Consider the following 922746-nt stretch of genomic DNA (forward strand, 5'->3'; position numbering starts at 1 on the left):
CAAATTCCATACCGGCATTAACACCGATGCCGTATTAGTTGATGAAAAATTACTCAGCGATGCGATTGCCAAATACGTTGATGCCAATGACGAACCTCTAGGTGGTTTCGATGATCTGGAAGACGGTCTGGAAGACCTGGACATAGAGGCGGTAGATGAAACCGGGGCTAAAGAGAACGATACCGGTGGAGATATAGACGAGACCCCTATCGTAAAATTTGTTAATAAAGTATTAATTGATGCTATTAAAACCGGTGCATCAGATATCCATTTTGAGCCCTATGAAAAATCTTATCGGGTACGATTTCGTACCGATGGTATTCTACAAGAAATGACTCGACCGCCTATGTCACTCGCAGGAAGGTTAGCAGCTCGTTTAAAAGTTATGTCGCAAATGGACATCTCCGAGCGCCGCATGCCGCAAGATGGCCGGATTAAAATGAAGCTATCCAAAAACAGGGCGATAGACTTCCGGGTTAACACATTGCCGACACTATTCGGTGAAAAAATCGTATTGCGTATATTAGATCCCAGCAGCGCCCAAATGGGAATCGACGCACTGGGTTACGAGCCCGTTCAAAAAGAAATGTTTATGCACGCCTTGAAGCAACCACAAGGCATGATATTGGTTACTGGCCCAACGGGTAGTGGTAAAACAGTGTCCCTCTACACCGGCTTAAATATTCTCAACGAGCCTGATATTAATATCTCCACAGCGGAAGACCCCGTAGAAATTAACCTGGAAGGGATTAACCAGTGCCATGTAAACCCCAAAGTGGGTTTAACATTCGCTGAAGCGCTGCGCTCGTTCTTACGTCAAGATCCGGACGTCATCATGGTAGGGGAAATACGCGACCTGGAAACAGCCGAGATAGCTATCAAAGCCGCACAAACTGGCCACATGGTGATGTCGACCTTGCACACCAACAGTGCTGCAGAAACAATAACCCGCTTAATGAATATGGGGGTACCAGCGTTTAACGTCGCCACATCCGTTAGCCTTATCATTGCCCAACGACTGGCAAGACGGCTGTGCTCAAATTGTGCAGAACCCGCCGAGATACCTAAAGACTTACTATTGAAAGAAGGATTTACCGAAGAGGATTTAGAAACCGCTACCTTGATGAAGCCCGTAGGATGCTCTAAATGCTCTAACGGTAGCAAAGGGCGAGTGGGTATTTATGAAGTGGTTCGCATTACCGATGAGATTGCTCGTATTATTATGGAAGGCGGAAACTCCATCGAAATTGCAGATCAGGCTCGTAAACAGGGCTTTAATGACCTGCGTCGTTCAGCATTAATGAAAGCAGCCCAAGGCTTAATTAGCCTGGAAGAAGTAAACCGGGTGACCAAGGACTAAGTTATGGCAACAGTAGCAAAAACCAGCATCTATGTTTGGCAAGGGACCGACAAACAGGGCAGGCCCACTAAAGGCGAAAGTAGCGGTATTAGCCAGACAATGGTTAAGGCGCAGCTACGCAAGCAAGGCATCAACCCCAAGTCGGTAAAGAAGAAGCCCAAACCGCTTTTCAGTAATGCAAAACCGATAAAGCCTAGTGATATTTCTGTATTTACTCGTCAGTTAGCTACTATGATGAAAGCAGGTGTTCCACTGGTACAAAGCTTTGAAATAGTTGCCGATGGTTTAGACAATCCTTCCATGGCTGACTTGGTCAATAACGTTAAAAACGAAGTTGCATCGGGCACCAGCTTTGCCAATTCAATCGCTAAACACCCAAAGCATTTTGATGACCTCTATTGCAACCTGGTAGCATCCGGTGAACAATCCGGTACCTTAGAAACCATGCTCGAGCGTATTGCAACGTACAAAGAAAAAACCGAAGCCCTTAAAGCAAAAATTAAAAAAGCCATGACCTACCCTATCGCGGTACTGGTTGTCGCAACCATCGTAACCGGTATTCTGCTGGTGAAAGTTATTCCGCAATTTGCTGAATCCTTCGCTAGCTTTGGTTCAGAACTGCCGGCCTTTACCTTGTGGGTATTAAGCCTTTCCGAGCTGGTTCAGGAATGGTGGCTAATCATTCTTATAGGGATCATGGCCAGTGTTTTCCTATTTAAAGAAGCCAGAACCAGATCCCCTCAAGTGGCGCTGGCCGTCGACAAACTCTCATTAAAACTACCCGTGGTGGGCGACATCATTTTTCAATCCATCATCGCTCGTTTTGCCCGCACCCTATCGACAACCTTCGCCGCGGGTGTGCCGTTAATCGATGCACTGGAGGCGGTATCAGGCACCGCCGGCAACATCATCTATGCCTCTGCAATCAAACGTATTCGCGAAGATGTGATGACTGGGCAACAATTAAATACATCGATTAAAGCTACAAATTTATTCCCCAATATGCTGCTACAAATGGTAGCCATTGGCGAACAATCCGGCGCCCTCGATGACATGCTGGAAAAAGTAGCCCAACACTATGAGGATGCGGTTGATAACTCAGTAGACAATCTTACTTCATTATTAGAACCCATTATCATGAGCTTTTTAGGTGTAGTGGTTGGCGGCTTAATGGTAGCTATGTACTTACCAATCTTTATGATGGGCGCTGCGATTTAACCGATGACTATAGCTGAAGTATTACAGACCTCGCCTGCTCTATTAGCAGGCATGACACTAGTCATTGGCCTCTTGGTAGGTAGTTTTCTAAACGTAGTGATCTATCGTCTCCCCCTAATGATGGAGCGCGAATGGAAAAGCGAATGCCGTTTGATATTAGAATTAGACAGTGAAGACACCCCATTAGAGACCGACACCTTTAATCTTGCACATCCCGCATCACACTGTCCAGGCTGTGATGCCCCGATAAAACCCTGGCAAAATATCCCTGTTATCAGCTTTTTATTCCTCAAGGGAAAATGCGCCAAATGTAATACCAAAATATCCATACGCTACCCCATTATTGAAGCCATTACCGGTATTCTATCGGTGATTATCGCTCTGCACTTTGGCGCATCTGCGCAGACTATAGCCGCCTTATTGTTTACCTGGTGCTTAATCAGCCTGACGATGATTGATGCCGACACCAAACTACTGCCTGATCAAATCACACTACCATTACTGTGGGCCGGTTTATTAATCAACAGCTTTGGACTATTCGTGCCACTCTACGATGCCGTATGGGGCGCTATTGGCGGCTACCTAAGTTTATGGTCGGTTTATTGGCTGTTTAAATTACTCACCGGTAAAGAAGGGATGGGCTTTGGTGACTTTAAATTACTGGCGGCACTGGGCGCATGGATGGGTTGGCAATATTTATTGGTCATCATATTATTATCCTCATTGGTTGGAGCAGTAGTCGGCACTATTATTCTGACTCTCAGCAAGCAGGGCGTAACACCGCGATACCTTTCGGCCCTTATCTCGCTGCCGCTGGCTGGATTGCCTTTCTTTGGGGTGATCAAATCATTACCACATACTTGAGCATTAGCGGTATCAAATAAGCTTAAAAACCCCTCGCATTCAAGTTAAACTACCCCGCCTTACACTCCATGAGCTATCTCTATGTTTGTCGTTGGTTTAACAGGCGGTATTGGTAGCGGCAAAACTGCCGCCTCTGATCATTTTGCCCAGCTTGGTATCGAGATTATTGATGCAGATATCGCGTCAAGAGTCGTTGTTGAGCCGGGTACACCAGCGCTCAAGCAAATCGCCGACCATTTTGGTGCTGATATTTTATTGAGCGACCAATCCCTTGATCGTGCCAGCTTAAGGCAGAAGATATTTGCCAATCCTGAAGACAAACAGTGGCTGGAAAATTTACTGCATCCCTTGATTGCCGAAGAAATATTTCGAAGCATTAATCAGGTAGCTAGCCCATACGCGCTATTTGTATCGCCTTTATTAATTGAATCTGGTCAGGACATAATCTGTGACCGTCTATTAGTCATAGACGTACCGGAATCGGTCCAACTCGAACGCACTATAAAACGCGACAGTAATGATGCAGAACAGGTACAACGTATTATGGCTAGCCAGGCAAGCCGCGAGCAACGCCTGACAAAAGCTACCGATGTGATTGAAAACACCGCAGGCATTGAACACCTGCAACAACAAGTTGAAACGCTGCACCAACAATTTTTGCTACTAGCAGCCGCAAAAACCAAGAGCAACGAACAATGAATACAGCAACAAAGAAGATTCCCTGCCCAAGCTGCAAGACAGCCATCGAATGGCGAACAGACAACCCCAATCGCCCGTTCTGCTCGGAAAGCTGTAAAAATAAAGACTTTATCGCATGGGCGGAAGAAGACAGAGCCATGGCAGGGAACCCGATTTACGATGACTTTCTATCTGGAGATTTAGAACAGGAGTAAACTGATAATGCATCAAACCGGCTAACCAGCACGCCCTATCGATGCTTATCAAGCACGACTTTAACTTTAAGCGCACTATAGCCACAGACAAAAAACGCCACAGCCGCAACCAATATCAATAACAAACGGGCATCAACACCAAACCAGGCAAAGCTTGCGGCTATTAATAAAAAACTAAACATGCCAATATTCTGCCCAAATTATTTGCTGCCAGGATTTTACCCAAGTGTTGCGGGTCACCGTAATATTGAATAATTGAATTTAGCGGCACAATGAATAAACCGCCGCATATGCCGATCACAAAAAAATTGATTCCATGAAACCATAGCGCTGGCAATATCGGCAACCACAATAAACACAGCGCAATACCGAGCGCAGGCAAGGATAACCAGCGAATATTAAATACTGCATCAGCGTGTTCGCTCCGGGTAAATTTTGCCGCAAGCAGCGCCCCCACCATAATCCCAATACCGGTTACCGCCATCACTCCTTGAATAAATACAGTATTGGTTTCGCCAAGATCCGCTTTGGCAAATGCAGGAAAGGCCGCCAGCATTAATTGTGAAACCGACCAAAAACCTGCCAGGCCCACAATGGCAACAACAATAACCGGGTGGGAATATACTGGCTTGATAGCCTTGGCTATATCCTGACCGGTAATATATTCTTTCAGACTAAATCGCAACTCGGGTTTTGGCTGCTCCAACTCCGGCAACCGGTAAGCCATAATGAGTTCGACCACGCTATTTAGTACCAGCAACCACCCGACCGGTGCAAATGCCTGTAAAATTGCGGTTTCATTATTTTCGCCAACCGTTGCATAATGCCACTCGAATAAAATCGACATAACAAAGGTACCCACCAGAATGGCAGTTATTGTTGTTGCCTGCACGACGCCGTTAGCTGCGGTTAGACGATCCGCACCCACTAATGCACGTATATAACCGTACTTAGCGGGAGAATAAAAAGCACTTTGTGACGCTAATAAAAAAGTCATTCCAAAAGCAGCCCAAAACCACCCCAAATAATAAAACAGCGTAATTAACAAGGTCAGCGCCACCGCCAACCAGGCGGCTATGCGCATAATATTATTCTTTGGCCAGCGATCAGAACAAAATCCGGCAGGGCTGAACAGTAGAATAAAGGGCAGTAGAATCAATGCGTTTACTATCGCGGTTAATACCACCTGATAATATCCGTCGTACACCTTAAATACGGTATTCTGGATCAACATTTTGTGCCCCTGATCAACAAATGCATTCAGGAATAACAAAATCACATAAGGCAGGAAGCCACGAATTTTCGCCAATGATTTTTTCATCATGGCGTCAATACCAACAACTTAAAACTGCCGTTATTCGCCAACATATCGATGTCAGAAAAAAAACCTTTGGCTTTCCGCTCCAGCGGAATAAAACTATTAACCACAAAAAACGCACGCCCTTTTGGTTTAAGCAGCCGCTTGGCGGTTTGCAGAAACCTATCGGTCAATTCACCACTGACATCAAATCCTTGATGAAACGGAGGATTACATAACACCAGATCAAATTTATTATTAATACTCGCAGCACAGTTATCCAGCACCACACTACCGCTAATAGCAAAGCGTTGAAAATTAATCTCACATAAAGCTACCGAACTGACATTGTTATCAGTAGCAGTAAACTCTGCATCACAGTGCAGTGCAGCCAACACGGACAGATAACCAAAGCCGCAACCCAAATCCAGAACAGAGGCAGGCGGAGACTCCATACTTTGCAATAGCTGATCAAGATGTTGAACTAAAAACGCACTACCCCGATCAATTTTTTTCCATCCATAGACCCCCGGCTTGCTGCATAAACTTATCTTCCGCCCATCAACATCAGTAGTAACGTCTACTTGCCGCTTATAATCATGATCATCTAATGGGGCAGACAACATATCGCCTTTACGCAGGCAGGCTAATATCGAACTATTGCTACTGCGCTGCTTTTCAACTAATTCTCCGAGATAACGTTGCGCTTTTTCACTATAAGTTTTAGCGCCTTCATTTTTATACCCCGCTAAACATAACTCACCACCAGCAGACAAATAAACACCTGCATTATTGATGACATGATGGACGACAGGCTTTTCTTTAGATACGCGGTAGTAAATTCTATCCAGTGAGTTATGTTCAAACTCACTAAAATCAAAATCACTCAACAAAACACTAAAACCATGTTGTGATAAAGCCAGAGACAAATCATAGCGATTAGTCATCACCGTTAGATTATCTAAAGGCGTAACCTTAACGAGATCAGCCACAGCAATATTTTCATCAACGACCCACAGCGCGCGCTGCTCTTTGTTTAATATAGCTAACTGGTGGCACAATAAATCAAAGGCATGATCACTCATATACTTGCCACTTCTTCAACTGTCAGTGCGCGGTACTCACCTTCACTCAACGCCTGATCCAAAAGAATTGCCCCAATCCGTTCGCGGTGTAATCTTTCGACATGATTGCCAATAGCAGCAAACATTCTTTTAACCTGGTGATACTTACCTTCGCTGATGGTCAATCTAGCCGTGTGATCATCTAATAATTCCAATGTGGCGGGTAGCGTAGGTTTTTTTTCGCTATCTAATTTTATCCCTTGCTCAATCTTTTCTATCTGCTCAGGACTGATAGGATCAAACGTTTCCAGCCAATAGGTTTTTTTGCAATCCTTGCGCGGGGAAGTCACCCGATGCGACCAGACACCATCATCACTGATAAGTAACAAACCAGTGGTATCAATATCCAAACGCCCGGCAATATGCAGCTGATCTATATTATCCTCCTCCAATAATTCCAACACTGTGATATGCGTGCGGTCTTTAGTGGCGGAAATATACCCCTGCGGCTTGTGTAACATGAAATATCGATTACTGACACTGCGCAGGTTTTCACCATCGATAGCCACCAGCGCCACCTCACTCACTGCTGCCGTCGGATCGGTAACGACTTTACCTTCAACCGTCACCCTTTTTTGCTTAAGCAATCGTTTAGCCTCTGCCCGGGAATAATCGGTTACCGATGCCAAATATTTATCAAGTCGTATCGTCATAGCTAAAATAATGCGGTTTGCATTTCGTCTTTAATCAATTTGGATAATGGTTGCCAACCAGGAATACCTTTTAATAGTTGATGAAAGATAGCGGCCTGCTCTGGTGCACCAATATTATCCGGGGTATGAATAAATACTGTAGGCTTGATTCCCTGTTGCTGCCATTCAGCTATTTTTTTAACCCATGGGAGTAAATACTGTTCGTTATGATGAAAGTCTGAGCCGCCAATAAAACGAATAATAGGTTTTTTTGCCGTAGTGATTGCATGCACTGGTAAACGAGGCTTTTTTCGATGCGCTTCTTTTTCCTCCGCCGTCTGAGCAGATCGGCTAAATAAAGCACGACTATCAAAACAGACCCTATCAACATTATGCTGCCGCAATAGTTGGTTAAGTTGCTTCTCTTCATCACCTCGATTAAAAAAATCCAAGTGCCGAACCTCCACAGAGAACTGAAAATCCGCCGGCAATTCCTTTAGAAAACCTTGTAGATCGGGTAGCTGACGCGGAGCAAAACTATCCGGTAGTTGAATCATAAAACTACCCAGGTTTTCAGCCAATGGCTCCAGGCGCTTTAAAAAATCACTGAATTCCACCCCACAATAGCGCAAATTATTTTCATGGGTGATTTTGCGTGGCAACTTAAAGCAAAAACGAAAACCCGTGTGCGCCTGCGACTTCCAACTCTGCACCACTGCTTTATCAGGCGTTGCATAAAAGGTGGTATTACCTTCAACACTGGCAAACACCGAAGAATAATGTTGCAGGAAGTTTTTACTATTGGCACCAGCAGGAAACAAACTGCCTAACCACTGCCGGTTAGACCACATCGGCAACCCTAGGTGATAAAAGCCATTATCCACCTGATTCACTGCTTACTCCAAAGTTAATGTCTCAGCCGCTGCCTGAAAAATGCTTAGTGTTCCCTGGTGGACGTAAAAGTAATCTCTGGCCAACGTTCTTCCATAACCTGCAAATTAACCCGCGTTGGTGCCAAATAGGTTAAATGGCCGCCGCCATCTATGGCCAGATTTTCAGCCGCCTTGTTTTTAAACTCTTCTAACTTCTTTCTATCCGCGCAATCTACCCAGCGTACTGTATGAACACTGACGGGCTCATAGATCGCTTCCACTTTGTATTCATCTTTCAAACGATAAGCAACAACCTCATATTGTAACTGTCCTACCGCACCCACAATTAAATTGGAATTATTCAGCGGCATAAAGACCTGGGTCGACCCCTCTTCAGACAACTGCTGCAATCCTTTTTGCAGTGCTTTCATTTTTAACGGATCCTTCAAGCGAATAAGACGAAACATTTCCGGAGCAAAGTGGGGAATTCCGGTATATTTCAACTCCTCACCGGCAGTAAACGTATCACCAATCTGAATGGTGCCATGGTTGTGCAAACCGATAATATCTCCAGAGACCGCTTCTTCTACTGCCTCACGCTCACCGGCCATAAACGTCACCGCATCCGCAATTTTTATATCCTTAGCCAAGCGTACATGTTTCATTTTCATACCCTTGGTATAAGTCCCTGAGCATATCCGCATAAAGGCAATACGATCGCGGTGCTTGGGGTCCATATTGGCTTGAATTTTAAAGATAAAGCCGCTGAAGTCTTCTTCATCGGCAACCACATCTCGGCCAAGGGTATGACGAGGTAACGGCGCTGGTGCCCACTCAACAAATCCATCCAGCATTTCACGGACACCAAAATTGGATAGCGCAGTACCAAAAAATACCGGGGTCAAGGTACCTGCAAGGTAAGCCTCGACATCAAATTCATGGCTAGCCCCACGAACCAATTCAATTTCGTCAACAAAGTCGTTGTAATACACACCCAATAACGCTTTGGCCTCATCACTCCCCAAGCCTTGTATCTGTATATCATCCGCAATCACATTGCTTTGACCATGCTTAAAAACATGAATAACATCGGTGTATAGGTTGTATACCCCCTGAAACTCCTTTCCCATCCCAATGGGCCAATTAATCGGCGCCCCTTTAATAGAAAGTACCGCTTCAATTTCATCCAACAAGTCAATCGGGTCGCGAATATCGCGGTCCATTTTGTTAACAAAACTAAGAATCGGTGTGTCCCGCAGACGACAGACTTCCATCAGTTTAATGGTACGCGCCTCAACACCTTTTGCTCCATCAACTACCATTAACGCCGAATCCACTGCGGTCAACGTACGATAGGTATCTTCAGAAAAGTCTTCGTGTCCCGGCGTATCTAACAGATTGACCATGCGTCCTTTATAGGGAAACTGCATCACCGAAGAGGTCACCGAAATACCCCTCTCTTGCTCCATACCCATCCAGTCAGAAGTAGCGTGACGATCCGATTTTTTACTCTTCACTGTACCAGCGATTTGTATCAGCCGACCAAGCAGCAACAACTTTTCGGTAATCGTGGTCTTACCCGCATCCGGGTGCGAAATGATGGCAAAGGTTCGGCGCTGGGCCACCCTTGAAGTAATAGAACTCATAGTTTACAGTCTTTGGCTAATCGAAAAGTCGCGGATTATACCTCAGACACTGGCAATCCACACCTCAACATAAACCATGCACTCAAGCTGACGGTGCGACAATTTGCCGCGACTGGCAAGCCATACTTGCCAGAACCAGCTGGGGTATACTGCTGCACTACACTGTATGACCGACTCACTAGTATGCCAAAAACCACGATATCGCTAACTGCCTCCGCCGCCAATCTGCGGCGGCTTGCGATTATTCGTCTCATTTTAATTCTGGGGCTGCTCACAGCGATCGGGTATATCTATCTATCGCTAAAAGCCGACATCATCCACCCTGTCTATCTCACCATTTTAGCGATACTCAGCCTGTTAAATATTTTGACCTTTTGGCGACTGCAAAAACCCTGGCCAGTCACCGATCTAGAATATTGCGCCCAAATTTTATGTGATATCGCAGGTATAACTGCACTACTTTACGTCAGTGGCGGCGCCACTAACCCGTTTGTTTCTTACTATTTAGTGCCTCTCTCAATTTCTGCGGCAGTATTACCCTGGCGTTACACCTGGGCCATATCCGGCTTATCGTTAGCCGCTTATACTGCGCTGCTATTTTACTACCAACCACTACCCGCTTTTCAGCCACAACAGGGAGTACATGCGGGCCACCACAGTAGCGGTATCAACTTACATATTTTGGGTATGTGGATGACGTTTGCGCTGAGCACGGCTTTAATTACTTACTTCGTTGTGAAGATGGCAAATGCCTTGCGCCTGCAACAACAACTACAAGCTAATAATCGGGAAGATATTTTACGCGACGAGCAAATACTGGCTGTCGCCACACTCGCTGCCGGGACGGCCCACGAACTAGGAACGCCTCTCGCCACAATGACGGTGTTAGTTGATGAGTTAATTCAGGAGTCGATCAAACCAGAGCAACTGGATGCAGACTTGTTGCTACTTAAAAACCAATTACACAACTGTAAAAAAATATTACAGGGTTTAGTATCCACGGCAGAAGCACATCAACCAGGGCATAGCAGCATGATCGCGGTTGAAGAATATATCCAAAACATCCTCGATCATTGGCAAGTACTGCGGCCACAAGTTAGTTTTTCACTGCATAGCAGTGAGATCCCACTTGGCTCAATTCAGGTCGACAGCACATTAGAGCAAGCGATTGTTAACTTGCTCAACAATGCTGCCGACGCTAACCCGGATAATATTGACGTGCATATATCGAGACAGGGTCAACAAGTACAGATCACCATTCGCGATCATGGTAGCGGTATCGACCTGGCCATCGCCGAGCAAATGGGCAAACCTTTTATCACTACCAAGGGCAAAGGTCTGGGTCTGGGCTTATTTTTAACCCACGCGACAATTAGCCGCTATGGCGGCAGCATCAAATTATTCAATCACCCTGAGGGAGGCGCCCAAGCGGAGCTACTGTTGCCGCTTAACTCAGCCACGCTCTCAAACAGCGAGAACCATTGACCATGACTCGTATTTTATTGGTTGATGATGACACCGCTTTTTTACAGGTTTTATCGCGCGCGCTGCAACGAAGAGAGTTTACGGTAAGCACTGCCGATAATACAGAACAAGCGCTGACACTAGCAAAGCAGCAAGAATTTGATCGCGCGATTATTGATTTAAAAATGGAGGGAGCTTCAGGGATAACCTTAATCCCCCAGCTAAAGTTGCACCAGCCTGAAATACAAATTGTTATGCTGACGGGCTATTCCAGTGTGGCCACTGCTGTTGAAGCAGTAAAACTAGGAGCCTTAAACTATCTATGCAAACCCGCCAACACAGAAGAAATTCTAGCGGCGTTTAACGATGCTACCGACGTCAATATTGCAATCCCGGAAAACAGGCCCTCGGTGGATCGTCTGGAATGGGAACATATTCAACGGGTACTTAAAGAACAAGACGGTAATATATCTGCCACTGCCAGGGCACTGGGTATGCATCGCCGCACCTTACAACGCAAACTGAGCAAGCGTCCGGTAAAAGAATAGATCAACACAAACTTAATCACTTACTTTATTTCTACCCGCTTCTTTAGCGCGATACAAAGCCGTATCTGCCACACTAACTACCTCCTCCCAAGATTGCTGGGAACCTTCAGCCACACCGACACTTACCGTCAGGAAAGACAAAGGAGATTGTACGTGCGGAATTTTTTCGGCCTCAACAGCATGGCGTATTCTATCAGCTGCAACTATCGCATCAGCGCGAGAAGAACCCGGCATCAGTAGTAAAATTTCTTCGCCACCATAGCGATACACTCGATCTACATCGCGCATATTATCCTGAATAATGAGTGCCAGTTTTTTTAACGCCTCATCACCCTGCAGGTGTCCGTAATGATCGTTATATTTTTTAAACCAATCAACATCAAGCAATGCCAATGCATAATATTTTTTGTAGCGAATGGCAGAAGCTTCGGTGAAATCTAACTCCACCTCCATGGCACGGCGATTACCAATATGCATTAAAGCATCTTCATTCGATAATAAATGCAGTTGCTGATTCAGGTTTTCCAATTCAACCTGTCGCTCAATCAAATGTACGTAGGCATTCACCATATCAGTCTGAGTGACCAAGCCGACCAGTTTTTCATCATCATCAACCACTAATATATGGCGTAACTTACGGCTACGGGCTAGCAACAAGGCATCGTACAAAGATGTGGACTGCTTGACACAAACTGGCTCACGAGTCATCACGTCGGCAACCTGCAATGCCGCAACCGCGAGATCACCATGTTGGTCGCCAGTAATATTTTCATTAAATATCCGCACCACATCACGCTCTGTGATTATACCCTGCGGGGCGCCATCCTCAGTAATTAATACACAGGAACAGCCATGCTCCTGCATTAATTTAATGGCGGACAACAACGACTGTTCAGGAGCGACTCCCGCTACAATATCTGTCATTAAATCAGCAATAATCATACCTTGGTCTCTTTACAACATTACACTCAACTAGCACTATTAATTTCTATTAGCTCTATTAATAAATCACCGGTGCTATTGGGATCCAAATAACATAATTTTTTCTCACCAAAATCAACTACACCGTTAGGTGTCACGTGACCTGGCACAATACCTACTTTTTCCAGTGCAGCAACAGCAGCCTCAATATCACTGACCAAATAGGCTACATGATTAATACCGGCCATACCGGAGGGCATAGCTAGCAACAATTCTTTAAAATATTCAGATACCGGCTCAATCAACTCAAACTCTGTGCCGCCCACAGTGACAAAGGCAAAGTTCGTCATCACCTCCACACCCGGTGGGTTAGCGGGGATACGGATATCATCATCGGTCACACCGTAAACGCGCTTAAAGTTAGCCAGCGCGGCATCCATATCGGTGACCACATGCCCAACATGAGCCAAGCCAATAATAAAATCTTTTAAATTGTTAGTTAATTGTGCCACTACCATTATTACCTTTTAGCCGAAATCAGTTTGCCATATTTTGTTTAACTATCCGCGGCTCTGCGGAAGCTTCAAATCCAGATGCCGTCGACTTGATCGCCATACTGGTACCGTTATAAGGGCGAAAATATAATTTGTGCCCCCTTTCTTCAAGGACGGTCTGCACAGGGGGCGGCAAACTTTTCTCGGCCATTGTCACCGCTGGCAACCACTGGTTGTGTACGCGAGGTGTGGCCAATGATTGCTGTACTGACATACCCAGATCTAACATATTAACCAAGCCTTGAACAACCTGGGTAATAATAGTCGGGCCACCGGCAGCGCCTAAAGCAATTAATGGCTTACCTTGATGCACGACTATAGTCGGACTCATACTTGATAAAGGCCGTTTACCTGGCTGAATATTGTTAGCCTCGTTCCCCACCAGACCAAAAGCATTAGGTACGCCAGGCTGAATTGAAAAATCATCCATTTGATTATTCATCACTACACCGGTACCCGGAATAATTACTTTAGAACCAAAGCTGGTATTGACCGTTGTGGTAATCGCCACCCAATTACCCCACTTATCTGCCGCTGAAATATGCGTTGTGTGCTTACCAAAAAAATCAATCTCTGCATTTGGCGGCAGACCGTGCTGCACATCTGTCGCTGCCTTTTTCATATTGATTGTTGTCGCTAACTGTTTGGCATAGGCTGGATCAATCAAACCTTTAGGCACAGATACAAAATCAGGATCGCCCAAAAAATGTGCCCGATCAGCAAAGGCCAATTTCATCGCCTCTGCTAGCAGATGGTAACGATCAGCTTCTGATAATTGACTAACGTCGAATTGCTCTAGAATATTTAGAATTTGTGCGACATGAACACCACCAGAACTTGGAGGCGGAAAGCCATATATAGTATGCCCGCGATACTGACTTTTGATGGGTTCACGCTGCAGCATTTGATAGCCACTAAAATCTTCATAGCGGACAATACCACCATTGGCCTTCATCCATAGATCGACTTCTCTAGCGAAACCACCCCGATAAAAATAATCAACGCCGTGCTCAGCTATTTGTCGATACGTTTTAGCTAAATCCGTTTGTATAAACTGATGCCCCGCCGGCCAAGGCTCACCTTTGGCATCCAGATAGACAGCAGCACTAGCCGGAAATAACTGCAGTTTTTTTTGTGTCGATTTAATCCGCGCATTGGAAACGTGACTAAGGGCAAAACCTTGTTCTGCGACATCCGCGGCCGGTAGCAAACACTCTTTCAGAGTGAACTTTCCACCCTGCGATAACATATAGTCATAGACTGCCAGTGAACCTGGAACACCGATAGCCAACGCTCCGGTCTGACTCAAATCACTATTGGCCTTGCCATCGCGGACATACATATCACGATACGCTGCAGCGGGCGCCATCTCTCTGCCATCCAATGCCTGCACACGACCATCCGCATAACGAATCAATGCAAAATTACCGCCGCCAATACCGGAATTATGACCATCAACCACGCCCAGCATAAGCGCTGCCGCTACTGCAGCATCGAGGGCATTACCCCTTTTTCAAGCATATTGAGGCCGGCCTGAGTCGCCAACGGATGTACAGTAGCCACGGCACCGGCAGCATTCTCACTGGTTCTGGCGTAGTTGGCAGCATCGCTGTAAAGGCTTTGCGCAACAGCCTCCGCCGCCATCACTAGCCAGCTCGCGATAACAAACACTACCGTCACTGACCGGATACCCACTTTCATAATTTGCCTCAATTGATTGATTTTGCAGACTTAAATACTTAACCGGCAAAGGTACCACAATCATCACGCCGGCACGATTGTGACTTTATTAAAGAACGGCTTTACTACGCTAAATGCAATGCCCACTAGTTATTGCTGCCATTAATTGAATAAAATCAGCAACCACCGGTTATCTTTTCAATGCTTTACACTTTGGCTTTATTGGGTGGAAATAACTTAATATTCAACGGTTTAATTACATAAATAACTAAGAAACCACTAAAAAAACATGAATTGTCGTCCTAAGGTCTATTGACTCAAATGATATAATGATAGTATTTTAGGTCTTATTAAATAGCTTAATGATATTTCTATATAACAATTAAAACCTTTAACCGTAGTTTATATCACTTTAAGAAGCCTAAAACTTAAACCATGCCCGATACTAAAAATCGATATTACAAGCACTCCCGCGTTTCTGAAGCCAAATTTCGGCAGATTTTACGCTGCTTTGCCATGGATCTGACTGCCACTGAAACGGCTCAATTGACCGCGATCAGTGTGCGCTCTATTAACAGCATCTTTTTAAAAATTCGTGGTCGGGTCACGGAATTGTGTGAACAAGAATCCCCATTCCCCAGTGATGACGAAAGTCGCGGCAATAATATTGTTGCCCACAACAGCCAGTCCCCGACTGACCCGCTGAATAAGTACCTCGCCTTTGGTGTTTACCGGCGTGGTGACCAGATCTATACCGAATACGCGCCCATGCCAATTCGCGCACTGCTGCATCGCAGCAACCGCAGCGGCCCTAATTTGACGGAGTTGGTGAATCATGAAAGCTGGAAAGCTTATGACGGCTTAGTTGATGTCAACCAGACCCGACTATATCGAATGAACACCACCCATGCTGTCACCGGCGAAATTATAAATACCATGAATAGCGTTGACTCGTTTTGGAGTTTCGCTAAACGCCGCTTGGTGCAATTTAACGGCATTCACAAACATACTTTTTATTTACACCTAAAAGAAACAGAATTTCGCTTTAACTACCGTCGCGATAATTTATATCGTGTACTGTTGAAAGTACTGCGAACCAATCCTTTATAACAGCGACTGGCTGAATAACGGCCAACCACTAACTGGAGATATCATGAAAGTATTAATTTTAGGCATGGGCCACGTTGGCAAAGCCTTAGCCAGCAGACTACGCAGTGCCGGCCACAGTGTAGTAGGCACCACGACAACTCCTGCTAAAGTTGAAGATCTTAAACAAGTTGCCGATGAAGTTGCCGTATTGACGGGCGCCGATACCGACAAAGTGATCGCCGCGGCAAAAGGGTGCGACGCCATCGTAGTAACCGTTGCCCCTAATGTAAAAAACACTCGAACTATTGAAGAGCGCCACGTGCATTACCACGAGGTACTGGTTAAAAGTTGTGCCAGTGCAGCGGCTGCCTGTGACAATATATATTTCTGCTCTTCTTTTTCTACGTACGGTGATGGTGGTGATGGCAGCGATGCGATTACTGAACTCACCCCAACATCCAACCACGAAGAACCATCGTCAAAATATTACCAGGCTGCCGAGCAAGAAGTGCTGGCCAAGCCTGGTGGTTGCGCGCTGCGCTACCCCGATATGTACGGCGCCCCTGGAGATATGACCTTCCCGGAACGGGTCGCGATGAGCCACAAATTTTTTGCTGGCAAAACCATATTTGGCCCAGACGCACCTTTATATGCCATTCATTTTGAAGATGTCGTTGAATCTATCTATCACGCCCTAACAAACAAACTCAGCGGCCTTTATAACGTCTGTGACAATGGCAACGTACCCTACACCAACAAACAGGTATTTGATGCGATATGTGATGAAGAAGGTCTTGAGCGTCTGGAGTTCATCAACCAAATCAAAGCACCCAATCGTAAAATATCCGCACAAAAATTTTATGATACCGGTTATAGCGTCAAACATAGCGACCCCAATGCCGCCGTAGTAGAGCGTGCAAAATAATTCTGCGTGCATTGGCAGATAATCGACATATGAATAGGCAGGTGATATGAGCAACGTAGTAATAACAGGAAGCAGTAAAGGCATAGGCTTTGGCCTAGCCCGTGAGTTCGCCCTGCGCGGACACAATGTTGTTATTGCTGGTCGCAGCCAACAAAGTGTGGACGATGCTATTACTCGTATTACTAAGCTGCCTGGTACGATTATTGGCCTACCCTGTGATGTCGCTGAAAAAGAACAAGTGCAAGCTTTATGGGACATTGCCACCAAGACATTCGGTAGCGTTGACATCTGGATTAATAATGCAGGACTCGCCTGCACCACTGAAAAAATTATCGACTATTCCAACGATGATGTGCAAGCGATGGTAAAAACCAATGTACTTGGCACTATTAATGGCTGCCAGGTTGCCGGCTCAGGCATGCTTCAACAGGGCTCGAAAGGCGGCAAAATTTTCAACATGCTCGGTGGCGGCTCAGACGGACAGTATTTTCCGGGTATGGGTATTTACGGCACTACCAAACGGGGCTTGAACTATTTAACCAATGCCATGGTGAAAGAGTTTAAAGATAGCAACGTAATTATCGGTGGTATCCGCCCCGGCATTGTTATCACCGAAGCGGTTATTCGTGAAGCTCAGCAAGATTTAGAAAACTTTCAAAAACAGCGAAAAATCATGAACATTCTTGCTGACAAAGTTGAAACTGTAGCCCCATTTTTAGTCGACGGCATCCTTGCTTTCAATAAACCTGGCAAAGAAATCGCCTGGCTGAGTGGCAGCAAAATCGGTATGCGCATGATGTTTTCGCGCTTCAGCAAACAACAAGACAAATTTGAAGAGTACGGATTATGAGCAAACCTGTTGCTAAAATATGCCGAGGTATTCCTCCTCCAATTAGCCTGCAATTTAGCCTTTAAAATTTAATCAGAAAATTTAAACATATACCGGAGCACAACATGGCCTCTGATACAAAATCGATACACGACTTTTTAGCCGAAAACCCTGATGTTGATGTCAGCAAATACTGGGAGCGCTGTTACAGCATCCTCACTGATATCAAAAACAAAATTGCCGAACGTTTTCCCAGCATGGAATTACACCCAAGCTGTGCTGGCAAGGAATACTATCAATCTCCGAATGGTGAATTCGAAGGCTCTATGCAAGCCTGGACTGGCGAAGGCTGCGACTGGCTGGTGAATTCCTGGTTAGGCAATCGCAAGGCCTCCATTCTGGACATGAATGCGACCGCCTTTCTAGGGCAGGAAACCGACGTACCGCACTGGATTATGGTATTCGGTACCGTGCCGAAATTATTTTTCTATTTTGATTTCACGCCGCGCCGCAACATTATGACGGATATGGATTATCTGGATAAATACTACGGTCCAATCAATGAAGAGTATTTAGCGCTACGAGGCAATACCAACTTCCAATGGAATGTGAGTCACGGCACTTATATGCGAACGCTTACCAACCCATCAACCCAGAGCTTAACGGCAGAATTAAATGATGAAAATATTTCCATCGTTGAAGAGTACGCCTATAAAATGCTGGATCACTGGCTAGGCTGGTTAGATAACGCCGAAACCGTCCCTGAAGATCAGCGAGTCGAATTACAAAAATTTGATTACACTGTCCGCAGACTGGGTTACGAACGCGATCCAATGAACAAACTGGCAGTCAATGTATTTGGTGAAGATAAAGTCCATGACATGTTAATGACCCGCATGGGTGAGCAACAAATGGAAGATACCAAACGTTATTAATTTAACGCCTCTAAAAAAAGGCGAGGCACCCAGTAGGTGCCTCGCCTTTTTTTTACCAAACTGAACATTAGTGACTATCTTTAGTCCAAATCACCTGTACCGCCAATAACATCAATCACTGAGCTGAGCATTGATCAAACCATTGACACATAAGCAGGGTAGCTGGCGAGAAGTATGGGCACTAGCCGCGCCCTCTAGTGCAGTGTTTTTTATGGTGACACTGGCTAATTTAGCGACCATAAAAATTGTGGCGCCGCTTGGAGCGGATGCACTGGCTGCCGTCACTACCGGGGCGCGACTCTATAATATTTTTAACGCCGTAATGATTGGACTGTCTGCAGGTACTCTTGCACTGATCAGTCGCTCCTGGGGGGCAAACAATAAACACGCTGCGGCCTCGCTACTAAGTACCTCGCTGCTAATTAGCTTACTTATCGGCATCAGCATGACGGCGCTGATGTTGTTATCAGCACCGGCTCTGGTCTCTTTACTTGGACTCAGTCACTCAGCCTATACCGTCGCAGTGGATTACGTACGATGGTTCTCACTGTTTTACACCCCTATCGCTGCTTACATTATTCTTGCTGCAGGCCTGAGAGCTGCCGGAGATGCCCGCAGCCCGATGATTTTTGCTGCCCTTATAAACCTGCTCATCGTGTTGCTGGGCTATTGGCTGACTTATGGCGGACTGGGCATGCCCGCCTATGGTGTAACCGGCACGGCAATCGGCAGCGGCTTAGGCAACTTATTGGGGGTACTAGTGGCTTTTTGGTATTGGCAGCAACAACGGCTGCCACTAAAACCCACCCATATAAATTCGGCCCAACGTAAATTGCAAATGCAACAATTATGGAAACTGGGCTACCCCGCCGCCATGGAACAAGGGGTTATGCAAATTGGCTTTATCGGTTTCCTCTGGGTCGTTGGCCATTATGGCACCGCTGCTTATGCGGCCTATGGCACCGGCGTAACATTATTATCACTCTCCATGGTGATTGGTTTTGGCTTTTCGATTGCCGGCTCAATTCTGGTAGGCCAGCAGTTAGGGGCCAATAATATCGAGGGTGCCAAGGCTGCAGGCTGGCGCGCAATGTGGCAGTCCATCATTATTTTGGTGGTGCTCTCACTGATCATGGCCAGCTTTGCATCGCCTTTAGCACATTGGTTGGTACACGATGAAGAAGTCGCCGGCTACACGGTTTTATTCATTTATGTGTTCTGTCTGGCGCAACCTTTTATCGCCATCGACATGGCTTTAGGTGGTGCGCTTCGCGGCGCTGGTGACACTCGCTTTCCTTTGTACGCTGCCATTGCGGGCTTAATTATTATTCGATTTGGTCTGGCAATAATTTTTATGTGGCTGGAATTTTCCGTTGTGTGGATTTATGGTGCCGTTATCGGCGACTACGTGGTAAAAAATATTCTATTCATTTGGCGCTTTAAATCTGGCCACTGGATAAAACATTTACCCAATAACCATCCCCCTATTGATGAGGACTTAATAACTCCATGAAAGCGCTACTCTGCCTCGATTTTGAAAATGATATTGTTCACCCCGATGGAAAAGTGTCTGCAAAAGGTTACGCTGCCTACAATGCCAAATACGAAAGCACTAACCACTTGAAAAGAGCACAGCAACAATTTCGCGCCGCCGGCTTGCCGGTATTGCATGTCCGCGTTGGTTTTTATCCCGGCTACGCGCAACAACCTAAAGGCTCTCCTCTGATGGGAAAAGCCCATGAATTTGAAGCGTTTAACCTTAACGGTTGGGGCGGTGAATTTTTTGCAGAAGTAGCACCGCAGGGCGACGAGCTGATTATCACCAAACACCGGGTCGGCGCCTTTCACGCTACCGCACTGGAACTAACCCTTAATACTCTCGGTGTTACCGAACTCTATCTAGCCGGCGTCGCTACCGATATGGTGGTGGAGTCCACCGCTCGCGAAGCCCACGATCGTGATTTTGCCGTTACTATTATTAGCGATTGCTGTATTGCGGCCAGTGATGAAGACCAACAGCGCAGTCTGATCAATATGCGAAAATTAGCACGCATCATCACGAGCTTGGAACTTAAGTGCTAATTTCCACTCGAAATACCCTCGCAAACCCTCTCATATACTGACTATTATGTACCAAGATAGTCACAATGAACTGACGAATTTTCGAAATTCAATAGAAAAAGCCTGATAGAAGGGATTACATTAGCGATAAAACTGCCATAATTAAGCCAGAACCTAATAATAAATGACGGATATCATATGGATCGTGCCCGGCAACAACCCCTCAATGGAAAACTGTCCCCTCTCGTTATTATCAGTAGCGTAGTCATCATTGCCATTGTGGTCAGTTTAATCATGCTCGATTTTGGCAGCCCTCGTATTGATCGTGACGATCTACAAACCGATACTGTACAACAAGGCGATCTCACCATTCAGGTGAACGGTAATGGCGTGCTACTACCCAAAGATATTGAATGGATAGCCTCCAGAGTAGAAGGTCGCGTTGCTGCCATCCATAAACGTGCTGGCGACATCGTTGCCGCCGGTGAATTATTAATAGAGTTAAACAACCCTGCCTTGGTGACCGCTGCCGAAGAAGCATTATCCGCTCTCGAAGGCGCCAAAGCAGAAAAACTTTCCTATTCAGTGGATCTGGAGAATCAATTACTCAATCAAAAATCCATCAGCCTGCAAGCGAAATTTGCCTATGAAAGCGCCAAACTAAAATTAGACGCTGAAACGCAATTACGAAAAAAGTCTAATATTATTGCTGATATAGACTATCAACGTACCCAACTTGAAGTTAAACAGTTACTGGCGCGTTACAGTATCGAACAAGAGCGCCTGCAAAAAAGCCAAACCAATACCGCCGCGCAACTCGCGGCCAAAGATGCCTACATCAAGCAACTCAGCAAAGCACTCGACCGCAGCAACGATAAAGTATCGGCATTAGCAATAACCGCCAGCATAAGCGGCGTTTTACAATCAATGAATCTAGAAATTGGGCAACGACTATTACCGGGCAACGAAATCGCTAAAGTAGCTCAACAAGACCAACTATATGCAGAGTTAAAAATATTAGCCCGTCAGGCGACTAACATTGTGCTTGGCCAGGATGTCATCATAGATACACGCAACGGCACAACAACAGGACATGTTAGCCGCATAGACCCTGCCGTAACTCAAGGCTCCGTAATTATCGACGTCACGCTTAACGGCGAGCTACCCAAAGGGGCTCGCCCGGAGTTGCAAGTTGAAGGCATCATCACCACCGCTATACTGCGCAATATTTTATATGTCGGTAAACCAAGTTACAGCAAAACAGATAGCCAAATCAGTGTTTATAAAATTGAAGGCGATTATGCCCAGCGATTGTTTATTCAAACCGGACAAGCCTCTATGAATAATATCCAAATCATTAGCGGGCTAAAAGCGGGGGACGAAATAATTTTATCTGACAGTAGCGATTGGCAACAGCACGAAAAAATTCTGATTAATTAAGCCTATTCACCCAACATAAATAACAATAATAAACCAAGCTCTTTGGCTTAGTAATCACAAACTATACAATAAGTGAGGTAACACATGGATCAGCCTGAATTAATTAAACTACGTGGCATCAACAAAGTTTTTTACACTGAAGAATTAGAAACCTGGGCGCTGAATGATATTGATATCACTATAAATCAGGGCGAGTATGTTTCTATTAGTGGCGCATCAGGCTGTGGAAAATCTACCCTACTCTCTGTTTTAGGCTTATTGGACACACCAACTGAAGGTCACTACTTTCTTAATGGCGAAGACGTTTCCGACCTCAACGCCAATCGCCGAGCAGCTATCCGTAACCGGGAAATTGGCTTTATCTTTCAAGCGTTCAATTTGATTGGCGACATGAATGTCTATGAAAATGTCGAGCTGCCGCTTACCTACCGTAAAGACTTAAGCAAACAGCAGCGTAAGCAACGGGTCGAAGACGCTCTCGAAAAAGTAGACATGTCACACCGGATCAAACACTTCCCGGCACAATTATCGGGCGGCCAACAACAGCGAGTCGCCATTGCCAGAGCATTAGCTGGCCAACCCAAAGTGTTACTCGCCGATGAACCCACCGGTAATCTCGACTCTACCAACGCCGCCATGGTGATGGCGCTGTTAGATACCTTACATCAACAGGGCAGTACTATTTGCATGGTTACTCATGACCCGCGCTCAGCAGAACAAGCGCAGCGGCAAATTGTATTATTGGATGGAAAAATTATTAGCGACAACACACTTAGTAATGCCGACAAAGCTGAGGTCGCGTAATGAGCACACTGCTATTTGATTTGCGTTACACCCTGCGTCTGCTAATGCGGTCACCAGCTTTCACTGCGCTTTGTATTACGGTTATCGCATTGGCTATTAGTCTAGCACTGACAATTTACGTGGTGGTCGGCAACCAGGGTATTAAACCGTTACCGATACCCCATGGCGATCGTTATGTAGCACTGATGTTACAGGATAAAGAAACTTACCGGATTCTACGTGGCGATAGAATAAATGCCTTTATTTACCAAACATTTCAACAACGACTACAAAGCTATCAATTATTAGGAGCGGCTAATATTCACCGTACTATCACTACTAGTGACGACGGGATCGCTGAGGCTGAGGCTGGCGCATCAATCACACCTAACTTATTACAAGCCACACAAGCCATTCCATTACTCGGGCGCAATTTAGTTGCCAGTGATGCCGAAATAGGTGCTGCTCCAGTAGCGCTGATAGGCTATGAACAATGGCAAAACTATTATGCCGGCAGGAAAGATATTATTGGTCATTTGTCACGAATTGATGGACAAGCTCGAACCATCGTAGGCGTGATGCCGCAGAATTTTGGCTTCCCCACTGATCACCATATCTGGACACCTCTGCAACTGCCAAGCAATGCTGACCCAAGCAATAATAGTTTTCGCCTGACGATTATAGGTATTCTAAAAAAAGGGACTAGTGTCGAGCAAGCTGACAGCGAACTGAAAGCCCTAATTGCTCAACTCGCTAACGAATACCCTGATGAATACGGTCACCTTAGCGCAAGAACTCAACCGTATATCTATGCCGCTTCAGCCAATGACTGGGGAACTATGAATATTGTGATGCTGACAGCAGCGGGAATTATTCTGCTGCTGGCCTGCCTTAATGTCGGTAACTTATTACTGGTACGCGCCAATGAACGCACCCAGGAATTAGTTATCCGTAGTGCACTCGGAGGCTCACGCCAGCGAATTATTCAACAAGTATTAATGGAGTCATTTATTATTTGTTTCGTCGGTGGCGTCATAGGTTTATGGTTAGGAAGTTTCGGCGCCGATTATGTCCGCTACCAAACTGAAATTGTTGTCGGCTCATCATTTCTTCCTTTTTGGATGTCTTTCGATATTGGCCCGGATATTTTTCTCCTTACAATTGCAGCGACACTTTTAGTCTGGCTATTAGCAGGCGGCATACCCGCGTGGCGCGCATCGCAACTGGATATTAACTCAGCTTTGAGTGGCGGTGGTAAAGGAGTAACTGGCAAAGGTAATAGCAAAGTAGCCAAAGGCTTAGTGGCGGTAGAAGTTGTATGCTCGTTCTTTTTATTGGTATTAAGTGGCGCGTTTGTCAGCTCAGTACACTTTGCCAATCAAATCGATTACGGCGTTGATACCAACAACTACATTTCCGGCTTTGTAAATATTCGTGAAGACGCATATCCGGAAGATACAGACCGCGTACAATTTTTTACTGATCTGCGCACCACGCTTGTTCAGAACCCAGCGATTGAAGCCGCTAGCTTTACTAACGCACTACCGGGTATGGGTTATTGGCGTTCACCCTATAATGTTGAAGACAGGGACCTACAATCGAATAACCATTACCCAAATCTTATTATGATCCCCATTGACCAGGAATATTTTTAATACTATGGATGTCGATGTCATTGAAGGTCGCCATTTTAGTCACGAGGACAGCGAAAACTCGCTACCGGTTGGTATTACCGAAAAAGGTTTCGTCGACAAAATGTGGCCCGGCGAATCCGGTATTGGTAAACGTATTCAACTTAATCCCGAGCAAAAGAAAGACGAACTGGACAGTGAATGGATCACCATTATTGGCGTGGTCGAACATATTGACCAAGGCCAGGCATACAGTCACTTCAAAGGTCTCTCTTCGCTCTATCGACCTATTTCCCAGCAGACTCCGCGCTGGGCTCACGTCGTAATAAAATTTAACGATAAACCAGATGACTTTGAGCGCATTATTAAAAAATCGGTCTCACAAGTTGACCGGGACACACCTATCAAGCGACTTCGCCCCATGGAAGAAGCGTTATTTTTAAACACAAAAATATTGCAAACTCTGAGCGAACTTTTTGTCATCATTGCTTTAATCGCGTTGATTCTGGCAGGCACAGGCATTTACGGTGTTGTATCACGCACCGTGTTACTGCGGACTCATGAAATGGGGATACGTCGAGCTTTAGGCTTTAGTGACAGCAATACGGTTAATCTCTTTCTCAAGCAAGGTATGGCTTATTTACTTATCGGCGCCATTCTAGGTGGCGGCGGCGCACTGATTGCGAGCAATTTGTTAACCTCAGAATTTCCAAACTTACTGAATGCTATTGTGGGTATCACTGTGTTCATTTCTTTGCTAATGACAGCTCTAGTATTAATTGCCTGCTATCTGCCCGCTAGAAAAATGATAAAAATGGAACCTGCACAAGCCTTGCATTATGAATAATAAACACATGGCTTAGCCTTAAAATTAACCGTGCAATTCAGGACAACGTATACCACCAGGCGCATCAATCAACGACACACAGCGATTACAGTGAGTACAACCGCTACTGTATTTCTTATTGGCAGCCAGTGCTGCGGTGGCATTATTAGCATATGCGGGATCAGCCAACAACGGACGACCCAGCTGCACAAAATCAATACCATCGCGCATCACCTGCTCCAGACTTTCCATGGTTGAACAGCCACCGATATAAACCAATTGTGCATCAATGGCATCATTGACCCGATTGGCCGCCTCGCGAAAATATAATTCTTCATAGGGGTAATTGCGAAACATTTTGGGGCCCATTATTTTCAGGCCCGCTTTCATCAGGATATTTTTTTCCTGCTCGATCATGCCATGATGAATACTGGGGCCGCGAAACATTTTCATTACATTCATACTGGAGGTTCCACCGCTGGTGATTAATGCATCGCAGCCGGCCTTATCCAAATATTTTGCGACCTCAATAGCTTCTTCTTCGTGCAAGCCATCGCGTACACCATCGGTTAACCCCATCTTGGCTAGTATCGGAAAATCATCACCTACGGCTTTACGTACTGCTTCCACTACTCGCACCGCCAAACGACACCGGTTATGAGTATTTCCACCATAGTCATCAGTACGTTTATTGGTTTTAGGGCTGATAAACTGGCTGATGCCGTAGCCGTGACCGCAATGAATTTCTACCGCATCAAACCCTACCGCTTTCATAAAAATGGCAGCATCGTAATAGGTTTGTACCATGTCATCGATATCACGTATTGACATCGCACCGGCAAACGGTATCCCTGAGGGCGCGCCTAACATATTGAATTGCCTTGATGGCCCCAGCGGTCTTTTCAAACGCGTTAAATGTTTATTTTTGGTGAAGTTACCGCAGTGGCCCATTTGTCCTGACACCTTAGCGCCAGTGCTATGCAGATCGTGGATCATATTCGTTAATGGCGAACGAATGGCGTCGTGCATATACATCATCTGGTCATTGACGCGGCCATCGGATTCCGTTGCACAATACCCGATTGTGGTCATACCGATCCCCCCTTGCGCGATCCCCATGTGAAAATCACGCAGCGTCTGACCAGGTATACCATCAGGCGTTTTGCCTTCAAAGGTTCCAGCCTTTATTAAACGGTTACGCAATCCCAGTTTTCCACCCAATGTTGCCGGGCTCAATGCCTTCTTTAAATATTCGCTCATATCCGTCTCTTCATCCGACTAATGACTTACAACTTATGTAATGACATTGCGCAAGTTATGCAATAAGATTGCATAAGTCAACCAGCGGAACATTACAAGCATGTCAGCTAAACCCGCCAAGCAGCGCCGCAGCCAAGCCGAACGGCGCACAGAAACCTTTCAGCAAGTGCTCGACAGCGCCTGCCGTTTATTTGGCGATCAGGGTTATCACAGTACGTCACTGGAAGATATCGCCAATGATTGCGGCCTCACTACCCGCCCTATCTACCATTACTTCGGCAATAAAAAAGCACTTTTTGCCGCGGTTAATGAATGCATGGAGCAGCGTATTCTTGAGGAGGTTTATCGTCATGAACACAGCAAAGATGTCATGGCCAACTGGCGGGCGTTTCTAAAATTGTGTGAGGACGAGCGCTTCCGCCGCATTGTATTACTTGACAGCCCCAATGTTTTAGGCCGTGACCGCTGGCAAGACAGTGCTGTTACGCGAAAAGCACAACAGCTATTTAGCCGGGATAATGCCCCCAATCATTACCGACAACAGCTGTTAAGTAGAATGATGATGGCCGCCTTTGCCGAAGCCGCGCTAGTGATAGCCAATGCCGACGACACTAAACTGGCAAGTCAGCAAGCAGAGTTTCTGGTGCAGGAATTATTCTCCGGGGTTTAATCCGCTTAGGCAGTCAGATAGATCAGCAATAACCCATGAAAAATGCGACCTGACGCACAAACCTAACACGGAGCAGACGACAAACCAGAATCCACAACCGCGCCACAGAAACCCAGCAAGACATTGAAAAATAAAGAATTTTATTAAATCATTAAAAAATAATACGACTGCCAATAGGTATATTCCGCCGCCATTATCGGTATTTACGGATTTTTTACCGCTGGTAGCTGTCCTATTATTCAACCATCGGCAGTTAACCACCGCTACCAACGTGGTTATGAAACTAGCAGTACCGGTTAACGCTTTTTGTTGTAGTTATGAACGATAGTTGTAGCAAAAAGTAGCAGTATCAGTTCCATCCAAGTCTCATGTTTTATCCCTTTTAGCACCCTCTTTGGGTGCTTTTTTATGGCTGCCATTTTGCTAAACCCTCGCCGCTAAAGACTCCAAAACGGCAAGCTTATTAAATATGTGATCCGAATCACGCCAGTTTAGGTATATATCCTTACAATGGTCGCGGTAATTACCCATACCGTGAGCAGCAATTAATGACTATTATTTAGCCATCAAATGCAGTACATCATCTCGGTCTCAGCCCAGCAGTATATTTTTAAACGCCCTTTATGGGCGTTTTTTTATGGCTGAAATAAACCCCGCCGCTACCAGGGGTAAATCGCCCGGTCCCGGTAGAAACCACCGCTAGGACCATTGTCATCCAGAGTAGCTAACCACACCACTGTATCTGCGCCCTCTTCAGCACTGCGCGGTGCATCGTCGCCCCCCAAGGCTGTTTTGCACCAGCCGGGGGCCGCCGCGTTGATTTTAATATCAGGGTATTCTTTTAGCTCCAGTGCCAGCAATTTAGTCAGGGTATTGAGAGCCCCTTTGGAAGTGCGATAAGCCAGCGTTGAACCCATTTCAGAATTAGTCAGAGAAGCCAGCTCCGTAGATAAATTAACAATACGCCCATAGCCCTGCTGCTTCATCAAAGGCATAAACAACTGGATCAGCTGCAAGGGGGCATACACATTAATCTCCATCACCTGCTTAAATACATCGGTGCTTAGCTGAAAACCTGATTGCCACTGGTCCGGGGCAATACCGGCATTGTTGACCAAAATATCCAGCCTACCGTAGGTCTTTTGCACATACTTGAACAGCGCTTGCGCCGAAGCGGGATCACTCGCCTCGTATGGAAAGGTGCTAATACTGAGATCCTCCCCGTCCAAACGTTCTAGCAATAATTGCCCTTTCTGGGCATCACGGGCCGTAGCCAGCACATGAATACCCTGCTTAGCTAGCAATCGGGCCGTTTCATAACCAATTCCACGGTTAGCCCCGGTCACTAAAGCGACTTTTTGATCTGCTGCTATTGTCATATATACAAGCTCCATATCAACCAAACTTACAATATAGCTGCTCCGGCTATTACGCCCATTGCGCCTGTAAAAAGGTCTGGTATAGTTAGCATTAATACTATTGTTATAACTTTATAATATCCTGCTTCAACAATTGCGCAAGCAGATATTTCCCAACACTCGATACCATCGATAGGAGTTTAAGGCCATGTCATTTGAATACGGCACCGATTACTACGGCTACCGCAAGAAATTTGCGGTTCTGGTTCCTTCCACTAATACCGCAGTGGAAACTGAATACCATATGATGAAGCCAACCGGCGTGGTACTAGCCACTCGCCCCTGCAATATACCATCGATGAAAGTAACCGATGAGGAAGGTTTTGTCGCCATGGTTAAAGCCATTGGTAGCGCCACCGAAGAGGGTTTACGCCATGCCATGAGCCTGCGCCCTGACCACGTTATTTTTGGTTATTCAGCAGAAACCTTCTGGGACGGTAAGGAGCGCTCGGATAAAGAATTCAAACGCTATAACGATATTGCTCAGGCTGAAGGCGGCTGCGGCATTACCTTCGGCGCGCAAGCCATTCAGGATGCATTGGCCTGCTATCCCGGAGTGAAAAAGATTGCCTGTATCAGCCCCTATATGCCGGTCGGCGACAGCATGGTAGTGAAGTTTCTGGGAGATATCGGCTATGAAGTAGTGCGCATCAAAGGCCACTGCTCGCCTGGCCCGGAAGAGATCGCTCACGAAACGTCGCAACGAACCCGGGAACTGGTCAAAGAAGTTGATGGCGACGATGTCGATTTGATATTGCAGGCAGGTACCAATTTGCACTTTGTCGAACTGGCCGCCCAGTTAGAGCAAGAACTAGGAAAACCTGTGCTTGCTATCAACGCCCTCACGTTCTGGCATGCGCTGCGCAGCAATGGTATTCCCGACCGTATTCGCGGCTTTGGCTCGCTGTTGGCGGAACACTGATGCTGCAAACCCTAAAGGTCATCAAGTAAAATTTCTAACCGGATGGAAAACAACGCTGTCCCCTTCCGGTTAGCTTCTATATCGTCACGAAGCCACCCATACGCTGGCTCAATTTCATAAAATAACCAGGATCGGAAAAAGCTACTACGGTAGCGCACCCCAAGGCCATAACTTTTGGTTAAATTTTCAGGTCGGGTTTCTCCGCTGATCCAGACAAAACTGGAAATAGCAGCCTGCTGCTCCAACCGCTGTGAAATCGTCGTAGTGCTTGACCACTCAACGCCATCGGTTTCTTCGGCAAATTCTGCCCGATTTGACCAACTCAATAATCGCGTATCAGTAATTACTCGGTCCAATTGATAGCGACTATCGAGACCAAAACCTTCGCCATCGATAAAGTACAACTTTTCGATAAAACGATGACGATAAGGGGAGTCCGGTGCGACGGGCACATCATAGCGATAACGTGCGTACACCCTGGCTTTCAATGATGAGCGCATACTGAGACGGAAATCCAACCGCGAATTGGTTTTTTCCAGCGCATCATACTGCAAGGCCAAGCTGGTGTTTTCCTTATTATCCTGCAGCCCAATTCGCTCGACTTCACTGCCGTCTTCAGACTTTTCATCGGCAAAAACCAAGCTTAAGCGCTCATTAAGCTGAGGCAAGTGAACCTTCCCTCGCAGGCGAACAGCACCGCTATTGCCCTCGTACTCTTCCCACTCCTCTTCCACGGTCAAACGTAGAGATGAGTAGGCAGCTTCCTCCTCTTCACTGGCATCGCCAAAAAACCGATCAATCCATGTGGCTAAATTATCGGCGGAGTTGGACACATAACTATGACTGGAATCTATCCACAAGGAAGCCGGCTGCTCGGACTTAATAGGAAGCTCTACCCTATCACTGTTTTCCGACTTTAATATGCGCTGCTCACACAGCTGATTAAATTGGCACTCCGCCCACAAATGGCCAGACACCGCGAATAGCGCTAGGGTTAAAACTAGAATTTTTATTTGCATCCCCCATTGTAGAAACATTTACACCCGCGAGGGAAGAGGCACGAAGAAATTACGTTACGTTAACCTGCCCCCCTATTGCTGGTGTTTTAACGGCAATTCAGTAGACTCAATGCCGTTAACCCTTTACAAGCCTAGTTTCGCGGAGCCATCACTATGAGCCAGTGTCCATTTTCCAATCTGGTAGACCCTAACACTTATGCCAACGGCATGCCTTACCAAGAACTTAAAGCAATGCGAGATCATGGTGCGGTTATTAAAATGGAAGACCCGATTACCGGTGTCCCTTACTGGGCAGTCACCAAAATAGCCGAGATGGATTTTGTCTCCAAGAACCCAGCCCTCTTTTCTTCTGCAGCGCGCTCTGCATTCCCAATGGAATTCGAACAGGAAATGGTAGAAGGTATTCACCATAAAACCATTATCAATATGGACCCGCCGACCCACCAAAAAGTACGCCGCATAGTCCGTAATGCATTCACTCCCAAAACTGTCGACTCTTACGAGCCGCTGTTCAGAAAACACGCTAAAAGTATTGTTGATGCCGTGGTTAAAAAAGGCCGCTGCGAATTTGTCGAAGAAGTCGCTGGAGAACTACCATTGCTCGCCATTCTCGATTTAATGGGTGTTGATCTGGATGATCGGAAAAAGTTTTTTGATTGGACTAACACGATGATTTTTGCTGATGATCCTGATATGTCGACCTCGGAACTGGAGGGCCAGCTAGCTGCAGCTGAAGTTATCGGTTATGCCATGGGTCTGGCTGCCAAGCACAAAGAAGTCCCCATGAACAACATCACCGGTGCATTATTAGATGGTGAAATTGACGGTCAGCATATTAGCGAAGAAGAGTTTGGCTGGATGTTTGTGTTGATTCTCGTTGGCGGTAATGAAAGTACGCGCACGGTGACAGCACAAGGCATGCGTTTGTTAATGGAACATCCTGAGCAGCTGCAATATCTGGTAGAAAACCCTGATAAAATTTCGGACGCCTGTGAAGAAATGCTGCGTTATAACACGGCTTTTATTCAAATGCGCCGCACTGCGATGGAAGATGTAGAGCTAGCCGGCCAGCAAATCAAAAAAGGCGATAAAATTGTTTTACACTATCACGCCGCCAATCACGACGAAACCGTATTTGGTGAGGATGCCATGACGTTTGATGTGCGCCGCGCAGAAAGAATGCCTAGCCTGGCGAAAGACCTACGCTCCTTTGGTATTGGGCAGCATTTTTGCATTGGCTCTCACTTGGCCCGCCTGGAATTACGCTGCATTATGGAAGAAGTTATTCCCCGCTTGCGCAACCCAAAATTTGCTAGCGAACCTAAATACGTGAAATCCTATTTTGTGAATGCAATGAAAGAGATGAATATTACCTTTGACGCTAAATAGTTTTTTCATTGTCACCAAAAAAAAAGGCCACATAATCATGTGGCCTTTTTTTTTGGGAGTTGACCCCGAATTAAATAGCCATCACTAAAGTTTAGCGTCGCTCTATAACCGAAAAGCCATCGCTAACAACTGCCAGACTATCACTCACTATAAACTCCTTGGCTGCGGGCAACTCTTTTACATAGGCATCGAGAAAAGCGATAGTAGTCACATTCAACATTTTTAGTGCGTCATGTTGCGCAACCTGCTCACGATCCAAGCGACAAATTAAATTCCCTAAATAATGATCCGCTCCCTGAGTAATCAATGCGTAATTTACCCCGGGCGTCGCGGTATCAAAAGACATCTTATGTAATCGCCAGTCGGGCCAAAACCGGGCATTTGAATCCCAGGTACCGGTGGTCAATAACATTGGCTGATCCATCTGCTGCCAACTCTTATCATTGATAACATCAAACATGGGGCCCGGTGGTGAAATAGCCACAATCGCTTTAATCCGAGCATCTCGAAAATACACAAACTGCTCTGTATCCGGATTAAAGGTGCCAGCACCGCCAAATTGTTGCGCACTAAAAGCGCCAAAAGAATGCCCGGTGGCGGCAATACGATGGTGGTCTATTTTTCCAGACAGCCCGGCAACTAATTGCTCCACTCTATCTAAATTATCTAACAGCAAAGCAAAGTCTCGCATTCTTTCTTCAATCAAACCAAATTGACCGTAGCGAATACTATTGATAATGCCGTGCATCGCACTACAACAATCCAGATGATTAGGTGCAATGACTACATATCCATGACTCACCCAGTGATTGATCACCGCATCATATTGATCTTTATCGGACCAGTTACCATGGGAGAATAATAATAGCGGGAATTTCTCGTCATCGGCAGCAGGATAAAAAACCGACAACTGCAATTCACTATCAGCCGTCACTGCCAGTATCAGGTCGGTACTGCTAACGACCTGGTAAGGGCCCTTATCGATTTTATACAACGTAGACAACGCTTCTGCAGAGGCCTTAAGCGGCTGCGCTTCGGGCAGCACTACCTCATCTGCACAACCCCATACCGTCAATACCAGTGCAAAAATTATAACTAGTCGGCACATCATTCGTTAACATCCAAATTAGAAGAAATAAATTTCTCTACATCAATCACTGATTGCTGGGGAATCTCAAAGGGCACTATATGACCTACAAAGGGATAGATTATTTTTTCAACCCGCTGCGCATTCACTAAACGCTCTTCAAACTGAGCAACCGACTCCACTGGCAACTGCGGATTTTTTTCACCCCAAACAATTAACGTTGGCGCGGTGATTTTTTTCAGCAAAGGCGATGGATCGTCCCTTTCCCAGCCACGCATTCGATGGAACTCAGCCATGCGATTGCCACTGCCACGATACATCTCATGAAATTCTTTGATCACCTCATCAGTAATCAGACTTTTATCAACTACCGGAGCCTCAAGAAAAGCCCGGAAAATACTTTCCGGTAATAGATAAAATATATAGCCGCCCCATGAGGGCAAGCCTCGTTCCATATATTTATTTGACACCTTAGGCATACCAGGCGTGTTAATCATCACCAGATCACGAACCTGCTCGGGACGTGTAGCCGCGTAATAAAAAGCAATCGCGCCACCGGTTGAAGAACCAACTAAACTGAATTTTTCTACACCGATATGTTTGACCAGACTTTCCAGCAGTACCGATGCTCTTTTCCGTGAATAATCTTCAGTTGGATCCGGGCCCGTTAGACCATGACTGGTTAAATCATAGCGAATTACTGTGTAGTCTTTTTTCAGCACATCCACCCAGGGCTGCCAAAAACGCATGGTCCAGTAGTGCGAGTGAATTAAAACAATAGCCGGACCTTCCCCTTCAACTTTATAGGCTAAAGAAACACCATCCACTTCATGGCGCTGAACATTCCCACCGCCATACTTTGCCTCTAATTCACTAATCGGGATATCGCGATAGGCAATTAGCACCCATAGGATATAAAGAGCAATCAAAGCAAATAATGCGATGAAAGGGTAGCCTATCAATTTCCAGATAAGTTTCATTATTTATTATTCTCGTTGTTAAATACCATATGGCACTAATTTATCTTTACCAAACCAGCCGAAGATAAAACCGGCCAACATTTTAGGTGTAGTTAATAGTTTTATAAACGTACCGTTATGCGAATCCGCCAGTATTCTTTTCACTAACTCCTCTCCCGTCGCCTCCGGGGAAGTACCAAATAAACGAAACATGACACGCCCTTCTTTTTTCCAGCGCTGTTCGCCCATCGCTTTGGCATCGTTGATTACCATCGGCGTAATCACCATACCGGGATTCAACCACCCAATAGTGACACCGCTACCTTCAATTTCTTTGGCTACGCCGTTTGAGAAGTAACCTACTGCGCGCTTGGTGGTACCATAACTGACCATAGTCGGGCGGGTAAAACCGTTTTCGCCCATCCCCGCAGTATTGTAGATACGACCACCGCCCTGCTTTAGCATACCGTTGACCGCAATATGCGTCCCTATCATTACCCCTTTAATATTGACATCGACGATATTCATTAAAGTATCAATATCCGACTCGTGAATACTTTTTTGGGTACCACCGAGACCGGCATTATTCACCCAATAATCAATATTACCGTAGCGCTCACTGGCCGCATGCCACAATGACTGCACCTGCTCCTGATCGGTAACATCACAAGGTTGTGCAAGCATGCGGCCATCAGCATTACTCCCTGCAATACTGTCTATACGCTGGGCTAACAGCTGTTGGTTTACATCACTGATCACCACGTTGAAACCACGCCGATAGAAGGCCTGCGCCAAGCCACCGCCGATACCGCCGGCGCTACCCGTAATCACCGCTGTCTTTATACCCATAACGTGTCTTCACTCGCAAAAAAGGCACCTACAGGTGCCTTTAGTATTAATCCTTCATCAGCTCCACAAGCTCATAATGGGTTTGCATATACCCCGCAACGCCCGCCTTTAAAAATAAATAATCATCGTCAGCGGTGACCCATACATCATAGGGTGGATGCTCCTGAGGTAACTCGCCAGCAGTATCAGTCACCTGAAAATGCCGTGCCGCAAAAGTGCCCGCCCCGACAGTGACTTCTTCATCCCCCACATACACCAGACTAAAACCACACCTGAAATATTGCGGCCCTGTGGCGCCACGGTGATCGGGAGACGTTAATAGCATATTGTCAAAACGCTGCTTGCCCGGCCCTTTACTCAAATCAAACAGTTTCATTAATAAGCCATCACCAACAATAGGATGTGACTGCAACCATTTACACGGCTCATCCAACTCCAGCCGCTGGGAGATCCGGCCATCGCGCTGATTATAGGTTTCCAGCTCCGCATAATTTTTACCCAAATGCATCCAGCCAGTGCCTTCAAATTTACCACCGACACTCAAGCGCACCGAGCAATCCAAAGGCGCAGCATTTTTATCCATCGCCATACATACATCACGAATAACGTCAGGTTTATCATCGATTTCACAATGCGCTAACATCACCATATTGCCATCGGACTGGGTGGTTAAGGTAAAATATTCGCGACCACGCTCCTCATTCATTCTCGCTTCTTGCTTGGAGGAATATAAAATCTTACCGCGGATAGAACTGTGAGTTTTCATAATACTGTCTCTTGGTTTGTTAACCTTTTAATCGCGCCAGAAAGGCTTTAAAGCCAGTATCCATCTCTTCCAACACTCTACTGATGTGCTCATTATTATTGGCCCACTGCCACCAGGCTTGTAAATTATCACAACCCGCCAATGGATCTTTTTCCCCGAACCAACCACACACTTCAAATACAAAATACATAATGGGTGCCAAATGGCAATCAGCCAAATCTAATGTATCGTGGTCCACCCGGCCATAATCAGCAAATAATTGATCCAGCAATTTTAATTGCGCTTTCATATTGGCGACATTAGCCGCAATTGTTTCGTCACTATCGGTTTTTTGAAAAACCTGTGAAAACAATGGAAACAATGCGGTAGAAACATAGGTATCCGGCACCCGACTAAATAAATTCACTAACATTCGCTGCTTAGCATCAGCAGGAATTAATGGCACCTCAGGATAGCGCTCCTCCAGATAATCCATGATGACTGCAGATTCAGGCAGCACCATATCGCCAATATCCAAAGCGGGTACCTTGCCCGTTGGATTGACCTTTTTATATTCCGGCGTACGAAAACCTTCTGGCGCAATGATATCAACAGGAATGTTTTTAGCATAAATCTGAATACGAACCCGGGAAGCATAGGGCGAATGCGGGACACTGTATAATTTCATCTTTAAACCTTATTTATTATTAACAATAGCGCTTACGTGCTATCAGTAACAACGGCAGTGGTGTTAACAATGTAAGCAGTAATAACACCGACATTCCTACCAAGTCATTGACAACATGCACGCCAATCAATGCATTAGCAAATAAGCCTGCCCATATACCCCATACCCAAGGCTTGGCTAATTTCATACTGCGCGTCATATCCTTATTCACTTGCTCCGTCGCACCGCTTTGCACCAATTGCGCATAAGCAGGCATAAAATCTTTTAACGCAATTCGTACTAATAAACCAAAACCCACTAACGTCGAAAAAATTAACATTTTAAACGGCAGAAATTGCGCCTGAATTAAACTACTATCCAATAAGCCGACAACTGAATACGCCGTTATAGCAATCACAACGGTGATCCGAAACCAAAAATCAAACCGGGCAACCTTTGCTTTTGCCGCGGCATTACTGGTGAAGTAAAGAAACAACACATTGGCTAACCACAGCAACGCCAACAACCAAACCAACCCTAACAACCAACCGGGAATTGCCACCATCCCACTAATACTCGCCATGTGCAGGCCCAACGGAAAAATCAGTGGCATCGCCATTTTTGGCCCTTGGTCACAAGCCAACATAATTTTTAAAGCCAACGTTCTGGCCTCTTGCCCGTACTGACTCTGAATCACGTACTTGCTACCAAAAAAGGTACCAAGGTCGCCACCAAGCCAATAGACAAAGGCCACGATATGAGCGAATTTCAATAATAGGTATTCCAATCCACACCTCAATAACGACTGCAGCATCAGTCATTTGTTATAATATAATATCTTTATATCTTTTAAAACCATTGACAGCTATTAGCACTCAAAGCATCAACACCGGGAGGGGATTATTAGCGGGAAAGGGCTTCCGCGCTTGATATTTATCAGTTTCAGCCAATAAGGCTTTAACTTAGCTTAGCGAGCATTTGCTCAAGCTCGCCAACCAAGCGACCAGCCTTGTCTGGGCCGATACTGTTAGTCAGGCGATCTACATGGGCTGTCGCTTTTGGCAGCAAGCGCCGATATATCTCACGCCCTTGCCGGGTAATCCTTACTTCCTTTACCCGACTATCCTTCGCTGCGACCTTCCGCCGCACCAACCCATCGCGCTGCATTTGATCAATCACTCGACTGAGAACGGCCTGCTCCGCACCGGCCATCTCAGCTAAAACACCCACCCGGCTGCCATCCATCACCATCAATATGGACAACACCTGCCAACGCTGGATAGTTAAACCCTGCGGTCGCAACTCCTGCAACCACAACTGATTTACCTTGTTCGCCAAGCGATTCATTAAGTAGGGGAGTAAATAGAGATCCACCGACTGACTCACCCCTAATGGGAGTTCCGTATCAGGTATTTTGCTAGATGACATAAAGAAGGCTCACAAATCTTAACCAAGTGTCTGGTGCATATATATGTAATTACACATATCATACACCGCATCCTAATTGAAACAACTCCCCCTAAAGGAGGCGAGCAGATGAACATTCCGGGTATTTGCGAAGTATTGGAAGGTAAGATCAGAGGTAAGCCAGTAGCCATTACCAAATTTTCTACTGAGATACCTAACTCTTATAACGGTATCAAAGTCGACCCCTGCCAAATTCTTCGTCACGCCATGGACGATGGCAAGCGGGTGTATTTTGATCGCGAGCATCAAGACTGTATTCACGGCGCCTATATCACCGGTGTGCATGAGGGCAATGAGCAAATCCAGTCAGGACGATTGCTGACCGATTACATTCCCGCCTACAACGTCGATGCCGCTTACACCTTTAATTCCGGTGAATATATTTTGCCCCAAGGCACCGTTAAAGGCTTCGGTGCAGCACCACTGGATGATGTGCCAGCCGGTATTAATATCGACTGGATCGTAGTGGTTTGCACTCCCGGTGTCGCTGGATTGATCAGCGCAGCGCGGCAGTAAAAGACGGTACTCGCCCGGAGACTGCCGCGGGAAACTCCTACTGCTCCGATATGTTTGTTACCCGTTCTACAATGACAACGTCATTATCACTCCCGGTGATGTAGGTGGCCGCAATAACAACAAACTCAAAGAGAGCGAACTGTTTGTCATTATCCCCAGCAAGTGGGCTGATGGCCTGATTGATATTCTTGGCAGCCGACCCGATGTCAAAGGCATTTATGAAGCCACCCGCCCCGTCGACTCACCGTATTGGGACAGACAAAAAGCCAAACAAGCCAGAGCCGAAAACCGCAACGACAAAGTTAGCAAACTCGCCAAAGAAAAATACGGATTAACTATCAGCATGGACTGGGATTTGGAGGCTCTCGAAACCATCGCCAAAGCCCCTAAATTTGTACGCAAATTTGCAGTAAGCAATGTTGAGGATTTTGCCGAAGACAATAACCACACCAGAATCAGCGTGGAAGTGGTTCAAGCCCAGGCTGATAGTGCTGGCATGGGGAAGTTTTTGCAGCAAGCAGAACAAAGCACGCTAGGGAAATGGATTGCCAAGCTAAAAAAATAACGCTTTAACATTAGTTTCTACCAGGTTTGATGACATAAACCCCGCCCTGTCTATGCCATTATCCAAGTCGATTTTCTTTACAAAAAAACTTATCAAAAGACCAAAAAATACTATAAGCAATTGAAAATATATATTTTTAAAAACTGGTTTGTTTTGTGCATATACTTCCACAACTTATATTGTAAGTTTCCCGACTTATTCAATAAGTTAATTTAGATGTATATATGGATACAAAACCGACTGTGGGAAATAAGGACAAAGAAACACATGTCTTTAGTTACTTTTCCTTTGCGAGGTTACGTAACTTGAAGATATTAAAGGAGAGCTATTATGTTTAAACAATTAATCAAGTCTGTCATTGCGGTTCCCGCACTGGTTCTGACTTGTGCTTCAGCCGTACAGGCTGGACAAATAATCGATGTGGAAGATGTCGACCAGGCTATTTCATGGTCAACGCTCGAGTATCAACACAACATCAACGACGAATTCCCTGTCTTTGTACCAGGAACTGCGATTAGCGGCAGCCTCAGCATCGACATCTCTGATGATGGTGATAGATGGGGTGAAGGCGCTGTTATCGTAGTTGAAAATCTGGATTTTGATACTGGTGGCACTTGGGGTGCAATTTGGGGTTCGGCCACACCTGGCTGGGTTAACGACCTTGAAATTGAGGCGATTGCTTCTCTGAATGTAGACGGCTTTTTGAATGTCAGCATTTCTGGCCTGGGTGATTTCTATGTGGGCAGTTCTACATTGACAGTAAATACTGCCGATGTTGCTTCAGTACCAGAGCCAGGCTCATTAGCGCTTTTAGCCTTAGGCTTAATTGCTGTTGGTGTGAGCCGTCGCTCTATTCAACACTGATCAATTATACTTCCCCCCAAAGCCGAGCCTAGCTCGGCTTTTTTATTTCAGTTTCTAACGCCCTCCCTTTGCCGGCTTAATCTCATCAATCCCCCAGGCCTGCAGTTTTTTATCAAATGTCCAGCGCGGATGTATTCTATCCAGATCAGCTAAATCCTCTTCTGAAGCAAAGTCATAACCATTGGCCCCATCGTTATACCACTGGGTATAACGCAAAGGATAGATTACCTCATTGTTGTATAAGGAAATCATGCGCATCACAAAAGGAGGGAAGCGTTTGAATTTAAACGTAGTGCCATGCTTATTAAGTTTTTCTGCCATCGCTGAACGCTGCTCTCCGGTTAATGCGCAGGAAGCCACAGAAAAATTCTGATTGGAAAAGACTTCAGGGAACTCAAAACAAGTCCCCACCCACTTGCCCACATCACGAACATCTACCCAGTTAACCATAAAATCCTTTTCCATAATGCAGGGCATATAATCTTCATGTATCAAATTGCGGGACATGGCGGTATCACCCCTAAAATCCTCAGTCGCGGTATGATCAACGCGGTGCATGCCGTAATAGTATGCAGGTCGATGAATACAGGTAATATTTAACCCCTGCTCTCTAAGGAAATCTGAAATTCGATGACGCTGCTGAATCCACCATGGTGCCTCTGGTGCCTCATCAACAATGCCGCGAACTTTGTCAGTAGGAAATACTAACGTCACTCCGTGTTTTACTCCATTAGCATGCATTGCGGCAGCAACAGCTTGAACCTGCTTCATCACTGCAGCACGACCACCAGCGGGGTCATTACCATGATTAGTAATTTTTCCAGCCTTGCTGGTATTCGCAGTAACATAGATCACCACGCCTTCACATCCTGCAAATGCTTCTGTAAGCACGTCTTCTGAATTCATATCGGTGTGCGGGCGCAGGGTGAGTAAACCAGGAGAGGATTGCTCCACCTTTGAAAGTAATTTTTGTAAGCGTTTTTCTGCCGTGGTACCCGGCGTACGGTACATCGCCCGTACGCGAAACAAACCGGTATTACACAATTCTTCAACGATGGCATAACACTCCCAACCGGTGGCACAGGTCACCCCAATCAACGGTAATTGATCAACCGGTTTAGGCTTTAACTCTGGTCGTTCAGCTTTAATCGCTAACACAGCATCAATTAATTTTTTATTATTCCGCTTGATGGCTTCTTGGCCCAAGCGAACAGCAGTATTTCGATCCATATTATTACTCTCTTTATGACTTTCTACTTGTTGCAGATAGATCTAACAAAACGGGCTTTAGTAATAAAACCGAACCCACAATAACGGTTGACACAGTGATCACCCACATCACACTCGCTGGCTCTCCAATCGCGGAGTTATAAAAAGCCCACGGTAAACAAAAAACGCCAAAGGCATTCACAATAGTTGTAAAACCGTGCATCGATTGGGCAAGCGTGGATTGTAAAATACCAAAAAAATACACCGTTAAAAATGTCGTCAGCAACGGCAAAAACACCACTGGGTCGCCAACAACGCTATAGAGGCTAGCGCAAGAAATAACACCCAGACTGCCCCGGGCAATTTCTTTTGGCCAATCAAATAAATACATTATTGAAAAAGCCAAAACCAGCGCCAACGACAAAAAAACCAGCCACTGATACTGACCAACACAGGCAATGACATTCAATGCCAACGATAAAACAATACAGCTACTAAAAAGCCAGTCACATAGCGTAGGGGTAAAGCCTGATAAATACCATCGATCAAAAGTATTATCAGCAATTTCAAATGCACTCCCTATCATCATCAAAACCGCACTAAAATATAGCAATTCAGGCGCGTACAATATTTGCTGGAGATGCTCCCAATAGTAGTAAACAGCCCAAATCAGAATTAATGGCGATAATAATGTGAAAGCATGCGCGCCCAAAACCCAAATAGCCGTAGCTAATGGCAAATCAATTTGTCTGGCCATTAGCTGCCATGGCTTTATTATTTTTATGGAAGTTTCCATAGCCCTTATTATTTCAGCCTATATTTATAGTATTTTTTAATAGCCACCGAATTCAAAAGCAAACAACTACCCACTGAAGACGGGGCTGTATTAAGTATTAAAAACAATCATATCAAAACTCTATGTAAAGTGATTTTAAGATTGCCAATGCCGAAATACCGTCTATTAGACTCTAGCGGTGATGGGCTTATAACCCAAGCACAAGCCAATCAACCAGCTGGCTCCTTATCATTCAACATTGCAGGTGGCCTCAAGCGCCTAACTAGTAAAGACAATTATTTGATAATTAGAAAAAGAAGGGGGGGGGGGGAATGGGGAGAGAAGCCAATAAGGAAAGAAGCCCCCTTATTGGCTTGGGCTTACAATTTACTAAGCTAGCGCAAAATATAAAATTGCTGCAGTGATAACAAAAGCACCTATAGCTAACACCCAGGTAGGCATGCCAGAAGATTTTTCTTTATCTGTATCAGTCACAACCTTTTTCATCGGCCCGGTATTCTCTTCACTGCTTAACTTAAACAGAAACTCTACCTGACCAAAGCGCACCTTATCACCAGAACTTAGATAACTGGTGAGTCCTTTATTGTCATTAACATAAGTACCATTGGCCGACATTAAATCGATCAACTTCCAACGTTTACCCTCATGAATCAACTGCGCATGGTTGGTTGAAACACTGCCATCATCAATTTGTATTTCACAGCTATCGGCCCGACCAATTTCCCATTTTGTCAATTTATCGCGCGTATTGAATTTAAAAACCTTACCTTTAAGGTCGCCACCCAGACAAACAAGCACAGGCACATCGACATCAATATCATCAACAACCTCATCGCCAGTATCAGCCGCTGTATTTTTTCTCATCATGTCCACAGACATGACTTGAGTACCTTCAGTTGATTGATTTGTATCCAAAGCCCAGCTTTTAGGTGGCGTAAATACCTGTGTTTTAGCCTCCAACACTTCTTCGTTGGACGTCACGTCACCCGAAATGGTGGCATCAGTATCATCAATACCGCCAATCACCGACACTTCATAAGCAAAACTATCAAACTTAATAATGTCGCCATTTTTAGCTAATACCGGCCCATCTACTTTAGTATCATTTACATAAGTACCATTAGTAGAACCCAAATCTTCAACCAATACCGCACCATCGCCAGCCGAAAGTCGGGCATGCTTACGAGAAAGTCGATCCTGATCAATCACCAGATCACTGGCAGAGCCTCGACCGACTATCACTTCACCGTTAACTTCAAAGGGTTCATCACCACCCAAAGACTTAAGCATGATGCCACTGGCTTGAGAAGTCTCACTTGATGTCATTGCTTCGCACCTATTTTTCAATCTTAAAATTTACCGGACAGATCAGGTGTAATACTACACCCCTTTGCCCTACGTTTTGATCGGTAATTTACCGCTACCGCACTAATACCAGCACCAGTGCAAAAACAACTGCTGCAACGATGCCACCAACTATAGGGAGCCACGTTTTTTTAGCCTGTTCAGTCGATAACGACTGCTGCAACCCCTGTAAGGGACTAGCGGCCTTACGACTTTGCGGGTCGATATCAACTACAATCACACTGATATTATCCCTACCACCCTTCTCCAACGCCTCATTAATCAAACGCTGGGTAACAGTTTCGCTATTATCAGGCGAACGTAATAATGTACAAATCTCTTCATCAGTGAGCTCATCATTTAAGCCATCACTGCATAACAAATAGCGATCACCAGAACGAGCATCGCCTTTGATTGAATCAGGATTAGGTTCTCCGACACCAATACTTTGGGTAATCACATTGCGTTTAGGATGTTTACGCGCTTCCTCTACGGTAATGCCATTATCTTTTAACCATTCCAAATACGAATGATCTCTGGTCAACAACTCTAACTGGTTATCACGTAAACGATAAGCACGACTATCACCTACCCAAGCAATATTATACTGATTGCCCGTAGTACTCATAGCGACAACCGTTGCCCCCATGCCTTTGGCTTTTGCATTTAGCCCAGCTTCAATAGTCACTGCCTGGTGTGCGGATTCAATTGCTGATGCCAGTGATTCACCCTCGTTATAGGAAGAGCGCAAACGCTTAACTACAATTTCACTGGCCACTTCACCACAGGCATGACCACCCATACCATCAGCAACAATCCACAAATGAGAATCAGCGCTACCAAAGATATTATCCTCGTTATGATCCCTCACCCGGCCAGGATGAGTTTTTGCATCAAACTGTATAAACGTCATAAATGATCTCAGTTAAACGCGCCTTTTACAGTCGCTGCTACCGATTTAAATTGCTGCGGCTTGAAGCGATCTTCGTCTTCAAGCGTACCGTAAAGAGAATCCAGCTGCTTTTCCAACTGGCCATCTTGCTTCAGTGCAATAGTGATACTTTCAATCGCTAAAAAGGCTTGCTCCGCTGTTGAGAAATCACGGTATTCACCAGCAGCTGCCTGCTTTAACAATCGCGCTCTGACCGACCTGGTTTGCTGAGCAGTATACTTAGTAGCGGTTAGCGGCTTTTCCAAAGCAGTAACTATTCCCGACAGGTCTGCCACTGCCTTTTTCAGTGCAGATTTATTCGTAACTGACGCGGCGTGCATGGCGACAATTGCTGCTTTTAGCTTCCCGCTTTGCTTTGGTAATACTTCATTTGTCAGCTCTAATAACATCAAAAAATTTGCATCGTTCAAGCGAATAACACCTGGTGGTATTCCCGCTTTAGCCGAGGTCGCTTGCCAGCGTATATCCGACATTGGGTGATGGCAGGCATGACAATCATAAAAGTACAGCTCGGGAACCAAATGATCATCACTGATTAAATATTTACCCATTAGATCCAAGCTGGATTTAGTTGTTTCAAGCTGACCGACAATCCACATACTGAAACCACTAAATTCACCCTTACGCTTCAGGTAATCTGCATCGATGAGGTAGTGCGAAGGCTGGTTGGCGGTAAAGGTTTCCAGTTCAAAGGTCAGGCGAGGATGTCCAGCGCCCATAATCTTGTGATTAGCTAATTTATCTTTGGTTCCATAGTGACAAGATAAGCACAACTTAGCTCGGGCAACCCCGTCTTCGGTAGCAAACATATTCTTATCCAGATTTTGTTGATGGGTCACCCCTTCTTCGGTGTGACTCTCTATCCACTGTTCACCGCCGCCATGGCAGGCTTCACAGCCGACCCCATCATTGATCTGAAATTTTGGACCTCGTTTATCTTTAGCGACATTATCCGCATGACAATCCAGGCAGATTTTAGCGGTATGAGCACTTTTCAACCCCAGATTTTTAGCAATACGCTTGGATTCATCCGATAACAAGGTCTGATAAGCACGCGCATGCCGGTCCTCAGTTGACCAGGTCCGGTACTCATTGAGCATAACATTTTCGTCTTTAACCGGTTTACTCTTGCCATGACAGACGCTACTGGCACAACTGGCTACACCCAAGTGTTTATCCGCATCATATTGAGGCAAAGCGGAGACCAGCGGGGAAACCAATAACGAGATCACCGCTGTGATAAATAATGGGCGTTTGATGGAGCTGCTAGCATTGAACACGGCGAATACCTATTATTTTAATCGTGTAAATTTTATTCATTGTTATGATCATTTACGCACCGTCTTCACAAGCCCATAAACAAAAACTGGCCTTTCAGTAAAGATTGAAAGACCAGAGCAAGTATAGGCAATAAATCAGCACCGCACAGTGAACAGGTTAAATAATTTGGCGCTATTTAGGCTGATTCTCCACTGTCCAGGGCTTACCGTCTTTACCCAAATAAAGCCGCTGCATTTCTTCTTTATTCAATGGTCTTGATCCGCGGCGGCCAAATACGGATATTTGCCCACCTGTCTCATCAACGCCACGGTCACGCTCTAATGGCCGCGATAAACTCAGCGCCGCCTTGCCGGTTTTGTATTGCGCGATTAATTGCGGTTTAGGCTCAGGACTAAAACCATAGAATTTAGGCTGACTCTCAGGAGAGGTCAGCTGTAATACCTTCAACCCCCCCTTACCATCTGCCACATACCCCATCAGCGAGGCGTTAGTTGTCGCTACTATCACATCACGGCTGTCCTCCAGAGCACCTCCGGCGTTAAACCGCTGGTACTCCTGCATCGCTGCAGGCTGGGTAATATCTACAATCACCACACCTTCGTCGCCGGCGGCAACATAAGCGTAAGTCCGTGCCAAATGCATTTTGTAAGCATTGTTGATCGCTATCGTATTATTGGGCAGCAGCTTCGGCGCGTTGACATTCGTGACATCAATGACTTTTAAACCGTCTGCATCAGTCACAAACAAATAACGGAACTGTAAAGCCGTTGCCCGGGCATCCTCCATGGCCACCACAAACACCGTTTTCGGCTCCAGCGGATTATCCATATCAATAATCGCTACCCCGGCATCGGTAGTGATATAGAGATAATGACCACCAATAGTCACGTGGCGCGCACCGCGTAAGACATTGCCTTCATTCCAGGTCAGGGCCCGCTCGATGAAGTTATTGCGCGGCTCACCATCCATGAATGTGTCAATATCAACCAGAATCAAACCTTCTTCTGCATCTATAATTACCGCGTAATTGTAGATCGGGTGGAAAGGTTGTTCCTGATTATCAATCCGCATTAAATCACCTTCATTTTGTGAAGGGCGAATCGGCTGATTAGACGGTAATGCAACACAGGTCGCATTCTTGGAGTCAATATGAGCATCGTGTCCCAGCGCACTGAAAGGTGCGGTGATAATCCGCTGCGAAATACCTTTATTGGCAATGCTGGCGACATCGTATACCTGCATCCCGTCTTCACCTTCCGCTACATAGAGATATTCACCACGCAGCTGCAAACAATTAGCCACACCTGCTGAGTGCTGATGCGCATTTTGCAGCGCCATTAAATTATCCAAATGCTGCTGATACCAATCAGGATAGGCATACTTGTGTAAATAACTGCCTATGACCGCTTGCGGCTCATCCCACTCAGTAACCTGTACTGCCGAGATCTCACCATCACCACCTAGCCAGGCGTTATAGCCAACGAAATTAATATAATTAGTACCGTGCATTAATAACTGCGCCATGATGGCATTGTTATCATCCGATTTTGATACGTGGCAATCTTCACAGGTTTTGGTTTCGGTTTTACGCACCGTATGCGGGAAATGCGGATTCATTGCCTGCGAGCTGAAACCACTGGATGCGATTGGCGGCTGTTGGATATAAATTTTCTCGCGATTGGAGTTAGTCGAAGACAATACCAACGCCGAGGTTGAACGTGTCGGTGCAATCTTGCCACCTTTAGCGGGGCCACGACGACCCAACATAAAGATTTGATCACGCGCCACCTGCGGATTATAGGTCGCAAAATTTCGACTTTCGCCGCCTTCATAGTGATGCCGCTCAGTTTTCCAGTTAGCTTCTATCGGCAAGTGACAACCGCCACAACTGGTAGTCCATGAAGTGTGGCAGGTATAACACTCCATATCATCATTGGAGTGCGCCAACTGATCGGCCGGTACATCCTTACCCCAATTTTGCTTGTCAGTATCCTTGCTCATTAATTTAGCTCGAGCGGCTTTCTCGTTGTACTCTTTATGGCCTGGAGTCACACTGTCTTTTACCAAACTCAGCTGCCATTCTTTTTCAGGGTCTAACGAAGCACGCTGGAATAATTTGTCACCAATCCACTCAAAGCGACGACGACCATCAGGGGTTCTCAGCAGCGATAAATCTGCACCACCTTCCAATGCCGCGGGCCTGAAGTAAACAAATTAGGATAGTCCTGGGAGGTACCATGACAATCTTTACAATCTATCTCTACCGCTAAAGCCACCTCACCATAGATGTGGCCGTTACCGTGGTTATCCTGACCAAAGTGACAATCGACACAATGCATGCCCACATCGACGTGAATCGATGACATATGGACGGCTTTTTTAAATTTATCAGGATCTTCATCAGCGACTTTCTCACCTTCAGCGTCTAACAAGTTACCTTTGCGGTCACGCTTGAAAATTGCGCGGAAGTTCCAGCCATGGCCGTGGTAATCGGCGAACTGGGTATCTTCCATTTCATCATTTTTATCCCAGACCGATTTAAGGAAATCTACACTAGCCCACTTACCTCGTGGCGCTGCACCTTCCGGGTTGCGATCCAATACATCTAACGTTTCTTCGTGCGATGGGTATTGCTGTTTCTCCGGCCACATCCGCGGCGCATCGGATTCATAATCCCACATGGTGTAACCCAGGAAGGTATTCATAAACATATTGGGCTGATGCATATGGCAAATCATGCACTGGCTGGTAGGAATTGCACGAGTAAACGTATGCTGTAAGGGGTGCCCTTTTTCGTCCTTGCTAATAGTTGGGTCAACCGTAATTGATTTACCGTCATGGCCATACTGGGCATAAGGACCCGAGTGACGCGGATCACGATCATTAGCATAAACCACGTGACAGGAAGCGCAGCCGGAGTTGCGATAATCACCAGGCTGGTCATTGGTGCCAATAAACCAGGTAAAAGGATCATTCAGCCGCGTTTTGGTGATGTTAATAATCGGCACCGAAATTCTACCGCCTGTTCCTTCACCACGATTTGACTGTTTGATATCAGGCCGACCAGGTTCTTCCAATCGCTGAATTTGCCCGAGATTACTAGGTAATCCGGTCTCAGGAAACAAGTTAGTAATGTTGCGACCGCCGCGCTCAAAAACACGGAAAATATCACCTGGCTTAGTCGTCTCCCAAGCGGGTAGAGGGTACAACGCTTCGATAATACCTTTATCCGCAGCTGCTTGTTTTAATTCATCGGGGATCACCGGCCCTTTAATCAACTGGCCTTCACCGTCACGATTATAAGACTCACCCAGAAAATAATTTTTGTTCGGTAAAATGCCATTGTTATAAGACGCACCACCCCACAACATAGCGCCAGTAGTATGCAAACTACGGATAGACGCTTCTATCGTTGACTGGTGACATGCACCACAGGCTTCAGACACAATGCGGTTATCAGATGGATTAATAAAACGAATAAATTCAGGACTTTCATGATTAAGCAAAGCATAAGTCCGCTCAGGATTACGACTGCTCGGCGTTGGCCACTTATCGGGAATTCTTGGCAATACGTGCGCGTCGCTCATTGCCGCTAGATACGCTTCCTCACCTTGCTCAGCACCTTCAGGCCGGAATACCGAAGTATTACCACCATGACAATCAGTACAACCCAGCTTAATGCCTGGATTAACATGCATGGTTTTACTATCAGTACTGGTATGGCAACTGACACAGCTATCGCTCTTACTATCCATTTCCGCCTGCGACTGCGAAGCCGGCGCATTAGGCGCCTTCACATAGTCACGCTCTACCGCGTGATACATTGAAGAAGCCTGAAGAGTAGTACTCAACAATACGGCCACCAACACCGCCAATACTGGCGCAAGTGAACGCAGCGTGTATTTAACCGTGTGAGCCAGACGTGCTTTAAGTTTTATTGACGCAGTCATTGTCTTAATGTCCAAATATTAAATTTCAGCTTGATTTGAAAAGTGCAGTTCAAACAGCCAACAGTCCCAATAGATCTAACACTTTAATGATGTTTTAAAAATCCAATAACTTAGCAGTGCCAACCTATTAATAGGCCAACACTAAGTTAAACAGAAAATAATCAGCATCAGTATCTTCGAATAAGTCGTCGTAACCATCACCCGGTAACAGCGTGGCGTAGGAGGCGCGCACCACAATATTTTGCGTCATCCAAGGTCGATAAATAAGCGACAAAGATAAATCCTGACCGATTTCCTTATCAATACTGCCTTGATTACGCGCCACTTCCAGCACCGCGGTATCATCAAAATATAATTGATTAAAATTACCGCTTAAACGTAATTCAGGTGTTAAATCCATATCAAAACCAACACCGGCAAGAATAATCCCCGGGTTAGTGAAGTTTGATTGCCCTAATTCTTTGGATGACCGCATCGAGTTCAACACACCGTTACGTGAAGATAGCGCTACCCGACCGCCACCGACTAGTGGCACATTTTGACGAATCCAGAAACTGGTATCACTACCGGCAAACTGCGGGTTTTCAAAAATAGCATCAAAGCCAGTCGCTTTATCATCGTATGGATCTTCATCACCACTACCGTAAAGAAAGGAAACACGCGGACGGAACCAATCAAAGTCCATCGATAGTTCAGCAGCAAAAAACGCCGCAGAAATATCAACTTTCTCATCCACAAATACACCGGGATCGGTTTCGCCAAACGCATAATAAGCCGATGTAGTCAGATTCAATCGTCCGATGTGACCATCGCCGTTATAGCCGAGATAAGTCACATCATAGCCACGAGGTACTTCACGCCCCAGCGAGGCAGGTCTGGCAATAAAACCATTATTATCGAAAAAGAACTCACCCTCCTCCTCATTTTTATTGTGGATAAGAGTCACTTGTGACATAAAACCTTTCACAAATAAATCTTGCCAATATAAATTGGCTGCAAACACATAATCATCGCGGAAGGGTTTGCCTTGATCATTCAGACCGCTGTTGGTGTCTTTTTCCATCCGTTGAAATAAAGCCAAATTATATTGAAAAATATTATTGTCACGGTTACCAAACAGACGGATACCAAATTGGTTGTCCTGGAATAAAAACCCACGGAAATCCGAACTAAAGGGTTGAATACCAACACGGATACTATCGAAATCATAACGGTCAGATACATTGCGCAAATGCACATCAACAAACGCCGCTTGAATACCAATATGGCTGTCATGCCGAGTATCATCACGGGCAGGATCAACATTAATACCCTGTACTTCTTCCAGCTCGACGTAGTTGTAATTGATCACTGGGATTAAGCGAAATTCATAATCCGGTGGACGAAATACGGTATCACCTTTATACCAAACAAATTCCATCAATAAGTTTTGATTGAGTATCAACTGATCTTCATCGCCGTATATATCAATACGACCAGGCGCTATAGTAGAGCTCGCGCCTACAGGGGTAGGTAACTCGCGTTTTTCATAGATGGAATCAGAAATAACGTTGAGACTAAAAAACCAATCCTCACCGTACACAGGCTTATCACCTTTCAAAGTATTGCGATGATAAGGGTCGTACCAATTATCTTCATAGCCCAGTGCATCAACAATACGCCAACGGTCAGGGATAGGCACTGAGGCAACATAGTCCTCAATAGTAGGACGAGGGATAGGCGACACCGGATTAGGTTTACCTTGCCTTGAAGGTGCCACCTCTTTATTTCGACGCTGCTGACCATCTGCGGTTTTGCTTTCAGCGGCAACGGCTTCCGGCTCACAAATAACCACTTCCTTTCCCGGACGGCGGCGCTTGGCACTGCGGCTATCGGCTTCGGCAGCATCTACACAATCAGCCTGTGCATAAACGGGTAAACTCAACCCTTGCACGCACATACCCAATACCACCGATGTAATTATTGATAATTTTTTCATCATGGCTTCGCTCTATTTCCCTTCACACACATTGTCTTCATCGCTGTCTAAAAACGGTGCCTGTGGACACTGAATAAATCGTAAACGAACGCCTTGGGGAGTTAAGTTGTCGGCGCGAATGGATGGCGGCGCATTGTTTATTGCCCCAGCCAAACGCTCTCCAGCATTATGCACACCTAGAAAACTGATCATGTCATCCTGATCGATACCATCACCAGATACCCCGATAGCACCAATCAAGGTATTGCCGCGATAAATAGGTACACTGCCTGGAAAAATCTGGCTACCGTTAGCCATATTGTTAGTAGTGCCACTGGCGGTAAATGTCAGCGTTTCCGGGTCAAATGCAATCCCTGTGCAGTTATCAGTCACATCAGTAATTAAACCTGCGGATGCTACATTTAAAACATGCTGGATAATGCCGTTCATCACCGTATCAAGTTGCAAACCGGTAGAAAACACACTCCAGGATCCCTCCGGCTTACTGAACGGACCGTGGGGCCGACCCATCAAACCATCGGGATAATTTGGCCGCGACAAATTCCCGCCGGCACGATCAGAAAAAGCAAAGGCGCCATCCGTCAAGGCATTAGGATCAGGAATAAAAGCCTGTAACGCCGTCACATAATCGCCCAAGGCAATAGCAGCCCGAGTAGTTAATGGTGTTGGTATAGAAGCATCTGGCGAACCATTCAGGAAATTGGTTAAGGCACCATCAACATCAGAGATATCAAAATAGATACTGTCAGGTTGCGCATTCAAAAAGCTGGCAGCACCAGCAGAGCTAAAGAACGCAGCCGTTCGCGCTTTTTGTACCGAAACATCAGCACCAAAAACCGGCGCATCCCGTGTGCGTACCATGCCAAGAATTTCACCCGCGGTATCAACTACGGTCATGGTCACACGAGCTTGTGTACCTACCGGACGTCGAATTTGCGCTCTGGAGCGGTTGGCAACTTTTAAAGCCTCTTCTAACACCGCCTGTACTTCGACAGCTGTTAACAAACCATCCGTACCAGCAATTGCGGGATAACGATTATTGTTCGCCGCGTCGACAAAAATAAACGCATCTAAATCTGCCGCAAAACCCGTGTTATCCGCACGAATACCAGAAGCCGCCTGACCAAAAGCCACGCCAGCACGAACAGTGCCATCGCTGTAGCCGGTGACCGCCAGCAAACCACCGGTTGTTGCTGGAATAGTGCTAAGCGCCGCTGCAGAAGCAGGGGCCGACATTAAATCATCAAAACCGACATCACTAAAACGGAAGGTTTTACCATCCACGGTAATCCGGTCTCCGCGTCGATCAACTGGCGCAGAATAATTAAAGGTACCCGCAAAGGCGATCATTTCATCTATATCGCGATCACTATCAGAAATGATTTTATCGATAGAATACAAACCATCAGCCATAACGCCAATACCACCCACTGGGGTACCGTTTTTATACAAAGGTAAACCGCCTGGATCTGCTGACAAACCTAATGGAGAACGCTTTGGGCCATGTGTAATATTGACATCATCGACGGTAAAATCTGAACAGGACAACTGACTAAATTGCACCCCGAATAATGGTCCTGCAGGCTGATTCACTTCCCCGGGGTTAAAATTTTCCTGCACTATTTGGTTGGCACTGCGACTGGAGAACGCATTGCCCTCAGAAGATAAGTAAGCTCCGGTAATGGCTTTGGCAATTGCCGCTTGATCATCGATATTCAGCGGTACGCCAGCGGTAGGTAACGCAATACCTTCAAGACCACTGTCAACAATGGCATCGCCATTAGCATCGACAGCAGTGGCCAATAATACAGTTCTATCGGCAGCATCCCCCATGCGGTAGACGGCCAAAATATTACCCACCCGATCCGATACCGCAATCGTCGCATCAACGCCCTGTGCCTGCGCTTCGGCAATAGCCTGCGCTAAAATGGTTTCAACATCAGTAGTGGAAAGACTGGTCGCCGTGTCAGCACAAGAGCCATCACAGCCCGCAGCCGCATCCGCAGTACCTGTTTGATCCCCAACTGAACTACCACCACCGGAGCAAGCGGCAAGCACTGCAACAAGAGGCAATAGCAAAAAGAATTTGTGCAAGCTCATTATTTAGATTCCTGTTCTAAATTCGCCAGTGCGTTACTGACGACTGTTACTTGTATCTGTCTGATCCTGTCAAACTGTTGAGGGCAGCGCAAATAGTGAATAATCAGCCTACTACAGTCAAGGCTTCACTAAAAACGCCACTACCACACCTCTGATAGCTCCCTCAGCCCAATGATTGATCTATAACAACTTGGCTGCCGGGTGAAAGGCATGACAAGACACACAGTCTACTATTACTTTTTCATGCATCGATGCATCCCCATGGCAACTCTGGCAATTATCGATAGCGGGTATCAGTACATCACCGCTAGTCGTTGATTGCATTGCCTGGTGACAACTGGAACACGTTTGATTTTCTGATTTACCACGCTGGGTTAAATGGCTAGCGTGATCAAACAACGCGCGCTGATACCAGTCATGATTAATTTTAACCGGCAACACAGTCCAACGCGCATAGAGATCTGTCGATTGATTATCCGACACTTCATGACAGGTCACACAACCACGCTGGGTAAATTGTATGCCCGCTTCTGACGTCGCGCGTTTGATACCGCAATCAAACGGTTTACCATCACAGCGCTCTGCGCCACCAGACTGCCCTGGCCGACGGCGCTTACGATCACCTCCTGCAGGCTTATAATCAGGGTCGGCATACACTCGCACAAAATGTTCTTCGATAGTTTGCACCACCGTTGCGGGATTGCCGTGAGGTAATTGCCTGTCAGGATCAGCCACATCAAAGCTCAAATCGTGACAGGAGGAACAGTGCTGCTCCATAGTAATGGTTTCAAAATGTTCGTTATCTGATTTTAACGTATGGCAATCACTACAAACCATTCCGGCACCGGCACCGGCGGTTTGGACTTTATCGACATCCAAATGCACATCATGCGGAAATTTTAAGTTAGACATGTCTTTTTGCGCAGAGCTGTGGCTTTCTAAACGGTTGTACCACTTGACGCCAATCCCCGTTCCCTTCTCCACCACCTTCGGCAACAAGAAATTCAATTTAAAATCCGGGTGAGTGCCGACATCAAAACCACTAACAGCAGCAGTACCGGTAGTCTCTGCGGTCAACTGTAACGGCTCTACATGGCAATCAACACAGAGCGAATCTGCAGTCACCACCATCGCCGCCGGTTCATTATGCTCTTTGTGGCAGCTTTGGCATTCCGTCACGCCCAGATCAATATGCAGCGCACCTAAGTCACCGCCATGCTGTACTTTTTCATAGGCGAAATGATCTGCTTCATCCTGGTGACAATCAACACACGCTTCATCCTGTACTGTTTGGAAGGGGACTTTATGGCACGCCGAACAGTTATCACCAACCTCTAGCTGATGAGCTGGCAATAACGGCCCACTGGACCACAGAATATCGCCAGCACTTTTTTTATCGTATTGCTGCTGCCCACTCACTTCATCAACCGGATTATCACGCAAATAATACGCTGACACCGGCCACACCAGCACCGCTAAAACGATCAACAAGCTCAATAGATAAGAAGGCGCACGCTTACCCAGAGAAGTTTGCGCCAAACTGGTGACATATGCAGATTCCAATGCATGATTTTGCAGATCACTATCTACCTGCACTTCACAGGCCGCATCAAACCCGGCAGGTGCCGGTAGGATTTTAATTTTATGCGATTCCAGCTCGATAATATCGCCAGCTTTTAATGCGGCACTTGCGGTCTTTTCGCCATTAACGGTAACGGTATTTTTTCCTACACCCGCAACACTTAATTGACCTGCAGACATTTTCAGTTCGGCTTGCGCGCGCTGAATACTGCCACCACGAAGCTGGATCAACTGATCTGGCGCGCTACCAATGCTAATCGCATCCGCATTCAACTCGGTATCCTGATAGACCACCAAGCCTTTATCGCCACCTACTTCGCGTAATAAAAAATCCATACTTTTATTCTTTAGTTTTAGCCAATTTCAATCGCTGCTTACCAGTAAAAAAATACTGAAACAATGTGTACTGTCAATGCCACTAACAAGGCAACAGTCAAAGGAATATGAACATACAGCCAAATCTGCATCCAACCTTGCAACTGTACATCTTTGCGAATTTTTCGCAGCAAAGCCTGTCGACGACACATCATGGTTAACAAATCCTGTAAATTTGCCGATTGTTCCTGCTTGCGACTGCGAGGAATACGCTGAGCAATAAAATTAACCACGGATTGTTGATCTTTATTACTCACCCGGGTTGCTGCCATCGACTGACTATCTTCATCTGCTGGCTTTAACATCTGCGAACCATCGGCCGCCAATAACTGGGCCAATATACTACCGCCAATATTGGTACGATCGATGGCGCTATCCACCACTGCTTGCACTTGCGGGTCACATAAACTAGCCAGCTTTCGCACCCCATCATTAAGCTCGCCAAGCTCTGAAAATAATTCATCGCGGGAGCTATTGGCACGGTTACGCGCACTCAAGCGCGGGTAACGCATATAAACATAAACGCCAGCAAAGCCACTGAAAATTACCAAGCACATTAATACGTAAGCCAACGTATGCACGTTGTAACCAAATTGCACCGCACAATGCAGCGTCGCCACGATTAACAGGCTGGTACCAAGATATACATGCGCCGAAGCCCAACCCTGCATTGATCCAAGCCGCGAACTGTAATTACGTTTACGTTTTCCTAGCGCTGCCAGCCAAAAAATTAGTACTGCGCCTAAGGTACCCAGAACATAGCCTTGCCAGGTACCACCATTAGCTGGCTGACGCCCCCCTTGTGACGCGTAGATAAATGCACAGATCACCAACATCACCACAGTGATGTAGAAATAGCGCGCGCCTTTATATTTTAAAATTGTCTCATGCATGAGTTAGCGTTTTTCTACCAGTTCGATAAATTGTTCGGGGGAGATTCTTGCTGCTGCACCAGTCGGACAGGAATTTACACAGGCGGGGCCGCTTGGCAAACTCATACAAGCATCACATTTAACCGCTTTTTTACCTTTCTTTTTTGCTTCTTCTGCAGGGGTATAACCCAACTCTTCACCGGGCCCACTACCACTGCCAAATAACATCCAATTCCAAAAGCCTGGTTTTTTCGGTGCTTCATAAGCCAGCTTAATAACATCGTAAGGACAATTGGATTCACAGTTACCGCAACCAATGCAGTTATCACCGATAAATACTTCACCGCTAGACGCACGGTGAATAGCATTCGGCGGGCAATCTTTCATGCAGTGCGGCTGCTCACAATGCCGGCAGGAAATGGGGATATGTATTTCAGCAAAAGAGGCGCCGGACTTTCTATCCAGGCGAGAAATACCATTATGCGTTTCTGCACAGGCTTTCTCACAGTTATCACAGCCCACACATAAGTCTTCAGCAATAACCAGACAGTTGGTTGCCTCACCCAAACCCTCATCCATTAAAAACTGCATCACCGAACCGACTTCGGGGCGCGCCTCCATGGTGGTGTGAGTCACAGCACGTTCACTGGCACTGGTTTGTAAAAATTCAATCCGCGAGGTATCTGCTTGCACGAGTTTTGCAAACGCCAGCCGATCAACTTCTATCGTCTCGGTCAACACGGCGGCACGAGCAGTTTCACGTCGAATGGGATCACCCATCAATGCCATCTCACCGACAATCATGCCCGATTGCTGCTGGGCGACAACGATCCGCTCTTTATTGGAAGCTCGCGATAGCGTCACCGAGCCACGGCGAATAATATGCAGGGATTCACCGCGCTCACCTTGAGTAAATAACACCTCACCCGCCTTAAAAGTGCGTAATTCTGCAGTGGCTGCAAACTCGCTTAACTTGGCAACCGACAACTGTGGCGCCACATGTTTTTGCAAGGCCCGCACAATAAAAATGAGATCAATACCATCGCGAACCTCATCATTGGAGTTCATCAACTTGACCATGGTACGACGCGGTGTCTCAACGATAATACAATCTTTACCCGCTATCGCATTACCTTCACGGGGACGACCCGAGAGCAAACTGGCCTCACCAAAAAACTGACCACGGGTATACACCATCGGTCGTGAAATACCCGGCATTTCCACCTGCACTTCACCTTCAACAATGGTAAAAAATGAATTGGTAAAATCGCCATCACGATAAATAAAATCGCCGGCGCGAATAATTTTGGTGAAGCGCGCACGGGGATTTAAACGAGCCAATTCCTGTTCTAACGCTTTGGACTTAGCCTGCACATCCTGCAGCATCGGGCCTTCTTCGTAACTCACCAGAATAGCGCTTTCAATGACTAACTCTCTGAACTGCAGGGCATTCATTTCACGAAACATGGGTATACGCTGCTGGAACAACTTAACCAAATCATCTACATCTTTCAGATAAGGTAATAAGTTAAATTGCCACTCCAGCAAGGGGTGATCAGCAGGTTTTATTTCATGACCAAGAATATATTCGACAACGTCGTAACCCTGGTTCATCGCTTGTTTGATGAGCGGGTAACCCGCCAGAGAACCAATAATGTAAAGTCCTTCTACATTCGATTCGTATTTACCACTGAGCTCGGGAATGGCATCCGGTTTTTTATTGGGGAATTCCACTCCAATCGACTCAACAAAACCACGGGGAGGCACCCCACCCAAACGCGCAATTACCCGATCACACGCAAAAGTCTCTTCACCTTCAGCGGTATTTAAGGTGATTTCATATCCTGCTTCAGTTTGTGTTAATTCTTTTACCGAGGAACTGTAATAACAGGTTAGCGAGACATTGGGGTCAGCATTGGCTGCCAGAATCGCATTCAAATTGCCTTCTTTGGCCCGGGAAAATTCATCGCGACGATTGATGATGGCCACTTTATTTTGCTTGACCAGACCCAGCGCATTTTCAATCGCCGAATCACCCGCACCAACCACCAAAATCATCTCATCCTGGTGCGCGGCAGGATCGTCAAGCGTGTATTGCACCAGCGGTAAATCTTCACCAGGCACACCCAATTTACGAGGGTTACCTTCAAGCCCGATGGCCAAAATCACATGCTCGGCCAATATCACCGAACCATCTTTCAAGGTTAAGGAGAAATCACCCTTTTGTCCTTGGATTTTAGTAACTTCGGCGCCATAACGAATATTGACATCGGCATCTTCAACACGCTGTTCCCAACCGCCCAGAATAGTTTCACGACTGCCCGCCGCGAAATCAAAATCACTGCGTAAATCAAGAAAATCAGGGGCAGCCATCACGTGCTTGCCTTTCTGATAACGCTGGATGGTTTTTGCAGGCTTGTCGAATGACTCTAGTAAGACATGGGTAAAATTATGCGCAGGATCAGCATCACGCTTCTGCTTATCATAAAAAGCAGCACGACCGGCAGCGCTCAAACCCGCTGGGCCCGAGCCAACAACCGCTATATGAAAACGGTCAGACATCTATGTCCCCTAAGTTGAAATACAGCATTTATGTTAAATAAATGACCAAACTACGAGTCTCAACCCGCAGCAATCACTTTATCCCATTCTTTTTTACTAACTGCTGTATCAGCTTTAACTAGCCTCCAAAGGCTTGCAAAGCTTAGAATTTCTAATTCGATTAAATTTTTATTGATGTAGAGCTACAACTTCAGCCCCTCCTTTCGTCACAGCATTAAACGATAAAACCCCAGCGACAGCAACCGCCAACCACTAAAAAAGGTACCCCTTAGCCACAACCAATAATAACTCTGTAGTTTTATCGATTTCGTCTACACTGAAAACTTGCTCTGAAAGCATTAACCAACACCATGGAACACACACTCTCAATTTATAAAACTCAATAATTATTATCTCTGACCAAGTCATTGGAGGGCTTTATGTACGAAGATTTATCACTTGACCACTTTATGGAAGGTTTAATCAAGCGCAACCCTGACGAACCCGAGTTTCATCAGGCGGTTTATGAAGTTGCCGAATCTATCATCCCCTTCATTCTTGAGAACCCTAAATATCAGCAAGCGGGCATTATCGAGCGCATCACCGAGCCTGACCGCACCATTATTTTCCGGGTTACCTGGGAAGATGATGAAGGCAATATCCGCGTCAATCGCGGCTACCGGGTACAGTTCAACAATTCTATCGGCCCCTATAAAGGCGGCCTGCGCTTTCACCATTCAGTCAATCTCAGTATTTTGAAGTTTCTGGGATTTGAGCAGACTTTCAAAAATAGCCTAACAACTCTGCCGATGGGTGCGGGTAAAGGCGGCGCCGACTTCAACCCCAAAGGCAAATCCGACCTTGAAGTTATGCGCTTCTGCCAAGCTTTTATGACGGAGCTATTCCGTCACATCGGTCCTAATACTGACGTACCAGCAGGCGATATCGGTGTTGGCGCCCGTGAAATCAGCTATATGTTTGGTCAATACAAACGTCTGGCCAACGAATTTACTGGCGTACTTACCGGTAAAGGTCTGCAGTTTGGCGGCAGCCTGATTCGCACCGAGGCCACCGGCTACGGTAACGCCTATTTCATGGAAGAAATGCTAAAACACCACGGTGACTCTATCGCCGGTAAAACCTGCGTGGTATCGGGCTCAGGTAATGTGGCGACCTATTGCACACAAAAAATACCCAACTGGGCGGCAAGGTCGTTACCCTGTCAGACTCATCCGGCTATATCTACGATCCAGACGGCATTGATGCTGAGAAACTGGCCTACATCATTGACCTGAAAACGGTTAAGCGCGGTCGCATCTCTGAATACGCAGACAAATATGGCTGTGAATTCCATGCCGATAAACGCCCCTGGAACGTGCCCTGTGATTTAGCCTTCCCCTGTGCTACCCAAAATGAACTGGATGAAGACGATGCCAAGGCACTAGTAGCCAATGGCTGTAAAGCCGTGTCAGAAGGCGCCAATATGCCGACCACTGTAGAAGCCATCAAGATCCTGCAAGCGTCCAAGCTGCTGTACGGTCCAGGCAAAGCGGCTAATGCCGGCGGGTGGCAGTTTCCGGACTGGAAATGTCTCAAAACAGCATGCGCATGTCATGGAGCGAAATTGAGCTGGAAGAAAAGCTTCGCAACATCATGGTTGGCATCCACGCACAATGTGCCAAGCACGGCGAGGAAAATGGCTACATGAACTATGTTAAAGGCGCCAACATTGCCGGCTTTATCAAAGTCGCTGACGCTATGCTCGCCTACGGCGTTAACTGATCCAACAGCCTTTTCTCAACCCTCTAGCGCAAACCGGGTTTGCGCTAGAGTTTCTCTGAACCCCGCTTCCAGCTGCCATAAAACCTAAAGACATATCTTTAATACAAACATTCCTCTATCGACTAGCATCAGTTATAATCTGCGGCAAAATACAGCGCTAAAAATGGGTTACCGTAACTAACATGAAGCTTCCAGAACTGATTAATTACATCGACGGCAGTACCTCCACCCCCACCGTTGACCGCCACCACTCACTTTGCAACGCCAATACCGCCGAACCGATACAATCCCAGCTATCCTGCGATGCCGAGCAAGTAGAACAAGCGTTATCCGCCGCTGACCGGGCCTATAAATCCGGTGAATGGGAACACACACCAGCAGCTGAACGCGCTGACATCCTCGATAAAATAGCGGACGAACTTGCCAACCCTGAAGTCGCCGACACCATCAGCTATGCCGACTCCATTACGACTGGTGCGATTATCCGCACCACCCGCAAAATGGCCGCCATCGTGCCCATGGTATTCCGCGGCGCAGCCCAATTTATCCGCGAGGGAGGCCTTGATCACAAAGTGCCTGGCCCCAAAGGCGAAGTCGAGTATTTCAAACGCCCATGGGGCCCCAGCTTATTGATTTCTCCCTGGAACGGACCGACTGCCATAGGCTCACATAAAATTGCCAGCGCCCTCGCCGCCGGCGCGCCCGCTATTATGAAACCCTCCGAGTGGGCACCCCATTCAGCAATTGTGATGGCTGCAGCAATTCACCGTGCCGGCCTCCCCGCCGGCACTTTTCAACTCACCTTGGGCAACCGCACTATTGGCAGCCCAATGGTGGCAGACCCGCGCATCAAATCAGTCTCCTTTACTGGCGGGCTCGCCGGGGGCCGCGCCATTGCACGCGCCTGCGCCGATGACTTCAAACCTACACAACTCGAGCTTGGCGGCAACAATGCGCTGGTTGCCTTTGAAGATGCCGATATCGAAAAGACGGCGACCGGTATTGTATTCGGCATGACCAACCTAAACGCTCAATGGTGCCGCGCCTTAGGCAGGCTGGTAGTCCATGAGAGTATTAAAGAGGCATTGCTGGACGCAGTACTCGACAAACTATCACGCATAAGACTTGGTGACTCGCTGAGCGAAGACTCTGAAATGGGCCCGATGGTGCATGACGGTCAATACAAAGCTAACTTGCAAGCCATCGATGATTTAGTTGCCAAAGGTGGTGTAGCACTGTCCTCAACGCCATTGCCGCAGTTGAATGGTTATTTTATCGCACCAACCTTAATCGACAATTGCAAACCGGAAGATACTATCGAAGAAGTCTTCGGACCCGTTGCAGCGGTACATACTTTTTCAACTGACGCTGAAGCACTGGCACTGGCCAACGGTACACCTTTTGGACTGGCAGGTTATGTCTACAGTGAAAACGAACAACGCGCGTTTGCGTTTGCTCGAGAAATGCGCACGGGTGGTGTCAAAATAAACGGCTATAGCCTACTCAGCTTAAGCGGTAGCGCCCCACGCTCTGCATGGGGGCTATCTGGTCTCGGTGAAGAGGGACACTCACAATCGATAGAATTTTTTACCGGCGCTCGCGTAGTCGGTATCTCACCACAAGACCCTCTGGGCGGCCGCTAATATTTATCGTTAGATAAGCAAGCGGCTGGACTAGCCGCTTGTCGATAAAAATGTTAATTTAGCGCCGCTTTTTGGCTCAGTGAAAAAATAATTACTGGCCGCTTCACCCCTCGATACAACCAACCAGAGAACATAATGAACAATTTGTACAGGCATTTGCTTGCCTTCATTTTCGTATTATTTTTTGCTACATCCGCAAATTCCCAATCAAACAATGACTCTTCCACAGCCGATGCAGAATCTGCAACAGCAGACCCAGCAATACGCGCTGAAGCACTAAGCAAACAAATAGAGGCACTCACTCAGGAATTGAATGACATTACCCGCGCCCAGCCTGAGTCCACCGCAGCCGCTCAAACAGCGATCGATATTGCGACGGCTGACACCAAAATCTGGAGCGGTGATATCGAACTGGGTTTTTTTGAAGCCACCGGTAATACCGTAGAAAAAACCTCCAAAAGCGGTATCAATGTCTCCAGAGAAAAACAACAGTGGCGCTACAACCTTGTTTTTGATTCCCTGAATACAGAAAAAGATGGCGAACGCAGTGCGGAAAAATATTTTCTGGCTAATCGGCTTGCCTATCAATATAACGAATTTGATTACTCCTTCGGCTATATTTCCTACGACGATGATCGCTTTTCAGGGTTTGATTACCAAACCACAATTTCAGCAGGTTACGGTCGTCGCATCATTAATAACGACACCATGCATTGGGATGCTGAAATCGGCCCGGGTTATCGCATCAGCAAAGTCGATGAAAACTCAACCGATGAAGACCTGGATGAAACCATTTTGCGATTATATTCAGTGTATAAATGGGGGTTTACTGACAACGCTGAATTTAATCAGTCAATCAATATAGAAACGGGCGAAGAAAATACCATTAGCAAATCTGTCACTTCGCTAAGAATACAAATGATTGGCCAGCTTTCGGTAAAACTCGCCTACTCAATCAAATACAGTGAGGAAGTTCCCGTTGATACGAATCATGCTGATACCGAAACGACAGTGACTATCAGCTACTCCTTTTAACTGCGGTTAGAACAAATCCGCAATTATCAAAAAAAGCACTTTGCATAGGCCTAAGCGAGGTGCTTTTCTTGGCAGGGCTGTCCAGCTAGTCGATGGTAGACCCTATAATTTCCCAAGAAGAATGTTTATCCACCCAGCGCACGCACAACCAGTACCACAGTGCCATCGGGTACATCACCCCACTCCATTCCAGCACATCCATCCAGCTCCAATCACTGGTTAGCAATGGCAATGGTAAAAAGCCTAGCGCAAACACTAAACACGCAATAGCCAAATACACCGGCCCTTTACGGCTAGTAAAATTTGATAACCCCAGAGAAACCCATAACGGCATTTTTTTTGAATTTTCCACGATCTAGTCCCTAATTATAATTATCTTAATCCAGCCGCGCAGTACAACCAGATGTAACTAAAAACTTTAGTTAATAAGGCATAGTAACCACTCCCCTTGCCAACCACCATAGTCGGAGAATAGCTTGTGAAAAAATACCGTTAACTCACTCTAAAACATTACCATGCCATTAACTCTGCATCGGCTTAATCAAAGCCGCCGCGGATAAAAGTGCCGCTCGGTATTCAGCAACGCGAACATAAATACCACTTCAGCCATATTACCCGAGAGAAAGCTCCACTCCTGACCTGCGGTCGAACCGTTCACCAGAAAAATAAACAAGGCGCCGGCAAACAACCAGGGCCAGCCGCTGACCCGCCAGATAGCTATAGACATGGCTACAACTGCAGCATTAGCAAACAAGGTGGGATACGGCGGCGCACTATGGGCACTGGTGTATTTCGTCACCCCTAGCGGTTCAACTACCATTAGCTGCTGATTTATTACATCACTCCAAACGCCATACACGATCGATAGCGCAATAATCACCCAAACCAAGTTAATCAGCAGCTTATTCGTCCCTAAGCGAATACCCGCCAAGGCCATAATAGAAACACCAAACATAGTCAAAAAAGGCAACACCATTACATGTAGAGCCCAACGCGGATAACTCATGGGTAAATACCACTGGGTCTCGATAGCCCAATTACCAATGGCCTGCATGACGTTGTCATAACACATGCCAAACATCATCAACCGCAATAGCCACAATCTGGGTGAGGCATTATCACCCCAGCGAAAACTCCAGATAAATAAAACAATAATAATGACCGCGTACGCGGCAAGAACATAATTAGCCATAAACCCATCTATTCATTGATTAGCTTGTCAAACATGCTAAATCAATATCGTGCCAGCCACTATTGTTTTTACAAATTATTACGATACGACGACCTTTAAACATTGTATGATTCTGCTCACTATAGGCAGATAACCGCCTTAACAATCATTCCATTCCTTCGGGTAACCATGGCCAAACAAGCGCTAACAATTGGAGAACTCGCTAAACGCGGCAATGTCGCTACGTCACTGCTGCGATATTACGAAAAGGAAAAGCTGTTGGTCCCCAGTGGCCGTACAGAATCCGGCTACCGTCTTTATTCAAATGAAGCAGAGCGCACACTAAGGTTTATCCGCAGCGCTCAACGCTATGGGTTTTCCTTGAAAGATATAAAATTGATCGTCGGCGTTAATAAAGATGATAGCCACCACGGCGAGGAAATAATCAACATTGCAGAACAGCGGTTTCTTGAAATTGAACGCCGGGTCACAGAAATGTTGGTGCTGCGACATGAACTGGAGCTGTTTCTTGACGATTTAACGGTACAAGTAGATAACAGTGCTGGCATTGAAGTGGGAGAACATTACCGGCAATTGGTAGAAAATGTTTGCGGCCACGACCACCACGAAAAAAACCAATCCTCATTAAGCAAACTGGTTGCTCGCTTGCATTGCAATTTAGCGTCCGATGAATGGGAGTCAGTATTTTCACAACTGCGAGGTAAGCACTTACATATCTGGCGGGATGATGACACGTATTCCATCCAGTTTTCAGACAACAGCAAAGCGGTAAAACAAGCGCTGGAAAAAATCGCTGCGGGCGAACATGATTGTGAAGCGCATTTACAACCGGAAGTCAGCCCTGCTGATGGCGGTTATTTATTTCGCGCCAAGGGCGAAAATGCGTTTTTATACGCCCAACTATTTTTAGCTCTGGAGTCAGACCAAGCGTAAGCAACGCCATCGTTTTATCGCCGTCAAACAGTTAACTGGCAGTTAAAGTAACGTCTACTTCGTCTTGCTGCAGGCTATACATTTTCGAATACCAGCCACCCAAGGCCATCAATTCCAAGTGGCTACCGCGCTCGGCAATCTTTCCTTCTAACATGACCAGGATCTCATCACTATCCACAATAGTTGCCAGACGGTGAGCGATAGTTAGCGTGGTGCGCCCTTTGGATAATTCCCGCAGCGCCCGCATCACACTCTGCTCGGTTTCCACATCCAAACTGGACGTAGCTTCGTCCAGCAAGACAAAAGGCGCATCTTTTAAAATGGCCCTAGCAATCGCCACCCGTTGACGCTGACCACCCGAGATTTTGCTACCGCGCTCGCCGCATTGGGTATCCAAACCATCCGGCGTACCGGCCAACCATTCCGCCAACCCTGCCTGCTTTGCCGCCGCGATAATTGCCTCATCACTCGCGTCATAATTCCCCATACGAATATTTTCTCTAATCGTTTCATTAAAGATAAAACTGCGCTGGGATACCACAGCAAATAAATCCTGTAAATCACGCAACGGAAAATCAGTATTTTTATGACCACCAATACTGATACTGCCAGACTGTGGATCCCACTGTCTTAACAGCAAATTAACTACTGTTGATTTACCAGTGCCGCTAGGACCAACCAAAGCAAAATGTTTACCGGCCGGCAACTCAAATGAAAAGCCATCGAATATTTTTTTGTTACGACTCCATTGCTGATCGGTCATTTCATATTCAAAACTGACATTATCAAATTGCAACGTCGATTCGACCGGGCCAGGCACCGAAGCAGTAGCACTATCTACCACTGCAGGCGTTTCATCCATCATCGCAAATAAACGCCTGGCGGCAATAATAGCCACCCGATAATCAGTAAAATTATTGGCCAAACCTACCGACAAATAAAACCCCACAATCGACACAGCCACCACTGCAGGTAATTCCACCAGCGGATCAATCGCACCGGCTAGTGCTAACTCAATACCACACCATGCTGCTGCTAAAATACCGACAGTAATAAATACTTCTGCCAATCCCCGCTGATTAGCATCGGCACCATACAATTTATCCTGCCCTTTTTGCATCGTCGCACCCAGTTCATACAACGCCTGTGCGCGCTGGTTTTCATAACCAAAGGCAACAGTGTCACGCACGCCTTGAATACTGTCAGCAACAAAACCATTCACTTCACCTAACTGCTGACGATAGGCAACGCCATCACCACCCAACTTTGAAACCAACCAAGGCAATAAAGCGGTATTGGCAACATAAAACGGCGTCAACACATAAACGATAATTGGATCAACGGTCCAACACCACATCAAAATAAATAACGGCACAAAAATCGCTGCAATTGCAGGCGCTATAGTATGCGCATAGAACGGCTCTATTCGCTCGCAATCGGTCATTACCCGGCTAACCGCATCACCTGACTGCAATTTTGCCGTACGCGCCGGTGCCAGCGGCAACATGGCATAATAAAACTTATCGCGAAATTCAGCCAAAATTCTGAAAGCCACATAGTGGCCGGTGTAATTTTCAATATAGGAAGCAAAGCCCACAATAGTGCCAAAAAAAGCCAACCAGCGTACCTGTTGCCAAATCACATCCCAATTCACCACACCCGGTTCAGCAGTATTGATATATAAACCGATACTGGCTGCGGCGATTCCCAACACGGCCGCTTGACTGCAACAACGGATTAAACGGGCCACCAATGATGACACCATAATAGTATTAAACGGCGTCATATAAGTAAGCAGCCGCAGAATAATTTGCCAGTTACTAAAATGGGGTAAAGGCACTGCCGAATTTGCTGTAGATATATTACTCATCATTACATTCTCTTCAATTAGATCGCGGCAGGTGCGGCGGCATCAGCATCAATAGTGCGCTTGGTTTTTATCATAGTGGCGTAGAGACCATTGGCAGCGAGCAACGCCTCTCTACTACCACTTTCTACCAGCTCACCGTTGTCCATCACCACAATGCGATCAGCCTGCTCAATCGTGCTGAGGCGATGGGCAATTAACAAAACGGTTTTATTTTCCGTTAACCGCTCCAAAGCGCGATTTAACAGAGTTTCTGTTTCTACATCAATTTGCGAAGTAGGTTCATCCAGCACCACAATAGGCGCATCTTTTAATAAGGCTCTGGCAATCGCCAAGCGCTGCGCCTGACCGCCACTCAACGCGGTGCCTTGATCACCCACCATAGTATCGATACCGGCAGGGCTGGATTGCACAAAATCCCAGAGCTCCGCTGCACGCAAAGCAGCCTCAATTTCTGCAGCGGTGGCATCCTGTTTAGCAATACGCAAATTATCAGCCAGCGTACCAAAAAATAAAAAAGGATCTTGCGGCACCAGTGCAATTTGTTCACGTACCCATTCCAAAGACAACTCTTCATCTTTATGACCATCGTAATAAATATGGCCTGAACTGGGATCGAGTGTGCGCAAGAGTAAATTGGTTATTGTGGTTTTTCCGGAACCGGATTTTCCAATCAACGCGACGGTTTCATTAGGGATCAAGGTTAGGTTAAAGTTTTTAATCGCCTTCTCTTCTACACCCGGATAACAAAAATCAATATCCCGGAATTCGATAGTAATAGCGCGACCATTAGTTGCATCCGGACGGATACCCGCATTACTTTTTACCGGCGGCTCCTCATTTAAAAAGGTCACTACTTTCGCCGCCACTTCACGTCCTAAAGCACCGGCAAAGAAAAACTCTCCGATCAATAACAGCGTACGGCTAAATTCCAGACTCATAAGCACCACTGCCACTGCTTCACCCGCAGTCATAAACCCTTCGGTGTAACGATACAAAGAAACCGCCATGGCAAAGGCTGTGGAGAACAGCGCAAAACCTAATTCCAAAAACACAAATTGAAACTGCGCGACCAATAACAACCGCATAGTTTGCTTGCGCTGCAATTCATTACCCGCTTCCATTTCTTTGCCGCGTCGTAAATCCTGATTAAACATTTTCAGAGTGGTCATACCCTGAATGGAATCGAGATACTGGGCAAAGTTTCGATTCTTGGTTTCTTCGTTACTACCACTGATGCGACGAAAACCCTGCGCAGCCATGCCAACAAACAACGGGGTTAATGGCACTCCAGCTAGCATCCACAAACCCACGACCCAATCGATGGAAAAAATAGCGATGCAAAGAAAAATAGGGATAGCGATCGCCACCCAGATTTGTACAAAGTAAACACTGAAATAATAATCGAGGTATTCCACCCCCTCAGTCGCCGTGTTAGCGATTTCACCAGTGCGACGCTTGCCCAAAATACCCGGCCCCAATTTCACTACCTGCTTATAGATCTGATCGCGCACATTCAACTTGGCGGAACTTGACGCTCGAAACTGGCCAGTGCGAAACACCCATGCCAACAGGGCTTTTAACAACACCAATCCCACAAAAGCTGCGATCCAGCTACGCAACATATTGTCACCGGCCAAGGCGGCATCGACCGCCAAGCCTAGTGCATAATAAAGCACAATAGTGGTCGGAATGGTGGCCAAACCCGCTATCAGTCCTATCCGCACCCACTTCATGGTCTCTGGCGTCACCAATCTATCATCAACACCTATCATTTATTTCCCCAAAGGTCTCAGCAGCATCCACGACACTGATTACTTGTCAGTTTTATTGCTTGAACAACGTTTTCAGGCTCAAGCATGCATTTGCCTACAATCTAGAGCTTAAAGCATGGTTTAAGGTCAACACATCATTTAATAGTAGTAAGTTCACGCTCAATAGATCCTGCACATTTGCGCTTTAATCAACTTATAGGTAGGTCTATACTGAATTTATCATCAAATATTATTCAACAGCAGGAACTGGACACCACCTATAGGCTTTTTCATACCGGACTATGAAGACACTCATCGCTGTTATTTTCGCCATACTATTCATTAGTGCGCCCTGCATCGCACAAACTACTCCGCAGCCAGATGATAATCAACAGACTATCAATATCGGTATTGACCTTTGGCCCGGCTACTACCCCGTGGTAATTGCTAACCATCTCGGCTTATTCAAGCAGCACAACTTGCAAGTCAGCTATTTTGTCCCTGAAGATACCAACATCATGCTCAATCAGTTTCGTCAGGCTAAGCTGGATATAGTCTGTGTTGCTGCCGGTGATGCTTTTGCACTTATAGAAGAGCTTCCAGAAACCCGTATTGCCTTAATTACTGATTTATCAGCAGGAGGCGATGCGCTGCTGTCGCTGCAACCACTGCCACGCTTTCTCGATAATATGCGTATTGGCACAAACTTGGGCGGCTTTGGCGAACTATTTGTGCAACAATTTTTGATCGACCGAAAGACTAAATTCACCGATATTGAATTGGTCGATATGGATGCCGCTGAAGCTAACCAACTATTACAAAGCAAACAAATTGATATCGCCCACACCTGGGAACCCTATGTTAGCCAGTCGGTTAATGCAGGTGCCAGAATCGTTTATACCAGCAGACAAACCCCGGGGCTTATACCTGACGTAGCGGTTTTTCACGGCACATTCCTAAAAGAACAACCGAAAGCGGTTAGAAATTTTATTCGCAGCTGGTTTGAGGCTGTAGATTGGTGGCAACAAAATGAAATGGAAGGTAACCAGATAATCCAACAGCAGCTATCACTAAAAGAACCCGTTAGCCTGAAAGGGATCAAACTGATGGATCGCCGGGATAATATTGATGCCTTTAATAACTACCAATCACCGCGCGCCCTGCCAAAAGTCATCGAGCGCTATAGTGCGTTCTATTTTCAAAAAAAAATCATTACGTCTGAACTCAAGCCCGAGCAAGTGATAGACGGTCAGTACCTGCCTTATTATTAGTAAAAACGCTACTATATCGCCCCAAACCTCCCGCCAACACCTGCAATTTTCACAGTTTCCAACCCACCCATAATTAAACACTTGACCTTAAACCCAACTTCAAGGGTAAGTATCAGCAACATTGCAGGGTATCTCTATCCCTGGTTTGCTGAGGACAAGTCATGAGTGACGCCACCAACATCATCGATACACACAACCAGCCGCGCTTAAAGGTCAAAATTGCCGGAATGGATTGTGGTAGTTGTGCGATGACAATTGAAAATAGTATCCGCAAAATCAAAGGCGTACAGCGCGCCGAAGTTAGCTTCACCACCGAATCAATGGAAGTGGAAGGTGACGTATCACTGGACATTATCGAAGCGCGCCTCAGTGAACTGGGTTATAAAATCGGCAGCGATACCCCACCTCAACAAACAGATCTTCCGGATCGCCGTGGCGCCGCTGGCTTTATCCATTTTTTGTGGCAGCAACCAACTTTACGCAGTGCCGTGTGTGTTGCGGTGGCGGTGATTATCGGTTTGATTTCGTTGTCGGGACTCAACCCGATTATGGGGATAGAGCCATTGGATGGCTTATTTATAGCTGCTGTTTTAATTGCCGGTGGCCCGGTGTTTATCAAGGGGTTCCGCGCGTTGTTTTTTGCCCACCGCATCACTATCGATTTACTGATGGCAATCGCCTCAGTGGGCGCGTTAGGCATTGGCGAATACGGTGAGGCAGTCACTGTTATTTTATTATTTATGCTGGGTGAAGCACTGGAAGCCTATAGTGCTGAACGCGCCCGCGACTCCTTGCGCAGCTTGATGGCATTACAGCCACAGGAAGCTACGGTATTACAAGCGCACAGTGATGCCCACGATCACGCGGAGCAACACCAGCACGACGAACCCTGTAGTGGCCATGACAATGACGATCACCTCCGCGCAGTAAATCATGATCACGCCGAACATCAACACAGCGATGCCTGTAATGGCCACGATCATCATTCGCACGCCCCAGCCAAACATCAGCACAGTGCCGCCTGCAGCAGTCATGACGACCACATGCACCTTGCAGCACCAGCGCATGAACAGCAACACGATCATCACCATGCTGCTGAAACAGAATCACCGCAACCGGCTGCTCATGATCACACGGTGGTACTGCCGATCGAACAAGTAAACATTGGCGACCGGGTATTAGTCCGCCCCGGCCAGCGCATCCCGGTCGATGGCGAAGTGATTAAAGGCGTATCTACCGTTGATCAAGCCCCTGTCACTGGTGAAAGCGTGCCAGTACTAAAAGTCGTCGGTGATACTGTATTGGCTGGCACCGTTAACGGTGAAGCTGCATTAGAAGTGCGCACGACCAAATTAGCGGCCGACGGCACGATTTCCCGCATCGCCAAATTAGTGGAACAAGCGCAGGCACAACGCAGCCCGGCAGAACGGTTTATCGATAAATTTGCTCGTTGGTATACCCCACAGTAGTGGCGTTAGCCGCGCTGGTAGTACTCATTCCCGTGTATGGATTTGGCCAACCCCTATTAACAGTAGGCGAAACAACCGGTTGGTTATACCGCGGCTTGGCCATGCTCATCATCGCCTGCCCCTGCGCACTGGTGATTAGTATTCCGGTCACCGTGGTCAGCGGCTTAACCCGTTTAGCCAATCTCGGCATTTTGGTAAAAGGCGGCGCGCAACTCGACCGCTTAGCTGACATTAGCGCCATTGCCTTCGATAAAACCGGGACCCTCACCCACGGTCGCCCCCGCGTTATTGGTATCCGCACCCGGCTTTGCACACACGCTGCTGCCAACGATGCAGATTGTCACAATTGCGATAATGTCGTCGCTATTGCAGCCGCTATTGAACGCTCATCTGAACACCCCGTCGCTTATGCTATTGCCGAAGCAGCTAACAACCGCAGTGGCGTCGGGCATCTGGATCACGCTGACAATGTCACCGCCCACCCAGGTAAAGGGGTTAGCGGCAGCGTGTCAGGTAAGCAAATTGTGGTCGGCACCGGTGATTTATTTAACCCGCAAATGGAAGGCTGGAGTGATCTATCAGCTTACGCCGACCTCGCGCGCAATAACGGCGAGACGGTCATGTATATTGCTGAAGACAATAAAATGATTGGCTATATCGGCGTGCAAGATGAAGTGCGTGCCGCTTCCCGCGAAGCCATGCAGCAACTTACTTATATGCAGATACACAAAGTCATGCTCACCGGCGACCACAACGCCGCCGCGCAAAAAGTTGCATTATTAGTAACAGGCATTGACGAAGTCCACGCACAACTAATGCCCGAGGATAAACTCAAGGCAATCGAAGCTATTCACAGCAAGTACGGCGCTGTTGCCATGGTAGGCGATGGCATTAACGATGCACCCGCCTTAGCACGCGCCGACATTGGTATCGCCATGGGTGGTGGCGGCACCGCTCAAGCAATGGAAACAGCAGACGTCGTGTTAATGCAGGATGATCTAAACGATGTCGCCAAAGCCTTGCGGATTGCGCGTAAATCCCGCGCCATAGTAAAACAAAACATTGTGTTAAGCTTGATGTTAAAGCTAGCCTTTTTAGGTTTAGCCATTCCCGGTATCGCCACTTTGTGGATGGCAGTACTGGCCGACGTTGGCGCGACCTTATTAGTGACTATCAACGGTATGCGCTTACTAAGAGAAAAATAATTAACCAAAAGAATTTTATATGTCGACCAATCATACGTTAGGCCCCATCCATTTAGCCGATGGGGTACAACCTCGCCATGTCATCGCGTATTTATTTGCCGCTTTCGTCAGCATCGGTTTATTTACGTATTTAGTATTACTCACACCGTACGTACTAAAACACAACCTCGGCATCGAACAGGAAAATTTTGGCCAGGTCACCGGCGACATACAATTTTGGCAGGAAATTTTAGTGCTGTGTGTCATTGGCTGGTTCGGCGCGCTGTCCGACCGCTGGGGTCGCCGACGGGTTTATATTATTGGTTTTATTTTAATGGGTGTTGCTTACGCCACCTATTCATTCGCCACTACACTGCCAGAGCTGATTGCCTTTCGCCTTATTTTTGCCTTAGCCATCGCCGCCAACAGTGCCATGCTGGCCGCCGTGGTTGCCGACTACCCCGCCGAGCAATCCCGTGGCAAACTCGCCGCCACCTCCATGCTACTCAACGGCGTCGGAGCAACTTTATTTAGCGGCGCACTGGGTTCGCTACCGGATTATTTTTTACCCATGGCTGGCGATGAAATTTGGGCCGGACGCTACGCTTATTTAACCGTAGCGGGGATCGCTTTTTTTTCAGCCTTTGTCATGCTCGGCCTAAAACCCGGCTTACCCGCCAACACCCTACCCAAAAATGGTTCGGTATTATCACTGATGAAAGAAGGGTTAGCCGCCGCCAAAAATGGCCGCATTGCAGTCTCTTATCTGGGTTCTTTTGCCGCCCGTGCGGACATGTCTATCATCACCTTATTTTTAATTTTATGGGCCACCATTGCCGGCACCAACACCGGCTTATCCTCAGCAGAAGCCACCAAAATTGCTGGCATGAAAATGGGCATAGTAATGGCCTGCTCTGTTTTCTGGGCACCGGTATTTGGCATCATGGCGGATAAATTTGATCGCCTGAATTTAATTATTATCGGATTTTTATTAGCCACTCTGGGCTACGGCTGGGTAGCAACCCAGGCCGACATACTTTCTTCCGCCGCTATTCCCGCGCTGGTGTTAATGGGTATAGGTCAGTCCAGCACGATTTTATCCTGTACCGTATTACTCGGACAAGAATCACCCGCCGCATTACGTGGCAGTACCTTTGGTATGCAAAGTTTTTTTGGCGCGATTGGTATTCTGATGATTTCGTTAGTAGGTGGTAGGCTGTTTGATAATATTGGCCCGTTTGCGCCTTTTTATGCGATTGCCAGTGCCAATGCGTTGGTTTGTGTAGTCGGGTTAGGTGTGCGGATGCGTGAGATCAAGATTGGTAGGGGTTACTCTGCGGCGACTCAGCAAAAATAACTTAACTTTCTCTGATACCACTTAATTATTCCAACTACTTAAAACACCATTACATGGTCGCATAGATAACGGCCATGCTGATGAACTAACACCATCTCAGCAACAAACTCGCCTTCAGCTTTAGTAAAATATTGCTTCCAAATAATAGCTGCTGAGTCAGGGCGACGAAATACGGCTACCACCTCCCTATTCCTGAAAAAACCTTTTTCAGCCTGATAGTTGGTACATACACTTTTTAGGTGCTCTAAAGTCGTAAATTCTTTGAGCCGAACGGTGTAATCACGTATATGCCGCTCATGATCAATGGCAGTGGATGCGTCCATTAAGTTATCCATAATAGGTATTGCAACCTCAAGGATTTTAGCCTCGGACATCTCTTGAAAATTCATCGCTTTCTCCATCAAAAATATAACAGACTACTTACCAAACTATGCGTAATTCAAATACATAACCAAAGATACGTAAAAATATCCATAGGGAATTTACGAATCATAACTTGCAAGAAACGACCTGAGCCTACTTTTAACTGCAGGCCATTCACTGGTAATAATACTGAATATCGCGCTATCGCGATCACTACCATCATGCAATGTCATATCACTTCTCTGCACGCCCTCCTTAATAGCTCCAATTCTGGCAATGGCTGCAAGTGATTTTTCGTTTCTGGTATCGATACTAAAACCTACGCGCTTAAACTGTAGATTTTCAAACGCGTTTTCAAGCAATAAGAATTTCGCCTCGGTATTCGCCCCCGATCGTTGACGGTCAGGGGTAATCCAAGTCCCGCCTATCTCTAATTTTTGGTGAATATGATCGACATGCCAGTAACCAGAACTGCCAATGAAATTGCCCGTTGAATTGCACCGAATAGCAAACCCCATCCCCATGCCTGCTTTAGGCATCTTAGATACACTCTCAATGAAACGCTGCGCAATTTCAGGAACATTAAGAGCGAATGTCATCCATTGCCAGATCGAGGGATCCTGACCAGCCTGCAATACCTCTTCAAAATGCTCAGAACAAATAGGCTCTAAAGAGACTAACTTTCCTTGCAGCGTTAATTCTATTAATTCCATAGCCATATCCCTGACAACCAGCACTTACATAACTCTCTTTCTCGCGCCCTAATGTTCCAATTGCAAGCAATGCAAAAAAAAACCGAGCATTAGCTCGGCTTTCTTATGGGTTAAAACAGAAGTGTTTTACGCCTGATGTCCCCGCTACTATTTAACCGATTTCTTTCTTGATAACCCAAGACCGGCTAATCCAAGCATCATCAGCGCAAGAGAGCCTGGCTCAGGCACTGAAGCGCTAGGGCTATAACTAAAGTTATCCAAGCCTGCATCTTCACCCAGTAGTAAATCAAAAGATATGGAGGTGAAAGCCATATCTGAGGTAACACCAAAAAAGCCCGCAACATCACCATCAACTACAGGAAGAGAGAATATTTCACCCATTATTTCAACTTGGGTGCGCTCTTCACCATTATTAATACCATAGAGATCTACACCGAAGGCTGTAATAGCGTTGTCGAATGTGAAAGTAATAGACGAGCCGGCTGCGCCAATACCCTGAATGTAAGCGGTACCATCGATAGGAGTGAGGCCGTCGCCAGCGGCATCTATTCTGGCAATACCATTATTGGGCCCAGTAATTGAAAAAGCACCTACATCTTCGGTAATACCTCCAGCGAGATCGACATCAGCCAGGTAGGAGTTAAAGTCTTCGGTATTCAAGGACGAACTGGCCGCTTCAAACGCCACTCGATCATCAAACTGGATAAAACCAGCGTTTACGGGTATAGAGAGTGCTGCCAGTAAAAGTGGCACAAAAATATATGAGAGATTCATTTTTTTATTCCTTTAAGTATTAAAAAATATTTTGTTAATCGTATTAATTTAGCTTAGCTGCTTACTAAATTAGCCCAGTATTTTCTCATATGCACCTTTCGTTCCAACCCTATAAACACAGGGCATTCAGGCTTTAGCTCAAAAATACAGCGCTTATTTCGTAAAAAATACCGACAGTTTTGAAATAATTATCGAGCTTTGACTGGCCATTATTTTATAGCTTTTTATGCATTACCCCAAAGTTGAACAGCATTACTGGACTGACGCCCATCAATACTGAGACCACCTTAAGAAATGGGTCATAACAGTCGTATTGATCAAAATCACCTTAACAGCAAAGGCTGTGCTAAAAGTCAAAACCAATACTAATTAGGGGGTCGATGAAAAATCGATAATTGTTCGCACTACGTTTGTCACCCCGTTTATTTGCCGCTTATTTGGACCCCGTTTATTTTGTTAATTTGACTAAACGCGAGGACCACGCCTTCTCACACCGAATATCAATGACAATATAAATAGCACTACAAAGATAAAAAACAAGATCTGTGCTATTCCTACCGACGCACTAGCAATACCACCAAAGCCAAAAAGACCGGCAACAATTGCCACCACGAAAAAAACTAACGCCCAATACAACATAATATATCTCCGTTTACGTAAATGTGTATGCCTGCTTCACCTGACTTAGAATACCAATCCTTACGGCAACCAGAATGTAGCCCTTGGTATTTAACAATCAAATACCATACCAACTAAAAAAATAAGCTGCCGACAGAGGCGTAACTACCTAACCAAAGAAATGAACTATAACTACTACAGAAAACAAAGAAGAATTTTTAATCGATGCCCTACGAGCATAATAAACGTGCTATACAACCTTGATTAAGGTCTGCGCTCAGAAGACGCCATACCTGCAGTCAAAACCATGCGCATAGCCTCCTGTGCATCCATATCCAGAATCTCAACACGCGACTCGGGCAGCATTAGCGTGTAGCCACCAATTTGATAACTCATTGGCAAATAAACGGCCATGAGACCATTGCTGTTGCCTAAAGTTATCGATTTACGAGTTATAAAACCAATCAATCGTATATCATCATTAAACGTAACTAAAACTGGTTTTTTAAGCTCAACATCATCTGAAACCGCCGCAAATTGCGCTATATCACGCACACTGTTGTATATAATTTTTACTAAAGGAATTGAATCGATTGCACGCTCAAACAGACTTGCCAGCTTGCGAAACAAGTAAGCATTCATCAATACCCCAACGGTCAAAATAAAAACAAAACCTACCAGCAAACCCATACCAGGCCAGTATAATTGGGAGGGAAGTAACCATTTAAGTAATTCCCCCAGAGTTGATTCGGCAACAGTGCCAAGCCAATAGAGCGCAGACAATGTAATGGCTATCGGCAAAACAGCCAACAAACCTTTCAAAAATATTTCACTGATTTTTTTCATTACTAATCCATATGGTTATTTTTAATAAAATTCTTCTTCTATAGAACCAGCCTCTACCTGCTAAGAGCTCTTCCCTTGATTTTATGGTTGATTTCAACAAAAGCATGGTTTTAATCAACAAAAATGGGTGAAAAATCATAATAACCTTAGATTAGACACTCTAGAATCAGGAAACAATATCAGAGAACAGTTAATAAAAAACGCTAAAGAGATTTAATCTACTACGGGCCTCGGCGCGAAAACTCAGGGCAAAAAGTAATGCGTTTGTCCGAACTCATTCATACTATTTAAGGGGGTCGGTGACAAATGATAACTGTTCTTACTACGTCTTGTCGCCGACCCCGTTTATTCGTTCGTTTATTATGTATTTTTTTCCGGAACGAGTTTGATAAACTTATTAAGGCTGCTACTCCGCATCAATTTGATCTTCTAGTTCCTGTAGATCTTTGTAGCTGAAGTTTTCCGAACCTTCGCAAGAAACAAGACCAGTAACAACTTTAACTGAAGCTCCTCTGGGTTTTGAAGGGTGCTTAACATCGCTTATATAAGCAGTCCCAACATAAGCTCCAGCGCAGAATTCTTCAGCTAGAGAGTCCCATAGTATCGATGCCTCTCTTTTACCGCCAGGAATCGACGTATCGAATGGCACACTTATAAACATAGAACCTTTAACTAAGGACATCCCAAACGGCTCCATTGTTGAGTTATTATCTGTTGTTGCACAAGCAGATATTATAAAAGGTAATATAATTAAAATTATTTTTTTCATATTTATTGCCAACGCCAAGCTCACCTGCAAATATTGCGGAGAGCGCTTTTGTGTAAAATGGAGCCACGCGACATACACAAAAACGAGCGTAGCAATATTTGTCAGGTGCAGCTTTTTGTTAGGCATTTTTTATATACCCTGCTACAGACTCTAGGTTCAGCAATGATACTGCTAGAGTATCAAATTCTTTTAAGTGCCAGTCTCCAAGAGTTTTTTGCGTTGGTGCAGGGATAGATGCTGTTGAATTATTAAAAGTGATATCCAAAAAACAACCGATTTGCTCAACTTCTATATATTTTTCTTTTGGATAAGCGTAATTCAATCTTTTTATATTTCTACTGATTGCCACCTCAATTTCCTGCTTCAACAACGAAAGAGAGTCGCGTCTCTCCTTTTTGCGCTGATTGGTTAGCTTTCTTTTATCTGGAAGGTTCTTTTTATTTTCTTGAACCTTGGCCTTAACCCATTCCGCACCTTTTTCCTTTCTTAATTTTGACCAAAGCACAGTTGAACTATGTGAGTGTTTGCTCTTATTGCATTGCTCGCAAGCAAGGCAGAGATTATTTGGCCAGTTATCGCCTCCTTTTGCAATTGGATTAAGATGGTCTATATGAAAAGTCCCTTTTTCTCCTGGGCTTCCCAGCACTCGGCTGCAGAAATAACACTCCCCCTTTTGGAGGGAATATATGACCTCTATATCTTCTTGACAATAGAAGCCTTCTGCGTGCTTTCTTTCAAAGTGGTTGAAGCTCATTTTTGCCTAACGCCACAATAACCGAGCGCAGCTAAGCGTGGTATTGTGAGCAAAGCGAACCACGCTTAGCGGAGTCCGGTTGATTGTTTTGTTAGTAGCAGCTGGGGCCATCGACTAAATGCTTAATATACCAATGTTGATCACTTAACTTTTCCATTTCACCACATTCAAGCATTTTGGTCCAAGGACTTTCCAGTACCTCCCAGTAGTCTAAGGCTAGGCCACTACCTGATACAGCAATACCTTGCCTATTTAGTAATATACTGACATTGAAGTTGTCATCTGAACGATATGTAGTTGCCAAGACAACACGTAAATCTTCTATAAGTTTTTGAATCTTACTGATTTTGGCAGATAGCTCTGTTGTGAGTGGGCAATGCTGATCAATAAATTTCATTTCTCCAAGCTCCACTCTTCGTAAGCAAGGCTCGTTATAGAAAATTGATACTATTTCTTCTATCTCAAGTTTGTTTTCAAGACGCCATTTATCAACATCGCTTGAAGATAGATCAATACCTTCTGAGCAGGAGAACAAAAAAATAATTGTTAAAAAAACGAGTACTCGATTCATAAGGGCTACTAACGCCTTTGGAAGGGGCAGCATTGTGGCAAAGCCACGCTTTTAGCTGACCCGCTTGCCAAAATTGTTATATTACTATTTTAGAACTCGAAATCAGAATCCGTTAGGCCATGCAATACTGGCATTTCACCTAAGTCATCACCATTTAAACTATCAATAATCAAACTATTTGCCTTTTGAGAGATTGACTTAAATGTTGAAACTAGTTCCTCAGAATTAATATTTTCGGCATTAGAATCGCTACCTTTGTAAGGTTTTTCACCGAAAACTACTACGGCATTACTCCATAGTGGTTTATTTGTTTCAGCATCTATGGCAACTCCCATTATCCGGATAAAGGGTCTGTATGTTTTTACAAACCCAAATTGCTCTTTACCAAACCGCATTGCTAGACCATAGGAGTATTTAAATGCGGCTACCGCAGCTGTATTGCTCAGCTCTGCTTCCACTGGATCTGAGCAGGAGGCCGATTGACCACACCTAGCCATAGAAACAATAGCAGCCGATTCATTTTCGGAGCTTGAAAGCTTGATAATTAGCGACTGGCTAGATTTTGATTGCTCTTTAAAGTCATTTTCTAGATATTGACCTACATTGAACTCAGATAATATTTTTTCATATTCACTGCTTTCTAGCCTCGATATATTTTCATTCTCATAATCTACCACGGCGTCCCACCATATTGTGCTTCCAAAAATAGGGCGAAAACCCATAAATCTTTCTTGAAAGAAGCTTGTTGAATAGATGGTTGATTTAGTTAAAACCGGAGCAGTTGGTATATTATGTTTATCTATATCGACCTGTTCATATTTAGATGTTGTAGCACACCCTATATTGAAGATTAAAATAGATATCGCTATTGTCAGTTTATAAATTGATCTCATTAATAACACCGTCGTAAATAAATATAACGCCTTAATAAGGGGACGCCGGTAAGGCGTTCCCGCTTGATTAACTTGTTATAGCGACTGACCACCAATAATTCATCCAATTAATAAGAAAAAGCCCCAAATGAATTGGGGCTTGGTTATGCTTATTAATAGTGGCGCTTTCTATTAGAATTTATAGCTGGCACCAATATTAAAGCCGCTTATTTCTACACCGTCATCATCATACCAATTCATGTATTCAGCAAAGATACCAACATTGTCATTTACTGAGAAGTCAGCCCCAATACCGTAAGAAGTATCGCTATCGCTATCACTTTCTGAGTAACCATACCCGGATAATTCTAATTCAGCTTTGGTATAACCTAGAACAACATATGGATAAATTGCAGTGCCTGTTGGAATTCCAGCTTTAGCGTAAACACCCCAAAGGTAGTCTAGCTCTAAATCAACACCAACAATATCATCGTCTGTGATACCAGTACCAAGGCGAGTTTCTATAGCAATATAATCATTGATTTTGTAACCAGCATTAAATACTAGAGCGGCCAAATCAAATTCAACCAGGTCGTCGAAATCTGTATCGAGCTGGGCGTAGCTACCACCAATATACCAGCCAGTATTACCTGCCTCTTCCGCAAAAGTAGCTGGCGCTATAAGACTTGAAACAGCTAAGGCTAATAAGGTTTTTTTCATTCTGAGTTCCCCAAATTATTATAGGTTCGTGCCAATAAAGCCACGGTTTGTGGTTGCTCACATAGTGAATGTTGAAAAGTTTAATGTAGGAAGGTGAGGTAAACTAACATTCCTTGTAAATACTTTCGGTCCACTGAAGTTTGCGGGGTAATAATGTCTTTTGTATTCAGCGTTGTAAAGTCAAATTTAGTAAATTCGGCATGGTGTTTGGTTCGTATGAGCTATAACGCTTAGTATACCGACCAGTCGGTATAAGTATTTTTATACAGACCAGGCGGTATAAGTTGTAAAAATCGGGATAAATACTGACTGGTCGGTATAAGATTCCCTGCTATCATTATTATCTATCCCTAACCGTTTGATTTTTATAGTGAATGTATAATACCTGCAATCTTGATTAATTCAACTGACGCGTCTGTGATAACTAGCCGGTATTCACTTACATAGGATGAGTCGGTATAAGCTGCCGAACAATCACAAACGGGGAATTCCAACACGTTGATATATCTAGTAAAAAAATATTGAGCACTTATAATCCAACTTCTAGAGAAAAGGGTCTGCATTTTCTGATTTTTACTTATACTGTATAAGCGCATCCATTAATCAGTTTTTGCTACGGCCTACCCGAAGGGTCCGGTGACTAGATGTCATTTTTTCTGATTGTAGCGCTCAGACCACAGCAATGATTTACAGTCCCTTTTCGACAAACTATTTTTGGATATATAAATACGTTACAAGCGATACTGGGATAAACGAACCACAATCTTAATTTGTCTTTTTCGTCCTGGCTTTTTTCACTCCAGCCTTAGCTTTTTTAGCTGGCGCCTTCTTGCCAACTAACTTGGCAATCTTACCGGTTGCACTCATCCCCGGAACCGCCCCCAAAAAGTCACCCTTGCCCAACTCAATACCATTGTGGCGCAAAATGCTATAAGCCGTAGTCAGATGAAAATAAAAATTCGGCAGCGCCCAGCCATTCATGTAATCCAGCGCACTATCAAAATTTAAAGTGCCGACGGGTATTTTCATCACAATAGCTTTGGTTTCACTGCCTTCAAATTGCTTGGCTTTTAAACCGCCGATAAAATCCAACGTGCGCTTGATCCGCGCTTGCAGCTCCTCAAAGGTCGCTTCGTTATCGGCAAACACAGGGGCATCTACACCGGCCAAGCGGGCGCAACAGCCTTTAGCATGATCGGTGGCAATCATCACCTGTTTCGCTAGCGGCAACATATCAGGAGCCAACCGGGCATTAAGCAAAACACCAGGGTCAATACCTTTGGTTTTGGCATGCTTTGCTGCCGTTTTAAGCATGGCAGCCAGGTTTTTTAGATTATGGGCAAAGACAACTTTGGAAGATTGGTACATAAGTGAACTCATAGTGATTTACTCTCGTGACAAGCAATAAAGAAAACGCAGCACATCATAATCCCAGCCAATGAAACTTGCACCATGGAAATAGATTCCTGCTTATAATATGTCGGAAATAAACATCAAGAGCCTACAGGCTTGGCCACGCGCGCTATTAACCACCGCAGTAACACTGCCAACCTGATTAACATCCAGGTAATCAAGCCAATTACTAAAATGGCCGGATATTCAATCATGGCTACTCTTGGCACTTCCACCATTTCAGCCCAGCGCCCGAAATAATAGAACCCCATCAAGGCAACGAATACCGCCGCAATAAACCAGCGGATTTTTTTTGACAAACCCAGGCCGTGCATTTGTGTGATAACAAACACTAATAAAAACCCAAATAGAAACTGACCAGGCGATCCACCCTCGCTTTCTCCAGCCATGGTGGCGACGTAAGCGACCATGGTGCCATGTACAACGACAAAAAACTCCATGGCCATAGTCCACCATTTATTGGTATGGGTACGGGTAAAAAACAAACTGCCTTGCAACATTAATAAGAAGGTATAGAACAGCCCTAATAAATGCCCATAGGTGGTTTCTATCGGGTGATACCAGAAGGTATAGATAATCGCCCAGGAAAAATAATAGCCGTGGTATTTTCTTAATGCTCTTACCACTTCCTGGGACAGCGGTAGCTTTTTGCCAAACACTAAGCCGCGGCGCTGGTTTTCCATCATTAACACGACAACCAACAAAATAACCACTGACCCCATCGAGGTCAGGATATGCACGTCTTGCGCTAAGCCATCATAAGCCACTTTGGTTTGTACGATATGCAAGCCGATAAAAAAAGCATTGGCCATCAAGGCCATGAAATTGACTGGGTGTAAACCCTGCACATACTTCAGCTTGCTCGATTGTGCGTACCAGATTAACCACCAAATAGTGAGCTGATGCAGTGCATAGCCACCCCAGGCAGACAATCGGGTCCAAACACTGGGATCAGGTAATTGCCATAAATACCACCAGCCGCCTTGGTCGACCGCAAAGACTATCCCGTCATTGTAAGGTGCCAGCGCGATAATCACCCCCATAATCAATATGCAGGCCAATACGCCCCACCAGATACGATAGGGATAAAGCGTTTGCTCGGGAGAGTTTAACGTAGTGTCAGTCATAGGCTAAATAATCGATAAGTGAGTAACGGCAGCACGAAATTGATCATACCGGATTAAACGGCCAATCATTGTACAGAAAGGTAAAGATTGGCCCCATTTGTCTGCCAAGTTAAACCAATGGTAATTTCACCCCACTGCCCACTGGGTTAGCATAAGCATCTTTATTTTAGCCTTGGTCACTGCTGGAGCCATTGATGTCAGACAATAAATCTACCCCCACCCAACCGAAAAAATTAAGTGCTGTAACGCAATGGGATATCGAAACCGATGTCGCCGTTATCGGCTTTGGTGGTGCAGGCGCCTGTGCGGCGATCGAGGCGCATGACGCCGGCGCTGAGGCTATTATTTTTGAGCTAGCGTCAGCATCGGGCGGGTCTACGGCTTTATCCAGCGCTGAGATTTATATGGGTGGTAATGGTGGCACCCGGGTACAAAAAGCGACCGGCTGGGAAGACACCACCGACGATATGATCGCCTACGTGATGGCAGCGGCAGGACCACAGGCGGATGAAGCTAAAATTCGCAACTACTGCGAAAATTCTACCGCGCATTTTGATTGGCTGGTGGATAAAGGTGTGCCCTTCAAAGATTCAGAGTTCAAAGAGCGGGCCATCATGGCACTGACCGATGACTGCGTCATGTTCACCGGCAGTGAAAAAGCCTACCCCTTTAACGAAATTGCCAAACCCTGTCCCCGTGGCCATAACCTGCAAGTAGAAGGCGACAACGGCGGCCCACTGTTTATGAAAATCATGACCGAGAATATCGAAAAGCGCGGCATTCAGGTTGAATATGAAACCCGTGCATTGACGTTGATCGCCGATGAAGATAGTAACGTCCACGGCGTAGTGATTCGCAAAGACCAGAAGGAAATAAATGTCCGCGCGCGCAAGGGCGTGATCCTCTGTGCGGGTGGTTTCGTGATGAATGAAGAGATGTTAAAAAAATACGCGCCTCAGTTATTGCGTTGTAACTCCCCGATCGGCAACCCCGGTGATACCGGCACCGGCATTATGATGGGAATGGGCGTTGGTGGTGCCGCGATCAATATGCACGAAGGCTTTGTAACAGTACCCTATTATCCACCCGCCTCATTGACCTCCGGTATTTTTATTAATGCCCAGGGCCAGCGGTTTATCAATGAAGATTGCTATCATGGCCGCGTCGGGCATTACTGCCTGCAACAAACCGGTGACCGCCTCTATATTATTTGTAGTGTAGAACAGTATGCAGACTATGAACGGGTATCCTACCTGAATGCAGAAGTGGCTGGCACCGGCGATACTGTCGCCGAGTTGGAGCAGGAATTAGGATTACCCACTGGGCAACTTCAACATACCATCGAGTTCTATAATACCCACGCGGAAAAAGGCGAGGACCCGCTCTTTCATAAAACGGCTGAGTGGTGCAAACCGATTGAGGCCCCTTATGTAGCGCTGGATATTACCCCTGGGCGCGGTGCCTTCTACCCCTTCTTTACCCTCGGCGGATTAGACACTCTGCCCAGTGGCGAAGTATTAACCGCTGGCGGCGATGTCATCGAAGGTTTATACGCTGCCGGCAGAACCGCCTGTGGCGTGCCACGCCGGGCGGCGGGTTATAACTCGGGCATGTCGGTAGGTGATGCCACCTTTACCGGCCGGATGGCAGGTATTGCCGCTGCGAAGCGTTAATTTGTAGCTAGTCACCAGCCGAGTGCGCCATCCATTTAATAATTGATAGCGCATTCCCCCATCACCCTTGCCAACTTTTTTCCTGCCGCAGATACAATATTTTACTATACTGGATAGCTAACTATTCATTGCGTACCGGGAACTACTCTTGCTGTTAAAGCCCTTATCACGACTGATATACCCACTACTGTTACTACTGGTAGCGGTTTATCTGTTAGGCCAAACACAGCAAGTCGATCGCAACTATCTAAAACTGTTAGAAGCACTGCCCTACTTGCTGTTTAGTCTGGTATTGGGGCTGGCACATTTTTTTAATCGCTCCCGTTCCTTCAGTGCCGCGCTATTAATGGCTTTAGGGTATTGGCTGATTCAATCCCAATTACAGACCACACTGGAAGACAACAGCCCCTTTTATATTTATACCGCAGTCAGCCTATTGCTGCCGTTGGGCCTGATCATGCTGATGCTGCTACCGGAAAAAGGACTGTGGAACCAATACTCCTCGCTGGTACTGGCCGTGCCTTTAATATTGTTAGCATTGGCTTACGCTGGCCAAAACGCGCTGGATGACAACCAATGGCAAACGCTCAATATGCTATTCGCCTTGAGGCCTTGGCCAAATTACATACTGTCGGTATATGTCAGCCTGTGGTTTTTAGTCTCTCTGTTATTAGGCTTAAGTTTACTCGCCCAACGCGATAGCGAAGCAGAGGCCACCCTCAGCGGCTGTATTCTATTTAGTTTTGTTACGCTGGCTTTTTTCGACCAACAATTGATCTCTACCATTATGTTTTCGGCAGCGGGCTTAGCACTGTTAATCGGCCTGTTACGCAGTTCTTTTGAAATGGCTTACCGCGATGACTTGACCGGTTTATTAGGCCGACGCGCCCTTAATGAAAAATTGCGCGGCTTAGGTCGCCAATACGTTATTGCCATGATGGATGTGGATCATTTCAAAAAATTCAATGACACCCACGGCCACGATGTCGGGGATGATGTATTAAAAATTGTCGCCAATCACATTGCCGCCGTAACCGGCGGCGGCATTCCCTATCGCTATGGCGGGGAAGAATTTTGTATTATTTTTCCCGGCAAAAAAATAAAACCTTGCATTCCTCACTTGGAAGCGGTTAGGGAAGCAATAGCCGATTACGATATTGCTCTGCGCGACAAACCTAATCGCCCTGCCGCCAGTAAAGAAGGAGCGGCAAAGCGCAGCAGAAAAACAAAACCAAAAACGGTGGCTGTTACTATTAGTATTGGTGTTGCAGAAAAAACAGAACAACTGAGTGCTGCCGAGGAAGTATTAAAAGCCGCTGATAAATCCTTATACCAAGCCAAGCAGGATGGGCGTAATTGTCTGGCACACTGAGCCCGTCGCGCTCAAATCCATTTATTCAACAGCTTGAAATATTGATCACCGAAACGTAACAGAAGCGTGCAGCGAAACTGGCTTCATTCTCGCAGGCGCACTGTTGTCCGGGATAAATCTAAACCTCTACCTCTCACATCCCAGCCAGTTTCGAGCCTCGCTCACTGTTTTAAATAGCTCTATTTCCCACCCGGTAGCATCAGCTAGAAATTGATAATAGGCCCCAAGCGTATGATCATCTTCATCCAGGTTTTGACTAAGCACCAGCGCATTTTTTACATCAGGATTAGTTTTAGACTGGGCTATGGTAATAGCTGAAATTTTTTCGATATCGGTATCAGAGACAAAGCTCTTTGTTAAAGCAGAACCATCGATAAGATATTCACGAATATTATAAAAACGCTCATCATTCGTCAGCGAGCGCTGGGCGGCTAAAACCTCATCGCCCTGGATTGTTCCGCTGTACTTTAAACAAAGAAGCCTGCTTGATTCCCAATGGATCTCTATTGTCATAGCCTTAAACTCTTTTATATTGAATAGTACCTGCTAAAGTTTGAGCGTTTAGCACTAACAATATCCACTGTGAATTTAATCCGCCTTTACTACTGTAATTTTCTGCATTCGCTGGCGCATGCTATCAGGAATAGTGACTGGTTTATGCGAGACACGATCAACAAACACATGAATAAATTGACCAAAGGCACTGGCCTGCGGTTCTTTGTCTTTAAAAATAGCCAGACCATATTGCACCGAGCTATTACCCAGCCGATCGATTCTGACACCCACTTCAATGCCATCAGGAAACGCAATAGGCGCCAGATACTCGCAACCGGAACTCACCACCAAACCAATAATGTCACCGTTATGAATATCCAGGCCGCAATGCTTGATTAAAAAAGTATTGGCAGCGGTATCAAAATATGAATAGTAAATAACATTATTCACATGGCCATAAATATCATTATCTTTCCAACGCGTAGTCACCGGATAAAAGATACTGTAATCACTGCGGGTGACACTCACTTTTGATGCCATATTCGGTGTTCTCTTGTTTGGAAATGAAGCCACTTATCGCCAACCTGACTTAACCGCCAGACTAATGGTAAGCTGCTTGATATATAGCCAGCGCATCTTGCTCGGAAACAGGCCGCGGATTATTGACCAGCAGTCGCTGCTGCAACATCGCATCTTTGGCCAGCATCGGCAAATCTGATTGTGGTATGGCCATTTCCTGCAATGTTTTCTGCAAGGGTAATTGCGCGATTAACCCATGAATATAAGCAATAAACTGCTCACAGCCTGCTTTTTCACCAACCGCACTACCACCAACACAAGGCAGTAATTCGGCATATAAACCACTGGCTGCTTCGGCATTAAAACGCAGTACCGCAGGTAATACCAGCGAGTTACTTAAACCGTGCGGAATATGATAATGACCGCCGAGAGGATACGCCAAAGCGTGCACTGCTGCTACCGGTGCATTGGCGAATGCCTGCCCCGCCATCATCGCCCCTAATAACATATTGGAACGCGCGGTTAAGTTGCTGCCATTTGTCACCGCTTCGACAATATGATGCGACATCAATTGCAGCGCTTGTTTCGCTAACATATCAGAATAAAGATTTTTTTTATGCTGGCTGGTAAATGCTTCAATCGCATGCACCATGGCATCGATACCGGTTGCGGCGGTAACATGCGCCGGTAGCCCCTGAGTTAATACTGCATCCAGTACAGCGATCTCCGGTAATAACTGTGGCGAAATGACACCGGTTTTGGTAGTGGTTCCGGTGGTAATAATTGCAGTGGCGGTGACTTCTGAACCGGTACCCGCAGTCGTTGGTATTTGCAGCAGCGGTAAGCGCTTACCTGTTACATTACCAACCCCGTACATCTCACTCAACGGCTGGTCTGAAGCAGCCAATACCGCTATCAACTTGGCGACATCCATCGAACTGCCGCCACCCAAACCAATCACACCATCGATACGCTGTTCTCTTGCAATCTCGGCGGCGGCTAACACTACCGCTTCAGGGGATCCGCCACTACCTCTGAATAGACACTGACCGCAATACCGGCCTGTTCCATCAAGGCAATCATCGGCGTTGCCAATCCTGCCTGCATAACGCCCGCATCGGTTACCAGCAATGGCCGCTGCATAGCCAACTGCTGGCAGTAAACGGCGATATTATCTGTCGCACCCGGCGCACAAATAATTTTTTTAGCGGTAATGAATTCGAAAGAGGACATAGCTTTACTCTCTGGTTCGCAGCATATTTTAGGCGTTAAACATCACCCTTAAACAAACTCCCTAACATCAACAAAGTGGCCTGCAATCGCCGCCGCAGCTGCCATCGCCGGACTGACTAAATGGGTGCGCCCTTTATAACCCTGTCGCCCCTCGAAATTTCTGTTAGATGTAGACGCACAGCGTTGCTCCGGACCTAACTGATCCGGGTTCATCGCATTACACATTGAACAACCCGCTTCCCGCCATTGAAAACCGGCGTCGATAAAAATACGATCCAGCCCTTCTTGCTCGGCCTGCAGTTTCACCAACCCAGAACCCGGTACAATCATCGCGCGGTTAACCGTTGCGCTGACCTGTTTGCCCGCCACCACTTGCGCTACAGCCCGTAAATCCTCTATCCGCGAGTTAGTACAGGAACCAATAAATACCTGATCCACCGCCAGGTCAGTGATCGCTTCACCACTGCTGACGCCCATATACTTGAGCGCTGTACGCCAATCTTCGCGTTGCACCTCGTTTTTAGCCTCGGACAATTCCGGCACTTTACCACTAACGGCAACCACCTGATCCGGCTTGGTACCCCAGGTAACATGGGGTGAATATCCGCGGCATCGAGCTGCAGAACTTTATCGAAATGAGCGCCTTTATCAGAGTGTAATTGCTGCCACTGCGCCAACGCTTGCTGCCATTGTTCTCCTTTGGGGCTATAGGTACGACCATCAACATAAGCGGCAGTCACCTCATCAAAGGCCACCATGCCGGTGCGGGCACCGGCTTCAATGGTCATATTACACAGGGTAAAACGCCCTTCCATAGACAGGCTACGCACTGCTTCGCCGGCATACTCAATGGCATAGCCGGTACCACCGGCGGTGCCCAATTTGGAAATGATATACAGTGCTAAATCTTTGGCAGTCACGCCTATACTCAGCTGACCATCAACCTGTACCAATAAATTTTTCTGCTTCTGCCCCAGCAAGCACTGGGTCGCCATCACATGCTCGACTTCCGAACTGCCTATCCCTTGGGCCAAAGCCGCTAAAGCACCGTGTGTTGAGGTATGTGAGTCCCCACAAACAATGGTCATTCCCGGCAGTGACAGGCCACTTTCAGGGCCCACCACATGCACAATACCCTGCTCTTTATCGGTCATTCGAAATTGTTTCACACCCCACTCATCACAGTTGCTTTCCAGTGTTATGACCTGGATTCTGGCCATGTCATCAACAATACCGGCATTACCCAAGTGGTGATTTTCAGTGGGTACCTGGTGGTCGGCGGTGGCAATGGTGGAATCGGGACGCCACAGTTTGCGACCCTCAAGCCGGATGCCTTCGAAGGCTTGGGCGGAGGTCACTTCATGAATTAAGTGGCGGTCGATGTAGAGCATAGCCGTGCCATCAGCACGGGTACTTACACAGTGGGAATCCCATAATTTGTCGTACAAGGTGTTGGCTGAATTACTCATAACTATCCCGTCAGGGTTATTGATTGATAGTTATAACATTATGACATTTATACTAAAGAAACGACAGATCCACAGTAGCTCTGCAGCATACTATTTGGCAGCGGCCTGCTGCGCCTGCTGCAAGGCCCGCCCATAATGGCGGCTGGCAAGATAATAAAATAATACGCCGATCAATATGGTTAACAAGCTCCAGCCAAGCGCATAGCGGATTGAATGCTCACCATGACTGGCGGCCAAGCCATCACTCAACATTCCCACTAATAAAGGCCCAAACCCATGCCCAATAAATTAAACGCTAACAGCAATAAGGCCGAAGCCTGCGCGCGCCAGTATGGCGGCACAATATTTTGCACTGCCGCATAAGTAGGGCCTACCCAGAAGCCTGCAAACATGGCGGCTACCGCACTGAAGAGTACTGCTACCGGTACTTGTGAACCTAACACATTCACTGTGCTTTGCTCAGGCCAAAACACGAACGCCAACTGCAAGGGAAACGAAATCAACACACCAATCGCCGGTATCCGTAACTGCCACACCGGGTTACGCGCCGATAATTTATCGCACAGCAAGCCACCTAATACGGCACCAACACCACCGCACAAGGCACCGATAAGCCCTAAATATAAACCGGCATCCACCAAACTCAAACCATGCACCCGCACCAAAAAGCTCGGCGACCAGGCGCCCATGCCATAGCCGGAAATAGCCGTAAACCCCACCGCCAACGAAATATAGATAAACGCCGGCACGGCGCAGATCTGTTTAATCGTCGACATTAGTGTTTCACCGCTTCGATTAACCGAAGCCACTACCCGCTTAGGTTCTCTCAGGGTGAAGAACAGTATCGGCGCCAGTAACACACCAGGCAAACCGAATACAAAAAACACCATCCTCCAACCATAGGCATCGGCAATAATGGCACCGCCAAACAGACCAACGATAATCCCTAGGTTCGGCGCTATAGAATAAATGCCCAGCGCCAGCGAGCGTTTTTCGGGTGGGAAATATTCTGAAATCAAAGACTGCGATGGCGGCGTACCACCAGCCTCGCCTATACCCACACCGATACGCAATAAAGCCAGCTGCCAAAAGCTACCGGCCAAACCGCACAGTGCCGTCACCACACTCCAGATACTCATTGAAATCGCCAGCACATTGCGACGCGACCAGTTATCTGCCAGGCGCGCTACGGGCACGCCTAACGAAGCATAAAACAACGCGAAAGCAAAACCCGATAGCAAACCCATTTGGGTATCAGTGGCACCAAACTCATCTTTAATCGGCTCGATTAAAATGGTCATTACTTGCCGATCAACAAAATTAAAAATATAACCGAGCGTTAGCAGTGCTAGCACATACCATCGGTAGGGAGCAGAAAACTGACGATGAGGCATAGGAGAAACAACTAATGAATGAGGCAGACAGTATAACGATTAACGCCAGCTGAAAAAGATTCAGCGGGATAACATTTTATACAAATCAGCACATATCACCGCCGAGACACTAACGCCCCAGCAACATATCCATAAAGGCTTGTTGATGCCGCGGCGTGCTGTTGCGCTCTGCGAGATAACTGACATGCTCATTCAAGCCCGCATCAGGTTGCAAACCAATACCCCACAAGGCATCAATTTCATTGGGCACCAGGGAATAACGCACATCAATAATACGATTAGGTCGCCGTGGGTCTTTGGCAATATAGCCATTGGAAAACCAGCGAAAACGCTCAATATCCTGCGCTTGCTGGGAGTCCGCATTCAGCCATGGCAAATCGCGCTGCAGGTTTAATTTTTCAACGCTATCACCTTCATAAACGGCTGTATCTATCGCCACTCTGACCGCATCAATATAAAAACGCTGCTCAGTCTCATAGACAATTTTCCACACCCATAAATTAGCGAAACTGGGCTTTGCCTCCAACCGCTGTGGTTGATGCCCGCGCTGTTGTGCCAATTGCCAACCCAGGGTTTCTGCACGTTCCCGCTGCAGCAACCCGAGCATGGGATAAACCAGCACCCAAGCCAGGGCGATGCGCGCAAGCAGTGGGTTTTTTCGCAAGGCGGCCGCGACCACTAGCGCAATAATAATCAGGGTATAAACCGGATCGATTATCGGCATGCTATTCCAGGCAAAACGCTCACTGCTAAATGGCCACAGTAACTGGGTACCATAGGTGGTACAAGCATCCAGCAAGGCATGAGTGGCATAACCCAGCGTGGTAAAAAAGACCGTCTGTTTTAATGTAAAACCACGGCGCTTGCCCAACAGCCCGTACAACAAAAGACCGCAGATAAAACCGCCAAAGGGAATAAAAAATACAGAGTGCGTAAATTGGCGGTGATAGACCAAAAATAACAATGGGTCAGTATTGGAGCGGATCAATACATCCAAATCCGGTGCCATGCCCCGAGCATACCGAACAAGCCTGCCCACGCTAATTGCTTAGGGCGACTGCATGACTGTGCCAGTGATACACCAAGTGCGCCTTGGGTAATGGGGTCCATAAAACTACCGTTTAGTTATTGATATTTTAAGTCGATAATGTGTCGCTAGTTAATAAACCTATCTAATTAACGACGGAATTTCTTTACGCGCCAGATTATAACCAAACTCTATCATTTCTTCAGCGCGATCAAACTCCAACATCCCACATAAATTGCGCGGTATTTCTAATACTTGATCAGGAGGATAGGCCGCCAGCTTCTGTCTGGCGATAGTACCCTGCATCGCATCGATGGCCTGATAGGCGATGGCATACATACTGACACTACTTGGCGTAGTGGTAACGGGCATAATGGAATCAATAAAACTGGACACTTTTTGCGAAATCACCGAGCGCTTCTGCTCTTCGCTAGGCTCTTTATGCTCAGGTAATTGCTGGGTTAAATCTGGCGGCCCTGATAAATTCACTGCGATTGTTAAGTCGGTATGATCACCAAAGGTTGGCGCAATAGGGACGGGATTTAAAATACCGCCATCCAATAACTGTACGCCACGGTATTCCACCGGCTTAAAAATTAACGGCAGGGAAATCGACGCACGAATAGCGTCGAACAAGGGGCCCCGTCGCATCCACACTTCTTTTTCATTGGTCATATCCGCTGCGACAGCGGTAAACGCAATCGGTAATTCTTCAATTAAACTATCGCCGGTTAACGCCAGCAGCGTACTGATAATTTTATCGCCCTTGACCAAACCGCCCGAGCCTAAGGAAAAGTCGAGTAGCTTAATCATTTCGACTGTATTAATGGCCTTGACCCACTCACTGAACTCCTCGAGTTTCCCCAGCGCATAAACCCCACCGACCAAAGCCCCTATCGAGCTACCTGCAATCGATTCAATTTTATAGCCAGCCTCTTCCAGCCACTGAATAATACCAATATGTGCCAAGCCTCTGGCGCCACCACTACCCAGCACCAGAGAAATAGATTTACCTGAAGATTCCATAAAAATCCAATACCGAAAACCAATAAACGACCAAGCAACAAGCCCACCAATAGGTTAGCATTTCGCGCATCAACACAACTTTGATGCTACCAATTAAACCGCAGCCCAATTGCTGGACCAGCAATCTGTAAGTCATCCAGCAGTTCATCTTCAAACTCCCATTCAATCGATTGATAACCCAGCGCTACATCGAACTGAGAAAAGCGATAGACCATAGAAACCGAAGCCTGCCAGGTGAAGTCCGAAGCTCCCGCGCCAGCATCCGCGTAATAACTGAGATACCAATCATCTGAAAAGTTGGCGTAACCCTGTATACCGACCACCGCATCCCAATTATCAGAAGATTTACTGTCACCGGTCTCTGCAAATGGTTCTACTTCTACCTTGAGACTGGTATCCATTGCTAACAATCTGGCTCCCACCACACTGTGTAAAGTGGTAGTTTCGTTACCATAAAACTCCCAGCCAACTGCCAGCGTTGTGACAAACGTATCCAATTCAGTTTCTACATGGGTAGTAATCGGCCCACGAACATTACTCTCACTGGCCTTCACGTCGACATTTAATATATTCATGATGAGTGCTAGCTGACCCCGCTTAGCAGCTAAGGAGCCAAAAAAGGCAAACTCTAAATCGTCCAGAATATCATCAAATTCGGCGGTAGCCGTTTGCCCGCGCGCGCTGATATCAACATCAGCTGCCAGCACATAAACCTCTGCATGGTAGTTCCACTCTTCGGCCTGTGTAGCTAGCGGTAAAGTTGCTACCAATAACACACCTGACAACCAGTTTTTATTTATTAGCTTCTCTCGTCTCATCATAAGCCTCACTAAATAGTCCCTTCGTATTATTTGAATTAATTCAGGTTTTTGCTTGGCGCCAGTCAGAGGGGTATTTGTTCCCTCCTTGGTGTTATAGGTAATAGTTTCGCCGTAGCCGGTAACATCAACGACTGGTAAGCTTTTGATTAATCAGCCCCTATGACCAAACGCCTGATATTAGCCGAAATCATTTTATAATCAATGCGTCATTTTCTAATACCGCCAAATACAGCGGCACAAAAAAGCCGGGCAATGCCCGGCTTGATAATACCCGCTAGCGGATTAAAAACTGCAGTGCTAGCGAAACAGCGGCGCTACTGGCGGTTCAAAACCAGTCTCCTCTTTACAGCGCGCTTTGATTTCTTCAATCGTGCCACCGTAATTGAACAGTGGAATATCATCACCGCGCTCGGCGATCAGTTTTTCACGCAAGGCTGATGTCGCCGCCTGATCTACCGCGCCATTGGCCACTACCACACCATAGCGCTCAGCACCTTTAGCGGTCACCAAACCACGATTAACATCATCCATTACCAGTTGTGGGTCACGAGCATAGCGATCACCCCAGCCACCACCACCCCAGGTGTTAAAGAACAACACGTCACCGGTTTTAACATGAATACCTTCACACTTGGACGGCACAAACTCTTCCGAGCCATCCACGCGCACCAGTTTCTTGGTTGATCGCATACCGGTTTCACCGCCTAACACGCCCCAGGGGTACATCAGCCAACGGTCATCGTGAATACCGATCTCACCATCACAAAGAAAACGATAGGCAACGCTCAAGCCATTGCCGCCGCGGTGCAAACCGGCACCACCTGAATCGGGAATGGTTTCATAGCTTTCAATCCGCAATGGAAAATACGACTCGATAAACTCGTTTGGTACGTTGGTAAAGCCCGGCCACAATGAATGCCCATCAGGACCATCACCAATCGGACGGCCAGGAATACCACCGAAACCAATTTGGAATAGCTGGAACCACTCGCCATTTTTACCGGGACGGTTATCGTAGCCCGAATAAAACAGGTGAGGTGAATCCGAAAAGCCCGCCGCGTTTAACATCTGCTCAGGCGCGCCCATCCCTAACAAAGCACCTAACACGTCAAAAATACGACCCAATGCGTGCGTGCGACCAGAAAGCGCAGCCGGGAATTTAGGTTTCAACAATGTGCCCTCAGGAATACGCACATCTACCAGATCATAAAAACCATCATTAAAAGCGATATGGGGATCAACCACATTGATGGTGAATGAACCGAAGAACATTTTGAACATATCTTCGTTGAGGTAAAAGTTTACCGAAGTTTGGGCCTGCGGATCAGTGCCATCAAAATCAAAAATGGCCTTGTCGCCTTCACGCCACATCGTACATTTAATTTTGTAAGGCCCCATGCCTTTACCGTCATCACACAGATAATCTTCAAAACTGCGCGGTTCTTCAGGCACAAAGTTTTGAATAATATGGCTCATGGCGGCACGGTTACGATCTAACATAACACCCATAGCGGTGTGTAAAATATCATCATCAAAACGTTCGGTTAATTCCAATACCCGTTTCGCAGCGGTATTACAGGCCGCCACCAAAGCATTCAAATCAAAACGGTTCCACTGAGGGGTACGAACGTTGTGTAGAATCAATTCCAGCACATCCGATTGCAACACACCTTTTTTGTACAACTTGGTCGGTGGAATACGAATACCTTCCTGAAAAATATTGGTCGCTTCAATGGGGATTGAGCCCGGCACCATACCACCGTTATCCGACATATGACCAAACATCGCAGACCAGGCAATATGACGTCCTTTTTTAAACACCGGCACTAACACCAACCAATCCGGTAAATGTGATACTGCAGCGTTACACATATAGGGATCGTTAGTCAGCAGGATATCGCCCTCTTCCAACTCACCGTCATAGACTTCCATAAATGGACCGATAAAAGAGCCAAACTGCCCTACTACCATTTTTCCTTCTTTGTTAGCGATCATTGGAAAACAATCGCCCTGTTCGCGAATACCGGGAGACATAGCAGTACGGAACAAAACCGCGTCCATTTCTTCACGGGCATTTTTAACGCGTTTTCGATAATATCAATCGTTACACCATCCACTTCAACGGTTTGAAGAGGAGTGCTATTGGTTTCAATAATTTTGGCTGGCATTGTTATTCTCCTCTTTTATGCGTTAACCGGATTAATCAATAGGTTACCAATCTTATCGACTTTGGCCTCATAGCCCGGCAACACCACAGTGGTTGAATCCATTTCTGTAACAATGGCAGGGCCAACCACAGTAAGCCCTTGGTGTAACTTACTGCGGTCATATAAAGCACCGGCATGATCAGCACCGTTATAGTAAAAGCTGGTATCCTGAATTTTACATTCTTCCAGGCTAGCGCCATCAGCACCCATGGTGTTCTCGGCAATCGCTTTCGCTTTCGCTTTTACAACGGAACGAATCATTAAAATTTCATGGCCATCACTAAGTTTAAAAGTAAATAACTGTTCGTGCTCAGCATCGAATTGATTCTTCAGCAAATCAATGCCCTGAGCGCGTACTTCCGCTTCGGTAAACTCAACAGTGATTTGAAATGCCTGACCGACATAGCGCAAATCCGCTTGGAAAGTCACTTCGTGCTCAGTGCTGGGGATACCGTCAGCGATCAATGATTCACCGGCGCGGGTTTGCAACTCTAATAAATCTTCGATTAATGTTTCGGTAGTAACATCTTCCGCCATGCGGATATAGGTACGAGTGGCTTCATCCTGCACCTGCGTAGTGGCATCACCATAGGCGCACAATACACCCGGTCCAGGCGGAATAATGACCGGCCAGGCGTCAGACAGAACACCCATCGCATTTGCATGTAATGGTCCAGCACCACCAAAACCGACCAGGGCAAAATCGCGCGGATCATAACCTTGTTCTACCGACACTAGCCGCAGCGCACCAAACATCGCTTCGTTGGCAACCCGGATAATACCTTCTGCTGCTTCCATCAAGGTAATGCCGGCTGCATCAGCAATCAGTTGCACCGCTTTTACTGAAGCTTCGCGATTGATTTGCATTGCGCCACCTAGCTGCGCATCTGAAGGCAGATAACCCAATACCACATTGGCATCACAGACGGTTGCCTGCTCGCCACCTTTCATATAACACGCTGGCCCTGGTACGGCACCGGCTGACTCAGGCCCAACCCTTAACGCTTTAGTGAGTTCAGGTACAAATGCCAGTGAACCACCACCAGCACCTACGGTACGCACATCCACTGACGGCGCACGCACCCGCACATCACCAACAATAGTTTCACGACGCACACGGGCTTTGGAGTTTTGAATCAGGGCAACATCGGTTGAGGTACCACCCATGTCGAATGTCAAAATATTATCGTAGCCTGCGCGGCTACAAAAATAGATCGCGCCGGTAACACCACCGGCGGGGCCTGACATCAACAAGTTAACCGGTGAGTCAGCGGAAGCACGGCCAGAGGCCAAACCACCATCAGAACGCAGTATCGACAATAGCGTTTTTTCGCTCATTTTTTCTTTCAGCGCGTTCTGCAAATTATCAACATACTTGGCCACTTCCGGGCGAACATAGGAGTTCACCACGGTGGTTTCAGTACGCTCATACTCCTGCATTTCCGGTACCACTTCGCTGGAAATAGAAATATGAATATCCGTGAAACTTCCTGTGCAATGACTTTGGCTTTAGCCTCATTCTCGCCATTGATATGCGCATTTATAAAACAAATCGTCAGCGCTTCGATACCGCCCTTGGCTTTCAGAGCAATCAGATCTTCGCGCAACTTAGCTTCATTCAGTTCGCGCACAATTGTGCCGTCAGCACCCATTCGCTCGTCAGCACCTATGGTTAATTCCAGCGGCGCTAATAACGGACTTTTATTAAACGTTACCCAACCACCCAAACCGCCAGGGCAGAAAGAACGCGCCACTTGCAAGGTATGTTCGTAACCCTTGGTTGTGACCAGACCAACCACTGAGCCTTTACCCTGCAATACCGCATTGGTCGCCACAGTAGTACCATGCATAACGCGGGTAATTTTTTTCGGGTCAACTCCGGACTCTTCACAAATACGAGCCACACCATTCAAAACACCAATCGATGAATCCTGCGGAGTTGAAGGCACTTTGGCCGTATAGGTTTCGCCGGTTTGTTCATTGATTAAGAGTAGATCGGTAAACGTGCCGCCGACATCTACACCGAGACGATAACTCATGGCTTTTTCCTCTGATTAAGATTTTATCTTCGTTATTTTTTCTTCGCAGTTGCGGAGATTTTATAAACCACGGGGCAGCGCATCTAGCGCTGCACCTGAAGCCTGTCTTACAGACTCCCCTTTTCTTGTTGGCGCTTTAGCCACTTCAAAGAATGACCACCAGCGCAATTACCCGTTAACTCTTTGGCTAAATCTGATGCTGCGATTAGCGCATTCATATCAACGCCGGTATCAAAGCCCATCTGTTCAAACAATACAACAATATCCTCTGTGGCAACATTACCCGTTGCACCCGGCGCAAAAGGACAACCACCGAGACCACCAATAGAAGCATCAAAAGTGCGAATGCCCGCCGCTAATGCCGCATATGTATCCGCCACACCAAACCCGCGAGTATCATGAAAATGCGCACCTAGCTTGTCAGCACCAAACTCGGCAATTAATTTTTCAAATAAAGATTTTACCTGGGCTGGGTTAGCCGCACCGATAGTGTCCGCCATAATCACTTTTGTTGCGCCAGCGGCAAAAAACTTGGCGGTAATATCGATAACTACCTGCTCATCAACAATACCTTCAAATGGACATTCCCATGCGGTAGCCACGTAAGGAATAGAATCAATACCATCCGCTTTACCTGCAGCAATGATTTCAGCGGTCATTGCTACCGCCTCATCATTGCGCTTGCGAATATTTTTTTCATTCATGGTATTGCTGGCAGCTATAGGCAAGTTAACCGCTTTAACACCAGCAGCTCTTGCTTGTTCATAACCTTTAATATTCGCCACCAAGGCCGAGAAATAAGTGCTACCAGGTTTTAGACCAGCCACGATTTCATCGGTACCCGCCATTGCCGGAACCGCCTTGGGGTTTACAAAACTACCGACTTCCACTGCTGGAATTTTTGCTGCCACCAACGCATCAATTAATTGCAAGCGCTCGCCAGGCGTAAGGATTTTTGCTTGATTCTGCAATCCATCTCTGGGGCCTACATCATTGATAAAAACTTTATCTGCCATTATGTTGCCTTCGCATTCAATCATCGCACCCCTACCAACGGGACGCTCTATTCATTTTTGGATGAAACTATTATTAAATAACACTCCGTTATTTAATAACGCCTAGTGCTTTTAATGCAGCAATTTCTTCGCTCGACTTACCCATCACCTCAGTCAAAATAGTATCGGTATCCTGTGCTAATAATGGTGCCGGCGTAAAACTCTCTTCGCTGGTACGTGAAAATTTAATCGGATTACCCGGGCCTTTAGTACTTTTGCCACTGGGATGACCTAATTCCACAACCATATTGCGGTGCAATACTTGCTCATCGCTCAAGGCTTGGGAAAATTTATTTACCGGTGCCGCAGGAATACGTTTTTCATTTAATTGCGCCAGCCAAAACTCAGTGGTGTTGGTAGCAAAAATTTCATTCAACTTGCCATCGATATAATCTTTTGCTGCCAGACGTCCAGGCTGACCATCAAACTCAGGCTTATCAAAACCATCGTAGTTAACCACTTGCTTTAGGTTTTGCCAAAAATTATCGGTAATGACAGCAATGACCAAGTGACCGTTTTGGGTTGGATAGGTGTTATACGGCACGTGCACAAAATGGCTATTGCCAATCGGAAACGGATCTTCACCTGACAAAAAGTGCATGGTAGCCATATAGTTCAACAATGAGATCTGCACATCAACCATGGATATATCAACGTGCTGGCCTTTACCAGAACGCTCCCGCTCTAGCAGCGCAGACTGGATACCCATCACCGCAAACATGCCACCACCCAAGTCACCAATCGGAATACCGGCACGCATCGGGTGCTTGGCATCCTCACCAGTGATAGACATACCGCCACCATAGGCTTGCGCTACCTGATCAAATGCGGGACGACTAGCGCCAGGGCCCTCAGAACCAAAACCGGAAATAGTACAGGTAATAATCTTCGGGTTGATTTTGGCAAGATGAGCGTAATCGATTTTCAATTTAGCCGGTACACCGGCACCAAAATTTGAAATAACCACATCGGATTCTTTCACCAAATCATAAAACAACGCCAACCCCTGCTCGGACTTTAGATCCATACAGGTCGTGCGCTTATTACGATTGAGCGTAATAAAATACGCACCCATGCCATCAATGGAGTTATTGGGGTCAGTAGCGAGTAGTTTACGTGTTCCCTCTCCATGCAGCGGCTCAACTTTAATCGTATCTGCGCCCAAGTCGGAAAGAATCATGGCTCCATAGGGACCTGACAACATATGGGTAAGGTCAATAATGCGGATGCCTTCTAGTGGTTTATTCATTTATGTCTCAGTCTTTCTTTAAATGTTATCTAACAACGGGGCAGCCAAGCTGCGCCACCCCTGTTCGCCAAGCTATCAATCAATGCTCGTGGTCATGGCCATGACCGTGGTCGTGTGGCTCGCCTTCAGGATGCGAATGACCATGCTCGTGATCACGCTCGTACTCATGGTAATGACCATGGCCCGACGCCAAATCCAGATCAGCCATACCACCACGACGAATCATCGTGTCTTCAAAATCCTTAATGCTGTGTGGGTGATTGTGATGACGACTATAACCCCAGCGATACAACATTGGGTCACGTTTTTCCATACGCGCCAACGAGCGATCAGCATTCTCTACTGGATTAGTCCATGGGTTGTAGTGGAAGTGGTTAAACAATTTCGAATCGGTACGACCCAGTGCGATACAGCCGTAAGCTGATGCAAAAGAACCGTGGTTAATATAAGACGGACGCCAGAAGTAACCACCGGTTGGGATTTCGCCAAACTGCATCATCCAGCTGGTACCCAAATGTGATACGACTCTTCAGCACAATCGTGATAAGAAATATTATCCTGACTGAAGTTAGGGGTCATACAGTATAAGAAGGTTAGTGCATGTGTATTGGGGTTAAAGTTCAATACCTTAACCAAACAACCGGTAGCAACGGTTGGACTGGTTACACCACCAGACACCCAGGGAATATCATCATAAGAACTAATATCATGATACAAACCTACCTGCGCCAACGCGTGATGGGTATCGCTCTCAATGTGGCTAGGTGCACTAGTGTTATACATCATTAATACTTTTGCACCCTGTTCAGTGGCTAACGCACCGACAGAATAACCAGCAGGCACATAAAAATAATGGCCTTTACCATAGCGCTTGCCAGCCAGAGTGAATGAACCCTCGATGATTAGCATTTCATATTCTGACCAACTGAAACCAGGCGCACGTTTATATCCACCCTCCAGTTGTACTGTCATTGAACAGGCGCCAGTTTCGTTATCCATGCTCAGCATTTTGTAACTAAAACCTTTACCCATACCCGGTAATGTCATGTTTTTCCAATGAACATCACGATCGCAAAACGGTTCAATATGTGGACGTGCCATTTTATTCTCCTAACTTATTCTTTGCGTAAGATATCTTTAACGGACATCTGCACTAATTCTTGTCGTATGAAAAAAGAAATTATTTGCCTTCAATTTCTTCGATGGAAAACTCACCATATTTCCAGATAACTTGATCTTCACGATCGTCTGGTTTGATGGGAATATCTTTTTCCGCTACTGGCGCTCTATTGTCACCATCGAAGCTAAAGCCACGAGTTTTTATACGATGAAAGAACTCGGCGTACCACTGCTCTCGTGTTGTCTTCAGCGCATCCATTTCGTCGTAAATTTTTTGGTAGCGCACTTCCTGTTCAGCAGTTTCTTCCTTGATCCACGCTTCTTCTTCAGCGCTACGATCGTAGTCGATCTTGGTGTTCATAAAAGTCATAACAATCTCCTAGCTTTTTCACTTATTATCAAAATTTTAAGCAGGTTTTTTTAACGTGCCCGCAGCTAACATGGCATCAATCTTAGTTTGATCGACACCGGCTTCTAACAATACCTCTACACTATTTTGACCCAGCAACGGCGGCAACACGCGAATTTCTGCCGGGGTTTTGGAAAAATTCATCGGCGGTTTGGACATCCGGATTCTGCCTTCACTGGGGTGATCAAACTCTTGCCAAAAACCCGTAGCCACCAAATGCTCATCTTCAACCAAACCATTCAGCGTGTTCACCACCATCATTGGCACTTTGGTTTCACCCAGTAAATCGAGCCATTCTTTACGGCTACGGGTAGCGATAATTTCACCCGTTGCCTTGTAAGATTCGTTGATGTTTTGCAAACGTAGACCCATAGTCAAAAAGCGCGGATCTGCTGCCAACTCAGGTCGCCCAGCCAACTCACAAAACGTATTCCAATGGTTATCCCAATACGGCAACACAGCCAGATATAAACCGTCTTTGGTTTTGTAAGGGCGACGATGCTTCGCCATCAAACGCACATAACCAGCCTCACCAATTGGCGGTTCAAAACTCAAACCCCATAGATGTTCAGTCATAATATAAGAGGCCATGGTTTCAAACATTGGCACCTCTATTGCTTGCCCTTCGCCGCTACGCTCACGATGAAACAGTGCAGCCAATACCGATTGCACTACCATCATCGCCGTCGTTTTATCCGCCACAATCGTTGGCAAATAACGCGGTTCACCTTCCACCATACTTTGCAACATGGCAACACCTGAGGCGGCCTGGATAGAATCGTCCAAAGCGCCTTTTTCACCATAAGGACCCTCTTTGGCATAACCATAAGCACCGCAGTACACGATATCCGCTGAAATTTCTTTCACTGCTTCGTAGGAGAACCCCAAACGATCGATCGCTTGCGGGCGAAAGTTATGCACCATAACATCGGCGCCCTTAAGCAGTTCACGCAACGCAGCCTTGCCATCATCCGATTTTAAATCCAGCGCAATACTGCGCTTATTACGATTACAACCCAAAAACATAGAGCCCATTTTTGCATCGTTGCGATGAGGGCCAAGGTTACGATTGGTATCCCCATCTATGGGTTCAACTTTTATGACGTCTGCGCCTAGATCGCCCAGCATCTGGCAAGCATAAGGGCCCAGTACCACGCTGGTCATTTCAATTACTTTAATACCGTCTAAAGGCGATGCCATTATTTTCTCTCTTAATTCTCGTTAACTCTAATGCCGGATAGCTATAACCAGAGATCCGGGCTCTGCCTATAACTTATATAATTTTTTCACGTTTTCGTTCATGAATTTTTTACGTACCTGCGGTTTCAAACCAAATGCATCAATTTCATCAATGGTGCGTTTGAATTGCAGTATTGGAAAATCCGATCCAAAAATTACTTTGTCCTGACCATAAGAATTAATGTATTTCACCAGCGATTCGGGCCAGTACTTGGGGCTGTGAGCATCCGTACATAAATACACATTTTTATGCTTCCAGGACATCGCGATCATTTCTTCAGTCCAGGGAATACCCACATGCGAGCCGACCAGTTTTAACTCTGGCAAATCACAGGCAATATCATCCAGATAGATAGGGCGACCGACACTGCGACAAGGCTGCTCTGGCGCATAAATCATTGATTGCCCAACTTGCATCTGCACCGGAATATCGAGCTCGATACACTTGGCATAGTAGGGGTAGTACTTGGCAGCATTAGGGGGTAACTCATACCAGTGCGGATATAAATGCGCGCCGATAAAACCCATATTTTTAACCGCATCTTCCATTGCCCGCACACCAGTCATACCCTGAAACGGATCTATGCCGATCAAACCACGAAAACGATCCGGGTATTTTTGCACTGCATCTGCAACCACTTCTGGCGGCATATGGTAAGAACCTGGCAAGCCAGGACGACCACTTTTGGCTGCTACTAAAAAACCGATACTGATACCGGCTTCATCCATTTTTTCCAGCATGACTTCCAGTGAAATACCGCCACTGTCATTTTTGCCTTTCATCTTGTCGACAAAAAAACCGTCAGTCCAACCAGGGCGATGTGACAACGCCTCAGTCGTCCAGATGTTCACTACTGCATCAATTGCTTGATAATCTTCGCTCATTACTTATTCCTTAACAGCTATGCCAAAAATCGAACTTCAAACATCTGGCAATAAATCTTATCTATTGGACCCCGGTGCTTCACAAACCCAAAAAGGCAATAGAGGAACCGCAACCAAAAATGGTCGCTCCAGCCATGGCATGACCAAAACGCTCCAACGCTGGAATGCGAATTTTTTTCAAACCGGTGGCACTGACAAATACAGCCAGCATCATAGTTAACATGGTTACCACACCAAACACCGCCGTCACCGCTATCAAACCCAAGGTGTTTTCTTTGGCTGCGGGATACATCAATAACGGAATCAATGGTTCACAAGGGCCCAAAACAAAAATGACAAAAATTGCCCAAGGACCCAACTTGTTCACAGCGGCATCACTACTCGCTAACGCTTTGCTTTTTTGATCATGAACATGGGCATGGGCGTGATGGTGGGTATGCTCATGCACATGCACTTCACCACCGTGACTGTGCACATGCGTATGGGGTTTATTGCGATATGCATTGCGTATCCCCCAGGCGAAATACACCAAACCAAATGCAATCAAACACCAGGCAGCCACATCACCGCGCACCGACTCAAGCCACTCCAATGAACCCAACTGCCACTGCAATGCCACACCTAAAAACCCCAAAGCAATGGAGCCAAGAATATGACCAAAGCCACACAAAGCAGTAACAGCTAACATTTTTTTTACCGTCCAACGTCTGGCCACACCCATCGAGACGAAGGGTAAATAATGATCCGGCCCCATTAAGGTATGCACAAAAGCAATCGTGGCTGCACTGACGATCAGTACATTTATTTCGGCTGTAAACATGTAATTCTCATAATGCCCAGCCAATAGCCAAGCCAAGTGTGATTGTGAATCGCGGCCGTTATCGCCGATTAGCGATACGCGCTAACTGCCACCCCGGATAATCCTTGCCAGTCCGCTGTAACAGCAACTCGCACCATATGATTCCTAAGAGAAAATGGCAAATACCATAAAGATATAATGTTAATACATTTGATAGAAATTATGCTAGCATATGTCTCACTATGCAAGGGGAAATAAACGGCGAACACTGTAAAATATACTGCCTGAATTACACCCACTAGCTGCCAACTAGACTTAAGTTATTGATTTAATGGACAAAACACTTTTTGAAAAATTATGGGATCAGCATTGCGTTGCAGATTTGGGGGACGATAACCACCTTATCTATATTGATCGCATATTCCTCCATGAACGCACTGGCTCCATCGCTTTAAAAAGCCTGGAAGCCGATAACCGGACCATCCGGGACCGCGCCCGCGTCTTTTGCACCATGGACCATATTGTCGACACATTCCCCGGCCGCAGCGATAACACCCTGATGCCATCGGGCCATCTATTTATCAAGGCTACCCGTGAATCCGCTAATGCCGCCGGCATTACTCTCTACGACATCAATGATAAAGATCAGGGCATTGCACACGTTATCTCTCCAGAACTGGCTATAGCATTACCCGGCACTACACTGGTCTGCCCCGATAGCCACACCTGCACTCTGGGTGGACTGGGCGCCCTCGCTTGGGGAATAGGCTCATCCGAAGCCGAACACGCATTAGCAACTAATACTCTGCGGGTACAAAAACCCAAAACCATGCGCGTATGTTTTGATGGCGACCTCAGCCCAGCGTCACCGCTAAAGATATGATCTTGCACCTTATTGGCCTATACGGCACTGCTGGCGGCTCAGGTTATGCCATTGAATTTGCCGGCTCGGCAATACGGTCGCTCCCCATAGAAGCACGACTTACACTATGCAATATGGCCGTCGAATTTTCCGCTTTCAGTGGCATTGTCGCCCCGATGAAACCACCATCAACTACATCAAAGGACGACGTCACGCCCCTAAGGGTGAGCAGTGGTTAAAGGCTGTAAAAGACTGGGAGCAATTACACAGTGACGAAAACGCCACCTTTGATCGCGAAATCTTAATCGACGCAGCAGCGATCAGCCCTACAGTCACTTGGGGCACAAGCCCTCAACATGCTGCCGCGATTAACAGCCAAATACCAAGCCCTGACGCTTTTAGTGATAGCCATGACCAGGAATCCTGCCAAAAAGCGCTGAACTATCAAGGCCTCCTACCGGGACAAAATCTTAATGAATTGGCTATTGATGCAGCCTTTATTGGCTCCTGCACCAATAGCCGTATCAGTGATTTACGCATGGTTGCTGCACTGGTAAAAGGCCGCAAGGTTGCGACCACAGTTTCTGCAGTCATTGTCCCCGGGTCCCGCAATGTAAAGCGGCAAGCCGAAGCTGAAGGACTGGACAAAATTTTTACTGAAGCCGGGTTTGAATGGCGCGATTCAGGCTGTTCAATGTGCTTCTATGCCGGCGGCGAAACCTTTGGCGAAGGTAAGCGCGTGATCTCCAGTACCAATAGAAATTTTGAAGGTCGTCAGGGCCCTAACACTCGCACGCATCTGGCCAGCCCCATCACTGTGGCTGCATCCGCACTTACTGGGCGAATCACTGACCCGAGGGAGCTAACAACCAACTCTCAGCCCAAAGAAGAACAGGTCGCAAACTGATGGAAAAATTTACTGTACACACCGGCATCGCCGCTCCACTGTTGCGCAATAACATCGATACAGACGCCATCATTCCATCCCGTGAAATGAAACTGGTTTCAAAGCAGGGGCTTGGTCAGGGCCTATTTGCAGGTTGGCGCTATACCCTGCCAGGTGGCCGCGATTGCAACCCGGACTTTATTCTGAATCAAACGGATTATGCCAATACCAGCATCCTGTTAGCAGGTGATAATTTTGGCTGCGGCTCATCCAGAGAACATGCGGTTTGGGCGCTAAAAGAATACGGGATTCGTGCCATTATCGCCCCAAGCTTCGGCGCTATTTTCCATCAAAACTGTATTCGTAACGGTATTCTGCCCATCAGCTTAGAAGAACAGCAAATTCACCAGCTAGCCGATTTTGTTAGCCGCGCTCCGCAACACAACAAACTCGTCATTGATTTAACCCAGCAAACCGTCACTACCAGCACCGGCACTAGCTGCAATTTTTATTTGGAAGACTCGCACCGTGACATGCTGCTGCAAGGACTGGATGCGATCGCCCTCACTCTGTCGATGAGCGATGCCATTGAGGCCTTTGAACAGCGCGACCTACAGCAAAGAAGCTGGGTCTACCTAAGCTAAATCCCCGATTACCGTTACCCACAAACCATTAAAAAACTGACAAAAATCAAATTCCTGATGTTTTATTGAGCAATCGCTTAATTGGGGTAGACAAAAAAGTGTGAACTAGTTAAAAAGTCTATTCATATAACTTTACGTCTTTGTATTCTTTATCTATGCTCAATTAGATATTTGTTTTTAAAACAACGTATCCATAACTACAACAATTTAAAGCATCAACTAAAGTAGTTACATAATGACATCACAACAGAGACTTCATCTTAAATCGTGGGAGATTTACCAATGAACAAACCCAAAGTCACATTACGGCGCTCCGGGCTAGCCACCGCTATTGCCTTGGCCTCGCTAACCACAGGCAGCCAAAGTTTTGCCCAACAGCCGAACTTGTTTGTTGAAGAAATACTGGTAACTGCTCGTAAGCAAACTGAAAGTTTGCAAGATGTACCCATTTCTCTGACCGCGTTTAGCGCCAGCGACATTGAGACACAAGCCATTGAAACAACCGAAGATGTTATTAAATTAACCCCGGGGTTAACATTCACTCGGGGTATCGGCAGCCAGGATTTACGCCCGGATATTCGAGGCCTAACCCCGCTATCAGGGCGAGCTAATGTCGCGATACTTGTCGATGGCGTCGACTTCACCTCGGATTCATTAGTAGGTACGGGTGCTGGTCAGCTAGTGTCATTAGGACTTTACGATCTAGACCGCATTGAAGTTGTTAGAGGACCGCAAAGCGCACTGTTCGGTCGAAACGCATTTGGTGGCGCTATCAACTACATCACCAAAAAGCCATCATCTACTTTTGAAGGCAACGTTAACGCCGAAGTTGCTGAATGGGATACTTACAAAGTAAAAGTTGGCGTCACAGGCCCCATCACAGACAACATATTATACCGGGTCAATGTTGCACACTCCGAAACCGGTGGCCAATACTCCAACCCTGAAACAGGTAATAATCTGGGTGAAGAAGAAACCCAATCGATCTCTGCAACACTACAATTTTTGCCCACGGATGATTTGGAAATATTAACCCGGCTTGACTACGCCGATCTCGACAATGGCCATGTAGCTGTTGGCGTGGCTGAAGCCAACGCCTGTTTCACTCGCAATGGCACAGAGCGTGTACAAGTCATCACAGAAGGTGTAGATGTAAGAAATTGTGATGCAGCGGCGGCAACGGTAGGCGAAACGGATGCAGGATCTCGCTATGCTGGCACCGTTTCTGATTTCAAAGAGTCCTATATCGGGCTATCCGACACCAGCAAGATGGGTACCGAAACCGAGTTATTGCAGTGGACTACTTTGATCAACTATGAAATCTCCGACGACCTTACCTTCAGCTCGAACACAGCCTATACCGACATGGAAGGCACCGATAAATTTGACCTCGATCAATCACCAACAGTCACTTCTGTAGGCGATTGCCCTCCTCTACCATTCGGCGCTCCAGACTCATGCAGCAATCAAGGTCTACCATTCTTTCAGCTAAGTCCATTGGTTGTATTCCCTTGGGTTAATGAAGATAACCCCTTTAATTACCGCTCAGACCGGGATTACGAACGCGAAGTTATCTTTCAGGACTTCCGTTTAAGCTTTGATGCTGGCGATGACCTTCGCTGGTTGGTAGGCGTAGAATACTATGATGAAAAATAACACAATTTGATTACTCAACCGCCAACGGTAGCAACCTCAATCGCGGCGGCACTGTAACAGGTAATGCTGGGACAGGATTTGCGCCAAACATTCAAACCATTACCTGGGATGGCACGCCTTTCCTCGCAAAACGTGAAGTTGAATCATTTGGGCTTTATGGTAGCGTTGACTGGATGTTTGTCGAAGACTGGGAAGTGTCTGTATCATTTCGCTATCAGGAAGAAACGTTTGATATTAACTATGATAACGGTGTTGGCTCAGGCATGTCTCCTAGCATAGCCAACCCTGCCATTCCCACGGCACATGCTGACGGCGACTTTGAAGCGTTTAACCCTAGACTCGTGCTCACACACTATCTCACCGATAGCGTCATGCTTTATGCGTCTTATGCTCAGGGTACCAAGCCTGGCGGCCATAGCATCCAACCTGATATTTCTTCTGCTGTAGACGCTGATATCGACAAGCTAACCTACGAACAGGAAGAGTTGAAATCTTATGAATTCGGCTGGAAAACCTCTTGGTATAACGATCGCATTATCGTAAACGGCGCCGTCTTCCTGATGGAAAACACCGACAAGCAAGCGAATAACCGTGAATACAATACGTTCTCCGGTACACCGCAATCCTACGTTGATAACTTAGGTGAAACGGAAATTCGAGGACTTGAACTGCAGGTGGTTATGGCTGTCAATGAGTACTGGACTTCTACGGTAAACTACGCGCTTATCGATACTGAAATCGTCGATTTCTTGAACCAAAGCGCCTATGGCATCCCCTCGTCTGGCCTCACTCCAGAGGAGATACTGGCAGACCCAGACGCCGATCAAGCTGGTAATGAATTGCCTTATACGCCCAAGCATAACTTGCAGTTGAATAATAACTTTGAATTTGTTATCAATGATCAATTCGATGGATTTGTTCAACTTGACGGTCGCTATATGTCAGAGCGCTGGTTAACAACCGACAATTTGAGCAAAATTGACGATTCAATTGTGTGGGACATTAAGGCGGGTATTAAAGCTGAAAACTACGAAGTAGTTGCTTATGTCGACAATATTGAGAATGAAGACTCGCCAGCCAGTGCGGTCACCTTCCCAAGATTTGCAGACAATTTGCGCGACCAGGTACTGTTAAACCCTCGCTCAAAACGCACAGCGGGTATCAGGGTAAAATACAACTTCTAAGTTAAACTTTAGAGAGTACAAGGGGAGCTTAGCTCCCCTTTTTTATGTCTGGCTTTTTCCAAATATTAACTACTTATCGAAAACGCTTTTCATATCCTTTTGCCATTAACCATCACATTAGCTTTAGCATTCAGAGGAATACAATGCTCGGCACAAAGATATTTTAACACTTGCCAACAAGCCAGATGACAATATCAAACTCACCCAGAAAGCCTGTGAAGATTTAATTCAAGCTGCAAAGATGTTTCATAGAATGGCGTTAATAAAAAATTTAAAAGGCGCACGCGAAGCGGGCATTACGGAGATTGATTGCGAATTTACTTTGAAATACAAACCTTATAGATTTCAAAGCAAAAAAAACCAGCAAAAGCTGGTTTTTTTCTGTAAATATTTGATATTAATCTTCCGGCGCCAGAATCACCTGAATCCCATCAAGCGCCTCGGTAAACTGAATCTGACAACTCAATCGCGACTGCCCTTCTTTATAGTATTCACTTTCTTCAACCAGTACCTGCTCATCACCCTCTAAAGGCGGCAGCGTGGCCATCACCTCTGGCGAAACATAAACATGACAGGTAGCACAAGAGGCAACACCACCACAGATTGCCGCCACATCCTGACCGTTAGCCTGCAATACATCCATAATGCTGTATCCGGTATCAGACTCAATAACGGCCTCATTGCCGTCACGATCAATCACATTCAAAACTGCCATTACTTAAACCTCTAGATTTCTTAAAAAGCAAAGCCGCTAAGGCATTTGCACTTAACGGCTTAGGGAATTACTTAATAATATTATTTTGCCGGCATTAATGGTACTGGATCAAACACCCAGCCTTTTTCAGTACGGCGCGCTGGCGACGGAATGGCATAGACCTTTGTATGCTTATCACGATCGATTTGATCCGCATCAATACGCCAACCTTTTGCATCCCACTCCTTTAATTGCTTACGGTAGGAAATAATCATTTTATCCGCCGGCATCATCACTTCAGAGGTCATATTGTCTGGTGTTAATGGCGGCTGAATTTCTTCCAGCACGATCACATCATCTTCGGCGATAACACCGTTCATATCACGAATGTCATCGTCGTCAGCAACATCCTCTGGCAGGAAGTTACACATGCTGACATTGAACGCTTTAGTGTTGAATTGATCAATCGGCGTTTCGTATAAATACTGGTGCATCCAATTAGTCGGCGTAATGTGAATATAGGTCCACACATTATTAGGACCACTGTGACCAGCGCCTGCTTCCAAATCACCAGCCTCAGTACGAGAGGTTTCACCTGCATGGGCAGCCTCATGGGTACTAGGTGGCGCCTGAAAAGTCAGCATAAAACCAGCACCCCAATCATGCGTCACCAAATCGTACTCTTGCACTTTATAGGTTTCCAAACTGGCGCCTTTGAAGCCATGACGTTCATGCACAAACTCGTTATGGGCAGGGTCAACACCGTTTTCGACATTGCGCTCATAGTTTGATTTCAATCCCCAGGTCTGGGTAACCCAGCGCCATTTTTCATCAGTATAGTCCTGACCATTAGGGTTATTGTGTGGACGTAATAACGGTGGGCGCTCCTCTTCCGGCAAATCACCCAGAAAAGCCCAAATCACACCATGCTCCTCATGAACAGGATAGGAATCTATTTTAGTACGCGCTGGAATTTTCTGGTTATCCCTGCCAAGAGAGGGAATATATTCACACTTCCCTTCACCATTAAATTGCCAGCCATGATAAGGGCATTCAACATTGTTGCCTCTCACTTTGCCCTTCGACAAAGAACCACCGCGGTGGGAGCAAACATCATGCAAACAATGGGCATTACCCTCTTCATCACGATAAATCACGAAGTTTTGCTTTAAAAAAGTGACGCGATGGGGAGCATCCGCTGGCACATCGGCGCTTTCAGCCATGCGTACCAAAAATTGATATACATAGGTTTCTCCTACAATTGTTCTTTACCGTGCCGCCAATAGCTTAAAATGCAAATTGCCGGTGCTATTTAAAAACCGCGATGCATTATACCAAACAGCAATGTTATTGGGATGGTTATAATACGCTGTTCGCTGCTAAGTCCTTGTTTTTACATATCTTTACGATTTTATAAACTAACTTGTAACAAGGGTCAGTGTTGTTACGCAACACCCTCGCGAGCAGATGACCTGAGACGAAAATTTAACTATCAATACCCCAGCGCTTAATAACACCGGTATCAATATCAAACAGATCCAACACCCGACTGACACTATGATTGACCAAATCATCAATCGACTGAGGGCGGTTATAAAATGCTGGCACTGGAGGCGCAATTATTGCGCCCATTTCAGATAGCGACGTCATCGTCCGCAAATGCCCCGTATGCAGTGGCGCCTCCCTCACCATTAAAACCAACTTCCTACGCTCTTTCAGGATTACATCAGCAGCACGAGTTAACAATGTCGACGTAATACCCGATGCTATTTCTGACATACTACGAATAGAGCAAGGGGCAACCACCATGCCCATCGTTGGAAAAGAACCACTGGAAATAGAGGCTGCAATATTTTTAATCGGGTGTACTTCATCCGCCAGCGCTTGCACCTCCTTGACACTGAGATCCATTTCATAGCCCAGTGTAAGTTCGGCTTACTCATCACCAAATGGGTTTCAATGGGTGTATTTTGTAATAACTGCAACAGGCGCACGCCGTAGATGATGCCCGAGGCTCCAGATATACCTACAATAAGGCGATTATTTATTCCAGCAGTAGACATAACACTCCACATTTAAATTCACGACAAATAATAATGACTAAGCATAGCGCATCCTTACAAACCCAAACAGCCCGGATTTAATCGTCGCTTGGGATCAACCACCTGCTTAATAGCAGCCAACAAGGCATACGACTCAGGTTTTAAGCCCTCTTTATAAATATACTCTTTGCCGACCTGTAAGTGTGAAGCGCCCATCTCCGAAAATGCTTGTACTAATTCATTTCGCATCGCTGTTACAGCGGCACGCGCCTCCAGGTTAGCAGGGAAACCTTTTTGCTTAGCCAGCACCCCCGCTTCCACAGTAGCTCGATGCAACTCATTGAGTTCATCAGGCCAAAACCACAACGGCTCCATAAAAAAACAATTGGTAGAAACTGTAGTGAATAAAAAGCCGGTAATAATATTATGCTTTTCAATAGCCGCCTGGTATTTTTCAAAAATGGCTTCAGTCATTTTTACTGACTCAAGCACCTTGGAATGCGGTAACAACGCATGCACCGGCACCCAGCGCTCACCCTGCGGCCCGACCATATTATTAAGTGGGTTAAATGGATTGGCACGAACAATAGCCGGCACACTGTTTTCAATTTTTTTACCACCCAAACGCCGACAAATGGCTTCAACCTGCAAAGCGACTTCATCTGCAGCAGCATCACAGCGCTCTTCGATATTAGCGTGAATGGGGTAGCTGGCATTTTTTACTACGCGACGACCTGCCAACGCGATTTTTGCACCCTGCTTTACCGCGCCCAATACTGAGCCTGAAGCGGAGAGTACGCCACCAAGCGCTTTGACATCATTCAGCAAACTATCACGCTGTGCGCGTACCTGACCCAATCCAGGATCGGTACCAAACATTTGTGCAGCCAGATTTTTACGGGCTATTTCAGACAGCGCCTTGATCTGCGCTTCATAATTATCAAAATCATAGGACACATGACGCATTGATTTATATTCAGGCATTAAACGCAGCGTAATCGTTGCTTTGACACCCAAGGCACCGGTATCACAGGTAAACACGCCGGTTAAATCAGGCCCGAAGTGCCGAAAAAAAGGCGTGCCGTTTTTTTGCGCTGCCGAGCCAGTAGACAACACATCGCCATTTGCCAGCACCACCTGCATGCTCACCACAGAATCAGCAGAGGCACCAAATAAACCCGCACCAAAAAAAACACTACTTTGGGAAATACTCCCACCTACCGTTGCATGCATACCCGATAGCGGCCCCCAAAAAGGCGTTCTCAAGCCGGTATTTTTTAAACTATCGTGTAATTTTTTCCAACTACAACCGACCTCAACGGTGACGAACATATCTTCGGTATTTATCTCAAGCACCTGATTCATACGGCTGGTATCTATCAGCACTGTTGCCTCTTCAACCGGTACATAACCACTGGTATAAGACATACCACCACCCCGGCAATCACTGCACAATCAGCTGCTACCGCGAGTTGCACCACAGTGGCCAACTGCTCGGTATTAGCAGGTCGCACAACTAACGCTGCAACGATGCTGCGGGTAAATACATCCTGAGAATAAAGCCGGCAAGATTCTTCATCGGCAAGTATATGCTGGGCACCTACTACAGCGCGTAATTCCTGAAACAACAATTCAACTGACATTTAAATCTCAACCCAGCTAGTACTTAAGAATAGATAGTGGTATCAAACCACCCATTAACTTAGCGCTATCCCGCTAACGCCGCTTGATTTTTATCAACAATAAACAAATAGATTCGGAAAATGCAGGCTAATTCAGATCAGCGAGCTGTGTGTAATCCCTGCTCATCCAATACCGCTACATGATGGGCCGACTGCACCTCGATCAAGCCTTCATTCTGTAATCGGCTAAAGGCCCTACTGACCGTCTCCAAGGTTAAACCTAGATAATCTGCAATATCCTGGCGACTCATAAACAACTCAAAGCTGTAACCACCCTTGATTGTTTGGCGCTCTTTTAATTGCTGCAATAAAAAGCATAAACGCTCGTGCGCTTTTTTCTGGCCAATAGCGAATAACTGATCAAATAAACGCAACATCACCTTATTGGTAATCACATCAACATTGCGTTTAAGCTGTTTGGATGTATCACATAACGACAGAAAAGACAGCCGGGGAAACTCCTGCACACGGCACTCAGTCAATGTTTTAACACTGTATTCAAAATATTCATTATGGGTAAAGCCAACGAAATTCCCGGGAAAACAAAAGCCATCACTTGCCGGCGACCATTAGCAGCTGTTCGCTCTACCATCATCACACCTTGCTCAACGGTATACAAAGAGTGGGCCGTGGAGTGCTGCAAAAACAAATAGTCGTTAGCCAAAATCTGCCGGCTTTTCCCCAGCTGTCGCAACGCCTGGGATTCCGCCCCCTTAAGCCCGTCAAAGAGTGAACTATCAGTAAAAAAGGCCAAGCTAACTCCAAATGAGATTAGAAAAAAACACCAGACTACTTAAACAACTTCGGCAATAAACCAGGCACCTGTTGACGATACTGACGATAGGCAGCTTGTTCACCATAGCGTTGCTGCTGAGTGATGTCGCTACGCCTGGATGCATCAATCATCAACAACACCAAATACAAAGGAGAAATTAATACCGCAGCGACCTCATAAGTATTCTGACAATATGTCACACCTGCTAGAAACACGCCAAATATAAAAAGAATTTCGCCGAAATAATTAGGATGACGACAACTTTGATATAAGCCAATAGCACAAAAGCCAGCTTGTGATTTTTTGAATGCTTGCTTTTGTTCATCAGCCAGTGTTTCTAACACCAACCCCACCAACATAATAACTGCAGCAAACACCAACACCACTTCAGAACCGGATGCCGGATTTTTACATATAAAATACACGGCAAAACTGTAAAAAATATAATTCCAACTAGTGAACTGCCACAGAATCACTTTTACAAAAAACGGCATTTCCTTATCTGCCGCCACTATCTGTTGGCGAATACCGGCATAACTATCCGCTTTTCTTCGTCGAAACTGGAAATAAAACAATCTTAAACCATACAAAGCCAACATTAGCGATACTAAGTAGCCTCGCCAGTCAGCCTGAAAATAAACGGCTATAAGCGGACTCAATAACAACGTAGCTACGCTATAACTGAAAGTAAAAACATGGACAAAATTAACGAAAACCAATAAACAGACGAATAACGAAAGCGCTAATAAAAGGTAATGAAAACCGCCAATAGTTCCATTTGACATCAGCCAATAGAACAAACCCCACATACTCAATAAAAACAGTGGCATCAACTGCCGCAACGGCCCTTCCATATTTCACTCTCACTATTATTTAAATTATTTATCCGCTTTTAATTGTGAAAATCTTGCAGAAAAATCATTTTCACGAGGCCCGACCACAGCCATTACTTCAAAGGTTTTGTAATCCGCTTCAGGCATAAGTAAAGCAGCAATCACGACTCTGGATACGTCCTCTCTTCGAATAGGGCCTCCCTTTTTAGTATCCCCTTGATAAAACTGAACGACTTGTTCAGGACCCGCCTTGTCAGTAAGGCCACCAGGGCGAACGATAGTGTAATTGACATCACTGGCACGCAACGCATCCTCGCCTTTCAACTTCCATCGCAACACATTATTTGCAATGCGATTAAGAAAGTGATCCGGCTGCGTCACCCCCATTGACGAAATGAGCACGAACTTTTTAATATTTTCAGGCTTACTGGCAGCAAGTAAATTTAATGTTCCCTGATAATCTATCCACTCAGGTGTTGCTTTCCCTGTACCTTTTAGGCCTGCGCCGGCGGCATTAATAATGGCACTGACTCCGGCAACAGCTGCTGGTAAGGTGGCTGCTACCGTCAAATCGGCCTGCACAAGATTAACATCCTCACCCAATATTTCTCGACCGCGCTCGCTATCGCGCACCATAGCTCTAACCTGAAATCCCTGTTGTTGTAAATCTGCAACAATCAACCGTCCCGTTTTACCAGTAGCACCAACCACCAATATCACATTGTTTTTATCTACTCTGGCGCTGTCTGACTGACTACCAGTAAATAATGAACAACCGCTAACCATAATGATCATTGCCATCACTGCCAACTGCTGCCATATAGATTTCATCATATTCATACGCATTCACCACCCTCAATCCTAGTCATCACCGCCAGCAACATAAAACCAGCCACAAAAAAAAGCCAGCCTTAACTGAGGCTGGCATTTGTTTTTACATAACTTTACCCTGCACAAACCAATCTACTAACATTCACTTACCGGGTTTTACCAACAACCTTTCTGGCAAGTAGCGACCAACCAACAGCAATACCACACAAAATGTTATGCCCTCGGCCAGAGACAACGCCATATAAACACCTTTATCATTCATTAACACTGGCAGTAATAGTAAGCCCAGTGCAGGTAAAATCAGACTGCGCAGCAAAGCAATACCGGTAGAAACCATTGGTTTATGCATCGCCGTACAATAAGCAGAAAAACAAACATTGGCGCCCATAAATATAAAGGTCGGCCAAAACCACTGAATGAACTGTTCAGCAATAGCTATAACAGTCACTTCACTAGCGTCGATAAAAATAGCAATAATTAACTGCGGTATTAACAGCAAACAACTCACCAACACCACGCCTATTAACACTGCACTGACCAAGGCCACTTCAACAAAAGCGCGAATGCGTTTTGGCTTCCGGGCACCAAAGCAATAACTTACCAAAGGTTGCAGAGCATCCCCCAAGGCGAAGTTCGCCATCATTCCCATATAAAAAAGATAATTTATAACGGCATAAGCAGCCACCCCATCAACACCAAACCGCAGCATCATCACCCAGTTAAACATCAATGCAGTTATCCCAACGGATGCTTCATTAACAAATTCCGAAACACCGTTAAACGCGGCGCGGCCAACATCACGCCAATTGCCATTACCGAAGCGAAATGACAATTTGGTTTTATTAGAAAAAAAATGGGGAATCAATACCAATAGCGTTAGCGTATAGGAGCTGCCGGTAGCTAAGGCCGCGCCACTGATTCCCAAATCTAACTTTGCAATAAACAACCAATCCAGGCAAACATTGCTAACAGCACCAAGTATTAACGCGATGTTTGCCAACATTGGGCGGCCATCTGCCTGCACAAAATAAACCAGCGCCACCGCTACCATGCCGATTGGCATCAACAGTAAAATAATCCGTAAATATTCTCCAGCCAAGTCACCAACCAGAGCATTGGTCCCAAGCAAGGGCAACAGCCATTCAACCCCCAGCAATCCAAGCGCTGCCACTAACACAGCACTCAATAACTGCACAGAAATTACCCGGGTAAATATATCGCAAGCTGCTGCAATACTCCCAGCCCCTAAAGACTTTCCTGCCATCACCGAGCCACCAATCGATAGCATGAAAACATAACCAAAAATAAGCGTTATAACCGGGATACAAAAACTAATGGCAGCCAACGCGCACTACCGATATAGCTGCCGACGAAAATACCATCCACCACACTGGCCGAAGACAGGGATAATAAACCAATAATACCGGGGGATAGCGTAGCGAAAATATAGCGTAACCGGGGAGCCTGTTGCGGGATTCATAACAAAAATTTCCGCAACAGGGATCTTATGGGGATAAACATAAATTGGCGCCGATTATAAATCGGCAGGGGTAGTACAAGACACTAATCTACAGCTTTTCTTAAACGGATTACGAAACCGATGCGGACGTCGTGAGTCAAAATAATAACCTTGCCCGGCTTGCAAAATGTAAACTTCATCCTCTACCGTAAGCTCCATTTTCCCCTCGACAATGTAACCTACTTCTTCGCCCTCATGCATGTATTTTTCTTCCCCGGTATCTGAGCCGGGGGCAGCACCTCAACCATAAAAGACATAGCCCGACTGGGATAAGACTTACCAATTAACTTCCATTCAATATCATTGACTGAAGAATCCAGAAACTCATCCGCCGTATACACGACAGGAATATCCAGCTCTTCAGACTCCTGTGAATCAAAAAAATCCATCAATGACATCGGCAAACCAGAAAGCACTTTCTTCAGCGAGCTGACACTAGGGCTAACGCTATTTTTCTCAATCATCGAAATCGTTGAATTAGTGACACCAGCACGTTTAGCCAACTCCCGTTGCGAAATGCCCACCTTTTTTTCTAGCCTCTTTTAAGCGACTGCCAACATCCAAGCTCGAACTCCTTAATTTTGAATATATTTCAATGACTTATGTCACCATACCTAGCTCTCTGGCAACAACAGCAATGAAAAAAATTTACATTGCTACAGCATATTTCGCTCAGCACTCTTTTCAGCTTCAACGAATTTCAGTACATTGTGCATTATTAAAAACGAATGATCGATATTTTAGACAAAGTATTTTAGCCACGCCATCACTCTCTGCACAGAAGCCTAAACCATGCTAAACCCAAGTACGCATTCCAGCGAGTACCCTGACTCTTATTATGCCGCCAGCCTCAAATACACCCAGCGCTATCCCCGCCTTGAAGGCCAGCGAAGCACCCAAGTCTGTGTCATCGGTGGCGGCTTTAGTGGCGTCAATACCGCTCTCGAACTGGCGGAGAAAGGCTATCAAGTGACGCTGCTTGAGGCTTACCAAATTGGCTGGGGAGCCTCGGGACGCAATGGCGGACAGATTATTCGCGGGGTGGGCCATGGCACCGAGCAGTTTCGTCAAGCCATTGGCCAGGAAGGTATCGACGCCATCGATGAGATGGGATTTGAAGCCAATGAAATCATCAAGGCAAGAGTTAAACGCTACACTATCGACTGTGACCTGAAGATGGGTTACTGCGATCTCGCCACCAAACCTCGGCACCTTAAGGATTTCGAAGACACCAAATCCTGGCTTGATAGCCGTAACTACCCCTATGAAACTCGCCTACTCAGTAAGAGTGAGATGTCACAGGTGGTCGGCTCAGATGCCTATATTGGTGGCATGATTGATATGGGTAGCGGCCACCTGCACCCACTCAATCTGATCTGCGCAGAGGCGGCTGCGGCAGCTGAGCAGGGAGTACAAATCTACGAACAATCCGCTGTTACTGATATCCAGCAAGGGGATACCTGTACCATCAAAACCCAACACGGTGAAATAAAAGCCGATCGCTTAGTCATATGCGGCAACGCCTATGTTGCCGGCCTAAACAACACACTTGAAGGCCAGATATTACCTGCCGGTAGTTATGTGATCGCTACCGAACCATTATCCGAGCAACTATGTCAACAGCTACTGCCACAAGATATGGCCGTTTGCGATCAGCGCGTTGATCTGGATTACTATCGCCTCAGTGCCGACAAACGCCTATTGTTTGGAGGCCTGTGTACCTATTCTGGCCGTGACCCCAACTCGATCGTCAATGCCCTGCGCCCGAACATGGATAAAGTATTTCCGTATTTAAAGGACATCAAAATTGAATACCAATGGGGCGGCATGATCGGCATCGGCGCTAACCGCCTGCCACAAATCGGTCGCCTGCGCCCCAATGTTTACTTCGCCCAAGCCTATGCAGGCCACGGCGTCAATGTCACGCATGTTGCCGCCAGATTGATCGCCGAACATATCGACGGCGACAGCCAGCGGATGGAGGTTTTTGAAAAGGTAAAACACCTGCGCTTTCCTGGCGGCAGGCGCTTTCGCTCACCACTGCTGGCCATCGGCATGAGCTACCACCGCTTAAAAGATATATTTTAACTTCCTAAGAACCCTCCCTGTTAACCAATACCACATTGGCTATTGGTTAATGTCTATTTTGAGAGCTAACTCAACGTATCGCTAAAATTACGCTGCTATATTTGCGGCCACATTACAGCACTACCGCGTCATCATTTTTTAAACTCAACTGCACCTTATTTCCTAATAGGTTAATTTATGAGCTCTACCAGCGCTAAAAAAAATGACTTAAACCCCAAGGTTCTGTGTCGCTTTCAAGCCCTCACGAATACCCCAACCACTGCCCGAGCCGAGTTAATTAGCAAGTCCGAGTTAATGAATTTTGCAGAAGGCGACACCGTTTTTAAGGCCAGGAAAAAACAACACAGCACGCTATATTTTTTACTTAGCGGCAGCGTTGAAATTAGGTATTCATTTGATCGCCGGATTATTTTAAGCCACAAATCAGAGTTTAATAGTTGTGACTTAAATGCCCAATTGGAAGATAGCGGAAGTATTCGCGCCACTGAAAACTGTACGGTGCTGGCAGTTCAGGCCAAGCACATCGAAGAAATGTCTAACCAAGATTACGAGATTATCGATTTAAGCGACGAACATAACTGTATGCTGGGCGCCTCCTTGATTGATGATGACTTTCAAAAAGATTGGCAGACCGAATTCATTCAATCATCGATCGCACAAAACTTACCCGCACAAGCGATTCAACAGTTATTTACCTGTATGGAAGACATGGAACTCGACGCCGGCGATGTGATTTTTAAGCAAGGTAGCGATGGCGATTACTTCTATTTAATCAAAGAAGGCGAAGTCACTATCACCACAGAAAGTAATGGTGCCTATCAGGGACAACAGTTTAATCTGGAAGCAGGGCAGTATTTTGGCGACGAGGCGTTAATCGCCAACACTATCCGCAACGCCACTGCCTGTATGCATACCGAGGGTGTCGTTGGCAGAATTGACCGCGACAATTTTAATCAGGTCATTAAAAATCATCTGGTTACTTTTAATAGCCAATTAGATGATCAACCCGTTGATATTATTGACGTGCGCTTCCCGCTTGAATGCAAGCATCAAACGATAGAAAATAGCAAAAACATCCCCATTAGCCTGCTGCGCAAAACCCTCGACAAATTAAACCCCGAGACACGCTATGTAATCGCACCAGCCAATGATTGCCGCAGCGAACTGGCCACATACCTGATGCGCCAGGCAGGATTTAATGCCACCGCGCTGGCCATTGATTTACAGCAAGCATAATGTAGGTAACATTTTTATAATTTAATCCAGGTCGCTTTCAATTCACTGTATTTATCAAATGCATGCAAGGATTTATCGCGACCATTGCCGCTCTGTTTAAAACCGCCAAATGGAGCGGTCATGTCACCACCATCGTATTGATTTACCCACACCGAGCCTGCTTTTAAGCCCCGCGCAAAACGGTGTGCGCGACTCAAATCACTGGTCCACACCGCCGCCGCCAAACCAAAAATACTGTCATTGGCTATGCGCAGTGCATCCGCCTCATCACTAAAACGAATGACGGACAACACCGGTCCGAAAATTTCTTCCTGCGCAATCGCCATCGCTGATTGCACTCCATCAAACAAAGTAGGCTCGATATAAAAACCGCCGGCAACCGCTGTGATACGCTTACCACCCACCGACTTATTCGCTCCCTGCTCGATACCCTTATCGATATAACTCATTACTCGCTGCAATTGCGCCTCATCTACAATGGCGCCAACATTGGTTGCAGGGTCCAGCGGATTGCCCGGTTGCCACGCCGCCATCGCAGTGCGCACCTTGGCAATAAAGTCATCAGCAATACTGTCTTCAACCAGTAAGCGCGAACCGGCAGTACAGACTTCACCCTGGTTGAAACAAATAGCGCCAGCGGCGGCGATGGCAGCCTCATCTAAATCGGGAGCATCAGCAAAGACAACATTGGGGGACTTGCCTCCAGCTTCACTCCACACCCGCTTCATATTGGATTCACCCGCCGCAATCAATAGCCGCTTGGCTGTTGCCGTAGAACCGGTAAATGCCAGCGTATCGATATCCATATGCACAGCTAAGGCCTGACCCACGGTATGACCAAATCCTGGCAACACATTAAACACGCCTGCCGGAATACCCGCTTCAAAGGCTAAAGCGGCAATGCGAATAGCGGTTAAAGGTGATTTCTCGGAAGGTTTTAAAATAACCGAATTACCCATTGCCAATGCCGGCGCAATTTTCCAGGAGGCCATTAACAAAGGGAAGTTCCACGGCACCACCGCAGCAACTACACCAATCGCCTGCCGGGTAATCAACCCCAGCTCGTCAGACCCCGTCGGCGCCACTTCATCATAAATCTTATCGATAGCTTCTGCTGTCCAACGAATAGCTCGCAAGGTCCCACTAATATCGACACTTAATGCATCGGTAATGGGCTTACCCATATCAAGGGTTTCCAATAAGGCTAACTCTTCACTGTGGTTCGCGATTAAATCAGCAAACCGAAGCAATACGGCTTTACGCTTGGCCGGGGCTAAATTAGCCCAACTGCCTTCATCAAATGCCTGCCGCGCTAGCGCAACAGTCTTATCAACATCAGCTGTATCACAGGAGGCCACATCGACTAACTTGCGGCCATCTATCGGACTATTACAAGTAAATGTTTCGCCACTCTCTGCTGCGGTATAGGCACCATTAATAAAGGCACGACCTTCAATCGTCAGGTCTGCGGCAGCGGCTTGCCAGTACGCCAGGCTTTGTTCAGTCGTCATAATTACTCACTATTCAAGAGGGTTCAGTCATGCGGCCAAACCTTACTGCATATAAGCCCTATATTTCAATATATCGAACACTCATAACCACTGAAATTATTTGAAACCCTCTATTTTCATGCTATCAATCGCTATAAATGGCAGTATTTTTGCTTTCTCACCAACAGCACTTGATGTTTTATTTTTTTTACATAGAATCCCCCTTTAATCGTTTGAAATACTGCCCAGAGAAAGCCCATGCCTAATCACACCCCACCAAACCGCCCCGAGCTAGACGCCTTCTGGATGCCGTTTACCGCCAGCCGTCAATTTAAAGCGGAACCGCGGATGCTGGTATCGGCAGAAGGTATGTATTACCAATCAGAAGATGGCCGCCCTATTCTTGATGGCACCGCGGGACTATGGTGCTGCAATGCCGGTCATGGTCGCCAGCAGATCTCAGAAGCCGTCAGCCAACAAATACAACAGTTAGATTTTGCCCCTACTTTCCAGATGGGACACCCACTTCCTTTTCAACTGGCACAGCGACTGGCCGGGATCAGTCCTGAAGGGCTAGACCGGGTATTTTTTACAAACTCAGGATCTGAGTCAGTCGATACCGCCCTGAAGATTGCACTGGCCTACCAAAAATTACGCGGCAAAGCGGGTAAAACACGTTTGATTGGTCGCGAGAAGGGTTATCACGGCACCGGCTTTGGTGGTATTTCTGTCGGTGGACTAGGTAATAACCGCCGCTCTTTTGGCAGCTTATTGCCTGGGGTTGATCATCTAAAGCACGCTTGGGTGCCTGGCTCTGAATTTACCAAGGGGCAACCTGCAAACGGGGCCGAACTAGCCAATGAGCTGGAAGAAATGGTGCTACTGCACGGCGCTGAAAATATTGCCGCTGTCATTGTTGAACCCGTAGTCGGGTCAGGTGGCGTATGGATGCCTCCGCAAGGCTATTTACAAAGACTACGGGAAATCACCAGCGCCCACGACATCCTGTTGATATTTGATGAAGTCATTACCGGCTATGGCCGGGTCGGCGAAGCCTTTGCCGCACAGCGCTTTGGTGTTACCCCTGACATCATCACCACAGCCAAAGGTTTAACTAATGGCGCCATTCCAATGGGAGCCGTATTTATTAATAACGCTATTTACGAAGAGTTTATGCAAGGCCCGGTCGAAGCCATTGAATTATTCCACGGCTATACCTATAGCGGTCACCCGGTTGCGGCAGCGGCGGCACTGGCCACCATGGATATTTACCAGCAAGAAAATTTATTTCGAAAAGCCATCGAGCTGGAAGATGATTGGGCAGAGGCACTGCACTCATTAGCTGAATTTGATATTGTCAAAGACATTCGCAACATCGGTTTAGTCGGCGCAGTTGAATTCAAACCCGGCAGTAAAATTGGCCAGCGCGGCTACGATGTTTTTCAACACTGTTTTTGGCAAGGTAACGCTCTGGTTCGCTGTACCGGCGATATTATCGCGATGTCACCACCGTTAATTGTTAATCGCGAGCAAATCACCCAACTCATTGACAGCATGCGCAACGCGATAAAAAGCTTGTACTAATTGACCCACTTAATTATCAGCGGTAACTCATAGCGTGACCATCATCGCATGACTGCCGCCTGTATTTTCTGCCACTAACATCAACGTTGAAAAATCACATGAACATTAACCATATAGTTACGCTTAGCACCGAAAATATTGATGCCGAAAATTACTTACCTGACGCCAGCAAAATCATTAACGGCAATCCGGTACAAAACGTATGGGATGTTTTTTCGTCGCCTGATGAAAAATTCCAATGCGGGGTATGGGATGCACAAGCCGGCCGCTGGAAAATAAATTATAGCGAACAGGAATTTTGCCTGATACTCGAAGGCGAGTCTGTTATTCACGATAACGAAAGCGGCAGCAGAACCATAAGCGCTGGCGATCAATTTATTATTCCTGCGGGCTTTAGCGGCGAATGGGAAGTACCCAACTACTGTAAGAAAGTTTACGTCATCTACCAAGCCTAAGGCTGAGGAAAATCATGACTACGCGCACTGAACACACCGGCTCTTACTATGCAGATAGCCGCAATGACACACTAGACCGGCCAACACTTAACGACAAAGTAGAAACAGACATTTGTATTATCGGCGCTGGTTTTACTGGAATTTCAAGTGCACTGCATCTGGCAGAAGCCGGCTTTAAAGTCGTTGTGCTTGAAGCCGCCCGCATCGGCTTTGGTGCTAGCGGTCGCAATGGCGGCCAACTGGTCAATAGCTACAGCCGCGATATCGACGTTATTGAAAAAAATTACGGGCAGGATCTTGGCAAAGCCCTCGGCAATATGGCTTTCGAAGGTGCCGATATTATTCGTCAGCGTATTAAAAAATATAATATTGATTGCAATTACCAGGCCGGCGGTATTTTTGCAGCGATTACCAACAGACAGTTACACGAATTAAAACAGCAGCAACAATTATGGCAGCGCTATGGCCATGATGATTTACACCTATTAGACAAAAATGAAATCGGCGAGCATATTGCCAGTGAGCGTTATGTCGGTGGACTGCTGGATAATCGCGGCGGCCATATTCACCCGCTTAATTTATTATTAGGTGAAGTCAAAGCCTTTGAAACTTTAGGTGGCAAGGTTTATGAAGACTCGGCCGCTATCCGTATTGAGCGCCAACCTCAACCCATTGTCCACACCGCTAACGGTCAGGTTAAGGCGAAGTATTTACTCATTGCAGGCAATGCCTACATGGCGAATTTGGTACCTGAGCTTGCCGCCAAAAGCATGCCCTGTGGCACTCAAATAATTACCACCGAAGTATTGGATGAAAGTATTGCTAACAGCTTGATCCCTGGTGGACAGTGCGTTGAAGACTGTAATTACAAACTGGATTACTATCGTCTCACGCAAGACCATCGTTTACTTTACGGCGGCGGCGTAACTTATGGCGGCGGCGATCCCGCTTCAATAGAACGATTTATTCGCAATCATTTAGAGCAAACCTTCCCGCAACTCAAAGGTGTAAAATTCGATTACGCCTGGGGCGGCGACTTCCTCTTAACCATGAGTAGACTGCCACAATTTGGCCGTCTTACTGACCACATATACTACGCACAGGGTTATAGCGGTCACGGCGTCACCACCACCCATTTAGCTGGCAAATTAATTGCCGAAGCGATTGGCGGACACGCGCAACGTTTTGATGCGTTTGCCAGCTTGAAGCACTTTCCCTTCCCCGGTGGCAGACTGTTTCGGGTTCCTTACACCATGATGGGGGCCGTATATTATGGACTTAGAGACAAGCTGGGAATCTAATAAATTCAGCTGCGTTGCAGGTATATGTGAAACAAACAACCAGGCGTTTATAGCTGCCATTGATGCAAGCAATGAAACAACAACAGGATGCCAGTAAGTGGGTTACTGGCATCCTCCATCCAGCGCCCTATATTGAATGAAAAATAGACAAATTAATGTTTGACTTATGCTTCATACCTCTATAAATTCCCAACCAGCTTGAAAGAAAGCCGATTTAAATTCTCCATTTCGTAGTATACCTAGTAGTTTCACGTCCTGTAGTTTCTAAATTTCAGTCTATTTTTCCGCTACCCATGCCCACAAGGGCACATTTATTTTTTCAGGATATTAATTATGTCTACAGTTAAAGGAACCGTTAAGTGGTTCAACGAATCTAAAGGTTTTGGTTTTATCGAGCAAGAGTCTGGTCCAGATGTTTTCGCTCACTTTTCTGCGATCAACAGCTCAGGTTTTAAAACGTTGGCCGAAGGTCAAGCGGTTGAGTTTACTATCACTGCTGGCCAAAAAGGTCCTCAAGCAGAGAACATTACACCTTTATAAGTTATTGCTTATAAATGGATAAAAAAAACAGGCCTTATGGCCTGTTTTTTTTGCCTGATCATTTTACCTGCTGTCAGTTAGATTTAGCCGTTAGCACCGACTTGGGTGTCATAGACGAAAACAACTCAACAATTTGTTCGAAGGTTTCAAGTTTTTCACTGTTCTTTAGGTATGTCATATAGACCTCCAACTTCACCGTAGGCGCAGCGGCAACTCGAAACAAACCTCCTGATTGAATATAGGGCTCAACCGTCGACTCCGGCAAAAAGGCGACGCCACCGTGCTCAAGCATAAAATCCAGAGCAATACGCCCGGTACTGCTATGCATGATTGGCACCACTTTCTGCCCTACGATTTGCGCATGCTGAAGGTTATAACTACTCCCCCAATCAATTTGGATGTAACCATGCTCAAACACATTATTAAAATGACTATCGGCATAAGAACTCACCATCACCAAATCCATCTGATGAATATTATGCACCCGTAACTCGTCCACCTTGGGCGGATCAAACATCACCGCCATATCCAACACCCGACTAAGTAACTGCTGGGTTAAGGCTTCTCTATCCTGTACTACGGTCTTCAGCGCAATCCCTAAATACTGACGATACAAACTGTGTAAATATTCCTGTAATAGTGAATCCCATAAATTGGGTGTACCACCAATCGCAATCTGCTGCCCCTCTTTTTCTGTCAACGCCGCGTCCTGCATGGCGTGACTTAACGCCGTAACCACCGCCAAAGCATGAGGCTTCAAACGCTCACCGGCCGGGGTCAAATTGATATTATTGCGATAGCGGTTAAACAAGCTAACCCCGAATAAATTCTCCAACTGACGGATACGGCTACTCACCGCCGCCTGCGTAAGGTAGAGATTCTCAGCGGCCCGCCCGAAATGCCGCGTTTTCTCTACTTCTAAAAAGGTTTTAAAAAGCTCTGTTTCCACCTGCCAACCCTTATCCTGACGATAAAAATTTTTTGATTTACCCGATTCTACCCTTTGCAGATAATCGCCGCCAATAGCAACCCATATTTAAACCAAGAGGTTAAAGCTTATGGAAGTCAAAGGCTTTGAAGTTACAGCCACTTTTTACAACGACGCCAAATTTCCCCGCGGCTTCAAAAAGAGCGGAGAATTTACAATCGGCGAATCTGACCTATTACATAAATACGGGCAGGCCATGCAAGCGTTGCATAACGGCAGCAGAAAACCCGTTACTGATGATGAAAAGAATTTTGTCGCAGCGTGCAAAGGCAGCAAAGAAGCCGAATCACCGCTAGAAAAAGTGTGGCTAAAATACCAACTTAAAATCGGCAAGAAAGTCATCATCAACGCCTTTGGCAGCAACACGCCAGTCGTTAAAGATAGCAATGATGATGACAGCGACGATGACGACCTGATCACCGAACTGGATGAAGATTTGGAGCTGGAGGACTAAACACTACCGCGTTTAGTCTGGACGGCTTTAGATATAGGGAAATAACAATTCATACTCGAGCGCCGTCACCTGGCGCTCAAACAATGACATATCGTCATGCTTGGCAATCGAATACATCTTCACAAAATCTTCGCCCAACCAATCCGCTATCCTTGGATCGCTATCCATATTACGCAAGGCATCACGCTGATTATCTGCTAACTGCGGGTGCTCCTGTTCATAAGCATTATTCACTACCGGCTCTGGCGGAGTCAGCTTATTGTTCAAGCCCTCGGCGACGCCCATCAATAGGGCCGCAGTGGCCAAATAAGGGTTAGCATCCGCACCAGCCGTACGACACTCCAGACGTGTAGCTTTACCCCCTGAAGCCGGGATCCTCAACGCTACACTGCGATTATCAAAGCCCCAGGTCTTACTGGTTGGCACACACTCGCCAGCTGCCAAACGTCGAAAACTGTTTACAGTAGGACAAATCAGAGCCTGGGTACTGTCTGCCATATCCAATAAACCGGCAATCGCCTGCCGCATAAAGGGGTTTTCAGTAGGCTCACCTGTAGCGAAAATATTATTTCCCTGCGCATCCAACAAACTTAAATGGATGTGTAAGCCGTTACCCGGCTGATCAATATAGGGCTTGGCCATAAAACTGGCTTCCATATTATGCCGCCTTGCTACTGTTCTGATAAGCCGCTTCAATAACACCGCCTGGTCCACAGCTTTTAAAATATCGTTGCCATAATCCAGATTAACTTCGAATTGACCGGGTGCATTCTCGGCAATAACTGTATCGGCAGGAATATTCTGCTTGGCGGCCATCGACAACACTTCTTCTATGAAGAAGTCATAATCTTCAAGATCATCAATAGCATAGACCTGAGTCGTGGTCATCCGCCGCCCCGATACAGGGGATTTTGGCTGCTGTAAACGGCCTTTTTCATCACGGACTTTATCAAACAGATAAAACTCTAATTCCAAAGCCAAACCCGGGGTGTAGCCAAGCTTGGCAAAACGATCTACGACCTGTGTCAACACCTGACGTGTATCGGCAAAAAACGGCGCACCTTCGATATTTAACATGCTGCACAAGACCTGGGCCCGGTCTTTTCTCTCTCGCCAGGGCTGTAACGCCAAGGTTTCAACCACTGGGCAACAGAGGCGATCACTATCACCAGTCTTCAAACCCAAATTTGTATCCGGCACAACGTCACCCGTCGCGCCCAAGCCCATGACTGAACGCGGTAAGTAAAAACCATGAGCAAACACCTTTGGCAGCAGCTCTTTCCCGATACGTTTACCACGCAAAATACCATTGAGATCGCACAGCAATAGATCAATCGTTTTAACTGTAGGGTTTTGCTCCAAAAAAAGCGTCGCCGGGCTGGCGGATTCATTGACAAGTTCACTCATATCTAGACTCGGGCATTACACTGTAAGAAAAATCAGGCCTAATTATCCCGCCAGACCGGCAAATGTCAAAACTTTTGAACACAGTTTAAAATTTATTTTACACTTACCGCAAAATTCACTGGCCACAACGTCAAAAATATTTTATGTTTTGTACATTAAGTTTAACACCAATCAAATTGTGATAACCCATGAGTAAGCCCCTGGTAGGCGTGGTAAGTGACGTACAGTTAATCGATCCACACCCCTTTCATACTGCTGGCGACAAATACCTTCGCGCACTGGCTCAAGCCAGCGACGTGCTACCTGTCATTATCCCGGCGCTTACCGATGAACAGAACATTGAAGACTGGCTACAACATCTGGACGGGGTATTTCTTACCGGCGCCTACTCTATGGTTGATCCCGCCCATTATGGCGAAACGAAAATTGATAAGCCCTACCGCTATGACGCCCAGCGTGACACCCTCAGCTTTGAGCTCATCCAGGCACTGATACAAACTGACACCCCCTGTTAGCGGCCTGCAGAGGTATGCAAGACCTTAATGTAGCCCTTGGCGGCTCGCTGCATCAATGCGTTCATGAAGTGGCCGGTCTGAACGATCACCGCGAGGACAAAAACGCGACCCTGGAACAGCAATATAGCGACGTACACCGGGTCTCTCTCACCACTGGCGGGCTATTAGCGACAATCACCCACTGCGATTCACTCAATGTCAATTCACTGCATTCGCAGGGTATCAATCGATTGGGAAACGGCCTTTCAATTGAAGCCAAGGCCGAGGACGGCTTAATCGAAGCGATCAGTGTTGATGCCATGCAATTCGGTTTGGCCGTACAATGGCACCCTGAATGGCAGATACAGCGCAACCCCAAACAACAGAGTATATTTCAGGCGTTCGGCCAAGCCTGTCGAGACCGATAACATCGTCAATTTTATTGATTAAGCGACGTGTTACTGCACAATTTAAAGCAACACCCACAAACACCCAACAACGGAAAACATCATGCAACAGCTGGCGAAGTGGCTAGAGGAAAACAAAATCACCGAAGTGGAATGTATCACTCCGGATCAAACAGGTATTGCCCGCGGTAAAATCATGCCCACAGGCAAGTTTATTGCCGAGGGCGGCATTCGCTTGCCACAAAGCGTATTGCTGCAAACAGCCACCGGCGACTACCCCGAATCGGAGCTGTACTATCGCCTGCTGGACCCACGTGATATTGATATGGTCTTGGTGCCAGACGAAAGCGCAGTCTTTATGGTGCCCTGGGCACTCGAGCCTTCAGCTCAAGTTATCCATGATTGTTTTGACGGTGAAGGCAATGTCTTCAGCTTATCGCCGCGCAGTATTTTAAGGCGCGTCTTGAAACTCTATAGCGACAAAGGCTGGGAACCTATTGTCGCGCCTGAAATGGAGTTTTATCTAACCAAACGCTGTACTGATCCCGACTTACCACTGGAACCACCGAAAGGCCGATCAGGCCGTCAGGAAAGTGGTAGACAGTCTTTTAGTATTGATGCCGCCAACGAGTTTGACCCAATTATCGAAGACATCTATGACTGGTGCGAGGAAATGAACCTCGACATTGATACCGTGATCCATGAAGAAGGCCCAGCGCAACTGGAATTCAACTTCCGCCACGGTAATGCGCTAAGCCTTGCGGATCAGGTTTTTATTTTCAAACGTACCGTTCGTGAGGCGGCGCTGAAACATAAAATCGACGCCACGTTTATGGCTAAGCCGATTGAAAGTGAACCCGGTAGCTCCATGCATATTCACCAATCACTGACAGATAGCCAAACCGGCGAAAACTTGTTTTCCAATGCTGACGGCAGCCCTTCAGAATTATTCAAACACTATATCGGCGGTCTGCAACACTATATGCCGATGATGATGCCGCTCTTCGCCCCTAACGTTAATAGCTATAGACGTTTCTTACCTGGCGAGGATGGCAGCGCTCCCACCAACATTGAATGGGGGGAGGAAAACCGCACCACCGGTTTACGGGTGCCACAATCAAAACCGAATGCACGCCGCGTAGAAAATCGCGTACCCGGTTCTGATACCAATCCTTACCTTGCGCTGGCAGGCAGTCTTGCTGCTGGCTATCTCGGTATGCTTAACAAACTTGAACCGCGCGAACCGATTGCCGGCCGCTATCAGGGTGAAGGGGTTGATATCCCAAGCAATCTTGAATTTGCGCTAGAGGCAATGGCAGAGTCCGAAGAAGTTCGAGAAATTCTCGGTGGTGATTTTGTCGATGGTTTTATCGGCACTCGTCTCGCTGAGTACGAAGGCTTCAAGCGCGTTATCAGTTCATGGGAGCGAGAGTTCCTACTCACCGCAGTATAGAGGGTAACCATGCCAGCAACTACTTTTTCCCAGCTGCAGCGAGATGCAAGCGAATACATGATCCACCCCTTTGTCGATAATGCGGCGCTGAAAAAAAAGGCGCGCGCATTATTAGCAAAGCCGATGGCGTTTATGTGTGGGATGAACAAGGTACCCAATATCTCGATGCATTTGCTGGACTCTGGTGCGTAAATCTGGGCTACGGTAGAAAAGAATTAATTGATGCAGCCAGCCAACAAATGGCGCAGCTACCGTACTACAATTTATTTTTTAACACCTCTACCGAACCAGTGATCAATTTAGCTAAAACTTTAGCGTCAATTGCACCGGCACATATCAACAATGCTTTTTTTTGCGGCTCAGGTAGCGAAGCCAATGACACTGTATTTCGGATGGTGCGTCGCTACTGGGATTTAAAACAACAGCCCACAAAAAAAATATTTATTGGCCGCCACAATGGCTACCATGGGTCCACCGTGGCAGGTGCCAGTCTTGGCGGTATGGGCTACATGCATAAGCAAGGTGACCTGCCGATTAATGGTGTCGTGCACATCAACCAACCTTACTGGTTTGGTGAAGGTGGTGATTTAACGCCGGAAGAATTTGGCTTGCAACGCGCGCAGGAATTGGAAAGTAAAATTTTGGAGATTGGCGCAGATAATGTGGCCGCTTTTGTTGCCGAACCGATTCAAGGCGCTGGCGGTATTATTATTCCTCCCTCCACCTACTGGCCAGAAATTCAACGCATTGTTAAAAAATACAATATTTTATTAGTCGTCGACGAAGTCATCTGCGGCTTTGGTCGCACCGGTAATTGGTTTGGCTGCGACACCCTCGACATCAAAGCGGATTTAATGCCTATTGCTAAAGGGCTTTCCTCCGGCTACCTCCCCATCGGCGGGGTATTAATCGCCGATCATGTTGCCGAAACATTCAAGCAGGAAAATAGCGGCGATTTAAATCACGGCTTTACCTATTCCGGCCACCCCGTTTGCGCTGCGGTCGCACTTGCCAACGTTAATATTATTCGCGATGAAAACATTATTGAAAACGTGCAGCAAAACACCGGACCGTATTTGGCCGCACAACTGCAACGACTGAGCGACCATCCACTGGTAGGAGAAGTGCGCTCTGCCGGCTTACTGGCAGCGATAGAGTTAGTCAAAGACAAAACCTCCCGCAGCCGTTTTGATAGTAAAGGGACTGCTGGCAGCAGCTGCCGCGACCACGCTTTAGCCAACGGTTTAATTTTACGGGCAACCGGCGACACTATGCTGTTATCGCCACCACTGGTTATCACCAACACTGAAATCGATCAGCTCATCAGTAAAATTAGCCTTGCCCTGGATAACACCTATAACGACTTAACCACCCCAAAATAACCTCACAGGACCAGGCATGAGCGATAGCGCTGACCCAACAAGCCCAGGCGATCTGGCTTTTACCAGAGAGTCACCCTACGGCACCGAAAGCGAAGCCATGTATTCAGGGGCGACCAGCTTTATGCGGCGCCGTTACAGCCGCGATCTCAACAAGGTTGACGTAGCGGTCGTCGGTATTCCCTATGATCTAGCCACGTCTAATCGTCCCGGTGCACGTTTTGGGCCACGCGGTATACGTCAGGCATCCACCCAGCTATCCTGGTCAAGCCCCTGGCCATGGACTTTCGACCCCTTTGATCGTCTCCATGTCATTGATTTCGGTGACTGCGTGTTTGATTCAGGTATACCTGCCAATGTTCCCGACGAAATAGAGGCCTGCATCAGCCATATTGTTAGCGCTGACGTTACCCCGTTAAGTTTAGGGGGCGACCACTTTGTGACTTACCCCGCACTAAAAGCAGTACATGCCAAACACGGCCCTATCTCGTTAATTCATTTTGATGCTCACTGCGATACCTGGACCGATAAAGACGGGCGTATTGATCATGGCACCATGTTTTATCATGCGGCTAAACAAGGCATTGTTGAACCAGGCTCATCAGTACAAATTGGCATGCGCACTCACAACAAAGAAACTCACGGCTACAATGTGTTTGACGCTTTGTGGCTACACGACAATGGACCTGCAGCACTGGTTGAAAGCATTCACCGCATTGTTGGCCAACGGCCTTGCTACATCACTTTTGATATCGACTTTTTAGACCCGAGTTGCGCCCCCGGCACTGGCACTCCCGTTTGCGGGGGCTTTGATACCATCACTGCGATAAAAATATTGGCGGGGCTGCAAGGTTTAAATATTGTCGGCTGCGACGTTGTTGAAGTTGCTCCTGCCTACGATCACGCAGAAATCACTTCATTGGCAGGGGCCACTATTGCGACCAATATGATTTGCCTATTAGCCGCAGACAAACCAAAAAAAATATAATCTCAAAAAATTATTAATTATTTGGCAAAAAAAAAACGCTCCTTTCGGAGCGTTTTCTTAGACAAAAAACCTGAACTTACTTAGCAGTTTTAATCGCGGTCCACGCCCTTGATCCTATACGATCAACTTTGCTTGAATAAACGGGGAACGTAAATAATTTGGCCGCCACTTCATCACTTGGGTAAATAGAAGGATTCTCAACAATTTCAGCCTCTATTGACTTTTTCGATGCTGGAATAGCATTTGGATACCAAACGTAGTTGGTAATATCCGCCATAATGTCAGGGCGCATCAAAAAGTTTAGAAAGAGATGGGCACTTTCAACATGATCGGCATCGGCCGGTATAGTCAGCATATCAAACCAAAGACCAGCGCCTTCTTTAGGAATGATATATTCGATTTCGACACCATTTTCAGCCTCATCAGCACGATCCATAGCCTGTAAAATATCACCAGACCAACCGACACTTACGCAGACATCACCATTGGCTAAATCATTGATATATTGCGAAGAATGAAAATAACGAATATGCGGGCGAACAGCCATCAAAGCATCTTTTGCCTTACCATCAAATAATTTCGGATCCACGCTTCTAGGGTTTTCACCTAAATAACTCAGTGCAGAAGGTAATATTTCATCCCAAGCGTCTAATAAGGTAATTCCACAATCGGCCAGTTTTGCAGCAACTTCAGGGTTAAACACGATATCCCAGCTATCCAACGGGTAATCATCACCCAAACGCTCTTTTACCTTCGCAACGTTAATACCAATACCGGTAGTTCCCCACAAATAAGGAACCGAATGCATGTTACCCGGATCCATATCTGACAGCTTAGCCATAATACCAGCATCCAGACCTTTAGCGTTACTCAGCTTACTTTGATCTAACTTTTGAAACACACCCGCTTTTATCTGGCGTGCCATAAACGAAGACGACGGTACAACAACATCGTAACCGGTTTTACCTGAAAGCAATTTCGCCTCGAGTACATCGTTGCTGTCGAATACGTCATAGACAACTTTAATTCCGGTTTCTTTCTCAAATTTTTCAAGCGTATCTTCAGCAATATAATCTGACCAGTTATACACATTTAAAACTTTATCTTCAGCACTAAGCCCACCAGCCGCTAATGCAACAGCTGTGGCCGCAGCCAGTTTAGTCATTAATTTCATAGCATCCCCTCACAAGGTTGATTATTAATTTCCGCTGCCATGAATACAAAGTCATTCCATCGACCATTCAAGCAACATTTACTCCTTAGAATTACTACTTACCTTTCAAAATCTAAAATAAGCTAGCGACCAGCAACCGCTTCTTGCATTTCACGTTGACGCTTTAATTCCTGTCGACGCATCCACCACCAGCCTATAAATGCGGCCAGCGAAACTGCAGCTACTAACAACGTAGCCAATGCATTTATCTTGGGGCTCACCCCCAAGCGTACACTGGAAAATACCACCATCGGCAAGGTAGTAGAACCAGGCCCGGAAACAAAACTGGCAATAACCAAGTCATCAAGCGATAAAGTAAACGCCAATAGCCAACCGGCAAACAATGCTGGCGCGACAATCGGCAGTGTAATTAAATAAAACACCTTCAGTCGGTTGGCACCTAAATCCATGGCCGCTTCTTCTAGCGAACGATCCATCTCTCGCAACCGTGAAGACACCACCACCGCCACATAAGCCATACCGAAGGTACTGTGCGCGATCCAGATAGTCAGCATGCCACGATTGGCAGGCCAACCAATCACTTCTGCCAGAGTGACAAACAATAGCAGTAACGACAAACCGGTGATGACTTCTGGCATAACCAATGGAGCAGTAATCATGCCAGTAAACAATGTTTTCCCTTTAAAGCGACTGAAGCGCACCATAATTACCGCGGCCATCGTGCCTAACATTACTGACGCAGTAGCACTTAGAAAAGCAATTTTTAAACTCATGCCCACAGCACTCATCATTTGCTCATCCTGGAACAATTCAAAATACCACTTGATAGAAAACCCCGACCATACGGTAACTAAACGCGACTCATTAAATGAATAAAAGATAAGAATAAAGATAGGTAAATATAAAAATAAAAAACCCGCTATCAAAATAACCCAGGACCAAAAGCTGGTACGTTTATTATTCATTTGGTATCGCCCCCAACCCCAGCCTCTTCAAAATCCCTGGCTTGGTAGCGCTGGAACAATGTCATCGGGATAATCAACAGCACCAACATCACCACAGCTACCGCAGAAGCACCCGGCCAATTTCTGGCATTAAAGAATTCACTCCACAACAACTTGCCAATCATTAGCGTATCCGGGCCACCTAGCAGTTCTGGAATCACAAACTCACCGACCGCCGGAATAAACACCAACATAGAACCCGCGATAATTCCACCAATAGAGAGTGGCAAGGTGATTTTGAAAAACGCCACTAATGGCGATGCACCCAAATCAGATGCCGCCTCTAATAAACGATTATCGTGCTTCACCAAGTTGGTATAAATGGGCAAAATCATAAATGGCAAATAGGCATAAACAATACCGATATAAACAGCAATCGGGGTATGCAAAATAATTAATGGCTCATCAATAATGCCAATACTCATCAACAAATTATTAATCAAGCCATTATTTTTTAATAAGCCAATCCAGGCATATATACGAATTAAAAAAGAAGTCCATGAGGGCAGTATGACTAACATCAATGCCAGATTGCGACTATGCGCAGGCAACTTGGCAATTACGTAGGCAATTGGATAACCTACCAATAAACATAGCATAGTGGCAATACCGGCAATTTTTACCGAACTAATATAACCACGCAGATAAAGATCGTATTCATAAAGGTCTATATAATTGAACAGGTTTAAACTAATTTTCAGCATATCGCCATCAAGATATAATAAATCTGTAAACGGCGGCTTGGCCATCACTGCTTCGGAAAAACTAATTTTTAGTACGATAATAAAAGGAATTAAAAAAAACAGCAGCAGCCAGAGGTAAGGAACACCAACCACCAGCTTGCGACCAACCGCCCATTTTAATTGCGAAAACTTCATGAGGTTAATACCACCCCGCTGCGCTCTCCCCAACTGAGATAGACCTGATCTTCCCAACGCAGTCTTTCGCTGTCATCACCTTCAACCACACGATGGGTATTAGCGACTGACGCCATCATCATAAACCCTGAATCCAGACGGATATGGTAAATCGAATGGCTACCCAAATAGGCAATATCTTTTATCACCCCTACCGCAGTATTGTGAGGCTGATTCGAAGGATGCCGGCTAACCATGATTTTTTCCGGCCGCAAGGCATACGCAATATCCATCCCTAACGATCCAGCAATGCTGTGGGCGACATGAATAGGATTGGGCAAGGCATCACAGGCCAACTGAATATGATCTACTTCATCAACTGCCAGGCTGCCTTCAAAAATATTTGCCGAGCCAATAAATTCAGCTGTCATACGGCAATTAGGCTGCTCGTAAACTTCTACCGGATGACCGACCTGCCTTATCACCCCCGCATCCATAATGCCAACGCGGTCAGCCATGGTCATCGCTTCTTCCTGGTCGTGCGTCACCATCACGCAGGTCACACCGACTTTTTCAATAATATCCACCAACTCTAACTGCATTTGGCTGCGCAATTTTTTATCCAGCGCCCCCATTGGCTCATCCAACAACAATAAGCTAGGCTCTTTTGCCAGGCTGCGTGCCAGCGCTACTCGCTGCTGCTGTCCGCCAGATAATTGATGCGGCTTACGTCTGGCAAACTTTTTCATTTGCACAAGGTTCAGCACTTCTTCAACTTTATTACTAATGGCAGCCTTTGACAGCCGGTCTTGCTTCAAACCAAAAGCAATATTCTGTTCCACCGTCATATGTGGAAACAGCGCATAGGATTGAAACATCATATTGATGGGACGACGATGCGGGGAAATATTATTCAGATTATTGCCATCAAGGATAATGTCGCCAGAGGTTGGGGCATCGAAACCCGCGAGCAGCCGTAATAAGGTTGATTTGCCACAACCCGAAGCACCCAGCAACGCAAAGATTTCACCTTGGTAAATGTTCAGGCTGACATTATCAACAGCCTTGAAACCATCAAATTCTTTAACGACACTGTTAATTTCAAGTTGTACACGCTTCTTTTTTGTAGAAGCCTCGCCTTGATTGGCCGACATACTTCAGACTCTCCGGTGACTCATTTTACTGTTTCTAATACGCAGCCAAATTAGCTCAGGACCAAAATGATAACCAGCCCTAATGACCCACTAACTTAGTGCAATTTCACGGCCAACCTTGCGTAATATCAAACACTAATGTTCATTTTATTCTACAGACCACTATAAAAGCGGATTTTGCGGCCAAGAGCAAGCGCTAAGACAAATTGTTTTTTGCCGGACTCAAATCCAAAATCACCGCTGCCACTGGTAAGGTGCATAAAGAGGGTGCATATTGAACGCAGTGCACCAAATACAGGCAGCAGCCACGCACTATAAACGACCGCAGCCTTTGATATATCCAAAACTACCAGACATAAAAAAACCACCCGAAGGTGGTTTTTATCATCAGACTGAAGACTTATTTATTCGACCCGAATAATACCGTCCGCCACCAGCTGTTCAATTTCCTCATCGCTATAACCAGCCATCTGCGCTGCTTGTCGCGAGTGCTCCCCTTCTCTTGGCAAGTCCTGAGTCACACCAAAACGGGCACCCGCAAACTCGATCGGCAAGGCAGGTAATTTGACCACTTCACCGGTATGCTCACCACCGGTCAAGGTCAAATTAACCAGGCCACCAGCATTCATATGCACATCATCAAATAGGTCGGAAGGTTTGTTGATTGGCGCAAAAGGAATACCCGCCTGATCTAACTGATCCATCATTTCCTGCTTGCTCATCGACTGAAACAATTCAGTGATGACTGGAACAATGCGATCACGCTGTTTAACACGCTCATTATTCAGCTTCAATGATTCATCATTAGCAAACTCGGCCAATTGGAATTGTTCACAAAAGCGCTGCCACAAGGAATCCGATACCACCCCAACAAAGACCCGCTCATTATCCTTGGAGTAAAAAATATCGTATACCGACCATGCACTGCGGCGCACTGACATCGGCGGGGTTCTTCACCAGACACTGCCTGCTGCGCCATGTGCTGGCCTACCATGTAAGCTGTGGTTTCGTAGAGTGAACTTACTACCTCTTTGCCTTTGCCGGTGCGGTGACGCTCTTCCAGTGCCGCTAAAATACCGATCACCCCGAACATACCGCCAGTGATGTCAATAACCGAAGAACCCGCTCGCATAGGTCGATCAGGTAACCCTGTCATATAAGCCAAGCCGCCCATCATCTGAGTGACTTCATCCAGCGCGGTGCGGTGTTGATAGGGACCCGATAAAAAACCTTTCAGCGAGCAATAAATCAATCGTGGGTTCAGTGCACTCAACTGCTCATAGCCAAAACCAAGCTTATCCATTGCACCCGGGCGAAAATTCTCAATGACGACATCGGCTTTTGCGGCCAAACGCTCGGCTAATTGATGACCTTGCTCAGACTTCAAATCAACGCAGAGACTTTTCTTGTTGCGGTTGTACATAGGAAAGTAACCCGCACCAGATCCTTTAAGCCGGCGGGTATTATCTCCCTGAATGGGCTCAATTTTGATAACATCCGCACCCAGATCGGCAAGGATAACGCCCACGGTTGGGCCCATTACCATATGCGTAAATTCAACGACTTTTATGCCTGACAACGGCAGCTGATGATCAGCCACAGACTTCTCCTTTTTCACCGGCCCCAAATAGACCTTGAGGCCATATAACGGTACTATTGTTATTATGATATAACATTATAGTTATTCTGTTAAGAATGAGTTAAGGAAGAAGCGAAATATTACCCGCTATTGCGCTACAAACAGGTACCCATATGTCGAAAATAGATATAGAAATCAGTGAAGTAGGCCCACGGGACGGTCTTCAGAGCATTAAAACAATCATGCCCACCGAGGCCAAAAAAGCCTGGATCAAGGCCGAATTTGAGGCCGGAGTCCCCGAAATCGAAGTCGGATCCTTCGTCCCACCGTCCGTATTACCCAACTCGCTGATACCTTTGAGGTGGTTCAATACGCCCGCACCTTGTCCGGTCTGCGAATCGCGGCGCTGGTACCCAATTTACGCGGCCTTGAAAACGCAGTGAAAGCCGGTGTGCATAAAGTCGGTATCCCGTTCTCACAAAGCGAAACCCACTCCATCAAAAACGTGAAGAAAACCCACCCGCAAATGCTGGAAGAGATCGCTAAATGCGTGGCGTTTCTGCAGACAATCCCCGCCGCTCAACGGCCCACCTTTGAAGTCGGCCTATCCACTGCCTTTGGTTGCACCATAGAGGGCAACGTGGATGAAGATGTGGTCGTTGCCAACGCGGAAAAAGTGATCGCCCTTGGCGTCGACGAAGTGGGCTTATCTGACACCACCGGTTTCGCCAACCCGGTACAACTGAAACGCATCACTCAGCGAATTTGGGACACCTGCGGCAAAGATAAATTAGTTGGCGTGCATTTGCATAACACCCGCGGCCAGGGTTTAGCCAATGTGCTAGCTGCTGTGGAAATTGGTATCACTACCGTTGATTCGTCACTCGGTGGAATCGGCGGCTGTCCCTGGGCACCTGGCGCCTCTGGCAATATCGTCACTGAAGATTTAGTGTGGATGCTGGAAGCAATGGGGTTGCGCACCGGTATCGATATCGATAAATTGCTGGCTGTGCGCGCATTGGTGCAACAAGCCCTGCCCGATGAACCCATGTACGGCTTTATTCCAGATGCTGGCGTACCAAAAGGTTTTGTAGCAGCCTCCGCTAGCTAAACTAAAATCGCGGCCAATCATAAAGAAAGGTCGCGATGTTTATTCCAGCATGAGTTACAAATCTTTATCGCTTTTTTTGCCGAAAAACTACAACTGCTTTAAAACTTTCGCTGTCAGTTTTTGTACATAGCGATTAATTTTCCAGTGCCCTGGCATCCAACCATTTAAAAACCGATAAAAATCAGCCCAGGCAAAAGCATACAACTCACGCCACTCTTTTTCCAAAGCTCCCGTATCAATATCATTTTTTGCGCTAACAGCTACAGTGAGCTGCTGGAAATAATAATCCAGCAATTCATTCTCCCAGCGCACACACTGTTGCTCATCCAAACAACTACTAAAAAAATACGCGACATCCTTTATGCCGCAACCACCACCCACATATTGAAAATCTACCGCAGCTACTGATAAGCCATCATCAGCAAAGCAAAAATTATCCAACTTGGCGTCGCCATGAACAATCGTTTTAAATTCCGCCGCAGACAAACGACGATCTATTTCAGATGCAGCCTGCTGCAATTCCCTATTATCCATTGCCGCCAACTCATCAGGCCGTGTCGCTAAATGCCAATAACAACCGACTGGCCATAAATCAGTAGGCACTTGCTGTAAAAATTGACTGTGAAAATGCGCCAACCAGTTTAAACACAACTTAATCTCAAGCAGATTAAGCTCGGACTTTCGCACTGAGAATCCAGCATCATCAATATCTTCAAGCACCAGCAGACACGAACCAATTTCATCTAACGCAGCAACCGTATAACAATCCGGCACCCGGCAATGATAATCGCAACGCAACGCCCAGCTTTTATACCAAGCCATCTCCACTTGATAAGATTGCAGCTTGCGTTGATGGGATAAATCCGTATTCCAACCACGAGGATGATGTTGCTGTACAGGCGGCACCACACTTTTAACCACCACATGGCACCCTACCACCCCACCGGTGAGTTGGTAGCGGGCGATTTCTCCATAGCCACTCCACAGCGACTGAATAAGCGCTTTACGCTCGACTGTCGTCGCAGCAGTCGCCTGCGCAATGAGTTGTAAAATGTTATGTTCCATTAATTACATCGATTCACACTGGTCATAAGTTTCAATTTATCTCTCCCACAAAAAAGCCGCTGACGCGGCTTTCGGCAAGCTATAAAAAAGCAGCACTAAATCTGATCAACACTCTCGATAGGGTAATGTGCTGGATACGGTAAGCGAGCAACACCGGTATCAATTGCAGCCTGCGCAACGGCTGCGGATATATCACCTAAAAGCCGGCCATCCATCGGTTTTGGAATGATATATTCAGGGCCAAATTCCAAACTATCCAACTCACAAGCAGTTAAAACTGATGGTGGCACTGGCAATTTAGCAATGGCACGTAATGCATTAACCGCTGCCACTTTCATTTCTTCGTTGATCACTGTTGCCCGCACATCCAACGCACCACGGAAAATAAACGGAAAGCCCAAAACATTATTCACCTGATTGGGATAATCGCTTCGTCCAGTCGCAATTATTAAATCACTGCGGGTTGCTTTCGCCAAGGCAGGATCGATTTCAGGATCGGGATTTGAACAGGCAAATACAATCGGACTGGGCGCCATCGTGCTTAGTAATTCGGAACTCAATAAATTGGCCCCTGACAAGCCAACAAATACATCAGCACCCTTTAATGCGTCAGCCAATGTACGATCACTGGTTTCATGAGCAAAAGGTTCTTTAATGGACGTCACGCCCTCACGGCCTTTATAGATAACACCCAAGCGGTCAATCATTGTGAGGTTTTCATTTAATGCGCCCAAACGCATCAATAAACGCATACACGCTATCGCAGCTGAACCCGCACCCAAACACACTATTTTTGCTGTCTCCAGATTTTTTCCCTGAATCTCCAAGGCATTCAACATACCCGCTGCGGTAACAATCGCGGTGCCATGTTGATCGTCATGAAACACCGGAACATTACAGCGGTCGATCAATTCATTTTCAATTTCAAAACATTCTGGTGCTTTAATATCTTCCAGATTAATACCACCAAAGGTGTCGGCAATACGCACGACTGTTTCAATAAATTCTCTTGGTTCTTCTGTATCCACTTCAATATCAATCGAATCTATACCGGCAAAGCGTTTAAACAATAAAGCTTTACCTTCCATCACTGGTTTACTGGCCATCGCACCCAAATTACCTAAGCCTAAAATAGCCGTACCATTTGAAATAACCGCAACCAAATTGCCTTTGATCGTGTAGTCATAAGCTGCATCGGGATTTTCTGCAATGGCTTTAACGGGTTCTGCGACACCTGGACTATAGGCCAAAGCCAAATCGTTTTGAGTTTCGGCTGAGGTACTTAACTCAACAGAAATTTTTCCTGGTTTAGGCTTGGAATGGTAATCCAATGCCTGTTGTTTAAAATCGGTAGTCATAGCAGTGTCCCATCTGATTAAATCTTGATTAAACCCATCTCGCATCTTCAACCGGCTGGATTGGCTGTGCTGTGTATTAAGAACAAAAGATCTATTGTTATATCAATCTACAGTTTTACACTATTTTTTTAGGGTTTTTTTGTTATAAAAACGCTTAAGCGGCTGCGCAGAATATAGAAAAGCCAGTAGGCCTACAAGCTTCTTTTCTTGCCATAAAACAGTCAGCAGCGTCATGGGTTTTACTTAAGCATTGCTGGATGCTGAAGATTTATCATCAACGGGCTGTATTTCTTTTTTTTAACCGCAGCAGATGCGCTGCGATCGACAACCCAACCACGAATAGTCACCGTTTTATTTAACCAGTCATTGGGGTCATTTAAATTAAAACGACTGAGGTCTTTAGACCGTAACCGAATCGCCAACGTATCTAATTGCAACCACCAACTGTCACGACTGCGATTAATCGCGCGAATCGTTCCGTGCACACGCTGAAAACCGCTATTCGCTGTGGTTAATTGGCGCGCATCTAACGCCGGATAAATGCCAGCCTGCCAAATACCTATGCCCTGCCGCTGCGCACTGGCTTCATGCGCCGTCAGGCATTGCCAATAACCCTCATTAGGTGGCACAACGACTTGCCAAGCCAAGCCCTGTGCCAACAAATATTCTGCCAGACTTTTACCATCCGCACGAAAAACATGTGCCAACCAGCGACCGTAATGGTCTTTTTTTTGTTGACCTATTTGCAAGCCCACTTTGGATTGATCGGCAAAAAAAGTCTTTACTGCATTCTGTGCCGCTATCGCCAACGGCTGGGCAGGCTTACCTCGATTTGCCAACTCCGGCGTATTGATCGCCAACACCCGCAATTTGCGACCATCGGTTAGATGCAATGTATCCCCATCCACCACTGTCATAAGCTCAACCCACTCAAGTTCTCCTACTGCATTGCACGCTGAAGCCTGAGCGAATACACCAAACACAAACAATGGCAGTAATAACAATAGCCGCAGTAACATAGGGGCAATCCTATAATTAGAAACAGTAACGAGTTTGATGACGAAAAGGACAAGCAAATTAGTGTCGCCCGGATACAACAACGCCCAACCAATAGGCTGGGCGTTGTTGAGCTAGACAATAGCAAGCGGGATGATTAGCTTTTGCTGCTGCGATTACCAAAACGCTGCTTAAAGCGATCAACACGGCCACCGGTATCAGCCGTTTTCTGCTTACCAGTGTAGAACGGGTGACAGGCAGAACATACGTCCAAGTGCAAATCCGAGCACAAAGTAGAACCGGTTTTAATAACATTGCCACAACTACAGGTTGCAGTGATTTCTTCGTATTTAGGATGGATATCCGCTTTCATGATAGTACTCTCTTCGCTAAGTGTACCGCCACAGAGTCCGGCCTTCAGGTTTCCTCCGTGGAAACAGCTGGCTTTGTACGGTACTGAATTCAGTTCACAGCCATCACTGGAACTGGTGAAAAATCAGGCGATGCATCATACCAGAGCAACTATGAATTGCAATGCTTTCGCCCGATTAGCCACAATACCACACAGACTCTTAGCGTAGCCGTCTAACATCCCAACACGGACCTTGCTACACTGGCTTTTTTACAGCGAAGAATAATAGCCACCTCAATGCCCTTCCTCAGTTTGGCCATGCCGACCCCATTACGCCGCAGCTTTGACTACCTGCCACCAGAGGGGCTATCTGCTGAAGCGCTTAGCCAATTACAGCCAGGCACCCGGGTAGCCGCGCCTTTTGGCAACCGCAAGCTGATAGGGGTTCTGCTAGAAATCAAACAACAAACCGATGTGCCAGAGCACCAACTTAAAGCGGCCACCGCGATACTCGACACAACCCCCATTCTGCCACCGCGATTGCTCACACTGTGCCTATGGGCCGCCAGCTACTATCAACACCCAGTGGGCGATGCACTGGCTAATGCCATCCCCAGCCTATTACGCAAAGGCGAAAACCTGATTGCCATCACTGAGACTCGCTGGCGCTTAAGCACTGAAGGCAAAGGGCTGCCAGAGGGCGCACTGAAACGCGCAGCAAAACAAGCCCTACTGCTCAAGCTATTGCAACAGCACGGCAGCGTTAGTGCCAGCGTCCTCACCGCCAACAGCATCAGCAAAGCGGTAGTCAATACGCTAATTGAAAAACAATTAATCGAAACCTTTGAAGTCAGCCCGGATAAAACCCGGCCTGAAGAATTATTACTAACAGCGCCACTAAGCCTTAATCATGAGCAACAACAAGCCGTCTCGACGATCAATGCCTGTCAGGGCTTTCACAGTTTTTTATTAGAAGGCGTAACCGGCAGTGGTAAAACCGAAGTGTATTTACAACTCATTGAACACTGCTTAAAACAGGGTAAGCAAGCGCTGGTACTGATTCCGGAAATCGGTCTAACCCCGCAAACCCTCAGCCGCTTTCAAAGCCGCTTCACCTGTACTATAGCGCTAATACATTCAGGCCTCACCGATCGCGAACGCTTGCTCGCCTGGCAGGCTGCCAACTCCGGGGAAGCCGGTATCGTCATCGGCACCCGCTCAGCCGTATTTACCCCGCTGGCGACTTTGGGCCTGATTATTATCGATGAAGAACACGACAGTTCTTTCAAACAGCAAGACGGTTTTCGTTACTCTGCCCGCGACATAGCCATCAAGCGCGCCGCCGATGAGCTCTGTACCATCGTGCTGGGCTCCGCCACCCCAGTCTGGAAACACTTAACAATGCCCTTCAGGGCGCTATCAACATCTGCATTTAAGCCAGCGGGCTACCGGTGCAGCGGCGCCTCAATTTGGCTTAATTGATATCCGTCACGCACCGCTGGATGAAGGCTTTAGCCCGCCGCTACTGCAAGCGATTCAGCAGCAAATCAGCCTAGGTAATCAGGTATTGGTATTCATCAACCGGCGTGGCTTTTCACCGATGATGATGTGCCATGACTGCGGCTACGTCGCCCAATGCCAACATTGCGATGCCCGCATGACCGTACATTTTAAACAGCGGATGCTGCGTTGCCATCACTGTGAAAGCCAAACAACATTGCCCCGGCAATGTCCCAACTGTCACAGCGGGCAGCTGGACTTTCATGGCTCCGGCACCGAGCGCAGTGAACAAGCCTTGCAACGGCTGTTTCCCAACACCACGATTCACCGGGTAGATCGCGATACCACCAGCCGCAAATTAGCGATGCAACAACTCACCACTGAAATCCATAAAGGGGAACCCTGCATTTTAGTCGGCACTCAAATGCTCGCCAAAGGCCACCACTTTGCCGACGTCACCTTAGTGGCAGTGTTAGATGCCGACGGCGGTTTATTCAGCGCTGATTTTCGCGGCGCAGAAAAAATGGGCCAGCTATTAATACAAGTGGCTGGGCGCGCTGGGCGCGAGGCCAAAGCAGGCACCGTGCTGATCCAAACCCATCAACCGGAAAACCCCCTGCTCAATCAACTGATCCATCAGGGCTATGGCCACTTTGCACGGCAGTTACTGGCGGAACGACAAGCACAGCAATTGCCTCCCTTTTCCCATATCGCCATGGTCCGCGCCGAGGCCAATAACCTGCAACAGCCAGAGACATTACTCGCTGATTTACGTCAGCAGTCCAGTGCCAGAAACTGCCAGTTTTTCGGTCCGCTGCCAGCACCCATGACGCGCAAAGCCGGGCGCTATCGCGTCCAATTACTAATTCGTGCAGAGCAGCGTAAAGGCCTGCATCAAGCTCTCCATCAGCTATGCCAGCAAGCCGAACAACACCCACTTAATGGCAAGGTACGCTGGTCAATCGATGTCGACCCAGCCGATATGTTTTAAGCCGGCAACCATCAAGCTGCCAGAGGGGCAACGTCGCAAGTCCACTTGAGTAACCAACGGCTAGCCAGCATTGCTCCTAAATACCGCAATTGATGAATACGGACCCAGAGCCACTGGATTAAATTTTTAGATTAAACGTACTGAGAAAGAACGCTCACTTATCAACACAAGGATAATGACTCAAAACGTCAGCCAACCTGACTACCAAAGGGTCAAGTTGTTCTGCAAAATTCTGCCATTGATCAATGCCACCACGGTACAAGGGCTGGCGTACCTGCTCAGCACTGGCAGTACGCACAGCGCGCCGGGTTTTATGAAACTCTAAACACTGGGGCTCGAAAGGTAGCTGGCAATATTCAAGCAGCCGCCTGACCTCCAACTCTAAATCATCAACAACCTGCTCATAAAAAACCCTGTGAATAGCACCGGGGAACACATCATCCCAATGTGTCATTAGCTGGGTATAGTCAATGTAGTATCCGGCAAGGTCGTCCAACGAATAACTAAATAACTGCCCCTCGGCAAACAATTGCTTGAAGGCGCTAAAACAACAGGCTAAGGGGTGACGTCGAGCATCGATAATTTTTGCGTTGGGAAGTATGGTTTTTATCAAACCAATATGACGAAAATTATTGGGCATCTTGTCGATAAAAAAGGGAGTATCGGTTCGATGAATCCGCGTTTCTTCAATATATTGCCGGCCCAATTTCAAGCATTGCTCAGGCGTCAGCTCAGCCAGTACGCCAGGGTACTTAGGCTCTTCATCACGGCGACGGCGCCCGTTAAGTTTGTGCGCCATCGCAGGAATATTGGGTAATTCCAGCGTACCTTCCACCATCGAGTGAGAAGAAAGAATTTGCTCCAACAACGTAGAACCTGCGCGCGGCAGACCAACAATAAAAATTGGTGCTTTATCTTCATAGCCTCTAGCGACTGTAAATAAATTTTTAGTGCAGACCTGAATTTGCAGCTGGGTATCGCGTTTATTATTTTCTGCACTGTAGTCAATCTGCTGCTTCTTTAATTGATTTCCACGCTGATAGTAATGAAATGACTGACTATAATCGCCGCTATCTTCCAACGATTTTGCCAACGCAAAACAGATCGAATAGCGATCTACCAAACTAATGGTGGGAACTTCCAACTGATTTTTCATGATTTTGATTTCACCGTCACTAAAACGGTAAGTTTTCAAATTTGCCAGGGACCAATAAGCATCACCAAAGTCACTCTGTATTTCATAAGCTTTACGATAACAATCAACAGCACCGCTGGTGTCTCCTGCCGTTTTTAAGGCATGACCCTTGGCCAGTTGAACACCTTGCAAATTTGCATTAATTAATAAAGCCCGATCAAACAGGGTCAGCGCCAACTCCAGATCACCAATCGACATCGCGGCATTCCCACCGGCGGTCAATGCGGTGATATTATTCGGTTGCTTATCCAGCAGAATATTGGCCTGCTCCATCGCGCGCTTAAATTGCTGTCTTTTTTGCAAAACGGTAATAAAATCAATCCGCGCCTGATCAAAATCGGGATGAAGTTCCAAACAACTTTCCAGCACAAAATCGGCATCATCCAGAACCCCCAAATCCATACCAATAAGACCGAGCAAGCGCATCGCACTTGGATCATGGGGGTGCTGCTGAAGGAAATCGCGGCACAGACGCTCAGCTTTATAAAGTCTGCCTTCATTACGCATACTAGCAATGCTAAGCAAAATCGGGGCTTGCTTATTGAGGTACTGAAATTGATTAAGCGCTGCAGCAGCTTCTTGTTCCTGCCCCAGCTGCTTGAGCGCAACAGCCAAACCACGCCAACTAGCCGGCAGGGCATTATTGCGCTGTACAGCTTGCTGATATGCCTCAGCGGCATCTTGCATACGGGACAACGCACTAAAGTTATGCCCCAATTCCTGAAATGCGCGCCCGTATTCAGGTTGCAATGCTAACAAGGTTTGTAAACTCTCTATGGCGGCATCACTTAACTTGAGATAACGCTGGCAAACCGACTTCAAATACCATAGTTCAGCATGCTCGGGGTACTGCACCAGTTGCGGCGTAATATTAAGCAATGCCTGATCGTATTGTTTGTCATTAAGCTGCTGTTTGATCTGAGCTAAAGCGGTATCGATATCAGTCATAGTTAAGATCGAATTAAAGAAATACTTTTATAGGAATTTATAACGCTTATATAAAAACACGGGCGGAACCAAAAGGTCCAGCCCGTGTTTTTAATACCAACGGTATAATACAACCCGTTGATTTAATAGTCGTATGAAAATCTCATACCCATTGTGCGCGGACGATTAGTAGTAATACGCTCAATATCATCCTGGTTATTGATAAATAATTCGGCGCGCTCATCGCTCAGGTTTTCAACAAAGAACTCTACATTCCAATTGTCTTTGTTAAGCCCGATAGCTGCATCCGACGTCGTATAACCGTCCTGTTCCCTGCGCTCTTCCTCAACGATAGAGCTGTAACTACTACCTGCATGCTGTACCGCCAATTGCCAATAAGCATCATAGCCATTTAACGACCACTCATAACGCGCTCTAACATTACCCTGAAACTCTGGTGTTAGTGGTAAACGGCTGCCTTCTGGAGCGATTTCAACAGCCTGCCCTTTAATCTCAGTAATCTCGGTATCGTTATAGGACAAAGCTGCAAACAACGTTAAATTTTGACTAGCGACCCAAACAGCGTCCATCTCAATACCAAAAATTTCCGAGTCTGCAGCATTTTCGATAAAGGTGAGTATGGAAACATTTTCAGGATCAAAACGGGACACCTGCATATCGGTCCACTCGATAAAATAGGTACTACCGTTAAACTGTACATTGCCGCCCGCCAGTGTGGTTTTCCAACCAAACTCATAGTTAACAACGTCATCGGTGTCGTAAGTAGTGCTAACTGTCGGGAAGGCTGGATTAGTAGAAGCCAGCCCCCCACCACGGTTAAAACCACCCGGGCGATAACCTTCCGAGTAGGTACCGTACACCATGGTGTCTTGATTCATCATATAAGTCAGGGTGAATTTAGGAATCACATCATCAAACTCTAACGGATCAGTGCTGTGGCCACCAGATGAGTCATAGTCACGACCGCGATCGGTATTTACCGACCCCTGAAAAATACCATCGGCAAAATTGGAAGAACCGTAGTAATCGGATTCCAACTCATAGTAACGAGCGCCGATCGTTGCCGTCAGCTGATTAGTAAGGTCGTAAGACAACTCACCAAATACAGCAATTTGCTCTTCAGTGCGGGTAATGTCATTGAAAAAGGCAATACCCACAGGCCGGGTCGAATCGTTAATGCTGCGCGAGTAAGAGATTGGCGCATTAGGTGCAAAGCCTAACTCCGGTGTCGCTGCATAGTAATAGTCATCCTGCGTTTCTACCTCGAAATCGTCATAATAAATACCTGCAGTTAACCGTAGCGACTTATCCTGCGGTGTATTAATGCGAAACTCATGGGTCTGACGGCTGTGATCCTGATGCCCAATAAATCCTTTAACCGGGTCACGACACTCTCTGCCTCCCGGGGTAATCGTGCTGGGATCAATGCCATAGTTGGTAATATACGCTGGGTTATCATAAGTACAGGTGTAATAAGCTACAAAGCCACCCGCATTGTTGTAACCGGTGTAGTCAATCTTTTGGTCGATTTCACGCTCAAGATAGGCACCGGTATAAACTATCTCCAACGCATCCAACCTGCCCTGTAGTGTCCAGGACGTCTGCTCAAATTCATCGGTCAACTCATCGGGGAAGTAGCGCTGCACCTCCAAATCACCCACTTCCGGGTCGTAATCAAAAACACCATCAGAACCCAGTTCTTGCGATGAGTATTGCAACAACAAATCCCAATCTTCATTCAATACCATTTTGGCACCAAGACGGTAGCCAGTGTAATAGCTGTCATTGAAGTCATCTTCTACCAGCAAGGTGTTAGCAGCACTATCGTAACTTGCGGCACTAATGCCCACATTAGAATCAGGATTAATAGCGGGATCAGTGGTAAATTCACCAGCAACATTATCGATATAACCACCTCGGCGAACATTATAAACCGCCGCCCGGAATGCCAGCGAGTCATTCACGGGAATATTAATATAGCCCTCAACAGAATTACTCATTTCACCTTCGTTAGTGTCAGCAATACCGGCTTTAACACCAGCACCGAACTCACCGATTCGAGGCTTATTAGTAATAAGCCGTACGGTGCCAGCCTGAGAACTGGCACCAAATAGTGTGCCCTGAGGGCCGGCCAAAACTTCAACGCGCGCTATATCAGAGGCGTAAATATCGAGATTGCGACCAGGCGCCGTCACAGGCTGCTCATCGAGATACAATGCAACATTAGGTGTTGTGCCTTGGGCCCCGGACAGCATCACAGTAATTGGCTCAACTGCCATACCGCGGATATACATAGTCGCCTGACCCGGACCTCGACTACCCGCAGTCAAGTTTGGAAAGTTACGTACAACATCATCGAAGTTACCCACATTGAGATCCTTCAGCGATTCTTGCCCCAGAGCCTGAATTGCTACAGGAATATCCTGGGCGCTGGCCGACCGCTTGGTGGCCGTGACAATTACTTCTTCAATTTGCGCAACAGATAACGTGCTGATACTGGCCGCAACAATGGCGCCAGCCAGTGCTTTACGTTGAAACATGGCTCTCCCTCAATATTTTTCGAATGTGTTATTGGTATAGGTGCTGCTTAGCCAATCTATTTAGTTTATTATTTTATAACACCTATAATATTTATACCTGTAATCATTTTATTACCACAAAAGCCCAAACAACAAGACAATTTCTATTAAATTCAACAATTAAGGGAAATAATAAAATTAGTATTACAATGAACACTAAATAAATACTCCATAAAACAGCCACTAAATCCAACAACTCACAAAGACATCAAAGCATTATTCACACGAGGCACTATGCAAAATAACACCAGCTGTACCGACCCATATCCCACTGACTACGAGATAGGCCAAGACAATATTGAGATAATGGGGATGGACATTCACAACCCGGTGTTCTTTGTCAGCTCTCTTTTAATTATTCTGTTTGTGACCGGCACCATCATCTACCCAGAAGGGGCCAACCACCTATTGAACGAAGTAAAGGTGTGGTGTTTAAGTAACTTTGATTGGTTTCTGATGGGCTCAGCTAACTTCTTACTGATGTTCTGTATTGGTGTGGCCGTCTCACCTCTGGGTCGCATTCGACTGGGCGGGCAATACGCCAAAACCGAGTTTTCCCTGATGTCGTGGTTTTCTATGTTATTTGCCGCCGGCATGGGCATAGGCCTTATGTTTTGGGGGGTCGCAGAGCCCATGGCCTATTTTAGCGGCTGGGGAGGCACCCCTTTTGCAGTAGAGCCATTCAGTGACGAGGCCGCTAGCTTGGCAATACCTGCCACTATGTACCACTGGGGCTTTCATGCCTGGTCGATTTATGCGGTCGTTGGTCTGGCACTGGCTTTTTTCTGCTACAACAAAGGCATGCCCCTGACGATTCGTTCGGTATTCTACCCGCTGTTTGGTGAGAGAATCTGGGGCTGGCCAGGACATGCCATTGATATCCTGGCTGTACTGGCGACCATCTTCGGTCTGGCCACCTCTCTCGGTCTTGGCGCATCACAGACATCTGCCGGACTTAATTTCCTATTCGGCATTCCCGACGAGATCAACACCAAGATTGGCATTGTGATTGGCGTCACTTTTATTGCTGTCCTTTCGGTTGTCCGGGGCCTGGAAGGGGGCGTCAAAGTACTCAGTAATATCAACATGCTGATTGCCTTGCTGTTGCTGCTTTTTGTTTTTTTTGCAGGCCCAACACTGGCAATACTCAGCGGGCTGCTGGCAACCACAGGCAATTATCTCACCCAACTTATTCCCTTAAGCCTATGGAGTGATCGCCCGGACACGCAATGGATGCAAGACTGGACCGTATTTTACTGGGCCTGGTGGATTAGCTGGTCACCCTTTGTCGGCATGTTTATCGCTCGCATATCCCACGGACGCAGTGTGCGAGAATTTATCATTGCAGTGCTCTTCGTACCGGTACTAGTAACACTGTTATGGATGAGCACTTTTGGAGTAAGCGCCTTGATCCAATCACAAGGTGGTATCGGCGAATTGGCAAAAGGTATTAGCTCCCCCAGTCTGGCCACTTTTCAAATGCTGCAACATCTTCCATTATCCAGCATAACCACCGGACTAGGTACCTTGTTAGTCTTGGTGTTTTTTGTCACCTCCTCTGACTCCGGCTCTCTGGTGATTGACAGCATTACTGCGGGAGGCAAGCTGGACGCACCGGTACCTCAGCGAATCTTCTGGGCCATGATGGAAGGCCTGATCGCAGGCGCGCTATTATTTGGTGGCGGTAAAGCAGCACTAAGCGCACTGCAAGCCGGCGCAATTGCAACCGGCCTGCCCTTTACTTTGATACTAGTACTGATGTGCGCCAGCCTGCTGATTGGGCTAACTAAAGAGCACTTAAATCCACCAACAGCTGATTAATTGCCTATGGGCCGCCAGCCTATTAGGCTGATTGGCATCACCGAGACACATTAATTTGGGTGAGTTGATATCCGTCACACCGCTGGGTGAAGAATTTAGCCCGCTGCTGCGAGCGATTCAGCAGCTATGCCAGCAAGCCGAACAACACCCACTTAATGGCAAGGTACGCTTTCAATCGATGTCGACCCAGCCGATATGTTCTGAGCATTCAAATAACATCGCTGACCCCAAGCGCAACAATCACACGGCCGCTTTTAGCACTTCAATTAACAACCACCTCAGCTAGACTGTGTCTTGCCACTATTAACCACGCTGTAGATTTACTATGCCCGAGCCAACCTCAACTCCCTTTACCGCCCCGACCAACCCCAATTACGGTCAAGGTGTTTTTCGCCGCCGGGTTCGGCTAAGTGGCCAAGCGGGTAAAGTCGTGGCGGAGCTGGAAGATTGCTGTCACGGCTTCCGCTCGGTGGTTTATCACGATGGCCAGCAGGTCACAGACATTCAAGCGGAAGCTTTAAGGATCCCCCTCACCACTTGTACCGGGGCAGTTGAACCCATCAAAGCGCTAATCGGCACCGACTTAAACAGCTCCACCCTCGACATTCACCGCCAGGTGAGCATCAACGCCAACTGCACCCATATCTATGATTTAACCCTGCTGGCCATCGCGCACTGCCGGCGCGGCAATACTGAACGTATCTATGACGTGGCGGTTGAAGATGAAGCGGGCACTACCAGTGAGGCCACTGTTCACCTTAATCAGCAACTGATTCATAAATGGCAAACCAAAGACTTCGCGGTACTCGAACCACAAGCCATTGCCGGCAAACCGATGATGAAAGGCTTTACCCTTTGGGCTAATGACACCTTCGATGGCGATGACAGAGAAGCCGCTTTCGTGCTGCAAAAAGGCTATTTTGTGGCGCAGGCGCGTATTTACGATATGGATAAACTGGATGGCGTTGCGGCGGTCAATAATGAAACCATGTTAGGTGTCTGCTATTCCTATTCCGCAGATGTGGTTGGAAATGCCTTTCGTACCAGCAAGACCACCCGCGACTTTACCGATACCCCCGAGCAATTACTACGATTCCTTTAGCCGCGAGAGCGAATTTTTATTACTCCAAACGACCTGCAAACCGTTTTGCGACTGGCTTGCACCGGCAAAAACCGTGATAATACGCGCCCTTTTTAATACCAGCGCCAGCGAACCCGTATTCTATGAAAGACCATATTGCCGAACTGATTAACGCCGCTCTTAGTACTCTTGTCGACCATGGCGCGCTACCTGCCGACATCGAGCCACGGATCAGCATCGATCGCACCAAAGACAAAAGCCACGGCGATCTGGCCAGCAATATTGCCATGACTTTGGCGAAAGCCGCGAAGAAACCACCACGGGATATCGCACAGCTGATTATCGATGCGCTCCCAGCGTCGGCACAACTCAGCAAAGCAGAAATTGCCGGCCCGGGATTTATTAACTTTTTTCTGAATGAAGCCGCCGCCAGCGCCGTGGTGACTGACATATTGGCGCAGGGAAAACAGTTTGGCCGCTGCAAGGATGGCGCGGGTAAAAAAGTGCAAGTGGAATTTGTATCAGCCAACCCCACCGGACCACTGCACGTGGGTCATGGTCGCGGCGCCGCCATCGGCGATACCTTGTGCCGGGTACTAAATGCTGCAGGCTGGAACGTTACCGCCGAGTTTTATTACAACGATGCAGGCCAGCAAATTAATAATTTGGCCACCTCAGTACAAGCGCGCTGCAAAGGTTTAGGCCCTGAAGATGCCAGCTGGCCGGAAGACGGCTATCGCGGCGACTACATCACCGACGTCGCCAATTCCTATATGGCCAAAGACACCATCGATGCCGAAGACAAACACGTCACCGGCGTTGGCGACCCGGACAACAACGATGCCATTCGTGATTTTGCTGTTGCTTATTTGCGTCGCGAACAAGATTTGGATTTGAAAGCCTTTGGGGTCGACTTTGATGTTTATTATTTAGAATCCGCTTTATACAACGATGGCGATGTTGAAAAAACCGTTCAGCAGTTGATCGACAGCGGCCACACCTATGAGAAAGACGGCGCGCTGTGGCTGCGCACCACCGATTTCGGTGATGACAAGGACCGCGTAATGCGCAAGTCTGAAGGCGGCTACACCTATTTTGTGCCCGATGTCGCCTACCATCTTAATAAATGGCAGCGCGGCTTTACCCGCGTGGTCAACGAACAAGGCGCTGACCATCACAGCACCATTACCCGGGTCAGAGCCGGCGTACAAGCGGTCAGTCAGAATACCGGGTTGGCCATTCCCAAGACTGGCCCGAATATGTACTACACCAAATGGTGATGGTGATGCGCGGCGGCGAAGAAGTAAAAATCTCCAAACGCGCCGGCAGCTATGTGACCATTCGCGACCTGATCGATGAAGTCGGCAAAGACGCCACCCGCTACTTTTTGGCGGCGCGAGCGGCCACGTCGCAGCTGACTTTTGATATTGATTTAGCCGTTTCCCAGAGCAACGATAATCCGGTGTATTACATCCAATACGCCCACGCCCGGGTATGCAGCATGTTGAACAAACTCGCAGACAATGGCTGGAGCTGGTCAGCTGACAATGCAGACACATTAGAACTGCTCACCGAAGATACCGAAAAAGAATTACTCAAACGTCTGGCCGCTTATCCCGAGCTGATAAAGAACGCCGCCAATAAGTGCGAACCCCATGCCATTGCTAATTATTTAAAAGAGCTGGCCAGTGATTTTCATAGCTATTACAACGCCCATAAAATGCTGATTGATGATCACGCCCTGCGCAATGCCCGGCTAAGTTTAAGTGAAGCGGTCCGGCAAGTGATTGAAAATGGTCTAGACTTGTTGGGAGTTTCTGCACCGAAAGAAATGTAATACTTGCGTCAGGCAGCAATGCCCGCGCCCTCACAACCACTTCTTTTGCACCAGATCCAGCTACCGTCGGCTATTACATTTTTCCAACACATTGCTTCAAATACTATGCCAAGATTTTGCTAAAAACCCAAGCCCGCTACCCGCAAGAAAAAGCAACCCCCCAAAGTCAGGTGCCCGGCTGGGTTTGGCTCTTTACCGGTATTGTCACCGGTTTGTTTATCAGCTTTCTCGCTTATCTAGCTGACATCACGCCGACTCCGGCGCCAGGAAATGTCACTGCCAAGGTTGAGGAAGTAAAACAGGAAGCCAAAAAGCTCACCACCAAGTTTGATTTTTATACATTGCTACCTGAGCGCGAAGTCATTGTTGCCAGCGAAGATGACGAAGCCGAATTTATTGAAAAGCAGAAATCATTGATTTATATCTTACAAGCGGGCTCTTTCAAAAAAGCGGCCGATGCTGACCGCCTGCGCGCCAAACTTATTCTGATGGGACTGGATGCCAATGTTGATGAAGTGGCTAACGCCAATGGCAATTGGCACCGTGTTCAGGTTGGCCCGTTTACTGACCGCTCCAAGCTGGCAAAGGCGCGCAACACACTGATCAGCCAAGGCATTGATACACTGCTATTAAAACGCAAAGCCGAAGGCTAAACGAAGCAGTCAGACGCTTGAATTAGTACAAAGCGCCCCCATATACTTTTATCTGTAAAAATTTGAGGACCACACCTTGGATCAATATCGAGGCACCACTATTCTCTCTGTGCGCCGCAACGGCAAAGTTGTTATCGGCGGCGACGGCCAGGTTTCCATGGGCAATACCGTAATGAAAGGCAATGCCCGCAAAGTGCGACGACTCTACAACCAACAGGTTATTGCCGGTTTTGCCGGAGGCACTGCGGACGCCTTTACCCTGTTTGAACTGTTTGAAGCCCAACTGGAAAAATATCAAGGCCACCTGACACGGGCCGCGGTTGAGCTGGCAAAAATGTGGCGTACCGAACGCTCGCTACGCCAACTGGAAGCTCTGCTGGCAGTTGCTGATAAAACCACTTCGTTAGTGATTACCGGTAATGGCGATGTTATCGAGCCCGAAAATAACCTGATCGCCATTGGCTCCGGCGGCCCTTTGCCCAATCTGCCGCCAAGGCCTTATTGGAAAATACCGAATTAAGCGCGCTAGACATTGTCCAAAAGGGGCTCACGATTGCCGGTGATATTTGTGTGTATACCAACCACAACCACAGCATTGAAGAACTGGATTGCGAGTAATGATCTCTAGCATCTAGCATCTAGCATCTAGCATCTAGCATCTAGCATCTCAAATTATCAACATAGGCGACCCCATGTCACAAATGACTCCTAGAGAAATTGTTCACGAACTGGATAAACACATTGTCGGTCAGGAAAACGCTAAACGCGCCGTTGCGATTGCCTTGCGTAACCGCTGGCGCCGAATGCAGCTGAGTGAAGAGCTGCGCAATGAGATTACACCAAAAAATATTTTGATGATTGGCCCAACCGGTGTTGGTAAAACAGAAATTGCACGGCGCTTGGCCAAACTGGCTAATGCGCCTTTTATTAAAGTTGAAGCGACTAAATTTACCGAGGTCGGTTATGTCGGCCGCGATGTTGATTCCATTATTCGCGACCTGGTCGATGTATCCATTAAATTATTGCGCGAACAGGAAATGGAAAAAGTTCAACACCGTGCCGAAGATGCCGCCGAGGAAAGAGTGTTAGATGTTTTATTGCCGACGGCCCGCGGTGATGAAGACGATAAAGAAAATACTACCCGCCAACTATTCCGTAAAAAATTACGCGAAGGTGAGTTAGACGAAAAAGAAATTGAAATTGAAGTCAGCGCCGCCCCCATCGGCGTCGAGATTATGGCCCCTCCCGGCATGGAGGATATGACCAGCCAATTGCAATCCATGTTTTCCAATATGGGCAACGGCAAAAAGAAAACCAATAAAATGACAGTGAAAGCAGCGCTGAAAAAAATCAAGGAAGAGGAGGCCGCTAAGCTGGTTAACGAAGAAGAATTAAAAGCACGCGCCGTCGATGTGGCCGAACAAAACGGCATTGTGTTTATTGACGAACTCGACAAAGTCGCCAAGCGTTCCGAAGGCGCGGGTGCCGATGTATCGCGCGAAGGGGTACAACGGGATTTACTGCCTTTAATCGAAGGCTGTACCGTCAGCACCAAACACGGCATGATCAAAACCGATCACATTTTATTTATTGCCTCTGGCGCCTTCCACTTAGCCAAACCTTCCGATTTAATTCCTGAATTGCAAGGCCGCTTACCGATCCGCGTAGAATTAGAAGCCTTATCGCCTGATGACTTCGAACGCATCTTAACAGAGCCTGACGCCTCACTAACTGAACAATATCAGGCATTAATCAATACCGAAGGCATGCAAATATCTTTCACTCAATCAGGTATTCGTCGCATTGCCGAAACGGCCTGGGAGGTCAACGAACGTACTGAAAATATTGGTGCTAGGCGTTTGCATACCGTGCTGGAACGACTATTGGATGAAGTATCGTTTAATGCCACGGACCAAAGTGGTAGCCAGCTGGATATCGACGAGAACTATGTCAATGAAAAACTTGGCGAACTGATTCAAGACGAAGACTTGAGCCGGTTTATTCTATAAGCTTAGCGCCCCGCAGAATGATGATGACACTATGACCCAACCTCCCATTCCAACCGGCATTGAATTGCACAAGCGCACAAAAATGCTGGAGTTGGTGTACAGCGATAACGAACGCTATTCATTGAGCTGTGAATATTTGCGCGTCTATTCGCCATCAGCAGAAGTTCGCGGACACGGCCCTGGGCAGGAAGTATTACAGACAGGGAAAATTAATATTGCTATCGATGCTATTCACCCCGTGGGCAGCTATGCCTTACAGCTGGTGTTTAGTGATGGCCATGATTCCGGTATTTTTTCCTGGGATTATCTTTATCAGTTGTGCACTAACGAAAAGGATTGGTGGCAGGATTATCTGGATCGCTTAGCCGCTGCTGGCGCTAACCGCGACCCGGATATTCAAGTGGTTAGAATCGGCAATTGATATTGAGCCACCCCGCGCATTAAGCAACCCACTCTATCGCCTCATTGGCACAGGTAAAAAAGTTAACCTGCCAAGGTCCTCCATCCAGCTCTGAATCATATAATGAAGCCAGCGAAGAGTACTCTTGATTGTTAAAAACAAAGGCAATTTTCATCCGGGGGTTGCTTTTTGCTGCAGCCTTATCGAAAGCCGCAATCCTCAACACATCATCAAAAGATACATGTAATTCTGTTACCTGTGAATAATCGCGTACCTGGCCACGGGTATCATCAAAGCGAGCATCACCATACAGGGAACTGTATGTTTTGATTAACTGCTCACTGGTAATCGCACCGTGGAATTTCCAGTGGATACTGCGTCCGCGCCATTCTATGTCACAAGGCATTGTAGTGGATTCCAAAATAGTTCAAGAAAAAGTCATGATCCCTATCCAGTTCAAGCCACACTTGTCGGCTCAGCTCAGTCACTTGATGGAGGCGATTCTAGGGGCAGTAATGACTTGGCAATATGACCGTTTCCGACAGCGCTATGACCACTTCCACTACACCACGTAACACATTGATATTATTGATTTTTTTATTATAAGTAGATGTACTTACAGGCTTAAGATTGAGCTAGTAATCGTCGTTATTGTCATAGCCAAATGCCAGATTATCGAAGCGCGTAAAGTGGCCAATAAAGGCCAACTTGGTGGTGCCGGTAGGACCATTCCGCTGTTTACCGATGATGATTTCAGCAATGCCTTTATCCTGACTTTCCTCGTTATAGTATTCATCACGATAGATAAACATAATCACATCAGCATCCTGCTCGATCGCACCTGACTCCCGCAAATCCGAGTTAATCGGGCGCTTATTAGGTCGCTGTTCCAGCGAACGGTTAAGCTGTGACAGGGCAATCACCGGGCAGTTAAATTCTTTGGCGATGGCTTTCAGGGAGCGTGAAATCTCCGAGATTTCGGCAGTACGTCCCTCGGACGAGCCTGCCACCTGCATCAGCTGCAAATAATCCACCATAATCATCGCCAGATCGCCATGCTCACGGGCAATACGGCGGGCGCGGGAGCGGATTTCGGTCGGTGTTAATGCTGGCGTGTCATCGATAAATAACGGCCGGTCCTTAAGCTTGCTCACTGCGGTGGTTAATTTTGGCCAATCCTCTTCATCCAACTTACCACTCAATACCTTGCCCAAATGAATACGCCCGATTGCCGAGATCATCCGCATGATGATCGCATTGGCGGGCATTTCCATACTGAATACCATGACCGGCTTATCCTGGTTGAGCACCGCGTGCTCTACCAAATTCACCGCAAAGGCGGTCTTACCCATGGACGGACGAGCGGCAACAATAATCAAATCCGACTTCTGCATCCCCGACGTTTTTTCATCGAGGTCGGCAAAACCGGTACTGACACCAGTAATCGTTGCCTCAGAATTAAACAGCTCATCGATGCGTTCAACCGCACTCTTTAACAGTGGATTAACCGCTTGTGGACCACCCTCTTTGGGGCGCTCTTCGGCAATTTGCATGATGCGGCGCTCAGCCTCATCTAACAGCTGGTCACTGTCACGGCCCTCGCGGTTATAACCACTATCAACAATTTCATTGGCCGCGTTAATAAGTGCTCGCAAACTGGATCGCTCACGGACCACCTTCGCATAAGCGCGAATATTGGCAGCACTAGGGGTATTATTTGCCAGCTCGGCCAGATACGGTAAACCACCGACATGCGCTAATTGATCATTGCTATTAAGGGCTTCCGCCAGTGTAATAACGTCGATTGGCTCCCCAGCCTCTACCAGCTTGGCCATTTGTGTGAATATCTGGCCATGGACGCCGCGGTAAAAATCACTGGCATTAACCTGATCGGCGACACTGTCCCAGCTATCATTGGCGATCATCAAACCGCCCAGCACTGATTGCTCCGCCTCAATTGAATGCGGTGGCAACTTAATCTGGTCTAGCTCAGGGTCATCTTCACGGCTAAAGGCAAAGATATTATCAAGATTCGTTGGCGGTTCGTTTTCCATATCCACAGTCGGTTTGTTACCTGCAGTCTTTCTATTATTCGAAGTGTAAGCTGGGCTTATGCTATCAGGAGACGACTCCCGAGTATGTAGGCCGCAACAAAATCGCGGCAAAAAAAAAGCACACCGGACAGCGAACCACCGGAGTGCTTTTTTGAAATAAGCGGGCTGCCCTGGCGGGTTTAGCCTACTCTTTCAAAGCCATCAATTATTCGGCTTCAGGAATAATGTTAAGCTTAATCGCCTGAGTGACTGATGAGTGCAGCTGCACGTCAATCTCATACTCACCGACTTCGCGAATAACACCCGTTGGCAAACGCACTTCTGACTTGCTAACTTCTACACCGGCTTTAGTGATGGCATCAGCAATATCGCGAGTACCAATAGAACCGAACAACTTACCTTCATCGCCAGCATTGGCTTCGATAGTCACGGTCAACTCAGCCAGCTGGGCAGCACGCGCTTCAGCAGCAGCACGCTTTTCAGCAGCGGCAGCCTGGAGCTCAGCACGGCGGCTTTCAAAATCAGCCACATTGCTGGCAGTAGCTGGTACAGCCTTGCCATAAGGAATCAAATAGTTACGACCAAAACCTGCTTTAACGGTGACTTTATCACCCAGATCACCAAGCTTGCCGACCTTCTCTAACAGAATAACTTGCATTGTACTTACCCTCATTATGTCCAGTCGCAAAATCTATTCAACGACCGTCTAATCTTTATCAATTGCTCAATCAGGCTTTTGGTTTTGCTTACTTGCCAAACGCCCGCGAATATCAATCCAACTGTCTACTATCGCCAACACCACTAGCACCCCTTTAAGAGGGTCAAACAACAGCCAGCTAATATAGAAAAACAGCAGCCAACTACTATTCATTTGCCGTTGTGCAGCAACACCATGTACTAAAGCAAAACCGGCGAACACAAATGGCAGTGCCACCATTGCTCCCCACAGGCGATAATCCGGCCCCAGTGATGACAAGGCCAAACCTGCCACCAGTAACACTATCGATAGCTGCGGCGCCAATCTCAGGCTATGGAACTCTTGCCTGAAACCACCGGGGTTGTATAACTGCGCTTGCCACCAACGTGCCAACATCAGACACATGACCACAGTAAACGCGTTACTCAAACCCAATAGACCTGCCACCTGTAACGCTGTTGGCGTTAACGCCGCCAGCTTGCTGGCATCACCGTTTGGCTGACTGGCTAATTGCTCCAGCACCTGCACTAATAAACGCAATATCTCATCGATATAACCGCGTCCAAAAGTCAGCAATACCACTGCGGTAACAACTCCTGAAGCCACTGCGGCGACTAACGCCCATGACCAGGAGGTGGTCGATCTCAACACCATCGATACCAGCATGACTCCCAATAGAGTCGTGACTGGCCCAGTATCACCCATTGCTGCCATTACTATGGCGGGCAACATGGCCCAAAGCAGTACGTGACTGCTTTGGCTGGGCCCTTGGCGAAGTGTCACTAAAGCCAACACTGCCGCTCCGACCCAAGCAAACAATACAGTTCCGGTAGCGATAACTGAGACTATCACCGCCTGTGAGCGGCCTCTCATTACATATTCAGCTAAACCACGCATGAATGCTTACCCAAACCGTACATCGACAACGCGACCTAAGCCTTTGTTGACGATAAACAAACCTTACTTATGCTGGTCTGTATATGGCAGTAAAGCCAAAAAACGAGCCCGCTTAATGCAGCTGGAAAGCTGACGCTGATACTTCGCCTTAGTACCGGTAATACGGCTAGGTACTATTTTGCCAGTTTCAGTGATATAGGCTTTCAAGGTTTCCAGATCTTTATAATCAATCTGATCTACACCTTCTGCAGTAAAACGACAGAACTTACGACGACGGAAAAAACGTGCCATGGGAATATCTCCTAATCAGACCGATTATTCTTCGCTAGCAGCTTGATCAGCTACTTCAGCAGTGGACTCTTTATCCGCAGATTCTGCAGCAGGTGCAGACTCTTCGCGGCGCTCAGGACGTGCAGCGCGACGCTCGCGGCTCTCTTTTTCGGCTTTCATGATTGGTGACTCTGCAGTAACAGCAGCATCCATCTTCACTACCAGGTTACGTATAACGGCATCGTTAAAACGGAAGTTAGTAGTCAATTCATCGATAGCTTCTTGATTAGCTTCAACGTTCAACAAAACGTAGTGGGCTTTATGAATTTTGTTGATAGGGTAAGCCAAGTGACGACGGCCCCAGTCTTCCAAACGGTGGATTTTACCGCCGTCCTTCTCAATAGCCTGGGTGTAGCGCTCGACCATGCCGGGCACCTGCTCAGATTGGTCCGGGTGGACCATAAAAACGATTTCGTAATGACGCATAGCATCTCCTTACGGGTTAAGCCACCGCACAACTCATAGTGAAGCTGCCGTGTGACAAGGAGTCTTCGGTAGCCTATAGCCGTTTAAAGCGGGCAGCCGGAGATTTAAGAGGCGCGGATTTTAGGGGATTTCAGTATTGATAGCAAGCCATTTGACCAATAAACAATCACTCACCTTCAGCCCTACTGTCCAACTCATGCCGGTAGAGCAAATACTGCTTCATTGCATTATCCATCATCAGTCGCAACTTGCCCGATTCTTGATACTGCTTGAGTTTACTTTCCATTGCTTGTGCATACTTGGCCATCGGCGACCTGGACGAAATAATCCAATGAACCGGCACCTTCATAATGACAGGGCCCCGGGGGGTAAATTCAGCCCGCTTGCCTAATAAATGAAACTCCAACTGCAGGGTCTTATTGACACCAACCACATAGTCAAGCTCGCCATCAACCAAGGCCCGAGCTACAGCAGCATAACTGGGATAATGGACAATTGATAAACTTTCTTCAGCATAGCGATCAAACTCAGGGTTACCCGACACACCTAGCTCACCAAAATGGCCACCCCTTAAACCCACTAGCTCCTGCCGCCGCTCGAATTTTATTGCACTGTCCCTGGCAACAAAGATCCGTGATTCAACATGGTATACAGGGATAGCAGAAACGATTAAAGCGTGAGCATCAGGAAGATACTCTGGCGGGAAAAAACTATAATCTGACTGGCCAGCCATCACCTTCTGTAAGGCCACGCCTGGAGCCTGACTTGAGGGCGTATCAATCCACTGCGTCTCAACCTGAAAACCCAACTCCTTAGCAATTGCTGCTACTACCAATGATGCATAACCACCAACCCCGCCGTTGATGGCATCATACCAACCATAAGGGGGAAGATGATCCTCTTTGGAAGCATCGACATGAAAAGTCTGGGCACCGAGATTGTTTGCCAATAGGCACAACAGAATAAATGTCCAGAAAGTATTAACCATTAGCCGCGCTGCCTAACCGCCTCAAACAAACAGATTCCTGTAGCCACCGACACATTCAGGCTACTCACTGAACCTGCCATGGGCAGCTTAATCAAGTAATCACAATTTTCCCGGGTTAATCGACGCATACCTTTGCCCTCAGCGCCCATCACTAATGCTATCGGCCCAGTTAAATTAGCCTCATAGACACTTTGCTCAGCCTCGCCAGCGGTACCACTAATCCAGATACCCCGCTCCTGAATATCCTTCATGGTCCTGGCAAGGTTGGTCACCTGAATAAACGGCATCACCTCAGCTGCACCACAAGCCACCTTCCTAACAGTAGCATTGAGCGGTGCGGAGTTGTCTTTGGGGGCGATAACAGCATCCACACCTGCGGCATCAGCGGTGCGTAAACAGGCACCTAAATTATGCGGATCGGTAACGCCATCCAGAATCAATAACAATGGCGGGTGATCCAGCCCATCTAACAATTCTTTTAAGTCGCGTTCACGCAGTGTTTGGGCCGGTTTGGTTTGCGCCAACACCCCCTGATGATTGCCTTCAACTTGCTTATCAAGCTCATCACGGTTAACCGTCTTGCAACGAATACCTAATTGCTCGGCGTGATCCTGTATTGCCTGCATGCGCTGGTCGTTACGGCCCTGCTGCAACCACAATTCTTCGATGCGATTGGGTTGTCGCTGCAATAAGGCCTCAACGGCATGGATGCCAAACACCCAATGTTGTTCACTCACTATTTGTTCTCACTACTCTCAGAATAAAAAATTATCGTTTTCTTTTTCGGACAGTTTTACCCGCCGCCGCACTATTAGCAGCAGGCTTTGCGTTTGATGCTGACTTGCTAGACGCTTTTGATTTAGTTGCCGGCTTTGCTTTAGTACCTTTTTTTGCCGCGGCTACTTTACCACCAGCAGGCTTGGACGATTTCTGCACGCGCTTTTTATTGGCACTGGCATTTTTTTTATCCACTGATTTTTTCTTACCCGTCGGGCGCTCAACAGTAGTTTTGGATTTAGCCGCTCGCCGTTTGGCGCGACTGGAGCCTTCCACCATTTCCAGGTCAATTTTCTTATCATCCAGACTCACGCGCACAATCTGCACCGTGACCGAATCCCCTAACTGAAAACTGGTACCGGTGCGCTCACCCAGCAAACGCTGCTTGGCTTGATCAAATTGATAATAATCACTGGCTAGCGAACTGACATGCACCAATCCTTCGACATGCACCCCCACTAATTCTACGAACAAACCAAAACCGGTAACCGCAGCGACTACGCCTTCAAAGGTTTCACCCACACGGTCTTGCAAATACTCACACTTAAGCCAAGCCACGACTTCACGAGTGGCATCATCAGCTCTGCGCTCAGACATCGAACACTGCGCGCCCAACACTAACAGCGCCGCTAAGTCATACGGATAAATATCTTTCTTAGCCAGCACACCGGCACCTTCAACCCGCTTCACCTGCGCTGACTCCATATTACTGCGCACCACATGGCGAATAGCACGATGTACTAACAGATCGGGATAGCGGCGAATAGGCGAAGTAAAATGCCCATAAGCGTCATAATTCAAACCGAAGTGACCGAGGTTTTCCGGCTGATAAACCGCTTGCCGTAACGACCGCAACATCATCGTTTGAATAATGGGGGCATCAGCGCGATCACCCAATTGCGACAACAACGCTTGATAATCATCAGGGGTGGGCTTGGCACCACCGGTCAAATCCAAACCCAGCTCACCAAGGAAAGTGCGTAACACTTCCAGCTTTTCTTCTGTTGGACCTTCATGCACACGGTAAAGTGCATCAACCTTGTGCTTTTCCAAAAACTTGGCGGCGGCGACATTGGCGGCCAACATACACTCTTCAATTAATTTGTGCGCATCATTACGCACCACTGGCACAATCTGCTCAATCTTGCGGTGAGGGCCAAACATAATCCGCGTTTCAACAGTCTCAAATTCAATCGCCCCGCGTTGAGTACGGGCGATACGAAAGGCTTTATATAAAGCATGCAACTGTTCGAGCTGTGGCATGACATGGCCAAACTGTTTATGGAAGGGCTTACTATCAGGATGCGTCGGGTCCAGCATCGCACCCACTGCGGTATACGTTAAGCGCGCATGGGAATGCATAACCCCTTCAAAAAATTGATAGCTACTCATTTTACCCGTCGCACTGATAGTCATCTCACAAACCATACACAGGCGATCAACTTCCGGCTTTAAGGAACACAAACCATTGGATAAAGCCTCTGGCAACATCGGCACAACGCGCTCGGGGAAATACACCGAGTTGCCACGCAACGTCGCTTCCTGATCCAGCGCACTTCCCACTTGCACATAGTGGGAGACATCGGCAATCGCTACCCACAAACGCCAGCCACCGGATTTTTTTGCCTCACAATAAACCGCGTCATCAAAATCACGAGCATCTTCACCATCAATAGTGACAAACGGCAGCTTGCGTAAATCCACCCGATGCAACTTGTCTTCTTCCAACGGCTCAGCGGCCAGCGACTGTGCCTCACGCTCCACTTCCTCAGGCCATACATGGGGAATATTATGGGCGCGAATCGCCACATCAATTTCCATCCCCGGCGCCATATGGTCACCTAACACATCCACTACGCGGCCAATAGGTCGCTTGCGCCAACCAGGCTGCGAAGTGATTTCCACCATCACGTACTGCTCAACCGACGCACCACCCACATCTTCACGGGGAATCAAAATATCGTGATTAATACGGGCATTATCCGGTGTAACAAACACCACCCCATCCTGATCAAATAAACGTCCAACCACTTGCTGGGTATTGTGGCTGATCACCTCGACGATCACCCCTTCCTGCTTACCGCGATGATCGTAACCGGCGCTGCGACAAATCACTTCATCACCATCAAACACCGTACTCATCTGCTTGCCATTTAGGTATAAATCGTCACCACCCTCAAGGGGAATCAAAAAACCATAACCGTCACGGTGAGCACTTACCCGCCCCCGCACCAGCCCCATCTTGCTGACCAGACCGTAAGCGCCTTTACGATTGCGCATTAACTGCCCGTCGCGCTCCATCGCTTTCAACCGGCGACGCAAAGCTTCAACATCCTGGTAATCTTTCAAATCCAGTGCTTTAGTCAGTTGATTGCGATTAAGCGGACCGTCGGCCTGCTCTAAAAATTCAAGAATAAATTCTCTACTGGGAATGGGCTGGTCATATTTCTCAGCTTCACGCTGAGCATGGGGGTCTATATCAGTTGGGCGGTCGGCCATAGGGCAAGGAGATCCATCAGTTATTGGCGTTATGTGCGTCTATTATACGCAACTATTTAGGCAAGCAGTTCTTTTATTGACAAAACCCGGAGGGGCGCGTAAATTGCGCGCCTCAGCGCTTGGGCAGAAACTCAAGCCGCTGTACCCAAATGGTGAAATTGGTAGACGACGTGCAGGATGCACAAGTGTTGCGCGAGGCAGGAGCCGAAAGCAACCCCGCGTAGTGTGTCGGACCGCGGTAAATAAAAGATGCACAGTTTAAATTAGGCACTATGCCTGTTTAAAGCCCAGGTGGTGAAATTGGTAGACGACGTGCAGGATGCACAAGTGTTGCGCGAGGCAGGAGCCGGAAGCAACCCGCGTAGTGTGTCGGACCGCGGTAAATAAAAGACGCACAGTTTAATTTAGGCACTATGCCTATTTAAAGCTCAGGTGGTGAAATTGGTAGACGACGTGCAGGATGCACAAGTGTTGCGCGAGGCAGGAGCCGGAAGCAACCCCGCGTAGTGTGTCGGACCGCGGTAAATAAAAGACGCACAGTTTAATTTAGGCACTATGCCTATTTAAAGCCCAGGTGGTGAAATTGGTAGACGACGTGCAGGATGCACAAGTGTTGCGCGAGGCAGGAGCCGGAAGCAACCCCGCGTAGTGTGTCGGACCGCGGTAAATAAAAGACGCACAGTTTAATTTAGGCACTATGCCTATTTAAAGCCCAGGTGGTGAAATTGGTAGACGACGTGCAGGATGCACAAGTGTTGCGCGAGGCAGGAGCCGGAAGCAACCCCGCGTAGTGTGTCGGACCGCGGTAAATAAAAGACGCACAGTTTAATTTAGGCACTATGCCTATTTAAAGCCCAGGTGGTGAAATTGGTAGACACGCTAGCTTCAGGTGCTAGTGCTCGCAAGGGCGTGGAGGTTCAAGTCCTCTCCTGGGCACCATTCAAAACTCCGTAGCCAGTTCGGCTGCACTATCAAACTACGAAGCCCAGGGTCTAGTCCGGGACTTGAGCCGAAAGAGGTTCACAAAATGCACCAGCATTTTGGACGCCCGCTTTAATCAGGGCGCCCCAAAGGGGTAGAAGCAGCCCTAAGGCTGATTCAATCAACTCCTCTCCTGGGCACCAAATTGAAAAACGTCGAGAGACTACGAGAGACCACCTAAGAGATTGATTCTTTGGTGGTTTTTTTTCCTGCAACTTTTCTCCACGGCCCCCCATAGTTTCTATTAGTCTAGAAAATAGAGCGCGCATGGCGCGTGAGTGGAGCGCACCTGCCGCACTAGAAATGTCTGAAAACATAGAGATTTGAGACATTAAAAACGCCAGCGGCTTCGGTCGCTGACGTGCCAATTAGAGACGTTGGTACGAGGTCGGATAGAAATAATACTTGCCATGGCACAGTGCGGGGTCGGACCCACTTTTGTGCTGTTTACAAAAGTGGGGCCGACCCCTGACAGAAACCGTTGGCACGATTTCCCTAAATAAACCTTTTTCAGGTCACTCCGATTTATCAACTTGCCATTCTGGCAGATACTTCGAAACAACATCGTGCCAACGGTTTCTAACGGGGGTCAGAGCAAAATTTTACAAACAACGTAAAATTATTGGTCTGACCCCACATCGTGCCGCGATAAGATCGACCCTATCCAATTTCCTGCCAGCTGGAATGCGCACGTAATTATCCAACTACGAAGTGCAGAGTCTAGTCCGGGACTTGAGCCGAAAGAGGTTGAAGCAGCCCTAAGGCTGATTCAATCAACTCCTCTCATCGGCACCATAAATACTGCTAACTAAACACCCAGCCGTGCATCCCCGCACAAACACGCTCAAAGCAATAAAGTCGATCTAAGACAAATCCTTCCGATACGTCAACGGTGTCACCCCCGTCCATTTTTTGAATGCGCGAATAAAAGCACTGGCTTCAGAAAACCCGGTCTTGAATGCAATCTCTTCAATGGAGGTTTGCTGGCGGGACAAATGATAGATAGCCATATCCCTGCGCAATTGTAATTTCAACTCGCTGTAAGTTAAGCCTTCATCACTCAACAAACGTCTTAGCCGCTTCGGGTTGATTTTAAACTTGCTGGCAAGCTGAATAAACGTTGGTAAATGGTTCAGGTCTTTATTGATCTCATCAGTGATCAGCCTTGACCAACTCTTATTGCTATAGGTATTTACCAGCACGTTATAAAGCGAATTCCTGAGGAAATCCGCCAGGCTTTCGGGTGTTTGTTTGACCGGTCGCTCGAGCAATTTACGGTCAAAGATTAAGCTGCAACGATCGGCATTAAATTCGACAGGAGCGCCTTGATATAAAGCCTGGTATTCCCCTCGATAACTTGGCTCGAGGTAGGGTAACGTCACGGTTTTTAAGGGTAGGTTCGATTGAGTCAACCAACACAATTGGCGATGCATACTAAACGTAAATAATTCGTAGGCATACGGCTCTAGCGCAGGCTTTTCATGCGCAACAGGGGTGATTTCCAGAGCGGCATCAGCCCCCGAATACTCAATTTAGGCTGAAAACCGTGTTCGAGGATACTGTAAAACAGACAGCATCGTTTGAGGGCCTGTCCCAGCGTTTTAGATTGAATCAGCCAATGACAGAGAATGGACCATTGGCCTATTTTTATTGGCCTGGCGCAATACCCCAGCATCTCATCACCCATCTCGCGCATGGTCACAGTCTGCAATTTGGCAAACTGCTCCGCCCCCACCCTCGCATGTGGTTCATTTAATAATCTAGGTGATATCCTGCTTCGGCGCAGTAAGCGGGATAGGTCGTGGCCCTGCGTGTGAGCATGCTTTAACACCGCCTTCACGAAAACAATATGGATAGATATATCTTGCATGGTCTGGTACCGCAGCGACTCATAATGTCTATTTTTGTCCCCAGTGTCATTGTTTTACTGGCAGTATGCAAGGCACAATAATCAGCATAGGATGCTTGCTCAATATATCCGCCACTATAACTACCCAACACAGGACTCCAGCAGTGACTCATACCGCATATATCTATGATGCTATTCGCACACCGCGTGGCAAAGGCAAAAAAGACGGCTCTCTTCATGAAGTTAAATCCGTCGCCTTGGCTGCCGGCTTATTAACCGAGCTACAAACCCGTCATGACCTCGATACCAGCCGAGTGGATGATGTGGTGATGGGCTGTGTGTCGCCAGTAGGCGAACAAGGCGGCGATATTGCCAAGTCTATTGTTCACTATGCTGACTGGGACGAAAGCGTTGCCGGCGTTCAATTAGATCGCTTTTGTGCGTCCGGCCTGGAAGCGGTCAACATTGCCGCACAAAAAATTGCTTCGGGCTGGGAAGACCTGGTCGTTGCCGGTGGTGTTGAGTCCATGTCACGAGTGGCAATGGGCGTTGCCGGCGGAGCATGGCTTAATGACCCTGAGGTCAGCATCCATAATCATTCGGTACCACAGGGTGTAGGTGCAGATACCATCGCCACCCTCGCCGGCTGGACCCGTGAAGATGTCGATAATTTTGCCCTGCACTCACAACAGCGCGCGGCATTCGCACGCGACAACGGTTACTTTGATCGCTCGGTGGTGCCGGTGACTGATCTCAATGGCGTGACTATTCTCGATAAAGACGAGTTCATTAAACCCGGCACGACGATGGAAATCCTCGCCGGTTTGCGCCCCTCTTTTGCGCCAATGGGCGGTATCGGCTTTGATGCCATGATGCTGAATAAATACCCGCAACTCGCAGCGATTAATCATGTCCACACGCCAGGTAACTCATCCGGCATTGTTGACGGTGCAGCGGCCGTACTAATGGGCAGCGAACAAATTGGCCGCGACCTGGGCTTAACTCCAAGAGGCCGTGTTGTTTCTACCGCAGTACTGGCCACCGACCCCACTATTATGCTGATTGGTCCGGCCCCCGCCGCTAAGAAAGCCTTAGCCAAGGCCGGCCTAACCACAGCGGATATCGATTTATTTGAAATAAACGAAGCCTTTGCCTCTGTCGCTATGCGGTTCATGGATGAGCTGAATATCTCGCATGAAATCACCAACGTGAATGGTGGCGCTATAGCCATGGGACACCCACTAGGTGCAACCGGCAGCATGCTGATCAGCATCATGCTGGATGAACTGGAGCGCCGGAATTTGAAGCGTGGATTGATCGCACTCTGTGTGGGTGGCGGCCAAGGTATTGCCACCATTATTGAGCGAGTGTAACCCCCCCCTATTACGTGATGCGTTAAATGTAACGCCAGACAGAATTGAGTAAGGTAAAAATTATGAGTGAAAAAAATCACGGCTTTAATTACGAAAAAGACGCCGACGGTATTGTGACCATTACCATGGATATGGACGGGCCGGTTAATGCGATGAACGATCAATACCGCCAGGCAATGGCCGAGCTGCCAGCAAAACTGGAAGCAGAACCAGGGTTAACCGGTGTAATACTCGCGTCAGCAAAAAGCACTTTCTTTGCCGGTGGCGATTTAAAAGAATTGAGTTCGGTTCCCAAAGGCCAGGAAGAAAGTCAGTTCCGCATGATCGAAGATCAGGTCAAAGCGCCACTGCGCCGTCTGGAAAAACTGCCGGTACCTGTTGTCGCTGCTATCAACGGTGCCGCACTGGGTGGCGGCATGGAAATTTGTCTGGCGTGTAATTACCGCATCGCCTGGAATTCACCTAAAGTGATTGTCGGCATGCCGGAAGTGACCCTGGGGTTACTGCCTGGCGGTGGCGGTATCGTCCGCTCCATTCACATGCTGGGGCTGGAAAAAGCGCTACCCTTCTTATTGGAAGGCACCCGCCTTCCAGCGGCTAAAGCACAACAAGTCGGTTTTGTTGATGCCTTGGTTGAGACCGCAGATGAATTGGTGCCCGCCGCCAAAGCATGGATAAAAGCCAACCCTGATGCCGGGGTTCAACCTTGGGATATCAAAGGTCACAGCATACCCGGTGGCGATGTATGGCAACCGGCAATTACCAGCCTACTCTCCATGGCGCCGGCCATGACCTATCAAAAAACCCGCGGCTTACTGCCTGCCCCTGAACGCATTTTAGCGGTAGCTGGTGATACGGTTGCGGTTGATTTCGACACCGCCTTACGCATTGAATCACGCGCGCTGGCATTTTTAATTACGACGCCTGAAGCAAAAAATATTATCACTTCGACGTTCTTCCAACTGAACAGCATTAATAGTGGTGCCAACCGCCCGAAAGACATTGCGCCCACCCAAGTTAAAAAAGTCGGTATTTTAGGCGCGGCATGATGGGACAAGGCATTGCTTATAGCAGCGCCTGTGCCGGTATCGAAGTGGTATTAAAAGACACTAGCATAGAGGCAGCGGAAAAAGGTAAAACCTACACCGCCCAAATTTTTGACAAACAAATTAATCGCGGAAGAAAAACCGAAGCAGATAAAACCAAAGTGCTGGATTTGATTAAAACCAGCGCAGATTATGCCGACTTGCAAGGCTGCGACCTGATCATTGAAGCCGTGTTTGAAAACGTCGAACTAAAAGCCATGGTCACCAAAGACGCGGAATCTTTCCTTGCTGACGGTGGCGTTTTTGCTAGCAATACCTCTACGCTACCAATCACCCGGTTGGCTGAAGCCAGTAGCAAACCTGAAAACTTTATCGGCATTCACTTCTTTTCTCCGGTGGATAAAATGCCGCTCATTGAAATTATTTGCGGGGAAAAAACCAGCGATGAAACACTGGCTAAAGCGTTTGATTATGCCCGCGCTATTCGCAAAACCCCAATCATTGTCAATGACTCGCTGGGCTTCTTTACTTCACGCGTCTTTGTTACCTATTTAGATGAAGGTGCACGATTACTGAAAGAAGGACTAGACCCTGTACTGATCGACAACCTTGGCGCGCATGCTGGCATGCCGGTTGGACCCTTAGCGGTTCAAGATGAAGTCAGCCAGGAACTATCCAGAAAAGCCGCAGAAACTCACCGTGAACTCGGTGTATTTTGCAGCCAGTTTGATTGCAGCGTAAATACTGAAATCAGTGAAATGTTAATTGCTGACTATAACCGCGGTGGTCGCTACCACGGCGGTGGTTATTACGAGTATGCCGCCGACGGCAGCAAACGTATTTGGCCACAAATTTACACCCTGTTCCACAAACCTGAAGTCACACTGCCGCATCAGGATATCAAGGACCGCCTCATTGTTCGTCAGGTTATTGAAAGTCTCAAGTGCTTACAAGAAGGTGTTTTATCCTCTGTAGCCGATGGCAATGTAGGCTCGCTGTTAGGTATTGGCGCCCCACCTGGACAGGTGGCTTCCTGCAAGTCGTCAACACCTACGAGCACAATAACATGATTGGTCTGGAGGCCTTTATTAGTCGTTGTAGCGAATTGGAAACACTGTACGGTGAACGTTTCGCGGCACCAAAAATTTTGCTTGATAAAGCCAAAGCGAACGAAAGTTTCGTCTAATTCTTATCAAGATCGATTAAAGGCTCAGCGCTATGTTAAAAAGAGAGTTTACCGAAGAGCAGATTATGTTCCGTGCCGCCTATCGGAAATTTCTGGAGCAAGAAATCATCCCGCATATGGAAGGCTGGAGAAACAACGGCATTGTTGATCGCGAAGCATTTCTAAAAGCGGGTGCGCAGGGGTTCTTGATGACCTGGCCGGACGAGGAATATGGGGGACTCGGTGATAATGATTTTCGCTACGAGCAAATTATTATTGAAGAAAACCAATACGCCATCACCGGCGACTGGAGCTGCACATTACACAGCCGCTTGGTCGGCCCCTACTTCCAACGTTTTGGTAATGCCGAACAAAAAGCACGCTTTCTGCCCAAGTGTGTCAGCGGCGAAACCATTTTAGCTATTGCCATGACCGAACCCGATGCCGGCAGTGATTTGGCCGCCATGCGGGCAACAGCGATTGATCAAGGTGATCACTATTTGCTGAACGGCAATAAAACCTTTATATCGAATGGTGTTAATGCTGATGTGGTGATCGTTGCCGCCAAAACCGACCCAATCAATAATCCGCGACAAATTGGATTGTTTTTGGTGGAGCGTGGTTTTAAGGGTTTTGAACGCGGCGAACCGTTAAAAAAACTGGGGCAAAAAGCACAGGATACTGCCGAGCTATTTTTTCAAAATGTAAAAGTGCCGAAGGAAAATACGTTAGGTGATCCGACCAAAGGCTTCTCTTATTTAATGGAAGGCTTAGCCGAAGAACGTTTAATTGCCGCAGTTGAGGCGTTGTCGGCAGCGCAAAAAGCGTTTGACATAACCGTTGATTTCACCAATGAACGTAAACTGTTCAAGAAAACATTAGCTGAATTCCAGAACACGCAATTTAAATTAGCGGAGCTAAAAGCTGAAATTGATATGCAGCAAATCTACATCGACCAATGTGTAAAAGCGCTTAATAGCGAGCAACTGACCGCTGTTGATGCTGCCAAAGCCAAATTACTCACCAGTGAATTATTGTGTCGTGTAGTCGATGAGGGCGTTCAGTTACATGGCGGTGCAGGCTATATGGATGAATATCCCATTTGCCGCATGTATGCAGATGCACGGGTAACACGGATTTATGCCGGCACGTCAGAAGTGATGAAACTCATAATCGGCCGTGATATTTATCAGGGCGAAAACACCGCATTTATTGATCGGGATATGGCGTAACACTCAACCTACTCACCACACTTATTATTAAAGAGGAAACACTATGGATATCGCAGGAAAAACAGCCATTGTCACCGGCGGCGCATCTGGCTTGGGGCAAGCAACTACCGAACTGTATGCTGAACTGGGCGCCAATGTCGCCATCTTCGATTTAAACGAAGAAGCGGGCAACGCAATTGCCAAACGTCTGGGTGATAACGTCGCTTACTTTAATGTTAATGTCAGCGATGAGGCGTCGGTACAAACAGCCATGGACGCAGTAATCGAAAAATTTGGCGCGTTGCATATCGTCAATAACTTCGCCGGTATCGGCCCCGCTTGTAAAACCTATGGTAAAAATGGTCCACACCCACTCGATACCTATATGAAAGTTATCATGGTCAATCAGGTAGGCACGTTTAACGTTGCGCGCTTGGCCGCCGAAAAAATGGCACAGAACGAACCCTTTAATGACGACGGCGGTCGTGGCGTCATTATTAACACCGCCTCTGTTGCTGCTTATGAAGGTCAGATTGGCCAAGTCGCCTACTCTGCCTCGAAGGGTGCCATTGTCGGCATGACACTACCGATGGCCCGCGAGCTCGCCAGTTATGGTATTCGCGTCAACACTATTGTCCCCGGCCTGATCCACACACCGCTGTTCGACACTATCGAAGAGTCGTATTACAAGTCGCTGGAACAATCTACGGTTTATCCAAAGCGTCTTGGCAAAACCAGCGAAATTGCGAAACTTTCAGCCCACATTGTTGATAATGATTACATCAATGGTGAATGCATTCGTATGGATGCAGCTATTCGCATGCAACCACGTTAAGACGATTGGGCAACGGTAAAAGGTTGCCCTGTTTTATCCATACCGATTTAGATAAAAACAGATACAGCATCGTTAATCTTGAAACCTCACCGTGCAAGCATTAACGCTTAGCTGAACGATATAGCAATAATTCAGAGCAGCAGGTTTTCTTATGGGTGCGTTAAGCGGTTATAAAGTTATTGAGCTAGCGGGCATGGGACCCTGTCCAATGGCGGGTATGTTATTAGCCGATATGGGTGCCGAAGTCATTGTTATTGACCGCGACGCTAAAGCTAATCCGCTTTACGCTAAAGACATGAGCCGACGCGGTAAAAAATCCATTATCGTAAATCTTAAAAGCGAGCAAGGTCGCAATACCCTTTTACAATTAATTGCTAACGCCGATGTATTAATTGAAGGGTTTCGTCCCGGCGTTACTGAAAAATTAGGTATTGGCCCGGAAGATTGTTTGGCAGTAAACCCGGCGTTGATTTATGGCCGTATGACCGGCTGGGGACAAACCGGCCCGCTCGCACAAACTGCAGGACACGACATCAATTACATCGCGCTAACCGGCGCACTCCACTCTATTGGCGTGAAAGGTCAAAAACCGGTAGTGCCGTTAAATTTTAATCGGTGACTTTGGTGGCGGCACCATGTTTTTGGTGACGGGAATTTTAGCGGCATTGCTAGAAGCAAAAAACTCTGGCATTGGCCAAGTCGTCGATGCAGCCATGGTTGATGGCGCTGCCAACTTAATGTGGATGTGTCATAGTTTTAGCGCTGCCAAGCAATGGGACCTGGACGGTCGTGGTGTCAATATTTTAGATGGCGCTGCTTTTTTCTACGACAGCTATGAAACCAAAGACGAAAAATATATCGCTTTAGGCCCATTGAACCGCAGTTTTTTGCCAAGCTGGTTGAATTAGCCGAATTGGATAGCGAAATTTTTTCACCACAGTCTCAGGCAGACATTAAGCAATGGCCAGCACTAAAAGAACAATTAGCCAGCGTCATCAAACACAAAACCCGGGACGAATGGGATGCCATAATGGGTACTAGCGATGCCTGCGTCTCACCCGTGTTGACCGCAACAGAAGCCCCCCATCACCCCACAACAAAGCCAGAAATGCCTACCTAGAAATTGACGGCTATCCGCAACCTGCGCCGGCCCGCGGCTTCAGCCGCACCCCTTCCAGCGTAGAACACGGCCAACATGCCGCCGGTGATGACACCAAGCAAGTACTCGCTAAGCTTGGTTTGAATACTGACGAAATTCAACATTTAATCGCACTAGGCGCCGTTAAGTAACTACCCTTTTTATCAGGTATATCCCTATGAATACTTTCGAGACAGTCAATTATCAAGTGAAAAACTCACTTGCTATTATCACCTTGAATCGCCCAGAGGTTCGCAACTCACTCAACCGGCAAATGCGTATGGATATCGCCGCGGCTTTAGCCGCAGCCAGTGCCGACAAAGATGTTCGCGTCATGTTGATAACTGGCGAAGGCAAAGGCTTTTGTGCTGGCGCTGATTTAGTAGAAAAACTTCCCGGTGATAATCAGGATGGTTTTATCACCAAACAATTAAACAATGAGTACAACCCCATCATTCAGGGCATTACTGACGCACCCAAACCTGTTATCGGTGCAATCAACGGTGCTGCTGCAGGTATTGGTTCAGCCATCGCATTAAGTTGTGATTTAGTCATCATGGCTGACAACGCTTTTCTCTACTCGGCTTTTGGCGCCATTAGTTTAATCCCGGACGGCGGCAGCCATAAACTATTCCAAGATTTATTGGGCGCCAAAAAAGCCTATGAAATGATTGCATTTTCGCAACGCTTAACAGCGCAGCAATGTATTGAACTAGGTGTCGCTAATAAAGTTGTCGCTGCTGACAGCTTGCTATCAGAGGCAACCGAATGGGCACTGCAATTGGCCGCACAGGCGCCGCTAACCTTACGCTATTCAAAAGAGCTATTGAAGAAAGCAGCGACATCGCCTTTAGCCGAGGTACTGGCTGCCGAAGCTGAAATACAAAATACGTGTTATCGCAGCGAAGATTTCCAGGAAGGAGCAGCGGCATTCTTTGAAAAACGCGCGCCTAAGTTTCAGGGAAAATAAACAACAGCGATAACTTGCTTACAACAAACACCAACAAGGTAACCTGGTATGAAAACACGTATAACAGAAATGTTTGGCATCAAGCACCCCATCATCCAGGGTGGCATGATGTGGGTTGGCCGTGCAGAATTAGCTGCCGCCGTTTCCAATGCCGGCGGCCTGGGTATTTTAACGGCGTTGACTCAGCCAACACCGCAAGCATTACGCGATGAAATCGCGCGCTGCCGCACCCTGACCGACAAACCATTTGGTGTAAACCTCACTATACTTCCATCGATCAAGCCACCCCCCTACGCCGAATATATAGAAGTCATTATTGACAGTGGGATTAAAATCGTTGAAACAGCTGGCCGCAGCCCTGAAGAGTTTATGCCCGCTCTCAAAGCAGCGGGGGTCAAAGTTATTCACAAATGCACATCGGTACGCCACGCATTAAAGGCAGAAAAAGTAGGTTGCGATGCGGTCAGTGTTGATGGCTTTGAATGTGCAGGCCACCCAGGTGAGGACGATGTTACTAATTTGGTATTGCTGCCTGCAGCTTATGCAAAACTCACCATCCCGATGGTTGCCTCAGGCGGCATTGGTACCGGGTCACAACTAGCTGCCGCATTAGCCCTGGGCGCAGAAGGCATCAATATGGGCAGTCGTTTTGTTGCCACTCAAGAAGCGCCAGTACACGAAAACATGAAGCAGGCCATGGTAGATGCCGATGAACGCGCGACAACGTTAATGTTCCGGTCACTGCGCAATACTTGCCGGGTTTTCAAAAATTCAATCTCGGATGAAGTTGTTAACATTGAATCACGCCCCGGTGAAACGGACTTTTCTGAACTACAACCCTTAGTCGCCGGCGTACGCGGTCGTGAAAAATGTATCGAAGGTGGTGATATAGATGATGGTATCTGGACTGTCGGGATGGTGATGGGGTTGATTGATGATATTCCAAGCTGCGAACAATTAATTGAACGTATGGTAGATGAGGCCACTGCAATTATAAACAACCGTTTACATAATATGGCAAACGATTAATCTCTTGCTAAGCGATAGTGGCTCAAACCCCAACAGAAATAATTCGATATTGAGGCTTAACTAAATCGTGAGGTCTGTTTTCAATAAACAAGCTGGTCTTTTACTTATATATGTTGAGATTTAAAGCTGTTGATGAGTGCCAGCAGAGGATCCTCTTTTTTACGTCATTCCCGTATATGGACTCCTTCTATTCTGCAAAAGGCGGGAACCCAGTTGCGATTAACGATCAAGATTGCTCGAGCTTTTTTATAAACTGAAAAAGCAGAGTATTTTACAAGTGTCGACTGTATTCGAACCCTTAGCGCTCCGTAGCTCTGGATCCCACGCCTACGCGTAGGATGACGACCTGTAAATTAAATCTCAACTTTGTATTTCATAGAATTGACAGTGTATTTATAGATTCAAACGCTACAAAGTGACATTTAATTCCGGACAGCAATGCGCCTGCGGGAGTGATGTTTACTATATAACTTCTGCTTAGTGCCATTAGCGTACAGCGTGCATGGCCTCATACCTTCGAAGAGCCTGTCCTCGAATAATTGAATCGGGAGACCGAGCCGAAACTCAGCTTGTTGCGCACACCAGTGTTGGAGGGCTTTCCACACCAATCCATGTACCTGGTGTATCCATCAAACAAAAATGTGTCACCAACCCCCACACCAATAACGTAAACATTAATTGACGTTAAGTAAACTTGTATTGACACTTAGTTTTTACCCACATAACCTATGCTCAAATAAACCGCACGGGGCAGCACAGTGAATACAAAACAAAAGGTTGGCTACATTGGTTTAGGCAATATTGGCAAACCCTCCGCCGAGCGACTCATTAATCGCTTTCAGGCACACGTGTATGACGTCTACCAACCTGCGGTACAGGAGCTGATCGACAAAGGCGCTATTGGCTGTACCACCACCGCCGAACTCGCCAAGCTCTGCAGCCACATCGGCATTTGCGTGCGCGATGACCAGCAAGTCGAAGACTTGCTCTATGGCGACGGCGGACTGTTTAAAAACGTTACCGCCGACACCATTATTGCTATTCACAGCACTGTCACCCAAGCCAATTTATTGAAATGGGCCAGCGACGCGAGTGCTCTCAATATCCATTTAATTGATGCGCCGATTACTGGCGGTGCCCACCGTGCAGTTGAAGGCACGCTCTGTTATATGGTAGGCGGTGATGCAGCGATTGTGGCCCGCGCGCAACCGGTATTTGAAACTTCTGCAGAAAAAGTGGTTCACGCCGGCGATTTGGGCACAGGTATTGCGCTAAAACTGTGTAATAACTTTATCCAATACGGTGAATTTGTGTTGTTGGCCGAGGCCACCAAACTTGCCGACCGCTGCGGCCTTTCAGTCGATGTGCTGCGCGAAGTTGGCCGTTCCAACGGCGTGATAAACGAGCAGATGCATATGTTTGTTTCGGGTCGCAATAGCATGGCGCCATCCTATAGCAATGAACAGATGATCGAGTACTTCGGCACCATGGGCAAACTGGCACGTAAAGACCTGGAGTGCGCACTAAACACCGCTAAAGACCATAATGTGGTACTGCCAACCGCTGAATACTTATGCGACCGCATTGAAGATGTATTCGTCGGCAAAGATGAATCGCGCCTTGATTGAAATCAAATAGCAAAATAACAACCAAAGAAATAATTCCCGGAGACAGTAATGAACCCAGAGAGCAACTTATTAATTGATGGTGAACTGGTGACTGCCAGCAGTGGTAAAACCTATCCCAACATCAACCCGGCAACCGAAGAAGTTATTGGTCATGTCGTTGATGCCGGCCCTGAAGAAATGGATCAGGCCATCGCGGCTGCTCGCAGAGCTTTTGACCACACTGACTGGTCAACAAACCACGCCTTCCGGCTCAAATGCCTGCAGCAATTAAAAGCCGGACTGCTAGCAGAAATGGACGATTTCAAATTACAAATTGCTGCCGAAACCGGAGCGCCGCTAGGCATTTGTGGCAGCGGCGGTCCGCACTGCGAAGTGCCCATCAGTTTTATGGATTTCAGTCTTGAGGCATTACCCAAATTCGAATGGAGCCGGGACATTGGCCAGTATGAATTAATGAATATCAAAAGCCGCCGCTTGGTAGAGAAAGAAGCCATCGGCGTGGTCGCTTGCATTACCCCCTGGAATGTTCCACTGCAAATCAATTTGGCCAAGTCTATTCCGGCACTGGCAGCCGGCTGCACCGTAGTATTAAAAGCCGCACCAGACACCCCTTGGTCAGCCACCACTCTGGGCCGCATTATCAAAGAACACACGGATATTCCCGCCGGTGTATTTAACGTGATCACGGCAGCAGACCCGCAAATCGTCGGCGAGCAATTGGTAACCGACCCACGGGTAGACATGATTTCTTTTACCGGCTCCACCGCCGTTGGCAAACATATCATGGCACAGGCGGCTAAAACCGTTAAAAAAGTGTTTCTGGAACTGGGCGGAAAATCCGCCAATATCATGTTGGATGACGCTGATCTCAGTAGCAGCTTATTAAGTGCACTGGCCGTTTGTTTTCATGCCGGCCAAGGCTGTGCACTCAATACCCGCCTGCTGATCCCCAAAGCCAAACAGGCAGAAGTCGAAGAGCTGTTAACAAGTTATTTTGGCTTTATTAGCTACGGCAATCCCGACTCCGATGAAATTATGGGGCCGTTAGTCAACGCCAAACAACGCGACCGCGTGTTGAGCTATATACAAAAAGGCAAAGACGAAGGCGCCCGCGTTTTACTAGGCGGCGGCAGGCCAGAGCAACTGGAAAAAGGCTATTACGTACAACCCACCGTCTTTGTCGATGTTACTAACGATATGACTATAGCGCGGGAAGAAATTTTTGGCCCGGTACTCTGTGTTATCGCCTATGAAGATGAAGCCGATGCCATTCGCATTGCCAACGATTCTGAATTTGGTTTATCCGGCAGCGTCTGGTCCGCTTCAGAAGAACGCGCACTGGCTGTTGCCCGGCGCATTCGCACTGGCACCATCAACGTCAATGGCGGTAATTTCTACGCCGCCGACGCACCTTTTGGCGGTTACAAACAAAGTGGTATTGGCCGCGAAATGGGCCCTGAAGGCTTTGAGGAATATCTTGAAACCAAAACCATCGCTATTGGGATTTCGTAGCAACGCCACAAACCCATACCCAAATAAATCAGTCACTTAAAAAGAGAACACAAGATGAACAATGTACTCGGCTATGAAAATAAAAATGTGGTCATCACTGGTGCGGCTTCCGGCATGGGGCAAGCGGCAGCTCAGCAACTGGTAGATTTAGGCGCAAATGTCTTTGCTCTGGATATTGCTTCTATTACCGTACCCGTTCACAAAGCCATCAGCGTTGATATGAAAAACGCCACCTCAATAGATGCCGCTGTCGCCGAACTTCCCGACAATATTGATGCGCTGTTTAATTGTGCCGGCGTGCCTTCTCCCCCTTTTTCAGCTGCAGACACCATTTTGATTAACTTCAGTGGCTTGCGCTACCTGACTGAAAGTTTGTTGCCACGCATCAGCGCAGGTGGCGGTATCGCCTCTATCGCCTCTACCGCAGGCATGGGCTGGAAACCAAAAATTGAAACCGCTAAAACCTTCCTGGCACTGGACAACAGTTTAGAGGTTGCCGCGCAGTGGATTGCGGATCACCCACTCGAGAGTTCAGATGGCTATGGCTTTTCCAAGCAATGCATTATTGCTTACACCATGACCATGGCAAAAAAACTGGCCAAGAAAAATATTCGTATTAATTGCATTTCACCGTCACCAACCGCCAGCGGCTTTATGGATACACTTAAAGGCGAAGGAAAAATGCCAGCAGAAGCAATTGATTTATTTCTTCCTTCCAATGGTCGTTATGCCACCGGCGCAGAAATGGGTGAACCGCTGGTATTACTCAACAGCAAAATGGCCAGCTTTGTTAGCGGCGTTAATTTGCCGGTAGATTTTGGTTACTGTGCGGAAGTCTTTATCGGTGATCGCGATGATCTGCTAGGTATTAGCTAATTTTTTCAGCTAGCGATTTCAGCCACCAGAATATTGGCAACTCCGCGGTAAATTTACCTTGAAACCAAATACACCAGCAGCACTGATATGAGCCAAAAAAACAATCAACAAGCAGCCAGCATCGGGATAACTTAGCCCGTAATATTCTGGATATTACGCTATTGCTGGAATCAGAAATCATGACTGCATTGATCAACACCTATGGTCATAAAAAACTCAAGCTGAGCTTTGAACCCTATATATTTATGGCCGCCAATGGCGAGGCCAAACTTAGCGATATTACAGAGCGGTTAGGCATCTCCCGTCAGGCGGCAAATCAAGTAGCCAAACAAATCGAAGCGGCTGGCTATATTAAACGCTCAGAAGACCCATTAGATAAACGTTCGAAGCGTATCGCATTGACAAAAAAAGCTAAACAATTAATACATGATGGCGCTATCGAAACCGGCAAACAACAATCCCTGTTCGCCGATATCATTGGCCAGAAAAGCCTCAAAAATATCACGCAACTAGTTGAAAAACTGAATATCAAACTCGGCCTGTTAACCAGCTTTAAACCCCCTTCAGGCATCCCATCGCCGCTCGCTGCTACCCTGCCTCGACTATCCGAATATATCAATCAACGACTACGTGAAATCACCAAAAGCAAAGGTCACCCTGATTTAAAACCCCGATATGGCTCAGTGCTAAAAAATATCGGGCCGTTAGGTGGGCACATTCAAACCATGGCAAGAGAACAAGGCGTGAGTAAACAAGCCATCAGCCTGATCGCCAGCGAACTGGAGCAATTGGGTTATATCGAGCGACAATCCGACCCACTGGACCCGCGCCAGCATGTATTTTTTTCACAGCAGCCGGGCATCGCTTGATTAGCGATTCCAAACAAGCCATGCAGGAACTGGAAGTGGAACTCGCGGCACTTATCGGTCAAAAAAATCTCAACACGATCAAATCAGGATTAACCACGCTGGCGATAGCACTCTGCGACCAGCAAGATGAAGAACTTACTCTGCTGGCCAAAAAACTTAGCCAACAACTCGGCCCCGATAAAGCACTGGCGCTGGGAAAACTGCTTATTTCAAATAATGACTAACCATCAAAAATCAAAGAGGTTTTACCATGAGCAATGACGAACGCAGAAATACAGGTAAAGAAAAAATAATGGATGTCTATGCCGGTGACGTTGTCGTCCCGGAGCAAGGCTATGCCTTTTCCGACATTATGCTGGAAACTTTATTCGCTGAAATATGGACACGGGACATTATCTCCATGCGCGACAAACGCATCCTGTTGCTCGGTATGATAGCCGCCCAAGGGGAAGCTACGACCTTCAAGATACAAACTAAGGCAGCGATTAAACGCGGTGACTTAAACGCCGAAGAGATTCGTGAGCTCCACCTTTTTATCGCTCAGTACTGTGGTTACCCGAAAGCGGCAGCAATGCTTTTCCCTATGGAGGAAGCTATTGCTGAAGCCACTAAAGATCTTGAAAAAGCCAAGGAATCTGGTGCTGAGTAACCCCGCACATACATTCAGAACTCGCTAAAGCTATCAGGCAATTATTATGACACTTGCATACAACTGGCCCGCCGGCCTTATCACCGTACTACTCGTCATCGGTATTATTACGATCAGTAAATTTCTTTTATTTCGTATTCCTGCGCTAGCTAATAGCCGGGAAACCGACGAAGAGAAAAACAAAGATAAATGGCGCAACAAGGGCAAAAAATACCATCATCGCGTCAAAGCCAGCCAGAAAATCGGGCTCGGTTTTTCTTTAGCATTTTATCTCGGCGTGCTGCCTTTTTTAGTCACACTAGAGCCGCAACCGATCAGTAAAATACTCATTGACTCCGTGCTGATTCTGATGGTTTATGATTTTTTCTATTACCTCACGCACCGTTTTGTATTTCACGGCCAGGGTTATTTTCGGATGGTACACGCAGTACACCATCAAGCCCGCAGCCGGGTCAGCTCCATAGATTCTTTTCTGTTGCACCCCTGGGAAATTTTTATAGGTATCGGCCTATTTTACCTTGTGACTTCGATTATTTGTTTACTCAATGGCGAACCTTTCCATATTGCCACCATCGTTTTTTGCAATATCGTCTATACCCAATTAAATCAAATCAATCACTGCCGGATTGATCTCAAAGGCTTCCCATGGAAAACCATCAACTGGATTGCTATGAAACACGATGCCCATCATCTGGACATGCACCGCGGTAATTACTCCACTATTACCCTATTCTACGACTGGTTGTTCCGCACCATAGAACGTCACCCTAACGAAGACCTGACGATAGAGAATACTCAGAGTAACTGATAGCGATGCCTATACTGATACCAACATTAAACTGCGGTCTCAGCCAATGAAAAATACCTTTGTTGTTTTGCTAACTGCATCCCTAACGCTGGCAGGATGCAGCCCAAAACAGGACGGCAGCCTATTCCCGCCTATAACAAAGAGGCCGCCGCCCCGATCCCGGCAAAACCCGCTGTGACTTTTAACGCCAATAAAAATGTATTCTGGGGTGATTTACATATCCACACCAGCTACTCCACCGATGCCTACACCATGGGCGTACGCACCACACCGGATGATGCCTACACGTTCACCCGCGGCGGTGAAATTGCGCATGGCGCGGGTTACGGCATCAAAATTAAACGACCACTGGATTTCGCCGCCGTCACGGATCACTCCGAATACCTTGGTGTGTTGCGCGACCAGCAACCAGAGTTACTGCTGAGCAAGCGCAGTTTACGCCAGCGGCTGCTGGAAGATAGCCGGATCCGCAATACCCTCTTTTTTATTCGCTCGCTGGGTACCTTTGACTTAAAAGACGTCGATGCTGATACCACCCCGCAAGCCAGCTATAACGCCTGGCAAGACACTATTGCCGCCGCAGAGCGCCACTATATTCCCGGCGTTTTCAGCACCTTTGTTGCCTATGAATGGTCGTCACAACCCGATACCCGCAACCTGCATCGCAACGTTATTTATCGCGACACCCACGTTCCCGCCTTTCCTTATAGCTCACTGGAATCGTTAGACCCGAGAGATCTTTGGCAAGCACTGGAATCACAGCGCGAACAGGGCATGACGATGATGGCGATCCCCCACAACGGCAACGTGAGTGACGGCCTGATGTATGACGCAGTCGCTTTCGATGGCAAAAAAATGGATGCCGGCTATGCCCAACAACGGCTGCGCAACGAACCTTTAAGTGAAATATTCCAGGTCAAAGGCTCGTCAGAAACTCACCCCGAGCTGTCGCCCACGGATGAGTTTGCCGGCTTTGAAATTTACGACACCCTGCTGTCTCATTCATTTGAACTGTCACAACCAAAGGGCAGCTATAGTCGCGATGCCCTGAGACTAGGCCTTGAACTGTCTCATCGCGAAGGTTTTAATCCCTATCAATTCGGTGTGATCGGCGCCTCCGATGGCCACAATTCAAGCTCACCAGTAGAAGAAGACAATTACCACGGCAAGTTACCACTACTCGATGGCAGTGCCGGCTTGCGAATGGCCACTGCAACTTTTTTACCTGACGATATGCCCGGCGGCAGACGCTGGAGTGCCGCTGGCTTGGCAGGCGTCTGGGCAGAGCAAAATACCCGCGAATCCATCTATGATGGCATGGCCAGCAAAGAAACCTATGCCACCTCCGGCCCTCTCATTACCGTCCGCTTTTTTGGCGGCTGGGACTTTTCTGATCAACTACCTCTAGAAAATGATTGGATAGCCACAGCCTACGACACCGGTGTTGCCATGGGCAACATCCTCAAACCGCACCAAGAGCAGCTACCAGAAAACGCCCCCCGCTTTGCCATCGCCGCCAGTCGCGACCCTGACGGAGCCAATCTGGACCGTATCCAAATTATCAAAGGCTGGATTGATGCATCAGGACAAAGCCATGAAAAAGTTTATGAGGTCGTCTGGTCCGGCGAGCGCAGTATCGATAAAAACACCGGAAAACTTTCTGCGGTTGGCAATACCGTTAATACCAAACAGGCGAGCTACCAAAATACTATTGGCGCATCACAACTAATGACCGTATGGCAAGACCCGGATTTTTCTAGCGAGCAGCAAGCATTTTACTACGCTCGCGTATTGGAAATACCTACCCCGCGCTGGACAACGTTTGATGCAAAAACGCTAGGTATTGACGCGCCAGAACCTTCGTCTATTCAGGAGCGGGCCGTTACTTCGGCGATCTGGTATCGGCCTTGAGAGAAGCGACGCTTAAAAAAACACAGGGACTTAAGGTCGACTGCTAAAAAATTGAATTAACACTGTGGCCTGCACCCGATTTTCAAGAAAGGTATTCAGACACCATCAATGACGGCAAAGGTGCCATCGCAATCGAATAGTAAACATTCATCTCACTCTTTGTACATAGACAAAATTACGTCTAAGTATCAATACGTCACTCGGGAAGTCGAATTTTGACACACAACCCTGGCTGATTTTCACCTAAAGATATGGACCCATCATGCCATTCTATAATGGCCTTCACTATAGCCAAGCCCATTCCAAAACCCTCACTACTTCGGCTTTTATCGAGCCGATATAATCGTTGGAAGACTCTATCAAATTCCTCTACAGGAATGCCGGGACCATTATCCGCAATCAGCAACTCACACCCATCTAAACGTAAATTTATTTGACCACTATGCGGTGCATATTTAATCGCATTCTGAAAAACATTATATATAGCTCTGAATAATAAATTTTCATCACCTAAAACTTTAGCATTATTAATTATATTGATACTGATTAGCTGATTTTTTTCTTCCGCAAGCGGCTCAACAAGATCGACGACATCCAGGCAAATCTTTTCTAAATTACATTCTTTTTTCTCAATTAATTGCACACCTTTCTCTAACCGTGATAATTCCAACATGGCCTCAAAGGTATCAACCAACTGGTCCAGCTCTAGCAATAACTGTTCGCGCCAAACCTCCCCATCCAATTCAGTCGGATCACAGCGATGCCGATCAATCCCCATCCGAATACGCGACAGAGGTGTGCGTAAATCATGGGCAATGTTATCTGTTACACTAGCAACTGAGTGTACCAACTCATCAATATCATCAAGCATCTCATTAATTTGAACGGCAATAATATCGTACTCATCCTTACGGCGACTGACCGGCAGCCTTATTTGTAATTGCCCTTTCTTTACCTTGGAGGTGAGTTCACCAATATCTTTAACACGCTGCAATACTCGTCGATTAAATAGCAGCCCGGCTAACAGGGTGATGATTGACGCACCGATTAAGGTTGCCAAGGAGGCAGTCGCAAAGGTATTTTCCAGCTGCTGATTTTCGTCAAAGAGGCCAACGGTAAGCTCACCAAAACGGGTATCCACACGGGTACTGACAACTACTTTTAACGTTGGCTCACCCTGGAAATCCGCTACTGCAATGGGAAAACGCTGAACTTGAGGGTAACCACTGACACCCCCGCTAAACCGATCTAGATTACCAATGCTGACTTGGTTTGCATTTAACATCAAAATTAATGAATTTGATCGCCGACCTCTATCCGTAACTATCTGTTGAAATTCATCGGCGCTCATCGTACTTGCACTAGCCAAATCAACAAAACTCATCGCGGCGACCCTAACGCTCTGTTCAAGCTGCTGCTTTTGTGCGCCAAGAGTTAACTGATAAACTACAGCCAAGATACCGCTACATATCAATAATACGATTATGGTAAAGGCTATAGTAAAACGCCAAATTGATGTTTGAGTAAAAAATTTAAGGCGCTCTAACCACATAGCCAGCACCTCTAACAGTATGAATTATTTGGCTTTGGCCATTCGCCTCTAATTTTTTTCGTAACTTTGCTACATGCACATCAATGACATTTGTCTTGGGGTCAAAGTGATATTCCCAAACTGTTTCAAATAGCATGGTACGGGACACGACTTCACCTTGATGCTCAAGCAGATAGCGTAATAGTTGAAATTCTTTTGGCTGTAATTTTATTTCATACTCAGAGCGAGTAACTTTATGGCCGACCAAGTCCATTACCAGATTATCGACTTTTAACTCTGTTGTTTCGTACTGTGGTTGCTGACGCCGAACAAGGTTGTTGGCTCGGATTAACAACTCCTGAAACGAAAATGGCTTAGCAAGATAATCATCACCGCCTGCTTGCAGCCCTTTAATTCTTTCATCAACATGGGTTAGCGCACTGAGAATGATAACCGGTATATTTTTTCCCATTGCACGCAGACCGGACAACAAGTCCAAGCCATCCATTTGCGGAAGCATTCTATCGAGAATAAGCAAATCATAATGGCCGGTAGTCGCAAGATATAGCCCATCCGGCCCGGTGTCGGCAACATCAACAGCAAAACCCTGCTCCTGAAAACCTTTTTGAATATATTCCTGTGTGGTTTTATCGTCTTCAACTACCAGTATTTTCATTATGAATAATCTTATTTTCAGGCTATTGCTTTAAAACCGGTATCATTCTTTGTGAATCAATATCGATAAACCATTTTTTCTCACCGCCAGCCCCGTAGGTCTCCAGCTCGAAATAATAAACTCCTTGATTATTCTCTAACTCCGCTTCCTGTAATAAGGCGCTCGCCTCAACCATGCCTGACTTTTCTAACAGCTCTAAAGCGGCAATCAAGGTAAAATTAGACGCTTGCAAATACTTGGCCATTGTTATGTCTTCATCTTCTTTAAACCATGACCAGACTATCTTTTTTTCTTCACTAACGACTTCGCCGGTTTTTACATCGATCTTGACTTTGTATTTACGTTTATCATCAAGGTTGATGACTTTAACCTCATGAACTAAACGGTCATCCTCATCATCGAGCTCATATTGATAAATAAGGCCTGGGTAGTCTTTGCTGACTTTTGCAATAGCCGCTTGGGCGTCAATACCAGATTGCTCTATAGCAAATCGAGCCAGTGCAGCCTCTTCATGGTCATCACCAGCATTGGCTACAGGGTTGAATAAGCTAACACTAGCGATTAAAAAACACAGGGTAACAAGTGATCGATTGTTCATTTTAGTATCTCTTCAGCATAATTAGGAGAGGTAAGCCTAACAATAGTTGGGTAAATCGTAGATTTACCCTGAATTAACTAAAATTCATCTAACCTTTGAGAATAGCTTGTAGCAGCTCAAACACCCCAGCTGCCGCAGCCATTAAGCCTAATAAAAAAAACTTAATGAAACTCTTTTTATTACTGCAACGAACTCTCTATGCCCTTTAACCAAACAGCTTGAAAAATCCGAGGTTTTATTTCAAAGCATCAACATTCTTTTCATCAACGTTATAATCAATGATATCTAATTTAACAGACTGATGGCTACGACGAGGGAAGCTGAATTCGGCTTCAGGTACTAATTCACCGCTTCGGTCATTTGGCGTAGTGAAAAATTTAACGGCTAGGCTATCGGCTTTATTATCCACTGTAATATGGGCAAAACCCCAAACAAAACTCTTATTCCACAACAAATCAAATTGAGGGTACGCTTTTTCTTGATAACGTACCAAACCACTGTGATGACCGCGCATTTTAGAAGCAGCGCCCGTAATAATCAGGGGTAGCTTATTGACATTGCCCTTGCCAAAGTATTTCTCACAAGTATCAGTCATCAGCTCTAGATCATGCTCGTGCCCAGCAATATAGCCATCTGAGTACTTACATAGTGTAGGCATAATCAATCGGCGTAGAACATGGCCTTCATCGTATTTTGACCCGCCAACTGACCAAAGAATATGGTGACCATAAACCAACTTCCACTTAGCTGTAGAATTTTTAAGGCCGTCTTTTAACCACTCAAGTTGTTTAATATCTTCGCCATTAAGAGGCACCTCGTGAGGCTCAACCTCTTCTAGCTCAGCGGTACCCGCATCGATAGCAGCTTGGTCTGGCTGCTCACTACCATCTTTCAACAGAGGCACTTCATAAATGGTTTGGCCGGTTAATAATAAGTTCGTATCTAGAACAAAGAACTCAATATCATTGCCAGCCTCACCTATTGTATAGTTGTAATAACCGGGTTTAGGCAGGGTTAAACGAGGCTGTGTTTCCATCCAATCCAATTGTAAGGCAACACCCTTACGTGAAGACTTCCAATCATGGTTACCCAATGCAGAGTATACAATTAGCTCAGGCTCTTCTGCTAATAACGGCTTGATAGGATCCAGGATCAAATCGTTCATTCGCTGTTGATCATCACGACCGTCTGAGTCATCTGCGCCATTGGGGTATATATTGTCACCCAATTGAATGGCAAATTCACACTCGTCAGTTTTACAGTAAGCTGCCATAGCCGTACCTACCGGATGAGCACCACTCGCTTCAGTTGCGATATTGGTACCAGGGAATAGGACTAAAGGCGAATGAGAGAACTCAGCTTCAGAACGCCCCTCTTCTAACCAATCTTTCCGCTCTCCTTCAATAAATTGTTCTTTAGTGAGCGCATTTTTAAGGTGCTTCGTTTTTGGGTAAGAAGGATTGTAACCACCATCACCAAAAGCAATAAATTTAATAGTAGAGCTATCAGCACCTTTACTAGCTATAGGAGCTGCATCTACTGGAGCTGTATCCAGAGATACGACCTCGTCTTTTTTAGTACCAGCGCAGGCTGCCAATAAAACCAATATAGAAGCACTGTATAATATACTCATATAACGCATTTTCATTTCACCTTTTAAAGCCCGAGAGCTCAACATACTATAAACTTTCATAACGTTGGTTATAAAACAGCTTTAGCCATAAGAAAACCAACCACTCTTTTTACTAAATCTAAATAGTGCTCTTTCGTTTGCTAACCATAAGCCATAAACTCACAGAGCTTTCTGCACCTACCTAATCAATCTAACTTGCTAGCTTTTTCAACTTTGTTAAAGCAGTAACCATTCAATTTCATGGTTGTTAGCCGTGTTAAACAGGCCATCATCAGCCATTAAAAAAACAGGGGGGAAATCATTTTACAATTTAGTATCGTTAGGTGAGACAAGCCTAACAACAGTTATGTAAATCGTAGATTTACCCTGAATTAACTAAAATTCATTTAACCATTGACGATAGCTTGCAGCGGCTCAAACACACCCGCTGCTGCTGCCAGTACTACATCACCTTTAATCAAAGCGTCATCTGCCGCCAAACAATCATTGGTACGGCCGCCAGCTTCTTGTACCAATAACATACCCGCACTAAAATCCCAGGAATTCATATGCGGTTCAAAATAACCAATCAAGCGACCACTGGCCACATAGGCCAAACTCAGGGCACCACTGCCACAACGGTGAAACATGCCATTTGCCCGGATCAAGCGTTCCAGGGGCAATAAAGTGGCCTCTGGCGTTACCCGATTAGAATAGCCAATACCGATTAGGCCATTATCGACCCCGTGAACCTGGCTAGCCTGCATGGGCTTACCATTCAAGGTCGCACCCTTGCCTACCTCTGCAGCAAACAGTTCGTTATTATTAGGGTCATAAATCACCCCAATTTGTACTTGATTATTGACCACATAGGATAAGGAAATACACCAGGTGGGTATGCCACTCACAAAAGGCTGCGTGCCGTCTATCGGATCAACAACCCAAGTGCCGGCGCCACTGTGTCTGGCGTGCTCCGCGTCAAACTGCTCATAACTTTCTTCACCCAAAAAATTATCGTTTGGGTAGTTAGCTTCAATCGCCGCGCGAATCAGGTTTTCTGTATTCACATCCGCTTCGGTGGCCATATCCTGAACACCTTTATCCTGCACCGTCAGTGATGCCAAGTTAGCAAAGTAACTGTTAGCTAGCTCACCCGCTTGTCTGGCAATTTGGCAGGCAAAGTCGAAACGTGTTTGTTTGTTCATTCTTTCTCCAGAAAATTCTAGACAGCTACCTTTTACAACTTGAAAATAGGTTTTTCACACTGTCGATTAATTGCAAAAAATTTGCGCACTGCCGGCATGGTTATATCCGCTTCAACTTCTTCAATTGCAGAAAAAGTATCCAACAATTTAACATCGACCTGTTTAAGTGAGTTTTTATCCTGGCCACAATCGAGCTGGTAACGGGCCTTGGCCACCGCCCCGTCCTGGCTAACATTGCTCGCAATAAGCTCACATGCCTGCTGACCTTGCATAGCTATTACATTATCAACCTGTTTAAGTGCATCGATATCATTACCCAACTTATTTATCGGTGCTGTTACAGTCACTTCAACCGAGCCTTCTCCGGTGTAGAGAACCACGAGCTTGGCAATATCCTGTTGATGTTCAGCGTGATCAATCTGATGATCGTTGCAGTAATTACTAACCGCTTCACCCGTACAAGCGGTTATTAGCAGGCACAATAAACTAACCGCTGCTTTTATAGTTCTCATTGATTTACTCCGATGCCTTTACGCGCCAAAGGCTACTAGCTAAAATAATTGAAACAACCGACGCACCGACCCAAAATATAATGGGTTTACTGTAGTCATAAAAATAAACCGTCGTTTGTTGGCTGGAAACGGCAAAGTTGAAAATAATTTCGCTGTCACCAATAAGTTTCCCGCTAATATAGTCCTGCATACCAGCGCCTATATAACTGAAAACACCAATAAAACCCATGGCCGCACCCGCCACTTTTTTTGGTGCTATGTCGATAGCAAACAAACCACCCAGGGATGCGAGAATACCGCTTAAACCAAACCCATAAATTATCATCGCAGTCGCTAGGATGACTGGATCTCTGGGGCCGAAAAAAATAATGAACAACGGCGCTAGTTCCAACACGCCAAAAATAAGATTGGCGGGTGGCCGCCGGGATGAAAACCATTTATCGGAAACCAGACCGTACACGACGCAGCCTACAATGCCCGCCACGGTATTGAAAAAGATAAACAAATTAGCATCAAATAAGTCAAAACCCCGAATCTCCTGTAAATACACATTACCCCAACTATTAATAGCGTAACGAGTGACATACATGCTGGAACTGGCTAAAGCCAATATCCATATTGAGGGAATAGTTAAGACTTTTAACTGTGTTTTCCAGATACTATCTTGAGATTCAGACCTTACGACCCCGTGATCATTTTTCCAATCAGCAATCGTTGGTAGGCCTAACGTACGAGGGCGATCAGGAAGATATCTATATAATAAATAAGCTGCACCGACACTAATAATGGCGGGTATCCAAAAACCCCACTGCCAGGAAAGACCCAAGCCTTTAGGCGCTGCCGCTACTAAATAAGCAATACCTAAATAAGTCAGCCCTTCACCAATAGAGTGGGCTGTGCTCCACACACCATAATAGCGTCCGCGCTCGGAGTTGCTGTACCACCCCGCCAAAGACACCACGCTGGAAGGCGCTCCAAAACCTTGAAACCACCCATTAAGTAACCACAGCGAGGCCGACAGCCAAACCAAACTGGAAAACCCCATACCGACATTAGCCATCGCCGATAAAAACAAGCCTACTGCAAAAAAACGACCTACATGAGCATGGTCCGCCAAAAAACCATTAGTAAACTTCCCCAGAGCGTAACCATAAAGCATGGTAGAGCCAATAATGCCCATCTCCTCCGGAGTAAAAACACCTGCATCCATTAGTGGCTTTTTAACTACATTCAGGGCAAGTCTGCAAACGTAACCTAAGCCATAACAAAAAGTAACAAGAAAAATAACATTGCGGCGATGCAACCGAAACAAAGCACTGATCTCATTACTATTAGTCAGTAAATCTCGATCATCGCCTGTTGAAAAGAAGTTTTTTATTGACTTCATAAATTTACCTAGCCGTGATTATTTTTCAGAACAAAAACGATTTACTTACTGGCAACCATAGTTGAGCGCCGAGTAACTTGCTGACTGTATTCAACCTGTGTCTCACTAATGCCCGAGTTCGGTGTAGAAATCATATCAATTATTGCGAAGCATTCTTTTGACGTGGCGCCATATACGCCAGCAATGTATAAAATAAAACACTCTAATAAAAGGAGGAGCCTAACAAAAGCTAGGCTCCTCAAGGGGGGACCTGAATTATTAGCTTTTAGCTTAAAAACGTTTCCGTAATGTTAACGTAATAACCGGGCCAGCTGTTTCAACCTCATCTTCAAACTCATCGACATCACCAGCGATATGGTTATCCAATATTTCCTGAGCGCTATCACCACCATAATTGGTAAAGTGTTCCCGCTTTTCTGCATCAAGTAAATTGGTACCTGTTAGGCGTAGCACATAATCATTATCAAACCGTTTTTCGATAAAAGCCTCTAAGTTACCGTCATATTCCAGTTCAACTTCTCGATCAAGGTCGACCTGTAAACTTTTACCTTGCTGCTGATAACTAAAACCTGTCGACACATCCCAGCTTGGAATGTTGTGAGTAATACCCACGTTGTAAACATAATTAGGCTGATCACGGAAGCGCCTGGTTTCACCGGTAAATTGATCTTCAATTTCAGAATCCAACCATGTCACGTTAGCAAAGAAACCGGTTTGATCCGATATCGGGACATTAAAGTCCATCTCTACCCCCCAAACCTCACCATCACCCGCATTGTTATAAGAGTACAAAGTACCACCACCCGCTCTGGTGATACCCACTTCCTCTATAACATCAGATACTTCGCGGTAAAACACATTAAAGCCCGCAATACCTCGGCCTAAAATACGCTGTTCATAACCAATATCCAAACCATTTGAAACCTCATCGTCCAGATCAGGATTACCTTGTTTAGCATCGCCATCTTCTGGCTCATCTTCTAGAATAGTGGGTGATAACTCCGTGAAGGCTGGCCTGCGAACCGTGCGCGCCAAGCTGGTTCTGAACGTGCCGCGATCTCCGACTTCATAGGAAAAATGCGCTGACGGGTTAACATGCGTCTCTGAAGTGTCAGTTTTCGACACTTCATTTTCGATCGTACGGTCGGTACTTTCTACCCTAACTCCCAGCTCTAAAATACCACTTTCACCCAGCGCAGTTTCGCCCAGTAAGAAAGCATCTAGCCGATCTTCTTCGACTTCATAAGTTTGTAATAAATCTACACCGTTAACAAAACCATCAGACTCAACATCAAACTCAGTATATGTTTCTTCACGCTCTTTCATGGATGCTACTAAACCGGTCTTCAAAGCTATACCGCTGTTTAATTCTGTACCCACAGATGTCGCGACAATAAATTCTTCATCAGAAATATCCAGGTTCTCGATCCCATCATATTCTTCAATTGATTCATAATCATCTCGCTCAAACAAATCTGCATCTTCCGTCTGCTCGGTTTTACTGTAGTCCGCCGAGATTTCCCAATTTGAAGATTGGCCAAATTTTTGTGTATAGAGTGTTCCAAGCGTAAGAGTATCTTCCTCAATATCTACAGCATCGCGCGCCAAACCATCTAACTCCAAATCACCATCATCATTCACTTCACTGGCTTCTTCAGTTTGATTTTCGGTACGCTCGGTGATTACTTTATTGGCAGAGAAACCTAAAGTGGAATTTTCATCTAGCTGAAACGTGACAGCCGCACTCAAAGAAATATCATCGCTATCACGAACATCATGTTCTATTTCACGGGTATCCAACTCACCTTCGGGTGAAGTCACTGTTTCTGTTTTTTGTTTGGCTACGTAACGCTCAGAAAATGTTGCCGAGGTTGACCAGGTGACATCATTGGTTTGAGCGCCGTAACTCAACGCCGCACTATTACGATATTTATTGTCATCAAAACTTAACACGCCTAATCGAATACTGCCGCCCTGAAGGCTCGCACCATCTTTTAAGATAATGTTAATCGTACCGCCGACACCCTGGCTATCCTGGTCAGCACTTGGACTACGAATAATTTGTATGCGATCTACCATCTCAGCAGGAATACGGTCAACCGCTGCAGAACGGTCAGCACTACTACCTGCGATACGTCGACCATTAATCAACACTTGGGTATAACCTGCGCCCAAACCTCTAAGCTGTGGCGAATCATATTCACCCACATCACTGCTAAAGGCTACACCGGGGGTACGCTTTAACATATCCCCTACTGACGTAGGCTCGAACTGCTGAAAAAACTCAGTATCGTATTCAAGCTCTGGCGATACCGACGGTGTTCTATCACGATATACTGGCGCGCCTTGTACAATCACCTCCTCTAACTCGGCGCCCTCGTTAGCAGCACTAACCGACAATGGCGCTATGGAAACTGCAGCAATTACGACAGCCTTATGCAGCGCCGTCCTATTAAATTGTTTCATTTTTTTCTCCAATTCTTATTTTCTTAATTAGTCTGCGGCAACCATTAACAGACAATACTGACCGACTAGGCTCGAACGCTAAGCAGTTACCTTATTAGTACTTCCCGACATCTCAAACCCATAATAGAATAAATATTTCATAATAACAATAAATAGAATAAAACATTTTAAATTATTTTAGCATGCATATAAGTCATTGTTATTAAAGAATTAATTACAAATTAATTCGATATAAACTACGCTTTTATGACTACCGGAATACCACTTTTATAGGATTCGAACGCTGCATTAGCTAAGCGCAAAGCCTCAAGCCCATCGTTACCAGTAACCAGCGGCTCATCCCCCGAGCGAATGGCACTGACGAAATCTTCCAACTCCTGACGATAGGCTTGCGCGTAACGCTCAAGGAAAAAATACAACGGCTTGTCGGCGATCACTCCCGTTGAATCAAAACACTCCAGCCGATTGGATGTTTCATTTTCAACCCGCAGCATTCCTTCGGAGCCAAACACTTCAACGCGTTGGTCATAGCCATAACTGGCACGCCGACTATTACTGATTTGGCACAGTTTCCCGGAGGCTGTTTTTAGAATAACCATGGCGGTATCTATATCACCTGCAACAGCTATATCTGGATCGACTAGACAACTTCCAGTGGCAAACACCTCCACCGGCTCTTCTCCCAGCAACCATCGCGCCATATCAAAGTCATGAATCATCATGTCCCGAAACAATCCACCAGACACCTTGATGTATTCCAACGGTGGTGGCGAAGGATCGCGACTGGTAATGGATACCATCTCCAACTCACCAATACGCCCGGCCTTTAACTGTTGCTGCAGTGCGCTAAAGTTGGGGTCAAATCTACGATTAAATCCCAGAGCTAGTGGCACCTTCTGCTCTGCTACAACTTTTAAGCAACGCTCGACTTTGTTGAAATTAAGATCGACCGGCTTTTCACAGAAAATCGCTTTACCACTGTTCGCGGCTAGTTCGATTAAATCTGCATGAGTATCGGTCGCCGTGGCAATAATGACGGCATCAACTTCTCCATCTGCCATTACCGTATTAGTATCGGAAAAAGTTGCATTTAATTTTTCCGCCAATTGCCTGCCAGCCCGCTCATTCACATCGACTACATAACGCAGCTCTACATCATTTTGCTGCGCGACCGTGGTCGCGTGAATACTGCCAATTCGGCCAGCACCTAACAGCGCCATCACAATTTTTTTAGACATAATCTATAAACCTTTTAAGCCATTGTTGGCATAACAAAATCCGCCCCAGCGCGAATCCCCGTAGGCCATCGTGATGTAACTGCTTTCAACCGAGTATAAAATCTAACGCCTTCTGGCCCATGCATATGGTGGTCACCAAACAACGAATTTTTCCAACCACCAAAACTATGAAAAGCCATAGGCACAGGTATAGGTACATTGACTCCCACCATGCCAACCTCTATACCATGAGCAAAAGTACGCGCTGTATCACCATCGCGAGTAAAAATAGAAACACCATTGCCAAATTCATGTGCATTAATCATATCCATAGCAGCCGAAAAATTTTCTGCCCGAACCACAGCTAACACCGGTCCAAAAATTTCTTCCCGGTAAATACACATATCAGCTTTTACATGATCAAATAATGTGGCGCCCAAATAAAACCCTTGCTCGTAGCCTTCTTGCTGCATCACAAACTCACGACCATCGACAACCAGCTCAGCACCTTCCTCAACGCCAATCTGAATATAGGAGCGCACCTTCTCTAAATGTTGAGCAGTAATCAGCGGTCCCATATCCGCACCCGTCTCAGTGCCTGGCGCAATTTTCAGTTTTCTAATTCTTGCGGTTAAACGCTCGACCAAGGCATCTGCAACCGCATCTGTTACCGGCACTGCTACAGATATCGCCATACAACGCTCACCTGCCGACCCGTAAGCCGCACCCATTAATGCATCTACTGCTTGATCCAAGTCAGCGTCAGGCATGATAACCAAATGATTTTTCGCACCGCCTAAAGCTTGCACCCGTTTACCATTGGCCGCACCGGTACGATATATATGTCGCGCCACAGGAGTTGAACCAACAAAGCTCAGCGCCTTCACTAAAGGATGAGCAATCAATGCATCTACCGCCTCTCTATCACCTTGCACTACATTAAAAACACCCTCCGGCAACCCAGCTTTGCTGAGCAAGTCCGCCAACAACAATGAGGAAGAAGGCACTCGCTCAGAGGGTTTTAAGATAAAGCAGTTACCGCACACAATAGCGACGGGAAACATCCACATCGGCACCATCGCCGGAAAATTAAATGGCGTTATACCGGCAACCACACCCAGAGGCTGGCGCATACTTTGGCAATCAACACCTGAACCAACACTTTCACTTAGCTCTCCCTTTAACAAGTGTGGTGCGCCGCAGGCAAACTCAACAACTTCAAGGCCACGCGTCACTTCACCTAATGCATCTTCAAAAACTTTGCCATGCTCTTTTGAAATAAGTCTGGCTAATTGCTCTGCATGCTCTTCAAGTAACGCTTTAAATTTAAACATAACTCTAGCGCGCCTTAATGAAGACGTTGCAGACCACTGAACAAAGGCCGCACTCGCTGCTGCTACGGCAGCATCTACTTGAGCGTGATCTGCCATCGCCACTTTAGCGATCACAGCACCTGTAGCAGGATTAAAAACATCACTGCTACGGCCCGCTTGATTTGTAACTAATTCGCCATTAATAAAATGCGTAATACTTTCCATCTGCTCACTGCCCCTGAAATAATTAGATAACCGGCGTATTAAAGTCCGATTTTGGTGACAAGATTGTCTAAATAGTTGTAACCCAATGTTGCATATGTCAGCGGGGTAGCCTTGCCTGGATCCTGCTCAGCTTCAACGACTAACCAGCCACAGTAATTAATCACCTTTAACGCGCTCAATACCGCCGAAAAATCAATACTGCCGTCGCCAGGAACAGTAAACACACCCTCCAATACCGCTTTTAAAAAGCTGACATCTTTTTCTTTAGCCCACTTTAATGTCAGTGACCGAACATCTTTGCAATGCACATGAACAATTCGCTTACCATGTCGGGAAATCACCTCAACGGGGTCAGATCCTGCATAAGTTAAGTGTCCAGTATCTAATAACAACCCAACAGACTCGGCTGTATGTGCCATTAACAAATCAATTTCCTCAGCCGTTTCAACCACAGTCCCCATATGATGGTGGTAAGCTAAACGAATGCCTTGCTGATCCATGTACTGAGCAATCAGAGTCAATTTTTTCCAAATTCTAGCCATTCGTTGGCAGCTAATGTAGGTCGCTTAGAAAGTGCTGAATTTAAGTTGCCGTGAATACACCCACTGACTTCAGCAAACACCATCACCTTGCACCCCATACCTTTTAGTAAGGCAAGATGATCCTTCATTGCTTCAATTTCGTCCTCTACAGAACGTTCTAATAACCGCGCGCTATACCAACCCGAGATAATTTCTAGTTGAAAGGGCTTAATAACTGCTTGTAACTGCTCCAACTCTCTGGGAAATTTCTGACCCAACTCAAAGCCTGCATAGCCCGCTTTTTTTCCTTCGGATAGACACTGCTCCAATGAGATTTCTGCACCCAGCTCTGGCAGGTCATCATTAGTCCAGGTCAAAGGATTAATACCTATATTTACACTCATTACTTAATTATCCTTTAGCACTTTTACCACAATAAAATTAAAACCAAATGCAGAAGTTACTGATGCTGATTTTTTTTATAAATTAAATATTCGCGATGTTTATTCACGACCTGCTCGCGCTCAGATACTTCAGGCACAGCAACGTCCCACCAACATCCACCTTCTTCGGTTGTCACCGCAGGATCAGTATCTATAACAATTGCATAACATGTTGATGATGCTTTAGCTCTAAGCAAAGCCTGTTCTAACTCGCTAATAGATGCCACTTTTTCAGACACAGCACCCAATGAAGCCGCATGCGCAGCAAAATCGATGGCGGGGACTTGATCACCTTCATAGAATGAATCTTTTAATAAATTATTAAACGGTGCGCCACCACAGGCCTGTTGTAACCGATTAATACAGCCAAAGCCTCGGTTATCAAGAATGACTAGAATCAGTTTTTTATTCATCATCACTGCGGTGGCAATTTCAGAGTTCATCATTAGATAACTACCGTCACCCACAACAACAAATACTTCTCTCTGTGGCAGAGCCATCTTTACGCCAAGCCCACCAGCAATTTCGTAACCCATGCAAGAAAAACCATACTCAACGTGATAGCCATTAGGGCGAGACGCGCGCCATAATTTATGCAACTCCCCTGGTAAACCTCCCGCAGCACAAACCACCACACTATTGGTATCAGCGGCGCGATTTACCGCGCCCACCACTTGCGCATCTGTAGCTAAACCAGCACCGGAGTCAGCGGTATTTTTTTCAACCACGAGATTCCAAACTTCCATAGCTTTACGCGCCTCGTTCATCCAACTAGCTGCCGCAGCCCAGTCGCCCAAACTGTTTGATAAAGCATTCATCCCTAATGCTGCATCAGCAACCAAAGGCAATGATCCGTGTTTATTAGCATCAAAAGGAGCAACGTTTAAAGCTATTAATCGACATTGCTTGTTGGCAAATATGGTGCGCGAACCAGTAGTGAAATCCTGCAATCGGGAACCAATGACCAACACAACATCAGCTGATGCCGCTAACTTATTCGCCACACTGGAGCCGGTAACACCAATAGCACCTACATTACAGGCATGATTCCAACTTAAAGCACTTTTTCCTGCCTGCGTTTCTGCTACTGGAATACTATGACGTTCAGCAAACTGTGAAAGCACCTCACATGCAGCAGCATAGTGAACACCGCCGCCGGCAATAATGAGTGGTTTCTCTGCATTTTTTAATATTGCTACCGCCGCCTGTAATGCTTCAACATCAACGGCTACTGGGCGTGGCTGATGAACACATTCAGCAAAGAATTGTTCCGGAAAGTCATAGGCCTGCGCTTGAATATCCTGAGGCAATGCCAAAGTTACTGGACCACAATTAACGGGGTCCAAGAGCACTTGTATAGCCTGGGGCAAACTCGTTAGTAATTGCTCAGGGTGAATGATCCGATCCCAGTAACGTGACACTGGTCGAAAGCAATCATTAGCGGTTATCGTCGGATCAGAAAAATTTTCAATTTGTTGTAGCACAGGGTCAGGAGCACGTGAGGCAAAAGTATCTCCAGGCAACAACAATACTGGCAGTCGGTTAACATGCGCCAACGCCGCCGCGGTTACCATATTAGTGGCACCCGGCCCAATCGATGTAGTACAAGCCATCAGCTGCTGACGATTGCTCGATTTTGCAAATGCTATCGCCGCATGCGCCATAGCTTGTTCGTTATGAGCGCGATACGTTGGCAGTGTATCCTTAACCTGATGCAGCGCCTCTCCTAGACCCGCAACATTGCCGTGACCAAAAATCGCCCACACCCCGGGTATTAAAGGCTCCAACCTGCCATCAATGCTAACCTTCTGCGCCATTAAAAACCGCACCAGCGCTTGCGCCATCGTCAACCTTCGCGTACTCATAATAATATCTCTGCGTGCTTTACTTTTATGCTTCACTATTAACCAAACTAATTACTGTGAACGGTAGTGGCGCCACTGACTGAGGATGGAACTAAACTTATCCGCAATCCGTGACACAGTGATTTCATCATCAGCTCGATTAGAAAACCACTCTTCTGCAGGCTCAAAAAATATACTGCGTCCTATTGCAAAACCCTTACAGCGTGGCTCCGAACCAGCAGCCTTAAATCCCTCGACCAAAACTTCTTCCGTTTGGTTTAGCCCCAAAAGAATAACCCCCGACAATGAGGATCATATTTTTGAATACTGGTATTGATAGCTGGCCACTGGGTTTGTGTTGGCGCTGGTAATTTCCACCATTCAGGATAAATACCCAGCTGATAAATAGAGTTCATCGCCCCTACCAAAGTATCGTCCTGCTCGGGCATATCCTCTGGCAGAATTACTTCCAACAAAAGTTCATGACCACTGTGCAAACAAGCTTGATATAGATCGATTAATTTTTGATTTTGCTGACCAAGAATAGGCTCATCGTCGTCAGGGTGATAAAACACCAGACATTTAACAATATGTTCAGAGGGCCAGCTCACAAGCTCCGCAGTAATATTATTACCCACCTCAAACTGTAAGGGCCTGGATTGTGGCAATTCAACAGGCCGTGCAATCCAAAGTCCCTGACCAGAAGCCTGCTCTAATACCTGCTCGGCGAAACGGCCATCGGCTAATAAACCCGCATGCCCCTGCAACCCTTGCTGTTCAATAACCTGCCGCAAGGCCCTGGCAACCAAATTTTTGAATACTGGAATTTTGCTACTATCGACGCCTAAGCGCTCTACCATTTGCTCAAACTGAATACGGTGATCGAAAGCAAGTGCGTAGATATCGGGCCATTGTTTTTTCGGCACCGTGACACGGTGGAGGTATTGTAAACGCGCATCCAAATCTGGCCGATTAACGGCGTCAGCTCTATCAAGATAATCATCCAGCTCAATACTGCTAGGAATAGCCGGAGCACAACCGTGTCGCGAAACCACCAATGCACCACAAGCGTTAGCATAGCGACAACAATTTTCTAATGGCTCACCTCTCACCCAGCCACGCATAAATCCGCTAATAAACGCATCACCCGCACCCAAAACATTGAGCACTTCAATAGTGACACCATCAGTTGACACTCCCTTTTCAACACGATCAGGAATTTCACCTTCAAATACAACACACCCCAAAGGACCACGCTTAAGCACAATGGTTGCAGTCGATAACTCGCGAATTTTATTCAAGGCTAGCAACGTATCAGTGCTGCCACCAGCAATATGCACCTCTTCTTCGGTACCGACAATCAAATCGAACAGCGGCAAAATACTCTGCATATGCTCACTAACTGTATCGGAAGATACAAAACGACTTTCACCGTCACCCAGACCTGTCACTCCCCATAACACCGGCCGGTAATCAATATCCAACACAGTTCGTGTACCATGTTTACGCGCAAACTCTACCGCTCTGCGACTTGCCTTATTAACTGAATCAGTAGAAAAATGGGTGCCGCTTATTACCAAAGCTTTGGCCGAAGCAATAAAATTTTCATTGATATCATCTTCGCAAATAGCCATATCTGCGCAATTTTCCCGGTAGAAAATTAACGGAAATGTATCTCGATCCTTGATACCTAGTATCACTAAACCGGTTAATCGTTCGCTGTCAGTGGCTACATGCTGAGTATCTACGCCATTTAAAGCTAGCTCCTCAGTCACAAACCGCCCCATATGCTCATCTCCAACACGCGACAACATTGCAGTTTTCAACCCTAAACGCGACATACCAACGGCCATATTGGCAGAAGATCCACCAATATATTTTTTCATGCTACGCATATCTTCTAACCGCGAACCAATTTGCTCGCCATAAAAATCCACACAGGCACGGCCCAGGCAAATTACATCTAATGTTTTATTATTCATATCCACCTTCAAAACATTGTACTCAAGATTTTATTTGCCAATATTTGGCCCCAGGCTCCATCACCCAACGATGCTCTTCAGTGAACTCGGGTACGTCATAACGATCATTTTCCAAATGGCGAATTACCCAGCTGTAGTACATTCCGTAGCCCGGTGCAGAACATTGGGCGTGATCATTTAGATCCAAAATTTTTACCGTATCGTTTTGCTTAACTTTTAAAACATCATCACCTAACTCTGCATGACCAAAACCCTGAGGCTCAGTAAAGCGGTAGTGATATATTTCTGGCTGGCTGTGGTGATGCGGAGGGTAACTAGACCAACGCCCCGGTAAAGTAATCACTTCACCCAACACCAAATCTGATGCTTCATTACCATCCTCGACACCAAAAATAGTTCGCACTACACGCCAACAGGTATCACCAATCTGGCCCTTGCCTCGATTTTCTGCGGAAACATTTTCTGGCAAATAGATTCGAGAACTAAATAACTTAGTATTGGCAGTTTGATAAAGTGTAAATTCACAATCCTGAATACAAGAAATAGTAAGCTCCGCACCACAAGCACCATGAATACAACTAGGCGCTTCATCAAAAATACTGTCCCGTGACAAGCTGGCATTTTCAGCATTGACGTCGACTTCAACTTTCCCGGTCATTAATAACCAGGCCATCTCTTGCTCAAATACAGTTTTATATAACTCGCCCGCTTTTAACTTAAGAACACCTACCCCTATGCCCGTAACGTATTCTTGATCATCGATACCACAAATCCATGTCAGACCTTCACCGAATCCATCACGGTGCTCACGATTATGCAATCCCATATGACTCCCCTTTCATTTCAATTTACTCGCTGCAATCCAGCTAAACATTGACCCAACGCTGCTCAAGAAAAGAGCGCTCCGCAGCCGCATTAACATTATCCACTGCTAAAGCAGCTCTAAAATCCGGCCATATTGCTCGCTCATTTACGATACCTTCAATGAGATCGCGCACTTCAATAATTTTTTGATCGTTAAACCCCAGACCATGGCCAGGCGCACAACAAAAAGCGGCGTAATCGGGGTGCTCAGGGCCAACTAAAATTGTGCGAAAACCCTGCCGATTACTAGCATCCGCCGCACTGTAAAATTGCAATTCATTTTGTCGTTCCTGATCAAAAACCAAACTTCCTTTAGTGCCAGTCACTTCATAAGTCAGCCCCAATTTACGACCATGTGCCACACGGCTACATTCGATGGTGCCAATAGCACCGGCTGTAAACCGCATCATCATATGGGCTTGATCCTCATTTTCGACCTCACCCATATCATCACTGCCAACGATGGGGCGTCGCTTAATAACGGTTTGCATATCTGCGCAAACCTGCTCGATCCCCCCTACTAACAATTGCGCCATGTTGATGATGTGACACAAATCACCTAATGCCCCCAAGCCTGCCATTTTGCGCTGCAATCTCCAGCTATAAGGAATGCTCGGATCAGCCAGATAGTCTTCAATATGAGTACCGCGAAAGTGGATAACTTCTCCAATCTCTCCACTCTCGATAATTTCTTTGGCCAACGCAGTGGCCGGGTTTTTAGCGTAGTTATATCCCACCAGTGTTTTTACACCGGCAGCTTCTGCCGCCTCAGTCATCTCTAATGACTGCTCTGCACTTAACGATAAAGGTTTTTCACAGTAAACATGTTTACCTTGGGCGATCGCTGCCATCGCCATGTCATAATGCAGAAAATTGGGAGCACAGATATCCACCACATCAACAGCCTCGTCTGCAACCAATGCTTGCCAGTCGTCAGTCCAGCGATTAAAACAAAATTCCCGGCAATACTTCTCTGCTCGTTGTGCGACAGGATCGGCGAGCAATTCACAAATCACACGGGCATCGACAGGGAAGACCGCTGGCATTGCCCGCAACGCTATCGCATGCGCTTTACCCATATAGCCTGTGCCAATTAATCCAACTCTGACTTCTTTCATCAATCTCTTTCCTTCACACCGATAAATACCAAGGCGTAAGCTGAAACTTAAAACCAGCAATCACCAGTCAGCTACCCATACTCGCGGCTTATTAACACGCTCACCAGACATATCTCTAATCGCTTTTCTTAGCAGCTTTCTAGCTAGTGCAGGGTCAGTCAAATTACCCTTTTCTATCCCTGCCTCCAGTAGCTGTCTGGCCTCCCCCCACTCCATCTTATGCAGATGGTACTCACCAAGTAGAATCTCTAAATTACCGCCATCCAATAAAGGCGGCAGTGTCCTGGAATAAGCAATACTCTTTTTCATCGATCAACCTGAAACACCGTCAAATAGTCCTATGCCAGCCAATTACCAGCTAGCCACCGCGGATAAATAGCTCAAACTCAGACACAAATACTTCAATACGGCCAGTATAATCAAATAATTCCACAAGTAAACAATAATAGAATATTTATTCTAAATAGAGGTATTTTCTCTATTGCTAGTATCTCTAAATCTCGATTTAAACTAGCAACACCTGGGCATTAATCCAAAATGAAAAATATATTCCATTTATGAATAGTTTATGGAACAGTAGCCAGCGACAATTAACACATTAAAACCAGCTCAAACTCGCTGGCGTTAAGTACTAAATATAAAAAACAGCTAAAGAGAATTAATTGATGGACCGCACTCCACCCCAAGATTATGAAACTCTGCGCCTTGAGGTTTCAGCTCGCTATGACTCGCTGAGTAAGCGCCTACGCCAAATAGCCAGCTTTGCCTGGGATCACCCCACCATCATGGCAATGGAAACAACCGCCGTGATTGCCGAGCGCGCTGGCGTGCAACCCTCTGCCCTAATCCGCTTTGCAAAAGCCTTCGGCTATTCAGGCTTTAGCGAAATGCAGCGCCCTTTTCAGCAACATGTTTCGGAAAGGTCTGCCAGCTATAAAGAACGTATCCGCTCAGTCAACGGCCCCGGCGGAACAAGTGATAAAAAATCGCCCATGGGTATACTCGACCAGTACTGTGAAGCTAATGCAACAGCCATGAGCAACCTCCGCGAAGGAGTCAATGCCGCCGATTTGGAAACAGCAATAGACTATCTACACAACGCCGAACACATTTATACCATGGGACAGCGGCGCTCATTTCCTGTTGTAAGCTATCTGAACTACAGCCTCAATCAAGCTGAATGCCGCGCCCATTTACTGCATGGTTTGGGAGGCATGTTGTTTGATGAATGTCGGTCAATGACACCGAAGGATGTGCTCATTGCCATTAGCTTTAGTCCTTACTCCGAAGAAACGGCTCGTGTCGTTAGCATTGCAAAACAAAACAACACGCCCATTATTGTCATTACTGATAGCGCGTTAAACGCCATCGCCAGTCAGGCAACCATTTGTTTCGAAGTTGAAGATGCTGAAGTTTATACTTTTCGCTCACTCACCACATCGATGTGCTTAGCGCAAACACTGGCAACGGCTTTACTATTTCGAAATGAAACTGCCGAAGTAAATAATAATTAATCTAATGCAAAGCTAAGCTTTATCAAGCTCCCGTTAAAGTAGATTCAAATTCAATAAACGACTCTATTAAGGAAGCTCACATGAACAAAGCTAAGCAACATTTACTCGGACTAAGCCTGGCTATCGCCAGTAGCGCACTCTATGCCGGTAGTAACAATGTGACGGCAACACTGGAAACACGCAGTCACTTTGATGACGCCGCAGGTCTTAATACTGACGTAGACGACCCAGCGATCTGGATCCACCCCACCGACAAAACCAAAAGCTTTGTTGCCGCGACATTAAAAGAAGGCGGCATGGATGTATACGATCTTAACGGTAAATTACTTCAACATATTGCCGCAGGACCTGCGCCAGCTTGTACCAGCAAACAACTAAAGTGTGAAGATAATAACGCGGGGCGATTTAACAATGCTGATATTATTTATAATTTCCAACTCGGAAAAGACCAGATAGATCTGGTTGTAGTTTCAGACCGGGGACTGGATAAAGTCATTGTATATCAGGTCAATCAAGGCGACTCAACAAAGGCGCCGCTGACTGACATCACCGCTGCTGATCAGACTTTTATTTTCGCCGCCAATCAAGATGAAGTGAATGAAGGCTTTACCGCCTACGGTTTAGCAACGGTTAAAACCGACAAAACCTACGCCTATGTCAGTCAAAACAGCACACCCAAAGTCGCCCAATTAGAGCTGTACGATAATGGCCAAGGCCAAGTCGCTTATCGCAATGTTCAAACGCTAAACTTTCCACACAGCTTCCCATTACCCAATGGCAAGCAGTGGACACCTTGCGCCGATGACGATATCGACAAGCCACAATTTGAAGGCATGGTTGCCGACGTAGAGCACGACATACTTTATTTGGCACAGGAAAATGTCGGCGTTTGGCGCACCTCTTTATCTAAACCCGGCGATCAATCCCAGTGGAAATTATTTGCCAAGGTACAGGACTTCGGCACACCTTACAGCCGCTCCTGGGTAGAAGAAGAACAGGAATATAACTGCGTTCTGGATCATGCTAACGATCCCGGCTTTGGTAATGCTGAGCTCTATGCCGATGCAGAAGGTCTAACGCTCTATCAAGCCAGCAAGGGCAAGGGCTATTTATTAGTCTCAAGCCAAGGCAACAATAGTGTCGCGCTCTATGACCGTGAAAACAATAATCAATATGTAAATTCTTTTACGGTTATTGATGGCGCAGTGGATGGCGTTGATGAAACGGACGGCATGATGGTGGTTAACGTCAATCTCGGTGGAAATTTCAAGCAGGGCTTATTAGTGATGCAAGATGGTCAAAATGATCCCAAAGTATTTAATGGCGAAGGAGAATACAGAGAAGGCAGCAACTTCAAATATATCTCCTGGGGCGGCGTGGCAAAGTCACTCAAGCTGAAAACGGATACTACCGATAACAGCCGCAAGTAAGTTCAGCGCAGCTGGTCAGAGGATCTGATAATTAAGACTAGGGTTAAGGTCATCGTACTTTAACCCTTTTTTATTTCTGGCTAACCCAACCTAATCCAAATTAAAAGCAGATAAGTAATGAAATACTTACACGGAATTTTCATATTGATGGTATTGACGTTTTTATTCGTCGCCCATGCCCAAAGTTTTACCCTGCAAAGCACTCAACTGCCCATCACTGTAGATGCCAAGCTTGATGATATTGCCTGGCAGCAGGCGGAAGTGCTGTCATTAAATTATGAAACCAAACCCGGTAATAATACCCGGCCAGCCGTTGTAACCGAGGCTAGGTTACTCACTCATTACAACACACTGTATATCGCCTTCAAGGCCTACGACTCGCAACCAGAAAAAATTCGTGCCTTTTTAAGGGACCGCGACAGCAGCCCTGACGATGACACGGTAACGATCACCATTGATACCTTTAACAGCGCACAAATCGCTCATCGATTTACCGTTAACGCCCTGGGCGTACAAACCGACATAGTCCGCAACGAAAACACGGATGAAGAATCCAGCAGCTGGGATACAAGCTGGTACTCCGCTGGCCGTATAACCGATTTTGCTTATATCGTAGAAATTGCAATACCGCTAAACGTACTTCGCTTTCCCGACAGCGACATTCAGCAATGGAAAATTAACTTGGAACGCAGCTAATCGGTAGTTGCGATAAGCATAATCAAACAAAAAGGAAATAATTATGAATAGACTATTATTAGTAAAAATCCACACCATCCTGGCTGGTTTTTTCTTTACCACTGCACTGCTATTTTTGCTAACGGGTGGATTGATGAACCTGGGCGTTAAAGGCGACTATGAAAAAACCAGCGAAGTGCTACAACTCGGCCAAAGCTTACCCGACGACATTAATAGCTTAAAAGCCATTATCGGCGGCGAACTATCAAAACGCGGTATTGCACCACCCAAAGGAAAAGCAGATCTGGAAACGCAAGACAATGAATTAAGTTTTGAATGGGAGGGTAGCCAACACACCGTTCTCTTAAAAGGCGACATTGACACATCACAGGCAACGCTCACTATAGAAACGGCTGACAAGTTCCGATTTCTGGTTAACCTGCATAAATCTGAAGGCAGTAACAGTTTCAAAGTATTGGCAGTGGCATGGTCTCTGGGATTACTGGCACTATTGATCTCTGGCTTGCTAATGGCTTGGCAAGCACCAAAATATAAAACCTTAAGTCTTCAGGCAATGGGGGCTGGGGTTGTGGCTTTTATCATAGCGGCTTATTTCAGTTAATTAAAAAGGCGGCTGTGTATCTAGCAATATAATTATTCTAACAAGCATGCAACAAAGAGGCCGACAGAATCGTTTGGTATAAAAAATAAATCTGCAGCAGCTCAAGCTTAACGTTATATCAGGCCTGGACAAAATCATACTTTCTTCTAAGCAGAAATGTGATTAATTCATCCGTATATATTTAGATCCAGCGGAGTTGTGCCAATTCAGGACATTTTAAAAAAAGAAAAAGGCCCATCAGGAGCCTTGATAACTTATCTATTTACGGTTATTTTTTCGCTTTAATCCAAATAGCCCTATCAAAGCAGAGCCAAATAACCAAGCCGCCGCTGGCACAGGCACAGAAGAAACTGTTATTAAGTTTGTATCAATTATGATGCCAGAACCTGTGATCGTGGTTTGAAAGTTGGTGCTACCTCCAATTAAAAAGTCAAACACTAATGGGTCGGCATTACCCACCATATACAAAGCATAGGTACCCGGATAAGCGTAAAGTGCTGCACAACCATTAATAGCAATACCTTCAGAAGAAGAGCCGTTATCTGAACAACTTTGAATAATTGAATAGCCAGTTACGTTTGACAACACATTCCCGTTAATGTCACCTGTGAGATTCGTGTCATAGGCTATCGTTACATTAATTAAACGTGTAGCGTCGGAAGCAATAATATTATTATAACCTGTATCGACATAACTACCATCGCTAGAAAGAATGGCTGCACCTAGTGAAGAACTATTATAAGTTGACCAGTATGCGCTTTCATCAGAAGTTGAAACGGAATTAAAAGTAGCGACAGTTACGGAAAAAGCTGATATTGACAAGCAAGATAAAAAGATAAGACTAGAAATGGCTAGCGTTTTTTTCAGCATGGGATAGTACTCCTTACAATTATTATTATGACGCTTTATTTTTGTACAACAATAATCACAGCTATAAGTGATTTAATCAAGGAGGACTCCGTAAAGAGTTTCGACACTTAGGTATTTATTTTATTGGCAGCTAATTATAAATATCGACAAACTTATGTTTTATGTAAAGTAAATATCCTAACAGCAGCACTAACTTTAACTACAAAAATACATGCCGCCTTACCGACAACCTCTCAGGTTTTAGATAAACAAAATTAACCGTAGTGTCAGATCAAGCTTGAGTTATATACCTCATAATGCCTGACCAGCTGTGATCGTTATTGAATTTCTCCGCGCATAATATCCCATAGTAATAATATGGATATATATGAATCATATAGCTTTTATAAACGTGTTTAACGGATCACTGCACCCATTAAACACGCTACTACCTTGCTTCCTATATTCCCCGGTAAACACCTTTAGCGATCACTCAAACCGGTAAGTCACCGTAGCACCAAATTGCCGTGGATTAAGCACCCGAAGATGTGGAATTAAACTATCTACCGCAGCCTTGTCATTCTGCACTATCGCTTCTTTATCGGTCAGGTTTTTCACCCACAATTTCAAATCCCATACCTCATCCCTGATACCGGTAAACAAGTCAAATGTGGAATAACTTGCTGACCTGCGTTGGGTATTAGGCGCTATGCGGAACGAATCAAACTTCATAAATGCATCTACATACCAGTCAAAACCAGTATTCATAAAGGATTGTGAATAGCTGGTCGAGACAACTGCTGACCAGTTACCGGAATCCCCCCCAAACGCTGGCCAGTGTATTCACAGGTAGCATATTCACCTACAGCCAGTGATGCAGAATTACCATCATCACAGGCAGCTCCGGTAAATTCTTCATATTTGGTATCGTTGTAAGCAACCGCCATGTTCACCACCAAGTCTGCTGCCAACAAATAGTTCACTTCAACTTCCGCGCCCTGAGCGATAACCTCTTCGGCATTCTGAATGCCGGAAAAGCTAGTCAAACCCTGAATGGCATCATTAATAGGCGCCTCCAACTCAACCTGATAATCTTGATAAATCTGGTAATACACTGACGTATTTAATCGCATCCGGCCATCCAGTAAATCTGACTTATAGCCAAACTCAAAACTGGTAGACGACTCAGGATCGTAAAGCGATAAAGCCTCGGGAACAGTCCCTTTAACATCGATACCCTGGCCACCAGAGCGGCCACCAAGATCAACCGTAGCGTAGACCATTTCATCCGGCGACAACACATACGATAGTTTTGCGGTACCGGTCCAATCGATATACTTGGTGTTGGCATTTTCAACGCCACCACCTACAGGTATTTCTGTTCCACCGTTAACCAGATAAAAATTACTATTAGAAGAACCACTCCGCCTTTCTTTGGTCCAGCGACCACCCAGTGTCAGTGTCATCTCATCCGTCAGAAAAATACTGTTGTGGATAAAGACACCATAATCTTCTGCGGCAGAAAATAAATCCACGTAGGCATTAATATCCAAAGCACCTCGGGTTTGCTTATTAAAGGCATGAGTCAAGGCACCGGATTTAGCATAATAGACACCAGCAATCCAATCCCAAGTGTCATTACCCTCGGAGCTAAGACGAAACTCATTATTAAAGAGATCAGAAAAATTTATATCAATCGTCTGGTAGGAATCATCAACCGGCGTATAGTCTTCATCATTCAGCTGGTAATTACTCGCCTCTGAATAATACGCCTGATACGTTAATATATAATCATCCAACTCATAGTTCATTTCCAAAATAGATTGGCCAAAACTAATATTCTGCTCTTTCTCCCGATTCGATAGCGACTCTCGATCATAGGGCGACAACTCAACACCCCAGCGATCATCTGCAGTCTCCGCCACATACAAATCGACGCCACTGGTTTTATCAACATAGGTATAAGAAAAACGCAGATCAAAGCCATTACCTGGCTCCCAGTACACATTGGCACGGCCAGAACGGGTGCGATCTATAGGTTCGCTCGGACTCGAATCCTGATACTGATAATCCTTGTTATTATTTTCATCATATAAACCGGAGATACGCACGCCAAGTTCATCTTTAATAATCGGCACACTGGTACCAAACTCAGTGGTGCTCAAATTGTGTTGACCTACAGTCTGACGGACATAGCCATCCGCATGCCCCAGCGTTGGGTTTGCCGTATGGATAACAATTGTGCCTGTAGGCGAGGCCTTGCCATACAAGGTGCCTTGTGGTCCACGCAGCACCTCAAAACGCTCCAGGTCATACTGCGAGAAAAAAGAATTTTGCTGCTGCATCTGGTAAGCGCCATCAACATATATATTGGTTCTTGGCGATTGCGGTGCGCTTATTTTAGTACCGATACCACGCAGGGTTACATTCTGGTTATTACCGCTACTTTCCAGCGATAAGCCCGGGGTTAATTTGGATAAATCCCGAATATCATTGCTGACGGTATCGCTGTATGCCCTCCCTGAAATAGCATTAACGGTTACCGGTACAGTCTGTACACCTTCAACCGCGCGCTGGGCAGTTACCATAATTTCTTCCAGCACCAGCCCGGGTTCAGCCTGAACCCATGAAGCCGCACTAACAGACATCATCATTAGCAGCCGTTTTTTATTGTTAAGCATACTCTTCCCCGATCTAGTTTATTGTTATCACCTTTAATCATGAAAGCTTATAAGTAATACGGCAGTCGCCAATAAAATAAATTCTAAAGACCGACAAAACTTATAGCCGCAGCTATTTTTTAAGACTACAAGCTAAATTATATAGTTGCAACTATATTTAAATTACAAAATAAAAATACTTATACAGACAAAAATATTATTCCTCGATTCAATTTTGCTATATAGACTGCAGTAACTGCACATGATCTGTGAGCTTTGCCTGATAAAGCAAAGTGCCCTTGGCAATTTGCACCGGCACGGGCTCCTCCGCAGCCTCATCTATTAATTCCGCAGCATTGGCCAATGTTATATTCCAGCTCATTGCACCACAGGCGGTTATGCTGGCGTGCCTATCAATGCCTTTTACCAGTGCGTCCAAGCCTTCCGTTAACCCTGCCGCTAACAAACCATACCAACCAAAACCATTCAACTCCGATGCCGCAGGGGATTGCGCAAAGCTAATCCGCAAACACTGTTCATCGCTGCGGTCTAACTGGATATCAATATATTCACTGGGTTGCAACGCCGGGTGAATGGCCAGCACATTGGCAATCGCATCAAGTCCGCCACCGGTTTCATCCATCGCTTCACACAAGCGTTCACTGATTACCCAGCAACTGCCAGTCATCTGAAACAGTGCAATGGTCAACGCAGCCTCGCGCCCATAGCGGCTTTCAATCGCCAGCATCAGGCTAAGGATTAACATATGACACTGGCCCGCCAACTCCTTGCAAATGACGACTAATGCCGCATGGGAAAATTGCTCCAGCTGTACCTGTTCCACCACCGGCCCATCGTAGTAATCCATACCCCCGGTTCGCTACTTCGCGGCCGTTTAATGTGCAGGGAAGCCAACTGCGAACCACGCATGACACCAGTCACCGCAGTTTCGACCAAGGGTTCAGCCTCATAATCAATAAACACATCCCATTCACAGTGCGAACCTTGATGAGTAGGTAGCCGTGGGGGACGATGCACTGGACGCATCCGCGCTCGCGGATTCGTCGCAACAGCAGTGGCATCAAAGGTCGGGTCCTCAATATCATGGCACATGGTTTTTACCGCTACATCCCCGCGCGGCTCAGTTTCGAGCAAAGGGCCGCAACTCGCTAACCAGAACCGCCCTTTATCTGCCGACAATATTTCAAAGTGCGCATCAAAATATTGATGGGATAAACCACACTCCAGTTGCAAGCCTTTAAAAATAGTGGCGACATCTTTTTTTCCGGCAAACCCCATCGCTTTTTGCATGCGCTGGGTATACACCGGACTAACAGCCATCCAGTTTTCTATCGCAACATCCAAATACGCTTCCGGACCATGATTCATTTGTAATGCAGCATAACCGGTGCGGCTATTAAACTGCGCAAACAACATATACTCCCGCCCCAGGCGAGCAAGCTGCTGCCGACTAAAACCGTCCCATTGATTATTATTCATTGACTCAACCTCTTTTTTTATTCACTAGCGCTCAAACCAAGCCCCATTAAAATTTACTGAATATTTGCTACGGCCTGCGCGGCATCTCTGGTCGCCCCTGCAATCAAACCCAAGCCGCTACAATCGCCAATCGCTTGCACGGGTAAGTTCTTTGCTCTTAAATTATCAGCCAAGCTCATCTCAGCAACGGGCTTGCCAGCGACAATGATATTATCCGCACTGATTTTAAGCTTTTTAGCCAGTACCGAAAAAAACACTGTTTTGTTCTCTATGCGCTGAATCGAAACCGAGGTATTAACCACAACCTTCAGCTGATCCAGGCGATCCATATGTTCATTGCGGCGCTTTTTACCCACTTCGGGAATCAGTTTTTTGCCTTCATCCAAAAGATAAACTTTGCGACCGCGCTCAGCCAAAAACTCTGCCAGTTCTACTGCCACCAAATCAGCACCGACAATAACAATCACTTTACCCAGAGGCAGCCACAGCTTGCTCAACCAACGCAGCTGTTGTGGCGATAATTTTTTTACCAACGCAAGCAATACAAACAGTAGCCGTTGCAGCCACATAGAAACACGCCACAGCTCATCGCCATCCGCATTGCCAGACATTATTTGACGAATTAATCTTCCGGTTAGAATATGCGGCTGTTCAATGCCAGGGATAGGCGGCGCTGTCACTACGGCACCACTTGCCACTAAAATATGATCAGGATTTTCAGCGATGATGGTGTCAACACTGGCGGTTACACCCAAACGGAAATCAATGTTCAGTAATTTCACTTCGGACAATAACCAGTTAAGAAATAGTTCATTATCTTTGTGCACAGTAGAGGCAAGCCGCAATGACCCGCCCAATTGTTGCTGCTGTTCAAACACAGTGACCGTATGCCCAGCGACTGCTGCCAACCGGGCTGCCTCCAAACCGGCAGTACCTGCGCCAATAATCACCACTTTGCGCTTACCCGATGCAATTTCCTGCTCGGATTCACAACCAGAAAAAGCATTTACCGCACAGGCCAGATTGTCATTCATTTGCATGGAATCAATACAGTTTTCACAGGAAATACAACGGCGAATGCGATGAGCCTGGCCGCCGGTGACTTTTTGCGGAAAGTAGGGATCGGCCAATAACGGCCGCGCCATGGCAATCAAATCAGCCTGACCATTGGCCAGAATCTGCTCCGCCAACGCGGGATCATGAATACGACCTACCAACATCACCGGCACGTCGACGACATTTTTATCGCTTCAGCCTGCGCAATATTGTGTGCATCACCATATTCACTGCGCCCCCCATCATCGTCACTAACGCATCGGATATGCCGCCACTGATACGAAAGCAATCCACCCCTGCTGCTACTAACAGTGGCGCCAATCGCTGACTATCGTCAAGGGCACGCCCTCCGGGCGTGCGTTCATAACCGGACAAACTAAGTGTCACCGGAAAATCCTTACCGGCGCGAGATTTTATTTCTGCTAACACCTCTTCAATTAAGCGAGTACGGGTTTCCGCCTTAAAGGCAGAATATTCATCTGTGCGTTTATTGCGTAACGGTGAAAGAAAAGAACCCAATAAGTTGTAACAATGGGCAGCATGTAACTCGATGCCATCATAACCCGCCTCTCTAGCCCGGCGCGCCCTTCGCCATATTGCCGCGCTATAGTTGGCAACTCACTTATCTCCAGTGGCCGGCTGTGCCAACCCCACACTGGTGAAACACTAACCGAGGGCCCCACCGGTTGCGGCCCACCGAACAATGGCGCCACACTTTCCGGACCGGTGTGACTTAGTTGCGGTTGTACTTTGGCGCCATGCTGGTGAATACGGTCGGTAATACGACGATGGGCATCAATATATTTATCCTCCGCTAGAGTCATCGAGCGATGCATATACCGATGGCTTTCATCAATGGTAATTAATTCCATCGTGATCAAACCCACACCGCCTTTGGCGCGCTCTTCAAAGTAGCGAATCAAGCGTTCACTGGGGGTTTGATCATCATTACAATAAGCGGTAGTCATCGGCGACATGACCATACGATTTTTAAGTGCCATAGCACCGATAGTGGCGGCAGATGACAGTAGCGGAAAATGTTTTTTTGTCGCCATAGCCATTATCTATCCACCCTTAAAAACAACACCAGATACACTAATTACGATCGGGATTTTTTTTCATCAAAGAGCTGGCCTTAATACTAAACACCGCCTCACTGTTTTGATTAAATAAAGTGGTGCTATAGGTTACGATGCCACAGTCCGGTTGGCTTTTTGATTCACGCACCATACTAATCACGCTTTCACACTGTAATGTGTCACCAGCATAAACCGGTTTCAGCATCCTCATCTCATCAAAGCCCAGACCAGCAAAAGCCTGTTGTACCACACCGTTTTCCCACTGCTGACTGATAATAGAAAAAATAGAAAAAATATGTGCCGAGCACGCAGTTAAACCACCAAAGAACGAAGCCTTAGCCTGCTGCTCGTCAATATGCCAGGGTTGTGGATCCCACTTGTTAGCAAACTCGATAATCTCTTCAGCTGTCACCGGGTACTTTACTGTTAAATACCTATCACCTTCATTGCAATCTTCAAAATACAGCCGCTTGCCTTTATTTTTATTTGACATAGATAACTACTACCAACATTTAAATAACTAATAGAACACTTAAAGTTTGGGGCATAAGCCCGCATCAAGATGACCTGCATGGACCATCCACTGCATGGCATCTGCAAAGGTTTGTTCCGGGTCGCGCAGATCAATGTTTCTTTTGTTCAATTCTTCGGTATTGTTTATATTCGGCCAGAGCGTGGCATAACGCATGGTTTCTGCAGAAATCGGCGTATCAATAGTTTTAAATTTTCGCAAGACATCGGTGATACTGCCGATCAGTCTCAGCTTCCAACCTTTTGCAGGGATTCGTTGCAAGGTACAGCCAGACACCGACTCCACAATATCCGCTAATTGCACCCAGCTACGATAGACACCGGGAATTAAAAAACGACCACTGCCCCCATCGACAATCAAGCTATTAATTAATGCAGCCAGGTCACGCACATCGACATGTTGCATACCGCCGTCATCAAATAAACGAAAACCATTTTCCACCCGATGCTTCAAGGCTTTAAACGTATCAGAAAAGCCTGGGTCTTCCGGACCAATAATACCGCCGGGATAGACTATCGCAATCGGTTTACCCTCTGCCTGCAATTGCCGCAAATACCATTCTGCTTCAACTTTGCTTTGACCATAAGGCATTTTAGACGGTACTGGCTCAGCATCTGCAGTGACCTTGCTACCATCGGTATTAAAAATAGCAGTGATGCTGGAGATACAAACAATACGTGTAACCCCTTGAGCCAAAGCCGCCGCCACCACATTTTTTACCCCACCCACATTGATTGCAAACAGCGCGTCAACAGAGTCGATATTAATCGGGGTGCCCGCTGCAGCATGCACAACTGCCTCGCAACCAAGTAACGCTTTTTCCACTGACAATTTATCGGTAATATCACCCTGAATGTAGGACGGCGCAGCAATATCAAACTGTGCATAGTATCGCTGCGCTTTCTCAACACTGCGCACCAACAAACACACGTCGTGACCTGAGGCCAATAGTTGCCGTGCCACATGGGAGCCTACAAAACCCGTACCGCCAGTTACCAATACTTTCATAATATTTTGAGTAATCCCGTTTTTTGGCCAACAAAATTAGCACAAGCCCTTTGGTATTTTTCAGCTGTATTCAAGTTATTACCATACGTTAAATATTTTATAGCCTCAACTATTTTTCATTGACAGTAGCAACTACCATGGCAGAATCAATACCAACTCATACCTATCAAATGATACAGGCGCGCCAGTGACAACTGGTAATCTACATTAGCCCTAACCGCAGGAGTAGCACATGAAATTTTGGCAATCTTTGGCTTTCGTAGAAATGGATCAAATGGTCGAACTTGCCTGCTTCTGTGAAACGCTGGGATTTCATGGCGTGTCTTATGGCGATCATCTGGTTACCACTAAAGAGCAAGTCGATGAATATTTATATCGACAAAGCGGCAATATTTTCTGGAACCCTGAAACTCATTGGCCCGACCCCTGGGTGATTACTGCGGCACTGGCACAAGCAACTACACGGCTGCATTTTCTCACCACCGTTTTTATCCTGCCTTTGCGTGACCCGATCAGTGTTGCCAAAGCAATTTCCACAGCGGCATTCATGTCGAATGATCGCGTCACGTTGGGCGCAGGTGTTGGCTGGCAAAAAGCTGAATTTGAAATGGTAGGTCAGAATTTTCATACCCGGGGTAAACGCGCCGATGAAATGCTGCAAATTATTCCCGCCTTAATGCGCGGTGAAATCACTGAATACCACGGTCAGTTTTACGATATCCCTGCGGTAAAAATGGCTCCCGCTACCAACCAGCCAGTACCGATTATGGTTGGTGGCTACGCGCCTGCAGCTATGCGTCGTGCGGCAACGGTCAATGGCTGGATGGCTACCAGCCATGACGAGCAAGAGATTTATCCCTTACTCGACACTTTGAATGAGATTCGCCAACAACAAGGCAATGCTGATAAACCTTTTGATATCTGGACCGGGGTAAAAAATCCCGGCGATGGCACCCACGAACGTCTTAAAGCCGCGGGTGTCACCATGGTTAATGGCACTAATTTTCTTGATGAAAATGGTCAAGCGACACTTTCCAGCATCGACGATAAAAAAAGGCGACTGGAGCAGTTTGCTAATCAGTTTTTAAAATAACAGCTAACAATTTCTATTCGTCAATCACAGTAATAACATGGTTCGGACAATACTTTGCCGCTTTCATTACTTTTTCGCGAAGTTCTTCCGGAGGATTTTCCATTAATACCTTAACCATTGGATACCCTTCATCTTCCTCGACCACATCGAATACTTCGGGTACCTCGCCCATACAGACGCTATGGCCCTGACATAAATCCCGATCAATAATGATTTTTAATGCCATAACACACCTCGATTATTAACGGCGCCGGTAACGCAAGCGGCTGGGTGATGAAGGTTTTAATACCATGGCTGATAAATCATCCTGATAACTATCCGATGGATCTACCAATTCAAAGGTATAACGACGCAGTAACGCAGCAAAGATCGATTTAAGTTGCATCAAGGCAAAAGCATTGCCTGCGCACTTGTGCGGCCCGCCACCGAAGGGAATAAATGCCCACAGGGTATCGGGTTTTTCACGATGAAAATCAAATTTTTCCGGATCGGGAAAAAAATCCGGATTGCGATGGGAGCCATAAGTCGAAGCTGCGACTGTTTTACCTTCAGCAATCAACGTGCCGTTGTAATCAATATCTTCCATCACCCGGCGCATTAACAACACCAGCGGCGGATGTATGCGCAATACTTCTTCAATAAATCGTTCCAGCTTAGGGATTTCACGCAGCGATTCAAAGCTCAAGGGCTGATCATCTGTAAATAGCGCATCCACTTCGGCGACCACTTCCGCCGCCTGTTGCGGGTTGCGGGCTATTTCAATCAAGGTCCAGGCCGCAGTACCGGAACTGGTATGGTGGCCGGCAAACATGGTTGCGATAACCAAGCCGGTGACTTCATTGTCCGTTAAAAAAGAACCATCCTTGTAAGTGCCCGACATAAAGGTTTCCAGGGCATCCCCATAGACTTTGTCGCTATTGGCACGACGCTCGGCAATAATGTCGCTGATCAGTTCCTGCAATCGTGCGCGCGCATTATCCCGCGCCTCGAAAATCGGTTGTTGCATATAGGGGTCAACAAAAGCTATCGCCTGTAAACCTTTTTCCAAATCATGGTAAAGACGCTTAAATTCATCGGTCATGCGCAATCGAAAATCTTTACCCAATAAACAGTGACAGGCGGTGTGCAAGGTTAAACGAATAAATTCATCAGCAAAATCCAGTTCGCCTTCATCGCCCCACTCGGCAATCCACTGGTCAACTTCTTCGGCAATCACGGCGGCGTAATTTTTCATATTCTGGTAACGCAGTGCATCCACCTGAATTTTAAGCTGCGTTTTCATTTTTTCTGGTGGCGCATCAAAAATTACGCCACGGCCAAACACCGGCACGGTGGCCTGATACGATGCCGCGCGACTCAACTTACTATCCAGCGTTTTAAAAAACGCTTCCTGTGCGTCAGGCCCACTCATCAACACCGTTTGTTGACCACCCATATTGAACTCGGCCAGCTCACCGCACTCCTGGTTACAGCGCAATAAAAACTTTGCAAAGTTGACGCCGAACTCCTCCATATGACCGATATCAGGTTTTTCACCACTAACCTTCGGTGGCAACTTTAAATCTACATGCGCAGCTTCAGTCATTGTTTATTCCTCACTCGCAACCATTTCAGTGGACATGGTTGGCATTTTTTCCAATACGCCGGTTTCTACACACTCTTTAATCAGATTAGTAATATTGGTGTAGTCGTACATATCCAGCTGCTCTGACCACTGATAATCACCCCCATACTTAAACCAGGAAGCGCCAATCACTTTCATCTCACTGCCATCGGCACGAACCGGTGCGCCGGGTGGTGTTTGCCACCAGGTAACAAAGGCCTCGCCACGGGTCTCATCAATAACAATCTTGTCATAGGGATAAGTCCAGCCTTTGTAGGGGTCCATGGCCGCACCAACACAGGTTTCACGCACCGTTTCTCGACTGGTGTATTCATATTTGCCACTCGGCGTATCCCAGCCATAAATAACATCTTCTTTATAAAAATCAGCCAGATGACGCCAATTACCTTCTTGCTCGGCTTTATCATTGACCGCCAACCAGCGGCGCATCATTTCTTCCATTTCTTCACGACTATAAGCAGACATAAGGGCTCCTCTACAATGGTTCATCCTCACAGACGCAAGGACAGTGATTTGAACGCCACAGTAACCAATTTTTTTTATAGTTTCAACTATAAAATATTACATATCGCTTAAGTGTTCACTACGGTTTTTACTGCTAGCTTAAATCTCTGATTGTAGGAAGAGTGTATATTTGGCAAACTCACTTTTTTATTGTTGAGAGTATAAATTGAATAGCCCAAAAACCAGCAAACGTGAACTCACTCGCAAGAAAGTCATACTGGCGGCGATCAACTGCATTTACAAAGAAGGTTTTCACGAAGCGCATACCAATAAAATAGCCGAAGCAGCGGACGTATCATGGGGTGTTTTGCAATACCATTTTGGTGATAAGGATGGTTTGCTGCAGGCTGTCCTCGATTATATATTTGAAGATTTTGCCCAAACCCTCAGCACGGCTGAAATTGACGACAGCGATTTGCACAACCGCGTACGCCAATTGATCGATGTCGTGTGGTCACTGGTCAATAAAAAAGAATACCGCGTATCCATTGCCATCTTGCGCAATGCCGGCAAAAGCCAAAAATCGACTATCGATGGCCAGCGCCAAGTCGCCCAGTGGGCAAAAAAACCTCCACACTCTGGGACGAATTATTTTCAGCAAGCGCCACAACCCAAGCAAAGCCAGGTCGCCCGCAGGCTATTGTTCGCAACACTGCGGCATGGTTGACGAGATCAATCCGAAAGGCAATATCAGCAAGCAATCGATTGAAGAGGAATGTGCGGCATTGGCTGACGCCATTACCTACTTGCTGTCAAAACCGAACTGAGCCCTCCGATCAAGGGGCGATCAAGGAGTCTGACCCTTGATTTAACGTTAAATAATCCATTAGAGTAAAGCCTTAATTTCAATATTATAAGGAGGCGTATAATACGCGCAATATCGGCATTGCATCCACTATAGAATTAGAAGAAAGCAAAAGAAGAAAGCAAATAGCTAAAAGCTTGTTTGCTATTTTTGCCGTGTCCTGCTCGGGATTGAGAATTTTAACTTCACGTTGAGGAAAGGGTATTTCGATTCCATTTTCTCTCAAGGTTTCTAGAATAATCAGCATTAGGTCTCCGCCTACCCTGTTTTTACCATCGTCAACACCATACATCCAAAACTCGACAAACATGTTGATACCTGAGTCGCCAAAACTGTCTATCTCACAATCAGGCCGCTCTTCAAATGGTACATCTAAACCGCTTATGACTTGCTCATGTTCGGCGACCGCAACTTTGATCAATTCGACCATACTACGAACATCTGTGGCATAAGGTACCGAAAAATCGACACACGGTATCTTTGCTTTGGGTCTTTGTGAGTCCAATTGACCATCGAAGAAGAAATGAACTTTTCATTTGGAACTAAAATATCTTTACCGTCGTAGGTTTCTAATACGGTATAGCGCATTCTAAATTCTCGGACAAATCCTTTTTGCCCATCATCTAATTCTACAAAGTCACCAACTGTCAGTGAGCGATCGAGCAAGATGATGATCCCCGATATAAAATTTGAAGCGATAGACTGTAAGCCTAACCCTAGCCCTACACCGACAGCGCCACCAAATACTGCCAGCGTTGTCAGATTGACCCCCATAACATTTAACAGCAGCAGAGCCACTATACAGAAAAGAACAACCTCAAAAAGCTTGCTAAATACTTCCTTAGTAGGTACATCAAGAGAATCGTGATTCCTTATCACCGCTTTACCAAAATTGTTTGAAACGCGACCCAGCCAAAATAAGAAACTACCAAAAATGAGGACCCTGGTAACACCGTAAGCAGAAATATTTATATTACCGACCTCCAGTGATATTTCTTCGAGGGCCTTAATAACAGGCAGTAACCATCCTAGTAAATGTAACAAAATTATGGGCAACCCAACCCATCTAAACAAAGATGCTGGGAATTTACCGTGAACAAAAACGCGTATTAAAGAATTAAAAAATAATAATACTGCAATGGCTATTGCTGATTCGATTAGCCAAGGAGTGAACGCTAGACTTTCACCTGCTTTAGTTGATACCTGAAGTATCATAATTGCTAATAATGGGAATAATATCTCACCAATTCTAAAAGCAAGTTTGCGAACTGGATGGGCACCCTGTAATGGCTCATTATGAGTTAGGCCGAAACTATGCCTTATTTTATAAGCAACGGTGAAAGAAAAAATGTAAATAACGACGAGAACAAGTAATTGAATATAGGTGTTGGCATCACTGATAGCGAACTGAGCGGTGTGTATAAAGTCATCTGCAATGGTCGAAACTGATTTTATGTCCATGCGATATAAACTCTTTTATAATTAGTTGGCGTTTAAAAACCAGGATCTGATTCTTGGGAGGCTTACTTTTTCGAATCGAATTAAGGTAATAAGTTGCGTCTTCTTAATGAGAACCGACATTAGCTGCTAACTGCTGCCCCAACTTTTCTTTCATCGGAATAACCCACTGCACTTTTAACTGCGCTGATAATAATCCAGCACTCTCCAGCTCATCACAGAGTTTCATTTGGTGGGCGAGGTCAAACATATCCAACTGGCGACAAATTTTAGCATCATCATTGAGCGTGATAAAGGAAATCCCTGGTGTCTGAAAATAACTGCCGTCGGCACGTTTGCCGGGGCCACGATTCAACCAATGGGTAATTAAATTATTGTCGGTGCCGGTATAAACGCCCTCATAGGGAAAGCTCCAACCTTCCCAGCCAACCTGCATATCGCGGCCATAATGGGTCGCCTTAATCTCCTCAATACCATTGGCGGTAACTTCCATCACCCCGGCATATTGGCAGGTATAAATACAATCTTTCGCGTACAACTCATCGACAAAAAATAGCCAGTCGTTACTCTGACTAGCGGCTTGATGAGCGGCGATCAGTTTATCCGCAGTGACGCGTAATACCGTATCCGATAATGTAGCCATCACCCTCCCCTATTATTTTTTACCTTGGTTTAAGCTTTTAATTCCGGAATCACTTTAGCAAACTCATCAATCATCGGCATCACGGACTCTGGCTTATCCCATAAATCCATAGACACACCGATAGTAGCCCGCTGTACGCCCATATCCCGATAGGATTTTAAAATATCGAGGTCAATGGCATTCATAATTTGAATATTAATTTCCACATCCTGCGGGTTGCGCCCTGCCGCTTTCACTTCTTCCTTAAAAGCGGCAAGGGTTTTGGCTACATCCCCCATCGCCACATCAACTGGGTACCAACCATCTGCCCACTCGGCCGCATGTTTTCTGCCCAACGGTCCCATCGCCCCCATAAAAATTTTGGGACCGCCGGTTTGCACAGGCTTGGGTTCTGCCCATACCGGATCAAACTTAATAAACTCCCCCTGATAAGAAGGCTCAGCTTCAGTCCACAATTTACGCGTTGCGGCTACCGTTTCACGCAATACACTGTAGCGTTTTTTAAACGGATGTGGGTTCGCGTTTTCAAATTCTTCCTGATTCCAACCCACACCCGTGCCAATCATCAGGCGGCCATTAGACAAACGATCCAATGTCGCAATGGTTTTTGCCTGGGAAAAAATATCACGCTCCATTAACAGCGCGATCCCTGTACCAAAACGTAAAGTGGTGGTTGCATTCGCCGCCGTCATTAATGACAAATAGGGATCTAACATCATTTTATAGGGATCTGGCATTTCACCACCGGGCGGGTAAGGTGTTTGCCGTGAACAGGGGATATGGCTGTGCTCGCCATACCAAAGCGATTCAAAACCTCGCTCTTCCAGTGCCTTGGCAAGTACTGCCGGGTGTGGATCGTTGGGGGTATTCATTGAGCTAAAGGCCAGATGCATAAAAGTGTCCTATTTATTAAACCGGAACGTTCAAATTATTGTATTAAACTATTACTGCTATCGTTTTACCTTAACCCTTATTTTTAAGTGCGCGGTAAGCATCAATAACAGGGGCAAACTCTGCTGGCGTCGACGCATGAATGCACACTTCATCTACCCCATGCCCAAACTCCTGCTGAATCCGCAAAGCACATTCCTCAGGGCTGCCTACAGCAGCTGCAGCTAACCACTCAGACGGAATCAATTGTTCAATTTCCTCTAATTGTTCCAGCGTTGCAACACTATCAATGCCACCCAACATAGAACTTACCAGTGGATGCTCCCGAAAAGCGGTTAGCACCGCGGGATCCCAACCATTCAGTGCTACCAACATTTCAGCGTAGCCAGGCGCCTGCATATAGGTCGCCATTCGCGCTACCCGTTTTTGTAAATGGGCGGTCCGATCCGGATTAATCAATGTTGCCATCACACTGCATATTTTTATCTCAGCGGCATTACGGTTCGCTTTGGTAGCGCCCTCAGCAATCGCCTTTCGCACCCGACCGAGCCCGGCCGGAGTAATAAAGGTGTGCAGATGTACACCGTTAAAGTGCTGCCCGGCGAAAGCCAAACTTTTCTCGCCAAACCCCACAAAATAAATAGGTATATCAGCATCCAACCAATCCCCCATATTGAGGTAAGGTAATTGACCTAACGGGCCCTCATAGCCCATAACCTTTTCCCCTCGCCATAAGGTACGCAACACGGTTAAACCATCCACCATCTGCTGATTGTTGACATTTTCAAGACCCATTAACTGATTGCGAATGGCGACACCCCGCGCCAAACCCAATTCAAAACGGCCGCCAGATAGGCTGTGCAGCGAACTGCACATGGAGGCAAGGAGTAGCGGATGGCGTGTATGAATATTGGTGGCGGCGGTGGCGACCTTAACTCTCTCAGTGACCGCCAGTGCCGCCGAGCAGATAACCCGGCCTCTTTGACGTCAAAGCGCTCGGACACCCAAACCTTTCCCAGTCCCAGCGCTTCTGCCTCTTTTGCTTCAAGCATTGCATCTGCTGGCGTTTGGGTATGGCCCGGTAGTAAGTAGCAACTAAGCTCCGGAAATTCCTGATCAGACATAATGATTCCAATGGTTACTTTGATTAACTCAACATTCAGCTCATGTCGATATAACAGCAGCCCGAGTCATTGGCTGGCTATTGTTTGACCCTCTACCACTGTTATAGCGCCAACTATTATCCATGGCATGCTGCTACTAAACCATTAACATCTAATGAATTAACGCTACTGACCAATGCATCAGCAATAACGCTATGGCCTGCAAGGTCTTTATCCTGTGTTGAAATCCGCTTTATAAATGGCCGCAATGCAGCCTAACCCCGCAAAGTCTACTCTAAGCAAAAGCACAAAGCCGCCTAGCTGGAGTCTCATAGCATTTTTGTGACCTGGGTCAATTTGCGGAAATACCTTACTGCTTTACCGGCGATGCGAAGATATAATTCAGCCCGGCAAACACTTGGACAACTGCCCTATTGCATGAGGTACAAGCGATGAAAGACATCACAACCGTGATCGTCACCATTCTTAAAGCTGATCGTTTTCGCTATCAATGGCTGTCATCGCCTTGGGAAAATGTGGTTTCTACGGTATGCCGAAACACAGGGGCTGAATTGCTGCGCTATTATTATGCTGATGTCAGAGGCGCGAAACTGAGCATGGAAGATAAACTGGTTGCCGCCAAAGTTCCCTTTGACAAAGTATGGGAGCCATCAAAACGATTTGCCGGCGGCAGTGAATTTCATCGTATTAACGAAGCCGGTAAATCCTTGCACAGGCACCTGGAACATCCGTTGATCGGCGCCCCCTCCTCCAAACAATTAAACGAAGTAAAAAAAGGAATACCGGATTGGCGCCAGCAGCAACAGATCCTCGAAGCCATTGGCGTAGCCATTCCAAAGCGAATCGTTTATTTTGCCGAGAAATTTTATTGTGCCCCCCTTGCTGAACCTGAACCAACCATGGATGCCCGTCAGCCAGTCATCGATGAACTTGAGCCGATCGGTATATTGGACTGATAACAGCACCTCCCTGAATAATACCGTTAGAACAATGCCGGGAGACGGCAAGCAGACTTATTAACTAGTTGTCTCTAACTACTGCTGGGTCAGGAGCAGGCTAGTGGCTGTGAATGGGCTTACTTAGGTAGTTGACACTGCGCTGACTCGAGCAATTAAGTGCGCATTCCAGCTGGCAGGAAATCGGATAGGCCGATCTTCTCGCGGCACAATGTGGGGTCAGACCAATAATTTTACGTTGTTTGTAAAATTTTGCTCTGACCCCCGTTAGAAACCGTTGGCACGATGTTGTTTCGAAGTATCTGCCAGAATGGCAAGTTGATAAATCGGAGTGACCTGAAAAAGGTTTATTTAGGGAAATCGTGCCAACGGTTTCTGTCAGGGGTCAGAGCCACTTTTGTAAACAGCACAAAAGTGGGTCCGACCCCGCGCCGTGCCACTGCAAGATCGTTTCGATCCAGCCTCGTGCTAATGTCTCAAGCTGGCACGTCAGCGACCGAAGCCGCTGGCGTTTTTAATGTCTCAAATCTCTATACTTTCAGACATTTCAAGCGCGTCATCAACTTCCACGCCTAAGTACCTAACAGTGCTTTCAAGTTTTGTATGTCCCAGTAATAACTGAACAGCTCGAAGGTTTTTGGTTTGCTTGTAAATGAGCGTAGCCTTAGTGCGCCTCATTGAGTGTGTACCGTAGATGGATGGATCTAGCCCAATCATCTTCCCTTTTAAATTTAGATAACATTTCAATCCGGCTACTCGAAGCCGATAAGCGTAATAGTTATAAATTAGCAGGCTATTTTCAGAATTGTATTTAAACGATGTTTGTTACTTCGTAGCGAATAGGAGCCCTGTGTTAATATTCCTATAGCACTAATGCAGTATGCTATAGTTAAAACTTCACAAACGGTTAGGAGATCGAAAGATGATTGTATTCATGCCTAACTGGGCAATCGCATAGGTTTAAAGTCAACCTCGACTTAGCCTACCAGTTTTAGCCCGGTTTTTAGCCGGGGCTCTCAGCCCTGAATTTTTTCTATTGGTGCAATGCGCCAGGGGTTTACCGTGAATAATTTATTATCTTTAGCCAGCCTTGGTTGGCAGCCTTTTTTTCAACAACAACTGCACCTCGATGAGTGGGATAATGCTATCCCGGCGAGAGTATTAGAACACCACAAATCTGAAATTGAAGTCGCGTCAGAAGCAGGCAGGCAGTCCATTCAACTCACCCACTTGTGCCCGTCTTTAACCGTTGGTGACTGGATATTACTGGACGGAGAGAAACGTATTACTCGGGTGTTAGAGCGCAAGAGTTGTTTTCGACGCAAGGCTTCTGGTAGCAAAGTCTCAGTGCAACTAATTGCCGCTAATGTTGATACCGCTTTTATAGTTTGCTCGCTGAATGACGACTTTAATTTAAATCGCATTGAGCGCTACTTAAGCCTTACCCACGAGGCGCAGGTAGAGCCGGTTATCGTACTCACCAAAGCCGATCTTTGCCCTGGCGCTGATGATTTACGCAATCAGGTGCAGCAATTGGATTCGCTTCTTTGTGTCGAAGCGCTCAATGGGTTAGACCACGAAAGCAGTGGTGTTTTATTAAATTGGTGCACACCGGGCAAAACGGTGGTTATGTTAGGCTCATCTGGTGCGGGCAAATCAACGCTCACCAATACACTACTGGGAACACCATTGCAGAGCACATCTGGAATTCGTGAAGATGATAGCAAGGGTAGGCATACCACCACCCGTCGCTCATTACTGGTAATGCCTAATGATGCCATGATTTTAGATACGCCCGGTATGCGTGAGCTGCAATTGACAGATTGTGAGCAGGGCGTGGCTGTAACCTTTGCTGACATCGAAGCCGTCGCCAGGCAATGCCGATATGGCAATTGCCAACACGATAGCGAGCCTGAGTGTGCGGTTAAAGACGCTATAGAATCAGGCGAGCTGGAGGAGCGCAGACTATACAGCTACCGCAAGCTACTCCGAGAGCAGGAAATCAACAGTGCAAGCTTGGCGGAACGCCGTGCCAACGACAAAGAGTTAAGCCGCTATTACGCTAGAACTCAACAACAAGCTAAGCGGATAAAACGCGGTTAGCCAGATCTTATAGTTGGCTACTTCGGTAGCCTTTTTTGATTTTGCTAATGACCGCTATTGGTACGGCAGCGAATATTGATCCTTTTATCGTTATAGGCGCAATAGTGACCCGAAGCCGACTTCTCAAACTAGATTCCCTGCGCTCTCAATAACCCTCCCATTTCTCTTTATATCAAGCTGAGTGCGACTCGTGAGTCAATCAATGTCGCCTCACGGCTGGACCTCCACACTGAGTGCTTCGACTCATTATTAAGACGTTAAAGCGTCCATGTAAATAATTACGTTTGATGCAGCGACAACGATTACGTTATCATTATTCTAAGGGCTCGGCTTGTAACCGTTATACTGTTACTGCTTTAGCCAACAATAGTAAATACAATCATCAAGGATTGATCTTCATGAAAAAACTGTTATCCCTCATTGCAATCGTTTGTTGTGCCAGCACTGTAAATGCTGCCCCCTATCTATTGGAACTGAACGCAGTCGTTACCAGCTTCGGAGGTGATGATGCTGCAAGTCGTGTGACAATCGGTGAAACTGTCTCCTATACCGTGTTGTTTGATTTAGACCACCCAGGCGAAGCCCGTAAAGATGATCAGATTGAATACCGATATGATCAATATTATGCCGAGCTCATTGATGGCCCGAGTTACAACCTGAATGAAATGAACTATGACTGGATCGACGATTTTTACTTCTTAGGCGAAGTGAACGAGAATAGAAGCGTCTTCGAGATTGGTAATTACTTAACACTGTTTATCTATGACTGGGTACCGACGGAGTTACCAAATGCAACACCGGGCATGTTAGAAGACATCACCTACGGTTTTGGCAGTTGGCAAGTGGATGGCAATAGAAATCACATCAGGCTCGATGAGTTTGAACTAGTAAGCGTGACAGAAGTGCCTGTACCGCCAGCCTTTTTGTTATTTGGAACGGCTTTAGTTGGATTAGCAGGCTTCGAACGTAAAAAATAATTTACCAAAAAATCTTTATCTCAAGGCTCCGTTTGGAGCCTTTTTGTTTTCGTTAATGACCGCTTTTGGCACGAAGCTGACGCAGCGGGATATTGTGAAAGCGTTAACTATAGTGGCAGCTTTGAACTAAAAGTTGCCGATGTTTTGATTTTAAGTTTCATATGAATGAAAAATTGTTTTCGGCTGTTGATGACTCAAAACAGAAGTATTTACAATCATCGTCATTCCCGCGCACGCGGGAATCCATTGCTACAGAGTGCTTAGTAAAAATTTTAGCTCTAAGCTCGTAAATTTCCTGTGAATCCAGTCTAGGCATATTGAACTACGTTAGTATGGTTTTTCGCAACTGGGTTCCCGCCTACGCGGGAATGACGCCAATTCGCTGGACGCTCTTGGCACGTTAGCGAAGATTACAGATTGTTGTGGTTCTGGTCGCTACCTGACCCCACAACGGACATTAGCTTTTTTACTCATTCGGGTGATTTATTCACTTATTTTCGCAAAGTGACGGAAGGCTTTACAGTTTCGATTTGACTAATTATTCAGTGAATTAGAAAATACTAACCACAAAAAATAATAAAAGGGGTCGTATCGAATATTTAATGACCGGTTTTTTCTAAACACTCTCGTTAGTAAGGTCTCTTAATGGCACGTTAGAGATGTGTGAGGTTTGTTGAGCTTGTGGTCGCAAGGTGACCCATAGCCGTCATTAGTCATATAACCGTAAGTCTTAGCCTCCAGTGGAGCTGGCTGAACCTCAGCAGAGCTTTCCTGCTATATTGTTTCGGTACTATTACTCAAATAGCTTCTGTCTGTCGCGATTCTTTACATGACGAGTTTGACTAAGGGCGAATATGACTGTGATAATTCAGTTACATTGGATAGCTACACTATATGGAGCAACCCTCATGCTAAATAAACTTTTTATTCTCACGTTCCTAGCACTGACTCTAAATAATGTGGCGTTTGCCGATTTTATTTCAGTTGAAGCGGTTGACCTCTATAGCACTGGGGATGAGCTAATCACCAAAGTTATGATTACAGAAGAGGATGGTCAAACTGAAAGCAACGAATGGCTTGATATAACCCAGACTCTAGGTATTTCATATAACAATATGATTCCCATGTTACAGGAAGGAGGCGCTTTTGAAGGCTGGAGATATGCAACGCATCAGGAGGTCAGGACGCTGATAAGGGCGTTCGGCCTACCCGAATGGCAAAGCATCGGGATCTGGCCGAACGATGGTTTAAATCAAAATACAAGAGAATTAACAGATTATCTTGGAAGTACAATTCCAGACAATTCATCAGGAACAAGGTTTGGTATATCAGGGATTACGGGCACCTTTACTGATGAAAGTAATCTGATCTCTATGAATGCTGTTTATAATGGGAGTCGGCGAGAATTAAATCTTGATGGTTCAACCACAAGAAGTGTTAATTACACTAGTGATTATTCCGGCTCCTATTTAGTGCGCACAGTTCCTATTCCAGCAGCAGCATGGTTATTCTGCTCAGCGTTAATTGGCTTGGTTGGCGTTAAACGCAAAAAATAATTATCTAGAAGCTGTACATCAAGGCTGCTTCGGTAGCCTTTTTTGATTCTGCTAAGGGTCTGTTAATGGCACACAAGGGTACATCGCTCCTGATTGCGCTCCAGGTCGCTACCTGACCCAAATAAGCCCTAATCAATTGTTCTTTTCTAGCTCCCGAAAGCCGACATAACAAGCTGATAATATCCACAGTGGTGATATTGAATGAAAGTGCACCTATTAAATGATTATGTAAAATGGTTTTGAATGCTTTATGATCAATAAAATTAATAATAAATGGGCTGTGGATAAGTGTATGCTGGAAAGTGTTTTTCTACAGTCTCGTTAGCGGCATTATGAACCGAAAAAAAATTCTCTTATTCATAGTCTGGGCATTCGTCATTGCCGGATTCATTGGTTATATGTCCCCTATGTTTTTATCCATGGGGCCGAGTAAATTGGCTGAAGCTAAGCTACCTCGTATATATATCGGTGACCTTAAAAGTGGAGAGACCAGGCTAGAAAAACATCCAATGTACGGTGACCATTACAGCGATCATATTTGGTCAATTCTTTTCTATAAGCACGTCAACGGTAAAATATATGCATGGGACGTACCTTCAAAAAATAATGAAGTTGGAATGCCTGATTTCCACTGGTGGAGAACAAGTGGTTATACATGTCCAGATTTCTATCCAGCACAGGAATCTGATGGTAAATACGTTTTAAAATGCCATGGACAAGACAATAACAATCAATGGTGGCATAGAGATTGGGCATGGTATATTAACGGGGAAAATGTGTACGGCATGTTTTCTGATATGCTTAAAACAAATGGCCATGTAAATAATGAAAACTTCATTGTCGGGAAGTCTGAGCGCTAAAACGTGTTTAACGGACCATGGAACTGGACCCGATAAAACGGACACGGTTTTTATGTCTGCTTTTATCTCAAGCATGATAGCCAATAGGTCCGCTTTTGGCACATTCAAGACGTAAGCCTCGACTTTCACTGGTCTTTTATTATGTCCGCTAAAAGAAGTATTACAGTCGTCGAAAACATCAAGATCTGTGGTGACGGTTTTTACGCGAAAATTGTCACTTTATGTGGACACTATCACTACGCTGAATTTAACTGTTCAAAATAACTGCGTAAGGTTGTAGTTCCGCGCCGGGGGCCGACGCCATCAATTTCTCCAGCGGTCACTATAAAATCAGCCAGATCGCCAAACTGGGTAGATAACAGACCGATAAATTTTACCAAACCTCTGGCAAGCCACATTGGAATTACCGTGACTTTCACCGGCTTACCAACCACTTCAAAGGCTAAATCCACGACTTCACGCTGGGTCATAATATCCGGACCACCCACTTCAACTTCCAGCTCATCACCTGCAGTAATTTCAACACAGGCCTGAGCTAAGTCACCGCCATAAATCGGATTCATCTTATTGGTACCGGCGCCCACCAAAAAAGCGCGACCCTTTTTTGCCATATCAAACACAGCACCCATATCCGAAAAGTATCCGCACGGGCGCACAATTCGGTATTCCAAGCCGGACGTTTTTAATGCACCGACTACTTTTTCATGCGCTTTGGTGATGGCAAGCTGCATAATATTTTCTGCACCCTGCATGGAAACGTAAGTAAAACGGGTAACTGACGAACCAGCACACAAGTCGATTAAACTCTTATTGCACTGATAATCTACCTGTTCAAACGTAAGGCCATCCCTTTGCCGCGAAATACCGACACAGGAAAACACAATATCGATATCGTCTAACATACCAACCAAGGTGTCCGGTTTGGTGACCTCACCCAGAAACACTTCATCAAAATCAGCTTTGGTTAGCGCTGGCGCAGTAAATGGTCCAGGTTGATACAAGCGCTCTTCACTGCGAGTAAGCACACGCACGTAATACCCCTGTTGCTTAAACGCCTGTACAGCAAACTTACCAAGATAACCGGTAGCACCTGCGACTAAGACTTTTTTCATGATAAGCATTCTCTTAAGACATTACATGGCCAGACTCTTACAATATTTAACGTCTGGCGCTCCAGCTAGAAACGGTGCCATAGTTTCCATCATACCGGTCGCGATACGCCACTCAGTATACTTTTTATAACAGGCCATTGACTGCCAACGCTTTACAAAGAAAACCCGGGCAGTCTGGTTTTGCTCCAACAAGATATCAAAGGAAATACAACCTTCGTCAGCACCTGTATTCGGTGCAACACCACGCAATAATTCCAGTTACGCTGATAACTTTTCCAAAATAATGGGCAGCTGACTAAAATTGAAATTTCCAATATCAATATCTCCTTAACTGGATTTTTCTTGACCAGGAACTTGACCTTCATAAGAAGTTTTGGAAATACTATCACCATCAAACTTGATTGCTTTTTCTGGTACCAGCTCTAAAACCACGCGCAATGGCGTATCAAGATGCTCAATAGCCGCCTCAACCGTAGGTGCAGGATAAGGTGAAATAATTTCGGCCATCGCTGGATAAAACCAATCTTTAGTTGCCTGATCATCATGGATTGTTACGGTACCCATATAAGTCACTGTTTTACCTGGGCCCATATCAGTACCCATACTCGAGATAACGACTGAAGCACGTGGATCACGGCGCAACGCTTTAACGCGTGCCCGTTGGCTGGTAGCCGTCAACCAAATAGAACCATCTTTGGCAATATAATTCATGATCACACCCAAGCCATGACCACTTTTATTGGACCACACAAAATTACATTCGATTTGTTTGTCGAGTAGTTCCTGTTCACGCTCAGGGGTTAGACCATAAAGCGTAACGTCTTCATAACCTTGCAATTCGTTTGACATTATTATTTCCTCTTGATTGATTAACGCTAATAGTTAGCGATTAGTTTATAATTTTTTTCTTTCAGATTGCTCCAGTTTTCCCTGCCTGAAAAACAGGTATAAAGGAAAAGCGAAAGCATAAGCAATGGTAAAGGCCAGTACGATATAGACCCAAAAAAATGGCATCTGTAAACGCTTGCTCTCAGCGTAAATCCAGATCAAACCGGCTAGACAGGCAATAGTTAAATCCCAACTCAAAGAACTTGACGCTGCATTGCTACTGCTAGCGGCGATAAACTCCGCAACATCAAAGCCTCCTCCAGATTCAGCGATGAATTGCAAGTTGAAATACCACGGTATCACCAACCCGGCTATTGCCAACAATAAATACACGCCACGCAAAGCACTCATAACATTCCTCCAATTATTGTGGCGCAGCTGCTAAATCTTCTCGCAAGGTTTTAGCAGCCATCCAATAGTGAAACACCGACCAAAGTCCGGCGCCGGAAATAAGTCCGATCATCGCATAGCGCAAAGATGCCACGCCGTAATCCGCTTGCAAGTAATCGCTACTGACACCAATTAAAAACGGTCCCATGCCCAGACCAATAATATTAATAATGAAATAAAATATGGCTGAGCCGGTTGCTCGCATATTCACACCCAATACGCCGTGGATCATCGCCACACAACTGCCAACATAAACTGTCGATAATAAAGTAGGAATAATATTCAGCAGCAATGTTGCTTTTGCGGTTGTCGCCATCATCGTGACCACAAACGCAGGCATCGCAATCGCGGCAGCAATAGCAGGCAGCCACATATACCAGCGCTGATCTTTACGACCTAATTTATCGGCGATCACGCCTGAAGCCAACGTGCCGACGGCACCAAACAAACCCATGGTTAAGGCTAACCAGGTACCCAGTTCGCCGGTGGCCATACCATAAGTGCGAATAATATATGAGGCCATCCAGCTTGAAAGGCTATATCCGCTGAAAGCGGTCAGCGAGCCGGCAACAATTAAATGCCGCAAACTGGGGCTAGCCCAAAATAAAGCTAACACTGCTTTTACGCTTGATTGCGGTTTAACTTCATTAGACTGCGCGCGGTTTTCTGAGTAGCCTCGAATGGGTTCCTTCACAGTAAAACGAACCACCAACGCCAACAACACCCCGGTAAACCGACCACAATAAAAGCGACCCGCCAGCCAAAATATTCATTTAGCCAACCGCCCAATAAAAAGCCAAATAAAATACCAATATTGATCCCGGAGGAATATATCGATAAAGCAGTAGCGCGGAACCCCGGCGGAAACACATCCGACAACATCGAATGCGCTGGTGGACTACATCCCGCTTCGCCTACACCCACGCCGATTCTGGCGGCTAATAATTGCCAATAGTTTTGAGCAAAACCACTGACTGCGGTCATCACGCTCCACACACTCAGCACAACGGCAATAATATTGCGGCGGTTTGCGCGATCGGCAAGGCTGGCAATGGGAATACCTGCCGTGACATAAAATACAGCAAAGGCAAAACCGGTTAACAAACCCAACTGGCTATCACTCAAACCTAGCTCTTGTTTAATCGGCTCTTGTAAAATGGCCAGCAATTGCCGATCGATAAAATTAACAGCGTAGATAAGCGTTAAAATACCCAGTAAATAATATCGCGATGCTGGCCGACTATAGGTGTCGGGCAACAAAGTTGGGTCATGTGAATCTGAAGGCTTGGTCATAGTAGCAACATTAAAAACGCGGTAAGCGCCCCATCTGCTGACCACCGGCCAAATCCAGAACCTGGCCATTGATATAACCTGAACGGGAATCATCGGCCAGATACAAAGCAGCTTCTGCCATATCGTCCAGCGTACCCATACGTCCGGCAGGCGTTTCTTCAAGATGGGCGTTAATAACCGACTCCATCGCAAAAAAACCATCGGTCATATCCGTTTGAATTAGACCGGCAGCAATAGAATTAAAGCGTACTTTATTGGCCGCGTACTCAACCGCAGCTATCTTCAATGCATAATCTATTCCCGCCCGCGCGCCAGCATAGACTGACAAACCAGGTCCCGGTAAACGAGCGGTTAATGAAGAGATAGTCAATACAGAACCACCATTAACCATCACTCGAGCAGCGTGTTTAAAAAATAACAACGCGCCAATAAAACTGATTTCCAGAGTGGGACGAATTTGATCAGCGCTAAGTTCTGCGATAGCACCGGCAGCATGGACACCCGCTGAAAAAATGGCAATGTCGACTTGGCCGTATTTTGTTATCGACGCATCAAATAAGGCTTCTATCTGCGCTTCATCGGTAACATCACAGGCGACAGCGAAGCCATCGATTTCAGTCGCAAGATCTTCAAGCGCTTGTTTACGTCTGGCTGCAACAACCACATTGGCACCTTCAGCCGCCAACCGGCGAGCAATTGCCGAACCAAAATTACTGCTACCTGATGCACCCAGTACTACGGCGGTTTTTCCTGATAAAGTTCCCATCCAACACCTCTTATATTTTTCTAATACAGTAATTTCTCTAGCGAAAAGTTACTGTGCGGTAAGTACACCACTGCGTTGCCACAAAGCACTGGCGGTATTTTCATCCTGAGCTAACTGATACGAAGGCTTCCACTCGCTGCAATTACCAAAATACAAACCACCTCGGTCTGCATAGTCAGGCGCTGTAGCCACATAAACACTGGTAGCAGCGCCTTGTTTAACATTTTTTGCAAATGGCAAAGCTAAAACCCCTAACAACATAAAACCTAAACTTTGGTCTCGCGCTAATTCAGTCGCCACTACGCCTGGGTGAACCGCATTAGCAACAATCCCCTCTGTCGAAAATCGTTTGGTCAACTCTTTGGCAAATAACAAATTCATTAATTTGGAGTCACCGTAAGAGCGCATGCCGCTGAACTTTCTTTGTTGCCAGTTTAAATCTTCTAACTCGGGAGTGAGGGTAGCCATAGCCATCGCCCCCGAGGAAACAACAACGACACGAGCGCCCTTGGCTGCGATTAAAGCATCAACTATAAGATTGAAAAATAAAAAATGTCCGAGATGATTAATACCTAAATGCGCCTCAAAACCATCCTCTGTTCGACGCTCCATAGGGATCATAATACCGGCATTATTTATCAGCAGGTGCAGCGGCCGATCCCAGGACAAGAATGCATTAGCAGCATCTTTTACCCTGGCCAACGAATTTAAATCCAGTAACAATATATCCAGCTGCTCAGGCCGTATAGCACCCTGACCTTTATTAATTATATTGGCGCGGGCAAGCTCTGCTTTTTCCTGATTTCTACACGCCAGAATTACGTTGGCACCACGCAGCGCCAACACTCTCGCTGTCTCTAAACCTAAACCCGTGTTAGCACCGGTAACCAGTGCGTTTTTACCGGTTAAATCAACACCTTCAGAAACTTTTTCCGCTGTCGACCAGCGATTAAACCTTGTCATATTTTTCTCATTATTATTAGTCCACCAACGCAGCCCTAACAGCTGCGTTTATGGAAAACGACACTGCATTTTTAGCTCATGGCTGAATCAGGCACCCACACGCCGTGAAAACCAACGGGCACTCGTACTGGTAATTTAACTTTGGCAATAGGACCAGCACTAACATTAGTCGCATCCAGAATACAAAAATCACTGGTCCGGGTATTCTTGTCATAGATAAAGCTGACTAGATAACCCTCGTCTTCACCGCCGCCCGATTCCTGTGCAGGAATAAATATTGCCTCGCCAGGCGTATATTCAACACCCGGCATATAGGCATCAACTTCACCGGTTTGTAAATCATATTTACGAATCCCCCCTTCTGACTGCTCAATTAAATCCGGGGTGTCATTCACTTCATCGACTGCCAGGCTATAACCGTAACGATAAGGCTGTGTCCATTTCTGGCGATTGACCTGTGGAAACTCCATCGCTTTTTCATAAATTTGATTCACTGATGCCTTACCGGTTTTCATATTCATACTAAAACGGGTGAGACGAGCAGGATGAAAAAAGTCATTGGAATCTTTGACCCACAACGCATCGTAACGTGCAGCATCAAATACCACTTCATCACCTTGCTCAAAGGAGTTCATGATATGAAAAATAAAGCAGGAAGGAATATCAAACCACTTCACATCAGCGTCAGTTCCCGTGCGCGGCATTACGCCAAAACGGGTAACGTGGCCATCATCCCATTTAAAGGGTAAACCACTACCAGCGACAGCAGAAAACCAGGAAAACCGCACCGGCATATCCATAAACACAACATAATTTTTTGTTACCGCAAAATCATGAATCATACTGGGACCGGACATAGTGATTGGCTCAACCTGCAGCATATTACCCGCAGCATCTGCGCGCATATACGTAAGGTAAGGCGCCATGACGTTGTACCCAAAGAAAATCAACTCACCGGTCTCGGGGTCAATTCTTGGGTGCGCTGTCATATTCCCGGTCAGCTTGCCGTCATAATTAAACACACCCTTGGTCGATAAATCGTCCGCATCCAATAAATACGGATAACCAAATTCACCCAAGGCCATTAACTCACCACCGTGATGAATCACTGATACTGCGCTGGTAGTATGTTCCGGCTTGGGCGCGCCAAAACCTGTTTTTTCTTTGCGGTATACCGGGGTATCGATATAACGATTGCGATACCACTTGGCTTCGCCATTCTCCAAACGCACGCCATGTACCATACCGTCGCCACCAAAAAAGTGATCAGCAATACCAGTAGATTCATTGGTGCCATTGCGAATATACAAGCCGCTCAACTCTGGTGGGATTGCACCTTCAACCACTAACTTGGTTTCAGTGACTTCTTCGCTGACAGGTCTGAAATTTCCCTGTTGCCAAAACTTTGTTATCGGCTCCTCTTTTGTGCAACCCGTCATTACCGAGGTGGCAGCAACGCCCATAGCACCTAATCCACTATATTGAAGAAAATCTCTACGTTTCATCAGTCACACTCCAGTTCTTTTGACAGCTTGTTAAATAGTCTTTTGCTAAATTTTCAGTACTGCCATGGTTAAACGGGATGCACAGACTTTTCTATCTGCGGCATCAAAGATATTAATTTCCCACACTTGGGTCGACCGTCCAATGTGTATCGGCTTGGCGATGGCGGTAACTAATCCTTCACGCACACTGCGCAAATGATTAGCATTAATATCCAAACCGACACATCCATAGCCTGGCTCTGCAGCCATTTGTGCAGCAAAACTACCTACCGTTTCCGCTAGAGCTACGGAAGCACCACCATGCAAAATACCCATCGGTTGGTGATTGCGATGATCCACTGGCATGGTGGCTACGACATAATCCTCACCCACTTCGGTGAAATGTATATCAAGTGTTGCCGCCAAAGTATTGAGCGAAAAACCGTTTGCTTCTTCAACAGAAATCGGACTTTTCCAAATCGACATCAGCTTACTCCTGCAATCAATTCTTCAGTTTTATCCCACAAGGCTTTAGCGTTATCACTATCAAGTGCATAGTCACAATAACCTGCCAGCGCGTGACTTTGATCCAACTCCACCCCGACATGACAATCTTCAAGATAATATCCGCCCTGCCCTTGCAACTGCGGACTTACCGCCGCCCACACCGTTGTTGCCGCACCGACTGCTACCGGTTTCACTTTCATCCCCGGTGCCGCCATTGCCGATAAATCTTCCGGTTTTAAGTAGCGCGCCAGATCAGTAAATATCACACCGGGATGCACAGCATTTACAGTAATATTGAATGCTGCTAATTGTCGGTGCAGTTCTGTAGCAAAAAGCGCATTCGCTGTTTTCGACGCGCCATAGGCGAGCCAATTATTATATTCCCGCGCTTGCCAATTCAAATCGGCCAAATCTACATTTGCTAATTTATGCGCACCGGACGTTAATACTACGATGCGCGCGGGCGCTGACGCTTTTAATCGTGGAATAAGCGATTGCGTAAACACAAAATGGCCAATATGATTAACTCCAATCTGCGACTCAAAACCCCTGCACTGTTTGACTATAAGGACAAGCCATAATGCCTGCATTATTGATCAACACATTGATCACCGGGTAAGTTTCAAGCAGCGTTTGCGCCGCTGAACGCACAGAATCCAAATCCGCTAAATCCATTACCTGATTAAAGACCTTGGCGTTACCCGTACTGCTAATAATCTCTTGCGCTTGCGCAGCTAACTTGTCAGCATCTCGCGCCACCAACACCACCGTCGCCCCTTTTGCGGCCAACGCCCGGGCAGTTTCCGCACCCAAACCGCCGGAAGCGCCGGTGATGATTGCCACAGTAGAGCTCAGCTCTAAATCAGCGACAACCTCATCGGTAGTTGAATGAACGGTAAATACCATCGGTATATCCTCGTAGGGCTATGCTTTCTACATTCGACAACAGCTAAGCTCTATTCCCACAAACCAATCTGCATCGCGGCAATTATCTGCATTGACTGCTGTACCCCCAACGGCACAACAGTTAACGATTTCACCTGATGCTATTTTGATAAAGCTTCAGCAATCTGTTTACGTAAAATATCTTTCTTAACTTTACCGCTAGCGGTGCGCGGTAAATCATCAACCAATTCGATATGCTGGGGAATTTTTTGCTTGGCCAATGCCGCTTGATCTGCGAAAGCAGCGATAACGGCCAAATCCAGACCATGATCTTTGCTCGCGGGAATAATATAGGCGCAGACACCTTCGCCCAAACGTTCGTGAGGCATAGCAACCACAGCGGCTTCTTTTATTTGTGGGTGGTCGTGCAGAACATCTTCAATTTCTTTAGCACTTAAATTTTCGCCACCGCGAATAATTATGTCTTTTTTGCGATCAGTAATAAGGATGGCATCATCTGCTGTGCGCACGCCAATATCACCGGTATAAAAATAACCGTCACTGTCATGCGCTGCTGCATTTTGTTCTGGATCGGCATAGCCCAGCATCATACCGGCACCCCGTGCAGCAATTTCACCATCAACGCCAATTGGCAATGCACTGCCTTCATCATCAACAATTTTTACATCATAAGCGTAAATCATACCGTCAGTTTCAGCAGCTAATTGCTGCTCACCTTCACGCACAAAGCCTTGAGTGATAACCGGCGCCTCGGTACTGCCATACACACGGAACGCGCGACAATTATCCAGTTGCTCATAACATTGATGAATTAATTGTGGTGGCACCGCAGCCCCACCACAGGCAAATAAACGCATGGTCGGCAAACCGGTGTTATGCCGCTTGGCCGCAGCTAATAACTCAACCAAAAAAGGGGTTGCCCCGACACTGGCGCTGGCACCTGTGCGCAAAATAAATTCAACTGCGGCATCCGCATCCCAACGCGCCATCAAGGCAGATTTCACTGGCGTAATAAATGGCAGCACCATACCCGACCCGTAACCAGTAATATGCGTCACCGGTGAGGGCATCAACATAATATCGCTGCCATTCATCTGCCAGCAATCAACGGAATTTTGAATAACGCGGCCGAGTGTATTGTGGCTATGTAAAACAGCTTTAGGATTACCGGTGGTACCCGAAGTGTATAAAATCGTTTTGATAGAATTGGCATCTACAACGGGCAAAGCTTTTATTGCTGCAGGCTTATTATCAATCAAATCTTCAAACCGCAACATGCCTTCGTGATGATGCTCGGCACGGACAGTAACAATATGTTTCAAATCTGGCAGATCAGCTTGTAGCGCCTCTATCATCGCAGGAAATTCCAGACTGCGAATTTTCTCGGGTATATAAATTAATTTTGTACGCGCATCTTTTAAAATAAACCGCAATTCGCGATCACGATAAATTGGAATAATCGGATTAACAATTAAGCCCATGGCAGAAGCAGCGATGTCGAGCACTACCGACTCACGCCAATTCGGCAACTGGAAACTCACCACGTCGCCCTGCTCCATGCCCAGTTGTTGTAAGCCGGTAATCAGCCGTCGTGCTTCTTCTGCGATAGACCCAAAAGTAATGGCAGGTTCATCTTCTAAAAAGATTGCCACATCATCAGGAATAGCTTCAGCTTTACGCCACGCACAATCTGCGATAGTCAAGTTTGACCACAACGCTCCATCACGTTCAATTCGAGCTTGAGTCAATGGATTAATCATTACAGCTAGCCTCAATTAAATTAAGTGGCGAACAACACGTGCCGCCGATTGCAGAATTATTCTATAACTCAGATAAAACATGGCCACCATCGACGGTGATATTTGCACCCGTCATTAAGGAGCCCGCATCGGAAGCCAGCAATAACAGCGGGCCATTTAATTCATCTAGCTGGCCAATACGACGTGTTGGCACCCGCTGTATAAGCGCTTGTCCATCAGCAGTCTTAAACCACTCGCTATTAAGCTCAGTATTAAAATATCCAGGAGAAATAGCATTGACGCGAATATTGTGGCGGGCCAACTCTAACGCTGCCGCTTTAGTAAACTGTACTACTGCCGCTTTTGCCGCCGAATAGCTGGTCAGTGCTTTTTGCAATCGCTCAGCGGTAATCGATGCAATGTTTATAATGCTGCCTGCTGTCTTTGCAGCGACCATACGCTTGGAGGCTTCACGGGTAACAAAGGCAACACCATTGAGGTTAGTATTGATAACACCATTCCAGTCGTCATCGGTTAAATCCAATAACAATTTAGGAATAGTGATGCCTGCATTATTAATGACAATTGTAATAACTCCGTAGGCTTGCTCCGCTTCATCAAAAGCCGCTGTAATACTGGCAGTGTCAGTCACATCCATATTCACCGCAGTGGCTTCACCACCATCGGCTTTAATTTCTTCACACAATGCAGCCAAGCGGTCGCCACGGCGCGCACCGACAATCACTTTCGCCCCGGCTTTTGCTAATACTTTTGCAAAGTGGTGACCAAAGCCGCTGGACGCACCGGTCACCAGCGCGACTTTGCCTGCCAATGAAAAGGGTTTTAATAAATCGTTCATAACATGTCCGACAGTAAACTACTGATTAAAATTATTTAGCGTTAATATATTTATCGAGTGTCTGATGAAAATGACGAATACGTACTTCCTGATAATTACTCAAGCTCACGGTACCTTTCTTGGAGGCCTTTAGGCCTTTCTGTACCTGCGGCAAATTCGCGCCATCCTGATTAAACACATTGGAGAAGCCAGCGCCCATGACCTCGGCACCTTCACTGAAGGGCTGATCGATATTCAAGCGGTAGGTGGGTGCATCAGCAGGCGATTCAGTGCCTTCGGGATAGCGCGTCAACAAGAAAATTTCCATGATGCAGCTTTCAACATCATCACCATTGGGGCGATGGCGATAAGTAATTACCGTGCCATGACCAGCCCATGGTGCAAAATTAGGAAATAATGAATACAAGGTTGAATCCATCAATTCCGACATAGTGGTGCGCTCAGAAAAATCTTCCCCCGCCTGTTCATTAGCAACTGGCAAATTCAACTGCGCATAGACTTCCCGTGCGGTCATACCCGGTGGCACTTGTGGCCGGTCTTCGAGATCAATCAAGGCCATCATCGCATCCAGCGATTGCTGCTCGGTATAAAGATCGGCATGGGTTGGGTTAGCGACACCATAAGCGGTGATGGTGCGACTAACATGATCACCCCACACATCGTACTGGGAATTATCGATTGCCTGAAACGGCATCAATTGTGGATGAGTCGCAATGGCATGGTAAGACTCAATAAAAGCCTCATAAGCCACCTTCCAATTACAGGCAATCACTTTTTCTACATGCATCGAAACAAACCGCTGCTCGTGCTTCCACTGATCCATATGCTGCGGTAGTACCTCCATATACTCTTGCAACGACGGTGCATTTTCATCCATATTGATAAATACCCACCCCCCCAGGTATCTACCCTGACTTCTGGTAATGTATTGTTTTCTTTTTCAATATGGGGAAAGTCCCACTGGCAAGGCGCTGAATCAAATTCACCATCCAGCTTCCAGGTCCAGCCGTGATAAGGGCAGCGCACATTGTCGGCATTACCCGAACCGCGCTTCAAGGCACGCCCACGGTGCAAACAGGAATTATAAAACGCTTTAATTTCACCGGATTCGGTGCGAGTCAACAGAATAGAATCATTGACGATGTCATATACATAATAATCGCCAGTTTCACGCAAGCGATTGACACGACAGGCTGCCTGCCAGGTTTTACGCCAGACTTTTTCTACTTCCAAGTCAAAAAATTCTTTTGAGAGATAACGGTCTACATCAATATCATTCGAGCCCAGGTAAGTTTCTGTGCTCTCGCGCAAGGCAGCGGGCACTTCGACTTTTTCCAAATTCAATAAATCCTGAAATGATTCAGCTGGGTCGCGGGCAGCAATTTGTTCCGGCGTTAATTTCACTTTCTCATTCATGGGGGTAAACCTCGTTCTAAATTTTTTAACTAGCGCTGCAAAATAGTGACGGCACTGATACCCGGCGCACCGTAAACATGGGTGTAGCCTAACTCGGGATTATTAGGCACCTGATGATCACCAGCATCACCGCGCAGCTGCAAACAGGTTTCATACACCTGACGTAAGCCAGTAGCACCAATGGGTTCGCCATTAGCCAAACAACCGCCATCGGTATTAATAGGCATTGCGCCATTGATTTGAGTGGCACCGGACGTAATTAATTGTTCCTGCTCGCCGTGTTCACAAAAACCATTTTCTGCCATGTGCATAATTTCTGCACCGGACTCAGTATCTTGCAACTGTAATACGTCAATATCTTTTGGCCCCACACCAGCCATTTCAAAAGCGGCTTTAGCAGCATCAACCGTTGGACCATCGACTTGTTCCAGTGCCTGTGAAGGTGCGAAAACTTCGAAAGAGCCATAGCGACGCGAACGAAATGCGGCGGCTTTTAAATAAATAGGCTTGGGATTGTACTGCTTGGCTTTATCAGCGCGACACAGCACCAAAGACACACCGCCTTCACCCGGCGCACAAAACATATACTTTGTTAGCGGATCACTGACCATAACCGCATTGGCAATTTCTTCTATTGAAATTTCTTGCCGGCGCCAGGCATTGGGATTTTTTGCGCCGTTAACAAACGCTTTATGCGCCACTCTGGCTAGCGCGTCTTTACTGATGTTATATCTATCCATATAGCGCTGGATTTTCATCGCAAAAAATTGCGTGGTCAGCATCAAACCGGTTTCACCGTACCAATCACCAATACCCAACTCTTTAGGGTCAGCGTTAAACGCACCGCGGTCGTGCTTATCAAAACCCGCCACCAAGCCAATATCATATTCGCCGGACTTAATCGCATTATAAGCTGATAGCATCGAACTACCGCCAGTCGCACAGCCATTGGCAACATTGATAAATGGCAAGCCCGTGAGGCCTAATTCATTTACCAGCGCATCAGCACTACCGGCACTGGCGCTACCGCCAAAACCAAACTGCATATCTTTCCACTCAACGCCGGCATCTTTTAATGCCATCCGCGCGGCATAAGCGCCCTGCTGCAAACCACTGCGCTCAGGGGTGCGACCAAAAGGATGAATACCGATACCGACAATTGCTACGTCCATCTATCTCTCTCTACATTGCTGGGCAATCATTAACGCCCATTCTTTTATTGCTACGCTTTTTTATTACAGCAAAAAACACTAAACCGCTTTAAAGGCAAAGGAGACCACTTCATTACCCGCCTCATCATGGCGGAAGGTATCCACCACCAATTCCATTTCCATACCGATTTTTAATTGCTCAGGGGTATTTTCTACCAGGCGACTTTCTACACAAACCGCACCGGGCAACTCCACATAACCAACACCATAGGGGCGAAAAGTCTCTGGTGTTTCATCGGAATGGTATGGCGTCTTGGGCATAAAACCCTGAATGGTCCAGGTCCACAACTTACCGCGGCGTGGCAATTCTTCAATCACCACATCCTCACTGCCACAGGCCATGCAACTTAACTTGCTGGGGAAATCAGCAATACCACACTGCTGACAACGGCTACCCAACAAGGCCGGATTCTCCGCTGGCCAGGTAAACAAACCTTCAGCAATTGCTACTTTATTTGTCATTCAAAACCTCGTTCTAGCTATGGATGGCTTTATTAAACGCATCCAACACTGATTCATGCATGGCTTCCGACATTGTTGGATGAGCAAATACGGTATGCATCAACTCTTCCTCAGTGGTTTCCAATTTTTGCGCGATCACATAACCCTGAATTAATTCAGTTACTTCGGCACCGATCATATGCGCACCCAGCAACTCACCGGTTTCATCATCAAACACGGTTTTCACAAAGCCATCGGTTTCACCCATCGCTTGCGCTTTACCTAAAGCGGTTAGGTCAAACTTGCCAACACGCACGCTAATGCCCTGATCTTTTGCTTGCTGTTCGGTCATACCAACGCTGGCAATTTGCGGCGAACTATAGGTACAGCCAGGCACCGACATTGGATTAAGCGGCTCCAGATCATCCAGCCCGGCGATTTTTTCAACACAAATCACCGCCTCGTGACTGGCCTTATGCGCCAGCAATGGTGGTGCGGTCATATCGCCAACTGCGTACACACCTTTAACAGCGGTTTCTGACCACTCATTGACCACTACCTGGCCACGATCTAACTGCACACCTTGTTCTACCAAACCTAAACCGGCAGTATTGGCAACAACGCCTACTGCCAAAATAACGCGATCAAAACTACCGCTATGCGGCTTTTGATGTTTATCGGTCCAACTGGCATTGGCTTTGGTTTTTTTCACCTCTAACTGATCAAGCTTGGCACCGGTAAAAAATTTCATTCCACGCTTTTTAAAAGAACGCTCAGCAGCTTTGGATACATCGGCATCTTCCTGCGGCAAAATGCGATTCAGCATTTCCACCACTGTCACCTCAGTACCAAAGCTGCGATAAAAACTGGCAAACTCAATACCAATAGCACCGGAGCCCACCACCAATAATGATTTGGGTAAACTAGTAGGTGTCATCGCTTCTTTAGCAGTCCACACCACTTTGCCATCAGGCTCCATACCCGGAATCACTCTCGGGCTAGCGCCAGTCGCAAAAATAATATGTGGCGCCGCCACTTGCGCTACCACATGATCATCAACACTGACCTCCAGTTGACCTGGTGCACTTAGTTTTGCAAAGCCATCAATCACAGTGATTTTATTTTTTTTCATCAAGTAGCTGATACCACCGCTTAAGTTGGCGGCTATATCACGGCTGCGCTTAACGATTTTTTTAATATCAAAATCAGCTCCTGACACACTCAGACCATAGTCATCCGCATGTTGAATAGCTTGATAAACTTCCGCGCTTTTCAATAAACTTTTAGTCGGAATACAACCCCAGTTTAAACACACACCACCCATATGCTGTTTTTCGATAATGGCGGTTTTCATCCCCAGCTGTGCTGCGCGAATAGCCGCCACATAACCGCCGGGACCTGCACCCACTACCACTAAATCAAATTGCTGGAGGTCTAGCTCTTTAGCTGCCACAGTCACACTCTCTATAACAACATCGACGCAGGATTTTCTAAAAATCCTTTCAACGCCTGTAAGAATTGAGCAGCAACAGCACCATCAATAGCACGGTGATCACTGGACAAAGACACCCGCATAACAGTCGCAACGGTAATATTGTCGCCACGCACTACCGGCTTCTTTTTACCAGCGGCAATCGCCAGTATCGCCGCCTGCGGTAAATTGATAATCGCATCGAACTGATCAACACCAAACATACCGAGATTGGATACCGAGAAAGTACCGCCTTTGTATTCATCCACGGTGAGCTTGCCACTCTGGGCGCGCTGCGCCAGATCTTTTGCTTCAGCTGCAATTTGTGGCAAGCCTTTATTGGCAACATTGCGAATGACCGGTGTAATCAAACCACCCTCAATAGCAACCGCCATAGAGATATCAACCTGATCAAAACGTAAAATACTGTCGCCAGTAAATTGCACATTGACATCTGGTACTTGCTGCAATGCACTGCCACAAGCTTTGATCACAAAATCATTCACAGAAATGGCATGACCAAGTGAATCGTTCATGTATTTGCGCTGCTGCAATAAGCTGTCGATTTCAATATCTACACTGACGCGATAATGCGGAATCGTTTGCTTGGACTCGGTTAAACGCGCGGCAATGGTTTTGCGCATGCCGGTAAGTGTTTGCTCTTCATAATCTGCAACACCGGTTAAGGCAACTGCGGCTTTTTCAATGTCTTCTTTAGTGACACGATTACGACGACCAGTTGGCGTCACATCATTCAAATTAATATTCAGCTTGGTAGCCAAGCGGCGAGCAATCGGCGTCGCGGCAATACGGGAATCATCGGCTGACGAACGCCCCGCCATCGCTGACACTGCAGCTGTTGCTTTACTGGCTGAAGGCGCCGCTAACACACGAATACCAGCAGCGTTTTCAACATCCGCTTTCGATACTCTACCGTGACGACCGGTAGCGCTAACGTTGTGCAAATTAATGTTATGCGCTTTTGCGATACGACGAGCAACGACTGACGCGCTCACCTCACTATCATCAGGCCCTTCTGACAAACCTGAAGTCGCTGCCGGGGCCGCCGCAACGGGGGCTGGCGCCGCTGCAGGTTTGGCCGCATCAGGCGCTGGCGCTGAACCATCAGTTACCGAAGATTTAGCTAACGCTGAGGAACCGGCATCAGGAACAAACGCGGCAATAAAAGCATCAATATCGGCATCGGTAGTTTCGCCGTCTGCCACTATCGCCAGCAACGTCCCCACTAAATGTGTTTCACCAGTATTGGCAATAATACGAACCAGCGTACCGCTAGCAGTACTTTCTGCCGTGTTTACAATTTTAGAGGTTTCTATATCTACAATTTCATCGCCGACGGATATCTGATCACCGACGGCTACACGCCATTCGCTGATCTCTCCTTCTTCCATCGACATCCCCCACTTGGGGACAGTCAAGGCATATAATTTTGTCATTATTTGTACCCCAACACTTCGCGAACCGCGGCTTCTATATCGGCTTCTTGTGGCATCCACGCATCTTCCAATGCTGGCGCAAATGGAATCGGTGAATGGGCGGCAGTGACTTTCTTAATCGGCGCACGTAATGCGTGAAATGCTTTTTCAGCAACGATACTGGAAATGTCCGCAGCGATACCGCAGCGAGGAGTCATTTCATCAACGATCACTAAGCGACCGGTCACTTCTACACTTTCTAAAATAGATTCCTCATCCAAAGGCGAAGTAGTCCGTGGATCGATTACATCGCAACTTATGCCTTCAGCGGCCAAACGATCGGCTACGGCTACGGCCTTATTAACCGTATTGGAAATACCGACGATAGTGACATCAGTACCCTGACGTAAAAAGTTCGCCTCACCAAAAGGAATAGTGTATTGCTCATCAGGCACTTCGCAGCTGGTTTCGTAGAGGAATTTATCTTCTACAAAAATCACACAGTCATTATCGCGAATCGCTTGGGTCAATAAACCTTTGGCATCATAGGCATTGGTCGGGCAAACCACTTTCAGGCCCGGCACCATCGTTACCATCTGGGTTAAATTTTGTGAGTGTTGGGCGCCACCACGCAAGCCGGCGCCCGCCATCGTGCGAACCACCATCGGGCACTGCGCCTTACCACCAAACATATAACGAAACTTTGCCGCCTGGTTATAAATTTGATCGAAACAGACGCCGAGAAAATCCATAAACATTAATTCAGCTACTGGACGTAAACCCGTTTGTGCAGCACCAGCGGCAGCACCCATAATGGCGGACTCGGTGATCGGCGTATCGATAACCCGCGCCTCACCAAACTCCGGGAACAATCCCTTGGTCACCCCCATCACGCCGCCGTAAGCATCGCGATCACCATCACAGCCAGCACCGCCGGCAACATCTTCACCGATAATAATGACGGTGGAATCTCTTCGCATCTCTTGCGCCAATGCTTCATTAATGGCTTGTCTATACGTTTTTATTGGCATGGTTAAATTCTCTGTCGTTCCTATCACTGCATAACAAGTGATTGATTAAAGTTAACGATTTCTAATCGATGATTAATATTCCGAGCTATACACGTCGGTCAACAATTCGGTAACAGCTGGTGACGGTGCCGCTAAACCAGCCTTGGCAGATACGTCGATATACTCCAACACTTCTTTATCAATCTTATCGAGCTGCGCCTTGGTAGCTAATTTTTGTTTAACGGCTTTTTCACGGGCAATCTTTAAACAATCCAGCTCTTCCATCAAACGCTTCACTTCACCCTTACCACGATACGCTTGCGGGTCGCCTTCGAAGTGACCTTTAAAACGGGTAATACTTGCTTCAATCGTAATCGGGCCTTTGCCGGCACGGCAGTGATCAACTGCTTGCTTACAGGTTTCATAAACAGCAAATACATCGGAGCCATCTACCTTCAATGCGGGCATACCAAAACCGGCTGCGCGACCGGCGATATCTTTTGAACCCACAGCGTAGTTAGCGTGGGTACCTTCACCGTAACCGTTATTTTCAAACATAAAGATAGCCGGCAATTTCAGTACCACTGCCAGGTTCATCGCCTCGAAAGTAGTGCCCTGGTTAGAACCGCCGTCACCAGTAAAGGCCACGCCAACACGATCGGTACCTAACGTTTTGGCAGATAGCGCAGCACCCACAATTAACGGCGGCCCACCGCCCACAATCGCGTTAGCACCGAGCATGCCTTTCTCAACTGCAGCAATGTGCATAGAACCACCTTTACCGGCACAGCTACCACCTTCACGCGCCATGATCTCTTTCATCATCTGGCCAACATCACCACCTTTAGCGATACAGTGACCGTGACCACGGTGCGTACTGACGATGTAATCCTCATCAGTAAGGTTCATGCACATACCGGTCGCGATCGCTTCCTGACCAGCATACAAATGCAAAAAACCCGGGATATTGCCTTTACCAAACTCATCACTGACACGGTTTTCAAACTCCCGAATCGTTTTCATCGTTTGATAGGCTTCAAGAAATAGCTTTTTATCTAAGGACATGTTCCGCCTCTTTATTGTTAAAATTTATTGATTCCTGCACACAGGACATTTTTCGTTACAGTGTCAAACCCTGCATCCAATTGGCATGAAAACCATTGGGCACACGGCTGGGTATAAATATTTTTGCTAACGGTCCGCGCTCAATATCACCGGCACTTAAGATTGATAAAAACGCACCTTGTTTTGGATCTGTTACATAGGCCATCAAATAGCCGTCTTCTTCTTTTTCACTATCCGGATTGGGAATATGTACTGGCTCGCCAGCATTAACGCCCTCTCCATAATCGTAAAACGCTGCATCGCCACTATCCATATCATAGCGAATGACACCGCTGTAACCGTGATTAGGTCCGTCCCATTCACTGGCACTGGAAGCAGCGGCAAAACCATAGCGATAAGGCAGACCACACAAGCGATCATCCGCGCGCCCAAACTCACAATAGGTTGCACCTAGTTTTTCGTCGGTGACGGCACCGGTTTTTAAATCCAGCGTCATTCGATGCATATTGCGCAGTTGGCTTTCTTTGCCACTATTGGGATCCAGACCAAAAGGCGGCGTCGCCATCCACACATAATCGACGTATAACTTATCGCCGGATTGAAAACCGTTGGTGAAATGCCAACTAAAAAATGTCGACTTTTCAAACCAAATGGGTTCACCACCGTTACGGGGTATGGCACAAATGCGGGTGGCTTGATCACCATTCCAGATAAAAGGATCACCACCAGTCATACCCGCTTCTAAATTGGTAAACGCCGGCGGATAAAAAATAACAACGTAATCACCACAAATTTGTAAATCATGCATGATGGCACGATCAGGCATATCAACAATTTTTTCGCGTATCTGTTTGCCACTCTTATCCATAATACGCAAGGTGTAAAATGGCGCATCCCAACGTTGGGTGCAGGTAATCAACTCACCAGTGCGGCCACAGATTTTCGGGTGGGCGGTCAAACCATCACCGGGCTTTAGTGCGCCATCATAATCCCACTCACCCACGGTACTGAGGTCGCTATTCAAGGCATAGGCGTTACCCGCCTCCCACAGCGCCATTAACTTACCGCCGTGCCACACGATATTAGTGTTAGCCAAATTTTTTAATGGGCTGGCAGGGCCGCCAGCAGCCAGCGTTTCTTCATCGGGCATATAAATTTTACCGACACTGCCATAACAGGATCTGCCCAGTTTTTCTTCTACCTGAAAGCCCGCGGTGCGCACCCAGCGATTACGATAGTGTACCCGGCCGTCTTTAAAATAGACCGCGTGAATCATGCCATCGCCATCGGCAGGGTAAACATAATGATTGGGTTGCCACGCGATATTGGGACCATTGCGCATGAACGCTCCAGTCAGGTTGGCAGGGATTGTACCCTCAACACGCAAGCCGCCTTCGCCCTCATCGAAAGCGCACTCGTCTAACACAGGCGCATAATTATCCTGTAAATAAGGATAATCGCTGGTATCGATAGCAGGACGTGTAGTCATGGCAATTCACTCTCCCCTTAAGCCAGGGTTAAGTGTTGCATCCAGTTGGCGTGAAAGCCGTTAGGCACCCGGGTTGGTATATACACCTTGGCTACCGGCCCATTATCAAAATCACCGGCAGACATAATCGATAAATACTGTCCCTCACCAGGATTAAACACATAACACATAATCCAGCCATCTTCTTCACGCGGACTGTCCGGGTTAGGCACATGCACCGGCTCACCGGCATTGGCTTCCGGGCCGTAATCCCACAACTTGGTTTCACCCGTTTCAAAATCGTAACGGCCAGTGCAATTGTAACCATGGGCATCCGCCCACTCATGATTGGCAGAGGCCGCAAAACCATAGCGGTATGACTTACCCATATAGCGCTCATCAATACGCGAAAACTCACAGAAAACATCCGAGAACCGCTCATTGGTAACTTGCTTGGTGACTTTATCCAAGGTCATACGGTACATACGGCGTGGCTGCTTCTCAACGCCCGTACCCTGCTCTTGAGTAAATGGAATTGAATTGATCCACACATAATCAATAATGATTTTGCCACCCTGCTCAAAACCATTACAAAAATGCCAGCTAAAAAAAGCATCGGTTTCGTAGATCACATTCTTGCCGGAGCCATCACGCGGAATCGCGATAATTTTGGTGCCTCTTTCCGGCTCCCACATAAAGGGGTTCTCGCCCTTCATCGCCTTTTCTACACTATGAAATGCAGGCGCATAAAAAATGATGACATAATTTTCAGTGATTTGTAGGTCGTGAATAATACCTTTACGCTCCAGCTCAACCGGAATCGTTTTCTTATGCTTGCCATGCTTATCAATAATTTGTACCCAGTAATTTGAGCTATCCCAACGCTGGGTACAGGTGATCAAATCACCGCTATCGGGGCAAATTTTGGGATGGGCAGTCAGCGCATCGCCTGCGGTGAGCAAGCCGTCATAATCGTAAAGACCAACGGTAGTTAAATCGTTATTTAGCTCGTGAGGAAAACCACCTTCCCACATCGCGAATAATTTACCGCCGTGGTAGAGCACATTGGTATTGGCGGTATTACGAACGGGGCTTGGCTCGCCACCGGCATCAATAACGTCCTGCGGCACCTCCAATAACTTGCCGACACTGCCGTAAATCAGGCGATCAAATTGACGCTCGGTTTTTAAATGACTGGTTTCAACCCAGCGATTTTTATAGGTGGCTTCACCGTCTTTAAGGTAGACCGCGTGCACCATACCGTCACCGTCCAGAGGGTAGACATAGTGATTAGGTTGATAAGCCACATTAGCCCCGTCGCGCATAAAGGCACCGAGCAGTTTCTTCGGGATTGTACCCTCAACTCTTAACTCGTCAGGACCAAAATCACTCTCTTCTGTAACCGGCGCATAATTGCCCTGCAAATAGGGAAAAGCACTTAAATCCATGAAATCACCCCGCTGTGTGGTATTTTCTTTATTTATATAGACACAATGATGAACAAGATACTACCAGCTCCACTAACTTAAAAACAGTCTTGTTTGTTTCTTTTTCGGCGATTAGCCGCTACAGTATGAAATATTAACAATTACCTATAGCAACACAGGAAAATGACCATGAACAGCATCAATCATAGCAACCCGATTGAGGACGAGTTTGGCCTGCGCCGGCTACAGGCAAGCTACACCGATGCGGTCAACCGCTTTGACGCCGATAGCTGGATTGATTGCTGGGCCGACAACGCCACCTGGAACCTCACCGGCACTCCCGTCACCGGCAAAGACAACATCCTGAACCTATGGCAGCAAATGATGAGCAGCTTTGAATTCGCCCTGCTGATGCCAAACTCCTATCTATTTGATGTCAATGGCAATACCGCTACCGGTCACTGTTACCTGCATGAATATCTCGGCGACAAATCTGGCAGCACCAGCACCATCCTCAGCCGCTATCTTGATACCTATCACAAAGAGAATGGCCGCTGGTATTTTCAAACCAGAGACTACCATATGATCTATAACGCTGCGGGGAATCTTAACGGGGCGTACCAGGCCCTGTAAATCCAAGGCACCAGACGACACCACAGCATTTTTTCAATCAGCCAGAGACTACCGGATATCACCATGAGCTCAGAACAACTTAAGCAATCGCAAACAACACCTACTATTAAAGGTAATTTTGAAGCGCAGGAAAATGAATTCGAATTCTGGGTGGATGACATCGTCGGCAAAAGTACCCAGCGACTTAACCGGGTCTTTTTTCCGCAATGGCCCAGGCCGTTTAAAACTAGGCGATGAAGAATTCAAGCACTGGTTTGATGGCGACGGCATGGTGGCTCGCACCACCTTTATTGATGGCAAGGTGCATTTCGCCAACAAATTTATTCGCACCCCCAAGTACGTCGACGAGACTGCGGCCGGTAAAATGCTTTATCGCGGTTTTGGTGGCGCCCCCAAAGGCAGCATCCTTAGACGCTTTGCCATGCCTGCACAACCCGCCAATACCGGGTTGATCATTCATGCGGGCAAATTCCTTGCTCTAGGTGAAGGCGGTCGCCCCTGGGCACTCGAAGCCGACACTCTGGATACCGAAGGCGAATACAACTATGAAGGCAGCCTGGGCAAGTCCAATACCTTTAGTGCCCACGGCAAGAAAAACCCCGCTAGCGGTTACTACTATAACTTTGGTATGAAATTCGGCCCCAAGCCCAGCTTTGATTTTTATAAAATTTCGCCCAGCGGCAAAATGGTCGATCGCGCCGTGTTTGCACTGGACCATATGCCACTGCTGCACGATTTTGCGCTTACTGAAAACTACGCCATTTTTATTCAGTCATCGGTGGGCATGAGCACCAACCCCATTCCTATTTTGCTGGGTGGCTCAGTCGCTGAAGCCATGCTCTATGACAACCGCCTGCGCAATAAAATTATTATCATCAACCTGCACACACTCAAGTTGGTAGACGAAATTGAAATTCCACCACTGGCTTCCCTGCACTTTGGTAATGCCTACGAGAAAAATGGTGAAGTGCACTTTGATATCATCCAAACGCAGGAGTCCGCCTACAACACGCCAACCCATAAAAACGAACCGATGAACATTTTCGACCCCAATGTCGACTTCAAAGCCGGTGGCGGTCACTATGTGCGCTTTATTGTTAACTTACGCCAAGGCACCGCGCGCTCCGAACGTATCAACGATGCGCTGCTGGGCGAGTTCCCGCAATGGGACTGGACTCAAACCACTCAGGAAAACCGTTATGCCGTATCCTGTGCCTACCCGGAGAACGGCCCCAAAACCTACTTCACCGGCATTCAAAAAATTGATCGCAATACCGGCAAGGTAGAAGTCCACGACTTTGGTAACTTCCGTTTCACTGGCGAGCCACTGATGGTATCCAAGCCAGGCAAAACGGAAGATGATTTTTATATTCTCTGTTACGTCTATAACGGCAATGAAGATAAAACCGAAGTGGTGGTCATCGACAGCCAGAACTTTGACGACGAAATCGCTGTGATTAAATTGGGCCACCACATGCCACAGGGTTTCCACGGTATGTTCACACCAAAGTGTTTATCTAGGTATGGCTAGTGAGGTGGTCGATAAAATCGATCACCTCTATTTAAGACCGGGCTGCCCGCCAAGCAAACCATCACTATTTATCTAATGTTATACGCATAGAAATTGTCGTACTCCTCAGTATGCGTCCGGGTAAAACCGTGGGCCTTATAAAAGTCATTGGAGCGACTCCCTTTCAACGCCCCCAATCGTATATCTTTGCCTTTTTCACGCGCACTGGCTATGACCTCGGCTAGAATATTTGAACCAATTTTTCTACCTTGGTAATCCGGGTGTACATATAAATGATCAAGCAGCAGATAATCCACTTTATCCAGCACGACATAGAATGCGACCAACTCCCCGTTAATAAACACTTTACGCGTATTAGTCGGATCAAACCGATCAAGAAACCGCTGTCTGGCACGCTCCGGTTTAAACCGGCCAATAGCTTCGAGACTTTCGCGCATTGCCAACACACGCAGCTCCGCCAACGTCTCGCCATCGTCGTCTAATGCCCACTCAAACTCCATGCCCACCCCTGCCATCACCCACCAACTAATCTCATCCACATTCGGACACCACAACAGCGCCCCTCTTCGCCAAGCGCTCATAACAAGTCCAAGCTATTCCTATCTATTGTTCGCGCATAAGAACATACTTGCTATGTGTTACGCATCGACTGCCCTGCCAGTTGATCGCCAGTTACTGCGCAGCAACAGCCCTGGAGCTTAAACAGGCTTTAGGTTTATCCGGCACAACAACAGGAAAGTATCATGAGCAAAGGACAAGACAGCAAGAAAAATGCAAAAAAGAAACCACTATTAACGGCCAAAGAAAAAAAAGCGGCAAAAGTATCCAAGAAAAATACCACCAATGTGTTAGGCAACTAACGAACAAAAGGCCATCGCGTTAATACGATGGCCTTTATTGTTATGCTGCTGCGTGTGCAAAAAATAACGATACGCAAAAATACGCCCCATTAACGCCCAAGCCATAACCGGTAAATACGGCACGTAGTGACCGCCCTCTCGCCGTAAAGCTTTAATCCAGCCAAGAAAAATAGCCACACCCACTATCGCAATGATTGCTAACCCGACATCCGTAGCAACAGTGCTAGCAAATAAAAAAGCTAGCGGCCCTAAAAAAACCAACACAACCACTAACAAGGCAGCAAGTATTGCAAGGTCAGGCCCATGCACCGAATAACCCACCGCCACAATAGGCATCGAAAAAAGCACACCCATAAATAGCAATAAGATCGCACTGCCTTTTACTTGATTAATAACCTTCCGGGTCAAAAATTCGCCTCACCATTTTTTCGAAGATTTATCTGGTTGAATAAAAACAAGGGGCATCCTCACAGCTTTACACAAGTATCAATCGAAACACCATAGATAATCGAAGTCATCCCCGACCTGATCGCACTGCTGTCCGAGATAAATCTAAAACACCATAAATAAGCCTAAGTCATCCTCGACTTGATCGGGGATCCAGAGCTACGGTGTGCAAAATTGTTAGTTTTCTCCGGAGTTTATTCATAGCTCCTTACTCAGCACTTCGTAGCACTAGATTATTCGTTCCACTGAGCCTGCCCCGTGAAGCGTTTTGGGTACACCCTACGGGCCGCCTTGAATAAAACAGGCGTTCAACGCACCTTCGTGCTTTTGTCCCGATCAAGACGGGAATGACGAATATAAAATTGAGTCTCTACCTTAGCGCAACAGGTATCGCACTGCTATTGAAGATTGAAATTTAAAAAAATTACGAACAGTAGTGCTCCGAATTATCGGGCAGCAGAATATTGATTATAAGTGAGTGAGTTTACTACCCCCGTAGAGACATATTCTAAAAAGCCTGCCTCAAACACACGACTATTTGAATACCAACAATTAACTACCAAACTGCAGGATCATACTATTCAGTTTTTCAACACTCGTTGTCAGGTGGTCGCTGGCGCTTTTAATTTCACCACAGCCATCCAGGGTTGAGGTGGCACTGTCATAGATATTAACGATATTGGTATTGATTTCAGAGGAAACCGAGGTTTGCTCTTCTGCAGCGGTAGCAATTTGAGTACTCATATCATTAATTTCATTGACGTTATCGATGATGGCATCAAAAGTCTCGACGGTTTTATCAGAACCCTCCACACAATCATTAACCGCCGTCTGGCTCACCGACATTGCGTTAACAGCTTGCTGCGCGGCCTGCTGCAACGACAATATCATTGCACTAATTTCTTCGGTGGACGTTTGGGTTTTCCCCGCAAGCCCTCGCACTTCGTCAGCAACCACAGCAAAACCTCGCCCCATTTCTCCTGCCCGGGCTGCCTCAATAGCCGCATTCAGCGCTAACAAATTAGTTTGTTCAGCCACACCCTTAATCACATCAATCACACTGCCAATGCGCTCACTGTCAGCAGCCAGCGCCTGTATGACACTTGATGAGTCAGTAATTTTTGCGGATAAGCCAGCGATAATCTCTTTGGTATGCAACACCACGCGCTTGCCATTGTGTACTTGGTCGTAAGCCCCTTGCGTTAATGCCGACGTTCTTGCTGCATTTTGTGCTACCTCTTGCACGGTAGCAGTCATCTCTGTCATCGCGGTCGCGACCAAATCCACCTCCTGATGCAAGCTGCGCATATTATGCTCAGTAGCGGCGGTCATCTTTCCAGCCGACTGAGCTGAAACATTTAACTGGCTAACCTCTTCAGTAGTACGCCAGATAATCGTATTTTGCTGCGCCTGTAAAAACTTGATCGCCAGCTGCAACTGACCCAGCTCATCGCCACGACCGGTATAAATTTGCCGTGCGAGCGGATTATCGAAAACAGCCAAACTGTCTTTCGCAGCTTTCGTCCATGGCAAACTAATCCAATAGCCCAGACCAGAAGCGCTGATTGCACTCACTACTAATAAACTAGCCACACCAGCCTGAGACGATAACCCTACCGCACTACCAGCCAACAAACCCAAGAGCAATGAGAACACACTTGCCATCACCAATTTCACTGGCAGTGGCAAGGACAGCTGAGTAACTGTTTGCCACCAACTTCCACCATTATTAATGGCCTGATAGAGACTAGCTGCACGCGCTACGGTTTCAGCGTCAGGCTTTAGTCGTACCGATTGCAGGCCGACTGTTTTACCCGCTTCGATCATCGGCGTTACAAAAGCATCTACCCAATAGTGATCGCCATTCTTGCAGCGATTTTTCACAATCCCCATCCACGGCTTGTCTTGTTTGGCCGTAGCCCATAAGTCCTTAAAAGCAGCTGCAGGCATGTCAGGATGTCGCACCAGATTATGGGGCTGACCCAGTAACTCCTCTTCGGCAAAGCCACTAATATCGACAAAATCCTGATTGACAAAAGTGAGAACTCCCGTCGGCGTGGTACTGCTGACAATACGCTGGTCCGCACTAAAAACATTCTCGCGCTGGGTAACGGGCTGGTTGTTTCTCATGAGCGGTATCTCCTTACCATATCAATGAACCAAAGAGCTTACGCATTGACGATGCCTCAACCAATAAGTATTCATGCGTAATTAATGCAATAGTAGAAATAATCAATACAATAAATCAAATTCTATTGATTTATATCAACTTAAAAGAAAGGCTATGAAAATAGTAATAATAAAATCGCCACAGATAACGCATTCTAATTAATCGTTAAGCGAATTATATGAATTAGGGAGGTAGATGATTACGGTTAATTTGGGAGATAATGAATGCTTGCAGGCTTGTAACAATAGAGTGTGCCAGTACTAAACTATCGCTCTATAAACGGCTCATTCAAGCGGTTTAAATCTTCTTCAATAGTGACAAGAGCGCGCTTGATACGATCAATAAATTCTTGATTGCTAAACGTGCCGGGAGCACTGATTTTGGTCAACGTGCTTTCCAACTCTTTTCTGTGCTTCCTTAACTCTGTTACGCTCAACCTTATTGCCCTCAGTATTAGCCTTGAAATAAGACGGCAATAATAAATTGTGCGAGCTAGTCTATAGAACTAGGAAATATACCTATCCAAATAGTTAATCACCCGTATCCAGAATTACGACAAATCTAATAGGAATAACGGTTAATCATGGTAACGCCCATGCTTAACAAGCTTCCTGATTACCAATGTAAAAAGGGATCGAAACAACTAAGTGCAGGTACATGGACAGCATTATTGCCCCGCTCTTTAGCCCAAAACAACATCGGGCTTGCTGAGCGCGGCCTACGTTCTGAAGTGGTTACACCATTAGCGATCGATATAATCCATTTTTTCTCTGAGGTTTTGCACATAGGGCCAAACCTCTTTCTCAAAAAGCTTGAGGCCGCGCCATGCTAACTTGGGGTCAAGACCGCCTAACAAGGGATTAATGATGAAGGTTCTATTGCTTCCTAAAGACTGAATCATTGCCACAGCCTTGTCAGCGCCAAGCAACTGGTAGCTACCACTGGCTCGCAAGTCATCGATATCAATACCCTTGGCGAAAGGGCCTGCAGCCTGGCCATAGGCTTCAATGGTCCACTCGGCATAGGACTTCACGGTATGCGCCACATGAGGTGCTATTGTTATCCAATCCTCATCGGGCGTATTGGTAACATGCGTGTAGATGGGGCCAAGCGCTTTGAAGTGTTCTCCCGGGTCAGCCTTACCTAAGCGCAAACACTCTTGACGGTAGATATCCCAGTTTTCACCGGCAGGTGGATAATAGCCATCAGCAATATGGGCAGCACGTTTTGCCACTGCCGGGTGTGCGCCTCCCAATAGCAACCTGGGAGCAGGGTCAGGTTGCGGCGTAATAGTAATGCTTCGCCCCTGGTATTCAAATGTCTCACCACTCCAGGCTTGCCGCAAAAAATTAAAGACATTGATATACAGTGCCTTTCTATCTTCAAGACGTTTACCAAACATTTGAAATTCGTAGGGGCGATAACCTGCGCCAATAACAACCTCAAGTCTACCCGAGCACAGATACTGCGCAACGGAGAGGTCTTCAGCCAGTTTTACCGGGTCATAAATCGGGGCTTGCAAGACATTGGGTCTGATTTTAATTCGCTTGGTGCGGGCACCAATGGCAGATGCCATAGGAATCGGAGAGGGAAGGTAGCCATCTTCTGAAGCATGGTGCTCGCCCAAGCCGACAACATCGAAGCCGATATCATCAGCCCACGCGGCCATATCGAGGGCCGCTGAATACAACTCTTGTGGCTTGGCTCCAAAATCTGGAGCCCTCATATCGAAACAGATTACAAATTCCATAATTTAATTCCTTGGGCACCTTCAACGATCAAGCTTATTGCCCCCAATGCTGCTATTAAAATAAAGGCCGTAATAATACTTGTATTTGTTATAGAAAGCCGTAAAGAAGCTTAAGCCTAACCAGAAGAAAGACCTGGATTCTGTCATTAAAGAACTGATGGCGAAACCAGCACTTGGCGAACAGAAAAAAGGCAATTTGTCTTTTTTACGCGTGCATAAATTTAAGATGAATAAACAGCTTACATTATTGGAATACAGTTTTAATGATGGCACACTGACTCTCGAATTAATGGCACTTGGTTCGCATGAAAACTTTTACCGCAATATCAAACGCAGCACCTAAAGTTGTAACGCCTGTGGAATGTGCCGCGTTGTGGCGAAGCCAAGTCTTTAGCGGTCCAGCCGTAGGCGATCATTGACCGTTTTGTTATGCATTTTACTGCACGGACATTAAAATCCGCCGCTTTTCGTAAGTGAAACCGATTCTTTGGTCTTAAGGGGTCGGTGACAAATGATAATTGTTCGTACTACGTTTTGTCACCGACCCCGTTTATTGGACCCCGTTTATTGCGATTGCAGATGGAGGGCTTAGCAGTCACGGACCCAAAGCACTGCGTGGGGCCGGCCCTGCCCGCTGACCCCGAATATGTTACACCTCGTATTGAGTTCTTGTTCATCGCCCCGCGATTTCGCGTTGGACTTCCTTCAGACCCCGCCTCACGACAACACCCTTGTCCTTTCGCTAACCTTCGGCTCTGCGAATACCTGGTACGAGGACTTTCACCTCGCTAGTTAAGTGCCATGCCCGGCACACACGCCTTGCTAAGCGGCGCAAAAAAGCGCAGCAGTTTTGTGTCCAACGTAAGTTGCGCAGCAACTGTAGTGATGCTTGAGCAACTTGTATGGCTCAGATTCCATCTCATTTATTCTTCTTTTAAAGTAAAGCCCGTAGCTAGAGGCAACTAGTTACCGGAGGTCTAGCTTGTTAAATGCTTTACTATGCGCACTCGAATGCGCACAATGTTGATTGAATTAATCGAGGGCATACACATGGATACTTTATTTGACCAAAATGCACCCAAAAAACCGACAAACCTTAGTTTAAACAGTGACTTACTGAAAAAATCCAAGGCTATGAATATTAACCTAAGTGCCACTCTTGAACAGGCCCTCAAAGACTTGTTGGCCCAAGATAAAGCTGCCAAGTGGGCTGATGAAAACAAAAGTGCAATTAGAGCATATAACGATTTCGTTGATGAGCATGGTTGTTTTGGCGATGAATACAGGGAATTCTGATGGCTCCACAATTTGATGTTTATATAAATCCCAGTAAAAGCACCCGAGCTGCCTTCCCTTATATTGTCGATATACAAAACCCTGTTATCTCTGATATTGCAACAAGGATCGTTATTCCGCTTGGACGGCTGGAAAATTTTAGAAATGAAAAGTTGCAGGGTCTGACGCCCGAACTTAGTTATGAAGGCGAAACCCTTTTGTTGCTTACTCCTCAAATTGCTTCCATCCCTTCAAAACTATTGAAAAAGCCAATTGGTACTTTAAGTCATTTCCGCGATGAAATTATTGCTGCTATGGACTTCGCGATTACTGGCATTTAACGCCGCTATAAAAGGCGCGCGCTCAGTGGAGGCCGTTTTTTGGCCGACCAGAAACATAGCAAGAATGAAATGCGATATCACGCGCTGGGGGTAAGCAATGATGCTAGATTGTTGCATATAACTTTTACCTTGCGCTCCAATGATACGTTGATCCGTGTAATTTCAGCTCGTGACATGCACCGGAAGGAGAGGAACATTTATGAGCAAAGTTAAAGCCATACCCAAATTTAAAACTGAGGCCGAAGAGCGAGCTTTTTGGGAAAAAAATGATTCCAGCGATTATATCGATTGGAAGCAGGCTCGATCAGTTGCAATACCAAACCTAAAACCCTCAACCAAAACTATTTCACTCAGGTTACCCGAAGGCTTGCTCGATAGTATTAAGATCGAGGCCAACAAGCGCGACATGCCGTATCAGTCTCTCATCAAGTCTTGGCTTGCTGATGACGTAAAAGAGAGTCGCAATGCCTGATGGGGTGCTATCGCCTTGCTCAGCTGCGCAGCGGTTGTAGTGGATTTTTGTGCAACAATGAGCGCAGCGAATGCACAAAAAGGAGCGTAGACCGCTGCGTCAGCTGGAGCAAATTGTTAGGAACTTGGCACGCGAAGCTCATAGCTTATATACCTTTGCCCAAACATTTTACTTTCATACACTCTTGATGCAATTTTCTTAAGAAACCTATACTCGGGGCGCGTATTAAATAAGTGTAAAACTACTTCAGTGTGGCCTAATTCGGAAGCCCAACGCATGACATCCCTAAATACACTAATACCTAAACCCCAGTATTTAGCCCCCAAAACTATAGCTAACTCATAAGAACCATTTTCAAACTGAATTCCACACCAACCCGCAACCGCACCATCTAGCTTAATACCTTTAACTCTACAACCTCTTTGTAAGTTAACCTGTACTTTACCTTTAACCCACTCCTCCAATAATACTTCATCAAATATTTCATGGGAAACTAGGTGTTCCCGAACTTTTTCCTGATTCAATATATCTATAAGCTCTAAACAGTTAATGTCTTCAAATTCTATATACTCAATATTTTTCATGGGGAATTTTTTCGTTGCCTAACGCCCGCATTTGTGGCTGGTTTGGTGCGAAGCGGAAAACCAGTCCCACAACATGCGTTTGTTAGGGCTGATATACTCAAAGGCCGATAGATAGAACATTTTTGAGCTCTTCCTTTTCAATAGGACTCAAGAAGCTAAATGTAATTTCGTTACTAATATCTTTTACAGAAGCTTCGAGCTGCGACGTCTTTGCATTTTCTTTAGCTGTTGCCAAATTCTTCTTAACTTCGGAAAAAGCGCCTATTGATTGTGGTTCAGATATTTGTCGTACCACATCGGTCTTGACCGAATGAGCCCTTGCAATGTCGTAATAAATATCAAATCCGTAAGCCTTCCTCAATTGAGTATTATTAAGTAATGCAGCAGCCTCTCTAAGCGGAGCAATCGAATCCTCTTCTAACTCATCTCTATATTTACCTGATGCGGTACGGCGTTGCTCTAAATTCAATTCTTGCCATTCACGAGATACTGTCTCGAGTGTGACCACACCCAATACATTGAGCGGTGATAAGCGCTCCAATGAATCGGTACGTGATGCCTGGCTTTGAATCCAAGCTTCTTTTAGCTTTTCTTTTGAATTTCTTAACTTTTCTGTCCATGCTGGATCTATATCCTGAGGTGGATTCTTTGACGCTTTGATCGTTACCCTAGCAAGCTGATTCGCACTCTTGCTGTCTTCTGGCGACAAATTGAACGCCTTTAGCGCTTTTTCATATGCTAACAAAAGGTAATTATTATCCCAATCGTCGGACAATCTGAAGCTAGCTGGGCGGGCTAGATTGTAGTAAAACCTCGATGATATTCGCAGAACAATTGCTTGCTGGTCCACATCAGCCGTTTTGAACGCCCGAGTCATAACAGCATCACCATCTTTGGCGACTTCTTCAAACTGTTGTTTGTCATTGTGACCAAGTTGAGAAATATCTAAATACAAGGCGGCCTTATCAATCAAAGCTTCAGTAAGATACTTTGGATCTTGAATTTCCTCAAAAAACCGGATGGACTCATTGGCCCAGTAAACTGCGTTTGTCTTTACAGAGCTATCAGCTTCAACAACCCGATACAGTCGATTAGCATAGGACAAAGCTTTGTAAGCCATTTCTACATCTAGCTTTTTTCGTTCATTTAACGAGGAATTTCTCCAGTCTTTCTCGAACTGATTTCTTGTGCTTACAAGATCCACAGGTAAAGGCGAAGTTGATGATATGGTTTTTGCTTTTCTGGCGGCTTCTGCCTCTTGAACCCAATTCGATAGTGAGCTAGTTAAATTCGTATTTGTTGGAGTTGCAGTATTGAAAACCAATGAATCTTGGCTTGTTTTAAATGCAGTGTACCCAAATAAAATACAACCTAAGAAAAACATCGCTAAAGATGTCACCTTCCACTTTTCAGATGACCTTCGAAAAAAGCCCCATGAAAGAGCTGAAAACAAAATAAGCATTAGAGCAACTACTCCAAGGCTGCTCTCGGAAGATGCTTTGATTATGTCTGGCAAATTTTCAAGAACCTCTTTCACAGTGACTCCATAATCTATTCATTGTGTGACGCCCAGACGCCTGCCTTCAGGCGACCGCTTGGAGCAAATGACCGAAGGGAAGTAGCGGAAAGTGGATCGGCTGCAAGGCATTGTTATGTGGCAATTGGCCATTTTCAATTATAACTGCAGGGGAGCCAAAAGCTGACTCTCAAAATATTAGCTTAAATGGCAATCATCAGCTAGTAACGGTCGTTCATAGTTAGTGTTGATTGTAAGAAAACTCTGTTACCAAAAAATCAAAGACCCGTCTGATTCGAAGGTTGGTTCTTAATTCGTTGTGGGTAACTAGCCATAGATCCATGGTAATTAGAGGAAGATCCGAGATATCGACACGTTCTACCAGCGGCTCGTTATCTCCAATTTCTTCTACTGTGGCAGTAATGGCCATACCTTGTTTGACCAATTCCCATTGAACATTATGGCTATTTGAAATAACGGGAAAGTTCTGCTTGGTCAGACTAAAGCCCTGTGAATTGAGCAAAGCCATCAGCCGGCCTGGTTTCTCAGTATCGATGAAGTTCGCCTTGTTCAACTCAGCGATCGACGGAGGGTTTTCCAGTTGCCGCAGATAGCTTGTCGCTGCGTAGAGATGACCTTGAACGCTGCACAGTCTTTTTGCAATCAACTCCGGCTGTGTCGGACGAACACTCCGGATCGCAATATCAGCCTCTCTTCGGTTGAGGTCCCGTTGCTCGTTAGTTGAATATATTTCGATTTCAATGCCAGGCTCCAACTCCCGTAACGACTTGATCATGGGCGGCAGCATAAACGTGGAAAGGAGTTCGGACGCGGTAATGCTAACGTCGCCCTCGAGCACATCTGATTTACCCGAGGCAGATAAAGAAAACAGGTTGGCAGCCCCGCCCATTAGTCGCACATGTTCTAATAATTTGATGCCATTGGGCGTTAGCTCAAGGCCTCGACCTCGTCTGGTAAATAGATCGAGTCCAATCTCTTTTTCCAGCGCCGCCACCTGTCTGCCTAGGGTAGGTTGCGTCATGCCCAGTGATCGAGCTGCCGCAGCTAGGGAACCTTCTTCCGCCGTTACCAAAAAAGCCCGTGCACGGTTCCAGTCGAATGTTATTGATTTCCAATCCATACAAATATGCATATCTGAATTCCAGATTTAATTATATTGCTTTTATTTATGTATTGGTAGAATTCTCGTCCAGACATCACACTCACGGGATAAATAGAGATGAAATTAACTGCCCTTGTACTATTCGTAGTAGCACTATCAGTCGGTGGATGTGCAAGCCTGATTCAAACTGTCTCTATCTCCGAAGCATATAAGCACTATGATCTTCAAGAATACGAACGTACGCTGGCGCTAATCTCCCAAGCAGAAAATGCAGAGGAAATGTCGGCTGAAACAAAAGCCGAATTGACTTACTTAAAGGCAAATACATACGAGAGGCTAGGTAAGAGCGAGATAGCTTACACCTATTACGAATACCTAGCCCGAGAGCACAGCCGTTCGCAATACGGCTACCTCGCTGCCAAGCAATTGGATGCACGTTAATCAACGCCATTCACTCAACCTCTAGTTAACTTTTACCTGAGACTCTAAATTGAAAGACATCATCGTTTGGGCAATACATGCCCCCGCAGGAACGCTTGCATTGATAACGGCAGTCATTGCCATGTGCGCTAAGAAAGGCAGTACACTTCACAGGAAAGCAGGTTCCTGTTTTACCGCATCCATGATGGTCATGCTGGTTGCAGGTATTGCAGCCGCTTACCTCAAAGATTCCATCGATGACATGATGTTAGGTGCAATAGTGTTGTATACCTTGTTTACCGCCTGGTTAGCCGCACACCATAAAAAGAATGAAACTGGTGTACTGGAAGTAGTTGCCTTGGTATGGGTTGTCGGTTTCGCCATTACTGCATTTTCTATCAGTACGGGTTGGCGCGAGGCAGATGTGCCACCCCTGGCCTATCTGATCTGGGGTGGTTTTGCGATTTTCTGCGCACTAGGGGACATCCGTAACCTTTACCAGTCAGGGCTTTCTGGTACTCAAGGCGTTATTCGGCATGTCTGGCGCATTGGTTTTTCATTCCTATGGGCAGCATTAGCATTCACCGACAAAATCGTGAAAATGATGGACGCTAATCTTAAAAGCATGCAAGAAGAGCAGCTACTATTCATCGTGGGGATACCAACTAGCCTCATGCTGATCACAATCTTATATTGGATAACCCAAATCCTGTTTTTCTCCCGCGAGAAATTTACGCGTTACGGCGAGCCAACTGGATAAATGGTAGTGTTTAAAAATTGGCCTGAAAACGTCATATGCAATTATGATTCCGGGCGTCTGCATTTAACTTGCTGGAGTTTGCTGAGTGTTTGCCAACGCCGTTAGCACGGGCCGACTGAAGCGAAGCGTAAGGAGGTCCAGCGGAACGCAGTGGAGCGAACGTGGCTAACCTTGTTAAAATTAACTTACCTGCTAAAAGCACGTTTCACCTGCCTGCCTAACCAGATGACCAAGCTGATCATTATAGATTGAAAAAACGCAATAATTGGAACGCCAATAAGAGAACCAATAATGATGGTTGTTGGCGTAGTGTTCATTGCCGCTACATCCTGAATTAGCACAACTGCAATAGCTAGAGGAATAAACAGTACACTGAGCCCTATGGTGTAGCCTGGCGAAATTACTTTTATTATTTCTGATAGTTTCATATTCAAAATTTTAACAGTGTGTTTAACAGACCCGGTGGTCCGTTAAACACTTTTTAGGCACTGGCATGAAGTTTAGCTCGAATACGTAATTGGGTTGCCTCATTCGAGTTTTCCCATTGATCATACAGACCAAACCAATACAACCTTTCATTTACAGTTAAACCGCCAACACCTTCAATGGCAGTTTTTTTGAACTTCTGAAATCTTTCATAGAACTCATTTGATTCATCGGTATCTTTAAACCAGACGTTGCCGTGCCACTTCCCAATCATGTAGGCCAAATCTTCAATATCATTATCATCATTTTTCCAATCGTTTACCCAATGGAATAACCTTTCTCTTAACTCGACTTCAGGCACAGAGGCCACTAATTCATCAAGGTTCATATTGGTGCCTAACAGTGTGTTTAACAGACCCGGTGGTCCGTTAAACACTTTTTAAGGCTTATTTCCATGCCTTGCCTATAAGTTCAGTAATTTCGGCTTGGGTTTCCTGATTTTTAAACCACCTATCATCCATTGGCAGTGTTTCAAACTGTTCTGTGGCACCGCCAAGCTTTAGTGCAAATGAAAATGGAACGATACCTTTTTTCACATTTGGGGCTGGCATAGACTCTAGAGCTTGCGCTATTTTTTCTAAATCTGTATTCGATATGGTGCCAGATAGCTGTTTGAACCACACCTTTGATTCGTTGCCTGAACGTACTGTCACTATAACCCCTAGACTAGAATATGGTTCTTTATCTATAGATTTGGCCTCTACAATGAGCCTATCTCTGGCACTTTTAATATAACCAATAAATTCTTCCTGGCTCCCTATTCGTTCTTTCATGGCGAAGTCAGGAAGATATAAATAGACTTGATCAATCACTGGTTCCGCGAGAGAAACTTTCGAAATCGATAAAAGAAATATTGGAAGTAACAATTTTAATTTCATAACACGATACATCTTTAGCCTTAACGCCTTTGGAAGGGGCAAATTGTGGCGAAGCCACGCTTTAATTTGTCCCGCTTGCCAAACTTGTTAAGAGTCTTTGCTGATAAGCTGGACAACATGTTTTAACACCTTATTCTCATGCTTCTTAGATTTTGATGACAAGAGAATACCGATTCCACTGCCAAACATAATGCCGATAATTACTGGCATCATACTGCTTTCTATATCATGTTGTGAGAAAGCTATCAGTATCTTTGTGTCTACTATTTGGAGAATAGCCTTTTCACTCTCAGTGCTTGCCATTTTATTTAAATCTTCAGACATTGAGGTGAAATCATCAATTTTGGCGAAACTATAAATAAATATGCACGCGTAAATTAAACTAAATGCCAATAAGAAGTACGCAGCCTTACGCTGTGAAGATAAGCTCTTCTCCCTTTTCTCTATTAGTTCTAGAGCTTGATCTATCGTTTTATCACTTTCCATGATGGACTCTTAACAGTGTGTTTAACAGACCCGGTGGTCCGTTAAACACTTTTTATATTTATTTTATGTACCTATAATATTTCTGGCGATCAGCGCCATCTCTTCTTCTGTAAATGTATGCCCACATTTTCTACACCTTTGGTCTCCTTTTTCAATGATCCCTTTACGCTTGCAATTTTGACAGGTCGCTGTGTGCGCTGCGATTAAAAAATATAAACTGGGCACTATAATAAAACCTGCTGCAATCCCGAATACAGCCCCCCAAATTATTAGCCCTAAACCATCTCCTTCGCTGCAACCATTATGACAAAATAATATGTTCGGTACCCAGATACCAAATCCAAGCTGCATAGGCGGTGTAACAAGTGGAATAAACCACCACTTACGCTTCGGATTTCCTGTTTGAAACTCCAGGATAACCCAAATAATTGCATATACTTCTACTAAAAAAAGTAGAGGTATTAATAGAAAAGTCATGATTCTGATGAACTACCTTTGGAAATATAACGCCGGCAACACCGGACCCTAAAAGTTTGGTGGAGCAACGCGGAACCACACTTTTTGGGGTCCGCGTGCTTGCCTTTGTTAAAGGTTTTACAACCTAGCTTCAATTTTCTCAATCAGATATTTGGCCTCAGCTTCATCGAGATTAACAGCAAACTTGTGAGTACTATGACCATAATCAAATGCAATAGTACCACCACTGATACCCCAAAACTCCATCCCGCCTCTAGAACTCCACATGCTATGCTGGGACGGTTGAACCCTGATATCTTTGACATGCGCTAAGTCAAACTCTTTAGATCTTTTAATATTCCCGACAACCTTTTTCAGAGCTAACTCATGAAAATTGACTTCAACTACTTCCTTACCAAACACATTCCAAGCCCAAGCATATATGGCGAATGCACCACCTACAGTCCAACCACCCAGCCAAGCAATTAAAAATAGCGTGGGTGCTTCTCCCTCTTTAGGCATCAAAAGAATTGTTAGCACAGAAATTTCACCAAATAACCAACCAACTAGCCAAAAGCCCAAAAAAAGTATTAAGAACCAATTCTTCTTTGCCGGTATTTCTATTCTTAGACCATTGTGAGTATTACTAACAATAGATCTACTTTCACTTACATCTACTTTAGCCATAAACATCGATTACCTTTAACGCTTTTAGCAGGGGCGCGACGTCAGGAGCGTCCCTTGCCTAAACTTGTTAAGGCATTTGCGAACAAACGCCACCAGAATTTGGGTTTAGAGCCAATGCAAACTTGATACGAATACAGCCTATCTCGAATCAAACAAGAACCATCCAAGATTGGCATAAAAGGTACATTCAACCTTTTTACCGCATCCCATTGGTGGGCGAACTCGGTTTTGCAAATCGGACACTTAGGGTTTGCACCAGGAACAAACCTACCCCCGCAAGGGCAATTTGGAAGAGTTGCAGCTATTCGATCCAAGAGTTCTTGGTTGATTTCATTTTCATACAGTAATGCATGATCTTGCTCTCTATGGATTACATTCGAGCAAGTATCACAGAAAAAATGCGGGCAACTGTCGCTCATGCCGCTCGATTGCCAAGCAGGAGTTTCCTTCCCACACTTAGGGTTTGGGCATTTCATTCTTCCTACCCATGGTGCATTCGCTTCGTAATGTACGATCTTCATGTAGCCTTAACGCTGAGGTAATGGGCAACTTTGCTGCAAAGCAGCGCTTAAAGTTGTCCAGCCGAAGGCGCCATTGACCGTTTTGTTAAGTTGCTTTCTTGGCACCAAATTTAATTCCCACCGCAATTAAAGGGATTATAAGCCCTAGAATAACTAATATGGGCTCATAGTTGCCAGTTGGTTCTTTGTACCACATGCCAGCGATGAACATAGATATTAACAACAATACTGCTTCAATACCCCACAAGAATTTCGTGAAAGGTGGCATGTGATTATTTAATTTTAATTGTAGAACAGCAGCGTTCAATGAATTTTTGAATTTTGCCAATTCTGCTTCCATGTTTGCTTCAACGTCAGGTAGCAGGCGTTCATAAAGCTTCGGGTTTCTAGCGTGCTCAGTACTTTTTTGGAAGTAAATTAGGGATTCTGTTTTAAATGATTCCTGAGCTGATTTTGCCAAAGCCTGCACCTCATGCTCTAACTGGGGATGAAATTCTGGCTTGAGTGATTGAAGATGATCAATTGTCACTTGGTATAAATCGGCATTCCCTTGGGCGATATAATCCATAGTTTTCTTGATGGTGTCGCCAGACCCGAGCCTACCTTTTGCCGAGTGCAAGGCCAGCATGGCTTTGAATTTATTTTCCAATTCATCAATTTTATCCAGAGTTGCAAGTCTGAGTTTTTCTACATAGTTTTCTTTTATCTCAGGGTGCATTATTGCTCCAGTTTTGAAACTTAACGCCAAGGTAATGGGCAGCTTTGTGGCGAAGCCACGCTTAAAGCTGTCCAGCCGCAGGCGCCATTGACCGTTTTGTTATGCATTTTCACTGAATCTGCTATTGATAGAAGTGAAGTACATAAGAATGATTGTGGCCCCGTCAGCAAGATTTGTAATGTACGACAAAACTCCATCCATCGGGGTGAATACTTCGACGCCTTGTATGCCTGTAAAGATAACGGAGAGCAGCGTTAACCCTAAAAATATTGGCCTGGCCCAAGCCTTGAAATAGATTAAGCCATATAGAGTTACTGTATACGCCAGCAAGAATACGTAAGCTATACCTTCATTTAACTCCAGCATGGCTCCGAAGCCAGTCCATGAAAGAGCGTCAAACATTTCTTGATCGTATAAATATACGTCTAAATATGGAACAAAAAAGAATGCCACATAAATAAGGTAGGAAAGCAAAACAATATTTTTATATAGATTGACCATGTTTACCTATGCATAACGCCGCCATAATTTGCTGACTGAAGCGCAGCGTAAGGCAGTCAAATTGATGGCTTTGTTACACCTATTCACTGAGTTCAACGCGATAGTCTATAAATAGAGTAACCTGCTTGTCATTTTTTTGCCTAACTATAACTGGATTTTCTAAACCTGAAATTGATACCTTATAACCTTCACCTAAAGCCGCTTTAGTGTTTGTAATTTCTTCTTTAACGAGGGTAAGTAATTGGTTGCGATATTTATTTGGTGAACTTATTGCAAGAGTGGTATTGCCAAGCCTGAGCGAGGTATCTTCTGGTTTCTTGATGCGACCAATAAAACTGTATATTTCTTGTGTAGCAGCATAAACACCCTTACCACTGTCAAGTTTAGCAAGTATGTAAAAGCTAGAGCCAGAACTTCTGCCATATGACTTTGAAATAGAAAAAGATGATTTTTCACTTGGTGAGAGCGAGATCGCCCCTTGCTGGAATTCAATATTAGTGTTTGTGGCAGCTGCACCACTTATTGATGATTGAAGCTTGCTTATAAGTTTTGCTCTTTCAGATGGATATTTGGCATCACTGGATAAAGTTACTGACATTGCTACGTATTCAGCATCAACATCAACAAAACTATTTACCGGAGTATTCCCTGTCCCGTATGCAATAACTATTGCCGAAAATCCTGCATGAGCATTAATTGATAAAAGTAACAATGTAACCGTAACTAAATTTTTCATCCGATCTCCATAGGGGGTGTAACGCCTAAAGCAGCTGCGCATTTATGCGTCGGCTGCCTTTACTTGTTATGAGTGACTTTGGCACGGACATATTGATACCACTTGTCACTTGGTGATTTTATAATTTCAGCGGAATGAAAGTGGCCAGGTGACTCTTTAAATATAAGATAGTTTTCACCTAGAACAAACGTAAATTGCAGGGTGCATGCACCGCCGTAGTATGGCGACCTTGCTACCTGCTCGTCCCCTTCCTTCCAGAAATCTGGATTTTCATGGGCATCGAAGTCATTAGAAGCGTGTTGATCCTTTGACCTAAATCCACGCCACTGAAACTCGGTTGCATCTTGCCCTTTCAAAACTTCAAGCACCTTGAATTTAAACCTATGATCTTCAGACACTGGAGTTGCAAGATATATAGTGTCGGTTCTCTCGATCAATTCGTCGTGCGTCCAGTAAGAACCTTGCGCCGGAATGGAGCACGAAAATGCATTACCACAAAGGACAAAGAGAAATACTGTAGCTACATGCTTCCACATACTCTTACTCATAACGCTGAGTGCTGGGGCGGCTGGAACGCAGTGTAAGCCGTCCCGGCACGAAGTGCCCTTGCAGCCACGACTTGTTAAAGGGCACGAACTTGATGCTAACACTACACTTGCTAATGGAAATACCCTTATACATTGAGAACCCTATAACCCGCTTACTGCGATAGTTTAAGTTATTGGAGCCAACTTCTTGCGAACCTGCCTGTTAACACTGCAAAGCCTTGCGATACCAATTAAGAACATAGAATAATTTAAGCAACAGGCTGGCACCTCTTTAAAACCATAAACCCGATATTTGCCAAAATAGAATCCGCCCTTTAACGCTTTTGTAACGGGCCGCGTTGCTGCGAAGCAGCGCTTTTAGCGGTCCAGCACGAAGTGCGTTCGTTGACAAACTTGTTATAAGGCATTTACCTTGCCTCACTCTTTACTAACGAAGAATGGTATTCCGCTATTTCTGTGACTCTATTCATTAGCTCGGAATCCCATTCCACACTATCAGATGCAAACCTTGTGAGAGACTTTACGCTATTACTCACATCTGATGCGTTTTCGGACGAATGTGAATTGCTTGAAAGCTTACGAAGATGGTTTAGGCAATAATCTTCAACAGAACCTTTCGCATAATCTGAATTAGCGATTTCTTCGCAGTGCTTATCAATTAGATCTACTAAATCTGTGAAGTTTGCCAACTATACAATCCCTATGCCTTATAACGCCTTTGTAACGGGCCGCGTTGTGGCGAAGCCACGCTTTTAGCGGTCCAGCACGAAGTGCGTTCGTTGACAAACTTGTTATGTTTTAAATGCATATTATTGAAGATCACTATTTTCTTGATTCAAATACTTATTTTTATAAAAAGTTGCTAATAGCAAAATTGCAGCTGTATTACCCAACAATACAAAAGCTAGAGGGAGTATATATTTGTACTCACCGATGATGATTGAGCCAACAATCGAACATGCAAGTAGCGGCCATAGAATAATAAGCCCCCCCGAATTGGCTGCCTCTGCATAATTTCCCTTATGCGATAGAAGCATCTCTTTCAAAACATGCCTTATTTTCATGATATATAAATGGACTCGCAAGGAAACATAACGCTTTAAGCAGCGGGCGAAGTGCGCAGCACTTGGTCCGCTGGCTTTACTTGTTAAGCGCTTCTTGTTCATTAATATATGCCTCAAGTTCTTGGTAAGCAGTTTCAGCTAATTTTGCTTTCTTTTCACTATATTCTGAAACTCTGTTCCTAACTATATCTGACATTCTCTCAGCAATTTGCTGTTGCTTGCCTATTAATTTTTTAAATGAAGAACTTTTTACAAGCGAAAGATACTCGGTTAATTCTGATGCGGTGTATATTTCTTTGTATGCTTTTACCAGCTCTGGTCGGAAAGACTCCCAGCTCAAATATTGGCCGTCTAGTTTCTGTGAGTCCTTGGCCAGCTTAATCATTAATTGCGAATGAAAACTTCCATCATTTTCTTGAACTGAAGGTGTAGCCGTAGCAATTGGTACTGCGGCAATAGTAATCTCATATTCCTTTTGCAACTGAAGTTGGTCAATTATCGCTGCAATAGTCTTATCATCTGCACTCACATTAGATGACAGTAATAAGGCGATTAATATTGTTAGGTACTTCATGACTCTCCTGACGCTTAACGCCTCAAACACCGGCTTGGTGAAGTTGGCGACTTTTTTGGAACAAAAAAGGTGACAGCTTTACCAAGTCCGAGTGCTTTGACTTGTTAGCAGTTACGTCCAAAGCGCCCACCTTACTTCAATAAGTTTATGAAGCATACGATCATCTTCTTCGTATTGCTGCTCATTTAAACCGTCTAGGTCTTCTACTTCCAACCTTCTACACCACCAAGAATAAAGCTCTTCGAGCTCAACTTTAACTTTTCTATGCTTCTCATCAGCATTCCAGTCTGTGTGGCCTGTAAATAGGTTCTCTTTTTCCACGCAGTCCTTCAACAACTGAAAACAAGCATGTAATAACACGCTATCTTTATCTCGCCACCCATCATCAAGACTCTCAATTTTCAATAAATTGCTTGGCTGCATTCGACACTCTTTATACTGCTAACGCCTAGTGAATGGGCAGCATTGTGGCGAAGCCACGCTTAATGCTGTCCAGCCGCAGGCGATCATTGCACGTTTTGTTATGGTGCGACACTTTGTGCCCCACGTGAACCCCGAAAAATAACCCATAGTAAGCTGCCGCTAAAAATTAGTAAGCCTGTATGTAAACCATGCATGGACAGATACCAAATAAGGATATTTTCTTTGATATGTGGCACCGGATAGCCAAGAGCCACAGAGGTAACACCATCAGAGTATCGATGAAGCAAATTAGTAACACAGGCTAAAACTGCACCCAAAAGAGCGAAATACGAAACAGCAGACTTTTCTCTAACTACTAGCAATATGGCAATGACCATAAATACGACAGGATAAATAGCCCAGCCGACCTTGCTTATTAGGTCAGCCGCCCACCATATTATTGATCCAGAATATACGTGCTCTTCCATAATCTACGTACTCGCTTTAGCACCATAACGCTGAGTGAATGGGCCGCGTTGCTGTGAAACAGCGCTTTTAGCGGTCCAGCACGAAGTGCGATCATTGCACGTATTGTTATATGGTTTCACTCATTACTCTCTAAATGTGCCACTTTGACGAATAGAAAGAACATGACAGCTAAGCTAAATATGAAACCTATTGCCACCGAAATGCTAAGGCTATAGCTTGACAGAAAAAGTACTATTAGCCAAAGCGCCAGGACAAATACAACTTGAAGAATAAAGTAGCGAGATGCAGTGGTGCTAGCCTTCAATCTTGTTCCGCAGGCAGGACAGTCTCGATGCCCCAGCCACATTTTCAGTATGGCAGTGTGGCTAAATTCTGAGTGAGAACATTTAGGACACTTCATTCTCTATTTCCATATAACGCTTATTATATCGACCAGTCGGTATATGTATATTTATACAGACCAGTCGGTATAAGTTGTAAAAAGGGGGGGAATTGCTGACCAGTCGGTATAAGTAATTCCATCGGCACTATCATTTCATCCCTAAGCTTTTGATTTTTATTGTGAAAGCATAATACCTGCAATCTTGAATAATTCAACCGACGCGTCCTAGTTAAGTAGCCTATATTTGCTTATATAGGAATGGTCGGTATAAGTTGCTGATTTTCTATCAAGGAAGCATTCCAAGGTGTTGATTGTATTAGAAAAAATAAACTGAGCACTTATAATCCGACTTATAGGGAAAGGGTCTGCTTTTTCTGATTTTTACTTATACTGTATAAACACACAAAAATTTCAAAGAGATCACACCCAGTCCAATTAAAACCGGATGATGCGTTTATTTTTGCGAATCGATATAACTTCTGAAAACCTGCACGCTGGCTGTTTGTTCCATTAACAAACCTTCCTCGATAGACGATTGCCAGCCGACATCGATCAAGGTTTTTATCGCGCGTTGCGCACCACTATCGCAAGCGGCCATATCTATTGCCAGTGCCTTCGCTTCCTCCATCAGTTCTGCCGCCGGCACCATGCGATTAATTAATCCCCACTCATAAGCCTGTTTAGCATCAATTTTTCTGCCAGAGAGACTCATTTCCTTCGCTCTTAATGGGCCAATAATTCTTGGTAATCGCTGGGTGATTCCCCATGCAGGAACGATACCCACTCGGGCATGGGTATCAGCAAAAATAGCATCGGTGGAAGCCAACACCACATCACAACGCAATGCCAACTCCAATCCACCGGTTACGGCAAAACCATTGACTGCGGCAATCACCGGACAATCCATATCGGATAATACATCCAGTAATTCGCGGCCAATAAATCCATACTGGGCCACTTCATCGCCGGCATTTTTCAATTCAGTCATATCAAGGCCGGCACAGAAAGCTCGCCCCGCACCGGTAAGGATAACAACTCGCACCTCCCGATTCGTTTTTAATTTTAACAAGGCTCCAACCAACTGGTCACGCATCGCAGCATTTAATGCATTTAGCGTTTCAGGGCGATTTAACGTAATAATCGCCACCTGCTGATCTATCTCTACCTGTACTAATGAATCGCCCACAGTTAATTCCTGATTATTTTTATAACGCCTTTAAAAGGCGAGCTGTTAGCTATTGTGAACTTGAAATATCCCAGCATGTCAGCGCTGGCAATACACCACTCATGACTTTATTCGGGTATACGAATGATTAATTTTCCCTGATTGCTGCCGTCAAATAATTTTAAGAAGCCAGGTAAAACATTATCCAGGTCGTCAATGATTTCTTCTTTAAATTGCAGTTTGCCTGCCATTAGCCATTCCGCCAATTGACCAACACCTTCACCAAAACGCTCAACGTAATCCAGTACCACAAAACCCTGGATGGTGGCGCTTTCAGCCACTAACTGCCAAAGGTTTTTGGGGCCAGGGGCATCAGCATCGTTATAGGTTGAAATCCAACCGCAAACCGCGACCCGGGAAAACCGATTCAGACACATCAAGGCCGCATCCAGAATATCGCCGCCGACATTATCAAAGTACACATCAACACCATTCGGACAAGCCGCTTTTATTGCCGCCTCATAATCGCCACAGGTTTTGTAATTGATGGCGGCATCAAAACCCAGTTCATCAGTTATCCAACGACACTTCTCTTCTGACCCAGCCATGCCGACAACATGACAACCTTGCATCTTGGCAATTTGACCAACAATTGAGCCTACCGCACCCGCAGCAGCACTGACCAAAACAGTTTCCCCGGCTTTTGGCTTACCGACATCCATTAATCCAAATAGCGCCGTTAAGCCGGTTGGGCCCAGCACACTGAGAAAATTACTCAGCGGAATACCACTATTTTCATCCAGTTTATTCATTCCCGCCGCCGGTGCTGTGGTATAGCGCTCCCATGCACCCAACGACATGACTACATCCCCCTCGGCAACCAGATCACTATTGGACTTAACCACCCGGCCAATCACCGAGCTACGAATAGGATCATTGATAGCAATGGGATCAATATAGTTATTTACATCACTCATCCAGCCGCGAATAGCCGGATCCAGTGAGATATACATATTGCGGATAATCGCTTCACCTGCCGCCGGCTTAGCCACGGGCACATCGCGAAACGGCACATCCTCCGGCGTCGGCACAGACGCTGGGCGCTTAGCTAAATAATACTGACGATTAATTAATTCACTCATAGACCACACTGCCTTCAATTCATAATTTGTAACGCATCACCAAAGGTGATATCAACGGGCTCTATAGCCTAAGTACAACCGTTATGGTCTGGCCTTATCACAACCAACCACACTACTGCAGTTGACCGCCAGTTTAGCGCAAAGCACTTCTTGCTATCATGGGTGCAAACATAACGGCTAACAAAAAATCAGTCAACCCTGATTGTTTTTTTATCGATAATTTGATAACTTTTACCTATCACTACAATAAGCCCAAAAACCACCCCTAGCAGGAATGTGTTATGACCGTACTAGTCGCAGGAACCGTTGAAGTTAAAGCCGAAGATCGCGCCAAGGCACTGGCTGATGCCACTGCACTGATGGCCGAAACCCGCTCTCAAAAAGGCTGTCAGCATTATGTATGGTCTGCTGACCCAACCTCTGATACCCGCATTTATGTGTATGAAAACTGGGACTCCTCTGAAGACTTATCTGCCCACTTAGCGGGCCCCTTTTATGCCAAAATGCTGGGCGTACTGGGTAGCTATGATGTGTCCAATGTTGAAGTCTCAAAATTCAAAATTGCGCTTGAGGAACCAGTATACGATCCAGAGGGTAAACCCCGTGGCGATTTTTTTACTGGATAATAAGCTCTAGTTCTGCACTTTACTCACAACCCAGGTTACCCCGATGGCTGACAATAAGACTGAAAAGCACATTAAGACCTATTGCCGCTTTTGCCATGCAAACTGCCCGATGGAAATTGCGGTGGCAGACAATAAAATAGTATCGCTGCGGCCTGATACTGACAATGAAGTTTTCGGCGGCTATACCTGCCTTAAAGGCCGGCAAATGCCAGAGCAGCACAACTTGCCTGAACGCATCCTGACTTCATTAAAGAAAAACGCCGACGGCAGCCGCACGGCCATCAGTAGTAGTCAGGCGCTGGATGAAATCGCCGACCAACTTAAAACCATCAAAGAGAAGTACGGCCCTCGCGCTATCGCCAGCTATAACGGCACGGTTTCTTTTCAAAACTCGGCCACTCACCCGGTGGCTAAAGCCTGGCATGTGGCTCTGGACTCACCGTCTTATTACACCAGCATCACCATCGACCAACCCGCCAAAGTCGGTATCGGGCAAGCCCGCATGGGGTTTTGGCTGGGCGGCCAACATACCTGGCGCGACTCCAATGTAGCGCTGATTATTGGCAATAACACGCTGGTGTCACACTTTTCTATTCCTGGTGGAATCCCGTCTTTTAGCCCCAGTAACGCCTTGCGGGAAGGCAAAAAGCGCGGCATGAAAATTATCTGCGTAGACCCGCGTAAATCCGAAGTGGCCTCTCGATCCGACTTGCACTTACAAATCAAACCGGGGCAGGATGCGGTATTACTGGCAGGACTGATTCATATTATTCTGGCTGAAAACCTGCACGATGCGGAATTCTGCGCCGAAAACATCGACAACCTCGATATTTTTAAAGCTAGCCTTGAACGCTTTACCCCTGATTATGTCGCCGCACGTACAGAGCTGGATAAAGACGACATTATCACCGCCGCACGCATGTTTGCCGCCGGTCCGAAAGGGTGTGCCACTACTGGTACCGGTCCCGAAATGGGCCCCTACCCCAACCTCATTCAACACCTGACCCAAACCATCAATGCAATTTGTGGTCGCCATTACCGTGCCGGTGAAAAGCTACCCAACCCCGGAGTACTATCGCCAGCGTTTCCACGTCTCGCACAAGCAGTGCCGCCACAACCAGAATGGCTGACCGGAGTCCGCAGCCGAGTCTCTGATGATATTGGTGAAGTCACCGTACTAACCGCCAACGGCCCGATTAAAGAAATGCCCACCGCTATCTGTGCCGATGAAATTTTAATGCCTGGCGATGGCCAGATTAAGGCCTTGATCGTAGTCGGCGGCAATCCCTTGTTGGCATGGCCAGGCCAGGAAAAAGCCTTCAAGGCGCTAAATAATCTGGATCTACTGGTTTGCATCGATTACAAACTGTCAGCGACCGCAGAAATGGCGGATTATGTGATTGGCTCCAAACTCTGTCTTGAACGCGACGACCTCACCGTACTAACAGACATTTGGTATGAAAAACCCTATAGCCATTACGCCAAAGCGGTCGTTGAAGCCGAGGGCGACGTGATTGAAGAATGGGAATTATTTTGGGAATTAGGTAAACGTTTGGGGCTGGACCTTAGCATCCGCGACCAGCCGGTCGACATGGTGAATAAACCAAGCAAATACGAAATATTAGAAAAAATGACAGTGGGTTCACGGGTACCTCTGGCCGATATTTACAACCGCGATGGCGGCCATGTCTTTGACGTGCCCGACGTAATGATCGAACCCGCCGACCCTGCCACCAAAGGCATGCTGGATTTATTCCCGGACGGGCTTGCCGAAGAACTGAGCGGCGCTGCCACCGATGCCGACAGCAGCTTGCAAGCCAAAGGCGAATACCCCTTCCTGCTAATCAGTCGCCGCATGAAAAACGTTTTCAATTCTACCGGGCCGGAGCTGACCTTCCTCGCATCAAAAACCACCACCAACCCGGCGTTTATCAACCCCGAAGATTTGGCGGCACTACAGATTGAAGACGGTGAGCTGATCTCGATCAGCTCGAATCGCGGCCAAATCCCGGCAGTCGCGCAAAGCAGCCCCGACATTAAACGCGGCGTAGTTTCCATGGCTCACTGCTGGGGGCCAGCACCGGATGGTTCCGGTGACGAGCGCGTTCGCGAGATCGGCGCCAACACTAACCGACTGATTCATAATTTGGATCACTCGGAAAAATACTCGGGCATGGCGCGCCAAAGCGCGATTGCTATCCGCATACACAAATCCACTGCCGCCTAAGGTTAAGCGATATGAGCACTAAAAAACCGTTTCGTTTTTCACTGCAAAGTTTTAATACTGACTCGCCGAAAAACTGGCGCAATTTAATCGCCAAAACCGAAAGCCTGGGTTACTCCACCTTTCATTTGGCCGATCACTTTTTAAGTTCTGGCCCGGCTTTAGACAGCACTTACCACCCACCGCAAATGCTGGCCGCGATGCCGACTATTGCCATGGCGCTAGAGCAAACCACCACTTTACGGGTCGGCTGCCGGGTATTTTGTAATGATTACCGCCACCCGATTATGCTGGCCAAAGAAGCGGCCACGCTGGATTATTTATCCGAAGGCCGGTTTGAATTTGGCATAGGTGCAGGCTGGATTAAAAATGAATACGATGCCGTCAATCTTGAATTTGACGAATTTCCCGAGCGCTTTAATCGCTTTGCTGAAACTATTCACGCCTACAAAGCCTTTATGACTGGTGAGCCATTAAACATTGATGGCGAGACACTAAAATGGTCAGGTTTTCACGGCACCCCCACCCCGGCACAGCAACCCTACCCACCGATTATGATTGGCGGCGGCAGCAAAAAGATTTTAACCTTTGCCGGCGAGCAGGCGGATATCGTCAGCCTAAACTTTAATAACCGTGCCGGCATGCTAGGCCCGGATGGAATGAACTCGGGGCTGGCCGCCGCCACCGCCAAAAAAATTGATTGGATTCGCAATGGTGCCGGTGATCGCTTTAACAATATAGAGCTTGAGATCGGTGCCTATAACACTATAGTAACCGACCATCCGTTGCCTACCGCCACCGCCATAGGTGAAGCATTAGGCCTGTCAGCTGAAGACATCCTGACCCACCCGCACTGTTTAATTGGCAGCATCGATTTTATTTGTGAGGAACTGGAACGGCGTCGGGAGGCTTACGGTATTTCTTATGTGGCGGTACTGGATGACGGCCAAAATAATATGGTAGACATGTTTGCACCGGTGGTAGCCAGACTTGCGGGTAAATAATCGCTGGTGCAATATTCTTTTTTTTCGTTTTAATACTTTGAGGTAACCCATGCTAACGCTTTCTGATCCATCCCTTTTACGTTCACAACTTTATATTAACGGTGAATGGGTAAATGCTGATAGCGGCGCTACCATGCCGGTATCAAACCCCGCCACCAAAGCCAACATTATCGACATCCCCAATGCGGGTGCTGCAGAAACCCGCCGCGCCATTGAAGCGGCTGACGTGGCCTTTCAAAGCTGGCGCAATGTCGTTGCCAAAGAGCGTTCCGCTATTTTAAAGCGCTGGTTTCAATTAATTATGGCCAACCAGGAAGACCTGGCCAAAATCATGACTGCAGAACAAGGTAAACCGTTAGCTGAATCCCGCGGCGAAGTTGCCTACGGTGCCGCCTTTGTTGAATGGTTTGCCGAAGAAGGTCGTCGCATCAACGGTGACACCATTGCTGCCAACAACCCGAACCATCGCATCGTGACATTGAAGCAACCTGTCGGCGTGGTCGCAGCGATTACCCCATGGAATTTTCCAATCGCAATGATTACCCGCAAAGTGGCACCAGCTTTAGCTGCAGGTTGCACGATTGTATTAAAACCTGCCACAGAAACACCGCTGTGTGCTTTGGCATTAGCCAAACTCGGTGAAGATGCCGGGATTCCTGCTGGCGTTTTCAGCGTTGTCGCCGGCAATAAAGCCCGCGATATCGGCGGTGAAATGACCAGCAGTAAAATCGTTCGCAAACTAACATTTACTGGCTCTACTGAAATCGGCAAAGTGTTGATGGAGCAATGTGCTGGCACCGTTAAGAAAACCTCAATGGAACTAGGCGGCAACGCACCCTTTATTGTGTTTGATGATGCTGACCTCGATGAAGCAGTGATCGGTGCCATGGCATCCAAATATCGCAACGCCGGCCAAACCTGTGTTTGCGCCAACCGTATTTTGGTGCAGGAGTCAGTCTACGAGGCCTTCACAGAAAAATTTGTCGCCGCAGTCAAAGCGTTAAAAGTAGGCAACGGTGCTGATGACGGCGTAACCATTGGACCATTAATTAATGATGACGCTTTCTCCAAAGTTAGCGCCATTGTTAAGCAAGCTGTAGACAACGGCGCCAAAGTTTTAATTGGTGGCAACGGCTCTGAAAAAGACGGTGAAAACTTTTACTACCCCACCGTATTAACTGATGTCGATAACACCATGGACGTTTACAACGAAGAAATTTTTGGACCGGTCGCACCAATCTTTAAATTCAAAACCGAAGAAGAAGCCATTCGCATTGGTAACGACACGCCGTTTGGTTTGTCTGCGTATTTTTATGCCCGTGACATTGGCCGTATCTGGCGCGTTAGTGAAGGTTTGGACTACGGTATCGTCGGCATAAACGAAGGGGTTATCTCAACTGAAGTAGCACCTTTTGGCGGCGTTAAAGAATCCGGCATCGGTCGTGAAGGCTCTAAATACGGTATCGATGATTATCTGGAAATTAAATATTTGTGTATGGGTGGGGTTAACAAGTAACTAGCCTGGATACATTAAGCTACAAAAATTGATAATAATAAACTAAGGACAAGACATGAAATTAAACTTAATATTAGCGGCGCTACTATTTACTTCTATTGCGACAACTGCCAACGCAGAAGGAGGCTATGGCGGGTTTGCAATTCAAGGCACTAACTATGAGGCAGACGGTGTATCAGATGACGCCGATGTAAACGCTATATTTCTAAAATATGGTCGTCGTATTAATAACACATTTTCAGTTGAAGGCCGACTGGGTTATGGGGTGAGTGACGGCTCTGTCGAGGTGCTAGGTGTCGATGTAGATATAGAACTAGATAAGTTTGCTGGTATTTATACCACTGCACGACTAACAACCGACAGCGCATTTAAACCCTACGCGATCATAGGTGCAACTTACGTCGAGTCAAGCGCTTCGGTTGTGGGCGTAACCATAGAGGGCGATGAGACCGGCCTGTCTTATGGAGCTGGTGTAGAGTTGCATATTCATCAAGATGCGGTTATTAACTTAGAGTACATGTCTTACCTTGATAAGGGTGATATAGAAATTTCAGGTATATCACTTGGTATTAACTTCCAATTCTAATCATGTGAACTTGCACTAATAATCCGCATCTCGATGTACAAAGGAATGCTATAGAATTGCAGAAATGATCAAAGGCTACTTCGGTAGCTTTTTTTACACTACAGTGAATAGTCAGGACAGGCACTGCTAAGCATCGGGCACTGCTAAGCATCGGTCGTGAAGGCTCTAAATACGGTATCGATGATTATCTGGAAATTAAATATTTGTGTATGGGTGGCGTGAACAAGTAACCAGCCTGAATACATTAAGCTACAAAACTTAGCCATTAAACCCCTGCAAGCAGGGGTTTTTATTATCGACGACTTACAAGTGCAATGCTAAATGTGGTTCATATTAAATCTGACAAGTCATCGGCAAAGTGCAGCATGTCTGTAGTTGAAGGCACAGCTGCCGACTGGGAAATTAGTTTACGCGGAAGGTAAAGCAGTCGGTATTGCCCCTTAACAGCCTGAGGGCTGTTAAGGCCCTGCGGGCTTCGCCTTCGGCTCGGTCCAAACGCTATGCGCGTTTGTGACCCATTGCAGGCCCGAGTAATTACGTGCGCATTCCAGTTGGCAGGAAATTGGATAGGATCGATCTTATCGCGGCACGATGTTGTTTCGAAGTATCTGCCAGAATGGCAAGTTGATAAATCGGAGTGACCTGAAAAAGGTTTATTTAGGGAAATCGTGCCAACGGTTTCTGTCAGGGGTCAGAGCCACTTTTGTAAACAGCACAAAAGTGGGTCCGACCCCGCACTGTGCCATGGCAAGTATTATTTCTATCCGACCTCGTACCAACGTCTCTAATTTGGCACAGTTGCGACCAGTGGTGATTTTTATCGTTTTAGTCGCTACGTAACCCGAAGCGGGCATATCTTATCCCGTCATTCCCGAAGGCGCACTACTGTTCTGAATAAATCTGAAGCACCCCAGATAAGCCGAAGTCATCCTCGACTTGATCGCCTTGCTGTCCGGGATAAATTAGCAGCTTTAGAGTTTCAGCCTTCACTAATAGCACGAAACGTGTCGAGATAAGTCAGAGACTCAATTTTTTATTCGTCATTCCCGACTCCGATCGGGACAAAAGCACGAAGTGCGTTGAACGCCTGTTTTATTCAAGGCGGCCCGTAGGGTGTACCCAAAACGCTTCACGGGTCAGGCTCAGTGGAACGAATAATCTAGTGCTACAAAGTGCTGAGTAAGGGGCTTTGTATAAACTCCGGGGAAAACTGCACGATTATACTTCGGGATGAGTATTCACACAGCACATACCCAAAACCGACAAATACCAAGACCACTATACGCGTAATCTTTCAGACTGCTCCCGACCTATTTCAAGTTTTTTTAGTGATTAGTGTTGACGGAGAATTTTTGAACCACCAAGGGTGAATATCGCTGACAAGAATAGCCATAATCCACCCGGCAGCGGAACGGCCGAAAGGGACTCAATATTTACTGGCGTACCACACTCCTCTCCATCCAAACAGTTTGAGGTGCTGATTAAGAAGACGCTATCAGCAAAAGTTGTGTCATTACCATAAACTTCACGTGTACGGAAAATCCATTGCTCGTAGGCACCTCCAGTCACAAACTCGATCGGTCCAACTACGTTCATAAGCGTTGGCGTGCCGATATTCAGGTAAGGGCATATCACAAACAGTTGAGTACTATTTCCCTCAGTGCAGTTATTAATGGTTTGGCTTGGGGGTGAGGCGAAAGAGTCTGGGCTAATCAATGTCATGGTAAAGGAGGATTGTATTATGGCGTCCTCGGCCAATATATCTAAACCCGTTAAATAACTGATGCGATGAACGCTCGATTCCCAGTTAAAGGTTCCCTGATCGCTATCAAAAATACCATTGGTCAGATATTCGATGGCACTACCATTATTACTGATATAACTACCTTCAACGGTACCGTTGACGACAGTTTTTGATTGAACCGTAATGCTTCGCAGGGCGGATTGAGCGGGTAAAGCAATGATTAAACTTAAAGTGCAAAAGCCAAGCAATTTCAGAAACATGAGCAAATCCTTTTTGATTATTATTTGGTCGATATTTATACCCCATAATGAGACAGCCGTCCAGTTTCTAGTAACTATCATCCAGCTACCTGGATTACACGAGGCTTGAAGTTATTTTTTCTTCATTAAAGAGTAGCTCTTAACGCTGAGTCAATAAATGTATACTCAGGCCGGTACCTGTCATATTAGCGAAATAAGCGTTTGGATGTTGTATTGAGATATTTAATCCGCTTTTAGCACGGAGCTGCCGCCTGCATAATTATTTTACCTATAAAGGAAATGACAATACCCTACCTACAGCTGACGTATTAATTGCATAGTCATTCCCGTAGGCGCACTGCTGTCCGGGATAAATTTACGGTTTTAGAGTTTCAGCCTTCACTAATAGCACGAAACGTGTCGAGATAAAGTAGAGACTCAATTTTTTATTCGTCATTCCCGACTTGATCGGGGATGACTTCAATTTATCTGGGATGTTTCAGAATTATCCCGGACAGCAATGCGATCAAGTCGAGGATGACTTAGGCTTATTTATGGTGTTTTAGATTTATCCCTGACAGCAGTGCGCTTACCCGAGAATGACGCCAACCACATTACACATTTCTGACTTGTTTCATTAATTTTTAATATTGGCTCCAGCATATTAACAGCCAGCTATAAACCAAGTGGCAGAACGTGCGATTTTTTCACACTTAATTTATAAATTTAAGTCAGGTAGAGTTGAGCCACCAAAACTTAGCCACAAAAACCCCCTGCATGCAGGGGGTTTTCTATTATCAACGACTTATAAGTGCAACGCTTTTAACTCAATAAACTCATGCAAACCAACCGCACCTAATTCGCGACCATTACCTGATTGCTTATAACCACCAAACGGTGCTGCCAGATTAAACGCACCACCATTAATCGTTACCTGCCCAGTGCGCATTTTTCTGGCTACGTGTTTCGCCGCTTCAGCATCAGCTGCCCACACGCCACCGGATAAACCGAATGGGCTATCGTTCGCAATCGCAATCGCTTCCTCTTCCGTGTCATAGGCGATGATGCAAAGTACTGGGCCAAAAATTTCTTCCTGCGCAATAACCATATCGTTAGTCACATCACTAAAAATAGTCATCGCCACAAAACAGCCTTCGGTTTTTCCAGCAGGCATATCCAAACCACCGGTTACCAGAGTCGCGCCTTCTTCTATCCCTTTACGGATATATTTTCTAACCGTTTCCTGCTGTGATTTGGATACCATCGGGCCCATCGCGGCACCTTCTTCAAAGGCACCACCTACCACCACGCTCTCTGCTGCGGCTTTGGCAATGGCTACTACCTGATCCAACGAGGCACGAGGCACAATCAATCGCGTCAATGCAGCACAGGTTTGCCCGGTGTTCATACTTAAACCAATCACTGAACCACCGACGGCGGTTTCCAGATCTGCACCCTCAAGAATCACACAAGCGGACTTGCCACCTAATTCCTGCGTCACCCGTTTCACGGTTGGCGCTGCCAGTTCTGCAATGCGAATACCCGCTTCGGTAGAACCGGTTATGGAAACCATATCCACATCAGGATGACTAACCAACGCTTCACCCACTACCCGCCCCGGTCCGGTAACCAGATTAAACACACCTGGCGGCAAACCCACTTCATCAATAATTTGCGCAAACAAAAATGCGTCCAACGGTGTTTCGGAACTTGGCTTTAACACCATGGTACAACCGGCAGCCAACGCTGGTGCCACTTTGCCAACAATTTGATGCAAAGGGTAATTCCACGGGGTGATAAAACCACAGACACCAATGGCTTCGCGCACAACCAGAGAGTTGCCAATTTGTTCCTCTTGCTCCATCTCCGCTGGCAATTCGATATACGACGCCATCACACCCGTTGGCAAACCAACCTGTACCGCCACCGACCAGGCCACGGGCATACCCAGTTCCTGGGCAATTACAGCACCTAGTTTTTCCTTATTTTCATCCAACTTAGCCGTTAACTGGCCGATAAACGCCGACCGCTCAGCAGCTGAGGTAGCAGACCATGCTGGAAACGCCGCTCTGGCCGCCGCCACTGCCGCCGCTACATCTGCCGCATCACCACTGGGAACCGAACCGCAAGGCTGCTCGGTGGTAGGGTCGATAACCGTAATTTCGCCACTACCTGAGGGGTCAACCCACTGGCCATTGATATAGAATTGCTGAAATTGGTGCATGATTTCATCCTCGATACATATTTTTACAAAAATGGGCTCGTTTCTTTAGGGTTGTTTCGTTTATACTTATTTTCGAACTCGTACTGTTTAAAACAGTCAGTATTGTTTTTAATATATCACTACAGGAATGAAAGAAGCAATGGCCGCTGAGCAACCCAAAAAAAACGATAAGCAAAAAGGACCTAATGACGAAGGCATTAGCTGGCAGGCGCAAAAAAGCGCGATGACCCGCGATCGTATTTTGGAAGCGGCAATCGATTGTTTTATCGACCTGGGTTATACCAATGTCACCACTGCAAAAGTCGCCGACTTTGCCGGGTATCGCGCGGCGCGATGTTGCATCACTTTCCATCCAAGACCGAACTCATCCAAGCTGCCGTTGAATTTCTACACGACAAGCTACTCAACGACTTCACCCACAAAGTCTCGCTAATCCCCAAGGAACTTGAAGGTAAAGAGCGGCGCATGGCCGGTATCGACGCCTACTGGGACCACCTCACTGACGACTTGTTTGTGGTCTACCATGAGCTTTGTGTGGCCGGACGCACGGATAACGAACTCAAAGCCATTCTTGAAAGTTCAGCCGCGCTGTTTGAAGAGCACGTACGGGAATCTAACCGTGAAATGTTTAAAGAATGGAATGATCGCGGCGAGCTGTTTTTACTCGCCATGGACATCACTAAATTTTTAATGGAAGGCATGGCCGTAGGCCAGTGGGGTGCTGATCGTGACCAGCGGGTACGCCGCTTATTGAATTATCTATCTGACCGCCTGGAAGAAATTTTTGCTGACAATGGTCCTACTGCGATTTCACACCATTCTTCTATTAAATGATATGCCATCGCTTTAAAAAAAAAATGCCACTGATTCAGTGGCATTTTTTTCAACATCAATCCGGCGATTCAGGCCGCCAACGTCATATACTGGTCCAGATAATAAGCCTCATCACCATAGAGCATCGCCAATAACAGTAACCGCTTGAAGTGATGACCAACATTTAACTCATCGGTCATACCGATACCGCCGTGTAACTGTACTGACTGCTGTGAAACGAAGCGCCCCGCTTCGGCCAGCTTTACTTTCAAAGCCGCGCATGCCTGGCCGGCCTCGGCACTGCCTTCATCCAATAAAATAGCCGCATTGAATAACAGCGAGCGCGTCTCTTCGACCTTCAAAAACATATCAGCCATGGTATGTTGCAAGGCCTGAAACTTGCCAATTGGCTGACCAAACTGCTCGCGGGTTTTGGTGTACTCAACAGTGGTATCCAATAACACCTGCATCGCGCCCAGCGCTTCAGCGCCCATCGCCACAATCGATGTGGTCAACACCGTATCGATAATCTGCTTGCCCTGACCCAACTGACCCAACCGTTGTGCTGTGGGTATAGCGACCTGATCAAAACGGATATTGGCGCCATGACTGCCATCCACTGCGGTAAAATCTTCACGGCTAAGGCCAGCCGCAGAGGCTTCAACAATAAATAAGCCTAGTCCCTCGTCAGTGGTAGCGGTAACTATAATAAAGTCAGCGCAGTGGCCATTGAGCACAGCAATTTTACTACCGTCTAGACAGTAACCAGTATCCGTCGCGGTTGCCTTGGTGCTGACTGCGGTCCAGTCATAGCCCGCCACCACTTCAGCAAAGGCAAACGCCCATTGCGAACTGCCCTCAATAATGGCGGGAATATAGGTTTGCTGTTGCTCACTAGTACCTACCGCTTGCAAAAAACCGCCGCAGGTTACCGCCGTGGTTAAAAATGGCTCTCTAACCAAGCCTGCACCCAAAGCCTCGCACATCACCATTAAATCTACCGCGCCGCCGCCAAAACCGCCCAGCTCCTCGCTGAAGGGCAAACTCAGCCAACCCAACTCGGCAAACTGCTGCCAGGCCGCTGAGTCAAAGCCCTGCGCGGTCTTCACCAACCTGCGGTGACGCTCTACATCGCAATGGTCACGTACATATTTGTCGACACTGTCGCGCAACAGGGTTTGTTCTTCCGATAAAGCAAAATCCATAACTAACCTATGATTAAAATGCGTATTAAACCAGCGGCAGTATAGTGCTGGTGTCTGGTGTGGCAATACTGGGCTGGTAATAGTGAACAGCCATTTAACATCCCAGAGCCTGACAACCCTGTTTTTTTGTTTATCCTAACAAACGCCAACCTACAAAACAATCAGTCGATACTGTTTTATTTGTTGTCAAATTACCTTAGACTCAAGCCCCCGAATAAGCGATATTTATCAGCACTAGTATCGGTATTGTGGGTAAGTATTGTGTCGCAGCTTTTGGCTCAGTCAGGCCCATCAACGTTTGATAGCTTGCATTATAGCCAGTGATAGCGGGCCTCTGTATTGAATGTAAAGCTCTAATAAACGAGGTAGGCATTACCTCCAGAACAAATAATGGACATCATCATGAATGCGATCAACGACCCTGTCAGCCAAGCCGCAGTAGAACTCAATGACATCCTGCAAGCGCAAAAAAACGCGATTTTAGATGAGGGCTATGTATCAGCTGCCACTCGCATCAATCGTATTGACCGCGCAATCGGCCAATTGCTGAAATATCAGGACGAACTCGCAGCCGCCATGAGCAGTGACTTCGGCCACCGCTCATTACAGCACAGCAAAATGCTCGACGTCGCTGCCGGGGTTGGGCCGCTGCAACATGCAAAAAAGCACCTCAGCAAATGGATGCGGGTAGAGAAGCGTAAAACCTTGTTTCCGCTCAACCTGCTCGGCGCTAACTCTCGTATCGAATATCAACCACTCGGCGTAATCGGCATCATCAGCCCCTGGAATTTTCCGGTTAACTTAACCTTCGCGCCGCTGGCAAATGCCTTGGCCGCCGGTAATCGGGCGATGATAAAACCGTCCGAGTTTACCCCTGCTACCGCCGAGTTAATGAAAAAAATCATCGCCGAAGTGTTTGACCCGACCGAGGTTGCTGTCGTGACTGGCGGTCCCGAAGTTGGCGAAGCGTTTAGTTCACTGGCCTTTGACCACCTTATTTTTACCGGTGCCACCTCCATCGCTCGCCATGTAATGACTGCAGCAGCTAAAAACCTGGTACCACTCACCCTGGAATTAGGCGGTAAGTCACCCGTGATTGTCAGTGCCAGCGCCGACACAAAACTCACTTGTGATCGCATCATGTGGGGCAAAGTTACCAACGCAGGGCAAATTTGTCTGGCTCCTGACTATTGCTTTGTACCGGAAGACCAACTGGATACCTACGTTGAAGGCTTACAAAAATCCGTCGCCCAAATGATCCCCACCATATTAAACAACCCTGATTACACTTCAGTTATTAACGAGCGCCACTATCAACGGTTGCAATCCTATATCACCGACGCCAAAGAAAAAGGCGCCACCATTATTGAAATAAACCCGGCTCACGAATCCTTTATCGACCAGCCCTTTTACAAAATGCCACCGACCCTGATACTCAATGCCAGCGACGATATGCTGGTGATGCAGGAAGAAATTTTTGGCCCACTGATGCCGGTAAAAACCTACCGCGATCTCAAGGACGCCATTCGTTACATCAATAGCAAACCCCGTCCTTTAGGCTTGTACTATTTTGGCAGTGATAAGGCCGAAGAGCGCGAAATTCTAGAGCACACTACCTCTGGTGGAGTCACTATCAATGACGTATTGATGCATGTATCACAGGAAGACTTACCTTTCGGCGGTGTTGGCCCCAGCGGTATGGGTTCTTATCACGGCTTTGATGGCTTTAAAACGTTTAGCCATGCCAAATCCATCTTCCGCCAGTCAAAAATGGATGTGGCAAACATGACCGGAATGAGCCCGCCCTTTAATGACAAAACGGAAAAAACGATTAAGCAAATGCTAAAAAGTTAAAGCCAGTGCAGCTGCAGGAACAACATAGTGATGCCTAATATTCCCATCCATTACATTCACGCCTGCTTAAGCGGTGTGGAGCAGCACAGCGCTGCATTTGATGCTTTATTAACGCGGGCAGAGATTCCGAAAAGCACCTATATGGCAAATTATGGCGGCGTCCGGCCTGAACAATTTGTCGCACTGGTGCAAGCCGTATCGCAACATTTGAATGATGAATTTTTTGGCTTAACGCAACAGCCGTGCAAACCTGGCCTCTTCGCCACCATGGCAAGACTGACCAACCATTCATCCTCATTGGGCTGTATGTATCAAGAATGGATAAATTTTTATAATGTGGTACGGGATGACATTAGCATGCACATGGAATCCCATGACGGCCGCACTGTTATTAGCGTGCAACTAACTCACCCGGAAAAAGACAAAATGCATTTCCTAATGGACTGCACATTAGTGGCCCTGCATCGCTTTGCCAGCTGGCTCACCGGCAAACATATCCAGTTACAACAGCTGCGATTAAATTTTAAAAAACCGTCACACCACGCGCTTTATGCGCAACTCTTTAATTGTGATATCAGCTTTGACGCTGATAAAACAGCACTGGTATTCAACGAAGAGTATTTAGCACTACCTTTGATCAGAGGTAATCTAGAGCTAAAAACCGCACTGAAAACAGCGCCCTCTTTATTAATGGACTTACCGGATAAAAATACTTTTAGTACCGATACTATTCGCGCTATCTTAAACTATTACCAACGCCATCAGCGCTTTCCTTATACTCAACAGACAGCGCATATACTTGCTACCAGCCAAAAGACATTAAGACGAAAGCTTAACCGTGAAGGCACCAGCTTTCAGGATTTAAAAGATCAATTACGTAAAGATATTGCAATCGATAAACTGATGAATGAACACATCAGCCTCGAAAGCATAGCCGACGAACTAGGCTTTTCCGATAAAAATACTTTTGCCAGAGCGTTCAAACGCTGGACCGATTTAAGTCCCGGCCGTTACCGCGAACAAAGTCTAATGATGAATTTACACAGTCGTCACGCCAACAACCTCTCTATTTTTTATTAACCAGAATGACACTGTTATGAAATCACTAAGACCAGGTCTGGCATTAGATTATTGGCATTTAGAGCCACCGAAAGCTTTTTTACTGCACACACTAATCGCCAAGCCACTGATATCTATTGTGCACCCATTGCGTAAAAACTTACCAATGTCTAGGGCGGATAAACAACAAGAAACGATTAACGCAGTAACAGAAAAACTCACTGATGAAATTTCATTATCTGGCCGCAAAGATAAAATTAAAAATCGCTTGCATGCATGCCAGCAATCACGAGCAGCTTCGCTGTCAATTGCTGGCGACGAACTGGCCCTTACCACCATGGCCGAGTTAATCCTGTAATGCAAAATCAGACCCGTCCAAATCCTTATAGCATTACCGATAACACACCGATTATTATCGGCTCCGGGCAATATACCGAACGCATCAAACCGCAACTATTACCACCTTACAACTCACCTATGGCACTGGCGGCAATCGCCAGCCAAAACGCAATTAACGATAGTGGCATTCCCTCTTTAGCTGAACATATCGATACAATTGCTGTGACGCGCTTATTTTCAGACTCCACCAGTCATTGGCCTTCGCCTTATGGCAGGAGCGATAACCCACCGCAATCAGTAGCCGTTCGTATAGGCGCTCAACCATCAGAGCGTATTTACAGCGAGGTCGGTGGTACCCAACCGCTACAACTATTAATTGAAATGAGTCATGACATTGCTCGCGGCGAGAAAACATTGGTGCTACTAACCGGCGCCGAAGCTATAGGCTATGAAAAATTACATCGCCGTAAAGGCGTTATCGACAACTGGAACGAAACGTTTACCGAGCCCCTAGATGATAGAGGTTTTGGTGAGCGCATGGCAGCACCACAGGAAATCGACAATGGTTTAATGTTGCCGATATTTTATTATTCATTAATTGAAAATCAGCGAGCCTATCTGCAGGGGCATGATGCACAACAACACCGCAGCGCCATGGCACAACTACTAGCCAACTTAAGTTCTGTCGCTGCCAAAAATAAATATGCCCACTCGAGAAAAAACCACACCTTCGACGATTTGATACTGCAAAACCGTGATAATTATTTGCTCAGCCAACCTTATAGTAAAAAATTTGTTTCGCAAGACAATGTCAATCAGGCTGCCGCGATTTTAGTTACCAGTGTCGGCAAAGCCAAAGCACTAGGCATAGCGTCAAAGCACTGGATATTTATTGATGGCTTTGCCCAAGCCAATGATCACTTCCTGAGTCAACGCCCGTCGCTGGCGAAATCAGCAGCCATGGAGGCAACACTTAAAAACTGCCTGTCTATGGCGAATAAAACTATCGATACTATCGACATCGTCGATCTGTACAGCTGCTTTCCCTGTGCGGTTACCGCCGCCTGTGAAACCTTGCAACTGCCTATGGATGCCAGCAACAAAGCAACCATAACCGGTGGCCTGCCCTTTTTCGGCGGTCCCGGTAACAACTACAGTATGCATGCTATTGCCGAAGCGAGCAGCCATCTAAAACGCCAAAAATCATCCGCCTTAATCACCGCCAATGGCGGCATGCTGTCCAAGCATGCGGCTGTCATTCTCTCTGGGTATTGCAACAATAAAACCCTGACAATTGACTGGCAACACAGCGAAGCGACGTCCTTGCCCGCCTCACAGTTTCCAGCCAAACCCTTTTGCGCCAACCCCGAAAGCGGCTCTGTTCTCAGCCATACCATCAAGTATGTTCGCAACGGGATGGATGAAGTTATTATTATCGCCGAAACAATAAACGGGGAACGCTTTGTTGCCCACAGCAACGACCCCAGTACTGTTACCGCCGTCGAAATAGCCTCACCTATCCACCGTCAGGTAGCAGTAACGCAGACCACACAAAACAAAACATACAGCAACCACTTCTCCTTTATTAGCGGATAAGCCAACCATGACCAAGCCCTATGAGTTTTGCCTAGTAGAGAAAAAACAACATCTCTGGGAAGTAACCATCAACCGGCCTGAGATGCTAAATGCTTTGCACCCGCCTGCAAACTTTGAACTGGAATCCGTCTTTAACGATTTTGCCAGTGATGACGACGCCTGGGTGGCAATTTTGACTGGCGCCGGTGACAAAGCTTTTTCTACCGGCAACGATTTAAAATACCAGGCCAGCGGTAAATCCCTGACTTTTCCTGACACTGGATTTGCTGGTCTGACCAAGCGCTTTAATTTAGACAAACCTATCATCGCCGCTGTTAACGGTTTTGCTATGGGCGGCGGTTTTGAAATCGCTTTAGCCTGCGACCTGATTGTCGCCGATGAAAACGCCAGCTTTTCTTTACCTGAACCCAAAGTCGGCTTAGCCGCACTCGCGGGTGGCATTCATCGGCTACCCCGACAAATTGGCGAGAAACTTGCCATGGAATTATTATTCACGGGCCGCAACGTTAGCGCAGAGGAAGCTAAACAGATAGGATTAATCAATCGAATTTGCAACGCCGGTGAAGCTCTTGGTGCCGCCCGCGAGCTGGCTGATGAAATACTGCAATGCTCACCTATGTCCATACAAATCAGCAAGCAAATGTGTCGACAGGGGCAGCAAATGGCTGATTTGGAAACCGCTATCAACTATCGCTATGATGCTTTTGACAGACTGATCAATAGCCACGATTTTGTGGAAGGACCAAAGGCCTTTGCGGAAAAAAGAAAACCGCGATGGTCATCCAAGTAAAGCGGTAAATGCTAGCTCACTACTCGCGCAATAAAAAACAGGACGATAAAAATGACCAAACTACATTTAACCGCCGACGAAGTGTTAACAACCACCCGTGCCGTGCGCAAACGATTGGACTTTGAACGCCCGGTACCAATGGCCATTATTAAAGAGTGTTTGGAAATAGGCATGCAAGCACCCTCCGGCTCCAACTCTCAGGGCTGGCATTTTGTTATCGTTACCGATGCAGAAAAAAAGCGCCAAATTGCGCAATGGTATCAAAAATCTTTTGCCGCTTATGAAGCCGGCCCTGCACAACCGACCAAGCAACATGCTGATGACCCTTCGATGAAGCGCACTCAGGAAAAGGTGTTAAGCTCAGCCCAATTTTTAGCGGCCAATCTCGATAAAGCCCCTGCTATGCTAATTCCCTGCTTTGCCGGCCGCCTCGATCAACCCGACATTCCTCACTATCAAGTGGCTGGCACTTATGGCTCGATACTGCCAGCCGTATGGAGTTTTATGCTAGCAGCGCGAGAGCGCGGTATTGGTACCTGCTGGACTACTTTGCATTTAGTCTACGAGCACGAAGTTGGAAAAATTTTAGGCATACCTGAAAACTATAGCCAAGCCGCGCTAATACCTTTGGCCTATACAGCGGGTACCGACTTTAAAAGTGCACCGCGCAAACCTTTGGACGGTGTGCTGCATACTGACAGTTGGTAATATAGCCCGACGTATAAATAATGCCCGGTGGCTCAGCATGACTGATAAGAAAATTACGCGCAGCAAGGATGACGACCACACCGAAGCCTGCGCCCAAAAACGCCCGCCAGAGCAAGTAAGCCAGATGACAGGGCGAAGCAGCCTACAATCAGAGTGTATTCAATAGCCTTTTATAGGCTCGATATACTAAAACCCCACCCCTTTTGTAAACCCACCATCAACCACCACATTGGCACCATTCATCCAGCTCGCCATAGGGCTACAAACAAAAACAGCCACATTCGCCACTTCTTCCGGTGTCCCTAAACGTTTCGACGGATGATCCAAACGGTCGCGCTCATAAAGTTCAAAGTAAGATTCTTTAATATCTGCCCAAGCACCACCTTCGACGTAAATAGGGCCAGGCGACACCGAGTTGCAACGAATACCTTCACCTCCCCACTTTTGAGCCAGTTGTGCGGCATGATTGATAGTTGCAGCTTTCATCGCACCATAGCTCGGGCACACTGGCACATCATGATGCTCAAACGCAGTAATAGTCGCTATTTGCAAAATAGCGGCAGCGTTAGACTCCAGCAAAAATGGGTAAGCGGCTTCTGTCATTGCCACTGCGCTCATCACATCTATATCAAAATTATTTTTCCAGGCTTGAGGGGTAAACTCTAAACTGGATGAGGCACTGGTATTACTAATAACAATATCAATACCCCCAAGCGCTCTGCGGCACTTTTTACCCACTGCGACACGGCATCATAATCGGCAGCATCAACGCTATCACCGATAATAATAGTGTCGCCACCATACTTTGCTGATAACGCATTAACCGCCTCAGTTACGCCTGCTTCACCACGGGCAAAGAATGCCACCGATGCCCCTTCTGTTAATAATCTTTCAACGATGGCCAGTCCAATACCACGACTACCTCCTGATACGATGGCTTTTTTATTTTGTAATTGTAAATCCATCTCGCGCTCCGTAATAATCAAAAATTAATGTTTATTGGCTCGGTTCAGTATCACTGATATAAGGGTTTGGTTTTTTAAGTAACAAACTATAAACCCACAGTAAAGCGATCACTCCTGCGGCTAACCAGTAAATACTGCCCGGCGAAAACTTATATAAAAAACCACCCGCCAGAGGGCCAAACACTAAACCCATAGCCGGTATCGAAGAATTTATCCCTGCCAAAGCACCCTGCTCATGCGGTGCGACCACTAAAGTCGGGGTCACCATAAAGCCGGGGGTTGCTAAACCCATACCAAAACCGAATAGTGCCATCCCACTTAATAAGAAAGTCGTCTGCGTTGCATTAGCAATTAATAAATAACCGCAACAAACTAATGGCAGACCGCCCTGTAATAAGCGTAAGGGATGACCTCGCCAGCGCTGCACAAGCACTAACTGTGAAAACAACATAGCCGATGAGGAGGCCACCATGGCCATAGAAAACTGCATGACGGCTTCGTCTCTTGATAGGCCTAATCGATCTTCAAAATAAAAACCCAATGTCATCTGCACCATGCCCAGCATAGTGAAGCACACTAAACTCACCAGAATATAACTGCGGTAGCGCGGGTCAAAATAACGCAATCTTGACGTCACTACAGCTTGCTCAAAAAGCTTGGGGCTTTCTGGCAAAAACAAAACCACCAGCGCCACCATTAACAAGGTAAATGTCGCATGTATGATTAACGGCGCAAGAAAACCGAACACCACGAAAGCGGCAAAGGCGGGACCTAACATCGTTCCAATTTGACTGGCCGCACCCAGCCGGCTTAATTGCGCGGTGCGCTGTGCCAATGGCACCGAGTCAACGACATAAGCAGAACTACTGGGTACGGTAGCACACATAAACCACACTAACGCCACCCGGGTGCCGACAAACAAGCCGTACATAAAAAACCCGAGACAAGCCCTGCTAAACCAAGGTAGCTAATACCACTAAAAATATACGTTCCAATAGAATAGCCAAGCAGCCCCACAATAATAATCGGCTTCCTGCCGGTCTTATCACTGCGACGTCCCCAATAGGGTGCGCCTAAAAAAAATGCCAAAGACGTTAACGCTGTCAGTGCAGTGATAGCTAATTCTTTTGGCTGAAAATAAATACCGAGTGCGGGTAAATCTACAATTAATAAATCAACACCCAGCTCTCTACCCAGCATTGGCAAAATCGCAAACACCACGGTTTGCCCCATGCCGATAGCCACTAGCGCACCGTACAATAAAACCTGAGTACGCCAGGGTAAACCGTTCGCTACAGACATGATTATTTCTCTGGCAACAGGGATAACAAGATCACACCAGCGCCTTTTGGTCGGCAGCAGTGCCAGCAGGCAAGGTCAGTAAGTCCACCCGCTCGCGCCAGGCCATTAAAGCAGGCAATTCCAACATCAAGGCATTCGCTTCCTGGGCGCGCTCTAACACGGTACACATACTCACAACACTGATATCGGCAATAGATAGCGCATCGCCTAACAAAAACTCATGCGCTGACACTACTGTATTTATCGCTGCAAAATGTTTAGCCACTTCGGCACACACAGCAGCAGGTTCTTTTCTACCGATACCTTGGGCACTCGCTTGCTTGCCAATAATTTTTCCAATCATTGGCCGCAACACCTTAACCAGCAAGCCCTTGTCGTCCATCAATAAATCGTCAGCTAATAAACCGGCATTATGCGGCCAGCAGCGCATGGTTAAATCATAAAAATACAAACTTTCATCAGCCCAATCTTCAAGAATATGCATCTGTGCCTGTAACAATGGATCAGTAGGCGTTAACGGCTTACTACTATCCAGGGCATCTAAATACGCAACAATATCAGTGCTATCGGCTATAAACTTCCCAGCATGCTCCAGGATAGGCGCCTTACCGCGTGGATTAATCTTTTTAATCTTCCCCGCACCACTGATACCGTAGTCAACAGTATCAAACGCTATTTGCTTGTAATACATGACGCGCCGTATCTTGGCTGCGAACGGCGATACCCGATATTGATGCAGTATAGGTTTATCAATAGCCATAAAAATTCACTTCATACAGTAATGAGCAGTGTAGCTACTCAGGTTTTTGTTACGCAATGTAAGATACCGACGCACTTTACAATAATACGAAGCCGCCGCTGATATAAGGATGTAAATACAAGCCGCCACCATAAATAACCGCGGTAACTATTAACCACAGTATATCTCTAGACACGGCAACAGCTGGCTTGGCTTGCGGTGGTTTTCTTCGCGTTAATGAGACGGTTTTAAAAATGGCAAACACGAAAAAACTGCCAAACAACAATACAGACGCCAAATCGCCATTAGCCGACAAATGCGCCAAACCCCAGAATGCAACAAATGCCAGCATAGGATGATGTAATTTGCGCTTTATATTGGTGGGTAAAAAAATCGCAGCAAAACAAGCCATTGAAAGCAGCATCAAACCATGAGTAATATGCCTCCCCCATACCGGTGGCTGCCATAACTCTATAAACTCAGCCTGACCTTTGCCCTGTACCAATAACACCATCCCCAGCAAAGAAAGCAACGCATAAAAAGGCATATAACCTTTCTCGCCCATCACCCCAATTAATCTTGCCCGGGTATTACCAATATTGGGTATGCAATGTATTGCATAGAAAATAACTAAACCCACTACTAATGTATTCATTATCCACCTATTATTTTTTTGGTTAAATTCATGGCTTTACTTTATCCGATAATTGTTAATGCCGGTTATTGCGCTTCAACAATAGTGAAAACATATTCTCGTATAAAAATAGGCCTAACAAAATCAAGGCTGAACCAATCAGTGCGGTAGTGGTTAATTGTTCACCTGCTACAAACTTGCCGATCATTAATGCACCCACCGGTGTAATCAACAAAATCAGCGATACCAAGCCCACACTCACTCTTTTTAATACGTAAAAAAATGTTACGAAGCCGAGCAATGATCCAACTATTGCCAAATAGCCTATAGCGATGACACTGGTAGGACTAAACACCAGATGGATATTGCCATCCAGAAGCCACCAACCAAGCAACAAGCCTGGAATCGAAAACACCATGGAGCCTACCGTTTGATTCAACGGCGACATCGATTGCTCAGCCCCAAAACGTTTGACCAAAACCGCACTCAGTGAAAATAATAGGGTTGAACAAAGCACCAGACCGATACCGATACCACTGCTGTTATCGACAACAATCTGCCCATAATAAATAGTGATCAAGCCAGCAATAGCAATAATTTGTGCAATCGTTTTTTGTACCGTAAATAAGCTACCACCTAATAAAAAATAAGCAACAACACTGGTAACAAAAGGAGCCAAACCCATAATGACAGCGATTAACCCCGAACTTATCAATTCCGCGGCATAGTAAATCAATACCAAATTAGGAAAAATCCCAATAGAACCTGCCAGATAAATTTTAAAATAACGCGGCCGTAAAACTTCACTGCGGCGGCTAATAGCAATAATCAACGAACCCAACGCGACGGCCAACAAAGTACGTAACAAAATCGCCGCGATGGGTGTAACACTGTCATTGCTTAACTTTATCGCCAACGGAGTAGTAGACCATATAACGAGCGCTAATAAATACGCCAACTTAGTCAACAATTTCTGCTCCGCTTATTTCTTCCAGGTCAACTCGCGATATTAATTCGCGTGCATAAAACAATACTCGTTAACTTAATTGCAAGTTATCGAGTTGCTGCTGATTGAGCCAACAACCATGCACCCCATAAGGCACTCGTTGTGGCAGATGCAATTTAGCAAGCTCTTCCATACTGGCCGCATCAATAATCACCACGTATGAACTCTCTTCCGACATTAATATATCAATAAGATAACCGTCATCCTCGGCACTGGCATTAGCTTTAGCTACATATAGAGCTTCGCCGCCCAAGTGATCTCCATAGTCAAAATATTTGACTTCTTTTTCATTGAGTAAGTCGTACTTCATAACGCCCTTACCCATAATGCCGCCACTGCCTTGCTCATCCAGTAAATACGCATACTGTGTTTTTTGACCGATATAGGCCGTGTTATAACTGGGACGCTCATAAAAATGTTCCATTAGCTGCCGCTGCTCCGTCACTTCACCGGTATCCAGATTCAATCGATAAACATGCATCTGGGCATGCGGTTCCCTTGGCGAATGGATAGGCACATCCGAAGGATAAGAGCGAAACACAGGCGTATACAACACAATATCAGTACCGCCATCGGCTCGCGTTTCTTCCCAGCCATTAATGGTATGCCATATATGCCCCGGCAGATCAGTCACAAACCAGCGGATAGCTTCACCTGCCTTGTGGTTACGATTAATCACCCCAAAACGCATTTTATAATCGGCATCAAAATAGAAAGGGCTCTTATGCTCACCGGTTAAACCCTTGCTATCAAAGCGCATAGACAGGTCTGGGAAAACGGTAAAGTTTTTAGTTAAAAAGTAATCATGTAAAAAACTTAATGCGGGCTTAGCTTCATACAATAAATCGTGACTCTTTAACTTACCTTCACTCACAATGCTGTAGTGAATCTTGCCACTCATAATATCAGTACTATAGGTATACCAATCACCAGTCGCCGGATCAATCTTGGGATGGGCGGTGAACGGCGTGTCTAGCTGATTACCAAATCTCTCCCACTCGCCGTCGCCATCAATATGCAATCGGCCTGCACTATTTTTTAGCTGCAGCGAAAACGGGTAACCCGTTTCCTGCAAACAATATAATTTCCCATGATGGTATTGGATAGCCGTAGTAGCAGAACTATTCTCACAATTATCCAAAGCAGGAATAACTTTGAAACGCTTTTTCAACAAATCTACAATGATTTTGAATAAAGCCGCTTTTCCGCCACCAGCAAGATCACCAAACTGACTGTAAATTTCATCTCCAGCAGCATCCTCGATTTTAAAACGAGGGGTTCTCACATAGGTATTGGAGTAAGTGGCCACGCCGTCTTTAATTTGAAGCTGATGCAACATGCCCGCGCCATTAAACATATGCATGCGGCTATTCGTATTTTCAAACTGGGTATTGGTGCCATTGCGAATATAAACGCCTTCCAAATCGGCAGGAATCGTCCCCTCTACTTTCACTTCAGCATGACTTAATTCGTTATGCACGGGAAGAAAACCCGGCTTTGAATAGGCGATGTTACGATTATAATTTTCAATATCCAAAGCTTGCGCAATTTTTTTATCCGCTAATGACAGCAAGGGACGGGGAAATAGAACCAACAATATAATCAGCGCTAACGGCACCGCTAGCAGACACAAAATAAGATAAGCGACAATTGATAACATAATTTATTTTCCTGACACGATTGATAAGCATATGCAGGCCAATGACCCGCTAAAGGTACGGAGATTAAATTTTAGTCATTATGGTCACACCCGGACTAACTTAAAATTATTGCCCAGATTTTTCCTATGTCGTCGCCGCTATCAGCCAAGACACAAAACACAACACTAAATGGTTGCCAGTACAACATAGAAAGCGCCAAATCGCACTGGCCAAAGGGCTTAGTCGTTGCATTTGCTGTCTAACTGGAAAATCGATTATATGAACCTTAAGACTTTAGTCGACTGGCAAATATCAGGATAAGGTTTAACATATCGCCCATCAGTAACGGTGAAATCTCTACCCCTCGTAAACTGAACGGCCTATTTTACAGTGAGCAATAACGCTATCGGATGCACTTAATGACCACCAAAGCCACCCACATTGATTACCACGACGGCAATACTATCTGCAAAGGTATTTATTTTACCCCTGAAAATAGCCGCGAGCACTTGCCTGTTGTTTTAATTTGTCACGCATGGGATGGACTAGTACAGGAGGTGAAAGATAAAGCCATCAAGCTGGCAGAGTCTGGCTATATCGCTTTTGCCATTGATGTCTATGGCAACGGCAAAACACTGACGGATATGGCCGATATGATGCCTACCGTTGCACCGTTTATGGCTGACCGCAAGGTGTTACTAAAGCGTTTGCGCGCCGCGGTAGACGCCGCAAAGATTATCCCTGGCGCTGACAGCAGCAAGATCGCTGCTATGGGCTATTGCTTTGGCGGCCTCTGTGCTCTCGACCTGGCCCGTGGTGGCCACAACGATATCCAATCTGTTATTTCTTTTCATGGCTCCTTATTGCCTAACGGAATCGATACCCCGCATACAATTCCAGCAAAGATTCTTGCTATCCACGGCCACGACGACCCTATGGTCCCTCCTGAACAAGTGGCCGCGTTCCAACAGGAAATGACGGACAAAAAAGCAGATTGGCAATTTATTGCTTACGGCCATACAGTGCACTCGTTTACTCGCCACGATGCCAACAACCCCGACTTAGGTACCGTCTACAATGAAACCGCAGATCGTCGCTCATGGCTGACCATGCTTAACTTCTTAACTGAAACTTTACAATGACACTGACTATGTCCATCCCCGCAGAAACAGAAATAACCGGCTTAGTGGGTCATCAATTTCCAGGTGGCCGTTATACCATTGCCCACTGGGAAAATTTTTTACTGACCGGCTGCACTGGCGCCGAACCGCTAGCTAATGGCGTTGTGCATCCAGTGGCACTTTTCCACGTACCGATTATGGGTGCCGGTACCAACATTGCTGAAATGTTTAAACTGGGTCAGGCCGAGTCAGACTTATCCATCATTCCCGAAAGTTACGACTGGGAAATTTTCGAGCCACTCAAAGAAGACATGGAATATCATATCAGCGGAGAAATTGTTGCCGCTGAACGCCGCCATAATGAACAGGGCCAAATTTACGATTGGCTGCAGTTTTGTTTTGAACTTAAAAACCCTAACCAGCAATTAACCGCACGCTCAATTATCACCTGGCAATACACCAGAAATACATTATGAGTCAGTCAACTGTGTTTAGCATCAACGGCCAGTTATTAAAGATTGGCCACCACATACCTGAATGGGAAATGGCCAGTGTCAGCCCAGAAAAAATGCGCACTATGGCAGCGATATTAAGAGATCCCAACCCATTACATTGGGATCGCACCGCCGTCGCTGCACTACCGCTTGGCCTGGGCATGCGCACCATCAACCAAGGCCCTCTTGGCTTAAGCTACATGATCAATATGCTGCATTGCTGGACGGGGCCTGAATCGATAAAACGGTTGCATATGACGTTTCCGCAAGTTGTACTCGACGGGGAACACGTCGTCGCCAAGGGCACCATCACCCAATTACGTACTGAAAAAAATCAAGCACTAGTGGATTGTGATATTTGGTTAGAACATCAAGAAAGAGGCGTTTTATTATCTGGCAACGCTACTGTTTGCCTCAATACTAATGACGCAAATCCATTGAATAATGATTAAGTCAAGTTGACTGAGCCAACCCTGAGCACTTTACTGATAGCAGGGATTTAAGGCACTTCGCACTCAGCGAAATAATCAAGTTTCATTAGTCCCCACTTTTTTGGGCCTGCGACCCTCGATGTAATCATCAATCAACTCATGCAGCCGTTGGGTGCGGCTTTCCTGGCCGGATAAATACGCGCCTTTATAAGCTCTTGAACGCATGCCCTGCTGCTGAGCTGAAAATATTGCCAAGTCTTGATCGATCGTCATTCCCATTGACTGCTCGCCCAGCATAAACATTTCATGCTCCACTACTGCATCGCGCGCCACGAAGCCATCAGTAGTAAATACCATTGACGTTACCCCCTCGGGCGCGGGAGCGTACCACCAGTTATCAAAAATACATTGCTCAGGGTCGGTAGGGTGTGGTCTGGCTCTTAGAAAGTGAAAACCATCAACCCACAATGACACGGCAAAATTAGGGAATAAGGTGTAATGATAAGCATCTGTTAACTGACTATCGTTCAGTTGATTAAAGTATTCATAACCTCGACCCGGCCCAAGTTTTCGCCGGGCTTGTTGCAAGGCTTCCCGGGTTTCCTCGCCGCGCCCTTGAAATCAGCGGGATCCAATTCCCACTCCCGCAAGATACTCGCTAACGGCTCGCCAATTTCTGCTTCTTTATCAATCGACGGGCCACCGTAACCACCTAACATAATCATCCGGCTGTGACCTTCATCAGCCATATCGAATCGAGTATTTTTGTAGTTGGTATCAACACCGGAATGGATACGTGATTTTTCGATACTGACACCCTTGGGACGGTGCACGGTATTGACGTGATAGGACTCGTTAAAATTATCCATCACCACTTTCCAATTCACCGGCAACAACACACTTTTAGCGACATAGCGCTTCCAGTTTTCAATACCATAGACTTCCCAGTCATCCCACACCGGCCCCAAAAATTTCTTAAGACTAACACTCTCTGGATCCATATTAATCCAGATAAAACCGGCGAAGGTTTCACTCTTAACTGGCTCGAGTGTTACCTTGCCGCAGGGATTACCCGCAGGAAAATCTTCAGGGTCCTGCACAAAATCCAGCTCACCATCACGGGTCCAGGCCCAGCTATGGTAGGGACAAACAAAACGCCTGACGCTACCTTTGGCTCGACTAACTAAACGCTGGCCCCGATGCTGACACACGTTATAAAACGCTTTGATACTGCCATCATCCTGTCGCACCATCAGTATCGATTCAGCACCCACTTCTTCTTGCTGCCAATCACCGGGATTTGGCAATTCATCTTCACGCCCTAACAGCAGCCACACTTCAGCCCACATATGCTCAAATTCTTTATCTGCAAATGCTTTCGATGTGTAGTGATAGCCTTCAATGTTATGTCCGCGCAATGCTTGTTGTGGCCACCCAGGTAAATCCGACTTATGCTTGTTATTGTTCGCTGTCACAATTCATCCTCGGCCATCGTTGCGCGCCTTATCTTCAGTGCTAACTATGAATCTAAAAATAGAATAATGGCAGGGGTGCGATTAGTCACTAAGCTAAAAGTCTGATATTAAAGCCCGTTTTTTTTCGCATAATAGGATGATGGCAATCAAATTAAAGGAATACCTCTCATGGCAAATCAAAACACCCTTGACCGCCAAGCAACCCAGGATGTGATGCTAAACTATGCTGCCGCCGTTGATGATCACGACCATGAACGCTATCAACACTGTTTTGCGCCGCAGGTAAACGTTTTCGGATTTGGAGAAGAAATATTTCGCGGACGAGAAGCATGGCTGGGTTACGTCTGGCCCGCACTGGAACAATACCAGAGCACCCAACATTTACTCGGCCCACAATTGGTGAACTTTAACGATGGCATTGCTGATACCCGCAATGACGTACAAGCGTTCCATCAACTCAAGAACGATTCCAGCCAATTTATTCTGTGGGCAACCTACCATACCCAAATGCAATTCATTGATGGCGAATGGAAAATAACCCGCCATCAGCTAGTGGTACGAGGCAGTAAAACACAGTAAAACCTTATTCATCATCACGATGATAGCAAGGCTTAACGCCGTTTTTAAAACTCGCCCGCGAGATTGGTAAAGCACTATCTTATTTTTTACTTAACATTCTATTGCAACTTTATTTCGACCCTGGTTACATCGCTGTCGACGGTAACTACAGCATCCTCAAACTTAGGCGGCCCAAATTTTCCCATCGGCTTGGAAAACCCAAACGGCTCTTTAGGGTAGCCAATAAAATTGGTATCCAGTTTTTTATTTTCGTTTAAGTCCTGAAAAATTGAAACGGCATAGTTACCCTCAGGGATATCATCAATAATGATCGACACATTATCGGTAGAGCTAACAACATAAGCCGCCTCTTTAAAAGGCGGGTACTTTGGTTTCTTTTCCAACCAATCATCAGGCTTATCAATAATCGCAACTAATATTGTGCCCTTGGCATGCTCAATATTAGAGACTGATATTTCTAACTGTTCGGCCATACCCCATGCAGAAGTAAGAGACAGCATCAACGTGACTATGATTTTTGGCATAACTATATTCCCTGATTATTATTTACTGATTATGATCACTTAATTAACTTAATTGATGAGACTATAGTCTTAGCGATAATAAAACCAACAAAAAAGGGCTGAGTATTAATCAGCCCTTTAGTCTTTATCGGCGTAACTAGCTACCCGGACGCCAAGTACCATGAAACCCGACCGGCACTCTGTGTGATAAATGCGCTATCGCCAAAGGACCCTGCGCCAGGTTTAACGCATCCAGAATATATAAGCTGCTGTTTTTAGTTTCAAAACTGGTAACAACTGCCAGTAAATACCCTTCACCTTCCGCCGCGCCTGCGCTCTTAGGCACAAACATGGGTTCAGAGGTTGTTCCCTGCCCAAAAGAAAATCGATCAACTTTTTTTGTTTGGTGATCATAGTGCCCGACGCAATTATAATAACTGTCATTTTCTTTTAGATCACTTTTTAGCTCGCCATCGGGAGAGGCATACCAACCATGACGGTAGGGTTTACCCACATAGCGCGGGTCACATTGAGGAAATTCAGATTCGAATTCATCAATTTGTTGAAACTCGACACGAGCATCGGGCTTATTAAGATCTATCGTCCAGCGATTTAAAAAGGGAGCAACGGCGCCAGTAAATTCACCATCTGCTGTCGGGAATAACGGCGGTTTTTCAAACTGCGAACCATCTATAGTGATTACGCCATCTTTATCAAAACCATTCATATAGTGAAAAACAAAATTGGTATCCATTTCTACCCAGCGCACATCTTCAGCCGTTGCGCCGACTTTGCGGGGTAACACTGCCACCTGCACACCGTAGCTTTCTGGCTCCCAGGCAAACGGAGGTCCGCCAACCATGGCACGATCCAGGCTGCCGGTAATCGGGAAGACTGGTATCACAATATAATTTTCGGTAATCACAAAATCGTGAACCATCGAGGAGTAAGGGGTGGGGATCAGAATCTTTTCCGTTACCACCCCTTCCGGGTTTACTTTGTAGACCATCACATCAGCAGAAAAAGGCCCCGTTGCCATGTAAGCAAAGAAAATCAATTCGCCGGTATCAGGGTCTACTTTGGGGTGAGCGGTCATCGCAGAGCTTAATTTGCCGCGGAACGTCCACATCCCGACAGACTCCAGGGTATCGGGATCCAGCTCATAGGGTGCGTGTCCTTCTTCCAGCGCCAATAACCGATCGCCATGCCAGACGACAGCGGTATTCGCCAATCCCTCTTTATCTACCAGCACAAAATCACTGTACTCCGGATCACAATCAAAAGGGTTCATGGCATTAATCACTGCCCGTCCCTCTTTATCTTCAATATTAAACTTAGCCGTACGCACCCAGCGATTGTTGTAATCGACCTTGCCATCCTTGATATGAAAACCATGAACCATCCCGTCCCCAGCAAATAAGTGGTAGTCACCGCGGGGCTTAAAGCGCTGATTGGGGCCATTGCGATAGAAACTGCCATGCAAGTCAGCCGGGATTTCACCCTCTACTACAAGATCACGCGCGTCGCATTCCATTTGGATAGGACCAAAGGGAAACTGTAAAAATGGATTATCTTTGGGCATTGGCTGCGCCATGGTTATCACCTCACTTTATTGTTGACGGTGTAAACATTAGCATCACTTTTTTATGTTTACAATATAAACATGGAATTTTATTTGGTATCATGACCACCCCATAAGCGAGAGAGCCACCCACTTGCCAGATAATAAAAACCCATATCATCACGGCGATCTTCGTACCGCATTGCTGGAAGCGGCCCTCTCAATCATTACCGAATCCGGCCCGCAAGCGCTCACGATTCGCGAAGTTGCAAGGCGTGCTGGCGTTTCCCACGCAGCACCCTACCGCCATTTCGCTGATAAGGATGAGTTAATTCTTGCCGTAGTTGAACAGGGTTTTGCACTAATGCAAGCCACAATGACGACAGCCAAATCCCAGGCTGAACAAGAACCCCTCGCCCAGTTTGCGGCATCAGGAATGGCTTATATCGATTTCGCCTTGGAATATCCCGCTTATTATCGAGTGATGTATAGCGGCGACTTGCTTTCGAGTACCGGTCAACAATCCCTTCAACATACCAGCGCTGACACATTTAAAGACCTGATCAGCGATGTCCAAACCTGCCAACAGCTGAACATCATCCGCCCCGGAGACCCAGCCAAGCAAGCTCTTGCCTTGATCTCTATGGTGCATGGCTTTGTCACCCTGGCCAACGACAATCGCATCGCCGCTTTACTGGGAGAAAACTATCCGCTAGCCGAAATTCGCAACACCATCATGTCCGCCATTTTTGAAGGCATTGGCACGCAATAATTGGTATTAATCCCCACTCTATAAAAATCAGTCAAAACTGTTTGTTTTTGTTTATGCGCTTTGTTATCGTTGATTTCAGTGAGTGTTGTAAAACTGTGCATAAATTATCTTTATTGTTGTTAGCCCAAAGCTAATACTGCTAGACAGCCCACTCAAACAAAATACGTCAATAAATATAACAAGATGAGGTAAGACCATGCCAACTACTGGCTTGTTTTCAATGGCGGCTGCTCGCTATCACTCAGCAATGAATTTCTCCAAAACTGCGCTATCTGCGATATCTATTGTTGCCGCTTTGTTGCTCAGCGGCTGCGGTGGTGGTAGCGGCAGCGATGACGGCGCTGAAAGTTATGATTTTGCGCCTGATACGGTTGTTAATGGCGCAGCAGTTGATGGCCCGCTATTGTTTGCCGATGTTGCGGTTTACCGCCTGGATTTAACCGCAGAAAATTTGCGCACAGGCGCAGCTTTAGCTACCGGCACCACCAATGATCAAGCCCGCATCATTGATTTAACTATTAGTGGTAACGATATTGGCACAGGCCCATTCCTGATTGAGTTTACCTGTGACAATGGCTGTGAAGATTCCGCCACTGGCGCTGCACCGGTTATTGGCACTCTACGATCTGTCATTTCTGCCGAACAACTGATCGCCGGCGACAATGCTGTTTACGCCACCGCATTATCTACTTTAGCGTTAGAATTAGCCCACCAATATTTATTGGATAACAGCAATCTAAGCAATGACGCTGCGCTACTGGCTGCCCAACGGGCCGTGAGAAATGTTTACGGCTTTGATTTACTCGGCAGCGCCACAGATGCTATTGATTTATTCACCACCGCCCCATTACCTACCACCGGCGCAGACCAACAACAATCCCTAAACTATTTCATTGCTGCAGAAGTTTTCACCGCCATAATTAATAATATTAAAACCAGCGACGCCACGGCGACTGCCGCCGATACACTTGAAATGCTGATCATAAAATTGGCACAGGATCTTAGCGACGGTGTTATTGATAGCGAAAAAAATAACACCCCATTACCACGCTTAACAGCATCGCTAATCTAACGACTATCGTTACCACGCTCCCCTCTAATATCGCCGGCACATCCAGACCTGTCAGCGAACTTGGCACCCTGTTTTCAGAAATTGCTGGCAAAACCAATATCGCACTTTCGATTGCCACACCCACTGTCAGTAATCTTCGCACTCCGCAGCTAGGTCCCAATACTGATGGCGACAGCGCATTGGATATTAACGATTACTGCCCTGAAGATCCGCGCGGTACGACAATAAATGACTGTCCGGTTGCTTACGTTATTAGCGGTGCAGGTAGTTTACGTCCGCCTGCTAATGCCGAATATAGCTATGTGCAATCTGACTATGTATACACAGGTTCAGCCACAATAACCGGTAACTCACTGTTCTTTACTATAGAGCAAGAAACCATAGCGCTTGGTGGTGTCGGCACAGCCTTTATTTCCTCAATTGGTTTTTTTGATATCACCACCGGCGTGGGCCAGGCGACTATCACTAACTGTACTGGCTTTATTGAAATCTGCCGTCCTATCAATACCAACATTGGTACGCCTGCTGCAACGGATACTTACAATAGCGGCCCACTGACAAATGAAGAAACCAATCAGGTAATCACTTCGCTTGATGGTGTTAATAGTTTCAGCTGGTTTCAGGGTGGCGAGATCGATGCCACCGGTAGTGGCGGTTTTGCTACCAGTAGCTCAACGATTATCGCTACCCAGCCTACTGGTCGCGATGCCGATGGTGACGGTATCAGTGATGAACTGGATTTATGTCCAAACACCCCCCAGGTGTTGCAGTAGATGTGACAACCGGCTGCCAATTTGATGAAGACAGTGATGGTGTCGCTGACGGCGATGATTTGTGCCCGAACACTACCGCACAAAATGTTGATGCTGACGGCTGTGATGCTGACACTGATGATGATGGTGTTATCGACGACAATGATCAATGTCCAAATACCGTTTTCAACCCTGTTGATAGTGACGGTTGTACTCTGGATAGTGATGGCGATGGCATTCTTAACTCTGCAGATCTTTGTCCTAACACCGTCGCTATGACTGATGTTACCAGCGAAGGTTGTCCGACTATTGATAGCGACGGCGATGGCGTTCTAAATGGGGTTGATAGCTGCCCGGAGACTTACGTCTCTTCAGAGTTCGTGGACTCCATAGGCTGCGCCTTGACCGACCCTGATGACGATGGCGTTGACAATGATGGAACGGATCAATGCCCTACTACACCGCTAGGCTCTGCTGTAGGCAGCGATGGCTGTGCGCTCGATATCAACATATCCGGCGCACAAATAGAAACCGTCGTCGCTTCAGTCGGTGGCCTCATTGATGGTACCACTAGCACATACTCACCTGCGCTAAGCTTTACCGGGACTTATAATCCTGACAGCAATGCCTATTCGATTGCGTTTATCGATTATTCATTACTGCTGCACGTTCCGACACTTAGTGATGCCAACCTGGACATTTCTTCTGCCACTCAAAGCTCCAATGGCACTGTAGGCTCTCCGGTAACTGGGCCAGGAACAGAAAGTTCCAGCTCTATCGGATTGTTGACTACTGATTCAACGATAGACAGCTGTGTTGCAACCGTTCCTGCATTCCAAAGTTTTTTCTGCCCAGCCTCACCGGCAGCAGCCTACCCAATACTCACGGCGATTAGCTGGGATGGCAGTGACGGCGCTATTGAAGTACAAATCGATTTAGGCGCACAGGGCGGCGTACAAACTGTTCACTACACCTTTCAACAGACACCTTAATCTCTAAACAGTTGGCACCGCCCAATGGTGGTGCCAACTAGCAATAACCGCAATAATCATAATTATCGGGGAAGGACATGCACCATAGAATCACTGCACTCGGACTGGCAATAACCGCATCCGCACTATCTGGTTACGTCAATGCTCAAGAATCAAGTCCGTCATCAAAATTTGTCATCGAAGAAGTCATCGTCACCGCCAACAAACGCGAAGAAAAACTACAAGAAGTCCCTATGTCAGTATCCGCATTTAGTGGCGACTTTTTTAAAGAAGCCGGGGCTTCCGATTTCAGCTCACTGGAGCAATACACTCCCAGCCTGAAAATCCAACCCGGTGCAGATTCACGCTCTACCTCTATTCGTATTCGAGGCATTGGATCCGTAGGCTCTAACTCCGGCATTGATCCCAGTGTCGGTATTTTTATTGATGGCATTTATCAAGGCCGCGCCGGCATGAGCATTAGTGACTTGATTGATATCGAACGGGTAGAAGTCTTGCGCGGTCCGCAGGGCACTCTCTACGGTAAAAACACCGCAGCCGGCGCTATCAACATCACCACTAAAAAACCCGCACCCGAGTTTGAAGCGGAAACCGAAATGGTTTACGACAGCGATGACCGCGCAGAATTGCGCGGCATGGTTAACGTTCCCTTAGGTGCAAATGGCAATGCCATGCGTATGAGTGCCTTCGGCATCAATGGCAACCACCTTTACACCAACACTTACAATGGCGAGCCGACCAATGACGCCAATAAATGGGGCGTAAAATCACGTTTCCTGTTTAATCTGGCCGCCAGTGAATTATTAATCAGCGTCGATTATTCCAATGAAGATACTGATTGCTGTGCGTTAGCGGTGCTGGACTACAATGGCTTTTCTCCGACGGTTATCGGCGTACCAATGACTCGCCTCAAATCAGAAGAACTTCAAGGCATTATCCCCGGCTTCAGTTTTAATGCCCTGGAAGATGACCCGACTCAACCAGGCTCGCCACCCTTAGCCAATCCATACGATGGCAAATACTGGTTTAATGAGAATATACATAACGATGTAACCGTCGGCGGCATCGCAGCGGAGTGGAACGCAGACCTGGCTAATGATGACGGCATCACCTTTCTTAACGCATGGCGTCAATACACGTCTAATAGCGGCTTTGACGGTGACTTTTCTGCTTATGACGCAGTGGCAAAAAGCACCACAGACGTCACCTTAAATCAGTACTCTTCAGAACTGCGTATTACTTCACCCGGCGGCGCCACGCTTGATTATCAGGGTGGACTTTACGCCTATTATTCTGACTTTGAATCGGAAGGCACGCTGGGCATGAATTATGCGCTGCTGAATAACTCAGGGTTACTGGGCGCATTGATACCGGCTGACGACATTGCGGCAGCAGCTGATGTCAATGACCTCGTTTCCAGAAACTTTGATACCAATGACTATCAAACTACCAGCTTCGCAACCTTCGGTCAGTTAACCTGGAACATTTCAGCGCAAATGAGCACAACGTTAGGCTTGCGCGTTAACTATGAGAAAAAAGAACGCACCGGCGCACAAACGACTACACCCGCAACCAGCCTGGACATTGCGCCGATAGCAGGCCCTGATGTCGAGTTCGACCAAATGCGCGAAGATTTTGATGTATCGCCATCGATTAACCTACGTTACTTCTGGACCGATGAACTGATGACTTATGCAAGCGTCAGCCGAGGCTTTAAATCAGGCGGCTTCGATCAACGTCGAGTGGCTATCACCCTGATAGATGCCGACAATGACCCCAGCACACCGGGGATATTACCCAATCCCATTCCGGTCAACGGCGGCAATGACAACAACGGCGAATTTGATGAAGAAATTGCCACCAACTATGAACTTGGCTGGAAAGGCAGCTGGATGGATCGCCGTCTCACTGTTAACGGCACCCTCTACTATGTTGACTACGAAGATTTTCAATCACAATCGTTTGATGGCACCGGCATTAAAGTAACCAACGCCGGTTCTTTAGAAAGTTATGGTGTTGAACTCGATGTGATGTTTATTGCTGCAGAAAATCTATCGATGGGCACAGCGATAGGGTATAACCACGCAGAATACGCTGAATTCGATAACGGCCAGTGTACTATCGACAAGCAAATCTATACTGAGGTCATCGAAGGCTCAACTGTCCCTTGCACCACTGACCTAGCCGGCCAGCCTTTGGACAATGCACCGGAGTGGACCTTCAGCTCTTTTCTTCAACATGATTTGGCTGTTGGCGATGATTTAATGATCGTATCCCGACTTGAGCATAATTATATTGGTGGCTTTTTTCTGGATCAGGATCTAGATCAAAACCTGTATAACGAAGAAGTGGATCTGGTTAACTTGCGCTTCACTTTAACCAATACCAATCGCGATTGGGAAATTGCACTCTGGGGTAAAAACATATTAGGTGAAGAATATCTAGCCATGGGTATCGATATTCCTACGGTTGGCGGTTACGCCGGCGTGCCTGCACCCGATGAGAAATACGGCATTACCTTACGCTATAATTTTTACTAAAGACTACTCTCTCATTTAAACGCAAGCCCTGAAATTATCAGGGCTTTTTTATAACATCGTTTTTATCGGGCGTTTTTATAACAAAGTATTGTATTAAACCATTTGCTTAACCGGCAGCATAAGCTGAAAATTCGAAGGGCCGATAGTGCCGCTATCAAAGGAGAATTGATTGTGACTCACAACACCATCATTGCCAGTGATAAACCAGATAACCACGCTAACCTGCCAAAAAAATCAGGCTTATATGCCAACTGGGGACCACAAGCCTGGATTGATATGTGGATGTCCAACTCCATGTTGGTCAAGAAAGGCATGAACATCATCAGCCACACCTACCTGCCAATCCTGCGATTAACCGCTGGTGACAAAGAACAAATAGATCGCGACTATGGCCTTATTCGCGCCCGCAGAGAAACCGTTCACTTTTTTGATTCACCCAGAGAAAAATGGCGCAAACGTTACGGCAATTTTGTCCGCGAATGTGAATGGTGTTTATTAGAACTGCGTAAGTATTACAGTCAAAAACAATATGAAGAAATCGTCATCGGTACCAATGTTGATATCGGCAAAGAAACATCTGCCGATTTCATTGCCATGATGAAATCCATGTCAGATAAAAATAAAGGAAAAAAAACCAAACGCTCAAAAGACGGATCAACCAAACCGGGCCGCTGGAGTACTTTTTTATTTGAAACATTTAATCCAGCCCACTGGCTCACCGGACCAGCTAGCATCACTGAGTTTGACCCCGCCAACGGCCTGACCGTGATGGAAATTCCTGACTGCGGTTGGCATACCTGCGCTAAAGCGGAGAGTCTGCCCAACCCTGGTGCGCTTCCACAAGAAGGCTGCCTTTTAATCTGCAAAGGACCATTTGAAGCTATGTTTAATGGTGAAGGTGGCGGCTTGAAAATGGAATTCGATCCACATTTACCCGAAACCTCCTGCACCGTTCGCATGAGTTGGGATGCTAGTTAATGGCCGGGCTATTTTCTTTTTTCTCCAATCAGCATCGCATCATTACCCAGCAACAGGAAATAAAAAAACTACAGGCTGAATTAGAAAAATTACAACAGCAAAATGACAGTATGCGACAAGGCATGCGCCGCTGCGTCACTTGCGACTATCGAATTAAAGCACAGCAACACGACAAAAATTAATCACAACTGACTCAAACAACAAAGAGGTTTTTTATGTCTGTAATACTCGTCACTGGCGCCAGCACTGGTATTGGCCAGGAAACAGCACTGCATATGGCACGCAAAGGTCACACGGTCTATGGCGCTTGTCGAAATCCTGCCGGGGCAACCGAACTAAAAGAAAAGATCGACGCCGAAAATTTACCCGTTAGTATCATTAAACTGGATTTAGTCGATCCCGCCACTATCAAAACCGCTGTTACTGAAATCATGGAAAAGCACGGCCGTATTGATGCACTGGTGAATAACGCAGGGATTGGCGGCGGTCGCGCCGTTGAAGAAACACCACTGGAAGAAGTCCGGGAAATTTTCGAAACCAATTATTTCGGCAACGTCAGCGTGCTGCGCGAAGTCACGCCCATTATGCGCAAACAAAATTCTGGCCGTATCGTCACGGTGGGCTCATTGGCAGGCCAGGTTGTTATGGGCTGTCACGCTCACTACTCTGCATCCAAGTGGGCAATGGAAGGCTTAAGCGAAGCGCTCGCCATGGAGATGGCGGAGTTCAACGTCAAGGTATCAATTATCGAACCCGGTGTCGTGTTAACTCCAATTTGGGCTAAAGGTAGCTTACCTGAAGGTGAAACGCCTTACCGGAAAACACTGGATCGTTTAGCGCGGTTTTTTATGTTTGGTCATACTCGCCCGGCGATGCCGGATGATGTTGCCAGCGCGATTGCACACGCGATCGAATCGGACAAGCCCCATTTCCGTTACCCAGTAGGGCCTGATGCCGTTGAGACCGTCGCTGCCAAAAACAAAGTCAGCAATGATGAATGGATGGAGATTAACTGCCTACAGGGTGAAGAGTTTAATGAAAAAATGGCTAAGCTCGTGGGCGTTGATTATTATCGCGGCGAACTGAATTTTCCTAACGCAGAATAAACAATCAATGCGGTTGAATAACCATCAACCGCACCCTCGTTTAACTAATACTTGTCCGCACTAATCAACCTACTCTTTAACGCTGCCACTAGTGCAGCGTTAAAGTAGTCTCTTCGTAGAATGGCACTTACTTTAATCCCTCATACCCACAAAGGGCCCTACTGTCTGGAACAATCACCTACTCGTCATGCGGTTACTGACGGTGATGATATTCAGCTGAATAAAATCAGAGCCACTGTCAAACCATCCAACGAAGGAAAACGCAAGCTCGTCCAGCACCAAAGGGCTGGAGGACTTCCAAAGCAGCTTTAATATGCTATTTAATGGCGCAAATAATGGGGAATTGATTATCGATTTATAGCAGCCAGGGCCGCTTTAGGGACTAGAAAGGAGCAAAATAATCACTGTCTCAGGCAGGCCAACAACCTCTCAGCCAATACAGCCCCAAATCAGGGCAACAAAGGAATAAAAAATCAATTTGTGTCGATATTTATTACAGAACAGCAACATTGACACCACTAGAAATGTCAAAGTAGCACCAAAACCTTCCAGCCACCCTAAATTAGCCCAACTTTTAGCCACTCACTTAAACTTTGCTTCAAAGTACCCACTAATCCAAGCTAATAGTTATAAAAAAAACTCTGATATGCTTATTTTTGATAAAAACACCGTCTGATCCAGGCCAAAATGGGACCTATCGAAGCCACCGTTGAACGAACAGGCTCAAGATAATAGTTAAGCCACAAATTCGAACAAAATTAAAATCAATCTATCCGGTTTTCTTTGTCAATAAAAACATACTTGACGGTTTTTCTTACAGATTAAGTCGAGATCTGGGCCGCAAAAACTGCTCTACTCACGAACTAAAACATAAGCACCTGTTTTTATTAGCTATTTAATACTTGGCACCATACTTGTATTAACCAAAGCAAGATACGAGGAAAGTTGACAGTAATCGGGTTTTAGATTGGTGCTATAACCAATCTATAAATGGAATTAAAAGGACTAACCCGTATCTGATAAGAAGAAACGTTATTCAAACTAATAAAACTAAATTGAAGGCAAACGCCAAACCTGTCGTGAGGCAGGGACGGAAAACCAAGGGTCTTAAGAATTAGGTGGTCAAGCATAATGGATAGCTTGCAAAACAGGGATCAGTACCTAAGTAAGACAGCCGGTTACCCTTCTCGAGAAACCTCGAGGATATAACAATGAAAAAACTATTATTAGCAACTGCAATCGCTGTAACCGCTGCACAAGCAAACGCTGCAGTATTCAATGTAACTGGTACTCTTTCTGGTGCAACAAACGCGCAAGCAACTATCGTATTCAACCCTGCCGCTCCTGCTTTGGTTGGTACATTTGACGATTCCGATGGCTCATTCAGCTTCTCAGTTGAAGACTACGACATGGATATCATTATCGCTCCTGGCTTGAATGCTCTTGTTGAACTGTCTGCAATCACTGTTACTGGTGACGGCGCAGGCCAAATTGGTGGTGCTGCAACCGTTGATAATTGTAGCGGATCATTCGAAGCCGCGGTTTGTCCTGGTGTTGGCACTCCTCCAACCTCTAATACCTACACTTATTCTTTTGATGGCTCTGTAGGTACTATCACCAATGATATTAATGGTGGTTTCAGTGGCGGTGGTAACACTTTGACTTATAGTTTTGAGACATCAGAAGTACCTGTACCAGCTGCAGCTTGGTTGTTTGGCTCAGCTCTTGTAGGTTTGGCGGGTATTGGCCGTAAGCGTAAGTAATTTTCGCTTCCCGGTACTCCCATAAAAAAACCCGCTTCGGCGGGTTTTTTTATGCACATTGAATAACGCTATTGCCTCAGTGAAAAGCTTTCCACCAACCCTTAACCCCAATCGGAAAAGCCAACGCCTGTTTTTTAACGGCTGCAGAAACACTCGCTGATACAGCTTGTTCCGCAGCGGGCATAAGTGGCGAAGCATTGGCAACAGGGTCAAGCGACTCCAGCCTCAAATCTTCAATACATGCGACAAAATCCTGCATATAGCCTTCATGATGATCGCTCGCCTGATGCTCCCAAAAATCCTGATTGGTTTTATACGACAGCAAACAATAATAAAATCCTTCTTTCTCACCACGCCAATATTCATAGCGTAAACAGTTGGGCTCAGTGGCATGAGTAATACGGTACATTTCTTTCATGACATTTTCAAAATCGGCTTCCTTGCCTGAAAATACCTGTATATGAGCTAATAGTGTGGCCATATTTCCTTCACGCCTGGTTTTATTATTTTGCTAGCTTTTCTCGCCGGATCGCTTCCCGCTTTCGCGCGCTATTGCTCAGGATAAATCTGAAACACTATAAATAAGCCAAAGTTATCATCGACTTGATCGGGAATGACAAGAAAAAGAGAGAGCTATCACTACCCCTAGCCGATTTTAGTTAACACCTTGCACTGATTACTGGGTGTTTTTAATGCTTCGAACGCATCAGGCAAGTCATCAAGACCTATCACATCAGTAATCATCGGCGATATATCAATCCGTTTATCCGCTAACATCGCTATCGAGGTTTCAAAATCATCTTTGGTATAAGCAATAGCAAATTGAATATTCAGCTCTTTAATCAAACCGAAAAAGGGCATGATATTGTCTGGCTGTTCACAAACACCCACGGGAATAATTTTTCCACCGTAAGGTGCCATTTCCATGCATTGCTGCAATAAACCGGGAGCACCCACACATTCGAAAATAATATCGGGAGCTGCACCTGTGAGATCACTAAACTGAGTTAACAAACCTTCCGCACCTGCGGTTAAATCAGGTTTTATCACATGGTTAGCGCCCATTTTTTTAGCTAGCTGTGCTCGTGAATCTGCCAATTCACTAACCACCACATCGCGAGCACCAAAGAATTTAGCCCACAGCGCCACCGTCAGCCCTATCGGCCCCGCGCCCATTATTAATATACGACTACCTGCTTTTAAATCGGCAACGCGAACCGCATGCAAACTTACCGCCAGCGGCTCAACCAAAGCGGCGGTTTTTAAATCCAAACTGTCTGGCAGCAAAATAGTTTCACGGCAACCTGTGGTCACGTACTCGGCAAAACCACCCTGGTCATCAACGCCGGATACTTTTTTATTCATGCATTGAAAAAACTGGCCGCCGGCACAGGCTAAACATTTACCACAGGCAATAAAAGGCAAGGCGCAGACTCTATCACCTACTCGCCAATCACCCTCCGCCTCTTTGCCGACCTCAGCAATTTCACCAACGTATTCATGACCTAAAATCTGGCCGCAGCAGGCGGTCGTTAAACCTTCGCGAGTAGCATGTAAATCAGTGCCACAAATCCCGCAGTACGACACTTTCATCACCAATTCGGAGGATGCTGGCGCCGGGTCAGCTACCGATTCGACACTGAGTGGTTTACCCACCTCTTTAAACACAGCCGCTTTCATGGGTTAATCCTTCATTTATTAATGGTTAAGATAGTCAATGTTAATGATTTTTTGAGCGCGCCCAACGTTTTGCTTCATCGCTGGACACCCACTTAATAGCATTACTCAGCAAGCGCTGAAAATCCAAATTTTCATAAGCAGACTGGCTATCACCACACTGCAAATACACAATCGGGCTATTGCGGTAGTGCTTTATCCAGCCGATAAGATTATGGCCCGGCTGATGCCGCCATCCTTCGCGGCTAAAAAGATTGCCTTTTACCGCTTGCTGCGCAGAATAAAAATTATCTTCGCAGTAGTCATAATCACTGGTCAGTATTGGGATAACCGCATCATGAAAGACATGATTAAGATACAACTCATCCGTTATTGAAAACTGTGGCGACACCCCTGTCGTCACCGGATGCTCAAGCGTAACAGTAACCGTATGATCAACCTCGTGACGATAGCCATCATCAGGATAGGGTTGCCCCTCTATAACGTCGGGTCTGTATAAAAACTTCCCGCCCACAATTTCGGCATACTCTGGCCATGACGGCCAAGCGGCAATACTGTGGTGTAGAAACACAAAGCCGTGCCCCAACGCCAATAAATGTAAAAAATCATCTTGAAACGCTACCGGCGGATCAATATATTCCGGTGCCACGCCATCACTCGCCGCGGCCATAAAGTTCATACCGGGCATGTCGTAGAGCACAAAAGCATCATAGGCCTTCGCCTGCTCCGGATTAAAAAATACTTGCGCAGCAGGCTGTTCAACTGCAGTCGCTTCAATATCGGGTAAACGATCAAAGACAGAGAAAAAATCTTCGCGGTTAAACGGATGCCCTTTAGTCATCACCAACACTTTGTGCTTAGCGGTGTAATTAATAAAGGACATCGCAATAACTCAACTTAGCGTAATAATATTAGCCAGCTTCAGACGGGTGCACACTGGCGGCAAAACTGGGACGGCCTGCCACTCTCTCAAACCAGGCAAGTAAATTTTTACACTCGGCCGGGATACCCTGACCAATTAAGTTGCCGAAGTCAGCAAAAATAAATAGCTGAATATCAGCCAACGTAAAACGTTCTCCACAAATAAAACTATTACCTGCCATCAAACCATCTAACCACTGCCAGTTTTCTTGCACGGTGGCTTTTAAATCATCTGCGGCCTGAGGAATAACATGGCAGCGGTTTTCAAATAGCGCCAAAGCCTCTGCACTGCGAAAGGCCAACGACATCGGTTCTAAAATACGCACATCTATACGCCGGTTCCACATTCTCGTTTCAGCAGACTCTTCAGGGGTAGAACCCACTAATGACTCACCTTCAGAGATTTCATCCAGATACTGACAGATAACGGTGATTTCTGAAATCGCAGTACCGTCATCCAAAACCAAACAGGGTGTTTGTGCCGACGGGTTCAATTGCTTATAGCTATCACCTAGATTTTCTCCCCCCATGATATCGACTTCAACCGTTTCAATATCAATCCCTCGCTCCGCCATAAACATACGAACAACGCGAGGATTAGGTCCAACCGAACTATATAACTTCATCTTATACTCCAAAATATAATTGTTATTTAATGAGCACTTTCATGACCTGTTTAGCAGGCATATTAATGGCGCCAATCAGCGGTAATAATCACAACAGACTATCGGAATCAAAATAAACAGTCAAATCTGATTGTTTTTTTTAGGGAGGTTTGATACCTTGATTTCTTACTAAAACACCCATAAAAAACAAGCTGCCCACAACCATGCCATCAGGCTCGACAGGGTTGCCTCAAATACTCACTAGGAGATCGCTATGGACCTTGGACTATCTGGCAAAAAAGCCATCATTACTGGCTCTACTCGTGGCATTGGCCGCGCCATTGCTAATTTATTAGCCGATGAAGGCGTAGATGTCGCCATCTGCTCACGCAACCAGGCAGAAGTCGATGCAGCCATTAAGGAAATTGGTGCCAAAGGCGTCAAGGTAACCGGTGCCGTAGTTGATGTTGCAGATAAGGCTAGCTATCAGGCCTGGATTGCCAGTGCTGCTGCTGAATTAGGCGGTGTCGATATATTTGTACCGAACGTCAGTGCTGGTGGTGGTGCCGTTGGCGACGAAGCCTGGCAGGCCAACCTGGATATTGACCTTTTAGGCACTACCCGTGGTATAGAAGCGTGCATGCCATTTTTAGAGAAATCGGACGCTGCTTCAGTGGTCATCATTTCAAGTACTGCAGGTGTAGAAACGTTCATGCAACCCGCTCCCTACAATGCTATTAAAGGCGCCCTTATTGTTCACGGCAAGCAGCTCAGTCAAGCATTAGCCCCACAAGGCATTCGTGTTAACTGCGTATCACCCGGCCCAGTCTTTATTGAAGGCGGCGCCTGGGACTTTATCAAAAACAACATGGCTGAAGTATACGAAGGTACTCTGGCCCAGTGCCCTCAGGGCCGCATGGGTACTGCCGAAGAAATCGCTAATAGCGTGGCATTCTTAGCCAGCCCTGCTGCTAGCTTGATCACCGGTGTAAATCTGGTGGCTGACGGCGGTTTCACCAAACGTGTGCAGCTGTAATAACGGCAAGGAGGGTCTTCGACCCTCCACGCTACAATAAAATGGTTAAACATCGGGTAGCTGGTGGATCAAGCCCCACCCTACCAACATGGGCCGCAGCATCATTGCGGCCTATTTATTAACGATGTTCAAAACAACTATTGGTTGAACATAAGAGTTGGGACTATGAGTAAAAGTGATCGTTTAGACGTTTATCTGGTTGCCGGTGGAAAATACCATAATATTGACCATGCCCGGGTTGAGATTTTAAAGTTATTGGCTGAGCAGCCCCGCATTAAAGTTAAAGTCGGCGCTGATTACAGCGACATCGATACCATTTGTGAATCTGACATCATCATTACTTATACCTGTGACGTTTTACCCTCCGATGAAGAAACTACCCGCCTCTGCGAATTTATTCGCAGCGGCAAAAAATGGTTCGCTCTGCATGGTACCAACTCGATTTTAAGGTTCCTTGAACCCGATGACGGTGGTGAATTTAAAGTTGACTGCCCGGAAGAAAATATCGCGTTTATGGAAATGCTTGGCAGCCAATTCATGTCACATCCACCTATTCACGAATATGAAGTCGTGGCCACAGAGCCGGATCACCCCTTGGTAAAAGATATTCCGCCATTCAAAGTGGACGATGAACTTTATCTGTGTAAATTTCATGGCGAACACCACACACTGATGCACACCCACTGGTCAGACCACGTGGTGAACTTTGTTCGTGATGACTGGAAGAAAGATACCGACATACAACCTGTGCTTTACATTCATCCATACGGTGAAGGACAGGTACTCTATTTCACTCTAGGCCATTGTCGCGGCAAATATGACATGCAACCACTTATTGAAGAATACCCGGTACCAGAAGAAGGCGCTTGGCAGACAGAAGAGTTTTACGAAGTACTTCGTCGCGGCATCGTTTGGGCAATGAACTAAAACCCGCAGGGTGAATCTTGATTCACCATCTTCGCGGCAAAGCCCGCTCTGCGACATATTACATTTGAGGTCATTACAATGGATTTATCTTTCAGCCAAGAAGAGCTTCAGTTTCAACAAAAAGTTCGCCAGTTTCTTGCTGATAATCTGCCAGCGCATATTATTGCAGCCACCAAAACCAATAGCAGCGTATTCGTTGAAAAAGATATTGCATTGGAGTGGCAGGCCATATTAGTGGCGAAAGGCTGGGCGGTTCCGCAGTGGCCTGTTGAACACGGCGGCACCGATTGGACTCCCTCACAGAAGTACCTTTTTAGTAAGGAATGTTATCTAGCCGGCGCACCGATGCTAATCCCACTGGGTTTACTGATGCTTGCGCCAGTCATTATGGCATTTGGCACCGAGCAACAAAAAGCAGACATCCTACCCAAAATACTCAGCGGCGAAAATTACTGGTGTCAGGGGTATTCCGAACCCGGTTCTGGCTCAGACTTAGCCAGCTTAAAACTCAAAGCCGAAGCCGATGGTGACGATTATATTGTTAACGGCTCAAAAATCTGGACCACACACGCCCATCTGGCTGATCAGATTTTTTGTCTGGTACGCACCGATAACACGGGCAAGCCCCAGCATGGCATCAGCTTTCTGCTAATCGATATGAACACGCCTGGAGTCACCGTTGAGCCAATTATTACTATGGCCGATGATCACGAAGTCAATCAGGTCTTTTTTGATAATGTGCGCGTGCCAAAAGCCAACCGTATCGGCGAAGAAAATAAAGGCTGGACTTACGCTAAATATTTATTGGAATTCGAACGGGGCGGCGGTTTCAACGGCGATCGTATCCGTCATGAATTAGGTCACTTGAAACAATTAATAAAAGACACACAGGCCAGTACGCCTAGCTTTGACAGCAGCGGCAGTATTGCCCGCAAAGTTGCTAAAGTAGAAATTGATTTAAAAGCACTGGAAATTACCGAGCTGCGAATCTTGTCTTCGGTCAGCGGCGGTGGCAACCCCGGCCCAGAGTCATCCATTATGAAACTGACCGGCACCAGTCTTGAGCAAACTATTAACGAACTTGCTATGGACGTCATTGGCTACCAGGGGTTTGCCATGGATCCACCGGCAGATGGCAGCCCCTATCGCGCCGATTTCATTAGCTCTATTGTGCCGCGCTATTTGAATAACCGTGCCGCGTCTATTTTTGGTGGCTCGCAGGAGATTCAGCGCAACATAATTGCAAAAATGGTCTTAGGTCTTTAATACCGCTTTAAAAATTTCGGCAACCGAAAATAGAACCAATATCGTTCTTTTCGGCCGACATGAAGAGACTCACTTTGCAATTTAGAAGTAATTAAAACACTGCGATAGTTTAAACGCAGATTATGCAGACTTAGATCAACAAAACAACAACGTATAAACATTACAATAAACACTCTAAATAGCATCCGTATTCCGCAGGAGACCATCATGCAACGCCCCGGATTGATTCAAGAAATTAAAACGCTAATGGAGTTAGTGGCCAATAAGACCACTGTAATGACTGATAGCGTCATGGAAATTGACGTCAACGAGTACTCCAACCCTGATCAATTTGAGCGCGAAAAATTAGAATTATTTCGCAACTATGCGCAATTTGTCGGCCCCAGCTGCATACTTCCAAACCCAGGCGATTATTTCACTTTCGATGATACTGGCGTGCCTATTTTGATAGTGCGTACAGCTGAAGGCGGCCTAAATGCTTTCGTCAATATTTGCTCTCACCGTGGTGCCCCATTGACTGAGGAAGCTTGCGGTCAGGCGAAAAAAGGTAAAATGTTCTCCTGCCCTTATCACGGATGGAGCTATAATCTTGAAGGTGATTTGATCGGCATTCCTTTTGGCAACGAAGGCTTTCCCGGTCTTGATCGCAGCACTCTTGGCCTAAAAAAATTACAGATTGAAGAAAAGTACGGCATGATATTCGTGATGCCCAACCCTGAAAAAACCTTTGATATCGATGAAGTCCTAGGCGGCATTCAGGATCGCTTATCCGGCTTTGGCTTTGAAGATCATTACTATCTGGGGGCAAAGCAAGTTCACACCAACTTCAGCTGGAAGCTCAACATGGACACCTTCCATGAGTACTACCATTTTGAGTTTTTACACCCTAACAGCATTGCCACCATGGCCTACAGCAACATAGCCAATTACCTTCAGTATGGTCGCAACCATTCGATGGGATCACCTTCGTTACAAATTAATGATCTTAAAAATGTGTCCGAAGAAGAATGGCAACCCCGTGAATATAGCTCCTACGTAAACTACATCTTCCCTAACACGGTTATTTTTGTCGTTAACGATCACTTTCAAACCTGGCGGGTATATCCCATTAGCCCGGATCGCTCAGTGGTCTATCACAGTATGTTTATCCCAAACAAACCTAAAGATGCAGCCGAACAAAAAACGTTTGAAGACTATTTTCAGATGATTAACGATGTTGCGGTGGCAGAAGATTACGGTTTAGTCGATAAAGTGCATCGTGGCTTACAAGCAGGCATTGATCGAAAAGTTATTATTGGCCGCAATGAGCCGGGCGTACAAAACATGCATCGTCAATTGCATGACATCCTCGGCTAAGCATCCGACACTAGAAATAAAATACCTTGAAAAAAGCGTGGCTCATATCGCGCCTTTAACACTTTGTAGCCATGATAGTGTATTAAAAAAAACTCCCACCGAAGCGGGAGTTATATTATGGTATCAAGCCCCATTAAAACCGGAGCTTGATGCTTTCACAGAACATTAAAATTTAGCAGTAAACTCAATACCGTAATTACGTGGCGGGTTGTACTGACCAAAGGTCGAAATACCAATGGGAATTGCGCGAACAAAACGTTCATCAGTCAAGTTACGACCATAGACACTGACCTTGTATTTCTCATCAATGGTCAAATCCAAACTGGCATTATGGAAACCAGCTGAATCAGCAAGCCCACGCTCATCATTAGTCAAGACAGAGTGGACCTCATCGCGCCAGCGGTAGTTATAATGTGCACCAAATTCACCAACACTGATGAGCGTTACATAATCCACACCAATGGCAATAGTGGTATCCGGTGCATTGCGCAACTCACGATCCGATACATCAACAGTGACACCGGGGCTACCTAATACTCCAACTTCAAAATCAGTAAACTCTGCATCCAATAACCCAATATTTAAAAACGCGCTAAAATCAGCAGTAACTTGTCCTGTCAGCTCTATTTCAAGACCCTGGATTTTAGCATCAGCAGCATTGTAAACGATCGTGGTTACATTACCGCCACCCGTATCAATCACTTCCTCTTCCTGCTTATCCGTGTAGTCACTGTAAAATGCTGTGGCATTAAATCGTACCCGGTTGTTTAACCACTCGCTCTTCATACCAATTTCATAGGTATCGACATACTCTGGGTCAAAGGAAGTAATATCATCTGTATTCTGGGTACGAGCAAAGAAACCACCACTTTTAAAGCCGCTGGAAAAAGAACCAAACACCATCACGTCTTCATTAATCGTGTACTGCAAAGCCACGCGTGGTGAAAACTCTGACCAATCATCTTTAAACTTCTGCAAAGGTCCGGAGGGAGAAATTTCTACTGGAGCACCTAAATTTAATACAAAATTAGGAGTTCGACCTTCTAAACGTCTCTCTTCTTCTGTTTGACGAGCACCAATATTTAACAATAGCTTATCAGTCAACTGCCAATCCAAAGAGGCAAAAACCGCATAAGAGGTATTTTGACCGACACTTCCCAGCTGCGATGAAACCGCACCAGGTGGAAGACCTCCATCCGGGCCAAATAAAGTAGCGGTAACAACCGGGTCACTACCTGGAACTGGAAGCGGAATGTAATACCACATATCAAACGATTCCTGAAACTGGTCATATTCCGAATCAAAATAATAGACACCCGCAGTCAGTTTCATTTTATCGTTGATATCACCATTAATACGAAACTCTTGAGTCGTTTGCTCATAGTCCTGAGTACCGTTGACGTATAAAAACTCGACTTGACTGGCATCATATTCCAAACGAAATTCTTCATCTCGTGTTGTATAACCGGTAATAGAGGTTAGGCTCCAGCTGTTACCTAGATCCCAATTCATCGTCAAGTTATACATCTCTGTAGTCGTTTCACTACTATTAGGTGCGTTTTGTGAACTATGATCTTCATCACTATTTGCATCGAATTCACTACAACCACTACCAATAGGTGGATTGCTTGGATCTGGCGTAACAGCACCTACAGAAATCAAACAATTCAAATCAGCGAAATCATTTAAATTGGCAAACGCACCTGCGTCCGAATCATCATCAATTTTCTCAGCCGTAAAAGAAATATCAAACTTATCAGTAATATCAAAAGCAATAGTGGCACCGAACTGCTGATAGTCCAGAATACCTACATCCGTATCAGCGATATTATTTTCAATATAACCATCATGTTCTTCTTTATTAACGAAAAACTTTAACCCGCCTTTGCTTGTCAGTGGCGTATTAACAACCGCTTGTACTTGTTGTTTATCCCAACTACCGAAGCCTACTCTAACTTTGGCGCCTAGCTCTTTGGTTGGCGCGGTACGAATCACGTTTAACGCACCTGCTGTGGTGTTCTTACCAAACAACGTTCCCTGCGGGCCACGCAATACTTCTACGCGCTCCAGATCAAAGTTATTCAACAAGCCACCCGCTATAGTTCCCTGATAAACGCCATCAAGGATGACACCAACAGGTGCATCCATACTTTTATCTGGATCCTGGAAGCTGATACCACGAATCGAAATCGATGCGCCATTGTTGGTCGCAATGCGATTAATCTGTACGTTGGGCACATAGTCCTGCAAGTCTTGTAAGCTTTGCAATGACGAACGGTTCAGCGCCTCAGTAATGGACGTTACCGTTACAGGAATGTCTTGCATTGATTCTTGACGTTTACGAGCAGTAACCAAAACTTCTTCAAGTGCGACTTTCTTTTCAGCGACTTGTGCGACCACAGGTAAAGCCGTGAGTGGTAATGCTGTAGCACAAGCCAGGGTTAGAACCTTAAGTTTGTATTGCTGTATAGGTGTTCTCATAATTATTTCTCGCGTCTCATTTTTTAAATTATTAGACACAGCAATGTAAATTTCCCCGTTACATCGCTGCCGCCAACCCCCGTTAGCAATCAGCGTAGGAAAAGTGTAACCTATTCCTCACAAACAAAACAGTCTAGGTTGTTTTTTTATAAGCAAAGAAGGTATTAGAATGAATAACTACCTTAAGCCTTATAGTTATGTGCTCGTTTCTGTCATCTAAAGAGCAGACACCCTGATGCTATAAGTAAAATAAAATACGTTTAAGCGTCCATACCATGATTGCTTCAACCAACAGAGCCGAAAATAATTAGTTATATAAAAGGTTAAATTCTCCACTTATTGTTATTAAGAACAGATTTTATGTCATATTAGTCATTTTTTTAGGCCACAGTCTTTAAGGAATTCGAGCTCAATGTCGCAGCTAATATTAAAAGAACCCAATGAAGCAGCGCCTAATTGGCAAGCACAAAAAAGTGCCATGACTCGAGACAGTATTCTTGATGCAACGATCAGTGGCTTTATTAAACTGGGATACAACAAACTAACAACCACAAAAGTCGCCGATATGGCTGGCATATCAAGGGGGGCTATGCGTTATCATTTCGCCTCCAAAAAAGAACTCATCCAGTCCGCTATCATCCACTTGCACAAAAAGATGCTAAACGGCTATGTAAAGAATATTTCGCTGATTCCTGATTCCCTTGCAGGTAGAGCGCTCATTCGCGCACGTGTGGATGCCTATTGGAACTACCTTAATAGTGATCTTTATCTCGTCTATCAAGAGCTTTGCTCATCAGCTCGAACGGAGCCTGAACTTAAAGAACCGCTAGATGATGTGATTAAAGATTTTGATGAGAGTGGCCGACAATCTGCGCTAAGCCTATTTCCTGAGTGGGATGAGACAAATAGCAGCCAGCTGTTTTTTATTATTGATACAACCCGATTTACACTAGAAGGGTTGGCCCGCTTGCAATGGCAAATATCAATAGATAGAGATGTGTTAGTTGAACGCCAATTAGAATATTTAGCTTTTTGTATCGAACAAATTGTCAATGATGACGGCAATACTGAGCTCTCTAAATTCTTTAGCTAGCGACAAAATCAGCAACTATCGCGTGCAAAACCCCATTACAAAACGCTTTATAATTAGACCTACTGACTCATAGCTTTAGCAACAGCCTGATCGAATAATTCAATATTACCGCTAGACCAATGAACGTCTAGTGCTGATTTTGATATTTTCCAAAGACCATCTACTTTTTTATAGTTATTTTTATACTCACCCACAACAGTAGCAATATTTTCCGGGCCGATAATATGCACCTCAGGATCCGGAAAAATAATATGATCTGCAATTAGGTAGGCGGTGCAACTGAGACTTTCACCATCGACAGTAAGCCGATGATTGGTAATGGTGTGACGGGTAATATCAAACCCATTAATCGCCATCTGTAACTGCATCAACCAATCATCGGCTCTTCTTGGCACCTCGGGCGCGCCCGTAGGCGCGCTGATAAAACCATAATCAATATAAATCTCGTCCGCAAAACAACTCCTAACCAAATCCCAGTTCTTTGTGTCCAAGCCCTGAGCGTAAGCGTTATAATTAGCTCTAAAATCAGATTCAAGTTGTAAAAAATTATTATCGGACATTGCCCTATTCGCTCTCTTATTTTTTATGGATATTAATATTAGGCCTGCAAACTAAATCGTTTTTCAACTTGCTTACCTCCTATCGATTATTTTATTAATGCTTGGGAACCACGCCCTCAGTTATAGTCACTGTGTTATCAACCACCATTTCTGCACCGTTAACTGAAGCCGATTCATCCGACGCCAAAAACAGCACCATATTAGCGATATCAATGGGCTGCCCCACCCAAATACCATCCATCTCGGCGGCTGTTTTTGGGTCATGCGCACGCACTATATCCATCATTCCATGCAACATTGGAGTAGACATATTTCCAGGATGCACTGAATTACAACGAAACCCGTATCCCTCCTGAGAACTTAAACATGCAATGGATTTTGTCATGCCGCGAATAGCACTCTTGGAAGCCGCGTACGCAAAAATTTGCGGCCCGCCCTGAATACTTGCTGTAGAACACATATTAATAATTGAGCCGCTGTGTTGCTCTTTCATGACACGCACCGCATGCTTACAGCCGAAGAAAGTACCATCAGTCCCCACCGCATTAATTTTGCGCCAGAGCTCTTCACTGGTATTTTCAATACTCGCCAACTGCACGATACCCGCGCAATTGAGTAAAATATCCAGGCAACCAAAATCTGCGACCACCTTGTTAACTAATCCTTCCCACGCCTGCTCGCTAGTAACATCGTGTTGAATAAAAACCGCACCCTTAATATTGGCCGCAGCCGCTATGCCCTGCTCAACATTAATATCCGTCATGACTACTTTCGCGCCTTCCTCCGCCAACCGCTGAGCGGAGGCCAAACCTAAACCCGAGGCAGCACCAGTAATAATCGCAACTTTATTCTCAACCCGTCCCATATGACTTTCTCACAATCTGTTTGTATAAATGGCCAGCAGGCAGAATAGCGACACCCACCGCTTTATCACCTTAATTATTCTATTTTTTTACTTATTTAGTGTTCACCACTTTGCTGCGCAATTATCCTTCTGGCTTGCTTACAACACTGGCAAAAGTACTAATCTGTACTCTGGTAACTACTGGCCAGCACCAAAACAACACCCTAAATTATTGATAATATTAACTTTTATCTATGTCTATGGCAGCAATCCCAGCTGCCCTCTGCCAACTAATTACTGATAAAACCCAGAACGCTCGCTTGCATTAATCTTTCACCGTGATACTTTACCAAAAAACAATCAATCTGTACTGTTTGTTGAATAAAAATTTATGTATTCAGCACAAGGGTTACCATGGCAAAGGCAAAAATATCCGTAAAAAGTCCCTCTCAAGCGACTGAGATGCCATCTGGTGCCAGCTCTGAGATGCTACTTAATGCGTTTGCCCCCCCGTGCTGCCTGTACAAATTATTGCGCGCCGGTTACTGAGCAATCCATTTTCACTCACCGTTTTACCCCAGCTAATTACGCTGGAAGCCGCTGCAGGATTTGGCAAAACCTGCACTACACAATGGTGGCTACAAAACTCAGACCTTGAATACCGCTGGCTCACACTCGCTAATAGCACCAAATGGCAGCAGCATAATGCCCGGATTTTTTGGCAATACTTATTAGCCGCTTGCCAACAATTACTGCCTGACTTTATTTCACCAAACGCTGCAGCAGCCACCGACGAAGCCTTTATTGTTGGGTTTTTGAACGCCTTAACCACTAGTTGCAGTAACAATCCAGAGCAATCTTTTGTACTGGTAATTGATAATCTTCACCATCTTGATGACGATCTCTTGCTCAAATGGCTAGATTTTTTTAGTAGCCACCTCCCCATTAATTTAACCCTGGTTTTATTGAGCCGCCGCAACATCACGTTAAAGCACCGCACCAGTCGCCTGGCCGCTGGCAAATTAATTAGTATTAATTCTCAACAATTAAGTTTTAGTGATGATGAGTCAGTAGAATTTTTACAGCATGCAATGGACGATGCCTCTATATGCACGATCACTAAAACCAGCTCGGAATTAATTGGCTGGCCACTAGGTTTAAAACTTGCCAGTCTGGACGCTGCGCAGCATTCAAATCAGGGACTGTCTAAACACCAAACACGGCTAATTCATAACTTTTTGATTGAAGATGTGTTCAGTGTTTTACCTCAACCATTAGCCGACTTGGTTACTAACACTATTGGTTTAGCTCAGCTCAACCCGGAAGTCATTACTGAACTGGTCACTGGTATTAATGGTAATGACTGTGTTGAGCTACTTAAAACCAATGGCCTTTTTCTAACATCCAGCGTGGATAATGCGTTTTATTCTTATCAGCCATTATTTAGAACCGCAGTACTCCAGCACCTGCAAGACAACGATGCAGAAACATATGTTCAGATTAGATCCAAGACAGCTACAGCACTTGAAAGCCATGGGTTTATTTTCGCAGCTATAGAGCAGCTAGTCGCTATTGAGCAATGGACCCAGGCTAGCGCACTCATTATCAACGCTAGCATCGACCGTATCCGCTCTGGTGATCATCAATCTATTTACGAGTGGCTATCTCTACTCCCTAAGCACTGGCTTAGCCAAAACCCCAGACTGCTTTATCTCAATGTATTGACGGCAACCAGAACCCGTCATTTATCGCTGGACTCTCAATACTCGCAGCTCGATATTGCTGAACAAATTTTGTTAAACACTATTGAAACTGACAACAATCAAACCATTTCCCGAATACAGAATATTGCGTTTGATAACGCCAAAAACACTACCGAATTGTTGGAAGAAATTTATAATTTACGCGCCGAACTGGCACGCAACCAGGGCCACTCTGAACAATACGAAAATATCTCCTGGGATACGGTAAGACGCGCTTCAAAATCAAATTTACTGCTGGGCAGCGCCACTGACCTTGGCCGTGGCATGGAGCTGTACTTACGCGGAAAAACACAAGCAGCGGAAAGCGCTTTTGAAGATGCTATTCGCCACGCGCAACAGGAAAACTATCAACTAGTGCTGGTCATTGCCGCTAATTATCTAGCCATCGTCCTGCATATGATGGGACGCCCTCTGGATGGTATTCGTCGATTGGATAGCGTTCTGGAGTGGATAAAAACTCAGGACTTGCAACCCTTCCCTGGTACTTATTTAAACAAAGGTTGCAGTGCTCCTATTCATTGTGAACTCAACCAGTTAGAGCAAGCAGAAAAAGAATTAGCACCTTATTTAAATTTCGCTGCTAACACTGATCTGGAAGCAACACAACGCTACACCACACAAATTATCGGCTTTCACTTATTGCGCAGCAAAGGTGAGTACGATCAAGCAGAAATGGCTCTGTCTAATGCACAAGCTATCGTGCTGGATGAATTAGATAACTGGAACTGGTATATCACTCCGCTGGCCGCCTACCGCGCACACTTGGCTTTATTACGTGGCGACATAATAACCGCAGGTCAATGGGCAGAATCCAGAGAACAACAGTTAATAAATGCGACTGAATTCAGAAGCGAAGAAGAACGTTTAATACTTGCCAGCGTATGGATTAAACAGTCACGTTATAAAGACGCACTGACATTATTAAACAAGTTGCGAAATTCTGCCGACATTGGCAACCGTATATTGCACAGTATAAAAAGTTTGATTCTGGAAGCACTTTGTCACTCCGCAATGAACAATAAAAGTTCAGCACAAACCGCTATACATAAAGCACTACAGATGGCGGAGCCCTGTCAATTCCAGCGTGTATTTCTTGATGAAGGTGACGATATAGCTCCCTTGCTGCAACTGGCGATTGAAAAAAACACTGCACCAAATTTCTGTCGTACGCTATTAAAGAGCTACACACAACATAATAAGCAAACGGTATTTACTGGCCAAGGCGTTTTAATCGAACCACTCAGCAGCCGGGAAGTTGAAATCTTGCAGCGGGTTAGCGATGGTCTCAGAAATAAAGATATTGCCGAAAATCTCTCGATCTCAATATCCACAGTGAAGGCCCATATCTACAACATATTTTCCAAACTGCAAGTTAAAAGCCGTACCGAAGCGGTTGCGCAAGGCCGTAAACTCGGTATCACCTAATTCTAATAATCCAGAGCGACACAGTGAGGAAAAGTATTTTCCTTCAGCGTTTAACTAAAGCGTTCAACTCAGCACTTCGTATCAATGAATTCCTGCCTGCGCGCATTACTGCCTGAGATAAATTAGCAGTTTTAGAGTTTCAGCCTCACTACTAGCACGAAACGTGTCGAAATAAAGTAGAGACTCAATTTTTTATTCGTCATTCCCGACTTGATCAGGGATGAGTTCGGCTTATTTATGGTGCTTTAGATTTAACCCGGACAGCAGTGCGCCTGTGGGAATGACAAATGGTTTTAGCACATCACCCAGCCCTTTCTGCCTTCTCCATAAAATATTGATCTAGATCATTCTTACTCCAATTAAAAACAGTCAGTCCTGACTTTTTTAATTTCATCCTGATAGTATCTTTTTAACAGCACAATACTGTGATTAACGCATACGATATTTCAGGAGTATTTTATGGACCTTAGCCGTTTTCCTTACTTGCAAGGTAATTACGCACCGGTTGCAACCGAAAATGATTTTGACCACCACGAGCTCACCATTGAAGGAAAAATACCGCATGATCTGGTCGGAGCATTTATGCGCAACGGGGCCAATACCGCCTATGAACCCAACCACTATGTGTACCCGCTAGATGGCGATGGCATGATTCACGCTGTTTATATAAAAGACGGCAAAGCGCACTACCGTAACCGCTGGGTGCAAACCAGCCATCTAAAAACCGAGCGCCAATTCAATCGCACTCTATATGGCAGCTGTGGCAAATTAATGCCTGTTCCTCAGGAAGTCATTGACGCCGGCGGTGAACCCAACCCACTGCGTAATACCTCCAACACCAATGTCATTCAGCACGGCGGCAAGGTGCTTTCCATGTGGGAAGGTGGCTTCCCGCACTTAATGAGCCCAGGCCTTGATACTGTTGAATTACACGATTATGAAGGCGCCCTGAAGCCCGGTGATGCATTTTTTGCCCATCCTAAAATCTGCCCCGATAGCGGCGATATGGTGACTTGTATTCAACGCTGGGAAGCGCCCTTCTTTACAGTAAAAATTGTTGATAAGAACGGACAAATAATCAATTCCATACCGGTCGATCTGCCAGCAAAAGCGATTATCCACGACCTGCAAATCACTGAAAATTACGTCATTATTTTTAACTCACCCGGCTTTCACGATCTAGAAAAAGCCAAAGCAGGTGCAGACCCTTTCCGTTGGGAACCCGAAAAAGGCACCCAGGTGATTGCCATACCACGTAAAGGTGGCGAGCCTATCTGGTTTCAAACGGATGCTTTTTTTAGCTGGCACTTCTGCAACGGCTACGAGAAAGACGGAAAAATTATTGTCGACTATGTGTGGATGAAACAAATCCCTTTCACTCAGGCAATGGATTCCGGTCTGGAAAAACAAACTCGCAATATGCATCGCATGACCCTGGACCTGACAACCAAAGCCGTCGTCGATACCAAAATTGGCGACATTTATTGCGAATTTTCCCGCTGTGCGGATAACCGCTGCGGCAAAGAATACCGCTATGGTTTTGCCACTGCGTCCAACCGTCAATGGGCTGATGCCCACGGTTATAACTGCACCCTGCGTTACGATATGAATACCGGCGAACACCAACTATGGGAATACGGCCCAGAAGCAAACGCAGGGGAACCGGTACATGTACCTAACCCAAACAGCGATAAAGAAGAAGACGGTTACATCATGTGCTACGTCTACAACCCGGGTGAAGATCCGTTTTTATCAATTTTGAGCGCGGGCAATATTGCCGCCGGACCGATTGCCAAAATTCATATTCCAGTACGCGTGCCCAATGGTTTTCACGCTAACTGGATGCAGGATTTGCAACTTGGCGAATAAGTTATACGACATCCACCGCAAGCCTCTGCGGATAACATAATTGTAGGAGAACACCATGGATGCAAATACCAAAACATTAACAGCAGAACACATTGCCGCTCGCTCACCTGGGCCGTCCTATCAAGACTTACTCGATAAAGAAGTTAATCCAGTACCAGATAGTCTGCGCGAAAACACCAATCCCTATTTAGGCTCGGACAATTTATCGGTGGATCGCTATCTGTCGCGGGAATTTCATGAGCTGGAAGTAGAGCATATCTGGAAGCGCACTTGGCAAGCAGTGTGCCGTGTAACCGAAGTCGGCGAGCCCGGTGATACCTTTGTCTATGATATCGCCACTATGTCTATTGTAGTGACTCGCACTGAACAGGGCACATTAAAAGCATTTAAAAACGCCTGCCTGCACCGAGGTCGTCAGCTGGTAGATAAAACCGGCAACTACAAAGATTTACGCTGCCCCTATCACGCCTTCACCTGGAGTCTGGACGGTGAGTTCAAAGGCGCTCCCTGTAAATGGGACTTCCCCCATCTGGATGAAGACCAGTTCGGCTTACCTGAAGTGTTAGTAGATACTTGGGGCGGCTGGGTGTTTATCAATATGGATAGAAACTCCCAGTCTCTGCACGACTACTTAGGCGTGCTGCCAGCACATTTTGAACGGTGGAAACCGGAAAACGCTTACAAAATGATTCACGTTGAAAAAGTTATCCCCTGTAATTGGAAAGTCGGCTGGGAAGCGTTTATTGAGTCCTATCATGCCGTTGCCACTCATCCGCAAATTTTGCCTTACACAGATGATGCCGATTCCCAGTACGATGTCTGGGGGCCCCATATTAGCCGCACTATCACTGCGTTAGGTGTTCCCAGTTTCCACTTGAAGAATTTAGTGGACCAGGATGTGGTCGATACTATGCTGGGAGTTTCGCCTATGGTCGCTCGACCCACCGAAGCAGAAGTGCCAGCGGGAATGACTGCACGGGAATTTATCGGCCAGTTAAACGCTGACGAGTTCAGTAAAAATCACGACACCCGGCTGGACACCTTCGCCACTAATTCCGAGCGTATGGATTCTATTTTATATTCTATATTTCCCAACTTTGCGCCCTGGGCGGGCTTTCATCCCAATATCACTTATCGCTTTCGGCCTAACGGTGATGATCATACCAGTGCGCTGATGGAAATTATTGTGATTTGCCAACTGGCCAGCGATGCCGAGCGCCCCAAAGATGTTCCCGTGCGGCGACTGGGCGACAATGAATTATTCTCTCAAGCACCGGAACTCGGAGAAAGCTTAGGGACTATTTTCGATCAGGATCTATTCAATATGCCAATGATTCAAAAAGGCATGAACAATGTGGAATCTCGCGAGTTAATTCTGGCTAATTACCACGAAGTCAGAATTCGTCACTTTCATCAAACCATCGACAAATATATTAACGGCGAGCTGTAATCGAGCTCTCGCTAACACCCGATACAGGAAACTATTATGAGTAAATGCCCGGTAGATTTTAATTTCTTTGACGAAGAAGTCTTAAACTGTCCCTACGACTTTTACCAAACGCTGCAGGAGCAAGCCCCCGTCTATCAATTGCCTGACACCAATATTTTTATGGTGACACGCCATGCTGATATTAGACAACTGTTAAAAGATACGGCGACCTATTCCAATAACTTTAATGACTTGCTTAAAGGCCCGGAACCAGCCCCGGAAGTCACTGCCATCTATGCCAAAGCCTGGCAGCCGGTAGACACACTGGTGACCGCAGACCCACCAAAACATAAAACCTATCGCACCCTGGTCAACAAAGTATTTAACGCTAAACGTGTTAATGCGATGGAAGCCTATATGAAAGAAATTGTGCATGAACTTATCGATAGTTTTATCGACAAAGGAGAATGTGATTTTGTCCGTGAATTCACCACACCATTGCCCGTGTATGTGATCGCTGACCAACTCGGTGTACCGCGCAAAGACCTGGAGGAATTTAAAGAGTGGTCAGACTCCTTTGCCCGTCGATTGAGCCAACTGGCAACACCGGCAGAACAAATTGAAGACGCTGAAAATATTGTAGCGTTTCAGTTTTACTTTGCCGACATGATTGCAGAACGTCGGAAAAACCCCAAAGACGATATGATCACCGATCTGGTTAACACCGTCATTGAAGATGCCGAAACGGGGGAAACTCGTCAGCTAAATATGGAAGAACTACAAAATCTGTTACAGCAGTTGATGGTGGCAGGTAATGAAACAACCACCTCGGCCATTACCAGCGGCATGGTTAGCCTGATCCAAAACCCTGAACAACTGCAAGCACTACAAGATGATCCCGGTAAAATAGAAAATGCCGTCGAAGAAATACTTCGCATGGAATCACCCAGCGCAGGTATGTGGCGCGTAGTAAAAAAAGACAGCGAATTTCAGGGCGTGAAAATCCCCAAGGACTCCTTGCTGATGTTGCGCTATCACGCGGCCAACCGCGACCGTGAACTATTTGACGATCCCAATACTATTGATATCGAGCGCAGCAATGCCGGTGACCATATTGCCTTCGGCAAGGGTATCCACTTTTGCCCCGGTGCGATGTTGGCAAGAAAGGAAATGCTCGTCGCGCTGACAGCATTGCTCGAAAGAATGACCCATTTTCAGATTGTTGAAGAAAAGTCAGATTTGAACTTCTGGCCTAATATTGTGCTTCGAGGAAGAAAGGGCCTCTATCTCACGTTTGAAAAGCGCTAGCAGCCCAGTCCTTACCGGCGACGCTGGTAAGGACTGCTCTACCACACTATCTTCATAGACTAATCAAAAGTATGAGTCATCTCGCGGCAACAACCGCTATGATTAAGCATCGATAATAAAAGCATCGGGGCAACATAGTATGAGCAGATTCACAGGACACACCGTTATTGTCACCGGCGGCGCCAGCGGCATCGGCGAAGCTACCGTAAGAGCCATTGTGCGCGAAGGCGGTAAAGTACTGATCGCCGACCTGCAGGAAAAAGAAGGCGAGGCATTGGCGCAACAGCTAGGCGATGCCGCTATTTTTCAAAAAACAGATGTGACTAACGAAGCCGATATTATCGCCGCCGTTGCCCGCGCCGAACAAGCTCTGGGACCACTGACAGGCATGGTTAACAATGCCGGCATTATTGGCGCTGTTGGCTCAATTACCGAAACCACCGTCGAAGCCTTTGATCGCACCATGGCGATTTTGTCACGGGCAGTGTTCCTCGGCGTGAAACATGCCACCAAAGCGATGAAGCCCCACGGCAAAGGTGCCATCGTTTCACTGGCAAGCAGCGCGGGCGTGATGGGCGGCTTAGGCCCACACACCTATACTATGGCGAAACACGGTGTGGTCGGTTTAACCAAATCTGCCGCCAGCGAATTAAGTGGTTACGGCATTCGCATCAACGCTGTCGCCCCCGGCGGTACCGTGACACCACTGACGGCCGCACTCACCGGTGGCGACACCGAAGCAATAACCGAATTTATAAAATCCAGCACACCACTGGGTATTCCATGCTTGCCTGAAGATATTGCTGGCGGTATTTTATACCTGCTAAGTGATGAAGCCCGTTTTGTTACCGGTCACACCTTAGCGATCGATGGCGGCATTACTACCAGCGTTCTAAACACAAGCTTTCATCACGATGACTCCGAGATCCTGTTACACGCTGGCCAAAGAACAGAGCAATAATCTAGCAGAGCCAAGCTGATGCCACTACTTTCACTAGCCGCCGGGGTTCTGCCCGATCACTCTGCAGTAACGCTAATTGAAAATGCAGCGGCGGCAGGGTTTGACGCGGCCGGAGTTTGGTACGATGCCGACACTTGGACCGACACCACCACAGAGCAAGTGTGTCAGGCATTGCAGCAACACCAACTATTTGCTCTGGATATTGAGCCGGTATGGTTCCACCCGGGTGAAGATAGCAACAGCCATCAGCACTTGGTTGAAGTCGCCAAGGCGATCAAGGCACGCAATATTCTTTGTGTTAGCACTGAACCGGAATTGATTGATACCCAGCGTCGCTTTGAACAACTCTGCCAAAAAGTTGCAGGCACCGACATCAACGTCACTCTGGAGTTTTTAGCGTTATCCAGTATTAAAACCCTCGACCAAGCCTGACTGTGGTCAACACTGTCAACCATCCCAATGGCGGCATACTGGTCGATGCATTGCATTTACACCGCAACGGTCATACACCCAGCGAACTTCTGACTATCAAGCCGCAACTACTGCCCTATTGGCAACTGTGTGACGCCAGCGCAGCTCAACCCAAAGCCGATGACATAGACGCTCTGTTAGAAGACGCCTTGCAGCAACGACTGCTGCCCGGTGAAGGCGAACTTCCCCTGCAGCAGCTCTATCATGTCATGCAAGATAAACCCATCAGCGTGGAGATTCGCTCTCGAGCCCTCGCCGCACACTACCCCACACCGCTAGCCCGCGCCAAAGCAGTGTATGACAGCACCCGCCTGTTTTTAGATCGAAGCCAGCAAGCATAAAAAGGATGGTAAAAATTACAGTCAGAGTTGACTGTTTTTTAATTGCCCCGCATAATTAGCCAAAAATTAGAATGGAGACACACCGTGACAGCACCAACCGTCAATGACACTCGCGCTCTGGCCGATATGCCACTGTTTGATAACGAAACCCTGAAATGCCCCTATCATTTTGATAAAACCTTGCGCGAAACCGCTCCTGTTTTTAAGGACCCCACTTCCGGTGTGTATGTCGTCTCTACCTATGATTTAGTCCGCGAAGCGCATAAAAAACCGGAAGTCTTTTCCAATGATTTTGCCCTGGCCAAAGGCGCCGGCGAAAGTATTGATGAAGACGTAGCAGCGGTCATGAGCCAAACCTATGATTTAGGTAAAGGCACACTGTTAACCGTCGATGATCCTGTACACAAAACCTATCGCGATGAATTAAAAGATTTTTTCCTACTCAATAACGTCGCCAAATACCGCCCGTGGATCACCGAGCTGGCAGATGACTTATTTAGCCAATTGAAACTGGGGGAACCGGTTAATTTCGTTGAGCATTTTACCCGCCCACTGCCTTTGTCGGTGATTATGCACGTGCTGGGTATGCCGCTGGAAATGCGCGATTTGGCCTTTAAATGGACTGTCGATAATGTCACGGTATTATCGCAAGTCGGCGACAAACAAACACTGCTAGCCGCCCACGCAGGTTTAAAAGATGAATATGATTGGTTTGTGAATGCGCTCAATGAGCGCCGCGAAAACCCGCGTGATGATTTATTGAATCTGGTAGCACACGCTACTTACGAAGGCCGCCCACTCACTATTGAAGAACAGTTATCACACTGCACCCAATTTATGGTAGCCGGTAACGAAACCACCACAGCAACTCTGGCTGAAGGGATGCGTCAACTTTGTCTTAACCCTGAACAGCAAAAAATGATTCGTGAAGATCGATCGTTGATTCCAAACCTGGTGGATGAATCGTTACGTGTAGCCTCCCCTACCTCCAATATGTGGCGCGTAGCTAAAGCCGACTACGATCTTGGCGGCACTACTATCCCTGCCGGCAGCATGGTGCTATTAAAATACTTTTCATCCAACCACGATGAAAGCATGTTTGAAAACCCGCTGGAATTTGATGTCACCCGTGCCAATGCCAAGCGCCACATTTCTTTCGGTTTTGGTTCGCATGTATGCATAGGCCAGCATTTGTCCAAATTGGAAATGACCATCGCCTGGGAAAAGCTGTTTGACAGCAGCAGCAACTTTACTTTGGCCTGCGACCCCAGCGAACTGGAATATATGCCCAATATTTTATTGCGCGGGCTGGAAGAGATACCGGTTATTATTGAAGCGTAAAGTTCAATGAACTGACTATAAGCGTAGCAAACTTTGCTTATAGTCAGTGTTTAACAGTATTTTTTAGTTAAGACCGCTTTCCTGTACTTCGTAAGATCACCTGTGACTGTCAATCAGCAATTAAGTTAAATCCTCCCCCAACCCAGACACACATCAACAACGTCACTTTTTCTATCTAACACGAACCAGTAAACTAAAGTCTTAAACCACCTGAAATTTTTTATTAAAGGTTTGAATTAACTAACTTCTGATTTATGATCATTTAAAAGCACATGGACAATAATAGAAAGAGATTAGGCTTAGCGAAAAATCAAAGGGTAAACTTAAGATGACTCAATTCAGAATTCTCCTAGCGATAGTTTTTATAGGCATCACGCTGTATACCATTGTCACCATCTCAGAACATGGCTGGTCGCTGCTTCCTGTGTTTTTCGGAGATATGGCCAAGATGGAATGGCCTGGTCAATTCAATTTCGACTTTATGTGTTTTCTTATTCTTTCTGGCTTGTGGGTATCCTGGCGTCACAACTTCTCGGCGGCGGGGATATTGTTAGGCTTAGTCGCGGTATTCGGTGGTGCACTATTTCTTAGCGCTTATCTTTTTATATATAGCTATAAGGTTAACGGGGATATAAATGCTCTACTGCTTGGCTCCCAACGCGCAGTCTAACACGAATATTCTTAGCAATATTCTTAGGACAGGCACTGCTAATATTCGGAGTGCCTGTCCCGCAATTAGTGCGCAATTAACACAGACTACAGGTCCCTGCATTACGTTCCTACAGACTCTATCCTTGATCTTTCAGTCCTGATAAGAATAAACGCATTGCCCCACTGAAACGTGCTCTCAGTTGTTTTTCGGTAGCATCATCGTCCATTAGCCAGCGGCCCACAATATCATTGCGCAATGCATCGTATATGTGACAGATTTCCGTAGCCTCGATGTCATTTCTAATACTTCCCTGCTGCTGAGCTTCGCGTACTCGCGTTAAGCGGTTTTGGAAGTGGCTCTCCATGTAAGGTGCTACCGTCAGGTCGGTAGTTTCAGAGGAAGGAGTGAAATTGTTGAACAACTGGGAGTGCAGAACAACCATTTTCAGAAATTTACGATGCCTGACAATTACATCTAAGCGCTTATTTAATTCTGGCGGGGCGACGGCTTCAGGGGTGCCTTCACCGCCGATCATGATTTCGAACAAGGTACTGTGGCGGCTGAACCAGTCTATTGCCAGTGCTTCAAGCAATTTTTCCTTGCTTGCAAAGTAGTTAAAAAATGTCATTCGGCTGATATTTACCTGGGCTGCAATTTCGTCAACAGTGGTAGCCGGAAATCCTTGCAGATCAAATAGGGTGGCAGCGACTGCCATTAAGCGTTGGCGGGTTTGTTGTTTTTTCTGTTGTCTTAATCCCACAGGGTTCTCTGTCTGGAGGTGTTCATTTGTGTGCTAATGGTAACATAAGGGTATTTTATTATACTAAATACAATATTATACTCAGTATAATTATATTAGGAGAAAGAATCATGCTGAAGTCCTTTTTGAACATATTGTGTCTGTTATTAGCGGTGCCAGCTGTGGCCTTGGCAGAAAAACCGGATCAGCAACACGTCATTGTAATCTCAATCGATGGTTTGCGCCCCGAAGTCTATATGAGCCCTGATGCCAGAGGGTTGAAGGTGCCGAACTTAAGGGCATTAGCCGCGTCAGGTACGCGAGCAGAGCGGATGATCAGTGTTTTTCCATCGGTGACCTATCCGGCCCACACCAGCCTGGTAACCGGGATGAATCCGGCCCGCCACGGGATCGTCAACAATTTCAAGGGGCAGACTGTAGAGTGGTATTTGCAGGCTGCGGATATCAAGGGCCAGACCCTCTGGCAATCTGCCCAGCAGAATGGTTTGCGGACTGGGATTGTGACCTGGCCAGTGACTTATGGGGCAAATGTCGATTATCTGGTGCCAGAAAATCTATCCTTCGGGCTGAGTAATCCCGTGGAGTCAATAAGGCAGGGTAGTACTCCGGGGCTGTACGAAGCGCTGTCTGATAAGGGGGCAGCAACATCTATCGTTTCCTTCGATCATCCCGACGGAGGTGAAGAGCTGGACGAGCTGACAACACATCTGGCAGTCAATTTGATCAAAAAGAAAAAGCCGCAGCTGTTGTTAGTTCATTTTCTGGATGCGGATCATCGCCAGCATTTCTCAGGCCCTGAGGATGCGGACTCAATGCATGCCTTTGAACTTGTCGATCAGTCTATCGGAAAACTTCGTGATGCGGTCAGACAGGCTGGTTTGGAACACAAGACCAACTTCATCATTGTTGGCGATCATGGCTTTTTGCCCGTACATACCGGTATCAATGTCTATGCACTCCTGGGACAGTTGGCCGGTGGTGATCGTGTAGCTATGGGGGCATTGGCCCCGATGGTGCTGGGCGGATCAGGTGCTTTTTATCCTGGTGATCAGGCGACAGCTGAGCAAGTCGCGGCAATGACCGCAAAGTTTAAACATTTCACTGAAACGAGACTTCGCCACCTGGTTTCGTTTGTTGCCAAGGATGAACTTGAGAGGATGGGGTCATACCCCGGAGCAGAATTTGCACTAGCGGCGGCACCAGGCTATATGCTAACTGGCGCAAAAACTTCGGAAGTTTTTCTCCCTTTGTCAGGCATAAAGGGGATGCATGGTTATCTCCCTGAGGTTCCTGAAATGGCAACGGGGTTTATTGCCTCAGGGCCGGCTTTCAGAACGAACTATACAATACCGCTCATTCGTATAATCGATGTTGCACCTACTATTGCAAAACTATGGGACGCCGAGTTAGCGGAGGCTGATGGTGTGGTAGTGACAGGCATCTATCGTCAAAGTGACGTCATATCTGATGATCCAATGGGCTTTAAAATGGGTAACGAGCACTGAGGGACGCTGTTGAAAAGACCCAGTCCCCGGGACATATAGCGATAAAATGGCGGCTCCCATCTTGAAACTTCTGCAATATAGCGCAATGCCAGCGCCATATTGCATCAGCCGACGGGCTGGCCGATCATCTTTGGAGCAATCATTCATAACATTCAGCGCGGTGTTGAGGTCGTCGGTTCGATCCAGCTTAATTCCACCATGTACCCTCTATTTAGTGCCCGTCGTTACTATTATTGCCGTTATCGGTTTTTATGTCGCCAGCACTTAGCATTTTTACCATTCAATAGACGCACACTAACGCTTAACAAAATCACTCACTGACTTTGACCAAAGATTGCTTTACGATTAATTACGCTGTAAATCATCACTCAACGCCGACAAACTATGGAAAATGTAAGAATAATTATATTAATTACCGCCAGTATTCTAATACTGTTTGGCTATCTACGATTTATCACGGATGAGCACGGCAACATTAATTTGAATAATTACCGGTTTACCGGCGGGCTTGGTTTGGTCATTGGCGGCTTGCTGGAAGGAACGCGTGATTTATGTTCGTTTGATATTTCTAAAAACGGCCTGTCTGCATTGGCAATGTATACCGGCGGACTACTGTTTTATATTGGCTTCACTTTTTGAACATCATCTTGATATAGCTGGTTACGTTCAATCAAGATAGCAAGCGTGCCGCTAAGCCACCACCATTATCGCTCAAATTTTTTCCTTCTAGCCTCACGATCATAAACCGCATCATCAAGCTTCCCCGCCAACAACGTTGCTGGCACCTGCTCAAAATACGGGTCACAGGTCTCGGTGGTTCTGCTCCAATCAACCCGCTCTGAACGATAAGCCATTTTCCACACACCCTGACGGCATTCATAGCGATCAAGATAGCGTCCAGCAACAATCATATCGTAAAAAACACCCTCAATATTTATTTTGTGATAGGCGTGAAAATACACTTCGCCGAAGGCCTCATCACCTTCCAGCTCGATAAGAATGTTACCCAGCAAATGCTGGTTGGCTTGATGTTTTTTTAATTCAGTCACAGCAAAATTGACAAACTCATCGGCGCTACCATTTAAAAACCCGTATTCGCAGTAAGCATCATCAAAAAAAACGGCGCGCAGTGTGTTGGCATCAGCGCGATCCAGGCCGCGCATATAGCGTGCGGATAATTCGGTGATTGTTTGTTTGGCATGTAACTCTTTAATGACCTGTTCCATTATCGACACTCTTGTTGGCTCTAACGATTCAGTAATGCGTACAGTGGGTCGGCCTTGGCGCCTCCTCCTTTGGCAAGATCGGCAAAGGCGGGGCTAGTGCGCTCATCGACAACTGCCTGCCGCCGACTCCAATCCATCACCACTTGCCGGTGCATGAGTTTCCAGACATTATCCCTGCAGCTAAAAACATCCAGATAGCGACCGGAAAAAACCAGTTCCTCATCACCAGCCGGCAGCAAGTGATAGGCCGTTACATAAGACTCGGCTCTCGCACTATCACTACCAGGCGCTAACGTGATCAAGCTATTACCCAGCGCATGCTGAGTCAGCTGATATTGCTCAGCCAGCACCGGGATTACCAACTCAGCAAACTGATGTGCACTGCCTTTAAAGCTGCCGTAATCGACTTCAGCCTCCGGCCAATAGCAAGCTTTTAAAATGTCTACATCCAGCCGATCAATACCGCGACTGTGAAGAAAAATAATATCTGTAATGGCTAATCGACTGGCAACATCGCTAGCACTGGCTATTTGACCGGGTTCTGCACTCATCACTCTATCCTTTATTGTTATTCAATGTGTGGTGGTTAGTAATACAGTCTAGCCCGCTCTGTTACATTGCCAATCAGCCAAAAGTCGGATGCGGGCATTATTCATTCAGGTAATACTCAAGCAATGACAATAATGGTGGTGCAACTTACAACTGCACGGAATACATCTGAAACACTATATATGTCGACGTCACCCCCAGTGGTCGGGGACCCAAAGCTATAGGGTGAGGAATAGCTAGTGTGGGCTAGAGTATATTTAAATCGCCATACTTAGCACTTCGTAGCTCTGGATTCCCGATCAGGTCGGGAATGATAAATAAAAATCGAGCCTCTACCTTAACTCGATATGTTTCGTACTTTATTAGCAAACTGGCACTCTAAAACTGATCATTTATTACGGACACTACTGCACCAACACTACAACCAAAATGGCTAAGCTATGAGCAATACTGACAACAAAACACTGAAAGCAGCTGGACTGGCCAGAGCCAGCGGACCCACTATTGCTGACACGCTACAAGCTGACGGCAATCCACCCCCAGCGCCATTACTAGAAAGCCATTATGAATTTTTAGGTGATAACGACATTCCCACCAGCCGCTATACCTCAGCCGAATTTGAGCAACAGGAAATGCAAAAATTGTGGCCCAAAGCCTGGCAATGGGCCTGTCGCGAAGAGCATATTCCCGATGCGGGCGATAGCTATGTGTACGATATTGGTAATTACTCAATCATTATTGTGCGGGTAGACGAGCACACTATTAACGCCTACCTGAATAGTTGCACCCATCGCGGTACGCGACTGCTGGCGGAAGAAGGCAGTAATTACAGCCCCGGCTTTAGTTGTCCGTTTCACGGCTGGTCATGGCAGGTAGATGGCACACTTAACCCCCTTCCAGGTCAATGGGATTTTCCGCACGTGGCCAATGGCAGCCATAATTTACAAGCGGTTAAATGCGAACAATGGGGCGGATTTGTTTTTTTTAATATCGACCCCGAAGCAAAACCCTTAGCTGATTATCTGGATGTACTGCCTGAACATTTCTCTCACTTTCCATTAGACCGACGACGTATAAAAGTACATGTGCAAAAAATTCTACCGGCTAATTGGAAAGCAGCGCAGGAAGCCTTTATGGAGGCTTACCATAATTTTGAAACCCATGACTCCCCCACCGGTGCCAACGCGCAGTACGATATTTTTGGTAAATATGTCAGCCGCTTTATTCATAACATCGGTAATTACAGCCCGCAATCACTCTCCGATTACCCTGGCGATAAATGGCGCGAACCGCCATTAACGGAACAACAATTATTGGAAATGCTAGCGATTGAAGACCGGGTATTAGCCGAGGGCGAAACCGCACGCAGCGTCGCAGCACAAACCATGCGCGACACTATGAGTAGCAGCTTGGGCGTCGATTTATCCACTTGCAGCGATAGCATCATGCTGGATTCTATCGAGTACCATTTATTTCCCAATATGTTTTTCTTCCCCGGCATCGCTATCCCGATGGTGTATCGATTCCGTCCTATGGGTAATGATGTTGATCACTGTATTTTCGACATGATGATTTTAGAGCCCCTGGCTGAAGGCGCATCCCACCCGGAACCCCCCGAGCCGATCAAACTCAGTGTTGAGCAATCTTATACCGAAGCCGAAGCACTGGGGTGGCTGGGGAGCATTTATGATGAAGATACCGGCAACCTGCAACTGCAACAACAAGGTTTTAAAACCACCAGAAAAGGCTTAACGCTGGGTAATTACCAGGAAGCAAGAATTCGACGGGTGCATTTAACGCTGGAAGAATTTTTAGGCAGCCATTAATAGAAGAACCATATTATGACTAACAACGAATACCAAACGGTTGCCAAGAGCACCGACATTCCATTAGGCAAAACGCTGTGCGTCAATGTTAACGGAAAAGAAATTTTACTCTGCCACAGCAATGAAGGCTTTTATGCCGTTGACAATTTATGCTCCCACGCCGAGGCAAAACTGAGTGAGGGAAAACTCAAAGGCTGCCGCATTTTATGCCCCTTACACGGCGCTGCATTTGATATCCGTGATGGTCAAGCGCTGAGTAAACCAGCATCGAAATCGATAAAAAGCTACCCGCTGCAAGTGCTGGAGGATCAGATACAAATCCAATTGGGCGAGTGAGTTTTACGATGAACATTCTTTCTACTTCGCTGTTTGCGCAATAAACCATTGACACAATAAAAAAGGCCCTTACCAAACAGTAAAGGCCTTTTTGAATCATTCCTTTCGAGGCATAAACCGCCCTTATTTTTTTCGCTTAACACCGACCAATAATGTTAAGGCCGAACCGAATAACCAAAGCGCAGCAGGTACTGGCACTGGCGAAGGGCCACTGCCACAGGCTTCACCCATACACAATGAACCGTAGACCTCATCATTTTCTGCACTGGAATCATCAACGAAATAGTAAGAGACGAAAATAGATTCTTCGCTAAGACTTAACGATGTAATGGTAAATTCGTTATTGCCACGATAAAGGTCGTAATCCAATTCACGCTGCTTAACTTCAATACTCCAGCCATCATCGTTATGATAACCGATACCTTGGTCAACTGAAATTTCAGAACCAGGAGAGTTAACTTCTATTTCCCAGTCCTCATTAAACGGCAGCTCCTCCTCGCCTTCGTTTATGCCAGTTACATCTATAGTCAAAATACTATCGCTAATTTTGGTGTCCCAATTAAAGATATAGCCTTCACTTAAAGTAACGTCATCACCACCTATGTTATAAGTAAAGTAATCTGCGGAAGCGGGAGCCGCGATAGCGCACAAGGTTAATGATATGGCTAACAGACGGGCGCGAATTGATCGGGTAGTTTCCAGAGTTTTCATCAGGCAATCCTTTAGGGCTATTGTTATTTTTAATTAAAGCGCTTTTTATAAGCGTCTTTTATCTCAAGGTGCTAACATTTTAGCGAGACTACCCCGGTTAATACAATAAATTTACCTAATTTTTTTTAATCTTAGCTGCAACTTTTTATAAAAAATAATGTTAGCGGCTGCGATTTTTTTGCTTGGCGTCTATTTATAAAATATTCTTCCTATGAAAAACATTAGCAAAACGCCGAGAAAACAAGCCTTAAGATAATTTTGCTTCCTTTGCAGCAAAACATGGCTTATAACATTATTGCAACACGTGTAACACAGCGTAAAAAAAGGCCTCAACTATAAACAGTGAGGCCCTGGCTATTTCACACTAAAATCTATCAGTTATTGTATTGCACTAACTCAATCACGGTACCGTCTGGATCTTCAAACGCGACGTAACGTAAAAAACTCAGTGGTCCGGAAGGCACAACCGCTTCTTCGGTATAAAAGTCTACACCATTGGCAGTAAGGACTTTGATATCCTGATCGAGATTAGTGGTCTCGATAGCAATACGGGCAATACCCAAATGGTTTACATCTTCATAAGCCTGATCCGTACTGGTCGACTCGGTCAGGGTGATATGACGACCATCCTGCAGCGCAATGGTAGCGATATTATTGTTTGTAGTTATCAACCTAAAACCGGCTTGCTGATAAAAAGTAATAGCACTGGCCAAATCACTGACATTGATATTGGTAGAAAACACACCGTGAATATAGGTTTCACCCGAACGGTTAATACCTTTATTTGCGAACACCTGAGTCAACAAAATAATGGTGCCATCAGGGTCGGCGAAACGAATCACTACTGGCTGACCATTGTTGGCTAGAAATACGCTATAAGGAATACTATGGGCTTGTAGCACACTGATATCCGCCTGCAGGTTATCGGTCTTTAAGCTGAGCGTTGCCAGGCCTAAACTGTAAATATCATTATGTGGCGCTTCAGCATCATAAGGGCTGTAAAACTGAATCAGATCAATAAGGAAACCATCGCCCAATGCCATTGGTGCTGCTTTTAGCGTATACGGCGGTAAATTTAAGCCCTGCGCTTCGGCCGGGTCAGATACATCGACGTCGGCTTCCAGCAATACACCAAAGCCCAGCAATTGATAAAAACTTTTTGATGCCTCAAAGTCGCTAACATTGATATTGTAGTGCAACAATTTACGCGTATTTACAGCAAACGGTGAACCGGTGCCGAAAATTTCCTGATCGTCGTACTCGCCATCACCATCGGTATCCGCTTTGGTTGCTGAGGTTCCATAATGCGTTTCTGCCGCATCACAGATACCATCGCCATCGCTGTCAGCCGCGCCAACCAAACACTGATACACAGTCGGCACTGAAGTAATCAGATAATCACTACCTTCATAACTGTGTTGCTGAAAGTCCGGCGTATAGTCCAGCCAAATATCCTGATAGCCCTGTTTGCTGAATTGCAGCTTATAAAAACTTTCCGCCGAGCCATTGGCTACACCTATAGACATAGCATCTTCAGCAGCCACCATCTCACCATAGGGATCAAAAAAATAAGCACCATCGGCATTAGAAGACACCTGATAACCTGTTAGGGTTGCAGCTGGGGTAACGGTCTCTACTTCGCTGCTATCACAGCCGGCACCACTACATTCACCATAAGCAATGACGTCAACATCTGTGAGCGCTTGGTTAGCGGTATCTTTAACATAGCCTGTAGTACAAGCCGTTAAGAAGCCAAGCAGAACTATAAAAAGGGATCTATTAATGTATTTTATTTTTATCATAGACGGTCTCCGAATAATGCGTTTGATACGAGGGGGAAAGATAATAACAGCTGCGCCACAAATAAAACAAGCTGAACTGTTTATTTTTGACACAGGCATGCACTGTTTTTACGCCCAGCGATGAATGACAGAGTGACCATCGACTACATATTGAATTTTATCTCCGTTAATAGCTGTCGCAACCAACGATTAGCTTGATCGTTATCTGCACTTTTATGCCAATACAAAAACCAATCCAGTGTCGACAACTCAAAAGGTAGCTCAACAGTCTTTAGTTTTAAGTGCTGGGCCAATGCCCGTGGCACTGTCCACGCCAGGTCGGTATAACGAATAATCCTGGGAGCGACCATATGATGCTGGACGCGCACCGCAATATTGCGCTGCAAACCGGATTTAGACAGTGCCACATCCACATGTCCGGCACCGCTGCGACGGCTGGAAACATGTAAATGATCCAGTGCCAGGTACTGTTTCATGGTGATTTTTTTATTGACGAGAGGATGAGCATCCCGCACCGCACACACATAACTTTCACTGGATAACGGCTGCCGACATAAATTGGGATCGTTCGCCAAGGGCACATCAATCGCAAAATCAAGCTGACCGGACGCTAACTCTTTCACCACCTCATCGCGGGCAATGTAATAACTACTGGCGCGGATTTGTGGCGCCTGAACACTGAGCTGCTCCAACAAGGGGGCAACAATAAAAACTCGGACAAATCATTCATGCTTAAGCGGAACGTTTTATCCGTGCGATTAGGATCAAAATTAGCCCCCTCATTCAGACTAAAATCCAGTAAGGTCAAGGCTTCGCGAACCTGACCAATAATATTGTCAGCCACCGGGGTTGGCTCCATGCCTCTGGGGTGGCGCACAAATAACTCATCGCCAAAAACGTCGCGCAAGCGGTTTAAGGCATTGCTCACCGCCGGCTGGGTGAGATTCAGCACCTGTGCTGCACGGGTTAAATTACGCTCTGTATAGATCGCGTCGAACATCACAAACAAATTCAAATCCATTCTATCCAAGCGCATGACAACGACTCCAGCAGTTCTGGCAATTGAAAAATAATCAGGCTTATCAGCAATAATGGCTGCATTATCGATATTAATACTATGAATATCTAGCTATCAATATAATAAATTTTAACAATATTCAATAATCACTTACTCTAGCGCCATAGCGATCCATCAAGCCGGCACCATCGAATCAGTAGCAGTAAGCGAGCAACCATGACTGAAATCACCCTGGTCAGACACGGACAGGCCTCATTCAATAGTGACAATTATGATCAACTCAGCCCAGTCGGCGAGCAACAAGCTGGCTGGCTGGGCGACTATTTTGCTGAACGCGACATTCAATTTGACCGGATTGTCATCGGCAGCCAATTGCGCCACAAGCAAACTGCCACGGGCATTAGCAAAGCGCTGGCCTCAGCGCCAGAGTTTGAAATACACCCGGGGTTTAATGAATACGATTTCCATGCTTTAGTGCATGCCTTCTCGACGCAATATCCCGAGCAGTTGAATACCGGTTATAGTGATCGCCGGCATTTTTATGCGCTGCTGCGACTAGCGCTGGTCGCCTGGTCCGAAGATCAACTGTCGGCGGCGTTGCCCGAAAGCTGGCAGGCGTTTACCGACCGCATTGTGGACGCCATGACATTTGCCAGTAGCGAGCGTCAACAAAAAGTACTGGTCGTCAGCTCTGGCGGGCCTATCTCCATGATCATGAAACAAACGCTGGCCCTGGCCACTGAGCAAATGATTAGTCTCAACCTGCAGGTCATCAACGCCAGCTTTAGCCGCCTGTTAAAAACACGCAGGGGCATGCAGCTCATCAGTTTTAATAATATTCCCCATCTCGATCAACCAACACGCACTGACACTATCACCTACAGTTAAATCACTTTTTACTCAGCCACTTTATAGGTAAGCGATTATGCATTTTGAATTCAGCGACAAAGTTAAAAACCTCCAACAGCGCCTCACCGATTTTATGGAAGAACATGTCTATCCCGTCGAGCAAGAATACAACGCGTATTTTCTCAGCGCTGAAAATCCGTGGGCAACGGCACCGATGATGGAAGCCTTAAAAGAGAAAGCCCGTGCAGCAGGTTTATGGAATTTATTTTTAGCCAAGGGCCATGGCGGTGACCTCACCAACTTGGAATACGCACCGCTGGCTGAAATTATGGGCCGCGTTATTTGGGCACCGGAGATTTTTAACTGTAATGCACCAGACACTGGCAACATGGAAACGCTGGTACTCTATGGCACCGAGGAACAAAAACAACGCTGGTTGACACCATTAATGGAAGGCCGTATCCGTTCCGGCTTTGCCATGACCGAACCGGCGGTTGCTTCAAGTGACGCGACCAATATTGCCTGCTCTATCGTCCGCGATGGCGACGAGTATGTGATCAACGGGCGCAAATGGTTCACCACCGGCGGCATGCGCGACAGCTGTGAAATTTATATTCTGATGGGTAAAACCGACCCGGAAAATCCTAATCGCCACCAACAGCAATCAATGATTCTGGTGCCTAAAAACACCCCGGGGTTAACCACTGTTCGCTCCACTTCGACCCTTGGGTTTAGAGAGTACCCTTTCGGTGAAGCGGAAACTATTTTTGATAATGTTCGCGTCCCTGCCAGCAATTTATTACTCGGTGAAGGCCGCGGTTTTGAAATCGCCCAGGGCCGCCTTGGGCCTGGCCGAATTCATCACTGCATGCGTTTGATCGGCTGCGCACAACGAGCACTGGAATTAATGGTTAAACGTGCCGATGAGCGTATAGCTTTCGGCCAACCCATTTCAAAACAGCAATCAGTGCGTGAAGATATTGCCAAGTCTTATTGTGAAATAGAACAAGCGCGCTTGCTAACACTGAAAGCAGCCGATCAGATGGATCGCTACGGTAATAAAGTGGCCAAAGATATTATTGCTGCGATTAAAATAACCGCACCGATGATGGCCTGTACCGTTATCGACCGCGCCATTCAAATACACGGTGCTGCCGGCATGACTGAAGACTTTCCCTTTGCCGAAAGCTACAATTATGCCCGCCAAATTCGTTTAGCAGATGGCCCCGACCAAGTCCATATGATGGCGCTTGGCCGACAACTGATTCAACAATACGCGGTGAAATAATATGACTGCAACAGCTGATTTCGATACCGAAAAACTGGCGGCCTATTTAGAGCAACACATTGCGGGTTTTAAAGGCCCGCTTAGCGCAGAAAAATTTGCCGGTGGGCAATCCAACCCCACTTTTGCCATCACCGCAGCCAGTGGTCGCTATGTGTTGCGCCGCAAACCCGCCGGGGTTTTATTAAAATCGGCCCATGCAGTGGACCGCGAATTTAGAGTCATTCAGGCGTTAGCTGAGACTGATGTGCCGGTCGCCAAGGTCTACCACTTATGTGAAGACGATTCGATTATCGGCAGCATGTTTTATGTGATGGAGTTTGTTAACGGTACCGTCTACTGGGACCCCACGCTACCGACAATGAATAACAGCGAACGCAGCACTATCTACGATGAAATGAACCGCGTACTGGCAGCATTGCATAGCGTCGATGTAGACGCGGTAGGCTTAACCGATTACGGCAAACCGGGAAACTATTTTGAACGACAAATCAGTCGCTGGAGCAAACAGTACCGCGCATCAGAAACAGAACCCTACCTGCTATGGAAACATTGCTGCAATGGCTGCCGGACAATGTCCCCGCCGACGATGGCAAAGTCAGCTTAGTCCACGGCGACTTTCGGCTAGACAATATGATGTTCGACCCCGACACCCATAAAGTCCTTGCGTTGGTCGATTGGGAACTTTCTACACTAGGCCACCCCTATGCAGACCTCGCCTACCAGTGCATGCAACTGCAACTGCCCGCAGGTGGAAATCTTTCAGGGTTACAAGGGGCAGATAGAAAAGCGCTCGGTATTCCCACCGAGGCAGAATATGTTGCCAGCTACTGCCAACGTATGGGAATCGCAACAATCGATAACTGGAATTTTTATCTCGCCTTCAGTTTTTTCCGTTTAGCCGCTATTTTACAAGGCGTTAAAAAACGCGCGCTGGACGGCAATGCCTCCAGCGCTAAAGCGATTGAAATGGGTGAATTAGTAAAGCCGTTGGCAGAGTTGGGGATTGAGTCGATAACGTAAACAACTAAGCTCTTTAATAGAGTTAACTGCAATAAACTCACAAAAAACCGGCGCGTTTTGGCAGTAGTCTTTACCACCACCTCACCCAGTTCACTGGCAGCCAGACTATGACCATCGTCAGCAACCACTTTTATTTGTGGAGCAGCGCCGGGGGATTGTCTACAGAAATAACACCAGCCAGAGCCAAATCCACCAGGCTACGATGCGCAACCACAACACCTTTCAGCTTACCGGTAGTGCCACTGGCATAGATCTAAATGAAGGTATCATCCATTTCGGTAACTGACGCGATAGCAGTGGCAGGTATGTGTTGCATAGCGGGCAACTTCTGCAAAGCCTAGCGTCATATCATCCTGAATTAATGCCAATGCCCGTGGTCACTGCAAGGCGTGGTACTGCACAATGTTATCGTCTCGCATGACTTGCCTTTCTTTAAGCTTGGGATTTTACAAAACATATGGGATTTTACAAAACATAGTGGAATTAAAAATGCATCACTGCCAAGCACTCTTAATCGAAGCGGGCACCACCATCGACATTAATCGTTTGCCCAGTGACATAACTGGCATCATCGGAGCAAACAAAGGACACCACAGCAGCCAACTCAGAAGCTTTACCCTGTCGGCCCATAGGGATGAAACCTTCTAACGACTCTTGATAGGCGCCATCGGCTAAATTATATTTTTCTGATGTTCTGGCAATCGTTCCGTCCATCATATCGGTGCTGTGCGAACCAGGGCTTACACAATTAACGCGAATGCCGGTTTTGGCTAGTTCCAGTGCTAATTGCTGGGTAAAACCCACGACAGCAAATTTGGACGCACAGTAAGCACCGTAATCAGCCAAACCAACACGTCCAGCCAAAGAGGCGATCATCACAATACTGCCACCAGCGCCGCACTCCAGCATATATCGGCCACCGTACTTGCTCACCAAAAAGACACCGTTAATATTAATATCAATGGTTTTATTCCACACCGCCTCATCGGTTTCAAAAATCGGTGATACCCCTGCATTGCTGGCATCACCGGCGTTATTCACAATCACATCAAGACGACCAAATTCATCACGCACCGAAGCGATCATTGCTATCACCTCGTCTTTGCTGGTGACATCGCAGTAAATTGCTTTGGCCTTGCCACCCTGCGCTTCAATTTCTGCCACCAAGGATGGTAATCCTAACCAGCCCATAGCCTGCTCAGGCGCTGGAAAAGTATCCGGCGATTTATTGCGTCCACAGATGACGATGTCCGCGCCATCGGCAGCCAATCGCAACGCAATGGCTCGACCCAAACCGCGATATCGCGCCGCACCGGTTATCAGTGCCACTTTACCTGTTAACTTAGCCATCCCTTACTCCCATTATTCTTTTAATTTTTGTTTTTAGCGTCGATTATTAATAGTACTAGGCGCGCCAAACACGCTTATTCCCAGTACCAAACATTTCCGACAGCTCAACTCGAAACGGTTCAATTTTAATCGCCACAAAATCTTTTGACGACGGACCGTCGGGCCAGAACTGAGCAAGGTCATAATCAATGACATTCCAGGCATGATCCTTGGTTGCCTGATCACTAAAGATACTGGCCTTACCACGCACTAACAAATGAATAAAATCAGGAGGTGCTACTTGAAACTGCACATCGACAATGGGCTGCGCTGCAATTTGTAGCGCTTTCGGTGTCGTCGGCCCAGTCGCAAACCACAGCGTATCCCCCTCCCACGTAGGATGCACCATGCGTACTCGTGGCTCACCATCTTCCACTGTTGCCAGAGCTGACCAAATCGCTTGTTTGGCCGCCGCATTGACCTGGATAAAAAATTCTTCTTTCTCTTTTTCGGTAACTACGCCCATCGCATCCTCACTTTTTTAATTCACCAGACTATTACTTCACTTTGACTTAAAACAATTACTACTTAGTTTTCAATAAACGGCTGCAACAATGGAGCCACCGCCAGACTCGGTGGAATATTGTGTAGGCCTATTATCTCATCCAATGCTTCGTGCCGATGATAAATACGCTGCTCTAAATAGGACAGCGGCATACCCGTAATAGCACCGGTTTCCATTGACTGCTGCTGACTCGCTAAAAACTGCACATCTTCTTGTAACACCACATCAAATATCGCTAATTTTTCTAACCACGCTGGCGATAAAAACTCCTGTTGCCGCTGCCACACATTATCCGTCACCTTACTCTTGCCATCATCAGCACCAAACCAGAGTACATCCATTCGGGTATTGGCTTTATCAATTGGCCAGAACAGCAATAGCGGAAAACCTGCCGCATCTAACGGCATCACCATGTTGGGAAAAACGCTATAGGCTAAATTACTGATTCGAGGCAATTCCCCCACCGAGGTGATGTCTACAAATTCGTCAGGCGTCGTTAGCAAACCTTCGCGGTTGGGGGTATACATTTTATTATGGCCCTGCTCCAACAAAGCAATAACCGTCCCTTTGTGGTCGAGCAATTGATTAACCGTGTGCGGGTGAATATGTTGCAGGTGATAGGTTTCCATAAAGGAGTCGGTGCAGGCTTTCCAATTAGCGGCTATAGGAATACTGTGCTTGTCATAGAGCCGTAAATTTGCCAAATCAAACTGCTCTAGCTCGGGCGCTATTGGAGCGATAAAATCCTGCAAGGGTTTCGCCTGCGCATCGCGATTGACAAATATCCACTTCCCCCAGGATTCACAGCGTAACTCCTTGAGCCGGTAACAGGCTTTATCCAAATCAACAAAATCACGCTGATCCGGTACGCCGATTAACTCGCCGGCATAATTGTAAGTCCAACCATGATAACCACATTGTAAGCGTGATTGCCGGGAATACTCCTCTACTACTAACGGCCCGCCACGGTGCTGACAGGTATTGTAAAAAGCCCGGTACTGATCAGCCCCTTCATTGATAATAACGATGGGAACACCGCTATCGCGCCATAATTTACAACTACCCGGCGCAGGCAGCTCATCAGCATGGGCAGCAAATAACCACGACCGTGGCCAAAGATGTTGTTGCTCTGCCTGCCAAAACGCGTCTGAGGTATAACGACCGGTGGCAATTTCCGGCAACTTGGGGAAATCAAGCGGCGGGCCTGAGCGCTCAAAAGCCGCAGCAATCCGCTGTTTTATTTTCTCCTCATAGTGCGCATTCATCAGCTATTCCGTCGTAAGCTTTATCATTATTTCAGGCCATCATGCTAGCAAATCACACCCATAAAACAAACCGTATTGCTTGTTTTATTATTGACCAAAATACTCTACACTCATCTCTATAATTAGACTAACCCCACCTAATTACTAGCTTGCCGTTAAGGATTAGACATCATGTCACTGCACTATCGCATAAATGGAAAGGCCTGCTCGCTTTTGATGTATTTATGGATTGCGCTAATCGCCAGCAGCGCGGCTGTTAGCAACGAACAAAACCCGGCCAATTCTAAATTGCACCAGCTGCTTAATGGCAATTCTATTTATGGCTTATATGGTGAGTTAGTCTTCAAACAGATATTACATACTGATGGCCGTCTTACGGTAGCCGTTAAAGGCGGCGACCCGGAAATTTTACAGGCCCAGTGGTTTATCAATAAAGCGGGCAAGTACTGCGAACAATGGCCAGACCATCAGGCCTGTTTTGATATCACTGAGGGCGAGCAGGATTACCTGAACGTGACCGCCCTCGGCAAACACAGCGACATTACTATTAAAGCGCAATTGTACCGTGGCCAAATTCCACTAACGTTCGACTAATAATTACTACGCACACCGATAACAATAAAAGTGTTAAGGAATAAGCCGATGGGTGTCAAAACACCAAATCATACACTAAGCCCTGCCCGCTGCCCGCTATCGCTGGAAGACGTAGACTTATTCGCTGCGGGCGCGCAGGAGCATTGGTATGAAAGTTACCCTATCCTGCATAGCGAGGCTCCCGTTCAAATACTTCACGGCGAGGGCCCGGATGGAGAGTCTGATGCCTTTGTACTAACCAAATACGAAGACATAGAAACGGTCGTCAAAGACGCTGATAGATTTGTGCCATTAATGAGCTTGCTAGTTAACGACTTACAGCGACTCGCCGATCAAGGTATCAAACCACCGCGGGACCCGGCAAATTTTAATATCGCACTGGAGTCGGTGCGCACCCTGCGACCCACAGATGAATTATGGCGTGCCCATAGGCAAGAACTAACCGATCCGTGGGTAGGTCCAGGGGCCAAACGTCACACTGAAATGATCACCCAGGTGGTAGATAGCTTAATAGATAAGTGGATTAACAACCATAATGCTCAAGCCATGGGTAAGGTCGAATTTATTGCAGAATTTGCCCGCCCGCTACCACAATTAGTGATGGCAAAAATTCTGGGCTTTCCTGAAGAAGATGTGCCTAAATTACAGCAATGGGGAACAGCGCAGGTCAAACAGTTTGTTTATGGCAAAGGGCATTTCAACGTACTTTCAGAAAAAGAGGCTACTGAACAGGCACAACAACTGCAAGGCTTCAGTGAATACGTAGAGCAACAGGTCAACAAAAAACGTCAACACCCTGAAGACGATATGATCAGCGCACTCACTCAAACAACATACCAGGCGCTTGGCAGAAAACTCACCTTCGATGAAATTAATGGCATTGTTTACTTTATGGTACTGGGCGGCTTGGAAACCACCCAGTATGCGCTAGACCAGCAAGCGCAGCTATTATGCGAACAACCCCAGCTGTTTAAAGACCTGCGAAAAAACCCGGAAAAAATTCGTGTATTTACTGAGGAAGCCATGCGCTTACGCGCTCCGACTCAAGGCCTATCAACACGCATCACCACGCAAGTTGAAACTTTTCAGGGAGTCACTATTCCCAAAGGCTCCATCCTGCATTTGCGTTTTGGCGCTGGCAATGTCGACCCCGATCAATATGATTGCCCTTATGAATTAAACCTGGAACGCAAAGCTATCGGTAATCATCTCACTTTTTCACAAGGACCAAGAACCTGCCCTGGCGCGGGGATATCAAGACTGGAGCAACAAATTGCATGGTCGCGGTTACTCAAACGGTTGAGCGCATTAAAATACGCCAAAGGCAATACCTTTTTGCACCAGCCCGGCATTATGTTGGGAACACTGGAGCTGAACCTCGAATTTAAAAAAGCATAGACTTAGAGAATATTTTTTACTCACCTTAGCTAGCAACAATACAGCCCCTCACTTATGACACTCTGCTCTCCATGGCAAAATTCTCCAGCGCAAGCCGGTTTGATGCCGCTAACAAACATTCAACCAAACACAAAAGCATTAGAAAAGCCCCCATATCGATAATTTTTGATACAATTACCGGCTATCAGCAGACAGAGTCGTAACCTATACACTTTTTATGGAAATTAAATCAGCCCCCTCACCAACAGAACAACTGGAAGCCCTGCTAGCGGTGTGCAAAGCCGGCGGCGACCAAATGCGAGTCAAAGTACTGCACCTGCTAAATCAGGAGTCCTATGGTGTACTTGAGCTTTGCCGGCTATTTAATTGTAAACAACCCACCATGAGTCACCACCTAAAAACCTTAACCAAGGCAGGACTGGTTACCAGCCGCCGTGAAGGCAGCACTATTTTCTACCGACGGATACATCGTCCCGCTAGTGATCATCTTGCCGAGCTACAAGACTCTTTATTAAAAGCTATTGATGCATTATCCACCCCGAAAGAAATACAGGAAAAAATTGAGCTTGTTAAACAAGATAGAGCTAGCAACTCCAGACGTTTTTTCACTGAAAACTTTCAACAGGTTAACCAACAACAAGCACAGGTTGCCGCTTACGAAATCTATGCTAAAAGTACCATCGAGCTGATCAAAAAGTACGGAAAGGGAAAAACCCGCAGCACCAATGTATTGGAGATAGGGCCCGGGGATGGCAGTTTTTTAACCACGCTATCACCATTATTTGATCAGGTTTACGCACTCGATAATTCAAAAGAAATGCTGGAACTGGCCACTGCACACACAGCAGAGACCGGTTTAACAAACGTACACTTTATTGATGGCGACACCAAAAGCAAACAGCTCAAAGCACTTACTATTGAGTACGTAGTTATTAATATGGTTTTGCATCATGTACCTTCACCGGCAAATATTTTTGTCGATATCGCCAATAAACTCGATGCAGGTGGTCAACTCTTTATTTCAGAACTGTGTAGCCACAATCAGGAGTGGGTACGGAAATCCTGCGGTGACTTATGGTTGGGCTTTGAACCTGAAGAAATTACCGAGTGGGCAGAAAGCGCAGGCTTTAACTGTGGCGAAAGTATTTACCTATCACAACGCAACGGTTTTAGAATTCAGATCAGGCACTTTATCAAAACTGCCTGATCTACACCCCCTCTACAACAATAAATTCACACCATAGTGAGTTGTTCAGCTTGCTGAGTACGTAATTGGCGAATATTTAGCTGTATCGGCTAAATTATAATTGCTGAGACTTAGTCTGACAGTCCACATCAAGGAGCTCTTACGTAATCTGGCAGGCCGCGAGCTATCCAAGCTGGGTTATATGTGGGATAACAATGTCCGGTATCGAGGGCGTAAGAGGCATGAACCAGTTTTTGGTTATTTTGCTGGCTTTTGACCCAAAGTAGGCCTAATCAATTACTCATTTCTAGCTCCCGAAAGCGGACATTTACCCATCACCGGGGTCCGCATTTGCCCCTGATCGTATTTTGCAATAATGCGGGTCCGCATATTGCTCATTAGGTTTTCTTCTGTATGGATTAAGTCGTTGATTAAAAGGGGTAATAATCATTTTACAAAAATGGCGAGTGTAATAACACGGACCAAATAGTTCGTGTTATTACGAATGGTTAAATATTAATCAAAATAGTAACTTATTGAAAACTAAGATAAAGTAGAGAGGTAAATAATAACCAATACAAATTAATCTACGGACCGCAGGGTCCGTACTATTACACTGTTAGGCTCTAAACACAAATTGAGACAAAGAATGATGCGAACTATAGCGACTGTACTTATAGGCCTATCTTTAACAGCATGTATACCAACAACCCCAAAATATATACCACCAGACGGAGAGAAAACCGCCAAAGTAACTTTCTCAATGACTTCGATTAGATCCTATGGTGTTTTTAAAGTTGATACCTTTTTAAATTCTAATGAATGCTCCGTGAGGCGGCACGTAATTGAAATAAACCCTAGCTCACCAAATATTGATATTCTATTTGATGGTGATACTGAAATAGCATTACGTATTAGTTATTTGGCCGATCTAATAATATCGTCCTCATATGGTGATTCAATTTTTAAGTTCATTCCAAAATCGAACGAAGAATATCTAATTGAACTAATCGAGGGAAGTAATCATTACTCATGGAAAGTATTTCAGAGAGTTGATAAAAATTTAGTTAGCATAAAAAGCAGCCAGTATAAGGAAAGCATCCCTTGGGATGACAGTGGGAAATTTTGCAAAGGTAATAGGCGGCTATGATATTGCCAATAAAGCCTAAAAATTAATCTACGGACCGCAGGGTCCGTACTATTACACTGTTAGGCTTCAAAAGCATTGAGCATCATGCCAGAAATTAAAGAATTATTAGAAGACCATAAGGTGATGCTCCCTAGGTTCTTGTCCCGTAACTTTGACATGCCCAAGAAGACATTTGATGTCATAGTACAGGGAGAAAATCTAAGCATCCCCTCGCGGCTCTATGGTGATGTTCCACCACCGCCGAACTGCTCTGACGCACAAAAATTAGTATGGTCGTGTCTTTATTCTAGGATGTCGGACGGCTTCGTAAGAGAGAAATTTTTGAAGGAAGTTCTCCATATCAATAGCCCATATGTTGTTCCTTTTGTAATACAACTATGCGGGGAGTATGTAATTGAAATTATTAGTATAATCCACAGCAATTTAAGTAAACTGAACCGTGAAATGTATATTGAGTTCTTTAACGATAATCCTGAATTTATACATCTCACTAGACAAAGAGCAACCAGCTATTGGAATTGCTATTTTCAATATGAAAAACCACTTAATGAAAGCAGGCTTGCATTTGAAGTTCTCAGCTACTTTGAAGCTCCCAAGCCTAAAAATTAATCTACGGACCGCAGGGTCCGTACTATTACACTGTTATGAGTCATGAATATGCATCCAGCCAAGCTAACTGTTGTCGCTAGTATTTTTATAGCAATTGGATTGGCATCTGTCGCCATATTCAACGGTATTGAAAAATCTTATGAGCTTTCTCATATTGCAGCAATCGGTGTCACGCTTGGAATAGTAATTGGCCCAGAGTTATCAAGTAGTAACATTACACTCAAGCTGAAAGTACAGCAGGCTATAGGTGGTATGATGTCAGGGTTTCTAATCAGTACATACTATTATGCTGAGCTTTGGATGGCGCCTAGCTTGCTAGTTTTTATATTCACAGTATTAGGTGGTATTGCGGGGGCGTTCCATGGCTCGGGTAGTGAAGAGCCTAGCACGTTCGGGTATTGAGTGTAAAAACTCATAACAAGTCAATCAAAGTTCGCCTTCGGCTGGACGCGCTAACGCGCGCCCTTTATTGAGGCGTTAAATGTCATCAGAGCTATGAACAAAGTACTATTAATATTAGAAGCCATCATTCTTGCCTTACCCGCAACCATATTTTTGGTAGGTACTAGTTGCTTTGTCATGTGGTATATATTCCAGGTATTCATAGCACCAGAGAGCACAAAAGATATTGAAGTAGTGGCGATTCTTTTTTTGGCTAATGCAATAGGTGTGTTTGCCGTGAGTAATCTTTGGCGTATTCTTTACTGTACTTGGCTCGGGAAAAAGTTTGTCTACACTACAATGTTTAAGGTAAGTGTTGTTCTTGGTTTTTTTGCGGCAATAGCTGGCGCATACGGAGATAAAAACCCTATTGGGTTAGCTGTTTGTGTATTTCCTATATTGTTTGGTATCCACCTTGTCTATATGCAGCACAAAATAGGTAAAAACATTTAATGAGTAATATACGGACCGCTGGGTCCGGCCTATTACGCTGTTATGCACACAGAGAGATTTGCATTGAGTAAGGTTTGGCTACTTTCAATAATAATGACATTACTATTCTTTGCTGGTGGCGTAGTGATTTCTCCAGACTTCGACGGACAAATCATTGTTTCTGAAACGCTATTTAACAATGTTGCTTACGGTCTCGCAGTTTCAGCGTTAACAGTTTGGCTTATGCCTTTAATATTAGTTTTTGTGCATGGAAATAAAATGTCTGGCAAAGAGCGTGCAGAGCTAATGATCTGGAGTGTTATCTTCCCAGTAATTGGCAGCATGATTTTATATTTTACCTATCGGGGTAAATATGCTTAAGGCGTTAGCATCAAACATGAATATAATCGCAGTAATAGCTTTAGCTCTCATAACGACCAGTTGCGCCAACAACGATATTTGTGTCGTCGATGGACCTTGCTTCAAAAATATGGATGAATTGTCTGCCTGGTCGGGGGCTGAGAATAAAAAGAAAGTTCAAGCCTCGTTAAAACAAATCAATGAGCTTGGATTAGACCCAACTGAATTATCCACTATGGTTGCGGAGGGTATACTCGCTGAAGCTGTCAAAACTGACCGGCGTCTCAAGAAGGAGTATGGAATATCAATTCAGTCTCACTATCATATGCATGCGTATGATAGTGAGCTAGACCTCAGTCAATTTAATGATGTCTACTCCAAATATATTCGCTCCCATTCAGCGCGAGATTGCCCTGAGGCCGAAAATGATCTTAGGCAAAGTGTAGGCATTTCTGGCTTTAACGTGCTTGAAAGCAATACATATGAATTAGAGTACTCTTATGTCTGCCCGCCGCGCGGAAAGGTCGCTTGTGGCGGCAAGAGTAAAGGGGTCATAATAGCCGTCGATGGAGGCTTGGTGTTAAAGGAAATCAAATGGACCAGCATCTACAACTAAATACCGGGACAGATTTATTTAATGGCCGAAGAAGTTAATAAAAGAAATCTGTCTTTGTTTTCTTTTTTCTCTAAAAGTTCTGATGTTGGAAAACTTTCCCATAATGTCTACTTTTTTAGATGGCTAAGGTCTCTTAATGGCACATTTCGCCAATCTTAAATTTCAGTTTTACTTAAATAAAAGGTCTGCTTTCGTGCGGAGACCAGACTGCACGGTCTTCTATGAGCTAATAATCAATTGTGTCAAATCGAGTCTAACCCGATACAGCTAAACACAATTATAATTTAGCCAGCAACATCAGTTTCCACCATCCTCTCTATTTTTTGCCCCAGTGCGTCTAACTCACGAGAAAAAATAATGCCTGGATACAGCAGGATCACATTATTGGCCATATTTTATCAGCCCTTATTCCATACCTCTAATTGGCTTGCAGCGCACCCACTATCGCCGGATGCTCAGGGCCCAGTAATTTAATATAAAAATGACCCGCAAATCGTTCTGGCACATCAACCGCTGTTTCAAAGGCAGGTAAATATACCCGCACACTCTCATCAGTACTGACCACATCAATTTCACTGGCCAACCAGGCTGGACCACCAATCACACTTTTCAGTCTGGCCGAAAGTTCTGAGGCATCGAGGCCCGCACATTGTAATAAACGTTGCTGTAAATCAGTCACTAACTGGTCGGTTAGCTCTTCAATAACGGTGTCTGGATCGGTTTCAAATGACAGCCGAGATTTCATTTTAATCCATAACTCACCAGGCTTATTTTTTGGCCGAAAAGCATGCAAACTAATTGTTTCATCTTTAATCGTTGGCTTGGATAAAATAAAAGCGATAAAACTATCTGACCGATAATCCGGCAACTCAACACCCTTGGAAAAGTGATTATTCACCTGCACTAGTATCTCGCGATCAAAGTTATCCTGATACTGATGCACCATTAACTTATCAGCACTGATTAAATCAGGAGCCAACGCTAGCTGTACACAGGCGACCCAGGCCTGAATATCCATCAATGTATTCTCCAATCAACTTTCAATTAATACTGCGCCCGGACATTTCTTAGAATCCATTACTCAGCCACAAACAGATGATGCGGATAGTAACGCAGTGTGAGCTTCAATTGATAACCGTGGGCCGTAAGCAGCAACAACCTGCGCAGAGGCTTTACTGGCGAGTGCTCCCGCTTGCTGAAAGCTCATACCGCTACTAATGCCATATAAAAAGGCACCTGCAAACATATCACCCGCCCCATTGGTATCCACTGCTTTAGTAGCGACCGGATCAATATCTATCAGCTGCTCTCCATCGAAGACTACAGCGCCTTCTGCCCCAAGAGTAATAGCGAAAGTTTTGGCTATGTTCTTAATCGCAACAATAGCATCTTCAATATTATCAGCTTCAGCCCAACCCATAGCCTCATCTTTATTACAGAATAATAGATCGACACCATTACCGATCATTTGCTGCAAACCCGCTTTAAAAAATTGCACCATGCCCGGGTCAGATAAACTAATGGCGGTTTTTACCCCATGCTTCTCTGCCAAATCACGGGTTTTAATTGCCGCCTGACGACCACTGTCTGCCGTCACTAAATAACCTTCTATATAAACCCATTCAGAATTCGCAATCGCCTCTTCATTGATATCATCAACTGACAGTGTTTCACTGACACCTAAAAAGGTATTCATGGTCCGTTCTGCATCCGGGGTGATCATTACCAGACATTTACCGGTCGTTCCCTGCGCTTTATCGCGCTCAAAATCAGAATACACACCGGCTTTTTTCAAATCACTTAAATAAAAATCACCATCGTCATCGCATGCAACTTTGCAGGCGTAGTAACTACTGGCACCAAAAATACTGGCGGCAACAATACTGTTACAAGCAGAGCCGCCACAGGCCCGTTTAGAATGGATTAGATGACCTTTTAAACGGTTGAGCAATTCTGTCTGGCGAGACTCATCTACCAGTGTCATCAAGCCTTTTTCAATAGCCATCGCTGCAAGATCATCATCCGACACTTCTATTTCGGTATCGACTAATGCTGCTCCAATACCATAAATATCATATTTCGCCATGTTCATTTCTCTTGTTAAGCTGCGAGAGTCTTTTCTAAATTATAAAAAAGCCCGCATTACACGGGCAAAGAGCCCTGGAGGCCATTAACTAAATTGATTGCGCAATGATTCGGCCGCTAAGCACATTGCCTTCATTTTACGAAACGCAAAATCGCGTTCCAAAAACCACATACCGCAATCAGGCGCCAAACTAATTCTCTCTTTAGGAATAACTTCCATCGCATCAAGAATTAATTTCCGAATGGATTCAACTTCTTCAATCTCACCTTGTGGATCCAGATTCAACACACCGATAGCGACATCCTTATTGCCCACTGACTGTAAAAAATCAGGTGTATGGCCGGGCTGTGCATATTCGGTATGTATCGCATCGATATCAGTTTCAGCCATCAATGCGACTGCTTTTGGATAAATTGGGCTGGGCTCCTTCAATTCAATATTTTTTGAATAGCCATAACACACATGCACCGAGGTTAAACATGAGACGTCTTTAATCATGCGATTAACGGCTTCAACGGCAAACCCTTTGCACTGGCTATAGCGAAAATGCACTTCCGGTTCGTCGATTTGAATTAAATCAACACCCGCTGAAGCTAATGCTTTTAGCTCCTGATTAAGCGCATCGGCAATAGCAAAACACAGCTGTGCATGATCGGGATAAATACCCATATCGACCAAACGATACGATAAAGTCACCGGACCAATGACGGTTATCTTTGTACGATTGACGGCATAGCGCTTTAGAAATGGAATATCACTCACGACCATAGGACCAGGCCACTGAATTTTTTCCCGCACTGATGGAAACAACACTTTCATTGATTCCTTAGGTGCTTGTTCTTTTTCCAGGTCAGCACCAACATTGGTCGCCTTCTGTTTCATTTTTAGATATTCAGTAATATCATTATGAAAATTGGTAAACTCAGCAGGATTATCCTGGTCTATTCCCTGTAACTTATAAAAATGACCACTAAACGTTTGACGACGTAACTCACCATCAGTCGCAAAGGTAATGCCTGCCAGGTTTTGATCGTAAACTGCCAAACGGACACCATCGTCGATTGCACTTTGCAAGTGTTGCTGCTCTACATTCCACCAGGTTCCTTCCTTCGCGTAGACTTTACTATGGTCTGCCAGCCATTGAGGCTTAACGTAGCTACCCACTAACTGAGTAGGAAATAAATCTGTTTTCCACATACCAATACCCTCAGCCAAAAATGGCTTCTAAAATTTAATTTTCATTCACAGAACGATTGTGATTAGGATCAATTAAAGGCACAGCATCCAGCACCCACCCTTTTGCATTTCTTCTAGCTGGCGAAGGGATAGCCAACGCTACATCGCCTTTCAATTGCTGCATTTTTTTCCAATCAATTTTCCAGCCCTTATCCTTCCAAAGCTTTAAGTATTCACGATAACTAAGAATGGGCGCATCAGTAGCAATCAACACTTCTTTGATATTGCTATCCGGCGTACGGATGGGATCAATTTCTTTAACAACATCCACATCCTCTAAAGCAATCTGCATATTGACTTCCATGATGTCTTCATCAAAATCAGGATCAATCATATAACTGCGCGTTGTTAGAAAGAATATTCTGGTTTTTTTGTCACTGATTGGTGCTTCAAAGAAATATTGACGGAAATCCTGACCTACCTGCGGAGAGATCCAGGTAACCACCGAGTTGGGCCCTAGATGTCCCGAACCGGCTATGATCATTTCACTGTCACCGTCCTTTATTTCTGCGCCGGCGTCATTACCTAACAAGCCTTTGTTTTGTCGCAAAAAACTCAAGGTGAAGTGACTGGCAAAATCTTCTTTGACTATGTCAATCGGATCTTTAACCCAATCACGTGTGGGTGTTGGTGCTCCCTGGTTGGGATGGACAAATTCATTATGAGCCGGGTCCAAACCATTCTCGACTGAACGTTCATAATAGTAATCAACATCAAATACCTTGATTTCGCAGGCACGCCATTCAGGATCATCACACTCAGGGGCATCCCACGCGATCGGCGGTCGCTGCTCGGCTGGCAAGTCACCCAAAAATGCAAATACGATACCGTACTTAACTTCTGTCGGATAACTATCGACTTTTGCTCTGGCAGGAATTTTTTGATCGCCAACAGCCATGGTTGGAATATCAACACACTCACCCGCACTGTTATAGGACCAACCATGATAAGGACAAACAATAGCGCCGTTTTTGACTACCCCCTTGCCCAGTGAACCACCACGATGGCTACAGGTATCAGCAATAACCGCTGGGCGACCAATATCATCACGAAACACAGCAAGTTTTACCCCTAACACTTCTACTCTTACAGGCTCTTCTACTAGCTCTTTTTCTACAACAATGGGATACCAAAAATTTATATACATCTCTCCCCCACGATACTATCCAATGCAACGTAAACTGCGCCGCTGTGGAACAGCACTATTAAGTAATTTAGTAGTATTCATCAAAATTCGGTTTCAACGACTTCAACTGCGACTTTTATGTAGTCACCCTGTTCCTACGCCAATATCTGACTGGCAATCGAACCATTCATAATCCGTGGCGGGTAGGGACGGCCTGCATTAACGTCGACGGCAGTCACCATATCACCGAAAAATAACCATATCAATATATTTCAATATTAATATTTATCGATATATAAGTGATCTTTATGCACTCTGCTCCACACTTGCTGGACAAACACCGAGGTGCGCCACATGGCAGGCACCCGAGTGAGGCACGCCATTAATGGGGATTATAAGTCTAGCCTAAGCTATTAACTGAATAGAAAACCTTTATCACTCAAGTGTGCTTTTGGTGGGCACGCTATATTCAAAATACTGAAAGCCAATGACATCTTGTGGATTTATGGCTGCAGTACTCAGGAAATAACAAAGGTTTGTTCGCTTACAATGCGTTCCGGCAACTTGAGGAAACGCATTAAAAAGAGTCGAGGTGCAGCAAGCACCTCATTTGAAAAGATTAACTAACTGCCGCACCCACTTTAATAATCTTCATGGTATTGGTGCCGCCATGTACATTATTAAAATCGCCTTTAGAGATAATCACCCAATCCCCTTCAGCCACTTCACCGCGCTGTAATAATTCATCAATCACACTTTGGTTAACCTGCTCTGAGGGTACTTCGGCAATATTATAGGTAACTGGTACCACACCGCGATACAGCGCGACTCGATTTTCAGCTTTGGGGCTGCGGGTAAACGCGAAGATGGGAATCAGCGAACTAATTCGCGACATTAACAACGGCGTATTGCCAGTTTCAGTCAGACTAATAATTGCTTTAACACCCGTTAGGTGATTAGCGGTATACATCGCTGCCATCGCTACCGACTCATCTGCCGCACTAAAGTTTTCATGCAGGCGATGTTCTGACACATGGGATTGCGGATGACACTCAGCACCCATAATGATGCGATCCATTGCCTCTACAGCCTCAACCGGAAAACCGCCTGCGGCAGTCTCGCCTGACAACATCACTGCGTCAGTTCCATCCAATACAGCATTGGCGACATCAAAAACTTCCGCTCTGGTTGGCAGCGGGCTATCAATCATTGATTCCATCATTTGCGTTGCGGTAATGACCACTTTTTGCAACGCACGCGAACGGGAAATCAAATGTTTTTGTACAGCGATCAATGCCGCATCACCGATTTCAACACCTAAATCACCGCGCGCCACCATCACTACATCAGAGGCTCTGATAATATCGTCAAGCAAAGTATTATCCGCCACCGCTTCGGCGCGCTCGATTTTTGCCACAATACCCACATTGCCACCGGCACGCTGATAAGCTTCTCGCGCCTCGTGTAAATCATCAGGGCTACGAACAAAAGAAACCGCTAAGTAATCCACGCCAATAGTGGCCGCTAATTCAATATCACGATAATCCTTTGGTGTCAGCGCACCTGCGGATAAACCGCCGCCTTCACGATTTATCCCTTTATTGTTTGAGAGCTTACCGGCAACAACGACTGAGGTTTCAATTTTTGAACCACTCACCTGCTCTACTTGCAATACCACGCGCCCATCATCCAGCAATAAACGATCTCCGGCACTGACTTCAGCAGGTAATGACGAATAATCCAAACCGACTTGCTGCTGATCACCTGCAGTTTTTTCCAGACTGGCATCCAGCATAAATCGATCACCAACCGCTAACACTATTGGCCCATCTTTAAATTGAGCGATACGAATTTTTGGCCCCTGCAAATCGCCCAGTATTGCTACTGTACGTCCACTTTTTGCAGCTAGCTCACGCACTTGAGTAGCACGTAAAATATGATCTTCAGCTTTACCGTGAGAAAAATTTAGCCTTACAACATTGACCCCTGCTTTGATCAAGCGCTGCAATACTTCCGGTTTGTCTGTTGCAGGACCTAAGGTAGCAACTATTTTGGTTCGTCTGATCATGCGGCGCAGGAAGCACTTGATTGACTAACAGCCATCAAGGCCAATGTATTATCAAGCATACGGTTTGAAAACCCCCATTCATTGTCATACCAGGCCATCACTTTTACCAGACGGCCATTGACGCGAGTTTGTGTTGCATCAAAGGTGGAAGACGCAGGTTGATGATTAAAATCAATCGATACCAACGGCTCGATGTTATACTCCAGTACCCCCTGCATCGCCGTAGTCGCAGCCTTTTTGATTAGCTGGTTAACTTCTTCAACGCAGGTATCGCGACTCGCTAAAAAATTAAAATCAACTAAAGAAACATTGGCAGTAGGCACCCGTACTGCCATGCCATCCAATTTCCCTGACAGCTCAGGCAACACTAAACCCACCGCTTGCGCAGCGCCCGTTTTGGTTGGAATCATTGATTTACCCGCGGCACGCGCGCGATAAATATCGCTGTGATACACATCGTGGAGGTTTTGATCATTAGTGAATGCATGAATAGTGGTCATTGAACCCAGCTCAATACCAATACCATCGTTCAATACTTTTGCTACTGGCGCCAAACAGTTAGTCGTACATGAAGCATTGGAAATAATTTGGCTGTCGGCGGTTAAGACCTGTTGATTGACACCATAGACAACCGTGGCATCGGCATCAGCAGCCGGCGCTGAGATAATCACTTTTTTAGCACCAGCGTCGATATGTGCATGAGCTTTGCTGCGACTGGTAAAAAAACCGGTGCATTCGTAGACCACATCAACATCTAGATCAGCCCAAGGTAATTTGCCGGGGTCACGCTCAGAAAACGTAGCGATCTCATCGCCATTGATAATCATAGTGCTGTCGTTAAATTCAACCGTACCTGGAAACCGGCCATGCACCGAGTCGTATTTGGTTAAATGGGCATTAAATTTAGTGTCGCCCAAGTCATTGATGGCAACTAACTGAATAGATTGCCGATAATCGGATTCGTATAAGGCCCGCAAGATATTACGTCCAATACGACCATACCCATTGATTGCTACTCGAATTGCCATCATTCTCACCTGTGAATTGAATTACATAATAATTTAATTAAGTTACGCATTATGCCGTAATTTCAACAAAACAGGAACAGCCAATGTAATTAAATTAACTGCTGTAGTTAGTGTAATTTTGCATTAAACCCTGCAAAGATAGGACTTTTAATGCATATCCGGCATAATCCGCCAGCAAATCAGCAAGTTAATTCAATTAACCCAGTATCATGATAAGACTACAGCACTACGAGCCAGGGGATTTATGAGCATCTTAAGTCAGCTTCAGCACGCACTACCTACATTGAGCAAGGCCGAAAGCCGTATTGCTCAAGCGATATTGCATGACCCTGAAGCCATCGTGAATAGCACTACCGCCGAACTGGCTCGACGGGCCGAGGTCAGCGATCCCATGATTTCGCGATTTTGCCGCACCCTTGGCTGTAGCAGTTTTCCCGACTTCAAAGTGCAATTAGCAAAAAGCCTGGTTAGCACCACCTCTTTTATCAGTGAAGCCGTGTCCAAAGGCGATGATGCCGCGACCTATATTGAAAAACGCATCAACGCAAATCAAGCTGCCCTGGAATATATTCGCGGAAAAATAAACCCCACAGTTATTCAGCAAGCAGTAAAAGCTCTGGCAAAATCAAAACGTATAGAAATTTTTGGGATGGGAGGCGCTGCTGCTATTGCTAAAGATGCACAGCACAAACTGTTTCGGCTAGGTATTCCTACAGTAGCCTACGAAGACAACCTCATGCAACGAATGGCTGCAGCTTCTGCTAACAAAGATACGGCGGTATTAATATTTTCATTTACTGGTCGCACTCAATCCATGGTAGAAGTTGCCGAAATTGCCAAACAAAATAATGCCAAGCTGATTACTATTACTAATCCGGATTCACCTCTGGCCAAACTGGCCGACATCACTATCACCTCAGGCAACGAGTTGGAAGACACTACTATCTATGTACCGATGACCACCCGCATTATTATTTTGACGATTATTGATATTCTCGCTACTGGCCTTACATTAGAAAAAGGCCCAGCGATTGAAGAGCAATTAATAAAAATAAAACACAGTTTAGACAGTACAAAAATGTAGATTTTATTTATTTTCACTAGGTATTTTGAGCAATAAAAAAGCCCCAACCGATGTTGAGGCTTTTTATTGAAAAGCGGAAATTTTATTGCAGAGGACGAAAAAGAATTAAATAATTATTTACACCTTATAGCGCTTTCTACCCACCAACATCAACAAAGCAGAACCAAACAACCAAGCGGCAGCAGGAATAGGTACCTGGGAAACACCGACCAAACTTAACAACTCATTATCAGACAACAGTTCGATATTATGACCGAAATTACTATTTAGCGCGGTAATAATTTCATTCGCCAGCATGCCTTGCATTAGCGTATTTAGATGCATACCATCTTCAGATAAATATTTGGTGGCATGAGAATCCAAAGGGCACTCACCTTCAAAATTACAAAATACGCCATCACCTTCAACACCAAGATCTGTGTTTCTATCAGCCACTGACCCATACTCCACAACAACATTCCCAATGGTGACATCACCGGTTATTGGATCAACATTCTCTCCCGACACGGTCCACTCAATAAGATCCAGAACGACAACACCTTTTGCCGCAGCTTCAGTTAACAGTCTCGCATTTACGACACCGACACCATCAATTTCCGCCTGAGTCATAGTAGGTATTGTTGCCAATAAACCGAGAACAATATCAACATCTCCGGCCGCTTGCAGTTCATCGATACTCGACAATATCGAATCTGCTACTAAATTTGTGAAGGCCTCATCAATTTGCCCGTCATAAGCAGGATATAAACCACCATCCACTGTATCAATAACATTGGTGTGATAGAAAAAGTCATTCGGACCGACACTTATCACCACCGTATCAACATCACCAGCAGTAATTGATGGCGTAAGACCCGCCACCTGCACCCCTAAATTTGATGCCACTGGCAATGATACGTAATCCTCCATAGGGTCAATAACACCTGGCTGGCTTGAAACCAGCCTGCCATTAAAATCAAGATTAATATCCTGAGGTGATGCCGTAGCACCAGCGGTAGCCCAGTTATATTCGTAACCAAAGTTGCGAATAGAATCCCAAGCATCTGCACTATTATTTGTAGGCGCTCGGTAGCTACCGAAATTTATCTGCGACCCTCGGGTCTCCGCCAATATCTGGCCAAAACTACCTGCAGCCAAATTAGTATTGGTGCCAATAAAGTCTGATGGCCCAAGGTAATCATCAATAATACTATCGCCCAATAGCGCCATATTGATTTGAGCACTAGCCATTTGACTGACAACAAGGCCAAACATCATTAACAACAACTTAAATAGTTTCATGAAAATTACCAATATAAATTATTATATTCATGGATAATATCTCGTACCAAAGCATTTATAATGGCAAAGGATATTATGTGGAATGATCTAAAAAAATTTTATTATTTTTCACATCATATAGTAATTGCAAAAATCGCACCATAATACCGATATCTTTAAGCATCAACGGGTTACGCCTCCACCCACTCCGCCTGAAGATTCCCTCTGTCAATTTACCCGACATCTACCTGAGCATACACCAACCCCTTAGGAAGCAAGACAGCTTAGTCATGGCTATTCTCTGACTGATAAAAAGTCACCTGTGCATAATCACTGACATCCGCGGTATTATTAACATGGTATAACCCTGCCTTAAAATACTGATACTGACCTGGCGCATCATAACCACTGTCACTCATATCCACATACTGAATAATGGGATCACGCTTGGGCCGCAACAAACTGACTTTTAAATGGCGACCAATCACTTTAATTTCGTAACTGAATTTTTCATCCAGTGCGATACCCTCTGCAGGGCTACTGGCAGAGTTTGATCGACTGCCCACTAATTCAAAATAATCTTCTTCACCACCAATTTTTTCATGGGCAATATAAATTGCGCCCTTACTATTGGCCGGTAACTTTCGATAATACAAGCGAACCAGCTCATCATCATTGGCATGTATCTGGCCAATAATAATTCGACCTATCTGCCCACTATCACCGGTACTGGTAACACGATTAACTGCCAGGGTTGCAAATAGTCGACCATCTACCCCACCAGCGGCAGCTCTGGCAGCTGCTGGCGAGCTGCCAAATACCCAATTATTTTTACCAACACCCTGAGTACTAAAAGAGGTATTGCCTCGACGCAACATTTCTCTTAATTCAACACGCACATAGTTAGTATTAATAGATGCAGAGCATGGCTGCTGCTTCCGCCAATAAAGATACTGCGGTATTGATATTTTCATTTACAGGTCGTACGCAATCGATGATTGAAGTGGCAGAAATCACCAAACAAAACAATGCCAAGATCATTGCTATCACCAATCCGGACACACTTGGCACAGCTAGCCGACATCACCATTACCTCCGGCAATGAATTGGAGGACACGACTATTTATGTGCCTATGACCACCCGCATAATTATTTTGACGATTATTGATATTCTCGCTACCGGCCTGACACTTGAGCAAGGCCCAGCGATTGAAAAACAATTAATTAAAATTAAACACAGCTTGGACAGTACCAAAGTCTAAAACTAAATAATTCTAGCCCAACAACAAACGCTGCAAACTACAAATAAAGCATCTCTTTTCGTGTCGGCGCCAACACCGCCAGCACTTTGTTTTGCACGGGGTGCGGAATACCGGCTTTATTCATGGCGTTTATAAACAGGTCGACACTGTGATTGAAATAACTTTCCGTAATATTCATACCACCATGTACCTGCTCCATGCTGTCACCGGTATATTCACACTGACCACCGGTTAAATAACACATATGCTCAATCAGCTTTTCTCTAAACCTGTCGATATTTGAATCTTTAAAAAACTCAAACATAATAGGGTCACGTTCAATTTCAGTAATGAAGTTATCGACAATCTCTTCGATTTTTGGCATCCCGCCAACTTGCTCAAACGTACTCTGCTTAGTAGTCGCGCAACCAGTCACTATCAAAATACACATAAAAGCTATAACTTTGATCATTGCAGTATTACCTCTCATTTATGCTCACCACAACTGCCCATTGAACGAAAGGTACACACCCTCCTGCGCTTCAGCACCGGCAATAGTGCCCAAATCTGCCCACGCCAGCGTCAAACTAAAATCTTTGCTGGGAATATAGCTAACGAAAAAATCCTTCCAGTCATCCTCTTTCAAACCTAGATTATCCGGCTTTTGACGGTACTCGACCCCCACCACCCAATGACGACTGAATAAAATACCTGCCGAGCCTTCAAACATCATTTCATAATCATTATTTTCCGGGCCGCCAAAGCCGAGCAAACCCATTTCATTCGCTTTGGTTGCCCTGGCTGTAACATTCCATACCGCGTTATAACCCCCTATTGCACCTAAATGAACCTTGGTTGCAGCGATATAAAAATCCGTGCCACTACTGTGGTTTTCAGCACCTACAGCCGTAGCAATCGCCTCATCCTGTAAGCGTTTGTATTGCAGGCCAGCACTGATTTGCGGCCAATCGGAGTAAACCACATCACCGTAAATACGATACTTAACACCGATAATATTTTGCTTGATATCACCGCCCAACGTTTTTAAATCAAACCGATGTTGCGCAACACTGACTTCAATACGATCATAAAAAGACGCGCTCGCACCCAATACATTCAACCGATAATCATCCACATTAACCTGGGTCGCAACTGTCATTACCGAAATTTCGTCACGACTGTCATAACCCGCCAATGTCGCCCAGGGAACGATACCACCGCCGCCACTGCCCTCAAGCTGCGTCAAACCTGCCGTACCAATCAGTTTTCCTTCAGCGGCAAAAGCACTGGATATCAACGCCATACTCATCAGCAACAACCGAGCACAATAATTCTTCATAATTGTTAGCACCATTTAGTATTTTGGTTTTCCAAATGCCAGAGGATACAGTCCTCAACCGGAACAGGTTTCGACATATAGTAACCCTGCGCATATTCGCATCCCCATTCTGACAATAAAGCTAAAGTTTCCGGATTTTCAACACCTTCAGCCACCACTGACAAATTAAAACTATGGGCGAGCTTAATGACTGACTGCACAATATTCTGGTCACCACGATTAGTGTTCAAATTAAGCACAAAACTTTTGTCCACCTTCAATATATTGATGGGGAGGTTTTTTAAATAGGCCATTGAAGAGTAACCCGTACCAAAATCATCAATAGCGAGAGAGAAACCCTTAGCACGAAATTCATTAAGATGCTCTATCGCCCGCTGTGGATCCCTAACCAAATCCCCCTCGGTTATTTCAAAGGACAAGTAACTTTCGTCGAGCTGAAACTCTTTTAACAAAGCCATGACATAGGGCAACAGCTCGGTATTCATTACATCTCTAGCGGATAAGTTAATTGCAATACACAGTTGAATACCGGCTTGTTTAAATTTGGCAGCATCCTCAATAGCACTCCGGATTACCCACTGAGTGACGGTCTCAATAAACCCTGCTTGCTCGGCAATGGCAATAAAGTCCTCAGGCGAGACAAATCCCAATCTGGCATTATTCCAGCGAATTAATGCTTCGGCACTAGTGACCTTACCCGTAGTTAAATTTAACTTGGGCTGGTAGTACAAATTCAACTCGTGCTGCGCAGACTTCAACGTATTTTTTAACTCAGTGATGATAGACAGCCGCCGCAAATAACGCTCTTCTAACTGCTGACTGTAGTTAAGGGTTAATTGCTTGGTTGCCTGCGATTCATCCAGCACAATATTCATTCGCCTAAATAGCTCTTCGGCGCTGCCAGCGTCTGACGGACAGTACAATAAGCCCATTACCACCTTTAAATTTATTACTACTTCACCAGTATCAATGGGGAGTTCCAAAACTTTCTTCACTGCAGCGATATCTTCTAGCGATAATTCCTGGTTCGGCACCCACAGCAATTCACCACCGGTTAAACGCGCCGCCAAGCCATCAAAACTTGCGACCCGCTTCGCCAATTCTTTCAAACACAAATCACCATTGCTATAACCAAAAATATCATTGATATCACGAAAACCAAAAATATTGATACCAATCGCAAGAAAAGGTGACGCTAACAAAAATTTTTCATCCAATACCGTTTCAATATGATAGCGATTAAACACCGACGTCAAAATATCATGCTGGGCACGAAAAACAATTTCTTCCTCACGAACACGAATATTCGTTTGCATCGAATTAAATGCGGATGACAGTTGACTCACTTCTTCAGTGCTTCCCTCCAAAGTAATACGTTTACTATAGTCTCCCTGTGATATATTTTTTGCCAATTCGGCCAGTCTCACCAATGGCCGAGCCAGCTTATTAGAAAATAAAGCTGCCAGCCATACAGCCAACAGCACAGCAGCAAAGGCAATCAACCCAATAGTTAACTGTAGAGCATTAAAATCTGAAAATAACTTATCTACATCTTCCGACAAAATAATATTGGTTTGATAACCAAATTCATTAGCAAGCTGAAACTGTCGCGAAGCAAAATTCACATCACTGGAAAAGGTTGATGAAAACCAATCCAACGTAGAGTTCAATTGAGAAATAGCAACGTCCATCTGCTTATCGTTCAGTGTGCTGATCGAAAATATCGACGTATTATCCTCTAGCACCTGTATTGTTGTTTCGAGTTGAGAAATATTTTTTAGCTGAGTGATCAGAGCGTCATCAAGCTTAAACCCAACCAAGGCGATAGCTAAAGGGGCCGGCGCATCGACCGACAGCATAATGACCTGATACAACTCTTGATGCAGCAAAATTAAAGCTGAAGCGCCACCGTTTTTAAACACCGAGCGAAGCAATTCGGGATAGCTAAAGACTTCATCAACCGCAAGTAACGGCGGTGAACTAGTGATGTTTTTTCCATCAAGTGAAATTAATGCCATTAAATCCGCATTAATACGTTCTCCATGATTGAGTAAAGCACTTTCTATAGTACCAACATCGGCAGTAGCTACTGCTTGCTTAAAACCAAAATCATCGGTCAACACACCTGCCGAGTTAATCAGTAACTTCTCACGATTATTCAGCGACTGTTCTAACACATTTTGCGCAACCTCAAGGCTGCGATCCAACCGCTCCTGAGCTTGATTAATCGCAGCCATCCACACATTAATAATAATGGTCAATGCGGTCAGCAATACAACACCGGCTACCAACCGGAAGATACTTTGAGTAAGAGACTTAGCCGCCAAGTTTAATTCCCTCGCTCGCCAAACTTACTACCAAATTTACGCTCCGGCTTAGCCTTTTTTTCAGGTAGCAAGTTTAAACTAACGGTATGATTCTGCGGCACAATTGCTGGCAGGCCAACAGTAACACGCTCAACATGATTGGCAGACAATCTGGAATGCCATAGAGTCAACTCGGTTGCAGCCTCGATCGTCGCCAGACCATTGCTGTCAGTCACTGCAGTCAACTCAGTGTCAGCTACATATATATAGCCAATCATTTGATCATGGATATTACAGCCAAGCACCACGATACCAGGCTTGTCAAATGCTATGGTTTTAAATTCGCCCCCTTTGAACATACGAATTTCAAATGGTTTTGGTTGTGAAAAACTGTAGATATGATGTCGAATATTGTCACTATTCGGAAAAGTAACAGTCTGACCTTTTTGAATAACCAAAAGATGCGGAAGAAACTGCTTGCCAACCTGATCCATAATAGCGCCAGACTGCTTATCCTGCAGCGGGCCCTCCCATTAGAACTAAGCACAGCGTTTTCCACAGGGTTGCCGTCCTGATCTAACACTTTAACCGTGATGATTTCAGCTATTGCAGCATTTACACAAAATAACAGCGTAGCCAGCGCTGCTCCCACGCTATTCATTAATTTTTGTGTGTGATTAATATTGCCAACTTTAAACGCCATCTAGCTGCCTCATGAGTAAACTTTCACGATACTGAATCGCTGGTCCACCTTGCCGAGTAAACTCTACTAGAACCAGCGCATGTTTGACAGCAATCCAGTGTTAAGACCGCGCTGTTTACACAACAGATATATTTACCAAGCCAAATAACAGGCTTAAAACTATGAAAAACTTGCGAGAACAGTAAACCAGCTCAAATACAACGTCGATCGAACTCTATTTAAACCTGAGTAGGTTATCAACCCTCAGCATGCGCCCTTCCACCCCGCAAAGAATCACCCCCGCTGCAACTGATATATTCCCTACATCGAACAGTTCAGGTAGAGTGCAAGCTTCTAAACGTCTCCACTATTGAGATATAACATGACCTATTGTGTTGCCATTGCCACCAATGATGGATTGGTATTCTGTTCTGACTCGCGTACCAATGCCGGTCCAGATATGCTGTCATCCTATAGCAAAATGCACACCTTCCAACCGGCCAATGATCGTATCTTTTGCCTGCTAACCGCAGGAAACCTTGCTACTACTCAAGCTATCGTTGAAAGAATTACTCAGGATATTGAAGACGCAGCGCCTAGAAACCTGCTTACCTGCAATAAAATAAACGATGCCGCCCAATACGTTACCGAAGTTAGTCGTCGCGAACAAACTATGGCCTTTGAAGCTACCGAAGGCAGCGGCATCGATACTTCCGCTTCGATTATTTTTGGCGGCCAGATAAGTGGAGGGCGACACCGCTTATTTCTCATTTATTCGGCTGGGAATTTTATTTCCGACTCTGCGGAAACACCTTTTTTACAAATCGGGGAAAGCAAATATGGCAAGCCGATCCTCGATCGAATCCTGACCCGGTCCACTTCACTGGAAGATGCCGCGCGCTGCGCCATAGTTTCAATGGACTCTACCATTCGATCCAACGCCACGGTTGGCCCCCCAATTGAAGTGCTGGTCTATGAAACCAACAGCTTTGACAGCAGTCATCAGGTAAAAATGGAAGCTGATAACGCTTATTTGCACGAAATAAAACGCTCCTGGGATGAAACACTAAAAGCGGGGTTTCGTGATCTACCTAAATTTGAATGGGAAAAACACGCCCAGAACATAAGCAATAATAATCAACGAGAAGATACTTTTTAGGCGCGTAAATGGCGGTGATACATCACCCGAAGACGTCATCATTATCACAACGAACCTCTTAACCGATGACAACACGGTTACGCCCTTGATCTTTAGCAGCGTAAAGCGCTTTATCGGCGCGACTCAACAATGTTTCACTACTATCACCCTGCACCCACTGCGCCACCCCAAACGAACAGGTTTGACGACTAGCTCCCGGAAATTCATATTGAACAATTATTGTGCGCAACAACTCAGCTAAGGTTGCTGCTGCATTGACTTCTGTTTCTGGACAAATGAGAAGAAATTCTTCACCACCCCAGCGACCAGATAAATCCACATTACGGGTGTTTTGCCGCAATATGCTGCCGATAATTTTAAGAATCTGATCACCAATAAGATGTCCATAGGTATCATTTACTTGCTTAAAATGATCCAAATCAAAAAGCACTATTGAGAAAGTGCGTCCGTAGCGATTAGCAACATCCAGACATCCATAAATGCTCTCATCCAGGTGCCGACGATTTGCCAAACCGGTCAGAGTATCAGTGACTGACAAAACCTCAATTTTCTTCTTATCAGTTATATCGACATAAACAACAGTAAATCCTTTCAAGGTATTGTTGCTATTCCTGTTAATCACCACTTCGCAATCAACCCAGACATCCTGCCCCGATTTACTCAGATATAACATTTCCCCGGAGTAGGTTTCACCCTCGGAATCAGCATCTAATTTCGTTAATTGCTGCTGAAGGTGCATTTCGGGCGCCCACAAAAACTTATAATGCTGATTAAGCAATTCCTCCTGCGTATAACCGGTGATCTGACAAAATGCCGCAGAAACTTTTTCAAAATGTCCATCTTCATTAAAAGTTGCTGCCATTACGTAGCGATCGATTAAACCTAAATAATCATCACGATCTTGACTGGCATTCTCCAGCTCATTGGTGCGAATAGACACTTCCGCTTTTAATCGTAAATTAATAACCCACAACACCAGGGCTAAGGCCGCAAAAATGAGTAAACCAACACCAATAACTGACAGCCAATGCTTACCATCATTACTTTCGCGATAATAATCTACGTAATCGATGCCACTAATCTCACCATCCTTGGGGGCTAGACCGAGCTCCTTATAAATAGTAGCGATTCTTGATAACCGATTAACACTGAAATAACCAAGCTCTACCATCTCGGACTGAATCAAGCGCGCGGTCCGCTCAGCCTCATAGAGCAAATGTGATGGCTCTTTTTCTACCCCTAACTCATCAATCATCCATTGCACTATTTCCTGTTGATGACTGATGGCATAAGCCCAACCTTTTAAAGTGGCGCGACGAAATGCTAACACCTGCTCTTTATTTTCGAGCAAATAATCTTCCCTGACAAACAACATATCGCCATAAAAATCGATGCCGTAATTTGCTGGGGATATTATATTGATGGGGATATCGCGCAACTGAAAATAATAAGGTTGATTAGTGCTATAAGCTGAAATGGCATCAGCGGTACCATCCAGCAAGGCCTCTTCCTTGAACGTTTGTGCCAACTGGGTATGTTCGCTGTCTTTCAATCCCAGCTCATGAAACATAGCCACCAGGACAGCATCGTCTGTATTTTTCCGGTACATCACCCGCTTGCCTTTTAACTCTAGCGGACTGAGGATATTGGAGGATTCGAGAGTCAGTAACACTAAAGGAGAGTGCTGAAACAACGCGGCGACAATAACTAGCGGCTCACCTTTCAAACGCTCCAAAACCAGACTGGAATCGGCAACACCGTACTGTGCCTCTCCATTTAAAACCGTGGAAATAGGACTATGGCTCTGGTCTATTTCGCGGATTTCTACATCCAGGCCCTCTTCAGCAAAATAACCTTGTTTTTGCGCCGCATAAAAACCGGCAAATTGAAATTGATGCTTCCACTTGAGTTGTAAAACTACCTGCTCAGCCGAGTTAGCCAAACTGCTTACTGACAACAAGACCAATACCAGCATCGTCAGCCAATACACCGGAATCAGTCTTTTCAAGTACATCACTATTCGCAACATAAATGCCTTATAAACTCATAGCAAACACGGTTAATATTTTAGCAACAAGTTGTAATTATAGGCGCTCTACTCCGTTCGTCGATCATTAACCGCTTGATATCAAGCAAGACGACCAAAAGCTTTATGGTGTAGCGTCACTTTTAGACCAATCAGCTGAACCTGATTGCCCATCACCTGAACCTACTCGCACGGAAATTCTGCTAATGCCATATTGATCAATCTCAACCGCTGAAGAGTCTCTCAATACACCCAGAATATAGTCTGAATATTCTTCGACAGTAGTATTCAGAATAGGTAGCAGCAGGGTATCTGACTGCAAAAAAGTCATTACCTCATCACCAAATTTCACCACGAAATTATTATCTACCGCTGTAATATTTAAATAAGGAGATTGCGCCGGCAGCAACAAATATTCATCAAGCCCAATGCAAATGTCTTTTAATTTATTTTTAAATACATTGTAATCAAAGGTCATTCCATTGGGGCCCACTGGCGCCTGAAATGTGGCACTAAGCCGATAATTATGGCCGTGTAAACGCTCTCTATCGGTGGCCGAAAAAATAGTAAAATGCGCAGCAGCAAAGCTTAAATACTGCTTGGAAATCTCAATGGTGGTTAAACGACTCATATCAGGGTTATTGCCTTCTTAATATTTAAAACGCGTATCGAAAGTAGAGTAGCGGACATACTAACAGTGCATACCGTATAAATCTTTCCCATCTGGTACATGTATTTTGTTAACGCAGTGACTGTAGTGTTTAAAACCGCAATAAACAACGGACATGGCTACAAAGCCTGCTACCATTGGCTCAATCAAGCCCTTATTAACACTGCCGGGAGCGTAAATCCTAACAGAAAGAGTTATCACCCAATGATCTAAGCTTGGATACGCACGAAGCGACTTGTTGTATCACCCATTGCCACTATTCCAGAGACAATTTCCCCTCACTTTTTAAACGCGCCCAGTCACAGGGATAAGCGCGCCAGTAATAACTGCTGCCTGCTCGCTCAACAAAAACAGGATCACCGCCGCCAACGCTTCCGGCGTAACCCAAGTGGAAAAATCTGCATCCGGCATATCATTCCTATTTGGCTGGGTATCGATGACACTGGGCAATAACGCGTTGACAGTAATATCTCGAGACTTCAACTCCTCTGCCAGCGCTTCGGTAAATCTAGCAACACCCGATTTGGAAGCCGCGTAAGCACCCATGCCGATATCAGCTTTCACCGCACCAGCTGCGCTAATATTGACAATGCGGCCACCGCCAGCAGGAAAATACGGCAGCGCACCGCGGCTAGCATTAACCGCCGTACGCACATTCATTTGATATAACAAATCCCAGGTTTCAATGGAGCCGTCAGCAATGGTTTCCCAGCGGAAGCCGCCGGCGATATTAACCAAGGCATCAATACGACCATATTTTTCTGCTATCGCAGTCAACCCAGCTGCAGTAGCTGTGGCATCGCCCAAATCCAGCGCCGGTGAACGCTCTACCCCCGCTTCAGGTTCACCATTGACCATATCAACAGCAATAACGGTCGCGTCGACCTGCGCGGCCGCTTTAGAAACAGCGCGACCGAGTGAGCCCAGTCCACCAGTAACAACAATAATTTTATCTTTAAGTTTCACGTAAACTTTCTCCAGCCTTTATCGGGCGTCTGGTACAGTTAGCTAGCAATCACGCTCCTGATGCATATTTATCACTGTGGCCTGCCAGCTAAACCCGCTTGCTAGCAGCGCATGTAAACCTTTTTAATCTGCAGCACATTAGCAAAATCGCAGCACGCAAGCAGTAACAATTTTTCCACCAGCAATAACGCAGATCACCTGGAGCCCTATCTTCAATATACTGGCATATCAGTACAATGAATTCAGCAATACCCTGCGGATATTTATTAAAGTTAATAAAATACAACCGGCAAAGACTTCCAAATTCCACTGCCAACCATAAAAAGTCTACATAATTTCGCCCCCTTTAAAGTTATCACTACTTTATGAAAGTCTTGGTCTTTAAAGTTAATTAGTCTCCAACGCCGAAAGTGAGAAAAATTTAGTAGTCCTTTAATGTCACTCAGCTGAATTAAGAGAGGCATTATTCTATACATGGGGATATCTGCCGCAGCAGCTACCATCAACAGGTGCTGTGATTGGGTCAATTAAAGCCTGGCAAGCTAAAGGACAAGCACAATCAAAATACACGCCTGCTGTTAATTCATCTCTCTTTTACGCTTATAAGCCCGCTCGCAGCATGATCTGACCACCGCATTTAACCATTTGATACTACCAAGACAGCAACCGCTTAATTCCAAACGGCGTTTTTTGTAAGTCACTATGGCTGAAATCGTAATTGTTTGAATTTGCGAACTTCTTAGAATCCTTACAAATGAAACGACGATGAGAAGATCTTTTAAGCTACATCCCTTGTTAAAAAATTAGCTACAAAACCCATTAATCCATTCGTTGCTTGATTCAATCGATAATTACTCAGCTATACACACTCAGGAAAGAACATGAAAGAAGCCGTTATCGTCTCAACTGCCCGTACCCCTATTGGCCGCGCATTTAAAGGGGCATTAAACAATATCAAATCGCCAACGTTACAAGGCCACGCGATTCAACACGCAGTCGCTCGATCCGGCATTGACGGCGCTGAAATTGACGACGTTATAATTGGTGCGGTGCTCACCATGGGTACTTCCGGCATGAATGTCGCTCGCATGTCCGCCCTTGCGGCTGGTTTACCAAACACTGCCTCAGGCCAAACCATTGATCGCCAATGTTCCTCCGGCTTAATGGCTATCGCTACTGCCGCTAAACAAATTATGGTTGACGGTATGCAGATTGTCGTTGCCGGTGGCCACGATAATATTTCCGCTGTACAACAAACGTATTTCGAATCCTGTTCCGATACTCAGGACCCCAACGTATTACTGCATGCTGAACACGCTTACATGCCAATGCTGCTCACCGCAGAAAATGTCGCCAATAAATTTAACATCAGTCGCGAGGCACAGGATCGCTATGCGTTACTGTCACAACAACGTACCGCAGCGGCACAGGCGGCGGCAAAATTCGACGAGGAAATCGCGCCGATCACTACCACTCAAGCCATCTTCGACAAAGAGAATAAAACCGTTAGCTACCAGGAAGTCACCTTATCGCAAGACGAAGGCAACCGCCCCTCGACCACACTGGAAAGTTTACAAACACTCATGCCGGTGATTGAAGGTGGCTCAATCACTGCCGGTAACGCCAGCCAACTTTCCGACGGCGCCTCCGCTTGTGTATTAATGGACAGCAAACTGGCAGAGCAACGCGGCCTGCAACCACTGGGGATTTATCGCGGCATGATGGTCGCCGGTAACGCTCCGGAAGAAATGGGCATTGGCCCCATGTATGCCATTCCAAAGCTACTGAAACAACACGGACTGCGCATTAGCGATATCGGCCTGTGGGAATTAAACGAAGCCTTTGCCTGTCAGGCCTTGTACTGCCGCGATCAACTGGGCATTAATCCCGATATTTACAATGTCAACGGCGGCGCCATCTCCATAGGTCACCCCTACGGCATGACCGGTTCCAGACAAGTCGGCCACGCTTTAATAGAAGGCAAACGACGCGGTGCAAAATATGTGGTGATTTCCATGTGTGTCGGTGGCGGCATGGGTGCGGCTGGATTATTTGAAGTCGCCTGACATTCCACCGCTAAACACGGCCAGCATTAACGGCAAACGATTTGCAAAATACTCCCGGAGAACACCATGCCCGAATACAAAGCCCCACTGCGCGACATTCAATTTGCGTTAAATGAAGTGCTCGGTTTTGAACAGCATTATCAAAACTTACCCGGCGCAGAAGAAGCTACCCCGGAATTAGTCAACGCAATCTTTGCCGAGGCCGCCAAGTTCAGCGAACAAGTCATCAGCCCGCTCAACCGCAGCGGTGATGAACAAGGTTGCCAATGGCAGGACGGTAAGGTGAGTACACCCGACGGATTTAAATCGGCTTATGAACAATTTATCGAAGGTGGCTGGCCCGGTTTATCGCAGCAAATAGAGTATGGTGGCCAGGGCTTACCCTCATCATTGAATGCGGTGTTCTATGAAATGCTTTGCAGCGCCAATCATTCCTGGTCGATGTACCCCAGCCTCACCTGGGGTGCGATAAAAACACTGACCGCACATGCACCGGAAGAACTCAAACAGCGTTACTTGCCTAAAATGGTAGAAGGCCTTTGGTCGGGCACCATGTGCCTAACGGAATCGCACTGTGGTTCCGATCTGGGCTTGCTGCGCACAAAAGCCAGCCCCAACACCGATGGTACTTACGCCATTAGCGGCAGCAAAATATTTATCTCCGCCGGTGAACACGATCTGGTCGATAATATTGTGCATATCGTATTAGCACGACTGCCGGATGCACCAGCCGGCGTCAAAGGGATTTCGCTCTTTGTGGTGCCTAAAATATGGGTTGAAGCCGACGGCAGCACAGCGCAAAGCAATGGCGTTAGCTGCGGCTCTATCGAGCATAAAATGGGCATTAACGGCAATGCCACCTGCGTAATCAATTTTGATAATGCACAAGGGTTTTTAATCAGCCCGCCCAATAAGGGTATGAGCTGTATGTTTACCTTTATCAATGAATCGCGCTTAGGCGTAGCGCAACAAGGTCACGGCCATATTGAGTCTTCATTTCAGGGGGCATTGCGTTATGCCCGCGAGCGGTTGCAAATGCGCGCACCGATTCGCGCGCTGCCGGAACAAGCTGCCGATCCAATCATCGTGCACCCCGATGTGCGCCGTATGTTACTCACCCAAAAAGCGTTTGCTGAAGGCGGCCGCTTACTCACTTATTACTGCGCACAATTAATGGATATCGCCCACGCCAGCGCTGATGCCAAGCAACGACAACGCGCTGAAACCGAACTGGCGTTATTAACCCCCATCGCTAAAGGCTTCCTAACAGAAATGAGCATGGAGGCCGCCAGTTATGGTGTGCAAGTGCTAGGGGGCCACGGTTTTATTCGCGAGTGGGGCATGGAACAGGAGTACCGGGATACCCGCATTACCGCGATTTATGAAGGCACTAACGGCATTCAGGCACTCGATTTATTGGGCCGGAAAATTTTGGCCAGTAAAGGCAGCGTGATGGCGCCGTTTATCGAACACATTCAGGCGCTGTGCAAGCAACAACATCCAGAACAGGTTTTACCCTGGATTAAACAACTCAGTGACGCGCTGGAATTGTGGCTGGAGTTAACCCGAGAACTCGGCGTATCAGCTCAACAGGATGCAAACGCTGTCGGCGCTGCGGCCTACGATTATTTAATGATTGCAGGCTATACCACGCTGGCTTACTTCTGGGCACAAAGTGCTAGCACGGCGGCTACCGCACTCAGTCATGACAGCGACGACGCCGATTTTTATCAGGCTAAATTATCCACCGCCCGGTTTTATTTTGAGCGCCTCTTGCCACGCACTTTAAGTCTTGCTGCCGGTGTCCGCTCAGGGTCGGAAAACCTAATGACATTGCCCGCCGAATTTTTTGGCCGGGATTAACACCAGTGCCGATATATACAGCTCACTGTATATATCGGCACAACCGTTAAACAACGGTTATTAATTTTGTGGTGTTGCTAGTCTGGCCATCAGCTGACCAATCGCCAGTATGCCTCCAATAACCACAGCACCACCAACCAGTGTCACCAACATCCAGGTCAATGGCGCCGGTGTTACTCCCGCTGCGTTCGCCGCCAAACCGCTCACTAAAAAAAACATAAAAGCATAATTATTAAATACCAGCGGCAGGATTTCGCCCAGCGCGACAATCGCATAGACCACCAGACAAATAAACATCAATCGCGCCATCCAGACACCTAACAATGGCCCGGTCAGCTCGACAAACTGCTTCGTCAACACATAACAAGCCACCCCGGTCACACCGCCCACAATAAGTTGTTGTGCGCGGGATTTATCCATATGCGCCTCGAAAAAAAAGATCATCACCATAAAAGCGGGCCACGCTGGCAACTGCAAGTAATGCAGCACCAGTTCCAGTAGCACAATAAATATCAGTAAAAAAACTCCAAAAATTAATCGCTCTTTTTTTAAACCCACCGTCTTATTCATCGACATACTCCTATTATTTTTTCGAAATCTAACAAAATAGATCAGTGGCGCCACTTAATTTTACTTTTCGTTTTCTGATATTTCTTTCCTAAAACCGCGAAAAGCAATGACAGCACCCTGAGCGGCCGGAACCCCACTCCCTTTCAGGAAACTATCATCACTGCCTGCTAGACGGTGCAATGCTGATGCTTAGGTCAAAAAACCGTAATAATGGCAACAAACTCTCAAACAAGTGCCATTCGACTCAAGGACGGTTTCTACCTAACTCATCGTGACTGCTCACCCACTCTTCTGACACCACCGCCGCCCCCAGCGACACCTCACCACACAAAATGGTGGCGGCGATAATTTCCGCCAGCTTTCTGACTTTACCGGCGCCATAACAATCCATCACCTGTAAACATTCTTTTTGCGTTGCCAAGCCGGTTCCTCCACCATAAGTCGCCACAATCAGCGACGGCAACGTAACTGAATAATAATAATCCCCTGCCGGGGTGATTTCGGCATAGACCAAACTGGCGTGCGATTCAGCTACATTGGCTTCGTCCTGACCAGTGGCAATAAACACCGACGCAATACCGTTTGCTGTATGTACACCATTGTGCACCGCCCCCGCCATCAACCCACCTAATTGCGAAGTGCGCCGCGCTGCATACATTTTTTCTGGCGTGGTGCGCATTTTTTCCAACAGCAATGCACGTGGCAACGTCACCTCCGCAATCACTCGCTTACCACGGCTATGCAAGGTATTTAGTTGTGAATGTTTTTTATCGGTATCCATATTGCCGGATAAAAAATAGTGCGACATCTGTCCCTGATAATTAGCAATAATCCACTGGCACGCCGTATAGGCGGCCTTACCGCACATGTTCTGTCCAGCGGCATCGCCGGTAGTAAAATTGAAACGCAAGTACAACATGCGACTGGCGGGGTACTGTTCAATATTGCGCAGCTTGCCACTGCTGGTAGTCGTTTCTGCAGCGGCTTTAATGCCTGCAAAATTTTCTGTCACCCACAGTGCAAAATCCCGGGCACCGCGCGCATCTTCAAACGCAAACACCGGTGAGCGTTGCATCGCATCATCAACCACTGTCGTTTTGACACCACCTGCCGCTCGCGTTAATCCCATGCCCCGACTATAACTCGCCACCAGTGTTCCTTCTGTAGTGGCCATGGGCACATAAAAATCACCGCTGGCATGTTCGCCATTGACTAATAACGGCCCGGCAAATCCCAACGGCATCTGCACGACTCCGGTAAAGTTTTCAATATTGCCGGGCAATATGGCCGGATCAAATGAATACTGACTGGTGTGACTTAAATCAGCCCCGGTTTGATTTTGAATAAACTGACGACGTTCATCGGCAGCCGCATAAGTGTAATCATGGTCTGCATGGCGTGGTATTTTTATTGAACTCATATTCTCTATCCTGTCAGTGCATCGTGAACAACAAAACTATTCAATTATTGCGGCCGCAAACTCAGCAGTCCGTTTTTTAAATCTCCCGCAATCGGCACTGGCCGTTCGGTTTCACGATCGACAAAAACATGGGTAAAGGAGCCATAAGCACTTGCCTGCTGCTGCCCCTGCTTAAACAGTGCCAAACCATATTGCACAGAGCTGGTGCCGATGCGATTGACCCGCAGCCCGCCAACTAATTCATCCGGAAACGTCAATCCATTTTTATAAAAACATTCTGAATGTACGATATAACCTATAACCTTACCCTTGCGAATATCCAAACTGCATTCACGAATCAAAAACGTATTAGCGATAGTGTCAAAATAAGAATAGTAGTGGACGTTATTGATATGCCCGTAAATATCATTATCCATCCAGCGTGTAGTGAGTGGTAAAAACCAGGCATAATCATCGCGCTGATTAAAAATTAACGATTCCGTATCTGACATAGCTTCTTTACTCATTTATTAAAAGGCCGCCTGATAAAGCGCCAGTGCATCGCTGACCAATAACTCGCGCGGGTTATTAATTAATAAACGCTGTTGCAACATGGCATCCGCTGCCAGCAGCGATAAGTCCGCCGCCGGTACATTGAGTTCAGATAGCGTTGCAGGTAAACCCAGAGTGGCTATCAACTCGATAAAGTATTGCTCCAGCTGCACACAGCGCGCACTCACTGACACTGCCAGCTCGCTTAGGGGAATCACAATTTCTGCCAACTCGGCATACCAAAACTGCGCAGCCGGGGCGTTAAAACGCAATACATGGGGCAGCATCAATGAATTACTTAAACCATGGGGAATATGGTAGTGCCCCCCTAACGGATACGCCAAGGCGTGGACAGCAGCAACCGGTGCATTGGCAAACGCCTGCCCGGCCAAACAGGCACCTAACAACATCGCCTGACGCGCTTCAATATTATTGCCATCGTGGGTAGCGGTAACGATATGTGATGACAGCAACCGCAACGCTTCACGGGCAAGCATATCGGTGTAGGGATTTTTTTTATGGATACTAGTATAGGCCTCCACCGCATGCACCATCGCATCAACACCGGTCATTGCAGTTATCGACGGCGGTAAATCCACCGTCAACTCTGCATCCAACAACGCCACGTCTGGGTAGAGCTGTGACGCCACCACCCCCATTTTGGTCGTTTCGCCGGTAGTGACAATCGCGACTGCAGTCACCTCGGAACCGGTACCCGCCGTCGTGGGAATTAAAATTAACGGCAGCCGTTTGCCCTTGGCTTGCTCAACACCGTAAATGTCAGCCAGCGCTTCACCAGAGCGCGCCATCAGTGCCACTAGTTTGGCAGTATCCATCGAGCTACCGCCACCAAAACCAATAATGCCATCAACAGCCTCAGCCTTGGCGTACGCCAACGCCTGATTGACGATAGCCTCTGGTGGATCGGCAATGACTTCAGTAAACGCGTAAAACGGTAATCCAGCTGCACTCAGTTGTTGTTCGAGACGAGCAAGCAAACCCAACTGCTTAATACCTGCATCAGTCACAATCAATGGTTTAGTAATACCCTGGCTGAGACAAACTTCACCGATCCGTTGCAGCGAACCGATTTCATTGATAATGGTTTTACTGGTAGTAAAAGAAAAATTTTTCATCCTGCAACCCTGGGATATTATCCTTGCCGCATGATTGTTATTACAGGGCTACCGGACAATAGACTCATCAATAGCAACCACCGCCTTTGCAGCGATACACATTATTCTGACGTCTTCAGTCGAAACAGGACGGGGTTGGTTGAATGGAAGATTCTAAATAGCTATGAGGCAGAGACAATTACAATTCCTACCAAAGTGACTTACTAAAAACGCCTTGCCGCTTTACTCGCTGCCAGCAATCACTTTATCGGCAGCGCGATACTGGCCGGGAGTCACTCCGGTCCATTTTTTAAAAGCGCGGAAAAAAGCACTCACCTCATCAAAACCCAGACGATCAGCTATATCACGATTACCCAAATCTGCCGAGGCAAGATAATGAAAGGCGGCCTGCATCCGACACTCATCTTTTAAGCGCTGAAAGGTTGTTCCCTCCAACTGCAAGTGGCGACGCAACGTAGTAACTGACATACAAAGCTGCTCCGCCACGCGCTCAGTGCCTAGCATATTATGCCCAACATTTTGATTGAGTATCGCCATCACCCGCGACTTGGTGGTATGTCCGCTGCCCGCATTAATTACAATACCGAAAGGTGCACGGCGTAAAAAATCTTCAACACTTTCTTCAGTTTGAATAATAGTGGCATCGAGATAACTGGCGGGAAACTCGAAACCATTGACGACATAATCAAAGATCAGTTCATCCGAACTGAACTGCGCCATTTCCCATTCCTGTTCCGGTTTGGTAAAAGTGAACAAGGTGCGATCAGCCTTTAAATCACTGCCAATTAACCAACTCCAATGCTGTTGCCAGGAGGCCAGAGTGGTGTGAATAACCACGGGGCGCACATTTTTTATAATCTCATTAAACCCCTCCTGACTGAGGTTATCCAATGGCGCTAAGCTGACCCGGGCAACATCACCTACCTCTTCCAATAAAATACTGATACGAAAACCGCGGCAAATTTGCCCAAACTCCCAAGCCCTGATTAACGCCTGCCGCAAGGTTTTACATTGCACCATTAACAGCGACAATAAGCGAAATGAGCCTGGCCTAATTTTGCCGCCGCTGAGCATACCAAACCACTCATCTTGCATCACGCCAATAGCGCGCTGATATAACTTGCCATAATGCAGTGCAGAAAAATAACGCTGCTGCTCTAATGCCGCGGGATCAATACCCACATCCGCCAATAAGCGAAAAGGATCGTAACCCCGATCGCTGACTTCTTTAAGCAGTGTGGTGATATAACTGGTGGGAATGATGATTTCTTCTGTTGCCATTATTTTTTCCAGCTAGCAGGAATATTACTCTTTATCACGCGCTTATTGACCAACACAACCCAACAAAGAGGGCGAACACCTGGAGGGCTTGTTAGTCACTTTATTGCCCCCTGCACTCATTAAATATAGTTATAAAAAACACTATAGCTATTCAATTTAAAAATATACTGGTCTAAAAGCCAGCATAACGTTATCGATACCACTATTTATTCGCAACTTAATTTACCAATATCCACCTGATTGAGTGTATTTACTGCTCCACAAGCTGCTACGGCGTTTTTGGTAACTGACTATGGCGGGAATTGTTATTTTTTTCAGTAGTGGTTCTCCGCTAACCTCCATGCTTAATAAATACAGTAATACAAAGCTCAGCGCTGGTATCAGAATAAAGTCGTAGTTTGCAGTTCCTAGTCGGTTAAACCGCTGATTTCTATAGCAGTTTTAATACCATAAAAATTTGTTGCGAAAAAATAATAACCAGGAGACACAGATGAAAAACCATGTCCAACACTCAAGCACCCCACCAATCAGCCGGGGCGGGCTCAAACATCCGTTCAACAAGCTTGCGCTAGCCATTGGCATTATCGCCAGTGTCGGCGCGGCTAGCCAACTACAGGCACAAGAGGCGCGCCGAGGGAGTAGCGCGGCGCTACTGGAGGAAGTACTGGTAACTGCTCGTAAGCGTGCAGAGAATTCACAAGATGTACCATTGTCGATTTCCGCCTATGGCGCAGACCAGATTGAAACCCTAAAAGTTCGGGATTTAAGCAACCTGTCTGTAGGCATGCCCAATGTTGCTCTGGATGACGGCGCTTCAGCACGCGGCTACGCTAACTTTTCTATTCGCGGCTTAGGCATTAGCAGCTCGATCTTATCTATTGATCCCACTGTCGGTGTGTTTATTGATGGCGTCTATATGGGCGTTCCCTCAGGTATGGTATTCGATGTATTTGATCTTGAGCGTATTGAAGTGTTGCGCGGCCCACAAGGTACGCTGTTTGGCCGCAACGTTACCGGTGGCGCCGTATTGATGAATACCAAAAAGCCTAGTGAAGAGTTTGAAGCTTCCATTAAAGCGGCTGTTGATGGTGGCGGCGATGGCGATGGATTGAATAAATATCTGATGGGTACGGTTAGCGGCCCCATAACCGATACGTTCGCCGCCAAATTTACCGCTTACTATAACGACGATGACGGCTGGTTTGAAAATCAAGCCACCGGTGACGACTTCGGCGCCGTAGAGCAAACCATGTTTCGAACAGTCGGTGTGCTGAAACCCAGCAGCGAAACTGAGTTAATCCTGCGTTGGGAACACGCTGTAAACGACAGCGACGGACCCGCTGGGCAGAACCACGTCAATGGCTCAGGGTGGCAGGTGTTGTTACCAGTTTTGATCGGGACAGCCATGACTTATCCATCGATGAAGAAGGCTTCTATGATACCGAGACCGACTTCGTGACTTTTGAAATAAATCAGGATGTCGCCTTTGGTAACGGTACCATCACTAATATTTTTGGCTGGAGAACCTACGAAGCCGATAGCTTCGGCGATATTGACAGTCAGCCGGTGTGGATCTTCCACTCAAAGTCATGGACCGAAACCGAACAATACAGTAATGAATTACGCTACAGCGGTGTCTTCGCTGATAAAGCGCATGTCACTGCCGGTTTATACTATTTTAAACTCGATGTTGATTATCACGAACGTCGCCTGATAGCCGGAGGCGCTAACGTATTTGATGGCGGCGGTTATTACAATGTAGAGACAAAAGCTGTTTTTGCTGCAGTGGATTATGACCTTAGTGATACCCTGATACTTAATGCGGGCTTACGCTATACCTATGAAGAAAAAGGAGCAAAGATCGTTTCACTGAGCCAAAATATTTCTGGACCAGCAGGCCCCACCTGCAACCTTGTCAGCCCTGAGGCAGGCGAAGCAACGTGTACTCCTGATTTCGTTGACGATGATAACTGGAGCAGCGTATCTCCCAAACTAGGCCTCACATACAACCTTTCCCAGGACGCCCGCATCTATGCCCACTGGACACGTGGTTATCGCTCCGGTGGCTATAACTTACGCAATACGTCTTTTGATCCCGTTGATACACCGGGGCCATTTGATGAAGAAATTGTCGACAATTATGAAATTGGCTACAAATCTGAATACGGACGCGGTCGTTTCAATGCCACAGCATTCTATAACCAAGTTGAAGACATGCAGCGCGAGCTTAATACCGCAGGTCCCATTGGTACCATTCAGTTAATCCGTAACACTGCCGACGCAGACATCTTCGGCATTGAGCTTGATGGCGCCTTTGCCCTCAGCGACAACCTGCTATTAACCTCCTCTATAGGTTGGTTGGATGCCGAATACACCAAAGTGAAAGCGGACTTGAACGGGGTCGATGGCATCAACAGTGCCGACAAAGCGCTCGACCTGCCCCGTGCGGCTGAATTGACTTACAGCGTTGGTCTAAACCACGATTTAAACTTAGGCGACTGGGGCTATATGAGCTCCCGTATCAGCTATGCCTACCGGGATGATTCGGCGTATACCGATGATAATCTTGGCGTTATCAATGATCAGAAAATTCTCGATGCCGGCATTGATTTCCATAGCAGCGACAACCACTGGATCTTTGGTCTGTATGGTAAAAACCTGCTAAACGATGTGAAGCACGGTGGCGATACGCAACTACCTGACTCCATGGGCGGCACCTTCGCGCCACTGGCGAAAGGTCAAATCATCGGCGCCGAAGTCACCTATAACTTTTAACTGTCGCGGCAGCAGTTAATCGTTCGTAACGAACAAGCGGTGTACGCCCCAACCAACTGAAGGATCAGTTGGGTACACCGCTTTCTTTATTCAGCAACAACCATCGCAAACGTCCCGCTGAACAATTTTATGCCAGCAATAGCGAGTCGTTTTTTTGGAGTCAATTAATGAACGTCGGCCAGACTGTTATTGAAGTGTTTGAGCAAGCCTGCCAACGCTATCCGCATAACCCTGCATTTACTTGCCTCGGGCATACCCTTAATTACAGTGAAATCAATCAACTAAGCCGCCACTTCAGCGCTTATTTACAACATTGCACCGGGTTACAGCCGGGCGATCGTATCGCCGTGCAATTACCGAATTTATTACAGTACCCGGTAGTTATTTTCGGCGCGCTGCGCGCGGGCTTGATTGTGGTGAATACCAATCCTTTATACACCGCCAGAGAAATGTTGCACCAGTTTACGGACTCCGGCGCCAAAGCGTTAATTACGTTGCAGACGATGAGTGAAACAGCAATAACTATTGCCCATCAGTGCGCAATCGAAACCGTCATTGTTACCGATCCACTGGATCTGCACACTGCGCCGGATAATGAAACTAACCCCAAAGCTGTAGATACAAACGGCATCAGCGTCACCACGCTGCGCAATGTACTAACCCAAGGTAGCACCTTAACGGTAGAACCGGTCGACATCGAACCCGAGCAAATAGCCACCTTGCAATATACCGGTGGCACTACCGGTGTCGCCAAAGGGGCAATGTTAAGCCACCGCAATCTGGTTGCGAACACCCGGCAATTTACCCAGCGCGCGATTGAACATTTTCGCGAGGGCATGGAAATTTATGTCACTCCTTTACCGCTCTATCATATCTACGCATTTTCTATTCATCTGATCGGCATGTTATCTCGCGGCGGGCACAATCTGCTGATCCCCAACCCCCGCGACATTGATGCGCTGGTCGCCGCGATCAAACCCTTCCGCTTCACCGGTTTTGTTGGCATTAATACTTTATTTAAAGCACTGTGCCTGCATCAGGGGTTCAGGCAATTGGATTTTAGTGCCTTGATCAGCACCTCCGCCGGCGGCATGGCGTTAACACCGGACTGCAGTGAAAAATGGCTGGCGCTAACCGGGGTAACCATTTCTGAAGGCTATGGCATGACCGAAACCTCACCGGTGATTTCATCCAACCCGCCCGGCCAGGTCCAGGTAGGCACCGTTGGCCTGCCGATGCCAGACACTGAAATAAAAGTCATCGATGATCGCGGTAACACTTTGCCGGTCGATACAGCCGGCGAGTTATGTGTGCGTGGCCCGCAAGTGATGCAGGGCTATTGGCAACGCCCCGAAGCAACTGCGGAAGTATTATCCGCAGAGGGCTGGTTAAAAACCGGCGATATTGCGCTAATCCAGGCGGACGGTTATTTGCGCATTGTCGACCGACTGAAAGATATGATTGTGGTGTCAGGATTCAATGTATATCCGAATGAAATTGAAGCTATCGCCAGCATGCATCCTTCCGTATTGGAATGCGCAGCCATTGCCACCCCCAGTGAAAAAACCGGCGAAGCAATCAAGTTGTTAGTCGTTGCCAGCGATGAAGATTTCGACAGCCAACATTTGCGAGATTTTTTACGCACGCAATTAACCGGCTACAAAGTCCCTGCGCTCATCGAGTTGATCAAGGAGCTACCGAAAAGCAATGTAGGAAAAATTCTACGACGGGAATTACGCTGATTTCTCCCCGTGCGGTTGTGATACATCCAGGGCAACGCACGGTTTTTTATTCACCACCACAATTATTTGAAGCCTTATTTTTAGCTTATCGAAAATAATCACTTAAATATTATTGTTAATTAACCTGATGCTTTAAAAAATAGCCATTTAACCCATGAATGTATTTGTTATAGCATCTGAAGAATTCGGATATTGCGTTACTGCGCACGATCAGCGATGGTGTTACGCTGCTTTAGGTAGATGACTTTGACTGCCTGCTACCACACGTTTTTAACAACAGGAAAAATGACACTATGAAAGCCATTGTCTGCAACACCTTCGCACCGCTCGAGCAATTACAATACACTGAAGTCGCCGACCCTGTTGCCGCAGCCAAAGAGATCGTGATTGCAGTTAAGGCTGCCGGCGTTAATTATCCCGATGCTTTAATCGTGCAGGGACTCTATCAGGACAAACCACCACTGCCTTTTATTCCTGGCATTGAATGCGCTGGCGAAATTTTTGCCATTGGTGAGCAAGTCACTGGTTTCTCCATCGGCACCCGTGTCATCGGTTTTAGCTCCAACTACGGCGCCTATGCTGAAAAAGTGGCTTGCCCTGCCCACAATGTTATCCTTATTCCGGACGACTTAAGCTTTGTCGATGCAGCCAATTTAGCCTGCGCCCACGGCACCGCCCATCACGCCTTGAAGCAACGCGGCAACCTGCAAGCGGGAGAAACTTTATTGGTACTGGGCGCTGCTGGCGGCACCGGTGTTGCCGCAGTACAAATCGGCAAAGCCATGGGCGCACGGGTAATTGCAGCCTGTTCCAGCGCCGACAAACTGGCGATAGCCGAGGCCAATGGCGCAGATGTGCTGATCAACTATAGTGAACAGGATCTACGCACAACACTGAAAGAGATTACTGGCGGCAAAGGGATTGATGTCGTGTTCGACCCGGTAGGTGGAGAGGCTTTTAATGCCTGCAGCCGCAGCATGGCACGCAATGGTCGATTATTAATTATCGGTTTTGCCAGTGGTCAAATTCCACAACTGACACTTAATCTACCGTTAGTAAAAGAGTACAGTGTTAGCGGCGTTTTCTGGGGCAGTTTTACCCAGCACGAACCCGCGGTATTTGCAGACAATATGCAGGAGCTTTTTCAATGGCACCACGACAAAAAAATTCATGTTATCACCGATGGCGAGTTTGCATTATCCGCAACGGCTATCGCATTGACTCAGGTCATGCAACGTCAGGTAAAAGGTAAGCTGGTACTCATTCCCTAAACCCATTGTTAAACACCATCACAGGAAGCACTTATGCAAACGGCACTATTTGATCTCACTGGAAAAATTGCTCTGGTTACTGGCGCCAGCCGTGGCATTGGCGAAGCTATAGCAAAACTGTTAGCCCAGCAAGGTGCCCATGTTATTGTCTCCAGTCGTAAAATTGACGATTGCCAAGCGGTAGCCGATAACATCATTGCCAGCGGTGGTAGCGCAGAAGCACTAGCCTGCCATGTTGGCAATATGGAAGACATTGAACGCACCTTTTCCACGATAAAAAGCAATCACCCACGGCTGGATATTCTGGTTAACAATGCCGCTACCAATCCTTACTTTGGCCATATTATTGATACCGATTTGGCTGTGTTCGAAAAAACCGTAGACGTAAATATTCGCGGCTATTTCTTCATGTCTGTAGAAGCTTGCAAATTAATGCGCGAACAAGGCAGTGGCGCCATTGTTAACACCGCCTCGGTTAACGCGTTGCAACCAGCTGAGTGGCAAGGTATTTACTCCATCACTAAAGCCGCCGTCGTCAACATGACCAAAGCTTTCGCCAAAGAGTGTGGACCTCTGGGAATACGAGTTAATGCATTACTACCCGGATTGACGAAAACAAAATTTGCCGGAGCCTTATTTGAGCATAAGGAAATTTATGACGAGGTACTCAAAACTATTCCACTCAAACGCCATGCCGAACCTGAAGAAATGGCCGGCACAGTCCTGTATCTGGTGTCAGATGCCGGCAGCTATACCAATGGTGAATGTATTGTAGTAGACGGCGGTATGACAATTTAAAGCACAAGGAAATTAAGCGTATGAATATCGAAAGTTTTAACAACAAAGTCATACTCATTACCGGTGCCGCCGGTGGATTTGGAACATTATTAACCGAAAAACTTTCCCGTGCAGGTGCCAAGCTAGTCCTTGGTGATCGAAATACCCTGGGGCTTGAGCTGCTCATAAAAAACCTGGGGGGAGAGCAACCTAACATTATTTCTCAGTCCTGTGATGTCAGCAAAGAAAGCGAGGTGGCGGCACTGGTTGCTGCCGCTGTCGATAATTTTGGCCGACTCGATATTGCCATTAACAATGCCGGCATGTCGTCAGTCATGAAATCACTCACTGACACCACCGAGGCCGATATGGACCTCAACTTTGCCATTAACACCAAAGGCGTATTCTTTGGGATGAAATACCAAATTCAACAAATGCTAACCCAGGGAGAGGGCATCATTCTTAATGTCGCATCCAAAGCAGGTATCGGTGGCGCGCCCAAACTGACCGCCTACTCCGCCGCTAAACACGCAGTCGTCGGCATCACCAAAACCGCCGCGTTAGAGTACGCTCGCTATAACATCCGTATCAATGCTATCTGTCCTTACTTCAGCCCAACACCGATGGTGACTGACGGTGTTGGGATTAATAGCGATTTGCTGGATATGCTCGCCAAAGGCTCACCCATGAAACGGCTGGGTGAACCAGAAGAAATGGTGACGGCCATGCTGATGCTGATTGCGCCAGAAAACAGTTATTTAAACGGGCAAGCCATTGCCGTTGATGGCGGCTCCTCGGCTTTTTAACTAACGGGGCACCGTCAGCATCACAGGCACTCAACATAATAAGTTTTACTGGCAGCCCCTTCAACTTCAACCAACAACTATTCGCTTGCGACTAATATTTTTTCAGGTTTATTTTAATTGAAGGGATAGACTTTTAAATTATATATCCAGTGAGCCAAAGAAAATTTCATAACAATATTCTAACCAAAAAAAGACAATTTTTTCAAAAAGCATTTATGTGATTTCGAAATTTACTAAAACTTGGAATTCCCCCCCCACTTAGTTTTCGACTTTTTCGCTTTCGGTTTAACTTCGGGCTTCGCCACAGGCTTAGCTAAAGGCTGTAACTCTTTATTGTCACGGTATCTAAACTGCATACCCTGTAAAAAATTACGCAACACCTGATCCTTGCATTCGCGATAGTGCCTGTGATCTTGCTTGCGAAAAAACGCACTTAATTCATGCTTGCTGAGGACAAAATCTGCCAATTCCAAAATTTGTAAAATTTCTTCCGCTTGCAAATTGAGAGCGATTTTTAGCTTGGTAAAAATAAGATTATTGCTTAAACGCTTTTCTGGTTTCGGCTGTTCACCGTCGCGTTTCCCACGCTTCAAATTAATCAGTCCGTTGAGAAAGGTGGCAAGTAAAACATCATTACAAGCTTCAAAGGCGACATCGTCATCTCTTTTCAACCAATTACTCACCTGCTCGCGAGTAACAACATGGTCAGCCAGACCAAAGATTTTGATCATAGTATTGTCATTTAAATCCAACGCATAACGCAGGCGGCGTAAAATATCGTTGTTATCCATGTACCCTCCGCTATCTGGCGTGTCGCTGATTACGCTCAGCCTGCACTTTCAACAACACTTTTAACTCTGCATCAGCCCAGGCTATTGCCTCGGCTTCACTAGCAAAACCTTCCTGGCTTTTAGTAATAGTGGTTTTACGGGTAGTTACCCGGCGAATAATACCCGCCGTCCAGCTACTGTCCTGCTGGGTGATAAAGGTTTCATACTTTTTGTTGCTCATGGCGTAAATTCCGTTGCTACCAGCTCAAGCGCTGGCTGGGTGATCGAAGAATGCGCCTATTTTAAAGGAAACGCTGGCAGATAGCAGAAGAATAATGAGCGAATATCGACGGATAGAGAACTGAGCGACATTGGGCTTAGCCTATACACCAAGCCATGCCAACAAGTTCAGCTTGTCACTGAAGCCATTGCAGGTACAACCTCATCAGCCACCCGCCGTAAATATTTCCAGGCCAGCTCCGCAGGGATGCCACCGCACAGTGGATGCAGCGGTAAGCTTCCCCAGGTGTTGATCAATTCAACCGCACCTGCAGCCGTCACCACACGGTACGGCCCCTGCTCATCCCTTAAATCCGCGACCGTTTTACTATTCGACACTACCGTAGCTTGCAGGCCGGCCTCATTACTCCACTCACTATAAGAACGCGCATCCGCTAACATATATTCCCCAATTTCTTCCCAACCCTGATCAGGATCGGGGTGAACGAAAACTATATTAGGCATGTCATCGGGAGGGATTATACAGGCGCCCGGTTGGTGCCCGGCATCACGGGCCGCTTGTTGATAAGCCTCCTCTAAACCCGGGCTGCTATTCTGCGCCATAAAACCAAACCATTACGACCGGCACGACGGGCGGCGGGCTTACTGCCACCGCCCCAAAAAATGGGTGGCATCCCCTGACTAAATGGCTGAGGGGTCACTCGGGGCATGGTTTCTGCCGCGACTGCTTGTTTGAAAACGGCCTGTAACTGCGCTAATTTCTCATCGGCAATAGCGCCTCGCCTGGCAAAATCCAATCCAAAAAGTTCGTATTCGGCCGGCCGATAACCTATCCCTAACACATAAGCTACGCGGCCACGGCTGATGTGGTCTAGCACAATCATTTCCTCGGCGAGCCGCACCGGATCATATAAAGGTAACAGTGTCGCCGCTACCAGAATACCAATGTTATTAGTCACTGCCGACATTGACGAGGCCAGCAATAGTGGCGCTGGAATATAGCCATCAGCAGAAGAGTGGTGCTCTGATACAGCAATTGAAAAACTTTCCTTATCATCAGCCCACCGTGCCATTTCTATTGCCGCCTGATACTGACCGGCAATTTGCGTTACCGACATTCCAGGCACCCGCATATCAAATCTCATCATGTACATGACTCATCTCCAATTAAAATTTTTATCCAATCTCAGTTATTCGCCACTAAATCTATAATCAAAGCACTAACCATGAGGTAAAGCGCACGATACAAATTAATACCCGGCGGCCACTTATACAACCATACCAGAGCTCAGTACACTTAACAGAGGCAAACCGCTACACACTGCCAGAGTAAATCTGGACAGACCATCAAAGTCGATGACACAATCAACACTCGCCAGAAAAACATCGGACCGCTATTAATGACGATAGATTACAGAAAACTTGGGCCGCAACAGGTCAATCCCATCGGGCTAGGATGTATGTCACTGTCTTTTATCTATGGCCAGCAACCGACACCCAAAGACAGTGCCGCGTTACTACACCGCGCTCTCGATCCAGGCTATAACCATCTGGACACCGCCAGACTTTATGACCAAGGTCATAGCGAGGACATGCGTAGCAATATTGAACGCGAAGAGTTTTCTTAAATAAAGACGTGGGGAAAATAAAGCTCTCCGATGCTATCTATTTACATAAAAATCAAATGATGAAGGGTGAAAATATCAACCTGAAAAACAGCTATTTTTCTCATACCCCCTAAATGCTATACACCACGTACTATGCAATTAAAACAGCGCTTCACTACAACTTTACGTAATAAATATCCAGGCCGTTATCTTTCAGTAAATATCTATTGACCTTGAGCCATATAATCATTAGCTTTCTCCTTTAATACACTAAATCTCCTATCAGGCTCTCCCCTTAACGCCCCAGCGAGTTAATTCAAGCAAAGACAGGAGCGCGATGAACTGGCTAAGTACAATTTTCAATATCCCCGACGACAATCTTCTTGTTTATGGCACTTATGATTCAGGTCTTGTAGGTCTGTCAGTGGCGTTGGCAATATTTGCATCTTTTATGATGTTTCAAAATATTTCCTTGGCCGCTCACATTAATTCCTCCCTAAATCGCTCCCTAGCTTATGCCGCCGCCGGAATATCTCAAGGCGGCGGTGTTTGGTCGATGCATTTTATCGGCATGCTTGCATTTGACCTCTGTACCCCGGTGGATTATGACAAAGGGCTCACTCTTCTCTCCATTGCCCCAGCGTCATCGCTTGCTCGATTGCCATTCATATACTTAAAAAACCTACGATCAAATTTTCCCAACTGTCAGTGGGAGGGCTGCTATTAGGTGGCGGCATTGGCACAATGCATTATACCGGGATGGCTGCCATGCAAATGGCTCCGCTATTACGTTATGATCCTACTCTTTTTTTACTATCCATTTTATTTGCAATTGTTTTCGCGACCCTCGCGCTTTGGGTTCGTTTTAGCGCTAAAAATATACCGTGGTTACAATTTCGAGAGCGCTCGTTAAATCTTATCTGTGCCATTATTATGGGCCTGGCAATATCCGGGATGCATTACATAGGTATGCTTTCTGCTCGCTTTGTTGCCACCCCTGAGTATTACCAACTATTGGAAACACAAGCAAACGAATCAGAGTTTATGGCAGCTGCTGTTGCGGTTATAACCATAGTCCTCACATTTCTGGTGCAGGGAATTTATCTTTTATTAAAATACAGGGACATATCTCTCGCTGCAAAAGCGAGCGAAAATCGTATCAAAACAATAATGGACACTACTGTTGACGGAATCATTACCACCAATGACAAGGGCATCATCATAAATTCAAACCTTGCTACAAGTACTATTTCCGGCTGGAATAGAGAGGAGCTTTTAGGAAAAAGTATTTTTCAATTACTACCTAATAACATCGAAAAATTTAACGCTGATAATTTTTTAGCCACTATAAAATCCACTTCGCAGGGAATCGAAGAGGAAACAATTATTACGCACAAGAATGGTAATTCTATACCTGTCCGTGTGGCCATTGGACACTCTCACATTGTTTCTGAAGATTACTTTGTTGCCTTTATTTCCGACATCAGTAAACGCATTAATATAGAAAACACGTTAAAAGAAAGCGAATTCAAGTTTCGGTCACTGGTAAAAAATATTCCTGGCGTAGCTTATCGCTGCATAAACTCACCTGAATGGCCAATGCTATTTATTAGTGATGCAACCGAAGCATTAACAGGATATCCCGCCAGCGATTTTCTGGTACCAAACCCCAAGCGTAATTTCTCTGACTTATACCACCCCGAAGAAAAAGAATATCTATGCTCATTTGCCAGCAAAGATTCAAAATACACTATTGAATATCGTATAATTCATCGTGATGGAAGTATCCGCTGGGTACTGGAAAATGGCCACTACATTTACGATGATAATGGCAAAATTAAATGGATTGACGGCTTTATAATGGATATTACTGAGCGTAAATTTATAGAACAGGAATATTTAACAGCAAAGAATAGAGCTGAGGCTGCCGCCGCAGCAAGATCTGAATTTCTGGCAAATATGAGTCATGAAATCCGCACCCCAATGAATGCGATTCTCGGGTTTAGTGAAGTTCTCGCGACTACGCCATTAGATGAAAAGCAAAGTAGTTACTTACACTCAATCAATAGCTCATCCAAATCACTTCTTCACCTCTTAAATGATATTTTAGATAGCGCAAAACTTGATAAAGGAAAAATGGAGCTGGAATACAGCACATTTTCACTTCATCAGGAGGTTGATGTTGTTGTTTCCACTTTATGGCTGCAAGCACAAAAGAAAGGCATACAACTTGATTTAAAACTTGGTGAACATCTTAAACCGTATTATCGAGGCGCCCCCGATAGAATCAGACAGGTATTAACTAATATTATTGGTAATGCCATAAAATTTACTGAGCATGGCAGTGTCTCCATATGTATTGACACCATACATCAAACCGATCATCTACTATTCAGCGTTAGTGATACTGGTATAGGTATTGCCGCTGAACGATTAAATACAATTTTTGAATCCTTTACTCAAGCTGATACATCAATGACCAGAAAATTTGGTGGCACAGGATTGGGAACCACTATCAGCAAGCAGTTGGTTGAATTAATGGGGGGAAAATATGGGTTGAAAGCACCATAGGTAAAGGAAGCACTTTTTCATTTACCTTACCCTTAAAGGCCGCTGAAGCCTTAACCACCCAAGAGAATATACCCACAATCACTGACAATAAATTACCACCACTGCGCATTCTAGTAGCAGATGACATTAAACCAAACCGCGATCTGTTGAATATTTTATTAACACGCCTTGGCCATACAGTAACTCTGGTTACTGACGGCGAAAAAGCCGTACAAGCATGCAAGGAACTAGTATTTGACATTATTCTTATGGATGTGCAAATGCCAAATATGGATGGCCATACTGCAACCCTTAACATCAGCACCTATGAACGTGAACAGCAACGCCCCCACGTTCCCGTCATTGCCCTTACCGCCAGCGTTCGAGCAGAGGACAAAGAAGCGGCTAAGCAGGCAGGCATGGATGGATTCACTAGCAAACCCATCAATATAGATGCGTTAATGCTTGAAATACAACGACTCTGTATAAAGAGTTAAAACTATGATCAGATAGGCAATTATCTAGACCGCTGTTTATATGTTTACTGAGATTCTATTTTTTGCACCGGAGAGCAACAATGAAAAAATTTAGCCAATGGGTAAGCTCCATTGCCGAGGCGGGACGCGAATTCCTACCGCTAATCAACCGTCAGGATAAAAAACCCACGCTCTCCACCCTCTGCCACAATCTCTGTACCAGCAAAGGTGAAGCCATGGGGACGGCCCTTGCTCATGAAGTTGTTAAAAACTATCTACACCTCGACAATGAAGGCCGAATTGCTTTTTTTCATATGCTGCACAACGAGTTTGGCGCAGACCCAAAACAGATTCTTGATTGTGCAGAAGCCTTCAAAAATACGCCCTCAAGAGACACTTACCGGGCGCTGTATCATGCCGTGGAATCGCCGCGACAACGGCTATTTAGCCGCATCAATATGGCACCACAGGGTACGGCTACGCTGATCGATCTACGCCGTCAACTGCTACCTTACCTCAGTGAATTCCCTGAACTAACCGGTATTGACTACGATTTAAAAAATCTGATGATTTCATGGTTTAACCGCGGCTTCCTCACGCTAGAACAAATTTGCTGGAGCACGCCTGCGCATATTCTTGAAAAACTGATCGCCTATGAAGCCGTGCATGAAATGAAGGGCTGGGGGGATTTACGCCGCCGTCTTGCCGATGATCGCCGCTGTTTTGCTTTTTTTCACCCGGCACTGGAGGATGAACCGCTTATTTTTGTGCAAGTAGCTTTAGTCAAAGGCATTGCTGGTAATGTGCAGGAATTATTGGCAGAACCTAACGCTGAAGCCATCGCCACATTTGATAATAACGATTTTGATACGGCAATTTTTTACAGTATCAGCAACTGTCAGGAAGGATTAAAAGGTATTTCTTTTGGTAATTTCTTGATCAAACAAGTGGTACTGGAGCTGCGCAATGAATTTCCACAGCTCAAACAATTCGCTACTTTATCGCCTATACCTGGCTTTACCAAGTGGCTACGTAAGGAGCGAGCCGATGAAAATAGCATACTGATTGATAGCAAAGCGCAACAACAACTGCAACTAATGGACGAAACAGAGTGGGCCAACAATCAGTCCAGCTGTGAGATATTGCAACCACTACTGACCCGCTTATGCGCCCACTATCTGCACGATGCCAAATCCGGAAAAAAACCGCTGGATGCCGTAGCGCGTTTTCACCTGGGTAATGGCGCCCAAATCGCCCACTTAAACTGGATGGGAGACAACTCTGCTAACGGCTTAAAACAATCAGCAGGACTATTGGTGAATTACGAATACCAGCTCAACAAAGTTGAAATGAACCATGAAAACTATGTCAATGACGATAAAGTCACCGTATCTGCAGAGATTCAAAAATTATTGAAATAAGTCGCTCCAAAACAGAGGACGTTGTGCTTGATTTCAATTTACTAGCAAAGCAGATGTAAAGCTTCAAACACGTATTGCCTAACAAACGGCCAAAGGTAATCTTAACTACACTTTTTCATCCGGCATTTAGTACAGTACGCAGGGAGAATTAAGCGAAGCATAAAAATCGACTCGACAGTAGCTAAACCAGGGTCGAGCGCCAATTTTATCAACTGCATAAAATAAGCCCAACCCTGCTTAGTCCCCGCCGGAGAGGTGCCATTAACCTGGTTGTTAATGCAGCTCTCGTTTGGCTTGCGAGGTGTTTAACCTACAGTGGAACAACCTTATTCGCGCAAGGTCCTTTTTGGCCCTGACCAACTTCGTACTCAACTGCCTGACCGTCATTAAGTGTTGCGAAACCACCGCCACTTTGAATTTCAGAATGATGAACAAAAAGATCTTTGCCGCCATCTTCGGGAGTGATAAAACCAAAACCTTTATCTGGATTGAACCACTTAACAGTACCTTTACTCATCATCTTTACTCATATTTTGGTGAAAATTATAAATCCTGTATTAGAGTTCACCGGCTCTTAATACAAGGAGATTTCTTTACCACTAACCATCGGCAAAACTTTACATTTGACCGTCAGCAACGAGAACAGCGCCGCCGCGACCTAACATTCTTAAAACCTGGGCCCTTTCAAGACTCAAAAAACACAGCACATACTCAACATTAGCGCACTGCATTTTAAACACAGTTTTACTACTACTATAAAGCTTTATCTAGCTTCATTTCACAGTGCAACCCAAGACGGACCAAACTCAGCGCTGTTGTAACTTCGATTCCAGCATTGCCATCCCGGCTGGCACGTCCACAGACACACCCAGATCTTTAAACGTAGAGCCAAAAGCATGCAGGGTCCGGAATAAATTATGGGCGCGACACTGCTCCCCCATTTGGCCAATTCGCACAATCGCTGGGCCAAAGGACCCGGAAATTTCAACTTTGTAGTTTTTTGAGATATGCGCACAAACGGCTTTGCCATCGATATTGACAGGTAATTTAATCCCGACTACTGAATTTAAACGTGTGCGGGGTTTTACATACAACTCCAAACCTACTGCCTCAATGGCTGCCTGCAAGGCAATTGAACAAACCGCATGCCGTGCGAAACGTTTTTCCAATGTTTCATCACACACTAATCGCATCGCTTCATGCAGCGCCAATAATCCCGACACCGGCGCAGTGTAATGATAGGATGCACGGTGCCAAAAATTGGTAGCCAAAGTAGCATCCAAGGTCCAATGCCGCATGGGTTCCGTCCGATTAATAACACGCTGCCAGGCCTTATCAGAAAACGCCACCAGCGACACACCCGGTATTGAACTCAACCCTTTTTGACCGCCGGTAATCACCGCATCGATACCCCAGTTATCCATTTCCAGCGGCATCGTGCTTAATGTACACACCGCGTCCACAACTAACAGGCAATCGTGTTCCGCAGCAATGGCCGCTATTTCAGGTAGCGCACGATTAAACGTGGTGTTAGATGTTTCGCCTTGCACCATAGTCAATACTTGAGGTTTAAAGGTTTTAAGATACGCCGCAATAACTTCAGGGTCGGCAGCCTCACCATCAACCACCACTAACTTCTCCATTTCTCCACCTGCGCGCACCGCCATTTCGGCTAGCCGATCGGAGAAAAAACCATTGCAAACGCTTAACACCCGCGTACCAGGCCACACCAAATTGGCGACCGCCATTTCCATGGCCGCCGAACCGGGGCCTGCTACGCCGAGCAACCACTCGGTTTCAGTTTGGAAAATATAACGTCCCATTCGCTTAACTTGATCCACTACTTTGGCCATAGTTTCACCCAGATGATTGATCACAATGCCATTGGCAGCCGCAACAGCCGCAGGAATGGGAACCGGGCCAGCACCCATCATTAATAATGGCTCTTCGGGAAGAATGCGATTAAGTTGCTCAACGTGGGGAACTGCGATGTTCATGAATATAAGTTCTCTTAGCAGGATGTTGTATTGAAGGTGCCAGCGATAACCACTGGTATTTATCCACTACCACAAAGGTACAGCAGATAAACACCAACGGCGGCGAGAATAACACAGTGAGGGAGTTAGTGCTTAACCACCAACCCATCAATAGTAAGAGCCCCTATACACTTCATTATGTTGATAAAGACCAAGCCGTTCCGATATCAGCGGTATGTCCCAGTCCAATTTTTGTGCCATTTTTTTAGCTTTTTTCTGTAGCTTCACTGCTTTTTTATAATTGCCAATTTCTGCATAAGCCGCAGCTTGAGTCTCCATGATTCTGACTTCATCAAAATAATCTTCAGGGTCATTATCAAGTAAACGCAGAGCTTCTTCACCGTTGCGCAACTCCTTTATATTTGATGTTGATAACTCCCAAGCAAGCAGTAACCTGGCCGCATAATCTTCATCTTGAGCCGCATTCTTCAGCCATGCCATTGCCGCCATTGATCTGTCAACTGATAGCTCACTTTTTGATAGCGCCGATTGAGCCAAGGCTTTTTGGGCAGGAGAATAGCCACCAATAGCAGCAGCATTTATCCATTTATAACCATTAACTACATCAATCTCGCAGCCCCTGCCTTGAAGCATATTACGCCCAATTTCAAACTGTGCATGAGGCAATCCATTTTCGGCAGATTTTGTAAACCACTCGTTAGCCGTTTTATATTGAAGATCAATTTTCTTCAAATAGGACTTAAAATATCTAAACGTGTTAAGCCGGGATGCATAGCGGTACTGCGCTATAACATCGCCATCACTTGCAGCACTTTCAAGATCACTTAGCTCTCTAGTAATTTTACTAGTACCCAGCTCCGTGTTTTTTAACTGATATATAAAGACAGTTCTATGCCCATAAATTGGTTTTTGGTCAATTGGAGGCTGATATAAAAACTGCTTTGCAGCTCGAACACTTGTCTTGGTAAATGTGTAGTTAGTTGACCTCGTCACAGCCAAATCGCGCGGATACCCCTCCGGAGAAATAGTAAATTCCAAATGAGTGAGCCCCATTCTCCCTGATCTGTTTTCAGACTTAGGATAACGAGGGGCCACTTTTCTAATTGGCTGGATATCCGGGGGGCAATCTTCATCACTAAGAGGTTTGGGGAAAATATTCGCCTTAATAGCTGAAATACTATAAACAGGGTTGAGCTCACTAAAGCGCCTATCCGCTTCAATTTTTTGATCCGCATTAAACTGACTAAATACTGAATTTGATAATCGTGTAAAAGACTGCTCATTAAATCCATCATTCGCTATTTTCATTAACACGTAAGCTTCGACCGGATCTCTTTCAACTGCCTCACCCCGATAGTACATAACACCAAGATTAAATAAAGAAGACCTATCGCCAATGGCAGCCAATGTCTCAAAAGCTACTTTAGCTTCTTCAAACCGACCCTCACCATAAATCGCCATTGCCTTGTCAAAGCTAGCATGCGCTACTGATGACAGCAGTAAGACATGAAGCACTACAACTACTATTATTTTTCTAACTTCAAACATATCCCTAAACCCTAACCAATCACTAAAAAACCATACAACCCCATAACACCAAATAGCCTAATGATTGTCATTTAATTACTCATTAAATCATCCAACCGTACTAAAAATACCAGCACCTTATACTCCAAAAAAGCGTCCTTAAGACTAAACCGCCAGTTACTCACTCACAGTAACAGATAGGTTCCGACCTTTTTCTTTTGCTGCATACAATGCCCTATCAGCACGAGCGAGCAAGGCATTTTGAGAATCGTCTTTTCTAAATAAAGTAGCGCCCACACTTACAGTAATATTATCAACCAAAGGAAAATAGGCGCGTTCAATAGTCAATCGCAATTTATTAGCCAATAAATCCAAGCTTTCCTCATTGACACCAAGTGCTATGACCACAAACTCTTCGCCACCCCATCTAACCAATGTGTCATTTTCACGTATCGACTGTGCGAGCAGCTCAGCTGTTTTACAAATCACCTGATCACCAACATTATGCCCAAAGCTATCATTAATGTTTTTAAAGTGATCAATATCAATGATCAATAGCCCAAAACTTTCGTCATAGCGAATATCGCGTTTTATTTCCTGCGAAAGTATCTGGTCAAATTTATTGCGGTTATAGATACCGGTTAGCGGATCAGTCACCGCTAACGCCTGCAGCTTTCTTTGATTCCAGAAAATCTCCTTTCTCGATAAGTCAAAAATTAAAGCGCCCATAATACCAAAAGAAAAACTGCAGAATATCCAGAACACATGCAACAGATAAGCATCCCTCTCCCCGATAAAATAAAATCCCGAAACAAGGAGAATAGCTGAAACAACGCTGGCGCTGACAATCGCGTAGCCGAAGGTCATGCCGGAAACAATAAATATCCACAGCACACCTAAATACCCTTCCGTTAGCAATGGCGTACTCCCTTCAAATTGACTGGCAATATAGGCGTGACAAGACATAGAGATGAGCGGATACACTGCTAGACAGCGCATAGTGAGGCTATAAAACGATTTTTTATACGCTAAATAACTGATCGCCAACAACAAAGGGATAACCACCCATAGGTGGAGTTTCCGCATTAACGACTCGATATCGTCTGGCACCCAGCTCTTGTCGATAACTGAAAAAATTGCATATAGCCATGCCGTTAAAAACAGCATGGCAGAAATTTGAATTTGCCTTGATGGCTGATCCCACTCCGCAAAGCTTTTTTTTACTACAGGGTCCGACAACCCCGGCGGCAACTTAAAGGGAAAAATATACTGGAGGACGCGTTCTAACGTTTTAGTGCCCATACTGGCTAATAATTTATTGTTAATGACAAATACATAGTACATCGCCTTGCGACAAATTACAGCCAATCACCCTATGCCTGGCACCTTGTAGAACGGGTAAACATGGGCCAATCTAACAACAAAGCTCAGGGATACAGCCAATACTTCGCTATTGAAGGCACACTTGTATACGCTTACTTATCATCAGAACCCGGTAGCACAATCAAGGCCACGAGAAAAATAATCCAGGATATACCTTCAGCCCGCAATTCCGTCAATTGTATGGTGGTCACCCCGTCCACCACTATGCCAAAGATTCGCGCAGCCACAATACAGCCGTTAAATAGCACAATAATGGCAAGACTGGCCCGCAGATAACCGGGACGCACCAAGCCAAACCATGCCGTTAAGGCCATCCCTGAAAAAATCGCGCCGAGACCCGTGCGGATAAAATTAATCGACTCCGGTGATCCTGAAACCGCAATACCAAAGTTGGCAATAAAATCCAAAGGCTGAAGAATATAGAGTGAAGCCAAATAGCTATAGATCAAAGCTGCATAAACAGCAGCCATCCGTGCAAACCATAATCGTGCTTTAAGCATTAAGCCCTCCTCTTGAACCCGGTTATAAAAGATAGATTACCTTTCTAGTGCATTGTTTTTAACAACGCCTTTATCTCTTTTCTCAACTCTTCGTCCTCTCCACCACTGGCCATATTGTGCGCCTGCCTGGCTAGCACTAAAGCCTGTTCCGCACTGCCCGTTTCCTGCAGTATTATCGCCATCGCATAACTAATAGATGCCATATAATCTTTGGCGTCTATTGCTTCGGCAAAGCCCAGGGCTTTTTGGTATAGCGCCAAAGCCTCAGCACTGTCTTCAGTAAAATCAGCTAGCGTTTCCCACTGCACTGGATGATTCATAATCTCATCGCGCTCATTATCAACACATAATACTTTTAATTCTTCATAGTATTTTTCAAATACCTGATCATTTTCGTCTTCCGCTGCTTTTAATAATTCTATGGCAAGCGTGTGCACTCTTTTATATAGCTTGGTATTCATGGCTAATCCAGCGTTGTCGGGCATGAAGCGCGGCGTTATAAATCCCGCGCATTAATATAGGCTTGCTCACTGATATGGTGGTAGTTGGTAACGCCCTTTCTAAAAGCATCCCAGGACTTGTACACTTTAGCTGACATCGGGTCGGCGGCCACCAACTCTTTATAATAGTCTTCCGATGCAGCTTTTAAGGCGCCTAACACATCATCAGGTAACCGCCGCACATCAGTGTCCGCATCATTTTGTAATTTTACATAAGACGCATTATTGCGGGCGGTATATTCGTCCAACATATCCTGATTAGCGTAGCGAGCAGCCGCGGTCACCATCATCTGCAAATCCTCCGGTAGCGATTCAAATGCAGTTTTATTGACGATTAATTCCAGCGTAGGACCTGGCTCGTGCCAACCGGGATAATAATAATATTTAGCCACCTGATGTAAACCCAGCGCCATATCGTTATAGGGTGCCACCCATTCCGTAGCGTCAATAACTCCCGTTTGCAAAGAAGTATAAAGCTCACTACCGGGCAAGGTTACTGAACTGCCCCCGGCACGGGTAAACACTTCTCCGCCCACCCCGGGGATACGCATTTTCAAACCTTTTAAATCAGCGATGGATTTAATTTCACGATTAAACCACCCGGCCATTTGTACACCGGTATTGCCTGCCGCAAAAGGAATTAAATTAAACGGAGCATAAGCCTCACGCCACAACTCTAATCCTCCGCCATAATGCAGCCAGCCATTCATTTCCTGCGCGGTTAAGCCAAACGGCACCGACGTAAAAAAAGGTGACGATGGGATTTTTCCCTTCCAATAATAAGCTGCGCCATGCCCCATTTCAGCAGTACCCTGCGACACCGCACCAAACACTTCCATCGCCGGTACAATTTCGCCACCTCCATAGACCTTTACTGTTAGGCGACCATTACTCATGGTATTGATCAGCTTGGCGAAGGTTTCAGGGGCGGTACCTAAGCCAGGAAAGTTTTTTGGCCAGGTCGTTACCATTTTCCAATGGTAGGTTTTTTGACTTGATTGGGTGCCATTCAATTCTTGTGCTGAAACAATGTATTTAGCATCATGTGCTTTCAGCGTTTTATTACCGCGCTCGATGACCAATAACCAACTTACTGTTACCAGCGCTGCGACTAATAGCAAAATAATAAGAGGACTGTACTGCTGGTATTTTGTTGTCATATATTTACCCGATTAAATGTTTATGACGCTTTATTATTCAATATATCAAAGAGCTTCTAAATTGGCATACTGCACTACCAGCCACTTGCTGCCTTCATCTTCAAAGTTTACCTGTACTCTGGCGGATGGCCCATGGCCTTCAAAATTCAACACCGTGCCCACGCCAAAAATAGAATGCAGCACTTGCTGCCCCAAATTTATTTCAGTATCGGGAATGGCATAATTATCATAGCTGGAAGAATTATAAGCTGGAGCAAAACCCACCGGGCGGCTAATGGTGGTATTTAATCGCACTTCCTGCATTAATTCCTGCGGGATCTCACGAATAAAGCGTGACGGTGAATTATAGTTTTCATTGCCGTACATGCGTCGTGATTCTGCATAAGTGATATACAGCTTTTGCATGGCACGGGTAATACCCACATAACAAAGACGGCGCTCTTCTTCCAAACGACCGGCTTCTTCCATCGACATTTTGTGCGGAAACAAACCTTCTTCCATGCCGACTAAAAATACCAAAGGGAACTCCAAACCTTTGGCAGAATGCAAGGTCATCAACTGCACGCTGTCTTCAAATTCATCGGCCTGTTGTTCACCAGCATCCAACGCCGCAGTATCCAAGAAAGCCTGCAGCGGTGAGATGGAGTCATCTTCCGGTTCAAACTGACGCACAGCAACAACCAGTTCCTGTAAGTTCTCGACTCGGGCCTGTCCTTTTTCACCTTTTTCTTTCTGGTGAAATTCAATCAAGCCGGACACCGTCACCACATGGTCGGTTAAATCTTCCAGATTTAAATTATCGGTTTCAGTATCCAGCCCGTTAATCAGCGTTAAAAATTGCTGTAAGGCATTGGCAGCCCGATTGGGTATTAATTTCTGCTCGATTATTTTATCCGCAGCTTGCCATAAGGAAACGTCGTGTTCGCGGGCAAACTCACGCAAGATATCGACGGTCTTGCTACCGATGCCGCGAGTCGGTGTATTAATCACTCGTTCAACTGCGGTATCGTCATGGCGATTATTCACCAGCCGCATATACGCCAGCGCATTTTTTATTTCCAGTCGATCATAAAAACGCTGGCCGCCATAAATCCGATAGGGAATACCGCTGCGGATCAAGGATTCTTCCAGTACCCGCGACTGTGCATTGGAGCGATATAAAATAGCAGAGCTGGCGCGGGCATTACCGGCTTTGCTCCACTCTTCTATTTGATCGACGACAAAGCGCGCCTCATCCTGCTCGTTGAAACCGGCGTAGAGGGAAATTAATTCGCCCTCGCCATCTTCTGTCCATAACTCTTTACCTAAGCGGCCGCTATTATTTTCGATCACCGCATTAGCAGCACTCAAAATCGTTGAGGTCGAGCGATAGTTTTGCTCCAGCCGCACGATTAAAGTGTTAGGAAAGTCTTTTGAGTACTGCTGGATGTTTTCGATCTTGGCACCGCGCCAACCGTAAATGGATTGGTCGTCGTCACCCACCGCCATCACCGGGATTTTTTTACCGGCCAACACTCGCAGCCAAGCATATTGGATGGTATTGGTATCCTGAAACTCATCCACTAACAGATAACTAAAGCGGCCCTGATAATGGGCTAATATCTCCGGCTTTTTCAGCCATAACTCATGGGCGCGCAATAACAACTCGGCAAAATCGACCACTCCCTGCCGATCGCAGGCTTGCTCGTAAGCCTGATACACCCGCAACATGGTGCTGTAATTCAGGTCCTTACCGTAATCCTCAATATGGCTGGAGCGGCGACCTTCATCTTTTTGACCATTGATAAACCACTGCGATTGCTTGGGCGGCCAGCGGCTCTCATCCAAACCCAGCTGTTTATGGATACGTTTCACCATCCGCAACTGGTCATCACTATCCAGAATTTGAAAATTTTGTGGTAAACCCGCATCTTTCCAGTGGGCCTTTAACAAGCGATGAGCAATTCCGTGAAAGGTGCCCACCCACATGCTGCGATAGCCTCCTGAACCGCCCAATAGCTCTTCAATACGGGCGCGCATCTCTTTCGCCGCCTTATTGGTAAAGGTCACCGCCAGAATACTGTGGGGCGAGACACCCTCGGCCTGAATCAACCAGGCGATACGGTGAACTAACACCCGGGTTTTGCCGCTACCGGCGCCGGCTAGCACCAATAAATTACCGGCAGGAGCGGCTACGGCATCGCGCTGAGCATCATTTAAATCATTGAGAATATGAGAAACATCCATAGCGGCGCATTCTAGCAGACCTGTTTGCTAAATAGGGCAGGCTGAAGAACAAGACTATTCAAAAAAATAGGTTAGAATAGCCATCAACCGACGGCAGCCCAGCTGCTGATGATCATCAATTAATCAATAACAACGATATCCCTACTATTTTGAAACCACTGAATATCATCAATGCGATAGAACTGGCCAGACCCGATTTGCGTAAATCAGAATTAAAAGTCGCCAACTATATCCTGCAGCAGCCCGATAAAGTCATTCACCTGCGTATTGTCGATTTAGCACAGCACGCCAGTGTTAGTGAACCCACAGTGGTACGCTTTTGTCGCGCCATTGGCTGTGACGGTTTTCAGGAGTTCAAGCTAAAGCTGGCGCAACATATGGCCAACAGCCCCAGCTTTGAAGAATTCACGCTGAACGAACACGACTCGGCCCGCGAGTACACCATCAAGGTCTTCGACTCGGCAATGAATACGCTGAAAAATGTGCGCGATAGTCTGGACACCCGCGCCATCGAAGCCGCCGTTGCTGTACTACAAAAAGCCCGGCGCGTAGAGTTTTACGGTTTTGGCGCCTCCAGCCCCGTCGCCACCGATGCCCAGCATAAATTTTTCCGCCTGCAAATTTCCTCTTCGGCCTACTCCGACCCGCATATCCAAGCCATGTCAGCGATGTCATTAGAGCCAGGCGATGTCGTCGTCGCCATCTCCCAGTCAGGCCGCACCCAGGCCTTGATCGATGCCATGGTTTTAGTCCGGGAAGCGGGTGCTACCATTATTGGCCTGGCGCCTCGCAACACTCCCGTCGCCCTCAACTGTGATATCCCACTGTATATTGATGTCAAAGAAGAGATTGAAATTTACACGCCGCTACCGTCGCGGATGGCACATATGGCGGTGATTGATATTCTGGCGGTGGGCGTTTCCAAAGCCAAAGGGCCCGCGATTAGTGAGCACCTGCAGAAACTTCATCGTGGGTTACAGTCATTGCGGCAGCCGGATTAATCTACATGATGTTATTGGGTGTTGTGCTGCGGGCCGATCCAGCTAAAGCTTAATGCACAACCGATCTGGAAAATACATTCATTATTATTACCCCACAGATAATCAGTGACATGCCAATCATTGCCGGGGCATCTATTTTTTGATTAAAAACAAAAAAACCAACTAGCGTTATTAGCACTATCCCTAAGCCAGACCAGATTGCATAGGCAACGCCTATAGGTATTGTTTTTAACACCAGTGACAGGAAATAAAACGACACTACATACCCGACTACGACACCAATACTAGGGATAGGCCTGGTAAATTCTTCGGACGCCTTTAATGCCGTCGTGCCAATAACTTCTGCGACTATGGCAATTGCTAGATATACATAACCCATTGTTGACCCCTATAAGTATTACGCAGTAGCGAATAGTTTTTCCGTCAGCTTACACCTGTCAAACGACATTGTGCGCCCACATTTCTCGCGAAATTATATACCAGCAATGCTCGCGCAAATGACTTGATTCCGGCACATCTGGATGCTCAAACGTTTCGCCGGTATCGGCCATACCGAGCCTCGCCATAACCCTACGAGATCGAAGATTTGCTGGAACGGCAAAAGACACAACTTCTTTTAGATTAAGTTGCTCAAAAGCAACTTTGAGAGCGGCAGTGGCGGCCTCTGTAGCATAACCATAACCCCAGTGCGATGGAGCAAGCCTCCAAAGAACTTCTACGCAAGGCGATGGCGGCAAATCTGCACGCGGGATATGTAACCCGACAAAGCCTATAAATTCTCCTGTCTGTAAAAGCTCGACCGCCCAAACACCCCAGCCTCTCTCCGCGATTAGATTTTCGCAGGTCTCAGCAATGGCATCACTCTCTGATTTATTTAGCGTGCCAGGAAAGAACTCCATGACTTGCGGGTCGGCAGACATAACAGCAAATGGATCGCGATCACTCCCAGTCCATTGTCGAAGTTGAAGACGCTCTGTTGTTGGTTCGATAATCTGAATCATGGGGAGAGTTACACCTCTGTAACACCTAACAGTTGGATACTAAGGCCCCCTACTACGGTCCACATATCCGTCGTAGCTATTCGGGGCCAAGATTACTCAGGAGCATAATCAAAATTCTCTGCCTCTTGATTTATATTTACCCACGAACATTTCTCTGACAGCCAAAAGTTGGCGTCAACTTTCTTTTCAGGGTAGCCAATAATACTTCCGCAGTGAAGTGTTGGATATTCTTCATTATCTTTGCCGAAACTGTAAATTGGCGTACCGCACGATTTACAAAAATGGCGACATCCACTATCCGTTTTGTATACAGACATATTTCCGTTTTTGTCTGAAATCTCCAAGTCCTTTGCGATAATTGAAGCATTGGTAGCAAATGATGACCCGCTGAATGCCCTGCACTGAGTACAGTGACAATTATACAAAAATAACAGCTCGCTTTTTAGAGAGTATTGAATCTCTCCGCAAAGGCATTTCCCATTTATCATGTAAACTCCTTTTTGACTATTAACAATACGAGTAGCGATAACAATAACCCTAAATCAACGCAACTACTCGCACTTCGCCTTGTTATAAAATTATTTTCGTACATCCTTAATGTACAAAGAATTGCCATCATTTCTCATTTCGGTTTCGAACAACTCAGTAGCCCGAATTAAATCCCCTAGTTTTTTATAGCCATAGTTGATCGGTGAAAAAGAACTATTATTCGAGATATAATTTCCCACTTTACTCATCAGCGCCCAGTCATCATCATCCGATGTTTTTTCTACTGCGGTGCGTAATAGTTTCACTAACGCCGCATCTTGCCTCAGTTTAGCCTTGCCTGTTTTTGCTGGCTGCTTGGTCGCCTCCTTGCCTTCTTTTTCATTCGCCAGGTTTTCTGTATAGATAAACGTTGAACAGGCATCAACAAACGGCTGTGGCGTTTTCTTTTCGCCAAAACCATAAACCGGCAGACCACTTTCCAGCAACCTCATCACCAGTGGCGTGAAATCACTATCGCTAGTCATTAACGCAAAAGTATCGACAGCATTGCTATACAACAAATCCATCGCATCGATGATCATTGCCGAATCCGTGGCATTCTTACCTTTGGTATAAGCAAACTGCTGCATCGGCCGAATCGCATGCGGATGCAAGCGGTCAATCCAACCCGACAAAGACGGACTTTTCCAATCACCATGCGCATGCCGAATATTAACCATGCCAAATTTGGATAACTCCTCAATTACTCCTTCTATAGAATTATGACTGACATTATCGCAGTCAATGAGCAACGCTATTCTGTTTCGTTCTGACACGTATCTCTCCTGAGTATAGGCTTGAATGGAAAATTTTATTGTAAATGATTATCAGTTGTCACCGACCCCCTTTATTCAATTTTTTATTCGTCATTCCCGACTTGATCGGGACAAAAGCACGAAGTGCGTCGAACACCTGTTTTATTCAAGGCGGCCCGCAGGGTGTACCCAAAACGCTTCACGGGGCAGGCTCAGTGGAACGAATAATCTAGTGCTACAAAGTGCTGAGTAAGGGGCTTTGTATAAACTCCAGGGAAAACTAGCTATTTTGCACCCTGTAGCTCTGGATCCCCGATCGGAGTCGGGGATGACTTCAACTTATCTGGGGTGTTTCAGATTTATCCCGGACAGCAAATCAAGTCGGGAATGACAAAATATAATCGAAGGGGACGACGAAATAGGGAAGTACAGCGAATAAAAAAAGAAAAATTTCGCCTGCCGGGCGCCCCGCCCCTTCACCCTCGATGATTATCAATCAAATCAACAAACCCACCATAAGTCCTCCCCACTTGATCGGCTGATTGCAAAAAGTTTTGTGGAAAGGGCTGCTGCCATTGACTTGCGTCGTTCAAGCGCTGCATTTGCTCAGCACTTAACTGCACATCCAAACACCCCATATTATCTTTTAGTTGCGCCAGTGTACGCGCACCTAAAATTGGAATAACCCGATGATGCTGTTGCCGCATCCAGGCCAATGCAACTTGAGGCACTGACGCCGAACATTGTTTAGCTACTGCGGTAATTGCTTCCACTACTGTGTAAGTGGTAGCCGCTACTTTGCCAGCGACGACTTTGGCGCGGGCGCTGTTTTCAGTGGCGGCTTCATTGTGCGGATTGTATTTGCCACTCAACACACCGCTCGCTAACGGCGACCAGGCGCACACTGACAAATCCAGAGCATCGGCCATCGGAAAATATTCTGCCTCGATGTCCCGTGTCACTAAATTGTATTTGAGTTGCAGCCCAGCAAAGCGGTGCCAACCTCTTAACTCGGCCAGCGTATTGGCTTGTGCGACAGCCCAGGCCGGGGTATTGGAAATGCCGATGTACTGAATTTTCCCCGCGCTGATTAAATCATCCAGCCCGCGCATCACTTCTTCAGGGGAGGTTAAAAAATCCCAGCAGTGCAACCAGTACACATCGACGTAATCGGTGTTTAACCGTTTTAAACTGCCCTCCAACGCCTGCACCATATGCTTGCGGGAATTGCCGCTGGCTAACGGGTGGGCGGTGCTCATGGCTGAGGAGTATTTAGTGGTAATAACAAAACGTTCGCGCTCGCTGGCACAAAATTCACCCAACCAGCGCTCGCTATCACCATCAGTGTACTGATCTGCAGTATCAAAAAAATTACCACCGGCATCGACATAGGCATCAAAAACCGATTGGCTTTCCGCCTTATCACTGCCCCACCCCCAGGACTCCCCAAAAGTCATCACCCCTAAACTAAGCTCTGACACTTTTAAACCGGTATGTCCAAATAATTTATAACGCATGCTTACCTCTGACTGTGTTCACTTAATACTGCACTGACTCATTCATCCTATTTAAATCCTAACTGTTTTTTCACTATGTCACGTAGTTAAGTTTTGTTAGTGTATCGGAAACACACACTGTTAATAATAATGACATTATCCGGAGTTTCACTGTGGAAGAGCATCGTCCCACCCCCTGGTTGAAGATATTGAAGGTACCCGACAAAAATTACAAAGCTGGTTCAGCCAGCGACTGGGGACTAGTGTCACCATTCCGGCACTCAGCATTCCTGAAACCAATGGTATGTCCAATGTCACATTGATGTTCGAGATCCACTATCAGCAGGATGGTATTGAGGTGGAGCAAGCCTGTGTCGGCCGGCTCTGCCCGGAAATCGAAAAACCGGTTTTTCCGGAATACGATTTGTCCGAGCAATATAAAGTGATGGAAATTCTCGACAGTAAAACGTCTTTACCGACACCGCCCTTATTGGGATTGGAACTCGACACCCGCGTACTCGGCACCCCCTTTTATATCATGAAAAAAATTGAAGGCCGTATTCCCGGTGATATGCCGCCCTACACCATGGGCGGCTGGATGATGGAGGAAGTCGGCCCGGCAGAACGTGCTGCGCTATGGAATGCCGCCATTCGTTCGATGGCGCAGTTACATCAGCTGGATTATCAGGCATTAGGATTTGATTTTTTAGCACCGGCTGCAGGCAAAACCGCCTTGCAAGCGCAACTGGATTATTGGCAACGCTATCTCGAATGGGGATTGGAAGGTACACCCTGCCCGATTTGCGACCAAGCGCTGCAATGGCTTAATGACAACCAACCAAAAAATGAGCCAACCACTTTATGTTGGGGCGATGCCCGGCTCGGGAACTTAATTATCAGCCAGGACTGCCAGAGCATAGCCGCAGTGTTAGATTGGGAAATGGCGGTGCTGGGCAACCCGGTACAGGATTTAGCCTGGTGGAATTTTATCGACCGTACGTTTTCTGAAGGTTTGGGGATGCCGCGCCTGGAAGGCCTGCCCTCTGTGCAAGACACCAACAAACTATGGGAACAGGCGTCCGGTTTCAGCGCTAAAGATTATCACTACTACGAAGTGTTTGCCGGGCTGCGTTACGGTTTAATTATGGCAAGACTGATGGTTGCCCAAGGCCAGTTTGATCAGGTAGCTAATAATTTTGTCGTCACACTGTTAGCCAAAGTGATGGCTGAATAACTGTCCGGGCAGCTAACATAGCACTTGCTGACAATGACTACCTTAAGTACTACTTAAGTTTAGCCTTAACGTGATACAACGCCGTCATCCCGGCAGCAATATGATCATTCACATGGCAGTGATACATCCAGGTGCCGGGGTTGTCGATAACCATATCCAGCGTTTTCATTGACGCGGGTAACAACTCAATCACATCAGTGCGATGACCATTATGTAACCCGGTATGGCCATGCCAGTGCGGCGTATGTAAATCCACCTCGGTGCCCAGCGCCAGTAAATGCCAGCGCACGGTTTCTCCTTCGACCATATCCAAACCCGGCAAATTGGCAAATAGATAGCCATTGATGACATGCTTCAAATTGCCTTCTTCGAAATCGTCTTCATTTTTGGGTGCGGCCGCCAAGGTGCGCTGAATATTATCATCCAGATACCAGCTCTCGTTTTCATTCATCACTGTATATAAATTAATAAATTCCCTATCCACATCATTTGGACGGCCATCAGCTGTAGCCATGCCCTTCTCGGTAACTATTATCGCGCCGATCAACCCAGTATTAGAATCCTGAATGCTGCGCACATGGGAGTGATACAACCACACCACCGAGCTATTGTCGGCAGGCCCTGGTCCCGCCGATTCTCGCACCTGCCACTCGTAGGTGTAGGTTTCTCCGGGCATCACCATATCGTCTTTTTTGTCAGCGCCGGTGGTACCGTCATTGGTCATCGCACCTTCATTGGCCTTGGTATAAAACACGCCGTGAGGATGAATACTGTAGTGCCGCGACGCCTGATTTTTAAACACCACTTTAATCGTGTCACCCACTTCGGCGCGGAACAACGGCCCCAATAAACCCAGATGCTGCTCTTCTGGCGGGCGCGGCTTCAAGGTAGAAAACGTGGCATCCGTGTATTCCCGAAATAAAGCTTTTTTATATTGACTGCCAATGGTGCTGTCGGTGGTATCCACAAACACTCGCTGACTCTCCAGCAATGCCATATCCATCATCAGGTTGCGCTTTACCGGCGCATAATCCCAAATCACCTCATCAGCGGCGACATAGTAAAGCCGCTCGACAGCCAGCGCTGATAAAGAAAAAAGAAAGAGGGTAAAGCACAGCAGTGATTTCATGAATAATCCAAGGTTAGTCGTGATAACGCGCAAAGCGCCGCCTATAAATGGACTAAATCATAACATGCCGAGAGTTATTGTTAATATAGATAGTAATGATAATAGTTCGTATTTATAGAAGCCACATCCTTTTGGAAATTAATCATCCAGTTTAGTGGTAGGTTTTTCGTGCCACCCAAAAGCTCTTCTGGGATAACGTAATTGAAACGATTTAGTGATTTGATTGAAGCGGGAGCTAGCTGCGAGCGCGAATCTAAGACATCCAAATCTATTTGATTAGAATGGCTTTTTTCTTTCTTAGTTAGCTAGCGGAAGCAATAAATGACTATGGCGCAGGCAACCAACCGGCCACTGCCTGTAACGGCTTAATAGCGGTGCTGGTACTCACCCAAGCCGCAAGGGCTTGTTGCGTTTGCTGGCGCGCCTTATCTACTTCCGGTAGTTCACCCTGCCATTGCATATCGTTACTCCTGTAGTGCTGCAACGCCAGTACCACAAAATCATGCTTTAACTCACGGCCTTTGTTTTCACCTGCTTTAATATCGGTTGATAAATCAAAACCCAGTATCGCAATTGATAAAGTGGCCACCTGATTAACGCCTGCATTCAATGCTGCAGGATCAAAAGTCGCAGTAAAGGTATTTTGTTTCAGCTGTAGTGATAAATTGCCAGGCCGCTGCTCACTGTCACCACTGCTGAGCTTCGGTAACCGTTGCTGGCGATACCAGCCTTTCCACTCAGCACCATTGACCACAAACCCCGGCGTATAAACCTGACGCACATTACCCTGCCGCGCATGTTGCCGTTGCCGCAAAGAATATTGCGGGCTGGCAAAGCGATCAGGCCAGCCAATGTCATCCCAGTAATCCACATGAAACGCCACAGGAATAATTTTTTGCCAAAGATGCGGGTGATTTTTATAGCCGGATAAAAACGCATCCGCCGGAGGGCAGCTACTGCAACCTTCGGAGGTATACAGTTCAATTAATTGGGTTTGTTGCGGACCGCTATTTAAGCGCAATTCGGCAATACTGTAGTGACTGCACAGCAGCGATAAAAAAGAAACAGATAAAAATCGATGAATGATCATGGCAGCCCCAGCAAGTAATGACTGGGACTGCAAATTATCAAAACCGTTCCGTGTTAATCACCACACTCATCATCACTAACCGGTAAATTACACGTGAGACCACTACCTCCAGTTAAAGTGAGCTCAATAATTTGATCTTCCGGTAGCGGCAATTCCAGCTCGTCAAAGATTTCCGGATCATCATCGGCAGCATTGCAGGAAAACACCAGGGTGTATTCACCCGCCGGTAAAAACGCAAATTTATACTGCCACACGCCGCCGCTTTCGGTTAAACCTTCTGCGATAAAGGGTGCAATCGCACTGGAAGGAACATCGTCATCTTCATCGGGGTCATACATATCAGCCAGATTGGCGACCGTAAGCCCATGGCCTTCATAGAGATACACTACATTGCCGCTGGTAGGCTCGGTTTTTTCATCGCAAGGCGATTCAGTATCAAACAAGTCGCTTGCGACCGTCCCGGACAAAGAAGTATCGCCGGAATTATTCTGAATTCTTACGCCACGGGGTTTTAGGTTGTACTCATCAGGGCCCGGTTTATACACCAGAGACTGACGCAAATTAAATTCGATCGTGAAAGTTTGCTCCACTTCACCCGTTACAGTGAATTTACCTAGTTGCAATTTATCGGAAGGGACTTTGATCAACTTCTGAGTATCATCCAATTCTACAACATAGGAGTTACCTAAATCTTCATCGAGAATTTCCAGAATAATATTGCTGTATTCACCGTCTTCTAATTCCAGCCCTTCAATTACTATGGCCTGATTAGTTCCCTGGAAGTCCAATAAATTAATCTGGATGGTATCTGCGTCAACTACCGGCGGCGTTACATCATCGCTGCTAAAAGTATCTACTACCACATCATCTTCACCACTTTTTCGGAAGATAATACGGTCAATTTCAATCACTACTTCTTTGACATCGTCGACCGGCGCATCAGAGATACCAATTGTCACTTCACCAGGTTCAAGGTCGGGCGGATTACCGTTACCAATGGTAAAACTCTCACCACCGCTACTACCACCGCAGGCACTTAACAAAAGCAGCAAGGCGCTAACGGAGAAAACTTTCATTGTGGTATTCATAACTATTCCGGTGTAGAAAAGGGTTATTATCAGAGGCTTATTATTATTAATCCGAACGATAACAGCAATGGTTTAGCGAGATTTACTGGCAATACACGCTCTATATACTCATATATTTTAAAACGCTACGCTTTTGTAAGGTAAATATGTGTAGTATTTCGGCCGCTGATCCAGCCGAATATGTAACCAATACACCCCCAGCCCGGAAGTACTGACCCATAGAGGCTGTTCACTTAATAATGACTCAATACTCGCGCCTAACTGTTGCCAGTAATCACGCTGCTGAGATGCCAGCCCAGCACGCACAAACTTTGCCAGATGGGTATAGTCCGCATCAGCACTAACCGGCGTCGGCACTACCAAGCGGGCGTCGCCACCCAAATTATCAAAACAAACAACGGTATTTTTAGCTTCGGCACGGGCTGAATTAAAGTAAGGCGCAAACGTAGCAGGGTCACTGCTTACCGTTTTTAAGTCAGGGCTATCCACCAACACACATTCAAAATCGCGATCGATATTCGCCAATGTCAGCGCAGGCAACTCCCAAAAAAAGGCATCAAACTCAACAGCAGCCATTAGCTGATTATAAAATTCACAAAATTGCGGATTACATTGCCACAGCTGCAATACCTGCCTGAAACTCAGCACCTGCCCAACTTGAAGTAGTTGATAGTGCTGCACACTGCCTTGCTGCAGCGATTGTTGTCGAAACTGCCAACTCATTGCTCTTTCATCACTCTTGCTTCTCTAATCACAGCATGGCTATTGACGCTGATTTCACTCATAAAAAAAGCAGCCCGCTTTCGCTAAGGCTGCTTTTCAAAATGGCTGGCTAAATCTGGTAGAACCAAGCCTAGTTCTGACGAATTTTTGCTACTACGCGGCGGTTAGCTGCACGACCTTCAGCCGTAGCATTGTCGGCAATAGGACGCTCTTCACCAAAACCAGCTGAAGACAAGCGTGATCTATCAATCCCGTATTTGTCCCCAAGAAATTTAGCTACCGCAGCAGCACGACGCTGGGACAAGCCTTTGTTATACACATCAGAGCCAGAACTATCAGTATGCCCTTCAATCACCACACTGGTATTACTGTGCGCGCGTAAATACGCGACCACTTTGTCCACTGCTGCCTGGTCATAATCTTCAACGCGCTCGCTGTCATGGGCAAAACGCAAAGACAAATCCAAAGCGACACCCGCTTCCGGTACCAGAATACAACCATCGGCGTTTACTTCAGCGCCAGCGGGTGTACTCAAACAACGGTCCTTGCTATCAGCAACACCATCTTTATCACCATCGCCGTCAACTACTTCGACACAACCCACACTATTAACGACTGCACCAGCAGCAGAATTAGGGCATTGATCTTTGCCATTGACCACACCGTCTTTATCGTCATCTTTAACTACCGGTGCTGCTGGCATCGCTTTTGGTGCCGCACTGCTGCTGCCAAATGCATAGCTCAAGCCGATATTAATCAACCTATCATTAAAGCTATCATCCAGACTGTGAATTGCCCGCGCGTCCGCACGCAATGACCAGTTATCATTGAAAAGGTAGCGCACACCGGCACCGATATTGATTTGTGTTTCCTTGTCATCACCACTATTTGAATCAAACTCTGCGTGGCCGACACCGCCGAGTACAAAGGGCTGCAATTGCTCACTCTGACCACTAAAATAATACAAGCCATCAATATAGTACTGGCTTAAATCTACATCCGGACCAAAATCACTTTTGGTACCGGTGTCCAGATAGCGCAATTCGGACGCCCAGCTATCGTTGTAACGGTATTCTCCACCAATAGAAAGCGTTGTGTCATTACCCAGATCGCGTTCAGCATCCAAATTCTGGTGTCCAATCGCAGGATTAATATACCAGCGACCATCGTTTTCGGCTTGCACAAGTGTTGCCATTGTCAAACACACGCCTGTTAGCAAAACTGTTTTGATTTTTCTTGTATCCATTTAGACTCCCCCACTCACTGTCGTGAATTGCTTATAAAATTGTCGGCGTAGTTTAGCACCCATTATCATAAAGGAAACACCTTAACCGAATCCATTTCAGCACTGTCTTTATTCACAACCCAACCCCTTTAGCCTGGGCTCAAAAATTTTAGTGTTGCACTGACTATGAAATAAATTACCCCCCATTCATTCGCAAGCGCTTATTAATCAACTAAATTTGCAAGCCCCGCCAGATAAGATCAACCAATAAACTGACCCGCTTTTGTGCGCTACGACGACCGCCTGCGTCCTGAATAATACCGTCCGAGCTATCCACCAAAATAGCAGCGATGGCATCGGCACTGCCTCCATGCAGCGACAAGTCTAATTCGCCCTGCTGCTCCGCTGCGGTTAATAAACTCGCCACCCGCTTCACAAAACGCTTATTGGCACTGGCACCCACCGTACCAATAGCCCGATGACTTTCATCAATGAGTTCACGCCCGTGCGGGCCATAATCCAGCATTTCAAAAAACCAGACTAAACGAGCATCAATAATGGCGTGTAAATGTTGATAGTGCGATTGCTGCTCACTGGCTGCGGCAATAATAGCGGCGGCGACTTTGTCGTGGGCTTGCTGGCTTAAGGCTTTAAACACTGCCTCTTTATTGCGGTAGTACTTATACAAGGCGGTGCGAGACAAGCCCGCCGCCGAAGCGATATCCGACATGGACGTCCGCTGATAACCAAAATGGGTAAAACACTCCAAAGCCGCCGCTAATATCAAGCCGTCATTGGGACCAGTGCTGGTTTTTATAGCTGGGTCTGCATTCATCCGTGCAGTATAACCAAAATTGACAAGGTTTACACTTTTGTATAATGTGTAAACCCTTGTCGGCGTCCAGCCCTTACCATAATCAACAGGTGTTTCCATGAGCGAGAAAAAGCCCAGTCAATTTCAACAAACCATTAGCGGTGAGTGGCACGGCACACCGTCATTATTTGAACCTGACGGCACTCACGTCGGCTGGAATAAAATCAGCCGCGAAAGTTCGTTTGATAACGGCCGCACCACGTACTGGATGAAAACCGGGATCGACGCAACCGGCGAATTACGTCACCGTTTTGATATCCCGACCAAATTTAGTTTCGGCGTTATTGATAGCGATAAAAACCGCGTCTACACCGGGCCGGATTTTGTGGGTAGCGGCCGCCCCTTTGGTACGCTGGTTGATTCCTACTACTACTCACCAGGATGGAATGTCAATCTACGCACCGTCAATCAAATTGTTCCGGAAATGGGTATCCAGGCCTACTCTTCACAAATGTTTGAGGCTGACACATTGATTTGTGTGTTCAACGGTTTATACATCAATACCCCAACCGATGATAAAAGTCCCGCCACGCTACAAAAAATTGAAGACTGGCAAACCAAGGAGCGGGCACAAGGTGGTAATCAATTTGTATTACCCCCCAAAAATGCCGGCGTGTGGCGGGGTGAATTTCAGGTCTATAACAACCAACAGGAATTCGTTGGCACTAATCAGGTGACCATTACTCACAAGCCGATTAACTTATTGCACTCTGAACAAACCATAACCATTGAAGGCGTTATTAATCGTACCTTTACCGCCTTGCGTACCCGCAATAAAAACCGCTATCAATTCCATGGCCCTGATGTCCATGGTAATGCCACCACCTATGGTCGCTATTTGTATGCCACTCGCCACTTCTACGGAGAGCCGGGACATATGTGGTCACGTGAAATTATGAGCGACGATGAAAATACACTGATCTGCGCGTGGCAGTTTTTCGATTCCGGTTTACCGCAGTATATGACCCATGGAGTATTACGCTGGGAAGAAGGTGAAAAAGTGTTGGATGCACAATACATAGATTAATCACGGTACAAAATTTGTACCGGCAAGCAGCTATTGGCACCTGACTTGCTACCACTACACTATCAACGCCAAGCACTCCACTGTTAGCGTTGTACTTCCTGAAAGCCGTTGGGAAGTGGTAACAGCTTGGTGCGCTACTGATTGTTTTGCACCACTATTGCGCCCCCGATGAGCAATAGCGACTGTTACAACCTCTTTAAGCGCCAACATTTGTTGGCGCTTTTTTTATTGTAAAAATTCACACTTACATAGATTACCTGCTCGATAAGGTCATTACACTTTTATTAAAAGATACTAAAAAAGCGTGTTTTTAGCGCATTTTTAGCTATTTCTGATACAAAAATTACGAATAACACCCTGTTCACTTGAGAACCAAAAAACAATAAAGCCATGGTCGCCCCATATAAAAAACGTTAGGCATCAGTAAAGTTAATTTAAGCCTGTCATATTCGCGCTTATTGGCATCACCTTTGCAATAGGTAAAGTGTTATCGTATTTTCCCCCGAATCTATGGATAACCTCCCTGTTGCAGCCAGGGAGTAGTAACAGTTAGTGTGCATGAGATTTTCGATTGCACTGATCGCGCCCGACTCGCGGTCAAATTGTTACACCTTTTGAGCGTCAGCCCCAGGGCTGGCGTTTTTTTTTGCCATTCTCTTTAGCAACAAAGACTATCTACCCACTGACTTAGCAGCTTAAATCCACGCTTTATACTTCAGCGCCCTAGCTGCTACTATTGATCCTTACCAGATACGTTACTGAGAGAATGCCGCTATGCCTACCTACCCACAATCAGGTCGCTGTCAGTGCGATGCCATACAATATCAGGTTGATGAGCCTTTTTTATTTCAGGTCCAATGTCATTGCAACGATTGCCAAAAGTACTCCGCCACCGCGTTCGGTATTTCGGCATTTATTCCACAAACATCATTCCACATAACCAAAGGCACCCCAAAAAAATGGTCGCGACCAGCTGATAGTGGCGGCACAGTCGATTGTTATTTCTGTGGTGAGTGCGGCAACAGGATCTATCACCACAACCCTAATAAACCGGAGCTGATCAAATTGAAGCCGGGGACGCTGGATGATGTATCAGTGATACAACCGCAAATGCATGTGTGGGTTCGTAGCAAGCAACCCTGGGTAGAGATTCCGGCAGGGGTTGAACAACACCAAACCCAACCGGAGTTTTGAAAACACTCTTAATAAAAGGGTATTACAAAGCAGCCATGACTGTGCCATAGACAGCACCGCCCAATAGACCCAATGTCGCCAGAAAACCGATCACAAAACCAATCGCACGTTTATTAGGGTCAGCCATATAGCCTTTGCAATAAAGCGCCCGGCCAATAATAAAAGCCACGCCCAATCCTGCGCCAATGGTGGTACTGATATAAGTGCCAAACAACCACAAGCAAGGGATAACAACGACCATTTGTTCCAGCGTATTCATTTGAACCCGAATAGCCCGCTCCAGCTTAGGGTCACCCGTCATCTGTGGGGCCTGAATCCCACTCTTGCCCCGCGCCATCCCTACCAGCATCATAAAGACATAGTATTCCAACAAAATTAAACTTATTACCGCCGCGATCAAAGCCATCTTTTTACCCCGTTATTATCAGTTATGATTAAAGCGCTGGCAGTATCGACGCAAAGCCTGCAACTAACAAGGCTGTATTATTAGAAATTCTTGCCCATCAGGCCTACTATTAAAGTTACAGTGTCATCTGAAATCCATTACCCAGCGTATAGTTAGAATCGTCAAGCTCTATCAATATTACAGGTAACTATGATCAATCAAAATCTGGGCATCATCGAACGCATCATCAGGCTATTGCTTTGCGGCGTGCTTACTATATGGCTGTTTAGCCAAAATCAATTTGGCCCGCTGGAGTGGCTGCTAACCGTTTGCGCGATCTTCCTAAGCTTGAATACGCTATTTGCTCGCTGCTATCTATGGCATCTACTCGGTATCAACACCTGCAGCGACGATATGAATAACTGTAATAAAGTTCACTGTGACTAACGCCACTCGACAGATTATCTATTTTCGACCAGTTGCGATAATGTCACCACTCTACACTGCTGTTTTTCATTGTCAGATTTATTAATAGGATGCTTTTGTGAACCAAATTTCCCCCCGCCTTAATCGCCGCCGCTTTTTACATTACGCTATCGCCAGCATCGCAGCCTTTGCCCACTTGCGCGGCTGGGGGCAAACACCCAACCCCCCATGGGTATGTTTGGAGAAGATTCTACCGCCGAAGAAGTCACAGCAGGCTTAGACCTGAGCGGTAAAACCGCTTTGGTTACCGGTGCCAACTCCGGCCTGGGATTTGAAACTGCACGGGTATTATCGCTACGCGGTGCCCATGTGATTGCCGTGGCACGCACGCTGGAAAAAGCCAACACCGCTTGCGCCAGTTTCAGCGGCCCCACCACTGCAGTCGCCTGTGAGCTCAGTGATTTTGATTCAGTGGTCGCCTGTAGCCAGCAAGTACAAGCTTTGAATAAACCGATAGACATGTTGATTTGCAATGCTGGCATTATGGAGTTGCCGGAACTGGAACAGGTCTACGGCCTGGAAAGACAATTCGTAGTAAACTACCTCGGGCACTTCTTATTAACTCAAAAATTATTGCCCCAAGTACAAGCTGCAGAGCAAGGCCGGTTGATTATGTTAGGGAGCGGCCGCTATAAATCGGCTCCCGCTGAAGGCATTCAGTTCGATAATTTATCCGGCGAAAAAAATTACGATCCACTGACCGCCTATGGTCAATCTAAACTAGCAATGTCACTGTTTGCCCGTGAACTTTCCGTTCGCTTGGGCACTAGCACAACAACGGCCAATTCCGTATTGCCCGGGGTGATCATGACCAACCTTGGCCGCCACATGCCTACCAGTAAAATCATTATGGCTAAATTGATGGGCTGGACCTTTATGAAATCAGTCGAAGCTGGCGCTGCCACCACTTGCTTTACCGCCACCCACCCCAGCCTGGCCAAAGTATCAGGACATGTTTTTAAAGATTGTAACCCCTATACCCCCGAAGGCCCGCATATGAATGATGCCGAACTATCTGCCAAACTGTGGGATACATCAATGGAGTTGCTGCAACAATATTTATAATTTTTTCCTGAATTTTATAATTGCGCGTTGACATGTTTTTAATCAAGGCGCATTATCTGCTCCTCGCTGTTAGCGCAGCAAAATGATTACACGTAATACAACAACACTTTAAACAGACTTTAGTCATGAAAACTCTGAACCGAATTTATCAATCAATGCGCGTCACTGCACTGGGTAAACCCTGTGTGCATGCGTATGTATTTGTTCGTTTCCGGAGCCTAACTAACTAATTCGTTTTTAGATTATTTAAAAAGCCTCCGAGGATCAGAACCCGGAGGCTTTTTTCGTTATACCCCTTTCGATTTTTTCTCCCTTCCGATTCTCGTGGCATTGATTGCACAGTTTTATGTATGGGAGATCGTCCGGTGGAACAGGGACTGCACAAAAATCTAATAAATATTTATCTCATGGCGTTTTTTCAAAATGCCATGATTATCACTGCCGTATTTGTGCCGCTAATGCAGCGTCACGGCTTAAGCATGGCCGAAGTATTACAAACCCAAGCCTGGTTTGCCTTGATCATCGCTATTTGCGAAGTACCCAGCGGCTATCTGGCTGATTGCTGGGGCCGTAAAAATACTATTCAAGTGGGTGCGCTATTATGCCTACTCGCTTTTGGCTGGTTAATTCACGCTGACAGTTTTGCCGATTTTGTTATCTATGAAATTATAATGGCACTCGGTATCAGCCTTAATTCCGGCGCGGATTTAGCGTTACTTTACGATAGCCAAAGCTGGCTCAACCGGAGTAAAAAAATCCAATACCACGGTGATAATAGCCAGCATATTACCCGATTGGTTTCGATAGAAGGGTTTGCCGGTGGCTTTGCCGCGTTGCTTGCCGGGCTATTAACGCTATGGTCACTGGACTGGGTACTGTGGGCACAGGCTTTCATTAGCGTGCTGGCATTGTGGTTTGCACTCAACCTGGTGGAAGTGCCAAAAATTATTACCCAACACAACCATAGTGAAAATTTTGGCAAGGTAAAAAAAGCACTAATGCAGGATCCACTCGTATGGTGGACAGCTATCGCTATTATTATTTTTAGCCTATCTGCGTTGTTGACGTTTTGGTTGTACCAAAAATATTGGGAGCTGCAAGGTATACCGCTGCATTGGTTTGGTTACCTGTGGGCAACCCACTGTTTGGTTCGCGCGTTGTCAGCGCGCTATGCCTGCGATATAGAGCAATGGTTAGGCGCACGCAATGTGTTCATCATAATTGCACTGCTACCGATTATAGGTTTAATCGCTATGGGGAGCATTGGCGGCTGGCTGGGTTTGGCACTGGGCTTAACCGTGCCACTGAGCCGCGGTTTGAGCTTGGTCGTGTTTTATGACGCGCTAAATAAAAGGCTGGATGCCGAGTTTCGTGCCACGGTTAATTCATTAGTGAGTTTAGGTGTCAGGGGTTTATTTATTATTAGCGGCCCCATCCTCGGTTTACTGGTGGATTATCAAGGCGTGCAACAGAGCTTGCTATGGTTAGCGCTGATTTTTTTGCCGCTCTTTTGTCTGGTATTGATTAAGCTGCTGACCCATATCCGCCAGCAGCCGGTGACAGACATAACAGAGAGCGCAGTATTGGCAGAGCAGTAAATTAATCATTAGATTTAGTTTACTTGCTCTGCGCAATCGCAGCTCGCCGCCCTACAGCCCCATTTAATTGAGTTGAAAATTGAGAACATAATGAAAAAGTCGCCTTTAAACCCATGTCATTCCATTAAAATACGGGTATGGGCACCGACGGCAGCGCTAACTGGACGCAACAACAACGCTGCACCGAAAAAGCGTTAGCAGCGTTGGCCACTAGGTCTGGCTTGCTTACCTTTAGTGACCGCTCGGCGTTTATTCGTCCAACTACCGAACAAGCCAATATTGTCCATCACCTCGGCGAATTAATGTTACGGCCAGGTGCAGTGGTGGTAAGCGCTGAGGAATTAGGTCAGGTAGCCCGCACCCGGGAACTAGCCATATGTTTAATTGGACGGGTTATCTGCTCGATTACTGCCAACTTTGTCACAAAAAAGCACAAGCTCTAGCCGCATAAGCTTCCCTTAAGTTTTGCCCTCTAGACTGCTCCTTAATCGCTAACCAAGGAGTGAACTATGTATCCCAAACTCAGCACTCGTACAGCACCTCAACGCTGCTTTGCCAATCAAGCCGGTGAATGGCCATTACTGCAGTACTGTAATTTTAATGACCTAAGCCGGGAAAAACTCGAGCAGTACATCGCCCAGATTTTTCATACCAGTTACGGGGCCAGAATATTCGACTACTTGCCTTTATTATTATCACTACAAACTGATGGCCAGATCACTGCCGCCCTCGGTCTACGTAGCGCGGCACATGAAACCTTATTAAGTGAGCGCTATCTGCATTGCTCCGCTGAACAAATCATTGAACAATGCCACGACCAAACCGTCCAACGCCAACATATTATCGAACTTGGCAATCTGGTCGGATCAACGCCAGGCCACAGTGCCGTGTTATATCTATTGGCCGTCGCCGCCATGGAACAAGCTGGCTACCAATACTTATTATTTACAGCCAACCAAAAAGTACGCGCCTCAATTAACCGCTGTGGCTTCACCCCAATCGTTATCTCCGCTGCCAGAGCTGAATGTCTGGGTACCCAGGCAGAACGCTGGGGCAGCTACTATGATGGCGATCCACAGGTGATGTTAGCCGAAGTCAAACTCACAATGGCCCAAGCTAATGCACAACCCGCAATGCGTAAACAACTGCAACATTATCAATCATCCATTTTTGCCCTGGCGCAATTTCTCGCGGAACAATTTGTATGAATGAACTGTTAACAACATTACAACAACGGGCTACCCAACGCCCGCTGGACGTAGTGCTTATCGGCCCGGATGGCGACATTAACGCCGCCACTTTATGGTCACAGATCCAGGATACTTATCTGCAGTTATTAGCCGTCGATGCCAGAGTTATCGGCCTGTATGCTGAAAATACTCCGCTGTGGATAGTTATTGACCTTGCTTGCCAGTTAGCGCAAATACCCCTGATTCCATTACCGATTTTTTTTAGCTCAGCACAATTACAAAAGATTATTACCAGTGCAGCTGTCGATTTACTGCTATGCAGTAACACCATGCAAACACAGCTGAGCCAGAAAATCCCTGACCTTATCTTCTCCGACCAAATCATCGCAGGTATTTCCAGTGTTCAACTGCTGCCCACACACTCTGCACAGCGACCTGAAGGTACCGAGAAAATCACCTTTACTTCAGGCTCCACAGGCGACCCTAAAGGAGTTTGCTTATCATCAAGCCAGTGCCTGAATGTCGCCCAATCCCTAGCGAATAGCATCGCCGTTGATAAACCTCGTCACCTTTGTGTATTGCCTTTAGCGACCTTGCTTGAAAATATTGGCGGGGTTTATATGCCGTTGCTTGCCGATGGTTGCATCGTAGTAATGCCGGGCACCGAACTCGGCCTGCAGGGTAGTTCAGGAATTGATCCCACAGTATTTCTTGCTGCTATTAATAAGTACCAACCCAATACGCTCATTTTAATTCCGCAAATGTTAATCCTGCTTGATGAAGCACTGGCTAATGGCTGGTTGGCACCGGACAGTTTGCGCTATGTAGCTGTGGGCGGAGCTAAAATTTCAGCCCGTCTTATTGAACGGGTTAGAAATCAGGGGCTACCTATTTACGAGGGTTACGGCTTATCCGAGTGCGCCTCGGTAGTGTCACTTAACACACCAAACACTAATAAATTTGGCAGCAGTGGTAAATTATTAGCACATCTTCGTGCGCATGTAGAAGCTGATGAAATTATTATTAGTGGCAACTCATTTCTTGGCTATCTTAACCAACCAAACAGCTGGAATATGACATCAGTCGCTACCGGCGATATTGGTCACATTGATAAAGACGGCTACATCTATATTTCTGGTCGTCTAAAAAATGAAATTATTAGTAGTTATGGTCGCAACATTAGTCCTGAATGGGTGGAAAGTGAATTACTCGCAGATAATAATTTAGCTCAAGCTATCATTATTGGTGATGCCAAACCCTGCTGCAGCGCATTACTATTTCCGCGCAACCCTACTATTAAAGACCAGCAAATCCAACTACTCATCAACAAGGTTAATCGGCAGCTGCCAGACTACGCCAAAATCGGCCACTGGCTGCGCTTATCTTCGCCTCTTACTTACGCCAATGGCTTGTTGACAGAGAATGGCCGCCCGCGCCGGCAAAAAATCATAGAAGCCTTTGCTGAAGATATTGAGGAATTATATTCATCTATTCAAAACCCGTTAAAAATTGGAGTAAATTGCCTATGAGTTTTTACCAGACCTTAATCGCCGCAACTCAAAATGAGCGCGAATACTTGCTCAGCTCGCCGCTGGTACATGAAGCAGTAAACGGCAATATGAGCCGCGAGCACTACGTCGCCTTTTTAAATCAAGCCTATCACCACGTTAAACATACTACCCCTTTATTAATGGCTGCTGGCTCACGCATTCCAGGCAATAAAGAATGGCTACGCAACGCTCTCGCTGAATATATTGAAGAAGAGTTAGGCCATCAGGAATGGGTACTAAACGATATCACTGCCTGCGGTTTTGATGCCGAGAAAGCCCGTCAAAGTACACCTAATCGTGCTACCGAACTGATGGTTGCTTATGCCTATCACATTATTGAACGCGTTAATCCGATAGGCTTTTTCGGCATGGTTCATGTACTGGAGGGCACCAGTATTACTGTTGCCGATAATGCCGCCAAAGGTATTATCCAAGCTACTGGACTGCCGGAAAAAGCCTTCAGTTATTTACGCTCACACGGCGCTTTAGATATTGAGCATGTCGCTTTTTTTAAAAACCTGATGAATAAAATTGAGGACAAAGAAGATCAAAAACTGATTATTCATTGTGCTAAAAACTTCTATCATCTTTATGCTGATGTCTACCGCAGTATAGCCCCGGAACAAGCTTCACCGCTTGCGGCCTAGGATTAATTATGAATCTAAATGGAAAAACCTGTCTATTAACCGGTGCCAGCGGCGGTATCGGTGCCGCCATTGCTACGGCACTGGATAAAGCTGGCGCAAGGCTTATTCTGGTTGGACGAAATCAATCAAATTTAAACGTACTGATGGAAAATTTATCGGGAAAACATCATACGGCCATTGCTGCTGACCTCGGCACAGATCAAGGAATTGATCAAATTCATCAGGCCTGCACTGACGGTATTGATTATTTAATTAATAATGCAGGGGTGAACTATTTCGGTTTATTACCTGAACAAAGTGCGCAGCAGCTTCGACAAATGCTCGAGATTAATGTGCTAGCGCCCATGTTACTCATCCAGTCACTGCTACCTACATTAACTACCAACGCTGCCACCATTGTTAATATCGGTTCTGGCTTCGGCAGTATCGGTTTTGCCGGTTACTGTGGTTACAGTGCCAGCAAATTTGCATTACGCGGGTTTACTGAGTCACTGCGTCGTGAACTCGCAGATACAAAATGACTGTACTTTATTTAGCCCCCGCGCTACTGCTACTGAAATGAATTCTGAAGCAGTCATAGCGATGAATAATGAGCTGGGCAATGTCATGGATACACCAGAGCGTGTGGCAGCAGAACTGATGACGCTACTCTCCGGCACGCAAAAAAATCGCTACATTGGTTGGCCAGAGCGATTTTTCATTAAACTCAATAGTGTATTACCCTCACTGGTTGATAAAGCATTGTCAAAACAGCTGCCTATTATTCGACGACAAGCACTAGCGACACAGGATAATCACCGCTAATATCGACACTATGCGAATTTTACTGGTAGAAGATGATCCCTCCCTTGGCGTCGGCCTGAAAGATGCGCTGAGCCATGAAGGCTTTGTGATTAACCTCGTCACTAGCGGCAGCGAGGCACTGGCTGCTATTCGTGCCGAGGCCCCTGACATCTTAGTACTGGATCTCGGATTACCTGACATGGATGGACTTGAAGTACTAACGAAAATAAAACAACAAACAGCAAACATCCCGGTAATGGTGCTTACTGCGAGATCTGATCTAAATGACAAGATTAACGGTTTGGATAAAGGCGCCGATGATTATCTGGCCAAACCTTTTGAGATCAAAGAGCTGGCAGCCCGGCTACGGGTGTTTGAACGTCGCTTAGCCACTGCCACATCAAGCACCATTATTATTGGTAATGTTAAGCTGGATACCGCTTCTCACTCTGTCACCGTTAATGACGAACTAATAGATTTTTCTCGCCGGGAATTTATGTTACTAAAATCGTTGATGGAAAATGCTGGCAAAGTATTAACCCGGGATGCATTAGAAACCCGCTTATACAGCTGGGGCGAAGAAGTTGCCAGCAATGCTATCGAAGTCCATATACATCACCTTAGAAAAAAACTGCCAGATCATTTAATAAAAACGGTTCGCGGCATTGGCTATACCGTTACAAAACCCGGCACCACTCCTCGCGCATGAATACCATCCGCATATATCTGTCAATTATGTTAGTCGCTGCCTTTACCTTGATTTCTTTTTTGGCAGCACTGAATGGTTATCGAGCCAGCATGGAAGAGGCTGAAAACCTAATGGATTTACAGCTCAAAAACACCAGCAACATCCTATTATTACTGTCAGAAAATACCACCCCCAGTATCATGGACGTAACTGCCAATAGTCCTTTTTCTTTTCAACTATGGCATAACGATAAATTACTATTGCGCTCCCCATTAGCACCTGAAACCATGATTAACACTGCTGAAAATGGTTTTAGTTACAGTAACTTTTCTGGTTATCGTTGGCGAACCTTAAACCTAAGCAATGAAGAAAATTATCATGTCATCGTAGCAGAGCGTGCTGATTTACGTCATCTATTTGCTGAGAAAGTGGTATTGGAATCTATTTTTCCGTTAATTCTCTGGCTGCCTATTTCAGCGCTGCTAGTCTGGTTTTTAATTGGTGTAGGTTTAAGGCCACTCCGCAATCTCAGTGAACAAATTAATCTCAAACGTAGCGAAGACCTTCACCCAATAGATTATTACAACCCACCAAAAGAGTTAGTCCAGTTAATTGACTCAACAAATTCTTTACTGGCTCGTCTCAGTGCTTCATTCGAACGAGAAAAACACTTTGCGGCTCATGCCGCCCATGAACTGCGCACTCCAATCAGCATCCTAAAAGTCCATATGCATAATCTTGCTACTGAACTATCCACCGATAATACCAGCCTGACGCATGCCAACGCAGGTATAGAAAGGATGCAACATTTGGTGGAACAGATTCTCGACCTAAACCGCAGCAACCCGGAAATATTAGAAGCTGACTTCCAAACACTGGATTTACATGCACTACTGAAACGGATAACAGCCAACGCCTGGCCAATGTTTGCTGAAAAAAATCAAAATATTTCGCTTCTTGGCGAGCCTGTTAGCATAATGGGCGACGAAAGCATGCTCGAGATATTGGCCCAGAATCTATTGGATAATGCCAGTAAATACACCCCTAATGAAGGTGATATCGAAATTTATACCGGCATCGATAATGATAAAGCCGTACTAAAAATCATCGACTCTGGCAAAGGTATTCCGGCTGATAAACTCACCCAAGTATTCCAGCGTTTCTATCGGATCACCGACCACGACAGCAAAGATGTTACCGGTTCTGGACTAGGGCTTGCGATCGTGCAACAAATTGTAAAACTGCACAGTGCGGATATACAACTAACTGCAGGTCATAAAAATTATGGGCTGAGTGTCCAGATTTATTTTCCACTGAGTGGGGAACATTGACTTCATGCACCGACTAATACTCATACCTCTTATTGTATATAGCCTTGTCAGCCTGGCCGATAAACCGGTATTCGAGATTGATATTCGCGACCATTTATTTATTCCCGCCGAAATCACGATTCCAGCACAGACCAAAGTTAGACTGGTAATTAATAACCGCGATCAAACCCCCGAAGAATTTGAAAGCTACGAATTAAACCGGGAAAAAGTCATTATGGGAGGGCGCAAAGCCAATATTTTTATAGGCCCCCTGGAACCTGGAACATACCCTTTTTTTGGTGAATTTAATCCAAAAACCGCACAAGGCAAGGTTACTGTGAAATGAGTCTTTCCGATGTTAATTAGCTCAGTCATTCTGGTTTTACGCGAAGTGTTGGAAGCGGCTATTTTAATAAGCGTTTTACTAGCCTTATCCGCTAACTCTCGATTTAACTTTCGCTGGCTTTGGTACGCTACCCCTTTTGCACTCTGCGGTAGCTTACTCTATGCCACCTCACTGGATACTATCACTGATGCTTTAGATGGAGCTGGTCAGGAAGTTACTAACGCCAGCCTGCAACTAATTGTCTTTCTATTAATTCTTATCATTGTAGCTGCCAACCCCGTGAAAAATATTGCATCGCGGCATTGGATAAAAAAACTCATGTCCCTTGCTGTTGCCTGCGCACTTATCCGGGAAGGCTCAGAAATTTATATTTATATTACTGGCTTTTCCAGTGCCGAAGCATTGCGCACGGCAGTCTTTACCGGCAGCGCCATTGGAGCCAGTATCGGTATTAGCCTGGGTATACTCTTATTTTCAATATTGCGGATTCAAACAACCATTCGCTGTAACCAGCTATGCCTATTGCTTTTGACTTTTATCGGCGCAGGCATGGTAATGCAGGCTACCATACTACTTGAACAAGCCGACTGGATACCCGCCAGCAAGGCATTATGGGACAGCTCAAATCTTTTAGATGAGCAGTCAGTGACGGGGGAATTACTGTATGCCGTATTTGGTTATGAATCTACACCCTCGTTGATTCAGGTAATTATTTATTGTCTAAGCTTCATCAGCATTATTAGTGCCTGGTTTTATGCCGCCACACCCAAGAGTACAACGAATGTTTTATAGATTATATTTTGCCCAACGATTTATTTTTTGTCTGTTAATGTTTACCCCCGTGTTAGTTATTGCTGATGGTTCAGGCATCGATAAAATTTACCACCCCTATGTAGAATTATTGGAATGGGAGGTCGAATGGCGCGGCACTCAGGAAAACCGAAACCCTGAATCCAATGAAACTCGCCTCCAGCAGCAAAAACTTGGTATAGGCAAAGCTCTTGCAGATCGATTATTTGTAGAAGCTTATTTCATTGGCGAAGGCAGTAGCGACGAAAGTTTAGCCTTATCGGCCTATGAATTGGAGCTATTGCTGCAGCTGTCAGAACAGGGGGAATACTTTGCGGATTATGGCCTACTCATTGAGTTAGAGAAAAAAGACGCTTTAAATATTTGGGAGTTGGCAACACAGTTTTTACTTGAAAAGGAGCTTGGAAAATTTAGCGCTACTGCCAATATAGGGCTTATCTATGAGTGGGGCAACGATATTGAGGATGAGTGGGAAACCTCGCTGGCACTACAACTGCGTTATCGTCAATCCCCCCGTTTTGAACCGGCTCTGGAACTCTATATTGCTGAGGATACCCAGGCTATAGGACCGGTTCTATTGGGTATGGAAAAACTCGGAAGCGGTAAAGCCTTGCGCTGGGAAGTAGGCACCATTTTTGGATTAAGTCAGGAGACCGCTGACTACACTTTACGGGCCGCTTTAGAGTACGAATTTTAGTTTATTCAATCACCAAACTGCCATCGGCATTAAACTGCCAAAAATCCGCATAAGCCACCTCCCAAAAATACCCATCAGGATCGGAAAAATAGCCACTATACCCGCCCCAAAAAACATCCTGCGCCGGTTTTTCGATACGGCCACCATGCTGCTCTGCCAACTGCAAAATTTCATCAACCTGCGCTTTGGTCTTAGTGTTATGAGCCAGGGTGATACCGGAAAAACTGCCTCGCGTTAACGGTCGCTCTGAACCCAATTCTGTAGCCAGATTAACCAGTGGATATAACGCCAGACAGGTGCCAGCGGTTTGAAAAAACACGATCTCCTGATCGGCCTTGCGTGATGTTGGAAACCCTAAGCCGTGATGATAAAACTGATAGGAGCGCTCTAAATCGGCTACGCCTAACGTGATAATACTAATGCGAGGTTCCATGACCGGGTTAATCGTTTGCGCCATAACGCTGTCGCTCCATTTTCAATTACTTTTATTATCGCCATAAAAAACGGGAGCAAAGCTCCCAGTATTCAAGTGTACTTAATCAACCTAGGCATAAGTCGCACTGCGTGAAAACTCCTCTACCACACTGAGCATTTGCCGACAGGTAATTTGCCCAACCAGCCTGCCATTTTCTACCACTGGTCTACGGCGTTGTCCTTTAGCCAACATATCATTAGCAACATTAATCATATTATCGCTGGCGTGTACCACATCCACATCACGGGTCATATAGTCTGAGACCGGCCCGACACTGCTGCTGTTATAGGTCGCCGTCATAAAGCCCTTCAGACAGTCCAGCTCCGACAGCACACCCAACAGCTTTTTATCGGCATCAACGACACAAAGCCCTGATATTTTATGTCTTAAAATCAGCTGCACAGCTTCCGCCAATGGCGCGTGTGCTGAAATAGAAACCGGATTGGTCAACATGTGATCTTTGATTTCAATTGAGGTTTTCATCGAGACCTCCTTTTTAGTTTAGTTGTTATAATTTCATCATAACGGCATTAACCACACTCGGCTAATGCGCAGAAGCGATAAAAAACCACTTTTGAATTAATAATACGCTATATAGAATAATGCGTGCGTACTGATAATAGCTGCCGATCTAATCCTTAATCATCGACCTGATCGCCAAAAAAGCCGGACAACAACTCCCGCTCTTCCCGGCTCACAGCCGACTCTGCACTGCCCATATCCAAACCACCATGGCACACCCGATTGCGCCCCTGCTGCTTGGCCTGGTAAAGACAGCTATCGGCCCGATCCACAAACTGCTCTGGCGCCTCATCATGCATAAAGGTATAAATATCCACACCCAAACTGGCGGTTAGCTGTAATGTTTTTCCATCGATTAACACCGGTGTTGCTGCAACCTGCTCGCGAATCCGCTCAGCTACCTGCATCGCAGTAATTAAATCCGTCGCGGGCAGAATAATACTGAATTCTTCACCACCATAACGACAGGCGATATCAAGGCGGCGTGTACAGCTACGCAACACATCAGCCGTAGCAATTAATGCCTGATTGCCACCTTCATGACCCCAGTTATCGTTAACCTTTTTAAAGTAATCGAGGTCGACCATAATCAGCGCGGTAGTTTGCTGGGTACGACGAGTACGCTCCATCTCTTGCTCGAGAGTAAAGCGGAAATGACGGAAGTTATATAACCCGGTCAAAGTATCAGTCCGCACTTGCTCAGCCAAATGCGCAATTTCGCTATGCAGTGCTGTGACCTGATCAATTACCACACAGTGACTTTCACCCACGGGACAACGGGGACGCGACTCAGCAGCCAACTGTGTATCTAAAGGAACTTTATCTATCATGAAATCCTGCAACAAATCCAAAGTTCTAGTTAGTCAGAATCACTCTGTTTAACCACGTCATTAAAAAGAGCTTAACTAAAGTGCTAGTGTAAGGCATCCGGGCTAATGTTCGAACTAAAAACGGGTCTTGGCTGCACCATCATCGCTGGCTTGAGGTGCGCAGGCATTAGCCTGATAAGCAACGACTGTGACATCACTACAAGCAGAGCAATCATTGCTATAGGTTTTTTGTTGCTGATCATTCAAGGTCGCACACACAGGCACATAGTGCATAGGACACACCTGTGGCCGAGGCTCAGTGCAAGCCGTTAAATTCGCAGGCTCGGTGGCACAAGCGGCTACGCCCAACAATAATCCAACCGCTATATATACTCTTGCCAACATCATACGCTTACTACTCTTGTACTTTCGTTAATCGGATGGCACAGCAATCACCACCATGTTATCAGCCATGCAGCTACACACACGATACCTGGCTACATATGGAATAGCCCCCTATCGCTGGCGCTGCGCTAAGCATAGACAATTTCATCGCCTCTACGCAATTCACCGTTACTGACAATTTCAGCGCGCAAACCCGCTTTATGCACCATGCCGGCAACCACATCCGCACTGAGCACCGTCGCCAAATGCGCACAGGGCTCACACAACCGAACGCCCCTGAAATTCACCCCATTGATAGAAAAATGTTTGCCCACTAACCCGTTAAGATCTACACCCTGAGTAACTAGATTACGACGAAAATCTCCAGAGTTATAAGCGTGGTCATAGGCTTGATTAAATGCATCAATTTGTTCAGCCTCAATAAGCGTAATCTCTTTATCGGGTAAGCCTGCCAGTTGTTTTGAAAAAGTCCCGGTTTCCGCATAGTAACGATCGCCCGGAATCCCTCTTCCCGCCTCTACAGAAACGGCAGGCCGTGCTTGCATCGGGCCACCGCCGATAGCGGCAATGTATATTTCTTGCACAATACCCATAATGACTTCCTGCCAATAACCCTGATAATCATTAAAAAACATAGAAGAGACGCAACCAAAAAGTTACTGGTCCGTAGAATAACGGTGTTGGCCAACACAGGCAATGCGCTAGAAATCAGCCTCACTGTCAAAGCTGAGCGGCTGCTGACTGACCGGGTGCACAAACTCAATGTGATTGGAATGCAATAGCAAGCGAGGCGCTGCAGCTATCAGTGCCGCGGGCGCATAAAATTCATCGCCCAATATTACATGCCCCAATGCCTGCATATGCAAACGCAATTGATGAGAACGGCCAGTGACCGGTTTTAGTAACACCCGGGTTTGCTGCCGTTGAGTATCACGGGATAAAACCTGGTAATGCGTGATAGACGCTTTACCCGTAGCCTGACAAATTTTATAACAGCGTGGATTAGCTTCATCTTTGGCAATCGGTAAATCTATTTCACCTTCATTGTCAGTAATGATACCGCTCACCACTGCCGTGTAATGCTTGTGTACCGTTCGCGCCTGAAACTGTTTACTAATATGGGATAAAGCCGATTTGTTCAACGGCAATATCACTAAGCCGGAAGTATCATAATCCAGTCGATGTACAATCATCGCCGTAGCAAAAGATTGCTGCACTCGACTCACCAGACAATCGTGATTATCAGGGTGGCGGCCCGGCACAGATAATAATCTGTTCGGCTTATTCACAACCACCAAATCGTCATCGTGGTAAAGCAACTGATAGGCTTCGCTGGTCGCAGCCAATACCGTTAATTGAGTGACATCTATAGCCATAAGAATGCTGTCGCCATTATTCAAACCTACTCGTCAGCACACATAACGACTGCTGAGCGAGTACCCTCATCTATACATTTAGCGCCCGAAGCAATAGCGCAGCACATAAAGCAAAACCGGTAATGTATGTACCTAAGGCGCCAACAAATCGCATCGGGTTGGGCTTGGCCAAAGTTTTAGCAAAAAGAATTCCCATAGCCGCAAGATAGCGAAAAAATGTCACCAATATCATGCACCAAAGAACCCAGGTCGTTTCCGGGAACTGGCCTAAAATATAAATCAGTAACGCCAGGATGGGCACATACTCAGCGGTATTACCATGCGCTCTAACGGCCTTATACAAGGTATTTTCCGGGTCTTCGCTATAGCCGAATATCACATTGTCTTTTGATCGGTAACTCGATACGGTAAATGCTAGCCCAATATTTAATAGCGCTAACAAAGCAATACATAACAGGGGAATAGACATAAAATATCCTACTTTTTAGTGTTAGAAAATAGTTAAGTAGCCAGTGAATCTAGATAAAAACAACAGCATTATCTTCGAACCTGCGCACCAATCGGCATATTACCCTCCTCAACCTGAAGATAGATTGAGTACGGCAATACCACCGTATCGGTAACCGCTGAGAGCGCTGTATCAAAAAAATAAAAAGCCAAGTACCAATCTATGTAGTTTCTTTCCGGGTATGAATGTAGCTTACATAAATTATATGAAACACCTCCAGACACTCTCAACAGGGAGGTACAATACGTTTTCTGCTTTTTTAAATTTTCAGCAACATCCTGGTCTGAATTGGTGAGCACAGTCAAACTGCCGCAACCCGACAACAATATAACACTCACCGCAGTTAAAGCATGCTTCTTAGTCACACCAAACATTAACCTAAAATAATTATTTACCATCAACAGATTAAGCATGATGATTTTGCAACCGTTCCGGTGCAATAGCCCACCACACAAACCACAGCATTAAAAATTGCAGGGGCAATCGAATATATAAAAACAACACCGAAATATCCTGATATCGTTCCGGGTGTAGCGCCATATTAATATTGGCGGGGTAGACAGCAACAATTAGCGCCAGTAAACCATAAGCAGCAACAACACGCGTCTTCGGTATTAAAATACCCACGCCCCCCAATATTTCAAAAACGCCGCTAATTAACACCAGCTCTTTGTGATAACCCAGGTAGTCCGGCATTGATTGCACAAAGAAATCCACAAAAATAAAATGCCCAACGCCTCCCCCCAAAAAAAACAGCGCGATTATCAATAATGGAATTCTAGGCATACATCATTATCCTTATTTTAAATAAATCATTCTTGCTGCGTCGCTCAGCATTGCTATTTTTGACTTTATGAGGGATGACTAAACACCGACTCGTAATGCTCAACTTCAGGAAAGGGCTGGTAAAAATGATGCAGCAAGGAACGCCACTGCTGATAGTGTTCCGACCCCCTGAAGCCCTCGGTATGATCTGCCAGCGTTTGCCAGTTAACCAGTAGGATATACCTGTTTGGCGTTTCAATACATCGCTGTAACTGATGAGAACAATAACCAGGCATAGCCGTTATTATTTTTTGCGCCTCGTTAAAAGCGACTTCAAAATCACTTTTACATCCAGGCTTAATATCCAGTATTGCCACTTCTAAAATCATTTAGCAGCCTTTTTATGCGAATGCGTGTACCCATTGATGGTTGCGGGCAACATTAGCGCATATATCTGCTAAAGCAACCCATCAGGAAACCCACTAAACTGGGGAATTCCAGCATAAGGCTCGCACCAACTGGCTTTTGACTCCGTATTAGCATGCGCCACGGGGCTAAGGTTTAATGGCGTATCTACCGTTGCCAGCGTGACACTAAAATACATATTTTTGTCTGACGCATAATTCATCAGCCTTGAACCACATTCAGAGCAAAAAGCCCGAAAGCCGCCCAAGTCGTTTTGGTGTTCTTTTAACAAACCTTTTTCATCAATCAACTGTAACGTAGACCCCTTCGCCATAGCCACTGTTGCATAATCGGCACCGTGAGCCTTACGGCAAAACTTGCAATGACAGTTAAATATCTTATCCGGCATTATTTCGACTGCGTAGCGAATATTGCCACACAAGCAACTTCCCTCAACCATGTGTTAAACCTCTTATAAATAACGACAACTGCCCACTAACGGCAGTATTAAACTCTCGCAATGACGCACCACAACTGCACCGCTGATCTTTTATTGAGACCTGTTCCCCCCAAACAGCAGATCAGCCTCTACTCACAGCGCTATACCTCCGGGCCATTACTGCTGCGCTTGCAACATGGCAGCCATCTTCTGATGGATAAGGTTAATTGCTTTAAGCGGACGAATAAGCACCTTGAACTCGACCACCCTACCCGCATCGTCCCACTTGAGCATATCGACACCATTAACCATGATGCCATCAATCTCAACCTGAAATTCAAGCACGGCATCACTTGGGCCACTAATTTCTCTAACGTAGCTGAACGTCTCGTTAAAAAAAACATGAAATGCTGCGCTAAGGTAGAGTGTGGTGATCGCTTTTCCGACCTGTGGCGTGTGCACAACAGGCGAATGAAAAACAACGTTGTCGGCTAGCAGCCCGTCAAGCCCCTCGGGGTTTCGAGACTCAACAAGTTGGTGCCAGGTAGTCAGCGTATTAATAGCCATGTGAATCCATTTATCGGTAAGTGAATGAAACTATCTAACAAAGCGGCAGTGTAATGCCTCAAAAAATTTACCCAGCCTGCTACTCGTTAACGACCCGCTTTATAAATCCGGATGATCCAATTGTGGGTCACTTAAAAATACCCGCAATGGCATTTGAAAACATTTACTAACTGCCTCAAATGTTACATTCCCCTAATGTGATACCCACAGGCTCCATTGCATTATCAGCCTAAATACGTCTATTGATACCAATAGATAACTATCCGTGAACCCAAACACCATTAGTCATTTGGCAATCCAAGCACCTAAAGCCATATGCATTGTCAAACCTAACTCCACCAGCCTCACCTTAGGTATAAAACACAGTGCTATCTTACACATCATCCTCTAAAACTGAGAAGCAACTTCTTTGCGCGACTAATCACAGAGCTACGCTCATTAGGAAAAGAGCCAAAAGAGAGGAAATCTGAAAAACCTTCAACATAAATATCGGTTATATTTTTGTAAGACATGGACCATTCGGTAAACGTTCGCTCAGATATTTCATCACGAACCATTTCTATAATGCCAGTATGGCGCTCATCAGACTTAATATTTTCAAACAACTGCGACACATCTGCCTCAGCACCCTCTATGAGCTGCATTATATTTCCATCGTTGTAAAGAAGCATTCCGGTGATGTTATGCTTTTTATTTCTCGTTCGAATTGATTCCAATAGCCTGATCAATTCATACTCACCAAAAATCTCTTTACTAGCACTAACGTAAATAATATGAATAAGTTTTTCCATGTTCTCAGCGTTATCCACAATTGCTTAAAACAGACGCCACTTTATCTACGCCGTGCGCTGTTCATAGTCTTTCGGTGAGTCGTATATTTGGGGTCAGAGTAAAAATAAGCTTTAGCCTTGTAAGAACTTTTACTCCGACCCCAAATATCTTGGTAAATTTACTCACCCCAAAATTTCCACCACTTCTTGCTATTGGCTTCTCTGGACTCTTTGCCTTTATCGGAGCCTTTATCGAGTTCTTTTTGTTCCTGCTCCGATTTCTTAATTGTTTGTTTCTCCACTCCGCTTAATTCGCTAGACTTCTCTTTCTTCTCTTCCTTTAGATCGCCACCTTCAAGTTCTTCTTTAATTTCCATTGCTGACCTGTGAGCATCTTTCTGCTCTGCGGTAGGTTTACCTTTCCCTGCCCATTCCGGCTTATCCGCGATAGCTGGAGTTACGAATGCGCTTATAAGAATTATTGCTATAATATTTTTTTTCATGTAGAAATTCTCCAGTTTGATTAAAATTTAACGTTAAGAGCAGCCGCAGCCGGCTGCACACTCAACAACTAACTGCACCACTTGTTAAACGTAACACTCGTAAATACTTTTAAATACAAGTTGTATTCTAAAAATAATATCTAACACCCAACCCATATTGATCTTCATCCCCAGTAGAAAATAAATCCGCAAATACTGAAAACAATGGTGAGAATTTATAATTTAATTCGCCTGTAAGGCTTGTTGATGATTCATTAATATCTACATAGTCTAAGCGCACATCTAGATTTATTTTATTCGTTAACTTAAAGCTTGATATAAAGCTCAACATGACCTCATTAGCCCCATAATTATCTTTACCAAAGTTAAAATTGTTATTATCTTCAGGTAAAACATTTCCTATATTGTCAGCCCAATAACTACTAAGTTGAGTGTCTTGCTCCAAATCTAAATCGACATACCCAACAGCAAATGCCATTTTATAGGAATCATTAATACTGAATATATAGCCAATTGAAATTTGAATTTGAGTGAACTCAATATCATAGTCAAAAACCGTATAATTCAAAGATCCTCCTGCGGGCACATTCGAAGGAGGGTAAAATTGAGCGCCTGTAGTATATGAGTAATCTGTATCGCCTTACATTTTTAAATATTGTGCATCGACAATCCATTGATCATTTATAGTTGTTCCAGCTCTGAACCTAATCCCATCCATATCCAGATCAGCACTTACTCCCATCATTGATTCAACAGGAAATTCATCAACACTTCTGTTAACAGATGTAACGTCGAAAAAATTATATTCAGACAAACTAGTTGCAGCTGCACTATTAATAATAAAGCCAAAAACAAACAGAAGATTGGTCGATACGCTTATAAATGGCGTAATATTATTTATCATGGAATTTCCTTCTAATAGAGTTATATAAGAGAATAGTAAAGAGTTGAAATTTAGCTTTCTTGTCAACAATACGGCGGTGGATTCTAACTTAAAGACACAAAAAAATAGTTAGAATTCTTGATCTACTGAATAACGCTTCACATCAGAGGACAACAAACCGCATAGCGGTTTGTTGTCTGACTGCATGTGTTTGTTAGCTGATCCAGCTCACTCAGTCCTCTCGATTTCACCAGGGCGCCAGGTTTTGTTGATCCAGGGCTCCAGAGGGCCATACATGCGCAAGATGGTGAACCAACTCTTGCCCGGTACGGTCTGCAGCCAGTTCGCCTCTTTTCCTTTTGGTGCTTTCGGCCCAAAATAGACATCGTAGGAGCCGTCGGCATTTTTCTGGAAGCCATCGCTTTGGCTACCGACCGTCGGAAACATCTGGCTGGTCTGCAGCAGCGAACGCGTCTGCGTGTCATACAGCGTCACTGCCCAGAAGTCATTGACAGGAACATTCGGCGGCAGGTGAAGTTTGTAGGTCTTTGAGCCGTCGAATGCTTTCTTGTTCGCATCCAGGTATGCCAAGGCATAGTCGGAACCGGCTCCGACATGCGTTGTCGCCATGGCCGGCGTTACGCCAGTCGCATTGAAATAGAACAATACCCGCGCATCCAGGCCCATTGCGCCTTCCTCCTCGAACGACGTGTTCTTGTTTGCATACGCCATCGTCCAGGAACTGTCGGTATCGGGATAAATAAACACGCCGTCTATGCGCGGCTGGTAAGTGATAGCGCGCGCGGTGGCACTGCCAATCATCGCGGCTTCGTTCAGCAGCTTGGTCATGCGTGCGTCGGGCTTAAACGGCTTGCCTTTGACAATGCCTATAGCCGCCAGCTGACCGCGCATCTCTGCTCCGATGGCATCGATCGGCTCCACTTGTACGAGCTTGTTGAGATCCTCGTAAAAGCTAATGTCATTACTCACGATCGTGCTGTAGCTCATGCCGGAAAAGTTTACGAACTCAGTCGCGGGGGGATTATCCGCTTTTGTAAGCGAGTAAATCTTGAGCTTTGATTTGATGTTCTGCACGGCAGGCGCTAGCCCGTCCTTGATCGAGCCACGCAAGAACATCAGGTTATTGTAGGTGCGTGGTTTCACGATGAAGTAGCCTGCCGGTTCCGGCCCAGCGTAGTCCGGGGGCAATATCAGATACTTGCCACCTTTGCCGCGGTCAGGGCCGATCGCACCGAGATTGCTGACGAACCTGAACCAAGCATCGTCGAGGAACCCAAGCATGCCCGGAGGTAGTTCGACGACCAGTGGCCCGTCGGTCTTCAGGTCGAGATAATTGACGGCATACAGAGTAGACGTGTTGCCAGTCAGGTACAGGGATTCAGGCTTGAGTAGCTGTTCGGAGATAGGCACCACGTTTGAACGATTCGCGCCAATACTCGCATTGCCAGCCCGCATTGCATTCAACGATCCGGCACCCTGGTTGTTCAGGTAAACTTCTACAGCTCGCATCCGGTCGAGGTTGTCATAAAGCGTGTCGATCGTGGCATCGCTCGGCACACCATCGAAGAATTCCAGTTTGCCGATAGGTGTCTTAACGCTGTCGGGTATCGATATTGATTTCAGCGTTTCCGGCGATATTTCAGCCTGAACCGTCGACAAGGCTGATAAAGCCAGCACAGCAGATGTAAAAAACAATGTAAGTGGACTGAACTTCTTCATAGTTGTATTTCCCTTAGTTACCCAAAACTATTAAAACAATCGATGAAATATTGTAGATTCATTCAGCTACCGCTGCATCACTTTGTTATGCCTTATTCCTCTGGTAAAAATTGTGGATTCCACACTACTTCCCACAAATGATTATCAGGATCTTTGAATCAAGAATCACGCACGAGAATCACGAGCGAGACAGAATCACGAGGACAGGCACTCAACATTGACAAAACAATAACACCGCTTTAACGTCAGCGCACATACTTCGTAAAAGGAATTACCAGGAATCACGAGGACAGGCACTCGAGAATCACGAGGACAGGCACTCAACATTGACAAAACAATAACACCGCTTTATCGTCACTGCACATACTTCGTAAAAGGAATTACGATGACACTTCCCAGAAAATCACTCATCTGTGTCGATGACACTCCCTTCTATCATATTACTTCACGCTGTGTGCGCCGCTCGTTTCTGTGCGGGGTTGATCATGCCACAGGAGCGGATTACTCCCACCGCAGGCTCTTTATCGAACAGCGGATTCATTTACTCAGTTCGATATTTGCCATTGATATTGCTGCTTATGCGGTGATGTCCAATCACTTGCATCTGGTCGTTAAGCTTTCTCCTGAAGGGGTGGATGATTGGACCCATCAGGAAGTCGTGGAACGCTGGACCAGTCTATTTAAAGGACCTTTGCTGATTCAACAATACAGCAAGGGGGTATGGCTTGATGACGCGGAACGACAGACAGTGAACGAGATTATTCACACCTATCGCCAGCGGTTAGGGGATATTAGCTGGTTTATGAAATGCCTTAACGAGCCCATCGCCCGCATGGCCAATAAAGAGGATGGTTGCCGAGGCCACTTCTGGGAAGCCCGTTACCACTCGCAAGCTTTGTTAACGCAAGAAGCACTGCTGAGTTGTATGACCTATGTGGATCTCAACCCAATACGCGCAGCAATGGCGCCCACCCCAGAGGAATCAGAGCATACCAGTATTAAAGAGCGAATCAGCCCATCGCTAAACCTCGCAGAATCCATTAGCGAGCTGCTCGCCTCACAGCAGCTCAATACCTTTAATGTTCCCCTCAAACCGCTGCTGCCATTTGAGGGCAATATCACCCTCAATACACAACAGGGCTTACTCTTCAGCCTGGATGATTACCTGACCTTAGTTGATTTTACCGGCAGAGCCATCTGCGATGACAAGCGCGGGGCTATTGCCCTGCACTTGCCACCGATACTCGAACGGTTAGGCATAGAGCGGAAAACCTGGCTGATCAATGCCACGGCCTTTGAGAAAATCTATCACAAACGTTTTGCTAAAAAACGGCAGCGCGTTAAAAAAACCGCCTAATCTCCCAACCAGGTCACTAGTGATATTGATGAGCGTTATGGCTCAGGGATAACGGCTGCTGAAAAACAGGGATTTGTGGTTGGGGCTGTGTTTGTACTGGAATTTCTGACCAGGTTAACAACTTGGTGTAGAAATCCGGTATTTTTTTTAGATAAGAATGGAGGTCAGTTTTTTAATTATTGGTCAGTGCCTGTCCAGTATTATTGGCTGAAAAACAGGGTTTTTTGGTTGGGGCTGTGTTTGTACTGTGATCTCTGACCGGGTTAGCTACTCGGTGTAGAAATTCGGTGTTTTTTACAGATGAGGATTGAGGTCAGTTTTTTTATTATTGGTCAGTGCCTGTCCAGTATTATTTACCTTTAATATTCTGGTAGAGCAGCTAGGATGCCTTGCTACTTCCCTGATCATTTCGTAATTCTCTAATTGCTTATACTTACCGTTACAATTCTCATCCCATAGAAATTCAATAAATTCGGTAGGAGTATTTTCATTTACTAATAATGGGTGCTCCCAGTCAAAAAAACGCGCTCGGCTCAACTTAGTTGAAACCTTATCCCTTTTTACTATGGCTAAGAGAAATTTAAGCAAGCCTTCCTCTTCCGTCTTCTCCAGCTCTCTTTCCAACATTAAGATTGCATCTGCCGCTCTCAAGGGATTTTCAATTTCATCAGCAAGCAAATCGTAGTCCGTGTCCTGATCTGTACTTGTCATTACATTTTGAATGATCGCGATATCATGATGCGAAAGTTTTCTGCAAGCTTGGATAAAACGTCGACGCTCACCGTGCTCACCAAAATATTCATCTAGCGCGTCATCGAGGCTGCCAAACAGCTCTTCAATTTCTGCTGCGTTCATACCTCTGAATAAATCCAATATCGACATACTAACCCTCTGAAATCTATATCTTAGGAACAAACGCTGGTAGCGTTATAACGCCTTTAGCAACGGAAAATTACGGAGCCGAAGGCGCAGTAAGTTTTCCGATTGCCTAAACTTGTTCTGTGTTGGTTAGTGTACAAGACCTGGAACCTTCGCTTTAAGTATTTTGATTAGTTCTTTATCCATGTACTCATAGTTATCTGGGATATCCAGTGATATGACGGATTGGTTATTTATTGCCGAGCCAAATTTACCGGATAGTTTCTTTTTATGTGCTTTCTCCATGACAAAGATATAGTCTGCCCACTCAATATCTTCGAGACTTACATGCACCTCGGCGTCATTGCTGATGCCTGCGGAATAAACCTCCCACCCCTCAATATCGCCGAATATTGCTTCAGCCGTCGGGCTCCTAAGTTTATTCTTGCTACAGAGGAATAATACCTTCGTCATTCATACTCCGTGGACACAGAACGCCTTTGTCATTTGCGTTTTGGTTGTAGTGGAGTTTTGGGGTAAAGTGGCGCAGCCACCCCAAAACAGAGCGTAGACCAAAACGTCAAATGGACAAAATTGTTATATTTCATTTGGCACTCAGTTTAAACATACGCTTAAGGCGCATTAGCCAAACATCAACAATTTTGGCATTTGGCACGGTGTCGAGACCTTCATATTGGCGATCTAAGATTCTGCGAATAATACTTCGGTCGTTACCCACATATACTACTGCCTCACAACAACTAACATTAATAGCTTCGATTGCTTGGCCTACCTCAGCTTCTGTTCTTGGTTGTCTCTTAAAATAACAACTAAGATCATCCGATTCCATTAACTCCGGAGCTTCCATTTCAGGTAAGCAGCAAAGCATACAATTTCCATCTTCGACGATGAAATCACCGGAACAGTTTTTTTCGTAGGCCTCAATCTTCATAAAATATAACGCCGCTATAAAAGGCGCGCTTTAGCGCGTCCAGTGGAGGCCGTATTTTTGGCCGGAACGATTTTTGATAGCCTTGTTAACACTGGGCCTGGCACATTGCTGCCTTAGACCCAGATATAAAACTACTTAATGGCAGTGGTAAGGCTTTGATCCTGCATGACAGCCATCTTTATCTGTACCCCCAGAATGGGCCTGTACAAATGATACTGCTAATAATGATGCAAAAAATAACGCGATAACCTTTTTCATAGTCTCTTTCCTTGTGATTGAGTTTATTATTTGGTTATCCGTTTCCATAAGCACCCAATTCCTGTGAGTGTTTCGTGCCCGTTAACTAGAAAATTCGATACTATATATGATAGCTTCAATAATTAAGCCTTTACGATTTTGAATATATTACTACTGTTAGTTACGCGCCATATTCATAAGAGTGTTAACGCTTATTATATCGACCAGTCGGTATAAGTATTTTTACACAGACCGGTCGGTATAAGTTGTAAAAACAGAGGTAATTGCTGACCAGTCGGTATATGTCTTTCCATTAGCACAGCCATGCCCTCCCTAAGCCTTTGATTTTTATTGTGAAAGCATAATACCCGCAATTGCAATTAATTCAACCGACGCGTCCTAATTAAATGGGCTATATGCACTTATACGAGACGAGTCGGTATAAGATGCCAAAAATCTCCCAACACCTAATTTTAAGCTTCTGATTTGAAAGGTAAAAACAAACTGAGCACTTATAATCCGACTTATAGAGAAAGGGTCTGCTTTTTCTGATTTTTACTTATACCGTATAAACAATCACACTTGCGCTTGTTGGTATCATCAACTGCTTAGGTTTCAACCTTAGTTATTTGGTTTATCGCGATTAATCTAATGTCTTATTAAATCGATAGGACGCTACCATTAGCCCCACCACAGTAAACCCACCCAGCCACAGGCTATCGAACACCAAGGCTTGAATTTCTGCGCCGCGTAATACAATGCCGCGGATCATGCGCATAAAATGTGTTGCCGGCAATGCCTCTGAAATGTATTGAGCTATGATTGGCATGGCCTCATAGGGGAACATAAAACCGCTCAGCAATATCGATGGCAATAATATAAATACAGTCATTTGCATGGCCTGTAGCTGGGTAGTGGCAATCGTTGAAATAATTAAGCCAAGGGTAAGGCTGGCAGAGATAAACAACAAAGTCGCCAGGAAAATATCAATCAAGCCACCATTGATTGGCACGTCAAAAATCACCCGTCCCAAGCCTAGTATTATCGCAACCTGAATCAGGCCGACAAAAATATACGGAAATATTTTTCCTACCATTAATTCAATGGGGCGAATAGGTGTGGTTATGAGTAATTCCATATTACCGCGTTCTTTTTCCCGGACGATGGCAACAGCGGTAAATAAAATCATGGTCATGGTTAAGATAATGGCGGTTATTCCTGGCACTATATTGACTGCTGACCGTCTTTCCGGATTAAAAAATAAGGCCACATCAAACGTAGCTACCCGCTGCGCATACGGTAAACCCGGATCGATAAGTACTGCATTCAATGGCATTTGTTGCAATTGCAACAGGGCAGCACTGATCATGGTGTCTGATCCATCCACTAACCACTGCCCCACTGTTTCACCGCGACTGATACGCTGCGTTAGATTAACCGGCAGCACTAACGCCGCTCGAATTTCACCCGCGACAATCGCCATCTCCGCCTCTTTTGGCGTAGCATAGGTAGCGGCTACGTTAACTACTTGGGTCGCCTTTACCGCCTCGGTAATCACCCGCGCCACCGTGCTCTGGCTCATGTCGACTACGCCAACAGGAATTTCCCGCACATCTGTATTAATGGCATAACCGAACAGCAGTAACTCGACCAGCGGAATCATTATAATCATGCCAAAACTGATTCGATCACGTCGCAGCTGTTTGAATTCTTTGCTGACAATGGACTGGATTCGGCGCAACGAGATCACAGTTTTTCCCCGCCGGTTACGGTCACAAACACATCTTCGAGACTGGGCCTGACCGGATGACAATGCGCATCTTTGCCCAGCACTTGCTGTAGTAACGACATGGGGTCGGGTTCTTTTTTATCGACCAACACCCGCAAGCGCAAGCCTTGCTGCGCCGCTGAAAGCACATCAGGTAGTGCTAGCACACGCGTTTTAATAGCCCGTAGATTGTTGGCATCCACTTCTATGACATGCGCGGGCAGATCATCCATTAATTGCGCTGGTGAACCTTCCGTGCGCATTTGTCCGCGATCAAGAATGGCCAACTGATGGCAACGCTCTGCTTCATCCATGTAATGGGTTGATACTAAAATAGTGACGCCCTGATCACAGAGATCAAATAATTTTTCCCAAAAATCACGACGATTTTCCGGGTCAACCGCAGACGTAGGTTCATCTAAAAATAATAATGATGGCTTATGTAGTGTCGCTGCAGCCAATGCCAGTCGCTGGCGTTGGCCACCGCTCATGCTACCCACCCGTTGCTGCCTCATGGGATGCAATGAATATTGGCCTAATAACTCTTGGATACGGGATTTTAATGGCCGCGATTCAAGCCCAAAAATTTCCCCCATAAATTGCAGGTTTTCCGCCACGGTTAAATCATCGTAGAGCGAAAACTTTTGAGTCATATAACCAATCTGTCGCTTCAATATTTCAGATTGCTCGGGAACATTTAATCCCAACACTGTGGCGCTACCTTCACTGGGCGTTAATAACCCACAGAGCATACGAATGGTTGTCGATTTACCGCAACCGTTAGGCCCCAAAAAGCCATAGATTGACGCTTTGGGCACTGTCAGGTTGAGATGATCTACCGCCGTTAAGTCTCCAAAGCGCAAGGTCAAATCCTGCGTGACAATGGCTGCCTCACTCACTCCTGTGCTGCCTCAGGAAGTAATACTTGTGCGGGAGTCCCACTGGGCAGGTCATTACCATCCACAATATCGACCTCGGCCAAATACACCAATCGCGATCGTTCTTCGGCATTCAAGGCGTAATACGGTGTGAAGGCCGGGTCTCTGGCAATCCAGCGCAAGCTACCGCTAAAGGTTTGATCAATGCCGTCAACGCGCACGGATAAGGTGTCGCCAATATGCAATCGCGCCCGATAGGGTTCCGGTACATACACGCGGGCATAAGGTGCTTGATTCGCTAACAGCGCCGCTACGGTAGAACCTGCTGGTACCCGCTCACCAATATGCCAGGGCAAGCTATCCAGATAACCATCACGAGTCGCTTCAATGCTTAATTCATCCAGTGTCAGAATCTCCTGTTCGAGTTTGGCAAGTGCCGCGTGATAGCTTGCTTCGGCCTGGTCCAATTCTTCCTGACGGGTACCATTGGTCAATACCAATAATTGTTCATTCGCATTTTCCAGGCCCGCACTGGCTGAATCCCGCTCCGCTGTGGCGCGATCAAGCTCAACCTGTGACGCCAGCTTTTGTTCCACCAGAGTCACTGCTCGCCGATAATTTTTTTCAGTTTGTGACAAGGTTGCCCGTGCGCCATCCAGCCGTGCTTTGGCCGCGGCTATATCTTCCGGTCGGGCGCCGTTACGTCGCTCTTCCAATACGGCAGCCGCATGCGCGACTTCGGCCTTGGCCTGCGATACCTTTGCTTGCTGCCGACGATCATCCAACTGCACTAACAAGGTGCCGGCGCTGACATTGCTACCCTCCGCTACCGGTGCCGCTACGATAATTTCAGCCGCCGTGGTCTTAAGCAAAATACGATCCCGCTCCAGCGTACCCAGAGCCTGTGGTGGCGACAAGTCACTACAAGCGCTTAGTACCAAACAAGCCATTAGAGATAAAACATAAAGCGTTTTCATAACCATGCTACCCAGCGATAATAATAGTGAGCTAACCCTATGAACAATGTCATTATAGTCTTGACCTCTAATTCCATGAGCAGAAATGTAAACGGCTATGCGACTTCACCGACAGACCCAGGCAAACATTCTCGCCAACATAATTACCACCTTTAGTCTAAGCGCTCAGCACAACAATGTCACCGCGACCCAACAGTCGCAAATAAATTGGCCTTATGCTAATTTATTCTCGGCTTACGCTGCTAACATAGATTAAATAACAACGGGGCCAAAGTTCTAACAGGGTTAATCGCCCGCGCCAACGCAGCACCCTAAAACTGATTTTAATCATGGAGCATCGGTACTGCCCCGCAATTGCTTGCAGGCTTTAGCGAGATGACCGATGATACAGCACCAGCCATAGCTTTTCTGAACGCTCTATTGTTAATAGAATAGCCCCATGACAACAACGCCAGCAGCATCGAAGCAGTCTAGTAATAGTTGGCAAACCGAGACTATTTTTGACTCTGCCCGCGAGCACTTCGACAGTATGCTGGCGGGAATTAACCAAGCCAGCCAATCCATTGAACTGGCGATCTATATTTTTGAACTGGATGTTATTGGTAAACGTTTTGTCGATCACTTACAACGCGCCGCTCAGCGCGGTGTCACCGTACGTGTCCTGGTAGATGGTATCGGCTCCTCCCGTTCAGCCGATACGCTGGGAGAATTATTAACCGGCGCTGGCGCTGAATTTCGTATTTACCACCCTCTCCCCTGGTACTGGGATAGTTATCGCTGGTCACTGCGTCACGGCAGCTGGATCAGTAAGTTCTGGCATTTTATTAACGTCGTCAATCGCCGCGACCATCGAAAATTTATGGTGATTGATAACCATACAGCCTGGTGTGGCAACTTTAATCTCAGCGATGACCATCTTGGCGCGCGATTACCTTGGCGCGATTACGGCGTTTGCGTATCCGGGCGGCCAATCACACAATTGCAGATTAATTTTGATCGGGTATGGCAAGGTGAAGAGGCTATCCGCGGCTTGACTGACTTTAAATACAGCTGCAGCAATCTATCTTTTCGCCTGCGCTGGCTACGCAATCGCAATTTAATCGCTAGAATCCGCAACGCGCAGCAACGCATATGGATTTGCAGCGCCTACTTCTCACCATCAGGCGCTATTCTTAGAGCTATAAAAGCAGCACGTAATAAAAATATTGATGTCCGATTAATTGTGGCCGGGCGATCCGATGTGGCGTTATTCCCATTACTTACCTCTAGTTACTACGCCGATCTATTAAAGCTGGGAGTAAAAATTTATCAATATGAGCATGGCGTATTACACGCCAAAGTGATACTCGTGGACCAACACTGTGTCATCGGCAGCACCAATCTCAATCACCGCAGTTTTTATCATGATTTGGAATTGGATGTGGTACTTGATCAAACGGCATCAATTACCCGCATGGAAAACTTATTGCTATCAGACATGGACAATGCGCGGCTTATTAACAGCCGCGATGTTTCCATACTAAGCCGTTCTTTCTGGCTTGGCTGGGTGCCACGCATACTACGTTATTGGATGTAAATAATGGATGCTTCCACTACCAGGTTGCGCGTGTGCACTTACAATATCCACAAAGGATTTTGTTCAATGAACCTGCGCTTTATTCTTGATGATTTGCGCCAGGCGATGAGAGCGCTAAATGCTGACTTACTGTTCCTGCAGGAAGTCATTGGTGAGCGCCTCGACGCACAACCTGTTGTTGAGGGGGTAGCCACGTCGCAGTTTGAATTTCTTGCCGACGAGGTGTGGCCACACCACGCCTATGGAAAAAATGCGATATACCAGCGCGGTCATCATGGCAATGCCATATTAAGCAAATGGCCGCTACTGGAATCAGAAAACCACGATATTAGTCGCTGGTGGTTTTCACAGCGCGGCATTCTAAGCTGTCAATTAGAAAATGGCGTCTACGCCATTTGCATCCACCTGGGCTTGCTACAAAGCGAACGCCGTAAGCAACTGCAACAATTACACAATTTAATCACCGAAAAAATTCCCGCGAACTCACCACTGCTTATTGCCGGTGATTTCAACGACTGGAATCTCAGCTTGCATCGCAAGCTACAACAATTTGGCTTACGGGAAGCATTGAGTGAAACACAGGGCAAACCGGGCAAAACATATCCCGCGCGCATGCCGCTGTTTCGAATGGATCGTATTTATTTTCGCAACCTGCAATTACTGGATGCAAAAGTACTTAGCGGCGTACGCTGGCAACGGCTATCGGACCACAGCGCAGTTGTTGCCAGCTTTAGAGTATGACAGTAACTTAATAGTTAATTCTTAACAGAGCCATGCACATTAACATGTGCTCTATTCTTATTTGCGCAACGGTTGCACTATTTTTAATTGACCTTTACGCCAGGCAAGTAAGATAAGCAATATTAATCCAGCTCCCATCATCCCCGCCGCAGGAGGCAACGATTTTACTATCATGACAGTGATGGTGGTTTCATGGGTCGCATTGGCGGCTCCAGAACCGTCATCCACTAGCAGCTTAATAAACACATCGCCACATACCGTATCACCGGCGCTAAATGTTGCTGTGCCGTCACCATTATTATTTAAGGTTGGAGCGGTACTACTGCCCTCTTGCAGACAAGTGGAGTCACTAATTAAATAACTCCAGGTATACGTTAGCGTATCGCCGTTCTGGTCAGTGCTGGTAGCACCGGAGAGACTTACCTGGGTCAAAACATCTATGGTTAACGGGTCAGTCGAATTACCTGCTTGCGTAGCCGTAATTCTAGCGACTGGTCGAATATTGGCAGCCAAATCCGCAACTGTGAGCACCACATTATCCACCGAGCTGCTAACATTACCGTCATTCACCCGTAGCGATAGCACGTAATCACCATTCAAGTTCATGGTATTGAAAGAAGTCGTTGCGGCATCACCAGCATCATTTAAGGTAGTGGCTTCGGCACCTTCAGGGGTAGATACTATCGTCCAGAGATAAGTCAGCACTTCACCGTTGCTGCTATTGCCCGAAGCATTGGAGGTACTGGCCGAACCATCTAAAAACACAGTGGTATTGAACGTTAGATTGTCCTGATCAGCGCCGGCATTGGCCACTGGCCTGTCCTCATTGTCGCCCACACCATCACCATCACTATCCTGATATTCGCTGGCATCATTAGGAAATGCATCATCTTCATTATCGCCATAGCCATCACCATCGGTATCAGTTTGTTCACCCGGATCAACGGGAAACGCATCGTCAGTATCAGGTACACCATCACCATCCACATCCGACTCTTCAGGCTCTTCTTCCTCGCCATCAAACCCGCCACCTGACCCTGATCCACTGCCTGAGCCGGAACCACTGCCAGAACCTGAGCCCGAACCACTGCCCGAACCTGAACCTGACCCCGAACCACTGCCAGACCCGAACCATCGCCAGACCCCGAACCATCGCCAGACCCCGAACCATCGCCAGACCCAGTACCATCGCCAGACCCAGTACCTGGATCCAAATCAATATCGTTATCCGTGTCCGTGTCTGTATTGCCATTTGAATTGCCGCCACTAGAACCCGGCGCCAAATCCAACCCAATCTGCGAAATAACCGATCGCATATGCGCTACTGCCGCATCAGCGCTAACCAAAGTGGTGGTAGTTGCGCCGCTATTTAGCACAAAACTTGCTACATCATCTGCAAAGGTGTCGCTGTAAAAATTGACAAACATATCCTGCGCAGCGCTGTGGCTGGCAGCAAGAATTTGAATACCGTTATTGGGATTGGCATCACTGTCCAGCGTCAGTAATAGCTGTGCAATCCTTACCGCTACTGGATCATTTTCATCGTTGCTCTCAACCATGTCTCTAGGCATAACCAGTCCACGCGCCCGCACGGGTGGCAGCTCTATGCCACCAATCGAAAAACTGACCATTTCACCACGCACGTAATCGTAATACCCATCTGCATTAGTAAAACCTTGCTGGGATTCTGTTTGGTAGTAAATATTGGCTACCGCGCTATCGACAAACTGCCCGGACTGAATCTGACTGGAAGCGTCACTACTATCACTGTCAGTACTACAACCCGATGTTACTAACGCGGAATTACAATTGCTTTCACCCCCACCGCCCTACAGCCGGCTAACATCGACACCATTACTCCGAGCAACAGCAACGAAGGAGTGCGTAATGAGAGATATTTTTTATTATTCATCTTTTTTAGCATGGGTAACAAACCAAATAATCCTTGCCTGTAGTTATTGGTATACATTCGCGTAATCGGTGCCGGGCAAAGATGGAAAACACCGGACATACAAACATCCAAATATGCCAGAAAAATACTTGTCAGGAATTTTCTATCGCCACCCTACGCTTTATTCATTGCAACACTATAGAAATTTCGTTACGGACTGATGACAAAATTAATAAACAGTGAAACTTTTAAGAAAATTTCTATGAAAAAACAGGTCAATTATTTATATACAGGTAAACAATGCCTTGAGATCACCAAAAACACCGGTAAGTATTTGATTTACACTGGACGCTTACGTAACCACATCACTGCCGTCAGTGCCGAAGCAAACAACCAGCCCGCCGCAGGTAATGGCACTTCCATTGAGCCGGCTATATCCATCACATAGATATTACCCATAGTGTGAAAGTGTTGAATAATGTGGCTAGTGTCGGCAGTAATCAGATAATCAACCATTAAATGATTATTAGTGAAGCCTATACCCTCACTAAAATCCCAATCGGCAAAATCTGGCATAACAAAATCAAGCGGCCTGGCATCGCCAAAATAAACACTGCCTTGTTGATCAAAAACCAGTCCATTCATCATATTCTGGTAAAAATAATCACTATCGATATAAATATCACCGGTACCAAATAACTGATCGCCAAACAAACCAGGTACCGTAAGATCCAAATTAAGGTCCAGTCGCTCGATCACATTATTGGCCAATAAACCAGGCAGCACTGCCAAGCGATATAAACTAGCACTTTTATCGACATGATAGTTATTAAAACAGCCAACCCCCGAACCCAAACAAATGGATTTGGAATTAGCTGAAAAGGAAAGCATTAATAAAAACGTTAAAAAAGTTACACGCAATGGTAAGGTATACATGAGAAAATCCTCTCGGGAGTATAATTATTGAACACCCGAATGTAGAGGATTTTTGTTGCAGAAAAATAGTACTTTAATGAAAATTAAATTACATTTTTATAAAATATGATGAAATTTTAAATACATTAAAAATCTTTTTTTAATATTAAAAATACAATTTTAATTACAAAAATATGTGAAAAAGCTAAAAGAAAAATAGTCCACTAGGCATACACACTATTTTCTTCTTCCCGGAAAACACAATACTGCTTCTTCAAGTAGCTCTTAAGGGAACTCAAAATATCATCATCGGCTATGTCTTCTCCTCGCTCACGTAATTGAGTAATCAAATAACGTTCATTCATCGATGCCATACAAACCAACTCAATATCCATCATCGCCACCCGGTTATCAGCAGCAACACCTTCATTAACAATTCTGTCGAGGATATGAGAATCGAATTCAAAATACCTCAGCAAATCACTGCCCGCATCCAGCACAGCTAACAGAAAATCAATACCTTTTATATCTTGCCGCATCAGCGGCATTAATTGTGTCAGTGTCATTTTCACTGCATATCGGAACAAATCTGAATCCTTTATACCCAGTTTACCGGACACCTCCTTTATGCGTCGCAGATCAGACTCCAGTAAGCGCACTGAAATATTCTTTTTATTGACCATTAGCGTTATCCTCCATCATCAAACTGACTGGCTGAATTTGATGACCCATCAAATCAAGATTAAGGTCTTCCAGTCGGTAGCGATAATCCTGCACCATATTTTCCATTTTCACGGCCTTAAGTCCAAGAACAGGTTCTTTTTGCATCACCGCATCCCATGCCGACTTGTTATTGTAGTAGGACAACAGCTCAATATTAATGTCATACATTTTGCTGTTATTGGCATAACAAAGATTGAAGTTATCTGTTTGTCGCTCTAGGTTAGCTACTAAATTGTTAATGGTAGTTCCCGCATGCACTAATTCACTTTTGGTAGTTTGCAAAGCGTCCTTAAGTCTGGCGTGACTACCTTTCCACTCATCCAGATTACCGCGCAATTTTTTCTTCTCTCGCGCTGAATCTTGCTTTACATCGGCGAGTTCCTGCTCACTGGCTTCCAACTGTTGCTGCATGGATACTAATTGCTGCTGCAGTGACTGGTTCTCGCCATTCAGTTTTTTCAACATCATCTGGGCACGCTCCAGTGCCTGTTTGTTAACATCCTGCCCCCAGCTAGGCATGGCTAATAGTGCAGACAACAATAGCGCTCCTGATAAAACCGGTTTGAAAAAAAACAACTGTCTACTCAACATAGCCTTAGCCCTCATTAAAATCGTGCATTGATATCCATTTGTACCGTATCTACAGCAACGTTATCCTGGGTTGCAGCATCAATTTCATCCGCACTTAACAACCGCATCGTAAACCAGGTATTATCTTTAAGCGCATAATCCCAACGCAAAATATAACCTTTGGCATTGGTACCACCGAGCAGAAAATCAGAATCAGCAAAAGCATCGACCACCGCATCACCTTCCAAATGGCGGTAATCCAGAGCCACACGCCAATTACCTCTTAAATTGAGACTGGGCCAACCCACCGCGATTCCAAACTGATAACCAATATCCCGCTCGGGAACAGACAGTGAAACATTCGATGGCGGCGCAATCCGATTAAGCTCATCGGTATCAAAGGCGAGATTTTTAACCAGGTCGGCAGTTACCCACAAATGATGTGGTGCAAAACCGGCGTAGTCATATTCAATGGTGGCATTCAACAATTCATATTCCGAAGCAAGCGCAAAATATTCGCTATCGGGATCATTGTCATTTTTTATATCGTAGACCCAGTTACCAAACTGGAAGGATTCAGGTGCAGTAACATCGTATAGATCGCTGTTTAGGTCATTGCGAATACCACTAATATTATCGTAGTAATAATACGCCAGACCTACCGACAAACGACTTTGGTTGTACCAGTCAAAATGGGTACCGATTTGAGCGGCATACAGCCATTTATCATCATTGGCCTGTTTATCTTCACCAGCAAACAACGCCTGGTTAATTTCGCCCAGAGGGAAGGCGCCAATAGTAATAAAAGGGTCCCACTGTTGGTCTTCCGAACCCAAATCATTATTGCGTAGAATATTCCAACGGCCGGCCACACCATCAAAGTTAAGATCGCTATCCCACACAAGCTGCGTTGATAGAAAAGGATTTTCAAAGCGCCCGCCGACTAACATCACACTTTTTTCCATACTGGTATAGCGCAAATACGCCTGATCAAAATTGGATTCCCAGTTTTCACCATAATTACCCAGTGACTTATTAGTGGATACCGGGTTTTTGGTATTACCGGTTGCCAGACGTAATCCCGCTTCAATACCCTCGGTAACTTTGGCTTTCACTTTTAACCGAAAACGACCTCGCAGCCGGTTGCGATCTTCTGTTGTATTGATAAAGGCATCACGACCGGCACTGATCCTGCCATCAGCACCATTCGACTCAGCCAGATCGTAGTAAACCAGCGCGGGATTCTCCTCATCAAAAAATGTACCTTCGTAGCGCAAACGGGCATCACCCTGAATAGAGATCTTATTCACCCATGCCGGCAAGGCGTTGGGTATTCCCCAGCGCTCGGTTTTAGCGTGTGCAACCACATCTTCTGTCACCTGTGTACGCACACCTTGCTCAACATCACGGCGAATTTCTTCTTTTACATAGGCCGGTACATAAGGCACCCGCACCACATTGGCTGAAGAATTATTGCTGGCAGCCACTGCCTGTTCATCACTGACCGGCGGGGTAACAGCACGCTGTTGGCGCTGCTGTATTTTTTCAATTAACTCGACCGCTTTTTCCTCAGAAATCACTTTTTCTGCTACTAATAAATTCAGCAGATCAGTAGTAGTCAACTCCTGAGCTTGCAAAGCGCAATGATGGCCTGTAAAAAAAATGACTGCTGCAGCCAATGACCGGTATATTTTCATAATAAAAACCTGTTTATCTATCAATTTAATCGATGTTTTAATCTTGTTTTATTGCTCTCACCAAGCAGTCTGCTAAATCTTTGAGCTGATGCGAAATCGAAATCGATTATTTTCTTCTTCCAGCGGTTTGGATTTACCAATACCGCCCAACTGTTGAAAAAATCGATCCAGCTCTGCGGCTACTTTCTCGCCGCCCTCAATCAGGTCAATATCCACTTTGCTAAAATCTCCCGTCCCGGTCAGCCACACTGTGACAATGGCTTCATAGGCTAAAAACTTTAGCGTCTCGTCTTTCACCAACGCCTTATTAATTTCGGCCCTGACAGTGGCGGCATAACCACCCCGAGTAATCCACGGCCACCTTTTTTGGCCACCAAACCAAAATCATCACCACCAGCTGAGCCATCAGCATCCACGCCCAGATCTTCGGAAACTGATTCCTCCGGTCCTTCATCAGGTAAAGACTCTTCCATTTCCGGTTCAATAATCTCTTCTTCTAACTCGGGTTTCTCTATTTCCGGAGGTGGCGGTGGTGGCGGAGGTGGTGGCGCCAACACTGTAATTTGTTGAATCCGTTTTTTTTGTTCCGGTGGTGCCTCTGGCAACAGTGACTTCAGCAGCAGAACCACAGCAATAAAAAACACCACTGCGATAAGCAACAAGCTCATACGACCTGCTTTTGATCGCCACCACTCTTTTGTTAATTTCAACATGGCACTACTACTTGCAACATGGATTCAAATACTCTGCTGTCTTACTTAACCAATTTTTGAGTAACCAAACCAAGCTGGTTGATCTCCACTCGACCTAATACATCCAGTACATCAACAACGCTTTGATACTGCACACTTGAATCGGCTTTCACTACTACAGGTAATTCAGGATTAACGGCTTTATATTGCAGCAGTAATGATTCCAGTTGCTCCAGCGTCACCGGGTAGGCATCGAGGAAAATACTGCCATCGGGAGTGATACTCACCGCTTTGGTTTGTGGCTCTGCCAGGCTTGGCTTATCACTCGCCTGTGGCAAGTTCACTTCAATACCCTGAACCGATGCAGTGGTTAAAATAATAAATATCACCAGTAACACATAGGATAAATCCAACATCGGCGTCACATCGGCTTCGTCATAAATTTTATCGTCGTCATCAAACATGATTTGCTGCTCCGTTTATTTAGTGTTGCCATAATATTCAGCAATGCGAGTAACAAACTCTTCACCAAACACTCGCATTTCTGCCACATTGGCTTTAATCCGCGTTTGCAACCAGTTGTAAGTAAACATGGCTGGAATGGCGACCATCAAACCGACGATAGTGGTTAACAATGCTGCCGCCACACCCGGCGCAATCGCTGCAATATTGACATCACCGGTTGCAGCAATAGCAGCAAAGGTAATCATGACGCCCAACACGGTACCGAACAGCCCCAGGAACGGTCCGCCACTAATTGCTATCGTTAGTAATACCATTTGACTGTTCAGTCGCTGTAACTCGGTGACCATTTGACTATTAATGGCCGCCTTGATGGCGCTGATAGCACCATCACTCAAACCAGTACTTTGCGCGCCGACCGAGCGGCCGATACGGCTGTGTACTGACTGAATGCCACGGTGATAAACACGATAGAGGGGTGAACTTTGAAAATGATCGTGTTCACCAAATATGGCTTGAATAATAGGCGAGTCTTCCAGACTTTTATCATCCGGACTATCCTGCACATCCAGCATGCCCGGATCATTGTTCCCTAGCGCCCGGTAACCTTGCATAAAACTTAGATTATCTTTTTTGACACTGCTGAGCATCAGCACTTTGCCAACCATCACAATCCAGCTCATCAAAGCCATTGCACCCAACAACACAATCACCGTCCAGCCACTGACATCGGTGCTGGTAAAAATAACAGTGAAAAAATTACTGCTATCACCACCTGCCCCTAATTGCTCGGCGGCAGAGTAAGTTAATAAAGGCGTATTTAATTTTTGGCTGGACAACACCAGCTTCAGCCATTCATTGCTGCGAGCGATATTATCAATCCGCAACTCGTCGACATTGCCGGTAAATCCATGTTCGCCATCCAGGCTCGAACCCAGCGCCATAAAGCCGCTAAACGCCTGCAATGTCATCGCCGCGCGACTAACTTCTTCACCATCCAGCGCCAACACCATGCTGTCTGGATTCAGAGTCAAACTCAGAAACTGCCAGTTGCCGTGCTTGATCGCTGCCACTGCGGGAGTGGCTACTTGCTGGCCATCTTCCAACCGCAAACGCGCACTAATACTATTGCCATTCAGTTCGACCACTAGTTCATTACCACCATCTGCTCGATGCAACAACCAGCTCTCTACCTGATTGCCCGCTGATTTCATCCACAAACTGATTGTCATCCCTTGCTCAGCGCTTACCGCCAGTGATGGACTGTTGCTAAAAAGCATATTGGTGCCGTTAGCCAATGCAATATCACCGGCAATAACCCCGGCCGAACCGACCACACCACTATAAGAGCTGGCATGATTTTCATAGGCCGAAGCATCATGAGTCATCCCTGCAGCTTCACTAAAATGAAAAACCGCTGCGGTATTTTTATCGTAACTAGCGCCGCTGTCGGTATTATTCGCAGCAGCATTATTGCCGTAATACATCCAGAATTTTCCGGTACTTATGGCCCCTTGCACATCCGGCAATTTGACCCAGATGTAAGCCAGCTGATTAATAAAATCCACCGACTCCACATGATGCTTTAATGGCGTCTTATCATCTGCGCCAACAAAGCGAATATCGGAAAGGTCTTCATTAACTAAAAAGAAATCCTGAAAATTTCCGCTGTGCAGTTTTACCAGTACCGTCATTTGCTGATGATTGCTGGAAATACCTGCCCCTGTTGCGGTGCTGGTATCCACCCCTAACGGCAACCGATAGGGCCACGCATCATTCCACCAGGCCAGTGCATCAACGCTCCACAGCAACAGTATTGTGCTCAACAGCCGTTGCCAGGTTTTATTTAGTAACATAATTATTTCCTTTCCGAGTCATTGCTCAAACGTAATATTTACAATATTTTATTGATGCGTTTATCGATCAGTGCCGGTTTCCAATAAAGTGATATACACAAAAGCCGTTGCTTGTGCGGTGCTTGCACCTTGTTCTCCGGCATCACTTTGGGCGGCACTGGTTGCCCCCGTAGCCGAACCCGCAGCATCGACACTGGCGATACTAACGGGAACGCTTGTCGGCACACCCACTGATACGCCACCCACACTGATCCGGTCAGCGCCGACGACCTCCCCGGCGGCGATAAATAAATCACCACCGGCATCAATACCGGCTTCACCCGCATCAACGATGCCCATCGGCGTGGTTAAATACACTGCGGCATTGGTGGCAGTGCGAATACCACTACCCGAGGTCGGTGGATTATTGCTCACCCCGATCGCGCCGGTATTGGGATCGATACTGAATACCGGAGGCGGCGTAACTACTGCCGTACTGGAGCCACGACCAGCGTCAATATTGGCAAACGCCGACATCAAGCGAGCTTCACCACCGCCCAGATTAAATACTCGGGATTCATTGATATTAATATTGCCACCGGCAACGGTATTGATATCGCCACCGGCAAAAGAAAGGATACCGAGCGTATCCGAGCTTTTATCTAACGACAGTTGTGCCAACTGGGCAGCAGCCAAACCAACATCGACATCACCAAAGGGCGTGTAAATATTCAGATCACCGCCGGCCTGACTACGCAGCGCCGAAAATTCCATAGTGATATCACCGCTGCTCACAGGGCTTTCTGCGGCAATAGTAAAATCATCACCTGAATCTACTGACCAGGCAGCCACCACCTGTTCAAATGATTGCAAAGGCGTGCGATTGCGATTGCCCAATACCAATTCAAATTCGGTTTGACCGGCGTCTAATAATGCAGCCGTTTTGGTTTGCATTTCCTGCAAGGTGTAAGCAAATTTTTCACCATATAAACGCTGCAACGCAACGTAGGCACGCTCGAAATTGACCAGCTGCAATTCACTTGCCGCTGTTGCCTCGATACTGCTCTGGGCGATTTGTTCATTGACAATCGCCTCGGCAATAAAAAGTTGCTGCGGCGCATCGAGTTGCCGGGTGGCAGTCAATGCTGCTTGTAACTGCTCGGCAATTGGTAAATGATTAAACGCCGAAACGCTTGCGCCATCATTCAATGACAAGCCGGTAATCGCGGTGGGATTTTTGTCGAGCAAATACGCCAGGCCAGTAACATTGGCGACCGCATCCCAATACTGATTGAATGCTGCCGTGCGTTCATCTTGAGAAGTAAATCCTTCTTGTCCGACCTCCACTTCGGCAAATAAATATTGGCCTTTTGCCACCACATTGGCCGGATCACTGAGGATGACATCACGTAGCACCTGGGTAGCTATGCGCAACTGATCAATTTCTGCCAACTGTTGCCACGCGCTCATGGCGGCGCCGACATCCTCTGGCTTATCTCCAGTTACCTTCGTCACTACGCTAATCAAGGCGCGACTAAAAATGTCGGTGGCATCCACACTGGCCTCACTTAACCACTCACTACTACTTAGCGTGCCAATTGATAAACCCGCAATTTGGGCATCCGCATCAATACCATTACCTAATGCCGCATCGGCTGATAAAATCTGATCGACTCCGGCATAAATATGTAAATCGGCCCCTTTATCCGGCAAGGCGGTCGGATTGTTCAAATTGCCAATACTGGCAATACCGTTGGATGCACCCAACTCTATGGAATCCCCTGCCATCACCAATAAATCGCCGCCACCAGCGAGCTCAATACCGACAATATCTTTCACCAATTTGGCAGTCCCTGGCTGCAATCGGGCTGGGTAAATAATGCTACCGCCTGCCCGCACCAAAGACACATCGTTAGATGAGCCATGCTGAATTTTCATATCTAAATTCAAAATATCCGCGCCAGCATAAGCATCTACTGCCAGCGGCGAGACCAGGCTTACCGTACGTTCAGCATCGCCAACATCACCGTTCAACGCATAAATGCTCACTGGATCAACCTGAGATCGATTAATCAATTGGGCGCTGTGAAACTTCTGCTCGGTTTCCCCGCCCCCAAGAGAGTAGAATAAATTTTTAAAAAACTCTGATGGTGTTGTTGCTCGTCTGAAATCAATATAGTTATTGATCGATGGACTAATAGTGTTCGCCAGTAAATCGGGAATATAGAGAAATAAAGTTGTAGTGGTTCTATCCGCCAAAGCATTATTGTAATTGATAGTGGCGATATTATTAGCAGCGATGATTTCCAATGATGCATCACTATCAGGAAAGAGAGTTAACGAATCACCCAATAACACATCACCAGCCAAAGCAGAAAATTTGAGCTGTGAGGGCAAGACACTGTAAGTTGCCGCAGTGCTGTCAAAACTGCTACCCGCTACATCAGCGGCCATCAACGCACGCACACTGTCGGTATTAGCGGTAACCGTTAAATCGCCGCCAATACTGGTTAAAGTAATAGCACTGTTAGCATAGTCATCATAAAAATAGCCGCCTATTTGTTGATGGCTTAGGCCCTCTTTTTCGAAACTATTAAATCTGATTTTTTGCGTAGCACGCTTATCTGCGTCGCTGGCATAGCTATTAAATTCGCCATTACCACTTAAACGCGCCATCATCATACTGTTATTGGCACCATCAAAAACCAGGTCACCACCAGTAATTACCCTGGCATCAAAGTTTGAGCCGGTAATCAATAAACTGCCTAACTGATTCACTACGCCAGCAATATCCCCTGCTGCCCGCACATTAATTTCGCCGCCATCACTGGATACCGTAGTACGGCTAATATCACCTAAGCTGGTGACGGACAGGTTGCCGCCGGGATAGCGAATTAAATCAGTAGCGGCAACCAGATCAGGATACAAACCGTCGGCAGCACCAGGCGTTGAAAAGCTGGCATTAACAATATCGCCACCGCTATGAACCGAAACATTGCCACCACCAATGGAATGAATGCCGCCTTCGATTTCACGAATGCTAAAACCCCAGGCACGCATATCCAGATCGTAGCGCTCATTAAGCGGCTCAAACCCGCCGCCATCTATCTTACCGCTATTAGCCACCACCAAAGTAAATGAATTTGGTGTTTGTAAATCCCCGGCATTGTCCAGTTTGCCATCGGCTCGAATATCGACATCACCAGCATTAAAAGTAAAGCCGGAAAAAGTACCCATTAACTCTGCAGCAAAGCGATAGGCGAGTAAATCTTCAGTAACCTTGGCAGATAAACCCGTGGACGGTAGCGCAGCTTTAGTTGCATCAGTACCGTCAACCTCTTCCCAGGAACCGGAGGTATTGACCTGATAATTTGTTTTACCAATGGTATAAATCGCTGCGCCATTTGCTAATACCAAATCACCCGATGCACTCAGCGCTATATCACCTGTGCCTGTGCGAATAAAACTTTTATCGGCTAATACCAGATCACCGCCGCTGAGCACTTCAGTGCGCATTAACTGATGACCACTATTAGCACCAGCCACCAGAGACATGCTCCAGGAATCATCCACCATGGCTAAGGCTGTAGCGCCGTAGACAGGGTTCTTCACATAATCGACACCATCGGTTAAACCCGCTGCTAATTGAATATCACCCGCTGCACGCAGTGACAACCAACCGGCATCACCCTCCGCCGTTCTTAGTGCACTCAGATTGATTTGATTTTCAAGCAGTGGGTTTTCTTTGGCGACGTTATCGCTAAGGGTTAAATCCGTAGCGGACACAATATCCAGCCAGGGTTTTACGCTGACATTGTAAATACTATCGATAGCAAAAACCGTGGTAGCTGCGGCAGCAATCGCTTGCGCGCCGTAACTATCCATATCGGCTTGATCGATCGCACTATCGGCAACACTGGTATAGGCGTAAACATCGATGGCATTACTGCCAAGAGCATCTTCTGCTCCCAAGGTAATAGCAGTGTTGGTATCTGCTGCTGCTTTCACCACCACTAATTTACCGTCGGTATTAACGGTGGCAGCTTCGTTCACCATCACGCCGCTCGCCGTGGCCTGTAATCTTAAATCTACCGGCCGTTCCGCTTCCGCCGAGCTAACTGAAAGTGTTGCATTGTCAGTTAGATTAACGCCTTGTTCACCGGCTAATACCACCGCCGTCGTCGCCGCCGTAACCGCAATATCACCGGCAATATTTAATCCGGCAGCAGTCATCAACTGTAAATTTTTTGCCTGCAACTGTTGCCCGGTTGCCAGCGTTAGCGCTTGGTCGGGATCAGTAAATACCAGTGCTAGATCACCGTTATAACCGGCCTTATTTATTGCCAGTAAGGTATTCCATTGCTCTGCCTGCGCCAGAGCACTCGCTTCAATAGTTAAATCGATAGCACTGGCGGTGTTGGCCAATTGCTCAGCATTACCTCCCAGATCAAGCACACCGCGACTGCGCAGAGACAACAAACCGCCATCATCGCTATCACTGCCAAAATGAAAGCTGTTGACATCGCTAACGCGAATATCACCAGCAGCTCGCGCATTGACCATTCCCCCCGGCCCAGATTGAACACTACCGTTTGGCAAGATCAGTGCGTGCGGCGAAACATCCAGCAGACTATTAGCACCCAATGCGATATCACCGGCTACTGCAGCGATATCAATCAAACCACTCGGTGCCGCTATGGCAGTATCAATCGCCACAGTGTTTGCTTGAAAGTAAAAACTGGCACCGGCTGCATTCGTCGTCGCCGTCGGGTTAGCTGTATCCAGAGCAGCCAGCGTTAAATCGCCACCGACTATTAGTTCTAATTCCGCGCTATCTTCAGCGTTGACTATACGGGTATTGATCGCCAGATCATCACGACTATTAAAGTTCAACTCACCAGCCACCGACAATAATTCATTGGCTTGCAAGGTAACTTCGCTGGCATCCACCGAGAAATATTGACGACTCGACTCACCACCAAGCATGCGAATCACCGGGGCAAAAATATTCAACGTGCCGTTAGTCACACCTGTCGCCGCTTCTTCACCAACACCCTGCAAGGTAACCGTATTCGCTGAGCGAATGGTCACGGAACGATTATCCGCAACCTTCAAACTACCGGTTGCAATGAACAAGTCAGTTAAGTCGGCACTGAGATCTGAAATAAACTGCACACCCTTCTGTGCATAAATTTCCACCGCCGCAGCCATTTCCAACAAGCTGCCATTAACACTACCGCCCTCACCAATACTCAAATTATCACTCAGTAGCTGTAAGTTACCACCACTGATATCCAGACCGCGCAGCTGATCTTTACCGTTATAACTGATACTTAAAGTACCGGCGGCTTTAATGCGGCTGTTTTCATCAATCAGTAAATCACCACTGGGCGAACTACTATCTGCGTTTAATAAACCACTGCCTGCAGCGGTCGACGTTAACAATGTCACACCACTATCACTGGTCCAGCTGTTACCAGAAAAATTGGCGGCTGCGGTGTTATCGAGCTGGGAATTATGAATGCTAAGCTGGTCTTTAGCGGTGAGTAATAACTCCTGTGAATTAAGTGCTACGTCATTAACAGCTATGGCATCCACTGTAGCGCTGTAGGACCAGGATCCGTCTTGCCATACTCTTTCTGCACCGACCAAAATGGAATCCGCACCGCTGCGACTAAAAATAGCTGGATCAATCAACACGCTATTGGCCACCGCATCACGACCAATGACGACATTACCGATGGAAACGATATCCAGACTGACGCCAATATCTGAATCCGTATCGCTCCGTAACTGTCCGGAAAAGTCCAGACTATTACCTACATCGATTAATAAGCGGCCGTTATCGGCAGGCAGAGTCCCCGGTTGGCTATCTATAAAATAATTATTGGCCGCTGTTATTTGATAATTTGCTCGTTGCAGCACCTGCTGCCCAGGTTGCAAACTAAATGCCTGCCAACCGCCAATACTGCTTTCCCCCACATCAACAAAACGTCCACTGATAAGTTCAGCGCCGTATAAAGTTGATGAGCGATAGCCTGGAGCGATAAGCGCAATATCCTGGCTCGATGGTTCTACCAATATTGCACCGGGCACCAGTGCATAATTTGCCGGCAGTACTGTATACACTCCGTCAGCAAGTTGACCGGAGCCAACCACTTCAAACTGCTGGCCAAAAGGAATTTCACTACCACTGAACTCCAGCAAGTCATAGGCTGCGGCAGCGCCTTGCTGGCCAGGTAATAAAACAAAAGCATTGCTAACGCTTTGCTGTGACAACACATCGGTAGAGCCACCCAGTCCGGCAACAAACTCGCGACCATACACTGAACCACCGCCGGATAAGTTTTGCACACTGCCTTGTTGCGCAACAATATCCTGTGCTTCCAACGTTATTTTTTTCTCTTTTAGTTGATCAATGATTAGTGGTGAACTGCCGCCAACGGGATACACCCACACTACATCCTCGCCAATAATTCTGCCGAAGGGTGTATCGGTTTCCAACGCCACTGAAAGTTCGCTGTGCGATTGCAGCAATAAGGTGTCATTGGCAGAAAAGGTTAACTGCCCCTGCGGCGCTGAGATTGTAGTGTCCACAGAAATAGTATTGGCGGTAAACGCCAATGCGGAACCAGCCGAAAGCAGCGTGCTGTCATTGGTGAAATAACGATTATTTTCAACATCAAAATAGCGGTTGATATTCAGTACGCCATTGTCACCCAATACATCAATTTGGTACTCAGCTGCGCTTGTGCTCCATAGCAAAGGGGTTCGAAATGTTAACTGGCCAAAACTGGTTAGTTTCGCCTGATCAATTTTTTCACTATAGCCAATAGCGTCAAAATCTTGTGTTCGTAACGGTAAAATTCTTACCGCTGATGACGCAGCAATGCGGCTTGATGCAGCGCCACTGATGGTGAGATTGCCTTGCAAATCTACCGTTTCAGACACTACATTAAAACTGCCGGCTCCGGCACCAATCTGGCTTTGATTAACGGGTAAATCCCCGCTGGCGGTTAGCGGCTGATATTGAGCGACAACGTCCGTATTATTTTCACCCAATGCCACCCGCGCTGCATTGACTGAAAGATGACCATTAGTAAGATCCAGCCAGGGAGTATCCAGAGTAATCGTACCGCTGGCGTTTAGATTTAAATCGCCCAATACGGCAACACGATTTAATTTAACAGTAGCGCCACCATCATTGGCCGGCGTTGTGTTATTTATATTGACCGTCAATGCGTTGATATTATTGCCGCTGTCACCTTTAAATAATGCTGAATTGAACCAGCCCACACCAATCACTGCTTCGCTGAGTAAATTACCCACAGAAAAATTATCAATGATAGAGAGCACATCATCATCAATATCACTCCCCACTAAAAAATTAACTGCCGGCGCATCTGAATTTTGTTCACGGGAAAACCCATTCGCTGCCTGATCCGGGTTCAGACTAAGCGCAATGTTTCCTCCCTTATATTTTCCGCTGCCAAAATTTACCGTACCGGCGAGCAATAAGCCTTTTTCTGCTTCAATGGCCAGACTGCCGGCACCGAGAGACTGCGCCGTATTTCTTATCTGCCCGGTTAACAAATTATGTTCAGCAACGGTGCCGGACAGATCGATGTTTGAACCGGCAAGAGTCACCACCGAACCATAGTTTGCATTTAAATTGACAACCCCGGCATCGTAGTACGCAATATCTGCCAAGGTGGATACGATAGGCGCAGTTACCGAGTTAGCCGCTAAATTAATGCGCGCATTATTACCCACAACCAAATAATTACTTTGCCGGGAACTGGCACTACTGGTTTTAAAATAATGTAAAGTGGCATCTAATAAGCCGCCAGTAATATCAACGCTACCATTTATCCATAAGCTGTTGTTGGCATTGAAAATCACTTCAGAGCCTGCTGGTCCTACAATCCGGGTATAGGGCGCCATCACCAAATTGCCGTTACCAGCTTGTATTTGTTCTTCCAACGAAATTTTTGCATTTAATGATAAGCTGCCAGGCGCTTGCAGATAGGCAGGTAAATTCACCGCATCAAATACTCGCTCGTGATCAGCACCTGTTAGCAATGCCTCTGCCCCTGCCGATAACTGCAACTGTTTATGGGCAAGATCAATTTGCGCATTTTGAGTTATCGATGCATCGCCACCCAGAGCGGTAAAGCTGAATGAACCGACTTCGGTATTATTAAAAAAACGATCGCTGACCACCAGATTTTCAGTAATGAATGGCTGATTTTGTGCCCGCGCATCGTTACCGGTAATAGTGACATTGCTGGCGGTTATTGCCAGCTCACCACCATTTGCTGCATCCAGCGCCTGATAGGAACCCGCTAATGCCATGCTGCCTTGTTCAGCAATCGCAATATTTATTTTGCCGGCATCACCGATGGTGGTCTTGCCGTTAGTGTTACGCCAGGCGCCGGCATTAGCCTGCAATACAACCTCATCACTTATTTCCAGATGACTACCAATACCACTTTGCAAGGCAATAACACCGCCATCAACGGCGGCAACAGTCGGCGCAATAGCTCCCACATTGCCTTCACTGGGCAAGTCATTAGTCCAGCTTCCATTAACATTGATATTACCGCTTAGCACCAGACTGCCAACGGTATCGAATTCACCCTGTGCTAACACCACCTCGCCACCAGCAATAGCGATATCGCCGGCCAACTCGATATTGGCACCGCGCAAAGCTAAACGGGTCTGGTCTGCCAAGCTTAGTTTTACATTTTCCTCAATTCTGATATCACCATTGCTGCGCAAACTAATTTCGGCGGCACCGGATTGTTGTAATTGCTCCACCAATAGCGTTAAAGGTTGGGTGACTAAGTTGTCGGCTACATCAGCTGCTGCTCGCTCGGCTAGAATAGTAATAGCCGAAACCGCCTGCCCCATATCAAGGTCAATACTGCCACCTTTTACCCGCAACACTTCAGTATTTTGATAAGGCCCTGCAACCGCATTCGCTAACAACTGCGCTGAGGGGTCAACAGTAATACTGGCGGAGCGAATAGCAATATCACCGGCATCGACACCTTCAATATACGCTTCGCGACTATAACTGCGAACAGCTCCCGGCCCTGGCCGAAAACTTTCACTATCGCCCCATTTATTATGGATAGCAGTGTTATCAGTGACAGCAGAACCATGACCAAATGACTGTAACTTTGGATCACTGGCATCGGCATCAGAAATATCCACCAGTCCATTACTGGCCATCAACAAACTGCTTCTGATCACACCCTGCTGGTGCTGAATAATTCCCCCGAAACATCAATGACTGCATCTGCAGCCAACTTCACGCCACCGGTCGCTAAAATATCAACACTGCCACCCGCGGCATTGCGTTCACTCGCCGTTTTTTCTATGCCTTTAAGGAAAGGATCAATATCAAATAATTCTGTGCCTTTCAGTGCATCGACATACAGGGTTGCCCGCAATAATTCGCCGCCTTTTAATTCGGGCGAATCTTTAAGTTCGTCAGACGTGACAAACACTTCTATGCTATCGCGCTCAGCAGCCACCACGGTATCAGTGGTGCCTGATACATCAATCACAGCCCCTTGTTCCATAATAAATTGGGAACTACCATCAAAATTGGTGGCATCATCGGCAAATACCAACGCGGCATTATCTCGTGCCTCAATCGTTACTTGTGCTGACGGCGCAACAATTGACGCACCAGATTCCATAACGATCTGGTCGCCTTGTATAACAATTTGGGATTGTTGTTGCGCTAAACTGCCATTAGCCGTTTGCACATTATCACCATCAACAGACAGACCATTGTTGGCAATATCTATACGAGTGCTACTGCCCGGTTTAAAAAATATCTGACCGGTATCCCTGCCAACAGGAACTTTTTCTGGTAACGTTTCCGCATTCAAAAATAATCGATTGGCCACCTGACTACTGCTATTCGTGACCTGAGCACCATCTCTGGCCAATAAGCGAATACTGCCGTTGATATCCACAGCGGTGCTACTTTGCATAGCACCGGCCTGTACTATATCTTTTGCAACTAAAGTAATATTGCCCAGATTAGCCTGCAAGGTACCGGCATTAATAACCCCCCCTTTTTCTGGCGCAGAGACTGTCACTTGATGGCCATTGGAGCCGGTAACCATGACCTCACCGGTACCACGTGTCACTGTAAATTGTTCAATTTTTTCCGGTTCACCCGCTAGCGCCACATCGACAGCAACCACAGCTGTGTCACCGGAATTGACTTCAACAATATATCCGCGCATTTTTTTATCGCCCGGATTGGTTAGTGCCAGATATAAATCCTTTTTTGTCCCCGCCAATACAATCTGGCCACCATCTGCAGCAATACTGCCTTCATTGACAACTTCAGGTGCCGCCAACAATACCGTACCGCCATGCTGCGTTTTAATGCTGGCACCGGCGGCTAATGCCACCTGAGGTATCTCATTGCTACCCTCAATATAATCTTGCGCACGGATTAAAAAAGCCGAAGTACCGGTGCCATTATCAATACCGCTATCAATAGCATCAAACAAATTACCGGTTTGAAAATTCTCCACATCTGCAGCCGTGAGGTTTTTATCCAACTCTAAACCGTTATAGTCCATAGCGGCCGCAATCAATGCACTGCTATTCACCTGTGCGCCGTTACCAAACAAAATACCATTTTTATTAAGCAACCAGAGCGCACCATTGGCTTCCAGCTTGCCGAGTATGACGCTTGGAGATTGCTGATCAATACGATTTACGGCCAGCGCACTATTAGCTGGCTGCACAAATTGAACGCTATTCTCCGCACCAATATTAAAACTGTCCCAATCCAGTAATACCCGCACAGAACCTTGATTAATGACCAGCGTATTGCCATTTTCCGTTTTCTCAAGATAAGCATCACCTGACACCACCCCATCTGCTTTCAGTTGCGGCAACTCGTTTTTAATAAAATTATCCAGCGCACTATTATTAACGGTACTGATATAACTACCACTGGCCTTGGCCCAACGGTCAACCGGGCTGGGTAATGATTGCGCTATCAGCGGCAACGACACAGCCAACTGGCTGCACAAACCAGTTACGACAACGCGACGGATAATTAATGACATATCTCTTATGTTATTTTTCATTGCTCACTCAAACCATCAACCATTTATCGCTAAAGACATTATTCATTAAAAAGTATTGGCTAAAAAATCAACCTTATACTGGCCCGGGTCATTGCATTATTTTTTTCAACATCACCTTCCGCTTTAATCGCCACGCCACTATCTACCTTTATTTTTAATGCATTAAACAGCTGCGTACGCAGTGATAAACCATAACTGCTGATAATGAATTCATCATCCTGATCCGGTAGTGGTGACTTCAATCTGGCATAGGCCGAATCATAAAAAACGCCGACACGGGTGGCTTCAAACCATGTGCTTTCCTGCAATAAATCGGGTGTTTTCAGCTCAAGATTAAATACCGCGCCGTAGTCACCCTGAATTTGAGATTCATAATATCCTCTAACAGTATTTATCCCACCGGCACCAAATTGTTCATTACTCACTAGAGCTGAATCGGCTAATTGTGCGCGTATTTGGTGACTGACTTCCCAGCCATCGGTAAACAAATAGCTACGCTGCCAGTCGAATTTCCACAATAAAAAATTAGAGAGTGCCTGCGAGCGTTTCTCACCAAACTCTTCTTCACTATTAACTACGCCACGAATACCCAGCACAAAATTTAATGACAAAATATCTTTAATAAAATCATCGCGGGTAAACATGTCGTATCCGCCAGACCACGACAAATAATCAATCGGAGTTTCCAGCGTTGAACCAGTGCCGGTATCGATGGTTTCGATAAAATCCTTATAATCAATGGCGATTGAAAAACTGTGTAGTGCCGTCGGTTGCAAAACAAATGGATGACTGTAGCGCAGGGTGAAAATTGAGCCATCACCAAGTACGTTAATGCCATCGAGCGATGCCACCTCAGAATCAGAATCAATGGCAATAAACGACAGTTTTGCACCCAATTCATTCATTGGCAGTGAGTAACTCGCGGCGATCACCTGTACTTCATCGCGATTCTGCGGGCTAATTTGCATCTGCAAAGACATATCGTGATGCTGCTGCCATAAATTTCGATAACTGATGTCCGCAGCCAATCGTTCAGAGGTCGTTCCCGCAGAATGATAATTGGTGAGTTCGATGCCGCCATGAACAGGCAACGAATCCTCTACACTTAGATCAACATCAATCGTGTTTGCTACAGGCCCTGGCTTTATCACCGGCACTACCACCAAATCTGCATTGGCCATATTGACCTGTTGCTGGTCTTGTTGCAGTGAGGGTAAATGCAACACATTGCCTTCAGCCACCGAGGGCATTTTTCCCCGAATTTCTTTTATAGAAAAATATTGGGCACCATCCACAGTGACACGCCGCACTCTGGCTTCAACCACCTTTAACTTAATCACGCCATTGACCACATCCTGTTCCGGCACTTCCACAAATACCGTGGGATACCCTTTATTACGGTACACACTTTGCAAAGCGCGGGCAGCGTTATCCACATCATCTACTTTACGGGTATAACCTAAAAACGGCGCCACGGCGCGCTCGACAACTGATTTTTCCAATAAGGTATTGCCCTCAACACTAAACTCTAAAATATCTAAAAATGTTAATGCTTGTGCAGTGCTCACTACAAACAAGAAAAATACAGCCAAGCACCATGGCCGTACTACATTAAAAAATTTTGCTATCGCTTTTACTTTCACAGGATCTCGCACAACGGTGTAATTATTTTTAGGGGCAATTGGGCTATTTAAAAATTACAGAGGAGATAATAAAAAAAGGGGCAGCTTACAGAGCCGCCCCTTAGGCTTAACTATTACTTGATAGAAACATCCACTTTATCAACCAGTTCTTGAGACTTACAAGAACTTGGACCCACTAGACCTTTGTTGAAAGGCATTACCGGGTTGTTTGCATCGAAAGGAATAGTCGGTACCAAACCACCTGCTGCAAAGGCTAATGAACCCGAGTTAGCAGGTGAAGCGCCATCATAAAACTGTGGGAAAGCAACAGAAGTTTTCAGACTAGCGTTAAAATCTTTAACAGAATCAATACTGCGAGCTTTGTTTACAAACGCTTCAGCAAAAGCCAGCTTCTGACCCGTTACAACCGTACTTTCCCATTGAATTGATGCAGCAGCCCAGTTTTTATATAAACCAGCAGCAACGTTTTCTAATGTTGGCAGTACGCCATCAATAGCTAGATACTTAAACTGGTTACGGTCAGTTCTGGTTTCAGCTACTTTTTCTACCGACTGCACACCGAGTGACCAGTAACCTTTTGAAGCCAGACCGGTTACACACTTACCCATGTCGGAAGAGCCTTTGGCCCAATGTACCCAAGGTGCTGCAACTGGCTCAATGCCACCATCATCCAAACAGGCTTTTTCATCTTCAGAGAAAGGTAAATCAGCCGCCGTTAAAGTTTGTCCTTCATCGCCACACTCCAACTCTTCATCGGCAATTTCATCCAAATCATAGGGTGCGTCGTAAACATTTTGTATACCATCAGTATCAGCAGCAGTGAGGAAACCTACAAAGTTTTTGTTACCAGCACCACGGTAGGAACAAGCATTTTTCATATAGAAAGCGTTAAACTGTGCTTGAGTACCTGAACCAGGGGTCCGTAAACAAACGCTTACTTCGTCATTCCCTTGGCCAGCAGCTGTAGCAATTCCCACACCCGTATTACCTACCAGCGTGTCCCAACTGGAAATTTTACCCGCGAACAAGTTAGCAATAATATCTGAAGATAAAGTTGGCATATTGGCAACATCATCAGAGCCAATAGTCAGTCCCTGAGCTTGCTGCAGAGCGTTACGCAACCCTATTGATGCCACTACACCAAAGGTCTGGGCATTAACGGTATTAACTGTCAATTGCGTGCCATCAAAACTTCTTGAACCGTTAGCCGCAATTTTAAACAGCTCAGGTTCAACATCGGAAACACCAATTTGAGCCTGCAGATTCACATTGGCATTAGTACAATCGTAAGTACCACCATTAACTGTACCTACAACACAGGTAGACAGATCTAAAAATGGCACGCTGGTTTTATTGGCAACGGGGCAACGCCGGCAGAGGAACCACTGGAGTTTTTCATGAACAATACATCCAGATCAGTAGCAATACCGGCAACACTGCCACCAGGTACGGTACAACCAAAACCGCGAGCCACATCAGATGGTTGATAAAATGAATCCAGAGTAGCTGGATCACACAACTCTTCTACATAAGCCTGAAACTGGTTATCAACCGCAGTCGCACCAGACACGCGTACCTCCAGATCATATGAAGCAGTAGGTGCCAAGGCGAATACCTGGCTAGTTGCAATCGCTGCCACAGCAGCTGTTAACAATTTAATTTTCATTTCTTTATCCTCAACATGTATTTAAAAACGGAACTTGTGTTTTTTAAGCGTAACTTTCCCGCTCACAGCAAAGTGAGATAAGCAATGAAGCGGGAAATTAAAATTAAGAGTGAGTTTTGCGCTTGCGTCCGATACCAGCCAGGCCTAATAACGCAGAACCGAACAACCAAGCCGCAGCAGGAACAGGAACGGCCGCTACAGGTGCGTTATAGGTCAATTCATTACCAGCCAGAGTCCATGAACCAAAATTGACAACATGCCAAAGATCATCACCAAATCCGGTGCCATCACCAACCATATCGTACCTATCATCAAACAACTGCAGCCCATAAAAATCCATAGTGCCATCGTTCACACCAGCCGCCGTGTCAAAATTGAAAGTGTTGGCCATTGCGTACATACCTTCACCCCAGGAAGCTTCACCAAAAAAATCAATACCTGTTAACTGATACACATCAGTAATAGAATTATCTGAAGCATTAAGTTTGGTTTGCAACGATTGATATGCATTGTCAATATTAGTATTTATCTGACCCTCATCTGTAGCAGTAATTTCCCGGTTGGCAGTCAACAATAATCCAGCATTATTACGCCACTGATTAGCGGGAAACAGATCACGATCAAATTCATTGGTTGTTTTATCAGTGTTAGCTCCGTTGATTGTCCACTTAATATCACCAGCTCCTAGCGCATCCAGCGCCGTCTGGTTAATAGAAAGAGTCTGTCCATCACTGATAACACCTGTGCCGTACAGCAGATCAGAAACATACAGGTTCAAGTCCTGCACAAAGGAGGTTTGATTATCATTGTTCCACATGGTGATAAACAGCTCACCAGCTTCGTTATTAGAAGTACTGCCCAACTGCAAAGCAGCATTTGCACCACTACTAGCCGCTGCAATAGCCATTGATAAAGCAAATAATTTCTTCATTTTTTTCTCCAAGAGTCCTAGTTAATAGTTCAGCAGGTAACTCCCACTTTCTCGAGGGGGAACACCTAATTTCGATTTATTTACCGATTATAAAAATCATAAATCGGATACTGTGGGGCTTGAAAATATCTAAACAACAAGCTCTCCAGCCCCTTACTATCGCAACCCGGCTGTCTTTTTTATTATGAAGACCCTAGGCTTTCCGAACCTGCCTCGCGACAGGGTTGGCTATCTCAGCGAACCGAAGCTATGTCCCTATAGCCTCAATTGCACCTATTTTTTAACAAGCTTTTATTGATTTTTTGTGCTGATTTTATGAATCCTTTATGAATCACGGACAAGCAGCACAAACACCAATCCTTGGCGACGTGGAGAGACTAAATTGAGGAAGTTACAATTATGTGTACAAGTTATTAAATCCAAGAAGTTTCACAGTAATTTCACTGAACTGAAATATATGTAATACAGGTGCCATACAAATGTAATTTTTAATTCGGGAAAAATTTCGAACTGAAAATCATAATTTCCAGCGAAAGATCAGAAGAGGATATATGTAGGAATAAAAAATATTGTCTAATTAACGTATACACTACAGAGATTAAATAAATTTTATAGCCTCTGGTTATTTATGAATCCACTCGGCGACAAATGAATCCTGTTCACCTTTATTAATATAACGAAGGTCTTACTAAGAATTATACTCATCTTTCACCGCTGGCTCTGGATGTATGTCAAGCAACGGAATTGTGTGACCGCTGTATTCGATAATACGCACATGGCTACGTTTCAGGTTTCTCGGCTCAGATACCCCGCAGGAATGTGCAATCATACCCACGTCATAAACAATTTTTTGCGCGTAACGCTCAACCCGCAATGCTTTATCTGCCGGTACTAACCCGCGCTGCAAATCAGCATCGTGGGTGGTGATACCCGTAGGACAAGTATTTTTATTGCATTGCAATGCCTGAATACAGCCTAGCGCAAACATAAAGCCACGCGCTGTGGTTACAAAATCTGCTCCCACAGCTAACGCCAACGCCACTTTACCTGGTGTAATGAGTTTTCCGGCAGCAATAACGCGAATACGATCGCGCAACCCAAAACTCAGCAATGCATTCACCACCAATGGCAAACTTTCACTCAATGGCATACCCACGTAATCCATTAACGCCTGCGGTGCGGCTCCGGTGCCACCATCAGCACTGTCCAAAGTTATAAAGTCTGGCGCACTGGCAATACCGCGACGATGAATCTCGGTAAACAAATCCTGAAAAAACTCAATGCCTCCTACCACCATTTTGAAACCTACCGGTTTACCCGTTACCTTACGCACTCTCTCGATCATATCCAAAAGATCGGCAACGGAACGAATATCTTCGTGGCCATTGGGGCTTATTGAATCATGGCCAACAGCAATACCTCGAATAAGTGCAACTTCCTCTGTCACTTTAGCACCGGGCAAGATACCGCCTTTGCCCGGCTTCGCCCCCTGGCTCATTTTTATTTCGAACATACGTACTTGTTCGTGACTGGCTATTGCTTTTAATTTTTCGTCACTGAGATTACCGTCCGCATCGCGCACCCCGTATTTGGCTGTGCCAATTTGATAGACGATATCGCAACCACCTTCAAGGTGGTATGACGATAAACCCCCTTCACCAGTATTGAGCCAAATCCCTGCCGCTTTTGCGCCCTTTGATAGGGCTATAACTGCTGGTTGCGATATCGCACCAAAACTCATTGCCGAAACATTAATAATGGAATGCGTACTATAGGGCTGCTCGCAGTAGCCTTCACCAATAGTAATAGAACGCGGCTTGGCCACATCTTTTGATAAGGCGGGAAAAGGACTATTCAAAAATATCGCCTCACCTTTTTGATTCAAGGGGCGAGTAGAACCAAAAGCTATGGTGGTGTCTACGTTCTTTGCCGCACGATAAACCCAGGATCGCTCTGCTCGATTAAAAGGCAGCTCTTCGCGATCCATCGCAAAAAAATACTGGCGAAAAAATTCGCCCATATGCTCAAAGAAATAGCGAAAACGCCCAACTACCGGATAATTTCGACGGATAGTTTGGGTGGTTTGGGTAACGTCAATAAAGTAGATAACAGCAATAGCAAGCAAGCTAAGAACAAAGATCAGAAAAAAAATCAACGCCCCCACTCAATGACTGACTGGGCAAACTGATGTACATCACTCATAGTTCTGTCCTGAAATTAATTATTAGGTTGCCAGACTTTGTTACTGCCGGCACGTATAAATAATAGGCATACAACCCGGCGACAAAAAGAATCACCAGTAGGAGTAAAGCGATTATTCTTTTAAGCCTGCGCATCTAAATTTCAACCATTGCTGCTTTATTGTAATGAGGGCAGCAGAGGCTAATTAATACAATTTGGCTTCGCCTTCCGGTCGAGTTTTAAAACGTTTATGTAGCCACAGGTATTGCTCTGGATACTGTTTGGCAATACTTTCTACCCATTCATTAAATTGTGTAGCATCTTGCACGTCATCACCACTGGGAATATCCAGCGGCTCATAAACCGTGACCTTATAACGTCCACTATCACGGACAAATGAAATAGGAATAACTGCCGCTTTCGCCATCGCCGAAATTCGGGATGTCGCGGTAATAGTCGCCGTTGGAATATTAAAAAAGGGCACAAACACACTATCCTGCGGACCGTAATCCTGATCCGGTGCATACCACAGCACCCGCCCTTTTCTTAAGGAGCGCATCATGCTGCGCACATCTTTATGCGATATACAATCATCCATAAAACTTTCACGACTGCGGGTCATAAATAAATTAAACAGCATATTGTTATGCGGTCTATGCACAAAATCAAAATTCACTTTTAAACCTAATAAGGCGCCGGCCAAATCCAGAATGGCAAAATGCCCCCGACTAACAATACGCCTTGTCCACGCTCGGCAGCTGCAGCCAAATGCTCCAAACCACTGAAGTCGACTCGCTTGGCAAACCATTGATTGGGACGCATCCAGGCCATTGCTGTTTCTAACATCCCCTGCCCATAGGATTTAAACGTTCGCTTCACCAGCAATTGTTGTTCGGTAGCAGACAGCTCGGGGAAACACAGGCGAATATTCACTTCACAGACATGCCGCCGTGATTTTGCTAATCGGTAGGTCAAGGAACCCAAAGCGCTGCCTAAAGCCATTTGCAATGCATAGGGTAAACGGGTTACCAGCCACATTAGCGCCATACCAAACCAGACAGACCAATATTGGGGCGCTATAAAATCAGAATATTTTTGCTGCTTGGCAATCGCAGAATTTTTCCGGATTGCTCTTCTTTGTTCACGTCGATTCACAGTCTTCAAAGCATGTAGTGAGTGGGGAGATAGAGTTTAAACCGAATTTGATTTGATTACTCGCCAGTGAGGGGATAATTTCGCCCTAAGGCTCCGGATTGGTCAGGCAATTGCAACTAACAATGTCCTATATTGAGTTACGCCAACGCCACCCAATCACAATTAACCTCTGCTAGCACGCACCCGTTCAAAGTGCGACGCGATCAAACCACCCCGACCAAAGCACCCGCTGCCGCGGCAAAAAATGACCATTCGATACCGATGGTCACCGGTGCATAAGCCAATAAAGCCAAGCCCCCAACCCCATTGCACCAACCCCAGCATACATTCACCACGGGGCTGGAATCCCCCACACCGGGAGGCGATGCAAAGGGGGAAGGAAATAATTCGCCACGCATACCGGCTGCCAGATGTGGAACCGCATTGATCATCAATGCACCTGCTGCAAAATCAGCCAATAAATCAAGCATAAAAAAACCTATCGTTATGTATGTAACGGCACCGTTTCAAAAACTTAAGGCAATCCATTCTCATACGCTGTAATGCCCGTGGGCAATTTTTCCCAACGGGCTTTAGAACCTACAAACAGGTGATAGCCAATGTCGATGTCAGGGTCACCATCAATACACCCCAGCATCACCCCATGAACTTCACCTTTATAGGTACCACATAGTGTTGATCCGCAGCGACTGCAAAACTGCAAACCAAAATCAGGCTGGGATTGATAACTAGTGAGTAAGTCAGCACCTTGCAACCAGCAAAACCCAGCCGCGTCGACCAATGCGTAAGATGATGCCTGCGAACTAAACGCTTTTCTACAGCGCGAACAATGACAAGATCGCGCATCCTTCAGGCTACCCTCTAGCTGATATTTAATACTGCCACAAAAACATTCTCCAGTGATGGGCATGGTTACTCCTAATTATTTGGAAATGGCTGATAATGATCAGCTCTTACACAAGGCAGAAAGTAGGCACTACCAATTAATTCTTTACCCACTGCAAAGGGTCCACTGCATAAAATGCGCTTAGTTCCTGATACAGTTCCGGGTGCTCTTTTTGTAAACGCAACGGCTTTTCAAAAAAAGTTTCGGTCACCACTGCAAAAAATTCAGCAGGGGATGTCGCAGCATAATCATCAATAAGGTGTTTATGACCACGCATTATATCCTTACCCAAAGCAGTATACTCCTGCGTAAATACCTGCGCCCATGAACGGTATTGTGCTGACTGCTTTAACACCGGCGTGCCATCCATAGTCGCGTCCTGCTCATCCAGCTTGTGGGCAAATTCATGCATCACCACGTTGTAACCATCGGCACTGTTTTTTGCGCCTTTCAGCACATGGCTCCAGGCCAATACAATCGGCCCTCGCCGCCACGACTCCCCTGAGCGCAAAGACATTTTAATTGATTCCACATGTCCCTCTCGCTCAGTGACCGGCGATTGAAATACCTCCGGATATACCAAAATTGTTTCAAACCCGGGAAAGTAATCTGTCGGTCTATTCAAAATTAATATACATGCCTGCGCTGCTATCAACACCCGAACCTGATCAGTGATGACCATATCATCACAACCGACAAAAATTTTTTCGCTGAGAAAAACTTGTATATGGCCTTCCAGCTTTTGTTTTAGCTCGGCAGGCAGTTGTTGATAGAGAGGGAAATCGTCTATCAGTATTTGTCGCCAATGATCAGTGATTACCGCAGTGAATAATTGCTGGCGCTGTTTTTGTTTATTGGTTTTCTTAAATCTGGAAAGCAGATACCAAATTAGCATAGCCAGGAATGGGCTTGTGAGGATGATGAATAGCATCGGGTGGGCGACCATGGTTGGGGTGATTATTATCTTCTCACTAGCGGTGGATTTTAGCCTTTGCTTTTTTAGTTTGCCGGGGGTTGCCCGGCAAAACCTAAACCTTCAAAAACACCTCACGATAATACTGCAACTCAGCAATCGACTCGCGAATATCATCCAACGCCAGATGTGCGCCCTTTTTACTAAAGCCCCCCAATAAATCAGGCCGCCAGCGACGCACCAACTCCTTAATCGTACTGACATCCAAATTACGGTAATGAAAATACACTTCCAACTCGGGCATGTACTTCACTAAAAAACGGCGATCCTGACCGATGGTATTACCGCAAATGGGCGAGGTACCGGCGGGCACATGCTGACGTAAAAACGCCAGCGTTTGCAGCTCGGCATCGCGAACACTGATAGTACTTTCCAGTACTCGCTTGGTGAGACCGGAATCACCGTGATGACTGGTATTCCATTCATCCATCGCGGCCATGGTTGCTGCTGATTGATGAATCGCCAATACCGGGCCTTCGGCAATAGTGTTTAGATCGGAATCGGTAACAACGGTGGCGATTTCAATAATTTGATCGGTAGCAGGCTCCAGGCCGGTCATTTCCAGATCAATCCAAATCAAATTTAGGTCGGTGTTGCTTGCAGCTGCCATGAATAATTCCAAAATAGGGTGATTGCCAACTCTTTAATGAGTTTATTAGGGCCTAAGTGTAGCAAAATTGCTGCGTTGTCTTAATAATAGATGCCTCCTTGACTAAAAAAGCCCCTGCATGAGCAAACGCAAACTCACCCGCCGCCAAAACTGGCGGGTACAAAAGATTCAGGACGAGCGCACACAACGTGCGGCCAAGCGTGCCGACTTTGTTGATCAGCAATTGAACGAAGGGGAATTAGGCGATGAACAGCAAGGCCTGGTGATTGCGCACTTTGGCAATCAGGTGGATGTGGAGTGCCAACAGGGTGCCGATATTGGCAAGATTGCGCGCTGCCATCTGCGCGCCAATCTGGATACGCTGGTAACCGGCGATAAAGTCATTTGGCGCGCAGGCAACCCCACCGGTGTCATCGTCGCCAGCCTGCCCCGCGATTCCGAGTTATCGCGCCCCGATATGCACGGCCAATTGCGGCCCGTTGCTGCCAATATTGATTACATTGTTATTGTGATTGCACCACTGCCGGAACCTCACGCTAATCTGGTCGATCGCTATCTGGTAGCCGCGGAGTCGGTAGACATTGAACCATTAATTTTGCTGAACAAGGTTGATTTGATTGATGCCGACAACCGTGAAAATATCGAATCCTTATTATCGGTTTATCCTGATATTGGTTATCGGGTGTTACAGGCCTCGACTAAATCCGCCGACGGCTTGACAGAATTAAAAGCACTGCTGAAAGATCGCACCAGTGTATTTGTTGGCCAATCCGGAGTGGGCAAATCTTCGCTGGTGAACGCACTGCTACCTGGCGTGGATATTAAAGTGGGAGAGCTTTCCAAAGCCCATGCCACTGGTACTCACACTACCACTACCGCAAAACTGTTTCATTTTCCCGATGGTGGGGATTTGGTTGATTCGCCAGGGATTCGTGAATTTGGCTTATGGCATATGGAGCGCGAACAAGTATTGGATGGCTTTGTTGAGTTTCGGCCGTTTTTAGGCAGCTGTAAATTCCGTGATTGCCAGCACCAAAGTGAACCGGGCTGTGCCTTATTGACGGCATTGGCAGACAACAAAATCAGCGAGCGGCGACTCGCCAGTTTTGAATCCATCGCCAACTCACTGGAAATGCTATAAAGGATAAACAAGGCCGCCAACGATTAACAACATAGAGCGCAGAGCAAACTGAACCATCATGCCAGCACCTCAAACAACAAAACAGTCTGAACAACATCAACACTGGCTAACGATGCTGGCAACATTTGAGCTGCCGGTAAATCCTGAGGTTAAACAAGCGGCGTTGCAAAAACTGCATAGCCCCACAGCTAACGCCAACAATATTGCCAACATTTTACAGGCCGACCCAGCGCTATGTTTGTTAGTAATGTGTAGCGCCAATAGCTCTCTCGCCGCCGCCGGTAATGAAACCCAATCGCTAACACATGCCATCAGCTTATTGGGCTTCCCACGAGCCGAACAACTTATTCAACAGAGCCAGGAATACCCCGCGGATTTTGCTTATTTGCCAGAGTATCAGCAGCAACTTAATCTCAGCCTGCACGCAGCTTATCAAGCGAGTTGCTGGGCTAAACTCAACCCCTATTGGTCAACAGTGGATTGCTACTGGTCGGCATTATTTCAGCGTGCGCCACTGTGGGCATTATGGTTTCATGGCGGGGCACAAATGCGACAACTGCAACAGTTGTACGCCGCCGATCCAGCCAATAGTCGTCAACAGCAACTTCAAATTCTCGGTACCGACATTAATAGCCTGGCAGCGGAGCTGAGCCAACACTGGCACTTGCCAACAGGCAGCCAACACAGCTGGCAAACCGATGTCAGTGGTGACGAAGAAATCTGGCAGCAGTTAAGTGAGCTGGAAGCCAATACGGCGCAACCCGCATTAGAAGCCTACCCGGACTGGCAGCAATTGTGCGCCAGTAGCGGGTTTTTAATTGCACTGGCCAACCGTTTTGCTGATCACGCTGACTGGGATTGGTATTCAGATGCCACCTTGCAAGACCAGCAAGTATTAGCCACCGCATTGAATCGCAGCGGTGATGACATGATTGCCTGCACTCACCAGCAGGCAGCAGAATTTAGTCGTCAATCACTGCTTAATAATCCACTCACTCCTGCATTACGCTTGATCAGTGGCTATCAGCATGCCGAACACCTGCATGAAGTAGACCAGCAAAACACTGAACAAACTGTCGCCGATACTGTTTCTCTGACCAATACTAAGCCAAGCACTAACACAACCACTCAGCCGACAGCGGCAAACACCACCTCCGCGCCGCACAATACTATCAATCAGGCTTTACTAGCCAATGCTCCCACCGGTTTTATCGAGTCGATTGAGCGGCTGCAGCAACAAGCTAACAGTTTCTCAGGGCTGCACGACGTTATGAATTTTGCAGTTAACAGCTTATGTGAACACGCTGGCTTTGAACGCGCCAGCGCCGGCCTGCTCAATATCGCCAGCAAGGAATTACGTACTTACTATAGCTGTGGCGCAACTGATAGCCCGGCACTGAAAAACTTTCGCCACACCCTGCGCAAGGGCGATTTGTTTAACAAATTATTTCAGCAGCCGGTGAGTGTGCGACTACAAGCCAGCAGTCACGCAAAAATCTGGCCCTTACTGCCCGGCAATTTCAAACAAGCCTGCGCCGCGGATGAGTTTATGATGATGTCGATTTTCTCGCACAAAAAACCGGTAGCATTGATTTACGCCGATCGCGGTTTGAGCAATCGCCCTTTATCGGACCGTCAATACTCACTATTTAAACAATGTTGCAGCGCGATCAGCCACTGTTTGCAAGCATCCAATCTGCCGTAGTGTCGCAACGCCGAAAACACCGCGCTGCCGGCGCAACGCACCTGTAATCAAACGTCATCTAGTAGTACAATCCGCCACCTGTCCAGCCTGACACCATCGACCAATACTACAGATGTGGAATTTTTTATGAGCCAGCCAGCGATCCCGCTATTATTGGAAGCCGAACAACTCGCCGCCATGATCAGCAGCGGCGAGCACAAGTTATTAATCCTCGATACCTGTAGCGCCGCCAATTACCATCAACACCATGTCCCCGGAGCTATTCACATTGAACCCAAAGCACTGCAGGCAGGCACTGCGCCGGTACCGGGCAAACTTCCCAGCAAGGAACAGTTAGCTGACTTATTTTCCCGTATTGGTTTGACTGCGGACCAACATGTTATTGCCTATGACGATGAAGGCGGCGGCTGGGCCGGGCGGTTAATCTGGACACTGGATGTACTCGGCCATAAAAACACCTCCTACCTAAATGGCGGTTTGCACGCTTGGGTAAACGAAGGGCATCCCATTGAAACCACAGTAAATGCTGGCAAGCAGGTAAACTATGTGGTGAATATTGATCCCGCCCCCATCGCTGACATTGATGACATTATTCCTCACTTGGCTGATACGAATTTTGCTGTTTGGGATGCGCGCTCCGCCGCCGAATACGACGGCACTAAAATTGTGGCAAAACGCGGCGGCCGTATTCCAGGCGCTGTCAATATCGACTGGCTGGAATTAATGGATCGCGACCGCAATATGCGCATGATTGATTTGGACGGTTTACAAAAACGTTTAAACAGTCTGGGATTAAGCAAAGATAAAACCATCGTCACCCATTGCCAAACCCATCACCGCTCGGGCCTGAGTTATTTAGCGATGAAAATTTTAGGCTACCCCAACATCAAGGGTTATCACGGCTCCTGGTCAGAATGGGGCAACCGTGAGGACACCCCGATTGAAGCCGAAAGCCGTCAATAATTAATAGCTCATTTCTTTTCAGACTACTTTTTCAGGACCCGCAATGAATATTCTGTTTATTATTTTTCAACACATCATTCCCCAGCATCTGCTGTCTCGTGCAGCTGGCATGCTGGCTGAGTGCGAAATACCGTGGATTAAAAATAATTTCATCGATTGGTTTATCGGCCGCTACCAAGTTAACATGGAAGAAGCCGCCGATCCGGAACCCCATAACTATAAAAACTTTAACGCTTTTTTTACTCGCGAATTAAACAACGATGCCCGCCCACTGGTTGACGATGAAATCGACGGCAAAAAAACTCTAGCCTGCCCCGCCGATGGCGCCATCAGTCAGCAAGGCGATATTACTAACGGCCGCATTTTCCAAGCCAAAGGCCAAAGCTATAGCCTGGTAGAATTACTGGGCGGCGATGATGCGCTAGCGCAGCCTTTTCAGGATGGAAAATTTTCTACGGTCTATCTTTCGCCCAAAGATTATCACCGGGTACACATGCCACTGACCGGTAAACTAACGCATATGGTATACGTGCCGGGGGATTTGTTTTCAGTAAACACCGTCACTGCCGAAAATGTACCGCGTTTATTTTCACGTAACGAGCGTGCGGTGTGTATTTTTGACACCGAAGCTGGCCCCATGGCAGTGGTGTTAGTGGGTGCAATGATAGTGGCTGGTATTGAAACAGTATGGGCAGGCCAGGTTGCACCGATCAAGCGCCAGATTATCACTACTGACTATTTGGCTAGTCGGCAAGAAGTCACTCTGCAAAAAGGCGAGGAGATGGGGCGTTTTAAATTAGGCTCCACCGCTATCGTGGTATTCGGCAAAGACGTGATTGAATGGAATGAGCAACTTAACGCCGGCAGCCCCACGGTAATGGGCGAGTTCTTCGGGCAACTAAGCAACGCATAGAATATGTCCGACTTATCCTGGTACCAATATGCAGCGATCGCTCTGGTGTTTGTCTGGAGCGGTTTTGTCCGTTCCGGACTAGGCTTTGGCGGCGCCGTTTTTGCACTGCCATTTTTGTTAATACTGGTCAATGACCCGCTAATTTGGCTGCCATTAATTTCAGTTCATTTGCTGTTTTTTTCAGCGCTCACAGTTATTCAAAGCCACCAAAAAGCCAGTCACCAACAGCAAGCCAGCACGATTAACTGGCGCTATTTACGCTACGCTTTTGGCATTATCATTGTGCCAAAAATGATTGGGATATTCGGCTTGGTAACACTACCCGCCGAATTATTAAGCGGCATTATTTTTACCATTGTTGCCGCTTACTCCCTCACCTATATTTTTAACCGCGCTTTCAGCAGTCAAAATAAAGCACTGGATATTGGTTTCTTGATGTTGGGCGGCTACATTAGTGGCACTTCATTAATTGGTGCGCCATTAATTATCGCTGTGCTCGCCAAACATATTGATCGCCATCAATTACGCGATAGCCTGTTCGTACTCTGGTTTGTATTGGTAACGATTAAAATGGTGGCATTTATTTATGTCGGCGTGGACTTGCAACTTATCCACCACTTATGGTTATTACCAGCCGCCGGTGTGGGACATATGATTGGCCTGCGTTTTCACGACCGCATGCTGCAAGCTGACCCGGTGCTTTTTTATCGCTATTTAGGTTTGATTTTATTGCTATTAAGTTTGATGGGGCTTTGGCACAGCTTTAGCTGATCTCAAGTGGCCAAAAGCTGTTTAACGCAAACGTACATGATCGAGATAAAAAGTTTTATCTGGCTCCGGATTTACCATAAAAAAATGTAGTTCTCCAATATTCTCCAAATCCAGCTGGCGGGTATTTGGTGCCGAAGCAATATCAGTTAACGCAATCACCCACTGATTCCAACCATGCAACACCTCAAACCGGCGATTAAACCGATCGCTGAATAATTGCTCCCCTTGTCGATGGGCAACATCATCAATTCGCAATACAACAGGGAATGCCTCGGGATCAGGATTATAAACCGCTACTAACAATTGTTGATAGTTACGCCAATCTGATTCCAAATAACGCAACGCAACACCAGAAAAGGGCTGCTTAGCGACTACCACCTTCAAACTATATTCACCGTGCTCCACATACTCGGAAGATTGTGAAAACTGTGCATCACCAGACCAACGAGTTAACTCAGTGACGGTTTCGAAATCCGCCAGCACTGGAAACGCCCGCTGCATACGCAGCTCATCCCCGGCCAACAAACCAATTATTGTTAGCTGCAACACCACAGCAACCAGCGCAATTAATAACAAACTATTAAATAAAGCTAACCGCTGCTGCCACTGCGAGCTAAAGAAAACCAAATACGCAATCAGACCACCGAGCAGATCGCGCAGCACATCTACACTATCAGGTTCTCTGGCGCTACCGTATTGGGCTACTTCAATCAACCACCCGACCACCAGACTAAATACCACAACTAACCACAAGCCTTTGAAAACCCTGGTGCGCAACGGCCCCATTGACAGAGATAATAGCAAGTAGCCAGCTAAAGCAAAAAAAACAATGTGCCCAAGATTCCACACTTCCCTGAATAAACGTGAAGCGTAGTAGTCCGGCCCGCCGATAAAAAACCAAGGCAGTAATAGCAACACTAAAATGATTAACAGCCGACGACTCATCGAAACTAAATCTCTAGGCAACTTGTTCAGACAAATAGAGTATTTGATCTTGAATATATTGTTGAATACCCGGCTGCGTCATTGCGCCGGTAGAAAGCTGCACCACATACCACAATAGCGCTAAATAGCCATAAATAAGCCGCCAATGAAATAGACGCTGCCAATCTTTATCACTGACCGCGCGCCCCAAATAATTCGACAGTAAATGTTGTTGCTGGAGCTCATCCAAACGATGGCCTTCGACGATTACCGCCAACTCATAGAAAGAGTCTGCCATCGCCGTATATTCCCAATCAATAGCGTACAACTTGCCGCTATCGGCAGCGATCAAATTATCCACTAATAAATCATTGTGGCAAAGGTAACGCCCATTGCTCAAAGCCTGTGCATGATCGATGTGACTTTGCATTTTTGTATTGAGGGATTGTAAAGCCGGTACAAAATCATGATGGCTGCCGATTGATCCCCAGTAACTGCTTATTTTAGCGCTTATATCCAGCTCGGCAGTAATCGCTGGCAATTGATGGATATCTCGTAGTAGCTGCGCCAATTGCACTAAACCTTCTGCATTCAACGACCACTGCTTACCTGCTATGTGCCGAGTCACCAAATATTGATACTGTGGATCACAATAGACCAGCCCAGCACATAATCCAGCGCTATCTGCCAACTGTAAAGCCTGGGTTTCAGCGACACGATTCAAATCCAGAGCCGCACTGATAGGGGAATTGATGCGTAATACCAGGACAGTATTATTAGCAGAGATTAAAAAACTTTTATTTGTTAAGCCACCAAGTAGCGGCTCAATAATAAACGGTTTGGTTTCACTCCATTGCGACCAATCGGCGGGAATAATATCTGGCAATGCTGAACCCATTCATTAATCACTTTTTTATTATTTAACAGTGTTAGGCTGTTGCTTATAAATGGCATACCACTGAAAAAAACCGAAAACCACTAACACCACATAAAGCACAAATAATATAGCAGTTAGATACAACTCTCTATCAATATACAAATACACCGAAGCGCCATCGATAATTATCCAGTACAACCAATTTTCCAACACTTTGCGGGCAACCATATAAGTCGTAATCACCGCGCCCCAGGTAGTAAATGAATCCAAATAAGGTAGTGCCGCCTGCGTTGACTGTTGTAACCAATAGCCTGACCCCAAGGTTAGCCCGCAAAGCGCAAACCACACCAAACCATGAGTCTTCAAGGACCAGCGATGAATCGCCAGATCTTGCGCACTATTTTGATGATGGCGCCACTGCCACCAACCATACACCGCCATCGCCAGATAATAAATCTGCAAAGCAGATTCCATCAGCAAATTAACATCCCAGAACAGGAATACATAAATAGACGTGCTAATAAAGGCAGCATACCAGCAACTGATATGCTCCTTCATTGCCAATAGCAAATAAGCCAAAGCCAGTACCACTGCTAACAATTCCCACCAGGACATTGCCTGATAGGCCTCAATAACTGCGGCACTCAAGTTTTTTTCAACCATCAATCTTTGCCCGGGCTAAGGTCGCCCTCGATAAACTTGCAGACAAAAATGGCGCGGCCATATTTTTCATACGAATGGCGAATTTCTTTTTTCATTACATCCATCACCAAGTCATACTCACCAAACACCTGGGTACTCATGGTGTTGGTAATGACTTTTAAATCAAGATAGGTATTCAAGCGATCAATAAAATCCTTGATAGCGGGAATATATTCATCTTTTAACGGGTACTTACTGATTTCAACTGAGAGTTTCATATTCTGGCTCCAAAATAAACGGGCGGCTGTGCACCGCCCATCGGTATTAAAAAGTATAGCTGGCCGAAATACCGGCAACGCGCGGCTCACCATACTGAACATAGGTTTCCGGGGCATAGCCGTTAGCGGGGTTATTGCCAAATTGATTACTGAAGTAAAAACCTCGGGTTTGGTAATCTTCATCCGTTAAATTCCTCGCCCATAAAGCCACATCCCAGTTATCTCCCTGATAAGTCAGACGGGCATTAAGTAACTCATAGGCATCCGATTGCTGATCGTGACTATTCGAGAAATAAAACGCATCCTTACCTTCGACTTCCACACGTAAAATCAAACGCGTCATCAGCGATAGCTCAGTACCAATAAAGAATTGATACTCCGGCGCATGTGCTACATTGCGACCATCCAGATCCACGGGGGCGAAAACGATGCCATTCCAATCATCTTTCGCATCGACATGTGAAGCGCTAAGAAAATCATCAAATTCTGCATCTAACCAACCCAGCGCTGCAAATAATCGCACGGAGTCTGTAGCAAGAAAGTTCAATTCCATTTCTATCCCCGTAGTTTTTCCTCCGGCAGCATTTGCCAGAAAATCATCAAAGGAAAAATCATTGGGATCAAAAATGGATTGCTTGGCTTGGACGTCACTTCTATCCTGGTAGAAAGCAACTAGCTGCGCTTGCAGGCGGTTATCCATCCACGCTCCCTTTAATCCCAGTTCATAATTAAGCATATGCTCGGTATCAAATTCAAATACATCGCTACTGATATCCGGGTTACCGGCAGCCGCAGAAATAATTTTCCCATTCACGCCCCCGGCTTTATAGCCACGAGAGATCGTTGCGTACAGCAAAGCATTGTCCGCGTACTGATACTCCAGCGTAATATTTCCACCCCATAAATCTTCATCATTAACCGATTGCACCGCCAAACTATCACCGTATTCAGCTTTTCTCTCTTCATAGCGCAAGCCGGTGACCAGCTCAAGCTTATTACTCAGAGCAGTTCTTAGCTGTCCGTAAACCGCGTAATTTTCAGTATCAAATTGATTTTCAAAACCATTACCGCGAACCAGCTCCTCATCCTCATGGCGAACATAAGCGCCCAGTACCCAGCTACTGCTACTATTAAAAATATTGTGTTCCGGCGCTGATATTAAGCGCACATCGGCACTGATATTATCTTTATCCCGCTCATAGTTATCAGTTGAAACATATTCATCGGGATGAAAACCCACATAGACCCAATCTTCATCATAGCCATATTCGGTTTCAGAATTGGCAACACTGATAACAGTTTCTACAGCAAACCATTCACCACCGGTCCATTGTGCGCTAAACGAGCCAGCCACAGTTTCCTGCCTATCCTGCCCGGGCTCATCTGATAAGGTATTGCGGCTATTATCCAAAGTAAAAACATCATAGCCATTGTCGACATCGACATAGAGCATGGAAAAATCCAATTGCAGATCGTCGTGCGCCTGAAAACGTAACTTAGCCCGGACTATCGACTCATCGATATTGTTAGTATCATCCTTACCCAAATACCTATTATCGATATAACCATCGGACTGCTGATTCTGGGCGGCGATGCGATAAGCCAAACGATCAGTCAACGGGCCGCTAACTACTGCTCCCAATGTCGTACTATTATATTCAGCGACTTCGGCGAACACTTTTGCCATAGGCGTTGTTGAAGGCGCATGACTTTGCATCGTAATCAAACCGGCTAAAGCGTTAGCGCCGTACAAGGTTCCTTGCGGACCGCGTAATATTTCTACCTGCTCGATATCCAGTGTACTGGCAGCTAAACCCAGACCGGTAAAATCAACACCGTCAATAATCAAACCCACTGATGGATTAACCGGATCAACAAATTGACTGCGCTCACCAATGCCGCGAATTTGAATATAACGACCGCGAGAAGCACCGCTGGAAAAATTTACATTGGGCGCCAAGTTTAATAATTGCTCAAGATTTGTAGCGCCGCGAGCATTGATGATTGATTGGTCAAAAACACTGACACTACTGGCGAGTTCAAGTATGTTTGTGTCGCGAAACTGACTAGTAACGACAACTTCTTCCAAACCGCTGGTTTTTTTACCAGTTGCTGCAGAACTCGCATGGACAGACATCGCCACATTAATCGCACTGACAACAATGCCAAGCGATAGAGCAGTAGATTTTTTAATTAAAGGATATTTCATGGTTCTCTCTCGTTACAAAATAAAAATGAAAGAGACCCGGTGTGCGACGTGAAGAGGGCTTTGGACTATATACCTATTCCTACGCCGGTATTAACCGGATCAGGTTCAAGGGTTTACCCATTAGATAAAATCTGTTGAGTATCTCAGGCCGAAGCCACCCCTTAGGTTTGCGGGCGCAACTATAACAGGAAAAAAATTAGAGCGGTATCGAAAAATTCTGTCAAAACTGAACAGCGTCAAATTCAACGGTTATCCGCCCGCAATTTTCAGCTATGCAAAATTATTTATCGGGATTTGGAAATAGGTGGGTGAAAAATCATCTGCACCACCGTGCCATCCGGGTCCAGACAATAAAAACTGCGCGCACCATCACGATGGGTCTTGGGTGGATTTTTTATCCGCACGCCATGTTCTTGTAAAAAATGATGCCAGACATCGACCTGATCGATATCGTCAATAATAAAACCGATATGATCCAAACGTTGTACAGCCGGTGGCCGCTCGCCGCCTTTGTAGCGATGCAGTGCAAGATTATCGTTACCCGACGTGAGATAAACATTATCAGGGTCCGGCTCCCACTCGATCGCCATACCCAATAATTTGGTATAGAACATCACCGTCTCTTCAAAGCTTTCCACAAATAATGCCACGTGCCGCATACCTGCGGTGGGGGCGGGACGGTTGACTGCGCTGGTCATCTTTTATGCCTCTGGTGGTGGACAGATCGCTAACATTAATCGGCTAGCTCAATAATTTCATAACTGTGCGTCACCGCTACACCGGCAGCCTCCATCATGATCGAAGCAGAACAATACTTTTCCGCCGATAAGCTCACCGCCCGCTTCACATGGGCTTCTTTCAATTGTTTGCCGGTAACCACAAACTTTAAATGGATTTTGGTAAATACCGCTGGCACCGCATCGGCGCGGTCGGCATCAAGCTCAGCCACGCAAGCAGTAACGTCCTGACGGGACTTTTTCAACATCGAGAGCACATCGAATGACGCGCACCCCCCCATCCCCATCAATAACATTTCCATGGGCGCGGACCCAGATCACGACCACCCAGATCCGGCGGCCCATCCATCACCACGCGGTGACCAGTTTCTGATTCAGCGGCAAAACTGACGCCGTCTTGCCATGTTACGGTTGCTTTCATGCTTCTAGTTCACTTATTGATTGCCCTACTGCTGAAAATTTAGCCAGTACGGGCTTGTTCAGGTTAGTCATAGGTGACAAAGGGGCAAGCTTAGCACACCACCCATAAGCACCAAATAGTTACACCCCACATCGACTAGCGCATATTGAAATTTACGACCATACTGGAAGATCATAAATATATGATCCTAGTATTAGCACAATATAAGATAGAGGAACGCCCCCTTGGTTAGCCTAGCTTTAAACCCGCACATCGAGAATGTGGAAGAATTTCTGAGTCACTGTCATCGACGTCGCTACCCGCAAAAAGCACCCTGATCTATGCTGGTGATACCAGCGATTCACTGTATTACATCATTGAAGGCTCGGTCACCGTCATGATCGAGGATGATGATGGTAAAGAAATTATCGTAGCCTACCTCAATAAGGGCGACTTTTTTGGTGAAATGGGGCTGTTCGACGATCAACAATCCCGCAGCGCCTGGGTAAAAGCCAAAACCGCCTGCGAGGTCGGTGAAATCAGCTATGCCAAATTCCATGATTTAGTCAAAACCAACCCCGAATTTTTGCTGGCGGTTGGTACCCAAATGGCCAAGAGCCTGCGCGCCACCACCCGTAAAGTGGGTGATTTGGCCTTTTTGGATGTTACCGGCCGTGTCGCCCGCACGCTACTTGACCTGTGCAAACAGCCCGATGCCATGACTCATCCTGACGGCATGCAAATCAAAATCACCCGCCAGGAAATTGGCCGGATTGTAGGCTGCTCCCGCGAAATGGTTGGCCGGGTATTAAAGACCTTAGAGGAACAAGGACTAGTAGAAGCTAAGGGTAAGACCATGGTGGTATTTGGGACGCGATAATTCGCTCCCTTATCACGCACAAAAAAGCCGCAATCATTGCGGCTTTTTTATATCTGAAACAAAGGCTAAAACTAATCCCGCTAAAAGAATAACGCCTTTAACTTTTCCCCTGGGTGCTCTGCGCGCATAAACGCCTCCCCCACCAAAAAAGCATTAACCTGATGCTCACGCATAGCGGCCACATCTTCCGGGGTATGAATACTACTTTCAGTGACCACAATGTGGTCAGCGGGAATATAAGGCAATAAATCAAATGTGGTATTGAGTGAGGTTTCAAACGTATTCAAATCACGGTTATTAATGCCAACCAGCGTGTTACCTAACAGCAAGGACCGCTCCAGCTCCTGTCGGCTGTGCACTTCGATCAATACATCAAGTCCCAGCTCTTTCGCCGCCGCATCCAGTTCAGCCATTTGGCTGTCTTCCAAACAGGCAACAATTAGCAAAATACAGTCCGCGCCAATAGCTCTAGCCTCTACCACCTGATAGGGATCTACCATAAAATCTTTGCGGATCACCGGCAGTTCACAAGCCGCCCGCGCCTGCTGTAGATACGCTTCGCAACCTTGAAAAAAATCTTTATCGGTTAGCACTGACAAACAAGCAGCACCACCGGCCTGATAACTTTTGGCAATAGCGGCCGGGTCAAAATGTTCGCGGATAACACCTTTACTGGGCGAGGCTTTTTTCGCTTCGGCAATAACCGCCGACTGCCCCGCTGCCAATTTATTTTGCATTGCCTGAACAAAACCCCGACAAGGGGTTTGTTGACTGATCTGTTGTTGCAAATTGTTAATCGAAACCAATGCCGAGCGCTCAGCGATTTCCTGATGCTTGCGCTCAACAATCTTTTTTAAAATCGTGGGGGTACTCATAATCTTAAGCCTGGCTTTTCATTGACTGCGTCAGCTGCACTAACTGATTTAATTTTTCCGCACCGCTACCGCTGGCTAGAATAGTCCGTGCCTGCTCAACACCTTGCTCCAAACTGGTTACAAGGTTAGCCGCATAAATGGCCGCGCCGGCATTAAGCGCAACGATATCGGCTGCCGGACCTGACTTGCCCGATAACAATGACTGGATCAGTTGCAAGCTTTCTTCGGCATTGGCCACTTTTAAAGGCGCCAAAGAGCTGCTTTCAAAACCAAACTGTTCGGGTGTAATTTCATACTCGTTAATGTCGCCGTCTTTTAATTCTGCGACAAAAGTTTTGTCGGCTATGCTTATTTCATCCATACCATCTGCCGAATGCACTACCAGCACATGATTACTACCCAAGCTTCTTAACACCTCAGCGATAGGACGAACCCAATGTTTGCTATACACGCCCAGCAATTGATTCGGCGCGCCGGCCGGATTAGTAATCGGCCCTAATAAATTAAACAGCGTGCGGGTAGCCAGCTCTTTACGGGGGCCGATCGCATGCTTCATGGCACTGTGATGGTTAAGTGCGAACATAAAACCCACCCCCACTTCAGCAACACAACGTGATACTTCTTCCGCAGATAAATCCAAACGCACACCGGCGGCCTCTAACAAATCCGCTGCACCGCTTTTGGAACTCACTGAACGATTGCCGTGCTTAGCCACCTGACCACCGGCAGCCGCCACCACAAACGTACTGGCGGTGGAAATATTAAACGTGCTACTGCCATCGCCTCCGGTGCCGACAATATCAACAATATGGTCGCCACTAACTTTCACACCCGTGGCCAACTCACGCATCACGGTAGCCGCGCCAATAATTTCTTCGACACTTTCACCCTTCATACGCAGCGCCACCAAAAACCCGGCGATTTGCGCATCGGTGCATTCACCGGTCATGATCTGCCGCATAACAGCAATCATTTGCTCGGTTCTCAATGAATGATTTTCGATGACGGCTGCAATTGCGGCTTGGATATTCATTGTTATTTTCCTGCTTACTAATTTAACCGTGGCAGCAGCTGATTATCGATTGCCGCTGCCGTGTATTGCGGTTCGGAATACATCTGAACCTCTATAGATAAACCTAATTCTCCTAAACTAAAAGCCATCATGTCATCCTCGACTTGATCGGGGATCCAGAACTACAGGGCACAAAAATAGCTAATTACCCGAAGACTTATTTAATGCTCCATACTCAGCACCTCGTAGCACTGGATTCCCGATCAAGTCGGGAATGACGAATGGGTTTAGCACTTTGTGTGTTTTCCCGATCAAGCAGGGGATGAAAGACACACTATTTATCTAAAAAGTTTTTCAACAAATCATGACCATGCTCAGTCAAAATAGATTCCGGGTGGAACTGCACACCTTCAACATCCAGGGTTTTATGCCGCACTCCCATAATCTCATCCACTTCGCCGTCTTCAGTTTGCGTCCAGGCCGTCATTTCCAGACAGGCAGGCAGCGACGTTTTTTCAATCACCAACGAGTGGTAGCGAGTGGCAATAAAAGGATTGCGTAAATCGCTGAACACACCCTGGTCATTATGATAAATCGCCGAGGTTTTGCCATGCATCACCTGCCGCGCCCGCACAATGTTACCGCCAAAGACCTGACCAATACTCTGGTGACCCAAACAAATACCTAACAGCGGAATACGTCCAGCGAACTTTTCAATTACTGCCATCGAAATTCCCGCCTCATTAGGCGTACATGGCCCTGGTGAGACTACGATCTTTTCTGGCTGCATGGCCTCAATATCGGCGATAGTAATTTCATCATTGCGCACGACTTTCACTTCAGCGTTTAATTCACCGAGGTACTGCACGACGTTATAGGTAAAGGAGTCGTAGTTATCGATCATTAATAACATTACTTTTGCTCCTTTGGCTGTGCGCTATTGTTCGGCACATCTTTCCGCTGCACCATCGCTGCTGCAGTAAAAATTGCTCGCGCTTTATTCATGGTTTCTTTCCACTCCAGCCGTGGCTGCGAATCGGCCACCACTCCAGCGCCTGCTTGAATATGCAATTGCTGATCTTTGATCACCGCGGTGCGAATCGCAATAGCGGTGTCCATATCCCCGTGCCATGACAGATAACCTACCGCGCCACCATAAACCCCGCGCTTAACAGGCTCCAGCTCATCAATAATTTCCATGGCGCGAATTTTTGGCGCGCCACTTAAGGTGCCCGCAGGCAATGTTGCCCGTAACACATCCATCGCGGTCTTGCCTTCTTTCAGCTGACCTTTAACGTTAGAAACGATGTGCATAACATGGGAGTAGCGCTCGACTACCATTTTTTCAGTTAACTCTACGGTGCCGATTTCCGACACCCTACCCGCGTCATTGCGACCTAAATCAATCAGCATTAAATGCTCGGCGATTTCTTTCGGGTCCGCTAACAAATCCTGTTCCAGCGCTAAATCTTCAGCCTCGTTATGGCCACGACGACGAGTGCCGGCAATGGGGCGCACAAACACTTCGTTATTTTCCAATCGCGCTAAAATTTCTGGCGAAGAACCGACAATATGAAAGTCTTTTAAATTCAGAAAATACATATAGGGGGAAGGATTTAAATTGCGAAGTGCGCGGTACAAGTTGATTGGTTCTGCAGTAAAAGGAATAGATAGACGCTGCGACACCACCACCTGCATCGCATCCCCTGCCAAGACATATTGCTTAATCGTATCGACTGCTTGTTTGAAATTTTCTTCGCCGAAGCTGGATACAAAATCACTTTCATCAATGCCATCGGCGCCTGCTTGTAAATTCAATTCCGGCAAGGCAGGAATCGATTGCGGCAAACGATTGGCCAACACATCCAACCGCTCTAATGCCTGCTGGTAAGCATTGTCCTGAGCCGGGTCCGCGTGCACAATTAACTTAATGGTGCCGGATAGATTATCAAACACCAGCACTTCATCGGATACCATCAATAAAATATCCGGTGTGCCAATTTTATCTTCCGGTGCAGTGTCCCGCAGTTTTTTCTCAACATAGCGCACGGTGTCGTAACCAAAATAACCCACCAATCCGCCATGAAACAACGGCATGGCTTCAAGCTTAGGCACTTGATAGCGCTGTTGAAACTCTTCTACAAATGCCAACGGGTCTTCCAGCTGCAGCCGCTCAACGATTTCGCCATCGGTTTCAACAGTAGCTTCAAAGCCATTAATTTTTAATACGGTGCGGCAAGGTAACCCGATAATGGAATAACGGCCCCATTTTTCACCACCATGGACCGATTCAAAAAAATAAGAGTAATCCCCATGGGCCAATTTCAAGTAACTGCTTAAGGGGGTATCAAGATCTGCCAACACTTCGCGGCAGACGGGGATGCGGTTATAGTTTTGCTTTGCCAGCTCGGCAAATTGTTGGGCGTTCATGGTAATTCCTTAGAAAAACGGTGGTAACAGTACAATAAAATCAGACAGAAGTGGCCGCGACAACGCACAACCAGCAGCGGTTTACCATCGCCAGCGAGCAATCTCACCAAGGTCAGCCGCTGCTATTAGCAATCCGCTGACATGTCTATTTACTGTATTCATTCTGTTTCAGCCTATTAGGGTAGCTGTCCGCTTCTCCAAGCCAACCCGGATCAGTACAGGGTTATTGGAAAGGATTGCCCGCATTGTACTCAAGCCGCCAGGGGATTAAAAGGTGTTGCCGGCATCAAAATCCTTTTCATAAGGGTAATTTTTCCGCCGATCATAAACCCAAGCTGTTAGTTAAATAAATCGAGTAAATTGGCTACGACACAATTTGGCGCGGACAACTCAATCGCTTCACCGTGGTTATAACCGTAGTTGACCGCCGCTACCGGTATATTGGCCGCCTTGGCTGCCTGCACATCGTGACGGGAATCACCGACCATTAAACACGCAGCCGGCGCTACTCCCAGCTGCTCACAAGCATGCAACAGCATCATGGGCGCGGGCTTGCGTTCAGCCACGCACTCACCGCCTACCAATACCTTAAAATATTGATCAACCCCCAGACCTGCCAACAGGTTGGGCACAAACTGTATCGGCTTATTAGTCACCACCGCCATTGGCATAGCCTGCTGCTGCCACTGGGCCAGTGCTTCATTCACACCGGGGTATAGGCGACTATTGGCGCCATTGGATTGTTGATAGTGGTGTAGGAAGATCGCATGCGCCTTGGCTAAGTCGGCTTCCGCAACCGCTTCAATCTTTACCTGCTTCGCCCAAGCCAGACCGCGCTGTACTAGCATCAACGCACCATTCCCCACCCAGGCTCTTACCTCCAGCTCGGTAGGCAACGGCAGCTTTAGTTCACTCAAGGTGTTAATGATCGCCGCGGCGATATCCGGCACGCTATCAACCAAAGTGCCATCAAGATCAAATAATATCGCCCGAGGATTACTCTCAGGGAAGAGTTGGGAGATTGCCACTCAGTGATTTACTCTATTTAACCAATGCCAGCTGTGCACGCATTTGCGCAATGGCCTCGGCATAATCCGGCTTGTTATAGATAGCCGACCCGGCAACAAAAGTATCGGCACCGGCTTCGGCAATGTCACGGATATTATCAGCCGTGACACCGCCATCAATTTCCAGACGAATATCAAAACCACTGGCATCAATTAACTGCCGCACTTCGCGCAGCTTATCTAAAGTGGCAGGAATAAATTTTTGACCGCCAAATCCCGGGTTCACCGACATCAACAAAATCATATCCAGTTTATCCATCACGTATTTTAACGGCTCCACTCCCGTCGCCGGGTTTAATACCAGCCCGGCCTTACAACCTGCGTCGCGAATCATCGCCAACGAGCGGTCGACATGGGTGGATGCATCAGGATGAAAAGTAATATACGTGGCTCCGGCCTCAGCAAAGCTGGCAATCAAACCATCGACCGGGCTGACCATTAAATGAACATCGATGGGCGCTGTCACCCCGTAATCCCGCAGCGCTTTACACACCATCGGGCCAATGGTCAGGTTAGGCACATAGTGATTGTCCATCACATCAAAGTGAACCACGTCCGCCCCGGCATTCAATACCGCATCGACCTCCTCACCCAAGCGGGAAAAATCCGCCGATAAAATGGAGGGGGCAATTAAATAATCACTCATGGTCTAACCTCTAGGTATATTTGCAGTATGAAAAAACGATAGATGTCGCTATTCTACTGAAAAGCCCATACTAAATCAGTACATAGCGAGACAATGACTACAAACATAACAGCTATTCTCCTTTTACTTAGCCTGCTGATTACGAGCCCGCTATTGTTTGCCCAGGACCCTGATCAGGAATCCGAGCCAGCCGCCCCGGCCACCAGCACAGCAACAGGCACGGAAGATCTGTTAGACCAGCAAGTGCCCAACCATGAAAAGATATGGCTGAACAGTACCGGCGGGCCACAACTAGCTTTTTACTTGAATGAGACCAGCGGCAAAGCCTACGGTGGCGTACTGTTGATTCCCGATACAAATAGGCACCCGGCGACTGCTGGGCTGTTAAACTCTTTGCGACACAGTCTTGCAAGAAACCATTGGCACACATTGGCAATCAAAGTGGCTGATGCTAACGACGAACAAACCCAGCAACTGATTACAGCAGGGATCAGCCAGATGAACCAGCGCGGGATTTATAACCTGGCTATTCTCGGTGAAGGGGCAGGGGCTGCTCAGGCACTGGCATATGTTGCTTCAACACCAGCCTCGCAGCTGAATCAAAATCAATCCAACCAAATTCGCGCAGTATTGCTTATTGATGGTAGTAACCAGGTTCCGAATAGCGACCTTAAAGTTCTAGCCCAATTGGCCGAAATTAAAATTCCGATACTGGATGCATTTTTAAGCAATAACTATCAGGAACAACAGCAGGCTGCAAAACGCAAGCAAGCAGCACGCCGCCACATGAACAAACTCTATCAACAAATCAGGCTGCCGCAAGTCAGTAATTTTGACCCCAAAGAAGATAACCGTATTACCAAGCGCATTCGTGGTTGGCTGGACAATAATGTGGCCGGATTTATGGTTGACCGCTAGCATCAAAAAGCGCAAACAACAATTTTGATTAACAGCAGCAAACGCCAGCAGTACACTGTGACATACTGCCTTTAGATCACCAGCACGGAGTAGCCATTATGAAAACCATCACTACCTTGACCAGCCTGATTATTTTCACTTTACTCAATGCTTGCAGCAGTCAAACCACGGTCGAAAGCGACCTTGGCATCAACGGCGCACCTGACTGGGTCAACCAGGGCACCCAAGCCATCGACAATAACGACGGTCGTTTAATCCATGGCGTCGGGATGGCACCGCCAATGGGTGATAGCTCACTGCAAAAAAATACCGCGAGTAATCGTGCCCGCGCAGAAATTGCCAATATCTTAAAGTCCTACATCGACAGCAACGTCAAGGATTACACCGCCAGCCGCAGCGACACCGGAGCTCAAATGAGCATTGAACGTGAAATCAAAGTATCGACACAACTAGCCTTATCCGGCTCACGCGTTCTCGGTTATTGGAAAGATGATAATACCGGTGATATATACGCCTTTGCCGAACTTAACTTCGATAGTATTGAAGAATTAATCACCCACTCTGATCAACTCAGTGAGTCATTCAAGCAATTCTATCAAGCTAACAACAATGCTAATTTTGAGCGTTTTGTGAAAAGCCAGCAAGCTTTATCCCAATAGGAACCGTTCACTATTAATTTGGTCGAAGCGAAACAACGCCACAACTATAACTCTTTTCAAGCAGAGGATTTACCATGAAAGCCGGCTTTAAATTATCCACCCTGACATTGTTCGCCGTACTATTTATCAGCGCCTGCGGCACTACCGTTAAGCGTATTGATGCCAACGAAACCGTCGACCTGAGTGGTGCCTGGAATGACAGTGACTCGCGCATGGTAGCTGAAGAAATGGTTAGAGATGCCCTCTCTCGCCCCTGGATTTCCCAATTTAGTGCCAAGGCGGGCCACAGCCCCGCAGTTATCGTTGGCACCGTTCGCAACCTCAGCCATGAACATATCAATGTTAATACTTTTGTCGCCGACATGAGCCGCGAACTGGTTAACTCAGGTATCGTCGAATTTGTTGCTTCCAGCAGCGAGCGTGGCGAAATTCGTGACGAACGCAAAGACCAGGACCTGAACGCCACCGAAGATAGCCGCAACGCCGCGGGTCGCGAGCGCGGTGCTGACTTTATGCTAAAAGGCGAAATCAATACCATCATTGATACCGAAGGCAAAGAGCAAGTGCGCTACTACCAAGTGGATCTCACCATGGTCAGCATGGCAGATAACCGCAAAGTGTGGCTGGGCCAGAAAAAAATCAAGAAGCTGATTAAAAACGGCAAGCTACGTTATTAATTACCCCGCCCACCATAACGCATCAGCAAGTAGCATAATATTCAGGCAATGGCTATGCAGGTAACTCCAGTAGCGCGACTCTTGTTTGGGTCGCTACTGACGCTTTGTTTAGTCAGTGGCTGTGTCACGCAGTTACGGCAACAAAATAGTTTTGTCGACAGTATTCGCACGCAGGGGCTGGCACAAACTCAAACTAATCTCGAAAAAATAAAATCCAATGAGCGCAGTATGGCACTGCACTTATTAAACCTCGGCACCTTAAAAAGCCTGAATGGCGACTACCAAAGCAGCAATGCTGATTTAGAACGCGCCAAACAAATTATTAATCGCTTACAAGCCAGTAGCATTACTGAAAACGTGGGTGCAGCCACCATCAATGAAACACTGCGCAGCTACACCGGCACTCCTTCAGAACGGGTACTGCTGCACTTACAAAAAGCACTGAATTATTTACAGCTGCAACAACTGGATGAAGCCCGTGTTGAAATTCTGCAAGCGGATGTCACCATGCAGCAATTAGCGAAGGCCGACTCACTCAGCGGACAGTTAGCCAGCGCGCACTTTATCAGTGGTTTAATTTATGAGCTCAACAGTGAGTTCGATAACGCCATGATTAGTTATCGGCGCGCACTAGCCATTAGCGATCGGCAAAAACAAACTGTACCACTCCCCTTGCAAGATAGTTTATTACAGCTCAGCAAAAGCCAGGATTTCAAAGAGGAATACCAAACCTATCAACGCCGTTTTTCTCACCCTGCCGATACATTAGCAAACGGTGATCGGGAATTATTTATTATTTACACCGATGGTTTAATCAGCCACAAAGAACAGCAACGTATTTCCGTTTACAGCTTTCAACAGCAACAAAATATTGCGCTAGCGGTACCTGTTTATCCTGCCAGTCTTTACTACCCGCAATCATTAACGGTCAACATTGCCGGAAAAAATTACCGCACCGAAATGATTGAAAATATTGAAACTCTCGCCCGCCAGGATTTGAACCAGGCCATGCCTGCTATTACCGCTGCCGCCATGACCCGCATGCTGGCCAAATACCAAGTCACCCATGACGTGCAAAAATCCCAAGGAGAGCTTGCAGGCTTACTAGTAAACATCGCCGGCTCCTTAAGCGAGCGCGCAGATTTACGCAGCTGGAATATGCTACCGTCGTCAATACAAGTGGCGCGCGTTATTATTCCTGCATCAGTTTCAATAAACGATATTCAATGGCCGCCAGAACTTAATCAACCAACCGTGCTACGCTTTAGCGAAGGGAAAAAATTACTGCTTATCGCCAGCAGCCTGCAGCGCTATGCAAAGTCTTCCGCTCCTTAAACAACGCCGTGGAGTTACACCATGAGCACCAAACCTACAGCCTGTTTTCAATACCGTCATTTTCAATGGTCACTCATGCTGCTACTCGCGCTATCAACCATCGCTTGTAGCACTCACCAACAACCTGACTGGATAAACAATCCCGCCGCCCATTATCCTGCTAACCAATACCTCACCGCACTAGGCGAAGGTAGCAGTCGCGAACAAGCCAGCCAGCGCGGGCGCGCCAACCTCAGCCAAATATTTCGTGTCGCCATTACCGATAGCAGTAAGGATTTTTCACAAGCACTAGTCAATCAAAATACCAACGACAAAGGACACCCCAAAGCCAAACCACCAACCAACAACGCGCAGCTCGATATATCAACGCTGAAGCACAAGAGGTATTAGAAGGCAGCCAAACCGTACAATACTGGCAAGCAGATAATGGCAGCATCTACAGTTTAGTGGTGCTGGATAAAATCGAGGCCAGCAAGCGCTTCCAACAAACGATTATTAATGCTGACAAAGCTACGTCAGAATTAATTGATTACGCGTCACAACGCGCCAACAATCCTGTTGCCGCACTCAACGCTCTTGAGCAAGCCCGGCTAGCACAAGCCAATGCCGACAATGCTAAACGCAATCTGGCCATTACCTCAAATAGCAATCGCCCACACCGGTATAGCAGCCAGCAAATTGAAACTCTTATCCGTAACGCACTCGCAAGCCTGCCGGTCACCGTTAGCGCCGACGACCCCGCTATCAAGACCGAATTGGAAAAAGCCGTCTCCGATCTTGGCATGCCCACGGCAACTATTGTTAACTATCAAATTTCAGCAACCCTGGATACCGAACCACTACAACAAAAACAAGGCTGGTGGTGGCTGCGAGGCGCTCTGGAAATGGAGTTAACCCAAATTGAAAACGGCAAAAAAATTACACTGGCCAAACAGCGCTGGCCCATTAAGGAATCCAGCATGGATAAGGCAATTGTTTTGCAACGGGCGCGGGATCATTTGAACTGGAAGTTTAGCGGCTATCTCTACGAGCTACTGACGGATGGTGAAGCGAATAATTAACTTTTCCATTACTAAAAAGCTATCAACCATATGCTAGTACCAGATTAATTATCTATTCACTGAGGATTTTGAATGTAGTATTCCAAATATTACAAACCTGTTGCACTTCCTCTGATATTAGTTGAGGCGAGCAGTGGACCAGCGTTACGTAAAAGCTCGACCCTCTTTCAATAACGCCATCATATCCAGACAACTCATAAAGACGCGAAAAGAAAATCTTTTCATCGTGCTCGCATTTAAACACCGGGCTAGCAATCTCGACAACCGCTCTCACACTCTCACCAATACTGTCACTGATAACATTTTTTAAAGCCTATCATCATTGATTTAACAGGACTCTACCTACTCCAAGTCGCAGAGGCCACGATTAATCCACTTGGAAAATAGCCAGTATTAATTCGGCGCGCCAAGGATTATTATTAGTTAATTGGCAATAAAGCTCATCTCGAAAATTTGCAACAATAGTCCTCTCAAGATGGAACCTTAACTACACTTTTTTGCCCATAGTTAATTATTACCCTGCTATCAACAAGGATTAAGGCATGCTTTCGCGCCGACAACTGATTAAGTTAACCATGCTGACATCTGGCAGCATGCTAGTCACGCTCCCGCTCCGCGCTAGTGCCCAGAAACCAATCGCGGGAGATACGTATATCAATGCGTATCTTGAAATCACTGCTGGCAATGAATTGATCTTCAGTATGGATAAAGTGGAAATGGGACAAGGCGTCATCAATAGCCTGGTCGCGATATTGGCTGAAGAGATTGATACTGACCCGGCCACCATTACCGTTACCATGCCGGTCGTTGGAGCAGACCAGAAAAACCCCTGGTTCCGCCCCAGCTGGGGCACAGGAGCCAGCACCAGTGTGCGCTCATCGTGGGCAGATTTAAGAATGGCCGGCGCGACACTTAAGCAGCGCATGCTTATTGCGGCAGCGCAGCAATGGGGACTTAAAGCCAGTCAATTACGCTGTGAAAACGCTGCGGTAATTACCGCCACCGGTAAGCGAGCCAGTTTTGCGGAACTGGCCAGTGTCGCCGCCAACGTGGAGCCCTCTACCACTGCTATACCTAAAACTGCTGCCGATTATCGCTGGGTCGGCCACAAAATTCCCTCCCAGGATATTGCCCTCAAGTCCACCGGCCAAGCCCGGTACGGTTTTGATACACCGCTACCACCGCAAACCGCTATTGCTATCTGCCTACGCAGCCCCAACCCTGAAGGCAAAATCAGCAGCTGGCAGTGGCGCAAGCAACCGGACAGCAATAGCGTTCAAGTATTGGAGTTTGAGAATTATATCGCGCTGGTGGGGCGCAGTTTTTTCGAACTGCAAAAAATACGTCAGGATATAGAGATCGAATGGACGCGGCCACGGACATTACCAGCCTCTAATGACGAGTTAAAAAAGCGCTTATACACTTCGCTATCAACCCCGGCCGAAGAGGTCTTCAAACAGGGCAGCTTTATAGACAGCACCGGCAATGGCCAGCCGCAAGACACAGTGTCAGCAAACTATTATGTCCCTTACCTTGCCCACGCCCCGATGGAACCGATGAATTGCACAGTACTCATCGACAACGGCCAATGGACATTATGGGCCGCCACCCAAAAACCTCCCCAAGCGCTATCGATTGCGGAAAAGATCAGCGGAATCTCCAGAGAGCATATCACCGTCAACGTACCCTATATTGGCGGTGCTTTTGGCCGGCGCTTAAGACTGGATTACGTTACCGAAGCCTGCCAGGTCGCCAAACGACTGGGGCGCTCGGTGCAGGTGTTGTGGAGCAGAGAAGACGATTTTCAACATTGCTTTTATCGCCCCGCTGCCGCCGCGCGATTAAGCGCAAAGCCTACACTGCAAAGCATTGACCAATTTGACTATCAGGCGACGTCTTCCGAGCCCGGCCCTGCTCGCCCCCAGCACTGGCTGGACAAAATACAACACGAAATTGAAAATCGCTGGCAACAATTTCGTGGAATGCCAACACAAAACGGCCAGGCGATAGAGGGCGTCCACGAAACGCCTTATCAAATATCCGGCCAGCGTATCGCCATTCATTACGCAGATATCGGCTTTCCTACTGGACCGTGGCGGTCAGTGGGAAATTCAATCAGTGGCTTTTTTACCGAATCATTTATTGATGAACTGGCCTGGCAACTCAAACAAGACCCACTCCTTTATCGCCAGCAATTACTTACTGACCCGGCTTTAAAAAAGGTATTGAATACAGTAGCGGAATTATCTCACTGGAAACATCAGAGTCCGCCGGGAAAAGGCGTAGCCACCTATCGCTGCTTTGGTACTGCTGTTGCCATGGTGGTTGAAAGCCAATGGGAAAATGAAAACCTAAAGGTGACGAACGTCTGGTGTGCAATAGATTGTGGTTTGGTCATAGATCCCGACGGCGTAAAAAAACAAGTTGAAGGTTCTATTATGTATGGTTTGTGTGCCGCCTTGTATGGCGACGTCACCATCGAAAAAGGACAAATAGCCTCATCCAATTTTCACGACTATCCCGTATTGAGAATTGATCAAGCACCCAAAATAGAAGTTGCTCTCGTCGCCAGCGATAGACCACCCAGCGGCGTAGGTGAGCCAGCCACACCACTGATCGCCCCCGCCTTGTGCAACGCGTTGTTTTCTTTAACCGGGAAACGAATTCGTGAATTACCGATCATGCCCCACATTAAAGGACTGGGTTAAACCCGGGAACATAACTTCCAGAAACGTCGTGGTAAATTACCTTACGGCTATAATCCAAGCAGCCAAGCAAATGATCAAAAATATTCGTTACGACCCCTTTAATAGATTTTCAACCTGATCGCGAAACTCTTTATCAAGCAGCGTATAAGGTGCTGCATTGCCCCACTCTAAAAATGCGCTAGCTGCCATATTTGAGTCCGCATAATAGGTGAACGAGCTGGCTTCATTGTTTTCAGTATTGGTAATTGTTACTGAAACCCTTATTTTATCTGGTATGCCAGACCAACCTGAAGCCCTGTTCTCATACTCCTTGATTTCAGATGTCACAATATAGGGCTTATCACATGCCTCCAGGGAGCTTACATTTGTAATCTGGTAATGCTTAGCAACAGTGCCCTGAATAATCTCTCCAACTTTCAGTCCACTATCCTTATAGGCTTTACCTTCAAATTTTCCATCTTCAGGAAATATTATGCAAATCCCAGTGCCTAATGGAACTGATATAGATCCACTTTGGGATTCAATCTTTCCATCGGCCACACTTACGCAACCGGTTATCACTGCCATTGCCAGCGCGGGTATTAATATTCTCATAGTTTTTCCTTTTATTTTTGACACCGAGATCACAAATAAACCTAGTGATCCTTGAGTAATTATTCCAAACAAGATTTTTATGTGGCGGCATGGCTTGACCGCCTGCCCTCCTGAAGTATGACGGAAACCACCATCAAAATCTCTTTTCAATAGGCAGTTAGGTAAAATCGACTTCATATAACACCCTGTTATTTTTAGCAAAAATGACCCTACATAGTTTATCTACAATACTAAGCGGCCAAATAAATCGAGAGGATAGCTTGGCCCTTCGAATATTTCCGTAATGTATTTTTTCGTCTTATCCATCAATTGATAAATATTTTTATCGCTTTGCATCACTGCCGATATAATCCCTGTCAATATACCGCCATCACCTACAACCCTGATTAAAGGCTCGCGATTTATATCAAAAATAATTTTCATTTAGGTCATAAAAATCTACGATATTATTATTGATACTAAAAAATATTTCATGACGGGATAATGTCGTCTGACGAGGATCTACAGTTATTTCCGTGTTGTCACTCATAGTAATTTCATTACGTTGCGGAAAAGTATTTATATATCTTTTTTTGAACGCAAACTGTGATCGGTGCTTTTATACACTGAAAACCTCAACTATTGCTCCACTTTCTCAGATTTTCCCTACCAGACCTGCTCCTTCCCAGCCTCTACAACCATACCCGGCTCGACCAAGACGGTTATAATATGCACTTGATCTATTGCCTGTTTAAAATATCGGGCTAGCGCATTAGCCAAACCCTGCTGAAGAGAAGAAACACTCGAACCCGACCACAAAGTGGGTAGATACAATGTTGCCATTACATTATATTTCTTACCCAGCTGCTCGCTGCTCGTCATAATATTAATTGTCATCTGTGCAGCTGACTGGCCTGATTCCTTAGACCACATTTCAATAAGATCGCCTGCGCCCTCTGCACACTCAGATGTGATTAAACAATTAGCAATTGGCATATTTTGATAGCCTATCTTGAGATTATTCGTACGCCGTGAAAAACCGCTAGCGGCAACCAATCCGGCGGGGAGCGCAGCCAAAGGATTGATTCAAACATTACTATCAAACAGTCTTTTTAACAAAGCCGGCAGAACCTGCACAGGACTGTCTTTGACTTTTTCCTTCGAAAAGCATCCAAAAAACCATCAACCCATATAAGCCTGTCCACCATCCACCGCAATACTCTGGCCATTCACATAAGCACAATTATCAGAACACAACATTGCCACAAAATTTCCAATATCCTGTTCGCAATCACCAACTCTTTGCATGGGAATTGAGGCAATAAACTCTGCCGCTTCTTCCGGTTTATTTTCAATCCACCACTTCAAACCAGGTGAGGTTGCATGGGGCAAAATGACATTACTGCGGATACCCTCTTTGGCCCACTCACAGGCCGCCGCGCGGGTTAATGCTCGCGTGGCTTCCTTAACAGCGGCATACGCACCATAACCACTCGCATCCCAACGCTTGGCAGCTGTGCTAGCCAAATTAACAATACAGCCACCCCCTTTTAAATGGGGATAACATAATTTCATTAGTCGCAAGGTTGCCTGTGGACCGGATTGCCAACCCGCTTCCAGCGCTTCATCGGTGATGCTATGTAAATCGCCCAGCGGGACTTCCTGCGCATTGTTGACCAAAATATCAATAGTGCCGAAAGCCGCCACCACTGAATTAACACATTGCTCTAGTGATGATGCATCTTTGACATCACACTGAACCGCTATCGCCTCGCCACCGCGCTGTTGAATAAGCTCACAACTTTGTTGCAGTTTTTCCAAGGTACGTCCGGTGACTGCAATTTTTGCGCCCTGTGCCGCCATCGCCAGTGCGATACCCTGGCCCACACCTTGTCCGGCGCCGGTAATCAACACCACTTTATTCGTTAACATCATAGCCATTTCCACCCTCATTTATTTCAGCAACAGTGTAAGAGTTTTGATAAGCAAAAGAATGTTGAAACAGGTGTTATCGGTTTAGGTAATTAGCCCAAAGTTGAATTTATTGTGTTTGCAAAATTTGTTGTTCCAATTCTTCCAGCCGCTGCGGGGTGCCGACATCGGTCCACTGACCTTGAAAGTGCTCACCATAAACAGCACCCTCATTCATTGCCTGAATCAGCGGCTGACGCAAAGGAAAGGGGCCACTTGGGCAAAAAGAAAATAATTTGGGATGTAAGACGCTGATACCGGAATAGGTTAAACCGATACCGGCAGAATGGTTACGATCAGCAATTAACCGACCTTTTTTAGTCAGGGAAAAATCGCCCTGTGGATTATGTTCCGGATTTGAGACCATCACCAGATGAGCTAATTCTATAGGCTTATCGACTAAATGCTTGAAATTAAAATCGGTCCACACGTCACCATTGGTTAAAATAAAAGGGGCTTCACCTAACAGCGGTAAAGCTTTGGCGATGCCTGCTCCGGTATTGAGCGGCTCACCCTCGGGGGAGTATTGGATGCTGGCACCAAAGGCGGCACCGTCACCCAACGCCGCTTCAATTTTTTCGCCTAAATACGCATGATTGATCACAATATCGGTCACACCTACTGCTACCAATGCTTCAATGTGATAAACAATTAAAGGTTTACCTGCACAGGGCAATAATGGTTTGGGCAAATTATTTGTTAGCGGTCGCATTCGCTTGCCAAGGCCTGCTGCGAGGATCATTGCTTTCATACAGTGACATCCATTAAGTTTCTATCCATTGAACGCTAAGCGTATTGTTTACGAATGCTTGCTGCTTTCAATGCTTTGCAACAGTTCTTGCAACAATTGCAACTCTGGCTGACGGTGCACCGCACTTTGCAAGTAAGTAAAAAACCGCGGTACATCTTCAAGGTAACGTGGCTTGCCATCGCGATGGCAAATACGGGCAAAAATACCGATGACTTTTAAATGCCGCTGACAGGCCATGAAATCGCAATCGCGCTGAAAATCAGCAAACTGTGCCGGCACCGGTAAACCCTGCTGCTCAGCTTGCTGCCAATACTGCTGCTGCCACTGTTCAATTTTTTGCTGCGGCCAACTGATAAACGCATCACTGAACAAACTGGCAACATCATAGCTAATCGGGCCGTAAACTGCGTCCTGAAAATCCAGCACCCCCACACCATTATTGACTGCTGGCATTAAATTTCGGGGCATATAGTCTCTATGCACAAAGGTTTTTGACTGCGCTAGCACCTGAGCGATTAACTGATCAAATAAACTATCCAGCAGCTGTCGCAAGTCACTATCAATCGTCAGTCCCAAATGCCGCTGCAAATACCACTCTGGAAACAATTCCAGTTCACGCCGCAGCAAAGCCTCATCATATTCAGGCAGTACACCCTCCTCACTGCTGCATTGAAATTTCAGCAACGCGTCAATCGCATCAGTGAACAAATCATCCGCTCTGTTAGCCTCAAACCCGGCATTCAACATCACATCCAGATAAGTCTGCGGCCCTAAATCGCTTAGCAGCAAGAAGCCCTGCTCAATGTCCGCTGCCAAGATCTCTGGCACCTGCACTCCGGCGTTAGACAACAACTCGGCCACCCGCACGAAGGGGCAACAGTCTTCTTGCTGAGGCGGTGCATCCATGGCAATCAAGCTGCTGCCATTATGCTGATAGCGAAAATAACGCCGAAAACCAGCATCACTGCCTGCACTCTCCCCCTGCAGTTCAACACCCAACTGCGCCGCCAGCCACTGTTCTAATAATTGCTGACGCTGATCAACTTCAAGTTTTTTTAATGGTAAGGACAAAAAGGTTCCCCTTGAACTCTGGCAATACTGACCGCTGATGGTACGGGCATTTGCCCACATAATGCTTTATTATCCACGTTCTTAAAAACCGGGGAAAGTATTTGGCCATTTATCTGGCCAGCCGGCGATAATTTTAATGCCCATATATTTATGACATCAGTTTTTTCATCATTGATTAGCAGACCCTTTTTTAGCCTGATTATCGCTGCAAGCGCTGCGATAGCCGCGGCAAACCCTGACGCGCCCGCTAAACAACAATGGACTTGCCTACCTGGCGATGATGGTGAGTGGCAATGCCAGCCAGCTACGAATACAGCTTCAGCCATCAGCAGCGATAACTCACAGCCCTCAAGCTTAGCTGGAAAACCCCGCGCAGCAACTATCCCCAGCGCCACCACGGCGGAATCTTATCGCCAGTGGGATTGGGTTCCAAAATCACAATTAACAGACCCTTCGGTATGTAAAACAGGCTGTGACGGTGCTTATATTGCACCACCGGCCGACTGGGATAACGCTGATAAGGACCCGAAAAACGCACCGCTAATGGCTAACGCTGATAATTCCACAATGGGTAATTCCAGCGTAAATTTAAGCGGTGACGTGGTGCTGACGCAGGGCAGTAGCTTTGCCCGCGCTGATCAGGCAACGTTAAATCGCAGCACCAATCAATTTTTACTGACCGGTGATATCCTGGTTCGCGAATCCAACCTGCTGGTGCGGGCCGATCAAGCGCAGTTTAATACTGTGAGCAAAACAGGGGCTTTTTCCGGCGCTCGCTTCCTGCAACACAAGTCAGGTTTACGGGGTGAAGCCCAGCTATTGCAAAAACCCAATCCCACAACGCTCGACTTAAGCCAAGGCACTATCACCCAATGCACGCCGGGTGACGAAATTTGGTATTTCAAAGCCAGCAATATCCACTTGGATATGGACGAAGGTTGGGGGGAGGCCCATCACGCCCGGCTCTATCTGCAGGATATACCGGTACTGTACACGCCTTATATAACGTTTCCGATTGATGATCGCCGCAAAAGTGGCTTTTTATGGCCCACTCTGGCCAGTAGTGATTCCAACGGCTTTGAAATTACAGCTCCTTACTACTTCAATATTGCCCCAAACTATGACGCCACTATTGCCCCGCGCTATATCGAAAAACGCGGCATGATGACCGAGTTAGAAATGCGGCAGCTAAGCCAATACGGTAGCTGGACAGTGGGCGGCGCCTTTTTGGAAGATGATCAATATACTGAAGTTGCTGAAGATATTGATGAAGACACCCCCAGCCAAAAAAAGCGCTGGCTGGGAACGATCAAACACTCAGGCAATCTTTTGGGGTTATCAACCAGCATTGATTACAACAAAGTCAGTGACATGGACTTCTTTCAAGACCTGTCAACCGAAAGTCTTGAACTCAAACGCTCGACTCACCTAAACCAGCAAGCAACCGTCCGCTTTATCACTAACCAATGGCAAACATCGCTCACCGCTCAAGAATTCCAAACCATAGATGAGACGATCGCCAAACAATACAAACTGATGCCCAGCCTATCGATTAATAAAAACAATAGTGGCGTTAATTTCCACCCCGAAACATTGTTTACCGCTAATTTTACCGATTTTGAGCACGAGCAATCTATCGATGAAGGCGGTAACTTTGTTACTGGCCAACGCAGCTATGCAGAAGCCGGTATACGCTACCCCATGCAGTGGGCTGCGGGCTTTATCGTCCCGACCGCCAAACTGCGGTCGGTAGCTTATGATTTGGATACAGTGCAGGCCAACGCCGATGACACGCCAACAGCTACCGTACCGCTAGCCACACTGGATATGGGGCTTATTTTTGAACGCGCGACCGAATTTTCGTCAACATCTTACACACAAACTCTGGAACCTCGGCTTTACTACTTTTACAGCGATTATGAGGAGCAGGCGGGCAACCCGGACTTTGATACGAAAGAACTCACTTTTGGCTATAGCCAGCTGTTCCGTGACACACGTTTTTCTGGCTACGATCGGCTGGACGACGCCAATCAGGCATCGATTGGCGTTACCAGCCGATTTATCGACAATGCCGAAGGCCGGGAACAACTCACCCTCAGCCTTGGTCAAATATTTTATTTTGCGGATCGCCGGGTACAGCTAAACCAAATAACGGAAGCAGACGAGCTACCCAACTCCCACATCGCGGCAGAAGTACAATTTCAGCCAACTGATCGATTATGGCTTAGCAATACCGTACTCTGGGATTCCCGTCAGGACGAGATTGAAGAAGGTGGTGTTAGCATTCACTACCAAACAGCTGGCAACAGCTTATACAATTTAGGCCACCGCTTTCGGCGCGGGGCGGGTATTGGCCGCAAAGACAACGGCGAACGCGCGGATCTGTCACAAACTGACGCTTCTTTCGTTTTGCCCATTAATAATCAGTGGAGCACCTTTGCTCAATACCGCTATGATGTGGAACAACATCGCTCGGTTGATCAGTTAATCGGCCTCCAATATGAAGATTGTTGCTGGATGGCGCGATTGATCTATCAGGATAATTTTGACGATGAATACACTGACACCATAACCAACGAACCGGTCACTGAATACGACCGCGCCTTTATCATTGAATTTCAACTCAAAGGTTTTGGCGGCGGCAACTCCAAAGGCGAAAGCCTGTTAAAAGAAAGTATATTAGGGTATGAAGATCTTGAATAAACATATAGCAGCACCTCAAACATTTCAGCAGCGTCTATTCACACTTACGGCCAGTGCGATTCTCGCCGTGTTAGTCAGCACCGGGCTGAGTTACAGCAATAACACGCAGGCAGAAACCCAGATGCTGGATCAAGTCATCGCAATTGTGGACGACGATGTAGTGCTAGCCAGCGAATTGCAGGAGCGCATGCGTCAGGTCGTACTCAATATCGAAAAAAGCGGCAAAACCGCACCGCCGTTAGCAGAAATTCAGCAAGAAATACTTAACCAGCTTATTTTGGAAAATATTCAATTACAGATGGCTAATCGTGCCGGCGTTCGCATCAGTGATGCCGAGCTGAATGAATCGCTGGCCCGCATTGCTGGCCAAAACCGGATGACTATCGCCCAATTCAAAGCGGCGCTGGAAAATGACGGTTTATCTTATACCGCCACTCGCGAACAAATTCGTAAAGACATGATGTTGCAACGCGTACAGCAGGGTAACGTCAACCGCTCTGTTCAAATTACTGATCAGGAAATTAACAACTTTCTTGCCTCAGAAGAGGGAAAAACGTTAACCGCTCCTGAATACCGGATGCTGCACACACTTCTCCCCGTTGCCAGTGGTGCTGATCAAGCGACCATCGACGCAGCGCAGCAACGCGCCGACACCCTGTATCAACAAATCCAATCCAGCAGCTACGAGCAAGTACTGACTGCCGCCAAACTGGAAATCAACGATTTAAGCTGGCGTAAAGCCGCAGACCTTCCCAGTTTAATTTCAGACTTGGCCACCACACTCGACAAAACCGAGACTGCCAAGCCGGTACAAAGCCCAAGCGGCTTCCATCTGGTCAAGCTGCTAGATAAGCGCGGTGACGGCGAGGTTATCCCCCAAACCAAAGCGCGGCATATCTTATTAAAGTCGTCGGCCATCCGGGATGAAAATGCCACCAAAGCCGAAATCAATAATTTGCGCAAAAAAATTATTAACGGCGCTGATTTTGCTGAACTCGCTAGAAAATTTTCTGAGGATATTGGCTCTGCGCAAGAAGGCGGTGATTTGGGCTGGACCAGCCCCGGCCAATTGGTCGGCGCGTTTCAAACCGCCATGGATGATACCGATATCGACAAAGTGAGCCCGGCTTTTCGCAGTGAATATGGCTGGCATATTTTACAAGTACTTGAGCGCCGTGAAAAAGATGTCACCGACGATATTCGCAAAAATATGGCACGCGGCTATATCCATCGCCGTAAATATGATGACGAACTACAAACCTGGTTGCAAAAAATTCGCGACGAGGCTTATGTTGATTTTAAATAATCCCAAGCACTGACCGCTAACCATGACCACATTAAGGATTGCCATAACCCCGGGAGAGCCAGCCGGCATTGGACCGGACTTGCTGATCCAATTAGCGCAGCAAGCGCAAGCGGTTGAATTAGTGGTGATTGCCGACCCAGCTTTATTACTGAGCCGAGCGGAACAGTTAAAATTACCGCTGAGCCTCCGCCAATTTGATGCAGCGGCTCAGGCACAAGCCTGCGCAGCAGGTGAATTGTGCGTATTACCCGTCAGTCTGGCCACCCCCTGTATCGCCGGACAGCTAGACGTAGCTAATGCCCAATACGTGCTGACAACCTTACTCGCAGCAATCGATGGCTGTATGACGCATCAGTTTGCCGCCATGGTCACCGCCCCGGTCAATAAAGCCGTCATAAACGATGCCGGTATTGCCTTTAGCGGTCACACTGAATTTTTAGCCCAGCACACCCAGACCGAACAAGTCGTCATGATGCTGGCGACAACCGGCTTGCGGGTAGCACTGGTTACCACACACCTACCTTTAATAGATGTGCCAGCGAAAATAAAAGCACCGTTGATTGAAACAGTTACGCGTATTTTACACGCTGACTTACAGCAGCATTTTGGTTTACAAAACCCTGCCATCACTGTGCTGGGCTTAAACCCCCACGCCGGCGAAGGTGGCCATATGGGCCGCGAAGAAATTGATGAAATTATTCCCTGCATGCAAAAACTAACCACTGAAGGCATGCAACTGACGGGACCGTTACCAGCTGATACAGCCTTTACAGAAAAACATTTACAGCAATGCGATGCGGTATTGGCGATGTACCATGATCAGGGTTTGCCGGTGTTAAAATACAAAGGCTTTGGCAACGCCGTCAACATTACGCTGGGACTACCCATCATCCGTACTTCGGTGGATCACGGCACAGCTCTGGATTTAGCGGGGACTGGCAACGCCGATATAGGCAGCCTTAAAACAGCGCTCGACTATGCTGTGACGATGGCTACTCACAAACAACAATCCCAAACAGCGGCAACCTAATATGGCCAGCACCGATAATCAGCATCGCGCTCGTAAACGTTTCGGCCAAAATTTTCTGCATGATCAGGGTATTATTCATAATATCGCCCGCGCCATTGGTGCCACTGAAAAAGATCATGTCGTAGAAATCGGTCCTGGCCAAGGTGCACTTACCGCTGATATTTTAGCAGGGGGCTGTTTGCTGGATGCGATAGAATTAGACCGTGATTTAATTCCTATCCTGCAACAACGCTTCGGCAACGAACCCCGCTTTCAGTTACAACAAGGCGATGCACTGGCCTTTGATTTTTCATCACTACGCAACAGCGATGAAAAATTAAGAGTCGTAGGTAATCTGCCTTACAATATTTCTACGCCGCTGATATTTCATTTACTCAGCCAGCAGCATTTAATTCAAGACATGCATTTTATGCTGCAATTGGAAGTGGTTAACCGCTTGGCTGCAGGACCCGGCAGTAAAAACTACGGGCGACTCAGTGTCATGACACAATACTACTGCGATGTCTGCGCACTGTTTGAAGTCCCCCCTGAGGCCTTTGACCCTAAACCGAAAGTACAATCAGCCATCGTACGATTGGCACCCCACGAGCAATTGCCGCACCCCGCCAGCAACATCAAAATGCTGGAACATATTTTGCGCACGGCATTTAACCAGCGTCGTAAAACTTTACGCAATTCATTAAAGAATGATATTTCTGCCGAACAACTGGAAGCTTTAGCTATCAACCCAACGGCGAGACCCGAGACACTGACACTGGCACAATTTGTGGCTATCAGTAATAGTGTCAACCAACCCGATTGAGCCACCAAGGAAAAATAATGCATACCGATAACTCTATCAGTATTCATGTAGACACCCAGTACATCGACCAACAATCCAGCCCCGAACAAGGTCGCTACGCGTTTGCCTATACCATCACTATCAGTAATCATGGCACCGAACCGGCAAAGCTAATGACCCGTCACTGGTTAATCACCGATGGCAATGCCAAGGTGCAAGAAGTCCGTGGCGATGGTGTGATCGGCGAGCAACCGCTGATTAAACCGGGCCATAGTTTTCGCTATACCAGTGGCGCATTACTTGAAACAGCCGTTGGTACTATGGAGGGCAGTTATCATATGGTGACTGAATCAGGACAGGAATTTGATGCCCCCATTCCGCGCTTTTCATTAATCCACCGCGGCTCCGTACACTAACATGACACGCTACGCGGTTGGAGATATACAAGGCTGCCTGCAACCATTGCAATGCTTATTGGCTGAAGTACAGTTCGATCCTCAGCACGATCAATTATGGCTGGTTGGCGACCTCATCAATCGCGGCCCGGAATCGCTAGCTACTTTACGTTACCTAAAATCTCTAGGTGATAGCACCCGTATAGTCTTAGGTAATCACGACTTACATTTTTTAGCCGTAGCCTCTGGTGCAATTAACGCCGGAAAATCAGATACTTTCGATGAGATTTTAGCGGCCAGTGATCGGCCGCAACTGATAAGCTGGCTGCTGCAACAAAAATTAATGTACAGCGACCCCAGCGCTGACTACCACATGACACACGCGGGTATCCCGCCACAGTGGACACTGCAACAAGCCGCAACGTATGCCCGCGAAGTGGAAGCCGTGTTAACAAGTGAACACGCCGCTGATTTTTTTCAGCATATGTATGGCAACGAGCCAGCGACCTGGGATGAGAACCTTAGCGGCTGGACTCGTTTGCGAGTCATCACCAACTACTTTACTCGCATGCGTTTTTGCCGTGCCGACGGCGAACTGGATTTTAAACACAAACTAAATAGCATCGACCGCCCGGACTTTTTGCCCTGGTTTGCTCATCACCACCGACGCACAAAAAACCAGCAAATAATTTTCGGCCACTGGGCTGCCCTTGAAGGCAAAACCAACACACCCAACACCCATGCACTGGATACCGGCTGCGTATGGGGTCGCAGTATGAGCCTGATGAATCTGGAAACGCAAGCTCTGCACCACTGCGAATGCTCTCCTCAATAACGTTTTAACCTATCATTACTTATCTACAATACTTTTTTTAAAATTATTAGATCTATAAAAAGCTCCTCTTAATCTTATACAAACTTAATAGCTACACACCCTTGGCACTCTTCATGCTTTAAAAATATCCGGAATACAGCAACTAAATTTACCAATTTCGACAATTACGTATTGTCAAAAAACTTTAATAAAAAAAATAGTAAAAAATAAAGTAAAAATAGATTGCTACTGTCTATGCATTTAGGTCTATGATAAAGCTGAATCACAAAGTTTAGTTAGCACCAGAACATTACGCTTTTGAGTAAATTTACTGCGTCTTGCGCTGAAAGTTGTGTGCACATTATCTTTCTTCACGAGCGCAAGAATTTCCTGCTTCTCAACAAGGAGAAAGGTGGTCGCCATGGGCATATTTGATCATTTTCAAGATCGTTACGCATCAACTCAAAAAGAAGAACTTTCATTACAGGACTACTTGCAACTCTGTAAGTCCGACCCCTCCGTTTACGCCAACGCTGCGGAGCGATTGCTACTCGCAATCGGTGAGCCAGAAATGGTAGACACGGCTTTAGATTCCAGGCTAAGCCGAATTTTTTCTAACAAAGTTATTAAACGCTACAGTGTCTTTTCCGAGTTTTATGGCATGGAAGAAGCCATAGAGGATATCGTCGCTTATTTCCGCCATGCTGCTCAAGGCCTGGAAGAACGCAAACAAATTCTGTATTTATTAGGCCCTGTCGGCGGCGGTAAATCTTCTCTCGCGGAAAAATTAAAAGCGCTGATGGAAAAAGAGCCCATCTATTGCCTGAAAGGCTCTCCTGTTTTTGAATCACCTCTGGGTTTATTTGATCCCGAAGAAGACGCACAAATTCTAAAAGAAGATTACGGCATCCCCGAACGCTACCTCGACACTATCATGTCACCCTGGGCAGTAAAACGCTTACACGAATACAACGGTGACATCAGTCAGTTTAAAGTGGTTAAGCTATACCCTTCCCGCCTGGATCAAATTGCCATTACAAAAACTGAACCTGGCGACGAAAACAATCAGGACATATCTTCACTGGTTGGCAAAGTGGATATCCGCAAGCTTGAAGAATTTCCACAAAATGATCCCGATGCCTATAGTTTTTCTGGTGGCCTGTGTCGCTCTAATCAGGGCATCATGGAATTTGTGGAAATGTTCAAGGCCCCGATCAAAGTGTTACACCCTCTGTTAACGGCAACCCAGGAAGGCAACTACAATAGCACTGAAGGCTTAAGCGCCATTCCCTTTGACGGTATCATTCTGGCGCATTCCAACGAATCGGAATGGCAGTCCTTTAAAAATAACAAAAACAACGAGGCTTTTATAGATCGCGTTTATATCGTTAAAGTACCTTACTGTTTGCGGGTTACTGAAGAAATCCACATCTATCAAAAACTACTGCAAAACAGTTCTTTATTTGCCGCCCCCTGTGCACCTGATACTTTGAAAATGCTGGGTCAATTCACAGTACTGTCGCGCCTAATAGAACCGGAAAACTCTAACATTTACTCCAAAATGCGTATCTATGATGGCGAGAGTCTTAAAGATACCGACCCCAAAGCCAAAAGCATGCAGGAGTACAGAGACAACGCGGGAGTCAATGAGGGTATGGAAGGACTATCGACCCGTTTTGCTTTTAAAATTTTATCGAAAGTTTTTAACTTCGATCCAACAGAATTAGCTGCCAACCCAGTCCATCTACTCTATGTATTGGAACAACAGATTGAGCAGGAACAATTCCCACCGGAAATCGCGCAACGCTATATCAATTTTATTAAAGAATATCTAGCGCCACGCTATATCGAGTTTATCGGCAAGGAAATACAAACTGCATACCTCGAATCCTACTCGGAATATGGTCAGAATATTTTCGATCGCTACGTGACCTATGCTGATTTCTGGATTCAGGATCAGGAATACCGCGACCCGGAAACCGGCGAACTACTTGACCGCCCCGCACTCAACGAAGAACTGGAGAAAATTGAAAAACCTGCCGGAATTTCAAATCCGAAAGATTTCCGCAACGAAATTGTTAACTTCGTACTGCGCGCACGAGCCAATAATGACGGCCGTAATCCCGCTTGGCATAGCTATGAAAAATTACGCACAGTCATCGAGAAAAAAATGTTTTCCAACACGGAGGATTTACTACCAGTCATTTCCTTTAATGCCAAAGCCTCTGCTGAGGACAAGAAAAAGCACACTGATTTTCTCTCGCGCATGGTAGAGCGCGGCTATACCGAGAAACAAATCAGATTGTTATCGGAGTGGTATCTACGAGTTCGTAAATCGCAGTAGCTGGCACTAAAGGAGTAGATTTTGAGCTATCTCATCGACCGGCGTATCAATGGTAAAAACAAAAGTGCTGTCAACCGGCAGCGCTTTCTGCGCCGCTATCGAAAGCATATAAAAAAAGCCGTTGCTGATGCAGTCAGCAACCGCTCGATTACCGACATTGAAAATGGCGAAAAAATTACTATACCCAATCAGGATATTCAGGAACCTGTTTTTAATCACGGCCCCGGTGGCAAGCGCACGGTCATTCATCCCGGTAACAAAGAATTTATCAAAGGGGATTCCTTTCCAAGACCCAAAAGCGGAGGAGGTGGCGGTAGCGGCGGACAAGCCAGTAATAGTGGTGAAGGCATGGATGACTTCGCCTTTCAAATCACACAGGATGAGTTTCTTGAATTTATGTTTGACGATTTGGAATTACCCAATCTGGTCAAACGTCAATTGGCAGGATCAGACTCTTTCACCTATCGTCGCGCAGGATTCAGCACCGTCGGCACCCCCAATCAAATCAACGTCGTTCGCTCTTTGCGAGCAGCCAATGCGCGACGCATCGCCCTCGGCACTCCATCCAGAAAAAAACTGCGGGAACTGGAGAAGCAGTTACTGTTACTGGAAGACGAGCCAGTACCAGACTTACAGAAAATCGAAGCTCTAAGAACACACATCACGCTATTAAAAGAAAAGATCAAAAAAATTCCTTTTCTTGATACCTTCGATATCCGCTACAACCTCCGCACACAGGAACCCACTCCTAGCTCGAAAGCGGTAATGTTTTGTTTAATGGATGTGTCCGGGTCAATGGATCAAGCCACCAAAGATATGGCCAAACGTTTTTTTATCCTGCTGTACTTATTTTTACAACGCAATTACGACCATACAGAAGTGGTATTTATTCGTCATCACACCAGCGCCAAAGAAGTTGATGAGAAAGAATTTTTCTACTCTCGCGAAACCGGCGGTACCATTGTCTCCAGCGCACTCGCTTTAATGAAGACTATTATGGAAGCACGCTACTCAACCACCGAATGGAATATCTATGGCGCTCAGGCCTCCGATGGTGACAACTGGAATGACGACTCCGACCGCTGTTTTGACCTACTAGTGAATAGCATCATGCCTTACGTGCAACACTACTCTTATATTGAAATCACCCCCCGCGAGCATCAGGCACTCTGGCACCAATATGAACAGGTTAAAGCACAATTTGAAGACGCCTTCGCCATGCAAGCTATCATTGAACCAAAAGATATCTACCCCGTGTTTAGAGAGCTTTTTCAGCGGAGACCCGCATGAACAAAAGTGCCATAGCTAGACAACCCATTTCTACCAGCTCCGAATGGACCTTTGAACTTATTCATCAATACGAGGAAGTGATTAGCGGTATTGCCGAAGAGTTCGGTTTGGATACCTACCCCAATCAAATTGAAATTATTAGCTCCGAACAAATGATGGATGCCTACTCTTCTTCTGGCATGCCGCTATTTTACAACCACTGGTCTTATGGCAAGCATTTTCTGGGCATTGAAAATAATTACAATCGCGGCCAGATGGGGCTAGCTTATGAAATAGTTATCAACTCCAACCCCTGTATCGCCTATCTGATGGAAGAAAATACTATGGCCATGCAAGCACTGGTCATTGCCCATGCCTGCTTTGGTCATAATTCTTTTTTCAAAGGCAATTATTTATTCCGCACCTGGACCGAAGCCGACTCCATAATTGATTACCTGCTTTTTGCCAAAAACTATATCGCTAAATGCGAGGAACGGCACGGCGTCGACACTGTTGAACGCTTACTAGACTCCTGTCACGCCCTGATGAATTATGGCGTTGATCGCTATAAACGCCCACACCCTATTTCAGCGGACCGGGAAAAAATGCGCCAGCATGAGCGCGAAGAAATACTACAGAAACAAGTCAACGACTTATGGCGCACCATTCCAACCAGCAAGGCAGCAAAAGAGAAGCAACAGTTTAAAAATTACCCAGAGGAACCACAGGAAAACCTGCTCTATTTTTTAGAAAAAAATGCGCCACTACTGGAACCCTGGCAACGTGAAGTGCTGCGTATTGTCAGAAAAATAGCCCAATATTTTTATCCACAACGACAGACCCAGGTAATGAATGAAGGTTGGGCCTGCTTTTGGCACTACACCATTCTTAATGAAATGTATGATCGCGGATTAGTCACTGACGGCTTTATGATGGAATTTTTACAATCCCACACCAGCGTTATATTCCAACCGGATTTTGATAGCCCTTATTACAGCGGCATCAATCCTTATACCTTGGGATTCGCCATGATGACGGACATCCGTCGACTTTGCGAACATCCCAATGAAGAGGATCGGCGATGGTTTCCGGATTTTGCTGGCAGCAATTGGCAGGAGACCCTGCAATTTGCCATGCGCAATTTTAAAGATGAAAGCTTTATCCAACAGTTTCTTTCTCCCAAGGTGATACGAGACTTAAAATTATTTTGTGCACTGGATGACGATAGCAAAACCAATATTGAAATTCTGGCAATTCACGATGATGAGGGCTACCGCACGATTCGTGAACAGCTTGCCGGCCAATACAACCTCGGCGATCGTGAACCTAATATACAAATCACTCGTATCGATATACGCGGTGATCGCTCCATGCGTTTGCAGCACCGCCAACACAACCGTAAGCCGCTTAACCAAAACACCATTGAAGTATTAAAACACTTGCATCAACTGTGGGGCTTCGATGTTCATCTCGACTCCATCCACGATGGCACTACCGTGCAAAGCTTTCACTGCCCCACCCTGAACATTGATTAAATTCATTGATCAATCAGCTAACTTGCTGCTGCGCATCCGAGATTCGTACTGATATACTACTGCCAAACTCACAAGCTTGAAGCACCATGAAAATCTATTTGGTCGGCGGCGCCGTCAGAGACAAACTGCTCGGATATCCCTTTCACGAACATGACTGGGTGGTGGTTGGCGGCACACCGGAGCAACTATTAGCGCAAGGCTATCAACAAGTAGGCAAAGATTTCCCGGTTTTTTTGCACCCTGATAGCAAAGAAGAATATGCACTAGCCAGAACCGAGCGCAAAAATGGACGTGGCTATACCGGCTTTAGCTGCTATGCCAGCCCTGATGTAACACTGGAACAGGATCTTTTACGCCGCGACCTTACCATCAATGCTATCGCCGAAGACAGTGATGGCAACTTGATCGACCCCTATGGCGGGCAGCAAGATATCCAGCAAAAAATTCTGCGCCATGTTTCACCGGCATTTAGCGAAGACCCCTTGCGCGTATTAAGAGTTGCGCGTTTTGCAGCCCGTTATGCACACCTTGGCTTTACCGTTGCTAACGAAACGCTGCAGTTGATGCAGGCCATTAGTGATTCCGGAGAACTCCATAATCTAGTCGCTGAACGGGTATGGAAAGAACTGGAGTCTTCATTACAGGAACAAAGCCCCCAACAATTTTTTGCGGTGTTAAAGCAAGCACATGCACTAGCAGTATTGTTACCTGAATTTAACGACCTTGGCAGCAATGATTTTCAAGTACTGCAATTAGCCAGCGAGCGTAACTGCAGCAGCTCTATTCGCTTTGCGCTACTGTGTGCAGCGTTAGCACCCGACGTTACCCAAACGCTGTGCCAGCGTATTAAAATCCCTAATGAATTTCGCGACCTCGCCATGCTGCTCAGTAGACACCAGCAACAATGCCAGCAAAATTTTACTGCCGCTGAACCGCTGCTAGACTTGCTAGAGGCACTGGATCCATTCCGCCGCCCTGAACGATTTACTGATTTTTTGCAGTGCTGTACGTTAATAAACACGGTACTGGATAGAAATCTCAAAAACACCAGCCAACTGAATGAAGCCTACCAATGCTGCAACCGAATCAACGCCAAACAGTTCGCCGATCAAGGCCTGAAAGGCAAAGCGATTGCCAGTGCCTTGCGCGAACAGCGAATAACACTGATCAGCGAATTACTAAGTCATGAATGAAACTACTGCTCAAAAAGTTGCGCTAGTCACTGGCGGCGCACAACGTATAGGTGCAGAAATTTGCCGCAGCTTGCATCAACAGGGATTTAACATCATCGTCCACTACCGCCATTCAAAATCCGAAGCCGACAAAATCACTACTGCGCTAAATCAGAAAAGAGCGCAGTCTGCCGTTTCTATACAAGCCGACTTAACCGTTACTAGTGACGCATTACGCTTGGCACAACAAGCCATGCAGCAATGGGGACAAGTGGACGTTCTGATTAACAATGCCTCCAGTTTTTACCCAACCGTACTCGGCTCAGCACAAGAGACTGATTGGGACGAGTTGATCAACAGCAATATCAAAGGCCCGTTTTTTTTAACCCAGGCATTGATCGAACCATTAAAACAACGACGGGGTTGCGTTATTAATTTGGTCGACATCCACAGTGAAAAGCCACTGCGCGACTATAGTATTTACAGTATTGCCAAAGCAGGTGTGGCGATGATGACCAAAACACTGGCCAAAGAACTGGCACCTGACGTGCGCGTGAATGGCGTGTCTCCGGGCGCCATTTTATGGCCGGAGCAAACCATAAGCGATCAGAGCAAGCGTTCAATTATTAATAAAATCCCCATGCAGAAAATTGGCGAAGCCGCCGACATTGCCCGCACAGTGGAATTTTTGGTGGTGGATGCGCCCTATATCAATGGCGAAATTATTACCGTCGATGGCGGCCGCAGTTTGAATATGTAATCAGTTTGCGCTGGAAATATTTTTACCACGCCACTCAAAATCAACCCGCCATAATTTTTGACTGCACTGATCATAAGCCCGCCATAAATCGGTGTAGGTTTTAGCGGTTAATGGATGCACCTGCTGTGGGGCTATATCAAATAGCGGACGCAAGACAAATGCATTTTCAGTTATCTCGCCACGGGGCAGCTCAATGCCGTCGATGGTTCCAACGAGATCATCAACACATAGAATATCTATATCCAGACTGCGCGGACTAAACTTCGTGCCACCACGGCGGTGACCATTATCGTATTCAATTTGCCGCAGTAAAGTGGATAGTTCTGCGACACTCAGCTGAGAGTAAAAACTTACCACCAGATTTAAAAAGTTTTCGCCGACAAAACCCACGGCCTCACTTTCATAAACCGGTGATAAACGCAATACTCCAAAGTGTTGCTCCAGCGCTTCGAGGGAGGCAGTGATGTGACGATAGCGATCGATACTGCTACCCACCCCAACAAAAACCTGCGCCATTAATTGTCTCTCCGTCTAATAGCCACTATCCATCTCAACGTTTTTCACCACGCTCAATAATAACGCCCACCGCCCTGGCTTTACGTACCGCACCCGGCTTGCTTAAGCGCAGGCGCAACCAGGGCACGTTAAATTCACTTAATATAATATCAGCGCACTGTTCGGCCATGGTTTCAATTAACAGAAATTCGCTGCTACTAATAAATTCAATCAAACGATCAGAGACCGCTTTATAATTTAAGGTATAAACGATGTCATCGGTTTCGGCCGCTCGACGAATATCATGGGCCATTTCCAAATCCAAACAAACCGTCTGCTTGATCTCTCTTTCCCAATCATAAATACCGATAACGGTTTCAATGGTTAATTCCTGAATAAAAACGGTATCCATGAAGCAGTGCCTAGATTAATTGATTAGCTATGTGCAGGTGTATTTTGAATAATGAAAAACGTTCTATAAAGAGCTTATATAGCCGGTAACTGATCCATCGGCCAGCGCGGCGTTGCCGTAATCCCGAGGCCATCGCACTGTCCCGCCAGTAAGCGCTGACAGCCTGCATAGGCGATCATCGCGCCATTGTCGGTACAAAATTCAGGGCGCGCGTAAAATACCTGGCTGCGAATTTTGGCCAAGGCCTGCTCCAGACTTTGACGCAATTGCAGATTGGCGCTCACCCCACCCGCCATCACTAACTGCGTCAGATTTTCTTGCTTGAGTGCACGTTTGCATTTAATTACCAAGGTTTCCACTACCGCCCGCTGAAACGCGTGGGCAATATCGGCGCGGGTTTGCGCATCCAAATTACCCGACTCATCTTTATGCGCCTGTACTGTATTCAGGGTAAACGTCTTCAAACCGCTAAAACTAAAATCCACGCCCTGATGTTTAATCATCGGCCGTGGAAAAACAAATCGTCCAGGCTCCCCCTGCTCCGCCAACTTGGCCACCTGAGGCCCGCCGGGGTAAGGCAACCCTAGCATCTTGGCAGTTTTATCAAACGCTTCGCCGGCGGCATCATCCAGCGACTCCCCTAACAAACGGTAGCGGCCAATACCATCGACGCGCACCAGTTGCGTGTGCCCCCTGAGACCAGTAAAGCGACAAAGGGGAATTGTGGCGGATTAGCTTCCAACATAGGTGCTAGCAGATGCCCTTCCATATGATGAACACCAATGGCTGGGACCGACAAGGCATAAGCCAATGAGCGCCCAATCATCGAACCGACCATCAGCGCGCCGACCAAACCAGGACCTGCGGTATAGGCCACACCATCAATATCTGCTTTTTTAAAACCCGACTCGGCCAGGACCTGCTCTATCAAAGGCAGGGTCTTGCGGATATGGTCACGGGAGGCCAGCTCCGGCACTACGCCACCATATTCGGTATGCAGCTCTATCTGACTATATAAGGCATCGGCCAGCAAACCGCGCTCGCTATCGTAAAGCGCGATACCAGTCTCGTCACAGGAGGTCTCTATTCCTAACACTCGCATTCGGGGATTACTGCCTTTTGAACAATGGATGAATAGCGCATACTGCAACAGCAGCAGGGCGATATTTAAGACGCCGAATGATACGGAAAACGCCCCATAAAATCCCCTGTTTTCCGCTTTGCAATTTCCCAATCAACCGTTTACAATGCCCGCCCCTTGCCACTGGTGGCTATTTTCAATACAACATCAGGGTGAGAAACAGATACTTATTGATGCTCAAAACAGGCATTAATAACAACATAGACATAAACAACAGGTTAATTAAATGCCTTCAGTTAAGTTAAAAGATAACGAGCCCTTTGATATTGCTCTGCGTCGCTTCAAGCGCGCATGTGAGAAAGCCGGTGTTTTAGCCGATGTTCGCAGCCGTGAATTCTACGAGAAGCCTACTTCAGTACGTAAGCGCAAAGCTGCTGCTGCGGTAAAGCGTCACGCTAAGAAAGTATCTCGCGATAACCGCAACCAAAAGCGTCTTTACTAGACTCTACCGCTGTTTTAGCTCGCCGACTTCCACCTTCCACGGAACCTTAAGCCATGGCAGACACAACGCTTAAAGCTCAAATTCAGGAAGCCATGAAAGCGGCCATGCGGGCCAAGGAAAAGCAGCGTCTCGGTACTATCCGGCTGATTCAAGCCGAAATCAAACGTATTGAAGTAGATGAGCGCATCGATATTGACGATGCGCGGCTTTTGGCTGTGCTGGATAAAATGTGCAAGCAGCGCCGTGATTCTATTTCCCAATACGAAGCGGCTGGTCGTCAGGAACTCGCTGATATCGAATCTGCAGAAATTGTAGTCATCCAGGATTTCCTCCCCACCCAGCTCAGCGATGACGAACTTAATACCTTGGTAGCCGATGCTGTCAGCAGCAGCGGTGCCGAATCCATGAAAGACATGGGTAAGGTAATGGCCATTTTAAAGCCACAACTGCAAGGCCGCGCCGATATGGGCGAAGTCAGCAAACTGATCAAAGCCAAACTCGGCTAAGCCCCCTCTTTTCTAACCAGCCCCGACAGGAACCAGCAAATGCAACTGCGAAGTTTTATGTCATCCAAAATCCATAAAGCGACAATTACTGAAGCCAATCTTAATTATGTTGGCAGCATCACCATTGACGCTGAATTACTGGATAAAGCGGGCTTACTGCCCAATGAAAAAGTATTGGTAGTCAGCAACACCTCTGGCGCCAGACTGGAAACCTATGTCATCGAAGGCCAGCGCCACAGTGGCTATATCGGTATCAATGGTGCGGCCTCGCACCTGATCGGCCCAGGCGAAGAAGTGATCATCATCGCCTTTACACTAGCCACCGAGCCGGTTGCGCCCAAAGCGATTTTAGTCGATAAAGACAACCGCTTTGTCTGCGATTTGACTGAAGAGCAAGCCAGCTTCGCACCACAAACGGCTTAACCCGGATACAACTAAGCCGCTTAACGGTACAGCCATTAATAATGCTAAACTGCCCCACCTGTTAGACAAGCACTAAAAAATCATGGCTGGCCGCATACCACAAACGTTTATCGACGATTTACTGGATCGCCTCGACATTGTCGAAGTGGTGGACCGTCGCGTGCCATTGAAAAAAAGCGGCAAGAACTTTACCGCCTGCTGCCCCTTCCACGACGAGAAAACCCCCTCTTTCAGCGTCAATCAGGAAAAACAGTTCTACTACTGTTTTGGCTGCGGCGCTGGTGGCAATGCTATCGGCTTTCTAATGGACTACGAGCGCATGGAATTCCCCCGTGCCGTTGAAGCCCTTGCCGATGCCGCCGGACTGGAAGTCCCCAGAGAAGCAGCCGCCTTTCAGGAACAGCCGCAGCAAAAGAAGAACATCTACACCATCCTGGAAAAAGCGGCTGACTACTATCGCCAGCAACTGAAACAACACCCGCAAAAACAAAAAGCCGTGGACTACCTCAAAAACCGCGGGCTCAGCGGCGAGATTTGCCGTGACTTCGATATCGGTTACGCACCGCCGGGCTGGGATAATTTGCTGGCACACCTGGGCAGCAATGATGAAGAGAAGCAGCTGCTGATTGATGGCGGCATGCTGATCGAGAAGGAAGAGGAGAATAAACTCTACGATCGTTTCCGCGACCGTATTATCTTTCCTATCCGCGACAATCGCGGCCGTGTTATCGCCTTTGGCGGCAGAGTACTCGGCGATGACAAACCCAAATACCTTAATTCGCCGGAAACCCCGGTATTCCACAAAAGCAAAGAGCTCTACGGCCTCTACCAGTCCCGCAAAGCTAACCGCCAGCTAGACCGGCTACTCATTGTCGAAGGCTATATGGATGTGTCGCGCTGGCCCAGCACGGTATTAATTGGGCTGCGGCGACGCTGGGTACTGCCACCAGTACCGACCACCTGAAAATCATCTTCCGCCAGTGCCCGGAGGTAGTATTCTGCTTTGATGGTGACGAAGCCGGCCGCAAGGCAGCGGTGAGGGCGCTGGAGTCTGCGCTACCAGCGATGGAAGATGGCCGCCGGGCTAAATTCCTGTTTTTGCCACAGGGAGAAGACCCGGATAGCCTGGTGCGCGATATTGGTGCCAATAACTTCATTCTGCTAGTCAATAAAGCCATGCCACTGGAAGAGTATTTATTTAGCTCACAAGCAGAAGGGCTGGAACTAGGCTCGCTGGACGGCCGCGCCCGCATGAGTACTATGGCGGCGCCGCTCATAGAAAAGCTGCCACAAGGCGTGTTCAAAGAACTGATGATGGACTCTTTAGCCGAGCGCACCGGCCTGTCACGCGATAAACTCGGAGAAATCCTGCGACAACATCAGCGCAACAAACAAAACGGGGCGCCTGCAGCCCTCTCGCCGATACCCACAGAGACCGACGCAGAAACCCACTTCGGGGATCAGCACCCAGTCTATGCAGTGCAAGATCGCCCCAAACCGAAGCAGCGTGACAGCCAGTATCAGCCTGCAGAGACCACCCGCAACCCGGTTCTTTATGCCATCGCCCTACTGCTGCATGAGCCAAAGGCCGCCAGCCAGATTGAGACGCCCAACCAGCTGAATACGGATGAAGACCCCAATATGCCGCTACTATTGGCCATGCTGGAGTTGCTTAACAAACGACCTGATTCCACCCCCGCCATGCTAATTGGCCACTGGTACGGCGAACCCTGGGGCGAAACCCTGCAATTATTGCTGCAGGCAGAGCGATTGATCCCCGAGACCAATATTGAACAGGAATTAACCGATACACTGCTGCATTTGAGTCGAAAATCACAAAAGAAACAAAACCTTAAACAGCAGGTCGACAACATTCTAAGCAAGGACTACGCTCAGCTAAGCGATGATGAAAAACAGCAACTTAAACAATTACTCAGGCAGAAGCATGATCTATCGAAGGCCTGATCAATACTAAACACCAAACAACCCAGGGACCGGAACATTACGAGCAAGCGCCTGTCAACACTACACCAGCCCCTTAAACACCGTCAGTTATGAGGCTAGTATTCCAACAGGCAATGACGTTATAATGTCGGGCTAACTTTTTGAATCTCTTCGAAAGACACACTATCTATGAGCAACCCCAATAAACAACAGTCCCGTTTAAAGATCCTTATTGCCAAGGGCAAAGAGCAGGGCTACCTTACCTATGCTGAGGTCAATGACCACCTGCCACAGGACATCTCTGATCCTGATCAGGTCGAAGACATCATTCAGATGATCAACGACATGGGTATCCAGGTTTTTGAAGCTGCTCCTGATGCTGATGAAATCCTGCTTTCCGAAGATGACTCCCCGGATGATATTGCTGCCGCTGAAGCTGCTGCTGCCCTTGCTGCAGTAGAAAATGAAGTCGGCCGCACCACCGACCCAGTACGTATGTATATGCGTGAAATGGGTACCGTTGAGCTATTAACCCGCGAGGGCGAAATCGCCATTGCCAAACGTATCGAGGAAGGTATCCGCGACGTCATGGCTGCCATCGCCTACTACCCAGGCGCAGTTCAGGACGTTATCGATGAATACGATAAAGTCGCCACTGAAGAGCGCCGCCTGGCAGACATTTTAGTGGGTTACCTCAACCCCACCGATGTGGTTCCACCAGCAGCCCAGCAGCAACTTGCCGCAGCCGTTAAAGATGACGATGATGACGAGGATGAAACCAGCAGCGGCCCGGATCCAGAAGAAGCAAAGCAGCGCTTTACGGATATTCGCAAGCAGCAAAACAAATTAGATAAAGCGATTGAAAAGCACGGTCGCTACAGCAAAGAAGCGGCTAAGGAATTACAGAAAGTCGCTGAGCTATTTAAATTCCTGAAATTAACACCACGGATTTTTGATCCACTGGCCATTCGTGTTCGCTCCAAGCTCAACGTCATTCGTGAAAGCGAAAAGTTGATCATGAACATCTGCGTGAAACAGTGCAAAATGACTCGCCGGGACTTTGTTAAAGCCTTTCAAGGCAATGAAGTTAATATGGAGTGGGTTGACGAACAAATCAAAGCCAATAAAGACATTGCACCTATTTTGGAAACGAGCAAAGAAGATATCTTGCGCTCGCAACGCAAAATTGCCCAAATGGAATCTCAAACCGAGCTGACCGTCGTCGACATAAAAGAAGTTAATCGTCGTATGTCTATCGGAGAAGCCCGTGCCCGTCGCGCCAAGAAAGAAATGGTCGAAGCAAACTTGCGTCTGGTAATTTCTATCGCCAAAAAATACACCAATCGCGGTTTACAATTTCTCGACTTAATTCAGGAAGGTAACATCGGCCTTATGAAAGCGGTTGATAAATTTGAATACCGCCGGGGTTATAAGTTTTCAACTTACGCCACCTGGTGGATTCGTCAGGCAATCACACGCTCGATTGCCGACCAGGCACGCACCATTCGTATTCCTGTGCACATGATTGAGACCATCAACAAACTTAATCGTATCTCTCGTCAAATGCTGCAGGAAATGGGCCGCGAGCCCACCCCGGAAGAACTGGGTGAGCGCATGGACATGCCGGAAGATAAAGTTCGCAAAGTACTAAAGATTGCAAAAGAACCTATCTCCATGGAAACCCCTATCGGTGATGACGAAGATTCACATCTGGGTGACTTTATTGAAGATACTACTATCGCTCAGCCAGTGGATTCCGCTACCGGCCAAGGCTTGCAGGAAGCCACCAAAGACGTGCTTGGCGGGCTGACTGCACGAGAAGCGAAAGTACTGCGAATGCGCTTTGGTATCGACATGAACACTGACCATACCTTGGAAGAAGTGGGCAAGCAGTTCGATGTTACCCGTGAGCGAATTCGTCAAATTGAAGCCAAAGCGTTACGTAAATTGCGCCACCCTTCACGCTCTGATCATTTGCGCAGTTTTCTGGACGAGTAATAGTCATTTAAAAAACAAAAAAGGCCGGTTTTTATACCGGCCTTTTTTATGTCTGAGTATTTTTTTGAGTTTTTTGTAACGGTGTATCAAACGAAGTCAAGACGCGTTTAGTAGGGCAGGAAATCAAACGAATAATTCACCACGGTTTCTGTCACCCGATCACTTCCAAAATTGATCAAGCGTATACGAGATAGAATTTTGCTGGTCAATTGCTCATCCGCTAACTCACTGGAAATAAGTTTAATACTGGTAACCGCCCCCGCAGGACTAATCACCATTTCAAAAACAAAGCGGCCTTCCAGCGCTGGATCTTTCCGCAATGCGCGATTATAAATAGAGAATATGGCGCCCTTGTTTTTATCCATCACTCGGCGGATAGCCTGATCGCTGCGACCACTTACTGTATCCGCCGTCGCCCTGGCAATCGCTTGCGGCTGATCACTGAAACCGTCAGGGGTACCGACCTTAGTCGTTTCCCGACCAGATAAAGCGCGACCACCGGTATTTTCACTGACCGCTGCGACCTGTACGCCGCCACTGGCTTGCGCCGATTTTTGGGTAATCACTGAACGCTTGGTTTCAGCCGCTTTTGATTCGCCCCGACTCAGTTGCTTGCTGTCCAACTGATTAATATCAACACTTTCCCTAAGCTCAGTCAGATCATCTTTAAATGCTAGCAAACCTGAAACCGCGGCGGTGGCCTTAGCCTTTTCAACCACATCAACAGGCTTGGGCTTAGGTTTTTCTTTAGGCTTTGGCTTTTCTTTTTCTACCGGCTTGGGCTTGGGTTTTTCTTTGGGCTTTGGCTTGGGTGCGACCACAGGCTCTGGTTTTGGCAGCTCTTTCTTTTCCATAATCACCCGCGCCAATTGCGGTGGCACCGCTTCTTTTTGCTCGCGAGGAATTTCTTTTACCGGCACTAACGGTATTGCTATACCGAACAACAACAGCACAATTAATCCCTGCCACAGCAACTTCCGATAGCGCTTATCATCCTTCTCGGATACCGCCCAAGGCAATTGTAATTCTGGACCTGTCACCCACGCTGCCACGACTAACTCTCCAATGACGGCGGCGCGTCAACTTCTGGCTGTTCAGCAACACGATTTACCGCCAAGGAAATATCACGGTAATCGTTGGCCGAACAGGTGGTCATTAATTGCTTGAGTAAATCGTAAGGCATACTCTGGTCACCCATAATAATAACCGAGCGACCTTTCAGTTTTTCTTCTTCACTGAGTTGGCTGCGACGAGAGGCCTGATATACCAACTCTTTGTTTAGCGCTGCCAGTGTAGCCGCAACCCCTTCGGGAGATTCCAAACTACCAATGGTATTGCCCTGCACAATAATATTGCTATCACTGACTTTGATTGTAATGGTCATCGCAGGCTTGGTTTCTGCAATAGAGTCAGGCAATGTGATTGATTTATCTGCTGACAACACTTCAACGTCGCCACTGTTTACCATCAAGAAAAAAACCAGAATGGTGAAAATATCCATCAACGACACTAAGTTTAATTTAGGATGCTGACCGTGTTTACGATGATTTCTGGCCATGCGTTTGGCGCGAAGAGACTTTTTCATTGCTTAGCCTCCGCCATAACAGGGGCATCACCAAAGGCAATGTTAGGAAATAATGCGGCATCAACCACATCTGCCACCACTACCGCCTTATACGAACGCACCGTATCCATCGCGGTAATAATGGTTTGATAATCGGTATCAGGGGCAGACAAAATAGTAATATTTTTTCGCTCTATCCCTTTCTCCAGTAACTGCCTCTTTACTTCCTGCAACACCAGACTTAGCAGTTTAAAGTCATGCTCACCAGTCTCTGTTTTGACGATAGTTTTAACGCGAATACCCTGCGGAAAATTAACCGTCATCTGCTCATTATCAACAACCAACTCCACCTGCATTTTGTCAGCTTCGCTACTGCTAGCGGCGGTCGACAGGGCCGGCAAATTGACATCAATAACGGTGATTTGGGAAAACACCATACCTAGCAGCAGCACCGGTACCAACACAATCATCAAATTCATGAAAGCGGTAATATCGAGCTCCGCCTCGGTAGGCGGGTTGCGACGAAGACGTCTCATTGGAAAACCTCTAAGCAGCGGGCTTGTCTTGATTACGCGTTTGCGCCGCTAGCTTGGCGCCCAACGTGTTCAACACTTTCACTCCCGCCATTTCAAGGCTATCGACTATTTCAGCGGTTTTCGTTTGTAACAAGGAGTGCAGCAACAACAACGGAATAGCCGCAATCAAGCCAAATGCTGTAGTGTTCATCGCTACCGAAATACTGCTCGATAACATTGCGGCCTTCTCGGTCGGCTCAGCATTGGCCACCGCAGTAAACGCTGCAATCAAGCCAATAATGGTACCTAGCAAGCCCAGCAGGGTAGAAATATTTGCCAGAGTTGCCAGGTAAGGCGTGCGCTTTTCTAATTTCGGTAAGGCCTCAAGAATGCCTTCTTCCATCGCATATTCCACATCATCACGACGATTACTGTTGGTAAAACGAGCCACACCCGCACCGATAATTCTGGCCATCGGCACAGTAGAGCGGTTTGCCTCATCAACAATACTGCGAAAGTCACCCTTCTTTAACGCCGGCAACAGCGCCTCAAAGGCCTTTTTATTACTGGTTTTTGCCACTGTCAGCACTAGCCAGCGCTCGATAGAAATTGCCAGGCCAATGACCAGAACAATAGCAATGGGGTACATAAATGGGCCACCCGTCTGAAAGAAGCGGATGATGGCAGACAGAAATTCCATAGTTCTTACCTAATAATATTGGATTCAGTAAACGGGTTGGTGGTGCAGTGGTTTCACTACTTTTACACTACAAGTTTTTATCATAGCAGGCCTAGCGGCGACTGCTTTAAATCTAGTGCTTAAGAATCTTAAAAATGCCAACCAGATGGCATTTTTGTGGGCTATTTTTCAGCTTCGGCAGTTGAGGCGCCAAAGCCAGCATCGCGGTAATTTAATTCGCGGATAAATTCATCACGATCCACCGGCGCAAAAACCTCACCCAGCCATTCATTATCCGGGCGATACTCCACCTCAATTCGCTCAGCAGATTGCCAGGGCAACACATACATCACTTTTGGCTGCTCCTGATTGCCCTTGACGGTACTGCGCAGGGTGATTACACCCTCATCCGCAGAGGCCGCCAGCGCTATCAACATGATCAATATGACTCGCATCTCATTGCTCCGCTTTGATTCGACGGCTGAGATCAGCAACCCAGCCCTTCACCTGCCGATCGGGCGGCTCGGTTAATGCTAAATACGACTCATAATGAATAAGCGCATCATCTAGACGCCCCATATAGAGGTCATACAAAATACCCAGATTTTTATGACTGACCGCGTCTTGATCCCACACGGTCAATGCTCGCAGATAAACCGCTTCAGCTTCTTGAAAGCGTCCCTGCTCGCGTAACAACACTGCCAAACGATGGTAGGCCGCCAGATTATTAGCATTCACTGCAATAGTCTGCTGATAATAGGCTTCGGCTTTTTTATTATCAGCTTGCTGCTCACTGACAATACCCAAATTCAGCACCGGCCCCGACAAGGCTGGATAGTCGCTCACCAAAGCCAATAAGCGTTGCTCAGCATCTTTCCAATCGCCAACCTGCATGGCGACAAGGGCTTTGCCATATCGCGCCTTGGCATCACTGCTCACAGAACCCTGATTTTGCTCATAAGGTGATGGCACCACCACAAGCTCTCCAGCAGCATCCTCTGTAGCAACGACCTCCTCTTTATTCGGCGCCTCTTGATTCAACCCCAATGGAATTGACTGACACCCAGTCAGCAATAGCAACCAAAGTAGTGGCACCCCATAGCGCAACATTAGTGAATCCCCTCGTGCCATTCTACTCGCTGCTCCTGTTTACCGTAGCGCGCAGGCAACAGCACACTCAGTGCACTAAAACTTTTTTTCACTGAAGCATTGTAAACGCCATCCCAACTGCGTTGCGCATTACCTTCGTGAATAGCTATCGCTTTTTCCTCAAATGGAAAGGCCTGCTCTTCCAGTAATACATCATATTGCTCACGCTCCAACTCATCCAACTTGGCGGGGCGCTCCGAGGCCATCAAATCACGACTGAGCTGGGCATAAACTTCCGCCAGTCGATAAACCGCCAACGTTGAAAACGCTTCAATACCGTAGTCGTTGGTTTTGGTATACGCCTTGACCACTTTATCCATTGCCTGCTTTTTCTTTTTAAAGGACTTTTTCATTGGCAGTTTTAATTTAATTGCCAGAAAATCCTGATAAGCATCATCGGCTAATACCGCTGAGGCCGAGGCCGCTAAATGTCGCGACCGATCGTTGCGCTGACTTCCCGCCTGCGCATCGGTAGCAATTATTTTACGCAGCCAAAAGCGACGCTTATCGGGCTCACCCGTTTGTTGATAAAGGCTATCCATTTTATTCATAGCCTCCAATCGCGTAGCAAAATACTGTGGATAGTTGTGAGCGTATTGACGATAGTGCACAATAGCTTCGGCGCGATTGTCTGCTCGCTCAAAATACGAGGCCGCCAAAAATAATAATTCTGCCTGTTGTTCAACGTCGGTCGTTTTCGCAAACATCAACATAATTTCATCAGCTGCCGCTTGCCAATCTTCAGTTTGTTCGTAAGCGAGAACCAGTTTCGCAGGTATTGCAGGCACCAAGCGATTATTTGGGAAACGCTGTTCAAAATCTTTTAATAAACCAATGGCCTGTGTCCACTGTTCCAACGCCAGCAGTTGTTCAGCCGCATCATATTGCGCCGTCACTCGCACACTGGAAGCCGGCGCCACGTCAATCACCCGCAAAAATTGTTCGCTGGCTTGCAAGTTATTACCCGCTACCAATGCAGCTTCACCCTGCTTATAAATACTGGCGGCCAACAACTCAGTCCATTCCTGAATACGCTTATCTTTAGCTGGTAAGGTTTGAATCGCCTGCTGATAAGCGGGTTCGGCATAAGCATAATCCTGCTGCCGGTAACTGGATTGTGCGATTAGCCACCAGACACTACGCCTCTGCTCTAATGCCAGGTTTTGCTCTTGCGGTAATAAAAACTCGGCTGCGGCAATCGCCGCCAGATCAAACTTCATTACCGATAAACTTTCCGCTGCATGTAACACTAAATCCGGCACCCGTGGATCCTGATTGAACTGACGCGCATAACGCAATTCACTGGCGATGCGCCGCTCTTTCCAGGCGCCGGCAAACAGCGCTTTCTCATCAGCAGTATCAATAATTCGACCATAGGCCAAGATTCCTGCATAGCCAGCCTCCATCGCATTTTTATCGGCGGGATAATCATAGGCGACGATATCGTAATGGATAATAGCATCAGCATACTGGCCGCTGTCGTAACGCGCTTCAGCCAATAAAAAATGAAACTCTGGCAAACGCTCATCACCCGGAAAACTATCAATATATTGTTGGTAATCATCCGCCGCCTGCTGATAACTGGCTAGCATCTCTTGTCTTAACTCATCCTGTTTTTTGACCGGCGCAGTAGTTAACGCTTTTTGCAGCTGTTGTGCGCGAGCATGATAAAACTTCGCTAACTGTGGAATAAATACTTGTAAGTGTTCAGCAATTTTTTCGCGCACAGCGGCCGAATGATTTTGCCAATACTCACTTCCCACGGCAAACTGCTGGGTGTACTGACGCTTATCCCTTAGCACCTCCTCAGCAAAACCGGCCCGCTCCACCATGGCAATGGCGCGCACAAAAAATTCATGGGACTGATCAGCTTGTGGATAGGTGGCAGCAAATGCCTTGTAGGTATCTGCACTGTCCTGAAAACGTTCCTGCGATAAATACAACATTGCCAGAGCATCATAAAGATCAGGGAGATAATGATGCGCCTGCAAACCGCCTTCAATATCATTGAGGCTGGAGGCCCCTTCCCGATAGGAAAACGTCACACTCAACACGCGATAACAATCTTTCACTAACTCTTTGTCACCCTTGGATAAGTCATAAAAATTATTTGAAGACGCTGCCAGCGCATCCAGCGTAGCAATAAACGCATCTGTGGCAAGGCGGTATTGATTTTGTTTAAAGCGCGACCACCCCACCATGTACAAGGCGTTATGGTAGTAAGCACTTTCTACTCCAGCATCAACAACTTTTTGATAACTGGCACCTGCCTCGGCATATAAACCGGCACTAAAAAAACTCTCTGCTCGTCTGAACTCTGACTCAACAAACAAAGCAGATTGCTGGTGATCACTACTTAATTGCGACAAAGCGTCGATCGATTCATCTAACTGGCCGCCCATAGCGTGGGCTTTTGCCAATTGGTACAACAACTGGTCCCGCGATTGCGGCTCAATATCAGCGGCTAATAGTTCCTGATACACACTCACGGTTTCAGCAAACAAAGCCTCACTAGGCTCACCATCAAATAACCGGCGCTCACCACGCATCATCTCCAAAGCCGCCAATCGACGCTTCAGTTGAAATTGACTGACCGGATGTTGATCCGCAGTTAGCGCATCCCGATAAAGCGCATGCACTTCTGCCAGACTTTTACTCGCGATCGGCTCACCTTGTATCGGCAACGACGCTGTAGGCAATGCGCTCAACGTTAACTCTGCGGGCGGCTCCTGCTCGTCCTGCCCTATCCAGCTACAACTGCTAGCAAGCAACACCACACCGGTAAGCGGCAGCATTAAAAAAGGGGACCACCTCATCGCGCGGTCTCCTCACTGTTTTCATCATAGAGGCGAGCAATCGACAGCTTCGCCTTACCGAGATAAAAACCTAATTGTTGTTGCTGCTGTTCTAACTCGTCGATAGCCAACTGCCGAATAAGATCTGCCTGCTGCTTTAATCGCTGCTCGACCAACACTTGCTGCTGCTCGGTGGTTTGCGCTAATTGTTCAATACGCGATAAAAATAATGACTGTGCACGATTAGCTACTGTCGCCTCAACTGCGGCTAATTGTTGTTGTGCTTGCGCTAGTGTTATCGACAAATCACTGCGCATTTTTTCTAATTTCCATAACTCAACTGGGTATTGCTCGCTATCTTCCCATAACAATAATCCACGAAAGCGACGAATTTGCTCACGCTCAAATTTACTGACCTGCCCTGCCGGTTGTAGCTGCTTTGCCAGCACTTCGCTGCGCTCAATTCGCCGCCATAAATCCCTGCGCCGCTCATCAACCAATAATCGACCAGAAACATCTTCACGGGCTGCTGTAATACGTTGCTCAAGCGCAGCAACTGCCGCTGACAATTGCTGAAAGCGTTGCTGATACTGAGCCAATTCATCGCCGTCAATCACGCGCTGCCACAAGGCTTGCTGCTCAGCATCAACAATTTTAAGCACCTGCAAACGTTCATTGGCGTGCTGCAGATAATGCTGCAAACTGATCACATCCCGGTAATCTTTAACGGCAGATTGAAAACTATGCCGAGCAAATAAATGCGAGAGATAAGGTGCATTATCAGCCGCAGGATGAATTTCTTCCGGCAATAACCAATCACTTTCTGCATCCATTTCAAAACCAAATAATTGCAGCAGCGGTTGTTGACGGTAACTTTCGATAGCCGCTGCTAGCTGGTCTAACTCTGCAGCATAGGCATCCCTTGCGAATTCATATTCGCGCAACGCCGCGGCGTCTGCATCTAATTGTTCGTATGCATAAGGCAAAGCTAAATACACTTCCTGCACACCGGATTGCAGCAACGATTGTGAGCGCAACTGCTGCCAGGGTGTTAACGCCTGCTCCGGCTGTCCTGCTTGTAAATGTGCCCAACCCAAACCTAATAAGGCGCGGTCTACCATCGGGCTGTTTAATCTCACCTGACTAAAATGCGCAATGGCGGCATCGAGTTGCTGCTCCTGCAAACGAGCAAAACCTGCCGCCGTCAACGCTCTATCGCGTAAGGTTTTTTCAACATCCGTGCTTAATGATAATTGACTCAAATTATCATAGGCTTCCGCAGCAGCAGACCAATCACCACCGGCCGCCAGTTGGCCGCCGCGATTAAACCAGTAGTAAGGCAAAAAAATTGAATCTTCAGATAATTGCGCAGCGGCGGTTGCAGCAGCTTGCAGCTCGCCTAGCTGTAAATGAAGCTTGGCTTGTAAATAAAAACTTTCTTGTTGCAGGTTGGAGTCTATTGATTCTGTAACCGTTGCGGCTGTGACTTGTTGCAACGCAGACAAAGCCCGCGCATCCTCACCACGCTGATAATTTAATTTTCCGAGGTAAAACCAGGCCCGCTGGTGCTGTTGTTGCCAGCGTGTTGAATCCTGCTCAGTGGGTGTAGTTAGCCATTGCTGAAAGGTCGCCTCAGCGGCACGGCCAAGACCATAAGATAAACTCATCCCCCCTTTCAGTAACGCCGCCTGATCGGCGTGATGGGGCAATGACCGGGTCTCTTCCGCAGCCATCAGTTCAGTGAGGGCGTTAAAATAATCCTGCTGATAAAAATGATACAAGGTTACGCCATAGCGCAAGTCCTGTACCGTTTCTGTCGCTACCGGCGCACTCGCCAGCGCTGTCAGTAAAACAACCGCCAGACGATTTAGATAATCCCTCACATCACCACTCTTTAACGGCAAACTCAGGTTGCTGCATAGCCGTTGAATCGACAATTTTTAATTCCAGATTTTTTGCATCAGCCAACTTATTAAACGTTAAACTGGTTGCCCGACGATAATCTCGTCCCTGCGGCCCACGACCGGTGAACACCGCCACCAACTCATGCCAGCCACTTTTGATATTGCCGACAAACAAGCGGTGGACACCGCCACGGCGCAATGCGTCTAACTGTCTATCTGTATAGAGAAAATGGCTGACGACTTCACCATCCACTGTTAACTTCACTGCATCCAAAGCGAAATAATGACCGACATCCAAAGAGATAAACACCGCCAATTGGGTATTAGATGGAAATAATAATTCTTCTTCCAGAATAAACAGATCTTTGTTCAGTTCCAGCACTTGGGATTTTAAGGTTTGCAGATCATCAGCTAGTGGCGGTTCTTGCGCCATAAGCGACGGGCACAGCGCTAATAGACACAGCACAGCCCAGGTTTTAAAAAAGGGTATGTTCAACACCTGAATTCCTTAGGTTTATTATCGCTAGGTTATTGGTGGTGGATTGATAATACCACCACTCACACTCGCCAGTTGTGTAAAGGCACGATAGCGACGATTATTGGTTTCCGACCCCAGTCCCCGGTCGGCGGCAAAACTGCCTTCTTCACCATGTAAGGCCATATAATTAAGAATAACTGTTTCGACTAACATGTTAACGTTATTTGCTGCCGGAGTGGCAGAGGTTTCTACCGAGGCATCATCACGCATCCAACCAATTTGTTGATGGGTTAATGGATCATCAGCACCATTTGGTCCCATATCCAACAAACTGGGACGCCCACCATCAGGGTCAATCACTAAAAAGAATGCAGAACCGGTAGATGAATTATCACCCGACCATACACACTTACCCTGCCCCAAACCGGCCATCCGCTCGATAGAGCCATCACTGGCCACCGAGCCATCACTGAACACATACAGCATCAGCGGAGTGCGACGACGCATCGCGTATTCAATACAGGCACCAATGCAACGGCCAGCGCGTAAATCTCTACCCTCACCGGTATTACGGTCGCCGGTATGATAATCATAGCCGCCCATTTCAATGGTGCCAGCCGCTGCATGACCATCAATCACTAATTTCATTACTGACGCTGCTTTTCGGAATTCCCGGTCGCCATTAAACTCATCGACACCGAAAATACCGCTAGCGCCAACAATTAACGGGTCTTTTGATGGATCAATTTTGTCAGGACTATCGAATTTTTCATAGGTATCGGCGCTACGTAGATATTCACAGCTTAAGCGCTGCTTTAATGCTTCATCATTAGTCATCAGCGTATCGCTAATACCAAGCTTATAATCAGTAATCCGCTTCATCGATTCCATAACTGCCAAAGTATCTGCTGAGTCAGCAAACAGGCTATTCAGTGATCCCACATCCACCAAGCCAGCGGCATCACTAGGGCTGGAAATTTTGGTAGGGCGAATATCAGGATATAGCGCCATATAAGAATTGGGAGCCATTGAATTGCCACCACTAGCGCTCACTTCTGAACCGATTAACTGCACGAGACCACCTCGTGCTTGCGCGTCATAAATGCCATACATTGGATTATGCGGATTGTTACCTGTGTCATTATCAGAACGACTGGGAATAACGGCACCATTAGTCGCCGCCATTGTCGCCGCCGAACATTTTTCTTTAATACCGGACAACATGGCACTTTCGCTATGAAACAATAAGCCCAAAGAATCATCAATAAAAGTATCCGCCGCCGAAGAAGGATTAGGATTTAAATCCGCCGGCAAACCCAGTTTCTGATAGCCGCCGGCACTTAATAGATCCAGCTGTCCACCAGGACCACCCACCAGCACATTAGAGCCAGAGATATTGGCGCCACCAGCAAGGTCAAAACAAATAAACGGGATTTTTCTCCCACCTGCAGCGGGATTTAAATCACACGTTCCCGTTGGCGTGTAACTATCAGGGTCCGTCAATAAATTTGACGATAAGGCATGCGCCCTTGAACTCAACAGGCTATTTATAGAAACGCCCAGCATCGTCGCCCCACCCAACTTAAAACCCTGTGCTAAAAAATCACGGCGTGACTTTGGCTTACTGTGGTCAGGGTGAAGCAGTGCTTCATTAAGCCCGTAATGGGTTTTTGGTTTCATTGATCTAGTCATAAGTCTTTACTCTTTATCCACCACTAGCAAACCTGTTAGTCCACCATCACTGCGCCACTGGTAAGGGTTGCTATACAAGCACCCTTTACCACTTCATAGGTTTTATCGGACGCGCACGTACCACCACAATCCCTTAGCAGGTCAATCAAGTTTTTTACCTCTCCCTCGATTTTTGTCCGTCCAGCAGCGTCAAACACACCGGTATTCATCCCTTTGTTTACCAGCGGCGCTACCACATCATCATTCCAGCTACTATCGGCAACAGCCTCTGCATCAAGCGGTGCCGAGCCGGCCGCAAAAAAGCCAGGGAAAAACGACTCACGCAATGCCACATCTGCCACCAACTCATCGCAATAAGCCGCCGCTAATTGCGTAGCTGCCATGACATGTGACGATGAAAAAGTCTTGAAATCAGCCACGCTAGGCAGTTGCAATTTCAGGTTATAAAAAGCCGCACCCGCAGGTTCGGAGCGCGAGCTAGAGACACCGGTAATTTCAGCATAGGTTTTATTAATTTCATCAAAAGTTTTCATCGCCAGATCAGGGGATTCAACACCGACCAAGGAATAACTGAAACTACCGCTATTATCAGCGCCATCAGACACCACGCTGGTATTACTGCCAATTTCATCAAACGCCAGAAAAAACACATCCTGATCCGGGCCGGACTCCAGCGCAATAATAGTGCCGATAGGTGATAACAGCTGACCGTTATTCACCAACTGCGGGTCAATCTCAGTAAAGTTGTTATCACTAATGCTGTCTGAAATATTGAGAAAAGCCTGGCCAACATTTGCCAGTTTACTGTTGATACCCAGGCGAATGCCTTCGAGATTAAAATTGATACTATTATCACTGGGGTTCAAGTTAACAAAAAATGGCGTTTTAAATAAATAACTGAACTCATCGTACTCGCTTACATTAAAGCCCACGTAACAGTAATCACTACTCGCTGCGTCCACCGTAGTTACGCGACAATTCGGCTCATCGACTAAATCAGCGACACTGAATAACAAATAATAACTAGTGCCCACACCGGCCTCAAAATTAAGATTAATTTGCTCCACAGTTAATTTGCGATTATGTACCGCCACCATCCGCATAGCACCCAACCACGGCCGGTCAAAACCGACGCTATTACCCAACGTCAGCGCAAAGGAGGTATTCCAACTATTAATTAAACCCCCACCCACATCATCAACAGCGCCTGTATCAACACCGTTAACATAAATTTTTCTACCGGCAATGGGGTCGTAAGTCATCACCACATGTTGCAGTGCGGCCTGGGCAAAATCCACCGCATCATTTTCTGTAGTGACCAAGGGTTCGCCTGCACCATTATCATCATTGACACTGCCGCGATTGTAAAAATCATAGGCATAGAGATTTTGTGCGGCTAAAAAATTGCGGTTATTTACGCCACCGGAATAGCCAATCATCCAGGCATCTTCCTGTGTAACATTGTAAGGCGCGACCCAGGCTTCAATACTGTATTCACCCGTGGTACTGATTAAGTTAGCCAGCTTTTCACTGGAACCGACACCACCCTGAGCCTTGCCACCATCAAAGCGAACACCACCGCCACCCAGCCAGGTCACCTCACCGGAAAGCGTTAATTCAATTTCTGGGCGAGTACCACTGGTGTCTGCCACAGTTACTCCACTGCCTTCACGAAACTCCCACTTGGCAATAATGTCAGTTTCATAGCGACCACCTGAAGCTGCGGCGATGCCATCACCACTTAATGTCTGGGCCATACTGAAAGCTAAATTGTCATCCACACCTGACACAGCAACGAGCGCTGCAAAGTTTTGAATAGCCGTATTCATTGTCGCTGCGTCACTCTCGCAATCAGACCAGCACTGATGCTGATCGTCCGCAAGACGTAATACTAATCGCGACTGCGCGGGGTTATTTAAATCCACTTTGGTTTTTAACGCCGCATAAGCAATGTCGTCATCACTACTGGCGAAGTAGGGCGCTTGCGGCACCGCCACCGCTTCGTTGTGGCAATTGCTACAATAAGTTCGGGTCAAGGTCATTAAGTCATCAATGGGCGCGCCCAGATCCTGCGCATCCACTAAATCCGGCGGGAAAAATTTTATTTCGGCATCCGGGCTGTAAATAGTGCGCGGCGATAAGGACACCAGGCTCACACCCTGAGAAGCGCCACTTGCCCACGCTTCGATATAGCCCGTCAGAGTAACAGCACAGGTTGCTGCTTTGTCGGAACCCAACCAGCACTGGTGACCACCGGCCACTTTAGTGACTATTGCCGAGGACGACGGCTCCACTAAATTGACCCGTAATTTTGCTGCTTGCCACGCCAGATTGACATCATCGCGATTTACAAAATCGATAGACCCGGCTTCACCACCGGGCGTATGGCAGCGACCACAACGCTCTTCAATCACTAAGTTATCGTAAAACGCTATTTTAAAACTCTGTACTTCATCGCTTTGTGGTGACGCACCGTTATACACAAACGTACCATCACCGCTACCGCCACTAATATCTGCTACCCGGTCACTACCGCCACCACCACTGCCGCCACTACAGGCGATTAAAAACATTGCCGATGTTAAAAACGCTATCTTCCAGTACGGGCTGAGCATGCTGATTATTTTTTTCATCATGTCCACCACTTATAAATGCTGCGTGCAGCTAGCTGCAACGCGGGCAAAATTCATTTTCATGTTGTAGTCCGCCAGAAAATCACTAACCAAATCATCGAAGTCAGTGCGATCATCTTCCGCCGGTTCCCGGTGACACACTGCGCGAAATACTTTTTTTACCTGACATACTGCAAACGCCTGCGAGTTAGCCAGCTCTTGTCCCATCGATGCAGCGCCATCGCCTTCTGAATACGCGGGATTAATCGCCATATCGATGGAACTGCTATTGGTAGCCGGGTTCATCCAACCGATGCGGCTGCTGTTATCACCCAAGCGCCAATAATTAGTCCAGTGATCGTTGGGAGTGATGTAGCCGGGTTTAAAATTATTTTCATTGATATGGTATTTGTTTTGTACCTGGCCATTGTTGTTATACACCAGGTGGCCATTCTCTCTGCGTTCGTCCTCGGTCAGATCAGGGCGATCTGCCATTGAGGGGTAATATTCGTAGTACGCAAATGCCTGCGCCATCGGATCCATGCCACTATGGCAGCCCACACACTGATTGAGAAATAAAGTACTGTCCAAACCGGGGCTGCGGGAAACGTCCTGACGAATTCTATCGGTGGGACGACTGGTATCTTTTAGCTGCTCCAAATCCATACACAAATGATTTAACAAGGTAAAACGAAACATTGCGCGATTGGTGCCATCAATAAAAAAAGCACTGGCCGCTGCCCGCGTTGTCATCACTCCTGCTACGGCGCTGGCCGGCAAGCTACCGGAGGATTGAGTGCTGCGAACCAATACATTGTCGTCACCCAAATTTACCGCCAGCTCTTCTAACTGTTCGTAATGGGCATTGTTATCTTCAGAAAAGGCTTGATTAAGTCCGGCTACTGAACCGGTATTACCTTTGTAAATAATGTCGCCGTAAAGAATTTCACGAAAATCAATACTGTCGCTATCACGCACAATACCGATCACAGTTGCAGAATAATCATTGAGGGGAACGGTGATGTCACGCGCTTCATTGGTCCAGGGTGAGGCCCAATTTTTTACTACCACATTATAAAAATGACCATTAGCCGCAACCGGCGAGGGCGCTGGCGCACCATCCATAGCATATAATGCTGCGGTAACGGCATCGCCGCCCACCACTTCTGTCTCCATACGGTCGAGCATTGCGTCAGTAGGCACGGTGCCCGTCAAACGTTCATGAATACGCTTGGCCCGCTCTCTCGCATCAGCGCTGGCCACCGCACTTGCTAATAGGCTGAACACAATCAGCATCGATACTATATAATCCTTCATGCTCGCCTCTGGATTTCCATGAATTTAAAATATAAGTTACAGCGAAAAGTATAATTCGCAATCCGCAGACTAAGTGTGAAGCCACCCACAGAACCGAGAGTTTACTGCTAATGCTAGGGATATTGTCAGTACAAGGATATAAACTTAATCCTGCAATGATGCAAATTCAGCAGCTAACTTTGGCCATATTTTTTGTGAAAAACTTTCAGTTACCTTCTTTCGTCGGTAGTCGCCTGTTGACACTGGCAATGCTAACCTTGGCTATCAGCGCCTGTACCGGCGGTGGTAGCAGTGGCGGCAATGTCAGCATCAGCACCGATGATCAAGCCTCAGACCCAGTGGTGGTTGAAGTCCCCATAGCTTACATCAAACGCCCTATTCCTGAGGAGGGAGACGATGCTCCCGATTTACTCAACCCGCTGGAATTCTTCCCCGGCGCGCAATTATTCGTCCGCAACCGCTCTTCCGCCGCCAGTGAAGAAATTGCCGTACACGACAAAATGCTGGCAATTGTCGCGGAAGAAGAAGGTGTAGAAGTCGAAGAGCTGGCCATTGATATCAAAGATCTCAACACCTCCTTTGACGGTCAGCAGTTAATATTCTCGGCGCGTGTAGTGCAGGAGCCGGTCAATAATAATAGTTTAGAAGAAACCACCTGGAATATCTGGGTTTATAATTTTGCTACCGAAGAAGTTAGCTACCTGATCAGCTCGCGCCTGCAACGCAATGAAGGCCTGGAAAATGGCAGCAGCCAGGATATCAGCCCGCACTTTTTAACTGATGACCGCATAGTGTTCAGCTCCACTCGACAAATTATTTCACAGGGTCGCCAACTCAACGAAGGCCGCGGGCAAATTTATGCGGCATTGGCAGAGAGTGGCAATCAACCGGCCGCGGTATTACATGCCTACGACCCTTCCGGCACTGATACTGCCTTTACCCAGTTATCCTTTAATCAAAGCCATGATTTCAACCCCATCGTGTTGCAAAGCGGTGAAATTATCTTCAGCCGCTGGGACCGTGCACCGGGTAATAATCAAGTCAGCCTGTATCGGATTAACCCCAATGGCCGCGACCTCTCACTGCTCTACGGCTACCACAGCCAGGACAGCGGCAGCGAAGACACCACCGTGCGTTTCTTTCAACCACGGGAAATGGAAGACGGCCGGCTATTAACCATTTTACGCAGGGCAGATAGCGATACCTTCGGTGGTGATATCGTTATCATCGACCCCGCCAATTTTGTTGAGCACGACCAACCCATTTGGGCCAATCAACCCGCCGACCCTAACGCCAGCGGCCAGCAGTCACTCTCCTCCCTGGAAGTCCGTACCGACAGCCTGCGCTCCGTAGGCGGGCAATACGCAGCGGCCTACCCTTGCACGATAGTACGGGCCGCATACTCGTCAGCTGGAGCCCTTGCCGGGTGATTGACGATGCTGATGCACAGGTCTATATCCCCTGCAACATCGGCGCTGTAGATGCCGAACCAGCGCCGCCGCTGTACGGTATCTGGATGAACAACCCCAACGACGGTACCCAGTTACCGGTAGTGCTCGCCGAAGAAGGTTTTATGTTCACGGACATCGTGGCGGGTGAACCCGCGACTTCCCTGATTTGGCTGCCGACATCAATGCGGTCAATAGCGAACTCGCCACTGACAGCCGCGGCCAGCTGCTAATTGACAGTATTTATGACCTTGACGGTCAGCAAGTACCCACTAACATCATTACTGCCAGCCGCGAACCCGGTACCACTGGCTTTACTAATCGACCCGCGCGCTTTGTACGGCTGGTGCAGCCGGTGCCCATTCCGGACCGGGATTTACTGGATATTCCTAACTACGCCTTTGGTTTTGGCGGCCAGAGCATGCGTGAAATTTTGGGCTACGCTCCGGTCGAACCCGACGGCTCCGTCGCGATAACTGTCCCCGCCAACACTCCTTTTATGATCAGCGTACTGGATGCCAACGGCCGCCGTATTGGCGCCAGACATAACCACTGGCTGCAAGTTGCCCCCGGCGAAGTTTTGCACTGCACGGGCTGCCACACTGGCAATAGCGAGCTGCCCCACGGACGACTGGATTCACAACCACCCTCAAGCAACCCCGGCGCACAAAGCCTGGCAGGTGGCTTAATCGGTTTTGTGGGTACGATGGCAGATCTGTTCGGCACCGAAACTGGCCAAACCATGGCCGAAGTTTTTGATTTGCGTCGCCCCATTGCCAATAGCAGCGAAGCGGTACGAGCCATTGGCTTACACCCCATCTATACCGATGAGTGGACTGACACGACCGCCCTCACCGCCGATGCCGATATTGATTACAGCTATGACCCCGCTTGGGAAAGCCCCACCGACATCCCTGCCGAGCGCTCAATGATTGTCGACAATCTCGACCCCACCCTCGACAGCCGCATAGTGATTAACTACATTGATCATATCCAAACCATCTGGAACCGCACCCGCAGTCCGGTCAACACCGTCGATAGCTGTGTCGGTTGCCATACCACCCAAGGAGACACTGTGGTTGCACCCGGCCAACTGGACCTAACGGCCCAAATTGATGGCAACACCAATCAATATCGATCCTTCCGCGAGTTACTGCGCAATGATAGCGAGCAATGGTTGGATGAAAACGGATTATTTACCGACCGCACTCGCACCTGTACTGAAACCGACGAAGAAGGTAACACCACTGAAACAACCCAAACCATTAACATCCGCGCCACCATGAGCGCCAGTGGCGCCAATAGCAGTAACGCTTTCTTCCGCTGCTTTGAAGGCGGTAGTTGTGGCTACAACCCCGCAGCCAATAGAACCCTGCCAGCCAACTGTGTCGAAGCTGCCGGTGCCACTCCCGACCCCGCCACCGAAAATACAGTCAACCACCAAGGCATGCTCAGTGACAGTGAAAAACGCTTAATCTCCGAATGGCTGGATATTGGTGCGCAGTACTACAACAACCCTTTTGATCTGCGGTTACAAGAATAGGATCACGGAGGGATGAGGCAATTTTTTACAGCTCTATATTATCAACTGTGCCAAGCCACAGTACTTGCGTTAGCCCTGCTAAACGTCGCCAACGCAGACGACAAAACGACTGAAACAGGGCCGGCGATTGCCACCGTCACCGCACCCTATATTGAATTACACACAGGCCCGGCCGCTACTACCCCATATTTTATGTCGCCGAGCGCGGCGAAACCGTTGAAGTGCTATTCCAGCGCACTGACTGGTATAAAGTGCGCCACCCTCGCGGCAAAGAAGGCTGGGTTTACGTGGACGAGATGGCGCTAACAGTTGATCATCTTGGCGAGCCCCTTAAAGTCAATCAGGCTAACTTCGACGGTTTTAAAGAGCGTCAATGGGAAGCCGGATTTATGGCAGGCGATTTTGGCGGCAACGACGCCTTAAGTGTTTACGGTGGCTATCACTTCACCCGCAACTTATCCGCGGAGCTGGAATACACCGAGTCATTCGGCACTGTTTCTGATGGCCAGGCAGTGACACTCAATCTCGTTCACCAACCGTTTCCCGATTGGCGCTATTCGCCATTCCTGACTATCGGTGGCGGAATACGCGATACCAACCCAAAATCTAATTTAGTCTCCACAGAGGACCGCAGTGATAACGCGGCTAATGTAGGAGCTGGCATGAGAATTTACCTGACGCGCCGTATTTTTGTGCGGCTGCAATACAAAAACTACGCGGTGCTCACCGACCGCGACGACGATGAAGAAGTGGAAGAATGGAAAATTGGTATCAGCGCTTTTTATTAAGCAGCACATTACTAGCCAGTCTTTGCAGCCCGACATGGGCGGATGAAGGCGGCCCAATTCAAGTCATTGAGCCTGAGATTGATCGCCGCACCATTGAGCGCGCTGCTATCGATACTGAAAATATCGAACTCAGTCTTTTTTACGGCATTATCAGCATCGAAGACTTCGACAGCGCGGAAGTCATCGGTTTGCGTGCAGCCTGGCACGTCACCGATGCCATTTTTTTCGAAGCCAGTTACGGTCAGGCGCAAGGAGACCTAACCAGCTACGAGCAAATCAGTGGCGGCCTGCCCTTATTCAGTGATGAGGATCGTGACTACCTCTATTACAACCTTGCCGTAGGCTGGAATATTTTTCCCGGTGAAGTATTTTTATTTGATCACGCATTCAACTCTGCCTTTTATTTAATTGGCGGCGCTGGCAGCACCGATTTTGTCGGCGACAAATGGTTTACTGTTACCTTCGGCGCAGGCTACCGTTTATTACTCACCGACAGTATTGCCTGGCATATTGATGTCCGCGACCATTTTTTTGATCGTGAAATTTTTACTATTGAAGAAACCACCAACAACATTGAATTCACCACCGGCATCAGTGTCTTTTTCTAAACTGGCCTGGACCGAATACAGGAGTGAACATGAAAACATTTAAGCAAATTTTTATCGGCTGCCTACTCAGCGTACTGACTCTACCCACACTGGCAGACCTCGCCCCCAATTTTACGCTGAAAAGTAATCAGGGCAATAATGTTCGACTTAGCGAACTGCGCGGCCAAGTGGTATTAATTAATTTTTGGGCATCCTGGTGCGGCCCCTGCCGTCAGGAAATGCCAGAACTGGAAGCACTGCATCAAAAATACCAACGCCTCGGTTTTACCGTGCTGGGAGTTAATGTTGAAGAAAACTCAACCGAGGCAGATAAAATTGTCGCCGATCGCGGTATCACCTTCCCTGTGCTGTATGACACCAAAAATGAAGTCAGCAAGCTTTATAAAGTCAGCGCCATGCCATCTACGATCATTGTTGACCGCAGCGGTAACCAGCGCACTGTTCACCTCGGCTATAAGCCGGGCTATGAAGACAAATACGAAGCCGACATTAAAAAATTAATCCGGGAATAGCCATGCGCCTGCTCAAATTATTTATAGTACCGCTGATTAGCGTACTGACCGGTTGCGCCATCGAACCCTGGGTACAACCCTATGAGCGCGACAAAATGGCCGACCCCATCATGAGTTTTGAACGCGACCCGGTAGCAGCTAGCTATACCCATCACGTGTATCAGGCCCGGGAAGGTGCCCGCGGTGCAGAAGGCGGCGGCGGAGGTGGTTGTGGTTGTAACTAACTGCTGGAAAAAATGTACTGCTGCACTGCTAACACTTAGCCTTACTGGCGCCGCAATCGCGGCGGTACTGCCTGAAGAACGCGGCGATGTGATGTATCACCGCTACGAAGGTGGTGGTATTACCATTGACGGTCCTTCGGTATTAGTCAGAAAAAACTTTAAAGATACTTATTCCCTCAGCGCCAACTACTATGTTGATAAAGTTAGCAGCGCGTCCATCGATGTAGTCACCAGTGGTGCCAGTGCTTATTCAGAAGAGCGCACCGAATATTCATTTAGCGGCGACTACCTTTATGACCGCAGCCTATTAAGTGCCGGCTTTACCAGCAGTGAAGAAAACGATTATCAAGCAGAAACATTTTTTGTTGGTGTCAGCCAGGATATGTTCGGCGACTTAACCACGGTCAGTTTTGGTTACGCGCGTGGCAACGACACAGTGGAACAAACCGGTAACGACGATTTTCAGGAAGAAGTTGATCGTCAAAATTATCGCTTAGGTATCAGCCAAATACTCACCCCCAACTTACTGATGGCGGTAAATTATGAATCGATTACCGATGAAGGTTTTCTCAACAACCCTTACCGCAATTACCGTTACTTAGTCGACCCCAACGACCCGGCACTCGGCTACCAGCAAGAGCAGGAAGTGTATCCCAATACCCGTACCAGCGACGCACTGGCGTTACGGTTTTCGTATTACCTACCCTACCGTGCTGCTCTCAAAGCCGAGTACCGATTTTTTACCGACGACTGGGGCATTGATGCCGACACATTCCAATTAAGTTACACCCACCCTTTTGGTCAGCATTGGATTGTGGATGTGAAATACCGTTTTTATCAACAGGGCCAAGCGGACTTTTACAGCGATTTATTTCAAACCCAATCACTGGATAGAAAAGATTACCGCGCGAGAGATAAAGAACTCAGTGAGTTTGACAGCAACATGTACAGCGTTGGTGTGAGTTATCAGCTGCCTGAGTTCAGTTCAGCTATCGAGAAAAGTAAAATTTCTTTACAGTGGGATTATATTCAATACGAGTATAATAATTTTTCTGATCTACAAGATATCAACAGCGTAGTCGGTGAAGAAGAGCTTTACAGTTTTGATGCTGATGTTATCAAATTGTATTTTAGTATTTGGTACTGATTGCAATTTTTTACGGGGGCTACTCGCCCCCCGACATCAACAACTCCTTCGAATAATGCAACTTGCCACTACCATCAATAATAATCGCATCAATCCCCGGCAGGCGATTCACCAAGGCCAAACCTTTTTCAATACCCAATACAAACACTGTTGTTGATAGCGCATCACTATCCACCGCCAATGGCGCCAGTATAGAAACACTTTGTATCGCCTCAACAGACTTGCCAGAACGCGGGTCAAGAATATGGTGATAACGCACACCGTCCTCAATATAAAAACGCTCATAATCACCAGAGGTTGATAAAGCAGTATTCGACAAGGGGATTTTGACCGCCTGCTCATTGGCTGCGCGCGGGTGTTTAATGCCGATCACCCAGGGCCGATCACCGCGATCACCCAACATGCGGCTATCTCCCCCCGCCGACACTACCGCCGCCTGAATACCTTGTTGTTGCAAAATAGCGATGCCGCGATCAACCGCATGACCCTTGGCAATCCCGCCTAAATCGATACGCATACCGGGGTGAGAAAAACTAACCGTTACATTTTTTTGATCAAGTAACACCCCGTTAAAATCAATCAACGCCGCTGCTTGCTGCAAGGTTTTTTCATCAGGACGCTGCCCGGCTCGGTAATCGTAAAGCTGCCCAGCAGAAGCAAAAGTGATATCAAACGCGCCGTCACTGATGCGTGAATACCACAGCGCTTTTTCGATCAGGGAAAATAATTCCGTTGAAACGTTCACCGGTTTATCAGCCGCCAGCTTATTTAAGCGGGCCAGCTCACTGCTTTCTTTGTACGGGCTCATCAACGCATCAATGCGCCGCATTTCCACCATCACCGCTTCGATGGCCTGCTCACCGCCAGCACCGGTGTCCGCCCATAACTCCACCGCGACCTCGGTACCCATAATGGCTTCTGTGCGCTGTACCCATTCCGCATTCACTGCACTACTGAATGAGATTACAACCAACAACCATAAGCGCTTACTTATCCGCCCCACAATCACTTCCCCTCAAAAACAATGTTAGATTATAGATGCTAGATACGAGATACGAGATACGAGATACGAGATACGAGATACAAAATTCTAGCACCTAGCCTCTCGTATCTAACTTCTAATCTTCTAGCATCTAGCATCTAGCATCTAGCATCTAGCATCTAGCATCTCAAGTATTTCCCTTTCCCCAAAAAAATCACCCACAACATTGCGGCAAACCTTGCAACGTGGCACTCTCACCACCATCGTAACTATTCCTATCCGCACCAATCCACAGCAATAGTTGCCACCCAACAAACAACAGGACGGAGACCTGCCATGACTGCCTACGACGATAACAGCCTCAGTATCGGCCAGACCCCATTGGTCAAAATTAATCGCATTGGTAACGGTAATATCTACGCCAAAATCGAAAGCCGCAATCCCGCCAACTCGGTGAAATGCCGTATTGGCGCCAATATGATCTGGCAAGCTGAAAAAGAGGGCGCCTTAAAACCCGGCATGGAAATTGTTGAACCCACCAGCGGCAATACCGGTATCGCGCTGTGCTTTGTCGCCGCCAGCAAAGGCTACTCCATCACGCTGGTAATGCCCCATACCATGAGCCTCGAACGGCGCCAGTTAATGAAGGCGCTGGGTGCCAACATTATTATCACTGACGCCGCCAAGGGCATGAAATTATGTATAGAAACCGCTCAGTCGATGGTGGCGCAAGCACCGGACAAACGCTGGATGCCCAGCCAATTCGACAACCCCGCCAACCCCGCTATTCACGAGCGCACCACCGGCCCTGAAATCTGGGAAGACACTAACGGCGGCATCGATATACTGGTGAGCGGCGTCGGCACCGGCGGTACCCTCACCGGTATTTCCCGCTATATCAAAAACACCAAGGGCAAGGCAATCACTTCGGTCGCGGTAGAGCCCATCACCACCACCATGATTACCGCCGCCAAAGCCGGCATGGAACCCAGCCACGCGCCGCATAAAATTCAAGGCATTGGTGCCGGTTTTGTGCCCGCCAATTTAGACCTGTCGATGGTAGATGAAGTCGCGCAAGTGTCCGATGATGACGCCATCGAATACGCCCACCGCCTGATGAAAGAAGAAGGCATTTTGGCAGGGATTTCCAGTGGCGCCGCCATGGCAGTCGCTGACCGTGTCTGCAAACAGCCCGAAAACAAAGATAAAATCATCGTAGTTATTCTACCCGACTCCGCTGAACGCTACCTTTCAACCGCATTATTCGCCGGCCAATTCAGCGATAACGAAACCGTGCAATAGGACGAGTAAAGGCAGCGCTGGACAGCATTGCCTTGCTTTTATGATTACCGACCCGCTCTTTTATCTGTGCGCCATCCCCGCCGTGCTGATCTTTGGCATGGCCAAAGGCGGCTTTGGCGGCGGCATTGCCGTGATCTCGGTGCCGCTGATGGCATTGGCCATTTCGCCGGTGCAAGCCGCCGCCATCCTCCTGCCCTTGTTATTAGTGATGGACGCTGTTGCCCTGTGGAGTTTTCGCGGCCAGTGGCACCGGCAAAACCTGCGCATCATGCTGCCCGCTGCAGTGCTGGGTGTCGCCATCGGCGCCCTGTTTTTTCGCTATCTGTCCGATGACGCAGTGCGCATCCTGATTGGCCTTATTTCGCTGGCCTTTTGTCTCGATTACCTGCTCACCCGCAGCGATGGCCCGCCCAACCACCCCATAAACTCAAAGGCAGCGTGTGGGGCGCCATCGCCGGCTTCACCAGCTTCGGCATCCACGCTGGCGGCCCACCGGCCAGTGTTTACCTACTGCCACAAAAGATGGAAAAAACCCTGCTGATGGGCACTTTCGCGGTGTTTTTCGCCGTCGTCAATGTCATCAAACTGATCCCCTACGCCTGGCTTGGGCAATTTGATCACAGCAATTTAATGACGTCGTTAGTCTTGCTGCCGCTAGCACCTATCGGTGTAAGACTGGGTTATGTGCTGCTGCATCGGGTCAGTCAAACACTGATCTACCGGCTGTGTTATTTCTTTTGGCGGTTGCGGGCATTAAATTATTAGCCGATGGCATTAGCGGTATCACTGGTGGTTAAAGTGAAGGCCAAAATCCATCCGCGCATCCGAGACATTCTGATCATTGATTAACCAACCTGCTGACTCAAGACAGCTGTTGTTATAGGCGCTGGAACTCTCGCGGCTAGCGCCGTATAATGCGCGGCGTTTTAGCCTAACCCTTTATTTGGAAACACCATATCTACAAAGGGATACAATTAGGGCATCGAAACAAAACAGTTCCAAGCTGTATAAATTTGGGCCTTTAGCGGGGCACGTAGTGCAAGGTGGAGTATCCGACTCTTAATCGGTAAATCCTCAGCAGTAAAAAATTCCGCAGTCCAAACTGCGTTAAAATTTGGGCCTTTAGCTCAGTTGGTTAGAGCATCCGACTCATAATCGGCAGGTCCCCAGTTCAAGTCTGGGAAGGCCCACCATTTTTCTATTTATAATCAATAAGTTACAAAACAATCCCAAAGTATAAAAATATCCACCCCATCCCGTGCTACCTCAGTGCTACTTTCAAGAGGCATATACTCATTGAGACCCTTATGCCTCAACAAGAAGGGGCCGTGTTGTGGCGAAGTCACGCTTTTAGCGGACCCGCTTGCTTGATTTGTTAGGCGATTAACTTTGTGAATTTTGCACCCTACCACTTAAAAAACCAAAATAATTTATGCAGAACATTGCGGCAGCCAATATTTTAGAAGCCTCAGCATGTGTTAAATGCTGCTTTAGTTCACCATCATGAGCCATCTGATTTCTCAGGCTCCACAACCTTATAACTAACTCGGTAATTTCATTATTGAGTGTTGGGATATTGTGAGTTTTACAAATAAGCGGAAGTATTACCTCTAGAGATAGTCTTTTTGAAGGCTTCAAATTATCAGGTAAGTTCGAAGCCTGTAAAGAATAAGCTGTAACTCTTTCAATGGAGTATTCAAGAGCTACTGCACAAGGGATTATCATTTCACTAAATTTATCTAGCATGAACAGTTCGTATGCATTGGCAAGATTTGTAAATGGTGTCTGCTCTTGAGATTTGGGAATGTATGTAACGCTCATGCTTACATCATGATGCCCCCCCACTTCATTTCCACTTTTTGGCATGGGCTTACCAAAAAAAGTCATTTTATTAGTGGTTCGATGTTGTATCGGTTGGTTTCCATGCATTTCAATAGGCCAACCAGCCCCTGCAAAAGGTGTGTAAACCACATAAATCAGCTTGGCATCGTCTGGAACTCCATAGTCGGTTAAATCTACTTCTACGGTTTTATTTGGTGGTAACTGGAAAGTGAAGCTGACATCTTCCCCTCCAATAAATGCAGCCCCCTTATTTCTAAATAGCTGCGCTTTTTTCTGAAGTAATTCAATTGCATGTGACCAGACATCTATTTTTTGGCCGCAGGTAGGACACTCTCTGGTTATCCCCTCAAAATATAACTCAGGAAAAAAATCTTCGAGGCGTAGAACACTCCCACAATTATTTCTACAAACCAAAGCGGGAGGGGTTTTAAATATACGCTCCATATTATTTTCGCCTAACGCCGCGCTCTGCGGAAATTTAGGAGCGCTAGCGAGTAAATTTTCCGTAGCAGCGCCTTGTTATGTGCGATGTCACTTGAACTGAAGGCTCGTTTCGTCTGAATAAAAACATTGTCTTTTTCTCTAGCATCTAACATCTTATCAAAATCCGTACTTTTCCTTCCTAAGTTTGAAGGCTCTCTCTCCACCTTCCATGATGGATGTTATTTCGTTTCTAATTTCTTGTTTGTCTATCGACCCTTCGTATTTAATATGGCCTTTCGTTTGCTCGCTCGTTTCGTTGTAGTCACAACAAATGACTAGTTCCGAATCTCCATTTACTACAAGATTTGCATTATGACTACTTATAATAATTTGCCTTTTCTTTTTTGATCCCCACAAATTTTTGATGATCTTTTCAACAGCTCTGTTATCAATATCATCTTCTGGCTGATCAATAATTAAAGGAAATCCATCTTGATTAAGAAGAACATTCAGTAATGCGGTGGCTTGCTGGCCAGCTGATGCCTCTTCAAATGGTATTTCATCACCCATTTCGTTGTTGGTTTGATAGGAAAACTTGGGAAGGAAATCAAGCTTAATAGAAGCAAGCCTTAAAAGACCCTCACTGGCTAACGCCTCTGATATTTTTCTTCTATTTGCAGGGCTGAAACCTGAACTATCCAGAACTGGAGTATGAGGCAACTCATCTTTAACTTCAGGTGCAGAGTTAAATTCGCTCAGTGCTTTTAGTTCATATATTACTTCATACCATTTTTTTAGTGGCGTAGACGAATTGGCCACTAAGTCAGTTAGTTTCTCTGTTCTGGTCTTGTTGATATTTAAGCTATACGCAGAGAAAACTGAATTAATTTCTTCGCACATTTTTTCAACATCAATTGTTTTTGTAAAATCAGCCTTAATTAGACCATCAGATAACCGCGTAAATACATTGGTTGATTCCTTCAGCTTATCGGTTTTTGATATTTGTAGATCGATGTAATTTTTATATAGATCATCAAAACCCTCATCTGTCATATCCACTTCTGATAACAGAGATCTTTTCTGCCTAATTACCAATTCAAGCTTGTCTATTTTTTGCTCTAATTCTTTAATAGCAGTCAAGGTTGATTGGCTAGATGTTGATTTATCCTTTGCTTTCTTGTATTCCAGTTCAAATGCATTTCTGACCGTAAGCCATGTGCCATGTAGCTCCTCGTATCTTAGAGTTGAGTCGGACTGTAACTGCTCTAGCTCTTTAACCTTTATTAGCGCTTCATTAAAGAATTTGTTTCGTGATTCCTTTAAATTTTTCAGCACCTCTGTATTTTCAAATGCTGGAGGGCTATCACTTTCCTTGCCGATATATTTTTCTAGCAGCTCCTTGAAAGGTCGGATGCTTTCTTTGATCGTTGAATACTCAAGTGCAATCTCATCAAAATAATTCTTCTCGTTCACATAAAGCTTTGCCCTGTCTAATATTTTTTTATCATCGTCTGAAATACCTTTCAATCCACCACGAAGTTTTTCTATCTGGGATTTGAAAGATCCAATCTCAATCTCATTTTTCTTCAGATCGGTATAGAGCCCTTTGCTTTTTGCTAGCTTTTGGTAAGCGGATTTAACTCGATCTAAAGCCTCGCCAACCTTTAAATCTATATCCTCGATTTCTTTTGAGATGGGCTGTTCAATAAATCGCTTTAACTCGTCCGATCGAACGGAAATACTGCTTAGTTGTTTCTGACTATAGGCTTGAATGGGTAATAGCTCCTTAATCTGACTTGGTCTGACCGACTCAAATTCACCTTCTCCAATTTTCAGCAGTACATCCTCCGACTTTGGGTTTCTTTTAACTATGTGTCGAGTCCCATTAACTAGGAAGAAAACTCTTACCTCACCATCCACATCTTTGAGAGTTTTGTCTATTAGTGTATTACGTCGCTTTAATATATCGGATTGGACTCCATCTTTTCCAAACCCTTCAGTTTGGTCACATAAAGCCCATCTTAAGTATTCCAATATCGTGGATTTTCCTGTTCCTCTACCTCCAATTATTGAATTAAGTTGTGGGTTTAAGTCCAAATCGAACTTTGACAAAAAAGAGGAGTTAGTGACGTTAATCTTTTCAATGAAAATGTTTGGTAGATCAGGCTCAACCAAACTTATCCTTGACTCTTTCGCGAGACATGCCTGACGCAAAGCCTCTGCCGTTGGCTCACGCCACTTTATCCATGTAGCCGTGTCGAGTTCGGCAAGCGTTTTATCCGCCCTATAGTCAGTTGTTTGTATAACGGCAAGAGATTTAAACCCCCAAGCTTCAACCTCTCCGTTAAGTATCTTGAGGTATCCCTTACCACCACCTTCGAACTTTCCGTCGACATAGCCTCCAACGCTAGGCATTTTGGCATAGGCTTCGTGAAACCCTTCCCTCATCAAAGTCTTGTGGCCGCTTTCCTTTACGTGCGGTAAAAAGATGTATCGACCTTTAACACCGTCAGTTCCATCTAACTTTTTATATATATCGCTAATACTGTTTATGGTATCGCTGGGGATTGCAACTGTTTGGTTGGTCTTTGAATCGGCCCGAGGTGCTTGAGCTAATGAAAGCGATCCAAGAACAGTAGGAAACAACGTTTCCGGGAAATTGGCATCGAGTATTAATAGCCCCTGCATCGGGGGCTGATGAAATGTCAGCTCTATTCCTGGGAAAACCACTAGCTGTTGATGATTGGGAATTAGATTTCCATCTTCGTCCAATTCTGCCTTTGCTGCAGCTTTGATATATTCAAAAAAGACCATGTCATGATGGTCAGTTATAGCTACTGCATTTACTCCAGCCACTCGGCATTCTTTAACGAAGGCTTTTGAGTATGTCTCACGCTCTTCTTCCGTAACACAATTGTTACCTTTCCAATTTCTATCTCTAGGCGAATGAACTTGTAGATCACACTTTTTATAATGATTACCCTGATCCATTTTACTTCCTCTCATCCATCGCTATATTTTGGGGTTATAAAAATTACGATTTCACTTTAAGTGATGTCATGAATTGATTTAGACACATAACGCCGCGCTCTGCGGCAAGTTTGGAGCGCAGCGGAAAACTTGTCCGACAGCAGCGCCTAGTTAAGGGATGATGCTGCTCGAAACACTTTTAAGCTCTTCATTTACAAACTCTACAAATTTATCCCTAGGGCTGGCGAACTCTTCTTCAGAGCATGGCTCTACTAATTTTTGGATATGATATCTAAAAATACCTGTGTTTACCGTATTATGCATACCCATTAAGGCAAGAAGAGAAGATGGGCACTTTGCCTCAAGAAACATATTTTTGTATATAGTGATTTTTTCGTGAGACATGCCTTCATTTATGTTATTTATGAAAGCCTCTAATGCCTTATCACTAGGAGCATCAATAACCTTGATGATTTTATCTCTAAGACCGCAGAGTATAATTATATCTGTGTAGTAATATTTTACTTGAAAACCACTTTCTTCCGTCTCTTCAATTTCGATTAAAATTACCCCACCTTGATATCCAGTTCCTGATGGTGATGACTCAAAGCCTAATTGTTCACAAATATATGGGGCAGGCCTAAGAAGTGTCTTATGAATCGACCATGAATTTGTACTGGTTTTAGCCATTACAGTTTTCAACTGAACTTTCGTTAGTGAGTCTTGATCATCAAAAATGATGTCGAATCCATCTTTATCTACTTCCGGAGTATATATATTTAGAAAGTACTCCCTCTGGGCAGCGGCTAACTTTAGATCGAAAATAAGCTTGTTATTTATTAGTGATTCTTTTGCATGGCTGTTCTTGGGTTCAAAAAGATATTTTTCTAACTTGGTTTTCTCACTCATTACTTGATTACTCTATTCCCTTAACAGTTTATTAATTCGCCATGGGCTATATATCACTTTGGCTCAGTATCTCGGAACTAAAACATTACCACTTAGGATAAATTTTTTTATTCAATATGTTACCAATAGGAGGAAAAACCTGTTGCTGAGATAGTGAGCCTTATCGCTTTATTTTATTTTCCAATTCCTTTCCCTTGATCATAAATCAGTTACTTGTTAAATCAAACACTTAAGGAGAGTTTTCCAGTGATATAAGGCCATAGGCTACTGATCTGGGGTAAAAAGGCTAAAGACGCTTATCACTGCCTACATTGGAGTATGTCTTGAGAAATGGCTGACAAGCTGCTTTGGGTTAGTGGTCAAAGCTACTGGCCCCAGATTTACATTTAGCAGAGGTGCCGGAAAAAGGGGTCGGTGACAAATGATAATTTTTCGTACTACGTTTTGTCACCGACCCCGTTTATTAGTTTATTCCGTTTATTGGAATGAGTATTTTTAAGTTAATTTCCGCCGTCACCCTGCATCAATAACTGTACTCAACTTCCTGGCTGGTCATAATCGCACGCAGGCGATCACTGTCTTCCTTGCCAATCAATTGCTCCATCCGCGGCCAGATATGGTCAACTTCCGGGGATAAATAATTAACCCGAGTCAGAGCATCGCGCAGCGCGCTTCGCTCAGCTTCGCCATCAACCAACCACTCCGAGGGCACCCCACTTTTTATCAACTCAAGGGTACGATCAATATATTGCTCACACGCTTTTTGCAATAACGCAATATTGGAAAAAGGCGTGGTCACCGCCAATGCCCAAGGCTGAAGAATAGACATTTGCAATCGAGGAATAGCCCCCATGCGCGCATCAGTTAAGCTGCGCACTTCATTATTAATATCTTCTAGTGGCAAAAAAACTTGTTGTTGATATTTTAAATTAACTGCGGGATCAACACGGCCCACAACATTCATAAAAAAACCCAAATTCGGTGGGCCATCATGCTTAGGATCAAAGGGGGCATCAACCTCTGGATCATAAAAGACACATTCGGTAACCGCATGGGGAACCAGACTATCGCGTTTGGTAATAATATGCAGCGCGTTCGCCTCCATTCCGACCGGTGCAAAATTAAGCCGAAGGTGAAGCACCTTTAGCACCTCAGGATGATCCGCACCATCGACCACCTGTAGATAACCCAAATCACCAAAGGCAGGGTGAGTATATTTTTTTATCGTTGATTCTTTACTACAACTTAAACCAAGCTGGTTAATTGTTTTCTCAAACAAACCGTCAATATATTCGGCACCAACATTCATTTTTAATGTACTCACAGCTTAACCCTTATTGATTGAAAAGTTTCCAAGACTCGATAACACCAACGTCATTGATAGTATCGCTACTGCCGATTGCTGCCAAGCAGCAGCACCTAATAACTTTACACCAATTCATTTAGTCAGCCCTAGAGAAAATAATTTTTATTTAAAACCTACAATAGCGGCGCATTAAAACGCGCTCATTTGATTCCTTTGGTCCCTTTGATTAAGACTTACAGTAATTTTTTTGCTAAACGGAAGTAATACTATACAAACTAGATTTTCCTAATTTTTTATTCTATATATCTAATCACTCGACCACTGTTTGCATCTATCAGCTGTTGCAGAGCGGCTACAGCATTTTGGTCGTATTGATGCTTATGCGTTTGAGAAAGAATTTCGAGTGCCTTATCCATACCTAGTGCTTTACGGTATGGCCGAGAATTGACTACAGCATCAAAGGTATCGGCAACAGCAAGGATTCTTGCTCCAATACTAATGCTTTCTGCTGATAGGCCATAAGGGTAGCCACTTCCGTCAAGCCTCTCGTGGTGTTGGGCGACCATGTCAGAGATTGGCCAAGGAAATTCAATCCCATGTAGTAGCTCAACCCCTCGTAGCGAATGAGTTTGAATTAGCGAGAATTCTTCTTTGTTTAATCGGCCAGTTTTTGTGAGTAATTCTAATGGAATCACTACTTTGCCAATGTCATGTAAGGTACCTGCAAAGCGAATGCCTTCAACATCAAACATATCAATATCAAGCTCCTGTGCTATCGCCCTTGATATGCCAGACACCGCTCCCTGGTGATCCGCTGTATATGAATCACGAGAACCCATTACTCGAGTTAGAACGGATATAATTTGTAATGCGAATCTATGAGAGTCTACTTCACCTGCTGAATACTTTTTCAAACCAACCTCCCATGTCTACAAAGCTGAATATTGATTATAGTCTAGTAAATATTAGCCACAATGAACTACTCTTAACCTAAATACCATAGCTTATGGGGGTATAAAATGAAGGTAAGTCGCCTGATGTCCAAGACCATTGTTTCGGTAGGAATGGATGACACGCTAAAGGATGTTAAAAATATATTTGATGAACATAAATTTCATCACTTATTAGTGATTGAGAAAAAAAAGCTGTGCGGCATAATATCTGACAGGGATTTATTTAAGGCTATCCCACCTAATATTGATTCTATTAGTGCAACTGCTAAAGACCTGGCTGCGCTTAATAAAAGAGTGCATCAAATTATGACAAGAAATGTTATTTCGCTAAAAGCTGACGCTATGATTAAGGACGCGGTTAATATTTTTAACAACAATGATATTTCCTGTATTCCTATTGTTGATGATTTAGATCAGCCAATAGGTATTCTTTCATGGCGTGATATTATGAAAGCAATGCAAGGTATTGAAAAGTGAGGAGAATGTAGTCGACTTCAGGCAGCTATAGACATACAACAGAGGTTCCTGCCAATAGCGTCCCACTCCACCCAGTTAGATCCTGGCTCGGCGCTTGGCCCACCTCCTTGCAACTCACAGCCTCATGACCTAACGCAAGCTACACCCGACGACATCTGGTTCGGCCATGTGTCGGCTTCGGTTTTCTGAACAGCTCCTCACTCAAAAAACGCTTAATTTTCTTAAACTTTCTTACACCCAAATTGATGTTGCACTGGAGTCATGGCCAAAGCACTCAATATTTAAGGGGGTCGGAAGGAGGTCGGTGACAAATGATAATTGTTCGTACTACATTTTGTCACCGACCCCGTTTATCCGCAACGTGTTGAGCCTAGGGTAGTCAAACGGCGACCAAAACCCTTTAAATTGATGATGAAGCCAAGATCAGAATTAAAGGATGAATTGTACCGAAAAGCGGCTTTGCTTAGTGGCATTCGGGTCAGAGCCCTTTGATTCTTGCATTTAAGGGGTCAGAGCCCTTTGATTAAAGCGGCCCCTCCTAAAGCTTACAAAAACTAACTTGATAGCTGACATTGAGCTGAATTTATATGAATCAACTTCAATGTCGGCTCTATTAAGTAGATTTTATTTGTAAATAGTTGTTTAGAGCTTCCGGCAAGCCTGTTGTCAATAACTATTTTTTATACCCGCCCGGGAGAGACTCCTATCACTCGCTTAAATGCACGAGAAAATGCCGCTTCAGATGTATATCCCAACTCCTCTGCCAAAACGATTAATGGTACGGTCTTTAATTGGAGGCGCTGATGAGCAATTCTCATGCGCCATTCGGTGAGGTAGTACTTCACACTTTTACCTACGAGTTGAGTGAAGCGTGCAGAGAACCCTGAACGCGACATACCGCATTCGTTGGCAAGAGTGTCAACGGTCCAGCGTTGAGAAGGTTTATGGTGAATTGCTCGCAGCGCAATGCCAATGTGCTTATCTCGCAGTGCACCTACCCAGCCTGTGCCCGCTTGAGGTGAGTGTTCCATCCAGTGGCGAATAAGCTGGATCACCAGGATGTCGGCAAGGTGCGTAATGATGGTTTCACCACCCGGCTTGAGAGTACTGGCTTCACAGGCGATAAAGTCCAGTGTACTGCTTAACCAGCTCTCGCAGCTCTCCTCCAATCGATCAACGCATAGCACGGCCGGTAGTTGTTCAATAAGTTGTCTGCCAGCGACCTGATCGAACCCCATAACGCCACAGGTCAGCCGAGTCGTCAGGCCATCACCCTCTATATCCAGTATTTCATAGCGCTCACTGATTTGTCTAAGCCCTGCATCAAAAAGGGGTACCGGAGACAGTTCTGGGTTGCTGCTGATGACATGACCTTTACCATGCGGAATGAGGGCCAGTGATCTTTGCTTTAACAACTGTGCTGGTTGGCCTTCTATCTGAAGCCAGCATTCGCCCTCCGTAATAATGTGGAACATCATTTTGCCGGGTAGAGCGGGCATGGCCAGCGACCAATCCCCGCTCAGGTTCGATTGACAGTACAGGCTGCCGTCCAGCCGGAGTTGGTGCAGGGTTTCACCTAGAGGGTCGTTGGTTTCAGGGAACGGCGGGAGCTTGCCATGTTCATCTCCATCGATAGTAGAAGTCTTTTGGTTAAATCTGGACGAATAATCAATTAATGTGGATATAGAATCATTAAATGACCGGGTTGATTGCAGGATACTAGCTCTGTCGTTGCAAGCGCAACAGTAAATTCTATTGAGGAGTTATCCTATGAAATCACAAACAACATTGATTATCGGTAAGCATGCTAAAACCGGAAGCCGCGTTGAGGCTTTACTGCAAAAGGCGGGCATAACCACACGCGCAGTATCCCGTTCTACTGAACCGGCTTTTGACTGGCAGAAACCTGAAGAGTGGCCATTGGTTATGCAGGGTTGTCAGTCTGCCTACGTTACCTTCCAGCCAGATCTCGCAATCCCGGCTGCACAGGGCTTAATCGCCGAGTTTATCCGCCAGGCCAAAGTAGCTGGGATTAGGCATATCGTGCTGTTGTCCGGACGTGGCGAGGAAGGTGCACAACGGGCTGAAAAGCTATTGATTAATAGCGGGCTTCATTGGAATGTCGTGAGGGCAAGCTGGTTTGCGCAAAACTTCAGTGAGGGATTTCTGGTTGAAGGTATCCTGCAAGGCCAACTGGCATTGCCCGCCGGTGAAGTTCCGGAACCCTTTGTAGATGCAGACGATATAGCCGAAGTAGCCTTCGCCTGCTTAACCCAACCCGAGCTGGCTAATCAGCTGTTTGAGGTTACTGGCCCGGAGTTACTGACCTTTCGGGATTGTGCAGCAATAATCAGCCAGGTCATCAAGCGACCAGTTGCACTTAAACCCATTACCACTGAGTATTTTCTGGAAGGTTTACAGGCCCAAGGTTTACCGGCGGAGATGTTGTGGCTAATGAACGAGTTATTTGACGTCGTGATGGACGGCCGCAATAGTTATATCTCACAAGATGTCGATAAAGCTCTGGGTAGACCAGCCACGAGCTTCCAGCAGTATGTTGCAAAAACCGAGGCAACTGGGGTATGGACCCTGACTGATGATAGTCCTGGCATACTGAAGGAGGCGAGCTAATGATTAGCTGGATTGAGCCAGCACTGTTGCTAGCAGTTTTGAGTACCGGCCTTATGGCTGGTATTTACTTCACCTTTTCGGTGTTTGTGATGAGGGCGCTGAAACGATTGCCAGTTGATGTGGCCATTGCTTGCATGAACTCTATCAATACAGTCATCGTTAAATCCGCTTTTCTGCCCCTGTTCTTCGGTTCCGGTCTACTCGTGCTGCTGTTGATAATAGTCAATGATGGTGGATTGGCATCTGTATGGATAATCAGCGCCAGTGTGATTTACCTGTTGGGTATGCTGGGTTGTACGGTGGTATTCAATGTACCTTTAAATAACCGTTTGCAATCAGTCAATGCTGAAAATAAGGCACTCATCTGGGGCATTATCTTGTTTACTGGACGCGCTGGAATCATCTGCGAACTATCAGCTGTCTGGTAGCCTGTACTTTTTATCTCCTTGCGATCTTTTACTACCAATAGCCCCATTTAAGGGGTCAGAGCCCTTTGATTAGATGCTTGAGAATGTGCGCAATCGACGTCGGCTCTTTCTTGCTGGCGATGGCTCTGACTTGGCTACCGCAGCGCTCGCAGACCTCAATATCGATAGTGAACACTCGCTTGAGGCGCTGCATCCAAGTCATGGCGCGGTGTCGCTCTGCCGGGTTCTTATCAAGCTAATCCGTACCATCGGGTTTCAGGTTTGTTGTTATTTACCACGCTTGGCGGGCGTGACCTGAATGCGGTGCTTGCTGTTTGGCGCAAAAACTCCATGAATATTGTCATATTTAAGGGGGTCGGTGACCAATGATAATTGTTCGTACTACGTTTTGTCACCGACCCCGTTTATTGGACCCCGCTTATTGCCGGCAGGCATCTTTTAGCTTGTTGAGAAAGAAGCGGTAATCGTCTTCTGAGTTGAAGATAGCTTGCCTGCTGTTACCCCTTAGGACAACGTGCTGAGGGTGCCCCGGTAAAACAAAGCGAGGGAGTCTCGTGCCATCGGAAATCCTTTTCCATAGGTTCGAGTTTATGATGGCTGCGATGTTAATGTTTTTGAAGGCGAGACTTAACGGTTGGCGCTATGAATTCGAGTCTGGCCCCAGTTGTTCCGTAATGTCTTTCATTATCGGCGTAAATATCGATTTTCAGGAAAATAGTCACCTTTTCTCATTTTTAGCTTGGTACATTGCTGTATCGGCACTACGGAGGATGTCATCTAAATTTTTGCCGTCGGTAGGCGCAATGGCCAAGCCGATACTGCCGCTAGGTATCAAGTCAATCCCGTCTATCGTAAGCGGTTCGTTCAAGGAGTGTTTAATTTTTTCGGCCACATAATCGATGCTTTCAATCTCGGCCACGCCAAACAATATGACTGCAAATTCATCGCCACCTAATCTGGCAGCAGTATCGGATGAGCGAATCGAGGTGCGGATTCTTTCGGCGACAGCTTGCAATAGTTTATCGCCAATATGGTGGCCGTGAAGGTCGTTTATCGGTTTAAATTTATCGAGATCAATATAAAGTATTCCTGCTTTGCAGTTTTCCTCGAGGGCGTGATCTAGGGCAATGGTCGCTCGCTTGTGAAATAGGGTTCTGTTTGCCAATCCGGTTAAAGGGTCATGTAAAGATTCGTGTTTGAATCGTTCACGCTCTTGCTCTAAGAATATATTCAGTGAGGAGTAATTATCTTGAAAAATATACAAACATAGAGTTAACAGACCAATGGCCGAAAGCCAGCCGGAAATACGTAATTGCGCCAAGGTTTGGTTATCGAACAAGACAGGAAAATTAAGTTGCAGCGGTTCGATAAAGTATAGTGCTACAAAATACAAAGCGGTAATGACCGACCAAGCCAAGCCGTATTTTTTTCCACAGATAAGAAGTGTCCATGTAGGAATGAAAATCATTGCTGCTAAATTAGGCGAAGTCCAGTTAAATCCCATGAGCATATTAGAAACACCAATATTTAAGAAAGAACATATGGTGTAAAAGTGCCCAAGAAACAGTGTGGAAAGATTGAAAATTTTAAAAATAAACGCGCCCATTATCAGGGCAATCATGAGTGCTATATAAATCCATGCCCCCATCATACCTAACGACGGGCTAATGGCAATTGAATACCAATAGATCGCAGCAATAATCGATATTAAACCCGTAACACCATAAATACTGAGAATTAAAATAGAGCGGGTATATTCATTATCGGAACGTAGTTGGTCTTTCTTTTTGTGAGAATAAGACTGCTTGATGTATTCAGGCAGGAACCATTCTAATAACTGGCTGACAGGGTTAACTTTAACTGTTAGCGCTAGATCGTCGTCTGCTGTTTTATTTTTTATTATCATAGTTGTCGAATCTGTATTTTCAGGGGCTAATCACGATCACTGGCATGTATGCCTTTGTCATCTCAAAATCAAGTAGTGATGGGTTATATTCTTTCAGGAACTGATCTATGGTTGTACTTCTTCTTGAGCCATAGCTCATAACACCCTGTTAATATAGTAGTTCAGATTTGGCACATGTCAGCTTGTGCCGGTTAAGTCTGCCAGATTCACGGAGTGTAGCTGTGTATAGTGTCTGGTATCAAGTTAGATGATTTTTTGGGTTTAGCTTAAGTCAAGAGTAATTTATCAAAGATATAATTGCTAATTGGAATGGCCGATGTTGCAGCGGGAGACAGCGCATTGCAAACATGCAAGCTTCTCGGGCATTGCGCAAACAGAAAGTCATGTACTAGCGAACCATCTTTCATAAACGCTTGTGCGAGAATACCTGCTTGATAAGGCAACAAATCATTAACGGTTAATCGGGGCAGTATTTTTTACTTGTTTTCATTTAAGGGGTCAGAGCCCTTTGATTCTTGAACCCTATCATTCGTGGGCATTCATTTAGGTCTCGCCCCAAAAAAAACTGCAACACTGATATTATAAAATCTGGAAATTCGGCAAGTTTTCAGCAGCAGAAAAAGCCGGGGAATTCATGCTCGCGTGAAATAAAGGCCTGGTATCCAACTCTTACGAATTTTAGCCGTTTTCTCCAATGTATCAGGTAATTTCTCTACGAATTCCAGATCATGAGTTCCCATCATTAAGTAATCACCATTAACTAATAGACGAGAAGATATTTTTTCTCCTTTATAAAGCAAGCCATTAGTACTATTTAAATCCTTAACCTGACAACCAGACTCACAAAGCTCAAATAGTGCATGCTCGGCACTGAGGGTCACATCATCAATCTGAATATCATTATCATCACCACGACCAATGGATAATTTATTCTCAAGAATAAAATGGCTGATTGGTTCGCCATTAAAGTGATGAATAATGTAAGGCATAGCTCCTCCGTATAACCGCTAACATAAAAAATTCCTGAGCAGTCTAGTAGATTCCAAACTAAAATACTGAGAACGCCTTAACACCCCCGAAGAAAGCCTTACGTTTCCAATATTAAGGGGTCAAAGCCCTTTGATTCAACTTTCTTACACCCAAATTGATCTTGCGTTGGACTCATAGCCAAAGCACTCACTCCGTTCGCGGGCCACGGTGTAATCGGCAGGTCCGCAGTTCAAGCACCCAAAGCACTCTCTTCAGTCATGGGGTAGGTTCTCTGGTAAGGCCCACCATTTTTCTGATCCATTAGCTTATAAAAGTTGGAGCGTCATACTTCTTAGGTGGCATGGGCGAACGAGTCAGCAAGCCTAAACAGACACAAAAAAGACCCAAGGTTATCTATAGATAAAACCGACCTAATGTTTGCAAAAAATCTTTTAGTTTGATGCTGGCTTGCGCCGGGAGCTTGTTAAGAAATTGATCATCTTTAGTTGATATTCGATCTCCATGTTTTCGTCCTTTAGATGAAAGTACCAATTTGTAGTCTGAGGTAATAATAGCATTGCCATGCCAGTCACTGATAATGACATAGTCTCGGTCGAAATTATCCGCAAAAAGATTTGATCCGTGGCTGTATGTTTCGCCATTTTTCGTAATTCCTACAGTTTTTAGTATTGTAGCAGGCAAATCTAAATGGCTGCTGATACCGGTATACTTTTGTGGTTTTTTGTCGGGGCTATATATAATTAACGGTACTCGCGTTTGCTGTTCTGAAAATGTTGAGTTGTGGCCCCAGTATCCATTTTCCATAAATTCTTCGCCATGATCACCTGTGATCAAAACAATGGTATTTTCTAGCAATTTTGATTTTTCAAGATAATCGAAAATTCGAGTAAATTGTGAGTCAAGATAATGGGCTGAGTTCACATACCTTGCTTTAATGCCGCTAATTTCTTTAGTAAAATTAGTGGTAAGGTAGTCCATATCCTTACTATAGTCAGATCGCACAGTATTGGTTTCTGGAAAAGAATAGTTGGCATGACTAGATTCAAAAAACATAAATGAAAAAAATGGTTTATTGTTAATTGTTGCATCTTTTATCGAGGAAATTAGTCGTGTTACATTCCGTTCGTCTCGCTTCCATGGCTGCCCTTTGTTGTCTTCGTGCATCTCAGATTTTGAAAATTCTGAAAATACCGTTCGGTCAAATTCAGGATAGGAAAATGCGGCACTTGTGTATGCCATCATTTGGTAATTGTTTTTTCGCAGTGTGTGCAATAATAATGGTGGCGTCCTGGTTTTAAGAAAATCAAACCAGTACGACCCATATATGCCATAGAACATTCCAAACATGCCCATGCGGGTTCCATTGCCACTACTATAATGCTGTAGGAAGTGCTGGCTTCTATCGGCAAATGCATACGTATTGGGCATGATTTCAGCACTTAACATATCCCAACGCAAAGATTCACTGACTAGCCAAACAACATTGTAGGGACGAGTAATATGAAGCTCATTTTTTGACGTTTGGTAGTTTAACTTGCCACCGAGATCGACAGTATATTCCCTAACCTCTCGATTTCTGGCTAAACCTAGTTTTTTAAGCATACCCTTGGATGTCATGGGGATATACCACACGACTTTTTCAGCAATAAGTAATTCCGGAGTCCAGCTACGATAATCAGCTAGTGCATAAGTCCCACTTTGAAATAGCCATGTTACGAATAAAATTGAAATGGTGGTTTTACGACCCAATTTTTGGAAAAGTCGCTCTGAAGGCAGCCATCGATTAATAGTAAAAACTACAGTGAAAAAAACCATTATGCTGAGTGTTAGAGTTATCCATGTTGATGACGTTATATCCAAGGCTTCTATGCCGCCAGCAGTAGTTACGATGTTGAAAACAAAATCGTTAAAGAAAAATCCATAAAGGTCATACAACCGATAATTTCCCAATAGTAGCAAGATGCTTAGGCAGCTGGCGATTGCGAGTATCGTCTCACGGTGCAAGGTTTTTCCACGCACATATCGACACAGTATCGCAATGGGCAAACCTAATAATCCTCCTTGGGTAATTGCCAAAGAAGCAGCAAATAATAGTTCAACGGAGGTTTTAGTTAAGGGTAATAACTCTATAAAAATATAGAGGGATTGAATGATCCAGATTAAAAAAAAATGACGGTATTGATGATTGGCAGGTGTGAAAGGATACATGTTATTTGATCCGCGACAATATTACAGTCTATTACTCTTAATAAGAGTAACCATTATCAAGATCAAAGCTTAAGGAAGACTTAAGGGGTTGATTTAAGGGGTCAGAGCCCTTTGATTCAACTTTCTTACACCCAAATTGATGTTGCGCTGGACTCATAGCCAAAGCACTCATTCCGTTCGCGGGCCACGGTGTAATCGCCCCCTCCCCCCGGAAACACTTTCTTCGGTCATGGAGCAGGCTCTCTGGGAAAGCCTACCATTTTTCTATCCACAATCGTGACGCACAACGTTCACATAAGAAAAATTATGCAAAGTGGTTTTGAATGCTTTATTATCAATTAAATAAATAAGAAATGGGCTATTTATCGCCTGACATTTGAATAATAAGGTTAGCGCTTTTCTACAACGTCGTTATGAATCCTATGAATAAATTTATACTTGAAGTTACCATTAAAAATATCCTGGTAGTGATATTCTTTTTCACGGTGCTAGTGCCCTTAATGAAGAATGATCTCTCATCCATGTCTATCGAGGATAAAGATATTGTTTTGTCTATGCTTGGCTTTCTTATGGCGGGCGCTATAGTCGCTGCTTTTGAACTGTCATATTCAAGGACGGACTTGAACTCGCCCATTCAAAGGTGGCTAGCTCATGGAACCAAGTTTGTTTTATTTTCTGGGATTGGGTGTCTAATTTATATTGCCATGTGGACTGTTGATTTGGGAGGACCAACAACATTGTGGGCTATTGGTTTCCCATCTATGTGCGTATACACTGCACTATTTCTACACGACTTTTGGGATGCACTATCAACGTAATACTTATAACAAATCAATAAAAAAACTTCGGCTATACCTCCATACTATTTGAGCCAACCGGGTTTACTAAAACGTTAGTGTAGATATTAAGCTGTCCCAAATAGCCACTCAGGGAGAAATATTGCTACCAACGATTCGATAGTAATATTTGGTGTTGTATTTTATGAGGACTATTTCAAGAAAGCGGAACAACACTTTGTGAAATAGGCATTTAACAAGCAGCACAATAGGGACTATTTTCCTGCTGCGGGTAAAAATTACCCTCTTCATTGTTTGTTAACCATCAACCGTACCTTAATAGATGAATGATTTAATTGTAACAATCGCAGAAGAATACGATGCCGATAATGTCGCGGTAATGTTTGACCTCTACAGGCAGTTTTATGAGCAAGAGACAGATATTGTTTTGGCCAAAGAATTTATTAAACATCGAATTGAGCGGAAAGAATCGGTAATTTTCATAGCAAAAGATCGCGATATGCCTATGGGTTTTTGTCAGCTGTACCCTTCTTTTTGCTCAGTGACTGCGGCTCCTATTTATATTCTTTACGATCTATACGTCAAGTCCGAGCACCGTAAGCATGGTGTCGCAAAAAAATTACTGCTGGCTGCTGAAGAGCATGCCCAAGAATCTGGCATGAAACGACTGGAACTATCTACTGCTAAAATTAACTACTCCGCACAAAGGCTATACGAATCTTTGGGCTGGGTTAAGGACGAAGATTTTTTCTATTACACTAGAGATATCAACGGTTAACAACGCTATAAAAAATAGTAACGGCCAAACATCAGTTTTCACTAAACGCGCTAACGCGCGCTTTTTATAACGGCACCAGGTTTTAATTATGTCCAGCGAAGAAATCGCCAAGTATTTTGATGCAACTGAGTTTCGCGAAATACGCGAAGATTTAGTATTTGCCGCAAGCATGGTCAGCGAACCCAAAGTTGCTATCGATTGTGGTTGTGGTGCCGGGGCTGATATTGACTACTTAGCACGTAATGGATTCACCGTTTATGGGTTCGATGTCGAGCAAGAGTCAATATCAAGGTGTCAATCCCGTTTTGACGGCATTGGTAATGTGATTTTATCCAAATCATCATTTATTGACTTCGACTACCCTCAAGCATCGCTGGTAGTCGCAGACGCAAGTTTATTTTTTTGCCCCAACTCTGAATTTGAACACGTTTGGTCAAATATATATCAGTGCTTACTCCCAAAGGGAATTTTTTGTGGCTCGTTCCTTGGCAAAGAAGATACTATGGCCGTATCAGGAAATAACCCAAGTGTGTTCTGGCCAGAAGTAACCGCCCTGGAAGAGTCTGAAGTTGTAGCGCTTTTTAAAAACTTTGAGGTTCTTCGTTTTAAAACGCATAAATCTACAGGTAAAACACCTCAAGGCATCACCCATAATTGGCATATATATCAAGTTGTTGCACAAAAAGCCAACAACTAAAATACGGACCGTAGTGGCTTATTACTCCGATTAGACGCGCGAAAGAATTCATTAAGCAAAACCCGTAGTAACTTATCAACCATGATAAGGACTAATCGCTACTGGAATATTACCCATGCGCGGCATGCCACTGATCGGATCAAAATCCTCATCCGTTAACGCCAGTCGGCCAGTGTTGGAACCCAGCTCTTTATATAAATGATCCTCCTCAACCAAACCACCAAAAGCATGGGCAATGGCTACTACGCCACGGCGCAGTGAATCATCCGCCTCTACTACCGCAAGAATATAATCATGGGGCGTACTGATACGTACCGAATCACCGTTGCCCACATTCAGCGCTGTCATATCATCCGAGTGAATCCAGATCGGGTTCCAGTTATTTTCTCCTGTCAGTTTGCTGATGGATCGACCTGAAGAATTCATAAAATTATTGTGGCGCCGGGGAATATAGCGGAAAGGGTAATCCGGCGTGTTATGCATAGCCTGATAATCCTGAGCAAATACTTCAGCCAGCTGCGACATCATAAAAGCGTTAGCACAATCCAACTTCGCTTCACAGTCAAAATCTTTTTCCGCTACCCGCACATCGCTGTCAAATATATGGCCGTGGGGGTACTTTTTAACCTCTTCCAAAGGGATGCGGGAATGCGCACAGATTGATGCATACAGATCTTCCATGGTCGGCTTTTGTTCGGTACTGAGCGGCATAATTTCAAAGCTTGCTTCCTGATATTTTGAAAAACCAAAAGCGGCAACGAACACCAACTCAAGTCCCAGATGATTGGCCATTTGATAAAAGAATTCCCACTCTTCTACTAAATCCGAACCATGGGGTACATCAGCTACCCGGGGAGAATACTGCGCGTAAGCATTGGGAAACCCGATCCCTGTGCCAAAATATTTAATCGCCTCGCCACTCTGACTCATACCCGGAGTTTCCAGGGTTTGCTTGCAGGCGATAACGTAATCAGCAAGTCGCGCAGTGGTAGACATTTCTACATCGAACGTCACCAATAGCTCCAACGCTTCCATTGCTCGCTGGGTCTTGCGCTGGTCCGGCCAGGCTGCCATTGGATTACCGCCAATACAAATCAGCGCTTTTACTTGCCCCTCCCCCGTCAATAAAATCTCGTCAGCCAGCGCTGCGGTAGGCAAACCGGCGGCGGTGTCGGTAAGGCCGCGCACTCGTAATTTTTCGCCATAGCCCCACGCTTTAAAGGGCGCTAAAGCCTGCGCTTTCGGTGTATAGGCGGGCAACATGGCATTAGGGCGAGTGACCCGCTCTCCAGCTCTGGTATAAGCACCACAAACTGTATTTAGACAGGCCAGCAAATAATCCTTCAGATTGCAGTACATGGAAAAACTGGCGCCGGTTCCACTATTGGCATGACGAATTTTTGCGCCGGCAAATACCCTTGCCGCTTGCTGTAATTGCTGGGCGGGAATGCCCGCACGATCAGCCACATATTCTGGAGTAAAGGACGCGACATGCTCAGCCAATTGTTCAAAACCGGTGACATTATCTGCGACAAAATCGGCATCAAACAATTGCTCCTGAATAATCACATTGAGCATACCGGCGAGAATGGCGTGATCTTCACCGGGCCGGCATTGCAGATGGAAAGTGGCTTTACGCGCTGAATCCGACACGCGCGGGTCGATCACGATAAGCTGCATGCCCCGCGCTTGTGCTTCTTTCAATTTTTGCGCCGGGTTTTGGCCGGGTATGCCTGCAGACTTAGAAATAATCGGGTTACTTCCCACCAACAACCAGGCATCGGCTTGCTCAAAATCTGGTTCACCACCCAACCACTTGCCGTGCAACGCCGTGGAGATCTGCTTACCCGGCTGATCTATGGTGTTAGAGGTAAAAAACATGCGCGAACCAATCGCCCGCATAAACGCATTACCCACCCCCGCCGCAGTGGGTTGACCCGCATTGGGCGTACCCACATAAAAGGCCACGGATCGAGGTCCATACTGATCAACAATAGTCTTAATGCGCTCGGCAATTTCTACCACCGCTTGTTCACTCTTGATAGCCTGATGCGAACCGTCTGGTTGTTTTTTCAGTGAGGTTAATAAACGCCCTTGATGATTATGCAACTCCGGCAACGCTCGTCCCTTTGGGCAGGTATAGCCTTTAAATAAGGGGTTTTCTGGATCGCCGGTCACTTTAGTCACTTTGCGACGACCGGCATCATCTTCCACCGTGGCCAGCACCCCGCAGTTAGCAATACACAATCGGCAGATAGTTGGCACTATTGTGGCTGTTGTTGCAGTCATTGCGTAGACTCCCCCAGCGAGAGCTGAATGGTTTAACTGATTATTATTGTTGCAATGTAGTTTTGTTGCGCTATAAATGCTGCACTGATCATTTCAAAGCTCAAGAGCCAGTGCAATCAATGAAGCCCAAGCTTGCGAGAATGTAATTTTCACAAGCTCCATGATCAAGGGCGGTGATGCGCTCTAGCTGCCGCTAGCAATGCCCGTCATGAGCGATAGTTCGGCCACGCAGCCTTCACCTTCGGTTAAACTCTGGCGCCAGTTTTCTAAAAAAGTGCCCGCTTAACTGATGAGCAGCATAGCAATCAGCTGAAAGGAGCCCCAGAAGGCAAAGTGATTAAAGCTCAATCAGTTCACCCTGATCAAAAAACAACCTAACCTTTCCCGGCAGAGCCCCCAATTCGAGGTCCAGAACCGTTACCGCCTCGATTTTTTAACTGCGCCCTGCCCCAAAATTGCTTAATTTTCCTTCGACTTTTTAGCGCCAAAAATGATAGTATTCGCGGCGCTTGGCCAAAGCACGCCCTTTGGGCGCAAGCCACGCTGTAATCGGCAGGTCCCCCAGCTCACAAAATGCACCGCATTTGCTATAAGGCACACACTGCCAAAGCCCTTTAGGATCCAATAGGCTAAAGTCTGTTGGGGTTAACTCTGGGAAGACCCACCATTTTTACACACAGTAATAACTCCGATCCGTCGGATAGACTCATGGCTAAAGCTCTCTTCCGCGCCCAAACACTCTGGTGTCGCAGGGCTGGCACTGGTGGGTCACACTGTAATCGGCAGGCTACCAGCTCACAAAATGCATCGCACTTTGAAACCTTTTGGGCTGAGTGGGCACAGTCTCAATAGACAAAAGCCTATTGGGAATAACGCCGGAAAATCATCATTTTCATATATTTAACTACAGGAAAACCTACATGCTAACAGCCAGTAAACTAGAAAAAATTATCGAACTCGAAAACAATCTTAAAGCACAATACCAAACCAAACTCGATGCACTCGCCGCAGAAATCGCCGGCCATGTTGCTGACAAAAAAGACTTTATCAAAAAAAATGACGAGCAACAAAAGGTCATTGCAACCCAACTGGAAAAAATCACTTCCCTTAACAAAGACGCCACTGCTAACAAACATATGGAGCAACTCAATCGCGAGTTAGGCAACCGCTCTGAAAAATTGCAGTCCGAAGTCGATGAAATAAAAGTTCGGGTAAAGTCCCTGCAAAAGGATCTCGCCAAAGAACGCGAAGAACTAAAAGAGCTTAAAAAGTTTGATCCCGCCAGAATGAAGAAAAATCTGGACGCCACCAAAAAGAAACTGGTGGAGAGTCAGGCTGCTAACGACTTACTGCAAAAGAAAGCCAAGACCTACAAACAAGAAAAGTTCGAATTGGAACAGCAGGTTAAAGAGTTAGAAGCTAAACTGGCAGCGCTAGAAGTTACTGAAGAGACTGAAAAAGAATCTGAAGCAGCAGCGGCTTAGCTGTAACTTAAATCTACGGTAATTATGATAGACCGCTCAGAGGCCACTTCGCGGGCCTCAGTGCGCATGCCTTTTCGCTAGCCCACTGGTTCACCACATTACAGATATGAAAAAGCCCCAAGATTAGTTGGGGCTGTTGTATCGCTCCTTGCCAAAGCGGACGTCAGCGTTTTTACTCTGAACCACGCTATCCACATTCAGCAGTTAATCTTGTAGAATCACCCAAACACAATCAAACAGACGAAAAGCCCAAGCCAAATGCAGGCCTTATCGGGCAAGGTACCCAGAATGACACTACCTATTACACCTATGAATCGCGTTATTTCTTGCCTGTGGCTTTCGCTTTGTCTCGCCAGCTGCCAAACCGCCTCCGAATTACAGAAGGCTTCGACCAGCGGCAGTATTGCTGCAGCCGTTTCATGCGACCAAATTTACAGCGCCTTTAACGCTTATAAATCAGACAAAAGTACAATACAGTCACTTATGGTTTTGACCGGTGCCACCGGTGTGAATTTACAGAACGCGAGCCAGCAAACAATTGATAGCTATTACCAGACCGCCCGCAACAACGCAAATATTGCACTCGCTGTTCAGGGCTGCCACCCGCTGTAGTACATTTATCATTACAACATGCGAAGTGGGTTATTTTTAAGAAAATGCTGGCCGACTACACTTTATTTAACCACTTCCAGCGGGTTTTCTGCTTCTCCAACACCGCGCACATCTGACTAGCACTAAACCACGTCAACCAAAGCAGAAAATCTCTATAAGAAAGCTTATCTAGTTGATCAAAAAACCCGTTAAGTCCTCTTTTACCGCATTGGATTCCCGCCTGCACGCACGACTGTCAGGGATAAAATGTCGTTTGTAGCACTTGAGTCTATAAATACAAGGCTAACTCTATGAAATGCAAAGTTGAAACTTGATTTCCAGGTCGTCATCCTACGCGCAGAGCCTGCCCCCGTATGCTTTAGGCGGGAGCAGGCTCTGCGCGTAGGATCCAGAGTTACGGAGTGCATACAGTCGACACTTGTAAAACACGCTGTTTTTGCAGTGTATAAAAGAGTTCAAGTAATTTTGATCATTAATCGCAACTGGATGCCCGCCCCCGATTCAATCTTTCGAGGGCAGGCTTTTCGCGGGTAAGACTAATTTAAATTATCCCGGACAGCAGTGCGCCTGCGCAGGGATAACTATGATTTTATATTCTTCCGCTTTAGGTTAAGGGCGAACATCCGGGTTTTTACTCTGCCACAATCTCTCATGCAGCCGCTTTTTTAACAAACTCGGATTTCAACATCATTTCCCCGACTTTATCGACCCGGCAATCGATGTTGTGGTCACCATCAACAATACGATTTATCTTGAGTTTGGTACCTATTTTTAACACGCTGGAACTGCCTTTGACTTTCAGGTCTTTAATCAGCGTGGCGTTGTCACCTTCAAAAAGATCATTACCATTGGCATCTTTTACCTTTAGCAATTGTTCTGAACTATCCTCCTGAGAGTTTGCTTGCCATTCATGGGCGCACTCTGGACACACAAATAAATCGCGATCTTCATAGGTTAATTGAGACTGGCACTTCGGGCACGCTGGGTAGCTACTCATAAAAATTTTCCTTATCGAGAATTACAAAAAAACGGTAAAATTTTTCAGGCCCAGCGATTTGATCATCTGAGTCAATGTATTCAAGTCATCACTGGCAATGGGTTCGTCTTCATTATCGGCGAGAATATAAAATTTATTTTGGTGGTCGCTTAACATCAAAAACCACTGGCTCCGAGACTGAGGGCTCACTCTGACCTGCGCCTCTTGCCACTGCCCGTCTCTTCCCAATGCAATTGCATCATCCAACTTCATATTATTTTCCTGTAGTTATAACATTATCAATCGCTTCATCCAGAGTTGAAAACGATAAATCCAGCGGACCTTTAACTTCCGTTCGCGCTCGCGCTAAAGTCTTTAAAGGTTGAAATTGCCAGCTGGAAAAACGAATCGGTATTTGTTTTTTTTCACAATAGGATATTAACTTCTCAATCGCCGACAGCCCACCTGCATCCAGATAAGCGCTGTACTGCATATGCAAGACAATGCCATCATGACCTTCAAGCTGTTGCGACAGTTCACCAAAAATACGATCTGCAGCTGCGAAGAACAATGCGCCGCGGATTTTAAATACCTTACAATTCGCCGGTAACGCTTTGTGCACAAAATCGCGGTTGTCGGTAATGTCAATTACCTGGGTTAGTGCCGCTAGCTCTTTCATAAACAGTAGTGAGGCCAACAGGATACCGGCGGTTATGGCGATCACCATATCGAAAAAAACAGTCAACGATAAACAGGTCAACAGCACCAACACATCACTGCCAGGCGAGCGCTTAACCAACTTAAGCGACTTGGTTGCTTCACTCATATTCCAGGCAACCACTATCAGCAGCGCGGCCATCGCTGGCATGGGTATATACGCAAGCGCCCGGGACAGCAGCAGCAATCCCAGCAAGACAACCAGCGCATGGATAATGGCCGCAATGGGCGAGACCGCTCCAACTTTGAAGTTGGTCGCCGAGCGCGCAATTGCTGCCGTTGCCGTCATCCCACCAAAAAAAGGTGTGACCAAATTACCCAAACCCTGAGCCAGTAATTCGCTGTTAGCACTGTGACGCTTGCCGGACATACCGTCCAACACCACCGCACATAACAAGGATTCGATTGCACCCAGCATAGCTATAGCAAAAGCCGAGGGCAGCAGCTCCGAAATCAGCGACAGCGACAACACCAGAGGTTGGCCATCAGCCCCAGCACGGTTCCAGGGCCACTCTATAGTCGGCAGATAAGGAGGAATACCTGCCGCTACACTGCCATCTGCCAGCAGATACTGAAAGCGGGAACCGATGGTATCTACTTCGACCCCCACCCCCCTCAGCACCACCCCAAAGACACAAGCCAACACCAGCGCCGGCAAGTACGGCGGTATCGGCGTGCGCAATCGCGGCCAGATAATCATCACCGTGAGGGTGAATAACGCAATCAGAGTGCTACCCGCCTGTGCCTGCAGCAGGTTGTCGCCAATGATGGTGACTTTGCTAACAAAATGCTCCGGCATCTCGTCAATGGGTAGCCCCATAAAATCTGGCAGCTGCAACACCGCAATCACAATCGCGATACCACCGGTAAAACCCAGCGTCACCGATTCCGGGATATATTCGATAAAACGCCTAGCCGCGCATAGGCCATGGCAATCAAAATAGTGCCGGCCATTATTGACGCTAACAACAACCCGGCTAAACCATACTTGCTTGTCAAAGGATGCAAAATAACCACAAAAGCTGCCGTCGGCCCTGAAATACTAAAACGGCTGCCACCGGTCAACGCAATAAGGGCGCCAGCGATAATCGCCGTATACAAGCCATATTGAGGTGGCACCCCACTGGCGATAGCCAAAGCCATGGCGAGCGGAATCGCAATCACCCCAACCGTCATGCCGGCAATAACATCTTTGGTTAACTCCGCCCGACCATAGCCTTCACCCAGCGCTTCGCGCAGGGCATATGCCACCCGCAACGAAAAAAGAGGGCGCGGTGCGACATCGTGGTGTCTCCTCAATGAATAATGGAACAAATAACCCTCAGGCGAGCTAACACCAGCAACAAATCCTAAACTGGCTCTTGCATTCGCATTATATGTTAATACAATTAACATTCAATACGAGATGATATTCCCTATAACTACCCACAGATGCCCCGCGATGAAAACTTCAATGAGTTCACTGCAAGGTAACTGTAGGCATAATTACCAAACCTTGGTGGCCCTCAATAGGGATGGTTACTGCTGGCAAGCGCTATCTGGCTCTGTGGGAAAATAAAAAGGAGGCGCTCGGTGATCAATGATGTGCCACCACAATAACGCAGGGTTTCCATCCCCTGCCCAGGCATCAAAGTATTAAACCAAACGGATCAGCAACGCCATACCAACACCAATACTGCAGCTGGTAGTGTCAGATGGTTTCACTATCTTAACAATTGAATTAACATGCCAGCTTTTTTAAAAATGAGCCGCCCTATGGAAAAACGCACCGCACGATTAACACTCTTGGTTGACCCCCAAAAAAAAGCGGTCTTTGAAAAACTCTGTGAGCAAGAAGACGTCACTCCATCACAAAAAATTCGTCAGTTTATGCGCGAATATATCGAGCAAGCGATGGGGCCAGACTGGAAGCAACAGGTTTTTAGTAACGATGAGCAGGATTAGATTACACCTTGCCAGCTTGGTTGCTGACGATGCGACTGCAAGACATTGTCACGGGATAAGCACACCCGCATAGTGTTAAAGCTGCCATTAACATCACAGCCTCCTTATTAAGATACACATTCCATAAAAACAGAATCAATAGCTTTTAGCCAACTCTTAACTGAAAAGCGACAAGAGCGAACACCAGCGTCTTTACTGACCCCAATCGCACAAACTATAACGCTTCAAGTATCCATTTTCTGGCAGCATGCTCTGAATAAAACCATTCGGTCATCCAAGGCATGCCCTCAGTTAAGAGGACATAGAGTGATACCAAAGACTGCCCCAATTCATTATTGGGCAGAACTGTGGGGTTTAAAATGAACGGGTTGGTTTTTGCTAACGCACTATTGTAAGCAACAAGAGTTTTAACATGCCTCTCTTCAGCATCAATCGCCGTTGCGCCTGTAAAGTCACCAATGATGTATTTAACGCTATCAATTCGGTGGTCACTTGCTAGCTTCAAGACATGGGATAATATTTCATCACCCCCTAACTCACCGGTATATAGCATGTGGAGCCCTTTGGATTCCCAGACATTCTCAATTGGCATCTGTATAAAGCTCTTCTGCTAAAAGGTGGAGGATTATAAAGACTCCGCTGTAAAAGATATAGATATTTGGGATCAGAGTAAAAACCCGGGTAAAACCCCTGCAAAGTAATCTCGCCAAAGAACGCGAAGATCTCAAGACTCTTAACCGCCTGAATGAAGAAACTGGTTTAGAGTCAAGCCGCTAATAACTTACTAAAAAACAAAGCCCACCTGACATATAGAAGTTTAGATCTAACAACCACTCGAGAAGCCACTTCACGGGTCTCAATGAGCACCTCCTTCCGCCAGCTCAATAGCTCACCGTAATACAGACATAAATCCGTGTCTGTTTTATCGGGCCAAGTTCAACCTACTGCCCTTACATTAATTCTTATGCACTTATGCTTTTATAGCTGATCCAATACTCATGTACGTGGCAAATTTCGCGAATTTATTCATATACATATTATCATTCCACTCAATTTTAAAACCTGACTCTTCAATATTTTTAACGACAGTTCTATTTAAGTTACAACCACCAAATAATTTACCCCACACAGGATTCAATTTGTCTTGCAACCGTTCAACTGAAGAATCAGGTGATCTACCATGTTCACAAAAAAGTAATTTACCTTGAGGTTTTAAGACTCTGTACATCTGTTCCATTGCCACACGCCAATCAGGAATTGTGCATAATGTATATGTTAGAACGATAGAATCAACAGAACTGTCTTCAAGAGGAATTTTTTCTCCTGGAAGCCCTAACCATTCAACATGAACGGGGGATTTTTTTAAATTCTTACTGGCTCTTTTACGCATACCTACAGAGGGTTCAAGCCCCCAAACTTTATTGACTTGAGTTGAATCATATAAATCGAGATTTAAAGCCGAGCCCATTCCCACCTCTAACACATCGCCATAAGCCAGCGGAACCACTTTCGCTCGTAACTCCATAATATCTGGAGTAGAACATCCACAATTTATGATATGCGGAAGAATTTTTTCTTCATAAAAGCTCACAATAATATCTCCAGTTTGTCCAAAAAAACAATATACAGTAATAGCGAATTCCAGTACTTACCACTAACAACAGCTAAAACACTGGAGAAAATTTGATTCTCTCGAGTACTTTGACCTGTTACATGAGGCCATATCTAGATAACATTTTTAGCAATCTCTTTAAGGTGTTTATCCCAAGTCCCGCAACACCCACCAAAAATATCCATATGTGAATGGCGCTTCATTAAGCCTCCAACCTGCTCCCCAAGCGCTACAGGATCGCCATCTTCCAAGTGACCTATCTTACATAAACTAATTTTATCCATAGCGGATGCATTAGGACGTACACCTCTAATTCTTTTCATCCAATTTTCATTTTCGAATGCTGGCTCATACTCAAGGGGGTGAACACAATTTATCATATAAAAATCTACAGAACTGTCAGTTCTTTCATCAATAGCACTAATTGCTTCACCTAAAGAAGGCCCGCTGTTTAACCTTGAAGAAGAGTCTAAAGATAGTGATATACAAAGTGGCAATCCAATTTCTTTTGCGGCTCTAGCTACACCTATTGATTCTTCTATGTTGTTAAACGTAATGGCTGTAACCAAATCAACGTCTGCTTCTTTTAAAGTAGATAACTGTACAGAATGATATTCTTGAGCTTCCTCTGCATTTATATTTCCGCCTTTTCCGTAAGCATCACCTCTTGGCCCGATTAAGCCTTGTATCAGGGTTTCATTGATCTCCCCAGAGAAAGGGGATGCTGTTTTTCGAATGAACTCTATACATTCGTGATTGATATCCGCAAGTTCCCGGTCAGAATATCCAAGTTTTCTCCCCCAATCGGGACTAGCTCGATAATCAAGGCCTCCTACTAACGCCGACATATTATATTCTGAAACAGCTGAGAAGTACTGCTCATACATTTGCTTCAATTTGGATACTGCCTTGGGGTTTTTAAGCAACTCAAATACTGCGAAATATGGGAAGTCAAAACCATGCTTATACATCACCTCTGTTTCAGTGCCTCCCTCGCACATATAAAATTTACCTGACTCTTGTTTGGGAAACTCAACTCTATGTGTCATCACTAATTATTCCTGGAAAATGTCATTGTCGCCTAACACCTGGAAAAATGGCCACCAAAGTGAACTTCGAGACATTTTTCTTGGTGTTGCACCGATAAATATTTAAAGCCATACCCACTGACAGCATAAAATGCTTATGCTCATCAAGCTGCTAGCTCAAACCCCATCAAAATTCTGACTTGTATTGCGTGCCGTCAGAGTAAAAAACCAATAGCCTGGTTTTTTACTCTGACCCAATGATTGCAATAATGGTGAATGCTAAGCACACTGTGCCATCGTGCAGCAATGGCTGCCGATAGCACTGATATGGCGATCATCTGTACCGCAGCAGCCCCCAGAATATTGAAATGAGGAAATTGTAACAGTAGCGTTTGATACTGCTGCCCTAGCTCGACCGGGTTACCGCTGTCGAGAGTTTCCGCAGCATCAAGTTCCGCATGCGATAGCCTTGAAGCATTAGCCTTTATACCTCGGATACGCTTTACCCAAGGTTCGCCATCAACCAGTGCCTGGCTAAAGTGTTCTGGGTGCGCACAATTAATCATATAGTATGCGGGATAGCTATCGGTCGCGGCGTCGACCTGTTCAATCGCGTCAGCCAGAGTAATGCCGCAAGGAAGCCGGCCATCAATTTCAGTGGTGAACGAAAGAACAACAGGGATATTGGCATCCCTGGCAGCGATGCTGATGCCAATTGCTTCCTCGGGATATGTCAGTGTGAACGCAGTGACCATGTCAGCGTCGGTGCTAGCAAAAGTATCAATTTGCTCGCTGTGATAGTGGGCGGCTTCCGTAGCAGTCATTTTTTTACCAACCTGATAACCGTCGCCGCGGGGTCCTATCGCTCCGCTAATCACCATGGGGCATTGCGGTAATGTGTACTCATCGCGAATTTTTGTCATCAGTTTTATGCCACGGCGATTGATATCGGCTAGCTGCTCCCGGTTGTATCCCAGCAGCGTTGCCCAGTCCGAATTAGCGCGCCAGGTTGGTGTATCCAAAATGAACCCGCAGTGCGATTGCACGGCTATCTGTGCGTAGGTTTCGTAGTAGTCAGTGAGTGCTGCCATTCCCTCTGGTGAATCTAACAGTGGAAACGAGGCGAAATGGGGCAAATCAATTCCCTTGGTGAATAGTAATGTGGTTTCCATTCCGCCATCGGATAAAAATGTAGTATTCCCAAGTTGGGGTAGAGCGTTGCGATAGTTTTTCATGTTGCCATCCTCTTTTATTGGACTCGGTTAATGATGGCGCACAGTGTAAGATTGATATGCCGAAAAAGCAGTGGACTGGTGGTATCGAAACGAGCATTAGTTTTTTTCTTTTAAAATCAAAAAGATAAATAAATATTGTCGGTGTAATGAGTAAATTGTCGGTGTCGTACATCGGTTAACTATACTTGCAGTGCAGTTAACAAAGCACAATATCAACCAAGCAAAGGAGCGGTTTTGAATACCAGAGCAAACAATAGCAAGGAACGGATACTTACCGTCGCTGAAGCATTGATTCTTAAGCAGGGTTTTGCAGGTACATCTATCGATGATGTGCTGGATCATGCGGCAATTACCAAGGGCGGATTTTTCTATCACTTCAAGGGCAAGACGGATCTGGCCAAGAGCTTGGTGGAGCGCTACCTGGCCACCGACGAAGAAATTTTTAGTGGTATGTTTAAACGAGCCGATGAGCTAAGTGAAGATCCATTGCAGCGGCTGTTGATCTTTCTCAAGTTAATGGCCGAAATGATGGCTGATTTAGAGAGTACTCACCCAGGCTGTTTGGTTGCAGGTTTTAGCTATGAGAGTCAGCAGCTTAACGAGGAAGTTCATGCATTAATGAAACGCGGGGTGCTTAACTGGCGAGAGATGATTGTCGGGCGTTTGCAACTGGTACTGGCTGAGCGTGAACCCAGAGTGGAAGTATCCGTTGATTCCCTTGGCGATATGTTTACGTCTAGCATTGAGGGCGGCATCATTCTGGCCTTGGTACTGGGCGACAACACCGTACTGGTTGAACAAATCCTGAACTATCGTACCCATCTGCGCCTGCTGTTCGAGTACTAAATCCGTAGGTTGTTTGTGTAACTAGATTTGAGGTCAGAGTAAGAGATTGGGGTCAGAGTAAAAACCAAGCATAAACCTTGCGGGAGTTTTTACTCTGACCCCAATCTCCTTTCTTCCAATAGCTGCATAACGCTATCATCGTTTAAAATAAGTTCGCCCGCTTTTGTCCTCAATAAAAGATCAATACGATCTATAACCCCGTCACAATTAAGATAGTGGGGGCAGAGCCTCTTAACCAACAACCCCCTGTGTTCGCAAATTGGCGATCGCAGCTTCCCCGTAACCCAGCTCGCCAAGAATCTCATCACTGTGCTCACCTAAACGCGGCGGATGACGGTACAAGGCCGCAGGTGTGTCTGACAAATGCCCCGGGTAGCGCACATAGCGCATGGTGCCCGCCTCCGGGTGCTCGGCATCAAAGATAGTGCCGTTGTGTTTAACCTGTGGGTCCTGCGCAAATTCACGAATGGTTTTTACCGGCCCGAAAGGGATACCGGCTTGCTCAAGCCGCGACAACGCTTCCTCGGTACTAAAACGCTTAATAACTTCAGCGGTGGCATCAAGCCAGGTGTCAAAGTCGGCCATGCGCGCGCCCATCGAATTCATCGCCGGATCGGCCATCAACTCCGGGCACTCCATCACCTCGCAGAAGGCCTGGAAATGGTCGTCCTGAAATGCCATTCCCACTAAATAACCATCGCTAGTCTCATACACCCGTAACAATGCCAACGGCTCCGGGTCGGGTAAATCACTGGGAATAAAGCTATCAACGGGCATCATGTCGGGCATCGAAACAGCGGCAAACGCATCGATCATCGGCACATCGACGCGCTGGCCAGTGCCGGTACCATTAATGCCGTCCCGCGCATAGAGTGCGGCCAATACCGCGCCGGTGGCAGTGGCGGCGGTGCTTTTGTCAACAATCGCCGACTGAATCAACTGTGGCTTGCCGCCATGACGCCGCCCCTGAATATAGGCCATCCCGGACAAACCCTGCGCCAACATATCCTGACAGGGGCGATGGGAATAAGGCCCCGTGCTGCCAAAACCGGTGATCGCCACATAAATCAGTTTTGGATTGAGCGCCTTCAAAGTGTCATAACCGAAACCCAGGCGATCAGTGACACCGGTGCGAAAATTTTCCACCAATACATCGGCCTCTGATGCCAGCCTGGTTATCACTTCCAGGCCTTCAGGGCTTTTCAGATCGAGCGCCAGACTGCGCTTGTTTCTGTTCATCTGGCAGTAATAACCGGTAAGACCGGCTTTTTGCGGCGGCGCCATCCAGCGGGCAATCTCACCATGCATGGGCTCTATTTTAATTACATCGGCACCCAGATCGCCCAGTTGCTGGGAGCAAAGTGGACCGGTAATTTGCGCAGTAATGTCAATAACGCGAAGGCCTTGCAGTGGACCTTGCGCGGGTTCAGAGAGCTTGATATCCATAGTCCGGGTTCTCTATTCGTTATTCTCAGCATCAAATACTAGCAGGGCATCCCGTTGCCTGACCTTAACTTCTTTGTAATGCGGCCGAGGAAGTTTGCTGCAGGGTGGCACGTATGCAAATAGAGACACTACATGTAGATACAATCGATGAATGCACACCAGACTAAGACCAACGTAAAACTATTTGCCAAAGGATTAACCAAACCGAAGGGTATTATTTCTATTTGATTGTGATTTACAGCAATGCATGGCCCCTAAATTGCAACTACACTGATTAACTCTACAGACAAAGCACGGCGTTTTATTTTGACTACTGACAGTATATTTCGTGTCGCAATCGTAAATTCAAAGGGTGGTTCCGGTAAGACCACCCTGGCGACCAACCTTGCCAGCTATTACAGTTCACAGCAGCTAAAAACGGTGTTGATTGATTACGACAGCCAGGGATCAAGTAGCTTCTGGGTCAGCCGTCGGCCTGAAAGCTGTCCTGACATACAAATTATCTCTGCTTATAAGCAACCCACCAATGTGACCAGAAACTGGTTTTTACGTCCTGAGCGCGCAACCCAGCGGGCGGTTATTGATAGCCCGTCGGGGCTTGATGTGGCCCAGTTCAAACAAACATTATTGGAGAGTGATGCGATATTGATCCCGGTATTACCGTCTTCCATCGACATACACGCCGTCGCCCACTTTATTGCTGATATTTTGCTGCAGGGAAAAATCCGGCGTGATGAAGGACGCGTCGCCGTCATCGCCAACCGCGTTCGCAAAAATACCCTCGTCTATCACCGACTGGAGCAATTTTTAAACTCTCTGGGCATCCCTTTTATCGCCAGCTTGCGTGATACCCAGCAATATATAAAAGCGTCGGAGGTTGGCAAGGGTATTTTTGAAATGCCCAGAGTGGATGCTAAAGATGTTGATAGCTGGCAACCCCTACTGAATTGGCTTGATCAATGCGAAAAAAATAAATCCAGCAAACCGCAGTTTTCTATTAATAGTTAACACCGCCTCATTAGTATTGATTTACCCTTCGAATGTAATAGCCCGAAACTCATCTCATTGGATTATCACCTACCTTACTACCCAACCTGAAGTTTTATTCCACGACTAAAAATGAACCGTTTCTCCTGCGCATACGACACATAACTAAATGCCACAACAGGAGACAGCCAATGAAACACTTACTATCACTTAAATCCTCACTGGTTCTATTGACCATCATTGCATCACAGAGTGCTTTTTCTGCCGGTTACCTTAAGTTCGACGGTATCGATGGCGAATCCACCGAGAAATCTGGCGCCCCCAGCCAACAAACTCCCAGCGCTGTAAGCTCGGCGCAAAAACCCCCTAGCGCCTTATTGCTACCTGCTGTTCAGGCAGCGCGGGAAGCAGCCAGAACCAAAGGCGGTAACGCTGAAACGACATGGAAGGTGGAAAAGGGAGAAAAGTAACAGCTACAATATTGACTGTTGAACGGTAAGCATTGATTACCACTCATCCATTCAAATTAATGTAGCAAGGCTTTAAAGACGACACCAAAATGAAAAAGAGCTGCAATTGCAGCTCTTTTTCATTCCGAAAAAATAACGGCATGTAATAAATTAACAGTCTTTATCCTCTGCCCCCATACCCTCTTTCATTTTTTCACAAGCATCCTCAACCTCATTACCCAAATCCTGAGCCTTGTCTTGGATATTTTCCACAGTCTCATCAACTGCCTCACCTGCGTTCTCTGCTATGCCTTCTTCACCACCCTCAACTTTATCACCTAAATCCTGAGCTTTCTCTTGCAGCTTTTCTACCGCCTCATCAACTGCTTCACCTGCACTCTCTGCTGGACCTTCTTTTTCACAGCCACTAATAAAAACCGTCACCAGTAACGCCATGTACAATAATACTTTATTCAACATAATCCATTCCTCTAGTTTATAAATAACACAACATAATTATTGCTTTTTATCTATCAACCCGTTTTTTGGCCTGCATCCAGAGAAAGCCCTGAATTAAAACCACGCTATACAATAACACTAAAGCTAACGTAACTGCTGCTAATTATAGACATTCAAGTGGCTGCTCGTGTCGAGCATTGAGGAAAACCTGTCTTTCTAGCTTATTTCACTGCCGTCTATATAAGCAGAGGGAGGCTAAAAAATGCTTTCATTATGCTCAGGATCCTCTATTCTCATCCATCGCTAATAATTAGGTTCTGTTTTGTGTTTAGATTTGCCGCTGATCGTTTACCTGTCGCTATTATTCTTTCATTTAGTATTCTCGACTTTAGTCTATATTTTTTGGTGGATAACATCTGGGCATTAGCGGTTTTCTGGCTGCTGATGATAATCCCTAAAGGGAAAATCTGTGCATGGAACCACCATCACCAGCACATCCCCACGTTCAGACTCAAAATACTGAACCGATTATTGGAATTTTTCTACGCATTGCACACCGGCGTCACCACCAATCTATGGCTGCTACACCATGTGCTAGGTCATCACCATAACTATCTGGATCAGAACAAGGATGAAAGCCGCTGGCAGCGTAAATCCGGGGCCCAAATGGGTGAAATTGAATATACCTTGAATGTAGCGAGTACTGCCTATTATCGAGGGTTCCAAGTCGGCAAACGCTTTCCTAAAATACAACAGAGCTTTATCGTATATGGCCTCGCCACCTTAGCCGTGGTAGCAATCATGGCTTATTTCAAACCTCTAGCCACACTGTTTTTGCTGATATTACCCATGATAACCGGCTTACTACTTACCGCCTGGGCAACCTACGAGCACCATTCGGGGCTCAGCATTGACAATGAATTTGAGGCATCCAGAAACAACCTCAACCGCTTTTACAATATCACCACAGGAAATTTGGGCTACCATACCGCACACCACTATAAACAAGGAACACACTGGTCCTTGCTACCGGCATTACACGAGCAAATAAAAGATAAAATACCAGCACGCCTTATTACCTGTGCTGCATTGTAGAATAACCACACGAGCGCTATCGACTGCTATAATTGCGTCGCCTCTACTGATTGATTTTAATAATTTATAAGAAACACTATTAGCTAATCAAAATAATTTAAGGATGAATAATGAGATTAACCATTTTGCTACTTATCACTGCCTTCGGTGTTATTTCATGCAGCAGCAAGAATCAAACAATAAATGCTGGCGACGCCGCGCCACAACTCAGCACTGACACTCTTATAGAGCAGCGTGTATTAGTCATCGGCGGCACCGCCGGTACTGGCCTCGAAACGGTAAAGCTGGCACTCGAACGAGGCCATAGTGTTACGGTAATGGCAAGAAGGCCTGAGCGCATGCCCGTCTCTCATGACCGACTCACGGTTATCAAGGCAGATATTTTAGACCCTGATTCGGTATCAACAGCCGTAGCAGGCAAAGATACTGTTATCATTTCGGTTGGCACTAAACCTACGCGCAAACCAGTGAACCTTTTTTCTGCAGGTACGAGTAATGTATTAGCGGCAATGACTAACCATGGCGTTCAACGCGTTATCATCGTAACGGGTATTGGTGCAGGCAATAGTCGCGGCCACGGCGGATTTTTTTACGACAAAATTATGCAGCCACTTTTTCTTGATACAATCTATGAAGATAAGGATCGTGCAGAAAAAATTATTCTGGATAGCCATCAACAATGGACGATCGTCAGGCCTGGTTTTTTAACGGATGAGATGGGTAAAGCTAGTTACCGTGTTATTACTGATTTGGAAGATATTACCGCGGGTAACATCTCCCGCTCCGACGTCGCTCACTTTATGGTGTCATCACTGGAAACAAATAGTTACATTACCGATACGGTGCTATTAACTAATTAAATTAAGCGAGACCTACGCAAAACAAATTTTATCGACACCGCGCTTGGCTTCATACATGGCATTATCGGCCTGTCTAACTAAAGCATCAAGTTGCGTACCATTATCAGGACCCACAACCACCCCCAAGCTACTGCCCACCCGAAGTTCGTGCTCAGCCGTCACTATTGGGGCCGAAAGTGCAGTGACGATTTTTTCACTGATTACTCTAGCAACATCCTTATCTGCCATACCATGTAAAACAATCCCAAACTCATCGCCACCTAAACGAGCAACAGTATCACTGGAGCGTACTGCCAGCATTAAACGGCTGGCAATAATTTTAAGCACGTTGTCCCCAACCTCATGACCAAGCTCATCATTAATTGGCTTGAACTCATCAACATCGAGATAAATAATGGCCATTTTCAATTCGCCATCCAATGTATGCTCAATAGCTGCCCTCGCTCTTTTATAAAACAACGTTCTATTACACAAACCAGTAAGCGGGTCATGCAACGACTCATAGGCAAAGCGGCCACGTTCATTACTTAAACGCTCATTCAGCGCATTATATTTATGTACATGGGTGTATAAGCAAGCGGTCACAATTAACAACAAACCTATCCAAGCTTGAAGTCGCATATAAGGTATAGCCTGCTCCGGAATATACTGAGGGAAAACAAAGCCCTGTGCCTCCAACACATATAGCAGCACCACCGCGATCACTACCGCAATACTGGCGAGAAACCCGTAGATAGCTTCCAGCATAATGAAAGACCAAATTGGGACAAACAACATCAAAATTAATTGTGGTGACTCTGAGAAGCCACCGGTAAGAAAAACGATAGATAAAATATTGGCAAAGACAGTGACAGAGTAAAGATTGATAGACACTATCAGATGACCACTATAACGGAGAATCAGTAGCCCACCTAAATACCCTGCAGCTGTCAACAGCGCTATTACCTCAGCATTTATCAGTTGCTCGGAACTAAGTGGCGAAAAAGGTAGGAAAATGGCGACCAGTAATGTCAGTATTGCCGTAATAAGACAGACCGCAACATAAGCACCTGGCAAACCATTCAATTCTTCATTAAACGAATCTGATGGAATAAAATAAAGGATACTCTTTGTTATCAAATTTTCTGACATAAACGCCACTACTGTAAATATGAAAAGCGCGTTAATATACGCGCTTAGCTTGCCCTTCTTTGATTATGAAGTGTGACACAGAATTTCGTTTTTACCATAAAACAGTCTTATTTACTTCTGACAGAAGACCTAACTATAGACAATCAATTAACAGCTAAACCTAACAGAGCAATACAGCTATCAAACCAACGTTAGAAAACATGGCATATTTAATAAAACCACAAGGCATTGCGCGCCTTTCTGTCGCCAAAATGACAAGAACGAACTTCAGCTAAGCTTAGGTTCCTTAAGGGCATCGCCGTAGTTGTAATCAGCTTACTAGAATACCTATATTGGCTCACCACTTTGGAGGGCCATGATGGTAGGGTGACATGAAAAAGCTCCGAGCGGCTTCGAAGCCTGATACTGGTTGCACTAAAAATTGCAGTGCTTCGAAGCTGAACCCCTAGCCAGTGAAAATAAGACTTAGTCGCTACTCTCACCTTCAATATCCTCAACACCCGGTGGTAAATCCATCACCTGAGGTTGACGGCGCCGGCGAGTTTTAGCAGGCACCATTCCGCGCATCGATTCTAACTTCCCAAAACACAATAATTTATCACCCGCTTCCAGCACACGATCTGCACGGGGGTTGGGAATAACTTTGGCACCACGGTACAAAGTAAGGGTATTAATATCCTGATCGCGTAATTTAGTTTCAGTAATGGTCATACCAACAAAATTTGAACCTTCTGGTATATAGATTTCGCTAACCCCATAGCCCCGGCTTACCGTGAGCCGTTGACGCACATCGATCTCCGGAAAATCTACTTGAGCCGCGATATATTCAATAACCGCACCGGCAACATCAAGCCCGGTACACTTTTCTATACCCTCCAAACCCGGCGATGAATTCACTTCCATAATTTGCGGCCCGGTTGCACTTTCCAACATATCCACACCAGCAACTCGCAAGCCCATAATCTGGGCTGCCCGCACCGCTGTTTCAACATACTCATCCGGTAAATCAACGGCCTCGGCAATACCTCCGCGATGCACATTGCTGCGAAACTCCTGTCCCTGTGCGACTCGACGCATTGCCGCCACAACCCGGTCACCAACGACAAAAGCACGTATATCTTTACCTTTACTCTCAGCCACAAATTTTTGAATCAGCACGTTTTGCTTTTGACTTTGCAACAATTCAATAATCGACTCCGCCGCTTTTACCGATTCGGCCAACAGCACACCGATACCCTGAGTACCTTCAATTAACTTAATAATAACCGGCGCACCACCCACCCGCTCTATCGCCGGTAGCACATCTTTTTTATCCCGCACAAATGTGGTCCGTGGTATACCTATGTGGTGACGACTCAAAATTTGCAAACTACGCAATTTATCCCGGGAGTTACTAATACCATGGGCGGTATTGGCACAAAAAATATCCATTTCCTGAAACTGCCTGACTACTGCCGTACCGTAATAGGTAATAGATGCACCGATACGGGGTAATACTGCATCATAGGCGCTTAATACCTGTTGCCGATAATATAAATCAGGCTCCCCCCGCTGCAGATCAATCGCAAACTTAAGCGTATTTAGCACCTTGACCTCATGACCACGTTGCAAAGCAGCTTCCTTGAAACGGATGGTGCTATAGGCTTTAGGGCCACAAGATAAAATGGCTAATTTCATATTTTCTCTCTCAATTAACTAGGGGGATTACTGGCCGCGGAGCGAGTCAGGCACTGGAGTTGGCTGGTATCTTAACCTGCGCAACAACGTGCAAATTACGATCACGATACACTATTTGCAAGTGAGATGTTAGCGACGCTCCAGCCGAATTTAAACAACCGAATCAACACAATTTGTTTGATAACATTTGGTTCTAATGAGTGCTGAAGCGGCTAATATACCCAGCTTAAAATAGAACAACGATTGCAATATTATTAAAATTATCACTCTTACGCCATTGCCTAACTGATATCCCCTATAATCTGCCCAACATTTAACAAAGACGTACCAGTATGAATTTTCTTCCCTGTGAAATTATTGAAACCAGTGACAGTATTGACGCCTCAGTAATCTGGCTGCATGGCCTGGGGGCTAGCGGCCATGACTTTGTCCCCATCATTCCAGAATTACAGTTACCGGAGCACTTTGGTATCCGCTTTATTTTTCCACACGCGCCCGAAATTCCTGTCACCATTAATGGCGGCATGGTGATGCCGGCCTGGTATGACATTCTAGCGATGGATATGGAACGGAAAATTGATACCGACCAAATCCTCGCGTCTGCACAAGCAGTAATTGATCTGGTCGACGCTGAAATAGCTGCCGGTATTGCCAGCGAGCGTATTATTCTCGCCGGGTTCTCGCAGGGCGGTGCAGTGGTGTATCAGGCTGCACTAAATTATGACAAACCGCTAGCAGGACTACTGGCACTATCGACGTATTTTGCCACCCATAAGACCTTGCAACCATCAACTGCCAATCAACATATCCCCATCCAGTTATTTCATGGCACTCAAGACCCGATGGTGCCTGAGGCGATGGCCCAGCAGGCACTACACGCTCTACAAGCACTAGGCTATAAGCCTGAATACCAAAGCTATGCTATGCAACATGAAGTCTGCATGCAGGAAATCAAGGATATTTCCGCCTGGTTGCAGCAACGCTTGGCATGACCGGGACGGATACCAGTCTCTTTTATATCCACGACCCCATGTGCTCCTGGTGCTGGGGTTTTCGTCCCACGTGGGATGCATTAAAACGCGCCCTGCCAACATCTATTCACGTTATCAATCTTACCGGCGGACTGGCTCCCGACAGTGATCAAGTCATGCCGATAGCTATGCAACAAACTATTGAAGACTACTGGCACACGATTCAACAACAACTAGGCACTGAATTTAATTTCGATTTTTGGCGTAAGAACCAACCTCGCCGCTCAACGTATATTGCTTGTCGCGCTGCTATTGCCGCCGACAATCAAGGAGCACAGGATACGATGATCGACGCTATTCAACAGGCCTATTATTTACGGGCATTAAATCCCTCGGATCGCTCAGTATTATTGCAACTAGCAGCGGAGCTGGAACTACAAACAGAAACATTCACCAGGGATTTAGAATCGCCAGTGACCCATGCCGAGTTTAAACGACAGCGCGCTTTAGCCCATAGCCTGCCCATTCAGGGGTTTCCCTCTTTGGTTCTCAAACGCGGCGAGCAGCTCGCGGGTATTACGCTTAATTATCTTGACGTCAAGCCTATGCTCGATGCCATAGCGGCCTAATAGGTATTATTCCCCCCTTGCTCACCAATTCAATGCTATGATGCGCCGCTTTCTATGAGCGCCCCACAACAAAAAAGCAAACAGGGCCTAGCACTCAACAGGCATCAGCCTTACTACATTCAAACCTCAAGCTGAAGAGGACAGTCGATGGTCAAGCCACAAGCATTTTTTATTTATGGATCACTGCTAGATAGCGATGTACGCCGCCATGTGTTTGGTCGCGAACTGGCAACAAATGAGATCAAAGCAGCTACTATTACCGGCTTTCAAACCAAAACCTATGCCGGTGACACTTTTCCTATTCTGGTACCCAAGCCTGACGGTTATGTGCAGGGTGCGGTGTTACTTGCGCTATCTGAATTAGATCTACAGCGGATGGATTTTTTTGAAGGCGGTGAATACAGCTTTGGCACTATAGAAACCCGGCTTGAAGACGGTAGTACCCAACTGGCACTCTACAATCAACCTTGCAGTAACGATCATCACAATGATGAAGACTGGACTCTATCCTTTTGGCAACAGTACGAAAAAACGATATTTCTCACTCAGTGTGAGCGCTATATGGCACTGTTTGGAAAAATGACTATTGATGAGGCCGACGCTGTCTGGCGGTCTATGGTGGATGAACAGCAACTCGCTATGGCAAGCAACTAGCCAATAGGCTCAAAATGGTAAAACCAAAAACCAAAACACAGAAAAAAATTGATCATAATATTCAACTGGCACTGACCAGGGCCTGCGAAGAATTCCTGCAAAGCGTTACCGGGTTTCAATGGTTAACCCATCGAGCAGATTACAGCAATTTCCCTTCAAGCCTGCGAGTTATTTGTATTTTCGATAACAACCTGAACCAACAGCATGCCTGCCAGAGCGAGACTTACCGACAGATGCATAAACAGATTCAATCCGAACTCCTTAACATCGGTATTAAACTTCCTCAAACAGCAGGGCAGATTATTTTTGACTCTGAAGAGTCATGCAACGGAACCCATCAAGGTAACTGGGCATTGCGGCTAGACAGCCGTTCAATCAAATAAATTTAGGCTGCTAATAATAGGCTACGTCAGTCCACACTTGTTTATATACAGCACATAGTAGAAAATCACGTCATGTCACAGCAATAAGGCAAACGCCTTCCCTACATTTATTAATGGTGGAATCATGTTTGAACGCAATTTGGGTAATATTGAACGGGTAATAAGGCTTTTATTTGGCATTGGTTTTGGGTTCTGGGCATTTAGCCAACCCTATATGAACCCTATTGAATGGTTCGTTATAGCGATCTCCTTAATGTTGATCCTAAATGGTATATTCTCTCGCTGCTTTATCTGGTGGGCTCTGGGCTTAAATACTTTTAAACCAGTAACTCCAAACTGCGACTAAGCATTAGCTGACTTTTTAGTAGCTACTAGCCAATCAAGCACAACCCGGCCAACAGGGGCTCGCTCAGAACCCCTGCCAGCTAGTTATCACTCCGCAACGCCTTAAGGTCCCTCTGCACCCACGACAATAGTGAATCAGCATCTATTGGACGTGAAAAATAATAACCCTGTACTTCATTGACACCCAGCCCCACTAGCGCAAGAAAGTCTTCTTTGGTTTCAACCCCCTCAGCTACAGTTCTTAAATTCAAGTCTTTTGCCAAACGAACCGTGCTGTCAACAATGGCTCTTAATCTGGGCTTTCCCGCCAGACCATTGATAATACTTCTATCCAGCTTCAATTCAGTGGCGGGAATTCTGGATAACTGTTCAGCATTGGCAAAACCAGTGCCGTAATCGTCAATGGATATAAGAAACCCCTTTAACCTTAAACGTGACAAAATCTGCAAAGACTTTGCAATATCGCCCAATAAAATATTCTCGGTAATCTCGATAGTAATATCAGCAGGCTTAACGCCATGACCACTAACAAAGTCAGCCAAAGAATCAACAAAAGAAGAACTTTCTAGTGATAAAGGCGAGAGGTTTAGTGACAAATTAAAATTTAAGCCTTTATCTTGCCACTGCTTTTTTTGTCTAAGCGCCTGCTCGAATAACACGGTAGTGACAGTACCAATTAATTGATGTTGTTCAGCAGCCAAAATAAATTTATCCGGTGGAATAAAACCCCGATCGGGATGAACCCAACGCGCCAGCGCCTCAACACCTTTTAATAACATTCCCTGACAAGTCAGCTTAGGCTGATAGTGCAAAAATAATTGCTGATCATTAATCGCAGCCAAGAGTTCCTCATAACTTACGCTGTCATCTTCAACCGCAGTAGCCTTTGCGCGCTTATGGCTGGCCAATCTGGTATCGATATTAGCTAAACAAGTCGTAATGACATCTGCGGTGATCGGTTTAGCCGCCGTATCCAGCACCGTCAATCCCTCGGCCTCAGCCATACTTCCGACACTGGAAATAAGCGAAGCATCTTTTGAACTCAGAATTAGAATATTTTGGACAAGGCTCTCTTTGGCAATCTCGCTAATCAATTCAACGCCGTCCATTACCGGCATTTCCAAATCGATTAAAGCAACATCAATCATCTGGGTGCGCAATAAAGCCAGTGCCTGCTGACCATCATGGGCTGAATAAACTTCCGCGCCGGTCTCTTCACAAAGCATCACTGCGTGATTAGCCTGAACTACGCTATCATCAACAACAAGAATTTTTAAACGTTTTTCCGTCATACGTAACCTAATGATTTAACAATTTAGGAATATCATTTAAAGAAGCTATTTGCGATGCCGCGCCAATGTTAATCGCCTCTTTAGGCATACCGAAAACGACCGAAGACGCCTCATCCTGAGCAATCGTCTCCGAACCAACTTTACGCATGGCCAACAAGCCCTGCGCCCCATCATCACCCATACCCGTCATTATTACACCCATTGCATTCTTGCCAACATTTTTCGCTACCGAGCGAAACAAAACATCGACCGAAGGGCAATGACGATTGACTGCAGGCCCCCTAAACACTTTGGCGATGTATTGCGCACCTGAGCGCTGTATTTCAAGATGATGACCGCCAGGAGCTATCAATACCCGCCCCGGAATTAAACGATCACCACTTTCGGCCTCTTTCACTTCAACCTCACACAAATCATTCAGCCGGGCTGCAAACGCAGCGGTGAACTTTTCTGGCATATGCTGCACAACTGCCAGCCCCTGACACGTACGCGGTAACTGGGCAAGAATAAACTCCAAGGCCTGTGTTCCACCCGTCGACGTGCCAATCACGGCAATCCGATCGGTCGTGTGTGCCATCCGGGTAATATCTTTAATTGGCTCTATCAATATGTTAGTTGCTTTTGGTTTATATTGGCGGGCAATTTTAGCCTGTGAGGCAGCGCGGATAATTTGCCAAAATTCTAATTTTGTTTCTTGCAAAAAACCCTGCAACCCCAGCTGTGGCTTCGTCACAATATCGACAGCCCCAGCCGAGAGTGCCTGCAAGCTCAACTCACACCCTTTAGCTGCCAATGAAGAACAGATCACCACCGGCGTAGGCCGCTCAGCCATAATCTCACGTAAAAAAGTTAAGCCATCCATTCTTGGCATTTCAATATCAAGAATAATGACATCGGGCCATTGCTTTTTTAAATGGTTACGCGCAAATATAGGATCTGAAGCGACAGCCATCACAGTTAAATCTGGCGCTTCATTTAGCACTGAAGACAACACCTGTCGCACTACAGCCGAATCATCCACGATCATTATCTTAATCGCCATTCTGTCTCCTAAAGCTGCAACTCTCGCAGCTTAATAGCACCACTAGTCAAATTGAGCGCAACATGGCGGCTCATATTTCCACCACAAGCTGTATACCGGGGAATCATATCAAACAAAGCCATCCAGTCCCTGGCTACTTCAATATTTTTACGTCCAATATTAAAAAATTCATCATCAGAAAAAATTGTAGAACCACCAAATATTCCTACTTCGTATTCATTTAACGCAGCATAACTAAGCATAAGATTTTTCATCGCTACCAGCGCAAACTCAGCATAGACATACTTTTTTCTGCCTTTTAATTGGGAAGTATTTGGCAACAAATAATGGCACATGCCGCCTACTTTAAGCTCTGAATGCCAAGCTGTTATTGCTACACAGGAACCTAGCAACGTGCTGATAATTATCGGGGATTGCGAGAAGCATAATTCGCCGGGCTCAACAATTATATGGTCCAAATTAGTGCTCATGTTGATAGGCCTTTAGCCGATAAATAGATGGCCTAACCAAGTAGAAATCGTCAGTAACTCCATGCAAGGATTCAGAATGACTAACAAACAACCATCCATTAGGTTCCAAACATTTTGCTATTTTTCTGAGCAGTTTTCGCTGCGTATCCTTATCGAAGTAAATCATCACATTGCGCAGAAAAATTATATTAAACTTACCTAAACTCGAAACTGAACCCATCAGATTAAAGCTTTCAAAATTTACTCGCCCCCTCAGCTCAGGGATGATACGCAAAAAACCTTCAAATTCAGCAACACCTTTACGACAGTATTTTTCCAAAAACTCTGCTGATATACCGGAAGTTCGCTGATTTAAATAAATTCCTTTTTTCGCTTGCTGAATTACAGTTTCATTCACATCTGAAGCAAATATTTCCCAGGGATGATAAAAGCAACTAGCTAGCAACATCGCTATGGAGTATGCCTCTTCTCCGGTTGAAGCGGCAGCACTCCAAATTCGAAGCGGCCGCCCGGTTGGCACACCAGGTAATAACGACTGTTTTAAATATTCAAAGTGGGCGGGCTCTCTAAAGAAATACGTTTCATTGGTAGTAATCAGTTCCAGAGCTTGCTGCAACTCCCGCTTTTCCAGGCGCGAGCTCACCATCTGATAGTAATCATCAAAACTGGACAACCCTCTGGCCAGTAACCTTTTAGCTAGGCGGTTTTGCAGTAATGATTTTTTATGAAGCGGAAGAAAAATTCCTGTTTGTGATTGAATTAAAGCCTGAAACAAAATGAAGGTTTCATCACTAGGCGGCAGTAGTACATCATCCATACCGTCTCTCAACTAGTTTATTAACTATCGAATTTCACAAATTTATCATCATCTTCGTCACTAGCTAGTGTTGATTGATCCTGGTCTGAATCTGCCGACCTTAAAGGCACCGCTGTAGACCGAGTATTTCTATAATGCTTTAAATTTCCAAGACGAAAATAGGATATGGATTCCTGTAGCTGCATAGCTTGTGAGCTCATCTCCTCTGAAGTTGAACCTAACTGCTCTGACGCAGCAGCATTCTGCTGCATGGTTTGGCTGACTTGACCAATAGCACTGTTGATTTGATCGACACCCGAGGCCTGTTCCGATGACGCTGCTGCTATCTCCTGAACTAAATCAGCAGTTTTTTGAATGGACGGTACCATTTGCTGCAATAAAGTACCGGCTAAATCTGCCCGCTTAACACTTTCACTAGCTAGCTCACCAATATCCTGTGCTGCCACCTGACTTCTTTCAGCCAACTTTCGCACTTCAGACGCCACTACTGCAAACCCTCTACCATGCTCGCCCGCTCTTCCCGCTTCTATCGCAGCATTAAGTGCTAATAGATTTGTTTGATAGGCAATATCATCAATAACACTAATGCGCTCAGCAATTTTCTGCATCGCTTCAACGGTTTGTGAAACGGCTTCTCCACCTTTACCCGCATCAGCCGAAGCCTGCTGCGCCATACCATCGGTTACACTGGCATTCTCGTTATTCTGCGAAATAGACGCTGACATCTGCTCCATAGAGGCGGACGTTTCCTCAACACTCGCAGCTTGAATTGAAGCCCCTTTTGAAAGTGACTGCGCCGTTGAACTAACTTCCTCAGCCGCAGAAGATAATGAATCAGCGGAACTTCTGACCTCTGAAATAATTTCAGTTAAACGATCTTTCATATTACTGACAGATGCTAACAAGGAGGTGGTATCACCTTTACGTAATTCAACTTCAACATCCAGCTGGCCGTCAGCGACTTTCTTAACCATAGCAGCAGTGTAAGCTGGCTCACCACCGAGCAGGCGAAACATATCCCAGAATATCCATAGCATTATCGCAAGTATCAAAATAATGGACACAGTCATAATTTGGATAAACTCGGTTCTGGCTGCACTATACTGAGCAGCCACTTCAGTATTTGTCGATTTAATGAGGCGATTAAATTCCTCTTCCATAGCAACTGATATTTTTTCCATACCTTTACTAGCGTCACGATCAATTCCTTTGACGGCTTTATCAACTTTTTTTCCAGTCAGCTCATCTTTCGAATTAAAATTTTCTAAAGCGCTACGATATGCTATACCCAGCTTAGCGTGATCTTGTTTAACTTTTTCCAGGTTTTCTGCGTTCTTGCCAGCCTCTTTACTAAATTTAATTGCCTCAGCCAATGCAAGCTGAACATTGTCTTCTGCCTCATTAAATTGCTTTAAATATTTATCATACGTTTTCTTATCATTACCCCTGATCAGAATATTCTTCCACTCCTGAACCTGACCCTTAAATTTTATATGCGCATTTTGTACATTTTGAAAAACATTACCATTGCTCTGTATTTTTCCCAAGTTAAGCACGACAAAAGCATCAAACTTTTCCATAGTCGCCAGGGAATATGTACCCAAAAATATCATCGCCATCGCAATCAGTAACGACAGTATAGTAACTTTCATCTTTAAACTTAACTTGGCTAACATGAGAACATCCTCTCAAACATATTTAATAGGGTTTTAGTCCAATTCAGCTTCTACTAACTTTGCCAGTTCACGCATGGATAAGGTTTTATCCGCATCCAGCAACACAATAAAATCATTATCTTTTTTAGCGATACCCTGAATAAACTCTGCTCGAATTTGTGCGCCGAATGCCGGTGCATCCTCAATATCACTATCCTGTATCTCAGCGACTTCACTCACCGCATCGGCCAACAAACCAAGCGTGTGTTGCTGGCCATCACTTACCAACTCTATTACCACGATACAAGTTCTCCGATGCAACTCTATCGCTGGCCGCCCCAACCGAACTGCCAGATCAATGATCGGCACCACCTCGCCACGCAAATTGATAACACCACTAATAAAACGGGGCATCAAAGGCACAGCCGTTACGCCATCGTATTCAAGAATCTCCCGGGTCTTCGATAGCTCCATACCAAAAAACTCGCCGCCGATACGAAAGGTAAGGAATTGACGAGCTTCAGAAACATCCATACTTAACAATTCCGAGTGTTCACTATTCATGCAGAAAAATCCTCGCGCACACCCTTATGTCTGGACTCCATCAAGACAGCCGAGTGGATTAATTGGGGAATATCCAGAATAAAAGCAATCTCCCCGCCTCCTAATAAACTTGAGCCACCGACACCCTTCAATGCCTGGAAAATAGGACCCAGCGGCTTTATAACCGTTTGAATTTCACCATGCAGAACATCGACAATAATAGCCGCACGATCATTACCAAATTTAACTACGACTAATTTCTCTGGCTCTGTTTTACTCCCCGCTAACGCGAAGATTGATTTTAAACTCAGGTAAGGAACCAACTCTCCACGTAAATTAATGCTATTCCTTCCCGCCACATGCTCAACGGAATTGAAGTCCATACATTCAAGAATAGTCGCTTGCGGAATAATAAAATCGGTACCGTAGGCCGATACGTGAAAACCATCGATGATTGCTAACGTTAGAGGTAACCGAATACGAATCATCGTCCCTTTACCCGACTCGCTTTCTATCTCTATACCGCCTTGTAACGACTCGATATTTCTCCGCACCACATCCATACCAACACCACGACCCGACAAGTCAGTGACGGAATCCGCTGTTGATAATCCGGCATGAAAAATCAGTTGATGAATGTCGTGATTAGATAATTGCTGACTCGCTTCTACAACACCATTATCAATGGCCTTTTGACGAATCCTATTGGTATCGAGCCCGCCACCATCATCTCTTACTTCAATCACAATACTGCCCGCATCGTGGTAGGCTGAAAGCTTTAACAGCCCCTGCTCCGGTTTATTGCGCTCTTTTCTTATACTTACTGGCTCTACACCATGATCAATAGAATTTCTAACAATATGCGTAAGGGGATCGACCAACCGCTCTACCATAGATCGATCGAGCTCAGTTTCCGAACCTTCAAGTACCAGCCTAATATCTTTATCCAGCCCTGCTGCGGTATCCCGAACTACCCGTTGAAAGCGTTGGAAAGTATCACCTATCGGCACCATCCTTAAATTGAGCGCAGCATCCTGAATCTGCTCAGTAATAGACCCCATTCCGGTAACAGCTTCCTCCAGGTCATTATTAGCAACACTATCGCAAAGCAGGTCAATACGTTGACGACTTACTAACAATTCACCAATCAGATTAATTAATTGATCAACACATTCAGAATCAACTCTTATAAACCGGGTAGTACTAGTTCGCTCTTTAGTTTGCTGCTGCAGCGCCGCACTCACTACTTGTGGCGACACCTGCTGCTGGTCCATTAGCATTTCACCTAATGGTTTCTTGGCGCCACTCTCAAATAGTTGGGTAACCTGATCGCTTACTGCATCATCCAGCTCCTTAAGTGTCAGCGCACCACTATTGACTAATATTTCTCCTAGCTTGCGCTGCCCCAAACCAGAAGACTTAATGAGTTTAATATACTCCTCAATAGCACTTTGCGGTGGTACTAGCTTGATCTCGGCGCCGTCAGCAACAAACATAAACGCATCGTTAATAGCCTCTCGACTGGCACTACTTATCAAGCCCAACTCAAAATTAAAATATAATGTTTCGGGATCAAATTTTTCCTTGGCAGGCAAAGTATTAGTAATGGTTTCAAAATACTGAAACTCACCCATCGTTTTTAAAAATTTTAAAATTGAAAGGGGGTCCATTCCGTTTTGCAGTACATCTCCACTCAAGCGGATAGATAAATGCCAGCAGCCTTCACTACTATTATTTTCTTCATTATCTTCCTCGTCATCCGATGACGGCGATTCCTCTGCAAGCCACGGCCCTAACGCTTCTACCAGCTCTTGCTCAACAACTACATTTTCAGCCGAAATCTCTACACCTGCAATTACAGCAGCAACATGACTGCCAATATGATCGCCGCACTTTAATAAAATATTCAGTAAATCTTTTTCAATGTTAAAATCACCATCTCGTGCACGATCAAGGACGTTTTCTACCTTGTGAGTAAAGGCAACAATATTATCCAAACCAAACAACCCGGATGAGCCTTTAATGGTATGAGCCGCCCTGAAAATTTCATTAAGTGTTTCCGGATCGTTATCGCCATCTCCTATTCTAAGTAAGGCAGCTTCCATCTGCTCCAGTAATTCCTGAGCCTCTGCAATAAACGTATCTAGCGCCGCATCCATACTCATACAGCAACGTCCTCTTGCGTTAATATTTTCTTTAAGTTTAGCAAGTTCAATACTGAGTCAGCTGAATCACTGATTTTAGTAAGCTTTATTGATTTTTCTTCAGCGACAGCGTGGGCGAACAACACTAACAATTGTGCGCCAGAAGTATCAATTTCAACTATACCTGATAAGTCTAATTTAAGATCTGCAGCACACCATTCTGGCTTAGCAAACAGTTTGGAAAAATCCTCTTTAGCAGTATAAATTGTCATCTCCCCACTAAAGATAAGGTATAGCAACCACCTGATTTTTTCGCCTTAATTTCCATGAGTAATACTCATATAAGCATCGATACGGCTTTTAGCATTTGCTCAGGCTGGAACGGCTTAACAATCCAGGCTTTAGCTCCAGCGGCCTGACCTTGCTTTTTCTTTTCGTCCGCACCTTCTGTAGTGAGCATAATGATCGGGGTAAATTTATACTCAGCTAACTTTTTAACTTCTGTCACCATGGTAATGCCATCCATGTTCGGCATATTGACATCCGATATTATTAAATGAACTTTTGTGCCATTCAGTTTTGACAGTGCGTCTTTACCATCACATGCTTCAATTACGGTATAGCCCGCCCCCTTTAACGCAATTCCCACCACCTGCCTGACACTGGCCGAATCATCTACTACAAGAATTGTTTTTGACATAAATACTTTTTTCCTTTTTTAAAAAAATGTAACTTCTGACTCATCCGGAACGCCGGCACTTTCCCCTTGAGTATGCACGTCCACCTGCTCTAATGTCGTGAATGTTGCCTGCAACTTTTGCAGCCATTCATTAATATCAATATCGGGGACTACTTCTCCACTCCCTGCAGCCGCCTTGTGCTCTTTCATCAATGCCTCAAGCATATTCATGTCATTAACTACATGTTCTAGAATCTGCCTTACTCGATCCTGAAACTGCAGGGACACTAATACTTGCTCAACATCTTTTTGAACCCGACTACTTTCGCTGATCATGGTTGCGGAGGATTCTGTCATGCTATTACCAAAACTATTAAAATTCTCTAATACTCCGCGAATAGTTTCCTGCGACTGCTCCAGCGTCTCTTCTCCTTGCTTGGAAAATTGATCAGTGCTTTTTTGTGCAGCCTGTAGCAAGGCGTTCACCTCATCAATTCTTTCCGTTATTCTTGCTCCCGTTTCCCCAGAGCGTGTTGAAAGCGTCCGCACCTCATCTGCGACCACTGCAAACCCTCGACCATACTCACCGGCACGCGCCGCCTCTATCGCTGCATTAAGTGCTAGTAAATTCGTTTGCGATGCAATGCCTGCAACTTCGTCACTCATTTCTTTCAGATCATCAGTAATAGCAGAGAGCCTACCAATATCCTCAACCAGATTTTTTTGCGCCGCAATCGAATCGCGAAGTAATTCTATTAACTGCGACAACTCTTTTTCAGAATGTGCAATTATAGAAACCAGACTACCTTCAGCAATACTGTCACTGGTAGATTCCCGGGTCGTGGCTATGGCGATTTGTAGACGCTCGTAAATATCAGCAAAGGTTCTGGTAAGATCGTTAATGGCTTCTTCTGCCTGAGTTTGCGCCAAATTAGTTTGTCGAACCCATGCAGGTAACACTTCAATACAAAGATCACGATAAGCTCCCTGCTTTAATAACTTTTGCTGTGCATTAAGCTCTTGCTCTGCTTTGCTTTTAGCAGCCACCGCTTGATCAACAGAAAATTGCAAGCGCCGAATATTCAAAAAACTATAGACAAACGCCAGCAAAGCTATGATCACACTTGTGATAGCTAACATTAATGACGCCTCACCATAGGCCAATGCACAAACTACAATGACAGGGATGCTGCTGCTAACAACAAGAAGTTGTAGTCCTTTCTTCATAACGATTAAAGCCGGCTTTTTTACGAGATGGATAAAGACTTCTTTTTCTAGCGTAGTTCATTAAAACTAGAAAGCCACAAGAGCCAACGATTAAGCTAATACCAACCAAGCATTTATTGTTTCATTGTGCTGGTAGCTTATATTTTGATAGTAGTCGAAATAAATTTATTGCGTTATAAGCAATTCTACTTAGGCTGCACAACTAATATAACTTCTACCTATATCGCAAATAATTATATTTAATTATTTTTTTATTATGATTTATTTCAATAAATTATAGCCCTATGCGCGATAGAGCATTTCTTTTGTCATTAATAGAGCCCCACTTCTATATTGTAGCCGAGCGATTAACTACGTTACTGATAGGCGCCACAAACTCATCCAACCTTTACCCATACCGCGCAGTTAGTGATCACGCTCTTGTCAGACAGACTATTTAACTGACAATACTCATTCGCACTCAGCTTATCGATCACTACACCTACTCGTGCTAGTATCCACCCGCTTTTGACAGACCAACTCAATGCTCGCCCAATGGTTACCCGCACTATTAACCCCAACTTAATTAATTAATGATTAAAGATGTTACGACTCAACGAAATTAAATTACCTCTCGATCATCACGACAACGATCTTATTGCCGCGATTTTGCTAAGACTGGGCATCCACCGCGATGAATTACTGGGTTATACCGTATTTAAACGTAGCTACGATGCGCGTAAAAAAACCAACATCTTACTGATCTATCAAATTGACGTGACTGTTGAAGACTCCCTACAAGCAAAAATTCTCGATCGCTTTACCGGAAAATCACTGGTGACACCCACACCGGACACCCAATATAGATTAGTTGCGCAAGCTGAGGCCGCCTTTCCTGCCAGCCACCAACAGCGCCCTATTGTCATTGGTTTTGGCCCCTGCGGCATTATGGCAGCATTGCTACTAGCAGAAATGGGCCTCAAGCCGATTGTGCTGGAGCGCGGTCAGGATGTTCGTCAGCGCACCAAAGCGACTTGGGGTTTATGGCGTGAACGCAAACTCAACCCGGAATCCAATGTGCAATATGGCGAGGGAGGGGCTGGCACTTTTTCCGACGGCAAACTCTACAGCCAAGTAAAAGACAAGCGACACTTAGGCCGGAAGGTGTTGGAAGAATTTGTGGCCGCCGGCGCCCCCGAAGAAATCCTGTTTGTGAGCAAGCCGCATATTGGCACCTTCAAACTGGTAAAAATGGTGGAGAACATTCGTGCCCGCATCACAGCCCTGGGGGGCGAAGTCCGCTTCGAACAAAAAGTTGAGCGCATTCATCGTCAGGCACTGGCCAACAACCAAGGACAGGTTACCGGACTAACCCTGAGCAACGGCGAAACATTGCAGAGCCGCCATATCATTCTGGCTATTGGCCATAGCGCCCGCGATAGCTTTGAGATGCTATTAGCAGAAGGGGTCTATATAGAACCCAAACCCTTTTCCATCGGATTCCGTATTGAACACCCACAATCGGTGATTGACCGCGCGCGCTTTGGTGATAATGCCGGCCACCCGATACTAGGAGCCGCCGATTACAAGCTGGTCCATCACTGTAAAAATGGCCGCAGTGTCTACAGTTTTTGTATGTGTCCCGGAGGCACGGTTGTGGCCGCCACCTCTGAGGAAGGAGCAGTGGTCACCAATGGCATGTCACAGTATTCACGTAATGAACGTAATGCTAACGCCGCTATCGTAGTTGGCATTGACCCTGAGCGGGATTACCCCGGCCACATACTGGCTGGCATTGATTTACAACGACAGCTGGAAAAATTGGCTTTTGAGTTGGGCGGCAAAGATTACAATGCCCCGCCCAGTTAGTCGGTGACTTTTTAAAAGACCAACCCTCTTCAATATTAGGCTCGGTAATACCTCTTATAAACCCGGCGTCACCCTCGGCGATTTATCCCAGGCGATACCGGACTTTGCTGTGGCGGCCATTCGCGAAGCTATCCCCGCCTTTGATAAACAAATTAAAGGGTTTGCTATGCACGATGCGATCCTTACCGGAGTAGAAACACGCACCTCCTCACCCATCTGCATTAAACGTGACAAGGATTATCAAAGCATCAATAGCCATGGTCTCTATCCCGCGGGAGAAGGTGCGGGCTATGCAGGCGGTATTTTTTCTGCAGGCATTGATGGCATTAAAGTAGCAGAAGCGGTAGCGCTAGATTTATTACCATAATTTATACCTTATCCATTTTATTTGCGCTTAATACCCGCTACTCTTGCCGCTAGCCCTTCGAACACTAACGGACGCTCCTAGGTGCAATGATTGTTTTCAGAATGATAATAAGCGCATTAAGAAAAACTCTTCTACAATGGCTCAGCGTAGTCTTTTGCCTGTTAGCATCCAAAGTCGCCGCAGGTACTAACGTACAATCAATCGTCACCCTGCCGCCCCAGTCGGGCCAGGAAACCAGCCACCACTATTTCACCCAACTGCTTGAGCTTGCGCTACTAGAAACCCGCGCAAAATTTGGTGAAGCCAATATTGTCTATTCTCGCCCCTACAATCAGGCAGGCGGGATGCTGGAGCTAATGCGCGACGGCAGCAAATTGGACGTGCTGTGGTCCGGGTCTTCCGCTAGCAGAGAGGAACACTTGCTAGCGGTTAAAATCCCGCTAATGAAAGGATTACTGGGCTATCGCATGCCGATTATTCGCCAACAGGATGTTGAAAAATTTTCCGCCATTAAATCCATTGCCCAGCTAAAAAAGTTTACCGCGTGCCAAGGCAGGTACTGGCCAGATAGCGATATATTAGAAAGTAATGGCCTCACCGTTAAACGGTTCGACGAAAATGAGGATATGTTCGTCGCACTCAGTCAGGGCAATTGCGATTACATTTCTCTGGCAGTATTTGAAGGCCAGGCTGAGCTGGATGCTAGAAAAATTCGCCATACGTCACTCATCTATTATCAGGATCTAATTATTTACTACCCCTTCCCCATGTATTTTTTTGTGCAGCGAGGCCAACCTGAACTACACAATCGCATTCAATCAGGACTGGAAAAAATTATTAGCAGTGGCCAACTGAATGAATTAATGCTTAAACATGCCGCTACTAATTTCGTCTTCCCTCTAGACCTTTGGATAAATAAATCCACCATTATTTTAAAACACAACTCACTAGCACTAGACCCCAAAGAGCTTCCACCTAAACTATGGATTCTCCCCTAATCCTATTATTTCTCGCCAACCAATAGTCAACTAACTCCGCACAACCTTATCGCAATCCCGGATTGACTGAATTTTTTATTGCGCACTAATGTTTAGCCGCAACTTTTTTGTAATGATTTATCAAGCCATTGGTCGATCCATCATGACGAGTCGTGTTTTCACTACAGATAACATCTTCCAATAAGCTATTGGCTAATTGCTTACCCAGCTCAACCCCCATTGATCGAAAGAATAAATTTTCCAAACAATTCCCTGCACAAAAATCTTATGCTCATACAATGCAATCAATGCACCTAGATGGTAAGCATCTAATTGATCCAACAGTAGACTATTACTGCTGCGATTACCGGCATGAACCTTATGCGGCACTAAACGCTCAATCTTTTCCTGAGCGATACCGTTATCCATTAATTGTTTACGCACTGCCGTTGCTGAAACCCCATCCATCAGCGCCTGTGTTTGCGCAAAAAAATTAGCCAATAAATGTTTATGGTGCAACGGCTCATCGCAACAACCTTTAGCAGAAGCAATAAAATCACAGGCAATCTGGTGAGTACCTTGATGCAACAACTGATAAAATGCATGCTGGCCATTTATGCCCGTTTGCCCCCATAGAACAGGACAGGTTGTATATGGCAAAGAATCTCCCTGCCAATCCACTGACTTACCATTGCTTTCCATTTCTGCTTGCTGCAAATACGCGGGCAAACTATGCAAGTTTTGGTCATAGGGTAAGATAGCAAGTGTATTTATTTTTAAAAAAGTACTATTCCATATACCCACTAAGGCCATCATTACCGGCAAATTATCTGCCAGTTCTGCCGTGCAAAAATGTTCATCCATTGCTTTGGCACCGGCTAATAAATCTGAGAAGGCTTCAAATCCTAAACCGATAGCGATGGGCAAGCCTATTGCCGACCACAATGAAAATCGACCACCAACCCAGTCCCATATTTTGAAACAATTCTGCTCTGCAATACCAAATGCCTGTGCCTTATCCACTGCCGCAGTGACAGCCACGAAATGCCGCGACACGGCTTCTAATGGTGCTTGCTGCTGCAACCACTGTTTTGCTGATGCCGCGTTTAAAAGTGTTTCGCTAGTCGTAAACGTTTTAGAAGAAACTATAAATAAGGTTGTCTCCGGCTTAAGCTTTGCCAGCAATCCAACCAGCGGCACAGCATCTACACTGGAAATATAGTGCAACTCTACTGGCTGCTCTGCTTGCACCGATCCCGCCAGAGCATCTGTCACCATCGAGGGACCCAAGTGCGAGCCACCCACGCCTAAACACACCACATCAGTGATCGCCGAATCGCTATAACCGGTGAACAGACCCTGCCGAACTTGTTGCGAAAAATTTTTAATACGCTCAAGTTCCTGAGCAATAGCTTGCTGACGCTGGCCCTGCATGCTGTTTGCCTGATCTATAGTGCCCCCAGAGTTTCGCAATGCAGTGTGCAATACCTCTCTGCCTTCAGTGTGATTTATCGCTTCTCCGGCAAACATGGCCGACCGCCACGACTCAACATGACTTTCCTGAGCCAGCTGCAATAGACTCGCTTTTACTGAATCAGTGATCCGGTTTTTTGAATAATCAAATAAAATACCACAACTAGTTAACGAGTATTTATCAAAACGCTGGCCGTCCTCACTAAACAGTCGTTTAATTTCCAACCCAGCTGTCGACGCTGCTAACTGCGACAATTTTTTCCAACTAGCCAAATGCGTATGACCCGCCATAAAAACCTCAAATTTATTCAGTAAAACATCGAAGCCCATACCTGCCAAAGACTTGCAATCATCAAGAAGGAATCGCATACTAAGCACAAATGACAGCGCTGTCAATTTCAAGCTATAAACACCGGATACACACAAGGGATACTAATAAATCCCCGAAAACGGTATAGTCTGCGAGTTTTTAGGGCTGCGTGCGCCCTTTCGGCAATACCGCAGTCACTATTTGTAATAGCAAAGCAATAACATAAGGTAATAGATTCAAGTGCGAGCAACCATCAACGATGTCGCCAACCAAGCCGGGGTTTCAATTAAAACCGTCTCGCGGGTGATGAACAACGAGCCATCCGTTAGCAAAACCACGCAGGAAAAAGTCCTCAAAGTTGTCAAGGCGCTAAACTACCAGCCGAATGCTGCGGCACGTAATTTAGCCGGCACCAAGTCTTATGCGGTAGCCTTTATCTACGATAACCCTAATGCTTATTACATTATCGATATGCAAAATGGTTTGTTATCCGCCTGTAATGAACAGGGCTTTGAGCTACTGATACATCCCTGTAATGCCAAATCCCATGATATCAACGCCGAACTAACCGAAATGGTTAAGCGCTCCAGAGTAGCCGGCTTAGTATTAACACCCCCTTTTTCAGAAATGCCCTCGGTAATCGAGACACTGGAAAAACTGGATGTAAAATTTGTCCGCATTCTCTCCGGCTCTGGCCAATCTGACGGACGCTCACCTTGTATTTTTATCGATGACCGCGAGGCCGCCTTCGCTATCACCGAACACCTTATTGCTAGCGGACATCAGACTATCGGCTTCTTATGTGGCGACAAAGGCCACAATTCCAGCCAGGAACGCTTGATGGGCTATAAAGCAGCGCTCAAAAAGCATGGTATTCGCATTGATCGATCGCTGATTTTAGCGGGAGAGTACTCGTTTGAATCCGGCGTTAATGGTGCCAAAAAATTATTATCGAAGGAGCAGCGACCCACCGCCATTTTTGCCTCCAACGATGAAATGGCTGCCGGCGCATTATTCGCCGCCCGCCTGATGGACATCGATATACCCTCGCAACTGGCCATCACCGGGTTTGAAGATAGCCCTTTCTCACGCCAGACATGGCCAAAACTGACCACCGCTCAGCAGCCTACCAGTACTATCGCCCGCAGTGCCGCTGAACTGTTGATTCAAGCCACGCGCAATCAATCCACAGAAAATAATTTCACTATCTTTACCCCCGAGCTTATCGTGAGACAATCCACTCAAGCCGAATAACTTGAACCTGCACTGAAAACCAGCGCTAAAATAAACTGCAGACAGCAAAATGACAGCGCTGTCTTTTATGCTATAATCCAGCGCACAGCCAACCCATAAAGCGCGAATTAACCGCAGGCTATATCTTTATGAAACACGTAATCACCGGCGCCACCATTTTTGATGGCCAACAAATGCTGTCCCAACACAGTCTGGTACTTGAAAATCAGCGCATCCACAGCATTATCAGCAACGAACAGATTGATTCCAGCCTGACCAGCACGCAGCTTAGGGGCGGCACTTTATCGGCTGGGTTTATCGATCTACAAGTGAATGGCGGCGGCGGGCTACTGCTGAATAACGCCGCCACGCCCAACACCATTAAAACCATGCTAAAGGCCCACCGCAGCAAAGGTGTTTGCGCCATGCTACCCACGGTGATCACCGATACTCGAGCAATAACAGCAGCAGCTATCGACGCCGTAAGAACGCTCCGCCAACAACAGTACCCTGGCGTACTGGGTTTACATATTGAAGGCCCGTTCTTTAATCCCCAGCGTCGGGGCGTGCACCAACAAGATCATATTCGCAAACTGAGCACCGAGGATATTGATTGGCTATGCAACCAAGCTGACATCCCCATCATGCTGACGTTAGCTCCAGAGCAAACAGAAGCCGGACAAATCAAAGCTCTATCCGAAGCCGGCATTATTGTCTGTGCCGGCCATACTGACGCACTGGCTGCGGATATCGAACGCGCCTTCGCTGAAGGCTTACAAGGATTTACTCATTTATTTAATGCCATGCGTCCTATGAGCAGCCGTGAACCCGGCGTGGTCGGTGCAGCATTGGCAGATAATGATAGCTACTGCGGTATTATTGTTGACGGCCACCACAACCATCCGAGCACAGTATTAGTGGCCCACAAAGCCAAGGCGGCAGGCCATCTTTATTTGGTATCCGATGCAATGGCAACGATCGGCTCCGACAATAAAACCTTTGAGCTTTACGGCGAAACGATTACTGAGAAAGAGGGCTGTTTATTTAATAGCGAAAATCGTTTGGCCGGTAGCGCTATCGGTTTAATCGACGCAGTGAAAATCAGCCACCAAACGGTTGGCCTGCCGTTGGATGAATGTTTAAAAATGGCATCGCTATACCCGGCGCGCTTTATCCAACAGCAACAGCATTTCGGCCATATCAGTAGCGGCCTCAACGCTAATCTGGTGCATTTTGATGACGACTTTCAAGTCACCCACAGCTGGGTGAACGGCGACATGGAAAGCCACCCGGGCACCGATCATCTAGACAACGACCAGCAGGAGCATAACCACTTATGAAAGTAGTTATTCTGGAAACCCCACAAGCGGTTGCCAACTACGGCGCTGCCATGTTTATTCGTCAGTTAACGAGCAAACCAACGTCGGTACTGGGATTAGCTACCGGCTCAACTCCATTGGCGCTCTATCAACAGCTTATCGCTGCTAATCAGGCAGAGATAATTTCTTTCAAACAATGCAGCACGTTTAATCTCGATGAATATTTAGGACTGGCGCCGGAGCACCCGCAAAGCTACCGCCACTTTATGAATGAGCAGTTTTTTCAACACATTGATATTGAGCTAAGCAACACCCACGTACCCAATGGCGCTGCGCAAAATCCACTGACTGCAGGGGATGAATATGAAGCACTTATTAAAGCTCACGGTGGTATCGATATTCAATTACTGGGCATAGGACGCAATGGTCACGTCGGCTTTAATGAACCGTCTTCTTGTCTGGCCTCCCGGACACGGGTAAAAACACTGACCCAAGCCACCATTGACGATAACGCACGTTTTTTTAGCGCCGAGGAATACCAACCGCACTTATCGATCACGATGGGGATTGGCACAATTATGGAAGCGCGCAATGTGGTGTTACTGGCTACCGGCGAATCAAAAGCAGAGGCTATTCAAGCGACGGTGGAAGGACCACTTAGCGCATCATGCCCCGCCTCCGCATTACAAATGCATTTATCCACCACCTTGATTATTGATGATGCAGCGGCATCAAAACTTAAAGACAAAGCATTTTATCAGCATATCGAACGGGAAAACCAAGCCCTGTTGAAACGACTCTCGCATTAAACATGTAAAAAAGCCCTCTAATAAGAGGGCTTTTTTATAACAAGAAAAATACTGATAATTTAATCTTCCAGCCGGTTCCACCAATATTTCTTTAACAACACACAGCAAATAGCAAACACCAACACACTAACGGCCAGACTATCAAAACGTCTCACCACCAGGAATATTGGAATTACCACCAACATCATCTGCCAGACAATACCTACCAATATATTAAAGGCATCGTAAGAAAAATTATTATTGCGTTTAAAGTCTGGGTTCTCAGCAATAACCTTTTCGGCAATCGGCCCCCAAAAACCCCAAGGACGAGTTTGCCGATAAAAATTCTTGAGTACTTCTTCATTATCAGGCGCGGTCAACAAACATCCCAGTACACTACCTAATATTGCAAAGACAAACAGGAATGGAAATTGCTCAATCGCCAATAAATGCAAGCCCATACTCTCCAGTAATGGCGGAATAATAGCAACGCCGACCATCCCGCTCAACATACCAAAGAAAAACCCATAGCCATTAAAGCGCCACCAAACCCACTTCAACACATTGGAAGCTACATAGCTCCCGTAAAGCAAGCCCACAATCCAGTCTGTGCGCGCTTGTATATTACCGCCAGCCAAACCAAAGCCAACCCCGATCACAACGATGCTCGCAGTAACAATATAGCTAAGCCGCATATAAGTTTTATCATCAGCCTTGTCATTGATATATTTACGGTAAATATCATTCACTACATACGCCGAACCGGCATTAATAAAAGCGGCAAATGTCGACATAAACGCCGCTAACAATCCCGCCAACAATAAACCCTTAAACCCTGGCCCGACATACTCACTGATTGCATAGGGCAGCACTTGCTCAAAATCCAACTTGCCATTAGTGCCCTCTAAATTACTGGGGTCCATATACACCAGCGCCAGCACAGCAATACCTGCAATCATGAAATAACGTGGAAACGACAAAACTACCGGAGTCAGACCAAACATTTTGGCGGCTTCCGACGGTGAACGGGTACCTAGAATGCGCTGCATATCATAACTGGGAACAGGGCCCGCCAAACTGGCAAACACCCCTTTAAATAACATCAACATAAAAAGAAAACCAAACAGGCCGTAACCATCATCTTCTATTCGCTGGTCTGCTGCGGGTAATATATTCGACCAATCCAATCCCAATTCCCAGCCAAACCACAGGCTATCCCATCCCGCAGGGACTGCTGCCTGAATCTGTTCGGCCGTGGTAGAAAAAATGGCAATAAACCCGACAATTAAACAGGCCACTGTCATAATTAAAAACTGCAGCACTTCAGTACCAACGACACTGTAAAAGCCGCCTTTCAACGTATATAGGGTAGTAATAGTAATAATGGCCAACGCATAGCTATCTTCATTGCTAATAGCCACACCAGCGATTGAAAATGATAAATCCCATGGCAAAAACTGCGCGGAAAACTTGCCTATACCTTCAACAAAATACGCCATAAAGGCGATCACAATCACCACCGCAAAAATGACAGTAGCGATGTGCGACAGCCTGCCTCCAATCGACTCACCAAAACGAAAACTGATCCACTGGGCCCCCGTCAGAACATTCGACCGTCGCATCCACGCAGCTAAAAAAACCATCATGAAAATCTGATTCCATACCGGCCACAACCAGGGTATCCATGCACTTTTCAAACCGTATACAAACAACCAGGCTACGGCAATCATGGTACCAGACACATCAAACATGCCTGATGCATTTGAAAGACCGAGGTAATACCAGGGAATGTCATTACCAGCCAAAAAATAGCTTTGCATATTTTTACTGGCTTTTGCCGACAGGTAAAAACCCAAACCCACTGTGGCAACTAAAAAACCAATAATAATGACTATATCAATCGTTGCTAAATTCATTGGTAAAACTCTTTTATGCTCCAATCAATTAATGAAGCTATTAAAATATGATTTATTAATGTGCTCTCACTGCACGATTAACGCACTACAATCTCATCGATATAAACCGGCATAGCGATCACAGCATTATCTTCTTCACTGAAACCGCGATTAGTATTTTCAACGTCTACCTTCAAATAACGCGAATATATTGCTGAAAAAGGAATATCTATCCGCGGCGAAGATTGCTGTATCTGCTGAGTCTCAACTGCTGCAACAAGCTGCCATTCCTGTTGGTCAGTAGATACCCATAACTTTATTGCCGTAGGCAAATACAAAGTGCGGTATAAACCTGCCTGATAACCGATATCCACACCAGATAACTCGGCCAAAGACTCCAGTTCAATAATGGCCGTCAAACCGCTTTCATCAATCGCATACCATTCGTGAAACTGAAATATTCTATCTGTCGCTAACTGGCCGTTTACAAGTAACGATGCAGTCTGCTCACTTGCTTGTTGAACACTAATCGTTTTCCCTATGGCTTTGTGTGGCACTACAGTCAAACGCTCATCACCGTAAGCCTTGTTATTGTCTGAATCAAAGGCAATAGCGCGCACTACTGTCATTGCAGTGATCGGTAACGGCAATTGATAGATTTCCGACTGAATGGTTGGCTTGCTACCATCAAGGGTATAACGGATTTCCAGCGCAGCAGATGCGACTGATAAGTTGACGCAAAGATTTTCACTTTCTACAGTCGCACTGGCTAATACTTTACAATCACTCTCAGCTACGGTGTAAGACAAGCCCTTAAGCTGGTTTACTACAGGCTTTAGCCGTTGCTGAAACGAAGACCAACTTTTATTTTCTACCGCTGACCACAACACTTCAGCCAGCGCAGTCATCCGCGGCAATACCATATACTCAACCCGCTCGGGGTAGACATATATTCTGTCCATACATTAGCTTGCGCACCTAAGATATTTTTTTGCTGCGCAACGGTTAGACCTTCAGGGACAGGCTCATATTCATACACTTTCTTTAGGGGTGTTAAACCATGAATCGCCATTGGCTCATCACAAGATGTCGCTTGATAAAAATCAAAGTACAAAGCATCAACTGGTGTCATCACCACCTGATGACCTTTGATCGCCGCTTGCTTGCCACCGGCTATACCCTGCCAGGACATAATGGTTGTACTGCTATCCACATCAGCATCCAACACTTCATCCCAACCGATAAGCTTTTTATCTAACTTTCTGGCGATCGCCTCCACCTGCTCAATAAAATAACCGTGCAAAGCTTCGTAATCGTCGGTATTTAATGTGGCCAATACACTTTGGCAGTAGCTGCACTCATGCCAGCGTTTTTTCTTTACTTCGTCACCACCTATATGAACATACGCACCAGGGAAAAGCTCTGCGACTTCAGCAAGCACCACTGCTAAAAATTCAAACGTTTCAGGCTTGGCGCAAAGTACATCGGTAAAAATGCCAAACCGGGTTTGCACTTTGAAGTTTTTATTGTCGAGATCACAAGCAAGCTCTGGATAAGCCGCTAACAGTGCCGCCGCGTGACCTGGTATATCAAGCTCAGGAATGATAGTAATATGACGCTGATCAGCGTAAGCGACGATCTCTTTTATTTGTTGCTGGGTATAAAATCCTCCATGACGACGGCCATCAAAATGAACATTACTATTAGACGTATGCCCAACGACTGTTTGCTCGCGCCACGCACCTACTTCAGTAAGCTTTGGATAAGCTTTTATTTCAATGCGCCAACCCTGATCATCAGTCAAGTGCCAATGAAAGACATTCATTTTATGAAACGCAATTAAATCAATATAGCGCTTGATGAATTCCACTGACAAAAAATGTCGACTCACATCAAGGTGCATACCACGATAAGCAAAGCGCGGGCTATCAGTGATAACCAAGTAAGGCAAGCTATCGCCTGCCTGATAGTAAATTTGATTTAAGCTCTGCAGCCCATAAAAAATACCGGCGGTGCTGGATGCTGAAATGGTAACGCCATTATCATCAATAATTAGTCGATAGGCCTCATGATCACCCTGCTTTGCAGAAGATTTTAACAATAAGGAAATATTAGCGTTAGCTGGTTCTTCTATTTGCTGGCAGACTTTATCTTTAAAGAGTGAGGCCGATATAAACTTGGCCGATGCCTGTAGATCACTGTCATTAGTATAAATATCAATACAATTATTGAGATGAAAAATTCCTGAATAGAAATCCAGTGCACTGGGCTGTGGTATTAACATAATGTCAGCAGACTTATTCACTATACCTTTCATAGTGTCAGCCACAGCCGAAAAATAAAGCTATCATTATTAGTAGTAGCGGAAAAGCCATTATCATAACTGAAGGGCAATTCTTTATTGTTATCTACTAACATTCTCGATACCTTATTCTGGAATTTTCTAATATTAATTCAGCGACAGCTACAGCGCTGCCCGCCAAAATTCCATTTCTTTTTTGGCAAAATAAATGGCGCCTGCTTCAGGCTGATCCAACGGACTGGAGAAACGCCCCACCACATCCTGGTCCATCCACGGCATTAACCGCTCGCTCAAACCGCCAAGTAACGATAACCGTGCAGGGTTATCGGCAAGCAACTTTCGGGCAATCATACTTAAATAACAGGCTCCATCACGGATGATCCCAACCGCCACCGCATCATTCTTTTCAGCTGCTTCTATCACCAATGGCGCTAATTGCGCGTATTTTCTGGGTGAAGCGCCTACCATTACCTCTACCAAGCCCAACCCTTTAGTACCTAATTTAGCTGATAACAGCTCGGTTAATTGCGTAGCTTCTGCCAACCCATCCTGTGCTAATAACACCGCCTTCATGGCTTCAAGCCCTAACCAGGCACCACTACCTTTATCGCCTGCTGGAAAACCATGTGCACCATATATAGCCGTTTTGTTTTTGGAATAGATATAGCCACAGGAACCTGTTCCGGCAACCATCACTGCACCCTCTTCACCACCGTGTGCACCTAGACAGGCTATATGTAGATCTGTAGTTAAAAATAATCGCTTGAATGGATGCTGCCATTCTTGCATGACTTGATACAAACTGGGTAAGTTGACACCGGCTAAACCGACTCCGGCAACAACTTGTGAGATGTCATTTTTTTCGAAGCCTGCTGCTAACAAAGCCATTTGCGCCGATGACTGAATAGATTCTATGGCTTGCTCAATACCATGAACAGGATTTGCCGGGCCGGCAACTGCAGAGCCAAGCACACGGAATTTTTCATCCACGACTCGCGCTTTACATTTACTACCACCTCCGTCGATTCCAAGATAGATCGTTCGCTCATTCTTAAAAGCAGAGTTCATTTGACACCTTCAAAGTACTTCCTATTAATAACCATCAATAAACATTTAAACTTAATCGGTTCAACAAACTACCAGTGGCATTTTCTTCGTCACCTGTACATTACAGGATTCAGACTACGCAATAATGACAGCGCTGTCAATTACAAAGAAGGATCGCTAATCCCCAAAATTTTTGCATGACTGACAAAATACTCAGATAACTTTTCACTCATTTCCTTGGCCTGCGCCATTGGCGCCACATAACCCTCTGGAGGTTTATTTAGCTGATCGGGAAACCGCCCCATGCCTGAAAAAATACAATACCAACTAGGCAAAGTATAAGCCTGGCTTTTTGCTTCGGCCTCGAAATCAATACCGGAATCCCAGCTATTAATTATTCGCTGTAACTTTTCTGAAATATTTTTATTATTCCGATTATCAATCCAGTATTTTGAGTCCTCTCGAGTATTTAACTTGTAGTGGAGAACTATATAATCACGCGTCTCTTCAAATGCATGATTTACAAGATCATTAAATTTATTGTAGTTTTTTTCATTTTTTTTATACTGCTTGATAAATTCTTCCAGCGTGTATTGAACCAACCCCAGCGCCGTCGCCTCTAAAGGTTCGATAAAACCTTGAGACAAACCAACTGCCAAACAGTTATTACGCCAGTGATTTTTTATACGTCCTACACGCATCTTTATGTGCCGCGCTTCTTGATCGGTACCACTATCTCCAATATGCCTTCGAAGCTCCGCCTCTGCCGCATCAGCTGACAGGTAATCTGACGAATAAACATAACCATTACCAAAACGATTGGTTAGCGGAATCTTCCACGCCCATCCACAACTAAGAGCCGAGGACTGCGTTTCAGAAGGAATATTTTTAAAATCGGTAATTCGGCTAGGAATTGCAACTGCACTGTCATTAAATAAGTTTTCTGAAAATGAAATAAACGGCTCTTTTAAAGCTTTATTAATCAATAAACCAATAAAACCTGAACAATCTACAAATAAATCAGCATTTAAAATACCAACGCAATCCGTCTCCAGATGGCTAATATCTCCATTCACTTCTAACGGAATATCGATAACATTACCCACAACATGAATAACGCCACCCTCAATAGCTTTTCTTTTTAAAAAACTTCCTAATAAACCTGCATCAAAGTGGTACGCATAATCTTGTTTTGCAGGTAATGATCCTATGGAAATTGGTGCTTGGAAATTTCTTGATAAGGCAGCAGCTAAAAAATAATCATCGGGATGAGCTGGCGCATCATAACCTCGACGACGAACTGTGCAATTATGGAAAAAAGCTTCTGCCATTGGTCCATCCCATTCAGAAAAGAATGGATGGAAATAACTCTCAAATCCACGTTTTGTTGACCACCCAGGAAAACTTATTCCACATTTATACGTTGCATTACACGCCGGCATCCACTCTTCTTCAGCAATGCCAAGTTTTTCAAAAAACTTCCGCATATACGGCGTTGACCCCTCGCCAACCCCAATAATTCCTATATCAGATGATTCTATCAGTGTTACCTTACAGCCTGCATCTTTCCAAGCATGATTAAGCAGCATAGCTGACATCCAGCCCGCCGTACCACCACCTACAATCACAATTTTCTCTGGAATCGACATCACTCTGACCTTAAGCAGCACAAATAAAAAAGCCGGGGTAAACACCCCGGCAAACACTATCATCAAAGCATCAATACTGATTTGATAGACAGGGAGACATAATGAAATCTGAATATATTAGCGGGCATCCATACCCGCTTAAGTACCTTAACGACTAGTTTTAAAACTGATAGTTTAAGCCAACAAAGAAGCGACGACCATTATCAATTTGCGTAGTCGTCATTTCTACGCCATCAGGAGCTACATGATACTGTTCAATAATTTCATCAGTTAGATTCAATGCCTCTACACGAATAGTCAGATTTTCTGTAGCGAAAATTGACAACTGTGCATCAATACGGGCTTGCTCTTCACGATTGAAGTCACCTGATTCAGCAGCTCTCTCGAAGTACTCCGAACGGTAGTTATAGTTGATACGTGCACTGTACAGCTGCTGCTCGTAAAAGGCTGAAATATTATAGCTATCTTTTGAAACACCTGGGAGAGTGATATTTCTTGCTACCAAAGTAGCATCGCCATCAATCAAGGCAGCATCATTTACCGACACACTACCCGCATCGGTATATGTGTAATTGGCAGTAACACCAAATCCATTATCCCACATGTGCTGAGCAACTAGCTCAACCCCTTCTAAAGTTACTGAAGGACCATTTTCAGGACGAGTAATCAAAAACGTTTCACCATTTATATCATCGGCAAAAGTCGATGAATAAATAAAGTTTTGAATATCTTTCATGAATACCGTAGCGGAAAGCATGGATCCCGACTGGTAATACCACTCGATACCCAAGTCATATTGATTTGCAATTAACGGGTCAAGCTCTGGATTACCAGTATCGCCACGACGATTCTCTACCGTTAAATTCCTGGCAGAAGTTAATTCAAATGGCGCTGGACGAGCCATTGTTCTACCTGCGGAAAAACGCGCCTGAATGTCATCAGTGATACTATACACTGCATTCAAGCTTGGTAAGAACTCACTGTACTTTCCTTCGAGTTTTGTACTAACTGGAGTTGCAGCTGAAACATCCCATGCACTTGAGGTCGTTTCAGTTTCGACATAACGCACACCAAAGTTACCACGCAGATTACCCTGCTCGAAGTTAGCCATAGCATAAAGCGAAGTTATATCTTCTTGCACACCATATGAAGCATCATAAACAAACTGGGATCCGGTTCGACAAACAGCGGTATCACCATCCACACAAACAGCCAAATCACTAAAAGCCTGCTGCATTAACGCCTGATTAGGCTGAAATACTGTAGTGCTCCGCTGACTGGTTTCGTCATGATCAATTGTATAACTACCGCTAGCATAATCACCAGCCGTACCCAGGCTAGCACTTAGATCACCAGCTTGGGATGTATTAATCATATTGTCTTTAGTGCGCTCTTGAGTAAATTCACGATCGCGATACTTAAAACCGACTTTAATCTGGTTAATCGCTGCAAACTCAACGTCCAAAGTACCATCTAACTGTAAATAGTCTTCTGTGTCTTCAGACTCTGTCGTTTGATTAAACGCAGCGGTTAACAACATTTCATCTGTAGGGTTAGCCAACCAAGGGCTTCGTGAATAATCAACATCAAAGCCATTGCCACCACTGTTGTAGTAATCAAAGTTGGCGCGTGTATCTTGGTTATGAGCAAAAAATTCGAAAAAATTATCTTTAGCAACACCCTTGCCTGTAGTCGTACCTATTTGGCCGTGCAACTCAAAACCTGCGCCCGTATAAGTACCTTCAAAGTCAATAATTTCTGTCTCAGCTTTTGAGCCATCACGATAGATATTGTCGTAGGCCATATGGTTGTTCCAGCCCAAATCCTGGAAAGTTTCCGAACCACCACTTACTTCCAGCGAATCAACAATACCGTTAGTCACAGTACCAGTAGCGGGCTGATTAGTCAGGAATAAACCCCGAAATGGAATAGCCAGCATATTTTGGTTTACATTATCCGCCTTTAGCTCACTAAAGAAATAATGAAAATTTGTATCCAGGTTTGCTGTGGGTTTCCACTGTAAATTTACATCAACACCATCACGCTCACGGTTCTGTTCAAAAAGAGCCGAGCCTGCCGCCCAAGGCGTATACCCTTTCTCAGCAGCGCCTGTTGGTGCGGCAAAGTCATCTCCAAGGCGTGTAACTGACGGCCCAAATACATCTATAACTTCAGCGGTTTCACGGCGAACTGTGCGTTCTTGATGGGATAACGCCACCATCACACCAAAATTTTCATCGGCATTTTTCCAGCTATAAATACCTGAAAATGCCGGATCCCAATCTTCTGCCAAATCGTTATATTGGCCTTCGACATTAATATTTAATGTATTGGCCTCCATCTGCAAGGGCTTACGGGTTTTTAATATTACTGTACCGCCAATACCACCTTCATCTACATCAGCCTGTGCAGTTTTATATACCTCTACACCAGCTATCATTTCTGAAGAAAGCATTTCAAAATTAAAATTACGCTCTGCCTCACTCAATACAAACCATTGAGCCGTACCAACAGCTTGACCATTAACCAGAGTGATATTGTTATCTCCATCCAAACCACGAATTGCAATATTCTGGCCTTCACCAAAATCACCAGAAATAGTAATACCAGGTACACGACCCAAGGCCTCTGCTACGTTTTTATCTGGAAACTTGCCAATATCTTCTGCGCTTATTGCATCAACCACTGCGTTAGCAAAACGCTTGGTATTCATCGCGTCATTTAAACTACCGCGAATACCTGTTACCACCACCTCTTCCAGCTGGGCGCCTTCCTCGGCATTTGCTGCAGCCGCCATTGTCATGGCTAGCAGCGCACTTAATGAACCAGAAACCAACGTTGTTTTGGCGCGGTTCGCATTACGAATTGCTTGTCTTAATTTGGACACGGTTGTACCCCTCGTATTTATATTTTGTTATCACATCTCTCATGTATGAAGTGTCAGATTGCCCTTGATCGCGAAGATTAGAGCGCAACCACCCTATAGGGCATATTTCTGACAGCGCTGTCATGGAAAACTCTAATTAGATATGACAGCGTTGTCAAATTAAATTTATTACGGTGTTGTTATTTAAGTGTGGCATTCATCTTTAAAACTAGCAGAATGTAGAGCAGCTATAGAAAGCCATTATAAAAAGAATATTTAATGGTATAATGCTATACCTTTAGAACATTACTGATCTAACCAGCTACAGCTCGCCTCTGAGGACTTTTTTTATGGAAACCACCACCAAAACCGCCAAAGAAATCTTTTTCGAAGTACAGGCCAACCCCGCCCGGAAGAAATTTGGCTTTGGTGAGAAGGCCATTCTGGTCAATATTGACCCACAAAAGGCCTATACTCGCACCGATCTATTCAAAACCGCCTATGAAACTGACCCCAATCAAATGGAACATATCAACACGTTGGCACGCCGTTTTCGCCAGTTGGGCTGGCCGGTTGTCTGGACCCACGTGGCTTATATGGAATCAGCTGAAGATGCTGGTATTTGGGGTACCCGTACCGACACGCCTGATAGCCTGCAAAATATTAAATTCGATTCCGTGCGCTCAGAATTTGATGACCGCCTGGAAATTGATAACGTAAAAGACGTCATTTACCTGAAAAAAATGCCCTCCGCTTTTTTTGAAACCCAGCTGCAATCGCTCTGCGTTTGGCATAAAGTCGATACCGTTATTTTGACTGGAGGCTCCACCTCGGGCTGTATTCGTGCCACCGGTGTTGACTCATTATCGCGCGGCTACCGCACAATTGTTCCTGAAGAATGTGTGGCCGATAAACACGAGAGTTATCACTACGCCAATTTAACCGATTTATCACTAAAATATTGCGATGTATTAAAAACCGCTGAAGTTAACGATTGGCTAGACGAATTAATTAGCAATCAATCATAGTTTTTATTTTCTGTAAAATTTTTGCTTACTGCTGGATAGACACATGAAAGAAGATCCCGGTTTTTACGATTACTGGCCCTACGAGAATCGCCCTAAAATTCAATGGCCCAATGGTGCCAAAATGGCTTTTTGGGTAGCCCCCAATATTGAATACTATGAATTGGACCCACCCAGCAATCCGTATCGTCAGGCTTGGCCGCAACCATCTCCAGCCTTACCAGGCTACACTATTCGCGACTATGGCAACCGCGTTGGCCATGTTCGCCAAATGGATGTGTTAGAAAAGTATGGCGTGCGCGGTTCAATTTCATTATCAACCGCACTGTGCGATCACCACCCTGAAATCATCGAGATGTGCAAAGAACGCAACTGGGAATTTTTCAGCCACGGAATTTATAATACGCGTTACACCTATGGTATGACCGAGCAACAGGAACGTGAGGTCATTAAAGACTCAATGGAAACCATCTATCAACATACCGGCCAAAAATGTGCTGGTTATTTGGCGTCGGCCCTGTCCCACTCAGAACTTACGTTAGATTTATTTGCCGAAGTAGGCACTGAGCTATTTGGTAATGAGGGCGGTATTTATACCTGTGATTTATTTCATGACGATCAACCCACACCGATTCATTTACGCAGCAATAAAAAATTCGTATCGATTCCTTACTCTCTGGAAATGAACGACACCATTGCCTACGTCGTCAATAAAATTGAACCCCGTCGCTACGGCCAACAAATAAAAGATAATTTCGACCGGCTTTATCAGGAAGGGGCTGAGTCCGGCACCATCATGTGTATTCCCACTCACAACTACCAGGTAAGCTGCCCCCACCGGTTAAAAGCCTTCGAAGAAGCACTGGAATACATCACCAGCCACGACGATGTATGGGTAACTACCGGACGAGAAATTGCTGAATACTATATTGAAAACTATTACGACGGCGCATTAGCTGATATCAGCAGTAGAAATGGAGGGGCTAAATAATGACTTTAGATAAAGAGTATTTTGACTACCCTCATCGCTCCTACGGCATGGACCACGACCGCTATGACTGGTCAATGCTGACTGATCGCAAAGCCGTGCAATGGCCCAACAACAAAAAACTCGCATTATGGGTGAATGTTGGGCTGCAATATTTTCCGCTGAATCAACAGGGCAAACCTTTCAAGGTGCCCGGCGGCATGACCATGCCCTACCCTGATTTACGGCACTACAGTTTGCGCGATTATGGCAACCGTGTAGGCATTTATCGATTTTTAAAAGCCTTTGATCACTACGGCATCAAACCGACGTTTGCAATCAATACGCGCTTGGCTGAACGCCTACCTTATCTAATCGATAAGATAAAAGAGCGCGACGATGAAATAATGTGTCACGGCTATCATATGGACGCCTTACACTACGGCGGACAGGATTCCGCGGATGAAGCGCAGCTAATAAAAAAAGCCCTTGATGGGCTGCGAGAACTTACCGGACAGAAAATTCGCGGTTGGATTTCTCCCGCCAAAAATGAGTCTCACAATACACCCGACTTGTTAGCCGCTAACGGCATTGAATATTTTTGTGACTGGGTAAATGACGATATGCCTTACCCCTTCAAAACTATTAACGGATCGCTGATTGCGATGCCACTCTCGACCGAACTGGAAGATCGTTTTGTTATCCAAAACAATCAACACTCGGAAGACTCCTGGGTGGAACAAGTCTGTGATGCCTGCGATTTTTTAATTGCCGAGGCGGAACAGCAGGGGAGCCGCATTCTAGCTCTTAACATTCACCCCTGGTTAATGGGACAACCCCATCGCATAGCCAAACTGGAACAAGCACTGGAATATATCACCAGTAAAACGGAAGTCTGGTCCGCCAATGCCGGTGATATTCTGGATTGTTGGCAAGCGCAGCAATAAGCCGCCTTATTGGGTTTTAGCGTCGCAACGGGGTTGCTGCTGTAATAGCTGCGGCCAGCGTTGCGGCCAACCATGGTGATGATCCTGATCAGCCACCCTCACTAACCTGGCGCATTGTTGCTGCGGCAATTTGGATAAATAACTTTCCGCAATCGACACCGGTACCACCTGATCATCAACCCCGGAAAAATGCAGTTGCGGAATGACTGCCAGTTGCTGGCTAAAATCTACCGGGTTCAACGACTCTCGCATTTCACTGACTTTGTGATAATCGGTAAATGCCCGCACATCAATATTAGCGGCGACAGTACGTACCGATACGACATCATGACGATGCGCCGCTAACAACAGTGCTAAGGCGCCGCCACCTGAAAATCCAACTAACTCAAGCTGGCTGTTATTAAACTGTTGTTTGAGTTCATCTATAGCTTCATTCAAGCTAGTAACTACGTCGCTCCCATAACTGGCAATCGTCCAGTACTTTACTGTGCAGGCAGCATCTGCGGCTGTCGGACGGTAATGACATGGCCGCGCCAGATACACGATATTTTCCGCTTGCTGATCGGCCAGCGCCAATGTTAAAGCGACCGGATTGTGTGGAGTGGGATTAAGGGAAGGTCGATAGCGGGTAATCCATGAATTACCATCGCCCTCAATATAAATTCTAAGGGGCAATTGCGAGTTATTAATTTTATGATAAACCCGTAAGGTGAAAGGCTCGGTCTCAATATAACTTGCAATAAAACCGGCGGCGGCAGCCTGTTGATCAGCCGCTGAAAGTCGTGCCTCAAAATCGGGAGCAGCGCATGAGAGGATACTGACTACAAAAAAAGTAACGGCAATAGTCCGAATAAAACTTAATATGCCATCGGATAAACGCACGAGTCTGTCGCCTTTAAAAAATACCCATTTGACGCGTTAAGCGTTTTTTCTTTTCCTTGGCTTTGAATTCTTCTTCCTGCACCTTCATAATTGCCACCTGCTCATCCAAGCGCGCTTGCGACATCGACATCGACTCGGCATCAGCAATCAATTCACGACTGCGGTCGAATAAGTTTTTACCGGTGTAGTAGCTAATGGCTTCAATATATTTATCTTCCAGCCTTACCAGTGCAGGAGCAATTTTGGGATGCTTGGGATCGACTTCCTTGGCGCTGAGAATTTCTCGATAAACCGCTTTTAATGCATTACGGGCAACATTGTTATCAGCAAACGTAACGGCTTTCAGATACTCTTTATCTGCGGTCGCAAATGCTGCATCTGCCTTAGCCAGAGCAGCCAAGGCATTATCAAGCTGTTGTTGCATCGCGGCCAACGCAGGGTGTTTCGGTGTTGTAGATTTAACTGTGGATAAATTCAATGCCGCCTTATTGTACTCACGTTTATCAATTGACTGCTTAGCAATAGCCAATTCGTAATCACTGGTTCTAATCAGTCCTGCTTGCGCAACTCTATTGTCCGGCTCTATCTGCAGAATGCGGGTATACATGCCCCGTAATTGATTATTATTGGTTTGTGACGGCGACTTCTCGGTCAGCTGTTCAGCTCGAGCTAACAAAGTGTTCTTTTCTTTTTGCAAACGCGCATATTCTTGTTTCGCTTTTTCCAAACCCGCTTTTAAAGAACGCGTTGTTGACCCCTGCGGGAAGAAACGCGACAGCGTGGCAATATAACCCTCGGCCTCATCTATTTTCAAACCTTTTAGCGCCTTATTAGTATTCGCAACAATCATATCAACTATTTTGTTGCGACCAGTACTCGCTTTATTATTAACCGGGTCTAATACTAGTACCTGGGAGAATTTCTCTAAGGCATTATTCCCCAATGGCTCACTTAATCTCCCGGCCTCTAAATCTTTTGCTGCACCAGCCAACAGCTGTTTTATTTCACGTTGACGCTGTATTTCCAAATCTCGCAAGCGGGCTTTCTCTTCCCTGGCCGCCAATACTGAACGACGCGCAGTGAACAACTGCTGACTACTAGGTACCAACTTTTGCGCAATATTCAAATATTTATCTGCTTCTTCAATCGCTTTTTTCGCTAACTGTTCGTTAGCTAAAGCCACATATTTTTCACCAACGTTCTGTAAACCTTCCAACGCATCTAAATTGGAAGGATCCAATTGTAAAACCTGACGAAATTTTTCAACGGCATTGTTTCCTACCGGTGTCTGCAATCGATCCGCTTTTAAGTCACTGTTTGCGGCTTTTAATAATGCGACTATTTGCTGACCACGGGTTTTTTCTGACTGTATACGTTGCCGCTCCAATTCTTCTGGTGTTAACTGTTTTTTATTGGATTCAGCCAATTGCTGCTGACGGGCACGCTCTTCGCTTTTATTAATACTGAGCTGGGTAGCTTGTAAGTCCGGGTGCTGACTATCAATTTGAATAGCCGCAGCCACCAAAGCCCTGGCTCGACTAAAGTTATTATTTGCCGCCTCTGCAATTGATTGTTTCAAAAAGCTGGCCGCGATAGTTGAAATACCACTTAATGCATCTGCGTTTTCAGGGTCCAAGGCCAACACTGACTGATAGCGATCATAAGCGTTATCACCAATAGGGCTGGATAAGCGATTATCTTTAATTGCTACAGCAGCCTCGGCCAGCAATTCTTTTACCCGACCTTCACGATCGGACTGTCGGACATTCTGCTGTTGAAATTGGAACAATTCAGCACGTAAATCTTGTTGCCGCTCCAGCAATGTTTGATCACTCGCATAAAAAGCAATCTGCGCTGACCGGTTTAACCAATCGGCGGCCACTGTCTCATCACTACTATCAATCCCTTTTTGCGCATTATCCAAATACAGCGTAATCAACGATTCCATACCACTAATAGCTTCTTCATTGCGAGGCGCCAATGCCAAAGCGGTGGTGTAATAATACTGTGCACTATCATCGGCCGGTTCATACAAACGCCCATCCGCAAGCGCATCACGTGCGTTTTCCAATAATTCCTGAGTGCGCTGATCCATAGCAGCCTGCTCTGCATCACTGACTCCTGATCCAGTACTGCCAAACATAAACCAACCACCGGCACCTGCAATGGCTAATACTGCAACCAAGGCGACAATTAATAGCGTCTTGTTACTTTGTGCTGGCGCTACCGCCCTGGCTTGACGGGTAGCTCTTGTTGCTTGTCGGGTTCTGCCGCCAGTAGTAGTGCGATTACCACCCTTGCTAGCACGAGTTTTTACCGTCGGCGTTGTACCGGAGCGACGCCGTGAGGAACTTTTATGCCGTTTTAACGCATCCGGAGAAATAATCGTAGTGGATGAACTACCGTCTTGAAGATCGTGCTCCAACTCATTTAGCGCATCGATAAATTCCTGGCCGGTTTGAAAACGTTCTTCGGGCGCTTTGGCCAAAGCCTTATCAATAATTTGCTGGAAATCGGCCACTTCATCCGGAAGTTCAGGAATAGGATCAGTAATATGTTTCAACCCGATCGAGATAGCTGAGTCAGCGGTATACGGGACATTACCCGTCAGCATTTCGAACAGGATAATACCCAAGCTGTATAAATCTGAGCGACCATCTAACGTTAACGCCTGAGCCTGTTCAGGGCTCATATAACTAGGGGTGCCGATAATGGTCCCCGTCAAAGTCATATTGGTTTCAGATTCTGTAGAGCGCGCAATACCAAAATCTGAAACCACTGCGCTGCCGTCTTCACGGAATAAAATATTTTCTGGTTTGATATCCCGGTGGACGAAATTTTTACTGGAAGCGTAGTGTAATGCCGAGGCAATTTGTTGAACAATCTCGAGGCAATCCGCCAACGGCATGCCTTTAGCCAAACGCTGCTTTAAATCGCCACCACGCAATAATTCCATCGCGATATAATGGCAATCACCGTGCTGGCCAACGTCAAACACAGGCACGATATTTTGATGGGACAACTGGGCAACGATACGGGCTTCACGTAAAAAGCGCACCCCGAAGCTGGGGTCAGAGAGTAACCGCTGGGAGAGAATTTTAACGGCAACTTTTCGCTGAAAATTTTCCTGAATCGCAAGATACACTTTCGCCATACCGCCTTCGCCCAGCGGTTCAAGTATTTTGTATCCCGGTATTTCAGGTTTGTCTGCCATAAATTATTTTCTGTAGCTATCCAGCCACACTCAAGAGATATTCGTTAGTCAAAACAACTACACCCTAACGCTAATCAGTTGCCAATCCCAGCCAAGTGAACAAACGGTTGATTTTATAGTTTGTACCGGTAAATAACAATTCGACCTAATAAGTAAAAACTTTACAACAGTAGCAATATTGCAGCCGCAATCACAATGACAGTTGCAGCCAGCCCTAACCACAATTTGGGCACTCCGCCTGCTACTGCGCTATCCAAACTATCGATAACGCGATCAGGAGGAGCTGGATTGGCGCCGCCAGAATCAAATATCAGCTCTACCTCTCCAAAAAACAAAGAGTCATCACTATAAAGTACGCATTCATCAATCAAACAATCATTAACAAAACTACCATTGGAGGACCCCAAATCACGCACTAACCATTGATCGTCGATTTTTTCAATTTCAGCGTGGTGTGCGGAGACCGATGAAGCCTTGATAATAATGTCATTAAAAGGAGAGCGTCCCACCGTCAACAAGTCTTTGTTTAACTTAAAAGAGCGGTCAACAATGGGATCAGTGACGCCTAATAATGCAATATTGACCGGGTTTTTAGCCGCCGCCTGCTTGATACGATCAACCGCATCCTGACCTATAGCTTCGGTATCATCCGTACTACCAGGGCTGGCGACCATGGTTTTGCTTGTATCGTTCGCTGGTGGCGCCACCAGGGTCTTATCATCGTTGTTATCCGGTACTGGCGGTGCGGCGGCGATTACAGTTTTATCACTATCCTCAGGCTGATTAATGGGCGGAGGTGCTGCAACAAGCGTTTTCTCATCATCAGCTGATGACGGTGCTGGTGCGGATTTTTCAGCGGCTACCTTGGCCTGTCGCTCCTGCTCAGCCTGCTCTTTCTCGGCTTGAGCTTTGGCGGCTTTTTCCTGCTCTGCTTTTTCAGCGGCTACCTTGGCCTGTCGCTCTTGCTCAGCCTGCTCTTTCTCGGCTTGGGCTTTGGCGGCTTTTTCCTGTTCTGCTTTTTCAGCCGCAGCCTTGACCTGGCGCTCTTGCTCAACCCGTTCTTTCTCTGCCTGGGCTTTGGCAGCCTTCTCCTGTTCTGCTTTTTCAGCGGCTACCTTGGCCTGTCGCTCTTGCTCAGCCTGCTCTTTCTCGGCTTGGGCTTTGGCGGCTTTTTCCTGCTCTGCTTTTTCAGCGGCTACCTTGACCTGGCGCTCTTGCTCAACCCGCTCTTTCTCAGCCTGGGCTTTGGCAGCCTTCTCCTGTTCTGCTTTTTCAGCGGCTACCCTGGCCTGACGCTCCTGCTCAGCCTGCTCTTTCTCAGCCTGGGCTTTGCAGCCTTCTCCTGTTCTGCTTTTTCAGCGGCTACCTTGGCCTGTCGCTCTTGCTCAGCCTGCTCTTTCTCGGCTTGGGCTTTGGCGGCTTTTTCCTGCTCTGCTTTTTCAGCGGCTACCTTGGCCTGTCGCTCTTGCTCAGCCTGCTCTTTCTCGGCTTGAGCTTTGGCGGCTTTTTCCTGCTCTGCTTTTTCAGCGGCTACCTTGGCCTGACGCTCTTGCTCAGCCTGCTCGCGCTCGGCCGCCTGTTGAGCCACACGCTGCCGATCTTCCGCTTGTTGTTTTTCCCTTATCTGTCGGTCTTTCTCTAGCTGAACCTCTTCAGCTGTAGCCATAATGGTGGCTTTTTCATCTTCCACCGATGGCGGCTTTGACTCAACCACTAAAAACTCGACAATATCAAATCGAATGATATCGCCATCCACCAATAAAGACGTTTTAATGGGTTTTCCGTTTACAAAGGTGCCATTTGAAGAATCGTTATCTTCAATGGTTAGCACCCCGAAATACTTTTGACTACCGCGTGATGACGCGACACAAAACCTTCATTGATAATCAGGTTGTTATCTTGCTCGCGGCCAATTTTAAAATTGAACGACACGGGATAAACCTTATTTTTATGATTGCCCGCCAAACCTCTTAATGAAAAAGTTTGGGTCAAACCTCTAATTTTGGTTTTATCTTCAGCCATACTCTTTTAATAACCTACACTGCGCAATTTATAAAACTCCGCTAGTTAATAACCAACCTGCACCAATCAACACCACGGCTGCCACCAACCAGGGCCACAACACCCCACCTGAAACTGTCGGCGATTCATTCTCACTTTTATTAATCGACGCCATTTGCAAAGTTTCCTGCCGTGCCAGCTCCTTCATATGTATCGCTAGCACAGTGATATTATCTTTACCCTCCGTCGCTAACGCCGCAGTCACCAGCTGATCAACAGCCGCCTGCTGATCAGTTGCAGCTTGTAAAATAGAGGCAATGTCTGTGTCACTAACATAATCTGATAACCCATCGGAACACAGTAGAATGATATCGTTTTCGTTAAACCTGCCACGCACCGTCTCTACTTCAACAGATTCCAGCCCCTCCTGCCCCAAGGCCTGAATCACCAAATTACGGCGCGGATGATTCGCTGCCTGCTCCTCAGTAATCACATGCTCATCAAGCAAGCGTTGTACCAATGACTGGTCATGGGTCAATTGCGACAATTCACCTGCGCTCCACAAGTAAGCGCGACTGTCTCCCACCCAGGACACCTGATAATCAGAGCCATGCACAAGCAGGGCAACCACAGTCGATGCCATTCCGGGCTGACCAACGCCCTCCGCCGGTGACGCTTTAACCGCTTGATGGGACATTTGAATAGCGTCTTCCAAACCTTGACCGGCCTGTACTTCAGACTTAATAACATTGCAGACAATCTGGCTGGCAACTTCGCCGGCATCCTGCCCACCCACGCCATCTGCCATAATCCAAAGCGATAGTTCAGGGCTGGCTAAATAACAGTCTTCGTTATTACTGCGTTTATTGCCAACATCCGTTTTTGCGGCGTAAGAAAGCATGCATACAACTCTTATTGGAATGTTAAATTATGGCTTGATTATAGATGGCGACCTGCAGAATTCATAATTTTGCCTCTTTGCCACCAAACCTGATAACTATTGATAAGCATTTCAATAGGGCATCAATAAAAAAGCCAGCCCTTTATGGGGCTGGCTTTAAACAGCTAAGAGTAAAACTTAAAAGTCGTAACGCACAGTTGCCATTACCGACTGACTTGAGTAATCGTCTTTACCAATGTAGTCAAACCCGCCTGAGAAGCTAAAGTTACCTTGACTGAAAGTACGCACACGCAATGATGCTTTATACATTTCCTGCTCAGTGCTAGCACCATTAGTGATAAAACCACCGCCACTGACGCCGATAAAGTTAGAATCCACTTCAACTTCATCACCGATAAAGTCATACATATAATCCAGACTGAATTCTGGAATCCAGGTTACTTCACTCTCAGTGGTGATTGGATAGGCGAAAGTAACACCAACGCCCGCAATTAATACTTCCATTGCATCCGTATCAACTTCCAGACCCAAGTTATCTGCATTCTTTTCAGTGTAACTATCTTCATCCAGATAGGTGTAATTCAACTCTACTTTAGGCGTAATAAACCAATTGCCTTCAGTCGCCATCGGGTAACCGCCGCGGACACGAGCTGTATATTGGTCGCCATCGTGATCGCCGGTAGCAATAACGACCTCTCCCGGCGTTAAATTACTATCGATTAAACGATCACTTTCATATTGGTTAGCCGCATAACCAACTTGAGCATCAATATAGTAATCTTCCGCATTGTAGCTACCGTAAACGGCTAGACGAAAGCTTTCGATAGACATTTCATTAGCTTCTTCTTTACCTTCCACATCAGTGTCGGCATAACTGAACGCCGCACCTATATTAGAAGTTTCACTCAACGGTGCATCAAGACCTAACGCAAAACCAAACGTGTCAGCATCAAAACCATCAACTTCATCACGCACGTCCTGGTCCGTTTCGTTATCGTAAGCCTGTACCCAAAAACCGTTAACCGCAAATGGGTCACCCGCTACAGCACCGCTAAATCCATAAGACCCACGCAGAGCTGATTGACGGTTGGCAACCGTACCAGCCGCGGCTGTATCCGCAGCCATTGCACCGACCGAAGTACCTTCAATAGTTTCAGGGTCAAGGGTTTTTAGTGCGCGTGAGTATTGATCATCAGTCAAGCCGGCACCTTGAAGCTCACTAAGCGCGTTACCCAGCTTGGTACCGCCGATATCACTTAAAGGCACGTTATTCAAAGCATCGGCAATATTACCTATGTTTTTTCCACCTTCGGTTCCTGGCAGAGGAGGTAACCGGGAACCAAAATCGCTGGCGCCGGCAATAGCAAATAATTCCTGACCACGCTGCTCTACAGTAAAGCCCACTACCGGTGAGCCAGTCGTAATGTTGATACCGCTAGCTATAGAAGTATTTGACGTTAATGTACCGCTCGCACTGACAAATGAAAACTCATCACCTTGCGCAGTCACACTACCCGGAGTTAAACCGACTCGAACTGTAGCACCATTCAAGTTGGCATCACCCTGCACATCCAGCTGACCATTAGCGGTAAAACCCATGCCGGACTCGGCAGTAGCAATAACGGTTAACTGTCCACCAAACGTTAAATTTCCCTCAACCGTGGTAGTGGTTATACCCTGCCCGTTGGAACCAATGACCAAAGCACTCGCGCCAATAATAGAGCCCGAGGTACCACCATCCGACGCGAACTCACCACCGTTCATTCGGACAATACCGTTAATGCTACCGGCGTTGTATAGAGTGTCATTGGCATTTAACGATTCAATCGCCGTACCTGCAGCATCAAGGTTGGTAATCGTGCCGCTGCTTTCGTTGCGGAAATTAACACCTGAAGCCGTTTCCAATACCACGGTGCCGATACGGTCGGCCACCGGTACCAGTATTTGACCATCCATCTGATTTGTCGTGTCGCTAATCAAAGTACCGGTATTAATTACTGAACCAGTGATTGTCGGCAAGGCATCAGCTATATCATTGTCATCACCTATATAAATAGCTGCTGCATCGCCATCCGGTACGCTACTCACATTAATAGTGCCCGCGTTGCGTACATCACCACCGATGAGGACATTATCATTCAGCGCAATACCGTCGAACTCGGAAATTATGGTGCCATTGTTTATTACACTACCACTAACTACTGTCTGAAGCGTGCCGTCGGTAAAACCATCCACTTCACCAGCAGTACTATTAATAACCCTGCTGGTAATCCGAATACCAGCTGTACCGTACAGGGCATCAATATCACCATTATTTTGAACATTGCCGCCTACGGAAGCTCCTCCCATTACTACCAAGCCACCCAGCCCCTCGGCTTCTATACGCCCAGCTTGGATAGTGCCAGTATTGACCAGGTTACCATCCAGCGTTCCTGTAAAAACGTCTGAACCTTCGACGAAACCCACTATGCTCATACCATTAGTCGCGGCAATTGAACCCGCATTGGTGACGCTACCGTTAACAGTGCCTAATACCACTACCCCGGCCTGCTCAACGCCAGCCTCATAAGTAGGGTCATCTTCACTTGGAGCTGTACCTGTACCCGTAAAACTACCGCTAGGTGTAATTCGTACATCACCCGTTACGGTGGTATTACCATCGATAGATACCCCGATACCGCCCACATAGCCGATTGAAGAAAGAGAACCTGCAATAGTAATATCGCCTATAGTGTTAGGGCCGCCAAATTCAGGATCAACATAAAAAGCATCCCAGCCAGCCAAGATATCGCCACCCACCTGTACAGTAAAAGAAGTAAGGTTTATATCGCCACCTTCCAGGAGAATGCCGTCATCATATATACCAATACCATCATTAAAGGCATCAACAGAACCATTGCCTGTGACAGTTATCGACGTACTGAGATTATCAAAAGACTGAGTTCCGAAAAAAGAACTATCGATCAACTCATCACCTTGGCCCTGCGCTGTAGCGGCTACGAGTGAGGCTATCAAAGCCGGCAATAATTTACGGGTGTATAGAGGAGGGGGTTGAACATTGTATCTATTCCTTGTTTTAAAAGCGTTAAATTGAGATAAGCGAAAACCATGCGCAAACATCCTAACGCACGGCAATAGACCAAAATTTTGGTAATAGTTTTTTAATATAGACCAGCATACCTATGCTATCTAGCCAACAAGGGAAATTAATCATTTTTTCATTATTGGCTATTTAACAGACGTAAGATCAAGCCATTGACCAAATTCCTATAAAGTCAACGGCGACACATTATCCACACTTACCCCCACCAAACTGTGACAGTGATCACAAATCACCACCCGCCCTCATCATTCAATTCAGTGATTGCCTCACACCAATTCCCTCGTTAACATCACTCCCTCAAGCTGAAAAGGAATGACCATGCCCACTCATCCACCCTTACCGACATGATTGGCAATACGCCAATGGTCTACTTGCGTGAAGTCTCTGAACTGACCGGGTGTGAGATTTACGGCAAAGCAGAATTTCTAAATCCTGGCGGCTCCGTCAAAGACCGCACCGCCCTAGGCATCATCCGCGCTGCCGAAGCCAAGGGCGAACTGCAACCGGGCGGTACAATAGTAGAAGGAACAGCAGGCAACACTGGCATCGGCCTGACCTTGATCGCCAACGCACTGGGCTATAAATCCGTGGTCGTGATGCCACAAACACAGAGCAAAGAAAAAATTGAACTGCTGGATCTATACGGCGCAGAACTGCATTTAGTCAAAGCAACCAGCTACGATGACCCCGCCCACTATATTCACCAGGCTGAAAGACTCAGCAAAAAACTGGCAACGAAAAGCGAGCACGGAGCGATTTGGGCGCGACAATTCGACAACCTTGCCAATATGGAGATTCATAATCGCACGACTGGCGAAGAGATATGGCAGCAAACAGACGGCCAAATTGATGGCTTTATCTGCTCAGTAGGTACCGGCGGTACCCTCGCTGGTGTCAGTACGGCGCTAAAAACACATAACCCCGCCGTGAAAATCGGCATCGCCGACCCGATGGGCTCCTCGTTATATCATTATTACAAAAATGGCGAACTTAAAGCTGAGGGACGCTCCATTGCTGAAGGCATAGGTATCGGTATCATTACCGATAACATCCGCGAAGCTATCATCGATATGGCTTTCCAGATCGGTGACGAAGAAGCTTTACCGATTATTTATCGATTACTGAAAAATGAAGGACTGTGCCTGGGCGGCTCGTCCGCTATCAATATTGCCGGCGCGGTGCAAATGGCTAAAGAAATGGGCCCCGGCCACACGATTGTGACGGTACTTTGTGACTACGGCCACCGCTATCAGAGCAAGCTATTCAACCCCGCCTTTTTACAACGAATGAAACTCCCTGTGCCTGACTGGCTGACATAAATTTACTCCCCCCGCAACAAAATGAGACAGCTATCGCATAATAGTTTAATAAAAGAGACTAGCCTCAAAGCTGTACCTAGCACAGTGATTTAACCATAGTCATTTGCATTATTTCAGCTACACTTCAAGAAAGTGCTGAGGCAACTGCCTCAACCAAAAAAACAGTCGCAAATAAAACTGCTTTTTTGTGCATTACCATTTAATGACACGGCGGTCCTAGCAGTTGCAGCTAGGACCAATTAGTACGTTAATCAATAAAGAAAAAACCAATAATATTAACCGGAGATCACACTATGAGACTGTCCCGTCTTATGCAGAGCGGTAAGCGCTCACCTTCCTTTTCACGTATTACGTTGGCTGCTGCAGTTGCCGCGGTTAGTTATCAAACCCCGGTGCTAGCTCAGGATGAAATCAATTTAGTGCTGGAAGAGATTATCGTCACGGCAACCAAGAAAGACGAGATGCTTTCGGATGTGGCAGAAACGGTTAACGTTATGACCGGCGACAAACTGCAAGACTACAGTGTGTTTAACTTTAAAGACTTGGAAAGTCTGACTCCCGGCCTGTCTTTAAAGAATTTTGATGCGCGCAACTCGGGTATCAGCTTGCGTGGTACGCCCTATGATCCAGACTCGGCAGCGTCCGCTACTGTTGTGACATACTGGAATGGTGTCTCAGTACGATCAAATATTGCCTTTAACCAGATGTTTGATATTGCCAGGATTGAAGTAATTCGCGGACCACAGGGTACCCTGCAAGGAGCCACCTCACCGTCAGGCTCCATCCAGATTCACACCAAGCGCGGTAATACAGATATTTATGAGTTTGATGCTCGCACTACTGCCAACGATAACGATAGCTATATCGTAGAACTTGGTGGCAGCGTGCCACTAATCGAAGGGATTTTGGGCATGCGTATCAGTGGAGTTACCACTGAAAGCGGTTTATATGGCCTTGAATCTGCCACCAATGGGCGCGAGGCAACCACAGACACCAAAGCAGGCCGTATCAATTTAAATTGGCTACCGAACTACGATATTGACATCTCCTTGAATTACGAATATCTGGAACGCCACACCGATGGTATGGAAGCCGTTGAAGGATTCGATACCATCAATAGTGGTGACGCACCGCTAGGAAGCTTTGATCGTGTGAGCCTGCAAGAGGGTGCAACTGACGTTCATCAACGCCACGAATTAGTGGTACTGGATGCCAACTGGACCGTAGCTGATCATGTACTGACCTCTGTCAGTGGTTATCAGGACGTGCTCAATTACGCCAACCGCGATATTGATATCGGCAACACTATTCCCAACTTTTTGCAGGACCAGTTGGTTGATTCCAACTTTGAAATTTTGACTCAGGAATTCCGCCTGACTAACGATGACCCGGATTTCTGGGAATATGTTGTCGGCCTTTACTATAACCGCTCTCGTTCATTTACCGTCAATGAGAACCAAACTGTTGTTTTTGCCACACCCACTGGTCCTAATGGCGCCTATGTACCAGGCCTCATTGCCAATTCGTTCTCTGATATTCCGGTCAACAGCGAAGATTATGCCTTCTTTATGAATAACAAGTTTTATCTATCCGATGAAACCCGGCTGGAAGTTGGAGCCCGCTGGCAGAAGACCCGCGGCTTCCGTGAATTGGTTACCGCTATTCCAGCCTTTAACCTCATTCGTGAAGGCATCCCTGATGATCAAAAAAGCGCTAAATCAATAGCATGGACGGGATCGGTGAAACTGTCTCACGATATTAACGAGGAAGTCACTGCCTACACCTCCATCAGCCGCGGTTTCCGGCCCGGTGGTGCCACCATCTCGCCAACCGACGGTATTGATTCTGATTCACTTATCTACGATGAAGAAACCAGCAACCAGATTGAAGTCGGCTTCAAATCCACACTGGAAAATGGCCGCTACCAAATCAATGGCGCTATTTACTATCAGGAGTTTGATGGTTTTCAAGCCCGGGCTAACAACCTGAATCTGGATATTGATAATGACGGCATCCTTGACACTTCAATTCTTGGCGGCCTCAACTATAACGCTGACGCCATTCTAAGCGGTGTCGAACTTGAAGCCACTGGCCTGATCACGGCAAACTGGTTAGTCTTTGCCGGCATCAGTTATAACGATGCTAAATTCGATGATGCGCAGGCTCCTTGTGGTAATGTCGGGGATGCAACAACTGAAGGGCAACTAAGACTTTGCTCAGGCAGTGGCCGCTTGGGTGCTGAACCCAATTGGTCGATCAGCGCTAATTCTGAATACAGCTTCCCCGGTATCGTCGGCGATGCCGAAGGCTATATTCGCACGCTTTACAAATTTACCGATACTCGCGTTGATGACAACGCTTCCGTTAACCCAAACCTCTATGAGAAGTTCAGTATCGGTGCCTACAGCACTTGGGATTTGTATGTGGGCTTGCGTCAAGAGTCATCCGATAATCACTGGGATGTCAATTTCTGGGTGCGCAACTTGCTAGATAAAGAGGCCAAAGAAGATCTTGGTCAGGAAGAAGCTATTGCTACTTCAGCAAGCGGCACACTTGAATCCGGCTACAGCACCGTCGTCGCCATCCCTGAACGTACCATTGGTATCACGGCTTCTTACGGATTCTAAATAACCGTTAAAGCACTTAAACAAAAGGCCAGCTAAATAGCTGGCCTTTTTAATATTTGCTCTGTCTCGTCCTTAATGTGTTTACACATTAAGGACTTATTTATGAATACCTCTACACTCTCCACCCGAAAGCGTACTCAACGTGATTACAATCTTGGCTTTAAATTAGCCGTTATTGACCAGATTGAAAAAGGCGAAATGACCTATAAACAGGCTCAAGATGCTTACGGTATTCAAGGTCGAAGTACGGTACTGGTTTGGCTTCGCAAACATGGTAAATTAGATTGGTCATGTCCTAGCGAGCTACCCATGAGTCAATCCAAAGAAACCCCTGCCCAACACATTAAACGCCTAGAACGAGAGTTGAAGGACGAGCGACAGCGCATCCTTATTCTCGAAGGTATGGTCGATATCATGGAGAAGGAAACTGGGGGTAAGCTTAAAAAAAAGCCTTTATCCAAAGAGCTAGAAAACTTCAGGCCGAAGGCGAAGTAAGCCTGAGCAAAGCCTGTAAGCTCTTTGGAATAACACCGCAATCCGTCTATCAGAGCGAGAAACGACAGCAACAGCGGCGATCAGCATTAGCGCCCGTAAAGTCGCTAGTGCAACGTATAAGGCGCCTGATGCCTCGAATTGGTACACGTAAATTATATGAGCTGATCAAACCGGAATTGGAATCGCTGGGCATCAAGCTGGGGCGCGATGCGTTGTTTGATTATCTAAGAGCACACCGGATGTTAGTTAAGCCTAAACGCAGCTATACGAAGACAACATACAGCCAGCACTGGATGAAAAAGCACCCTAACTTGTTTAGCGATATGTCAGTAGAAAGGCCAGAGCAGGCATTTGTGAGTGATATCACTTACGTGGAAAGTGACGAAGGCGTGCACTATCTATCGCTGGTTACCGACGCCAGCTCACGCAAAATCATGGGGCATGAGCTCAGTCATGCAATGAAGGCCAGTGATACGGTCAAAGCCCTTCAAAGAGCTGTTGCTAATAGGGCAACGACCAGGCCATTGATTCACCACTCAGATCGGGGATCACAATATTGCTCTGCGCTGTATCAAGAAGAATTGAGCAAGCATGGCATCAAGCCGTCCATGACAGACGGATATGATTGCTACCAGAATGCATTGGCTGAACGAGTTAATGGTATTTTAAAGCAAGAGTTTTTACTTTATCGGTGCAAAACATTTGAAGATTTAAGAGTGTTAGTGGCAGAATCCATCGACACTTATAATCGGTTCAGGCCACACTTAAGCCTTGGTATGAAAACACCAGAAGAAGTGCATAAAAAAGCGGCTGCGTAAATCAGCCGCTTCAATCAAAAACCGTCAATGTATTTTAGGACGAGACACTCCTGTAAAAAACCCCTCAAGCCACGATCAATTGCGACTCTACCTCGGCAGAATATTTAACCCGCTCTCTTTGCACCCGCATAATTGACCGCTCCAGAATACGCTGCTCCTGAACCGGTAAATCCAAAAACTCGGCACCAATCACTAACTTATGATCATCCGCTGGATCAACCTCAACACTGCGCACGGTAACGCCACAGTCCACATTAATACCTGCAAAATCAAATACCAAATGATCAAAACGGTCATTGTAGTGAAATGCTAAATCGTTGGCGGCACTCGCCGTTTCAATTTCTAGCGAAATACCGGTGCTGGAAACATTCCTGAGTCTGCCACAATAGGGCTGCTGATCAGGACCAATAAAATGCGAATCAATGGCCACATTCCTAATCGGCAAACGATAAGCACTACGACGCTGATCAGTTTCTATATCTTTAGGCATTGCTAACACATAGAGTGGTGCATCATTATGCAAATAGCTCTCGGTAATTACCGAATCAAATTTTATTTTTCTACCTTGTTGCAAGCGAATACTGAGCTTTACTTTTTGCCCAGCCAAACCGGTAAAGCCAACGGGGAATAGCTCATCAATCAATACCGTCCGCTCTTCAGGATCCAGCTCTAGAATCATACTTTGGTAAACCACCTCATTACCCGCCACCATGACTTCGATAAAGCTGCGATCACGCTGGGCGCGATGCAGCTGCAGGTAAGTTTGGTTTAACGCCAGATCGACTTTACCTGGCGAAGCGTTATTACCTACGCCTCTACCATAGTCTCTTAAACGATTTAACAGCGCTGTAATCATACGGTCGACCCCATAGCAACATCATTAGGAATATCGGCTTATTGGACAATACCTTTAACCGGGTTCCTGCACAAGCCTATGCAGAAACAGCAATGCTGAATAGCAATTTTACGCAAAGGCATAGACCAAGGTATTATATAAACACCTCAGAGTATAATTGTCTTACTCAAACTGCCACGCCAGTGCCGTTGAGTGTAGATATTAAGCAGCAATTCATTGCAACTTAGCTAGACTTATTATTTATTAGATACGACCATTGGCAGAGTGCTTTTTGTTATTACGCGTCTTTCTGACATTCTTGACCACTCTCAGCCTGATGCTCTCATTGCATGCCGGGGCTCAGATCTCCATCAATAAAAATACAGCGGTTCTGCTTCATACTGATCAATCGAGAGGCTTGGGTTTATCAATCTATTATCTTGAAGACAAAGAGCAACTGCTTGACCCCTTATCTATTCTCGACAATACAGATCAACTGCCCTGGCAACAATCGTCCGATCCTTCAGTCACTATTGGCAACATCAACTCCAGCTATTGGCTTACTACAACGATTCAAACACCTCCGGTTAATCGTGACTGGCTGATTACTATTGAACATTCCATGATAAATCGCGTTGACGCATGGATAGTGCACAATAAAAGCATTATCGCCCACCACCGCCTGGGAGCTGAACTGCTGTTCTCGGATCGACCCTTTGCGCACCCCAATTTTAGTATTCCTATAAGCTTGCAAGGCAATAGTGAATACCGCTTATTATTTCGCGCCACAATGAATGGGGTGCTGGATTTTCCTGTCACTGTTCGCACCACCGAAAAGGCGGCTGAAGAATTATCGCGGGCTAACTTGAGACTGGGAATTTATTACGGTATTGCGTTAGTCATGCTACTTTATAATTTTGTTATCTTTATCTACAGCAGGGAGATTTCATATTTATTTTATGTGCTTTTTATATCTTCATTAGCTATTTTTATGGCCATCATAGAAGGCAGTGCTTTCCAGTATTTATGGCCCAACTGGCCTCAATTTAATAGTATTGCGTCACCCTTATTTGCAGGTCTAACTCAACTCACCGCCACGCTGTTCACTCAGGCGTTTTTAAATGTACGACAACAAAGCACCAGGCTCTTCAACGTATTGGCCGGTCTCGCGATATTAAATTCACTCGCCATAATCGCTGCAATAATATTTAGCAGTGATACGGCCTTTACCATTGTTGCAACTTCATCAGTCTTGTCATTCCCGATACTGCTTTTTGCAGGTGCCTATATGTGGCACAAAGGTCAGATTTACGCTAGATACTTTACCCTTTCATGGGCGCTGCTTTGTTTTTTCTGCGTTTGGATTACCTTTGTCGCCTTAGGCATCGTCACTTGGTCAGTTAATAATATTTGGGAAATGTTCCGTATTGCCAGCACAATTGAAATGGTATTACTGGCTTTAGCTTTAGCCGCACGCATTGACTTTCTGGCCCGCGAAAAAGAACAAGCTCGTGCCGAAAGTCAGGCAAAAACTCAATTTATCGCCCAAGTCAGCCATGAATTACGCACCCCAATGAATGGAGTGCTAGGTATGTCTGCGCTACTGCGTGAATACTTAACAGACAAACAAGCCATTCACTACAACAACATTATCTATCAATCCGGTCTGGCATTACTCGGCACCATTAACGATGTGTTAGATGCGGCTAAAATAGAAGCTGACAAATTGGAAACAGAGAAACTACCTTTTAGTCTGCGCAGTCTTTGCGAACAATCACTATACATTATAGAGCCACAAGCACTGCTAAAATCATTAACCATAAATTCGACAATTGACGACGCGACACCACAAACCGTTTCCGGCGACCCGAATCGAATTCGACAGATTTTATTGAACTTTTTGAGTAACGCTGAGAAATTTACTACCGATGGCTCTATAACGCTAAGCGTAGAACCAAGTAGTGGTGACAACATTAAAATCTCAGTCACTGATACCGGGCAAGGCATTTCCAAAAAAGATTTAGCGTCTCTATTTGAGCCCTATAAGCAATATCAAAAAAGTAATAACAATCACTCAGGCACCGGACTCGGCCTTTATATCTGCAAAAAACTGTGTGAAATAATGGGTGGAACCATTGGTGCCAGTAGTAATTTGAGCGAAGGTTCTTGCTTCTGGATTGAATTACCATTACCCGCCTCAAGCCATACACCAGTGCCTTTAGCCGGGCAGATTCAGCAGTCATTAGTACCTAACCAATCGACTGACAACTTAAACATCCTCATTGCTGAAGACAACGTCGCTAATCAAATGGTAATCGAAAAAATATTACAGAAAATGGGACACACTACCACCATTGTCGAAAACGGCAGCGAAGCTCTCTCAGCAATAAGCAAACCTCAACACCACTATGAATTAATTCTTATGGATTGTGAAATGCCGGTTATGGATGGTTACGAAGCCACAAAAAATATTCGGCAATATGAACACCAGCAAAACAAAAAAGCGATGCCCATCATTGCATTAACTGCTCATGCGATGCAGGAATACCGGGAGCGTTGTATAAGCTCAGGAATGAACGAAGTATTAACCAAACCAGTGAACACACTAAGCTTGCAGCAAACACTAAAACGCTATGCAAAAATTATTAAACAATAACCACTAATCAAAACTGTGCACGAACTTCAGCCAAGGATCATCACAAGCCCGGCGAATCTTCGATAATGCCTAACATCACCTGCGCCGCATCAATATAGGTTTTTTCATTAATGAAGGCATGCTGAGTACCTGTATACAAATCTCTAAACGCACGCTCCAAGCGACTACCTTCTCGAATAGCTGAAGTACCCGCAGCCAAATGCGCCCACTGCACTATTTCTCGACTGGCCTCAGTCGCATACGTTGCTGCCATCCGCATTTCAGCACGCATCAAGGGCGTTAACTCAGCACCACTGGCAGTCTGTTTTTCCACATCACCAAATGTTTGCTCAACCAATAATTTTGCCGCACGCCACATCGCTTCGTGATGCGCCATATTGCGTTGAAACGTTTGCTTGTTCGCCAGGGTAGTAGGGTCACCCATTCGGGTTTTATCTTTGGCCAACTGAACCACATCATCAAGCATGCTGCGGGAAACACCCAGCGCCCAGGCAGCATGACCACAAGCAGTTAATGGCATGACTCCCAAGTTATACATATGACCACCGCGCTTGGCTTCGCGGGTAAACAATGGAAAAATTCGATGTTCTGGTACAAAGACTTCCTGTGCATTGTAATCATAGGAACCGGTGCCTTTTAAGCCCTGCACATGCCAATTATCGGTGAAGGTAATTTCATCACGAGGGAATACAGCGACGAACATTTCAGGCAAACCGTCATCCCCAATCTTCATTTCGCCGTCGTACAACGGAATAAAACCACCGACCACATATTCTGAATGCCCAGTCCCTGAACCAAAATTCCAGGCCCCGGAAACAGTATAACCACCCTCGACTTTGGCCCCCGTCCCATTAGGGAAAAACTGCCCCCCCATGGTGATTCGATTGTCGTTGGCAGTAAAGACTTCTTCAAAACCCTGGTCGGGTAAATACGCTGCCGCAAATGCCGTCGACGGAAAATTGGCAATGCCAATCCAGCCCGCCGACCCATCCTGACGCGCCAGCTCAATCCAGGTTTCAATTAATTCGGCATAGCCAGGTTCAACTCCTCCAGCCACTGCAGGGTTCATCCACTGCATCAAACCGCTACCCCAAAGCGCGCTTACAATTGCTGGCGATAACGTACGTAACTTTTCAGACTCTGCTGTATTATCGGTGACGACCTGCTCTATCGACTTGGCCATAGCCAAACCGGTACTGGGTGAAGGGGAGTTCATGGTAAAACCTCAAAGATGTTTATTATTAAGCTGGCAGCCACTATAACGAGATTTAACTACAAAGTTTATTAACAGATCTTAAGGTAAAACGAGGGCTCGCCATTAACAGCGAGCACGAAAGAGAAAGGCAGCAAAAAGCTACATCTAATAAATACCGGACATCCGCGCCAGTGCAATACTAAATATACTCAAGCCAGTAACAATAACTAATAAGATCACCAGTAAACGCAACGGCCGAAAGGGTTTGCGTTCCACCGAATTAACGCCTTTCGACAGGAATTCATCCACCTTGGCCTGATCTTCAGGGTAGAGCTTATTTTCATTGACCATCACATATTGCCCGCCAGTTTAAAAACCGCATTATGACAAAAGGGTAAGCCGCTGGCGAGGACCGTCAACGGCCACAGAGTTTAATCAGGACATTAATTGCAAATAAACTCGTCTACCGAGATAGCCATTAGATTTTCCGCACCGGAGAGCATCGCCTGCTTATGGCTTTCAGTTCTGGGCAATAAGCGCTGAAAATAAAACCGGGCCGTCTTCACTTTGGCACTGTAGAGCGGATCATCAGAGCCCGCCGCAATTTTTTGCAAAGCAACCTCTGCCATTTGCGCCCAAACGTAGGCAAAAGCGATATAGCCTGAGTACATCAAATAATCGACAGACGCAGCGCCCACCTCATTAGCATCCTCCACTGCTTTAGCCCCCACATCCATCGTCACTGCACCCCATTCTTTATTCAGCACAGCTAATGGCTCAATAAACTCTGCCAACTCGGCGTTATCTTTATTAGCCTCACAGTATTTATGAATCACCTTGGTGAAATTAGCCAATACTTTGCCGCCGCTACCCAACACTTTACGCCCAATTAAATCCAACGCCTGAATGCCGGTAGTTCCTCGTAAACTGTAGAAATTCGATTATCCCTGGCAATACGCTCCATGCCATGTTCTGCCACATAGCCGTGACCACCAAACACCTGCACCCCCAAATAAGTGACTTCCTGCGACGTTTCCGTACAAAACGCTTTTGCTATCGGGGTTAATAATTCCAATAATTGATTTGCTGTTTCTTGCTGGGACTCGTTACCATATTTTGTTAAATCAACCTGCTGCATCAACCAATAGATAAAGCCGCGCTGGCCCTCAACAAACGCTTTTTGCGTCATCAACATGCGGCGCACATCCGGATGAACGATAATGGGGTCAGCAGCGCCATTGCTATTTTGCGCGCCTGTTAATGCCCGCATTTGCAATCTTTCCTGCGCGTAGCTCAAAGCCCCCTGAAAAGAAATTTCACCCATCGCTAAACCTTGCAAGGCGGTACCCAATCTTGCGGTATTCATCAACTTGAACATGATTTCCAAACCGCGATTCTCTTCACCTAACAATACCGCTCTGGCGCCGTCGTAATTCATCACGCAGGTTGCTGATGCCTTTAATCCCATTTTCTTTTCGATGGAACCACAAGTAATATTGTTAAACGCCCCCATGGATCCATCTTCTTCCACCCAGTACTTGGGTGCGATAAACAAGGAAATACCTTTAGTCCCTGCTGGTGCCCCTTCGACCCGGGCAAGGATGGCATGCACAATATTTTCGGTTAAATCCTGCTCACCGCCAGAAATAAATATTTTGCTGCCTTGTAGCGTATAAGTACCGTCAGCATTTTTCATCGCCTTGGTTCTGAGTAAACCTACATCCGAACCACAGTGGGACTCAGTCAGACACATGGTTCCCGCCCACTCACCGCTCAGTAATTTAGGTATGTAACGTTCTTTCTGCTCAGTTGTGCCGCCATTAATCAAACAGGTCACCGGTGCTAACGCCAAACCACCGTACATACTAAAAGCCCAACTGGGCGAACCGACCATCTCTCCGACCACTGTACCGATAGAACCGGGCAAGCCCTGGCCGCCATCTTCCGCTGCAATACTCAAAGCCTGCCAACCACCTTCGCCCCACTGCTTAAACGCTTCTTTGAAACCATCAGGGGTCGTGACTTTTCCGTTTTCAAATTTGCAGCCCTGCTCATCAGCATTAGCAGCCATTGGGCTCACTACATTTTCTGCAAACTTGGCTCCCTCGCTAATAATCGCCTCCGCCAAATCCATACTCACCGCTTCACAACCCGATAACCCTGAATAATGCTGCTCGCTATTCAAAAAATCGTTAAGCACAAAATTGATATCACGCAGGGGAGCTTTATAGTCTGGCATGGCAAACCTCAATAAAAAAGCAGCGGATGCTGCACAAATAGACAGTGAATATTAAACGCCAATACTGATACAGCTTAGCGAGAAACTAAATGACAAAGGGGGGCAAAATTGTTGTAAATAGACAGGCGAATCAGGCCAACTGGTCGAGTACAGAACCGACATTTTGATTGCGCTGCACATTATCCAAAGTGACCAGCTGCTCGCCTAATTGGGTACTGCGACGGGCTAACGCTCTAAGCTCTTCTAACCGTTCTTCTCTAGCGGCTTTATCCCGCTGCTCTTGCTCACGCTGCTCTTCCTTCAGCTGTTCATCATTACGGGATTGAGAAGACTGCTCAGCTTGCTGGGCGCGCTCTTGTGCTTGTAATTCAGCAAGATCAGCTTGAGCCTGAGTTGAAATTTGACTGGCTTCAGCCGCAATACTGCGGTCTTGAGGAGATGGATTGGCAGGAGCAAGCGCTGCCCTGCGTACCTGTTCTGCTGCCGCCAGTGTAGCTCGAGGATCATCACCACCCGACGGCAATGAAATAGGCACTTCACCGCCCACCGCGTAATTTACCCGTCGGGGCCACGCTCAAAAGTAAAACTAGGGGCACCGGCATACTGACCACCAACTGATGCATGTGCTTGCTCGTGAGCACGCACCTCGCGATCACGGGATGCCAATTCACGAATTTGTTCCTGATCTTGCAGCTGCTGCTCTTGCTCGCGACGCTCTTTAACACGATCCTTTTCATCGCCACTGGCACGGGCCTCTTCTTCCTTATCAAAAACCGCTGACTCAGTAGCCGGCTGCTCAACGGGGCTAAAGACCTCTTCCTTGGCGTCAGCATTTTCCAGACCCACAGCCTGTTTGCCCACAGGGCTGAAGGGCGTGACGACATTGGCAAAAGCCGTTGTATTGATAGCTACGTTATTCATTCCGTTATTTCTTCATCGCTCTACAAACAAAAAAACCAAAGCCATCATGCCTTGGTATTGATCAAAGTCCCTAACACTTCATCAGCAGTGCGTACCACCGCTGTGGATGCCTGCACTTGCAACTCACTGACTTTTAACTGCACCACTGATTCGGTAATACTGGCCAAAGCATCATTGCTCTGCGCACCGCTATCACTCGCTGGCAGTGGCGCCGGTGGGTTCACCGGATCAGCGGCCTCACTGGTCGTAGCACGGGCAATATCCTGAGCAGCCTGACGAGCCGAATTCAGACCGCTTTGGACACCTTGTAAGCCTGCTGACAATACAGAATCAACCACACTAAGTACCTCTCAATTCTCAGTAATTCACTGTCGTGCGCGAAGCCACCACAGCGTAATCTGCACGCACTCATCTAGCCTGCAGACGCACCAAACGCCCGTCAATCAGATGGATTGACAGGCGCCGCTTAATCTTGATTATTATTTAAGCAAAAAAAACGCTAATGTTCCATCGACTAGTGCCGATACGGCACTATTACCCAAGATAATTTAGCTATAACTATCAGCGCTTTATAACCAAATCTATATTCAAGTAGCTACTGGCAAGATCTGCGCGAGGCTCCGCAAGCCGAGGAACCTCACCAAGACAAGGGGCCCTCAGCAGTGATTTGAGGGTATTTATGTTCTCTTGGTAGCAAGGCATCTCAGCATCCAGCTGATTTGCCACCCAGCCCGCCAGCGGCACCCCATCATGAGCGATAGCCTCCGCGGTCAGCAAAGCATGATTGATACAGCCCAATTTCATCCCTACCACCAGAATAACCGGGGTGTTGAGCTCCTTGGCCAAGCCAGCCATTGTTTCTCTGGCATTCAGCGGCACCCGCCACCCCCCCGCACCTTCGATAAGGGCAAAATCTGCCGGCTGCATTAAAGCGCCCCGGCAAAAACCCACTAACCGTGCCAAGGATAAGCGCTTGCCCTCTTGCTCGGCAGCAATATGGGGCGCGATGGCCGCTTGCAATGCGACCGGGTTTACTTGTTCATAGGGCAACGCTATTGACATGGTTTGCTGTAATAACAGGGCATCACTATTGCGTAATCCCTGCCCGGTTTGCTCACAACCAGCCGCTACCGGTTTTAACGCCAGGGTTGATAAGCCTTGCTGGTTTGCTGCGTGTAAAATCGCCGTCGCTATCAAGGTTTTACCAACATCGGTATCGGTACCGGCAATAAAAAATTGGTGTTTACTCATACGCTCATGCTCAGCTTTGCCCAATGACATCGCTCAATAGTGGTTTACCCAATACGCCATACCAGACTTGATAACTGGCTGGTAACAAGCCCTCACTATTGCGCTGCTGTTCGTAACCCTGCATAAATGCCTGCATTCTTTGCCTGCCCATTAAGCCGACTGGACGACCACTATTAACATTATGTGCACCAATACCCTTTAACTCCCAGGTTAATTCACGCAGTGACGAGTATTGCAAAGTAATCATCTCCTCTAACCAGGCGCTATTATGTTGATTATCAAAGCCGGCCCGCTTGATCGCCACCAGCAACAATTCTTTGGCCGCAAAACGATTCACATGCACATAATCATCCACCACCGACCACGCGCTACGTAATTCATGCAAGCTCTGAGGACCCAAGGTAGAAAAAATAAAACGACCGCCGGGTTTAAGCACCCGAAAAATCTCCGAAAATAATTCAGTATTATTTTCACACCATTGGATAGCCAGACTGGAATAAATTATATCGATGCTATTTGCGGCCAAGGGTAAACTTTCCGCATCAGCACACAACCAATTACCAAGCTGGCGGGCCGAACTATATCTGACCATACCTTCAGCCAAATCCAAACCAACAATATTGGAACCTGGATAATGACTTTGTAACTGCGGGGTAAAAAAACCTGTACCGCACCCCAAATCAAGTACTGTCTCTGCGTTTATTTCAGGCAAAAAATCCAGCAATCTTTTGCCTACTAGACGCTGAAATTCTGCCACACCATCGTAGGTCTCTGCCGCACGACTAAACGATCGGGCAACCTGCTTTTTGTCACGAGCTAATGAAGATGCAATATTTTTTTTAACAAGAAACTGTTGGATTTTATCCAAGGTTGTTTGGGCATGACTGATAAAAAATGCATGGGGAGCTGATTCCACTGTTTCGATATCCAGTGCCAAATTAGAAAAATGTTCAGCAACTGCAACCGGGACCAAATTGTCATTTTCACCAAACATCATCAAGGCCGGCAAAGTTAAACTATTAATATCGGCGGTAATATTTAACGACGCGAGCAAATCCAAAGAGGAACACAGGGTGCCATCAGTAACTGGCTCAGCTAAACTCCTGATCGCTTTTAATAACGTTTTTTGCTCACCCCCTCCTTGAATCTGTAAGCCCATAAAACGACTCAGCGCTTGCTGAGGCTTTGCGTTCAATGAAGTATGAAATTGCTGGAATACCGTTTCCGGCATTGCCCACGGCCATTGTGCATCAGCAACAAATTTTGTATTCGTTGCCAGCAAAATTAATGCTGTTACTTTTTCCGGGTGCTGAGCTGCAAGCTTGACAGCCAACATTCCCCCCAGTGAATAACCCAGGTAAATACCACTGCTCGGCGCCACATTAATAATTGCAGCCACGATTGCATCGTATTGGTATGGCACTTTTTCATCGCTACCACCATAACCTGGCAGGTCAATTAAATGCAGATTAAAGCGCTGCCGTAGTAACGGCAACCAGCCTTGCCACACATTGGAACCCATACCCCAGCCATGCAGCAACACCAGATCCAAAGCGGTCTCTTTGTTTTCCAAAGCAGCTAAGCGAGTGCAATGTAACGTCACCACGCAACCTCGGCTAACGCTGATAATAATTCTTCAAGTTGTTGTACAGTATGCGCCGCCGTTAAAGTAATTCTTAACCGGGCAGAATTAGCAGGCACTGTCGGCGGACGAATCGCACTAATTAAAAAACCTTTTGCTGCCAGCGCGTCGCTGATGACTAACGCCTGCTCACTACTACCAATTAATAATGGCTGAATAGCTGTATCAGAGGGCATTAGCGGCAAACCCAACGCCTGCGCTTGCGCCTTAAACAAGCCGATTAATGCCTGCAAATGTTGACGCCGCGCGGCATCACTTTGAATAATTTTTAAACTGGCCAAACTGGCTGCAGCTACCGCCGGCGGTAACGCCGTGGTGTATATATAGGACCTGGAAAACTGAATTAAAGTTTCGATTAAATCCTCACTGCCCGCTACAAACGCGCCGAAGCTGCCAAAACTTTTACCCAGCGTTCCCATCACTATTGGCAGCTGTTGCTGGTCAAGATTGAAAAACTCTGCACAACCTGCACCCCGCTGACCTAACACCCCAACACCATGCGCATCATCCGCCATCAGGCAGGCATCGTACTGCTCAGCCAACTGTGACAATGCCTGCAACGGCGCTAAATCGCCATCCATACTAAACACCGCATCGACCGCAATTAACTTGCGGCCAGCGTCAGCTTTTTGCAACCTGGTTTCAAGACTCGCAATATCATTATGCAAAAAACGTTGAAAGCGCGCGCCAGATAATAAACCCGCATCCAATAAAGACGCGTGATTCAATTTATCCTGAAAAATGAAATCATTTTTACCCAGCAGCGCGTTGATTACGCCGAGATTAGCCATATAGCCGGTTGAAAATAATAGCGCGCGATCGCGACCCAAGAAAGCTGCCAATCGTTGCTCTAATTGATGGTGTAAGCTGCTGTGTCCACACACCAAATGTGAGGAGCCGCTGCCCACGCCAAATTCAGATGCCGCTTGCTGAAAAGCGTCAAGCACATCAGGATGATTGGCCAAGCCCAAGTAATCATTACTACAGAAATTAATATAGGTTTTACCCTCCACCACTACTGTAGCGCCCTGAGCAGTGGCTAGCTCCCGGCGCTGTCGGTAGAGGTGATTGGCTTTGCGTTCAGACAGGGCTGAACTTAAATCACTAAAGTCAGCCATAATTGATCAGCAATAAAGTTACCAATAAAATCAGGCTTGGGCGGCGTTATAAAAGTACTTATCATTTTCCGCTTGCTGGATTTGCTCACGCAAGCGGTCTTCTTCGCCGTCATCACAGCGCTGGGCATCGCGCGCTTCTGGTTTGATCCCCAGTCGCTCAAACAACTGCAAATCTTTATTCGCTTCGGGGTTAGCGGTAGTTAATAGTTTCTCACCATAAAAAATAGAATTAGCACCGGCAAAATACGCCAGCGCATGCATTTCTTCATTCATTGATTCACGGCCCGCCGATAAACGCACATGGGATTCCGGCATTAAAATCCTCGCCACCGCGATAGTGCGAATAAAATCAAAAGGATCCAACTCTGCCTGATCAGCCATTGGTGTGCCTTCCACTTTTACCAACATATTGATCGGAACCGATTCAGGATGTTGCGGCATATTAGCTAATTGAATTAATAAACCAGCGCGATCTTTTACTGTTTCCCCCATGCCAACGATACCACCACTACACACTTTAATACCGGCTTCACGAACATTGGCCAAAGTGTTTAATCGATCAGCATAGGTGCGAGTGGTGATGATATCCCCGTAAAATTCTGGCGATGTATCAAGGTTGTGATTGTAATAATCCAGACCGGCCTCTTCTAATTCAGTCGCCTGTTCAGCGGTCAACATCCCCAATGTCATGCAGGTTTCCAAACCCATTTCCTTAACCCCTTTCACCATCGCGGTGACGTAGGGCATATCTTTTTTCTTCGGTGAACGCCAGGCCGCGCCCATACAAAAACGGGTGGCACCGGTATCTTTGGCCGCTTTTGCTTCCTGCAATACTTTTTCCACTTCCATCAGTTTTTCTTTTTCCAACCCCGTGTCATAGCGATTACTTTGCGGGCAATATTTACAATCCTCGGGGCAAGCGCCAGTCTTTATCGACAGCAGCGTACTGACTTGTACTTCATTCGGATCAAAATACTGCCGGTGGAGGGTTTGCGCTTGAAACAATAAATCATTGAATGGCTGTTCAAACAGTGCCTGCACCTCTGCTGAAGTCCAGTCGTGGCGAAGAGCGTGATTAGCTGTAGTCATTTGGGCTGTCATCAATAAATCCACATAATTAGTGCGCTAGAGCGGCTTACACCACACCGGTAACACTCAGGATAAAGGAACGCTGGCATTGCCACTGGCAAGGCCTTAAAGTGAGCGCAATCATAAGGATTATGACTTCGCTGTCAACCAACAAGGATAGATATGGTTAACAGATTTTTCCACTCAATCAAGCCGCTACTTACCTTAGGCCAGCTAAGCCAGTGCATACTCTGTGCCGCCCATGGCCAACAACAACTGGACCTCTGCACCGCTTGTGAACAAGAACTACCTTGGCTGGGCCACCATTGTCAGCGCTGTGCGCTACCACTCAGCCAGCCATCAGCAAAGGAATGCGGCCTATGCCAACAGCACCCGCCGCCATTTGCCCGCACCGTTGCCAGCTTTGCCTATGGCCCACCCATAGCCCAGATGATTAGCGGGCTTAAACACAATAAACATTACGGCTATGGTAGAACGCTATGTTTTATAAACACAAGAATGATAGCAAGTGCTTACTTACACAGTCAGTTACCCGACCTCATCATGCCCACACCGCTGCATTGGAGCCGCCGCCTGATACGCGGTTTTAACCAAAGCGACCTCCTCGCCCAAGATCTAAGCCAAAAATTGGGTATCCCACTCCGTCACGGTCTTATCCGCCATAAACGCACACCAGCACAGCAAAGCCTTAATGCGCAACAACGACGGCGTAATCTCAGGGGTGCTTTTGCGGTAAAGGCCGATATTGTCGGGCAGCGCATAGCCCTGATTGACGATGTGATGACCACCGGCGCTACCGTGCGGGAAATCAGCCAGTTATTAATAAAGGCTGGCGCAGCTGAAGTACATGTCTGGGTGTTGGCCAGAACAGCTACTTAACCGATAGCTCTACTCAACACTGACAGGCGAAAGAATTTACCTGCTTTCCACAGCGACCTCTTTATAATGATCGCCTGTCACTGGCCAAGCTTTTCATTATGCTCAAACCACTTATCATGCTAATCAGTCTGTGCTGGATCACGCTTACCCAAGCTGATTCTGCCCTGATCGCCTCAGCCAGTAATTTTCAATTTGCCATGCGCGATTTGACCACTGCTTTCGAAAGCCAGTATCCCCATCAAATCAGCCAAACTTATGCAGCCAGCGGCGTACTTTATAATCAGGTTAAACAAGGGGCGCCTTATCACGCAATACTATCGGCCAATGAGATCTACCCTGAGTTGCTAGCTCAACAAGGCCTGGGACTTAATCCAACACGCTTCACTTATGCTTTGGGCCAACTAGTACTAGCCAGCACCAAAAAACTTCCCGCAAATGACCCCGAGCAACTCACCCACTACCTTACCGAATTGGTTAGCGCCGGAGGCAGGATCGCCATTGCTAATACCGACACTGCACCCTACGGTATTGCCGCCCAGCAGACCTTGGCGTCATTAAAACTGTGGCCACTACCCAAACAACAAATAATACGGGGTAATAATGTCGGTCAGACATTTCAATTTGTGATGACAGGAAATACTGACGTAGGATTTGTCGCGCTTTCGCAGCGCTTGCAAGATAAAAATTCCACACTAAGTTACGAACTCATACCGCAACACTGGTACCAGCCAATACAGCAACAGGCGATCCTGCTACAATCCGGCCAGAACAATCCAGCGGCGATAGCTTTTTTAGCTTTTTTAAAAACCGATCAAGCTAAAACGATTATTCAACGCCACGGTTATACTATCCCTGATTGAGTATTTACTGAGATTACTATGCTGCCAGCGCAAGACATCGCCGCTATATTGCTCACATTGAAGCTGGCAGCGGTAACTACCATTATTTTATTGGCATTAGGCACACCTCTGGCTTGGTGGCTGGCTCATAATCGCTGGCGAATAAAGCCGATGCTCGAAGCGATCATCGCCTTACCGCTGGTACTGCCTCCGACGGTCATAGGTTTTTATTTACTGCTCGCTTTTTCACCGAATAGTAGCTTCGGACAATTGTGGTTCAGTGTTAGCGGACAACCACTCGCTTTTACCTTTAATGCCTTGGTCATTGGCTCGGTGCTGTACTCACTTCCCTTTGTGGTGCAGCCGCTGCAAGCGTGCTTTGAACAATTACCGAATAAATTACTGGAAGCAGCCGCCACCATGGGCGCTGATTTTAAAGACCAATTTCTAACTATTATTCTACCGCTGAGCAAACGCAGTTTTATTACCGCGGCCAGTTTGGGCTTTGCCCATACCGTAGGCGAGTTCGGCGTGGTATTGATGATAGGTGGTAATATTCCTGGCGAAACGCAAGTGGTCTCTATTGCGCTGTATGACAAGGTAGAAAATTTGCAGTACGCCGAAGCCCATTGGTTAGCTGCAGGGCTGGTGTTGTTTTCTTTATTATTGTTATCACTGATTTATAAACTCAATCGTCCGCAAATGCTGACTATTAACAAAGGTCTGCGACCATGAGTTTAATCGCCAAGCTGGAACTTAATCGCAGGGACTTTAGTTTAACGATTGATACCACTATCGAAACTACCGGCATCACTGCCATCTACGGGCATAGCGGCGCTGGCAAAACCACCCTGTTGCGCTGGCTGGCCGGACTGGAACCAAATTCCCCAGGGCAGTTACAATTTAACGATCAATACTGGCAGCATGGCGATCATTTTTTACCAACCCAGCAGCGGCAGATTGCCTATGTTTTTCAGGATGCCCGACTGTTTCCCCACCTGACTGTGCAAGGTAATTTGGACTTTGCTTATCAACGGCGCTTTAATAATAACGGCCCGACTATGGCGCAAGTCAGTGAATGGTTTGAGCTAAGCGAGCTGCTCGCTAAAAATAGCACCGAACTTTCCGGTGGCGAACAGCAACGGGTTGCAATCGCCAGAGCCCTGCTCAGCAGCCCGCAGTTGTTATTAATGGATGAACCGCTGGCATCGCTCGACAGCAAAAACAAAGCGGTGATCTTGCAGCACTTGCAACGGCTCCATCAACAACTGCCTACACCCACACTCTATGTCAGCCATAACATAGAGGAAGTAAGCCGATTAGCGGATCAATTAATCTTAATAGAGAAAGGGCAAATTACTGCCCAGGGCCCGCTGCTGGATTTATGTTCACGACTGGATTTAAGTTTGAGCCATGAAGAAAACGCCGCCAGTATTATCATGGCAACTGTACAGCAACATGATAATCACTATCAGCTCACTGAATTATTAATTGATGACACATTACCGCTGTTCTTAACCCAAATGCATGCCACTATAGGCGACGCCGTTGCCGTTCGCATTCCTGCTCGCGATGTGAGCATCACCCTGGAAAAACCGGATCAAACCAGTATTTTAAATATTATACCAGCGACGGTGGATGACATAGAACAGTCTGCCGCTGCCCGGGTACTGATCCGTTTAAAAGTTTCCGAACAATTCTTACTCGTTCGGCTCACCCATAAATCCGTTGACCGACTGCAACTTACCATCGGCCAAACGGTATACGCGCAAATTAAAACCGTCGCCTTACTCAGTGAAAACCCAAGCCTATGAGCAAAACCCATCCTTATGAACTACTCACCCCTGAGCTGGTTATCGATGCCGTGGAAAGCACCGGCTGCTTAAGTGACATGCGAATATTTCCGCTAAACAGTTATGAAAATCGTGTTTACCAGGTTGGCATCGACGATGGTGAACCGGTTATTGCCAAATTTTATCGACCTGAACGCTGGAGCGACGAGCAAATTCAGGAAGAACATGATTTCAGCTATGAACTGTTTGACGCCGAGATCCCTGTTGTGCCACCCAATAGAAATCAGCACGGTGAAACTCTGCTACAACATCAGGGTTTTCGTTTTTCAGTCTATCAACGCAAGGGCGGGCATGCGCCCGAACTTGATGACATGGACAGTCTGTTAGTACTCGGCCGCTTAGTGGGACGTATTCATGCGATGGGAGCACTGAAAGACTTTCAGCACCGCCCCGCTCTTGATATCAAAAGCTTTGCCGAGGACAGCTACCAATTGATTAGCGAGCAGTTTATTCCAACCGATTTAAAACTACCTTATACCAGCCTATGCGAAGATTTAATTCGCATGATAAAAATACGTTTTGAAGAAACACCCTTTACCCCTATCCGGGTTCACGGCGACTGTCATTCAGGCAATATTTTATGGCGTGGCGACTCACCACATTTTGTCGATCTTGATGACAGCAGAATGGCACCTGCTATTCAGGATTTATGGATGTTTATTTCCGGCGATAGACCAATGCAAACCGCCGGCATGTCTGAAGTCGTGGAAGGTTACAATGAATTTTTTGACTTTGACCCCCGCCAACTACATTTAATCGAGGCTATGCGCACATTACGTATTATGCATTACAGTGCGTGGCTAGCTAGGCGTTGGCAAGACCCCGCCTTCCCGCACAACTTTCCATGGTTCAATAGCCAGCGCTACTGGTCTGATCATATTTTGGAATTGCGCGAACAATTGTCCGCGCTCAATGAACCCGCACTGCAACTTTTTTAAACTCTTAATCTTTGCGGGTAGGAAATAACAACGCTCTAATCCAATTAAAAAAACCGTTATCACTTAGTACCATTTTATCAACCGAATCAAAAAACCGGGCCTGACCTTCCGGGTCAGCAAAAAAATCAGCTCGGGTGGTAAAACCTTTTTTCGCGTCTAATTCTTTAACAACTTTGGCAGGATTTCCCGCCACCACTACATTGGCAGGAACATCTTTAGTCACTACCGCGTTGGCTGCAACAATACTGTTTTCACCTATCCTCACACCTTTCAGCACCACGCTGTTATCACCTAACCACACATTGTCTTCAATAATAACTGGCGTTACTTCATCGCTACGTTTGGTGCGATCATAAATACCATGCCAATCCGAATCGGTGATATACACACCATTGGCTAGCATCACACTATTACCAATCACTATTTTATCCGCCGCCGAAATTCTGGAGCCAGGACTGATTAACACATAATCACCCACGCTAATTTCACCTTGATCCGGCTCTCTACCCCAGACCGCAATTTTCACTCGCTGGTTAGGCTCAGCGATAATCGTCACACACTTACCAATAATAATATTGGGACCAGAAATGGAGACATACCAGGGTTTCATAATGGTGTGATGCTCACCTAAATAATCACAAGCCGGGCGTAAAAAATGTTCCGCATACCAATGACGAAAACGGAGGTAATTCTTTTTAACCCAATAGGGGCGGCGATCTTGTCTCATAAATTTATGCAGTAAACATATTGAAGGGGAGAAGGCGGGCAGTGTGACAGCCAAATTTAAAAATCGCAATATCCGAATGTTTGAATAATCCAAGGATGGTGCTATTGAGTAATGATCAATATTTAAAGCCATTGAAAATAAACAGCTCATTGATAACTCTAACTTTTAACATTAGACGCTGGCAGCAAGTACTCTGCTATAATCGCATTTTTTCTGTCCAGACATATATCGTGAACAACTCCCGTATCATCAGCAGCAACCAGCAAGGCGTGCACGACAAGCTCGACACCATAGTGCGGCGGCATTTAAAAAGCCCATTTCGACGCCCGTTTCCCGATTACAGTTTGCGTGCCTTTGAACAGGCCCAGCAGGTTGTGGCCCAACATCGCGGCCCGCTTATTCTGGACTCATTCTGCGGTGTTGGTGAAAGTACTATTAATATTGCCAAAACGCATCCGGAAGCACTGGTAATTGGCATCGATAAATCCAGCCACCGGTTAGACAAACATCGCCAACACTTTCCCAATAACGATGTTCAAAACTATTATCTGTTACAAGCTGATATCGATGATTTCTGGCGGCTTGCCGTTGCCGACGGCTGGCGACTGCAACAACACTTTCTGCTTTACCCCAATCCCTGGCCAAAAGCTGCGCAGTTAAAACGCCGGGTACATGGTTCGCCACTGTTCCCTGCATTAATACAGTTAGGCGGTAAAATTGAACTGCGAAGTAATTGGCCCATCTATGTGGAAGAATTTGCTCAGGCACTCTCCATTGCTGGCTTTAAGGCGACAGCGCACGTCTATACTCCTGCGCGATCAATCACTCCTTTTGAGCGTAAATACAGTGAGTCCGGGCAAAAACTATGGTACTGCCAATGCCAACTGGATTAGCCCGGCTAAGCTAATAGTGGTAATGTCCTCGCCTTGAATAGCAGGTATACTGCCCCAATCTAACAACAATCAGGCACAATTACACACGCAGTAACGAAATACGGATGGACTCCATCATGGCTACACCAGCAATTTCTCTCACCGCTGAGAACGATCCTATCTGGCAAACAATCCGCCAGGAAACTGAACTGGCGATCAGCAAAGAACCCATCCTTGCCAGTTTTTTGCACTCGACCATTCTCAACCACAAATCGCTGGAGTGCGCGCTCAGTTTTCACCTGGCGTATAAGCTCGACAGCCCCACTGCCTCCGCGCTACTGGTAAGAGAAGTCATTGAACAAGCACTTGAGGCTGATCCACTGATCAGCAAGGCCATGCGTTGCGATTTACGCGCAGTGGTTGAACGCGACTCCGCCTGCAACCACTATTCCGAACCTTTTCTGTACTTTAAAGGTTTCCATGCACTGCAAGCCTATCGCGTCGCGCATTGGCTATGGCAACAGGGCCGACACGAGTTAGCCCTATTTTTGCAAAATTGTATTTCTACCGAGTTCGGCGTCGACATTCACCCGGCAGCGAAAATTGGCCACGGTATTTTAATGGATCATGCGACGGGCATAGTTATTGGCGCCACCGCTGTGGTTGGCAATAATGTTTCCATCATGCAATCAGTTACATTAGGTGGTACCGGCAAAGAGGAAGGCGACCGCCATCCCAAAGTCGGTGACGGCGTACTCATTAGCGCAGGAGCAAAAATCCTCGGCAATATCAAAATCGGCAATGGCGCTAAAATTGGTGCCGGCAGTGTGGTATTACAAGAAGTGCCTGCGCACACCACAGTCGCCGGCGTGCCAGCCAAAGTGATAGGCCGCCCTAACTGCGAACAACCTGCCCTCGATATGAATCATGGCATTAGCTGCGATATGGACGGCGAATAAAGCCTATCTACGGCTGACAATTTGGTTTATTACCCTGTAACTGTGCCTGCCGATATAAGGTATTTGCTGCAGGCATGTGCTGGGTTAAATTATCAATACGACTACTATGAGACGGGTGCGTGGACATAAATTCCGGCGGCGCGCCCTTAGAGTTTTTTCCCATATTTTTCCACAGCTCAACACTAGCCTCCGGTTTAAACCCCGCTTTAGCCATTAAGTCCAACCCGATTAAATCCGCTTCAGACTCATGAGATCGGCTATAAGGTAACTGCAAACCAAATTGCACACCTACTCCCATCGCGGCCATCAATAACGGCTTTTGTTCGTTATTCTGCAGCATCACTCCTAATAACTGTTGGCTGCTCTGTGAAGCGAATTGCAATGACATGCGCTCATTACCGTGATGCGCCATTACATGCCCAACCTCATGCCCCATCACCGATGCTAACTGATGCTGATTAACCGCTACTTTTAATAAACCGGTATGCACCCCGATTTTCCCACCTGGCAAAGCAAAAGCGTTAGCGCTTTCGTCTTCAAACACAACCACCTCCCAATCGCGCTGATACTGCGCATCCAGCACTTTAGTAATGGCAGCTGCCACACAGGTCACGTATTGATTAGTTCTGCTTGATTGATCAATCTTTCCGCTGGACTTCATATCCGTAAAGGCCGCGACACCCATTTGCGCCATATCGTTATCAGACATCAATAAAAATTGAGAACGGCCTGTTGGCGATGTTGCACAGGCAATGGTAACTATGGAAGTTATTGCAATTAGTAAATAGCGTTTCATCGGATTTCTCAGAAAATTATAGTTTGAGTACAACAGATTTTATCTCTCCCTTCGCCAAACAACAAATACTAACTGCGTGCTTCCGCTTCAGGAAGCGCCATCAAGAAATGCCATCAATGCCTCGTAACCACCAATGTATTGCTGACCGTGAAAAATTTGCGGCACAGTAGATACCGGTTTACCGATAGTTTTTTCCAAATCAGCCTGACTAATTTTTTCCTGCTCAATATCAACATAACGGTATGCCAAGCCCCTAATATCACAGACTTCTTTGGCCCGCCTGCAAAAGCCGCAACTTTGCTTACCAAAAATAGTAAAACGATCCATAACCACTAACCTCACTAGAGAATAAGTGACTAGTATCGAAGCAAACTAATGATATTTATAATCAATTGTTTTCATCGACTCCATTTAGAATAACTATGGCAATTTCCCGATTGCCGATCTTGCTGCCATCGCTTATATTGTAAATACCACTCTCTAACCCATGGTTAAACTATGTTGCGCATCAGTACTATTTTTAAATTAGTCTTTATTGGTAGCTTAGTAATATTGACCGGCTGCCAGAGTAGCAATGTCGTTGTTGATTATGATACCTCTGCTGACTTTTCCAATTTACGTCATTACCAACTGCAGCCACAAAAAGCCAATGATAAAGATTTTGATCCCTTGCTGGATGAACGTACCCGGAAAGCACTTCAAGCTGAACTATCAAAAGAAGGGTTAATCGAAGAAACCGCAGAGCAAGCCGCAAACATTATCGTCAGCTATCACGTTAGCAGCCAAATAAAGGACAAGCCCTCAGAGACTGGTGCCAGTATTGGCTTAGGGGGAAGTAGCAGTGGAAATACCGCGATGGGGCTGGCGTTAAGTTTTCCACTAGGCGGGGACAAAGTGGTCAAAGAAATTCAAATCGTTATTGATATGCTAAACCCAAGCGACAAAACATTAAAATGGCGCGCCACCAAAAACCTCACCGTGGGCGATGAATCTCCTGAACAAATTACTGCGATAATGAATGCCGCTATTGAAGAGATTTTTACCTTCTATCCGCCTGGCACTAAAGCGAACTAAGTCCGCTACCAAGGACAAATAACAGGCAAGGCCTTTTAATTATTGTGGTATTGCGCCGACAACTCGTGCACTGATTCAATAAAAACACCGGCGTTCTCCGGATCGACTTCCGGTGTAATACCATGCCCCAAATTGAACACATGACCAGTGCCTTGACCATAACGGGATAAAATTGCTGCCACCTCTTCGCGAATACGCTGAGGTGACGCATAGAGCATGGTGGGGTCCATATTGCCCTGCAAAGCCACTTGATCGCCAACGCGCTGCCTGGCATTACCAATATCCGTGGTCCAGTCCAAGCCTAATGCGGTAGCGCCTGTGGCTGCAATTGACTCCAACCACTGCCCACCATTTTTAGTAAATAGAATGACTGGCACTTCACGACCGTCATTCTCACGAATCAAACCATCAACAATTTTTTTCATGTAGGCCAGCGAAAATTCCTGATAAGCACTGTGGCTTAATGCACCGCCCCAGGTGTCAAAAATCTGTACAGCTTGTGCGCCCGCTTTTATTTGACCATTCAAATAACTGGTGACACTTTGTGCCAACTTCTCCAGCAATGCATGCATCGTTGCCGGCTCATTAAACGCTAATGCCTTAGCCAGACGAAAATCCTTGGAGGATCCACCTTCAACCATATAAGTAGCTAACGTCCAGGGGCTGCCGGCAAAACCAATTAACGGTACGCGTCCATTTAATTCTTTGCGAATAGTGCTGACCGCATCCATGACATAACCTAAATCTTTTTGCGGATCAGGTATCGGCAACGCTGCAACATCCGCCGCTGTGCGTACAGTCTTCTTAAAACGCGGACCTTCGCCAGTTTCAAAATACAAGCCCAACCCCATGGCATCCGGAATGGTTAAAATATCTGAAAATAAAATCGCCGCATCTAATGGATATCGCTCCAGCGGTTGCATAGTGACTTCACAGGCAAACTCAGGATTCATACACAGCGACATAAAATCACCGGCCTTGGAACGACTGGCGCGATATTCAGGTAAATAGCGACCCGCTTGACGCATCATCCACACCGGGGTGACATCAACAGGCTGCTTTAATAAAGCACGAAGGAAACGGTCGTTTTTTAGTTCTGCCATAGGGGTAGGCTATCCAGTCGAATTGAAAGTAGTGTTCAGAATACGATATTCATCCTTTAAAGCCAGCAGCCAACCGCTGCAAAAAAAGCTTTAAAATCAAAAATATACGGCGGCAATCGGCACCCGTATGAACGGAGGCCTTAAAATCGGGGCCATTCTACACGCATGCCCCAAGGGGAACAAATAAGATAAGTAGGCAGGAACAATAATCGGCTGACGCTTTCTCAGCACCGGTTAACGGCGATGTTTACGGATATCGGCCTGTATACCCTCTATACTTCTGGCCCAAGGCCGCAGCTTTTGCAACTCTAACGGTAATACTTTGCTTGCAGCCAAGGCTTCCGCTTTATTGCTATAGGGTGCCGCCAATGCAACAAACCAGGGCTTTCCCTTTAGCTGTGTTTCAAAATAGGTTATTGGCAGTCTACCTTCGTAGGGCTTAACAAAATCTTTCACCCGCTTTTCATCAACTGACCCCATCAGCTGCAGCACATAACTACTCGCAGGCATACCTAATAAGCGCTGTTCACGTGCAGGTACTTTCGGCTTAGCAGCCACAGCTTTTTTAATCGGTGCGGACTCAATAACTTTAGCAACCGGTTTGGCAGAGACCTTCGCAACTGTTGGCTCTGACTTTGCAGCGCTGATTTTTTCTTCAACTTTTGCGGCTTCCTGCGCGGGTAACTTTTCAACGACAGGTGACTTAGCTACTTGCCGCTCATTCACCGGTAAAGGCTTCGCGGTAACAACCTGTTTTTTAGGGGCGTCTTCGCCGGGCACTTCTTTAAGCGACTGGATGGTCGCAATAGGTTTAGACGCAACAGCAGAAGGTGACTTATTCGCGGGCGGCAGGGTAACTTGTCTTTGAACCATACCATTACTATTTTTTTCCGCAGGTATTTTAGCGATCAGTTTCTCAGCTTCCTTTTCATCATCACTATTAATCACGTCATTCATCGGGGACTGGTATAGCCAAGCCAATAGCAATGCCATTAGCAGCAGGCCAATGACAGCAAAATGCGTTACCGGAATAGCACGACCCAAGCTGGATTGCTGCTCAGAAACATTACCCGATAATAAGGTCGGGAGTAGCTGATCAATTTCAGCCAAATTTCCTCCGGACTGCTCATGCAGAACCGCCAGTTGATCCGCCCCCAAAGGCTGCTCCCCGGCATAACCTACCGACTGCAACAAACCCTGCAGATAATTGCCCGTCTCTTCTAGCGTCAACGGTTCGAGCTCCAACCGTTTTATTTGCTGTTTATCAAACTGACTTAACACCGCTAACTGTTCGACCTGATACTCACCTACCATCAGCAAACGCACAAAATCTCCGTTCTGCTGAACTAATTCACGCAGCAGCACATAACTTTCCAACGACATGTAATGTGCTTGATCGATCACCAAGAGAATGGGCTCTGGCTCGTCATCGATATGAGTAATGGCTTGAACTGCAGCAATAAATTCAGCGGCGGTAATAGGTGTATTTAAATTCAGCTGTAATTGTTCATTTACCGAGGCCATCAACTGCTGGTCTGACATGGCAGTTTCCGCATCAACAAAACAACAATCCATAACGTCAGCAAGCTGACTATAGGCGTGATCGACTAACCATGAAGTCCCGCTGCCCGTCGCTCCAACCAACAACACTACTTGATCGCTAAAGCGACTAAAGTGAATTAGCTGATCGAGAATCTGGCGTCGCTGAGCGCCACTGTAAAAATAATCGGATTCGAAATCATCGGCGAAAGGGTCAGCACTTAGATCAAGCCGCTGCACATAATGATCTGAATTGTAGCTAGTTGTTACTGGCATCATTGCCTACTCGTGTTAATTCAATCAAAACATAGCACGAAGTGTTTATTACGCCACCCCTGAAGTAACCAGAGTGGCTCGCACATCAGCTTCACTGACTTCGCTGGTGATGATCGCTTCACCCATCGACTTTAATAACACCAGGCGCAGACGTCCATCCAACACTTTTTTATCTACCGCCATTAGCGATAAAAACTGTTCGCAACTCATCGTTGGTGGCACTACTGGCAAGTTAGCTTGCTCTAATAAGCCCTTTATAGACAGCACATCCGCTGACTGCAACCAACCCATTCGGGCAGACAAGTCAGCTGCTAGCAGCATTCCCACTGCGACAGCCTCTCCGTGTAACCAATTCCCATAACCTTGTGCAGTTTCAATCGCATGGCCAAAAGTGTGACCTAAATTTAAAATCGCGCGAATGCCAGATTCTCTTTCATCACTGGCCACAACTTTTGCTTTATTTTCGCAAGAACGCAAAATCGCTTCAGCTAACAACGGTTTATCACATTGCACCAATCCCGCCATATTTTCTTGCAGCCAACTGTAAAAAGGGGCATCACAAATCAAACCGTATTTAATGACTTCGGCGATACCCGCTGACAACTCTCTGGCGGGTAGTGTTAACAAGCTATTGGTATCAGCAATAACACATTGCGGCTGATGAAACGCGCCGATCATATTCTTACCTAAGGGATGATTGACGCCTGTCTTCCCGCCCACTGAGGAATCCACTTGTGATAACAAGGTGGTCGGAATTTGGATGAAATTTACGCCGCGCTGATAACTCGCTGCGGCATAACCGGTCATATCACCAACAACGCCGCCACCCAGAGCAATCAAAGTTGTCGTTCGATTGTGCTTATCAATCAATAACTGATCGTAAATTCGACTTAATACCCCGAGAGTTTTATGCTGCTCCCCATCTGGCAATATCACTTCAGAATATTGCAATCCAGCCAGCGATTGACGAACCTGCTCCAAATACAGCGGCGCGATCGTTTCATTAGTCACTACCAACACCTGACGCCCTTGAATATGCTGGCGCAATAACTCAGGCTGAGTCAGTAAATCCTCGCCAATATAAATAGGGTAACTACGATCACCCAAGTCAACGTTAAGAGTTTGCATAGATTTTCTAGCGCAACGGCTGTAGATAATTTTGTTTTGAAGGTTTCAGCATTTAAGTGTAAATAGGATAAAACACCTACTCAATAGTTTTATAACATAGCTGACACACTTAAGATAAAAAAGATGCTCTCTAGCGCTATATACCACTTAACATTTCAGCCAGCTCTTGCGCGACTGATTTCGGGCTGCGTCTATCCGTATCGATCACATAATCGGCAATTTCCTGATACAGCTCATGACGCTGGGTCATTAAATCCGTTAGCACTTGTTTAGGGTTATCGCTATTTAGCAGAGGGCGCTTGGTATCGCGAGCGGTGCGACGAACCTGCTCTTCTATCGAAGTCATTAAATATACCACCCGACCCCGACTGGATAACACACGCCGATTTTCAGGCATCAATACAATACCGCCGCCGGTAGCAAGCAATGTTTTGTCCAGCTGACTTAATTCATCCAGCATAGCTGCTTCGCGGTTACGAAAACCTTCCTCACCTTCCATATCGAAGATCCAGGGGATATCTACACCACTACGGTCTTCAATCTCTTTATCAGTATCTTTAAATTCCAAACGCAAATCAGCCGCTAACAAGCGACCAATAGTGGATTTACCGGCCCCCATGGGCCGATAAGAAAGACATTTGAAGAGGATTTCATAGGTACAACAGAATATTAATCAATCAAAGTATCCGCCAAAATTCTTGGCGTAATAAATATTAACGTCTCAGTTTTTTCCTGGGTAACTGAGGTATTGGTGAACAAACGCCCCAAGTAAGGGATATCACCCAACACAGGTACTTTGGATTCCGACTCAACATCAACGGTACGGAATACACCACCTAGCACAACAGTCTCACCATTGCCGACCAACACCTGCGTAGTCAATTCGGTAGTGTCGATTGTAGGCACAGTACCACCGTTACCAGAAGGCACCAGATCACCAATCGAATCCTGATTAATTGAAAGCTTCATAATAATGCGGTCATCAGGCGTAATACTGGGTGTTACTTGCAGCTTCAACACCGCTTCTTTAAACGAAACCGTAGTTTCACCATTTGCCGAAGACTCTTGATAAGGCACTTCTGAACCCGACTTTATAACGGCTTCTTGTTTGTCACCGGTAATTACCTTGGGCTGCGACACGATTTCACCGCGCCCTTTAGATTCCAGCGCATTTAACTCCATCTGAATTTGTACATCTTCGTTTACGAAACCAACTGCCAGGCTACCGGTAGGGTTTGCAACACCAAGATCCACATTTAATGCATCCGGAATTAAAATGGGTTCAGATAAATCTTCACCATTCGCCACATCGAGTGAGGCCTGTGCAACAGAGTTAATACTATCTATCACCGAGCCCGTATTACCACCAAAGAACACTAAATCATCACCACTGTTAGTAGCATTAATGCCCGCAGCACCCCACTGTACACCTAGTTCTTCATCAAAGCTGGAATTCGCAATAACAATTCTTGCTTCAACCAACACCTGACGCACTGGTACATCCAGCAAGCGGACTACTCGACGAAAATCTTCAAGCTTTTGAGCGGTCTCTGTTACTAATAATGAGTTAGTACGTTCATCGACAATCACACTGCCACGAGGAGACAATAAACTGGTGGTAGAAACCTCACTACCCTCGCCACCCGCAGTGCCAAACAACTTATAAATCTCTTTAGCTTCAGCGTAGCGAATTCGGATGTATTCGGTTTGCAGTGGTGCTAATTCTTCAATTTGTTTGTTATTTTCAATTTCCTGGCGCTCTCTTTCTGCAATCTCTGCGGCGGGAGCAACCATTAATACATTACCATTTTGACGCTTATCCAAACCTTTGGTTTTCAATACCAAATCCAGCGCCTGATCCCAAGGAACATTTTGCAAACGCAAGGTAATCCGACCTGAGACGGTATCACTGGCAACCAAGTTCAAGCTAGTAAAGTCAGCAATTAACTGTAATACCGCTCGAACCTCAATATCCTGAAAGTTAAGTGACAGCTTTTCGCCAACATAAGCAAATTCTTTTTGCTTTAACTCTAGCTCTTCAGGCGTTAATGGTTTAACACTAACAACGTATTCATTATCAGTCTGATAAGCGAGATAGTCATAGTCGCCTGTAGCTTTCAGTGAAAACAATGCACCTTTTTCACTAGGCTGAGCCTCAACTACCTGCACCGGAGTGGCAAAATCGCTAACATCATAACGACGCTGTAAACGTTCAGGCAAACTCACTTGATCAAAATCAACCTTGATGAAACCACCTTCAACGAAAACATTGATTCCTACTTTAGGATTGGCCAAATTAATAACCAAGCGGCCTTCACCATCGTCGCCTCGTTTAAAATCAACATCTACTATTTCATTACCGGCGGCAACTGCTGCCGCCTTAGTGGCAACAGCTAATGCAGTATTATCTTTAGTCGGTTTTAAATAATCCCTAACACCGGAATCACCCACCTCAACATACAAACTATTGCCTTCAACCCGGGTTTTGTAAGGCGCAAGCTCAACCAAATTCAAGATCATCCGGGTACGACCACCGGACTCAAGAATTACTGCGCTACTGGCATTACCATAAGAAAGAGGAAACTTTTTTTGCTCAAGCTTACTGGAAACGCCTACCAGGTCTAACGCAATACGCGCAGGCTTTTCAATGTTATAACCTTTTGGCTCCGGGGGAACACCATCAAAGTCGAGACGCACCTCAAAGCGGCCACCAGGCTGGGAACTGAATTCAACATCAGTTAGATTTGTATTGGCAGCATGTGCCACATTTACCACTAATGCGCATAATACTACTGACAGAACCGTTAAAACCTTAAAGGCTTTTCTGGGCAGGATTTGCACTCCATTACCAGAGTTCATATGTCTGTATGCAGTTTCCATGGAAGTCTCCACTCTCACTCTTCTTCTAATGTCTTTAACTTAATGGTTCTTGGTCGTTCCACCCAACCGTCTACACCGTTTGGAACAATTTCAATAACCGAAAGATAAGTTTCTGTTGCTTCAATGATACGGCCGTGATTGCGACCAATGTAATTACTAATTTTTGTTCTATGCACGCCACCTTGCTCATCTTGAATCAGCGCCCATAAGGTATCACCCTGTTCCAAAGTACCGACCATGGCCAAAGACCCCAAGTCGAACTGTTCTAAATATTCTTTGGTGCGATTAGGATCAGGCTTTACATTACTTTTCATCTGCAGCCGGGTAATTTCAGTAACTTCAATCGGCTTTTCAAATGGCGCTCGCAGTGAAGAAGCGCTGTAACTAAATGTTTTATAAGCTTTAAAAACTGGAATGGGCTTTATTATTCCTGCTGGACGCGATTTTTTCTCGGCCATAAAATCATCCAGGTCTTGCAAATCAGCGCCGCCACATGCCGTCAAGCCTAATGATAAAATCAGCAATACAATTGAAGAGAAGTTGTTATTCATCGCTCCTCCTCCATATCTTTGTAGCGGTAAGTTTTAGCAGTAATGTTCATTATTAATCTCGAAGAATCACCGCTTTGTTTAATAGAAAAGTCATGCAACGTTACAATCCGGGGTAAGCCAGCTATACCACTTACAAAACCACCAAGATCGTGGTAATTGCCTTGCACAACAATTTGTATCGGCAGCTCCACATAAAACTCTTGCTGAGTTTCATTTCCTAAGTTGATGGTATTGATATCCAAACCACTGGCCAAGCCTCGATTAGTAATGTCTTCTAGCAACCCGGGCACTTCGGTATCACTGGGAAGCTGACTGACCAATGCACCAAATGATTCTTCCATCTCAACCATTTGCTTACGATAAGCATCAAGATTTGCCGCTTGAAAAGCCTTGCGCTCAAACTGGGTTTTTAAGTCCGCTTCAGAGCGCTGCTCTGCTGCCAATTTCTCTTGCAATTCGGCGACATCATAAAAATATCCAGCAGCTAACACCGCAATAAAAGCAATTGACCACACGATAATTTTAATTGATGTTGGCCAAGAGCCAATATTTTCAACATCAAGATCATTGATATCGAAATCTTGTAAATCCTTTAACACATCCTGAAAAGCCATGAATTACTCCTCACTCTCTTCAATAGCAGGAGTACTGATGTTAAACGAGAGATTGAACTCACTCGCTTGCTCACCATAATTAGGCATCGCCTTTACCGCCGTTAAATTGGGATCGGCAAACCAATCTGATTTATCTACTCGCCGCATTAAACTCGAGATCCGATTATTTGATTCCGCAATACCTTTAAGCTGGATTCCGTTGTTAGTTCTCTTCAACTCGCTGTAAAAAACACCATCAGGCAGGGTTTTTACCATTTCATCAAAAATCCTAACAATAATCGGGCGATTGCCCTGCAACTCTTGAATTACCTTCATACGATCAAGCAATTCGTTCTTTTTCTTTTCTAATTCCTGAATCTCTTTAACTTGCTGATCCAACTCACTAATTTGCTGCTTCAAATACGCATTTCTGGAGTTCTGATTTTCGATTGCTCCACTAACTGCCATATCGGCTAATAACACCAGCACTGCACCAAAACCGGCAACAACACCTAGCACCACAAGGAATGCTTGCTTAAGTTCCTGACGGCGTTCTTCGCGCCAGGGAAGTAAATTAATATTAGCCATTAATCGAAACTCCTTAACGCCAAACCGCAGGCGATCATTAGTGCAGGAGCATCATTACTCAACGACATCGCATCAACTTTTGACGCTAACGACATATTGGCAAAGGGATTCGCCAACGTAGTGGCTGTACCTAACTTTTCTTGTACCAACTCTGCCAACCCTGACATCGAAGCTACGCCTCCTGCCAAGACAATATGATCCACATCGTTGTACTGACTGGAAGAAAAGAAGAATTGTAATGAACGAGTAACCTGCTGCACTACCGCATCTTTAAAGGGCTCCAGTACTTCAGGTTCATAATCATCCGGCAGACCGCCCTGCTTTTTAGCTAGTCCGGCTTCATCCAGGGACAAGCCATAACGGCGCTGAATTTCTTCAGTTAATTGGCGACCACCAAATAATTGCTCGCGGGTATAAACAGTTTGACCATCAACCAATACGCTTAGTGTGGTCATCGTCGAACCGATATCAACGATTGCCACTGCACTGTCTTCATCGCAATCTAACTGGGAGCGCAATAACTCAAAAGCACGCTCCACGGCGTAAGCTTCAACATCGACCACTTTCGCGGTGATATCAGCCATCTCCAGAGCATCTACCCTTAGTTCGACATTCTCACGTCGACAGGCTGCGAGTAGCACTTCTACTTGCTCAGGGCTGTTATCTGATTCGCCCTGCACCTCAAAATCAATGGCCACCTCATCCAGCGGGTAGGGGATGTATTGATCCGCTTCCAGCGTTATCTGGGTTTCCATATTGTCATCATTCAGCCCTGCAGGCATATCAATCAGCTTGGTGATAACAGCGGAACCCGCCACAGCAACCGCTGCAGTCTTTAATTTGGTTCCAGATCGAGCGAATGCTTTACCCACCGTTTCAGCGACACCCTCAAGTTCAGCGATATTTTTCTCTATCACTGCATTGGGTGGCAACGAGGCTACCGCAAAGCTCTCGACCTTGTATTGGTCACCACTTTTGCTGATCTCAAGAAGCTTGACCGAGGTAGAACTAATATCTATCCCAAGTACAGGCACTGATCTTTTATTTCCGAATAAACTGCCTAACACAGTAATTTTCCTATTTGCATCCGTAACTTACAGCGAACTCTTACAAGTTACATTAAATATCACGAATGGGGATTGCGCAAATTAATCGTTAGAAAAAAGTGCTTATAATTTCACACTTTGGCAAACTAACTTGAAGTAAAGTATGTCCTCGCACTTTTAACAACTGGAAAACCATGGCCCGCATCACAAATTTCACCAAGATAATCCTTTGGCTACTACTTTCGATCGTCACAGGAATCACCCTAATTGCCGCTAGCGCTTATTTATACCTTAGCCCGAATTTGCCATCTGTCGATGTGTTAAGGGATGTTCAGCTGCAAACCCCCCTTAGAATCTACACTGCAGACGATCAACTGCTGGGGGAGTTTGGTGAACAACGCCGCACACCTATTAATTTCGATCAAATTCCTGACCACTTTGTCAAAGCGATTCTTGCCGCTGAGGACAATCGCTTCTTTGAGCATCATGGCGTAGATCTACTTGGGCTGCTGCGAGCAGTGTCACAATTAGTGGCGACTGGAGAAAAACAAGGGGGCGGCAGTACTATTACGATGCAGGTAGCGAGGAACTATTTTCTCTCCTTCGAACGAACTTTCTCTCGAAAATTCAATGAGATACTACTTTCCTTTCAAATTGAACGCGAGCTGAGTAAACAGGAAATTCTGGAACTTTACGTCAACAAAATATTTCTGGGTAATCGCGCCTATGGTATCCAGGCCGCCGCCCAGGTGTACTACGGCAAGACCATTGAGGAATTAAACCTTGCTCAGTTAGCCATGATTGCAGGTCTCCCGAAAGCCCCTTCCAGCTTCAACCCACTGGTCAACCCGGCCAGAGCGATGATCCGCCGGAACTGGATTCTGGATCGTATGCTGGAGCAAAACTATATTGATGTCGAAAGCCACAAAGTTGCCGTTAATAGCCCTATCAGTGCCAGTTATCATGGATCAAAACTGGGACTGGATGCACCCCACATCGCTGAAATGGTGCGTAAAGAGATGCTTGGCCGCTACGGTAAAGAAACCTATACAGCAGGTTATAAAGTATACACCACGATAAATAGCCAACTTCAGGACACTGCCCAACAAGCGGTGGTCAATGGTTTGCTGGCATACGATCAACGCCATGGCTATCGCGGTCCCGAACAACAACTCACGCTAGAAAATACCGGGGTCACTGATGAAGGGCAGTTATACGAGCTATGGATCAAAACCCTTGGCAACACCTCCAAACCCGCCGGACTGAGCCCTGTCATTGTTAAGACCGTTCACACCCAGGCGTTTACTGCACTCCTGGAAGACGGCAATGAAATCACCATCGAATGGGAAAACGGCTTAAAAAGCGCCCGCCCCTTTGAGACCGCCAGTCGACGGGGAGCCAGCCCCGCCAGGCCAGCGACGTAGTCAGCGTTGGCGATCTGGTTCGAATACGGCAAATGCCCGATGGTAGCTGGCACTTTAGTCAACTCCCTGCTGCAGAAGCCGCTCTGGTATCGCTGGATGCGGATAACGGTGCCATTCAGGCTTTGGTCGGTGGTTTTAATTATCATCAAAGTAAATTTAATCGCGTCACGCAAGCAACACGGCAGCCAGGCTCTAACTTCAAACCGTTTATTTACACTGCCGCTTTAGCTAATGGCTTTACCGCTGCCAGTATTATTAATGATGCCCCGATCGTGTTTGAAGATGCTGAACTCGAGAGTACCTGGCGACCAACCAACGACAGCGGCAAGTTTTACGGGCCAACCCGCTTGCGACACGCCCTGTTTAAATCACGTAATTTAGTCTCGATACGACTACTGAGAAGCCTGGGCATCCCCAAGGCGATTAAGTATGTAGAACGCTTTGGCTTCGACCCGACCCAGCTGCCACGAGATTTGTCTCTAGCACTGGGTAGCCACTCCCTAACCCCTTTACAGATAGCAAGTGGTTACTCCGTACTGGCTAACGGCGGCTACAGTGTCTCCCCCTATTTAACTCAACGCATTGAAGATGTAGATGGTGACATTCTGTTTGATGCCACCCCGGCAACAGTATGTCGTGATTGTGAGCAGGTTGGCGACAGCGCCGAAATGCCGGTCGAAGAGATGGCAACGCTGGAAGATATTCTGCAACAGACCGAACCTGAACCCACCCTGCCAGACGCGAAACGAGTGATTGAGCCCAGAGTCGCCTACATTATCGACACCATGCTGCGTGATGTTGTACAAAAGGGCACCGGCCGTCGCGCCCGCAGTATTGGCCGCAATGATTTAGCGGGTAAAACCGGTACCACTAACGGCCCGACTGACGCTTGGTTTTCCGGCTACGGCGGTGGCATCGCTACTACCGCATGGCTGGGTTTCGATAGAAACGCTGTTTTGGGTAATAGAGAATTCGGCGGCACAGCAGCCTTGCCAATCTGGATTGACTACATGCAAGTTGCCCTCAAGGGCCGGCCAGAAACGAATCGCAAACAACCCGATGGATTAGTCACTATCAAAATCGACCCCACTACCGGACTGCTGGCAAAACCCGGTCAGAGCAATGCTATTTTTGAAATATTTCGCGAAGAGTTGGCACCAAAACAAGAAGCGGTATTAGAGTCCATTGGTGGTGATACGTCACAGATTAAAGAGGTCATGCAGGAAGATATCTTTTAATCATCTACACTTTAGTTAAAGTTTTTCAACCTAATTGGACAATAGGACGTTCTCACTATGGGCTTCTCAGACATTATTTTTTGGATAGTACTGATCGCAGCAGTTGTATATATTGTTGGCATCTATAACCAACTCGTCACTCTCAAAAACCGCTTTCAAAATGCCTTCGCCCAAATTGAAGTACAACTAAAGCGGCGCTATGACCTGATTCCCAATCTGGTCGAAACTGCCAAAGCCTATATGACCCATGAGCGGGAAACTCTGGAAGCCGTCATCAGCGCCCGAAATGAAGCTATGACCATGCTAAAAAATGCGGCCAAAGACCCCGGCGACAGCGCTATCAATAGTTTGGCTGGCGCAGAAGGCCAGCTGCAAAACGCCATGGGGAAATTTAATATGGTGATGGAAAGCTACCCGGATCTGAAAGCCAACCAAAACATGATGCAGCTCACCGAAGAGCTTACCACGACCGAAAATCGTGTAGCTTTCTCCAGACAATCTTTTAACGATGCGGTTACCGAGTACAACAGCTATCGCCAATCCTTCCCACCGGTATTTTTTGCCAAAAAATTTGGTCACCCTAAAGATGCAACGCTACTGGAGTTTGCCGACAGCGCAGAAATTCAGGCTGCACCCAAAGTTTCATTTTAATCCGCAGCTAGTTTGCACAGCTAATGAATTTTTTCACCGCTCAGGATCAGGCCAGGCGCAACACAAAACGGCTGGTGATATTGTTTTCAGTGGCGGTACTCTCACTCATTATCATCACCAACCTATTAGTCGCCATCAGCTTTTGGATTATGGATGGGCAACTCACTGGCGTTAGTGAAGCTCAGGTCTTACTCCAACAAACCGGCGCCGGTCGATTCGACCAATATTTTAGCTGGCAAAATTTCGGCAAAATCTGCTTAATCGTCAGCGGTGTTATTTTTTTAGTGATCGCATTTAAATGGCTGCAACTAGCCAGTGGCGGCAAGCGTGTTGCCGAATCATTGGGTGGCAGAGTTATCCTCCCCAGTACTGACAACCCCAATGAAAGGTTACTGCTTAACGTAGTAGAAGAAATGGCGCTGGCTTCGGGCATGCCGGTACCGGCTGTTTACTTACTCCCTAATGAAAAAGGCATTAACGCCTTTGCCGCTGGCTACAGCCCTGGGGACGCAGTCATAGGAATTACCCAGGGGGCTTTAGATCAATTCAATCGCGAACAACTCCAAGGAGTGGTCGCCCACGAATTCAGTCATATTCTCAACGGGGACATGCGGCTTAATATACAAATGATCGCACTGCTTAGCGGCATCGTTTTTATTGGCAACATCGGCCATATACTGACGCGAACCGGTGGTCGCCACGGCAGCTACCACAGCACCAGCCGCTCAGCCGACAGCCGCATATTTTTATTAGGGTTGGTGTTATTAATCATTGGTTGGCTGGGTACTTTCTTTGGCGGCCTAATTAAAGCAGCGGTAAGTCGGCAGCGTGAATTTCTCGCCGACGCCAGCGCAGTGCAATTTACCCGCAACCCAAAAGGGATCGCTGATGCGTTAAAAATTATTGGCGGCTACAACGCAGGCTCGCAATTATTCAGCCCTAGAGTCCACGAGACCAGCCATCTGTTTATTGCCCACGCACTGGGCAGCCTCACCCGATTTGATTCTCACCCGCCGCTGGAAACCCGCATTCAAAGAGTGGAACCCGGTTGGGATGGAAGGATGATTGAACGCACAATGCGCGTCGAACCCTATCAACAAGGTTCGGCCCTGAACGGTGAAAAAGCCCGTGCCCGTGAAGCAGCGGCAGCCGCAACCGCCGCCGCTGCATTTATCGCTCAACGCCAAGCCACAACGACCACGACAACTGAAAATAATATAGATAACACACCACAATTATTAGCTGCGATACCATCATCACTAATAGCACTTTGCCAGGAACCCTTTGGCGCTACGGCTTTAGCATACGGTTTATTATTGGATAAAAAACCGGGTATTTTGCAACAACAACTCGATTATATCGAACGTTCGGGGATTAAAGGCTTAGCGATACAGTGCCAGCAATCTCTTGCCGACATCCATCATCTCGACATCACACAACGTTTGCCGCTAATAGAATTAGCGATGCCAGCGCTGAAATTAATGTCTGCAGAACAATACAAAATATTTAAGCGAACACTATTATTATTAATCCGTGCCGACAAAAAAATGGACTTATTTGAATGGAGTTTATACCAACTACTGACACACTACCTGGATAGTGAATTCAATAAAAGTCGCGCAATCCACGTGCATTATTCTTCCCTCAAACCGATTGCTAACGACTATGCTATGGTGCTTTCCTGCCTCGCTCACAGGGGTCATAAAGACCAGGTAGAGGCGGCACTAGGATTCAACAAAGCCTGCCAACTGGTAGAGCTAAATCGGCTCAGTTTGCTACCTTTAAAACAATGCCAACTGGATGACTTTGGCAAAGCAGTGACCAAACTTTCACAATGTCTCCCGTTATTAAAACCTAAAATTCTAAAAAGTTTTGCGGCCTGCGTATGCCATGATCAAAAAATTACGCCCCAGGAAGCGGAGCTACTGGCAGCCATTGCTGCGGTGATGGACTGCCCGCAACCGCCTCTTGAATTTCAATCATAAATAGGTCCAAACTAGATCGCCTCAAGCGCTTCAACTAACTTGGTCACTCCAATTATTTCCATGCCAGCGACACCTTTTTTGGGGACGTTCGCTTTCGGTACAATAGCCCGTTTAAAGCCATGTTTGGCGGCTTCCAAAATCCGCTCCTGACCGCTGGGCACAGGACGAATTTCACCGGCCAAACCCACCTCGCCAAACACCACCAAATCCTGCGGTAACACCCGGTTGCGAAAGCTGGATACAATCGCCAACAGCAAAGCCAAATCGGCACTGGTTTCCAGTACTTTTACGCCACCCACAACGTTAACAAATACATCCTGATCACCTACCTGTAAGCCGCCGTGCCGGTGCAAAACCGCTAACAACATCGCTAGCCGGTTTTGCTCCAAACCCACCGCCACCCGCCGCGGATTGCCTAAAGAGGAATCATCCACCAGCGCCTGTATTTCCACCAATAACGGCCGCGTACCTTCCCATACCACCATCACCACGCTACCTGATGCGGCCTCACTTTCTCTGGAAAGAAAAATAGCAGAAGGGTTTTTTACTTCTTTTAAACCCTGCTCGGTCATCGCGAATACACCCAGTTCATTGACAGCACCAAAGCGGTTTTTCTGCCCCCGCAAGGTTCGAAAACGACTATCCTCGCTGCCTTCTAACAAAATGGAACAATCAATCATATGCTCCAGCACCTTAGGCCCTGCCAAGCTACCATCTTTGGTTACATGTCCGACCAAAAATAACACGGTACCGGTCTGCTTGGCATAACGGGTTAGGTAAGCGGCGCACTCCCGCACTTGGGAAACACTGCCCGGCGCAGAGGTCACATCATCGGTATGCACTACCTGTATTGAATCCACCACCAGTACTTTTGGCTTTAGTACCTCAGCCTGCGCACAAATCCTTTCGACATTGGTTTCAGACAGCATTTTTAATTTATCGGTAGGTAAACCCAAGCGCTGTGCGCGCATCGCTACTTGCTGTAGCGACTCCTCCCCCGTCACATACAAAGCTTCCATGGTTTGCGCCAAATAACACATGGTTTGCAACAACAAAGTACTTTTACCGGCCCCTGGGTGACCACCCATCAAGACTGCCGAACCGTGTACCAAGCCGCCACCTAACACGCGGTCAAATTCCAACGCGCCACTGCTAAAGCGCGGTAGCTTTTCTAAATCAATTTGGTCCAGAGTTTGTATTTGCTGACTATTGGCCGCCCCAGCATAGCCCTGAAAGCGCGCGTCTTTGGCGGCTTTTGGCGAAGATGCTAACTTAATTTCTGCCAAACTATTCCAGGCACCACAGTCTTTACACTGGCCCTGCCAATTCGCATAGTCTGAACCACAGTCGTTACAGACATAAGCTGTTTTAACTTTAGCCATAAAATTTACCGAAGGTTTCCATCCAATTGTTTTAGTAAAGCCTAATCAATAACTGTATAAATTAACAGTGCTAAATAGCGCTATTTCAAACATTAAGGCATGGCTGCATTCTGCACCCGCCTCCAACTGTCAATACCCGCGGTTCATTACAGTGCAACTAAAACGCTGGTTTCATACGGGTCGCTTCCGTACAATAAAGCCCCGTGCAGATCTGCCAATAACATAGATCAGCACCTCTCCGGTACACTCGATAATAATGTGATGACTAAGAAACGCCCCGAATACTCTGAAGGCCCTTTTATGGCCGACCTGCAACGGCAAGGCTCGGCAATAGCCAATAGCTGGCGGCCATCAGCACGCCTCTGCCAGCAACTAGAAAGTCAGGGGCTCAACCGGCAATTTATTAATGGCGAGCTCCGCATCCAGTTTGTTACCGGGCTACAGCAGCAAGATGTTAGAAACGCGGATTGGGACGAACTATTCAAGCAATACGCGTTGCAACGTGCACCCGCATCCCACCCGACCAATCACCAGCAGCCGACGCGCGAGACTTTTAGCCCCGGTAGCAGCACCAACCCTCAGCAAGTTAGCACCCAGCGCGCCACAGCCATGAGCGATGACTGGCGCCCCAGTGACAATATGGTCGAGCTGATCATGGCTACCATCTGCCCTAATGCTGATTACCTGAAAGCGCAACTCATTAGCTTTACCAGCCACTTCCACGGTCAATACAACCCCAACTGGGATCAGCAATTTAAAAAATGGGTTAATAACGGCTGGAATGTGTACGGCCACAAAAATAATTTTGGCAAAAACAATAAAGAAGAACGCAGCTTTGTGGAAAAGCATACCGATATGAGTTGGACCGATGGCCTCTGAAATAAAACCGGCTTCATTAAACGAAGCCGACAAACGCAATATATTTACCGCAATCGGCCAAATATTCGCCGAGTTTGAATTGGTATATCACAACCAATACCACAAAGCGTTTCCTACCGAGGAAAAATTAAGTTTTGCCAAAAAGATCTGGTATAACAACCTTAATCATTTAACACCAGACCAAATTATCGCCGCCGCACACCAAGCAATTCGCCAATCTGAATTCCTACCCACCATCAAAGGGTTGTTGAAATATGTCGGCAGTAGCCAAGGGTTACCCGACGCTTATAGTGCTTATATAGAAGCCTGCCAAGCCGCCTCCCCAAAAATTGAACAGCAATGGTCGCATCCTGCAGTGTATATGGCAGGCGTCGCCGCCGATTGGTTTTTTTTAGCCAGCAATGCTGAAGCCAAAGCCTTTCCTGTTTTTAAACGACACTATGAAATATTGTGTGAGCGGGTTATTGGTGGCGAAGTGCTAGCGATGCCCAGCTATCAAGCGCTACCGGAAACCATTAGCCAACCGCTCAGCAATCAAGAGCGGAAACAACGTATGAAAAAGCTGCGTGCCAACCTCAATCTTTAATCCCTTCGATGACAATACTCAACTGAGTTGCTCGGCAGCGACGCGGATTATGTCCAGTTTTATCCTGAACTCAGCCAGTAAATCATGTATCTGTTGCGACTCTAAGCCGGCAACACTTTGCAAACGCTGCTGCACAGGTGAAAGCAGCGCTCCGTTTGCAGGCAACACCCTGACTACATGCTCCACCGCCGCCACCAAATGCACCAGTTCGCTAGCCTCCCCTTGATAACCATCATTCAATAAACCACGAATCGAAACTGCCAAATAACGTGGTAAATTCCAGAAGGCCGCTAAGGTCGCTCCGGCAGAACACGCATCCACTCCCAGCAAGCGTTTTTCAGCGGCGCAAATCTCGGCTAACGACGCTAGCTCCAAACCCTGCTGTTGAAACACCTCATTCATGTCTACTGGGCGACGCTGCACTAACAACAAAGTGCCAATATTATGTAATAAGCCCAACAGGTATGCTTGCCCCGGGTCGGCACAACCACTTAACTTGGCTACATCTGCCGCCAACTGGCCAGTCGCCAAGGCATTTAGCCAATATTTTTTGAGGGAAAACCCGGAGCAGCGGTTAGTCACAAAACACTCATTGGCCAACATAGCCAATGCTAGATTGCGCAGCGTATCGACCCCAAATACACGCACCACAGCCTCTTTTATGGTGGCTACAGCTGCCACCCCATACACCGCGCTATTTGCCAGCGCCAACAGCTTTGTGGTCAAGGACGGGTCACGCTCCACAATTGCAGCCAAGGCATCCATTTGATAATTACCAGCATTGATCATATCCAGTATTTGATTGGCGACTATAGGCAGGTTGGGTAACTGGGCGTCATCATTAATATCAAAATCACCGGTACCACTAAATTGGTAATCTTCCTGAAAGCGGGAGGCGGTAACGCCCTGCCATTTTTTAAAGGCGCGATCAAATGCTGCGCGCTCGGAAAACCCCAAGTAAAAAGACACTTCATCTACCGTTTTACCATCTGCTAACAGCCGGATAGCGCGAGTGCTTTTGTAGTTTGCTAATAGTTCTCTAAAGGACACATTGTATTCTGCCAGTTGCCTGGAAAAAGTGCGCTCCCCCAGCGCCAGCGCCGAAGCCATGCTGGTCAATGTGACCTTACCGAGATTCTCGGTGGTAGCCAAAATCTGCTGTATCTGGTCAATAATAGTTTGCTCGGTATTAAGTTGTTTGAGAAACATATCCAGCTCTTTTCTGAACACCCGACACAGCGAATGGTTGGCTCCGGGTAACGGTTTATCCAACAATTCAGCCTTGGCATAAATCCGCAAGTTAGGCTTGTTAAATGTCACGGTGCTGCAATTCAACCAGTCAGCATAACGATGCTGGTATTCGCCGCCGCTACCGCACACCTCGATCCGGGTAGGAAAAAAATGATAATTTAGCGCATGATTAATCAAGCTATAACAGCCAGCCAAAATCAAATCCGCTTTGATATCAACAATCTCATCCTGGCTGGGAAGCGGAAAATCAATATACAACTCATCACCCAGCTGCTGCCAGCGGGGCATATCCACACCATGAATGATGACCCCATAGTAGCGACAATAGTTATCCAGCAAATCCCGCAATGTTGCCGAAGCAATCATCAAAAAAGACAGTGAACCGAAGCAACCTACCGGCAGCTTAGCGCCAATACGCAAACCGATATCCTGGTAACCCTGAGCGATACCAATCTCACTCAACAAACCATAAATTTGACTCAGCGCTAGACGCTCACTTTCCTCACCAATACGTTCCGCGGCAGGCAGCGAGAGTTTGCTTTGGAGCATTTTTAATTCAGCAGGATGGTCTTTAAACAAGGCATAAATAGGCCGCAGGATTTGCGCGCTAAGACTGCTATGTTGGGCTGCTACTGCCATGGATGTTAATTCCTGAAGACATCTTTAACGCTAACCACAATACTTTGCCAGATTAACGATAGCCTAATAAAAAATGTTGTCACAATTGATCAAACGAATGTCAAATCCGGACATATGCCCAACCCTAAACCGACACTATCATAATTGCCATACAAATCAGCAGACTACTACCATGAATACGCCAAGCAACACCCAACAGGCTAGCAATCAACTTAAACATCTACTACCAGAAATGCGTCGCCTGACTGCAGAAATCATAGCTTTTACCCAATTTCGACTGATCAGTTATCAGCGGTCAGAAGGCGTTAGCTAGCGACCTACAATCTTAAGCCGTTTAGCCTCCACCATGGCTTTTACGTCAATAAACGCTACAATAGCGGCCTATTTTCTGTATCAAAGGCCATCCAGATAGCATGTCCAACCCTGACAACAAAACTGATAACACCCACTTTGGCTATCAAACGGTTCGTACTGAGCAAAAACAAAGCCTGGTAGCCGGTGTCTTTCATTCTGTGGCAGCCAAGTACGATGTCATGAATGACTTGATGTCGGCGGGCATCCACCGAGTCTGGAAACGCTTTACCATTGAATTATCCGGTGTTCGCACTGGCCATCAAGTATTGGATATTGCCGGCGGTACCGGCGACCTAGCCGCCAAATTCAGCAAGATCGTTGGGCCCGAAGGACGTGTGGTACTGGCCGATATCAATGACTCCATGCTCAAAGTAGGCCGCGATAAACTGATTGATAGCGGTATTGTTAGCAATATCGAATACGCGCAAGCCAATGCCGAAGCGCTGCCCTTCCCCGATAATACGTTTGACTGCATCACAATCGCATTTGGTCTGCGTAACGTAACGGATAAAGATAAAGCACTGCGTTCAATGCTGCGAGTACTTAAACCCGGTGGCCGGCTGTTAGTACTGGAATTTTCCAAACCACAAAATGAATTACTCAGCAAAGTCTATGACGGTTACAGCTTTAATATTTTGCCCAAAATCGGCAAACTAATTACTGACGACGAAGACAGTTACCGCTATTTAGCCGAAAGCATCCGCATGCATCCAGATCAAAATACCCTAAAAGCGATGATGGAAGACGCTGGCTTTGCCCGCTGCGAATTCCACAATATGACCGGCGGCATCGTGGCGGTACACAAAGGGCTGAAGCCTTAATGGTTATTAGCAATACCTTGCATACGGCAGCTCTCGGCGGTCTTGAGCTAGCTGCCAATAAGGCCTTACAATTAGACCCGTCCACACAAGCAAAATTATCTGCACTCAAAGATCATATTTTTTTACTGCAGTGCACCGCCCCCAAGCTCAATTTTTATTTAATTCCCGGCGCGGGAGAAGTGCGTATCTGCGGTATGTTTGATGGTAAAGCTGATACGGCCATCACCGGCAGCGCCACTGAATTTGCCAAGTTGGCGACTGCTGCCGATCCTGCCAGCGCCCTCATTAATGGCGAGCTGGAATTACACGGTGACAGCCAGGCTCTCATCACGCTGCAAAAAATCATCAAGCAATTAGATCTCGATTGGGAAGCGCCATTAGCTAACATTTTTGGCGATGTTGTGGGTCACGGCTTGGGCCAAGGTCTGCGCCAGGGTTTCAGTTTCAGCAAACAAGCGCTACAGGGTTTAAAACGCCAGTTCGATGAGTTTATTGTTGAAGAAAGTGAACTGGTACCTGCACGCTGGCAAGTCGATCAATTCTTTAACGAGGTTGATCAGCTCTCTATGCGTACCGAGCGTCTGCAAGCCCAACTGAAAAAATATAAACAGCGGCTACAAAAATAATGTCCCGACTACAACGACTGCTAAAAATTGCCAGCGTCTTCAGCCGCTATCGCTTAGACGGTTTTATCGACCGCGAGCAATTGCCTGTTACTGCGAGTTTATTGTTAGCACCGCTGCGTTTTCGCACTATCCCCACCTTAAGCCGAGGCGCCCGTTTACGTTTGGCGCTTGAGGAACTTGGCCCAATCTTTGTTAAATTTGGTCAAATGCTGTCAACCCGACGGGATTTATTACCAGACGACATTATTGAAGAGCTAGCCAAACTTCAAGATCAAGTGCCCCTTTTGCTTCCGATCAAGCCGTGGCAATTATTGAAAACGCACTGGGTAAACCGGTGGCTGAGCTGTTTGCGCAATTCAGCACTGAACCGATGGCATCGGCGTCTGTTGCTCAGGTTCATGCGGCCACATTGCATACCGGTGAAGAGGTCGTCGTCAAAGTCATTCGGCCTGGCATCGAAAAAATTATTCAACAAGATATCAAACTGCTGTTTACTATTGCCCGCTTACTGGAAAAATATTTACCCGACGGACGCCGACTGCGCCCGGTCGATGTAGTTGATGACTACCAGCATACCGTGCTGGATGAATTAGACCTGCAACACGAAGGCGCCAATACTTCACAACTACGACGCAATTTTGAAAACTCCGAGCTGCTTTATATTCCGGAAGTGCACTGGGACTTTACCAATCGCCACGTGCTCACCATGGAGCGCATACACGGTATTGCCGTTACCAATATCGATGAACTGAAAGCCAGTGGCGTGAATATGCCAATGCTGGCAGAGCGCGGCGTGGAAATATTTTTTACTCAAGTTTTTCGCGACAGTTTTTTCCATGCCGACATGCACCCCGGCAATATTTTTGTTTCCCGCGAGCACCCTGAACGCCCACAATATATTGGTATTGATTGCGCTATTATCGGCAGCCTCAGCGATTCTGACCAATATTATTTAGCCCGCAATCTACTCGCTATTTTTCAACGAGATTATCGCCTGGTAGCAGAGCTGCATGTGGAGTGCGGCTGGATACCCGCAGATACCCGTATCCATGAATTCGAATCCGCCATTCGCAGTGTCTGCGAACCAATTTTTGAAAAACCATTGGGTGAAATTTCCTTCGGCCAACTGCTAGTCTATTTATTTCAAACTGCTCGCCGATTTGAAATGGAGGTGCAGCCTTCGCTAGTGTTACTACAAAAAACTCTGCTGAATATTGAAGGGCTGGGCCGTGAACTTTATCCGCAATTAAATCTCTGGGATACCGCTCAACCCTTTCTGGAGCAATGGCTTAAAGATCGCTATGCTCCACGCGGCATCTACAAACGTTTTAGCAAACACATACCAGGCTGGTTAGAGCAACTTCCGCATTTACCTGATGCGATCATGAATAATTTACAACAAAGCAAACAATTTCAAAGTATCAGTGAACACCAGCAAAAAACCATTGAGCAACTGTCTCTGCAGATTAATAGGCAGCAACGAAGACCCTATTTGGGCATCATCGCCCTACTGCTCGCACTCGCCGCAGCTGGCCCCTGGTTACCGGAACAAATACAACAGCTCCCCGAGATCAGCTGGGCCGCTATCGCACTGACCGCCATCATCTGGCTAAAACGTTAACCGCTACCTACATTTCTTAACCATTTCACCCTGCTGCTGTGTACCTCATGCGCCACCATCTATGGCATAATGCCAGCATTCTGCTGCACATATATCGTAAGCCATGAACACTGACAACAAACAATCTGAAGTAGCACAGCATTTCCTCGATGAAGTGCGCTGGACCAGCGACGGTTTAGTGCCGGCTATCGCTCAGGATTATCAAAGCAACGATATTCTGATGGTGGCGTGGATGAATCGTGAAGCCCTGGCACTGACAGTCAGCGAGCAGCGGGCTATTTACTGGTCTCGCTCACGGCAAAAACTGTGGCGCAAAGGGGAAGAGTCCGGCAACGTACAACGGATTAAAGAAATTCGTCTCGATTGTGATCAGGATGTAATCATGCTTAAGGTTGAACAGCTTGGGGGGATCGCCTGTCACACCGGTCGCCGCAGCTGTTTCTATCGACGACTGGAAAACGGCAGTTGGCAGAGCGTGGAGAAAGTGATTAAAGACCCCACCGAGATGTATCAGGCTGATAAGCCAACTAACGAAAGTGAAAAATCATGAGTGATGTATTAGCACAACTGGCCACAATTTTAGCGCAACGCAAACAGGATGCAGATCCAGAGTCATCCTATGTCGCCAGCTTGCACCACAAAGGTTTGAACAAAATTCTGGAAAAAGTAGGCGAAGAAGCCAATGAAACAATCATTGCCGCTAAAGACGCTCAACACAGTGGCGACAATAGCGATGTTATCTATGAAACCGCAGATTTATGGTTTCACAGCCTGGTCATGTTGTCAGAGCTGGGCGCCAATAGCGATGACGTATTAACTGAACTAGCGCGACGATTTAATCTTTCCGGCTTGGAAGAAAAAGCCAGCCGTAACAAGTAACAATAAATACCGTACATAGTGGAGAAAGTAGCATGGGTTTAGGTGGAATTAGTATTTGGCAATTATTGATCATATTGGCAATTGTCGTCATGTTGTTTGGCACCAAACGCCTGCGTAATTTGGGCGGTGATCTAGGTGCCGCGATCAAAGGCTTTCGCAGTAGCATTGCCGATGATGACAAAGACAAAAAAGAAGATGACGAAGCCAGCGAGAGCATTGATGCTGATGATACCAGCGCTGATAAGAACAAGCAGTAATCAACGCTAATGTTTGATATCGGTTTTCAAGAGCTACTGCTCATTGGCGTTATTGCTTTAGTCATTATGGGGCCAGAACGGCTACCTGGCGCCGTGCGCTCAGCGTCGATGTGGATTGCACGATTACGCCGTAGTTTTCAGCAAATTAAAAATGACATCGAGCGGGAAATTGGTGCCGACGACATAAAACAGCAGCTACATAATGAATCCATTATGCAAAGTTTGGAACAAACAAAAAGCAATATTTTGGATACGGCCAATTCGTTAAAACCCGATATGGATAAACTCCAATACGACATCAGCGATATCGTCAAATCGGAAACCGCGGCAACAGATACAGAATCTGCCGCTGAAGAAGAACGGAAAAACACACAACACAACCCGACTAAAACTCTCTAGGGCGATTCGAAAATAGTAATGAACGATACTGCCGACCACAACCCGCAACAAGATGACACCCAACCATTAGTCGCCCACTTAACCGAACTACGGGACCGCTTACTGCGCTGTATTCTGGCAATTCTTGTTGTGTTTTTCAGTTTGTTTTATTTTGCCAACGATATTTATTATTTTGTCTCAGAACCACTGCGTTCGCTACTGCCGGAAGGCACCAGCATGATCGCCACCGAAATCGCTTCGCCCTTTTTAACACCTTTTAAATTGACGATGGTTGCCTCTGTTATAGTCGCCATGCCTTTTTTGCTGTATCAAATCTGGTCGTTTATTGCTCCGGGCATGTATCAATCTGAAAAACGCATCGCCATTCCGCTGCTAATTTCAAGTATTGTTTTGTTCTATGCCGGCCTCGCATTTGCTTATTATGTAGTGTTTCCACTGGTGTTTGGTTTTTTCTCCACCATTGGACCGGAAGGCGTAAACTACACACCCGATATCGCCCGCTTTCTCGATATGGTATTAAAATTATTTTTTGCCTTTGGTATCGCTTTCGAAATTCCTATCGCTACCGTACTAGTGATTTGGGCCGGAATTACAACGCCGCAAGCCCTTGCTGAAAAACGCCCTTATATCATTGTCGGCTGCTTTATCTTCGGCATGTTACTCACTCCCCCCGATATTATTTCGCAAGCTTTACTCGCCATCCCTATGTGGTGCTTATTTGAACTAGGTGTCTTCTTTGGACGTTTTGTTAGCGCCAGAAAAGACACCGAAAACCCGTAGCTCTATAAGTTTTCTTCCGCAAAAGCTGCCAATCTGGAGCGTTCTATGCCCTCAATATGCATAATTCCCGCATGTTCAAAGCTGGTGCTTTTTCTACCAAATACGTTAAGCCTGAAGTCAGCGGCGTAATATATTTATTATCGATTTGCGCCAAATTTCCCAGCACGACAATTTTCGAATTAACTCCCACCCTGGTAACAATAGATTTTAATTGGAACTGGGTTAAGCCCTGACATTCATCAATAACAATATAGGCGTTATTAAATGAGCGACCACGCATAAAATTAAGCGATTTAAATTGAATATTGGCACGCTCTTTTATGTAATCGATACTGCCGAATGGAGATTCGTCATTGCTGTGTAGAATTTCCAAATTATCTTCAAAAGCTGCCAACCACGGTGCCATTTTTCTTCTTCAGTACCGGGTAAAAAACCGATATCTTCTGCAATGGGCGGTGTTGAGCGAGCGACGATCAATTTGTCATAGCGTTTTTCTTCCATAATCGCATGTAAGCCATAGGCCAAAGCAATCAACGTTTTTCCAGAACCGGCAGGGCCTGTTAAGACCGTCATATCAATGTCTTCACACTGAACTAGAAAAAATGCCATCGCCTGTCCCAGATTGCGCGGTTTTAATCCCCATAGTGTTTGCGACATTAATTGATCGCGGCTGAGCTGTTGCAACTGCAAAGAATTATCATCTACCTCGCGCACTAAACCAACAAAATCACCGTCATCACAAACAAACATTTGAGGGTACGCATTTGGCAGTACCGCCCGGTCGATAACATGCAATGTCACTCTGCCTTTTTGCACTGACTTTACCGAGGCCACCTGATCCCAAAAATCCCCTCAATAGTTTCATAACCACGGGACATTAAATCTATATCATCTATTACTCTATCTTTGCGATAGTCTTCAACATTTTCCAAACCAGAACCTTTGGCCTTTAAACGCATATTTATATCTTTTGTCACCAGACAAACATAGCTACTAGGATTCTTGGTTTGTAAATGCAAAGCCACATTTATAATTCGATTATCATTAGCTTGCTGGGGAGAGCCATCTAAATAAGGCGCTTCGTTATCGTGATTAATCAATTGATCAGGGAATATCGCCAACCGACCCACTTCACCTTGCAAAGCGGTATCGGGAATCTCTACCCCATCCTGAATTTCTTTCGGCGAAGCATCTGTCAATATATTATCAATGGCATTAATCGCAATACGGGCCTCACGGCTTACATCTTTATCCTTTCTGTCCTTTATCGTATCGAGCTCCTCCAAAACCGTCATAGGGATCACCACGCGATGTTCATTAAAAGCATACAACGCCATGGGGTCATGCAGTAAAACATTGGTGTCAAGGACATAAATTTTTTCCATTAAACAGCACTCCGAAAGTGAGGATGGGTAAAGCAAACAGGAAAGGTAAAAAATGAAACGAGGGAAAAAGGCTGAAACAATCTATAGTGCTGAAGGTGAGCGGAACCCAAGCAAGTATTGAGGTGGCGAGGCGCTGCAGTCGCTTTCAAATGGCTTATCGAAAGCCACTTAACTCGGCAGTGTTTATTAAAAGTACGTTTTATTATTTCATCGTACAGGCATAAACACGTTGCAATCACCGTACCTATTAGCTGTTGCAGTCGGTGCAAAAGCAATTAATCCATAACCGGTGTATGAGTCTCGATTATTGAAACTTGCAGCAAACTTGTCAACCACTTCTTTAAGAATAAAGCCGCTTACATTCATACAGCTCTAAACGAATGGTAATCAAACAGCAACTTAAGCGGGTGAAAAATAATAGCGTGGATTTTACTACCTCTGTATCATAAAACTATTACTCGCTAGCTTATAATTCAAACAAACAATAACAATACAGAGGGTTACACCATGTCTTTCTCAGGAAAAGTAGTACTAATTACTGGCGGCGGTAGCGGTATGGGGCGTCTGGCTGCGCAGATGCTGGCGCAAAATGGCGCCACTGTTGCAATATTCGATGTAAATAGCGCTGGAATGGATGAAACTGCTAAGGGTTTTGACAACATTCATAGCTGGCAGGTAGATATCACTGATGCCAACTCAGTCACCGCAGCCGTCACCGCAGTAGAAGCACAACTCGGCGCTATCGACCGACTCTACAACTGCGCTGCGATTATGCCTTTTGGCAAATTAGTAGAACAAGATAATGCGCTTATTCACAAACAAATGGCCATTAATTACGGCGGTCTGGTCAATATCACTCAAGCTGTATTGCCTGGCATGCTAGCGCGCGGCCAAGGGGATTTCATCAGTTTTGCATCAATGGCCGGCTTAATCCCGATGCTTTATACCGGCGCCTATTCTGCCACCAAGGCAGCAGTCTGTACCTTTTCAGAAACGCTTTACCATGAAAACAGGAATAGCGGTATTCGCTTTGCCTGTGTTTGCCCTCCTGCCGTGAACACCCCCTTGCTACAACAGGGCAGAGACAGCGTCTGGCCAAAAATGCTGGATGATGCCGGTGAACCTATCACCCCCAAGGAAGTGATTGATGCCATCGAAGCCTGTTTGGATAAGGGCAAGTTTTGGGTCTACCCCAATAAAAATGCCAAAATCGGGGCCTTTATGCGCCGCTTGTTCCCTGGCCTAATCTGGAAACAAGTCCACCAAGTCGAAGGCTTTTAAATACGACTCTGCTGTGGGGTGTAAACTACGCCCCACCGCTTTATTATTCATGTAGAAAAGCAATATCTGCCAATCACAGCCTGACTTTTCAATCTTTTTCAGCTAGGCTAGCGAACTGAAATTACACTCCACTAGCAGCATAGCCTGACCAGTATTACATCGCGGTAACGACCTTTATGTTAGACAACAACACCCTTTCCCAACTTAAACAGCTGAAGCAAGAAATTGAAGATAGCAAAGAATACGCTGAAGGCATTGTTAAAGGCACCCAGCGTAAATTTGGGTTTGTGGTTTTGAGTGATGACCGCGAAATCTACCTTAACCCTGAAGAAATGCTAAAAGTTTTACCAGGCGATAGCGTTAAAATATTAATCACTACCGAAGAAAACAAAAAAAACAAGGACGCCAAACCCAAAACCAGTGGCACCATTGAAAAATTAATTAGCTCTACACTTAAGGAGTTTTCCGGACGCTATATTGTTAAAGGACAAGGTCATTTTGTCGAGCCAGACTTACCACAACTAAGCCGCTGGATTTTTATCCCACCACAGGCACGTAAAAATGCTAAAGCCGGCGACTTTATTCACTGCAAGATTCACCGTCACCCCTACCCGGAAGCAAAACCACAGGCAAAAATTTTAGAAGTCATTGGAGCTGCGGATAGAGATGGTATTGAGGCCGACTACATTATCAATAAATTTCAACTCACACCCCAGTGGCCCACCGACTGGCAGCAAAGCTTATTGAGCATTGACGAAACATCAAGACAGGATATAACCAGCACACCATTTATTACGATTGACGCTGCCTCTACAGTCGATATGGACGATGCGCTATATGCAAGCTCCACCGATCAAGGCTGGCAATTGCAAATCGCTATAGCGGACCCCAATGCGCTCATTAAACCTGAATCAGCGCTGGATAAAGCTATTAAACAACAAGCGACTTCCGTTTATCTGCCCGGCAAAGCCATTGCCATGCTGCCAGCTGAACTGGCCAACGAACAATGTTCGCTGATGCCAGACCAGATTCGCCCGGCGCTGGTTTGCCAAATTGAAATCAAGCAGGATGGTAGCATTAGCGGCTATAAAATTATTGAAGCTCTGATTAAATCCCAGGCCAAGCTCAGCTATTTTGAAGTAGCCAACTGTTTAGACCACGCTGAAGTTAATGAAAACTGCAACCCGCATAGCAGCTGCCTAGCCGCATTGAAAGCCTTAAGCGATGCATTATCACGGCATCGCCAACAACATAATTTAGTTATCCCTAATCGACAAGAATACCGGCTGGTACTTAATCAGCAGCTAAAACTTGACCATATAGAGCTGCAACAAAAAAGTAGTGCTCACCAATTGGTAGAAGAATGCATGATCGCAGCCAACCGCTGTGCATCTGATATGTTGGGCGACAGTGGTATTTTTATCAGCCATCCGGGTTTTCGCAAAGAGCGATTAGCCGATGTTAAAAAACTGGCTGAGGAGCAATTAGCGTTAACGGATTGCGATTTTTCAACGCCGGAAGGCTATAGACAGTTAATGAACGCCATTGATGACGAAGCACTGAACTTTCCTTTGCGCTCAGTGCTGAGCCGATTACTGGAACGCAGCAGACTAACAGCAAAGCCACAACCGCACTACGGTATGGGCATGCAATCTTACACCACCTTTACTTCACCGATTCGTAAATACAGTGACTTGCTGGTGCACCGAATTATTAAAGCCAAGCTTCAAAAGCAATCACAACCCGTAGTGGATGAGCAAACTATCGCTGCATTGCAACTCGCTCAAGATAAGGTTCGACAGGCATACTATCAACTTGAGCAATGGTTAAAGTGCCAATATATGAAGCCATTAGTTGGAAAAGAATTTAGCGGCACAGTATCGCAAATTAATAGCAACGGCTTTAGCGTGCGACTGGATGAACACTTAATAGAAGGGTTTATTGAAACTAAATTGCTAAATGAAAAATACAGTTTTGACCCCATGCGATTAAAGCTAACTAGCAAATCACAAACCGTTCAACTGGATCAGACTATCACTGTGCAAGTCAAAGAGGTCGATTGCAAACAGCGGACTATCCGCTACACCTTGGCAGCAGTGGCTGCTGCTGCAGAAAGTATCGCTAGCTAAATGAGCTAGCGAATGCCTCACCCGTCGGAATAGTGTCGTTAGGCGTTATTATGACGACGAAATTCGCGGATCTTCTCTTTACGCTTTAACCGCAGCAGATGAATTTGTAAATCAGTGCCACATTCACCACAGTTAATCGCTTGCAATTGCTCACAACCACAACGAGGGCAATTAATGGGGGAGCTAGCTTCTCTGGTTGAAGTTGAGCCAGCGGCCGGTGCTTTAGCACTGACAGCAGCACGCGCCATCTTGACAGCCACCTGTGCTCCAGCCTTCACTAGCTTCGCACGCATTTTCAGCGCTTGTTCCTTTTCCAAGCCACGGCTGAGAGCCACCGGTTTACCTGCAAATAGTTTGTTCAGCTGAGCTTCACCCAGCTTAAAGCGCTGCCCAATATTCGCCTTCACCTGATCAAGTTCAAATCCTGCCGCTATCTCTCCGGTAACAATAACGCTATAAGTTTCTGAAGTCGTGTTGTCAGTCATGGCATTTCCCAATAGAACGGCCATTTGGCCAAAAAGTTACAGAATATTAAGGCGCGCAATCATACCGGTCGAAAAAGCGTATGGCAAAGCGCAATTAAGGGGATATTTCGCAATTCGGGAACTAGAACCACCAGGAAGGTATAGGACTGAAAGAAGTGTTATCGGTGCAGGCGTGACCGCTGATTAACCATAGATGCAGCAATTAACCCTTGCTGATGATCAAGCATCCGCTTAACTTTCGCCACTACGGTAATCATTTCATCTACGCCCATGGCGCGCAGGAACTCACTGATATCACGGCGAGGCGCATTAAGCAGGCTATTATCAACATCAGCCAGGCATTCAATCACCAGCATTTCAGTATCATCCAACACAGCCTCTGCATCGAATATTAGCCGTGTGAAAACGTCGACTACCGACATTTCATCAATCAATCCCGTTTCATTTTTGGTCAACGCCATATCTTGCTACCTCTTGTAAGCAATAGACGACAAAAAGCCGCCACAATCACTATGCCACAAGCTGAGTATGGACCACTATTGCAAAAATGCACAAAAATTGGGCTTATTGCTTCACTTTAGTCACAATTTCACCTAATTTTGCTGCCAAAGTAAAAGAAAAGGAGATCAACATGCCCAACACCACCTATTTCATCCTCGGCGATCTGCTAGCCAATGGCCTCACAGGGATTATCGTTGCTATGTGCTGCTATGGCTTATTCGATCAAAGCTGGTCAATGTTTAGCGCCATGATCATTGCCATGATCCTGGGTATGGTGCTGTCAATGATACTCGCACTGACCATTTTCATGCGTTTCTTTGGCGCCATGGAAGTTATGCTGCCAACCATGATCACCGGCATGTGGGCCGGCATGATAGTGGGTATGCGAGGGGCTATGCATCCGCTAACAATGATGGATTCAATACTTTACGGTTTATTCACCGGGCTGATAGTGGTCTCGCTATGCTGGGCCATTAACGCCAAATTGCAAGGTAATTACCCTGAGGGAAGCCGTCATGACTAACAGCAATAGCATCAGTCGCGCATTAGCTACCCGCAGTAAATGGGATAAAGCCGCACCTACTTTTGACCTAATGGCGGGTGAAGGCGCAGAGAAACGCTGGAAGCCCGATAAACTGAAACTATTCAGCCGAATGGGCGAAGGCAATATTCTATTTATGGCACTAGGTACGGGACTCGACATAGCCTGCTTTCCACCACATCGTCACATTAATGCCATCGACATAAGCCCGGAAATGTTAAAACACGCACGTCCCCGTGCCGAGCAATATAATGGCGACATCGATATCGCGGTGATGGATGTACATGAACTGGAATTTGAGGATAATTATTTTGACCAGATTTTTACCTCATGCTCTTTTTGCTCGGTACCTGATCCCATCGAGGGCTTACAATCTCTCAAGCGAGTGCTAAAACCAGGCGGCGAACTACTGATGTTCGAGCATACTGGCAGCGCATTTTTTCCCTTCAACTTTATGCTAAATATCATGACTCCGCTGAGTAGCAAAGTTGGTCCCGATATGAATAGACCCACCGTCGATAATGTTCGTAAAGCGGGTTTTACTATTATTGAAGTCAATAATATTTTTCTGGATGTGGTGAAAACGATTCGTGCGCACAAGAATTAGCGGGAATTGCTAACTGACTAACCGTAAAACCAATATGCTGCGGCTATTGCTGCAGCTATTCCTGCCACATCAGCTGTCAAACCACAAGTCAGCGCATGCCGCCCATGCCGAATACCGACACTGCCAAAATAAACCGCCAGCACATAAAAAGTCGTTTCAGTAGAGCCTTGAATAGTCGCTGCCAATAAACCCTGAAAAGAATCGACACCATAGGTATTCATTGTGTCCACCATCATCGCGCGTGCGCCTGAACCACTAAGCGGCTTCATCAGTGCCGTAGGCAACGCATCTACAAAGCGCGTATCCATGCCAAAAAAACTGACGCCGTCACGAATAATATTCATCGCTATATCCAATGCCCCACTGGCCCGGAAAATACCGATAGCGACCAACATAGCCAATAAAAAAGGGATGATATCGATGGCTACTTGAAAACCTTTTTTAGCGCCCTCGATAAACGTGTCATACACATTTACATGCTTGCGATGAGCCACTAACAAAAACAACATAATGACGGAAAAAATCATCAGGTTACTGATTAAACTTGATTGCTGTTGTAGCTGAGCCATGCCAAGAGTAGAAAAATACGCGACCAATGATAACAGGGCTGCGAATACCAAAGCTAAATAAGCCAGCACCACAGTGTCGCGAAGGTTTATTTTTTGAATCCAGGCTGTCAGCAATAAACCGACCATGGTTGAACAGCTGGTTGCCAATAAAATAGGGATAAACACCAGCGCAGGATCCGCCGCCCCAATTGAGCGCGATACAGCAATACCGTTACCGGAAATAAAGTGACGGAAGAGGTATTAAGCACCAAAAATAATATTTGCGCGTTGCTCGCCGTATCCGGAGTAGCATTCAGCGTTTGTAAATCCTGCATTGCCTTCAACCCCAAAGGCGTTGCCGCATTATCCAAACCCAGCGCATTGGCTGACAAATTCAACGTCATTGAACTAATCGCCGGGTGGCCTTTAGGCACGCCCGGCATCAGGCGAGTAAAAAGTGGCGACAGGCCATTAGCCAACTTTGCCATTAACCCACTGGCCTCACCCAGCGCCGCTATCCCCAGCCAAAAACTCAGCACACCCACAAGACCGATTGAGAGCTCCACCGATAGCGAAGCCATATCAAAACTGGCTGTTACCATGCGCTGAAAGACTTCCGCATCACCTGCCAGCAACCACTGACACAACGCGGAGATAAAACCAACGACAAAAAACCCCAACCAAATTTTATGTAGCATTCAAGCCTTGCTTATTATTAGTGTGAATTATTATTGAACCCTAGAACAAAGCGCTGCCCGGTGTTCTGGGAAATGGAATAACATCTCGAATGTTTTCCATCCCTGTTACATAACTTATTAATCGCTCAAATCCCAAACCAAAACCGGCATGTGGTACAGAGCCATAACGGCGCAAATCACGATACCACCACAAATCATTTGCCAAATCATGTTCTGCCATACGTGCATCCAGGACATCCAAACGCTCTTCGCGCTGACTGCCACCAATAATCTCTCCAATGCCTGGTGCCAACACATCCATCGCAGCCACCGTTTTATTGTCATCATTCATGCGCATATAAAACGCCTTAATATCTTTAGGGTAATTCATTACCACCAGCGGCGCACCAACATGCTCTTCACATAAAAATCGCTCATGCTCGGACTGTAAATCAATACCCCACTGCACTGGAAACTCGAATATTTTTTTGGTTTTCTGCAGAATATTGACTGCCTCTGTATAATCCATGCGTTCAAATTTTTGCGTCGCTACTGACTGCAACCTTTGCAAACACGTGCTGTCAACAAATTGATTGAAAAATGCCAAATCATCTTCACATTTATTCAGCACGGTATTAAACAGCGTCTTTAAAAAATCTTCCGCTAAATCAGCATCATCATTTAAATCGGCGAAAGCGATCTCAGGCTCAACCATCCAGAATTCTGCCAAATGCCGACTGGTATTAGAATTTTCCGCCCGAAATGTTGGCCCAAAGGTATACACCTTGGACATAGCCAAACAGTAAGCTTCAGCATTTAATTGACCAGAAACTGTCAGAAATGATTCTGCTGAAAAAAAATCCTGCGCGTAATCAATGCCGCCAGTAGTGGTTCTCGGTAAATTCGCACTATCCAACGCACTAACCCTAAACATCTCGCCGGCACCTTCGCAGTCACTAGCGGTAATGATTGGAGTGTTAATCCACTGAAAGCCATGTTCAAAAAAATAATTATGGATCGCGTTAGCAAGCACCGTACGCACCCGGGTCACCGCGCCAAAAGTGTTAGTCCGTGGCCGTAAATGCGCAACCGTTCGAAGATACTCAAAACTGTGGCGTTTTTTTGCAATGGGATAGGTTTCTGGGTCATCGACCTGCCCAATAATTATGACCTCCACAGCCTGAATCTCAAACGCCTGCCCCTTACCCTGGGAAGCAACTAATTCGCCGATAACTTGTACTGAGCAACCTGCCCCTGCATGTAAAATTTCACTCACATAGTTTGATAGCTCTGCTGATGCCACTACTTGAATAGCATCAAAACAACTGCCATCGTGCACCGCCAAAAAAGAAAAGCCCGCCTTTGAATCACGACGACTGCGAAGCCAGCCTTGAATTTCTACCTGCTGGCCTGTCGTTAACTGACCAGAAAGACACTGTTTTATCGCCTGTGCAGACATCGTTCCTTTACCTCTAAAACCATAAACTAAAAATGTACTTTGGATTCAACTGATCCAAGCGCTTGATTGGAACTATTATAGTGCTGAGCACCATACGATATCACTGCCTTTCACAGAAAATATTTTTAATTCTCAAACTCCAATAATAAGGATATAAGTGCTATAACTTTGGGATATCATGCAATGCAAGCTACATTAGTTTAGCCCGCATTCAGATAAACCCGATTAACGCTGTTTATACCAACTGCTATCACTATGAAAAACTCTCAACTTATTGCCCATCGCGGCTGGCAAAGACGCTACCCTGAAAACACCTTAATCGCTATCCGAGAAGCTATTGCAACGGGTTGTAAACATATCGAAATTGATATACAACTCAGCGCCGATCATATTCCTTTCGTTTGCCACGACCACTTATTACAACGTTTATGTCTATCGCCACTCAATCTTAACCAAATACACTCTTCCGAATTAGATACATTATCCGCTTACGAACCAGAGCGATTGGGCGATCAATTTCTTGGCACACCACTATTAACATTAAGTGATTGCGTTAAATATATCGCTCAATACCCTGACGTTACGCTCTATGCCGAGATTAAACGGCAATCTATTCGCAGCTTTGGTCATCAAGTCGTCATGGATGCGATCAAGCCGTTGCTCACCACTATCGAACAGCAATGCTTTGTGATCAGCTTTGATCTACCTATCTTGACTCTTTTTAAACAGCAGCAATGGTCACAAACAGCGTTGGTGTTATCTGATTGGGAGCAGGCCTTTAGCCAGCAAGTCAATCAACTGGCGCCAACGATGCTTTTTTGTGATGTGGATTTTCTAACCGCAGCTAAAACGCCTGCGCAACTGCCATACCCTACTGCGATTTATGAAATTGATAACTACCAACAAGCACAGCAACTTATCGCAGCAGGGGCGGCGATGATAGAAACATTCGCTATTGGTGAATTAATAGCCGCTGGCGGTTAATTATTGCAAAGCGGCTGTTAACTCCTGCTGCCAGTGCTGGTGCCGGGACAGTAATTTTTTCACCTGTTCGGCTGCCATGCTGCGAGGAGAAAACGTCTCTCCTCGCATAGGCTGCCACTGCGCTTGATCTGTCAGTAACAAAAAAGCCGCACCACGGGCTGAGGCTTCAGCGCACTCATACCTGATCACAGCTAAGCGCGTAATATCACTCAGTTTTTGACAAAAAATTTCACTGCGAGATAACCCACCGCTGATTGCAATCCGCTCAACTGTGTCCGCCTCGGCCATTTCCGCACAGTTTCTATGCAGTAAGAAAATAATACTCTCAACAATCGCGGCAATGTTCTCGGCTGTACTACCTGCCATGATCAACTGCGATTCCAGATCCGGACGCCAATCCGGCGCCCCTAAACCACCCACCCCATTAATAAAGATTGGGCCATCCTCCAGCTCAGTGGCTGCCATATCAATAAGCCGCTGCTTTATCCACTGCTCCTCATCAGCAATCCCCAGCGACTGCGCGTACCACTGCAGGGCCGCACCCGCACCATTGACAGTACCCTCCTGCACATAGCGAACCGCACCATCGGCAGACTGATGGACAACGCTTGTCAGCAACCGCGTCTTCGCCTGTGGTGATCGCAGCGGCCGATATACAAATGCCCCCGTGCCCGCATTGACCGATAAGGTATCCATTGCCGGCTCGCCTTGCGCAAATACCGCTGCTGACTGATCCCCGCTTAATAGCCGCAAACTTAAGTCGCTGGCTCCTCCGATGTCAGTATTAAGTTTGCCGAAATGACTCGCACTCGGACTTATCTCGGGTAAAAACTCACGCTCAATGCCAAATAGATCCAACAGACTTTGAGACCACTCCACCCGATCAAGGTCCATCAATAAGGTGCGCGACGCATTAGCAGGATCGACCCGGTATGGCTGGCCCTCAACTAAACCAAACAGTAAGTAACTGGCCAGCGGTGCCATACACAGACGACCTTTAGCGGCAGCAACAGCGACCGCAGCTAAGTTATCCAAGCACCAGCGCATCTTACTGGCACCAAAATGGGCATTGGGATACAAACCTGTTTGCCGCTGTATGGCTGCAGGGTCAACCACCTGCTCGGCTAATATGTCAGCGGCCCGTGTATCTTGCCAGCTAATGATGGGCGACAACGGCTCTGCGGTAACCCTGTCCCAGCAAACCAGACTGGAGCGCTGGGTGATTAATCCGCAGGCAGCTATCTCGCCCTCTGCAAACGCTAACTGCGCAATCACGGTCTTCAGCGACTCTAATACCTGCTGCGGATCCTGCTCCACATATCCCGCCGCGGGCGCTGGCTGGACACCGCCACTCTGGCACTGCTCAATACTGCGCCGCTGGAAGTAAAAACGACGCCGCGACTGGCACTCCCTCCTTGATCCAATACCAATACGTTACGACTATTAATCATAGCTAGCCCACCATCCCGGATTGCACTATTTGCTGACAGGGTTGCAGGAAAAACCTATGAAGCAATCCGCACTATCAACAAAATAGTGGCTTAATTCGATCATTTTTCAGACAAGAGCCTAAACTCGATGTACTATAAACCCCTAATTTAGCAAGGCTATCAGGAAAGACCTGTTATGGATGTGGCACCCAAGGATTAAGGCTCTATGCTCAATACTCATTTCCAACACGCAGCACTCTTCGCACCATTAGACTTTTTCGCTAAGCCGCATTTTGCCGACGATTCCTTACAACTCGCCAGAGCCCGCGCACTAGTCGGCACCAACCTGTTTATAACGTTTGTTTTAACCTTGGGTATTTTGTTCATTTTAAGTGTCGATTCCGTTGGCGATCTTGGTAGCCTTTTTATTGGTGGTTTACTACTTCCCGGAATCGTCTTAAACATTACCCTGCCGTTTGTACTACAAAAAACCGGCTGGCTAATGTTGTGCCAGCAAACCACTCTTATCATTACCTTTATTGCCATTGTGATTGGTATTTGCAGCAGCGGCGGCCCGGTACACGCATCCAATAATCAACTAATGATTTTACAAGCAGCACTCTCGTTGTTTTTATTAGGAATTCGCGGCGGTTTGATTTGGTCGGCATTAGTTCTGATGACACAGGTAAGTCTGTACTACCTGTTTTTTAATGGTTTCGATTTTCCCAACTTACAACCTGCAGCAGCCACTACAGCTGGTGCTATTTTTAATTGGACCTTGGCTTTCCTTGCCATCATTAGCTTAATTTTATTAACAGAGCTCAGTCGCGGACAACTTGAAGTTCAACGTCACATTGAAAAAGAAAAATTTCGTTATCTCGCAACGCATGACGGCCTAACGCAGCTAGCTAACCGCAGACTTTTTGAAGACAAACTAAAACAAGCTATTGAACAAAGCCAAAAAAATAACACCAAAGTGTTATTACTCTATATTGACCTCGATAAGTTCAAACCCATTAATGATCAATGGGGTCACGATGTTGGCGACCAGGTATTGCAAGTCATCGCTGCCCGCTTAAAAACAGCCACCCGCGAACGTGATACCACCGCACGATTAGGTGGTGATGAATTTGCAGTGTTACTTCCGGACCTAGAAAAAAACGCTTCGATTAATAAGTTAACTGAATCACTCTATGAACGAATTACCCAGCCGATTAATTTACACGGTAGATTTTTTGATATTGGCTGCAGCATTGGTATCTGCAGCTATCCTGAATACGCTGACAGCTCAGCACAATTATGGAAGCAGGCCGATGCAGCCATGTATATAGCCAAAAAGAAATCCGTTCGCTGGCATATTCATAAAGAAAAACATCACAACGTAGTGGAACTCAGGCCTTAGCCACTTATTGAAACTGCACAGTTCAGCCGAATTTATCACCTACTAATTGCTCGGAAACCTGCCACAATTTTTTCGCCTGTTCTGAATCTACTGCATAGGCCATAAAACCTTTCGCCGGATCTGAGTCGCTGGCAAGCTCTGCAATCTGACAATCCTCCAGATAAAGCCCACCAACACCTTCAAGCTCATCACAAGTAGCCGCCCACACCGATGTTGCCGCACCCTGCGAGATCGACTTATAAATAAATTTCGGTTTGGGTGATGTAGCATCAGACATTGACTTAATATCTTCCGGCGTTAAATGGCGGCCCAATTCAGTCACAATCGCACCAGGGTGAACCGCATTAGCGACTACACCTTGCGATGAAAAACGCTCCGTTAAGGCCACAGAAAATAATGCATTGGCCGTTTTTGCTTGACCATAGGACAGCCATTTATCATAGCCCCGCTTTTTGAAATCCAGATCATCAAAATCTATCGAACAGTACTTATGTCCTGCAGAACTTAAATTCACCACACGACAGTTTCCTGCCGCTTTTAATAATGGGAGCAATAGACCTGTCAGTAAAAAATGGCCAAGATGATTGGTGCCAAACTGCAGTTCAAAACCCTGTTCAGTACAAGCCTCAGGGCAAGCCATAATTCCCGCATTATTTATTAAGATATCAATGCAAGAACATCGTGATAAAATTTCTGCCGCACCGCGCCGGACACTATTGAGATCAGCCAAATCCAAAACGGCAATAAATAGTACCGCTGCAGGTACATCCGCCACAATAATCTCCCTGGCTTTAACCAATTTAGCTTCGTCCCGACCGACCAACCAAACTTCAGCACCCGCTGCTGCAAGCACCCGGGCAGTCTCCATACCTAAACCGGCAGAAGCTCCCGTAACCAACGCTGTTTTTCCATTTAAATTAACTCCGGTAATTACATCCTCCGTAGTGGATTCGGCGCCGAAAACTAACCGCTCTTTACCTAAACGCTCTATCTCTTTCATCATAGACCCCCATACTAATTAGTCACTCATTGTGCTAACTCCCGCTATTGCGCACAAGGTACAAAGCGGCCAAACTAGTTAACATGTAGCTGCAGAGTTTCATCAACACCTGTTAACTGAAACACTGCGTGCTACTAAATTAGATGCACTGGATTAATATTTGTAGATTCGCCATACTCTTCAAAACAGCTAACGAGTTACCGCCTATGAAGCCCATTGATAATGCCAGTTATATTCTGTTTGGCACGCAAAAAAAAGACGGCACCATGGTAGACACCCCAGTATGGTTTGCCAGCGATCAAACGCACTATTACGTATTTTCTGCCGCCAATGCCGGCAAAGTTAAACGGCTTCGTAATTTTTCTAACGCACGCATCGCACCCTGCAACGTAACTGGAAAGCCTTTAGGTAGCAACTGTAACACTCAAGCCGAATTAATTACCCTGCCAGAAGAAATAACCCACGCCCACCAGCAGCTAACTATAAAGTACGGTTGGCAAATGCGCGGACTGGACTGGCTATCAAAACTGTCAGGGAAGTACAACAAAAGGGCTTTTATAAAAATTATAAAACCCTCTAAGCAACTGCCATAATTGCAGCCGCTACAAACGTTTTGGCAGCAACCCACTCTTGACTAACTGTTCAAGCCAGTAAAGATACGATATGCTTTAAAAAATTTATTTTATGTGAGATCAAAAATGGACTGTTTATTTTGTGCTATCGCAGCAAAAAAAATTACTGCCGATATTGTGTATGAAGATGACAAGGTCGTTGCCTTTAATGATATTGACCCTAAAGCCCCCACCCATATTTTAGTTATCCCGCGCAAACATATTGCAACCATTAATGATATGGAGACCGATGATAAGGAGTTACTCGGACATATGGCTTACACCGCAAAATCCATAGCCGCAGAAAAAGGTTTTGCTGAAGATGGCTTTCGTTTAGCCATGAACTGTAATGGTCATGGCGGGCAAACTGTATTTCATATTCACTTGCATATGCTCGGGGAACGGCAGCTGAGCTGGCCACCCGGCTAACAACCCTGCAATAAAAAACCCGGCATTTGCCGGGTTTTTTATTGCTCTGGTATTTTTTACACTTAAAACTCGAACATCACATCTGCACCGACCGTACGTGGCTGTAAATAAGTAGTCGCTGTCGTACCGATACGATAATTTGAAACACGCTCATCTAATACATTCCGGGACCAAATGCCAAACTGCCATTTTGCTCCAGCAATATCTACATCAGCCAAGCTAATGCGAGCATTCATTAAATCAAACGCTTCTACTTCCACTTCACCTTCATCCGTATTCGCCAACGCAAATTGCTCATCTTGCCGCGAATAATCTAAATGAAATCGTAATTCACCGGCTGCCAAAGACACATTGTAATCAGCAATGAAACTGTACGCATTTTCAGGCGCCCACACCAATACGGTAGTATCAGTGTGGTCAGTGCCATCCGGGAAGATCACATCGTTAAATTCATAATCCAGATACGCATAATTAAACCCGATAGTAAATGACTCAGTTAATGCCGCCAATACATCCAATTCAAAACCGTTGATAGTAGCCTCACCGGAATTAATGACATCAACCCGATTGGGAGCATTAACCGGGTCGGGTAGATAATCCAAAATAATGTCATCGATTTCCATTTGATAAATCGCGCCATTGATACGAAGGCGGCGATCCAGCATTTCGGCCTTCCAGCCAAACTCATAAGAGATCAATGTTTCTTCATCAAAAAATTGACTATAGTCGCCGCTGTTTCGTCCTGCTCCCCCCGAACGAAAAGCAGTCGCCGCTTTCAAATAAGTGCTGACATTATCTGTCCACTTATAGTCAGCAACAACAGACCAATCCGTTTTACTCAAATCAGACTCGCCCTCACCAGCCAGGAAACCATTCCATGCTCGATTGGAAAACCGCTCCGATTCCCGCTCATCTTTGGTGTACCTCAGGCCCAAAGTCAGGTCCAATTTATTTTCCAGCTCAGCTGCTGGTGGTGTCCAGGTTGCTTGTCCAAACACTGCAGACGACTCAACATCACTTTCTGCCGCATAGTCATTGAATAGCAATGGTGTAATATTAAAAAATGGAATAAATCCAGAGCACAAAGGGGCTGCGTTTGAGCCATCGCCACAGGGAAAACCAGTAGCGTTATCTATGGCCTCAATCCCTGCAAGGTCAACAGTCTCTCTACTTAAAAATTGCTTTTCAGACTGCTCGCCTTCCTCTTTTAAATAATACAAACCTGCGACATAACTTATCGTTTCACCACTACCAATTAACTGAAATTCTTGTGACAGCTGTTCATGCTCGGTAATAGTATTAACCTCTAAACCAAAAGCGCCACCAAATGATTGGGCAAAATTTGTCGACAAATTATCGTCAAATTCTCGATAGCCAGTAATCGACTTAAAAGTCAGGTGATCATTAATATCATAGGTCACCGTCAAATTATGACCTTCAACCTCCGTTTCTGTTAGCGGTAGATAATAAGCATAATTTATGCCACCCGTCGGCGTACGCGTCTCTTCGAGGCGACTTGTATAGCTGTTAGTGATTGGGTTGCCATTGCCATCAGCTCCGCCCACCGGCCCAGAATATTGAAAATAAGCAGGCGTGGTGTCCATATCGGACAGATCGTAGGCATAGTCTATTACTAGATTCTCAACACCGTCATACCGGACTGCAAAACGAAAACCTTCTTTGTCTTCGCTATAAAAATCTTCATAAACACCACCAGGCAACTTATTGGCACCGTCATTTTCCACCCAGCCATCACGCTCGGAAATAGCTGCCGTCAGCTTTACTTTAAAACCTGCCACTGCCGGTAAATTCAAATTAGTAACAGAGCGGAAGATACCCATATCACCCACTGTCAGGCTTTGCTTTAAGCCAAATTCACCCGTGGGTTTTGCGTTAATAAAATTTATTGCGCCAGAGGTGGTATTGCGGCCATACAGAGTACCTTGTGGTCCCCGCAAAATTTCTACTCGCTCCAAATCAGCCAAGTCAGCCAACAACCCCGTTGAGCGGCCAGCATAAACACCATCGTAGTAAACCCCGACGGTATTATCTTTGGTTAAGGAAATTGAGTCAGCACTACCAACACCGCGAATAAACAATGCCAAGTTATTGCTTGATGTAGGGTAGGTAGGCATTTGCAAACTCGGTGAAGCCATGCCTATATCTTTGGCACTATGCAAGCCCATAGCTTGAATATTATCAGCACTATATGCGCTCATCGCTATAGGGATGTCCTGCATTGACTCACTACGTTTTTGCGCGGTGACTACAACTTCTTCTAATTCCGCGGCGGCCATGCTTTGTACACTAACGCCGGATAACAGCATCGTAGCCAGTGCTAGCTTTTTAGGTGTTGTTACTAACTTCATTATTGTCTCCCCGAGATTTTTTGGGTGTGTCTTTATATATTATTAGTTTGGTGCAACTTTATTATTAATTAATAACTTAAGTGATTTGACTTTATCAACTTTCGCTTTCACTTTATTACGCCGTTTAGCTGCTGTGTTTGATTATGCTAAACCACAGCAAATAGTATAAGATAAACCAGCAATTGCAGAGTGAATTTTCCTTCATCTTATTTAGGTCTGGGCACCGATATAATATCGCCAAATAAACCGTACTCATCACCACCTAAACGCGTAATAGGATCAATTTTATCGGCATGAATTTTAGCTCGACCCTGGTCATCCTCGGTAATCACTGCGTCGTCGATATAAATGGCTTTGACCTGGCCTAAAATCATCGCCTGAGTACCGGTTATATCTTCTACTCGATAACGCTCACAAGCCATGGCCACCCGACAATCTTTAAGCCGCGGCAAACGAAAATCACCAAAAGCAACGGTCTCTAATGCCAGCCTCTCCTGTTCCGACTCACCAGCAGGAAGTACCCGTGAGCTTTCGGTCACCAACGGAGCCATTTCACGATGGGCAATGTGAACCACGAACTCACTGCGTTCAATAATATTCACACGAGTATCTTTAAGACTGCCATCTGGTTTTTTACCCACAGAAATCATCAATAGCGGAGGGTCACTGGCAACACCGCTAAAATACGAGAAAGGCGCTAGATTAAAACTGTCATTGCCATTATCTGATAACACCCAGGCAATTGGCCTGGGAATCAACGTTTGAATAAGTGTGTAATATACTCGATTGGGAGAAAGCTCGTCTAAATCCAAGTGCATAAACTATTTTAATTCCTATATTTAATTAACTTACACGCACCAATTTTATAGTGTTAATTGCATTATTTATTTTAGCCTATACTTTTTGTGCTATGGGCCAACAATACGGGCTGTACTGCCTGATTAAAAATTTCTACCCAGCGCGCACTTAATTGCTTGCCAGCACAATCATTTACTTCTTTTACCGCGCGAATGATTGGTCGTTTTTGGTGAGTAGAGTACGCACGCTGATGCGTTAGTGCATCAAAGGTATCGGCGATAGCTAATATTTTTGCGCCATCACAGATTTCTTTTTCCCTTAAGCCGTAAGGATAACCGGATCCGTTAGCTGCCTCATGGTGTTGCAGCACAATTTCTCTTGCCGGTTGCCAGTAATCCATAAACTGCAATAAGTGTGCACTACTAGTAACATGCGAACGCAGCAATAAGATTTCACTGTTCGATAAAGTGCTGTCTTTATGCAATAAATTCAAGGGCATAAAAGCCATGCCGAAATCATGCACATAAACCGCAACGGCTAGTTGTTTTTCATCCACTGGACTACCGCCCAACTGATTTAAAATTAACGCCATTTTTAATATTCTATCACTTCGCCCCTGCCAATATTGCGAACGCTGCTCAACAGGGTCCATTATTCTCCTGAAAAACTCTACATCTTCGTCTTGCGAGTATCCCAATTCTGATAAAAATGTATCAACAAAATTTCGCGTATTATCAGCTGATTCAAGCTCGGTAATTTTAACCGACGGGTCTAATATCCGAATAACTTCTGCAATTTTTTTCTGTTGGTAAGCCTGGTCACCACTAGCCTGTATATCACCAACAATAGCTGCAATATGCTGACTTAATTCTTGCACTTGCGCCTGATCATACTCAACAAAACCTTGCGCCCTAAAACTATCCACATAACTGCGCACCCGGTCCAGCACCAGTAAAATCAAGTCACTCATCATTGGAGAATACTGAATATCACCTTCGCGCAACAAACTCAGCAAATCCTCTACTGCAGACATTAACGGCATAGCCGGCGTAAAGCCCACAATACCCAAATCACCCTTGATAGTATGCACAGAACGAAACAGTGAAATGATTAGCTCTCGATCATCAGGCTGGCGATCCAGCATCAGCAACGTTGTCTCGCTAATCTGGTAATGATCATCAATATCTTCAATTAGCTCACGTACTGTAGCTAAATCAAGTTCGTCGCACTGGAATACGCCCATAGGAGGATGATTCTTTAATTTGTTGAATGAGTGGTTAAGTATAGTCGAATGGTGGCCACTGTTAGCAAATCTTTAGGCGTCCAGGTCAGGAATCAGCGCACTTTTAATGCGGATAATATTTTGCTTCAACAGCAGTTTTTGCTTCTTTAGGCGCTGTAGCTGCAACTGGTCTAGATAAGGGAAATCCTGAAGGCGATCAATCTCAATATCCAACAGCCGGTGTTCAGCTTGCAGGATAAGCAATTGAGAGCTTAATGATGGGGGTTGAGTCGATTCCATGGCATGCAAATTAGCCTGTAATTGGCAATAACACAACCTGCTTTTTAGCGGCCTGCCAAGGACTAGACCTGAGTAATTTGATTGTCGACAAAGTGCTTGATAGTTTGCTGTCCGGCCACTTCCATGGAAGTAAATTCCAAACTACAAAGCACCCCGCCATCGACGCCATCGACTTTAATAACCCGGGCATAGATATCAGTCGTTTCGGTGCCCAATAATTGTAACGACACCTGTATTTTTATTTCAGAAAACGGCTCCAGCACGATCGGGCTATACATCAATAAACCGTTATAGCCTAAATCTACAACTTCGCCTTTAAAATGCTCGACTTGCACCTGCTTGCCCACCATGCGACGGAAAAAACAGGGCATATTAATATTAACTCGAGGGCTTTTACGAATCTCTCTTCTGGGCACGGTCATCGCTCGAGGGCGGGTCGTCCCCATTAAATCATAGAGCCTAACCGGATCTTTTTTACCTTTAACCTGAACTTTATTTGGCTCTCCAACCAACACAAAAGACTTGGCCAGCCGATACGTGTTCTCACTTATTAATATTTGACCACGCAGACTTTGCGCCTCAATCCGCGAAGTCAGATTTACTTCATCACCGATTACCGTATAAGCGCGGTGATGGATAGAACCCACCGCACCAGCCATGACCTCGCCAGTATTTATACCAATCCCCATATACATTTCGGGTAAGCCAAGCGCTAAATTCTGTTCATTAAATTCCGACATTGCGCGCTGCATTTCAACCGCACACGCAATGGCACGCTGCACATCGTCAACCTCAGTATGCGGTGCGCCGAACAACACCATTATTGAATCGCCCATCAACTTATCGATGGTACCTCCATGCTGCACAATAATATCGGTCATACGCGCAAAATAGCGGTTTAACAGCTCCATCACCGTCATCGCAGAAAAAGTTTCTGCAAGTGCAGTAAATCCGCGAATATCTGACAACAAAATAGTAACGCGACGGGATTCCGGAAGACTGTCCTGAAAATCATTTTCCGCCAGTAAGGACTGAATTCTATCTAATAACACTTTCCTGGCGGCGGTTCGTTCAAACTGAGTAGGAATACACGATTGCACCTCGGCGCAAATCTTCTCTGCTAAGCTATTGATATCATTAGTATTTTTTGCCATTTCACACCCGTGAGCCACTGCTTAGCCATCGCTCCATCATATCGTTACGCAGACTTTTGCATTTTTACATCAGCTGTATCGCACTGATTTTTATTTTAAAAATAACCGCCCTTTTATACCACTTTTCCCCTGCCAAGCCCAATAATAAGGGCGCCATTATTACCAAGGAAAACTAACCAACAAACACCTCTGAACATGGCTAATAACCCACCCTAACCTAATGTAAGCAGCATTTGGCAAAAATTAAGCCACTACCGCAAGGGCATAATTGCTCCGCTGGCACCGGCTCCAATGCAAGAAATAACTGCTCAGCATCAAAGCTCCAGGCACCATCGGCCCAAATACTACCCACGCTGGCATAAGTCCCTAACACCTTCCAAAATATCTCGTAGGCTTCCGGTAAATGCTCATCAGTCAGCTCCATGCCATCCTCAAAACTGAGCTGACGCGCTTCTACTAAATCGGCAAAAGTAGCTGCCAAACTAAGCGACGCATCAACCTCGTCCCATAGATTTTGATCATCAAGGTCTTCCAGCGCCAATAACCACAAATCCTCTAAATAGTTATGACCCATAAGCAAACCTTCGCACCACTGCGCGAGCTCAGGATGCCAACGCTCTGAATAACGCGCACTAAAAGGTAAAAATCGACGCTGCCTAGCCATTTCAGCAATGTGATCCGCCAGCGCCACCACCTGTTTAAAAAATTGGCGAGCCTCCTCGGCTTCATCAAACTGCGGCTCATCATTTAACCACAGCAGCTCAAACCATTCTGAAGGCTTTATTTCTTCAGGCGAGCAGGCAATGGCAAACAATAAACCCTGCAGCTGATAAAAACTGATTGCCGCATCATCAAGCTGTAGCTGCGTAAAACGCTCACGCAATATTCGCTCTTGCTCTTTGTCTAAAGGGTTGTTTTGCAAAACGTTATTTCAGCTCGTTACTCAGGAGTAGATAGTCTACTGTGCAGCCAAGCCAATTGCTATCTGATCGTTTCAGTCAACAGAAAATGACTGCTGCGACCATTGTCGCCCCACCAACTAATTACTGATAATTAACACCAAAAAACCATTCACCTTCGATCTTTAAGGACACCTCCATGTATACCGAAATTTGTGAAAAACTGGGTATTGAAAGCCCCATTTTTGCGTTCACTCACTGCCGCGATGTCGTTGTTGCAGTGAGTAAGGCTGGCGGCATTGGCGTGCTCGGCGCAGTGGGCTTTAGTGCGGAACAATTAAAGGAAGAACTGGATTGGATCGACGAACATATTGGCGATAAACCTTATGGGGTCGATGTAGTTATCCCACAAAAGTACGAAGGCATGGGGGATATGGATCCAACAGAGCTAGAGCAACAACTGGAAAAAATGGTGCCTCAGGAACATCGCGATTTTGCTCAAAAACTATTAGCAGATCACGGCGTACCTGAGTGGCCAGATGGCAGCCAATCAATGGGGCTCCTTGGCTGGACCGAAGCGACAGCAACACCGCTATTAGAAGAAGCACTGCGCCGCCCAAAGTGTAAAATGATAGCTAACGCTTTAGGCACACCACCAGCGGATAAAGTTAAAATGATTCAGGATAGCGGCCGCTTGGTCGGCGCTTTATGTGGCCGAGTCAAGCAGGTAAAAGCCCACCGCGATGCTGGCCTGGATTTCATTATTGCTCAGGGTGGAGAAGGCGGGGGCACGCTGGCGATGTTGGCTCCATCGTACTGTGGAAACAAGCGGTTGAAGTTGCTGGTGATACACCGGTATTAGCCGCTGGCGGTATCGGCAGTGGAGAGCAAATGTTAGCTGCCATGGCGATGGGCTGTCAGGGTGTCTGGACTGGATCTTTATGGTTGGCCGTAGAAGAAGCCCACGCAGAACCGGCACAAAAACAGTCTTATTTTAATGCTAGCAGTGAAGACACTATTCGCTCGCGATCGTGGACAGGAAAAACCTGTCGTATGCTGAAAAATGACTGGACTGAAGCCTGGGACAGGCCCGACACACCCGATCCGTTAGGTATGCCACTACAAGGCTTGGTTAGCTCCGACGGCATGCGTCGCACCTCCACCTACGCAGGCATCGCGGACACTCAAGCTGTTGCTTTTAACCCGGTTGGTCAGGTAGTAGGGCAAATTAATGAAGTAGAAAATTGTCGTGGTGTTATCTTTAGATTGATGACGGAATATGTTGACGCTTTAGATCGAGTGAATGGTCTGATGCCAAAATAATACAACCTTAAAACCAAGGCGGCCTGAACCAAATGGCCACCTTGGTTTTAATGAAATACTTTTTTATCGCCCCACTAATAACCCTGGATTGTCGGTTAAGAAATTTTCTACCGTATCGACAATCGCCTGTGTTTGTCGATCTACTTCAAAATTTACCCGCTCACCTATATTTTTATTGCCATGAGTAGTTACCCGTAAAGTTTCGGGGATATAACAGACTTTAAAGGTACGTTCTTTTTTATTGACCTCTGCCACTGTCAAACTACAACCATTCAACCCTACAAATCCTTTAGGAAAAATATATTTCATTTTCTCCTCAGGTGCGCGATAAGTAATAAAGCAATTATTTTCTGGCTGCTCAATCGCTACTAACTCTGCAGTGCCATCAACATGACCGGAAATAATATGACCACCCACTTCAACGCCTTGTTTAGCAGAACGCTCGATGTTTACATAATCACCCGCTTTTAAATCTCCCAAAGTTGTCAGCATTAAAGTTTGCTGCATCACATCAAAAAAAACATGTTGCTGTTCAATCGCGGTCACCGTCAAACATACGCCATCAGTACTCACGCTTGCACCAATTGCCAAACCCTCGACCAAGGCCAGCGGTAGCTCAATCATCAAACTTATTAAACCTGGTTTATTTTCGACTTCAATAATGGGAAATGAACCCTGCACAATTCCGGTAAACATAATTTTCTCTCAACAAATTAAACCGGCACTTTCAATGCTGGAAATAAGGGCCGCTATAGTAATGGATTGCAACGCTGTCGCCAAACATGAGTAAAACTGCCGGCTATTATTGGTATTAGTTAATGGCTTTACTAACAAGCACGCAATTGACCGGTAATAGTACAACAGCCACTCCTTTTGGCTAGGAATCGCTGAACAAATAGGTATACACTGATTTCCTGGCATGAGAAAAGGCAAGCAAGGAGGAGTAACTATGGGCTTTAGTGCAGAATTGATTACCAATAACGAAGCGGATAAAAACCCCTGTGTTCGCAATTGCTGTCTGGACGACGGCAACATCTGTATGGGCTGCGGCCGCAGCCTGCCCGAAATTCTGGAGTGGCATCAGGCTGACTACCCTAGACAAAAACAAATTAGCCGGGATGCAAAACATAGGCTAAATCAGCGACCAAAGTTCAAATAAACAGTGATTAACGCGCGAGCATACGCCAACAAGAAAGTGTTTATAGTTGTAGCCACACCCAGACTAAAAACAGCCTAAGCTTGAGCCATCAGATTTGCGATAAATAAGCCAATAACACCAATCCAAAGGTCAGTGTTAGTAATTGCGGTACTATAGACTCTTTAACCATAACAACTCTCCCCGTTTCACTCGTATCGACTACAACACTGAATACGTTTTTATTGTTATTGCGGTTTAATCAGACTTATAGATTACAGCTGTATATAGATCTGCCACTATCACTAAACAGTATAAGACACTATTCGCATTCTTCCAGTTCAGCTCAGCAAGAGACTAGATGAATTAGTTCTTGCCATAGACAAAAACCCTATAACGCTGGCACAGACAGCCAATCAGAATGGTTAGGCAGCCATAACAAACAACCATAAGCTACAACCCAGTCCGATGATGAAGACGATTGATCGTAAAGCGTCTTTATCAGCTATATAAAATACCCCATGTAATACTCTTGCCACTACAAACACCTGTGCCGCGATTGCCGCCTGCTCAGGATCGGCTCCCGCCAAATGCGCAACACATACTGCAGCAGTAAACACCGCTAATGCCTCCCAGGCATTTTGTTGTGCCGCCAGTGCCCTGGCCCCTGCTCCTTGCAGCTGCGCATATTGCGCACGGGGCTGCTTATTATCCACCCTTCCAAATTGTTGGTGTCGAAAATATCCCCCCACCCAAGCCCACACTATCGGCATCATTGCGGAAATGAATAAACACCAAAAAGGTACTGTCACAATCACTCTCCTGTTCTTTTTTGTTTCAAGGCTTCGAACGACTCGCTAAGCCCACACTTGTTGATAAATTTGTTCGATCTGCCCTTGCTGTGGAATTAGCGGGTTATTATTAGGTGAGCCAGATGCCAAAGCCTGCTCAGCCATAGTCACGATGACGCGCTGATATTCTTGCTCATCAATACCAAATTGCTTTGGTGATGGCACCGCGAGATCGGTATTTAATTGGTAAAGACCATCCAATAACTGACGCCCCGCCTGCTGATCATTATCGGTCACGCTAGCAAATCCCATGGCACGCGCACAATCAGCATAGCGAGCATCCGCCCCCGGTAAAGAAAAAGCGGTTACAGCCGGCATTAACATCGCGTTACTCAAACCATGGGGCACATGGAAAAAAGCACCCAACGGGCGGCTCATACCATGAATTAGCGTCACCGAAGCATTGGAAAATGCGATACCCCCCTGCATAGCCGCCAACATCATCGCCTCGCGCGCCTCGCGATTATCAGGCTGCTGATAAGCCGTACGGATGTGACGAGTAATAGCCGCCATTGCAGCCAATGCGATGGTATCGGTAAAAACGTTAGCTTTACGGCTAACATAAGCCTCCATCGCATGACACAAACTATCAATACCGGTATCCGCTGTTAACCGCGGCGGCATCGTCATGGTCAATTCAAAATCGACCAAGGCCGCAGTCGGCATTAAACCGACACCTAAACACATCATCTTTTCCTGAGTTTGAGTATCGGTCACTACGGTCACCCGTGTCGCCTCGGAGCCAGTACCGGCAGTCGTAGGAATAGCAATAATGGGAAGCCCAACAGGCACTGGATTGGGCGCTTTATAATCTCGCATTTCACCTTCATGCACCGCCAACACCGCGACGGCTTTGGCCGTATCGATAGAGCTACCGCCCCCTAGCGCTACGACACAATCAAATTGTCCCTGCTCCCAATAATTGAGCGCTGCTGACACGGAGTCGGTGGTGGGATCAGGCACGCATCCAGTAAAAACACCATAAGCAAATCCGGCTCGCTTAAGCTGATCATTAAGCTTTTGCACATAGCCACACTGAAGCATATAAGGGTCGCTAATCAATAGTGGATTGCTTAAGCCCAACTCCGTTAACACCGTCGCCAGCTCCCCACTGGCACCAGCACCAATACGTGAAACCCTGGGCAAGTAAATAGATGAAACCGTCACTAAAACGCTCCTTTATAACCGCTAAACCACCATTATTTTCTCTGATCTTATAGGATAAGGGACCAGCGGGGCAGCAGCTAGGCTAATCTATTAAAGTGTCCTGATATTAACCGGGCAACTAGCGATCAGAATAGGTATGCATTATGTGGTTAACAGGTAAAAAACAAAAGCCGACCGAAAGCAGTTACTTAGCTCACACTTACCAGCTGATTACCTCACTATTTCTCGCTGCATCGCTGGCCTCCGCAGCACCGACAGTGACCGAACAGCGCAGCAAGTGCCAGAATTATGCACCGCTAAAGCGTCCGCTGTTTGGCGATTTACATGTGCATACCAGCTACTCTTTTGACTCTTATGTCTCCAGCCAACGCAATGATCCCTGGGCAGCTTACCGCTACGCCAAGGGCCAGCCCATTACGCTGTCTGATGCCGATGGAAAACAAACCGTCACCGCACAAATTGGACGCCCGCTGGATTTTACCGCGCTTACTGATCACGCCGAGTTTCTAGGCGAAATGAATATATGCACCACCGACCCCTGGTCACTGGGTTATTGGGCTCCACTATGCCTGTTATCACGCAGCGATACTTTTATCGTCCAACTCATTGGTGCCAGTTGGTGGGTCAATCTAGGCGTCGCTGATAGCTCCAAGGCGAAGGAGCGTTCAATGGTTTGCGACTTTCCAGGCGAAGATTGCGAGCAACGGCTCAACGTGTTTTGGGACAATATCCAACAGGCGGCAGAAGACCATTATGACCGCAGCGAAAACTGCAGCTTTACCACTTTTATCGGCTACGAATACACCGACGCCCCCAATTATAAAAACCTGCATCGCAACGTTATCTTTCGCAATGAACGGGTCACCGCCAGCCCCATTAATACCTACGATACTGGCACCAACAATGTGCCCGAACTCTGGCGGCGCTTGCGCAGCGAATGTATTGACGGCGATCAGGGCTGCGATGTGCTAGCCATTCCTCACAATGCCAACCTGAGCGGCGGCTTGATGTTTCCGGACCCAAGCACCAAAGCTGAGGCAATAGATCGCGACTTCTTTGAGCCGCTGTTTGAAATGACCCAGCATAAATCGGCTTCCGAGTGCCGCTTTGATCGACTACTCGGGCGCGGTGTCGATACCGAGGACGAACTGTGTACCTTTGAACAAAACAAGAACGATACCCTCGCCTCTCTTGGCTACCTTAACGGCAAAATGCAATCAGACCAAGGCATGCCCGTTGCTCTCGACGACTTTGGCCGCCGCAATATGATTCGCAACGTCTTAAAAGATGGCCTGGCCCTTGAGCAAATAAGCGGTATTAATCCTTTCAAATTAGGCTTCATTGGTTCCACCGATACCCATAGCGCAACCCCGGGCGGGGCTGAAGAAGATAATTATGTAGGACATTTAGGCCGACGTGATTCCGGCTACCGTAATGTGCAGGATCATTTTTGGGATAACCCCGGTGGTCTAGCCGTGGTATGGGCAGAAGAAAATTCCCGCGATGCTATTTTCGAAAGTATGCGCAACAAAGAAACCTACGCCACCAGCGGTACCCGCCCCATCGTCAGGGTGTTCGGTGGCTGGGATTTTGACCCCGCAATATGTGACGCAGCGGATCTGGTAAGCCAAGGCTATGCTAACGGCGTTCCTATGGGGGGCGACCTCGGCAACGCTCCCGCCGGCACAGCGCCAATATTTGTCGTCAATGCACTAAAAGACAGTGGTATTGGCCAGAATCCCGGCACTGATTTACAGCGAATACAAATTATTAAAGGCTGGCTGGATAGTGATGGCCGAACCCACGAAAAGGTTTTTGATATTGCCGGCAACGCGAATAATGGTGCCAGTGTAGACCCCAATAGTTGCGCAGTAATCGGCGACGGCGCAAAACAATTATGCGCGGTATGGAAAGACCCCGAGTTTAACAGCGAACAGCGCGCCTTTTACTATGCCCGTATTCTAGAGAACCCTAGCTGCCGCTGGAGCACCATGCAATGTCAGGCTGCTGGAGTGAATCCATTCGCCAACGACTGCCAAACACAAGCTGAAAAAATGAATAAAAAATATCGCGAAGGCAGCGCCATCGGCGATGTATTTGGAAAATGCTGTCTGGCCGAAAAAGATGAGCCTTATTATTCGCCAACCATTCAAGAACGGGCCTGGACTTCTCCCATTTGGTATAACCCTGGCTCACATCGACTTATTCGTTAATATAAAATCAACGCCGCGCAGCAGTTCTAATTGACTGCAACGCTAATCGATATAGTATAGAGCGTTCAACATGTTTAACTCGAGCGCTTTTAGATTTTGGATAATCGATCTCATGATTATGACTACACCGTAATCGGAGGCGGCATTGTCGGCGTCGCTACGGCCTGGCAGTTACAACAGCAGCTACCAACACGTTCAGTTCTATTAATTGAAAAAGAACACGCACTAGCTCAACATCAAACCGGTCATAACAGCGGCGTCATCCACGCTGGTGTTTATTATCAGCCCGGTAGCCTAAAGGCTGATTTCTGTCAGCGCGGCGCAAAAGCTACCATCGCTTTTTGCCAGCAACATAATATTGCTTACCAACAACCCGGTAAATTATTGGTAGCCACCAGCGCGTTGGAATACCAACGCCTGCTTGATTTACAGCGCCGATGCCAACAAAACCAACTCGAAGTTGAATACCTGGACCAAACGGCACTGCAAAAACTTGAACCCAATATCAATGGCTTGGCAGCATTACGGGTGAACGACACCGGTATTGTGGACTACAAGCAGCTCACTCATGTGATGGCTCAGCGATTTCGACAAGCCGGTGGCCACGTGCAATTTAATACGCAATTACAAGCAGCCAAAGAATGTCCTGACAATATTCAACTACGCACGAATCAAGGCGTAATCAACAGCCGATATGTCATTGCCTGTAGCGGCTTACAGGCAGATAGAACTGCACGCTTATTTAATATTGATATCGATTTTTCCATCATTCCATTTCGCGGCGAGTACTATCAATTAAAGCCGCAACATCGCAATATCGTAAAGCATTTAATATATCCAATTCCCGACCCAGCCCTGCCGTTTTTGGGAGTACATCTCACACCTATGATTGATGGCAATATCACTGTAGGTCCCAACGCAGTGCTAGGGTGGAAAAGAGAGGGGTATCAACAGTGGAATTTTTCGATAACAGATAGCGCCGAATTTTTATCCTTTGCTGGCTTCTGGCGTTTAAGCGCGCAGCAACTATCTTCTGGTCTAAGCGAATTTAAAGATAGTTTATATAAACGCGGTTACTTAAAACGCGTACAAAAATACTGCTCGCAGCTGAGCCTTGATGACCTGCAACCTTACCCTGCGGGAATAAGAGCGCAAGCAGTTAAGCAAGACGGAAGCCTAATTCACGACTTTTTGTTTACCGAATCACCACGCAGCTTGCATGTATGTAACGCACCCTCGCCAGCGGCGACATCAGCCATTCCCATCAGTGAATATATTGTCAATAAAATGCTAACAAAAACCGGGGAAGATATTAATAAACCTGACTAGTAGAATTTATTGCCATCAATCATTAATAAATCGATTATGATCAGTTACCGTCGGCAACTCATCTACGGGGAGCTTAAACCATTTCTCCCCCTCTTCTGGCAGCATCACCGGGATATCTTCAACAATAGGATACTGGCGTCCACAGTCGCATGCCAGCCAATCTTTTTTCACACTGGTCAACACTCCCTTGCCTTTGGCAGCGCATTGGGGACAACGAAAAACATCAAGTATTTTTTCAACATTCATAATTTTCTCACTTCTCATAACTTTAAGCATTGATTTCAGTTCGCGCACCTGATTGCAAACCCTCAATGGTGACATTGCGCACAGTCAAATAACACAGCAATACCATCACCGCCTGCAAGATAAATATTAAAGCGAAGGCAATATTTTTATCCAGCCAACCGGTTTCTATAAATAAGGAATACAACGTACCACTCACGGTAAATGACAAAAATAAACCAATAACCTGGGCTAAACTCCACAAACCGAAATATTTACTCTCCTGTCCTGCGACTGTCATATCTGCCATAAAACTAATGGACGGAAACACATATAAACCCAGAGAAAAAGCACTGAAACAATAACAGATATAGAAAAGTGTCAGATTCTGCAGATAAGATGCTGCTGCCAGCAAAATGAAGCCTAACAATGACAAACCGGCGCCAATACGCAGTAATTTTTTCCCAAAATCCATTGGCAAGGTTTTATCATTAGCTGTGCTTTCTCCTGCCGCCTCTTTCCTTTTCTTGCGTTTACTTGCGGTGACACCAACAAAGATTCCACAGGCCGCCATCCCTACGGTTTGCAAGCCGTTATACAAACGCTGAAAAATAGTGGCGTCACCGGCCTCCATGGCAAACAAGTCCTTCGCCCACACTTCTTGTAACATGTCCTGCAAAAAAACAGATAGTAGCGAAAAAATAATAAATACAAAAAATAACGCTGCATGCCGATTGTATTTAATCACTTGTATGGACTCTTTCATCGGCTCTAATAATTTTACCGGTTTCGGCGGATTCCTTTTCAGCTCTAGCAACTGCTCTCCAGTCAAACGTGTTTCCAATCCCCACAAACCCAGCACTGTAATACCTAACATAATCACGGGCGACAGGTTATACATAAACTGCATACCTTCCGGTGAATACACAGGCATTAACAAGGCAAAAACCCATGCCCACCCAGCCATAGCCAAGGCCTGTACAGTCCACGTCATGGTGACCACTCTTGATCGAGTTTCATCTGTAGTCACGTCATTTAATAAGTCGAGAAAAACATTGGCTTGCATAGCAATACAAATACCAAAAGCACAAAATAATAATAAACAGCCAAAATACGCTAACGGGTCTCCAGCTTGCATTGCCAGTAATACTGGAGGCATAAACGGAAAGGCCATACCACCAAGCAATGTGCCCAGCAGCATGTAAGGGGTTCGCCGATAACCTAATATCGGCCAGCGCTCACACATACGACCAATAATGGGCTGAATCGGACCAAACAAGGTATAAATACCAATAATAAAAGCGACTAAAAACGCTGGCAGCCCTAAATCAGCCACAGCGATACGGTTAAAACTGGACACCACTAAACAGAAGCTCCAGGCAATACCCACCTTCTGCAAAGTAAATTGAATCTTTGCTCTGTTTTCACTAACAACCATGCTTAACCTCAACTAAAAACGTCAGTGGATTATCTAGCAGCTCAACCTTTAACCCAGGAGCCACTAACCTAAATCTGCTTCCATCGCCTTGCTCATGCCATCGCGATTTATATTTTTATCCAATGAATAGTGTGCTACCCGCCATAAAAACCATAAACTACTCAACGTGATCAATGCTTCAATAACAAAAATCAGCGCGAAGCCGGATGTCGCAGCCATCAGCCCGCTTTCAATCCATAGCGTCACTAATTGACCACCCATCATTGACGCTATGCCGTTAGCAAAGGCAATAGCTAACCCCCACAAGCCGATATAAGCGCCACGCTCAGACTCAGTGGTAAATTCCATCATCGCCGTTAAGGTGCCAACCAAGGCAAAACCGTTAAAGAAGCCCATAATGACCAGCGATAAATTGACGATATCGCTACCACTATTTAGCGCACCATAGGACAACATCAACAGGCTTAAGCTGATGCCACTAATACCCAAAGTGATCGCATTACGTTTTGACAGGCTACCCTTGAACACCAGCAGCCCCATGACAAACATGCCGACAATAGCGCCGCCACCCCAAATTTGCTGGAAGCGCCCCGTTTCACCAACGGTCATATTCAATACTTCAGCCCCAAAGACTTCGAGAATATTGTCTTGTAAACTATAGCCAATCTGAAATAAGAAAATAAACAAGAAAAAATTTCGAACGGCCGCATCGTGATAGACGGCAACAACAAAGTCTTTCAAACTGCCATGACTATCCTGTTCTTTATTCTGAATAACAGCATCACCTTTCACCCGCCTGGGCTCAACACCAATCACCCCAAGCAACGTAACAATGGCAACCACCGGGACTGATAAAAAGTACAGGGACTTCATCGTATCGATATCATAATCAGGCATATAGCCACGAATGAATTGCAGCGAAGCAATCATACCTATAATCAACATCGTCCAGATCAATGCCGTCACTATGCCCCGGCTACGCTCAGGGATAACCTCCGCCACCAGGGCTAAATGGTTCGCGCCAGCCATGGCAAAGCCGATACCGAATACGATCAACACTAAAAAGCCGGCGACGTATGCCGCGTAAGGGAAAGCAATAAAACCAATAGCATCAGGGTGTTCAGCCATCGGAATGACAATATAAGGTAACAGCGCTACCGCTACTGCTGACAACACCATGCCTAATACAATATAAGGTGTACGGTGCAAACCAAAAATGGGGGCTCGGTCGGCGATACGGCCGTAAATTACCTGAAAAGGTGATAAGAAGTGATAGAGCCCCAACATGCTGGTGACGATGACCGCAGCAATGCCTAATTCGTAAATCGCGATTCGATTGAAATTACTGGTTAACAATGCAAATAACCAACCCGCCGCCGCTCGCGGTAAAGTCAGTTGAAATGCCTGCACGATGCCTTTAATTTTTGATGGTGCTGGCATTACTTTTTCTCCCGGGTTGGTCTGGTCAGAGCGCCTGACATTTACGCCATTCCAGTGACAGTCATCAAGCCAAACTGCCATTGAATGGTTTCTGGCTGATCCAGGTTGTCAAACTCCTCCTCTGCCCAAGGGGTAATTTCTGCCATTAATTCCGTCAGGGTCTCGGTATCCAGGCTCCAGGTTTCATTGTGAATTCGGTTTTGCATTTTTTCTAAAATGTCACGCCCGGAAGCCACTTCAGTCCATTCGCAGGCTGTTGTTTCCTCACCGATTGTGCCACCCAACTTTTTAATAAATTCATGCAAAGCAGGGCCTGCAGCATCAGTAGGCATCATGTCGGGATTAATTCCGGCGGTCATAATTCTGGACGCCATTCGCAACTTACTGGCGATAGATTCTGCATCCAGCACATCACGCCCGATAATAAATTGGCCACCGGGTTTTAACACCCGCTGCGCTTCACGTAATGCACAACGCCAGCAATCAATTTGGTGTAGCACGTTGCACGTTATCACCGCATCAAAAGTGTTATCTGCAAAGGGCAACTTTAGAATGGTACCAACTGAATTGGTAATCGGGATCTTGCGCTCAGCGGCCAGCTTTCTGCTGGCTTTTTGCATATGATGCTCAATATCAATCGCAATCATGTCAGTATTAGCTGCAATCGGTACTGAAATACGCCCCGCTCCAGCGCCCAAATCCAGTATCTGTTTCCCTTCACCAATAATCGCCGCAACTGATCGCCCCAGATCCTCAGCCGCTGCCTGCGGAATCTTATTGATGTCGTTATAAATCGCCGCTACTTCGACATAGGACATTTCATTGTAAGCCTTACTCATAAATCACCTTTAATTTGCAGCTAACGTTCTCTTGATCCAGAAGACCGACTCTACATCAAAAACTAATATCGAAATATATCGATATAGGTATATTTACATAAGCTTACAATTATTAACCCTTCAAATAACTGCTACTGAATGATCCAATAACAACCCTGCCCTGCGCCCAATTAACCCCTGGAGTATTGGCCCATTTTCTGCATTGAAGGCCTCAAATGCATGATATTTTGGGTCTAGAAGCTAAATGAATACAATTGCGCACACTTTTGGGGTGGACGATCACCAAAACGATGCAACAGCGACAGCTTTTCATCAACAAAGGTTATTTCTCACTACCATCCAACTATTGTGTAGGCTCACTCGCGCCGTCCAGCATCACCGCGGCGGTAGTATGGCCTACCTCAGTGGCGACCAAACCTTTCTGAATCAACTAAACCAATGCCAATCTCATATCCAAACCTTATTCAGTACCCTGCAATTAACCCAGGATTTCACTCAGCTACATGAAGCATTAATTAACCTCGCCAATAATTGGGAAACTATTCGACTAGGCTGGGAGCACGACGGAGTGATGCATAATTTTGAGTTTCACAGCCACTTACTGGATGAAATTAAAAAGTTGATGCGACAATGCATGCAGTCATTATTGACCGACAGCCGCATTAACCATCGTCATAAGCAATTGCTACAGCTACAGTTAGGCCAGGCCTTCGATAATATTGAGTCACTGGCAAGGCTGCGGGGACTTAGTACTAATGCCGCCATTATCAAAGCGTGCGGAGAGGAATCTCATGCCCGTATTTCCTTTTTGCTAAAAGTTATTCCCGAGCAAAATCAGCAACTATTAAAGCAGTACCTACAATTGAAAACAGAAGGCTTTAAAATTGATGGCATCGAAGTTATCAAACAACAAAGCAAAAGCCTGAACCGTCTATTACTCAGTATTCAAATACAAATCCTGGAAAGCGATCAAATTAATATCAATGGGTCCGAATTATTTAGCCTTGCCACAGAAATAATTGAGCAACGCTGGCAAGCACTGGGACAAGGGCTCCAATTAGTTGAACACAATCATTTTGACTCCTTAATTCAGCTCTAGCGCTTTATACCCTCTAACAGAACATCACCTCCTGCAGACCCGCTCTGCAACCTTCCCGTGCCTGAAAATCATCAAGCAGTAGTATCGCCCGCAAAATTAGTACTATTTTATTGTGCAAGCTCACTATGATCGAGCATCTGCTTGGCTGGCTCGCACACCAGCATGAGTTAATACAGTGCAATTTAGCGCAAACTGGCACTACTTTTGAACGGTATAAATTTTCTATCAAAAAATTATCGCACCAGCTCCATGCAATTATCCTGAATTTCGCACTCTTTCGAATCACAACTATGGTTTCAAGCCTATTTCGGTGTAAAAAACGACGTTGGCATAGCTGTTGCAAATACCCAGAAAAACCTAAGAGAGAAATCAGTAACATCAGGAGCACATATGAAATTTGTTAGGAAAAATTTTTCAAAGAATTTATTACAGCTGGCAAAACTAGCCATAAGTTTTTTTACCCTGGCAGCTTCATTTAGCTCCGCAAGCTACGCAGAAAAAATTGGCTGGCCAGAAAAAGAAGAATTAACTTTCGGTTTTATCAAGCTAACCGATATGGCTCCTATCGCTATTGCCTATGAAAAAGGTTACTTCGAAGACGAAGGGCTTTACGTCACTATTGAAGCCCAAGCAAACTGGAAAGTTTTGTTGGACGGCGTTATTGACGGCCGACTTGATGGCGCTCATATGCTAGCTGGGCAACCACTTGCGGCAACTATGGGGTTTGGTACTAAGGCTCATATCATTACGCCTTTTTCTATGGATCTAAATGGTAATGGCATCACCGTTTCCAATGAAGTCTGGAAACAGATGAAAGCTAATATACCGAAAATGGCAGATGGCAGACCTGTTCACCCGATTAAAGCTGACGCCTTAAAACCGGTAGTAGAAAAATATAAAGCCGAAGGGAAACCATTCAATATGGGCATGGTATTTCCTGTCTCAACACACAATTATGAACTTCGTTATTGGTTAGCCGCTGGTGGTATTCACCCGGGTTACTATGCACCTCATAAAGGTGATACTTCCGGAAAAATTAATGCAGAGGCGTTTTTATCGGTAACCCCACCACCACAAATGCCCGCCACTTTAGAGGCCGGTACCATTTATGGCTACTGTGTCGGTGAACCCTGGAACCAACAAGCCGTTTTTAAAGGAATTGGTGTACCGGTTATTACCGATTATGAAATATGGAAAGATAATCCAGAAAAAGTTTTTGGAATCACACAGGAGTTTTCTGAAAAATATCCAAATACTACACTTCGTTTAACCCGCGCATTGATTCGAGCGGCCAAATGGTTGGATGAAAACGACAATGCTAATCGCCCTGCCGCAGTAAAAATTCTTTCTCAATCCAATTATGTTGGCGCCGATTACGATGTCATTGCAAACAGCATGACTGGTACGTTTGAGTATGAAAAAGGCGACAAACGTGAAGTCCCTGACTTTAATGTGTTCTTTCGGTACAACGCCACCTATCCATACTACTCGGATGCTATTTGGTACCTAACCCAAATGCGCCGTTGGGGACAAATAGCCGAAGATAAAACTGATAGCTGGTATATAGGAATGGCTAAAAAAGTTTATCGCGCGGATATCTATACCACTGCCGCACAATCCTTGATCGCAGACGGCCTTATCCCCGCGACAGAATTTCCTGACTTCGCTACCGAAGATGGATTCAAACCTGAACAGTCTGACTTTATTGATGGCGTTACATACAACGGCAAAAAACCAAATGACTATATCAACAAGTTTTCGATTGGCCTTAAAAAAGGTGATGTGCTTTAAGCACATCATCACTAACAAGTAACTGAAACTATGAATACTATAACCAATACTGCCGAGTCCTTAGCTGAAGACAATTTTTTGGTCGAGCTGAAATCGATAACAAAAAACTGCCTTAACATACTGATTCTTCCTTTAATTGGTATTATTATTTTTTTAATGCTGTGGTCGGCCACGGCACAAAAGATAGACACGTCGCTCGGTAAATTTCCTGGCCCCGCTGCAGTATTTTCACAATTTGAAAACCTGTACGCTGAACATACTGCCGAACGAAAAAAAGCTGATGCATTCTATGAGCGTCAACACGAACGTAATGCCAAACGTATTAAAGCAGACCCAAATTTCCAGGCAAAAATAAGAAACTACACAGGAAAGGAAACTTTCTTCGACCAAATTATCACTAGTCTAATTACTGTGATGAGTGGATTTTTAGTTGCGGCGGCTATCGCCATACCCCTCGGCATCGTTTTAGGTTTAAGCAAAACCTTAAACACTGCTATCAATCCGATTGTGCAAATATTTAAACCGGTGTCGCCACTGGCGTGGTTACCACTAGTCACAATGGTGGTTAGCGCCGTCTATGTTTCTCCAGATCCTTTAGTAGCAAAATCATTTTTAAACTCGATGATCACAGTAACACTTTGTAGTCTATGGCCCATGGTTATCAATACTGCTGTTGGTGTTGCGGCAATCGACACCGACTTAATTAATGTTAGTCGCGTGCTACGTCTACACCCACTCAAGCATGTTCAGAAGATTGTATTACCAGCCTCTATACCAATGATATTTACAGGTATGCGCTTGTCCCTCAGCATCGCCTGGATGGTACTCATTGCAGCGGAGATGCTCGCTCAAAATCCGGGCCTGGGAAAGTTTGTGTGGGATGAGTTTCAAAATGGTAGCTCCAATTCATTAGCACGAATTATGGCTGCAGTTATTGTTATTGGCTTTATCGGGTTTCTATTGGATCGCTGCATGCTTGAACTTCAGAAGCTCGCTTCATGGGATAAAAATTCAGTCTCCCGTTAATCAAAGGATAAAACAATGAACCCCATTCTTGAAATAAGTGATGTAGGAATGCAATTTCCTACCAACAAAGGTGCTTTTACCGCACTTGAAAATGTCAATTTAAAAATATCTAAAGGTGAGTTTGTTTCTCTGATCGGTCACTCTGGGTGTGGCAAGTCTACTGTTTTAAATATTGTTGCCGGCTTATATCAGGCGACCCAAGGCGGGGTCATTCTCAATGGAAAAGAGGTATCAGAGCCTGGACCTGAGCGCGCTGTAGTTTTTCAAAACCATTCATTACTGCCATGGTTAAGCGCCTACCAGAATGTGGAGCTAGCAGTTAAACAGGTTTTCGGTCGCAGTTCTTCACCTGAGAAAAAAAGCAAAGCCGAAATGCGCGAGTGGATTGAGCACAACTTACGCCTGGTTCATATGGACCATGCCATGCACAAACGACCTGATGAAATATCAGGTGGCATGAAACAACGTGTCGGTATTGCTCGCGCGCTGGCAATGCAGCCCGACGTGTTGCTAATGGACGAACCATTTGGCGCCCTTGATGCACTAACACGCGCCCACATGCAAGATTCTTTAATGGAGATTCAAGCACGGCTCAACAATACCGTAATTATGATCACCCACGATGTTGATGAAGCAGTTTTGTTATCCGACCGCATTGTGATGATGACCAATGGACCAGCAGCCACAATTGGTGAAATTCTGGATATCGATCTCGATCGTCCAAGAGACCGACTGGCTTTAGCAGATGATCCAAACTATACCCATCTTCGTGCCGAAGTCCTCAAATTTTTATATGAAAAGCAGCGCAAGGTCGAAAATTTTATGCCCTCAAATAGTGATGGCAATAAATCTATAAACACACGAAAAAATAAAGCGGCATAAGAACCTTTATGCAACACACTTTAATACCAACAAAATAACTACACCCCTAGGAGCAACCAATGATTAAATTTCAGCCTGGTCTTTTGGCTTTAGCTATTAGCAGTATCGTATTTTCTTCTACTAGTTTTGCTGCGGACTCTATATCAGAGGCACTAAAGGCTGCCACTGTTTTTGGCGACTTTAGATTACGCTATGAAGATGTCGACAATGACGTTATCGACAGTGACGGCCTTACCCTGCGCTCGCGCATTGGCTTTAAATCAGCAGACTACAAAGGGTTTTCAACTCTTGTAGAAGTTGAGGATGTCCGCGACGTTGCTGGTATTGATGATGAAGGCAATTTAATCCCTGACCCTGAAGTCACAGAAATAGACCAGGCCTTTATCCAATATAAAGGGGATGGATATATGGCTAAAGCCGGTCGCCAGGTCATTACTCTTGATGGCCATCGCTTTGTAGGTGATGTTGGCTGGCGTCAGGACAGGCAAACGTTTGATGCAGTAAGGAGCCAAATTGATGTTTCTGAAAAACTAAAACTGGACATTTCTTATATCTTTAAACGCAACCGTATCTTTGCTGAAGACATGGATGCTAAATCCAGTGACTTGCTACTCAATGCAGCTTACCAAACACCTATTGGTAAAATTGTTGGCTACGGTTATTTACTGGATGATGATACCCGCGATGAAAAGTCAGATACTTTTGGCGCTAGCCTATCTGGTGCGACAGCTGGTGATATTAGTTTTTTATACCATATTGAAGCTGCCACTCAGTCAATCGAAGATAGCGGCGTTGACTATGATGCCGAATATTTTTTTGCTGAAGGTGGTATTAAATTTTCGGGTATTACCGCTAAATTAGGTTACGAAGTGCTCGGGTCAGATGACGGCCAGGCAAGTTTTACCACTCCCTTGGCTACACTGCATAAATTTAATGGCTGGAACGATATTTTTCTCGGCGGTAGCTTTAACCCTACGGCCATGCCCAATGGTTTAGTCGACACCTATATCAGTGTAGGCACGAAAATTTCGGGCATAGCAGTCGCTGCAGTAATGCATGAGTACGAAGCTGAAGAAGGCTCGGCAGACTATGGGGATGAAATGGGCTTTGTCGTCAGTAAAGGATTCAGCAACGGTGTTAGCACTGGCCTTAAGTATTCCAGCTATGATGCAGATACTTTTAGCAGTGACACCGACAAACTCTGGATTTGGGTTGGCGCTAAATTCTAATAATCCAATTAATTGGTCGGGGGAATTTTACGACGATTCCCTGACCATTTCTTACAATCCCGAAGCTGTTCTTTTTCCTTTCAGTAATTTCTGGAGAGAGCGATGACTGCAGTGGCTATCCCGCCCGCTGAATCTAATCTACAATCTCTTATCGCTAGCGATCAATCCAATACCGTCTGTGTCATTGGTAGCGGTCCGGTCGGCATCCGCTTTGTTCAAGAATTGTTGAATCACCATCCCAATGCCTGCATCAAACTGTTTGGCAACGAACCTTTCGCACCTTATAACCGCGTACAACTTTCCTCTGTACTGGCAGGTGATATTGATCGTGAGAATATTAGCTTTCACTTGCCAGAAAAAAATCAACACCCTAATTTTGACTACATTAACTGCACCATTAAAAGTATCGACAAAGTCGCTCACTCTATTACCGATGCCTTGGGCACAGTTTATTACTATGACAAATTAATACTTGCGACTGGCTCACGGCCATTCATCCCCAATATTCCAGGCATTCAACAACAAGGGGTCTACACCTTTCGCAACCTTAAAGATACCGATGCACTGTATGCCAGGCTTTCCAGCGCCAAGCACATTGTCATTGTTGGTGGCGGCTTATTAGGCATTGAAGCTGCCAGAGCACTGCGACGATTAAATACCCGTATCACCTTGATCCATCAAGGTAGCCGATTAATGAATAGGCAACTTGATGATGAAGCTGCCGGGCAGCTGGCACTAAAATTACAACAAAGTGGTATTGCAATTATTGTTGAATCTGGCGTCAGGGTTGTGCACGGTTTTAACCGTGTCGAAGGCGTTACCACCCGCAATGGCGACCGACTGGATTGTGATACTGTTTTATTTTGCACCGGCGTGAGTTGCAATACGCAACTGCTGTTAATGCCGGTGTTAAAACAGCACAAGGTATTATTGTAGATGAGTGCTTACAAACTTCTGCTGAAGATATTTATGCCATTGGCGAATGTAGTGAATTTAACCAAAAAACGTTTGGTTTTGCCGGCCCCGGACTTGATCAGGCCGCAGTAGCAGCCGATGTGCTTTGCGGTGGAAATTCTCGATATGCGGGTTCTGTTGTCAGCTCTCGATTAAAAGTTGTCAATGAGCACGTTTTCAGCGTCGGCGAAGTTTGTGACTTCCCCCGCCACGGACGTCAACAGGAAGTAATGTATAAAGCTGAAGGCATATACCGCAAAATAGTCGTTCACAATAATATTTTGATTGGTGTGCTGGGAGTTGGGAATGGCCAGAACTTCCCCGGATACAGGAACTATACCAGCAGCAGCGAAAACTTTATTTCTGGCAACGCTGGTTGTTTTTACTCAATGGGCATCTTTGGTTAAGTAAGGCATCCAGTAACGCTAAAAGCTGGCCAGCTACAGCTATTGTATGTCAATGCAACAAAATTTCTCAAATGCATATAACCAAAGCCATTGATAGTGGTTGTGATTCTGTAGCCACTATTGTTGATAAAACCCGTGCAGGAAGTGTATGCGGATCATGTAAACCTTTATTACAACAACTGCTCGGCGATGAAGCGCCACTGGATAAAGATAAATTCTGGGCACCTGTTTTAGTAAGCAGTGTTATGGCGCTGCTACTCACAATTCTACTTATCTGGATGCCTGCGCTAACCATTCCCAATAGTGTGCAGCTGGAAGCAAGCCTTGGCGGCATCTGGAACGATAAATTCTGGAAACAAGTTACCGGATTTACCTTACTAGGCCTATCTGCAGCGGGCTTATTAATGTCGCTACGAAAACGAATTCACAATATGCAGCTAGGCGATTTCGCCTATTGGCGCACACTCCATATCGTGCTTGGTTTATTGTGTGCATCAATACTGATTTTACATACGGGTTTTCATTTAGGCGTGCATTTAAACCGCTACCTCATGGTTAATTTTTTATTAGTGGTTGGCCTGGGCACATTGGCTGGCATTGCCGTCGCCTGCAGCCATCGTTTGAGCCCAGCCAATGGCCTGCAATTACGCAAAACGCTGAGCTGGTTTCATCTACTGGTCAGCTGGCCACTGCCATTATTACTGGCTGTACATATTCTGTCAGTTTATTATTTTTAGTGATGCATTATTGATGAATAAATTTAGCTGGTTTTTATGGGCCTTATTGAGCGTAATGCTGGCGAGTTACTTCTCCTATACCCTATTTATAAGTACCGACAAATCGACTTTTTTAATTGGTGAAACAAGCTATGGTCATTACCAAATAGAGTTAGCCTGCAATAGCTGTCATACCGACGCCTTTGGCGGTCCAGAGATCATTCAACAAGCCTGCGTCAACTGTCACGGTGACGAATTAAAACAGGCCCATGACTCACATCCTCGAAAAAAATTCACAGACCCACGAGAAGCTTACCGGCTGGAAATTATTGATGCTCGCTATTGTGTAAGTTGCCACACTGAGCATAAACCAGAACAAACTCATGCCATGGGCGTTACCCTACCGGATGATTATTGTTTTCATTGCCATGCGGAAATTGGTAACGACCGTAAAAGCCACCAAGACCTGCCCTTTGATAGCTGCGCCAGCGCAGGCTGCCATAATTTTCATGATAACCGAGCACTTTACGAAAGTTTTTTAGTTAACAATGCCAATCAACCCTGGCTGCAAGAAATTGCAAAAATAGCAGCGGCAAGTTCAGCCCACTACTTTTCCCCAACCAATAAATCCTCAAACCCTGAACACGACGCACACAAAATGCAACAACACCCGGAGATAACTAAACAATGGCAACATAGTGCACATGCAAATGCCCAAGTAAGCTGCACGGCATGTCACACAGAAAACAATTCAGAAGTATGGGTTGAGCAGCCACAGTTGTCGCAATGCAAAGTTTGTCATCAGCAAGAAACAAAAGGGTTCTTGTCAGGTAAGCACGGCATGCGTTTATCTGGAACTAATAAACCAAAACTCGCACCAATCTCACCCATAGATTCACCATTAACGTTCAAATCCTCAGCAATAAATGAGCAGCATGGGTGCAATTCTTGTCACCTATCGCACTCATATAATACACAATCTGCTGCGGTTGATGCCTGTGTGCGATGCCACGATGATGAACACAGTAAAAATTATTTCTCCTCACCTCACGGAAACCTATGGTCACAAGCGCTAACGGGGAAATACCGGTAGAAGAAGCCGTTTCGTGTGCAAGCTGCCACCTTCCTCGCATTAAAAAAGAAGATTCTGGCACAGATATTGTAATAAATAATACTATTAACTCAGATAGCGTTGCAGGGATCAATTCTGGTGCGATTTTCGATAAGGACAATATTTTTCGTGTCGAGCACAACCAAAATTTTAATTTGCGACCCAATGAAAAAATGATTCGGTCAACGTGTATGCACTGCCACAGCTTGGAGTTTTCAATCGATTCACTTGCTGACCAAAAATTAATTAAGAACAATTTCAATGGCAAACCCGGAGTTCACATTCCATCAATGGATTGGGCTCTGGAAAGAGAGAAAAAATAATTCATAAATAGTAAAAAATTTTATAAATAAGGAGTACGAGAATGCATAAAATCATTATCTCTTCCATGCTGGTTATTTCAGCATTTTTATTAGGTTGTGCCGAACCCGTTAAGCCTGGCATTGAGCCAAAAATTTATACCGACTCATTGTTTGCAGTCATGAAGGCGGACCGCACCAACTATACCAAGCTGGTTGTCAAACGACTTGGGCCGGCTGGTGCCGACGTAATAAAGCCTGACGAACACTGGCAGGATATTCCTAACGGTACCCTGCTGCCGGCCCAAATGTTTCGAGCTGGTGCTGAAGCCGTTGCTGAAATGACTAATGATTTTACTTATTCTTTGCAATCAATATGGCCAATCAATAAGCAAAATGCACCTAAGACTACTGTAGAAAAAGCCGGCCTTGAATATATTGCAGCTAACCCTGGCGAAAACTATTATGGGGAAGAACAGCTTGGTGAGGTTACTTATTTCACCGCCGTCTATCCTGATGTCGCAGTTTCTGATGCCTGTACTAGTTGTCACAATGATCATAAGGATTCGCCTAAAACTGATTTTAAACTTGGTGAGGTTATGGGTGGCGTAGTGATACGTGTGCCACTTTAAATATTAGAGAATAGCGGCCCACTGGATGTGATAGCTATGCAACGCTTTATATTTTTTATTTACTTTATTGTTTTGTTAATCACAGTAGCCGCTTGTGCTGAAAGAAAGTCAGCACAAGCAGCTGTAGATTCCAGATTAGTCGAAGGTGAAGTTCTGTATAAGGCTAATTGCAAAGTATGTCACGCCCAGGCAATCAACGGCGCACCAATCCCTGGTAATAAGAAAATGTGGGGGGCCCGCGCCCAACAAGGCATCACTACTCTGGTACAGCACGCGAGTGAAGGTTATGAGTTAATGCCAGCTAAAGGGGGGAATAACGCGCTCACGGATCAACAATTGGAACTGGCAATTACTTTTATGCTGTCCAAAATTGCTACTGACAACGAATAATTTTATTAACCGTTATATTTATTAACTTTTTTAGGAACTTACGATGACACCCGAGCAAATACAACTCTGTATGGACAGCTGGTCTAAAGTCGAACCCATCGCCGATGATGCAGCCGTTTTGTTTTATAACAACCTATTTGAAGCCGACCCTGAACTTAAGCCATTATTTAAAGGTAATATGGTCGAGCAGGGGAAAAAACTGATGCAAATGATTACAGCCGCTGTTCGTATGCTAGACAACTTAGATCAACTGGTGCCCATTGTACAAAAGCTTGGCATTCGTCACGCAGGTTACGGTGTTGTAGCTGATCACTATGACACGGTAGGCGCTGCGCTATTGAAAACACTTTCTATGGGACTGGGTGACGAATTTACTGAAGAAGTTGAAACCGCCTGGACCGAAGCGTACGGAATACTTGCCGCAACTATGATTGCCGCAGCAGAAGCGGAACCTGTAACTTAAAGCATTATTTTACCGACTAGCTTTAAAATAGAGAGGTAAATTTCTTGTTTACCTCATCGTAGGCTTGAAGGTCTCCGTCGGCCAAATTGAAGTACCACCCATGAACTTGTAATTTTTGCTTTTGCTCTCTTTCCAATAGCCAGGGGTAACTACGCAAGTTAGCTAACGATGCAGTTAACGCCTCTCTACTACATGCGCAGGTTTGATCATCAAGATTAGCGCCTGCCAAATTTTTTAGCACATGCTTAGCTGCCGGCTCGGCTACGGCCGTCCATTTCTCTAACGGCAACATAGCATCTGCGTCATCTATTAATCTTGTTAGTAAGCTGCGAATGCCACCACAACGTGAATGTCCCATCACAACAACATGCTCAACCGCCAGATAGCTCACTGCAAACTCTAACGCTGCTTGCGTTTCTTGAAAGTTACTGTTGGGGTCATAAGGTGGCACCAGATTGGCGATATTGCGAATCACCATCAAATCACCGGCTTGTGAGTTAGTAATAATCGCCGGATCCGCCCTTGAATCACAGCAGGCGATCATTAATATTTTTGAATGCGGGCCGTATTCAGCTAATTGCCGGTAGCGCCCGAGCTCATCCTCAATATATTCTTCTTTGAAATTACGAAAACCGTCTATTAACGCTTTGATTTCCTTCATAGATATTCCTGCCACTGGGCACCCATTAATGAAGAAAATATTATCTGTTAATTGATTAAAAATCTTTATTTTTTTATTTATTTTTTCGTGCGACTGCGATCAGCTGGACGGAACAACTCATGCAATAAATAGTCTTTAAAAGATTGCGGATAGGGCTGCGCTTTTAATGCGTGCGCCATGCACTGTAACCAGGCATCACGCTCTTCCACTCCGATCACTAAATGGTTATGCGCTTTTGGAATTTGAATTGGCCCATATTTTTCGCTGAACAACTTAGGTCCACCAAGCCAGCCACAAAGAAAACGGGCCAGCTTATCGCGGGATATGGTTAAATCGTCAGGGTGCATTGCTCGAATGGTTCGCGCCCGCTCAAGACTGTTCATGGCATCGTAAAATGCATCTACTAGCTGCCGAACACCCTCTTCGCCACCAGCAGTTTGGAATGAAGTGTCACCATCGCCATAGGGGCGAGCAGTAGCACTTGCCGCTGCCTTATTTTTTTCGATCATATACCCTCAACTCTACACTACTTCAATGGCGCTATTCTGACTTACCATCGTTTCGAATCAAGGCTTGGAAACTGCTTCAGGTATTGGCGCTAACTGACTTTTAGTCAAACTAAAGACCCACAGCAAGCCCAATCCCACCATAATACCCGGCATGCCTTCATAAATAAGGACGTGCCAACCTAACAACCGCCATATTATCGCTGTAGCAAGCCCTAATATCACCGCCACAATAGCGACTCTTTCGGTCAAATTCCAACCTAGACACCTGGCCAATAATAACGGGGCAAATGCACTAGCCAAACCAGACCAGGAAAATATTACAATTTGGAAAACACTCTCGTTATTGGACAACGCCAAACCTAATGCCAAAGCCGTGACCGCCATGGTTGCCACACGAATTGTCCGTGTAGAAGTAACAGGCTGCCGAGGCAAATCAGAAGTGAGTGCACTTGAGCAAGTAAGTAGCAATGAATCTGCTGTCGACATTGTCGCGGCAAAAATAGCCGCCACTATCAATCCAACCAGCCAGGGATCTAGCAACATTTCTGCAATCGTCGGTAACGCCAACTCGGCATCAAATGTATCTGACTCAGGTAACAGCAGGCGTGATAATAATCCCACTAATGTGGCTGCGGTATAGAATGCAATAAACCAGATGTAATACCACCAGCGCGCCTGCCGCATCTTTTTAACATCATCAAGCGCCATAAACCGTATCATGATATGCGGTTGCCCAATCACCGAGAAACCGGCAAACATCCAACCCAGAATAAATACCATCACCGCTAACAGCGGCCATTCACCATGATTTTGCGGCACCCATTCAGTAAACCCGGGTAACGCCCGCATCTTCTGGAGTGCCATATCCGCGCCACCTACCGCATTAGTGGCCGTAAATAGCAGCACTGCCATCGCCACCAACATCACCGCAGACTGTGCAGCATCAGTCCAAATGGAAGCACGTATACCTCCTGAAAGACAATACGCCACTATCAACAGCGCTCCCATCACGGCACCCGACCATAACGGCCAGTCAAAGAGGGCAAACAGGGCTTTACTACCGGCAACCAACTGTGCACCGGCATAAATGACTAAAAAGATAAAAGCAATGACGGCAATCAGTCGGCGTAGGTTTTTAAACTGCTGACCAGACCAAGCACTCAACACACCCGCGTAAGTGTATTGTTTACTCACACTGGTAGCGCTGCATAAACGCTGGTGTACATAAAGAGAAGCCAATAAATCGCCAACAATCCAACCTGCCATTAGCCAAAAGGCAACAAAGCCGACCGAGTATGTATAACCAATAACGCCAATAAACATATAGCCGCTATTGTTAGTAGCAACTGCTGACAAACCAACCAACCAGGGTTTAATTTGTCGGCTGGCCAAGTAGTAATCTGCTTTAGTTCCTTGGCTAACTTTAGCTGCAGCTAATCCAATAAGGGTAAAGACACCTAGAAAAAAAACAAACGATAACAACATTAATATAAGCCCTTAGTTATTATTGGTGAAAAAATTAATTGTTTTATCCAGGTGAGCTTGGCAACTAGACTTGAGCTTCAGGAGTATGGTCTATCAGGCGCTGAAAAGGCGCAAAGTCTGCCAACGGCTTTAACGCAGGATCAACTGCCATCTCCTCACGATAAGATTCTACCAGTGCAGCAGCTTGGGTCAGATAACGAATAGCCTCATCATATTGCTCCAGCGCTGTATATGCACAACCCAGTTGATATAAGGCATGGTCATTATCCGGATTTATTTCCAGCACTTGCTGGCATAGATTAATCGCCCACTGCGGCTCACCCAAATCCAGGACTGCATCAGCCTTATAAGTCAGCGCCTCACAATTATCTTCACGTAATTTTAAAATTTGATCGTATACGGCAATTTTATTAGACGGCCCAATATCCTGGGCCGCACGCAACCAGAGCGATTGAATATTTTGAGTCAACTCGATTTCTTCACGGTTGTCATCAATGTTTTTCGATTTTTGCTGTAATTGCTGTTCAATCACGCTCAATCTATCTTCATACTCTTTTATCAATGCCGATATTTTTTCGTCAGCAAGAGATTGCACCTGTGTCTTTGCTTCGTGAATAGAATTCCATCCCACTAATACCAGGATGGATGTTGCCCCTGCGACTAAATAGAAAAAATACGTTACCGTGTCAGTAGCATAAGCAACTGCACGATCAACCGAATGGTGCTCACGATCGACTATCTGTTTGGTGTAATCTACTTTCTGAGCGGACAGATCAAGCCGTAATTGTTTTACCTCATCCAGCATATAGCGTTCAATAAACGGACTATAAAGCGGTTTGTCCAACTCAGTGATTTCTTGCTCTGCTTTACTGTCATTGTCTCCGGAATCTCCATAACTAAAATTAGCTAATAACAACGTTATAACTAAAATTATGAAGCGAGACATATAGCTCTCCCATGGTCATGGATCTCAACTAAAGACTGGTGCAAGCCACGAATCGCTGTTTCGTAGTCCTGCTCTTTAACAATAAATTGCATATCAACTTGACGCATCGACTGATGCATTGCCAACACGCTAACATTGTGCTCAGCTATAGCAGCAACAGTTTTCGCCAAAATTCCCGGAATTTGCATATCACTACCGATTGCCGAAACCAGAGCAACTTTTTGCTGCTTTATTTCCGCTTGCGGATAAAGCTCTTCAAGCGCTTTGTGTATCCGCTTTAGCGTTTTTATATTAGTCGCCAAATAATGAGTGATCGTATTAGCATTAATATCTTTTGTTACTACCTGTGCTTTAAATCGACTTACCACCGATAAAATACTGGCATCATAATTAACAATACTGCCTGCCATATCTTGCTCAAAAACTTCAAGTGCATACAAGCCTTTACGGCCAGCAATAATTTCAACCCGCGGTGTTTCACTGGTATACCCTTTTTCAATCAAAGTGCCGGCATGTTCAGGCTCAAACGTATTTTTTACCCGCAGTGGGATCGTCATTTGCCGGAGACCTTTTGCCGCCTTTGGATGAATTGCTTCCATGCCTAGATTAGCCAACTGATCAGCTACATCATAATTGGTGCGCCCAATAGGCACTGCATTGTCTTCGCCAACCAGTCGTGGGTCCGCACTACTTAAATGAAATTCTTTATGAATAACAGCCTCAGCCGCATCCGTCAGCACAGCAATACGACTAAATGTCATTTCACTGTAGCCACGATTGAATGTTGTCATCAATCCTTCCAGGCTGTGAGCATAACCAGTCACAATTGGTAGCTCTACTGATAGATCCAGTCCGGCAAAAGCCTGCTGAATATTTTCGTCAAGTGACAAATGTTTTTCTGTTTTCCATCCAGTAAGATCAACAAAACAGGCATTCACCCCATCACGCCGCAACAGTGCCGCCATATTCCAGGCACTGTGAGCCTCGCCAATACATGCCAACATTTCGCGCACGGTTGATAGATGGGCTTCTACTGAAAAGTGTCCATGACTGCAAAGTGCATGCAAACCTTTTAAACAAGCCAGAGCATCTGCCAACCGCTCTTCGATAAATTCGTTAGCTTCAGCTAGTAGCGATTGGTCGTCGGCAAATAGCCCGCTGTTAATTGCCTTTATATTTTTTTCTAAATGTACTAACGCATCAATCCATGACTCATCCTCGACCCCATTTGCAAATAATGCAAAGATGCCAGGCTTACCACTTTTTTTGTGTTCTAGTAATTGGTCGGTTATACCTGCATAAGCCGACACCACAAATACACGCTGATAAAGCGTGTCTCGCTGCGGCTGAAAGATGATATTATCGCGAACGGCAGCATACTTGCTCATCGAAGTGCCACCAATTTTTTCTACACTATGCGTGTTACTCATAATTTATCCAGAGTCTTACAATTAATAGTTACTCAATAGTAATTTTAGTTACCTGTCACAGTAGCTACTGGTCGCTGATCGTTTCTGCACTCAACTCGTAAGCGCCCTCAGCGTTATGTACTTCTTTACCCATTAATGGTGGATTAAATACACAGGCAAACTGGATAGTGGTTTCTGCACGCAGAATATGCTTATCATGTTTATCTAAAATATACAAAGTGCCTGGTTCGATAGGCCTAACGATACCATCTGCAAGCGCCTCTACCGACCCCTTACCAGAAATGCAATACACAGATTCCAAATGATTTTTATAGTGCATTTGAAATTCAGCACCCTCGTAGATGGTGGTAATGTGAAATGAAAACCCCATGTTGTCATCTTTTAACAACATCCGTGTGCTCTCCCAATTACCGTCTGGAGAAATAATCCGGCGGTCGGTTTTATTGGCATCATCCAGTGTTCTAACAATCATCTATAACCTCTTCTTTATTTAGCTTAGTTTTACTCAGACAGCATATTCAGCAAAAACTGGCTATATAGCTATAGCCTCAACTTATCTATTTCTCCTAGCTAGCCATACTTTGTGTTTCAAAGAAATCTCGTTCCTCCGGAATAGGGCTGGATACGGAACAGACTTCCGCAATAGCTGCCTCTACAATATCAATACCTTTGGTTAGATTTTCCTGACTAATAACTAACGGGCATAAAAATTTCACCACTTGATCATCGGCACCACTGGTTTCAATTACTAAATTTTTCTTAAACGCTTTACGGGTAATTTCTGCGGCAAGCTCACCATTGACACAATTGATACCTTGAAACATACCACGACCACGGGTGGAAAAATTACCATTACCATAGCGATCAACAATGGACTGCAACCGCTTTGAAATGTATTCGCCTTTTTTAAGTACTTCCTTTGCAAACGTGTCATCCGACCAATAAGTATCTATTGCCGCTTTCGCTGTGACAAAGGCAAAATTGTTACCCCGAAAAGTGCCATTGTGTTCACCGGGCTTCCACTGATCGAGTTCCGGTTTAATGAGCACCACAGCGAATGGCAGGCCGTATCCTCCCAATGATTTCGACATAGTCACTATATCCGGCGTTAAACCCGCCTCTTCAAAACTGAAGTAGGCACCAGTGCGCCCGCAACCAGCCTGAATGTCATCGACTATCAATAAAATTTTATGTCTTATACAAATTTCTTGTAAGTTTTTCAACCAACTTACACTTGCCGCATTGATGCCGCCTTCACCTTGAACGGTTTCAACAATAACTGCCGCCGGCAGATCAATGCCACTACTGGAATCTGTTAATACTTTTTCCAGATAAGCTGTAGTATCAATGTCTTCTCCCAAATAGCCATCGTAAGGCATTCGACTTACACCGCTCAAGCTGACTCCCGCAGCGCCTCTATGATGTGAGTTACCAGTAGCTGCCAATGCCCCCAAACTCACACCATGGAAGCCGTTAGTAAAACTGATAATATTTTCCCGGCCGGTAATATTACGCGCTAGCTTGAGTGCAGCCTCGACTGCATTAGTACCCGTTGGACCGGTAAATTGAACAACATAATCCAAACCTCGAGGTTTAAATATTTTTTCATTCAAGGCTTCTAGAAATTCACCTTTTGCCAGAGTATGCAAGTCAAGGCCATGAGTGATGCCGTCATTGTTGATATACTCCAATAACTTTTCTTTAAAGACCGGGTTGTTGTGTCCATAATTCAGGGTGCCAGCGCCAGCTAAAAAATCTAAATATTCATTACCTTCTTCATCATATAGATACTCGCCTTTTGCCCGATTAAAGACGCGAGGAAATGACCTGGCGTAGGATTGAACTTCAGATTCAATTTCGTCAAAAATTTTCATGCTATTACCTATATAGTTTAAATGTCATTGGAATGGAGGGCAGAGCTAATCGCGTATCTTCGCCTGGTCACAAAATAAAAGGACCGATTCGAACCAGCGTTTCTGATGAGTGATGGCCGGCAAAATGTCGCTCACAATCAAACAAGTCTTCGCTAGACAAAGTGGCATTCAAACTAGCAGCCAATTTTTCAAACATTGCCCAAGAAGCGCCGTTATCTGCAGTAATCGTCGTTTCTATAAACCGAACACCCTGACTGCTGGCTCGACCAAGGATATGCGTAATTAGCTGCTGGGCCAGCCGCCGTCCGCGCGCTTGCTCATGAACAGCTACCTGCCAGATAAATAACGTATCTAGCCGGTCGGGCGGAATAAAACCACTCACCGCACCAACCACGTCGCCATCAAGCTCTGCGATAGCAGATGTTCGGGCAAAATAGGTACATTGGAGCAGGTTGCAATACCGCGAGTTGGTATCTAGTGGTGGGCATTGTTGAATTAAATGATGAAGTGAAGGACCATCTTCGGCTGTCGGCAATCTGCATAATAATGCAGACTGAGACACCGCTTGGGTATCCATATTTATTTACTCCTCTACTATTTACAGGCCACTTGAGCGATCAAAAAATAGCCAAAAACGGGGGAAATACCTTTTAAAACAAGAATTAAGCTCATAAATTGATCAAAATAGCCTATTCACCCCTAAAAGAAAAGCATAGTACTCTAAATAATTTTCTTATTCAATGACGCCCCATTTTAAGGCGCAGACTATAGACTATGAAATAAATGAACGCACAGTGAGGGCCTGCGCTGGAATCTAGCAAGCATCCCCCTCCTCAAAGAGCTAACAAATCGACCTGTATGCCCAAGCAATCAAATTTATAGCCCCATTCGACTTGCTCTGTATAATTGGCGTCCAGACCACCCACTACTCTGGAAGGAAAACAAGATTGAGCAAAATTAAAGATGTGCTGGTTGCGCTGCGGCGCGTCATCAGAGCTACCGACTTACACTCAAAACGCCTGGCCAAGACCACAGGGCTAACCGCCCGCAAATCTTGCTACTGCAAACCATCAGGGACAAAGGTGAAGTCACCATCGGTGAACTTGCAAATAACATAAGCCTTAGCCAAGCAACCGTGACCACTATCTTGGACCGACTGGAAAAAAGAGCACTGGTCTATCGGGTGAGATCCAACGAGGACAAACGCAAAGTACACGCCTATTTGACTGATGAAGCAGTTAGTATATTGAAAGAAGCACCCATCCCACTACAGGACCATTTTGCTCGGCAATTTGCAGATCTTCAGGAGTGGGAACAATCGATGATTATTTCTTCCCTGCAGCGAGTTTCACAAATGATGGATGCCGAAAATATCGATGCATCACCTATTTTGGAAGTAGGCGTACTGGATTGATGGAAAGCACTAATATCCATCACACCTCAGCCAGGTCACCTTTTTGTTCCAACCACACTTTGCGATCCCCTGAACGCTTTTTCGCCAATAACATATCCATTAGTTGATTGGTTTCGTCGCCCGCCTCGATGGTTAATCGCACCAAGCGACGAGTATCGCCACTCATAACGGTTTCCCTAAGCTGCATAGGATTCATTTCGCCCAGACCTTTAAACCGCTGTACGTTTACTTTGCCTTTTTTATTTTCTGCAGCGATACGATCCAGCACACCCTGCTTTTCGGCTTCATCCAAGGCGTAATAAACATCTTTACCTACGTCTATCCGGTACAGTGGCGGCATCGCGACAAACACATGCCCCGCTGTAACCAGTGGCCGAAAGTGACGAACAAACAGCGCGCAAATTAATGTCGCAATATGCAAACCGTCCGAATCTGCATCGGCTAATATGCAAATTTTATGATAACGCAAACCCGTTAAGTCATCCGAAGAAGGATCAACACCTATCGCAATGGAAATATTATTTACCTCTTCTGAGGCAAGAATGTCTTGCGAGTCTACTTCCCAAGTGTTGAGTATTTTCCCGCGCAAAGGCAGTATCGCCTGGTACTGACGATCACGGCCCTGCTTGGCTGAGCCACCTGCAGAGTCACCCTCAACCAAAAACAATTCACCACGCTCCACATCGTCACCGGAGCAATCGGCCAATTTACCTGGCAAGGCAGGACCAGAGGTGATTTTTTTTCGCGCCACTTTTTTCGATTTTTTTAATCGCGACTGGGCATTATTGATACACATGTCGGCGAGTTTTTCTGCGTCTTCGGTGTGCTGGTTGAGCCACAAGCTGAATGCATCTTTAGCAACGCCCGATACAAAAGCTGCCGCCTCACGGGAACTCAGGCGCTCCTTGGTTTGACCTGAAAACTGCGGATCCTCCAACTTGGACGACAACACATAACAACATTTATCCCAGACATCATCTGGCGATAATTTAATTCCACGCGGTAATAGATTCCGGAATTCACAAAACTCACGAATCGCTTCCAATAGACCGGTGCGCAAGCCATTAACATGGGTGCCGCCTTGTGCAGTAGGAATCAGGTTGACATAAGACTCGGTGGTTAATTCACCACCATCAGGCAGCCACTGTACCGCCCAGTCGGCAGCCTCGGTGGTGCCGGAAAAGCTGCCCATAAAAGGCTCAGCGGGCAAGGTTTCCCAGCCGATAGTACAAGTCTGCATATAATCCTTGAGACCGTCTTCGTAAAACCACTCTTCTTTTTCGCCACTGGTTTCATCGCTAAAAGTGACGCGCAAACCGGGGCATAAGACTGCCTTTGCCCGCAGTACGTGCTTCATTCTACTCACTGAAAACTTGGGGGAATCAAAATATTTGGGGTCGGGTAAAAAGCGAATACTGGTGCCGGTATTACGCTTGCCACAGGTATCGATCACCGCTAAATCTTTCGATTTATCGCCATTTTTGAATTCCATGCTGTGGACTTCACCACCGCGCTTGATGGTGATCTCCAGCACTTGGGATAAGGCGTTAACAACCGAAACCCCTACCCCGTGCAGGCCACCGGAAAACTGGTAGTTATCGCTGTTGAACTTACCACCGGCATGCAGGGTGGTAAGAATCACTTCCACCCCCGGTCTTTTTTGCTCGGCATGTAAATCCACCGGCATACCGCGACCATCATCACTGCAAGTAAGCGAACCGTCTTTATGGATAGTCACATCTATTTGTTGGGCGTGCCCGGCCAATGCCTCATCAACACTGTTATCAATAACTTCCTGTGCCAAATGGTTGGGACGAGTCGTTTCGGTATACATACCGGGGCGTTTTCGCACCGGGTCAAGGCCAGTTAAGACCTCTATAGAATCAGCGTTATAATCGGACATGCGTTTGTGTGTTTCTCATTATGATTGACTGAAATTCAGTCCAGGAGTGTTAAAAATTCGATCGCTTGCGCTAAGTGCTGATCGAAATGCTGGAAGCGATGATCGCCCCCCTGTTCCACCACTTGCAGACAGCCCTGATAGTAACTAACTGCCTGCCGGTAATCGAGAGTTTCATCACCGGTTTGCAATAAAACTTTGATATTGGCTGGCTGGGTTATGCGCTGCACTTGCAAACGTTGCAACTGCTGCACATGACGTTGGTCTAACACAAAGTGCTGCTCTGTATACGGATTAAACTGTTCGCCTAAAAAACCGGCAATAAGTTTATGCGGGTTGACTGCCGGGTTGACTAATACTGCACGCAGACCATATTGCTCAGCTAAGGCAGTGGCCATGAACCCGCCCAGCGAGCTACCAATCAAACCGATTTTTCTAAGCGGCTGCGATTCAATCACTTGCAGCAACTGCTGATAAGCAGTTAACGGGTAATTGGAGAGTTCAGGAGCAACAAACTCAATCGGCAAGGCCTGCTGTTCAAGATAATGCCGGGTTTCCTGAGCTTTCGCAGACAGCGAAGAACTCAAAAAACCGTGAATATAGATCAGTAGCGGACGCATAATGTAGGAGTAATAAAACAAAAGCAGCAGCATACAGGCTAGACAGAAAGGCGCAAGCGCTGCGCCATAAAATCTGCCAGCACTATCAGCTTAGAGGAATGGTTAGAGGGGACTAATAGCCGCTGGAGTGGGAATAGTTAATCTCAAGTTCGACACCGGTAATTCGTTCAACGCCGGTATCAAGACTGCCATCGGCATGCAGCTCCAGCCAGCGAAAACCGGGATTGAGCCTGTCCAATTTGAAATCCTTGCTCTGCGGAGCAAACTGAATACAACTTGATGGGCTGGCTAACAACCGCACGCCATTGCGTAGCTCGTCAACTTCCTGATGAATATGCCCCCAGAGCACCGCCCGCACATGATCAAACTCATCCAGTATTTCAAAAAACTGCTCGGCATTATCCACTTGCTGATCATCCAGCCACTCACAACCAATGGTTATCGGGTGATGATGCAAACAGACCAGCACATGACTGCCTGTTGAGCGCTGTAAACAATCCCGCAAAAATTCCAGCTCGGTGGCAACCAGACTGCCTCCGACTTTACCCGCCACCGCCGAATTCAGCATCAATAGATGCCAATTGCCTATTTGCATAAAGCGATTCAATACCGTCTCACCCGCCATCGCTTGCTGCATATTGACCACGTCATCATGATTGCCAGGCAACCATAAACTATGTTCGGCCAAACCATGGGTCAGCTGATGAAAACGTTGATAGGAGGCGACAGTAGCCGCATGAGAGATATCGCCGGTAGCCAGCAACACTTGGGGACAGCGCGGTTTAATCAAATCAATAACATGATTCAGGCTGGTATCGGTATCCATGCCTAATAACGCATCACCGCTTTGGTCGCCTAAATGGGAATCGGTAATCTGCACCAGCTGGATAGGCTGTTGATGGTTGTGTTCAATCCGCAAGCTGCTGCCCTAATAATCCCAGTGATTAAGTTATATGTAAGCGAATGGCCGCTATCAAATACAGCAAGCCGTTGATATCTTTATAGTTAACGGCGGCTAGCCAATAAAATCCAGTAACTATTACGCAGCATCCCCAGAAACCGGAAAAACTCACAAAGAAAGTTAACAAGACTCCCTTACATTGGCTATGGAGTCATTACAGGCGTCAACGCTTGACCATATTTTAGACAATGACTGAGCCATTCGCCCAAAAAAGTATTGAGCTGGGATTTTTCATCCCGCTGATACATATTATCGTTGGGGTAATCATATTTGGCTTGCAGGCGCCGGTGCTGATCAAAGGCCACCACTTCCGCCATCCGGGCATCGTGATACACCCTTAAAGAAAAACTGGGCGCGGTTGTCCAGGGCTTGCTGGAAGGGTCTGACTGCCGGCTAATATCAACCATGGTGGTGTATTTGCAACGCTCCATCACCACGATCCGAAATTGCTGTAACTCACTGCCCGCCATATCAACGGCGAACTGACGCTGATCTACCGTGTCCATATCAGGCAACAATTGCATAATGCGTGCATAATTCGCTTCGCATTCTGCCATCTGAGCGGCTAAATCCACCGTATATTTCTTTTTCACGTACCGGGCCTTTATGTAGAACGAAAACTATCGGGGTTGTTCCTGTTTTAAGTTTAGCAGTTTAACAGCAACCCTTCTTAACGAAAATTAACTGCAAAATGCACTTGCTTAGTAGGGTTTTACCTAAGCATTTTGCTAAACTACCCAATCTAATCACGCTTCAAGCGATGATTGCCTCACTTTTAAGGATTAGCCAATGAAATCTTTGTTACGCCCTCTTTCCCTTGCCATAGCCTTGTGCGCGGGAAGCTTTAGCGCTCAAGCGGATACGCTGGCCGATATTTATGAGCTGGCTTTAAAAAATGATGCCAAACTCAAAGGCGCGGAAGCGAGCTATAAATCCAACCTGGAAACCGAGAAGCAAGCCTTTGCCGCGATGTTGCCACAGATCTCGGGCAGTGCCAGTTATACGGAAACTGACGGTGATACCGATAGCCTTAGAGTTGCACAAGACCCGCTTACTGGATCTTACTCTGTGTTTGAATCAAATTCGGAATCAGATATTGAATCTGAAAAATACTCACTGACCTTAAGCCAAAATATTTTCGACCTCCCTACCTGGTTTACTTTTAAGCGCGGCAAAGAAATTACCAAACAAGCAGAAGCCCAATTTGCTTTTGACCAGCAAGATTTTATTGTTCGCGTCGCTGAGTCTTATTTTGATGTATTGCGGGCACTGGATAATCTGGAAGCCTCTAAAGCTGAAGAACGCGCGACTAAACGCCAACTGGAACAAACCCAGCAGCGCTTTGATGTTGGCTTAATTGCGATTACCGATGTTCACGAAGCTCGCGCCGTTTACGACTCTACCGTAGTTCAGCGCCTCACCGACGAAGGCAGTTTAGGCACGGCCTATGAATCACTGACGGTGTTAACCGGTCAGCCTCATGCCAACTTATGGCTACTCAATAAAGATTTTCCTGTTATCAATCCCGAGCCTACAGATCGGGCTGAATGGGTTAATTTCGCTTTACAGAACAATTTTGCATTAAAAGCCGCATTATACGGTATGGAAGCCGCACACCAGAACGCAGCCGCAAAAAAATGGGAACACGCACCTAAGATTACAGGTAGCTTTACCTATAGCAATGAAGAACTTGATGGTAATACTGACATTACTAGCGGCTCCAATCTTTCAACCATCCCAACTATGTCAGATGGTGATCAAGAAATTATCATGTTCAAACTGGATGTCCCTATTTTTACCGGTGGCCGTGTAAGTTCGCAGCGTCGCCAGGCTTATGAGCAATATAATATTGCGCTACAAACTAAAATCGACACCCAGCGCACAGTCATCCGCAATACCCGCGCCCAGCACATCACGGTAAATACCGATGTCCAACGGGTAAAAGCACGGCAACAAGCGATTGTTTCTACCAGCAGCGCTTTGGATGCCACCCAAGCAGGCTATGAAGTGGGCACCCGAAATATTGTTGATGTGCTGCAGGCCCAGCGCACCCTTTACAATTCTATCCGTGACTATGCCAATTCCCGCTACGACTATGTCTTGAGCATGTTAAAACTCAAACGAGCAGCAGGCACGTTGAGCCCACAGGATTTATACGATATTAATAAATGGATGGTCTCGCAGGATGCGCCAACAGCTAACCAGTATCAGAAATTTTTGGATCGCTAGGCTAGCTGCGACACAGCCCAATAAAAAACGCCTGCAATTGCAGGCGTTTTTTATGTTTTTAACATTTAAAATATTACAGATATCCACTAACTACTGCTAACAACCGATCAAGTGCACCGCGATTTTCAGCAACTATTATCTTACCACTGTCACCGCTCGCCTTACGCAGAGACTCATCGGCAATTAAGTTACCCAATTGCTTGGCCAGTGCCTGACTATCCGCCACTTGATACAAAGCCTTAGCGTCAATCAACAGCTGACTAATTGCCGCAAAATTAAAATCACTTTTACCGGTCACTAGTGGCACACCCCACGCCGCAGCTTCCAGCATGTTATGGCCGCCAGTAGCTACTAAACTGCCGCCAATAATAGCTATATCAGCACAGCCATAAAACAACATCAACTCGCCCATGCTGTCACCGATAAACACTTGCGCAACAGAATCCGGCCCTGGTTGCTGCGAGCGACGCTGGGTATTAAATTGACGCGCAGCCAAATGATAAACCGCATCAAACCGTTCAGGATGACGAGGCACGATCACCAATAATAAACCGGAAAATTGTGGTAATAATTGTGCGAACGCAGCCAAGATAATTTCATCTTCACCCGGATGCGTACTCGCCGCTAAAATAATTAAGCGCTGCTGCTCGCTCTGTTGATTGCCGCTCCACTGTTGTTTTAATTGTGCAGCTTGAGCCGTTAACTCAGCATCAATAGCTACATCAAATTTGATACTGCCACTTACTACCACTTGCGCAGAGCTTAAACCTAACGCCAAAAATCGTTCGCTATCATTAGCAGTTTGCGCCACAACTCGGGATATGTTTGCCAACATCGACCGGGTTAAAAAAGATAAACGCTGGTAACCCGCCGCCGATTTTGCTGACAAGCGGGCATTAGCCAAGACCACAGGAATATTTTTCTGCCGGCAATAGTGAATCGTGTTAGGCCACAACTCCGTTTCCATAATCACCAGTAATTTCGGCTGTACCCGCAACAAGAAGCGCTGAATAGCACCTGGCAGATCGTAGGGCGCATAGACATGAAAGGCTGAGTCACCCAATAGCGCCCGCACCCGCTCTGAACCCGTCGGGGTCATGGTCGTCACCACAATAGGCGTATTGGGGTACTGTTGTTGTAAGCGCTGAATTAAGGGCACCGCAGCAATAGTTTCGCCGACTGAAACGGCGTGTACCCAAATACAATCCGCCAGGCTCGGCGCAGAAAAAAGTCCGAAACGTTCGAGTACTCGATGCCGATAAGCCGGCGCTTTAATCGCCCGATATAAAAGACGCAGTAGCACCAAAGGCATCAACAAATAAAAGACTGCAGTATAAAGCCAACGAGACATAATTAATCATTCACTAAAAGACAGCGGCAAGCATAACGGCTTACACCCTATCTCGCCAGCTCAGGGTATTGATGCTGCATAGATGAATACCCGCTGCAACATGGAGCCTACATACGCGTTATCAATACTTACAATCAGGCTATTGGCTTAATCTAATTCACCTCTCAAAACCAAGCGGCCAAAAAAATAGGATATAATTAAAACTTCACTCACCACCATCTCAATCGCATGACCCTAATTGCATGACTTCAACTCACACCCAAGTAGATATCGTCATTATCGGCGGCGGCATTGCTGGCTTATGGTTATTAAATCGGCTATGTAATCAAGGCTACTACGCCGTGCTATTTGAGCAAGGCGATCTCGGTGGCGCCCAAACTATTGCTTCACAGGGGATGATTCATGGTGGCATAAAATACGCATTGGGCGGCGCCTTCACCGGCGCATCGGAAGCGATTGCTGATATGCCAGACCACTGGCGCCGCTGCCTGAAAGGTGAGGGAGATGTCGATTTATCTAAAGCCAAAGTACTGAGCGACCATTTTTATATGTGGTCCACTCAGTCCATCACCTCCAAAGTCACCTCTTTTTTTGCCAGCAAAGTCACTCGGGGACGAGTCGATGCTGTCGACAAAAAACAGCGACCACCGGTGTTTCAGGACCCAGCTTTTAATGGCAGCTTATACAAACTGGTAGATTTGGTATTGGACGTACCCTCAGTTATCCAGGCACTGGCTGACAATTACGCCGATCGTATTTTTAGTATCGACTGGCAACAGGCCACGCTTCAACAGCATCCGGATGGCTCGGTTAAATCCCTGCTCATCAATAACGAGCAACAATCCATTGCACTGTGCGCCCAGCAATTTATTTTTACTGCCGGAGAAGGCAACGAAGCCCTATGTGCCATGTTGGGTATCGCAAAGCCCGCCATGCAGCGCCGACCGCTGAAGCAAGTATTGGTCAAACATGATTACCCCTATGCGCTTTATGCACATTGCATGGGCGCCAATCCTTCACCACGGTTAACTGTATCCAGTCATCTATGTACGGACGGTAAAACCGTCTGGTATTTGGGCGGCGACCTAGCCACCGAGGGTATTCAACTCAACGATGACGAACTGATCAACAAAGCCAGGCAGGAGTTGCTCGACTTATTTCCCTGGTTGGATTTTAGTCGGAGTGAGTGGGCAACACTCAGTATTGATAGAGCCGAACCCAAACAAAAAGGGCTGATCAAACCCGACAAGGCCTTTGCTGCCAAAGCAGACCAGAGCAGCAATGTCATCATCGGCTGGCCCACCAAACTGACTTTAGCGCCCAATATGGCGGATGAGGTTTTTAGCTTATTAAATCAAGCCAGTATCAAACCACAACCGCCGTTAGCGATTGAAGCACTCTCTTCACTCCAACAACCGGCAGTGGCTACACCCTGCTGGGAAACACTATTTCCACAACGCAACGATTCCAGTAATGAAATTACGTAAACTTGGCAGCACTGAAATTTTCGTCAGTCCCTTAGGTTTAGGGACGGTAAAACTGGGACGCGATCAAGGGGTTAAATACCCCGAAAACTTTGTCATCCCGGATGATAAGGCAGCAGGCGATTTAATCGCCCTAGCTAAAGAGTTAGGACTGAACCTGATCGACACCGCACCAGCTTACGGTAACAGCGAACAGCGTCTGGGAACATTGCTGAAGGGTCAGCGCCAGGATTGGGTTATCTGCTCCAAAGTAGGTGAAGAATATGAAAACGGGAAATCTTTTTATAATTTTAACGCTGAGCACACTCGCCACAGTATTGAGCGCAGCCTGAAACGATTAAATACTGACTACATTGATATGGTGCTGGTGCATTCTGACGGTAACGATCTCGCGGTTATCAATGAAGCGGAAGTGCTGCAGGAGTTAGCCGCCTGCAAGCAACGCGGTTTAATTCGCGCTTATGGCGTTTCCACCAAAACAGTTGCTGGCGGGATAGCCGCTGCCGATAAAACAGATATAGTGATGGCGACCTATAATTTGGATTACCGCGAAGAAGCACCGGTGATTGAACACTGCCAGCAAATTAATAAAGGTTTACTAATAAAAAAAGCCTTTGCCAGCGGCCATTTATGCGCTGCCGGCGAAGACCCTATTCAAAAAAGTATGGATTTTATTTTTTCCCATGACGCGATTAGTAGCGTTATTATCGGCACGATAAACCCCGCTCACTTACGTGCAAATGTGCAAGCGGCAATGACAGCGACCAAAACCAAAAAATAAGCCTCAGTCGCTAGTGGCAACTTACAGACTTAGCTGCCAGCCCAACACCACACTATAATCCATTTCCATCTGCGGCCCATTTAAATCCTGATACACCGGCTTTATAACTTCCACAGCAATACGGTTAGTCACACTACCCGGAATAGCCCAATTAATACCGGCAGCTAAATCAATACGCTCACCGCCACGCAAGTCTGGGTCTGCAGTAGGCACCATGGCTTTCATCATTGGGTTAAGCTCGGAATCCTCGCCATCGACATCACCCCAATGCTCATAAATACCGCGTAACGACCAACTTAAATTATCCGCGAATGGTCTGGCATACCATGCGCTCATTTTTAACCTATCACCCAACGTATAGTCATTATCGTTTTCGCTGATACGGTAAGTATAAATTGCCTGCGCACCCCATGAGTAAGTCTCTAACAGTTGTGTATAGGTGATACCGGGCAATAGATCATAAGTCCCCGATCCCAATTGCATTGAATAAGGTAACTGCACTTTATTGCCCATGCTCATGCCAGTGACATCTTTTTCATCAATCGACCCAGTAGGTAAACTCAAACCCATATTTAAAATTAAGTCACTATTACTGGTTTGCTGTAAACGAAATAGGCCAGACACTTTCACATCACCCACGCCATCAGTTTCAGTCGTGAACTCAGAGCGCATGGGCATCATCATGCTGCCACCCATACCTCCACCCATGCTCATCATTTGCATGGTGTGATCCATTTCGGTATTTATCAGCGGCACCATAACCATTAGCGTTAAATCATCACTCGGCGCATACATTGCACCCAGCATATGCATTTCCATCGTCATTGACTCTGGGGCAATCATATAGTCTTGTAAAATTTCATCGGTGCTAATACTGTCGCTGCCATCCAGATTGCCGTCCATTTCCATTTGCATATAGCGATAAGAAAACATCCACTCACCGGCTTTGTGCATATGGTCTCCCATAACGCCAATTGGCGCATGACTATCGGCGCGCACCGCATTCGCGGCATGATCCGCATCGGCAACAGAAACATGATTGATAAAGATAAGTATTAAACCTGAAATAAAACGGCGAACAAAAGACATGGCCCCTCCAAAGATACTTTTAATGGCGCGCATGCTAACAAAGGCGGAGGCTGAATCACATGCGACATATCGTCACACCTGATACCAGGAGCTAGCTAAGTATTTATTAATAGAAGAATCGCCGCAGGAAACTATGGCGAAATTTAAACCAATTTAACAAAAATTTATTGGTTTTTTTCCAGCACTTTATTAACAATTGCAGTAGTGGAACAGTCATCAAAAAAAGATAGCACTTTCACTTCACCGCCGTAGGCTTCAACGATCTGCCAACCCACCACAGTTTCTTTATCGTAATCACCACCCTTGACCAGCACATCAGGCTTCAGCGCATCCAATAAGGATTCCGGGGTATCGCCTTCAAAGGACAGCACCCAATCCACCGCTTCCAGCCCTGCCAATACCGCCATACGACGGTCAACGGGATTGATCGGACGGCCAGGGCCTTTTAAACGCACGACGGATTCATCTGAATTAATCGCCACCACTAAACGATCACCCAACTCTCTGGCTTGCTCCAAATAACCCACATGGCCAGCATGAATAATGTCGAAACAGCCATTGGTGAATACCACTTTTTCGCCGTGCGCACGGGCATCATCCAATGCCACTACCAGCTGGTCCAATGTCACTACCCCGCGCTCTGAACCTTGTTCGCTATTCACCGCGCGGCGCAATTCCGGCGCACTGATTGCCGCCGTGCCCAGTTTGCCAACAACAATACCGGCGGCTAAATTCGCCAACCCCACCGCCTGTGGCAAAGGCTCACCAGCCGCTAATGCTGCAGCTAATACCGCAATAACGGTATCCCCCGCGCCGGTGACATCAAACACTTCGCGTGCTCTAGCGGGCAAATGCAACTCCGCTTCTTGTGGGCGTAACAAGGTCATACCATGCTCACCGCGAGTGACTAACAGCGCACCTAAGTCATGCTCCAGCATCAGCTGCTCGCCTTTAGCGACCAACTCACTTTCATTCGCGCAATGACCTACAACGGTTTCAAATTCATGCAAATTAGGCGTCAGTACGGTAGCGCCACGGTAGCGGGAAAAATCCGTACCTTTTGGATCGACCAGCACTGGAATATTGGCAGCTTTTGCGGCCTGAATTAATGGCTGTGGATCAGCCAGCGCACCTTTGGCATAATCGGATAAAATTAATGCGCCAACTGTCGCTAATAATTGTGACGCTTTTGCGCTTAATGCTGTAGCTGCATCAACCGCAAAGGGCTCTTCAAAATCCATCCGGATTAATTGTTGCTGACGACTGATCACCCTTAATTTAGTAATAGTCGGGTGATTCGCTACTGATTGAAAATCAGTCAACACATTTGCCGCTGCCATGGTTTCGGCCAGCGCAGCCGCCGCTTCATCTTGACCTACTAAACCGGTTAACGACACCCCCGCACCCAGCGCTGAAATATTTAATGCCACATTCGCGGCACCACCGGGACGATCTTCGGTTTGCTTGACATTCACCACTGGCACCGGCGCTTCCGGAGAAATACGCGTGGTCGGCCCATGCCAGTAACGGTCCAGCATAACGTCGCCCACCACTAGTACCTGAGCTTGATCAAATCGGGGCATGGTGAGTTTCATACGTGGCAGATCCTGTTGCTAGTGCGTATCAATAAAGCACATCGAAAGCGGTCAATTAAAGTCGGCAAATAATAGCATAACTATCAAGCGTGCATTACTGTCTGGAATAAATCTGAAACAACTAGTAAGTCGAAGTCATCCTCGACTTGATCGCATTGCTGTCCGGGATAAATTAGCAGTTTTAGAGTTTCAGCATGAGAGTGACCGCATGTGTTATTGCTGCCAGCCGGCGTTTCCGCTATCTTGCCCGCAGATTTTTTAACCCACTTTTTTGGACCTATAAGCAAAGGTGCCCTATGGCCGTTGAACTCCCCATTGATATCGAGCAGGTAAAAGGCTTTTTGGCCGCCGATGAAGCGCAAGCTTTGTATGACCATGCACTGGCATTAGCTGCCACCGCGCCGGTATTGGAGATTGGTAGCTACTGTGGCAAGTCAACAGTCTATATTGGCACTGCCTGTCAGCGAGCTGGCGGCGTACTCTACGCGCTGGATCACCACCGCGGCTCGGAAGAGCATCAATTAGGTGAGGAATATCACGACGCAGATTTATACGATAATAATGTCGGATTGATGGATACGTTCAAAGAGTTTCGTAAAAATATGCGGGCGGCTAATTTAGAAGATACCGTAGTCCCTGTCGTCGCTACTTCCGCGCTAGCCTCGAAGGGCTGGCACACGCCACTGTCTATGGTATTTATTGATGGTGGCCACAGCATGGAAGCCGCCATGGCCGATTACCAAAGCTGGGCCAGCCATGTTATTCCCGGCGGCGTGTTAGCTATTCACGATTTATTTCCCAACCCTGAGGAAGGCGGCCAGGCACCAATCACCATCTACCGGCTAGCACTGGCATCAGGTTTATTTGAAGAAATCGCCGTGGTAAATACCTTGGGGTTATTGCGCAGGGTTTAATTGGCCAAATCTAACTAGCTGACTTAGCCGCCCTGATCGCCTGCACTAATTCCAAGCCACTTTGTTCACAGGGTGGTAGCTCTACGTCACTAACCCCCAAAGGCTGGGTACGCGGCCCCCAACGTAATACATGCGCACTCCAGGTTAAACCTCCACCAAAGGCTGGCAATAGAATTAAATCGTTAGCGCTCACCCTAGCCTCTTCGATCGCCTCTACTAATGCGACTGGAGCGGTTGCTGCTGACATATTGCCGTAGCGCTCAATATTAATAAACACTTTTTCCGTATCCAGTTTCAAGCGCTTGGCCAACGTATCTATGATACGCAGATTAGCTTGATGCGGAACAACCAACGCAATCTCACTGTGATCTAAATTCGCTTTCTGCAGTGCTTTTTCACAAGCCTGCGACATACCTGCCACCGCCTTCTTGAAAATATCCTGCCCATAAAAGGCCCAACTCGTTTGGCCCAACATGCGCTGCTGGTTAGCGTATTTAGAGCCCCAGCCTTCTACTGACAAAATACCCCTGGACTCACCATAGCAACCTAACGCTTCAGCTATAACGCCAGATTCCTGCTCATCCGATTCTAAATAAAATGCCGCCGCTCCATCACCAAATAGCACTGCCACATCGCGGTTATCCCAATCCATCAATGGTGAAATAGTTTCGGCACCGATCACTAAAGCCGAACTAACCACCCCACTTTTAATCATCGCTGTAGCCACCGTCAGGCTATACATACCACTGGTGCAAGCGGTATTCACATCGAGACATGCCGCATTAGTGGCGCCCAATAAACGCTGTACGTTGGAAGAAGAATTGGGACACAGCTCATCGAAACTGGTTGAGCCAAAGATAATTAATTCTACATCTAGGGCCGTTTTACCAGCGGCGGCTAACGCCCGCTCACAAGCAATATGCGCTAATTCGCTTACCGGCACGTGAGAAATCCGGCGCTCTTTCATGCCGGTGCGACTACTTATCCAGTCGTCATTGGTATTAAGGAATGTGGCTAGATCATTATTGGACAGGATAGCTGGAGGCAAACATTTGCCCCAACCGGTAATTGCTGCATAAGCCATGTGTTAGCCTCTACTCGTGTCCGGCGCTATTCCTTGCGCCACTGCCCCCCATTGAGCTATTCCTACCGAGTATACATTGAGCCGCCGACCATCAGGATTTCTTAACGCGTACCTGTTTTTCATCAGCTATCGCATCGACCAAGCGCACCTCAGTAAATAATTTTGCAGCAGCAGTATATTCGGTCAGCGCATCTGCGGCTAATAAAATTGCCCCAGCAGTCCAGGTTGGCTTTTCATCAGGCCATAATAAGTCTTCTACAAATTGGTAGCCGGTCCAGTAAGAACCATCATCCAATCGCCACTGATGCAGCCAGCTATAAACATTTACCGCCCGGGCATGATCACCTGCCGCCAATAGTGCCATGGTCAATTCGCAGGATTCTGCCACCGTCACCCATGGTTCATCAGAGACACAACGACATCCCATATCCTGTTCGACAAACTCATGCCAACGTTCTTTTAGGCGTGCCTGCGATTGTGATTTTGATAACACCCCAGTCAGAATAGGATAAAACCAATCCATAGAATATCGTGCCTTGCTCTCCCAAGTGCGATCAAAACGTTCGGGCTTATTACGCAGCGCATCGCCCAACCGGGTTCTCGCTAGCGACCATTCTGTGCGCTCTTGATTAAGCGTGGCAGCAATATTAATTGCACATTCCAAACTTTTATAAATAGAAGAACAGCCAGTAATTAAAGCATCCATTTTTGGTGAACCATTGGGTTTCACTGCCCACTGGATATCACCGTGTTCCGATTGCAAACTTAAAACGAATTCAATGGCTTTTTCTACCGTAGGCCACATCGCATTTAAAAAATTTTTATTTTTAGTAATTAAATAATGATGCCACACCCCTGTTGCTACATAAGCGACAAAATTACTTTCACGACGCTCACCATTTTCAATTTCGCCAGCTTTATAAGCCGCCCACCAACTGCCATCTTCTAATTGCGTATCTGCCAACCATTTATACGCTTTGGCTGCTGCATCCCATTCGCCACCAATCGATAAGCCCATCGCCGCTTCAGTATGATCCCAAGGATCTGCGTAACTACCCTCAAACCAGGGAATAGAGCCATCGGCTTGTTGACAGCTCAGAATAAATTCAACAGTCGGCTGAAAAAAATCTGCAGGAAACAATCCCTTTGATAAAAACACGCCACTCATTAGTTAAGTTCCTTTTTAAAATACAGCACCACGGATTTACCCATTAAGGGATTAAGTAGCGTTTCTAAATTACGAGTAAATGCAGGCTTATCCATTAAGTCCCATACCAAAAAACGATGGTACTGCTTAATCAACCAATTGCTATCCTGCTGCTTCCAAAATAGACATTTAAGCCACCAAAAAGGGGAATGCAAAGCGTGCGCCCAATGCCGATGAAAGGCTTTAAAACCCAGCGCTTCTATTTGCGCTTTTAATTTATTAGCTTCAAATATTCTTAAGTGGCCGCCTTCAACTTTATGGTAGGCCTCACTAAAATACCAACAAATTTTTTCTGGCCAGGTTCTTGGTACTGAGGCACAAAATAAACCACCGGGTTTTAATACTCGTTCAATTTCTTGCAACGCGCCTTTAAAATCAGGAATGTGTTCCAATACTTCGGAGCAAATCACCTTATCAAAAGTGTTATCGGCAAACGGTAGTTGCAAGGCATTGGCCGACGATAAACCGAAACTTTTATTAGCGTTATCCGGTTCATAAAATGGCTGGAATTTTTCCTGGGTCGCTTGTAAATCCTGCAAACTTAAATCGACACCGATAGCGGTGACATCCTGCTCCAGATAAGCCAAGATCACATGACGACCTTCGCCACAGCCCAAGTCTAATACGGTATCGCCCGCCTGTAGGGGCAAGTGCTTAAAATTCACCGTTTGCATTAATTTTTGATCCTTGGATATTTTTATTAACGTCGGCAGAGGCTTGTCGACTTGCTAAGACTTGCTGGTAGTAATCCGTCATTTGCTTTGCCGCTCGCGTCCAACAAAATAATTGCTCAATACGCTGTCGCCCCGCTTCTCCCAACCGCTGACGCTTATCGGCATCATCCAATAAGCTGGCAACAGCGGTAGCAATTGCGTGGCTGTCTTTAACAGGTACTTCTATACCTGCATCGCCAACCACTTCTGGCAACGCTCCGCCATTAGTTGACACGACCGGTACCCCGCAGGCCATTGCCTCACCGGCAGGAAGACCAAAACCTTCATATAAAGACGGTACCACTACCACTTCAGCTTCGGCGTAGTATTTGACTAACTGTTCGGTTGAAATACCGCTCACAAATTGAATACGGTCGGCGATATTTAACTGCGCGATCAATTGCTCGGTATCACCCCCGGGCTTTGGCTTGCCAACCATGAGCAACTCGATAGCCGGGTAACTTGGTGCTAGCTCAGCTATTGCCTGCAACAAATAACGTACACCTTTTAATGGCGCATCGGCAGATGCAGTAGCCATAATTCGGTAACGCTTGGGCGCGACTTCGGGCATGGGCCGAAATTCATTGGTATCAATGCCGTTGTACACCAAATTGATACTGGCGGGGTCAATGTTGAAGGCCTCCGCGATATCCTGCTGTGAACACTCCGACACTGTCACCACATTATCCAGACGGGTGGCGACTTTCTTTTGCATGGTTAAAAAAGAATGCCAGCGACGAATCAGCAAACGCTCCGTCCAACTGTTAGCGGCATTCAATGCGATCCCCAAATCACTGGTAATCGGATGGTGGATGGTGGTTACCAACGGGAATTTGTGTCGCTGTAAATCCAACATACCCCAGCTAAGGCATTGATTATCATGAACAATATCGTAATGAGCGCCGTGAGCCTTGAGGTATTTAAACGCGCGACGGCCAAAGCAATGTGGCTCCGAGAATGCGCCGGTTAGTTTACCGCCCCATTCGATAATATTGGTCATTGAACGTAAATGGTGAAAACGAATAGAACCTAAACCGGTTTCGAACAAATTCATCCCGGGCATTTTAATCAACCTAACGCGAGGGTCGACATGGGGATAAGGCTGTCCTGAGATCACATCAACTTCATGACCAGCCTCAACCAACGCCTTGCTTAAATACTTGATGTAAATACCCTGGCCGCCGCCATAAGGCTGACTGCGATAGCCTAGCAAACAAATTTTTAAGGGTTTAATACCGAGCGGGAGATCTTGCAGGTCCGTATTGGCAGCCTCTGTGGTGACATTAGCCACCGAGCTAATTGCGGATGCGACAGTTTCAGCTTGCATAAGTAATGTTGACAGGTCAAACGACTCTACCCATAGAACATCCAAAGATAGAGGACTAATGGAGGGGGGAGCGTGTAATCGCCGTACTGGGTTCCCAAGGTCAAAAAGTCGAGAAATTTTACTCGTAGCAGCCGGGGAAATCCAGCCATTACGCCATTCTGCCCAGTGGCTTTAATCCAATGGTAAGGATAAATCACAGAAATCTAAAGCAATGAAAGCGTGCCTAGTGTGATTTAGGAAAGTGGCCTTCTACAACATTATCCAATTCATCAGCTGGCTCTATGAGGCCTTGCTCCATTCGCCGCAACCAAATGGCATCTGAAATACCATCTACCGGTTCAAATTCTTTCACCGCTCGCTGCAGGATAGCCTGAATGCTTTCACAATCATTGCTATCACAAGCCACCTTTAGTGCTTCCACATAGCTATCGATTTCTTCTTCAGACAGTAAGTCTTCCTCAGCACGCATAATTTTAGGGTGACCCGTGCCGGTAACATTATCGCCAATCAAAAGTTCTTCATAAAGCTTCTCACCTGGCCGTAGACCGGTGAATTGGATTTCTATATCGCCCCTGGGTTGGGCTTTATCCTTCACTTCATAGCCCATCAGGCGCACCAGTCGCCTAGCCAAATTTACTATCCGGACAGGCTCGCCCATATCCAGTACAAACACATCGCCACCTTTGCCCATGGCACTGGCTTGCAATACCAATTGCGCGGCTTCAGGGATGGTCATGAAATACCGAATGATATCTTTATGGGTTACCGTTACCGGCCCACCGTTAAGGATTTGCTGACGAAATAATGGGACTACCGAACCGGAAGAACCCAACACATTTCCAAATCGCACCATGCAAAAATCAATATGGTCGTACTTCGCCGAAAAAGCCTGCAGCAGTAACTCCGCCATCCGCTTGGATGCCCCCATTACATTGGTGGGCCTGACCGCTTTATCGGTCGAAATTAAGACGAAGGTTTTGACTCCGGCTTTAACGGCCGCGCGCCCTGCTGCCAAGGTACCAAATACATTATTGGCAACGCCCGCCACCACATTGTATTCAACCATTGGCACATGCTTATACGCTGCCGCGTGATAAACCGTCTCCACCGCAAAGTCGGTAAAAATAGCTTCTAATCTTCGCCGATTTTGAACGGTGCCCAATAGCGGCACGATACGAATATTTTTGTCCAGCTTGAGGCGCTCGAGCTCTTTATTAATCTGGTACAGGGAGTACTCTGATATATCGTACAAAATCAAATCTTTAGGCTGACAGCGAACTATCTGACGACACAGCTCAGAACCAATCGAACCACCGGCCCCGTTACCATCACCACCTTGTTACGAATGCGCTGTTCAATTAATTCAGGGTCAGGTGGAATAGGGTCACGACCTAATAAATCTGCCAGCTCAATATCTTGTAATTGGCCAACCTTGGCTGATCCTGACATCAAATCACTGAACACTGGCACGGTTTTTACACAAACCAGCAGCTCTTCCAGTTCATCGATAATTTCGCGGCGACGTAAATGGGTAATCGAAGGCATGGCCAAAAACACATGAGAAACGGAAAACTCTTCTGCCAGGCTGGATAACTGATCCGAGTGATACACCGAAATACCATTGATCACAGTACCCACCAACGCCGGGTCATCATCAACGAAAGCGACTGGATGAAAGTCTTTAGTAGGGTGCAAGGTATTGAGCAGCTGCCGGCCAGATACACCCGCCCCATAAATCACCACTTTATCCCCGCTCTTTCTTAGCACGCCGTGGTAAAACGAACGCACGATTAACCTCGAGCCACCAATCAATAACAGCACCAAGGCCCAATAAATCAGCGGAGTCGACCGGGGGATTTCACTGCGGGTTAAAAAACCGGCAATAGCCATAATGACAGCAGACACCGTCACACCCTGAATAATAGTCAATATTGCCTGCTGCCCCATAAAACGAATCACAGCCCGATACAAGCCCAAACGCAGGAAAACAGCAGAACTGAACACCATGGTAAGAATTAACGTAATAAAATCAGAGGCGTGGAACTGATAGCTGCCCCCACCCCAACGAATAAGGACTGCCAGCCACATGGCTACCGGGATAAAGCACAAATCCAGAGCTAATAGTATGGATTGCTTCCAATAGCGAGGAGAAGAGAACAACGTTTCAATTGGCTGCCTAACACTGCGACGCCATTTAACAGCTTGTCGCTTGCGGCTGAATTTATTATTTTTTAGACCCATAACGATGGCAGCTAACCCAATCTAGAAAACGCTACTGGCCGGAAGTGACCACATAAGATATCTAAGCATAGCAGCTAGTTAAGCTTGTATCAGCCCAAACCTACTAAATCATTTACCCTGGATATGATCCCCTGCGCCGCGTCCAAGCACCGTGAGCAAAAGGTACTTGAAGTACGCTCCCAGGGTTAGCGTATCCAGCATTTGTTGATCTATTGCTGCCAACCTGACGGGGTCAGACATATCGACACCATTCACCTGTGCCAAGCCGGTAATACCCGGGCGAACCAGCAACACCCCGCGCAGTGCACGCTCCTCGATAAGCTGCTGCTGGGAAGGCAAACATGGCCTGGGCCCAACTAAACTCATCTCGCCTTTCAATACATTAATAAGCTGAGGCAATTCATCAAGCTTGGTTCTACGCAAAAAACGGCCCAGCCGGGTGACCGCACTGCTATCGACTTGATGAGTAGCCACGGAGGCTGTCGCAAGCGCCATGGTACGAAACTTGATCAAGGTAAAAAGGCGCTGGTTCTTTCCCACCCGTTGCTGAAAAAAAAGCGGCGACCCCGTATCGAACAAACCCAATAAAAATACAATCAACAAAATTGGAAGCGACAATGCCAACCCGGACAATGCCAGCACTAATTCCATTAGACGAAGTACCGGGCTGTTCATTGAATCATCTTCCGCAAGGTATCTTCCAAGGTATATTTTGGCCGCCATTCCAATGTTTCCACGGTATGATGAATATCAACTTGCAAGTCGGCCAATAAGCGCTGAACCAATTCCTCTTTACCCAATAATCGAAATCCAAAGGTTAATAACGATAACGGCACTGGCCACAATCTGGACCTACCGCCCTGTACACTACTCATCACTGACAACAACTCCGACAGAGAATAGGATCGGCCATCAGACACCAAAAAGGTTTGATTGCTAGCGGCAGGATGCTCGATACACGTTACAATTAAATCACACAGATTGTACACAGACACCATGTCACGACGATTATCCACCAAAGCAAATGGCAGCGGGATTGGTGAGCGAGCCAGATTTAGTAATCGTAAAAAATTAGCCTTAACGCCAGGCCCATAGACCAAAGGAGGCCGGATAATGACAAGCTCCATTGTAGAATTTCTGGCAATATCCTCCAGGTATCTCTCAGCCCGATATTTTGAGCCCGCATATTCATCCTTAGGAGACGCCACATCGAAACTAGAAAAGCTGGCACCTGTCAGCGTATTTTCACCATTCACTTTAATTGAGCTAATAAAAACAAACCGTTTTACACCGCTGGCTAAAGCCGCTTTTGCCAAGCGCACCGTCACATCAACATTGGCTCGATCATAGAGCTCCGCCTCATCAGCACTATCTGCATCCATCACATGTGCTCTTGCCGCCAGATGGATGACAACACTTACCCCTTCAAGAATGGCGGACCAGTTATTGAAGGTATAAAAATCACCCACCGCTAAAAATTGTGCATCCAGCCCCTGATTGCTGCGAGCCACTGCCACACACTCATGATTTTCAGCTTTCAGCATTGGCATTAAGTGCCTGCCCACAAAGCCACTAGCGCCGGTGATTAGTACTTTCATTCCAATAACTGCTCAATTGCCGACAGCGTTGCTGCCGCAGTGGAATCCCAGGAAAAATGCGCCGCGTGCGATTTTGCGCTAGCACTAAGTTGAGCGTAGCGATCCTTATCTGAATCTATCAAACATATAGCATCAACCAACTCATCTATTGAGTAAGGATCAACTAGCAGCCCACCCTCCCCAACAACTTCAGGCATAGAGGATACGTTAGAGCTCACGACTGGCACGCCAAAGCTCATTGCCTCAATGATTGGCAAACCAAACCCTTCATATAAAGACGGCATCAATAACACATAGGCATTTTGGTAAAGGGACCTTAATTGTTCATTTTCTACCTTACCGAGAACAATGACATTGGCGTCAATACCATATTCAATAACCAAATCAGCTATATCTACGCCACCCCATCCACTACCACCAACAATTTTTAACTCTTTTACTTTCAACCCTCTTTGCAGCGCTAACGAAAAAGCTTTTAAAATTCTATCTAAATTCTTTCTTGGCTCTAACGTTCCCACAAACAGAAAATATTCCGCATCACCAGTCTCAACAACACCGCCTGCATCAACTGGCTGTAAATAAGATGCTAACGGAATAGTCACTATTTTTTCCGGCAGAACCAATAACTCTTTTTTTAATGATCCAGCAGTAGCACCAGAAATAGCAATCACTTTAGCCGCGCTTTTAATAGAGCAAGGCATCAACAACCGCTCTAAATATCGCCCCAAAATTGTCATTGTATGAGGATAAAACTTCCATACCAAATCATGAATAGTGACTATTTTTTTTACTTTGTTGGGTAACAGCAGAGGCAAGTGATGGCGAGGAGACCAAAAGACATCGATCGAATCTTTATGCGCCCAAACGGGAAAGACTAGCTGCGCAAAAAATGAACTGACAAAATTCGCACTACAATTACCTTCGCGAATATGCACATTAGGCAAAAGTTCTAACGAATGTATACAGGGACGATCTAGATATAAATACCATTGATGCGGTGAATTGAAAGTTAACCTTTTCAGCAATTCATAAGTATACCGGGTGATGCCAACCATAGGCTGCGCTAAAGGCCGGGCATCCACTGCGATTTTTAGCGACCTCATCTGGAGAGTGTCTCCGTCACTGGGATTGAGGCCTCCGCGATAACTTTTTTATACAAGCTAACATACTGCTCGCCAATAATATCACCAGTAAAGTAATCCTCATAACGGCGACGGGCATTAGCTCCCATCTCAGCCGCCTCTTGGGAATGGTAGTAAATATAATCCATTGCCTCGCGCAGTTCTTTGGATGAACCTGGCGAAACTACCAAGCCCGTTTCCTTATCGATATTAACGTGACTGGTACCGGTACCCACTTCTGTGGAAATAAGTGGCCTACCCATCATTGCTCCCTCAACTAAAGTCATGCCAAATGCCTCGGAACGCAGATAAGATGGGAACACTATAGCTCTGGATAATTTGATTAATGTAACCTTCTCATCATCGCTGATAAACCCGGGGAAGATAACATTTTTCAATTGCAGCTCTGCGGCCTGCTTTTTAAGTTCTTGCTCAATCGAACCTGAGCCGGCAATAACAACGTTATAGTCGGCACCTTTCATAGCATTTAAAAGAATGTGTAAACCCTTGTAATACCGAAACACGCCGACAAAGAGGAAAAAATTTTCACCATATTGCTCACGCATAGCAGCTAATGTTGCGTCCTTGCAATCAGGATAAGATTCTTCGTTAATCCCAAGCGGTATTACTTCAACTTTTTCTGAATATTCACTGAGCACAGAACTGGAAGCGAAATAATTCTGTGAGGTTGCCACGACTCTCGAAGCGCCACGGAGAAATTGCTTCATCAGCGGGCGATATAGCTTACCCAGTCGCTTCTGACGCACTATATCGGAGTGGTAGGTAATAATATAAGGCTTGGTACCGCCAGCTAATAGCTCTAACAAGTCAGCAAAGGGCCAAGGGAAATGGTAGTGAACTATATCGCACCACTCTAATAGTTCACGAAACTGAGGCAATATAGTGAAGCTGATATCGCAGGATTTAATACTGACGTGTCGTGGTGAGCGAAAAACTGTAGCCTCTTCACGCTCAACTGTAGCTTCACCAGGTTCACGTTGTAGCGTCAACACACGGTTTTCCGTATTGAAAGGGGCAGTACTTAAACATATCTGGCGAATGGCCTCTTCCAGTCCGCCTTGCGTATCCGGGTAGTAGGTGCGATAAAAATGCAGTACTCTCATAACTCGAAAATGCCCATTGAAGCTTAGGCCTAGATAGCCAAACGACGAACATTCTACACTAATTTAGAATTAAACAGCAGAGCCAAGCATGTCACCGTACCTATCTATTATAACCCCCTGCCTGAATGCTGAAAAAACCATCAAGCAAACGATAGATAGCGTATTCCAGCAAGAGCATCATGGGATTGAATATATTATTATTGACGGCGGATCTACTGACGGCACGCTTGATATCGTAAAAGAATACGCCCAAAAACTGGAGATTATCGTATCCGAACCTGATCAAGGAATTAGCGATGCCTTTAACAAAGGAATAGCTTTAGCTAAAGGGGACTATATTGCCATTATAAATGCCGACGACTACTACGAACCCGGAGCGTTCAATACCATTGTCGCTACGGCGCTAGAACATAATCAACCCGATGTGATTCATGGTGGGTTACGCTACATCCCCATTAGCGGGGATAGCTATTTGGAACAACCCAATATTGAACGCATTTGGCGCTATATGTCAGTCTTCCACCCTACTATGTTCATTCATCGAAGGGCTTATGAAAGTATCGGCTTGTATCGACTCGACTTCCGTTTTGCAATGGATTCTGAATGGGTGCACCGAGCTATCGCAAATCGACTAAGGTTTGTACAGAGTAACAACGTCATTAGTAATATGCGCTTAGGCGGTGCCAGCCACAAATACCTACTCCGCAGCTTGCTGGAATTTCGCCAATCCGCCATTGCTCATGGCAACAACCGGAAGCTAGCAAATTTCTACTTCGGCAGACAGCTTATTATTCAAACCTTAATCAATATCAATTGGGTGAAGCGACTACTTCTTTATAGAAGGCACATTATAAGACCCCACCGCCCGTAAAATAGTAGCCATGAACGACTGAAACATGATTCAATAGCAGCCTCAAAATTAGTTTAGACATCAGGTGATTGTTAGTAAAAAGTATTACGTTTGTTAGCTAGGCGACTTATCATTATGCCTCTTATTGAGTAGATGGTTGTTAGATAAGCAGTTCTCAACATTAAACACTGTGTATCCTCACTCAATATAGATTGTAATAACCTTATCTATACCGCCTGGCAAAGGAACGCTCTCAATTTCTACAACAAGCGTATTTACAGCACCTGACATAAACGTCGTGATTTTAAAGACATGTGCCCAACTTACTAGCAAGGCATGATCGTCACATAAAACTTAAGGGCCCATACTATGAATAACTTAACTTTACTTATTGCCATTCTGTTTTTAACTGCATCGCCTTCAGTGTTCGCATACCTTGATCCGGGGTCGGGTAGCGCCATTATGTCTGCAGTTGTAGGCGCCTTTGTTGCTATGAGCCTGGTGATTAAAACTTATTTTTATAAGATAAAATCTTTCTTTATTAAAACCAAGCCTACCGAAACAGATACACCTAATGACCAGGATTTATCTTCCTGATCATTACCGATTACCGATAATACTTCAAACTATCACCTTATATTGAAAATACTATTATGAAAAAAGTTTACGTAGGCATGAGCGCCGACCTCATTCATCCCGGTCATATTAATATTATTCACGAAGCAGCCAAGCTGGGCGAAGTCACTGTAGGCCTGCTAACTGACAAAGCTATAGCAAGCTATAAACGGCTTACATTTTTAACTTACGAACAGCGCAAAAGCGTTGTTGAAAATATTAAAGGTGTGGCAAACATTACACCCCAAACAACCCTTGACTACCGTGACAATCTTATTGCAATCAAACCAGATTATGTTGTACATGGCGATGATTGGAAAACTGGCATTCAAGCCAAAACCAGACAACAGGTTATCGACACATTGGCGACTTGGGGAGGAGAACTGATTGAAGTCGGTTATACAGCAGGGATATCGTCTTCTCAGCTACACGAGAGCTTAAAAGAAGTTGGGACCACGCCTGACATCCGATTAAAGCGCTTGCGCCGCCTTATCGCCGCCAAGCCCGTAGTACGAGTTTTAGAAGCTCATACGCCACTGTGCGGTCTGATTATTGAGCATGCAGAAGCTATTGTCGACGGCGCCAAAAGGGAGTTCGACGCCATGTGGTCAAGCAGCCTGACCGACTCAACTGCTAAAGGTAAGCCTGATATTGAAGCACTCGATCTAACTTCACGCCTCCAAAATATTAACGATACGTTTGAGGTAACAACCAAGCCATTAATCTATGATGCCGATACTGGCGGCATACCTGAACACTTTGCCTTTACGGTGAAAAGCCTAGAGCGCGTTGGAGTTTCGGCAGTTATCATAGAAGATAAAGTCGGCCTAAAGAAAAATTCTTTATTTGGTAATGATGTTGATCAACAACAAGCGAGCATTGAAGAGTTCTGCCATAAAATTCAGGTTGGAAAAAGAGCCCAAATCACTGAAGACTTTATGATCATTGCACGGATTGAAAGTTTGATACTGGAACAAGGCATGGACGATGCCATTAATCGCGCAAAAGCTTATATTGACGCCGGCGCTGACGGTATTATGATTCACAGCCGACATAAAAGCCCAGCTGAAGTATTGGAGTTTTGCAGCATCTATAGGAAGCTTGAAAAACAAGTGCCACTAATTGCGGTACCTTCAAGTTATAACAGTATTACTGATACCGAGCTCGCTGAAGCTGGAGTTAATGTTGTTATTTACGCAAACCATATGTTACGTGCAGCATACCCCGCCATGAACAACGTCGCACACTCCATACTACAACATGGCCGATCTGAGGAGTGTAAAGATCAGTGCATGCCCATTAAAGATATTCTCGATTTAATTCCAGGCACAAGATAATATTATGTTAAGTCCTCAATTATTTTTTGATTCTCTCAGTCAGGCCGGCGTAAATTACTTCACCGGTGTGCCTGACTCACTACTCAAAACCTTCTGCGCCTATGTTACCGATAATGTGTCGGCGAAGAATCATGTTATCGCCGCCAACGAAGGCGCTGCTGTCGGTTTGGCAATGGGCCACTATCTTGCTTCAGGTGAAGTACCTTTGGTATACCTGCAGAATTCTGGACTAGGCAATACCATTAACCCCCTCACATCTTTAGTCGACCCTGAAGTATATAGCATACCTATGTTACTTATGATTGGCTGGAGAGGCGAGCCCGGTGTAAAAGATGAGCCCCAGCATGTAAAGCAAGGGCGCGTCACATTAAAAGTGCTTGAAGCACTAGAAATTCCTTACACCATTATTGACGGCAGCGAAGACCATATTGCTACCACCATTGACGACGCTGTTCGATCAGCCCAAACTACCGGCGGAGCCCATGCCCTAATTATTCGAAAGAATAGTTTTGAGCACTACAGTATCAGCGATAAAATTCAGCCAAGCTATGGATGGAACAGAGAGGATGCTATTAAGCAGATAGTTAATCACCTGGACGAACGCGATATTATTATCGCCACAACGGGCATGGCATCACGAGAACTTTTCGAATATCGAGCCCAGCAAGGCCAAGGCCATGAACGGGACTTCCTGACTGTTGGAGGAATGGGGCACGCCTCCCAAATTGCGCTAGCAATCGCAAGCCAAAACTCCAACCGCCGTGTCATTTGTATTGATGGCGACGGCGCAGCACTGATGCACTTAGGTTCGATGGCTATTAATGGTATGTCTGCATTAAGCAACTTCAAACACATTATTATTAATAATGGTGTTCATGACTCTGTTGGCGGCCAACCCACTGTTGGCTTTGATATCAACCTTACCAACATTGCAACAGCGTGTGGTTATAGCTACGCAACCACCTGCGAATCCAGTGATACTCTAGCGCCCGCTATGAAAGCACTTTTTTCGAGCAATGGGCCAGCAGCGATAGAGGTTCGTGTGAACAAAGGTCATCGCAGCAATCTTGGCAGGCCCACCTCAAGTCCGCAGGACAACAAACAAGCATTTATGCAATTTTTGCAAAGCTGATAAGGTACGACCATGCAGCAAGAGTTTTTGGGTAGAGGCAGCTCAAGTAACATCGTTGACGTACTGACAACACTCAATGCAAAAAGAATCTTATTGGTAACGGGTAAAGATTCTTACAGTAGTTGCGGAGCAAAAGCGGTATTTTCACAACTATTAGCGCCCTATCAAGTGAGCACTTTCGATAACTTTTCACCCAATCCGGAGTTTAGTGAAGCCCTCGAAGGTACAAAGCTCTGTCAGCAGATAAATGCAGATGTCATTATTGCCGTCGGCGGCGGCAGCGCAATTGATATTGCAAAATCAATTGCCGCATTTACTGCGGTACCCGGTGGTGAACTTGAGCTTGCTACAGGAAAGTCGAAACTGGAGTCTGTAACATTACCGGTAATAATAATTCCTACAACCGCAGGCACCGGTAGTGAGTCTACCCACTTTGCTGTTATCTATGTAGACGGTAAAAAGTACTCCCTAGCATCCCCCTTTTTATTGCCGGCTATAGCTATACTTGACCCTCAATTTACTGACGCTTTGCCAAAATATATAACGGCCTGTACGGGATTTGATGCACTTTGTCAGGCTACCGAATCCTTTTGGGCAACTGGAGCCACCACAGAAAGCCGTAATTTCGCCAAACAAGCGATTACATTGTTAATGCAAAACTTACGCAAGGTCGTTAATGACCCGGATAAAGAATCCCGGGAAAACCTTTTGCGAGCAGCGAATTTTGCCGGCAAAGCCATCAACATTAGTAAAACGACAGCGCCCCATGCGCTTTCCTATACTATCACCAGCCTTTTTGGTATTCCCCACGGTCACGCCGTAGCAATGACACTTGGAGCTTTTTTTCCTCACCATGATAGAGCCAATGAAACATTACTGAGTGCTGGTGTTACCGATGAAGAATTCACTCAAACTCGCACCGAGCTTTTACAACTGCTAGGTGTTGATTCTGGCAATGCCGCAAAATCCTTGTGGTATACCTTAATGGCTGATTGCGGGCTGAACCTCTATTTAGGCGACCATCATATTGCCAACTCACCTGACATTAAGACCATTATCGCCGGGATTAATATGGAGCGCTTAGGCAATCACCCCGTCCAATTAAATACATCCGAGCTAGTAGATTTATTAAAAAGTATTCCTACGCATTAAGGTACTTCAATTATGGTCTTTGATAGCTTAAAGCTTTTTTTTCGCGCCAAACGAGATATGAAAGCATTCAACGCCCTACCACAAAAAGACCGTAAAATTGTTTTTTATGCCGAGGATACTCATTCAAAGATTCATTTTGAAGGTATCATCTCTCAACTAACTGCTAAATATGGCGAAACGATTTGCTACCTGACATCCGCTCACGATGACACCGTATTGCACTCATCCGATGATCGGATAAAAAAGTTTTATATTGGGGATGGCCTTATCAGGAGCGTAGCATTCAGAACGCTAAAGGCCGATCTCGTAATCATGACAATGCCCGACTTGGAGAATTACCACCTTAAACGGTCTCAGACTTATCCTGTACATTATCTATATCTTTTTCATGCCATGGTTAGCACTCACTCTAACTATCGCCAGGCAGCCTTTGATCATTATGATACTGTATTCTGCACTGGGCCCTTTCAAATAAACGAAATCAGGGCGACCGAAAAAATTTACGGGCTAAAACCCAAGCACCTGTATAAAGATGGTTATAGACGCTTGGAGTCGATTATAAATGATGTAAAAAAGCATCGTGCTAGCGTCGGCGAGCCTTCTGTCAACGGGGTAAAAACCGTTATCATAGCGCCCTCCTGGGGTGAAAATGCAATTTTGGAAAGCTGCGGAATCAAGACCATTAGCGTACTGCTAGAGGCGGGCTATCGAACAATCGTTCGCCCCCACCCGATGACAACCAAGCATAAACCTGAGCTTATTAACTCAATCATCAGTCAGTTTGCTAATCATCAACGGTTTCAACTTCAAACTGATATTCGAGATCATAAAACTTTATATGAAAGCCACGTCATGATCAGTGACTGGTCAGGTGTTGCCATGGAGTATGCTTTTGCCTGTGAGCGACCAGTCATTTTTATTGATGTACCAAAAAAATGTAACAACCCTGAAGCTGATAGAGTCACACAAATACCCATTGAGGTATCGATAAGAGATAAAATTGGCAAAATTATTCCGCCCAATCAACTCGATTTACTTCCCAAAGCTATCGAAGATATCTATCAGGATAGCGAAAAATTTATCGAACAAATTCGACAAACCAGAGACGTCTCTGTATTTAATTTAGGCAACTCACTGAATGGTGCAGTCGAGGAAATATTAAAAATCGCAAATAAATAATTCAGGACAATAAAGTAATAACTAATTGTAATTCAGCCGCTGTAGTATATTGTGCAACCTACTATTAATTTCAGCACTCGCCTCACCAGTAAGCGCACTTTTATGCTCACCAGGTAGCATTCTTCTTTTATGTGTAGTTCCATCAGCGGTATCTAAAGATACCTCGGCCTTAAAATAATCATAAACAGCCGCCTGTATATTTTCGGATAAGTGTAATGGATCCAGAAACGATGAAATCCAACTATCAGAATCACCTAAAAAAATATCTTCGTATTTCAAAAATGTAACATTAGGTTTATCTAAATACTCGTCAATATAAATATCATAGCGACTAGCTAAATCTTCCAGCCGCTGTAAACAGAAGCCATCAATTCCTTTTTTAATCCGCCTTTCCCTCTCCTCTTCAGGAATACCACCATGTATTTTGGTAAATGAATGAAACATAGAGACAAGACAATCTCGCGGATCTCTTAAAACAAGGACAATATCATGATCAAACTTGACATTTAGGGGGCGACGTAGTGGGCCAACAATGCCTGAACTAATTTCATTATATAGCTGGCTCAATTCACCGCTATTAGCGGGGTTGCCATCTGGTATATTAACAAAGCGACCCTGATCAGAATTATTTGCAGAATAAAACTTATAATTTATTTCCAGATCAATCACTTTTTTTAATAATTTATAAACAAGCATTGATCCGCTTTTATGTACTGTAAAATAACCTACCTTCATATAAACTCGCAACATTAAATAGAATTGATAAATATCGTCTCTAACATGATTTATTAAATAAATTCGCTATAAAATTTGGTTTGAACATAACCAAATTCAAATCTTTATAAACTGCTGCTGAATTGCATGTAATATATTAGCCAAAGTCCAATATAAAACCATCACTGCAGGAAACGGGTAAAAAAGCACCAAAAATACAATCGCCATTAAATAAAGTTTCAAACGCTGATGGCCAACCTCCTGCGGGGATGCATACTTATTCTTAAACATAAGCGCTGAAAGGATTGACACTATCGTCATCAAAATAGGCAATAAATTAAAGGTTCCTCCCAATAAGGGTAAATCTTTTTGAAACTCGAAAAATGCATCTGGATACGCCAAGTTATTTATCCAAAGAAAATCACTGCCATTGAAATGAGGCATCTCACCTAAAGCATTAAATACAGCAATCAGTATAGGGATCTGTATGGCCGTCCCCAACATAGGCTTTAAGGTATAAAACGGTGAAATCCCCAAAGATTTATGCGCTGCCATAATACGCTCATGCGCTTGTTCGCCATCATGCTTGGATTTTATTTCTTTAATCTGAGGCTCTAATAGAGACTGGTATTTACTTACGGCACGTTGAAAGTTGACCACAAGAACAGAAACGGGAATAAGTAAAACTTTTACCGCTATCGAAAAAACGATAACTGTAAGCCCCCAACTAAGGTCAAAAACCTGCTGTATGGAGACTAAACTCCACTCGGCAGATTTAGCCAATAATGCCAACCAGCCCCATAAGTGCTGATATTTACCTGCCTCAAATATTGCCCTAGCATCCTTAGAAAAAACGGTATAACGAATGTTAGGTGTTCGCTTCTCAAATGGTTGAAAAAATATAGCTTCGTCTGATACTTTAACTACCACATCCTCAGTACTGAAAACAGCAACGTTAAAACGGCCCCGTACAGTAATCCTGTTCTTATTTGGTAGCGCCACAAGTTCACCAGGCTGGATATTTTCAACATCATTGCCTTCTGATAAAACAAACGTTACAGCATTTAAATAGGTCGCCAAACCGGAAAATTTATAGCTATCTGCCACGCCTAAAGACTTGATATCAACCCGCGCACCAGCGCCTCCTTGCCATTCACACTCTAAACTATCTGCGATCTGCGGAGTTCCATTAAAACCTTCTGCACAGGACGCCGCCCATAAAGATGATACTAAATGTATATTTAATAAAATAAATAGCAATATAAAACGTATCAAAGCAGTTCTTCGCCGTGTGAGGAATTTTTTGTTATTGAACTAAACATTATCAATAAAATACCATTTAATTTTCACTACTTTCCAACCACGACATAGACCCTGGAATACAATGCCGATAATTTTAAATGGCCATTATTGATAGTATTGGTCTTGCTACTTTGAAAAACCAATGTATTGACACCATCATTTATCGTGGCTAAATCAACAGGAAAACTCAATGTTACCCACTCACTTTTCTTGATAGTAAATGTTTTTGAAGCTGAACCATTAACAAAAAGGGTAAACTGCTGCGGCAAATTAACTGAAGGCACATGAATTTTTGCTTTAATAAAAGCAGTGTTATCTGGCAACGCCATTTTTAACACCTGCTTGTCACCCGCCCCCCAACTTCCTTTAGAGCCCGTCCATCCCGAGCCAAAAGCCAACTTCGAATCATGGCCATCGAAATTTAAACTCAACACAGAGCCAGAAGCCGCTTTCTTGCCTCCGGGGTATATAGTGCCGCTGTTCACCCAATTTCCAGCATCGCTGGCATCACCCGTAATTGTATAATTTTCTAATTCAGGTATGTAGGCACTCTTTGCAACCTCTGACGACCATGGGTGATAACGGTAAACCCGCTTACGACTAAGATCATCTGTCATCCGAAGAATTGATTCTCCATAACTTTCGAAACCATCAATCTTCAAAGCATCCAATATTGTCGCGGGGATATCTACATTACTGGTAAGCAAGTCAGACACCTCAAATGCAGCGCTGACATTAGGGTATTTAATCATTTGCGTGGCTAACGCACTATCCGCTAATACTGTATGAATACCATGATCAGAAGATAATACAATTAAAGAATTATCATACACTTTCAGGACCTTTAATTTATCAACCAATGAAAAAAACAAATCTAAAGAGCACTGAGCTTGGTTGCTGTACGCTAATCGAGACATAGACTGCTTACCAATAAACGAGCATGTCTCATCTAAAACTATAGGCAGGTGCGGGAGAACAACATGAATAAACTTGTAGCGAGGTGCAGGCTGACTACCCACATATAAATGCTTGGTAAAATACTCAAGGTTATCCCTTGCAACTGCCGGCCTAAAATTTAGCTCTTCGTTATTAAATAAACTGGAGATCAGCCATTTTTCGTCGTTATACACATAGTGTTTAATTATATTAGGGCATATCTAAATAAGGAATAATCCGCTAATTTATAAGCAACTCGCTTGCTATCGGCCAATGATGAGTCTAGCGGAGAAATTGAATCTTCACATATAACACGCCCGTCCTTACAAAAATTTGATGGCAAGAAATTTTTTTGAGTCAATAAGTCGATAGCATAACCCTGCCGATGCAACTCTTTATAATACGCATCATTTTCCATAGCATTATCGATAAACTCACGCATCGGGCTTGTATTATCGTAAGCTTGGCCGCTCAATAAGGCAGGGAGAGAGAATTGAGTGACAGGAAAAGCGCCTATATTTTCCTTATAGAACACAAAATCGTCAACATCCCGCTGAAAAGATTTATCAGCAAGGATATTAAAAGCAACATCTGACTGCAGCTGGTCCAGTAATATATGGATGACATTGAATGTAGGCGATAACTCAAAAAGGGTGTTATCGACACCTGCGTCAGACAAAGGCAGTTTAGCGTTGAATTCATCAGAACGCTCTATATATCGAACTATACAACTAGCGCTGACGATAAGAATGATAACAATAGAAATAAATGTAGCTTGTTGACTAACTTTTTTATGGAATACTATACCGGCTAAAATCAACCCCGCCCAAACAGGCAGCTCAATCCAGTTGCGCGCTGTGAACTTTGTAAAATCGATATCTGTTCCATCCAAATGACCGTAGCTTATAAAAAGCATATTACCTTGCAGGTAAACAGCAATAGCTATAACAAAAACAAATGATATGAAAACAGACCGCAGAGCGGAAGGGACTACTATCGCCGCACAAATACTTACGCCCAAACAAAGAACAAAAAAACCAAGCAGATTAATAAGAAGCGCTTCTAGCGGTAAAGAATATTCATTTATATTGGCAAGATAAATATCAAAAGGACCAAATATAAATAAGCTTGAAGCGATTAATAGGCCACTACAAGAAACTGAGAGTACGCAGGAAGCTCTGGACATTGATACCATGATTTAAGCTTATCTAAAGAGGGGGGATATAAAAGCTCAGAATACTACCAATACAGCTTCTATCATGTCAATCATGAGAGTGTAATGCATTATCTATATGATTTATTGCGCTGACTATTAATAAACGAATTTTATTAGAAAATTAGCCTCCGCAATACTTAACTATATAATCCTATAAAACAGCGTATTTATCCTATAGAGGCTTCAAGTAATTCCTTCCTGCTAACTATAAACTGATCATAACTTCGAATATAGTCATCTTCATCATAATAATCTGATGCCATTACCAAGCAAATCGCTCCGTCGCTAAAATTACTTTCAGCAGCCCAAACCGATGGAGGCACATGCAAGCCCTCCCAGGGCTTGGTCAGTGAAAATATTTTTCTATTGGCACCATCATCGACATGCACTTCTAAATTACCGGCCAAGCAGACTAGAAATTGATGGCAAGACTTGTGGGCGTGAGCACCTCTACCTTCACCCTCAGGCACTCCATATAAGTAAAAGACTCTCTTTATTTCAAAAGGAAAATTATTATTTTTTTCAATAAAAGTTAGGCTGCCTCGCTCATCTTCAATTTTTGGTAACGTAACAACTTTACAATCTTTAATTCCGTAAAAATTCATACTATGATTTTCTTCCGTTAAACACCATGCGGTTAATAAAAAACATTATTGGGACTGTTAAAAAAATAACCACTAATGGTGCGAACCTTTCATCAGCTTCAAAAATATCGACCATTACATATAGAAACAACATACCCAGACAATACTGCACTAAATATACCATAGGATAAACTGTCGCAGTTTTCATTCCGGGCTTGCTCCGAAAAACATAAATTGCATTTAAAAAATACCCAATAACTATACCAACAGCAAAAGTAATCGTATATGACAACTGATACGGCATAAAAATTATCAAAAACAGATAAAATATATATGTAATTACCGTATTTAAAGCACCACTAATAAAAAAACGGACACCAGACACTAAAACTTCTTCCCAAGAATAAATCACAAAGGGCCCACCGACCCTTCCACTTCGCCCCAACACAAAAAAAGATTAAAACGAAAACTCAACTAATATCTAACTGATAAAACTCGTGAGCAACTCCTCCTCCACCGAACTCAGATTTAAAGCGATACAAACCATCATTCAGCACCCTACCGCTATCTTCATTGCTTGTCCCAAAATCGAAATAAGAGATATTAGCCTCTACTGCTTCATTTACTGCAGCATCAAATACTGCGTCCAAGGCAGATATTTTATTTCCGTCTTCTGATGTGGCTATATACTGTGCATGCCAAACTTCTGGTGAATTAAACAATACAATTCCGGCATGCAGTTCACCCTCAATCAAAGCTCCTCTCAATTGTATTTCATTAGGGAAACGCGCCTTTAAAAGCTGAATCTCACTCAATGAGTGGACAGGTTTCGCTCCATGCTTACGCGCCAAGTTTTCTACCAAAACCTCCCAAAAACTCCCCATCAATGAGCTATCAGCATTCAAAGTAACTACTTTTAGAGCCTTCTTGAGGTTTCTCCTACGACGAGAACTAGGGCGCCTTCGATGCTTCAAATTGATGGTACATGCCAAATCACTCCTTACTCTCTTAGCGCCTAATCGGAAAAGAGCATATAGATCATCTTGACTGGGATGCTGAGAATAAGTGTATGGTATAGCCTTGTAAATTATTGAATCAAAATCATTCTGCTGATAGTAATTTCTCAGCTCACCCAAAGCTTCTATCATTCGATTCCCGGACAACCATCCATTATGGACAACCCCGCCAAAAGTTGCACCTGGGTGACTCACTATTTGTTTATTGTCTTCAAGGCTAATAGCCGCAGGAAAGACACCCACGAGTTTATCAGACTCCATTATCAACACCGACGCATCTTGAAACCGATCACCGTGATAACTTAAAAAGTGCCGCGTCGCCAAAAAAGTGCCATTTACTGCCTCACTGCACCAAAGGTCCCATTGCGCACTATGCTCTTTGGTATATGCAATAACTTCCATTACCGCCCCTCTAACAAAGCCACAGCGAAACCATGCTCACCAAAATTATTACCATTATAAAAACAGTATGTTCTATCATCTATAGAAATAACTGAAGAGTACATTATCGCTTCTGTTGCAACACAGTCATTAGACACGTCCAGGCCCATTAAATGGTCTTTTCTAGTCCACTCAATACCATTATCTGACTCCGCATACCCAAGACAATACGCTCCGCGCACACGGCTACGTATTGAATAATACATTTGATAGCCCAGCCCACGCCTTACTATCCAGGGGCGTCCAAACCCATGCTCCATATCGTCGGTAAGTGCCATCGATAGCTTGCCACTTGGCATCCAGTCGATCCCGTCAACTGATTCCTGATATCGAAGGTCGTATACAGGAACTCTTTTACCATCAATTTCAGTCCAACTATCTCCGGCTATATACCACAGCTTGAACACCCCTCCTTCTTTAAGTACAAATGGACCGCATCTAAAGTACATCTCTCCATCAGCACGATCGAGTATGGGCACCTTGCTATGACGCTCAAACGTCTCTCCACCATCATTACTGATCGCAAGACCGGTGAATATTCGATAGCGAACTTTTTCACAAAGCTCGAATCCTGCATAGTACATATATACTACGTCTGGACTCACCTCAACAATACTTGTAGCCATTAATCCATTGTCGTCGAACGTGCCAACATCGCCAATATCAAGCACTGGAAAACCACACTCCGCTATTACTTTAGTAGGGTCAGCGGCAGACACGTCAATATAAGTCGGACGCCCTCTACCTAATTCATCCAGACATGAAATATAAATACGAATTACATCCTTGTTGAGCCTAAAAGGCGTAGGGCCCATTGCGTGTGTTTTTGCCCAGGAAGGCCTACCATCAGTATTCCATACAACCCCTAATTTTTTCCAATTCATTCTTTTACCTTAAAAAAACGTCGTGCTGGAATTTTTGCCTTTTCAGATTGCTCACCCTTAAATAAAGTATCCGCCTCTGTAGTCCGGCTTATTGTTACTCCCAACCCAATCCAATTGTCTTCACCAATAGAAATATTATTTGCCAGTGTGGCATTGACTCCAACAAATGAATTTCGGCCGATATCACAAAAACCAGAGATAACGGCATGCGACGCAATAAAACAATTCTCCCTGATTACACTATGATGACCAACATGATTACCACTCCATAACACAACATTTTTTTCAATTCTAACAAATGGTTGAATTGTATTATCCTCAAAAATAAAACAGTGCTCACCCAATTCGACATTTGGCCATACAAATGCTCGCGTACTAATGTAACTTGCCGCTCTATAACCTTTCTCTTTCGCCTCACTGTACAAACGAGTTCTCAAGCGATTGAGTTGTGAATACACAAGAGCCGCATAAAACTCTACGTCTCGAACCGAGAAGTGCGACTCTATCTCCTCAAAGGGAATCACCGGCAGACCAAAAAGGCTCGATTTTTCAAGATGCTCTTCTTCAACAGAAAAGCCAACTACCTCATACTCAGAATCGTGTGTAAAACATTCATATGCAATTTCAGCAAATGCACTATCCCCTATAATGACCAGCTTTTTATTTTTCTCCACTTTAGATACTCCTTATGGGCGACGAATTAGTATGTCTTCTCTTCGATTAGACATCGGTAATAATGGATTTTGTGGTAATAGAAAAGCGTCAAAGCCAGCCATTCTTGCTCGCTGCAATATTAAAAATAATACACTATCGTCAATTTGATCATGCTCAATATTATTGAATATCACATCGGGCTTATCGTCGGTTTGCATATAATCCTTATGAAAACGAACACCCGTAGCACTTGAAAAAAAGCGTTTTCTCATCGAGATGTTAGGGATATCGCCAATCAGCATTTGGCCACCGGGTGCCAACAGGGACAAAGACAGATCCAAGAATCGAAAAAAACCTGAATCTACTATAATATAATGAAGAACACTGTAGCATAGTATTACATCAACTTTTTCAGCGTAATCGGTAAACAATTCAGGGCAATTAGGATATAGGGCTGCTACCTTATCTATGAAATCATTATCAGGAAGTAGCTTTAACATCTCTTCACTATCAATAAGAACCAGTGAATTATTTAATTTCTTACATGATTCAATAAGCATTAAAGGAAGATCACTACAACCGGGACCAATATCGATAACAGTAGAATTACTAGATTTAAGATTTGTCAATTTCTGGCAAATATCATCAAAAATATGGCTTTCGAAGCCGTCACGATACGAGTCAGGAAATCCAATTTTCTCGTACTTAGACAAACTCTCATCCGTTGCCAAAGTTCTAAAATCATCAAAACCAATGTCAGTAAACCTAGATGAGTCACCCATTTACTTATTCCCACGCTCAAAAAAATTAATAACATTATCCACAACATAATCTACATCTTGCAGGCTTAGGCCTGGAAAACAAGGTAACGAAAGTATGCACCGGCTCAACATTTCAGTGATAGGAAGATTACACCCGGAATATCGACCATCAAAAATAGGCTGTTGATGATCAGGAATCGGATAATGTATATCAACACCAATCCCTTTAGATAAAAGAAATTCTCTCAACTCGTCTCTCTGCTCAGTCTGCAAAACATACAAATGTGCGACGTAAGAGGAATCTAAGACCGCAGGGCAAGTAACAGGAATTGAAGAAAAAGCAGCCGAATATCGCTTCGCTATATCTCGTCTTATTAAATTTGAGTCATCAAGATAACGTAGTTTACACCTCAAAACCGAAGCTTGAATTTCATCTAACCTACTATTTCCCCCTCCTTCAATCGCAACTGTATACTTCTTGCTCCAACCATACTGGCGAAGTTGCATAATGCTGTCGAATAAATTTTTATCCTTACAAACAATCGCCCCACCATCACCAAGTGCACCAAGATTTTTTGTCGGATAAAAACTAAAACACCCGATAGCACCAAAACTCCCAGCTTTATTACTGGAAATTTCGGCCCCATGCGCTTGCGCACAATCTTCGATTACCGGAATATTATATCTATCCGCTAAACGGACTATAGCTTCCACTTGAGCCATCTGACCATATAAATGCGTAACAATGATCGCCTTCGGAGAATCAATTAACACATCACCCAAACTAGCAGGCGATATTGTTAATGTAACTGGATCTACATCCACATAACGCGGTGTTGCACCACACCTTAACACTGCAGTACTACCGTAAAAACCGGAATTCGCGGACAAAACCACAGTATCATTCGGCCCGACACCCAATGATCTCAACCCTATCTCCAGTGCATCGGTACCATTAGCAACACCTGTACAAAATTCAACGCCACAATATTTTGCGAACTCAGCTTCAAATGATGATACTTCTTTCCCCAAAACATACCAGTTACTTTTTATGACTCTATCAATAGGGGAAAGTAAATCATATTCACTATTAACAGCTTCTGCTGAAAAAAAAGGTACTTGGTGATTCATAATAGTTAATCTTTTAGTTGTTTTTCCATAGCGCTAACGTTTAGTCACATCAATAACGAAGAAAGATATCCGCATTAATGCGCTAACATCGCACTACGCAAGAGTTTTTCTCGCATAGAGTAAAATATCAGCTCCCGAATAACCATGAGGCCGAAGATAAAAACAGTCATAATTCATACTCAACATATACTCAAATAAATCAATTAGGTCTTTAGGTTTGTGGTAGACAGAAATAGCAATATCCGCCAAACCTTCCGACAAAATATTCTTTGCACCACTTAGCGCCTCACGCTCATTACCTTCTACATCAAGCTTTATGTACATTGGCTTACCCATAGGAAGCACTTCATCCAGCGGCACAACATCCACCTCGACATCACCTTCGGCGCTAATCTGAGCACCCATATCGCCAGTAGAGCTAAACAGAACCGACTCATACTTCTTCCCTACCGCTTTAGAAAAGATTACAACTTTCTCTGCATAACCTAAACGACTTACATTCCGCGCTAAAAACTCACTATTTCTAGGGTCAGGCTCAAATGCATAAACACGAGAGAATTCAGAATCGTAACGCTCCAAGTATGACTCGATGGTATCTCCATCATAAGCACCACAGTCAACTAATATCGAACCTGTTTTTAACGCAAAGGGAATATCCGATTTACCAACACATGATGAAAGCAATGAAGAGTCACCATATAGCTTTAATTCAAGGTAATCATATAGACACGTCAACGACTCCTCGTCGTTTAGACTCGCGGCCAATTGTAAGTAACGTCTTTCATCTGACAAAGTGTCTTTTGGCGATTCAAACAACATCCAAGGGAGAAAAATTTTAGGGTACAAATTGAATATTTTTACAAAAGACACTACTTCAGCATTCGGCAGCGATAAACGAATATTTTCAGCAATGTCGGAAAATGAAACCATAGGCAAAAATATTGTTACCACCACCACCAGATCCAAATCTGATACACACTGGTTTAAAGAGACAATTTCTTGATCAAAAAGCACCCGACCAATTTTTTCTGGCGTGTCATCTACTAGTTGAAAACAAAGCCCTTGATCATATAATCCTTTCGCCACTTTTGTACCCAGACCACCAATGCCATAAAGAACTAAGGGGCGGTCCGAGCCGAGAACAGAATTGGTATCACTAGAGTCGCCGCACGCAAATTCAAGCTGGGCTCGCTCAAATAGCTTCTCGATATTTGATTTCTTTATCATTTACTCACCGGCATCCGCGCATTTCTCCATGCTTCCACAGAACTTGCCGGATTCCATTTATAGCCAAGATAGTTGGCCAAAAAGGGATCGAGCGCATATGTATCACCTAACATCTTTGGGATATCAATTTGCTGTCCTAAAAAAGGCAGGCCCACAACATGATTAACAGCGCGTCGAGGAAGGTCAGTAATATTTATTCCCCCACGATGGAAGGTCATAGCATTCATCATTATCACATCCCCAGCCTTCGCTAAAATAGGAACTTCGTGCTTCCTAACAAACTCGTCTGAAGGGAAATTTTCGTGTAGGTGACTACCAGGCAGCGCGAACGTGCAGCCCCTATCAACAGTAAAGTCATCAAGACAATAAAGCATATTTATTGATAAGGGCTTTGATGAAATCCAATGCTGGTAATTAAGATCTCGATGCCACTGCGCTTGAAACGCCTTTTCAGTAGACTTCATTATAATACCATTCTGCATGAGCAGTACAAAGTTTTCACCGAGAACTAATCGTAGAATATCCAGCAAACGCTCATCAGTCGCTAAGTCTAAAAAACTCGAATCTTCTACAAGTGGGCAACGAACAATTCCCTCATCATTACATTCCGCCAGACGACCAAAACCTAGAGCTTCATCTTGCTTTTGATAACACGCATCTAAACGATTTCGATATTGAATTAAGCTAACTTCTTTTAACGCCCCTGGGATAATTGACACTCCAAGACGAGAAATTTCTTCAGCATGAAACATTGAGACAGATTCACATATATCTTGTCGATTAACTCCATAACTATGCACTTCCTCCATACTACCCCCTATAGAAAAAAACAATTATTAATATATTTTTTCAACTACCGCAACAGGATGATCTTGTATCTCATCAAATATACGCCAAACATACTCACCTATTATCCCCAGCATTATAATAATAATACCTAATAGGAATGACAAAAGAGCCGCCAAAGCAGAGAACCCTGGCACATCAATATTACCTAACAACGCCTGTACAACTATCACACCTCCATAGCCAAAACTTATAAGAGAAACAAGAATACCAATCATCGAAATTAATCTAATGGGAAATATTGAAAACCCCAATAGAGAATCGATAAAAAATGTTAATCTCTTAGAAAATGTCCACTTTGAGCTTCCGTGAATACGTTCTTGCCTATGATATTCAACAGAAGTAGGTTCGTAACCTAACCAATAAGCAAAAAGATTAGGGTTAATATTTTTACCACTGGCTTTCATATACGGAAGAAATTCTTTATCCATCAATGCCAAATCAAAACCACCCGACGGATAACTGGGAACAACAAAAAGGCGAAGAAGACGGTAGTAAATCCAAGCAAATATTTTTGTAGACAAAGGATCATCCCTAGTTACTCGCGTACTGATAACAAACTTTGACCCGGCCAACCATTTATCCACAATCTCCAAAATAAGATGAGGCGGCTCTTGCAAGTCAGCAGGCAGTCGGACATACGCATCTCCAGTTACGTGCTCTTCACCTATTTTTGCTGCCTGAACTACACCAAAATTTCTAGTCAGAGATATAACTTTAGTCGTAGGACGCTTTTCTTTTATTTCCAAAAGCTTTTCCAGAGATCCATCGCCGGATCCATCATTGACAAATATTAACTCAAGATTAACATCTTTCTTAAGCAATTCACCTTCGACAACTCTCAGCTGCTCATACAACTCAGGCAATGATTTCTCATTAAAATATACACAAATTATAATAGAAAGTGTTCTCATCATATATCTCTCATCTTCTTTCTTACCAAATTCAAAAAAACTTAATAGAATTCTGTTTAAGCTTAAATTATTAGGAATACAATGATATCAATCATAACTACAACTCAAAAACAAAGCCGTCTCCATGAATAACTCTAAATAGACCCAATTGCCCGCGCCAGTAACGATCATTGTACCCTTTACCAATACTAACGCCATTTACCATCCTACAATTTTCGCCATCAAGAACAAAAATATCATTTATGATCAACTTACCGACTCTATCACTGTCAACCACTAATGAAATATCAATCCATTGAGAAGCACCTTCTACTCTGACAAACTTTTTGTCCTTTATAATTAACAACTAATAAAGGAGCTAATGTAACAATAAAGCCGACAACGGAAGCTGCCATAAAAGCTACACGTATCGTAACTGGATTTTGTACTTTGTTAAGTAAACTGCCATTTATTACTAGTAAGTAGGCGCGCCAATATTTAGTACAAACTATATAGGTAGCGACTATTGTGGCTACAACTATGAAGACCGAAGACAAAGAAGTATACTCGCTATGCACATACCCCTTAAATTCAGCTATCTGAGTTAATATTCGATCAAAATTCACACTTATAAGGCCTGGTATACTGTTGTAGTGATTGCTAAAAATCCCAGAGAATTCTAGAAGGCCTAGAAGTAATGAAGGTACTAGCGATGCTAAAAATAACGAACAGAGCAAGAATCGTCCATAACCCTCATACACAGCATAAATAAAAAATGGTAACAATATTAATGATGCTAACAGCAAATTGGATGTCGCAATACCGGCTAGCAACATAGCCAGACCGCCTAATACTAAATAAATGATTTTAAACCATTTATTTCCAATACCTAAAAACGAATACGTAACAAAAAATATTGAAAATAATACGAACAGCAAACCTGTAGAGGGATGAGATCCAGTTATAAATGTAGATTGCGCCAACGCTGGAGACCCACTGAAAACCGCAACGGAAAAACTTATACCATAAATAAGATGAACTTTTGCAAACCGGAAAATATATAAAGACAAAATTGATGATAGTGTCAAGAAACCTATAAGAATTAGACGACCAAAGTAAACAGACCATGCTCCGACAACGTCACAAATAACGATTTCTGAAATCCACTCTTTGCTTGTTCCTTCACACTCACTGTTTAGTGCACTTGGCAAGAAATGTAAATCGTCAGCTAGAAGAATCTCGCCCACGATTACATCGTAACGAATAAACGTATTTAAAATAAATATCATCACCGCCAGAAGTATAGAAACAAGAAGGAACTTCACGCTACTATTAAACGTCGCCCCGATCATACTTTCACTTCCCCGCCAACCTTGCTATAAGCTATTTATATTTTTGACCAAAACGTCAATCGGTTTAGTCTCTACCCACTAACAAGACTGAGCGCACTCACCATTAACTAGTGACCGCTTTATCAATTTGCCATTCTCTTCCACTACATCTACAGTGGACTCTGTCAATTGACCGACCCAATACCTGGACTTATAACCTAGCCCAACTTTTATTCGAGTTAGTCTTACTGCCTTTTGTAACAAATTGCTATATCGTAAGGCTCCATTCTGAAATACGTATACACGTGAATCAGTATAAGCAATAGAAACCTTTTGCCACTCACCTTCAGTAAAGTTTAAATCGACAGAATCTTTACTACTCCCTAAATTTAGGCTTACACGCAATCTATTCCTTGAAAGCTCGTAAAATGAAAATACATTTGAAGAGGTAAGCATGGGCGGGGACGTCTCTGTAAAACCTGCTTTACCAGAATATTCGTTGTCGCCCTTAAACGTAAAATTGACTACGAATTTATCCAGCCCAGGGTTAAAAAAAGACTCCAAAGATGTTTCACCTAGAAACTTATAAATCGACTCATCATCACTTATATCTATACCTTGTGGTATATTCGCAGAGGGAAGAAACAAATTATTGTTATCATTTCGCCCTATACCAAAAATAAATTGCGACACATCCTTCCAATAGCTAGATGTAAAAACCCCTTCACCTTGACTTGAAAGATACTTATACCCCATCTCCTGATCAGAAAACTGTATTACATTTTTTAGCATCAACAGTTTTTGTGTATCAAAATTAAATGTATAAAAATAGACTGGGGCGTCTAAATTAATTAGTTCGAGATCTAATTTAACTCCAATCTGAGCAAGAGTAATATCATTTCGGCCAGTTACAGCTCGAGCAAAACCAGTATCTCGAACATACCTTAAACTTGGCCCAGTCCCCATGCCTTTAGGCACATAAGGCAACTTAATAAATACTTGCGCTTTGTCTCTCCATTCTGCTGATTCTGTCCTTATTGCATCAATAAGTAATGATTGCTGTCGCGAGCTCATATTTATTTCTTCGCTTACCTTCCAAAAAGAAGGGACAAGCAATACAAAAAACAAAATACCCACCCCAATCGGGGCGCGTGAATGAATTGATATAGATGAGTATAAAACCGCACATAGTGAGAACAGTAACGGAATAAAAAAATACCAGGGGTGATGAACATTTAGCACCGTAATTGGCGCAACCGCTAACAATGCACACAATACGAAAAACGCTGACACTTTAAACTTTTCATAGTCTCTAACAAGCAGCCATCTTACGATAGAAAAAAACAAAATCACCAAAGAAGCTGTAGCCATCAATATAGCTCGCCACCCCATCTCTAACTTTGCAACAGAGCCATAAACAAAAAACAAGGATTTCTGATCAACTGAAGCGACCAATCTTGTATAAAATATTAATAACTGGTCTAACATCGAAATTAAATTGTAACTAACGCGACCAGACATTTTGCTATATGGATGTGCCCACGAAATTTCTACATATCGTAAGATCAATAAAAAAACCACAACCAGAATTGTTGCAAACCAGTATTGCCTAAAATTAGAGCGAAGCCTAAGCCCCGAAGGCTCAAACCAAACAGGAAGAAAGATTACAGACAATACTAAAAACATATTTGATTGTGCAAAAGCTAACTGTAAAAAAGTGAGAAAAAATATCAGCAATACATATTTTTTAATACTCGTCGCTGAACGCTTACTATTAATAACACGACAAATATATAAATAAGTGAGACTTAAAAAAAACAACTGCAAGATCGGATACGAACCAGCAACAAATACTATTAAAAAAGAAGATAGCGGAAATAAAATTGTTAAAAAAAACGCAAGAGATGAAACTTCACGAGCAGCAGAAATTTTATTTAACGCACTAATAATTACCCATCCTACTCCTGCCAGCATCATAAAATACAACAGCCTAACCAGCGATATCTCCTTCAAAAATGAATTGTGAAGATGATAGAAAAATCCGTGGATACTTACATCTGTCGGATTAAGAACCGAATCTGCGAACAACCCAAGATCATCCATTACCATCATGTCAGACAGATAAGCATCACCCCTAATCACCAAGATAACTGCAAAAACAAAAAAATACAGAACCCACAAGTTTCCAAGTGCCAAGTCTTTTGGAATCACCATTCTTTCTTTAAAATCCATTATCTCTCACACTTGTCTAATTATTGACTTATTCAGACCCGATCACTGAAAAGCTGAAGGCGCAATAGTACTCTCACTAGATTAATCGATGTCATTATTACAAAAATCAGTCAGCTTAACTTTCTTTAATACTTTTAAATTTCCACCACTTGTAGCATCGACTAACATTCGTCCATTATTTTCGAAATTATCTTTAGCGCGTTGATAAGACCTTTCACTCTGCATTAAATCAGGCGCATCCCATTTCGCTCCATTCGCAAAGTAGTTTTTATCAAAATGCCATCTATCAAGCCCAACACTTTCTTGGGTTTTATTTGGCTCAATAACATTGCCAAAATAATGATCGCAACCTACCAATGCAACACTTGAAAACCCCATATGATACGCCAACTGCAAGGCAACATAAGTAACCGTGTACCCCTGAAATACACTACCACTGCAATCCTTGGCAAATGAGGGTATGTCCGAAGTATATAAAAAAACTCTATTTTCCCCACCTTGCAAACCTAGAGTAGATGCATAGCTATCTACGAAGATTGGAATACTTGTATCAGTATAAAAATCTATATTTTGCTCTAGGACCAAAGGATTGACTGCAACAATTGATGATGGTCGGAAATCTGTTTTATTAAAAAGTAAATTTATTTTATTCAGGCCGAACGTATAAACATTTTTAAGTAAATCGAAATCGACTTCATTCAATGATGGACCATTACACAGTATTACAGCCTTTTTTCCTTGATAAAGATTTTTTAGACTTTTTAATTTTTTTCTAGAAACCCAGGACTGTAAATGCAAGTCCCACATTAATCGTCGGCGAACCAAAGCCGCTGCGTAACGGTAAACGCTTATTATTTCTCGCTCTGACATTGAGCACCTCTAAACAGGGTCATGCAATCTGGAAGCAATAGCCCCATTAAGACCTATACTTTCACCATTTAAAAAATTCAAGCTACTATTTACTAAAAAGAAACAAAGCTCTGCTACTTCATCAGGAATACCTATTTTACCTGATGGATGACAATCAACTAATTCTTGCATTTTTTCTGGGCAATCTTTGAAGCCATCTTTCAACATATCTGTAGCAATTGCTGCTGGTTCTATACAATTTACTCTTACAACACCTGCTAAATCTACAGCCATAGACTGAGTTAAACCCTTCAATGCAGCCTTACTTGTTGCATAGCTAATAAACTCTGGTTTGGTTAAAGTTGAATGTATACTGCCAATATTTATGACGATTCCTTTTTCCACTTTTAAATACTCTAAAAGAAGCTTCGTCAATAACAAAGGAGCAGCGACATTGGTTTTCTGAGTCACTAAGAAATCATCAATCGACAATTCAGCTAAAGAACCTAAAATTTGTACCCCTGCGTTATTAACTACAGATTTTAAAATCAACCCCTTCTTTTCAATGATATCATTTACAGCTGATATAAAACTTTTTTGATAATCTTTCTTATCTACTAATTCAAGTAAATCAACGGAATAATAAAAATCTACATTATGCTTGTCTTCGGCTTGACAATCAGTGCCAATCACAAAGTAACCGCGAGATGAAAAATAGCTGCATATTGCAGAACCAATTCCACCATTAGAGCCTGTAATTAATATAGCTAACAATTTATATAACCCCTAGGAAATCAAGCAAGGCATTTATGGCTTTTTTGTTAGTTGCATGAACTGCATCTACGGTATTTGAGGAATTGTGCGAACCAAAAATACACCTTTCCATTTTTGCTAAGCTCGAACTCTGCTGTAGAGGCTCAACCTCAAACACATCTAAAGCCGCAGAATAAATTTTATTTGATAGCAGGCCAGCTATTAAATCGGCTTCATTAATTAATGGCCCTCGCGCCACATTAACAATGCGAACACCATCTTTACACCGACTAATCTCCGCCGCAGAAAACATATGAAAATTACTGTCAGATAGCGCGCAGGTAAATACAATAAAATCAAACTCATCAATCCCTTCAGGCCAGTTAGCGAATTTTACATCCGGGTATGGATTACGAGACTGATCATAAAAAGGATCGAAGACTATCACTTCCATCTCTGCCGCAAGTAAACGTTTTGCTGTATTTTGACCAATATCGCCATACCCTACCAAACCTACTTTCTTACTCGCCAAAGACATACCACTAACTTTCAGCCAATTACCCTTGCGCACTTCACGGTCTATGGTAAACGTTTCACGAGCTAAACCAATGACATATCCCAACGCAATGTCGGCGACTTCACGGCCAAACATATTTGGTGTGTTGATAATGGGGATACCCAATCGTTCACAGGCTTTAAAATCAACATTATCGACGCCAATACCCCATTTAACTGCTGCCTTCAAATTACCTGCAGCGCCAGCCTCAAAAACTGCCGCTGTAGCAGGGTCATCTCCAATAATCCATCCATCATAATTAGGAACTAGTTTTATTAACTGTTCCACTGATAAAGTTTGCACCACATCCGGGGTATCTACTTCTATACCATGCTGCTTAAAATAAGGTAAAAACTGGTCTTTCTGTCCCAGCATTGGGGGCAAGTTACTAATACTTTCATGGCTGTTCCTGGATAAATTTTGGCGCAAGCGCTTCAGCTAATTGCCAGTCTTGTGGCTCATCAATATCGACTGACTCTAGCTTATTAGTTTCAAACATCATCGGTCGCTCTCCAATACGTGCTGATGTCTTGCTAAATGATGCTTTAGAAAATAAATACATACATGAATTTTCTTCAAACCAAGGTTCTAAATCCTGTGTCGGAATAAGATTATTCGGATCGTGGTTAATCGCCTTACAGTTGATATCATAAAATCGTGTTTGCATACGATTTACTGTAAATAACGAATCTGCATCAATATTATTACTCAATGCCTCAATTGCTTTGTTAATGGTATTCAAACTAATAAATGGATTAGTCGTATGTGTCATCAAATACATATCAGCATCTGTATTGGCAATATCGTCTTCTAGAATAAGGTTCATACTAATCTCATCCCCTCGCAATTCCAGCTTACGATTTCTAATCACCAACTTATTGTTATCAGGAAACCCGGCTTGCTTCAGCTCAACTTGAGCATCGGTATTTATTACCACTTGATCAATATGGTCACTGGCTAACAGCTTATCCAGCATCCAGCGAAAAAGCGGCTTACCTTCCAACACTTTAAAGTTTTTACCCGGCACTCTTGAGCTATTTGCTTTTAGCGGCATTAACGCGATAATTTTTTTCATTGTCAGATTCTACTTCTAGATGGCTAGTAACTTTTTCATTTGGATAAAAATATTTACGCTTTGCTTGTAAAGAAAGCTTTCTATGGATGTGGTTTCCCTGGTACCCCCCCCAATACTGTAAGAACCTAAATAAATAAATATCTTTAATTTCTTTTAAAAATATTTTTTTGCGCAAGGCTATCCCCATATCTGATAAGCAGCTACTAATAAAACAACGCATAAAATCAGTGAAGGTCATGTGAATTTCAGGGTTTATTTTTTGCAATGCAATTGCCTCGCGCTCATATCGGCGCCTAACCTGAGCCCAGCTTTCATCGTGAATATGAAAAACCGGTGCAGAACTTATATATGCAACCAAACCGCCAGACTCAACTAATTTCTTGGCTAGATGCATATCTTCAAGACCGGTTAAGTCCTCGTCAAATTGAAATTCTTGCCATGATGATCTTAGCAAAGCAGCATTCGCATTATTACAAAAGAATCCAGATTGAGGCACCATGCTATAAGCAGGAAAATACTTATCGAATACTTGTCGCTCACTAAATTTTGTGTTGTCTCTACCTATCTGGCGACCATAAGAATACTGCACCTTGCCTTCATAGATGGGTACGCACAAGGCATGCAGCCATGTCGGCTCTACAGGGATACAGTGGCCGCTTACAAATATAAGAATTTCACCACAAGCAAAGGAACAGCCAATATTCAACGACCGCCCAAATGAGAACTCTTCCTTTTTTATATGTGTGATACGTGCTTGATGTGCTTCGGCTATAGCTAAAGTACGATCCGTAGATCCCGAATCAACAATCACAGTCTCTATCTCAAAAATATCACTCTCTTGCTCATTTATAGCACTGAGCAATTCATCAAGGTGTTTTTCTTCATTCAAGGTACGTATTACAACACTAACCAGCATATTTATTATCCAACACTAATAATCTTCGCTCTAAATCGGGGTGGGATTTTACCATACTAGGGCTTGATCTCTTCCTTATAGACTTGATTATTTGCATTCACAGTTCCATATGTTGGATTAACAGTTTTCACCTTCGATAGAAAACCGATTGCTACTCAATGAGCCACAGTTTTTAGCTATTATAACCGGAGCGACAGAACTGAAGTCTATATTAGACTAGGATTTGATAAAGCAAGGATCCATCTATGGCATAACTCCCAACTACTGTATTTATCCCTACCTGCCTCAGTATCTGCATTTCACATTATGGCAACTCATTCATGACACCAAATCTCGACCCATCCGCTCTTTCAGGGCTGGGATGTATGATGGCGTAATAGAATAGTATTGTTTTCCTGCTGACTCACCACACTGAAAATATTGCTTAACTGCTTCGCAGTGCTCTAGATAATATTCATTATAATCAAGTTTGAAAAATGAAGGGTGCGCAACTTTAATATCATCCATCTGATCAACAAACTGCGTTTTCTTATTGTGCTCCCAAAAATAGTCATCGTTTTCTATCGGACGCCCATCGCTACCTAGTATATGGATTTCTTCCGCTAATGACGAAGCTACAGGCAGCATTAGGAAAGTAAATATATTGCCAGTAGCCCTTAAATTAAATTCTGAATTTAAATCCAGATTTACTGGTATATCCCCAGCAAATGGAATCCCTATTGTTCTTGGCTCCATCTCAGGCATATGATATACGAACAAGTTGTAATACATTAGTGGCAGCACTATGGTTAAATCGTACTTTTCAACCACACGCTTAAGCTGTTTATAAAACTCATATGTATAGGTTGAACAACCAAAATGAAATATTGGGTCAGCAAAAACTAACACTTTTGGCTTTACCCAATCCATTAACTCAGTATCATTAATTACACTGTTACATATAATAGAAATCCCATCACGATAGTCATAATTTTTATACTGACTAATAGACGGACCAGAACAGAATAAATAGGCCTTTTTATTATTTGCATGTGTCTTTGCTAATGATGCATATCTTTCTTCACATTTTTTTACAGTTTCATAGCGAGACTTTGGAAAACGGGAATAGCTGGGCAAGATAAACTTTGAGCCCTCTAGCCTTAAATTTTTATCGATTTCAAAGCGCTTAATTGTTCTACCTTCTATTATCTCCCGAACTTCAGGAGAAGCTTGCGCAAGCGGGTTTTCACACCAGGTGATTACCATGTCAGCCTGTTCTAACTCACGAGCCAGATTTATGTCTGTAGTATCCCGCTCTAACTTAATAATCTCTCGTCCTTTTAGCTCACAATACAATGACCGCACTACTGGCGAGAAAGAATCTGGCAAACTAAATGGCTGAATATCAGACCTTGAAAAAAAACTAATCTTTTTTGGCTGCAAAGGCGATAAATACCATACAGCCCTAGCCAATTGATCGTTCAACTCTCCATTGTTAGAAAATGGGGGATAAAACACTACGACGGGCTTGCTAGTCATTATACGCCTCAATATAGCTCTGATAATTCTTAATGATTTCTTTATTAACGACATGAGCTTTAAACTCTGTTGTCTGTCTGTCTTGTGCTTCCTATTTCAGCATTCTCGTCGACTGTCAAAACCCCACGCCAGCAATAGTCAGGAGTTACTTTTCCCCAGTGCAATCCTTGGTTTGACTTAATCGACAATGGCAATACCGGCTTACGATAAAGCCACTCTACTCCATCTTGAATTGCTACAACTGCAAAGTATTTTCCCGGGTTAAAATTTAAGCTTTTAATTTCTAAGTCGATGGCAACCGAGCCATCACTTTTCATATCAATATTAACTTCGCTTGCATCTGTTGACATTCCCGTCATAAGAACCCCATCCTCTGAGAAAATTGGCACGCCTATTAATAATTTTCCCACGGGCATTAGCATTTTAAATTCAATACGCAGAACTAAAATTTCATTATGCCCCGCACTAGCCACCTCTTCTAATTTCTCATTTAGCCAGCGATGGCTAACGGCCCCAATCAATTCATGATCAAAGTGAAATGGCTGTAAAAACTCACTCTCCTTATTTTTTGGCTCACTCTCTTCTGATTTATTAGAAGGCAATTCTAACTTTTCTGTTTCTACATGGTAATACTTTATTGCCTCTTTAACGTCTCCTTGAAAGACAACAGCGCCATCCTGCAAGACAATTCCCAGGTCACAAAACCGCGTGATATCAACCATAGAATGAGAGACCATAACAAATGCCGCCTGGTCACGCAGCTCCTGCATTTTTCGTAAACATTTTTGTTTGAATTTAAAGTCTCCAACAGAAAGCACTTCATCAATTATTATTAGCGAGGCTTCAACATGAACGGCTATAGCAAAACCTAGCCTGGCAGACATACCTGAACTAAAAGTATTGAGCGGCGCATCCATATAGTCACTTAATTCAGAAAATTGTACGATGTCATCAAATACTTCATTTAGATATTCTTCTGTTCGACCATACAATGCACCTTTCAGATATATATTCTCTCTGGCAGAAAGACCCGCCTGAAAACCTGCCGACAGCTCAATCATACTAGCTATATCTTTTGTTACCCGAATCTCTCCTGTATCTGGCAAAACATGCCCAGCAATCATTTTTAGCAATGTGCTTTTTCCTGCGCCATTCAGCCCTATAAGCCCAATCGCTTGGCCACACCTAATACTAAACGACACATTTTTGACAGCATAAAACTGCTCTTTTTCTAAATCTAAGGAGTTATTTTTTGTTGTAAATATTGAAGAAATAAATATTTTTTTCAGGAAATTTCGCTTACTCTGTTGATTTCGAGAATATATCTTACTAACACCTTTAACTTCAAGCACAACATCCAAATCAAACCCCATACTATCAGTCATCTAATAATTTCCTTTTAGGCGAGGCTCAACGACATACAGAAGTCGCATAGCAAAAAGAAATACTGCAACTGATATAACACTCACTACTATTAATGGCACTTGAGAATGAAATTCGCCGATCGATATTAACGATCTGAAATTATTGATAAATATGGCAAATGGATTGTAATGCTGCATAGCTAAAAATAAAGGTGTATCTGGCAGCGGGAAAATAACACAACTTAAAAACATCGCGTATCGCAATACCACTGTAGTGATATTATTTAAATCTGGCATAACCAAGCCAGCAAGCGCCAACAGTACGCCAAAGCCAAATGCAAAAAATGTCATCGTAAATAGTATAGGAACAACCCAAAGTGCCGATATTAAAAAATCATCAACGAATAAAATAACAACAATAGCTACCAATACAGAGCGCACCAACGTATCAAACAATATTTGCGTATAGGCTGGCAATATAACCGCCACCATCGGCAACTGACTTTTTTCTATTAATACTTTTTTTTGTTTTAGCGCACTGGTAGGCACCAAAATCATATCTGAAATATAGGCCCATACTGTAAAACCCAGAGTGACATACAAAGGCCCTCGCGCATAACGGTCACCTCCGAGTATTTGACCACTGGTTAACAATATAAACACAGAGACTGGTAACAAAGGCAGCAGAACTGCCCACAGATTACCTAATGCTGTTTGATTAAAGTTTGCCGCCAGATTTTTTTTGAATTGATAAGCGATATGCCAACGGTATTGATTTGCCTCTAGCCAAAGAGAAATCACTGCTGAAATTATTGTTGAGTCGCGCCGCATATCCGGACGATAGACCGAATAACCAGCCATTTTATTAGCTTTTTTCAGTTTAGCACTCATGTAAAGCCAACCCCGTTCAACCGCTGTTATCCATACCGTTATTATTACTAACTAGTCTGCTTTTCCTATGACCTTAAAAATACAGGTACCCCACTCAGCACCAATAAATTCAAGATGGCTTAGCCCCATAACTGACTCATCTACATATCGCTTAATATCAGGCCACTCAGTGGTCTCATAGTCATCAAATATTATCATCCCACCTTTTTCAACCAAGTGCTGATAAACTTCGAAATCAAACTTAACGCCTTCGTAAGTATGATCTCCATCAATAATTAATAAATTATAGGTTTGTTTAGAAGCTTCCTTAAGCGCCTCCTCATCAGTACTCAATCGAAGTATTTGCTGCACCTGAGATGACTCCAGTCCAACTTTTTCAAAATTGCGATTAGTTACTTTTTCTGTCACCGGCATACCCGTAAACTTATCAATAGCACCACTTTTGTAATACCCATCTAGTGGATCAAGTGTTGTTACTGTAAATACATCATTATCGTACCGACATAAATCGTATAAAATAGCAATATTAACCCCGAACAATGTACCTATTTCTAGAATTTTTAACTCTTTTGCGTCAATACTCTTAGCCACTAAAACACGAAGCAGTTGTGACTGAAGACTAGTTGCCAGACGTCCATGGCTAGATGCCTCTATCTCACATATCTTATGTGATATGTATGCGAGCGCTTCATGACTATATTCTAGGCCCAACTTACCACACCAGTAATTTATGAAATGAGTTCTCTGTTCCTGTGATAAACGACGAGAAAAATACTGATGCGCAGGAGGATTAAAGCCCGCATTATTTTCTAAAAACCGACCGGATCGAATCGATCCTTCATTTAATTCTGCAATGGGCACACCAAAAATATCTGATATTTTTTCACCTAACAACTTAATCTGATCGCTTATATTTTTCTGCGAAATTCGGTCCGCTTCATTATCAAACTTGACCCGTTCTATATCAGACAATGTTGATGCAAGCTGAAAAAATAAGTCTTTGACCTCTTGCTTTGTGTTAATTTTAAAATCATTAACATCTGTACTTAGCGTATTGACATCAACTGCAAGCTTGCTTGTATTTCCCCTTAACTGATTAACCCCTGTCTTTAATCCATGGATTTCGCGATTAGCGTTGTTCTCTATTGCCGCTATTCTTGCAATTGGCTTTTTAAGCGCGTTGATTGCTTTTTTACGAAGATTGTCTACATATCTTGACTTATGATCACTATAAGCAATCGCCTCATGTTGAAGCCGTCCGTATAACAAAGCAATCAGTAACAGCACAATCCCAGCACTTATAAACGTAAGTAACACATCGACAATACCTGGGGCCACAAAAGGAAGTGCGTTAGTGATAAATCCAGCCACACCATCTAATTGCAAGAAAGCAATCATCAGCACTGATGCCAGAGTAAACATGCCTCTTTTGTTTCGATAAAACCCCAAGTACCGACTTGTCGCATTAAGCAACCTGCGTCTTATTCCTAATATTCCTTCAGCGTCATTGCTCGACTCCTTCCCACTAGCACTTCCCTCTGTAGCGGTCATTGTTTTATCACTCGGCTGAACTTTCTTTACTGTTTTTGCTAATGCCGAACCTAATACGGCAGCAACATGCTCTTCCGAGGGTTGCTCTTTAAATGCAACCAGATTGCCCCACGCATCCTTACCCGCAAGGTGGCATGGATATTTCACTAAGCGTTTCCAGTTATGCCTGATTCCATATCGAACTATAGGGTGCCACTCACTGACATACACAACATAACCTTTATCTACCAAATACTGGGCGATATCATGAAAGGTGTAGCCTAGCGCTACTGTTTTGTTATCTTCAAACTCACACTCAACGATATCTGGAGAAAAGCGCTGCCAATCAAAGCCCTGTAACACAAATAGATCAAAACCTTCAGTATCAATTTTCAGAAAGTCCACATGATCAATTTTATTCACTTCACAATAGTCTGTAAGTGTTGTCGTGGTAACACGGCATATCTCTTTATGCGTATCCCTAAATGCAGACAATCCGCTAATGCCGGTACTTTCGTCACTGGCATAAAACGATACTTCTTCATTCGATTTATTACTGACTGCTCTGGTATCAATAGATATATTAGGATCTGATTTATACCTTTTCTCCAGCTTGGCTCTATTATTAGGGTCAGGCTCAAATGCATGTACACGCCAGCCATGTTTAAGAAAAGGAGCCGCAGAACTCCCCTGGTGCGCACCGACATCTATCATGACGCCAGTGCCTTTCGCAGCAACCAGGTCGGCCACCACATCTGTTTCATCAATGTGGGCACAACTATCACGGTCATAAATCCCTACCAGCCCTCCATCATCTGCCTTATTTACTTGCGTCCCGGGCTTCCAACCATATTTACCTGCTACCATTTCAACCACGCCTTTAAACTCCGCTATCATTTTTGTTGCATTCTTTTCGCTAAAAACTACATTTTGAGCTTTTGCTACCAATGCTTTTCTTTCAACATTATCAGTTACAATTTCATGTAATGCTTGCTTTAGTTTCTTTAAGTCACGCTCATCAACCATCTTTGCAAAATCACGCTCGGCTATGAAATCCATAGTTGCAATTGTTCTAGGCCCATAAGCCAAAATAGGAACACCTGAAGCCATATATTCCGGCAATTTATTGGCCATAGAAAAACGAATGTACTCTTCAGTATCCTTATCAAAGTTATATGTCACCAACAGAGCGTCAGACGATTTTAATAAAGAATGATATTCATCAGGGGCAACCAAATGATGAGCACTAACACATTTATTCCTTGCTAACTTCTCGGCCGCCGCAAAGCACCAATCCATGGTATAAATCTCAAATCGCACCTTTCTACCACAATCCATCGTCCCAACAATCTTTGCTAAATCAGTTACCCCTTGTCGGGTCATATCATCTGCAAGAGCACCGCAATACCGAATTACAAAATCTCTTTTGCTGTCTGTAGACTCTTTGCCATCATCCTGCCATTCTGAAGGAAATACAGCATTCGCAAATGCCATAAACTCGCGCCCATATCGTTGCTGATACTCCTTCGACATTGCTTCGCAAATACTTAAATTAACCACAGCAGAACCAATCAAACGCTCCAATGGAGGGACTAGCTGACCATAAACTTTTGGCTCTTTGGACTTAAGTCTAGCGGGCCAATCATCCATCATATGGACAATATAAGGTGCTCCAATGGCTTCAATTACCTCCGTTACAAACTGATGGTAATCAACTGGCTTATCAGCTGGCCGGTAGTAAATAACGTCTGGTGAAAAATTTAAACATGCTGCCAATGTACTGTCTGTTTTACCCGTATATTTAAATAGACTTTTTTTCCCATTAACTGCGCCAGGAGCAACATAAACATGCATAAAACGACTTTCAGGCCAGTCATTAAAAAGCAGCTTTGACAACTGGCCAGTAGCGCACTCACTGCCAGTCGCGCTAGTAGAGAAGACTAAAACTTTCGGAAAACTATTCTCAATAGCCAGCTGCTCAGGATGACAGCCGCCTAGTTTTAACTCATTTTCCAACTCTCCTCGCCTAAATACTCCAAGCTTGCCACCAGCGGTACAATTGACTACTTCTCGCCCATCCGCCTTAAAAGCCTCATTTGCAAGCCTATACATATCCTCCATATTTCCAACATCCGCAGCCTGCCATTTTTTTCCTTTAAAGTATGTGGCATCAAAATGATTTTCGTCATTATCATTTTGCTCAATAAGGTCCCCTTCCTTTAGGTTATCATCCTGCTGGTAACTATGATCAAAACCTATCATTATGACTTTTTCATAACCCAGCCAATAAACTATTTGCAATAAAAAAAATGAAACTGTTGATCTCCAGGAAACATTATTTTCAATATCTGTCGAAAATTCAGCATATCCTATAGAGTCAAAGAAGTAGCTACCCTCCCCCCCAACACAATAACTCAACCAATAAGGATATAATTTATCTAATCCTGCCAAACCGTTGAACTGGTGACTACCCTGCTCTGCCACTAAATAATTTGTTACAGCTAAAAATTTTGCATGTTTAGCTAAATCTTTGTTCAAAAAAGCGTAATTACTTATAAAAACATCGTTACCTTCGAGCAGAGATAAATCTGTATTATTTAGGCTTGGGCCATTGCCAACAAGGACGCAAATTTTACGATTCCGAGTTTCCTTTAATTTTCGAAAATGATTTATTGAACGCGAAGTCGCCGACTCTTTCCAGCCCCGATGAAATGACCAACGTTGAGGACCAACAGTATAGAGAGTCCTGCCAGGTAAATTTTTTACTGAATTATCAATTCGCACCGGTCTAGGCGGCAGTTCAACAGCTAACTGCACCAACCTATTCCAGGTTTTTGAATAAGGCGCCCGCCCCTTGTTTTCCTTCAATACCTCAAAAGCCACATGGTCCCCATTATAACGTTTCATGAGCTCATTAACTTTCACCTCTACTGCAGGTCGATTCACATGCTCCCTAACACCTTCATTGATAAGCATGCCATCCCAGCCTTCCACTAAATATTCAGCATACCGCACCAACCAATTTACGGCGACATACCCAAACTTGCCTTTCAGCATTCCGCACACTTCTTCGAAACTACGCCCTCTATCACCAAATGTTTTATTATCTGGGTAGTACTTTGCTTTCGCAAAATACTCAGGAACATACTTGAACTTCACTCCACTTTGAAAAGCCCTTATCCAAAATTCATAGTCCATACAAAAATGTAAGTCTTCATTCAGTAATCCTATTCGGCGAGGCACATCCGCACGCATAAATAATGCCGGCTGTAAAATTCCTACTTGAGTCTGAAGAGAAGAACCTAGAATATTTACATCGTCGATTACATGAGCTTCTCGAAGATACTGGTCATTATCATCAACATAAATACCCTTTCCATACAATATTCCAAGATCCTGGTCCTGCTCAAAATGCTCTACAACCTTGCTAAATACTGCTTCATCATAATAGCAATCATCAGAATTCAACCAGGCTATTATGTCTCCATTCACTAATCGAAATCCTTTATTGATTGCATCCGCTTGGCCGTTATCCGGCTCTGCAATCAGTGTTACGCCCTCTGCCATATTAGCTATATCACGGCTACCGTCATCGGAGCCTGGATCAAGCACGAAATGCTCTACTGCTTTATGCGTCTGCGCTCTTACGGAGGCTAATGTCTCCGGTAAAAACTTTGCCTGATTATAACTTGGCATGACAACTGAAATTTTCATCAACATTCCAAAATAAAATTAATTGTTTGCTAAAAATATAACGATATTCATTTTTTATATTTCTCCAAAAGCACCGCATTCATATATGTCTTCCAATCGCTTATAGATACATCAAAAATATCTTTTATTAGCTCATTAGCGAGCATGGAGTTAAACGGCCTTACCGCTTTCAAATCAAGGGCTTCTGATGATATCGGGTAAATGTCTTTAACCGCCAAAGGCTCTTTTAACCGAGCACTCTCTATGATAGCCACGGCAAAATCATACCAACTACAATAACCATTGGGCTTTAAATGAAAAACGCTATTTTCACCTGATGTATGGACACCACTCTCTACATATTTTTTTAATACTTGCCAGGTAATATCTGCAATAAAGCTAGCCGACGTAGGTGTTCCAATCTGATCTTCGACCACTTTCAATGTTTCTGTTACTCTCGCTTTTTCAATAATGGCATTGAGAAAGTTTCTGCTATGAGCATCATATACCCAGCAAGTTCGAAAAATTAAATGCTTACAACCAATCGCCTGAATAGATTTTTCTCCCTCCCGCTTGGAGCGACCATAAACATTCAACGGATCAGTTTTATCCTTCTCAATATAGGGGGTATTTGATCTACCACTAAACACATAATCAGTAGAATAATGCACTAGCACTGCATCTATTTTTTTACAGGCCTCGGCCATCACGCCAGGTGCCTGACTATTGACATTAAAAGCTAATTCCGACTCATCCTCTGCCTGATCAACCTGGGTGTAGGCCGCAGGATTAATTACAATAGCGGGCTTTACTTCAATGATTATTTTTGCCAGTTCCGCATGGTTCTCCAGATCGATTTTAAAATCTGCACCCTGACCATCTCTAGAAGCGGTAATAAGCTCACAATGAGATCCGAACTCTTGTCTTAAAGCCCTCCCCACCTGACCATTCACACCCGTGATAAGAACCCTTTGACCCGCAAGTGACTTATTCATACTCAGGCAAATCCTTCACAGGTATTTCGCTCAAATTCTTACCGTGCCTATCTTTATCTGATAGCTGTGGGGCCATACTTGGCCACGGAATTGATAACTCAGGGTCATCCCATGCCACACTGAACTCACCATCAGGGTTATATAAGCTTGTACACTTATATGAAAATAATGCGACATCGGAAGTCACCATAAAACCATGTGCAAACCCTTCAGGCACATAAAATTGACGTTTATTATTTTCTGAGAGCAGTACTGCCTCCCACTGACCAAAGGTAGGGGAGCCCACTCGAATATCGACTGCCACATCATAAACTTCTCCCTGTAATACTTGCACTAACTTCCCCTGTGTCATTGGCTTCTGGTAGTGTAAACCGCGCAGAATTCCCTTTCGAGAAAAAGACAAGTTATCCTGAACAAAGCTTTCTTTTATACCAACTTCTGCATATCGCTTTGCATTATATGTCTCAAGAAAAAAACCTCTTTCGTCGCCAAACACTTTTGGCTCGATAATTATCAGTCCGGGGATTTTCGTTTTTATAATATTCATAGATAGTTTATCTAACGCTTATTAATTTCTGGCAAGCGACTTAGATATTTCCCGTAATGGGTTTTTTGAAATTTTTCAGCCAGCTGCAATAGCTTGTCTGTGTCTATCCATTGATTGTTATATGCAATTTCTTCAGGACACAACACCATCAGCCCCTGCCGCTTGTTGATTGTCTCAATATAATTTGCCGCTTCAAGAAGAGAATCATGAGTACCCGTATCTAACCAAGCGCTGCCTCTACCAAGATCTTCCAAACGCAACAAACCATCCGCTAAATATATTTTGTTTAAATCGGTAATTTCCAGCTCGCCGCGAGGCGATGGTGTTAATAACTTGGCGTACTCAACTACACGCTCATCATAAAAATACAAACCTGTTACTGCATAATTTGATTTTGGCTTGTCAGGTTTTTCTTCGATCGAAAGCACATTACCTGCTTTATCTATTTCAGCTACCCCATAACGACCTGGATCATCTACCCAATAACCAAAAACAGTTGCTCCCGACTGTTCTTTATTCGCACGCCTCATCACATCGACCAGACCATGTCCGTAGAAAATATTATCCCCTAGAATCAAACAGGAGTGCGAGCCTTGTAAAAAATCCTCGGCGAGAATAAACGCCTGAGCCAAACCATTTGGAGCAGGCTGAACCACATAGTCAAATTTCACTCCCCAATCAGAACCGTCACCTAATACTTTTTTAAATTGCGACTCATCCTCAGGAGTAGTAATAATTAATATTTCACGTATTCCCGCCAGCATTAATGTGGCTATTGGATAATAAATCATCGGCTTATCATAAACCGGCATCAGCTGCTTACTAACACCCAAAGTCAGCGGATGTAATCTTGTGCCTGTTCCGCCAGCTAATACTATTCCCTTTCTCTCAGTAACCATCACTCACACCCACCAATACGCGCTAAACGATAACTACCATCTAACACTTGCTGCCACCACTGCGGCTGATCCAAATACCATTGCACTGTTTTTCTAATACCGCTCTCAAATGACTCTTGTGGCGACCAACCCAGTTCACGCTGAATTTTTCCAGCATCAATCGCATAACGCTGGTCATGCCCCGGACGGTCTTTTACAAAAGTGATTAGAGAGGAGTAGCTAGAGTCGAGATGCGAGTTATTAGAAGAAGGCGCAAGCTCTTCCAGGATGTTGCAAATAGTATTTACGACTTCAATATTTTTCTTTTCGTTATGACCGCCAATGTTGTAGGTTTCACCAACGCCACCTCGGGTAACTACAAGATGCAAAGCTTTCGCGTGATCTTCCACATAAAGCCAATCCCGAATCTGTTGGCCATCACCATAAACAGGTAACGGCTCACCATTTAAAGCATTTAATATAATATGCGGGATTAATTTCTCCGGAAAATGATAGGGGCCATAATTATTAGAGCAATTAGTAATGATTACTGGCAACCCATATGTCCGTTGCCAAGCGCGCACCAAATGATCAGAGCCAGCTTTTGATGCGGAATAAGGTGAGCTCGGCGCATAAGGGGTAGATTCCAGAAATAAACTTCCATCATCCTCTAAGTCACCGTAAACCTCGTCGGTAGATATATGATGAAAGCGAAAATTTTCTTTCTTTTCATTAGCCAAATCCTGCCAATAGTTTCTAACTACCTCCAGCAACGTATAGGTGCCTACGATATTGGTCTGAATAAATTCACCGGGGCCATCAATTGAACGATCAACGTGGGACTCAGCGGCCAGGTGCATCACGGCATCAGGCTGAGTTTCAGAGATAACATTATTCATTCCTTGAGAATCACAAATATCCTGTTGAAAAAATTGATAGCGACCCGAGCTTTCAACCTCGGCCAAAGAAGCCAAATTTCCAGCATATGTTAACTTATCCACGTTGATGACATGATCATCAGTATTCGCAATAATATGTCTAATTACTGCGCTACCAATAAACCCGGCGCCACCCGTCACTAATATCTTCATCAACCCGTTTACCCTAGAAATGTCTTTTAGTCATCCTGGAACTGCAAGGAATGTAATTTTGCATAATGCCCTGCCAGAGCCAACAACTCTTTATGGCTGCCCTGCTCAACAATCCGCCCCTTATCCATAACAACTATTCGATCCGCATTTTCAATCGTTGATAAACGGTGGGCTATCACTATCGTAGTGCGCCCCTCCATAACTTTATCCAATGCTTGTTGAATACTACGCTCGGATTCGGTGTCCAAAGCAGAGGTTGCCTCATCCAAAACAAGAATAGGTGCGTCTTTTAATAACGCCCGAGCAATAGACAAACGCTGACGCTGACCACCCGATAAGCGAGTGCCGTCCTCACCAACCAACGTATCAATACCCTCAGGCAGGGCATCAATAAAATCCATAGCACTGGCATCAGCAGCCACCGCTAAAATAGTATCGTCATCTACTACTGCCAAATGACCATAGGCAATATTGCTGCCTATGGTGTCGTTAAACAAGGTAACTTGTTGGTTTACCAGGGAAATCTGACGACGCAGGCAGCCAATTTCAAAATCGCGCAATTCTACATTATCCAAGAGTATTTTGCCGCAGCTTACCTCATAGAAGCGCAGCAGCAAGCTGGCCAACGTTGATTTGCCACTACCAGAGCGACCCACCAATGCAACCGTCTCGCCAGGTTGGACAATTAAATTAATATCATGGAGCACCGGCTCATCAACACCGTATGCGAAACTTACATTCTGAAATTCAATCCGGCCATCTACCCTGTCTACAACTGTCGACCCGGTATTAGTTTCAGCCGGGGTATCCAGCAAGCCAAAAATAGAGTCTGCTGCTGCAATCCCACGTTGGATTATTGAATTCACGTCGCTTAATTGACGAACTGGCTTGGACACCATCCCCGCAGCAACAACATAAGCGACCAAATCTCCTGCAGTTACTGAGCTCTCCATGGCCATATACAGTACTAAATACATCAGCGCCGCCAAGGCCAGTGACAAAATTAACTGGAAGACCGGAGTTTGAACTGCTTGCACCCGACCAAATTTGATACCCTCACCGGTGTTTTTATCACTCGCTTGAAAAAATCGTCGATGCTCGTACTCTTCTCCTCCATAACTACGAACAACGCGATACCCCTGTATCGCCTCGTTAGATATATGGGTGACCTTACCCATTGAAGCCTGCATTTTGCCACTGATGCGGCGGAAGATTTTACTGGTATACACTACCAGCCCAGCCAAAACCGGAGTGATCAATAGAAACAAGAGGGTCAGCTGCCAATTCTGATATAACAGATAGACCAATAATGCGACAACAGTAAGCCCCTCACGAAACAATACTTTAATAGCGTTGGTCGCCGCATTCGTAACCTGGTTGACGTTATACGTAATCATCGACACCAGCTCACCAGAATTACGCTGATCATGATAAGCACTTGGCAACACCAACATATGGTCAAACATCTGTTTACGGAGATCATTGACTATATTGAGCGCAACTTTGGTCATATAGTAGTTACCGCAAAAAAAACCTAACCCCCTCACCACGGCGATTACCATTACCGCGGCAGGGACAACGGTGATCATTTTGGCGTCCTTGGCGCCCAAGCCATCGACAAAATATTTCATCAAGTGTGCTAGCGCCGTTTGGGTCCCAGCGTAGGCAACAAACCCCAATAGACTTACCAGAAAGAAATGCCAATAGCGGACACTATAGGTAAGCAAGCGCCGATATACTTTCCAGCCGGTATTAGCTGAAGCGGCTGCTTGAGATAGATGTGAATTCATATGGTACGACCAGTGTTCTCTTTTCTCTGGTATTACGGATAAATTGGCCGAGAGTATACCTGAAAAAGCGAGATAATGGCGCTTGTATCACGCAGACTCCAGCGTACCTAACAACTCTCCAGCGTAAAAATATTCAAGTCTTCAAGTTACGAATTAGCTCATGCTACTATATGCTCTCACTCACACAGCCAAACTTACAAAACGCTATTGACTCAGCAGCAAGAGCCGTATAAATAATGACCAACCCGTTAAACAAGCTATTTCTGAATGAAAATTATCAGATATCCTTTTCAGCTATAGTCATTCTTAACCTCCTACTTTCTGCCTGGTTAATCGCTATCACACCTACCATCAATAATGATGGCATCTTATATCTAATTACCGCCCAAAATTATTTATCCGAAGGACTGAGTAGCGCCTTTGCGAGCTACTCGTGGCCTTTTTACTCCATCTGCTTTGCTATTATCAGCGATATAAGCGGCCTACCATTACTGTTTAGCGCTCAACTAATAACCACCCTGGGCTTTACTCTGTTGAGCTACGCTTTTGTCAGGCTGGTAGCAGCCATGGGGGGCAATCAACGCACACAATACATCGCGCTATTCGTCATCCTCTTTCAGCCCCTTTATGCTAACTACCGCGCCACTTTAATGCGTGATCCCATTTTTTTAGGCTTCATGTTACTGTCACTGGTTGAGCTTATTCGCTACCACTCAAACCCCACGTTTAAAACTATCATCAAATGGGCAAGCTATTCCGCGTTATCATTTCTCGCACGCCCTGAAGCCATTATTATTAGCGCATTAACACCACTCAGCATGCTTCTTTGTACAAATAAAACGCTGCAAAAAAATCTTGTTGGCTGTTTACACTTCTATGCAACCCCATTACTCATTCTATTTTTCATTAGTGTTACAGCACTAGCTCTATCTCCTGATATATTAAACCAGACAAAACCATTCCAGGATGCCGAATCCTATATCAAGCTATTAACATCACTGCACTCCGAAGTTACAAACATCGCTAAAATAGTAGCGGATACTGCACTGATCCATTCAGCAAAAGATGATGCCGTATCATTAACTTACATTATGCTTTCCAGCATTTCGCTGATAAACATCCTTAGTGTATTAACACCGATTTATACTGCGCTGCTAATCTACGCTATGTTCTTCGTAGATGACGCCATAACGATATCAAAGCCTGCGAAGTGGGTTATTATTAATGCACTTTTAATCACACTCTTTTATCTATTGGTTTTTACATTATCTCGCCGCTTCTCACTAGAGCGATATAGCTTTCACTCTGCTGTTTTTCTACTTTTATTCATTCCTTTCATTGTAAATCATTTACTTCTTCAGCATGGCAAAAAAGTAAAGATAGCTATTTACATCATTGCTGCCTGTTACTTTTTGGACACAATTCATAATACCAATTATAAAAAAACCTATATCAAAGACGCGGCGCAATGGATACAACACAACAATCCGGATAACTTGCCTATTATTACCAATGTTTCGCATATTGCTTATTTTGGCAACCCCGAAAAAGCAAATAATAGAGGCGCCTCAGAATCCAGCATGACTATACTTAAAGGTAAGCTTAAGAAAGATTACATTTATGCGGTTGAAGCAAAAGGCAATCTCAGCCAACTAGAAAAGCTGGCAGAGCGTAGAAACGTAAAGAAACTACAAGTAATAAAATCTGGAACAAAGAAATCGGTACTGATTTTTAAACTGAAAAATAAGGATATAAAAGAAAAGATTAAGGGCACCCCAAACTCTTGACCTTATAATCCTGAAAATATCGCCTTGGAGTTTATTTGGATAAATTAGGCGACCCTAAACTATCTGGATCTTTACCCACTAATCTTGCACGTGTTTTCTGATAAATAGGTGCGACCAGAGCCTGATTGAAGCTCGACATTTGACGCTGATATGCCTTTAAAAAACGCACTCTATCGGTATTGGTCAAATCGATATCGGCTAGCATTCCAATTTGTACTAGATTTTTAATCAATAGCTTTTTCGGTATTTTTCTATATTGCTTATTGCGTTCATTATCAATGAAATGAAAAGCGATTGAGCAACCATCCCTCTCAATCAATACATTATTCGGCCGCAAGTCACCATGGACAATCCCCGCTTGATGCAAGCGCCCCACTTCAGCGCCCAAGCTACTGATTATTTCTCTTTTTTCCTTCAATAAAGCAGGTGTTGATACCCCTCGAAAATAGCTCGCCAAATAACTACCCACACCAACACCATCAACAGCCTGGGTAACCATGAATTCACGCCCACCCGACAAGCTACCCCAACAAAGCACTTCTGGTGATTGGAAATTATTATCCTTTAACACGTTAAGTTGCTTAATTGCCCGTTCACAACGACTCCCTCGAAACCATGCCTTTGGCGTTTCCATGTAGTTGCGAGGCAGGAATTGTTTATAAAAAACATTATTACTGCCTTGGCTATGAGCCACCCTGGCAAATACTGAACAGTTAACCCACTGCCAGCCGGCTGGCAAAGCATCTTCATTGAGCTCTGCAATATCCTTTTCCATCGATGAGCGATCATTTACTGAGTTACTCAACCACTTAATCATTCCAGTGATCCATTTGATAATAGATATGTTGCCCAGCCCACGTCATCAACAGTATCAATATCCAGCGAGCGATTTTTAGGCATTATGTATGCGGTGGTGTCTTCAGGGAAAAAACTCTTTTGTTGCATAAAAGTCTGCGTATTAATAACATAAACTGCACCATTCAATTCAAAACTTTGTGGACAGTCCTGTCTGCGCGAATACTGTTCTTCCTGCTTAATAACGGGAACAAGCTTGTTATCCGCTAACTGATAGATCCAATACGGTGGTTTTTCACACTCGACGACACTTACACACGCCGAAACACTACTTTCATCACAACAAGCAATTGTATTATCGATATCTTCTGTACTACGAAAAATCGAGGTTGGTTGCAGCAATACAATGTAATCAAATTTTTCAGCGAGTGATTTAATAGCGTGATTCACTACCTCAACCGAACTGGCGCTATCCGTTGACAATTCATCCGGTCGCTTAAACGGCACATCGCAGCCATAGGCTTTAGCAACAGCAATAATCTCTTCACAATCAGATGACAAAATAATTTTATCGATATATATAGACGCTTTTGCAGCCTCTATTGCCCAAGCAATTAGTGGCTTATCATTAAACTTTAGGATATTTTTTTTCGGCACACCTTTACTGCCACCGCGAGCAGGAATAATAGCCAATATACTTTTACCGTTAATCATTCAAAGCCTTTAATAAAATCTTTTTGCGCACGCTCAAAATCATTCATCTTGCCAATGTCCAACCAGTATTCATGAATAGGAAACTGCGCCACAAACTCACCCTTATCTATTTGCTTTTCAAGCAGAGTGGGCATATCTATAATTTGATTTTCTTCGACTTCATCAATCAGTTCACGATTAATAATATAAATACCGGCATTCACAAAAAATTTATAGCTGGGCTTTTCAACCATCGCCGTAATTTTATGTCCACTCCCCTCTACTACGCCATAAGGAACTTGATACTCATATTCCCGTACACACATCGTAGCCACTGCTTTCAGTTCCTGGTGATAATTAAGCAACTGCACATAATCAACTTTGGTCAACAAATCACCGTTCATCATTACAATTGGCAGGTTGGGTAATGACTTGGGCAATAAGCCTAGCGCACCACCTGTACCAAGAGGGCATCTTCATAAACATAAGAAATACTAACACCCCACTTAGAGCCATCACCAAAGTATGCCTTAATCATTTCTGGCATATAGTGCGTGGAAATATAAAAATTGTGGAAACCCGCATCAACAAAGCTCAGCAGTATTGTTTCCAGTATTGGGCGATCACCCACCCGTAATAATGGCTTGGGACAGTCATCTGTTAACGGTCGCAAGCGAGTGCCAAAACCACCAGCCATCAAAAAAACGGGGTTATCGAAACGCGGACGCGCTATTAACTCTTGTAAGGTTTCAAGCCCCACCAGCCTACTCTGGTCCACCACTGGAACCGAGAGCAGTTTTTTCTTCTCCATCAACTGCAACACTTGCGCCCGGCTTGTTCCAAGCTCGACAGTCGTTGGGGTGGTATTCATAATCTCTGTGACAGGAGCACTTAAGGGCAATTGATTAATTAACCCTCTGCGCACATCTCCATCTGTTATAGTCCCTAATAAGTTTTGCTGCTCACTGACAACCAATGCAATTCTCAAAGCTTCCTGATCGATAACTTTAATAGCATGCTCAATACTTGAGTCCGGGGTCAGTAAAGTTTGTCGCCAATCATGACTCATTATCAGCACCTATTTGTTTTACGCTACCACGCGCAGGATAAAGGATAGCCCGCGCTGCTAAATTTTTAGTTAACACCGCACCCGCACCGACGATAGCCTCATCACCAATAGCTACACCTTGAATAATGGTCGCGCCAGGCCCGATATGTACTTGATTTCCACTTGTTACACCACCGCACAAAACAGCCCCGGGAGCGACATGGCAGTGCTCGCCAATGACACTGTCATGATCAATGCAGACCCTGGTATTAATGATTGAATTTTGTCCTATATACGCATTGGCTTGAACCACTGCCGCCGCCATTATTTGTACGCCAGCAGTAATATGCGCTCGGGGCGAAACCACCGCAGATGGATGGATAACCGAGCAAAATGAATATCCCAAATCGACAAAACGCTGATATATTTGTCGTCGCTGATTTTTTCCGGGCATGGAGCCAATACCATTCACTAGTTCAACTTCATCTTTTTCATACCCAAGTACACAATCATCTCCACCTAAAACAATAAGCCCCGCAGGGCCCGCTTCACCTTGCATTAAGCCAACATCGGCAATACCCAAAAGCGCGCGCCCTTGTTGCTGCAAAATATCAATCAAAACTGATGCGTGTCCGCCGCCGCCAAGAACGATTATCGGTTTAGCTTCTGGCTTAGTCACTGATTAGCTCCCCGGCTTTACACGCTTTTTTTGCAGGCCCGCCCAGTAACTTCCAATAATTTATTGGCGCCAAACCACCTCCCGGTCGCTTAATGGCCAAATTGTCTGCAGTATAAATATCCCCAACACAAATATTCTTCGCAGCTACCAAACTTTTACGAGCTACATTCATGTTTTCTATCTCAGAGGGCCTGGGCCCCTTAATACCGTCACCGAGGGCTTGCTCAACAACGCGTATTGATCGCTGCATATCCTTTAGCTCATCTGGCTCCAATGAGGATTGATGATCTGGCCCTGCCATCGTTTTATCAAGCGTGAAATGTTTTTCTATCACTTTCGCGCCGCGGGCAACGGCAGCCACAGCAACACAGATACCCTGGCTATGATCAGAGTAACCCACAGGCAAATCAAAAGCCTGCGAAAGGGTGTCCATCGCTTTAAGATTAATATCCTCAGGAGGCGCAGGGTATTCGGTCGTACAATGTAATAATGTCACTCGCTCTCGCAAACATTTTCTCCCGGCAGCGGAATAATACGCTTGAGAAAAACACTCCGCAGTTAATTTTTCACCCTCCACTTGTTCCGGGTTTAACATCCCAAAGGCGATAACACCCAGCGCTAATTCAATATCAGCCAAAGTAGCCATACCTGTTGATAGAATTAACGAGCAACCGGTGCGCGCATGTGCTAATACCAATGGCGCATTAGTTAATTCACCCGAGGGAATCTTTAACTGTTTTAGCTTTAATTCTTCAGATAAAAACGTCAAGCTTTCAAAATCAAACGCTGTTGATAAAAAGTCTATCCCTTTATTATGGCAGTACTCAATAAGCTGATGATGTACTTCATAACTCAATTCCAAGCGCTGCAACATTTGTAGCTGGCTCTCGTCTGTACCAGTATTGGCTTTTTGATAGCCGGCTTTTTCTGCCGTATGAGATACCAAATTTGACGCTTTGAACGTCTGAAACTTTACCGCATCAACACCAGCATCGACAGCTACATCTATCAGCTTAAAGGCTAGATCAGCATCCCCATTATGATTAACCCCTGCTTCCGCAATTATATAAACCGCGCTCATACATCCACCTTCGCGTCTAAATCATAAAAAGGTTTTCTGATCAGTGATGGAAAATCAAGTCCTTCAAAAATAGCAAGAATAGTTTCCGCAGCACAGCCATCGCCATAGGGATTAACCACTCCTTGAATGCTCTCTTTAAACTCTCTGGATAAAGCTTTATCGATTCCCGTAATTATTGATGACTTGGATAAGCCGCAATTTATCACGGAGGCAGCCTGCACTCGACCTTTCTGCCTATCACCTATATTCACTGTAGGTACAGCAAATGAAGGCACCTCCAACAAGCCACTGGAAGAGTTACCAATCACACAATCAATATAGGGCAATACCCCCAGGTAATTCATAAAACCCAGGGACTGCGTCAATAAAACCCTTCCTTTGTTTCTTTCAGCATAGACATTCAATTGCTCAATTAAACGCCGTCCGTCCGCATCGGAGTTAGGATAAGTAATAATAATTTTGGCATTTGGGTAGTTATCCAAGGCCAGGAAAAAATCACTCAAATCAAAATCCATAGCATCAACGGATAATGTGACCGGATGATAGGTCACTAAAAAATTGACTTCACCTAAAACAAAATCAATACTTCTCTCGATATCTGCTTTATCCCGTAACGGCATCCTTTTTATATTATCAATCCCCGGGGCACCGCTTACAAAAACCCTGCTCGGCTGCTCACCCATTTGAATAACTCGCTGTCGAAACTCCTGTGTCGCTACAAAGTGAATATTTGCCATTTTGCTAATGGCATGCCGAATAGACTCATCAACAGCCCCTTCCGTTATTTCTCCACCATGTATGTGTGCCAGTGGTATTCTGGCAATCATTGCACACTGGGCCACAGCCAACATCTCAAACCTGTCACCTAGCACTACCACAGCATCCGGCTTTAAGCGCTCAAAAGCATCAGCAAAGCCTAACACCGCAAGCCCAATAGATTTACTGATGGCCACCGCCGTATCACCCGACACTAGCATTTCAACTTTTTCATTGATATGAAAGCCATTCGCTTCAATTTCACGATAGGTAAGGCCAAACTCCGGTGATAAATGCGTAGCGGTAGCAACAATTTGCAGTTCAAATTTCCCGGACTCTTCTAGTCCTTTCATCAGGCCATACAACAGCCCATACTCTGCTCGCGTACCGGTAACCACACAAATTTTAGGTATAGACATATATACTTATCCTTGCCATTCCAGCAATAACTTTACGCGGGAGAAATCACACCACTAGGTAAATTTACAACCCTCGCCTCTAACCACTCAGCATTACCAAGATCACCGCTTTCACAAGCCTTGAACATCGGCAGGCGATTCATTAGCCCCCAAATTGGCCTTGTCATTACACCAAGCGCATTGGTTTGTTCAATAAATTCATCCCGCTTAGCTTCATTAACCACTATCGCATTCAACCAGTAATTTGCCTTAGTGCCAGCTCTTTCTACAACAAAGCTCTCTTCACGGCTTTCAAAAAACGTCTTGTATTGCTCAGCAATAGAACGCTTTATTGCCAAGAATCCATCTAATTGCTCCATCTGAGCACAGCCCAAAGCGGCATTTAAATTTGGCATCCGGTAGTTATAAGCCACTTCATCATGTACATATTTATATGGGTGACTCAACTTTGCTGTAGTCGTAATATGTTTAGCCCGTTTTGCAAGTGCTTCATTATCGGTAACTAGCATACCACCGCCCCCCGTAGTAATTGTTTTATTACCATTAAAGCTAAATGCCGCTAATTCAGAAAAAGCCCCGGTATGCTTATCGCCTACAAAACTACCCAGAGACTCAGCAGCATCTTCCACTACAACCACTCCGTACTGATCGCAAACCGTTTTTATTTTTTCTATTCTCGCCGGATGACCAAAAGTATGCATTGGCACACAGGCCTTTATTCTTCGGCCAGTCCTTCGATTAAAACACTCGTTACCACGAATCTCTGCGTTAGCCGCCAGCCACTCAGCCAACTTATCAGCTGACAAGCCCATACTATCCCGATCAACATCTATAAAGACCGGAATAGCACCACAATAACTAATAGCATTACAGGTGGCCACAAACGTTAGAGGCTGAGTAATAACCTCATCATTGGCGACCACTTCAGCCATCAACAAACAGACATGCAAAGCTGCGGTACCGTTGACAGTCGCCACCGCATATTTCCCACCAACATAGTCCGCAAACATTTTCTCAAAGCGGTCTACAAACTCGCCAACACTTGAAACAAATGTTGAATCAATTGTTTCAAGCACATATTTTTTTTCATTTCCTGAAAATACAGGCTCATGTAACGGCAAAAAGTTATTGGTTTTATATAAGCTATGCACAAACGCCGACACGTCTTTAGACATTGTATAAATCTACCTTGTACTTGGCTAAGTTCTCCGGCTGAACAAACCAGTCAATCGTTTTTTTCAAGCCGTCTTCTATAGAGTTCTGAGGTTTAAATCCGGTCATTTCCTGAATTTTGGAATTGTCACACCAAAGTCGAAACACCTCTGATTTACCCGGGCGGATACGATCTTCATCAGTAATAAATTTGACATCGCTCGCCATAATTTTTTTGATCAAATTAAGCGTGTCACCCACAGTGATCTCAAAATTTGATCCAATATTGATAGTTTTTCCAATAGCACTTTCAGCATTAGCTAATTCTATGAAGCCCCGACAGGTATCTTCAACGTAGTTGAAATCACGCGTCGGACTGACATCGCCTAATTCTATTTCTTTTTTTCCATTTGCTATTTGCGTAATAATTGTCGGAATAACTGCTCGCGCTGACTGCCGTGGCCCATAAGTATTAAAGGGCCGAGCAATGGTTAACGGTAAATCAAAAGCATTAAAAAAGCTCATCGCCATCGCATCCGCACCAATTTTTGACGCGCTATAAGGTGATTGCGGTTGTAAAGGGTGCTCTTCATTAATTGGCACATATTGAGCCGTACCATACACCTCGCTTGTGGATGTATGAATAACTCGGCTGACACCATTATCAAGCGCCGCCTGACAAATATTTAAAGTCCCAATCACATTGGTCGACACATAACTTTCCGGCGCAACATAGGAGTACGGTATAGCGATCAATGCGGCCAAGTGATAAACAATATCTACACCTTTGGTAATATGCTTGCAGTAATGCGGATCCCGGACATCGCCTGTTAGCACTTCAATATCGGCGAGACACGACACATCCTCAAGCCAACCCCAATTATTGAACGAATTATATTGAGAAAGCGCTTTAACCTTATGCCCTCGAGCAACTAACATTTCAACTAAATGCGAACCAATAAACCCGTCCGCCCCAGTGACTAACACAACACTATTGCTCATAAACCCACCATAAAATTAAAAATATTACTTTGTAGCCAAACTTAGATATCAATCATATTAACACCAACACCCTCAAAGCCTGAGCGTAATTGTGTCAGTTCATCCTCATCTACATTCACCAGGTTCATACCTACCGCATAGGTTTGACAATGATCTCCCAGAATAATCTGGCTGGTAAAAAGACCGGTACTAAAACTTGATATAACGGTTTTAAACGCCCGGTTTAATAACATTAACTCCAATGGCTCTGCGACCTTTATCAACTCAAACCCTGGTTGAAAGAAACACATTGAACCATCTTCTCTTGGATGGGGAAGAAAATACACCTTCCCACAACCTCGTTCTTTTAAAAGCTGACTAATGCGTAGGTTAATTTTTTCAACCTGATCCGGTGTCAACCTTTGACGCATATAAACCGGCTGACCTACGATTAGCGCATCATTGCTTTCAGCTCCAGCTCCCGAGTCCCGTCTAAAACTGGAAATATCAATAAACTCAGCTTTTGGGTGATCCAGGACATGGCCAGGAAAAGTATAGATTCTTTTAACCACATCGGTATCAGCACCATAGCGCTCACCTGAGAATTCAAAATATTCCAACTTCGGAAACAATGTCCTCACCAGAATATTATTCTTACTCTTAATCTTTTTCAGCTCTTTAGGCGTCAATATTCCACGGTAAAAACTGGAGGCTCCATGGGGAATAATACATACTCCAACATTGAATTCCCCGTATCTTTTCTGCAAATACCGTATCGAATAATTGCTGTTATTATTCTTTAGTCGGGACAAATATATTTCTATATCTTTAATTTCATCACCAACAATCTTGATAGAACTCTCAATCTCAGATAAGTGAGAAAGCGCCACTCGCTGCCCGGAAAATAGGCCCTTGATATCTGTTAAAGCTAAATATTTTTTTTGCGACCATCCGCCCCATAGATATGAGCCGAGCAACCTTTCCTTATAGGCAAACAACAAACACGTCGCATCATCATTGAAAGAACCTGCAATCATATCGGCAACGACTCGTTCTAATTCTGTCTTAACAAAAAACAAGCGCACAAGTTGGGCGTTATTTTCATCCATAAGTTTACGACCTCTTACCAGGCTTACTTTGAAATCCCCCTGAATCCACTTGCGGATTAGCTAACATAAATCCTTCACCATAGGATTTATTATGCCTACTCTTTATTTTCGCATAATAACGACTCATACCAGCCTTAACCTCATCAACTGTACGCCCCACTTTATTTGCATAAAGGCTTACGACTAAATCGGTAAGCTCCGCGGCTAAACCCGCTTCTTCGCAATCAATGACAAAGCGCGCAACATCCCGATAAAAATTAGAGCTATTTACCCGCTGCTTTCTAGCCCCGTCAATATCCACCAACAGGACATCTTGCCCCACGTGATCATATAAAATATTGGCCCACTTAAAATCACCATGCAGAACACCTGCTGTCATATGAAGTCCAGCCAAGAGAGACGCCAGCTTTTCAGCCAAGTTAGCTTTTTTAAACTCCTCATTAAGTGTGGAGCCAATTAAGTAGCGTAAATCCCGGCCACCTGCTTCATAAGCATTGATGGTATATAAACACGATGCGCTCCAATCAAACACCACACAATAAAGTTTGGGTACGCGAACATCTGCAGCGGCCATTGCGTTCGCAGCCGCCAACATCTTGTTGTATTTATGCCCGCCAAGCCGATATAAAATTGCCGATATAATTGATTTAAACTGATAACACTTTATAAAAAATTGGCTTCCACCTATCTCGGCCTTTCGCGCATCAACCTTACCGTCATCCTTAATCACACAGGCCTCACTCCACACCTTATGCAAAAACTCAGCCCCCTGCGCTGATAGCAAGCCCGCTAACGGCTCTGACTGATGAATAACACGTATATTCAACATTAATCTGTCAACCACCAATCCGAGCATGGCGATTCTTTACCATGATCTTTTTGATAGAGCTTTAATGCCACGCTATTAACTTTTTTCCAAAATTCAGTATCTAGCTGACGTAGGTTGCCATCGCCGTATATCTTCATAAATCGCAAGCAATCTCTCTTCGTTAAACCAATATTCATGGCCGAAAAATACAAACCGGCGATATCTTTTATCGCCCAACGCTCAGGCACTTCTCGCCTCATTTGTGCACGATGCAAATCAATCAAATAACACCTGGGGTTATCTGGCTCCGCTGCATTGTTTTTTTCAAGTAAAAAATGGCAAATATAATAATCGCGATGATTAATACCTGCCTTATGCATTGTCCTGCTTACGCTCGCCAACAATCTAACAAGGGCAATTCTATGTTTATATTCAGGAGGGGCTTCCTGCCACGCCGCGCAGTAATCTTCCAAACTAATGGTATTATTTAAATCATCAGTAAGAATAAATGACAACTGTTTAGCTGGATTCCAGCCACGTTTACCGAATGCGGCAGTGGTGAGCGTCGACACCCCTAAATCGGTTAATTTTTTTGCCGCCAAGTACTCATTACTCGCGCCAATAACCGGTAACCGAAACTGTACTATATTTTTAAATATCTCATTCCAACCTATTCCTGTGTGAACTTTTAAAAAATAGCTACGTCCAGCAATAGTAACCTGCGAGGTAGTTCGCCCCTCTTTATTGCGATAAATATCACCCTTAATTTTCTGCACTTCGCAAAATGGGTCTTTACCTTGCCAGAGTCGTTTAAACTCATCTCGCAAAAAAAGTTTCAACGCTCATCCCCCGATTGATGTAAGCGATTAAAACAACGCTCCACACAATCAATACCCGTAGCATGCATGCTGTATAGATCGGCATTTTTAGCATAGCTCAAAGCATTTTTACGCCAACGCCCCATTAGCTCATCATTGTAGATAGCTAACAACTGCTGATTTAAATTTTGTTGCGAGAAAGGAGTTGATAAAACAACCCCACAGTCAGCCTTATCAATATGTGGGGCATAACCGCAGACGTCCGTCACCAATACTGGCAAACCTGCCACTACCGCCTCTAACAAGACAATTCCTGCGGCTTCGTCTAGTGCCGGATGTACCAGGATATCAGCGGCCAACAGGAACCGCGGCACATCATCGCGACCGTTAAAAAATTTAACTTTATCTGCGACATTTAATTTTTTAGCCAACGCCCGATAATTTTTTTCTTTATCCTGACCAAGAATATAGAGCTGCGTTTTTGCTAGTTTTTCAGCAGGTAGTGATGCCAAACTTTTAATGACTCTATCCAGCCCTTTTTTAATAAAGCCAGAGCCAATAAACAACATCAACTTATCATCATCGTCCAAGTTAAACTCGCAACGAAAATCGGCGCGTATCTCGGTCGAGTTATCCGGCGCACACCGGTCACGGCTAATTCCCGGTGGCAACATAAACATTCGATCCGGCTCAGTATCGTAATGTTCGATAAATTTATTTTTCTCTGTTTCAGAAATCAATAAAATATCGGTTTTTTGTCCGCGATTAAATATAGACTGCTCAGCCTTTGAAAAATGACGGTAACGCGCGCCTAGCCGATACAACCAACTTCGATTTTTTTGCGCTTTATCTTCATAACATGAATCGGCGGCATAGTAGACATCCAAGCCCGGCATTTTATTAAAACCAAACACCACATCAACAGGGTCGCGCTTAATATCATCGTTAGCATAAGCTGCAAATTTTTCATTGCGACGATGATTACTTAATGCCTTAATCGGAACAAAACGGACATCCACGCCATCCGGAATTTGACCCTGCCACTTGATACAGTAAACCCGACACTGATGGCCTCGCGCTATAGCCTCTTGCAAAAAGCGCATAAAATCCCGCTCCAGGCCACCGTAAGGGAAATATTTAAACAAGCAAAAAGCTAGCTGCATTGAATCGCCTATTAGCTCAGCACAAGGAATCTAAAGATTGAATCACCTGCTCAGGTTTTAATTCACGTAAACATTTCATCGCATTTTCGGTTAAAGGGCACTCTCGCTTAAAGCATGGACCGCAATCTACTGACAACTGCACAACGGCTACATTATCGCCCAAAGGGGGAGTAAATTCAGGCGAGGTTGAGCCATAAACAACCACCATTGGCCGCTGCAATGCTGCGGCCACATGCATCAAACCGGAATCATTACTCACCACTGCAGCAGCCATGGATAAAATATCGACTGCTTCTGATAGTGCCGTTTGTCCCGCTAAATTTATACACGCTGGCCGCTGCTCCAAAGGCAGCGCCGCTTTAATACTTTCTGCCACAGCGTGGTCATTCGCTGAGCCAAATATTGCCACCTGCCAACCACGCTGAATGTAGGTTGCAGCGACGGCAGCATAATGCGCCTCCGGCCAGCGTTTGGCTGGACCAAATTCAGCGCCGGGACATAAAGCAAGAAAAGGTTGATCTGATCCCAGTTTATTGGCCTGCAGTAATTGCGGGACGTTGTCCTGATTAACAACTAATTTTGGATAGGGTAATTGCTTAGGCAATTCAGCCCCTGGCGGATAGGCCAATGCAACAAAGCGCTGCACCATTAATGGGTAATTTCTTTTGATCAACAAACGGATGTCATTAAGTAAAAAATAGCGCATTTCGCCACGCCAGCCGGTGCGTTCGGGGATTTCGGCAAACATTGGCACCAATGCAGACTTTAATGAATTCGGCAGTACAATGGATTGATCATAGCGCTCGCGCTGCAAGGTTTTACCCAGTTGCATGCGCATCCCTAATTGCAACTTGCCGTGCCCCACAGGCATAGCAATACCGGCTCTCACTTCTGGCATGCGCTCCAGAATAGGTAAACTCCAGGCAGGGGCTAATACATCAATAATACAATCAGGATTTTTTTGTTTAAGCACAATAAATAGGGACTGTGCCATCACCATATCGCCGACCCAGGACGGGCCGACGATAAGAATTTTTTTTGCAGCTAAGGCCATTAGATAGCCAGACTACTTCGCTACCGGCGCCAACCAGTCAAGATGATTGTCATCACGACCTTTTACCGCATTAAAGTACATTGTTTGTAATTTTTCAGTCAGAGGACCACGGTCCCCGGAACCTATTTTACGGCCGTCCAACTCACGGATTGGTAACACTTCCGCAGCGGTGCCCGTGAAGAATGCTTCATCGGCAACGTAGACTTCATCGCGAGTAATCCGCTTTTCCCGAATGCTATAACCCAGTTCGGCCGCCAGCGCAAAAATCGTGGCGCGAGTAATACCATCAAGACAACTGGTTAACTCAGGGGTGTACATAATGTTATCGCGCACCATAAAAAAGTTTTCACCACTGCCTTCAGCCACGTAACCCTCATTATCTAACAGCAGGGCTTCATCGCAACCACAATCCAAAGCTTCCTTTAAGGCCAGCATGGAATTCATATAGTTACCATTGGCCTTGGCTTTACACATGGTGATGTTGACATGATGACGGGTGTACGACGAGGTGCGCACTTTAATACCGTGCTCTTTCGCGTCGGGCGACATATAAGACGGCCATTCCCACGCGGCAACGATCACATGCACTTTCAAATTATCAGCCCGCAAACCCATACCTTCCGAACCATAAAAACACATGGGGCGCAGGTAGGCTTCCTTTAAATTATTTTCGCGCACGACTGCTTTTTGCGCTTCGATTATCTGTTGATGATTAAACGGCATATCCATCATCAAAATATGGGCGCTGCGGAACAAGCGACTGGTATGCTCTTCTAATTTAAAAATACAGGTGCCGTTTTTTTCAGTTTCGTAGGCTCGCACCCCTTCAAAAACGCCCATGCCATAATGCAAGGTGTGGGTGAGTACATGGGTCTGCGCATCGCGCCAGGGAACCATTTCACCGTCGTACCAAATAAGACCATCACGGTCGGCCATGGACATATCAAACTCCTCAATCTTCTCTAACACTGTTAATTAGTGCCGACAGCCAGGCTATCAGTACATTAAATCTAACCACTTACTTATTACCGCACTGCGATGTTGCTCGAATTCAGCCAGCGGCACTTCGCAGGGCCGTTGTAATAAGCTCAACCGATGCACATGAGCGCGGTAGGCCTTATACGCATCTATTAATGCCTCTGTTTCAGCTGCATTGAATAGCCCTGCGCTATTGAGGGCTTCCAGTATTCGGATGTTATCCGTGTAGACCGCCAAAGCTGGGTATTGGTGTGACCAAGCAAGAACCGCGTATTGCACCATAAATTCGATGTCAACGATAGCTCCCGTTCCATGTTTAAGGTGAAAAATTGGTGGCTCTGCCAGCTCCAAATCTTTCGGCAATAGGTGATCGCGCATTTTTTGGCGCATCGTCACTACTTCTGCCTTCAACGCCACCTCGTCACGGGGCTGGCACAGCAAATCACAACGCAGTCTTTGAAAAGACTCAGCCAAGGCAACATCACCAGCCACGACTCTGGCGCGCACTAACGCCTGCTGCTCCCAGGTCCACGCTTGGGTGCGCTGATAATTTTCAAACGCCTGTAAAGAGGACACTAACAAACCGGAATTTCCCGACGGGCGCAGCCGCATATCGACTTCGTAGAGCATCCCCGAAGGGGTTTGTGCGGTCAGAATATGGATCATGCGCTGCCCAAGCCGGGCGAAAAACATGCCGTTGTCGACGGAGCGCGCGCCATCGGTAGCCAGGTTAGCGCCAGCATTATGGATGAACACCAAATCCAGATCGGAGCCATGGCCTAGCTCGATGCCGCCCATTTTACCGTAGCCCAGCACAATAAAATCTTTATCACAGGGCACGCCGGCGGTTTTTTGCGGAAAGCCATGACGACTGGTTAAATCCTGCCACGCAAGCTCCAACACCCGCTCCAGAATCACCTCGGCAATGATCGTTAGGTAATCACTGACTTTCATCAACGGCAGCTTGGCGGTCACTTCAGCGGCTGAAACATGTAATTGATGCGCCATTTTAAAATAGCGCAAGCCCTCCATCTGCGCTTCCAAATCGTCTGCCGGTAAGCGCAACATCTCCTGATAAAGTTGATCACGTAACGCCTGCTTATCTGGCACTTGATATAAGGTGCGGGTATCCAACAGTTCGTCCAATAACACCGGGTGCTTGGCTAACTGCGTAGCAATCCAGGGACTAGCAGCACAGAGAATAATCAGCTGTCGCAATGCACCGGGGTTCTCGACCAACAACAATAAATAGGCCGTGCGGCGCAGCACAGCTTCTATTAATGGCAGGATCCGCAACAACGCCGCTGAGGGCATGGCGCTCGTTACCTCACTATCGGTTAAGGCCTGCAATAGCATCGGTATCAAGTCATCCAGTCGCTCGCGCGCCACTGCCTGCATCCGCACCACCGCGGGTTGTTGGCGTATATGTTGTAACCGTTTAAGCACATCATCTGCCGCTTCGTGCCCGCCAGCCTCTAGAGTTTCAATCGCATCCGCTGACTCCAGCTCCCCCAACCACAATGCCTGCCACTTGCCGTTAGACTTATCAGCCGCCTCTTGCTCATCCTCGGCAGCGATTAATTGCCGAAAATGAAAATCCACTTGATCCCGATGCTGCTGTAATGCCGCGGAAAAATCCTGCCAGCAGGTATAACCCATCACCCAGGCTAAAATAGATTGCGGCAAAGATTCACTAGGTAGCTCTTGAGTTTGCTGATCTCTATACACTTGAATCGCATGCTCGGTATTACGCAAAAAAACATACGCTTGCTGTAACTCTTTAATAGCCTCAGCAGGCATATAGTTTTCTGCCGCTAAGGTATCCAGCACTTTTTGTACTCGTCGCTGCTGCAAGGCAATCTCACGACCGCCCCGAATTAACTGGAAGCACTGGGCGATAAATTCTATTTCCCGAATACCCCCGCCCCCAGCTTGACATCATTGTGCAAATGCCTGCGCTGTACTTCCTTGCGAATCATTTTTTTCATTGAACGCAAAGAATCTACAGCAGAAAAATCTATATAACGTCGGTAGGTGAAAGGCCGCAGCAAGGCCATTAGCTTTTCACCCTGATCAGTTTCGCCAGCTACCACTCGTGCCTTGATCATTGCATAGCGTTCCCAGTCTCGACCCTGGTCTTGATAATATTCCTCCAGCGCCGAAAAGCTCAATACTAACGCTCCGCTTTCTCCGTAAGGGCGTAAACGCATATCAACACGAAAGACAAAACCGTCGGCAGTTTGTTGATCAATTGATTGAATTAATTTTCGCGCCAACCGGGTAAAAAACTCACTATTGGTTAACGGTTTTTCAACGCCCTGTGTTTCACCACTGTGGGGATAACAAAAAATTAAATCAATGTCAGAGGACAGGTTTAATTCCCAGGCGCCCAACTTTCCCATCCCCAATACCAACAATTTTTGCTCGCGAACCTGACCGCTTTTTTTCGCGGTAGGGGTACCATAGCGCTGACATAATTGTTGATGATGAAAATCCAGCGCCTGTTGAATACTGGCTTCTGCTAGTGAAGAGATATCTTTGGTGGTTTCTTCCAGTGACGCCAGTCGATTAAGGTCTCGCCAAATAACACGTAACTGTTCCCGGTTGCGGTGGTGTCGCAACACCTGATCCAATTGCTCGGCGGTTTCTACATTGACCAGAAGTTCAGCCAGTTGCGAATGGATTGTGCTCTCATTATAGATTTGGTGTAGCTGCTGTGACTCCACCAGCTGTTTGAACATTGCCGGCTGACGTATACACAAATCAGCGGCAAACTGGCTACCTAACCAAGTGCGGCAAAGTTGATCAGCAAATATTTTTTCTTGCAAACATTGTGTCAGCCAGTCGGCATAATCTGCATTTCGCTCAATAAATTGCTGCCGATATTTTTCTAGCTCAGCGGTCTGCTGGACAGTCATAGTAGTTGGCGAAAGCAGCAACATAGATAGCTTCTTTATTATCATTTGTCTTTTGAGCAATAGCGCTGGACTTAACGCTGAGTGGGTGACACTCGCAATACTTCAGCCATAGTAGTTTCACCCGCGGCTATTTTCTGCGCGCCGGATAAACGCAGCGAGTGCATGCCTTCTTTCATCGCCTGGCGCCGCACCAATTCAATATTGAGCTGATCATTGACTTGATCCTGCACGGTTTCTGACATCACTAAAATTTCATAAATTCCCTGACGCCCGTAGTAACCTGTGTTGCGACATTCCAAACAACCAACCGGCTTATACACAGTTTTTGGCATCGCTACCTTCCATGGTAAGGTCAGCGTTTGCCAATCACTTTCACTAATAGTATCGGGCTGTTTACAGTGAGGGCATAAAGTTCTCACTAAACGCTGCGCCATTACCCCCAGCACTGTGGCTTTGAGTAAATAGGATGGAACACCTAATTCTAACAACCGCGTTATGGCGCTAGGTGAATCATTGGTGTGCAAGGTGGATAACACCAGATGACCTGTGAGCGCAGCCTGAATGGCCATCTCTGCTGTTTCCAAATCACGAATCTCGCCGATCATAATAATATCCGGGTCCTGTCGCATCAGCGCGCGCACACCACTGGCAAAATCCAGGTCGATATTATGTTGTACCTGCATTTGATTAAAACTGTCTTCCATCATTTCAATCGGGTCTTCGATGGTGCAAACATTGACTTCGGTGGTGGCCAATTGTTTTAAGCTGGAATACAAGGTGGTGGTTTTCCCTGAACCGGTTGGCCCGGTCACCAACACAATACCGTGTGGTTTTTCGATCATATTTTGCCAGCGACTATAGTCTTCGTTAGCCAAACCCAATTGTTCGAAACTGCGCAATAGCACGTCGGGGTCAAAAATCCGCATCACTAATTTTTCACCGAAGGCTGTAGGCATGGTGGACAAACGCAATTCGATTTCATTGCCTTCCGGGCTGACGGTTTTTAAACGGCCATCCTGTGGTCGGCGTTTTTCCGCCACATTTAACCGACCTAAAATTTTTAGCCGACTGGTTATTGCCACTGCCACCTGAGCGGGAAATTCATTAACGTTGTACAGCACGCCATCAATACGAAAACGCACATTACCCACTTCACGACGCGGTTCAATATGAATATCACTGGCCCGCTGATCAAAAGCGTATTGTAAAATCCAATCCACAATATTAACGATGTGCTGATCATTGGCATCGGGTCCTTCATATCCCCCAGTTCTAACAACTGCTCAAAGTTCGCCACTCCCGCTGTTGCCTGACCACTGGCTCCAGAGGCACCGCGCACGGATTTAGCCAGCGAATAAAATTCGACGGTATAACGCTGCAAGTCAGCGGGGTCGATCAACACCCGTTTAATGGGGCGCCGCAGAACATGTTCAAGATTACTTTGCCAGCTATCCAGATATGGTTCAGCGCTGGCGATGGTCACCTCATCTACAGAAACTTGCACCGCCAGAATGTTATGCCGCTTGGCAAACTCAAAAGACATCACTTCTGTGATTGCAGGCACATTGACCTTGAGGGGATCGAGATGGAACAGCGCTTGTCCACTCTGCTCAGACAGCCACTGCATCAGCACATCTATATCCAAGCGCGCGCCAGCACGCTTAATATCGGGCAAACTCTTCTCAGCGATATACGTCAGAGGATGCTGCATGGCCTCTTCCTTGCTGCGTGAGCTGTTCAGTAGCTGGGCGTGATCGGCGCTGCTAACACGCTGGTCTTTGAGCAAATCATCCATCAAATTGCGCAAATCCAATGTGCGCCCCGCCCTGCTAACTACTGCTGTACTTGTTTCCACCTGAGCTCCCGAATTGACGACACTGGTCATCTTTTATTCACTATTTACTGGTTGAGTGTAGCATTATCGGTGGTAAGTATGGCCTAGTCTCAAGCTCTTGCCAGCCGCCTACCGCCTGACTTTACTGTCTATATATCGCTCAGTAACGCTGCTACCCTGAAGCAAATGCCCAAACCATGAACACGCTTTCGATATTTGGCCCTAACTCTGAGGGAATCCAAACTAGCCTCAGCTTTGCTAACCCCCTATACTGCGCCCCCATTATCGTTACAGATTTATGACAGGAGCACCCCAATGGCAGGCAACCCCTTTAGCAATCTGTTTGGCCAATCCCCGATTCGCCCCATTCAAGAACATATGGCAAAAGCTCAAGAGTGTGCGGCACTGCTGCCGACATACTTTGAAGCGGTTCTCGCTGACGATTGGCCCAAGGCGAAAGAGTGCCAAAAAAATATCCGTAAACTGGAGCATGAGGCAGACAAGTTAAAGAAAAACATTCGCCTCAACATGCCCAAAAATTTATTTATGCCGATGCCGCGTTCCGATCTACTCGAACTCGTATCCATGCAAGACAAAGTGGCCAACTGCACCAAGGATATTGCCGGCATCATGCTGGGCCGCAAAATGGTTATTCCAGAGGGTATCGCACCGTTAATGATGGAGTATGTTCACGTGGCAGTCGCTACGTCAGCCCAAGCACTCAAGGCCACTCAAGAGTTGGATGAGCTACTGGAAACCGGTTTTCGGGGTCGCGAAATTCAGGTAGTAGAAGAATTAATTAAAGAGCTGGACAACCTGGAAAACCAAAACGACAAGCTGCAAGTCAAAGTCCGGGCACAATTATTCAACCTGGAAAAAAACCTGCCTCCTGTTGATGTGATGTTTCTCTACAAGATCATCGATTGGGTTGGAGAATTAGCAGATCGCGCGCAACAAATCGGCTCGCGCCTACAGCGCTTAATCGCCAGCTAACTTCTTAATTTAATTTAGAGAATACTCACTATGTCTATTATTGCCGAGCACGGCCAAACACTATTAATTCTGGCCTGTTTATTTGGCTTTTTTATGGCCTGGGGCGTCGGCGCTAACGATGTCGCTAATGCAATGGGAACCTCGGTTGGTTCTAAAGCACTGACGATCAAACAAGCTATTTTAATTGCGATGGTGTTTGAATTTGCAGGCGCTTATCTAGCTGGTGGAGAAGTCACCGCCACCATTCGCAAAGGTATTTTAGACCCTGCCGCACTCGACGGGACGCCGGAGCTGCTGGTCTACGGCATGATGGCCGCACTGTTAGCGGCTGGCACATGGTTATTAATTGCCAGCATGATGGGTTGGCCGGTCTCTACCACGCACTCCATCGTTGGTGCACTAGTGGGCTTTGCCGCCGTTGGAATTGGTGTGGACGCAGTGAACTGGGGCAAAGTCGGAACGATTGTCGCTAGCTGGGTAGTCTCTCCAGTACTTGCTGGCACCATATCCTACGGCCTCTTTATGAGCGTGCAAAAACTGATCCTCAACACCGAAAAACCCTTTCAAAATGCCAAAAAATATGTCCCTCTTTATATGTTTGCTGTCGGCTTTATGATTGCCATGGTCACCCTGCTAAAAGGCTTAAAACATTTAGGGATAGAACTGGAATTAGGCTTGGGTAGCAAATTTACCAATGCTCTACCGGTTGCCGCTGCTGTTGGTATTTTCGTCGCACTAATTGGCAAACAGTTTCTTAACCGGGTACAGGAAGAGGCCATTCCTGCAACCGGAAATCGCTTTGATAACGTCGAAAAAATCTTTGCCATCCTGATGATATTTACTGCCTGCGCGATGGCTTTTGCCCACGGCTCCAATGACGTCGCTAACGCCGTAGGCCCATTGGCCGCCATCGTCAGCGTTATTCAAAGTGGTGGTGAAATTGCCAGCAAATCCCCATTACCCGGCTGGATATTATTACTGGGCGGTGGCGGTATCGTTTTAGGTTTAGCGACCTATGGCGTGAAAGTCATGGCCACCATCGGCAAAAAAATCACTGAGCTCACCCCCAGCCGTGGCTTTGCTGCAGAACTGGGGGCAGCGTCCACTGTCGTTTTGGCATCAGCTACCGGCCTGCCTATTTCCACCACTCACACCTTAGTTGGCGCGGTACTAGGTGTGGGTTTAGCCCGTGGTATTGGCGCGCTGAACTTACAAGTCATTGGTACTATCTTTATGTCGTGGATAGTCACTCTACCAGCCGGTGCTGGCCTGGCGATCATCTTCTTCTTCCTGTTTAAAGGTATATTTGGCTAAGTTCGATACGCCAGACTGCTGGCAACAGTGATCTGGCGTATCTACCCCGACGCTTTATTTTTTACAGCCAAACTGCACCATGCATTTATTGCCAACGAAAGTTAAATAGTTAACACTCTCCCGGTAAACGCTAAATACTCACAACCACGGTTACCGACATGTCACAACCGATACCCTCCCTCTTAACTATGATGCACGAACTACTGAGTGAGATTTCAGTCAGTTCTACTTCGGCCCAATGGGATACTGGCAATCGCAGAGTTATTGATAAGTTGGCAGGCTGGCTCAACAGCTTAGGGTTTCAATGCGAAATCATCCCGCTGACCAACCGGGGGAATAAAGCCAATTTAATAGCCACACTCGGTAGCGGGCCCGGTGGTTTAGTGCTGGCCGGACATACTGATACCGTGCCATTCAATGAGGAGCGCTGGGATATGAATCCACTAGCGCTCACCGAACAAGATAATAAATTATTCGGCCTGGGTAGCACCGATATGAAGGGGTTTTTCCCCATCGCTATAGAAGCGGCCAAATCTTTTTTAGAGCAACCACTGCAACAGCCGCTCATTATTCTCGCCACCGCTGATGAAGAAAGCTCAATGGATGGCGCCAGAGAGCTCGCCGCCCAAGGCCGTCCCAAAGCGCGAGTCGCGGTCATCGGCGAACCCACTGATTTAAAACCGATCCGCATGCACAAAGGCATTATGATGGAGGCGATCACCGTAGTCGGTCGCGCCGGACATTCCTCCAACCCAGCCCTGGGTAATAATGCGATGGAGGCCATGCACGTAGTGATGTCAGATTTGCTGGCTTTCCGCGCACAACTGCAACAGCGTTATAACAATCCCTTGTTTGACGTTGCCGTGCCAACTCTTAACCTCGGCTGCATCCACGGCGGCGACAACCCCAACCGCATCTGCGGCCAGTGCGAATTGCATTTTGATTTACGCGCCTTACCGGGCATGGATAACAGCGAAATACGCTATGAAATTGAACAGCGCCTCAAACCGTTAGCCGCGCAATTAAACGTCAATATCAGTCTGCGCTCACTGGTCAAACATATTCAGCCATTCGAGCAAAACCCCGACAGCGAATTAGTCAAATACGCTGAACAGTTAACGGGGCATAGTGCAGCGCCAGTAGCCTTTGCCACCGAAGCGCCTTTTATGCAACAACTGGGCATGGATACCATCGTGATGGGCCCGGGGTCTATCGATCAAGCGCATCAACCGAATGAATATATGGCCCTGAATCAAGTGCAACCTGCTGTGGATTTATTACGGCAACTTATTGCACGGTTTTGTTTATAGCCCCGTCGCCCATAGCGGCACAGGTGCAAGCTAAGCAGTAATAAACGTTTTCTAGCACTGCACTTGCCCTAGTGTATATTTATCCGCACAATATCAACCCAATAGCAATAACAGCGAACATCACCGTGCCTACAAAAGATTACGTCAAATGGTTTAGAAACTCAGCGCCTTATATCAATGCGCATAGAGGGAAAACCTTTGTGTTGATGTTAAGTGGTGAGGCGATTGCGCACCCCAACTTTGCCAATATCATTCACGACATCGCCTTGCTTAACAGCCTGGGTGTTAAATTGGTACTGGTTTACGGTGCCAGACCACAGATTGAAGAGCGGGCCGAGTTGCGGGGTATACCCAGCCGCTTTGAAAAAGCCTTGCGGATAACCGATGCGCAAACTCTGGAATGCGTGAAAGATGCAGCGGGTTCTTTACGGTCACAAATTGAAGCGCTACTCACTATGGGGCTGGCCAATTCGCCCATGCACGGCTCTCAAATTCGGGTGTGCTCTGGTAATTTTGTCGTCGCTAAACCAATCGGTATCAGAGACGGTGTTGATTTCGCGCACACCGGCATGGTGCGGCGGATAGATAAGGATGGCATTAATAAACAACTCGCGGACGGCTCCATCGTATTGCTATCCCCTACCGGCTACTCACCCACCGGGGAAATATTTAATTTATCGCTGGAAGATGTTGCTACTCAGGCAGCGATAAAACTCAACGCTAATAAGCTGATCGTATTTACCGAAGAAGCGGGCCTAAAAGATATGAATGGCGCGCTGATTCAAAACTGCGAAGTCAGCGAATTAAAATACATCCTTGGCCACACTCAGGATAACGACACCGCCAACTTAATCAAATCAATTATTCACAGCGGAGAGAATGGTGTCAGTCGTTGCCACTGTATCAGCTATGCGACCGACGGAGCTTTGTTACAGGAATTATTTACCCGCGACGGCACCGGCACCTTAATCGCGCAAACATCCTATGAACAATTACGGGCCGCCACTATTAATGATGTCGGCGGTATTCTGGGGCTTATCGAGCCACTGGAAGCCGAAGGGGTACTGGTCAAGCGCTCAAGAGAAGTGCTAGAAACCGAGATAACCTTATTCACCGTTATCGAACGTGACGGCATGATCGTCGCCTGCGCAGCACTTTATCCTTATAAAGACGAACAGTCCGCCATTGCCCCTTGCGGAGAAATTGCCTGCGTTGCTACGCACCCGGACTACAGAGGTGAGGACAGAGGCGAGCGGTTATTGGCCGCATTGGAAATGCAGGCCTTGCAGCAGCAATTGGATAGCGTTTTTGTACTGACTACCCAAACCGCACATTGGTTTCAGGAACTCGGTTTTGTTGAAAGCACACGGGATCATTTGCCGGAGAAAAAGCAGCAGCTTTATAACCTGCAAAGAAACTCGAAAGTGTTTATTAAAAAAATATAGCGCAGCCGGTTACGCATGATCATTCGTCATCTGCAAGACATTCCCGACAGCCAGGTTTCCCACAACGCAAAAATCAGTAAAAAACAAATACTGAATAATCAGCTGTGCCCAAGCCTGACTCAATTCTCCCAAGCCACATTCCCGCCCGGCGAAAATGCACCATCCCATTGCCATGCGGATATGACCGAAGTCTTTTTTATTCAATCAGGGTGCGGCAATATTATTATAGATCAACAGCACTACCCCATTAGTGGTGGCACCACGATAACGGTGCAACCTGGAGAGTTTCATGAACTGCAAAATACGGGTGCTGAGGACTTAGTAGTATTGTATTTTGGGATAGTGGATCAATAGCGATTATTATACGAGCACTAACCTAACTCATAATATTGTGATTGATTTAACGTCCATCTCATTCGACTTCTTTTTATAAGTATTTGCCGACTAAACTTGATATACCCGTTAAATTAATACTCATTCCAGTAAAGACAAAATCGTCACCATTATCTATCCGGGACAAACCCAATGTCAGCGTACTCTTACTGGAAATTCGAAAACCTACGCCGGCGCCAATAACATGCCCCACTTCTGTAGTGTCTTCTTCTTTATTAATGCCAGAGGGTAAATCCCGCTCTAGCCTGGCGATATTTGCACCAACATAAGCATAAGCCATGATTTTATTACTAATTTTATTAACAACGCCTGCGTTAAGGTTTAAATAGGCCTCATGCTCAAAACGCCTACTTTTAACATCATCAAGTACCAGCTGTTCAATATTAAACGCCAGATCACCGCCTAAAAATAAGGGGCCAGAAAAATTATTCATATAAGAAAATTTAAATAAGCCGGTGTTTCCATCACTACTTTCTTCCTTCCCACTCATAAATTCATAACCAAACGTAGCGTAATCATCACCCCGGGCGTTTATCGACAATAGTAATATAATAGTGAATATGAATTTCATAGTTGTCCTTAAAAAAAGTATAAACGTTCAACTCTTACTTTTGGCCATCGCCAGAAAAATCAGCAGCACTAGTAGTAGGCGCCATTTATGACTCTAAATAGATCGGCCGCCATACAGTGGAACCGGCCCTAATTCACATAGGGATACGCAGTCATGTATTGCTCAAAGCATTTCTTAGCAAGCTAATCCATACTTGATATCCTGCAGCACTTAAATGTACCCCGTCTCCAGTATGAAAGGCTTTCTTTAAACTACCCGCATCACCCTGAAGTAAATCTCTAGCATCAACAAAGACAACATTTTTATAATTTCTTGCCAGAGCTTTGATTGCAGCATTTAATTTTATTATTCTTTCGTTAGTTAATGGCATCGATTCGACGCGTTCATCTACAGGCAATATTGCACTTACAACAACAGGCATATCTACCGGTAAATAGTTTAATATTTTCTGATAGTTTTGCACGATACTATTATTATCCCGATACTTTAAATCATTTACACCAATAGCAATAACTACTGCTTTAGCTCTATCAATTGACTTATAAAAGGGCAGCCGCTTAATAACACCGAGTGTTGTATCGGAGCCAATGCCAAAATTGACCGATACATCAGCTATCGCAGACGTCGCCAAACCCTGAGTAACGCTGTCACCAATAAAAAGCGTCGCCCCGGCAGGGATCGAGCCATCCATACGTTTATGGTATTTGGTGATTCTATTGTAATAGGGTGATATCTCAGGCTGTTGATGAGTGCTATTTTTACCAAGAATCGTGCCGAAAAAATCGCTTTGCATGAGAATTACAATGCAGAATATATGTAGGCCGACTATATAGATCGAGTATATCTTTTTAGAATAACTCATAGATTCCCTTTGATGTAAACCGCAATGATAGGCCAGATGATACAACCCCGAATGAGCTGCATTGAATGCTGCGTTATGCCATTTTAATGATACATGGCCCAGTATTTACTAAGGTTCCGAAATACTTTGTCTTTTTCTTGAGGGGAATAGTTAGCTATAAGCGCCATGCTCGAATAGGCAAGTTTTATATTATGCGGCTCCGCTAATGGCCGCTGCCAGAAAGATAGCTGCTTTGGATCAAATACCCTCTTCGCTACTAAAGGATAAAGATCTTTATGCAATCTGGAACTCAAAAATATATGTCTGGATAGTGGCCCCAACCCTTGGTGGGCTATTTCACCATACCCCAAAGCTTCTAACTCTAGCAGCGCATGAGCATAAGTAACCGAATGAAGCAGATCGCCAGCCAGAAAGTAAAAAGTCTCGCCAATAGTTTGATCCGGATATACTGTTTCATGAACTGTCAGTGAATATTCTGCGGCCTCTTTAACAGAAGAAAATGATTTACAACCACTATAGTCTACCTCGGAAGATTGATAGTTATTAATTCCATAGTGGCGATTTGGAACATCTTCAAGACACTGCCGCAATAAAGTAACTAGACCTTCGGATACTTGTCTGGTCAATAGTTTTGGCTCCTGCACCAACGCCCTTAATGCCAATGTTCCGAAAATCACTCCATGCCCTGTGGTTGAATGTGAATTCACGCAGATTGAAATGGCCGATAAAAGCTCATCTACACTCACCAGGCTGTTATTTAAAGAGCTGAGCTCAAATATTACTGGGTCCGCAGAAATAGTTTGATCAAGATACTTAGTGATCGCTCGGCTCACTTCAACATCTAGGTCATTATCCTTGAGCAAGAAAAAACCCGCCAGAATCGATGCGCCAGAGTGACCAAAAAACCAAGGTAAGCTAAGCTTTCTCGTTGTGTTCACCAGCGCAGACACACCTGCATGAAGATACTTATCCATTGGTATTACTCAAACCTTTCTTTGGTGCAATAGATTTTATGCTACTAGCATTTAATGAATGCTAATAGGGATCGACTTTTTTCGCATCCAGTCGCAGGTGCGGCATTGATAAAATTGTTATGCACTTACCACATCCGCATGATATTTCTTGCCGCGTCTATCTTTTATTGTAGTTGCACCTACAATGCCACCCGACTCCATAAGAAAGAAAAGCGTTATAACTTCAACTCTCATAGGGTGCTCTATATCGTGTTTTTTGATCAGCCTCATTAGTTCTGGAGTATATTTTTTTACGGCCACCCTTAAATCTTTTCCATACGGTGGCCAAAGCCTAATTCTTTCGGGCGCCCATTGTATTGATAAAGGCTGGGGGAATTTTTTATTAGCCTCATTAATCAGAACTTTAATAAAACCCTCTGATCCTTCATGGCTTTTATTCTGAAAAAAGTCTTCAATGAATTTATGTAGATCACTCTCAATAATATCAATACTGCTCATATGGACGCCTAACGCTAATTATATTGACCAGCAGGCATAAATTACCTCAACAACACTACCAGTCGTTATATCCCGCCCCAAAAGGGATAAACTACAGAATGGTCAGGAAAAAACAGACTTTTATTTGTTGCGCTTCTAACTTTGACTTATTTTCCCTAAAAAGAGGTAAGTAACGAGCTTGTAAAAAACTCTCACTTATACAGTTTCCGATATAAGCGTTCTGATATGTACTCACCTTGATTTCGCGCACATTTTTCGAGTTTGTTACACGCCGATGGCTGTAGACCTAAGAAACCTGCCAGTTTAGTTTGACAATGTCTATCTTGTTCATAAATGACATCATCGCCCTCAATTAATTTAAAGCTCACATCTAAAGTCGCAGGAACACCTCCAGTATTTCCAAATACGAATATTCCTGGAGTAGCACCGATTATTTCAACAATTAATTCTCGCTTATATGTTGATTGCGAGATCGGCAATCCGTTTTCACTAGAACGCTCAATAATTGATGCTGTAATATGTTCTTTAATTTCACACTCTGAAAGAATTTCTGGTTTTATGGCATTTGAGTTTCGATAGGTCACCTTGCCATTAAATTTAATGGGGTTATTCTCATTAACGACATCCCTGATAGTTAATTCGCTAGGTGGCTTCGAGCTCACACAGGATACTAAAAATACTGCCACTAAGAGCACACCAATTTTAAATCTCATAATTCTCACTCATTACTCTAAACTCAGATTACTTTGAAAAGCGAACCCAGAGACAGACACTCCTAATTATCAAAAGGGAAAATATAGAATAATCAGTTTAAACATGCTACCAATCGACTTTTATTTGCCTTAACACTTTCTTTTTATTATCAAACGGATAATGTCTGCAATGCAGTATAGCTCAGCAGACTTAACTCCAACCCCCCAGCAATCTCCCATTCCAGCATAACCTACTGCCTACCCGGCAATGGCAACTGCGGCAAACCATGCGTCGCCAGCATCAACCCCTGCTGAAAGTATTCATTGCTTTTTTCATGCTCGCCCAAGCACGCCAACAACCGGCCCAATTCAGCACAAGTGTCGCCACTTTCTTCCAGCTTTAAACTTATTTCAAAATATTCGCGCGCTTTACCCCACAGCGAATTACGCAAACTCAAGCGGCCTAAACACAATAACAGGCTGGCGTCATTATTGCGTTCTTGCAACCAACTTTCCGCGTGCAGTAATTGCTTGCCGGCATCCTCACCTTCTACCCGGCCATACAAGTCCACTAACTTTATATTCCAATCTTTTTTCAGTTGTTTGCGGATAAGCTTTTCAGCTTCGACCATTTCGCCTGCGGCGATAATACGCTCAGCATAGGCTGCTACTACATCACTATTTTTAACCGCTGTTTTGGGTAACATCTTCCACAGCTTATGTAACTCTGCTGTCACATCATTGCGCAGCTTGGCGGTTTCAATAATACTGTTTTTACTCGCGGTTAATTCCAGTGCCGTTAGCTGCTCTGGCGATAACACTTTGTATTTTTTTAGTTCCGGCACTAACTTCAATAACTCTTGCCAGTCATTCAAGCCTTGATACGCCTGCTTTAACAACAATAAAACATGGGGATGTTTACCGGCATTGCGACGCACCCGGGTCAGGGTGGCCAGACTCTGTTCATAACTGCCGCTGCGCAACTGTAATTCGGCTTGAGTCAAACCTACCGCAATACTGGCCCCGCTGGCACTGGCTTCGGCTTTGGTTAAATACTCTTTTAATTTTTTATCGTCACCTAGCGCGTGACTGGCTCGAGCTGCAATCAAGTAGTTAATCAGCGGGGTTTCTGACTTGGCCGCTGCGCGCACTAAAATGTTTCTTGAACTTTGCCAATTACCTTCAATGAATGCGATTAAACCCTTGGTGGTTTGCTGTTGACTGCGACGAAAACCGCGACCTGAAATCCAATTGCTCACTATTGAGCTACCGGTAATAGCCCTGCGCAACACACTGAAAAAGCCATAACACAACGCAAACAATACGATAAATGCACCCAAGCCTACCCACACGGTACTTTCAATCGTATACAGCCCGTAGCTTATCAACACATAACCGGGATCATATTCGATAGCGGCTACCAACAGGGCAGATACTATTAGAACGATTAAAACAGCAATCAGTAGTCGCTTCATTACTGAACCGCTCCGTCATCAGTTTGCAACTGCGGCGTCAACGGATGAATGGTTTCGAGATACGAATTCAGTGCTCTTAAAGAACCGGAAATATCCGGCAAATCTATGGTGATAGGCTGATCCGCCACTTGCTCAATGTTTGCCAATATTCGATTGGTAGCCTGTTTATCCAAGGTGTAATAGCGCACCAACCACTGTTTAGCTTTTGCCAGACTATCGCTATACATTGTTTGCTTGCCGGACAACACTGCAAGTTGCGCTTGCTCAAACATCAGCTGAATGTTCTGCCGCACTATCGCTTCATACTCTGGCGATAACCGTGGCTGATAAATTTCATCGCGGCGATTTATTTGAATAAATTGACTCAACTTATTTAACGCCGCCCTAAAACCTGTTTGCACTCGCTGCTGCCAATTGTCTGCTTCAATTTCTTCTTCAACGGCTGGTTTGAATGGTTCCAGACTAACCAAATGTAATAGCGCCGCCTGCTCTGCTATTGCACCGATCCGCAAATAAATGCCTTCAATATCGACATCGCCAGCCACCCGTAATGCTTCTCTATCCATCGCCAGCGCCTTGCGCACCGGATGCAATGCACTGTCATTTAAACTACGAACAATTTCATCGGCAGCATGTAATAAATCCGCTGCGCCTTTTACTTCTTTGCCCATCAACAAGCGCTGATTCGCCAAACGAATTAAATATTCAACTTCTGCCAACAACCAGTCATCGCGATCCGTGGTGGACATCGCTAACAACCGTTTTTGTTGACTTGCTTGCTGCTGTTGCAAGGCCTCTATATTTTGCTGGTCAATTTGCTGCTGGCGCGCACTCTCAGCGCGCTGTTGATCCAGCTCCCTTTGTAATTCACTGTGCTTATTTAGCTGGCTATCCAACCGCTGAATAGCCGCCGTAATATCGGTGCGACTCTGCTGCAATTGCTGATGCTGCAAAACACTTTGCTGCCATAAATAAGCGCTGGCGGCGACCGCTAATAACGCCACTACCAGGCTAATAAAAGCCCATCGGTTAGACGGTTTTCCCACTTTACTGCTCGCTGCCGGCGTGCTTGTCGCAACTGGCTGTTTATTATCTGATTCCACGTTTTATCCGTTCCCGATGGTTATTTAGCTAAGCTTAACAAGCGCGCCAGTACCGCTTGATCACTGGCATTATCCGCAACAATGATGTTGGTAAACCCCTGCTGCCTGGCAAATTCTGCCACCCGCAGCCCCGGTACTAATACGGTTTGGCTTTGCAAAGTACTGAGTTCATCCGCGGCCAGCAGCATTAAACTCTGTAAGCTTTCGGTGCTGTTCACACAGATAATATCAATCTTCTGCTGTTTAATAATACTGCTTAACGCCGCTGCTGGCGATGTAACCATACCGCGACGATAGCATTCGGCATATTCAACGACCGCCCCCGCGCTGTTAACTGCTCAGCTAGGTATTCCCGGCCACCAATACCACGCACAATCAGAATCTTCTGTTGCTTAACACTTTGTAATTGCGCGTGTTGCAGCAAGGTCTCGCTATCCATCGTCGAGTCAGCATCTGCAGTATTTACTGGCACCCCGCCGCTAGCAGACCGGCAACGGTGCTACTGCCAATACCGTACCACTGGATCGCTACCGGTAGCTGTGGCCAATATTGATTGATCCAATCCATGCCAAAGCTAACCGCGTTGGTACTGATAAAAATAATATGCTGATACTGATCCAGATTCATAATCAGCTGCTTGCAACGCTGATAGCTGGCAGCATCCTCAACAGTATCCAGCGCGTTAATTTCCAACACCGGGTAGTGAATACCATGACCACCAACGGCGTTAATACCCGCCAATAATTTCTCAGCTTGCCCCTGTGGTCTGGTGACTAAAATGTTTAGCCCTGCCAGCGTCATTACCACTAAGCCTTTTCGTTATAGACAGCTTGCAGAATTTTATCCGCCCCTTGCGCGAGTAATTCTTCCGCTACTGCCACCCCCAAAGACTGTGCCGAGTCTCTTGGTCCACGCCGTTCACTACGTAAAATTTCACTGCCGTCAGGATTACCCACCAAACCACGCAGCCATAAATGTTCCGGATTTTGTGGATCAGTAATAGCAAAACAGGCAATAGGCACCTGACAACCACCTTGTAAACGCAAATTCAGCGCGCGCTCCGCCTCTACACATTCGGCACTGGCTTGATGGTGCAAGGGCGCGAGTAATTTTTGTAGGCGCTGATCCGCGACTCTCGTTTCAACGCCCACGGCCCCCTGGCCTCCCGCCGGTAAACTATTTTCTACCGGGATACGGGTGCGGATTCGATCGTCCATTTTTAACCGCAGCAGTCCAGCAGTAGCAAGAATAATGGCATCAAATTGATCTTCATCCAGTTTGCGCAATCGGGTATTCACATTGCCGCGCAAATCCAACACTTTTAAATCGGGGCGACTGGCCCGCAACTGACTTTGCCGACGTAAACTGGAGGTGCCGACGCGGCTGCCCAAGGGCAGTTCTTCAATACTGTTATAGCGATTGGAGACAAACGCATCGGTGGGGTCTTCGCGCTCGCAAATAATAGCCAAGCCCAAGCCTTCGGGAAACTCCATCGGTACATCTTTCATCGAATGCACCGCAATGTCGGCACGATCTTCTAACAATGCCGCTTCCAGCTCTTTAACAAACAAACCTTTGCCACCAATTTTTGACAAGGGCGAATCCAGAAATATATCGCCCTTGGTGGTCATGCCCAATAACTCAACGGTGATATCAGGGTATAAAGCCAATAGCTCGGCTTTGATAAATTCAGCCTGCCACAGCGCTAACGGGCTTTCACGGGTAGCAATACGGACTAATTGTTCAGACATACTCACTCTTTTATTGGGTTAGCTTGAAAGCGCGCAATGATAACATCTGTATCGGCATTAGGCTTTACCAGTGCTAAATCCGCGTTACGGCCCACACCACTGAACGTTCACAGTGCGTGCAATAACTTGCGAACCTCGGCCTGATGACGGCGACTCACTATCGGGCCAGTCACTGCACCGGCCAACTTCAATTGCATCCCTTCATCAGTTTTTTCCAACCCTTGAATGTGCTGCACAGCCACTAGGGCATTGCGATGAATACGAACAAACACACCGGTAAATTCCCGCTCCAATTCTTTTAAGGGGTCATCGATCAACACTTCCTTGAGCGCACCACCTGCTTCAGTTACATAGTAAACAGTGACGTATTTTTGATCTGCCAGAAAATAACGCACCTGCTCCACCGGGATCAATTCAATACCACGGCTGGTCTTGGCGGATATATGCTGGCGCTGACTATTCGCCGCCACCGGATCCTGCTGGTTCGAACTTTCAATCAAGGCGCTGATTTGTACCCGGTTCAACTTTTGCGCTTTGGCCAGTGCCAGCGCTAATTTTTCTCGATTCACCGGCTTTAACAGGTAGTCCACCGCATTAGCCTCAAAGGCATCCAGCGCATAATCGTTATAGGCCGTACAAAAAATAACAGCCGGAGGTTGTTCGCTGCCCGCCAAGTGTCTGGCGGCCTGCAAGCCATCCATCACCGGCATGCGAATATCCATCAGCAACACATCAGGCTCGTGTTCATTACAGGCGGCTATCGCCTGCTCGCCGTTATCGGCTTCGGCCACCACCTCGTAGCCCCCTTGCTGCTCCAGTAACCGCACCAAGCGAGTACGCGCCAACGGTTCATCATCCACGATCAATACTTTCAACGCTGTATCCTGTTCTTTTTTAATCCTGCCAACCGCACGCTAACCATCCATCGTCACCGGATAGCTAATAGTGGCGACATACTGTTGCTGATCCAACGCTGTCACCAGTCCCGCCTTGGCGCCATACAAAGCTTGCAAGCGCCGGTGAATATTGTCCAATGCCAGTTGATTACCACTGCCCGTGCGCACCGGTTCAGCGGCGACGGGTTGGTGATACTCAGAGTAAAAACCCCCTGTGCATAGCGGGCAGCAATGGCCACGGTACCACCGGCAGGTAATTGCTGAATACCGTGGTAAATAGCGTTCTCCAATAAAGGCTGTACCGACAAACTGGGGATTTTCAATTGCTGGGGCACCTGGTCGACCTGCCAGTCCAATTGCAGACGCTGTCCCAGCCGCAGTTGCTCAATACGGGTGTAACGACGACACAACTCCAGCTCTTCCGCCAGTGTGACCTGGGTTTCAGCCTCCGCCAGACTGGCGCGAAACAAGCCGGCCAAATCTTCTACCGCTGTCTCCGCCGCCTCCTGATCCACCGCTATCAAGCTGGCGATAATATTCATGCTATTAAACAGAAAGTGTGGCCGAATGCGGGATTGCAGTGCCTGAATACGGGCCTGTAATTCTGCCCGCTGATTCAAGCGCAATTGCTGGGTGAGATAAAAATAACGCAGGGCAATACCCGCCAGTACCGCACAGATCAAAATATGCGTCAGCAAGCGCCCCCCATCCACTGGCCAGCCTCCACCGTTTAATGCGCCCCCAATAACCCCTGCCCCAGCACACTGGTCACCGTGACCACCAATAAAATCAGTAGATAACATAAGCCTGCGGCGCGCGCCAAGGGCCAATCGCTTAGGTGTGGGCGCAGCAGACATAACAAAGCCGCGCTCAATAAAAATACCCACTGCACAAACAAAGAGGTGAGTGATAACGACAGCCAATTGAATTCTGCCGCGCCGTTAGCGGCCAATTCCAACACGATCGCCAACAGCTCCGCTACCAATACTAGAAAGAACACCGCCTGCACATTGCACAAGTCGGGAATAAAAAATTCTTGTGCCGCCGAGTTTGATGTTGGCGCGGCTGCAGCCGCTACGGGTTTGTTATTTTCCATAAAACGTCTAATCATTATTAATGACAAAACTATAGCGCAATACCGGCAAACAATATCTATCAAGATGGCCATCGGCTGGCTAATTGTTGCTATAATCCGCCGCCAATACAGTATCTTACTCAACGTCCAAACAACTAAGTGAATTCCATGACTGATCAGGATCAAGCCATCAAACCCTGGGGCGGCCGCTTTAGCGAACCCACCGATGCTTTTGTCGAACGTTTTACCGCCTCGGTAGAGTTTGATAAGCGCATGTACCACCATGATATCAATGGCTCGCTAGCCCATGCGCAAATGCTCACCAAAGTGGGGGTGCTTAGCGCTGATGAATTGGACCAGATTCAAACCGGTTTGGAAGCGATTCGCAGCGAAGTGGAAGCCGGGGAATTTCAGTGGTCAGTAACGCTGGAAGACGTGCACATGAATATTGAAGCGCGGCTCACCGACAAGATTGGTATCACCGGTAAGAAATTACACACCGGGCGCTCGCGCAATGATCAGGTGGCTACTGACATCAGACTCTATCTTCGGGACGAAATCGACACTATCAGCAAAGAACTGACCCGCCTGCAACAGGGCTTGATCGCTCTGGCCACGCAACATGCCGATACCATCATGCCCGGTTTTACCCATTTACAAACCGCGCAACCGGTAACATTTGGCCATCATTTATTAGCGTGGAATGAAATGCTGGAGCGCGATTACGGCCGGCTGATCGATTGCCGCAAGCGGGTAAACCAATCGCCATTAGGAGCCGCAGCTCTGGCTGGCACCACTTACCCCATCGACCGGGCCATGACTGCGCAGCTATTGGGCTTTGAAGCACCCACGGAAAACTCACTGGATTCAGTCAGCGACCGCGACTTCGCCATAGAGTTTACCGCCTTTGCCAGCTTAGTAATGACTCACTTATCCCGCTTCAGCGAAGAGCTGGTACTGTGGACTTCAGCCCAGTTTAACTTTATCAATCTGCCCGACCGCTTCTGTACTGGCTCATCGATCATGCCGCAGAAGAAAAACCCCGATGTACCTGAACTGGTGCGGGGCAAAGTCGGCCGGGTCAACGGCCATTTGATTTCACTGCTCACCCTGATGAAGTCACAGCCACTGGCCTACAACAAAGATAATCAGGAAGACAAAGAACCCTTATTCGACACTATCGACACCATCAAGGATTGCCTCAAAGCCTATGCCGATATGGTGCCCGCCATCGAACCGAAAAAAGCCGTCATGCTGGAAGCGGCGCGCCGTGGTTTTTCTACCGCCACCGATTTGGCCGATTATTTAGTCCGCAAAGGCATGCCCTTCCGCGATGCCCATGAAGTCGTTGGCAAGTCAGTGGCTTATGGCGTAGCTGAGGAAAAAGACTTGTCTGAAATGTCACTGCAGGAATTACAGCAGTTCAGCGACATTATCAGCGATGATGTGTTCGAGGTGCTGACACTGGAAGGCTCAGTAGCGGCTCGTGACCATATTGGCGGAACTGCACCCAAACAAGTTAAATCCGCCGCAGAACGCGCCACCCAAAAATTGCAGCAGCGTTAAACCCCCTTACCAGCCTAACAGCCGCCAAGGAGGGCGCTGTGCGAAAGTTTTCACCTAATTTGCTACTGACTTGCACATAATAACATTTAAGTTATTATGTGCTTTCGCCAGATAAAAAGGATTTTGTATGGCTAAAGTTATGCCCCGAATCATTCGTGAATATATTCAACCCAGTGGCAGGAAACCATTCAGGGATTGGCTGCTGTCATTAAAGGATGCCAAAGCCAGAGTGAAACTCACTATCGCAATTAGGCGAATGGAGACGGGTCACTTTGGCGATACTAAAGCACTGGGAGATGGCTTACAGGAACACCGGCTATTCTATGGCCCAGGCTATCGTATCTATTACACCTTAGAAAAGGACGAAATTATTATCCTTTTTGCCGGTAGCTCTAAAGCCGATCAAAACCGAGCCATAAGCAAAGCCAAGCAATACTTAACCGAGTATAAAAAAGGAGGATCACATGCCCCTTACACGAGATTTTAAAGAAACGGTGATGGAAGCCTGCCAGGACCCGGAATTCCGCTTTCACCTAATTCAAGAAGCCATCGGGGTCTACCTCAACGGCGAAGTCCAGGTGGGCAATGCCCTGCTCAGGGACTATATCAACGCCACCGGTTGTGCCGACCAAATCGCCAGTGAAATCGGTGTCGCAGTACCCAGCCTGCGACGAATGCTCAGCGCCAAAGGCAATCCCACCGCCAAAAACCTGCTGCATATTATCCGCATTTGCCGGCAGCGCGAGGGGCTGGATGACAAAGCCTTGTTCCGTGCCGCCTAAAAAGCAGCCAAAATGGTCACACTACTCAATTCCTGACGCTTTTGGCCGCTAAAGAGACTATAGCCACCTATACTGAAATCCATGTCATCACTACAAACCAGCCACTCATCGATTGATCAGGGGGTTGACCGCAAGACGCTGAAAAATATCAAAAAGCGTTTTTTTGAGGTCAACAGCGCCCGGCTGGCCCGCACTAAATCGGCACTGGGTGGTCGCCAGCAAATTTTTCTAGAATTGCTGCCGATGCTATTCCACGCCAACCACCCGATGTTGCCCGGCTATGTCTCCCATCAAACACCCTGCGGTGTCACTGGCTTCAACCCCAACCAGCAGGATGTACAAAAAGCCCAGCGCTTAGCCCGCAGCTTTACCTATCGCCGTCAGCCCACGATGCGACGCCAGATCCACGGCATCTTCCTGATGGGTTCCTGCGGTACGGTGGCGCAGTCAGAAAAATCGGATCTGGATATCTGGATCTGCCACCCGCCACTGGGCGGTGAAGAGCAAATGCTGCTGCGACACAAATGCGATGAGATTACCCGCTGGGCTATGAGCATTGATCTGGAAGCGCATTTCTTTTTAATGGAAGACGAAAAATTCCGGCAAGGTGAACGTGAAGAACTCTCCACCGAAGACTGTGGCAGCAGCCAACACTTCTTGCTGCTGGACGAGTTTTATCGCACCAGCGTATGGATCGCTGGCAAGGTGCCCATTTGGTGGTTAATCCCACCGGAGGAAGAGCAGCACTACGATTACTACGCCGACACCCTGCGCAAAAAACGCTTCGTACGCAATGATGACACGCTGGACTTTGGCGGCGTCGGCCTGATCCCCGCCGGTGAATTTGTTGGCGCGGGTGTATGGCAACTCTACAAAGCCATCGACTCCCCTATAAGTCGGTACTGAAAATTTTGCTGACCGAAGTCTACGCCGCCGAATACCCCCATGTAGAACCACTCAGCACCCAGTTTAAGCGCGCCATTTATAACGACCAACTCGATATCGATGAGCTCGACCCTTATGTGGTGGTCTACCGCAAGCTGGAACAATATTTATTAAACCGCAATGAATTAAAACGACTGGAACTGGTGCGCCGCTGTTTTTATTTCAAAATTGGCAAAGCCCTGTCACGTCCCAGTCGCGACCCCCGTAAATCCTGGCAACGTCAGCTGATGGAAAAACTGGTGCAACAATGGCAGTGGCCAAGAGAACAAATTTACAATCTGGATGCGCGTAAGCAATGGAAAGTTAGCCGGGTTATTGAAGAACAAAAACAATTGGTTCGCGAGCTGACTAATAGTTATCGCTTTGTCCTGGAGCTAGCAAGACGTACCCGCTCTTCCGCTATGATCAACTCACAGGAAATGACCGTACTGGGGCGAAAACTCTATGCCGCCTTCGAGCGCAAGGCGGGAAAAATCGAATGGGTCAATCCAGGCATCGCCAACAATTTAATTGAAGAGCAATTAACCTTTTACCAAACCCAAACCAGTCATGATTCTGCGATCAGTTGGGCAGTCAGTGCCGAACCTTTAGCGCAGCGCGATATCAGTAGAGACCAGCCCATAAAACGTGCTGATGAAATCATTACACTAATGGCCTGGTGCCACTTTAATAAACTGTTAGATCACACGACCCAACTTAATATCGTCGAAGGTGATCACGGTATTAGCGAATACGAATTACATAGTATGTTTCGTAGCCTGAGGCAACATCTATCTGTGGCCAAATCGCAAAATGACACAGATGATGAAAAGCACGATCGCTTTAGTCAGGCCATGCGCCCCTTGCAAATTCAGTTGTTTATTAATGTCGGGGTAGATCCTTTAGCCCAAATGCGTACCCAAGGTATGGAACGGTTAAGTGCACACACCGACAGCCTTGGTTACAGCGGACTCAAGGAAAACCTGGTACTGAACTTGGAACAAGTGATGGTCAATAGCTGGGGCGAATTAAGTAGCCGCCGCTACGATGGCGACTTTGCGTTAATTCGTTGCATCAATGATTATTTACAATTATTGCCACCGGGCAGCCGCCACGGCTTGCCTAAACTCGACGTCCAATGTTTTTGCCCCACCCGAGCCAGCGCCATAAAATTACGGGTGGAAGAATTATTTCGCGACATTGCCGCTTGCTACTACAGCGGTACTCGTCCCGCCAACACCCGCTACGTCCTTGAAATTCAGCGCGAGTATTATGTATTGCAATTTACTGGCAAAACGCCACGCTTTGAACGCGCGGGCAACTACTCGGCGCTACTTACCTATTTAGGTCAATCGCAACAGGAATTCAGCCCCATCGTACTGGACCGCTACTGCCTGAAGCATTCCGCATTATCAGCCATCGTCCAACAGTCTTTAGCTAATCAAATTCAAGTCTATTATCAACCACAAGAAGACTCTGCCGACGTTTATGTACTGGACGAAAAAGGGTCTTTATTTTATTTCAATACCCCATTCCGCGATGAATACACCCTGCTTTCGCCGCTAGATCAATTTATTCAATCCACTTTATTTAGACGCAGTAGCGAACACAGCCACTTTTTAGCCAATCACAATAGTTTTGAATTAGATAACTTTGACTTAAGCCACTACGAAATCGAGTTTTACCAAATTAATCAAAGCATCAACAATGTTCAACTGAGCCGTCGCAATGTACTTAATCACATTGAAGGCACTAATTTTTTCAATGTGCAGGCCATTGCCGATCAAGACCTAAACGGCCGTATCCTGTTTAATATTTATTGTGACCAACAGGAATTTACCGAACTGGAATTTGGTAAAGCGCTATACAACACCGCCGCTAAATTTATTTTGAGCCGACGCAACTCTCAGGAACGCTACCCCTGCTATATTACTGATTTGGATTTAAGTCGCTATCGCGGTGAGAATAATACGCCATCGCAAACTATTGATTATTTGAAGCATAAACAAAAGCTGGAGCAGGCGTTAAATCACGCGTTGCAGGCGCTTTAGCTTAAAATTATCACTGTTTTTCAATCGCGATGCTGTCTGAAATCAATCCGAAAAACCCGATTAATCCGAAGTCATCCGGGGTGTTTCAGATTTATCCCGGACAGCAATGCTATCAAGTCGAGGATGACTCCGGCTTATTTATGGCGTTTGGAATTTATTCCTAACTCACAATAACAACCACTACCACTCCACCGCCTTAACCCCAATATGAAAAACCACATCCGGCGCCGTATCAACCGCAATATCCTCACTCACTGCCAAATCCAACAACCAATGCTCCGACAAACGAATAGCGCCGCCGATAATCAATTGCGCAGAATCATCACCCAACTCAGTCAGCCCACTATCGTAAAACGCCGAATGCACGTCTAACTGTAATTTTAAACTCACCGCAGAACTGTATAACCAACTCAGTGTTGAGGAGCCAAATACTACCCAGTCTTCTCGTAGTTCAGATAACACTTCACCGTCATCCATAAACATTACGCCGGCGCTGCCATGAAACGCAAAAGCCGATTGGCCTAACTGCTGATCGCTAAAATTAAGTGCCAGGGAAATATCGGTAGACTCCGAACCTAACAGCGAATCGGCATCGCCGGTGGGGATTTTTACCGCCGCTCGTAACGCCCAATATTGATCGTCGTTGTTAGATAATTGGTAGGCCGCGCTCAGGCTAACATCCCCTACACCCGCCTCCGGCTCATTCAACAGCACGCTATCGCCAGCGGCATTTTGGTAGCTAAACTGTAATTGATCCTGCGGAAAGGCGGGGCGGTCACCATCGGGGAAACCCCAGAAGTCATGCCAGTCATCGATAAAGCTGTCTAGCCCACCACTTTTATGGCTGAGGTAAGGGACATCTATACCCAGCTCCCACTTTTCATTCAAACCGTAGCGGCCTTGCAGATTGACGCGATGGGTCTCGCCGTCGATAAACACCTGCTCGCTGGCGCTATCATTCTCGGCAAAGTTATTGGAGACATCAATTTGTAAGCCGCCACTCCACTGCCCACTACCTTGCAGCTCAGCACCCTGCGCTGCGGGTAAACCATAAATCTGCACAAATGGGCTGCGGCTGGTAATCACATAAGGATCATTCAGGCGATCAGCCGCCGCTGCACTGATCACAACCGCTGGCACTAACAGCACGCTGGCTAACAGCTTATTGATTTTATTTTTCATCGTATCCCTTGTTTGTTAACGACTGGTCGAGGCAGCCGAGTATAGCAAAATAACATTGGGGTTCAGCCCAAGTGTCGCTATAATCGCCGCTTATCCAACGAGAATTTCTGATGCGCCCTAGTTTAATCGCCATAAGTTGCCTATTTCTTTTGACCGCCTGCGGCCAAAAAGGGCCGCTTTTTTTGCCACAATCAGCCACCCCTACCCAGCAGGAAGTGGAGCCGCGCAACACACCGGCTACAACCGAAGCTGAGCGCAAAGATAAAGCTGAGACTGACGACATCGACGAGTAAGCTCCAAATTCTTGCAACACACGACAACACCACAGAACAGGTTTAACCCCGATGGAAGCCTTTGAATATCGCAACGGCGAACTGCACGCCGAAAATGTCCCGCTCGCGGCTATTGCCAGCGAATACGGCACTCCTACGTATGTGTATTCACGGGCACATTTGGAACAACAATTTTTGTCCTATCAACAAGCCCTCGTTGGTCGCAAGCATTTAATCTGTTATGCAGTGAAGGCTAATTCCAATATTGCGGTATTGAATGTACTAGCACGACTAGGCGCCGGCTTTGATATTGTTTCCATCGGCGAGCTGGAGCGCGTCTTAGCGGCTGGGGGCGACCCTTCCAAAGTAGTCTTTTCCGGCGTGGCTAAAACGGCACTGGAAATGCGCCGGGCATTGGAGGTCGGTATCCATTGTTTTAATCTGGAATCTGCTGCTGAACTGGAGCAATTGCAAAGCGTGGCGGCGGCGATGGATATCGTTGCGCCGATTTCGCTGCGGGTGAATCCCGATGTCGATGCACAAACTCACCCTTATATCTCAACCGGCCTGAAAGATAACAAGTTTGGTATCGCCATTGAGCAAGCCCCGCAGGTGTATCAACGCGCCACTGAACTCAGTCATATTGAAGTGATCGGGGTAGATTGCCATATCGGTTCGCAGCTAACCGAGGTCGCGCCCTTTCTCGACGCCATGGACAGAGTGTTAGCCCTGATCGATCAACTCGCAGCCAGTGGCATCAGCATTCGCCACCTGGATTTAGGCGGTGGCCTGGGGGTGCGCTACAACGATGAGCAACCACCTGCGCCTTCAGCCTACGTAGCAAAAGTGTTAGAGCGACTGGGCGACCGTGATGTCACCCTGGCCTTTGAACCTGGCCGCTCTATTTGCGCCAATGCGGGAGTGTTATTAACCAAAGTCGAATACCTTAAGCCAAACGCTCACAAAAACTTCGCCATTATCGATGCCGCCATGAACGATATGATTCGGCCGGCACTTTATCAGGCCTGGCTGAATATCCAGCCAGTGGCACCGCGTTCAGACGGCGAAGCCAAGCTCTGGGATTTGGTGGGCCCTGTCTGTGAAACCGGTGATTTTTTGGGCAAAGACCGTGAACTTATTCTTGAGCAAGGGGATTTATTATCCGTCGCCTCTTCAGGCGCCTATGGATTTACCATGAGTTCCAACTACAATAGCCGAGGACGCGCAGCTGAAATTATGGTGGATGGTGATACTATGCATGTCATTCGCTCGCGGGAAACCATCGCCGACCTGATGCGGGGTGAAGCGCTGCTGCCATAAGACTGTCGTCCAGTCTTAACGAAACCAGCCTTCTCTCCAGCGACTGCACCTGAACAGCTGCAGTCAAACAGCATCACCCTAACCGCGCTAACGGCGAAGCGCAGGAGAGATTTTATGTTGTTACGCTTCACTAAAATGCACGGCCTAGGCAACGATTTTATCGTGCTGGACCTGATCACCCAGCGTTTCAACTTGCAAGCCAGCCATATCAAGCAACTGGCCGACCGCCATTTCGGCATCGGTTGCGATCAGTTATTGGTGGTCGAATTACCCACGCAACCCGATGTCGATTTTCGCTACCGTATTTTCAACGGTGACGGCAATGAAGTAGAGCAATGCGGTAACGGCGCTCGCTGTTTCGCCAAATTTGTGCGCGACAAAAAACTCACCGGCAAAAACAAAATTCGGGTAGAAACCAATACCGGCATTATCGAGCTATCAATGACCGATGACCGGCAAGTGCGGGTCAATATGGGCAAGCCGGAACTATCACCGGCACTCATTCCCTTTGATGCTCCTGCTCGCGATAATAGTTATGCGCTCGAAGTAGACGGCCAGCACTACGACATCGGCGCTGTCTCAATGGGTAATCCGCACGCCGTAATGGTCGTGGATAATGTGCAAACCGCCGCTGTCGCCACCCTCGGTCCGGCCATTGAGTCGCACCCACGATTTCCACAGCGAGTGAATGCCGGTTTTATGCAGGTACTCAACCGCAAGGAAATTAATTTGCGGGTTTATGAGCGCGGTGCCGGTGAAACGCTGGCCTGCGGCAGCGGCGCCTGTGCCGCCGTGGTATCAGGGCAATTAAACGGTTTATTAGACCAGCGCGTAATCGTTAACTTACCTGGCGGTGCATTAACGATAGAGTGGCGCGGCGAAGGCCATCCCGTTATGATGACCGGGCCCGCTAGCACTGTGTTTGAAGGGCAGATTATAATTTAGGTGAGTGATTAACCCATGTCACCGCAGTAAAAGATTGAGAGGTACAAGTGGAACCGGCTAAAAAAAACAATAACGATAAAGACATCAGCGCCGAAGATGTGGCGAAATACCTGAAAGCCAATTCCGGTTTCTTCCTCAAGCGCGATGACTTGTTACTGGAATTAAAATTGGCCCACCCCAGCGGTCGAGCTGTTTCACTATTGGAACGTCAAGTCTCATTATTGCGCGAACGTAATATGGACATGCGCAACCGCTTAGGCGGCCTGTTAGAACATGCCGGCGACAATGATTTGCTGTTTGATAGAACCCGGCAGCTGGTACTATCGCTACTCGAAGTACAGGGCCTGGATTCGCTGGTTAATACCTTTACCCGTAGCATGCTAAAAGATTTTAAAATGGATTTTGCTACGCTTACTTTATTTGGAAAACCTGAAAACTATCGCACTGTTGCTTCCCGGGTGGTGCCACTGGATGACGCCTACGCCAAAATTCCCAACCTACTCAAAAATGACAACCCTACTTGTGGCGCATTACGCCCGGAAGATGCCGAATTTTTATTTTTAGAGCAGGCCCATCATGTCGGGTCTGCGGCCGTGCTACCGCTTAGCTTTGGTACACCCTTGGGGGTTATCGCTATTGGCAGTAGAGGCGCCAATCATTTTCATCAAAATATGGACACCTTATTTTTGGGTTATATTGCTGAAGTGCTAAACCGTTTGCTCTCTCGCCACCTGAATTACTAAATCAGCACACCGGGATCGTTCGATGACTACGAAGGAAACCCAGACCAACGATGAATGGCAACACCAGCTGCAACGGTTCCTTAATTATATAGCAACCGAGCGTCAGCTCTCTGGCCACACCCTCAGCAGTTACCAACGCGACCTGGAAAAATTTATTCGTTATTGTCGCCAGCAATCTATTCTTCAACTCGAACACGTTCATAGTGCTGATGTCAGGCAGTGGGTCGCGCAGCTTCATCGCGGCGGTTTAACCGGCCCCAGTTTACAGCGGGCCTTATCCGCACTGCGCAGCTTTTATAAATTTTATAACCGCAGCGGTGGCAAACATAATCCCGCACTGGGCATTCAAGCACCCAAGTCAGCAAAGAAATTACCCAAAGTATTAGATACCGATAATATGCAGCAATTATTATCAATTGAGGGCAATGACTGGCTCAGTGTCCGCGACCGCGCCATCTTGGAATTATTTTACTCTTCCGGTTTGCGCCTATCCGAATTAGTGAATCTCGATTTGAACGATGTTGATATCCGTGATGCGTTGATAACCGTTACGGGCAAAGGCAATAAAACTCGCACTCTGCCGGTTGGCAGCTTTGCCCTTAAGGCGCTGCAGCAATGGTTAAAAATTCGTGCCAATGTCAATCCAAAAGACGAGGCCCTATTTATTTCAAAAAAGGGAGAGCGTCTAGGTCAACGCGCTATTCAGCAGCGTTTGAAAAAATACAGCGTGCAGCAAGGTATGGGACAAAATGTCCACCCGCATATGTTGCGCCATTCCTTTGCCAGCCATGTGCTGGAATCCAGTAGTGACCTGCGCGCAGTGCAGGAAATGCTAGGCCACGCCAATATCTCCACCACCCAAGTCTATACCCATTTGGACTTTCAGCATTTGGCCAAAGTCTATGACCAGGCCCATCCAAGAGCGAACAAAAAAAAATAATACTTATTTAAACCGGAAGCTGAGCACAAGATTTTTATTTCTTACAATTGATAGCGACAATTACTATATACTGCCGCCATGAATAAAAACCCGATCAAAGTCATCACCTTCGATTTAGACGATACGCTCTGGGAAGTGCAGCCCGTTTTAATGCGCGCTGAAAACCTGGTCTATCAATGGCTACAGCAACATGCGCCTAAAGTATCAGAAAAGTTTACTATCAAGAGTTTTATGCAATGGCGCTGGGACATCTATAAACAAAACGCTGAGCTCACTCACCAGATGACTCAACTGCGACTGGTAGCCGTCGCAGCTGCTATGCGCGAGGTGGGGTATGATGCCGAACAGTCCCAGCATCTTTCCGAGCAAGCTTTTGCAGTATTTATTAAAGCTCGCCACGATATTACTTTTTTTGATCAAGCCATCCCGTTACTTGAACAACTGCATCAACACTATACCTTAGGCGCGTTAAGTAACGGCAATGCGGATATTTTTCAATTAGAAGCAGCGCCTTACTTTGATTTTTCATTTTCTGCTGAACAGTTAAATGCCAGCAAACCTGACCCCGCTCAATTTAATGCGGCAGCGCAACAAGCGAAAGTGGAAATGCATGAGATTATTCATATTGGTGATAATCTTGAACACGATATTGAGGGCGCACAGCAAGCAGGCTGCCACAGTATTTGGTTTAACCCCAAAAATTTAACTGCACCCAATCACATCCAACCCAGCCAGCAAGTGACTTCACTGGCCGAGATACCCGCTGCCATTCAGGCCATTGCACACGCTGCAGCGATCAAATAGGGCGCTGACCATAATGGCTGATCGGCTTTTTAGGTGGATCAGCCATTACATTGCGATCCACTTGATCAATCTTGCCACCACGGGATAAAAAAGCTTCTATGTCTGCTGACATTTTTTCATGCAAGCGTTTACGCGAGGCCAGGGTCCGGGTGTCTGCTCCCTCTTCACGACTACCAATAAAATCCAGATCAATCTCTGATTCGTGTTTATCAGCTGGAGGCCGAACTGAACCTTGCTTTGTTTTTTTGGAATACTGAGTGGCCATAGATCACCTCTTATATTTACATATAGAACGCTGGCGTTCATCACCGTAAAACCCACTCAACATTATTGCCAAGCGGTTGCTGCAACAACGCTGAGAGGAAGATTATTTATAGCCTATGGCCAAATAAGGGCAATCGAAAATTGGGTGTTTATTTAGTCTTTTTCGATCTAAAATAAATTGAGCTATTCGCGATTCTGACTATTACTTGAGTGTTTACTTTAACTATTGATGACTAAGCCTTGGTTAGCCTTTAATTTTTATTCTGCTGCTACTTTGTCGCATAAACCGCTCATTGCCATCAGTGCCTGTTTGCATGGTGAGGCCGTTCGTTATGACGGTACCGCAAAAAAATTATTGCTGCTCTCTGAACTGGCCGAGACCGTAGATTTATACCCTGTATGTCCTGAAGTTGGCGCGGGCATGGCCATTCCTCGTCCACCGATTCAGCTGCAAAAACAGACCAACGTTATTGCCGCCATTGGTCGAGATGACAGCACTCTGGATATGACCACGGCATTACAGCAGTATGCACCCCGAAGCATTGCCGCGGTAGAACACCGACTCAGCGGTTATATTTTTAAGTCGCGTTCCCCTAGCTGCGGGGTCGAATCTACGCCGCTATTTGATCCACAGGGGCAAACGATTGGCCTTACTAGTGGTATTCAAGCCAAGTACATCCAAACCACTTTGCCCTGGCTACCACTACGAGAAGAACAGCAACTGGCCACACCAGAGCAATGCCAACAATTCATCATGCACTGCCTTATCATGCAGGATCTAATCAATGGCTATAACCACGCTGGCGCTGAAAAGTTAAACCAGCACTACAGCCCATTACAAAGCCGATTTAATGTCAGCCAGCGAAAGCAACTTGATGCTGAACGGAATCAACCGGATAGCTATTGGCAGCTATTTAGCGAGGCGTTGGCAGGGTTGGAATTAGAGACAATCACTAACTAAAAGAAAGCGCTGCCTGAATAGGCAGCGCCAAATTGAACTAGCGGTTACACCGCATCTTCGTTAGTTTCACCAGTACGAATACGGATAACCTGCTCAAGTGCTGACACAAAAATCTTACCATCACCAATCTTGCCAGTATTAGCCGCGCCACTGATGGCTTCGATTACTTCATCCACTTTTTCATCGTTGATAGCAATTTCCAGCTTTACTTTAGGTAGAAAATCGACCACGTATTCGGCACCACGGTACAACTCAGTATGGCCTTTCTGGCGACCAAAACCTTTCACCTCAGTGGCTGTAATACCCGTTACACCGACTTCTGATAACGCCTGGCGTACATCGTCCATCTTGAAAGGCTTAATAATCGCTGTTACTAATTTCATTCTCGGTTCTCCCCCTGCTTTGTAGCAGCTATCTGACAAAAGTATCTCTTTGCCAAGCTGATAAGCTTTTGATTATGTCGTGGCGCTAAATTAGCTAGCTCCTGAACGAAAAGCAAGGATTTAGCTAAAAAAGACCTCATAGTACTCCATCCCTACGGCTCCTTTTTTCCCGCTCTATTTAACACACCAGCCCCGGAGGCTTATCAGCGCGCACAAAAAAGGGCGCCAATCAGGCGCCCTTTATTCTCAAGCTATCGAGATTATTTAGCAGTAATGAACTCAGGATAGGCTTCCATACCACACTCGGAAAGATCCACACCTTCGTACTCTTCTTCTTCACTAACCCGGATACCGATAACCGCTTTGATGATAGCCCAGACAATAAGGCTGGTTACGAATACCCAAACAAAGATAGTCGCAGCACCAATCAGCTGGCCAGAGAAGCTAGAGCCATCATTAGTCAGAGGTACCAATATCAGACCTAACAAACCCACCACACCGTGTACAGAGATTGCACCAACTGGGTCATCAATTTTCAGCTTGTCTAAAGTCAGGATTGAGAACACAACTAATACACCACCTAAGCCACCGAACAACGTCGCTTGCAAAGCAGTAGGCGTTGAAGGCTCAGCGGTAATGGCTACCAGACCAGCTAACGCACCGTTTAAAGCCATGGTCAAATCAGCCTTGCCGAACAGGATGCGCGCTACGATCAAGGCAGCAACCAAGCCACCGGCAGCAGCGGCATTAGTGTTCATGAAAACGACTGCAACACTGTTTGCACTCTCAACTGTAGCAGTCGCCAAGACTGAACCACCGTTGAATCCGAACCAACCCATCCACAGGATGAAAGTACCTAAAGTCGCTAAAGGTAAGTTTGCACCGGGGATTGCTTGTGCTTGGCCATCGGCACCGAATTTGCCTTTACGTGCACCTAGCAGTAATACACCAGCCAACGCTGCTGCAGCACCTGCCATGTGAACAATACCGGAACCAGCAAAATCAGAGAAACCTAAGTCGCCCAAGGTGTACATACCGAAAACAGCAGCACCGCCCCAAGTCCAGGCACCTTCCATTGGGTAAATAACACCCGTCATCACTACCGCAAAAGCCAGGAAAGCCCATAACTTCATACGCTCAGCAACTGCACCGGAAACAATCGACATCGCAGTAGCAACAAACACTACCTGGAAGAAGAAGTCCGCAGAAGGTGCATAGGTCGCAGGCTCTTCAGCACCAGCAACACCATCAGCGACGATGCCATCAAGGAACATAACAAAATCACCACCACCGTACATGATCGAATAGCCGCAAACCATATACATAATGCTGGCAATCGCATACAAGGCGATATTTTTGGTTAAAATTTCTGTGGTATTTTTAGAGCGAACCAAACCCGCTTCTAACATGGCGAAACCCGCCGCCATCCACATTACTAACGCACCACAAATTAAGAAATAAAATGTGTCTAAGGCGTATTGCAGTTGAAAAATTTCATTTTCCATTTCTAAGCCCTCCACAAGCCTAAGGAATTAATATTAAAAAGACTTAGATAGCCTCTTCACCGGTTTCGCCAGTACGAATACGAATCACTTGATCCAGTGATGAGACGAAAATTTTACCGTCGCCAATCTTGCCAGTGTTTGCTGCACTGGAAATAGCTTCGATAACTTGATCAGCCGCAGAATCTGCAACGGCTACTTCAATTTTTACTTTAGGTAAAAAATCGACAACATACTCAGCACCACGGTATAGCTCTGTGTGGCCTTTTTGACGTCCAAAACCCTTTACCTCTGTTACGGTAATGCCTTGCACACCGATTTCAGAGAGTGCTTCACGCACATCGTCCAACTTGAACGGTTTAACTACAGCTGTAACCAGTTTCATTGGTTTTCTCCTGATTAATATCTAACAGTGCAGCTAAGTGGCACCGAATTTAAAGTTAAAAAAACCAGCCGTGCCGAAACACGGCTGGCCAGATTAGTGCTTAATGAATGTTGCAAGCAACAGGGGGGAGACAAAAAGCACTAAATGGTTATCGGAATATTGAAAAAAATTTCAGCATTCCGAAATTACAATCCTGCTTATTGAATAGGCAGACTGTAAGACACAACGAAGTTCAGATCGTCATCAACATTGCCTGCATCGTCTTCATCAACTACCTGACTGAACGTGAAAGACACATTGTCGTTATAGGCATAACCGATATCGAAGTGAGTGTAATCGTCGTCAGAATCTTCATTGTCAGTTTGACCAACAGTGAATGAGAAAGCACCGAATTCAGCACCAACAGTCAAGTAGGTATAACCTGAACCACCAGCAATATTGTCATAGTAAGTTACGCTTACTGGGCCAAAGCCTACAGATAAGATAGCTTCAGACAAATCACCGAAATTATCGTCTCTTACGCCACCATCAGGGTAAACATAGTTCCATACGCTCAGATCAACACTTACTTCGCCAAACTCTGCGCCGTAACCAACAAACAAGTCATACTCGTTGCCAGCAGTGTCATCGCCTGAAGAACCCCAGATACCACCGTACAAACCACCCATGCTAGCAACCAGGTCACCAGAAACTGCAGGTGAACCATCACCTAAATCCTGACCACGCCACAAATAAGAAGAAGCAACCGCTACAGAAGCAGCAACTTCGACTTCAGCCATTACAGCAGGAGCAGCGAAAGTAGAAGCAGCAACCGCAGTTGCTAATAGTGTTTTAATTGTTTTCATTCCTAAGTCTCCAAAAATATTTAATAAAGCTTTCGGTTAATCAGAGCCGGCCTGAATCTTTTAGCAAACCCATCAGCCAGAGCTGCATAACAAATAGCATATGGCGTACCAACTTTTATAAATTTATAAAAATCAGTAACTTAAGAAATATAGGAGATAAAAACATAAAATCCACCCCAATTTAGCGCACTGATGCGCTCGCCTTAGGTGCGGACCACCATTTTTCGCACCAATACAGGACACAACGGCTGGAAATAGACAAAATTGGGGTTATTATGCGAGAAAATGGCGCTGTTTTCGTCAATAGCTAACTTAATTTTAATTTTTAGGACGGTAAACGGCTTTTTTTTATTCCAACAAGAAAAGCCCTGCTCATTAATAAAGCAGGGCTTAAGAGGCAAATAAGAATACGGGCTTAGGAGCTTAAAGCTTGTCTTAAGGGGCTGACTCTAAACTATCCAGACGCTGTAATAAGGAACGCAACTCCTGCTTTATCATATCTATCTCCTGCTCACGACTGCCTGCAGTCGCAGCTGGCGAGGCGGTCTTTACTGGGGCGCTCACCGTCGGTGCGGCCAGCAACGCTTGCTCCACCAGAATACGCCCTGCTTGCCCATCATCACCTTTGGCACCCGCACTGGCTTTGGCACCGGTATCGCCACCGCCGCTCCAGGCTCTATTCCCGGTCAGTGTTTTTTCTTGATATAGCGACCTTCACTACCAGCACCCGGGCTACCGGCTCCACCACCAGCACCTGCGATACCCGGCTCAGCCTGAGCCTGCACCAGATTAATCACCCGCGATACATCCAAACCGCTTTTTGCCGGCCAATAAATTACCGTGATATCACCGGCATTACCGCCATGGCCACCAGCACCACCAGCGCCAGCATCTCCGCCCGCCGCCGCGCCTTTACAGCCTTGTTCTTGTGAATTGGCAGCACTGCCATTGCCACCATCGCCGCCGCTACCGCCGGCACCACCACTACTATTGATTTGCAGATCACCCAACGCCGCAAGCCCAAGCTGCAAGCGAATAGACACACCTTTGCCCCCCTTGCTACCCGCACTACCGGCCTCACCAGCATTGCCACTTGAACAATCACTAACAGCAGCGCCGTTGTTACCGTTTTTACCTGCAGCGCCAAGCTTACCGCTACCATCGATATATACCTGACTTCCAATGTTCGCTTGCTCAGCTCTTACCTGCCACTGGCTAACGCCATCAGCAAAGATGATTTTGGCACCATCGCCAATAGATAATTGGCGAAGTGACAAACGCTGTTGCTCGATACCGATGGTATAGGTTTCACCCGCAGGAATAGTTAGGGAGTCAGCGGCCCAGACAGGTACCGAAATTATTGTGGCAAACAGCAACGCAGTGAATTTCATTCTGAGGATACTCAAATTATTTAATATAGTTGCAGCGCAGCTTACCGACTCAACCTGCCAAGTCAACTGGCGAAGACAGCTTGTCCACTAGATGGGTAGAGCGAGTTTTTGGCCTGCACCAGCAGGCGAGAAAGTATTTGCCCGGTAATATTAAACCGTCATATGGCCACGAACCTCGTCTTCAACCATATCTTCACTGCGCCCCGCTAAAATAATTTCGCCTCTATCCATTACTGCGTAAGCGTCACCCAGGTCCCTGGCGAATTCAAAATATTGTTCAACTAACAAAATCGCCATATCACCCTGCTGTTTCAAAATAGTAATGACATTATGAATATCTTTAATAATCGACGGCTGAATACCTTCGGTAGGTTCATCCAAAATCAATAACCGTGGTTTCATCACCAGCGCGCGAGCAATGGATAACTGTTGCTGCTGGCCACCGGATAAATCACCACCACGACGCCGGGTCATTTTGCGTAACACCGGAAATAAATCAAAAATATCTTCATCGATTTTTCTTTGTTTACGCGGCAGGGCAGCAAAGCCGGTTTGTAGATTTTCCATCACCGTAAGCTGAGAAAAAATTTGTCTACCCTGTGGTACATAGGCGATACCTCGCTGCGCACGAGCCGCTGCGCTCAACTTACTGATATCCGCACCTTCCCACTCTACTCGTCCTGCGGAAGATTTATGACGACCGGTAATGGCCTGCATCAGGCTGGATTTACCCACGCCATTACGACCCAATACGCAGGTAATCTCACCTTTCGCGGCAGCCAGACTAACATTTTGTAAGGCCTGACTTGCCCCGTAATGCAAATCGATATTTTCTGCTTTTAACATACTAGCGCCCCAAATAAACTTCTATTACACGCGGATCAGCGGAAACCACATCCAAACTTCCCTGCGCCAATACACTGCCTTCATGCAACACGGTGACTGGGCAATCCAGTGCACGAACAAAATCCATATCATGTTCAACTACAATTACCGAATGCTTTTTACTAATGTCTTTTAACAGCTGTGCTGTTTCCATTGTTTCGGTATCAGTCATACCACCGGCAGGCTCATCAACCAGTAACACTTCCGGGTCCTGAATAATCAACATGCCAATTTCCAGCCACTGCTTTTGGCCATGCGATAAATTGGCGGCTAAGTCCTCGGACTTTTCTTTTAAGCCAATCAATTCAATGACTTCATCAATGCGCTGCTGTTGTTGCGCGCCAAGTTTAAAAAACAACGACTGCCAAATTCCCCTCTCACCCGCCAAGGCCAGATCCAAATTGCCACGAATAGACAAACTTTCTACTACGGTAGGTTTTTGAAATTTTCGGCCTATGCCCATATTGGCAATATCGGCTTCATCATAACGGGTCAAATCCACTACATCTTTATATTTAACTTCGCCTTCATCAGGACGGGTTTTACCGGTAATAATATCCATCATGGTGCTTTTACCCGCGCCATTCGGACCAATAATGGCACGTAACTCTCCTGGAGCAATATCCAGCGATAAATTATTGATCGCCTTAAATCCATCAAAGGTTTTAGTCACCCCATTAAGGTATAACAGACTTTGCGGATTTTCTTTTGCAGGTAATGTCATACCGTCGCCTCCTGTGTGGGCGTAGTTTTAACAGCTGATTTTTTGGACTTCCATTGATCTATAAAACCCACTACACCATTAGGCAAATACATAGTAGTCAACACAAATAAACCGCCCAGCATAAATAACCAAATCTCTGGGAAAGCACCCGTGAAAAACGTTTTTCCGTAACTCACAATAAAGGCACCGATCACTGCACCATATAAAGTACCGCGACCACCTAAAGCTACCCAAATAACAATTTCAATCGATTTTATTGGGCTAAACTCACCAGGATTGATAATGCCCACCTGCGGCACAAATAAGGCACCCGCAATTCCTGCTAATACGGCAGAAAAAACAAACACGAATAATTTATAGTGCTCAACTCGGTAACCCATAAAGCGAGTACGGCTCTCTGCATCGCGAATGGCGATTAAGACACTGCCAAATTTGCTTTCGGTAATAAACCGGCAGGCAATATAAGCGATCACCAGCAGCAAGGCACTAATCAAAAATAAGGCAACAGCCGTGCTATCAGCAAGCAAACTAAAACCGGCGATTTCTTTAAAATCTGTTAGTCCATTATTACCACCGAAACCGAAATCATTCATGAAGAACGCTTGCAATAACGCATAGGTCAGTGCTTGAGTAATAATTGACAAATACACACCGGTGACTCTGGAGCGAAACGCCAGCCAGCCAAACATAAACGCTAACAAACCCGGTACTAACAACACCATTAACATGGCATAACCAAAACTATCAAAGCCTTGCCAATACCAGGGCAACTCTGTCCAATTTAAAAACACCATAAAATCGGGTAAGTCGGGATTACCATACACACCGCGATCACCAATCTGGCGCATTAGATACATACCCATGGCATAGCCACCGAGCGCAAAAAATGCGCCATGACCTAAACTTAAAATACCGCAATAGCCCCACACCAAATCCAGCGCTAACGCCAGTAATGCGTAACACAAATATTTTCCTAACAGCGATACCACATAGGTAGGCACATACAATAGTGAGCCTTCAGCTACAAACTGATTCAACCCAGCCACCACAATCGCAGCTAATAGAATAAAGGCAATCAGTTTGCTGCCGATTCGATCATTCATTAATAAGGTGAGTAATACTGAATGTTTTAGCACGATGCTTCCCCTGGATATTCAATAGTGGCAATGGAAATAAAAACTAGGAAGGTCATAATCAATCCTCCACGAATCGACCTTTGAGCGCAAACAAGCCTCGTGGTCGCCATTGAATAAATAAAATAATAAATACCAGCACTATAATTTTTCCTATGACCGCACCGGTATACGGTTCTAAAAACTTATTAGCGATACCCAAACTCATTGCGCCAAAGAAAGTGCCTAATAGGTTTCCTACACCGCCAAATACCACCACCATAAAAGAATCGATAATATAACCTTGACCCAAATTCGGCCCAACATTAGTGAACTGGCTTAGCGCTACGCCGGCAATACCTGCAATACCGGAACCCAAACCAAACGTTAGCGCATCAACATAACCGGAATGTATGCCCATGGAATTTGCCATAGGCCTATCCTGCGTTACCGCTCGCATTTGTAAACCTAGCAATGTTTTTTTCAACATCAATGCGAGTACACCTAACACTATCAAGCTAAAAAACAACACATAAATGCGGTTATAGGTAATGGCAACTGCATCATTCATCTGCCAAAAACCACTGATAAAATCAGGGCTCACCACCGCTACATTGTTTGAGCTATACATACGCACTGCTTGCTGTAAGATCAGGCTGATACCAAAAGTGGCGAGCAGCGTATCTAACTGGCGACCATATAAATGCCGAATAACCAAACGTTCAATCAATACCCCGACCAAGCCTGAAACTAAAAAGGCTGCAGGTATCGCGATAAATAATGAGTATTGAATAAAATTGGGGAATATTTGCTGAACCGCAAAGGTGGTATAGGCGCCCAGCATAATCATTTCGCCATGAGCCATGTTAATCACGCCCATAACGCCGAAGGTAATTGCCAGGCCAATCGCGGCCAATAATAAAATAGACCCTAAACTCAAGCCAAAAATAAAATCTTCGATAACTTTATAAAAACGCAACTTGCTTTTTGCGTCCTTTAACTGCTTGACCGCCAACGCCACTATTTCAGGATTGGATTCAAGATATTTGCCACTGTCATCGCGTAAAGTGAGGCGATTCAGTACATTGACTGCCTCTGGTGCTACGCTGCCACCTATTGTTTGCATGGCATTTAATCTTAGCGTTTGATCTTTACTATCAATATCAATCATCGCCAATGCCAGCTGCATGGCTGATTTAACTTTTATATTTTTTTCTGACTTGATTGCACGATAAATTTCTTCACGCAACTCCGGGTCTGGCGTCTTGGTAAGGTTTTGTGCCGATAGCAAACGTAAATCATCGTTTTTAACGGTCAATTCTAATTTTGCGATATTAGCCCGCAATACCCGTCGCAATTTATTATTGATGCGAATTTTAGTAATCGTTTTCTTGTTAGTGATATCTAATACTTCACCGCTTGTTACCAAGGTAATTTTTAAGCGGTCTTCAATCTCGTCAATATAAACCAACTTTTTGTCTTCATCACGATAGTACAGCCGTGCGTCTAACAACGCCTTTAAACTAGGCAATACACGCTCATCATCAATAATGGCCAAGGCATCAATAGCTCTAGCTTTTTCTTTATTAGAGTTTGTTATCAATTCTGCTAGCGCGTCTTCAAAATCACTCGTCAATGCAACAGGAGCAAAGAAAAGACATTGTAAACAGAGAAAAATTAATCCGAGGCGTTTCATTTACTGGCCCAATTTATTAAAAAAAATGGCTTCTTACTTTGCAGTAGAAGCCACTATTATTAGCGCAGGGAGAGAGGTATGGAACCGCCCTCCCGGCAGCCACATAGTTGACTGGTCTACATTCACTTAGAACATGAATTTAGAAATTTTGACCAGAACATTTTTTGGTTTCAGTATTGTAGTTACCACAGTTGATAGCAGGGTTCTGCCAATCAGAGATAACCTTTGCTGACTCAGCCAAATGATCAGTCCACGCATCACCAGCAACTTCCTTGGTTTGCGAAACAATCTCAAATTGACCATCAGCCTGAATTTCGCCAATCAATACTGGCTTGGTAAAGTGATGGTTTGGTAAAACCTTGGCCATACCACCGGTTAAGTTACTCACTTCAATGCCATACATCGCAGGACGTACTTTATCCACTTCAACTGAACCCGCTTTTTCAACGGCTTTAGCCCAGGCTTTAAAACCAATATAAGTGGCTTCCATTGGATCATTCGTTACGCGCTTGTCATCACCAATGAATTTTTCCACTTGGCAATAAATTCATCGTTGGCGTCAGACTCGGCACTCTGGAAGTAATTCCATGCAGCCAAGTGACCAACTAATGGTGCTGTATCAAAACCGGAAAGCTCTTCTTCACCTACCGAGAAAGCAACTACTGGAATGTCTTCCGCAGAAATACCCTGGTTAGCTAGCTCTTTGTAGAACGGTACGTTAGCATCGCCATTAACTGTTGAAACAACCGCAGTCTTTTTTCCCGCTGAACCGAACTTTTTGATTTCAGAAACGCGCGTAGTCCACTCAGAGAAACCAAACGGCGTGTAGTTAACGGAAATATCGGCTTCTGCTACACCTTTGCTGATTAAATACGCTTTTAAGATTTTGTTAGTCGTTTGTGGGTAAACGTAGTCAGTACCTTCCAATACCCAACGCTTAACGCCTTCTTCTTCCATTAAATAATCTACCGCAGGGATTGCCTGCTGGTTTGGCGCTGCACCCGTATAGAAAACATTTTTAGAGGATTCTTCACCCTCATACTGTACGGGATAAAATAACAAACCATTTAGCTTTTCAATAACCGGTAACACTGACTTACGTGATACTGAGGTCCAGCAACCGAAAATTACATCAACATCTTTTTGCTCGATTAGCTCTTTGGTTTTTTCTGCGAATAAAGGCCAATCAGAAGCGGGATCAACAACAACCGCTTCCAGTTTTTTGCCCAACAATCCACCTTTTTTATTTTGCTCTTCCACCATCATCAACACGGTGTCTTTCAAGGTCGTTTCACTGATTGCCATCGTGCCTGACAAAGAGTGCAATACACCGACTTTGATTGTATCTGCTGCTTGTGTAATCGCTGCGCTTAACGCGAGCGCGGCAACACCTAATGCTTTAGCACCGGTTTTCGCCCACTGCTTTTTTATTTCCATGATTGATCTCCAAGGATATTGTTCTTGTTTACGACACAAAGCCTTAGAGCAGAATTAATGCCAATCTTTATTTTTTTTCTGTAATAAGCTAAAAAATCATTATGATTCATAGGCTTACGCCACAGCATATTCCTAAGGCATAAGCTCTGCGTCCATAATGGCGCAAAATTGCGCACAACTTCAGTGCGACAAAAAAAATGCGCCTCATTTATGAACGTTTGGCGAATATTGAATAACGAATAGCACTAAACCTAGCTACCAGGTTGCCCCAGTCAGGCTTACATGCAATGAATAATCAAAAAGAGAGGGCAGCTTTAAAAAAGCCGCACCATATTGGGGATGTGACTTAGACAGCCACAGGGTCAGGGGTCAACATACCTTGATTGATTATGAAATCAATAATATCGGCCAAGCCCTGCTGAGTTTTTAAATTGGAAAAAACGAAGGGTCTGTCGCCACGCATTTTTTTAGCATCGCGATCCATTACCGCTAAATCAGCACCAACCAAGGGCGCTAAATCGATTTTATTAATCACCAATAAATCTGATTTGGTAATGCCGGGACCGCCTTTGCGCGGTATTTTATCCCCCGCAGATACATCGATAACATAAATGGTGAGGTCCGATAATTCAGGGCTAAACGTCGCCGCCAGATTATCACCACCGCTTTCGATCATCACTAATTCCAAACCGGGAAAGCGGTCATTGAGTTCTTCCACCGCGGATAAATTCATCGATGCATCTTCACGAATGGCCGTATGCGGGCAACCTCCAGTCTCAACACCGATAATTCTATCGGCCGGTAACACATCATGGCGTAATAAAAACTCGGCATCTTCGCGGGTATAAATATCATTGGTAATTACAGCAATATTTAAACGGTCCTTAAGTTGCGCGCAGAGCTCTTTGACCAATGCCGTTTTACCGGAGCCGACCGGGCCACCGATACCGAGACGGAGTGCGGGTTTTTGTTGTGCGGTTTTTGTTGGTGTTGGTATTGTTGCTGTCACGATTAACCTCAATCTAGGATCTAAATAAACGGGAATACTGGGTTTCATGTTGCGCTGAGATAATCGCCAATGCCGGCAGACCAGCGCCAATGTCATCATCAGCTAAAGTCATTGCCTGCTGGCAGCACTGCTCTACACTCGTCATTAAGGCGACCAATAATTGCTGCGCCTGGGTCTGCCCCAGCGGCACTAACTTGGTGGCAGCAGCGACTTGATTCTCTAACCAGCTCCAACACAGGCCGTGCATCAAAGAAGTTTGATCGACCTGCCAGTGAACGCCGGCCAGCGCAAACGCGGTAGCAAAACTGGCGGGGTACTGACGTGGCCATGCGGCGGCTTCATCAACCCCTAGTGAGGCTAACAAACGCATCAAGCCGCGACCCATTTGCACATCTTCCAATTCAAACTCGGCTGATTCACGGCTGGCTAATAAATAACTATTCCACTCATTTACTCGCGTCAGGTCTTTAACTTGCCACGCAGAATACAGGCGCGCCAATACTGGCAAATCCAAATGCGCCATGCTGTGACGCATAACCCCTCTATCCATTGCTGTGCCGCTGCTTGATCTGGCAAGTGCCCCAACTCCACGGCATATTCCTGCCCCTGCGAATAAGCGTAGGCACCTACTGGCAAGGCCGGACTGACCAAGTGCATTAAATGTAACAGCGAAGTATTCATCAGTATTTAGTGGGCGTGATCATGAGAATGGTCATGGTTTTTTGTCTGGCCATGATAAGCACCGTTCTCGGGATGAAAGGGGCGCTGACAGCTCTCAACTGTTAGCCCTAAACCCAACACCATGTCATCTAACACATGATCATGTTGATAGCGTATATAATCCGCGCCAATTTGTAAGGGCACATGACGATTACCTAAATGATAGGCCGCACGCATTAATAAATGGGCATCATCACTGCACACTTCTGACACAGTTTCAGCAGCGGCAATGACTTTTACACAGCTACCATCACTGCATTGCAACACATCGTCGTGTTGTAATACCCGGCCGCGCTCTAAAAACCAGCCCAGCGTTTCACCACAAACCGTTTGCGCTTTATGCCGACTTTTTTGCCGCTGTTGATAATCCAGCTCTATCGCTAACGCTGCTGGCCCGGCTGGCTGCTCACTCAGTTCAAAACATTCTTTCATTGGCTAACTTCAAATTAAAAAATCAAAATAGGGAATAGCGTTGCGCCAGCGGCAATACTGTTGCTGGCTCACACACTAACAGCTCACCATTGGCGCGCACTTCATAAGTCTCAGGATCAACTTCCATCTGCGGTTGCCAATTATTCAAGATCATATCGGCCTTGGTGACACTGCGGGTATTTTTACAAGCGACTAATAATTTATCCAAACCCAGTGCATGAGCGACACCGGCCTGAATCGCCGCTTCGCTGACAAAACTCACCGAGGTTGCCGCTACCGCTTTACCAAAAGCGCCAAACATTGGTCGGTAATGGACCGGCTGTGGTGTTGGAATAGACGCATTGGGATCGCCCATCGGCGCGGCAGCAATCATTCCGCCTTTAATAATCATCGCTGGCTTAATGCCAAAAAACATCGGTTTCCACAGCACTAAATCCGCCAGTTTGCCCACTTCAATAGAACCTACTTCATGGGCAATACCATGAGCAATCGCCGGGTTAATGGTATATTTTGCGATGTATCTTTTTGCCCGCAAATTATCCGAGTAATTACTATCGCCTTGCAAGGCACCGCGCTGCACTTTCATTTTATGTGCGGTTTGCCAGGTGCGACAAACCACTTCACCAACGCGACCCATCGCTTGTGAGTCCGAAGCAATCATCGAAAACGCGCCCAGATCATGCAAAATATCTTCAGCAGCTATTGTTTCCCGACGGATACGGGAATCGGCAAAAGCTACATCTTCGGGAATATTAGGATCAAGATGATGACACACCATCAACATATCCAAATGCTCATCCACGGTATTGATCGTATAGGGACGGGTCGGATTTGTTGACGAAGGTAAAACGTTAGACTCACCACAGGCTTTGATAATATCAGGCGCATGACCACCACCGGCCCCTTCCGTGTGATAAGTATGAATGGTGCGACCTTTAAACGCCGCCAATGTATCTTCAACAAAACCGGACTCATTCAAGGTGTCAGTATGAATCGCCACTTGCACATCGTATTTTTCAGCGACTGTTAAACAATTATCGATAGACGCCGGCGTTGTGCCCCAGTCTTCATGTAATTTTAATCCCATTGCCCCGGCAGCGAGCTGCTCTTCTAACGATATTGGTAAGCTGGCATTACCCTTGCCGAGAAAACCCAGGTTCATCGGGAATGCTTCAGCAGCTTGTAACATCTTGCCAATATGCCATGGGCCTGGCGTACACGTCGTCGCATTGGTGCCGGTTGCTGGACCCGTGCCGCCACCTAACATGGTAGTCACACCGCTCATTAACGCTTCTTCGATTTGCTGCGGACAAATAAAATGAATATGGGAATCGATACCGCCGGCGGTGAGGATTTGTCCCTCCCCGCAATCACTTCGGTACAGGGGCCAATAATAATATCGATACCGGATTGAATATCAGGATTACCCGCTTTACCGATAGCTTGAATGCGGCCCGCTTTAATCGCCACATCCGCTTTGACAATGCCCCAGTGATCAAGAATCAAGGCGTTGGTGATCACCGTATCTGGCGTGCCGGTGCTGGCGCGCTGGCTTTGGCCCATGCCATCGCGAATTACTTTACCGCCGCCAAACTTTACCTCTTCACCGTAGTGGGTAAAATCTTTCTCAACCTCTATCCACAACTCGGTATCACCCAAGCGTACGCGGTCACCCACGGTTGGACCATACATATCCGCATAGGCGCGGCGATCAATGGTAGTCATCAGTTACTCCAGCACATACTTATTTCATTTATTTAAATTAATCTAACGCGCCCATAATCTCACCGCGTAAACCATATACTTTGCGCTCACCGGCTAGTGCCACCAATTCCACCTCACGGCCCTGACCCGGCTCAAATCGCACCGCAGTGCCGGCAGCAATATTCAGGCGAAACCCTCTGGCCGCAGCCCGATCAAATTGCAAGGCCGGATTCGTTTCAAAAAAGTGATAATGAGAACCCACCTGAATCGGGCGGTCACCGCTATTGGCAACCGTTAACGTGATAGTTTGACGACCGGGATTGAGTTCAATCTCGCCGGCTCTGACTTCGACTTCACCTGGAATCATTTTATGCTCCTTGTAGCGGCAGCAACGCCATTAAACAATCGGGTTATGCACCGTGACTAATTTAGTACCATCGGGAAAAGTGGCTTCGACCTGTACCTCATGCAGCATTTCAGCGACACCATCCATAACCTCATCGGCACTGAGAATAGTGCGACCATGACTCATCATATCCGCGACCGATCGGCCTTCACGCGCACCTTCCATAATTTCTGCACTGATTAGCGCGACTGCTTCCGGATAATTCAGCTTCAACCCTTTGGCTTTGCGCCGCTCCGCCAACAGTGCGGCGGTAAAAATTAACAGCTTATCTTTATCACGTGGACTCAGTTCCATAATCTTTTAACCTATTACCTGAATGAATGATTACGTATTCCAAATGCGCGGCCGCAACATCGGCCGTATCATTAATGTGGGCCGCAACTGCTGCCATATTCTTTCAAAACCGCGCCGGCACACTTCAGCAGAATTGCCCAAGTAGCGCACCAATAAAATACCATTGCGCTCACTCAATCCCCACTGCTGATTAGTATCGACTGCGGGCAATACTGCCCTAAGCGCTTCGGCGCTAATTGCCACACCCGTATTTATGGTCGCAAACAAAGTGCCGCTTACCGGTTGCTGCGCCATACCCCACGGGGCGTTAAGCATATCACTGCCGCCTCTAAAATTGACGCGGTCAATCAGTAGCGGGCGGCCTTCGCGATAAATTTCGATACGCTGCTTTACCTGCCCGCTATCAAAGCATTCGCCACTGGCGCGACGACCCAGACAAACGATATCCCAACCCAGCAAACGACTATCAGCGGCCAAATCAAAACGGTTGCGCAATTCGCCCCTGGCCCCATTAAATAAAATAGTTTCCTGCGGCAGCCATTCCAACTCAGCTCCCGCTGCCAGCTTCGCAGATACACCCTGGTATTGCGGCGAAGCCTGTGCGGCCACGCGATACAATTTACCCGCCGCAGGCGTCGTCACCAAGGTTTGTGAAGCAGACTGGCAATCCAAACCAATGGTTAAATTATCCCCAGCCACCATGCCACCGGGCGGATGTAATAAATATAAATGACAAACGCCGCCCTCTGGATAAAACGGCCGCTGCACGCGCAACGGGCCGTGATGCACTGAAGATTGCAACACCGTACGCACGCCTTTGTGTTTTAACTGCAGCTGCAAACTCGCTTGCCAGCCATCGGCCTGCTCGGCACAGAACGAAGGGGCTGATGCATTAACAGCTAAGGCAGATGATGAAACGGTCAAAATAAAGACTCTTTATATTTTATTGGCAGCAACAAATTGAAGCTAAGCATAAGTTTTAAGCTGACAAGATAGAAGCAAAAATTACACCAGCGTCTATTAAGCTTCACTGAGGCTAATGATATTACTGCGTACAGCGCAGCCAGCGGCGAATTGACCGCGCTGCACGCAGCGTCGTTGCTACCAGCACAAACCCAAGCACGCACCATCAAAGTGCAGTTTTCAACATCTATCCAAGGATTTGCTGGCCAATACCCCGATAAAAAAATACAATCGCTGACAAATAGTTTGAGATTACTGCAACCATGACTGTGAATGACCGACTCGATAGTTTTATGCAACAAGCTAAGGCGCTGTTCCCCGGCGATAGCTTTTCTGCAGACATCGAAAAAAATTTGCGCGCGTTGGCGCAAAGTGCATTTAGCAAACTGGATATGGTCAGTAAGGAAGAGTTTGATGCGCAAGTAGCGGTACTGCACCGCTCCAGAGAAAAAATTGACCAGTTAGAACAACAGCTTGCTGAATTAAGCGAGCAACTTAAATAGCTAACCCCACAACTAATGTAGTGTTTCAAGGAAGAAACCTTATGTCACTCGCCATTGTTTATAGCCGCGCCAAGGCTGGCGTCGATGCGCCACTGGTCACAGTTGAAGTCCATTTATCCAACGGCCTGCCCTGCCTCAACATTGTAGGGCTGCCGGAAACTGCAGTTAAAGAAAGCAAAGACCGAGTACGCAGTGCCATTATCAACTCGCATTTTGAATTTCCCAGTCGTCGTATCACCATTAATCTAGCGCCGGCAGATTTACCCAAAGAAGGGGGCCGCTTTGATTTACCGATCGCACTGGGCATCCTTGCAGCCTCCGGGCAAATACCGTTGGAAGCCTTGCACAGCCATGAATTTTTAGGCGAGCTGGGCCTAACAGGTGAATTAAGGGCAGTACAAGGCGCGCTTCCCGCGGCGATTAAAAGTGCTGCCGCCAATAGAGCATTGGTCGTTCCACCCAACAACATTAATGAGGCGGCACTGTGTGAACAGGCGACGATTTATGCGGCCAATACGCTATTGCAATTATCCGCCCACCTCCATGGCCGCGAGACATTAACTCCGGCCACCACCAGCGCCGATTTTATCACCGCCGAAGACTACCCCGATTTAAATGAAGTAAAGGGACAAGCCCAAGCCAAGCGCGCATTGGAAATTGCCGCCGCCGGCAATCATAATCTGCTTTTTTCAGGCCCGCCCGGTACCGGTAAAACCATGTTAGCCAGCCGGCTACCCAGCATCCTGCCACCATTGACCCAGCAGGAAATGTTAGCGGTGGCGACAATTGTGTCGATTAGCCCTAATCATGCCAAACAATCTTTTTTTCAACGTCCTTTTCGCAACCCGCACCATACCGCCTCGGCCGTCGCCTTAGTCGGTGGTGGCAGCAACCCAAAACCGGGAGAAATTTCTTTGGCGCATCATGGGGTATTGTTTTTGGACGAGCTGCCGGAATTCCAGCGCAGTGTGCTGGAGGTATTACGTGAACCGATGGAGTCCGGTGAAATTATGATTTCCAGAGCCAGCCAACAAGTGTGTTTTCCCGCTGACTTTTTATTAATAGCCGCCATGAACCCCTGCCCCTGTGGTTACTATGGCGACCTCCACTGCGCCTGCCGCTGTACCCCGGATCAACTGCGCCGCTATCGCGATAAAATATCCGGGCCACTATTAGATAGGATTGATATTCACGTTGCCGTTAATCGCTTACCCGCTAACACCTTTAGTCAGGCGGCACACAATGAAGAAAATTCGACCGACATTCGCCAACGTGTGATACAAGCACGGCAGCGCCAACAGCAACGCAGTCAAAAAACCAATGCGCAACTCAGCAATAAAGATATCGCCCAGCACTGCCAGCTAAACAACAATGATCAGACCTTACTGGAACACGCCGTCACCAAGTTGCATTTGTCGCCCAGGGCGTATCATCGGATTTTACGGGTTGCGCGAACGATTGCAGATCTGGATGGTGCCGAAAAAATTGCTCATGCGCATCTAGCAGAAGCGATTGGCTATCGCGGAGGATAGCTACACATTGAGCAATGGTTGTGACTGAATACTGCGAAACAAGTTAGTAATTTTCGGGAAATCAATGGGCTTGGTATAATAATCGTCAAACCCGGCTTGCAGGGCATGTTCAATGTGATCAGGTAAGGCATCAGCACTTAACGCTACTATTTTTGTATTACTAAATGCTGGATTTTTTCGCATAAGTTTTACTGCTTCTACACCACTCATTGTCGGCATGTTGATATCCAAAATTATCAACGAAGGATTCATGCGTTCAGCCAGTTGCAAGCCCTCAACCATATTGCTACTGCTTTCAAAAATGAGGGACGGATATTTCCTGGCCACTACCTCCAGTAATTTCCGGTTAGCAGCACTGTCTTCAATATATAAAATTGAACCTTCTATATCATTAACTTTCGATATACTTTGTGCCTGTCCCTGATCTGGCATGATTTCATTTTTCAGTAGTATTTTTTCTCGCTGCCCCATAGGCAACGTCACGCTAAAACAACTGCCCTTTGCCTGACCGATAGGTTCAATTTTTATATCACCACGCATCTCTTCCACTAAATACTTACACAGCGACAAACCAATACCGGTACCTTGTATGGCACTTTTTTCCGCATAGGGTAAACGAGTGAAGGGCTGGAATAACTTCTTCGTTTCTTCGGGTAAAATACCAACACCGGTATCGATGACAGAAATTTTTACTTGATCTTTTTCCAGGTGTTCTGCGGTAATCGTTACACGGCCACTTTCACAGTTATATTTAATGCCATTACTCAATAAATTTATCAGCACTTGCTTTAATCGCCGACTATTAGAAAATACACAAAGATCAACATCCTCAACCTGCAAGTCAATACCGTGATCCTCGGCCATCGGTCGCACCATCGCCACACTCTCCCCGACAGCAGTCTTTAAAGAAATATCTGACAAAGGAATTTTTAAACTCTGATTATCGAGACACACAACATCCATGATGTCGATAATCAGTGTCAGCAGATGATCACCCGCGTTAATAATATGATCGAGTAATTGTTGCTGCTCGGTGTCGACTTCCGCAATATCCATCTTTAACAATTCTGAAAAACCCAACACTGCATTTAACGGTGTGCGTAACTCATGGCTCATCCGCGACAGGAATACGGTTTTCGCCTCACTGGCAACTTCTGCCTGTTCTTTTGCTTTATGTAACTCATCATTTGCTTGCTGAATGTTTAAATGTTGAACGCCAGCCTCGCCAATCATGACTGCCAATTGCACAATAAACTCCATATTGCGCTGGACCTCGTCCTCGCTATAAATGGGTACGCGGCGGATCGCGTCCAGATAGCTTGCTTCATCAAAACCAACACTGGCTGCCTGCTGGCGATAAAACTCAAGATCCGGGGGGTCGAAAAAAAATTGGCCGATAAATACATTGGCAATATGGTAACCATCAATCACTACCGGCGTCGCCACATCAACCAGACCATTTTTGCAATAATAAACATTATATTTGCCGCCGCTCTTTAAATCATTGGCCAAAGCGGTATCGCTTTGCAAACAGCGCTTGGAAGTGATCTCATTCTGACGATGAAATTGGGTGCAGGAATCTTTCCAATTAGCGGCAATCAATACCTCACCATCCAGATCCAGCAGCGCAGCGGCTACATCAGTGATATTGGTATAACTATTAAATAGAGGAGTAAGCTTTGCGATGTCGAGTACATCCGAAACACTGAAAGGCATGCCATCGGTGGAAATAAGGTCTTGCGGTTTCTGCATGATTACCTCAGTGCTGACTTTGCGTCCCAGCTACTGAGGATTATTCAGAGAGCAAGGAGGCGGGTTCGCTTCCTTGCTATCATTTTTTATCTCTCTGTTAAGGTTAAGCCTAAGCGTTACCAATATCAAGCTGACAGCTTTATTACCAACACGGGACTTGTCCAATTGTCGCTCCAGCACCTTTTACAAGAAGCATAATTTATACCGGTTATTTTGTAGTCTAAGCACTTCAAACTATATTAACGACTATTCAGAACAAATTACGGCATTAATCCAGGAAACTAACCCTTAATTCACAATTGCGGATACACTAACCGCTCTATTAATGACTCAATACTAAAGCGGTTACAACCGAGCAGCGTAAAAAGGAAAAGGTTATATGTATCACGGAGAAAAGTTTAATAGCATCTCGCATCTGGTCGGCGCAGTGCTGGCTGTGATGGGGTTTGGTGCCTTGCTAACCGTCAGCATTCAACAAAATACGTTTGCCAGCATCGTTAGCTTTACCGTGTTTGGTTTGACCCTAATGCTGATGTATACCGCCTCAACGCTGTACCATAGTTTCCACAGCCCCAATCTGAAACGATTTTTCCAAAAACTGGATCATGTCGCCATCTATTTACTCATTGCCGGCACCTATACCCCCTATATGATGGTCTCGCTCAGCGAAGGCAACGGACCCATGATGCTGGCTATCGTATGGGGCCTGGCGGTAGTCGGTTTGATTCTGGATACGCTCATCACCAAGCGCATAAAAGCCCTGCAAATTGTTATTTACTTACTGATGGGATGGGTCTGTGTGTTTGAGTTCAACCATTTGCAAGAAGCTATTGCGCAACCGGGTATTGCATTATTGGTGATAGGCGGTATTGCTTACACGGTGGGTGTGGTTTTTTATGTGTTGGACCATAAGAAAAAACTTAATCATGCCCATGGGATTTGGCATTTGTTTGTGTTGGTGGGGTCGGCTTGTCATTTTGTTTCTATTATTGTTTATGTCCGGTAGATAGGCCTCATTAATACGTGTGTAAATTTTCTTCCGGAATGTACTCAAATCTCGTAGCATAAATACCTAGGTCATTCCCGCGTAGGCGGGAATCCAGAGCTACAAAGTGAAAATTTCTATTGTAGATTCGGTGTTTAAATTTTTGGTTTAATTACTTGGACAGTTCGCCGGGGGTTACCTAGCAGCAAGTCACTTCTTCTTTATTCGCTACGCTGAGCCTACCCCGTGAAGCGTTTTGGGTACACCCTACGGGTTCGCCGATGCTCAACTTCATTTAGGGGAAGAAAGTCAAAGGCATGAATCACTTTGCGATTCACTAATATCAATTAGGTTAACTTTCATCCGCCCCCAATTCCCAATCTTTGTAGCTAACGCCCTAATTTGCATTCTATTCTATTAAGCTTAGAATACGAATCGGATAATATAATCACAGCATTAACTAAATAAAGGGGGCATTAATCCTGTGTTAATAAGATCAGCGCCCCGCTACTATCTTGCAATTTCGATTCTCCTCTGCTTTTACATTAATGCGGCATTCTCTCAATCCCCCATGATCATTGGCGGCCCTACCAAAGACCCACTTCCCCCTTACGGCTGGATTGATCAATGTACTGGTGAAGAACGTGGCTATATCAACCGCCTGGTATCCAGCGTGTTAGCCGAACTGGAAATTCCTTATCAACGGCTGCCAGCCACTGCGCTCAGCATGAATTACTTTAATCAGCTGATAGAACAACTAAACAACAATGATATTGATGCTGTCTATGCCTTATACCCTATGGCATCACTTGATGGCGTTATATTCAGCAAAGAGCCTGTAACAATTACAACCGACGCCATTATCACCACTATTCACAATGCCGAATCTATAAAAAAAATTGATGATCTTAAAGATAAAAAAGGTTTACTAGTGAGCTACGCCGCTGGCAATGATGTTTATTTTCATCTCGCCCGATATCAACAATTCGATCTGAATCTATCCTCAATTGGTACCGCCAAAAAAGGCTTTGAATTAATACTCGACAATACATTCGACTATATGATTAGCGAGAAAAGTATTTCTATTATTAATCTTAAGGAGCTGAGGCTAAACAAAAAGCTCGCTATCACTCAGCTGCCTGAATTAACTAACGCACTGCACTTTGCTATTTCAAAAAAATCCCAATGGGTAAACGTTATCGATGACATTGACTCCAATCTTCGCAAGAAACGACTTAATGGACACAGCCAGGTCATTTATGAAGAATCCATGAAGGATTGGTTTTCAAATCTTAAATGCACGCCAAGGGCGAGTAACAGTATTGAGTGAAAATACACTAAGCACCAATTTCCACTTTAAATTACGCTTGTCTTGCTCAAGCATTTATACCAATGCTCCAGAATCCACAGCGCCTTGAAGTTTTTTCTCAACAGCCTCCCACAGCTGCGCACTGCCGGCAGAGATTCTTTCACTATTAAGAGCAAATACCTTTTCTTTTGGAATGTTGTGCTTTTTCCAGCCATGGCCATCATCATGTATGTTATGCAACAAGGGAGGGACTCTATCGATAGCCTTGGCAAATTTTGCGTCACTAGTCATTCCTGCCTCAAATTCTTCCCACAGGGACAAATACTCAGCGCCCATACCATCGGGAAGCATATCTAACAATCGACGCAGACCGTCTTTTTCATCATTTTTTTGCTCAACGGTTTCGCTAGAGTAAATTATTTTATCGCCCGCATCGATTTCTCCCAAATCATGTATAAGAAGCATTTTAATCACACGGTTGATGTCGATCGGTTCATTGGCATAATCCTTTAACATCAAAGCACTCAAGCAAACATGCCAGCTGTGCTCAGCAGAGTTTTCATAACGTTTCAACCCAACAGGCCTGGACTTTCTCAATACGGCTTTGAGCTTTTCAATTTCAACCATGAAATCCAATATCTGGTTTATCTCGTTCATATGACTCCTTTATTGTTGTTATATTTAGCGATAAATTAAATAGGCCGAACAGCCGTAAGGGTTTTTGTGTCCATTATAATAACTTTGTTATTTCTAACACTTTCGATGAAATGATAAAGATCATTATTATTGCAAATAGTAATATAGTTTTTCTTACTGATTTCTCTGAGAATACTTGGCCGTGCATATTTATTAAACTGCCAAATCAATTTTATAAGCCTATGAATTATCTTAATTTCAGGGCAGTTATTAGGTAGCTCTGGCCTTGTTGAAAATAAGTATTTAAAAGAACGTAATATCCCTCTTTTAAGACAAATATGCTGAGGGAAATCGAGGAAGACAACCCAGTCAGCCGAGTCTCTTACCGTTGATGACACACCTTCAATTATCCAGTCGTGCTTTATTATTAATTCTTGCTCTCGAAAAGCTCGCTCTTCTTGAGGAGTTACAGTCCAGTTTTCCTTCCAAACAATTTTATCTAAGCCAAAGACAGGTATATTTAGGATGTCCCCCAGCTCTTTTGCAAGAGTCGTTTTACCACTGCCTGCGTTACCTGTTATATGTATACGCATGACTCACCAATAAAAGCCTAACACAAAAAAGCAAAGCGAAAAGGGGTTGGTGAAAAATGGGAATTATTATTCCGATTTGTCTCCGACCCCGTTTCTGCCGTTTCTGCCGTTTCTGCAGATTTGTCACCGACCCCGTTTCTGCAAATCGATTAATAAATATTCGTTACGACCCCTTTAATTACCGTAAATATTTGTTACGAACCCTTTAATTCTTTACTCATTTAGACGCGCATATTTATTTATGGCTTCGTAAACATCTTCACTATTTAATAAGCCATCAAAATTCAATTCTGCCCTAAGTTTAGCTTGACCCATTTGTATACTTGCAGTGCCAGGAGTAAAGACTTGCACGTTCCATATACCAAAGACTCGTTCTAGTATATTTTGAGATCGCTGTATATCTGTAATTTTTTTGTACGGCACAGTTCTTTCGATTCGCTTGAGGATGCCGCCAACAAATATACATCTTCGATTTGTAATAATATATCTATAGGTTTTTCTTAGATATATTAAATATATTTGTATTATTATTGACGCTAGCACTACAAGTAATAGCGCCCAAGGCCAGTAGTCAACCATGACTGCAAAAGGGTGATTATTTTCTTTCTTATTTACGGATTCAACTACTTCAGAATTTTTTTCTATTTGAACAACGTCCACCTTACCTTCTGTTTCTTCTTCGAAAATTAAACTTATAGTATTAATAAAAAATAAACCCATAAATACGAAGAACATTGTTGCGATTGAGTATTTTATTGTTTTCGTAAAAAACCATACGGCCAATAATTTCTCATTTGGCTTTATTTCTAGCTCTAAAGTTTCGCCATCATCTAATCTCATACTTTCCCCTATATTGAACTCTAACGCTAATTATATAGACCAGTCGGCATAAGTTACTTCAACCCGCCCAGTCGGTATATGTTGTCAATCAGGGAGAAATTACAGAGTAGTCAGTATAAGCACCCTGCCGATAGTTATTATTCTTCCCTAATCCATTGTTTTTATTATTGAAAGGATAATACGCGCAATCGGACATAATTCAAGCGACCGCAGCCTTCGAATTCAATCTTATTAGTAAGTCTGTCGAAGCCAGCCTATTGTTTATTGTGTTTTTTCTTTTGACCTTGACTTATTTTCCCCTAAAAGGAGTCGAGCAACGGAGGAAAATAACGGGCCTTAGAGCAAACGAATGTTTGAGTATTTTTTGATTGAGTATCAAAAAATGCGAGTTCGGCTTGCGCCCCGTTATTTTCTGAGTAGCGCAGTGTATCCGCAGGGGCGACTGACCGGGGAATCACTTTTCTTGGTTACTTCTTTTAGACAAAAGAAGTGACTTGCCGCCGGGCAACCCCCGGCAAACTATCAAACTAATTTAAACTTAATAATTAAACTACGGCATGAGAATTGAAATAATTACTCCGTAGCTCTGGATTCCCGATCGAAGTCGGGAATGACGATTAAAAAATAAACTCAACCGTCGGACAAAACCGACAAAAAAACTACAACCCCATCGCCCCCGCATAATCCTATTCTTCAACGGCCCCACCCCATCCAACCATTTCATCCCGGTATTTCGCGCCCATCTTACCGGCAAAGCATTCTCGGCAAACAAACGCTTAAACCCTTCCATTGACGCCATCATCGTTAAGTTGGCGGCCTTGCGGCGGCGTTGATAGCGTTGCAACACAGCGAGGCTACCTACATCTAACTGCCTGGCTTGTGCGCGCACTATTTCTTCTGCTAACACCTGTACGTCCATTAAACCTAAATTCACACCCTGCCCGGCTAAAGGGTGAATGGTATGGGCTGCATCGCCGACTAAAGCGATGCCGGGTTTAACGTAATCAATAGCGTGGCGTTGGCGCAGGGGGAAACTAAAACGGCGGCTGACGGCTTGGATATTACCTAATCGATGTTCAAACGCTGCAGCCAAACTGCTACTGAATTCACTGTCACTCTGCGCCATTAATTCCTGGGCGTAGTCGGGGACGGCTGACCAAACGATGGAACAAAAGGATTGCTCGCTGTCGGCTTCTGTTGCCAGCGGTAAAAATGCCAGCGGGCCTTCAGGTAAGAAACGCTGCCAGGCTGTTTGTTGATGGGATTTTTCAGTGGCAACGGTGGCGACGATGGCTTGGTGTTGATAATCCCATTCGCGCATTTCAAATTGCAGTTGTTGACGAATAAACGAATTAGCGCCATCGGCGGCGACCACTAACGGCGCTTGTACGTTGCGGCCATCGGCTAATACTAATTGATAGCCGCCTGCCTCCAGCGCTGTCATGCTAGCTACTTTTACCGGGGCAATAATGTCGATATTGCGCTGTTGCTGTAGCACGTGTATTAACGCCGTCGCTGTCAGCCGGTTTTCGACAATATGCCCCAGCGCTGGCTGATTAATATCGGCGGCATTAAAATCGATACTGCCGGTACCATCGGCATCCCACACATGCATATGCCGGTAGGCGCTCACGCGCTGCTGCTGTATTAACGACCACACATTGAGCTGTTGCAAAAATTGTTGTGAGGCGACAGTGAGCGCACTCACTCTGGGATCAAACCCTTCCACCGATGCAGTTAATGACGGCCATTCGTTATTAATGGTTTGTGCTTCAATGATGGCTACGTTTAAACCGCTGCCACCCAAGGCGCAAGCCAATGTGCTACCAACGATACCGGCGCCCACAATAATTACATCGTATTGGTCGCGACTCACAGGCCTACTCCGTGGGCAGCGCCGTCGTGCAAACCGGCAGCGTGGTGAATAAATTGCTGGCGCGCTAACGGGCTGATATCCAATAAGCCCAAACCGATATTCCGTAGAATACTCAACGGCCGGTTTTTACTGCTGAATAAAGCCGGTAATTGATCGGAGAGGGTGATGGTTTTTTGTTGATCAAATTGCTGTTGTTGCAAATAGCGTTGTAACAATGACAGTGCCCCTAACGGCTGCTGTTGTTGATGGGCCGCTATTAGCAACTGACTCAGGCGGCTGCAATCACGCAGCGCCAGATTAAACCCCTGCCCCGCTACTGGATGTAAGGAATGTGCAGCATTGCCCATAATTACAATGCCGGAACGGATTTGTTCTTGCGACTCGACTAATTGCAATGGATAAGTAAACCGCTCGCCCACGCGAGTGAATTCACCCAAGCGATGACCAAAGCGCCGCTGTAACTCGGATAAAAATGGTGCTGATTCACAATGTAATAAATACTCTGCTTGATCATTGGGCAAACTCCACACCAATGCTGCCCGCGGCTCAGCTTTATCACTGTGGGTTAACGGCAGTAACGCCACGGGTCCTTGATCGGTAAAACGTTCATAGGCGCAACCATCATGATGATTTTTAAAACTCACATTAGCAATCAGTGCGGTTTGTTGATAGTTGGTCACCGCGGCGACGATACCTAATTGCTTACGCAGTGATGAATTGGCGCCATCGGCGACGACTGCCAGTTGTGCGCGAATAGTTTTTTGCTGATCGCCTTCGGTAATATTTAATTCAACGCCGTTGCGTAAAGGGGTTATGACATTGACGGATGCCGGTGCTAAAAAATCGACCTGTGCGTGCTGCCGTAGTTGATTTAACAACACATTACCTAACCAGGCATTTTCTACTACATAGCCGAGTGCCGGCCACTGCACCTGCTCGCGCTTTAGCACTGAGGACGCTGGACGACCACGGTCCGAAACATGGATGGTATTAATTTCAGCACAGTGCTGCGCCAATAGCTCCCATACCCCTAACGGCTGCAGGATTAATTGGCTGCTATAGGATAATGCGGTGGAGCGCGCATCAAAACTGGGATTGTATTGCGGCGCTGTTGTTGACTGCGCGGCGAGTGGAAAACTTTCTACCACTAACACTTTTAATTGTTTTTGCTGGGCCGTGAGTAACAACGCCAAACTGGCACCGACCATGCCGCCACCGGCGATGACGACATCGTAGTCATAGACTGGCGAGGGTGTCACACTCAAGCGGCAGCCTCCGTCATTAACGCCTCAATTTCTTCAATAGTTTTTGGTACATCGGCGGTTAATACTTCACAACCATTTTTAGTGACCACCACATCGTCTTCTATACGAATACCAATGCCACGCCATTTTTTTGCGACCTTGGTGTTATCCGGCGCGACATAAATACCGGGTTCCACGGTCATTACCATACCTTCTTCCAGCACTCGCCACGCATCGCCGACCTTGTAATCACCGACGTCATGCACATCCATACCTAGCCAATGTCCGGCACGATGCATATAAAAATCTTTATAGGCTTCGGCTTTGATTAATTTCGTTAAGCTACCTTTGAGCAACCCTAAATCCAATAACCCTTTGGTGATCACTTTGACCGTGGCATCGTGAGATTCATTCCAGTGATTACCGGGCTTGATCGTATCAATAGCCGCCAACTGCGCTTTTAACACCACCTCGTATAATGCCTTTTGCTCTTTGGAAAATTTACCATTGGCGGGGAAGGTACGGGTGATATCAGCAGCGTAATGTTCCAGTTCACAACCAGCATCGATTAATACCAACTCACCGTCTTTGATGATGTCGCGATTTTCAGTGTAATGCAGAATGCAGCCATTTTTACCGGCACCAACAATGGATGAGTACGCCGGAAAACGCGCGCCATTTAAACCAAACTCATGTTGGATTTCAGCTTCCAACTGATATTCAGCCACACCCGGCTTACACAACTGCATCGCCCGCACATGGGCGGCGGCAGAAATTTTTCCGGCTTTTTTCATCACCCGAATTTCGGCAGCACTTTTATATAAACGCAAATCGTGCAGCAAGTGATCAAGATCCAAAAATTCACCGGGCGGATGCGCGCCGGTACGCACTTGCGAGCGCAACACATTCACCCACTGCATCACCTGACGATCAAAAGCCTGATGCTTGCCCATGGCATAGTAGACACGCTCACGGCCTTCCAGCAGCCCCGGTAAAATATCATCGATGTCAGTAACTGGAAATGCATCATCGGCGCCAAAGTCTTCGACTGCGCCATCAGGGCCGGCGCGATAGCCATTCCACAATTCCATTTTTGGATCGCGGTCACGACAAAATAAAATATACTGCCCGTGTTTGCGGCCGGGCATTAACACCAACACCGCTTCCGGCTCGGCGAAGCCACTAAGATAATAAAAATCGCTGTCCTGACGGAAGGGATAATCAACATCACGGTTGCGACTGGTTTCACGCGCGGCAGGTACAATCGCGATGCTATCGGGTTCCATTTGCGCCATCAGATTTTTACGGCGGCGGGCAAATTCTTGTTTACTGATTTTCATAACAGAAGATTACTGAATAAATGGAGCAATGAATAAAACGAAAAAGTTGTCTGCGATTCTAGGAGCTAGCCACGGTTTAATGCAACTTGTTCTTGTCTTTGTTTTTTGGCGCAAACAAGGTACTCGGCGAAGACATTGCCTGGCTATCAGGCGCGGCTTGCAACGTCACATCAGCGCCGGCGCCAGCTATAACCGCCTTGTTGCAATCCAGATAAATAGTAATAGCAGCGACCCGCAGATACTCAATAATTTCAACGATATTTTGTTCACGCTGTTCGGCATCATCATCTTCGTCACTCAAACTGATTTGGCTGATTGCCGCCATATCACTTAACGCTTCGGTGACTTCCTGGGAATATTGCTGCTGACCTTTACTCAACTGGATCTGTTTACCGCCCTGGGCAAAGCCCGCCATAAAACCCTGACACCACTGCCCCACTGAATCAATGCGCTGACCGATATCGGCTTCGTCATCGGGCATCAGCAACTGCAAGTCCATGGCATCCGCGCTCAACTGGGACTGGCAAGCACCATACAGCGACAGTAGCACCGGACCTTCCTGCTGATTAGGCGGCTCAACGGCATCAATGAAAGTAGTGGTTTGCGCTAAACATTGTTCCGGTTCTACGCTATCGCCCACCGCCAACCGTCCCACCCAGTAGCCCTGTAGCTGGGCTGGTGATTGCATCACCCCCAGGCGCCAATAAATATCCGCTAGTTGGTCAAACTCGGGCATGGTAATAACAGGGCTCATGAAGGCTCTCGCAATAATAGTGTGAATAGACAATGCGGCTTAAGCATTAAAGGCGGGCATCTTAGCGATAAGGACCGGTAAAATCGACCAAGCTGTGGCCGTTCTTTTGCTTCAGCTTTTCCCAAAGTTGATAACCATTCTGCAAAAACCGTCCAGATCATTGAATTATCAGCACTTTTTAAGATTGACCAAGTGACTACCCACAACTATATTTAAACGATATTTCTAGAGAGCACTTTGGGCACCAATGGCTGACAAACAATTGAAAACTCTGGCGGCAAAAGTCAACGATCTGATCCAGCTCTGTGAACTGCTGGACAAGGAAAACCGCGACCTCAAGACGCAAGCCAGCGACTGGGCCGAAGAGCGAGTGCAATTAGTTGAAAAAACCGAAGTCGCTCGCAAAAAACTAGAATCGATGATTTCTCGACTAAAAACACTGGAACAGGAAAGTTAGTGCCAGACTTTAGTCAATGACGGACAGATCACCCCCATCATCTGATCCGTCACCAGTCTGTAAATGAGGCAACAACCGTGAGCAATGAAACCGTAATCGTCAAACTGCTGGATAAGGAATATCAGGTGGCCTGCCCACCCGGTCAGCAGCAAGCCCTGACCCAATCGGCCAACTATCTGGATTCGCAAATGCGTAGCATCAGAGCCAATGGCAAGGTAATCGGGTTGGAGCGTATTGCGGTAATGGCGGCGCTGAACATCAGCAATGAACTACTACAACAGGGCCCTGTCGCTGAAGAAGATACCAAACTGGCGCCCAATAACGCCCAGTTAAAAGGCTTGAACGATCGGCTGGATGAAGCACTGCACCGGTTCCGTCAACTGGAAATCGGCTAAAACCGGTCACAACATTAAATCGTCGAAGCATCTTTCCCACAGTCATTTTCCTGTAAGCGCTTTACCGTTATACTGCAGCCAACTCCCTGTGTTATTTGCCAGATAGCTTAGACCCCTGAGCCGATGCGCATTACCCCGGAGGTTCTGGAGTTATGGGCGTGCATGCCTGCTAGACGGGAAGCCCGATATAACGTTAGAACCACCACCTTGAACCGTTGGGTTCAAGGGCCATGCTGTCAGCGGTAATGTGGGGAGCCTTTCTTTTACCCATGCCTGAGCGCAGCCGCGCCGAGCTTCAGCAATAGCCCTAGTGATATGTCGGATCAATCGCGGCAACAATTAAGACAACAACTCCGCGCACAACGCCGCAGCCTCACTACGCTGCAACAACAACAGGCGGCACAAAATCTCGCCAGGAATATCCTCGCTAGCGGTATACTAAAACGGCATCGTGATATTGCCCTGTATCTGGCAAATGACGGTGAGATCGATCCCGCGCCACTGCTTGAGTTGTTATGCCAGCAGGGACGAAACTGTTTTTTACCGGTCATTGCCCCTAACAAACAACTGTGTTTTGCCCCCTATCAACCCGGTGACCCACTCAAAGCCAATCGCTTTGGCATCGGTGAACCACTGGATGATTGCCCGCGACGTAAACCCTGGACAATGGGCATTGTATTTTTGCCGCTGGTCGGTTTCGATCGAGCGGGTGGTAGATTGGGGATGGGGGGAGGATTTTACGACCGTAGCTTTAGTCAGATAAAAACCCAAGCCGGATTGCGGCAGCCGCAACTGGTTGGGCTAGCGCATCATTGTCAGCAAGTGGAATCGTTGGTATTGAATAGCTGGGACATCCCGCTGTCGCAAATTGCGACAGACCAGGAAATAATTAGCGTATAACTATTAGCGGCTCTGCACACTCAAGCAAAAACGACTTGCATAGTGGCAGTAGCAGCGGTTCCTACGCCGAATAAAATGACCATAATGGTTAATATATCTGCTTTCAAATTCATACTTGTTTCCTTAATTTTCTGTACCCGACTCTGTCTGGGTGTGGCTGTTCTTACTCGGTACGCTATAAATTAGAACCATTTAAACCAGCTTGCAAAGCCAATAAGCAGAGTTGTGACGGTACCGAAATTGTTATTGATAAGTGGTTCACAAAGCCCCTGCCGTTTGAGTATTGCAGCTAATGGCTACCCACGTTCAGGCTTATTTTCAAGAACAGTGCCAATTTTTAATCATCATTCAATAATCGTTTTTATTGTTTAATTTCATAAAGTTACAGTAAAAAGACAGTCGCAATGGAAAAACAGCAGTGGTGTGACAGCCAGACCTCAACGCACCAATGCGAGGCTCGTCTGGCTGTTAGCGCCCCATTTTGGTTATGCGCCAGTTTGCCCACTCAAAAATAAGTGATAGGCGGGATTATCAGTTTCTTCAGTATAGGAGTACTGCAATTGATCAAGGAATTGCTGCAATGCCTTGCGATCACTTTTAGCCGCCTGCAAGCCAACCAGCACCCGACCGAAGGCGGCACCGTGATTGCGATAATGAAACATGGATATATTCCACTGTTGGCCTAGCTTAGTCAGAAAATTCAGCAGCGCGCCAGGGCGCTCCGGAAACTGAAAGCGATAAATAACTTCTTCTTTAATATCCGCAGGTGCATGCCCGCCTACCATATGACGAATATGCAACTTAGCCATTTCGTTATCGGTAAAGTCCAACGTGGGATAACCCTTATCCTGCAGATTCTGCACCAGCTCCTCGCGGTCATTACCGTTAGCCGCTATTTGCACACCAACAAATATTTGCGCATCCTGACTGTGGGCATAACGATAATTGAATTCAGTAATACTGCGTTTGCCCAATACACTACAAAACTTTTTAAAACTGCCAGGCTGTTCCGGAATGGTTACACTCAAAATTGCTTCGCGCTTTTCGCCAATCTCAGTGCGCTCGGAGATATAACGCAGACGGTCAAAATTGGTATTGGCGCCACTATCTATAGCCAACAGGGTTTGCCCTTCAACCTGATGGGTTTCTATATATTTTTTTAAGCCGGCCAACGCCAATGCTCCAGCCGGTTCAGCAATAGAGCGAGTGTCATCAAAAATATCTTTAATTGCGGCACACATTTCATCAGTGGTGGCGGTTATCACTTCATCAACCGTTTTGCGGATAACGCGAAAAGTCTCTTTGCCGATTTGTGCCACGGCAACCCCTTCTGCAAATATGCCAACATGCGGTAATTTAACGCGCCGACCTTTTTCCAGTGCGGCCTTTAAACAAGCAGCATCTTCAGGCTCGACACCAATGACTTTTACTTCCGGCCTAACGTATTTAATGTAAGCGGCAACGCCCGCTAACAAACCGCCGCCACCCACGGGTACAAACACTGCGTGGAGTGGCCCTGTGTGCTGGCGTAAAATTTCCATGCCGATTGTGCCCTGACCGGCAATAACTTCGGGATCATCATAGGGGTGGACATACACCAGACCTTTTTCAGCAACCAGTTTTTGCGCGTGGGCAGACGCTTGTTCAAAAGTATCACCGTGCAAAATCACTTTCGCGCCACGACTGCGCACCGCATCCACTTTTATTTGCGGCGTCGTTCTGGGCATGACAATCGTTGCCTTTACACCCATTTTTAATGCCGCTAAAGCCAAACCCTGGGCATGATTGCCAGCCGAAGCCGCGATCACCCCTCTGGCCAACTCCTCCTCACTTAAATGCTGCATTTTGTTATAAGCGCCACGCAGCTTAAAAGAAAACACCGGCTGTAAATCTTCCCGCTTCAATAAAATTCGGTTATTGAAGCGCTTACTTAATAACGTGGCTTCATCGATAGGCGATTCGATCGCAACATCGTAAACGCGGGCATCGAGTATTTTCTTTATATAACGCTGTGGCATGGTCTGATTTACATCTGGCTGTCTATAAGAAGGCGCATACTAATACCTTAAGAAGAAAAATTCAGCTTTCTTGCAACACTACTGTGAAAAAGCTTGGCTAATGGTGGCGACGAGTGTGCCGCCAACCTTATAATAGCCACCTGTGCGATCACGCTTTTTGAATACTAAATGGCCACCACTATGACTCAAGACGAACTCAAGCAGGCTGTTGCCCGCGCCGCCCTCGATTACATCAAGCCTAAAATAGACGAAGAGAGTGTGATTGGTATTGGCACCGGTTCGACGGCCAATTATTTCATCGATTATTTGGCTGAAATTAAAGCCCAGGTGAATGCGACGGTTGCCAGCTCACAGGCATCAGCCGATCGTTTGAAGAGCCACGGTATCCCGGTTTTTGATTTGAATACAGTGGATGAAATTACTGTGTATGTCGACGGCGCTGATGAAGTGGACCCTTCGCTGGCACTGATCAAGGGCGGCGGTGCAGCCCTCACCCGCGAAAAAATTGTCGCCGCAGTGGCCAAAGAGTTTGTCTGTATCGCTGACGGCAGCAAATTCGTTGATCAACTGGGTAATTTCCCGTTACCGGTAGAAGTCATCCCCATGGCGCGCAGTTATGTTGCCCGCCAGCTGGTCAAACTGGGTGGTGACCCGGTATACCGGGAAGGGGTAGTGACGGATAACGGCAATATTATTCTCGATGTGTATAATTTTATGATTCCGGGCCCCCGCATTACTGAGCAAAAAATCAACGATATCGTGGGGGTGGTCAGCAATGGAATTTTCGCCCGCAGGCCTGCAGATATACTACTCTTAGCTACTGCAGAAGGCGTTAAGCAGATCAAAGCACAGTAGTTTTTACTTAAATGATGCGGATTAAAGAGATGTTAACCTTGGCCGACATAACCTTTTACGGAATACCCCCTATACTTAGTCGTTAAACGATTGTGGCATTTGCTCAGCAAGCATTGTAATTCTGCCGTATATAGAACCAGCAACAATAAAGGTGTATCAATGAACAAACTTAACGTCGGCGCACGATTGGCTATATTAGTCGTTGCCCCGCTAGCAATCATTCTGTTGCTAGTCATCTCCTCACTCTCCTCATTTTCTGTTATTAATCAAGGGGTTGGAAGAATATATGACGACCGGGTAGTCCCCCTGACGCAACTGAAAGGCATGATGGATGGCTACACCACCATCATCAATGCCATCAATAAGGCCGACAATGGTTTGGTTAACCCCGACGAGGCGCTGGCCGAACTGGAACAAGGTCAAAACACCATCAGAGAAAACTGGAAGCAATACACTCATGGCCGCTTGAACGATGACGAAAATAAGGCGGTCGAAGCTACAGAGCTACTCTTTCCTGATGCCAACACGATCATTACAGAAGCTTCCGAGATTTTAGCAAGGATGGGCAATACCCTACAATTTGACGAAGACGGGGACACCTTAATTACTGACTACAATGGTGATCTGTTTGAATATGTAGACCCCATTGCTGAGCAAATCGCTACCCTGATTGAATTACAACTTGAAATCGCCAAAGCAGAGCGCCAGGCAGCCCAAGAGGTTTATGATAACGCCTTCAGCTGGTCGATTACGGTTGGCGTGATTTCGGCGATTTTACTGGGGGCATTTGGATTTTGGGTCAGCCGTACTATTTCCGTGCCACTGAATGAGCTGCGCCGCTTAATTGAAAAAGTGGATCGCGACAAAGATTTAACTGTGAAAGTCACGATTGATCAAACCGATGAAATTGGTCAGGTTGCGCAGGCCTTTCAGCGGATGATGGATCGCTTTCATGACATTATTCAGGATGTGGGCAATACCAGTATTCAACTGCAAAACTTTGCCACCACCCTTTCCAATAATACCGAGCTAACCCGGGAAGGCGTAGCAGTGCAAACCCGTGAAACGGACCAAGTGGCCACCGCTACTACCGAAATGACTCACGCGATTGAGGAAGTTAACCGCAGCGCCCAGCAAGCCGCTGAAGCAGCCACTGAAGCCAACAACGAAACCAACGAAGGTTCACAGGTGCTGGAAACTGCAATTCGTTCCATCAATAGCCTGTCTGAACGCATTCACAATGCCAGTGATGTGATTAACCGGGTGGCTACCGACAGCTCAGCCATCGGTTCGGTACTGGATGTTATTCGCGGCATCGCCGAACAAACTAACCTGCTGGCGTTGAACGCTGCCATTGAAGCGGCCCGCGCCGGTGAACAAGGCCGTGGCTTTGCGGTTGTTGCTGATGAGGTGCGATCACTAGCGCAACGCACGCAGGAATCGACCCAAGAAATTCAACAGATGATTGAGCGTTTGCAGGGCGGCACGCAGGACGCTGTGAAATCGATGGCACAGGGTACAGAAGAAATGAAGCGCACGGTCCACGAGGCTGAAAAAGCCGGCGCGTCACTCACCGCCATTTCAAGCGCTGTAGCAATGATTACCGATATGAATAATCACATTGCCACCGCCACCGATGAACAAATGTCAGTGTCTCAGGAAATTTCTCGCAACGTGGTGAATATTTCCGACGTGGCAAAAAGTTCCGAGCATTCGGTTGAAGAAGTGGATCGGGCCAGTACTGAGCTGAAAGAGTCTGCCAACCGATTGGCGCAAATGGTAGGCGAGTTCCGCACCTAAAAAATGCTTCAAACTAAAAGGGAGCCAATGGCTCCCTTTTTTATAGCTCTGCTTTAATAAAAAATTTAGCCCTATGCTACCGTCGTTTCTATTTCCAATAAACCGCCCAAACAGGCCCGCAAACTATCACCGGACAATAACGGTCCAACCCCTGCTGGCGTTCCAGTCAATACCACATCACCGGGTAATAACGTAAAACTGGCACTGATTGCTACCAGTAAGTCAGCAATTGCAAACACCATCTGATCAGTATTACCCGATTGTTGTAGCTGATTATTGCGATACAGTTTAAGCGGCAAGCTGGCTAAATCAGTATCGGCCACCGCTACAAATGCAGACAAGGGACAAGATCCATCAAACGCTTTGGCCCGCTCCCAGGGCTGACCTTTTTGTTTTAACTCAGCTTGTATATCGCGCAAGGTAAGATCAAGCGCCAAACCCACACCGGCAATTGCGGCTAATACCTGCTCGCGGTTAGCAGCGGTTAAGCGCTGGCCAATTAATAACGCCATCTCCACTTCGTGATGACATTCGCCCAAGCCCTGAGGAATGACCAGCGGTGAAGTCATTGGCACCGCAGCGGTCGCTGGTTTGATAAATAACAACGGCTGTTTGGGGATTGGATTATTTAATTCTTTAGCATGGTCAGCATAGTTGCGGCCGACACAAACAATTTTTCCCAGGGTTGTCGTACAGTGAATATTGTCAGCCAGTTCATGTTGATAATCAGCCAAAAAACACCGCCTTGGATTTAATTAAATTCAGCCGGGTATTGCGGTACACCGAATAAAAAGCCCTGATAAAAATCAAAGCCCACCGTTTTACACACCTCATAATCTTCGGGCTTACTAAGACATTCAGCTAATGTTTGGATATTTAGATTGCGCGCTAATTGATGGAGTTGTTTCACTAAATCTATTTTTGCTGGCTCTGCCAAATGAATATTATCAATCAGCACCATATCAAACTTTATAATTTGGGGCGTAGCTTCTACCAGTTCCAATAATCGCGATTGCCCCACACCAAAATCATCATAAGCAATTTTGATCTGTAATTTTTGCATTTCGGCTTTCAATAATTTGATCGCATTAACATCACTAATCGCCTGCTCATGAATCTCTAACAAAATTTCAGTGCCAGGAAAACGAGCGCGCAGAGCCTGAATCGAGGAAATTAACTGATCCAGCTGCAGCAGCTCGCTGGGGTGAGTATTAATAAACAATGGGCCTTGCAACTTAAGCTCAGTGGCAATTTCGACACCGACATTGCGAAACATTTCTGACAGCCTGACTTCCAGACCCACACTCTCGGCCACCTGAAACAAAGCACCAGGACTGCGGGGCAAGAGATCGCTAGTACCGCGACCCAAAATTTCATACCCGTAAATACCACTGTTATCGTGAACGACGATGGGCTGGAATGCGGTGGTCAATTGCCGGGTATCCAGTATCTGTTCTAACTCTTTGGCGCCGTAGGGAAACTTGTTACTTAAGTCCGGGGTAACAATAATAGTACTTTCACTTTTATCGTCCTCGCGGGCTTTGTTGGTTTGCATCAGCCGCATCTCTACATCACCCAAGTGAATAATGTCGCCATGCTGTAAGGAAGTCGACTCTTCAATGCGCCGATGGTTGACGTAAGTGCCATTTTTACTACCCAAATCTTCAATGGAGATATGCTCGATATTAAAGTTGATTTGAGCATGGCGGCGAGAGATGGAGCCAGCAGAAATTGTCAGCCCAGCAGCCTCATCACGCCCCATCACAAAAGGGGTGTCCTGTACTGGCTGACGATGGATATGACCATCGCCGCTAAAATAACCTTCTAAATACCAAGATGACATAGCCTCTCCCACAACCTGTGCTAATCGCAGGCTTCGGTAAACTTAATCGACCACTACTTAAGTATATGCACCCACTAAAAGATAGCCAGCTTTAAACCGACTACAGTCCTTACCGCTTTAATCAAATATCTTGCCTGGGTTCATCACACTGTTAGGATCAAACACTAATTTTAATTGCTTCATCAAAGCTACTTCAGGCGCTGAACGGGAATAATGCAGGAAATCTTTTTTAGTCATACCAACACCATGCTCCGCCGATACGCTGCCGCGATACTTGGCAACAATTTCAAATACCCACTCACTGACACGATGGCACTGCTCAAAAAAATCCGCCTTGTCTAAAGTATCCGGCTTCAAAATATTCAAATGCACATTACCATCACCAATATGTCCAAACCAGATAATTTCAAATTCAGGATACTGGGCGTTCACAACCGCCTCAACTTCCTGCAGAAAACCCGGGACTTTAGAAATAACTGTAGAGATATCATTCTTATAAGGTGTCCACTGGGAAATGGTTTCAGATATATCTTCGCGCAATCGCCATAGGTTTTTTAACTGTTCGATACTTTGGCTCATCACGCCATCCAGCACCCAACCCTGCTCCATACAATATTCAAATAACGCCATAGCCTGCGCTTCAATTTGTTCATTGCTGTTTTCAAACTCCAGCAATGCATAAAACTCGGCAGCTGTCTCAAAGGGGCGCTGCAAATCCTGATGAGCGACGACTTTTTGCAAAGCCTTTTCAGAAAAGAATTCGAACGCGGTAAGGTCCATCGCCGATTGAAAACTATTGAGCACATCCATAATGGCGGAAAATTCCGGCACACCTAGCACTAACACCGTGAGATTATCCGGCTGACGAGTAAGCTGCATGGTTGCCTCTACCACAAAACCCAATGTACCCTCCGCACCAATAAAGAGTTGCCGTAAATCATATCCAGCGTTGTTTTTTAGCAAGCCATTATTTAAATGCAAAATTTCGCCGTTACCTGTGACGACCGTTAGACCCGCCACCCAATCGCGGGTCATGCCGTATTTAATCACTTTGATGCCACCGGCATTGGTACTGATGTTGCCACCGATTTGGCTGGAGCCACTGGAAGCAAAATCCACCGGATAAAATAACCCCTGCTCTTCCGCGTATTGTTGCAACTGTTCGGTAATAACGCCGGCGCCACAGGTTACGGTGCGGTCTATCGCATTAAAACCGGAAATCTTATTCATGTAATCAAAGGCCACAACCACTTCACCATTAGCGGCCACAGCGCCCGCAGATAAACCGGTGCGACCACCGGAGGGTACTAACGCTAGTGATTGTTTGTTGGCCAATTGGACTATTGATTGCACCTGCTCCACCGAGGCAGGGAAGACAATCGCTGCAGGCTGTGGCTCATAGACCTTGGTCCAGTCTTTACCAAAAGTCTGCAGTGACTCGGCGTCGGTACGCACCTTGTCTTCACCAACAATCTGCTGCAATGCCACCAGCACTGAATCTGCCAGCGGGGCAGCATTTGCCAAAACTTCAGCCATAGTAAAAAAACACTCTGTAAAATAGTAGAAGAAAAAGGCCGATATGATACCATACGCGCCTTCCCGATGGGCCTGAAAATACGGTCCTAATCAATCGTCATACATCATCGCAGGAGCCTTCCCCATGGGCCAAACTTCTCTTGATAAAAGTAAAATCAAGTTCCTATTATTAGAAGGGCTACACGCTTCTGCTGAAGCCACGCTGAGATCCGCCGGCTACACAAATATTGTTAGCCACCCCAAAGCCTTGCCAGAAGACCAACTGAAAGCCGAAATTGCGGACGCCCACTTTATCGGTATCCGTTCGCGCACCCAATTGACCAGCGAAGTATTAGCTGACGCGAAAAAACTGATCGCCATTGGCTGTTTTTGTATCGGCACCAATCAGGTCGATCTAAGCGCCGCTACAGAAAAGGGCATTGTGGTCTTTAACGCACCCTTTTCCAATACCCGCAGCGTCGCAGAACTGGTGATCGCCGAAGCCATATTGTTACTGCGTGGCGTAGCCGAGAAAAATGCCCTGGCTCACCAGGGTGTTTGGCAGAAATCCGCCAGCGGCTCCTTTGAAATTCGAGGCAAGCAACTGGGTATTATTGGCTACGGCAGTATCGGCATGCAGCTAGGCGTCATCGCTGAGTCTCTGGGTATGCAAGTCATGTTTTACGACGTCACCAGTAAATTACCGCTGGGCAATGCCGCACAAGCCGCAGGCTTAAGTGCGTTGCTAGCCAAGTCGGATGTGGTCAGCTTGCATGTTCCGGAAACAGGTTCGACTAAAAATATGATCGGCGCCCAGCAACTGTCACAGATGAAAGAAGGTGCTATTTTGCTTAATGCTTCACGGGGTACGGTAGTCGACATTGACGCACTGGCAGCGGCATTGGAATCAGGTCATTTATCGGGCGCAGCTATTGATGTATTTCCAGTGGAACCAAAATCCAATGACGATGAATTTATTTCACCTTTACGCAAATTCAACAATGTGATTCTTACTCCGCATATTGGCGGTAGCACCATGGAAGCACAGGAAAACATTGGCCTGGAAGTGGCAGAAAAATTAGCGCGCTACAGCGATAACGGCACCTCAACGTCATCGGTCAACTTCCCGGAAGTGGCATTGCCTGCTCATACCGATATGCACCGTTTGTTGCACACCCACCACAATGTGCCGGGGGTGATGTCAGCCATCAACCAGGTATTTGCTGAAAACGGTATTAACATTCGCGCGCAGTATTTGCAGACCACTAAAGATATTGGTTATGTCGTCATTGATATCGACGCTGAGTACAGTGAACTAGCCTTGAAAAAACTGAGTGAAGTTGATGGTACTGTACGCTGCCGGGTGCTTTTCTAAACGAACACTGCTGCAATTAACTTTCAACAACAATAAAAGTGGCTCAGGCTAAGAGCCACTTTTATACACATCAAAAAACATATCGATTGCCGAAAACATCGGCGCACGAATTTTTTTACCTTCATTGACTAAATGATGACGGCCTTGTTTGATATAAAAAAACTTGGCGGTGCTAAATTTTTTGCGAATAACCGCTAAATTGTAGCGCCAGTCCACGGTATCATCCTGCTCACCCTGAACGATTAATACCGGACTGACTGCGGGCGGTAATTGCAGAAAATACAACAGCCACTGTTTTAACGCTGACACCCACTGCAATGGCAACTCTTTACACTGCAAGGGATCTTTATTTTTAATAAACATAAGAAATTTTTTATCGTCAGAATTTATCGCAAAACGACGCTTTATTTTATCAACGAAACAGCTAACAATTTTATGACTTAGCAATGATAAATGCCATTGATGCGGCCTGACTAACGGTGCCAGCAATACCGTCTTGGAAAAAACGGACTCACCACCGGATAATAAATAGTCCATTAAAATAGCACCGCCAGTACTCTGACCCATCGCATACCAATGACGAGGCACCTTACCATCAACTAACTGCAGCAAGTCGGTGAACACGGTTTGATAATCGGCAAAGCTGGCAATACTGGCTCGCTCACCGGTAGACAAGCCATGGCCGGGCAAATCAAAAATGACTACCGCCATATTACGCTTTAAACAGTATTCGATAAGATTGCCGTACAAACCCGCATGGTCATAATAACCATGCACTATAAAGCAGGTATCGGTTGCCAGTGGCAGCGCAAAATAATGCGCCACAATGGTAAAACGGCCACTGTTGAAATAACCAAAGTGATGTTTAACCTGACTAAAGTTTTCCTCAAAATTAATGCCGTAAAAACGAAAGTAAGCCAATTCTGCATCACTGGTCGCAGGATCAATCGAAGGATCGAAGGGCTTTAATTGTTTGGCAAGGGCATCGAGATTCATTTAATCATGCGGCCATTCTATTTTGTTTATTCCATTTTGCACTGCTTGCCCCATGAACGCATACCGCTCATCCTGAGCATAAAAAAGGGCAGTCAAACTGCCCTTTTTACAGCTTAGTTAATTTTGGGTTCCAGCTCACCACGATCGTAGCGTTGATACATAGCCTCCAAACCCAGCGCCTGAATTTTTGAAGCATTACCAGCAGTGCCAAACGCTTCGTAACGGGCCACAACAATCGCTTTCATTTCATTGATCGTTTGCTGCAAATACTTACGCGGATCAAATTCAGACGGATTCTTTGCCATAAACTGACGAATCGCACCAGTAGATGCCAAACGTAAGTCCGTATCGATATTAATTTTTCGCACGCCGTGTTTGATACCTTCAACAATCTGCTCAACCGGCACCCCGTAAGTTTCTGGGATTTCACCCCCAAACTCATTGATGATCGCCAACCACTCTTGTGGCACTGACGATGAACCATGCATAACCAAGTGCGTACCCGGTATGCGTTTATGAATATCTTTGATGCGATCAATTGCCAGAATGTCACCCGTCGGTGGACGGGTAAATTTATACGCACCGTGACTGGTACCACAGGCAATCGCCAAGGCATCAACGTGTGTTTTATTGACAAAGTCAGCCGCTTCTTCCGGGTCAGTCAGCATTTGATCATGAGTCAAAATGCCTTCTGCACCGACACCATCCTCTTCACCGGCTTGGCCAGTTTCCAAAGAACCAAGACAACCCAGTTCACCTTCTACTGACACACCACAAGCATGTGCCATATCAACAACACGGCGGGTGACATCGACATTATATTCATAGCTTGATGGCGTTTTTCCATCTTCACCCAATGAGCCGTCCATCATCACTGATGAAAACCCTAACTGGATAGAACGCTGACAAATAGCCGGACTAGTGCCGTGATCCTGATGCATAACCACCGGGATTTCAGGAAACTCTTCAATCGCTGCCAAAATCATATGCCGTAAAAATGGAGCACCAGCATATTTTCGTGCACCCGCCGAAGCCTGCATGATAACCGGGCTGTTAGTTTGGCGGGCGGCTTCCATAATAGCCCGGGTTTGTTCCAGATTATTGACGTTAAATGCGGGCACACCGTAGCCGTATTCGGCGGCATGATCGAGCATTTGTCGCATAGATATCAGAGCCATGTTTTTATCCTTCTCAGTGCTTTTACTTTTTAATAATTTATTTGGATTTTGCGCGTTGCTCTAACATAGCAACGGCGGGTAATACTTTACCTTCTACATATTCCAGGAAGGCGCCACCACCGGTAGAAATATAAGAAACTTTATCAGCAATATTGTATTTATCAATTGCCGCCAGAGTATCGCCACCACCGGCCAGAGAAAATGCTGCGCTGTTGGCGATGGCTTCACTTAGGGCTTTGGTGCCGGCACCAAATTGATCAAATTCAAACACGCCAACCGGCCCGTTCCATATAATAGTTTTCGCCTTGGTTAAAATCTCGGCGATCTGCGCTGACGCCTGCGGACCAATATCAAAAATCATATCGTCCTCGCTAACATCCCCCGCCGCTTTTAATTCGGCTGCAGCTGTTTCTGAAAATACTTTACCGGTAACCACGTCAATCGGAACTGGAATAGCCGTTTTTGCCATTAACGCTTTTGCACTATCCAGCAGGTCATGTTCACACAACGATTTACCCACGGGCTTGCCGCTGGCCGCCAAAAAGGTATTGGCGATGCCGCCGCCCACAATCAATTGATCGACTTTTTCTGATAAGGCTTCTAACACAGTAAGCTTGGTGGATACCTTGGAGCCACCCACAATCGCCACCATGGGCCGCTCAGGATTTGCCAGCGCTTTTGACAACGCTTCCAGCTCACCAGCTAACAGCGGACCCGCACAAGCTACTGGCGCAAACCGGGCTACCCCATGGGTAGACGCTTGTGCACGATGCGCAGTACCAAACGCATCCATCACAAAAATATCGCACAGGGACGCGTAGGCTTCAGCTAAATCTTCGCTGTCTTTTTTCTCACCCGCATTGAAACGAACATTTTCCAATAGCGCTACTTCACCTGCAACCAAATCGACGCCATCGTGCCAATGACTGATTAAGGGTACCTTTCGGTCTAACATTTTTGCCAGATGATCTGCCACTGGCTGCAGTGAATACTGCTCATCAAATTCACCTTCTGTTGGCCGTCCCAAGTGGGACATGACAATTACTTTTGCACCGGCATTCAAGGCCAATTCAATTGTTGGTAAGGCCGCACGAATACGCGCATCACTGCTAACTTTGCCATCCTTAATCGGTACATTTAAATCTTCACGAATCAACACGCGTTTACCCGCCAGATCCAGATCAGTCATTTTTATTACATTGGTGGACATTTAATTACTCTCAACTCTTAATTTAATTATTTATCTAACTTGGCTGTTATTATTTTAGTTTTTGGTATTCAGCCACAGTGAAACCACATCCAACATGCGATTTGCATAAGCCCATTCATTATCAAACCACACCAGCACATTGACGATATTGCCACTGACACGGGTTTGCCCTGCATCGACTATGCCAGAGCGGGGATCATGATTAAAATCACAAGAAGCCAAAGGCTCTTCGCTATAACCAAGAATGTCTATCAAATCACCCTCTGACGCCTCACGCAACGCATTATTTACAGTTTCCACGCTGACCGGGCTTGCCACTGTCACGGTTAACTCCATTGCCGATACGTTCAGCGTTGGCACTCGCAACGCTCGCGCCTGAAAGCGACCGTCCAGTTCCGGAATAATACGACCAACACCCGCAGCCAGCCCTGTTTCTACCGGAATAATAGACTGACCTGCGGCCCGGGTTTTGCGCAAATCCGTATGGTGATAAGCATCAATAACCGGCTGGTCATTCATTGCCGAGTGAATCGTGGTTATCACTCCGGACTGCACGCTAAATACTTGATGCAACACAGCAATGACCGGCGCGATACCATTACTGGTGCAAGAGGCGGCTGAAGCGATCGTTTCATCGGCCGATAAAATGTGCTCGTTGATACCACAGACAATAGGTTTAATCGGTGTGTTACCCGGCTGTGATAACAGCACCTTGCCCGCGCCACGCTGTATATGCTGCTGCAAGGTATCGATGTCATCGTAGTGGCCACTGCACTCCAGTACTGCATCAATCCGGTGCTGCGACCAATCCAGATCAGCCAGTTTGGTGCAGTGACTAACAGCAATACGATCACCATTAATGCTGAGGCCCTGCTCTACTGCCGCAATGGTGGCGGGAAAGCGGCCGTGGGTACTGTCATATTTGGTCAAATGAACAATGGTCGC

The 922746-nt window shown here is 45.9% G+C and carries 868 protein-coding genes, 2 tRNA genes, 1 other RNA gene, 43 pseudogenes and 3 riboswitches (2 of these 917 only partly in view); of the genes and pseudogenes, 352 read left to right on the forward strand and 562 right to left on the reverse strand.

The window, feature by feature from the left end:
• The 5 genes and pseudogenes from pilB to UNITIG_RS07170 form a co-directional block, all read left to right on the forward strand.
• A pseudogene (pilB, locus tag UNITIG_RS07150) lies at positions 1-1360 on the forward strand (type IV-A pilus assembly ATPase PilB); it begins 349 nt to the left of the window's first position.
• Positions 1361-1363: 3 nt separating this feature from the next.
• Positions 1364-2578 carry a type II secretion system F family protein gene (locus tag UNITIG_RS07155; RefSeq protein WP_101757763.1) on the forward strand — a complete coding sequence of 405 codons (1215 nt, stop codon included), beginning with the start codon at positions 1364-1366 and terminating at the stop codon, positions 2576-2578.
• 3 nt (positions 2579-2581) lie between these two features.
• Positions 2582-3462, forward strand: a pseudogene (locus UNITIG_RS07160) (A24 family peptidase).
• Positions 3463-3523: 61 nt separating this feature from the next.
• On the forward strand, positions 3524-4141 hold the full coding sequence (coaE, locus tag UNITIG_RS07165) for a dephospho-CoA kinase (protein ID WP_101757764.1): 618 nt from the start codon (positions 3524-3526) through the stop codon (positions 4139-4141).
• Entirely contained in the window at positions 4138-4335 is a 198-nt protein-coding gene (locus tag UNITIG_RS07170) for a DNA gyrase inhibitor YacG (RefSeq protein ID WP_101757765.1), read from the forward strand. The genes coaE and UNITIG_RS07170 overlap by 4 nt, the downstream gene beginning before the upstream one ends.
• A 35-nt stretch (positions 4336-4370) precedes the next feature.
• Here UNITIG_RS07170 and UNITIG_RS23060 read toward each other — a convergent pair whose 3' ends face one another.
• From UNITIG_RS23060 to UNITIG_RS07195, 6 genes are read right to left on the reverse strand one after another with little or no spacing between them, the layout of a single operon-like run.
• Complete coding sequence (locus tag UNITIG_RS23060) at positions 4371-4517, reverse strand: hypothetical protein (RefSeq protein WP_159931117.1); 147 nt, start codon at positions 4515-4517, stop codon at positions 4371-4373.
• Positions 4499-5659, reverse strand: a complete 1161-nt coding sequence (locus UNITIG_RS07175; RefSeq protein ID WP_101757766.1) for an MFS transporter — start codon at positions 5657-5659, stop codon at positions 4499-4501. The genes UNITIG_RS23060 and UNITIG_RS07175 overlap by 19 nt, the downstream gene beginning before the upstream one ends.
• Positions 5656-6717 carry a class I SAM-dependent methyltransferase gene (locus UNITIG_RS07180; protein ID WP_101757767.1) on the reverse strand — a complete coding sequence of 354 codons (1062 nt, stop codon included), beginning with the start codon at positions 6715-6717 and terminating at the stop codon, positions 5656-5658. Before UNITIG_RS07180 ends, UNITIG_RS07175 begins: the two co-directional genes overlap by 4 nt.
• The gene (gene rsuA, locus UNITIG_RS07185; protein ID WP_369809152.1) at positions 6714-7409 is read right to left on the reverse strand and encodes a 16S rRNA pseudouridine(516) synthase RsuA; all 696 of its coding nucleotides are present in this window, start codon (positions 7407-7409) and stop codon (positions 6714-6716) included. The genes UNITIG_RS07180 and rsuA overlap by 4 nt, the downstream gene beginning before the upstream one ends.
• 2 nt (positions 7410-7411) lie before the next feature.
• Entirely contained in the window at positions 7412-8281 is an 870-nt protein-coding gene (locus UNITIG_RS07190) for a DUF72 domain-containing protein (protein ID WP_235015301.1), read from the reverse strand.
• Between the two features lie 44 nt (positions 8282-8325).
• On the reverse strand, positions 8326-9906 hold the full coding sequence (locus UNITIG_RS07195) for a peptide chain release factor 3 (protein WP_101757768.1): 1581 nt from the start codon (positions 9904-9906) through the stop codon (positions 8326-8328).
• Between the two features lie 183 nt (positions 9907-10089).
• Between UNITIG_RS07195 and UNITIG_RS07200 the strand changes: the two genes are divergently transcribed.
• Entirely contained in the window at positions 10090-11391 is a 1302-nt protein-coding gene (locus tag UNITIG_RS07200; RefSeq protein WP_101757769.1) for an ATP-binding protein, read from the forward strand.
• Positions 11392-11393: 2 nt separating this feature from the next.
• Positions 11394-11918, forward strand: coding sequence for a response regulator transcription factor (locus UNITIG_RS07205; protein WP_101757770.1), 525 nt, complete (start codon positions 11394-11396; stop codon positions 11916-11918).
• A gap of 12 nt (positions 11919-11930) precedes the next feature.
• Here UNITIG_RS07205 and UNITIG_RS07210 read toward each other — a convergent pair whose 3' ends face one another.
• From UNITIG_RS07210 to UNITIG_RS24155, 4 genes are read right to left on the reverse strand one after another with little or no spacing between them, the layout of a single operon-like run.
• Positions 11931-12860, reverse strand: a complete 930-nt coding sequence (locus UNITIG_RS07210) for a GGDEF domain-containing protein (protein WP_101757771.1) — start codon at positions 12858-12860, stop codon at positions 11931-11933.
• A 26-nt stretch (positions 12861-12886) separates the two neighbouring features.
• On the reverse strand, positions 12887-13351 hold the full coding sequence (locus UNITIG_RS07215) for a VOC family protein (protein WP_159931118.1): 465 nt from the start codon (positions 13349-13351) through the stop codon (positions 12887-12889).
• 25 nt (positions 13352-13376) lie between these two features.
• A complete protein-coding gene (gene ggt, locus UNITIG_RS07220; RefSeq protein ID WP_235015302.1) occupies positions 13377-14864 on the reverse strand; it encodes a gamma-glutamyltransferase in 1488 nt (495 codons plus the stop codon).
• 11 nt (positions 14865-14875) lie between these two features.
• Positions 14876-15094 (reverse strand): hypothetical protein, encoded by a 219-nt coding sequence (locus UNITIG_RS24155; RefSeq protein WP_235015303.1) that lies wholly within the window; start codon positions 15092-15094, stop codon positions 14876-14878.
• A 414-nt stretch (positions 15095-15508) separates the two neighbouring features.
• Between UNITIG_RS24155 and UNITIG_RS07225 the strand changes: the two genes are divergently transcribed.
• The 10 genes from UNITIG_RS07225 to UNITIG_RS07270 all read left to right on the forward strand — a co-directional run bounded on the left by UNITIG_RS07225 (position 15509) and on the right by UNITIG_RS07270 (position 25613).
• Complete coding sequence (locus UNITIG_RS07225) at positions 15509-16183, forward strand: IS1595 family transposase (protein ID WP_101757773.1); 675 nt, start codon at positions 15509-15511, stop codon at positions 16181-16183.
• A 43-nt stretch (positions 16184-16226) separates the two neighbouring features.
• Complete coding sequence (locus UNITIG_RS07230; protein ID WP_101757774.1) at positions 16227-17087, forward strand: NAD-dependent epimerase/dehydratase family protein; 861 nt, start codon at positions 16227-16229, stop codon at positions 17085-17087.
• Between the two features lie 46 nt (positions 17088-17133).
• Positions 17134-17937 (forward strand): SDR family oxidoreductase, encoded by an 804-nt coding sequence (locus UNITIG_RS07235; protein WP_101757775.1) that lies wholly within the window; start codon positions 17134-17136, stop codon positions 17935-17937.
• A gap of 104 nt (positions 17938-18041) precedes the next feature.
• Positions 18042-18851 carry a hypothetical protein gene (locus UNITIG_RS07240; RefSeq protein WP_101757776.1) on the forward strand — a complete coding sequence of 270 codons (810 nt, stop codon included), beginning with the start codon at positions 18042-18044 and terminating at the stop codon, positions 18849-18851.
• Between the two features lie 130 nt (positions 18852-18981).
• Entirely contained in the window at positions 18982-20364 is a 1383-nt protein-coding gene (locus tag UNITIG_RS07245; protein ID WP_101757777.1) for an MATE family efflux transporter, read from the forward strand.
• Positions 20361-20933 carry a cysteine hydrolase family protein gene (locus UNITIG_RS07250; RefSeq protein WP_101757778.1) on the forward strand — a complete coding sequence of 191 codons (573 nt, stop codon included), beginning with the start codon at positions 20361-20363 and terminating at the stop codon, positions 20931-20933. Before UNITIG_RS07245 ends, UNITIG_RS07250 begins: the two co-directional genes overlap by 4 nt.
• 177 nt (positions 20934-21110) lie before the next feature.
• Positions 21111-22352 carry an efflux RND transporter periplasmic adaptor subunit gene (locus UNITIG_RS07255; protein ID WP_101757779.1) on the forward strand — a complete coding sequence of 414 codons (1242 nt, stop codon included), beginning with the start codon at positions 21111-21113 and terminating at the stop codon, positions 22350-22352.
• Positions 22353-22436: 84 nt separating this feature from the next.
• Positions 22437-23156, forward strand: a complete 720-nt coding sequence (locus UNITIG_RS07260) for an ABC transporter ATP-binding protein (protein WP_101757780.1) — start codon at positions 22437-22439, stop codon at positions 23154-23156.
• The gene (locus UNITIG_RS07265; protein ID WP_101757781.1) at positions 23156-24790 is read left to right on the forward strand and encodes an FtsX-like permease family protein; all 1635 of its coding nucleotides are present in this window, start codon (positions 23156-23158) and stop codon (positions 24788-24790) included. Before UNITIG_RS07260 ends, UNITIG_RS07265 begins: the two co-directional genes overlap by 1 nt.
• The gene (locus UNITIG_RS07270) at positions 24771-25613 is read left to right on the forward strand and encodes an FtsX-like permease family protein (protein ID WP_145999118.1); all 843 of its coding nucleotides are present in this window, start codon (positions 24771-24773) and stop codon (positions 25611-25613) included. The genes UNITIG_RS07265 and UNITIG_RS07270 overlap by 20 nt, the downstream gene beginning before the upstream one ends.
• A 24-nt stretch (positions 25614-25637) precedes the next feature.
• Here the strand turns inward: UNITIG_RS07270 and UNITIG_RS07275 are convergent, their stop codons facing one another.
• Positions 25638-26852 carry an NADH:flavin oxidoreductase gene (locus tag UNITIG_RS07275; RefSeq protein WP_101757783.1) on the reverse strand — a complete coding sequence of 405 codons (1215 nt, stop codon included), beginning with the start codon at positions 26850-26852 and terminating at the stop codon, positions 25638-25640.
• A 100-nt stretch (positions 26853-26952) separates the two neighbouring features.
• Between UNITIG_RS07275 and UNITIG_RS07280 the strand changes: the two genes are divergently transcribed.
• Positions 26953-27522: a TetR/AcrR family transcriptional regulator gene (locus tag UNITIG_RS07280; protein ID WP_101757784.1), complete on the forward strand. Its 570-nt coding sequence runs from the start codon at positions 26953-26955 to the stop codon at positions 27520-27522.
• 659 nt (positions 27523-28181) lie between these two features.
• Here the strand turns inward: UNITIG_RS07280 and UNITIG_RS07285 are convergent.
• A complete protein-coding gene (locus tag UNITIG_RS07285) occupies positions 28182-28901 on the reverse strand; it encodes an SDR family oxidoreductase (protein ID WP_200821218.1) in 720 nt (239 codons plus the stop codon).
• A gap of 187 nt (positions 28902-29088) precedes the next feature.
• Between UNITIG_RS07285 and UNITIG_RS07290 the strand changes: the two genes are divergently transcribed.
• Positions 29089-29862 carry an arylmalonate decarboxylase gene (locus UNITIG_RS07290; protein WP_101757785.1) on the forward strand — a complete coding sequence of 258 codons (774 nt, stop codon included), beginning with the start codon at positions 29089-29091 and terminating at the stop codon, positions 29860-29862.
• Between the two features lie 11 nt (positions 29863-29873).
• Here UNITIG_RS07290 and UNITIG_RS07295 read toward each other — a convergent pair whose 3' ends face one another.
• Positions 29874-30839 (reverse strand): hypothetical protein, encoded by a 966-nt coding sequence (locus tag UNITIG_RS07295; protein WP_159931119.1) that lies wholly within the window; start codon positions 30837-30839, stop codon positions 29874-29876.
• A 195-nt stretch (positions 30840-31034) separates the two neighbouring features.
• Between UNITIG_RS07295 and UNITIG_RS07300 the strand changes: the two genes are divergently transcribed.
• A complete protein-coding gene (locus tag UNITIG_RS07300; RefSeq protein WP_101757787.1) occupies positions 31035-32270 on the forward strand; it encodes a cytochrome P450 in 1236 nt (411 codons plus the stop codon).
• Between the two features lie 91 nt (positions 32271-32361).
• Here UNITIG_RS07300 and UNITIG_RS07305 read toward each other — a convergent pair whose 3' ends face one another.
• From UNITIG_RS07305 to UNITIG_RS07335, 7 genes are all read right to left on the reverse strand, one after another.
• Positions 32362-33381, reverse strand: a complete 1020-nt coding sequence (locus UNITIG_RS07305) for an alpha/beta fold hydrolase (protein WP_101757788.1) — start codon at positions 33379-33381, stop codon at positions 32362-32364.
• The gene (locus UNITIG_RS07310; protein ID WP_101757789.1) at positions 33378-34337 is read right to left on the reverse strand and encodes an alpha/beta fold hydrolase; all 960 of its coding nucleotides are present in this window, start codon (positions 34335-34337) and stop codon (positions 33378-33380) included. Before UNITIG_RS07310 ends, UNITIG_RS07305 begins: the two co-directional genes overlap by 4 nt.
• A gap of 18 nt (positions 34338-34355) precedes the next feature.
• Positions 34356-35165, reverse strand: a complete 810-nt coding sequence (locus tag UNITIG_RS07315) for an SDR family oxidoreductase (protein WP_101757790.1) — start codon at positions 35163-35165, stop codon at positions 34356-34358.
• Between the two features lie 46 nt (positions 35166-35211).
• Positions 35212-35931: a hypothetical protein gene (locus tag UNITIG_RS07320; RefSeq protein ID WP_101757791.1), complete on the reverse strand. Its 720-nt coding sequence runs from the start codon at positions 35929-35931 to the stop codon at positions 35212-35214.
• Positions 35932-35950: 19 nt separating this feature from the next.
• Entirely contained in the window at positions 35951-36598 is a 648-nt protein-coding gene (locus tag UNITIG_RS07325; protein ID WP_101757792.1) for a glutathione S-transferase family protein, read from the reverse strand.
• A 19-nt stretch (positions 36599-36617) separates the two neighbouring features.
• On the reverse strand, positions 36618-37364 hold the full coding sequence (locus tag UNITIG_RS07330) for a hypothetical protein (protein WP_101757793.1): 747 nt from the start codon (positions 37362-37364) through the stop codon (positions 36618-36620).
• Between the two features lie 170 nt (positions 37365-37534).
• Entirely contained in the window at positions 37535-38005 is a 471-nt protein-coding gene (locus UNITIG_RS07335; RefSeq protein ID WP_101757794.1) for a MarR family winged helix-turn-helix transcriptional regulator, read from the reverse strand.
• A 108-nt stretch (positions 38006-38113) separates the two neighbouring features.
• On the opposite strand from UNITIG_RS07335, the gene UNITIG_RS07340 reads away from it, so the two are divergent.
• From UNITIG_RS07340 to UNITIG_RS07355, 3 genes are all read left to right on the forward strand, one after another.
• A complete protein-coding gene (locus UNITIG_RS07340; RefSeq protein ID WP_101757795.1) occupies positions 38114-38560 on the forward strand; it encodes a DUF169 domain-containing protein in 447 nt (148 codons plus the stop codon).
• 343 nt (positions 38561-38903) lie between these two features.
• Positions 38904-39125 (forward strand): PCP reductase family protein, encoded by a 222-nt coding sequence (locus UNITIG_RS07345; RefSeq protein WP_101757796.1) that lies wholly within the window; start codon positions 38904-38906, stop codon positions 39123-39125.
• A gap of 330 nt (positions 39126-39455) precedes the next feature.
• Positions 39456-39989, forward strand: a complete 534-nt coding sequence (locus tag UNITIG_RS07355) for a PEP-CTERM sorting domain-containing protein (protein ID WP_101757798.1) — start codon at positions 39456-39458, stop codon at positions 39987-39989.
• Positions 39990-40043: 54 nt separating this feature from the next.
• Here the strand turns inward: UNITIG_RS07355 and UNITIG_RS07360 are convergent, their stop codons facing one another.
• The 12 genes from UNITIG_RS07360 to UNITIG_RS07415 form a co-directional block, all read right to left on the reverse strand.
• Complete coding sequence (locus tag UNITIG_RS07360) at positions 40044-41219, reverse strand: NmrA family NAD(P)-binding protein (RefSeq protein ID WP_101757799.1); 1176 nt, start codon at positions 41217-41219, stop codon at positions 40044-40046.
• A 13-nt stretch (positions 41220-41232) separates the two neighbouring features.
• A complete protein-coding gene (locus UNITIG_RS07365; protein WP_101757800.1) occupies positions 41233-41955 on the reverse strand; it encodes a hypothetical protein in 723 nt (240 codons plus the stop codon).
• A 408-nt stretch (positions 41956-42363) separates the two neighbouring features.
• Positions 42364-43320 (reverse strand): FHA domain-containing protein, encoded by a 957-nt coding sequence (locus UNITIG_RS07375; protein WP_101757802.1) that lies wholly within the window; start codon positions 43318-43320, stop codon positions 42364-42366.
• Positions 43321-43414: 94 nt separating this feature from the next.
• Positions 43415-44251 carry a PP2C family serine/threonine-protein phosphatase gene (locus tag UNITIG_RS07380; RefSeq protein WP_101757803.1) on the reverse strand — a complete coding sequence of 279 codons (837 nt, stop codon included), beginning with the start codon at positions 44249-44251 and terminating at the stop codon, positions 43415-43417.
• A gap of 8 nt (positions 44252-44259) precedes the next feature.
• Positions 44260-45570: a cytochrome c family protein gene (locus tag UNITIG_RS07385; RefSeq protein WP_101757804.1), complete on the reverse strand. Its 1311-nt coding sequence runs from the start codon at positions 45568-45570 to the stop codon at positions 44260-44262.
• Positions 45571-45742: 172 nt separating this feature from the next.
• The gene (locus tag UNITIG_RS23450; RefSeq protein ID WP_200821219.1) at positions 45743-47761 is read right to left on the reverse strand and encodes an LVIVD repeat-containing protein; all 2019 of its coding nucleotides are present in this window, start codon (positions 47759-47761) and stop codon (positions 45743-45745) included.
• Positions 47731-49521, reverse strand: a complete 1791-nt coding sequence (locus UNITIG_RS23455; RefSeq protein WP_200821220.1) for a hypothetical protein — start codon at positions 49519-49521, stop codon at positions 47731-47733. Before UNITIG_RS23455 ends, UNITIG_RS23450 begins: the two co-directional genes overlap by 31 nt.
• Before the next feature lie 127 nt (positions 49522-49648).
• A complete protein-coding gene (locus tag UNITIG_RS07395) occupies positions 49649-51502 on the reverse strand; it encodes a hypothetical protein (protein WP_200821221.1) in 1854 nt (617 codons plus the stop codon).
• Between the two features lie 9 nt (positions 51503-51511).
• Positions 51512-53599, reverse strand: a complete 2088-nt coding sequence (locus UNITIG_RS07400; protein ID WP_101757805.1) for a heme-binding protein — start codon at positions 53597-53599, stop codon at positions 51512-51514.
• A 180-nt stretch (positions 53600-53779) separates the two neighbouring features.
• Entirely contained in the window at positions 53780-55516 is a 1737-nt protein-coding gene (locus UNITIG_RS07405) for a cytochrome c3 family protein (RefSeq protein WP_101757806.1), read from the reverse strand.
• Positions 55517-55554: 38 nt separating this feature from the next.
• A complete protein-coding gene (locus tag UNITIG_RS07410; RefSeq protein WP_101757807.1) occupies positions 55555-56448 on the reverse strand; it encodes a hypothetical protein in 894 nt (297 codons plus the stop codon).
• A gap of 3 nt (positions 56449-56451) precedes the next feature.
• Complete coding sequence (locus UNITIG_RS07415) at positions 56452-58989, reverse strand: cyclic nucleotide-binding domain-containing protein (protein WP_101757808.1); 2538 nt, start codon at positions 58987-58989, stop codon at positions 56452-56454.
• A 419-nt stretch (positions 58990-59408) separates the two neighbouring features.
• Here UNITIG_RS07415 and gdhA point away from each other — a divergent pair.
• The 3 genes and pseudogenes from gdhA to UNITIG_RS07430 all read left to right on the forward strand — a co-directional run bounded on the left by gdhA (position 59409) and on the right by UNITIG_RS07430 (position 63428).
• Positions 59409-60750: pseudogene (gene gdhA / locus UNITIG_RS07420) on the forward strand (NADP-specific glutamate dehydrogenase).
• Between the two features lie 182 nt (positions 60751-60932).
• On the forward strand, positions 60933-62393 hold the full coding sequence (locus tag UNITIG_RS07425; RefSeq protein WP_101757809.1) for an aldehyde dehydrogenase: 1461 nt from the start codon (positions 60933-60935) through the stop codon (positions 62391-62393).
• Positions 62394-62528: 135 nt separating this feature from the next.
• A complete protein-coding gene (locus UNITIG_RS07430) occupies positions 62529-63428 on the forward strand; it encodes a YdiY family protein (protein ID WP_101757810.1) in 900 nt (299 codons plus the stop codon).
• 85 nt (positions 63429-63513) lie between these two features.
• On the opposite strand, the gene UNITIG_RS07435 is transcribed toward UNITIG_RS07430, so the two are convergent.
• Both UNITIG_RS07435 and UNITIG_RS07440 read right to left on the reverse strand, forming a co-directional pair.
• On the reverse strand, positions 63514-63780 hold the full coding sequence (locus tag UNITIG_RS07435) for a hypothetical protein (protein ID WP_101757811.1): 267 nt from the start codon (positions 63778-63780) through the stop codon (positions 63514-63516).
• Between the two features lie 189 nt (positions 63781-63969).
• Entirely contained in the window at positions 63970-64620 is a 651-nt protein-coding gene (locus tag UNITIG_RS07440; protein ID WP_101757812.1) for a hypothetical protein, read from the reverse strand.
• A gap of 168 nt (positions 64621-64788) precedes the next feature.
• Between UNITIG_RS07440 and UNITIG_RS07445 the strand changes: the two genes are divergently transcribed.
• Entirely contained in the window at positions 64789-65553 is a 765-nt protein-coding gene (locus UNITIG_RS07445) for a MerR family transcriptional regulator (protein ID WP_101757813.1), read from the forward strand.
• 31 nt (positions 65554-65584) lie between these two features.
• Here the strand turns inward: UNITIG_RS07445 and UNITIG_RS07450 are convergent, their stop codons facing one another.
• Together UNITIG_RS07450 and UNITIG_RS07455 are read right to left on the reverse strand one after the other, a co-directional pair.
• Positions 65585-67426: an ABC transporter ATP-binding protein gene (locus UNITIG_RS07450; RefSeq protein ID WP_101757814.1), complete on the reverse strand. Its 1842-nt coding sequence runs from the start codon at positions 67424-67426 to the stop codon at positions 65585-65587.
• A gap of 14 nt (positions 67427-67440) precedes the next feature.
• Positions 67441-69195 carry an ABC transporter ATP-binding protein/permease gene (locus UNITIG_RS07455; RefSeq protein WP_101757815.1) on the reverse strand — a complete coding sequence of 585 codons (1755 nt, stop codon included), beginning with the start codon at positions 69193-69195 and terminating at the stop codon, positions 67441-67443.
• A 281-nt stretch (positions 69196-69476) separates the two neighbouring features.
• Here UNITIG_RS07455 and UNITIG_RS07460 point away from each other — a divergent pair, with 281 nt between their 5' ends.
• The 3 genes and pseudogenes from UNITIG_RS07460 (at position 69477) to UNITIG_RS07475 (ending at position 74455) form a co-directional block, all read left to right on the forward strand.
• Positions 69477-70445 carry an ABC transporter substrate-binding protein gene (locus UNITIG_RS07460; RefSeq protein ID WP_101757816.1) on the forward strand — a complete coding sequence of 323 codons (969 nt, stop codon included), beginning with the start codon at positions 69477-69479 and terminating at the stop codon, positions 70443-70445.
• A gap of 161 nt (positions 70446-70606) precedes the next feature.
• Positions 70607-73119, forward strand: a pseudogene (locus UNITIG_RS24160) (heavy metal translocating P-type ATPase); the annotation flags it as partial.
• A gap of 19 nt (positions 73120-73138) precedes the next feature.
• Entirely contained in the window at positions 73139-74455 is a 1317-nt protein-coding gene (locus tag UNITIG_RS07475) for an MFS transporter (protein ID WP_101757819.1), read from the forward strand.
• A gap of 38 nt (positions 74456-74493) precedes the next feature.
• Here the strand turns inward: UNITIG_RS07475 and UNITIG_RS07480 are convergent, their stop codons facing one another.
• The 12 genes from UNITIG_RS07480 to UNITIG_RS07535 form a co-directional block, all read right to left on the reverse strand.
• Positions 74494-74844, reverse strand: coding sequence for a hypothetical protein (locus tag UNITIG_RS07480; protein WP_101757820.1), 351 nt, complete (start codon positions 74842-74844; stop codon positions 74494-74496).
• 93 nt (positions 74845-74937) lie between these two features.
• Positions 74938-75531, reverse strand: a complete 594-nt coding sequence (locus tag UNITIG_RS07485) for a GNAT family N-acetyltransferase (protein ID WP_159931121.1) — start codon at positions 75529-75531, stop codon at positions 74938-74940.
• A gap of 147 nt (positions 75532-75678) precedes the next feature.
• A complete protein-coding gene (locus UNITIG_RS07490; RefSeq protein WP_101757822.1) occupies positions 75679-76305 on the reverse strand; it encodes a PEP-CTERM sorting domain-containing protein in 627 nt (208 codons plus the stop codon).
• Positions 76306-76770: 465 nt separating this feature from the next.
• Positions 76771-76944 carry a DUF1328 domain-containing protein gene (locus UNITIG_RS07495; protein WP_101757823.1) on the reverse strand — a complete coding sequence of 58 codons (174 nt, stop codon included), beginning with the start codon at positions 76942-76944 and terminating at the stop codon, positions 76771-76773.
• A 243-nt stretch (positions 76945-77187) separates the two neighbouring features.
• Complete coding sequence (locus tag UNITIG_RS07500) at positions 77188-77769, reverse strand: DUF502 domain-containing protein (protein ID WP_101757824.1); 582 nt, start codon at positions 77767-77769, stop codon at positions 77188-77190.
• A gap of 406 nt (positions 77770-78175) precedes the next feature.
• Positions 78176-78664, reverse strand: a complete 489-nt coding sequence (locus UNITIG_RS07505; protein WP_101757825.1) for a hypothetical protein — start codon at positions 78662-78664, stop codon at positions 78176-78178.
• Complete coding sequence (locus tag UNITIG_RS07510) at positions 78657-79292, reverse strand: HNH endonuclease (protein ID WP_101757826.1); 636 nt, start codon at positions 79290-79292, stop codon at positions 78657-78659. The genes UNITIG_RS07505 and UNITIG_RS07510 overlap by 8 nt, the downstream gene beginning before the upstream one ends.
• Positions 79293-79383: 91 nt before the next feature.
• Complete coding sequence (locus UNITIG_RS07515; RefSeq protein ID WP_101757827.1) at positions 79384-79863, reverse strand: hypothetical protein; 480 nt, start codon at positions 79861-79863, stop codon at positions 79384-79386.
• Positions 79864-79952: 89 nt separating this feature from the next.
• The gene (locus UNITIG_RS07520; protein ID WP_145999119.1) at positions 79953-80756 is read right to left on the reverse strand and encodes a hypothetical protein; all 804 of its coding nucleotides are present in this window, start codon (positions 80754-80756) and stop codon (positions 79953-79955) included.
• Between the two features lie 171 nt (positions 80757-80927).
• Entirely contained in the window at positions 80928-81455 is a 528-nt protein-coding gene (locus UNITIG_RS07525) for a porin family protein (RefSeq protein WP_101757829.1), read from the reverse strand.
• A gap of 765 nt (positions 81456-82220) precedes the next feature.
• Entirely contained in the window at positions 82221-82835 is a 615-nt protein-coding gene (locus UNITIG_RS07530) for a DUF1993 family protein (protein ID WP_101757830.1), read from the reverse strand.
• Positions 82836-82948: 113 nt separating this feature from the next.
• On the reverse strand, positions 82949-83995 hold the full coding sequence (locus tag UNITIG_RS07535; protein WP_101757831.1) for a hypothetical protein: 1047 nt from the start codon (positions 83993-83995) through the stop codon (positions 82949-82951).
• A gap of 194 nt (positions 83996-84189) precedes the next feature.
• Between UNITIG_RS07535 and UNITIG_RS07540 the strand changes: the two genes are divergently transcribed.
• Both UNITIG_RS07540 and UNITIG_RS07545 read left to right on the forward strand, forming a co-directional pair.
• Positions 84190-85668: an FAD-dependent oxidoreductase gene (locus tag UNITIG_RS07540; protein WP_101757832.1), complete on the forward strand. Its 1479-nt coding sequence runs from the start codon at positions 84190-84192 to the stop codon at positions 85666-85668.
• Between the two features lie 148 nt (positions 85669-85816).
• The gene (locus tag UNITIG_RS07545) at positions 85817-87040 is read left to right on the forward strand and encodes a GGDEF domain-containing protein (RefSeq protein ID WP_101757833.1); all 1224 of its coding nucleotides are present in this window, start codon (positions 85817-85819) and stop codon (positions 87038-87040) included.
• A 126-nt stretch (positions 87041-87166) separates the two neighbouring features.
• Here UNITIG_RS07545 and UNITIG_RS07550 read toward each other — a convergent pair whose 3' ends face one another.
• The 19 genes and pseudogenes from UNITIG_RS07550 to UNITIG_RS07635 all read right to left on the reverse strand — a co-directional run bounded on the left by UNITIG_RS07550 (position 87167) and on the right by UNITIG_RS07635 (position 106046).
• On the reverse strand, positions 87167-87553 hold the full coding sequence (locus UNITIG_RS07550; RefSeq protein WP_101757834.1) for a hypothetical protein: 387 nt from the start codon (positions 87551-87553) through the stop codon (positions 87167-87169).
• Between the two features lie 75 nt (positions 87554-87628).
• Positions 87629-88075: a thioesterase family protein gene (locus UNITIG_RS07555; RefSeq protein WP_101757835.1), complete on the reverse strand. Its 447-nt coding sequence runs from the start codon at positions 88073-88075 to the stop codon at positions 87629-87631.
• Between the two features lie 61 nt (positions 88076-88136).
• Positions 88137-89287: pseudogene (locus UNITIG_RS07560) on the reverse strand (iron-containing alcohol dehydrogenase).
• A 48-nt stretch (positions 89288-89335) separates the two neighbouring features.
• Positions 89336-90756: pseudogene (gene leuC, locus UNITIG_RS07565) on the reverse strand (3-isopropylmalate dehydratase large subunit).
• A 90-nt stretch (positions 90757-90846) separates the two neighbouring features.
• Positions 90847-91014, reverse strand: a complete 168-nt coding sequence (locus tag UNITIG_RS24165) for a hypothetical protein (RefSeq protein ID WP_235015304.1) — start codon at positions 91012-91014, stop codon at positions 90847-90849.
• Positions 91014-92150: an MFS transporter gene (locus UNITIG_RS07570; protein ID WP_235015305.1), complete on the reverse strand. Its 1137-nt coding sequence runs from the start codon at positions 92148-92150 to the stop codon at positions 91014-91016. The genes UNITIG_RS24165 and UNITIG_RS07570 overlap by 1 nt, the downstream gene beginning before the upstream one ends.
• Positions 92151-92259: 109 nt before the next feature.
• Complete coding sequence (locus tag UNITIG_RS07575; protein ID WP_235015306.1) at positions 92260-93189, reverse strand: metal-dependent hydrolase; 930 nt, start codon at positions 93187-93189, stop codon at positions 92260-92262.
• A 129-nt stretch (positions 93190-93318) separates the two neighbouring features.
• Complete coding sequence (locus tag UNITIG_RS07580; RefSeq protein ID WP_101757836.1) at positions 93319-94203, reverse strand: patatin-like phospholipase family protein; 885 nt, start codon at positions 94201-94203, stop codon at positions 93319-93321.
• Between the two features lie 86 nt (positions 94204-94289).
• Positions 94290-95024 (reverse strand): hypothetical protein, encoded by a 735-nt coding sequence (locus UNITIG_RS07585; protein WP_145999120.1) that lies wholly within the window; start codon positions 95022-95024, stop codon positions 94290-94292.
• 297 nt (positions 95025-95321) lie between these two features.
• Positions 95322-97192 (reverse strand): annotated as a pseudogene (locus tag UNITIG_RS07590) (hydantoinase B/oxoprolinase family protein).
• A 15-nt stretch (positions 97193-97207) separates the two neighbouring features.
• Positions 97208-99270 (reverse strand): annotated as a pseudogene (locus UNITIG_RS07595) (hydantoinase/oxoprolinase family protein).
• 107 nt (positions 99271-99377) lie between these two features.
• Positions 99378-100286 carry a hydroxymethylglutaryl-CoA lyase gene (locus UNITIG_RS07600; RefSeq protein ID WP_101759218.1) on the reverse strand — a complete coding sequence of 303 codons (909 nt, stop codon included), beginning with the start codon at positions 100284-100286 and terminating at the stop codon, positions 99378-99380.
• An 88-nt stretch (positions 100287-100374) separates the two neighbouring features.
• The gene (locus UNITIG_RS07605) at positions 100375-101574 is read right to left on the reverse strand and encodes a CaiB/BaiF CoA-transferase family protein (RefSeq protein WP_101757838.1); all 1200 of its coding nucleotides are present in this window, start codon (positions 101572-101574) and stop codon (positions 100375-100377) included.
• Positions 101575-101653: 79 nt separating this feature from the next.
• Positions 101654-102073: a hypothetical protein gene (locus tag UNITIG_RS07610; RefSeq protein WP_145999121.1), complete on the reverse strand. Its 420-nt coding sequence runs from the start codon at positions 102071-102073 to the stop codon at positions 101654-101656.
• Complete coding sequence (locus UNITIG_RS07615; RefSeq protein ID WP_101757840.1) at positions 102070-102675, reverse strand: DUF4437 domain-containing protein; 606 nt, start codon at positions 102673-102675, stop codon at positions 102070-102072. The genes UNITIG_RS07610 and UNITIG_RS07615 overlap by 4 nt, the downstream gene beginning before the upstream one ends.
• A 79-nt stretch (positions 102676-102754) precedes the next feature.
• Positions 102755-103063, reverse strand: a complete 309-nt coding sequence (locus UNITIG_RS07620; protein ID WP_101757841.1) for a hypothetical protein — start codon at positions 103061-103063, stop codon at positions 102755-102757.
• A gap of 36 nt (positions 103064-103099) precedes the next feature.
• Positions 103100-104302, reverse strand: a complete 1203-nt coding sequence (locus UNITIG_RS07625) for a CaiB/BaiF CoA-transferase family protein (RefSeq protein WP_101757842.1) — start codon at positions 104300-104302, stop codon at positions 103100-103102.
• A gap of 66 nt (positions 104303-104368) precedes the next feature.
• On the reverse strand, positions 104369-105226 hold the full coding sequence (locus UNITIG_RS07630) for an amidohydrolase family protein (protein ID WP_101757843.1): 858 nt from the start codon (positions 105224-105226) through the stop codon (positions 104369-104371).
• A gap of 79 nt (positions 105227-105305) precedes the next feature.
• On the reverse strand, positions 105306-106046 hold the full coding sequence (locus tag UNITIG_RS07635) for a sulfite exporter TauE/SafE family protein (protein ID WP_101759219.1): 741 nt from the start codon (positions 106044-106046) through the stop codon (positions 105306-105308).
• Positions 106047-106356: 310 nt separating this feature from the next.
• Between UNITIG_RS07635 and leuC (UNITIG_RS07640) the strand changes: the two are divergent.
• The 4 genes and pseudogenes from leuC (UNITIG_RS07640) to UNITIG_RS07655 all read left to right on the forward strand — a co-directional run bounded on the left by leuC (UNITIG_RS07640) (position 106357) and on the right by UNITIG_RS07655 (position 111257).
• A pseudogene (gene leuC, locus UNITIG_RS07640) lies at positions 106357-107794 on the forward strand (3-isopropylmalate dehydratase large subunit).
• Positions 107794-108417, forward strand: coding sequence for a 3-isopropylmalate dehydratase small subunit (gene leuD / locus UNITIG_RS07645; protein ID WP_101757844.1), 624 nt, complete (start codon positions 107794-107796; stop codon positions 108415-108417). The pseudogene leuC (UNITIG_RS07640) and the gene leuD overlap by 1 nt, the downstream one beginning before the upstream one ends.
• A 282-nt stretch (positions 108418-108699) precedes the next feature.
• Positions 108700-110073, forward strand: coding sequence for a TonB-dependent receptor (locus UNITIG_RS07650; RefSeq protein ID WP_101757845.1), 1374 nt, complete (start codon positions 108700-108702; stop codon positions 110071-110073).
• Positions 110070-111257, forward strand: a complete 1188-nt coding sequence (locus tag UNITIG_RS07655) for a TonB-dependent receptor (RefSeq protein ID WP_101757846.1) — start codon at positions 110070-110072, stop codon at positions 111255-111257. The genes UNITIG_RS07650 and UNITIG_RS07655 overlap by 4 nt, the downstream gene beginning before the upstream one ends.
• A 397-nt stretch (positions 111258-111654) precedes the next feature.
• Here the strand turns inward: UNITIG_RS07655 and UNITIG_RS07660 are convergent, their stop codons facing one another.
• The 11 genes and pseudogenes from UNITIG_RS07660 to UNITIG_RS25285 all read right to left on the reverse strand — a co-directional run bounded on the left by UNITIG_RS07660 (position 111655) and on the right by UNITIG_RS25285 (position 120197).
• Positions 111655-111972, reverse strand: a complete 318-nt coding sequence (locus UNITIG_RS07660; protein WP_101757847.1) for a 2Fe-2S iron-sulfur cluster-binding protein — start codon at positions 111970-111972, stop codon at positions 111655-111657.
• A gap of 80 nt (positions 111973-112052) precedes the next feature.
• Positions 112053-113174 (reverse strand): aromatic ring-hydroxylating dioxygenase subunit alpha, encoded by a 1122-nt coding sequence (locus UNITIG_RS07665; protein WP_101757848.1) that lies wholly within the window; start codon positions 113172-113174, stop codon positions 112053-112055.
• 262 nt (positions 113175-113436) lie between these two features.
• Positions 113437-114014: pseudogene (locus UNITIG_RS07670) on the reverse strand (UbiX family flavin prenyltransferase).
• A 54-nt stretch (positions 114015-114068) separates the two neighbouring features.
• Positions 114069-115421: an FAD-binding oxidoreductase gene (locus UNITIG_RS07675; protein WP_101757849.1), complete on the reverse strand. Its 1353-nt coding sequence runs from the start codon at positions 115419-115421 to the stop codon at positions 114069-114071.
• A complete protein-coding gene (locus tag UNITIG_RS23460; protein WP_101757850.1) occupies positions 115373-115636 on the reverse strand; it encodes a hypothetical protein in 264 nt (87 codons plus the stop codon). Before UNITIG_RS23460 ends, UNITIG_RS07675 begins: the two co-directional genes overlap by 49 nt.
• A 137-nt stretch (positions 115637-115773) precedes the next feature.
• Positions 115774-116157, reverse strand: a complete 384-nt coding sequence (locus tag UNITIG_RS07685; protein WP_101757851.1) for a helix-turn-helix domain-containing protein — start codon at positions 116155-116157, stop codon at positions 115774-115776.
• Positions 116154-116429 carry a Crp/Fnr family transcriptional regulator gene (locus tag UNITIG_RS07690; protein WP_101757852.1) on the reverse strand — a complete coding sequence of 92 codons (276 nt, stop codon included), beginning with the start codon at positions 116427-116429 and terminating at the stop codon, positions 116154-116156. The genes UNITIG_RS07685 and UNITIG_RS07690 overlap by 4 nt, the downstream gene beginning before the upstream one ends.
• 35 nt (positions 116430-116464) lie before the next feature.
• Positions 116465-117304: a DUF1295 domain-containing protein gene (locus tag UNITIG_RS07695; protein ID WP_101757853.1), complete on the reverse strand. Its 840-nt coding sequence runs from the start codon at positions 117302-117304 to the stop codon at positions 116465-116467.
• 24 nt (positions 117305-117328) lie between these two features.
• Positions 117329-118123 carry an SDR family oxidoreductase gene (locus UNITIG_RS07700; RefSeq protein WP_159931122.1) on the reverse strand — a complete coding sequence of 265 codons (795 nt, stop codon included), beginning with the start codon at positions 118121-118123 and terminating at the stop codon, positions 117329-117331.
• 133 nt (positions 118124-118256) lie between these two features.
• The gene (locus tag UNITIG_RS07705; protein ID WP_101757855.1) at positions 118257-119459 is read right to left on the reverse strand and encodes an MATE family efflux transporter; all 1203 of its coding nucleotides are present in this window, start codon (positions 119457-119459) and stop codon (positions 118257-118259) included.
• Between the two features lie 189 nt (positions 119460-119648).
• Positions 119649-120197, reverse strand: a pseudogene (locus UNITIG_RS25285) (cupin domain-containing protein).
• Between the two features lie 228 nt (positions 120198-120425).
• On the opposite strand from UNITIG_RS25285, the gene UNITIG_RS07715 reads away from it, so the two are divergent.
• Together UNITIG_RS07715 and UNITIG_RS07720 are read left to right on the forward strand one after the other, a co-directional pair.
• Positions 120426-121721 carry an FAD-binding oxidoreductase gene (locus UNITIG_RS07715; protein WP_101757856.1) on the forward strand — a complete coding sequence of 432 codons (1296 nt, stop codon included), beginning with the start codon at positions 120426-120428 and terminating at the stop codon, positions 121719-121721.
• 177 nt (positions 121722-121898) lie between these two features.
• Positions 121899-122957 (forward strand): cyclic nucleotide-binding domain-containing protein, encoded by a 1059-nt coding sequence (locus UNITIG_RS07720; protein WP_101757857.1) that lies wholly within the window; start codon positions 121899-121901, stop codon positions 122955-122957.
• A 14-nt stretch (positions 122958-122971) separates the two neighbouring features.
• Here UNITIG_RS07720 and UNITIG_RS07725 read toward each other — a convergent pair whose 3' ends face one another.
• Positions 122972-124468 carry an aldehyde dehydrogenase gene (locus UNITIG_RS07725; protein ID WP_101757858.1) on the reverse strand — a complete coding sequence of 499 codons (1497 nt, stop codon included), beginning with the start codon at positions 124466-124468 and terminating at the stop codon, positions 122972-122974.
• Positions 124469-124705: 237 nt separating this feature from the next.
• Here UNITIG_RS07725 and UNITIG_RS07730 point away from each other — a divergent pair, with 237 nt between their 5' ends.
• The 4 genes from UNITIG_RS07730 to UNITIG_RS07745 all read left to right on the forward strand — a co-directional run bounded on the left by UNITIG_RS07730 (position 124706) and on the right by UNITIG_RS07745 (position 128327).
• The gene (locus UNITIG_RS07730; protein ID WP_101757859.1) at positions 124706-126031 is read left to right on the forward strand and encodes an aspartate aminotransferase family protein; all 1326 of its coding nucleotides are present in this window, start codon (positions 124706-124708) and stop codon (positions 126029-126031) included.
• A 98-nt stretch (positions 126032-126129) separates the two neighbouring features.
• Positions 126130-126486: a cupin domain-containing protein gene (locus tag UNITIG_RS07735; RefSeq protein ID WP_101757860.1), complete on the forward strand. Its 357-nt coding sequence runs from the start codon at positions 126130-126132 to the stop codon at positions 126484-126486.
• A gap of 14 nt (positions 126487-126500) precedes the next feature.
• Positions 126501-127787 (forward strand): FAD-binding oxidoreductase, encoded by a 1287-nt coding sequence (locus UNITIG_RS07740; RefSeq protein WP_101757861.1) that lies wholly within the window; start codon positions 126501-126503, stop codon positions 127785-127787.
• A 333-nt stretch (positions 127788-128120) separates the two neighbouring features.
• Positions 128121-128327, forward strand: a complete 207-nt coding sequence (locus UNITIG_RS07745) for a cold-shock protein (protein ID WP_101757862.1) — start codon at positions 128121-128123, stop codon at positions 128325-128327.
• Between the two features lie 73 nt (positions 128328-128400).
• Here UNITIG_RS07745 and UNITIG_RS07750 read toward each other — a convergent pair whose 3' ends face one another.
• Complete coding sequence (locus UNITIG_RS07750) at positions 128401-129276, reverse strand: LysR family transcriptional regulator (RefSeq protein WP_101757863.1); 876 nt, start codon at positions 129274-129276, stop codon at positions 128401-128403.
• Positions 129277-129385: 109 nt separating this feature from the next.
• On the opposite strand from UNITIG_RS07750, the gene maoP reads away from it, so the two are divergent.
• Positions 129386-129769: a DUF413 domain-containing protein gene (maoP, locus tag UNITIG_RS07755; RefSeq protein ID WP_101757864.1), complete on the forward strand. Its 384-nt coding sequence runs from the start codon at positions 129386-129388 to the stop codon at positions 129767-129769.
• Positions 129770-129796: 27 nt separating this feature from the next.
• Here maoP and UNITIG_RS07760 read toward each other — a convergent pair whose 3' ends face one another.
• Positions 129797-131176: a glutamine synthetase family protein gene (locus UNITIG_RS07760; protein WP_101757865.1), complete on the reverse strand. Its 1380-nt coding sequence runs from the start codon at positions 131174-131176 to the stop codon at positions 129797-129799.
• Positions 131177-131364: 188 nt separating this feature from the next.
• On the opposite strand from UNITIG_RS07760, the pseudogene UNITIG_RS24175 reads away from it, so the two are divergent.
• The 5 genes and pseudogenes from UNITIG_RS24175 (at position 131365) to speB (ending at position 135897) form a co-directional block, all read left to right on the forward strand.
• Positions 131365-132098: pseudogene (locus tag UNITIG_RS24175) on the forward strand (gamma-glutamyl-gamma-aminobutyrate hydrolase family protein).
• 82 nt (positions 132099-132180) lie between these two features.
• Positions 132181-133530, forward strand: a complete 1350-nt coding sequence (locus UNITIG_RS07770; protein ID WP_101757866.1) for a glutamine synthetase family protein — start codon at positions 132181-132183, stop codon at positions 133528-133530.
• A 9-nt stretch (positions 133531-133539) separates the two neighbouring features.
• Positions 133540-133722, forward strand: a complete 183-nt coding sequence (locus tag UNITIG_RS25290; RefSeq protein ID WP_145999122.1) for a hypothetical protein — start codon at positions 133540-133542, stop codon at positions 133720-133722.
• On the forward strand, positions 133665-134912 hold the full coding sequence (locus UNITIG_RS07775) for an aspartate aminotransferase family protein (protein WP_304528927.1): 1248 nt from the start codon (positions 133665-133667) through the stop codon (positions 134910-134912). Before UNITIG_RS25290 ends, UNITIG_RS07775 begins: the two co-directional genes overlap by 58 nt.
• Positions 134913-134928: 16 nt before the next feature.
• Complete coding sequence (gene speB / locus UNITIG_RS07780) at positions 134929-135897, forward strand: agmatinase (RefSeq protein ID WP_101757868.1); 969 nt, start codon at positions 134929-134931, stop codon at positions 135895-135897.
• Positions 135898-135973: 76 nt separating this feature from the next.
• Here the strand turns inward: speB and UNITIG_RS07785 are convergent, their stop codons facing one another.
• The 5 genes and pseudogenes from UNITIG_RS07785 to UNITIG_RS25510 form a co-directional block, all read right to left on the reverse strand.
• Complete coding sequence (locus UNITIG_RS07785) at positions 135974-137071, reverse strand: extracellular solute-binding protein (RefSeq protein ID WP_200821224.1); 1098 nt, start codon at positions 137069-137071, stop codon at positions 135974-135976.
• A gap of 122 nt (positions 137072-137193) precedes the next feature.
• Positions 137194-138036, reverse strand: a complete 843-nt coding sequence (locus UNITIG_RS07790; RefSeq protein WP_101757869.1) for an ABC transporter permease subunit — start codon at positions 138034-138036, stop codon at positions 137194-137196.
• Positions 138033-138953, reverse strand: coding sequence for an ABC transporter permease subunit (locus UNITIG_RS07795; RefSeq protein WP_101757870.1), 921 nt, complete (start codon positions 138951-138953; stop codon positions 138033-138035). The genes UNITIG_RS07790 and UNITIG_RS07795 overlap by 4 nt, the downstream gene beginning before the upstream one ends.
• Entirely contained in the window at positions 138950-140086 is a 1137-nt protein-coding gene (potA, locus tag UNITIG_RS07800; protein WP_101757871.1) for a polyamine ABC transporter ATP-binding protein, read from the reverse strand. Before potA ends, UNITIG_RS07795 begins: the two co-directional genes overlap by 4 nt.
• A gap of 404 nt (positions 140087-140490) precedes the next feature.
• A pseudogene (locus UNITIG_RS25510) lies at positions 140491-141632 on the reverse strand (CaiB/BaiF CoA transferase family protein).
• A gap of 394 nt (positions 141633-142026) precedes the next feature.
• On the opposite strand from UNITIG_RS25510, the gene UNITIG_RS07815 reads away from it, so the two are divergent.
• Positions 142027-142776 (forward strand): hydroxymethylglutaryl-CoA lyase, encoded by a 750-nt coding sequence (locus UNITIG_RS07815; RefSeq protein WP_235015309.1) that lies wholly within the window; start codon positions 142027-142029, stop codon positions 142774-142776.
• 87 nt (positions 142777-142863) lie between these two features.
• Here the strand turns inward: UNITIG_RS07815 and UNITIG_RS07820 are convergent, their stop codons facing one another.
• The 4 genes from UNITIG_RS07820 to rpmE all read right to left on the reverse strand — a co-directional run bounded on the left by UNITIG_RS07820 (position 142864) and on the right by rpmE (position 146568).
• Positions 142864-143841 (reverse strand): phosphotransferase, encoded by a 978-nt coding sequence (locus tag UNITIG_RS07820; protein ID WP_101757873.1) that lies wholly within the window; start codon positions 143839-143841, stop codon positions 142864-142866.
• A 95-nt stretch (positions 143842-143936) separates the two neighbouring features.
• Positions 143937-145199, reverse strand: coding sequence for a malic enzyme-like NAD(P)-binding protein (locus UNITIG_RS07825; protein ID WP_101759221.1), 1263 nt, complete (start codon positions 145197-145199; stop codon positions 143937-143939).
• A 239-nt stretch (positions 145200-145438) separates the two neighbouring features.
• Positions 145439-146218: a thermonuclease family protein gene (locus UNITIG_RS07830; RefSeq protein WP_101757874.1), complete on the reverse strand. Its 780-nt coding sequence runs from the start codon at positions 146216-146218 to the stop codon at positions 145439-145441.
• Positions 146219-146352: 134 nt separating this feature from the next.
• Positions 146353-146568 carry a 50S ribosomal protein L31 gene (gene rpmE, locus UNITIG_RS07835; protein WP_101757875.1) on the reverse strand — a complete coding sequence of 72 codons (216 nt, stop codon included), beginning with the start codon at positions 146566-146568 and terminating at the stop codon, positions 146353-146355.
• A gap of 297 nt (positions 146569-146865) precedes the next feature.
• Here rpmE and UNITIG_RS24180 point away from each other — a divergent pair, with 297 nt between their 5' ends.
• A complete protein-coding gene (locus tag UNITIG_RS24180) occupies positions 146866-148029 on the forward strand; it encodes a DEAD/DEAH box helicase (RefSeq protein WP_235015310.1) in 1164 nt (387 codons plus the stop codon).
• The gene (gene priA, locus UNITIG_RS24185) at positions 147974-149038 is read left to right on the forward strand and encodes a primosomal protein N' (protein ID WP_235015432.1); all 1065 of its coding nucleotides are present in this window, start codon (positions 147974-147976) and stop codon (positions 149036-149038) included. Before UNITIG_RS24180 ends, priA begins: the two co-directional genes overlap by 56 nt.
• Before the next feature lie 154 nt (positions 149039-149192).
• Here the strand turns inward: priA and UNITIG_RS07845 are convergent, their stop codons facing one another.
• Entirely contained in the window at positions 149193-151181 is a 1989-nt protein-coding gene (locus UNITIG_RS07845; protein ID WP_101757876.1) for a tetratricopeptide repeat-containing sulfotransferase family protein, read from the reverse strand.
• 122 nt (positions 151182-151303) lie between these two features.
• Positions 151304-153721 (reverse strand): TonB-dependent receptor, encoded by a 2418-nt coding sequence (locus UNITIG_RS07850; protein ID WP_101757877.1) that lies wholly within the window; start codon positions 153719-153721, stop codon positions 151304-151306.
• A 273-nt stretch (positions 153722-153994) separates the two neighbouring features.
• Between UNITIG_RS07850 and UNITIG_RS07855 the strand changes: the two genes are divergently transcribed.
• The 8 genes and pseudogenes from UNITIG_RS07855 to UNITIG_RS07890 all read left to right on the forward strand — a co-directional run bounded on the left by UNITIG_RS07855 (position 153995) and on the right by UNITIG_RS07890 (position 161582).
• Positions 153995-155581 (forward strand): BCCT family transporter, encoded by a 1587-nt coding sequence (locus UNITIG_RS07855; RefSeq protein ID WP_101757878.1) that lies wholly within the window; start codon positions 153995-153997, stop codon positions 155579-155581.
• 55 nt (positions 155582-155636) lie between these two features.
• Positions 155637-155867, forward strand: a complete 231-nt coding sequence (locus UNITIG_RS07860; protein ID WP_101757879.1) for a hypothetical protein — start codon at positions 155637-155639, stop codon at positions 155865-155867.
• A gap of 39 nt (positions 155868-155906) precedes the next feature.
• On the forward strand, positions 155907-156683 hold the full coding sequence (locus tag UNITIG_RS07865) for a DUF2889 domain-containing protein (RefSeq protein WP_101757880.1): 777 nt from the start codon (positions 155907-155909) through the stop codon (positions 156681-156683).
• 122 nt (positions 156684-156805) lie between these two features.
• Positions 156806-158499, forward strand: a pseudogene (gene argS / locus UNITIG_RS07870) (arginine--tRNA ligase).
• 116 nt (positions 158500-158615) lie between these two features.
• Positions 158616-159152: an SPOR domain-containing protein gene (locus tag UNITIG_RS07875; protein ID WP_235015313.1), complete on the forward strand. Its 537-nt coding sequence runs from the start codon at positions 158616-158618 to the stop codon at positions 159150-159152.
• 76 nt (positions 159153-159228) lie between these two features.
• A pseudogene (hslV, locus tag UNITIG_RS07880) lies at positions 159229-159770 on the forward strand (ATP-dependent protease subunit HslV).
• 74 nt (positions 159771-159844) lie between these two features.
• The gene (gene hslU / locus UNITIG_RS07885; protein WP_101757882.1) at positions 159845-161161 is read left to right on the forward strand and encodes an ATP-dependent protease ATPase subunit HslU; all 1317 of its coding nucleotides are present in this window, start codon (positions 159845-159847) and stop codon (positions 161159-161161) included.
• A 31-nt stretch (positions 161162-161192) separates the two neighbouring features.
• Positions 161193-161582, forward strand: a complete 390-nt coding sequence (locus UNITIG_RS07890) for a gamma-butyrobetaine hydroxylase-like domain-containing protein (RefSeq protein ID WP_101757883.1) — start codon at positions 161193-161195, stop codon at positions 161580-161582.
• A gap of 19 nt (positions 161583-161601) precedes the next feature.
• On the opposite strand, the gene UNITIG_RS07895 is transcribed toward UNITIG_RS07890, so the two are convergent.
• Positions 161602-161967 (reverse strand): hypothetical protein, encoded by a 366-nt coding sequence (locus UNITIG_RS07895; protein ID WP_101757884.1) that lies wholly within the window; start codon positions 161965-161967, stop codon positions 161602-161604.
• Positions 161968-161971: 4 nt separating this feature from the next.
• Here UNITIG_RS07895 and UNITIG_RS23065 point away from each other — a divergent pair, with 4 nt between their 5' ends.
• Positions 161972-162136, forward strand: a complete 165-nt coding sequence (locus tag UNITIG_RS23065) for a hypothetical protein (protein ID WP_159931123.1) — start codon at positions 161972-161974, stop codon at positions 162134-162136.
• A 60-nt stretch (positions 162137-162196) separates the two neighbouring features.
• Here the strand turns inward: UNITIG_RS23065 and dnaB are convergent, their stop codons facing one another.
• From dnaB to rnr, 8 genes are all read right to left on the reverse strand, one after another.
• The gene (gene dnaB, locus UNITIG_RS07900) at positions 162197-163615 is read right to left on the reverse strand and encodes a replicative DNA helicase (protein WP_101757885.1); all 1419 of its coding nucleotides are present in this window, start codon (positions 163613-163615) and stop codon (positions 162197-162199) included.
• Between the two features lie 205 nt (positions 163616-163820).
• Positions 163821-164273 carry a 50S ribosomal protein L9 gene (gene rplI / locus UNITIG_RS07905; RefSeq protein WP_101757886.1) on the reverse strand — a complete coding sequence of 151 codons (453 nt, stop codon included), beginning with the start codon at positions 164271-164273 and terminating at the stop codon, positions 163821-163823.
• Between the two features lie 66 nt (positions 164274-164339).
• Entirely contained in the window at positions 164340-165209 is an 870-nt protein-coding gene (locus UNITIG_RS07910) for a hypothetical protein (protein ID WP_101757887.1), read from the reverse strand.
• Between the two features lie 63 nt (positions 165210-165272).
• A complete protein-coding gene (gene rpsR, locus UNITIG_RS07915) occupies positions 165273-165500 on the reverse strand; it encodes a 30S ribosomal protein S18 (protein WP_101757888.1) in 228 nt (75 codons plus the stop codon).
• A gap of 24 nt (positions 165501-165524) precedes the next feature.
• Entirely contained in the window at positions 165525-165965 is a 441-nt protein-coding gene (gene rpsF / locus UNITIG_RS07920; protein ID WP_101757889.1) for a 30S ribosomal protein S6, read from the reverse strand.
• Positions 165966-166131: 166 nt separating this feature from the next.
• Entirely contained in the window at positions 166132-166953 is an 822-nt protein-coding gene (locus tag UNITIG_RS07925; RefSeq protein WP_101757890.1) for an ABC transporter substrate-binding protein, read from the reverse strand.
• On the reverse strand, positions 166953-167690 hold the full coding sequence (rlmB, locus tag UNITIG_RS07930; RefSeq protein ID WP_101757891.1) for a 23S rRNA (guanosine(2251)-2'-O)-methyltransferase RlmB: 738 nt from the start codon (positions 167688-167690) through the stop codon (positions 166953-166955). The genes UNITIG_RS07925 and rlmB overlap by 1 nt, the downstream gene beginning before the upstream one ends.
• A 31-nt stretch (positions 167691-167721) precedes the next feature.
• Complete coding sequence (gene rnr, locus UNITIG_RS07935; protein ID WP_101757892.1) at positions 167722-170229, reverse strand: ribonuclease R; 2508 nt, start codon at positions 170227-170229, stop codon at positions 167722-167724.
• Positions 170230-171081: 852 nt separating this feature from the next.
• On the opposite strand from rnr, the gene UNITIG_RS07940 reads away from it, so the two are divergent.
• Positions 171082-171168, forward strand: a tRNA-Leu gene (locus UNITIG_RS07940).
• A 905-nt stretch (positions 171169-172073) separates the two neighbouring features.
• Here the strand turns inward: UNITIG_RS07940 and UNITIG_RS25030 are convergent.
• Positions 172074-172742 carry a helix-turn-helix domain-containing protein gene (locus UNITIG_RS25030; RefSeq protein WP_369809185.1) on the reverse strand — a complete coding sequence of 223 codons (669 nt, stop codon included), beginning with the start codon at positions 172740-172742 and terminating at the stop codon, positions 172074-172076.
• Entirely contained in the window at positions 172676-173080 is a 405-nt protein-coding gene (locus UNITIG_RS07955) for an AraC family transcriptional regulator ligand-binding domain-containing protein (RefSeq protein WP_101757895.1), read from the reverse strand. Before UNITIG_RS07955 ends, UNITIG_RS25030 begins: the two co-directional genes overlap by 67 nt.
• A gap of 143 nt (positions 173081-173223) precedes the next feature.
• Here UNITIG_RS07955 and UNITIG_RS07960 point away from each other — a divergent pair, with 143 nt between their 5' ends.
• The 17 genes and pseudogenes from UNITIG_RS07960 (at position 173224) to UNITIG_RS08035 (ending at position 190079) form a co-directional block, all read left to right on the forward strand.
• Complete coding sequence (locus UNITIG_RS07960; protein WP_200821225.1) at positions 173224-174432, forward strand: acetyl-CoA C-acetyltransferase; 1209 nt, start codon at positions 173224-173226, stop codon at positions 174430-174432.
• Between the two features lie 62 nt (positions 174433-174494).
• The gene (locus UNITIG_RS25515) at positions 174495-175481 is read left to right on the forward strand and encodes an enoyl-CoA hydratase-related protein (protein ID WP_369809153.1); all 987 of its coding nucleotides are present in this window, start codon (positions 174495-174497) and stop codon (positions 175479-175481) included.
• A complete protein-coding gene (locus tag UNITIG_RS25520) occupies positions 175478-176548 on the forward strand; it encodes a 3-hydroxyacyl-CoA dehydrogenase NAD-binding domain-containing protein (RefSeq protein ID WP_369809154.1) in 1071 nt (356 codons plus the stop codon). The genes UNITIG_RS25515 and UNITIG_RS25520 overlap by 4 nt, the downstream gene beginning before the upstream one ends.
• Before the next feature lie 148 nt (positions 176549-176696).
• Positions 176697-177875 carry an acyl-CoA dehydrogenase family protein gene (locus tag UNITIG_RS07970; protein WP_101757897.1) on the forward strand — a complete coding sequence of 393 codons (1179 nt, stop codon included), beginning with the start codon at positions 176697-176699 and terminating at the stop codon, positions 177873-177875.
• 43 nt (positions 177876-177918) lie between these two features.
• Entirely contained in the window at positions 177919-178689 is a 771-nt protein-coding gene (locus UNITIG_RS07975; RefSeq protein WP_101757898.1) for an SDR family NAD(P)-dependent oxidoreductase, read from the forward strand.
• Positions 178690-178840: 151 nt separating this feature from the next.
• A complete protein-coding gene (locus tag UNITIG_RS25525) occupies positions 178841-179308 on the forward strand; it encodes a CoA transferase (RefSeq protein ID WP_369809155.1) in 468 nt (155 codons plus the stop codon).
• Between the two features lie 16 nt (positions 179309-179324).
• A pseudogene (locus UNITIG_RS25530) lies at positions 179325-179809 on the forward strand (CoA transferase).
• A gap of 196 nt (positions 179810-180005) precedes the next feature.
• Positions 180006-180797: an enoyl-CoA hydratase/isomerase family protein gene (locus tag UNITIG_RS07985; protein WP_101757899.1), complete on the forward strand. Its 792-nt coding sequence runs from the start codon at positions 180006-180008 to the stop codon at positions 180795-180797.
• 48 nt (positions 180798-180845) lie between these two features.
• On the forward strand, positions 180846-181826 hold the full coding sequence (locus UNITIG_RS07990; RefSeq protein WP_101757900.1) for a nitronate monooxygenase family protein: 981 nt from the start codon (positions 180846-180848) through the stop codon (positions 181824-181826).
• Between the two features lie 758 nt (positions 181827-182584).
• Positions 182585-183454, forward strand: coding sequence for an NAD(P)-dependent oxidoreductase (locus UNITIG_RS07995; RefSeq protein WP_101757901.1), 870 nt, complete (start codon positions 182585-182587; stop codon positions 183452-183454).
• 48 nt (positions 183455-183502) lie between these two features.
• Positions 183503-184966 carry an aldehyde dehydrogenase family protein gene (locus UNITIG_RS08000; protein WP_101757902.1) on the forward strand — a complete coding sequence of 488 codons (1464 nt, stop codon included), beginning with the start codon at positions 183503-183505 and terminating at the stop codon, positions 184964-184966.
• A gap of 54 nt (positions 184967-185020) precedes the next feature.
• Complete coding sequence (locus UNITIG_RS08005; RefSeq protein WP_101757903.1) at positions 185021-185842, forward strand: SDR family oxidoreductase; 822 nt, start codon at positions 185021-185023, stop codon at positions 185840-185842.
• Between the two features lie 179 nt (positions 185843-186021).
• On the forward strand, positions 186022-186711 hold the full coding sequence (locus UNITIG_RS08015) for a MarR family transcriptional regulator (RefSeq protein WP_101757905.1): 690 nt from the start codon (positions 186022-186024) through the stop codon (positions 186709-186711).
• Positions 186708-186935 (forward strand): hypothetical protein, encoded by a 228-nt coding sequence (locus tag UNITIG_RS08020; protein WP_101757906.1) that lies wholly within the window; start codon positions 186708-186710, stop codon positions 186933-186935. Before UNITIG_RS08015 ends, UNITIG_RS08020 begins: the two co-directional genes overlap by 4 nt.
• Positions 186936-186961: 26 nt before the next feature.
• On the forward strand, positions 186962-187360 hold the full coding sequence (locus tag UNITIG_RS08025; RefSeq protein WP_101757907.1) for a carboxymuconolactone decarboxylase family protein: 399 nt from the start codon (positions 186962-186964) through the stop codon (positions 187358-187360).
• A 46-nt stretch (positions 187361-187406) separates the two neighbouring features.
• Complete coding sequence (locus UNITIG_RS08030) at positions 187407-188168, forward strand: sterol desaturase family protein (protein WP_101757908.1); 762 nt, start codon at positions 187407-187409, stop codon at positions 188166-188168.
• 96 nt (positions 188169-188264) lie between these two features.
• Positions 188265-190079 (forward strand): DUF3604 domain-containing protein, encoded by a 1815-nt coding sequence (locus UNITIG_RS08035; protein ID WP_101757909.1) that lies wholly within the window; start codon positions 188265-188267, stop codon positions 190077-190079.
• A gap of 196 nt (positions 190080-190275) precedes the next feature.
• Here the strand turns inward: UNITIG_RS08035 and UNITIG_RS08040 are convergent, their stop codons facing one another.
• The 17 genes and pseudogenes from UNITIG_RS08040 to UNITIG_RS08115 all read right to left on the reverse strand — a co-directional run bounded on the left by UNITIG_RS08040 (position 190276) and on the right by UNITIG_RS08115 (position 209902).
• A complete protein-coding gene (locus UNITIG_RS08040; protein ID WP_101757910.1) occupies positions 190276-191631 on the reverse strand; it encodes a HAMP domain-containing sensor histidine kinase in 1356 nt (451 codons plus the stop codon).
• Entirely contained in the window at positions 191612-192286 is a 675-nt protein-coding gene (locus UNITIG_RS08045) for a response regulator transcription factor (protein ID WP_101757911.1), read from the reverse strand. The genes UNITIG_RS08040 and UNITIG_RS08045 overlap by 20 nt, the downstream gene beginning before the upstream one ends.
• A 22-nt stretch (positions 192287-192308) precedes the next feature.
• Positions 192309-192884, reverse strand: a complete 576-nt coding sequence (locus tag UNITIG_RS08050; RefSeq protein ID WP_101757912.1) for a PepSY domain-containing protein — start codon at positions 192882-192884, stop codon at positions 192309-192311.
• 235 nt (positions 192885-193119) lie between these two features.
• Positions 193120-194532 (reverse strand): metallophosphoesterase, encoded by a 1413-nt coding sequence (locus UNITIG_RS08055; RefSeq protein WP_200821226.1) that lies wholly within the window; start codon positions 194530-194532, stop codon positions 193120-193122.
• Positions 194533-194903: 371 nt separating this feature from the next.
• Positions 194904-195701, reverse strand: a complete 798-nt coding sequence (locus UNITIG_RS08060; protein WP_101757913.1) for an inositol monophosphatase — start codon at positions 195699-195701, stop codon at positions 194904-194906.
• Between the two features lie 32 nt (positions 195702-195733).
• The gene (locus UNITIG_RS08065) at positions 195734-196213 is read right to left on the reverse strand and encodes a hypothetical protein (protein ID WP_101757914.1); all 480 of its coding nucleotides are present in this window, start codon (positions 196211-196213) and stop codon (positions 195734-195736) included.
• Between the two features lie 4 nt (positions 196214-196217).
• A complete protein-coding gene (locus UNITIG_RS08070; RefSeq protein ID WP_101757915.1) occupies positions 196218-197600 on the reverse strand; it encodes an MFS transporter in 1383 nt (460 codons plus the stop codon).
• A 270-nt stretch (positions 197601-197870) separates the two neighbouring features.
• Entirely contained in the window at positions 197871-200066 is a 2196-nt protein-coding gene (locus tag UNITIG_RS08075; protein ID WP_101757916.1) for a TonB-dependent siderophore receptor, read from the reverse strand.
• Between the two features lie 236 nt (positions 200067-200302).
• On the reverse strand, positions 200303-201304 hold the full coding sequence (gene iolG, locus UNITIG_RS08080) for an inositol 2-dehydrogenase (RefSeq protein ID WP_101757917.1): 1002 nt from the start codon (positions 201302-201304) through the stop codon (positions 200303-200305).
• A 14-nt stretch (positions 201305-201318) separates the two neighbouring features.
• Complete coding sequence (locus UNITIG_RS08085) at positions 201319-202821, reverse strand: CoA-acylating methylmalonate-semialdehyde dehydrogenase (protein WP_101757918.1); 1503 nt, start codon at positions 202819-202821, stop codon at positions 201319-201321.
• A gap of 38 nt (positions 202822-202859) precedes the next feature.
• Positions 202860-203363 (reverse strand): TIM barrel protein, encoded by a 504-nt coding sequence (locus UNITIG_RS23475; RefSeq protein WP_200821227.1) that lies wholly within the window; start codon positions 203361-203363, stop codon positions 202860-202862.
• On the reverse strand, positions 203339-203746 hold the full coding sequence (locus UNITIG_RS23480; RefSeq protein WP_200821228.1) for a sugar phosphate isomerase/epimerase: 408 nt from the start codon (positions 203744-203746) through the stop codon (positions 203339-203341). Before UNITIG_RS23480 ends, UNITIG_RS23475 begins: the two co-directional genes overlap by 25 nt.
• 56 nt (positions 203747-203802) lie before the next feature.
• Positions 203803-205650, reverse strand: a complete 1848-nt coding sequence (gene iolD / locus UNITIG_RS08095; protein ID WP_101759223.1) for a 3D-(3,5/4)-trihydroxycyclohexane-1,2-dione acylhydrolase (decyclizing) — start codon at positions 205648-205650, stop codon at positions 203803-203805.
• Between the two features lie 51 nt (positions 205651-205701).
• Positions 205702-207611: pseudogene (gene iolC / locus UNITIG_RS08100) on the reverse strand (5-dehydro-2-deoxygluconokinase).
• 22 nt (positions 207612-207633) lie between these two features.
• Positions 207634-208437, reverse strand: a complete 804-nt coding sequence (locus tag UNITIG_RS08105; RefSeq protein WP_101757919.1) for a 5-deoxy-glucuronate isomerase — start codon at positions 208435-208437, stop codon at positions 207634-207636.
• 40 nt (positions 208438-208477) lie between these two features.
• On the reverse strand, positions 208478-209593 hold the full coding sequence (locus UNITIG_RS08110) for a Gfo/Idh/MocA family protein (protein ID WP_101757920.1): 1116 nt from the start codon (positions 209591-209593) through the stop codon (positions 208478-208480).
• A 60-nt stretch (positions 209594-209653) separates the two neighbouring features.
• Positions 209654-209902, reverse strand: coding sequence for a hypothetical protein (locus UNITIG_RS08115; protein WP_101757921.1), 249 nt, complete (start codon positions 209900-209902; stop codon positions 209654-209656).
• A gap of 356 nt (positions 209903-210258) precedes the next feature.
• On the opposite strand from UNITIG_RS08115, the gene UNITIG_RS08120 reads away from it, so the two are divergent.
• From UNITIG_RS08120 to UNITIG_RS08135, 4 genes are all read left to right on the forward strand, one after another.
• A complete protein-coding gene (locus UNITIG_RS08120) occupies positions 210259-211107 on the forward strand; it encodes a MurR/RpiR family transcriptional regulator (RefSeq protein ID WP_101757922.1) in 849 nt (282 codons plus the stop codon).
• Between the two features lie 80 nt (positions 211108-211187).
• Positions 211188-212537, forward strand: a complete 1350-nt coding sequence (locus tag UNITIG_RS08125) for a phytase (protein WP_101757923.1) — start codon at positions 211188-211190, stop codon at positions 212535-212537.
• 117 nt (positions 212538-212654) lie between these two features.
• Positions 212655-213233 (forward strand): carbohydrate binding family 9 domain-containing protein, encoded by a 579-nt coding sequence (locus UNITIG_RS08130; protein ID WP_101757924.1) that lies wholly within the window; start codon positions 212655-212657, stop codon positions 213231-213233.
• 43 nt (positions 213234-213276) lie between these two features.
• Positions 213277-213834, forward strand: coding sequence for a hypothetical protein (locus UNITIG_RS08135; RefSeq protein WP_101757925.1), 558 nt, complete (start codon positions 213277-213279; stop codon positions 213832-213834).
• A 258-nt stretch (positions 213835-214092) separates the two neighbouring features.
• Here UNITIG_RS08135 and UNITIG_RS23485 read toward each other — a convergent pair whose 3' ends face one another.
• The 11 genes and pseudogenes from UNITIG_RS23485 to UNITIG_RS08175 all read right to left on the reverse strand — a co-directional run bounded on the left by UNITIG_RS23485 (position 214093) and on the right by UNITIG_RS08175 (position 222518).
• Positions 214093-214704, reverse strand: a complete 612-nt coding sequence (locus UNITIG_RS23485; protein ID WP_101757926.1) for a VPLPA-CTERM sorting domain-containing protein — start codon at positions 214702-214704, stop codon at positions 214093-214095.
• A 468-nt stretch (positions 214705-215172) separates the two neighbouring features.
• A complete protein-coding gene (locus tag UNITIG_RS08145; RefSeq protein WP_101757927.1) occupies positions 215173-215451 on the reverse strand; it encodes a TonB-dependent receptor in 279 nt (92 codons plus the stop codon).
• Positions 215448-217364, reverse strand: a complete 1917-nt coding sequence (locus UNITIG_RS08150) for a TonB-dependent receptor (protein WP_101757928.1) — start codon at positions 217362-217364, stop codon at positions 215448-215450. The genes UNITIG_RS08145 and UNITIG_RS08150 overlap by 4 nt, the downstream gene beginning before the upstream one ends.
• A 217-nt stretch (positions 217365-217581) precedes the next feature.
• On the reverse strand, positions 217582-218211 hold the full coding sequence (locus tag UNITIG_RS08155; RefSeq protein WP_145999125.1) for a hypothetical protein: 630 nt from the start codon (positions 218209-218211) through the stop codon (positions 217582-217584).
• Complete coding sequence (locus UNITIG_RS08160) at positions 218145-218843, reverse strand: hypothetical protein (protein WP_101757930.1); 699 nt, start codon at positions 218841-218843, stop codon at positions 218145-218147. Before UNITIG_RS08160 ends, UNITIG_RS08155 begins: the two co-directional genes overlap by 67 nt.
• A gap of 53 nt (positions 218844-218896) precedes the next feature.
• A complete protein-coding gene (locus UNITIG_RS23490; protein ID WP_369809186.1) occupies positions 218897-219883 on the reverse strand; it encodes an FAD-dependent oxidoreductase in 987 nt (328 codons plus the stop codon).
• Between the two features lie 63 nt (positions 219884-219946).
• A pseudogene (locus tag UNITIG_RS25035) lies at positions 219947-220075 on the reverse strand (oxidoreductase); the annotation flags it as partial.
• A 10-nt stretch (positions 220076-220085) separates the two neighbouring features.
• The gene (locus UNITIG_RS25535; RefSeq protein ID WP_369809187.1) at positions 220086-220451 is read right to left on the reverse strand and encodes a hypothetical protein; all 366 of its coding nucleotides are present in this window, start codon (positions 220449-220451) and stop codon (positions 220086-220088) included.
• Positions 220337-220960 (reverse strand): hypothetical protein, encoded by a 624-nt coding sequence (locus UNITIG_RS23500; RefSeq protein WP_200821231.1) that lies wholly within the window; start codon positions 220958-220960, stop codon positions 220337-220339. Before UNITIG_RS23500 ends, UNITIG_RS25535 begins: the two co-directional genes overlap by 115 nt.
• 34 nt (positions 220961-220994) lie before the next feature.
• Positions 220995-221471, reverse strand: a complete 477-nt coding sequence (locus UNITIG_RS08170; RefSeq protein WP_101757931.1) for a MaoC/PaaZ C-terminal domain-containing protein — start codon at positions 221469-221471, stop codon at positions 220995-220997.
• A gap of 39 nt (positions 221472-221510) precedes the next feature.
• Positions 221511-222518, reverse strand: coding sequence for an NAD(P)-dependent oxidoreductase (locus UNITIG_RS08175; protein WP_101757932.1), 1008 nt, complete (start codon positions 222516-222518; stop codon positions 221511-221513).
• A gap of 232 nt (positions 222519-222750) precedes the next feature.
• Here UNITIG_RS08175 and UNITIG_RS08180 point away from each other — a divergent pair, with 232 nt between their 5' ends.
• Entirely contained in the window at positions 222751-223611 is an 861-nt protein-coding gene (locus UNITIG_RS08180; protein ID WP_101757933.1) for a TIGR03619 family F420-dependent LLM class oxidoreductase, read from the forward strand.
• A 13-nt stretch (positions 223612-223624) separates the two neighbouring features.
• Here UNITIG_RS08180 and UNITIG_RS08185 read toward each other — a convergent pair whose 3' ends face one another.
• The 3 genes from UNITIG_RS08185 to UNITIG_RS08195 are packed head-to-tail and all read right to left on the reverse strand — an operon-like array spanning position 223625 to position 225700.
• Entirely contained in the window at positions 223625-223837 is a 213-nt protein-coding gene (locus UNITIG_RS08185; protein ID WP_101757934.1) for a ferredoxin, read from the reverse strand.
• A 15-nt stretch (positions 223838-223852) separates the two neighbouring features.
• Entirely contained in the window at positions 223853-225196 is a 1344-nt protein-coding gene (locus tag UNITIG_RS08190; protein WP_101757935.1) for a cytochrome P450, read from the reverse strand.
• A 3-nt stretch (positions 225197-225199) separates the two neighbouring features.
• On the reverse strand, positions 225200-225700 hold the full coding sequence (locus tag UNITIG_RS08195; protein ID WP_101757936.1) for a hypothetical protein: 501 nt from the start codon (positions 225698-225700) through the stop codon (positions 225200-225202).
• Positions 225701-225905: 205 nt separating this feature from the next.
• Between UNITIG_RS08195 and UNITIG_RS08200 the strand changes: the two genes are divergently transcribed.
• Positions 225906-226406, forward strand: coding sequence for a TetR/AcrR family transcriptional regulator (locus UNITIG_RS08200; RefSeq protein ID WP_101757937.1), 501 nt, complete (start codon positions 225906-225908; stop codon positions 226404-226406).
• Positions 226407-226590: 184 nt separating this feature from the next.
• Here the strand turns inward: UNITIG_RS08200 and UNITIG_RS23505 are convergent, their stop codons facing one another.
• The 5 genes from UNITIG_RS23505 to UNITIG_RS08220 all read right to left on the reverse strand — a co-directional run bounded on the left by UNITIG_RS23505 (position 226591) and on the right by UNITIG_RS08220 (position 230505).
• Positions 226591-226974 carry a hypothetical protein gene (locus tag UNITIG_RS23505; RefSeq protein ID WP_200821232.1) on the reverse strand — a complete coding sequence of 128 codons (384 nt, stop codon included), beginning with the start codon at positions 226972-226974 and terminating at the stop codon, positions 226591-226593.
• The gene (locus UNITIG_RS08205; protein ID WP_200821233.1) at positions 226962-228005 is read right to left on the reverse strand and encodes a mechanosensitive ion channel family protein; all 1044 of its coding nucleotides are present in this window, start codon (positions 228003-228005) and stop codon (positions 226962-226964) included. The genes UNITIG_RS23505 and UNITIG_RS08205 overlap by 13 nt, the downstream gene beginning before the upstream one ends.
• Before the next feature lie 103 nt (positions 228006-228108).
• The gene (locus UNITIG_RS08210) at positions 228109-228645 is read right to left on the reverse strand and encodes a hypothetical protein (protein WP_101757938.1); all 537 of its coding nucleotides are present in this window, start codon (positions 228643-228645) and stop codon (positions 228109-228111) included.
• A 29-nt stretch (positions 228646-228674) separates the two neighbouring features.
• A complete protein-coding gene (locus tag UNITIG_RS08215) occupies positions 228675-229538 on the reverse strand; it encodes an LLM class F420-dependent oxidoreductase (RefSeq protein ID WP_101757939.1) in 864 nt (287 codons plus the stop codon).
• 70 nt (positions 229539-229608) lie between these two features.
• Positions 229609-230505, reverse strand: a complete 897-nt coding sequence (locus UNITIG_RS08220) for a TIGR03857 family LLM class F420-dependent oxidoreductase (protein WP_101757940.1) — start codon at positions 230503-230505, stop codon at positions 229609-229611.
• On the opposite strand from UNITIG_RS08220, the gene UNITIG_RS08225 reads away from it, so the two are divergent.
• Both UNITIG_RS08225 and UNITIG_RS08230 read left to right on the forward strand, forming a co-directional pair.
• Entirely contained in the window at positions 230431-230628 is a 198-nt protein-coding gene (locus UNITIG_RS08225) for a hypothetical protein (RefSeq protein ID WP_101757941.1), read from the forward strand. The genes UNITIG_RS08220 and UNITIG_RS08225 overlap by 75 nt on opposite strands.
• Positions 230629-231091: 463 nt before the next feature.
• Positions 231092-231616, forward strand: coding sequence for a hypothetical protein (locus UNITIG_RS08230; RefSeq protein WP_101757942.1), 525 nt, complete (start codon positions 231092-231094; stop codon positions 231614-231616).
• A gap of 522 nt (positions 231617-232138) precedes the next feature.
• On the opposite strand, the pseudogene UNITIG_RS08235 reads toward UNITIG_RS08230, so the two are convergent.
• Positions 232139-232411: pseudogene (locus UNITIG_RS08235) on the reverse strand (tyrosine-type recombinase/integrase); the annotation flags it as partial.
• A 267-nt stretch (positions 232412-232678) separates the two neighbouring features.
• Between UNITIG_RS08235 and rsgA (UNITIG_RS08240) the strand changes: the two are divergent.
• The 4 genes from rsgA (UNITIG_RS08240) to UNITIG_RS08255 all read left to right on the forward strand — a co-directional run bounded on the left by rsgA (UNITIG_RS08240) (position 232679) and on the right by UNITIG_RS08255 (position 237112).
• Positions 232679-233719, forward strand: coding sequence for a ribosome small subunit-dependent GTPase A (gene rsgA, locus UNITIG_RS08240; RefSeq protein WP_200821192.1), 1041 nt, complete (start codon positions 232679-232681; stop codon positions 233717-233719).
• 398 nt (positions 233720-234117) lie between these two features.
• On the forward strand, positions 234118-234696 hold the full coding sequence (locus UNITIG_RS08245; RefSeq protein ID WP_101757943.1) for a hypothetical protein: 579 nt from the start codon (positions 234118-234120) through the stop codon (positions 234694-234696).
• Between the two features lie 908 nt (positions 234697-235604).
• Positions 235605-236252, forward strand: a complete 648-nt coding sequence (locus tag UNITIG_RS08250) for a VPLPA-CTERM sorting domain-containing protein (RefSeq protein ID WP_101757944.1) — start codon at positions 235605-235607, stop codon at positions 236250-236252.
• A gap of 332 nt (positions 236253-236584) precedes the next feature.
• Complete coding sequence (locus tag UNITIG_RS08255) at positions 236585-237112, forward strand: hypothetical protein (RefSeq protein WP_101757945.1); 528 nt, start codon at positions 236585-236587, stop codon at positions 237110-237112.
• Between the two features lie 236 nt (positions 237113-237348).
• Here the strand turns inward: UNITIG_RS08255 and UNITIG_RS08260 are convergent, their stop codons facing one another.
• The 23 genes and pseudogenes from UNITIG_RS08260 to UNITIG_RS08365 form a co-directional block, all read right to left on the reverse strand.
• A complete protein-coding gene (locus UNITIG_RS08260; RefSeq protein WP_159931124.1) occupies positions 237349-238224 on the reverse strand; it encodes an SDR family oxidoreductase in 876 nt (291 codons plus the stop codon).
• 21 nt (positions 238225-238245) lie between these two features.
• Entirely contained in the window at positions 238246-238473 is a 228-nt protein-coding gene (locus UNITIG_RS08265) for a putative quinol monooxygenase (protein ID WP_101757947.1), read from the reverse strand.
• A gap of 78 nt (positions 238474-238551) precedes the next feature.
• A complete protein-coding gene (locus UNITIG_RS08270; RefSeq protein WP_235015317.1) occupies positions 238552-239073 on the reverse strand; it encodes a pyridoxamine 5'-phosphate oxidase family protein in 522 nt (173 codons plus the stop codon).
• A 45-nt stretch (positions 239074-239118) separates the two neighbouring features.
• Positions 239119-239463 carry a DUF2834 domain-containing protein gene (locus tag UNITIG_RS08275; RefSeq protein ID WP_101757948.1) on the reverse strand — a complete coding sequence of 115 codons (345 nt, stop codon included), beginning with the start codon at positions 239461-239463 and terminating at the stop codon, positions 239119-239121.
• A gap of 13 nt (positions 239464-239476) precedes the next feature.
• Positions 239477-240888 (reverse strand): annotated as a pseudogene (locus UNITIG_RS08280) (spinster family MFS transporter).
• Entirely contained in the window at positions 240806-241561 is a 756-nt protein-coding gene (locus UNITIG_RS08285) for an SDR family NAD(P)-dependent oxidoreductase (RefSeq protein WP_101757949.1), read from the reverse strand. The pseudogene UNITIG_RS08280 and the gene UNITIG_RS08285 overlap by 83 nt, the downstream one beginning before the upstream one ends.
• Positions 241562-241609: 48 nt before the next feature.
• Positions 241610-242524 (reverse strand): SDR family oxidoreductase, encoded by a 915-nt coding sequence (locus UNITIG_RS08290; RefSeq protein ID WP_101757950.1) that lies wholly within the window; start codon positions 242522-242524, stop codon positions 241610-241612.
• 71 nt (positions 242525-242595) lie between these two features.
• Positions 242596-244029: a carotenoid oxygenase family protein gene (locus tag UNITIG_RS08295; protein ID WP_101757951.1), complete on the reverse strand. Its 1434-nt coding sequence runs from the start codon at positions 244027-244029 to the stop codon at positions 242596-242598.
• 45 nt (positions 244030-244074) lie between these two features.
• Positions 244075-244494, reverse strand: coding sequence for a hotdog fold thioesterase (locus UNITIG_RS08300; protein ID WP_101757952.1), 420 nt, complete (start codon positions 244492-244494; stop codon positions 244075-244077).
• On the reverse strand, positions 244494-245021 hold the full coding sequence (locus UNITIG_RS25040; protein ID WP_255399460.1) for an SDR family NAD(P)-dependent oxidoreductase: 528 nt from the start codon (positions 245019-245021) through the stop codon (positions 244494-244496). The genes UNITIG_RS08300 and UNITIG_RS25040 overlap by 1 nt, the downstream gene beginning before the upstream one ends.
• Before the next feature lie 34 nt (positions 245022-245055).
• On the reverse strand, positions 245056-245421 hold the full coding sequence (locus UNITIG_RS25045) for an SDR family NAD(P)-dependent oxidoreductase (RefSeq protein WP_101757954.1): 366 nt from the start codon (positions 245419-245421) through the stop codon (positions 245056-245058).
• A 140-nt stretch (positions 245422-245561) separates the two neighbouring features.
• Positions 245562-247181 (reverse strand): AMP-binding protein, encoded by a 1620-nt coding sequence (locus UNITIG_RS08315; protein WP_101757955.1) that lies wholly within the window; start codon positions 247179-247181, stop codon positions 245562-245564.
• 61 nt (positions 247182-247242) lie between these two features.
• Entirely contained in the window at positions 247243-248019 is a 777-nt protein-coding gene (locus UNITIG_RS08320; protein ID WP_101757956.1) for an SDR family NAD(P)-dependent oxidoreductase, read from the reverse strand.
• A gap of 31 nt (positions 248020-248050) precedes the next feature.
• Positions 248051-248896: an RHO alpha subunit C-terminal catalytic domain-containing protein gene (locus UNITIG_RS24205; RefSeq protein ID WP_235015318.1), complete on the reverse strand. Its 846-nt coding sequence runs from the start codon at positions 248894-248896 to the stop codon at positions 248051-248053.
• A complete protein-coding gene (locus UNITIG_RS24210; RefSeq protein ID WP_235015319.1) occupies positions 248797-249435 on the reverse strand; it encodes an aromatic ring-hydroxylating dioxygenase subunit alpha in 639 nt (212 codons plus the stop codon). The genes UNITIG_RS24205 and UNITIG_RS24210 overlap by 100 nt, the downstream gene beginning before the upstream one ends.
• A 29-nt stretch (positions 249436-249464) precedes the next feature.
• Entirely contained in the window at positions 249465-250607 is a 1143-nt protein-coding gene (locus UNITIG_RS08330) for a thiolase family protein (RefSeq protein WP_101757957.1), read from the reverse strand.
• Between the two features lie 78 nt (positions 250608-250685).
• Complete coding sequence (locus UNITIG_RS08335; protein ID WP_101757958.1) at positions 250686-251108, reverse strand: Zn-ribbon domain-containing OB-fold protein; 423 nt, start codon at positions 251106-251108, stop codon at positions 250686-250688.
• A gap of 13 nt (positions 251109-251121) precedes the next feature.
• Positions 251122-252540, reverse strand: coding sequence for a dihydrolipoyl dehydrogenase (gene lpdA, locus UNITIG_RS08340; protein WP_101757959.1), 1419 nt, complete (start codon positions 252538-252540; stop codon positions 251122-251124).
• Positions 252541-252551: 11 nt separating this feature from the next.
• Positions 252552-254015 (reverse strand): 2-oxo acid dehydrogenase subunit E2, encoded by a 1464-nt coding sequence (locus UNITIG_RS08345; protein WP_101757960.1) that lies wholly within the window; start codon positions 254013-254015, stop codon positions 252552-252554.
• The gene (locus tag UNITIG_RS08350; protein WP_101757961.1) at positions 254015-255025 is read right to left on the reverse strand and encodes an alpha-ketoacid dehydrogenase subunit beta; all 1011 of its coding nucleotides are present in this window, start codon (positions 255023-255025) and stop codon (positions 254015-254017) included. The genes UNITIG_RS08345 and UNITIG_RS08350 overlap by 1 nt, the downstream gene beginning before the upstream one ends.
• 72 nt (positions 255026-255097) lie before the next feature.
• Positions 255098-256069, reverse strand: coding sequence for a thiamine pyrophosphate-dependent dehydrogenase E1 component subunit alpha (locus UNITIG_RS08355; RefSeq protein WP_101757962.1), 972 nt, complete (start codon positions 256067-256069; stop codon positions 255098-255100).
• A gap of 55 nt (positions 256070-256124) precedes the next feature.
• Positions 256125-257558, reverse strand: a complete 1434-nt coding sequence (locus tag UNITIG_RS08360) for a carotenoid oxygenase family protein (protein ID WP_101757963.1) — start codon at positions 257556-257558, stop codon at positions 256125-256127.
• A 17-nt stretch (positions 257559-257575) separates the two neighbouring features.
• A complete protein-coding gene (locus UNITIG_RS08365; protein WP_101757964.1) occupies positions 257576-258985 on the reverse strand; it encodes a carotenoid oxygenase family protein in 1410 nt (469 codons plus the stop codon).
• A gap of 168 nt (positions 258986-259153) precedes the next feature.
• Here UNITIG_RS08365 and UNITIG_RS08370 point away from each other — a divergent pair, with 168 nt between their 5' ends.
• The gene (locus UNITIG_RS08370; RefSeq protein WP_159931125.1) at positions 259154-259597 is read left to right on the forward strand and encodes a nuclear transport factor 2 family protein; all 444 of its coding nucleotides are present in this window, start codon (positions 259154-259156) and stop codon (positions 259595-259597) included.
• Positions 259598-259730: 133 nt separating this feature from the next.
• A complete protein-coding gene (locus UNITIG_RS08375) occupies positions 259731-261128 on the forward strand; it encodes a carotenoid oxygenase family protein (RefSeq protein WP_101757966.1) in 1398 nt (465 codons plus the stop codon).
• Between the two features lie 68 nt (positions 261129-261196).
• Here the strand turns inward: UNITIG_RS08375 and UNITIG_RS08380 are convergent, their stop codons facing one another.
• From UNITIG_RS08380 to UNITIG_RS08395, 5 genes are all read right to left on the reverse strand, one after another.
• Positions 261197-261709: a GNAT family N-acetyltransferase gene (locus UNITIG_RS08380; RefSeq protein ID WP_200821234.1), complete on the reverse strand. Its 513-nt coding sequence runs from the start codon at positions 261707-261709 to the stop codon at positions 261197-261199.
• Positions 261710-261976: 267 nt separating this feature from the next.
• Positions 261977-262396 carry a hypothetical protein gene (locus UNITIG_RS08385; RefSeq protein WP_101757967.1) on the reverse strand — a complete coding sequence of 140 codons (420 nt, stop codon included), beginning with the start codon at positions 262394-262396 and terminating at the stop codon, positions 261977-261979.
• Between the two features lie 591 nt (positions 262397-262987).
• Entirely contained in the window at positions 262988-264565 is a 1578-nt protein-coding gene (locus UNITIG_RS08390; protein WP_101757968.1) for a PAS domain-containing methyl-accepting chemotaxis protein, read from the reverse strand.
• Between the two features lie 305 nt (positions 264566-264870).
• Positions 264871-264993 carry a hypothetical protein gene (locus UNITIG_RS25050; RefSeq protein ID WP_255399461.1) on the reverse strand — a complete coding sequence of 41 codons (123 nt, stop codon included), beginning with the start codon at positions 264991-264993 and terminating at the stop codon, positions 264871-264873.
• 354 nt (positions 264994-265347) lie between these two features.
• Complete coding sequence (locus UNITIG_RS08395) at positions 265348-266355, reverse strand: LLM class flavin-dependent oxidoreductase (protein ID WP_101757969.1); 1008 nt, start codon at positions 266353-266355, stop codon at positions 265348-265350.
• 106 nt (positions 266356-266461) lie between these two features.
• On the opposite strand from UNITIG_RS08395, the pseudogene UNITIG_RS08400 reads away from it, so the two are divergent.
• The 5 genes and pseudogenes from UNITIG_RS08400 to UNITIG_RS08425 all read left to right on the forward strand — a co-directional run.
• Positions 266462-266698 (forward strand): annotated as a pseudogene (locus UNITIG_RS08400) (type II toxin-antitoxin system RelE/ParE family toxin); the annotation flags it as partial.
• Positions 266699-267405: 707 nt separating this feature from the next.
• A complete protein-coding gene (locus UNITIG_RS08410; protein WP_101759226.1) occupies positions 267406-267651 on the forward strand; it encodes a type II toxin-antitoxin system CcdA family antitoxin in 246 nt (81 codons plus the stop codon).
• Positions 267651-267971 carry a CcdB family protein gene (locus UNITIG_RS08415; RefSeq protein ID WP_101757971.1) on the forward strand — a complete coding sequence of 107 codons (321 nt, stop codon included), beginning with the start codon at positions 267651-267653 and terminating at the stop codon, positions 267969-267971. The genes UNITIG_RS08410 and UNITIG_RS08415 overlap by 1 nt, the downstream gene beginning before the upstream one ends.
• 39 nt (positions 267972-268010) lie before the next feature.
• Positions 268011-268184: a BrnT family toxin gene (locus UNITIG_RS08420; protein WP_255399462.1), complete on the forward strand. Its 174-nt coding sequence runs from the start codon at positions 268011-268013 to the stop codon at positions 268182-268184.
• A complete protein-coding gene (locus tag UNITIG_RS08425) occupies positions 268171-268443 on the forward strand; it encodes a BrnA antitoxin family protein (RefSeq protein WP_101757972.1) in 273 nt (90 codons plus the stop codon). Before UNITIG_RS08420 ends, UNITIG_RS08425 begins: the two co-directional genes overlap by 14 nt.
• Before the next feature lie 116 nt (positions 268444-268559).
• Here the strand turns inward: UNITIG_RS08425 and UNITIG_RS08430 are convergent, their stop codons facing one another.
• The 3 genes from UNITIG_RS08430 to UNITIG_RS08440 form a co-directional block, all read right to left on the reverse strand.
• The gene (locus tag UNITIG_RS08430) at positions 268560-269027 is read right to left on the reverse strand and encodes a GNAT family N-acetyltransferase (protein ID WP_101757973.1); all 468 of its coding nucleotides are present in this window, start codon (positions 269025-269027) and stop codon (positions 268560-268562) included.
• A 97-nt stretch (positions 269028-269124) separates the two neighbouring features.
• On the reverse strand, positions 269125-270564 hold the full coding sequence (locus UNITIG_RS08435) for a hypothetical protein (RefSeq protein ID WP_101757974.1): 1440 nt from the start codon (positions 270562-270564) through the stop codon (positions 269125-269127).
• A gap of 220 nt (positions 270565-270784) precedes the next feature.
• Positions 270785-271684 carry a LysR family transcriptional regulator gene (locus UNITIG_RS08440; RefSeq protein ID WP_200821235.1) on the reverse strand — a complete coding sequence of 300 codons (900 nt, stop codon included), beginning with the start codon at positions 271682-271684 and terminating at the stop codon, positions 270785-270787.
• 99 nt (positions 271685-271783) lie between these two features.
• Between UNITIG_RS08440 and UNITIG_RS08445 the strand changes: the two genes are divergently transcribed.
• Together UNITIG_RS08445 and UNITIG_RS08450 are read left to right on the forward strand one after the other, a co-directional pair.
• Positions 271784-272107, forward strand: a complete 324-nt coding sequence (locus tag UNITIG_RS08445) for a hypothetical protein (RefSeq protein WP_101757976.1) — start codon at positions 271784-271786, stop codon at positions 272105-272107.
• 49 nt (positions 272108-272156) lie between these two features.
• A complete protein-coding gene (locus tag UNITIG_RS08450) occupies positions 272157-272846 on the forward strand; it encodes a hypothetical protein (RefSeq protein ID WP_145999127.1) in 690 nt (229 codons plus the stop codon).
• A gap of 185 nt (positions 272847-273031) precedes the next feature.
• Here the strand turns inward: UNITIG_RS08450 and UNITIG_RS08455 are convergent, their stop codons facing one another.
• The 16 genes from UNITIG_RS08455 to UNITIG_RS08535 form a co-directional block, all read right to left on the reverse strand.
• Positions 273032-273274: a hypothetical protein gene (locus tag UNITIG_RS08455; RefSeq protein WP_101757978.1), complete on the reverse strand. Its 243-nt coding sequence runs from the start codon at positions 273272-273274 to the stop codon at positions 273032-273034.
• A 53-nt stretch (positions 273275-273327) separates the two neighbouring features.
• Positions 273328-273660, reverse strand: coding sequence for a hypothetical protein (locus UNITIG_RS08460; protein ID WP_145999128.1), 333 nt, complete (start codon positions 273658-273660; stop codon positions 273328-273330).
• Positions 273661-273718: 58 nt separating this feature from the next.
• Positions 273719-274210 (reverse strand): hypothetical protein, encoded by a 492-nt coding sequence (locus UNITIG_RS08465; protein WP_145999129.1) that lies wholly within the window; start codon positions 274208-274210, stop codon positions 273719-273721.
• Positions 274211-274297: 87 nt separating this feature from the next.
• Positions 274298-274696: a hypothetical protein gene (locus tag UNITIG_RS08470; RefSeq protein ID WP_101757981.1), complete on the reverse strand. Its 399-nt coding sequence runs from the start codon at positions 274694-274696 to the stop codon at positions 274298-274300.
• Between the two features lie 63 nt (positions 274697-274759).
• The gene (locus UNITIG_RS08475) at positions 274760-275173 is read right to left on the reverse strand and encodes a hypothetical protein (RefSeq protein ID WP_101757982.1); all 414 of its coding nucleotides are present in this window, start codon (positions 275171-275173) and stop codon (positions 274760-274762) included.
• A 117-nt stretch (positions 275174-275290) separates the two neighbouring features.
• On the reverse strand, positions 275291-275839 hold the full coding sequence (locus UNITIG_RS08480) for a hypothetical protein (RefSeq protein WP_101759228.1): 549 nt from the start codon (positions 275837-275839) through the stop codon (positions 275291-275293).
• A gap of 606 nt (positions 275840-276445) precedes the next feature.
• The gene (locus UNITIG_RS08490; RefSeq protein ID WP_101757984.1) at positions 276446-277078 is read right to left on the reverse strand and encodes a hypothetical protein; all 633 of its coding nucleotides are present in this window, start codon (positions 277076-277078) and stop codon (positions 276446-276448) included.
• A 99-nt stretch (positions 277079-277177) separates the two neighbouring features.
• Entirely contained in the window at positions 277178-277579 is a 402-nt protein-coding gene (locus tag UNITIG_RS08495) for a hypothetical protein (RefSeq protein ID WP_101757985.1), read from the reverse strand.
• Positions 277580-277658: 79 nt separating this feature from the next.
• Complete coding sequence (locus UNITIG_RS08500; RefSeq protein WP_101757986.1) at positions 277659-278315, reverse strand: hypothetical protein; 657 nt, start codon at positions 278313-278315, stop codon at positions 277659-277661.
• A gap of 59 nt (positions 278316-278374) precedes the next feature.
• Complete coding sequence (locus UNITIG_RS08505; RefSeq protein WP_145999130.1) at positions 278375-278851, reverse strand: hypothetical protein; 477 nt, start codon at positions 278849-278851, stop codon at positions 278375-278377.
• Positions 278852-279672: 821 nt separating this feature from the next.
• The gene (locus UNITIG_RS08510) at positions 279673-280029 is read right to left on the reverse strand and encodes a hypothetical protein (protein WP_101757988.1); all 357 of its coding nucleotides are present in this window, start codon (positions 280027-280029) and stop codon (positions 279673-279675) included.
• Positions 280004-280501, reverse strand: coding sequence for a hypothetical protein (locus tag UNITIG_RS08515; RefSeq protein WP_101757989.1), 498 nt, complete (start codon positions 280499-280501; stop codon positions 280004-280006). Before UNITIG_RS08515 ends, UNITIG_RS08510 begins: the two co-directional genes overlap by 26 nt.
• Before the next feature lie 111 nt (positions 280502-280612).
• Positions 280613-280924, reverse strand: coding sequence for a hypothetical protein (locus UNITIG_RS08520; protein ID WP_101757990.1), 312 nt, complete (start codon positions 280922-280924; stop codon positions 280613-280615).
• Positions 280925-281022: 98 nt separating this feature from the next.
• A complete protein-coding gene (locus UNITIG_RS08525; protein ID WP_101757991.1) occupies positions 281023-281391 on the reverse strand; it encodes a hypothetical protein in 369 nt (122 codons plus the stop codon).
• 837 nt (positions 281392-282228) lie between these two features.
• Positions 282229-282960 (reverse strand): enoyl-CoA hydratase, encoded by a 732-nt coding sequence (locus UNITIG_RS08530; protein WP_101757992.1) that lies wholly within the window; start codon positions 282958-282960, stop codon positions 282229-282231.
• Between the two features lie 107 nt (positions 282961-283067).
• Positions 283068-284081: an NADP-dependent oxidoreductase gene (locus tag UNITIG_RS08535; protein ID WP_101757993.1), complete on the reverse strand. Its 1014-nt coding sequence runs from the start codon at positions 284079-284081 to the stop codon at positions 283068-283070.
• A 281-nt stretch (positions 284082-284362) separates the two neighbouring features.
• On the opposite strand from UNITIG_RS08535, the gene UNITIG_RS08540 reads away from it, so the two are divergent.
• Genes UNITIG_RS08540 through UNITIG_RS08560 form a run of 5 tightly spaced genes read left to right on the forward strand, consistent with a single transcriptional unit; the run spans position 284363 to position 290037 of the window.
• On the forward strand, positions 284363-284707 hold the full coding sequence (locus tag UNITIG_RS08540) for a putative quinol monooxygenase (RefSeq protein WP_101757994.1): 345 nt from the start codon (positions 284363-284365) through the stop codon (positions 284705-284707).
• A 43-nt stretch (positions 284708-284750) separates the two neighbouring features.
• On the forward strand, positions 284751-286934 hold the full coding sequence (locus UNITIG_RS08545; RefSeq protein WP_101757995.1) for a molybdopterin-dependent oxidoreductase: 2184 nt from the start codon (positions 284751-284753) through the stop codon (positions 286932-286934).
• An 11-nt stretch (positions 286935-286945) separates the two neighbouring features.
• Complete coding sequence (locus tag UNITIG_RS08550) at positions 286946-287935, forward strand: TIGR03621 family F420-dependent LLM class oxidoreductase (RefSeq protein ID WP_101757996.1); 990 nt, start codon at positions 286946-286948, stop codon at positions 287933-287935.
• Positions 287936-287984: 49 nt separating this feature from the next.
• Entirely contained in the window at positions 287985-289451 is a 1467-nt protein-coding gene (locus tag UNITIG_RS08555; protein WP_101757997.1) for an NAD-dependent succinate-semialdehyde dehydrogenase, read from the forward strand.
• 55 nt (positions 289452-289506) lie between these two features.
• Entirely contained in the window at positions 289507-290037 is a 531-nt protein-coding gene (locus UNITIG_RS08560; protein WP_101757998.1) for a porin family protein, read from the forward strand.
• A gap of 1332 nt (positions 290038-291369) precedes the next feature.
• Here UNITIG_RS08560 and UNITIG_RS08565 read toward each other — a convergent pair.
• A complete protein-coding gene (locus UNITIG_RS08565) occupies positions 291370-292041 on the reverse strand; it encodes a hypothetical protein (RefSeq protein ID WP_101757999.1) in 672 nt (223 codons plus the stop codon).
• A gap of 784 nt (positions 292042-292825) precedes the next feature.
• Entirely contained in the window at positions 292826-294244 is a 1419-nt protein-coding gene (locus tag UNITIG_RS08570; protein ID WP_101758000.1) for an aldehyde dehydrogenase family protein, read from the reverse strand.
• Positions 294245-294383: 139 nt separating this feature from the next.
• Here UNITIG_RS08570 and UNITIG_RS08575 point away from each other — a divergent pair, with 139 nt between their 5' ends.
• Both UNITIG_RS08575 and UNITIG_RS08580 read left to right on the forward strand, forming a co-directional pair.
• Positions 294384-294677 (forward strand): TetR/AcrR family transcriptional regulator, encoded by a 294-nt coding sequence (locus UNITIG_RS08575; protein WP_101758001.1) that lies wholly within the window; start codon positions 294384-294386, stop codon positions 294675-294677.
• A gap of 32 nt (positions 294678-294709) precedes the next feature.
• Positions 294710-295078 (forward strand): hypothetical protein, encoded by a 369-nt coding sequence (locus UNITIG_RS08580; RefSeq protein WP_101758002.1) that lies wholly within the window; start codon positions 294710-294712, stop codon positions 295076-295078.
• A 68-nt stretch (positions 295079-295146) separates the two neighbouring features.
• Here UNITIG_RS08580 and UNITIG_RS08585 read toward each other — a convergent pair whose 3' ends face one another.
• Positions 295147-296262 (reverse strand): acyl-CoA dehydrogenase family protein, encoded by a 1116-nt coding sequence (locus UNITIG_RS08585; RefSeq protein ID WP_101758003.1) that lies wholly within the window; start codon positions 296260-296262, stop codon positions 295147-295149.
• A 402-nt stretch (positions 296263-296664) separates the two neighbouring features.
• Between UNITIG_RS08585 and UNITIG_RS08595 the strand changes: the two genes are divergently transcribed.
• From UNITIG_RS08595 to UNITIG_RS25055, 7 genes are read left to right on the forward strand one after another with little or no spacing between them, the layout of a single operon-like run.
• Positions 296665-298116: a coniferyl aldehyde dehydrogenase gene (locus UNITIG_RS08595; protein WP_101758005.1), complete on the forward strand. Its 1452-nt coding sequence runs from the start codon at positions 296665-296667 to the stop codon at positions 298114-298116.
• Positions 298117-298146: 30 nt separating this feature from the next.
• Positions 298147-299196: an AraC family transcriptional regulator gene (locus UNITIG_RS08600; RefSeq protein ID WP_101758006.1), complete on the forward strand. Its 1050-nt coding sequence runs from the start codon at positions 298147-298149 to the stop codon at positions 299194-299196.
• 16 nt (positions 299197-299212) lie between these two features.
• Positions 299213-299533: a hypothetical protein gene (locus UNITIG_RS08605; protein ID WP_101758007.1), complete on the forward strand. Its 321-nt coding sequence runs from the start codon at positions 299213-299215 to the stop codon at positions 299531-299533.
• Complete coding sequence (locus tag UNITIG_RS08610; RefSeq protein ID WP_101758008.1) at positions 299533-301110, forward strand: hypothetical protein; 1578 nt, start codon at positions 299533-299535, stop codon at positions 301108-301110. The genes UNITIG_RS08605 and UNITIG_RS08610 overlap by 1 nt, the downstream gene beginning before the upstream one ends.
• A gap of 7 nt (positions 301111-301117) precedes the next feature.
• A complete protein-coding gene (locus UNITIG_RS08615; RefSeq protein ID WP_101758009.1) occupies positions 301118-301900 on the forward strand; it encodes an enoyl-CoA hydratase-related protein in 783 nt (260 codons plus the stop codon).
• 51 nt (positions 301901-301951) lie between these two features.
• Positions 301952-302608 (forward strand): nitroreductase family protein, encoded by a 657-nt coding sequence (locus UNITIG_RS08620; RefSeq protein WP_101758010.1) that lies wholly within the window; start codon positions 301952-301954, stop codon positions 302606-302608.
• A gap of 37 nt (positions 302609-302645) precedes the next feature.
• Positions 302646-302774 carry a hypothetical protein gene (locus tag UNITIG_RS25055; protein WP_255399464.1) on the forward strand — a complete coding sequence of 43 codons (129 nt, stop codon included), beginning with the start codon at positions 302646-302648 and terminating at the stop codon, positions 302772-302774.
• A 20-nt stretch (positions 302775-302794) separates the two neighbouring features.
• Here the strand turns inward: UNITIG_RS25055 and UNITIG_RS08625 are convergent.
• The 7 genes and pseudogenes from UNITIG_RS08625 to UNITIG_RS08655 all read right to left on the reverse strand — a co-directional run bounded on the left by UNITIG_RS08625 (position 302795) and on the right by UNITIG_RS08655 (position 308914).
• Positions 302795-303573 (reverse strand): annotated as a pseudogene (locus UNITIG_RS08625) (SDR family NAD(P)-dependent oxidoreductase).
• 31 nt (positions 303574-303604) lie between these two features.
• Entirely contained in the window at positions 303605-304504 is a 900-nt protein-coding gene (locus UNITIG_RS08630) for an MFS transporter (RefSeq protein WP_101758011.1), read from the reverse strand.
• On the reverse strand, positions 304468-304875 hold the full coding sequence (locus tag UNITIG_RS08635; protein ID WP_101758012.1) for an MFS transporter: 408 nt from the start codon (positions 304873-304875) through the stop codon (positions 304468-304470). The genes UNITIG_RS08630 and UNITIG_RS08635 overlap by 37 nt, the downstream gene beginning before the upstream one ends.
• A gap of 31 nt (positions 304876-304906) precedes the next feature.
• On the reverse strand, positions 304907-305635 hold the full coding sequence (locus UNITIG_RS08640; RefSeq protein ID WP_101758013.1) for a glutathione S-transferase family protein: 729 nt from the start codon (positions 305633-305635) through the stop codon (positions 304907-304909).
• A 76-nt stretch (positions 305636-305711) separates the two neighbouring features.
• On the reverse strand, positions 305712-306269 hold the full coding sequence (locus UNITIG_RS08645) for an NnrU family protein (RefSeq protein WP_101758014.1): 558 nt from the start codon (positions 306267-306269) through the stop codon (positions 305712-305714).
• A 55-nt stretch (positions 306270-306324) separates the two neighbouring features.
• On the reverse strand, positions 306325-307218 hold the full coding sequence (locus UNITIG_RS08650; RefSeq protein WP_101758015.1) for a DMT family transporter: 894 nt from the start codon (positions 307216-307218) through the stop codon (positions 306325-306327).
• Between the two features lie 67 nt (positions 307219-307285).
• Entirely contained in the window at positions 307286-308914 is a 1629-nt protein-coding gene (locus tag UNITIG_RS08655) for a carotenoid oxygenase family protein (protein WP_200821236.1), read from the reverse strand.
• A 399-nt stretch (positions 308915-309313) separates the two neighbouring features.
• Between UNITIG_RS08655 and UNITIG_RS08660 the strand changes: the two genes are divergently transcribed.
• The 3 genes from UNITIG_RS08660 to UNITIG_RS08670 are packed head-to-tail and all read left to right on the forward strand — an operon-like array spanning position 309314 to position 310961.
• Positions 309314-310036 carry a dienelactone hydrolase family protein gene (locus UNITIG_RS08660; protein WP_101758016.1) on the forward strand — a complete coding sequence of 241 codons (723 nt, stop codon included), beginning with the start codon at positions 309314-309316 and terminating at the stop codon, positions 310034-310036.
• Between the two features lie 8 nt (positions 310037-310044).
• The gene (locus UNITIG_RS08665; RefSeq protein WP_145999131.1) at positions 310045-310491 is read left to right on the forward strand and encodes a hypothetical protein; all 447 of its coding nucleotides are present in this window, start codon (positions 310045-310047) and stop codon (positions 310489-310491) included.
• Positions 310488-310961, forward strand: coding sequence for a MaoC family dehydratase (locus tag UNITIG_RS08670; RefSeq protein ID WP_101758018.1), 474 nt, complete (start codon positions 310488-310490; stop codon positions 310959-310961). The genes UNITIG_RS08665 and UNITIG_RS08670 overlap by 4 nt, the downstream gene beginning before the upstream one ends.
• A 75-nt stretch (positions 310962-311036) precedes the next feature.
• Here the strand turns inward: UNITIG_RS08670 and UNITIG_RS25060 are convergent, their stop codons facing one another.
• Entirely contained in the window at positions 311037-311528 is a 492-nt protein-coding gene (locus UNITIG_RS25060; protein ID WP_101758019.1) for an SRPBCC family protein, read from the reverse strand.
• The gene (locus UNITIG_RS25065) at positions 311468-312415 is read right to left on the reverse strand and encodes a Rieske 2Fe-2S domain-containing protein (RefSeq protein ID WP_101758020.1); all 948 of its coding nucleotides are present in this window, start codon (positions 312413-312415) and stop codon (positions 311468-311470) included. The genes UNITIG_RS25060 and UNITIG_RS25065 overlap by 61 nt, the downstream gene beginning before the upstream one ends.
• Positions 312416-312583: 168 nt before the next feature.
• Between UNITIG_RS25065 and UNITIG_RS08685 the strand changes: the two genes are divergently transcribed.
• A complete protein-coding gene (locus tag UNITIG_RS08685) occupies positions 312584-312994 on the forward strand; it encodes a nuclear transport factor 2 family protein (RefSeq protein ID WP_101758021.1) in 411 nt (136 codons plus the stop codon).
• A 98-nt stretch (positions 312995-313092) separates the two neighbouring features.
• Here the strand turns inward: UNITIG_RS08685 and UNITIG_RS08690 are convergent, their stop codons facing one another.
• Positions 313093-313518 (reverse strand): DUF2141 domain-containing protein, encoded by a 426-nt coding sequence (locus UNITIG_RS08690; RefSeq protein ID WP_101758022.1) that lies wholly within the window; start codon positions 313516-313518, stop codon positions 313093-313095.
• Positions 313519-313654: 136 nt separating this feature from the next.
• Positions 313655-315091 (reverse strand): carotenoid oxygenase family protein, encoded by a 1437-nt coding sequence (locus tag UNITIG_RS08695; RefSeq protein ID WP_101758023.1) that lies wholly within the window; start codon positions 315089-315091, stop codon positions 313655-313657.
• A gap of 121 nt (positions 315092-315212) precedes the next feature.
• Here UNITIG_RS08695 and UNITIG_RS08700 point away from each other — a divergent pair, with 121 nt between their 5' ends.
• The 9 genes from UNITIG_RS08700 to UNITIG_RS23510 all read left to right on the forward strand — a co-directional run bounded on the left by UNITIG_RS08700 (position 315213) and on the right by UNITIG_RS23510 (position 325033).
• Positions 315213-315830 carry a TetR/AcrR family transcriptional regulator gene (locus UNITIG_RS08700; protein ID WP_101758024.1) on the forward strand — a complete coding sequence of 206 codons (618 nt, stop codon included), beginning with the start codon at positions 315213-315215 and terminating at the stop codon, positions 315828-315830.
• Between the two features lie 196 nt (positions 315831-316026).
• A complete protein-coding gene (locus UNITIG_RS08705; protein WP_101758025.1) occupies positions 316027-316902 on the forward strand; it encodes a hypothetical protein in 876 nt (291 codons plus the stop codon).
• Positions 316903-317081: 179 nt separating this feature from the next.
• Positions 317082-317675 (forward strand): thrombospondin type 3 repeat-containing protein, encoded by a 594-nt coding sequence (locus tag UNITIG_RS08710; RefSeq protein ID WP_159931126.1) that lies wholly within the window; start codon positions 317082-317084, stop codon positions 317673-317675.
• Complete coding sequence (locus tag UNITIG_RS08715) at positions 317645-318646, forward strand: thrombospondin type 3 repeat-containing protein (protein ID WP_101758027.1); 1002 nt, start codon at positions 317645-317647, stop codon at positions 318644-318646. The genes UNITIG_RS08710 and UNITIG_RS08715 overlap by 31 nt, the downstream gene beginning before the upstream one ends.
• Positions 318647-318723: 77 nt before the next feature.
• Entirely contained in the window at positions 318724-321186 is a 2463-nt protein-coding gene (locus tag UNITIG_RS08720; RefSeq protein ID WP_101758028.1) for a TonB-dependent receptor, read from the forward strand.
• Positions 321187-321357: 171 nt separating this feature from the next.
• Positions 321358-322164, forward strand: coding sequence for a hypothetical protein (locus UNITIG_RS08725; RefSeq protein ID WP_101758029.1), 807 nt, complete (start codon positions 321358-321360; stop codon positions 322162-322164).
• Positions 322164-322346 carry a hypothetical protein gene (locus UNITIG_RS08730; protein WP_101758030.1) on the forward strand — a complete coding sequence of 61 codons (183 nt, stop codon included), beginning with the start codon at positions 322164-322166 and terminating at the stop codon, positions 322344-322346. The genes UNITIG_RS08725 and UNITIG_RS08730 overlap by 1 nt, the downstream gene beginning before the upstream one ends.
• 33 nt (positions 322347-322379) lie before the next feature.
• Positions 322380-323270 carry an SDR family oxidoreductase gene (locus UNITIG_RS08735; RefSeq protein ID WP_101758031.1) on the forward strand — a complete coding sequence of 297 codons (891 nt, stop codon included), beginning with the start codon at positions 322380-322382 and terminating at the stop codon, positions 323268-323270.
• A 1057-nt stretch (positions 323271-324327) separates the two neighbouring features.
• Positions 324328-324456: riboswitch (cyclic di-GMP riboswitch) on the forward strand.
• 25 nt (positions 324457-324481) lie between these two features.
• A complete protein-coding gene (locus UNITIG_RS23510) occupies positions 324482-325033 on the forward strand; it encodes a VPLPA-CTERM sorting domain-containing protein (protein WP_200821237.1) in 552 nt (183 codons plus the stop codon).
• A 76-nt stretch (positions 325034-325109) separates the two neighbouring features.
• Here UNITIG_RS23510 and UNITIG_RS08745 read toward each other — a convergent pair whose 3' ends face one another.
• The 4 genes from UNITIG_RS08745 to UNITIG_RS08760 all read right to left on the reverse strand — a co-directional run bounded on the left by UNITIG_RS08745 (position 325110) and on the right by UNITIG_RS08760 (position 328257).
• Positions 325110-325514 (reverse strand): putative quinol monooxygenase, encoded by a 405-nt coding sequence (locus tag UNITIG_RS08745; protein ID WP_101758032.1) that lies wholly within the window; start codon positions 325512-325514, stop codon positions 325110-325112.
• 164 nt (positions 325515-325678) lie between these two features.
• A complete protein-coding gene (locus tag UNITIG_RS08750) occupies positions 325679-326713 on the reverse strand; it encodes an alcohol dehydrogenase catalytic domain-containing protein (RefSeq protein WP_101758033.1) in 1035 nt (344 codons plus the stop codon).
• Positions 326714-326753: 40 nt separating this feature from the next.
• The gene (locus UNITIG_RS08755) at positions 326754-327593 is read right to left on the reverse strand and encodes a ThuA domain-containing protein (RefSeq protein WP_101758034.1); all 840 of its coding nucleotides are present in this window, start codon (positions 327591-327593) and stop codon (positions 326754-326756) included.
• A 28-nt stretch (positions 327594-327621) separates the two neighbouring features.
• Positions 327622-328257 (reverse strand): glutathione S-transferase family protein, encoded by a 636-nt coding sequence (locus UNITIG_RS08760; RefSeq protein ID WP_101758035.1) that lies wholly within the window; start codon positions 328255-328257, stop codon positions 327622-327624.
• A 253-nt stretch (positions 328258-328510) separates the two neighbouring features.
• Here UNITIG_RS08760 and UNITIG_RS08765 point away from each other — a divergent pair, with 253 nt between their 5' ends.
• From UNITIG_RS08765 to UNITIG_RS08780, 4 genes are all read left to right on the forward strand, one after another.
• Entirely contained in the window at positions 328511-329272 is a 762-nt protein-coding gene (locus UNITIG_RS08765) for an SDR family NAD(P)-dependent oxidoreductase (RefSeq protein WP_101758036.1), read from the forward strand.
• 165 nt (positions 329273-329437) lie between these two features.
• On the forward strand, positions 329438-330199 hold the full coding sequence (locus UNITIG_RS08770; RefSeq protein ID WP_101758037.1) for a ThuA domain-containing protein: 762 nt from the start codon (positions 329438-329440) through the stop codon (positions 330197-330199).
• 78 nt (positions 330200-330277) lie between these two features.
• Positions 330278-331465 carry an acyl-CoA dehydrogenase family protein gene (locus UNITIG_RS08775; protein WP_101758038.1) on the forward strand — a complete coding sequence of 396 codons (1188 nt, stop codon included), beginning with the start codon at positions 330278-330280 and terminating at the stop codon, positions 331463-331465.
• 207 nt (positions 331466-331672) lie between these two features.
• Complete coding sequence (locus tag UNITIG_RS08780; protein WP_101758039.1) at positions 331673-332821, forward strand: aromatic ring-hydroxylating dioxygenase subunit alpha; 1149 nt, start codon at positions 331673-331675, stop codon at positions 332819-332821.
• A gap of 165 nt (positions 332822-332986) precedes the next feature.
• Here UNITIG_RS08780 and UNITIG_RS08785 read toward each other — a convergent pair whose 3' ends face one another.
• Positions 332987-335302: a TonB-dependent receptor gene (locus tag UNITIG_RS08785; protein WP_145999132.1), complete on the reverse strand. Its 2316-nt coding sequence runs from the start codon at positions 335300-335302 to the stop codon at positions 332987-332989.
• A 412-nt stretch (positions 335303-335714) separates the two neighbouring features.
• Between UNITIG_RS08785 and UNITIG_RS08790 the strand changes: the two genes are divergently transcribed.
• Positions 335715-336395, forward strand: coding sequence for a TetR/AcrR family transcriptional regulator (locus tag UNITIG_RS08790; RefSeq protein ID WP_101758041.1), 681 nt, complete (start codon positions 335715-335717; stop codon positions 336393-336395).
• Positions 336396-336454: 59 nt separating this feature from the next.
• Here the strand turns inward: UNITIG_RS08790 and UNITIG_RS08795 are convergent, their stop codons facing one another.
• Both UNITIG_RS08795 and UNITIG_RS08800 read right to left on the reverse strand, forming a co-directional pair.
• On the reverse strand, positions 336455-336955 hold the full coding sequence (locus UNITIG_RS08795) for a nuclear transport factor 2 family protein (RefSeq protein ID WP_101758042.1): 501 nt from the start codon (positions 336953-336955) through the stop codon (positions 336455-336457).
• Positions 336956-337049: 94 nt separating this feature from the next.
• The gene (locus UNITIG_RS08800) at positions 337050-337820 is read right to left on the reverse strand and encodes an SDR family oxidoreductase (RefSeq protein WP_101758043.1); all 771 of its coding nucleotides are present in this window, start codon (positions 337818-337820) and stop codon (positions 337050-337052) included.
• A gap of 491 nt (positions 337821-338311) precedes the next feature.
• On the opposite strand from UNITIG_RS08800, the gene UNITIG_RS08810 reads away from it, so the two are divergent.
• From UNITIG_RS08810 to UNITIG_RS08850, 9 genes are all read left to right on the forward strand, one after another.
• Positions 338312-340987: a LuxR C-terminal-related transcriptional regulator gene (locus UNITIG_RS08810; RefSeq protein ID WP_101758045.1), complete on the forward strand. Its 2676-nt coding sequence runs from the start codon at positions 338312-338314 to the stop codon at positions 340985-340987.
• Positions 340988-341446: 459 nt separating this feature from the next.
• Positions 341447-342856 (forward strand): carotenoid oxygenase family protein, encoded by a 1410-nt coding sequence (locus UNITIG_RS08815; protein ID WP_101758046.1) that lies wholly within the window; start codon positions 341447-341449, stop codon positions 342854-342856.
• A 55-nt stretch (positions 342857-342911) separates the two neighbouring features.
• The gene (locus tag UNITIG_RS08820) at positions 342912-344306 is read left to right on the forward strand and encodes an SRPBCC family protein (protein WP_101758047.1); all 1395 of its coding nucleotides are present in this window, start codon (positions 342912-342914) and stop codon (positions 344304-344306) included.
• A 36-nt stretch (positions 344307-344342) separates the two neighbouring features.
• On the forward strand, positions 344343-345593 hold the full coding sequence (locus tag UNITIG_RS08825) for a cytochrome P450 (protein ID WP_200821238.1): 1251 nt from the start codon (positions 344343-344345) through the stop codon (positions 345591-345593).
• 139 nt (positions 345594-345732) lie between these two features.
• Positions 345733-346554 carry a glucose 1-dehydrogenase gene (locus UNITIG_RS08830; protein WP_145999133.1) on the forward strand — a complete coding sequence of 274 codons (822 nt, stop codon included), beginning with the start codon at positions 345733-345735 and terminating at the stop codon, positions 346552-346554.
• A gap of 18 nt (positions 346555-346572) precedes the next feature.
• Positions 346573-346986: a hypothetical protein gene (locus UNITIG_RS08835; protein ID WP_101758049.1), complete on the forward strand. Its 414-nt coding sequence runs from the start codon at positions 346573-346575 to the stop codon at positions 346984-346986.
• A 2-nt stretch (positions 346987-346988) separates the two neighbouring features.
• Positions 346989-347366, forward strand: a complete 378-nt coding sequence (locus UNITIG_RS08840; protein ID WP_101758050.1) for a hypothetical protein — start codon at positions 346989-346991, stop codon at positions 347364-347366.
• A gap of 84 nt (positions 347367-347450) precedes the next feature.
• The gene (locus tag UNITIG_RS08845; protein ID WP_101758051.1) at positions 347451-348707 is read left to right on the forward strand and encodes a cytochrome P450; all 1257 of its coding nucleotides are present in this window, start codon (positions 347451-347453) and stop codon (positions 348705-348707) included.
• Positions 348708-349035: 328 nt separating this feature from the next.
• Complete coding sequence (locus UNITIG_RS08850) at positions 349036-349377, forward strand: hypothetical protein (RefSeq protein ID WP_101758052.1); 342 nt, start codon at positions 349036-349038, stop codon at positions 349375-349377.
• Positions 349378-349495: 118 nt separating this feature from the next.
• Here the strand turns inward: UNITIG_RS08850 and UNITIG_RS08855 are convergent, their stop codons facing one another.
• Entirely contained in the window at positions 349496-350119 is a 624-nt protein-coding gene (locus UNITIG_RS08855; protein WP_101758053.1) for a TetR/AcrR family transcriptional regulator, read from the reverse strand.
• A gap of 110 nt (positions 350120-350229) precedes the next feature.
• Here UNITIG_RS08855 and UNITIG_RS08860 point away from each other — a divergent pair, with 110 nt between their 5' ends.
• Together UNITIG_RS08860 and UNITIG_RS08865 are read left to right on the forward strand one after the other, a co-directional pair.
• The gene (locus UNITIG_RS08860) at positions 350230-351624 is read left to right on the forward strand and encodes an alkaline phosphatase family protein (RefSeq protein ID WP_101758054.1); all 1395 of its coding nucleotides are present in this window, start codon (positions 350230-350232) and stop codon (positions 351622-351624) included.
• A gap of 384 nt (positions 351625-352008) precedes the next feature.
• Positions 352009-352263 carry a MetJ regulator of methionine regulon gene (locus tag UNITIG_RS08865; RefSeq protein WP_101758055.1) on the forward strand — a complete coding sequence of 85 codons (255 nt, stop codon included), beginning with the start codon at positions 352009-352011 and terminating at the stop codon, positions 352261-352263.
• Positions 352264-352328: 65 nt separating this feature from the next.
• Here the strand turns inward: UNITIG_RS08865 and UNITIG_RS08870 are convergent, their stop codons facing one another.
• Both UNITIG_RS08870 and UNITIG_RS08875 read right to left on the reverse strand, forming a co-directional pair.
• On the reverse strand, positions 352329-352850 hold the full coding sequence (locus UNITIG_RS08870) for a nuclear transport factor 2 family protein (RefSeq protein WP_101758056.1): 522 nt from the start codon (positions 352848-352850) through the stop codon (positions 352329-352331).
• Between the two features lie 20 nt (positions 352851-352870).
• A complete protein-coding gene (locus UNITIG_RS08875) occupies positions 352871-353401 on the reverse strand; it encodes a nuclear transport factor 2 family protein (RefSeq protein ID WP_101758057.1) in 531 nt (176 codons plus the stop codon).
• Between the two features lie 438 nt (positions 353402-353839).
• On the opposite strand from UNITIG_RS08875, the gene UNITIG_RS08880 reads away from it, so the two are divergent.
• Both UNITIG_RS08880 and UNITIG_RS08885 read left to right on the forward strand, forming a co-directional pair.
• A complete protein-coding gene (locus UNITIG_RS08880) occupies positions 353840-355225 on the forward strand; it encodes a Rieske 2Fe-2S domain-containing protein (protein WP_101758058.1) in 1386 nt (461 codons plus the stop codon).
• A 15-nt stretch (positions 355226-355240) separates the two neighbouring features.
• Entirely contained in the window at positions 355241-355561 is a 321-nt protein-coding gene (locus UNITIG_RS08885; RefSeq protein WP_101758059.1) for a non-heme iron oxygenase ferredoxin subunit, read from the forward strand.
• A 123-nt stretch (positions 355562-355684) separates the two neighbouring features.
• Here the strand turns inward: UNITIG_RS08885 and UNITIG_RS08890 are convergent, their stop codons facing one another.
• The 4 genes from UNITIG_RS08890 to UNITIG_RS24230 form a co-directional block, all read right to left on the reverse strand.
• Entirely contained in the window at positions 355685-356272 is a 588-nt protein-coding gene (locus tag UNITIG_RS08890; RefSeq protein ID WP_101758060.1) for a hypothetical protein, read from the reverse strand.
• Between the two features lie 374 nt (positions 356273-356646).
• Positions 356647-358074, reverse strand: coding sequence for a VOC family protein (locus UNITIG_RS08895; RefSeq protein ID WP_159931127.1), 1428 nt, complete (start codon positions 358072-358074; stop codon positions 356647-356649).
• Between the two features lie 143 nt (positions 358075-358217).
• Positions 358218-358769, reverse strand: a complete 552-nt coding sequence (locus tag UNITIG_RS24225) for a LysR substrate-binding domain-containing protein (RefSeq protein ID WP_235015323.1) — start codon at positions 358767-358769, stop codon at positions 358218-358220.
• Positions 358694-359110: a LysR family transcriptional regulator gene (locus tag UNITIG_RS24230; RefSeq protein WP_235015324.1), complete on the reverse strand. Its 417-nt coding sequence runs from the start codon at positions 359108-359110 to the stop codon at positions 358694-358696. Before UNITIG_RS24230 ends, UNITIG_RS24225 begins: the two co-directional genes overlap by 76 nt.
• Positions 359111-359308: 198 nt before the next feature.
• Between UNITIG_RS24230 and UNITIG_RS08905 the strand changes: the two genes are divergently transcribed.
• The 3 genes and pseudogenes from UNITIG_RS08905 to UNITIG_RS08915 all read left to right on the forward strand — a co-directional run bounded on the left by UNITIG_RS08905 (position 359309) and on the right by UNITIG_RS08915 (position 362249).
• Positions 359309-359980: a histidine phosphatase family protein gene (locus tag UNITIG_RS08905; RefSeq protein WP_101758062.1), complete on the forward strand. Its 672-nt coding sequence runs from the start codon at positions 359309-359311 to the stop codon at positions 359978-359980.
• Between the two features lie 37 nt (positions 359981-360017).
• Entirely contained in the window at positions 360018-361229 is a 1212-nt protein-coding gene (locus UNITIG_RS08910; RefSeq protein ID WP_101758063.1) for an acyl-CoA dehydrogenase family protein, read from the forward strand.
• 1 nt (position 361230) lies between these two features.
• A pseudogene (locus UNITIG_RS08915) lies at positions 361231-362249 on the forward strand (phosphotransferase).
• 510 nt (positions 362250-362759) lie between these two features.
• Here the strand turns inward: UNITIG_RS08915 and UNITIG_RS08920 are convergent.
• The 3 genes from UNITIG_RS08920 to UNITIG_RS08930 all read right to left on the reverse strand — a co-directional run bounded on the left by UNITIG_RS08920 (position 362760) and on the right by UNITIG_RS08930 (position 365408).
• The gene (locus UNITIG_RS08920) at positions 362760-363599 is read right to left on the reverse strand and encodes an SDR family NAD(P)-dependent oxidoreductase (RefSeq protein WP_101758064.1); all 840 of its coding nucleotides are present in this window, start codon (positions 363597-363599) and stop codon (positions 362760-362762) included.
• Between the two features lie 55 nt (positions 363600-363654).
• The gene (locus tag UNITIG_RS08925; protein ID WP_101758065.1) at positions 363655-364104 is read right to left on the reverse strand and encodes a pyridoxamine 5'-phosphate oxidase family protein; all 450 of its coding nucleotides are present in this window, start codon (positions 364102-364104) and stop codon (positions 363655-363657) included.
• Between the two features lie 62 nt (positions 364105-364166).
• Positions 364167-365408, reverse strand: coding sequence for an SRPBCC family protein (locus tag UNITIG_RS08930; protein WP_101758066.1), 1242 nt, complete (start codon positions 365406-365408; stop codon positions 364167-364169).
• 171 nt (positions 365409-365579) lie between these two features.
• Here UNITIG_RS08930 and UNITIG_RS08935 point away from each other — a divergent pair, with 171 nt between their 5' ends.
• The 8 genes from UNITIG_RS08935 to UNITIG_RS08975 all read left to right on the forward strand — a co-directional run bounded on the left by UNITIG_RS08935 (position 365580) and on the right by UNITIG_RS08975 (position 372194).
• Positions 365580-366002, forward strand: a complete 423-nt coding sequence (locus UNITIG_RS08935) for a hypothetical protein (RefSeq protein ID WP_101758067.1) — start codon at positions 365580-365582, stop codon at positions 366000-366002.
• A 48-nt stretch (positions 366003-366050) separates the two neighbouring features.
• Complete coding sequence (locus UNITIG_RS08940; RefSeq protein ID WP_101758068.1) at positions 366051-367400, forward strand: cytochrome P450; 1350 nt, start codon at positions 366051-366053, stop codon at positions 367398-367400.
• Positions 367401-367617: 217 nt separating this feature from the next.
• Complete coding sequence (locus UNITIG_RS08945; RefSeq protein WP_101758069.1) at positions 367618-368607, forward strand: metalloregulator ArsR/SmtB family transcription factor; 990 nt, start codon at positions 367618-367620, stop codon at positions 368605-368607.
• A 1213-nt stretch (positions 368608-369820) separates the two neighbouring features.
• On the forward strand, positions 369821-370345 hold the full coding sequence (locus UNITIG_RS08955) for a hypothetical protein (protein WP_101758071.1): 525 nt from the start codon (positions 369821-369823) through the stop codon (positions 370343-370345).
• Positions 370346-370387: 42 nt separating this feature from the next.
• Positions 370388-370747: a hypothetical protein gene (locus UNITIG_RS08960; RefSeq protein ID WP_101757342.1), complete on the forward strand. Its 360-nt coding sequence runs from the start codon at positions 370388-370390 to the stop codon at positions 370745-370747.
• A 93-nt stretch (positions 370748-370840) separates the two neighbouring features.
• Entirely contained in the window at positions 370841-371239 is a 399-nt protein-coding gene (locus UNITIG_RS08965) for a hypothetical protein (RefSeq protein WP_101758072.1), read from the forward strand.
• 63 nt (positions 371240-371302) lie between these two features.
• Positions 371303-371599, forward strand: coding sequence for a hypothetical protein (locus UNITIG_RS08970; RefSeq protein ID WP_145999134.1), 297 nt, complete (start codon positions 371303-371305; stop codon positions 371597-371599).
• A 16-nt stretch (positions 371600-371615) separates the two neighbouring features.
• A complete protein-coding gene (locus UNITIG_RS08975) occupies positions 371616-372194 on the forward strand; it encodes a hypothetical protein (RefSeq protein WP_145999135.1) in 579 nt (192 codons plus the stop codon).
• Between the two features lie 418 nt (positions 372195-372612).
• Here UNITIG_RS08975 and UNITIG_RS08980 read toward each other — a convergent pair whose 3' ends face one another.
• From UNITIG_RS08980 to gap, 6 genes are all read right to left on the reverse strand, one after another.
• Complete coding sequence (locus UNITIG_RS08980) at positions 372613-373212, reverse strand: hypothetical protein (protein WP_101758075.1); 600 nt, start codon at positions 373210-373212, stop codon at positions 372613-372615.
• A 63-nt stretch (positions 373213-373275) separates the two neighbouring features.
• Positions 373276-374280: an adenosine kinase gene (locus UNITIG_RS08985; RefSeq protein ID WP_101758076.1), complete on the reverse strand. Its 1005-nt coding sequence runs from the start codon at positions 374278-374280 to the stop codon at positions 373276-373278.
• A gap of 84 nt (positions 374281-374364) precedes the next feature.
• Positions 374365-375477, reverse strand: coding sequence for a hypothetical protein (locus UNITIG_RS08990; protein WP_145999136.1), 1113 nt, complete (start codon positions 375475-375477; stop codon positions 374365-374367).
• Positions 375478-375511: 34 nt separating this feature from the next.
• Complete coding sequence (locus UNITIG_RS08995) at positions 375512-376663, reverse strand: aromatic ring-hydroxylating dioxygenase subunit alpha (RefSeq protein WP_101758078.1); 1152 nt, start codon at positions 376661-376663, stop codon at positions 375512-375514.
• Positions 376664-377261: 598 nt separating this feature from the next.
• Positions 377262-378710 carry a pyruvate kinase gene (gene pyk, locus UNITIG_RS09000; protein WP_101758079.1) on the reverse strand — a complete coding sequence of 483 codons (1449 nt, stop codon included), beginning with the start codon at positions 378708-378710 and terminating at the stop codon, positions 377262-377264.
• A complete protein-coding gene (gene gap, locus UNITIG_RS09005; protein ID WP_101758080.1) occupies positions 378707-379738 on the reverse strand; it encodes a type I glyceraldehyde-3-phosphate dehydrogenase in 1032 nt (343 codons plus the stop codon). The genes pyk and gap overlap by 4 nt, the downstream gene beginning before the upstream one ends.
• 244 nt (positions 379739-379982) lie before the next feature.
• Between gap and hexR (UNITIG_RS09010) the strand changes: the two genes are divergently transcribed.
• Positions 379983-380822, forward strand: coding sequence for a transcriptional regulator HexR (gene hexR / locus UNITIG_RS09010; RefSeq protein WP_101758081.1), 840 nt, complete (start codon positions 379983-379985; stop codon positions 380820-380822).
• Positions 380823-380939: 117 nt separating this feature from the next.
• On the opposite strand, the gene UNITIG_RS09015 is transcribed toward hexR (UNITIG_RS09010), so the two are convergent.
• Positions 380940-382103, reverse strand: a complete 1164-nt coding sequence (locus UNITIG_RS09015) for a hypothetical protein (RefSeq protein WP_101758082.1) — start codon at positions 382101-382103, stop codon at positions 380940-380942.
• A gap of 263 nt (positions 382104-382366) precedes the next feature.
• Positions 382367-383056 (reverse strand): polysaccharide lyase family 7 protein, encoded by a 690-nt coding sequence (locus UNITIG_RS09020; protein ID WP_101758083.1) that lies wholly within the window; start codon positions 383054-383056, stop codon positions 382367-382369.
• On the opposite strand from UNITIG_RS09020, the gene UNITIG_RS24235 reads away from it, so the two are divergent.
• Together UNITIG_RS24235 and UNITIG_RS24240 are read left to right on the forward strand one after the other, a co-directional pair.
• Positions 383008-383187 carry an SIS domain-containing protein gene (locus UNITIG_RS24235; RefSeq protein WP_235015325.1) on the forward strand — a complete coding sequence of 60 codons (180 nt, stop codon included), beginning with the start codon at positions 383008-383010 and terminating at the stop codon, positions 383185-383187. The two genes, UNITIG_RS09020 and UNITIG_RS24235, sit on opposite strands and share 49 nt — an antisense overlap.
• Positions 383147-383344 (forward strand): hypothetical protein, encoded by a 198-nt coding sequence (locus UNITIG_RS24240; protein ID WP_235015326.1) that lies wholly within the window; start codon positions 383147-383149, stop codon positions 383342-383344. Before UNITIG_RS24235 ends, UNITIG_RS24240 begins: the two co-directional genes overlap by 41 nt.
• 37 nt (positions 383345-383381) lie before the next feature.
• On the opposite strand, the gene UNITIG_RS09030 is transcribed toward UNITIG_RS24240, so the two are convergent.
• The 4 genes from UNITIG_RS09030 to UNITIG_RS09045 are packed head-to-tail and all read right to left on the reverse strand — an operon-like array spanning position 383382 to position 387462.
• Complete coding sequence (locus tag UNITIG_RS09030; protein WP_200821239.1) at positions 383382-383795, reverse strand: group 1 truncated hemoglobin; 414 nt, start codon at positions 383793-383795, stop codon at positions 383382-383384.
• A gap of 24 nt (positions 383796-383819) precedes the next feature.
• Complete coding sequence (locus UNITIG_RS09035; protein WP_101759231.1) at positions 383820-384662, reverse strand: DUF3034 family protein; 843 nt, start codon at positions 384660-384662, stop codon at positions 383820-383822.
• Between the two features lie 5 nt (positions 384663-384667).
• Positions 384668-386989 (reverse strand): EAL domain-containing protein, encoded by a 2322-nt coding sequence (locus UNITIG_RS09040; protein WP_101758085.1) that lies wholly within the window; start codon positions 386987-386989, stop codon positions 384668-384670.
• 2 nt (positions 386990-386991) lie between these two features.
• Positions 386992-387462 (reverse strand): methylamine utilization protein, encoded by a 471-nt coding sequence (locus UNITIG_RS09045; RefSeq protein WP_101758086.1) that lies wholly within the window; start codon positions 387460-387462, stop codon positions 386992-386994.
• Between the two features lie 570 nt (positions 387463-388032).
• Between UNITIG_RS09045 and UNITIG_RS09050 the strand changes: the two genes are divergently transcribed.
• Positions 388033-388809 (forward strand): peptidase, encoded by a 777-nt coding sequence (locus UNITIG_RS09050; RefSeq protein WP_101758087.1) that lies wholly within the window; start codon positions 388033-388035, stop codon positions 388807-388809.
• 58 nt (positions 388810-388867) lie between these two features.
• Here the strand turns inward: UNITIG_RS09050 and UNITIG_RS09055 are convergent, their stop codons facing one another.
• The 3 genes from UNITIG_RS09055 to UNITIG_RS09065 all read right to left on the reverse strand — a co-directional run bounded on the left by UNITIG_RS09055 (position 388868) and on the right by UNITIG_RS09065 (position 392471).
• Entirely contained in the window at positions 388868-390817 is a 1950-nt protein-coding gene (locus UNITIG_RS09055) for an ABC transporter substrate-binding protein (RefSeq protein ID WP_235015327.1), read from the reverse strand.
• A 142-nt stretch (positions 390818-390959) separates the two neighbouring features.
• Positions 390960-391466, reverse strand: coding sequence for a 6-carboxytetrahydropterin synthase (locus UNITIG_RS09060; RefSeq protein ID WP_101758089.1), 507 nt, complete (start codon positions 391464-391466; stop codon positions 390960-390962).
• A gap of 324 nt (positions 391467-391790) precedes the next feature.
• Entirely contained in the window at positions 391791-392471 is a 681-nt protein-coding gene (locus tag UNITIG_RS09065) for an SDR family NAD(P)-dependent oxidoreductase (protein ID WP_101758090.1), read from the reverse strand.
• A gap of 881 nt (positions 392472-393352) precedes the next feature.
• On the opposite strand from UNITIG_RS09065, the gene UNITIG_RS09075 reads away from it, so the two are divergent.
• Both UNITIG_RS09075 and UNITIG_RS09080 read left to right on the forward strand, forming a co-directional pair.
• The gene (locus tag UNITIG_RS09075; protein ID WP_101758092.1) at positions 393353-394537 is read left to right on the forward strand and encodes an acetyl-CoA C-acyltransferase; all 1185 of its coding nucleotides are present in this window, start codon (positions 393353-393355) and stop codon (positions 394535-394537) included.
• Between the two features lie 66 nt (positions 394538-394603).
• Positions 394604-396400 carry an acyl-CoA dehydrogenase C-terminal domain-containing protein gene (locus UNITIG_RS09080; RefSeq protein ID WP_101758093.1) on the forward strand — a complete coding sequence of 599 codons (1797 nt, stop codon included), beginning with the start codon at positions 394604-394606 and terminating at the stop codon, positions 396398-396400.
• A gap of 60 nt (positions 396401-396460) precedes the next feature.
• Here the strand turns inward: UNITIG_RS09080 and UNITIG_RS09085 are convergent, their stop codons facing one another.
• The 5 genes from UNITIG_RS09085 to UNITIG_RS09105 all read right to left on the reverse strand — a co-directional run bounded on the left by UNITIG_RS09085 (position 396461) and on the right by UNITIG_RS09105 (position 401338).
• Positions 396461-396970, reverse strand: a complete 510-nt coding sequence (locus tag UNITIG_RS09085; protein ID WP_101758094.1) for a hypothetical protein — start codon at positions 396968-396970, stop codon at positions 396461-396463.
• 244 nt (positions 396971-397214) lie between these two features.
• Entirely contained in the window at positions 397215-398390 is a 1176-nt protein-coding gene (locus UNITIG_RS09090) for a hydroxymethylglutaryl-CoA reductase (protein ID WP_101758095.1), read from the reverse strand.
• 44 nt (positions 398391-398434) lie between these two features.
• Positions 398435-398896 carry a thioesterase family protein gene (locus UNITIG_RS09095; protein ID WP_235015328.1) on the reverse strand — a complete coding sequence of 154 codons (462 nt, stop codon included), beginning with the start codon at positions 398894-398896 and terminating at the stop codon, positions 398435-398437.
• A 3-nt stretch (positions 398897-398899) separates the two neighbouring features.
• Complete coding sequence (locus UNITIG_RS09100) at positions 398900-400057, reverse strand: iron-containing alcohol dehydrogenase (RefSeq protein WP_101758096.1); 1158 nt, start codon at positions 400055-400057, stop codon at positions 398900-398902.
• A 222-nt stretch (positions 400058-400279) separates the two neighbouring features.
• Positions 400280-401338 (reverse strand): AraC family transcriptional regulator, encoded by a 1059-nt coding sequence (locus UNITIG_RS09105; RefSeq protein ID WP_101758097.1) that lies wholly within the window; start codon positions 401336-401338, stop codon positions 400280-400282.
• 490 nt (positions 401339-401828) lie between these two features.
• On the opposite strand from UNITIG_RS09105, the gene UNITIG_RS09110 reads away from it, so the two are divergent.
• The 6 genes from UNITIG_RS09110 (at position 401829) to UNITIG_RS09135 (ending at position 408709) form a co-directional block, all read left to right on the forward strand.
• The gene (locus tag UNITIG_RS09110) at positions 401829-402797 is read left to right on the forward strand and encodes a TonB-dependent receptor (protein ID WP_101758098.1); all 969 of its coding nucleotides are present in this window, start codon (positions 401829-401831) and stop codon (positions 402795-402797) included.
• Positions 402707-404113, forward strand: a complete 1407-nt coding sequence (locus UNITIG_RS09115; RefSeq protein ID WP_159931128.1) for a TonB-dependent receptor — start codon at positions 402707-402709, stop codon at positions 404111-404113. The genes UNITIG_RS09110 and UNITIG_RS09115 overlap by 91 nt, the downstream gene beginning before the upstream one ends.
• A 167-nt stretch (positions 404114-404280) precedes the next feature.
• Complete coding sequence (locus UNITIG_RS09120; RefSeq protein ID WP_101759233.1) at positions 404281-405855, forward strand: AMP-binding protein; 1575 nt, start codon at positions 404281-404283, stop codon at positions 405853-405855.
• A 293-nt stretch (positions 405856-406148) separates the two neighbouring features.
• Complete coding sequence (locus UNITIG_RS09125) at positions 406149-407126, forward strand: NADPH:quinone oxidoreductase family protein (RefSeq protein WP_101758100.1); 978 nt, start codon at positions 406149-406151, stop codon at positions 407124-407126.
• Between the two features lie 33 nt (positions 407127-407159).
• Entirely contained in the window at positions 407160-407924 is a 765-nt protein-coding gene (locus tag UNITIG_RS09130) for an SDR family oxidoreductase (RefSeq protein WP_101758101.1), read from the forward strand.
• Positions 407925-407944: 20 nt separating this feature from the next.
• The gene (locus UNITIG_RS09135) at positions 407945-408709 is read left to right on the forward strand and encodes an SDR family NAD(P)-dependent oxidoreductase (protein ID WP_101758102.1); all 765 of its coding nucleotides are present in this window, start codon (positions 407945-407947) and stop codon (positions 408707-408709) included.
• 233 nt (positions 408710-408942) lie between these two features.
• Here UNITIG_RS09135 and UNITIG_RS09140 read toward each other — a convergent pair whose 3' ends face one another.
• From UNITIG_RS09140 to UNITIG_RS23520, 4 genes are all read right to left on the reverse strand, one after another.
• A complete protein-coding gene (locus tag UNITIG_RS09140) occupies positions 408943-409500 on the reverse strand; it encodes a DUF1456 family protein (RefSeq protein ID WP_101758103.1) in 558 nt (185 codons plus the stop codon).
• A gap of 10 nt (positions 409501-409510) precedes the next feature.
• Positions 409511-409720, reverse strand: a complete 210-nt coding sequence (locus UNITIG_RS09145) for a DUF3622 domain-containing protein (protein WP_101758104.1) — start codon at positions 409718-409720, stop codon at positions 409511-409513.
• 167 nt (positions 409721-409887) lie between these two features.
• Positions 409888-410322: a hypothetical protein gene (locus tag UNITIG_RS23515; protein WP_200821241.1), complete on the reverse strand. Its 435-nt coding sequence runs from the start codon at positions 410320-410322 to the stop codon at positions 409888-409890.
• Complete coding sequence (locus tag UNITIG_RS23520; protein ID WP_200821242.1) at positions 410295-410867, reverse strand: LLM class flavin-dependent oxidoreductase; 573 nt, start codon at positions 410865-410867, stop codon at positions 410295-410297. Before UNITIG_RS23520 ends, UNITIG_RS23515 begins: the two co-directional genes overlap by 28 nt.
• Before the next feature lie 252 nt (positions 410868-411119).
• On the opposite strand from UNITIG_RS23520, the gene UNITIG_RS09155 reads away from it, so the two are divergent.
• From UNITIG_RS09155 to UNITIG_RS09175, 5 genes are all read left to right on the forward strand, one after another.
• Positions 411120-411347 carry an aldo/keto reductase gene (locus tag UNITIG_RS09155; RefSeq protein ID WP_101758105.1) on the forward strand — a complete coding sequence of 76 codons (228 nt, stop codon included), beginning with the start codon at positions 411120-411122 and terminating at the stop codon, positions 411345-411347.
• Positions 411348-411663: 316 nt separating this feature from the next.
• On the forward strand, positions 411664-412053 hold the full coding sequence (locus UNITIG_RS09160) for an MHYT domain-containing protein (RefSeq protein ID WP_101758106.1): 390 nt from the start codon (positions 411664-411666) through the stop codon (positions 412051-412053).
• Positions 412035-413897 carry a PAS domain S-box protein gene (locus UNITIG_RS09165; RefSeq protein ID WP_255399469.1) on the forward strand — a complete coding sequence of 621 codons (1863 nt, stop codon included), beginning with the start codon at positions 412035-412037 and terminating at the stop codon, positions 413895-413897. Before UNITIG_RS09160 ends, UNITIG_RS09165 begins: the two co-directional genes overlap by 19 nt.
• A 107-nt stretch (positions 413898-414004) precedes the next feature.
• Complete coding sequence (locus UNITIG_RS23070; protein WP_255399595.1) at positions 414005-414373, forward strand: response regulator; 369 nt, start codon at positions 414005-414007, stop codon at positions 414371-414373.
• A gap of 80 nt (positions 414374-414453) precedes the next feature.
• Entirely contained in the window at positions 414454-415773 is a 1320-nt protein-coding gene (locus UNITIG_RS09175; RefSeq protein ID WP_101758109.1) for a malonyl-CoA decarboxylase, read from the forward strand.
• A gap of 310 nt (positions 415774-416083) precedes the next feature.
• Here the strand turns inward: UNITIG_RS09175 and UNITIG_RS09180 are convergent, their stop codons facing one another.
• The 8 genes from UNITIG_RS09180 to uvrD all read right to left on the reverse strand — a co-directional run bounded on the left by UNITIG_RS09180 (position 416084) and on the right by uvrD (position 425066).
• Positions 416084-416290 (reverse strand): cold-shock protein, encoded by a 207-nt coding sequence (locus UNITIG_RS09180; RefSeq protein ID WP_101758110.1) that lies wholly within the window; start codon positions 416288-416290, stop codon positions 416084-416086.
• Between the two features lie 289 nt (positions 416291-416579).
• Positions 416580-417770: an alanine--glyoxylate aminotransferase family protein gene (locus UNITIG_RS09185; protein WP_101758111.1), complete on the reverse strand. Its 1191-nt coding sequence runs from the start codon at positions 417768-417770 to the stop codon at positions 416580-416582.
• Positions 417771-417917: 147 nt separating this feature from the next.
• Positions 417918-419318: an energy transducer TonB gene (locus UNITIG_RS09190; protein ID WP_101758112.1), complete on the reverse strand. Its 1401-nt coding sequence runs from the start codon at positions 419316-419318 to the stop codon at positions 417918-417920.
• A 156-nt stretch (positions 419319-419474) separates the two neighbouring features.
• Positions 419475-420665: a GGDEF domain-containing protein gene (locus tag UNITIG_RS09195; RefSeq protein ID WP_200821244.1), complete on the reverse strand. Its 1191-nt coding sequence runs from the start codon at positions 420663-420665 to the stop codon at positions 419475-419477.
• 107 nt (positions 420666-420772) lie between these two features.
• Positions 420773-421180, reverse strand: a complete 408-nt coding sequence (locus tag UNITIG_RS09200; protein WP_101758113.1) for a DUF4345 family protein — start codon at positions 421178-421180, stop codon at positions 420773-420775.
• Positions 421181-421224: 44 nt separating this feature from the next.
• On the reverse strand, positions 421225-421641 hold the full coding sequence (locus UNITIG_RS09205) for a tetratricopeptide repeat protein (RefSeq protein ID WP_145999137.1): 417 nt from the start codon (positions 421639-421641) through the stop codon (positions 421225-421227).
• 35 nt (positions 421642-421676) lie between these two features.
• Positions 421677-422840 carry a TRAP transporter substrate-binding protein gene (locus UNITIG_RS09210; protein ID WP_101758115.1) on the reverse strand — a complete coding sequence of 388 codons (1164 nt, stop codon included), beginning with the start codon at positions 422838-422840 and terminating at the stop codon, positions 421677-421679.
• Positions 422841-422885: 45 nt separating this feature from the next.
• A complete protein-coding gene (gene uvrD, locus UNITIG_RS09215) occupies positions 422886-425066 on the reverse strand; it encodes a DNA helicase II (protein WP_101758116.1) in 2181 nt (726 codons plus the stop codon).
• A gap of 158 nt (positions 425067-425224) precedes the next feature.
• Between uvrD and hexR (UNITIG_RS09220) the strand changes: the two genes are divergently transcribed.
• Complete coding sequence (hexR, locus tag UNITIG_RS09220; protein ID WP_200821321.1) at positions 425225-426067, forward strand: transcriptional regulator HexR; 843 nt, start codon at positions 425225-425227, stop codon at positions 426065-426067.
• Between the two features lie 49 nt (positions 426068-426116).
• Here hexR (UNITIG_RS09220) and UNITIG_RS09225 read toward each other — a convergent pair whose 3' ends face one another.
• From UNITIG_RS09225 to UNITIG_RS09245, 5 genes are all read right to left on the reverse strand, one after another.
• On the reverse strand, positions 426117-426446 hold the full coding sequence (locus UNITIG_RS09225; RefSeq protein WP_101758118.1) for a multidrug efflux SMR transporter: 330 nt from the start codon (positions 426444-426446) through the stop codon (positions 426117-426119).
• Between the two features lie 58 nt (positions 426447-426504).
• A complete protein-coding gene (locus tag UNITIG_RS09230) occupies positions 426505-427068 on the reverse strand; it encodes a GNAT family N-acetyltransferase (protein ID WP_101758119.1) in 564 nt (187 codons plus the stop codon).
• A 92-nt stretch (positions 427069-427160) separates the two neighbouring features.
• Positions 427161-427556 carry a GFA family protein gene (locus UNITIG_RS09235; RefSeq protein ID WP_101758120.1) on the reverse strand — a complete coding sequence of 132 codons (396 nt, stop codon included), beginning with the start codon at positions 427554-427556 and terminating at the stop codon, positions 427161-427163.
• Between the two features lie 90 nt (positions 427557-427646).
• Positions 427647-428372: an NYN domain-containing protein gene (locus tag UNITIG_RS09240; RefSeq protein ID WP_101758121.1), complete on the reverse strand. Its 726-nt coding sequence runs from the start codon at positions 428370-428372 to the stop codon at positions 427647-427649.
• A 455-nt stretch (positions 428373-428827) separates the two neighbouring features.
• Positions 428828-429868, reverse strand: coding sequence for an aldo/keto reductase (locus UNITIG_RS09245; protein WP_101758122.1), 1041 nt, complete (start codon positions 429866-429868; stop codon positions 428828-428830).
• A 283-nt stretch (positions 429869-430151) separates the two neighbouring features.
• Here UNITIG_RS09245 and UNITIG_RS09250 point away from each other — a divergent pair, with 283 nt between their 5' ends.
• A complete protein-coding gene (locus tag UNITIG_RS09250) occupies positions 430152-431081 on the forward strand; it encodes a phosphotransferase family protein (RefSeq protein WP_101758123.1) in 930 nt (309 codons plus the stop codon).
• Positions 431082-431130: 49 nt separating this feature from the next.
• On the opposite strand, the gene UNITIG_RS09255 is transcribed toward UNITIG_RS09250, so the two are convergent.
• From UNITIG_RS09255 to UNITIG_RS09280, 6 genes are all read right to left on the reverse strand, one after another.
• The gene (locus UNITIG_RS09255; protein ID WP_101758124.1) at positions 431131-432210 is read right to left on the reverse strand and encodes a multicopper oxidase domain-containing protein; all 1080 of its coding nucleotides are present in this window, start codon (positions 432208-432210) and stop codon (positions 431131-431133) included.
• Positions 432211-432535: 325 nt separating this feature from the next.
• A complete protein-coding gene (locus tag UNITIG_RS09260) occupies positions 432536-433300 on the reverse strand; it encodes a DUF1223 domain-containing protein (RefSeq protein WP_101758125.1) in 765 nt (254 codons plus the stop codon).
• A gap of 53 nt (positions 433301-433353) precedes the next feature.
• Complete coding sequence (locus UNITIG_RS09265) at positions 433354-434388, reverse strand: DUF4382 domain-containing protein (protein WP_101758126.1); 1035 nt, start codon at positions 434386-434388, stop codon at positions 433354-433356.
• Positions 434389-434505: 117 nt separating this feature from the next.
• The gene (locus UNITIG_RS09270; protein ID WP_101758127.1) at positions 434506-435111 is read right to left on the reverse strand and encodes a hypothetical protein; all 606 of its coding nucleotides are present in this window, start codon (positions 435109-435111) and stop codon (positions 434506-434508) included.
• 130 nt (positions 435112-435241) lie between these two features.
• Positions 435242-436357: an OmpA family protein gene (locus UNITIG_RS09275; RefSeq protein WP_101758128.1), complete on the reverse strand. Its 1116-nt coding sequence runs from the start codon at positions 436355-436357 to the stop codon at positions 435242-435244.
• A 211-nt stretch (positions 436358-436568) separates the two neighbouring features.
• Complete coding sequence (locus UNITIG_RS09280; protein WP_101758129.1) at positions 436569-437270, reverse strand: TetR/AcrR family transcriptional regulator; 702 nt, start codon at positions 437268-437270, stop codon at positions 436569-436571.
• On the opposite strand from UNITIG_RS09280, the gene UNITIG_RS09285 reads away from it, so the two are divergent.
• Both UNITIG_RS09285 and UNITIG_RS09290 read left to right on the forward strand, forming a co-directional pair.
• The gene (locus UNITIG_RS09285) at positions 437269-438237 is read left to right on the forward strand and encodes a hypothetical protein (protein ID WP_101758130.1); all 969 of its coding nucleotides are present in this window, start codon (positions 437269-437271) and stop codon (positions 438235-438237) included. The two genes, UNITIG_RS09280 and UNITIG_RS09285, sit on opposite strands and share 2 nt — an antisense overlap.
• A gap of 774 nt (positions 438238-439011) precedes the next feature.
• Positions 439012-439431 carry a GFA family protein gene (locus tag UNITIG_RS09290; protein WP_101758131.1) on the forward strand — a complete coding sequence of 140 codons (420 nt, stop codon included), beginning with the start codon at positions 439012-439014 and terminating at the stop codon, positions 439429-439431.
• 22 nt (positions 439432-439453) lie between these two features.
• On the opposite strand, the gene UNITIG_RS09295 is transcribed toward UNITIG_RS09290, so the two are convergent.
• A complete protein-coding gene (locus UNITIG_RS09295) occupies positions 439454-439837 on the reverse strand; it encodes an MAPEG family protein (protein WP_101758132.1) in 384 nt (127 codons plus the stop codon).
• Between the two features lie 189 nt (positions 439838-440026).
• Here UNITIG_RS09295 and UNITIG_RS25540 point away from each other — a divergent pair, with 189 nt between their 5' ends.
• The 14 genes from UNITIG_RS25540 (at position 440027) to UNITIG_RS09360 (ending at position 450986) form a co-directional block, all read left to right on the forward strand.
• A complete protein-coding gene (locus tag UNITIG_RS25540) occupies positions 440027-440263 on the forward strand; it encodes a DUF2892 domain-containing protein (protein WP_101758133.1) in 237 nt (78 codons plus the stop codon).
• A 207-nt stretch (positions 440264-440470) separates the two neighbouring features.
• Positions 440471-441367, forward strand: a complete 897-nt coding sequence (locus tag UNITIG_RS09305; protein WP_235015330.1) for an SDR family NAD(P)-dependent oxidoreductase — start codon at positions 440471-440473, stop codon at positions 441365-441367.
• 407 nt (positions 441368-441774) lie between these two features.
• Positions 441775-442965: an MFS transporter gene (locus tag UNITIG_RS09310; RefSeq protein WP_235015331.1), complete on the forward strand. Its 1191-nt coding sequence runs from the start codon at positions 441775-441777 to the stop codon at positions 442963-442965.
• Positions 442966-443102: 137 nt separating this feature from the next.
• Positions 443103-443408, forward strand: a complete 306-nt coding sequence (locus UNITIG_RS09315; RefSeq protein WP_101758134.1) for a hypothetical protein — start codon at positions 443103-443105, stop codon at positions 443406-443408.
• Positions 443409-443474: 66 nt separating this feature from the next.
• Positions 443475-444173, forward strand: a complete 699-nt coding sequence (locus UNITIG_RS09320; RefSeq protein WP_101758135.1) for a thermostable hemolysin — start codon at positions 443475-443477, stop codon at positions 444171-444173.
• The gene (locus tag UNITIG_RS09325) at positions 444170-445684 is read left to right on the forward strand and encodes an AMP-binding protein (RefSeq protein ID WP_101758136.1); all 1515 of its coding nucleotides are present in this window, start codon (positions 444170-444172) and stop codon (positions 445682-445684) included. The genes UNITIG_RS09320 and UNITIG_RS09325 overlap by 4 nt, the downstream gene beginning before the upstream one ends.
• Positions 445681-446352: a TenA family transcriptional regulator gene (locus UNITIG_RS09330; RefSeq protein ID WP_101758137.1), complete on the forward strand. Its 672-nt coding sequence runs from the start codon at positions 445681-445683 to the stop codon at positions 446350-446352. Before UNITIG_RS09325 ends, UNITIG_RS09330 begins: the two co-directional genes overlap by 4 nt.
• A gap of 8 nt (positions 446353-446360) precedes the next feature.
• Positions 446361-446873: an SDR family NAD(P)-dependent oxidoreductase gene (locus tag UNITIG_RS23525; protein WP_200821245.1), complete on the forward strand. Its 513-nt coding sequence runs from the start codon at positions 446361-446363 to the stop codon at positions 446871-446873.
• Positions 446874-446910: 37 nt separating this feature from the next.
• Positions 446911-447156, forward strand: coding sequence for a hypothetical protein (locus tag UNITIG_RS23530; protein WP_200821246.1), 246 nt, complete (start codon positions 446911-446913; stop codon positions 447154-447156).
• A gap of 10 nt (positions 447157-447166) precedes the next feature.
• The gene (locus tag UNITIG_RS09340; RefSeq protein ID WP_101758138.1) at positions 447167-447844 is read left to right on the forward strand and encodes a response regulator transcription factor; all 678 of its coding nucleotides are present in this window, start codon (positions 447167-447169) and stop codon (positions 447842-447844) included.
• Positions 447841-449154 (forward strand): cell wall metabolism sensor histidine kinase WalK, encoded by a 1314-nt coding sequence (locus tag UNITIG_RS09345; protein ID WP_101758139.1) that lies wholly within the window; start codon positions 447841-447843, stop codon positions 449152-449154. The genes UNITIG_RS09340 and UNITIG_RS09345 overlap by 4 nt, the downstream gene beginning before the upstream one ends.
• 4 nt (positions 449155-449158) lie before the next feature.
• Positions 449159-449479, forward strand: a complete 321-nt coding sequence (locus UNITIG_RS09350) for a cupredoxin domain-containing protein (protein WP_101758140.1) — start codon at positions 449159-449161, stop codon at positions 449477-449479.
• A gap of 9 nt (positions 449480-449488) precedes the next feature.
• Positions 449489-450271 (forward strand): FTR1 family protein, encoded by a 783-nt coding sequence (locus tag UNITIG_RS09355; RefSeq protein ID WP_101758141.1) that lies wholly within the window; start codon positions 449489-449491, stop codon positions 450269-450271.
• Positions 450261-450986, forward strand: coding sequence for a hypothetical protein (locus UNITIG_RS09360; RefSeq protein WP_200821247.1), 726 nt, complete (start codon positions 450261-450263; stop codon positions 450984-450986). The genes UNITIG_RS09355 and UNITIG_RS09360 overlap by 11 nt, the downstream gene beginning before the upstream one ends.
• Before the next feature lies 1 nt (position 450987).
• Here the strand turns inward: UNITIG_RS09360 and UNITIG_RS09365 are convergent, their stop codons facing one another.
• From UNITIG_RS09365 to UNITIG_RS09445, 17 genes are all read right to left on the reverse strand, one after another.
• Positions 450988-451443: a VOC family protein gene (locus UNITIG_RS09365; protein ID WP_235015332.1), complete on the reverse strand. Its 456-nt coding sequence runs from the start codon at positions 451441-451443 to the stop codon at positions 450988-450990.
• Positions 451444-451530: 87 nt separating this feature from the next.
• Positions 451531-451944 carry a CBS domain-containing protein gene (locus UNITIG_RS09370; protein WP_101758142.1) on the reverse strand — a complete coding sequence of 138 codons (414 nt, stop codon included), beginning with the start codon at positions 451942-451944 and terminating at the stop codon, positions 451531-451533.
• A 155-nt stretch (positions 451945-452099) separates the two neighbouring features.
• Positions 452100-452813 (reverse strand): GGDEF domain-containing protein, encoded by a 714-nt coding sequence (locus tag UNITIG_RS09375; RefSeq protein WP_101758143.1) that lies wholly within the window; start codon positions 452811-452813, stop codon positions 452100-452102.
• A 114-nt stretch (positions 452814-452927) separates the two neighbouring features.
• Positions 452928-453200, reverse strand: a complete 273-nt coding sequence (locus UNITIG_RS09380; protein ID WP_101758144.1) for a hypothetical protein — start codon at positions 453198-453200, stop codon at positions 452928-452930.
• 125 nt (positions 453201-453325) lie between these two features.
• The gene (locus UNITIG_RS09385) at positions 453326-453832 is read right to left on the reverse strand and encodes an MOSC domain-containing protein (RefSeq protein WP_101758145.1); all 507 of its coding nucleotides are present in this window, start codon (positions 453830-453832) and stop codon (positions 453326-453328) included.
• A 66-nt stretch (positions 453833-453898) separates the two neighbouring features.
• A complete protein-coding gene (locus UNITIG_RS09390) occupies positions 453899-454597 on the reverse strand; it encodes an RluA family pseudouridine synthase (RefSeq protein ID WP_235015333.1) in 699 nt (232 codons plus the stop codon).
• A 46-nt stretch (positions 454598-454643) separates the two neighbouring features.
• Positions 454644-455042, reverse strand: coding sequence for an MAPEG family protein (locus UNITIG_RS09395; protein WP_101758146.1), 399 nt, complete (start codon positions 455040-455042; stop codon positions 454644-454646).
• Positions 455043-455110: 68 nt separating this feature from the next.
• Positions 455111-455446: a YceK/YidQ family lipoprotein gene (locus UNITIG_RS09400; protein WP_159931131.1), complete on the reverse strand. Its 336-nt coding sequence runs from the start codon at positions 455444-455446 to the stop codon at positions 455111-455113.
• A 40-nt stretch (positions 455447-455486) separates the two neighbouring features.
• Positions 455487-455867, reverse strand: coding sequence for a DoxX family protein (locus UNITIG_RS09405; RefSeq protein WP_101758148.1), 381 nt, complete (start codon positions 455865-455867; stop codon positions 455487-455489).
• Between the two features lie 65 nt (positions 455868-455932).
• A complete protein-coding gene (locus UNITIG_RS09410) occupies positions 455933-456235 on the reverse strand; it encodes an antibiotic biosynthesis monooxygenase (protein ID WP_101758149.1) in 303 nt (100 codons plus the stop codon).
• Between the two features lie 68 nt (positions 456236-456303).
• Positions 456304-456711 (reverse strand): GFA family protein, encoded by a 408-nt coding sequence (locus UNITIG_RS09415; RefSeq protein WP_200821248.1) that lies wholly within the window; start codon positions 456709-456711, stop codon positions 456304-456306.
• A 156-nt stretch (positions 456712-456867) separates the two neighbouring features.
• On the reverse strand, positions 456868-457257 hold the full coding sequence (locus tag UNITIG_RS09420; RefSeq protein ID WP_101758150.1) for a nuclear transport factor 2 family protein: 390 nt from the start codon (positions 457255-457257) through the stop codon (positions 456868-456870).
• Between the two features lie 380 nt (positions 457258-457637).
• Positions 457638-458048 (reverse strand): BLUF domain-containing protein, encoded by a 411-nt coding sequence (locus tag UNITIG_RS09425; RefSeq protein ID WP_101758151.1) that lies wholly within the window; start codon positions 458046-458048, stop codon positions 457638-457640.
• Between the two features lie 158 nt (positions 458049-458206).
• Positions 458207-458530, reverse strand: coding sequence for a hypothetical protein (locus UNITIG_RS09430; RefSeq protein ID WP_101758152.1), 324 nt, complete (start codon positions 458528-458530; stop codon positions 458207-458209).
• 127 nt (positions 458531-458657) lie between these two features.
• Positions 458658-459098, reverse strand: a complete 441-nt coding sequence (locus UNITIG_RS09435) for a hypothetical protein (RefSeq protein WP_101758153.1) — start codon at positions 459096-459098, stop codon at positions 458658-458660.
• A 72-nt stretch (positions 459099-459170) separates the two neighbouring features.
• Positions 459171-459434, reverse strand: a complete 264-nt coding sequence (locus tag UNITIG_RS09440) for a hypothetical protein (RefSeq protein WP_101758154.1) — start codon at positions 459432-459434, stop codon at positions 459171-459173.
• A 207-nt stretch (positions 459435-459641) separates the two neighbouring features.
• The gene (locus UNITIG_RS09445; RefSeq protein WP_101758155.1) at positions 459642-461153 is read right to left on the reverse strand and encodes a DUF1254 domain-containing protein; all 1512 of its coding nucleotides are present in this window, start codon (positions 461151-461153) and stop codon (positions 459642-459644) included.
• A gap of 385 nt (positions 461154-461538) precedes the next feature.
• Here UNITIG_RS09445 and UNITIG_RS09450 point away from each other — a divergent pair, with 385 nt between their 5' ends.
• The gene (locus tag UNITIG_RS09450) at positions 461539-462510 is read left to right on the forward strand and encodes a transposase (RefSeq protein WP_101758156.1); all 972 of its coding nucleotides are present in this window, start codon (positions 461539-461541) and stop codon (positions 462508-462510) included.
• A 294-nt stretch (positions 462511-462804) separates the two neighbouring features.
• Here UNITIG_RS09450 and UNITIG_RS09455 read toward each other — a convergent pair whose 3' ends face one another.
• The 7 genes from UNITIG_RS09455 to UNITIG_RS09485 all read right to left on the reverse strand — a co-directional run bounded on the left by UNITIG_RS09455 (position 462805) and on the right by UNITIG_RS09485 (position 468180).
• Entirely contained in the window at positions 462805-463365 is a 561-nt protein-coding gene (locus UNITIG_RS09455) for a hypothetical protein (RefSeq protein WP_145999138.1), read from the reverse strand.
• Positions 463366-463518: 153 nt separating this feature from the next.
• Positions 463519-463842: a low molecular weight protein tyrosine phosphatase family protein gene (locus tag UNITIG_RS09460; protein WP_101758158.1), complete on the reverse strand. Its 324-nt coding sequence runs from the start codon at positions 463840-463842 to the stop codon at positions 463519-463521.
• Positions 463843-463972: 130 nt separating this feature from the next.
• Positions 463973-464320 (reverse strand): ferredoxin, encoded by a 348-nt coding sequence (locus tag UNITIG_RS09465; RefSeq protein ID WP_101758159.1) that lies wholly within the window; start codon positions 464318-464320, stop codon positions 463973-463975.
• A 135-nt stretch (positions 464321-464455) separates the two neighbouring features.
• Positions 464456-464626, reverse strand: a complete 171-nt coding sequence (locus UNITIG_RS25295) for a YHYH domain-containing protein (RefSeq protein WP_369809157.1) — start codon at positions 464624-464626, stop codon at positions 464456-464458.
• A 574-nt stretch (positions 464627-465200) separates the two neighbouring features.
• Complete coding sequence (locus tag UNITIG_RS09475) at positions 465201-466307, reverse strand: ABC transporter permease (RefSeq protein ID WP_101758161.1); 1107 nt, start codon at positions 466305-466307, stop codon at positions 465201-465203.
• Positions 466304-467224 (reverse strand): ABC transporter ATP-binding protein, encoded by a 921-nt coding sequence (locus UNITIG_RS09480; protein ID WP_101758162.1) that lies wholly within the window; start codon positions 467222-467224, stop codon positions 466304-466306. Before UNITIG_RS09480 ends, UNITIG_RS09475 begins: the two co-directional genes overlap by 4 nt.
• Positions 467221-468180 (reverse strand): HlyD family secretion protein, encoded by a 960-nt coding sequence (locus UNITIG_RS09485; protein ID WP_101758163.1) that lies wholly within the window; start codon positions 468178-468180, stop codon positions 467221-467223. The genes UNITIG_RS09480 and UNITIG_RS09485 overlap by 4 nt, the downstream gene beginning before the upstream one ends.
• Before the next feature lie 439 nt (positions 468181-468619).
• On the opposite strand from UNITIG_RS09485, the gene UNITIG_RS09490 reads away from it, so the two are divergent.
• Positions 468620-469756, forward strand: a complete 1137-nt coding sequence (locus UNITIG_RS09490) for a phosphatidylserine/phosphatidylglycerophosphate/cardiolipin synthase family protein (RefSeq protein WP_101758164.1) — start codon at positions 468620-468622, stop codon at positions 469754-469756.
• A gap of 3 nt (positions 469757-469759) precedes the next feature.
• Positions 469760-470497, forward strand: coding sequence for an endonuclease/exonuclease/phosphatase family protein (locus UNITIG_RS09495; protein WP_101758165.1), 738 nt, complete (start codon positions 469760-469762; stop codon positions 470495-470497).
• A 57-nt stretch (positions 470498-470554) separates the two neighbouring features.
• Here the strand turns inward: UNITIG_RS09495 and UNITIG_RS23075 are convergent, their stop codons facing one another.
• The 22 genes and pseudogenes from UNITIG_RS23075 to orn form a co-directional block, all read right to left on the reverse strand.
• Positions 470555-471484, reverse strand: a complete 930-nt coding sequence (locus UNITIG_RS23075) for a hypothetical protein (RefSeq protein ID WP_159931132.1) — start codon at positions 471482-471484, stop codon at positions 470555-470557.
• A gap of 1243 nt (positions 471485-472727) precedes the next feature.
• A complete protein-coding gene (locus UNITIG_RS09505; RefSeq protein ID WP_101758166.1) occupies positions 472728-473324 on the reverse strand; it encodes a hypothetical protein in 597 nt (198 codons plus the stop codon).
• Between the two features lie 203 nt (positions 473325-473527).
• Positions 473528-473986: a hypothetical protein gene (locus UNITIG_RS09510; RefSeq protein ID WP_101758167.1), complete on the reverse strand. Its 459-nt coding sequence runs from the start codon at positions 473984-473986 to the stop codon at positions 473528-473530.
• Positions 473976-474563, reverse strand: coding sequence for a hypothetical protein (locus UNITIG_RS09515; RefSeq protein ID WP_145999139.1), 588 nt, complete (start codon positions 474561-474563; stop codon positions 473976-473978). Before UNITIG_RS09515 ends, UNITIG_RS09510 begins: the two co-directional genes overlap by 11 nt.
• Before the next feature lie 68 nt (positions 474564-474631).
• Complete coding sequence (locus tag UNITIG_RS09520) at positions 474632-476293, reverse strand: putative porin (RefSeq protein ID WP_101758169.1); 1662 nt, start codon at positions 476291-476293, stop codon at positions 474632-474634.
• Positions 476294-476365: 72 nt separating this feature from the next.
• Complete coding sequence (locus UNITIG_RS09525) at positions 476366-476590, reverse strand: hypothetical protein (protein WP_101758170.1); 225 nt, start codon at positions 476588-476590, stop codon at positions 476366-476368.
• Positions 476587-477006: a hypothetical protein gene (locus UNITIG_RS09530; RefSeq protein WP_101758171.1), complete on the reverse strand. Its 420-nt coding sequence runs from the start codon at positions 477004-477006 to the stop codon at positions 476587-476589. Before UNITIG_RS09530 ends, UNITIG_RS09525 begins: the two co-directional genes overlap by 4 nt.
• Positions 477007-477047: 41 nt before the next feature.
• The gene (locus UNITIG_RS09535) at positions 477048-477449 is read right to left on the reverse strand and encodes a biopolymer transporter ExbD (protein WP_200821249.1); all 402 of its coding nucleotides are present in this window, start codon (positions 477447-477449) and stop codon (positions 477048-477050) included.
• A gap of 15 nt (positions 477450-477464) precedes the next feature.
• On the reverse strand, positions 477465-479303 hold the full coding sequence (locus tag UNITIG_RS09540) for a DUF2341 domain-containing protein (protein WP_101758173.1): 1839 nt from the start codon (positions 479301-479303) through the stop codon (positions 477465-477467).
• 60 nt (positions 479304-479363) lie between these two features.
• Complete coding sequence (locus UNITIG_RS09545) at positions 479364-488519, reverse strand: filamentous haemagglutinin family protein (protein ID WP_101758174.1); 9156 nt, start codon at positions 488517-488519, stop codon at positions 479364-479366.
• Between the two features lie 17 nt (positions 488520-488536).
• Positions 488537-490411, reverse strand: a complete 1875-nt coding sequence (locus UNITIG_RS09550; RefSeq protein ID WP_101758175.1) for a filamentous hemagglutinin N-terminal domain-containing protein — start codon at positions 490409-490411, stop codon at positions 488537-488539.
• 59 nt (positions 490412-490470) lie between these two features.
• Positions 490471-492054 (reverse strand): ShlB/FhaC/HecB family hemolysin secretion/activation protein, encoded by a 1584-nt coding sequence (locus UNITIG_RS09555; protein WP_159931133.1) that lies wholly within the window; start codon positions 492052-492054, stop codon positions 490471-490473.
• A gap of 113 nt (positions 492055-492167) precedes the next feature.
• A complete protein-coding gene (locus UNITIG_RS09560; protein WP_101758177.1) occupies positions 492168-493397 on the reverse strand; it encodes a hypothetical protein in 1230 nt (409 codons plus the stop codon).
• On the reverse strand, positions 493385-493720 hold the full coding sequence (locus tag UNITIG_RS09565; protein ID WP_101758178.1) for a hypothetical protein: 336 nt from the start codon (positions 493718-493720) through the stop codon (positions 493385-493387). The genes UNITIG_RS09560 and UNITIG_RS09565 overlap by 13 nt, the downstream gene beginning before the upstream one ends.
• 103 nt (positions 493721-493823) lie before the next feature.
• Positions 493824-494651 (reverse strand): VPLPA-CTERM sorting domain-containing protein, encoded by an 828-nt coding sequence (locus UNITIG_RS23535; protein ID WP_200821250.1) that lies wholly within the window; start codon positions 494649-494651, stop codon positions 493824-493826.
• Between the two features lie 157 nt (positions 494652-494808).
• Positions 494809-494890: riboswitch (cyclic di-GMP riboswitch) on the reverse strand.
• Positions 494891-495048: 158 nt separating this feature from the next.
• Positions 495049-495144, reverse strand: coding sequence for a hypothetical protein (locus tag UNITIG_RS25545; protein WP_369809188.1), 96 nt, complete (start codon positions 495142-495144; stop codon positions 495049-495051).
• Between the two features lie 195 nt (positions 495145-495339).
• Positions 495340-496815 (reverse strand): FMN-binding glutamate synthase family protein, encoded by a 1476-nt coding sequence (locus UNITIG_RS09575; protein ID WP_200821251.1) that lies wholly within the window; start codon positions 496813-496815, stop codon positions 495340-495342.
• A gap of 222 nt (positions 496816-497037) precedes the next feature.
• Positions 497038-497879 (reverse strand): annotated as a pseudogene (gene lpxL / locus UNITIG_RS25550) (LpxL/LpxP family Kdo(2)-lipid IV(A) lauroyl/palmitoleoyl acyltransferase).
• A 311-nt stretch (positions 497880-498190) separates the two neighbouring features.
• Positions 498191-498457: a hypothetical protein gene (locus UNITIG_RS09585; protein ID WP_101758179.1), complete on the reverse strand. Its 267-nt coding sequence runs from the start codon at positions 498455-498457 to the stop codon at positions 498191-498193.
• Positions 498458-498501: 44 nt separating this feature from the next.
• The gene (locus tag UNITIG_RS09590) at positions 498502-498897 is read right to left on the reverse strand and encodes a GFA family protein (RefSeq protein ID WP_101758180.1); all 396 of its coding nucleotides are present in this window, start codon (positions 498895-498897) and stop codon (positions 498502-498504) included.
• Between the two features lie 73 nt (positions 498898-498970).
• Positions 498971-499768, reverse strand: a complete 798-nt coding sequence (locus UNITIG_RS09595) for a zinc-dependent peptidase (RefSeq protein WP_200821254.1) — start codon at positions 499766-499768, stop codon at positions 498971-498973.
• 133 nt (positions 499769-499901) lie between these two features.
• Positions 499902-500456, reverse strand: coding sequence for an oligoribonuclease (orn, locus tag UNITIG_RS09600; RefSeq protein ID WP_101758182.1), 555 nt, complete (start codon positions 500454-500456; stop codon positions 499902-499904).
• Positions 500457-500574: 118 nt separating this feature from the next.
• Here orn and rsgA (UNITIG_RS09605) point away from each other — a divergent pair, with 118 nt between their 5' ends.
• The 5 genes from rsgA (UNITIG_RS09605) (at position 500575) to UNITIG_RS09625 (ending at position 505949) form a co-directional block, all read left to right on the forward strand.
• A complete protein-coding gene (gene rsgA, locus UNITIG_RS09605; protein ID WP_101758183.1) occupies positions 500575-501597 on the forward strand; it encodes a small ribosomal subunit biogenesis GTPase RsgA in 1023 nt (340 codons plus the stop codon).
• Between the two features lie 58 nt (positions 501598-501655).
• A complete protein-coding gene (locus tag UNITIG_RS09610; RefSeq protein WP_101758184.1) occupies positions 501656-503302 on the forward strand; it encodes an HDOD domain-containing protein in 1647 nt (548 codons plus the stop codon).
• A gap of 126 nt (positions 503303-503428) precedes the next feature.
• Positions 503429-504265, forward strand: a complete 837-nt coding sequence (locus UNITIG_RS09615) for a sulfurtransferase (protein WP_101758185.1) — start codon at positions 503429-503431, stop codon at positions 504263-504265.
• A 43-nt stretch (positions 504266-504308) separates the two neighbouring features.
• Complete coding sequence (gene asd, locus UNITIG_RS09620; RefSeq protein ID WP_101758186.1) at positions 504309-505178, forward strand: archaetidylserine decarboxylase; 870 nt, start codon at positions 504309-504311, stop codon at positions 505176-505178.
• A 3-nt stretch (positions 505179-505181) separates the two neighbouring features.
• Complete coding sequence (locus UNITIG_RS09625) at positions 505182-505949, forward strand: TSUP family transporter (protein WP_101758187.1); 768 nt, start codon at positions 505182-505184, stop codon at positions 505947-505949.
• A 21-nt stretch (positions 505950-505970) separates the two neighbouring features.
• On the opposite strand, the gene UNITIG_RS09630 is transcribed toward UNITIG_RS09625, so the two are convergent.
• The 7 genes and pseudogenes from UNITIG_RS09630 to UNITIG_RS09660 all read right to left on the reverse strand — a co-directional run bounded on the left by UNITIG_RS09630 (position 505971) and on the right by UNITIG_RS09660 (position 512037).
• Positions 505971-506894 carry a VanZ family protein gene (locus UNITIG_RS09630; RefSeq protein ID WP_101758188.1) on the reverse strand — a complete coding sequence of 308 codons (924 nt, stop codon included), beginning with the start codon at positions 506892-506894 and terminating at the stop codon, positions 505971-505973.
• Positions 506895-506907: 13 nt separating this feature from the next.
• On the reverse strand, positions 506908-507771 hold the full coding sequence (locus tag UNITIG_RS09635) for a choline kinase family protein (protein WP_101758189.1): 864 nt from the start codon (positions 507769-507771) through the stop codon (positions 506908-506910).
• An 18-nt stretch (positions 507772-507789) separates the two neighbouring features.
• A complete protein-coding gene (gene pnuC, locus UNITIG_RS09640; RefSeq protein ID WP_101758190.1) occupies positions 507790-508413 on the reverse strand; it encodes a nicotinamide riboside transporter PnuC in 624 nt (207 codons plus the stop codon).
• Entirely contained in the window at positions 508413-508670 is a 258-nt protein-coding gene (locus UNITIG_RS09645; RefSeq protein ID WP_101758191.1) for a hypothetical protein, read from the reverse strand. The genes pnuC and UNITIG_RS09645 overlap by 1 nt, the downstream gene beginning before the upstream one ends.
• A gap of 46 nt (positions 508671-508716) precedes the next feature.
• On the reverse strand, positions 508717-510879 hold the full coding sequence (locus UNITIG_RS09650; RefSeq protein ID WP_101758192.1) for a TonB-dependent receptor: 2163 nt from the start codon (positions 510877-510879) through the stop codon (positions 508717-508719).
• A gap of 59 nt (positions 510880-510938) precedes the next feature.
• A riboswitch (TPP riboswitch) is annotated at positions 510939-511051 on the reverse strand.
• A gap of 112 nt (positions 511052-511163) precedes the next feature.
• Positions 511164-511577, reverse strand: a complete 414-nt coding sequence (locus tag UNITIG_RS09655; protein WP_235015337.1) for a VOC family protein — start codon at positions 511575-511577, stop codon at positions 511164-511166.
• 35 nt (positions 511578-511612) lie between these two features.
• Positions 511613-512037: pseudogene (locus tag UNITIG_RS09660) on the reverse strand (OsmC family protein).
• Between the two features lie 224 nt (positions 512038-512261).
• Here UNITIG_RS09660 and crp point away from each other — a divergent pair.
• A pseudogene (gene crp, locus UNITIG_RS09665) lies at positions 512262-512896 on the forward strand (cAMP-activated global transcriptional regulator CRP).
• An 80-nt stretch (positions 512897-512976) separates the two neighbouring features.
• Here the strand turns inward: crp and trpC are convergent.
• The 6 genes from trpC to rpe form a co-directional block, all read right to left on the reverse strand.
• Positions 512977-513771: an indole-3-glycerol phosphate synthase TrpC gene (trpC, locus tag UNITIG_RS09670; RefSeq protein ID WP_200821255.1), complete on the reverse strand. Its 795-nt coding sequence runs from the start codon at positions 513769-513771 to the stop codon at positions 512977-512979.
• A 4-nt stretch (positions 513772-513775) separates the two neighbouring features.
• Positions 513776-514804, reverse strand: coding sequence for an anthranilate phosphoribosyltransferase (gene trpD, locus UNITIG_RS09675; RefSeq protein WP_101758194.1), 1029 nt, complete (start codon positions 514802-514804; stop codon positions 513776-513778).
• Positions 514805-515117: 313 nt separating this feature from the next.
• Positions 515118-515696, reverse strand: a complete 579-nt coding sequence (locus UNITIG_RS09680) for an aminodeoxychorismate/anthranilate synthase component II (RefSeq protein WP_101758195.1) — start codon at positions 515694-515696, stop codon at positions 515118-515120.
• Positions 515696-517213 (reverse strand): anthranilate synthase component I, encoded by a 1518-nt coding sequence (trpE, locus tag UNITIG_RS09685; protein WP_101758196.1) that lies wholly within the window; start codon positions 517211-517213, stop codon positions 515696-515698. The genes UNITIG_RS09680 and trpE overlap by 1 nt, the downstream gene beginning before the upstream one ends.
• A 338-nt stretch (positions 517214-517551) precedes the next feature.
• Positions 517552-518241, reverse strand: coding sequence for a phosphoglycolate phosphatase (locus UNITIG_RS09690; RefSeq protein WP_200821256.1), 690 nt, complete (start codon positions 518239-518241; stop codon positions 517552-517554).
• Between the two features lie 13 nt (positions 518242-518254).
• Complete coding sequence (gene rpe, locus UNITIG_RS09695) at positions 518255-518926, reverse strand: ribulose-phosphate 3-epimerase (protein ID WP_101758197.1); 672 nt, start codon at positions 518924-518926, stop codon at positions 518255-518257.
• Between the two features lie 93 nt (positions 518927-519019).
• Between rpe and UNITIG_RS09700 the strand changes: the two genes are divergently transcribed.
• From UNITIG_RS09700 to UNITIG_RS09730, 7 genes are all read left to right on the forward strand, one after another.
• Entirely contained in the window at positions 519020-519844 is an 825-nt protein-coding gene (locus tag UNITIG_RS09700; RefSeq protein ID WP_101758198.1) for a DUF3530 family protein, read from the forward strand.
• 98 nt (positions 519845-519942) lie between these two features.
• On the forward strand, positions 519943-520503 hold the full coding sequence (locus UNITIG_RS09705; RefSeq protein WP_145999141.1) for an LPP20 family lipoprotein: 561 nt from the start codon (positions 519943-519945) through the stop codon (positions 520501-520503).
• 74 nt (positions 520504-520577) lie between these two features.
• Positions 520578-521180 carry a penicillin-binding protein activator LpoB gene (locus tag UNITIG_RS09710; RefSeq protein ID WP_101758199.1) on the forward strand — a complete coding sequence of 201 codons (603 nt, stop codon included), beginning with the start codon at positions 520578-520580 and terminating at the stop codon, positions 521178-521180.
• Between the two features lie 54 nt (positions 521181-521234).
• Complete coding sequence (locus tag UNITIG_RS09715) at positions 521235-522515, forward strand: COG3014 family protein (protein ID WP_101758200.1); 1281 nt, start codon at positions 521235-521237, stop codon at positions 522513-522515.
• Between the two features lie 21 nt (positions 522516-522536).
• Positions 522537-522905, forward strand: a complete 369-nt coding sequence (locus UNITIG_RS09720) for an LPP20 family lipoprotein (RefSeq protein ID WP_101758201.1) — start codon at positions 522537-522539, stop codon at positions 522903-522905.
• Between the two features lie 59 nt (positions 522906-522964).
• Positions 522965-523576 (forward strand): hypothetical protein, encoded by a 612-nt coding sequence (locus tag UNITIG_RS09725; RefSeq protein ID WP_145999142.1) that lies wholly within the window; start codon positions 522965-522967, stop codon positions 523574-523576.
• A gap of 542 nt (positions 523577-524118) precedes the next feature.
• Positions 524119-526284 (forward strand): molybdopterin cofactor-binding domain-containing protein, encoded by a 2166-nt coding sequence (locus UNITIG_RS09730; RefSeq protein WP_101758203.1) that lies wholly within the window; start codon positions 524119-524121, stop codon positions 526282-526284.
• A gap of 87 nt (positions 526285-526371) precedes the next feature.
• On the opposite strand, the gene UNITIG_RS09735 is transcribed toward UNITIG_RS09730, so the two are convergent.
• The 6 genes from UNITIG_RS09735 to UNITIG_RS09760 form a co-directional block, all read right to left on the reverse strand.
• Positions 526372-527055 (reverse strand): hypothetical protein, encoded by a 684-nt coding sequence (locus UNITIG_RS09735; RefSeq protein ID WP_101758204.1) that lies wholly within the window; start codon positions 527053-527055, stop codon positions 526372-526374.
• Positions 527056-527100: 45 nt separating this feature from the next.
• Entirely contained in the window at positions 527101-527301 is a 201-nt protein-coding gene (locus UNITIG_RS09740) for a hypothetical protein (RefSeq protein WP_101758205.1), read from the reverse strand.
• A 222-nt stretch (positions 527302-527523) separates the two neighbouring features.
• Positions 527524-527754: a hypothetical protein gene (locus UNITIG_RS09745; RefSeq protein ID WP_145999143.1), complete on the reverse strand. Its 231-nt coding sequence runs from the start codon at positions 527752-527754 to the stop codon at positions 527524-527526.
• A 285-nt stretch (positions 527755-528039) separates the two neighbouring features.
• A complete protein-coding gene (locus UNITIG_RS09750; RefSeq protein ID WP_101759243.1) occupies positions 528040-528792 on the reverse strand; it encodes an SDR family NAD(P)-dependent oxidoreductase in 753 nt (250 codons plus the stop codon).
• 106 nt (positions 528793-528898) lie between these two features.
• Positions 528899-529579 carry an N-acetylmuramate alpha-1-phosphate uridylyltransferase MurU gene (murU, locus tag UNITIG_RS09755; protein WP_101758207.1) on the reverse strand — a complete coding sequence of 227 codons (681 nt, stop codon included), beginning with the start codon at positions 529577-529579 and terminating at the stop codon, positions 528899-528901.
• Positions 529580-529627: 48 nt separating this feature from the next.
• The gene (locus UNITIG_RS09760) at positions 529628-530650 is read right to left on the reverse strand and encodes an aminoglycoside phosphotransferase family protein (RefSeq protein ID WP_304528929.1); all 1023 of its coding nucleotides are present in this window, start codon (positions 530648-530650) and stop codon (positions 529628-529630) included.
• A gap of 150 nt (positions 530651-530800) precedes the next feature.
• Here UNITIG_RS09760 and UNITIG_RS09765 point away from each other — a divergent pair, with 150 nt between their 5' ends.
• The 11 genes from UNITIG_RS09765 (at position 530801) to UNITIG_RS09815 (ending at position 544759) form a co-directional block, all read left to right on the forward strand.
• Positions 530801-533353: an LPS-assembly protein LptD gene (locus tag UNITIG_RS09765; RefSeq protein WP_101758209.1), complete on the forward strand. Its 2553-nt coding sequence runs from the start codon at positions 530801-530803 to the stop codon at positions 533351-533353.
• Positions 533337-534659, forward strand: a complete 1323-nt coding sequence (locus tag UNITIG_RS09770; RefSeq protein ID WP_101758210.1) for a peptidylprolyl isomerase — start codon at positions 533337-533339, stop codon at positions 534657-534659. The genes UNITIG_RS09765 and UNITIG_RS09770 overlap by 17 nt, the downstream gene beginning before the upstream one ends.
• A 22-nt stretch (positions 534660-534681) precedes the next feature.
• On the forward strand, positions 534682-535689 hold the full coding sequence (gene pdxA, locus UNITIG_RS09775) for a 4-hydroxythreonine-4-phosphate dehydrogenase PdxA (protein WP_101758211.1): 1008 nt from the start codon (positions 534682-534684) through the stop codon (positions 535687-535689).
• A gap of 1 nt (position 535690) precedes the next feature.
• Positions 535691-536491 carry a 16S rRNA (adenine(1518)-N(6)/adenine(1519)-N(6))-dimethyltransferase RsmA gene (gene rsmA / locus UNITIG_RS09780; protein WP_101758212.1) on the forward strand — a complete coding sequence of 267 codons (801 nt, stop codon included), beginning with the start codon at positions 535691-535693 and terminating at the stop codon, positions 536489-536491.
• Positions 536492-536508: 17 nt separating this feature from the next.
• Complete coding sequence (gene apaG / locus UNITIG_RS09785) at positions 536509-536886, forward strand: Co2+/Mg2+ efflux protein ApaG (RefSeq protein ID WP_101758213.1); 378 nt, start codon at positions 536509-536511, stop codon at positions 536884-536886.
• A gap of 1 nt (position 536887) precedes the next feature.
• Positions 536888-537700: a symmetrical bis(5'-nucleosyl)-tetraphosphatase gene (locus UNITIG_RS09790; RefSeq protein ID WP_101758214.1), complete on the forward strand. Its 813-nt coding sequence runs from the start codon at positions 536888-536890 to the stop codon at positions 537698-537700.
• 400 nt (positions 537701-538100) lie between these two features.
• The gene (locus UNITIG_RS09795) at positions 538101-540023 is read left to right on the forward strand and encodes a PrkA family serine protein kinase (protein ID WP_101758215.1); all 1923 of its coding nucleotides are present in this window, start codon (positions 538101-538103) and stop codon (positions 540021-540023) included.
• A 21-nt stretch (positions 540024-540044) separates the two neighbouring features.
• Positions 540045-541313: a YeaH/YhbH family protein gene (locus UNITIG_RS09800; protein ID WP_101758216.1), complete on the forward strand. Its 1269-nt coding sequence runs from the start codon at positions 540045-540047 to the stop codon at positions 541311-541313.
• Positions 541310-542827, forward strand: coding sequence for a SpoVR family protein (locus tag UNITIG_RS09805; protein WP_101758217.1), 1518 nt, complete (start codon positions 541310-541312; stop codon positions 542825-542827). The genes UNITIG_RS09800 and UNITIG_RS09805 overlap by 4 nt, the downstream gene beginning before the upstream one ends.
• A gap of 86 nt (positions 542828-542913) precedes the next feature.
• Positions 542914-544020: a multifunctional CCA tRNA nucleotidyl transferase/2'3'-cyclic phosphodiesterase/2'nucleotidase/phosphatase gene (locus UNITIG_RS09810; protein ID WP_101758218.1), complete on the forward strand. Its 1107-nt coding sequence runs from the start codon at positions 542914-542916 to the stop codon at positions 544018-544020.
• Complete coding sequence (locus UNITIG_RS09815; protein ID WP_101758219.1) at positions 544013-544759, forward strand: pteridine reductase; 747 nt, start codon at positions 544013-544015, stop codon at positions 544757-544759. Before UNITIG_RS09810 ends, UNITIG_RS09815 begins: the two co-directional genes overlap by 8 nt.
• On the opposite strand, the gene folK is transcribed toward UNITIG_RS09815, so the two are convergent.
• The 3 genes and pseudogenes from folK to tsaD form a co-directional block, all read right to left on the reverse strand.
• Positions 544760-545275 carry a 2-amino-4-hydroxy-6-hydroxymethyldihydropteridine diphosphokinase gene (gene folK / locus UNITIG_RS09820; RefSeq protein ID WP_101758220.1) on the reverse strand — a complete coding sequence of 172 codons (516 nt, stop codon included), beginning with the start codon at positions 545273-545275 and terminating at the stop codon, positions 544760-544762. It abuts the gene before it with no gap.
• A 34-nt stretch (positions 545276-545309) separates the two neighbouring features.
• Positions 545310-545666: a dihydroneopterin aldolase gene (folB, locus tag UNITIG_RS09825; RefSeq protein WP_101758221.1), complete on the reverse strand. Its 357-nt coding sequence runs from the start codon at positions 545664-545666 to the stop codon at positions 545310-545312.
• 74 nt (positions 545667-545740) lie between these two features.
• Positions 545741-546642: pseudogene (tsaD, locus tag UNITIG_RS09830) on the reverse strand (tRNA (adenosine(37)-N6)-threonylcarbamoyltransferase complex transferase subunit TsaD).
• Between the two features lie 391 nt (positions 546643-547033).
• On the opposite strand from tsaD, the gene rpsU reads away from it, so the two are divergent.
• From rpsU to rpoD, 6 genes are all read left to right on the forward strand, one after another.
• Positions 547034-547249 (forward strand): 30S ribosomal protein S21, encoded by a 216-nt coding sequence (rpsU, locus tag UNITIG_RS09835; protein ID WP_101758222.1) that lies wholly within the window; start codon positions 547034-547036, stop codon positions 547247-547249.
• 53 nt (positions 547250-547302) lie between these two features.
• Positions 547303-547755, forward strand: a complete 453-nt coding sequence (locus UNITIG_RS09840) for a GatB/YqeY domain-containing protein (RefSeq protein WP_101758223.1) — start codon at positions 547303-547305, stop codon at positions 547753-547755.
• Positions 547756-547794: 39 nt separating this feature from the next.
• Positions 547795-548178, forward strand: a complete 384-nt coding sequence (gene panD / locus UNITIG_RS09845) for an aspartate 1-decarboxylase (RefSeq protein ID WP_101758224.1) — start codon at positions 547795-547797, stop codon at positions 548176-548178.
• Between the two features lie 82 nt (positions 548179-548260).
• Positions 548261-549142, forward strand: a complete 882-nt coding sequence (gene dnaG, locus UNITIG_RS25555; RefSeq protein ID WP_369809158.1) for a DNA primase — start codon at positions 548261-548263, stop codon at positions 549140-549142.
• Complete coding sequence (locus UNITIG_RS25560; protein ID WP_369809189.1) at positions 549112-550143, forward strand: toprim domain-containing protein; 1032 nt, start codon at positions 549112-549114, stop codon at positions 550141-550143. Before dnaG ends, UNITIG_RS25560 begins: the two co-directional genes overlap by 31 nt.
• Before the next feature lie 168 nt (positions 550144-550311).
• Complete coding sequence (gene rpoD, locus UNITIG_RS09855; protein ID WP_101758225.1) at positions 550312-552120, forward strand: RNA polymerase sigma factor RpoD; 1809 nt, start codon at positions 550312-550314, stop codon at positions 552118-552120.
• A gap of 107 nt (positions 552121-552227) precedes the next feature.
• Here the strand turns inward: rpoD and UNITIG_RS22845 are convergent, their stop codons facing one another.
• The 12 genes from UNITIG_RS22845 to UNITIG_RS09920 form a co-directional block, all read right to left on the reverse strand.
• Positions 552228-553160 (reverse strand): AgmX/PglI C-terminal domain-containing protein, encoded by a 933-nt coding sequence (locus tag UNITIG_RS22845; protein ID WP_235015339.1) that lies wholly within the window; start codon positions 553158-553160, stop codon positions 552228-552230.
• Between the two features lie 14 nt (positions 553161-553174).
• Positions 553175-553705 (reverse strand): biopolymer transporter ExbD, encoded by a 531-nt coding sequence (locus tag UNITIG_RS09870; protein ID WP_101758228.1) that lies wholly within the window; start codon positions 553703-553705, stop codon positions 553175-553177.
• Entirely contained in the window at positions 553702-554220 is a 519-nt protein-coding gene (locus UNITIG_RS09875; protein WP_101758229.1) for a biopolymer transporter ExbD, read from the reverse strand. The genes UNITIG_RS09870 and UNITIG_RS09875 overlap by 4 nt, the downstream gene beginning before the upstream one ends.
• 10 nt (positions 554221-554230) lie before the next feature.
• The gene (locus UNITIG_RS09880) at positions 554231-554899 is read right to left on the reverse strand and encodes a MotA/TolQ/ExbB proton channel family protein (protein WP_200821257.1); all 669 of its coding nucleotides are present in this window, start codon (positions 554897-554899) and stop codon (positions 554231-554233) included.
• Between the two features lie 161 nt (positions 554900-555060).
• On the reverse strand, positions 555061-555333 hold the full coding sequence (locus UNITIG_RS09885) for a cell division protein FtsY (RefSeq protein ID WP_101758230.1): 273 nt from the start codon (positions 555331-555333) through the stop codon (positions 555061-555063).
• A 1-nt stretch (position 555334) separates the two neighbouring features.
• Entirely contained in the window at positions 555335-556009 is a 675-nt protein-coding gene (locus tag UNITIG_RS09890) for a tetratricopeptide repeat protein (protein ID WP_101758231.1), read from the reverse strand.
• Complete coding sequence (locus UNITIG_RS09895; RefSeq protein WP_101758232.1) at positions 555988-558843, reverse strand: tetratricopeptide repeat protein; 2856 nt, start codon at positions 558841-558843, stop codon at positions 555988-555990. Before UNITIG_RS09895 ends, UNITIG_RS09890 begins: the two co-directional genes overlap by 22 nt.
• Positions 558840-560705 carry a lipopolysaccharide assembly protein LapB gene (locus tag UNITIG_RS09900; protein ID WP_145999145.1) on the reverse strand — a complete coding sequence of 622 codons (1866 nt, stop codon included), beginning with the start codon at positions 560703-560705 and terminating at the stop codon, positions 558840-558842. The genes UNITIG_RS09895 and UNITIG_RS09900 overlap by 4 nt, the downstream gene beginning before the upstream one ends.
• Position 560706: 1 nt before the next feature.
• Positions 560707-561225, reverse strand: a complete 519-nt coding sequence (locus UNITIG_RS09905; RefSeq protein WP_200821258.1) for an AraC family transcriptional regulator — start codon at positions 561223-561225, stop codon at positions 560707-560709.
• A gap of 24 nt (positions 561226-561249) precedes the next feature.
• A complete protein-coding gene (locus UNITIG_RS09910) occupies positions 561250-562896 on the reverse strand; it encodes a general secretion pathway protein GspF (protein ID WP_235015340.1) in 1647 nt (548 codons plus the stop codon).
• A gap of 35 nt (positions 562897-562931) precedes the next feature.
• Positions 562932-565529, reverse strand: a complete 2598-nt coding sequence (locus UNITIG_RS09915) for a LamG domain-containing protein (RefSeq protein WP_159931134.1) — start codon at positions 565527-565529, stop codon at positions 562932-562934.
• A gap of 12 nt (positions 565530-565541) precedes the next feature.
• The gene (locus UNITIG_RS09920; RefSeq protein WP_200821259.1) at positions 565542-566825 is read right to left on the reverse strand and encodes a hypothetical protein; all 1284 of its coding nucleotides are present in this window, start codon (positions 566823-566825) and stop codon (positions 565542-565544) included.
• Between the two features lie 179 nt (positions 566826-567004).
• Here UNITIG_RS09920 and UNITIG_RS09925 point away from each other — a divergent pair, with 179 nt between their 5' ends.
• From UNITIG_RS09925 to UNITIG_RS09955, 8 genes are all read left to right on the forward strand, one after another.
• A complete protein-coding gene (locus UNITIG_RS09925; RefSeq protein ID WP_145999147.1) occupies positions 567005-568255 on the forward strand; it encodes a hypothetical protein in 1251 nt (416 codons plus the stop codon).
• Entirely contained in the window at positions 568204-568506 is a 303-nt protein-coding gene (locus UNITIG_RS22850; RefSeq protein ID WP_145999148.1) for a hypothetical protein, read from the forward strand. The genes UNITIG_RS09925 and UNITIG_RS22850 overlap by 52 nt, the downstream gene beginning before the upstream one ends.
• Positions 568443-569816, forward strand: a complete 1374-nt coding sequence (locus tag UNITIG_RS09930) for a hypothetical protein (RefSeq protein WP_101758237.1) — start codon at positions 568443-568445, stop codon at positions 569814-569816. Before UNITIG_RS22850 ends, UNITIG_RS09930 begins: the two co-directional genes overlap by 64 nt.
• Positions 569817-569971: 155 nt before the next feature.
• Complete coding sequence (locus tag UNITIG_RS09935) at positions 569972-570604, forward strand: SH3 domain-containing protein (RefSeq protein ID WP_255399596.1); 633 nt, start codon at positions 569972-569974, stop codon at positions 570602-570604.
• Positions 570574-571212 (forward strand): outer membrane beta-barrel domain-containing protein, encoded by a 639-nt coding sequence (locus tag UNITIG_RS09940; RefSeq protein ID WP_101758239.1) that lies wholly within the window; start codon positions 570574-570576, stop codon positions 571210-571212. The genes UNITIG_RS09935 and UNITIG_RS09940 overlap by 31 nt, the downstream gene beginning before the upstream one ends.
• 29 nt (positions 571213-571241) lie before the next feature.
• Positions 571242-571724: a TlpA disulfide reductase family protein gene (locus UNITIG_RS09945; protein ID WP_101758240.1), complete on the forward strand. Its 483-nt coding sequence runs from the start codon at positions 571242-571244 to the stop codon at positions 571722-571724.
• Positions 571725-571726: 2 nt separating this feature from the next.
• Positions 571727-571948, forward strand: a complete 222-nt coding sequence (locus tag UNITIG_RS09950; protein ID WP_101758241.1) for a DUF4266 domain-containing protein — start codon at positions 571727-571729, stop codon at positions 571946-571948.
• A complete protein-coding gene (locus UNITIG_RS09955) occupies positions 571935-573095 on the forward strand; it encodes a DUF3570 domain-containing protein (protein WP_235015341.1) in 1161 nt (386 codons plus the stop codon). Before UNITIG_RS09950 ends, UNITIG_RS09955 begins: the two co-directional genes overlap by 14 nt.
• A gap of 19 nt (positions 573096-573114) precedes the next feature.
• Here UNITIG_RS09955 and UNITIG_RS09960 read toward each other — a convergent pair whose 3' ends face one another.
• Positions 573115-574098, reverse strand: coding sequence for an FAD:protein FMN transferase (locus tag UNITIG_RS09960; RefSeq protein WP_235015342.1), 984 nt, complete (start codon positions 574096-574098; stop codon positions 573115-573117).
• 315 nt (positions 574099-574413) lie between these two features.
• Here UNITIG_RS09960 and cysK point away from each other — a divergent pair, with 315 nt between their 5' ends.
• The 3 genes and pseudogenes from cysK to UNITIG_RS09975 all read left to right on the forward strand — a co-directional run bounded on the left by cysK (position 574414) and on the right by UNITIG_RS09975 (position 576572).
• Positions 574414-575379: a cysteine synthase A gene (gene cysK, locus UNITIG_RS09965; RefSeq protein WP_101758242.1), complete on the forward strand. Its 966-nt coding sequence runs from the start codon at positions 574414-574416 to the stop codon at positions 575377-575379.
• Between the two features lie 97 nt (positions 575380-575476).
• Positions 575477-576144, forward strand: a pseudogene (locus UNITIG_RS09970) (sulfite exporter TauE/SafE family protein).
• 351 nt (positions 576145-576495) lie between these two features.
• Positions 576496-576572, forward strand: a tRNA-Ile gene (locus tag UNITIG_RS09975).
• Between the two features lie 190 nt (positions 576573-576762).
• Here UNITIG_RS09975 and UNITIG_RS09980 read toward each other — a convergent pair.
• From UNITIG_RS09980 to UNITIG_RS10000, 5 genes are all read right to left on the reverse strand, one after another.
• Entirely contained in the window at positions 576763-577665 is a 903-nt protein-coding gene (locus UNITIG_RS09980) for a hypothetical protein (protein WP_101758243.1), read from the reverse strand.
• A 156-nt stretch (positions 577666-577821) separates the two neighbouring features.
• On the reverse strand, positions 577822-580635 hold the full coding sequence (locus tag UNITIG_RS09985) for a TrlF family AAA-like ATPase (protein WP_159931135.1): 2814 nt from the start codon (positions 580633-580635) through the stop codon (positions 577822-577824).
• Between the two features lie 150 nt (positions 580636-580785).
• Entirely contained in the window at positions 580786-581523 is a 738-nt protein-coding gene (locus UNITIG_RS09990; protein ID WP_101758245.1) for a hypothetical protein, read from the reverse strand.
• 523 nt (positions 581524-582046) lie between these two features.
• Positions 582047-582847, reverse strand: a complete 801-nt coding sequence (locus UNITIG_RS09995) for a hypothetical protein (RefSeq protein ID WP_145999150.1) — start codon at positions 582845-582847, stop codon at positions 582047-582049.
• 275 nt (positions 582848-583122) lie between these two features.
• Positions 583123-583743: an HD-GYP domain-containing protein gene (locus UNITIG_RS10000; RefSeq protein WP_101758247.1), complete on the reverse strand. Its 621-nt coding sequence runs from the start codon at positions 583741-583743 to the stop codon at positions 583123-583125.
• A gap of 123 nt (positions 583744-583866) precedes the next feature.
• Here UNITIG_RS10000 and UNITIG_RS10005 point away from each other — a divergent pair, with 123 nt between their 5' ends.
• Complete coding sequence (locus tag UNITIG_RS10005; RefSeq protein WP_235015343.1) at positions 583867-584259, forward strand: CBS domain-containing protein; 393 nt, start codon at positions 583867-583869, stop codon at positions 584257-584259.
• 680 nt (positions 584260-584939) lie between these two features.
• On the opposite strand, the gene UNITIG_RS10010 is transcribed toward UNITIG_RS10005, so the two are convergent.
• Complete coding sequence (locus UNITIG_RS10010; RefSeq protein ID WP_101758249.1) at positions 584940-585893, reverse strand: AraC family transcriptional regulator; 954 nt, start codon at positions 585891-585893, stop codon at positions 584940-584942.
• 136 nt (positions 585894-586029) lie between these two features.
• On the opposite strand from UNITIG_RS10010, the gene UNITIG_RS10015 reads away from it, so the two are divergent.
• The gene (locus UNITIG_RS10015) at positions 586030-586890 is read left to right on the forward strand and encodes an NmrA family transcriptional regulator (RefSeq protein WP_101758250.1); all 861 of its coding nucleotides are present in this window, start codon (positions 586030-586032) and stop codon (positions 586888-586890) included.
• Entirely contained in the window at positions 586890-587318 is a 429-nt protein-coding gene (locus UNITIG_RS10020) for a DUF1772 domain-containing protein (protein WP_101758251.1), read from the forward strand. The genes UNITIG_RS10015 and UNITIG_RS10020 overlap by 1 nt, the downstream gene beginning before the upstream one ends.
• A gap of 70 nt (positions 587319-587388) precedes the next feature.
• Here UNITIG_RS10020 and UNITIG_RS24245 read toward each other — a convergent pair.
• The 4 genes and pseudogenes from UNITIG_RS24245 to UNITIG_RS10045 form a co-directional block, all read right to left on the reverse strand.
• Positions 587389-587687, reverse strand: a pseudogene (locus UNITIG_RS24245) (IS91 family transposase); the annotation flags it as partial.
• 349 nt (positions 587688-588036) lie between these two features.
• Positions 588037-589224: a GGDEF domain-containing protein gene (locus tag UNITIG_RS10030; protein ID WP_101758252.1), complete on the reverse strand. Its 1188-nt coding sequence runs from the start codon at positions 589222-589224 to the stop codon at positions 588037-588039.
• A gap of 632 nt (positions 589225-589856) precedes the next feature.
• Positions 589857-590213, reverse strand: coding sequence for an FHA domain-containing protein (locus UNITIG_RS10040; RefSeq protein WP_101758253.1), 357 nt, complete (start codon positions 590211-590213; stop codon positions 589857-589859).
• Positions 590214-590607: 394 nt separating this feature from the next.
• On the reverse strand, positions 590608-592422 hold the full coding sequence (locus UNITIG_RS10045) for a sulfatase-like hydrolase/transferase (protein WP_101758254.1): 1815 nt from the start codon (positions 592420-592422) through the stop codon (positions 590608-590610).
• A gap of 1119 nt (positions 592423-593541) precedes the next feature.
• Here UNITIG_RS10045 and UNITIG_RS10055 point away from each other — a divergent pair.
• On the forward strand, positions 593542-593997 hold the full coding sequence (locus UNITIG_RS10055; protein WP_101758256.1) for an N-acetyltransferase: 456 nt from the start codon (positions 593542-593544) through the stop codon (positions 593995-593997).
• A gap of 88 nt (positions 593998-594085) precedes the next feature.
• Positions 594086-594694, forward strand: a complete 609-nt coding sequence (locus UNITIG_RS10060; RefSeq protein WP_101758257.1) for a bifunctional 2-polyprenyl-6-hydroxyphenol methylase/3-demethylubiquinol 3-O-methyltransferase UbiG — start codon at positions 594086-594088, stop codon at positions 594692-594694.
• A gap of 75 nt (positions 594695-594769) precedes the next feature.
• On the opposite strand, the gene UNITIG_RS10065 is transcribed toward UNITIG_RS10060, so the two are convergent.
• Positions 594770-596983: a molybdopterin-dependent oxidoreductase gene (locus UNITIG_RS10065; RefSeq protein ID WP_101758258.1), complete on the reverse strand. Its 2214-nt coding sequence runs from the start codon at positions 596981-596983 to the stop codon at positions 594770-594772.
• Between the two features lie 920 nt (positions 596984-597903).
• Between UNITIG_RS10065 and UNITIG_RS10070 the strand changes: the two genes are divergently transcribed.
• Both UNITIG_RS10070 and UNITIG_RS10075 read left to right on the forward strand, forming a co-directional pair.
• A complete protein-coding gene (locus UNITIG_RS10070) occupies positions 597904-598467 on the forward strand; it encodes a hypothetical protein (RefSeq protein ID WP_101758259.1) in 564 nt (187 codons plus the stop codon).
• A gap of 309 nt (positions 598468-598776) precedes the next feature.
• Entirely contained in the window at positions 598777-599079 is a 303-nt protein-coding gene (locus tag UNITIG_RS10075; RefSeq protein ID WP_145999151.1) for a hypothetical protein, read from the forward strand.
• Between the two features lie 649 nt (positions 599080-599728).
• On the opposite strand, the gene UNITIG_RS10080 is transcribed toward UNITIG_RS10075, so the two are convergent.
• From UNITIG_RS10080 to UNITIG_RS25570, 4 genes and pseudogenes are all read right to left on the reverse strand, one after another.
• On the reverse strand, positions 599729-600076 hold the full coding sequence (locus UNITIG_RS10080; protein ID WP_101758261.1) for a zinc ribbon domain-containing protein YjdM: 348 nt from the start codon (positions 600074-600076) through the stop codon (positions 599729-599731).
• A 21-nt stretch (positions 600077-600097) separates the two neighbouring features.
• Positions 600098-600328, reverse strand: a complete 231-nt coding sequence (locus tag UNITIG_RS10085; protein ID WP_101758262.1) for a hypothetical protein — start codon at positions 600326-600328, stop codon at positions 600098-600100.
• A 1-nt stretch (position 600329) separates the two neighbouring features.
• A complete protein-coding gene (locus UNITIG_RS25565; protein ID WP_369809190.1) occupies positions 600330-600881 on the reverse strand; it encodes an STAS domain-containing protein in 552 nt (183 codons plus the stop codon).
• Positions 600876-602167: pseudogene (locus UNITIG_RS25570) on the reverse strand (SulP family inorganic anion transporter); the annotation flags it as partial. The gene UNITIG_RS25565 and the pseudogene UNITIG_RS25570, both read right to left, overlap by 6 nt.
• Before the next feature lie 360 nt (positions 602168-602527).
• On the opposite strand from UNITIG_RS25570, the gene UNITIG_RS10095 reads away from it, so the two are divergent.
• Positions 602528-602716: a CopG family transcriptional regulator gene (locus UNITIG_RS10095; protein ID WP_101759249.1), complete on the forward strand. Its 189-nt coding sequence runs from the start codon at positions 602528-602530 to the stop codon at positions 602714-602716.
• Between the two features lie 214 nt (positions 602717-602930).
• On the opposite strand, the gene UNITIG_RS10100 is transcribed toward UNITIG_RS10095, so the two are convergent.
• The 4 genes from UNITIG_RS10100 to UNITIG_RS10115 form a co-directional block, all read right to left on the reverse strand.
• On the reverse strand, positions 602931-603308 hold the full coding sequence (locus UNITIG_RS10100; protein WP_101758263.1) for a hypothetical protein: 378 nt from the start codon (positions 603306-603308) through the stop codon (positions 602931-602933).
• Between the two features lie 378 nt (positions 603309-603686).
• Positions 603687-604307 carry a class I SAM-dependent methyltransferase gene (locus UNITIG_RS10105; protein WP_101758264.1) on the reverse strand — a complete coding sequence of 207 codons (621 nt, stop codon included), beginning with the start codon at positions 604305-604307 and terminating at the stop codon, positions 603687-603689.
• A 134-nt stretch (positions 604308-604441) separates the two neighbouring features.
• Entirely contained in the window at positions 604442-605377 is a 936-nt protein-coding gene (locus UNITIG_RS10110; RefSeq protein WP_101758265.1) for a homocysteine S-methyltransferase family protein, read from the reverse strand.
• A gap of 194 nt (positions 605378-605571) precedes the next feature.
• The gene (locus UNITIG_RS10115) at positions 605572-606591 is read right to left on the reverse strand and encodes a homocysteine S-methyltransferase family protein (RefSeq protein ID WP_200821261.1); all 1020 of its coding nucleotides are present in this window, start codon (positions 606589-606591) and stop codon (positions 605572-605574) included.
• Between the two features lie 234 nt (positions 606592-606825).
• Between UNITIG_RS10115 and UNITIG_RS10120 the strand changes: the two genes are divergently transcribed.
• Positions 606826-607437, forward strand: a complete 612-nt coding sequence (locus tag UNITIG_RS10120; protein WP_101758266.1) for a TetR/AcrR family transcriptional regulator — start codon at positions 606826-606828, stop codon at positions 607435-607437.
• Between the two features lie 231 nt (positions 607438-607668).
• Here the strand turns inward: UNITIG_RS10120 and UNITIG_RS10125 are convergent, their stop codons facing one another.
• Positions 607669-608883 carry a CaiB/BaiF CoA-transferase family protein gene (locus UNITIG_RS10125; RefSeq protein WP_101758267.1) on the reverse strand — a complete coding sequence of 405 codons (1215 nt, stop codon included), beginning with the start codon at positions 608881-608883 and terminating at the stop codon, positions 607669-607671.
• 306 nt (positions 608884-609189) lie between these two features.
• Between UNITIG_RS10125 and UNITIG_RS10130 the strand changes: the two genes are divergently transcribed.
• Entirely contained in the window at positions 609190-609891 is a 702-nt protein-coding gene (locus UNITIG_RS10130; protein WP_200821262.1) for an AAA family ATPase, read from the forward strand.
• Positions 609892-610061: 170 nt separating this feature from the next.
• A complete protein-coding gene (locus UNITIG_RS10135; RefSeq protein ID WP_101758269.1) occupies positions 610062-610340 on the forward strand; it encodes a hypothetical protein in 279 nt (92 codons plus the stop codon).
• Positions 610341-610490: 150 nt separating this feature from the next.
• Here the strand turns inward: UNITIG_RS10135 and UNITIG_RS10140 are convergent, their stop codons facing one another.
• Complete coding sequence (locus tag UNITIG_RS10140) at positions 610491-610799, reverse strand: hypothetical protein (protein WP_101758270.1); 309 nt, start codon at positions 610797-610799, stop codon at positions 610491-610493.
• Between the two features lie 303 nt (positions 610800-611102).
• Between UNITIG_RS10140 and UNITIG_RS10145 the strand changes: the two genes are divergently transcribed.
• On the forward strand, positions 611103-611873 hold the full coding sequence (locus UNITIG_RS10145) for a fatty acid desaturase (RefSeq protein WP_200821263.1): 771 nt from the start codon (positions 611103-611105) through the stop codon (positions 611871-611873).
• 110 nt (positions 611874-611983) lie between these two features.
• Positions 611984-612733 (forward strand): NAD(P)-dependent oxidoreductase, encoded by a 750-nt coding sequence (locus UNITIG_RS10150; protein ID WP_101758272.1) that lies wholly within the window; start codon positions 611984-611986, stop codon positions 612731-612733.
• A 12-nt stretch (positions 612734-612745) separates the two neighbouring features.
• On the opposite strand, the gene UNITIG_RS10155 is transcribed toward UNITIG_RS10150, so the two are convergent.
• The 3 genes and pseudogenes from UNITIG_RS10155 to UNITIG_RS10160 all read right to left on the reverse strand — a co-directional run.
• Positions 612746-613864, reverse strand: a complete 1119-nt coding sequence (locus UNITIG_RS10155) for a GGDEF domain-containing protein (RefSeq protein ID WP_101758273.1) — start codon at positions 613862-613864, stop codon at positions 612746-612748.
• 465 nt (positions 613865-614329) lie between these two features.
• Positions 614330-614608, reverse strand: coding sequence for a cation:proton antiporter regulatory subunit (locus UNITIG_RS24255; protein ID WP_369809191.1), 279 nt, complete (start codon positions 614606-614608; stop codon positions 614330-614332).
• A gap of 9 nt (positions 614609-614617) precedes the next feature.
• A pseudogene (locus UNITIG_RS10160) lies at positions 614618-615541 on the reverse strand (RimK family alpha-L-glutamate ligase); the annotation flags it as partial.
• Between the two features lie 332 nt (positions 615542-615873).
• Here UNITIG_RS10160 and UNITIG_RS10165 point away from each other — a divergent pair.
• The 5 genes from UNITIG_RS10165 (at position 615874) to UNITIG_RS25575 (ending at position 618524) form a co-directional block, all read left to right on the forward strand.
• A complete protein-coding gene (locus tag UNITIG_RS10165) occupies positions 615874-616533 on the forward strand; it encodes an alpha/beta hydrolase (RefSeq protein ID WP_101758275.1) in 660 nt (219 codons plus the stop codon).
• Positions 616530-617141 carry a DsbA family protein gene (locus UNITIG_RS10170; RefSeq protein WP_101758276.1) on the forward strand — a complete coding sequence of 204 codons (612 nt, stop codon included), beginning with the start codon at positions 616530-616532 and terminating at the stop codon, positions 617139-617141. The genes UNITIG_RS10165 and UNITIG_RS10170 overlap by 4 nt, the downstream gene beginning before the upstream one ends.
• 147 nt (positions 617142-617288) lie before the next feature.
• Positions 617289-617795 carry a gamma-glutamylcyclotransferase family protein gene (locus UNITIG_RS10175; protein WP_101758277.1) on the forward strand — a complete coding sequence of 169 codons (507 nt, stop codon included), beginning with the start codon at positions 617289-617291 and terminating at the stop codon, positions 617793-617795.
• A gap of 14 nt (positions 617796-617809) precedes the next feature.
• Positions 617810-618178: a Fis family transcriptional regulator gene (locus UNITIG_RS10180; protein WP_101758278.1), complete on the forward strand. Its 369-nt coding sequence runs from the start codon at positions 617810-617812 to the stop codon at positions 618176-618178.
• 124 nt (positions 618179-618302) lie between these two features.
• A complete protein-coding gene (locus tag UNITIG_RS25575; protein ID WP_101758279.1) occupies positions 618303-618524 on the forward strand; it encodes a DUF2892 domain-containing protein in 222 nt (73 codons plus the stop codon).
• A 79-nt stretch (positions 618525-618603) separates the two neighbouring features.
• Here UNITIG_RS25575 and UNITIG_RS10190 read toward each other — a convergent pair whose 3' ends face one another.
• The 10 genes from UNITIG_RS10190 to UNITIG_RS10235 all read right to left on the reverse strand — a co-directional run bounded on the left by UNITIG_RS10190 (position 618604) and on the right by UNITIG_RS10235 (position 628392).
• A complete protein-coding gene (locus tag UNITIG_RS10190) occupies positions 618604-619815 on the reverse strand; it encodes an EAL domain-containing protein (RefSeq protein WP_101758280.1) in 1212 nt (403 codons plus the stop codon).
• A gap of 7 nt (positions 619816-619822) precedes the next feature.
• On the reverse strand, positions 619823-620857 hold the full coding sequence (locus UNITIG_RS10195; protein ID WP_101758281.1) for a chemotaxis response regulator protein-glutamate methylesterase: 1035 nt from the start codon (positions 620855-620857) through the stop codon (positions 619823-619825).
• A gap of 8 nt (positions 620858-620865) precedes the next feature.
• Entirely contained in the window at positions 620866-621327 is a 462-nt protein-coding gene (locus UNITIG_RS10200) for a chemotaxis protein CheD (protein WP_101758282.1), read from the reverse strand.
• Entirely contained in the window at positions 621317-622144 is an 828-nt protein-coding gene (locus UNITIG_RS10205; RefSeq protein ID WP_101758283.1) for a protein-glutamate O-methyltransferase CheR, read from the reverse strand. Before UNITIG_RS10205 ends, UNITIG_RS10200 begins: the two co-directional genes overlap by 11 nt.
• A gap of 20 nt (positions 622145-622164) precedes the next feature.
• Positions 622165-623820, reverse strand: coding sequence for a methyl-accepting chemotaxis protein (locus UNITIG_RS10210; RefSeq protein WP_101758284.1), 1656 nt, complete (start codon positions 623818-623820; stop codon positions 622165-622167).
• 33 nt (positions 623821-623853) lie between these two features.
• Positions 623854-624363 carry a chemotaxis protein CheW gene (locus UNITIG_RS10215; protein WP_101758285.1) on the reverse strand — a complete coding sequence of 170 codons (510 nt, stop codon included), beginning with the start codon at positions 624361-624363 and terminating at the stop codon, positions 623854-623856.
• Positions 624360-626507: a chemotaxis protein CheA gene (locus tag UNITIG_RS10220; protein ID WP_101758286.1), complete on the reverse strand. Its 2148-nt coding sequence runs from the start codon at positions 626505-626507 to the stop codon at positions 624360-624362. The genes UNITIG_RS10215 and UNITIG_RS10220 overlap by 4 nt, the downstream gene beginning before the upstream one ends.
• Complete coding sequence (locus UNITIG_RS10225; RefSeq protein WP_101758287.1) at positions 626504-626758, reverse strand: STAS domain-containing protein; 255 nt, start codon at positions 626756-626758, stop codon at positions 626504-626506. Before UNITIG_RS10225 ends, UNITIG_RS10220 begins: the two co-directional genes overlap by 4 nt.
• A 65-nt stretch (positions 626759-626823) precedes the next feature.
• Positions 626824-627186 carry a response regulator gene (locus tag UNITIG_RS10230; protein WP_101758288.1) on the reverse strand — a complete coding sequence of 121 codons (363 nt, stop codon included), beginning with the start codon at positions 627184-627186 and terminating at the stop codon, positions 626824-626826.
• An 18-nt stretch (positions 627187-627204) separates the two neighbouring features.
• Positions 627205-628392 (reverse strand): methyl-accepting chemotaxis protein, encoded by a 1188-nt coding sequence (locus tag UNITIG_RS10235; protein WP_101758289.1) that lies wholly within the window; start codon positions 628390-628392, stop codon positions 627205-627207.
• 582 nt (positions 628393-628974) lie between these two features.
• On the opposite strand from UNITIG_RS10235, the gene UNITIG_RS10240 reads away from it, so the two are divergent.
• The 3 genes from UNITIG_RS10240 (at position 628975) to UNITIG_RS10245 (ending at position 631605) form a co-directional block, all read left to right on the forward strand.
• Positions 628975-630240, forward strand: a complete 1266-nt coding sequence (locus UNITIG_RS10240; RefSeq protein WP_369809159.1) for an NAD(P)/FAD-dependent oxidoreductase — start codon at positions 628975-628977, stop codon at positions 630238-630240.
• Positions 630241-630334: 94 nt separating this feature from the next.
• Positions 630335-630607, forward strand: coding sequence for an FAD-dependent protein (locus UNITIG_RS25580; RefSeq protein ID WP_369809192.1), 273 nt, complete (start codon positions 630335-630337; stop codon positions 630605-630607).
• Between the two features lie 101 nt (positions 630608-630708).
• Positions 630709-631605, forward strand: coding sequence for an ABC transporter substrate-binding protein (locus UNITIG_RS10245; RefSeq protein ID WP_159931137.1), 897 nt, complete (start codon positions 630709-630711; stop codon positions 631603-631605).
• Between the two features lie 85 nt (positions 631606-631690).
• On the opposite strand, the pseudogene pgi reads toward UNITIG_RS10245, so the two are convergent.
• Positions 631691-633426 (reverse strand): annotated as a pseudogene (gene pgi, locus UNITIG_RS10250) (glucose-6-phosphate isomerase).
• 175 nt (positions 633427-633601) lie between these two features.
• On the opposite strand from pgi, the gene UNITIG_RS10255 reads away from it, so the two are divergent.
• The 3 genes from UNITIG_RS10255 to nagB all read left to right on the forward strand — a co-directional run bounded on the left by UNITIG_RS10255 (position 633602) and on the right by nagB (position 636728).
• Complete coding sequence (locus UNITIG_RS10255; RefSeq protein WP_200821323.1) at positions 633602-634621, forward strand: LacI family DNA-binding transcriptional regulator; 1020 nt, start codon at positions 633602-633604, stop codon at positions 634619-634621.
• Between the two features lie 128 nt (positions 634622-634749).
• On the forward strand, positions 634750-635940 hold the full coding sequence (gene nagA, locus UNITIG_RS10260) for an N-acetylglucosamine-6-phosphate deacetylase (RefSeq protein ID WP_101758292.1): 1191 nt from the start codon (positions 634750-634752) through the stop codon (positions 635938-635940).
• Complete coding sequence (gene nagB, locus UNITIG_RS10265) at positions 635937-636728, forward strand: glucosamine-6-phosphate deaminase (RefSeq protein ID WP_101758293.1); 792 nt, start codon at positions 635937-635939, stop codon at positions 636726-636728. The genes nagA and nagB overlap by 4 nt, the downstream gene beginning before the upstream one ends.
• Before the next feature lie 59 nt (positions 636729-636787).
• Here nagB and UNITIG_RS10270 read toward each other — a convergent pair whose 3' ends face one another.
• The 6 genes from UNITIG_RS10270 to UNITIG_RS10295 all read right to left on the reverse strand — a co-directional run bounded on the left by UNITIG_RS10270 (position 636788) and on the right by UNITIG_RS10295 (position 646487).
• The gene (locus UNITIG_RS10270; protein ID WP_101758294.1) at positions 636788-638623 is read right to left on the reverse strand and encodes a sodium:solute symporter family protein; all 1836 of its coding nucleotides are present in this window, start codon (positions 638621-638623) and stop codon (positions 636788-636790) included.
• A gap of 77 nt (positions 638624-638700) precedes the next feature.
• Complete coding sequence (locus UNITIG_RS10275) at positions 638701-639564, reverse strand: chitobiase/beta-hexosaminidase C-terminal domain-containing protein (RefSeq protein ID WP_101758295.1); 864 nt, start codon at positions 639562-639564, stop codon at positions 638701-638703.
• On the reverse strand, positions 639507-640919 hold the full coding sequence (locus tag UNITIG_RS10280; protein ID WP_101758296.1) for a beta-N-acetylhexosaminidase: 1413 nt from the start codon (positions 640917-640919) through the stop codon (positions 639507-639509). The genes UNITIG_RS10275 and UNITIG_RS10280 overlap by 58 nt, the downstream gene beginning before the upstream one ends.
• 147 nt (positions 640920-641066) lie before the next feature.
• Positions 641067-641972 carry an N-acetylglucosamine kinase gene (gene nagK / locus UNITIG_RS10285; protein WP_101758297.1) on the reverse strand — a complete coding sequence of 302 codons (906 nt, stop codon included), beginning with the start codon at positions 641970-641972 and terminating at the stop codon, positions 641067-641069.
• A 140-nt stretch (positions 641973-642112) separates the two neighbouring features.
• A complete protein-coding gene (locus UNITIG_RS10290) occupies positions 642113-643663 on the reverse strand; it encodes a tryptophan halogenase family protein (RefSeq protein ID WP_200821264.1) in 1551 nt (516 codons plus the stop codon).
• Between the two features lie 97 nt (positions 643664-643760).
• Positions 643761-646487: a TonB-dependent receptor gene (locus UNITIG_RS10295; protein WP_200821265.1), complete on the reverse strand. Its 2727-nt coding sequence runs from the start codon at positions 646485-646487 to the stop codon at positions 643761-643763.
• Positions 646488-646816: 329 nt separating this feature from the next.
• Here UNITIG_RS10295 and UNITIG_RS10300 point away from each other — a divergent pair, with 329 nt between their 5' ends.
• Genes UNITIG_RS10300 through UNITIG_RS10310 form a run of 3 tightly spaced genes read left to right on the forward strand, consistent with a single transcriptional unit; the run spans position 646817 to position 649405 of the window.
• Positions 646817-647494, forward strand: coding sequence for an isochorismatase family protein (locus tag UNITIG_RS10300; protein WP_101758298.1), 678 nt, complete (start codon positions 646817-646819; stop codon positions 647492-647494).
• A 43-nt stretch (positions 647495-647537) separates the two neighbouring features.
• On the forward strand, positions 647538-648482 hold the full coding sequence (locus tag UNITIG_RS10305; RefSeq protein WP_101758299.1) for a polysaccharide deacetylase family protein: 945 nt from the start codon (positions 647538-647540) through the stop codon (positions 648480-648482).
• The gene (locus tag UNITIG_RS10310) at positions 648482-649405 is read left to right on the forward strand and encodes a polysaccharide deacetylase family protein (RefSeq protein ID WP_101758300.1); all 924 of its coding nucleotides are present in this window, start codon (positions 648482-648484) and stop codon (positions 649403-649405) included. The genes UNITIG_RS10305 and UNITIG_RS10310 overlap by 1 nt, the downstream gene beginning before the upstream one ends.
• A gap of 6 nt (positions 649406-649411) precedes the next feature.
• On the opposite strand, the gene UNITIG_RS10315 is transcribed toward UNITIG_RS10310, so the two are convergent.
• The 7 genes from UNITIG_RS10315 to UNITIG_RS10350 form a co-directional block, all read right to left on the reverse strand.
• A complete protein-coding gene (locus UNITIG_RS10315) occupies positions 649412-650287 on the reverse strand; it encodes an alpha/beta hydrolase (protein ID WP_101758301.1) in 876 nt (291 codons plus the stop codon).
• Positions 650288-650300: 13 nt separating this feature from the next.
• Positions 650301-653501 carry a serine/threonine-protein kinase gene (locus UNITIG_RS10320; protein WP_101758302.1) on the reverse strand — a complete coding sequence of 1067 codons (3201 nt, stop codon included), beginning with the start codon at positions 653499-653501 and terminating at the stop codon, positions 650301-650303.
• 161 nt (positions 653502-653662) lie between these two features.
• Positions 653663-654175: an FHA domain-containing protein gene (locus tag UNITIG_RS10325; protein WP_101758303.1), complete on the reverse strand. Its 513-nt coding sequence runs from the start codon at positions 654173-654175 to the stop codon at positions 653663-653665.
• Between the two features lie 605 nt (positions 654176-654780).
• Complete coding sequence (locus UNITIG_RS10335; protein ID WP_101758305.1) at positions 654781-655332, reverse strand: FHA domain-containing protein; 552 nt, start codon at positions 655330-655332, stop codon at positions 654781-654783.
• Complete coding sequence (locus tag UNITIG_RS25070; RefSeq protein WP_101758306.1) at positions 655326-655523, reverse strand: FHA domain-containing protein; 198 nt, start codon at positions 655521-655523, stop codon at positions 655326-655328. The genes UNITIG_RS10335 and UNITIG_RS25070 overlap by 7 nt, the downstream gene beginning before the upstream one ends.
• 28 nt (positions 655524-655551) lie before the next feature.
• On the reverse strand, positions 655552-656403 hold the full coding sequence (locus UNITIG_RS10345) for a PP2C family serine/threonine-protein phosphatase (RefSeq protein WP_101758307.1): 852 nt from the start codon (positions 656401-656403) through the stop codon (positions 655552-655554).
• Positions 656404-656580: 177 nt separating this feature from the next.
• Complete coding sequence (locus tag UNITIG_RS10350; protein WP_159931138.1) at positions 656581-659370, reverse strand: autotransporter domain-containing protein; 2790 nt, start codon at positions 659368-659370, stop codon at positions 656581-656583.
• A 438-nt stretch (positions 659371-659808) separates the two neighbouring features.
• On the opposite strand from UNITIG_RS10350, the gene UNITIG_RS10355 reads away from it, so the two are divergent.
• The 3 genes from UNITIG_RS10355 to UNITIG_RS10365 all read left to right on the forward strand — a co-directional run bounded on the left by UNITIG_RS10355 (position 659809) and on the right by UNITIG_RS10365 (position 664765).
• Positions 659809-660825 carry a cysteine synthase A gene (locus tag UNITIG_RS10355; RefSeq protein ID WP_369809193.1) on the forward strand — a complete coding sequence of 339 codons (1017 nt, stop codon included), beginning with the start codon at positions 659809-659811 and terminating at the stop codon, positions 660823-660825.
• Between the two features lie 293 nt (positions 660826-661118).
• A complete protein-coding gene (locus tag UNITIG_RS10360) occupies positions 661119-663452 on the forward strand; it encodes a TonB-dependent receptor (protein WP_101758310.1) in 2334 nt (777 codons plus the stop codon).
• A gap of 102 nt (positions 663453-663554) precedes the next feature.
• Positions 663555-664765, forward strand: a protein-coding gene (locus UNITIG_RS10365) for an IS3 family transposase (protein ID WP_101758311.1) whose coding sequence is annotated in 2 segments (ribosomal slippage) — positions 663555-663921 and positions 663921-664765 — 1212 coding nt in all. Because the reading frame shifts where the segments join, the coding sequence is not laid out codon by codon here.
• Positions 664766-664829: 64 nt separating this feature from the next.
• On the opposite strand, the gene UNITIG_RS10370 is transcribed toward UNITIG_RS10365, so the two are convergent.
• Complete coding sequence (locus tag UNITIG_RS10370; RefSeq protein ID WP_101758312.1) at positions 664830-665621, reverse strand: flagellar brake protein; 792 nt, start codon at positions 665619-665621, stop codon at positions 664830-664832.
• Positions 665622-665892: 271 nt separating this feature from the next.
• On the opposite strand from UNITIG_RS10370, the gene UNITIG_RS10375 reads away from it, so the two are divergent.
• Entirely contained in the window at positions 665893-668256 is a 2364-nt protein-coding gene (locus UNITIG_RS10375) for a hybrid sensor histidine kinase/response regulator (protein WP_145999152.1), read from the forward strand.
• A 40-nt stretch (positions 668257-668296) separates the two neighbouring features.
• On the opposite strand, the gene UNITIG_RS10380 is transcribed toward UNITIG_RS10375, so the two are convergent.
• The 10 genes and pseudogenes from UNITIG_RS10380 to bioB form a co-directional block, all read right to left on the reverse strand.
• Positions 668297-669472 (reverse strand): acyl-CoA dehydrogenase family protein, encoded by a 1176-nt coding sequence (locus UNITIG_RS10380; RefSeq protein WP_101758314.1) that lies wholly within the window; start codon positions 669470-669472, stop codon positions 668297-668299.
• A gap of 144 nt (positions 669473-669616) precedes the next feature.
• Positions 669617-669802, reverse strand: a complete 186-nt coding sequence (locus UNITIG_RS10385; RefSeq protein ID WP_101758315.1) for a DUF3094 family protein — start codon at positions 669800-669802, stop codon at positions 669617-669619.
• Between the two features lie 92 nt (positions 669803-669894).
• Positions 669895-671690: pseudogene (locus UNITIG_RS10390) on the reverse strand (acyl-CoA dehydrogenase C-terminal domain-containing protein).
• Positions 671691-671820: 130 nt separating this feature from the next.
• Positions 671821-672237 (reverse strand): putative metalloprotease CJM1_0395 family protein, encoded by a 417-nt coding sequence (locus UNITIG_RS25075; protein ID WP_255399474.1) that lies wholly within the window; start codon positions 672235-672237, stop codon positions 671821-671823.
• A gap of 8 nt (positions 672238-672245) precedes the next feature.
• A complete protein-coding gene (locus UNITIG_RS25080) occupies positions 672246-672611 on the reverse strand; it encodes a putative metalloprotease CJM1_0395 family protein (RefSeq protein ID WP_200821267.1) in 366 nt (121 codons plus the stop codon).
• A gap of 44 nt (positions 672612-672655) precedes the next feature.
• Entirely contained in the window at positions 672656-672949 is a 294-nt protein-coding gene (locus tag UNITIG_RS10400) for a hypothetical protein (protein ID WP_101758316.1), read from the reverse strand.
• 223 nt (positions 672950-673172) lie between these two features.
• The gene (gene bioD, locus UNITIG_RS10405; RefSeq protein WP_101759252.1) at positions 673173-673862 is read right to left on the reverse strand and encodes a dethiobiotin synthase; all 690 of its coding nucleotides are present in this window, start codon (positions 673860-673862) and stop codon (positions 673173-673175) included.
• 10 nt (positions 673863-673872) lie between these two features.
• Positions 673873-675465 (reverse strand): malonyl-ACP O-methyltransferase BioC, encoded by a 1593-nt coding sequence (gene bioC / locus UNITIG_RS23560; protein WP_200821268.1) that lies wholly within the window; start codon positions 675463-675465, stop codon positions 673873-673875.
• Positions 675462-676622: an 8-amino-7-oxononanoate synthase gene (gene bioF / locus UNITIG_RS10415; protein ID WP_101758318.1), complete on the reverse strand. Its 1161-nt coding sequence runs from the start codon at positions 676620-676622 to the stop codon at positions 675462-675464. Before bioF ends, bioC begins: the two co-directional genes overlap by 4 nt.
• Before the next feature lie 30 nt (positions 676623-676652).
• On the reverse strand, positions 676653-677723 hold the full coding sequence (gene bioB, locus UNITIG_RS10420; RefSeq protein WP_369809160.1) for a biotin synthase BioB: 1071 nt from the start codon (positions 677721-677723) through the stop codon (positions 676653-676655).
• A gap of 150 nt (positions 677724-677873) precedes the next feature.
• On the opposite strand from bioB, the gene UNITIG_RS10425 reads away from it, so the two are divergent.
• The 5 genes from UNITIG_RS10425 (at position 677874) to UNITIG_RS10445 (ending at position 682220) form a co-directional block, all read left to right on the forward strand.
• The gene (locus tag UNITIG_RS10425; RefSeq protein WP_101758319.1) at positions 677874-678590 is read left to right on the forward strand and encodes a ComF family protein; all 717 of its coding nucleotides are present in this window, start codon (positions 677874-677876) and stop codon (positions 678588-678590) included.
• Positions 678591-678688: 98 nt separating this feature from the next.
• Entirely contained in the window at positions 678689-679450 is a 762-nt protein-coding gene (gene modA, locus UNITIG_RS10430; protein ID WP_101758320.1) for a molybdate ABC transporter substrate-binding protein, read from the forward strand.
• Positions 679451-679468: 18 nt separating this feature from the next.
• Positions 679469-680164, forward strand: coding sequence for a molybdate ABC transporter permease subunit (gene modB, locus UNITIG_RS10435; RefSeq protein WP_101758321.1), 696 nt, complete (start codon positions 679469-679471; stop codon positions 680162-680164).
• On the forward strand, positions 680161-681243 hold the full coding sequence (modC, locus tag UNITIG_RS10440) for a molybdenum ABC transporter ATP-binding protein (protein WP_101758322.1): 1083 nt from the start codon (positions 680161-680163) through the stop codon (positions 681241-681243). Before modB ends, modC begins: the two co-directional genes overlap by 4 nt.
• Positions 681240-682220: a serine/threonine protein kinase gene (locus UNITIG_RS10445; protein ID WP_101758323.1), complete on the forward strand. Its 981-nt coding sequence runs from the start codon at positions 681240-681242 to the stop codon at positions 682218-682220. Before modC ends, UNITIG_RS10445 begins: the two co-directional genes overlap by 4 nt.
• 4 nt (positions 682221-682224) lie before the next feature.
• On the opposite strand, the gene UNITIG_RS10450 is transcribed toward UNITIG_RS10445, so the two are convergent.
• Positions 682225-682947, reverse strand: a complete 723-nt coding sequence (locus tag UNITIG_RS10450) for a DapH/DapD/GlmU-related protein (RefSeq protein WP_101759254.1) — start codon at positions 682945-682947, stop codon at positions 682225-682227.
• A gap of 230 nt (positions 682948-683177) precedes the next feature.
• On the opposite strand from UNITIG_RS10450, the gene UNITIG_RS10455 reads away from it, so the two are divergent.
• On the forward strand, positions 683178-683840 hold the full coding sequence (locus tag UNITIG_RS10455; protein ID WP_235015348.1) for a tRNA (guanosine(46)-N(7))-methyltransferase TrmB: 663 nt from the start codon (positions 683178-683180) through the stop codon (positions 683838-683840).
• Positions 683841-683956: 116 nt separating this feature from the next.
• A complete protein-coding gene (gene cysE / locus UNITIG_RS10460) occupies positions 683957-684778 on the forward strand; it encodes a serine O-acetyltransferase (protein ID WP_101759255.1) in 822 nt (273 codons plus the stop codon).
• Between the two features lie 7 nt (positions 684779-684785).
• On the opposite strand, the gene UNITIG_RS10465 is transcribed toward cysE, so the two are convergent.
• Both UNITIG_RS10465 and UNITIG_RS10470 read right to left on the reverse strand, forming a co-directional pair.
• A complete protein-coding gene (locus UNITIG_RS10465; RefSeq protein WP_101758325.1) occupies positions 684786-685574 on the reverse strand; it encodes a M48 family metallopeptidase in 789 nt (262 codons plus the stop codon).
• 87 nt (positions 685575-685661) lie between these two features.
• Complete coding sequence (locus UNITIG_RS10470; protein ID WP_101758326.1) at positions 685662-685901, reverse strand: GrxA family glutaredoxin; 240 nt, start codon at positions 685899-685901, stop codon at positions 685662-685664.
• A gap of 171 nt (positions 685902-686072) precedes the next feature.
• On the opposite strand from UNITIG_RS10470, the gene UNITIG_RS10475 reads away from it, so the two are divergent.
• A complete protein-coding gene (locus tag UNITIG_RS10475; RefSeq protein WP_101758327.1) occupies positions 686073-686648 on the forward strand; it encodes a DUF4136 domain-containing protein in 576 nt (191 codons plus the stop codon).
• A 35-nt stretch (positions 686649-686683) separates the two neighbouring features.
• On the opposite strand, the gene hemE is transcribed toward UNITIG_RS10475, so the two are convergent.
• The 9 genes from hemE to UNITIG_RS10520 all read right to left on the reverse strand — a co-directional run bounded on the left by hemE (position 686684) and on the right by UNITIG_RS10520 (position 696373).
• A complete protein-coding gene (gene hemE, locus UNITIG_RS10480; protein ID WP_101758328.1) occupies positions 686684-687751 on the reverse strand; it encodes a uroporphyrinogen decarboxylase in 1068 nt (355 codons plus the stop codon).
• Positions 687752-687985: 234 nt separating this feature from the next.
• Positions 687986-689569 (reverse strand): SPOR domain-containing protein, encoded by a 1584-nt coding sequence (locus tag UNITIG_RS10485; protein WP_101758329.1) that lies wholly within the window; start codon positions 689567-689569, stop codon positions 687986-687988.
• Positions 689570-689614: 45 nt separating this feature from the next.
• A complete protein-coding gene (gene aroB / locus UNITIG_RS10490) occupies positions 689615-690694 on the reverse strand; it encodes a 3-dehydroquinate synthase (RefSeq protein WP_101758330.1) in 1080 nt (359 codons plus the stop codon).
• Between the two features lie 136 nt (positions 690695-690830).
• Entirely contained in the window at positions 690831-691313 is a 483-nt protein-coding gene (aroK, locus tag UNITIG_RS10495) for a shikimate kinase AroK (RefSeq protein ID WP_101758331.1), read from the reverse strand.
• Positions 691314-691363: 50 nt separating this feature from the next.
• Complete coding sequence (locus UNITIG_RS10500) at positions 691364-693574, reverse strand: type IV pilus secretin PilQ (RefSeq protein WP_101758332.1); 2211 nt, start codon at positions 693572-693574, stop codon at positions 691364-691366.
• Between the two features lie 14 nt (positions 693575-693588).
• Positions 693589-694125, reverse strand: a complete 537-nt coding sequence (locus UNITIG_RS10505) for a pilus assembly protein PilP (protein WP_101758333.1) — start codon at positions 694123-694125, stop codon at positions 693589-693591.
• The gene (locus UNITIG_RS10510) at positions 694122-694739 is read right to left on the reverse strand and encodes a type 4a pilus biogenesis protein PilO (protein ID WP_101758334.1); all 618 of its coding nucleotides are present in this window, start codon (positions 694737-694739) and stop codon (positions 694122-694124) included. Before UNITIG_RS10510 ends, UNITIG_RS10505 begins: the two co-directional genes overlap by 4 nt.
• A 3-nt stretch (positions 694740-694742) precedes the next feature.
• Positions 694743-695306 carry a PilN domain-containing protein gene (locus tag UNITIG_RS10515; protein ID WP_101758335.1) on the reverse strand — a complete coding sequence of 188 codons (564 nt, stop codon included), beginning with the start codon at positions 695304-695306 and terminating at the stop codon, positions 694743-694745.
• A complete protein-coding gene (locus tag UNITIG_RS10520) occupies positions 695306-696373 on the reverse strand; it encodes a pilus assembly protein PilM (RefSeq protein ID WP_101758336.1) in 1068 nt (355 codons plus the stop codon). Before UNITIG_RS10520 ends, UNITIG_RS10515 begins: the two co-directional genes overlap by 1 nt.
• 173 nt (positions 696374-696546) lie before the next feature.
• Between UNITIG_RS10520 and UNITIG_RS24265 the strand changes: the two are divergent.
• The 4 genes and pseudogenes from UNITIG_RS24265 to UNITIG_RS10535 all read left to right on the forward strand — a co-directional run.
• Positions 696547-697787 (forward strand): annotated as a pseudogene (locus tag UNITIG_RS24265) (penicillin-binding protein 1A); the annotation flags it as partial.
• Positions 697788-697808: 21 nt separating this feature from the next.
• Positions 697809-699014 (forward strand): penicillin-binding protein 1A, encoded by a 1206-nt coding sequence (locus tag UNITIG_RS24270; protein WP_235015350.1) that lies wholly within the window; start codon positions 697809-697811, stop codon positions 699012-699014.
• A 57-nt stretch (positions 699015-699071) separates the two neighbouring features.
• Positions 699072-699665 carry a LemA family protein gene (locus UNITIG_RS10530; RefSeq protein ID WP_101758337.1) on the forward strand — a complete coding sequence of 198 codons (594 nt, stop codon included), beginning with the start codon at positions 699072-699074 and terminating at the stop codon, positions 699663-699665.
• Positions 699666-699688: 23 nt separating this feature from the next.
• Positions 699689-701650 (forward strand): M48 family metallopeptidase, encoded by a 1962-nt coding sequence (locus UNITIG_RS10535; protein WP_101758338.1) that lies wholly within the window; start codon positions 699689-699691, stop codon positions 701648-701650.
• 11 nt (positions 701651-701661) lie between these two features.
• On the opposite strand, the gene radA is transcribed toward UNITIG_RS10535, so the two are convergent.
• Positions 701662-703032, reverse strand: coding sequence for a DNA repair protein RadA (gene radA, locus UNITIG_RS10540; RefSeq protein ID WP_101758339.1), 1371 nt, complete (start codon positions 703030-703032; stop codon positions 701662-701664).
• A 261-nt stretch (positions 703033-703293) separates the two neighbouring features.
• Between radA and UNITIG_RS10545 the strand changes: the two genes are divergently transcribed.
• Positions 703294-703911: a DnaT-like ssDNA-binding domain-containing protein gene (locus UNITIG_RS10545; RefSeq protein WP_101758340.1), complete on the forward strand. Its 618-nt coding sequence runs from the start codon at positions 703294-703296 to the stop codon at positions 703909-703911.
• Entirely contained in the window at positions 703901-704497 is a 597-nt protein-coding gene (locus UNITIG_RS10550; RefSeq protein ID WP_235015351.1) for a replication protein P, read from the forward strand. Before UNITIG_RS10545 ends, UNITIG_RS10550 begins: the two co-directional genes overlap by 11 nt.
• Before the next feature lie 18 nt (positions 704498-704515).
• On the opposite strand, the gene UNITIG_RS10555 is transcribed toward UNITIG_RS10550, so the two are convergent.
• On the reverse strand, positions 704516-706387 hold the full coding sequence (locus tag UNITIG_RS10555) for an HDOD domain-containing protein (protein WP_101758341.1): 1872 nt from the start codon (positions 706385-706387) through the stop codon (positions 704516-704518).
• Between the two features lie 172 nt (positions 706388-706559).
• Between UNITIG_RS10555 and UNITIG_RS23085 the strand changes: the two genes are divergently transcribed.
• The 9 genes from UNITIG_RS23085 to tatC all read left to right on the forward strand — a co-directional run bounded on the left by UNITIG_RS23085 (position 706560) and on the right by tatC (position 712124).
• Positions 706560-706700 (forward strand): hypothetical protein, encoded by a 141-nt coding sequence (locus UNITIG_RS23085; RefSeq protein ID WP_159931139.1) that lies wholly within the window; start codon positions 706560-706562, stop codon positions 706698-706700.
• Positions 706701-706800: 100 nt separating this feature from the next.
• The gene (gene ubiE / locus UNITIG_RS10560) at positions 706801-707562 is read left to right on the forward strand and encodes a bifunctional demethylmenaquinone methyltransferase/2-methoxy-6-polyprenyl-1,4-benzoquinol methylase UbiE (protein WP_101758342.1); all 762 of its coding nucleotides are present in this window, start codon (positions 706801-706803) and stop codon (positions 707560-707562) included.
• Entirely contained in the window at positions 707562-708188 is a 627-nt protein-coding gene (locus UNITIG_RS10565) for an SCP2 domain-containing protein (protein WP_101758343.1), read from the forward strand. The genes ubiE and UNITIG_RS10565 overlap by 1 nt, the downstream gene beginning before the upstream one ends.
• Before the next feature lie 301 nt (positions 708189-708489).
• Positions 708490-709809, forward strand: a complete 1320-nt coding sequence (locus UNITIG_RS10570) for an AarF/UbiB family protein (protein ID WP_369809161.1) — start codon at positions 708490-708492, stop codon at positions 709807-709809.
• Positions 709810-709912: 103 nt separating this feature from the next.
• The gene (gene hisI, locus UNITIG_RS10575; protein WP_101758344.1) at positions 709913-710359 is read left to right on the forward strand and encodes a phosphoribosyl-AMP cyclohydrolase; all 447 of its coding nucleotides are present in this window, start codon (positions 709913-709915) and stop codon (positions 710357-710359) included.
• Positions 710356-710688 carry a phosphoribosyl-ATP diphosphatase gene (locus UNITIG_RS10580; RefSeq protein WP_101758345.1) on the forward strand — a complete coding sequence of 111 codons (333 nt, stop codon included), beginning with the start codon at positions 710356-710358 and terminating at the stop codon, positions 710686-710688. Before hisI ends, UNITIG_RS10580 begins: the two co-directional genes overlap by 4 nt.
• A 32-nt stretch (positions 710689-710720) precedes the next feature.
• Positions 710721-710945, forward strand: coding sequence for a twin-arginine translocase TatA/TatE family subunit (tatA, locus tag UNITIG_RS10585; protein WP_101758346.1), 225 nt, complete (start codon positions 710721-710723; stop codon positions 710943-710945).
• 9 nt (positions 710946-710954) lie between these two features.
• Positions 710955-711344, forward strand: coding sequence for a Sec-independent protein translocase protein TatB (tatB, locus tag UNITIG_RS10590; RefSeq protein ID WP_101758347.1), 390 nt, complete (start codon positions 710955-710957; stop codon positions 711342-711344).
• An 18-nt stretch (positions 711345-711362) separates the two neighbouring features.
• Positions 711363-712124: a twin-arginine translocase subunit TatC gene (gene tatC / locus UNITIG_RS10595; protein ID WP_101758348.1), complete on the forward strand. Its 762-nt coding sequence runs from the start codon at positions 711363-711365 to the stop codon at positions 712122-712124.
• 43 nt (positions 712125-712167) lie between these two features.
• Here tatC and UNITIG_RS25585 read toward each other — a convergent pair.
• A pseudogene (locus UNITIG_RS25585) lies at positions 712168-712874 on the reverse strand (PhoH family protein).
• A 71-nt stretch (positions 712875-712945) separates the two neighbouring features.
• On the reverse strand, positions 712946-713509 hold the full coding sequence (locus UNITIG_RS25590; RefSeq protein WP_369809162.1) for a PIN domain-containing protein: 564 nt from the start codon (positions 713507-713509) through the stop codon (positions 712946-712948).
• A 507-nt stretch (positions 713510-714016) separates the two neighbouring features.
• Here UNITIG_RS25590 and UNITIG_RS10605 point away from each other — a divergent pair.
• Positions 714017-714790, forward strand: coding sequence for an SDR family oxidoreductase (locus tag UNITIG_RS10605; RefSeq protein WP_101758349.1), 774 nt, complete (start codon positions 714017-714019; stop codon positions 714788-714790).
• 176 nt (positions 714791-714966) lie between these two features.
• Complete coding sequence (locus UNITIG_RS10610) at positions 714967-716919, forward strand: VacB/RNase II family 3'-5' exoribonuclease (protein ID WP_101758350.1); 1953 nt, start codon at positions 714967-714969, stop codon at positions 716917-716919.
• Positions 716920-716957: 38 nt separating this feature from the next.
• Here UNITIG_RS10610 and UNITIG_RS10615 read toward each other — a convergent pair whose 3' ends face one another.
• Complete coding sequence (locus UNITIG_RS10615) at positions 716958-717404, reverse strand: hypothetical protein (protein ID WP_101758351.1); 447 nt, start codon at positions 717402-717404, stop codon at positions 716958-716960.
• Between the two features lie 158 nt (positions 717405-717562).
• On the reverse strand, positions 717563-717865 hold the full coding sequence (locus tag UNITIG_RS10620; protein WP_101758352.1) for a hypothetical protein: 303 nt from the start codon (positions 717863-717865) through the stop codon (positions 717563-717565).
• A 170-nt stretch (positions 717866-718035) separates the two neighbouring features.
• Here UNITIG_RS10620 and UNITIG_RS10625 point away from each other — a divergent pair, with 170 nt between their 5' ends.
• Both UNITIG_RS10625 and UNITIG_RS10630 read left to right on the forward strand, forming a co-directional pair.
• Complete coding sequence (locus UNITIG_RS10625; protein WP_145999153.1) at positions 718036-718428, forward strand: hypothetical protein; 393 nt, start codon at positions 718036-718038, stop codon at positions 718426-718428.
• Positions 718421-719053, forward strand: coding sequence for a class I SAM-dependent methyltransferase (locus UNITIG_RS10630; RefSeq protein WP_101758354.1), 633 nt, complete (start codon positions 718421-718423; stop codon positions 719051-719053). Before UNITIG_RS10625 ends, UNITIG_RS10630 begins: the two co-directional genes overlap by 8 nt.
• Before the next feature lie 17 nt (positions 719054-719070).
• On the opposite strand, the gene UNITIG_RS23565 is transcribed toward UNITIG_RS10630, so the two are convergent.
• Genes UNITIG_RS23565 through asnS form a run of 3 tightly spaced genes read right to left on the reverse strand, consistent with a single transcriptional unit; the run spans position 719071 to position 721737 of the window.
• Entirely contained in the window at positions 719071-719787 is a 717-nt protein-coding gene (locus UNITIG_RS23565) for a spore maturation protein (RefSeq protein ID WP_200821269.1), read from the reverse strand.
• On the reverse strand, positions 719730-720299 hold the full coding sequence (locus UNITIG_RS23570; RefSeq protein WP_200821270.1) for a nucleoside recognition domain-containing protein: 570 nt from the start codon (positions 720297-720299) through the stop codon (positions 719730-719732). Before UNITIG_RS23570 ends, UNITIG_RS23565 begins: the two co-directional genes overlap by 58 nt.
• 40 nt (positions 720300-720339) lie before the next feature.
• The gene (gene asnS / locus UNITIG_RS10640) at positions 720340-721737 is read right to left on the reverse strand and encodes an asparagine--tRNA ligase (RefSeq protein WP_101758355.1); all 1398 of its coding nucleotides are present in this window, start codon (positions 721735-721737) and stop codon (positions 720340-720342) included.
• Between the two features lie 255 nt (positions 721738-721992).
• Between asnS and UNITIG_RS10645 the strand changes: the two genes are divergently transcribed.
• A complete protein-coding gene (locus UNITIG_RS10645) occupies positions 721993-722721 on the forward strand; it encodes a glycerophosphodiester phosphodiesterase family protein (RefSeq protein WP_101758356.1) in 729 nt (242 codons plus the stop codon).
• Here the strand turns inward: UNITIG_RS10645 and UNITIG_RS10650 are convergent, their stop codons facing one another.
• Together UNITIG_RS10650 and UNITIG_RS23090 are read right to left on the reverse strand one after the other, a co-directional pair.
• The gene (locus UNITIG_RS10650; RefSeq protein ID WP_101758357.1) at positions 722722-724038 is read right to left on the reverse strand and encodes an FGGY family carbohydrate kinase; all 1317 of its coding nucleotides are present in this window, start codon (positions 724036-724038) and stop codon (positions 722722-722724) included.
• A complete protein-coding gene (locus UNITIG_RS23090; protein WP_159931140.1) occupies positions 724011-724172 on the reverse strand; it encodes a hypothetical protein in 162 nt (53 codons plus the stop codon). Before UNITIG_RS23090 ends, UNITIG_RS10650 begins: the two co-directional genes overlap by 28 nt.
• Before the next feature lie 205 nt (positions 724173-724377).
• On the opposite strand from UNITIG_RS23090, the gene UNITIG_RS10655 reads away from it, so the two are divergent.
• Complete coding sequence (locus tag UNITIG_RS10655; protein WP_101758358.1) at positions 724378-725553, forward strand: GGDEF domain-containing protein; 1176 nt, start codon at positions 724378-724380, stop codon at positions 725551-725553.
• Between the two features lie 22 nt (positions 725554-725575).
• Here the strand turns inward: UNITIG_RS10655 and UNITIG_RS10660 are convergent, their stop codons facing one another.
• Positions 725576-726556, reverse strand: coding sequence for an SDR family NAD(P)-dependent oxidoreductase (locus UNITIG_RS10660; protein WP_235015352.1), 981 nt, complete (start codon positions 726554-726556; stop codon positions 725576-725578).
• Between the two features lie 203 nt (positions 726557-726759).
• On the opposite strand from UNITIG_RS10660, the gene UNITIG_RS10665 reads away from it, so the two are divergent.
• Complete coding sequence (locus UNITIG_RS10665; protein WP_101758360.1) at positions 726760-727146, forward strand: PPOX class F420-dependent oxidoreductase; 387 nt, start codon at positions 726760-726762, stop codon at positions 727144-727146.
• 105 nt (positions 727147-727251) lie between these two features.
• The gene (locus UNITIG_RS10670) at positions 727252-727593 is read left to right on the forward strand and encodes a histidine triad nucleotide-binding protein (RefSeq protein WP_101758361.1); all 342 of its coding nucleotides are present in this window, start codon (positions 727252-727254) and stop codon (positions 727591-727593) included.
• Between the two features lie 62 nt (positions 727594-727655).
• On the opposite strand, the gene UNITIG_RS10675 is transcribed toward UNITIG_RS10670, so the two are convergent.
• The 6 genes from UNITIG_RS10675 to UNITIG_RS10700 form a co-directional block, all read right to left on the reverse strand.
• Positions 727656-729962, reverse strand: a complete 2307-nt coding sequence (locus UNITIG_RS10675; RefSeq protein WP_101758362.1) for a TonB-dependent receptor — start codon at positions 729960-729962, stop codon at positions 727656-727658.
• Positions 729963-730168: 206 nt separating this feature from the next.
• A complete protein-coding gene (locus UNITIG_RS10680) occupies positions 730169-730780 on the reverse strand; it encodes a flavin reductase family protein (protein WP_101758363.1) in 612 nt (203 codons plus the stop codon).
• Between the two features lie 71 nt (positions 730781-730851).
• Complete coding sequence (locus UNITIG_RS10685) at positions 730852-732003, reverse strand: HD domain-containing phosphohydrolase (RefSeq protein ID WP_101758364.1); 1152 nt, start codon at positions 732001-732003, stop codon at positions 730852-730854.
• A 72-nt stretch (positions 732004-732075) separates the two neighbouring features.
• The gene (locus UNITIG_RS10690; protein WP_101758365.1) at positions 732076-732282 is read right to left on the reverse strand and encodes a DUF465 domain-containing protein; all 207 of its coding nucleotides are present in this window, start codon (positions 732280-732282) and stop codon (positions 732076-732078) included.
• Positions 732283-732344: 62 nt separating this feature from the next.
• Positions 732345-733436, reverse strand: a complete 1092-nt coding sequence (locus tag UNITIG_RS10695; RefSeq protein WP_101758366.1) for an adenylate/guanylate cyclase domain-containing protein — start codon at positions 733434-733436, stop codon at positions 732345-732347.
• A 217-nt stretch (positions 733437-733653) separates the two neighbouring features.
• Positions 733654-734358, reverse strand: a complete 705-nt coding sequence (locus UNITIG_RS10700; RefSeq protein WP_101759257.1) for a UPF0149 family protein — start codon at positions 734356-734358, stop codon at positions 733654-733656.
• 176 nt (positions 734359-734534) lie between these two features.
• On the opposite strand from UNITIG_RS10700, the pseudogene UNITIG_RS10705 reads away from it, so the two are divergent.
• A pseudogene (locus UNITIG_RS10705) lies at positions 734535-735658 on the forward strand (nitronate monooxygenase).
• 63 nt (positions 735659-735721) lie between these two features.
• On the opposite strand, the gene UNITIG_RS10710 reads toward UNITIG_RS10705, so the two are convergent.
• The gene (locus UNITIG_RS10710; RefSeq protein WP_101758367.1) at positions 735722-736354 is read right to left on the reverse strand and encodes a riboflavin synthase subunit alpha; all 633 of its coding nucleotides are present in this window, start codon (positions 736352-736354) and stop codon (positions 735722-735724) included.
• 253 nt (positions 736355-736607) lie between these two features.
• Between UNITIG_RS10710 and UNITIG_RS10715 the strand changes: the two genes are divergently transcribed.
• Positions 736608-736817 (forward strand): DUF1289 domain-containing protein, encoded by a 210-nt coding sequence (locus UNITIG_RS10715; RefSeq protein WP_101758368.1) that lies wholly within the window; start codon positions 736608-736610, stop codon positions 736815-736817.
• 401 nt (positions 736818-737218) lie between these two features.
• Here the strand turns inward: UNITIG_RS10715 and UNITIG_RS10720 are convergent, their stop codons facing one another.
• Together UNITIG_RS10720 and UNITIG_RS10725 are read right to left on the reverse strand one after the other, a co-directional pair.
• Positions 737219-737605, reverse strand: a complete 387-nt coding sequence (locus UNITIG_RS10720) for an MAPEG family protein (protein WP_101758369.1) — start codon at positions 737603-737605, stop codon at positions 737219-737221.
• A gap of 45 nt (positions 737606-737650) precedes the next feature.
• Positions 737651-738811: an iron-containing alcohol dehydrogenase gene (locus tag UNITIG_RS10725; RefSeq protein ID WP_101758370.1), complete on the reverse strand. Its 1161-nt coding sequence runs from the start codon at positions 738809-738811 to the stop codon at positions 737651-737653.
• A 143-nt stretch (positions 738812-738954) separates the two neighbouring features.
• On the opposite strand from UNITIG_RS10725, the gene UNITIG_RS10730 reads away from it, so the two are divergent.
• Positions 738955-741024 carry a DUF3604 domain-containing protein gene (locus tag UNITIG_RS10730; RefSeq protein WP_101758371.1) on the forward strand — a complete coding sequence of 690 codons (2070 nt, stop codon included), beginning with the start codon at positions 738955-738957 and terminating at the stop codon, positions 741022-741024.
• 96 nt (positions 741025-741120) lie between these two features.
• Positions 741121-742353: an L-2-hydroxyglutarate oxidase gene (lhgO, locus tag UNITIG_RS10735; protein WP_101758372.1), complete on the forward strand. Its 1233-nt coding sequence runs from the start codon at positions 741121-741123 to the stop codon at positions 742351-742353.
• A 15-nt stretch (positions 742354-742368) separates the two neighbouring features.
• Here lhgO and UNITIG_RS10740 read toward each other — a convergent pair whose 3' ends face one another.
• The 4 genes from UNITIG_RS10740 to UNITIG_RS10755 form a co-directional block, all read right to left on the reverse strand.
• On the reverse strand, positions 742369-742617 hold the full coding sequence (locus tag UNITIG_RS10740) for a Trm112 family protein (RefSeq protein WP_145999155.1): 249 nt from the start codon (positions 742615-742617) through the stop codon (positions 742369-742371).
• Between the two features lie 4 nt (positions 742618-742621).
• Positions 742622-744013 carry a BCD family MFS transporter gene (locus tag UNITIG_RS10745; RefSeq protein WP_101758374.1) on the reverse strand — a complete coding sequence of 464 codons (1392 nt, stop codon included), beginning with the start codon at positions 744011-744013 and terminating at the stop codon, positions 742622-742624.
• A 63-nt stretch (positions 744014-744076) separates the two neighbouring features.
• On the reverse strand, positions 744077-745534 hold the full coding sequence (locus UNITIG_RS10750) for a BCD family MFS transporter (RefSeq protein WP_101758375.1): 1458 nt from the start codon (positions 745532-745534) through the stop codon (positions 744077-744079).
• Positions 745495-746292, reverse strand: coding sequence for a class I SAM-dependent methyltransferase (locus UNITIG_RS10755; protein WP_101758376.1), 798 nt, complete (start codon positions 746290-746292; stop codon positions 745495-745497). Before UNITIG_RS10755 ends, UNITIG_RS10750 begins: the two co-directional genes overlap by 40 nt.
• A gap of 244 nt (positions 746293-746536) precedes the next feature.
• Between UNITIG_RS10755 and UNITIG_RS10760 the strand changes: the two genes are divergently transcribed.
• The 13 genes from UNITIG_RS10760 to UNITIG_RS10815 all read left to right on the forward strand — a co-directional run bounded on the left by UNITIG_RS10760 (position 746537) and on the right by UNITIG_RS10815 (position 757291).
• Complete coding sequence (locus tag UNITIG_RS10760) at positions 746537-747391, forward strand: hypothetical protein (protein ID WP_101758377.1); 855 nt, start codon at positions 746537-746539, stop codon at positions 747389-747391.
• Positions 747392-747781: 390 nt separating this feature from the next.
• A complete protein-coding gene (locus UNITIG_RS10765) occupies positions 747782-749182 on the forward strand; it encodes a CmpA/NrtA family ABC transporter substrate-binding protein (RefSeq protein ID WP_101758378.1) in 1401 nt (466 codons plus the stop codon).
• A gap of 30 nt (positions 749183-749212) precedes the next feature.
• Positions 749213-750208, forward strand: coding sequence for an ABC transporter permease (locus tag UNITIG_RS10770; protein ID WP_101758379.1), 996 nt, complete (start codon positions 749213-749215; stop codon positions 750206-750208).
• Positions 750209-750223: 15 nt separating this feature from the next.
• Entirely contained in the window at positions 750224-751090 is an 867-nt protein-coding gene (locus tag UNITIG_RS10775; RefSeq protein WP_101758380.1) for an ABC transporter ATP-binding protein, read from the forward strand.
• Positions 751091-751149: 59 nt separating this feature from the next.
• Positions 751150-752319, forward strand: a complete 1170-nt coding sequence (locus UNITIG_RS10780) for an alginate export family protein (protein ID WP_101758381.1) — start codon at positions 751150-751152, stop codon at positions 752317-752319.
• Positions 752320-752421: 102 nt separating this feature from the next.
• Positions 752422-753255 carry an NAD(P)/FAD-dependent oxidoreductase gene (locus UNITIG_RS10785; protein WP_101758382.1) on the forward strand — a complete coding sequence of 278 codons (834 nt, stop codon included), beginning with the start codon at positions 752422-752424 and terminating at the stop codon, positions 753253-753255.
• Positions 753198-753680, forward strand: coding sequence for a hypothetical protein (locus UNITIG_RS10790; protein WP_101758383.1), 483 nt, complete (start codon positions 753198-753200; stop codon positions 753678-753680). Before UNITIG_RS10785 ends, UNITIG_RS10790 begins: the two co-directional genes overlap by 58 nt.
• Positions 753650-754417 (forward strand): bacterioferritin-associated ferredoxin, encoded by a 768-nt coding sequence (locus UNITIG_RS10795; RefSeq protein ID WP_255399476.1) that lies wholly within the window; start codon positions 753650-753652, stop codon positions 754415-754417. The genes UNITIG_RS10790 and UNITIG_RS10795 overlap by 31 nt, the downstream gene beginning before the upstream one ends.
• Before the next feature lie 13 nt (positions 754418-754430).
• A complete protein-coding gene (locus UNITIG_RS10800) occupies positions 754431-755489 on the forward strand; it encodes a cytochrome c3 family protein (protein WP_101758385.1) in 1059 nt (352 codons plus the stop codon).
• Positions 755456-755830 carry a hypothetical protein gene (locus UNITIG_RS22860; RefSeq protein ID WP_145999156.1) on the forward strand — a complete coding sequence of 125 codons (375 nt, stop codon included), beginning with the start codon at positions 755456-755458 and terminating at the stop codon, positions 755828-755830. The genes UNITIG_RS10800 and UNITIG_RS22860 overlap by 34 nt, the downstream gene beginning before the upstream one ends.
• Positions 755831-755871: 41 nt before the next feature.
• Complete coding sequence (locus UNITIG_RS10805; protein WP_101758386.1) at positions 755872-756438, forward strand: DUF3365 domain-containing protein; 567 nt, start codon at positions 755872-755874, stop codon at positions 756436-756438.
• A 36-nt stretch (positions 756439-756474) separates the two neighbouring features.
• The gene (locus UNITIG_RS10810; RefSeq protein WP_101758387.1) at positions 756475-756828 is read left to right on the forward strand and encodes a cytochrome c5 family protein; all 354 of its coding nucleotides are present in this window, start codon (positions 756475-756477) and stop codon (positions 756826-756828) included.
• A 43-nt stretch (positions 756829-756871) separates the two neighbouring features.
• Entirely contained in the window at positions 756872-757291 is a 420-nt protein-coding gene (locus tag UNITIG_RS10815) for a globin family protein (RefSeq protein WP_101758388.1), read from the forward strand.
• 22 nt (positions 757292-757313) lie between these two features.
• On the opposite strand, the gene UNITIG_RS10820 is transcribed toward UNITIG_RS10815, so the two are convergent.
• From UNITIG_RS10820 to ectA, 8 genes are all read right to left on the reverse strand, one after another.
• A complete protein-coding gene (locus UNITIG_RS10820) occupies positions 757314-757952 on the reverse strand; it encodes a carbonic anhydrase (RefSeq protein WP_101758389.1) in 639 nt (212 codons plus the stop codon).
• 77 nt (positions 757953-758029) lie between these two features.
• The gene (locus UNITIG_RS10825) at positions 758030-758461 is read right to left on the reverse strand and encodes a group II truncated hemoglobin (protein ID WP_101758390.1); all 432 of its coding nucleotides are present in this window, start codon (positions 758459-758461) and stop codon (positions 758030-758032) included.
• A gap of 57 nt (positions 758462-758518) precedes the next feature.
• A complete protein-coding gene (locus UNITIG_RS10830; RefSeq protein ID WP_200821271.1) occupies positions 758519-759946 on the reverse strand; it encodes a sodium/proline symporter in 1428 nt (475 codons plus the stop codon).
• 64 nt (positions 759947-760010) lie between these two features.
• Positions 760011-760892 carry a tetratricopeptide repeat protein gene (locus tag UNITIG_RS10835; RefSeq protein ID WP_101758392.1) on the reverse strand — a complete coding sequence of 294 codons (882 nt, stop codon included), beginning with the start codon at positions 760890-760892 and terminating at the stop codon, positions 760011-760013.
• On the reverse strand, positions 760877-762322 hold the full coding sequence (locus tag UNITIG_RS10840) for an aspartate kinase (RefSeq protein ID WP_101758393.1): 1446 nt from the start codon (positions 762320-762322) through the stop codon (positions 760877-760879). The genes UNITIG_RS10835 and UNITIG_RS10840 overlap by 16 nt, the downstream gene beginning before the upstream one ends.
• 64 nt (positions 762323-762386) lie before the next feature.
• The gene (locus tag UNITIG_RS10845) at positions 762387-762794 is read right to left on the reverse strand and encodes an ectoine synthase (RefSeq protein WP_101758394.1); all 408 of its coding nucleotides are present in this window, start codon (positions 762792-762794) and stop codon (positions 762387-762389) included.
• Positions 762795-762888: 94 nt separating this feature from the next.
• Positions 762889-764196, reverse strand: coding sequence for a diaminobutyrate--2-oxoglutarate transaminase (ectB, locus tag UNITIG_RS10850; RefSeq protein ID WP_101758395.1), 1308 nt, complete (start codon positions 764194-764196; stop codon positions 762889-762891).
• 67 nt (positions 764197-764263) lie between these two features.
• Entirely contained in the window at positions 764264-764773 is a 510-nt protein-coding gene (ectA, locus tag UNITIG_RS10855; RefSeq protein ID WP_101758396.1) for a diaminobutyrate acetyltransferase, read from the reverse strand.
• A 370-nt stretch (positions 764774-765143) separates the two neighbouring features.
• On the opposite strand from ectA, the pseudogene UNITIG_RS10860 reads away from it, so the two are divergent.
• A pseudogene (locus UNITIG_RS10860) lies at positions 765144-765610 on the forward strand (MarR family winged helix-turn-helix transcriptional regulator).
• A 19-nt stretch (positions 765611-765629) separates the two neighbouring features.
• Here the strand turns inward: UNITIG_RS10860 and parE are convergent.
• From parE to UNITIG_RS10880, 4 genes are all read right to left on the reverse strand, one after another.
• Positions 765630-767513 (reverse strand): DNA topoisomerase IV subunit B, encoded by a 1884-nt coding sequence (gene parE, locus UNITIG_RS10865; protein ID WP_101758397.1) that lies wholly within the window; start codon positions 767511-767513, stop codon positions 765630-765632.
• A 35-nt stretch (positions 767514-767548) separates the two neighbouring features.
• On the reverse strand, positions 767549-768163 hold the full coding sequence (locus tag UNITIG_RS10870; protein ID WP_200821272.1) for a YqiA/YcfP family alpha/beta fold hydrolase: 615 nt from the start codon (positions 768161-768163) through the stop codon (positions 767549-767551).
• 79 nt (positions 768164-768242) lie between these two features.
• On the reverse strand, positions 768243-769049 hold the full coding sequence (gene cpdA, locus UNITIG_RS10875) for a 3',5'-cyclic-AMP phosphodiesterase (RefSeq protein WP_101758398.1): 807 nt from the start codon (positions 769047-769049) through the stop codon (positions 768243-768245).
• 185 nt (positions 769050-769234) lie between these two features.
• A complete protein-coding gene (locus tag UNITIG_RS10880; protein WP_235015353.1) occupies positions 769235-769684 on the reverse strand; it encodes a DUF1249 domain-containing protein in 450 nt (149 codons plus the stop codon).
• A gap of 196 nt (positions 769685-769880) precedes the next feature.
• Here UNITIG_RS10880 and UNITIG_RS10885 point away from each other — a divergent pair, with 196 nt between their 5' ends.
• Complete coding sequence (locus UNITIG_RS10885; RefSeq protein ID WP_101758400.1) at positions 769881-771320, forward strand: TolC family outer membrane protein; 1440 nt, start codon at positions 769881-769883, stop codon at positions 771318-771320.
• A 73-nt stretch (positions 771321-771393) separates the two neighbouring features.
• Here the strand turns inward: UNITIG_RS10885 and waaA are convergent, their stop codons facing one another.
• Positions 771394-772671: a lipid IV(A) 3-deoxy-D-manno-octulosonic acid transferase gene (gene waaA, locus UNITIG_RS10890; protein ID WP_101758401.1), complete on the reverse strand. Its 1278-nt coding sequence runs from the start codon at positions 772669-772671 to the stop codon at positions 771394-771396.
• Positions 772672-772913: 242 nt separating this feature from the next.
• On the opposite strand from waaA, the gene UNITIG_RS10895 reads away from it, so the two are divergent.
• Positions 772914-774158 carry an FAD-dependent oxidoreductase gene (locus tag UNITIG_RS10895; RefSeq protein WP_101758402.1) on the forward strand — a complete coding sequence of 415 codons (1245 nt, stop codon included), beginning with the start codon at positions 772914-772916 and terminating at the stop codon, positions 774156-774158.
• Positions 774145-774936, forward strand: a complete 792-nt coding sequence (locus UNITIG_RS10900; protein ID WP_101758403.1) for an aldo/keto reductase — start codon at positions 774145-774147, stop codon at positions 774934-774936. Before UNITIG_RS10895 ends, UNITIG_RS10900 begins: the two co-directional genes overlap by 14 nt.
• Before the next feature lie 21 nt (positions 774937-774957).
• Here UNITIG_RS10900 and UNITIG_RS10905 read toward each other — a convergent pair whose 3' ends face one another.
• Both UNITIG_RS10905 and hldE read right to left on the reverse strand, forming a co-directional pair.
• Complete coding sequence (locus UNITIG_RS10905) at positions 774958-776025, reverse strand: alpha amylase (protein ID WP_145999157.1); 1068 nt, start codon at positions 776023-776025, stop codon at positions 774958-774960.
• A gap of 164 nt (positions 776026-776189) precedes the next feature.
• Entirely contained in the window at positions 776190-777620 is a 1431-nt protein-coding gene (gene hldE / locus UNITIG_RS10910; RefSeq protein WP_101758405.1) for a bifunctional D-glycero-beta-D-manno-heptose-7-phosphate kinase/D-glycero-beta-D-manno-heptose 1-phosphate adenylyltransferase HldE, read from the reverse strand.
• Between the two features lie 296 nt (positions 777621-777916).
• On the opposite strand from hldE, the gene UNITIG_RS10915 reads away from it, so the two are divergent.
• Positions 777917-778534 carry a class I SAM-dependent methyltransferase gene (locus UNITIG_RS10915; protein WP_101758406.1) on the forward strand — a complete coding sequence of 206 codons (618 nt, stop codon included), beginning with the start codon at positions 777917-777919 and terminating at the stop codon, positions 778532-778534.
• 10 nt (positions 778535-778544) lie between these two features.
• Here UNITIG_RS10915 and UNITIG_RS10920 read toward each other — a convergent pair whose 3' ends face one another.
• The 10 genes from UNITIG_RS10920 to UNITIG_RS10960 all read right to left on the reverse strand — a co-directional run bounded on the left by UNITIG_RS10920 (position 778545) and on the right by UNITIG_RS10960 (position 788949).
• Positions 778545-779618 (reverse strand): ketoacyl-ACP synthase III, encoded by a 1074-nt coding sequence (locus UNITIG_RS10920; protein ID WP_101758407.1) that lies wholly within the window; start codon positions 779616-779618, stop codon positions 778545-778547.
• A 91-nt stretch (positions 779619-779709) separates the two neighbouring features.
• Positions 779710-780786: a prenyltransferase/squalene oxidase repeat-containing protein gene (locus tag UNITIG_RS10925; RefSeq protein ID WP_101758408.1), complete on the reverse strand. Its 1077-nt coding sequence runs from the start codon at positions 780784-780786 to the stop codon at positions 779710-779712.
• Positions 780786-781499, reverse strand: a complete 714-nt coding sequence (locus tag UNITIG_RS10930) for a class I SAM-dependent methyltransferase (protein ID WP_101758409.1) — start codon at positions 781497-781499, stop codon at positions 780786-780788. The genes UNITIG_RS10925 and UNITIG_RS10930 overlap by 1 nt, the downstream gene beginning before the upstream one ends.
• Positions 781480-782865 (reverse strand): glycosyltransferase family 4 protein, encoded by a 1386-nt coding sequence (locus UNITIG_RS10935; RefSeq protein WP_101758410.1) that lies wholly within the window; start codon positions 782863-782865, stop codon positions 781480-781482. Before UNITIG_RS10935 ends, UNITIG_RS10930 begins: the two co-directional genes overlap by 20 nt.
• A gap of 223 nt (positions 782866-783088) precedes the next feature.
• Positions 783089-784171 carry a UDP-N-acetylglucosamine 4,6-dehydratase family protein gene (locus UNITIG_RS24275; protein ID WP_369809194.1) on the reverse strand — a complete coding sequence of 361 codons (1083 nt, stop codon included), beginning with the start codon at positions 784169-784171 and terminating at the stop codon, positions 783089-783091.
• Positions 784144-785106 (reverse strand): nucleoside-diphosphate sugar epimerase/dehydratase, encoded by a 963-nt coding sequence (locus UNITIG_RS24280; protein ID WP_235015354.1) that lies wholly within the window; start codon positions 785104-785106, stop codon positions 784144-784146. Before UNITIG_RS24280 ends, UNITIG_RS24275 begins: the two co-directional genes overlap by 28 nt.
• A 108-nt stretch (positions 785107-785214) precedes the next feature.
• A complete protein-coding gene (locus tag UNITIG_RS10945) occupies positions 785215-785781 on the reverse strand; it encodes a sugar transferase (protein ID WP_101758411.1) in 567 nt (188 codons plus the stop codon).
• Positions 785778-786704 (reverse strand): NAD-dependent epimerase/dehydratase family protein, encoded by a 927-nt coding sequence (locus UNITIG_RS10950; protein ID WP_101758412.1) that lies wholly within the window; start codon positions 786702-786704, stop codon positions 785778-785780. Before UNITIG_RS10950 ends, UNITIG_RS10945 begins: the two co-directional genes overlap by 4 nt.
• Positions 786701-787807 (reverse strand): glycosyltransferase family 1 protein, encoded by a 1107-nt coding sequence (locus tag UNITIG_RS10955; RefSeq protein WP_101758413.1) that lies wholly within the window; start codon positions 787805-787807, stop codon positions 786701-786703. The genes UNITIG_RS10950 and UNITIG_RS10955 overlap by 4 nt, the downstream gene beginning before the upstream one ends.
• The gene (locus UNITIG_RS10960) at positions 787804-788949 is read right to left on the reverse strand and encodes a glycosyltransferase (protein ID WP_101758414.1); all 1146 of its coding nucleotides are present in this window, start codon (positions 788947-788949) and stop codon (positions 787804-787806) included. Before UNITIG_RS10960 ends, UNITIG_RS10955 begins: the two co-directional genes overlap by 4 nt.
• A gap of 88 nt (positions 788950-789037) precedes the next feature.
• Between UNITIG_RS10960 and UNITIG_RS10965 the strand changes: the two genes are divergently transcribed.
• The 6 genes from UNITIG_RS10965 (at position 789038) to UNITIG_RS10990 (ending at position 795214) form a co-directional block, all read left to right on the forward strand.
• Entirely contained in the window at positions 789038-789820 is a 783-nt protein-coding gene (locus tag UNITIG_RS10965; protein WP_101758415.1) for a glycosyltransferase family 2 protein, read from the forward strand.
• 348 nt (positions 789821-790168) lie between these two features.
• Positions 790169-790396 (forward strand): hypothetical protein, encoded by a 228-nt coding sequence (locus UNITIG_RS10970; protein WP_101758416.1) that lies wholly within the window; start codon positions 790169-790171, stop codon positions 790394-790396.
• Positions 790397-790452: 56 nt separating this feature from the next.
• Positions 790453-791751 (forward strand): phosphoenolpyruvate mutase, encoded by a 1299-nt coding sequence (gene aepX, locus UNITIG_RS10975; protein WP_235015355.1) that lies wholly within the window; start codon positions 790453-790455, stop codon positions 791749-791751.
• 4 nt (positions 791752-791755) lie between these two features.
• Positions 791756-792883, forward strand: coding sequence for a phosphonopyruvate decarboxylase (aepY, locus tag UNITIG_RS10980; protein WP_101758418.1), 1128 nt, complete (start codon positions 791756-791758; stop codon positions 792881-792883).
• 12 nt (positions 792884-792895) lie between these two features.
• Complete coding sequence (locus UNITIG_RS10985) at positions 792896-794035, forward strand: phosphonoacetaldehyde reductase (protein ID WP_101758419.1); 1140 nt, start codon at positions 792896-792898, stop codon at positions 794033-794035.
• 12 nt (positions 794036-794047) lie between these two features.
• Positions 794048-795214 carry a CDP-glycerol glycerophosphotransferase family protein gene (locus tag UNITIG_RS10990; RefSeq protein ID WP_101758420.1) on the forward strand — a complete coding sequence of 389 codons (1167 nt, stop codon included), beginning with the start codon at positions 794048-794050 and terminating at the stop codon, positions 795212-795214.
• 21 nt (positions 795215-795235) lie between these two features.
• Here UNITIG_RS10990 and UNITIG_RS10995 read toward each other — a convergent pair whose 3' ends face one another.
• The 30 genes from UNITIG_RS10995 to msbA form a co-directional block, all read right to left on the reverse strand.
• Positions 795236-795949 (reverse strand): sulfotransferase domain-containing protein, encoded by a 714-nt coding sequence (locus tag UNITIG_RS10995; RefSeq protein WP_159931141.1) that lies wholly within the window; start codon positions 795947-795949, stop codon positions 795236-795238.
• Positions 795950-796045: 96 nt separating this feature from the next.
• Positions 796046-797203: a membrane protein insertase YidC gene (locus UNITIG_RS11000; protein ID WP_101758422.1), complete on the reverse strand. Its 1158-nt coding sequence runs from the start codon at positions 797201-797203 to the stop codon at positions 796046-796048.
• 74 nt (positions 797204-797277) lie between these two features.
• Positions 797278-798063, reverse strand: coding sequence for a hypothetical protein (locus UNITIG_RS11005; protein WP_145999158.1), 786 nt, complete (start codon positions 798061-798063; stop codon positions 797278-797280).
• 308 nt (positions 798064-798371) lie between these two features.
• The gene (locus tag UNITIG_RS11010; protein WP_145999159.1) at positions 798372-799352 is read right to left on the reverse strand and encodes a hypothetical protein; all 981 of its coding nucleotides are present in this window, start codon (positions 799350-799352) and stop codon (positions 798372-798374) included.
• A 197-nt stretch (positions 799353-799549) separates the two neighbouring features.
• Positions 799550-799987 carry an FdtA/QdtA family cupin domain-containing protein gene (locus tag UNITIG_RS11015; RefSeq protein ID WP_101758425.1) on the reverse strand — a complete coding sequence of 146 codons (438 nt, stop codon included), beginning with the start codon at positions 799985-799987 and terminating at the stop codon, positions 799550-799552.
• A gap of 1 nt (position 799988) precedes the next feature.
• Positions 799989-800378: a GtrA family protein gene (locus tag UNITIG_RS11020; RefSeq protein ID WP_101758426.1), complete on the reverse strand. Its 390-nt coding sequence runs from the start codon at positions 800376-800378 to the stop codon at positions 799989-799991.
• A 58-nt stretch (positions 800379-800436) separates the two neighbouring features.
• The gene (locus UNITIG_RS11025; RefSeq protein ID WP_101758427.1) at positions 800437-801384 is read right to left on the reverse strand and encodes a GNAT family N-acetyltransferase; all 948 of its coding nucleotides are present in this window, start codon (positions 801382-801384) and stop codon (positions 800437-800439) included.
• Positions 801384-802238: a hypothetical protein gene (locus UNITIG_RS11030; protein ID WP_101759259.1), complete on the reverse strand. Its 855-nt coding sequence runs from the start codon at positions 802236-802238 to the stop codon at positions 801384-801386. The genes UNITIG_RS11025 and UNITIG_RS11030 overlap by 1 nt, the downstream gene beginning before the upstream one ends.
• 65 nt (positions 802239-802303) lie before the next feature.
• On the reverse strand, positions 802304-802981 hold the full coding sequence (locus UNITIG_RS11035; protein WP_101758428.1) for an acetyltransferase: 678 nt from the start codon (positions 802979-802981) through the stop codon (positions 802304-802306).
• 12 nt (positions 802982-802993) lie between these two features.
• Positions 802994-803743, reverse strand: coding sequence for an SAM-dependent methyltransferase (locus tag UNITIG_RS11040; protein WP_101758429.1), 750 nt, complete (start codon positions 803741-803743; stop codon positions 802994-802996).
• Positions 803744-804853, reverse strand: a complete 1110-nt coding sequence (locus tag UNITIG_RS11045; RefSeq protein ID WP_101758430.1) for a DegT/DnrJ/EryC1/StrS aminotransferase family protein — start codon at positions 804851-804853, stop codon at positions 803744-803746.
• A gap of 93 nt (positions 804854-804946) precedes the next feature.
• Positions 804947-806080, reverse strand: coding sequence for an FkbM family methyltransferase (locus UNITIG_RS11050; RefSeq protein WP_101758431.1), 1134 nt, complete (start codon positions 806078-806080; stop codon positions 804947-804949).
• On the reverse strand, positions 806077-806889 hold the full coding sequence (locus UNITIG_RS11055) for a phytanoyl-CoA dioxygenase family protein (protein ID WP_101758432.1): 813 nt from the start codon (positions 806887-806889) through the stop codon (positions 806077-806079). The genes UNITIG_RS11050 and UNITIG_RS11055 overlap by 4 nt, the downstream gene beginning before the upstream one ends.
• A gap of 27 nt (positions 806890-806916) precedes the next feature.
• Entirely contained in the window at positions 806917-807843 is a 927-nt protein-coding gene (locus UNITIG_RS11060; protein ID WP_200821273.1) for a glycosyltransferase, read from the reverse strand.
• A 284-nt stretch (positions 807844-808127) separates the two neighbouring features.
• Positions 808128-809171: a hypothetical protein gene (locus UNITIG_RS11070; RefSeq protein ID WP_101758434.1), complete on the reverse strand. Its 1044-nt coding sequence runs from the start codon at positions 809169-809171 to the stop codon at positions 808128-808130.
• Positions 809172-809249: 78 nt separating this feature from the next.
• Positions 809250-811382: a hypothetical protein gene (locus tag UNITIG_RS11075; RefSeq protein WP_101758435.1), complete on the reverse strand. Its 2133-nt coding sequence runs from the start codon at positions 811380-811382 to the stop codon at positions 809250-809252.
• Positions 811383-811463: 81 nt separating this feature from the next.
• On the reverse strand, positions 811464-812252 hold the full coding sequence (locus UNITIG_RS11080) for a 6-hydroxymethylpterin diphosphokinase MptE-like protein (protein WP_101758436.1): 789 nt from the start codon (positions 812250-812252) through the stop codon (positions 811464-811466).
• Between the two features lie 9 nt (positions 812253-812261).
• Positions 812262-813005 carry an SDR family oxidoreductase gene (locus UNITIG_RS11085; protein ID WP_101758437.1) on the reverse strand — a complete coding sequence of 248 codons (744 nt, stop codon included), beginning with the start codon at positions 813003-813005 and terminating at the stop codon, positions 812262-812264.
• A 1-nt stretch (position 813006) separates the two neighbouring features.
• Positions 813007-813915, reverse strand: a complete 909-nt coding sequence (locus tag UNITIG_RS11090) for a phosphoglycerate dehydrogenase (protein ID WP_101758438.1) — start codon at positions 813913-813915, stop codon at positions 813007-813009.
• A gap of 22 nt (positions 813916-813937) precedes the next feature.
• The gene (locus UNITIG_RS11095; RefSeq protein WP_101758439.1) at positions 813938-814615 is read right to left on the reverse strand and encodes a cytidylyltransferase domain-containing protein; all 678 of its coding nucleotides are present in this window, start codon (positions 814613-814615) and stop codon (positions 813938-813940) included.
• The gene (locus UNITIG_RS11100; RefSeq protein ID WP_101758440.1) at positions 814575-815531 is read right to left on the reverse strand and encodes a glycosyltransferase family 2 protein; all 957 of its coding nucleotides are present in this window, start codon (positions 815529-815531) and stop codon (positions 814575-814577) included. The genes UNITIG_RS11095 and UNITIG_RS11100 overlap by 41 nt, the downstream gene beginning before the upstream one ends.
• 318 nt (positions 815532-815849) lie before the next feature.
• Positions 815850-817049 carry a hypothetical protein gene (locus UNITIG_RS11105; protein WP_101758441.1) on the reverse strand — a complete coding sequence of 400 codons (1200 nt, stop codon included), beginning with the start codon at positions 817047-817049 and terminating at the stop codon, positions 815850-815852.
• A gap of 59 nt (positions 817050-817108) precedes the next feature.
• A complete protein-coding gene (locus UNITIG_RS11110; RefSeq protein WP_101758442.1) occupies positions 817109-818434 on the reverse strand; it encodes an ABC transporter ATP-binding protein in 1326 nt (441 codons plus the stop codon).
• The gene (locus UNITIG_RS11115) at positions 818435-819304 is read right to left on the reverse strand and encodes an ABC transporter permease (protein WP_101758443.1); all 870 of its coding nucleotides are present in this window, start codon (positions 819302-819304) and stop codon (positions 818435-818437) included.
• Positions 819305-819355: 51 nt separating this feature from the next.
• The gene (locus tag UNITIG_RS11120) at positions 819356-824548 is read right to left on the reverse strand and encodes an FkbM family methyltransferase (RefSeq protein ID WP_159931142.1); all 5193 of its coding nucleotides are present in this window, start codon (positions 824546-824548) and stop codon (positions 819356-819358) included.
• A gap of 47 nt (positions 824549-824595) precedes the next feature.
• Entirely contained in the window at positions 824596-825522 is a 927-nt protein-coding gene (rfbD, locus tag UNITIG_RS11125) for a dTDP-4-dehydrorhamnose reductase (RefSeq protein WP_101758445.1), read from the reverse strand.
• Positions 825515-826069: a dTDP-4-dehydrorhamnose 3,5-epimerase gene (gene rfbC, locus UNITIG_RS11130; RefSeq protein ID WP_101758446.1), complete on the reverse strand. Its 555-nt coding sequence runs from the start codon at positions 826067-826069 to the stop codon at positions 825515-825517. Before rfbC ends, rfbD begins: the two co-directional genes overlap by 8 nt.
• 11 nt (positions 826070-826080) lie before the next feature.
• Complete coding sequence (gene rfbA, locus UNITIG_RS11135) at positions 826081-826968, reverse strand: glucose-1-phosphate thymidylyltransferase RfbA (protein ID WP_101758447.1); 888 nt, start codon at positions 826966-826968, stop codon at positions 826081-826083.
• On the reverse strand, positions 826968-828038 hold the full coding sequence (gene rfbB, locus UNITIG_RS11140) for a dTDP-glucose 4,6-dehydratase (RefSeq protein WP_101758448.1): 1071 nt from the start codon (positions 828036-828038) through the stop codon (positions 826968-826970). Before rfbB ends, rfbA begins: the two co-directional genes overlap by 1 nt.
• 26 nt (positions 828039-828064) lie before the next feature.
• Entirely contained in the window at positions 828065-829828 is a 1764-nt protein-coding gene (gene msbA, locus UNITIG_RS11145) for a lipid A export permease/ATP-binding protein MsbA (RefSeq protein WP_101758449.1), read from the reverse strand.
• Positions 829829-830064: 236 nt separating this feature from the next.
• On the opposite strand from msbA, the gene UNITIG_RS11150 reads away from it, so the two are divergent.
• On the forward strand, positions 830065-831615 hold the full coding sequence (locus UNITIG_RS11150) for a hypothetical protein (RefSeq protein ID WP_101758450.1): 1551 nt from the start codon (positions 830065-830067) through the stop codon (positions 831613-831615).
• A 31-nt stretch (positions 831616-831646) separates the two neighbouring features.
• Here UNITIG_RS11150 and UNITIG_RS11155 read toward each other — a convergent pair whose 3' ends face one another.
• The 18 genes and pseudogenes from UNITIG_RS11155 to UNITIG_RS11230 form a co-directional block, all read right to left on the reverse strand.
• Positions 831647-832432 (reverse strand): lipopolysaccharide kinase InaA family protein, encoded by a 786-nt coding sequence (locus UNITIG_RS11155; protein WP_101758451.1) that lies wholly within the window; start codon positions 832430-832432, stop codon positions 831647-831649.
• Positions 832429-833124, reverse strand: a complete 696-nt coding sequence (locus UNITIG_RS11160; protein WP_101758452.1) for a cytidylyltransferase domain-containing protein — start codon at positions 833122-833124, stop codon at positions 832429-832431. The genes UNITIG_RS11155 and UNITIG_RS11160 overlap by 4 nt, the downstream gene beginning before the upstream one ends.
• Positions 833121-833543 carry a sugar phosphate nucleotidyltransferase gene (locus UNITIG_RS25085; protein ID WP_200821275.1) on the reverse strand — a complete coding sequence of 141 codons (423 nt, stop codon included), beginning with the start codon at positions 833541-833543 and terminating at the stop codon, positions 833121-833123. Before UNITIG_RS25085 ends, UNITIG_RS11160 begins: the two co-directional genes overlap by 4 nt.
• A gap of 5 nt (positions 833544-833548) precedes the next feature.
• Entirely contained in the window at positions 833549-834172 is a 624-nt protein-coding gene (locus tag UNITIG_RS25090) for a sugar phosphate nucleotidyltransferase (RefSeq protein WP_200821276.1), read from the reverse strand.
• Positions 834162-834830, reverse strand: a complete 669-nt coding sequence (locus UNITIG_RS11170; protein ID WP_101758453.1) for an acetyltransferase — start codon at positions 834828-834830, stop codon at positions 834162-834164. Before UNITIG_RS11170 ends, UNITIG_RS25090 begins: the two co-directional genes overlap by 11 nt.
• Complete coding sequence (neuB, locus tag UNITIG_RS11175) at positions 834823-835911, reverse strand: N-acetylneuraminate synthase (RefSeq protein WP_101758454.1); 1089 nt, start codon at positions 835909-835911, stop codon at positions 834823-834825. The genes UNITIG_RS11170 and neuB overlap by 8 nt, the downstream gene beginning before the upstream one ends.
• The gene (neuC, locus tag UNITIG_RS11180) at positions 835908-837086 is read right to left on the reverse strand and encodes a UDP-N-acetylglucosamine 2-epimerase (RefSeq protein WP_101758455.1); all 1179 of its coding nucleotides are present in this window, start codon (positions 837084-837086) and stop codon (positions 835908-835910) included. Before neuC ends, neuB begins: the two co-directional genes overlap by 4 nt.
• A 32-nt stretch (positions 837087-837118) precedes the next feature.
• On the reverse strand, positions 837119-838261 hold the full coding sequence (locus tag UNITIG_RS11185) for a LegC family aminotransferase (RefSeq protein ID WP_101758456.1): 1143 nt from the start codon (positions 838259-838261) through the stop codon (positions 837119-837121).
• Positions 838254-839240, reverse strand: coding sequence for an NAD-dependent 4,6-dehydratase LegB (locus UNITIG_RS11190; protein WP_101758457.1), 987 nt, complete (start codon positions 839238-839240; stop codon positions 838254-838256). The genes UNITIG_RS11185 and UNITIG_RS11190 overlap by 8 nt, the downstream gene beginning before the upstream one ends.
• Positions 839241-839281: 41 nt before the next feature.
• Positions 839282-840328, reverse strand: coding sequence for a polysialyltransferase family glycosyltransferase (locus tag UNITIG_RS11195; protein WP_101758458.1), 1047 nt, complete (start codon positions 840326-840328; stop codon positions 839282-839284).
• A 4-nt stretch (positions 840329-840332) separates the two neighbouring features.
• Complete coding sequence (locus UNITIG_RS11200) at positions 840333-841157, reverse strand: hypothetical protein (RefSeq protein ID WP_101758459.1); 825 nt, start codon at positions 841155-841157, stop codon at positions 840333-840335.
• Positions 841157-841975: a lipopolysaccharide core heptose(I) kinase RfaP gene (gene rfaP, locus UNITIG_RS11205; protein ID WP_101758460.1), complete on the reverse strand. Its 819-nt coding sequence runs from the start codon at positions 841973-841975 to the stop codon at positions 841157-841159. The genes UNITIG_RS11200 and rfaP overlap by 1 nt, the downstream gene beginning before the upstream one ends.
• A complete protein-coding gene (locus UNITIG_RS11210) occupies positions 841972-843117 on the reverse strand; it encodes a glycosyltransferase family 4 protein (protein WP_101758461.1) in 1146 nt (381 codons plus the stop codon). Before UNITIG_RS11210 ends, rfaP begins: the two co-directional genes overlap by 4 nt.
• Positions 843118-843133: 16 nt before the next feature.
• Positions 843134-844171, reverse strand: a complete 1038-nt coding sequence (waaF, locus tag UNITIG_RS11215; RefSeq protein WP_101758462.1) for a lipopolysaccharide heptosyltransferase II — start codon at positions 844169-844171, stop codon at positions 843134-843136.
• Positions 844172-844183: 12 nt separating this feature from the next.
• A complete protein-coding gene (locus UNITIG_RS11220; protein ID WP_101758463.1) occupies positions 844184-845113 on the reverse strand; it encodes a branched-chain amino acid transaminase in 930 nt (309 codons plus the stop codon).
• Positions 845114-845167: 54 nt separating this feature from the next.
• Positions 845168-847066 (reverse strand): bifunctional [glutamate--ammonia ligase]-adenylyl-L-tyrosine phosphorylase/[glutamate--ammonia-ligase] adenylyltransferase, encoded by a 1899-nt coding sequence (glnE, locus tag UNITIG_RS24290; RefSeq protein ID WP_369809195.1) that lies wholly within the window; start codon positions 847064-847066, stop codon positions 845168-845170.
• A complete protein-coding gene (locus tag UNITIG_RS24295; protein ID WP_235015356.1) occupies positions 847054-848091 on the reverse strand; it encodes a hypothetical protein in 1038 nt (345 codons plus the stop codon). Before UNITIG_RS24295 ends, glnE begins: the two co-directional genes overlap by 13 nt.
• Positions 848092-848138: 47 nt before the next feature.
• Positions 848139-849862: pseudogene (locus tag UNITIG_RS11230) on the reverse strand (GspE/PulE family protein).
• 354 nt (positions 849863-850216) lie between these two features.
• On the opposite strand from UNITIG_RS11230, the gene UNITIG_RS11235 reads away from it, so the two are divergent.
• The 5 genes from UNITIG_RS11235 (at position 850217) to UNITIG_RS11255 (ending at position 855317) form a co-directional block, all read left to right on the forward strand.
• A complete protein-coding gene (locus UNITIG_RS11235; RefSeq protein ID WP_101758464.1) occupies positions 850217-850894 on the forward strand; it encodes a TIGR00153 family protein in 678 nt (225 codons plus the stop codon).
• A gap of 30 nt (positions 850895-850924) precedes the next feature.
• Positions 850925-852208, forward strand: a complete 1284-nt coding sequence (locus tag UNITIG_RS11240) for an inorganic phosphate transporter (protein ID WP_101758465.1) — start codon at positions 850925-850927, stop codon at positions 852206-852208.
• Positions 852209-852366: 158 nt separating this feature from the next.
• Positions 852367-853518 carry an acetylornithine deacetylase gene (gene argE / locus UNITIG_RS11245; RefSeq protein ID WP_101758466.1) on the forward strand — a complete coding sequence of 384 codons (1152 nt, stop codon included), beginning with the start codon at positions 852367-852369 and terminating at the stop codon, positions 853516-853518.
• A gap of 119 nt (positions 853519-853637) precedes the next feature.
• Positions 853638-854963: an amino-acid N-acetyltransferase gene (gene argA, locus UNITIG_RS11250; RefSeq protein ID WP_101759261.1), complete on the forward strand. Its 1326-nt coding sequence runs from the start codon at positions 853638-853640 to the stop codon at positions 854961-854963.
• A 15-nt stretch (positions 854964-854978) separates the two neighbouring features.
• A complete protein-coding gene (locus UNITIG_RS11255) occupies positions 854979-855317 on the forward strand; it encodes a cupin domain-containing protein (RefSeq protein ID WP_101758467.1) in 339 nt (112 codons plus the stop codon).
• Positions 855318-855390: 73 nt separating this feature from the next.
• Here UNITIG_RS11255 and UNITIG_RS11260 read toward each other — a convergent pair whose 3' ends face one another.
• The 14 genes from UNITIG_RS11260 to UNITIG_RS24300 all read right to left on the reverse strand — a co-directional run bounded on the left by UNITIG_RS11260 (position 855391) and on the right by UNITIG_RS24300 (position 865274).
• Positions 855391-855927, reverse strand: coding sequence for a hypothetical protein (locus tag UNITIG_RS11260; RefSeq protein ID WP_101758468.1), 537 nt, complete (start codon positions 855925-855927; stop codon positions 855391-855393).
• Positions 855928-856078: 151 nt separating this feature from the next.
• The gene (locus UNITIG_RS11265) at positions 856079-856720 is read right to left on the reverse strand and encodes a GDSL-type esterase/lipase family protein (RefSeq protein WP_159931143.1); all 642 of its coding nucleotides are present in this window, start codon (positions 856718-856720) and stop codon (positions 856079-856081) included.
• 152 nt (positions 856721-856872) lie between these two features.
• The gene (locus tag UNITIG_RS11270; protein WP_101758470.1) at positions 856873-857763 is read right to left on the reverse strand and encodes a hypothetical protein; all 891 of its coding nucleotides are present in this window, start codon (positions 857761-857763) and stop codon (positions 856873-856875) included.
• Between the two features lie 117 nt (positions 857764-857880).
• Positions 857881-858261 (reverse strand): hypothetical protein, encoded by a 381-nt coding sequence (locus UNITIG_RS11275; protein WP_101758471.1) that lies wholly within the window; start codon positions 858259-858261, stop codon positions 857881-857883.
• 191 nt (positions 858262-858452) lie between these two features.
• Positions 858453-858974 (reverse strand): hypothetical protein, encoded by a 522-nt coding sequence (locus UNITIG_RS11280; RefSeq protein WP_101758472.1) that lies wholly within the window; start codon positions 858972-858974, stop codon positions 858453-858455.
• 230 nt (positions 858975-859204) lie between these two features.
• Positions 859205-860428: a heme biosynthesis HemY N-terminal domain-containing protein gene (locus UNITIG_RS11285; protein ID WP_101758473.1), complete on the reverse strand. Its 1224-nt coding sequence runs from the start codon at positions 860426-860428 to the stop codon at positions 859205-859207.
• On the reverse strand, positions 860428-861531 hold the full coding sequence (locus UNITIG_RS11290; RefSeq protein WP_101758474.1) for a uroporphyrinogen-III C-methyltransferase: 1104 nt from the start codon (positions 861529-861531) through the stop codon (positions 860428-860430). The genes UNITIG_RS11285 and UNITIG_RS11290 overlap by 1 nt, the downstream gene beginning before the upstream one ends.
• A gap of 20 nt (positions 861532-861551) precedes the next feature.
• Entirely contained in the window at positions 861552-861815 is a 264-nt protein-coding gene (locus UNITIG_RS11295; protein WP_101758475.1) for a uroporphyrinogen-III synthase, read from the reverse strand.
• Positions 861788-862003: a hypothetical protein gene (locus UNITIG_RS11300; RefSeq protein ID WP_101758476.1), complete on the reverse strand. Its 216-nt coding sequence runs from the start codon at positions 862001-862003 to the stop codon at positions 861788-861790. The genes UNITIG_RS11295 and UNITIG_RS11300 overlap by 28 nt, the downstream gene beginning before the upstream one ends.
• The gene (locus UNITIG_RS11305) at positions 861994-862332 is read right to left on the reverse strand and encodes a uroporphyrinogen-III synthase (RefSeq protein WP_101758477.1); all 339 of its coding nucleotides are present in this window, start codon (positions 862330-862332) and stop codon (positions 861994-861996) included. Before UNITIG_RS11305 ends, UNITIG_RS11300 begins: the two co-directional genes overlap by 10 nt.
• Positions 862333-862337: 5 nt before the next feature.
• Positions 862338-863282: a hydroxymethylbilane synthase gene (gene hemC, locus UNITIG_RS11310; RefSeq protein ID WP_101758478.1), complete on the reverse strand. Its 945-nt coding sequence runs from the start codon at positions 863280-863282 to the stop codon at positions 862338-862340.
• A 107-nt stretch (positions 863283-863389) separates the two neighbouring features.
• On the reverse strand, positions 863390-864157 hold the full coding sequence (locus tag UNITIG_RS11315; RefSeq protein ID WP_101758479.1) for a LytTR family DNA-binding domain-containing protein: 768 nt from the start codon (positions 864155-864157) through the stop codon (positions 863390-863392).
• Positions 864158-864258: 101 nt separating this feature from the next.
• Entirely contained in the window at positions 864259-864981 is a 723-nt protein-coding gene (locus UNITIG_RS11320; RefSeq protein WP_235015357.1) for a sensor histidine kinase, read from the reverse strand.
• Positions 864909-865274, reverse strand: coding sequence for a hypothetical protein (locus UNITIG_RS24300; protein WP_235015358.1), 366 nt, complete (start codon positions 865272-865274; stop codon positions 864909-864911). Before UNITIG_RS24300 ends, UNITIG_RS11320 begins: the two co-directional genes overlap by 73 nt.
• A gap of 147 nt (positions 865275-865421) precedes the next feature.
• Between UNITIG_RS24300 and argH the strand changes: the two genes are divergently transcribed.
• The 4 genes and pseudogenes from argH (at position 865422) to UNITIG_RS11340 (ending at position 870576) form a co-directional block, all read left to right on the forward strand.
• Positions 865422-866819, forward strand: coding sequence for an argininosuccinate lyase (gene argH, locus UNITIG_RS11325; RefSeq protein WP_101758480.1), 1398 nt, complete (start codon positions 865422-865424; stop codon positions 866817-866819).
• 127 nt (positions 866820-866946) lie between these two features.
• On the forward strand, positions 866947-867306 hold the full coding sequence (locus UNITIG_RS11330) for a type II toxin-antitoxin system RelE/ParE family toxin (RefSeq protein ID WP_101758481.1): 360 nt from the start codon (positions 866947-866949) through the stop codon (positions 867304-867306).
• Positions 867284-867601: a DNA-binding protein gene (locus UNITIG_RS11335; RefSeq protein WP_101758482.1), complete on the forward strand. Its 318-nt coding sequence runs from the start codon at positions 867284-867286 to the stop codon at positions 867599-867601. The genes UNITIG_RS11330 and UNITIG_RS11335 overlap by 23 nt, the downstream gene beginning before the upstream one ends.
• Positions 867602-867682: 81 nt before the next feature.
• Positions 867683-870576, forward strand: a pseudogene (locus UNITIG_RS11340) (class I adenylate cyclase).
• A 180-nt stretch (positions 870577-870756) separates the two neighbouring features.
• Here UNITIG_RS11340 and UNITIG_RS11345 read toward each other — a convergent pair.
• Positions 870757-871758, reverse strand: coding sequence for a DUF3187 family protein (locus UNITIG_RS11345; protein WP_101758483.1), 1002 nt, complete (start codon positions 871756-871758; stop codon positions 870757-870759).
• A 110-nt stretch (positions 871759-871868) separates the two neighbouring features.
• Between UNITIG_RS11345 and UNITIG_RS25595 the strand changes: the two are divergent.
• The 6 genes and pseudogenes from UNITIG_RS25595 to UNITIG_RS11375 form a co-directional block, all read left to right on the forward strand.
• Positions 871869-871940: pseudogene (locus UNITIG_RS25595) on the forward strand (lipoprotein); the annotation flags it as partial.
• A 162-nt stretch (positions 871941-872102) separates the two neighbouring features.
• Positions 872103-873350 (forward strand): diaminopimelate decarboxylase, encoded by a 1248-nt coding sequence (gene lysA / locus UNITIG_RS11355; protein ID WP_101758485.1) that lies wholly within the window; start codon positions 872103-872105, stop codon positions 873348-873350.
• A gap of 114 nt (positions 873351-873464) precedes the next feature.
• On the forward strand, positions 873465-874295 hold the full coding sequence (dapF, locus tag UNITIG_RS11360) for a diaminopimelate epimerase (protein WP_101758486.1): 831 nt from the start codon (positions 873465-873467) through the stop codon (positions 874293-874295).
• Positions 874296-874342: 47 nt separating this feature from the next.
• Positions 874343-875038, forward strand: coding sequence for a DUF484 family protein (locus tag UNITIG_RS11365; RefSeq protein ID WP_101758487.1), 696 nt, complete (start codon positions 874343-874345; stop codon positions 875036-875038).
• 22 nt (positions 875039-875060) lie between these two features.
• Positions 875061-875978 (forward strand): tyrosine recombinase XerC, encoded by a 918-nt coding sequence (gene xerC / locus UNITIG_RS11370; RefSeq protein ID WP_101758488.1) that lies wholly within the window; start codon positions 875061-875063, stop codon positions 875976-875978.
• Between the two features lie 78 nt (positions 875979-876056).
• On the forward strand, positions 876057-876782 hold the full coding sequence (locus UNITIG_RS11375; protein WP_101758489.1) for an HAD family hydrolase: 726 nt from the start codon (positions 876057-876059) through the stop codon (positions 876780-876782).
• Here the strand turns inward: UNITIG_RS11375 and UNITIG_RS11380 are convergent.
• Positions 876775-877047, reverse strand: coding sequence for a hypothetical protein (locus UNITIG_RS11380; RefSeq protein WP_235015359.1), 273 nt, complete (start codon positions 877045-877047; stop codon positions 876775-876777). The two genes, UNITIG_RS11375 and UNITIG_RS11380, sit on opposite strands and share 8 nt — an antisense overlap.
• 228 nt (positions 877048-877275) lie before the next feature.
• Between UNITIG_RS11380 and UNITIG_RS11385 the strand changes: the two genes are divergently transcribed.
• Entirely contained in the window at positions 877276-878007 is a 732-nt protein-coding gene (locus tag UNITIG_RS11385) for a DUF523 domain-containing protein (protein WP_101758490.1), read from the forward strand.
• Between the two features lie 44 nt (positions 878008-878051).
• Here UNITIG_RS11385 and glnK (UNITIG_RS11390) read toward each other — a convergent pair whose 3' ends face one another.
• The 18 genes and pseudogenes from glnK (UNITIG_RS11390) to UNITIG_RS11475 all read right to left on the reverse strand — a co-directional run bounded on the left by glnK (UNITIG_RS11390) (position 878052) and on the right by UNITIG_RS11475 (position 893856).
• Complete coding sequence (glnK, locus tag UNITIG_RS11390; RefSeq protein WP_101758491.1) at positions 878052-878390, reverse strand: P-II family nitrogen regulator; 339 nt, start codon at positions 878388-878390, stop codon at positions 878052-878054.
• 260 nt (positions 878391-878650) lie between these two features.
• Positions 878651-879895: an ammonium transporter gene (locus UNITIG_RS11395; protein ID WP_101758492.1), complete on the reverse strand. Its 1245-nt coding sequence runs from the start codon at positions 879893-879895 to the stop codon at positions 878651-878653.
• 43 nt (positions 879896-879938) lie between these two features.
• Entirely contained in the window at positions 879939-880277 is a 339-nt protein-coding gene (glnK, locus tag UNITIG_RS11400) for a P-II family nitrogen regulator (RefSeq protein ID WP_101758493.1), read from the reverse strand.
• 197 nt (positions 880278-880474) lie between these two features.
• On the reverse strand, positions 880475-881122 hold the full coding sequence (locus UNITIG_RS11405; protein ID WP_101758494.1) for a TorF family putative porin: 648 nt from the start codon (positions 881120-881122) through the stop codon (positions 880475-880477).
• A 435-nt stretch (positions 881123-881557) separates the two neighbouring features.
• Entirely contained in the window at positions 881558-881716 is a 159-nt protein-coding gene (locus UNITIG_RS23095; protein ID WP_159931144.1) for a hypothetical protein, read from the reverse strand.
• 92 nt (positions 881717-881808) lie between these two features.
• The gene (locus UNITIG_RS23100; RefSeq protein WP_159931145.1) at positions 881809-882513 is read right to left on the reverse strand and encodes a hypothetical protein; all 705 of its coding nucleotides are present in this window, start codon (positions 882511-882513) and stop codon (positions 881809-881811) included.
• 150 nt (positions 882514-882663) lie between these two features.
• Positions 882664-883359, reverse strand: a complete 696-nt coding sequence (gene urtE / locus UNITIG_RS11420) for an urea ABC transporter ATP-binding subunit UrtE (protein ID WP_101758497.1) — start codon at positions 883357-883359, stop codon at positions 882664-882666.
• 1 nt (position 883360) lies between these two features.
• Positions 883361-884122, reverse strand: coding sequence for an urea ABC transporter ATP-binding protein UrtD (gene urtD / locus UNITIG_RS11425; protein WP_101758498.1), 762 nt, complete (start codon positions 884120-884122; stop codon positions 883361-883363).
• Positions 884119-885225, reverse strand: a complete 1107-nt coding sequence (urtC, locus tag UNITIG_RS11430; protein WP_369809196.1) for an urea ABC transporter permease subunit UrtC — start codon at positions 885223-885225, stop codon at positions 884119-884121. Before urtC ends, urtD begins: the two co-directional genes overlap by 4 nt.
• Before the next feature lie 91 nt (positions 885226-885316).
• Positions 885317-886930, reverse strand: coding sequence for an urea ABC transporter permease subunit UrtB (urtB, locus tag UNITIG_RS11435; protein ID WP_101758500.1), 1614 nt, complete (start codon positions 886928-886930; stop codon positions 885317-885319).
• Between the two features lie 139 nt (positions 886931-887069).
• A pseudogene (gene urtA / locus UNITIG_RS11440) lies at positions 887070-888367 on the reverse strand (urea ABC transporter substrate-binding protein).
• A gap of 346 nt (positions 888368-888713) precedes the next feature.
• Positions 888714-889376 (reverse strand): urease accessory protein UreG, encoded by a 663-nt coding sequence (gene ureG, locus UNITIG_RS11445; protein ID WP_235015360.1) that lies wholly within the window; start codon positions 889374-889376, stop codon positions 888714-888716.
• Positions 889377-889389: 13 nt separating this feature from the next.
• Positions 889390-890057: pseudogene (locus UNITIG_RS11450) on the reverse strand (urease accessory protein UreF).
• Positions 890058-890063: 6 nt separating this feature from the next.
• Positions 890064-890528 (reverse strand): urease accessory protein UreE, encoded by a 465-nt coding sequence (ureE, locus tag UNITIG_RS11455; protein WP_101758502.1) that lies wholly within the window; start codon positions 890526-890528, stop codon positions 890064-890066.
• 22 nt (positions 890529-890550) lie between these two features.
• Positions 890551-892253: pseudogene (ureC, locus tag UNITIG_RS11460) on the reverse strand (urease subunit alpha).
• A 37-nt stretch (positions 892254-892290) separates the two neighbouring features.
• Positions 892291-892599 (reverse strand): urease subunit beta, encoded by a 309-nt coding sequence (locus tag UNITIG_RS11465; RefSeq protein ID WP_101758503.1) that lies wholly within the window; start codon positions 892597-892599, stop codon positions 892291-892293.
• A gap of 30 nt (positions 892600-892629) precedes the next feature.
• Complete coding sequence (gene ureA, locus UNITIG_RS11470; RefSeq protein WP_101758504.1) at positions 892630-892932, reverse strand: urease subunit gamma; 303 nt, start codon at positions 892930-892932, stop codon at positions 892630-892632.
• Positions 892933-892962: 30 nt separating this feature from the next.
• Positions 892963-893856 carry an urease accessory protein UreD gene (locus tag UNITIG_RS11475; RefSeq protein WP_101758505.1) on the reverse strand — a complete coding sequence of 298 codons (894 nt, stop codon included), beginning with the start codon at positions 893854-893856 and terminating at the stop codon, positions 892963-892965.
• 302 nt (positions 893857-894158) lie between these two features.
• Between UNITIG_RS11475 and UNITIG_RS11485 the strand changes: the two genes are divergently transcribed.
• Entirely contained in the window at positions 894159-894398 is a 240-nt protein-coding gene (locus UNITIG_RS11485) for an accessory factor UbiK family protein (protein WP_101758507.1), read from the forward strand.
• Between the two features lie 41 nt (positions 894399-894439).
• Positions 894440-895930, forward strand: coding sequence for a YifB family Mg chelatase-like AAA ATPase (locus UNITIG_RS11490; protein WP_101758508.1), 1491 nt, complete (start codon positions 894440-894442; stop codon positions 895928-895930).
• Here the strand turns inward: UNITIG_RS11490 and UNITIG_RS11495 are convergent, their stop codons facing one another.
• Positions 895931-897682 (reverse strand): PocR ligand-binding domain-containing protein, encoded by a 1752-nt coding sequence (locus UNITIG_RS11495; RefSeq protein WP_101758509.1) that lies wholly within the window; start codon positions 897680-897682, stop codon positions 895931-895933.
• Positions 897683-898061: 379 nt separating this feature from the next.
• Between UNITIG_RS11495 and UNITIG_RS11500 the strand changes: the two genes are divergently transcribed.
• Together UNITIG_RS11500 and UNITIG_RS11505 are read left to right on the forward strand one after the other, a co-directional pair.
• Positions 898062-898688 carry a hemolysin III family protein gene (locus tag UNITIG_RS11500; RefSeq protein ID WP_101758510.1) on the forward strand — a complete coding sequence of 209 codons (627 nt, stop codon included), beginning with the start codon at positions 898062-898064 and terminating at the stop codon, positions 898686-898688.
• Positions 898689-899151: 463 nt separating this feature from the next.
• A complete protein-coding gene (locus UNITIG_RS11505) occupies positions 899152-899997 on the forward strand; it encodes a transporter substrate-binding domain-containing protein (protein ID WP_145999160.1) in 846 nt (281 codons plus the stop codon).
• Positions 899998-900051: 54 nt separating this feature from the next.
• Here the strand turns inward: UNITIG_RS11505 and UNITIG_RS11510 are convergent, their stop codons facing one another.
• The 7 genes from UNITIG_RS11510 to UNITIG_RS11540 all read right to left on the reverse strand — a co-directional run bounded on the left by UNITIG_RS11510 (position 900052) and on the right by UNITIG_RS11540 (position 907259).
• Complete coding sequence (locus tag UNITIG_RS11510; RefSeq protein WP_101758512.1) at positions 900052-900633, reverse strand: HD domain-containing protein; 582 nt, start codon at positions 900631-900633, stop codon at positions 900052-900054.
• A 35-nt stretch (positions 900634-900668) separates the two neighbouring features.
• Positions 900669-901205: an AAA family ATPase gene (locus tag UNITIG_RS11515; RefSeq protein ID WP_101758513.1), complete on the reverse strand. Its 537-nt coding sequence runs from the start codon at positions 901203-901205 to the stop codon at positions 900669-900671.
• A 213-nt stretch (positions 901206-901418) separates the two neighbouring features.
• Positions 901419-902045 carry a PH domain-containing protein gene (locus UNITIG_RS11520; protein WP_101758514.1) on the reverse strand — a complete coding sequence of 209 codons (627 nt, stop codon included), beginning with the start codon at positions 902043-902045 and terminating at the stop codon, positions 901419-901421.
• Positions 902046-902595: 550 nt separating this feature from the next.
• Positions 902596-903921 carry a UbiH/UbiF/VisC/COQ6 family ubiquinone biosynthesis hydroxylase gene (locus UNITIG_RS11525; RefSeq protein WP_101758515.1) on the reverse strand — a complete coding sequence of 442 codons (1326 nt, stop codon included), beginning with the start codon at positions 903919-903921 and terminating at the stop codon, positions 902596-902598.
• The gene (ubiH, locus tag UNITIG_RS11530; RefSeq protein ID WP_235015438.1) at positions 903918-905180 is read right to left on the reverse strand and encodes a 2-octaprenyl-6-methoxyphenyl hydroxylase; all 1263 of its coding nucleotides are present in this window, start codon (positions 905178-905180) and stop codon (positions 903918-903920) included. Before ubiH ends, UNITIG_RS11525 begins: the two co-directional genes overlap by 4 nt.
• A gap of 2 nt (positions 905181-905182) precedes the next feature.
• Positions 905183-906505: a Xaa-Pro aminopeptidase gene (gene pepP, locus UNITIG_RS11535; protein ID WP_101758516.1), complete on the reverse strand. Its 1323-nt coding sequence runs from the start codon at positions 906503-906505 to the stop codon at positions 905183-905185.
• Between the two features lie 76 nt (positions 906506-906581).
• A complete protein-coding gene (locus tag UNITIG_RS11540) occupies positions 906582-907259 on the reverse strand; it encodes a UPF0149 family protein (RefSeq protein WP_101758517.1) in 678 nt (225 codons plus the stop codon).
• 247 nt (positions 907260-907506) lie between these two features.
• Between UNITIG_RS11540 and UNITIG_RS11545 the strand changes: the two genes are divergently transcribed.
• The 4 genes from UNITIG_RS11545 to UNITIG_RS11560 all read left to right on the forward strand — a co-directional run bounded on the left by UNITIG_RS11545 (position 907507) and on the right by UNITIG_RS11560 (position 909011).
• On the forward strand, positions 907507-907716 hold the full coding sequence (locus UNITIG_RS11545) for a TIGR02449 family protein (RefSeq protein WP_101758518.1): 210 nt from the start codon (positions 907507-907509) through the stop codon (positions 907714-907716).
• Positions 907717-907793: 77 nt separating this feature from the next.
• Complete coding sequence (locus UNITIG_RS11550; RefSeq protein WP_101758519.1) at positions 907794-908111, forward strand: cell division protein ZapA; 318 nt, start codon at positions 907794-907796, stop codon at positions 908109-908111.
• A gap of 80 nt (positions 908112-908191) precedes the next feature.
• A non-coding RNA gene (gene ssrS / locus UNITIG_RS11555) (6S RNA) lies at positions 908192-908369 on the forward strand.
• Positions 908370-908426: 57 nt separating this feature from the next.
• A complete protein-coding gene (locus UNITIG_RS11560) occupies positions 908427-909011 on the forward strand; it encodes a 5-formyltetrahydrofolate cyclo-ligase (protein ID WP_101758520.1) in 585 nt (194 codons plus the stop codon).
• A gap of 485 nt (positions 909012-909496) precedes the next feature.
• Here UNITIG_RS11560 and ilvA read toward each other — a convergent pair whose 3' ends face one another.
• Positions 909497-911029 carry a threonine ammonia-lyase, biosynthetic gene (ilvA, locus tag UNITIG_RS11565; RefSeq protein ID WP_101758521.1) on the reverse strand — a complete coding sequence of 511 codons (1533 nt, stop codon included), beginning with the start codon at positions 911027-911029 and terminating at the stop codon, positions 909497-909499.
• Positions 911030-911209: 180 nt separating this feature from the next.
• Between ilvA and rpiA the strand changes: the two genes are divergently transcribed.
• Complete coding sequence (rpiA, locus tag UNITIG_RS11570) at positions 911210-911884, forward strand: ribose-5-phosphate isomerase RpiA (protein ID WP_101759264.1); 675 nt, start codon at positions 911210-911212, stop codon at positions 911882-911884.
• Between the two features lie 159 nt (positions 911885-912043).
• Positions 912044-913684, forward strand: coding sequence for a methyl-accepting chemotaxis protein (locus UNITIG_RS11575; RefSeq protein ID WP_101758522.1), 1641 nt, complete (start codon positions 912044-912046; stop codon positions 913682-913684).
• A 71-nt stretch (positions 913685-913755) separates the two neighbouring features.
• Here the strand turns inward: UNITIG_RS11575 and UNITIG_RS11580 are convergent, their stop codons facing one another.
• The 3 genes from UNITIG_RS11580 to UNITIG_RS11590 form a co-directional block, all read right to left on the reverse strand.
• Complete coding sequence (locus tag UNITIG_RS11580; protein WP_101758523.1) at positions 913756-914418, reverse strand: fumarylacetoacetate hydrolase family protein; 663 nt, start codon at positions 914416-914418, stop codon at positions 913756-913758.
• A 17-nt stretch (positions 914419-914435) separates the two neighbouring features.
• Positions 914436-915527, reverse strand: coding sequence for an EAL domain-containing protein (locus tag UNITIG_RS11585; RefSeq protein WP_101758524.1), 1092 nt, complete (start codon positions 915525-915527; stop codon positions 914436-914438).
• Between the two features lie 117 nt (positions 915528-915644).
• Positions 915645-917063, reverse strand: coding sequence for an FAD-binding oxidoreductase (locus tag UNITIG_RS11590; protein ID WP_101758525.1), 1419 nt, complete (start codon positions 917061-917063; stop codon positions 915645-915647).
• A 124-nt stretch (positions 917064-917187) separates the two neighbouring features.
• Between UNITIG_RS11590 and serA the strand changes: the two genes are divergently transcribed.
• Positions 917188-918417 carry a phosphoglycerate dehydrogenase gene (gene serA, locus UNITIG_RS11595; protein WP_101758526.1) on the forward strand — a complete coding sequence of 410 codons (1230 nt, stop codon included), beginning with the start codon at positions 917188-917190 and terminating at the stop codon, positions 918415-918417.
• Between the two features lie 48 nt (positions 918418-918465).
• On the opposite strand, the gene UNITIG_RS11600 is transcribed toward serA, so the two are convergent.
• The 4 genes from UNITIG_RS11600 to UNITIG_RS11615 all read right to left on the reverse strand — a co-directional run.
• A complete protein-coding gene (locus UNITIG_RS11600; RefSeq protein ID WP_101758527.1) occupies positions 918466-919413 on the reverse strand; it encodes an alpha/beta hydrolase in 948 nt (315 codons plus the stop codon).
• A 113-nt stretch (positions 919414-919526) separates the two neighbouring features.
• Positions 919527-920591, reverse strand: coding sequence for a class II fructose-bisphosphate aldolase (fba, locus tag UNITIG_RS11605; RefSeq protein WP_101758528.1), 1065 nt, complete (start codon positions 920589-920591; stop codon positions 919527-919529).
• A 37-nt stretch (positions 920592-920628) separates the two neighbouring features.
• A complete protein-coding gene (locus UNITIG_RS11610) occupies positions 920629-921801 on the reverse strand; it encodes a phosphoglycerate kinase (protein ID WP_101758529.1) in 1173 nt (390 codons plus the stop codon).
• Positions 921802-921855: 54 nt separating this feature from the next.
• Positions 921856-922746, reverse strand: partial view of a type I glyceraldehyde-3-phosphate dehydrogenase gene (locus UNITIG_RS11615; RefSeq protein WP_200821277.1) — the 3' portion only. Its footprint extends 156 nt past the window's final position; 891 of the gene's 1047 nt are visible here — the last part of the coding sequence; its start codon lies beyond the right edge, outside the window; the stop codon is at positions 921856-921858.

The sequence above is a fragment of the Oceanicoccus sp. KOV_DT_Chl genome, assembly GCF_900120175.1.
Lineage (GTDB): Bacteria > Pseudomonadota > Gammaproteobacteria > Pseudomonadales > Dasaniaceae > Oceanicoccus.

Bases quoted from the DNA above. Each gene is read 5' to 3' on its own strand.
- UNITIG_RS08535 (WP_101757993.1), bottom strand. From the start codon at position 284,081: ATGAGTGAATTAATTAATCGTCAGTATTATTTAGCTAAGCGCCCAGCG.
- UNITIG_RS10170 (WP_101758276.1), top strand. From the start codon at position 616,530: ATGACCGGGACGGATACCAGTCTCTTTTATATCCACGACCCCATGTGC.
- modC (WP_101758322.1), top strand. From the start codon at position 680,161: ATGAGTTTAATCGCCAAGCTGGAACTTAATCGCAGGGACTTTAGTTTA.
- aepX (WP_235015355.1), top strand. From the start codon at position 790,453: ATGAAAAAAGTTTACGTAGGCATGAGCGCCGACCTCATTCATCCCGGT.
- UNITIG_RS10535 (WP_101758338.1), top strand. From the start codon at position 699,689: ATGAATTTTTTCACCGCTCAGGATCAGGCCAGGCGCAACACAAAACGG.
- UNITIG_RS08715 (WP_101758027.1), top strand. From the start codon at position 317,645: ATGTCCAAACACCCCCCAGGTGTTGCAGTAGATGTGACAACCGGCTGC.
- xerC (WP_101758488.1), top strand. From the start codon at position 875,061: ATGACTACGAAGGAAACCCAGACCAACGATGAATGGCAACACCAGCTG.
- UNITIG_RS09655 (WP_235015337.1), bottom strand. From the start codon at position 511,577: ATGACCAGCGCAGTCAACCGTCCCGCCCCCACCGCAGGTATGCGGCAC.
- UNITIG_RS07895 (WP_101757884.1), bottom strand. From the start codon at position 161,967: ATGCCTTGTGACATAGAATGGCGCGGACGCAGTATCCACTGGAAATTC.
- UNITIG_RS10380 (WP_101758314.1), bottom strand. From the start codon at position 669,472: ATGAACTCCCCTTCACCCAGTACCGGTTTGGCTATGGCCAAGTCGATA.
- tatA (WP_101758346.1), top strand. From the start codon at position 710,721: ATGGGTTTAGGTGGAATTAGTATTTGGCAATTATTGATCATATTGGCA.
- bioD (WP_101759252.1), bottom strand. From the start codon at position 673,862: ATGAGTAAACACCAATTTTTTATTGCCGGTACCGATACCGATGTTGGT.
- waaF (WP_101758462.1), bottom strand. From the start codon at position 844,171: ATGGCCTTAGCTGCAAAAAAAATTCTTATCGTCGGCCCGTCCTGGGTC.
- UNITIG_RS08850 (WP_101758052.1), top strand. From the start codon at position 349,036: ATGACTCAATTCAGAATTCTCCTAGCGATAGTTTTTATAGGCATCACG.
- UNITIG_RS10320 (WP_101758302.1), bottom strand. From the start codon at position 653,501: ATGGCAGACAAACCTGAAATACCGGGATACAAAATACTTGAACCGCTG.
- UNITIG_RS11545 (WP_101758518.1), top strand. From the start codon at position 907,507: ATGGCTGACAAACAATTGAAAACTCTGGCGGCAAAAGTCAACGATCTG.
- UNITIG_RS10425 (WP_101758319.1), top strand. From the start codon at position 677,874: ATGGTTAACAGATTTTTCCACTCAATCAAGCCGCTACTTACCTTAGGC.
- UNITIG_RS11375 (WP_101758489.1), top strand. From the start codon at position 876,057: ATGAATAAAAACCCGATCAAAGTCATCACCTTCGATTTAGACGATACG.
- bioB (WP_369809160.1), bottom strand. From the start codon at position 677,723: ATGACAGCCCAAATGACTACAGCTAATCACGCTCTTCGCCACGACTGG.
- UNITIG_RS11600 (WP_101758527.1), bottom strand. From the start codon at position 919,413: ATGAATCTCGATGCCCTTGCCAAACAATTAAAGCCCTTCGATCCTTCG.
- UNITIG_RS07490 (WP_101757822.1), bottom strand. From the start codon at position 76,305: ATGAATCTCTCATATATTTTTGTGCCACTTTTACTGGCAGCACTCTCT.
- UNITIG_RS09950 (WP_101758241.1), top strand. From the start codon at position 571,727: ATGCGCCTGCTCAAATTATTTATAGTACCGCTGATTAGCGTACTGACC.
- UNITIG_RS07630 (WP_101757843.1), bottom strand. From the start codon at position 105,226: ATGAGCGAAGATTATCAAGCAATTGATGCAGTAGTGAACATCTGGACG.
- UNITIG_RS09730 (WP_101758203.1), top strand. From the start codon at position 524,119: ATGCTTTCGCGCCGACAACTGATTAAGTTAACCATGCTGACATCTGGC.
- UNITIG_RS09700 (WP_101758198.1), top strand. From the start codon at position 519,020: ATGACTACAAACATAACAGCTATTCTCCTTTTACTTAGCCTGCTGATT.
- UNITIG_RS07925 (WP_101757890.1), bottom strand. From the start codon at position 166,953: ATGGTTAATACTTTCTGGACATTTATTCTGTTGTGCCTATTGGCAAAC.
- UNITIG_RS07865 (WP_101757880.1), top strand. From the start codon at position 155,907: ATGCCCGAGCCAACCTCAACTCCCTTTACCGCCCCGACCAACCCCAAT.
- UNITIG_RS08045 (WP_101757911.1), bottom strand. From the start codon at position 192,286: ATGAAAATACTGGTAGTTGAAGACGATAAAACCACACAGGAATATATT.
- UNITIG_RS09945 (WP_101758240.1), top strand. From the start codon at position 571,242: ATGAAAACATTTAAGCAAATTTTTATCGGCTGCCTACTCAGCGTACTG.
- UNITIG_RS07720 (WP_101757857.1), top strand. From the start codon at position 121,899: ATGAGCTCTACCAGCGCTAAAAAAAATGACTTAAACCCCAAGGTTCTG.
- UNITIG_RS08285 (WP_101757949.1), bottom strand. From the start codon at position 241,561: ATGGGAACTTTATCAGGAAAAACCGCCGTAGTACTGGGTGCATCAGGT.
- UNITIG_RS25295 (WP_369809157.1), bottom strand. From the start codon at position 464,626: ATGGAAACGGATAACCAAATAATAAACTCAATCACAAGGAAAGAGACT.
- UNITIG_RS08910 (WP_101758063.1), top strand. From the start codon at position 360,018: ATGCATTTTGAATTCAGCGACAAAGTTAAAAACCTCCAACAGCGCCTC.
- UNITIG_RS10655 (WP_101758358.1), top strand. From the start codon at position 724,378: ATGCTCAATACTCATTTCCAACACGCAGCACTCTTCGCACCATTAGAC.
- UNITIG_RS07155 (WP_101757763.1), top strand. From the start codon at position 1,364: ATGGCAACAGTAGCAAAAACCAGCATCTATGTTTGGCAAGGGACCGAC.
- UNITIG_RS10555 (WP_101758341.1), bottom strand. From the start codon at position 706,387: ATGGCAGTAGCAGCCCAACATAGCAGTCTTAGCGCGCAAATCCTGCGG.
- UNITIG_RS07400 (WP_101757805.1), bottom strand. From the start codon at position 53,599: ATGAGCTTGCACAAATTCTTTTTGCTATTGCCTCTTGTTGCAGTGCTT.
- UNITIG_RS24295 (WP_235015356.1), bottom strand. From the start codon at position 848,091: ATGTTGCTGCTTTCGCCAACTACTATGACTGTCCAGCAGACCGCTGAG.
- UNITIG_RS08425 (WP_101757972.1), top strand. From the start codon at position 268,171: ATGAGCAAAGTTAAAGCCATACCCAAATTTAAAACTGAGGCCGAAGAG.
- UNITIG_RS08860 (WP_101758054.1), top strand. From the start codon at position 350,230: ATGCTGAAGTCCTTTTTGAACATATTGTGTCTGTTATTAGCGGTGCCA.
- UNITIG_RS08470 (WP_101757981.1), bottom strand. From the start codon at position 274,696: ATGGAAAGTGATAAAACGATAGATCAAGCTCTAGAACTAATAGAGAAA.
- UNITIG_RS09325 (WP_101758136.1), top strand. From the start codon at position 444,170: ATGAATGAACTGTTAACAACATTACAACAACGGGCTACCCAACGCCCG.
- hisI (WP_101758344.1), top strand. From the start codon at position 709,913: ATGAACACTGACAACAAACAATCTGAAGTAGCACAGCATTTCCTCGAT.
- UNITIG_RS10915 (WP_101758406.1), top strand. From the start codon at position 777,917: ATGGCCGTTGAACTCCCCATTGATATCGAGCAGGTAAAAGGCTTTTTG.
- UNITIG_RS10895 (WP_101758402.1), top strand. From the start codon at position 772,914: ATGACTTCAACTCACACCCAAGTAGATATCGTCATTATCGGCGGCGGC.
- UNITIG_RS10840 (WP_101758393.1), bottom strand. From the start codon at position 762,322: ATGAGTAACACGCATAGTGTAGAAAAAATTGGTGGCACTTCGATGAGC.
- UNITIG_RS23085 (WP_159931139.1), top strand. From the start codon at position 706,560: ATGAATACGCCAAGCAACACCCAACAGGCTAGCAATCAACTTAAACAT.
- UNITIG_RS09045 (WP_101758086.1), bottom strand. From the start codon at position 387,462: ATGGATCAGGTTGGCAAGCAGTTTCTTCCGCATCTTTTGGTTATTCAA.
- UNITIG_RS08320 (WP_101757956.1), bottom strand. From the start codon at position 248,019: ATGAACGATTTATTAAAACCCTTTTCATTGGCAGGCAAAGTCGCGCTG.
- UNITIG_RS08355 (WP_101757962.1), bottom strand. From the start codon at position 256,069: ATGTCCTTAGATAAAAAGCTATTTCTTGAAGCCTATCAAACGATGAAA.
- UNITIG_RS10235 (WP_101758289.1), bottom strand. From the start codon at position 628,392: ATGAAGAAAGGACTACAACTTCTTGTTGTTAGCAGCAGCATCCCTGTC.
- UNITIG_RS08760 (WP_101758035.1), bottom strand. From the start codon at position 328,257: ATGAAGTTATATAGTTCGGTTGGACCTAATCCTCGCGTTGTTCGTATG.
- UNITIG_RS07725 (WP_101757858.1), bottom strand. From the start codon at position 124,468: ATGACGACTGAACAAAGCCTGGCGTACTGGCAAGCCGCTGCCGCAGAC.
- dapF (WP_101758486.1), top strand. From the start codon at position 873,465: ATGTTGTTACGCTTCACTAAAATGCACGGCCTAGGCAACGATTTTATC.
- UNITIG_RS10110 (WP_101758265.1), bottom strand. From the start codon at position 605,377: ATGACACATAGAGTTGAGTTTCCCAAACAAGAGTCAGGTAAATTTTAT.
- UNITIG_RS08525 (WP_101757991.1), bottom strand. From the start codon at position 281,391: ATGGAAGAGCACGTATATTCTGGATCAATAATATGGTGGGCGGCTGAC.
- UNITIG_RS08155 (WP_145999125.1), bottom strand. From the start codon at position 218,211: ATGGATTACTACGATGGGCCGGTGGTGGAACAGGTACAGCTGGAGCAA.
- UNITIG_RS11255 (WP_101758467.1), top strand. From the start codon at position 854,979: ATGATCATTCGTCATCTGCAAGACATTCCCGACAGCCAGGTTTCCCAC.
- UNITIG_RS07320 (WP_101757791.1), bottom strand. From the start codon at position 35,931: ATGAAAACTCACAGTTCTATCCGCGGTAAGATTTTATATTCCTCCAAG.
- UNITIG_RS09260 (WP_101758125.1), bottom strand. From the start codon at position 433,300: ATGATCATTCATCGATTTTTATCTGTTTCTTTTTTATCGCTGCTGTGC.
- uvrD (WP_101758116.1), bottom strand. From the start codon at position 425,066: ATGGATGTTTCTCATATTCTCAATGATTTAAATGATGCTCAGCGCGAT.
- UNITIG_RS08935 (WP_101758067.1), top strand. From the start codon at position 365,580: ATGTCACTGCACTATCGCATAAATGGAAAGGCCTGCTCGCTTTTGATG.
- UNITIG_RS07730 (WP_101757859.1), top strand. From the start codon at position 124,706: ATGCCTAATCACACCCCACCAAACCGCCCCGAGCTAGACGCCTTCTGG.
- UNITIG_RS08615 (WP_101758009.1), top strand. From the start codon at position 301,118: ATGACCAAGCCCTATGAGTTTTGCCTAGTAGAGAAAAAACAACATCTC.
- UNITIG_RS09455 (WP_145999138.1), bottom strand. From the start codon at position 463,365: ATGAACGCAGCAGAAATTGAAGAGCTGTTTGGCAGCCTCGATGACGCG.
- UNITIG_RS10240 (WP_369809159.1), top strand. From the start codon at position 628,975: ATGTTACGACTCAACGAAATTAAATTACCTCTCGATCATCACGACAAC.
- UNITIG_RS08770 (WP_101758037.1), top strand. From the start codon at position 329,438: ATGAGTAAAAGTGATCGTTTAGACGTTTATCTGGTTGCCGGTGGAAAA.
- UNITIG_RS08945 (WP_101758069.1), top strand. From the start codon at position 367,618: ATGGAAATTAAATCAGCCCCCTCACCAACAGAACAACTGGAAGCCCTG.
- UNITIG_RS07820 (WP_101757873.1), bottom strand. From the start codon at position 143,841: ATGGAACATAACATTTTACAACTCATTGCGCAGGCGACTGCTGCGACG.
- UNITIG_RS10580 (WP_101758345.1), top strand. From the start codon at position 710,356: ATGAGTGATGTATTAGCACAACTGGCCACAATTTTAGCGCAACGCAAA.
- UNITIG_RS09625 (WP_101758187.1), top strand. From the start codon at position 505,182: ATGTCCGACTTATCCTGGTACCAATATGCAGCGATCGCTCTGGTGTTT.
- UNITIG_RS10680 (WP_101758363.1), bottom strand. From the start codon at position 730,780: ATGCACTTGGATTTAGACGAGCTTTCTCCCAATCGAGTATATTACACA.
- UNITIG_RS07460 (WP_101757816.1), top strand. From the start codon at position 69,477: ATGAAGACACTCATCGCTGTTATTTTCGCCATACTATTCATTAGTGCG.
- UNITIG_RS10215 (WP_101758285.1), bottom strand. From the start codon at position 624,363: ATGAATAGTGAACACTCGGAATTGTTAAGTATGGATGTTTCTGAAGCT.
- UNITIG_RS10345 (WP_101758307.1), bottom strand. From the start codon at position 656,403: ATGCTTTCTTACGCCGCAAAAACGGATGTTGGCAATAAACGCAGTAAT.
- UNITIG_RS22860 (WP_145999156.1), top strand. From the start codon at position 755,456: ATGGTCACAAGCGCTAACGGGGAAATACCGGTAGAAGAAGCCGTTTCG.
- UNITIG_RS08480 (WP_101759228.1), bottom strand. From the start codon at position 275,839: ATGGCTAAAGTAGATGTAAGTGAAAGTAGATCTATTGTTAGTAATACT.
- UNITIG_RS08230 (WP_101757942.1), top strand. From the start codon at position 231,092: ATGAAAGACATCACAACCGTGATCGTCACCATTCTTAAAGCTGATCGT.
- UNITIG_RS24180 (WP_235015310.1), top strand. From the start codon at position 146,866: ATGCCGACCCCATTACGCCGCAGCTTTGACTACCTGCCACCAGAGGGG.
- UNITIG_RS10195 (WP_101758281.1), bottom strand. From the start codon at position 620,857: ATGGCGATTAAGATAATGATCGTGGATGATTCGGCTGTAGTGCGACAG.
- UNITIG_RS11260 (WP_101758468.1), bottom strand. From the start codon at position 855,927: ATGAAATTCATATTCACTATTATATTACTATTGTCGATAAACGCCCGG.
- bioF (WP_101758318.1), bottom strand. From the start codon at position 676,622: ATGGCTGACTTTAGTGATTTAAGTTCAGCCCTGTCTGAACGCAAAGCC.
- UNITIG_RS09355 (WP_101758141.1), top strand. From the start codon at position 449,489: ATGTTAATTAGCTCAGTCATTCTGGTTTTACGCGAAGTGTTGGAAGCG.
- UNITIG_RS07300 (WP_101757787.1), top strand. From the start codon at position 31,035: ATGAGCCAGTGTCCATTTTCCAATCTGGTAGACCCTAACACTTATGCC.
- UNITIG_RS08170 (WP_101757931.1), bottom strand. From the start codon at position 221,471: ATGTCAAATAAAAATAAAGGCAAGCGGCTGTATTTTGAAGATTGCAAT.
- UNITIG_RS08025 (WP_101757907.1), top strand. From the start codon at position 186,962: ATGAGCAATGACGAACGCAGAAATACAGGTAAAGAAAAAATAATGGAT.
- UNITIG_RS08620 (WP_101758010.1), top strand. From the start codon at position 301,952: ATGACCAAACTACATTTAACCGCCGACGAAGTGTTAACAACCACCCGT.
- UNITIG_RS10465 (WP_101758325.1), bottom strand. From the start codon at position 685,574: ATGAAACGCTATTTACTAATTGCAATAACTTCCATAGTTACCATTGCC.
- UNITIG_RS09920 (WP_200821259.1), bottom strand. From the start codon at position 566,825: ATGAAGGATTATATAGTATCGATGCTGATTGTGTTCAGCCTATTAGCA.
- UNITIG_RS08465 (WP_145999129.1), bottom strand. From the start codon at position 274,210: ATGAAATTAAAATTGTTACTTCCAATATTTCTTTTATCGATTTCGAAA.
- UNITIG_RS09310 (WP_235015331.1), top strand. From the start codon at position 441,775: ATGGCGTTTTTTCAAAATGCCATGATTATCACTGCCGTATTTGTGCCG.
- UNITIG_RS08735 (WP_101758031.1), top strand. From the start codon at position 322,380: ATGTCTGTAATACTCGTCACTGGCGCCAGCACTGGTATTGGCCAGGAA.
- UNITIG_RS07910 (WP_101757887.1), bottom strand. From the start codon at position 165,209: ATGCGTGGTTTAGCTGAATATGTAATGAGAGGCCGCTCACAGGCGGTG.
- UNITIG_RS07715 (WP_101757856.1), top strand. From the start codon at position 120,426: ATGCTAAACCCAAGTACGCATTCCAGCGAGTACCCTGACTCTTATTAT.
- UNITIG_RS08030 (WP_101757908.1), top strand. From the start codon at position 187,407: ATGACACTTGCATACAACTGGCCCGCCGGCCTTATCACCGTACTACTC.
- UNITIG_RS10565 (WP_101758343.1), top strand. From the start codon at position 707,562: ATGGTTATTAGCAATACCTTGCATACGGCAGCTCTCGGCGGTCTTGAG.
- UNITIG_RS07475 (WP_101757819.1), top strand. From the start codon at position 73,139: ATGTCGACCAATCATACGTTAGGCCCCATCCATTTAGCCGATGGGGTA.
- UNITIG_RS10930 (WP_101758409.1), bottom strand. From the start codon at position 781,499: ATGCAAACGGTGAATTTTAAGCACTTGCCCCTACAGGCGGGCGATACC.
- UNITIG_RS11270 (WP_101758470.1), bottom strand. From the start codon at position 857,763: ATGGATAAGTATCTTCATGCAGGTGTGTCTGCGCTGGTGAACACAACG.
- UNITIG_RS07195 (WP_101757768.1), bottom strand. From the start codon at position 9,906: ATGAGTTCTATTACTTCAAGGGTGGCCCAGCGCCGAACCTTTGCCATC.
- UNITIG_RS08215 (WP_101757939.1), bottom strand. From the start codon at position 229,538: ATGCATCTGGCCTTTAGCTCAATGAATACCCCCAACGATCCACACCCG.
- UNITIG_RS10970 (WP_101758416.1), top strand. From the start codon at position 790,169: ATGAATAACTTAACTTTACTTATTGCCATTCTGTTTTTAACTGCATCG.
- UNITIG_RS08600 (WP_101758006.1), top strand. From the start codon at position 298,147: ATGCCTAATATTCCCATCCATTACATTCACGCCTGCTTAAGCGGTGTG.
- UNITIG_RS08255 (WP_101757945.1), top strand. From the start codon at position 236,585: ATGAACCGAAAAAAAATTCTCTTATTCATAGTCTGGGCATTCGTCATT.
- UNITIG_RS09790 (WP_101758214.1), top strand. From the start codon at position 536,888: ATGACACGCTACGCGGTTGGAGATATACAAGGCTGCCTGCAACCATTG.
- UNITIG_RS11500 (WP_101758510.1), top strand. From the start codon at position 898,062: ATGTATCACGGAGAAAAGTTTAATAGCATCTCGCATCTGGTCGGCGCA.
- UNITIG_RS09630 (WP_101758188.1), bottom strand. From the start codon at position 506,894: ATGAGTCGTCGGCTGTTAATCATTTTAGTGTTGCTATTACTGCCTTGG.
- UNITIG_RS09490 (WP_101758164.1), top strand. From the start codon at position 468,620: ATGACAACAACGCCAGCAGCATCGAAGCAGTCTAGTAATAGTTGGCAA.
- UNITIG_RS10085 (WP_101758262.1), bottom strand. From the start codon at position 600,328: ATGAAGTTGGATGATGCAATTGCATTGGGAAGAGACGGGCAGTGGCAA.
- UNITIG_RS23570 (WP_200821270.1), bottom strand. From the start codon at position 720,299: ATGCTACATAAAATTTGGTTGGGGTTTTTTGTCGTTGGTTTTATCTCC.
- UNITIG_RS10445 (WP_101758323.1), top strand. From the start codon at position 681,240: ATGAGCAAAACCCATCCTTATGAACTACTCACCCCTGAGCTGGTTATC.
- ureE (WP_101758502.1), bottom strand. From the start codon at position 890,528: ATGAAAGAATGTTTTGAACTGAGTGAGCAGCCAGCCGGGCCAGCAGCG.
- UNITIG_RS08930 (WP_101758066.1), bottom strand. From the start codon at position 365,408: ATGAATGCGCACTATGAGGAGAAAATAAAACAGCGGATTGCTGCGGCT.
- UNITIG_RS24230 (WP_235015324.1), bottom strand. From the start codon at position 359,110: ATGCGCTTGGATAGAATGGATTTGAATTTGTTTGTGATGTTCGACGCG.
- UNITIG_RS11080 (WP_101758436.1), bottom strand. From the start codon at position 812,252: ATGTCAGAGCGAGAAATAATAAGCGTTTACCGTTACGCAGCGGCTTTG.
- UNITIG_RS10220 (WP_101758286.1), bottom strand. From the start codon at position 626,507: ATGAGTATGGATGCGGCGCTAGATACGTTTATTGCAGAGGCTCAGGAA.
- UNITIG_RS10070 (WP_101758259.1), top strand. From the start codon at position 597,904: ATGCTAACAGCCAGTAAACTAGAAAAAATTATCGAACTCGAAAACAAT.
- UNITIG_RS08875 (WP_101758057.1), bottom strand. From the start codon at position 353,401: ATGAGTGCAGAACCCGGTCAAATAGCCAGTGCTAGCGATGTTGCCAGT.
- aepY (WP_101758418.1), top strand. From the start codon at position 791,756: ATGTTAAGTCCTCAATTATTTTTTGATTCTCTCAGTCAGGCCGGCGTA.
- iolG (WP_101757917.1), bottom strand. From the start codon at position 201,304: ATGTCTAAAAAAATTGTGATGGCGCTGTTAGGTGCTGGCCGAATTGGC.
- modB (WP_101758321.1), top strand. From the start codon at position 679,469: ATGCTGCCAGCGCAAGACATCGCCGCTATATTGCTCACATTGAAGCTG.
- UNITIG_RS11495 (WP_101758509.1), bottom strand. From the start codon at position 897,682: ATGCAGAAACCGCAAGACCTTATTTCCACCGATGGCATGCCTTTCAGT.
- trpD (WP_101758194.1), bottom strand. From the start codon at position 514,804: ATGAATATCCAAGCCGCAATTGCAGCCGTCATCGAAAATCATTCATTG.
- UNITIG_RS11115 (WP_101758443.1), bottom strand. From the start codon at position 819,304: ATGAGTGCTAAACTGAAAAAAGCTAATAAAATGGCTGGTTATTCGGTC.
- UNITIG_RS07345 (WP_101757796.1), top strand. From the start codon at position 38,904: ATGGACTGGGATTTGGAGGCTCTCGAAACCATCGCCAAAGCCCCTAAA.
- UNITIG_RS07770 (WP_101757866.1), top strand. From the start codon at position 132,181: ATGCAACAGCTGGCGAAGTGGCTAGAGGAAAACAAAATCACCGAAGTG.
- UNITIG_RS09125 (WP_101758100.1), top strand. From the start codon at position 406,149: ATGAAAGCCATTGTCTGCAACACCTTCGCACCGCTCGAGCAATTACAA.
- UNITIG_RS08750 (WP_101758033.1), bottom strand. From the start codon at position 326,713: ATGAAAGCGGCTGTGTTTAAAGAGGTGGGTAAACCACTCAGTGTCGAA.
- UNITIG_RS08785 (WP_145999132.1), bottom strand. From the start codon at position 335,302: ATGAGAACACCTATACAGCAATACAAACTTAAGGTTCTAACCCTGGCT.
- msbA (WP_101758449.1), bottom strand. From the start codon at position 829,828: ATGAATTCACATCTATCTCAAGCAGCCGCTTCAGCTAATACCGGCTGG.
- UNITIG_RS08395 (WP_101757969.1), bottom strand. From the start codon at position 266,355: ATGGAATTTGTAATCTGTTTCGATATGAGGGCTCCAGATTTTGGAGCC.
- UNITIG_RS10800 (WP_101758385.1), top strand. From the start codon at position 754,431: ATGAATAAATTTAGCTGGTTTTTATGGGCCTTATTGAGCGTAATGCTG.
- UNITIG_RS09295 (WP_101758132.1), bottom strand. From the start codon at position 439,837: ATGGCTTTGATCGCGGCGGTAATAAGTTTAATTTTGTTGGAATACTAT.
- UNITIG_RS09080 (WP_101758093.1), top strand. From the start codon at position 394,604: ATGCCCGAATACAAAGCCCCACTGCGCGACATTCAATTTGCGTTAAAT.
- UNITIG_RS10280 (WP_101758296.1), bottom strand. From the start codon at position 640,919: ATGAAAGGTATAGTGAATAAGTCTGCTGACATTATGTTAATACCACAG.
- rsuA (WP_369809152.1), bottom strand. From the start codon at position 7,409: ATGACGATACGACTTGATAAATATTTGGCATCGGTAACCGATTATTCC.
- UNITIG_RS08865 (WP_101758055.1), top strand. From the start codon at position 352,009: ATGGAAAATGTAAGAATAATTATATTAATTACCGCCAGTATTCTAATA.
- UNITIG_RS08475 (WP_101757982.1), bottom strand. From the start codon at position 275,173: ATGACTTTTCTATTAATACCTCTACTTTTTTTAGTAGAAGTATATGCA.
- UNITIG_RS07660 (WP_101757847.1), bottom strand. From the start codon at position 111,972: ATGGCAGTTTTGAATGTGATTGATCGTGACGGCAATGAGGCCGTTATT.
- UNITIG_RS09350 (WP_101758140.1), top strand. From the start codon at position 449,159: ATGCACCGACTAATACTCATACCTCTTATTGTATATAGCCTTGTCAGC.
- UNITIG_RS07785 (WP_200821224.1), bottom strand. From the start codon at position 137,071: ATGAAATTAATGACTAAACTGGCTGCGGCCACAGCTGTTGCATTAGCG.
- UNITIG_RS11275 (WP_101758471.1), bottom strand. From the start codon at position 858,261: ATGAGCAGTATTGATATTATTGAGAGTGATCTACATAAATTCATTGAA.
- UNITIG_RS10005 (WP_235015343.1), top strand. From the start codon at position 583,867: ATGTCCAAGACCATTGTTTCGGTAGGAATGGATGACACGCTAAAGGAT.
- UNITIG_RS09110 (WP_101758098.1), top strand. From the start codon at position 401,829: ATGAAAAACCATGTCCAACACTCAAGCACCCCACCAATCAGCCGGGGC.
- UNITIG_RS11105 (WP_101758441.1), bottom strand. From the start codon at position 817,049: ATGACTAGCAAGCCCGTCGTAGTGTTTTATCCCCCATTTTCTAACAAT.
- UNITIG_RS10515 (WP_101758335.1), bottom strand. From the start codon at position 695,306: ATGGCTAATATTAATTTACTTCCCTGGCGCGAAGAACGCCGTCAGGAA.
- UNITIG_RS10985 (WP_101758419.1), top strand. From the start codon at position 792,896: ATGCAGCAAGAGTTTTTGGGTAGAGGCAGCTCAAGTAACATCGTTGAC.
- UNITIG_RS08335 (WP_101757958.1), bottom strand. From the start codon at position 251,108: ATGACAAATAAAGTAGCAATTGCTGAAGGTTTGTTTACCTGGCCAGCG.
- UNITIG_RS08315 (WP_101757955.1), bottom strand. From the start codon at position 247,181: ATGATTAATCCATTGACTCAAGCTCGAATTGAACGTGATGGAGCGTTG.
- UNITIG_RS08890 (WP_101758060.1), bottom strand. From the start codon at position 356,272: ATGAAAACTCTGGAAACTACCCGATCAATTCGCGCCCGTCTGTTAGCC.
- UNITIG_RS07485 (WP_159931121.1), bottom strand. From the start codon at position 75,531: ATGGAATTAATAGAATTAACGCTGCAAGGAAAGTTAGTCTCTTTAGAG.
- UNITIG_RS10470 (WP_101758326.1), bottom strand. From the start codon at position 685,901: ATGGATCGTTTTACTATTTTTGGTAAGCAAAGTTGCGGCTTTTGCAGG.
- UNITIG_RS11025 (WP_101758427.1), bottom strand. From the start codon at position 801,384: ATGGAAGTTATTGCATATACCAAAGAGCATAGTGCGCAATGGGACCTT.
- UNITIG_RS10230 (WP_101758288.1), bottom strand. From the start codon at position 627,186: ATGTCAAAAACAATTCTTGTAGTAGATGATTCGGCCAGTGTCAGGCAG.
- UNITIG_RS10675 (WP_101758362.1), bottom strand. From the start codon at position 729,962: ATGAAGTTAGTAACAACACCTAAAAAGCTAGCACTGGCTACGATGCTG.
- UNITIG_RS25565 (WP_369809190.1), bottom strand. From the start codon at position 600,881: ATGAGTGAAGCAACCAAGTCGCTTAAGTTGGTTAAGCGCTCGCCTGGC.
- UNITIG_RS07505 (WP_101757825.1), bottom strand. From the start codon at position 78,664: ATGCCTAACAAAAAGCTGCACCTGACAAATATTGCTACGCTCGTTTTT.
- UNITIG_RS09880 (WP_200821257.1), bottom strand. From the start codon at position 554,899: ATGGAATTTCTGTCTGCCATCATCCGCTTCTTTCAGACGGGTGGCCCA.
- nagA (WP_101758292.1), top strand. From the start codon at position 634,750: ATGAAACACGTAATCACCGGCGCCACCATTTTTGATGGCCAACAAATG.
- UNITIG_RS10960 (WP_101758414.1), bottom strand. From the start codon at position 788,949: ATGAGAGTACTGCATTTTTATCGCACCTACTACCCGGATACGCAAGGC.
- UNITIG_RS23100 (WP_159931145.1), bottom strand. From the start codon at position 882,513: ATGAAATTCACTGCGTTGCTGTTTGCCACAATAATTTCGGTACCTGTC.
- UNITIG_RS08545 (WP_101757995.1), top strand. From the start codon at position 284,751: ATGGCTGACAATAAGACTGAAAAGCACATTAAGACCTATTGCCGCTTT.
- UNITIG_RS08980 (WP_101758075.1), bottom strand. From the start codon at position 373,212: ATGGATATTCAGGCCTGGGTCGCCTGTGTACAGCTAGCGTTGGCTCCT.
- UNITIG_RS08125 (WP_101757923.1), top strand. From the start codon at position 211,188: ATGAACAAAGCTAAGCAACATTTACTCGGACTAAGCCTGGCTATCGCC.
- UNITIG_RS08885 (WP_101758059.1), top strand. From the start codon at position 355,241: ATGACTAACAACGAATACCAAACGGTTGCCAAGAGCACCGACATTCCA.
- UNITIG_RS10835 (WP_101758392.1), bottom strand. From the start codon at position 760,892: ATGTCTCGCTTCATAATTTTAGTTATAACGTTGTTATTAGCTAATTTT.
- UNITIG_RS09795 (WP_101758215.1), top strand. From the start codon at position 538,101: ATGGGCATATTTGATCATTTTCAAGATCGTTACGCATCAACTCAAAAA.
- UNITIG_RS10475 (WP_101758327.1), top strand. From the start codon at position 686,073: ATGTTGCGCATCAGTACTATTTTTAAATTAGTCTTTATTGGTAGCTTA.
- UNITIG_RS09105 (WP_101758097.1), bottom strand. From the start codon at position 401,338: ATGGCAACAGAAGAAATCATCATTCCCACCAGTTATATCACCACACTG.
- gap (WP_101758080.1), bottom strand. From the start codon at position 379,738: ATGGCAATTCGAGTAGCAATCAATGGGTATGGTCGTATTGGACGTAAT.
- UNITIG_RS08835 (WP_101758049.1), top strand. From the start codon at position 346,573: ATGCCACTACTTTCACTAGCCGCCGGGGTTCTGCCCGATCACTCTGCA.
- UNITIG_RS08995 (WP_101758078.1), bottom strand. From the start codon at position 376,663: ATGTATATAAATTTTTGGTATCCCATTGTTGTAGAAAAAGAGCTAGTA.
- UNITIG_RS07260 (WP_101757780.1), top strand. From the start codon at position 22,437: ATGGATCAGCCTGAATTAATTAAACTACGTGGCATCAACAAAGTTTTT.
- rpiA (WP_101759264.1), top strand. From the start codon at position 911,210: ATGACTCAAGACGAACTCAAGCAGGCTGTTGCCCGCGCCGCCCTCGAT.
- murU (WP_101758207.1), bottom strand. From the start codon at position 529,579: ATGAAAGCAATGATCCTCGCAGCAGGCCTTGGCAAGCGAATGCGACCG.
- UNITIG_RS07250 (WP_101757778.1), top strand. From the start codon at position 20,361: ATGAAAGCGCTACTCTGCCTCGATTTTGAAAATGATATTGTTCACCCC.
- UNITIG_RS10155 (WP_101758273.1), bottom strand. From the start codon at position 613,864: ATGTCAGAAAATTTGATAACAAAGAGTATCCTTTATTTTATTCCATCA.
- UNITIG_RS08175 (WP_101757932.1), bottom strand. From the start codon at position 222,518: ATGAAAGTATTGGTAACTGGCGGTACGGGTTTTGTAGGCTCCCATGTG.
- UNITIG_RS11100 (WP_101758440.1), bottom strand. From the start codon at position 815,531: ATGCTGGTTAGTGTTGTAATACGTACCTTGAATGAAGAAAAACACCTT.
- UNITIG_RS07605 (WP_101757838.1), bottom strand. From the start codon at position 101,574: ATGAATAAACCACTAGAAGGCATCCGCATTATTGACCTTACCCATATG.
- UNITIG_RS09135 (WP_101758102.1), top strand. From the start codon at position 407,945: ATGAATATCGAAAGTTTTAACAACAAAGTCATACTCATTACCGGTGCC.
- UNITIG_RS10625 (WP_145999153.1), top strand. From the start codon at position 718,036: ATGCCCAACACCACCTATTTCATCCTCGGCGATCTGCTAGCCAATGGC.
- UNITIG_RS11305 (WP_101758477.1), bottom strand. From the start codon at position 862,332: ATGACGCTGGCAGGGCTAAACATTTTAGTCACCAGACCACAGGGGCAA.
- UNITIG_RS07790 (WP_101757869.1), bottom strand. From the start codon at position 138,036: ATGAATAATAAACGTACCAGCTTTTGGTCCTGGGTTATTTTGATAGCG.
- UNITIG_RS10695 (WP_101758366.1), bottom strand. From the start codon at position 733,436: ATGGCAAAAAATACTAATGATATCAATAGCTTAGCAGAGAAGATTTGC.
- UNITIG_RS11590 (WP_101758525.1), bottom strand. From the start codon at position 917,063: ATGGCTGAAGTTTTGGCAAATGCTGCCCCGCTGGCAGATTCAGTGCTG.
- UNITIG_RS11485 (WP_101758507.1), top strand. From the start codon at position 894,159: ATGACTGTGAATGACCGACTCGATAGTTTTATGCAACAAGCTAAGGCG.
- UNITIG_RS09120 (WP_101759233.1), top strand. From the start codon at position 404,281: ATGAACGTCGGCCAGACTGTTATTGAAGTGTTTGAGCAAGCCTGCCAA.
- UNITIG_RS24155 (WP_235015303.1), bottom strand. From the start codon at position 15,094: ATGAAAGTGGGTATCCGGTCAGTGACGGTAGTGTTTGTTATCGCGAGC.
- UNITIG_RS24235 (WP_235015325.1), top strand. From the start codon at position 383,008: ATGGCTGCTGCTTCCGCCAATAAAGATACTGCGGTATTGATATTTTCA.
- UNITIG_RS25515 (WP_369809153.1), top strand. From the start codon at position 174,495: ATGAGTGAAAAAAATCACGGCTTTAATTACGAAAAAGACGCCGACGGT.
- pdxA (WP_101758211.1), top strand. From the start codon at position 534,682: ATGACCACATTAAGGATTGCCATAACCCCGGGAGAGCCAGCCGGCATT.
- aroK (WP_101758331.1), bottom strand. From the start codon at position 691,313: ATGGGGGCCGGTAAATCCACTATTGGTCGCTTGTTAGCGGCTGATTTG.
- UNITIG_RS07325 (WP_101757792.1), bottom strand. From the start codon at position 36,598: ATGAAATTATACAGTGTCCCGCATTCGCCCTATGCTTCCCGGGTTCGT.
- UNITIG_RS11055 (WP_101758432.1), bottom strand. From the start codon at position 806,889: ATGGAGGAAGTGCATAGTTATGGAGTTAATCGACAAGATATATGTGAA.
- UNITIG_RS08150 (WP_101757928.1), bottom strand. From the start codon at position 217,364: ATGCTTAACAATAAAAAACGGCTGCTAATGATGATGTCTGTTAGTGCG.
- UNITIG_RS08135 (WP_101757925.1), top strand. From the start codon at position 213,277: ATGAATAGACTATTATTAGTAAAAATCCACACCATCCTGGCTGGTTTT.
- UNITIG_RS23455 (WP_200821220.1), bottom strand. From the start codon at position 49,521: ATGACTGCGTCAATAAAACTTAAAGCACGTCTGGCTCACACGGTTAAA.
- UNITIG_RS10135 (WP_101758269.1), top strand. From the start codon at position 610,062: ATGAAACACTTACTATCACTTAAATCCTCACTGGTTCTATTGACCATC.
- UNITIG_RS07500 (WP_101757824.1), bottom strand. From the start codon at position 77,769: ATGAAAAAAATCAGTGAAATATTTTTGAAAGGTTTGTTGGCTGTTTTG.
- UNITIG_RS08245 (WP_101757943.1), top strand. From the start codon at position 234,118: ATGAAAAAACTGTTATCCCTCATTGCAATCGTTTGTTGTGCCAGCACT.
- UNITIG_RS08050 (WP_101757912.1), bottom strand. From the start codon at position 192,884: ATGAACAATCGATCACTTGTTACCCTGTGTTTTTTAATCGCTAGTGTT.
- UNITIG_RS23090 (WP_159931140.1), bottom strand. From the start codon at position 724,172: ATGATTAATAGTCGTAACGTATTGGTATTGGATCAAGGAGGGAGTGCC.
- UNITIG_RS08195 (WP_101757936.1), bottom strand. From the start codon at position 225,700: ATGTCTGCTTATAGTCGTGAAGAAATGGAAGAAATGATGCGCCGCTGG.
- UNITIG_RS07555 (WP_101757835.1), bottom strand. From the start codon at position 88,075: ATGGCATCAAAAGTGAGTGTCACCCGCAGTGATTACAGTATCTTTTAT.
- ectB (WP_101758395.1), bottom strand. From the start codon at position 764,196: ATGAAAATTTTTGACGAAATTGAATCTGAAGTTCAATCCTACGCCAGG.
- UNITIG_RS08765 (WP_101758036.1), top strand. From the start codon at position 328,511: ATGGACCTTGGACTATCTGGCAAAAAAGCCATCATTACTGGCTCTACT.
- rpsU (WP_101758222.1), top strand. From the start codon at position 547,034: ATGCCTTCAGTTAAGTTAAAAGATAACGAGCCCTTTGATATTGCTCTG.
- UNITIG_RS11015 (WP_101758425.1), bottom strand. From the start codon at position 799,987: ATGAATTTTTACGGAATTAAAGATTGTAAAGTTGTTACGTTACCAAAA.
- argH (WP_101758480.1), top strand. From the start codon at position 865,422: ATGACTGATCAGGATCAAGCCATCAAACCCTGGGGCGGCCGCTTTAGC.
- UNITIG_RS07405 (WP_101757806.1), bottom strand. From the start codon at position 55,516: ATGGATTTTTTATTACGCGAAGTAGGTGGCGATAAAGGCTTGGTGGTC.
- UNITIG_RS07580 (WP_101757836.1), bottom strand. From the start codon at position 94,203: ATGGAATCTTCAGGTAAATCTATTTCTCTGGTGCTGGGTAGTGGTGGC.
- neuB (WP_101758454.1), bottom strand. From the start codon at position 835,911: ATGAGCGCGGTTTATATAATTGCGGAAGCAGGGGTTAATCATAATGGG.
- UNITIG_RS08580 (WP_101758002.1), top strand. From the start codon at position 294,710: ATGGCCGGTATCGACGCCTACTGGGACCACCTCACTGACGACTTGTTT.
- UNITIG_RS25525 (WP_369809155.1), top strand. From the start codon at position 178,841: ATGGGTGCGTTAAGCGGTTATAAAGTTATTGAGCTAGCGGGCATGGGA.
- tatB (WP_101758347.1), top strand. From the start codon at position 710,955: ATGTTTGATATCGGTTTTCAAGAGCTACTGCTCATTGGCGTTATTGCT.
- asnS (WP_101758355.1), bottom strand. From the start codon at position 721,737: ATGTCTGCACAGGCGATAAAACAGTGTCTTTCTGGTCAGTTAACGACA.
- UNITIG_RS23520 (WP_200821242.1), bottom strand. From the start codon at position 410,867: ATGATGAGATTTGATATGCGGGTGCCTGGAATGTCGGTAACGCAAATT.
- UNITIG_RS11510 (WP_101758512.1), bottom strand. From the start codon at position 900,633: ATGAACGAGATAAACCAGATATTGGATTTCATGGTTGAAATTGAAAAG.
- UNITIG_RS07515 (WP_101757827.1), bottom strand. From the start codon at position 79,863: ATGAATCGAGTACTCGTTTTTTTAACAATTATTTTTTTGTTCTCCTGC.
- UNITIG_RS11120 (WP_159931142.1), bottom strand. From the start codon at position 824,548: ATGAAAATTTCAGTTGTCATGCCAAGTTATAATCAGGCAAAGTTTTTA.
- UNITIG_RS23515 (WP_200821241.1), bottom strand. From the start codon at position 410,322: ATGGCGCAGAATAGCAGCCCGGGTTTAGAGGAGGCTTATCAACAAGCG.
- UNITIG_RS10825 (WP_101758390.1), bottom strand. From the start codon at position 758,461: ATGATCGAAAAAAATAAGGCAGCGGCAAGTGCTACTGCTCGCCCCTAT.
- UNITIG_RS09680 (WP_101758195.1), bottom strand. From the start codon at position 515,696: ATGTTATTAATGATCGATAACTACGACTCCTTTACCTATAACGTCGTG.
- dnaG (WP_369809158.1), top strand. From the start codon at position 548,261: ATGGCTGGCCGCATACCACAAACGTTTATCGACGATTTACTGGATCGC.
- UNITIG_RS08180 (WP_101757933.1), top strand. From the start codon at position 222,751: ATGAAATTTTGGCAATCTTTGGCTTTCGTAGAAATGGATCAAATGGTC.
- UNITIG_RS07625 (WP_101757842.1), bottom strand. From the start codon at position 104,302: ATGGCATCGCCTTTAGACGGTATTAAAGTAATTGAAATGACCAGCGTG.
- UNITIG_RS09060 (WP_101758089.1), bottom strand. From the start codon at position 391,466: ATGAGTCGTTTAACCACCATTGAGATTTCCAAGCAGTATTTAAGCTTT.
- UNITIG_RS07285 (WP_200821218.1), bottom strand. From the start codon at position 28,901: ATGACAATAGCAGCAGATCAAAAAGTCGCTTTAGTGACCGGGGCTAAC.
- UNITIG_RS09315 (WP_101758134.1), top strand. From the start codon at position 443,103: ATGGGCACCGACGGCAGCGCTAACTGGACGCAACAACAACGCTGCACC.
- UNITIG_RS11150 (WP_101758450.1), top strand. From the start codon at position 830,065: ATGACCAACCCGTTAAACAAGCTATTTCTGAATGAAAATTATCAGATA.
- UNITIG_RS09420 (WP_101758150.1), bottom strand. From the start codon at position 457,257: ATGGCTATTAATACGCTGACTACCTGGCACCAACTTGTTGAGTCTCGA.
- UNITIG_RS07695 (WP_101757853.1), bottom strand. From the start codon at position 117,304: ATGGAAGGGCCGTTGCGGCAGTTGATGCCACTGTTTTTATTGAGTATG.
- UNITIG_RS07225 (WP_101757773.1), top strand. From the start codon at position 15,509: ATGCCCGATACTAAAAATCGATATTACAAGCACTCCCGCGTTTCTGAA.
- asd (WP_101758186.1), top strand. From the start codon at position 504,309: ATGAATATTCTGTTTATTATTTTTCAACACATCATTCCCCAGCATCTG.
- UNITIG_RS08825 (WP_200821238.1), top strand. From the start codon at position 344,343: ATGAGTAAATGCCCGGTAGATTTTAATTTCTTTGACGAAGAAGTCTTA.
- UNITIG_RS11320 (WP_235015357.1), bottom strand. From the start codon at position 864,981: ATGTTATCTACTGATTTTATTGGTGGTCACGGTGACCAGTGTGCTGGG.
- UNITIG_RS09895 (WP_101758232.1), bottom strand. From the start codon at position 558,843: ATGAGGTGGTCCCCTTTTTTAATGCTGCCGCTTACCGGTGTGGTGTTG.
- UNITIG_RS07530 (WP_101757830.1), bottom strand. From the start codon at position 82,835: ATGAGTTCACTTATGTACCAATCTTCCAAAGTTGTCTTTGCCCATAAT.
- UNITIG_RS10530 (WP_101758337.1), top strand. From the start codon at position 699,072: ATGGGCTTCTCAGACATTATTTTTTGGATAGTACTGATCGCAGCAGTT.
- UNITIG_RS09980 (WP_101758243.1), bottom strand. From the start codon at position 577,665: ATGGAGCGTATATTTAAAACCCCTCCCGCTTTGGTTTGTAGAAATAAT.
- UNITIG_RS09645 (WP_101758191.1), bottom strand. From the start codon at position 508,670: ATGAAACTCTCAGTTGAAATCAGTAAGTACCCGTTAAAAGATGAATAT.
- UNITIG_RS09360 (WP_200821247.1), top strand. From the start codon at position 450,261: ATGTTTTATAGATTATATTTTGCCCAACGATTTATTTTTTGTCTGTTA.
- UNITIG_RS09535 (WP_200821249.1), bottom strand. From the start codon at position 477,449: ATGTTTGATGACGACGATAAAATTTATGACGAAGCCGATGTGACGCCG.
- UNITIG_RS07265 (WP_101757781.1), top strand. From the start codon at position 23,156: ATGAGCACACTGCTATTTGATTTGCGTTACACCCTGCGTCTGCTAATG.
- UNITIG_RS11385 (WP_101758490.1), top strand. From the start codon at position 877,276: ATGACTAAGCCTTGGTTAGCCTTTAATTTTTATTCTGCTGCTACTTTG.
- UNITIG_RS23060 (WP_159931117.1), bottom strand. From the start codon at position 4,517: ATGTTTAGTTTTTTATTAATAGCCGCAAGCTTTGCCTGGTTTGGTGTT.
- UNITIG_RS10450 (WP_101759254.1), bottom strand. From the start codon at position 682,947: ATGAGACAAGATCGCCGCCCCTATTGGGTTAAAAAGAATTACCTCCGT.
- UNITIG_RS09035 (WP_101759231.1), bottom strand. From the start codon at position 384,662: ATGAAGAATTATTGTGCTCGGTTGTTGCTGATGAGTATGGCGTTGATA.
- UNITIG_RS09190 (WP_101758112.1), bottom strand. From the start codon at position 419,318: ATGTTTGAAGTTAGAAAAATAATAGTAGTTGTAGTGCTTCATGTCTTA.
- UNITIG_RS09130 (WP_101758101.1), top strand. From the start codon at position 407,160: ATGCAAACGGCACTATTTGATCTCACTGGAAAAATTGCTCTGGTTACT.
- UNITIG_RS07280 (WP_101757784.1), top strand. From the start codon at position 26,953: ATGTCAGCTAAACCCGCCAAGCAGCGCCGCAGCCAAGCCGAACGGCGC.
- UNITIG_RS09100 (WP_101758096.1), bottom strand. From the start codon at position 400,057: ATGAAAAATTTTTCTTTTACTACCAGTAAAACCATTATCAATGAAATC.
- UNITIG_RS09210 (WP_101758115.1), bottom strand. From the start codon at position 422,840: ATGACAACAAAATACCAGCAGTACAGTCCTCTTATTATTTTGCTATTA.
- UNITIG_RS11265 (WP_159931143.1), bottom strand. From the start codon at position 856,720: ATGCAAAGCGATTTTTTCGGCACGATTCTTGGTAAAAATAGCACTCAT.
- UNITIG_RS10550 (WP_235015351.1), top strand. From the start codon at position 703,901: ATGGCCTCTGAAATAAAACCGGCTTCATTAAACGAAGCCGACAAACGC.
- UNITIG_RS07855 (WP_101757878.1), top strand. From the start codon at position 153,995: ATGCAAAATAACACCAGCTGTACCGACCCATATCCCACTGACTACGAG.
- UNITIG_RS08500 (WP_101757986.1), bottom strand. From the start codon at position 278,315: ATGAAAAATTTAGTTACGGTTACATTGTTACTTTTATCAATTAATGCT.
- UNITIG_RS11190 (WP_101758457.1), bottom strand. From the start codon at position 839,240: ATGAGCAATAGTGTTGTGTTAGTCACTGGGGCGGACGGGTTTATTGGT.
- UNITIG_RS25590 (WP_369809162.1), bottom strand. From the start codon at position 713,509: ATGGAAAAAATTTATGTCCTTGACACCAATGTTTTACTGCATGACCCC.
- UNITIG_RS08610 (WP_101758008.1), top strand. From the start codon at position 299,533: ATGCAAAATCAGACCCGTCCAAATCCTTATAGCATTACCGATAACACA.
- UNITIG_RS07620 (WP_101757841.1), bottom strand. From the start codon at position 103,063: ATGACTTTTATGAACACCAAGATCGACTACGATCGTAGCGCTGAAGAA.
- UNITIG_RS07975 (WP_101757898.1), top strand. From the start codon at position 177,919: ATGGATATCGCAGGAAAAACAGCCATTGTCACCGGCGGCGCATCTGGC.
- UNITIG_RS07415 (WP_101757808.1), bottom strand. From the start codon at position 58,989: ATGTCTGACCGTTTTCATATAGCGGTTGTTGGCTCGGGCCCAGCGGGT.
- UNITIG_RS08380 (WP_200821234.1), bottom strand. From the start codon at position 261,709: ATGAGCGCTTGGCGAAGAGGGGCGCTGTTGTGGTGTCCGAATGTGGAT.
- UNITIG_RS08070 (WP_101757915.1), bottom strand. From the start codon at position 197,600: ATGAAGTCAATAAAAAACTTCTTTTCAACAGGCGATGATCGAGATTTA.
- UNITIG_RS09540 (WP_101758173.1), bottom strand. From the start codon at position 479,303: ATGTTACTAAATAAAACCTGGCAACGGCTGTTGAGCACAATACTGTTG.
- UNITIG_RS09590 (WP_101758180.1), bottom strand. From the start codon at position 498,897: ATGCCCATCACTGGAGAATGTTTTTGTGGCAGTATTAAATATCAGCTA.
- UNITIG_RS10870 (WP_200821272.1), bottom strand. From the start codon at position 768,163: ATGCTGCTGCTTTTGTTTTATTACTCCTACATTATGCGTCCGCTACTG.
- UNITIG_RS07275 (WP_101757783.1), bottom strand. From the start codon at position 26,852: ATGAGCGAATATTTAAAGAAGGCATTGAGCCCGGCAACATTGGGTGGA.
- rpsF (WP_101757889.1), bottom strand. From the start codon at position 165,965: ATGCGTCATTACGAAATCGTTTTTATGGTCCACCCGGACCAATCTGAG.
- UNITIG_RS10815 (WP_101758388.1), top strand. From the start codon at position 756,872: ATGACACCCGAGCAAATACAACTCTGTATGGACAGCTGGTCTAAAGTC.
- UNITIG_RS09095 (WP_235015328.1), bottom strand. From the start codon at position 398,896: ATGAGTAAAGAAGCTATGTCAGATACGGAATCGTTAATTTTTAATCAG.
- UNITIG_RS24280 (WP_235015354.1), bottom strand. From the start codon at position 785,106: ATGGGTCTAAAAAATAATAAATTCAGCCGCAAGCGACAAGCTGTTAAA.
- UNITIG_RS10075 (WP_145999151.1), top strand. From the start codon at position 598,777: ATGAATCGCGTTATTTCTTGCCTGTGGCTTTCGCTTTGTCTCGCCAGC.
- UNITIG_RS09805 (WP_101758217.1), top strand. From the start codon at position 541,310: ATGAACAAAAGTGCCATAGCTAGACAACCCATTTCTACCAGCTCCGAA.
- serA (WP_101758526.1), top strand. From the start codon at position 917,188: ATGGGCCAAACTTCTCTTGATAAAAGTAAAATCAAGTTCCTATTATTA.
- UNITIG_RS09985 (WP_159931135.1), bottom strand. From the start codon at position 580,635: ATGGATCAGGGTAATCATTATAAAAAGTGTGATCTACAAGTTCATTCG.
- UNITIG_RS11030 (WP_101759259.1), bottom strand. From the start codon at position 802,238: ATGGGCCCTACGCCTTTTAGGCTCAACAAGGATGTAATTCGTATTTAT.
- UNITIG_RS25090 (WP_200821276.1), bottom strand. From the start codon at position 834,172: ATGAGTCATGATTGGCGACAAACTTTACTGACCCCGGACTCAAGTATT.
- UNITIG_RS09875 (WP_101758229.1), bottom strand. From the start codon at position 554,220: ATGAGACGTCTTCGTCGCAACCCGCCTACCGAGGCGGAGCTCGATATT.
- UNITIG_RS10095 (WP_101759249.1), top strand. From the start codon at position 602,528: ATGGAAAAACGCACCGCACGATTAACACTCTTGGTTGACCCCCAAAAA.
- UNITIG_RS11195 (WP_101758458.1), bottom strand. From the start codon at position 840,328: ATGGATGAAAATAACGCCCAACTTGTGCGCTTGTTTTTTGTTAAGACA.
- UNITIG_RS10660 (WP_235015352.1), bottom strand. From the start codon at position 726,556: ATGATGAAAGAGATAGAGCGTTTAGGTAAAGAGCGGTTAGTTTTCGGC.
- UNITIG_RS08870 (WP_101758056.1), bottom strand. From the start codon at position 352,850: ATGGAACAGGTCATTAAAGAGTTACATGCCAAACAAACAATCACCGAA.
- UNITIG_RS23500 (WP_200821231.1), bottom strand. From the start codon at position 220,960: ATGGCTATGGCGACAAAAAAACATTTTCCGCTACTGTCATCTGCCGCC.
- UNITIG_RS08595 (WP_101758005.1), top strand. From the start codon at position 296,665: ATGAATGCGATCAACGACCCTGTCAGCCAAGCCGCAGTAGAACTCAAT.
- UNITIG_RS11060 (WP_200821273.1), bottom strand. From the start codon at position 807,843: ATGATGAGAACACTTTCTATTATAATTTGTGTATATTTTAATGAGAAA.
- UNITIG_RS11585 (WP_101758524.1), bottom strand. From the start codon at position 915,527: ATGTCATCTTGGTATTTAGAAGGTTATTTTAGCGGCGATGGTCATATC.
- UNITIG_RS09740 (WP_101758205.1), bottom strand. From the start codon at position 527,301: ATGAAAATTATTTTTGATATAAATCGCGAGCCTTTAATCAGGGTTGTA.
- UNITIG_RS07520 (WP_145999119.1), bottom strand. From the start codon at position 80,756: ATGAGATCAATTTATAAACTGACAATAGCGATATCTATTTTAATCTTC.
- rnr (WP_101757892.1), bottom strand. From the start codon at position 170,229: ATGGCCGACCGCCCAACTGATATAGACCCCCATGCTCAGCGTGAAGCT.
- UNITIG_RS11285 (WP_101758473.1), bottom strand. From the start codon at position 860,428: ATGAAGCGACTACTGATTGCTGTTTTAATCGTTCTAATAGTATCTGCC.
- UNITIG_RS09745 (WP_145999143.1), bottom strand. From the start codon at position 527,754: ATGACAATTAATATTATGACGAGCAGCGAGCAGCTGGGTAAGAAATAT.
- UNITIG_RS10775 (WP_101758380.1), top strand. From the start codon at position 750,224: ATGAACCCCATTCTTGAAATAAGTGATGTAGGAATGCAATTTCCTACC.
- UNITIG_RS09075 (WP_101758092.1), top strand. From the start codon at position 393,353: ATGAAAGAAGCCGTTATCGTCTCAACTGCCCGTACCCCTATTGGCCGC.
- UNITIG_RS11200 (WP_101758459.1), bottom strand. From the start codon at position 841,157: ATGTTGAATATACGTGTTATTCATCAGTCAGAGCCGTTAGCGGGCTTG.
- UNITIG_RS09705 (WP_145999141.1), top strand. From the start codon at position 519,943: ATGAAAACCATCACTACCTTGACCAGCCTGATTATTTTCACTTTACTC.
- UNITIG_RS10305 (WP_101758299.1), top strand. From the start codon at position 647,538: ATGAAAGAAGATCCCGGTTTTTACGATTACTGGCCCTACGAGAATCGC.
- UNITIG_RS07825 (WP_101759221.1), bottom strand. From the start codon at position 145,199: ATGACTACCGATTTTAAACAACAGGCATTGGATTACCATTCCAAGCCT.
- UNITIG_RS09030 (WP_200821239.1), bottom strand. From the start codon at position 383,795: ATGATCAAAGTTATAGCTTTTATGTGTATTTTGATAGTGACTGGTTGC.
- folB (WP_101758221.1), bottom strand. From the start codon at position 545,666: ATGGATACCGTTTTTATTCAGGAATTAACCATTGAAACCGTTATCGGT.
- UNITIG_RS09890 (WP_101758231.1), bottom strand. From the start codon at position 556,009: ATGGCACGAGGGGATTCACTAATGTTGCGCTATGGGGTGCCACTACTT.
- UNITIG_RS08720 (WP_101758028.1), top strand. From the start codon at position 318,724: ATGCACCATAGAATCACTGCACTCGGACTGGCAATAACCGCATCCGCA.
- UNITIG_RS10885 (WP_101758400.1), top strand. From the start codon at position 769,881: ATGAAATCTTTGTTACGCCCTCTTTCCCTTGCCATAGCCTTGTGCGCG.
- UNITIG_RS07235 (WP_101757775.1), top strand. From the start codon at position 17,134: ATGAGCAACGTAGTAATAACAGGAAGCAGTAAAGGCATAGGCTTTGGC.
- UNITIG_RS07745 (WP_101757862.1), top strand. From the start codon at position 128,121: ATGTCTACAGTTAAAGGAACCGTTAAGTGGTTCAACGAATCTAAAGGT.
- UNITIG_RS23530 (WP_200821246.1), top strand. From the start codon at position 446,911: ATGAATTCTGAAGCAGTCATAGCGATGAATAATGAGCTGGGCAATGTC.
- UNITIG_RS10510 (WP_101758334.1), bottom strand. From the start codon at position 694,739: ATGGCTTTTCAGGATGTGTTAAAGGATTTACAAGATTTCGATATCAAT.
- UNITIG_RS10845 (WP_101758394.1), bottom strand. From the start codon at position 762,794: ATGATTGTTAGAACACTGGATGATGCCAATAAAACCGACCGCCGGATT.
- UNITIG_RS09445 (WP_101758155.1), bottom strand. From the start codon at position 461,153: ATGAAGAAGTTCAGTCCACTTACATTGTTTTTTACATCTGCTGTGCTG.
- UNITIG_RS09345 (WP_101758139.1), top strand. From the start codon at position 447,841: ATGAATACCATCCGCATATATCTGTCAATTATGTTAGTCGCTGCCTTT.
- UNITIG_RS10805 (WP_101758386.1), top strand. From the start codon at position 755,872: ATGCATAAAATCATTATCTCTTCCATGCTGGTTATTTCAGCATTTTTA.
- UNITIG_RS11560 (WP_101758520.1), top strand. From the start codon at position 908,427: ATGTCGGATCAATCGCGGCAACAATTAAGACAACAACTCCGCGCACAA.
- UNITIG_RS08745 (WP_101758032.1), bottom strand. From the start codon at position 325,514: ATGGCCACACTATTAGCTCATATACAGGTATTTTCAGGCAAGGAAGCC.
- UNITIG_RS07665 (WP_101757848.1), bottom strand. From the start codon at position 113,174: ATGGCTGAAAGCGCCGATGTGCCAGCGGATGCTCCCCATCGCGTCACT.
- UNITIG_RS07410 (WP_101757807.1), bottom strand. From the start codon at position 56,448: ATGCATGAGACAATTTTAAAATATAAAGGCGCGCGCTATTTCTACATC.
- UNITIG_RS10300 (WP_101758298.1), top strand. From the start codon at position 646,817: ATGGAAACCACCACCAAAACCGCCAAAGAAATCTTTTTCGAAGTACAG.
- UNITIG_RS07380 (WP_101757803.1), bottom strand. From the start codon at position 44,251: ATGACGTTTATACAGTTTGATGCAAAAACTCATCCTGGCCGGGTGAGG.
- UNITIG_RS08210 (WP_101757938.1), bottom strand. From the start codon at position 228,645: ATGGCTACATTATCGGATACGGTATTACGCGTCACTGCGGATAAACTG.
- UNITIG_RS08460 (WP_145999128.1), bottom strand. From the start codon at position 273,660: ATGAACCTTGATGAATTAGTGGCCTCTGTGCCTGAAGTCGAGTTAAGA.
- UNITIG_RS09280 (WP_101758129.1), bottom strand. From the start codon at position 437,270: ATGGAAACACCTGTTGATTATGGTAAGGGCTGGACGCCGACAAGGGTT.
- UNITIG_RS09375 (WP_101758143.1), bottom strand. From the start codon at position 452,813: ATGATAGATAAAGTTCCTTTAGATACACAGTTGGCTGCTGAGTCGCGT.
- UNITIG_RS09765 (WP_101758209.1), top strand. From the start codon at position 530,801: ATGACATCAGTTTTTTCATCATTGATTAGCAGACCCTTTTTTAGCCTG.
- UNITIG_RS10780 (WP_101758381.1), top strand. From the start codon at position 751,150: ATGATTAAATTTCAGCCTGGTCTTTTGGCTTTAGCTATTAGCAGTATC.
- rplI (WP_101757886.1), bottom strand. From the start codon at position 164,273: ATGCAAGTTATTCTGTTAGAGAAGGTCGGCAAGCTTGGTGATCTGGGT.
- UNITIG_RS23475 (WP_200821227.1), bottom strand. From the start codon at position 203,363: ATGGCTAGAATTTGGAAAAAATTGACTCTGATTGCTCAGTACATGGAT.
- UNITIG_RS07550 (WP_101757834.1), bottom strand. From the start codon at position 87,553: ATGACAATAGAGATCCATTGGGAATCAAGCAGGCTTCTTTGTTTAAAG.
- UNITIG_RS08795 (WP_101758042.1), bottom strand. From the start codon at position 336,955: ATGTCCGATAATAATTTTTTACAACTTGAATCTGATTTTAGAGCTAAT.
- UNITIG_RS10785 (WP_101758382.1), top strand. From the start codon at position 752,422: ATGACTGCAGTGGCTATCCCGCCCGCTGAATCTAATCTACAATCTCTT.
- UNITIG_RS08800 (WP_101758043.1), bottom strand. From the start codon at position 337,820: ATGGGACGGGTTGAGAATAAAGTTGCGATTATTACTGGTGCTGCCTCG.
- UNITIG_RS10615 (WP_101758351.1), bottom strand. From the start codon at position 717,404: ATGACTGACAACACGACTTCAGAAACTTATAGCGTTATTGTTACCGGA.
- UNITIG_RS08775 (WP_101758038.1), top strand. From the start codon at position 330,278: ATGGATTTATCTTTCAGCCAAGAAGAGCTTCAGTTTCAACAAAAAGTT.
- UNITIG_RS07340 (WP_101757795.1), top strand. From the start codon at position 38,114: ATGAACATTCCGGGTATTTGCGAAGTATTGGAAGGTAAGATCAGAGGT.
- rsmA (WP_101758212.1), top strand. From the start codon at position 535,691: ATGGCCAGCACCGATAATCAGCATCGCGCTCGTAAACGTTTCGGCCAA.
- UNITIG_RS08130 (WP_101757924.1), top strand. From the start codon at position 212,655: ATGAAATACTTACACGGAATTTTCATATTGATGGTATTGACGTTTTTA.
- UNITIG_RS08345 (WP_101757960.1), bottom strand. From the start codon at position 254,015: ATGACAAAATTATATGCCTTGACTGTCCCCAAGTGGGGGATGTCGATG.
- nagK (WP_101758297.1), bottom strand. From the start codon at position 641,972: ATGAACTCTGCTTTTAAGAATGAGCGAACGATCTATCTTGGAATCGAC.
- UNITIG_RS07425 (WP_101757809.1), top strand. From the start codon at position 60,933: ATGAAGCTTCCAGAACTGATTAATTACATCGACGGCAGTACCTCCACC.
- UNITIG_RS10100 (WP_101758263.1), bottom strand. From the start codon at position 603,308: ATGCCAATTGAGAATGTCTGGGAATCCAAAGGGCTCCACATGCTATAT.
- cysE (WP_101759255.1), top strand. From the start codon at position 683,957: ATGGCTACACCAGCAATTTCTCTCACCGCTGAGAACGATCCTATCTGG.
- UNITIG_RS10140 (WP_101758270.1), bottom strand. From the start codon at position 610,799: ATGTTGAATAAAGTATTATTGTACATGGCGTTACTGGTGACGGTTTTT.
- UNITIG_RS23490 (WP_369809186.1), bottom strand. From the start codon at position 219,883: ATGCAAATGAATGACAATCTGGCCTGTGCGGTAAATGCTTTTTCTGGT.
- UNITIG_RS09145 (WP_101758104.1), bottom strand. From the start codon at position 409,720: ATGAGCAACAAAAAGTATGAAACCTTTATCACCCAGCAGGACAGTAGC.
- UNITIG_RS10645 (WP_101758356.1), top strand. From the start codon at position 721,993: ATGAAAAACTCTCAACTTATTGCCCATCGCGGCTGGCAAAGACGCTAC.
- UNITIG_RS10190 (WP_101758280.1), bottom strand. From the start codon at position 619,815: ATGACGGAAAAACGTTTAAAAATTCTTGTTGTTGATGATAGCGTAGTT.
- UNITIG_RS10710 (WP_101758367.1), bottom strand. From the start codon at position 736,354: ATGTTTACCGGAATTGTGCAGGGTTCATTTCCCATTATTGAAGTCGAA.
- UNITIG_RS09270 (WP_101758127.1), bottom strand. From the start codon at position 435,111: ATGAGTTGGCAGTTTCGACAACAATCGCTGCAGCAAGGCAGTGTGCAG.
- UNITIG_RS07890 (WP_101757883.1), top strand. From the start codon at position 161,193: ATGACCCAACCTCCCATTCCAACCGGCATTGAATTGCACAAGCGCACA.
- UNITIG_RS07600 (WP_101759218.1), bottom strand. From the start codon at position 100,286: ATGGCAGATAAAGTTTTTATCAATGATGTAGGCCCCAGAGATGGATTG.
- UNITIG_RS09225 (WP_101758118.1), bottom strand. From the start codon at position 426,446: ATGGGTTATGTATATCTAGCAATTGCCATAGTCGCAGAAGTTATTGGC.
- UNITIG_RS09430 (WP_101758152.1), bottom strand. From the start codon at position 458,530: ATGAAAAAAAATATTATAGCAATAATTCTTATAAGCGCATTCGTAACT.
- UNITIG_RS08695 (WP_101758023.1), bottom strand. From the start codon at position 315,091: ATGGCGCAGCCAATGCCCAAAGATAATCCATTTTTACAGTTTCCCTTT.
- UNITIG_RS08895 (WP_159931127.1), bottom strand. From the start codon at position 358,074: ATGATAAAAATAAAATACATTAATAGATCCCTTTTTATAGTTCTGCTT.
- UNITIG_RS07170 (WP_101757765.1), top strand. From the start codon at position 4,138: ATGAATACAGCAACAAAGAAGATTCCCTGCCCAAGCTGCAAGACAGCC.
- UNITIG_RS08365 (WP_101757964.1), bottom strand. From the start codon at position 258,985: ATGGATTTAAGTGCTTTTCCCTATTTGCAGGGCAATTATGCGCCGGTT.
- UNITIG_RS09050 (WP_101758087.1), top strand. From the start codon at position 388,033: ATGACCTATTGTGTTGCCATTGCCACCAATGATGGATTGGTATTCTGT.
- UNITIG_RS11610 (WP_101758529.1), bottom strand. From the start codon at position 921,801: ATGTCCACCAATGTAATAAAAATGACTGATCTGGATCTGGCGGGTAAA.
- UNITIG_RS10995 (WP_159931141.1), bottom strand. From the start codon at position 795,949: ATGAAGGTAGGTTATTTTACAGTACATAAAAGCGGATCAATGCTTGTT.
- UNITIG_RS09410 (WP_101758149.1), bottom strand. From the start codon at position 456,235: ATGATTTTAGAAGTGGCAATACTGGATATTAAGCCTGGATGTAAAAGT.
- UNITIG_RS11395 (WP_101758492.1), bottom strand. From the start codon at position 879,895: ATGGAAAATGAAATTTTTCAACTGCAATACGCCTTAGACACATTTTAT.
- UNITIG_RS08055 (WP_200821226.1), bottom strand. From the start codon at position 194,532: ATGAAAATGCGTTATATGAGTATATTATACAGTGCTTCTATATTGGTT.
- UNITIG_RS24205 (WP_235015318.1), bottom strand. From the start codon at position 248,896: ATGGATGAAAATGCACCGTCGTTGCAAGAGTATATGGAGGTACTACCG.
- UNITIG_RS08655 (WP_200821236.1), bottom strand. From the start codon at position 308,914: ATGTTATCAATTGTCGCTTATCTTATTTTGTGTCTGCTAGCGGTGCCG.
- UNITIG_RS07360 (WP_101757799.1), bottom strand. From the start codon at position 41,219: ATGGATCGAAATACTGCTGTTCGCTTGGGCCAAGAAGCCATCAAGCGG.
- UNITIG_RS10950 (WP_101758412.1), bottom strand. From the start codon at position 786,704: ATGAAAGTACTAATCACCGGCGCTAGTGGCTTTGTGGGCAGGCACTTA.
- UNITIG_RS08075 (WP_101757916.1), bottom strand. From the start codon at position 200,066: ATGAAACAATTTAATAGGACGGCGCTGCATAAGGCTGTCGTAATTGCT.
- UNITIG_RS08985 (WP_101758076.1), bottom strand. From the start codon at position 374,280: ATGGCGAAATATGATATTTATGGTATTGGAGCAGCATTAGTCGATACC.
- UNITIG_RS10935 (WP_101758410.1), bottom strand. From the start codon at position 782,865: ATGCAAGCTGAAACTGTCGCATCCGCAATTAGCTCGGTGGCTAATGTC.
- UNITIG_RS08145 (WP_101757927.1), bottom strand. From the start codon at position 215,451: ATGAATACTGGTTTTGACTGGTATGTAGATGCATTTATGAAGTTTGAT.
- UNITIG_RS10770 (WP_101758379.1), top strand. From the start codon at position 749,213: ATGAATACTATAACCAATACTGCCGAGTCCTTAGCTGAAGACAATTTT.
- UNITIG_RS10040 (WP_101758253.1), bottom strand. From the start codon at position 590,213: ATGCCTTACATTATTCATCACTTTAATGGCGAACCAATCAGCCATTTT.
- UNITIG_RS08660 (WP_101758016.1), top strand. From the start codon at position 309,314: ATGACCACCAAAGCCACCCACATTGATTACCACGACGGCAATACTATC.
- UNITIG_RS07845 (WP_101757876.1), bottom strand. From the start codon at position 151,181: ATGACTGATATCGATACCGCTTTAGCTCAGATCAAACAGCAGCTTAAT.
- UNITIG_RS11045 (WP_101758430.1), bottom strand. From the start codon at position 804,853: ATGAATCACCAAGTACCTTTTTTTTCAGCAGAAGCTGTTAATAGTGAA.
- rpsR (WP_101757888.1), bottom strand. From the start codon at position 165,500: ATGGCACGTTTTTTCCGTCGTCGTAAGTTCTGTCGTTTTACTGCAGAA.
- ggt (WP_235015302.1), bottom strand. From the start codon at position 14,864: ATGCTGGGCGTGGTTGATGGTCATAATTCCGGTATTGGCGGCGGTAAT.
- UNITIG_RS09440 (WP_101758154.1), bottom strand. From the start codon at position 459,434: ATGATAAATAATATTACGCCATTTATAAGCGTATCGACCAATCTTCTG.
- urtC (WP_369809196.1), bottom strand. From the start codon at position 885,225: ATGAATGATCGAATCGGCAGCAAACTGATTGCCTTTATTCTATTAGCT.
- UNITIG_RS11220 (WP_101758463.1), bottom strand. From the start codon at position 845,113: ATGTCCATGGCCGACCGTGATGGTCTTATTTGGTACGACGGTGAAATG.
- rfbC (WP_101758446.1), bottom strand. From the start codon at position 826,069: ATGAATATTATAAAAACGAAAATCCCCGGACTGATAATTATCGAGCCA.
- UNITIG_RS08360 (WP_101757963.1), bottom strand. From the start codon at position 257,558: ATGACTACACGTCCTGCTATCGATACCAGCGATTATCCTTATTTACAG.
- UNITIG_RS08445 (WP_101757976.1), top strand. From the start codon at position 271,784: ATGAAATTAACTGCCCTTGTACTATTCGTAGTAGCACTATCAGTCGGT.
- UNITIG_RS10385 (WP_101758315.1), bottom strand. From the start codon at position 669,802: ATGGTCAATGAAAATAAGCTCTACCCTGAAGATCAGGCCAAGGTGGAT.
- UNITIG_RS09085 (WP_101758094.1), bottom strand. From the start codon at position 396,970: ATGAATAAGACGGTGGGTTTAAAAAAAGAGCGATTAATTTTTGGAGTT.
- UNITIG_RS07375 (WP_101757802.1), bottom strand. From the start codon at position 43,320: ATGACATCAAGTGAGACTTCTCAAGCCAGTGGCATCATGCTTAAGTCT.
- UNITIG_RS07450 (WP_101757814.1), bottom strand. From the start codon at position 67,426: ATGATGAGTAATATATCTACAGCAAATTCGGCAGTGCCTTTACCCCAT.
- rfbA (WP_101758447.1), bottom strand. From the start codon at position 826,968: ATGGTTACTGAGAGAAAGGGAATAGTATTAGCTGGCGGAACAGGCACA.
- UNITIG_RS10965 (WP_101758415.1), top strand. From the start codon at position 789,038: ATGTCACCGTACCTATCTATTATAACCCCCTGCCTGAATGCTGAAAAA.
- UNITIG_RS08685 (WP_101758021.1), top strand. From the start codon at position 312,584: ATGGCAAATCAAAACACCCTTGACCGCCAAGCAACCCAGGATGTGATG.
- UNITIG_RS07205 (WP_101757770.1), top strand. From the start codon at position 11,394: ATGACTCGTATTTTATTGGTTGATGATGACACCGCTTTTTTACAGGTT.
- UNITIG_RS11050 (WP_101758431.1), bottom strand. From the start codon at position 806,080: ATGATAAAGAAATCAAATATCGAGAAGCTATTTGAGCGAGCCCAGCTT.
- UNITIG_RS09200 (WP_101758113.1), bottom strand. From the start codon at position 421,180: ATGCTTAAAGCACGATTATGGTTTGCACGGATGGCTGCTGTTTATGCA.
- trpC (WP_200821255.1), bottom strand. From the start codon at position 513,771: ATGAGTACCCCCACGATTTTAAAAAAGATTGTTGAGCGCAAGCATCAG.
- UNITIG_RS07255 (WP_101757779.1), top strand. From the start codon at position 21,111: ATGGATCGTGCCCGGCAACAACCCCTCAATGGAAAACTGTCCCCTCTC.
- UNITIG_RS09305 (WP_235015330.1), top strand. From the start codon at position 440,471: ATGGGTATGTTTGGAGAAGATTCTACCGCCGAAGAAGTCACAGCAGGC.
- UNITIG_RS09720 (WP_101758201.1), top strand. From the start codon at position 522,537: ATGAGCACCAAACCTACAGCCTGTTTTCAATACCGTCATTTTCAATGG.
- UNITIG_RS09870 (WP_101758228.1), bottom strand. From the start codon at position 553,705: ATGAAAAAGTCTCTTCGCGCCAAACGCATGGCCAGAAATCATCGTAAA.
- UNITIG_RS10755 (WP_101758376.1), bottom strand. From the start codon at position 746,292: ATGAGTAAGGCTTACAATGAAATGTCCTATGTCGAAGTAGCGGCGATT.
- UNITIG_RS08410 (WP_101759226.1), top strand. From the start codon at position 267,406: ATGGATACTTTATTTGACCAAAATGCACCCAAAAAACCGACAAACCTT.
- UNITIG_RS09735 (WP_101758204.1), bottom strand. From the start codon at position 527,055: ATGAAGTCGATTTTACCTAACTGCCTATTGAAAAGAGATTTTGATGGT.
- UNITIG_RS07760 (WP_101757865.1), bottom strand. From the start codon at position 131,176: ATGAGTGAACTTGTCAATGAATCCGCCAGCCCGGCGACGCTTTTTTTG.
- UNITIG_RS08260 (WP_159931124.1), bottom strand. From the start codon at position 238,224: ATGAAAAAAGTCTTAGTCGCAGGTGCTACCGGTTATCTTGGTAAGTTT.
- potA (WP_101757871.1), bottom strand. From the start codon at position 140,086: ATGTCGGCCAATCAAGGCGAGGCTTCTACAAAAAAGAAGCGTGTACAA.
- UNITIG_RS08250 (WP_101757944.1), top strand. From the start codon at position 235,605: ATGCTAAATAAACTTTTTATTCTCACGTTCCTAGCACTGACTCTAAAT.
- UNITIG_RS09395 (WP_101758146.1), bottom strand. From the start codon at position 455,042: ATGTCTATTCCCCTGTTATGTATTGCTTTGTTAGCGCTATTAAATATT.
- UNITIG_RS09565 (WP_101758178.1), bottom strand. From the start codon at position 493,720: ATGAAAATTAAATTGTTAACAGCTGCTGTGGCAGCGATTGCAACTAGC.
- UNITIG_RS09460 (WP_101758158.1), bottom strand. From the start codon at position 463,842: ATGACGAAGGTATTATTCCTCTGTAGCAAGAATAAACTTAGGAGCCCG.
- UNITIG_RS11295 (WP_101758475.1), bottom strand. From the start codon at position 861,815: ATGGTTACATCGCCAGCAGCGGCGTTAAGCAGTATTATTAAACAGCAG.
- hemC (WP_101758478.1), bottom strand. From the start codon at position 863,282: ATGTCTGAACAATTAGTCCGTATTGCTACCCGTGAAAGCCCGTTAGCG.
- UNITIG_RS08665 (WP_145999131.1), top strand. From the start codon at position 310,045: ATGTCCATCCCCGCAGAAACAGAAATAACCGGCTTAGTGGGTCATCAA.
- UNITIG_RS08205 (WP_200821233.1), bottom strand. From the start codon at position 228,005: ATGGACATAAAATCAGTTTCGACCATTGCAGATGACTTTATACACACC.
- UNITIG_RS08780 (WP_101758039.1), top strand. From the start codon at position 331,673: ATGCAACGCCCCGGATTGATTCAAGAAATTAAAACGCTAATGGAGTTA.
- UNITIG_RS08550 (WP_101757996.1), top strand. From the start codon at position 286,946: ATGAGCACTAAAAAACCGTTTCGTTTTTCACTGCAAAGTTTTAATACT.
- UNITIG_RS23505 (WP_200821232.1), bottom strand. From the start codon at position 226,974: ATGGTCGAATTGATCAAAGTTGCGGTCGCCGAACATGAGCAAGTCATA.
- UNITIG_RS10370 (WP_101758312.1), bottom strand. From the start codon at position 665,621: ATGATTACAGCGCTGTTAAATCGTTTAAGAGACTATGGTAGAGGCGTA.
- UNITIG_RS09090 (WP_101758095.1), bottom strand. From the start codon at position 398,390: ATGAGTTCAATAAAAATACCACGCCATGCAGACCATGATTACACTTAT.
- UNITIG_RS08940 (WP_101758068.1), top strand. From the start codon at position 366,051: ATGGGTGTCAAAACACCAAATCATACACTAAGCCCTGCCCGCTGCCCG.
- UNITIG_RS09610 (WP_101758184.1), top strand. From the start codon at position 501,656: ATGCCAGCACCTCAAACAACAAAACAGTCTGAACAACATCAACACTGG.
- UNITIG_RS08555 (WP_101757997.1), top strand. From the start codon at position 287,985: ATGCTAACGCTTTCTGATCCATCCCTTTTACGTTCACAACTTTATATT.
- lysA (WP_101758485.1), top strand. From the start codon at position 872,103: ATGGAAGCCTTTGAATATCGCAACGGCGAACTGCACGCCGAAAATGTC.
- UNITIG_RS08730 (WP_101758030.1), top strand. From the start codon at position 322,164: ATGGCCGGGCTATTTTCTTTTTTCTCCAATCAGCATCGCATCATTACC.
- coaE (WP_101757764.1), top strand. From the start codon at position 3,524: ATGTTTGTCGTTGGTTTAACAGGCGGTATTGGTAGCGGCAAAACTGCC.
- UNITIG_RS07200 (WP_101757769.1), top strand. From the start codon at position 10,090: ATGCCAAAAACCACGATATCGCTAACTGCCTCCGCCGCCAATCTGCGG.
- UNITIG_RS09770 (WP_101758210.1), top strand. From the start codon at position 533,337: ATGAAGATCTTGAATAAACATATAGCAGCACCTCAAACATTTCAGCAG.
- rpoD (WP_101758225.1), top strand. From the start codon at position 550,312: ATGAGCAACCCCAATAAACAACAGTCCCGTTTAAAGATCCTTATTGCC.
- UNITIG_RS08755 (WP_101758034.1), bottom strand. From the start codon at position 327,593: ATGTCCTTTATTAATTACACCGCTAAGCACAAAGTGTTGGTGATGACT.
- UNITIG_RS10080 (WP_101758261.1), bottom strand. From the start codon at position 600,076: ATGAGTAGCTACCCAGCGTGCCCGAAGTGCCAGTCTCAATTAACCTAT.
- maoP (WP_101757864.1), top strand. From the start codon at position 129,386: ATGGAAGTCAAAGGCTTTGAAGTTACAGCCACTTTTTACAACGACGCC.
- UNITIG_RS10740 (WP_145999155.1), bottom strand. From the start codon at position 742,617: ATGAGAAGTGAGAAAATTATGAATGTTGAAAAAATACTTGATGTTTTT.
- UNITIG_RS08920 (WP_101758064.1), bottom strand. From the start codon at position 363,599: ATGGCTAAGTTAACAGGTAAAGTGGCACTGATAACCGGTGCGGCGCGA.
- UNITIG_RS08190 (WP_101757935.1), bottom strand. From the start codon at position 225,196: ATGACTGAAGCTGCGCATGTAGATTTAAAGTTGCCACCGAAGGTTAGT.
- pepP (WP_101758516.1), bottom strand. From the start codon at position 906,505: ATGAAAATCAGTAAACAAGAATTTGCCCGCCGCCGTAAAAATCTGATG.
- UNITIG_RS07985 (WP_101757899.1), top strand. From the start codon at position 180,006: ATGAATACTTTCGAGACAGTCAATTATCAAGTGAAAAACTCACTTGCT.
- UNITIG_RS10485 (WP_101758329.1), bottom strand. From the start codon at position 689,569: ATGATGCCAGTAACAACTAGCTACAATTCAGATCATTATGTGCAGCGG.
- UNITIG_RS11335 (WP_101758482.1), top strand. From the start codon at position 867,284: ATGCCCCTTACACGAGATTTTAAAGAAACGGTGATGGAAGCCTGCCAG.
- hslU (WP_101757882.1), top strand. From the start codon at position 159,845: ATGTCACAAATGACTCCTAGAGAAATTGTTCACGAACTGGATAAACAC.
- UNITIG_RS09585 (WP_101758179.1), bottom strand. From the start codon at position 498,457: ATGCTTGATTTATTGGCTGATTTTGCAGCAGGTGCATTGATGATCAAT.
- UNITIG_RS11515 (WP_101758513.1), bottom strand. From the start codon at position 901,205: ATGCGTATACATATAACAGGTAACGCAGGCAGTGGTAAAACGACTCTT.
- UNITIG_RS09205 (WP_145999137.1), bottom strand. From the start codon at position 421,641: ATGAATACCAAGCTATATAAAAGAGTGCACACGCTTGCCATAGAATTA.
- UNITIG_RS08645 (WP_101758014.1), bottom strand. From the start codon at position 306,269: ATGAATACATTAGTAGTGGGTTTAGTTATTTTCTATGCAATACATTGC.
- UNITIG_RS07610 (WP_145999121.1), bottom strand. From the start codon at position 102,073: ATGATGCAGTTTGGCGAAATCCCAACCGGTGGTTACTTCTGGCGTCCG.
- UNITIG_RS10310 (WP_101758300.1), top strand. From the start codon at position 648,482: ATGACTTTAGATAAAGAGTATTTTGACTACCCTCATCGCTCCTACGGC.
- UNITIG_RS09370 (WP_101758142.1), bottom strand. From the start codon at position 451,944: ATGAAAACCTCAATTGAAATCAAAGATCACATGTTGACCAATCCGGTT.
- UNITIG_RS10175 (WP_101758277.1), top strand. From the start codon at position 617,289: ATGGTCAAGCCACAAGCATTTTTTATTTATGGATCACTGCTAGATAGC.
- nagB (WP_101758293.1), top strand. From the start codon at position 635,937: ATGAAAGTAGTTATTCTGGAAACCCCACAAGCGGTTGCCAACTACGGC.
- UNITIG_RS08635 (WP_101758012.1), bottom strand. From the start codon at position 304,875: ATGTCTGTAGCGAACGGTTTACCCTGGCGTACTCAGGTTTTATTGTAC.
- rfbD (WP_101758445.1), bottom strand. From the start codon at position 825,522: ATGAATAAGTCACTTGCGGGTCAAAGGGTTCTTATCACGGGTGTGAAT.
- glnK (WP_101758491.1), bottom strand. From the start codon at position 878,390: ATGAAATTAGTAACAGCGATTATTAAGCCTTTCAAGATGGACGATGTA.
- UNITIG_RS07315 (WP_101757790.1), bottom strand. From the start codon at position 35,165: ATGGGTATAAAGACAGCGGTGATTACGGGTAGCGCCGGCGGTATCGGC.
- radA (WP_101758339.1), bottom strand. From the start codon at position 703,032: ATGGCTAAAGTTAAAACAGCTTATGTCTGTAACGACTGTGGTTCAGAC.
- UNITIG_RS09715 (WP_101758200.1), top strand. From the start codon at position 521,235: ATGCAGGTAACTCCAGTAGCGCGACTCTTGTTTGGGTCGCTACTGACG.
- hldE (WP_101758405.1), bottom strand. From the start codon at position 777,620: ATGAAACTCACCATGCCCCGATTTGATCAAGCTCAGGTACTAGTGGTG.
- UNITIG_RS07440 (WP_101757812.1), bottom strand. From the start codon at position 64,620: ATGGCTAATTATGTTCTTGCCGCGTACGCGGTCATTATTATTGTTTTA.
- UNITIG_RS09710 (WP_101758199.1), top strand. From the start codon at position 520,578: ATGAAAGCCGGCTTTAAATTATCCACCCTGACATTGTTCGCCGTACTA.
- UNITIG_RS09250 (WP_101758123.1), top strand. From the start codon at position 430,152: ATGTCCAATGTCACATTGATGTTCGAGATCCACTATCAGCAGGATGGT.
- UNITIG_RS08060 (WP_101757913.1), bottom strand. From the start codon at position 195,701: ATGAACAAACAAACACGTTTCGACTTTGCCTGCCAAATTGCCAGACAA.
- UNITIG_RS07240 (WP_101757776.1), top strand. From the start codon at position 18,042: ATGGCCTCTGATACAAAATCGATACACGACTTTTTAGCCGAAAACCCT.
- UNITIG_RS08390 (WP_101757968.1), bottom strand. From the start codon at position 264,565: ATGAGAAACAACCAGCCCGTTACCCAGCGCGAGAATGTTTTTAGTGCG.
- UNITIG_RS11345 (WP_101758483.1), bottom strand. From the start codon at position 871,758: ATGAAAAATAAAATCAATAAGCTGTTAGCCAGCGTGCTGTTAGTGCCA.
- UNITIG_RS09365 (WP_235015332.1), bottom strand. From the start codon at position 451,443: ATGGCGCAAACGATTAACCCGGTCATGGAACCTCGCATTAGTATTATC.
- UNITIG_RS11380 (WP_235015359.1), bottom strand. From the start codon at position 877,047: ATGGCCACTCAGTATTCCAAAAAAACAAAGCAAGGTTCAGTTCGGCCT.
- UNITIG_RS08705 (WP_101758025.1), top strand. From the start codon at position 316,027: ATGCCAACTACTGGCTTGTTTTCAATGGCGGCTGCTCGCTATCACTCA.
- UNITIG_RS07210 (WP_101757771.1), bottom strand. From the start codon at position 12,860: ATGATTATTGCTGATTTAATGACAGATATTGTAGCGGGAGTCGCTCCT.
- UNITIG_RS11330 (WP_101758481.1), top strand. From the start codon at position 866,947: ATGGCTAAAGTTATGCCCCGAATCATTCGTGAATATATTCAACCCAGT.
- UNITIG_RS07445 (WP_101757813.1), top strand. From the start codon at position 64,789: ATGGCCAAACAAGCGCTAACAATTGGAGAACTCGCTAAACGCGGCAAT.
- UNITIG_RS10045 (WP_101758254.1), bottom strand. From the start codon at position 592,422: ATGTATCCTTTCACACCTGCCAATCATCAATACCGTCATTTTTTTTTA.
- UNITIG_RS08565 (WP_101757999.1), bottom strand. From the start codon at position 292,041: ATGTTTCTGAAATTGCTTGGCTTTTGCACTTTAAGTTTAATCATTGCT.
- UNITIG_RS10955 (WP_101758413.1), bottom strand. From the start codon at position 787,807: ATGAGGTCGCTAAAAATCGCAGTGGATGCCCGGCCTTTAGCGCAGCCT.
- UNITIG_RS10630 (WP_101758354.1), top strand. From the start codon at position 718,421: ATGACTAACAGCAATAGCATCAGTCGCGCATTAGCTACCCGCAGTAAA.
- UNITIG_RS10065 (WP_101758258.1), bottom strand. From the start codon at position 596,983: ATGACTGCAACAACAGCCACAATAGTGCCAACTATCTGCCGATTGTGT.
- UNITIG_RS09810 (WP_101758218.1), top strand. From the start codon at position 542,914: ATGAAAATCTATTTGGTCGGCGGCGCCGTCAGAGACAAACTGCTCGGA.
- UNITIG_RS08430 (WP_101757973.1), bottom strand. From the start codon at position 269,027: ATGAAAAATATTGAGTATATAGAATTTGAAGACATTAACTGTTTAGAG.
- UNITIG_RS10820 (WP_101758389.1), bottom strand. From the start codon at position 757,952: ATGAAGGAAATCAAAGCGTTAATAGACGGTTTTCGTAATTTCAAAGAA.
- UNITIG_RS11075 (WP_101758435.1), bottom strand. From the start codon at position 811,382: ATGGATTTTAAAGAAAGAATGGTGATTCCAAAAGACTTGGCACTTGGA.
- rsgA (WP_101758183.1), top strand. From the start codon at position 500,575: ATGAGCAAACGCAAACTCACCCGCCGCCAAAACTGGCGGGTACAAAAG.
- UNITIG_RS09015 (WP_101758082.1), bottom strand. From the start codon at position 382,103: ATGAAACTATTTAAGTTGTTGTTAATGATGTTTGGCCTTGTTGTCAGT.
- UNITIG_RS09885 (WP_101758230.1), bottom strand. From the start codon at position 555,333: ATGCGAGTCATATTGATCATGTTGATAGCGCTGGCGGCCTCTGCGGAT.
- cysK (WP_101758242.1), top strand. From the start codon at position 574,414: ATGACTGCCTACGACGATAACAGCCTCAGTATCGGCCAGACCCCATTG.
- UNITIG_RS08955 (WP_101758071.1), top strand. From the start codon at position 369,821: ATGCCAGAAATTAAAGAATTATTAGAAGACCATAAGGTGATGCTCCCT.
- neuC (WP_101758455.1), bottom strand. From the start codon at position 837,086: ATGTCTATACCTAAAATTTGTGTGGTTACCGGTACGCGAGCAGAGTAT.
- pyk (WP_101758079.1), bottom strand. From the start codon at position 378,710: ATGATCAGACGAACCAAAATAGTTGCTACCTTAGGTCCTGCAACAGAC.
- UNITIG_RS07230 (WP_101757774.1), top strand. From the start codon at position 16,227: ATGAAAGTATTAATTTTAGGCATGGGCCACGTTGGCAAAGCCTTAGCC.
- UNITIG_RS07395 (WP_200821221.1), bottom strand. From the start codon at position 51,502: ATGATGAAAAAATTATCAATAATTACATCGGTGGTATTGGGTATGTGC.
- UNITIG_RS10275 (WP_101758295.1), bottom strand. From the start codon at position 639,564: ATGGACAGAATATATGTCTACCCCGAGCGGGTTGAGTATATGGTATTG.
- UNITIG_RS10125 (WP_101758267.1), bottom strand. From the start codon at position 608,883: ATGGATATCAAGCTCTCTGAACCCGCGCAAGGTCCACTGCAAGGCCTT.
- UNITIG_RS23460 (WP_101757850.1), bottom strand. From the start codon at position 115,636: ATGTCAGTTGAATTGTTGTTTCAGGAATTACGCGCTGTAGTAGGTGCC.
- UNITIG_RS07310 (WP_101757789.1), bottom strand. From the start codon at position 34,337: ATGAAACTTATCTGGAAATTGATAGGCTACCCTTTCATCGCATTATTT.
- UNITIG_RS08330 (WP_101757957.1), bottom strand. From the start codon at position 250,607: ATGGACGTAGCAATTGTCGGTATCGGTATTCATCCTTTTGGTCGCACC.
- UNITIG_RS10245 (WP_159931137.1), top strand. From the start codon at position 630,709: ATGATAATAAGCGCATTAAGAAAAACTCTTCTACAATGGCTCAGCGTA.
- UNITIG_RS10605 (WP_101758349.1), top strand. From the start codon at position 714,017: ATGTCTTTCTCAGGAAAAGTAGTACTAATTACTGGCGGCGGTAGCGGT.
- UNITIG_RS10505 (WP_101758333.1), bottom strand. From the start codon at position 694,125: ATGAATAACAACTTCTCTTCAATTGTATTGCTGATTTTATCATTAGGC.
- UNITIG_RS09265 (WP_101758126.1), bottom strand. From the start codon at position 434,388: ATGAATACCACAATGAAAGTTTTCTCCGTTAGCGCCTTGCTGCTTTTG.
- UNITIG_RS08300 (WP_101757952.1), bottom strand. From the start codon at position 244,494: ATGTCGATTTGGAAAAGTCCGATTTCTGTTGAAGAAGCAAACGGTTTT.
- UNITIG_RS25575 (WP_101758279.1), top strand. From the start codon at position 618,303: ATGTTTGAACGCAATTTGGGTAATATTGAACGGGTAATAAGGCTTTTA.
- UNITIG_RS07305 (WP_101757788.1), bottom strand. From the start codon at position 33,381: ATGATGTGCCGACTAGTTATAATTTTTGCACTGGTATTGACGGTATGG.
- UNITIG_RS08120 (WP_101757922.1), top strand. From the start codon at position 210,259: ATGGACCGCACTCCACCCCAAGATTATGAAACTCTGCGCCTTGAGGTT.
- UNITIG_RS11110 (WP_101758442.1), bottom strand. From the start codon at position 818,434: ATGACTGATAGTATGGGGTTTGATTTGGATGTTGTGCTTGAAGTTAAA.
- UNITIG_RS09485 (WP_101758163.1), bottom strand. From the start codon at position 468,180: ATGAAAACGCTTTATGTTTTATCTCTAATGGCTTGTTTGGTACTAAGC.
- UNITIG_RS08495 (WP_101757985.1), bottom strand. From the start codon at position 277,579: ATGGTCAATCTATATAAAAATATTGTTTTGCTTTCCTACCTTATTTAT.
- UNITIG_RS11185 (WP_101758456.1), bottom strand. From the start codon at position 838,261: ATGTCTAAAGACGTGTCGGCGTTTGTGCATAGCTTATATAAAACCAAT.
- UNITIG_RS10210 (WP_101758284.1), bottom strand. From the start codon at position 623,820: ATGTTAGCCAAGTTAAGTTTAAAGATGAAAGTTACTATACTGTCGTTA.
- UNITIG_RS10290 (WP_200821264.1), bottom strand. From the start codon at position 643,663: ATGATAGTGTTTGCCGGGGTGTTTACCCCGGCTTTTTTATTTGTGCTG.
- UNITIG_RS08815 (WP_101758046.1), top strand. From the start codon at position 341,447: ATGGACCTTAGCCGTTTTCCTTACTTGCAAGGTAATTACGCACCGGTT.
- rpe (WP_101758197.1), bottom strand. From the start codon at position 518,926: ATGAGTGATTATTTAATTGCCCCCTCCATTTTATCGGCGGATTTTTCC.
- UNITIG_RS10810 (WP_101758387.1), top strand. From the start codon at position 756,475: ATGCAACGCTTTATATTTTTTATTTACTTTATTGTTTTGTTAATCACA.
- UNITIG_RS10225 (WP_101758287.1), bottom strand. From the start codon at position 626,758: ATGACAATTTATACTGCTAAAGAGGATTTTTCCAAACTGTTTGCTAAG.
- UNITIG_RS10270 (WP_101758294.1), bottom strand. From the start codon at position 638,623: ATGAATTTAGCAACGATTGATATAGTCATTATTATTGGTTTTTTAGTT.
- urtE (WP_101758497.1), bottom strand. From the start codon at position 883,359: ATGTTAAAAGCAGAAAATATCGATTTGCATTACGGGGCAAGTCAGGCC.
- UNITIG_RS10165 (WP_101758275.1), top strand. From the start codon at position 615,874: ATGAATTTTCTTCCCTGTGAAATTATTGAAACCAGTGACAGTATTGAC.
- apaG (WP_101758213.1), top strand. From the start codon at position 536,509: ATGCATACCGATAACTCTATCAGTATTCATGTAGACACCCAGTACATC.
- glnK (WP_101758493.1), bottom strand. From the start codon at position 880,277: ATGAAACTGGTTACAGCTGTAGTTAAACCGTTCAAGTTGGACGATGTG.
- UNITIG_RS10545 (WP_101758340.1), top strand. From the start codon at position 703,294: ATGACTAAGAAACGCCCCGAATACTCTGAAGGCCCTTTTATGGCCGAC.
- UNITIG_RS09530 (WP_101758171.1), bottom strand. From the start codon at position 477,006: ATGTTGAAATTAACAAAAGAGTGGTGGCGATCAAAAGCAGGTCGTATG.
- UNITIG_RS08790 (WP_101758041.1), top strand. From the start codon at position 335,715: ATGTCGCAGCTAATATTAAAAGAACCCAATGAAGCAGCGCCTAATTGG.
- UNITIG_RS09545 (WP_101758174.1), bottom strand. From the start codon at position 488,519: ATGGCCAGTAATGGACTGGTGGATATTTCTGATGCCGATGCCAGTGAT.
- UNITIG_RS09550 (WP_101758175.1), bottom strand. From the start codon at position 490,411: ATGAAAAATAACATAAGAGATATGTCATTAATTATCCGTCGCGTTGTC.
- urtD (WP_101758498.1), bottom strand. From the start codon at position 884,122: ATGACATTACCTGCAAAAGAAAATCCGCAAAGTCTGTTATACCTTAAT.
- UNITIG_RS08585 (WP_101758003.1), bottom strand. From the start codon at position 296,262: ATGGATTTTGCTTTATCGGAAGAACAAACCCTGTTGCGCGACAGTGTC.
- UNITIG_RS07180 (WP_101757767.1), bottom strand. From the start codon at position 6,717: ATGAGTGATCATGCCTTTGATTTATTGTGCCACCAGTTAGCTATATTA.
- UNITIG_RS11070 (WP_101758434.1), bottom strand. From the start codon at position 809,171: ATGATCGGGGCGACGTTTAATAGTAGCGTGAAGTTCCTTCTTGTTTCT.
- UNITIG_RS11575 (WP_101758522.1), top strand. From the start codon at position 912,044: ATGAACAAACTTAACGTCGGCGCACGATTGGCTATATTAGTCGTTGCC.
- UNITIG_RS09340 (WP_101758138.1), top strand. From the start codon at position 447,167: ATGCGAATTTTACTGGTAGAAGATGATCCCTCCCTTGGCGTCGGCCTG.
- UNITIG_RS08105 (WP_101757919.1), bottom strand. From the start codon at position 208,437: ATGGGATTGCATAATCGTGAGCACCGTGATGGATTCGGTGAAGGTCTG.
- UNITIG_RS08290 (WP_101757950.1), bottom strand. From the start codon at position 242,524: ATGACAAGGTTTAATCGCTGGTCGACAGCGGAAAAAGTTTCTGAAGGT.
- UNITIG_RS07955 (WP_101757895.1), bottom strand. From the start codon at position 173,080: ATGCAAGATATATCTATCCATATTGTTTTCGTGAAGGCGGTGTTAAAG.
- orn (WP_101758182.1), bottom strand. From the start codon at position 500,456: ATGGCAGCTGCAAGCAACACCGACCTAAATTTGATTTGGATTGATCTG.
- UNITIG_RS07735 (WP_101757860.1), top strand. From the start codon at position 126,130: ATGAACATTAACCATATAGTTACGCTTAGCACCGAAAATATTGATGCC.
- UNITIG_RS08455 (WP_101757978.1), bottom strand. From the start codon at position 273,274: ATGAAACTATCAGAAATAATAAAAGTAATTTCGCCAGGCTACACCATA.
- UNITIG_RS08640 (WP_101758013.1), bottom strand. From the start codon at position 305,635: ATGGCTATTGATAAACCTATACTGCATCAATATCGGGTATCGCCGTTC.
- UNITIG_RS09235 (WP_101758120.1), bottom strand. From the start codon at position 427,556: ATGATAAATGGGAAATGCCTTTGCGGAGAGATTCAATACTCTCTAAAA.
- pnuC (WP_101758190.1), bottom strand. From the start codon at position 508,413: ATGGTTGAAAAAAACTTGAGTGCCGCAGTTATTGAGGCCTATCAGGCA.
- UNITIG_RS09020 (WP_101758083.1), bottom strand. From the start codon at position 383,056: ATGAAAATATCAATACCGCAGTATCTTTATTGGCGGAAGCAGCAGCCA.
- UNITIG_RS09245 (WP_101758122.1), bottom strand. From the start codon at position 429,868: ATGCGTTATAAATTATTTGGACATACCGGTTTAAAAGTGTCAGAGCTT.
- UNITIG_RS08185 (WP_101757934.1), bottom strand. From the start codon at position 223,837: ATGGCATTAAAAATCATTATTGATCGGGATTTATGTCAGGGCCATAGC.
- UNITIG_RS11465 (WP_101758503.1), bottom strand. From the start codon at position 892,599: ATGATTCCAGGTGAAGTCGAAGTCAGAGCCGGCGAGATTGAACTCAAT.
- tatC (WP_101758348.1), top strand. From the start codon at position 711,363: ATGAACGATACTGCCGACCACAACCCGCAACAAGATGACACCCAACCA.
- UNITIG_RS07830 (WP_101757874.1), bottom strand. From the start codon at position 146,218: ATGTTACTGCGGCTATTGTTATTACTGCCATTGTTTGTGTTTGGTGTA.
- UNITIG_RS07430 (WP_101757810.1), top strand. From the start codon at position 62,529: ATGAACAATTTGTACAGGCATTTGCTTGCCTTCATTTTCGTATTATTT.
- UNITIG_RS25070 (WP_101758306.1), bottom strand. From the start codon at position 655,523: ATGGCTGAAGATAAAACCAAAATTAGAGGTTTGACCCAAACTTTTTCA.
- UNITIG_RS10715 (WP_101758368.1), top strand. From the start codon at position 736,608: ATGGGCTTTAGTGCAGAATTGATTACCAATAACGAAGCGGATAAAAAC.
- UNITIG_RS09155 (WP_101758105.1), top strand. From the start codon at position 411,120: ATGACGATAGATTACAGAAAACTTGGGCCGCAACAGGTCAATCCCATC.
- UNITIG_RS10150 (WP_101758272.1), top strand. From the start codon at position 611,984: ATGAGATTAACCATTTTGCTACTTATCACTGCCTTCGGTGTTATTTCA.
- UNITIG_RS09405 (WP_101758148.1), bottom strand. From the start codon at position 455,867: ATGCCTAGAATTCCATTATTGATAATCGCGCTGTTTTTTTTGGGGGGA.
- UNITIG_RS10055 (WP_101758256.1), top strand. From the start codon at position 593,542: ATGAATGATTTAATTGTAACAATCGCAGAAGAATACGATGCCGATAAT.
- UNITIG_RS09275 (WP_101758128.1), bottom strand. From the start codon at position 436,357: ATGGATACAAGAAAAATCAAAACAGTTTTGCTAACAGGCGTGTGTTTG.
- UNITIG_RS08570 (WP_101758000.1), bottom strand. From the start codon at position 294,244: ATGCACCAATTTCAGCAATTCTATATCAATGGCCAGTGGGTTGACCCC.
- UNITIG_RS11240 (WP_101758465.1), top strand. From the start codon at position 850,925: ATGTCTATTATTGCCGAGCACGGCCAAACACTATTAATTCTGGCCTGT.
- UNITIG_RS10925 (WP_101758408.1), bottom strand. From the start codon at position 780,786: ATGAGTGGCGTGTTTTTATCAAAGGGATTGTTTCCTGCAGATTTTTTT.
- UNITIG_RS25055 (WP_255399464.1), top strand. From the start codon at position 302,646: ATGACTGATAAGAAAATTACGCGCAGCAAGGATGACGACCACACCGAA.
- UNITIG_RS25540 (WP_101758133.1), top strand. From the start codon at position 440,027: ATGATCAATCAAAATCTGGGCATCATCGAACGCATCATCAGGCTATTG.
- UNITIG_RS09160 (WP_101758106.1), top strand. From the start codon at position 411,664: ATGAACTGGCTAAGTACAATTTTCAATATCCCCGACGACAATCTTCTT.
- ureA (WP_101758504.1), bottom strand. From the start codon at position 892,932: ATGGAACTGAGTCCACGTGATAAAGATAAGCTGTTAATTTTTACCGCC.
- UNITIG_RS24270 (WP_235015350.1), top strand. From the start codon at position 697,809: ATGCCCGATGGTAGCTGGCACTTTAGTCAACTCCCTGCTGCAGAAGCC.
- UNITIG_RS09415 (WP_200821248.1), bottom strand. From the start codon at position 456,711: ATGGTTGAGGGAAGTTGCTTGTGTGGCAATATTCGCTACGCAGTCGAA.
- UNITIG_RS11210 (WP_101758461.1), bottom strand. From the start codon at position 843,117: ATGCAGCTAGCTTTTTGCTTGTTTAAATATTTCCCTTACGGTGGCCTG.
- UNITIG_RS09495 (WP_101758165.1), top strand. From the start codon at position 469,760: ATGGATGCTTCCACTACCAGGTTGCGCGTGTGCACTTACAATATCCAC.
- UNITIG_RS23485 (WP_101757926.1), bottom strand. From the start codon at position 214,704: ATGCTGAAAAAAACGCTAGCCATTTCTAGTCTTATCTTTTTATCTTGC.
- rfbB (WP_101758448.1), bottom strand. From the start codon at position 828,038: ATGAAGATATTAGTGACGGGTGGCGCCGGGTTTATTGGTAGCGCAGTA.
- trpE (WP_101758196.1), bottom strand. From the start codon at position 517,213: ATGAACGCCCAACAATTTGCCGAGCTGGCAAAGCAAAACTATAACCGC.
- UNITIG_RS07740 (WP_101757861.1), top strand. From the start codon at position 126,501: ATGACTACGCGCACTGAACACACCGGCTCTTACTATGCAGATAGCCGC.
- UNITIG_RS10015 (WP_101758250.1), top strand. From the start codon at position 586,030: ATGAAATCACAAACAACATTGATTATCGGTAAGCATGCTAAAACCGGA.
- UNITIG_RS07615 (WP_101757840.1), bottom strand. From the start codon at position 102,675: ATGGCACGTCCACATATTGAACCGTTTTGCGATCGTGATGTTCATTGG.
- UNITIG_RS10760 (WP_101758377.1), top strand. From the start codon at position 746,537: ATGAATACAATTGCGCACACTTTTGGGGTGGACGATCACCAAAACGAT.
- UNITIG_RS08630 (WP_101758011.1), bottom strand. From the start codon at position 304,504: ATGTACGGCTTGTTTGTCGGCACCCGGGTGGCGTTAGTGTGGTTTATG.
- UNITIG_RS09595 (WP_200821254.1), bottom strand. From the start codon at position 499,768: ATGCTAATTTGGTATCTGCTTTCCAGATTTAAGAAAACCAATAAACAA.
- UNITIG_RS10360 (WP_101758310.1), top strand. From the start codon at position 661,119: ATGAGACTGTCCCGTCTTATGCAGAGCGGTAAGCGCTCACCTTCCTTT.
- UNITIG_RS11155 (WP_101758451.1), bottom strand. From the start codon at position 832,432: ATGATTAAGTGGTTGAGTAACTCAGTAAATGATCGCTCATCGATGGAA.
- UNITIG_RS11160 (WP_101758452.1), bottom strand. From the start codon at position 833,124: ATGATTAACGGTAAAAGTATATTGGCTATTATTCCTGCTCGCGGTGGC.
- UNITIG_RS09940 (WP_101758239.1), top strand. From the start codon at position 570,574: ATGGAAAATTGGTATCAGCGCTTTTTATTAAGCAGCACATTACTAGCC.
- UNITIG_RS08490 (WP_101757984.1), bottom strand. From the start codon at position 277,078: ATGCACCCTGAGATAAAAGAAAACTATGTAGAAAAACTCAGACTTGCA.
- UNITIG_RS09185 (WP_101758111.1), bottom strand. From the start codon at position 417,770: ATGAACATCGCAGTTCCCCACGTTGAGCAACTTAATCGCATTCTTCCC.
- UNITIG_RS08905 (WP_101758062.1), top strand. From the start codon at position 359,309: ATGACTGAAATCACCCTGGTCAGACACGGACAGGCCTCATTCAATAGT.
- UNITIG_RS07570 (WP_235015305.1), bottom strand. From the start codon at position 92,150: ATGCCTCATCGTCAGTTTTCTGCTCCCTACCGATGGTATGTGCTAGCA.
- UNITIG_RS10610 (WP_101758350.1), top strand. From the start codon at position 714,967: ATGTTAGACAACAACACCCTTTCCCAACTTAAACAGCTGAAGCAAGAA.
- UNITIG_RS07990 (WP_101757900.1), top strand. From the start codon at position 180,846: ATGAAAACACGTATAACAGAAATGTTTGGCATCAAGCACCCCATCATC.
- UNITIG_RS09180 (WP_101758110.1), bottom strand. From the start codon at position 416,290: ATGAGTAAAGGTACTGTTAAGTGGTTCAATCCAGATAAAGGTTTTGGT.
- UNITIG_RS10945 (WP_101758411.1), bottom strand. From the start codon at position 785,781: ATGAACAGCCCGGTACTTCGTCTAATGGAATTAGTGCTGGCATTGTCC.
- UNITIG_RS07635 (WP_101759219.1), bottom strand. From the start codon at position 106,046: ATGTTTACAGCCGAAATAAATGTACTGATCGTCAGTGCAGCCACGATT.
- UNITIG_RS08990 (WP_145999136.1), bottom strand. From the start codon at position 375,477: ATGTGGAAAACAGATTTATTTCCTACTCAGTTAGTGGGTAGCTACGTT.
- UNITIG_RS10670 (WP_101758361.1), top strand. From the start codon at position 727,252: ATGGACTGTTTATTTTGTGCTATCGCAGCAAAAAAAATTACTGCCGAT.
- UNITIG_RS07795 (WP_101757870.1), bottom strand. From the start codon at position 138,953: ATGAAGTTTTCGCAATTAAAATGGGCGGTTGGTCGCAAGCTGGTGGTT.
- UNITIG_RS09140 (WP_101758103.1), bottom strand. From the start codon at position 409,500: ATGGATAACAACGATATTTTACGCCGCCTGCGTTATGCGTTGGATTTA.
- UNITIG_RS10020 (WP_101758251.1), top strand. From the start codon at position 586,890: ATGATTAGCTGGATTGAGCCAGCACTGTTGCTAGCAGTTTTGAGTACC.
- UNITIG_RS10500 (WP_101758332.1), bottom strand. From the start codon at position 693,574: ATGGAAACTGCATACAGACATATGAACTCTGGTAATGGAGTGCAAATC.
- UNITIG_RS10200 (WP_101758282.1), bottom strand. From the start codon at position 621,327: ATGAGCACTAATTTGGACCATATAATTGTTGAGCCCGGCGAATTATGC.
- ilvA (WP_101758521.1), bottom strand. From the start codon at position 911,029: ATGCCACAGCGTTATATAAAGAAAATACTCGATGCCCGCGTTTACGAT.
- argE (WP_101758466.1), top strand. From the start codon at position 852,367: ATGTCACAACCGATACCCTCCCTCTTAACTATGATGCACGAACTACTG.
- dnaB (WP_101757885.1), bottom strand. From the start codon at position 163,615: ATGGAAAACGAACCGCCAACGAATCTTGATAATATCTTTGCCTTTAGC.
- UNITIG_RS10685 (WP_101758364.1), bottom strand. From the start codon at position 732,003: ATGGGCGTATTCCAGTGCGACGAACTTGATTTAGCTACAGTACGTGAG.
- UNITIG_RS08115 (WP_101757921.1), bottom strand. From the start codon at position 209,902: ATGAAAAAGAGTATTGCTTATTCCAGGACACTGCCGCCTTTATTGGAT.
- UNITIG_RS11520 (WP_101758514.1), bottom strand. From the start codon at position 902,045: ATGAGATTAGATGATGGCGAAACTTTAGAGCTAGAAATAAAGCCAAAT.
- UNITIG_RS07510 (WP_101757826.1), bottom strand. From the start codon at position 79,292: ATGAGCTTCAACCACTTTGAAAGAAAGCACGCAGAAGGCTTCTATTGT.
- UNITIG_RS08965 (WP_101758072.1), top strand. From the start codon at position 370,841: ATGAACAAAGTACTATTAATATTAGAAGCCATCATTCTTGCCTTACCC.
- UNITIG_RS09990 (WP_101758245.1), bottom strand. From the start codon at position 581,523: ATGAGTGAGAAAACCAAGTTAGAAAAATATCTTTTTGAACCCAAGAAC.
- UNITIG_RS10620 (WP_101758352.1), bottom strand. From the start codon at position 717,865: ATGGCGTTGACCAAAAATGAAACGGGATTGATTGATGAAATGTCGGTA.
- urtB (WP_101758500.1), bottom strand. From the start codon at position 886,930: ATGAAACGCCTCGGATTAATTTTTCTCTGTTTACAATGTCTTTTCTTT.
- UNITIG_RS08440 (WP_200821235.1), bottom strand. From the start codon at position 271,684: ATGGATTGGAAATCAATAACATTCGACTGGAACCGTGCACGGGCTTTT.
- iolD (WP_101759223.1), bottom strand. From the start codon at position 205,650: ATGAGTACGCGAAGGTTGACGATGGCGCAAGCGCTGGTGCGGTTTTTA.
- UNITIG_RS10900 (WP_101758403.1), top strand. From the start codon at position 774,145: ATGAAATTACGTAAACTTGGCAGCACTGAAATTTTCGTCAGTCCCTTA.
- UNITIG_RS08975 (WP_145999135.1), top strand. From the start codon at position 371,616: ATGAATATAATCGCAGTAATAGCTTTAGCTCTCATAACGACCAGTTGC.
- UNITIG_RS09380 (WP_101758144.1), bottom strand. From the start codon at position 453,200: ATGATGTTGGCAAGAGTATATATAGCGGTTGGATTATTGTTGGGCGTA.
- UNITIG_RS09425 (WP_101758151.1), bottom strand. From the start codon at position 458,048: ATGGAAAAACTTATTCATATTATTTACGTTAGTGCTAGTAAAGAGATT.
- speB (WP_101757868.1), top strand. From the start codon at position 134,929: ATGAGCGATAGCGCTGACCCAACAAGCCCAGGCGATCTGGCTTTTACC.
- UNITIG_RS23480 (WP_200821228.1), bottom strand. From the start codon at position 203,746: ATGAGTGTAAATATAGGTATTAATCCTTTGACCTGGACTAATGATGAC.
- UNITIG_RS24300 (WP_235015358.1), bottom strand. From the start codon at position 865,274: ATGGAAAATAACAAACCCGTAGCGGCTGCAGCCGCGCCAACATCAAAC.
- UNITIG_RS09750 (WP_101759243.1), bottom strand. From the start codon at position 528,792: ATGATGTTAACGAATAAAGTGGTGTTGATTACCGGCGCCGGACAAGGT.
- UNITIG_RS08415 (WP_101757971.1), top strand. From the start codon at position 267,651: ATGGCTCCACAATTTGATGTTTATATAAATCCCAGTAAAAGCACCCGA.
- UNITIG_RS10205 (WP_101758283.1), bottom strand. From the start codon at position 622,144: ATGGATGATGTACTACTGCCGCCTAGTGATGAAACCTTCATTTTGTTT.
- aroB (WP_101758330.1), bottom strand. From the start codon at position 690,694: ATGCAAACTCTTAACGTTGACTTGGGTGATCGTAGTTACCCTATTTAT.
- UNITIG_RS08040 (WP_101757910.1), bottom strand. From the start codon at position 191,631: ATGTGGTTAGAGCGCCTTAAATTTTTTACTCAAACATCAATTTGGCGT.
- UNITIG_RS08015 (WP_101757905.1), top strand. From the start codon at position 186,022: ATGACTGCATTGATCAACACCTATGGTCATAAAAAACTCAAGCTGAGC.
- UNITIG_RS09330 (WP_101758137.1), top strand. From the start codon at position 445,681: ATGAGTTTTTACCAGACCTTAATCGCCGCAACTCAAAATGAGCGCGAA.
- UNITIG_RS07535 (WP_101757831.1), bottom strand. From the start codon at position 83,995: ATGACTGACACTACGTTAAACTCTCCCGAGCAAACGCTTTATCCCTAT.
- UNITIG_RS08960 (WP_101757342.1), top strand. From the start codon at position 370,388: ATGAATATGCATCCAGCCAAGCTAACTGTTGTCGCTAGTATTTTTATA.
- UNITIG_RS09465 (WP_101758159.1), bottom strand. From the start codon at position 464,320: ATGAAGATTGAGGCCTACGAAAAAAACTGTTCCGGTGATTTCATCGTC.
- ubiE (WP_101758342.1), top strand. From the start codon at position 706,801: ATGTCCAACCCTGACAACAAAACTGATAACACCCACTTTGGCTATCAA.
- leuD (WP_101757844.1), top strand. From the start codon at position 107,794: ATGGAAAAATTTACTGTACACACCGGCATCGCCGCTCCACTGTTGCGC.
- UNITIG_RS11010 (WP_145999159.1), bottom strand. From the start codon at position 799,352: ATGTCCAGAGCTTCCTGCGTACTCTCAGTTTCTTGTAGTGGCCTATTA.
- UNITIG_RS25520 (WP_369809154.1), top strand. From the start codon at position 175,478: ATGATGGGACAAGGCATTGCTTATAGCAGCGCCTGTGCCGGTATCGAA.
- UNITIG_RS09840 (WP_101758223.1), top strand. From the start codon at position 547,303: ATGGCAGACACAACGCTTAAAGCTCAAATTCAGGAAGCCATGAAAGCG.
- UNITIG_RS08350 (WP_101757961.1), bottom strand. From the start codon at position 255,025: ATGCCAATAAAAACGTATAGACAAGCCATTAATGAAGCATTGGCGCAA.
- UNITIG_RS08225 (WP_101757941.1), top strand. From the start codon at position 230,431: ATGGCGTGTATGAATATTGGTGGCGGCGGTGGCGACCTTAACTCTCTC.
- UNITIG_RS11095 (WP_101758439.1), bottom strand. From the start codon at position 814,615: ATGAAAAAAATTATCGCGTTAATGCCGCTAAAAGCAAATAGCTCAAGA.
- UNITIG_RS09290 (WP_101758131.1), top strand. From the start codon at position 439,012: ATGCCTACCTACCCACAATCAGGTCGCTGTCAGTGCGATGCCATACAA.
- modA (WP_101758320.1), top strand. From the start codon at position 678,689: ATGCTCAAACCACTTATCATGCTAATCAGTCTGTGCTGGATCACGCTT.
- UNITIG_RS23525 (WP_200821245.1), top strand. From the start codon at position 446,361: ATGAATCTAAATGGAAAAACCTGTCTATTAACCGGTGCCAGCGGCGGT.
- UNITIG_RS07700 (WP_159931122.1), bottom strand. From the start codon at position 118,123: ATGAATATGATGAAATCTATATGGCAGCAGTTGGCAGTGATGGCAATG.
- UNITIG_RS24210 (WP_235015319.1), bottom strand. From the start codon at position 249,435: ATGAATGAGAAAGTGAAATTAACGCCGGAACAAATTGCTGCCCGCGAC.
- UNITIG_RS07585 (WP_145999120.1), bottom strand. From the start codon at position 95,024: ATGATGAGACGAGAGAAGCTAATAAATAAAAACTGGTTGTCAGGTGTG.
- UNITIG_RS08880 (WP_101758058.1), top strand. From the start codon at position 353,840: ATGAGCAATACTGACAACAAAACACTGAAAGCAGCTGGACTGGCCAGA.
- UNITIG_RS08670 (WP_101758018.1), top strand. From the start codon at position 310,488: ATGAGTCAGTCAACTGTGTTTAGCATCAACGGCCAGTTATTAAAGATT.
- UNITIG_RS11405 (WP_101758494.1), bottom strand. From the start codon at position 881,122: ATGAAAACAATTAAAACACTATTAGCAACTGCGGTTGCTGCTTCTACT.
- UNITIG_RS09510 (WP_101758167.1), bottom strand. From the start codon at position 473,986: ATGGTCAATAAAAAGAATATTTCAGTGCGCTTACTGGAGTCTGATCTG.
- UNITIG_RS08035 (WP_101757909.1), top strand. From the start codon at position 188,265: ATGCAGCCCAAAACAGGACGGCAGCCTATTCCCGCCTATAACAAAGAG.
- UNITIG_RS08375 (WP_101757966.1), top strand. From the start codon at position 259,731: ATGAATTCGAATTCTGGGTGGATGACATCGTCGGCAAAAGTACCCAGC.
- UNITIG_RS08160 (WP_101757930.1), bottom strand. From the start codon at position 218,843: ATGAATAATAATCAATGGGACGGTTTTAGTCGGCAGCAGCTTGCTCGC.
- UNITIG_RS25290 (WP_145999122.1), top strand. From the start codon at position 133,540: ATGCCAGCAACTACTTTTTCCCAGCTGCAGCGAGATGCAAGCGAATAC.
- UNITIG_RS08575 (WP_101758001.1), top strand. From the start codon at position 294,384: ATGGCCGCTGAGCAACCCAAAAAAAACGATAAGCAAAAAGGACCTAAT.
- UNITIG_RS10765 (WP_101758378.1), top strand. From the start codon at position 747,782: ATGAAATTTGTTAGGAAAAATTTTTCAAAGAATTTATTACAGCTGGCA.
- UNITIG_RS09175 (WP_101758109.1), top strand. From the start codon at position 414,454: ATGAAAAAATTTAGCCAATGGGTAAGCTCCATTGCCGAGGCGGGACGC.
- UNITIG_RS09255 (WP_101758124.1), bottom strand. From the start codon at position 432,210: ATGAAATCACTGCTGTGCTTTACCCTCTTTCTTTTTTCTTTATCAGCG.
- UNITIG_RS08110 (WP_101757920.1), bottom strand. From the start codon at position 209,593: ATGAAAGAAGTCAGAGTTGGATTAATTGGCACAGGCTATATGGGTAAA.
- panD (WP_101758224.1), top strand. From the start codon at position 547,795: ATGCAACTGCGAAGTTTTATGTCATCCAAAATCCATAAAGCGACAATT.
- UNITIG_RS09320 (WP_101758135.1), top strand. From the start codon at position 443,475: ATGTATCCCAAACTCAGCACTCGTACAGCACCTCAACGCTGCTTTGCC.
- UNITIG_RS08560 (WP_101757998.1), top strand. From the start codon at position 289,507: ATGAAATTAAACTTAATATTAGCGGCGCTACTATTTACTTCTATTGCG.
- UNITIG_RS09230 (WP_101758119.1), bottom strand. From the start codon at position 427,068: ATGATTCAGATTATCGAACCAACAACAGAGCGTCTTCAACTTCGACAA.
- UNITIG_RS10750 (WP_101758375.1), bottom strand. From the start codon at position 745,534: ATGGCAGTTTGGCTTGATGACTGTCACTGGAATGGCGTAAATGTCAGG.
- UNITIG_RS09385 (WP_101758145.1), bottom strand. From the start codon at position 453,832: ATGTTTTTTAATGATTATCAGGGTTATTGGCAGGAAGTCATTATGGGT.
- UNITIG_RS08520 (WP_101757990.1), bottom strand. From the start codon at position 280,924: ATGCAGCCAAGCAATTTATTGAAAATTGAGAGTCTTGATGATGGGTGG.
- UNITIG_RS10690 (WP_101758365.1), bottom strand. From the start codon at position 732,282: ATGGAATCGACTCAACCCCCATCATTAAGCTCTCAATTGCTTATCCTG.
- UNITIG_RS07365 (WP_101757800.1), bottom strand. From the start codon at position 41,955: ATGGCCAGACAAATTGATTTGCCATTAGCTACGGCTATTTGGGTTTTG.
- UNITIG_RS07175 (WP_101757766.1), bottom strand. From the start codon at position 5,659: ATGATGAAAAAATCATTGGCGAAAATTCGTGGCTTCCTGCCTTATGTG.
- UNITIG_RS08925 (WP_101758065.1), bottom strand. From the start codon at position 364,104: ATGGGCGTAGTTACCGAAAAAGAGAAAGAAGAATTTTTTATCCAGGTC.
- fba (WP_101758528.1), bottom strand. From the start codon at position 920,591: ATGGCTCTGATATCTATGCGACAAATGCTCGATCATGCCGCCGAATAC.
- UNITIG_RS08690 (WP_101758022.1), bottom strand. From the start codon at position 313,518: ATGCCAAAAATCATAGTCACGTTGATGCTGTCTCTTACTTCTGCATGG.
- UNITIG_RS23510 (WP_200821237.1), top strand. From the start codon at position 324,482: ATGAAAAAACTATTATTAGCAACTGCAATCGCTGTAACCGCTGCACAA.
- UNITIG_RS11280 (WP_101758472.1), bottom strand. From the start codon at position 858,974: ATGAGATTTAAAATTGGTGTGCTCTTAGTGGCAGTATTTTTAGTATCC.
- UNITIG_RS08820 (WP_101758047.1), top strand. From the start codon at position 342,912: ATGGATGCAAATACCAAAACATTAACAGCAGAACACATTGCCGCTCGC.
- UNITIG_RS08275 (WP_101757948.1), bottom strand. From the start codon at position 239,463: ATGAGTGCTTTGCGTGGCGTGTATTTATTGTTGGCAATAGCCGGGTTG.
- folK (WP_101758220.1), bottom strand. From the start codon at position 545,275: ATGGCGCAGGTTTTTGTTGGGGTGGGTAGCAGTATCGATCGCTATCGT.
- UNITIG_RS11540 (WP_101758517.1), bottom strand. From the start codon at position 907,259: ATGAGCCCTGTTATTACCATGCCCGAGTTTGACCAACTAGCGGATATT.
- UNITIG_RS07480 (WP_101757820.1), bottom strand. From the start codon at position 74,844: ATGAATTTTCAAGAGATGTCCGAGGCTAAAATCCTTGAGGTTGCAATA.
- UNITIG_RS07455 (WP_101757815.1), bottom strand. From the start codon at position 69,195: ATGATAGGTGTTGATGATAGATTGGTGACGCCAGAGACCATGAAGTGG.
- ectA (WP_101758396.1), bottom strand. From the start codon at position 764,773: ATGGATACCCAAGCGGTGTCTCAGTCTGCATTATTATGCAGATTGCCG.
- UNITIG_RS10920 (WP_101758407.1), bottom strand. From the start codon at position 779,618: ATGGCTTATGCAGCAATTACCGGTTGGGGCAAATGTTTGCCTCCAGCT.
- UNITIG_RS09915 (WP_159931134.1), bottom strand. From the start codon at position 565,529: ATGAAAAAAATAATCAGCATGCTCAGCCCGTACTGGAAGATAGCGTTT.
- UNITIG_RS07335 (WP_101757794.1), bottom strand. From the start codon at position 38,005: ATGTCATCTAGCAAAATACCTGATACGGAACTCCCATTAGGGGTGAGT.
- UNITIG_RS10905 (WP_145999157.1), bottom strand. From the start codon at position 776,025: ATGTCTTTTGTTCGCCGTTTTATTTCAGGTTTAATACTTATCTTTATC.
- UNITIG_RS08370 (WP_159931125.1), top strand. From the start codon at position 259,154: ATGAACAGCATCAATCATAGCAACCCGATTGAGGACGAGTTTGGCCTG.
- UNITIG_RS09650 (WP_101758192.1), bottom strand. From the start codon at position 510,879: ATGAAATATCCTTTAATTAAAAAATCTACTGCTCTATCGCTTGGCATT.
- hexR (WP_101758081.1), top strand. From the start codon at position 379,983: ATGAGCATCTTAAGTCAGCTTCAGCACGCACTACCTACATTGAGCAAG.
- UNITIG_RS08065 (WP_101757914.1), bottom strand. From the start codon at position 196,213: ATGAGAACTATAAAAGCAGCGGTTAGTTTATTGTGCCTGCTAATAACC.
- rpmE (WP_101757875.1), bottom strand. From the start codon at position 146,568: ATGAAAGCGGATATCCATCCTAAATACGAAGAAATCACTGCAACCTGT.
- UNITIG_RS10745 (WP_101758374.1), bottom strand. From the start codon at position 744,013: ATGGTTGTTAGTGAAAACAGAGCAAAGATTCAATTTACTTTGCAGAAG.
- UNITIG_RS08515 (WP_101757989.1), bottom strand. From the start codon at position 280,501: ATGAAGTACCTAACAATATTAATCGCCTTATTACTGTCATCTAATGTG.
- UNITIG_RS07540 (WP_101757832.1), top strand. From the start codon at position 84,190: ATGTCAGACAATAAATCTACCCCCACCCAACCGAAAAAATTAAGTGCT.
- UNITIG_RS11040 (WP_101758429.1), bottom strand. From the start codon at position 803,743: ATGGGTGACTCATCTAGGTTTACTGACATTGGTTTTGATGATTTTAGA.
- UNITIG_RS10180 (WP_101758278.1), top strand. From the start codon at position 617,810: ATGGTAAAACCAAAAACCAAAACACAGAAAAAAATTGATCATAATATT.
- UNITIG_RS09815 (WP_101758219.1), top strand. From the start codon at position 544,013: ATGAATGAAACTACTGCTCAAAAAGTTGCGCTAGTCACTGGCGGCGCA.
- UNITIG_RS09285 (WP_101758130.1), top strand. From the start codon at position 437,269: ATGAGCGAGAAAAAGCCCAGTCAATTTCAACAAACCATTAGCGGTGAG.
- UNITIG_RS07850 (WP_101757877.1), bottom strand. From the start codon at position 153,721: ATGTTTCAACGTAAAGCACTGGCTGGCGCCATTGTTGCGGCCAGTATC.
- UNITIG_RS08830 (WP_145999133.1), top strand. From the start codon at position 345,733: ATGAGCAGATTCACAGGACACACCGTTATTGTCACCGGCGGCGCCAGC.
- UNITIG_RS10115 (WP_200821261.1), bottom strand. From the start codon at position 606,591: ATGAAAAACTATCGCAACGCTCTACCCCAACTTGGGAATACTACATTT.
- UNITIG_RS08540 (WP_101757994.1), top strand. From the start codon at position 284,363: ATGACCGTACTAGTCGCAGGAACCGTTGAAGTTAAAGCCGAAGATCGC.
- UNITIG_RS10325 (WP_101758303.1), bottom strand. From the start codon at position 654,175: ATGGTCGCCAGCCCTGGTAGTACGGATGATACCGAAGCTATAGGTCAG.
- UNITIG_RS09615 (WP_101758185.1), top strand. From the start codon at position 503,429: ATGAGCCAGCCAGCGATCCCGCTATTATTGGAAGCCGAACAACTCGCC.
- UNITIG_RS08505 (WP_145999130.1), bottom strand. From the start codon at position 278,851: ATGTGGAAGCATGTAGCTACAGTATTTCTCTTTGTCCTTTGTGGTAAT.
- UNITIG_RS07650 (WP_101757845.1), top strand. From the start codon at position 108,700: ATGAACAAACCCAAAGTCACATTACGGCGCTCCGGGCTAGCCACCGCT.
- UNITIG_RS08005 (WP_101757903.1), top strand. From the start codon at position 185,021: ATGAACAATGTACTCGGCTATGAAAATAAAAATGTGGTCATCACTGGT.
- UNITIG_RS11235 (WP_101758464.1), top strand. From the start codon at position 850,217: ATGGCAGGCAACCCCTTTAGCAATCTGTTTGGCCAATCCCCGATTCGC.
- UNITIG_RS07970 (WP_101757897.1), top strand. From the start codon at position 176,697: ATGTTAAAAAGAGAGTTTACCGAAGAGCAGATTATGTTCCGTGCCGCC.
- UNITIG_RS07290 (WP_101757785.1), top strand. From the start codon at position 29,089: ATGTCATTTGAATACGGCACCGATTACTACGGCTACCGCAAGAAATTT.
- hemE (WP_101758328.1), bottom strand. From the start codon at position 687,751: ATGGCAGAACTAAAAAACGACCGTTTCCTTCGTGCTTTATTAAAGCAG.
- UNITIG_RS07355 (WP_101757798.1), top strand. From the start codon at position 39,456: ATGTTTAAACAATTAATCAAGTCTGTCATTGCGGTTCCCGCACTGGTT.
- UNITIG_RS08510 (WP_101757988.1), bottom strand. From the start codon at position 280,029: ATGAACAAGAAGCGCTTAACAAGTAAAGCCAGCGGACCAAGTGCTGCG.
- UNITIG_RS10990 (WP_101758420.1), top strand. From the start codon at position 794,048: ATGGTCTTTGATAGCTTAAAGCTTTTTTTTCGCGCCAAACGAGATATG.
- UNITIG_RS10030 (WP_101758252.1), bottom strand. From the start codon at position 589,224: ATGATAATAAAAAATAAAACAGCAGACGACGATCTAGCGCTAACAGTT.
- UNITIG_RS08270 (WP_235015317.1), bottom strand. From the start codon at position 239,073: ATGTCAAACGAATTGCAAGGTTATGAAGACGTTACGCTTTATGGTCTA.
- UNITIG_RS10060 (WP_101758257.1), top strand. From the start codon at position 594,086: ATGTCCAGCGAAGAAATCGCCAAGTATTTTGATGCAACTGAGTTTCGC.
- UNITIG_RS08085 (WP_101757918.1), bottom strand. From the start codon at position 202,821: ATGGAAAGTATTACGCATTTTATTAATGGCGAATTAGTTACAAATCAA.
- UNITIG_RS07525 (WP_101757829.1), bottom strand. From the start codon at position 81,455: ATGAAAAAAACCTTATTAGCCTTAGCTGTTTCAAGTCTTATAGCGCCA.
- UNITIG_RS11090 (WP_101758438.1), bottom strand. From the start codon at position 813,915: ATGCTGGGACAGAAAGACCAGTTTTTACCTTATTTTAAGCAGCATGGT.
- UNITIG_RS08295 (WP_101757951.1), bottom strand. From the start codon at position 244,029: ATGAAACGTAGAGATTTTCTTCAATATAGTGGATTAGGTGCTATGGGC.
- UNITIG_RS07495 (WP_101757823.1), bottom strand. From the start codon at position 76,944: ATGTTGTATTGGGCGTTAGTTTTTTTCGTGGTGGCAATTGTTGCCGGT.
- UNITIG_RS11490 (WP_101758508.1), top strand. From the start codon at position 894,440: ATGTCACTCGCCATTGTTTATAGCCGCGCCAAGGCTGGCGTCGATGCG.
- parE (WP_101758397.1), bottom strand. From the start codon at position 767,513: ATGTCCGATTATAACGCTGATTCTATAGAGGTCTTAACTGGCCTTGAC.
- UNITIG_RS07675 (WP_101757849.1), bottom strand. From the start codon at position 115,421: ATGTCTTATACCAGTGGTTATGTACCGGTTGAAGAGGCAACAGTGCTG.
- UNITIG_RS09520 (WP_101758169.1), bottom strand. From the start codon at position 476,293: ATGAAAATATACCGGTCATTGGCTGCAGCAGTCATTTTTTTTACAGGC.
- UNITIG_RS25045 (WP_101757954.1), bottom strand. From the start codon at position 245,421: ATGGTATTTACCGTTCATTCAACTACCGATGAGGTTGTCGCTGATTTA.
- UNITIG_RS09635 (WP_101758189.1), bottom strand. From the start codon at position 507,771: ATGGGTTCAGCATTGCCAGATATTATTCCCGCCGATTGGTCGCAATGG.
- UNITIG_RS10665 (WP_101758360.1), top strand. From the start codon at position 726,760: ATGAAGCCCATTGATAATGCCAGTTATATTCTGTTTGGCACGCAAAAA.
- waaA (WP_101758401.1), bottom strand. From the start codon at position 772,671: ATGTCTCGTTGGCTTTATACTGCAGTCTTTTATTTGTTGATGCCTTTG.
- UNITIG_RS08000 (WP_101757902.1), top strand. From the start codon at position 183,503: ATGAACCCAGAGAGCAACTTATTAATTGATGGTGAACTGGTGACTGCC.
- UNITIG_RS08605 (WP_101758007.1), top strand. From the start codon at position 299,213: ATGAAATCACTAAGACCAGGTCTGGCATTAGATTATTGGCATTTAGAG.
- UNITIG_RS10830 (WP_200821271.1), bottom strand. From the start codon at position 759,946: ATGTTGTTATCGTTTGTTTTTTTTCTAGGTGTCTTTACCCTTATTGGA.
- UNITIG_RS09910 (WP_235015340.1), bottom strand. From the start codon at position 562,896: ATGACTAGATCAATGAAACCAAAAACCCATTACGGGCTTAATGAAGCA.
- UNITIG_RS10730 (WP_101758371.1), top strand. From the start codon at position 738,955: ATGTGGTTAACAGGTAAAAAACAAAAGCCGACCGAAAGCAGTTACTTA.
- UNITIG_RS09505 (WP_101758166.1), bottom strand. From the start codon at position 473,324: ATGTATACCTTACCATTGCGTGTAACTTTTTTAACGTTTTTATTAATG.
- UNITIG_RS23535 (WP_200821250.1), bottom strand. From the start codon at position 494,651: ATGAAGAAATTATTTGCTTTATCAATGGCTATTGCAGCGGCTAGTAGT.
- UNITIG_RS09450 (WP_101758156.1), top strand. From the start codon at position 461,539: ATGACACTTCCCAGAAAATCACTCATCTGTGTCGATGACACTCCCTTC.
- UNITIG_RS25080 (WP_200821267.1), bottom strand. From the start codon at position 672,611: ATGAATAACGTAGCTATCAATACAACGGCTTTTGCCAATGTCGTCACG.